Source organism: Delftia tsuruhatensis (genome assembly GCF_903815225.1).
Classification (GTDB): Bacteria; Pseudomonadota; Gammaproteobacteria; order Burkholderiales; family Burkholderiaceae_C; genus Comamonas; species Comamonas tsuruhatensis_A.
The window spans coordinates 1,967,046-2,869,848 of record NZ_LR813084.1 but is presented as its reverse complement, the minus strand read 5'-3'; the positions used below and the strand labels follow the sequence as shown (position 1 = coordinate 2,869,848).

General features: G+C 66.5%; 809 protein-coding genes, 18 tRNA genes, 2 other RNA genes, 17 pseudogenes and 3 riboswitches (1 of these 849 running past the window's edge). Of the genes and pseudogenes, 358 read left to right on the top strand and 488 right to left on the bottom strand.

The window, feature by feature from the left end; genetic code table 11:
- A protein-coding gene (locus tag L1Z78_RS13040; RefSeq protein WP_234641906.1) for an ABC transporter ATP-binding protein/permease crosses the window boundary here: on the bottom strand, positions 1 to 1,342 show its 5' portion. Its footprint begins 464 nt before the window's first position; the window shows 1,342 of its 1,806 coding nt (coding positions 1–1,342); its start codon is at positions 1,340 to 1,342; its stop codon lies off the left edge, out of view.
- Positions 1,343 to 1,629: 287 nt separating this feature from the next.
- On the opposite strand from L1Z78_RS13040, the gene L1Z78_RS13035 reads away from it, so the two are divergent.
- Positions 1,630 to 2,241 carry a chromate transporter gene (locus tag L1Z78_RS13035; RefSeq protein ID WP_234641905.1) on the top strand — a complete coding sequence of 204 codons (612 nt, stop codon included), beginning with the start codon at positions 1,630 to 1,632 and terminating at the stop codon, positions 2,239 to 2,241.
- A complete protein-coding gene (locus tag L1Z78_RS13030; protein WP_234641904.1) occupies positions 2,238 to 2,846 on the top strand; it encodes a chromate transporter in 609 nt (202 codons plus the stop codon). The genes L1Z78_RS13035 and L1Z78_RS13030 overlap by 4 nt, the downstream gene beginning before the upstream one ends.
- 61 nt (positions 2,847 to 2,907) lie before the next feature.
- On the opposite strand, the gene L1Z78_RS13025 is transcribed toward L1Z78_RS13030, so the two are convergent.
- Complete coding sequence (locus tag L1Z78_RS13025; protein ID WP_234641903.1) at positions 2,908 to 3,681, bottom strand: SIR2 family NAD-dependent protein deacylase; 774 nt, start codon at positions 3,679 to 3,681, stop codon at positions 2,908 to 2,910.
- 67 nt (positions 3,682 to 3,748) lie between these two features.
- The gene (locus tag L1Z78_RS13020; RefSeq protein ID WP_234641902.1) at positions 3,749 to 4,387 is read right to left on the bottom strand and encodes a TetR/AcrR family transcriptional regulator; all 639 of its coding nucleotides are present in this window, start codon (positions 4,385 to 4,387) and stop codon (positions 3,749 to 3,751) included.
- A gap of 143 nt (positions 4,388 to 4,530) precedes the next feature.
- Here L1Z78_RS13020 and L1Z78_RS13015 point away from each other — a divergent pair, with 143 nt between their 5' ends.
- Genes L1Z78_RS13015 through L1Z78_RS12995 form a run of 5 tightly spaced genes read left to right on the top strand, consistent with a single transcriptional unit; the run spans position 4,531 to position 6,821 of the window.
- Entirely contained in the window at positions 4,531 to 5,034 is a 504-nt protein-coding gene (locus L1Z78_RS13015) for a VOC family protein (protein WP_234641901.1), read from the top strand.
- Positions 5,035 to 5,075: 41 nt separating this feature from the next.
- The gene (locus L1Z78_RS13010; protein ID WP_234641900.1) at positions 5,076 to 5,498 is read left to right on the top strand and encodes a VOC family protein; all 423 of its coding nucleotides are present in this window, start codon (positions 5,076 to 5,078) and stop codon (positions 5,496 to 5,498) included.
- 37 nt (positions 5,499 to 5,535) lie between these two features.
- On the top strand, positions 5,536 to 5,919 hold the full coding sequence (locus L1Z78_RS13005; protein ID WP_234641899.1) for a VOC family protein: 384 nt from the start codon (positions 5,536 to 5,538) through the stop codon (positions 5,917 to 5,919).
- Between the two features lie 8 nt (positions 5,920 to 5,927).
- Positions 5,928 to 6,404, top strand: a complete 477-nt coding sequence (locus L1Z78_RS13000) for an SRPBCC family protein (RefSeq protein ID WP_234641898.1) — start codon at positions 5,928 to 5,930, stop codon at positions 6,402 to 6,404.
- Between the two features lie 27 nt (positions 6,405 to 6,431).
- Entirely contained in the window at positions 6,432 to 6,821 is a 390-nt protein-coding gene (locus L1Z78_RS12995) for a DUF1428 domain-containing protein (protein WP_234641897.1), read from the top strand.
- On the opposite strand, the gene rlmB is transcribed toward L1Z78_RS12995, so the two are convergent.
- Positions 6,818 to 7,609 carry a 23S rRNA (guanosine(2251)-2'-O)-methyltransferase RlmB gene (rlmB, locus tag L1Z78_RS12990; RefSeq protein WP_234641896.1) on the bottom strand — a complete coding sequence of 264 codons (792 nt, stop codon included), beginning with the start codon at positions 7,607 to 7,609 and terminating at the stop codon, positions 6,818 to 6,820. The two genes, L1Z78_RS12995 and rlmB, sit on opposite strands and share 4 nt — an antisense overlap.
- A gap of 202 nt (positions 7,610 to 7,811) precedes the next feature.
- On the opposite strand from rlmB, the gene sstT reads away from it, so the two are divergent.
- A complete protein-coding gene (gene sstT, locus L1Z78_RS12985; protein ID WP_234641895.1) occupies positions 7,812 to 9,041 on the top strand; it encodes a serine/threonine transporter SstT in 1,230 nt (409 codons plus the stop codon).
- 3 nt (positions 9,042 to 9,044) lie between these two features.
- Here sstT and L1Z78_RS12980 read toward each other — a convergent pair whose 3' ends face one another.
- On the bottom strand, positions 9,045 to 9,755 hold the full coding sequence (locus L1Z78_RS12980; RefSeq protein WP_234641894.1) for an ABC transporter ATP-binding protein: 711 nt from the start codon (positions 9,753 to 9,755) through the stop codon (positions 9,045 to 9,047).
- Positions 9,756 to 9,771: 16 nt separating this feature from the next.
- Here L1Z78_RS12980 and L1Z78_RS12975 point away from each other — a divergent pair, with 16 nt between their 5' ends.
- The gene (locus tag L1Z78_RS12975; RefSeq protein ID WP_234641893.1) at positions 9,772 to 10,437 is read left to right on the top strand and encodes an arylesterase; all 666 of its coding nucleotides are present in this window, start codon (positions 9,772 to 9,774) and stop codon (positions 10,435 to 10,437) included.
- A gap of 21 nt (positions 10,438 to 10,458) precedes the next feature.
- On the opposite strand, the gene L1Z78_RS12970 is transcribed toward L1Z78_RS12975, so the two are convergent.
- The 5 genes from L1Z78_RS12970 to L1Z78_RS12950 form a co-directional block, all read right to left on the bottom strand.
- Positions 10,459 to 10,662 (bottom strand): hypothetical protein, encoded by a 204-nt coding sequence (locus L1Z78_RS12970; protein WP_234641892.1) that lies wholly within the window; start codon positions 10,660 to 10,662, stop codon positions 10,459 to 10,461.
- A gap of 64 nt (positions 10,663 to 10,726) precedes the next feature.
- Positions 10,727 to 11,536 carry a DUF2189 domain-containing protein gene (locus L1Z78_RS12965; protein ID WP_234641891.1) on the bottom strand — a complete coding sequence of 270 codons (810 nt, stop codon included), beginning with the start codon at positions 11,534 to 11,536 and terminating at the stop codon, positions 10,727 to 10,729.
- Between the two features lie 88 nt (positions 11,537 to 11,624).
- Entirely contained in the window at positions 11,625 to 13,364 is a 1,740-nt protein-coding gene (locus tag L1Z78_RS12960) for an alkaline phosphatase D family protein (RefSeq protein WP_234641890.1), read from the bottom strand.
- 98 nt (positions 13,365 to 13,462) lie between these two features.
- The gene (locus L1Z78_RS12955) at positions 13,463 to 14,692 is read right to left on the bottom strand and encodes a PLP-dependent transferase (protein ID WP_234641889.1); all 1,230 of its coding nucleotides are present in this window, start codon (positions 14,690 to 14,692) and stop codon (positions 13,463 to 13,465) included.
- 92 nt (positions 14,693 to 14,784) lie between these two features.
- On the bottom strand, positions 14,785 to 15,255 hold the full coding sequence (locus L1Z78_RS12950; RefSeq protein ID WP_234641888.1) for a BON domain-containing protein: 471 nt from the start codon (positions 15,253 to 15,255) through the stop codon (positions 14,785 to 14,787).
- A 150-nt stretch (positions 15,256 to 15,405) separates the two neighbouring features.
- Between L1Z78_RS12950 and L1Z78_RS12945 the strand changes: the two genes are divergently transcribed.
- The 4 genes from L1Z78_RS12945 (at position 15,406) to L1Z78_RS12930 (ending at position 19,646) form a co-directional block, all read left to right on the top strand.
- Positions 15,406 to 17,145: a SulP family inorganic anion transporter gene (locus L1Z78_RS12945; protein ID WP_234642160.1), complete on the top strand. Its 1,740-nt coding sequence runs from the start codon at positions 15,406 to 15,408 to the stop codon at positions 17,143 to 17,145.
- Complete coding sequence (locus L1Z78_RS12940; RefSeq protein ID WP_234641887.1) at positions 17,096 to 17,959, top strand: GGDEF domain-containing protein; 864 nt, start codon at positions 17,096 to 17,098, stop codon at positions 17,957 to 17,959. The genes L1Z78_RS12945 and L1Z78_RS12940 overlap by 50 nt, the downstream gene beginning before the upstream one ends.
- A complete protein-coding gene (locus tag L1Z78_RS12935) occupies positions 17,946 to 18,815 on the top strand; it encodes a MinD/ParA family protein (protein ID WP_234641886.1) in 870 nt (289 codons plus the stop codon). The genes L1Z78_RS12940 and L1Z78_RS12935 overlap by 14 nt, the downstream gene beginning before the upstream one ends.
- Before the next feature lie 66 nt (positions 18,816 to 18,881).
- Positions 18,882 to 19,646, top strand: a complete 765-nt coding sequence (locus L1Z78_RS12930; RefSeq protein ID WP_234641885.1) for a sulfurtransferase — start codon at positions 18,882 to 18,884, stop codon at positions 19,644 to 19,646.
- Here the strand turns inward: L1Z78_RS12930 and L1Z78_RS12925 are convergent.
- The 3 genes from L1Z78_RS12925 to L1Z78_RS12915 form a co-directional block, all read right to left on the bottom strand.
- Positions 19,643 to 20,197 (bottom strand): flavodoxin family protein, encoded by a 555-nt coding sequence (locus L1Z78_RS12925; protein WP_234641884.1) that lies wholly within the window; start codon positions 20,195 to 20,197, stop codon positions 19,643 to 19,645. The genes L1Z78_RS12930 and L1Z78_RS12925 overlap by 4 nt on opposite strands.
- A 151-nt stretch (positions 20,198 to 20,348) precedes the next feature.
- Positions 20,349 to 20,756 carry a DoxX family protein gene (locus L1Z78_RS12920; RefSeq protein WP_234641883.1) on the bottom strand — a complete coding sequence of 136 codons (408 nt, stop codon included), beginning with the start codon at positions 20,754 to 20,756 and terminating at the stop codon, positions 20,349 to 20,351.
- A gap of 22 nt (positions 20,757 to 20,778) precedes the next feature.
- Positions 20,779 to 21,480: a pirin family protein gene (locus tag L1Z78_RS12915; RefSeq protein WP_234641882.1), complete on the bottom strand. Its 702-nt coding sequence runs from the start codon at positions 21,478 to 21,480 to the stop codon at positions 20,779 to 20,781.
- A gap of 114 nt (positions 21,481 to 21,594) precedes the next feature.
- Between L1Z78_RS12915 and L1Z78_RS12910 the strand changes: the two genes are divergently transcribed.
- The 5 genes from L1Z78_RS12910 to L1Z78_RS12890 all read left to right on the top strand — a co-directional run bounded on the left by L1Z78_RS12910 (position 21,595) and on the right by L1Z78_RS12890 (position 26,615).
- Positions 21,595 to 22,533 (top strand): LysR family transcriptional regulator, encoded by a 939-nt coding sequence (locus L1Z78_RS12910; RefSeq protein WP_234641881.1) that lies wholly within the window; start codon positions 21,595 to 21,597, stop codon positions 22,531 to 22,533.
- A gap of 136 nt (positions 22,534 to 22,669) precedes the next feature.
- Positions 22,670 to 23,788: an NAD(P)/FAD-dependent oxidoreductase gene (locus L1Z78_RS12905; protein ID WP_234641880.1), complete on the top strand. Its 1,119-nt coding sequence runs from the start codon at positions 22,670 to 22,672 to the stop codon at positions 23,786 to 23,788.
- Between the two features lie 53 nt (positions 23,789 to 23,841).
- The gene (gluQRS, locus tag L1Z78_RS12900; protein ID WP_234641879.1) at positions 23,842 to 24,774 is read left to right on the top strand and encodes a tRNA glutamyl-Q(34) synthetase GluQRS; all 933 of its coding nucleotides are present in this window, start codon (positions 23,842 to 23,844) and stop codon (positions 24,772 to 24,774) included.
- A 52-nt stretch (positions 24,775 to 24,826) separates the two neighbouring features.
- Complete coding sequence (gene trmB / locus L1Z78_RS12895) at positions 24,827 to 25,558, top strand: tRNA (guanosine(46)-N7)-methyltransferase TrmB (RefSeq protein ID WP_234642159.1); 732 nt, start codon at positions 24,827 to 24,829, stop codon at positions 25,556 to 25,558.
- A gap of 34 nt (positions 25,559 to 25,592) precedes the next feature.
- A complete protein-coding gene (locus tag L1Z78_RS12890) occupies positions 25,593 to 26,615 on the top strand; it encodes a GGDEF domain-containing protein (RefSeq protein WP_234641878.1) in 1,023 nt (340 codons plus the stop codon).
- A 19-nt stretch (positions 26,616 to 26,634) separates the two neighbouring features.
- Here the strand turns inward: L1Z78_RS12890 and L1Z78_RS12885 are convergent, their stop codons facing one another.
- The 7 genes from L1Z78_RS12885 to L1Z78_RS12855 form a co-directional block, all read right to left on the bottom strand.
- Positions 26,635 to 27,879 (bottom strand): GGDEF domain-containing protein, encoded by a 1,245-nt coding sequence (locus tag L1Z78_RS12885; RefSeq protein WP_234641877.1) that lies wholly within the window; start codon positions 27,877 to 27,879, stop codon positions 26,635 to 26,637.
- A gap of 8 nt (positions 27,880 to 27,887) precedes the next feature.
- The gene (locus L1Z78_RS12880; RefSeq protein ID WP_234641876.1) at positions 27,888 to 28,976 is read right to left on the bottom strand and encodes an ABC transporter substrate-binding protein; all 1,089 of its coding nucleotides are present in this window, start codon (positions 28,974 to 28,976) and stop codon (positions 27,888 to 27,890) included.
- A 93-nt stretch (positions 28,977 to 29,069) separates the two neighbouring features.
- Complete coding sequence (gene alaS / locus L1Z78_RS12875) at positions 29,070 to 31,694, bottom strand: alanine--tRNA ligase (RefSeq protein WP_234641875.1); 2,625 nt, start codon at positions 31,692 to 31,694, stop codon at positions 29,070 to 29,072.
- Between the two features lie 103 nt (positions 31,695 to 31,797).
- A complete protein-coding gene (oiaK, locus tag L1Z78_RS12870; protein ID WP_234641874.1) occupies positions 31,798 to 33,201 on the bottom strand; it encodes a 3-oxo-isoapionate kinase OiaK in 1,404 nt (467 codons plus the stop codon).
- On the bottom strand, positions 33,198 to 34,496 hold the full coding sequence (locus L1Z78_RS12865) for a ribulose-bisphosphate carboxylase large subunit family protein (protein WP_234641873.1): 1,299 nt from the start codon (positions 34,494 to 34,496) through the stop codon (positions 33,198 to 33,200). Before L1Z78_RS12865 ends, oiaK begins: the two co-directional genes overlap by 4 nt.
- Positions 34,496 to 35,326: a phosphogluconate dehydrogenase C-terminal domain-containing protein gene (locus L1Z78_RS12860; protein WP_234641872.1), complete on the bottom strand. Its 831-nt coding sequence runs from the start codon at positions 35,324 to 35,326 to the stop codon at positions 34,496 to 34,498. The genes L1Z78_RS12865 and L1Z78_RS12860 overlap by 1 nt, the downstream gene beginning before the upstream one ends.
- A gap of 28 nt (positions 35,327 to 35,354) precedes the next feature.
- Positions 35,355 to 36,704 carry an MFS transporter gene (locus L1Z78_RS12855; RefSeq protein WP_234641871.1) on the bottom strand — a complete coding sequence of 450 codons (1,350 nt, stop codon included), beginning with the start codon at positions 36,702 to 36,704 and terminating at the stop codon, positions 35,355 to 35,357.
- A gap of 237 nt (positions 36,705 to 36,941) precedes the next feature.
- Here L1Z78_RS12855 and L1Z78_RS12850 point away from each other — a divergent pair, with 237 nt between their 5' ends.
- Both L1Z78_RS12850 and L1Z78_RS12845 read left to right on the top strand, forming a co-directional pair.
- Entirely contained in the window at positions 36,942 to 37,859 is a 918-nt protein-coding gene (locus tag L1Z78_RS12850; RefSeq protein WP_234641870.1) for a LysR substrate-binding domain-containing protein, read from the top strand.
- 66 nt (positions 37,860 to 37,925) lie between these two features.
- Entirely contained in the window at positions 37,926 to 38,258 is a 333-nt protein-coding gene (locus tag L1Z78_RS12845; protein ID WP_234641869.1) for a hypothetical protein, read from the top strand.
- A 57-nt stretch (positions 38,259 to 38,315) separates the two neighbouring features.
- Here L1Z78_RS12845 and L1Z78_RS12840 read toward each other — a convergent pair whose 3' ends face one another.
- On the bottom strand, positions 38,316 to 39,653 hold the full coding sequence (locus L1Z78_RS12840) for an MFS transporter (protein WP_234641868.1): 1,338 nt from the start codon (positions 39,651 to 39,653) through the stop codon (positions 38,316 to 38,318).
- 307 nt (positions 39,654 to 39,960) lie between these two features.
- Between L1Z78_RS12840 and cyoA the strand changes: the two genes are divergently transcribed.
- The 7 genes from cyoA to L1Z78_RS12805 all read left to right on the top strand — a co-directional run bounded on the left by cyoA (position 39,961) and on the right by L1Z78_RS12805 (position 46,916).
- On the top strand, positions 39,961 to 41,007 hold the full coding sequence (gene cyoA / locus L1Z78_RS12835; RefSeq protein ID WP_234641867.1) for a ubiquinol oxidase subunit II: 1,047 nt from the start codon (positions 39,961 to 39,963) through the stop codon (positions 41,005 to 41,007).
- Between the two features lie 65 nt (positions 41,008 to 41,072).
- Complete coding sequence (gene cyoB, locus L1Z78_RS12830; RefSeq protein ID WP_234641866.1) at positions 41,073 to 43,079, top strand: cytochrome o ubiquinol oxidase subunit I; 2,007 nt, start codon at positions 41,073 to 41,075, stop codon at positions 43,077 to 43,079.
- Entirely contained in the window at positions 43,072 to 43,704 is a 633-nt protein-coding gene (gene cyoC, locus L1Z78_RS12825) for a cytochrome o ubiquinol oxidase subunit III (protein WP_234641865.1), read from the top strand. Before cyoB ends, cyoC begins: the two co-directional genes overlap by 8 nt.
- Positions 43,705 to 44,145 carry a cytochrome o ubiquinol oxidase subunit IV gene (gene cyoD, locus L1Z78_RS12820; RefSeq protein ID WP_234641864.1) on the top strand — a complete coding sequence of 147 codons (441 nt, stop codon included), beginning with the start codon at positions 43,705 to 43,707 and terminating at the stop codon, positions 44,143 to 44,145. It begins immediately after the preceding gene.
- A gap of 62 nt (positions 44,146 to 44,207) precedes the next feature.
- The gene (locus tag L1Z78_RS12815; RefSeq protein ID WP_234642158.1) at positions 44,208 to 44,936 is read left to right on the top strand and encodes an SURF1 family protein; all 729 of its coding nucleotides are present in this window, start codon (positions 44,208 to 44,210) and stop codon (positions 44,934 to 44,936) included.
- A 115-nt stretch (positions 44,937 to 45,051) separates the two neighbouring features.
- Positions 45,052 to 46,353, top strand: a complete 1,302-nt coding sequence (locus L1Z78_RS12810; RefSeq protein ID WP_234641863.1) for an ATP-binding protein — start codon at positions 45,052 to 45,054, stop codon at positions 46,351 to 46,353.
- Between the two features lie 26 nt (positions 46,354 to 46,379).
- Complete coding sequence (locus L1Z78_RS12805; protein WP_234641862.1) at positions 46,380 to 46,916, top strand: response regulator transcription factor; 537 nt, start codon at positions 46,380 to 46,382, stop codon at positions 46,914 to 46,916.
- Between the two features lie 63 nt (positions 46,917 to 46,979).
- Here the strand turns inward: L1Z78_RS12805 and cyoE are convergent, their stop codons facing one another.
- Together cyoE and L1Z78_RS12795 are read right to left on the bottom strand one after the other, a co-directional pair.
- The gene (cyoE, locus tag L1Z78_RS12800) at positions 46,980 to 47,885 is read right to left on the bottom strand and encodes a heme o synthase (protein ID WP_234641861.1); all 906 of its coding nucleotides are present in this window, start codon (positions 47,883 to 47,885) and stop codon (positions 46,980 to 46,982) included.
- Positions 47,882 to 49,048: a COX15/CtaA family protein gene (locus tag L1Z78_RS12795; protein ID WP_234641860.1), complete on the bottom strand. Its 1,167-nt coding sequence runs from the start codon at positions 49,046 to 49,048 to the stop codon at positions 47,882 to 47,884. The genes cyoE and L1Z78_RS12795 overlap by 4 nt, the downstream gene beginning before the upstream one ends.
- A 621-nt stretch (positions 49,049 to 49,669) precedes the next feature.
- On the opposite strand from L1Z78_RS12795, the gene L1Z78_RS12790 reads away from it, so the two are divergent.
- Positions 49,670 to 49,891, top strand: a complete 222-nt coding sequence (locus L1Z78_RS12790) for a hypothetical protein (protein WP_234641859.1) — start codon at positions 49,670 to 49,672, stop codon at positions 49,889 to 49,891.
- A 146-nt stretch (positions 49,892 to 50,037) separates the two neighbouring features.
- Here L1Z78_RS12790 and L1Z78_RS12785 read toward each other — a convergent pair whose 3' ends face one another.
- Positions 50,038 to 50,700 carry a glutathione S-transferase family protein gene (locus L1Z78_RS12785; RefSeq protein WP_234641858.1) on the bottom strand — a complete coding sequence of 221 codons (663 nt, stop codon included), beginning with the start codon at positions 50,698 to 50,700 and terminating at the stop codon, positions 50,038 to 50,040.
- Positions 50,697 to 51,143, bottom strand: a complete 447-nt coding sequence (locus L1Z78_RS12780; protein ID WP_234641857.1) for a DoxX family protein — start codon at positions 51,141 to 51,143, stop codon at positions 50,697 to 50,699. The genes L1Z78_RS12785 and L1Z78_RS12780 overlap by 4 nt, the downstream gene beginning before the upstream one ends.
- A gap of 105 nt (positions 51,144 to 51,248) precedes the next feature.
- On the opposite strand from L1Z78_RS12780, the gene L1Z78_RS12775 reads away from it, so the two are divergent.
- A complete protein-coding gene (locus L1Z78_RS12775) occupies positions 51,249 to 52,127 on the top strand; it encodes a LysR family transcriptional regulator (protein WP_234641856.1) in 879 nt (292 codons plus the stop codon).
- A gap of 347 nt (positions 52,128 to 52,474) precedes the next feature.
- On the top strand, positions 52,475 to 52,963 hold the full coding sequence (locus L1Z78_RS12770; RefSeq protein WP_234641855.1) for a thermonuclease family protein: 489 nt from the start codon (positions 52,475 to 52,477) through the stop codon (positions 52,961 to 52,963).
- On the opposite strand, the gene L1Z78_RS12765 is transcribed toward L1Z78_RS12770, so the two are convergent.
- A complete protein-coding gene (locus L1Z78_RS12765) occupies positions 52,941 to 53,678 on the bottom strand; it encodes an SOS response-associated peptidase (protein ID WP_234641854.1) in 738 nt (245 codons plus the stop codon). The two genes, L1Z78_RS12770 and L1Z78_RS12765, sit on opposite strands and share 23 nt — an antisense overlap.
- Positions 53,679 to 53,809: 131 nt before the next feature.
- Here L1Z78_RS12765 and L1Z78_RS12760 point away from each other — a divergent pair, with 131 nt between their 5' ends.
- From L1Z78_RS12760 to L1Z78_RS12725, 8 genes are all read left to right on the top strand, one after another.
- Positions 53,810 to 54,175, top strand: coding sequence for a hypothetical protein (locus L1Z78_RS12760; protein ID WP_234641853.1), 366 nt, complete (start codon positions 53,810 to 53,812; stop codon positions 54,173 to 54,175).
- Positions 54,144 to 54,410, top strand: a complete 267-nt coding sequence (locus tag L1Z78_RS12755; protein WP_234641852.1) for a hypothetical protein — start codon at positions 54,144 to 54,146, stop codon at positions 54,408 to 54,410. The genes L1Z78_RS12760 and L1Z78_RS12755 overlap by 32 nt, the downstream gene beginning before the upstream one ends.
- 534 nt (positions 54,411 to 54,944) lie before the next feature.
- Positions 54,945 to 55,601, top strand: coding sequence for a hypothetical protein (locus L1Z78_RS12750; RefSeq protein WP_234641851.1), 657 nt, complete (start codon positions 54,945 to 54,947; stop codon positions 55,599 to 55,601).
- The gene (locus L1Z78_RS12745) at positions 55,591 to 56,793 is read left to right on the top strand and encodes an MFS transporter (protein ID WP_234641850.1); all 1,203 of its coding nucleotides are present in this window, start codon (positions 55,591 to 55,593) and stop codon (positions 56,791 to 56,793) included. Before L1Z78_RS12750 ends, L1Z78_RS12745 begins: the two co-directional genes overlap by 11 nt.
- A gap of 43 nt (positions 56,794 to 56,836) precedes the next feature.
- Positions 56,837 to 57,598 carry an AraC family transcriptional regulator gene (locus L1Z78_RS12740; RefSeq protein ID WP_234641849.1) on the top strand — a complete coding sequence of 254 codons (762 nt, stop codon included), beginning with the start codon at positions 56,837 to 56,839 and terminating at the stop codon, positions 57,596 to 57,598.
- Between the two features lie 45 nt (positions 57,599 to 57,643).
- Complete coding sequence (locus tag L1Z78_RS12735; RefSeq protein WP_234641848.1) at positions 57,644 to 59,335, top strand: FAD-dependent oxidoreductase; 1,692 nt, start codon at positions 57,644 to 57,646, stop codon at positions 59,333 to 59,335.
- A 17-nt stretch (positions 59,336 to 59,352) separates the two neighbouring features.
- A complete protein-coding gene (locus tag L1Z78_RS12730; protein WP_234641847.1) occupies positions 59,353 to 60,339 on the top strand; it encodes a tripartite tricarboxylate transporter substrate-binding protein in 987 nt (328 codons plus the stop codon).
- Positions 60,340 to 60,391: 52 nt separating this feature from the next.
- On the top strand, positions 60,392 to 61,165 hold the full coding sequence (locus L1Z78_RS12725) for an SDR family NAD(P)-dependent oxidoreductase (RefSeq protein WP_234641846.1): 774 nt from the start codon (positions 60,392 to 60,394) through the stop codon (positions 61,163 to 61,165).
- On the opposite strand, the gene mobH is transcribed toward L1Z78_RS12725, so the two are convergent.
- Entirely contained in the window at positions 61,155 to 62,963 is a 1,809-nt protein-coding gene (gene mobH, locus L1Z78_RS12720) for a MobH family relaxase (protein ID WP_234641845.1), read from the bottom strand. The two genes, L1Z78_RS12725 and mobH, sit on opposite strands and share 11 nt — an antisense overlap.
- Positions 62,964 to 63,356: 393 nt before the next feature.
- Here mobH and L1Z78_RS12715 point away from each other — a divergent pair, with 393 nt between their 5' ends.
- From L1Z78_RS12715 to L1Z78_RS12700, 4 genes are all read left to right on the top strand, one after another.
- A complete protein-coding gene (locus L1Z78_RS12715; protein ID WP_234641844.1) occupies positions 63,357 to 63,587 on the top strand; it encodes a hypothetical protein in 231 nt (76 codons plus the stop codon).
- A gap of 299 nt (positions 63,588 to 63,886) precedes the next feature.
- On the top strand, positions 63,887 to 64,204 hold the full coding sequence (locus L1Z78_RS12710) for a type II toxin-antitoxin system PrlF family antitoxin (RefSeq protein WP_234641843.1): 318 nt from the start codon (positions 63,887 to 63,889) through the stop codon (positions 64,202 to 64,204).
- Complete coding sequence (locus L1Z78_RS12705; protein WP_234641842.1) at positions 64,204 to 64,662, top strand: type II toxin-antitoxin system YhaV family toxin; 459 nt, start codon at positions 64,204 to 64,206, stop codon at positions 64,660 to 64,662. Before L1Z78_RS12710 ends, L1Z78_RS12705 begins: the two co-directional genes overlap by 1 nt.
- A 28-nt stretch (positions 64,663 to 64,690) precedes the next feature.
- Positions 64,691 to 65,062, top strand: coding sequence for a DUF3742 family protein (locus tag L1Z78_RS12700; RefSeq protein ID WP_234641841.1), 372 nt, complete (start codon positions 64,691 to 64,693; stop codon positions 65,060 to 65,062).
- A gap of 23 nt (positions 65,063 to 65,085) precedes the next feature.
- Here L1Z78_RS12700 and L1Z78_RS12695 read toward each other — a convergent pair whose 3' ends face one another.
- The 5 genes from L1Z78_RS12695 to L1Z78_RS12675 form a co-directional block, all read right to left on the bottom strand.
- Positions 65,086 to 66,606, bottom strand: coding sequence for a conjugal transfer protein TraG N-terminal domain-containing protein (locus L1Z78_RS12695; RefSeq protein WP_234641840.1), 1,521 nt, complete (start codon positions 66,604 to 66,606; stop codon positions 65,086 to 65,088).
- Between the two features lie 15 nt (positions 66,607 to 66,621).
- Positions 66,622 to 66,879 (bottom strand): hypothetical protein, encoded by a 258-nt coding sequence (locus L1Z78_RS12690; protein WP_234641839.1) that lies wholly within the window; start codon positions 66,877 to 66,879, stop codon positions 66,622 to 66,624.
- Between the two features lie 83 nt (positions 66,880 to 66,962).
- Positions 66,963 to 68,324: an integrating conjugative element protein gene (locus L1Z78_RS12685; RefSeq protein WP_234641838.1), complete on the bottom strand. Its 1,362-nt coding sequence runs from the start codon at positions 68,322 to 68,324 to the stop codon at positions 66,963 to 66,965.
- Positions 68,325 to 68,334: 10 nt separating this feature from the next.
- Entirely contained in the window at positions 68,335 to 69,270 is a 936-nt protein-coding gene (locus L1Z78_RS12680; protein ID WP_234641837.1) for a TIGR03756 family integrating conjugative element protein, read from the bottom strand.
- A complete protein-coding gene (locus tag L1Z78_RS12675) occupies positions 69,267 to 69,770 on the bottom strand; it encodes a TIGR03757 family integrating conjugative element protein (protein WP_234641836.1) in 504 nt (167 codons plus the stop codon). The genes L1Z78_RS12680 and L1Z78_RS12675 overlap by 4 nt, the downstream gene beginning before the upstream one ends.
- 130 nt (positions 69,771 to 69,900) lie before the next feature.
- Between L1Z78_RS12675 and L1Z78_RS12670 the strand changes: the two genes are divergently transcribed.
- Entirely contained in the window at positions 69,901 to 71,805 is a 1,905-nt protein-coding gene (locus L1Z78_RS12670; protein WP_234641835.1) for a caspase family protein, read from the top strand.
- A gap of 2 nt (positions 71,806 to 71,807) precedes the next feature.
- Entirely contained in the window at positions 71,808 to 72,707 is a 900-nt protein-coding gene (locus L1Z78_RS12665) for a hypothetical protein (RefSeq protein WP_234641834.1), read from the top strand.
- Positions 72,708 to 72,790: 83 nt separating this feature from the next.
- On the opposite strand, the gene radC is transcribed toward L1Z78_RS12665, so the two are convergent.
- From radC to L1Z78_RS12610, 11 genes are all read right to left on the bottom strand, one after another.
- Positions 72,791 to 73,294, bottom strand: a complete 504-nt coding sequence (gene radC / locus L1Z78_RS12660; protein WP_234641833.1) for a RadC family protein — start codon at positions 73,292 to 73,294, stop codon at positions 72,791 to 72,793.
- 167 nt (positions 73,295 to 73,461) lie between these two features.
- A complete protein-coding gene (locus L1Z78_RS12655) occupies positions 73,462 to 74,214 on the bottom strand; it encodes a DsbA family protein (RefSeq protein ID WP_234641832.1) in 753 nt (250 codons plus the stop codon).
- 15 nt (positions 74,215 to 74,229) lie between these two features.
- Complete coding sequence (locus L1Z78_RS12650) at positions 74,230 to 77,106, bottom strand: conjugative transfer ATPase (RefSeq protein ID WP_326491977.1); 2,877 nt, start codon at positions 77,104 to 77,106, stop codon at positions 74,230 to 74,232.
- Entirely contained in the window at positions 77,106 to 77,549 is a 444-nt protein-coding gene (locus L1Z78_RS12645) for a TIGR03751 family conjugal transfer lipoprotein (RefSeq protein ID WP_234641831.1), read from the bottom strand. Before L1Z78_RS12645 ends, L1Z78_RS12650 begins: the two co-directional genes overlap by 1 nt.
- A complete protein-coding gene (locus tag L1Z78_RS12640; RefSeq protein ID WP_234641830.1) occupies positions 77,530 to 78,948 on the bottom strand; it encodes a TIGR03752 family integrating conjugative element protein in 1,419 nt (472 codons plus the stop codon). The genes L1Z78_RS12645 and L1Z78_RS12640 overlap by 20 nt, the downstream gene beginning before the upstream one ends.
- Positions 78,938 to 79,810, bottom strand: coding sequence for a TIGR03749 family integrating conjugative element protein (locus L1Z78_RS12635; protein ID WP_234641829.1), 873 nt, complete (start codon positions 79,808 to 79,810; stop codon positions 78,938 to 78,940). Before L1Z78_RS12635 ends, L1Z78_RS12640 begins: the two co-directional genes overlap by 11 nt.
- Entirely contained in the window at positions 79,807 to 80,484 is a 678-nt protein-coding gene (locus tag L1Z78_RS12630; protein WP_234641828.1) for a PFL_4703 family integrating conjugative element protein, read from the bottom strand. Before L1Z78_RS12630 ends, L1Z78_RS12635 begins: the two co-directional genes overlap by 4 nt.
- A complete protein-coding gene (locus tag L1Z78_RS12625; protein WP_234641827.1) occupies positions 80,481 to 80,879 on the bottom strand; it encodes a TIGR03750 family conjugal transfer protein in 399 nt (132 codons plus the stop codon). Before L1Z78_RS12625 ends, L1Z78_RS12630 begins: the two co-directional genes overlap by 4 nt.
- Positions 80,880 to 80,888: 9 nt before the next feature.
- Positions 80,889 to 81,242 (bottom strand): TIGR03745 family integrating conjugative element membrane protein, encoded by a 354-nt coding sequence (locus tag L1Z78_RS12620; protein WP_234641826.1) that lies wholly within the window; start codon positions 81,240 to 81,242, stop codon positions 80,889 to 80,891.
- Positions 81,243 to 81,258: 16 nt separating this feature from the next.
- A complete protein-coding gene (locus L1Z78_RS12615; protein WP_234641825.1) occupies positions 81,259 to 81,492 on the bottom strand; it encodes a TIGR03758 family integrating conjugative element protein in 234 nt (77 codons plus the stop codon).
- Positions 81,489 to 81,863, bottom strand: a complete 375-nt coding sequence (locus tag L1Z78_RS12610) for an RAQPRD family integrative conjugative element protein (RefSeq protein WP_234641824.1) — start codon at positions 81,861 to 81,863, stop codon at positions 81,489 to 81,491. The genes L1Z78_RS12615 and L1Z78_RS12610 overlap by 4 nt, the downstream gene beginning before the upstream one ends.
- A 189-nt stretch (positions 81,864 to 82,052) precedes the next feature.
- Between L1Z78_RS12610 and L1Z78_RS12605 the strand changes: the two are divergent.
- A pseudogene (locus L1Z78_RS12605) lies at positions 82,053 to 82,308 on the top strand (hypothetical protein); the annotation flags it as partial.
- A gap of 70 nt (positions 82,309 to 82,378) precedes the next feature.
- Here L1Z78_RS12605 and L1Z78_RS12600 read toward each other — a convergent pair.
- The 3 genes from L1Z78_RS12600 to L1Z78_RS12590 all read right to left on the bottom strand — a co-directional run bounded on the left by L1Z78_RS12600 (position 82,379) and on the right by L1Z78_RS12590 (position 85,104).
- A complete protein-coding gene (locus L1Z78_RS12600; RefSeq protein WP_234641823.1) occupies positions 82,379 to 82,846 on the bottom strand; it encodes a thioesterase family protein in 468 nt (155 codons plus the stop codon).
- 26 nt (positions 82,847 to 82,872) lie between these two features.
- A complete protein-coding gene (locus L1Z78_RS12595) occupies positions 82,873 to 84,030 on the bottom strand; it encodes an acyl-CoA dehydrogenase family protein (protein ID WP_234641822.1) in 1,158 nt (385 codons plus the stop codon).
- 168 nt (positions 84,031 to 84,198) lie between these two features.
- Positions 84,199 to 85,104, bottom strand: coding sequence for a DMT family transporter (locus L1Z78_RS12590; RefSeq protein WP_234641821.1), 906 nt, complete (start codon positions 85,102 to 85,104; stop codon positions 84,199 to 84,201).
- A 108-nt stretch (positions 85,105 to 85,212) separates the two neighbouring features.
- Here L1Z78_RS12590 and L1Z78_RS12585 point away from each other — a divergent pair, with 108 nt between their 5' ends.
- The gene (locus tag L1Z78_RS12585; RefSeq protein WP_234641820.1) at positions 85,213 to 86,109 is read left to right on the top strand and encodes a LysR family transcriptional regulator; all 897 of its coding nucleotides are present in this window, start codon (positions 85,213 to 85,215) and stop codon (positions 86,107 to 86,109) included.
- Positions 86,110 to 86,174: 65 nt separating this feature from the next.
- Here L1Z78_RS12585 and L1Z78_RS12580 read toward each other — a convergent pair.
- Positions 86,175 to 86,306 (bottom strand): annotated as a pseudogene (locus L1Z78_RS12580) (IS5/IS1182 family transposase); the annotation flags it as partial.
- Between the two features lie 88 nt (positions 86,307 to 86,394).
- Between L1Z78_RS12580 and L1Z78_RS12575 the strand changes: the two are divergent.
- Positions 86,395 to 86,685, top strand: a complete 291-nt coding sequence (locus L1Z78_RS12575; RefSeq protein WP_234641819.1) for an H-NS family nucleoid-associated regulatory protein — start codon at positions 86,395 to 86,397, stop codon at positions 86,683 to 86,685.
- A 21-nt stretch (positions 86,686 to 86,706) separates the two neighbouring features.
- Here L1Z78_RS12575 and L1Z78_RS12570 read toward each other — a convergent pair whose 3' ends face one another.
- The 25 genes from L1Z78_RS12570 to L1Z78_RS12450 all read right to left on the bottom strand — a co-directional run bounded on the left by L1Z78_RS12570 (position 86,707) and on the right by L1Z78_RS12450 (position 112,122).
- Positions 86,707 to 87,456 (bottom strand): TIGR03747 family integrating conjugative element membrane protein, encoded by a 750-nt coding sequence (locus L1Z78_RS12570; protein ID WP_234641818.1) that lies wholly within the window; start codon positions 87,454 to 87,456, stop codon positions 86,707 to 86,709.
- Positions 87,453 to 89,606 carry a type IV conjugative transfer system coupling protein TraD gene (gene traD / locus L1Z78_RS12565; RefSeq protein ID WP_234641817.1) on the bottom strand — a complete coding sequence of 718 codons (2,154 nt, stop codon included), beginning with the start codon at positions 89,604 to 89,606 and terminating at the stop codon, positions 87,453 to 87,455. The genes L1Z78_RS12570 and traD overlap by 4 nt, the downstream gene beginning before the upstream one ends.
- Positions 89,607 to 89,610: 4 nt before the next feature.
- Entirely contained in the window at positions 89,611 to 90,147 is a 537-nt protein-coding gene (locus tag L1Z78_RS12560) for an integrating conjugative element protein (RefSeq protein ID WP_418921699.1), read from the bottom strand.
- A 2-nt stretch (positions 90,148 to 90,149) separates the two neighbouring features.
- Entirely contained in the window at positions 90,150 to 90,728 is a 579-nt protein-coding gene (locus L1Z78_RS12555) for a lytic transglycosylase domain-containing protein (RefSeq protein ID WP_234641816.1), read from the bottom strand.
- Positions 90,710 to 91,420, bottom strand: coding sequence for a TIGR03759 family integrating conjugative element protein (locus tag L1Z78_RS12550; RefSeq protein WP_326491976.1), 711 nt, complete (start codon positions 91,418 to 91,420; stop codon positions 90,710 to 90,712). Before L1Z78_RS12550 ends, L1Z78_RS12555 begins: the two co-directional genes overlap by 19 nt.
- Entirely contained in the window at positions 91,417 to 92,082 is a 666-nt protein-coding gene (locus tag L1Z78_RS12545) for a hypothetical protein (RefSeq protein ID WP_234641815.1), read from the bottom strand. Before L1Z78_RS12545 ends, L1Z78_RS12550 begins: the two co-directional genes overlap by 4 nt.
- The gene (locus L1Z78_RS12540; RefSeq protein WP_234641814.1) at positions 92,079 to 92,657 is read right to left on the bottom strand and encodes a PilL N-terminal domain-containing protein; all 579 of its coding nucleotides are present in this window, start codon (positions 92,655 to 92,657) and stop codon (positions 92,079 to 92,081) included. The genes L1Z78_RS12545 and L1Z78_RS12540 overlap by 4 nt, the downstream gene beginning before the upstream one ends.
- A 192-nt stretch (positions 92,658 to 92,849) precedes the next feature.
- The gene (locus tag L1Z78_RS12535) at positions 92,850 to 93,938 is read right to left on the bottom strand and encodes a caspase family protein (RefSeq protein ID WP_234641813.1); all 1,089 of its coding nucleotides are present in this window, start codon (positions 93,936 to 93,938) and stop codon (positions 92,850 to 92,852) included.
- A 31-nt stretch (positions 93,939 to 93,969) separates the two neighbouring features.
- Positions 93,970 to 96,459, bottom strand: a complete 2,490-nt coding sequence (locus tag L1Z78_RS12530; protein ID WP_234641812.1) for an effector-associated domain EAD1-containing protein — start codon at positions 96,457 to 96,459, stop codon at positions 93,970 to 93,972.
- A gap of 4 nt (positions 96,460 to 96,463) precedes the next feature.
- Positions 96,464 to 97,300, bottom strand: coding sequence for a hypothetical protein (locus L1Z78_RS12525; protein ID WP_234641811.1), 837 nt, complete (start codon positions 97,298 to 97,300; stop codon positions 96,464 to 96,466).
- Positions 97,301 to 98,089, bottom strand: a complete 789-nt coding sequence (locus L1Z78_RS12520) for a TRAFAC clade GTPase domain-containing protein (protein ID WP_234641810.1) — start codon at positions 98,087 to 98,089, stop codon at positions 97,301 to 97,303.
- A gap of 172 nt (positions 98,090 to 98,261) precedes the next feature.
- On the bottom strand, positions 98,262 to 99,554 hold the full coding sequence (locus tag L1Z78_RS12515; RefSeq protein ID WP_234641809.1) for a GTPase-associated system all-helical protein GASH: 1,293 nt from the start codon (positions 99,552 to 99,554) through the stop codon (positions 98,262 to 98,264).
- 322 nt (positions 99,555 to 99,876) lie between these two features.
- A complete protein-coding gene (locus L1Z78_RS12510; RefSeq protein ID WP_234641808.1) occupies positions 99,877 to 100,974 on the bottom strand; it encodes a hypothetical protein in 1,098 nt (365 codons plus the stop codon).
- A 56-nt stretch (positions 100,975 to 101,030) separates the two neighbouring features.
- On the bottom strand, positions 101,031 to 101,285 hold the full coding sequence (locus L1Z78_RS12505) for a bacteriocin immunity protein (RefSeq protein WP_234641807.1): 255 nt from the start codon (positions 101,283 to 101,285) through the stop codon (positions 101,031 to 101,033).
- 5 nt (positions 101,286 to 101,290) lie between these two features.
- Positions 101,291 to 102,883 carry an S-type pyocin domain-containing protein gene (locus L1Z78_RS12500; protein WP_234641806.1) on the bottom strand — a complete coding sequence of 531 codons (1,593 nt, stop codon included), beginning with the start codon at positions 102,881 to 102,883 and terminating at the stop codon, positions 101,291 to 101,293.
- Between the two features lie 201 nt (positions 102,884 to 103,084).
- The gene (locus tag L1Z78_RS12495; protein ID WP_234641805.1) at positions 103,085 to 105,367 is read right to left on the bottom strand and encodes a helicase-related protein; all 2,283 of its coding nucleotides are present in this window, start codon (positions 105,365 to 105,367) and stop codon (positions 103,085 to 103,087) included.
- 103 nt (positions 105,368 to 105,470) lie between these two features.
- Positions 105,471 to 105,782 (bottom strand): hypothetical protein, encoded by a 312-nt coding sequence (locus L1Z78_RS12490; protein WP_234641804.1) that lies wholly within the window; start codon positions 105,780 to 105,782, stop codon positions 105,471 to 105,473.
- 103 nt (positions 105,783 to 105,885) lie between these two features.
- A complete protein-coding gene (locus tag L1Z78_RS12485) occupies positions 105,886 to 106,995 on the bottom strand; it encodes a DUF6094 domain-containing protein (protein WP_234641803.1) in 1,110 nt (369 codons plus the stop codon).
- Between the two features lie 64 nt (positions 106,996 to 107,059).
- A complete protein-coding gene (locus L1Z78_RS12480; protein WP_234641802.1) occupies positions 107,060 to 107,710 on the bottom strand; it encodes a hypothetical protein in 651 nt (216 codons plus the stop codon).
- Positions 107,711 to 107,841: 131 nt separating this feature from the next.
- Positions 107,842 to 108,240 (bottom strand): hypothetical protein, encoded by a 399-nt coding sequence (locus tag L1Z78_RS12475; RefSeq protein ID WP_234641801.1) that lies wholly within the window; start codon positions 108,238 to 108,240, stop codon positions 107,842 to 107,844.
- A gap of 102 nt (positions 108,241 to 108,342) precedes the next feature.
- A complete protein-coding gene (locus tag L1Z78_RS12470; protein WP_234641800.1) occupies positions 108,343 to 108,687 on the bottom strand; it encodes a hypothetical protein in 345 nt (114 codons plus the stop codon).
- Positions 108,688 to 108,777: 90 nt separating this feature from the next.
- Positions 108,778 to 109,452, bottom strand: coding sequence for a DUF3275 family protein (locus L1Z78_RS12465; RefSeq protein ID WP_234641799.1), 675 nt, complete (start codon positions 109,450 to 109,452; stop codon positions 108,778 to 108,780).
- A 63-nt stretch (positions 109,453 to 109,515) separates the two neighbouring features.
- Complete coding sequence (locus L1Z78_RS12460; protein WP_234641798.1) at positions 109,516 to 110,421, bottom strand: DUF3577 domain-containing protein; 906 nt, start codon at positions 110,419 to 110,421, stop codon at positions 109,516 to 109,518.
- A 356-nt stretch (positions 110,422 to 110,777) separates the two neighbouring features.
- Positions 110,778 to 111,620: a phosphoadenosine phosphosulfate reductase family protein gene (locus L1Z78_RS12455; protein ID WP_234641797.1), complete on the bottom strand. Its 843-nt coding sequence runs from the start codon at positions 111,618 to 111,620 to the stop codon at positions 110,778 to 110,780.
- A 148-nt stretch (positions 111,621 to 111,768) separates the two neighbouring features.
- Entirely contained in the window at positions 111,769 to 112,122 is a 354-nt protein-coding gene (locus tag L1Z78_RS12450) for a DUF3085 domain-containing protein (protein WP_234641796.1), read from the bottom strand.
- Positions 112,123 to 112,704: 582 nt separating this feature from the next.
- On the opposite strand from L1Z78_RS12450, the gene L1Z78_RS12445 reads away from it, so the two are divergent.
- Positions 112,705 to 114,402 (top strand): KAP family NTPase, encoded by a 1,698-nt coding sequence (locus L1Z78_RS12445; RefSeq protein ID WP_234641795.1) that lies wholly within the window; start codon positions 112,705 to 112,707, stop codon positions 114,400 to 114,402.
- A gap of 52 nt (positions 114,403 to 114,454) precedes the next feature.
- On the opposite strand, the gene L1Z78_RS12440 is transcribed toward L1Z78_RS12445, so the two are convergent.
- On the bottom strand, positions 114,455 to 118,555 hold the full coding sequence (locus L1Z78_RS12440; RefSeq protein ID WP_234641794.1) for an autotransporter outer membrane beta-barrel domain-containing protein: 4,101 nt from the start codon (positions 118,553 to 118,555) through the stop codon (positions 114,455 to 114,457).
- Positions 118,556 to 118,730: 175 nt separating this feature from the next.
- Here L1Z78_RS12440 and L1Z78_RS12435 point away from each other — a divergent pair, with 175 nt between their 5' ends.
- From L1Z78_RS12435 to L1Z78_RS12420, 4 genes are all read left to right on the top strand, one after another.
- The gene (locus L1Z78_RS12435; protein ID WP_234641793.1) at positions 118,731 to 119,798 is read left to right on the top strand and encodes a hypothetical protein; all 1,068 of its coding nucleotides are present in this window, start codon (positions 118,731 to 118,733) and stop codon (positions 119,796 to 119,798) included.
- A 558-nt stretch (positions 119,799 to 120,356) separates the two neighbouring features.
- On the top strand, positions 120,357 to 120,638 hold the full coding sequence (locus tag L1Z78_RS12430) for a DCL family protein (RefSeq protein ID WP_234641792.1): 282 nt from the start codon (positions 120,357 to 120,359) through the stop codon (positions 120,636 to 120,638).
- 20 nt (positions 120,639 to 120,658) lie between these two features.
- On the top strand, positions 120,659 to 121,576 hold the full coding sequence (locus L1Z78_RS12425; protein ID WP_234641791.1) for a DUF1837 domain-containing protein: 918 nt from the start codon (positions 120,659 to 120,661) through the stop codon (positions 121,574 to 121,576).
- A gap of 5 nt (positions 121,577 to 121,581) precedes the next feature.
- Positions 121,582 to 123,672, top strand: coding sequence for a DEAD/DEAH box helicase (locus tag L1Z78_RS12420; RefSeq protein ID WP_234641790.1), 2,091 nt, complete (start codon positions 121,582 to 121,584; stop codon positions 123,670 to 123,672).
- Positions 123,673 to 123,801: 129 nt separating this feature from the next.
- Here the strand turns inward: L1Z78_RS12420 and L1Z78_RS12415 are convergent, their stop codons facing one another.
- The 8 genes from L1Z78_RS12415 to L1Z78_RS12380 all read right to left on the bottom strand — a co-directional run bounded on the left by L1Z78_RS12415 (position 123,802) and on the right by L1Z78_RS12380 (position 130,746).
- Positions 123,802 to 124,209 carry a hypothetical protein gene (locus tag L1Z78_RS12415; RefSeq protein WP_234641789.1) on the bottom strand — a complete coding sequence of 136 codons (408 nt, stop codon included), beginning with the start codon at positions 124,207 to 124,209 and terminating at the stop codon, positions 123,802 to 123,804.
- Positions 124,210 to 124,278: 69 nt separating this feature from the next.
- Positions 124,279 to 124,992, bottom strand: coding sequence for an ABC transporter substrate-binding protein (locus tag L1Z78_RS12410; protein ID WP_234641788.1), 714 nt, complete (start codon positions 124,990 to 124,992; stop codon positions 124,279 to 124,281).
- A 171-nt stretch (positions 124,993 to 125,163) separates the two neighbouring features.
- Positions 125,164 to 125,556, bottom strand: a complete 393-nt coding sequence (locus tag L1Z78_RS12405; RefSeq protein ID WP_234641787.1) for a hypothetical protein — start codon at positions 125,554 to 125,556, stop codon at positions 125,164 to 125,166.
- A gap of 22 nt (positions 125,557 to 125,578) precedes the next feature.
- The gene (locus L1Z78_RS12400) at positions 125,579 to 125,785 is read right to left on the bottom strand and encodes a hypothetical protein (protein WP_234641786.1); all 207 of its coding nucleotides are present in this window, start codon (positions 125,783 to 125,785) and stop codon (positions 125,579 to 125,581) included.
- A gap of 327 nt (positions 125,786 to 126,112) precedes the next feature.
- A complete protein-coding gene (locus L1Z78_RS12395) occupies positions 126,113 to 126,397 on the bottom strand; it encodes a HigA family addiction module antitoxin (RefSeq protein WP_234641785.1) in 285 nt (94 codons plus the stop codon).
- A 9-nt stretch (positions 126,398 to 126,406) separates the two neighbouring features.
- Positions 126,407 to 126,838, bottom strand: a complete 432-nt coding sequence (locus L1Z78_RS28075) for a type II toxin-antitoxin system RelE/ParE family toxin (RefSeq protein WP_326491975.1) — start codon at positions 126,836 to 126,838, stop codon at positions 126,407 to 126,409.
- Between the two features lie 20 nt (positions 126,839 to 126,858).
- Positions 126,859 to 128,235, bottom strand: a complete 1,377-nt coding sequence (locus L1Z78_RS12385) for a DNA cytosine methyltransferase (protein ID WP_234641784.1) — start codon at positions 128,233 to 128,235, stop codon at positions 126,859 to 126,861.
- Positions 128,236 to 128,742: 507 nt separating this feature from the next.
- Positions 128,743 to 130,746 (bottom strand): DNA topoisomerase III, encoded by a 2,004-nt coding sequence (locus tag L1Z78_RS12380; RefSeq protein ID WP_234641783.1) that lies wholly within the window; start codon positions 130,744 to 130,746, stop codon positions 128,743 to 128,745.
- Positions 130,747 to 130,879: 133 nt separating this feature from the next.
- Here L1Z78_RS12380 and L1Z78_RS12375 point away from each other — a divergent pair, with 133 nt between their 5' ends.
- Positions 130,880 to 131,164 carry a TfoX/Sxy family protein gene (locus L1Z78_RS12375; protein WP_234641782.1) on the top strand — a complete coding sequence of 95 codons (285 nt, stop codon included), beginning with the start codon at positions 130,880 to 130,882 and terminating at the stop codon, positions 131,162 to 131,164.
- A gap of 53 nt (positions 131,165 to 131,217) precedes the next feature.
- Here L1Z78_RS12375 and L1Z78_RS12370 read toward each other — a convergent pair whose 3' ends face one another.
- The 10 genes from L1Z78_RS12370 to L1Z78_RS12325 form a co-directional block, all read right to left on the bottom strand.
- Complete coding sequence (locus tag L1Z78_RS12370; protein WP_234641781.1) at positions 131,218 to 131,622, bottom strand: single-stranded DNA-binding protein; 405 nt, start codon at positions 131,620 to 131,622, stop codon at positions 131,218 to 131,220.
- A gap of 51 nt (positions 131,623 to 131,673) precedes the next feature.
- On the bottom strand, positions 131,674 to 132,195 hold the full coding sequence (locus L1Z78_RS12365) for a DUF3158 family protein (RefSeq protein ID WP_234641780.1): 522 nt from the start codon (positions 132,193 to 132,195) through the stop codon (positions 131,674 to 131,676).
- Entirely contained in the window at positions 132,192 to 132,992 is an 801-nt protein-coding gene (locus tag L1Z78_RS12360) for a PFL_4669 family integrating conjugative element protein (RefSeq protein WP_326491974.1), read from the bottom strand. The genes L1Z78_RS12365 and L1Z78_RS12360 overlap by 4 nt, the downstream gene beginning before the upstream one ends.
- A gap of 130 nt (positions 132,993 to 133,122) precedes the next feature.
- Positions 133,123 to 134,316, bottom strand: a complete 1,194-nt coding sequence (locus L1Z78_RS12355) for an STY4528 family pathogenicity island replication protein (RefSeq protein ID WP_234641779.1) — start codon at positions 134,314 to 134,316, stop codon at positions 133,123 to 133,125.
- Between the two features lie 3 nt (positions 134,317 to 134,319).
- On the bottom strand, positions 134,320 to 134,880 hold the full coding sequence (locus L1Z78_RS12350; RefSeq protein WP_234641778.1) for a DUF2857 domain-containing protein: 561 nt from the start codon (positions 134,878 to 134,880) through the stop codon (positions 134,320 to 134,322).
- A gap of 16 nt (positions 134,881 to 134,896) precedes the next feature.
- Positions 134,897 to 136,546 carry a ParB family protein gene (locus L1Z78_RS12345; protein WP_234641777.1) on the bottom strand — a complete coding sequence of 550 codons (1,650 nt, stop codon included), beginning with the start codon at positions 136,544 to 136,546 and terminating at the stop codon, positions 134,897 to 134,899.
- Entirely contained in the window at positions 136,539 to 137,429 is an 891-nt protein-coding gene (locus tag L1Z78_RS12340) for a ParA family protein (protein ID WP_234641776.1), read from the bottom strand. Before L1Z78_RS12340 ends, L1Z78_RS12345 begins: the two co-directional genes overlap by 8 nt.
- Before the next feature lie 42 nt (positions 137,430 to 137,471).
- On the bottom strand, positions 137,472 to 137,684 hold the full coding sequence (locus tag L1Z78_RS12335; protein ID WP_234641775.1) for an AlpA family transcriptional regulator: 213 nt from the start codon (positions 137,682 to 137,684) through the stop codon (positions 137,472 to 137,474).
- 471 nt (positions 137,685 to 138,155) lie between these two features.
- The gene (locus L1Z78_RS12330; protein WP_234642155.1) at positions 138,156 to 140,000 is read right to left on the bottom strand and encodes a tyrosine-type recombinase/integrase; all 1,845 of its coding nucleotides are present in this window, start codon (positions 139,998 to 140,000) and stop codon (positions 138,156 to 138,158) included.
- A 234-nt stretch (positions 140,001 to 140,234) separates the two neighbouring features.
- Positions 140,235 to 140,308 (bottom strand) — tRNA-Gly (locus L1Z78_RS12325).
- A 356-nt stretch (positions 140,309 to 140,664) separates the two neighbouring features.
- Here L1Z78_RS12325 and L1Z78_RS12320 point away from each other — a divergent pair.
- The 3 genes from L1Z78_RS12320 to L1Z78_RS12310 all read left to right on the top strand — a co-directional run bounded on the left by L1Z78_RS12320 (position 140,665) and on the right by L1Z78_RS12310 (position 143,402).
- Complete coding sequence (locus tag L1Z78_RS12320) at positions 140,665 to 141,159, top strand: hypothetical protein (RefSeq protein WP_234641774.1); 495 nt, start codon at positions 140,665 to 140,667, stop codon at positions 141,157 to 141,159.
- 344 nt (positions 141,160 to 141,503) lie between these two features.
- Positions 141,504 to 142,475 carry a hypothetical protein gene (locus tag L1Z78_RS12315; RefSeq protein WP_234641773.1) on the top strand — a complete coding sequence of 324 codons (972 nt, stop codon included), beginning with the start codon at positions 141,504 to 141,506 and terminating at the stop codon, positions 142,473 to 142,475.
- Between the two features lie 99 nt (positions 142,476 to 142,574).
- Entirely contained in the window at positions 142,575 to 143,402 is an 828-nt protein-coding gene (locus tag L1Z78_RS12310; protein ID WP_234641772.1) for an isocitrate lyase/PEP mutase family protein, read from the top strand.
- Here L1Z78_RS12310 and L1Z78_RS12305 read toward each other — a convergent pair.
- The 38 genes from L1Z78_RS12305 to L1Z78_RS12120 form a co-directional block, all read right to left on the bottom strand.
- On the bottom strand, positions 143,387 to 143,686 hold the full coding sequence (locus L1Z78_RS12305) for a hypothetical protein (protein WP_234641771.1): 300 nt from the start codon (positions 143,684 to 143,686) through the stop codon (positions 143,387 to 143,389). The two genes, L1Z78_RS12310 and L1Z78_RS12305, sit on opposite strands and share 16 nt — an antisense overlap.
- Positions 143,683 to 145,347, bottom strand: coding sequence for a hypothetical protein (locus L1Z78_RS12300; protein ID WP_234641770.1), 1,665 nt, complete (start codon positions 145,345 to 145,347; stop codon positions 143,683 to 143,685). The genes L1Z78_RS12305 and L1Z78_RS12300 overlap by 4 nt, the downstream gene beginning before the upstream one ends.
- Complete coding sequence (locus tag L1Z78_RS12295) at positions 145,344 to 146,537, bottom strand: VWA domain-containing protein (protein WP_234641769.1); 1,194 nt, start codon at positions 146,535 to 146,537, stop codon at positions 145,344 to 145,346. The genes L1Z78_RS12300 and L1Z78_RS12295 overlap by 4 nt, the downstream gene beginning before the upstream one ends.
- A 17-nt stretch (positions 146,538 to 146,554) precedes the next feature.
- Positions 146,555 to 148,933: a DUF5682 family protein gene (locus L1Z78_RS12290; RefSeq protein ID WP_234641768.1), complete on the bottom strand. Its 2,379-nt coding sequence runs from the start codon at positions 148,931 to 148,933 to the stop codon at positions 146,555 to 146,557.
- Positions 148,923 to 150,059, bottom strand: a complete 1,137-nt coding sequence (locus tag L1Z78_RS12285; RefSeq protein ID WP_234641767.1) for an ATP-binding protein — start codon at positions 150,057 to 150,059, stop codon at positions 148,923 to 148,925. Before L1Z78_RS12285 ends, L1Z78_RS12290 begins: the two co-directional genes overlap by 11 nt.
- A complete protein-coding gene (locus tag L1Z78_RS12280; protein WP_234641766.1) occupies positions 150,059 to 152,977 on the bottom strand; it encodes a DUF4132 domain-containing protein in 2,919 nt (972 codons plus the stop codon). The genes L1Z78_RS12285 and L1Z78_RS12280 overlap by 1 nt, the downstream gene beginning before the upstream one ends.
- 11 nt (positions 152,978 to 152,988) lie before the next feature.
- Positions 152,989 to 155,976, bottom strand: coding sequence for a DUF4132 domain-containing protein (locus L1Z78_RS12275; protein WP_234641765.1), 2,988 nt, complete (start codon positions 155,974 to 155,976; stop codon positions 152,989 to 152,991).
- A gap of 29 nt (positions 155,977 to 156,005) precedes the next feature.
- Complete coding sequence (locus L1Z78_RS12270) at positions 156,006 to 158,939, bottom strand: DUF4132 domain-containing protein (protein WP_234641764.1); 2,934 nt, start codon at positions 158,937 to 158,939, stop codon at positions 156,006 to 156,008.
- A 291-nt stretch (positions 158,940 to 159,230) separates the two neighbouring features.
- Positions 159,231 to 161,696 carry a DUF4157 domain-containing protein gene (locus tag L1Z78_RS12265; protein ID WP_234641763.1) on the bottom strand — a complete coding sequence of 822 codons (2,466 nt, stop codon included), beginning with the start codon at positions 161,694 to 161,696 and terminating at the stop codon, positions 159,231 to 159,233.
- Complete coding sequence (locus L1Z78_RS12260; RefSeq protein ID WP_234641762.1) at positions 161,693 to 163,513, bottom strand: DUF4157 domain-containing protein; 1,821 nt, start codon at positions 163,511 to 163,513, stop codon at positions 161,693 to 161,695. The genes L1Z78_RS12265 and L1Z78_RS12260 overlap by 4 nt, the downstream gene beginning before the upstream one ends.
- 72 nt (positions 163,514 to 163,585) lie before the next feature.
- Positions 163,586 to 165,898, bottom strand: a complete 2,313-nt coding sequence (locus tag L1Z78_RS12255) for an AAA family ATPase (RefSeq protein WP_234641761.1) — start codon at positions 165,896 to 165,898, stop codon at positions 163,586 to 163,588.
- Positions 165,895 to 166,401 carry an aspartyl/asparaginyl beta-hydroxylase domain-containing protein gene (locus L1Z78_RS12250; protein ID WP_234641760.1) on the bottom strand — a complete coding sequence of 169 codons (507 nt, stop codon included), beginning with the start codon at positions 166,399 to 166,401 and terminating at the stop codon, positions 165,895 to 165,897. The genes L1Z78_RS12255 and L1Z78_RS12250 overlap by 4 nt, the downstream gene beginning before the upstream one ends.
- A 10-nt stretch (positions 166,402 to 166,411) precedes the next feature.
- Positions 166,412 to 167,272: a hypothetical protein gene (locus tag L1Z78_RS12245; protein WP_234641759.1), complete on the bottom strand. Its 861-nt coding sequence runs from the start codon at positions 167,270 to 167,272 to the stop codon at positions 166,412 to 166,414.
- A gap of 4 nt (positions 167,273 to 167,276) precedes the next feature.
- On the bottom strand, positions 167,277 to 167,990 hold the full coding sequence (locus L1Z78_RS12240; protein ID WP_234641758.1) for a hypothetical protein: 714 nt from the start codon (positions 167,988 to 167,990) through the stop codon (positions 167,277 to 167,279).
- Entirely contained in the window at positions 167,987 to 171,817 is a 3,831-nt protein-coding gene (locus L1Z78_RS12235) for a hypothetical protein (protein WP_234641757.1), read from the bottom strand. The genes L1Z78_RS12240 and L1Z78_RS12235 overlap by 4 nt, the downstream gene beginning before the upstream one ends.
- Positions 171,818 to 171,830: 13 nt before the next feature.
- Positions 171,831 to 172,628 carry a hypothetical protein gene (locus tag L1Z78_RS12230; RefSeq protein ID WP_234641756.1) on the bottom strand — a complete coding sequence of 266 codons (798 nt, stop codon included), beginning with the start codon at positions 172,626 to 172,628 and terminating at the stop codon, positions 171,831 to 171,833.
- A gap of 49 nt (positions 172,629 to 172,677) precedes the next feature.
- Positions 172,678 to 173,673: a phage tail protein gene (locus tag L1Z78_RS12225; protein WP_234641755.1), complete on the bottom strand. Its 996-nt coding sequence runs from the start codon at positions 173,671 to 173,673 to the stop codon at positions 172,678 to 172,680.
- On the bottom strand, positions 173,670 to 174,962 hold the full coding sequence (locus L1Z78_RS12220) for a hypothetical protein (RefSeq protein ID WP_234641754.1): 1,293 nt from the start codon (positions 174,960 to 174,962) through the stop codon (positions 173,670 to 173,672). Before L1Z78_RS12220 ends, L1Z78_RS12225 begins: the two co-directional genes overlap by 4 nt.
- The gene (locus L1Z78_RS12215; RefSeq protein WP_234641753.1) at positions 174,952 to 178,287 is read right to left on the bottom strand and encodes a baseplate J/gp47 family protein; all 3,336 of its coding nucleotides are present in this window, start codon (positions 178,285 to 178,287) and stop codon (positions 174,952 to 174,954) included. The genes L1Z78_RS12220 and L1Z78_RS12215 overlap by 11 nt, the downstream gene beginning before the upstream one ends.
- Before the next feature lie 34 nt (positions 178,288 to 178,321).
- The gene (locus tag L1Z78_RS12210; RefSeq protein WP_234641752.1) at positions 178,322 to 178,561 is read right to left on the bottom strand and encodes a hypothetical protein; all 240 of its coding nucleotides are present in this window, start codon (positions 178,559 to 178,561) and stop codon (positions 178,322 to 178,324) included.
- 20 nt (positions 178,562 to 178,581) lie between these two features.
- Complete coding sequence (locus L1Z78_RS12205; RefSeq protein WP_234641751.1) at positions 178,582 to 178,971, bottom strand: GPW/gp25 family protein; 390 nt, start codon at positions 178,969 to 178,971, stop codon at positions 178,582 to 178,584.
- A gap of 24 nt (positions 178,972 to 178,995) precedes the next feature.
- Positions 178,996 to 179,409 (bottom strand): PAAR domain-containing protein, encoded by a 414-nt coding sequence (locus L1Z78_RS12200; RefSeq protein ID WP_234641750.1) that lies wholly within the window; start codon positions 179,407 to 179,409, stop codon positions 178,996 to 178,998.
- A gap of 63 nt (positions 179,410 to 179,472) precedes the next feature.
- The gene (locus tag L1Z78_RS12195; RefSeq protein WP_234641749.1) at positions 179,473 to 180,105 is read right to left on the bottom strand and encodes a phage baseplate assembly protein V; all 633 of its coding nucleotides are present in this window, start codon (positions 180,103 to 180,105) and stop codon (positions 179,473 to 179,475) included.
- On the bottom strand, positions 180,102 to 181,160 hold the full coding sequence (locus tag L1Z78_RS12190; RefSeq protein ID WP_234641748.1) for a phage late control D family protein: 1,059 nt from the start codon (positions 181,158 to 181,160) through the stop codon (positions 180,102 to 180,104). The genes L1Z78_RS12195 and L1Z78_RS12190 overlap by 4 nt, the downstream gene beginning before the upstream one ends.
- On the bottom strand, positions 181,147 to 181,791 hold the full coding sequence (locus tag L1Z78_RS12185; protein ID WP_234641747.1) for a peptidoglycan-binding protein LysM: 645 nt from the start codon (positions 181,789 to 181,791) through the stop codon (positions 181,147 to 181,149). The genes L1Z78_RS12190 and L1Z78_RS12185 overlap by 14 nt, the downstream gene beginning before the upstream one ends.
- Positions 181,792 to 181,803: 12 nt before the next feature.
- The gene (locus tag L1Z78_RS12180; protein ID WP_234641746.1) at positions 181,804 to 182,778 is read right to left on the bottom strand and encodes a hypothetical protein; all 975 of its coding nucleotides are present in this window, start codon (positions 182,776 to 182,778) and stop codon (positions 181,804 to 181,806) included.
- A gap of 596 nt (positions 182,779 to 183,374) precedes the next feature.
- Positions 183,375 to 183,872, bottom strand: a complete 498-nt coding sequence (locus L1Z78_RS12175; RefSeq protein WP_234641745.1) for a phage tail protein — start codon at positions 183,870 to 183,872, stop codon at positions 183,375 to 183,377.
- A gap of 12 nt (positions 183,873 to 183,884) precedes the next feature.
- Complete coding sequence (locus tag L1Z78_RS12170) at positions 183,885 to 184,076, bottom strand: DUF6760 family protein (protein WP_234641744.1); 192 nt, start codon at positions 184,074 to 184,076, stop codon at positions 183,885 to 183,887.
- The gene (locus L1Z78_RS12165; RefSeq protein WP_234641743.1) at positions 184,073 to 184,402 is read right to left on the bottom strand and encodes a hypothetical protein; all 330 of its coding nucleotides are present in this window, start codon (positions 184,400 to 184,402) and stop codon (positions 184,073 to 184,075) included. Before L1Z78_RS12165 ends, L1Z78_RS12170 begins: the two co-directional genes overlap by 4 nt.
- Positions 184,403 to 184,476: 74 nt before the next feature.
- Positions 184,477 to 184,923, bottom strand: coding sequence for a phage tail protein (locus L1Z78_RS12160; protein WP_234641742.1), 447 nt, complete (start codon positions 184,921 to 184,923; stop codon positions 184,477 to 184,479).
- A gap of 40 nt (positions 184,924 to 184,963) precedes the next feature.
- Positions 184,964 to 186,604 carry a phage tail sheath family protein gene (locus tag L1Z78_RS12155; protein WP_234641741.1) on the bottom strand — a complete coding sequence of 547 codons (1,641 nt, stop codon included), beginning with the start codon at positions 186,602 to 186,604 and terminating at the stop codon, positions 184,964 to 184,966.
- Positions 186,605 to 186,626: 22 nt separating this feature from the next.
- Positions 186,627 to 187,238: a carboxypeptidase regulatory-like domain-containing protein gene (locus tag L1Z78_RS12150; RefSeq protein WP_234641740.1), complete on the bottom strand. Its 612-nt coding sequence runs from the start codon at positions 187,236 to 187,238 to the stop codon at positions 186,627 to 186,629.
- Complete coding sequence (locus L1Z78_RS12145) at positions 187,235 to 187,825, bottom strand: DUF4255 domain-containing protein (protein ID WP_234641739.1); 591 nt, start codon at positions 187,823 to 187,825, stop codon at positions 187,235 to 187,237. Before L1Z78_RS12145 ends, L1Z78_RS12150 begins: the two co-directional genes overlap by 4 nt.
- Positions 187,826 to 187,835: 10 nt before the next feature.
- Positions 187,836 to 188,642: a hypothetical protein gene (locus L1Z78_RS12140; protein ID WP_234641738.1), complete on the bottom strand. Its 807-nt coding sequence runs from the start codon at positions 188,640 to 188,642 to the stop codon at positions 187,836 to 187,838.
- A gap of 19 nt (positions 188,643 to 188,661) precedes the next feature.
- Entirely contained in the window at positions 188,662 to 189,345 is a 684-nt protein-coding gene (locus tag L1Z78_RS12135; RefSeq protein WP_234641737.1) for a hypothetical protein, read from the bottom strand.
- Between the two features lie 169 nt (positions 189,346 to 189,514).
- Positions 189,515 to 189,928 (bottom strand): hypothetical protein, encoded by a 414-nt coding sequence (locus tag L1Z78_RS12130; RefSeq protein ID WP_234641736.1) that lies wholly within the window; start codon positions 189,926 to 189,928, stop codon positions 189,515 to 189,517.
- Positions 189,929 to 190,024: 96 nt separating this feature from the next.
- Positions 190,025 to 190,405, bottom strand: coding sequence for a hypothetical protein (locus tag L1Z78_RS12125; RefSeq protein ID WP_234641735.1), 381 nt, complete (start codon positions 190,403 to 190,405; stop codon positions 190,025 to 190,027).
- A 118-nt stretch (positions 190,406 to 190,523) separates the two neighbouring features.
- A complete protein-coding gene (locus L1Z78_RS12120; protein WP_234641734.1) occupies positions 190,524 to 190,940 on the bottom strand; it encodes a hypothetical protein in 417 nt (138 codons plus the stop codon).
- A 648-nt stretch (positions 190,941 to 191,588) separates the two neighbouring features.
- Here L1Z78_RS12120 and azu point away from each other — a divergent pair.
- Complete coding sequence (gene azu / locus L1Z78_RS12115) at positions 191,589 to 192,047, top strand: azurin (protein WP_234641733.1); 459 nt, start codon at positions 191,589 to 191,591, stop codon at positions 192,045 to 192,047.
- A gap of 60 nt (positions 192,048 to 192,107) precedes the next feature.
- Here azu and L1Z78_RS12110 read toward each other — a convergent pair whose 3' ends face one another.
- The 3 genes from L1Z78_RS12110 to L1Z78_RS12100 form a co-directional block, all read right to left on the bottom strand.
- A complete protein-coding gene (locus L1Z78_RS12110) occupies positions 192,108 to 192,605 on the bottom strand; it encodes a hypothetical protein (protein WP_234641732.1) in 498 nt (165 codons plus the stop codon).
- The gene (locus L1Z78_RS12105) at positions 192,592 to 193,917 is read right to left on the bottom strand and encodes a hemolysin family protein (protein ID WP_234641731.1); all 1,326 of its coding nucleotides are present in this window, start codon (positions 193,915 to 193,917) and stop codon (positions 192,592 to 192,594) included. Before L1Z78_RS12105 ends, L1Z78_RS12110 begins: the two co-directional genes overlap by 14 nt.
- A 160-nt stretch (positions 193,918 to 194,077) precedes the next feature.
- On the bottom strand, positions 194,078 to 194,422 hold the full coding sequence (locus tag L1Z78_RS12100; protein WP_234641730.1) for a hypothetical protein: 345 nt from the start codon (positions 194,420 to 194,422) through the stop codon (positions 194,078 to 194,080).
- A gap of 112 nt (positions 194,423 to 194,534) precedes the next feature.
- On the opposite strand from L1Z78_RS12100, the gene L1Z78_RS12095 reads away from it, so the two are divergent.
- On the top strand, positions 194,535 to 195,035 hold the full coding sequence (locus L1Z78_RS12095) for a hypothetical protein (protein ID WP_234641729.1): 501 nt from the start codon (positions 194,535 to 194,537) through the stop codon (positions 195,033 to 195,035).
- A 228-nt stretch (positions 195,036 to 195,263) separates the two neighbouring features.
- The gene (locus L1Z78_RS12090) at positions 195,264 to 195,818 is read left to right on the top strand and encodes a cysteine hydrolase family protein (RefSeq protein ID WP_234641728.1); all 555 of its coding nucleotides are present in this window, start codon (positions 195,264 to 195,266) and stop codon (positions 195,816 to 195,818) included.
- Positions 195,819 to 195,837: 19 nt separating this feature from the next.
- Here the strand turns inward: L1Z78_RS12090 and L1Z78_RS12085 are convergent, their stop codons facing one another.
- The 7 genes from L1Z78_RS12085 to L1Z78_RS12055 all read right to left on the bottom strand — a co-directional run bounded on the left by L1Z78_RS12085 (position 195,838) and on the right by L1Z78_RS12055 (position 201,944).
- On the bottom strand, positions 195,838 to 196,452 hold the full coding sequence (locus tag L1Z78_RS12085; RefSeq protein ID WP_234641727.1) for a nitroreductase family protein: 615 nt from the start codon (positions 196,450 to 196,452) through the stop codon (positions 195,838 to 195,840).
- Positions 196,449 to 196,943, bottom strand: a complete 495-nt coding sequence (fur, locus tag L1Z78_RS12080; RefSeq protein ID WP_234641726.1) for a ferric iron uptake transcriptional regulator — start codon at positions 196,941 to 196,943, stop codon at positions 196,449 to 196,451. The genes L1Z78_RS12085 and fur overlap by 4 nt, the downstream gene beginning before the upstream one ends.
- The gene (locus tag L1Z78_RS12075; protein ID WP_234641725.1) at positions 196,940 to 197,548 is read right to left on the bottom strand and encodes a DUF2325 domain-containing protein; all 609 of its coding nucleotides are present in this window, start codon (positions 197,546 to 197,548) and stop codon (positions 196,940 to 196,942) included. The genes fur and L1Z78_RS12075 overlap by 4 nt, the downstream gene beginning before the upstream one ends.
- 260 nt (positions 197,549 to 197,808) lie before the next feature.
- Complete coding sequence (locus L1Z78_RS12070; RefSeq protein ID WP_234641724.1) at positions 197,809 to 198,807, bottom strand: c-type cytochrome; 999 nt, start codon at positions 198,805 to 198,807, stop codon at positions 197,809 to 197,811.
- A 17-nt stretch (positions 198,808 to 198,824) separates the two neighbouring features.
- Positions 198,825 to 199,580 (bottom strand): c-type cytochrome, encoded by a 756-nt coding sequence (locus tag L1Z78_RS12065; protein ID WP_234642154.1) that lies wholly within the window; start codon positions 199,578 to 199,580, stop codon positions 198,825 to 198,827.
- Positions 199,581 to 199,737: 157 nt separating this feature from the next.
- Positions 199,738 to 201,285 carry an ATP-binding protein gene (locus L1Z78_RS12060; protein WP_234641723.1) on the bottom strand — a complete coding sequence of 516 codons (1,548 nt, stop codon included), beginning with the start codon at positions 201,283 to 201,285 and terminating at the stop codon, positions 199,738 to 199,740.
- Positions 201,282 to 201,944, bottom strand: a complete 663-nt coding sequence (locus tag L1Z78_RS12055; RefSeq protein WP_234641722.1) for a response regulator transcription factor — start codon at positions 201,942 to 201,944, stop codon at positions 201,282 to 201,284. Before L1Z78_RS12055 ends, L1Z78_RS12060 begins: the two co-directional genes overlap by 4 nt.
- Before the next feature lie 207 nt (positions 201,945 to 202,151).
- Between L1Z78_RS12055 and L1Z78_RS12050 the strand changes: the two genes are divergently transcribed.
- The 6 genes from L1Z78_RS12050 to L1Z78_RS12025 all read left to right on the top strand — a co-directional run bounded on the left by L1Z78_RS12050 (position 202,152) and on the right by L1Z78_RS12025 (position 209,706).
- Positions 202,152 to 203,108 (top strand): TlpA family protein disulfide reductase, encoded by a 957-nt coding sequence (locus tag L1Z78_RS12050; protein WP_234641721.1) that lies wholly within the window; start codon positions 202,152 to 202,154, stop codon positions 203,106 to 203,108.
- Positions 203,105 to 203,902 carry a thiol:disulfide interchange protein DsbG gene (gene dsbG, locus L1Z78_RS12045; protein ID WP_234641720.1) on the top strand — a complete coding sequence of 266 codons (798 nt, stop codon included), beginning with the start codon at positions 203,105 to 203,107 and terminating at the stop codon, positions 203,900 to 203,902. The genes L1Z78_RS12050 and dsbG overlap by 4 nt, the downstream gene beginning before the upstream one ends.
- A gap of 17 nt (positions 203,903 to 203,919) precedes the next feature.
- The gene (locus tag L1Z78_RS12040; protein ID WP_234641719.1) at positions 203,920 to 204,273 is read left to right on the top strand and encodes a hypothetical protein; all 354 of its coding nucleotides are present in this window, start codon (positions 203,920 to 203,922) and stop codon (positions 204,271 to 204,273) included.
- A 261-nt stretch (positions 204,274 to 204,534) separates the two neighbouring features.
- Complete coding sequence (gene dsrO / locus L1Z78_RS12035; protein ID WP_343217786.1) at positions 204,535 to 205,368, top strand: sulfate reduction electron transfer complex DsrMKJOP subunit DsrO; 834 nt, start codon at positions 204,535 to 204,537, stop codon at positions 205,366 to 205,368.
- 16 nt (positions 205,369 to 205,384) lie between these two features.
- A complete protein-coding gene (nrfD, locus tag L1Z78_RS12030) occupies positions 205,385 to 206,428 on the top strand; it encodes an NrfD/PsrC family molybdoenzyme membrane anchor subunit (RefSeq protein ID WP_234641717.1) in 1,044 nt (347 codons plus the stop codon).
- A 77-nt stretch (positions 206,429 to 206,505) separates the two neighbouring features.
- A complete protein-coding gene (locus tag L1Z78_RS12025; RefSeq protein ID WP_234641716.1) occupies positions 206,506 to 209,706 on the top strand; it encodes a tetrathionate reductase subunit A in 3,201 nt (1,066 codons plus the stop codon).
- Between the two features lie 9 nt (positions 209,707 to 209,715).
- Here the strand turns inward: L1Z78_RS12025 and L1Z78_RS12020 are convergent, their stop codons facing one another.
- From L1Z78_RS12020 to L1Z78_RS11985, 8 genes are all read right to left on the bottom strand, one after another.
- Positions 209,716 to 211,128 (bottom strand): efflux transporter outer membrane subunit, encoded by a 1,413-nt coding sequence (locus L1Z78_RS12020; RefSeq protein WP_234641715.1) that lies wholly within the window; start codon positions 211,126 to 211,128, stop codon positions 209,716 to 209,718.
- Entirely contained in the window at positions 211,125 to 212,276 is a 1,152-nt protein-coding gene (locus L1Z78_RS12015) for an HlyD family secretion protein (RefSeq protein ID WP_234641714.1), read from the bottom strand. The genes L1Z78_RS12020 and L1Z78_RS12015 overlap by 4 nt, the downstream gene beginning before the upstream one ends.
- A gap of 29 nt (positions 212,277 to 212,305) precedes the next feature.
- Positions 212,306 to 214,081: an MFS transporter gene (locus tag L1Z78_RS12010; protein WP_234641713.1), complete on the bottom strand. Its 1,776-nt coding sequence runs from the start codon at positions 214,079 to 214,081 to the stop codon at positions 212,306 to 212,308.
- Between the two features lies 1 nt (position 214,082).
- Complete coding sequence (locus L1Z78_RS12005) at positions 214,083 to 214,631, bottom strand: TetR/AcrR family transcriptional regulator (RefSeq protein WP_234641712.1); 549 nt, start codon at positions 214,629 to 214,631, stop codon at positions 214,083 to 214,085.
- Positions 214,632 to 214,720: 89 nt separating this feature from the next.
- Positions 214,721 to 215,638: an RluA family pseudouridine synthase gene (locus L1Z78_RS12000; RefSeq protein ID WP_234641711.1), complete on the bottom strand. Its 918-nt coding sequence runs from the start codon at positions 215,636 to 215,638 to the stop codon at positions 214,721 to 214,723.
- A 12-nt stretch (positions 215,639 to 215,650) separates the two neighbouring features.
- Positions 215,651 to 216,067, bottom strand: a complete 417-nt coding sequence (locus L1Z78_RS11995) for a putative toxin-antitoxin system toxin component, PIN family (RefSeq protein WP_234641710.1) — start codon at positions 216,065 to 216,067, stop codon at positions 215,651 to 215,653.
- Positions 216,064 to 216,291, bottom strand: a complete 228-nt coding sequence (locus L1Z78_RS11990) for an AbrB/MazE/SpoVT family DNA-binding domain-containing protein (protein WP_234641709.1) — start codon at positions 216,289 to 216,291, stop codon at positions 216,064 to 216,066. The genes L1Z78_RS11995 and L1Z78_RS11990 overlap by 4 nt, the downstream gene beginning before the upstream one ends.
- Before the next feature lie 64 nt (positions 216,292 to 216,355).
- The gene (locus L1Z78_RS11985; RefSeq protein ID WP_234641708.1) at positions 216,356 to 217,120 is read right to left on the bottom strand and encodes a GntR family transcriptional regulator; all 765 of its coding nucleotides are present in this window, start codon (positions 217,118 to 217,120) and stop codon (positions 216,356 to 216,358) included.
- Positions 217,121 to 217,234: 114 nt separating this feature from the next.
- Here L1Z78_RS11985 and L1Z78_RS11980 point away from each other — a divergent pair, with 114 nt between their 5' ends.
- The 6 genes from L1Z78_RS11980 (at position 217,235) to tsaA (ending at position 223,778) form a co-directional block, all read left to right on the top strand.
- Entirely contained in the window at positions 217,235 to 218,029 is a 795-nt protein-coding gene (locus L1Z78_RS11980) for an SDR family oxidoreductase (protein ID WP_234641707.1), read from the top strand.
- Positions 218,030 to 218,078: 49 nt separating this feature from the next.
- A complete protein-coding gene (locus L1Z78_RS11975; RefSeq protein ID WP_234641706.1) occupies positions 218,079 to 219,011 on the top strand; it encodes a 3-keto-5-aminohexanoate cleavage protein in 933 nt (310 codons plus the stop codon).
- 56 nt (positions 219,012 to 219,067) lie between these two features.
- Positions 219,068 to 220,405 (top strand): MFS transporter, encoded by a 1,338-nt coding sequence (locus L1Z78_RS11970; protein ID WP_234641705.1) that lies wholly within the window; start codon positions 219,068 to 219,070, stop codon positions 220,403 to 220,405.
- 144 nt (positions 220,406 to 220,549) lie between these two features.
- The gene (locus tag L1Z78_RS11965; protein WP_234641704.1) at positions 220,550 to 222,769 is read left to right on the top strand and encodes an AsmA family protein; all 2,220 of its coding nucleotides are present in this window, start codon (positions 220,550 to 220,552) and stop codon (positions 222,767 to 222,769) included.
- Between the two features lie 149 nt (positions 222,770 to 222,918).
- Entirely contained in the window at positions 222,919 to 223,281 is a 363-nt protein-coding gene (locus tag L1Z78_RS11960) for a winged helix-turn-helix domain-containing protein (RefSeq protein WP_234641703.1), read from the top strand.
- Positions 223,278 to 223,778 carry a tRNA (N6-threonylcarbamoyladenosine(37)-N6)-methyltransferase TrmO gene (gene tsaA / locus L1Z78_RS11955; protein ID WP_234641702.1) on the top strand — a complete coding sequence of 167 codons (501 nt, stop codon included), beginning with the start codon at positions 223,278 to 223,280 and terminating at the stop codon, positions 223,776 to 223,778. The genes L1Z78_RS11960 and tsaA overlap by 4 nt, the downstream gene beginning before the upstream one ends.
- 19 nt (positions 223,779 to 223,797) lie before the next feature.
- Here the strand turns inward: tsaA and L1Z78_RS11950 are convergent, their stop codons facing one another.
- The 6 genes from L1Z78_RS11950 to L1Z78_RS11925 all read right to left on the bottom strand — a co-directional run bounded on the left by L1Z78_RS11950 (position 223,798) and on the right by L1Z78_RS11925 (position 232,426).
- Positions 223,798 to 227,160 carry an error-prone DNA polymerase gene (locus tag L1Z78_RS11950; RefSeq protein WP_234641701.1) on the bottom strand — a complete coding sequence of 1,121 codons (3,363 nt, stop codon included), beginning with the start codon at positions 227,158 to 227,160 and terminating at the stop codon, positions 223,798 to 223,800.
- On the bottom strand, positions 227,153 to 228,646 hold the full coding sequence (locus L1Z78_RS11945; protein WP_234641700.1) for a Y-family DNA polymerase: 1,494 nt from the start codon (positions 228,644 to 228,646) through the stop codon (positions 227,153 to 227,155). Before L1Z78_RS11945 ends, L1Z78_RS11950 begins: the two co-directional genes overlap by 8 nt.
- A 6-nt stretch (positions 228,647 to 228,652) precedes the next feature.
- The gene (imuA, locus tag L1Z78_RS11940; protein ID WP_234641699.1) at positions 228,653 to 229,516 is read right to left on the bottom strand and encodes a translesion DNA synthesis-associated protein ImuA; all 864 of its coding nucleotides are present in this window, start codon (positions 229,514 to 229,516) and stop codon (positions 228,653 to 228,655) included.
- Between the two features lie 91 nt (positions 229,517 to 229,607).
- Complete coding sequence (locus L1Z78_RS11935) at positions 229,608 to 230,969, bottom strand: HD-GYP domain-containing protein (RefSeq protein ID WP_234641698.1); 1,362 nt, start codon at positions 230,967 to 230,969, stop codon at positions 229,608 to 229,610.
- A 108-nt stretch (positions 230,970 to 231,077) separates the two neighbouring features.
- A complete protein-coding gene (locus L1Z78_RS11930) occupies positions 231,078 to 231,716 on the bottom strand; it encodes a 3-oxoacid CoA-transferase subunit B (protein WP_234641697.1) in 639 nt (212 codons plus the stop codon).
- Between the two features lie 2 nt (positions 231,717 to 231,718).
- Positions 231,719 to 232,426: a CoA transferase subunit A gene (locus L1Z78_RS11925; protein ID WP_234641696.1), complete on the bottom strand. Its 708-nt coding sequence runs from the start codon at positions 232,424 to 232,426 to the stop codon at positions 231,719 to 231,721.
- Positions 232,427 to 232,500: 74 nt separating this feature from the next.
- Here L1Z78_RS11925 and L1Z78_RS11920 point away from each other — a divergent pair, with 74 nt between their 5' ends.
- Both L1Z78_RS11920 and L1Z78_RS11915 read left to right on the top strand, forming a co-directional pair.
- Positions 232,501 to 233,043: a PAS and helix-turn-helix domain-containing protein gene (locus L1Z78_RS11920; protein WP_234641695.1), complete on the top strand. Its 543-nt coding sequence runs from the start codon at positions 232,501 to 232,503 to the stop codon at positions 233,041 to 233,043.
- 258 nt (positions 233,044 to 233,301) lie between these two features.
- Positions 233,302 to 234,753: a catalase gene (locus L1Z78_RS11915; RefSeq protein WP_234641694.1), complete on the top strand. Its 1,452-nt coding sequence runs from the start codon at positions 233,302 to 233,304 to the stop codon at positions 234,751 to 234,753.
- Positions 234,754 to 234,847: 94 nt separating this feature from the next.
- Here L1Z78_RS11915 and L1Z78_RS11910 read toward each other — a convergent pair whose 3' ends face one another.
- The 3 genes from L1Z78_RS11910 to L1Z78_RS11900 are packed head-to-tail and all read right to left on the bottom strand — an operon-like array spanning position 234,848 to position 237,135.
- Positions 234,848 to 235,375 carry a 1,2-dihydroxy-3-keto-5-methylthiopentene dioxygenase gene (locus L1Z78_RS11910; RefSeq protein ID WP_234641693.1) on the bottom strand — a complete coding sequence of 176 codons (528 nt, stop codon included), beginning with the start codon at positions 235,373 to 235,375 and terminating at the stop codon, positions 234,848 to 234,850.
- A gap of 44 nt (positions 235,376 to 235,419) precedes the next feature.
- A complete protein-coding gene (locus L1Z78_RS11905) occupies positions 235,420 to 236,085 on the bottom strand; it encodes a methionine ABC transporter permease (RefSeq protein WP_234641692.1) in 666 nt (221 codons plus the stop codon).
- A gap of 3 nt (positions 236,086 to 236,088) precedes the next feature.
- Positions 236,089 to 237,135: a methionine ABC transporter ATP-binding protein gene (locus tag L1Z78_RS11900; RefSeq protein WP_234641691.1), complete on the bottom strand. Its 1,047-nt coding sequence runs from the start codon at positions 237,133 to 237,135 to the stop codon at positions 236,089 to 236,091.
- 335 nt (positions 237,136 to 237,470) lie between these two features.
- On the opposite strand from L1Z78_RS11900, the gene L1Z78_RS11895 reads away from it, so the two are divergent.
- The 7 genes from L1Z78_RS11895 to L1Z78_RS11865 all read left to right on the top strand — a co-directional run bounded on the left by L1Z78_RS11895 (position 237,471) and on the right by L1Z78_RS11865 (position 245,910).
- Complete coding sequence (locus L1Z78_RS11895) at positions 237,471 to 240,401, top strand: xanthine dehydrogenase family protein molybdopterin-binding subunit (RefSeq protein WP_234641690.1); 2,931 nt, start codon at positions 237,471 to 237,473, stop codon at positions 240,399 to 240,401.
- A complete protein-coding gene (locus tag L1Z78_RS11890; RefSeq protein ID WP_234641689.1) occupies positions 240,398 to 240,976 on the top strand; it encodes a (2Fe-2S)-binding protein in 579 nt (192 codons plus the stop codon). Before L1Z78_RS11895 ends, L1Z78_RS11890 begins: the two co-directional genes overlap by 4 nt.
- Before the next feature lie 158 nt (positions 240,977 to 241,134).
- A complete protein-coding gene (locus L1Z78_RS11885) occupies positions 241,135 to 241,374 on the top strand; it encodes a hypothetical protein (protein ID WP_234641688.1) in 240 nt (79 codons plus the stop codon).
- Positions 241,375 to 241,451: 77 nt separating this feature from the next.
- Complete coding sequence (locus tag L1Z78_RS11880) at positions 241,452 to 242,387, top strand: c-type cytochrome (RefSeq protein WP_234641687.1); 936 nt, start codon at positions 241,452 to 241,454, stop codon at positions 242,385 to 242,387.
- A 117-nt stretch (positions 242,388 to 242,504) separates the two neighbouring features.
- Positions 242,505 to 243,410 (top strand): SDR family oxidoreductase, encoded by a 906-nt coding sequence (locus L1Z78_RS11875; RefSeq protein WP_234641686.1) that lies wholly within the window; start codon positions 242,505 to 242,507, stop codon positions 243,408 to 243,410.
- Positions 243,407 to 244,909 carry an acyl-CoA synthetase gene (locus L1Z78_RS11870; protein WP_234641685.1) on the top strand — a complete coding sequence of 501 codons (1,503 nt, stop codon included), beginning with the start codon at positions 243,407 to 243,409 and terminating at the stop codon, positions 244,907 to 244,909. The genes L1Z78_RS11875 and L1Z78_RS11870 overlap by 4 nt, the downstream gene beginning before the upstream one ends.
- A gap of 26 nt (positions 244,910 to 244,935) precedes the next feature.
- Positions 244,936 to 245,910 carry a Bug family tripartite tricarboxylate transporter substrate binding protein gene (locus L1Z78_RS11865; RefSeq protein WP_234641684.1) on the top strand — a complete coding sequence of 325 codons (975 nt, stop codon included), beginning with the start codon at positions 244,936 to 244,938 and terminating at the stop codon, positions 245,908 to 245,910.
- On the opposite strand, the gene L1Z78_RS11860 is transcribed toward L1Z78_RS11865, so the two are convergent.
- Positions 245,907 to 246,815 (bottom strand): LysR family transcriptional regulator, encoded by a 909-nt coding sequence (locus L1Z78_RS11860; RefSeq protein ID WP_234641683.1) that lies wholly within the window; start codon positions 246,813 to 246,815, stop codon positions 245,907 to 245,909. The genes L1Z78_RS11865 and L1Z78_RS11860 overlap by 4 nt on opposite strands.
- Positions 246,816 to 246,875: 60 nt before the next feature.
- Entirely contained in the window at positions 246,876 to 247,844 is a 969-nt protein-coding gene (locus L1Z78_RS11855) for a LysR family transcriptional regulator (protein ID WP_234641682.1), read from the bottom strand.
- Between the two features lie 125 nt (positions 247,845 to 247,969).
- Here L1Z78_RS11855 and L1Z78_RS11850 point away from each other — a divergent pair, with 125 nt between their 5' ends.
- Genes L1Z78_RS11850 through L1Z78_RS11825 form a run of 6 tightly spaced genes read left to right on the top strand, consistent with a single transcriptional unit; the run spans position 247,970 to position 256,108 of the window.
- On the top strand, positions 247,970 to 249,295 hold the full coding sequence (locus L1Z78_RS11850) for a D-serine ammonia-lyase (RefSeq protein ID WP_234641681.1): 1,326 nt from the start codon (positions 247,970 to 247,972) through the stop codon (positions 249,293 to 249,295).
- Between the two features lie 59 nt (positions 249,296 to 249,354).
- Positions 249,355 to 250,938 carry an ABC transporter substrate-binding protein gene (locus tag L1Z78_RS11845; protein ID WP_234641680.1) on the top strand — a complete coding sequence of 528 codons (1,584 nt, stop codon included), beginning with the start codon at positions 249,355 to 249,357 and terminating at the stop codon, positions 250,936 to 250,938.
- Positions 250,939 to 250,960: 22 nt separating this feature from the next.
- A complete protein-coding gene (locus L1Z78_RS11840) occupies positions 250,961 to 251,902 on the top strand; it encodes an ABC transporter permease (protein WP_234641679.1) in 942 nt (313 codons plus the stop codon).
- An 8-nt stretch (positions 251,903 to 251,910) separates the two neighbouring features.
- Positions 251,911 to 252,834 (top strand): ABC transporter permease, encoded by a 924-nt coding sequence (locus L1Z78_RS11835; protein ID WP_418921698.1) that lies wholly within the window; start codon positions 251,911 to 251,913, stop codon positions 252,832 to 252,834.
- 35 nt (positions 252,835 to 252,869) lie between these two features.
- Positions 252,870 to 254,555, top strand: a complete 1,686-nt coding sequence (locus L1Z78_RS11830) for an ABC transporter ATP-binding protein (protein WP_234641678.1) — start codon at positions 252,870 to 252,872, stop codon at positions 254,553 to 254,555.
- 20 nt (positions 254,556 to 254,575) lie between these two features.
- Positions 254,576 to 256,108: a M81 family metallopeptidase gene (locus L1Z78_RS11825; protein ID WP_234641677.1), complete on the top strand. Its 1,533-nt coding sequence runs from the start codon at positions 254,576 to 254,578 to the stop codon at positions 256,106 to 256,108.
- Positions 256,109 to 256,156: 48 nt separating this feature from the next.
- Here L1Z78_RS11825 and L1Z78_RS11820 read toward each other — a convergent pair whose 3' ends face one another.
- Positions 256,157 to 257,161: a tripartite tricarboxylate transporter substrate binding protein BugE gene (locus L1Z78_RS11820; protein WP_234641676.1), complete on the bottom strand. Its 1,005-nt coding sequence runs from the start codon at positions 257,159 to 257,161 to the stop codon at positions 256,157 to 256,159.
- 23 nt (positions 257,162 to 257,184) lie between these two features.
- Positions 257,185 to 258,126: an esterase gene (locus L1Z78_RS11815; protein ID WP_234641675.1), complete on the bottom strand. Its 942-nt coding sequence runs from the start codon at positions 258,124 to 258,126 to the stop codon at positions 257,185 to 257,187.
- A 151-nt stretch (positions 258,127 to 258,277) separates the two neighbouring features.
- Between L1Z78_RS11815 and L1Z78_RS11810 the strand changes: the two genes are divergently transcribed.
- Both L1Z78_RS11810 and L1Z78_RS11805 read left to right on the top strand, forming a co-directional pair.
- Positions 258,278 to 259,213: a LysR family transcriptional regulator gene (locus tag L1Z78_RS11810; RefSeq protein WP_234641674.1), complete on the top strand. Its 936-nt coding sequence runs from the start codon at positions 258,278 to 258,280 to the stop codon at positions 259,211 to 259,213.
- A 94-nt stretch (positions 259,214 to 259,307) separates the two neighbouring features.
- A complete protein-coding gene (locus L1Z78_RS11805; RefSeq protein ID WP_234641673.1) occupies positions 259,308 to 259,709 on the top strand; it encodes a hypothetical protein in 402 nt (133 codons plus the stop codon).
- A gap of 90 nt (positions 259,710 to 259,799) precedes the next feature.
- On the opposite strand, the gene L1Z78_RS11800 is transcribed toward L1Z78_RS11805, so the two are convergent.
- Positions 259,800 to 260,033 (bottom strand): hypothetical protein, encoded by a 234-nt coding sequence (locus L1Z78_RS11800; protein ID WP_234641672.1) that lies wholly within the window; start codon positions 260,031 to 260,033, stop codon positions 259,800 to 259,802.
- Between the two features lie 178 nt (positions 260,034 to 260,211).
- On the opposite strand from L1Z78_RS11800, the gene L1Z78_RS11795 reads away from it, so the two are divergent.
- The gene (locus L1Z78_RS11795; RefSeq protein ID WP_234641671.1) at positions 260,212 to 261,594 is read left to right on the top strand and encodes a PLP-dependent aminotransferase family protein; all 1,383 of its coding nucleotides are present in this window, start codon (positions 260,212 to 260,214) and stop codon (positions 261,592 to 261,594) included.
- A 117-nt stretch (positions 261,595 to 261,711) separates the two neighbouring features.
- The gene (locus tag L1Z78_RS11790; protein ID WP_234641670.1) at positions 261,712 to 262,038 is read left to right on the top strand and encodes a hypothetical protein; all 327 of its coding nucleotides are present in this window, start codon (positions 261,712 to 261,714) and stop codon (positions 262,036 to 262,038) included.
- A gap of 374 nt (positions 262,039 to 262,412) precedes the next feature.
- On the opposite strand, the gene L1Z78_RS11785 is transcribed toward L1Z78_RS11790, so the two are convergent.
- Positions 262,413 to 263,354, bottom strand: coding sequence for a WYL domain-containing protein (locus L1Z78_RS11785; RefSeq protein ID WP_234641669.1), 942 nt, complete (start codon positions 263,352 to 263,354; stop codon positions 262,413 to 262,415).
- 134 nt (positions 263,355 to 263,488) lie between these two features.
- Between L1Z78_RS11785 and L1Z78_RS11780 the strand changes: the two genes are divergently transcribed.
- The 4 genes from L1Z78_RS11780 to L1Z78_RS11765 are packed head-to-tail and all read left to right on the top strand — an operon-like array spanning position 263,489 to position 267,951.
- Positions 263,489 to 264,577 carry a cyclic GMP-AMP synthase DncV-like nucleotidyltransferase gene (locus L1Z78_RS11780; RefSeq protein WP_234641668.1) on the top strand — a complete coding sequence of 363 codons (1,089 nt, stop codon included), beginning with the start codon at positions 263,489 to 263,491 and terminating at the stop codon, positions 264,575 to 264,577.
- A complete protein-coding gene (locus L1Z78_RS11775) occupies positions 264,574 to 266,304 on the top strand; it encodes a ThiF family adenylyltransferase (RefSeq protein WP_234641667.1) in 1,731 nt (576 codons plus the stop codon). Before L1Z78_RS11780 ends, L1Z78_RS11775 begins: the two co-directional genes overlap by 4 nt.
- On the top strand, positions 266,301 to 266,783 hold the full coding sequence (locus tag L1Z78_RS11770; RefSeq protein ID WP_234641666.1) for a Mov34/MPN/PAD-1 family protein: 483 nt from the start codon (positions 266,301 to 266,303) through the stop codon (positions 266,781 to 266,783). The genes L1Z78_RS11775 and L1Z78_RS11770 overlap by 4 nt, the downstream gene beginning before the upstream one ends.
- Positions 266,776 to 267,951, top strand: coding sequence for an SAVED domain-containing protein (locus L1Z78_RS11765; protein WP_234641665.1), 1,176 nt, complete (start codon positions 266,776 to 266,778; stop codon positions 267,949 to 267,951). The genes L1Z78_RS11770 and L1Z78_RS11765 overlap by 8 nt, the downstream gene beginning before the upstream one ends.
- A gap of 286 nt (positions 267,952 to 268,237) precedes the next feature.
- Here L1Z78_RS11765 and L1Z78_RS11760 read toward each other — a convergent pair whose 3' ends face one another.
- Positions 268,238 to 268,546 (bottom strand): helix-turn-helix domain-containing protein, encoded by a 309-nt coding sequence (locus tag L1Z78_RS11760; protein ID WP_234641664.1) that lies wholly within the window; start codon positions 268,544 to 268,546, stop codon positions 268,238 to 268,240.
- Between the two features lie 148 nt (positions 268,547 to 268,694).
- Between L1Z78_RS11760 and L1Z78_RS11755 the strand changes: the two genes are divergently transcribed.
- Positions 268,695 to 269,054, top strand: coding sequence for a hypothetical protein (locus tag L1Z78_RS11755; RefSeq protein WP_234641663.1), 360 nt, complete (start codon positions 268,695 to 268,697; stop codon positions 269,052 to 269,054).
- A 306-nt stretch (positions 269,055 to 269,360) separates the two neighbouring features.
- Here L1Z78_RS11755 and L1Z78_RS11750 read toward each other — a convergent pair whose 3' ends face one another.
- Positions 269,361 to 271,685 (bottom strand): S8 family peptidase, encoded by a 2,325-nt coding sequence (locus tag L1Z78_RS11750; RefSeq protein ID WP_234641662.1) that lies wholly within the window; start codon positions 271,683 to 271,685, stop codon positions 269,361 to 269,363.
- A gap of 390 nt (positions 271,686 to 272,075) precedes the next feature.
- On the opposite strand from L1Z78_RS11750, the gene L1Z78_RS11745 reads away from it, so the two are divergent.
- The 3 genes from L1Z78_RS11745 (at position 272,076) to L1Z78_RS11735 (ending at position 273,908) form a co-directional block, all read left to right on the top strand.
- On the top strand, positions 272,076 to 272,729 hold the full coding sequence (locus L1Z78_RS11745; protein WP_418921697.1) for a cytochrome b/b6 domain-containing protein: 654 nt from the start codon (positions 272,076 to 272,078) through the stop codon (positions 272,727 to 272,729).
- On the top strand, positions 272,726 to 273,517 hold the full coding sequence (locus L1Z78_RS11740; RefSeq protein WP_234641660.1) for a molybdopterin-dependent oxidoreductase: 792 nt from the start codon (positions 272,726 to 272,728) through the stop codon (positions 273,515 to 273,517). The genes L1Z78_RS11745 and L1Z78_RS11740 overlap by 4 nt, the downstream gene beginning before the upstream one ends.
- 97 nt (positions 273,518 to 273,614) lie before the next feature.
- Positions 273,615 to 273,908, top strand: coding sequence for a pentapeptide MXKDX repeat protein (locus L1Z78_RS11735; protein ID WP_234641659.1), 294 nt, complete (start codon positions 273,615 to 273,617; stop codon positions 273,906 to 273,908).
- A 112-nt stretch (positions 273,909 to 274,020) separates the two neighbouring features.
- On the opposite strand, the gene infA (L1Z78_RS11730) is transcribed toward L1Z78_RS11735, so the two are convergent.
- From infA (L1Z78_RS11730) to L1Z78_RS11715, 4 genes are all read right to left on the bottom strand, one after another.
- Positions 274,021 to 274,284, bottom strand: a complete 264-nt coding sequence (infA, locus tag L1Z78_RS11730; protein WP_267967007.1) for a translation initiation factor IF-1 — start codon at positions 274,282 to 274,284, stop codon at positions 274,021 to 274,023.
- A 41-nt stretch (positions 274,285 to 274,325) separates the two neighbouring features.
- Positions 274,326 to 274,544, bottom strand: a complete 219-nt coding sequence (locus tag L1Z78_RS11725; RefSeq protein ID WP_234641658.1) for a hypothetical protein — start codon at positions 274,542 to 274,544, stop codon at positions 274,326 to 274,328.
- A gap of 326 nt (positions 274,545 to 274,870) precedes the next feature.
- Complete coding sequence (locus L1Z78_RS11720; RefSeq protein ID WP_234641657.1) at positions 274,871 to 275,275, bottom strand: DUF3224 domain-containing protein; 405 nt, start codon at positions 275,273 to 275,275, stop codon at positions 274,871 to 274,873.
- A gap of 75 nt (positions 275,276 to 275,350) precedes the next feature.
- Entirely contained in the window at positions 275,351 to 276,739 is a 1,389-nt protein-coding gene (locus L1Z78_RS11715; RefSeq protein WP_234641656.1) for a GntP family permease, read from the bottom strand.
- A gap of 313 nt (positions 276,740 to 277,052) precedes the next feature.
- Between L1Z78_RS11715 and L1Z78_RS11710 the strand changes: the two genes are divergently transcribed.
- The gene (locus tag L1Z78_RS11710) at positions 277,053 to 277,385 is read left to right on the top strand and encodes a DMT family transporter (protein ID WP_234641655.1); all 333 of its coding nucleotides are present in this window, start codon (positions 277,053 to 277,055) and stop codon (positions 277,383 to 277,385) included.
- Here the strand turns inward: L1Z78_RS11710 and hpaH are convergent.
- The 3 genes from hpaH to L1Z78_RS11695 are packed head-to-tail and all read right to left on the bottom strand — an operon-like array spanning position 277,377 to position 280,146.
- Positions 277,377 to 278,180: a 2-oxo-hept-4-ene-1,7-dioate hydratase gene (gene hpaH / locus L1Z78_RS11705; protein ID WP_234641654.1), complete on the bottom strand. Its 804-nt coding sequence runs from the start codon at positions 278,178 to 278,180 to the stop codon at positions 277,377 to 277,379. The two genes, L1Z78_RS11710 and hpaH, sit on opposite strands and share 9 nt — an antisense overlap.
- A 13-nt stretch (positions 278,181 to 278,193) precedes the next feature.
- The gene (locus L1Z78_RS11700; RefSeq protein WP_234641653.1) at positions 278,194 to 279,147 is read right to left on the bottom strand and encodes a dioxygenase; all 954 of its coding nucleotides are present in this window, start codon (positions 279,145 to 279,147) and stop codon (positions 278,194 to 278,196) included.
- An 18-nt stretch (positions 279,148 to 279,165) separates the two neighbouring features.
- The gene (locus L1Z78_RS11695) at positions 279,166 to 280,146 is read right to left on the bottom strand and encodes a Bug family tripartite tricarboxylate transporter substrate binding protein (RefSeq protein ID WP_234641652.1); all 981 of its coding nucleotides are present in this window, start codon (positions 280,144 to 280,146) and stop codon (positions 279,166 to 279,168) included.
- A gap of 136 nt (positions 280,147 to 280,282) precedes the next feature.
- Between L1Z78_RS11695 and L1Z78_RS11690 the strand changes: the two genes are divergently transcribed.
- The 8 genes from L1Z78_RS11690 to L1Z78_RS11655 all read left to right on the top strand — a co-directional run bounded on the left by L1Z78_RS11690 (position 280,283) and on the right by L1Z78_RS11655 (position 287,527).
- Complete coding sequence (locus tag L1Z78_RS11690; protein ID WP_234641651.1) at positions 280,283 to 281,173, top strand: LysR substrate-binding domain-containing protein; 891 nt, start codon at positions 280,283 to 280,285, stop codon at positions 281,171 to 281,173.
- Between the two features lie 87 nt (positions 281,174 to 281,260).
- Positions 281,261 to 282,256 (top strand): LacI family DNA-binding transcriptional regulator, encoded by a 996-nt coding sequence (locus L1Z78_RS11685; protein WP_234641650.1) that lies wholly within the window; start codon positions 281,261 to 281,263, stop codon positions 282,254 to 282,256.
- A gap of 70 nt (positions 282,257 to 282,326) precedes the next feature.
- On the top strand, positions 282,327 to 283,352 hold the full coding sequence (locus L1Z78_RS11680; protein WP_234641649.1) for an ABC transporter substrate-binding protein: 1,026 nt from the start codon (positions 282,327 to 282,329) through the stop codon (positions 283,350 to 283,352).
- 14 nt (positions 283,353 to 283,366) lie between these two features.
- The gene (locus L1Z78_RS11675; RefSeq protein WP_418921696.1) at positions 283,367 to 284,203 is read left to right on the top strand and encodes an ABC transporter permease; all 837 of its coding nucleotides are present in this window, start codon (positions 283,367 to 283,369) and stop codon (positions 284,201 to 284,203) included.
- A 2-nt stretch (positions 284,204 to 284,205) separates the two neighbouring features.
- Positions 284,206 to 285,006: an ABC transporter permease gene (locus L1Z78_RS11670; protein WP_234641648.1), complete on the top strand. Its 801-nt coding sequence runs from the start codon at positions 284,206 to 284,208 to the stop codon at positions 285,004 to 285,006.
- A complete protein-coding gene (locus tag L1Z78_RS11665; protein WP_234641647.1) occupies positions 284,996 to 286,057 on the top strand; it encodes an ABC transporter ATP-binding protein in 1,062 nt (353 codons plus the stop codon). The genes L1Z78_RS11670 and L1Z78_RS11665 overlap by 11 nt, the downstream gene beginning before the upstream one ends.
- A gap of 21 nt (positions 286,058 to 286,078) precedes the next feature.
- Positions 286,079 to 286,909 carry a phosphodiesterase gene (locus tag L1Z78_RS11660; RefSeq protein ID WP_234641646.1) on the top strand — a complete coding sequence of 277 codons (831 nt, stop codon included), beginning with the start codon at positions 286,079 to 286,081 and terminating at the stop codon, positions 286,907 to 286,909.
- A 48-nt stretch (positions 286,910 to 286,957) separates the two neighbouring features.
- On the top strand, positions 286,958 to 287,527 hold the full coding sequence (locus L1Z78_RS11655) for an HD domain-containing protein (protein ID WP_234641645.1): 570 nt from the start codon (positions 286,958 to 286,960) through the stop codon (positions 287,525 to 287,527).
- Between the two features lie 15 nt (positions 287,528 to 287,542).
- Here the strand turns inward: L1Z78_RS11655 and L1Z78_RS11650 are convergent, their stop codons facing one another.
- Complete coding sequence (locus L1Z78_RS11650) at positions 287,543 to 288,028, bottom strand: winged helix-turn-helix transcriptional regulator (RefSeq protein WP_234641644.1); 486 nt, start codon at positions 288,026 to 288,028, stop codon at positions 287,543 to 287,545.
- 114 nt (positions 288,029 to 288,142) lie between these two features.
- Here L1Z78_RS11650 and L1Z78_RS11645 point away from each other — a divergent pair, with 114 nt between their 5' ends.
- Together L1Z78_RS11645 and alr are read left to right on the top strand one after the other, a co-directional pair.
- Positions 288,143 to 289,441 (top strand): D-amino acid dehydrogenase, encoded by a 1,299-nt coding sequence (locus L1Z78_RS11645; protein ID WP_234641643.1) that lies wholly within the window; start codon positions 288,143 to 288,145, stop codon positions 289,439 to 289,441.
- Between the two features lie 3 nt (positions 289,442 to 289,444).
- The gene (alr, locus tag L1Z78_RS11640; RefSeq protein ID WP_234641642.1) at positions 289,445 to 290,563 is read left to right on the top strand and encodes an alanine racemase; all 1,119 of its coding nucleotides are present in this window, start codon (positions 289,445 to 289,447) and stop codon (positions 290,561 to 290,563) included.
- A 17-nt stretch (positions 290,564 to 290,580) separates the two neighbouring features.
- Here the strand turns inward: alr and L1Z78_RS11635 are convergent, their stop codons facing one another.
- The gene (locus L1Z78_RS11635; RefSeq protein WP_234641641.1) at positions 290,581 to 291,477 is read right to left on the bottom strand and encodes a LysR family transcriptional regulator; all 897 of its coding nucleotides are present in this window, start codon (positions 291,475 to 291,477) and stop codon (positions 290,581 to 290,583) included.
- A 149-nt stretch (positions 291,478 to 291,626) separates the two neighbouring features.
- Here L1Z78_RS11635 and L1Z78_RS11630 point away from each other — a divergent pair, with 149 nt between their 5' ends.
- Positions 291,627 to 292,964, top strand: coding sequence for an arylsulfatase (locus tag L1Z78_RS11630; RefSeq protein WP_234641640.1), 1,338 nt, complete (start codon positions 291,627 to 291,629; stop codon positions 292,962 to 292,964).
- Entirely contained in the window at positions 292,961 to 293,965 is a 1,005-nt protein-coding gene (locus tag L1Z78_RS11625; protein WP_234641639.1) for a tripartite tricarboxylate transporter substrate binding protein, read from the top strand. The genes L1Z78_RS11630 and L1Z78_RS11625 overlap by 4 nt, the downstream gene beginning before the upstream one ends.
- 12 nt (positions 293,966 to 293,977) lie before the next feature.
- Here L1Z78_RS11625 and L1Z78_RS11620 read toward each other — a convergent pair whose 3' ends face one another.
- The 3 genes from L1Z78_RS11620 to nikR all read right to left on the bottom strand — a co-directional run bounded on the left by L1Z78_RS11620 (position 293,978) and on the right by nikR (position 297,314).
- A complete protein-coding gene (locus tag L1Z78_RS11620) occupies positions 293,978 to 294,691 on the bottom strand; it encodes a DUF4198 domain-containing protein (protein WP_234641638.1) in 714 nt (237 codons plus the stop codon).
- A gap of 15 nt (positions 294,692 to 294,706) precedes the next feature.
- On the bottom strand, positions 294,707 to 296,776 hold the full coding sequence (locus L1Z78_RS11615; RefSeq protein ID WP_234641637.1) for a TonB-dependent receptor: 2,070 nt from the start codon (positions 296,774 to 296,776) through the stop codon (positions 294,707 to 294,709).
- A gap of 115 nt (positions 296,777 to 296,891) precedes the next feature.
- Complete coding sequence (gene nikR / locus L1Z78_RS11610; RefSeq protein ID WP_234641636.1) at positions 296,892 to 297,314, bottom strand: nickel-responsive transcriptional regulator NikR; 423 nt, start codon at positions 297,312 to 297,314, stop codon at positions 296,892 to 296,894.
- A gap of 204 nt (positions 297,315 to 297,518) precedes the next feature.
- Between nikR and L1Z78_RS11605 the strand changes: the two genes are divergently transcribed.
- Positions 297,519 to 297,878 carry a hypothetical protein gene (locus L1Z78_RS11605; RefSeq protein ID WP_234641635.1) on the top strand — a complete coding sequence of 120 codons (360 nt, stop codon included), beginning with the start codon at positions 297,519 to 297,521 and terminating at the stop codon, positions 297,876 to 297,878.
- Here the strand turns inward: L1Z78_RS11605 and L1Z78_RS11600 are convergent.
- Positions 297,871 to 299,415, bottom strand: coding sequence for an MFS transporter (locus L1Z78_RS11600; protein ID WP_234641634.1), 1,545 nt, complete (start codon positions 299,413 to 299,415; stop codon positions 297,871 to 297,873). The genes L1Z78_RS11605 and L1Z78_RS11600 overlap by 8 nt on opposite strands.
- Positions 299,416 to 299,538: 123 nt before the next feature.
- Here L1Z78_RS11600 and L1Z78_RS11595 point away from each other — a divergent pair, with 123 nt between their 5' ends.
- Entirely contained in the window at positions 299,539 to 300,435 is an 897-nt protein-coding gene (locus L1Z78_RS11595) for a LysR family transcriptional regulator (protein ID WP_234642150.1), read from the top strand.
- Between the two features lie 122 nt (positions 300,436 to 300,557).
- Here the strand turns inward: L1Z78_RS11595 and L1Z78_RS11590 are convergent, their stop codons facing one another.
- From L1Z78_RS11590 to L1Z78_RS11580, 3 genes are all read right to left on the bottom strand, one after another.
- Positions 300,558 to 301,136: a TetR/AcrR family transcriptional regulator gene (locus L1Z78_RS11590; protein ID WP_234641633.1), complete on the bottom strand. Its 579-nt coding sequence runs from the start codon at positions 301,134 to 301,136 to the stop codon at positions 300,558 to 300,560.
- Positions 301,129 to 301,722 carry a dihydrofolate reductase family protein gene (locus tag L1Z78_RS11585; RefSeq protein ID WP_234641632.1) on the bottom strand — a complete coding sequence of 198 codons (594 nt, stop codon included), beginning with the start codon at positions 301,720 to 301,722 and terminating at the stop codon, positions 301,129 to 301,131. Before L1Z78_RS11585 ends, L1Z78_RS11590 begins: the two co-directional genes overlap by 8 nt.
- A gap of 208 nt (positions 301,723 to 301,930) precedes the next feature.
- A complete protein-coding gene (locus tag L1Z78_RS11580; protein ID WP_234642149.1) occupies positions 301,931 to 302,782 on the bottom strand; it encodes an EamA family transporter in 852 nt (283 codons plus the stop codon).
- A 62-nt stretch (positions 302,783 to 302,844) separates the two neighbouring features.
- On the opposite strand from L1Z78_RS11580, the gene L1Z78_RS11575 reads away from it, so the two are divergent.
- A complete protein-coding gene (locus tag L1Z78_RS11575; RefSeq protein ID WP_234641631.1) occupies positions 302,845 to 303,420 on the top strand; it encodes a MarR family winged helix-turn-helix transcriptional regulator in 576 nt (191 codons plus the stop codon).
- A gap of 17 nt (positions 303,421 to 303,437) precedes the next feature.
- Here L1Z78_RS11575 and gstA read toward each other — a convergent pair whose 3' ends face one another.
- Complete coding sequence (gene gstA, locus L1Z78_RS11570; RefSeq protein WP_234641630.1) at positions 303,438 to 304,070, bottom strand: glutathione transferase GstA; 633 nt, start codon at positions 304,068 to 304,070, stop codon at positions 303,438 to 303,440.
- Positions 304,071 to 304,220: 150 nt separating this feature from the next.
- Between gstA and L1Z78_RS11565 the strand changes: the two genes are divergently transcribed.
- Entirely contained in the window at positions 304,221 to 304,544 is a 324-nt protein-coding gene (locus tag L1Z78_RS11565) for a winged helix-turn-helix transcriptional regulator (RefSeq protein ID WP_234641629.1), read from the top strand.
- Between the two features lie 54 nt (positions 304,545 to 304,598).
- Here L1Z78_RS11565 and L1Z78_RS11560 read toward each other — a convergent pair whose 3' ends face one another.
- Positions 304,599 to 304,988, bottom strand: coding sequence for a MerR family transcriptional regulator (locus L1Z78_RS11560; protein WP_234641628.1), 390 nt, complete (start codon positions 304,986 to 304,988; stop codon positions 304,599 to 304,601).
- A 73-nt stretch (positions 304,989 to 305,061) separates the two neighbouring features.
- Here L1Z78_RS11560 and L1Z78_RS11555 point away from each other — a divergent pair, with 73 nt between their 5' ends.
- A complete protein-coding gene (locus tag L1Z78_RS11555) occupies positions 305,062 to 306,141 on the top strand; it encodes an SDR family oxidoreductase (protein ID WP_234641627.1) in 1,080 nt (359 codons plus the stop codon).
- Between the two features lie 157 nt (positions 306,142 to 306,298).
- Positions 306,299 to 307,195: an oxidoreductase gene (locus L1Z78_RS11550; protein ID WP_234641626.1), complete on the top strand. Its 897-nt coding sequence runs from the start codon at positions 306,299 to 306,301 to the stop codon at positions 307,193 to 307,195.
- Positions 307,196 to 307,525: 330 nt separating this feature from the next.
- Here L1Z78_RS11550 and L1Z78_RS11545 read toward each other — a convergent pair whose 3' ends face one another.
- Positions 307,526 to 309,502 (bottom strand): HEAT repeat domain-containing protein, encoded by a 1,977-nt coding sequence (locus L1Z78_RS11545; protein WP_234641625.1) that lies wholly within the window; start codon positions 309,500 to 309,502, stop codon positions 307,526 to 307,528.
- Between the two features lie 409 nt (positions 309,503 to 309,911).
- Between L1Z78_RS11545 and L1Z78_RS11540 the strand changes: the two genes are divergently transcribed.
- Positions 309,912 to 311,588 carry a hypothetical protein gene (locus L1Z78_RS11540; RefSeq protein ID WP_234641624.1) on the top strand — a complete coding sequence of 559 codons (1,677 nt, stop codon included), beginning with the start codon at positions 309,912 to 309,914 and terminating at the stop codon, positions 311,586 to 311,588.
- A gap of 126 nt (positions 311,589 to 311,714) precedes the next feature.
- Here the strand turns inward: L1Z78_RS11540 and L1Z78_RS11535 are convergent, their stop codons facing one another.
- Complete coding sequence (locus tag L1Z78_RS11535; protein ID WP_234641623.1) at positions 311,715 to 313,865, bottom strand: methyl-accepting chemotaxis protein; 2,151 nt, start codon at positions 313,863 to 313,865, stop codon at positions 311,715 to 311,717.
- A gap of 207 nt (positions 313,866 to 314,072) precedes the next feature.
- Here L1Z78_RS11535 and L1Z78_RS11530 point away from each other — a divergent pair.
- Positions 314,073 to 314,276: pseudogene (locus L1Z78_RS11530) on the top strand (agmatine deiminase family protein); the annotation flags it as partial.
- Positions 314,277 to 314,345: 69 nt separating this feature from the next.
- On the opposite strand, the gene L1Z78_RS11525 reads toward L1Z78_RS11530, so the two are convergent.
- From L1Z78_RS11525 to L1Z78_RS11500, 6 genes are all read right to left on the bottom strand, one after another.
- Positions 314,346 to 314,663 (bottom strand): DUF3325 domain-containing protein, encoded by a 318-nt coding sequence (locus L1Z78_RS11525; protein WP_234641622.1) that lies wholly within the window; start codon positions 314,661 to 314,663, stop codon positions 314,346 to 314,348.
- A complete protein-coding gene (locus tag L1Z78_RS11520) occupies positions 314,656 to 316,329 on the bottom strand; it encodes a PepSY-associated TM helix domain-containing protein (protein WP_234641621.1) in 1,674 nt (557 codons plus the stop codon). Before L1Z78_RS11520 ends, L1Z78_RS11525 begins: the two co-directional genes overlap by 8 nt.
- A 16-nt stretch (positions 316,330 to 316,345) precedes the next feature.
- Positions 316,346 to 316,624 (bottom strand): iron uptake protein, encoded by a 279-nt coding sequence (locus L1Z78_RS11515; protein WP_234641620.1) that lies wholly within the window; start codon positions 316,622 to 316,624, stop codon positions 316,346 to 316,348.
- Positions 316,625 to 316,735: 111 nt separating this feature from the next.
- Positions 316,736 to 318,448: an FMN-binding glutamate synthase family protein gene (locus tag L1Z78_RS11510; protein WP_234641619.1), complete on the bottom strand. Its 1,713-nt coding sequence runs from the start codon at positions 318,446 to 318,448 to the stop codon at positions 316,736 to 316,738.
- Positions 318,449 to 318,533: 85 nt separating this feature from the next.
- The gene (locus tag L1Z78_RS11505; protein WP_234641618.1) at positions 318,534 to 320,051 is read right to left on the bottom strand and encodes a sensor histidine kinase; all 1,518 of its coding nucleotides are present in this window, start codon (positions 320,049 to 320,051) and stop codon (positions 318,534 to 318,536) included.
- Positions 320,048 to 320,764, bottom strand: coding sequence for a response regulator transcription factor (locus tag L1Z78_RS11500; protein ID WP_234641617.1), 717 nt, complete (start codon positions 320,762 to 320,764; stop codon positions 320,048 to 320,050). The genes L1Z78_RS11505 and L1Z78_RS11500 overlap by 4 nt, the downstream gene beginning before the upstream one ends.
- A 173-nt stretch (positions 320,765 to 320,937) precedes the next feature.
- Between L1Z78_RS11500 and msrB the strand changes: the two genes are divergently transcribed.
- From msrB to L1Z78_RS11470, 6 genes are all read left to right on the top strand, one after another.
- Complete coding sequence (gene msrB / locus L1Z78_RS11495; protein ID WP_234641616.1) at positions 320,938 to 321,438, top strand: peptide-methionine (R)-S-oxide reductase MsrB; 501 nt, start codon at positions 320,938 to 320,940, stop codon at positions 321,436 to 321,438.
- A 16-nt stretch (positions 321,439 to 321,454) separates the two neighbouring features.
- Positions 321,455 to 323,293, top strand: coding sequence for a cytochrome c biogenesis protein DipZ (locus tag L1Z78_RS11490; RefSeq protein ID WP_234641615.1), 1,839 nt, complete (start codon positions 321,455 to 321,457; stop codon positions 323,291 to 323,293).
- Between the two features lie 27 nt (positions 323,294 to 323,320).
- On the top strand, positions 323,321 to 324,058 hold the full coding sequence (gene msrA, locus L1Z78_RS11485; protein WP_234641614.1) for a peptide-methionine (S)-S-oxide reductase MsrA: 738 nt from the start codon (positions 323,321 to 323,323) through the stop codon (positions 324,056 to 324,058).
- Between the two features lie 66 nt (positions 324,059 to 324,124).
- On the top strand, positions 324,125 to 325,009 hold the full coding sequence (locus L1Z78_RS11480) for an AraC family transcriptional regulator (protein ID WP_234641613.1): 885 nt from the start codon (positions 324,125 to 324,127) through the stop codon (positions 325,007 to 325,009).
- Positions 325,010 to 325,056: 47 nt separating this feature from the next.
- The gene (locus tag L1Z78_RS11475) at positions 325,057 to 325,737 is read left to right on the top strand and encodes a B3/4 domain-containing protein (RefSeq protein ID WP_234641612.1); all 681 of its coding nucleotides are present in this window, start codon (positions 325,057 to 325,059) and stop codon (positions 325,735 to 325,737) included.
- A 358-nt stretch (positions 325,738 to 326,095) separates the two neighbouring features.
- Positions 326,096 to 328,267, top strand: a complete 2,172-nt coding sequence (locus L1Z78_RS11470; protein ID WP_234641611.1) for a TonB-dependent siderophore receptor — start codon at positions 326,096 to 326,098, stop codon at positions 328,265 to 328,267.
- A 28-nt stretch (positions 328,268 to 328,295) separates the two neighbouring features.
- Here L1Z78_RS11470 and L1Z78_RS11465 read toward each other — a convergent pair whose 3' ends face one another.
- Positions 328,296 to 329,246 (bottom strand): transglutaminase-like domain-containing protein, encoded by a 951-nt coding sequence (locus L1Z78_RS11465; RefSeq protein WP_234641610.1) that lies wholly within the window; start codon positions 329,244 to 329,246, stop codon positions 328,296 to 328,298.
- A 240-nt stretch (positions 329,247 to 329,486) separates the two neighbouring features.
- Here L1Z78_RS11465 and L1Z78_RS11460 point away from each other — a divergent pair.
- Positions 329,487 to 329,746: pseudogene (locus tag L1Z78_RS11460) on the top strand (GntR family transcriptional regulator); the annotation flags it as partial.
- Between the two features lie 11 nt (positions 329,747 to 329,757).
- On the opposite strand, the gene L1Z78_RS11455 reads toward L1Z78_RS11460, so the two are convergent.
- Together L1Z78_RS11455 and L1Z78_RS11450 are read right to left on the bottom strand one after the other, a co-directional pair.
- Positions 329,758 to 330,195 carry a YbaY family lipoprotein gene (locus L1Z78_RS11455; protein WP_234641609.1) on the bottom strand — a complete coding sequence of 146 codons (438 nt, stop codon included), beginning with the start codon at positions 330,193 to 330,195 and terminating at the stop codon, positions 329,758 to 329,760.
- Between the two features lie 177 nt (positions 330,196 to 330,372).
- Positions 330,373 to 331,803 (bottom strand): PLP-dependent aminotransferase family protein, encoded by a 1,431-nt coding sequence (locus L1Z78_RS11450; protein WP_234641608.1) that lies wholly within the window; start codon positions 331,801 to 331,803, stop codon positions 330,373 to 330,375.
- Positions 331,804 to 331,896: 93 nt separating this feature from the next.
- Between L1Z78_RS11450 and L1Z78_RS11445 the strand changes: the two genes are divergently transcribed.
- On the top strand, positions 331,897 to 332,685 hold the full coding sequence (locus L1Z78_RS11445) for an arylamine N-acetyltransferase family protein (RefSeq protein WP_234641607.1): 789 nt from the start codon (positions 331,897 to 331,899) through the stop codon (positions 332,683 to 332,685).
- Between the two features lie 100 nt (positions 332,686 to 332,785).
- Here L1Z78_RS11445 and L1Z78_RS11440 read toward each other — a convergent pair whose 3' ends face one another.
- The 4 genes from L1Z78_RS11440 to L1Z78_RS11425 all read right to left on the bottom strand — a co-directional run bounded on the left by L1Z78_RS11440 (position 332,786) and on the right by L1Z78_RS11425 (position 338,085).
- A complete protein-coding gene (locus L1Z78_RS11440; protein WP_234641606.1) occupies positions 332,786 to 334,126 on the bottom strand; it encodes a sigma-54-dependent transcriptional regulator in 1,341 nt (446 codons plus the stop codon).
- The gene (locus L1Z78_RS11435) at positions 334,123 to 336,000 is read right to left on the bottom strand and encodes a sensor histidine kinase (RefSeq protein WP_234641605.1); all 1,878 of its coding nucleotides are present in this window, start codon (positions 335,998 to 336,000) and stop codon (positions 334,123 to 334,125) included. The genes L1Z78_RS11440 and L1Z78_RS11435 overlap by 4 nt, the downstream gene beginning before the upstream one ends.
- Positions 336,001 to 336,040: 40 nt before the next feature.
- On the bottom strand, positions 336,041 to 337,351 hold the full coding sequence (locus L1Z78_RS11430; RefSeq protein WP_234641604.1) for a dicarboxylate/amino acid:cation symporter: 1,311 nt from the start codon (positions 337,349 to 337,351) through the stop codon (positions 336,041 to 336,043).
- 314 nt (positions 337,352 to 337,665) lie between these two features.
- Complete coding sequence (locus L1Z78_RS11425) at positions 337,666 to 338,085, bottom strand: acyl-CoA thioesterase (protein WP_234641603.1); 420 nt, start codon at positions 338,083 to 338,085, stop codon at positions 337,666 to 337,668.
- 217 nt (positions 338,086 to 338,302) lie between these two features.
- On the opposite strand from L1Z78_RS11425, the gene L1Z78_RS11420 reads away from it, so the two are divergent.
- The 4 genes from L1Z78_RS11420 (at position 338,303) to L1Z78_RS11405 (ending at position 343,214) form a co-directional block, all read left to right on the top strand.
- Positions 338,303 to 340,003: an electron transfer flavoprotein-ubiquinone oxidoreductase gene (locus L1Z78_RS11420; RefSeq protein WP_234641602.1), complete on the top strand. Its 1,701-nt coding sequence runs from the start codon at positions 338,303 to 338,305 to the stop codon at positions 340,001 to 340,003.
- A 416-nt stretch (positions 340,004 to 340,419) separates the two neighbouring features.
- Complete coding sequence (locus L1Z78_RS11415) at positions 340,420 to 341,391, top strand: ABC transporter substrate-binding protein (RefSeq protein ID WP_234641601.1); 972 nt, start codon at positions 340,420 to 340,422, stop codon at positions 341,389 to 341,391.
- Between the two features lie 124 nt (positions 341,392 to 341,515).
- Positions 341,516 to 342,403, top strand: a complete 888-nt coding sequence (locus L1Z78_RS11410; RefSeq protein WP_234641600.1) for an ABC transporter permease — start codon at positions 341,516 to 341,518, stop codon at positions 342,401 to 342,403.
- 16 nt (positions 342,404 to 342,419) lie between these two features.
- Complete coding sequence (locus L1Z78_RS11405) at positions 342,420 to 343,214, top strand: ABC transporter ATP-binding protein (RefSeq protein WP_012206116.1); 795 nt, start codon at positions 342,420 to 342,422, stop codon at positions 343,212 to 343,214.
- A gap of 67 nt (positions 343,215 to 343,281) precedes the next feature.
- Here the strand turns inward: L1Z78_RS11405 and L1Z78_RS11400 are convergent, their stop codons facing one another.
- The 3 genes from L1Z78_RS11400 to L1Z78_RS11390 form a co-directional block, all read right to left on the bottom strand.
- Positions 343,282 to 343,668, bottom strand: a complete 387-nt coding sequence (locus tag L1Z78_RS11400) for a cupin domain-containing protein (protein ID WP_234641599.1) — start codon at positions 343,666 to 343,668, stop codon at positions 343,282 to 343,284.
- 76 nt (positions 343,669 to 343,744) lie between these two features.
- Positions 343,745 to 344,557: an AraC family transcriptional regulator gene (locus L1Z78_RS11395; protein WP_234641598.1), complete on the bottom strand. Its 813-nt coding sequence runs from the start codon at positions 344,555 to 344,557 to the stop codon at positions 343,745 to 343,747.
- A gap of 77 nt (positions 344,558 to 344,634) precedes the next feature.
- Positions 344,635 to 346,113: an MFS transporter gene (locus L1Z78_RS11390; protein ID WP_234641597.1), complete on the bottom strand. Its 1,479-nt coding sequence runs from the start codon at positions 346,111 to 346,113 to the stop codon at positions 344,635 to 344,637.
- 91 nt (positions 346,114 to 346,204) lie between these two features.
- Between L1Z78_RS11390 and L1Z78_RS11385 the strand changes: the two genes are divergently transcribed.
- Positions 346,205 to 347,095: a LysR family transcriptional regulator gene (locus L1Z78_RS11385; RefSeq protein WP_234641596.1), complete on the top strand. Its 891-nt coding sequence runs from the start codon at positions 346,205 to 346,207 to the stop codon at positions 347,093 to 347,095.
- Between the two features lie 256 nt (positions 347,096 to 347,351).
- Positions 347,352 to 348,833 carry an amino acid permease gene (locus tag L1Z78_RS11380; RefSeq protein ID WP_234641595.1) on the top strand — a complete coding sequence of 494 codons (1,482 nt, stop codon included), beginning with the start codon at positions 347,352 to 347,354 and terminating at the stop codon, positions 348,831 to 348,833.
- Positions 348,834 to 348,897: 64 nt separating this feature from the next.
- Here L1Z78_RS11380 and L1Z78_RS11375 read toward each other — a convergent pair whose 3' ends face one another.
- The 3 genes from L1Z78_RS11375 to L1Z78_RS11365 form a co-directional block, all read right to left on the bottom strand.
- Complete coding sequence (locus tag L1Z78_RS11375) at positions 348,898 to 349,254, bottom strand: VOC family protein (protein ID WP_234641594.1); 357 nt, start codon at positions 349,252 to 349,254, stop codon at positions 348,898 to 348,900.
- A gap of 82 nt (positions 349,255 to 349,336) precedes the next feature.
- Positions 349,337 to 350,104: an AraC family transcriptional regulator gene (locus L1Z78_RS11370; protein WP_234641593.1), complete on the bottom strand. Its 768-nt coding sequence runs from the start codon at positions 350,102 to 350,104 to the stop codon at positions 349,337 to 349,339.
- A 1-nt stretch (position 350,105) separates the two neighbouring features.
- On the bottom strand, positions 350,106 to 350,561 hold the full coding sequence (locus L1Z78_RS11365) for an Lrp/AsnC family transcriptional regulator (RefSeq protein ID WP_234641592.1): 456 nt from the start codon (positions 350,559 to 350,561) through the stop codon (positions 350,106 to 350,108).
- Positions 350,562 to 350,894: 333 nt separating this feature from the next.
- On the opposite strand from L1Z78_RS11365, the gene L1Z78_RS11360 reads away from it, so the two are divergent.
- Positions 350,895 to 351,194: a hydrolase gene (locus L1Z78_RS11360; protein WP_234641591.1), complete on the top strand. Its 300-nt coding sequence runs from the start codon at positions 350,895 to 350,897 to the stop codon at positions 351,192 to 351,194.
- A 252-nt stretch (positions 351,195 to 351,446) separates the two neighbouring features.
- Here the strand turns inward: L1Z78_RS11360 and L1Z78_RS11355 are convergent, their stop codons facing one another.
- The 3 genes from L1Z78_RS11355 to L1Z78_RS11345 form a co-directional block, all read right to left on the bottom strand.
- Positions 351,447 to 352,040 carry a hypothetical protein gene (locus L1Z78_RS11355; protein WP_234641590.1) on the bottom strand — a complete coding sequence of 198 codons (594 nt, stop codon included), beginning with the start codon at positions 352,038 to 352,040 and terminating at the stop codon, positions 351,447 to 351,449.
- Between the two features lie 32 nt (positions 352,041 to 352,072).
- Positions 352,073 to 352,642 carry a hypothetical protein gene (locus tag L1Z78_RS11350; protein WP_234641589.1) on the bottom strand — a complete coding sequence of 190 codons (570 nt, stop codon included), beginning with the start codon at positions 352,640 to 352,642 and terminating at the stop codon, positions 352,073 to 352,075.
- 159 nt (positions 352,643 to 352,801) lie between these two features.
- Positions 352,802 to 354,391 (bottom strand): fatty acid--CoA ligase, encoded by a 1,590-nt coding sequence (locus L1Z78_RS11345; RefSeq protein ID WP_234641588.1) that lies wholly within the window; start codon positions 354,389 to 354,391, stop codon positions 352,802 to 352,804.
- 158 nt (positions 354,392 to 354,549) lie between these two features.
- Positions 354,550 to 354,661: riboswitch (glycine riboswitch) on the top strand.
- A gap of 15 nt (positions 354,662 to 354,676) precedes the next feature.
- A riboswitch (glycine riboswitch) is annotated at positions 354,677 to 354,794 on the top strand.
- A 58-nt stretch (positions 354,795 to 354,852) separates the two neighbouring features.
- Between L1Z78_RS11345 and gcvT the strand changes: the two genes are divergently transcribed.
- From gcvT to L1Z78_RS11295, 10 genes are all read left to right on the top strand, one after another.
- Positions 354,853 to 355,989, top strand: coding sequence for a glycine cleavage system aminomethyltransferase GcvT (gene gcvT, locus L1Z78_RS11340; RefSeq protein ID WP_234641587.1), 1,137 nt, complete (start codon positions 354,853 to 354,855; stop codon positions 355,987 to 355,989).
- A 137-nt stretch (positions 355,990 to 356,126) separates the two neighbouring features.
- Positions 356,127 to 356,501: a glycine cleavage system protein GcvH gene (gene gcvH, locus L1Z78_RS11335; protein WP_234641586.1), complete on the top strand. Its 375-nt coding sequence runs from the start codon at positions 356,127 to 356,129 to the stop codon at positions 356,499 to 356,501.
- Positions 356,502 to 356,600: 99 nt separating this feature from the next.
- Entirely contained in the window at positions 356,601 to 359,492 is a 2,892-nt protein-coding gene (gene gcvP / locus L1Z78_RS11330) for an aminomethyl-transferring glycine dehydrogenase (RefSeq protein ID WP_234641585.1), read from the top strand.
- A 157-nt stretch (positions 359,493 to 359,649) separates the two neighbouring features.
- The gene (locus tag L1Z78_RS11325; RefSeq protein ID WP_234641584.1) at positions 359,650 to 361,866 is read left to right on the top strand and encodes a PAS domain-containing hybrid sensor histidine kinase/response regulator; all 2,217 of its coding nucleotides are present in this window, start codon (positions 359,650 to 359,652) and stop codon (positions 361,864 to 361,866) included.
- 5 nt (positions 361,867 to 361,871) lie between these two features.
- On the top strand, positions 361,872 to 362,555 hold the full coding sequence (locus tag L1Z78_RS11320) for an RluA family pseudouridine synthase (protein ID WP_234641583.1): 684 nt from the start codon (positions 361,872 to 361,874) through the stop codon (positions 362,553 to 362,555).
- Between the two features lie 340 nt (positions 362,556 to 362,895).
- Entirely contained in the window at positions 362,896 to 364,017 is a 1,122-nt protein-coding gene (locus L1Z78_RS11315; protein ID WP_234641582.1) for a branched-chain amino acid ABC transporter substrate-binding protein, read from the top strand.
- 100 nt (positions 364,018 to 364,117) lie between these two features.
- On the top strand, positions 364,118 to 365,044 hold the full coding sequence (gene livH / locus L1Z78_RS11310) for a high-affinity branched-chain amino acid ABC transporter permease LivH (RefSeq protein WP_234641581.1): 927 nt from the start codon (positions 364,118 to 364,120) through the stop codon (positions 365,042 to 365,044).
- The gene (locus L1Z78_RS11305) at positions 365,044 to 366,282 is read left to right on the top strand and encodes a high-affinity branched-chain amino acid ABC transporter permease LivM (protein WP_234641580.1); all 1,239 of its coding nucleotides are present in this window, start codon (positions 365,044 to 365,046) and stop codon (positions 366,280 to 366,282) included. Before livH ends, L1Z78_RS11305 begins: the two co-directional genes overlap by 1 nt.
- 52 nt (positions 366,283 to 366,334) lie before the next feature.
- Positions 366,335 to 367,102, top strand: coding sequence for a high-affinity branched-chain amino acid ABC transporter ATP-binding protein LivG (livG, locus tag L1Z78_RS11300; protein ID WP_234641579.1), 768 nt, complete (start codon positions 366,335 to 366,337; stop codon positions 367,100 to 367,102).
- A gap of 8 nt (positions 367,103 to 367,110) precedes the next feature.
- Positions 367,111 to 367,812 carry an ABC transporter ATP-binding protein gene (locus L1Z78_RS11295; RefSeq protein ID WP_234642148.1) on the top strand — a complete coding sequence of 234 codons (702 nt, stop codon included), beginning with the start codon at positions 367,111 to 367,113 and terminating at the stop codon, positions 367,810 to 367,812.
- Positions 367,813 to 367,922: 110 nt separating this feature from the next.
- Here L1Z78_RS11295 and L1Z78_RS11290 read toward each other — a convergent pair whose 3' ends face one another.
- Positions 367,923 to 368,450: a hypothetical protein gene (locus L1Z78_RS11290; protein ID WP_234641578.1), complete on the bottom strand. Its 528-nt coding sequence runs from the start codon at positions 368,448 to 368,450 to the stop codon at positions 367,923 to 367,925.
- A gap of 128 nt (positions 368,451 to 368,578) precedes the next feature.
- Positions 368,579 to 369,133 carry a hypothetical protein gene (locus tag L1Z78_RS11285; protein WP_234641577.1) on the bottom strand — a complete coding sequence of 185 codons (555 nt, stop codon included), beginning with the start codon at positions 369,131 to 369,133 and terminating at the stop codon, positions 368,579 to 368,581.
- 224 nt (positions 369,134 to 369,357) lie between these two features.
- On the opposite strand from L1Z78_RS11285, the gene pdxK reads away from it, so the two are divergent.
- Positions 369,358 to 370,260: a pyridoxine/pyridoxal/pyridoxamine kinase gene (gene pdxK / locus L1Z78_RS11280; protein WP_234641576.1), complete on the top strand. Its 903-nt coding sequence runs from the start codon at positions 369,358 to 369,360 to the stop codon at positions 370,258 to 370,260.
- On the top strand, positions 370,257 to 371,030 hold the full coding sequence (locus L1Z78_RS11275) for an SDR family NAD(P)-dependent oxidoreductase (protein WP_234642147.1): 774 nt from the start codon (positions 370,257 to 370,259) through the stop codon (positions 371,028 to 371,030). The genes pdxK and L1Z78_RS11275 overlap by 4 nt, the downstream gene beginning before the upstream one ends.
- Before the next feature lie 186 nt (positions 371,031 to 371,216).
- Here L1Z78_RS11275 and L1Z78_RS11270 read toward each other — a convergent pair whose 3' ends face one another.
- Positions 371,217 to 371,510, bottom strand: a complete 294-nt coding sequence (locus tag L1Z78_RS11270; protein WP_234641575.1) for a hypothetical protein — start codon at positions 371,508 to 371,510, stop codon at positions 371,217 to 371,219.
- A gap of 312 nt (positions 371,511 to 371,822) precedes the next feature.
- Here L1Z78_RS11270 and L1Z78_RS11265 point away from each other — a divergent pair, with 312 nt between their 5' ends.
- The 4 genes from L1Z78_RS11265 (at position 371,823) to L1Z78_RS11250 (ending at position 376,182) form a co-directional block, all read left to right on the top strand.
- Positions 371,823 to 372,761, top strand: coding sequence for a hypothetical protein (locus L1Z78_RS11265; protein WP_418921695.1), 939 nt, complete (start codon positions 371,823 to 371,825; stop codon positions 372,759 to 372,761).
- A 357-nt stretch (positions 372,762 to 373,118) separates the two neighbouring features.
- Positions 373,119 to 374,156, top strand: a complete 1,038-nt coding sequence (locus L1Z78_RS11260; protein WP_234641573.1) for a DNA topoisomerase IB — start codon at positions 373,119 to 373,121, stop codon at positions 374,154 to 374,156.
- Between the two features lie 103 nt (positions 374,157 to 374,259).
- Complete coding sequence (locus tag L1Z78_RS11255; RefSeq protein ID WP_234641572.1) at positions 374,260 to 375,702, top strand: sigma-54-dependent transcriptional regulator; 1,443 nt, start codon at positions 374,260 to 374,262, stop codon at positions 375,700 to 375,702.
- A gap of 30 nt (positions 375,703 to 375,732) precedes the next feature.
- Positions 375,733 to 376,182, top strand: coding sequence for a GlsB/YeaQ/YmgE family stress response membrane protein (locus L1Z78_RS11250; RefSeq protein WP_234641571.1), 450 nt, complete (start codon positions 375,733 to 375,735; stop codon positions 376,180 to 376,182).
- 22 nt (positions 376,183 to 376,204) lie between these two features.
- On the opposite strand, the gene L1Z78_RS11245 is transcribed toward L1Z78_RS11250, so the two are convergent.
- Positions 376,205 to 377,170 (bottom strand): hypothetical protein, encoded by a 966-nt coding sequence (locus L1Z78_RS11245; RefSeq protein WP_234641570.1) that lies wholly within the window; start codon positions 377,168 to 377,170, stop codon positions 376,205 to 376,207.
- Between the two features lie 449 nt (positions 377,171 to 377,619).
- Here L1Z78_RS11245 and rpoN point away from each other — a divergent pair, with 449 nt between their 5' ends.
- From rpoN to L1Z78_RS11220, 5 genes are all read left to right on the top strand, one after another.
- Positions 377,620 to 378,993, top strand: a complete 1,374-nt coding sequence (rpoN, locus tag L1Z78_RS11240) for an RNA polymerase factor sigma-54 (RefSeq protein WP_234641569.1) — start codon at positions 377,620 to 377,622, stop codon at positions 378,991 to 378,993.
- 475 nt (positions 378,994 to 379,468) lie between these two features.
- Positions 379,469 to 381,010 (top strand): response regulator, encoded by a 1,542-nt coding sequence (locus L1Z78_RS11235; protein ID WP_234641568.1) that lies wholly within the window; start codon positions 379,469 to 379,471, stop codon positions 381,008 to 381,010.
- Between the two features lie 13 nt (positions 381,011 to 381,023).
- Positions 381,024 to 382,322, top strand: a complete 1,299-nt coding sequence (locus tag L1Z78_RS11230) for a Zn-dependent hydrolase (RefSeq protein ID WP_234641567.1) — start codon at positions 381,024 to 381,026, stop codon at positions 382,320 to 382,322.
- Positions 382,323 to 382,593: 271 nt separating this feature from the next.
- Positions 382,594 to 383,577: a Bug family tripartite tricarboxylate transporter substrate binding protein gene (locus L1Z78_RS11225; RefSeq protein ID WP_234641566.1), complete on the top strand. Its 984-nt coding sequence runs from the start codon at positions 382,594 to 382,596 to the stop codon at positions 383,575 to 383,577.
- Positions 383,578 to 383,720: 143 nt separating this feature from the next.
- A complete protein-coding gene (locus tag L1Z78_RS11220; protein WP_234641565.1) occupies positions 383,721 to 384,233 on the top strand; it encodes a bacteriohemerythrin in 513 nt (170 codons plus the stop codon).
- 63 nt (positions 384,234 to 384,296) lie between these two features.
- Here L1Z78_RS11220 and L1Z78_RS11215 read toward each other — a convergent pair whose 3' ends face one another.
- The 3 genes from L1Z78_RS11215 to pobA form a co-directional block, all read right to left on the bottom strand.
- Positions 384,297 to 384,734 carry a universal stress protein gene (locus tag L1Z78_RS11215; RefSeq protein ID WP_234641564.1) on the bottom strand — a complete coding sequence of 146 codons (438 nt, stop codon included), beginning with the start codon at positions 384,732 to 384,734 and terminating at the stop codon, positions 384,297 to 384,299.
- Positions 384,735 to 384,894: 160 nt separating this feature from the next.
- Positions 384,895 to 385,668, bottom strand: a complete 774-nt coding sequence (locus L1Z78_RS11210; RefSeq protein WP_234641563.1) for a 2OG-Fe dioxygenase family protein — start codon at positions 385,666 to 385,668, stop codon at positions 384,895 to 384,897.
- A gap of 110 nt (positions 385,669 to 385,778) precedes the next feature.
- Entirely contained in the window at positions 385,779 to 386,954 is a 1,176-nt protein-coding gene (gene pobA / locus L1Z78_RS11205) for a 4-hydroxybenzoate 3-monooxygenase (RefSeq protein ID WP_234641562.1), read from the bottom strand.
- A 168-nt stretch (positions 386,955 to 387,122) separates the two neighbouring features.
- On the opposite strand from pobA, the gene L1Z78_RS11200 reads away from it, so the two are divergent.
- On the top strand, positions 387,123 to 387,905 hold the full coding sequence (locus tag L1Z78_RS11200) for an IclR family transcriptional regulator domain-containing protein (RefSeq protein ID WP_234641561.1): 783 nt from the start codon (positions 387,123 to 387,125) through the stop codon (positions 387,903 to 387,905).
- A 13-nt stretch (positions 387,906 to 387,918) separates the two neighbouring features.
- On the opposite strand, the gene L1Z78_RS11195 is transcribed toward L1Z78_RS11200, so the two are convergent.
- Entirely contained in the window at positions 387,919 to 388,830 is a 912-nt protein-coding gene (locus L1Z78_RS11195) for a LysR family transcriptional regulator (protein ID WP_234641560.1), read from the bottom strand.
- A 218-nt stretch (positions 388,831 to 389,048) separates the two neighbouring features.
- Between L1Z78_RS11195 and L1Z78_RS11190 the strand changes: the two genes are divergently transcribed.
- Positions 389,049 to 390,044 (top strand): Bug family tripartite tricarboxylate transporter substrate binding protein, encoded by a 996-nt coding sequence (locus tag L1Z78_RS11190; RefSeq protein ID WP_234641559.1) that lies wholly within the window; start codon positions 389,049 to 389,051, stop codon positions 390,042 to 390,044.
- 75 nt (positions 390,045 to 390,119) lie between these two features.
- Here the strand turns inward: L1Z78_RS11190 and L1Z78_RS11185 are convergent, their stop codons facing one another.
- Positions 390,120 to 391,259: a DSD1 family PLP-dependent enzyme gene (locus L1Z78_RS11185; RefSeq protein WP_234641558.1), complete on the bottom strand. Its 1,140-nt coding sequence runs from the start codon at positions 391,257 to 391,259 to the stop codon at positions 390,120 to 390,122.
- 17 nt (positions 391,260 to 391,276) lie between these two features.
- Complete coding sequence (locus L1Z78_RS11180; RefSeq protein WP_267967006.1) at positions 391,277 to 391,681, bottom strand: GFA family protein; 405 nt, start codon at positions 391,679 to 391,681, stop codon at positions 391,277 to 391,279.
- A 95-nt stretch (positions 391,682 to 391,776) separates the two neighbouring features.
- Here L1Z78_RS11180 and L1Z78_RS11175 point away from each other — a divergent pair, with 95 nt between their 5' ends.
- From L1Z78_RS11175 to L1Z78_RS11140, 8 genes are all read left to right on the top strand, one after another.
- Complete coding sequence (locus L1Z78_RS11175) at positions 391,777 to 392,316, top strand: DUF6886 family protein (protein ID WP_234641556.1); 540 nt, start codon at positions 391,777 to 391,779, stop codon at positions 392,314 to 392,316.
- 306 nt (positions 392,317 to 392,622) lie between these two features.
- Positions 392,623 to 396,699 carry a TOMM system kinase/cyclase fusion protein gene (locus L1Z78_RS11170; protein WP_234641555.1) on the top strand — a complete coding sequence of 1,359 codons (4,077 nt, stop codon included), beginning with the start codon at positions 392,623 to 392,625 and terminating at the stop codon, positions 396,697 to 396,699.
- Between the two features lie 17 nt (positions 396,700 to 396,716).
- Positions 396,717 to 397,502, top strand: a complete 786-nt coding sequence (locus tag L1Z78_RS11165) for a BMA_0021/BMA_0022 family TOMM bacteriocin (RefSeq protein ID WP_234641554.1) — start codon at positions 396,717 to 396,719, stop codon at positions 397,500 to 397,502.
- A 7-nt stretch (positions 397,503 to 397,509) separates the two neighbouring features.
- Positions 397,510 to 398,346, top strand: coding sequence for a class I SAM-dependent methyltransferase (locus L1Z78_RS11160; RefSeq protein WP_234641553.1), 837 nt, complete (start codon positions 397,510 to 397,512; stop codon positions 398,344 to 398,346).
- Positions 398,339 to 400,540 carry a TOMM precursor leader peptide-binding protein gene (locus L1Z78_RS11155; RefSeq protein WP_234641552.1) on the top strand — a complete coding sequence of 734 codons (2,202 nt, stop codon included), beginning with the start codon at positions 398,339 to 398,341 and terminating at the stop codon, positions 400,538 to 400,540. Before L1Z78_RS11160 ends, L1Z78_RS11155 begins: the two co-directional genes overlap by 8 nt.
- Before the next feature lie 65 nt (positions 400,541 to 400,605).
- Positions 400,606 to 401,568 carry an FHA domain-containing protein gene (locus L1Z78_RS11150; protein ID WP_234641551.1) on the top strand — a complete coding sequence of 321 codons (963 nt, stop codon included), beginning with the start codon at positions 400,606 to 400,608 and terminating at the stop codon, positions 401,566 to 401,568.
- 258 nt (positions 401,569 to 401,826) lie between these two features.
- Positions 401,827 to 402,162 (top strand): hypothetical protein, encoded by a 336-nt coding sequence (locus L1Z78_RS11145; RefSeq protein WP_234641550.1) that lies wholly within the window; start codon positions 401,827 to 401,829, stop codon positions 402,160 to 402,162.
- A gap of 165 nt (positions 402,163 to 402,327) precedes the next feature.
- A complete protein-coding gene (locus L1Z78_RS11140; protein WP_234641549.1) occupies positions 402,328 to 403,131 on the top strand; it encodes a PhzF family phenazine biosynthesis protein in 804 nt (267 codons plus the stop codon).
- Between the two features lie 194 nt (positions 403,132 to 403,325).
- On the opposite strand, the gene L1Z78_RS11135 is transcribed toward L1Z78_RS11140, so the two are convergent.
- Positions 403,326 to 405,746, bottom strand: coding sequence for an InlB B-repeat-containing protein (locus L1Z78_RS11135; protein WP_234642146.1), 2,421 nt, complete (start codon positions 405,744 to 405,746; stop codon positions 403,326 to 403,328).
- Positions 405,747 to 406,655: 909 nt separating this feature from the next.
- Here L1Z78_RS11135 and L1Z78_RS11130 point away from each other — a divergent pair.
- Together L1Z78_RS11130 and L1Z78_RS11125 are read left to right on the top strand one after the other, a co-directional pair.
- Positions 406,656 to 406,835 carry a CsbD family protein gene (locus tag L1Z78_RS11130; protein ID WP_234641548.1) on the top strand — a complete coding sequence of 60 codons (180 nt, stop codon included), beginning with the start codon at positions 406,656 to 406,658 and terminating at the stop codon, positions 406,833 to 406,835.
- A gap of 75 nt (positions 406,836 to 406,910) precedes the next feature.
- The gene (locus tag L1Z78_RS11125) at positions 406,911 to 407,318 is read left to right on the top strand and encodes a PRC-barrel domain-containing protein (RefSeq protein ID WP_234641547.1); all 408 of its coding nucleotides are present in this window, start codon (positions 406,911 to 406,913) and stop codon (positions 407,316 to 407,318) included.
- A 265-nt stretch (positions 407,319 to 407,583) separates the two neighbouring features.
- On the opposite strand, the gene L1Z78_RS11120 is transcribed toward L1Z78_RS11125, so the two are convergent.
- The 5 genes from L1Z78_RS11120 to L1Z78_RS11100 all read right to left on the bottom strand — a co-directional run bounded on the left by L1Z78_RS11120 (position 407,584) and on the right by L1Z78_RS11100 (position 412,832).
- A complete protein-coding gene (locus L1Z78_RS11120) occupies positions 407,584 to 408,384 on the bottom strand; it encodes an amino acid ABC transporter permease (RefSeq protein ID WP_234641546.1) in 801 nt (266 codons plus the stop codon).
- Positions 408,381 to 409,043, bottom strand: a complete 663-nt coding sequence (locus L1Z78_RS11115) for an amino acid ABC transporter permease (RefSeq protein ID WP_234641545.1) — start codon at positions 409,041 to 409,043, stop codon at positions 408,381 to 408,383. The genes L1Z78_RS11120 and L1Z78_RS11115 overlap by 4 nt, the downstream gene beginning before the upstream one ends.
- A gap of 3 nt (positions 409,044 to 409,046) precedes the next feature.
- Positions 409,047 to 409,949, bottom strand: coding sequence for a glutamate ABC transporter substrate-binding protein (locus L1Z78_RS11110; protein ID WP_234641544.1), 903 nt, complete (start codon positions 409,947 to 409,949; stop codon positions 409,047 to 409,049).
- 304 nt (positions 409,950 to 410,253) lie between these two features.
- Positions 410,254 to 411,615 carry a chromate efflux transporter gene (gene chrA / locus L1Z78_RS11105; RefSeq protein WP_234641543.1) on the bottom strand — a complete coding sequence of 454 codons (1,362 nt, stop codon included), beginning with the start codon at positions 411,613 to 411,615 and terminating at the stop codon, positions 410,254 to 410,256.
- A 227-nt stretch (positions 411,616 to 411,842) separates the two neighbouring features.
- On the bottom strand, positions 411,843 to 412,832 hold the full coding sequence (locus L1Z78_RS11100) for an NAD(P)H-quinone oxidoreductase (RefSeq protein WP_234641542.1): 990 nt from the start codon (positions 412,830 to 412,832) through the stop codon (positions 411,843 to 411,845).
- A 132-nt stretch (positions 412,833 to 412,964) separates the two neighbouring features.
- Here L1Z78_RS11100 and L1Z78_RS11095 point away from each other — a divergent pair, with 132 nt between their 5' ends.
- The 7 genes from L1Z78_RS11095 (at position 412,965) to L1Z78_RS11065 (ending at position 420,037) form a co-directional block, all read left to right on the top strand.
- Positions 412,965 to 413,831, top strand: a complete 867-nt coding sequence (locus L1Z78_RS11095; protein WP_234641541.1) for a LysR family transcriptional regulator — start codon at positions 412,965 to 412,967, stop codon at positions 413,829 to 413,831.
- Positions 413,832 to 414,022: 191 nt separating this feature from the next.
- Positions 414,023 to 415,579: a methyl-accepting chemotaxis protein gene (locus L1Z78_RS11090; protein ID WP_234641540.1), complete on the top strand. Its 1,557-nt coding sequence runs from the start codon at positions 414,023 to 414,025 to the stop codon at positions 415,577 to 415,579.
- A 57-nt stretch (positions 415,580 to 415,636) separates the two neighbouring features.
- Complete coding sequence (locus tag L1Z78_RS11085) at positions 415,637 to 415,942, top strand: NIPSNAP family protein (protein WP_234641539.1); 306 nt, start codon at positions 415,637 to 415,639, stop codon at positions 415,940 to 415,942.
- A 113-nt stretch (positions 415,943 to 416,055) separates the two neighbouring features.
- Positions 416,056 to 417,051, top strand: a complete 996-nt coding sequence (locus L1Z78_RS11080) for an ABC transporter substrate-binding protein (protein ID WP_234641538.1) — start codon at positions 416,056 to 416,058, stop codon at positions 417,049 to 417,051.
- Positions 417,052 to 417,061: 10 nt separating this feature from the next.
- Positions 417,062 to 417,913, top strand: a complete 852-nt coding sequence (locus L1Z78_RS11075; protein ID WP_234641537.1) for an ABC transporter permease — start codon at positions 417,062 to 417,064, stop codon at positions 417,911 to 417,913.
- Complete coding sequence (locus tag L1Z78_RS11070) at positions 417,910 to 418,635, top strand: ABC transporter ATP-binding protein (RefSeq protein WP_234641536.1); 726 nt, start codon at positions 417,910 to 417,912, stop codon at positions 418,633 to 418,635. The genes L1Z78_RS11075 and L1Z78_RS11070 overlap by 4 nt, the downstream gene beginning before the upstream one ends.
- Positions 418,636 to 418,675: 40 nt before the next feature.
- Complete coding sequence (locus L1Z78_RS11065) at positions 418,676 to 420,037, top strand: LLM class flavin-dependent oxidoreductase (RefSeq protein ID WP_234641535.1); 1,362 nt, start codon at positions 418,676 to 418,678, stop codon at positions 420,035 to 420,037.
- Positions 420,038 to 420,047: 10 nt separating this feature from the next.
- Here the strand turns inward: L1Z78_RS11065 and L1Z78_RS11060 are convergent, their stop codons facing one another.
- Complete coding sequence (locus L1Z78_RS11060; RefSeq protein WP_234641534.1) at positions 420,048 to 420,794, bottom strand: alpha/beta fold hydrolase; 747 nt, start codon at positions 420,792 to 420,794, stop codon at positions 420,048 to 420,050.
- 150 nt (positions 420,795 to 420,944) lie between these two features.
- On the opposite strand from L1Z78_RS11060, the gene corA reads away from it, so the two are divergent.
- Positions 420,945 to 421,919 carry a magnesium/cobalt transporter CorA gene (gene corA, locus L1Z78_RS11055; RefSeq protein ID WP_234641533.1) on the top strand — a complete coding sequence of 325 codons (975 nt, stop codon included), beginning with the start codon at positions 420,945 to 420,947 and terminating at the stop codon, positions 421,917 to 421,919.
- Between the two features lie 305 nt (positions 421,920 to 422,224).
- The gene (gene ppk2 / locus L1Z78_RS11050) at positions 422,225 to 423,139 is read left to right on the top strand and encodes a polyphosphate kinase 2 (protein WP_234641532.1); all 915 of its coding nucleotides are present in this window, start codon (positions 422,225 to 422,227) and stop codon (positions 423,137 to 423,139) included.
- 150 nt (positions 423,140 to 423,289) lie between these two features.
- On the opposite strand, the gene L1Z78_RS11045 is transcribed toward ppk2, so the two are convergent.
- The gene (locus L1Z78_RS11045) at positions 423,290 to 429,289 is read right to left on the bottom strand and encodes a DUF4011 domain-containing protein (RefSeq protein WP_234641531.1); all 6,000 of its coding nucleotides are present in this window, start codon (positions 429,287 to 429,289) and stop codon (positions 423,290 to 423,292) included.
- Between the two features lie 189 nt (positions 429,290 to 429,478).
- On the opposite strand from L1Z78_RS11045, the gene L1Z78_RS11040 reads away from it, so the two are divergent.
- Complete coding sequence (locus L1Z78_RS11040; RefSeq protein WP_234641530.1) at positions 429,479 to 430,357, top strand: LysR substrate-binding domain-containing protein; 879 nt, start codon at positions 429,479 to 429,481, stop codon at positions 430,355 to 430,357.
- Between the two features lie 33 nt (positions 430,358 to 430,390).
- Here L1Z78_RS11040 and L1Z78_RS11035 read toward each other — a convergent pair whose 3' ends face one another.
- Positions 430,391 to 431,290 carry a DMT family transporter gene (locus L1Z78_RS11035; protein WP_234641529.1) on the bottom strand — a complete coding sequence of 300 codons (900 nt, stop codon included), beginning with the start codon at positions 431,288 to 431,290 and terminating at the stop codon, positions 430,391 to 430,393.
- Positions 431,291 to 431,419: 129 nt separating this feature from the next.
- Between L1Z78_RS11035 and L1Z78_RS11030 the strand changes: the two genes are divergently transcribed.
- Positions 431,420 to 431,659 carry a hypothetical protein gene (locus L1Z78_RS11030; RefSeq protein WP_234641528.1) on the top strand — a complete coding sequence of 80 codons (240 nt, stop codon included), beginning with the start codon at positions 431,420 to 431,422 and terminating at the stop codon, positions 431,657 to 431,659.
- A 17-nt stretch (positions 431,660 to 431,676) separates the two neighbouring features.
- Here the strand turns inward: L1Z78_RS11030 and L1Z78_RS11025 are convergent, their stop codons facing one another.
- The gene (locus L1Z78_RS11025; RefSeq protein ID WP_234641527.1) at positions 431,677 to 433,326 is read right to left on the bottom strand and encodes an ABC transporter substrate-binding protein; all 1,650 of its coding nucleotides are present in this window, start codon (positions 433,324 to 433,326) and stop codon (positions 431,677 to 431,679) included.
- A gap of 182 nt (positions 433,327 to 433,508) precedes the next feature.
- Entirely contained in the window at positions 433,509 to 434,963 is a 1,455-nt protein-coding gene (locus tag L1Z78_RS11020; protein ID WP_234641526.1) for a leucyl aminopeptidase family protein, read from the bottom strand.
- 197 nt (positions 434,964 to 435,160) lie between these two features.
- Here L1Z78_RS11020 and L1Z78_RS11015 point away from each other — a divergent pair, with 197 nt between their 5' ends.
- Positions 435,161 to 435,499 (top strand): DUF6616 family protein, encoded by a 339-nt coding sequence (locus L1Z78_RS11015; protein WP_234641525.1) that lies wholly within the window; start codon positions 435,161 to 435,163, stop codon positions 435,497 to 435,499.
- Positions 435,500 to 435,535: 36 nt separating this feature from the next.
- Here the strand turns inward: L1Z78_RS11015 and L1Z78_RS11010 are convergent, their stop codons facing one another.
- From L1Z78_RS11010 to L1Z78_RS11000, 3 genes are read right to left on the bottom strand one after another with little or no spacing between them, the layout of a single operon-like run.
- The gene (locus L1Z78_RS11010) at positions 435,536 to 436,210 is read right to left on the bottom strand and encodes an RraA family protein (protein ID WP_234641524.1); all 675 of its coding nucleotides are present in this window, start codon (positions 436,208 to 436,210) and stop codon (positions 435,536 to 435,538) included.
- Positions 436,211 to 436,249: 39 nt separating this feature from the next.
- Complete coding sequence (locus L1Z78_RS11005; RefSeq protein ID WP_234641523.1) at positions 436,250 to 437,251, bottom strand: Bug family tripartite tricarboxylate transporter substrate binding protein; 1,002 nt, start codon at positions 437,249 to 437,251, stop codon at positions 436,250 to 436,252.
- Positions 437,252 to 437,297: 46 nt separating this feature from the next.
- Complete coding sequence (locus L1Z78_RS11000) at positions 437,298 to 438,176, bottom strand: NAD(P)-dependent oxidoreductase (protein WP_267967005.1); 879 nt, start codon at positions 438,174 to 438,176, stop codon at positions 437,298 to 437,300.
- A 188-nt stretch (positions 438,177 to 438,364) separates the two neighbouring features.
- Between L1Z78_RS11000 and L1Z78_RS10995 the strand changes: the two genes are divergently transcribed.
- The gene (locus L1Z78_RS10995; RefSeq protein WP_234641522.1) at positions 438,365 to 439,021 is read left to right on the top strand and encodes a GntR family transcriptional regulator; all 657 of its coding nucleotides are present in this window, start codon (positions 438,365 to 438,367) and stop codon (positions 439,019 to 439,021) included.
- Positions 439,022 to 439,027: 6 nt separating this feature from the next.
- On the opposite strand, the gene L1Z78_RS10990 is transcribed toward L1Z78_RS10995, so the two are convergent.
- The 6 genes from L1Z78_RS10990 to L1Z78_RS10965 all read right to left on the bottom strand — a co-directional run bounded on the left by L1Z78_RS10990 (position 439,028) and on the right by L1Z78_RS10965 (position 445,379).
- A complete protein-coding gene (locus L1Z78_RS10990) occupies positions 439,028 to 440,266 on the bottom strand; it encodes an MFS transporter (protein WP_234641521.1) in 1,239 nt (412 codons plus the stop codon).
- Positions 440,267 to 440,349: 83 nt separating this feature from the next.
- Positions 440,350 to 440,787, bottom strand: a complete 438-nt coding sequence (gene aroQ, locus L1Z78_RS10985) for a type II 3-dehydroquinate dehydratase (protein WP_234641520.1) — start codon at positions 440,785 to 440,787, stop codon at positions 440,350 to 440,352.
- Positions 440,788 to 440,812: 25 nt separating this feature from the next.
- Positions 440,813 to 441,865, bottom strand: coding sequence for a Gfo/Idh/MocA family protein (locus tag L1Z78_RS10980; RefSeq protein WP_418921694.1), 1,053 nt, complete (start codon positions 441,863 to 441,865; stop codon positions 440,813 to 440,815).
- A gap of 9 nt (positions 441,866 to 441,874) precedes the next feature.
- Positions 441,875 to 443,005: a porin gene (locus tag L1Z78_RS10975; protein WP_234641518.1), complete on the bottom strand. Its 1,131-nt coding sequence runs from the start codon at positions 443,003 to 443,005 to the stop codon at positions 441,875 to 441,877.
- 110 nt (positions 443,006 to 443,115) lie between these two features.
- Positions 443,116 to 443,949, bottom strand: coding sequence for a shikimate dehydrogenase family protein (locus L1Z78_RS10970; RefSeq protein WP_234641517.1), 834 nt, complete (start codon positions 443,947 to 443,949; stop codon positions 443,116 to 443,118).
- Positions 443,946 to 445,379 carry an MFS transporter gene (locus L1Z78_RS10965; RefSeq protein ID WP_234641516.1) on the bottom strand — a complete coding sequence of 478 codons (1,434 nt, stop codon included), beginning with the start codon at positions 445,377 to 445,379 and terminating at the stop codon, positions 443,946 to 443,948. The genes L1Z78_RS10970 and L1Z78_RS10965 overlap by 4 nt, the downstream gene beginning before the upstream one ends.
- A 241-nt stretch (positions 445,380 to 445,620) precedes the next feature.
- Between L1Z78_RS10965 and L1Z78_RS10960 the strand changes: the two genes are divergently transcribed.
- The gene (locus tag L1Z78_RS10960) at positions 445,621 to 446,391 is read left to right on the top strand and encodes an IclR family transcriptional regulator domain-containing protein (RefSeq protein WP_234641515.1); all 771 of its coding nucleotides are present in this window, start codon (positions 445,621 to 445,623) and stop codon (positions 446,389 to 446,391) included.
- A gap of 14 nt (positions 446,392 to 446,405) precedes the next feature.
- Positions 446,406 to 446,816: a DUF4440 domain-containing protein gene (locus L1Z78_RS10955; RefSeq protein WP_234641514.1), complete on the top strand. Its 411-nt coding sequence runs from the start codon at positions 446,406 to 446,408 to the stop codon at positions 446,814 to 446,816.
- 16 nt (positions 446,817 to 446,832) lie between these two features.
- Here L1Z78_RS10955 and L1Z78_RS10950 read toward each other — a convergent pair whose 3' ends face one another.
- The 14 genes and pseudogenes from L1Z78_RS10950 to L1Z78_RS10885 all read right to left on the bottom strand — a co-directional run bounded on the left by L1Z78_RS10950 (position 446,833) and on the right by L1Z78_RS10885 (position 459,359).
- The gene (locus L1Z78_RS10950) at positions 446,833 to 447,858 is read right to left on the bottom strand and encodes an aldo/keto reductase (RefSeq protein WP_234641513.1); all 1,026 of its coding nucleotides are present in this window, start codon (positions 447,856 to 447,858) and stop codon (positions 446,833 to 446,835) included.
- Between the two features lie 72 nt (positions 447,859 to 447,930).
- Entirely contained in the window at positions 447,931 to 448,830 is a 900-nt protein-coding gene (locus tag L1Z78_RS10945) for a sugar phosphate isomerase/epimerase family protein (protein ID WP_234641512.1), read from the bottom strand.
- Between the two features lie 32 nt (positions 448,831 to 448,862).
- Complete coding sequence (locus L1Z78_RS10940; RefSeq protein WP_234641511.1) at positions 448,863 to 449,747, bottom strand: 4-hydroxyphenylpyruvate dioxygenase; 885 nt, start codon at positions 449,745 to 449,747, stop codon at positions 448,863 to 448,865.
- 197 nt (positions 449,748 to 449,944) lie between these two features.
- Positions 449,945 to 450,904 carry a Gfo/Idh/MocA family oxidoreductase gene (locus L1Z78_RS10935; RefSeq protein WP_234641510.1) on the bottom strand — a complete coding sequence of 320 codons (960 nt, stop codon included), beginning with the start codon at positions 450,902 to 450,904 and terminating at the stop codon, positions 449,945 to 449,947.
- Positions 450,901 to 451,773, bottom strand: coding sequence for a class III extradiol dioxygenase subunit beta (locus tag L1Z78_RS10930; RefSeq protein ID WP_234641509.1), 873 nt, complete (start codon positions 451,771 to 451,773; stop codon positions 450,901 to 450,903). Before L1Z78_RS10930 ends, L1Z78_RS10935 begins: the two co-directional genes overlap by 4 nt.
- 1 nt (position 451,774) lies before the next feature.
- Complete coding sequence (ligA, locus tag L1Z78_RS10925) at positions 451,775 to 452,233, bottom strand: protocatechuate 4,5-dioxygenase subunit alpha (RefSeq protein WP_234641508.1); 459 nt, start codon at positions 452,231 to 452,233, stop codon at positions 451,775 to 451,777.
- A 48-nt stretch (positions 452,234 to 452,281) separates the two neighbouring features.
- Positions 452,282 to 453,199, bottom strand: coding sequence for an amidohydrolase family protein (locus tag L1Z78_RS10920; protein ID WP_234641507.1), 918 nt, complete (start codon positions 453,197 to 453,199; stop codon positions 452,282 to 452,284).
- A gap of 13 nt (positions 453,200 to 453,212) precedes the next feature.
- Positions 453,213 to 453,896: a 4-carboxy-4-hydroxy-2-oxoadipate aldolase/oxaloacetate decarboxylase gene (ligK, locus tag L1Z78_RS10915; RefSeq protein ID WP_234641506.1), complete on the bottom strand. Its 684-nt coding sequence runs from the start codon at positions 453,894 to 453,896 to the stop codon at positions 453,213 to 453,215.
- 32 nt (positions 453,897 to 453,928) lie between these two features.
- A complete protein-coding gene (locus tag L1Z78_RS10910) occupies positions 453,929 to 454,957 on the bottom strand; it encodes an amidohydrolase family protein (protein ID WP_234641505.1) in 1,029 nt (342 codons plus the stop codon).
- Between the two features lie 37 nt (positions 454,958 to 454,994).
- Positions 454,995 to 456,374: an MFS transporter gene (locus tag L1Z78_RS10905; protein ID WP_234641504.1), complete on the bottom strand. Its 1,380-nt coding sequence runs from the start codon at positions 456,372 to 456,374 to the stop codon at positions 454,995 to 454,997.
- 102 nt (positions 456,375 to 456,476) lie between these two features.
- Entirely contained in the window at positions 456,477 to 457,595 is a 1,119-nt protein-coding gene (locus L1Z78_RS10900; protein ID WP_234641503.1) for a 4-oxalomesaconate tautomerase, read from the bottom strand.
- 218 nt (positions 457,596 to 457,813) lie between these two features.
- Complete coding sequence (locus L1Z78_RS10895; protein ID WP_234641502.1) at positions 457,814 to 458,314, bottom strand: hypothetical protein; 501 nt, start codon at positions 458,312 to 458,314, stop codon at positions 457,814 to 457,816.
- Positions 458,315 to 458,476: 162 nt separating this feature from the next.
- Positions 458,477 to 459,159: pseudogene (locus tag L1Z78_RS10890) on the bottom strand (tripartite tricarboxylate transporter substrate-binding protein).
- Positions 459,156 to 459,359 carry an amidohydrolase family protein gene (locus L1Z78_RS10885; protein ID WP_326491973.1) on the bottom strand — a complete coding sequence of 68 codons (204 nt, stop codon included), beginning with the start codon at positions 459,357 to 459,359 and terminating at the stop codon, positions 459,156 to 459,158. The pseudogene L1Z78_RS10890 and the gene L1Z78_RS10885 overlap by 4 nt, the downstream one beginning before the upstream one ends.
- A gap of 112 nt (positions 459,360 to 459,471) precedes the next feature.
- On the opposite strand from L1Z78_RS10885, the gene L1Z78_RS10880 reads away from it, so the two are divergent.
- On the top strand, positions 459,472 to 460,248 hold the full coding sequence (locus tag L1Z78_RS10880; RefSeq protein WP_016454678.1) for an SDR family oxidoreductase: 777 nt from the start codon (positions 459,472 to 459,474) through the stop codon (positions 460,246 to 460,248).
- Positions 460,249 to 460,846: 598 nt separating this feature from the next.
- Entirely contained in the window at positions 460,847 to 461,272 is a 426-nt protein-coding gene (locus L1Z78_RS10875) for a Fur family transcriptional regulator (protein ID WP_047469392.1), read from the top strand.
- Between the two features lie 100 nt (positions 461,273 to 461,372).
- On the opposite strand, the gene L1Z78_RS10870 is transcribed toward L1Z78_RS10875, so the two are convergent.
- From L1Z78_RS10870 to L1Z78_RS10845, 6 genes are all read right to left on the bottom strand, one after another.
- A complete protein-coding gene (locus L1Z78_RS10870; RefSeq protein WP_234641501.1) occupies positions 461,373 to 462,737 on the bottom strand; it encodes a DUF3526 domain-containing protein in 1,365 nt (454 codons plus the stop codon).
- Positions 462,734 to 464,161: an ABC transporter permease gene (locus L1Z78_RS10865; RefSeq protein WP_234641500.1), complete on the bottom strand. Its 1,428-nt coding sequence runs from the start codon at positions 464,159 to 464,161 to the stop codon at positions 462,734 to 462,736. The genes L1Z78_RS10870 and L1Z78_RS10865 overlap by 4 nt, the downstream gene beginning before the upstream one ends.
- Positions 464,158 to 464,985, bottom strand: coding sequence for an ABC transporter ATP-binding protein (locus L1Z78_RS10860; protein WP_234641499.1), 828 nt, complete (start codon positions 464,983 to 464,985; stop codon positions 464,158 to 464,160). The genes L1Z78_RS10865 and L1Z78_RS10860 overlap by 4 nt, the downstream gene beginning before the upstream one ends.
- Positions 464,986 to 464,993: 8 nt before the next feature.
- On the bottom strand, positions 464,994 to 467,189 hold the full coding sequence (locus L1Z78_RS10855) for a TonB-dependent siderophore receptor (RefSeq protein WP_234641498.1): 2,196 nt from the start codon (positions 467,187 to 467,189) through the stop codon (positions 464,994 to 464,996).
- 116 nt (positions 467,190 to 467,305) lie between these two features.
- A complete protein-coding gene (locus L1Z78_RS10850; RefSeq protein WP_234641497.1) occupies positions 467,306 to 467,659 on the bottom strand; it encodes a hypothetical protein in 354 nt (117 codons plus the stop codon).
- Between the two features lie 136 nt (positions 467,660 to 467,795).
- On the bottom strand, positions 467,796 to 468,410 hold the full coding sequence (locus L1Z78_RS10845; protein WP_234641496.1) for a TetR/AcrR family transcriptional regulator: 615 nt from the start codon (positions 468,408 to 468,410) through the stop codon (positions 467,796 to 467,798).
- Between the two features lie 760 nt (positions 468,411 to 469,170).
- Between L1Z78_RS10845 and L1Z78_RS10840 the strand changes: the two genes are divergently transcribed.
- The gene (locus L1Z78_RS10840; protein ID WP_234641495.1) at positions 469,171 to 469,449 is read left to right on the top strand and encodes an H-NS family nucleoid-associated regulatory protein; all 279 of its coding nucleotides are present in this window, start codon (positions 469,171 to 469,173) and stop codon (positions 469,447 to 469,449) included.
- Positions 469,450 to 469,524: 75 nt separating this feature from the next.
- On the opposite strand, the gene L1Z78_RS10835 is transcribed toward L1Z78_RS10840, so the two are convergent.
- From L1Z78_RS10835 to L1Z78_RS10805, 7 genes are read right to left on the bottom strand one after another with little or no spacing between them, the layout of a single operon-like run.
- Complete coding sequence (locus tag L1Z78_RS10835) at positions 469,525 to 469,929, bottom strand: RidA family protein (protein WP_234641494.1); 405 nt, start codon at positions 469,927 to 469,929, stop codon at positions 469,525 to 469,527.
- A 5-nt stretch (positions 469,930 to 469,934) separates the two neighbouring features.
- Positions 469,935 to 470,387, bottom strand: coding sequence for an acyl-CoA thioesterase (locus L1Z78_RS10830; RefSeq protein WP_234641493.1), 453 nt, complete (start codon positions 470,385 to 470,387; stop codon positions 469,935 to 469,937).
- Between the two features lie 9 nt (positions 470,388 to 470,396).
- Positions 470,397 to 472,037: an AMP-binding protein gene (locus tag L1Z78_RS10825; protein ID WP_234641492.1), complete on the bottom strand. Its 1,641-nt coding sequence runs from the start codon at positions 472,035 to 472,037 to the stop codon at positions 470,397 to 470,399.
- 38 nt (positions 472,038 to 472,075) lie between these two features.
- Positions 472,076 to 473,245, bottom strand: a complete 1,170-nt coding sequence (locus tag L1Z78_RS10820) for an acyl-CoA dehydrogenase family protein (RefSeq protein WP_234641491.1) — start codon at positions 473,243 to 473,245, stop codon at positions 472,076 to 472,078.
- Position 473,246: 1 nt separating this feature from the next.
- Complete coding sequence (locus L1Z78_RS10815) at positions 473,247 to 474,104, bottom strand: enoyl-CoA hydratase family protein (protein WP_234641490.1); 858 nt, start codon at positions 474,102 to 474,104, stop codon at positions 473,247 to 473,249.
- A gap of 30 nt (positions 474,105 to 474,134) precedes the next feature.
- Positions 474,135 to 474,920, bottom strand: coding sequence for an SDR family NAD(P)-dependent oxidoreductase (locus tag L1Z78_RS10810; RefSeq protein WP_234641489.1), 786 nt, complete (start codon positions 474,918 to 474,920; stop codon positions 474,135 to 474,137).
- A complete protein-coding gene (locus L1Z78_RS10805) occupies positions 474,917 to 477,265 on the bottom strand; it encodes a bifunctional salicylyl-CoA 5-hydroxylase/oxidoreductase (protein WP_234641488.1) in 2,349 nt (782 codons plus the stop codon). The genes L1Z78_RS10810 and L1Z78_RS10805 overlap by 4 nt, the downstream gene beginning before the upstream one ends.
- Positions 477,266 to 477,444: 179 nt before the next feature.
- Here L1Z78_RS10805 and L1Z78_RS10800 point away from each other — a divergent pair, with 179 nt between their 5' ends.
- A complete protein-coding gene (locus tag L1Z78_RS10800; RefSeq protein WP_234641487.1) occupies positions 477,445 to 477,663 on the top strand; it encodes a DUF7661 family protein in 219 nt (72 codons plus the stop codon).
- A gap of 12 nt (positions 477,664 to 477,675) precedes the next feature.
- Here L1Z78_RS10800 and L1Z78_RS10795 read toward each other — a convergent pair whose 3' ends face one another.
- The 5 genes from L1Z78_RS10795 to L1Z78_RS10775 all read right to left on the bottom strand — a co-directional run bounded on the left by L1Z78_RS10795 (position 477,676) and on the right by L1Z78_RS10775 (position 482,288).
- Positions 477,676 to 478,380 carry an ABC transporter ATP-binding protein gene (locus L1Z78_RS10795; protein WP_234641486.1) on the bottom strand — a complete coding sequence of 235 codons (705 nt, stop codon included), beginning with the start codon at positions 478,378 to 478,380 and terminating at the stop codon, positions 477,676 to 477,678.
- Positions 478,380 to 479,156, bottom strand: coding sequence for an ABC transporter ATP-binding protein (locus L1Z78_RS10790; protein ID WP_234641485.1), 777 nt, complete (start codon positions 479,154 to 479,156; stop codon positions 478,380 to 478,382). Before L1Z78_RS10790 ends, L1Z78_RS10795 begins: the two co-directional genes overlap by 1 nt.
- Positions 479,153 to 480,091 carry a branched-chain amino acid ABC transporter permease gene (locus L1Z78_RS10785; RefSeq protein WP_234641484.1) on the bottom strand — a complete coding sequence of 313 codons (939 nt, stop codon included), beginning with the start codon at positions 480,089 to 480,091 and terminating at the stop codon, positions 479,153 to 479,155. The genes L1Z78_RS10790 and L1Z78_RS10785 overlap by 4 nt, the downstream gene beginning before the upstream one ends.
- A gap of 1 nt (position 480,092) precedes the next feature.
- Positions 480,093 to 481,013 carry a branched-chain amino acid ABC transporter permease gene (locus tag L1Z78_RS10780; RefSeq protein WP_234641483.1) on the bottom strand — a complete coding sequence of 307 codons (921 nt, stop codon included), beginning with the start codon at positions 481,011 to 481,013 and terminating at the stop codon, positions 480,093 to 480,095.
- A 111-nt stretch (positions 481,014 to 481,124) separates the two neighbouring features.
- Entirely contained in the window at positions 481,125 to 482,288 is a 1,164-nt protein-coding gene (locus L1Z78_RS10775; protein WP_234641482.1) for an ABC transporter substrate-binding protein, read from the bottom strand.
- A 169-nt stretch (positions 482,289 to 482,457) separates the two neighbouring features.
- On the opposite strand from L1Z78_RS10775, the gene L1Z78_RS10770 reads away from it, so the two are divergent.
- The 3 genes from L1Z78_RS10770 to L1Z78_RS10760 all read left to right on the top strand — a co-directional run bounded on the left by L1Z78_RS10770 (position 482,458) and on the right by L1Z78_RS10760 (position 484,368).
- The gene (locus L1Z78_RS10770; RefSeq protein WP_234641481.1) at positions 482,458 to 483,375 is read left to right on the top strand and encodes an alpha/beta hydrolase; all 918 of its coding nucleotides are present in this window, start codon (positions 482,458 to 482,460) and stop codon (positions 483,373 to 483,375) included.
- Entirely contained in the window at positions 483,372 to 483,860 is a 489-nt protein-coding gene (locus L1Z78_RS10765) for a MarR family winged helix-turn-helix transcriptional regulator (protein WP_234641480.1), read from the top strand. Before L1Z78_RS10770 ends, L1Z78_RS10765 begins: the two co-directional genes overlap by 4 nt.
- A 109-nt stretch (positions 483,861 to 483,969) precedes the next feature.
- A complete protein-coding gene (locus L1Z78_RS10760; RefSeq protein WP_234641479.1) occupies positions 483,970 to 484,368 on the top strand; it encodes a hypothetical protein in 399 nt (132 codons plus the stop codon).
- A gap of 59 nt (positions 484,369 to 484,427) precedes the next feature.
- Here the strand turns inward: L1Z78_RS10760 and L1Z78_RS10755 are convergent, their stop codons facing one another.
- Complete coding sequence (locus L1Z78_RS10755; RefSeq protein WP_234642144.1) at positions 484,428 to 486,026, bottom strand: sensor domain-containing diguanylate cyclase; 1,599 nt, start codon at positions 486,024 to 486,026, stop codon at positions 484,428 to 484,430.
- 191 nt (positions 486,027 to 486,217) lie between these two features.
- On the bottom strand, positions 486,218 to 486,670 hold the full coding sequence (locus tag L1Z78_RS10750) for a methyltransferase family protein (RefSeq protein ID WP_234641478.1): 453 nt from the start codon (positions 486,668 to 486,670) through the stop codon (positions 486,218 to 486,220).
- 323 nt (positions 486,671 to 486,993) lie between these two features.
- Between L1Z78_RS10750 and L1Z78_RS10745 the strand changes: the two genes are divergently transcribed.
- The 4 genes from L1Z78_RS10745 (at position 486,994) to L1Z78_RS10730 (ending at position 490,384) form a co-directional block, all read left to right on the top strand.
- Positions 486,994 to 488,115, top strand: a complete 1,122-nt coding sequence (locus tag L1Z78_RS10745; protein ID WP_234641477.1) for an acyl-CoA dehydrogenase family protein — start codon at positions 486,994 to 486,996, stop codon at positions 488,113 to 488,115.
- Positions 488,116 to 488,162: 47 nt separating this feature from the next.
- Complete coding sequence (locus tag L1Z78_RS10740; RefSeq protein WP_234641476.1) at positions 488,163 to 489,029, top strand: phosphate/phosphite/phosphonate ABC transporter substrate-binding protein; 867 nt, start codon at positions 488,163 to 488,165, stop codon at positions 489,027 to 489,029.
- Positions 489,030 to 489,248: 219 nt separating this feature from the next.
- Positions 489,249 to 489,626: a hypothetical protein gene (locus L1Z78_RS10735; RefSeq protein WP_234641475.1), complete on the top strand. Its 378-nt coding sequence runs from the start codon at positions 489,249 to 489,251 to the stop codon at positions 489,624 to 489,626.
- Entirely contained in the window at positions 489,584 to 490,384 is an 801-nt protein-coding gene (locus L1Z78_RS10730; protein ID WP_234641474.1) for a ferritin-like domain-containing protein, read from the top strand. The genes L1Z78_RS10735 and L1Z78_RS10730 overlap by 43 nt, the downstream gene beginning before the upstream one ends.
- Here L1Z78_RS10730 and L1Z78_RS10725 read toward each other — a convergent pair.
- The 5 genes and pseudogenes from L1Z78_RS10725 to L1Z78_RS10705 all read right to left on the bottom strand — a co-directional run bounded on the left by L1Z78_RS10725 (position 490,344) and on the right by L1Z78_RS10705 (position 493,920).
- Entirely contained in the window at positions 490,344 to 490,604 is a 261-nt protein-coding gene (locus tag L1Z78_RS10725; protein ID WP_234641473.1) for a type I secretion C-terminal target domain-containing protein, read from the bottom strand. The genes L1Z78_RS10730 and L1Z78_RS10725 overlap by 41 nt on opposite strands.
- 205 nt (positions 490,605 to 490,809) lie before the next feature.
- A pseudogene (locus L1Z78_RS10720) lies at positions 490,810 to 490,866 on the bottom strand (hypothetical protein); the annotation flags it as partial.
- 28 nt (positions 490,867 to 490,894) lie between these two features.
- Entirely contained in the window at positions 490,895 to 491,029 is a 135-nt protein-coding gene (locus L1Z78_RS10715; RefSeq protein WP_234641472.1) for a hypothetical protein, read from the bottom strand.
- Positions 490,977 to 493,160 carry a midcut-by-XrtH protein gene (locus L1Z78_RS10710; RefSeq protein ID WP_234641471.1) on the bottom strand — a complete coding sequence of 728 codons (2,184 nt, stop codon included), beginning with the start codon at positions 493,158 to 493,160 and terminating at the stop codon, positions 490,977 to 490,979. Before L1Z78_RS10710 ends, L1Z78_RS10715 begins: the two co-directional genes overlap by 53 nt.
- A 475-nt stretch (positions 493,161 to 493,635) precedes the next feature.
- Positions 493,636 to 493,920 carry a hypothetical protein gene (locus L1Z78_RS10705; protein ID WP_234641470.1) on the bottom strand — a complete coding sequence of 95 codons (285 nt, stop codon included), beginning with the start codon at positions 493,918 to 493,920 and terminating at the stop codon, positions 493,636 to 493,638.
- 215 nt (positions 493,921 to 494,135) lie between these two features.
- Here L1Z78_RS10705 and L1Z78_RS10700 point away from each other — a divergent pair, with 215 nt between their 5' ends.
- Positions 494,136 to 494,357: an endonuclease V gene (locus L1Z78_RS10700; protein ID WP_234641469.1), complete on the top strand. Its 222-nt coding sequence runs from the start codon at positions 494,136 to 494,138 to the stop codon at positions 494,355 to 494,357.
- 7 nt (positions 494,358 to 494,364) lie between these two features.
- Positions 494,365 to 494,810, top strand: a pseudogene (locus L1Z78_RS28170) (endonuclease V).
- A 259-nt stretch (positions 494,811 to 495,069) separates the two neighbouring features.
- Here the strand turns inward: L1Z78_RS28170 and L1Z78_RS10695 are convergent.
- The 9 genes and pseudogenes from L1Z78_RS10695 to L1Z78_RS10660 form a co-directional block, all read right to left on the bottom strand.
- A complete protein-coding gene (locus L1Z78_RS10695) occupies positions 495,070 to 495,303 on the bottom strand; it encodes a hypothetical protein (RefSeq protein WP_234641468.1) in 234 nt (77 codons plus the stop codon).
- Between the two features lie 42 nt (positions 495,304 to 495,345).
- Positions 495,346 to 496,212: a YwqJ-related putative deaminase gene (locus tag L1Z78_RS10690; protein ID WP_234641467.1), complete on the bottom strand. Its 867-nt coding sequence runs from the start codon at positions 496,210 to 496,212 to the stop codon at positions 495,346 to 495,348.
- Positions 496,209 to 497,359 (bottom strand): IS3 family transposase gene (locus tag L1Z78_RS10685; RefSeq protein ID WP_418921693.1). Its coding sequence is split into 2 segments (ribosomal slippage): positions 496,209 to 497,113 and positions 497,113 to 497,359, totalling 1,152 coding nucleotides; the frame shifts between segments, so codons are not numbered across the junction. Before L1Z78_RS10685 ends, L1Z78_RS10690 begins: the two co-directional genes overlap by 4 nt.
- A gap of 194 nt (positions 497,360 to 497,553) precedes the next feature.
- Positions 497,554 to 497,664 (bottom strand): annotated as a pseudogene (locus L1Z78_RS28165) (hypothetical protein); the annotation flags it as partial.
- 265 nt (positions 497,665 to 497,929) lie between these two features.
- Positions 497,930 to 498,346 (bottom strand): deaminase domain-containing protein, encoded by a 417-nt coding sequence (locus L1Z78_RS10680; RefSeq protein ID WP_234641465.1) that lies wholly within the window; start codon positions 498,344 to 498,346, stop codon positions 497,930 to 497,932.
- The gene (locus L1Z78_RS10675; protein WP_234641464.1) at positions 498,280 to 499,416 is read right to left on the bottom strand and encodes a polymorphic toxin-type HINT domain-containing protein; all 1,137 of its coding nucleotides are present in this window, start codon (positions 499,414 to 499,416) and stop codon (positions 498,280 to 498,282) included. The genes L1Z78_RS10680 and L1Z78_RS10675 overlap by 67 nt, the downstream gene beginning before the upstream one ends.
- A 27-nt stretch (positions 499,417 to 499,443) precedes the next feature.
- Positions 499,444 to 509,073: a transglutaminase domain-containing protein gene (locus L1Z78_RS10670; RefSeq protein WP_234641463.1), complete on the bottom strand. Its 9,630-nt coding sequence runs from the start codon at positions 509,071 to 509,073 to the stop codon at positions 499,444 to 499,446.
- Positions 509,073 to 526,181 (bottom strand): CARDB domain-containing protein, encoded by a 17,109-nt coding sequence (locus tag L1Z78_RS10665; RefSeq protein ID WP_234641462.1) that lies wholly within the window; start codon positions 526,179 to 526,181, stop codon positions 509,073 to 509,075. Before L1Z78_RS10665 ends, L1Z78_RS10670 begins: the two co-directional genes overlap by 1 nt.
- A gap of 215 nt (positions 526,182 to 526,396) precedes the next feature.
- Positions 526,397 to 526,774, bottom strand: a complete 378-nt coding sequence (locus L1Z78_RS10660; RefSeq protein WP_234641461.1) for a hypothetical protein — start codon at positions 526,772 to 526,774, stop codon at positions 526,397 to 526,399.
- 1,359 nt (positions 526,775 to 528,133) lie between these two features.
- Here L1Z78_RS10660 and L1Z78_RS10655 point away from each other — a divergent pair.
- The gene (locus tag L1Z78_RS10655) at positions 528,134 to 529,327 is read left to right on the top strand and encodes a helix-turn-helix domain-containing protein (RefSeq protein WP_234641460.1); all 1,194 of its coding nucleotides are present in this window, start codon (positions 528,134 to 528,136) and stop codon (positions 529,325 to 529,327) included.
- Between the two features lie 69 nt (positions 529,328 to 529,396).
- A complete protein-coding gene (locus tag L1Z78_RS10650) occupies positions 529,397 to 531,226 on the top strand; it encodes a methyl-accepting chemotaxis protein (protein ID WP_234641459.1) in 1,830 nt (609 codons plus the stop codon).
- Between the two features lie 34 nt (positions 531,227 to 531,260).
- Here the strand turns inward: L1Z78_RS10650 and L1Z78_RS10645 are convergent, their stop codons facing one another.
- From L1Z78_RS10645 to L1Z78_RS10600, 10 genes are all read right to left on the bottom strand, one after another.
- Complete coding sequence (locus L1Z78_RS10645) at positions 531,261 to 532,058, bottom strand: SDR family oxidoreductase (RefSeq protein ID WP_234641458.1); 798 nt, start codon at positions 532,056 to 532,058, stop codon at positions 531,261 to 531,263.
- 1 nt (position 532,059) lies between these two features.
- The gene (locus L1Z78_RS10640) at positions 532,060 to 533,073 is read right to left on the bottom strand and encodes an ABC transporter substrate-binding protein (protein ID WP_234641457.1); all 1,014 of its coding nucleotides are present in this window, start codon (positions 533,071 to 533,073) and stop codon (positions 532,060 to 532,062) included.
- A 59-nt stretch (positions 533,074 to 533,132) separates the two neighbouring features.
- Entirely contained in the window at positions 533,133 to 533,891 is a 759-nt protein-coding gene (locus L1Z78_RS10635; RefSeq protein ID WP_418921708.1) for an ABC transporter permease, read from the bottom strand.
- A 23-nt stretch (positions 533,892 to 533,914) separates the two neighbouring features.
- A complete protein-coding gene (locus L1Z78_RS10630) occupies positions 533,915 to 534,661 on the bottom strand; it encodes an ABC transporter ATP-binding protein (RefSeq protein WP_234641455.1) in 747 nt (248 codons plus the stop codon).
- Between the two features lie 4 nt (positions 534,662 to 534,665).
- Positions 534,666 to 536,144, bottom strand: a complete 1,479-nt coding sequence (locus tag L1Z78_RS10625; RefSeq protein ID WP_234641454.1) for an acyl-CoA reductase — start codon at positions 536,142 to 536,144, stop codon at positions 534,666 to 534,668.
- Positions 536,141 to 537,259 (bottom strand): long-chain fatty acid--CoA ligase, encoded by a 1,119-nt coding sequence (locus L1Z78_RS10620; protein ID WP_234641453.1) that lies wholly within the window; start codon positions 537,257 to 537,259, stop codon positions 536,141 to 536,143. The genes L1Z78_RS10625 and L1Z78_RS10620 overlap by 4 nt, the downstream gene beginning before the upstream one ends.
- A gap of 74 nt (positions 537,260 to 537,333) precedes the next feature.
- Positions 537,334 to 537,425: riboswitch (TPP riboswitch) on the bottom strand.
- A gap of 57 nt (positions 537,426 to 537,482) precedes the next feature.
- Positions 537,483 to 538,550, bottom strand: coding sequence for a DUF418 domain-containing protein (locus L1Z78_RS10615; protein WP_234641452.1), 1,068 nt, complete (start codon positions 538,548 to 538,550; stop codon positions 537,483 to 537,485).
- The gene (locus L1Z78_RS10610; protein WP_234641451.1) at positions 538,547 to 539,158 is read right to left on the bottom strand and encodes a TetR/AcrR family transcriptional regulator; all 612 of its coding nucleotides are present in this window, start codon (positions 539,156 to 539,158) and stop codon (positions 538,547 to 538,549) included. Before L1Z78_RS10610 ends, L1Z78_RS10615 begins: the two co-directional genes overlap by 4 nt.
- A gap of 56 nt (positions 539,159 to 539,214) precedes the next feature.
- Positions 539,215 to 541,068: a CocE/NonD family hydrolase gene (locus tag L1Z78_RS10605; protein WP_234641450.1), complete on the bottom strand. Its 1,854-nt coding sequence runs from the start codon at positions 541,066 to 541,068 to the stop codon at positions 539,215 to 539,217.
- A 173-nt stretch (positions 541,069 to 541,241) separates the two neighbouring features.
- Positions 541,242 to 542,162 (bottom strand): LysR family transcriptional regulator, encoded by a 921-nt coding sequence (locus L1Z78_RS10600; RefSeq protein WP_234641449.1) that lies wholly within the window; start codon positions 542,160 to 542,162, stop codon positions 541,242 to 541,244.
- A 93-nt stretch (positions 542,163 to 542,255) separates the two neighbouring features.
- Here L1Z78_RS10600 and L1Z78_RS10595 point away from each other — a divergent pair, with 93 nt between their 5' ends.
- From L1Z78_RS10595 to L1Z78_RS10585, 3 genes are all read left to right on the top strand, one after another.
- Complete coding sequence (locus tag L1Z78_RS10595) at positions 542,256 to 542,747, top strand: GNAT family N-acetyltransferase (RefSeq protein WP_234641448.1); 492 nt, start codon at positions 542,256 to 542,258, stop codon at positions 542,745 to 542,747.
- A 127-nt stretch (positions 542,748 to 542,874) separates the two neighbouring features.
- Complete coding sequence (locus L1Z78_RS10590) at positions 542,875 to 543,168, top strand: zf-TFIIB domain-containing protein (RefSeq protein ID WP_234641447.1); 294 nt, start codon at positions 542,875 to 542,877, stop codon at positions 543,166 to 543,168.
- 85 nt (positions 543,169 to 543,253) lie between these two features.
- Positions 543,254 to 543,745, top strand: a complete 492-nt coding sequence (locus L1Z78_RS10585) for a MarR family winged helix-turn-helix transcriptional regulator (RefSeq protein ID WP_234641446.1) — start codon at positions 543,254 to 543,256, stop codon at positions 543,743 to 543,745.
- Between the two features lie 7 nt (positions 543,746 to 543,752).
- Here the strand turns inward: L1Z78_RS10585 and L1Z78_RS10580 are convergent, their stop codons facing one another.
- The gene (locus L1Z78_RS10580; RefSeq protein ID WP_234641445.1) at positions 543,753 to 544,628 is read right to left on the bottom strand and encodes an amidohydrolase family protein; all 876 of its coding nucleotides are present in this window, start codon (positions 544,626 to 544,628) and stop codon (positions 543,753 to 543,755) included.
- Between the two features lie 184 nt (positions 544,629 to 544,812).
- Between L1Z78_RS10580 and L1Z78_RS10575 the strand changes: the two genes are divergently transcribed.
- From L1Z78_RS10575 to L1Z78_RS10565, 3 genes are all read left to right on the top strand, one after another.
- Positions 544,813 to 546,534 (top strand): tannase/feruloyl esterase family alpha/beta hydrolase, encoded by a 1,722-nt coding sequence (locus L1Z78_RS10575; RefSeq protein WP_234641444.1) that lies wholly within the window; start codon positions 544,813 to 544,815, stop codon positions 546,532 to 546,534.
- Positions 546,535 to 546,717: 183 nt separating this feature from the next.
- Complete coding sequence (locus L1Z78_RS10570; RefSeq protein ID WP_234641443.1) at positions 546,718 to 547,854, top strand: porin; 1,137 nt, start codon at positions 546,718 to 546,720, stop codon at positions 547,852 to 547,854.
- A gap of 31 nt (positions 547,855 to 547,885) precedes the next feature.
- Positions 547,886 to 548,878, top strand: a complete 993-nt coding sequence (locus L1Z78_RS10565; RefSeq protein ID WP_234641442.1) for a tripartite tricarboxylate transporter substrate-binding protein — start codon at positions 547,886 to 547,888, stop codon at positions 548,876 to 548,878.
- Positions 548,879 to 548,956: 78 nt separating this feature from the next.
- Here L1Z78_RS10565 and L1Z78_RS10560 read toward each other — a convergent pair whose 3' ends face one another.
- The 3 genes from L1Z78_RS10560 to L1Z78_RS10550 all read right to left on the bottom strand — a co-directional run bounded on the left by L1Z78_RS10560 (position 548,957) and on the right by L1Z78_RS10550 (position 551,841).
- The gene (locus L1Z78_RS10560; RefSeq protein ID WP_234641441.1) at positions 548,957 to 549,175 is read right to left on the bottom strand and encodes a hypothetical protein; all 219 of its coding nucleotides are present in this window, start codon (positions 549,173 to 549,175) and stop codon (positions 548,957 to 548,959) included.
- Positions 549,176 to 549,232: 57 nt separating this feature from the next.
- The gene (gene blaOXA / locus L1Z78_RS10555) at positions 549,233 to 550,036 is read right to left on the bottom strand and encodes a class D beta-lactamase (protein ID WP_234641440.1); all 804 of its coding nucleotides are present in this window, start codon (positions 550,034 to 550,036) and stop codon (positions 549,233 to 549,235) included.
- Positions 550,037 to 550,143: 107 nt separating this feature from the next.
- Positions 550,144 to 551,841, bottom strand: a complete 1,698-nt coding sequence (locus L1Z78_RS10550; protein ID WP_234641439.1) for a long-chain fatty acid--CoA ligase — start codon at positions 551,839 to 551,841, stop codon at positions 550,144 to 550,146.
- A gap of 180 nt (positions 551,842 to 552,021) precedes the next feature.
- Between L1Z78_RS10550 and L1Z78_RS10545 the strand changes: the two genes are divergently transcribed.
- A complete protein-coding gene (locus tag L1Z78_RS10545; protein ID WP_234641438.1) occupies positions 552,022 to 552,534 on the top strand; it encodes a pyridoxamine 5'-phosphate oxidase family protein in 513 nt (170 codons plus the stop codon).
- Between the two features lies 1 nt (position 552,535).
- Here the strand turns inward: L1Z78_RS10545 and L1Z78_RS10540 are convergent, their stop codons facing one another.
- The 3 genes from L1Z78_RS10540 to hrpA all read right to left on the bottom strand — a co-directional run bounded on the left by L1Z78_RS10540 (position 552,536) and on the right by hrpA (position 558,265).
- Positions 552,536 to 553,087, bottom strand: a complete 552-nt coding sequence (locus L1Z78_RS10540; protein ID WP_418921692.1) for a hypothetical protein — start codon at positions 553,085 to 553,087, stop codon at positions 552,536 to 552,538.
- Positions 553,088 to 553,147: 60 nt separating this feature from the next.
- Complete coding sequence (locus L1Z78_RS10535; protein WP_234641437.1) at positions 553,148 to 553,945, bottom strand: hypothetical protein; 798 nt, start codon at positions 553,943 to 553,945, stop codon at positions 553,148 to 553,150.
- Between the two features lie 258 nt (positions 553,946 to 554,203).
- Positions 554,204 to 558,265 (bottom strand): ATP-dependent RNA helicase HrpA, encoded by a 4,062-nt coding sequence (gene hrpA, locus L1Z78_RS10530; protein WP_234641436.1) that lies wholly within the window; start codon positions 558,263 to 558,265, stop codon positions 554,204 to 554,206.
- A gap of 207 nt (positions 558,266 to 558,472) precedes the next feature.
- On the opposite strand from hrpA, the gene L1Z78_RS10525 reads away from it, so the two are divergent.
- Positions 558,473 to 559,639, top strand: coding sequence for a metallophosphoesterase (locus L1Z78_RS10525; RefSeq protein WP_234641435.1), 1,167 nt, complete (start codon positions 558,473 to 558,475; stop codon positions 559,637 to 559,639).
- A gap of 3 nt (positions 559,640 to 559,642) precedes the next feature.
- Here L1Z78_RS10525 and L1Z78_RS10520 read toward each other — a convergent pair whose 3' ends face one another.
- Both L1Z78_RS10520 and L1Z78_RS10515 read right to left on the bottom strand, forming a co-directional pair.
- Positions 559,643 to 560,374 (bottom strand): ABC transporter substrate-binding protein, encoded by a 732-nt coding sequence (locus L1Z78_RS10520; RefSeq protein ID WP_234641434.1) that lies wholly within the window; start codon positions 560,372 to 560,374, stop codon positions 559,643 to 559,645.
- A 177-nt stretch (positions 560,375 to 560,551) separates the two neighbouring features.
- Entirely contained in the window at positions 560,552 to 561,673 is a 1,122-nt protein-coding gene (locus L1Z78_RS10515; RefSeq protein WP_234641433.1) for a DJ-1/PfpI family protein, read from the bottom strand.
- A gap of 119 nt (positions 561,674 to 561,792) precedes the next feature.
- Between L1Z78_RS10515 and L1Z78_RS10510 the strand changes: the two genes are divergently transcribed.
- Positions 561,793 to 562,743, top strand: coding sequence for a GlxA family transcriptional regulator (locus L1Z78_RS10510; protein WP_234641432.1), 951 nt, complete (start codon positions 561,793 to 561,795; stop codon positions 562,741 to 562,743).
- 23 nt (positions 562,744 to 562,766) lie between these two features.
- On the opposite strand, the gene L1Z78_RS10505 is transcribed toward L1Z78_RS10510, so the two are convergent.
- The 3 genes from L1Z78_RS10505 to L1Z78_RS10495 form a co-directional block, all read right to left on the bottom strand.
- Complete coding sequence (locus L1Z78_RS10505) at positions 562,767 to 563,912, bottom strand: AAA family ATPase (protein WP_234641431.1); 1,146 nt, start codon at positions 563,910 to 563,912, stop codon at positions 562,767 to 562,769.
- Positions 563,913 to 563,947: 35 nt separating this feature from the next.
- Positions 563,948 to 564,802, bottom strand: a complete 855-nt coding sequence (locus L1Z78_RS10500; protein ID WP_234641430.1) for an RNA ligase family protein — start codon at positions 564,800 to 564,802, stop codon at positions 563,948 to 563,950.
- A 411-nt stretch (positions 564,803 to 565,213) separates the two neighbouring features.
- Entirely contained in the window at positions 565,214 to 566,071 is an 858-nt protein-coding gene (locus L1Z78_RS10495) for a LysR family transcriptional regulator (RefSeq protein WP_234641429.1), read from the bottom strand.
- A 93-nt stretch (positions 566,072 to 566,164) separates the two neighbouring features.
- Here L1Z78_RS10495 and L1Z78_RS10490 point away from each other — a divergent pair, with 93 nt between their 5' ends.
- The 4 genes from L1Z78_RS10490 to L1Z78_RS10475 all read left to right on the top strand — a co-directional run bounded on the left by L1Z78_RS10490 (position 566,165) and on the right by L1Z78_RS10475 (position 568,715).
- A complete protein-coding gene (locus L1Z78_RS10490) occupies positions 566,165 to 566,545 on the top strand; it encodes a tautomerase family protein (protein WP_234641428.1) in 381 nt (126 codons plus the stop codon).
- 388 nt (positions 566,546 to 566,933) lie between these two features.
- Positions 566,934 to 567,692: a hypothetical protein gene (locus L1Z78_RS10485; protein WP_234641427.1), complete on the top strand. Its 759-nt coding sequence runs from the start codon at positions 566,934 to 566,936 to the stop codon at positions 567,690 to 567,692.
- Positions 567,661 to 568,170 (top strand): hypothetical protein, encoded by a 510-nt coding sequence (locus L1Z78_RS10480; protein ID WP_234641426.1) that lies wholly within the window; start codon positions 567,661 to 567,663, stop codon positions 568,168 to 568,170. The genes L1Z78_RS10485 and L1Z78_RS10480 overlap by 32 nt, the downstream gene beginning before the upstream one ends.
- Before the next feature lie 50 nt (positions 568,171 to 568,220).
- Positions 568,221 to 568,715 (top strand): hypothetical protein, encoded by a 495-nt coding sequence (locus tag L1Z78_RS10475; RefSeq protein WP_234641425.1) that lies wholly within the window; start codon positions 568,221 to 568,223, stop codon positions 568,713 to 568,715.
- 96 nt (positions 568,716 to 568,811) lie between these two features.
- On the opposite strand, the gene L1Z78_RS10470 is transcribed toward L1Z78_RS10475, so the two are convergent.
- Together L1Z78_RS10470 and L1Z78_RS10465 are read right to left on the bottom strand one after the other, a co-directional pair.
- Positions 568,812 to 569,798 (bottom strand): tripartite tricarboxylate transporter substrate binding protein, encoded by a 987-nt coding sequence (locus L1Z78_RS10470; protein ID WP_234641424.1) that lies wholly within the window; start codon positions 569,796 to 569,798, stop codon positions 568,812 to 568,814.
- 34 nt (positions 569,799 to 569,832) lie between these two features.
- Entirely contained in the window at positions 569,833 to 570,717 is an 885-nt protein-coding gene (locus L1Z78_RS10465) for an amidohydrolase family protein (protein ID WP_234641423.1), read from the bottom strand.
- Between the two features lie 75 nt (positions 570,718 to 570,792).
- Here L1Z78_RS10465 and L1Z78_RS10460 point away from each other — a divergent pair, with 75 nt between their 5' ends.
- The gene (locus L1Z78_RS10460) at positions 570,793 to 571,773 is read left to right on the top strand and encodes a LysR family transcriptional regulator (RefSeq protein ID WP_234641422.1); all 981 of its coding nucleotides are present in this window, start codon (positions 570,793 to 570,795) and stop codon (positions 571,771 to 571,773) included.
- A gap of 51 nt (positions 571,774 to 571,824) precedes the next feature.
- Complete coding sequence (locus L1Z78_RS10455; RefSeq protein ID WP_234641421.1) at positions 571,825 to 573,024, top strand: MFS transporter; 1,200 nt, start codon at positions 571,825 to 571,827, stop codon at positions 573,022 to 573,024.
- On the opposite strand, the gene L1Z78_RS10450 is transcribed toward L1Z78_RS10455, so the two are convergent.
- From L1Z78_RS10450 to L1Z78_RS10435, 4 genes are read right to left on the bottom strand one after another with little or no spacing between them, the layout of a single operon-like run.
- Entirely contained in the window at positions 573,025 to 574,158 is a 1,134-nt protein-coding gene (locus tag L1Z78_RS10450) for an ABC transporter permease (RefSeq protein WP_234641420.1), read from the bottom strand. It lies immediately after the preceding gene.
- Between the two features lies 1 nt (position 574,159).
- Positions 574,160 to 575,377 (bottom strand): ABC transporter permease, encoded by a 1,218-nt coding sequence (locus tag L1Z78_RS10445; RefSeq protein ID WP_234641419.1) that lies wholly within the window; start codon positions 575,375 to 575,377, stop codon positions 574,160 to 574,162.
- A gap of 13 nt (positions 575,378 to 575,390) precedes the next feature.
- Complete coding sequence (locus L1Z78_RS10440; RefSeq protein ID WP_234641418.1) at positions 575,391 to 576,434, bottom strand: HlyD family secretion protein; 1,044 nt, start codon at positions 576,432 to 576,434, stop codon at positions 575,391 to 575,393.
- The gene (locus tag L1Z78_RS10435; RefSeq protein ID WP_234641417.1) at positions 576,431 to 577,894 is read right to left on the bottom strand and encodes a TolC family protein; all 1,464 of its coding nucleotides are present in this window, start codon (positions 577,892 to 577,894) and stop codon (positions 576,431 to 576,433) included. Before L1Z78_RS10435 ends, L1Z78_RS10440 begins: the two co-directional genes overlap by 4 nt.
- A gap of 264 nt (positions 577,895 to 578,158) precedes the next feature.
- On the opposite strand from L1Z78_RS10435, the gene argA reads away from it, so the two are divergent.
- On the top strand, positions 578,159 to 579,505 hold the full coding sequence (gene argA / locus L1Z78_RS10430) for an amino-acid N-acetyltransferase (RefSeq protein WP_234642142.1): 1,347 nt from the start codon (positions 578,159 to 578,161) through the stop codon (positions 579,503 to 579,505).
- Here the strand turns inward: argA and bla are convergent, their stop codons facing one another.
- Complete coding sequence (gene bla, locus L1Z78_RS10425) at positions 579,506 to 580,417, bottom strand: class A beta-lactamase (RefSeq protein ID WP_234641416.1); 912 nt, start codon at positions 580,415 to 580,417, stop codon at positions 579,506 to 579,508. It lies immediately after the preceding gene.
- A 109-nt stretch (positions 580,418 to 580,526) separates the two neighbouring features.
- Here bla and L1Z78_RS10420 point away from each other — a divergent pair, with 109 nt between their 5' ends.
- The 3 genes from L1Z78_RS10420 to L1Z78_RS10410 all read left to right on the top strand — a co-directional run bounded on the left by L1Z78_RS10420 (position 580,527) and on the right by L1Z78_RS10410 (position 582,867).
- Positions 580,527 to 581,387, top strand: coding sequence for a LysR family transcriptional regulator (locus tag L1Z78_RS10420; protein WP_234641415.1), 861 nt, complete (start codon positions 580,527 to 580,529; stop codon positions 581,385 to 581,387).
- 83 nt (positions 581,388 to 581,470) lie between these two features.
- Positions 581,471 to 582,142, top strand: coding sequence for a glutathione S-transferase (locus L1Z78_RS10415; protein WP_234641414.1), 672 nt, complete (start codon positions 581,471 to 581,473; stop codon positions 582,140 to 582,142).
- An 89-nt stretch (positions 582,143 to 582,231) separates the two neighbouring features.
- Positions 582,232 to 582,867 (top strand): LysE family translocator, encoded by a 636-nt coding sequence (locus L1Z78_RS10410; RefSeq protein WP_234641413.1) that lies wholly within the window; start codon positions 582,232 to 582,234, stop codon positions 582,865 to 582,867.
- 6 nt (positions 582,868 to 582,873) lie between these two features.
- On the opposite strand, the gene L1Z78_RS10405 is transcribed toward L1Z78_RS10410, so the two are convergent.
- Genes L1Z78_RS10405 through rpiB form a run of 7 tightly spaced genes read right to left on the bottom strand, consistent with a single transcriptional unit; the run spans position 582,874 to position 589,857 of the window.
- A complete protein-coding gene (locus L1Z78_RS10405; RefSeq protein WP_234641412.1) occupies positions 582,874 to 583,830 on the bottom strand; it encodes a sugar-binding transcriptional regulator in 957 nt (318 codons plus the stop codon).
- 49 nt (positions 583,831 to 583,879) lie between these two features.
- On the bottom strand, positions 583,880 to 585,001 hold the full coding sequence (locus L1Z78_RS10400) for an alcohol dehydrogenase catalytic domain-containing protein (protein ID WP_234641411.1): 1,122 nt from the start codon (positions 584,999 to 585,001) through the stop codon (positions 583,880 to 583,882).
- 46 nt (positions 585,002 to 585,047) lie between these two features.
- The gene (locus L1Z78_RS10395; protein ID WP_234641410.1) at positions 585,048 to 586,028 is read right to left on the bottom strand and encodes an ABC transporter permease; all 981 of its coding nucleotides are present in this window, start codon (positions 586,026 to 586,028) and stop codon (positions 585,048 to 585,050) included.
- A 42-nt stretch (positions 586,029 to 586,070) separates the two neighbouring features.
- The gene (locus L1Z78_RS10390; protein WP_234641409.1) at positions 586,071 to 586,844 is read right to left on the bottom strand and encodes a GolD/DthD family dehydrogenase; all 774 of its coding nucleotides are present in this window, start codon (positions 586,842 to 586,844) and stop codon (positions 586,071 to 586,073) included.
- Entirely contained in the window at positions 586,841 to 587,857 is a 1,017-nt protein-coding gene (locus L1Z78_RS10385; RefSeq protein WP_234641408.1) for a substrate-binding domain-containing protein, read from the bottom strand. Before L1Z78_RS10385 ends, L1Z78_RS10390 begins: the two co-directional genes overlap by 4 nt.
- A gap of 42 nt (positions 587,858 to 587,899) precedes the next feature.
- Complete coding sequence (locus tag L1Z78_RS10380) at positions 587,900 to 589,384, bottom strand: sugar ABC transporter ATP-binding protein (RefSeq protein ID WP_234641407.1); 1,485 nt, start codon at positions 589,382 to 589,384, stop codon at positions 587,900 to 587,902.
- Entirely contained in the window at positions 589,381 to 589,857 is a 477-nt protein-coding gene (gene rpiB / locus L1Z78_RS10375; protein ID WP_234641406.1) for a ribose 5-phosphate isomerase B, read from the bottom strand. Before rpiB ends, L1Z78_RS10380 begins: the two co-directional genes overlap by 4 nt.
- 234 nt (positions 589,858 to 590,091) lie before the next feature.
- Here rpiB and dhaL point away from each other — a divergent pair, with 234 nt between their 5' ends.
- Positions 590,092 to 591,867: a dihydroxyacetone kinase subunit DhaL gene (gene dhaL, locus L1Z78_RS10370; RefSeq protein ID WP_234641405.1), complete on the top strand. Its 1,776-nt coding sequence runs from the start codon at positions 590,092 to 590,094 to the stop codon at positions 591,865 to 591,867.
- 7 nt (positions 591,868 to 591,874) lie between these two features.
- On the opposite strand, the gene L1Z78_RS10365 is transcribed toward dhaL, so the two are convergent.
- From L1Z78_RS10365 to L1Z78_RS10335, 7 genes are all read right to left on the bottom strand, one after another.
- Entirely contained in the window at positions 591,875 to 592,387 is a 513-nt protein-coding gene (locus tag L1Z78_RS10365) for a disulfide bond formation protein B (protein WP_234641404.1), read from the bottom strand.
- Positions 592,388 to 592,482: 95 nt separating this feature from the next.
- Entirely contained in the window at positions 592,483 to 593,610 is a 1,128-nt protein-coding gene (locus L1Z78_RS10360; protein WP_234641403.1) for a sulfate/molybdate ABC transporter ATP-binding protein, read from the bottom strand.
- Between the two features lie 32 nt (positions 593,611 to 593,642).
- Entirely contained in the window at positions 593,643 to 594,623 is a 981-nt protein-coding gene (gene cysW / locus L1Z78_RS10355; RefSeq protein WP_234641402.1) for a sulfate ABC transporter permease subunit CysW, read from the bottom strand.
- The gene (gene cysT / locus L1Z78_RS10350) at positions 594,623 to 595,528 is read right to left on the bottom strand and encodes a sulfate ABC transporter permease subunit CysT (RefSeq protein WP_234641401.1); all 906 of its coding nucleotides are present in this window, start codon (positions 595,526 to 595,528) and stop codon (positions 594,623 to 594,625) included. Before cysT ends, cysW begins: the two co-directional genes overlap by 1 nt.
- Before the next feature lie 74 nt (positions 595,529 to 595,602).
- Complete coding sequence (locus tag L1Z78_RS10345; protein ID WP_234641400.1) at positions 595,603 to 596,604, bottom strand: sulfate ABC transporter substrate-binding protein; 1,002 nt, start codon at positions 596,602 to 596,604, stop codon at positions 595,603 to 595,605.
- Between the two features lie 145 nt (positions 596,605 to 596,749).
- A complete protein-coding gene (locus L1Z78_RS10340; RefSeq protein ID WP_234641399.1) occupies positions 596,750 to 597,379 on the bottom strand; it encodes an RBBP9/YdeN family alpha/beta hydrolase in 630 nt (209 codons plus the stop codon).
- An 86-nt stretch (positions 597,380 to 597,465) separates the two neighbouring features.
- Positions 597,466 to 598,425 carry a LysR family transcriptional regulator gene (locus L1Z78_RS10335; protein ID WP_234641398.1) on the bottom strand — a complete coding sequence of 320 codons (960 nt, stop codon included), beginning with the start codon at positions 598,423 to 598,425 and terminating at the stop codon, positions 597,466 to 597,468.
- A 166-nt stretch (positions 598,426 to 598,591) separates the two neighbouring features.
- Between L1Z78_RS10335 and L1Z78_RS10330 the strand changes: the two genes are divergently transcribed.
- Entirely contained in the window at positions 598,592 to 599,233 is a 642-nt protein-coding gene (locus tag L1Z78_RS10330; protein ID WP_234641397.1) for an FMN-dependent NADH-azoreductase, read from the top strand.
- A 334-nt stretch (positions 599,234 to 599,567) separates the two neighbouring features.
- The gene (locus L1Z78_RS10325) at positions 599,568 to 600,044 is read left to right on the top strand and encodes a hypothetical protein (protein ID WP_234641396.1); all 477 of its coding nucleotides are present in this window, start codon (positions 599,568 to 599,570) and stop codon (positions 600,042 to 600,044) included.
- 76 nt (positions 600,045 to 600,120) lie between these two features.
- Here L1Z78_RS10325 and L1Z78_RS10320 read toward each other — a convergent pair whose 3' ends face one another.
- From L1Z78_RS10320 to L1Z78_RS10305, 4 genes are all read right to left on the bottom strand, one after another.
- Positions 600,121 to 600,669 (bottom strand): NADPH-dependent FMN reductase, encoded by a 549-nt coding sequence (locus L1Z78_RS10320; RefSeq protein WP_234641395.1) that lies wholly within the window; start codon positions 600,667 to 600,669, stop codon positions 600,121 to 600,123.
- A gap of 84 nt (positions 600,670 to 600,753) precedes the next feature.
- Positions 600,754 to 601,584, bottom strand: a complete 831-nt coding sequence (locus tag L1Z78_RS10315; protein WP_234641394.1) for a MetQ/NlpA family ABC transporter substrate-binding protein — start codon at positions 601,582 to 601,584, stop codon at positions 600,754 to 600,756.
- Between the two features lie 60 nt (positions 601,585 to 601,644).
- Positions 601,645 to 602,307, bottom strand: a complete 663-nt coding sequence (locus L1Z78_RS10310; protein ID WP_234641393.1) for a methionine ABC transporter permease — start codon at positions 602,305 to 602,307, stop codon at positions 601,645 to 601,647.
- Between the two features lie 44 nt (positions 602,308 to 602,351).
- Positions 602,352 to 603,233, bottom strand: a complete 882-nt coding sequence (locus L1Z78_RS10305) for a methionine ABC transporter ATP-binding protein (RefSeq protein WP_234641392.1) — start codon at positions 603,231 to 603,233, stop codon at positions 602,352 to 602,354.
- Positions 603,234 to 603,620: 387 nt separating this feature from the next.
- Between L1Z78_RS10305 and L1Z78_RS10300 the strand changes: the two genes are divergently transcribed.
- From L1Z78_RS10300 to L1Z78_RS10275, 6 genes are read left to right on the top strand one after another with little or no spacing between them, the layout of a single operon-like run.
- Positions 603,621 to 604,361 (top strand): energy-coupling factor ABC transporter ATP-binding protein, encoded by a 741-nt coding sequence (locus L1Z78_RS10300; protein ID WP_234641391.1) that lies wholly within the window; start codon positions 603,621 to 603,623, stop codon positions 604,359 to 604,361.
- Between the two features lie 14 nt (positions 604,362 to 604,375).
- Positions 604,376 to 604,969 carry an energy-coupling factor transporter transmembrane component T family protein gene (locus L1Z78_RS10295; protein ID WP_234641390.1) on the top strand — a complete coding sequence of 198 codons (594 nt, stop codon included), beginning with the start codon at positions 604,376 to 604,378 and terminating at the stop codon, positions 604,967 to 604,969.
- 40 nt (positions 604,970 to 605,009) lie between these two features.
- Positions 605,010 to 605,603 carry a biotin transporter BioY gene (locus L1Z78_RS10290; protein WP_234641389.1) on the top strand — a complete coding sequence of 198 codons (594 nt, stop codon included), beginning with the start codon at positions 605,010 to 605,012 and terminating at the stop codon, positions 605,601 to 605,603.
- Positions 605,596 to 607,101 carry an AMP-binding protein gene (locus L1Z78_RS10285; protein WP_234641388.1) on the top strand — a complete coding sequence of 502 codons (1,506 nt, stop codon included), beginning with the start codon at positions 605,596 to 605,598 and terminating at the stop codon, positions 607,099 to 607,101. The genes L1Z78_RS10290 and L1Z78_RS10285 overlap by 8 nt, the downstream gene beginning before the upstream one ends.
- Positions 607,098 to 608,288 (top strand): thiolase family protein, encoded by a 1,191-nt coding sequence (locus L1Z78_RS10280; protein ID WP_234641387.1) that lies wholly within the window; start codon positions 607,098 to 607,100, stop codon positions 608,286 to 608,288. The genes L1Z78_RS10285 and L1Z78_RS10280 overlap by 4 nt, the downstream gene beginning before the upstream one ends.
- A 30-nt stretch (positions 608,289 to 608,318) precedes the next feature.
- Positions 608,319 to 609,026 carry a nitroreductase gene (locus tag L1Z78_RS10275; protein WP_234641386.1) on the top strand — a complete coding sequence of 236 codons (708 nt, stop codon included), beginning with the start codon at positions 608,319 to 608,321 and terminating at the stop codon, positions 609,024 to 609,026.
- A gap of 207 nt (positions 609,027 to 609,233) precedes the next feature.
- Here L1Z78_RS10275 and L1Z78_RS10270 read toward each other — a convergent pair whose 3' ends face one another.
- The 4 genes from L1Z78_RS10270 to L1Z78_RS10255 form a co-directional block, all read right to left on the bottom strand.
- A complete protein-coding gene (locus tag L1Z78_RS10270; protein ID WP_234641385.1) occupies positions 609,234 to 610,046 on the bottom strand; it encodes a MetQ/NlpA family ABC transporter substrate-binding protein in 813 nt (270 codons plus the stop codon).
- 158 nt (positions 610,047 to 610,204) lie between these two features.
- Positions 610,205 to 610,555, bottom strand: a complete 351-nt coding sequence (locus tag L1Z78_RS10265; RefSeq protein ID WP_234641384.1) for a single-stranded DNA-binding protein — start codon at positions 610,553 to 610,555, stop codon at positions 610,205 to 610,207.
- A gap of 213 nt (positions 610,556 to 610,768) precedes the next feature.
- Positions 610,769 to 610,845, bottom strand: a tRNA-Pro gene (locus L1Z78_RS10260).
- Positions 610,846 to 610,950: 105 nt separating this feature from the next.
- The gene (locus L1Z78_RS10255; protein WP_234641383.1) at positions 610,951 to 614,034 is read right to left on the bottom strand and encodes an FAD-binding and (Fe-S)-binding domain-containing protein; all 3,084 of its coding nucleotides are present in this window, start codon (positions 614,032 to 614,034) and stop codon (positions 610,951 to 610,953) included.
- A 151-nt stretch (positions 614,035 to 614,185) separates the two neighbouring features.
- Between L1Z78_RS10255 and L1Z78_RS10250 the strand changes: the two genes are divergently transcribed.
- Positions 614,186 to 615,079 (top strand): LysR substrate-binding domain-containing protein, encoded by an 894-nt coding sequence (locus L1Z78_RS10250; protein WP_234641382.1) that lies wholly within the window; start codon positions 614,186 to 614,188, stop codon positions 615,077 to 615,079.
- Between the two features lie 55 nt (positions 615,080 to 615,134).
- On the opposite strand, the gene L1Z78_RS10245 is transcribed toward L1Z78_RS10250, so the two are convergent.
- Positions 615,135 to 616,160 (bottom strand): AraC family transcriptional regulator, encoded by a 1,026-nt coding sequence (locus L1Z78_RS10245; protein ID WP_234641381.1) that lies wholly within the window; start codon positions 616,158 to 616,160, stop codon positions 615,135 to 615,137.
- 112 nt (positions 616,161 to 616,272) lie between these two features.
- Here L1Z78_RS10245 and L1Z78_RS10240 point away from each other — a divergent pair, with 112 nt between their 5' ends.
- Together L1Z78_RS10240 and L1Z78_RS10235 are read left to right on the top strand one after the other, a co-directional pair.
- Positions 616,273 to 617,736 carry a flavin-containing monooxygenase gene (locus L1Z78_RS10240; RefSeq protein ID WP_234641380.1) on the top strand — a complete coding sequence of 488 codons (1,464 nt, stop codon included), beginning with the start codon at positions 616,273 to 616,275 and terminating at the stop codon, positions 617,734 to 617,736.
- A 31-nt stretch (positions 617,737 to 617,767) separates the two neighbouring features.
- On the top strand, positions 617,768 to 618,712 hold the full coding sequence (locus L1Z78_RS10235; RefSeq protein WP_234641379.1) for an alpha/beta hydrolase: 945 nt from the start codon (positions 617,768 to 617,770) through the stop codon (positions 618,710 to 618,712).
- 64 nt (positions 618,713 to 618,776) lie between these two features.
- Here L1Z78_RS10235 and L1Z78_RS10230 read toward each other — a convergent pair.
- From L1Z78_RS10230 to L1Z78_RS10165, 14 genes are all read right to left on the bottom strand, one after another.
- A tRNA-Pro gene (locus L1Z78_RS10230) sits at positions 618,777 to 618,853 on the bottom strand.
- A 30-nt stretch (positions 618,854 to 618,883) separates the two neighbouring features.
- Entirely contained in the window at positions 618,884 to 619,294 is a 411-nt protein-coding gene (locus L1Z78_RS10225) for a MerR family transcriptional regulator (protein ID WP_234642141.1), read from the bottom strand.
- Between the two features lie 168 nt (positions 619,295 to 619,462).
- Positions 619,463 to 619,795 carry an integration host factor subunit alpha gene (locus tag L1Z78_RS10220; protein ID WP_234641378.1) on the bottom strand — a complete coding sequence of 111 codons (333 nt, stop codon included), beginning with the start codon at positions 619,793 to 619,795 and terminating at the stop codon, positions 619,463 to 619,465.
- 33 nt (positions 619,796 to 619,828) lie between these two features.
- A complete protein-coding gene (pheT, locus tag L1Z78_RS10215; RefSeq protein WP_234641377.1) occupies positions 619,829 to 622,276 on the bottom strand; it encodes a phenylalanine--tRNA ligase subunit beta in 2,448 nt (815 codons plus the stop codon).
- 75 nt (positions 622,277 to 622,351) lie between these two features.
- Positions 622,352 to 623,404, bottom strand: coding sequence for a phenylalanine--tRNA ligase subunit alpha (gene pheS, locus L1Z78_RS10210; RefSeq protein WP_234641376.1), 1,053 nt, complete (start codon positions 623,402 to 623,404; stop codon positions 622,352 to 622,354).
- Positions 623,405 to 623,514: 110 nt separating this feature from the next.
- Positions 623,515 to 623,874 (bottom strand): 50S ribosomal protein L20, encoded by a 360-nt coding sequence (rplT, locus tag L1Z78_RS10205; protein WP_012206412.1) that lies wholly within the window; start codon positions 623,872 to 623,874, stop codon positions 623,515 to 623,517.
- 26 nt (positions 623,875 to 623,900) lie between these two features.
- On the bottom strand, positions 623,901 to 624,104 hold the full coding sequence (gene rpmI, locus L1Z78_RS10200) for a 50S ribosomal protein L35 (RefSeq protein WP_019428895.1): 204 nt from the start codon (positions 624,102 to 624,104) through the stop codon (positions 623,901 to 623,903).
- A 204-nt stretch (positions 624,105 to 624,308) separates the two neighbouring features.
- On the bottom strand, positions 624,309 to 624,926 hold the full coding sequence (gene infC, locus L1Z78_RS10195) for a translation initiation factor IF-3 (protein ID WP_234641375.1): 618 nt from the start codon (positions 624,924 to 624,926) through the stop codon (positions 624,309 to 624,311).
- Between the two features lie 79 nt (positions 624,927 to 625,005).
- Complete coding sequence (thrS, locus tag L1Z78_RS10190; protein WP_234641374.1) at positions 625,006 to 626,937, bottom strand: threonine--tRNA ligase; 1,932 nt, start codon at positions 626,935 to 626,937, stop codon at positions 625,006 to 625,008.
- Positions 626,938 to 627,329: 392 nt separating this feature from the next.
- Positions 627,330 to 628,432, bottom strand: a protein-coding gene (locus L1Z78_RS10185) for an IS3 family transposase (RefSeq protein WP_234637323.1) whose coding sequence is annotated in 2 segments (ribosomal slippage) — positions 627,330 to 628,174 and positions 628,174 to 628,432 — 1,104 coding nt in all. Because the reading frame shifts where the segments join, the coding sequence is not laid out codon by codon here.
- Positions 628,433 to 628,468: 36 nt separating this feature from the next.
- Entirely contained in the window at positions 628,469 to 628,858 is a 390-nt protein-coding gene (locus L1Z78_RS10180) for a hypothetical protein (protein WP_234641373.1), read from the bottom strand.
- A gap of 135 nt (positions 628,859 to 628,993) precedes the next feature.
- Positions 628,994 to 629,623: a hypothetical protein gene (locus L1Z78_RS10175; RefSeq protein ID WP_234641372.1), complete on the bottom strand. Its 630-nt coding sequence runs from the start codon at positions 629,621 to 629,623 to the stop codon at positions 628,994 to 628,996.
- Complete coding sequence (locus tag L1Z78_RS10170) at positions 629,620 to 630,108, bottom strand: hypothetical protein (protein ID WP_234641371.1); 489 nt, start codon at positions 630,106 to 630,108, stop codon at positions 629,620 to 629,622. Before L1Z78_RS10170 ends, L1Z78_RS10175 begins: the two co-directional genes overlap by 4 nt.
- Position 630,109: 1 nt before the next feature.
- A complete protein-coding gene (locus L1Z78_RS10165; protein WP_234641370.1) occupies positions 630,110 to 630,478 on the bottom strand; it encodes a DUF4177 domain-containing protein in 369 nt (122 codons plus the stop codon).
- Positions 630,479 to 630,666: 188 nt separating this feature from the next.
- Here L1Z78_RS10165 and L1Z78_RS28160 point away from each other — a divergent pair, with 188 nt between their 5' ends.
- Positions 630,667 to 631,008 carry a helix-turn-helix domain-containing protein gene (locus L1Z78_RS28160; RefSeq protein ID WP_418921691.1) on the top strand — a complete coding sequence of 114 codons (342 nt, stop codon included), beginning with the start codon at positions 630,667 to 630,669 and terminating at the stop codon, positions 631,006 to 631,008.
- A gap of 82 nt (positions 631,009 to 631,090) precedes the next feature.
- Here the strand turns inward: L1Z78_RS28160 and L1Z78_RS10160 are convergent, their stop codons facing one another.
- Positions 631,091 to 632,251, bottom strand: coding sequence for an IS30 family transposase (locus tag L1Z78_RS10160; protein WP_234641369.1), 1,161 nt, complete (start codon positions 632,249 to 632,251; stop codon positions 631,091 to 631,093).
- A 268-nt stretch (positions 632,252 to 632,519) separates the two neighbouring features.
- Here L1Z78_RS10160 and L1Z78_RS10150 point away from each other — a divergent pair, with 268 nt between their 5' ends.
- The 3 genes from L1Z78_RS10150 (at position 632,520) to L1Z78_RS10140 (ending at position 634,504) form a co-directional block, all read left to right on the top strand.
- Entirely contained in the window at positions 632,520 to 633,005 is a 486-nt protein-coding gene (locus tag L1Z78_RS10150) for a hypothetical protein (protein WP_234642312.1), read from the top strand.
- 79 nt (positions 633,006 to 633,084) lie between these two features.
- Entirely contained in the window at positions 633,085 to 633,534 is a 450-nt protein-coding gene (locus tag L1Z78_RS10145) for a hypothetical protein (protein WP_234641368.1), read from the top strand.
- A 292-nt stretch (positions 633,535 to 633,826) separates the two neighbouring features.
- Positions 633,827 to 634,504: a hypothetical protein gene (locus L1Z78_RS10140; RefSeq protein WP_234641367.1), complete on the top strand. Its 678-nt coding sequence runs from the start codon at positions 633,827 to 633,829 to the stop codon at positions 634,502 to 634,504.
- A 332-nt stretch (positions 634,505 to 634,836) separates the two neighbouring features.
- On the opposite strand, the pseudogene L1Z78_RS10135 reads toward L1Z78_RS10140, so the two are convergent.
- A pseudogene (locus L1Z78_RS10135) lies at positions 634,837 to 636,095 on the bottom strand (IS3 family transposase).
- A 175-nt stretch (positions 636,096 to 636,270) separates the two neighbouring features.
- Complete coding sequence (locus L1Z78_RS28155; RefSeq protein ID WP_418921690.1) at positions 636,271 to 636,882, bottom strand: hypothetical protein; 612 nt, start codon at positions 636,880 to 636,882, stop codon at positions 636,271 to 636,273.
- Between the two features lie 66 nt (positions 636,883 to 636,948).
- Here L1Z78_RS28155 and L1Z78_RS28150 point away from each other — a divergent pair, with 66 nt between their 5' ends.
- On the top strand, positions 636,949 to 637,125 hold the full coding sequence (locus L1Z78_RS28150; RefSeq protein WP_418921689.1) for a hypothetical protein: 177 nt from the start codon (positions 636,949 to 636,951) through the stop codon (positions 637,123 to 637,125).
- Positions 637,126 to 637,441: 316 nt separating this feature from the next.
- On the opposite strand, the gene L1Z78_RS10125 is transcribed toward L1Z78_RS28150, so the two are convergent.
- Together L1Z78_RS10125 and L1Z78_RS10120 are read right to left on the bottom strand one after the other, a co-directional pair.
- The gene (locus tag L1Z78_RS10125) at positions 637,442 to 640,774 is read right to left on the bottom strand and encodes a UvrD-helicase domain-containing protein (RefSeq protein ID WP_234641365.1); all 3,333 of its coding nucleotides are present in this window, start codon (positions 640,772 to 640,774) and stop codon (positions 637,442 to 637,444) included.
- Between the two features lie 5 nt (positions 640,775 to 640,779).
- Positions 640,780 to 641,802: a hypothetical protein gene (locus L1Z78_RS10120; protein ID WP_234641364.1), complete on the bottom strand. Its 1,023-nt coding sequence runs from the start codon at positions 641,800 to 641,802 to the stop codon at positions 640,780 to 640,782.
- 90 nt (positions 641,803 to 641,892) lie between these two features.
- On the opposite strand from L1Z78_RS10120, the gene L1Z78_RS10115 reads away from it, so the two are divergent.
- Entirely contained in the window at positions 641,893 to 642,927 is a 1,035-nt protein-coding gene (locus tag L1Z78_RS10115) for a TauD/TfdA family dioxygenase (RefSeq protein WP_234641363.1), read from the top strand.
- A 380-nt stretch (positions 642,928 to 643,307) separates the two neighbouring features.
- Here the strand turns inward: L1Z78_RS10115 and aceA are convergent, their stop codons facing one another.
- A complete protein-coding gene (gene aceA / locus L1Z78_RS10110) occupies positions 643,308 to 644,639 on the bottom strand; it encodes an isocitrate lyase (RefSeq protein WP_234641362.1) in 1,332 nt (443 codons plus the stop codon).
- Positions 644,640 to 645,023: 384 nt separating this feature from the next.
- Here aceA and L1Z78_RS10105 point away from each other — a divergent pair, with 384 nt between their 5' ends.
- The 8 genes and pseudogenes from L1Z78_RS10105 (at position 645,024) to hemP (ending at position 650,499) form a co-directional block, all read left to right on the top strand.
- Positions 645,024 to 645,974 (top strand): DMT family transporter, encoded by a 951-nt coding sequence (locus tag L1Z78_RS10105; protein ID WP_267967004.1) that lies wholly within the window; start codon positions 645,024 to 645,026, stop codon positions 645,972 to 645,974.
- 214 nt (positions 645,975 to 646,188) lie between these two features.
- Positions 646,189 to 646,488 (top strand): SWIB/MDM2 domain-containing protein, encoded by a 300-nt coding sequence (locus L1Z78_RS10100; RefSeq protein WP_234641361.1) that lies wholly within the window; start codon positions 646,189 to 646,191, stop codon positions 646,486 to 646,488.
- Between the two features lie 112 nt (positions 646,489 to 646,600).
- Entirely contained in the window at positions 646,601 to 647,734 is a 1,134-nt protein-coding gene (locus L1Z78_RS10095; RefSeq protein ID WP_234641360.1) for an alpha-hydroxy acid oxidase, read from the top strand.
- A 100-nt stretch (positions 647,735 to 647,834) separates the two neighbouring features.
- The gene (locus L1Z78_RS10090; protein ID WP_234641359.1) at positions 647,835 to 648,107 is read left to right on the top strand and encodes a (2Fe-2S)-binding protein; all 273 of its coding nucleotides are present in this window, start codon (positions 647,835 to 647,837) and stop codon (positions 648,105 to 648,107) included.
- Between the two features lie 101 nt (positions 648,108 to 648,208).
- Positions 648,209 to 648,912: pseudogene (locus L1Z78_RS10085) on the top strand (energy transducer TonB).
- 15 nt (positions 648,913 to 648,927) lie between these two features.
- On the top strand, positions 648,928 to 649,650 hold the full coding sequence (locus L1Z78_RS10080) for a MotA/TolQ/ExbB proton channel family protein (protein ID WP_234641358.1): 723 nt from the start codon (positions 648,928 to 648,930) through the stop codon (positions 649,648 to 649,650).
- A gap of 2 nt (positions 649,651 to 649,652) precedes the next feature.
- Positions 649,653 to 650,066 carry an ExbD/TolR family protein gene (locus L1Z78_RS10075; protein WP_234641357.1) on the top strand — a complete coding sequence of 138 codons (414 nt, stop codon included), beginning with the start codon at positions 649,653 to 649,655 and terminating at the stop codon, positions 650,064 to 650,066.
- A 211-nt stretch (positions 650,067 to 650,277) separates the two neighbouring features.
- Positions 650,278 to 650,499 (top strand): hemin uptake protein HemP, encoded by a 222-nt coding sequence (gene hemP / locus L1Z78_RS10070; RefSeq protein WP_234641356.1) that lies wholly within the window; start codon positions 650,278 to 650,280, stop codon positions 650,497 to 650,499.
- 250 nt (positions 650,500 to 650,749) lie between these two features.
- Here the strand turns inward: hemP and L1Z78_RS10065 are convergent, their stop codons facing one another.
- On the bottom strand, positions 650,750 to 651,157 hold the full coding sequence (locus tag L1Z78_RS10065) for a GlcG/HbpS family heme-binding protein (protein ID WP_017405970.1): 408 nt from the start codon (positions 651,155 to 651,157) through the stop codon (positions 650,750 to 650,752).
- A gap of 190 nt (positions 651,158 to 651,347) precedes the next feature.
- Between L1Z78_RS10065 and L1Z78_RS10060 the strand changes: the two genes are divergently transcribed.
- Both L1Z78_RS10060 and L1Z78_RS10055 read left to right on the top strand, forming a co-directional pair.
- Positions 651,348 to 652,040 (top strand): Bax inhibitor-1/YccA family protein, encoded by a 693-nt coding sequence (locus L1Z78_RS10060; protein ID WP_234641355.1) that lies wholly within the window; start codon positions 651,348 to 651,350, stop codon positions 652,038 to 652,040.
- Positions 652,041 to 652,181: 141 nt separating this feature from the next.
- Complete coding sequence (locus tag L1Z78_RS10055; RefSeq protein WP_418921688.1) at positions 652,182 to 652,535, top strand: hypothetical protein; 354 nt, start codon at positions 652,182 to 652,184, stop codon at positions 652,533 to 652,535.
- 79 nt (positions 652,536 to 652,614) lie between these two features.
- Here the strand turns inward: L1Z78_RS10055 and rlmD are convergent, their stop codons facing one another.
- Together rlmD and L1Z78_RS10045 are read right to left on the bottom strand one after the other, a co-directional pair.
- Complete coding sequence (rlmD, locus tag L1Z78_RS10050; protein ID WP_234641353.1) at positions 652,615 to 654,087, bottom strand: 23S rRNA (uracil(1939)-C(5))-methyltransferase RlmD; 1,473 nt, start codon at positions 654,085 to 654,087, stop codon at positions 652,615 to 652,617.
- A 65-nt stretch (positions 654,088 to 654,152) separates the two neighbouring features.
- Complete coding sequence (locus L1Z78_RS10045; RefSeq protein ID WP_234641352.1) at positions 654,153 to 654,464, bottom strand: hypothetical protein; 312 nt, start codon at positions 654,462 to 654,464, stop codon at positions 654,153 to 654,155.
- A 188-nt stretch (positions 654,465 to 654,652) separates the two neighbouring features.
- On the opposite strand from L1Z78_RS10045, the gene L1Z78_RS10040 reads away from it, so the two are divergent.
- The 4 genes from L1Z78_RS10040 to L1Z78_RS10025 are packed head-to-tail and all read left to right on the top strand — an operon-like array spanning position 654,653 to position 656,982.
- Positions 654,653 to 655,210 carry a GbsR/MarR family transcriptional regulator gene (locus L1Z78_RS10040; RefSeq protein WP_234641351.1) on the top strand — a complete coding sequence of 186 codons (558 nt, stop codon included), beginning with the start codon at positions 654,653 to 654,655 and terminating at the stop codon, positions 655,208 to 655,210.
- 32 nt (positions 655,211 to 655,242) lie between these two features.
- Positions 655,243 to 656,112: an NAD-dependent epimerase/dehydratase family protein gene (locus tag L1Z78_RS10035; protein ID WP_234641350.1), complete on the top strand. Its 870-nt coding sequence runs from the start codon at positions 655,243 to 655,245 to the stop codon at positions 656,110 to 656,112.
- Positions 656,105 to 656,509: a DoxX-like family protein gene (locus tag L1Z78_RS10030; protein WP_234641349.1), complete on the top strand. Its 405-nt coding sequence runs from the start codon at positions 656,105 to 656,107 to the stop codon at positions 656,507 to 656,509. Before L1Z78_RS10035 ends, L1Z78_RS10030 begins: the two co-directional genes overlap by 8 nt.
- The gene (locus L1Z78_RS10025; RefSeq protein ID WP_234641348.1) at positions 656,506 to 656,982 is read left to right on the top strand and encodes a DUF2269 family protein; all 477 of its coding nucleotides are present in this window, start codon (positions 656,506 to 656,508) and stop codon (positions 656,980 to 656,982) included. The genes L1Z78_RS10030 and L1Z78_RS10025 overlap by 4 nt, the downstream gene beginning before the upstream one ends.
- A 28-nt stretch (positions 656,983 to 657,010) precedes the next feature.
- Here the strand turns inward: L1Z78_RS10025 and L1Z78_RS10020 are convergent, their stop codons facing one another.
- From L1Z78_RS10020 to L1Z78_RS09985, 8 genes are all read right to left on the bottom strand, one after another.
- Positions 657,011 to 657,226, bottom strand: a complete 216-nt coding sequence (locus L1Z78_RS10020) for a TOBE domain-containing protein (protein WP_012206434.1) — start codon at positions 657,224 to 657,226, stop codon at positions 657,011 to 657,013.
- Positions 657,227 to 657,288: 62 nt separating this feature from the next.
- Entirely contained in the window at positions 657,289 to 658,269 is a 981-nt protein-coding gene (locus tag L1Z78_RS10015; protein WP_234641347.1) for an ATP-binding cassette domain-containing protein, read from the bottom strand.
- A gap of 23 nt (positions 658,270 to 658,292) precedes the next feature.
- Entirely contained in the window at positions 658,293 to 659,144 is an 852-nt protein-coding gene (gene ssuC / locus L1Z78_RS10010) for an aliphatic sulfonate ABC transporter permease SsuC (RefSeq protein WP_234641346.1), read from the bottom strand.
- Between the two features lie 10 nt (positions 659,145 to 659,154).
- The gene (gene ssuD, locus L1Z78_RS10005) at positions 659,155 to 660,315 is read right to left on the bottom strand and encodes an FMNH2-dependent alkanesulfonate monooxygenase (RefSeq protein WP_234641345.1); all 1,161 of its coding nucleotides are present in this window, start codon (positions 660,313 to 660,315) and stop codon (positions 659,155 to 659,157) included.
- Positions 660,316 to 660,353: 38 nt separating this feature from the next.
- Positions 660,354 to 661,409: an aliphatic sulfonate ABC transporter substrate-binding protein gene (locus tag L1Z78_RS10000; RefSeq protein WP_234641344.1), complete on the bottom strand. Its 1,056-nt coding sequence runs from the start codon at positions 661,407 to 661,409 to the stop codon at positions 660,354 to 660,356.
- Positions 661,410 to 661,432: 23 nt separating this feature from the next.
- Positions 661,433 to 662,434, bottom strand: a complete 1,002-nt coding sequence (locus L1Z78_RS09995; RefSeq protein WP_234641343.1) for a sulfonate ABC transporter substrate-binding protein — start codon at positions 662,432 to 662,434, stop codon at positions 661,433 to 661,435.
- A 149-nt stretch (positions 662,435 to 662,583) separates the two neighbouring features.
- A complete protein-coding gene (locus tag L1Z78_RS09990; protein WP_234641342.1) occupies positions 662,584 to 662,736 on the bottom strand; it encodes a hypothetical protein in 153 nt (50 codons plus the stop codon).
- 62 nt (positions 662,737 to 662,798) lie between these two features.
- On the bottom strand, positions 662,799 to 663,821 hold the full coding sequence (locus L1Z78_RS09985; protein ID WP_234641341.1) for a sulfate ABC transporter substrate-binding protein: 1,023 nt from the start codon (positions 663,819 to 663,821) through the stop codon (positions 662,799 to 662,801).
- A 151-nt stretch (positions 663,822 to 663,972) separates the two neighbouring features.
- Between L1Z78_RS09985 and L1Z78_RS09980 the strand changes: the two genes are divergently transcribed.
- The 7 genes from L1Z78_RS09980 to L1Z78_RS09950 all read left to right on the top strand — a co-directional run bounded on the left by L1Z78_RS09980 (position 663,973) and on the right by L1Z78_RS09950 (position 672,231).
- Positions 663,973 to 664,245: an oxidative damage protection protein gene (locus L1Z78_RS09980; protein WP_234641340.1), complete on the top strand. Its 273-nt coding sequence runs from the start codon at positions 663,973 to 663,975 to the stop codon at positions 664,243 to 664,245.
- A gap of 140 nt (positions 664,246 to 664,385) precedes the next feature.
- Positions 664,386 to 665,054: a trimeric intracellular cation channel family protein gene (locus L1Z78_RS09975; protein WP_234641339.1), complete on the top strand. Its 669-nt coding sequence runs from the start codon at positions 664,386 to 664,388 to the stop codon at positions 665,052 to 665,054.
- A 15-nt stretch (positions 665,055 to 665,069) separates the two neighbouring features.
- Entirely contained in the window at positions 665,070 to 667,001 is a 1,932-nt protein-coding gene (gene mnmC / locus L1Z78_RS09970) for an FAD-dependent 5-carboxymethylaminomethyl-2-thiouridine(34) oxidoreductase MnmC (protein ID WP_234641338.1), read from the top strand.
- Between the two features lie 175 nt (positions 667,002 to 667,176).
- The gene (locus tag L1Z78_RS09965) at positions 667,177 to 669,219 is read left to right on the top strand and encodes a TonB-dependent receptor plug domain-containing protein (protein ID WP_234641337.1); all 2,043 of its coding nucleotides are present in this window, start codon (positions 667,177 to 667,179) and stop codon (positions 669,217 to 669,219) included.
- A 75-nt stretch (positions 669,220 to 669,294) separates the two neighbouring features.
- Positions 669,295 to 670,380: an iron ABC transporter substrate-binding protein gene (locus tag L1Z78_RS09960; RefSeq protein ID WP_234641336.1), complete on the top strand. Its 1,086-nt coding sequence runs from the start codon at positions 669,295 to 669,297 to the stop codon at positions 670,378 to 670,380.
- A 35-nt stretch (positions 670,381 to 670,415) separates the two neighbouring features.
- Complete coding sequence (locus L1Z78_RS09955; RefSeq protein WP_234642139.1) at positions 670,416 to 671,384, top strand: FecCD family ABC transporter permease; 969 nt, start codon at positions 670,416 to 670,418, stop codon at positions 671,382 to 671,384.
- A complete protein-coding gene (locus L1Z78_RS09950) occupies positions 671,377 to 672,231 on the top strand; it encodes an ABC transporter ATP-binding protein (RefSeq protein WP_234641335.1) in 855 nt (284 codons plus the stop codon). Before L1Z78_RS09955 ends, L1Z78_RS09950 begins: the two co-directional genes overlap by 8 nt.
- On the opposite strand, the gene L1Z78_RS09945 is transcribed toward L1Z78_RS09950, so the two are convergent.
- Entirely contained in the window at positions 672,158 to 673,192 is a 1,035-nt protein-coding gene (locus tag L1Z78_RS09945) for a hypothetical protein (RefSeq protein WP_234641334.1), read from the bottom strand. The two genes, L1Z78_RS09950 and L1Z78_RS09945, sit on opposite strands and share 74 nt — an antisense overlap.
- 277 nt (positions 673,193 to 673,469) lie before the next feature.
- Here L1Z78_RS09945 and L1Z78_RS09940 point away from each other — a divergent pair, with 277 nt between their 5' ends.
- The 8 genes from L1Z78_RS09940 (at position 673,470) to L1Z78_RS09905 (ending at position 680,747) form a co-directional block, all read left to right on the top strand.
- A complete protein-coding gene (locus L1Z78_RS09940; RefSeq protein ID WP_234641333.1) occupies positions 673,470 to 675,302 on the top strand; it encodes a nitrite/sulfite reductase in 1,833 nt (610 codons plus the stop codon).
- A gap of 27 nt (positions 675,303 to 675,329) precedes the next feature.
- Positions 675,330 to 675,713 (top strand): DUF934 domain-containing protein, encoded by a 384-nt coding sequence (locus L1Z78_RS09935; protein ID WP_234641332.1) that lies wholly within the window; start codon positions 675,330 to 675,332, stop codon positions 675,711 to 675,713.
- Between the two features lies 1 nt (position 675,714).
- On the top strand, positions 675,715 to 676,473 hold the full coding sequence (locus L1Z78_RS09930; RefSeq protein WP_234641331.1) for a phosphoadenylyl-sulfate reductase: 759 nt from the start codon (positions 675,715 to 675,717) through the stop codon (positions 676,471 to 676,473).
- A gap of 41 nt (positions 676,474 to 676,514) precedes the next feature.
- A complete protein-coding gene (cysD, locus tag L1Z78_RS09925) occupies positions 676,515 to 677,447 on the top strand; it encodes a sulfate adenylyltransferase subunit CysD (RefSeq protein WP_234641330.1) in 933 nt (310 codons plus the stop codon).
- The gene (locus L1Z78_RS09920; protein WP_234641329.1) at positions 677,447 to 678,805 is read left to right on the top strand and encodes a sulfate adenylyltransferase subunit 1; all 1,359 of its coding nucleotides are present in this window, start codon (positions 677,447 to 677,449) and stop codon (positions 678,803 to 678,805) included. Before cysD ends, L1Z78_RS09920 begins: the two co-directional genes overlap by 1 nt.
- Positions 678,806 to 678,970: 165 nt before the next feature.
- Complete coding sequence (gene fdxA / locus L1Z78_RS09915) at positions 678,971 to 679,300, top strand: ferredoxin FdxA (protein ID WP_234641328.1); 330 nt, start codon at positions 678,971 to 678,973, stop codon at positions 679,298 to 679,300.
- 25 nt (positions 679,301 to 679,325) lie between these two features.
- Positions 679,326 to 680,378: an NAD(P)/FAD-dependent oxidoreductase gene (locus L1Z78_RS09910; protein WP_234641327.1), complete on the top strand. Its 1,053-nt coding sequence runs from the start codon at positions 679,326 to 679,328 to the stop codon at positions 680,376 to 680,378.
- Positions 680,379 to 680,474: 96 nt separating this feature from the next.
- Positions 680,475 to 680,747: a hypothetical protein gene (locus L1Z78_RS09905; RefSeq protein ID WP_418921687.1), complete on the top strand. Its 273-nt coding sequence runs from the start codon at positions 680,475 to 680,477 to the stop codon at positions 680,745 to 680,747.
- Positions 680,748 to 680,781: 34 nt separating this feature from the next.
- Here the strand turns inward: L1Z78_RS09905 and asd are convergent, their stop codons facing one another.
- On the bottom strand, positions 680,782 to 681,636 hold the full coding sequence (gene asd, locus L1Z78_RS09900) for an archaetidylserine decarboxylase (RefSeq protein WP_234641326.1): 855 nt from the start codon (positions 681,634 to 681,636) through the stop codon (positions 680,782 to 680,784).
- A 386-nt stretch (positions 681,637 to 682,022) separates the two neighbouring features.
- On the opposite strand from asd, the gene infA (L1Z78_RS09895) reads away from it, so the two are divergent.
- From infA (L1Z78_RS09895) to L1Z78_RS09875, 5 genes are all read left to right on the top strand, one after another.
- Positions 682,023 to 682,271: a translation initiation factor IF-1 gene (gene infA / locus L1Z78_RS09895; protein WP_234641325.1), complete on the top strand. Its 249-nt coding sequence runs from the start codon at positions 682,023 to 682,025 to the stop codon at positions 682,269 to 682,271.
- Between the two features lie 59 nt (positions 682,272 to 682,330).
- A tRNA-Pro gene (locus L1Z78_RS09890) sits at positions 682,331 to 682,407 on the top strand.
- A 153-nt stretch (positions 682,408 to 682,560) separates the two neighbouring features.
- Positions 682,561 to 683,037, top strand: coding sequence for a thermonuclease family protein (locus L1Z78_RS09885; RefSeq protein ID WP_234641324.1), 477 nt, complete (start codon positions 682,561 to 682,563; stop codon positions 683,035 to 683,037).
- Between the two features lie 102 nt (positions 683,038 to 683,139).
- A complete protein-coding gene (locus L1Z78_RS09880; RefSeq protein ID WP_234641323.1) occupies positions 683,140 to 684,174 on the top strand; it encodes a GNAT family N-acetyltransferase in 1,035 nt (344 codons plus the stop codon).
- Positions 684,175 to 684,362: 188 nt separating this feature from the next.
- Positions 684,363 to 685,892: a PQQ-like beta-propeller repeat protein gene (locus L1Z78_RS09875; protein WP_234641322.1), complete on the top strand. Its 1,530-nt coding sequence runs from the start codon at positions 684,363 to 684,365 to the stop codon at positions 685,890 to 685,892.
- 258 nt (positions 685,893 to 686,150) lie between these two features.
- On the opposite strand, the gene catB is transcribed toward L1Z78_RS09875, so the two are convergent.
- Entirely contained in the window at positions 686,151 to 686,783 is a 633-nt protein-coding gene (catB, locus tag L1Z78_RS09870; RefSeq protein WP_234641321.1) for a type B chloramphenicol O-acetyltransferase, read from the bottom strand.
- 107 nt (positions 686,784 to 686,890) lie between these two features.
- Positions 686,891 to 687,445, bottom strand: a complete 555-nt coding sequence (locus tag L1Z78_RS09865; RefSeq protein ID WP_234641320.1) for a hypothetical protein — start codon at positions 687,443 to 687,445, stop codon at positions 686,891 to 686,893.
- A gap of 15 nt (positions 687,446 to 687,460) precedes the next feature.
- Between L1Z78_RS09865 and L1Z78_RS09860 the strand changes: the two are divergent.
- A pseudogene (locus L1Z78_RS09860) lies at positions 687,461 to 688,130 on the top strand (IS5 family transposase); the annotation flags it as partial.
- A 48-nt stretch (positions 688,131 to 688,178) separates the two neighbouring features.
- On the opposite strand, the gene L1Z78_RS09855 reads toward L1Z78_RS09860, so the two are convergent.
- A complete protein-coding gene (locus L1Z78_RS09855) occupies positions 688,179 to 688,814 on the bottom strand; it encodes a glutathione S-transferase family protein (protein ID WP_234641319.1) in 636 nt (211 codons plus the stop codon).
- A gap of 87 nt (positions 688,815 to 688,901) precedes the next feature.
- On the opposite strand from L1Z78_RS09855, the gene L1Z78_RS09850 reads away from it, so the two are divergent.
- Positions 688,902 to 689,369: a ribonuclease HI family protein gene (locus L1Z78_RS09850; RefSeq protein WP_234641318.1), complete on the top strand. Its 468-nt coding sequence runs from the start codon at positions 688,902 to 688,904 to the stop codon at positions 689,367 to 689,369.
- Here the strand turns inward: L1Z78_RS09850 and L1Z78_RS09845 are convergent.
- Complete coding sequence (locus L1Z78_RS09845) at positions 689,358 to 689,681, bottom strand: tetratricopeptide repeat protein (RefSeq protein WP_234641317.1); 324 nt, start codon at positions 689,679 to 689,681, stop codon at positions 689,358 to 689,360. The genes L1Z78_RS09850 and L1Z78_RS09845 overlap by 12 nt on opposite strands.
- 948 nt (positions 689,682 to 690,629) lie before the next feature.
- Entirely contained in the window at positions 690,630 to 694,445 is a 3,816-nt protein-coding gene (locus L1Z78_RS09840) for an ExeM/NucH family extracellular endonuclease (RefSeq protein ID WP_234641316.1), read from the bottom strand.
- A gap of 502 nt (positions 694,446 to 694,947) precedes the next feature.
- Here L1Z78_RS09840 and L1Z78_RS09835 point away from each other — a divergent pair.
- The 3 genes and pseudogenes from L1Z78_RS09835 to L1Z78_RS09825 form a co-directional block, all read left to right on the top strand.
- Positions 694,948 to 695,226 carry an H-NS histone family protein gene (locus L1Z78_RS09835; protein WP_234641315.1) on the top strand — a complete coding sequence of 93 codons (279 nt, stop codon included), beginning with the start codon at positions 694,948 to 694,950 and terminating at the stop codon, positions 695,224 to 695,226.
- Positions 695,227 to 695,291: 65 nt separating this feature from the next.
- Entirely contained in the window at positions 695,292 to 695,510 is a 219-nt protein-coding gene (locus L1Z78_RS09830; RefSeq protein ID WP_234641314.1) for a hypothetical protein, read from the top strand.
- A 153-nt stretch (positions 695,511 to 695,663) separates the two neighbouring features.
- A pseudogene (locus L1Z78_RS09825) lies at positions 695,664 to 695,840 on the top strand (H-NS family nucleoid-associated regulatory protein); the annotation flags it as partial.
- Positions 695,841 to 695,927: 87 nt separating this feature from the next.
- Here L1Z78_RS09825 and L1Z78_RS09820 read toward each other — a convergent pair.
- Positions 695,928 to 696,785 carry a hypothetical protein gene (locus L1Z78_RS09820; protein WP_234641313.1) on the bottom strand — a complete coding sequence of 286 codons (858 nt, stop codon included), beginning with the start codon at positions 696,783 to 696,785 and terminating at the stop codon, positions 695,928 to 695,930.
- Positions 696,786 to 697,082: 297 nt separating this feature from the next.
- On the opposite strand from L1Z78_RS09820, the gene L1Z78_RS09815 reads away from it, so the two are divergent.
- Both L1Z78_RS09815 and L1Z78_RS09810 read left to right on the top strand, forming a co-directional pair.
- Positions 697,083 to 697,547, top strand: coding sequence for a hypothetical protein (locus L1Z78_RS09815; RefSeq protein ID WP_234641312.1), 465 nt, complete (start codon positions 697,083 to 697,085; stop codon positions 697,545 to 697,547).
- Between the two features lie 12 nt (positions 697,548 to 697,559).
- On the top strand, positions 697,560 to 697,982 hold the full coding sequence (locus L1Z78_RS09810; protein WP_234641311.1) for a hypothetical protein: 423 nt from the start codon (positions 697,560 to 697,562) through the stop codon (positions 697,980 to 697,982).
- 136 nt (positions 697,983 to 698,118) lie between these two features.
- Here L1Z78_RS09810 and L1Z78_RS09805 read toward each other — a convergent pair.
- A pseudogene (locus tag L1Z78_RS09805) lies at positions 698,119 to 698,277 on the bottom strand (DDE-type integrase/transposase/recombinase); the annotation flags it as partial.
- Between the two features lie 27 nt (positions 698,278 to 698,304).
- Here L1Z78_RS09805 and L1Z78_RS09800 point away from each other — a divergent pair.
- Positions 698,305 to 698,583, top strand: a pseudogene (locus tag L1Z78_RS09800) (integrase); the annotation flags it as partial.
- Positions 698,584 to 698,696: 113 nt separating this feature from the next.
- On the opposite strand, the gene ssrA reads toward L1Z78_RS09800, so the two are convergent.
- The 4 genes from ssrA to ompA all read right to left on the bottom strand — a co-directional run bounded on the left by ssrA (position 698,697) and on the right by ompA (position 701,224).
- Positions 698,697 to 699,074, bottom strand: a transfer-messenger RNA (tmRNA) gene (ssrA, locus tag L1Z78_RS09795).
- Positions 699,075 to 699,086: 12 nt separating this feature from the next.
- A complete protein-coding gene (locus tag L1Z78_RS09790) occupies positions 699,087 to 699,752 on the bottom strand; it encodes an HAD family hydrolase (protein WP_234641310.1) in 666 nt (221 codons plus the stop codon).
- Between the two features lie 5 nt (positions 699,753 to 699,757).
- Positions 699,758 to 700,480, bottom strand: a complete 723-nt coding sequence (gene ubiG, locus L1Z78_RS09785; RefSeq protein ID WP_234641309.1) for a bifunctional 2-polyprenyl-6-hydroxyphenol methylase/3-demethylubiquinol 3-O-methyltransferase UbiG — start codon at positions 700,478 to 700,480, stop codon at positions 699,758 to 699,760.
- An 84-nt stretch (positions 700,481 to 700,564) separates the two neighbouring features.
- A complete protein-coding gene (gene ompA, locus L1Z78_RS09780; RefSeq protein ID WP_275444450.1) occupies positions 700,565 to 701,224 on the bottom strand; it encodes an outer membrane protein OmpA in 660 nt (219 codons plus the stop codon).
- A gap of 229 nt (positions 701,225 to 701,453) precedes the next feature.
- Here ompA and gyrA point away from each other — a divergent pair, with 229 nt between their 5' ends.
- The 17 genes from gyrA to L1Z78_RS09695 all read left to right on the top strand — a co-directional run bounded on the left by gyrA (position 701,454) and on the right by L1Z78_RS09695 (position 721,460).
- The gene (gene gyrA / locus L1Z78_RS09775) at positions 701,454 to 704,117 is read left to right on the top strand and encodes a DNA gyrase subunit A (RefSeq protein ID WP_234641308.1); all 2,664 of its coding nucleotides are present in this window, start codon (positions 701,454 to 701,456) and stop codon (positions 704,115 to 704,117) included.
- 120 nt (positions 704,118 to 704,237) lie between these two features.
- Positions 704,238 to 705,347 (top strand): 3-phosphoserine/phosphohydroxythreonine transaminase, encoded by a 1,110-nt coding sequence (serC, locus tag L1Z78_RS09770; protein WP_234641307.1) that lies wholly within the window; start codon positions 704,238 to 704,240, stop codon positions 705,345 to 705,347.
- A gap of 17 nt (positions 705,348 to 705,364) precedes the next feature.
- Positions 705,365 to 706,465, top strand: coding sequence for a prephenate dehydratase (gene pheA / locus L1Z78_RS09765; RefSeq protein ID WP_234641306.1), 1,101 nt, complete (start codon positions 705,365 to 705,367; stop codon positions 706,463 to 706,465).
- On the top strand, positions 706,465 to 707,343 hold the full coding sequence (locus L1Z78_RS09760) for a prephenate dehydrogenase (protein ID WP_234641305.1): 879 nt from the start codon (positions 706,465 to 706,467) through the stop codon (positions 707,341 to 707,343). Before pheA ends, L1Z78_RS09760 begins: the two co-directional genes overlap by 1 nt.
- 68 nt (positions 707,344 to 707,411) lie before the next feature.
- Positions 707,412 to 709,436 carry a bifunctional 3-phosphoshikimate 1-carboxyvinyltransferase/cytidylate kinase gene (locus tag L1Z78_RS09755; RefSeq protein WP_234641304.1) on the top strand — a complete coding sequence of 675 codons (2,025 nt, stop codon included), beginning with the start codon at positions 707,412 to 707,414 and terminating at the stop codon, positions 709,434 to 709,436.
- A gap of 147 nt (positions 709,437 to 709,583) precedes the next feature.
- A complete protein-coding gene (rpsA, locus tag L1Z78_RS09750) occupies positions 709,584 to 711,308 on the top strand; it encodes a 30S ribosomal protein S1 (protein ID WP_267967003.1) in 1,725 nt (574 codons plus the stop codon).
- Positions 711,309 to 711,398: 90 nt separating this feature from the next.
- Complete coding sequence (locus L1Z78_RS09745) at positions 711,399 to 711,710, top strand: integration host factor subunit beta (RefSeq protein ID WP_234641302.1); 312 nt, start codon at positions 711,399 to 711,401, stop codon at positions 711,708 to 711,710.
- Positions 711,711 to 711,795: 85 nt separating this feature from the next.
- Positions 711,796 to 712,119, top strand: a complete 324-nt coding sequence (locus tag L1Z78_RS09740; RefSeq protein ID WP_234641301.1) for a LapA family protein — start codon at positions 711,796 to 711,798, stop codon at positions 712,117 to 712,119.
- Positions 712,109 to 713,278: a lipopolysaccharide assembly protein LapB gene (gene lapB, locus L1Z78_RS09735; protein ID WP_234641300.1), complete on the top strand. Its 1,170-nt coding sequence runs from the start codon at positions 712,109 to 712,111 to the stop codon at positions 713,276 to 713,278. Before L1Z78_RS09740 ends, lapB begins: the two co-directional genes overlap by 11 nt.
- A 283-nt stretch (positions 713,279 to 713,561) precedes the next feature.
- Positions 713,562 to 713,927: a ComEA family DNA-binding protein gene (locus L1Z78_RS09730; protein ID WP_418921686.1), complete on the top strand. Its 366-nt coding sequence runs from the start codon at positions 713,562 to 713,564 to the stop codon at positions 713,925 to 713,927.
- A gap of 139 nt (positions 713,928 to 714,066) precedes the next feature.
- Positions 714,067 to 717,045: a monovalent cation/H+ antiporter subunit A gene (locus tag L1Z78_RS09725; RefSeq protein ID WP_234641298.1), complete on the top strand. Its 2,979-nt coding sequence runs from the start codon at positions 714,067 to 714,069 to the stop codon at positions 717,043 to 717,045.
- Entirely contained in the window at positions 717,045 to 717,410 is a 366-nt protein-coding gene (locus L1Z78_RS09720) for a Na+/H+ antiporter subunit C (RefSeq protein WP_234641297.1), read from the top strand. Before L1Z78_RS09725 ends, L1Z78_RS09720 begins: the two co-directional genes overlap by 1 nt.
- Complete coding sequence (locus tag L1Z78_RS09715) at positions 717,407 to 719,203, top strand: monovalent cation/H+ antiporter subunit D (protein WP_234641296.1); 1,797 nt, start codon at positions 717,407 to 717,409, stop codon at positions 719,201 to 719,203. The genes L1Z78_RS09720 and L1Z78_RS09715 overlap by 4 nt, the downstream gene beginning before the upstream one ends.
- The gene (locus tag L1Z78_RS09710; RefSeq protein ID WP_234641295.1) at positions 719,200 to 719,691 is read left to right on the top strand and encodes a Na+/H+ antiporter subunit E; all 492 of its coding nucleotides are present in this window, start codon (positions 719,200 to 719,202) and stop codon (positions 719,689 to 719,691) included. Before L1Z78_RS09715 ends, L1Z78_RS09710 begins: the two co-directional genes overlap by 4 nt.
- Positions 719,688 to 719,966, top strand: coding sequence for a K+/H+ antiporter subunit F (locus L1Z78_RS09705; RefSeq protein ID WP_234641294.1), 279 nt, complete (start codon positions 719,688 to 719,690; stop codon positions 719,964 to 719,966). The genes L1Z78_RS09710 and L1Z78_RS09705 overlap by 4 nt, the downstream gene beginning before the upstream one ends.
- Positions 719,963 to 720,346 carry a monovalent cation/H(+) antiporter subunit G gene (locus tag L1Z78_RS09700; protein WP_234641293.1) on the top strand — a complete coding sequence of 128 codons (384 nt, stop codon included), beginning with the start codon at positions 719,963 to 719,965 and terminating at the stop codon, positions 720,344 to 720,346. The genes L1Z78_RS09705 and L1Z78_RS09700 overlap by 4 nt, the downstream gene beginning before the upstream one ends.
- Before the next feature lie 244 nt (positions 720,347 to 720,590).
- Positions 720,591 to 721,460, top strand: coding sequence for a TIGR00730 family Rossman fold protein (locus tag L1Z78_RS09695; protein WP_234641292.1), 870 nt, complete (start codon positions 720,591 to 720,593; stop codon positions 721,458 to 721,460).
- Positions 721,461 to 721,530: 70 nt separating this feature from the next.
- On the opposite strand, the gene L1Z78_RS09690 is transcribed toward L1Z78_RS09695, so the two are convergent.
- The 6 genes from L1Z78_RS09690 to L1Z78_RS09665 all read right to left on the bottom strand — a co-directional run bounded on the left by L1Z78_RS09690 (position 721,531) and on the right by L1Z78_RS09665 (position 728,606).
- Positions 721,531 to 722,712 carry an MFS transporter gene (locus tag L1Z78_RS09690; RefSeq protein ID WP_234641291.1) on the bottom strand — a complete coding sequence of 394 codons (1,182 nt, stop codon included), beginning with the start codon at positions 722,710 to 722,712 and terminating at the stop codon, positions 721,531 to 721,533.
- Between the two features lies 1 nt (position 722,713).
- A complete protein-coding gene (rmuC, locus tag L1Z78_RS09685) occupies positions 722,714 to 724,234 on the bottom strand; it encodes a DNA recombination protein RmuC (protein WP_234641290.1) in 1,521 nt (506 codons plus the stop codon).
- A gap of 46 nt (positions 724,235 to 724,280) precedes the next feature.
- A complete protein-coding gene (locus L1Z78_RS09680; RefSeq protein ID WP_234641289.1) occupies positions 724,281 to 725,282 on the bottom strand; it encodes a 2-hydroxyacid dehydrogenase in 1,002 nt (333 codons plus the stop codon).
- Between the two features lie 35 nt (positions 725,283 to 725,317).
- A complete protein-coding gene (locus L1Z78_RS09675) occupies positions 725,318 to 726,745 on the bottom strand; it encodes a sodium:proton antiporter (protein ID WP_234641288.1) in 1,428 nt (475 codons plus the stop codon).
- A 65-nt stretch (positions 726,746 to 726,810) separates the two neighbouring features.
- Positions 726,811 to 728,019, bottom strand: coding sequence for a nicotinate phosphoribosyltransferase (gene pncB, locus L1Z78_RS09670; RefSeq protein ID WP_234641287.1), 1,209 nt, complete (start codon positions 728,017 to 728,019; stop codon positions 726,811 to 726,813).
- 125 nt (positions 728,020 to 728,144) lie between these two features.
- Positions 728,145 to 728,606: an acyl-CoA thioesterase gene (locus L1Z78_RS09665; RefSeq protein ID WP_234641286.1), complete on the bottom strand. Its 462-nt coding sequence runs from the start codon at positions 728,604 to 728,606 to the stop codon at positions 728,145 to 728,147.
- Here L1Z78_RS09665 and L1Z78_RS09660 point away from each other — a divergent pair.
- The 4 genes from L1Z78_RS09660 to L1Z78_RS09645 all read left to right on the top strand — a co-directional run bounded on the left by L1Z78_RS09660 (position 728,596) and on the right by L1Z78_RS09645 (position 731,711).
- Complete coding sequence (locus tag L1Z78_RS09660) at positions 728,596 to 728,889, top strand: hypothetical protein (protein WP_234642311.1); 294 nt, start codon at positions 728,596 to 728,598, stop codon at positions 728,887 to 728,889. The genes L1Z78_RS09665 and L1Z78_RS09660 overlap by 11 nt on opposite strands.
- Positions 728,890 to 728,926: 37 nt before the next feature.
- The gene (locus tag L1Z78_RS09655; protein WP_234641285.1) at positions 728,927 to 729,475 is read left to right on the top strand and encodes a phasin family protein; all 549 of its coding nucleotides are present in this window, start codon (positions 728,927 to 728,929) and stop codon (positions 729,473 to 729,475) included.
- Positions 729,476 to 729,746: 271 nt separating this feature from the next.
- Positions 729,747 to 730,793: an extracellular solute-binding protein gene (locus L1Z78_RS09650; protein ID WP_234641284.1), complete on the top strand. Its 1,047-nt coding sequence runs from the start codon at positions 729,747 to 729,749 to the stop codon at positions 730,791 to 730,793.
- 159 nt (positions 730,794 to 730,952) lie between these two features.
- On the top strand, positions 730,953 to 731,711 hold the full coding sequence (locus tag L1Z78_RS09645; RefSeq protein WP_234641283.1) for a 3-hydroxyacyl-CoA dehydrogenase: 759 nt from the start codon (positions 730,953 to 730,955) through the stop codon (positions 731,709 to 731,711).
- A 140-nt stretch (positions 731,712 to 731,851) separates the two neighbouring features.
- On the opposite strand, the gene L1Z78_RS09640 is transcribed toward L1Z78_RS09645, so the two are convergent.
- The 22 genes from L1Z78_RS09640 to folC all read right to left on the bottom strand — a co-directional run bounded on the left by L1Z78_RS09640 (position 731,852) and on the right by folC (position 747,435).
- A tRNA-Asp gene (locus L1Z78_RS09640) sits at positions 731,852 to 731,928 on the bottom strand.
- A gap of 44 nt (positions 731,929 to 731,972) precedes the next feature.
- Positions 731,973 to 732,048, bottom strand: a tRNA-Glu gene (locus L1Z78_RS09635).
- A 36-nt stretch (positions 732,049 to 732,084) separates the two neighbouring features.
- Positions 732,085 to 732,160: transfer RNA gene (locus L1Z78_RS09630), tRNA-Ala, on the bottom strand.
- A 121-nt stretch (positions 732,161 to 732,281) separates the two neighbouring features.
- Positions 732,282 to 732,617, bottom strand: coding sequence for a P-II family nitrogen regulator (locus tag L1Z78_RS09625; protein ID WP_234641282.1), 336 nt, complete (start codon positions 732,615 to 732,617; stop codon positions 732,282 to 732,284).
- Between the two features lie 17 nt (positions 732,618 to 732,634).
- Positions 732,635 to 735,724 (bottom strand): efflux RND transporter permease subunit, encoded by a 3,090-nt coding sequence (locus L1Z78_RS09620; RefSeq protein ID WP_234641281.1) that lies wholly within the window; start codon positions 735,722 to 735,724, stop codon positions 732,635 to 732,637.
- Positions 735,725 to 735,728: 4 nt separating this feature from the next.
- Positions 735,729 to 736,946, bottom strand: a complete 1,218-nt coding sequence (locus L1Z78_RS09615) for an efflux RND transporter periplasmic adaptor subunit (protein WP_234641280.1) — start codon at positions 736,944 to 736,946, stop codon at positions 735,729 to 735,731.
- A gap of 41 nt (positions 736,947 to 736,987) precedes the next feature.
- Positions 736,988 to 738,340, bottom strand: coding sequence for a TolC family protein (locus L1Z78_RS09610; protein ID WP_234641279.1), 1,353 nt, complete (start codon positions 738,338 to 738,340; stop codon positions 736,988 to 736,990).
- 215 nt (positions 738,341 to 738,555) lie between these two features.
- Entirely contained in the window at positions 738,556 to 738,951 is a 396-nt protein-coding gene (locus tag L1Z78_RS09605) for a hypothetical protein (RefSeq protein WP_234641278.1), read from the bottom strand.
- A gap of 244 nt (positions 738,952 to 739,195) precedes the next feature.
- A tRNA-Asp gene (locus L1Z78_RS09600) sits at positions 739,196 to 739,272 on the bottom strand.
- A 44-nt stretch (positions 739,273 to 739,316) separates the two neighbouring features.
- Positions 739,317 to 739,392: transfer RNA gene (locus tag L1Z78_RS09595), tRNA-Glu, on the bottom strand.
- A 25-nt stretch (positions 739,393 to 739,417) separates the two neighbouring features.
- Positions 739,418 to 739,493 (bottom strand) — tRNA-Ala (locus L1Z78_RS09590).
- A 13-nt stretch (positions 739,494 to 739,506) separates the two neighbouring features.
- Positions 739,507 to 739,583: transfer RNA gene (locus L1Z78_RS09585), tRNA-Asp, on the bottom strand.
- 44 nt (positions 739,584 to 739,627) lie between these two features.
- Positions 739,628 to 739,703 (bottom strand) — tRNA-Glu (locus tag L1Z78_RS09580).
- 72 nt (positions 739,704 to 739,775) lie between these two features.
- Positions 739,776 to 739,852, bottom strand: a tRNA-Asp gene (locus L1Z78_RS09575).
- Positions 739,853 to 739,896: 44 nt separating this feature from the next.
- Positions 739,897 to 739,972, bottom strand: a tRNA-Glu gene (locus tag L1Z78_RS09570).
- Positions 739,973 to 740,008: 36 nt separating this feature from the next.
- A tRNA-Ala gene (locus L1Z78_RS09565) sits at positions 740,009 to 740,084 on the bottom strand.
- Between the two features lie 70 nt (positions 740,085 to 740,154).
- Entirely contained in the window at positions 740,155 to 741,561 is a 1,407-nt protein-coding gene (gene gltX / locus L1Z78_RS09560; RefSeq protein WP_234641277.1) for a glutamate--tRNA ligase, read from the bottom strand.
- Positions 741,558 to 742,772, bottom strand: coding sequence for an O-succinylhomoserine sulfhydrylase (locus L1Z78_RS09555; protein ID WP_234641276.1), 1,215 nt, complete (start codon positions 742,770 to 742,772; stop codon positions 741,558 to 741,560). Before L1Z78_RS09555 ends, gltX begins: the two co-directional genes overlap by 4 nt.
- Before the next feature lie 173 nt (positions 742,773 to 742,945).
- Entirely contained in the window at positions 742,946 to 744,454 is a 1,509-nt protein-coding gene (gene purF, locus L1Z78_RS09550; RefSeq protein WP_234641275.1) for an amidophosphoribosyltransferase, read from the bottom strand.
- A gap of 132 nt (positions 744,455 to 744,586) precedes the next feature.
- Entirely contained in the window at positions 744,587 to 745,078 is a 492-nt protein-coding gene (locus L1Z78_RS09545) for a CvpA family protein (protein WP_234641274.1), read from the bottom strand.
- A 48-nt stretch (positions 745,079 to 745,126) separates the two neighbouring features.
- Positions 745,127 to 746,041 (bottom strand): SPOR domain-containing protein, encoded by a 915-nt coding sequence (locus L1Z78_RS09540; RefSeq protein ID WP_234641273.1) that lies wholly within the window; start codon positions 746,039 to 746,041, stop codon positions 745,127 to 745,129.
- Positions 746,042 to 746,112: 71 nt separating this feature from the next.
- Complete coding sequence (folC, locus tag L1Z78_RS09535) at positions 746,113 to 747,435, bottom strand: bifunctional tetrahydrofolate synthase/dihydrofolate synthase (protein WP_234641272.1); 1,323 nt, start codon at positions 747,433 to 747,435, stop codon at positions 746,113 to 746,115.
- Positions 747,436 to 747,513: 78 nt separating this feature from the next.
- On the opposite strand from folC, the gene L1Z78_RS09530 reads away from it, so the two are divergent.
- From L1Z78_RS09530 to argG, 4 genes are all read left to right on the top strand, one after another.
- Positions 747,514 to 747,891 (top strand): ArsC family reductase, encoded by a 378-nt coding sequence (locus tag L1Z78_RS09530; RefSeq protein WP_234641271.1) that lies wholly within the window; start codon positions 747,514 to 747,516, stop codon positions 747,889 to 747,891.
- Positions 747,892 to 748,018: 127 nt separating this feature from the next.
- On the top strand, positions 748,019 to 748,759 hold the full coding sequence (locus tag L1Z78_RS09525) for a glycine zipper 2TM domain-containing protein (RefSeq protein WP_234641270.1): 741 nt from the start codon (positions 748,019 to 748,021) through the stop codon (positions 748,757 to 748,759).
- Positions 748,760 to 748,886: 127 nt separating this feature from the next.
- Complete coding sequence (locus L1Z78_RS09520; protein WP_234641269.1) at positions 748,887 to 749,204, top strand: pyrimidine/purine nucleoside phosphorylase; 318 nt, start codon at positions 748,887 to 748,889, stop codon at positions 749,202 to 749,204.
- 110 nt (positions 749,205 to 749,314) lie between these two features.
- Entirely contained in the window at positions 749,315 to 750,649 is a 1,335-nt protein-coding gene (gene argG, locus L1Z78_RS09515) for an argininosuccinate synthase (RefSeq protein ID WP_234641268.1), read from the top strand.
- A gap of 75 nt (positions 750,650 to 750,724) precedes the next feature.
- Here argG and L1Z78_RS09510 read toward each other — a convergent pair whose 3' ends face one another.
- Positions 750,725 to 751,624, bottom strand: a complete 900-nt coding sequence (locus tag L1Z78_RS09510; protein WP_234641267.1) for a LysR family transcriptional regulator — start codon at positions 751,622 to 751,624, stop codon at positions 750,725 to 750,727.
- A 124-nt stretch (positions 751,625 to 751,748) separates the two neighbouring features.
- On the opposite strand from L1Z78_RS09510, the gene L1Z78_RS09505 reads away from it, so the two are divergent.
- Both L1Z78_RS09505 and L1Z78_RS09500 read left to right on the top strand, forming a co-directional pair.
- Positions 751,749 to 752,618, top strand: a complete 870-nt coding sequence (locus L1Z78_RS09505) for an MBL fold metallo-hydrolase (protein WP_234641266.1) — start codon at positions 751,749 to 751,751, stop codon at positions 752,616 to 752,618.
- A 128-nt stretch (positions 752,619 to 752,746) separates the two neighbouring features.
- The gene (locus tag L1Z78_RS09500) at positions 752,747 to 753,109 is read left to right on the top strand and encodes an SPW repeat protein (protein ID WP_234641265.1); all 363 of its coding nucleotides are present in this window, start codon (positions 752,747 to 752,749) and stop codon (positions 753,107 to 753,109) included.
- A gap of 69 nt (positions 753,110 to 753,178) precedes the next feature.
- On the opposite strand, the gene murB is transcribed toward L1Z78_RS09500, so the two are convergent.
- Complete coding sequence (murB, locus tag L1Z78_RS09495) at positions 753,179 to 754,279, bottom strand: UDP-N-acetylmuramate dehydrogenase (RefSeq protein WP_234641264.1); 1,101 nt, start codon at positions 754,277 to 754,279, stop codon at positions 753,179 to 753,181.
- A gap of 104 nt (positions 754,280 to 754,383) precedes the next feature.
- Between murB and L1Z78_RS09490 the strand changes: the two genes are divergently transcribed.
- From L1Z78_RS09490 to L1Z78_RS09480, 3 genes are read left to right on the top strand one after another with little or no spacing between them, the layout of a single operon-like run.
- Positions 754,384 to 754,869 (top strand): YajQ family cyclic di-GMP-binding protein, encoded by a 486-nt coding sequence (locus tag L1Z78_RS09490; protein WP_234641263.1) that lies wholly within the window; start codon positions 754,384 to 754,386, stop codon positions 754,867 to 754,869.
- A gap of 33 nt (positions 754,870 to 754,902) precedes the next feature.
- Positions 754,903 to 755,568 carry a retropepsin-like aspartic protease family protein gene (locus tag L1Z78_RS09485; protein ID WP_234641262.1) on the top strand — a complete coding sequence of 222 codons (666 nt, stop codon included), beginning with the start codon at positions 754,903 to 754,905 and terminating at the stop codon, positions 755,566 to 755,568.
- Positions 755,569 to 755,608: 40 nt separating this feature from the next.
- Positions 755,609 to 756,598, top strand: coding sequence for an HD-GYP domain-containing protein (locus L1Z78_RS09480; protein ID WP_234641261.1), 990 nt, complete (start codon positions 755,609 to 755,611; stop codon positions 756,596 to 756,598).
- Between the two features lie 49 nt (positions 756,599 to 756,647).
- Here L1Z78_RS09480 and L1Z78_RS09475 read toward each other — a convergent pair whose 3' ends face one another.
- The 9 genes from L1Z78_RS09475 to ybaK form a co-directional block, all read right to left on the bottom strand.
- Positions 756,648 to 757,616, bottom strand: a complete 969-nt coding sequence (locus tag L1Z78_RS09475) for a Bug family tripartite tricarboxylate transporter substrate binding protein (RefSeq protein WP_234641260.1) — start codon at positions 757,614 to 757,616, stop codon at positions 756,648 to 756,650.
- A gap of 83 nt (positions 757,617 to 757,699) precedes the next feature.
- Complete coding sequence (locus L1Z78_RS09470) at positions 757,700 to 758,746, bottom strand: amidohydrolase family protein (RefSeq protein ID WP_234641259.1); 1,047 nt, start codon at positions 758,744 to 758,746, stop codon at positions 757,700 to 757,702.
- Between the two features lie 180 nt (positions 758,747 to 758,926).
- On the bottom strand, positions 758,927 to 760,687 hold the full coding sequence (locus L1Z78_RS09465) for an FAD-dependent oxidoreductase (protein WP_418921685.1): 1,761 nt from the start codon (positions 760,685 to 760,687) through the stop codon (positions 758,927 to 758,929).
- The gene (locus L1Z78_RS09460) at positions 760,666 to 762,210 is read right to left on the bottom strand and encodes a polyamine aminopropyltransferase (protein WP_234641257.1); all 1,545 of its coding nucleotides are present in this window, start codon (positions 762,208 to 762,210) and stop codon (positions 760,666 to 760,668) included. Before L1Z78_RS09460 ends, L1Z78_RS09465 begins: the two co-directional genes overlap by 22 nt.
- A gap of 90 nt (positions 762,211 to 762,300) precedes the next feature.
- Positions 762,301 to 764,424, bottom strand: coding sequence for a TonB-dependent receptor (locus L1Z78_RS09455; RefSeq protein WP_234641256.1), 2,124 nt, complete (start codon positions 764,422 to 764,424; stop codon positions 762,301 to 762,303).
- 187 nt (positions 764,425 to 764,611) lie between these two features.
- A complete protein-coding gene (locus tag L1Z78_RS09450; protein WP_234641255.1) occupies positions 764,612 to 764,830 on the bottom strand; it encodes a DUF350 domain-containing protein in 219 nt (72 codons plus the stop codon).
- 18 nt (positions 764,831 to 764,848) lie between these two features.
- Complete coding sequence (locus L1Z78_RS09445; protein WP_234641254.1) at positions 764,849 to 766,381, bottom strand: DUF4178 domain-containing protein; 1,533 nt, start codon at positions 766,379 to 766,381, stop codon at positions 764,849 to 764,851.
- A gap of 104 nt (positions 766,382 to 766,485) precedes the next feature.
- Positions 766,486 to 767,163, bottom strand: coding sequence for a glycerol-3-phosphate 1-O-acyltransferase PlsY (gene plsY, locus L1Z78_RS09440; protein ID WP_234641253.1), 678 nt, complete (start codon positions 767,161 to 767,163; stop codon positions 766,486 to 766,488).
- A 98-nt stretch (positions 767,164 to 767,261) separates the two neighbouring features.
- Positions 767,262 to 767,756 carry a Cys-tRNA(Pro) deacylase gene (ybaK, locus tag L1Z78_RS09435; protein ID WP_234641252.1) on the bottom strand — a complete coding sequence of 165 codons (495 nt, stop codon included), beginning with the start codon at positions 767,754 to 767,756 and terminating at the stop codon, positions 767,262 to 767,264.
- 57 nt (positions 767,757 to 767,813) lie between these two features.
- On the opposite strand from ybaK, the gene L1Z78_RS09430 reads away from it, so the two are divergent.
- From L1Z78_RS09430 to L1Z78_RS09415, 4 genes are read left to right on the top strand one after another with little or no spacing between them, the layout of a single operon-like run.
- Entirely contained in the window at positions 767,814 to 768,362 is a 549-nt protein-coding gene (locus L1Z78_RS09430) for a DUF2975 domain-containing protein (RefSeq protein WP_234641251.1), read from the top strand.
- Positions 768,359 to 768,517 carry a hypothetical protein gene (locus tag L1Z78_RS09425; RefSeq protein ID WP_234641250.1) on the top strand — a complete coding sequence of 53 codons (159 nt, stop codon included), beginning with the start codon at positions 768,359 to 768,361 and terminating at the stop codon, positions 768,515 to 768,517. The genes L1Z78_RS09430 and L1Z78_RS09425 overlap by 4 nt, the downstream gene beginning before the upstream one ends.
- Positions 768,518 to 768,520: 3 nt before the next feature.
- Entirely contained in the window at positions 768,521 to 768,736 is a 216-nt protein-coding gene (locus L1Z78_RS09420; protein WP_234641249.1) for a helix-turn-helix domain-containing protein, read from the top strand.
- A complete protein-coding gene (locus L1Z78_RS09415; RefSeq protein ID WP_234641248.1) occupies positions 768,733 to 769,356 on the top strand; it encodes a hypothetical protein in 624 nt (207 codons plus the stop codon). The genes L1Z78_RS09420 and L1Z78_RS09415 overlap by 4 nt, the downstream gene beginning before the upstream one ends.
- A 22-nt stretch (positions 769,357 to 769,378) precedes the next feature.
- Here the strand turns inward: L1Z78_RS09415 and L1Z78_RS09410 are convergent, their stop codons facing one another.
- The 3 genes from L1Z78_RS09410 to L1Z78_RS09400 all read right to left on the bottom strand — a co-directional run bounded on the left by L1Z78_RS09410 (position 769,379) and on the right by L1Z78_RS09400 (position 773,093).
- The gene (locus L1Z78_RS09410) at positions 769,379 to 770,440 is read right to left on the bottom strand and encodes an aldo/keto reductase (RefSeq protein ID WP_234642136.1); all 1,062 of its coding nucleotides are present in this window, start codon (positions 770,438 to 770,440) and stop codon (positions 769,379 to 769,381) included.
- A gap of 100 nt (positions 770,441 to 770,540) precedes the next feature.
- On the bottom strand, positions 770,541 to 771,635 hold the full coding sequence (hppD, locus tag L1Z78_RS09405) for a 4-hydroxyphenylpyruvate dioxygenase (RefSeq protein ID WP_234641247.1): 1,095 nt from the start codon (positions 771,633 to 771,635) through the stop codon (positions 770,541 to 770,543).
- A 21-nt stretch (positions 771,636 to 771,656) separates the two neighbouring features.
- Complete coding sequence (locus L1Z78_RS09400) at positions 771,657 to 773,093, bottom strand: amino acid permease (RefSeq protein ID WP_234641246.1); 1,437 nt, start codon at positions 773,091 to 773,093, stop codon at positions 771,657 to 771,659.
- Positions 773,094 to 773,426: 333 nt separating this feature from the next.
- Between L1Z78_RS09400 and L1Z78_RS09395 the strand changes: the two genes are divergently transcribed.
- Positions 773,427 to 774,080 (top strand): TetR/AcrR family transcriptional regulator, encoded by a 654-nt coding sequence (locus L1Z78_RS09395; protein ID WP_234641245.1) that lies wholly within the window; start codon positions 773,427 to 773,429, stop codon positions 774,078 to 774,080.
- A gap of 26 nt (positions 774,081 to 774,106) precedes the next feature.
- Here L1Z78_RS09395 and L1Z78_RS09390 read toward each other — a convergent pair whose 3' ends face one another.
- From L1Z78_RS09390 to L1Z78_RS09375, 4 genes are all read right to left on the bottom strand, one after another.
- Entirely contained in the window at positions 774,107 to 775,021 is a 915-nt protein-coding gene (locus L1Z78_RS09390) for a LysR family transcriptional regulator (RefSeq protein ID WP_234641244.1), read from the bottom strand.
- 48 nt (positions 775,022 to 775,069) lie between these two features.
- Complete coding sequence (locus L1Z78_RS09385) at positions 775,070 to 776,155, bottom strand: ABC transporter ATP-binding protein (RefSeq protein WP_234642135.1); 1,086 nt, start codon at positions 776,153 to 776,155, stop codon at positions 775,070 to 775,072.
- A 12-nt stretch (positions 776,156 to 776,167) separates the two neighbouring features.
- Positions 776,168 to 777,916, bottom strand: coding sequence for an ABC transporter permease (locus L1Z78_RS09380; RefSeq protein WP_234641243.1), 1,749 nt, complete (start codon positions 777,914 to 777,916; stop codon positions 776,168 to 776,170).
- 72 nt (positions 777,917 to 777,988) lie between these two features.
- Complete coding sequence (locus L1Z78_RS09375; RefSeq protein ID WP_234641242.1) at positions 777,989 to 779,317, bottom strand: ABC transporter substrate-binding protein; 1,329 nt, start codon at positions 779,315 to 779,317, stop codon at positions 777,989 to 777,991.
- Between the two features lie 202 nt (positions 779,318 to 779,519).
- Between L1Z78_RS09375 and L1Z78_RS09370 the strand changes: the two genes are divergently transcribed.
- On the top strand, positions 779,520 to 780,515 hold the full coding sequence (locus L1Z78_RS09370; protein WP_234641241.1) for an alpha/beta fold hydrolase: 996 nt from the start codon (positions 779,520 to 779,522) through the stop codon (positions 780,513 to 780,515).
- 40 nt (positions 780,516 to 780,555) lie between these two features.
- Here the strand turns inward: L1Z78_RS09370 and L1Z78_RS09365 are convergent, their stop codons facing one another.
- A complete protein-coding gene (locus tag L1Z78_RS09365) occupies positions 780,556 to 783,105 on the bottom strand; it encodes a penicillin acylase family protein (RefSeq protein WP_234641240.1) in 2,550 nt (849 codons plus the stop codon).
- Between the two features lie 156 nt (positions 783,106 to 783,261).
- Between L1Z78_RS09365 and L1Z78_RS09360 the strand changes: the two genes are divergently transcribed.
- Positions 783,262 to 783,642 carry a hypothetical protein gene (locus L1Z78_RS09360; RefSeq protein ID WP_234641239.1) on the top strand — a complete coding sequence of 127 codons (381 nt, stop codon included), beginning with the start codon at positions 783,262 to 783,264 and terminating at the stop codon, positions 783,640 to 783,642.
- Between the two features lie 156 nt (positions 783,643 to 783,798).
- Here the strand turns inward: L1Z78_RS09360 and L1Z78_RS09355 are convergent, their stop codons facing one another.
- The 4 genes from L1Z78_RS09355 to L1Z78_RS09340 all read right to left on the bottom strand — a co-directional run bounded on the left by L1Z78_RS09355 (position 783,799) and on the right by L1Z78_RS09340 (position 788,441).
- Positions 783,799 to 784,539 (bottom strand): sterol desaturase family protein, encoded by a 741-nt coding sequence (locus tag L1Z78_RS09355; RefSeq protein ID WP_234641238.1) that lies wholly within the window; start codon positions 784,537 to 784,539, stop codon positions 783,799 to 783,801.
- A 19-nt stretch (positions 784,540 to 784,558) separates the two neighbouring features.
- Positions 784,559 to 785,551, bottom strand: a complete 993-nt coding sequence (locus L1Z78_RS09350; protein WP_234641237.1) for an LD-carboxypeptidase — start codon at positions 785,549 to 785,551, stop codon at positions 784,559 to 784,561.
- A gap of 269 nt (positions 785,552 to 785,820) precedes the next feature.
- Entirely contained in the window at positions 785,821 to 787,188 is a 1,368-nt protein-coding gene (gene tadA, locus L1Z78_RS09345) for a tRNA adenosine(34) deaminase TadA (protein WP_418921684.1), read from the bottom strand.
- Positions 787,185 to 788,441 (bottom strand): branched-chain amino acid ABC transporter substrate-binding protein, encoded by a 1,257-nt coding sequence (locus L1Z78_RS09340; protein WP_234641236.1) that lies wholly within the window; start codon positions 788,439 to 788,441, stop codon positions 787,185 to 787,187. The genes tadA and L1Z78_RS09340 overlap by 4 nt, the downstream gene beginning before the upstream one ends.
- 382 nt (positions 788,442 to 788,823) lie before the next feature.
- Between L1Z78_RS09340 and L1Z78_RS09335 the strand changes: the two genes are divergently transcribed.
- Complete coding sequence (locus tag L1Z78_RS09335) at positions 788,824 to 790,830, top strand: peptidase U32 family protein (RefSeq protein WP_234641235.1); 2,007 nt, start codon at positions 788,824 to 788,826, stop codon at positions 790,828 to 790,830.
- Here L1Z78_RS09335 and L1Z78_RS09330 read toward each other — a convergent pair.
- From L1Z78_RS09330 to L1Z78_RS09320, 3 genes are all read right to left on the bottom strand, one after another.
- Positions 790,794 to 791,102, bottom strand: coding sequence for a hypothetical protein (locus tag L1Z78_RS09330; RefSeq protein WP_234641234.1), 309 nt, complete (start codon positions 791,100 to 791,102; stop codon positions 790,794 to 790,796). The genes L1Z78_RS09335 and L1Z78_RS09330 overlap by 37 nt on opposite strands.
- A gap of 1 nt (position 791,103) precedes the next feature.
- Positions 791,104 to 793,437: an FdhF/YdeP family oxidoreductase gene (locus L1Z78_RS09325; RefSeq protein WP_234641233.1), complete on the bottom strand. Its 2,334-nt coding sequence runs from the start codon at positions 793,435 to 793,437 to the stop codon at positions 791,104 to 791,106.
- A 73-nt stretch (positions 793,438 to 793,510) separates the two neighbouring features.
- Complete coding sequence (locus tag L1Z78_RS09320) at positions 793,511 to 796,246, bottom strand: LuxR C-terminal-related transcriptional regulator (protein WP_234641232.1); 2,736 nt, start codon at positions 796,244 to 796,246, stop codon at positions 793,511 to 793,513.
- Positions 796,247 to 796,425: 179 nt separating this feature from the next.
- On the opposite strand from L1Z78_RS09320, the gene L1Z78_RS09315 reads away from it, so the two are divergent.
- The 9 genes from L1Z78_RS09315 (at position 796,426) to L1Z78_RS09275 (ending at position 806,135) form a co-directional block, all read left to right on the top strand.
- Positions 796,426 to 797,208, top strand: coding sequence for an SDR family NAD(P)-dependent oxidoreductase (locus tag L1Z78_RS09315; RefSeq protein WP_234641231.1), 783 nt, complete (start codon positions 796,426 to 796,428; stop codon positions 797,206 to 797,208).
- Between the two features lie 102 nt (positions 797,209 to 797,310).
- On the top strand, positions 797,311 to 798,495 hold the full coding sequence (locus L1Z78_RS09310) for an acetyl-CoA C-acetyltransferase (protein ID WP_234641230.1): 1,185 nt from the start codon (positions 797,311 to 797,313) through the stop codon (positions 798,493 to 798,495).
- A gap of 14 nt (positions 798,496 to 798,509) precedes the next feature.
- The gene (locus L1Z78_RS09305) at positions 798,510 to 799,325 is read left to right on the top strand and encodes an enoyl-CoA hydratase-related protein (RefSeq protein WP_234641229.1); all 816 of its coding nucleotides are present in this window, start codon (positions 798,510 to 798,512) and stop codon (positions 799,323 to 799,325) included.
- 51 nt (positions 799,326 to 799,376) lie between these two features.
- Positions 799,377 to 801,020 (top strand): long-chain-fatty-acid--CoA ligase, encoded by a 1,644-nt coding sequence (locus tag L1Z78_RS09300; protein ID WP_275444449.1) that lies wholly within the window; start codon positions 799,377 to 799,379, stop codon positions 801,018 to 801,020.
- 149 nt (positions 801,021 to 801,169) lie between these two features.
- A complete protein-coding gene (locus L1Z78_RS09295; RefSeq protein WP_234641228.1) occupies positions 801,170 to 802,267 on the top strand; it encodes a CaiB/BaiF CoA transferase family protein in 1,098 nt (365 codons plus the stop codon).
- Positions 802,268 to 802,280: 13 nt separating this feature from the next.
- Complete coding sequence (locus L1Z78_RS09290) at positions 802,281 to 803,429, top strand: acyl-CoA dehydrogenase family protein (RefSeq protein WP_234641227.1); 1,149 nt, start codon at positions 802,281 to 802,283, stop codon at positions 803,427 to 803,429.
- A 67-nt stretch (positions 803,430 to 803,496) separates the two neighbouring features.
- Positions 803,497 to 804,387, top strand: a complete 891-nt coding sequence (locus L1Z78_RS09285; protein WP_234641226.1) for an SDR family oxidoreductase — start codon at positions 803,497 to 803,499, stop codon at positions 804,385 to 804,387.
- A 19-nt stretch (positions 804,388 to 804,406) separates the two neighbouring features.
- Entirely contained in the window at positions 804,407 to 805,219 is an 813-nt protein-coding gene (locus tag L1Z78_RS09280; RefSeq protein WP_234641225.1) for a crotonase/enoyl-CoA hydratase family protein, read from the top strand.
- Positions 805,220 to 805,481: 262 nt separating this feature from the next.
- Complete coding sequence (locus L1Z78_RS09275) at positions 805,482 to 806,135, top strand: 3'-5' exonuclease (RefSeq protein WP_234641224.1); 654 nt, start codon at positions 805,482 to 805,484, stop codon at positions 806,133 to 806,135.
- Here L1Z78_RS09275 and L1Z78_RS09270 read toward each other — a convergent pair.
- On the bottom strand, positions 806,132 to 807,196 hold the full coding sequence (locus tag L1Z78_RS09270) for a sensor domain-containing diguanylate cyclase (RefSeq protein WP_234641223.1): 1,065 nt from the start codon (positions 807,194 to 807,196) through the stop codon (positions 806,132 to 806,134). The genes L1Z78_RS09275 and L1Z78_RS09270 overlap by 4 nt on opposite strands.
- A 338-nt stretch (positions 807,197 to 807,534) precedes the next feature.
- On the opposite strand from L1Z78_RS09270, the gene L1Z78_RS09265 reads away from it, so the two are divergent.
- Positions 807,535 to 808,818 carry an O-acetylhomoserine aminocarboxypropyltransferase/cysteine synthase family protein gene (locus tag L1Z78_RS09265; protein ID WP_234641222.1) on the top strand — a complete coding sequence of 428 codons (1,284 nt, stop codon included), beginning with the start codon at positions 807,535 to 807,537 and terminating at the stop codon, positions 808,816 to 808,818.
- A 25-nt stretch (positions 808,819 to 808,843) separates the two neighbouring features.
- Here L1Z78_RS09265 and L1Z78_RS09260 read toward each other — a convergent pair whose 3' ends face one another.
- The 4 genes from L1Z78_RS09260 to L1Z78_RS09245 form a co-directional block, all read right to left on the bottom strand.
- Entirely contained in the window at positions 808,844 to 809,884 is a 1,041-nt protein-coding gene (locus tag L1Z78_RS09260; RefSeq protein WP_234641221.1) for a hypothetical protein, read from the bottom strand.
- Between the two features lie 79 nt (positions 809,885 to 809,963).
- Entirely contained in the window at positions 809,964 to 811,253 is a 1,290-nt protein-coding gene (gene egtB, locus L1Z78_RS09255) for an ergothioneine biosynthesis protein EgtB (protein WP_234641220.1), read from the bottom strand.
- Positions 811,240 to 812,301 (bottom strand): L-histidine N(alpha)-methyltransferase, encoded by a 1,062-nt coding sequence (egtD, locus tag L1Z78_RS09250; RefSeq protein ID WP_234641219.1) that lies wholly within the window; start codon positions 812,299 to 812,301, stop codon positions 811,240 to 811,242. Before egtD ends, egtB begins: the two co-directional genes overlap by 14 nt.
- 355 nt (positions 812,302 to 812,656) lie before the next feature.
- Positions 812,657 to 813,271, bottom strand: coding sequence for an OmpW/AlkL family protein (locus L1Z78_RS09245; RefSeq protein WP_234641218.1), 615 nt, complete (start codon positions 813,269 to 813,271; stop codon positions 812,657 to 812,659).
- Between the two features lie 329 nt (positions 813,272 to 813,600).
- Between L1Z78_RS09245 and L1Z78_RS09240 the strand changes: the two genes are divergently transcribed.
- Positions 813,601 to 814,221 carry a glutathione S-transferase family protein gene (locus tag L1Z78_RS09240; protein ID WP_234642132.1) on the top strand — a complete coding sequence of 207 codons (621 nt, stop codon included), beginning with the start codon at positions 813,601 to 813,603 and terminating at the stop codon, positions 814,219 to 814,221.
- 93 nt (positions 814,222 to 814,314) lie between these two features.
- Here L1Z78_RS09240 and L1Z78_RS09235 read toward each other — a convergent pair whose 3' ends face one another.
- Entirely contained in the window at positions 814,315 to 815,142 is an 828-nt protein-coding gene (locus L1Z78_RS09235; RefSeq protein WP_234641217.1) for a helix-turn-helix domain-containing protein, read from the bottom strand.
- 74 nt (positions 815,143 to 815,216) lie between these two features.
- On the opposite strand from L1Z78_RS09235, the gene L1Z78_RS09230 reads away from it, so the two are divergent.
- The gene (locus tag L1Z78_RS09230; protein ID WP_234641216.1) at positions 815,217 to 815,933 is read left to right on the top strand and encodes an aspartate/glutamate racemase family protein; all 717 of its coding nucleotides are present in this window, start codon (positions 815,217 to 815,219) and stop codon (positions 815,931 to 815,933) included.
- A 353-nt stretch (positions 815,934 to 816,286) separates the two neighbouring features.
- Here the strand turns inward: L1Z78_RS09230 and L1Z78_RS28145 are convergent, their stop codons facing one another.
- From L1Z78_RS28145 to L1Z78_RS09155, 17 genes and pseudogenes are all read right to left on the bottom strand, one after another.
- Entirely contained in the window at positions 816,287 to 816,529 is a 243-nt protein-coding gene (locus L1Z78_RS28145; protein ID WP_418921683.1) for a S41 family peptidase, read from the bottom strand.
- Between the two features lie 92 nt (positions 816,530 to 816,621).
- Positions 816,622 to 817,305, bottom strand: a complete 684-nt coding sequence (locus L1Z78_RS09225; RefSeq protein WP_234641215.1) for an energy-coupling factor ABC transporter permease — start codon at positions 817,303 to 817,305, stop codon at positions 816,622 to 816,624.
- A 127-nt stretch (positions 817,306 to 817,432) separates the two neighbouring features.
- Positions 817,433 to 817,480, bottom strand: a pseudogene (locus L1Z78_RS28140) (hypothetical protein); the annotation flags it as partial.
- 23 nt (positions 817,481 to 817,503) lie between these two features.
- Positions 817,504 to 817,719 carry an RHS domain-containing protein gene (locus L1Z78_RS09220; protein ID WP_234641214.1) on the bottom strand — a complete coding sequence of 72 codons (216 nt, stop codon included), beginning with the start codon at positions 817,717 to 817,719 and terminating at the stop codon, positions 817,504 to 817,506.
- 343 nt (positions 817,720 to 818,062) lie between these two features.
- Positions 818,063 to 818,434, bottom strand: a complete 372-nt coding sequence (locus L1Z78_RS09215; RefSeq protein WP_234641213.1) for a hypothetical protein — start codon at positions 818,432 to 818,434, stop codon at positions 818,063 to 818,065.
- A gap of 262 nt (positions 818,435 to 818,696) precedes the next feature.
- Positions 818,697 to 819,853 (bottom strand): IS3 family transposase gene (locus L1Z78_RS09210; protein WP_418921682.1). Its coding sequence is split into 2 segments (ribosomal slippage): positions 818,697 to 819,607 and positions 819,607 to 819,853, totalling 1,158 coding nucleotides; the frame shifts between segments, so codons are not numbered across the junction.
- A gap of 27 nt (positions 819,854 to 819,880) precedes the next feature.
- A complete protein-coding gene (locus L1Z78_RS09205) occupies positions 819,881 to 820,021 on the bottom strand; it encodes a hypothetical protein (RefSeq protein WP_234641211.1) in 141 nt (46 codons plus the stop codon).
- Between the two features lie 277 nt (positions 820,022 to 820,298).
- Positions 820,299 to 821,354 (bottom strand): AP2/ERF family transcription factor, encoded by a 1,056-nt coding sequence (locus L1Z78_RS09200; protein ID WP_234641210.1) that lies wholly within the window; start codon positions 821,352 to 821,354, stop codon positions 820,299 to 820,301.
- Between the two features lie 399 nt (positions 821,355 to 821,753).
- Positions 821,754 to 822,299 (bottom strand): hypothetical protein, encoded by a 546-nt coding sequence (locus L1Z78_RS09195; RefSeq protein WP_234641209.1) that lies wholly within the window; start codon positions 822,297 to 822,299, stop codon positions 821,754 to 821,756.
- 182 nt (positions 822,300 to 822,481) lie between these two features.
- Complete coding sequence (locus tag L1Z78_RS09190) at positions 822,482 to 823,459, bottom strand: DUF808 domain-containing protein (protein WP_234641208.1); 978 nt, start codon at positions 823,457 to 823,459, stop codon at positions 822,482 to 822,484.
- Between the two features lie 80 nt (positions 823,460 to 823,539).
- Positions 823,540 to 824,763: a VWA domain-containing protein gene (locus L1Z78_RS09185; protein ID WP_234641207.1), complete on the bottom strand. Its 1,224-nt coding sequence runs from the start codon at positions 824,761 to 824,763 to the stop codon at positions 823,540 to 823,542.
- Positions 824,760 to 827,282: a DUF5682 family protein gene (locus L1Z78_RS09180; RefSeq protein WP_234641206.1), complete on the bottom strand. Its 2,523-nt coding sequence runs from the start codon at positions 827,280 to 827,282 to the stop codon at positions 824,760 to 824,762. Before L1Z78_RS09180 ends, L1Z78_RS09185 begins: the two co-directional genes overlap by 4 nt.
- Positions 827,283 to 827,287: 5 nt before the next feature.
- A complete protein-coding gene (locus L1Z78_RS09175) occupies positions 827,288 to 829,612 on the bottom strand; it encodes a hypothetical protein (protein WP_234641205.1) in 2,325 nt (774 codons plus the stop codon).
- A gap of 36 nt (positions 829,613 to 829,648) precedes the next feature.
- Complete coding sequence (locus tag L1Z78_RS09170) at positions 829,649 to 831,529, bottom strand: ATP-binding protein (protein ID WP_234641204.1); 1,881 nt, start codon at positions 831,527 to 831,529, stop codon at positions 829,649 to 829,651.
- Between the two features lie 28 nt (positions 831,530 to 831,557).
- Positions 831,558 to 832,640, bottom strand: a complete 1,083-nt coding sequence (locus L1Z78_RS09165; protein ID WP_234641203.1) for an ATP-binding protein — start codon at positions 832,638 to 832,640, stop codon at positions 831,558 to 831,560.
- A 65-nt stretch (positions 832,641 to 832,705) separates the two neighbouring features.
- Positions 832,706 to 834,427 (bottom strand): annotated as a pseudogene (locus tag L1Z78_RS09160) (DUF5691 domain-containing protein).
- Complete coding sequence (locus L1Z78_RS09155) at positions 834,424 to 835,866, bottom strand: SWIM zinc finger family protein (RefSeq protein WP_239384364.1); 1,443 nt, start codon at positions 835,864 to 835,866, stop codon at positions 834,424 to 834,426. Before L1Z78_RS09155 ends, L1Z78_RS09160 begins: the two are co-directional and overlap by 4 nt.
- Before the next feature lie 298 nt (positions 835,867 to 836,164).
- Here L1Z78_RS09155 and L1Z78_RS09150 point away from each other — a divergent pair, with 298 nt between their 5' ends.
- A complete protein-coding gene (locus L1Z78_RS09150) occupies positions 836,165 to 837,484 on the top strand; it encodes a putative DNA modification/repair radical SAM protein (protein ID WP_234641200.1) in 1,320 nt (439 codons plus the stop codon).
- 8 nt (positions 837,485 to 837,492) lie between these two features.
- Positions 837,493 to 838,335, top strand: a complete 843-nt coding sequence (locus tag L1Z78_RS09145; RefSeq protein ID WP_234641199.1) for a TIGR03915 family putative DNA repair protein — start codon at positions 837,493 to 837,495, stop codon at positions 838,333 to 838,335.
- Between the two features lie 58 nt (positions 838,336 to 838,393).
- Here L1Z78_RS09145 and purL read toward each other — a convergent pair whose 3' ends face one another.
- Positions 838,394 to 842,404 carry a phosphoribosylformylglycinamidine synthase gene (purL, locus tag L1Z78_RS09140; protein WP_234641198.1) on the bottom strand — a complete coding sequence of 1,337 codons (4,011 nt, stop codon included), beginning with the start codon at positions 842,402 to 842,404 and terminating at the stop codon, positions 838,394 to 838,396.
- Positions 842,405 to 842,581: 177 nt separating this feature from the next.
- Between purL and map the strand changes: the two genes are divergently transcribed.
- Positions 842,582 to 843,397: a type I methionyl aminopeptidase gene (gene map / locus L1Z78_RS09135; RefSeq protein ID WP_234641197.1), complete on the top strand. Its 816-nt coding sequence runs from the start codon at positions 842,582 to 842,584 to the stop codon at positions 843,395 to 843,397.
- 89 nt (positions 843,398 to 843,486) lie between these two features.
- Positions 843,487 to 846,120 (top strand): [protein-PII] uridylyltransferase, encoded by a 2,634-nt coding sequence (locus L1Z78_RS09130; protein WP_234641196.1) that lies wholly within the window; start codon positions 843,487 to 843,489, stop codon positions 846,118 to 846,120.
- Positions 846,121 to 846,188: 68 nt separating this feature from the next.
- Here the strand turns inward: L1Z78_RS09130 and L1Z78_RS09125 are convergent, their stop codons facing one another.
- Together L1Z78_RS09125 and def are read right to left on the bottom strand one after the other, a co-directional pair.
- Positions 846,189 to 847,682 carry a nucleobase:cation symporter-2 family protein gene (locus L1Z78_RS09125; protein WP_234641195.1) on the bottom strand — a complete coding sequence of 498 codons (1,494 nt, stop codon included), beginning with the start codon at positions 847,680 to 847,682 and terminating at the stop codon, positions 846,189 to 846,191.
- A gap of 287 nt (positions 847,683 to 847,969) precedes the next feature.
- Positions 847,970 to 848,509 carry a peptide deformylase gene (gene def, locus L1Z78_RS09120; protein WP_234641194.1) on the bottom strand — a complete coding sequence of 180 codons (540 nt, stop codon included), beginning with the start codon at positions 848,507 to 848,509 and terminating at the stop codon, positions 847,970 to 847,972.
- A gap of 248 nt (positions 848,510 to 848,757) precedes the next feature.
- On the opposite strand from def, the gene L1Z78_RS09115 reads away from it, so the two are divergent.
- The 4 genes from L1Z78_RS09115 (at position 848,758) to L1Z78_RS09100 (ending at position 849,551) form a co-directional block, all read left to right on the top strand.
- Complete coding sequence (locus L1Z78_RS09115; RefSeq protein WP_234642131.1) at positions 848,758 to 849,126, top strand: YbaN family protein; 369 nt, start codon at positions 848,758 to 848,760, stop codon at positions 849,124 to 849,126.
- Between the two features lie 102 nt (positions 849,127 to 849,228).
- A tRNA-Asn gene (locus L1Z78_RS09110) sits at positions 849,229 to 849,304 on the top strand.
- Positions 849,305 to 849,354: 50 nt separating this feature from the next.
- Positions 849,355 to 849,430, top strand: a tRNA-Asn gene (locus tag L1Z78_RS09105).
- Between the two features lie 45 nt (positions 849,431 to 849,475).
- A tRNA-Asn gene (locus tag L1Z78_RS09100) sits at positions 849,476 to 849,551 on the top strand.
- 44 nt (positions 849,552 to 849,595) lie between these two features.
- Here L1Z78_RS09100 and L1Z78_RS09095 read toward each other — a convergent pair.
- A complete protein-coding gene (locus L1Z78_RS09095; RefSeq protein ID WP_234641193.1) occupies positions 849,596 to 849,922 on the bottom strand; it encodes a hypothetical protein in 327 nt (108 codons plus the stop codon).
- A gap of 236 nt (positions 849,923 to 850,158) precedes the next feature.
- On the opposite strand from L1Z78_RS09095, the gene aat reads away from it, so the two are divergent.
- The 3 genes from aat to L1Z78_RS09080 all read left to right on the top strand — a co-directional run bounded on the left by aat (position 850,159) and on the right by L1Z78_RS09080 (position 852,636).
- The gene (gene aat, locus L1Z78_RS09090; RefSeq protein ID WP_234641192.1) at positions 850,159 to 850,944 is read left to right on the top strand and encodes a leucyl/phenylalanyl-tRNA--protein transferase; all 786 of its coding nucleotides are present in this window, start codon (positions 850,159 to 850,161) and stop codon (positions 850,942 to 850,944) included.
- The gene (locus L1Z78_RS09085) at positions 850,941 to 851,690 is read left to right on the top strand and encodes an arginyltransferase (protein WP_234641191.1); all 750 of its coding nucleotides are present in this window, start codon (positions 850,941 to 850,943) and stop codon (positions 851,688 to 851,690) included. The genes aat and L1Z78_RS09085 overlap by 4 nt, the downstream gene beginning before the upstream one ends.
- Before the next feature lie 118 nt (positions 851,691 to 851,808).
- Positions 851,809 to 852,636: an IclR family transcriptional regulator gene (locus L1Z78_RS09080; protein ID WP_234641190.1), complete on the top strand. Its 828-nt coding sequence runs from the start codon at positions 851,809 to 851,811 to the stop codon at positions 852,634 to 852,636.
- A 79-nt stretch (positions 852,637 to 852,715) separates the two neighbouring features.
- Here the strand turns inward: L1Z78_RS09080 and L1Z78_RS09075 are convergent, their stop codons facing one another.
- The 7 genes from L1Z78_RS09075 to L1Z78_RS09045 all read right to left on the bottom strand — a co-directional run bounded on the left by L1Z78_RS09075 (position 852,716) and on the right by L1Z78_RS09045 (position 862,035).
- Positions 852,716 to 853,813: a serine hydrolase gene (locus tag L1Z78_RS09075; protein ID WP_234641189.1), complete on the bottom strand. Its 1,098-nt coding sequence runs from the start codon at positions 853,811 to 853,813 to the stop codon at positions 852,716 to 852,718.
- Positions 853,814 to 853,931: 118 nt separating this feature from the next.
- Positions 853,932 to 855,470: a 2-isopropylmalate synthase gene (locus L1Z78_RS09070; protein ID WP_234641188.1), complete on the bottom strand. Its 1,539-nt coding sequence runs from the start codon at positions 855,468 to 855,470 to the stop codon at positions 853,932 to 853,934.
- Positions 855,471 to 855,566: 96 nt separating this feature from the next.
- Complete coding sequence (leuA, locus tag L1Z78_RS09065) at positions 855,567 to 857,252, bottom strand: 2-isopropylmalate synthase (protein WP_234641187.1); 1,686 nt, start codon at positions 857,250 to 857,252, stop codon at positions 855,567 to 855,569.
- A gap of 226 nt (positions 857,253 to 857,478) precedes the next feature.
- Positions 857,479 to 858,312, bottom strand: coding sequence for a CDP-diacylglycerol--serine O-phosphatidyltransferase (pssA, locus tag L1Z78_RS09060; protein ID WP_234641186.1), 834 nt, complete (start codon positions 858,310 to 858,312; stop codon positions 857,479 to 857,481).
- A 210-nt stretch (positions 858,313 to 858,522) separates the two neighbouring features.
- On the bottom strand, positions 858,523 to 859,539 hold the full coding sequence (gene ilvC, locus L1Z78_RS09055) for a ketol-acid reductoisomerase (protein ID WP_234641185.1): 1,017 nt from the start codon (positions 859,537 to 859,539) through the stop codon (positions 858,523 to 858,525).
- 64 nt (positions 859,540 to 859,603) lie between these two features.
- The gene (gene ilvN, locus L1Z78_RS09050) at positions 859,604 to 860,095 is read right to left on the bottom strand and encodes an acetolactate synthase small subunit (RefSeq protein WP_012206665.1); all 492 of its coding nucleotides are present in this window, start codon (positions 860,093 to 860,095) and stop codon (positions 859,604 to 859,606) included.
- A gap of 158 nt (positions 860,096 to 860,253) precedes the next feature.
- Positions 860,254 to 862,035, bottom strand: a complete 1,782-nt coding sequence (locus L1Z78_RS09045; RefSeq protein WP_234641184.1) for an acetolactate synthase 3 catalytic subunit — start codon at positions 862,033 to 862,035, stop codon at positions 860,254 to 860,256.
- A gap of 278 nt (positions 862,036 to 862,313) precedes the next feature.
- On the opposite strand from L1Z78_RS09045, the gene L1Z78_RS09040 reads away from it, so the two are divergent.
- The 6 genes and pseudogenes from L1Z78_RS09040 (at position 862,314) to L1Z78_RS09015 (ending at position 865,817) form a co-directional block, all read left to right on the top strand.
- Entirely contained in the window at positions 862,314 to 862,886 is a 573-nt protein-coding gene (locus L1Z78_RS09040) for an RNA polymerase sigma factor (RefSeq protein WP_234641183.1), read from the top strand.
- On the top strand, positions 862,883 to 863,338 hold the full coding sequence (locus L1Z78_RS09035; RefSeq protein ID WP_234641182.1) for a DUF3619 family protein: 456 nt from the start codon (positions 862,883 to 862,885) through the stop codon (positions 863,336 to 863,338). The genes L1Z78_RS09040 and L1Z78_RS09035 overlap by 4 nt, the downstream gene beginning before the upstream one ends.
- Positions 863,339 to 863,358: 20 nt before the next feature.
- Positions 863,359 to 864,194 (top strand): annotated as a pseudogene (locus L1Z78_RS28135) (DUF3106 domain-containing protein); the annotation flags it as partial.
- Positions 864,195 to 864,297: 103 nt separating this feature from the next.
- Complete coding sequence (locus tag L1Z78_RS09025) at positions 864,298 to 864,759, top strand: RDD family protein (protein ID WP_418921707.1); 462 nt, start codon at positions 864,298 to 864,300, stop codon at positions 864,757 to 864,759.
- A 54-nt stretch (positions 864,760 to 864,813) separates the two neighbouring features.
- Positions 864,814 to 865,227, top strand: coding sequence for a diacylglycerol kinase (locus L1Z78_RS09020; RefSeq protein ID WP_234641181.1), 414 nt, complete (start codon positions 864,814 to 864,816; stop codon positions 865,225 to 865,227).
- The gene (locus tag L1Z78_RS09015) at positions 865,224 to 865,817 is read left to right on the top strand and encodes a TIGR00730 family Rossman fold protein (RefSeq protein WP_234641180.1); all 594 of its coding nucleotides are present in this window, start codon (positions 865,224 to 865,226) and stop codon (positions 865,815 to 865,817) included. Before L1Z78_RS09020 ends, L1Z78_RS09015 begins: the two co-directional genes overlap by 4 nt.
- Before the next feature lie 64 nt (positions 865,818 to 865,881).
- Here the strand turns inward: L1Z78_RS09015 and L1Z78_RS09010 are convergent, their stop codons facing one another.
- Positions 865,882 to 866,220 carry a P-II family nitrogen regulator gene (locus L1Z78_RS09010; RefSeq protein ID WP_099733128.1) on the bottom strand — a complete coding sequence of 113 codons (339 nt, stop codon included), beginning with the start codon at positions 866,218 to 866,220 and terminating at the stop codon, positions 865,882 to 865,884.
- 62 nt (positions 866,221 to 866,282) lie between these two features.
- Positions 866,283 to 867,932, bottom strand: coding sequence for an NAD+ synthase (locus L1Z78_RS09005; RefSeq protein WP_234641179.1), 1,650 nt, complete (start codon positions 867,930 to 867,932; stop codon positions 866,283 to 866,285).
- Positions 867,933 to 868,018: 86 nt separating this feature from the next.
- Between L1Z78_RS09005 and L1Z78_RS09000 the strand changes: the two genes are divergently transcribed.
- On the top strand, positions 868,019 to 869,233 hold the full coding sequence (locus tag L1Z78_RS09000) for a GNAT family N-acetyltransferase (RefSeq protein WP_234641178.1): 1,215 nt from the start codon (positions 868,019 to 868,021) through the stop codon (positions 869,231 to 869,233).
- Positions 869,234 to 869,236: 3 nt separating this feature from the next.
- On the opposite strand, the gene L1Z78_RS08995 is transcribed toward L1Z78_RS09000, so the two are convergent.
- The 4 genes from L1Z78_RS08995 to L1Z78_RS08980 all read right to left on the bottom strand — a co-directional run bounded on the left by L1Z78_RS08995 (position 869,237) and on the right by L1Z78_RS08980 (position 874,733).
- The gene (locus L1Z78_RS08995; protein WP_234641177.1) at positions 869,237 to 871,009 is read right to left on the bottom strand and encodes a methyl-accepting chemotaxis protein; all 1,773 of its coding nucleotides are present in this window, start codon (positions 871,007 to 871,009) and stop codon (positions 869,237 to 869,239) included.
- 568 nt (positions 871,010 to 871,577) lie between these two features.
- On the bottom strand, positions 871,578 to 873,320 hold the full coding sequence (locus L1Z78_RS08990) for a methyl-accepting chemotaxis protein (RefSeq protein WP_234641176.1): 1,743 nt from the start codon (positions 873,318 to 873,320) through the stop codon (positions 871,578 to 871,580).
- Between the two features lie 191 nt (positions 873,321 to 873,511).
- Entirely contained in the window at positions 873,512 to 874,039 is a 528-nt protein-coding gene (gene ppa, locus L1Z78_RS08985) for an inorganic diphosphatase (protein ID WP_234641175.1), read from the bottom strand.
- A gap of 151 nt (positions 874,040 to 874,190) precedes the next feature.
- The gene (locus tag L1Z78_RS08980) at positions 874,191 to 874,733 is read right to left on the bottom strand and encodes a DUF962 domain-containing protein (protein WP_234641174.1); all 543 of its coding nucleotides are present in this window, start codon (positions 874,731 to 874,733) and stop codon (positions 874,191 to 874,193) included.
- A gap of 62 nt (positions 874,734 to 874,795) precedes the next feature.
- Here L1Z78_RS08980 and L1Z78_RS08975 point away from each other — a divergent pair, with 62 nt between their 5' ends.
- From L1Z78_RS08975 to L1Z78_RS08935, 9 genes are all read left to right on the top strand, one after another.
- Positions 874,796 to 875,626, top strand: a complete 831-nt coding sequence (locus tag L1Z78_RS08975; protein ID WP_234641173.1) for a Crp/Fnr family transcriptional regulator — start codon at positions 874,796 to 874,798, stop codon at positions 875,624 to 875,626.
- Between the two features lie 77 nt (positions 875,627 to 875,703).
- Positions 875,704 to 877,137, top strand: a complete 1,434-nt coding sequence (locus L1Z78_RS08970; RefSeq protein WP_234641172.1) for an aldehyde dehydrogenase family protein — start codon at positions 875,704 to 875,706, stop codon at positions 877,135 to 877,137.
- Between the two features lie 73 nt (positions 877,138 to 877,210).
- Positions 877,211 to 877,792 carry a DUF2889 domain-containing protein gene (locus L1Z78_RS08965; RefSeq protein WP_234641171.1) on the top strand — a complete coding sequence of 194 codons (582 nt, stop codon included), beginning with the start codon at positions 877,211 to 877,213 and terminating at the stop codon, positions 877,790 to 877,792.
- A gap of 51 nt (positions 877,793 to 877,843) precedes the next feature.
- Positions 877,844 to 878,629, top strand: coding sequence for an SDR family oxidoreductase (locus L1Z78_RS08960; RefSeq protein ID WP_234641170.1), 786 nt, complete (start codon positions 877,844 to 877,846; stop codon positions 878,627 to 878,629).
- A 65-nt stretch (positions 878,630 to 878,694) separates the two neighbouring features.
- Positions 878,695 to 879,831 carry a GTP 3',8-cyclase MoaA gene (moaA, locus tag L1Z78_RS08955; RefSeq protein WP_234641169.1) on the top strand — a complete coding sequence of 379 codons (1,137 nt, stop codon included), beginning with the start codon at positions 878,695 to 878,697 and terminating at the stop codon, positions 879,829 to 879,831.
- Positions 879,832 to 879,893: 62 nt separating this feature from the next.
- Entirely contained in the window at positions 879,894 to 880,589 is a 696-nt protein-coding gene (gene mobA, locus L1Z78_RS08950; RefSeq protein WP_234641168.1) for a molybdenum cofactor guanylyltransferase MobA, read from the top strand.
- Positions 880,590 to 880,618: 29 nt separating this feature from the next.
- Positions 880,619 to 881,956 carry a gephyrin-like molybdotransferase Glp gene (glp, locus tag L1Z78_RS08945; RefSeq protein ID WP_234641167.1) on the top strand — a complete coding sequence of 446 codons (1,338 nt, stop codon included), beginning with the start codon at positions 880,619 to 880,621 and terminating at the stop codon, positions 881,954 to 881,956.
- Positions 881,957 to 881,969: 13 nt separating this feature from the next.
- A complete protein-coding gene (locus L1Z78_RS08940) occupies positions 881,970 to 882,302 on the top strand; it encodes a thioredoxin family protein (RefSeq protein ID WP_034365530.1) in 333 nt (110 codons plus the stop codon).
- A 46-nt stretch (positions 882,303 to 882,348) separates the two neighbouring features.
- Entirely contained in the window at positions 882,349 to 883,080 is a 732-nt protein-coding gene (locus L1Z78_RS08935) for a TetR/AcrR family transcriptional regulator (protein WP_234641166.1), read from the top strand.
- 47 nt (positions 883,081 to 883,127) lie between these two features.
- On the opposite strand, the gene L1Z78_RS08930 is transcribed toward L1Z78_RS08935, so the two are convergent.
- The 7 genes from L1Z78_RS08930 to L1Z78_RS08900 all read right to left on the bottom strand — a co-directional run bounded on the left by L1Z78_RS08930 (position 883,128) and on the right by L1Z78_RS08900 (position 890,308).
- Positions 883,128 to 884,105, bottom strand: a complete 978-nt coding sequence (locus L1Z78_RS08930; RefSeq protein ID WP_234641165.1) for a Bug family tripartite tricarboxylate transporter substrate binding protein — start codon at positions 884,103 to 884,105, stop codon at positions 883,128 to 883,130.
- Between the two features lie 54 nt (positions 884,106 to 884,159).
- Entirely contained in the window at positions 884,160 to 884,981 is an 822-nt protein-coding gene (locus L1Z78_RS08925; protein WP_234641164.1) for a TauD/TfdA dioxygenase family protein, read from the bottom strand.
- A gap of 40 nt (positions 884,982 to 885,021) precedes the next feature.
- Positions 885,022 to 887,271: a xanthine dehydrogenase family protein molybdopterin-binding subunit gene (locus L1Z78_RS08920; protein ID WP_234641163.1), complete on the bottom strand. Its 2,250-nt coding sequence runs from the start codon at positions 887,269 to 887,271 to the stop codon at positions 885,022 to 885,024.
- Positions 887,249 to 887,695: a (2Fe-2S)-binding protein gene (locus L1Z78_RS08915; RefSeq protein WP_234641162.1), complete on the bottom strand. Its 447-nt coding sequence runs from the start codon at positions 887,693 to 887,695 to the stop codon at positions 887,249 to 887,251. Before L1Z78_RS08915 ends, L1Z78_RS08920 begins: the two co-directional genes overlap by 23 nt.
- Before the next feature lie 51 nt (positions 887,696 to 887,746).
- A complete protein-coding gene (locus L1Z78_RS08910; RefSeq protein WP_234641161.1) occupies positions 887,747 to 888,832 on the bottom strand; it encodes a porin in 1,086 nt (361 codons plus the stop codon).
- 223 nt (positions 888,833 to 889,055) lie between these two features.
- Positions 889,056 to 889,502 (bottom strand): ribonuclease HI, encoded by a 447-nt coding sequence (rnhA, locus tag L1Z78_RS08905; protein WP_016447441.1) that lies wholly within the window; start codon positions 889,500 to 889,502, stop codon positions 889,056 to 889,058.
- Positions 889,499 to 890,308, bottom strand: coding sequence for a class I SAM-dependent methyltransferase (locus L1Z78_RS08900; RefSeq protein WP_234642129.1), 810 nt, complete (start codon positions 890,306 to 890,308; stop codon positions 889,499 to 889,501). The genes rnhA and L1Z78_RS08900 overlap by 4 nt, the downstream gene beginning before the upstream one ends.
- Before the next feature lie 19 nt (positions 890,309 to 890,327).
- On the opposite strand from L1Z78_RS08900, the gene gloB reads away from it, so the two are divergent.
- Together gloB and L1Z78_RS08890 are read left to right on the top strand one after the other, a co-directional pair.
- Positions 890,328 to 891,101: a hydroxyacylglutathione hydrolase gene (gene gloB, locus L1Z78_RS08895; protein ID WP_234641160.1), complete on the top strand. Its 774-nt coding sequence runs from the start codon at positions 890,328 to 890,330 to the stop codon at positions 891,099 to 891,101.
- Positions 891,101 to 892,648: a transglycosylase SLT domain-containing protein gene (locus L1Z78_RS08890; protein WP_234641159.1), complete on the top strand. Its 1,548-nt coding sequence runs from the start codon at positions 891,101 to 891,103 to the stop codon at positions 892,646 to 892,648. Before gloB ends, L1Z78_RS08890 begins: the two co-directional genes overlap by 1 nt.
- Before the next feature lie 58 nt (positions 892,649 to 892,706).
- Here L1Z78_RS08890 and L1Z78_RS08885 read toward each other — a convergent pair whose 3' ends face one another.
- The 5 genes from L1Z78_RS08885 to dnaX all read right to left on the bottom strand — a co-directional run bounded on the left by L1Z78_RS08885 (position 892,707) and on the right by dnaX (position 897,516).
- Positions 892,707 to 893,792 (bottom strand): ABC transporter substrate-binding protein, encoded by a 1,086-nt coding sequence (locus L1Z78_RS08885; protein WP_326491972.1) that lies wholly within the window; start codon positions 893,790 to 893,792, stop codon positions 892,707 to 892,709.
- 64 nt (positions 893,793 to 893,856) lie between these two features.
- Positions 893,857 to 894,288 carry an MAPEG family protein gene (locus L1Z78_RS08880; protein WP_234641157.1) on the bottom strand — a complete coding sequence of 144 codons (432 nt, stop codon included), beginning with the start codon at positions 894,286 to 894,288 and terminating at the stop codon, positions 893,857 to 893,859.
- 33 nt (positions 894,289 to 894,321) lie between these two features.
- A complete protein-coding gene (gene recR, locus L1Z78_RS08875; RefSeq protein WP_234641156.1) occupies positions 894,322 to 894,912 on the bottom strand; it encodes a recombination mediator RecR in 591 nt (196 codons plus the stop codon).
- Between the two features lie 131 nt (positions 894,913 to 895,043).
- The gene (locus L1Z78_RS08870) at positions 895,044 to 895,376 is read right to left on the bottom strand and encodes a YbaB/EbfC family nucleoid-associated protein (RefSeq protein WP_234641155.1); all 333 of its coding nucleotides are present in this window, start codon (positions 895,374 to 895,376) and stop codon (positions 895,044 to 895,046) included.
- Positions 895,377 to 895,413: 37 nt separating this feature from the next.
- Positions 895,414 to 897,516, bottom strand: coding sequence for a DNA polymerase III subunit gamma/tau (gene dnaX, locus L1Z78_RS08865; RefSeq protein WP_234641154.1), 2,103 nt, complete (start codon positions 897,514 to 897,516; stop codon positions 895,414 to 895,416).
- 101 nt (positions 897,517 to 897,617) lie between these two features.
- On the opposite strand from dnaX, the gene ffs reads away from it, so the two are divergent.
- Positions 897,618 to 897,714, top strand: an RNA gene (gene ffs / locus L1Z78_RS08860) — signal recognition particle sRNA small type.
- Between the two features lie 63 nt (positions 897,715 to 897,777).
- Here ffs and L1Z78_RS08855 read toward each other — a convergent pair.
- Positions 897,778 to 899,154, bottom strand: coding sequence for a TIGR03862 family flavoprotein (locus L1Z78_RS08855; RefSeq protein WP_234641153.1), 1,377 nt, complete (start codon positions 899,152 to 899,154; stop codon positions 897,778 to 897,780).
- Between the two features lie 267 nt (positions 899,155 to 899,421).
- Here L1Z78_RS08855 and trxA point away from each other — a divergent pair, with 267 nt between their 5' ends.
- Together trxA and rho are read left to right on the top strand one after the other, a co-directional pair.
- Entirely contained in the window at positions 899,422 to 899,754 is a 333-nt protein-coding gene (gene trxA / locus L1Z78_RS08850; protein WP_234641152.1) for a thioredoxin TrxA, read from the top strand.
- 254 nt (positions 899,755 to 900,008) lie between these two features.
- Positions 900,009 to 901,271, top strand: a complete 1,263-nt coding sequence (gene rho / locus L1Z78_RS08845; protein ID WP_234641151.1) for a transcription termination factor Rho — start codon at positions 900,009 to 900,011, stop codon at positions 901,269 to 901,271.
- Positions 901,272 to 901,362: 91 nt separating this feature from the next.
- Here the strand turns inward: rho and L1Z78_RS08840 are convergent, their stop codons facing one another.
- Positions 901,363 to 902,772 carry a CoA transferase gene (locus L1Z78_RS08840; RefSeq protein ID WP_234641150.1) on the bottom strand — a complete coding sequence of 470 codons (1,410 nt, stop codon included), beginning with the start codon at positions 902,770 to 902,772 and terminating at the stop codon, positions 901,363 to 901,365.
- Positions 902,773 to 902,803: the final 31 nt, after the last annotated feature.

Genomic DNA, 902,803 nt, shown 5'->3' with positions numbered 1-902,803 from the left:
CTTCGGCGTGCGGCCAGAGCCCGGCGATGGATCGGAGCAAGGTGGTCTTGCCGCTGCCTGAAGGGCCCCTGATCAGCAGCGCCTGGCCCGGCACGAGCCGGAGTTGCAGGCCGCTGAGCAGGTGGTGGCCGTCGGGGCGGCTGACCTGCAGGTCTTCGATGTCCAGCGCGCCAGGCAGCTCGCGGTGAGCCACCCGGGGCAGCTCGCGGGTTTGCGCATTGGCATCCAGAAAGCCGCACAGGCGGTCGAGGGCGGCGCGGTACTGGGCAAAGCTGTCATACGAGGTACGGAAAAAGGACAGCGCATCCTGTACCTGGCCAAAGGCCTGCGAGGTCTGCATCACATCGCCGAGCTTGATGGCGCCGCTGAAAAAGCGCGGCGCCTGCAGCAAAAACGGGAAGACCACGGCCACCTGGTTGACGGTCAGGTTGAAGCCATCGAACTTCAGGCTGCGGTAGACCAGGGCCCAGACGTTGGCGATCAGGGCCGAGAAGCGCGCCAGCAGCGTGTTGCGCTCGATGGCGGCGCCCTGGTAGAAGGCGATGTTCTCCGCATACTCGCGCACGCGCACCAGGGCGTAGCGGAAGTTGGCGGTCAGCCTCTCGTTCAGGAAGTTCAGCCGGATCAGCGGCCGGCCCAGGCGAAAGGCAATCAGCGTGGCGATGATCACATAGATGTAGACCGCGAAGACCATGGCCCGAGGGACTTCCACGCCAGCCACGGCGATGGGGGCCGACAGCCCCCAGAGGATGCCCGTGAATGCCACCAGGGAGACCACGGCGCTGACGGCGCCCAGCGCCAGGGTGAGCGAGCTGGAGACGAAGGTGTTCACATCCAGCTCGATGCGCTGGTCGGGGTTGTCCACCGGGTCGTCCAGAAAGTGGCTGCGGTAGTAGGCGTCGCCATCCATCCAGTCGGTGGTCACGCGCTCGTTGAGCCAGACGCGCCAGCGGATGCGGAACGACTGGTTCACGTAGTAGTTGAACAGCTCGCGCAGCACGTGGATGGTGGCGAGCACCGCGAAAATGCCCAGGAAGCGCCAGAAACCCTTCTGGTCCAATTCCTGGAGCGCGCTGTAGAACCCGTTGTACCAATAGGAAAACAGCACGTTCATGCGCACCGAGACCAGGGCCAGCACCAGCAGCAAGGTGAACACGAGCAACGGCCACCAACTGCGCCTCGGGTGCAGGAAGGGGCCGGCCAGCTGCCAGAACTGCCGCCCCCAGCGCGTGAACCGCACCACCAGCAACGCCACGGCCGCGAAAGCCACGACGGTGATCACTGAGGCAACGGCCAGCCAGGCCAGGCTTTCCTGCAGTGCCTTGCTCCAATCCATGTCCATGTCGGAGATCCTCGGGTTGTGTGGGTGAAAGGAATCTACTCCTGTTCCGGCAGGCCGGCGGGAAGACCGGGGCGCATGCAGGCGACAGGCCATCTGCGCTTGCCATGCCCCCATCGCCGTTGCCGATGGGGCGGCTGCCGGCAAGGCCGCCGCACGGGATTAACATGCGATGCGTGCCGCCCCAGCGGCGGGCACGCAGACAGGACCAGCCCCACGGTCCCATGACCATGACAACAAGCGATGCCCTCCCCGGGCCCTGCCCGGACGGCCCTGACACACGCCCGACCATGCCCGCATCGCCGCACCCGGCCGCCCAGCCCCACGATCCTGTCGATGCGCCTGCGCCGCGCCCGGCCCCGGCCAGCCTGCGCGACCTGTTCTGGTCCTTCACCTGGCTGGCCCTGCAGGGCTTCGGCGGCGTGCTCGCCGTGGTGCAGCGCGAACTGGTGGAAAAAAAGCGCTGGCTGACCAATGAGGAGTTCGTCGAGGACTGGGCCGTCGCCCAGATCATGCCCGGCCCCAACGTGGTCAATCTCTCCATCACCATCGGCGAGCGCTATTTCGGCTGGCGCGGCGCCGTCGTGGCCGTCTGCGGCATGCTGTGCTTTCCCATGCTGCTGGTGCTGACGCTGACCATGATCTATTCCCAGCTGGCCGACCACCCTGCCGTGGCCGGGGCACTGCGGGGCATGGGCGCCGTGGCGGCTGGCCTGGTGGCCGGCATGGGGCTGAAGCTGACGTCCACGCTGGCACGCCACCCGCTGGGACGCTGGTGCAGCGCGGCCTTGGCACTGGCCTCATTCATCGCCATGGCCGTGCTGCGTGTTCCGCTGGCCTGGACACTGCTGGTGGTGGGCGGCGCCGGCTGCGTGCTGACCTGGAGAAAGCTCTCGCCATGAACGCGGCGCACCAGATTGTCCTGAACCTGCAACCGGCCGACTGGCTGCAACTGCTGCTGTACTTCCTCTCACTGTCGCTCATGGCCGTGGGCGGAGCCATCGCCACGGCGCCCGACATGCACCGCTTTCTGGTGGATGGCCATGGCTGGCTCAGCGAGGCGCAGTTCAGCTCCTCCATCGCCATTGCCCAGGCCGCGCCCGGACCCAATGTGCTGTTCATTGCCCTGCTGGGCTGGAACCTCGGGCTGAACGCGGGCGGCGGAGCCGGCCCCCTGGCCTGGGCCTCTGGTGCGCTGGGCGTGGCCGTGTGCATGTTCGGCATCCTGCTGCCCAGTTCCCTGCTGGCCTGGCAGGCCTCGCGCTGGGGCCAGCGCAATCGGGACCGACGCGGCGTGCGTGCCTTCAAGCAGGGCATGACGCCGCTGGTGATCGGCCTGCTGCTGGCCACGGGCTGGCTGCTAGGGAGCGCCAGCGGACGTCCCGCCCAGGACTGGCGGCTGTGGCTGCTGACACTGGCCTGCGCCCTGCTGGTCTGGCGCACGCGCATCCATCTGCTGTGGCTGCTGGGCGCAGGTGCGCTGCTGGGGGCCATGGGCTGGGTCTGAGCCCTCCGGCCTTGCCCGATGGCGAAGGCGGGCGCCGACCGGGATGGCGCCGCCAGCCGGCTCAGTCCGGCGCCAGCAGCAAAGGCAGCCATGTGGCGGCCGGGCCGCGCAGGCACTGGTGCGCCACAGGGTCCAGCTCCGATGGCGCGGTGTTGACCACCAGCACCTGGGCGCCGCTGCGGCGCGCCAGCCGGGCCAGGCCGGCCGCCGGATAGACGGCACCCGAGGTGCCGACCACCAGCATCAGATCGCACTGCCCGGCGGCCCTCTCGGCCTCCTTCCAGACGGCAGTTGGCAGCATCTCACCGAACCAGACCACGGCTGGGCGCACCTGGTTGCCGCACACGGGGCAGGACGGCGGCTCGCCGGGCGCCACCTGCCCCAGGTCGCAGCAGGGGCGCGGACGCTCCAGCCAACGGTCGCGCATCAGCTCGCCATGCAGGCAAAGCACCTCGGGACTGCCGGCACGCTGGTGCAGGCCATCCACGTTCTGCGTGACCAGGGTCATGCGCCCCGGGTTCGCCATCGCCCACCGGGACAGCGCCATGTGGCCTGCATTGGGCTGCACACGCGCCACGGCCTCGCGCCGGTGCCGGTACCACTGCCAGACGCGCTGCGGCTGGGCACGGAAACCTGCCTCGCTAGCCATCTCCTGTGGATTGAACTGCGCCCAGTAGCTTCCCTGGTCGTCACGGAAGGTCGGCACACCGGACTCGGCGCTGATGCCAGCGCCCGTGAGCACGGCCACATGGCGGGCCTGCGCGATGCGCAGGCGCACGGCCTGCACCTGTGCATCATCGGGGCCGGGCAAGGGAGGGGAGATGGGGTCTGGCATCGGGGCATTCGAGACAATGCGCCATTGTGCGGCAGCCCCGGCCTTCCCGCGCCGCAGCGCCACAGGCTCAGATGCCTTTTTCCACCATGTCGAGCAGGCGCAGCGCCAACGCCTGGCGCTGCTGGGGTGGCGCATGGCGCAGCGGACCATCGATGGCCAGCAAGGCCATGCCGTGCACGGCCGACCAGGCCAGGAATTCGGCGCCCGGGCGCCGCTGCACCGGCAACACGCCCGACTCGACCATGCTGTCCAGCGCATGACTGAGCAACTCGAAGGGATTGAACCCCATGGACGCCGCGCGCGTCGCATCGGGGGGTAGATCCACGTCGAACTCCGTGGACGCGAAGGCCGTACGGAACCAGCCGGTCTCGCGCTGCGCAAAACCCAGGTAGCCACGGCCCACGGCGGCCAGCAGGGCCCGTGAACGCCGCACAGGATCGGGCAGCGCCCTGGCCTCGGCCATCTCCGCCTCCATCGCCGATGCCAGCGCTCCCAGCGCGGCAGCGCGCACGGCATCGAACAGCGCCTGCCGGTTGGCGAAGTGGCGGTAGGCCGCGTTGGGCGCCACCCCTGCCCTGCGCGTGGCCTCGCGCAGCACGATGGCCTGTGGCCCTCCTTCACGCGCCAGCGCAAGGCCGGCCTCGACCAGGGCCTGGTGCAGGTCGCCGTGATGGTATGTCTCACGCCTGACATGTCGCCGCGTCACTGTTTTCTTCCTTCGGTCCGACCGATTTCCGGCCAACGCATTTACAGCTTGACACCGCCTGATGTGGACAGCGTCCATTTACATGCCTAGTATATGTGGACGGCGTACACACAGTTGGAAAAACTGGAACAAAGGAGACAGCCATGGCCTTGCACACCGGCCGCATCCAGCCCTGCCTCTGGTTCGACAACCAGGGCGAGGCGGCGGCGCGCTTCTATACGGAAATCTTTCCCCGCTCCCGCATCGGGGCCATCGCCCGCTATGGCGAAGCCGGCCACGACATCCATGGCAGGCCGGCCGGCAGCGTGATGACCGTGCAGTTCGAACTCGACGGCCAGCCCTTTCTCGCACTCAACGGCGGGCCGATGTTCCGCTTCAACGAAGCCATCTCGCTGATGGTCAGCTGCGCCACCCAGGATGAGATCGACCACTACTGGCAGCACCTGGGCGACGGCGGCGACCCCGCCGCCCGGCAGTGCGGCTGGCTCAAGGACCGCCATGGCCTGTCCTGGCAAATCGTTCCCGCGCAGATGGCCAGCTGGATGGGAGGCCCCGACATGGCGGCCTCCCAGCGCGTGATGCAGGCGCTGCTGGGCATGCAAAAGCTCGATATCGCGGCCCTCGAACGCGCCCATGCGGGCCGCTGACCGCCCCCTCCCCTCCCACCCCCCGTTCCCAGGAGTGATCCATGCAGTTCATCCCCTACCTGAATTTCAATGGCAATTGCGCCGAGGCCTTCGCCTTCTACGCGCGCCTGTTCGGCGGCACCATCGTGCACCAGAGCACCTTCGCAGAGACCCCTGGCTTCGAGCAGATGCCCGAGGCCGGCAGGAACCTGATCATGCATGCCCACCTGCAGATCAAGGACCAGGCGCTGATGGCCTCGGACGCCACCGACAACTGCGGTGGCGGCGGGTACCAGCAGGCCCAGGGCATGTGGATTTCGATCGGCGTGGACGACGCCGCCGAAGGCGGCCGCATCTTCAACGCGCTGGCAGAGGGTGGCAAGGTGACCATGCCCTTCCAGCCCACGTTCTGGTCCCCGGGTTTCGGCATGGTGACCGACCGTTTCAACACGCCCTGGATGGTGAACGTCAGGGGCGAGGCCTGAACGGGCCCTGCAACCGCATATCCAACGAGGAGTCCCCATGAAGTCCAATCCCGTCGTCTGGTTCGAGATCCATGTGCAGGACATGGCGCGTGCGCGCCGGTTCTATGAAACGGTGTTCGATGGCACGCTTGAGCATCTGCCCTCGCCCGACGGGTCGGACAGCTACGAGATGCTGTCCTTCCCCATGGAGATGACAGGGCCCGGCGCGGGCGGAATGCTGGTACGGATGGACGGTGTGCCTCACGGCGGCGGTGGCACCCTGGTCTATTTCGGCTGCGAGGACTGCGCCGTCGAGCAAGGCCGCGTCGAGGCGGCGGGCGGGCGCATCGAACAGCCCAAGTTCTCCATCGGTCCCCACGGCTACTGCGCGGTCGTGGTGGATACCGAGGGCAACCGCGTCGGCCTTCACTCCATGCAATGAGCACCACCATGACCACACGAGACATCCCCGAACACGCCAACGATCTGGTGCTCACGCGCCTGTTCGACATCTCCGCCGACCGGCTGTACCGCTGCTGGACCGAGCCGGCGCTCATCCAGCAATGGTTTGCGCCAAGGCCGTGGACCGTGTCGCGCGTGGACAACGATGTGCGCCCCGGCGGCCACAGCCTCATCGTCATGCGCAGCCCCGAGGGCCAGGAGATGCCCGGCAGCGGCGTCTATCTGGAAGTGGTACCAGGCCGCCGCCTGGTCTTCACCGATGCCTTCACCGAAGGCTGGGTGCCGGCCGACAAGCCCTTCATGACGGGAATCGTCAGCTTCGACCCCGAAGAGGGCCGCACGCGCTACACCGCGCGCGTGCGCCACTGGTCCGCGGCCGATCGTGCCCGGCACGAAGCCATGGGCTTTCACAGCGGCTGGGGCCAATGCGCGGACCAGTTGGCGGAACTCGCGGCCCGGCTCTGAGGCCGGCCTTTCACCAGGAGACAGACCATGCACTACATCGACGGATTCGTGCTGCCCGTGCCGCGGGCCAACCTGCAGGCCTACCGCGACATTGCCCAGGCAGCGGGCAAGGTCTGGATGGAGTACGGAGCGCTTCAGTACTGGGAGTGCGCGGGCGACGACGTGCCCATGGGCAAGCTGACCTCATTTCCCCAGGCCGTGCAGCTCAAGGAGGACGAGGTCGTGTTCTTCTCATGGATCGTCTACGCCTCGCGCGCCGAGCGCGACCGCATCAATGCCCTGGTGATGAAGGACCAGCGCATCGCGTCCATGGACCCGGCCACCATGCCCTTCGACGCCAAACGCATGTTCTGGGGTGGCTTCGAAAGCGTGGTGGAGCTGGGTGCCCCTGCGGGCGCCAGCGGCGCGCCTGCCTAAATCTGGTCAGCCGGGGCTGCGGCCACGGCAGGGGTGGTGCCCAGGCCGCGCTGGCGCAGTGCTTCGTACAGGCACACGCCACTGGCCACGGAAACGTTGAGGCTGGAGACGGCCCCCATCATGGGAATGCCGATCAGCTCGTCGCAGGTCTTGCGCGTGAGCTGGCGCATGCCGTCGCCCTCGGCGCCCAGCACCAGGGCCGTGGGGCCCCTGAGGTCCACCTCGTACAGGGTCTTGGGCGCATCGTCGCTGGTGCCGATGATCCAGATGTCGCGCTCCTTGAGTTCATTGAGCGTGCGCGCCAGGTTGGTGACCATGAAATAGGGCACGGTCTCGGCCGCGCCGCTGGCGACCTTGGCCACGGTGGCGTTCACGCCCACCGCATGGTCCTTGGGTGCAATCACCGCATGGGCCCCGGCGCCATCGGCCACACGCAGGCAGGCGCCCAGGTTGTGCGGGTCGGTCACGCCGTCCAGCACCAGCAGCAGCGGCTTGCTGATGCCATCGGCTTCCAGCTGCTCCAGCAGTTCATCCAGCGAGTGCACCTGGGCCACCGCCTCCACCCGCGCGGCCACACCCTGGTGGCCATGGCTGCCGGCCAGCTTGGCAAGGCGTTCGCCGTCCGCCTCGATCAGCCGGACGCCGGCCGACTTGGCGCGGTCCAGGAACTGGCGCATGCGCGCATCGCGGCGCGTGGCCTCGTAGTAGACCTCGATGATGGATTGGGGCGCGGTCTTCATGCGCACGCCGACGGCGTGGAAGCCGAAGAGAACTTTGGGGGACGACATGGGGGGCGATTATCCCGCCAATTGCGCCATGCCCGCCGCGCAAGCCCTGCATGCCATGGCGGCACAGTCCCTGCCATGTGGTTATTGCGTAGACGCTACACTGCGCGCCTCGGCCGCCCGACCTGCGCGGCCCTCCATCGCGGCATGCCTCGTCACCACGGGCATGCCGTTTTGCTTTGACTCTCTCCTGCACCCATCCGACATGCCAAAAGCCCTGATCGATTGGATTTTCCGCACCAGCCTGGTGGCGCAGATCACCGCCGGCCTGGTCGCCGGCGGCCTGCTGGCCTGGCTCTGGCCCGAGGCCGCCAGCGCCGTTTCCCTGTTGGGCACGCTGTTCATCTCGGCGCTCAAGGCCGTGGCGCCCGTGCTGGTGCTGCTGCTCGTGATCGCCGCCACCTGCAACCACCAGCCCGGCCGGGCCACGCTGATCCGGCCCGTGCTGTGGCTGTACCTGCTGGGCACGCTGAGCGCGGCCGTGGTCGGCGTGCTGGGTAGCATGCTGTGGCCCTCCACCCTGCAACTCAAGGAGGCCGTGCAATCGCACTCCGCGCCCGGCGAGATCGGCGAGGTGCTGCTGGCCCTGCTGCGCAGCGCCTTCGACAATCCCGTGCATGCGCTGCTGGAGGCCAACTACATCGGCATCCTGGCATGGGCCATCGCCATGGGCCTGGCGCTGCGCCATGCGTCACCGGCCACGCGTGGCGTGATGCAGGACCTGGGCCAGGGCATCACCCGGGTGATCCAGGGCGTGATCCGGCTCGCGCCGCTGGGCATCTTCGGCCTGGTGGCCGGCACCTTTGCACAATCGGGGCTGGACAAGCTGCTGGATTACGCGCATCTGCTGGCCGTCCTGCTGGGCTGCATGCTGGCCGTGGCGCTGCTCGTCAATCCGCTGATCGTCTGGTCGCAGACGCGCCGCAATCCCTATCCGCTGGTGCTGACCTGCCTGCGCGAAAGCGCCGTGACCGCATTCTTCACGCGCAGCTCGGCCGCCAACATTCCCGTCAACCTGGCGCTGGCCAGGCGCCTGGGCCTGGACGAGGACACCTACAGCGTCTCCATCCCGCTGGGCGCCACCATCAACATGGAAGGCGCGGCCATCACCATCAGCGTGCTGTCGCTGGCCGCCGCCCATACCCTGGGCATCGCGGTGGACCTGCCAACGGCCTTCCTGCTGTGCGTGGTGGCGGCCATCTGTGCCTGCGGCGCTTCGGGCGTGGCCGGCGGCTCGCTGCTGCTGATCCCGTTGGCCTGCAGCCTGTTCGGCATCCCCAACGATGTGGCCATGCAGGTGGTGGGCGTGGGCTTCGTGATCGGCGTGATCCAGGACTCGGCCGAGACGGCGTTGAACTCCTCGACCGATGTGCTGTTCACCGCCGCCGCCTGCGAGGCGGCCCGGCGCCGTGACGACGCCGCGGCGCAGGCCTGAGCGTCAGGCCGCCTGGGGCAGGCCGTGTTCGACCGAGGCCACGCAGCCGGCCTCGATGGTCACGCGGCGCTCGCAGCGCGCCGCGATGGCACGGTCATGCGTGACCATGACCAGGGTCGTGCCACGCTCGCGGTTGAGCGAGAACATCAGTTCCATGATGGTCTCGCCCGTGGCGAAGTCCAGGCTGCCCGTGGGCTCGTCGGCCAGCAGCACGGCCGGCTCGACCACGAAGGCGCGCGCCAGGGCCACGCGCTGCTGCTCACCGCCCGAAAGCAGCTTGGGATAGTGCCCCAGGCGCTGGCCCAGGCCCACGCGCTCCAGCATGGCGGTGGCCCGGCGGCGGGCATCGCGGCTGCCGGCCAGCTCCAGCGGCAGCATCACATTCTCCAGCGCCGTCAGATTGCCCAGCAGCTGGAAGCTCTGGAACACGAAGCCCAGCTTTTGCGCACGCACGGCCGCGCGCGCGTCCTCGTCGAGCGCGAACAGGTCCTGACCCTGCAGGCGCACCGTTCCACGCGTAGGGGTATCGAGCCCCGCCAGGATGGACAGCAGCGTGCTCTTGCCCGACCCCGAGGCGCCCACGATGGCGACGGTCTCCCTTGCCGCGAAGCGCAGATCGATATCCCGCAGAATATCCAATGTTCCGGTCGAATCACTGACCGACTTGAAGACATGCTCGACTTCGATCAGGGGCTGGGCAATGCTTTGTGACATGGAGGATGGGTTGACGATGCAAGACAAGCTGCGCGCGATGCGCCGACGCCGCCACTTTATCTCGGCCGGTTTGGCCTTCGGCCTGCTGGGTGCTTGGACTGCCATGCCGGCGCATGCGCAGCAGCCGGGGCCGCTGCTGGTGCTGGGAGATTCGCTGAGCGCCGAATACGGGCTGGCCCGGGGGACGGGCTGGGTGGCGCTGCTGCAAAAGCGCCTGCAGGACAACGGCAAGAGCGTGACGCTGGTCAATGCCAGCGTGAGCGGCGAGACCACCTCGGGTGGCCGCTCGAGGCTGCCGGCCCTGCTCAGGCAGCACACTCCTTCGATCGTGGTGATCGAGTTGGGCGGCAACGATGCGCTGCGCGGCCTGCCGCTGCAAAGCACGCAGGCCAACCTGGACGCCATGGTGCGCGCCGCCCGCGATGCGGGCGCCAAGGTCTTGCTCGTGGGCATGCAGGTGCCCCCCAACTATGGCAGCGGCTATGCGCGCCAGTTCGAACAGATGTTCTCCAAGGTGGCGCAGGACCAGAAGGTTCCGCTGGTACCCTTTCTGCTGGCCGGCTTCGGCGACGCAGCCGACGCAGCCCAGTGGTTCCAGGCCGACCGCATCCACCCCACGGCAAGAGCCCAGCCACGCATGCTGGACAACGTCTGGCCCCAGCTCAGCAAGCTGCTGCCCTGAGCACGGGGCGCATGGCCCGGGTCAGTCGCTGCCGCCCCCATCACCGCCATCGCCGCTGCCGGAGCCAGCGCCCTGCGATGCGTCCAGCCCATTGTCCGCGCTGCCATCGCCGCCGTGGTCCTGATCCGTCTTGCGTTCGGACTTGGCCCTTTCCTTGTCGAGCTTCTTTTGTTTCTTGGCCAGCTCCCGCTGGCGTTTCTCATAAGCGTAATTCGGTGTCGCCACAGACGGCCTCCTCTGTTGTTGCAAGCCTCACTGTAGCCGCAAGCGCGAATGCGGCCGCAAAACCTCAGGACAGGCTGGCCGGGATTTCAGGCCGCCCCCGCACGCTGCTGCGGTATGCATGCCAACTGGCACACCCCAGCAAAGGCCCCGCCAGCAGCAGGCCGACACCATGCCACCACAGGGCGGCGGCCACCAGCATCGTGATGACCACGGCCCACTGGAGCATGACGGCGAAATTGAGTCCCACGACACGCATGCTGGTGATGCAGGCCGTCAGCGCATCGCACCCCCTGTCCAGCATGGCCGGCAGCGCCACGACCATGCTGGCGAAGACCAGCGCCGCGAACACGCCACCCACCAGCAGGTAGACCGCCAGGAACTCCCAGTTCTCGAAGCGCAGCAACGCGGCCAGCATGCCGCTGGTGGTCGGCATGCCGGTATCGAAGAACACCGCGAAGACCACCATGGAGGCGCGCGCCCACAGCATCTCCAGCACCAGCAGCACCATGACCAGCATGCCCATGCTGCCCGTCTGCGTATCCCAGCAGGTCAGCGAGCTGCCCAGGTCGGGCGCCAGGCCCTGCTCCAGCCTGCGGCTGGTGTCGTACAGGCCCATCGCCAGGAAGGGGCCGACGAGCAGGCAGCCGCTGGCCATGGCCATGCTGTATTCGGGACTGGCCCGGAACACCCAGCCGATCAGCAAGGCCATGGCCCAGAAGCAGGCACCGTAGAACAGCGCGACGCCCGGGGCGCGCCGCAGGTCGCGCCAGCCCAGCGCCAGCCAGCGCCAGGGATCACCCGGGCGCAGCGTCTGTACCAGCAGAGCGCCGGCCGGATTGTCGGATGCGTTCTCGGAAGCGGGGGATGCCTGCATGCCTGGACCTCCTGGATCAGCGGGTTCCAAGTTATCGCAGCCGTGGCCGGGCTGCCATGGCGGAAACTACCGAGCCCCCGGGGCCGCCTCAGGACGCGGACAGCTTGCCCGGCTGGCCGGGCAGCACCTTCCAGACCGCATCGCGCACCGCCTGGTATTGGCGGCTGAACACGGTGTCCACGTAGATCCATTCGGCCTGGCAGGCCTGCGGCGTGGCCGTGACGATCATGTAGCCGCGGCGCGAAGTGTCGCAGTACTTGAGCGTGGGGATGAATTGCAGCAAGGCCGATCGCAACTGTGCCGGGCTCTGCCCCGACAGGTATTCCTCGAACCCCGGCGAACTGACGGAGGACGTGGCGAACTCCACGCCCACCGCCTGGCCGCTGCGGTCGCGCAGTTCATTGGCCCAGGCGTTGTGGGTGTCACCCGCGAGCACGACCAGGTTCTTGCCCAGGCTGCGTGCCGTGGCCAGCACGGTCTCGCGCGCCACCGCATAGCCGTCCCATGCGTCCAGGTTGTAGGGAATGCTGGGCTGCGCCAGGATGGCCTTTTCGGCCGCCGTGAGGCTGGCCGGATTGGCTTGGGCCTTGGCCAGCAACGCGGCGTAGGCCGGCAGCGAAACCCCGCTGCCCGGCGACAGGATGTCCATGAGCAAGGGGGCTGGCAGCTCCATGCGGCCCATCAGCACCTGCTGACCCAGCACCTGCCAGGTGGCCTGCGAGGCAGCCAGCTGCTGACCCAGCCACTGGACCTGGGTCGCGCCCATGAGCTGGCGCGCGGGATTGGACATGTCGGCCGCGAAGCGCGCAGCGTCCAGCCCCTGGGCCGTGAAGTAGTCGGCGTAGTCCAGTTGCTCGTCGCGACCGATGACGCGCGTGTCCAGCATGTGCAGCGCCAGAAGGTCGCCGAAGGCGAAGCTGCGGTAGATGATCTCGGGCTGGGCGTTGCGCGTGGGCATCCACTCGTGATAAGCCTTGAGTGCAGCCATCTTGCGCAGCTCGAAGTCGCCTTCCGTCGCCGGCTGGTGGTTCTCGGCACCATGCATCCAGGTATCGTTGGAGATCTCGTGGTCATCCCAGACGGCGATCATGGGCGCGGCCGCGTGCAGGGCCTGGAGGTCCGCATCGCTCTTGTACTGGGCATGGCGCTGGCGGTAGTCGGCCAGGCTCACGATCTCGTTGGCGGGCAGGCTCTGGCGCTGCATGGCCTCGGCCTTGCCATTGGCATACCCGCCGCGCGCATATTCATAGATGTAGTCGCCCAGGTGCACGGTGGCATCCAGGTCGCCCTGGACGGCCGCATGCGCGTAGACATTGAAGTAGCCTGCGGGATAGTTGGCGCACGAGAACACGGCCAGCTTCACCTGCTGCACCGCGCCCACGGGCAGAGTGCGCGTACGCCCGGTGGCACTGGTCACGCCCTGGCATTGGAAGCGGTAGTGGTAGCGCGTGGCGGGCTTGAGCCCCGCGGCATCGGCCTTGAAGGTGAAATCCTGGGTGGCACGCGCCATGGCCCTGCCCGACGCCACCAGGATCCTGAAGTCGGCATCCAGGGCCAGCTCCCATTGCACCTCGATGTCTGCCGCATGGCCCTGGGGCGGCGTCACACGCGTCCAGAGAATGATGCGGTCGCTCAGAGGGTCTCCGCTGGCCACGCCATGGCGGAATTCGACGGGAATGCGGCCGTCGCCATCGGAGCCGCCGCAGCCGGCCAGCGGCAGGGCCAGCGCCGAGGCCCCCATGCCGCGCATGAAATGGCGGCGGCTGGCCGCTGCCGGTGTCCCTCCCGCCTGCTGCAGGATATTCGTGATGCTCTCTTTGTGCTTCATGCTGGGCCGGAGCTCCTGGGCTCCCGTGGGGTGGTATGAAGCGTGAGAGCATCCACGGCCGCGGTGACAGGCGCATGTCACCCCAGCCCGGTGCTCGACTATGCGAAGGCCTGGGCCAGCGCCTGCTCCAGGTCGGCGCGCAGATCCTGCACCGCTTCCAGGCCGATGGCAAATCGCACCACGGTGCCGCTGCGCAACTGCGGCGTGGGGCAGCTGCGCATGGAGGGCAGGTCGTAGGGCACGACCAGGCTGATCGGACCGCCCCAGCTGTAGCCGATCCTGAACAGGCGCAGGCTGTCGCAGAAGCGGTCGACGGCCTGCTGCCCATGGCGCGGATCGATGACCACGCTGAACAGGCCCGCGGCCACGCCCTCGCCGCCTGCGGCGGCGCCACACAGCGCCTTCCAGTTCTCATGGCCCGGCGCGCCCTCCAGCGCCGGATGCAGCACCTGGACCACGGCCGGCTGCTGCTGGAGCCAGCGTGCCAGATCACGCGCGGCCCGGTCCTGGGCGTGGTAGCGCAGCGCGATGCTGGGCAGCGAGCGCAGCACGGCCTCGGTGTCGTTGCCGCTCACGCCCAGGCCCAGGCGCATATGGGCCAGCTTGATGCGCATGTGCAGCGCCTGATCGCGCGTGACGATGCTGCCCATGAGCACGTCGCCGCCGCCGCTGGGGTACTTGGTCAGGGCATGGACGGTGGCGTCCACTCCCAGGCTGTGCGAGCCGTCGCCCAGCAGATCGAAGGGGTTGAAGGCCAGGCCCGCACCCCAGGTGTTGTCCAGCACGGTGGTGATGCCACGCTCGCGGCACAGACGCACCAGGGCGATGAGGTCGGGAAACTCCATGGTGACCGAGCCCGGGGCCTCGAGCCAGACCAGGCGGGTCCTGGGCGTGAGCCTGGCCTCCAGGTCGGCGACATTCATGGCGTCGTAGCACTGGTGGCGCACGCCGAAATGGGCCAGTTCGCCCTCGGACAGCGTCTTGTTGGGCCCGTAGGCGTTGTCGGGCAGCAGCATTTCGTCGCCGGTGCGCAGCAGCGCCAGGGACGTGGTGGCGATGGCGGCCAGGCCGCTGGGCACGAGCAGGCATTGCAGGCCGCCTTCGAGCGTGGCCAGCCGCTCTTCCAGCAGGAAGGTCGTCGGTGTCCCGTGCAGGCCGTAGGTATAGCTGCTCTTGTCCAGCCACTGCCGGCGGCGCATGGCCGCCACGTTCTCGAAGATCACCGTCGAGGCCTTGTGCACGGGCGGCTGTGGCGCGACGAAGCCCTCGGGCGGCTGGTAGGGATGGTGGATGAGATGGGTGCTGATCTGCAGGTCGGAGGTGCTCATGCGTTGCATCTTAGAGCGTGCAGGCAGGAAAAAGCCGGGGCGCCTGCAGGCGCCCCGGCTTTTTCAATCATTCGGCCAAGGGCCGGCGGGCATCAGCCGGCCTTGACTTCCAGCATGTTGCTGACGTTGGTCACGCCCTTGACGGACTTGGCGATGTCGCCGGCACGGGTCTTGAGGGCTTCGCTGGGCACGGAGCCGGTCAGCGTGACGGCGCCCGCCTTGGTGTCCACGTCGATCTTGAGCGCGCTGATGTCAGGCTCCTTGATCAGGTCGGCCTTGATCTGGGCCGTGATGCCGGCATCATCGAGCGCGGCCCCGGCCTGGCTCATGGCGCTGTTGGTGGCCGCTTCCGCCTTTGCTGCGCCTTCCTCGATCTTGGCGCCCGCGCTGCTCATGGCGTTGTCGATCTTCTGGCCCGCGCTTTCGGCGGCCTGCTGGGATTGCTGCACCGCAGAGTCGAGTTTCTGGCCTGCGGTCTCGTCGGTCTTGCCGCAGGCGGCAAGGCCGAAGGCCAGGGCGGAGACGGCGAGGATCTGGCAGCAGCGTTGGGTGATGAAGGACATGCGGTTACTCCTTGAATAGTTGTGGGAGGATCGATTCAGGCCTCGACTTTAGGGAGGCCATCGGGACAAACCCATACGACGCCGACGCAAGCGACTGTAGGACAAGCCCGAACGTCACGGCTCCATGCAGTTAGCATGACAATAGCGTCCATGCATTCCCTGGCACGCTGGTTCCCCTTCCTGGCATGGCCCAAACCCTCGGCAGCCGTGCTGCGCGGGGAGTTCTGGGCAGGCCTCACCGTCGGCCTCATGCTGCTGCCCCAGGGTGTGGCCTACGCAGCACTGGCCGGCATGCCGCTGATCACGGGCATCTACGCCTCCATCGTCCCCGCCCTGGTGGCCGTGCTGTTCAGCGGCTCGCCCCGCCTGGGCGTGGGACCCACGGCGCTCAGTGCGCTGCTGATCGGAGCCTCCCTGACAGGCCTGGCCGATCCGGGGTCCGCGCACTGGGTGGCGCTGGCGGCCTGGATGGCCATCCTCTCCGGCCTGGTGCAATGGTCGCTGGGGCTGATGCGTGCAGGCTGGCTGCTCAATCTGGTGACCTCTCCCGTGCTGACGGGCTTCACGCAGGCAGCTGCCCTGCTGATCCTGGCATCGCAGCTGCCGACGCTGCTGGGTCTGCGCTCGAGCTGGAGCGCCGTCTGGAACACGCCGTCGCTGCAGCACTTCGACTGGCAGTCCATCGCCTACGGCATCGCCAGCATCGGCATGCTGGTGGCGGCCAAGCGCTGGCGGGCCGCGTTTCCCTCGGCCATCTTCATCATCGCGCTCACGGGGCTGGTCAGCTGGACCACGGGCTTCGCAGACGGGGGTGGCGCCGTGGTCGGGCATCTGCCGGCAGGCCTGCCCAGCTTTCAGTGGCCAGGCATGCTCAGCTGGGACGAATTCGGAGCCCTGGTCATGCCGGTGCTGGTGATCTCCCTGGTGAGCTTCCTGGAGACGGCCTCCAGTGCCCAGGTGGAGCACCAGCAGGCCGGCACGCGCTGGAACGAGAACCAGGACCTGATCGCCCAGGGCCTGTCCAAGATCAGCGCGGGGCTGTTCGGCAGCTTCGCCACCAGCGCCTCCTTCTCGCGTTCGGCCGTGAATCTGCTGGCGGGAGCGAAGACCGGCTGGTCCAACGTGTTCTCCATCCTGCTCGTGGTGATCGTCGTGATGTGGTTCATTCCGGCCCTCTATCACGTGCCCCAGGCAGCGCTGGCCGCCATCGTGATCACGGCCGTGGTCAACCTGGTCAAGCCGCGCGTGCTGCTGCAGCTGTTCAAGGTCTCTCGCGTGGAAGGCAGCATTGCCCTGGCCACGCTGGCGCTCACCATCCTCACGGCGCCGCGCATGTACTGGGGCGTGTTCGCGGGCATCTTGCTGAGCCTGGGCCACTTCCTCTACCAGCGTCTGCACCCGCGCATCATCGAGGTCGGTCAGCACCCGGACGGCAGCCTGCGCGACCGCAAGCTGTGGCAATTGCCACCGCTGGCGCCGGGCCTGCTGGCGCTGCGCATGGATGCGGAGCTGGACTTCGGCTCGGCCTCGGCGCTGGAGCGGCGCATCGCCGACGACTGGGCCCGCCAGTCCGAGGCCACCCACCTGTGCCTGCTGGCCCAGCCCATCAACCGCATCGATGTGACGGGCGTGGAAACCTTCGTGCGCCTGCAACTGCAGGCCGCCAGGCGCGGCGGCGTGCTGCATGTGGTCGGGCTGAAGCTACCCGCCGAACAGGTGCTGTTGCGCGCCGGTGCCCTGCAGCGCGGACCGCACCTGCGCCTGTACCGCACGGACGCCGAGTTCCTCGCGGCCCTGGCCCTGCCGCCTTTTGCGACTTCCACTACATCTGTTACCGCCGATGAAGCAAAAGTCGGCGCCACCACGGCGACAATGGCGCCTACACACTGATACACTTCACCGGCTTTTCATTCAGCCCTCCGTGACTGCCCCCGCATCCCACCAATCCGTCTACCTGCGCGACCTGCGCCTGGCCACAGCCCATGCGCTGGTTACCCACGCTGGTGGGGCGGTCCGTCTGCCAACGGATTCGCCGACGCGCTACCTGCAGTCGCTGATCGATGAGCTGTGCTCGCTGTCGCTGCGCGATCCGCTGACAGGCCTTGCCAACCGGCGCCATTTCCGCACCATTGCCGAGCGCGAGATCGATCGCGTGGCCCGCTCGGGCGAGGCGGCGCTGATGCTGATGCTGGACATCGACCATTTCAAGCAGATCAACGATCAGCATGGCCATATCGTCGGCGACCGCGTGCTGCAGTCGGTGGCACGCACGCTGACCAGTTGCGTGCGCCCGATGGACACGCTGGCTCGCTATGGCGGCGAGGAGTTCGCCATCGTGCTGCCGGCCTGCCCGGCCGCCTTCGGCCTGTCCGTGGCCGAACGCATCCGCAGTGCCATCGAGCGCATGCCGGTGGTCATCTCACCCACGCTGACCCTGCAGATCACCATCAGCATAGGCGGTGCCTATGCACTGCAGTGGATACGAAGCACCACGACACTGTGGACCGAACGCGCCGACAGACAGCTGTACCTTGCCAAGTCTGCCGGCCGCAATCGTGTGCACATCGAAGAACAACCAGACAGTACGGTAAGCGCGGAGGAAAAAAGCCTGCTTTTCGGACCTTTGTATGCCCCGTCCCCGTTTGACAATGGGCTGAATCCAGATACTGCAACCGATGTGGACCCCGAAGATGGACTCCGCTGATAGCCAGGTGGTGAACGACAACGCCATTCCCCATCCCGCCCTTCCCGCTGCCGTTCCCATGAGCGATGCCGTGCGCTCCAAGCCGCGCGGGCACATCATCGCGGTGACCAGCGGCAAGGGTGGCGTGGGCAAGACCTTCGTCTCGGCCAACCTGGCCGCGGCGCTGACGCGCCATGGCTTCAAGGTGCTGGTGCTCGATGCCGACCTGGGCCTGGCCAACCTCGACGTGGTGCTCAACCTCTACCCCAAGGTCACGCTGCACGACGTCTTCACGGGACGCTCGACGCTGGAGGAGGCCATCCTGCCCACGCCTGGAGGCTACTCCGTGCTGCTGGCCGGCTCGGGCATGATCGAATACTCGCGGCTCACGCCCGAGATACGCCAGCAGTTCACGCACACCATAGAGACACTGGCGCCGCGCTACGACATCGTGCTGCTGGACACCGGCGCCGGCATCTCCGATGTGGTGCTGTTCTCGGTGTCCATGGCCACCGAGGTGCTGGTCATCGCCACACCCGAGCCCACCTCGCTGACCGATGCCTACGCGGCGATCAAGGTGCTGGCGATACAGCAAAAGCGCCAGCAGATCCGCCTTGCCATCAACCAGGCGGCGCGCCCCGGGGATGGCCGCGCCATCACGGGCCAGCTCCAGCAGGTGCTCAACCGCTTCGTCAGCACGGCCTCCGGCGAGCCGCTGCGCCTCACCCACCTGGGCGACATTCCGTCCGACCCGGCCGTGCGCGAGGCCGTGATGCGCCGCCAGTTGCTGCTGCACTCCATGCCGGGCGCACCCGCGTCGCTGGCAGTGGCGCAGCTGGCCAATAAAATCAAGGCCCTGCTGGTGTCGGGCGGCTGATCGGGTCGCCTCTCGCCGGCACCCCGATCCAACCCGCGGCCCGTGCCGCGTCCGCCCTGCCCGCCCGTGCCCGACATACTCAACATCTCCTGCTACAAGTTCACGCCGCTGCACGATGCGGCAGCCCTGCGCGACACCCTGGCCGAGCGTGCCCAGGCCCTGGCGCTCAAGGGCACCATCCTCCTGGCCGAGGAAGGCATCAACTTCTTCCTGGCCGGCCCGGCCGAAGCCGTGCGTGGTTTCGTGGACCAGTTGCGCACCGATGCGCGCTTTGCCGATCTGGCCCCCAAGGAGAGCTGGTCGGACGCCGTCCCCTTTCGCAAGATGCTGGTCAAGGTCAAGCGCGAGATCATCCGCATGGACCATCCCACCATCCGCCCGGCCGCCGGCCGCGCGCCCTCGGTCACGCCGGCAACGTTGCGCCGCTGGCTGGAACAGGGCCACGATGACGAGGGGCGGGAAGTGGTGACTCTGGACACGCGCAACGACTTCGAGGTGGACGCCGGTGCCTTCCGCGGCACCGTCGACTGGCGCATCACCAAGTTCACAGAATTCCCGCCCGCGCTGCGCGCCCGCAAGGCCGAGCTGGCCGGCAAGACCGTGGTCAGCTACTGCACGGGCGGCATACGCTGCGAAAAGGCCGCCATCCTGATGCAGGACGAGGGCCTGGACCATGTCTACCAGCTCGAAGGCGGCATCCTCAAGTACTTCGAGGAGACCGACGGCGCCTTCTATGACGGCGGCTGCTTCGTCTTCGACGAGCGCAGGGCCGTGGATGCGGACCTGGCGGCTGCGCCCCAGCTGGAGCAGCCTGGTACGCCCCAGGCCTAGCGCCGCAGCCGCAGCGCCTGCTGCGCCACGCGCTCGCCAAAGAGACGAGCGGTTTCCAGGTCACCGGGCAGCATCTCGGCGGCCGAGGCGTCGGACGCCGACTGCGCCATGGCGCCGCTGAAGGCGCCTATCCAATTGAGGTCATTGCGCTGCGCGGCGCGTGCGTTGGAGGGCAGCATGCCGCTGCCCACCCACAGGCCGCCATGCTGCATGGCCAGCTGGAACAGGTAGTCCAGCGTGGTCTGCTTGTTGCCGTTGACGCTGGCGCTGTTGGTGAAGCCCGCGAACAGCTTGTCCTTCCAGGCCTGCACGAACCAGGGTTTGGAGGAGGCATCGGCGAAGCGCTTGAACTGCCAGCTCGGCCCGCCCATGTAGGTGGGTGAGCCGAAGACGATGGCGTCCGCCGCCGCCAGCATGTCCCAGCCGCCCTCAGGCAGTTGGCCGTCGCCATCGATGGCCAGCATGCGCGCACCCGCGCCATCGGCCACGGCCTGGGCCATGCGCCGGGTATGTCCGTAGCCCGAGTGGTAGACCACCACGATATCTGCCATACAAGAAATCCTCGGGCGCCCGCTGCGGCCGCAGGCCGGCAGGCGCCGCTTCATGAGTCACATGCCAAAAGGCCCCGCAGCACTGCTGCGGGGCCCGCTCAGGTTCGTAGCCTAACAAAAAAACAGGCGTGGACCGGCCTCGCGCAGGCGCTCAGGAGCGCCTGGCATCGACGCTCCAGCCCCCTGCCCCATGGGCCGCGAAGCCCAGCAGGCCGCCGGTGACGGCGATGTTCTTCCAGAACAGAAGCTGCTGCATCATGGCCGCATCGGCCGGCACGCTCCAGTAGGCGTGAAAGAAGAAGCTGGCCACCAGCGTGAAGAAGGCCAGCGCCAGCGCCGCCCAGCGCGTGCACCAGCCCAGCAGCAGGGCCAGGCCGCCGACAATCTCCACCACCAGGGCCACGGCCACGCCGATCTGGGGCATGGGCATGCCCACCGAAGCGGCATAGCCCACGGTGCCGGCGAAACCGCCGATCTTCTGCAAGCCCGCGGGCACGAACATCAGCGCGATCAGGATACGGCCCGCCAGGGCCAGCGGATTGCTCAGACGGTTCAACATGATGGGTACTCCTCGTGAATCTTCAGGCTTGCAGATCGAACACCAGGACCTCGGCCTGCTCTCCGTCACCGAGGAGCAGCCGTGGCTCATTCTCCACAAGCGCCGCATCGCCGGCTGTCAGCCGTTGCCCATTGACGCTCAGCGCGCCATCCACCAGGTGCACATAGGTCTTTCGCCCGGCAGGCAGCGGCATGTCGGCACGTTCGGCACCATCGAACAGGCCCGCGTGGAGCCGCGCGTCCGCGTGGATGCGGACCGAGCCGTCCGCCCCGTCGGGCGAGGCCACCAGGCGCAGCCGGCCACGCTTTTCCTCATCCGGGAAGGCCTTTTGCTCATAGCCGGGCGCGATGCCGGCCTCGCTGGGCAACAGCCAGATCTGCAGGAAATGCGTGGTCTGGCCCGGCGCATGGTTGTGCTCGCTGTGCACCACGCCCGAACCGGCGCTCATGCGCTGCACCTCGCCCGGAACGATGGTCTGCTCGTTGCCCATGCTGTCCTTGTGCGAGAGCCGGCCTTGGAGCACATAGCTGATGATCTCCATGTCGCGGTGGCCATGGGCGCCGAAGCCCGTGCCCGGCGCGATGCGGTCCTCGTTGATGACACGCAGGTTGCCGAAGCCCATGTGGCGCGGGTCGTGGTAGCTGGCGAAGGAGAAACTGTGGTGCGACTGCAGCCAGCCGTGGTCGGCATAGCCACGCTCGCGGGATTTGCGCAGGGCGATCATGCGGCATCCTTTTCAAAAGTCCTGTTCGATGGCTTCACTGTAGAAGCCGTTGCCCAGGACAGGGCGCAGCCCGATTGATGGCATCATTCAAAGCTTTTGAAGCCCTGACAACCGATGCCCAGTCCCCGCGACGTGCTCACCCCCGACAGCCTGGCCATGCTCCAGGCCATTGCCGAGGCCGGCAGCTTTGCCGCCGCCGCGCGCCAACTGGGGCTGGTGCCCAGCGCACTGACCTACCGCGTGCGCCAGATCGAGGATGCCCTGGACGTGCTGCTGTTCGACCGCCGCTCACGCCATGCCCAGCCCACCGAGGCCGGCCAGGAACTGCTGCGCGAAGGGGCCCGCCTGCTGCAGGAGATCGACACCGTGGCGCACCGCGTGCGCCGGGTGGCCACCGGGTGGGAGCCGCACCTGACCATCGTCGTCGACGGCGCCGTGGCGCGCACGCCCATGCTGGAGCTGGTCGAGGCCTTCTACGCCATGCAGCCGCCGACGCGGCTGAAACTGCGCGACGGCATTCTCACCGGCACGCTGGAGACCCTGACATCGGGCCGCGCCGACCTGGCCATCGGCGTGGCGGTGAACTCCAGCAATGTCGCGGGCCTGCAGGCGGGCGAGCTGGGCGAACTGGATTTCGTGTTCGCCGTCGCTCCCCACCACCCGCTGGCCACGGCCGCCGAACCCATCACCGACGCCACGCTGCTGCAGCACCGCATCATCGCCGTGGCCGATTCGGGGCTGCGCGACAGCGCCAGCATGGGCCTGCTCAGTGGCCAGGACATCTTCACGGTGGACTCCATGCAGGCCAAGATCGAGGCCCAGGTGCGCGGCCTGGGCTGTGGCTTTCTTCCCCATTTCATGGCCGACGTCTATGTGCAGGCCGGGTTGCTGGTGACGCGCCAGGTCGCGCGGCCCTCACGCAATGTGCGCCTGCACTACGCCTGGTCCGGTGCGCCGCAGCAGACGCCCGCCCGCGCGCTCCAGTGGTGGCTGCAGCAGTTGGAAAGCCCCGCCACGCGGCGTGCCCTCATGGAAAATCATCACCGACATTGAGTCGGCACAAGCCGCCGGACGCCCCGCGCGGGTGTAGAGTGGTTACAGGTTCCGGCCTCATCCGCCACCGTGGCGGAGCAGGCCGCGACGGATGTGCTTTTCCGGAATCTGCCACTGTCAGCAAAGGTCATGCTCCATGAATGCTTCCCGCGCCGCCTCCAAGTCCACCGCCAGGAAAAAGCCCTCCAAGCCATCCGGGTCCGCGCCGGCCGGCACCCGCCGCATCGCGGTCATAGGAGCCGGCATGGCGGGCCTGGCCTGCGCACGCACGCTGATGCAGGCCGGCCACGACGTGCATGTCTATGAGCGGCTGCCCCAGGCTGGCGGACGCATGCGTTCGGTCAACGGCGCGCAGGGCGCTTTCGACATCGGAGCCCAATACTTCACCGTGCGCGATGCACGCTTCGAGCAGGCCTTGCAGACCGTGCCCGGCCTGTGCCGCCCCTGGAGCGTGAGCACGCTGCGTGTGCTCGACGCGCAGGGCCGCCAGTCCAGCGCGGCCCCCGCGCCCACCGAGGCCCACTGGGTGGCCACGCCCGACATGCAGGCCCTGCCGATGGCCTGGGCCGCACCGCTGTGGGACGCGGGCCGCCTGCACCTGGGCCAGCGTGTGACCCGGCTCGAACGCCATGGCGGCGCTGCCTCCTGGCGCCTGCACCTGGAGACCATCGAATCCACCGCGCAGGTCGTGGAATCTGGCTTCGATGCGGTGGTGCTCGCCCTTCCCGCCCCCCTGGCCCGCCAGTTGCTGCAGACCACGCCTCTGGCCCTGCCCCTCGTGCGGGGCATGGCCGGCGTGGAGATGGCGCCCTGCTGGACCCTGACGCTGTCCTACCCCATGGCGACGGAGGCTGGCCTGTCCACGCTGGGCCCGCAGTGGAATGCTGCGCGCACCACCCATGAGCGCGCGGTCTGGGTGGCCCGCGAGTCGTCCAAGCCCGGGCGCTCGCAGAGCGAGCGCTGGACCGTGCACGCCAGCCCCCAATGGTCACAGGAGCACAGGGCTGACGATGCCCCCCGCGTGCTGGCCAAGATGCAGAAGGCCTTTGGCGAAATCACGCGCATCCGCGTGCCTCCCCGCCATGCCAGCGTCTACCTCTGGCCCCAGGCCCAGACCCTGTCGCCCCTGGGCCGCAGCCATGTCTGGAACGCGGGTGCCGGCCTGGGCCTGTGCGGCGACTGGTGCCTGGGCCGGCGCGTCGAGGATGCCTTCGTCTCGGGACTGGAGATGGCCCTTGCCCTGGTGCCCGCCTGAGCCCCCCCTGCATCACGGCCCGGGGCCTCGCGAGGCCTTAATATCCGGCCCCGATGACAGACGCCGCCCCCGACAGCTCCAAGCACCCGCATGCCACGACCCGCTATGTGGGCCGCTTCGCCCCCTCGCCCACAGGCCTGCTGCATGCCGGCTCGCTGGTGGCGGCCCTGGCCAGCTGGCTGGACGCGCGCGCCCATGGCGGGCGCTGGCTGGTACGCATCGAAGACATAGACCCTCCACGCTGCCAACCCGGCGCGGACACGGCCATCCTGCACCAGTTGGCCGCCTGCGGCCTGCTGCCCGACGAGGCGCCGGTCCGGCAATCCCTGCGCGGCTCCTTCTACGAGCATGCCCTGGCACGGCTCAAGGAGGCCGGCCTGGCCTACCCCTGTGCCTGCACCCGTCGGGACATCGAGCAGGCCTGGGCTCGCCAGGGTCTGACGCACGAACGCCATGTCGAACGCCCCTATCCTGGAACCTGTCGCAGCGGATTGCAGGGAAGGAATCCCAGGGCCTGGCGCTTCGACCTGGACCACTACACCGGGCATGCACCCATCGTGCACTGGCAGGACCGCCGCCTGGGTGCGCAACAGCAGGACGTGGTGCGCAGCGTAGGCGACTTCGTGCTGCGCCGGGCCGACGGCCTGTGGGCCTACCAGCTGGCCGTGGTCGTGGACGACGGTCTGCAAGGCATCACCCATGTGGTGCGCGGGGCAGACCTCGCGGACAATACGCCACGCCAGTTGCTGCTGCAGCGCGCCCTGGACCTGCCGGCGCCGAGCTACCTGCATACGCCGCTGGTGCTGATGCCCGACGGAGAAAAGCTCTCCAAGCAGCATGGGGCGCCGGCCCTGGACCTCGCCGAGCCGCTGTCCGCGCTGCGCGCAGCCGCCGCCCACCTGCAACTGTCCGAGCCTCCGGCCATGGCCACTGCCGGAGAAGCACTGGCATTCTGGGTACGGTGCTGGCGCCATACATACAATTGAGCCCGTGAACCCAATTTCTTCCTCCAACGCCGACTCCAGTACGGACGGCACCATTCCGAACGCCACGCCGCGTGGACCCGCCGCCCCCCGCAGCGGCCAGCCACCCGAGGGCGTGGCCCATCCCAAGACCATCAAGAGCTATGTGCGCCGCGCCGGCCGCACCACGACCGGCCAGGCCAAGGCCTTCGAGGAACTGGGCCCGCGCTTCGTGCTGGACTACCGGGCCGCGCCCCTGGACCCTACAGCCACCTATGGCCGCCAGGCGCCGCTGATCCTGGAGATCGGCTTCGGCATGGGCGAGGCCACGGCGCACATCGCGCGCGTGCGCCCCGATGACAATTTCCTGTGCTGCGAGGTACACGAGCCGGGCGTGGGCGCCCTGCTCAAGCGCATCGGGGAGCAGGACATCGGCAACATCCGCATCCTCCAGCACGACGCCGTGGAAGTCATTGACCACATGCTGCCCGAGGACAGCATCGATGGCGTGCACATCTTCTTCCCCGACCCCTGGCACAAGAAAAAGCACAACAAGCGCCGCCTGATCCAGGCCGGGCTGGTGACCAAGCTGGCGCGCCGCCTGCGCCCCGGTGGCTACATTCACTGCGCCACCGACTGGGAACCGTATGCGGTGCAGATGCTGGAGGTGCTGGGTGCCGAGCCCCTGCTGTTCAATACCGCCGAGGGCTACGCGGCCAAGCCCGACTACCGGCCGCTGACCAAGTTCGAGAACCGCGGCATCCGCCTGGGCCACGGTGTATGGGATCTGGTGTTTGAGCGCCGCTGAACCGGCTGCGACCTCCTCCAAGACAAGGCCCCGCATGCAGCCATTGCTACAGAACCTGGTAGAGATGACGGCCCACAGAGACCACCTGCGGCTGGAAATCTCCGTACTGTCCACATTGTTCAAGCTCAACGGCGTGGTGCAGGTTCGGGCCCTGGAGTTGTTCGCCATGCCGGACGGCAGGCATTGCCTGCGCGCGCGCACCTGGAGCCAGGGCGACCAGGTGATGTCCACCGATGCCGAGGCCTTGTATGACCCGCAAAGCGTGGAACTGGCCTCCATGCCCGCGCTGCAGCAGGCCCTGCAGCAACGCGCCATGGTCGCCTCGGCCGTGCAGCCCGATGGCAGGCATGTGCTGTGGCTGCCGCTGTGGCGGCAGGAGACGGCCTACCACTGCCTGGAGATCACGCAGTCCACGGCTTTCTCTCCCAGCCGCCTGGATGTGATCCAGGGTATCTTCGGCGTCTACCACAACTACCAGAGCCTGCTGGACTATAGCGAGCGCGACGCACTGACCGGCCTGCTCAACCGCAAGACCTTCGACGAGCAGTTCCTGCGGCTGTCACTGCAGGAGTCCCATGCCCCGCCCCCCGGGGCCGGCATGGAGGACGTTCCGGGCCAATGGCTGGCGGCCATCGACATCGACCACTTCAAGCGGATCAATGACCGCTTCGGCCACCTGTACGGTGACGAGGTACTGATCCTGGTCGCCAACATCCTGCGCAGCTGCTTCGACGCCAAGGACCGCGTCTTTCGCTTCGGCGGCGAGGAGTTCGTGGTGCTGCTGCGCTCGGTCAGCCTGGCCAATGCACGCAAGGCCCTGGAGCGGCTGCGCCATGACGTGGAGAGCTACGACTTCCCGCAAGTGGGGCGCATCACCGTGAGCGCGGGCTTTGCCGCCATGGGCTCGGGCGCGCCCGTGGAAGTGCTGGGCCAGGCCGACCAGGCGCTCTACCATGCCAAGGAGAATGGCCGCAACCAGACCTGGTTCTACGGCGACCTGATCGACCGGGGCCTGCTGATGCCCCAGGTGACCAGCAACGACATCGAACTGTTCTGACCCCCGGCCCCGCGTCGCTCTAGACGCGATCATCCACGCACACACGGTCGCGGCCGCGGTGCTTGGCCTCATAGAGCATGGCATCGGCACGCTGCAGCAGTTCCTGCACCTGCTCGCCCGCCTTCAACTGCGCAACGCCGAAGCTGGCGGTCACCTCCAGCTCCAGCGCATTGACCTGCATGGGAGCTGCGCGGATGGACTCGCGCAGTTGCCGGGCCAGGTGCCCGGCTGCACCAGCCTCGAGCCGGGGCAGCACGAGGAGGAACTCCTCCCCGCCATAGCGCGCCATCCACTGGACCGGCGCCGCCAGCCCGCTGCGGCAGCGCAGCGCCACCTCGCGCAGCACGGCGTCGCCCGCCGCGTGCCCGTGCGTGTCGTTGACCTGCTTGAAATGGTCCACGTCCACGAACATGACACTCAGCGCCTCGCCGTACGCGTGGCTTTGCGCCACCTCGGCCGACAGGCGTTCGTCCATTGCACGGCGGTTGTGGCAACCGGTCAGCGCATCGGTCAATGACATGCGCCTGACCTCCTCGACCAGCGACTGCAGCTGGCCGGTGCGCTGGGCCACCAGCAGGTCCAGGTGCTCGATGTGGCCGCGCAGGTCGTGCTGGAGCTGGGTGAAGCCCAGAACGACCAGATCGATCTCATCGCGCTGTGCACGCACCGGCCTGTCCAGCACCAGCGGGCGCGAAAGCTCGTTGGGCTTGAGGCGGGACGCAAACCGCGCGATCTGCTGCAAGGGCTGGCGCAGCTCCCGGCGCATCACCCAGGCCACCATCAGGCAGACCAGGGCGGTGAACAAGGCATAGCCCAGCAGCACCCGCAGCGTGGAGTCGCGTAGCACTTCCAGGTAATATCCGCGGTTTTCCCAGACCTGCAGCTCACCGAGCGGCAATCGGGAATGGCTGTGCCTTGGCGGAGGAACCGGCATCGACAAGGCGGGGGCCCGTCCCTCCACCGGGTCGCCGGCCTCGTACAACTGGCCCGTGGAGGTGACACGCAACTGCACATGCCCCACCAGGGGCAGCCCGCCCAGCCATTGCACCTGCTCACGGACCATGGCCGGGTCGATATCCCAGAGCGCGGCGGACAGCGCGATCATGCTGTTGGACACCCATGTCTGCATCGAGTGGCGAAATTCCTGCTGGCCCTTGCGGTACTCCCACCAGGCATGTGCACCACCGAACACCAGCATGCAGGCGACAGCCAGCAGGATGATGCGCAGGATCAGCAAGGAGGCAATCGAGCGGAAGCGGGGCATGCGCAGGCTCAACGCAGCAGATGCTTGAGCTCGAAGCCGTAGCGGCCCAGCCCGGGATTGAGGTGCTTGCTGTAGCGGCGAAAGTCCAGCGGCGCCAGCGGTGCGCTGATGCGCCGCTCGTAGCGGTCGATCTGTGACTTGTCCAGCAGGGTGAACATGGGCCGTATCTGCTCCAGTCCCTCGGAGGCGAAGTCGGTCCCGTGGGCGTGGTCGTACAGCATCACCAGCGCCCAGGCTCCCGTCAGGAAATGGCCACCCGCCAGTGCCGACAGTTCACCCGCACGCAAGGCCGTCATGGCTGCGGCCGAGGAGTTGATGGCGCTGAAGAGCGCATCGCGCCCCGGCGTGCCGCCGCGTTCGCGCCAGGCCTGCATGGCGCCAAAGGCCATCTCGTCATTGCCCGCCCAGACCAGGCGCACCTCGGGATAGCGCTGAAACAGCACGCCCGCCTGCTGCTGTGCGCGCTCGCGGCGCCATTCGCCAAAGACTTCCTGGCGCAGCACCACGTCGCCGGCCTCCGCCGCGGCACGCCGCATGCCGGCATTGCGCTCCACGGAAGACGGCGTGGAGCGATCTCCTGCAATGGCCACCATGTGAAGCCGGCCATCCCCTCCCCGCGCCACCCCCGAGGCGCGCGCGCTGGCGATCAGCGACCTGGCCGTCAGATAGCCGGCCTCCTCGGCTCCGGGCTCCAGGCTGCCCAGCCAATGGCGAAAGCGCTCGCGTGCCACGCCGGTCTGACCGCGCAGGGCCTCGGGCACGCCGCTGAAGGCCATGAAGCTGTCTATGCCCGCCATCTCCAGCGTGCGCAGGATCTCCGGCGCCACGCTGTAGTCGTTGGTGAACACCACGTAGCGCGGCCTCTGGACCTTGGGCAAGGCCGCGATCTGGCGGGCGATCTCGATGGGAGCCAGGTGGTCGCGCTGTGCGTAGCGCACCTGCAATTGCATGCCCAGGCTGCGGGCCGCATCCTGCATGGCCTCGCTGACCGTGGTCCAATAGCGCTCATCGGAGCGGCCGGGGTTGATGAAGACCACGCTCTGCGCAAAGGCTGCGGGCGGCTGCGCCAGCAGGCCAAAGCCCAGCAGGCAGGCCATGCGCAGCGCCCACGGCAAGACGCCCCGGTGGGGCTCACCGGGGCGTCTTGCAGTCCTGGCAGCAGGAACCATCTGCCGCTTGCAGTTGCAGGATCAGGCGCGCTCGGCCACCCAGGCCTGCACGCCGGCCAGCGCGGCCGGCAGGCCTGCCGCGTCCGTGCCGCCGGCCATCGCCATGTCGGGCTTGCCACCGCCCTTGCCTCCGACCTGGGTGGCCACGAAGTTCACCAGGTCACCTGCCTTGATGCGCGCCGTCTCGGCCTTGGTCACGCCAGCGGCCAGCTGCACCTTGTCGCCATCGACGGCGGCCAGCACGATGGCGGCGGCGCCCAGCTTGTCCTTGAGCTTGTCCATGGTGTCGCGCAGGGTCTTGGCATCTGCGCCTTCCAGCCTGGCGGCCAGGACCTTGATGCCCTTGACGTCCACGGCCTGGCCGGCCAGTTCGTCGCCCTGGCTGGAAGCCAGCTTGCCCTTGAGGGCTGCCACTTCCTTCTCCAGCGCGCGGATCTGCTCCAGCGCACCGCCGATGCGGGTGTTCAGCTCGGCCGTCGGCGCCTTGAGCGCGGCGGCGGCCTGGTCCACCGTGGATTCCAGCGATTGCAGGTAGGCCAGCGCGTTCTCGCCGGTCACCGCCTCGATGCGGCGCACGCCAGCGGCCACGCCGCCTTCGCCCACCACCTTGAACAGGCCGATGTCGCCGGTGCGCTGCACATGGGTGCCACCGCACAGCTCGCGGCTGCTGCCGATGTCCAGCACGCGCACGGAGTCCCCGTACTTTTCGCCGAACAGCATCATGGCGCCCGTGGCCTTGGCCGATTCGATGTCCATCACGCGCGCATCGGTGGGCGTGTTGTCCAGGATCTCGGCGTTCACGCGGCGTTCGATCTCGCGGATCTCTTCAGCGGTCACGGGCTGGTTGTGGGCGAAGTCGAAGCGCGTGCGCTCGGCATTGACCAGCGAGCCCTTTTGCTGCACGTGGTCGCCCAGCACTTCGCGCAGGGCCTTGTGCATGATGTGCGTGACCGAGTGGTTGCGCATGGTGGCGGCACGCAGCTGCGTGTCCACCTCGGCCTGCACGGCATCGCCTACCTTGAGGCTGCCGGACTCCAGCACGCCGTGGTGGCCGAACACATCGGCCTTGATCTTGAGCGTGTCCTCGACCGCGAAGCGCGCGCCAGCGGTGCCGATCACACCCTGGTCACCCACCTGGCCACCGGACTCGGCATAGAAAGGCGTGGTGTCGAGCACGACCACGCCGTTCTGGCCAGCCTTGAGCTCCTGCACGGCGCTGCCGTCTGCATACAGAGCCACCACCTTGGCGGCCTCGGCCAGCTTCTGGTAGCCCGTGAAGGCATTGGCCTCGCCCGTGTATTCGAGGGCGCGGTCCATCTTGAACTTGCCGGCGGCACGGGCCTTGTTCTTCTGCTCCTCCATGGCGGCCTGGAAGCCCGCCTCGTCCACGCCCAGGCCGCGCTCGCGGCAGACGTCGTTGGTCAGGTCCAGCGGGAAGCCATAGGTGTCATGCAGCTTGAAGGCCACGTCGCCGGGCAGCACCTTGGCGCCACCGGCCAGCGCCGCGTCCAGGATTTCCATGCCGTTGGCCAGGGTCTCGAAGAAGCGCTCTTCCTCGACCTTGAGCACTTCGGTGATGCGTGCCTCCTGCTCGCGGATCTTGGGATAGGCATCGCCCATCACGGCCACCAGGTCCTTGACCAGCTTGTGGAAGAACGGTGTCTTCTGGCCGAGCTTGTAGCCGTGGCGGATAGCGCGGCGCACGATGCGGCGCTGCACGTAGCCCCGGCCTTCGTTGGAAGGAATCACGCCGTCGGCCACCAGGAAGGAGGTCGCACGGATGTGGTCGGCGATGACCTTCAGCGAGGGGTTGTCCAGGTCGGTCGTGTGCGTCTCGCGCGCGGCCGCCTTGATCAGCGCCTGGAACAGGTCGATCTCGTAGTTGCTGTGCACGTGCTGCAGGATGGCAGCCAGGCGCTCCAGGCCCATGCCGGTGTCCACGCAGGGCGCGGGCAGCGGCTTGACGTTGCCTTGCTCGTCCATGTCGAACTGCATGAACACGTTGTTCCAGATCTCGATGAAGCGGTCGCCGTCCTCATCGGGGCTGCCCGGAGGGCCGCCGGCCACGTGGTCGCCGTGGTCGTAGAAGATTTCCGAGCAGGGGCCGCAGGGGCCTGTGTCGGCCATCATCCAGAAATTGTCGCTCTTGTAGCGCCCGCCCTTGTTGTCGCCGATGCGGATCACGCGCTCGGGCGGCAGGCCGATCTCCTGGGTCCAGATGTCGTAGGCCTCGTCGTCCTCGGCATACACCGTGGCCAGCAGGCGCTCCTTGGGCAGCTTGTAGACCTCGGTCAGCAGTTCCCAGGCCCACTTGAGCGACTCGCGCTTGAAGTAGTCGCCGAAGGACCAGTTGCCCAGCATCTCGAAGAAGGTGTGGTGGCGGGCCGTGTAGCCCACGTTCTCCAGGTCGTTGTGCTTGCCGCCGGCGCGCAGGCAGGTCTGCACCGAGGTCGCGCGCTTGTAGGGGCGCTTGTCGGTGCCCAGGAACACGTCCTTGAACTGGACCATGCCCGAGTTGGTGAACATCAGCGTGGGATCGTTGCCCGGCACCAGGGGGCTGGACTCGACGATGGTGTGGCCCTTGGATGCGAAAAAGTCCAGGAAGCTCTTGCGGATGTCGGCAACGGTGAAAGTGGGTGTGCTCATGGTGTCTAGGAGTTCGGAGCGCCCGCGCAAGGCGCTGTCCCCGAGGGGCAATCCGGCATTATAGGATTGCCCCATCCTCCCTCGCGCAAGCCGGGCCACCCCCTCAGTCCGCCAGCGCGCGGCCGGCGCGCACCGCGCCGAAGAACGAAGCCGCGCCCATCTGCCCGCCCTTGAGCACGATCTCCAGGCCATCGACGGCAGGGTCGCTGGAATATGCGCGGCACAGCGGCGCGCCCGGCACCAGGGCGGCTTGCACCTGCAGCGCATCGATGCCCAGCGCCCCGGCCACCTCGCCGGAGCTGTCGCCACCGGCCACCACCACCCGCCGCACCCGGCTGGCGGCCAGCATGCCGCGCATGGCGGCCGCCAGCGCCCGGCCCACCTGGCGCGCGGCGGCCGCCCGGGACAGCCCGGCGGCCGAGGCCATGGCCTCGAAACCCCGCACGGCCGGATCATCGGGCCCTTCGGCACTGTGGACGATGGCGCTGCGCCCCTGCGCCAGCGCCTGCACGGCGGCGCCCACGGCGCGCTGCACCTCGGCATCGCAGGCCGCAGGGTCCGTGGGGTCCAGCACCCGGGACAGGTCCAGCCGCTGGACATGAAAGCCCTGGTCCCGCGCCCAGGCGATCTGCGCCGCCGTCACCGGCGAGCAACTGCCGCTGACGGCGGCGACCACCGGCACGGCCGGTGCCGGCGGCAGCGCATGGGCCGCCGGCAGCCAGCCGCATGCGCGCCAGTAGGCGATCAGCGCGTACTGCAGGCCCGACGAAGCGGCACAGAACAGGCCCGCGCCGCGCTGCTCCCAGACCAGGCGGCCGGCCTCCTGCAAGGTCTGCTCGTCCAGCACATCGATGGCCACCACGGGCGGCGCGCCGTCCGCCAGCAGCGCCTGCAGGCGCTCCACCGCCCTGCCCTCGCCCAGTTGCAGCATGTCGATGAGCGCCAGCCGGCGCCCAGTCTGCCGCGCCAGGTGCAGGCGCACGTCGGCCTCGTCCATGGGCGTGACCGGGTGGCGCGCCATGGTGGGGTGCCGGTCCAGCCGGTGTCCCGTGCCACCGGCCACGGCAAACAGGTTGCCGAACACCTGGTAGCGCCCCAGCGAGGGCACGCCCACGATGAGCGGCACCCAGTGCCCCGGCATCAGCGGCGCGCCCAGGTCGATGGCTCGCCCTATGGAGCCGATGGACGGCGAGGAGTCGAAGGTGGAGCAGACCTTGTAGTGCAGCAGCGGCGCGCCCAGCGCGGCCAAATTGGCAAAGGCGGCTGGCAGTTCACGCTCCATCCAGTCCGTGCCGCGCCCGCGCGCATCGCCAGCCAGCCCCACGCAGCGCACGTCCGGAAAGCGGTCCAGCAGTTGCGGTGTGGGTGGGCGCAGGCACAGCACGGTAGGCAGGCCCGCCGCCGCCAGCGCCTGCATGGCATCGGTGGACCCCGTGAAGTCGTCGCCGTAGTAGGACAGCAGCAGGCCCGGCGGCAAGCCCTGGGGAGGTGACGGCGCCGCCCTCATCGCCAGAACTCCAGGGCCCGGCGCAGGGCCGGGCTGTGCACCGCGCGCTCGGTCAGGGGCTGGCCCTGCAGGGCCGCGCTCCAGGACTCGCGCAGCGCCTGCACGCCAGCGGCCACGCCATCCGGGTGACCGAAGATGCCTCCGCCCACAGTGTGGATGAGATCAGCGCAGCCCAGCGCGGCGAAGGTGTCATGTGCCTGCAGCCCGGTCTGGCCCGAGCTGAACACGGGCATGGCCTGCAGGGGTGCGTCCGCCCACAGGCCGGCCAGCACGGCCCGGGCGGCGGCGATCACGCTGTCGTCGGGCTCGCTGAATTTGTTGCGCAGGCCATTGACATGCAGATGGTCAACGCCGGCCAGGCGCCACAGCATCTGCCAGGGCGCATAGTCCCAGCCCAGTTGCGGGCAGCGCGTCAGATAGCCCCAGCCCGCGCGGTGGCCGTGGATGGGCAGTTGGGCATGCAGCCGCAGCGCATGCACGCCCACCAGGCCCACGGACTGCAGGCAGACCATGATGCAGGTGCCGCCCTCGGCCAGCACCAGGTCGTGGCGGCGCCGCATCTGGTCCAGGTCGCCCGTCAGGTTGAAGGCCACCATGGCCTTGCGGCCGGTGCGCTCGGCCGCCGCGCGCACTTCGCGCATGACGGCGCGCACGCGCTGCTCGAACGGGCAATGCGGGCCGTCGGCCTGCAGTTCGTCGTCCTTGATGAAGTCGATGCCGGCGTCCAGCAACTGGCGCACCTGCAAGGCGGTCTCTTCGGGCGACAGGCCCACGCTGGGCTTGATGATGGTGCCCACCAGCGGCCCCTGCGCCACGCCGGCCAGCCGCCGTGTGCCCGCGATGCCGAAGGCCGGGCCCGGATAAGCCTGGGCAAAGGACGCCGGCAGCCCCAGCCCCGTGAGCCGCAGCCCCGAGACCTGGCGCAGCTCGAACAGATTGCCCGCCACGGTGGACAACAGGTTGGGGAGCGAGGGGCCGAGGTTGCCCATGGGCCAGGACAGTTGCAGCCTGCAGCGCCGGTAACGCCCGCCCTGCGCGGGCGCCATGGCGCCGGGCAGGCTGGGCGCCTCGGCCTCGTCCAGCAGCTCGATGCGCTCGACGCGGGCACCGGCGCGCTCGCGCAGCTCGGGCGTCTCGCCGGGCAGGGCCACGAAGGTGCCGCTGGACTGTTCGCCGGCAATGGCCAGGGCCGCACGCTCGGGGTCGTCGCCGGTTTCCAGCCAGTAGCTGGCATGCAGGCGTTCCTGTGCGGCAGTGGCGCGGTCGGCAGTTGGTGCGGGATGGAGCCTGCTCATCAGGTGATCCGCTGGATGCTTTGCGCGATCTCGTCGCGGTCGAAAACCTGCAGCCAGTCGTCGCGCATCAGGCGGGGCTTGCCGTGGGTGATGGCCTTGTTGCAGGCGTCCGAGAAGGCGCCCGGGATCTCGTTGAAGATCACGGCGCCCAGGATGTTCATGTGGCCCAGCAGGAAGTCGCGTGCGCAGTCAGGGGGCACGCCCCGGCGCACGGTCTCGTCCATGGCCTCGCGCATCACCGACAGCAGCGTGGCGCAGACGGTCTCCGACAGGCCGGGCTCCAGCAGCGCCATCTGCTCCACCGTGAGCCGGTAGGAGCGCAGGATGGGCGCATAGATGGCCTTGGCGATGTCCTCGCCCAGGTCGAAGGCCTCTTCCGGCCCCTGCATGAGCGCGCTGGTGATGGACTGTTTGGCCGCACCGCCGCCAAAGTAGTCGCGCCGCGCCTCGGGCGTGGTCTCGTCGTTGTAGATGGTGGGGTGGCAGGGATGGGCCACGAAGTACACCAGGTCCGGCCTGTCGGGCAGGTGGCCGGCAAAGGGCGCGGCCGCGTCCAGCGTCATCACCATGGTGCCGGGGCGCAGCCGGGGCGCGATTTCGGCGGCGATGCGGCCGATCAGCGTGTCGGGCACGGCCAGGATGACCACGTCCACTCCCTCCAGCGCGGCGTCCGCGTCCACGCACTCCAGGCCCAGCTCCTCGCGCAAGCGCTGGCGCCCGGCCTCTCCCACCTCCACGTGGGCCACGCGGTAATCCGTCTTGAGCAGGTTGCGCGCCAGGCGCACGCCCATCTTTCCACCCGCCCCGAACAGGGCAATCCTTGCGGTCATCGTTGATGTCTCCCTTGAAAAAACGCGTTCAGGCACGGGCCTGCGCTGCGTCTGGCGCAGACCCCGCATCCCCCTGCCGCCTTGAAGGCATGGCGAACATGAGCACGCCCGACAGGGCCATGCACCCGCCCACCAGCAGCATGGGCAGTTGGTAGGAGCCCGTGGCGTCCTTGAGCGCCCCCGTGATGAAGGGTGCGGCAAAGCCGGCGAGATTGCCGATGGTGTTGATCAGCGCAATGCCGGCGGCCGCCCCCGCCCCGGTCAGGAAGCGCACGGGAAGGGCCCAGAAATTGGGCAGTGCCGAGAAGATGGAGCAGGCCGTGACCGTGATGCAGGCCACCGTGGCCACCGGCGATTGCAGGGTCAGGGCCAGGGGAATGCTGGCCGCGCCCACGAAGGCCGGTACGCCGACATGCCAGGCCCGCACGCCGCGCCGCGCGGCATCGGCGCTCCACAGGTACAGCGCCGCGGCGGCAGGCAGGTAGGGGATGGCGGTGATCAGGCCCTTGTCGAACACATCGAAGCGCGTGCCGAACCGGCTCTCGAAGCCGGCGACGATGGTCGGCAGGAAGAAGGCCAGCGCATACAGCCCGTAGATGAAGCCGAAGTAGATCAGCGACAGCAGCCACACCCGCCCGCTGCGCAGGGCCTGCCGGGCTTGCTCGCCATGGCCCTGGCCTTGGCGCTTGCCCTGGTCCTCACGGGCCAGCTCGTCCGTGAGCCAGCGGCTCTCTGCAGGCGTCAGCCAGCGCGCCTGGGAGGGGCTGTCGGCCAGATAGAACCAGGCGGCCACGCCGACCGCGATGGCGGGAATGGCCACGCCGAAGAACATGATGCGCCAGCCCTGCAGCCCCCACAGCCCGTCGGCCCCTATGAGCAGGGCCGCCAGCGGCGCGCCGACGACGATGGTCAGCGGCTGGGCCAGGTAGAACAGCGCCAGGATGCGGCTGCGGTGGCGCGCCGGCACCCACAGGCTCAGGTAGAGGATGGCACCGGGGAAGAACCCGGCCTCGGCCACGCCCAGCAGAAAGCGCAGCACATACAGCTCCTGCGCGCTGCCCACCCAGGTGAACAGCAGGGCCACGATGCCCCAGGTCACCATGATGCGCGCCAGCCAGCGCCGCGCGCCCAGCCGGTGCAGGGCGAGGTTGCTGGGAATCTCCAGCAGGATATAGCCCACGAAGAAGATGCCGGCCGCAAAGCCGAACTGGGCCGCGCTCAGGGCCAGGTCCCGGACCATGCCGTTGGGACCGGCGAACGAGATCGCCGTGCGGTCCAGGAAATTGATGAAGAACATCAGGGCGATGAACGGCACGAGCCGTATCGAGACCTTGCGGATCGCGGATCGCTCCACGCACTGCAGTGCAGCGTTGTCCATGGTGTTTTGTCTCCTGTTGGAAGGAAGGGGCTGGCTGCACCGTTTTCACCGTCTGCATTGGCTGCAGTGGCCGGTTGCGCCGCCTTGTGTTTTTCACACCTGGAATCTATCGATGGCATCCTGTGGCAACAAACGATTTGTGGTCCGCGCGATGTGAGCAAAAATCACATCCGGCCCGCAACGCCACACCTGCCGGCGTCCGGCAGGAATCGCCTCCCACACCACCCGGCCAGCACCATGCCCACACCACGCCCCTCGCTCAATGCCCTGCACACCTTCGAGGCCGTGGCGCGCCTGCGCAGCATGACGCTGGCGGCCGAGGAACTGTGCGTGACGCACGGCGCCGTGAGCCGCCAGATCAAGACGCTGGAAGACACGCTGGGCATGGCTCTTTTGCGGCGCACCGCCCACGCCAGCGAGCCCACGGCCGAGGGCCTGCGCCTGGCCGAAGGGCTGGGCGCGGCCTTCGGCATCATCGATGCCAGCCTGGAGCAGCTGCAGCCCGGGCCGCTGACGCTATCGTGCTCGGCCTCGGTGCTGATGCATTGGCTGCTGCCGCGCATGGCGCGCTTCCATGCCCGGCATCCGCAGACCGTGCTGCAGTTCCACATGAACTACGACCAGATCGACTTCATCCGCGACAAGGTCAGCGTGGCCATCCGCAGCAGCGTGATCGCCGCGCCGCGCGATGCCCTGGTGCGCGAGCTGGTGACCGAGTGCGTGGGACCCGTCTGCTCGCCCGACTACCTGGCCACCACGCCGATCCACAGGTCCGGCGACCTCGCCAATGCCCGCCTGCTGGCCACCAGAACCCGGCCCGAAGCCTGGTCCGACTGGCAGGCCGCCGCAGGCTTGCCAGCGGCCGGCACGCCGCCGGTGCCGCTGTCGCCGCAGGAAAGCTATGAACATTTCTATCTGCTGATCCAGGCCGCCGCCTGCGGCCTGGGTGTGGCCATGGTGCCGCAGATGCTGGTGCAGGAAGAGTTGCGAGCAGGCCGGCTGGTGGCACCACTGGGCTTTGTGCCCGGTCCACGGCACCTGCAGCTGTGGGTGGCGCCCCATCTGGGCCGCAGGGCCGACATTCTTGCGCTGGAGAAATGGCTGGCGCAGGAGATGGGGGAGATGGCTGGCACAGGCGATCTCGCCGTTCCCTGATCCCGCTCAGGCTGCGCGCGACGGGCGCCCCGGATAATCGCCAGCCGGAACCACAGCAAGCACACCATGGCGCAACCACAGACACCCGAGCCTCATTCCAGCGAACCGCCCCCCGCCGCCAGCGCCAACGGGTCCCATCCGGCCAAGCCACCGAAAAGCAGCATCGTGCCCTGGCTCATCGGCCTGCCCGTGGCCTTTTTCGCTGTACTCATGCTGGCTGGCCAGCTGCTGTCCACGCCAGAGGGCGAGGCGCGCTGGGTGGAGCGCGAAACCATCAAGATCTGCCGCAAGGAAACCGCGCGGCCCGAGGCCGAGCGCAAGACGCAGCAGTTTGAGTCGGTGCAGGACTGCGACAGGCTCGAATTCGACTTCAAGCAGCGCTACGGTGAAAACCCCTGAGGCGAAGGCACAACGAAAAAGGCCGGCAGAGCCGGCCTTTGGCTTGCGAGGGCCAGTTCAGTCGCGCGTCTCGATGGCCCGGTTGATGCCCAGCGCCGCCAGGGTGCACAGCGCACCCGACAGCAGATAGATACCGAGCGCCACCAGCCCGAAGCGCGAGGACACACCCAGCGCCACCAGCGGAGCGAACGCGGCGCCTACCAGCCAGGCCATGTCCGAGGACAAGGCCGCGCCGGTGTAGCGATAGCGTGAGGGGAAGTTGGACGTCACCGTGCCTGCGGCCTGGCCGTAGGACAGGCCCAGCAGGATGAAGCCCACGATGATGAACACGTTGTTGCCGGCCGCGCCGCTGCCCAGCAGCCAGGGCGCCAGGAAGCTGAAGATGCCGATCAGGCAGGCCATGGTGCCCAGGGTGTTGCGCCGACCGACACGGTCGGCCAGCCAGCCCGAGACCATGATGGCCACGGCCGCGCACAGGGCGCCGACGATCTGCACGCCCAGCACATGGTTCACCGACTGGTCCGAGTACAGCGAGATCCAGGACAGCGGGAAGATGGTCACCAGGTGGAACAGCGCGAAGCTGGCCAGGGCCGCGAAGGCGCCGATCACCACGTTGCGGCCTTCGTCGCGCATCAGCGGCAGCACGCCCATGGGTTCCAGCTCACGCTGGGCCAGCAGTTCGGTATAGGACTGACCCACGACCAGCCGCAGGCGCGCGAACAGCGCCACCACGTTGATGGCGAAGGCCACGCAGAACGGATAGCGCCAGCCCCAACCGAGGAACTCGTCGGCATCGACATGGGCATAGATGAAGGCGAACAGGCCTGCCGCGAGCACGAAGCCCAGGGGAGCGCCCAGCTGGCCGATCATCGAATACCAGCCCCGTCGGTTCTTGGGAGCCGACATGGCCAGCAGCGACGGCAGGCCGTCCCAGGATCCGCCCAGGGCAATGCCCTGCCCCACGCGCAGCACCGCCAGCGCGATGATGGCGTTCACGCCCGCCTGCTGATAGCTGGGCAGGAAGGCCATGCCCACCGTGCACACGCCCAGCAGGAACAGTGCCAGCGTCAGCTTGGTCGCGCGCCCCCATCGCCGCTGAACGGCCATGGACAGCGCCGTGCCCAGCGGGCGCGCGACGAAGGCCAGCGCGAAGATGGCGAACGACATCAGCGTGCCGTCGAGCTTGGAGAGGAAGGGAAACAGCAGTGCCGGGAAGACCAGCACGCAGGCGATGCCGAACACGAAGAAGTCGAAGTACTCCGAGGACCGCCCGATGATCACGCCGACCGCGATCTCGTTGGGCGTGACATCCTCGTGGGTGTCGGCGCGGGACAGAGATTCCTTGCTCTCATAGCCTCCGGCGGGGAAGCTTGCAGTTGTGTCGAGGCCGCTCATAGATGGATGCTCCTTGTCTCGTCTCACTGACGGCTCCGTTCTACGCCCTCGCTTGATCTGGCGCAAGGGCGGTTTCACCTTGGCCGATGTCGGTGTTTATCCTGCTGCGCACCGCCCCGAAATGCGGTCTCCGGGCCGGGGGGCAGGCCCATCCCGCCCGGTCCACCCCGCCAGGTAGCAGAAAGTTCCCGCCTTCTCCTTGACGTTGGACAAAATGTCCAATGGACAAATTTATACTTCGTAATACATTTGCCCGGATCTTGTAATCCGCGTTTCTATGTAAACGCGCTCTTGTCGCGCCCCTAGCATGCTAAAAATCAAGGAACTCCGTGGGCCTGCATGGCTCACCGCGGCCGCTTTGGCAGCCAGTCTCACTGGCTGCAGCAAAGCCGTCGTGCTCAACCCGGCCGGCGATATCGCCGCGCAGCAAGGCAACCTGGTGGTCACGGCCACCTTGCTGATGCTGATCATCATCATCCCGGTGATCATCCTCACGCTGCTGTTCGCCTGGAAGTACCGCCAGTCGAACACGGAGGCCCGCTACGACCCCGAATGGCACCACTCCACCACGCTGGAGCTGGTGATCTGGTCCGTGCCGCTGATGATCATCATTGCGCTGGGCGCCATCACCTGGATCAGCACCCACAAGCTGGACCCCTACCGTCCGCTGGACCGCGTCTCGGCCACCAAGCCCTTGAGCACCGACGTCAAGCCCATGGAGGTGCAGGTCGTGGCCATGGACTGGAAGTGGCTCTTCTTCATCCCTGAAAAAGGCATCGCCACCGTCAACGAGCTGGCCGCTCCCGTGGACAGGCCCATCCACTTCAAGCTGACCGCCACCTCGACGATGAACGCCTTCTACGTTCCCGACCTGGCCGGCATGATCTACGCCATGCCCGGCATGCAGACCGAGCTGAACGCCGTGATCAACAAGCCTGGCGTGTTCCACGGCCTGGCTTCGCACTACAGCGGCGCCGGCTTCTCGGGCATGACCTTCAAGTTCCACGGTCTGAGCGACGAGGAGTTCGAGCAGTGGGTGGCCAAGGCCAAGTCCGAGGGCAAGGCCCTGACGCGCGACACCTACCTGAATCTGGTCAAGCCCAGCGAGCGCAATCCGGTCGAGCGCTTCGCATCCGTGGATGAGGGCCTGTACGACAAGGTGCTCAACCGCTGCGTCGAAGAAGGCAAGATGTGCATGCACCACATGATGGCCATCGACGCCGCAGGCGGTGAAGCCTACCTCAAGGCCGTGGGCATGAACCTGCCCCAGGATGTGTGCACGGTGCAAAACGCCGACCGCGTCGTGGCCTTCCTGGACCAGCGCGACGGCTCGGCCGCTGGCGCACAGCAATAAGCAGATAGCGGAGGCGGACGGCGGCCACGCCATCGCCCGCTCCCAAACGACCTAAGAGACTCGATATGTCTGAACATACCTCCCCGGCGCAGGCTCATTGGCTGCTGGGACGAATCACCTGGGACTCCATCCCGATGGCGCATGAGCCCATCGTGCTGGTGACCTTCATCGCCGTGGTGCTCGGCGGCCTCGGCGTGCTGGGCCTGCTCACCAAGTTCCGCCTCTGGGGCCCGCTGTGGCGCGACTGGCTGTGCAGCATCGACCACAAGAAGATCGGCATCATGTACATGATCCTCGGTCTGGTCATGCTGCTGCGCGGCTTCGCCGACGCACTGATGATGCGCCTGCAGCAGGCCATGGCCTTCGGCGACAACCTCGGCTACCTGCCCCCGCACCACTACGACCAGATCTTCACGGCCCACGGCGTGATCATGATCTTCTTCGTGGCCATGCCTTTCGTGACCGGCCTGATGAACTATCTGGTGCCGCTGCAGATCGGCGCCCGCGACGTGTCCTTCCCGTTCCTGAACAACTTCAGCTTCTGGATGACCACGGGCGGCGCCGTGCTGGTGATGATCTCGCTGTTCCTGGGCGAGTTCTCCACCTCCGGCTGGCTGGCGCTGTCCAACCTGGGCGCGCAGAACCCCGGGGTCGGGCTTGACTACTACATCTGGGGCCTGCAGGTGGCGGGCGTCGGCACGACGCTCTCGGGCATCAACCTGATCGTGACCATCATCAAGATGCGCGCACCCGGCATGAACCTGATGAAGATGCCCGTCTTCACCTGGACCGCCCTGTGCACGAACGCGCTGATCGTGGCCTCGTTCCCCATTCTGACCGCAGCCCTGGTGCTGATGTCGCTGGACCGCTACGTCGGCACGAACTTCTTCACGAATGAGCTGGGCGGCAACCCCATGCTGTACGTGAACCTGATCTGGATCTGGGGCCACCCCGAGGTCTACATCCTGATCCTGCCCTGCTTCGGCATCTTCTCCGAGATCGTCTCGACCTTCAGCCGCAAGCGCCTGTTCGGCTACACCTCCATGGTGTACGCGACGGTGTGTATCACCATCCTGTCCTATCTGGTCTGGCTGCACCACTTCTTCACCATGGGCTCCGGCGCCAGCGTGAACACCTTCTTCGGCATCACGACGATGATCATCTCGATCCCGACGGGCGCCAAGATCTTCAACTGGCTGTTCACCATGTACCGCGGCCGCATCCGCTTCACCGTGCCGATGCTGTGGACCGTGGGCTTCATGTGCACCTTCGCCATCGGCGGCATGACTGGCGTGCTGCTGGCCGTTCCCCCGGCCGACTTCGTGCTGCACAACAGCCTGTTCCTGATCGCCCACTTCCACAACGTGATCATCGGCGGCGTGGTGTTCGGCGTGTTCGCCGGCATCAACTTCTGGTTCCCCAAGGCCTTCGGCTACAAGCTGGACGAGTTCTGGGGCAAGTGCTCCTTCTGGTTCTGGCTGGTCGGCTTCTGGGTGGCCTTCACGCCGCTGTACGTGCTGGGCCTGATGGGCGTGACCCGCCGTGCCAACCACTTCGAGGATCCCTCCCTGCAGATCTGGTTCGTGATCGCAGCCTGCGGTGCCGGCCTGGTCGCCCTGGGCATCGGCAGCTTCCTGATCCAGCTCGTGGTCAGCTTCTTCAAGCGCGACCAGCTGCGCGACGAGACCGGCGACCCCTGGGAAGGCCGTACGCTGGAATGGGCCACCTCCTCGCCCCCTCCCCAGTACAACTTCGCCTTCACGCCCGTGGTACATGAGATCGATGCCTGGTGGGACATGAAGAAGCACGGCTACAAGCGTCCGCTGTCCGGCTTCAAGCCCATCCACATGCCCGCCAACACCGGCGCCGGCGTGGTGATCGCTGCACTGTCCACGGTCTTCGGCTTCGCGATGATCTGGCACATGTGGCCCCTGGCGATCGCCTCCTTCGCCGCCACCGTGCTGGCATCGATCATCCACACGTTCAACTACAAGCGCGACTACTACATCCCCGCCGCCGAAGTCTCGGCCACGGAGGAGCTGCGCACACAACAGCTGGCACGTCATGTCTGATATCCGTTACACCGCAGGCGGCGCTGCCGCCCTGGCTCCGCGCGAGTTCCACCTCGCCGAGGAACCCCATCCCGAAAACGGCACCGCCCTGGGCTTCTGGCTCTACCTGATGAGCGACTGCCTGATCTTCGCGGCGCTGTTCGCCACCTACGGCGTGCTGGGCCGCAGCTACGCGGCCGGCCCCACGGGCGCGCAGTTGTTCGACCTGCCGCTGGTGGCCATGAACACGGCCTTCCTGCTGCTGTCGTCCATCACCTTCGGCTTCGCCATGCTGCAAAAGCAGCAGGGCAAGATCGGCGGCACCCAGCTGTGGCTGGCCATCACCGGCCTGTTCGGTCTGTGCTTCCTGGGCCTGGAACTCTATGAGTTCTCCCACCTGCTGCACGAAGGCGCCGGCCCGCAGCGCAGCGCCTTCCTGTCCTCGTTCTTCACGCTGGTGGGCACCCACGGCCTGCACGTGACCTTCGGCCTGATCTGGCTGGTCACCCTGATGATCCAGATCAACAAGCACGGCCTGACGCCCGAGAACAACCGCCGCCTGATGTGCCTGTCGATGTTCTGGCACTTCCTGGACGTGATCTGGATCGGCGTCTTCACTTTTGTTTACCTGATGGGGGTGCTGTAAATGGCTGCACACGACATCCACGCCGGCCATGGCCACGGTCACCACGACCATCATGGCCATGACGACCACCACCACGATGCCGGCCCGCACAGCACCTTCTCGGGCTACATGTGGGGCTTCGTGCTGTCCATCATCCTGACGGCCATCCCGTTCTGGCTGGTGATGGCCAACGTCATCTCCGACCGTGCGACGGCGGTGCTCGTGCTCGGTGGCTTCGCCGTGGTGCAGATCGTGGTCCACATGATCTTCTTCCTGCACATGAACGGAAAGATCGAAGGCGGCTGGACCATGCTGTCCACCATCTTCACCGTGGTCTTCGTGGCCATCGGCATCGCCGGCACGCTGTGGGTCATGTTCCACATGAACACCAACATGATGCCCCAGCACACCATGCCGGCCGCACCTGCGGCGCAGACGGCCCCGGCCGTGGTCACGCCTTGACCGCCTCCGGCCCCTCCAGCCACGCCGGCGCCACGCGCCGGCGTGGCGCACTTGCACAGGCGATGCTCATCTCGGTGGGCATCGCCTTGTTTTTGGGCTTCATCCTCCTGGGCAGCTGGCAGGTGCAGCGGCGCGCCTGGAAACTGGATCTGATCGAACGCGTCGACCAGCGCGTGCACGCCGCCCCCTCCGCCCTGCCGCCGGTGGCCGAATGGCCGGACATCACGGCGGCCGGCCACGAATACCGCGCCGTACGGGCCAGCGGACACTGGCTTGCCGACAAGACCGTGCTGACCCAGGCCGTGACCGAGCTGGGCGCAGGCTTCTGGGTTCTCACGCCTTTGCAACTGGACGATGGCAGCCAGGTGCTGATCAACCGGGGCTTCGTTCCCGCCGAGCAACGCGCCCGTTGGCAGACGCAGTCTCCCGAGGCCGCGCCCGCACGGGACAGCGTCGCGGTGGCCGGCCTGCTGCGCCTGAGCGAGCCACGCGGCGGCTTCCTGCGCGAGAACGACCCCGCGCAGCAGCGCTGGTTCTCGCGCGATGTGGCAGCCATTGCTCAGGCCCAGGGCCTGGACCATGCAGCCCCCTACTTCATCGACGCAGGCCTGCCGGGTCAGCCCGTGGCAGACGGCACCTGGCCGCGCCCGGGGATGACCGTGATCCGCTTCCCCAACAGCCACCTGGTCTATGCGCTGACCTGGTACGGGCTGGCGCTGATGGTGGTCGGTGCCGCTTGGCTGGTCAGGCGCAATGACCGACAGGCAAGCAGCAAGCCCGTAAAGCCGTAAAGCCGTCGCTGCAAGCAACAGGGCCGCCGATGACATCGGTGGCCTTCTTTTTACGCCAGTCCTCTACAAGACCCTGCCGCGCCACGGCTGCCTGCGGTAGCGCACAATCGCCGGCGTGAATTCGCCTTCAGAGTCCCTGTTCCGCGTCGAACGCACCACGGAACGCCAGAACATGCAGCTGCTGATACAGCTGCGCTGGTTCGCCGTGGTCGGGCAGGTGATCACCATCTCCCTGGTGCACTACGGCTTCGGCATCCACCTGCCGCTGCCGGCCATGGCCCTGGTGCTGCTGGCCACCGTCTTCACGAACCTGGGCTACATCTACTGGTATCGCAGCCACCGCCGCCACATCTCCGCGCGCAACCTGTTCCTGGCCCTGCTGGCCGATGTGCTCGCCCTGGCCATACAGCTGTATCTCAGCGGCGGTGCCAGCAACCCGTTCATCTACCTGTTCCTGCTGCAGGGCATCCTGGGCGCGGTGCTGCTCCGGCCAGTGCATGCCTGGATCATCGTCGCCACCACCTCGCTGTGCACCCTGGTGCTGGCCATCGTGCACTGGCCCCTGCCCATAGGCACGGCCGGTCCCGATGGGCTGCCCGGCCTGTATGTGAGTGGCGTGCTGATCAGCTTCGGACTGACCACGGTGCTGCTGGTCGTCTTCCTTCGCCGCATCGTCACCAACCTGCGCCGGCGCGACGCGCGGCTGGCCGACATGCGCCAGCGCGCGAGCGAGAAAGAGCACATCGTGCGCATGGGCCTGCTGGCCACAGGTGCCGCCCACGAGCTGGGCACGCCCCTGTCCACCATGTCCGTCATCCTCGGCGACTGGCAGCGCATGCCGGCCGTCACGCACGAGCCCGATCTGCTGGCCGACCTCCAGGAGATGCAGCAGCAACTGCTGCGCTGCAAGTCCATCGTCTCCAGCGTGCTGATGTCGGCCGGCGAGACCCGCGCCGATGCACCGCAGGCCACCACGCTGCGCACCTTCATGGATGGCGTGGTCGCGCACTGGCAGTCGCGCCATACCGTCGAGCACTTCGACTACATCCAGGCCGGGGAGGACTTTCCCATCCTGTCCGATACCGCGCTTCAGCAAATGGTTTGCAATGTGCTCGACAATGCGGCCGAGGCCTCCCCCGGCCATGTCGCGCTGCACCTGTCCGTGCGCACCGGCATGCTGTGCATCGCAGTGCGTGACAAGGGTCCCGGCTTTGCCCCCATGGTGCTGGAGCAACTGGGCCAGCGCCATGTGTCCACCAAGACGGGACGACCAGGCCGAGGCCTGGGCCTGTTCCTGGTGCTCAACGTGGCCCGCTCGCTGGGCGGGCGTGTCCAGGTGCGCAACCTCACACCACGCGGCAGCGAGGTGGAAATCCGCCTGCCCCTGTCATCGATTGCCATAGAAACCGGCGCCTGAAGCGGCGCCTACAGACCCACCCCTCCATGGAAAGCTCCCGCCTCCTGCTGCTGGTTGAAGACGATGTGACCTTCGCACGCACGCTGACCCGCTCCTTCGAGCGACGCGGCTACCGCGTCCTGCAGGCCGCCAGCGCCGAGGAGGTGCGCGAGCTGCTGCAATCGCACAACCCGCAATACGCGGTCATGGACCTCAAGCTGGCCGGCAATGCCTCAGGCCTGAGCTGTGTGCAGATGCTGCACCGGCACAACCCCCAGGCACTGATCGTGGTGCTTACGGGCTACGCCAGCATCGCCACGGCCGTGGAGGCCGTCAAGCTCGGCGCCTGCCACTACCTGGCCAAGCCATCGAACACCGACGACATCGAGGCCGCCTTCGGCCGCCTCGAAGGCCGCACCGATGTGGAGCTGTCACGCAACCCCACCTCCATCAAGACACTGGAGTGGGAGCACATCCACGAGACCCTGGCCGAGAGCGACTTCAACATCTCCGAAGCCGCGCGCCGCCTGGGCATGCACCGTCGCACGCTGGCACGCAAGCTGGAAAAGCGCCAGATCAAGTAGGCAGCACCGCCAAAAGGAAACCGGGCTCCAGGCCCGGTTTTCTACATCATGTGGCGCCCGGCCTCAGCCCAGCCACAGGTAATGGTCCACCAGCAGCGCCAGGAACAGCAGGCTCAGGTGGACCAGCGAGAAGCGAAAGGTCTTGCGCGACAGCTGGTCCGAATAATTGCGCCACAGCGCGAACGCATAGCCGCAAAAGCCCACGCTCAGCGCAACGGCCACCACCAGGTACAGCCAGGAACTCATGCCGTACATGAAGGGCAGCATGCAGGCGGCAAACAGGATAAGGGTGTACAGCAGGATCTGCAGCCTCGTGTACTTGCTTCCATGGGTCACGGGCAGCATGGGCAGGCCAGACTGGCGGTAGTCCTCCACACGGTACAGCGCCAGCGCCCAGAAATGCGGGGGCGTCCACAGGAAGATGATCAGGAACAGGATCAGCGCCTCGGGCCCGACCTGGCCCGTCATCGCGGCCCAGCCCAGCACGGGCGGCATGGCGCCAGAGGCCCCGCCGATCACGATGTTCTGCGGCGTTGCCGGCTTCAGGATCACGGTGTAGATCACGGCATAGCCGACGAAGGTCGCCAGCGTCAGCCACATGGTCAGCGGATTCGTGCACAGCAGCAGCACCAGCGCCCCCAGCGTGCACAGGATGGCGGAGAAGGCCAGGGCCTGCTGGCTGGTCAATTCGCCACGCGCCGTGGGCCGCCAGGCAGTACGCTTCATGCGCGCATCGATGTGGCGCTCCACCAGGCAGTTGAAGGCAGCCGCAGCACCCGCCACCAGCCAGATGCCCAGACAGGCCAGCGCCATGTGCAGCCACTGGTCGGCATTGGGCCATCCGGGCACGGCCAGCACCATCCCGATCAGGGCACAGAACACGATCAGCTGCACCACGCGCGGCTTGGTCAGGGCATAGAACTGTGTCCAGCGCGAAGGCTCGACACTCAGGGTCGCTTGTTTACTCATGCAATCTCTCCACGGACGACCGGCATGCCGGCCCGCAGCGCGGCCGGGCGGCTCGCCGCCAGGCCCCAAACAATCACGGTCACCAGCGCCGCAGCGCCGCCCGTATGCAGTACCGCGGCCACCAGCGGCCAATCGAGCACCACGTTCGACAGGCCTGTCAGCACCTGCAACACCAGGAAAATTCCCAGCAGACGGCGCTGTGCCGCCAGGCCCGGCACATCACCGAGCCGCCACCACAGCCCTGCCAGGGCCACCACCACCACATAGGCTGCCAGGCGGTGCAGGTAGTGGATCGCCGTCAACCCCGCAAAACTGATGTGGCTGCCATCCTGCAACAGGCCCAGAGGACGCCAGATCTGCAGCGCCTGCGAAAAATCCATCTCCGGCCACCAGCTGCCCTGGCAGGTCGGGAAACTGCTGCAGGCCAGCACCGCATAGTTGGTGCTGACCCAGCCGCCCAGCGCCACCTGCAGCACCAGCAGGCCCAGCGCCAGCCACAGCAAGGCACGCAGCCCGCTGGGAATGGCGACCGTCTGCTGCCGGCGCGCGGCCAGGCCCAGCCCCACGGCGGGTACGCACAGCAGGGCCAGCAGGCCGGTCCCCCCCAGCAGGTGCAGCGTCACGATGGCCGGGAACAGCTTCATCGTCACCGTCCATGCGCCGAAGGCACCCTGCAGGCAGACCCAGAACAGCGCGATTGTTGGCCACCAGGGGCTGAGGGCACCGCGCGGTCGGTTCGCCCCCAGGCCGCGCGCACGGCGCCAGGTCATGATGGTCATCGCGATGATCAGCACGCCCACCGTGGTGGCCAGATAACGGTGGATCATCTCGATCCAGGCCTTGCCATGCGTCACCGGCCCCGTGGGCATGGCCGCCTGGGCTTCGGCAATCTGCGCACGGGCGCCCACCGGGCTGGCGCTGCCATAGCAACCCGGCCAGTCGGGACAACCCAGCCCGGAATCGGTCAGACGCGTGAAAGCACCGAACAGGACCAGATCGAAGGTCAGAAACAGCGTCAGAACCGACAGGGCCTGAAGGCGCTTGAGCGATCCCGCATCACGGTTGCGCAGCCAGACCCAGGCCAATGGACCCAGCGCCAGCAAAAGCCCCAGCAGCATCAGCTCCAGCATGGGTGCCAGGTCATACAACGCCTGCCCGCTCACGCCGGCTGCCCCCCGCGCTCCGCACTGCGCCGCACAGGCCCGCGCCTGGGCATGCCGCAGGGCAATGCCGCGGGCGCATCCGGTTGGCGACAGCAGATCTTCATAGTGAGAACAGTTTGAATCGAAGGCCCAGCCCCTTGCGCGAGATTGGATCGCAGGCCGGGCCACCAGAAAATCAGGACATGCACCCAGAGCCGCCACAAGGCCGTGGCCCGCATGCGCAGGGCCCGCTTGCGGGCCCGGTCACTGCAACTTTCAGAGCAGCATGTCTTTGATATGAAACAATTCTACTTGGCCCCGAACCGGTTACGCGCGCCCGCAAGCAGTTCCCCTAGGGTGCCGCCAGCTTCTTCTGGCTGGATCGTGGCGGCTCCCAGCGCAGTTGTCCGCAACGGCAACAGGCAGACGGGTCAGACCGGAAAAAAGCGACCCACCGCATGCGCCGGCTGCCACGGCTCCTTTCAGGCAGGCGCTCAGATTTGCTCAGATTCGCTCCCCTGAAATTGCATAGATTGGCCTCTGCAGCCGCGGTGAAGGCAGCCAGCGCCCAACTGCCCCGCATGGCTGCACAGCAACCCTGCCCGGCAACGGCCCAAGGCAGGACAGGAGACGGGAGAAGCCATGATTGCAGGAGGCACCTGGACAGTGCTCGATGGCCAAGGCCGGGAAATCGGCCGTGTCGAAGGCGACTCATTCGTACGCTGCGGCCCCCAACTGCTCTATCGACTGCAAGGGCCGGAGCTGTACTCGATGCAGGCCCCCGACAAGCTCCTGGCCTTCATCGAAGGCGGCCAGGCACGCACGAGAAACGGCCGGATCTTCCTGCAGTTCCGAGCCGGCTGACGCTGCGCCGCCCTGCCGGCGGGTTCGGAACGCCATATTGAGCTGGAACCAGGGACAGCACGGACAGCTGCCGCAAAGTTATCGAACGCAGGACAGCTCAGGCCACCGCGGCGTTCGCAACGGCAGAGAACGAGCCCGGGACCTGCCTAGATACAGGCCGACAGCGCCGACCCTCGCTTGATCAGGAACTGCTTCAGGCGCAGCCCATACTCGGGCGCGACAGCCATCTGGACCGAGGGGCGTGCCTTCAGCAGCGCACGCCACGCCATGGTTCGGTTGAGGTTGGCGAAGAATCCGAAGTCCTGGATGTCCTCAAACACATCGAAATACCGGAAGACCGGGCCGAAGGTCGCATCGACGATGCTGAAATCCGATCCCCCGAAGTACCCCGCTTGATCGTGCCGATGCTGCTCCAACTGCTCCAGACGGTTGCGCAGATCTCGCGTCCTGGCCTGCAATGCCGGCGCATCCGGTGCGTTGTAGAACGCGGCGATGGCGTTGAGCATGGCCGAACCGAACTCGATCCAGGCACGGTGCTGCGCCCGCAGCAAAGGCTCCTGCGGATGCAACCTGGGCGCGATCGTGTCGTCCAGGTACTCGCAGATCACGGCGGACTCGAAGAGCGCCGTCCCGTCCACCAGCAGCACGGGCGTCTTGCCCAGGGGAGAAACCTTGAGAAACCAGTCCGGCTTGTTGCCAAGATCGATGTCCCTGCGCTCAAACCTCACCCCTTTCTCCGCCAAAACAATCGCGGCGCGTTGTACATAGGGGCAAAGCTCATGGCTGATCAGGGCCAGTGGCGTGCTCATGACATTCCTTTCGGCGCGGCATGCTGCAAGGTCAGCCAACTGGCACGGCGCAAAGACCAGGCCCCATCGCCCAGCAGCCACAGCGACAGGGATGTGACGATGAGGAAAACGGGATATTCCCAGCCGCCGCCCGTATTCGTGTGCAGCCAGCCGTTGGGCACATGCACCCAGGCAGCGACTGCTATGACCGGCACCAGCAGCAGGGCCGCCTGGCGCGCATAGATGCCCAGCACCAGCGCCAGCCCGCCGATCAACTCCACCGCGAACACCGGGTAGGCAGTAAAACCAGGCAACCCTACGCTGCGGAAAAATTCAGCCGTGCCAGGCAGCGAGAAGACCACCCACTTGAGCAAAGCGTGTGCGATCCACATGATGCCCAGCGCAATGCGCAGCAGCAATATTCCGTAATCCGCGCCGTCATGCCGTCTTCTGCTGTGTTCCATGGTCATCTGCTTGCGAGTGTTGGAGCGCCTACGTTATCGTTGCAAAAACCATCCTGGAATAGGCACTGTCGCATGGCGGCATTGCAGTCTTGCAACGGTACGCTCATGACGAGTCTCTACAAACTCAGCGCCGACGATCTGGAAGTCGTTCTGACCCTGACCCGCTTCAACACCTTGTCGTCGGCGGCCGAGCGCCTGGGTTGTGATGGCTCCACGGTCTTCCGCAGCCTGCAACGGATCGAGCGCGGCATGCAGCAGCGCCTCTTCGCGCGTTCGCGTACCGGCTACCTGCCGACCGAACTGGCGTTGTCCTTGATCGAGCATGCCGAGCAGATCGAGGCCCAGATGGAGGCAGCGCGCTCGGTGGCGCAGACCACCTCGACAGGCGTGGCGGGTACGGTGCGAATCTCGACCACCGATACCCTGCTGCGAGGGCTGGTCGTGCCGGCATTGCAGCCGCTGGAAGCCCTGCATCCTCAACTGGTGTTCGAGCTGCATGCCAGCAATGAACTCACCAGTCTTGCACGCCGCGACGCCGATATCGCCGTTCGCGCCACCCGACGACCGCCTGCCGATCTGGTTGGAAAAAAGGTCGGCCCCATACAAGTGGCGCTGTTCGCGGCCAAGCGACGCACCCAGCAAATTCGCTACGAGGATGTGGAGCGGGGCAGCGTGCGCTGGATTTGCCCCGATGACGCCCTGCCTGATCACCCCTCCGTCCTCTGGCGCAAAAAACACTTCCCCAAGGCGGCGATTCACTACAAGGTCAACAGCTTTCTGTCCGTGCTCGACCTGGTGGCGCTCGGCCTGGGTGTGGGCATGCTGCCGGTATTTCTGGCCCGTGGACGCGCCGACGTGGTGCAAATTTCCGAGCCCATCGAGGCTTGCGAGACGGAGCTGTGGTTGCTCACCCATCGCGAGTCGCGCCACCTGCGGCGCGTCGCCACCGTCTTCAGACACCTGAGCACAGCGTTGGAACTGTGACGTGTTCATTGCGAGCGCTGGTGGCTTTCAGCAACTTTCCGTGCACGGCGGCTTCAGCGAGATATCAATCACGACAACCACTTGCACTGTTCCTTGGACGCTCCTGGCCGCCCGTGGATTGCATGCTTGGAGCGGGAAACGAGACTACCATTAACCATCCAACCCGTTGATTGAAAAGAAAAAATTTTGGTTCGCCCAACAGGTTTGGACACCATTTTGGACCACTTCGGCACCCTAGGCAAGGTCGGCATTGTTAACACTCCCTGGCTGCGCGCAGAGGCTCAAATTAGGCGGAAACTGCGCCTCGGAATCTTGATTGCGCAACCCAGCATGCCCATCATCTTCGGATGATTGCAGCAACTCTCTTGTGTCTCATCGTCGGTGTCTCTGACGGCGACACCCTCACTGCGCGTTGTGGCGAGCCTGGCCAATATCAACAGGTCAAGGTGCGCCTGGGTGGCATCGACGCCCCCGAGGAACGGCAGCCGTTCGGTGCGCGCTCGCGGCAAGCGCTGAGCGATCTGACCTTTGGGCAAATGGCGGAGCTACGGTGCAACAAGATTGATCGGTACAAGCGCCATGTCTGTGCCGTGTGGGTCGCTCCGTCTTCCGCGCCAGAAGGGCCGCGCACCCTGGATGCCGGCCATGCGTTGCTGACACTCGGCCTTGCATGGTGGTACAGAGCGTATGCGCGTGAGCAGTCGGCACAGGAGCGCGGGCAGTACGCGTTTTCCGAGCAGGAGGCGAAGGCCAAAGGTGTTGGCCTGTGGGCCGATCCCGCGCCAGTACCGCCCTGGGAGTGGCGCAAGGCGCTCAGGACGCGGGACCAGCGCTGAAGACGGCCGCTGGCGCCACACGTAGCAGTTGGGTGGCTTCGGATAGGGTGCCTGCCAGCCATTGATCGACATCATCCTGGGCAATGGGGATGACGCTGCGTTTGTCTTGCTGCTCCAGGGGCAGAGGCTTCTTGGTGCTGGGGTCTAGGACGTTCTTGTGCATCTTGCCCATCAGTTCGTGGCCATCGGCGTTGATGGTCAGCATCGAATATGACTCGTAGAGCTGGCCGCTGGCGCGGTCTTCCCACTGCGCCCAGATTCCCGCAAGGCCCCAGGGCTGGCCGTCCGCGCTTGTGAAGCGCCACCATTGGCAGCGGCTGAACGGCTGGTCGTACGGCCCCCAGTAGGGTTCATCGAAGCTGGAGGCGGGGATGATGCAGCGCTGCCCGCGCTTCCAGACGTCACGGAAGCTGACCTTGTTTGCCAGCTCCTCGGATCGTGCGTTGTTCATTGCGTAGCGCTGGCGGGGTTCTTTGGCGTAGAACGGGATCAGCCCCCATTGCCCGGCCACGAGTTCGCGCGAGTAGCCTGGGTCATCCCTGTGGCGGCGGATGAACACCCCTGTTCCACCGGGAAACACTGCTTCATCCCACCAGCGGTTGGGCGCTTGCCGGCCTACGTGCCAAGCGCGCTCGATCTCAATCGCGCGCGGGGTGGTGTACCTGTTGCAGATGACAGTCTCCTGAAGATGACCCGCCAACACAGTCGGAAGCACATCTTAGTTCCTAGGACTAGTCTTATTTGCTGTATATTTATCCAGTGTTCTGCGAAATCATCCAACTGCGTCGTGCTGGCCTCAGGCTGGCGCCCAAGGACTGGCCCAGCCCCGTCGCCGGAGACCTACGCATGCTGTACTGGGATGGGCGCCGGAACTCTTTGCGGCGCACCCTGCGCGAGTACTCGTTGTGGGTCAAGGAAAGCACACAGCTCATCCCTCGGCTGCGGCTGATCGACCCCATGCCGATCGACATCCTCGGGGATGCGATGCTTTGGCGTGGCATGTGCTCTGTTTATGCGCAGGAGGGCCTGTGCGAGTTCGAGCAACTCTGGCTCCTGCGCCCTCGCGCCGATCTGGAAGGCCCGCCGCTGCCACCCTTTGACGTTGAAAAATTTGCTCCGCAGTTGCCTGAGCTTGTGCCGCCGCGAGGTCAAGCGACGCCGATCAGCCAGTCGGCGTTGGATGAGCAAAGCGGTCGCGCGATTCGCCGCTGAAGGTCTGAAGGACAACGATATGAGTACAGGGTTGAACGTTGAGCCGACCTCAACGCTGCTGAACCTACCGCAGTGGTTTGGACTGCCGGAAGTGAAAATCTTGCCGGGGCTACCCGAGCATTACCAGATTGAGCAGGTGCTACCGGATTGGTTCGTCGTGAAAGACTCGGCTGGCGATTGCGTCTATAGCGGTATCGGCCCAGTCTCTATCGAGCGCGCCCCAGTGCCGTTCTGATCATCCGTCGTGCGACGCACTGCGCCTTTGCCTGGCGATGAAGATCACCGACCGTAGGCCGCGGCTGGCCCCCGGTAAATTTGCTGTATCTCAACCTCTTTGCCACTGATTAGGTCGCAAGTCATAGGGTGCGCTCCCTCACCCTGTGCATTGTGTTTTGATTTTCCGACTTGACGCATTTATACATATCCGTACTTGAATGTCGGTATTGTTATTTTTCCTTGAAATAATTCCATGTCAATTAGCGATGAAAAGTGTCGGTGCGTCGATAGATTTTCTGCAATTGATTGATGTTATTTAGGTTTTTTATTTATATAAGCAATCTCGGGTTACGTTCCTTGAAGGGTAAGGTTGCTGGTATAAATATATGTATTTTTATAGCATAAATTTAATACATAAGATTGTTCCTCATATTAAGGCGATCAGTCTGGTTGCAGATCAATAAATGGTTTTTGGCTTTTATTTACTGCTAAGTTTTCTGCGCTGCTGGTGTACCGCTGTCAGCGTTCATTAATATGATGCAGGTAGATCGCCATGGAAAACAAAGGTGCTAAAGGCTTATTTGGATTTTCTGAAAAACAATCTATAGATTATGAGCAATCCACTGATTTTAAAGACTATTTTATTAAGAGACTAGCCACTCTCTGCGACGATTCACCCGGTTTAACCTGTAGTGCGGATGTCGCGAAACGAGCAGGCATTGCCAAGGAAGTGGTGCATTGCATTTCTTTTGAAGCAGCGTGTGAGGCGGTTAAGCGCGGTGAAGCGGATGCACTGCTAGTTCCTGGGGCCTATCCACGACTTAATGCTTTTATTATGGATGCGGATTTGGATGCCTTTTATGTATTTATCATGCGAATTCCTGGGCTGGTGCTGGCCGTGCCACCCGGTCAAGAAGATACGGATTTTCAAATCCTATATCATCATCCCGCGGTCACGCCCTTATTATCGGAAATCAAAGTTTCATGGCGGGATGCGCAACATGTTGTGTCGAACGTACAAGCCTGTCGTTTAGTGATCGACTCGAAGCGTCCAGCAGTTTGTATTACCAATACACTGTGTGCTGATTATTACCATTTGCATACTTTGGCCGAGCTACGCACTGGCATATTGATGCCGTGGATTTGTTTTGAGAAACATTCAGTGATCGCTAAAGACGCGCCCTCTCTGGATACTGCGCATGCGGTCTGATGATTCCCCAAAAAAGGTGAAACCCAATACGGCAAATCAGCAACCCTCTCAATTAGGGTTGATTATTGGCGTCGTGGCCATCGGTGTCGAAGGGCTGTTGTTGTCGCCGATTCTTGACGATGTGGCCACGGCATTCGCTATGGGCTCGACACAAGTCGGCTGGGCGGTAGCGGTGTATGGGCTGAGCCTGGCCGTAACCGCGCCGGCTGTTGGTTTCCTTGGCAATCGTGTGCCGCGCAAAAACACGATGCTCTGTGGACTTTGGCTGTTTGTGTGTGCCGGGCTGCTGTGTGCGTTCTCCCTGGGTTTTTGGCAACTGCTCCTCGGACGGGCGTTGTGCGGCGCGGCGGCCGGGGCATTTCTGCCCGCCTGCTACGCGTTCGTGGGAGACAGCACGGCCTACGCGGACCGTGGGCGCGCAATGGGGCGGGTCATGGCGGGTTGGTCCATCGCCCTGATTGCCGGCATTCCCCTGAGCAGTGTGATCGCGCAGGTTTGGGGCTGGCGTTCGAGCTTTGTGGTGGTCGCGGCCTTGGGTGCGCTGGCCGCCTGCTTGGTCGCACGTCTGGGTCAGGAGTCCGTGTCGTCATCAGACGCCACCTTGCCCGCGGGCGCCGCTTTGCTGGCACAGATGTGCGCCAGCACCGCCCCCAAATTGCTGGCGGTGAATTTTTTCAACATGTTGAGTTTCTACGGCGTCTACACCTACCTCGGTCTCACGGTGCGCGAGCGGCTGGGCGTGGGTAGCGGGTGGGCAGGTTTTTTTGTGCTGTGCTACGGCCTGGGTCTGTTGCTCGCCACACTGAACGCTCGGCTGATTGACCGTGTTGGTAAAGGCAAGGTGTCGTTGTGGGCGTTGGTGCTGTTGGCGGGCGTGCTGCTGGCGCTCGACTCCGCGACGCATCACCCCGCGCTGTTGGCCTTGTGCATGCTGGCCTGGGGCACATTGCAGGGCTTGGTGCAGACCAGCACGGCGACCTTGGTTTCGCAAACGGCGCAACGCGCCAGGGGTTTCACTATGGCTTGTCTGAGCTGCACGACCTATCTTGCAGTGGCGGTGGGCTCAGCGGTGGGCGCCTGGACATTGGCTGGCTACGGGTTTGGGGCGCTCACGTTGTCGGCAACCTTGTGCGGGGCGCTGGCGTGCTTGCTGTTGTGGAGCACGCTGAGAACGCCTGGAATGGAGTCTTAGGCTGGCCAACGGCCGAGCCAGGTGGCGCGGTGAAAGGGACGTAATGGGCAACGTGTTCTGGTGTGATGTCGCGCAGCAAGACTTTCGCTTGAAGCCGCACTTTCACGATACCTACGCCTTTGGCTTCATCGACCACGGCACGAGCCGCTACGACTGCGGCGCGCACCGCTTGGAGACCAATCCATCCACGGCCTTTCTGATCAACCCCGGCGAGGTCCATTCAGCGTTTCCGGCCAGTGACGTACCGATCTCATACACCACGTTCCACGTGCCCGTGGACTATGTTCGCCAATTGACCGGGGCCGCTTTTGATCGGGCATTCACCAGCTACGTGAACGCCAACCCGCTGCTGCTCTCGGCCATGCGCGAAGCCGCCGCCTGTTTCGGTACGCACGAGCAAGAGCTGGCGGTGGAAAGCATGCTGGCGCAGGTGCTGCCCGAGTTCATCGGCGATAGGCCGCTGGTTGCCACGGCCGGCTTGCACATACCGGGGCTCAAACGTGCGCGGGAGTTGCTGGACAGCGACGACAACGTGACGTTGCTGGAATTGGCCGAGGCTGCACACATGGAACGTGCGCATTTCATCCGCCAGTTTCGGCGCTACTTTGGCCTGCCGCCCCATCAGATGCGCCTGCAAATGCGCGTGATCGCGGCGCGCAAGCGCCTGTTCGCCGGTGAGCCAGGAGGGCATGTCGCGACAGCAACTGGCTTCAGTGATCAGAGTCACCTGATTCGCAGCTGGCGCGCCATCTATGCGGCGGCTCCGTCGCAGATGAAGAAAGTCACTATTGTTCAATACGACTGAGTAGGCGCTGCCTACAGTGAACCCAGTGTTCACCGTAGGAGCCCCATGTTCAATCCGGCTGAAAAATTCGATGTGATCGTTGTCGGGTCGGGCGCCAGTGGCCTGACCGCGGCGCTGACCGCCGCGCGCCTGGGCGCCAAGGTTTGCCTGTTGGAGCGCGACGCTGTGCTCGGCGGGACCACGGCGCTGTCGGGCGGCTGGATGTGGATACCCAACAACCACTTGGCCCGCGAACTGGGGCGTGCCGACTCCCTGGAGGACGCGCGGGCCTACCTACAGGCCGAGTGCGGCGCCTATTTCGACGAGGCGCGGGTTGAGGCGTTTCTGCGCCATGGACCACGGATGCTGGAGTACTTGGCCCGCGAAGTCGGCATCGAGTTGCTCCTGGGCGAATTCCCGGACTATCACCCGCTGGTTGCGGGCAGCAGCGCGGGGGCGCGCAGCCTTTGCGCGGCGCCCTTCGACGCCAAACAACTGGGTACGGACCGCAAGCTATTGCGCCCTCCTCTACGGACCATGACCCTGTTTGGCTTGCCCGTGATGGCCGGCAAAGACCTGCACCACTTCTACAACGCCACCCGCTCCTGGCGTTCGGCGAGCTACGTGGTGCAGCGGCTGTTGCGCTACGGCCATGATCTGCTGCGCTACGGCGCCAACACCCGGCTGGTCAACGGCACCGCGCTGGTCGCCCATCTGTACCGCGCCGCACGGGCCGCTGGAGTGGACATTCGCGTGAGCACCCCGGTGACCGGGCTTGTGCAGGAGGCCAGCCGGGTCAGCGGGGTGCGGGTCGCGGGGCAAGCTGGGACCCTGCTGGCAGAACGCGGGGTCATTCTGGCCTGCGGTGGTTTCTCCCACGACGCCAACCGCCGCCAATTGCTTTATCCGCACGAGCGCATGACCCCTGGCCACTATTCGCCGGTGCCCGCCAGCATAGACGGCGCGGGGATGCGCCTGGCCGTCGAGGCAAGCGGCGTATTGGAGGACAACTACCCCCACGCCGCCGCTTGGGCGCCGGTTTCGTTGGTGCCCCAGGGCGATGGAGGCACAGAGCTGTTCGTGCATTTTGTCGACCGCCCCAAACCGGGCTTTATCGCCGTCACCCGCGCTGGCCACCGCTTCGTCAATGAAGCGAACTCCTACCACGACTTCATCGCTGCGCTGCTCTCACTCTCACCCGAGCCAGGGACCGAAGCGTTCTTGCTGTGTGATCACCCGACGTTACGCAAGTACGGCATGGGCGCGGTGAAGCCCGCACCGTTCCCTATTCGCAAATGGCTGCGCAATGGCTACCTGCAACAAGCCAATACCCTCGGCGAGCTGGCCCGCCGCTTGGGTATCGACGGCGCCGCCTTGGACGACACGGTGCAGCACTACAACTTGGGCGCGATAGAGGGCCGCGACCGGCAATTCGGCAAGGGCGAAAACGTCTACAACCGCTATCTCGGAGATCCACAACATCAGCCAAACCCGAACGTCGGGCCGCTGCGCACACCACCGTACTACGCGGTGCGCCTGGTTCCCGGCGACCTCGGCACCTACGCCACGCTGCGTACCGATGCGCGAGCGCGCGTGCTGCGCGCCGAAGGCACGGCAGTGGATGGCCTCTATGCAGTGGGCAACGACATGGCTTCGATCATGGGCGGGGCTTACCCCGGTCCGGGCATCACCCTGGGGCCGGGTATGACCTTCGGCTTTATCGCCGCGCACGACGCCATCACCCCAGACCCACACTGAAAAAAGGAGACCTTGCTATGTCGCTCACCCGCCGTCTATTGCTGCAAAGCATTGCCAGCTCGCTGGCCCTGAGCCTGGCCAGTGCCCAAGCACGCGCGCTATCACCCAATGATGCCGTGCGCGTGCTGGCCGGTTTTCCCGCGGGGGGCTCGGTCGATCTTGTCAGTCGGCGTGTGGCCGATGGCATGCTGGGGCGCTTCGGCAAAGTGCAAACGGTGGAGAACCGCGCCGGCGCTGGCGGTCGTCTGGCGATCGAAGCGCTGCGGCAAGCCGCGCCGGATGGTCGCACCTACCTGGTGTGCCCATCGGGGATGTTCACCGTGTACCCGCATATCTACCCGAGCCTGAACTACAGCCTCAACGACGTGACGCCGGTGGGCACGCTGTGCAACTTCGGCTATGCCTGGGCGATTGGCCCCGGCGTACCGGCCTCGGTGCAGTCTTTGGCCGACTACGTGCGCTGGCTGAAGGGCGCGCGCGAGCGGCAGGTCTACGCCTCGCCAGCTCTCGGGTCGCAGGCGCACTTCATCGGCAGCTTGTTCGCCAACGCTGTGGGCCTGCCGATGACCCATGTCGGCTATCGTGGTTCGGCCCCGGCGATCCAGGACTTGCTCGGCGGGCAGGTTCCCGCGCTCAGCACCACCTTGCCCGATTTGCTTGGCTATCTGCGTGACCCCCGCATGCGGGTGCTGGCGGTGGTCGCCAAGCAACGTTCGCCGTTTATGCCGGGCGTGCCAACCTTTGGCGAACAGGGGTTTGCCGCGCTTGAGATTGAGCCCGACTACCTGGCCGTATTCCTGCCCCGTGCGGCCTCCGGCGAACTGGTGCAGCAGCTCGCCCAGGCGCTGCGCGAAGCGTTGCAGGTCGAGCAACTCCAGCAGGGGTTGCGCGCCTTGGGGCAAGAACCCGGCTGGAAGGATGCCACGGCCTGCACCGCCGATTTGCAGCGCGACCTCGCGCGCTGGGCGCCGATCGTCAAGGCCACCGGCTTCGTGGCCGAGTAGCTCAACCCCTCTCCCTTACTGCGTTCTCAACCCTGACCTGAAAGGTCCAACCATGAACTCCTCAAGCGAAAAAAATGCCCTGGTCATCGGCGGCGCGTCCGGCATTGGCCTGGCGGTCACCGAGCGCCTGCAAGCGGCCGGCCACCGGGTCCGCGTGGCCGACCTCAACGCCGCGCAGCTGAGCCAGCTTGGCCAGCGCTTGGGCTGCGAGACGGTGCCGCTCGACGTGCGCCAACCCGAACAAGTGGCCCAGACCATCGCGTGGGCCGCGCGCGACGGCGCCCTGGATATCGCCATCAACTGTGCGGGGATCGAGGGCGAGATCGATTTTCTGGTGCATCAAGACGACGAAATGCTCAAGCGGGTCATGGATACCAACAGCCTGGGACTGCTCTATGCGCTGAAGTACGAAATGCGCCAAATGATGCGCCAGGGCCATGGGCTGATCTGCTCGGTCGCGTCGATCTACGGCCTGTCGGGGCAAACCCGCTGGGCGGCTTACTGCGCATCCAAACATGCGGTGGTGGGGGCGACCAAGGCGGCGGCCCTGGAAGTGGCGCACCTGGGCATCCGGGTCAATGCGGTGGCGCCGGGGCCGATCCTCACGCCCCTCCTGGAGCGCGCCACGGGCGGCGATATCCAGCGCCCGGCGAACTATGTGCCAATGCGCAGTCTGGGGGCCGCGAACGACATTGCCCAAGCGATTACCTGGCTATGTTCTGAAGAGGCGCGCTACGTGACTGGCGCAGTGCTGTCGGTGGATGGCGGGGTCTGCGCACAAACCTCGACCACCCCGGATTTTTCCCAAAGCCAGTTCAGGCTTTGAGGCTCAAGTACGGATTGTTGTGGGCCGGCAGCTCGATGCCCAATGCTTTGGACTCATCGAGCAGATAGCCATGCACGCGCCGCGATTTCCTTGGACCCGTGACTTCACAGGTCCAGATATTCAGGCCATTAGGCTGCTTGCGGTGCAAGCGCAGTTTCTCAAAGCGCTTTTGCACCCATTGCCAGTCCGCCAACTGCTCCTGCTTAGCCTGCATGGCGAGGTGCGGGTGCTCTTGGGCATAGCGCTGGAACAGCCCAGGGCTGACCAAAAACAGCGTGTCCGCCACCGTATGCAGCAACGCCTTGGCATCGTTGAGGATCAACCGGCGCGTTTGCAGGGCCAGGGCCAACCACTGCACAAAGTGCTCATCCACAAACGGCTCGGCATGGGGCTCACCCCCCTCGGCGGCCTGGGCTTCGGCAACCGGAGGGCGCGGCGCTGGCGTCAAGCAAGGCTCCGACGGCGCTTGCGCTAACCGATCAGGTGCCCGCTCAAACATCGCCAGTAGATCGTCCACCAGGGCATCAGGCGCTCGGTCGGGCTTGGGCGGCGATCCAGGCTCCCCCGTGACCAACGGCCATGCGGCGCGCTCTTCTACAGGCGCGCCGAGCGGGCTGGGCTGGGCCATCGGCGCTTCAGCGACTGGATCGCTAGCGGTGTCCACAGTGACCACCCCGTTGAAGGCTTCGGGCCGCTCGTCGGCCGCCCAAATCAATGCTGGCGACAGCTTCAGCAGGGTAAAGCCATGGGACCAGCCGGCGTCGCTGACGATGGTGCAGCGCCAGATGGCTTTGCCATCCGGCGTGGGCTGCACCATCCCGTGGTCTTGCAACACATTGAACAGCGTCGTGTTGCTCGACGGGATACCGTCGCTCCCCTGGCCCAGCAGATGAGCGCGCAGCTTGTCGGCCACGGTCTTGCTCACCAGCCACAGGGCGTCTTGAGTCAGCCAGCCGTCCGAGGGGCCGGCCTGGTTCAACTTGAGTTCCGTCTTCAGCAAATGGCGCAGGCCATCGATCAGTTTGCGCTGCAACGCCTGCTTGGGCGCCGCCAGCGCGCGCGTGGGGTCACCGCCCAACGCCTGGGCCACGGAGGCGCGGTCGGCCTGCACCACCAGTTCCCCCAGCAGCCCAGCATGCTCGTACTGCCCGGCCAACACGTAGAGCAAAGATGCCCACAGGGCCGGATAGCGGCATAGCCAGTCGAGGATTTGGCGATCCAGCAGTTGGGTGTACAGGAGCCCCGTTGCCGCACCGTGTAGCCGGTATTCGCGATCTTCACGGTAGCGGAATCGATAGGGCTGACGCAGTGGACCGTGCCACGGGTGCCAGAGGTGGCCATCGGCACCTTCAACATGCAGATCGACCGCCAGCTTGCCAATGTCGTGCAGCAGCGCGGCATAGGCGGCGGCGGCCGTCCAGGCTTCGGCTTGCTCGGCTTGATCTTCTGCGGTCGCGCCGACCGGGAACAAGTGTGACTGACGCAACTTGAGCGCGTACGCGACGATTTCTAGGCCATGGTCGAGCATGCCGCCGTGGTAGGCGTGGTGGTGGCTTTCCGAGGCGGGAAACTGCTGCACCAGCTCAGCGTAGCGCTCCAGAGGGGCGCCGTATAGCCCGGCGAATTGCTGGCGGGACAGCGAAGTACGCTGCCAGATGTGTTCCAGCAAGCGCTTGCGCTGCGGCGTAGCTAGCAAGGTTGCGGCCGTCTCGGCAGGGATCAGGCCGTGGTCAAGGTCGGCCGGCTCAGGTGGCAAGGCGGGAATAGCGGACTTTTTAGCAAAAAACAGTTTGAACATGTGAACCCCAGCACACCTTGCGGTGGCCAGTCGCTTTATTCTTGGGGTGTTCCCCTCCTTCGTCCTTTATGGACGCCAAGCGTCACGCTGGCTTGGATCAATGCGTCAGGAGTGGTGGCCCGATTCGATGGCCGCTACCCACCCGCATGACCATATGCGGCTGCTGAATTTTTGATTGCCCCAGCATGTGCCTTATGCAATCCTGCGCACGCGCCGCTTAATCGGCGCCGGGTGTGAGAACCCGATCAGAAGACTGTGGAGCGCTCTATGGCGGTCCGCAGGGCAAGCGTTCGCGCTTGGCCGGGTGTCTTCTGCCGGTTTCTCACCCCTGCGGGTCGCCACCCCCAATTTCCCCAGCGATGAGGTGGCGATTATCTAACCAGGGAGTATGGTATGCATAATCAAAACAGCACCAGCCCACACGCCAAACGTGCCTTTGAACTGATTCTTTCCGGTGTTTTGAACTGTGGAACGGCACTGGAGCAAAGGTTGTTGATTGAATCACTTATTTGTCAATCAGCACTGTTCATTCGACTCTGGCAGGGCGATAAGGAGTTTCATCTACTTTTGGAGCGCATAAAGGAAGTCGATTTTGATGCGCTGTATCCCTATTCGCTGCACTGAATAAACGGCATATTCCTTAGCCCCCCTTTTTCAAGATCGCCAGTCGATCAATCGTGCGTGCTAGCCCTGGCGCAGGTTTGCGGCGAGCGAGTCTGCTGGACGGCAAGGTAGGGAGTACGCGCCGGGCTTTTCCTTTTCTCGGTAAGACCTTTGCCCTTCGCCCCCTTCCCATGCCCTTTAGGCGCCAGAGCCTTTGCTCGATTGAGCAGGTCTGCCGATGTGCAGGCGCCATGCAGCGCACCCTTGACGATGTAAGGAAATTTTCTTACTCTGCAAGCCTTGCAATCAGGAGTGCCGCCATGTCCGCCATCCACGAAATCGCCACGCTGACCTCCAAAGGCCAGGTCACCCTGCCCAAGGCCATCCGCCAAGCCCTGGGCGTGGATACCGGCAGCAAACTGGCATTCGATCTGCGCGACGGCGAAGTGGTTGTCACTCGCGCCGATGCCGAGCACGAAGACCCGGCGATTGCCGCATTTTTGACCGTGTTGGCCCGCGATATCGAAGCAGGTCGCAACATTCGCGGTTTGCCAGATGAACTGGCGCGTAGCATGCTTGAACACGCTGGGCACAAGGTCAGCCTGGACGGCGACTTCGACGAGGACGTGGAGCTCTGATGCAACGGCATGGCTGGACACTGCTGTTTCATGACAACCTGATCGAGCAGATGCTGAAACTGCGCGCTGCCGTGTTGCGGGCGCAAGAGCGCGACCCGCAGGGGTTCGCCAACAACGCCAACGTCAAGTTCTTCCGGGCCTTGGTGCAGTTGATCCAAGAGGGGGTGCCAAGCGACCCAGGGCGTGACGAATTCCGCCAAGGCAACACCTTGGGGCCGGCGTACCGCCATTGGCGACGGGCCAAGCTGGGCAGGCGCTATCGTCTGTTTTTCCGCTATGACTCCAAGTCCAAGACCATCATCTATGCGTGGATCAACGACGAGCACAGCCTACGCTCGGCGGGCAGTCAATCCGACCCCTATGCGCTGTTCGAGAAGATGTTGGGCCGTGGCAACCCGCCCGATGATTGGGACAGCTTGATCGCCGCCAGCCAGCAAGGCTGGCAGCAACGCGAGTAGCAACGCTCGCCCAGCACAGGAGATGACCATGAGCAGAGTACATCCCTCCCATCGCGCATGGCGCCTGGGGCACTGGCTGGGCCGAGGCTGGCGAGCTTACCAACGCAGGGAACGTGGATGGAAGCTGGCGTGGCGTGCCAAGGGCCTACCCGCAGGCGCCGCCAGCGTATTGCTATGGGCCGTGAAGCTGCTGGTGCTGGGCGTGCTGTTGTACGTGGCGTTCTGGGTAACGCTGCTGCTGATGGCCGGCTTGGCTTTGGCTGCGTGGGGCGCAATGCAGGGCGGCGCACAGGACGCCGATGTCTGGCCCTTCACCCACCTCGACCAAGCGCGCAAGACCGCTGGCTATGACCCTAACCTGTACCACGACGTGAGCGATGTGAACTACACCGACGACTGACCCCGCCATTGGCCTCAAGCAGGCTATTTGAGCTTGCCGCCGGACAGCCCGCTCGCGCCCTTGCCGCCAGCCTGAGCGCTGCCCTTGCTGCCTTCCGCCATGCCTTGAACCACTTGCCCAGCGCGGGTGCCCGCCCACCCCAGCGCCGTCACCCACAGGCCAGGCAACACGATGAACATCGCCCCCAGCACATAGTTGAGCAACAGGTCGCCAAACGCATTGTTCAACCCAAGCGTCAGGTCGAAATTGGTCACCGGCCGATTCCAGCCCCAGCCCCAGCCGTACAACGCATCGAGGACCGTGCTGTCGATCCAGCGCGCGAGTTGCAGCCAAAAATCGACGAAGAACAGCGCGAACTGCACCACACTGATGGTCACCAAGGTTTTCAGCTCATAGGCGCCGACCACCAGCACCAACGGGATGCAGATGACCAGCGCCATTTTCAGCAAGCTCAACACCATCGGCAGCGCTTGGCGCATGGCGTCCATTGCGGGAAACGCCGCCACCGCGCCCACGGCCAAGCCCACGTCGCTCGCGCCGCGCGTGACGATGTTGGGCAGGGTCTTGTCGATCTGCCCGCCGTAGTCGGTGTAGACCGTGGCTTGGCTGAGCTTCTGCTGGCGTGGCGCGGCAATGGCGCGGATCACCCCATCGTCCACCTCGGCGCGGCTCATAAAGCCGGCCCAACTGGCGACCCGGTTGAGCAGGCTGGGCTCGACTTGGTTGAGTAGCCGTGCGCGCAGGCCCTTGCCGCCCTCCGTCCACCACTGCTTGCAGTTCGGGTAGCCACCGCCGCTGGGCACTTGTGCCAGCCCGGCATCGCGGCTGCTTTGGTAGGGCCAGTCGTCGCGTGGGGTGCTGGAGCGGTAGCTGTCATAAAAGCCGGCCGATTCGACGAACCAGCGCGAGCCGATCCAGGTCACGTCATGCATCTGCGCTTCGTCGAGTGGTGGGCGGTGCATAAACAACTTGGCGCGCGCCGGTCCGTAGCAGTCGCGACTGAAATCCGCCACCTCCTGGGCGAGCACCGGGTCATTGATGCGGGTGGCATTGATCTCCATGCGCATTTGCCGCAAATCGCTGCCGCAGGGAATCGCCGCCACCGAGGCCGCGGTGAGCGAGCGCGACAGGGCATGCATGAACGCCCACCACAGCGGCACCTTGGCGCTTTGATTGTTGAGCACGCTGAACGACTGACTCCAGCCGGTCTCTTTCGGTTGCGCCACCTGCACTTGGCACTGTTGCGAACGGCTTGCGTCGAAGCGTAGGACATCGAGGTCAACGTCGATCAACGGAATGCCGGCGAACACCACCACCACCAACGCCACATACACGCGGATTTCGATCCGCGCGGCGGACAACACCCCCTTGTTGCCTTCGTCCGCGCCTTCGCCCTTGGCCTTCAGCCACTCCTGAAGGGCAATGGCGACGAAGGGAATGGCGAATGCGCCGCTGCCGACCAGCACCGCCCAGATGCCGTTATGCACGATCCAGCCCACCAGCGTCAGGTAGTACTCCAGATAGTCCGTAGTGAACAGCGTCATGTGCCAACTCCCCCGCTACATGGCCTGTCGCAGCAGGCTGATCTCCAACGCAGCGATCGCCACCAGGGCGCCGATCTCGGCCCGCAGCAGCCGGCGCCCAGCGTCGGCACCGGGCTCGCGCGCCAGCAACTGGCGGCGCATGCGCCACCAGCCATAGCCGGCCATGGCGTACAAACACAGGCGCCAGACCAGCAAGTAGTGGCTGGCCGCTTGTAGCCAGCGGCGCCAAGCGTCGAGGCTGCCCAGCAGGTACAGGCCGGCGACGTTCGCCAAACCCGCTAGGACGAGCAACGCCAGCGTCCAGAGCAGCGCGAGGCCGAGAGGCCGGCGCCAGCGAGAAGACGACGCGGGTCGACTCATGGTTTGCCCCGCTGAAGTTGATGCAGGCGATCGGGCACCGGGTCGCCCTCGAACACCCCGCGCGAGCCCGCGGCGCGCGCGCCGTGGCGCTGAATGATGGCCATCGGTGAGTTGCTGGCCAGCACGCGGCGTAGCTCCAGCTCGGTTTTCAAGTTGAGAATCTCCCGGTCCAGGGCGTCGCTCTCCTGGTTCACCGCCTGCACGGCAAGCTGATTGGCCGCCACGTTCGGCTCCTTCTTGCCGGTCAACAGCGTGCGTTGGAGCAGCAAGGCTTTTTCCAGCACCGAAGCCAAGGCGGCCTCGGAGGCCAAGCGCCGGGCCAGGATGTTCTGGTCCGGCTCATCGCGCAACGCCTCGATCACCCCACGGGTAATCGGCAAGGATGCGCTGCCGGCCTCGTTCAAGTTGTCGAAGGTGGTGGTGCGAGTGCCTTTGATCAACGCCAACAGCACTTTGAGTTTGCCGTCGTACTCTTCTTGGATCAGCGGCGTCAGGCCAACCCCCGGCACGGTCTGGGTTTTGGCGCAGGCGTCACAGGTGCGTTGCTCTTGCTCGCCCAGTACCCGCGTTGCCCAATCGGCGGCCGCTTGCGGCGAGGCCCAGGTCTGGCAGGCCAGGCTTGCGCAGTTGGCACGCGAGATGGTGGAGCTGTCGGCAACGCCGCGACCGTTCACCAGGTTGTAGCCGGCCCGCGTCACGTCGCCCACCACCTTGATTGAGCGTTGTCCGCTGCCACCGGCATTGCCGCCACCGACCCACGGCACGCCGTCATTGCCTCGGCGATTTTCGGCCTGGGTCACCGCCGACACCGCGTCGGTGCTGGACACGGCTTTTTGCAAAGCCATGCCCTCGGCCAGTTGCGCCCAGCCCATCTGTCCCCCGGCCATATCGGCCATGCGCGTGGCCATGGCACGGCAGGTGAGCTTGGAGCGGTCGAAGTCCAGCCGTGCTTGCAACACCCCATTGGTCAGCAAGTTGTACAGCCCAGGATCGGCGCGCTGAATGATCAGCGCTGGCAACGAGGCGACCGCGCTGGTCGCGCTTTGGATCACGTTGCCCATGATGTTCTGAAAACCGTTGGTCAAGCCGTTCAGCTGGTTCTTGACCGTCGTGCTGATGCTCATATCGCCGCAGATCAGATTGCTGTTCCAACCGACGCCCACCCCGATCGATTGCATGCCCGCCGCGCCACCCAGCGACACGGCCTGGCCACCGCCAATCGAGTACAGCACCTCATCGCCGATCACGCTGCCGCTCTGTTGGAAACCACTGGCGGCGTGCGCCAGGCCGGCGCCGCACAGCAGCGCGCAGCTGAGCCACGCACGGGCGCGTTGGCGCCTGACAATGGGAGGATTCATCACATGGCCCTCAGTTGTTGAAGTCGGTACTGCCCAGAAAGGTTTGCCCGCGCCGCTGGCAGCAGCTATAGGGTCGCCACAGCGCCCAGGCGTAATCCCCTTGCTGGGCCTGGAGCCTGGCCCCGCTGTTGGGGAACACCGCGCACGACGTGGACAAGCGCGGCGTCAACTCCTGCCACTTGCCCGTGGCGGCGGCGCTTTCCTTCAGCTCGCCCGCGGGCCAGTAGCCCGGCCGTGGGCTGGCCAGCAAGGGCTGGTAGACATGCACCTGCCCCCGACGCGTGACGATGTCGCCGGCACGCTGGGCCACCACCGCCGCCGCCTTGTGGTCATCCACCTGGTGCAGAAAGCCGCCACGCGGGTAGACCGCGCCCCACAGGTTGAGGCTGCCGCGCGCGCCAATTTCGCGCATACCCGGCACCAGCGCTTCCGGGTACAGCAACTCGGGCACGTTGTAGCGCCAAGCCAGGGTGTCCAGCGTGCTCAACAAGTACGGCATAAAAGCCGTGCCCGCGCCTTGGCAGGCGAAGCCAGAAGCGCTGGCGAACTGGCTGAAGGCCGCGCCACCCGGATGGCCGATCACATCGGCGTTCTTGAATTTGGCGAGTGTGTTCTCGCTCGGTTGATTGGTGGTGCCGTCATTACCGCCCAGGGCACTGGGGTTGGGCAGGCTCATGGCCCGCACCTCGACCCAGGGGTTGGCGCCCGTGGTGGCATAGCTGGAAACCACCGCGTCCGGCACGTAGTGGCGAACCTTGACCGAGGTGCGCACCTTGCAGCCAAAGGGCGTGCATTGCAGCCAGTAGCACAGGCCCGTCACCCGGTATTCCAAGCAGTCGGTGGAGGCGGTCGAGGCCACCAGGGTTGCGGTGCTGAGGGCGAAACTCGCGGTGGCCTGACACCCCAGCACGACAGCCGTGGCCAAGCGTAGGGCTCGTGGGATCATGGCTGTTCCCTACGCTGGCGCGCGATACGCGCCAGCGCCTGGTCGAGATTGCTTTGCCCATAGACCACATAGCGCTGATCCACCACCACCGCCGGCAGCGTGGTGATGCCAAGACGCCAAGCATCGGTCACGTCTTGGTAGGCCCGAGCCAAGCGTTGTTGCAGCCCATCGCCGCCTTGCTGGAGGCGCTGTTGCACCTGCTTGGCGGCGGCTTGCGGATCATTCGGCAGTTGCGCGGAGAGTTGTGCCTCAATGGCCTGGGCCGCATCCAACTCGATATGGCGCTGTGGCGTGCGGGTGCCGCTGACCGGGTGCTGGGAATCGGTGACAACCCAGACCTCAGTGGCGGTTGCACCGCTGGCAAATAGCGCGATGGCCAGTGCCCAGGGAAAACACCAAGTCTGGCCCTGAAAGGTGCAATGGACTGTGTGCACGTCGACGCTCCGCAAGTTGATGATTGCGCAAGTGCAGCGCATCGCGCCCACGGGCGCGAGAAACAATCGGATATCATCGACTGCGGTTTCTGAATGTTACGACCACAGGCTGATGCGCTTGACCGCGGGAGCTCGCCTAGTGGGAAAGGCTTGCGTTGCTCGTCATTGGAAACGTTTTAATTGAGAGGGATTTCGGATGCGTAAGCCATTATTTATTGCGATTGGAGTGCATAAGCCCAAAGGTATGGAGACTCTTCCGGGCGTACTGGAGGCAGTAGATAAAATAGCTGAATGGGCGGCACAGTCGTATGAGGTAAAAGTATTTAGCGACCGGGAAAATCCGGTCACAATTGATCTGATTCGATCCGTTCTCACGCCGGACGAGGACGATGGCACAACAGACCCCTCCTTTCTGCTCGATAGAAAACGGATTGTTGTGTACTTCTGTGGACATGGTTTCGCGGTTTGGCCAGATCAGTACTTAATTTTATCACCTGGCCCTCACCAAACGAGGGAGCGGATAAGCGTCAACTCATTCCGCGAAGCATTATCCTCCTATGGACCAAAGCAGATTGCATTTATTAGCGATGCATGCCGAGGGCCTCTAACAATCACTGGCGCAGCTGACCCTGTTTTGGATACGCTTGCTGGACATTCAAAAAACCATCAGAAAGATAATTTTTTCTCATGCCAAAATGGGACAAGCTCATTCATCGCGCCAGCCAAAGACGGAAAACCAGCATATCCGATTTTTTCCTCAATTTTGCTTGAGGCACTTTCTGAACCACGAGGTATAAACCTAGATCAGATTTTACTTGCATCAAACCGGCAAGTAGTGACCAGTCAAAGTCTGGCGGATTACTTAGAGGAACATGTCCCTAGAGTAGCACTTACTGTTGATCGTATACAAAACACGCAATGCGATCCCGGTTTCCGCCCTGTGGAGCATATCTATGCAACATTTGACAATCTCACACCAGAGCCGGATTATGGAGAGCTAGCAGGGAACGTGCAACTCCCTGATATGGGTGTCTCTGAATTAATCGTAGACTATTTTGATAATGGTATTAATCTTCCTGAAAAAGAAAACGAAAAATCGAAAAGTCATTCGTACGAATCTGCAATATTTTTAGCACAATTCAGAGAGCGAGAAAAATTTGAAGCACGTCAAAATGAGAGGTTCAAATCCTCTCAATCCAATTGGCGGCGCGCATTAGTTGATGAGATTTACGGTGAATTAAAGTACAAAATACCCGATCCAGCTCTGGTGTTGATTGGTGGAAAAGAATTCAGTGTCTATTCGCAGCAAAGAGAGTGGCAAAGAGTTCCAAGAGAAACAATGAAGCCAATGTCTGACAGAACAGCGAAGGCGTTTGTTGAAGCAAAGGACAATGCTTCGCCAAATGGTACAACTGTTTGCCTGGACTTCAATGGCAGCGCGATAAGCCTCATCCCCATGATGCCCTTGACGTTCTGCGTTTGTTTTCCGAGAACCTATACGCAAGGCATAGAAGGATTGGAATTTCTTAGTTGGAAATCTGTTTTTGACAATCCTAGAGAGACTCTAGGCTTGAGTTCCGTTGAAGCATTAAAGGGATTGTCTAGAGGCTATTTAAAATCAGCCGATGCAGCAAAAATTCTTGAATCCATGCGCAACAGGAAACACTTGGACCCCATGCTCGGCATAATAGCCGCATACCTATACAAGGCAGCAGGGGATATTAATAACATCCGGCGCATGGCATTTTATTACGTTTGGCATGGACAACCCATTCCGTTTGATATTGCCATGCTGAGCGGGATGCCATTAAACAAGAAAGACACCGGCTTTTTCGTGGATATACCACCTGTTGAAGCACAGCAGCCTCCCTACATCGATGCCCCTAGATTTACATTCGAGGCCACCCGCGAAGTCGCTTCCTCACCCGTTGCAGGGTTGACCCCAATGCTCAGAGCAGGCTGGTCTTACATGCAAAATAGTCCACATCAGTTTCATAAGACCTGTTGGGAATTTATTGATAATTTGGCACCCTCGCCGATTACTACGTTCACTGGAAAAGAAGCCGTCGCAGCCATTACCGCAGCTTTTAAAGGAGCCTAATCATGAGACTGGTATTCGTGCATGGAATCAACAATGAAACCTACACCGTCAAGGAAATTGAAACACGCTGGATGACGGCACTCCAAGCGGGATGGCAAGACCTGGGGCTTACCCCGAAAAAATCTTTCACTGTACACACGGCGTATTACGCGGATACTCTCGCGCAAGCCAGCACCCAAGGCAATGCCGTGGTGGAAATGGGCGATGGGCAAGTTTCCTCGGGTTTGGCTATTGAATTTTTGCGTACCTATGCTGAAGAAGCCGGCATCACTGAAGAGGAACTACAAGCTGCCGCTGCGGAAGAAGGCTTACCCTTGCAGGCCGTAGCGCAAGGCGTGCCGCATGAAGGCTGGGTCATCGCATTCGCCAATGTGTTGGAACGCTTGCTGCCCACCAAGGGCAAGTACATTGCCAAACTGTTTCTTAAACAAGCCTCGGTTTATATCGGCGATCCAGCATTGGCAGCGAAAATCGATGCCAAGGTAAAAGAGCAAGTGCTGGAGGATAAATTCGATTCCGCGATCGTCATCGGCCATTCCCTAGGCTCGGTGGTGAGCTATCGGCTCTTGGCCAGCGAATCTTTGGCAAACTACAAATTTCCCCTGTTCGTGACCCTGGGCTCGCCCTTGAGCGTGGCGATTTTCCGCCCAATTCTGCCTAAGCGCGGCACGCTCCCCACGCCCCCGATACAGCGCTGGATCAATGGGCGCAACAAAGAGGACTTCATCACCTTGGGTAAAGCGATTGTCAAGAAATCCATCGGCTTCGACGGTGTCGAAGATATAACGGAGGTGATCGACAATAAAGACAATCGGCATGACATCGTGGCCTATCTACGCAGCCCGAAAATTGCCCAAGCCATCTACGATGCCATTCACGCGCAGCCGGCGAAAAACCCTTAAATCGCAATGAAAATTCGAAGCCGTCGAGTGCGGGGCACTCGACGGCTTCGGGCGGATTACTGGCTTGAATGGAGCCCGCTCGCTCAGATCAAGCCGGACTCGGCGAAGGAATAAGGCTGGCCCTTGCCGATGATGAGGTGATCCAGCAAGCGCACCTCGATGAGCTGGAGTACGGTCTGCACGTGCTCGGTGAGGCGCCGGTCGGCGGCGCTGGGCTGGGTGTCCCCCGAGGGATGGTTGTGACACAGCACCACGGCGCTGGCGCCATGCTCCAGCGCACGCTTGAGGATGACCCGTGGATAGACCGTGGTGATGTCGATGGAGCCCTGGAACAGGCGCTCATAGGCCAACACCTGATGCTGGCTATCCAAAAACACGGCGGCAAACACCTCGTGCTCCTGTGCGACCAGTTGCAGGCGCAAAAAGGCACACACATCCTTGGGACCGCTCAACCGAGGGCCACGTTGAAACAGTCGGTGTTCGAGGATCGCAATGGCCTGCTGGATGATTAAGTCGTCGTCGGTCGGGATGACCGTGCTCCGCGCAACGGGGGTGTGGCAGCCACGGACTACGGATGAGCCAAGCATGGGAAACCTCCAAAGAAAAGGACGCCACCACCCCGCAGGGTGGACCGGCGGGTTGAGACAAGGGGTGCATCCACCACCCCGGACGGGGTGGTCGTTCGCGCCAGGGATGCTTGGCGAACCCACGGTCAACGCGGCCAAAACCGCGTCGTAGCCTTGATGACCGCTGGCTACCTGGGCATGTCGCCGATGACCTCGGCGGACAATTCATCGGCCCCATCGCTGGCGGGCGTGACCAGCCAATCCAACGCCGACGCCAGTGCGTCCCCATGCACTGGGCCAGTCAGGCTCAGCGCCCGGCCTGTCTGGGTATCGACCAGACGCACCGTGGGCGTGCCCAGCACGCCCGCGGCACGCGCCTGTTCGGCCTGCTCGCGTACGGTTGCGGCAGGCCGCTGGCTTGCCAAACAGGCACCGGTCGCCGCACCGTCGAATTCCGGGTGGCTGAGGCCCGTCGGCAGGCCCTGGCCGCTGCCGCGGCTGTGTTGATAAACCCAGAGCACCGCCGCCCAGAACCCCTGCGGGCCGAAGCGTTCGCCCACGCATTCGGCCCAGCGCGCGGCGTCGCCCGCAGCGGGCTCGTGGGCGCTCAGCGGCGCGTGCTGCCATTGCAGCGCTACGTCAGGTTGGGCCAGCGCCCAGGCGTGTAGCTGCGGCACATAGGTTTGGCAAAAGGGGCACTCCAAGTCGGCATACACCAGCAGGGTGAAGCGTGCGTGCGCCGCGCCCAGGCGCCACGGCGGGCCTGAGACGCCGTCGGTGCTGGTGGGTTGGCTGGCGGTTGCGGTTGGCGGGCGACCGGGCCTTGGCCCAAGGGCCAAGGCCGTCGCCAGCAGTACGCACAGCAGCAGGCCGGCGCCCAGGAGGCTCCAGCCTCGGCAGCGGGCGGCGGATCGATGCGGCGGTACAGCGGCTAGCGTCATGCCCAGGGCCTGCGGTTAAGGGAGAGTGAGGTGGTCGGCCAGGGGCTGGATGCCACGGGCGCGGTCGATCTTTTGCGCAACTTTGAAGGCCGCCGCCAGTTCGCTGATGCCGTGCTGTTGCATCAGCTGGAAGCGCTCAGCCTTCTCTTCCGGCTCGGTCTGCGCCAGGGCCAAGTACAAGCTAGGCGGGACCGCGCGAAACAACAGTTCCATGTTCCTGGACAGCACCACGCCTTCGGTGAATTTGCCGGCCTCCTTGCGCGCGGACAGCATCAATGCCTTCTGCGCCGGGGACAGTTCGCGAAAACGCGCGATCTTTTCCACCTCATCCGGCGGCATGCTCAGGCAAATCCACCATTCGATCATGTTGAGCATGGGCTCAGCGGCCTTGGGCAGGTCATCGACGTTCTGCGTGGCCAACCAGAACCAGGCGCCCAACTTGCGCCACATTTTGGTGATCTTCACGATATAGGGCGAGAGCAGCGGGTTCTTGGTGACGATGTGCCCCTCGTCGGTGACGTTGATGATCGGGCGGCCCAAGAATTGATCGCGCTCGGCGATGTTGTTGACCGTGTTGATCAGCGAGATATAGGCAATCGACAGTTGTGCGTTGTAGCCCTCGCGGGCGTAGGTGGCGAGGTCGACGACCGTGATGTCGGACTCGGGCCATGGCGAGCCGGGCCGATCGAACATCTCGCCGTCCGCGCCCTGGCAAAACATGTCCATTGCGTCGGCCATTTCCAGCAGGCGCACGCGCCGACTTTCCGGCAGGTTGGCATCGCCGCCGCGGGCGCGCAGCGCATCGCGCACGTCGCGGGTCAGCACGATGCGCTCCTGGCCCACGGCGGCGTGCGCGGCGTCGAGAAGGCATTGGCGGATCAGCGAGCGATCGGCACGGGTCATGCGTGCTTCTTCGCGGTCCTCGCCGCCGGTGATCATCAACCGTGCGGTGATCTCCAGTTCGCCGAGCACGTCGCGCTGCTCATCGTGGGTGTCTTCCGGCGCGGTCGCACCCTCGTCGAGTGCATCGGCGTCCAAGGTCTGTACGCTGGCTGGTGCCTCGACCAAGCGGCGCGCATCCGCGAACGGCGCCAGACTGACGCCCGCGCCTGGCGCGAGCTTGACGCGGTTGACGGTCAACCCGAGACTCGCAGCGAACTCGCCAAACAGACCAAAGGAGTTACCCGCCTCGACAATGAACAAACGCGGGCGATAGATCGCCGTGATCTGGTTGAGCAGGTTGTTCAGCGTCGCGGACTTGCCCGAGCCTGTCGGGCCGAACAGAAACAAGTGCGCATTCATTTGCCGATCGCGGCGGTTCAACGGATCGAAGGTGATCGGCGCGCCGCCACGGTTGAAAAAGGTGATGCCTGGATGGCCGGTGCCCTGGCTGCGGCCCCAGACCGGCGCCAAGTTCGCCGCATGTTGCGCAAACAGCAGTTGGGTGTACCACTGGCGGCGGTCCTGGGCTGGGTCGTACACGCACGGCAGCCACCTCAGGTAGCTGTTGAGGGGCGCCACCTCGGCCTCTTCGCGCACCGGCTGCACACCGGCATTGAGCAGCACATTGGCCAGTTGCAAGCCCCGGCGCTCCAGTTCGCGCTCATCCTCGGCGCGCAGATAGAACACCAGGCTGCCTCTGTAGAGCTTGTGCGCACTGCCGATCAGCGAGCGCGCCTCCTGCACGTCATGCAGCGTTTGCTGCGAAGCCAGGGTTTCGCCCACGGCCTTTTTCGCCAGCTGATTGAGATGGGCCTCCAGCACGTCCTGGGGGGTGGCGACCAACGTTAGGCACATCAGGGTGTCTTGTGGCATCTGATCGAACAGGCTATTGATCGCGTCGCCTTTGCGCACCTCGCCCGTGAGATGGCCGGTGTTCGGCGGTGCGCGCAGCCGGTCGGCGACCAGCACGCGATGGGGCATGCCATCGAAGTACCAGAGGCCCTGGGCCACGTCGCTGCGCGGTTGCCCAAAGAACAGGCGCTGGCTGAAATCCTGGCCGCTGGCCAACTCGATCTCGTCGGGTTCGGGCGTTTGCGGGTAGGCGCACAGCTGGTAAAACCGCTCCCTATCTTCTGCGGTAGGCCCCAGCTGCGTTGGGCGCGGATTGAACCAGCGCAGCAACCACTCATGAATCTGCGCGGCGCCCAGACGCTGGGCCTGAATCCCGGCATTGGCCAGCCCGCCCAACAGGCGCTCGCAGACCACCGCCAGGGCTTGCTCCGGGGTTTGCCCACGGCGCCCAGCGCTGGCCGCGACGCGCCGGTAGACCACCATGCGCACGCGGCGGTTCTGTCCGCGCCAGGGCAAACGCGTGACCACCGTATCCTCGAACAGCCCGCCAGGCTTGGCGATGGCGCCTAGGTGGTGGGCGAAATAGCGCAAGTAGAAATCCGTGAAGGCACTGCCCTGGGCCCGCGGCTGCACATAGTCGCGCAGGCTCGCCAAGTAAGGCGCGAAACTGCTTTCATCCTGGGCGTAGAGCTGCAATACCCAGGGGTTGTCGTCCAGTTCATCGAAGCTGTCTTGCAAGGCGTTTTCCAACGCATCGCGGGCCTGGGCCAGCCAATGCGCCTCGCGCCCCTCGGTGCCCAAGGGGGTCAGCTCGAAAAATGCGGCGACCGAGCGCCCGTCTTCGAGCAGCATGCACTGGTTGGCGGGCAAAAACTCCACCCAGGGCAGCAGTTCGACCAGCGAGGGCGGCACTGGGTAGAGGGCTTGTTCGTCGGCGCGGGTCGCCGGTTGCCGCGTCTTGTCCGCGTGGCCAGGCGGCGCAATACCTTCGGCGCGCAAGCGGTCCAGGTGGGCTTGCCAGCCATCAACCGGGGCGCTTTCGCCGCGCGTGTTGCCCAACGGCGTGCGCGTTGGGTGCCAAGGCAACCGCCAAGCCATCAGTAGTCCTCCAGGCGCTCGCCAGGCATCGCGTACTGCACGCGCTGGTACAGCGGGAACACCGTCGAGTAGCCAGGCACCGGCAGCGGATCGCTGCCGGCGAGATGGGGGAACACGTACATCAGCAAATCCGGGTTGGGCAAGCGTCGGAACTGCTGTTGGATTTCGTTGGCCGCCGTGCGGGTATAGCGCGCTTGCTCAGCCGCTGCGCCCGGTAGCTCAGCCTCCAGCAACGGTCGGCGCAACTGCTGGCGTGCATCGAGCAGTTGGCGGCGCGCCACCTGAGCCAGGCCACCGTCCCCCGCCTCGGCCTGCCAAATGTCGTGCATGGTTCGGCCGTCGTGGCCCAGGAGTTGGTCTTTGTCGGTGGAGCAACCGATCAGGCTGGCGCTGGCCAGCGCCAGCAGCAGCGCCTTCGGCGCGCTACTCAAGTTCCAACGCATGCTGTTCTCCTCGGCGGTGGTCGACCTTGCGCCCGCTGGGGGCGTAGTCAATGGCCAGTGGTTTTTCCAGATGAATGGCGACCTTGGCCCCAGGCTGGACGTACACGGCGGCAAAGGCTTGGCCGTAGAGCTTGTTCATCCAATCGGACATTTGTTGTACGCCGCCGGCGAGAATCCGGCTCATGGCTTCGTTGCCAGAAATCCCCACGGTGCCGATGCCACTGCCGCCGCCGTTGCCGCTGACCACCGCGACGTTTTGCCCCGGTTGGATAAAGGACGCCACGCCCGCGCCCGCCGCGGTCAGCAGCGCTTGGGAGCCAAGGTATTGCTGGGCATTGCTGCGCCGCTCGCCAGTAACGCAGGGCACGCCCTGGGGGTCGCTGATCCACCCCAGCCCACCCTGCGGGTCGTTGGCCTGGTTGCCTTGGCGATCTTCCGGCAGGGTGCGGATCGTCCCGTCATGGAACACAAAGCTGATGCTGCGCACCTGACCACGCACACAGGAGAGGGTCCAGTCGCCGGAGGCAGTGCCGCTGAACACCGCGCCCGCCACCTCCGGCAGATCGATACCGTTGGCGGTCAGGTTGTCAGGGCCCACCAGCACTTTGAAGGGATACGGATCATTGACCGTGCCGTCGATGGGCACCCGACCGATCAGCGCGGTCATCGCCACCGAGCCCATCAGCGTCGAGTTGCTCGGCAAGGTGTAAACCGCCTGGGTAACCTGGGCTTCGTCCAGGGCCCGGCGCTCGACTTTCGGCCCTGGGTTGCTTAGGGCCTCGGCGCTCGCGTCCAGGGGCCGCTGTGCCGGGCCAAAGCTGCTGGGCATGCCCAGCCTGCCACGCTGGCGCGGCTCGGCGGGCGGCGCATCATTGGGCTCGAACCAGCGAATGGCGCCATCGGCTGGCAGCCCCTGCTCATCACCCTCGCGCAGGCCCAGGCCCAGCGGCAGCTCGACGTTGGAGCCGCCCAGGCCGTCCAAGCGCTGTTGCAGCTCCTGCAACAGGCCGCTGCTTTGCTGGCGTTCATTGGCCAACTGTTCCTGCTCGCGACGCAGCCCGCCGCGCTCGGCTTCCAGCGCCGCGTTGATGCGCTCATCAATGGCGCTTTCGCGCTGGCGTAGGCGTTGATTTTCGCTGCGCTGGCTCTGGTTGTCGGCCACCGCGTTGTGCAGTTCGCCACGCAGTTGCTTGACTTGGGCCACCAGGGTCGCCACGGTGTCGCGCGGCGTGTCGCCCTCGATGCCCAGCGCCTGCATTTCGTCGCGAGTCAATTGGCTGTCGGTCCCGGCCGTGGGCCGCGCGGACGAGCTCGGCGCGGAGAACAGGCGAATGCCGACAAACAGCACCAGCAGCAGCACCGGAACCATCAACCACTTGAGCAAGCCGTTAGCGCGCATGCTCGGCCTCCGTTGTGCTGGCGGACGGCTGCGGCGGCGCGGGGGCAAAGCGTTGTATGGCCGGCAGCAACGCCTGGGCCAAGCCGTGGCCACGCGTGACCAGGTACAGCGTGGTGGTGTCCTCGGGGCGGCCTTGGGGCCCCAGGGTGGCATGCTGGAAGGTGGCGGTGAGGAAGTCGCCTTGCAGCGCACGCGGGTCCAGCTCCTGCCACGTGCGGCTGTGGTTGCTCAGGCGCACCGCCGTGACCCACAGGTCGTCCAAGCGCCAAGCCGCGACCGCGACCGCCTGCACGGGCAAGCCGGGCAGCAGGCTATCGAGGCGCAAATCGCGGCGCAGGTTGGCGCGGCTCACGCCGGGCAGCGCCTCCACGGTGCGCAGTGGTGCGTAGAGGCTCTGCGCGGCGTAGCGCGTCAGCACCAGCGCCGTGGGCCCGTCTCGGCGCTGCGCGGCGGACGTATCCAGCGCCAGACTGGGCCCTGGGTCGACACGGGCGGGCGTGCGCGGCGTATCGACGATGCGTAGCGGCTCCAGTGCCGTATCCCCCGCCTTGGCTGGCGTGGCCGCGACGTCCAGCAGCAGCACGGTGCCGTTGTCGATATATTGCAGCTGCACACGGGTCGGCTCGATCGGCGCGCTGGCGCGTAGATACACGGCGCCGCCAGCGCTCTGCACACGCAGGCGGTCGCTGATGCTGGTTGGTACGCCGACGCGGACGTTGCGCTCGACGAACACGACCCGCTCTTGGCCGACGAGCAGCGGGATCGCCAGCGGCAGCCGTTCCCAGCGCAGAATTTCCACGGCGCCTGCGGCTGGCCCGAAGGTCAGCAGCAGGCCCAGGTAGAGCAACAGACGCGCGGTCATGGGCCATCTCCTTGGCGGCGAGTGCCTCGGGCCGGTGCCTCGGGGCTGGGCAGGCTGATGCGTTGCGGGGCGCTGGCATAGCAATCGAGCATCAACCCGAATGGGTTGCGCGCGGGGTCCACATCCGCGCGCACCACCTTCAGCGCATAGCGCACCAGTGCGCGTTTGACCTGCTCGGCCCCGTGGTACTCATCGGCACTCAGGTCCAGAGTCACCAGCCAGTCGCTGTTCGACACGATGCGAGTACGCAAGCTGGGGTTGTCGGCGTAGCCGCGCCCGGGAATTTCATACACCCCACGCACCCGCTGGCGCAACTCGCCGGCATTGCGCCGGTGTTCAAAATCGGCTTGCAGAAAAGCGCGACAACCGGGGGTCAGGTACGGCGCGAGCGCATACAGGTTGCGCGGATAGTCGTCCTCGCCATTGGCCGGCCAGCGGTTGAGTTGCTGGAACACGTAGAAGGCGAAGACGTACACCGACTCCGGCGGCACGTCCCACCACTGGCGGCTGCTGCCGGTACGCAGGTCCGGTGGGACATGGATGGTCAGGTCGCGCGGCGCATGCCACCAACCGCCGCCCAACATGAGGGCGAGCAACAGCAATGCGCCCAGGCCCAGGCGCAGGCTGCGGATATGCCCTTGCAGATGGGTGACTTCATTCCTGAACCGGCTCATTGCACGCTCCTGTGGTTGCTCCAGTGGCCGCTCCAGGTAATCAGTGACTTTGCGCCAAGCGGTCCGGCCAGCAACGGCGCGTTGCACGCCAGGCGCCATTGCAAATGGCGGTACAACCAGGTTTCTGGCCGGCCGCGCTTTTGCCGACGCAGAAAACCGCCACCGACCCACACCCCCAGCGCGATCCCGCCAACGATGCTGGTCGGCACCAGCGCGATGCTCGCAAACAGCACCGCCAACAGCCCGCCGAGCAGCAAGCCGAGCAGCGCCGACAGGCCACAGCACATCCACAGTTCATCGGCGGTCAAGCCGCGCACCACGACGGGATGGCGATTCAGCCGGTGCGGCAGAAAAGCCACCGTCCCATCGGTGCGCATAGGCGGCTGTTGGGCCATGGCCATCTCCTACAGAACGCCGGTGGCTTCGGTGAGCAGCCAAATGCCAATCACCAGCAACACGGCGCCGATGGCCACGGTCAAGCCAAATTGCCCCCAGGTTTTCTTGCCGGTGTGAATCTCTGCATAGGTGCCATAGGCGTGATAGCAGACCCCGATAAACATCGAGGCCACCACCAGCAGGGCTACGAGCATCACCATGTCGTAACCGTAGTTGCGGATGGTTTGCAGGATGCCGCTGCCGGTGCCGCGCGACGGGCTCTCAACGGTCGGCAAGGCGGCGAACGTTAGGCTGGGCCAGGCCCAGGCACTCCAGAGCAACGTAGCGGGTAAAGACAAGCGAATGGGACGCGAAGCTGGCATGGTCGTACCCTGGTGGTTAAGCAAGTAGGAAAAAGGTCAACACGAGATACAGCGCCAGAACACGCATCAGCACCCCGAGTAGCTGCCGCTGATTGATCCGCTGTTCCGCCCAGCCGACATAGGCGGTGCGAATGGCCCACGCCCCCCACAGCAGCAATACCGCGAACACCACGCCAAGCAGCAGGTTGGCCAGCGCCGACGCACTGATCCCGCCATTGGCCTGGAACGCCGACAGTTGCGCGGCGTTCATGGCTGCGCCGCCGGTGGCCGTGGTTGCGCGACGAGGTCGCCCTCGACCTGATACGCGCCCATAAGGGCTTCGGCATCGCGCGGTTGCGCACGGACCGGCGTCAGGTAGTGGTGAATGCCGGCGCGCACCCGGCCAAGGTCAGCGAGCAGGCGCGGATAGTCGAAGTGGTAGCGCGCCCCAGGGGCAATGGGCGAGGCCGCCGCACTCTCGGTCAGCGCGCGTTCCAGGGCCTGCAACTGGCGTGCGGCGTTAGCAAGGTCTTGGCGTTGCTCGGCGCGCGCCGCTGGTGGCACGGCTGTGCTCAGGGCGGTCAACAGCACACACAAGGCGGTGGGCCAAGTCGCTGAGCGTTGAAAAGTCAGGTGCTGCATCTCGCCAAATCTCGGTCAAAGTGATGAGCCGATGGTGGCGATAACTGCCGGTAACTACCGCAAACAATGCGCAGTGCGCGATGGCGAATTTACGGGTTGATCTGCCTCGTTGGGCACGGCCTTGGCCTAGCTGACACCACTTGGTCATAGCCCTTCGCTCGGCAGCTATGCTGGTGGCCCTCATGACCAATCGATTGGAGTCGTGCCTGCATTGATGGCTCCTGGGGTAGCAAGCCCACGAGGGCAGTAAACGGACTCCAACCCCACGCACAGGGGCCAACTCAGCTCCAAGCGGCACATCGTTGTAGATGCCAGAGCCATCCGGTTGGTGGTGGAAAGGCCGCACAGCTGGTTTGCAGCTTTTGGCAAGCCGCGAAGCCGCTTTGAGCGGCGGCTGGCTATCCACGAGGTGCAGCGTGCGCGCTTGGTGGATCGGCGTTGTTAGCCCGCCTTAAGCGCAATGGAAGGTGCGCTTCTGCTCGGGCTATGAGTCGCTACATCAGAAAATAAATCAACTACTCTCTAGATTCGAAATTATTAACTGTCGCTGAATTATTCATAGGTTGAACAAGGCGTTTCTTTTGTTCCAACTTGCTATTGAAGTAATCCCATTTCACAATTGTCCTGCCTATTTCTCCTTCCCCTATGATATCAACACTGTCGTGTGCCACAACGCGCCAGACGACTTGGCGTCCAAAAATGGAGATCACTGTGGATTCAATATTGACTAGGCAGCCCGGCGGGGTTGCCGCTAAATGTTTCACATTGATCATAGTGCCAAGGCTGCCCTCTCCCGGCTGCAAAAAAGGCGCTAGACTACGAATGCAACACCACTCCATCAGCCCGACCATATAGCCCGTCGCGAGGACTTCTGGGAACCTAAGAAATTCGGGTGATTCCGGCAATAGAAATGGAACGGTTTTTTCCTTGGGTACAAGGTACGAGAGTCGCTCAACGGCCCCCACTGCCAAGCTTTCCAACATAGTAATTTTCTCCCCTAATGTGAACACTACGCGGCGGTTGATTCTCGGTATTCTTTCAATGCGATTTCTGCCAGCCTTTTTAATTGCACATCCGATGTGCCCGCCGGTGGGAAAAGCATCAGCAAGTCCCGCATATATCTTTCAATCGGTATGGATCGGCTACCGCCTCGCGCTGCAAAAATATCCAGTGCGGCTTTAGCGGATTCAAAGGCGAGCTCGGTGCCAACTAATTTGGCCAGTATGATGGATTCATCAGCGCTTGCATTTGCGTCCAACAGCTTCATAGCGCAATAAGCAGACTGCCTAGCTAAATGTAGGTTCTTATAAATGGATGCAATTTTCAGTCGGACGCTTTCTACATTGGCGAGCGATTTACCATAGATTTTCCTGTTTTTGGCATAGGCAATGGTGTCTTCCATTATTGCCGAATGTATACCCAATGCAACAGCGGTGAGATTAGGTTTTCCATAATGTGTAATTGAGCTATGTGCGATCTTAAGTCCATCGCCTTCGTCGCCAACGCGATTGATGGCTGGGATGCGGCAATTTTCGAAGATGACTTCACCAAGATTGAGGCCACGTAAGCCCGTATTATCGTTGGCCTGTCCAGTGCGAAATCCAGGGCGATCTGCCTCGACAAGAAAAGCTGAAAGTTTGCCGGAACTGTTGTTTGTCTTGGCGATCACCCCGTGCACGCTTGCAACGTGGGAGTTTGCAATCCAGCACTTAACGCCATCTAAAACATATTCATCCTTTTCCCGTCTAGCCGTTGTATTCATCCCTAGAATGTGTGAGCCTGAATTTGGCTCGGTGATGCAAATGGATATGATGTCTTTGCCTTGCGCGAATCTTGGAAGCCAATAGTCCTTCTGCTCGGCGCTGCCGTGATTCTGGACCATGGCCGTTCCGAGGATTGCGGATTGCAGGCACCCTCCAACCGCGCCAGAAATGCGCGATATTTCTTCAATGGCGATAAAACGCGCAAGATGCCCCGCTTCCATTCCTTTATATTTTTCTGGTATGGTAATTCCATACCATCCAGAATTCGCTAGATATTGATAAATTTCTTGAGGAATGCTTTCGTTGTCTTCGATTTGATTTCGTATCTTCAATATATTTTCTTTTGCATATTCTGCAATTTTTTGTCGCAAATTGAAGTGATTTTCTTCAAAAATTCCGTGCATAAACCACCCTCCCTTTAAAATTGAATAAGCACCTGTTAAGAAGAGGTTAAAAATCCATTTGTGGAGCTGGTTTTATTTTTGAGATACCTCTTGAATTGATTTTGATTTGGTATAGGCCATCTTGCCCTACCATCTGGCGGTATCTAGCTGAAAAGCGCGGGCGGCGTGTTAGCGAGCAGTTGTCGGCGATGTGCTCGGAGTATTTTTTTGGTTTTTCGGCCAACTAACGAGCGCCAAACCCGCGATGATGATTAATGTGCCCAGTACATCATTCACTGAAATTGCGGCACCAAACACTAACGCGGCCAAAATAATGCCAAAAACAGGATTGAGCAAATGGAAGCTGGATGCGTAGGCGGCTTCAATGCGGCGTAACAGTGCCAGCCACAGCAAGAAATCGAATATTGACACCACAATGACAAGATAAAGTAATGCAGTTAAGAATTCGACTTGCTTCAACGCCAGGAATGTTTCTGACAGTTGCGAGGAGAACGGTAGGAGCGAAAGCGCTCCGGCTAGATTCTGTACCCCATTCAGGGCCAGAGGACTATGCTTGGTTGCGCGATATCGATACCATACCGTACCGATGGCGAATGACATTGTGCCCATTAGCACCAATAGCATCCCCCAGGGATCGTCGTTGCCGCGCATGCGAGCAACTACCACGATGTAGACACCGGAAATTCCCATTGTCATTCCCGCCAATTGCCGCAGCGAGCACCGTGTGCCGCTCAAGATCGAGAAGAAAAAAGTAAAAAAAGGCGCTGTGGAGACGATCAAGATGGTGGCCTCGGGCGACACCGTGCGCAGTCCTTGGAACGATAAGCCAAGGTATAGCGCGTTGTTTAGCAGTCCGAGCACAATGCCATCAAGCAACAATGCGCGGTTCCATACCCCGCGTGTGCGGTTGCAAAGAATGCACCAAGCCAGCATCAGAGTCCCCGCAATGGCGAATCTAAGGCACAGCAACGACAGCGGCTCACTGTATTGCAATGCAATTTTTCCCGCGATGAATGCCGATGCCCATAACAGGCTGAACAGGCTCCCTGCGAGAAGAATCCAGAAGCGCTCCAAGACTATGACTCCATGATCGCTGATCGATAAGGTCTATGATCAAGGCAATGGTCGTAATCAGTAAAATGAAATCCTTAGCCTTTGGAATGAATCAGATTCATTACTCACATGATGGACTCAGACCGCCGCATCACGCTCGAACATTTCCGCACTATCGTCGCCGTCGTGGAGTGCGGGAGCTTTGTCGCTGCCGCTCAACAGCTAGGGCGCACGCAAAGCGCATTGACCCACCAGGTGCGTACCCTTGAGGGCATCCTGGGTGAACGCCTGCTCGACCGCAGCCGAGGGCACTATTGCGGTTTGACCGCTCAAGGCAAACTGTGGCTACCACATGCCTACCGCGTCTTGGACTCGCTTGCGTCAGCCTGTCGCGCCGCGACCCTGCCTTTGCTCTCGGGGCGCGTGAGAATCGGTGTGATGGATGACTTTCGCATTGAGGGCTTGATCGGACTGATCGCACAGTTCAAGGCGATCCACGCTGATGCCGAGGTGAGCATCATTTCTGACCTGTCCGCTAGCCTTGAGGCCCGGTTGCTTCGGGGCAAGATTGACATCGCGCTGCTTAAACAGGTTGTCAGCCCAGGGCAGGCTCCATCTGCGCAGGCGCTACGAATCGAACCGTTGCAGTGGGTGGCTGCGCAAGGCTTCGGGCGCCACGGTTTGCCGCAGCCGTGCCCTCTGGTCGTGTTCCATCAGGGCTGCGTCTACCGCAAGCTTATGCTGGAGCACTTGGCAAGTTTGAACATTGACACGCATATCGCCTACACAGGGTATGGCTACCACAACGTGCGTGCAGCGATCGAGGCAGGGCTAGGCTTGGGAATCCTCCCGCAGGGACAGCTCTCTTCTGGTTGCACCATTGTCGGCAAACTCGGTGGCCCTATACCTCTGCCCGACCTGGGTTTCAGTGAGCTGGTGTTGCGTGTGGGAAGCCATCGAATCGGGCCGATCGTCAGCGCTTTTCGAGACGAATTGATTCGAGATTTGACCATTCCCCACGTCTAGTCTGCTGGTCAGCCTGTCCGTTCATGCGCGATGACCTCCAACCTAAAGCACCTACAAGATGCCGTTGACGACGGCTCGCTCGCTGCGAGCGTGCGCGCACCGCCCTGGGCAGAAGGCACGAAGGCTGAGATCAGGGGCTGTAGCTGTCGCCACGGTTCTTGGCTTACGGGTCATCTGGCCATGAGTGCAGTGCGCATAACGGCTTTCTGGGGCCTCTGGCAAAGCGGTGTGAGCCACTCTTAGTCCGTAGAATGCAAGGCTTAACCCACTCTTTGCAAAAACTCCATGACAGCAGATTACAAAGCCCTGGTGGCGCAGCGCGCCGAATTGGATGCCAAGATCGCACAAGCGCTGAAAGCCGAGCAAAGCGGCGCGATTGCTCAGGCGCGCGAGCTGGTGCAGCACTATGGGTTGACGCAAGCGCACATCTTCGGTGCACCGAAAAAATCCAAGGGTGCCCAGGGTTCCGTGGGTCAGGCGAAGTACCGCAATCCGGCGACCGGCGCGACCTGGACCGGGCGCGGCAAGCCACCGCGGTGGATTGAAAATCAAGATCGCGCGGCCTTTGCCATCTGAGTCGGCAAGCGCGGGCCGCGCTCATAGGTACTTTTTGAAGCTGCCCGCCGTCAAGTTGACCGCCAGCCCCAGAATGGCCGCGCTGGGCAGCAACACCCACAGCGGATGCAGAGAAATCGGCAGGGCCAGATAGATCACCCAAGGCAGCACGGCCAGCGGCGCCAACGCGGCCTTGGCGCGATGGTAGATAAACCCGGATTCGCGGCCCGCGCCAAACCGGCGCACGTCGCGCCGCACCAAACCATCCACCAGACCCACGAATGCGGCCAGCAACAGCAACGGCAGGGTCAGTATTAGGATCAACAGGCGCACCCCAAACGTCAGCGTGGTGAAGGCCGCCGCCAGCAAATAGTTTTCCGACCAAACGTACGCCAGGCCGAGCCACTGGCGAAAGCTGCGCGGCGAGCCCTGGCTTGCCGAACGGGCCTGTTGCGCGGTGCGATCCAGCTGGTTCAGCAGGCCGCTTTTGATAAACAACCAGTCATAGCCGCGGGCGCTCAATTGCCGAGCGGTGCGTCCCGGCTCGGGCACCAGGATGCTGCGCTTGAAGTGCCCGGACAGATGGCTGAGCTCGTAATCGAGCATGGCTTGGGCATGCCGCCACTGCTGCTCCCGCCAAAACAGGTGCAGGCCGATGCACTCGACCAAGATCGAGATCAGCAGTGCCGCCAGCAGCATGCCGAGCAGTTTCAACGGCACCGCCAGCAGGCTGGCGAGCAGGCCCTGGCGTGGGTTGGCCTGGCGCTGGGCCGGGACGCTGGGCTCGCTCATTGGCCGGCCTCATCTGGAGCGGCGGCTGGCGGGTCGGTCAAATCAACGGGCAGCGCCTGCTCTTGTGGGTGCGGCGCACCGAGGTTCTGCCACCACTGCGCGTGCTGCGCGTAGCTGTGACGCATCTGCTCGGCCAACTGGCGCAGATCACTCGGCATCATCTCGTCGGGGTCCGGCGCCGGCAGCGGCATGCGAATCTTCCACAGATTGCCGCCATTGATCAAGGCGAAGCACTGGCCCTTGGGCAACTGCACCACATGCGCGGGCTCAACCATTGGCACGCTGGACATGCTGATGCGGTCCTGGGTGTTGCTGGTGAAATCAGTCGTGCCGTGGATATCCGAGCTGTCCGTGGCGCCGCTGACGATGGTGGTGGTGTACACCTCGACTTTTGGCAGTTGCTTGGTCAGCAGCTCAGCGGTGGCGGTCTCGCGCACCCGCAACACAAACAGGTTGTTGAAGTTGCCCACCACTTGCCCAGCTTTGGCCCGGTTGCCCAGACGCGCTTCAATATCGCTCAAGGTTTGGGTATAGGCGGTGACCTGCACCCCGGCGCCGCCGCCCTTGTTGATCAAGGGAATGAATTCGTCGCCCATCAGTTCGTTGAACTCATCCGCGTGCAGGTTGATCGGTACCCTGATGGGCGTGGCCGCGCCGGGCAAGCCCGCGTCGATGCCGTGTTTGTAGATATGCCCGGCGACCGACACCAGGTCGCTGAACATCGAATTGCCCACTGCGGCGGCAACCTCGGCATCCGACAAGGCATCCAGGCCGACGTAAACCACCGCGCGTTTGCGCACCACCTGCATCCAGTCAAAGATTGGCCTGGGGTCTTGCAGGTCCGTGTAGGTCGGCGCGAGCAACTGGGCGATCTTGCCGCTGGTGAGCTTTTCCAGCAGGGGCAAGAGGCTGGCGACGATTTTGTCGAAGTAGGTGCGGTCGTATCTGACCGCACTGCGCAAGCCATCAAGCACTGGGTCGTAGTTGCGGGCCTGGCTCAGGTACTGCTCCAGGGCCACTACGCGCTTCTCGCGACCGAGCATGTTGCGCGGCATGGTCTTCTCGTTGAGCTTGGATTCGAGCTGCACGATGACGTCCCACGCCTTGGGTTCGACTTTGCCGAAGTGGTGTTGGGCGTACTCAATGAACAACGCATCAATGTTCACCACGTGGCGTTGGATCAGCAGGTAGTCGGGCCGCTGCCCCAATTCGACCAATGCGCGGGCGATGATGTTGACAAAACGCCAAGCAAACTCCCTGAACGCTGCCGAGTTGCCTTCCCCGGACAACTGCCCGGCAATGCGCGTCGCGACTTCGGAAATGCGCCCGAAACGCCCCACGGCGTTGTAGCGGGCCGAGAGTTCGGGCCAACCCAAATGGAACACGTAAAACTCGCCTTCGCGGCCCGCGCGCTTGGCTTCCACATACATGCGCTTGAGCAGGTCGGCGTCGCCCTTGGGGTCGAAAACGATTACCACCTCGAACTCGCCAGCGGGGCTTTTGCGGCGAATGTCCTGGGTGATGAACAATTCGGCCAAGCGGGTCTTGCCGACCCGCGTGGTGCCCAGCACCAGCGAATGGCCCACGCGCTCGCCCAGTGGCAGGCTGACGTCCACCTCCTCGGGTTCGATGCCATGCAGGCGGGGCAGACCGCCAACGGGTGGCAGAGGGCGCAGAGGGTTGAAGGGGCTATCCCAGGCGGTGAGGCGGGCCAGGGACGACAGGGGAAACGCCGCGAACTCCAGGCGCTGCTCCACCCGCCGGGCCAGTAGGTAGGCAGAAGTGGGCTCGACGTAGCGGCGAAATTCCGGGCGATAGGTCTGCATCAGCCGATGGGTGTGCCGCTGTTCCCAGCGAAAACCACGACCAATGAACAAGCGTTGCGCGCTGACCGGCACTTGGCGGCTGGTCATCACGTAGCGCGGCAGACGGCGAATACCACGGCGGTAGCGCAGAATCAGCCACGCATCGCGCCAGCGCAGTGCGCCATACACCGCGAACGCCAGCGCACTGCCAAGGCCCATTTGCGGGCTCAGGGCGACTGCCCAAGGCGCTGCCACACACAGGAAGGCGGCGGCGGCGCACACCGCCACGCTGTACAGCTCCACCGCGGGTCGCAACAGCACCTCGACTGGCTGGGTACGCGCCATGGCTTCACTGCTCGATGCCGGTGGCGCTGAGCAGCGCTGGGTAGTGCTGGAGCCCGAGGCGTTCGGCCAGATCGTCCGCTGCCACCGGCCATAAGCGCACGCCGGGGACCAGCGCGCGCAGGCTGGCCAGCGCTGGCAGGTTCTCCACGTTGACCACCAAGCCCGTGGCGCCACGGTCGCGCAGCGTGCTGGCATGCTGACGCAGCCACGCGCGCGAGCGCGCATCGTCGCCGACCAGAAACAGCGGTTGCAGGCCCGGCGCCTCGATGGCCCGGCGCGCCACCGGGCCAGGCGACAGCCGCGGGCTGCGCACTGGCAGCATGGCGGCTTCGCCAGCAGGGTGCATCTCGATAGCGGGCAACGCGCTGCCCGGCGATGGCGTGTGGCCCTGGCGTGGCAACAGATTCAGGGCTTCGTAGTACGGCAATGCGGAGCGGCCACCGTGATCTTCGACCACCTGCAACGGCTCGCGCGCCTGGAGCGGCGCCACTGTGCCGAGCAGCACCCACAGCATGCTCAGGCGAAGTCGGGTTTTACACATGGTCAGTGCTCCTGAGTAGGCACGGCCGTGGCGGCGGGCCGTAGGCGTTGTAGATGTTGGGCCACGCTTTGCCGATAGCGGGCCGCTGGCGCGCCACCTGCCGGACGGTGGTAGCGGCCAATCGCCGCCAGCCAGTCCTCGCCCGGCTGGCGTTGCTGGCGAAGAATGGCGGCGGCGATGGCCAAGTTGCGATAGGGATCAAGCAGCTCACAAGGGTGGCGGTAGCGCTGCGCGTGGAAGCCCAGGTTGACTTGGCCCAAGCCCGCATCGACGCGGGTTGCTGGCGCTTCGCGCAAGGCTTGGCGCAGGCCGGCGCAAGCAGCGGCATGGGAGCGAAAGCGTCGCGGCTGGCCGGCCACGTTCAATGACCAAGGCCAGGGCACCAGGCGGTTGCCACGGCGCATGCCCGTCTCTTGCAGGGCCACTGCGTATAGCACGGTCGAGGGAATGCCCGCTTGGCTCGCGGCGCGTTGGTAGGCCGGTGGCGGAATCTCCTGCGCGTGGCTCGCGGTGGGCAGCAACGGCCCCGCCAACAGCCAAGCCAGCGACCCGAGGGCGAGGTTCAGGGTTGGCGTTGCCATTGGCCGTCGACCTGCCGCACCACCGCGGGCAACTCGCCAGACAGCCCCAGCGATAGCCAGCGTCCGGCGTCATGGTTCAGGGTGATCGCGCCGCTGCGCACCCGCGCCGGATCAATGCCGACGCGTTGCGCCCACTCACGAATACGCCGATCGTCCTGGCGGCTGCCCACCAGGTACAGGTCCAATGGCTTACGCGTCGCCAACCAACCTTGCACCCATTGCGTACACGCGGTGCAATCGGCTTTAACGAACAGCGCCTGGCGCGCGCCATTGGCCGCTGCCGGATCAGGCGGCGCCGTGGCCGGTAGGTTGACGCGCGCCAGATCGGGTTTGAGCCGGCGCCAGGCGTCATCGTAGGCACGCTGATAGGCCAAAAGCTTTTCCACCCGCCGCGCCTCGGCGTGCACTTGCAGTTCGGCGTAGCGCTGGCGCTCGGCATCCGAACGGGCCTCGATACCCAGCACCGACAGCGGGTCGAGGTTCGGCGAATAGACCCCGAGCGGCCCCTTCATCAAGGCGCGATAGCGGCTCCATTCCTCGTCGCGCAGACCCCAGTCACGCGCCAAGCGTTGGTGCTCGGTCGGCGCGAGCTGGCTGTGGGCCTCGCGCGAGCCTGTGGTGGGCGTGACTTGGGCCAAGGCGGGGAGCGCAACCAGCAACAGCCCCAAAGTTCTCCAGGCATGGCGCGTCATGGCGCGCCCTCCGGGCCGGGTATTGGCAGGCGATGAAGGTGCCCATCCACGCGAAAAATCGCCGATTGCGCCTCCAGGGCCTCCAGGCGCCACGCGCCGATGTTTTCACCGACTTGCATGACTTGAATCCGCTCCGCTCGCGGCGGCCCAGAACCAGGCGCGATCGCCAAAGTGCGGTGGGCCGCGCGCCACTCGCTGCCGATCACCCGAAAGGGCGCGAGCCGTACCGGCGGCACCGGCTCTGTGACCACGGGTCGAGCCCTGGCGCGGGGCGCTGGCGCGGACGGCTGGGCCAGCGCCGGACGGGCCTTGAGCGCCTCGACTTCGCTGCGCAACTGCTGTAACGCGTTCTCCAAAGCAACGCTTGGCTGTGGCTGTGGCTGTGCCAGCAGCTCAAGGCGGGATTCCAGGGCAGCCAGGCCGGCGCGCAACTCGGCGAGGCTCGGTTGGGCGCTCAGCGTGGCTTGGCCTTCCTGCTCCAACGCCGTCAGGCGACCACCGATAGCCCGCCATTGCTCGGCGCTCACCTCGGCCGACTCGCCGATGGGCAGTTGGGCCATGGCACGCCAGAGCCCGGCCAGGGCCAAGCTCAGGGCGAACAACCCTAGCCAGTGGGCCATGCCCTGCCAGCGGCCCATGGACGCAGCGCTCAGGAGGCTCATGGCAGCGCTCCTGAAGGCGTAGCAAAGGCGGGTGTCGGGGGAACTGTGTCAGTTGCCCCCGCTTCGCTGGCCGCCACCTGCGGCACCTGGTCGGCGGGGGCAAAACAGATCACGCGCTGGCGTTCGTCGGCCTGCATCAGCCACGCCGGGCCGGCCAAGGTCAACAAAGCCTCGCGCAAGGTCATGGGCCCCAGGCGTTGGTGCGCCAGGGGCAACGGCAGGGAGTACAGGGCGCTGTCCGCCACCGACGGCTCAGCGCACAGCCGATAGCCGCTGCGCTTGAGCACATGACGCAGGCCATCGCCGACACTGGCCTGGGCATCGGTCGGGAGAGCGACCTCCACCACCTGCCGCAACAAGTCACGCTGCGCCGCGCTTGGCGCCAGTTCGACCAAGGTATAGCGACCCTGGCGCAGCACCGCAATGGACGCGGGGTCAGCAGTGGCCTGAGCGCTGGCCACGTCCGGCATCGCGCGCACCGGCTCGTACAAGGTGTTGCAGCCCGCCAGCAAGAGCGCCGTGGCCAGCACCAGGCGGCAGGCTGGGGGATGGGATGGACGCAGGATGGCGGGCATGGAGCGGTTCTCGATTCGATGAACCGCTACCTTCGCTTGGCCTCGCCGCTTGGTCAGTAAAGAATGCGCATTGGCGGATGCGGGATTTGCCGATGCCGCCGTGTGGGCCTTATGGGCAGTCTGCTAGAAGCTGTTCTTTTGCACAGTTGTTGATCGGCATGCTAGTGGCATGAACTGAAACAACGATGTCATTCAAGGTGCTTGCAGTACCAATAACTGCGGGTGATTTGGGAAATCTTCCTTTGCTACCCTGAGTAAACCTGCAAAATTGATATCTCTACCTCCACCACCCTGTTTCAGCGTGCGAAGTGCTGCATGCCAAGCAGCTTGTCCAGTGGGATGAAACTGGAGTCGGGATAAGTCCCCTCCGGCACGACTCCATATTTCTTGATCGCGCGGTCCGAATGGATAGAGTTCGACCAGCGCCTTCTCCAAAACTGGCCAAGGGCTCTCTTCTCTGGCACTGGGTGCAACATCAAGGTTCAACACGTTCTTCGTTCCTCCTTGATTGAGTGCGATAGCGAAGTTTTCATCAATATTGTCGGCTTTGAAAATTGGATGCTGACCATTTGGAATCAGCTTGGGCACCTCTTCCGAAATGTAGTGAAAGAGATCAAAGAGCCTGATAAATCCGCTGGCGCCCTTGTCAGCCGCGCCGCGCAAACCTTTCAGCAATGCTGTCGTAAAAACACTGTTGCGCGCGCCAGGAAATACAGCAGACACTTCGTCAACACGACAGGAGGCCATTAGCGCCCGTCCGCTTCCGCTTGCTAGCTTGGCAAAGGAACTTTGCGTGTACCCAGATTTAATCTGGTTGCCCAAGCCATCGGCCAAACTTTTCGAAATTGCAGACCCTCCTGCATGGCAGGCGTCGATGAACACCAACAAGCGCTTCGCTTTAATCTTTAAAAAGGCTGCTGCTAGCTCATCCGAACTTATGGAGGAATTTTCCATGTCCAAAAGATCACACTCCACGGTCGCCAACACACTCTCTTCGCCCACGATCCCACCATGGCCGGAGAAAAAGATGCAGGCGGTATCATCCGAACCGGCGCGAATAGACAGTTCTTCGAGCCCTTTCAAGACAGCGACACGTGTAGCGTCCGCATCCAAGAGCGTGGCTACATTTTCTGGTGCATAGGCACAAAAGCTTGGCGACGCCAGCGTTGCAGCGACGTCATTAACGTCGTTCAAGATGGCGGGCGGCAGGCTTGAGACGTGCTGGTAATTCGCTACGCCAATCAGCAGTGCATGGCCTTGCGGGTAGCCGGTAGAGTTCATATTTCAACTAGATGGAGGTATGAGGGGGAATTCAACGCCAGCCAATGATGTCCCTGTCTGTGGCATATAGTCGTAGTTTTTCGTTCATTGGAAAATCCTGACGCATGATTGTCAGAAGTTCGCGCACTGTAGGCCGGGCGCCGAAACGTATTAAATCCAATACTTTGTGCCAACGCGTTGTACCATTCTCAAATCGTCCTGGCAGATTGGAATTCTTCCCCCCGGCGCGGGACCAGAGTTCATTGCTATCTGGACCATTTGGATAAAGCAAGCAAACCTCTTTCTCGAATTCACGCCACTTTTCGAACGCCGTTGGCTTCGTGATTTCAAGCTTCCAAAGTGTATAAAATCCGAGCAAGCCGGAACACCGGCGCAAGCCCGGCATCAGATCTTGACGGCGATGCTCTGCAAGTAAATCCGCAAGATATTTGGCTGTACGCTCCCACCTTCGGGATGCGACAAGCATTCCGAGTTGCTCAGCCTCTATAGCAGATAGATGACGAGCATTCATTAAGATTTTGTTTAGCCAAGCAATAAATACTTCTTCGTGGAGCAACGGCAAAGCGCTGACGACTGAAAGACGCCTCTCCATAGACGTCGATGCACTGTCAAGTACAGCCCGCAAATTTGGGCTCGACAAGATCGCGTGTTCCAGTTCGATTTCAGGAGGTATTATCGTAGCGCCCATCGCAACCGCATCTAACCAGCCGGACGCGGTCGCCTGTAGATACTGATTCTTGCGCGCGCCAGGTAACAGTGACCACAAACGTGCTCGCTCTGGCGCCTCAATAAGGTTAGCCAAGGGCGTGTGTGCCAATACTTCAAGAAGATGCAGGTCGACAGGCCCCTGTTTGAGAAGTTGACTCAGAATGGTGTTACGTACATCAAGAGCGTTGCTAGGAGCGTTCCATAGAGAACCATCCTTTTCAATCGCCGCGCACCATAGCTGTTGCTCGATGATATCGTCGCCACAGATGTTCAATAAAATATGGGGCTGCTCAACAGCAGTATCGGCACACAATTCAACTAGGCGAATGTCCTTATGAACCTTTGTGCATTCCAATACCTGAAGAGGACTAGCGTACCGAAGGGCTGAGCGCAAACCCTGGCTGTGCTTGGGATCTCTGTCAACCTTTAGTTGCTGTTCTAAAGCATCTACTGGGCTGCGTGTTGAAGCCAACACTGCGCCGTGTGCGATTAGCCAGCGTTTCTTCAATAGCGATGAGAGCAAGACAGCAGGTGTTGCAACATCAAGTCGTTTGGGCACCTGTTTCGCCAGGCGCAGTTCTACTGCTCTCTCATCTGGCAGGACCTGCATGGCTGCGGCGAACGCGGCTTGGCTATTTCCTGTCCATCTCCAAATGGCTTGGAAAATAGATGAATTATCTCTACGAGCGGCCACTGATAGGCCATTCGTTACGGCAACGCGCCAAGGCAATACGGCAATATCCTGATCAATTGACGCCGCAATCATCTCCATTAATTCGCGGTCTTCTGCCGAAGAAAATTCAAGATTGCCCACTAAGCATTCAACAGCGGACCATAGCGACTGAGTATCGGAAAAGCCAGAGAGCGCTAAATTCCTCATCAGCAGTAACTGTTTGCAGCCTGCGCCAGGGATCAAATCCGCAAACCGATCAACGAGGTCGGTCTTTAGGCTTGTACCCAGTACTGGCTGATTTGATAGGCCATCGGCCAAGCGTATCGCCGCCAGTAAGTCGTCGAAGCTCTTCCCTCGTGAGAGAGTGTGCAGCCGTTCGAGCTTCGCCAATCCCTTTATCGTATCAACCTCAAGGCCCAGTTCTTTCGCAAGATCTAGCACGGGCCTGACGTCGCGCTGCCCACAGAGAATCCCTGCGGATTCTGATTGTGAATCTCTATCCTCTGGATTGACGATGCGGTGCGTCGTCCAGCGGGCTTGCAGTTGCTCGGGTGTGCATACAAGCGCGGGCGCCGGTTGCTCGACCACATCTTTGGGCCCAAAGCTCAGCCGGAACGCAAAGGTCCTCCTCAATGCCGGCCAGAGGTGCCTCCATAGTGAATCGACTAGGCGCTCAAACCTGTCAACGCCCAGCCGAACAACTGGGGCGGATGATAGTTCTGCCAAAGCATTTGCCGTGCCGACCAAATCCGAGGGAGGCTGATGGGTGCTACCAGCGATTGCGACTTCAAGAGTTTCCAGCAAATCGGGGAAATCACTGACTGAAGGCGCCAGCCTCTCAAAAAGTTCCGCTAGACTTGCTGCTTGGCATATATCGTCAAGACTGACAATTAGCGCATGAGTCAGCACCATCCCGCCGCGTGAAGCGCCTGCGTCGAGAAACGTACGGGCGATTACATAGTAGTCGGCAAAGGGAAAGCCACGAACGAACGGCGACCAATTGTGGATGCCGTGCGGTACTGCATCTGGTAAATCAAGCTTTGATGCGATGGCATCGGCAACGGATGCCCTGGGACTCGATGCCCTGAGTCCGTGGCCACGACCTGAAATTTCGCCGTAAACGGCCTGCTCGACTCGCATGCACTTAGGTCCTATCAGCCATCAAGCGCTGGATGGGCAGCGTGATGTCAGTATTCTTCTTTCCGTCAGGCAGCACCACATACCCAAACTCTTCGGGGCCGCGGATCGCATATTCCTCATCTGCATCCGTTTTGCTCAGGGCACGCTCAAGAGCGGACAGGCCAATCACGGCAGGCGATAGCCAATTACTGCGAACGAACGACCACAGCATGGGCAGTCTAGAGGCTAAAAGATCCGCAGGCCGTTCGGTCGTATCAAGCTCATCCCAGCAACTGAGCAGGATGGTCAACCGGGGCGTGCGCAGGGGGCGGTCTAGGTGAAACTGGGCCAAATAGAGCAGCATCTGAAGCAGTTCCACCGTCCTTGCTTGGTCGGATAGCTCGTGTGCAACGGGCGCTCCTTGAGACTCAGCCGCCGCAAATGACTGTAGCGGGCGTGAAAATAGGTCATCCTCGGATCGAAGCGAATGCAAACGGATAAGCAGAACCCAGTCTTTGGCACCCAGTACGCGATCGCGCCAAGCAGCGGGGATTCGGCGTTGCGTGACAAGGTTGCGAACTTGTTCGCCGCCGTAGTCTGGCCAAACCAATTCAGCATAGCGACCGGATTCGTCGGTGATGGGCCAAACGCTCTCAACATAGGTGCTGGCCGGTGTATGGTCAGTTGACTTTCCCTCGGTTAGACAACTGAGTGCTGTTGTGAACGCCTCCAAATTCGTTGGCGCGCCAGACATTTTTAGGGCGCACGCCCTCACCATGAGTCGCTTCAAAAACTGAGCGCCATAGTGAGTCTTGCCTACGTTAGATTCACCGACCAATAAAATGGTGTGTTGAGCAGCCAACTACTGTCTCCTTCCGAATCGGAAAAGCGGATCGTGGCCAAATGCTTCTGTCATGGGCAATTCCACCCCTGCGCGCTTCGTAGATAGAATCCAATCAAAGAGTTTGCGGAATTCGTCAGCCGCGTCGATTTCCCCACGCGAGTACACACTAACTGTGAACTCAGGGATCTTTGATCCGTCGGGCGAAACCGCTTTTCTGATTTGGGCCTCCATGGCGGGTGCCACGTCTACGTCGCCTTTTGTCCAAACGAGTGCTAAATGTCTTCCTTTGGCTTCGGCCACCGCGCGCTGCGCGAGCAACTGGAAATCGTTTCGTGCGGCCCCCATTTTCGGTCCGGCAAGTGCTTGACGGTCAGCAATTAGAAGTGTGACGTCTGCGTGCCGGGCAATCCATCGGGCTCCTTGCGCATCAGCCGCCTGCTCGTTGATGGCCCATTTTTGAAACCACTCTCCGGGCGCATCGGCAAAAAGAAAATCGCGTACCGATCCATCCTCTCGACGAAATCCAAGGTGAAGCATTCCTGGTGCTCGCGCGGAGCCACTAGGCGTGTGTGGCGGAAAGCTTGGAGGCAGTCCCGGCTTCCAACGTAGGTAGGTGGCCACGGCTTCCCAACCGGCAAGCGTATATGAACTGCTGAAAGACATAGCCTCAGCAGTTAATGCACCTCGCCCCAGCAGCAAATAGAAAGCTCCCAGGATTGTCGTCTTACCAGCGCTTTCAGGGCCGACTATACCGATAGTAATGGGATTGACTTTGCCACAAACAAAGTTGAGGTCAGATTCACCCATCGCCAAACCGCTCCATGGGAGCAACATTTGGTCATCACCTGTCGGAGCGGCTACAACGCCCTTGCTTACACGCTTCCATTCCGGGCACATATCCAGCTTGATATGGCCTAGCGCGCAGGTCGTATTGTCGTCGGCGCTACAGTTATGTTGTGGGCATCGGTCCATGGACGCTCTACTTCTTCTTGGCTCTTTTAGTTGAACTGTCGCTGGTAGCACGTGCGGTTTGTAGCTCGCGGAACAGCAATGTTCCCCATTCAGCTGGGGTCATCGTAGAAGACGCGTCCAGCCCGCAGAGTGCGCGCAGCGTAGTCGGGTCAATTGTGCCTAGGTCCTGCGGATGCCCGATCAACGCAAGAATTGGACCTCTGCCAGTTGGTGCAGGCGCATACTGGGCTGCCAACGTACGAAAAGGCTGCATGAAAGCGGTGGTCCTTGCACTGTGCACGAGGCTAGCCACGTCACGCTGCCCACTGGAGGCATCACTTGCAGCGGGAAGACAGCGGATGGCTTCCCGAAGGAAGGCCGAAACGCTTGCAGGCGAATAAGTTGGCACCTGCTCATGTAGGTCGAGTGCCATCAATGCTGATGCCTCGAATGGCGACAGATCAAGGTAACTTGTATGAGCGCTCGGAGAATACAGCGCTTCTTTCCACCATAGAAGGTTAGTGCGGCGCTGCAAGCCTGCTGTGGCGCCACTGAAGCTCGCCAAGGCTTTGTCAACATGACTGGCGACCTCTTTTGCCAAAATAGCTAGAGGGCTTGAGATATCTACTGGAGTTGGCGCAAGCTTCGTGGCGAGATCGGTAAGAACTTGAGAAAGGCCGTCGCTAAACTCGTTTAAAACAGTGGGCACCCATTGTTGGGAATATTGCCCATGGCCAACATGTTTTAATGCCTCAGCGGTGCTCTGCTGTAAAGCTTCTAGATCAGGGCCCGGCGCTTTAGAAACCTTACCCAACAAAGGTGGCGGAGTATATTGCAGAGACCCGACCTCAATCATCTCTGGCGTTGCCCACTCGGCCACCGCGCGCGCATCTACCTTGGTTTCAATTTCGCTGACAGCTTCATGCCATATCTCAGCTTCTTTGGAGGCTTCCGCGTACGCCAAGGCGTTGCGCGCCGTATTGACAAAGGCAACGGCAATTGCATCGTCTGCACGAGCAGCTTGCACGATCGCATCCAAAAGAACAGGTCTCAAGAGACCCACTGGGACTCCTGAAAAAGCGTTTGCGACAGTCTCCCATTGTCTACGCAGGGAAGCCATGGCCTCCACGATGGTTGGATCGGTCGCCGCGATGTTGGGGTCGGCGGCTGCCATCGTGAAGCAGGCAGTCTTCGAAGGGGCCTTTCGCAAAATGGTTGCCAGGTCCTTCGCCGTGGATCGAAGCTTACCGAGCCTGGTGTCTTCTCCCTTGAGGTCTATTGCTCCAATCTCTAGAAATCTCAACAAAAATTCCTGCGCCATTCATGAACCTCCGCCATTTGTTGTGATGCTGCGAAACAAATCGAACCCCTCGGCTCGGCACTCAGTCTCCGCGTGAATTTGCCATGCCCGTCCTACATGGCAACGCTGAACGGATGATACCTCTTGCTACTGCCTGATCGTAGGAAAGGAAGGGAGGGTATCCGCGTTAGCTGGAATCGTGTCCAGACACTTCTCGAACGTCTTGGAGTCGTGCCTGTTCGCGCAACCGACTAGGACCATAAGCGGATGCCTTTAGCTCTTCCACATGTGGCCGGACTTGCTTCTGTCTCCTGGAGTTGACCCGAACCGCTGGACAGCACCTTCAGTCATCGTCATTGCAGAACGCTTTTGGCTCAAAAAACCGCATGACCTTCAGTGACAGGATCAGCCCGCAGCCGAGGCCCATCGAGAGCAAACCCGCGCTGTGTCCCCAGGGCTGGTCCAGCAGACTCAGCAGCATTCCAAGCGTTAGGGATGCGGCGATCAAGAGTCCGAGTCGCAACCAGTCGCAGCGATACAAAGGTAAGTCCAGGACCGACCATGCGCGCTTTTCGGTGGGTACGCCAGTTTGCGAGTGGACGCTCGCCAAATCCAGGATGAGTTCAGCCGCTGCTGTGCTGCGCGGAGGCCGGTGCAGCTTGCGTCGATAAATCTCTTGGCGCACCCGATGCTCTTGCGGCAGGTGGGGCACATCTCGCCAGCCCAGGGTTGGCACGCCATAGGCTTGCAGCAATAGGCAAGAGGTTCTCGGTCGGCGCAGCACTTGCAGGTAGCGGCCATCCAGCGCGGCCAACCACTCGTCGCGCTCGTCAGTGGGCCGCACGATGGCCAGGCGCTCGGCGGCCGGATAGGACGCCTCGCGCACCCACGCGGCGATGGCGGGTTGCTCGTGGGCGCGCATGAACGCCACGCGATGCTTGCCCTCATGCGCGTAAAACAGGCCCAACGGCTTGATCCACACGTAGTAGGCGTTGTCGGGCGTGCCGAACGTTTGGGCGTAGCGCGCGATGGTGGCCGGCACTTGGTTCGGCGCGACGTGCTCTGGCAAGCCCTTGATGCTCGCGCCTATGACGTGGCGTGGATTGACCCAAGCGCGCAAGCACTGGCGCGGGCTCGGCTGCCAATCGACAAACGGCAGAACCAGTTGTACCAAGGAGTTGGGGTGGTAGGCACAGGTGTTCTGATCATCCATCCAATCGTCGAGGAACGGCTGGCCGACCTGGCTCCGCGCCTGGCGATCCATGTGCAACTTGAGCGCGCACAGGCCCCGCGCGACTTCGGCCAAGCGGGGTGGTAGCGCCAAGTCGGTGAGGTCCAGCGGCGGCGTTTCTGGCTCGCTGACGCCGGCTGCTGGCAGCGACTCAGCATTGCTTGTGTGGGCGGTGTTGGCCGACCCGCTAGGGTGATCGAATTGCGCCATATGAATGATTGTGCCCTTGGCCAACCGCGGGCGGCTGCTTTGCCAGCCCCGCTGAATCAGGCGGATTTAAAGCCGGGTAACCGGTTCGTAGCACACCAAGCTTTAATGATCGCCGTTATACCCTCCGGTGAGTCATCCGCGCCCACCTGGGGGTAATAAATGAGATCAGAGCCGTCTGGATGCGGCACCACAGAGTTGAAATGTGCAATTAACTCGGAACGTTCATCCTCCGTTCGCCAATTAAGAATCGCATGGATGAAAATGATAAATTCTTGCTCGGTGTAGTCAGAAAGGTTTCGCTTTAGTTCCATGGCACCTATCTTCCTCGGTGAATATCAATGTGGCGCCGCGGCGTAACGGCCCTAATGTTTTCGATGTCGTAAACGGCTCCGCCATCCTTGATCAATTCGATATGGTGTAACTCAAAGGAGGTTCGTTTTCCAGCGTGCTCAGTTCTAACCGCAATAGGCGCTACACCTCTTCTCATATCGGCCAAATTGCTCTTATTGAACTGACTCGCAAGCGAGGCATCGTTGGCAACCGCTTTCCAAAAAGCCTCTCGAAAATCGTCGAACCGAGAGAACTCTAGCCCACGAAGCTTATCAGCGATCCGTACAGGAATGGGCACCCCAAGCCCCTCGCCAGCCCCAGCCAGCCAGATGCCTTTCACGTCCTTGCCTCGCCCCGTCACCGTCCCTGCATCATGCCGGGCATTGACCACGATATAGAGCGGCGCAACCCCGGAATCGGCCGGGAACACCAGGATGAAATCGCGGTACTCGGGCGGATAGAGCGGGTTGACGATCAGGCTGTCCGCCTGCTCCACAGGTGGGTAGATCGCGATCTGCGGGGCTTGCGGCGCCGCCTCCAGCGCGGGGATGCCGAGGGTGTCGGCCGGGTTGACCGCCGGCGTCCAAATCAGCTCAAGGCCGTCGCCCAAATCGGCCACCATCTGGCTGCCAATGCGGCTGAACTGGACGACGGGGATGGTTTCCCAGTCGCTGCGTAGCTGGGTGTTGAAGCCGTAGCCTTTGAGGCTGCCGTCGGCGCGCTGCTCGACCCTGATGCGCAGCCGGGTGCGGGCTTGGTGCATGGCGCGCAGTTGTTCCTCGGTGTAGAGCGCGCTGTCGCCCAAGCTCGACGGCCAGAGCATGGCCACCACCCCCAGCAGCGTAGCGCCGGCCATGCCCGCCGAGAGCGCGGCGCCGCCCGCCAGCCGGCCAACGCCCGCGCTGAGCGCCTGGGCCGCGCGGGCAGCGCCAGCCTCGCAGAGGCCACCACAGGACGCCCCTGCGTCGGCGGCGATGCCGGCGATGGCCAACGAGCCAAATCCCGGGGGCACGGCGCCACTGATCTGCTTCAGCGGCAACTGGCCGCGCTCATCGAGTTCGCGAGCGCCGAGCAACACCAGGCTGCCGTAGTCATCGACGCTATCGATCGGGAAAGTCCCCCGCGCCGTGCTGTAGTCGATCAGTGCATCGGGTAACTTGCGGCATTTGGCGAACACGCAGGCAGCGCCCATCGGCTGCTCCGCCACGGCCGCCGACGGGCGCCAATGGTTGGCGGCCACCGGAGCAGATGGCGCGGCAGGCGTGGCTCTGGAGCGGCTGCTGGCGGCGGGCGCGGCATTGGCGTGGGATTCGTAGGTCGCGGTAAAAAACGACGGAATCAACCGCGCTTGGCAGGGGCAGCCGCTGAGGCTGTCCAGGTGGCCGGCCAGCAATCTGTCGTGGCTGTCGAACGACGGGATGCCGCCAAGAATCTGGTAAACCTTGCCATCCTTGCCACAGGAAACCGGGTCGCCTTCGCGGGCATGGGCAATGCCAAAAAACATGAGCCGCGAATCGGCTTGCAGCACCTCGCCGCCACAGCTGGTTTTATCGCCCAGCCGAATAAAATAGCCTTCCATGTCTTGTCCTTGTTGAATCGGCTGAAGGACAACGGTATGCAGTGCGGCTAGCCACTGCCTATAAGATCTATCGCAAATGGCCGAGAATTGCGCAATCAGCGGTATGCGTTGCGTGCGGTGGACGGGCTGGCGCGCGGCAGTAATTACGCGGAACTTGGTAATAAAAAAGCGGCGCCCAATTGGGCGCCGCAAGTGGTCGTTCTAGCCCGCGACTAATTGCCGGGCCAGTGCGACTTCGACTGAATCACCGTCCTGGTTCAAAACATCGAGCCCCGATTCCGGCACGTCGCCCGACGTGGACTGCGCGACCATGATCTTCTTGGCCATCAACTCCAGGCAGGTCATCTGCGAGGTCGCCGCGTAGCCGAGGTAGATCACACGCACCGGCTGTTGTTGCCCGATGCGCCAGGAGCGGCGTGCCGCTTGCTGAAGTGAATAGACGTTGTACCCCGACTGCATGAACACAATCGTTGGAAAGTCCAGCAAGTCCAACCCGGTCTTGACCAGCTCGGGGTTGGTGATGAGCACGTCTATGCCACGATCCAGTTGCTCGGCGATCCAGTCCTCGCGGCGGCTGGCATCGACGCTAGCGCGCAGCACCGCCACCTTGAAGCCTTCCTGCTCCAGTAGCACCTTCAAACGCGACGTGGTGTCGCGCGTGCCGGTATAGACCGTATAAGCCAGGACCTTGCGGCCCAGGGCCTTCTGCGCTTTGCAGAGGTCGATCAGCTCGCGCTCTTTGGGCATCACCTCCAACTCGTGGAACTGCGCCGCGACGAACGCCAAGGTGTTGCGCGTGCGCGGATGGACCACGGTCTCCGCGCGGAAACAGCAATCCGGCCAAGCCAGCAGCACGTTGAGCACCACGCCGAGCAGGGTCGTATCGCGTCGCGCCAGAGCTTGTTTCAACTCCGCGCTCAGCCGACCCGCCAAGTCGCGGTAGGCCGCGGCTTGCGCCACGTCCATTTGGACTTCACGGAACTCCTCGTCATACGGCGGCAGGACGTTGCCGCCGATGTCCTTGAGCTTGAGAAAGAGGGTGAACGGCAGGATGCAGCGCAGCACGCCCTTGGGGCCGAAGCCCGGAGCCTTGACCGTGCGCACCGATACTTTGCTGCCCTTGGCGGTCTTGTGCGCGATGCCGCTGCTCTCGGAATAGATGTCCTTCAACACCCCGTGATCGCGCATAAACGCCATCGCGGCCGAGGTCATGCTGCCGCTCGTGCTCGGACGGTAGCCGTCTTCGATCATCCGCCCCGGTAGGGCTCGGAACAGCAGGTAGAACAGATCGTCGCCGTAGCCGCCCATCAAGGTGCCGGTCAGCAGCAAGGTCTTGCGCGCCTTTGCCGTCAGCACGCCCATGGCCTGGCCCTGGGCACTGCCGCCGTTCTTGTACTCATGCGCTTCATCAGCGATCAGCAGGCCGAACGTGCCTTGCGGCAGGTAGCGTTTGATGAACTCGGACGGCTGGTAGCCGCCTTCGCCAAAGCCGAACTCCATGTTCGCCATGGCGCGCTCCATGCGCGTCGCCTGACGGTCGGAAAACACCAGCTCGCCGTTGCCGTCCATGAGGTTGATGAACTCATGGATGTTGTCGCCGAGCATCGACGCCAGGAAGCCATCACCGAACTTGTGCATCAGCTTCTGCGCGGTGACTGCGCCGATGGTCGGTATGCGCTTCAGGGCTTTCAATACAGCCGAGGACTGGTCGCTGCCAGACAGGCTGCGCGGACGGATCAGCGTCCACAACGGCGCGACACACTGGCGGCACTTCCTACGGTATTCCTCGGCTTCGAGCTCGACCGGGTTGACCGGCGCGCCGTGGAGGTCGGTGATGAGCGTGCCGCAGTCCGGGCAGGCCGCCACGTTGCCGTGGCGAGTGCGCCGCAGGGTGAAGACCGGCTTCCAGTGAAAACCCATGCGCATCCTGACGCGCCCCAGGACAAAGAACTCCTGGGCCGTGGGCTGCACACCCAACTGCTCGCGCAGCTTGATGAGCTTGACCAAGGTGTCCGGGCCATTGAGCACCCAGACCTTGGCATTGGCCACCGTCTCCTGGATCTCCCGCCGCCACTTGTAAACCAAGTGCGGCGGCGAGAGGATCAAGGTGCGGCGGTAGCCTTCGGCATTGAGTACGGCAGCCGTGGCGATACCGACCGTGGTCTTGCCGCAACCCATCTCGCCGTTGACGATCGCCGCGCGTTCGCCACGCTCGATCAGCAGCTCGGCGGCGGCGTGCACCACCTCGGCCTGGGCTTGGAACAGCCTGCGCTTGAGGCTGGCGACTATGAGTTGCCGGTGCGCCCGAGGCTGGCCGGTGTAGACCGGCGGGTTGGCGCTGTTGAGGGTGTCGAGCAGTTCGTCGCCGAACTCGCCGACGAACTGCTGAAGGCTCAGGGTCAGAGGGGAAGAAGACGAAGCGTCGAGCAGCTCGCCCTGTACGGGCTCAAGCTCGGCGCCGGTGATTGCAAGATCGGTAGACATGGTGATGCTCCAAAGCAAATGGGGCATGCACCACCCCCAGCGGGGCGATGGCATGCCCCGTGGTGGGAGAAAAGAACGGCGCGTGGCCGTGGTTTGCAGAGCGTCAGTACTCGTGGGGCAGCAGCAGCGTGGTCACGGTGCGGTCCCATTCAGTAATGATCCACAGCTGGCTGCTGGGGCCGAGCTGGTAGGAGGAAAACAGGCGCTCCTCGCCGGACTTCAGCGCAGCATCGTTTTGCTGCTTGTCGTAGTCGTCGAGATCGCCCCAGTCTGCGTTGAGATGGCGGCACAGGTAGGGAATCGGGTCGAGCTGGCCGCGTTGGACCAGGTCATCGACGCCGGCGGTCATGACCGTGTGGCCGGGCGAGAAGCGTCGGCTCGATGTCGGGCCGTTGAAAGGTGCTTGGGTTGCCATGGAAGGCTCCTTGAGAATGAAGGGGCCACGGCACCCCAGCGGGGCGACTGGACCCCGGTGGGTGGAGGAAATCGACGGCGAACCGTCGACGCTGGAGAAGCGATCAGCGAATGGTCAACACCTCGCCCCGTGTCGCGGAGCCAGGCGTCATGTCCCAGGCGCGGACCACCGGCACGAACTTGTCGGTGAGGATGCGGGTCTCGGCAATGGAGCCGTCTTCGCGCTCGGTAAATTCCCGCTGGAGCGTTTTGTCCTTATGGGTGTCACCTTTGACGACGAGCACCCGCCCGGTCTTGGAGCGCACCACCCCGGAGATCGCGCCCGCGGCGAGCGCCAGGGCGAGATGCCAGTGCGACAAGGCCCGCGCCGGTGGCCGCAGCGATTGCTGCGCGGCTCCCAGGTAGGTGTCCAGGGATGGCCAGAGACCTTGCAGCCGGCCCACTTCGTCGGCGAACTGCGCGGGCTCCATGGTCACGCGGAAGAAATGCTCCGGCTCAGTGGGGCTGGCGGGGACTATGTATGGCAGGAACGGCCAAGCGCTGGGCAGCTCCTCGGCTGCGACCGCGCCTTGCCCGACCTGCAATAGCAGGTCACGCACGGCTTTGACCGCATCGAGAGCCAGCTCGCGCTGGCGTACCCGGCGCCCGAAGATCACCACTTGCTTGAACTGCGTTTCCACCGCTCGGTAGATGCGCAGATCGGTGTAGTGCCGGGTCAGCCAGCCGACCAGCTCCGCGTCGAGCACGTAACTGGGGACGATGAAGACCAGCACGCCGCCGTATTGCAACAGCGACAGACTGCGCTGGTAGAACAACTTTTCCAGGCGGGCACGGCCTTGGCCTTGGTAGCCGATGTTGCCGTTGACGTCCTTGGCCAGATCGCCGTATGGCGGATTGAGCCAGAGCAGCCCGAACGACTGCTTGGAGAGCATCGTGTCCATCAGGTCTGCATGCAGGCAGTGATCGACCAGGCCGCGCGCATGGCGTGCGCGCTCGGCGTCGAACTCGACGGCGAACGCCTTGGCCTGCTCGCGCCCGAGGGCATGGGCGGCTTCGGCAATCGCCACGCCTTCGCCGGCGCAGGGATCGAGGATGCACATCGGCCCGTCGCTGGGCATCAGTGCATTGAGGGCGCGTTCGAGCGTGGCTTCGTCGGTCGGGTAGTAGCCGTTCTTGGCGAAATTGCGGGCGAGCCGCGGGAACATCAGGGCCATGGCAGTCTCCTGGTTGGCGAGGATCAATGGCGCAGGCACGCCTTGGCGTGCTTGCGTGGGTGGGTCAGACGGCCACCGCTGGCGCGGTGAAAATCTTCCCCGGATAGGGATAGGCGGTGAGCACGTCACTGCGGATCAACGAGCCCAGCGCCAAGGTCAGCGCTGGCAGGTCGATGGCGAGCCGATGGCCTTCCAGCGGCCCGAAGGCGAATGGCAGGCGGGCCAGCATCTCGCGGCTGTGCAGCAGCTCCAGCACGGGTTCGCGCCAGTGGTCGAGCAGCGGCAACGGGCAGGTGTCGCGCACCAACGTCCACAGGCGCTCAAGCCGCTGAGCGCTGCCCTGCGGCAGCAGTGCCAGTGCGCTGGCGTTGGCCTTATCCGGCTTGACGCAGCGCCAGTCGAACAGCCACAGGTTGCATAACGACCCGAACAGCGTGCGCCGGTAGGCGCGGGTCATGCGCTTATCCAAGCGATCAACGTTGCCGATGAATACCGGGACGCTGCCGCCCTGGTCGGTGATCACATGGAACTGGTCCAGCCCCTGCTCGTCGCGCCCGAGGGTCAGGCGCGCGAGGAACTGCTGGACGGCCGTATCGCGCGCCCAAATGGACAGGAAGATCAGGTTGCCCTGGTCATCGCCGACGCAAGCGTCGGCCATCACGTCAGGGCATTCGTCGATGCGGTACAGCCGGGTGGAAGAAGTGTTGGCGGGCATGCTGCGGTCCTTAAGATGAACCGGAACAGCACCGCCCGCTGGGGCAGGTGCTGCCCCAGCGGGTGGAAGAAGAGCGCTCAGTCCGGCTCGAACTGCCGGGTGCGCGGGTTGATGTGAAGCGCCTGCTTGGCTCAGTCCAGCGGCGCTGCGGCGGATGCTTTGGCTGCGTGCCGGTGTGCGTGGTAGGCGCGAACGCCGGCACGCCAGTCGGCGGCCTGCTCCGGTGCGAGGTCCAAATAGGACAGCGGGCACGAGTAGTAGTACGGGTGCATGGACTCTTCCAGCGCCTTGTAGCCCCACTGGTTGCCGCTGCGCTTCAGCAGAGCGCAGCGGATGTAGCGCAGCGATTGCCCCGGTGCGAGACCAGGATGCACGCCTGTGGCCTTGGCGGTGAGCTCGACCACCGACCACAGCACGTTGCCGCGTAGGGTGTGAGCGAGGGCCTTGGCGCTGGCGCGCTCGGTTTCCTGCGGTTGGATCAGTTGCGCGATCAACGCGGATCGCGCTTGCCGTGAAAAGGACCAGCCCATGAGCAAGTTTCCTGAAAAGGGGCCGGGGCTTTCCCCCCTGGGGAAGCGCCCCAGCGGGTGTTGAAAAGTCGCCAGTTTGGCGCCGCCACCTAGGCGTTGCCCTCAATCCCAGTCGTCGTCATCGGGTAGATCACAACCGGCCGGGCAGTAACCGAAGGCGATGCCGTGGGAACAGCAGCCGTCGTCAGCGAGCGAGTCCTGGGTTGCCTGCCGTTCGGCGGGGGTTTCGTAGCCCCATTGCTGGGTCGCGATTGCCAGGGCCTGAGCCCGCTGGCTGGCCGGCAATCGACGTACTTGCTCGTCGATCTGCGTACTGAAGAGCGTCACATAGTGGTCGTAGGACAGGCCGCAACCGCGCTGGGCGTATGCGGCGGCGGTGGTGCAGAACTCCCGCCAGGTGGTTGCATCCAGAGCGCAATGCGGTGTATCGCCAGCGGTGGTGGACATAATCAAGGCCCTCGAAAAAATGCCGGGGCCTTACCCCGCAGGGAAGGAACCTCGGCGGGTGGATGAACAAACCGCGAATGCGGTTGCTGATCACGCAGGTTGCAGTTCGGCCTGGTGGCTCCACTCTTGCATCTTGAAGTTGAGCGCGTAGCCCAGCTCGCCCAATCGGGCGATCTGCGCGCGCAAGGCGCGGCGATCGATGGTCGAATCCAGTTTCACGGACTCGCCAAGCGGCCACAGGACGCCAAACAGCGCGGCGTCGCCCTCCTCGGGGTTGCCGGGGGCGGCAACCGCAGCAGGCGGCGGCGCGTCCACGCCGAAGGGCGTGGTGTCGACCAGCGGGTCCGCCGATGCCTGCACGGGTGCGGGCTTGGCGGGCTTGGTGGCTTTGGCCGGCTTGGCCGGCTTGGCGGGTGTTGCCGCAGGCGGGGTCGCCAGCTCTTCATCGAGCGGATCGACCTCTTGCGTGGTAAAGCTGCCGGCTTCGTCGCGGCTCAGTTTGTCGATACCGTAGAGCGTCATCCCGTCGAGGCTGGCGCGGATTTCGAAGCGCATGCCGCCGCCGACGGGGTAAGACTTCGGGAAGATGTACCTGACGATGAATTCCCCCTCGTACTTGCCCTCGGGGTACTGCTCCAGTTCCGGGTCTTTGACCTCGAACACACCGAGGTGTGTGGTGAGGCGACCGACCGTGAACGGGCCGTTCTTGCCACGGATGGTGCGCAGCGTAAGTTGGCCAGGGACGACGATGGGCGTGGCTGCCATGATGGCACTCCTTGAGCTTGAGAAATAGGCGGAAGGCAAGGCCCCACGCGGGGCCATGCGGGTTCAGAACGAAGCGGCCAATGCGGGCTGCTGCTCCTCGACTTCACTGGCGGGCTCGCGCTCGGCGGGCTCGACAGGCTGGTCGGTGGCAACCTCGGCTACGGGCGCGGGTGCGTCCTCGGTTGGTGGCGCCTCGGCCGGCGTCTGGAGCGGCGGATGGACCTGGATGCCGTCGATCTTGATCAGACCGATATGGACCAACTTCGATTCCAAGCTCGCGGCCGGTTCCCCGGCGCGCTCGCCCTTGGTGCGGATGTACGGATCGATCTGCATGTCGTTCAAACGGAAGCCGATCAGCACTTTGCGCTCCCCTTCGATCGCTTGTATGCACCGGCGAACCAGGTGCTCGGCCTCGGGGGTGGTGACGATAGTGTCGAAGTACCGATAATCCGGCTCATTGATTGGCCCGGCCAGCGCCGCGACGCAGCACGACAGGAACGGATCGCCAGCCTTGGGGCTGACGTCCTTGGGGCGGCTCAGGTAGCCGATGCCACGGGTGATCAGTTCGTGCTGCTTGAGCGAAGCCAATTCGCCGCGGTCGAGCAGTTCGGCCTTGAGCAGTCGCGCTTTGAGGGTCGCGGCGGCTTGGCCTTTCTGTTCGCCCTTGTCGCGGATATAGGCATCGCCCCACAGGTCACCGAGGCGAAAGCGCACCAGCGGGCGCTGCCGGCGATCGTCAACACCGAGGTAGCGCTCGACCAGTTGCTTGGCCTCGGCACCCGAGACCTTGACGTCGAAGTAGCGGTAGCTGGGGTCCCTGGCCGGGCCTACCAGCGCGGCGATGGTGCAGGCGAGGAATGGCTGCGCGCGGCGGCCACTGCGCACCGGCACTTCACGGACTCGCTGGAGGTAGCCGATGCCCGAGGTGTGGAGGTTGAAATACGATTGCTCGTTGGACGTGGTGTGCATGGTGAATCTCCATTGGGATAGCGGAGACACACCGACCCCACGCATGCGGGGAGAGGTGCGTAACCCCGCGCTGGGTTGATAAGGCGAAAGCATCCACCACCAGACGGTGGGCGCTCGCGAACGGATGCGGTGCGAGCTGGTACGGTCACGCAGTGGCAACTGCGCCGCAACCTCGAAGACCGATGGTTGCCTGGCATGTCGCTGACCACGTCAGCAAGCATGGGGTCAGCATGGTCAGGTCCCGCGCGCACGGCAACAGGCAATCGGCATCCCGGTACGACCCTTTGTCCGCGTCGCCAAGCGCGCGCCACCGACACCTTGCCGTGAGGGCGAGGTGGGCGGCCTGCCCCTGCCCATCAGTCGCCGCAGAAGCAAGCGAGCGGCTCCTCGGCCGCGTCGAACAGGTCACCCTGGGCTGCGGCAAAGCGCGCCAGCTCGGCGTAGCTTGGACCCTCGGCGCGGAACCGCGCGCCGCTGGGCTTGCTTGCCAAGTGCAGCGCTTCCATGCGAATCCACCACTCGGCGGCTGCGGGCTGGGCCTTGATCAGGGCCAAGCGCTGCCGGTACGGCTTGAGGAAACACAGGTCGCAGTTGCCTTCGAGGGTGCGCCCGTTGACCGTGAGCAGGTCGAGGTCGAACGGCTGGGCCTGCCAGAATGCGCCGACCTCGCCCACGGTGACGCCAGCGTCCGCCAGCGGCATGCACATGATCTCGTGGGCCGATTCGGTGGAATGGCCGCGCGCCCGAATCTTGGCGACTCGGCGCTGCTCGTCGGCGCGGATGCCGATCATCTGGTGCCAGTCCGTCCACCCCAGATGCCGCAGATAGCGGTGCATCGGGCGAATCTTCAGGCTGGTGGTGCAGCCTCGCGCAACCGGATTGGGCAGGTACTGGCGCTTGCGGATCAGCGCCTCGAAGGGTTCGCCCTGGCGGCTGGCTTGGGCGAAATCGACCAGCCTGAAGCCCGGTTCCGTGGGCTGGTACTCCAACCAGCGGATCGGCACCCGCCAGTATGAGGCGCAGTCGCGTACGAAGCGCAAGCTGGCTGCCACTTCCTTGCCGGTGTTGGCGAAGCACACCAGGGTGTCGGCAGGCAGGCCGCCATTGGCCTGCAACACCCGCCAGAGCATGTAGGCGCTGGTGCGCCCCCCGGAGAAGCTGATGCAAGTGGGTTGGCTGATCTTGAATGGGTCGCGCATGCAGTCGTCTCCGTGGGCATGTCGGTGGGTCGGCTGGCGAGGCGGGCCACAGGTGGCCGCAGACGAACGGGCAGGCGCGGCGATGGCCGCGCTACGCAGAAAACACGGCCCCCATGAAGGGGGCCTTGAGAGGGCCGGGGTCGCCGCGCTACACCGACGGCGCCACCGCTAGCTTTAGTTGCGTGGCAGAGGCAGACAGCAGCAGGTCGTCCGTGCTGTGCAGGATCCGTTCGAACACGCCATCGGTGGGGTTGAAGAACTCGCCGAAGTCGTCGCCGCCCAGCTCGTTGCGCGCCAAGTCCCACCAGTCATCGAACGGGTCGGTGTCCGGGTTGCAACCCTCCGCATAGGCCAGCAGCTTGACGCGGCCATCGGGGTGGCGCTCTGCGTGCTCGGCGAGGAAGTACACGCCCTGGTCCTTGGCCAGGACGACGCGGCAATGGTTGGCGATGGCTTCGGCCAGCACGGGGCGCAGTTCGCAGCCTTTAAATCGCAGTGCCATGGTTGAAATCTCCTGTATGGGCAAAGAAAAAAGTCCTCCACTCAAATGAATGGCAGGGTTGATCAGGTGAAAGCATCCGCCACCAAAGACGGCTGGCCGCTCGCGATTGGATGCGGTGCGAGCTGGCACGGTCACGCAGTGGCAACTGCGGTGCAACCTCGAAGACCGCGGGTTGCCTGGCATGTCGCTGACGTCGTCAGCAGGCATGGGAGCAAGGGTCGGCTGTCGCAGTCGGCCGGGCCAGGGGCAATGTGATGTGCCCAACGGCGCATTGGTCAGGGCGTAAAAAAGCACCAGGTCACTGAAGGGTGCGGACTCCAGATACTGACCACCCGCAATGGCGGCACGAATAGGTTGCGCCACCGTCCTCCAGGCCCCGTTCATTGGTCGATCCGCCCACTCAACGCGCCCACAGCGTCGTACACGCGGAGCGTGCTTTGGACTGTGGTCAAATAGGCGTTGGCGCTGCAATGGGTTTGCCCGGCAAACATTTGTTCAACCTACTTAGGTGGTAAATATTTCGGCCCATACAGGCACGCCATGCCCGTTATTTTTGTCACTTAAAGGAAATGGATTACCCCTATGAGTAGAGAAAAAACCAAAGAAAGCTTGCTGCACTACCTGCACGATGATCAGGTGCGCGTCATTGCGTTGAAGGGTCTTTGGGGCACCGGGAAAACCCATCTTTGGGAGGAGGTGAAATCGGGGTTCCCCGCGATGAATGAGAATAGTCATTTGTATGCCTCCTGCTTTGGCGTGGAATCGGTGGAGCACATAAAGTCCACACTGTTTCAGAGTTCTCTGGGGAAAAAAAGTGAGGCATTGTCCGGTCTAAAGCGCTATGCCGGAGCCGCCATCGATGTAACGGAAAAATTGGCGGCAAAGTGGCTGCCGGGCGGCGAAGGTCTGGCGACGCTTATGGGCAGTGTCAGTGGCCTGGTGCAGGCGACGCTGATCGACAACGTCTTGCATGACCGCTTGATTGTCCTGGACGATATTGAGCGGCGTAGTGACGGCTTGCCTGTCGAGGCACTGCTCGGGTTTATTGATCTGTTGAAACGCAATAATTGCAAGATATTGATCATCCTGAATGAGGAGCCCATTGAGAAAAGCCACCTCGATGATTGGCGCACGCTGAAAGAGAAATGCGTGGATCGCGAGATTGCCCTGCTCACGACGGCTGGTGAGGCGGCAGACATGGGCCTGAGTCCAGATGTGCCGTTGCGCCTAGCAATTCGTGGCGCCCTGATCAAACATGCGGTGACTAACATTCGCGTGGTTCAGCGGATTGACCGAGTGGTCAGCACCCTATTGGAGGGTAAAACAGAACTTCAGGGGGTGGTTGAAGAAGAATTGTTGCCCGCTATCGTATTGCTGACAGCGCTGAATTTTAATGCCGTGCCTGGCGGCCCCAACCTGGATTTGCTGGTTGCCGAATGGACTGCGTGGTGCATGCAAGGCAACTACGTTGGGGAAAAATCCAAAAGCCCAACCGCTGCCGCCGCGTTCGCACTGCATGCAAAGTTGTCCCGTGACATCGATTTTCTGAACTTGGTGGTCAAGCATCTATTAACCGGTCATCGCTTGCAGGATGAATTTGATTTGCTATTCAAAGCGCGTCAAAAGCAAGCGGCCTCTACCGCCGCAGAGGCAGCCGCCATCAAATACATCGAAAGTGTTTATTTTGATCCAGACATGAATGATCAAGATTTCATTGCGCTCGCCGAGCGCTACCAATCAGCATGGCAGCAACTGTCCGCCGACAAAATCAGTGCAATAGCCATTGATTTGGAAAAACGTGGCGCAGATCAATTGGCCTCTGAGATCGTGGAGCAATGGGCACAGCGTAGACGCGGGAGACCTCAGCTTTGGCTGAGTAGCCTGCATCCGGTAGATAACATGCATCCGATTGTTAAAGACACACTCATTGACGGCAATCGGCAGCTTTCATCTCCGCCTACCTTGCTTCAGGCCGTAAAGAACGTATGCAGTGGTGGCTGGAATCCCGCTGATGAACAGGTGATCAATGGGGTGAGTGAGAACGACATGGTTAGGGCAATCTGTCAGGTCGACCGAGAAGGGTTTTCCTCCTTCGTCTATTTTTATCATAGGGAGATCACCAATCCGCTACCGAGGGCCGAAACCAAGGGCATATTCGCCGCTGGAGTGGCCACCTTTCTTAAGGCCGCGCGGCGGATTGTCGATGAAAACACCTCACCTCGGCGGGTTGAATTGCTGCAATTGCATTTTGGCGAGCATCTTAGAAAGCCCGGCATTTGAGGGTAATTCGTGGCGCCACAGGGCGAATCATTGGCCGCAACGCGTCGTCGCGCTAAAACCGCCAGGTCACCCCCACTTGCCCTGAAAGGCCCCGCCAACTTGGCCCCCCGAGGCTCTGCTCGGCCGCAAGGCGGCCATTGAGCAGCAGGTTCGGGTGGACGTGGCCCTCCACCCCGACTTCCGCGCGCCATGTGCCGCGTGGGCGCTCGCCGAAGAAGCGCACGGCGCCCTGGGTCGGCGTGGCGAAGTCGGTGGCGCCGGGGCTGCCCAGCTGGCGTTGCACATGCAGGCCCAGCCAAGCCGTGGCGGGCGCCGCGCTGCGCGCGCGCAGGCTGTGGTTAAGGCGCCCACCCAGGCGCAGCTGGGTGGATTGGCTGGGGGCGAACCGCACGCGGCCAGCGTCATCCGCGCCCTGGCCGAGGGCCAGGCGCTGGTGGATCAGCTGCGCCTGCGGTTGCCAATCCCAGTGCTCTGCGAGCGCGAAACGTTGCCCGGTCTCTAAGGAAGCGGCCAGGCCATAGCCACGGGTGTTCAAACGCATACCGGCGCGGGAGCGGCTGGCCAACTGGTAGTGGCTGCCTTGCAGCACCGCGTCGAGGTAACCACCCTGGCCATTACTCAAGGTGCCGGTCAGCCCGAGGCTGTAGGCCGTGAGGCGATTGCCGCCGGCAGGTGCGCGGCGCTGTTGCGGGTCGGTGTGTGCGGCCACGCCATGGCTCGTACCGTATGCCGCGTAGCCAGCCAGGCGTGCCGTGTGCGACCCCTGGGTGATGGCCAGCAGGTCCAGGCCGAATTGCGCCGCGCTGAGCGTCGAGCGCTGGCCGTTGGCCGCGAACCAGTCACGCTGGCTGATGGTGCGCAGCCAATGGTTGGGCTGGGGGTCAAGCGCCAGGTCGGCTCGCGCCCCACGGCGCTGATGCAGGCTGCCCAGCAGGGTCTGTTGATCGCGCAGCGCTTGCCCTGGCGCGGCGCTGTACAGGGTGGTTTCCGCGCGGTAGTTGGCTGGCCCGGTGTCGGTGCTGGAGCGCAAGAACCAGTCGTCGGGGGCATCCGCGCCGCCGCGCTGCAAGCGGTATTGGTAAGGGCCGGCCAGCACCGGCTGAGCCAGGCTGAAGGCGTTGGCCGTGGTGCTCGCGCCATTCACCGCGAGCACCACCGGCAGGCCATTGCCCAGGGTCTGATCACCCAGGCCACCGGCATTGCTTATAAGCAGTGAGGTACTGCCAGTGGCGCTGCCGCCATCGATCAGCAGCCGATCGCTGACCGCGCCACTGCCGCCCAACACGCTGTACAACGCCACCACGCCGCCCTGGCCGGTAAGCTCGCGCACGCGCAGGGTCCGGCCGCTCAACATCGGTAGGCCGGGCTCGGCAAAGCCAATCTGCCCCGCATGCTGGAGCCGGTCGAGCCGCGAATCGGCGGTCAAGGTCCAACTGCTCAGGGCGTCCACCGCCAGGTTTGGCCCGTTGATCTGACCGCGCAGGCTGGCACCGTTACGCAGAGATAGCTGTGCCGTGGCCTCACCCGTCACCTGGCTTTGCAACTGGGCACCGCCGTTGCCGCCATCCAGCAGCAGTTGCCCGCCTTGCAGGTGGGTGCCCCCGCGATAGCGCGTGGCGCCGTCCAAGGTCAGCGTGCCGTCGCCGCTTTTGCGCAAACCGCCAGAACCTTGCAATACCCCGGAGAACCGCGAGTCGTCGCGGCTGCTAGCGTTGTGCACGGTCAGCTCCGCGTCGCCCAGCAGTAGCATGCCGGCACCCGCCAGGCGTTGCGCGGTTTGCCGGTAGCCACCGAGGTCCAGGGTGGCGCCGGCCTGTACTTGAATCGCGCTACTGTGGGCAAACACCTGGTCGGCGCCCGCGCGCAGGGTGCCGCCGGACACGGTGGTGGCGCCGCTGTATGGGTTGTCGCCGGCCAGCACCAGGGTGCCGAGGTCGCTTTTGTCCAGGCCACCGAGACCGCTCAAGGGCGCGGTAATCGTGGCGCTGAAGGTCGCGCCCCGCGCCGTGCCGTCGCCGACCCGCAGGCTGTGCTGGCCCGCCAGCAGGGTCAGGGCTTCGCCTTGGAGGCGATAGCCATCGCTGGCGAACTGCATGCCCGCCGACAGCACGGGGCCCTGGGCGTGGCTCAGGGTCACCTGACCGGGCTGGCCCGCGAAGATGGCGAAACTGCCAGGGTCGTAGCGGCCATTGAGGGCGCCGCTCGCCTCGCTCCAATTGAGGTCGGTGCCTGCTTGCCAAATGCCGGTGCCACCAGAAATGCGCCCGTCGAACGGCTGCCCGCCGCCATCCCACCAGCTCAGCGCTTGTTCCGCGCGATGCAGCAGGTTGACCTGGCCGGCGATGCCGGTGCTGATCTGATCTTGGCTGCCGCCGGGCACAGCGCCGAGGGTCAGGCCGTTGTCGAGCAACCGCCCGCCATACTCAAACAAGCGGTACACGCCAGGGCCAAATGCTCCGCCTGGGCTGCTGCGCACTTTGAGGGTGCCATCGAGCACCAGGTCGCCACGGACCAGGGTCAAGTCATTGAGTGGCCCACCCGCGCGGTTGGCTTGCCCCAGGCGATAGTCGAGCAGCGCCGATTCGCTCAAGCTGAGGTTGCCATCGATGGTCAGCGTGCCGCTGGGCGCCAGGGTGCCATCGATCAGCGCATTGCCGTGCAGGGTGCCGCCGCCCGCCAGGGTGCCTGGCGTGTCCACCCGCACATCGCTGGTCAACTGCCCGTCGAGGCGCAACACGCCGCGTTCGACCCGGCTGGCGGCGAAGCCCCCGGTGCCTCCGAGTGTCCAGTCGTCACCGCGCAACGTTAGCTGGTCCATGGCCACAAAGCGGCTCAAGTCCTCGGCGCCGCTGCCCAACAGCAGCAGCGCATCGAAGCCCGCACCACCACGGACTTGGCCCTCTAGCCGTGAGCCGCTATCGAGGGTCAATCGGTTGCGGCGCTCGGCAGCCGCGTCGAACACGATGGCATCGCCCGCCGTGCCGCGAATCGTCCCTCGGTTGCTGATGCTGCCGTCGCCGCCGTTGAGCGCGATACCCGTACGCCCCGTGATCAGCCCGGCGTTGTTGACGGTGATTGGGCCGGCATCCGTGGCGGCCACCGCCGCGCCACTGTAAAGGCCGTAGACGCTGCCTAAAATGCTGCCGCTGGCCAGGTTGTCCACCCGCCCGCCCGCCGTCGGCTCAACCCCGCCAAAGTACACCCCGGCGCCACTGCCCGCGAACCTACCGTTGCCCGCGACGAATTCATTGGCGCTGGCGCGCAGGGTACCGGCGTTGAGCAGGCTGTTATCGGTGCTGGCCACGCTGCGCACGTAGGCCAGCGCGCCGCTGCCGGTAATTTCCCCGCCGGCTTGATTGACGATGCGCCCGCCGCCATAGGACCAGACCCCGGCGCCGGTACCGCCGCGTATGCTGCCAGCGTTGTCCAGGTTCAAGAAGGTGTAGCGATCGCCACCGGCCAGCGCCGAGTGTTGCCCCTGCACCGTGGCGCCCGCCTCGTTATGGATCGTGGTCAAGCTGTGGAGCAGATCAACGCCATTACCGCCAAGACTCTCGATCAGTGCGCCCGTTCGATTGCGGATGATGTGGGTTGCCGGGTCGAACGCCGCCGTCCGCAGGACGATGCCGAAGCGCCCACCGCGCAACGTGCCGCCGTTGTCAACGGCCGCGCCCTGGGCGAGCTGCGTGGGCGAGATCACCAAGCCGTCATAGGTGCCCTCGATCAGGCCCTGATTGTCCAGCACCAATGGCCCGTGACTCATGACCGCCGACAGCCCGGAAATAGCCGCGCCCACGCCGTTGCTCAAGGTCAGCCCTTGATTGGCGAGAACGCCGATGTGTGTGCCACGGATTTGCCGGACGTTGCGCAGGCCGCTCTCCCCTTGCAGGTGAACCGCAAAGTCGCCGGCAACGTCCCCTTGGTTGGTGATCCACCAACGGTCACCCGGTGCGCCGATCAAGCCCGCCCCTGCGCTGGGCGCAATGGACACGCCATCGGCAATCAGCACTTGCTCGCCGGGCTTGCGCAAGCTGACGGTGCTGCTTTGATCGGTGTCCAGCACCTGGTCGAACGGCTGCGCCATGCCGGCCGCGCCGTATGCGGCCCATAGCGCCAGTGTCAGCGTGCCGCGAATGCCGAATGTGGTACACATGGCGTTTCTCCCCGAGAGCGTGGCAAGTGGGGAGAGACGGTGCCGCAAACGACTGTGCGGCCGCTGTAAACAAAGGGCTTGTGCTTATGGCGGTTTGTGCGAATGAAGTGCGAAACGAATATGAACGTTGGCGCAGTAGGTTATATAAAATACATGATGGAGTCAGTGATTCATTATGACGATCGAAGAAAAAAAAGCGTTTCTCAAGGCCCATGTTTTTAAAAATGGCGAAAACTTTATCAGCCCTGAGTCTTGCGATTGCCTGACGTATTTGAAGCTGATGAGAAATGGAGTTCAACTTTGTCAAAAATACAACAACGAGATTGACTTTCTTCTTGTCGACGGCAGCATGCGGCAAGCGGTGGCAATTCATAATCCTAAAGTTGTCGTCGTGTACAAGGGGTTGATCGAACATATACTTCGACTGGCGTCGATGATCTGCGCCACATTGGATGCACCGACACCCCGACCCGCAAATTGGATTGCGCCGTGGCGCACCTTGGGGTATGAGGATTGGTTGAGGTCCGGTGGATTTGATTTGAAAAATAAGGAATACTGGTGGCTTTTTTGTGCTGAGCACCGCCTGTGTTTTGACTACTATGTGGAGAACCTATTCGAATTTGTTGTTCTGCATGAAATTGGCCATATTTTCCACAAACACGGATGGAGAAGGACTGTTAGAAAAAATAGCAGCCTAGTTGTGCATGATTGCGCCACCAACGTGCACCAAAGCAATAAAATTAATGATGATATTTCTGCGGATGAGCGTATTGCCGCACATGCAAGAGAAATTGTGGCTGACACTTTTGCTTTTAATCAATTGGCCAAGAAGTGGCGCCAACTTCAAGAACAATATGGCGAAGCCCCTAGCCAGCATGGCGCAATGCTTGAAGCGCTTATAAATGCGTTGCTACTTGGCGCACCGTTCTTTTGGAGCTTAGGTGTTATACACAGGATGAATGAGCGCACACAAAAAAATCCCTACCCAACACATATGTTTCGCCTGCATGCCGTGGAAAGCGATGCATTACGCTTGGCTCACGAGTGGGGCACCCCACATGGATCGTTTATTCTAAATGGAACCATGAAGTCCAATACCAAATTAATAGCCGATATTACCGGCGATGACTCGCATCTCTTATCGCGGTTGGAGATGAACGAAGAAGTCCACGGCAGCCACTACAAGCTGATTATTGAAGAAAAGCATAATTGGGAAAATTTTCCTGAGTATTCGCATCGCTGACAGAGCGAGCGTAGGCTGGTTTGAGGTGTTTCAGCGACCAGCCGTGAGCAGCAGTTGTGACGCCAACCTGGAACTCGATAAGTGCACCCGCTCCGCTGCTCCAGAACTGGCGTGAGCGGACCCACGTACAGGCTATTGCGCAAGGCTCCCGCAGCCCTCCGTGCGACCTGAGCGGGAGAGGCTCAAAAGCGCAGTTGCACGCGCGAGACAATTGGTACGTCTTTTTTTGGCTGACACAGCCCACAACAACCCGCTCCGTCCTGGGGCCGACTGGATGCAACATCAGTATTGCCGATCAACTCCAATGCAGCTGTGCAACTGAGGGACACGCGTCCCATCTGAGCAACACAGGTGGCGATCCTTGAGCAGTGCACTGCGAAGTAAGCCCACAGCAGTCTATTTCGCGTACTATCCGTATTTATGAATTTTGCGATCTTGTTTGCAGTGACGGGTTTGCTCTCATGGACAAGCAAGGAGCGAGACGGTTGATCTAAATGGTGTTGGCTGATTTTATCATTTTCAAAGGAGGAAACTATGGCCAGAGGAAAACCCGTAATCTTGAGCACCATCACGTTTGACAACCAAACTTTAGCTCATTCTTTCTTTCAAGAAATGCTGCAACGATATGTACCGGGAGAGCGGGTTTCTTCAGCGGACACAGTGCACCTGGTGGAACTATTCAAACGGCATCCACAATATTCTAGTAAAGTTGGGCCGGGTGTTAATTATTTTGAAGTTATGCCAGAGAAATTTGGAAGCCAGTGTTTCTGCGCTGTTTTGAAGAGTGGTGCCAAGGAAGGATTTTCCTATAAGAAGTGCGTGACCCAGCGAAATGATTAAATACTCAAGCGGATAAGTCGATGGAATTTGAAATTTTAATCAATGACCGATATCTCAATTTATTCTCAGACACTACGCTATCCCCCGTCGAAAACAAATCAATAATTAGTTTATTAAACGATTTTGAAGATGAAAAATGGCGTGGTGAAAAGTTTGAGAATTTCGTTTGGGACAACATAGCCTTAACTGCGTTATCGGCAAAAGAGCGCGAAAAGCTTGCAGGCAAAAGTGGCTCAACTCTGCGACAAGCCGCAAAAAATCTGCGCCTGACAGACAAAGAAGGCGACAAGGGCAAAGGCAGTGAGTTAGCCGAAATTGTGCTTTATGGAATAATGCACCACTACTATAATGCGTTACCTGTTGTTCCCAAGATTTTTTATAAGCAAAATACGCAAGACAATGCAAAGGGTGCTGACAGTGTCCATATCGTTCTCGAAGGCGACAAGAATTTTTCACTTTGGTTTGGAGAGGCTAAATTTTTTAACAGCATTGAGGATACGCGGCTGATATCCATCGTTGAATCAGTCGGCAACTCTCTTAAAACCGAAAAATTAAAAAAGGAAAACAGCATTATCACCAATATGGCTGATATTGACCGATTGGTTGAGGATGCAGAACTGGCTAATGCAATAAAAAGCGCCTTGGCCGCTGATACGTCGATGGACGTTATCAAGCCAATATTGCATATTCCCATTCTTCTTCTGCATCAATGTTCGTTAACTGCAAAAGCCAAGGAAATGAACGATGCCTATCGGGAGCAAGTGCGAAATTATCACCTTGAGCGTGCGACCGCCTATTTCAAAAAACAAATAAATTCGCTATCCCAAAGCATTACTAAATATGCATTGGTAAAATTTCACGTTATTTTATTTCCTGTACCCGATAGGAAGCACTTGATTGATCGATTTTCGAATGCCGTTGCGCACCATAAGGGATAGTTGCCATGGATGTATTCGCCGAATGTGCTGCGATTAATGATCTGCTCCAAAACAATGACGATGCCGGGGCAAGAAATCGATTAATTCGATTGCTTGACAGTCTTGAAAAGCAAGAAAAAAACTATAACCCACTCATAAACCATCTTATCAGGGATTCGGGCTTATATCCCTATCTTGAGCCGGAAACCGCTTCCTGGCAAGATCGGTTTGTTTTTGAATCATTTAAGGTTGATATTGGCCGGAATACCCATGCAACGCTTCATAGTGAACAATCACTAGTATTGAAGCATTTGTTGAATGGTGAAAATATCGCGGTTAGTGCACCGACTAGTTTCGGTAAAAGCCTAATCATTGATGCCTACATTGCTATAAAAAAACCAGCGAACGTCTTGATTCTAGTCCCCACCATTGCATTGACGGATGAAGTTCGGCGACGACTGAGTAAAAAATTCTCTTCCGAGTATAAGATAATAACAACATCGGAAGTCGAGTTGGCGGAAAAGAACATTCTAATTTTTCCACAAGAGCGAGCAATTCATTACGCAGAGAAATTGAAGCAGCTAGATTTGCTCGTTGTAGATGAGTTTTATAAAGCAAGTCGGGAATTTGATAAAGAGAGGTCTCCAGCTTTATTGAAAGCGATGCTAAAGCTGGGTGAGCAAGCTGTACAGAAATATTATTTGGCGCCGAATATTTCTGATTTGAATGTGAATCCATTCACTAAGGATATGGTATTTCTGCGCATGGATTTCAATACCGTTTTCCTGGAGAAGCATGACCTCTATAAAGAAATAAAGAAAGATATCCAAAAGAAGAACGATGCACTACTGAATATACTTGGGAAGCAAGAGTTAAAATCGCTCGTCTACGCAGGAACCTATCCAAACGTTGCCAGTGTTGCAACGCTTCTTATTGAGAGTAATCAAAGAGAGTGCGGCAAGCTACTATCCGATTTTTCCACGTGGCTCGCAGAGAATTATCACCCTAACTGGAATTTAACCAATCTGGTGAAGCGCGGGGTCGGGATACACACGGGGCAGCTTCATCGCTCACTCAGTCAGATACAAGTCCGCTTGTTTGAAGAAAGAGGAGATGGGCTGCAAACATTGATATCAACCACCTCGATCATCGAAGGAGTTAATACATCCGCGGAAAACGTGATTGTCTGGAGCAATAAAAAAGGCAATCTAAAACTTGACGACTTCACCTATCGCAACATTATCGGGCGTGGTGGTCGGATGTTCAGGCACTTTATTGGCAAGATTTACATTCTTGAAGAGCCGCCCGTATTTTCCGAGACTCAGCTGGAGCTGACGTTTCCTGATGAATTACTGGCTGACGTCGATGATGAAAAGTACAAGAAAGAACTGACGAGGGAGCAGTTGGCCAAACTTCTTCAATATAAAGAAGAGATGACTTCGATAATGGGTCAACAGGTATTTGATGAATTAAGGAACGAGGGGGAGCTGATTTCCAGCGACACAGAGTTGATTGCCGCAATCGCTCAAGCAATTAAAACCGATCCTAAGCTTGTGCGAGGGCTTGCAACCTTGTATTCACCGACCAATGACTACTGGTCTTGGATACTTTGTAAAATTCTAAAGCTGGTTCCGGGCGGCTGGGACACTGCTTATGGCAAGTTTGCAGAGTTCATTAGAGTTTTGTCCAGTAATTGGCATCTTTCAATCCCAGAGCTTTTGGAGCAATTGTCCGAGCAGGATATTACGATTGAAGAATTTTTTAAGATGGAGCGCAATGCAACGTTCAAGCTCACGGCGCTGCTGAATGATATTAACGTTATTCAGAAAAAAATAACGCCAGAGCACGGTGTCGATATATCGCCATTTATCGCCAGGTTATCCAAAGCATTTCTACCATCATGCGTCATGGAATTGGAAGAGTATGGATTGCCTCGTATGTTATGCAAAAAAATTCATCGCTCGGGATTAATAGACTTCGAAGATGAGGCGTTTGATCTTCACTCAGCCATTGAGCTTCTTCGTACTTTAAAACAAGAGATAGTTGAGGAAATCGAAGAGTTTGATAGTTTTGATCACTATGTTTTAGACTATTTTTTCGATGGTATAGAGGCATAATCGTAGACAACAAAACAGACACCTAGCCAAATAAATTATTTACATAAACTCTGTCATGCAAAGAGCAAGTTATTTGGCTGAATAATATACAAAGTAAAGCACCCCTCCAAAGAGGGGCTTCGACCAAGCTCAAACCATCGGTTCAATAAACTGATGCGCGCGTGTCATCGGGTAAAATAGATGTAGCCAACGCTCGCCGTGGTCGATGCCACTGTCGAAAAGCAGCATTTCGTAGCGTTCAATTGGTAAGTGCAAAAGCCTTTGTGGATCGATCCGATCGAGGCGTAGCGCTCCGCTTTGATACTGGAATACCAAGGTTCTGCTTTCACCTGAATAAAGCGACACCGCCTCAATACAAGCGAGCAGTTGCTGCTGAAAATCTGCCTGCGGCGTTTGTTCGAGCAGCAAGCCGTGGGAGGCCACCGGCCAATTAAGGCTGTCTAGTATTTGAGGAAGGTTAATTTCAAATGGCTCAATATTCTCGGCAATGGCCGAGAGCGGCTTAAGCAAGCTGGGATAATTCTGACGGCTAGCCATTGGGTGCTCCTGGTTAAGAAGCGGGCGCAGAACCCGAACGGGTTCAGCAACCCGCTGGGTGTATTGAGGTCAGTTTTGTGGATAGATCGACAACCCTAAGAGCTGTGGCGCATCGGCGTCAAAGACGAGGATGCGCACCTCGGCTTGGGCCGCCAGGTGCAACACAGTGACCAGTTCTGATGGCATACCGCTGCTGTACTGCCGCTGCCGTAGCGCTTCGCGGGTCATGCCTTTGGCATGCCGCGTGGCATCGGTCCATGGGGTATCACTGAGGAGCACGGCCAGGGCCATGCTGTTGGCGAGCTGGAAGACTTCGTAGCCCGCTTGCGGCCGGCGTGCTTGCACGGCTTTGCACAAGAACGCGTACGCCTCTTCAGATAGATGGCTGCGGCTGATCTCCCAATAGCGACTGTGGAAGCCGGTCGCGAGCGTCAAGCGCCGTACCACCTCGGCGGCGTCTTCGGGCGAATAGACGTCGCCGACATGCGTGGGCTTGCCGTCCAGATCACGGCCTTCAATGGAGTAGACCACTGATTGCACAGTGCCCTCGAAGGCGCATTGCGCTGCAAGCCAGCTTGGCGGATTTTGTCCTTCGGTGATGAGGGCGAAGTCCGCAGCGACTAAACAAGGCAATTGCACGATTGCATGATCGGGCAGATGACTCTGAGCCGGATGCAGTGGCCGCCAAATGGGCGGACTGGGGTCGTTGGGCGTGATGAATAGAGTGCGGCTGATATGCAGTTGCCAATAGCCGCGAACGAACGGATTGTCAGTCTGGGACATGGTGCCTCCATTGCAGATCAAGGCGCGGCCCACTCTCGCGGATATTGCTCCACAAGAACGGCCAACCGCCAAATGAATTAAGGTGAGAATGGAGGGGCAGCGTCTGATACAGACGGCGGCCCCTCATGGGTTGTGGTGCTACGCAACCTTCGGGAGTGCGCCCGTGGCCCGTCACCAGCCGGTGTGATTGAGGATCAGCGCGGCAATGACGCGGCGCCGTTCCAAGTCCAGACCTGACAGGTCGGCCAGCCCTTCGAAGCCACTGCGCTTGAGCAGGACGGCGCCGTGGTGGGCGTTGTAGAAGCTGACCAAAGCCGCGAGAAACAAGCGTTCTCCGCTGCTCAACACGCCGAGCGCGTTGCCGATCATGCGCACGTTTGGGCACAGCGCCCATTTGTCTTGCGCTTGCGTCAAGCCATCGCGAGTGCCATCGCCAAACCACTGTGGCCCGGCGATGCGCACGGCTTGGCGCCACGCTTGGAAAAACGCTTCGGGCGCGCTGACGAAATGCCGCTCTTCCTGGAGCAGTTGCTGGACCAATTCGTCGGGAAGATTGCTGGGCATGCCGGCTCCTTTGAGCAGTGGATTAGGGAATGAGCAGCTGAGTCCAAGCCCGTCGCGCGAGTGCGCGTTGGGCAGCGGCTTGGCTGCGGAAATACTCAATCGACTCGCGCGAGACCGGGCCGTGTGCATCACAGGTGCCGATGTAGTGGCCTGCCGCGCTGGGCAGAACCTCCAACGGCAAGGATTTGCCGGCGTATTTCAAGGCCAGTTGGCCAATGCGACAGTTCATGGAAACGCTCCTGAAGTCGCGAGAATGCCAAGGCCCACAGCGGGATGGCGGCTCCCGCGGGTGGTTGAACAAGTGCATCGTGCTCAGGCGAACGGTTGAACGCGAGCGTGATGCGAGTGAGAACGTCTGAGTCCCATGGGGAAACCCCACGGCAGCCTGAAGACCCTGGGCTGCTGGCATGGTGCTGACGCCGTCAGCAACGCATGGAGCACAGCATCCAACTTGGGCAAAAGCCCGTCAGTCGCCAATACGCATTGGCGGCGTACCGATTGGCGGGAGACGAAAAAAAGCCTCGCTTGATTGGCGAGGCTGTAAGGCGAGAAGACGTTAGGCGAACTGAAGGCGGGTGATCGGGGGATGTTCGCGGTGTTCGGCTTGCCACAAATCGTAGGCCGCCTGCTCGGCCAGATATTGGCGCGCGCTGCCCAGCCCGGCGAGTTCCAGGCGATGGGCCAGATCGGCGCTGATGGCCGCGCGGCAGTTGAGGACGGTGGAGAGTTGGCCGCGCGAGTAGCCGATATGCCTGGCCAATGCGGCCACGGTCATATCGAGTGCTGGTAGCACATCCTCGCGCAACGCCTCGCCAGGGTGGGGAGGATTGTGCATGGCCATAGGAGCCTCCTAGTGATAGTCAAGGTAGTCAACAAGCTCCACATCGCAGCCGTCGAACCGAAAGATGATCCGCCAATTGCCAGAAACACTGACCGCCCAGTACCCGGCCAAATCACCCTTCAGTGGGTGCAGGTGGCTGCCAGGACGGCCCATGTCGCTGGGAACCTGAGCCACATCCAAGGACGCCAGCAAGCGCAGGAGCCGGCGAACGTGGTCGGGACGCACGCCAGATACGTCGCCATTCAGATACAGCGCTCGCAGCCCCTTGTGGCGAAAGGAGCGGATCACAGCGGCTTCAGTGTAAGGCTTAACCTTACACTTCGCAAGTGAAATAAAGTTGGGCGCAAGCTCATGAGTGGTGTACTCCTCAAGGATGAAGCCCCTGGTTGGGCGCGGGTCGTGGTCAGCATCGCCCGCCGCCCGCGCGAAGTCAGCAAACAATGTGTATGGGCATGTTTGCGCTATTGCATGCACTGCACCAAGCGCTGGCCCAGCCAAGCCATACACGGCACCGCCATGGAATTGCCGATGGCTTTGTAGCGAGGGTGATCCGTGGCTGGTTGACCGCGGTACGGCACCCAGGTGTAGTCATCAGGCATGCCCTGCAAACGTTCGCATTCCACCGGCATCAAGCGCCGCACCCGCCATTGCGCCCAATCGGTCCCGTTCGGCGCTTGCCACTCCAGTTGCAGGTGCTCGTGGTAGCTGGGGAGGAGCGCATCTGGGCCGCCGCCTCGACAGGCACGCAGGGTCGGCGCGATGGCCGTCTTGGGGTCGTGGTGCGGAGCTGGACCCGTCAGCGGCGCGGGATAGAACACCACGGGCAAGCCCTGTCCAGGTTTACCGCCGCCGGTAGCGAGCGTGCTGCTGATTTGCCCCTGGCCCGATACCAGGCGCACCTCGCCGCGCGCGTTTTCCGCAAAGGCTCTGGGCACTGGTGCATAGAGCCCACCGGCAAGCGTTTGCACGATGAAGGTTTCAGTATTGACGTCGAGCTTGGGGCCGCCCGCCAGCAGGGTCGTCGCGATCGGCGTCGGGCCGTGGCCATTGCCTACAGCGAAGCCCATGCTGGGCCGGCCATGGGTCACTGCCCCGGCCGGATACCCGCCTGTTGGCGCAGGGCATGGTGCAGCAGCGTGGGCAGTTTCTTGCCCTGGCGTTGGGCTCGCGCGAGGATGCCCAAGCAGGCCCTCGGGCTCAAAAAGTACCGTGGCGGGATCGAGGTCGTCTCGACCACTTGCCACAAGAAACACGCGCTTGCGTCGTTGGGCGAGGCCGAAATATTGAGCGTCGAGGACACGCCAGGCGATGCGCCGTTGGGGGCCAGACACGTAACCCACGTGCGTCCATCGCGACCCTGGCGGTTGCAGCGCCTGGCGTTCGCCGGCCAGTGCGCCCAGCAAGCAGCCAAAGGCGTTGGTGCGGTCGCTGAGCACGCCGGGCACGTTTTCCCAGACGATGGTTGCCGCTTTGCGGCGGCTTGCCGTACGGGTTTGGTCGATGGCATTGGCGAGCTCCACATAGTCGAGGGTCAAGGTGCCGCGTGGGTCAGCCAAGCCACGGCGCGCGCCGGCAAGGCTGAACGATTGGCAAGGGGTGCCACCGACCAAGATGTCAGGTGCGGTGACAGTGCCGGTGCGCACTTGCGGGGCGATCCGCGTCATGTCCCCGAGGTTGGCGACGCTCGGGTAGCGGTGCGCGAGTAGCGCGCAGGCAAACGGATCGATCTCGGCAAACCACGCGGGCAGTAGCCCCAGGGGCCGCCAAGCGAGGCTCACGGCCTCGATACCGCTACAGATGCTGGCGTACTCAAAGGTTGGATCGGGCAGCAAGGGCATGTTGCTTACTCCTATCGGTTGGGGTATGGGCTTGGCAGGGGGCGGTACGCGGGAAAAAGGGGCCGAAGGCATCAGCGCGTTCGGCTTAAGAGCAAGCAACCACCCATGGGCTGATACACCGCGCGGTTCTCGGTAGCACCTGGCGTTGGCTCAGCATTCGCACCCGACCCGTTTCGTGGCTGGGGTCGGTATCGTTTGGCACACATCCGCGCACAAAAGGAGCCCGTTATTCCGCCGGCGGGCGCCGGCACTGATTACCGTCGACCAGGTTGGGTCTCCTACTGCCTCGGGAGCCGAGGCACCAGGGAACCCAACTCGGTGGACGAGGGGAAAGCGATCAGACGGACGCGCGGGGCACGCATCAAGGAACAGTCTCCTTCTTACTCGTGGCCACAGGTTGGCAGCGAGACGCGCACTCTTGGCGAAGGATGCATGCGCGAGGGCGTACCGCATTGCCGAAGACGAGGGGTGTGTCATCGGGCTGCGGGCGCAGCGAAAGTTGCTGATTCAGGGCGCTTGGCGCCTGCCACCGCGCTTGCGCGCGGCCCTTTGGTCTGCCACGGCCACTGTGCCGTTGCACGCCGGGTAGCGGCTGCATGACCAGAACGCGCCGTTCTTACCCTGGCGCTGGCGCGTCGCGGCGCCGCATTGAGGGCATGCCGGACCTGGCGCGACCTCGATGGGCAACGCAGTGGCGCGGTAGCGCTGCACCAGTTGCACCAACCACGCGGCTTGTTTGGCGAGAAAGCTTTCGAGCGACAGTTGCCCACTTTCGATCAGGTCCAGCGCCTGCTCCCACACGGCCGTGGTGCCAGGGTCGGCAATCGCGGTGGGCACGCTGCCAATCAGGGTATGGGCCGCCGCCGAGGCATGCACGGCCCGGCCCTTCTGCACCAGGTAGCCGCGCATGAGTAAGCCGCCGATGATGTTGGCGCGCGTGGCCTCGGTGCCGATGCCGGCCGTGTCCTGGAGGATCTGTTGCAAGCGTGGGTCGCTCACGTGTTTGGCGATGCCCTTCATGGCTTTGATCAATTCACCCTGGGTGAAGGGCTTCGGCGGTTGGGTTTCGAGCGCCTTGAGTTCAACACTGAGCACCTGACACGTCAGCCCCGTGTGCAGCGCGGGGAGCACTTGGTGGCGAGGTCCAGCGGCTTCGCCGATATCGACCGTGGGGGTGGCGCTCAACACGTGGCGCCAGCCGGGGACCAGGATTTGTTTGCCCAGGGCCTGCAATTGCTCGCCACCACAGGTGAGTTGCGCGCGGCTGCGTTGGTACTCATGGTGTGGCAAGAACTGGGCGAGATAGTGGGCTCGGATCAGCAGGTAGACCGCCAGCTCCTTGTCACTCATGGCTGACAGGTTGCTCGGCTCCAGGGTCGGGATGATGCCGTGGTGCGCGCCGACCTTGCCATCGTTCCAGGCCCGCGAGCGCTGGGTGTGATCCAACTGAGTCATGAGCGGCGCCAAGGCGGGATCGGTTTTGAGCAGGCTTGCCAGTACGGTAGGCGCCTCAGCCAGCATGTTTTCCGGTAGATAGGCCGAGCCGGAGCGTGGATAGGTCGTGGCTTTGTGTTTTTCGTACAGGGACTGGGCAAGGTCCAGGGTTTCCTGAACCTCCAGGCCCAGCTGCTTGGAGCACACCTCTTGCAGTGTGCTCAGGTCAAACGGCAAGGGCGGCGCTTCGCGCACCCGCTCTGTTTCGATCGCGATGACCTGGGCCGTGCCCGCCGCGCGCATTCGCTCCAGCGCTTGGCGTGCCAACGGCTCTTGAAGACAACGCCCAGCTGCGTCACTGCCTGATTGCGGCGCGAGCCAGGCGCCAATGAATGGCTGTCCAGCACTGGACAAGTGGACCTCGTTGGCCCAGAACGGCACACAGACGAAGGCCGCAATCTGCCGATCACGTTCGACCACTAATTTCAGAGTCGGAGTCTGCACCCGCCCCACCGACAGCACACCGGAGTAGCCGGCCTGGCGCCCCAACAGGGTGAACAGGCGGGTGAGGTTCATGCCGATCAACCAGTCGGCGCGCGAGCGCGCCAGCGCCGAGAGGTACAGCGTCTCGGTTTGCGCGCCGGGTCGCAGGGCGCTCAAGGCGCTGCGAATCGAGGCATCATTGAGGGCTGATAACCATAGGCGTTGAATGGGTCCACGGTAGCCGCACAGTTCAATGATTTCGCGGGCAATCAGCTCGCCTTCGCGTTCCGCGTCCGTGGCGATCACCAACTCGCTGGCTTGGCCCAGCAGTTGGCGCACCACTGTGAATTGCGCGGCGGTCTTGGGTTTGACTTCGACCCGCCAACGCTCGGGAACAATCGGCAGGTGTTCGATGGACCAGCGTTGGTACTGCTCGTCGTAGGCTTCGGGCGGGGCGGCTTCCAGCAGGTGGCCAATGCACCAGGTGACGACTATGCCGCTGCCGCGGATGCAGCCGGTGCCTTTCTGGCTGGCGCCGAGGATACGTGCAATGTCTTTGCCTTGCGAGGGCTTTTCGCATAGATACAACCGCATAGTCCCCCCAACAAGCAATCGACAGGCTGTTGTGGGCACTATGTTCGGGTGGGTCATCACCCGCAGCAAAGAATGCGTAGCCGCGGTTGTCTGGAACAGCGGCGCGAAACCGATCTACGTGGAGGGTGTCAACATGTCGGAACAACCCGAGCAGCCGCAAGCGCTCGACCAACTTCGGGGTCTGGGGCCGCGTAGCGTTGGGTGGCTCGCTCAGGTTGGTATCACCAGCGTTGAGCAGCTACGCGGCACGGGGGCCGTCGACGCGTACGAGCGTCTGGTTCGGGCGGGCTTGGCCGTCAGCCTGAATATGCTGTGGGCGCTGGAAGGTGCCTGCTCTGATCGGGACTGGCGTGATGTGGCGCGCACTGATCGCACGCGACTGCTTTGGGAATTGGACCTGCGCGGCATTGCGCCGTGAATCCATGGTTTGACCAGTGCCACACCCCGCTCGACGAACCGCCGCCGTGGCTGTCAGGCCGTCGCTGGCGGTGGCTCGGCCGCGCTGGGTTTCTTGCCGGAGAGTTTCACGGACTCCAGCCGAAACGGCAGGATGCCAACCCGGCGCGCCTCGATCTTGAACGTGACGCGCTCGTTGTCCTCGGCGTCGGTCCATTCGTCGCGCACGGCGCGGCCCTCCACCAGCACGCGCATGCCTTTTTGGTACAGGCCAGCCCATTGGTCCGCGTCGCGATGCCACAGTTCCACCGGCGCCCAAAACCCACCGCGATCTTCGAACGAACCATCGCGCTTGGGCACTGGGTTGTCGAAGTACACGTTCAGCCGCAGGAGCCGGGTCGGTTCTTCGTTGTCATTGGTGAACTCTTTGAGTTCGGGCGCCGAGCCAATGTTGCCTTCAGCGAAAAAATGCGTGCTCATGGTGCAGTCTCCAACAAGGTCAGTTGCGTTACTTGGGCCTGGTGGCGGGTCTTACTTGGCGCGGGTGTTGGTTGACCGATGGATTTGCCGCAGATAGGTGTCTTCGGCGCGGCCCATCTTGTCCGCGCATTCCTGGGCTTGGCGGCCCAGGGTGTGCAACAGGCTGATCTGCATGTTCAGCAGGACGCGCTGCTGCTCCAGGGCCAACAGGTCGGCCAGCAGGTTGGCGGGTAGGCAGGGGCTGGCCATCAGTTCCTGCCACAGTGCGACACCCATGGCCGAGCGGTCGTGCTTACGCCAGCGCAGAAAGAGGGTGCCGGCCGCGGTTTTTTGCTGAGTCATTTCCAAGGGCAGCAAATGGAAGGGCGAGCTACGGGCACGTGCGAGCACCCGTAGCCGGGCCAAGGTGATCAGTTGGTCCCGCAGTAGGTGGCACTGTTTGGCCCACTCTTCGAGCGCCCCTTTACCTTTAAAAGGTTTTAAAAGGCCCTTTAGAGAGGCTGCGTGTTCCAAGCGCAGGAAGTCGGTGTGTTCCAGGGCGGGGACATAGCGAGGTGTGGGGGCGTCGTTCATTCGAGGAACTCCCCCGCGCTAGAGTCCGCGGGCTCGGTGGGGGCGGACGAAGCATCGGCTGGCGGCAACGCATCCGGCTCAGCGCACGCGCTTTCAGCCGTGCTCGCTTCAGGCTGCTGAGCCTGCATGCTGCGCCGCGTAGGCGGCGCGAAACGCGAACGGCGCGTACCTTCGAGGACATCCTGTGGCAGTTCACCATATTTTTCGATGGCCGCTCTGGCCACCGCGTTCTGGGCCGCGAAGTCGTCGCGTGTGCAACCGGTGTAGCGAAACTGTTGGGCCATGGCAAACAAGCTGCGCAGTGCATGCGCGCCGTCGTTGAGCCAGCGTTCCATGGTGGACCGGTCAATCAGCGCGGCATGATGGGCCAAGATCAACTTGCGGGCGATATCGTCATAGTCGGCCAGTAGATAGATCGCGACGAAGCCCAGTGGCGCGTTGACAAACAGCGGCAGTTTGACCGGCTGCACATTCAGGTTCTCTCCGAGAGACAGCTCTGGCGGCACGCTGGACAGCGCCTGCTCGACGCTCTCGCGCAGTTGGTGCAACGTGGCTTTGGTCTGGTCGAGCTTCTCCTCTATGCGCAGCATCCACCAGTCGCTGTAGGGGTCGTCTTGTTCCGCGCCGCGCTTGATCTTGTTCATGACCGACACATAACCGTTGAGCCCGACGATGGCGGCACGCCCCTCGGCAGCGGCGCGGCCGTGCCAGATGCGCGAGGCGTGGTGGGTGTGCAGGGTCAAGGTCATCGCACTGCGCAATGCGCCAAGATTGAGTTGCAAGGGTTCGCTGGCCATGCTGAGGACTCGCTTTCCAAAAGTGAGTGGCCAGCTTCGATCCCGCGCTGTGCGCCGTCAGCCAACAAAGGGAACTGGCGGCCTTCCGGGAACAACGAATTAAGCTATCCCCTGGGGATAGCTTTGGTGCTCAGCGTCGGTTGATCAGCTCGCGCAATCGGGCCAGGTGCAGCTTGACGATTTCGGGTGAAGCCACTGGCTTCGGGGTTGGCGCGACTGCTGGCGCGGATGCCGGCAGGGGTGTTCGGGACGGCTTGCCTTCAACGATCCACGGATTGAATTCCCCATGAATGGCGCGCTGGATCAGGCCGAACAAGTAGCTGGTGGGATTGCGCACGGCTTGACCGGCGCAACGCGCTGCCCATTCGTCGAGCACGGCTTGGCGCAGCGCTGCCTCCACCGGCTGCAAGGCGACCATGGCGGCGGCTTGCTGGGCCTGGGTCAGGCGAGTGAAGCGTTCCGGCAGGCGTAAGCCGGGCCCTGGACTGACGCGCGGTACGGTACGTATTTCTTGAATACTTTCACTACGTACAGTACGCCCCGTCTTCGGATGGCGAAGTGAGGCGTTGGCGTTGGCGCGGGTTCCGACTTCGCCATCCGAAGACGGCTGCCCAGGCGGGTGAGGCTGGCCGTTGGCACCGTCTTCGGAATCGTGATCGCGGCCGGACTGTGGATAAGTCGCCCCCAGGCGGCCCTGCAATTCGAGGCGGCGTGCCAGCACCTGAAGGCGCGTTGGCAGCGAACGCCCGGCGAGCAACGGATCGTCCGCGAGCTCGGTGAGGGTGTGCAGACCGACGACCTGCACGGCCTTCGCCGCATGACTCAGTGCGTGGTTGACCAAGCCCAAGTAGTCGGGGTCGAGCTGCATGGCTTCAAACGGCGTCAGCGGTTCGTCGTGCAGCACATAGAGGTTGCCCTGTATCCGACCGCTCTTCGGGTCGCGCCTGCGGCGTACTAGGCTTAGCCAACGGGTCAAGCGCAGCAGGGTGAGCGCGCGCGCCACCGTCTCATGGGAGGCTTGTGGGCCACAGGGCATGGCGGTCAACCAGGGGCGCAACTGCTCATAGGTGGGCAGCGCGGTGACCCCGTCGTCATTGAGCAGCAGGCGAAAAACTTGCCAGGCATTGCGCTCCAGGGGGGTGAGGCGGCGGTCGAGAAACAGCCCACGTGGGACACTTTCGTGACGATTGCCGCTGTAAAGAAAACCGTCCGCGGCGGGGCTGGAAGTCTGCCCGGTTGTTTGCTCCAGCTGGCCCAACACGGTGTCGAACAACTCAGAGAGCGCCACGGGATGGCCAGGCCGAGGGGCCCTGTCCTGCGCCATGCGCTACACCAAACCTTCCGCAACCCAGGATTTGACGGCGGCCCAGACGACCGAGAGTGGCAACGCCATGTCCTCGGCTAAATCCATGGCGATTTCCAGCGCGACCATGTCGTCGTCCAACGACACTGTCTGCTCCTCGCTGCGCGCCTTCAGCCGCTGCCATAGGAGGGTGTCCTGTTGTTCATCTAGGACGGGATGGCGTCCGCGACGTTTAGGCAAACCCAAGATATCGCGACGCAAGGCCACTTCCTGATGGGTGAGGCCGTAGAACTGCCCGACCATTTCCGTGCTCGCGCCGAGCTTGAGCATGCGATCAACGGCGGCGATTTCCCGCTCGCCCTCGCGTGCCTGATTCAGCAGACGTTTGAACACGTCGACGTTGATCGAAATTGAGCACCAGGAGACCATGGCATTGGCCAGAACACTGGTCAGGGCCGGGTGTTTCAGCGCTTCGAGCTCTGCATCCCCGAAACCCATGGCTTTGCAGCGGCGAATCTGGCCGTTGCGCAGATCATGCAGCGCCTGCGCGATGACCGCTTGGTTCAAGGGATGAGGTGAGGACATGAGGCTGCTCCCTGTCTCAAGAGCCGCGTGCTGTGCGGCTAGGCTCCAAATCCGCAAGGCGCCGTGCCAGGCGCAATAGGCGAAACAGCTTGACCAATGCGGTATCGCTCAAGCGTCTGGCCGCCCGCTGGCCGCTCAACAGTGCCGCCAATTCATTGGTGGCCAGGGCTGGGGAGCGCGTGTTTAAAGGGGGACGATCGCAGAGCGCTACCAGCAACGTATGCACGGCCAGGGCAAATGCGGGGTCGCTGTTGGCCGCGTCTACAGGGGCAGACAAGAGGAAGCCGATACCGTCGACGCATGCTTCGACCATTGGGGCAATCTGCGCTTCTTCGGCGATTTCCTGAGCGAATTGCGCGATATGTATCCGCAGTCGGTCCGATGCATCGAGGCCAGGGTCGATGTACCAAATGTCTGAGATTGGGTAGAGCCCGCCGGCCTGGACCGGAATCGACTTCAGCGCGTTGTCGGTGAAGTCGGGTAGCTCGTCGCCGAGCTGCTGTGCTACCAGCTTCTGAATGCTCTGCAAGCGCTCGGTCGTTGGCGCGGGCGACACTGTGAGTTCCTGGAGCTGTTCGGGCTGCTGGGGCCGGACCGGTGCTTGGTGCGGGGTGGTGTGCTGGATGGGTACTTCAGCGGATGCCCGGTCAGGTACGGCGGGCGTGGTGGGCTGATCTGCCCGGTAGCGGTACTGCGGTGGCGTAGCGGGTAAAGCTGGCGCTGCATTGTCCGACGCCGAAGGTTGTGGGGGCATCGGCGCTGGGGTGCTGGTCAGGGCGCGCTGTCGGCTCTCGTTTTCGTGCAAATCGAGCGCCAAGGTGTCGTAGTCCAGTTGCAGGTATTCCGCCATCTGGCCAATCAATTCATCTTGCACGCGCTGCGCGGAGAAAGGCTCGGGCTGGCTGTCGAAGGGCGCCAGCACTTCCATGAAAAACGTCTCGAAATCCATCGCCAGTTGCTTGCCTGCCGCACGCTGCTTCCACGTGCGCTCGCCGCTGCCGCGCAGCACCGCCAACCGCTCGACTTGGTGCCTGCCCAGGCCGCCGTACAGAAGATTGGGGATGGCGGGTAGCAAGTAGCGGACCGCTTCCTGCATCCGGCTGATATGCGATTGCTGCACGGGGTAGCCGTCCGCGCTGAGGCGCCGTGCCAATTCAGACTGCGACAGTGCCTTGCCGGTTTCCTGCTCGTAAAAACCGCGCGCTTTTTCCACGCCCAGCGCCCGCTCGATAAACGTCAAGCCGCCGCGCAGCTCGTTTTCCGCCAAGTGGCCGGTCAATGCAACGATTTCACCGCGTGCCGGCCAGGGGCGAAACAAGCAGTGAATGCGAAAGAACTGCTGATCCTTGGTTGCCGACCAGAGCTCGCGCAAGATCGCCAGGCGCGTGTTGCCACCGTTGCGAATGATGTAGTGCTCTTCGCCAGGTCGTCGGGTAATCGCCGGTGGCGCATCCAGCCCGCGTTCAAGAATCGAGGCTTTGATGTCCTCATACGCCGGATTGCGTTTGACCCGTGGATCGTGGTCATAGGCCGCCAGCATATCCAGGGTCACAACCATAGGAGTGTCGACGAGAGGGTCACTCAAGGCTGGCGCGGGCGGGCCACTGCGCTCAAAGCCGACGACCAGCAATTGTTCGGCGATCCCTTGCGGGGTGAGCTTAGCCATGGCTACCTCCAGGCAGGGCGGGCTCTGGCACAGGCTCGACCGGCCCGGTGCTGCCCAGTCCATTGACGGCCGCAATTTGTGGGCGCCAGTGCGGAAAGAGTTCACTGGCCAGCGCGCGCATAGTCTCCAGGGCAGAGGGTGCGACCCGGCCTGGCGGGCGTTGCCGCTCCAGGCGATGGACGGGCTGCCCACGCGTGGCGGCGCGTGGATAGGCTTCAATCGCCGGCACCTTGGTGTGCAGCACCTGGACGGTGGAATGGCCGGTAAATATTTCTTCTAGTGCCTGTTGGATCACTTTGGCGTTCGCCGAGACGGGATGCACACGGTTGATGAGCAACCGCAGTGAGGGCGGGACAATACCCAACTGGCGATACGGCGCCAAGTCCTCCAGCAACTGCAAGGTGCCGCGTCGCAACTCGCGTGCGGCCAATATCTCCGGCGTGACCGGCGATAGAGCGACTTGGCAGGCCAGTACCGCCATTTCCAAGAGCACGGTGCGTGCACCCTGGGTGTCGATCAGCACCAGGTCATAACGCGCTTCCAGGGCCGGGAGAAGGTGGCGCAAACGCAATCGCCCATCCGGTGCGTGCAACAGCAGGGTATTCAACTCCCCCCGATGGTCGTTGGACAGCACGAGGTCCAGGCCCTTAACAAGGGTCCGCGAGATCAATTGCTCAGGGCGTTGTTCGTTGTACGCCAACAGCTCGTAGATGCCGGCAGGCGCACGATGGGTCAGCGCGTAGTACGACGACAGCGTGGGTTGTACGTCCAGGTCGAGCAGCAACACCCGCAGACCCGCATCAGCGAGCAATCCCCCCAAATTGGCTGCGGTGGTGGTTTTGCCAACGCCACCTTTGGTCGAAACGATCGAGACTACCTGCATGGTTCTCTCCAGTCGGTGGCTGGCGGATGCCGCGCAGAGTGGCTAGGAGGTGCCATTCAGGCGTGCCGCAACCCACTGGTCAATCTCTAAAGAGTCCCAACCCACCGCGCGCACCCCCACGCGGCGCGCTTGGGGAAACTGGGTTTTCTTCATCAATGCGTAGAGATGGGCGCGTTTGAAACCGGTTCTGGCTTCAACTTCATCCAGGCGGAGAATGCGTCGTTCGACGGGCGTGGCAGCGGCTGATGAGTGCATCGGGAGTACTCCTCGCTTGGTAGCGTTTGTTGACCTTCCCCGCTTTTTAGTAGACCGCAGTAGCAAAAGATAATAAGAATTCGGTTTTCGCTGATCCCTATAGATGCTTGGCTACGCCCGCGACAGGCTACCTAGGGTTGACGCAGTGCGCTGAGCCCTGCCTCCCATGTCAGTCGGCATGGCCATTCCAAGAAAGCGCAGGCGATGAATATCCAGCGCAAGCCCACGTGAAGAATGCTTCGGTCAAAAACCCGATAGCCGAATCTTCCTCAGATGAGTTGACAAAGAGAAGATGTACCGACCAGTACGGGACCAAGCCTTAAGAATTTTCTGATTTTTCTGATTGTGTGACGACTTCAATTCTGAGTCGTAGTGCAATGCGTTGATCCTGCCCGAGCCAAAGACTCTACGGTCGTGGATCAACACCACATCCACGCGCTCGCGCTCGCAGAGCACGGCTGATGTACATTGCTACGCCGACACAGCAGTGCCCATTAGCTGTTCCTTAGCCGCTTGGCACACCACCTCAATCACATGCGACAGCTCATCCCAGGTCACCGCCTCTATCGGCGCACGCCCAGCGAAGCACTCATGACCTTGAGTCAAGGCATAGTAGAGATGCCAAGCATCAACACTACGCGGTAGTTGTTTGAGGGCGTTCTGCACCAAGGTGCGCTTGAGTGAATCAAGCTGCCAGGCCGGTACGCGCTGGCCCCTATTACCCAAATGAATCGCCAATAGGTTGCCGGCCTGTATCTCGTAATTGATCCAACGCCGTGACTTACCAACCAATTTGGCATAGTCAGCGACCGGCAAGTTGTCGGCATCTTCAAACACCTCAAGCACGCGCAAATGCTGCCGTTGTAGCTCGGAGACCTTGGGCTCGGCGTAGCTCGGCATGGCCACTGCTGGCAGGCGCTGGGTCGCTGGCGAAGCCATGGCGACCTCTTGCTCTGGCGGTGCCAATAAAATAATCGGTGTTTGCACTCCGAGGCTGGGCTGGGGCATGGTTTGCTGCCCCGCGATGATGGGTAAGCCTTGCAGATGAATGGTCAAGCTCATGCTGGCCAGGGCCACCTCATGCTGCTCAAACAAGTCCAGCCGATCCGCCCAATCCTGCATCATCACCCGCCGTTGCTCCACGTACTCGGCATGGTTATAGCTGGCACTGATCTTGTTGGGGTCGGCGTGTGAGAGCTGCGCATCCACCCAAATCCTCGGATAGCCGATTTCATTGAGCGCGGTGGACAGCGTCGCGCGGATACCATGCCCCGTTAAGCGGCCCGCGTAGCCCATACGCTTGAGTGAAAGGTTGACGGTGTTTTCACTCATACGATCCGCCCGGCAGCGAACCCCAGGAAATAGATACTTCTGCGCAGTTTTGAAATTTTCAAACTGGTGCTGGATGATCTCCATGGCCTGCACCGAGAGCGGCACAATATAAGGGGGAATATCCGTAACCCGCCGACGCGTCTTACGCGTCAGCATCTTGCGCTGCTTGAGCGATTCCACGGGAATTAGCCACAACCCACGCTCCAAGTCAAACTGCTCCGGCGTCGCCAAGCGCAGCTCCCCTGTACGTACCCCGGTTAGCAACAGCAAGCGGACGGCAAGCCGCGTCACCTGTTGGCCGCGGTACTTGCGCAAAGCACGCAGAAACTCCGGCAGTTCGGCCATGCGTAGAAATGGATTGTTCTCCACCGGAGGCAAGGGAAGCGCGAGGATGTGCAGGTCGGTGGCGGGATTTTTTTCCATGCCCTCGATCGCCACCATCGCGTAGTCAAACAGTTGCCCCAGCCAAGTACGCACCTTTTCCGCGACCGACAACGCGCCCCGCTTCTCAATACGGCCCACGACCTCAAGCAAGAGATGGCGCGTCACTTCATAGATTGTGAGCTTGCCCACTATCGGGAACACATCATTGTTGAAAGTGCGCGTGATCTGCTCAAGGGTGCTCTGGCGACCAAAATCCAGGGTCTGCTGCCGATGCTCAAACCACTTTTCGAACACAGCCCTGAATGTGTTGTCCCCAGCCAGGCGAACACTATGGTTTTTTTGCTTGCGATCAACCCGCGGGTTGACGCCCTTGGCCAACAACGAACGCGCCTGATCACGCATCTCGCGGGCCTCGCGCAGAGACAAGGCGGGGTAGCCACCCAGGGTCATCCGGTCACGCTTGCCCACCCAGGAGAAACGAAAATGCCAGACCTTGCTGCCGATAGCCGAGACACACAGGCAGAGGCCGTCGAAGTCGCCGAGGGTATAAGGTTTGCCGGTCGTCTTGGCTTGACGAACGATGAGATCGGTAAGTGCCATGGCCCAACTCCAGATGGGGTTGGATGGCATGCTGATGTCCTCGATCTGTTCCCACCTCGATCAATGCGCAACGAGGACTGTCCGCATTTTTTGACACCAATTTGTACCGGTTTTGACCGGCAGTTGGTGGATTTTGGTGGAAGTCAGTGGACGCAGATTGAGAGGAAATTCTCAATCGTGACAACAACTTACACCGTTCCTTGGACATGCTTGGAAGTCCTTGGAAAATCGAAATGGAGCGGGTGAAGGGAATCGAACCCTCGTATGCAGCTTGGGAAGCTGCCGTTCTACCATTGAACTACACCCGCGTTGAAACCGGTCCGGGGCTGTTTCGCAACATGCCGCTACACGCAAGCCGGTACCCTTTCGGGCCAGGGTGATCGTTGCACCCTTTGTCCGGACCATTGCAGCCCGGCTCCGCCTTTTCCGTGGTCTTCCACCCCGACGATTGCGCCCGATTCTACCGCCGAACTGGCCATCTCCGGGGATGTGGCTTGCATCCTGTTGCGTGCAGCATGGCGCTGGGCAGGAGGACTCCGTCTGTCTGCCGGTGACCGCCATGTCCGCAGGGCCGGGGACAAGCCGTCGCGGATGGTCTTCGTCCGACCGGGGCCATGCAGGCTACAGTGGCAAGCGCCGTTCCCTCGATCCTCGACAGACAGCCATGCCGGACACCCCCGCTTCCGAGAGCACCAACGCAGACTTGCGCCTGAGCACCTTGCGTGTCCTGGGCATGAGGGTCTGCGATGACTACACACGCATGCACATGGATCTCGACGCCCAGGGCTCGCCCGATGCACTGGACGTGATGCACCACTTCTTCAACTACTCCTGGCTCAACCGCCTGGACCTGCCCTATCTCGCCGATCTGCTGGATCTGCGCAATCCGCAGGTGCACGGCGTCAGCCTGCGGGAGGATGGCTGGGCCCGGATGGAACCGGGCCGGTGCGAGGTCCGCATCTGCAGCACCTACGGCGATTCACCCTGCGCGCTGATCGCCTGGGACGAGTTCAGCGCGGCCATGCAGCTCAAGCATCGCTTTCTTTGCCTGATGCGGCAGTACGAGGGCTGGGGCGTTCCTCGCTATCACGCCCCGGAAGGCTTCAGGGTCCGGCTGCATGCACCGAGCCCTGAGGGGGACCGTGCACCGGGCCGGTGATTCGACGGGATTCACGGCCATCGCACGCCGGGAGACGAACTGCCCATGTCGACCTTCAGGTCTGGAAAGGAACTGACCATCTGGACCTTGAAGTCAGGGAAAGAGGTGACGATCTGCCATTCTCCGCAACGGTCCGCGGAGGAGTCCACCAGCCAGGCCTTTCACACATGACAGCCCGCACCATGCCAACTCCTTGTCGCCTGCGCGCATTCTTTTTTCTGCTTCTCGCGATACCAGCCATGGCGCCGGCGCAAGGCGCGGCCCCCGGTGATCCATCCGGATGCCAGCACCGGGCCGGCGATGCCTGCCTGCGGTCTTTTGCGCTGCCGAACGGTGCCGGGCGCATGCGCTATTACGCATCGCAGGAGCCGGAGTCCTTGCACGGTGCACGGCCCCGCTCCGCCCTGGTGGTGATGCACGGCCATCCGCGCGATGCCAACCGCAGTTTCGAGGCCGGCCTGCGGGCTGCCGAAGGGGCGCGGCGCCTGCAAGATACCGTGGTCATTGCCCCGCTGTACCAGGTACCCGGGGATCAGGCGGTGCACTGCCGCAGCCACGGCGTGCCTGCCGCAGAGAGCGAAGATGCCGTATGGACCTGCGGAGGCTGGCTGGCCGGCGAGCCTTCGCTGGGCCCCCATCCGATAGGCGCCTTCGCCGCGCTGGATGCGCTGGTGGCCGAGCTTGTACACCGCTGGCCCGGCCTGCGCAGTGTGACCCTGGCGGGGTTTTCGGCGGGTGCCCAGATGCTGCAGCACAGCGTGGCCTTCGCCGCCGATCCGCCGGACTCCGTCAGCCTGCGCTACGTGATCGCAGACCCGGGCACCTGGCTGTACTTCGATCCCGTCCGACCACAGCCCCGGATTGCAGGACAGAACACCGACTGGGCCGCCTGCGGCACGGGCGCAGCGTTCCCGGGTGCATGCGGCTTCGTCTTTCAGGTACCGCCCGCTGCCAGCACCTGCCCGGGCCATGACCGATGGAAATACGGCCTGCAGGCCTTGCCAGGGCACCTGGGACGCGATGCGGCCACGGCGCGATCGCGCTATGCGGCTGCACAGATCGACTATCTGGAAGCGGCCCTGGACAGCAGCGCGGACAAGGGCGCCTTCTATCCCATCCTGGACAAATCCTGCGCCGCCATGCTGCAGGGGCCCTTTCGGCTGCAGCGGGGCCAGGCCTTCGCCGCCTACGAGCGCGAGATGCTGACGCCGCAGTGGCCGCGCCGCTTCGTGGTGGTCCCAGGTTGCGCCCATGACGTGGCCTGCGTGCTGCCCTCCGAAGCGGCCCGGCCCCTGCTCTTCCCGCCGGGTCCATGAAGCCTGCGTGAAGCGGCCACGGCGCGGCAGTGGCGCGCATGGGTGGCCGATACCGGCTATCGTGGCAGTCCCCGATCCTGATCACGCAACGGACACTCCATGAACACCAACGTAGAACACAAGCGCGCCCGGTTCCGGGAACTGCATCACCAGGGCTGTTTCGTGCTGCCCAATCCCTGGGATGCAGGCAGTGCCCGCATGCTGGAGGGCCTGGGCTTCAAGGCGCTGGCGACCACCAGCTCTGGCCATGCCTGGTCGCTGGGCCGGCCCGATGGTGCCGTTTCCCGCGACATGGTGCTGGAGCATCTTCGCGCCATGGTGGCGGCCACCGACCTGCCCGTGAATGCCGACTTCGAGAGCGGTTTCGGCGCCGATCCGCAGGCCGTGGCCGAAAGCGTTCGCATGGCACTGGACACTGGCGTGGCCGGTCTGTCCATCGAAGACTCCACGGGCGATGCGCAACGGCCCCTGCGCAGCATCGATGAAGCCGTGGAACGCCTGCGCGCGGCACGCGCCGCCATCGATGAAGCCGGCGGCAGCACCGTGCTGGTCGGGCGCGCGGAGAACTTCTTCGTGGGTCGCCCGGATCTGGAGGACACCATCGCCCGGCTCAGGGCCTATGCCGAGGCGGGCGCGGATTGCCTGTACGCGCCCGGCATACGCACTGCCGAGCAGATCCGCGCCGTCGTCGCGGCGGTCGCGCCCAAGCCGGTCAACCTGCTGATCGGTGCGGCCAGCGAGTTCAGCCTGGCCGATGCCGAGGCCATGGGAGTGCGCCGCATCAGCGTGGGAGGCGCCCTGGCGCGTTCCGCCTGGGCCGGCTTCCTGCAAGCGGCCCGCTCCATCGCGAAGACGGGCCGCTTCGACGCATTCGCGCAGGCCGCGCCGGGCAGCGAGCTCAATGCCTTTTTTCAATCCGGCGACTGAGCCTCGCAGGCCTGCAACCGCCCGGCGGTCGTGACCCAGACCAGCACGTCCAGCAGGGCCTCGGCACGCTCGCGGGAACACCCTGCGGGGTCCAGGACGCTGTCCATCCGCCGGGCCACGGCGGCCCAGCCCAGCAGCTCGGCACGGTCCGCCCACGCGCGGCCCCTGGCCAGCAGGGGCATGCCTGCCGCCGCCAGGCCCGCGGCCTGCATGTCCGCCAGCCAGGACAGTCCCTGCTCAAGCCATTGGCCTAGAGGGTCCATGGTGTGCCCGGGGCCTGTCATGGCAACTCCTTCGGAGCGTCCACAGGGCCGGGGGCCTCCCAGCCCGCACTGAGGTGGTGCCAGCCCGCGCCATGGCGCCAGCGCACTGAAGCCGGCGTGACCTGCAGCCGCCCGGCCACGCATTGCACGCGGCCGAAGACCTCCTCCAGCACCCTGCCCCGCGCCAGTTCACGATGCAGTGCCAGCCCTGTCCTGGCCTGCGGGCCTTGCAGCTCGCCCACCAGGTCCATGGCCGGTCCGGCCTGCGGCGCCTGCAGGGCCAGCGTCCAGCGCCGCAGCGATTCGTCGCGCTGGGGCAGGCCGCAAGCCGTGGCCCGCAGCCTGGCCCTCAAGGGAGGCTGCTGTCGCCAGGGGTCGGCATGCAGGTCCGCGAGATGGCGCGCCAGCAACGCCCGGGGATCGTCGGCTCCGGGCAGCGATGGGACGGCCTCGGCCGGCGCCAGCCGCGTGGCATCCCTGGCCGACAGCCGGCCGTCGTCGCTGGCCCAGCCCTGCACGAGCACATGGGGCCCGGCCAGCAATTGCCGCGCGGTGAAGCCGCCCAGGGATTCGTTGTCGAGCGCCTCGGCGGGATCCCAGTCGGTATCGAACCCCTCGGCGCGCGATGCCGACCAGCTCAGGAAGCGGCCACTGGCCGCATCCTGCAAATGCACCGAAAAGCCGCGCTGGCCACCGGGGGCGAGCCACAGCTCGGCTGCCACGGCATGCAGGCACAGGCCATCCACACGTCGGTAACTGCGCCGGTGCACGCCAGCCAGTTCGCGCAGCGGCCGCGGCATGGGCTGCTGCGACAGGCCGCGCAGCAGCATCCACAGCGAGGCCAGCAAGGGCGCCACGCGCTGTGCCGCCCCGCTGCGTCCGGCCCGCTCGTCGCGCAAGGCGCGCACCAGCAGGTCGAGCACGCCGGCGGGCCGGGGCAGATCCGCCTGGCGCAACTCTGTCGCCAGCGCCTGGCCCTGGTCGAGAAACACGGGATTCATGCCCGCGCGGCCTTGCAGCGTCCAGCCGATCAGCCACTGGCGGGTCTGCGCCAGCCTTTCGAGCGCGGCGGCCTCCAGGGCATGCGCGGGCAGCGGCGGCATGGCGGCGCCCGCCGCACGCCGCGCCTGCAGCGCCACCAGGGCGCGGTGGGCGCAGGCCGGCGCCTTGCAGCTGCAGCTGGCCGCGGCCAGCCCTCCCGCGCGCGGCACGCGCACGGTGACCTCGTCAGGGTTGGAGAGCTCGCCGATGAGCGCGGCGCTGCCGTCTTCCAGCACGGCTTCGAAGCCCTGTGCCATCCATCGCAGCGCCTTGCGCTGCGCGGCGGCACCGAAGGCCTGGGACACGGCCTGGGCATCGCCCTCCAGCCAGGGGGCTGCCGGCGCGGCGGCTTGCTCCTGCAAGGCGGGCGTATCCGCCAGCCGGCCACGCAGGCCCAGCAGGAAGGCGCACAGATGATGGCAGGGGCCATAGGCGGGACAACTGCACTGCAGCGTCGCAAAGCCCGCCGCACCCAGGGTCTGGACATGGCCCTCGATATCGGCTCGGGCATGGCTGGCCTCCAGTTGCCAGCGGCCGGTGTCGGCGATGGCCAGGGCCTTGGCGCCACGCTTGAGCAGCCCCCGGTTGGCCCAGTCCGCGATGGCGTCGTCTTCCAGGGCGCGCAACCATTGCCGCATCATGAGCCAGGCCCTCCTTGCATGGCGCGTGCCAGCCAGTCCACCAGGTGGTCGGGGGTCATGGCGGCGACCTGCGCGCCCCGCTCCACCAGTTGCGCGGCCAGGTCGCGGTCGTAGTCGGGATGCGCACGGCGGTCCAGCGCGGCCAGCACCAGCACGCGGGCGCCGCTGCCCACCAGGCGTTCGGCCTGCGTGAGGACCCGGGCCTCGTCATGGCCTTCGTAGAGATCGGTGATCAGCACGACCGCGCTGCGGCGCGGCGCCACCAGCCGGTCCGCCACATGGGCCAGTGCCTCGCCGATGTTGGTGCCGCCGCCCAATTGCGCGCCCAGCAGCAGTTCCTCGGGTGCATGCAATTGCCCGGTGACATCGGCCACCTGGTCGGAGAACAGCAGCACCTGCGTGCGCAAGGCGCGCACGCGCGCGAAGATGCTTCCCATGACGGCGCTGTGGATGACGGACTCGTACATGGAGCCGCTCTGGTCCACCACCAGCCACAGATTCCAGGCCAGACGCCGTGCCTCGTTCTCGCGAAAGAACAGCCGCTCCAGCACCAGGGACTGCTCCTCGCTCTGGTAGTGGCGCAGGTTGTGGCGCAGGGTGCGCGGCCAGTCCAGGTCGCTCATCTGCCCCGGACCCCGCCCACTGCGGCGCAGGCGCCTGCGACCGAAGGCGGATTGCACGCGGGAGGACAGCCGCGCCTCCAGCTGGGACACCACGCGGGCCACGAGGCGACGGGCCTCGGCCAGCACCTGTGGCGGCAGTCCGGCGCGCACGGCCATCAGTGCGGCCACCAGCTCGATGCTGGGTGTGGCCTGCGCCAGCACCTGGGGGTCTGCGAGCAGCTCTTGCAGGCCGTAGCGCGACAGCGCGTCGCGTTGCAGCGTCTCGGCGGCGCTGCGGGGAAAGAGCTTGCGGACTTCACCAAGCCATCGCACGGCCTGGGGCTCGGGCGCCCCTGCGGCGCCCCGGCGCTCGACCGCTGCGCCCATGCTTTCCCAGGCATCGGTATCCTGGGCGCCAGGCTGCTCGCGCAGGCGGTGCTCGCGCTGGTAGAGGTAGTCCAGGGCCGCATCGCGCCGTGCATCGGCCGCATCCAGCGGGTGGGCGCCCGCCAGCGTCCGGGCCGCATCGGGCCCGAGAATGAGGCGCCAGCGCCGCCGGGTGGCAGCGTCCAGGCCAGGTTCATGCATGGGTGGCTCCTTCTGGGTCATGACAGCCCCCAGGGCAGCAGCAGCCGGCCGACCTGCCCGGCCAGGGCCCGGCTTTGGGCGAGGTCCTCGGCCGATGGCAGGCGCAGGGTCGCCAGGGCCGCCTGCGGCCAGGAAGGGTCCGGACCTGCGAGCCGTCCGGCCAGTTGCTCCAGCTCGGCTCTGGTCAGTTGTGCGAAGGCCAGCCGCAAGGCCGGCAGGCCGTCGAGAAAGGCGTCCTCCGGCCACTGCGCGATGGCGTCGCTGAGCAGGCGCAGCAGCGGTGGATGGCTGACAAGCCAGCCTCTGGCGACCCGCATGAAGCCTTGCAGATACTCTCCCATGGCACAGGCATCGGTCTGTGCCAGGCCCAGCATGCCGCGCAAGGCTGCATCGGTGTCGCCGGCCTGCCAGCGGCCTGACAGGCTCAGGATGCCGGCGCAGGCGCCACGCACGCGCGCTGGCGCGCCGGCCCCATGCAAGGCCATGCAGGCTTCGTGGAACCCTGGCGCATCCGTCCAGGGAGCCTGCCGGCAGACCATGCCGTGCAGATCGGCCAGCGCGTCCAGGGCCTGGGCCTGCTGGCAAGAGTCGCCCTGCCCCAGCCACGGCAGGCGCAGGCAGGCCTGGACGAAGCAGCGCCGCAGCAAGGACAGCAGGCTCGCCTGGCCCACGCCCCCCAGCGCATGGCGCGTCTCGTAGGCCAGGGCCAGCTGGCCCGTGGCCTGTGCCAGCGCCAAGGCGTCGTGGCTGCGCGCCATCCAGGCCTGGACGGCATCCAGCACCTGCTGCGCGATGCGCTCCAGCCCCATGACCAGCACCTCCAGCACCCGCAGCGCCGGCCCCGTGTCGGCGCTGCGAGCCAGCCGCTCCAGCACCAGGTGCACGGCCGCCTCCTCCAGGCTGGAGCCGTGGCGCATGGCTTCGGTCAGGGCCACCGCGGTCTCCACCTGCCACCCCAGGGTCCAGACTTCGCGCACGCGCGCCAGGCCCTTGCCCGTGACGAAATCCGGTCCGGCCTCGCATTGGGCGTAGGGCACGCCGAGATAGCGCAGACGGTGCAGCCCCTGGGACAGGTTGCGGTGGCGCGCGCTGCGGTAGATGTCCAGCTCCTTGCGCACGGGCGCCGCTGGCCGCACCGGCAGGCGATGGCGCACGCAAAAGGCCTGGACATCGGCCAGCAGCGGCGCGGCCGGCGCATTGGGCGGCAGCCGCCCATGGTCGTCGGCGCCCGCCAGCCATGGAACCAGCCGCGCCAGGTCCAAGGCGCCGGAATGCTCCTTGAGCATGGCGCTGTGCAGGGCTTCCATCAGTTCCGCCCGGCCGCCATGGCAGCCACGCAGCGCGGCCAGGCCCTGCGCCACGCGCACGGCCTCGGCCGCATCGGGCAGGCTGGCCGGCAGGCCTCGGGCACGCAGGCCGTCTGCGACGCGCGCAGCCATGGCCGGCCAGGCCTCGGCGTCGGGGTGGCGCGCGCCCTGCTCCCAGGCCTGCCATACACCCTGGTAGTAGCCGGGCATGGGCATGCCCGCCGCATAGCCGCTGGCGCGCTCCAGCCGCTCCAGCGTGTAGGGGATGAGGTGCACGCCCACGGCGATGTCCGGCCGGTGCGCGGCGGGCCGGTCCGGCACACGCAGGTCGGTGGCGATTGCCGTGGTGGCTCCGGCGGTGATGGCGGCGGCGATCGCAGGCAGATGGAAGCCCCCACAGACCACGAGGCAGCGCCCACCCCCGGCCAGGACGGCCTTCACCCGGGATGCCATGTAGGCCTCGCGGGCCGCGTCCTCGGCATCGGCACCTTCCCCCTGCTCACGCAGCAGCTGGCTGAAGGCCAGCACACCGGCGAAGTAGTCCCGGGCCGAGTCCGCCCCGGCGCCGGACTCGTAGTGCCGGTCCCACCATTCGTCGAAGTCGCGGCATCCACCGGACGCGATCAGCCCCTCCAGCACGTCGGGAGCGCGGCGAGAGGGCTCGTCGGCCAGCAAGGGCTCGGGCGCACAGGCGAAGTAGTCGAGCCGCGCCGCCTGCTCCAGGCGTGCCGCATAGGGCAGATCGATGAACTGCACGGCACAACGCAGCCGCGCCGCCTCGCGCAGGGCCACCCATTCGGGCGAGAAGGCCGCGAAGGGGACGTAGCAGCGGCAGCGCCAGTCTTCGCCTGCGGGACCGTCCCCGGCCACGGTCGCATGCAGGTAGGCGGCCAGCGGTGCGCGTGCCTGGGGATGCTGGAGCGCGGGCAGCAGTGTGTCGAGCTCGCCCGGCCCCTCGATCAGCACATGGGTGGGGCGGAACTCGCGCATCAGCGTGCGCAGGTGGTGGGCACAGCGCGGGCTGTGGTGGCGCACCGGCACAAGGCGCAGCTGCGCCAGCGGCTCCAGCAAGGCCGCGTCAATGCTCACGGCCACCCGCGACGAAGTCCTGCCAGTGCGCCTGCCCGGCCCGCTGGCGCGCCACCACGCGCAGGTATTCGGCAAAACGGCGGCGGTCCTCGTCATCGTCCTTGATCACCGTGCCCAGCAGATGGCGGGCCAGATGCGCCGGCCCCACACGCTCCTGCCCGAAATACCAGCATTGGCAGGCGGCGTTGAAGGCCACATCGATGGCCTCGGCCGTGGACAGCACCGTACCGGGCCGCTCCACGGCCGTGCCTTCCACGCTGCCGCTGCGCAACTCCTGGAAAGCCGTGGCCAGCAGGGCCAGCACCTCGGGGGCGACCGTGGTGCCTATGCGCTGGCGCGCCAGTGCGCGGTCCACTTCCTGCCCGATCAGCGCGGCCTGCGCCTGCACATCCTCCAGCGGCCGCATGGTCTCGAAATTGAAGCGGCGCTTGAGCGCGGCGGACATCTCGTTGACGCCGCGATCGCGCAGATTGGCCGTGGCGATGACGTTGAAGCCCGGGCGCGCCAGCAGCCAGGGCTGCTCGTGCCTGAGCTCGGGGATCTGCAGCAGGCGCTCGGACAGCACGGGCACCAGGCAGTCCTGGACCTCGGTGGAGCAGCGCGTGATCTCCTCGAAGCGCAGCAGTTGCCCCTGGTCCATGGCACGGTGCAGCGGCCCCGGCACCAGGGCGGCGGGGCCCGGACCGTCACGCAGCAGCAGCGCATAGTTCCAGCCGTAGCGGATCTGCTCCTCCACCACGCCGGCCCCGCCCTGCACGGTGAGCTTGCTGTCGCCGCTGATGGCGGCCGCCAGCAGCTCGGACAGCAGCGACTTGGCGGTACCGGGCTCGCCCACCAGCATCAGGCCGCGCTGGCCGGCCAGGGTGACGATGGCCCGCTCGACCAGGGCATCGTTGCCGTGGATCTTGCGCGCGATGGCCGGCCCGCTGGCGCCAGCGTCCCCCAGGATGAAGCGACGCACGGCACGCGGACTCAAACGCCAGCCCTCGGGACGCGGGCCCTGGTCGACGGCCTGGAGCGCCGCCAGTTCCCGGGCATGGGCCAGCTCGGCCGGCAGGCGTTGCACCGAGGGCGTGGCGGACTCGGCGGCCACGCGGGCAGCCGTTGCAGTGCGCTTGGTGGCCATCAGTCACCATCCTTGCCGCCAGCGGCCTTGGCGGCGATGGCCGAGAACTGCGCCATCAGCGTGGCCTGCAGTGCGCGCGGCCATTGCTGGGGCAGCAGCCGGGGCCAGCGCCCGTCTTCGCCGCGGTGGCTGCTGTCATAGACCACGGCGTTGACGATGTCCACGCGGTTGTCCAGTTCCATGTAGGGCGTGTAGCGCCCGTGGTGGAGTTCGATGTACAGCTGCCGCCCGGCCAGGTCCAGCTTGTGCTCGTAGATGCCGGGACCGTCTTCCACCGGGCCGGGGCGGTAGTTCCACTTGGCCAGCAGGCCGGACAGCGCGCCCTGGCGTATCTGCAGCGGGCCGGCGGGATGCAGTGCCTGGTCCTTCCACTGGCTGGCGTCAGGCAGTTGCGTGCCCGCGCCCAGTTGATCGATCAGCGGTTGCAGCTCGTAGTCGGACAGGCAGGTACGCCAGGCCTCGGTCTCGCCGGGCGCCGCGTCCACCGGATGCCAGAGCAGCACCTGCGCGTCCTCGGGCAGCTCCACGGCATCGTCGGCGGCATCGAGCAGGGAGAAGTCCTCCGCAATGCGGAAGCTGGCGCCCTGCTCCATCCGCCAGATCAGGCTGCGGCCCACGATGCGCAGCAGGGGATGCTGCAGGAACAATCTGCGCCAGCGCGGGGCGGGCCAGCGCTGGCTCGTCATGAAGGCGGTACCCAGACGCGGCACCTGCTGCTTTGCAATGGCCTTGACGCCAGCGGCCACGGTCTTGAATTCGGCCTGGGCCGCATCCCACTGCAAGCGCAGCGACGCGTCCTTGAGCGCGGGCAGCGTCTTGGAAGCCTTGCCCTTGTCGCCCACCACGCGCAGGCTCAGGTCGCCCTGCAACTGCAGGCGGTAGCGCAGCGGGCCCACTTCCAGCACCCGGCCATCGCCACCCAGGCCGAAGTCGGGCGTCAGTTCGTCATACAGTTCGAGCAGGCTCAGGCCGCGCCGCTGGGCGGCCGCCTCGAGCGCGTCATGCGTGGCCGCGACGACCAGGTCCTTGAGCTTGCGCGAGGTGGACAGGGTCTGCACCTGGGACAGCGCATAGAGCGTGTCCAGCGCGCCCAGTTGCTCCACGGCGATGATGGCGCGCAGCTTCTTGCTCCAGCCCCAGGCCTTGACGGCGTTGACCAGGGTCTGGACCAGGCGGTCGTCCACATGGCCGGTGACCAGGCGCAGCGCCCAGCGCGCACGCGGCTCGCCGTCGAGTGCCACCCAGCACTTGACCAGTTCCAGCGACAGTTGGGCCCGGTTTTCGGCGGGCACATGGGCCAGCATCTGCGTCACCAGGGGCGGCAGTTCCTCGTCGGCCGTGGCCACCATGTGCAGCACGGTGCGCGCCGCATGCGCGGACAGCGGCGCGAACAGCGCCAGGATGGCCGGCTGGTCGTAGGCCTTGAGCAGGCTGGAAAAGCGCTTGAAGCGCGCGACGCGGGCCTCGACGTCAGCCAGTTCGACCCTGCCGCCGGCGTCGACGGCCAGGGCGCCCGGTGAGGGCTCGCCCAGGGCCAGCAGCCGGCCCTCGACCATGCTTTCCGATCCGAGGTCCAGGCCCGTGCCCAGCAGTTGGCGCAGCAGCGGCGCCACGCGGCGGTCGGCATGGGCCAGCAGGATGTCGCGGCAGGCCAGCTGCATCTGGCGCTCGCCGCGGCCCAGCCAGCCCGTACGCTCGAACAGCTGGAGCACGTCCTGGGCATCGAGGGCCTGCACGCAGCGCGCCACGGCCTCGCGCAAGGCCTTGGAGCTGCTGGCCGCCAGCAGCTCGCCCAGCAAAGGCAGCTGGCTGCGCACCAGCGCGGGGTCCATCTGGCCCAGCAGGGGCGCCAGGCGCGCCGTGGGCAGTTCGCGCAGGTAGTCAGGGCGTTCCGCCACCATGCGATTGAGCAGGCCCACGAAGCTGTCCAGGCTGGAGCGGCGCAGCATGGTGGGGAGCAGCAGCGGCATGAGCTCGGGGTAGCGGTGACGCCAGATCAGCTCGGCCATGGGGGCCGTGAAGCGGTACTGGGCGCGCCAGCTGCCGAGCCAGTCCACGAACAGCGCGGGCGCTTCGCGCACCAGACGGTCGAAGATGGGGGCGAAATGCTCCAGCGGCTCGTGGTCGGCGTCGCTGAGCAGCATGTCCACGAGTTCGACACGGCGCTCGTCCGTGGCGCCCAGGTCCCAGCGCAGGGCGACCAGGCCGGGGTCGGAAGGGATGGGTTTGTCGTCGAACCAGTCGGGATGGTTGCGCACGATGCCATACCAGGGCGCGCAGCGCTGCGGATGGGGCAGCTCCTTGTGCCGCTCGGGATGGATGCGGCGTATGGAGGCGTACAGCGGGCCGCCGCGCTCGGCCAGCCGCATCAGGTCATCATCGTCCAGGCTTTCCAGCAGATCGGACCACGAAATGCTGCCGCTGGTGCCACCGGCCATGGCATGGAGTTCCAGCGCCCATTCCACGCGTTCGAGCACGGCCTCGCGCGCCATGCCCGGATACCAGGTCCAGTGGAACATGTCCAGGATGCGCCTGGCTCGGTCGCCGAGTTCCCGCGCCTTGTCCTGCTCGCAGGGCCGGGCCAGGCTCTGGCGTGCCATGGACTCGAATTCAGCCGCCAGCTCAGGCCCGGGCAGGGGCACCGTGCGGTCGAAATTGCCGAACATGCTGCCTCCGAACGGGATGATCTGGCGCGCAAAGGCCAGCCATAGCCCGTGGTCCTGGGTCCAGGGCAGCTCTATGGAGCCCAGCCAGCGCATGGGGTGGCTGCCTTCGTCATAGATCCTGCGTACGAAGGCGCCGACTTCCTCGTCCTGGCCGGCGCGCATGCGTTCGGCCAGGACCTCGGCCAGGGCCTGGGCCGGCAGGGAGGCGCCCAGTTCTTCGAGCGTGGCGTGTTCCGTGATGGAGGTGTTCATGGTCGATGGTTTCAAGCGGGTTGCGGTTCGGCGCGCGTGCTCGCGCCTTCGGAGGCCGCCGCGCGCGCGGCCAGGGCGTTGAGCCTGGACTGCAGCGTGGCCTGCAGCGGCAGCGGCCACTGCGGCGGGGCCAGCGGCTGGCCGCTGCCGCGGTCGTACAGCGCGAAGCCTTCGATATCGACGCCATGGCCTGGCAGGTGAAACGGCATGGCCGCGCCATGCAGCAGTTGCAGGCGCCAGGGCGGCACGGAAAAATCCTGCAGGTGCATGTAGATGCCGGGGCCGTCCTCCACGGGGCCGGCACCCATGCGCCACTGGCCTGCCAGGGCCTCCAGTGCCGCCTGGTCCAGGCGCAGCGCGCGGGCGGGCCGCAGCAGGCCGTCGGCCCATTGCCCGGGATCGGGCAGGTCGGTGGGCGCGCCCATCTGGTCGATCAGCGGCTGCAGGCCAAAGTCTTGCAGGCATTGCTGCCATTGCAGGCGTTCGCCGGGGCTGGCCTGGACGGGGTGCCACAGGGCCACCCGGGCCGTGTCCGGCAAGGCCACGACATCGCTGTCGGCATCGGTCAGCGAAAAATCCTCGGAAATACGCAGGCTCAAGGGGGACCCGCCCTCGACCTCCACACACCAGACCAGGCCCTGGGCCAGCACCCGCAGCAACGGATGCTCCAGGAACAGCCGGCGCCATTGCGGGACGGGCCAGCTGCGGCCCAGCACCAGGCAGGCGTGCAGGCGCGGCGCCTGCTGCCGGACCACGGCCTTCACGCCCTGGGCCAGGGTCTTGAGCCGGGCCATGGCCGCATCCCGTTCGGCCTGCAGGGCCGGGTCCTTGACGGCGGGCAGGGATTTGCTGGCGCGGCCCTTGTCGTTGACCACGCGCAGGCCCAGGTCGCCCTGCAGCTCCACCCGGTAGGTCTGCTCACCCACGGCCAGGCTCAGGCCCGCGGCCAGGCCGAAGTCGGGTGTCAACGCATCGGCCAGGTCTTCCAGGGCCATGCCGCGGCGCGCCGCTGCCTCGACCAGCACAGCCTCAGTGGCGGCCCGCACGCTGGGCTTGAGCAGGCGGCCCGTTGCCAGGGCCTGTACGCGCGACAGGGCATGGACGCTGTCCAGCCGGCCCAACTGCTGCAGGGCCACCACGGCGCGCTCCTTGCGCGCCTTGTGCCAGGCCAGGGCCGCGGCGGCCAGGGGTTCCACGCAGCGGTCGTCGGCCGCACCCTCCAGCAGCTTGAGCACCCAGCGCGAGGCCGGGTCGCCGTCGCAGGCAATCCAGTGCTCCACCAGGGCCAGGGCCAGGCGCGCGCGGGCTTCGGCGCCGGCCTGGGCCAGCAACTGGCGCGCCAGATCGGGCAGTTGCTGCGGGCCGGTGGCCGCCAGGTGCAGCAGGCAACGCGCCGCATGGGGCGACAACGGGGCCAGCAGCGCCAGCAGTTCGGCGCGGTCCAGGGCTGCGATGGCCGGGGACAGCTCCTGCAGACGGGCGGCCTGGGCTTCCAGGCCGTCCAGGCCCGCTGCCGGGTCGGCGGCCTGCGCCGGCAGTGGCGCGGCTGTCGCCCTGCTGCCCTGGCCCATGGCAAGCAGGCGCGCCTGCGCGGGCCCATGCTCGGCCACATCCAGCAGGCCGCCAGCCAGCAGCGCGGCCAGGGCGCCGCCAGCGGCCGGGTCGGGATGGGCGATCAGCACATCGCGCCAGGCCAGCACCAGGTTCCTGGAGGGTTTTGCCAGCCAGCCCGCGTCCTGCAGGGCCTGCAACGGCAGCGCGGCCAGGGCCTGGGCCAGGGCCGTGCGCAGGCCCTTGCTGGCGCTGGACGAGGCCGCCTTGCCCAGCTGGGGTAGCAGGCGCTGCAGGGTTTCGGCCTGGAGCAAGGGCAGCAATTGGGCCAGATGGGTGGCCGACAGCCGGGCCAGATCGGCCGGGCGCTCGGCCAGGATGGTCTCGGCCAGTGCGGCATAGTCCTCGCGGTGGGACGCGTAGTCGCAGCCGCCCGCGCAGACCGGCAGCAGCAGCGGCACCAGCTCGGGCCATTGCGCGGACCACAGCCACCGGGCGGCCTGGGGCTTGAGGACCAGGTGGCCCATTTTCTTGAGCCAGGCCACCAGGGGGGCGGCATCGTCCCGCAGCAGGCCGGCCATGATGGCCTGGTGGTGGGGCCAGTCCCCGGGCGCGGCAAAGTGCAGGGCATCGAACAGGCGCTCGGCCAACACCAGGCGGCACGCAGCGTCGGCCTGGGGCCAGCGCTGGGCAATGAGTACGGGCTCTGGCAGCTTGAGCTGGTCGAACACCGCAGGCCAGCGCGCGAAGAAATCCAGCCACCGTTCCCAGCGTCGCTCCACGGGCCGCTGGCGCTGCAGCGGCAGCTGCTGTTGGACGATGTCGCGGCTGAGTTGCCCTCCCCCGTCCTCGCAGGCCAGCTCCAGCAACTCGTCCTCGGACAGCCGGGTCAGCAGCCAGTTCCATTGGCAGTAGTAGGTGGCCGTGGCGTCGATGCCAGCCTGGGCGCGCAGCTGCAGCGCCCAGCGCAGCAGGTCCTGGACATCGCGGCCCGACATGCCTTCGTGGCCCAGCAGGCCGAAAATGCGCCGGAGTACGAAGTCATAGCCATCGCGCAGCCTCCAGGGCTGGTGGCTGCGGCTGGCCCAGTCCTGCAGCCAGGTCCGGGCCAGGGCCAGGAGCTCGGCGCTCAGCGCCTCGCTGCGCGGCGGCTTGCGGCCATCGACGGCATACAACTGGCCCAGCGGAATGCTGATGCGCGCCAACTCCAGCCACAGCTGCGGATCGCGCTGCCAGGGCGCGTGCTCGGCGTCCAGCCGGCCCAGGCGCTCCTGGCACAGCGTGCTGCAATCGCGCAGAAAGGCGGCCACCTCTTCGGTGCGACCCTGCCGAAGGCGCTGCGCCAGTTCCTGGGCGAAGGCCCGCAGGCCGTGTTCGGCCGCCTGCGGCCCGGTGCACTGCTCGTACAGTGCCTGCAGGCCCATGGCGCCGCTGTCGTCGTGGTTCATGATCTGTAGGCTTTCCGGCAAGAGAATCTTCAGGCCGCCGCCTTGGCCGCCAGGGCCAGCCACTGGCCTTGCAGCGTGGCCAGCAGCGGCCTGGGCAGCCGCGCGGGGTTGGCGCTGGCCCAGTGGTCCTTGCTCAGGTCCCTTACGCGCAGCCCTTGCACCGCCACGGGCAGGCCCAGCTCCAGATAGGGAGGGAAGTAGCCATGGGACAGCTCCAGGCTCAACTGCAGCGCGGGCAGGTGCCACACATGCTCGTTGATGCTGGGGCCGTCGCCGACGGGACCCGGCCGGTAGCCGAACTTCTTGAGCAGACCGCCCAGCTGCTCCTGCGCCAGCGTCAGCGGCGCCGGCGGCAGCAGCATGCCGTCCTTGAACTGGCTGGGCGCGGGCTGCTCGGCGCAGGCGCCCAGTTGGTCAACCAGGGGTTCCAGCTCGTAGTCGGCGAAATAGGCCTGCCAGGCTTCGCGCTCGCCGGGCAGGGCCGTGGCCGGGTGCCACAGGCTGATGTGGCTGCCCTCGGGCAGGGCCAGGGCTTCGTCCTCGACATCGACCAGCGAGAAATCCTCGGCCAGCCGGAAGCTGGTGCGCGCCAGGCCCGGCGCATCCTCCGCACGCCAGATCAGGCTGCGGCCGACGATGCGCAGCAGCGGATGGGCGACAAACAGCCGCTTCCATCGCTCCAGCGGCCAGCGCTTGCCGCTGACCAGGGCGGCCAGCATGCGCGGGCCCTGCTGCTTGACCACGGTCTTCAGGCTCGCGGCCAGGGTCTTGAGCCGGGCCGTGGCCGCCTCCCATTCGGGCCGGAGTGCCTCGTCCTTGACGGCGGGGATGGACTTGGCGGCCTTGCCCTTGTCGTTGATGACGCGCAGGCCCAGGTCGCCCTGCAGCTCGATGCGGTAGGTCTGCGGCCCGACCGTCAGCGACAGGCCCTGTCCCAGGCCGAAGTCCGGCGTCAGTTCGTCGAACAGCTCGGACAGGCTCATCTGCCGGCGCGCCGCCGCCGCGCGCAAGGCTGTGCGCGCCGAGCGCTGCACCTGGTCCTTGAGCGAACGCGACTCCGAAATCTCCTGCACGCGCAGCAGGGCGTAGAGGCTGTCCACCTCGCCCAGGTGCTCGACGGCCGCGGCCGCCCGCTGCAGGCGCTGTCGGTTCCAGGCCTGCACGGCCGCCACCAGCACGTCGACGACGCGGTCATCCGCCTGGCCGGGCAGCAGCCTGAGCGCCCAGCGCTGTCTGGGCTCGCCCTCGGCCGCGATCCACTGCTGCACCAGGGCCAGCGCGAGGCGGGCACGGTTTTCCTGCGGGATGCAGGCCAGCAACTGCGCGGCCAGCGGGGGTAGGTCCCCCTCGGCGATGGCCGCCACGTGCAGCAGCACGCGGGCCGCATGCTCGGACAGCGGCGCGCACAGTGCCAGCAGCTCGGGCGTGTCGAAGGGCTTGATGGCCGCGCTCAGGCGCTTGACCGATGCGACCTGCGCCTGCATGTCCCCGTCAGCCTCGCCGGCCCGGGCCGCCGGCTCGCCTGCGTGCCCGGCTGCCGCCGCCGGTCCCGCCAGGCCCAGCTGCTGCAGCCGCTGCTGCACGCTGCTGGCGGAAGCCGCATCGAGCTTGCCGCCCGCCAGCAGTTGCGCCAGCAGCGGCCCGGCAGCCGGATCGGGATGGGCCAGCAGCACGTCGCGGCAGGCCAGCAGCAGGTTCCTGGCCGGCTTGTCCAGCCAGCCAGCCTCCACCAGCCAGGCCGGCTGCAGCCGCGCGGCCAGGGCCGCCACGGCCGTGCGAAGGCCCTTGGCGCTGCTGCCGGCAATGACGGCGGTCAGCGTGGGCAGCGCCGCCTGCAGGCTGGGGCCTTCGAGAGCCGGCAGCAGATACACCAGATCCCTGGTCGCCACGGCGGCCAGGTCGGCCGGCCTGGCCGCCACCAGTTCGCGGACCACGCCGCGGTATTTGCGCGCCTCATCCGCATATTCACAGCGCTGTGCGATGGCAGGCAGCAACAGGGGCAGCAGGGCTTCGTGGCCCTGCTGCATCACATGCTGGACCAATTCCCGGCTGACCAGGTAGCGGCCGCTCTCGGCCAGTTGCCTGGCAAAGGGCGCGGGGTCCTCGGCCACCAGGCGGTCCAGCAACTGCAGCGAGCGGGCACGCTCTGCCGGCCGGGAACCGGACCGGTTCCCCATCAGCAGCGAAGCAAGGATCTCGCGCCGGACCGCATCGGCCGTGCCCCAACGCTGGGCGATCAGGTCGGGGTCATCGATGCAGGACTTGTCGAAGAGGACCGGGTGCTGCGCGAAGAAGGGCATCCAGTCCTTCCAGCCCTGGCCCTTGGGCAACCTGGGCTGGCGCACATTGCGGTAGTGCTCCAGGATGTCGTCGAACAGCTTGCCGCCCACGGCGGCATAGCGTTGCAGGTCAGCGTCGCTCAGTTGGGTGATCAGGAATTTCCAGGGAGCGTGGTACTCGTGGTCCCGCCTGTACTCCCCCTCTTCCCGCAGAGCCAGTATCCAGTCCAGCGTGGCCGTCACCTCTTCATAGGGCATGTCGGCATAGCCGAGCCATGGCAGCAGGCGACCCAGCACCAGGCCTATGCCCCGGTTGACCGACAGTCCCTCGCTGCGGGCATAGGCCAGCCACTGCTCGGCCAGGACGCGCACCTCGGCGGCGATGGCGGCGCTGGACTGCTGGTCCCCCGCCCCGCCAAGAATGTGCCCGCGCGGCAGCGTCAGCCTGGCAAACGCCAGCCAGCGCTGGCCATCACGCGCCCAGGGTGCCTCATTGCCGCTCAGATGTCCCAGCAAGTTGAGGCAACGCTCCTCGCAATCTCGAAGGAAGGTGCTCACTTCGTCGGCGCGCCCTTCGTGGAGCCGCCTGTCCAGCTCGGCGGCAAAGGCCTCTTCCTTCAGGCCATCGTCAAGCAAGGCATAGAGATCCGTCAGGGAAGCCGAGTGAAGATCAGGTGTACTCATGGATGCATGCGGCGCACGCTGGTGCCGCAACGTGAAGAAAGTCGAAGACGCAAGCCTGCACCCGATTGAACAAGAGGTTCTTGATCTGTCTGGCGAGGCCACCAGGTATTCATGCCTTGCGTATGTCGTCAGCTTTGGGAAAAGCTGTAGCGCCCTGCGCGAAAGCCAGGCGATTGTCTGCCGGATGGCGCCTTGCGCGGGCGTCGGCGTTGTCAGGTCGCCCACCCGGCACTTGACACTGCGTCAAGCGGGCATGGGCCAGCCACCCCGGGTCGGGCACTGAACGCGGCCTCAGATGACGACGCCGGCGGCCTTGAGCTTGCCGATGGTGGCGGTGGATACCCCGGCCACGTTGGACAGATCGTCCAGCGTGGTGATGGTATTGCTCTGCAGGTAGGTGTGGATGTCCTTGGATCGCGTGCTGTGCCTGACGATGTCGTTGATGTCCTGCTGCGACATGCTGCCGATCTTCAGGGCCGGCGCCGTGATTCCGGTGACGAATGATTTCTGACGCGCGCTGAGCACGACCTTGTCGGCATCGGAGTACCTTGCCGTGCTCAGGAGCGGCGGTGGTGTCAGCAGGCTTCCGTCCACGGACAGGCTGAACTTGAACTGTTCCACGCCTGTCGGTGCATAGGTGCTGGCGCCGGTGACCTGCGTGGCCTCGAATATCCCTTTGGGATTATTACGGGCGCTGCCGTGGATGAGCCCCTGGCTGGAGGTATCTTCCATTTCCGCAACCCAGTAATTGGGCACGCGCGCGTGAAACACGAAGTCCTTGTCCTGTGACGGATTGGCCGTCAGATAATCGTCGACGGCATCGACATAGCTGTCACCCGAATCCATGTCTTCATCAGGATCCACCGCGTTCTTCACCACCGTGGATGCCTTGATCCTGTACGTGTCGGCAGGATAGGAAAGATTGACCGTGTACTTGAGCGTGGCCCCATCATCCAGGGCATCGACCGCGGCCTTCTCCATGGCCGTGATATAGAGCGGATTGTTGAAGGACTTCGCCTGGGGGGCGAGATTCCAGTTCGCGTACATGTCGAACACTTTCTTGCCGTCCATCAGGTTGTCCCCCACCAGATGGCCACCTTCGTAGGGGATGGTCCGGTCGCCGCTGAGGATTTGCTCCTCATCGCCGCCAAACCAGCCGACCTCGGTCTCACCCTTGCCGGTGCGGCCGATTCCCGGCTTGGATGCCGTGATGACGGCCTCCACGGAACCGGGGCGGTCATAGCTATACTCCGGCAGGCTTTTCAGCAATGTCTGGTTGTCTTTGTCGGTGCTCAATTCATCGATCGTATCGGTACCGCTGCCATAGGACTTGTTGCCGAACAGGGTATTGAACTGTTCGATGAACTCTCCCGCAGGCGAATCCAGATCGGGGTCGAACTTGACGGGCTTGAGCGTGTCCGCCCCTTTGGTAACGCCTTTGCCCTTGTGCAAGGAAGAACGGATGGCGGTGGGCACCAAGGGCACATAGATGGAAGGCGATGCGGCGAACTCCGCGGCAGCCCCTGCAGGACCGGGAACCACCTGTGCCGTGCTCAGATGGAACTGGGCCTTCAACGCATCGAGCTTGGTCTGCACCAGATCGCCCCGGAGATCGTTGCCATTGACCAGCATCCACTCCTTGAACAATTCCGCGGCCAGTGCCTTGCGCAGCTCGGGGGGAAGCTCGGGCAGCACCTGAGTCCACTGCGCGCCCTCGACCACGCTGGTGCGATGGATCAGATCGCTGCTGGCGTCCTCGATCAGCAGCGCGAGCTGCTGTTCATAGAGCCAGCCCCTGGCCTCGCCCATGCGGTCCGTCAGATAGCCACCGGTGTCGTCCTCGGGTCCGGACGTCTCTTCCTCGAACAGGTCCTCGACCTCGTCCATGCCGTCCTGCAGATCAATGCCCGCTTCATCCAGTGGCGGCGCGATCTCTTCCTCTAACATGCCAGGTGGTTCCTTCAGCCTGTCCAAACCCGGCGACAGCGCCCGCCTTTGCCGCTGCAGCAGTTGCTGGATCCACCGCTTGGTGGGCCGCAGCGTCATGGACTCCTGCGAGCCCGGTCTCCGGGACAGAGAGGATTTTTTGATGCCCAGGCGCGAGCCCCGGTCCCTGTGCGACATCGCCTGGGATTGGGTTTTCTTGATGCGCCGGGACTGCACCCGTGCAGCCTGGATCACGCCGGGTTGCGCGACCGGCTGGGCGACCGGCTGGGTGATGGGGACGGCGTCGTCGATGGGGCCGGCGGCGCGATTGATGATGGCGCCCTGACGGTCGGCTTCGCCCTCCAGCTGCGGGTCGTCATTGAGCGGCCGGCCGTTGACGCTGGCCGAAGCCTGCACACGCTGCGTGGCCTGCTGCGCCAGATGCCACAGCTCATGGCCGCGGTCCCGGGAGTCGCTGACGATGGCGGTACGCCCCTGGGCCAGTGAACGCGCGCCGACGGCCTGCAGGCGCGCGTCGGCCGCATGGGTCTGGTGCAATCGGGCGCCGCTGGCATGCAGATCGACCCGTCCGCCGCTCAGCGACTTGACGGCCGCATTCTCACCGGCGGTGATGCCATTGTGGGTGCCCCCGGCGATGGGCGCTGGCAAGGCCCGGCGCTGAATGGCGGAGCGCTGGTAGTGCAGCCCCCCCTGCCCCGCTCCGAACGGGGCCGCTTCGCCATGCTCCATGGCCATGGGAGTCACCGGCGCGGGATCCTCCGGGCGCGGCGTGGGCGGCTCTGGCCGGTTGGCGTAGGTGGAATCGCTCATCGCTGGCTGTATCCCGCAAGTCCGGTGCCGACGCCTCGGCGCTGGCGGTGAAAGATATGGTGGTAGACCTGCGCAAAGCGGCCGGGCGTGTTGACCACGATGTTGCGGACCATGGCGCGGGTGTCGCCATCCAGCCTGTTCCAGGCGGCCTGCATCGGCCCCGGTGCCATGTCTTGCAGCAGGCGCACCTGCGCCATGCCTGCGGCGATGCGCTCGCGCAGTCCGGCGACCTGATGCGGCGCATGGCTGTGCGGGCCCACGTTCAGGTCCGCTCCGGCATGGCCCAGGGCCGTCAGCACGGACAGGCCTTCGGGGCTGTAGACGGCAGGATAGAAGCCGTGCTCGGGCACGCTGTAGGCAAACCGCACCCCGGCCAGCGCCTGGTCCAGGGCCTGGCTGCCGACCAGGTCGTCCACGGGTTCCTGCCGCAGGGTCTGCGAGTGCCGCGACAGATACTGGTAGCGCTGCTTCTGGCCGGTCGGGTGCGTCGGGCCGGTCGGCGGCGAATCGAGATCCTTCTCGCCGAGCTTGTTGTCCAGCACATGGAGGCTGCCGGCCACTTCGATCAGGTGCAAGACCCGCTGCGCGTCGATGAAGGAGACGTCGACATCTTCCTCGACCCTGGCCACGGTGTCGGCAAGGCGCGCGCCGCTGAACACGGGCTCGCCCGGTGCCCTGCCGCGCAGACTGGCGTGGTAGAGCGCGTCCAGTTCTCCGTTGAGGCCCATCAGGGTGGTGACGAGGCCGCTCAGACGGCTTTTGGTGCCGTTGCCGCGGTAGTCCTCCCCATAGTGCGCCGGCGCTTGCGGCCACGAGGTCGTCAGCGTGGCCAGCGTGCGCCGGACGCCGGCCAGGCCGATGGCGCCGGCCTGCGCCTGCGCCAGCACCTGGCCCAGCATGTGCTCGAATCGGTCCACGTTTTTTCCCTGGCCGCAAAACCTGCGCAGCAGTCCCAGCTTGAAATACACCTCGCCGGCCTGGCGCGGGCTCCAGCCGGCGCGCGCCACGGCACCCCGGGCATCGTACGGTTTTTCGTCCTGGATCAGCGCGGTGCGCTGCTGGACGATTTCCGGATCCTTCCTGGCGGCGCTCTTGATCTGATTGACCAGGAATTCGCGCGATTCGACCGTGGTGTCGTCATAGCCGCGCAGAAAGTCCAGCAGAGCCGTCCTGTCTCCGTCGTTGGCCTTGATGAATGCCTGCGCCTCACGCGTGCCCTCCAGGTTTTCGAGCAGCTCCTCCGGTGTGTAGCCGGTGCGGCCCAGGCGGTCGGCCTTGGTGTAGGTGATGACGCGCTGGATCGGTGCGGCTGCGGCCAGGGCCTGGCCGGGAAGGCCGAGGCCCGCCGGCCGTGCGCCGCCGTGCCGTGCCCTGGCGGCTGCCCGCGCGCCCATGTGGTCCGCCTCGCGCTCCAGTCCGGGATCGTCGTTGAGCGGCTGGCCGGCGACCGTACCCGAAGGCCGCACCCTGCCCTGGCGTTGCTGGGCGACATGCCAGGCTTCGTGGGGCAGGTACCGTTCCTGGCCCGGCGCCAGGTGGATGTCACCGCCCTGGGTGAAGGCATGGGCCTGCACCGAGGCGGGCCGGGGCGAGTCGTAGTGCACGCCGACATCGCCCAGGCCGACGCCGGCCAGCGTTTCGACGCCGGCACGCAGTGGCGCGGGCAGCGGATGGCGCGGCACCAGGGCGCTGGCCGCGTAGTGCAAGTCCCCCATGGCCACGGACTCTGCAGGCTGCGGCTGTGCCGCACCGGGCGGCAGGGCCCGCCCAAGCGGGATGGCGCCGGGCACAGGCCGGGCACGGGTGATGGTGATCATGGGTGGCCGACTCCCTGTGGCACGGGGCCACTGGCTCCTGGCGGCCGGCCCTTCCGGCCGCGGATTCGATGTCTAGTCATCATCGTTCCAGGTGAAATCGGCGGCAGAGAACACCTTGCCCAGCTTGTCGTATTCGCGTTCGAGCGCCAGCAGGATGTGCCGCCACGCCAGGGGCTGGCCCTCTGCAGCGGCATGGAAGGCCGCCCGCACGGCGATGTTGTTGATGTTGCCGCCGCTGACGGCGGCGCGCTCGGCCAGCAGCGCCAGATCGATGTCACCGTCCAGGGGCAGCGCGGGCGGAAACGCCTTGTGCCACAGCCGGCGGCGCTCGTCGGGCCCGGGAAACGGAAACTCCAGCATGAACTTGAAGCGCCGGGTGAACGCCTTGTCCATGTTCTTCATCAGGTTGGTCGAGAGGATGACGATGCCAGGATAGGTCTCGATGCGCTGCAGCAGGTAGCCGGTCTGCAGATTGGCATAGCGGTCATGCGCATCCCGGGTTTCCGTGCGCCTGGAAAACAGGCTCTCCGCCTCGTCGAAGAACAGCACCACGTTCATGGCCTCGGCCTGATCGAACAACTGGGCCAGGTGCTTTTCGGTCTCGCCGATGTACTTGCTCAGCACGCTGGCCAGATCGACCTTGTACAGGGCCAGCGCCAACTCGTTGGCGATGATGGACGCCGCCATCGTCTTGCCGGTGCCCGAGGGTCCGTGGAACAGCACGCACAGGTTCTTGCCGTGGGCCTGCAGGGTGTCGAAGCCCCATTCCTCGATCACCTGGTGGCGGTGCCGTGCATGGTGCAGGATCTCCTCCAGCCAGCGCCGCGTCGCCGGGGCCAGCACGATGTCGGCCAGGCGGTGGCGGGTCTGGACCTCCCGGGCGATGGACAGGTTCCCGGCATGGCTCTGCTCCCGGCAGGCATCGAACAGCAGTTCGGTCGGCAAGGCACCGGGCCGGGCATCGCTGGGCGCTTCCTCGGCCGCCAGCAGCGCGCGGCTGGCCGCGTCCTTGACCGCGAGCCGGATCTGCGTCTCGGTGAACAGGTAGCTGTTGACCAGCTGGGCGATCACGGCGTCGTCCAGGGCATGGCCTTGCTGTGCCGCCACCGCGCGCCAGATCCGCTGCCGCAGGCCCGCATCCGGCATGTCGGTCCTGACCAGCACCGGCACCACTTCGTGGGCCTCATGGCGATGGGCGAAGTCGGCCAGGCGGGCCGCCGGGCCATTCAGCACGGCGCAGTAGCGCTGGCTTTCGAGCAAGGTGTGGAACACGGCGTCGAACAGGTCATCGACCCGGTCCGAGGCCGGGTCGGCTTCGGCGGCATCGGGGACGGACAGCCATGGCGCATGGGTGACCACCAGCACCCTGTTGCACAGCAGGGCATCGCGGCACAGGGCGCGCAGTTGCTGCACCAGTCCTTCGCGGCTGCGTTGCCCCGCGACATAGGCCTGCCAGACCTGGCGACCGTCGAGCCGCATGCAGCGCAGCCCCCATGGCTCGAAGGTGGCGGCACACAGGCTCGCCAGCAGCGTGGTATCGGCGCCTTGCAAATGCAGCAGGTAAGCGGCGGCACCAGGCGCGCCGGGCCCGCAGCGGGTGACGAACCGCTGCAGCCGCTGCAGCACGGGGGCGGTGGTCAGGTGGTCAGCCAGGGGCGGGGCGGCGGGCAATGGCGCCAGTGCTTCACCCAGGCGCAGCCGGGGCATTGCCGTCGCCAGCAGGTAGGCGGCCACCATGGGCGCCGGACGCAGGGCACCGGCCATCGCCGCCAGCTCGGTGCCCGGCATGAGTTCCAGCAGCCGCCAATGGCGCAGCGGGCCATCGCCCGCCAGCGCCTGCTGGATGGCGGCCCGGCCCTGGATGCCGCCTCCGAACAGGCTTGCGGCCGAGGCCAGGGTCAGCCAGGACGCGGGAGCGTCTGCCGGTCCGGCCGCGCACTGGGCAGCATCATGGAGCGAACGCAGGGCGACACGGTAGTGCCCCTCGATCTCCCCCAGCAAGGCGGCGAGCAGCAGCTGCTGCTCTTGCCGGGTCAGCTGGAAAAGCTGGGCCAGATGGATCCATGGAATGAAGATGCCGGCCGCATGGGTCGCCGCCATGCGGCCCTCGATCGCGTCCCAGCGGTGGGACGCCAGCTCCGCCATCTGCGCCTGCATCTGCGCAGCCTGGTCGGCGAACAGCTGGTGCGGCGGGCGGGCCGGCGGGCGCATCGCAGCCGCTTCGACCTCGGCTGCCTCCCGCCGCTGGCGCAGCAGCGCCGCTTCGATCACCGCGTCGCCGAACGCGCACAGTTGCGCCAGCAGTTCCTGGTGGCCGGCATAAGCGCCGCTGGCCAGGCCCGGGCCGGCAAGGTCCGCACGGGACAGGGGACGGGCGTGCGTCATGCCTCGGGCGCCCTCTCGGCAGTCCGCAGGAAATCGACCAGCAGCACCACGCGCTCCCCGGGGCCATGGTGCCAGGCTTCGTGCTCGACGGTGTCGTCGAAGACCAGGCATTCCCCTTCGATCCAGCGCCGCAGCTGGCTGCCGACCCGCAGGCCGCCGTTGCCAGAGCTCTTCAGCGTCAGGTGCAGGCGCAGCACATCGCTGGTGTAGCCGGTGTGCGGCACGATGTGGGTGCCGGGGGCCAGCCGCGAGTAGCCGGCGTTGACCAGGCCCGGCACGTTGCGCTCCAGCAGTTGCGTCGTCGCGGGGCAGTAGATGGCGTTGCAGGTCAGCCTCCGTCCGGCAGCGTGCAGGCCATAGACGTCCCAGCCCTGGCGGTACAGCCGGGTTTCGGGCCATGCCTGGAATTCGCCGGGCAGCAGCGCCTCGTATTCGGCGCGCACCGCGGGGCACGCGGCGCACAGCGCGGCGACGAAGGGGAATCGGTCTGCGGGCAGGAACATCGGACGGTCGCTACCAGAACAGGTGCCAGACGCCATCGACCCGCAGGCCGTTGCCCTGCAGCGTCATCCGGAACTCGCCAGGAACCGTGGGCAGGCCCCGGGCCTGGTGATAGGCGCTGCCGCCATGCACGACCAAGCGGCCCGGCTGGTAGCGGATGAAGCGCCGGGGCAGCTGCCGCAGCCGGTGCTGCAACCTGGCCTCGCCGGCGGCGTCCAGGGCATGGGCATCGGACAGCTCCTGCGGCCACAGATACAGGCCCGCCCCCGAGGCCGGCACCGCGATCGGCAAGGTCAGCGACAAGGTCGGCAGGCCGTCGGGGTCCACCCCGGGCGGCCAGGGAAGGCAGCGGTGGGCGAGGTCCACGTGGATGGGGTTGCCCGGGTACTGGTCGCCGTGCCGCGTGCGCAGCCATTCGGATTGCATGACGTCATGGCCGGGAAGCTCCGCGAAGGCCGGGTCGGCGCCGAACAGGTGAAACCCCGGCCACGCGACATCGCTGCGCAGCACCACCGGTGCCGCCAGCGCCTCGGCAAGCGTGGCCGTCAAAGCCTCATAGATGGCGCCGAAGTTGGCCTGCAGGAACGGGTTGTACTGCCGAGCCAGCCGGAAATAGGCAGGCGGTGCCGTGCCCAGGTCATAGTAATGGGTCGCCCCCAGCGTGTAGAAAGGCAGGCGCCGGTGGCGGTGCAGCCAGAAGGCATCGAGAGCGCACAGCTGATCGGCCACGGCCAGGCATTCCTGCGCATCGAGCAGCGGCAGCTCCAGCACGGCAGTCCGCCCCGGCATCGCTGCCCGGGTCTCCGGACCTGCCTCGGCCAGGGTCTGCGTCATGGCGGCGGCAGTGGAGAAAGAACGTGCATGGCGGATCATGGCATCACCAGTAGAGCAGGAATTCACCGCCCATCCGCAGGCCATGGCCCTGAAGCGAGATGCGCGGATCGCCGTGCCCGCAGCACAGCACGGCCTGGTGCGGGGCGAGTCCGTCGTGCACGACGATTTCGCCAGGACGGTAGGGATGAAACCGGTGCGCCGCCTCGGCCCCCGCCCCAGGATCGCCCGCAGCGGGCCAGACCGAAAGCCCGCTGCCTGGCGGATTGCACAACGGCAAGGTGAAGCTCAGCACGTCGCCCGGGTCTGGCGTCGCTGCGGGAAAGGCCTGGCGGTACTGCAGGTCGCGATGCACGCTGGCGACAGGCCCGTCCAGCGCCGGGTGCGGCAGGTAGATGTGGAAGCCTGGCAAGGCCGCCTCCGAGTCGGCCAGCCGGGCCGGCATGCCCAGCATGGCCCGCAGCGTTGCCGCGACCCGCTCCAGCAAAGGCCTGAAATGCCGGGCCAGCAGTGCATTGCTGCTCTCGCGCAGCTCGGCGCGGTGGTAGCCCTGGCCGGCGGCGGCGACGGCGTCCAGATAGGCGGCCAGGCCCAGCGTATGGAATGGCACCTCGGGATGGCGACGACGCCAATGCCGCTCCTGCAGCAGCACGGCAAGCACCCAGTCCTCGCAGCCGGCCTCGTCCAGAACGCGCCGACGCAGCACCTGCCCATCGCCGGGCATGCGGCCTTGTTCCCAGGGTGCATGCGCGGGTTTCATCCCAGTGCGTCCAGCAGCTTGCCCACCGCGCGCGTGATCCGGCCCTGCGCAGCCTTCGCCATCGGCTCACCGGCGATGGCGGAAACACTGTCGACCAGAAGGGCGCTCGCCTGTTCACGCGCCGGCTGCCGGGCCAGGATGTCGGCGACCACCTGCTGCAAGCTGCCGCGGCCGGCCTCATCCAGCGGGGTGCCCAGCGCCTGCCCGACCTGCTGCAGGAAGTCATCGACCGCCGCGGCCCTGGCATCGCCGCCGCCCTCTCCCGCGCTCTCCCCTCCCCCCTCTGCCGGGCCGCCGCCTGCGTCGCCGGACACCTGGTCGGCGGGCGAAGTTCCTGGCGCATCCGCGCCACCCGCGGCCACGGCCTGCGAGCCGTCGCCGACCAGCCTCACCAGCGCCCGCGTCAACAGGCGGCGTTCGTTGGTGCCGAACGCCTTGCCGATGGCCTGGCCCACGGCGTCGAGGAAGTGGTCGATGTTGTTCTTGATCAGGTTCAGGTCGTGCCGGTTCTGGTCGTTGTCGTTGATCCGTACCAGTGCCTGCACGCCGCTGGTCAGCAGTTCGCGCTGCTGCCCGGTGAAAGAGTGGCCCGTGACACGGCCGAAGGTGTCGATCAGGTCCTGGATGTGCCGCGGATCGACCGCGTTGTCCGGCACCTGGCCGGGCGGCGCCGCCGAACAGACGATGTTCTGCAGATCCTTGATGAAGGCGGCCCGGTCATCGGGACTGGCACTCATGGCGGTGGCATCGCCGAAGACCTGGGCCAGGTCGCCCACGCGCTGGTCGATGTTGCGCTGGGCGGCCTGGATCGAATCGCGCTCGAAATCGCCGGATGTCAGGAAACGGCGAAACTCGGCCATCGCCGCCTGCATGGAGCTTTGCACGCCGGGCCCGCCGGCCGGGCCCGCCATCGGTGCCTGGCCGCCGGCATCGCCCAAGGCCACGGGCGCCCCGCGCTCCTGCGGACGTTCTTGCAGCAAGGCCTCGCCGGTCTGCACCGTGCCCAGGGGCACCCAGTAGAACTCGCAGCCCGGGGGCTTCATGCCCGCGCCGGACGGCAACCAGTTGAGCGTCAGCGTCCAGGTCTCGCCCGCCCGCACGGGCAGCGTGAAGCTGCCGGGGAGGGTCGGATAGTAGGTCGTCCCGCTGCTCTTCTTGCCACCGCCGGCGGTGTAGGGATAGCACAGGGTGCCCGCATAGGTGTAGCTGGTGGGGGCTCCACTGCTGTCGGTGGTGGCGCCTTCCAGAAAACCGAAGAACTGGTTGTGCTGCTGCACGCGGCCCACCGTGGCCAGCACGTGGCCATCGGTGGCCGCGCGCCGGCTGAAGCTGCTGCTGACGCCGTCAGGGGCGGACGTCATGTGCGTCTCGTCCCAGGGGCCCGAGCGCACGCCGAGGATCTGCACGCTGCCCTGTGCATCGATCCGGCAGCCGCTGACGTCCAGGTTGCTGCCTTGCAGCGTCCCGCCCTGCACCACCTTGTCGCCGACGATGTCCTGGCTGGAATGGATGGAGCCCGCAGCATCGAGCAGATACTTCGCATCGCCCGACGCCTGGCCGAGCACCACATTGCCCGGGGTCACCGCCAGCAGCGGCGTGGCACCATGCTCGCCGACCTGCAGCAACTGCGCGGCCGTGCCGTCGCCATCGACCAGGATGTTGCGCGTCGCGATCAGCGTCTGGACCCGGGTGGTGGTTCCGCCATTGCTGCTGAAGCTGACATCTCCATTGACCTGCAATGCATAGGCAGGATCCACGTCGCCGATCTCGACATTGATCGCCACGGTGTTCGGCGAGGGTGCCGTGCCGTTGGTCTGTACCAGCATGGCCGGGACCGGCGTCTGCACCAGGCCGCTGGTATCGGTGGATTTGAACTGTGCCAGCAGCGCCTGCGCCACGACAAAGGCCGAGTTGTTGGCGTCGAACTGGCTCGCACCGGCCGGCGCCGCCAGCGTCATCTGCTGCTGCTCGGCATCGACCGCCTGGACCATCCAGCTCACCGGGTCAGCACCGGCGAGCTTGAACTGCGGCACGATCAGTTGATCGCCCTGCTGCAGCACCGCCTTGAAATGGGTCCCGACCCCGACGATCGCCGTCCCGTTGCTGGAGATCGTGCCCTGCCCCTGCACGACCGCGCCATTGGCCGCCCGGGTCTGGTACTGGGCGTTGTAGAGCACGAACTGCGGCTGCGTGTCCACGGTCAGTCCGAGATCGGAGGCCACCTGGGTGACCGTCAACGGCATGGGCACCAGCTCGCCGATGGTGATGGAGTCACCGACGCTGACCTCCTTGTGCAGCTGGGTCTGGTAGCCCTGGACGGTGGCCGTGGTCCTGCCCTCGACGGTCTGGATCTGCTTGGTCTTGATCAGGCCCGAGCCTATCGTCGCCTGGCCACCGCCGACGCCCAGCGAGCCTGGTGAATTGCTCGCGCGGATGCCGACGTTGCCCTGCATGTAGTTCAGCTTGCTGTTCGGCTGGCCCGGGCTTTCCTGGGTCCAGAAACTCAGGATGGGCAGGCCCACGAGCTTGGAGCCATTGCCTTCGAAGCTGCCGGCGATCACCTTGCCGTCGATGTTGGCGGCCGCGGCATGGACCACGCCATTGACATCCAGCTCGGCCTGCGGCCCGGTGGTCGCCAGTCCGATGCCGACCTTGCGGTCCGGCGTGATGACCAGCGCGCTCAGGCCGTCGTCCGGCAGGCCCGAGCGCACGGCATACCTGCCGCCCAGTCCCACCGTGCCGTCGCAGCCCACCTGCAGCAGCGGCCCGGCGCTGGCGCTGGAAAAGCTCGCCAGCAGTGCGCGCACATAGGTGTAGGGCGCATTGGCCAGCGGCGGGTGGAAGGCCGTGTCCACGGTGACCTGCCGGTACTGCGGGTTGACGGCCGTGATCGTGCGCGTTTGCGCCGCCTGGGTCACCATCGGATCGGAGATCAGCACGTCGCCCACCTGGAAGAAGGGTTGCGGCGGCTCGGTCAGCGTGACTTGCTGGCCGTTCGAGGACAGCGTGCCAGGGCCTTTGAAAGTGATGGCGTCGAGTTGAAGATTGGCCAGCGGCTGGTCCACGCCTATGCCCAGGTTGTTGCGCGTGGTCGCCAGGCCGGAGAACTGGGTCCGTGGCGCATCGACCAGCAGATAGTCACGCTGCTGGCCCGTGCCAGAGGACTCGCGGCGGGCGCTGATGCTGGCGTATCCGCCCGCCGGCGCAGGGTTGCCGATCTCCAGCATGCCCTCGCTGGACAGCAGCGGCACCGCGCGCGCTTCGCCATCCAGGGCCACACCACTGCCTTCCGTGATGAAGGCCACGGTGCCCAGCACCGACCCGACGTAGCGCCGCTCGAAACTGCCGAACTTGTAGGTGAGTTGGTTGATCCGGCCCTCGGAGGAAAGCCCGATCACCGCCAGCAGCAGATGCAGCCCGGGATCCTGCAGGTTGAGCTCGCAGCTGATCCTGGGCTTCTGGATGATGCGCTTGTAGCCGGGAACGCCGCTCTGGTCGGTGTAGTCGCCGTAGACCTCGTCGTAGGTGATCGTCAGGTAATAGTTCCTGCCGGGTTCGGGATCGCGCAGGCGCAGCACCAGCCGCTCGAGCAGAATGATCTCCCGGCCCAGGCGATCGATGGCGGTTCCGGGCGCGATCTCGACCTGGGTGGCATCGACCGTGGTGTCATGCGCGACCTCCAGCCCGCGGGCGATGCCGTAGGTATGCAGGCTGCGGTTGTGGTTGCGCAGCATCGCCATGTTGTAGTTCTGCTCGGTGATGAAATCGTCGGTCAGCAGCGCTTCGCCGGCGAAGTAGTGGGTACGCTCTATCCGTTGCTGGGTCATGGCGAGGTTCCTTTCAGGGGGCGACGACGGCAAGCCAGTTGACCTGTATGGGGTCGTCCCCGGCCGCAGCCTGGACGGCGGTCAGGGTGAGGTTGAAGCTGGCGGTGCCCACGGCCGTCACTTCGGTCGCATAGGGCACGGCACCGGCGACGTTGACGAAGATGTTCGGCACCCTGGCGAAGGCCTGGACGCCGGCATCCACGTACCGGATCGTCTGTGTCGCCGTGGCACCGGCGGATGCCAGCGTGCCGGGGTCAAAGCGGGCGACGCCCTGCTTGGAGGCGGTCAGATCGACGCTGGCACCGTTGCCAACGCCCAGGTCGGCGGGCAGCTTGCTCGTGACCGGCACGCGGCGATCCGTCACCGAGGTGATGCTGCCGCTGCCGTCCAGGTGGACCTCGGCCAGGATCACGCCCCAGTTCGGGTTGCCCGTGGTATCGCCGGTCTGCAGTACCGCCGCCGTGTTGACCGTGTCCGTGCTGGCGCCGGCGTTCTGTGGCGGATACTGGAGATAGACACCGAAGGGGTTGAGCGACGCCGAACCGACGGTCAGCGTGTTGTTGCTGCTGCCCGGGAAGACCAGGAAGTTGCCATTGCCGTCGATGGCAAAGCCGGGCTGGGCCGTCAGCGTCTGGTTCTGTCCGCTCAGCTGCAGACCCGACAGCACGCCGGCCGTGTACAGGTTGCGGTTTTGCAGCGTGATCCAGTTGATGAAATAGTTCTGGCCTTGCGCCATCAGCGCCGAGGTCAGGAACATGCCGTCGTGGTAGTTCAGCCGGACGGCGACGTCCGAGGGGATGGGAGTGGTCATGCAGGTTCCTTCATGTGCGGGTGGCTGATGCAAGGCAATTCATGACCGGTCAGGACCCCAGCAGCGTGTTGATGCCCAGCTGCGTCGCCCGCCCCTGGGGCTGCAGCTGCATGGCGGGAACGATGGCGATGGCGGCGCGGGTCGCCGCGGGCCGCACATCCTCCAGCAACAGGCGGATCCGGTCGGCCAGCTGCAACACGGTCTGGACGGTCGAGGCCGTCAGGATGAAGTCGGGGTCGCCGGCATTCGGCAACGTGATCGTCACCTGGAAAAGCCAGGGTGCGTAGCCGCTGACCCGCGGATACGCGGGACTGCTGCGGTCCTGGACGATGAAGGCCGTGGCAGGCAGATCGGATACGGCCATGGGCCGGGGATCGGGGTTGGCGACGGTGACACGGACCTGGCCGTTGACCTGCTCGGGTGGCGCGACCCGGTTGCCGTCCGGCGGCGGATAGTGGAAGCCGACGACGGTCCGTGGCAGGTCGAACACCAGGTTGAGCAGCATCGACAAGCCCTGCGGCGTGCCTCGCAGCCGGTAGAGCGCGATGATTTCGGCGATGACCTGGCGCTTCTTGTCGATGCTCCAGCCCTGGTCCACCACCAGCGCCACCCAGCTGCCGAGCCAGCACAGGAAGCTGTTCAGCCAGTCCTCGAATTCGGCCTGCCAGCCCGTGTCCTGCTCGCCGGTGGCGACGTAGCCGGCCAGCGGATCCTGGCCCGCCTCCAGCCCGATGTAGCTGTTGAACTGTTTCAGCAGCGCCGTGGCGGTCGCCGCAGGCGCGCCGGAGATCGGCGGCATGAAGCGGGTGTCCGGCAGACCCTGGCCGGCGAACAGGAAGCTGAAGCGCGGGTAGAACAGGTTGCCAATCACTTCGGCCGCCAGCAGTTCCTGGATGCCCTTGCGGCCATCGAGCAGGCCGTCGTCGATGCCGGTCAGCAGCTTCTGGAAGATCCGCAGGTAGGCGCCGATGAAGTCGTTGCCCGGCTGGCTGTAGACGGCCGGCAGGTAGTGGAGGTAGCTGCGGGGAGCCGGTGCGCTGGTCATGATGGCAGGCCCGCCGCGGTGGTGATGGTGACGTCCAGGCAACGCAGCCGCGGCCAGCCCCGGTAGATCTGCGCCGGAGCGCCGGGCGGCAGCGACGCCAGCAAGGTGTTGGCGCCCAGCTGCGCCAGCCTGTCCAGCTCGATCGTCGGTGCATGGCGCAGCGAGCTGTCGACAATCGCCGTCACCCCGGGCACGGCACGGACCAACTGCTCGATCTGCGCCAGGTCCGGGGCGGCATCGTATTGCCAGGCATAGGCTGCCTCGGGCAACGGCAATGGGGCCCCTGCGGCGGCTGCGTTCAGGTTGCCGCCAGCGCCCGCACCGCCGACATCGCCTGCGCCGGGACCCAGGCCCGCGCCGGCAGTGCCCTGGACACGGGCCCGGACTGCGGCAGCGGCCGCGGGCGGCGCCAGCCGGTCCACGAGGAAATACTGGAACAAGGCCACGGTCAGCGCCGTCAAGGTCACATCGAGCCGCAGGCCGGGCGCCACCTGGACGAGCACCGACAGATCGATGGCCGTCCACTGCGCCATCTGCACGTCGACGGCGCTGCCGGCCAGGACCCGGGGCCCGAGGTAGTCGCGAACCTGGTGCACCAGCGTGCTCTCGGCCCCGCGCACATCCTGCGGATCGGCCAGCAACAGCTTGCGGCGCGTCGTCGCCGAACTGGCGTATTGCTGCTGGTTGGGATACGGCGGAAGCCGGTATTGCCACTGTGCGCTGCTGAGCAGGTGGACCGTGGTCGCCTGGTCGGCGACCCGGGCCGCCGCCCGGCGCACGTACAAGGCAGCGGGTGGCGGGCTGGACATCACGGTGGTGGCGGCCTGCTGCGCCTGCGCGGCGATGACCAGGTTGGTCTCGCGCGCCAGCGCCTCGACCGCGCGCGCCGACAAGGCCAGGTAGGGATGGTGCAGATAGCTGACGACCGCACGCTGCAGGTCGGCCGCCGACAGTGGCGCGCCCTGTTCGACCGCGGCCAGCACCGCCCTCAAGGCGAGGAAGGCCTGGTCATGCTGGTCCACGGCCGCCCGGCTGTAGTCCGTCTCGTTGGTGGCAAAGGCCAGCCCCAGCACCCAGCGCAGGAAGTTCTGCTGGGTCTGCAGCGGGATCGCATTGGCCTGGTAGAGCAGCGACTCATCGATCCAGCACAGCAGCTGCAGCAGCGTGATGCCCGGATCGGAGGCATTGAAATCGGTCCACAGCCGGGTGTGCTGGGGAATGCGCCGGATCAGGTCGGCGAGCATCTGCTCGTAGCCGACGCGGTCGAGTTTGGGCAGTTCAAACGACACCGCGCGCCTCCCCGGCAGAGCCGCCATGGGCGTAGGCCAGCACCGCCATCACTCCGGCCACCGGCAACTGGCCCGCCGCCAGCGCGAGCTGGCCCCCCTGCACCCCGTTGAGGCTGACCGCGAGCACGGCCAGCACGCCGGGCTGGCGTTGCAGGAACTGGCTGACGGCACTGGCGGTGACGGTCTCGCCGAAATCCCAGCCGGCACCCAGCAGGCCGCCGAACACCGGCTGCAGGAATCCGGCCAGCGCCGTGGCCAGCGCTTGCTGCGCCGCCAGTACCTGGTCCTGCGCGGCGTCGATCGCGACCTGGGCGCTGATGTCCAAGGCGACGAAGTCAGGCGGCAGGACCTCGATCCGCGATGCCAGGGGCGCCAGGCAGCGCCGTTTCACGCCATCGGCGACGCGCTGGCGCAGGGCCGGCGAGGTGCCGGGCCGTGGATCGGCCGCCAGGGCCAGCACGGCAATCACGATCCGTGGGCCGGTGCCCGCTGGAGCCGACACCTCGAACGCCCGCGCCTTGGCGACCCGCTGATCGGCCGCCGCCGCGAGCGTGCCCAGATCGGCCAGCTGGACGGCCCGGCCCGCCGCCTTGGCCAGGCGCGGACCGAAGCCATCCAGGTCGGCCACCGTGTCGCCACCGACCCCGCCCAGCGCCGCTGCCGGATTGGTGACCTGCTCCAGGTCGGCCATGCCGGTGCGCAGCAACGTCAATTGCCAGGCCGGGACGTTGCCGGCCAGCCCCTGCGTCGCGTCATAGCGCGCGGCCACGATGTTGTTGTGGCCTGCGGGTGGAATCAGCCCGTTGCGGCCGTTGCCGAAGGTGACCCGGCCGCTCTGGTAGTCCAGCGTATAGACCCGGTCGGAGGGGCCGCTGAAGGCAAAGCTCTCGACCTGCCGCCAGCGGCGGTAGACGGTGTCGTCGCCGGCAGGCCGCGTGCCGTCGAGATCACCATCGAGGTCGGCATCGCTGCCGCTGACCAGTCCATGGCTGGCCAGGCCATGGCCCGCCTGGGCCTCATCGGCGGTGGTGCCCGCCGCCATCGCCGCAGCGCCTGCCCGGGCCGCCAGCCGGGGCGGGCTGGAAGCCAGGGCAGCGACGCTGCGCTCCAGCATCGTCCTCGCGCCCGCCGCGCCACGCCCGGCGGTGGCGCTGGCGCCGGCCGCCGACATGGCCTCGAACTGCTGCGCCCGTTGCGACGGCGGCGGCTCCAGGCCCACGGGCTCGATCACCTGCAGGTCCAGGCCCGCGGCCACCGGTGTCGATTTCAGCAGGAAGGTCTGGTCGGGCTGCGCATTGCTGGCGCCCAGCACCTCGTCCACCACGGTGGTGAGGTTGCGGCCGGGCACGGTGTTCGGATAGATGCCGTGGACACGGACGGTCCCGGTGATGCGCGGCGCGCTGACGCGGAACCAGTACGCCGTCTGTGAAAACACCGTGCTGGCCGGCATCGCCGCCGGCACGGTGAAGCTGACGACGCCGCAGCGGCTCAGCCCATGGCTGCCATCGTCGACCGCGAGCGGTTGCCAAGCCTGGCCATCGTGCCACTGCCAGGACAGGACGGCGGCGGGGGCGACGGTTTCCTCGGCCAGGTGGAAATACAGCGTCAGCTTGCCACCGACGGTGAAGCGGCCGAAATCGCCAGGCGCGAACGCGAAGCAGAAGGTGGCAAAGACATCGTCCAGCGGCTTGAACGGGCTGAACAGGAAACGGCTGAGCGTGAAGGCGTTGTATGACCAGAAGCTGCCGGGTCTGGCCGAGTAGCTGTAGGTCAGGTGCAGTGACCGGATGAACGGTGGCGCGTGCTGGCTGGCGTCGAACCGGTAGCTGAAGTTGACGCCGGCCACATCGTTGAGGAAGCGGCTGACCCGCGCTCTTTGCGGCGGCAGCAGGATGTCGTCCGGAAGCTGGCCGATGGCGAGATCGACGCCCTCGGCCTTGAAGCCGCCAGGCCGGCCGTAGCTGCCGCTGGCAATCGTCGCCCGCAGCCAGTAGCCCTTGATGCCCGCCACCGTGGTCGCGCTCATCGGCGGGCACAGGAAGCTGATGATGGTCGCACCGTCCGGGCTGTTGTACTGCAGGCTGTGGGTCGTGTCTTCGAACTGGTAGCGGCCGAGCTGGTCCGGCGTCTGGTTCATGGACTGCCACTGCACACCGTCCCAGAACTGCCATGCCAGTGCCACCGGATAGTCGATCTCCACATCGACCAGCTGGAACGAGAGCACGAGCCTGGCCCCCGTCTTGGTGAACACCGGGTCGCTGCGGATATAGAAGGCATCGTCCTGCTGTGGCGTCTGCCCGAAGGGGTAGGCGCCGTTGGGCAGATCGAGCAGCAGGGTGTTGCTGGCGCCCTGCTGGGGCAGGATGCGCTTGCCACGGAAGGTGCACTGCAGGCCGGTGATCACCGGCAGCTGCTGCTCCAGCGCCGCCAGCACCTTGACCTGCGGGCTGGGCTTGACCAGCAGCCAGTAGTCCTGCGGGCCCTGCGGTGGCACACCGTCCACGGCCTGCGCCGGCAGCCCGTCGGCGGCGCACAGCTGGGCCTGCAGCTCGCCCACCGTGCGCGGCCCGGCCGCAGGCGCCTGGGCCAGCACGATGCGCAGCCCCAGCGCATCCTCCGTCGGAATCAGCTGGGCGGCCAGCGGCGCCAGCGCGCCATCGGCCCACTGGCCGAAGTATTGCGGATACAGTTGCCGGCCGACCAGATCGATGGTGATGTCCTGCAGCGAGTCATCCGGCTTGAACAGCGACGGATCACCGATCAGGAACCAGTGCCCCAGCGGCCTCTGCGCCACGCCGTCCCGGGCTACCGCCTCCCCCTGGGTGACGAACAGCGACACCGCTGCGCCGCTGCCGAACACCGGCAGCGCCTCGATGAAGGCATCCTGCGTGGGGATCAGCGCCATCGCCGCGCTCATCCGCGCCGGCACCACCAGCAGATCGTCGTCGGTCTGGAAGCGCAGGGCCTGCGCCTGCGGCACCACCACCGCCGTGCCCCGGGGCACCAGCCGCGGCGGCCGCGCGGCCTTGAGCACGAACTGCAGCGGTGCCACCGCGGGCAAGGGCGGCCGCAGCTGCAGGTTCAGGAACTGGTAGAAAGCCAGCCGGCGCTGCACCGGCATCTCGTTTTCGATGTCGGCGGTATAGCGCGCCAGCTGCGAGAACAGTTGCAGCAGCACCAGTCCGACGTCCTGCCCGATGTCGGCGGCGGTCGGGGGATGGTGCGGCCAGTACGACGCCCACCCCGGGCAATACGCGGCCGCCAGCGCCAGGGCCTGCTGGAAGAAGTCGTCGGCGCTGCGGCTGTCAAGCGTGGGGGACGGCATGGTGCGGGGTCTGTCGGGGATGGCCGCGCCCCGTTCAGGCGCGCGGGCTGTCGGCCGCCCCATCGGCGGCGGCGGCGATGGCCGCAGCCGCGTTGGGCCGGGCGTCCTCCAGCATTTCCTCCAGCGCCTGGATGGCGCCGCTGATGCGCAGCAGCGTGTTGCGCAGATCGCGCTGGCGGTTTTCCAGCGCCCTCAACTGTTCCTCGCCGGCCTGGTGCTCCTGGCGCAGCATGGCGATGCGGTCGGCCACGCGCCGGGAAAAATCGGGTTCCATGGGGGGTACTCCTGAGGGGTTCATTTGAGAAAGAAGGGATAGACGAGGTTGTCGGGCTGGTTGCGGTCGCGGATCAGGTAGTGCACCGTCACCTGCAGGCAGTTGCGCTGCTCGCCACTGACCACGACATCGACCGTGGTCACCTGGATGCGCGGCTCCCACCGCTCCAGCGCCAGCCGGACATACAGCTGGGCCAGGCTGGCCGTCGACGCGTTGCCGGCGGCGAAGACCAGCTCGTTGATGCGGCAGCCGAACCCGGGCAGCATCACCCGCTCGCCGGGAGCCGTCTGCAGAATCAGCAAGATCGCCTGCCGGATGTCGGCGGCGCCGGCCGCCAGCAGGATGCGCCCGCCCTGCGGCTGGATCGGAAACGACCAGCCCTGGCCCAGGAAGTCGGCGTTCGCGTCCATGGGTGGCCTAGAGCGTGCTATGCACTATCCGATCAACACGTTGGACAGGCCGGGAACGACCACCACCGGCGAAGGCGCCTGCGGACCGGCCGGTGGCACGTCGTGGCAGGTCTCGCAGAAGTCACCGGCCCGTGCCGCCGCCCTGGCGTTGATCCGCACGCGCATGCTGCCCATGACCACGCGGCCCAGGTTGGTCGGCGGAACCTGAAAGGTGCCGGAGGCCGGTATGTGCGGCGGCACGTTGCTGGCCATGGACCCCACGGTCGCTGCCGGGCGGCCGTTGATGCGGACGTTCAGGCTGGTGTTCATGGAAATCCGGCCGTTGAACGGGAACGGCTGCGGCGTCGGTACCGGGCCTCCCGGACTGGGAACCAGCACGACATGGATGTCGGCGGCGTTGACGATGGAGTCACCGAATCTGGCGGCGGGCTGGGGCATGGTGTGGGCTTTCCTGGGTTTGTGGCCGGGCTCTTGCCGGGGGATGCGGGCGCGGCTGCGCGCTCAGTTCAGATCGATCATGGACGCCTGCAGCTTCATGTTCATGCCACCTTGCAGCTGCATGGATTCGGCCGTGAGCTGCGCCTTCACGCTGCCTGCGGTGTTCTTGAGGGTCACCCCCGCCGCCTCCATCGTCAGCTGGCCCGTGGCGGTGATGGACAGATCCCCCTTGCTGGTGATGGCGATGCGGTTGCCAGCGCTGTCGATCAGCACTTCATTGCCTTTTTCGTCAACGATGCTGATCCCGCCCTGCGGCGAATCGTCGATGCGCACGGTCTTGCCCTGCCGGGTCCGGATCACCCGGATGTCCTGCTGCTGGTTCTGCGGCACCGGGGGCTTTTGTGCGCCGTTCCAGAGAAAGCCCACGACATAGGGCTGGCTGGGATCACCGTCCGCAAAGGCGACCAGGGCGGTATCGCCGGGCTGCGGCAGGAAAAAGCCGCCGCAGTCCGGACCGGCCATGAAGCTGGCGATCTGCGCCCAGTCGGTCTCGATCTCCCGGCCCTTGAGCTTGAGCCTGAGCCTGACTCGGCCCAGCCCCTTGGGGTCCTCGGTGTTGCTGACCGCGCCCAGCGTGACGCCTGGCGCGAGGCTGGCGGGGACATCTCCCGCGGGGTCCTGGGTCGGTGGGCTCATACGCCGGTCCTTTGCAATTTGATTTCGGTGCTGTAACCCGCCATGTCGTCGTAGCGGTGCGTCGCCTGCGTGATGTAGTAGGTGCCGTTGAAGCGGCTGGACACGCCGGTCAGCCGGATGTTGATCCCGGCCACCAGGTGCGGGTCGCCCTGGAGGCTGGCGCTGCCCTCGATGAAGCGGCTCAGGTTGCGCTGGTACTGGGCCTCGGCGACTTCCTGCAGCGCCTCGACGGTGGCGATGTCCGGCCGCTCGATGGCGATCGCCGAATCGGGAAAGTCGCCAGCCTCCTGGTAGCCGGTGCGGCTGCCGCCCATCCGGTCGGACGGGCTGCCCGAGGAGGCCGTCGCCGTGATGTACTGGTTGGTCTCGAGGTCGTAGCCGGTGACCTGGACCTCCTCGCCTTCGGTCGGCACCCGCAGGTTCAGCGAGACCTGGCTCAGGTCCCTGGGGTAGTTGAGCGTACGCACCGGACTCTCGCCCCGGGCCGAGGGCCGCAGCACCAGCGTCGTGCCCCGCATCACCAGCTCATGGTCGATCAGTTGGCTGCGCTGGCGCAGAAAGGCGTCATTGGTCTGGTTGTTCTGCAGCACCCAGTCGTTGATCTTCCCGGCCTGGCCCTGCACCTCCAGCGCCAGGCCGCACGAACGGGCGACCTGGCTGGCGATCTCGCCTTCGCTGAGGTTCTCGAAGGTGCGGGTATGGGTGCCGAAGCGCAGCCGGTACATGCGGTCGAAGCCGCGGATCGTCACCGTCGAGTACTCGGCGAAACTCGGCTCGACCGCCGTGATGTTGCCGGTGATCAGCTCCTGCGCGGTATCCAGGCCGAGGAACAGGCTGACCTCGTCGCCGGGCTTGAAGGTATCGAGGTTGACGTTCTGCCAGGCGCCCTGCTCGGATTGCGCGCTCAGCGTGAAGCTGAACATCGACGGCACATTGATCTCGCTGGTCACCTGGACGTCGCGTATCGCAGCGACCACCGGCACCGGCAGCGCCGAGCGATTGCACAGGATCTTGAAGACGCCGGTCTGCACCCGCAGGGTATTAGTGGTCGCCATGGCCGGAGAATCCGTCGTCGTGTGTGTCGATGATGACCAGCGTGCGGCCGATGTCGGTCGCGGCCGGGAAATTCAGCGGGTCGTGGATGCCGTTGTTGTCCGCGATCAACCGCCATTGGCCGGGATCGCCCAGCGCCTTCCAGGCGATCAGGTAGAGCCGGTCGCCCTCCTGCACCGTCCACAGCCGCCGGCAATTGAAGTAGCCACGCGCCTGCAGGTCCTGCTTCTGGGTGAGCACCGACTTGAAGGTCACGTTGAGTTCGGCCCGCACCGGGATGCCGGAACTCAGGAACATGGTGAACTTCTGCTCCAGCCTTACGACGATGCCGGTGTACAGCGCCCCCGCCCAGGTGAACACCACCACCGGTGGCTCCTTGCGGGCATTGGTGCCGGCCGTCGGCTGGGTCAGCGCGGCAATCCTGCTGGTCTGCTTGCGGATGTCGGTCTGCTGCTCATAGCTGTCGAAAAACAGCGCCACGGTCAGGTCATCGTCGCTGACACGCTGGAACTGAATGTTGGAGCCCTCGCCCTGCACCAGCACCGTCTTGTTCAGCGACAGCTCGGTCGGGTTGTACATCACCGGGATTTCCTCCCGGGTCTGCTGGACGACGATCTTGGCTTTTTCGAGCATGGTGTCCCCCGTTCAGCCACCGCGCCGGTAGCGCTCGACGGACGCACGCCTGTCCAGCGCCACGGCCACCCGCTCGGTGACGGCCTGCAGCAGCCGTGGCGTCAGTGCCACCTCGGTCACGGTCTGGCTCAGGCTGTCGCGCGGCCGGCCGGGCTGCGCCAGCGCGTGCAGCACCTGCTGGCGGATGCGGCGCTCGATCTCGCGGGTATCGGCAACCGTGGCCGTGGACGTGGCGGTGGCCGCAAGCGCCTGGGCCGCAGGGCGACGCAGCGCGAGCGTGGGCTCCGCGGACGACGGCAAGGCCGTCCTGCGCGTGGCCAGTGCCGGCAGCAGCACGGGCCATGCCATGGTGTGCTGCACCGCGGCGAATGGCTGCGCCACCGGCGTGGCCCCCTTGCCTTGCGGACCCGGGGATGCTGCTGCGCGCAGGGCCGTGGATCGGAGGTCCGGCCTCGCACCGGGCCAACGGGCGTCGCCGGATGGGGCTGCAGGCCTGCCCATCCGGATGCCCGCATCGCGCCCTGCCCTGACAATCGCGTCTGCGGCCGGCATGCCGGCCCCGGCCTGCCGACGGGCGACATGGCGCAGCAGGCGGGGCGAGGCCTCGGTCAAGATGCGGCGGCTGCCCTGCAGGGACGCCGGGCGGGGCAGCGCGCCTCGCGACAACGGTGCAGGAGTGCGACGGTCAACGGTGCGCGCCACATGCCTTGCCGAGCGCGGCGAGCGCCCGGAGCCTGCAGCCACGGCGTGGTCCCGCCACCCCGACCGACGCACCGGGACGGGCGCACCGGAGGCGGCGGCCAGCGCGCCGCGCCCGCCCGGGCCTGCCCCCCGCGTGTCGGCTGCGGCCGCCGCCAGCGACCGGCCCAGGGCGACAGCAGGCGCCGCGCGGCTGCGCCACACACTGTGATCACCGGCCGCAGGCCGCAGCATCAGGCCGGCCGCAGGCGGCAAGGGCACCACCGCCCCCTCGCCCGTACGGAGCATGCGAAGCGTGTGCAGTGCGTGCAATGCGTGCAGTGCAGGCGCAGGGGCCTCGCGAGGTTGCGGCAACGATTCGCGCGGCAAGCCCCCCACCGGGCGGCCCGCGCGCGGGCCGTCGCTGGCTCTTGCATGCGCGGCGAAGAAGGGTCGAGCGCCTCGGTGGGCAGCCGCCCAAGGCCGATTTCGCCCCGGCTGGGCGCTGCCGGACGTGGGGCCGGACATGGGGCCGGACATGGCGCCGGACGTGGGGCCGGAGGTGCGCGCGCGCGCCATGGCGACCATGGCGGGTGGGCGGCGCGTGTGCCTGTCGGAGTGGATCAGGCGCCGCAACCAAAGCGCAATGCGCAGCAGCATCCGGGTCCGTCCCCGGCCGGACGGCGGCGCAGCCGGGCGGGACGCCGTGGGCCATGCCGCAGGCGCCATCCGGCGCAGGAACTGCAGCGGCGCCGCCACCGCATCCCAAGGCGACAGGCCCCGCAGCGCGGCCAGGCGCATGACCGTCGCACGCCTGGCCCCTGCTGCCTGCCACCGCCGCACGGGCTGCCGCGAGAACGGGCGCACGGTGGCCCGCCAGCGGATGGGCATGCGCCTGGCGCCGCTCAAGACAGCCCCTTGCCGGCCACCGCCTGGCTCTTGCGGATGCCCTCGTGGGCCAGCGTGAAGCTCTGCAGTGCGACCAGCGCCTGCCCGGCATCGAAGCTCGGTCCCTGCCACGCCGTGGGCCAGGCGTTGTAGAAATCCCACCCCATGCCGCGCATGCCCTGATCGTCGAGCAGATAGATCGAACCGTTCCTGCGCCGGACCTGGCCGGAAAGGGTCGCCCGGTACCACAGCCACATCGGATCCTGGGCGGTCAGCCCGGAGCGCAGGACCAGATCGGAATAGCTGACCTGGCCCGGCAGCTTGTATTCGGTGTCGTTGACGCCGCCTTCGCGCACGGTGCGGACCTCGGTCCTCGAATCCAGGCCTTCGACCGAGGTGAAGCCGCCCACCAGGATGCCCTCGACTTCGACGCAGAAGCTGAACGCCTTGAACGGGTCGCTGCCGGCGCCGGGGTTGCGCGGGCTAGGGGCAGCGGCGTGGATTCCCAGTGTCATGCGGTACTCCGATCAGATCAGTTTTTCCAGGCTGGTGCCGGACGGGGTCTCGGGAGCATTCATCTGCTCGTTGATGCGGCTGATTTCCTCGCACCAGCGCCGCCGCTCGGCGTGCTCCAGCGCCAGGAGATCCTGGTAAGGCCAGTGGAAGTGGTAGGCGATGAAGGCGATCTCCCGATACAGCTGCGCCTGGGCGGGGTTCAAGGCTTTCCCGGCTCGGCCCAGCCTTCCGCGCCATCCACCTGGTTGATGCGGTTGTAGAGCTCCTGCAGGTAGTTGAAATCCACCGAGAACAACTCCTCGATCACCTGGGTGTTCACCATCTGCAAGCTGCCCAGCCGGACGATCACGCGCGACAGCACGATGACCGGCAGGTAGGACGGATTGCTCTGGACGCGGTGGTCCTTGAGCGGCAGGATCTCGTCTCCCGCGGTCGCCAGCCGCATCACGCCCTGGCGGTGCAGATTCCCGTCCCCGTCGCGATAGCCCAGCGGCAGCGTGAACTCATGCTCGGTCACGAAGATTCCCATGGTCATTTCTCCCTGTTGCCTGTGTCTGTTGGCCCGTGGTGGATGGCAAGCCTGTCATGGCGGGTCCGCCGCGCCTACTTCACCCGCTGCATGTAGTCGAGCACGACTTCGAAGGTCTCCACCATCACTTCGGTGCTGGCCGCGTTCAGGCCGCTGGCCTCGTACTTCGTGGGCCACGCGTTGATGACGTTCCAGCGGACCTTGTCGTTGCCTTCGGCATCCATCAGGATCAGCGAGATGTTCTTCTGCGCGCCCGAGGTGGTCGATCCCTTCTGCGCGACCAGCTGGTGCCAGTTGTACAGGTCCATCGAATCGGTCAGCCCCTTCTTCAACGTCAGCCGGCCGTAGGTGCTCAGTCCCGACAGCGGCCGCTTGTAGACTGGGTCCGTGCCTTCGCGGTAGTCCACGGTTTCGATCGTGATGTCGGGCACCGTCGCCTCGGAAAACGACGCGATCTGGATACCGGAAATTTCCACGCGGAAGCGAAAGCCCCGGTAGGGATTGGTCAGTTGGGTCGCCATGTCGGATCTCTGTGATCAGGGGGTGGGATACCTATCGGTCTCATGCGCCCGAATCCGGGCCGGCCGTCTTCTGGGTGATGCGGATGATCACGAACTCGGCCGGGTAGACCGGCGCCAGGCCGATGTCCACGTACAGCTGGCCCAGCATGCGTGTCTCTGGCGGGTTGTTGCTGGCATCGCAGGTGACGAAGAACGCCTCGGCCGCCGTGGCACCGAACAGGCCGCCCTGCTGCCACAGCGTGTTCAGGAACGCGCTGACGTCGCGCGTGACCGAGGACCACAGCTGCTGGTCATTGGGCTCGAACACCACCCATTGCAGGCTCTGCTTCAGGCTTTGTTCGACGTAGATGAACAGCCGGCGCACGGCGATGTAGGTCCACTCGGTGCCCAGCGCCAGGGTTCGGGCACCATAGATGACGTTGCCGTAGCCGATCAGGTTGCGGATCGCGTTGATGCCTTCCGGGTTGAGCAGATCCTGGTCGCTGTCGGTGACCAGCGTCGCCACCGACGTGGCGGTGCGCAGCGCGCCATCGTTGACACCGGCCGGCGATTTGAAAACGCCCACACTGGCGTCGGTATGGGCGTAGCGGCCCAGTGCCGCGCCCGACGGGGGCACGGGCACGTTCAGGCCCGCGATCGGGTTCAGCACCGCGATCCAGGGGTAGTAGATCGCGCCGTAGCTGGAGTTGAGCGCCGTGGCGTTGGCGTTGGCGCCGGTTCCTGTGCCGATCTTGAAATTCAGGATGTCCTGGACACCGAGGCCGCACGGCGGATCGACGGCATAGAACAGGCTTTGCATCGACTCGCAGAACGCCAGCGACTGGTTGATCAGTGTCGCCTGCTGCTTCTGGCTGGGCTTGCCGCTGGCGTCGGTCGCCGTGACGGTGTCGGGCACCGCCAGCAGGCTGACGCCCTGGATCTTTTGCAGGGTCTGCACGCCGGCCACCAGGTTGTAGGTGGTCTGCGTGCCCGCGGCCAATGGCGTGACGGCGTTCCCGGGCCGTGACGTCCCCGAGGAAACCACGCGGATGAACATCGAATTGGCGTTGACCCGGGCCATGAAATAGCTGCCGGCGGCACCTTGCGGGACGTCGAGGTTGGCGCCGGTGAAACCATTGAAGGCCTCGAGCACGTAGCAGTCGCTGCCGGAAATCGTCTTCCTGGGCAGGTTGTTCATCACGACGAAGCTTTGCAGCAGCAGCAGTGACTGGTCCGTCAGGTTGGCCGAGGTGTAGACCGTGTCGATCAAGGCGGCATCCACCACCACCAGGAAATTGAACACCGGCGACGGGTTCTTGCCGCTGGCCTGGCCGCTGCCGTCGGTGACCGCGATCTTCAGGTTGTTGCCCCAGGTGCCCGGGGTGACGGCGGTGGCCGCAATCGGGCTGCCCTTGGCGGCGGCCGGCACGCCGTAGGCCGTGTCGGCGGCGCGCACGACATAGCAGGCCGAGCCGCCTTCGTTGAAAAACTCGAACACCGCCCAGGACACATAGCCATACCAGACCAGGCCGCCGAACTGCCGGGTGTAGTCGTTCCAGCTGGTGACCAGCGTAGGCGTCGCCACCGGGCCCGACTGGGTGACGCCGACGAAGGCGGCCACGGAAGTCGAAGCGCCCTGGACGGAGCGGGCACTGGGGACTTCCTGGATGTAGAGACCGGGGTGGTAATAAGTGGTGGCCACGATGCTTGAACCTTGGTGATGATTACAGTTCGACGTCCTGCAACAGCGTCGTCCCCGGCCCGATGGTCACCCGCCGCTGCACCGGGGGCTGGCCGGCGCGGCTGAAGCACAGGGCCACGGTGGTCTCGTCGGCCAGGCGCCCCGGCAAGGGCAGCGCATAGCGCCCGAGATAGGGGCTGCGCTGCCTGCCGCCGCCATGGCCATGGGCGTTGGTGAACGTCTGCCGCGTCCGGGTGCGCCCCCGGGCGTCCTGGTAGGCCGCGCGGACCTCGATGCCGGGCAAGGCCTGGCGATCGAGCGCCGCCAGCACCTGGCCGCGCAGCAGCGTGGTGTGGCCCGGATACGGATACAGCGCATCCGGCAGCAGGATGCAGGCCACGACCGCGTCCGCCAGCGACGACTGCAGCAAGCCTGTCGGCTGTACCTGCAAGCGCATTTCCTGCGGGAAAAAGCCAGGACAGGACACTTGCAGGCCGTAGGAGCCGGACTCGAGACCGACGAAGGCATGGAACGCCTGCGGCTTGGCCAGCGGCAGGACCACGCGGCCATCGAGCCGGAAACTGGCGCCGGCGCTCTCCGCCGGCTGGCGGGAAAACCCGTCGATCAGCTGGATGACGGCATTGAGCTGGGTCATTCCTGCACCACCTGCACATCGGAATGCAGGACCATCGGCACCTGCTGCGCACGGCGCGCGGAGGGAATCCTTACCGGTGACAGCAGATAGACCTTGGTCACCTTGTAAGCCTTGTTCGGGAAGCCCGCCCAGATATGGCGCAGCGTATCGATGGATACCGCATCGGGCGTGATGGGAATCGGTTCGTTGCCGGTCTGGCGCAGCACCGGCTGCAGCCACTCGCCCTGCAGCGCCGGGTAGTCGTGCAACAGCTGCACCAGTTGATCGAGCAGCACCAGCTCCAGTTCGGCCGACTTCGCATACGGCACCATCAGGTACATCAGATCCACCACCAGCGGGGGCGGCGTCACCTGCAGCGAGGAAGCGCCGCGCTGCAGCACGGGCGGCAGGTTGCGCAGGTGGACATTGGTCTCGGCCTGGTACAGGTACAGCGAAAGCCGGGTCTCGCCATCGGCCTCGATTTCGGCAGGCGAGTCGAACACCACCGCCGATTCCGGCGCCAGGGCCGGAATGTGGGAACGGATCAGCGAACGCAGCGATTCGCTGACCGCCCGGATGACATGCGCGCTGTCGGCAAGTGACTCCATGGCGTTGCGGCTACAGCGTGAACAGCGTGAACGTCTGGCTGATCGACTGCGGCTGCCGGTTGCCCACCTGGCCGTAGACCGAAATCTCGCTGTCGCAGTCGGCCTTCAGATAGATGTAGTCCAGCGACGGCGGCTCCCAGATGATGTAGGCCTGCAGTGCGAAATCCATCGACGCACCAGTGGCCTGCGCGCCCGCCAGGGTCTCGACGATGATGCTGTTGGAGGTGTATGACAGCGAGGCCAGCGGCAATGCGCTGCCGGCCGGCGACAGGCCGATGCCCGCCGCTTCCGAGAAATCCGGTCCCAGGCACAGGTTGACCTCGCCCAGCCCCTTCTTGGTCGACACCTCCAGGGCGATCTTGGCGCCCGGGTGGGCCCCCTTGAAGCTGAACAGGATGCGCCGGTACTGCGGTTCCCCCTCGCGCAGCACCGCGCTGATCCGTCCATTGCGCCAGAGCACGGCGCGCTGGCTGCCGAAGCTGGCCTTGACCCAGGCTTCGTTGTTCAGCGTGCAATAGCCTTGCAGGAAGTCCACCCCCTGGGCGAGCTTGAGGAACAGGGTCAGGGTGAAGGTGTTGAGCGCCGGTGCCGCCTCCGAAGTGGTGATGGCCAGCACCGAGTTGTTGAATTCGATCTTGCGGATACAGGACACCGGCGCGTCCTCCGCGTTCAGCACGCCATAGGAGAAACCCAGGCTGTCGCCGGAATCGGCGCCCAGGCACCAGGTCGCACCGGTCGTCGTGAAGGTGAAGTTGATATTGGCATTGGCCGCCACGTTGTTGAACTTCAGGACCACCGGAATCAGTTCGTCGCTCATGTCGGTTCTCCGGTCCGTGTCATGCCAGGTCGATGGCGAAGGAGCTCAGGCCAATGATGGTCGTGCGGTCGTTGCGCGACTGCAGCGTCACCGCAGCGCCCGGCGGCAGGTCGATGCGCCCCTTGACATGGCTCTGGTCCGTGCGGACGTAGAGCAGCACCTTGATCTCGTCGCAGTCCTGGTAGGTCTGCAGGAACATCTCGCGCGCATTGACCAGGAAATTGCGCACCCCGATGACCGGGTCGGTGCTGGTCGACAGCGACAGACCGACCAGCCGGTTGCTCTCGTCGCCCTCGCTGAAGATGGCACGCTGGTCCGGCCGGATGTTCAGGAACGCCTTGCTGTCGGCCCGCAGGTTCTGGAAGGTGATCAGCAGCTCCCGGAACACCTCGCTCGACGCATAGGTTTCTTCGTTGAGTTCGGCAATCGCGTTGCCGATCTCGTGCGAATGCAGTTGCTGCTGCTCCTGCTGTGTCAGCGACTGGGCATCGAGCCTGATGCGGGCGATGACCTCGTCCTCGCTCGTGGCCTGCAGGCTGGCGCCCGCCGCGCCGGCGTCCGGCGGTCTGGTGACCCCGGGGATGCGGGCCGTGCGGACCTTGGGCACGGCCGCCCCACGGTCGGCGCCAGGCACGGGCATCCCCCCTGCCGCTTGCGCGGCGTCCTGCGTGCCGCCTTCGTCGCCCTTAGCATCTGTTGCCATCGTATCCACTCCCTGTCACCGTCATGCCTCTTGCCTTGCCCTGGCGCAGCCCTGCCGGGGCGTCAGGCCGCGTGACCACTCCGCGCTCGCACGCAGCCGGCCCTGCCGCCGCCCTCTGCGCGCCAGCACGTCGGACGATCGGCCGCCTGCCGGACGGCCGGCTCGCGACTCAGATGGGCTTCCAGCTGAACAGCGTCTGGGTCTGGTTGACCACTTGCGGCACGCTGTTGCCGATGGCCGCCGTGACCTGCACGCCCGGGTCGGACGACGAGCGCAGGTAGAACGTGCCGATATCGGTGCCCGCGACCAGGTAGGCCGTGACCTGGAAGGTCAAAGCACCGCCCCCGCCGCCTTGCGATGTCGTCAGGAAAGCCGTCTGGGAGGAATTCATGCTGAATTGCGACAGAGGCAGTGAGCCGGACTGGGCAGTCACCGCGACGCCAGCAATGTTCTGGAACGCCGGTCCGGTGCTGAAGGCGATCTGAACGCCATTGGCAGTCAGCTGCACCGCGATTTTCTGCCCCGCAGCTGCGTTGCTGACATACAGGGTGATGGGTTGATAAACAGTGTTCGTACCAGCCATGATGATTCCTTTGATTCCGTTGAGTGAATGAACTACCAATGCCTCTGCCTGGATCTGCGCCGATCTGCCGCATGCCGGACGGCTGCCGGCAATCTTTCAGGACGATGGAAAAGGGATGCTGAAGTTGCCGACCTGCAGACTGCCCTGATTCGCATAGCCGACAAACTGGTATGAGACGCCCACCTGGGGACCTCCCATGAAAGGAATATTTCCGTTCAACGCAGACCCATTGGCGCTCACTTGCAGGGTGACACGTATTCCCTGTTGCCCAGAGGATCCTCCATCCTGCGTCACGATGGAAATTCCCTTGGCTCCGACGGTTGCCGATTTCAACGGCGGTACCGGTATTGTCGGCCAGTACTGCTGCACCTGGATCCCTTTATCGAATTCAAATGAATTTGAATCGGTAAGGTTCAGCTGCGCCGTGATTCCATCCGCGGCTTCCGCGGTGAAATTGAAAGCGATCAGATATTCCATGAATGCAACTCCTGGATGCGCAAGCCACCTCTGCCTGCACCGTGCCCACCGAATGGCCGCTGCGAGACGAAGGGAGGAAGGTTCTGGGGGCAGGCCTTTTTACCGCCAGCTCCAGCGCTCAGATCGGGTTCCAGCTGAACAGCGTCTGGGACTGGTTGACCACCTGGGGCACCGAATTGCCGACGGCGACCGTCACCTCCACGCCGGGATCCGAACTGGAGCGCAGGTAGAAGGTCCCGATGTCGGGCGCGGCGACCAGATAGGCAGAGACCTGAAAGCTCAGTGCACCACCACCACTGCCACTGCTCGTGGTCAGGAAAATGACCTCGCCCGAATTCACATTGAACTGCAGCAAGGGCAAGGTGCCCGACTGCGAGGTCACCGAAATTCCCTGGATATTCTGGAACGATGGTCCGGTACTCCAGGCCACGGACGATCCATTGCTCGTCAATTGCACGGCGACCTTTTGGCCTGCCGCCGCATTTGCGACGTAAATCGTGATGGGTTGATAAAGGTTGCTATTGCAATCGCTCATGATGGAGTTCTCAAAGATTGGTTAATGAAAAACCGTTCCCGAATACAACCTGTCGTCTGGAGCAGGCCAGCGAAATTTATAGTGTTTTTTTTGTTACATCAAGTTGTATTTTGACTGAAGGAACAAGATTTCACTATTGCGCAATTGATCTCGATAGCAGCGTCTTGTGACGCATGCCAATTATTTCACCATCATTGCACGGCTATTGCAATAGACGGTGGAGTGAATAACTACGCAACTGCGATATCAATATCAATTTCGCGGAATCCAGCGATCCGGCAGTTGCCCGTCGCGAGATCCAGAAAGGACACCAATTCTTGCGCCAGGACAAATCAGATTCGGAAAATGATTCACACCAGGGAATCCACTGATGCACCCAATGCGGAGATTCGCATGGCAACGCAGGCGGGCGTTGCGCACCCGGCCACGCGGCGTGGCGCTGCCGCCGCTGGCACAGCTCGGGCAGGCCGGCAGGCATGCGCCAGGCACAAGTCTTGGAACCGCGATGAATTGATTCAAATCAACCCGAAGCCACCGATCCTGCCTATGCTTGGGGCAGCCATACACCCCCCTCTGGACGCGGCCGGCCAAGGCCTAGACCGCGCCACAAGGGCATAGCCACCTCACCCGCTTTTCAAGGAGAAAACAATGGCAAAGCAATGGAAGCCCGTCCTCTTGGCCCTCGCAATGACCGCGGTCGCCGCCCCTGTACTGGCCGCCGACTGCGCAGTCGAGATCGAAGGCAACGACGCCATGCAGTTCAACAAGCCCGCCATCAGCGTGCCCGCCAGCTGCAAGCAGTTCACCGTCAAGCTCAAGCATGTGGGCAAGCTGCCGAAGACGGCCATGGGCCACAACTGGGTGCTGAGCAAGACCGCCGATCTGCAGGCCGTGGCCAATGACGGGATCGCCGCCGGCGCCGCCAAGGACTTCGTGAAGGAAAAGGATGCGCGCGTGATCGCCCACACCAAGGTGATCGGCGGCGGCGAGACCGACTCCGTGACCTTCTCCACCGCCGCCCTGAAGGCCGGCGAGGCCTACAGCTATTTCTGCTCCTTCCCGGGCCACTCCGCGCTCATGAAGGGCACGCTGACCCTGGCCAAGTAAGCCTCGGCGGGGCCTGCTTCCCGTCACCTGAAAAGCGGCGCTGCGGCGCCGCTTCGCGCTTCAGGAATGCCTGGCGGCAAGTCCCTGCATCTCCATGCATCCCTTCTGAACCAGGCGCAGCAGCAGCCGGGCCCAGCTGGCATCGGCCCATTTGGCGCTTTCCAGCACCAGGGCCTGCGCGGTGTCCAGCCCGTCGCGGGGGTACAGCTCCACCCGGAAACTTCCCCGGTCACGCCGGGCGGAGATGGCCACCGTGCTGCCCAGCAAGGCAATGTCCAGGGATGGCCTGGGGCCCTGCGGGCCGTCCAGGTCCACGCGCAGCACGCAGCCGGGCCGAAGCTCGTAGGTCCAGCGGTGGTCCGCGTGGCCGGCAGCGCCCATGAGATTCATCTGGACCAGCCGCTGCTCCTGGGTCATGTCATAGGGACTGATGATGGGCGCCTGCTGCTGCGGGTATCCCTGCACACCGTCCAGGCAGGCCGCCATGGAGGCCACGGCGAAGGCCGCCGCAGCCAGCCGGCCGATACCCTGTGCCGCGCTGTGCTCAGAGCCGCGCATGGGATGCCCCGCCCTCGTCCCCGGCCGGCGCGGCCAGGCGCATCGCAAGCACCTTGTCGATGGCCTTGCCATCCATGTCCACGACCTCGAAACGCCAGCCCTGCCACTGCACGGTGTCCGTGACCTGCGGCAGGCGCCCCGTGAGCAGCATGACCATGCCGGCCAGCGTGTGGTAGCGCCCACGGTCCTCCTCGGGCACGCTGGACAGCTCCAGGCGGTCCTTGAGCTCGGGCACCGGGATATGGCCGTCCAGCAGCCAGCTGCCGTCCTCGCGCTGCAGGGCCCACGAGGTCCGGGGATCGCGTGGACGGAACTCCCCGGTGATGGCCTCGACCAGGTCCTGCAGGGTGACGATGCCCTGCACCTCGCCGTACTCGTCGATCACGAAGGCCATGTGCACGTCCGACAGGCGAAAGCTCTCGAGCAGTTCCATGCCGGTGATGGTCTCGGGCACGTAGAGCGCTGCCTGCATGGGCTGGTCCGTCAGGCCCTGCTCCTTGCCCTGCAGCGCACGTGACAGCCACTGGCGCGCATTGAGCACGCCCACGATGGAGTCCATGCCGCCGCGCACCACGGGAAAGCGCGCGTGGTCGGACTGCTCGATCACGCGCAGGTTGTCCTCGAACGGCGCATCGGCATCCAGACAGACCACGTCACTGCGCGGCACCATCAGCGATCCGATCTGGCGATCGTCCAGCCGGAACACATTGCGCACCATGGTGTGCTCGTGCGATTCGATGACCCCGGCCGTCGTGCCTTCGGCCAGCATGGCATGGATCTCTTCCTCCGTGACGGCGCTGCCGCCGTTTTCCCTGACGCCCAGCAGCCTCAGCAAGGCATGCGTGGACACGGACAGCAGCGCCACGAAGGGCCTGGTCAGGTGGGCCAACCAGTTGATGGGGCGTGCGATCAGGCGCGCAAAGGTCTCGGGATGGGTCTGCCCGATGCGCTTGGGAACCAGCTCCCCGACCACGATGGAGAAGTAGGTGATGAGCACCACGACCAGCGCCGTGGCCGCATAGCCGCCGTAGGGCGCGGGCACGCCCAGCGCCTGCAGCCATTGGGCCAGTGGTGCCGCCAGGGCTGCCTCGCCGACGATGCCGTTGAGCACGCCGATGGAGGTGATGCCGATCTGGATGGTGGACAGGAAGCGCGTGGGGTCGGACCCCAGCTGGGCAGCCGCGGCAGCGCCGGCATCGCCCTCGTCGATGAGTTTTTGCAGGCGCGCCTTGCGCGCGGTCACCAACGCGATTTCCGACATGGCGAAGACGCCGTTGAGCAGGATCAGCGCAAAAAGCAGGGCAATTTCCATGATGGTGTTCTGAAATCGGGACGGCCGCGAGCGCGGTCGATGGACCCGGGCAGGCGCAAAGGCCCAGGGAGCGGGATCGGGTCGCGGCGGCGATGTGCCGCGCACGCCATGCGCCGGTCTGGGCCGGACGGCAGCAGCCAGGCGCCGGCAGGCGCCTGAATCAGGCGATGCGCAGGCTTGGAGGCCTGTCTGGCGGCGCGAGCGCGCGCGACGGCCTGTCCGGCACGGGGCTGGGACCGTGCGCACACCCGGACGAGGTGCAGGGCGCCGGGCTCAGGCTTTCGTGCAGGATGTCGGAAAGGTCCTGCTGCTCGTCCATCAGCGCGTGGTCATAGTCGTCCAGCAGGGAGGCCGTGTCTGGCGCGCCGCGCTGCTGCGGCAAGGACATGGACGCAGATGCCTGTGCCACCGTCTCCAGGGCGCGCGGCTGCACCAGTCCCAGCGTGGACAACAGGACGCTGGCAAGGAAATGCAGGGCGAAGACGGCGATGAACCACCTGGACATAGATGGCGGCATTTTACGTCGGCGCCTGCGGCGCCCGGTTGGCTGCGCCCTCCTACATGCGCTGGCAGGGCGGCGTGGAACCATGCCACCACCGCAGCCCGCCGCCCACGCCATGAAAATCCTCCATCCGCTGTTCACCCTCATCCATGCGCTGATCGCGCTGCTGTTCACGCTGGCCGCACTCGCCCTGCTGTGGATCGCCGCGATGAAGGGCTGGGATGCCCTCAACGACGGCCTGGGTGCCGCCACCGCAGCCAGCATCGTCGAGGCGCTGGGCGTGCTGGCCTCGGGCGTGGTCGCGCTGCAGATCGCACAGACCATCACCGAGGAGGAGGTCATCCGCGAAGCCCACATCAGCGGCCCCACGCGGGTGCGCCGCTTCCTGTCGCGCTTTCTGGTGGTGCTGGTGGTGGCCCTGGCCGTGGAGGCCCTGGTCGCCGCCTTCAAGACCCAGGAGGAGCCGTCCCACCTGCTGTATCCCGCCGCCCTGGTCGGTGCCGTGGGCATGCTGCTCGTGGGCTGGGGCGTGTTCATCCATCTGAACCGCTCCGCCGAGGAGCTGGAGCCCGAGGCCATGGAGGAAGCCAAGGGCGAGGACCACAAGGTGCGCTAGGGTCTGTCCATCACGTGTCCATGTTTGACACGCCGCGCTGCCTGCGGCACGATGCGCGCATGGTATTTGCCACGAACGTCCTCACGACCACCACCACGACCGCCAGCGGCGGACCGTGGAGTGATCGCTGAGCGCCGCAAGGTAGTCACCATCCCCCCAAGGCCCCGCCCTCGATGGACGGGGCCTTCGTGTTTCTCCGTGCACCGATGGCATCACCGGAGAGACCCCATGCAGATCCCCCCTTCCCGCCCAGGCGCCACGCGGCGCGCCCTGCTCGTCATCGACATGCAGCACGGCCTGTTCAACGCAGGCGATGCGCCCTTCGACAAGGAGCGCGTGCTGGCCAACGCCTGCCGGCTCATCGCCCGCGCCCGCGAGGCCGGAGCACCGGTCTTCGCGGCGCGGCATACAGGCCCCGCCGGATCACCGATCGCACCGGGCAGCGCGCTCACGCAGCTGCTGCCACAACTGGGTATCGATGACGGCCTGGACCGCGTCTTCGACAAGACACGGCCCAGCTGCTTTCAAGGCACCGGCCTGGCCGGGTGGCTGGCCGATGCCGGCATCGCCGAGCTGGCCATCTGCGGCATGAAGACCGAGTTCTGCGTGGATACCACCTGCCGGGCAGCGGCCGGGCTGGGCCTGCGTCCGATCCTGGTGGCCGACGCCCACACCACCACCGACTCGCCCCTGCTGTCCGCCCAGGCCATCATCGAGCACCACAACCGCACGCTGGGCGGTGCCTTCGCCGAGCTGCTGCGCACGGCGGACTGCCGGTTCTGAGCGCCAGGTACCATCCAGCTCAGCGCGCGGGAGCGGTCCACGGCCCCGAAGGCTGCCACTCGCGCACGAAGCGATTGCGCGGTGGCCGCAGCGCTGCGCGGCTGGCGGCGCCGGGCGTGCCCACGTACAGCAGGCCCACCAGCCTGTCCTGGGGCTCGAAGCCCAGCGCCTCGCGCACCTGGGCGTCATGGCTGTTGGCGCCGCTGGCCCAGAAGCCACCGAAACCGAGGATATGCAGGGCGTTGAGCATGTTCATGGCGGCGGCACCGCCCGCCAGCAACTGTTCGCTCTGCGGCACCTTGTGACCTGGCTGCAGGTGCACGCCCAGCGCGATGATCAGCGGCGCGGACAGGGCCTTGGCGCGAAAGCGTTCGGCGTCGGCCTCGGGATCGCGCGCCATCGCTGCCTGGGCAAAGACCTCGCCCAGCGCATGGCGCGCATCGCCCTGCACGACCACGAAGCGCCAGGGGCGCAACTGGCCATGGTCCGGCGCACGCAGCGCGGCGTCGATGACGAGGTCGATCACGCCGGGGCCGGGGGCCGGCTCCTCCAGCGGCCAGCGCGATTGCCGGGACATGAGCAGCTCCAGTGCTGCATGCTGCTGCGGGGAAAGAGAGGTGTCGTCGGTGTTCATTCGGTTTCCTGCATGGGGGCCTCGGCGGCCTGCGGCGGCGCGCCTGCAGGCACCTGCCGGCATGGGCCGCAATGGCCGTAAAGCGCCAGCCGGTGGTCGGCCAGCCGGTAGCCCAGATCCCGGGCCACCTGGCGCTGCAAGGCCTCGATGTGCTCGTTGCTGAATTCGTCCACGCGTCCGCACTGCAGGCAGATCAGGTGATCATGGTGCGGCCCTTCGTTGAGCTCGAACACCGCCTTGCCGCTTTCGAAGGTCTGGCGCAGCAGCAGGCCCGCGGCCTCCAGCTGCGAGAGCACTCGGTAGACGGTGGCCAGGCCCACCTCGGCACGACGCTGTGCCAGCAGGCGGAACACGTCCTCGGCATGCAGGTGGCGGGAACTGCTCTGGCGAAAGATGTCCAGCACCTGCATGCGCGGCAGCGTGGCCTTCAGGCCCACGCTGCGCAGTTCGGGCTCGCCCCCGCGCGCGGGAACCGCCTTGCTGCCTGTCATGCGGTGGTGTCTCCATGGGTCATGGTCATGGCCGAGCCCTGCGCGCCACCGGCGCCGCGATGGATGCGCACGATGCGTAGCGCATCAGGCTGCTCCACCAGTACGCAGGCCTTGCCCGTGCGCTGGCAATGGTCCTGCACACGCCAGTAGTCGCCGTGGCTGAGGCAGCCGGTCTGGCAGATCACCAGATCGGCCTCGCGCAGACTGGCCTCGAACGCTTGATCATCCTCGCACTCCTGCGGCCCGGCCTGCGCTGCGGCCGGCAAGGGTAGCTGCGCGGACTGCCGCTGCCAGCGGGCACGCTCGCGCAGCAGGTCCTGCACGCGCAATAGCAGCGACTCCACGCGCCGCGCCAGCGTGACGCGTCGCGAAAGGCCGGGAATGGCCAGCTCCAGCGCGTCCCTGTCCTCGCGTGCCCACATCAGCTGGGTTTCCTTGCTGATCAGCGCCGCGCGCTGGCGCAGCAGCTGCCTTTGCAGCTTCTCGATTTCCTGGGCCTGCAGGCACAGCAGCTCGCTGCTGCGCGACTGCGCGTGGCCGTAGCCACGCAGCAGCACCTGGTGCTCGTGCGCGAGTTGCTGGATGTCTTCCAAGGTCTGGGTCATGGTTTCCTCGGCAAGGCCCGCGCACCGGATGGCGGCCGCGCAGGAACCGCCTGCGCGGCAGTCCTTCCTGGTCCGGGCCAGGCTTGCCGGCAAGGCGTTGTGCTGCGGCGCCAGCTGGATGCGCCGGCATTTCATTGAGAATGATTCTTATTAAATCATGAAATGCCGGTACCCGGATCGATGTCCGTACGCGCTCTGGTGCAAAGGCCGGGCCGGCATGGCGGCACGCCACACGCTGCGCCTGCGAGGCCCGGGACCGCTCAAAGACCCTTGAGCAGGCGCCCGTCGGCTTCGGTGCCGTACAGCGAATAGGGCGTGTCGTGGAATTGCTTGCGCGTATCGGCCACATTGCCCGTGAAACGCGGGTCCTGCGGGCGCTCCATGCTGTTGATGTAGGTGGCCACGTCCCAGGCCTGCTGATCGTCCAGCGTGGGGTTGCCGTAGGGCATGTTGTTCTTGATGAAATTGGCGGCCTTGTCCACCTCGTGCATGCCCGCACCCCAGTTGTAGGACTGCCTGCCCCACAGCGGCGGGAACACGGTCACGCCACCCGCCTCCTGGCCCTGGCCCTGCGTGCCGTGGCACAGCGCGCACTTGGCCTCGTAGACCTTGGCGCCGCGCTCGAAGCTGGGCTCCTGCGCAGCCTTGCCCACCTTGGTGAAGCCCGCGCCCGGCAGCTTCTCGCCCGTGGGCGCCTTCTGGGCCATCCAGTAGGCATAGGCCTCCAGCGCCACGAGGATGTCGTGGCCGTCGTCGGGCGCCTTGCCGTTCATGCTGTACATGAAGCAGCCGCGCACGCGCTCGGCGAAGGTGTCCACGTGGTTCGTCTTCTTGCGGTAGGCAGGGTACAGCGGGTAGGCACCCCACATGGGCGCCGCGCCCGCCAGGCGGCCCGCGTCCAGGTGGCAATTCACGCAGTTGAGCGTATTGCCCGAAAAGCCCACGGCATTGGCGGGCGTGCGCAGGAAGATGGCCTCGCCCCGGCGTATCCACTCGCCCATGGGGGTATCGGGGATGTCCCTGGCGCCCGGCGGCGCGAAGACCCCTCCCTCGGCTGCGGCCTTCACGGCCAGGGCCTCGGGCCTGGCGACCGCAGCCGGCGCGGCCGCCACCGGGGCGGGCACGGCGGGTGTGGCCGGGCGGCTGATGTGCATCCCATACCAGAGCGCGCCCGCCAGGCCCGTGAACAGGCAGGCGACGACGGCGTACTCGGCGATGTTGGATCCGCCGGATGGGCGGGAGGCTTGTGTGTCGGACATGTTCGGCTCCCGATCCATCAGGGTTTGGCAGGCGCCGCAGGGGCTGCGGCGGCGTTGTGCAGGCGGGCGTAGTAGGCCGCCACGGCCTGGATGTCCTGGGCCGTGAGCTTTTGCGCAACCTTGCCCATCAGGCCCAGCGGGCCGGCTTCGCGCTGCCCCTTGTTCCAGGCATCGATCTGGCTTTGCATGTAGTCGGCCGCCAGGTGGCCGATGGCGGGGAACTCCGCCCCCACGCCGACGCCGCCCGGGCCGTGGCATTGGGCGCAGGCGGGAATGCCGTCGGCCCAGCGGCCGCGTTCGACCAGCCAGGCCCCGTCGTCATCCTTGCCCTTGGGCAAGGCGCCGCGCACGGGCTTGATCGGCAATGGGAGGCTGGCGTAGTAGGCGGCCACGTCGGCACGCTCCTGGACCGACAGGGCCTTGGCCATGGGAGCCATCACCGGGGCCTGGCGGCTGCCCTCGGCCAGGTGCTGGAGCTGGCGTGCCAGGTAGCCGGCATGCTGGCCGGCCAGGGCCGGAAAGCCGGCCATGCCCTCGCCCTTGGCGCCGTGGCAGGTGGCACATGCCGCCGCACCCTGGGGCGTGCCCGACTGGGCGATTTTCTGGCCAGCGGCGGAGTTGCCCTGCACGGCCGACGCAGTTGCGGGCGCAGGCGCCGTGGCTGCAGCCGTCTTGGGCCTGGAAGCATCTTGCGCCCAGGCGCTGGCCGTCAGCATGCAGATGCCGATGGCGATGCACGACCGGGACAGGGTCTGTTTGTTCATGCGGATCATCGTGGGAAGAGGCATTTGCCCTGCCATGCGTCCGCGCCACGCACCCGGGAGCGCACGGCTGCGGCGGACAGGATCGAAGAGGGATACCGGCCGCTGCCCCGCGAGGCGCAATGCCCGCAGGGCTGGCCAGCCAGGCCCGCACGATACGGGACCGAGATTAAGCCGGCGTTAATGGGCCGGCGGCCGCTGCCTGCGGACACGGGCCGTCGGCCAGCGGCAGGTACAGGCGCGCGACCAGGCCGCTGGCCTGGCCCTGCTCCGGCCGCCACAGGCTGCGCGGCTGCAGCAGCAGGCCACCGCCTGCACATTCGGCGATGCGTTGCACGATGGGCAGTCCCAGGCCGCTGCCATGCTCCTGGGGACGCTTGCGCCAGAAGCGGCGCGTGGCCTCTTCGCATTCCTCGGCGCTCAGCCCCGGGCCATGGTCGGCCACGGTGAACTCCACATAGCCCGCGCCCCGCTGCTGCGTCTTGCCCGGCATGGCGCAAATGGGGCGCACGGCCAGTTCCACGGGATGCTGCGGCGCATGACGCAGGGCGTTTTCCAGCAGATTGCGCAGGGCCGAGACCAGCAGAGGCTCGGAGACGGCCAGCGGCCAGATGCCATTGCCGGGCTGCTGGTGCGTGTCCAACCATTGCCGCTGCGCTGACGCAGGTGCCCCGGCATTCACGGCATTCACAGCCAGTTGCCAGGCCTTGTCCAGCGCCTGCAGCGCATCGGCGGGCGCATCGCCGCAGGCCAGCGCGGAGGCGGCGCCAGGTTCATGCTGCTCCAGCCGTGCCAGCAGCAGCAACTGCTCCAGCGTGTGCTGCAGGTGCTCCACGCCCTCGCCCGCCTGGGCCAGCGAATCGCGGGCCATGGAGCCGGGCGGCGCCGCCAGGAGGCCGGCAGGCATGCCGGGCGCCGCCAGCGCCATCTGCGCCACCTGCACATGGGTCTTGATGGCGGTCAGCGGGGTGCGCAGCTCGTGGGCGGCGTCATCGCTCCAGCGGCGCTCGCGCTCGATGGCGGTGCGCACGCGGTGCAGCAACTGGTTGAGCGTGCCCACCAGCGGCGCCAGCTCGCGCATCTGCCTGCCCTGGGCCACGGGCGAATCGTCACCGGGCGGGCGGCGCGCCAGTTCGCGCCGCAGGGCCTCCAGCGGCCGCAGGCCCTGGGTCACGGCCCACCACATCAGCCCCATGCTGGCCAGCAGGGCCAGCACGAAGGGCAGGACGATGGTGTAGGCGAAGCCGTGGATCAGGCCCTCGCGCACATCGATGCGGTCGGCCGTGGCGATGCGCACGCCGTGGTCCTCCAGCACATAGGTGCGCCAGGGCTTGCCTCCCTTGACGATGGTGGAAAAGCCCAGCGGCATGCTCTGCGGAAACACCGGGCTGCCTTCGGTCTTGGCCAGCACCTGGGGAAGCGCCGATTCGGGGCGGGCGGGCTGGACCTCGCCACGGACCAGGCTGACCTCGCAGGCCACGCCGTCGCGAGCGATCACGTTGAGCATGGGGCTCCAATCCTGCGGTTGTTCGCGGCCGGGGCGGAACTGGTGGACGATGCCGGCCACCATGCGCGCCGAGGCGATCAGCCGGTCATCGAGCACGCTGCGCAGCTCGTTGCGCATGTCGGCGAACATCCACGCCGCCACCCCGCCCCACAGCGTGCACAGCGCCAGGCACAGGCAGGCCAGCAGGCGCACGCGCAGGCTGCGCATCATGGGTGCAGGCCCAGGCGATAGCCCTCGCCACGCACCGTCTCCACCAGGTCATGGCCCAGCTTGCGGCGCAGATGGTGCACATGCACGTTGACCGCGTTGCTCTCCACGTCCTGGCTGTAGCCGTAGAGGCTGTCGCGCAGTTGCTCGGTACTCAGGATGCGGCCCGGCGACTGCAGCAGCGCACGCAGCAGCGACCACTCGCGGCGCGACAGCTCCACCGTGCGGCCCTGGCGCTGGATGTGGCCCGCGGCGGGGTTGATGCGCACCTCGCCCAGCTCGATCCAGTCCACGCTGCGGCCGGCCGCGCGGCGCAGCAGCGCATGCAGGCGCGCCGCCAGCTCGTGCAGGTCGAAGGGCTTGACCAGGTAATCGTCGGCACCGGTCTGCAGGCCCTCGATGCGCTGGGCCACGGCGTCGCGCGCCGTCAATACCAGCACGGGGACCTGCACCCCCTGGGCACGCCAGCGCGCGAGCAGGAACAGGCCGTCCTCGTCGGGCAGGCCCAGGTCCAGCACGCAGGCATCGAAATGCGAGGAGCGGATGGCGGCGTCGGCCTGGCCCGCCGAGGCCACGGTATCCACGCCGAAGCCCTGCAGTTGCAGGCCGGCCCGCACGCCGCTGGCCACCAGGGCATTGTCTTCCACCAAGAGAACATGCATGTCGTCATCGGGGCAGCGGGCGACCCTCTCTCCACGAGGTCCGGCGCCCGCAACCCTCCACCTCATCTGCCGAAAAGCCCTGGAGCATCGCAGATTTGCCCAGGCCCTGCCTTGATCCTCGGTTATTAACCGGCTGTTAATTCCCATGCCGCAGCATCGGCACCCGAAACGGCGCTCGGCCTCCACTGGCGCCACGCCCCCACCACCATGCCTTTGCGTCACCTCTCCGGAACATTGCTGCAATCGTGCGCCCTGCTGGTGGCCTCGGCCGCCCAGGTGCACGCCGCCTCGCTGAACGCCTTGCGTCTGCCGCCCAGCCTGTCCCTGGGGCCGCTGACCCTGCCCATGGGCGTGGTGGTGGCGATGCTGGCGTGGCTGCTGGGGCAGCAGCTGGCCGCCCACAGCCAAAAGCGCAGCGGCCAGCCCGTGGCTGCGCTGCTGTGGCAATGCGCGCTGGCCGGCCTTGCGGCGGCGCGACTGGCCTATGTGACGCAATGGTGGAGCGAATATGCACCCGCCTCGCGGGACTGGCTCGAACTGCCGGCCGCCGTGGGCCGTGGCCTGGACATCCGCGACGGCGGCTGGAATCTCTGGGCCGGCCTGCTGGCCGCGCTGCTGTGGATGCTGTGGCAAAGCCGCAAGTCCTTGGCCCTGCGCCGCGCCGCCGCGCTGCCGCTGGGTGCGGGCGGCGCCGTGCTGGCCGTGGGCGCCCTGCTCCAGGCCTTGCCGGCGGACGATGCGCCATCGCTGCCCGCCTTCACCCTGGTCAATGCACAGGCCCGGCCCATCTCGCTGCGGCAACTGCAGCAGGCCGAGGGCCGACCCATGGTCATCAACCTCTGGGCCACCTGGTGCCCGCCCTGCCGGCGCGAGATGCCCGTGCTGGCCCAGGCGCAGCAGCAGCGGCCCGATGTACGCTTCATCTGGATCAACCAGGGCGAGAGCGCAGAGACCGTGACGGGCTATCTGCGGCGCACGCAGACGACGGCCCCCTTGCCGCCGGAGCAGGTGCTGCTCGATCCCCGGCAGCAGGCCGGCGGCCATTGGCGACAGCAGGGCCTTCCCTCCACCTATTTCTATGGCGCCGACGGCAGGCAATGCGGCATGCGCATGGGCGAACTGTCGCGCGCCAGTCTGGCCGAGCATCTGAAGGACTGTTCATGAGAATCCGCAAACTGCCCTCCCTCATTGGATTTCTGGGAATCCTGGCAACCCTGGCCCAGCCGACCTTTGCCAACGAGCTGCCATCGCAGGAATTCCTGGCCCAGCAGGGCCTGACCCTGGTGGGACCGCTGCCCGCCGTGGGCGGCCTCAAGGCCTGGGCCGCCTACCGTGACCGCCAGCCGGTTCCCATCTACCGCATGCCCGATGGCAAGCACTGGATCCTGGGCACGGTGATCGATGCCCAGGGGAGCGACGTGAATGCCCAGGCCCTGCAGGCAGCGGTGCAAAAACCCATGGGCGAGCAGCTGTGGAGCGATGTGCAGCGCACGCAGGCCGTTGCCGACGGGCGCGCCGACGCGCCGCGCACGGTCTATGTCTTCACCGATCCCAACTGCCCCTACTGCAACCAGTTGTGGAACGAAGCCCGCCCCTGGGTGGAGTCCGGCCAGGTGCAGTTGCGCCATGTGCTGGTGGGCATCCTCAAGCCCAGCAGCGAGGGAAAGGCCGCCGCCATCCTCGGCGCGCGCCAGCCCGAGCAGGCGCTGGCCGAGCATGCGCGCGCCTATGCCAGGGCCGGCCGCGCCGGCGGAGAAAGCGCCGGCGTCACGCCACTGGCCTCCATACCGCAGGCCCTGCGGCAGTCCCTGGCCAACCACGCATCGCTGATGTCCACCTGGGGGCTGCGCGCCACGCCCGCCCTCATCTGGAAGGACGACAAAGGGCTGGTGCAGGTGCGTACGGGACTGCCGCCAGGGCTGCTCGAAGAGGTCATGGGAACGCGGCCCAGGAAATGAACCACGGCGAGCTTTCCATGGACTTGTTTTCCCATCGAACCGAGACGAAGCCACTGCGCATCGCGCTGCATGCGCCCACCCCGGGCGCGCTGGCACGGGCGCGCAGCAACCTCGCCAACCTGCGCCAGGACCGTCCCGACGCCGAGGTGCTGCTCATCGTCAACGGCCCGGCCGTCGAGGCCCTGCTGGACGCCGTGCCCGGCACGCCGCAGCACCTGGACGAAGCGACCCTGGCGCAGACCCTGATCTGTCCCAACACGCTGAAGAAACTGGGCCGCCAGGCACAGGCCGGCATGCGGGTGCTGCCCCTGGGAGGCATCGAGTCGCTGGCCCTGCTGCAGCAGTCGGGCTGGTGCTACATACGCTGCTGACCCATGATCCCGAGCGTTGCGCTCATGCTGTTAACCCGGCCTTAATCCGCACATCGCACGCTGTGACCCTCGGTAACGCACCCGGTGCAGCGCCCGCCAGCAGGCGGATCGCGGGTCGGAAACCAGCCACCGACTTGACTCACATCAAGCCACAAAAGCCTGAAATTTCATATATTAAATTCAATATAAAAAGCATATTTCAAATGCTTAATTGAGTTTAAGCGACCGCCTTCGCGGCCGCAGAACGATGAAAGACAGGCCATGCCAAAACCCTCCCATGCCCCCGGCGATTGCAGCCGCACGCCTTGCAGCCCGGGAAGTACCCCCACCGTATTCGAACAACAACCCGCAGAAAGCAAGCGCGGTTTTTTGCAGGATCTGCTCGCTGCGGCCATGGCTGCCGTGGCCCTGCCCGTGGCGGCGGCCATGCCGGGGTCGCCGGGATTCCAGCCACCGCGTCGCCCGGGCGAGGCGGGCAGGCGCTACGGCATGCTGGTGGACCTGCGCCGGTGCATCGGCTGCCAGGCCTGCACGGTGAGCTGCTCCATGGAAAACCTGCCGCCGCTGGGCCAGTTCCGCACCACGGTGCTGCAGTACGAGGTGCAGCACGCGGGCAACGAGGACCTGCCCCCGGCCATGCTCAACCTGCCGCGCCTGTGCAACCACTGCGACAACCCGCCCTGCGTGCCGGTCTGCCCCGTGCAGGCCACCTTCCAGCGCAGCGACGGCATCGTGCTGGTGGACAACGAGCGCTGCGTGGGCTGCGGCTACTGCGTGCAGGCCTGTCCCTATGACGCGCGCTTCATCAACCATGAGACGCAGACCGCGGACAAGTGCACCTTCTGCGAGCACCGGCTGGAGGCCGGCCTGCTGCCGGCCTGCGTGGAAAGCTGCGTGGGCGGTGCGCGCGTGATCGGCGACCTCAACGACGAGGGCAGCGAGATCCGCCAGCGCATGCGCGAGCACGCCAAGGACCTCAAGGTGCTCAAGCCCGCCATGGGCACGGACCCGCATGTGTACTACCTGGGCTTGCCCGACGCCTTCGTCGAGGGCGTGGACGGACAGGCCAGCGTGCGTCTGGTCGCATCCCACTGATCGCAAGGACCATCGCATGCAGATCATCGAACTCCTGACCCCTGCCTACGAATCGGCCTGGCTGCCCTGGGCCGTGCAGTACTTCTTCCTGGCCGGCATTGCCACGGGCGCCGCCCTGCTGGCCGCCGCCTGCGCATGGGCACCACGCGCCAGCGCCATGGCGCGCCTGCTGCCTGCCGCCGTGCTGGTGCTGGCCGTGAGCGCCATCGCGGCGCCCGTGTCGCTGCTGGCCGACCTGCACCAGCCCGCACGCTTCTGGCATTTCTATGCGCACTTCACGCCCTGGTCGTGGATGTCGGTGGGCGCCCTGCTGCTGCCGGTCTTCGTGGGACTGGCGCTGGCCTTCGTGCTGGCCTGGTGGCTGGGCCGGCCGCAGTGGCTGCGCTGGCTGGCACCGCTGCTGGCCGTGTCGGCACTGACCATCACCGCCTATACCGGCGCCGAGCTGATGGCCGTGCGCTCGCGCCCGCTGTGGAACACGCTGTGGGTGCCGCTGAACCTGGCGCTCACGGGCTGGCTGGCCACCGTGGGCTGCATGCTGGTGACGGCACGCTTTCTGCCCGCCCGCCAACGCCCCGATGTCGGCGCCCTGCAGGCCCTGCGCGTGCTGGGCCTGGCGCTGGCGCTGTGCCTGCTGGCCATGGTGGCGATCTGGACCGTTGCCGGCTGGCTGGGCCAGGGCCGCTCCTTCCAGGCAGCGCTGCAGCTGTGGCAGCAGTTCCCGGTCTGGCGGCTGAGCATGCTGGGCTCGGCCGTGGCGGGCGCCGCCTTGCTGTGGGCGCTGGCCCAGGGCGCAACGCGCATGGCCTGCCCGCGCTACACGCTGGCCCTGGGGCTGGGCCTGGCCGCCGCCGCCTGGGCCTTTCGCTGGGCCCTGTTCATGGGTGTGCAGGGCGTGCCCAAGTACGGCGCGGGCCTGTACATCTACCACATGCCGCTGGGCGGCGACGGCCTGCTGGGCATGCTGGGCGTGGCCGGCCTGTGCGTTGCGCTGGTGACGCTGGCGACCTGGGCGCTGGAGCTGTTCCCCGCGCGCTCGGCATCGGCCCGCGCCGTCTGACACCGCCGCCCTGACGGCACTCCCCATTCACGGAGCGCGGCCCACCCCCCTGCCGGCCGCGCCACAGAAAGCAATCCATGACCGACAAGAAGAAACTCCCCCAAGCTCCCGAAGACCGGCTGGATGCCGAGGCCGCCCGCCGCCGCCTGCTGCTGCGCGGTGGCCTCACCGCCGGTGGGCTGGCCGCCTTTGCGGCCGGCTACGGCGAGACGCTGGCGCGCGGCGCCAAGGGCCTGGTGGCAGGCACCTCGGGCACGCCCACGGCCAGCGCCACGCGCGGCAATTCGCTGACGCCGGAGTTCCGCATCGACCCGGCCACAGGAGCGCTCTCCACCCAGCCCGGCCAGGTGGTCAGCCCCTCCAGCTGCCTGGGCTGCTGGACGCAGTGCGGCGTGCGCGTGCGTGTCGATACGGCCGGCAACCGCATCCTGCGCGTGGCAGGCAACCCCTACCACCCGTTGGCCACCACGCGGCCAGCCGCCATGGAAGAACCCGTGCGCGAGGTCTACGCCAGGCTGGGCAAGGAGCTGGGCCTGGAGGGCCGGGCTACGTCCTGCGCGCGCGGCTCGTCCATGCTGGAGCACCAGAGTGCGCCGCACCGCGTGCTCACCCCGCTCAAGCGCGTGGGCCCGCGCGGCAGCGGCCGCTGGCAGCGCATTTCCTTCGAGCAGCTGGTGCAGGAAGTCTGCGAGGGCGGTGACCTGTTCGGCGAAGGCCAGGTCGAGGGCCTGCGCGCCATCTGGGATACCAGGACACCGCTGGACGCGGACAACCCCGAGTTCGGCCCGCGCGCCAACCAGCTGCTGGTGACCGACGCCTCCAACGAAGGCCGCGCCCAGCTGCTGCGGCGTTTCGCGGGGCCGGCCTTCGGCACGGTGAACGTCAGCAACCACGGCGCCTACTGCGGCCAGAGTTTCCGCGTGGGCGCGGCAGCGGCGCTGGGCGACCTGCCCGGCATGCCGCACGGCAAGCCCGACTGGAGCCGTGCCAGCTTCGGCCTGTTCATCGGCGCGGCGCCTGCGCAGTCCGGCAACCCCTTCCAGCGCCAGGGCCGCGAGCTGGCCGAGGCCCGCTCGCGCGAGGACAACCGTTTCCGCTACGTGGTGGTCTCTCCCGTGCTGCCGACCTCGTCCAGCCTGGCTGCGGGCAGCGGCAACCGCTGGCTGGCCGTCAAGCCGGCCAGCGACCTGGCCCTGGCCATGGCGCTGATCCGCGTCATCCTGGACGAGACGCGTTATGACTCGGTCTTCCTGTCCCAGCCCGGCCCCGCCGCCATGCAGGCGGCGGGTGAGGCGTCCTGGAGCAATGCCACGCACCTGCTGGTCAACGAGCCCGGCCACCCGCGCCATGGCAGCTTTCTGCGCGGTGCGGACCTGGGCTGGGCCCTGCCTGCACCGGCCGAAGAGGGCAAGCCGGCCCAGGACGTGTTCGTGGTGCAGCGCGCCGACGGCAGCCTGGCGCCCCACACCCAGGCCGAGCCTGCACAGCTGATGGTGCGCACCCGCGTGGCCGTGCCCGGCCTGAAGGCCGAAGGCGCGGACCAGGCCCCCGAGCTGCCGGTCTGCTCCTCCCTGGCCAAGCTGCATGAGCAGGCCAGCCTGAAGACGCTGGATGAATACGCCGCGCTGTGCGGCGTGGCGCGCGGCGAGATCGAGACACTGGCGCGCGAGTTCACCAGCCATGGCAAGCGCGCCGTGGCCGATGCGCATGGCGGCACCATGAGCGGCTCGGGCTTTTACACCGCCTACGCCATCAGCATGCTCAACACGCTGGTGGGCAACCTCAACGTGCAGGGCGGCCTGGTGCTGGACGCCGGCCCCTTCGGGCCCTTCGGCCCCGGCCCGCGCTATGACTTCGCCAACTTCGACGGCAAGGCCAAGCCGCGCGGCCTGGCGCTGTCGCGCCACCGCCAGCCCTACGAGAAAAGCGCGGAGTTCCAGCGCAAGCGCGAGGGCCAGCCCGGGGACAGCAAGGCCTACCCCGCCGCCCAGGCCCCGTGGTACCCGGCCGTGGGCGGCCTGTCCAGCGAGATGCTGGCCAGCGCGCTGGCCGGCTACCCCTATCGCGCCAAGGTGTGGATCAACCACATGAGCAATCCCGTCTACGGCATAGCCGGCTTTCGCAATGCGCTGGTGGACGATCTCAAGGACCCGAAGAAGCTGCCGCTGATCGTCTCCATCGACCCCTTCATCAACGAGACCAGCGCGCTGGCCGACTTCATCGTGCCCGACACCGTGACCTATGAAAGCTGGGGCATCTCGGCGCCCTGGGCCGACGTGGTGGCCAAGACCTCCACCGTGCGCTGGCCGGTGGTGGAGCCCGCCGTGGCACGCACGGCCGAGGGCCGCCCCGTGAATGTGGAGAGCTTCCTGTTCGCCGTGGCCGCCAGGCTGGGCCTGCCGGGCTTTGGCGAAGGCGCCATCAAGGATGCCCAGGGCCGGCCGCTGGCCCTGCACTCGGCCGAGGACTTCTTCATCCATGCGCTGGCCAACGTCGCCTTCGCCGGCGACAAGGCCGTGCCCGCGGCCAGCGACGACGACATGGCCATCACCGGCGTGGACCGCCTGGTGCCCGCGCTGCGCCAGCGTCTGAAGGAGGACGAATGGCGCCAGGTGGCCATGCTGCTGACACGCGGCGGGCGCTTCGACAGACTCGACGATGCCTGGAAGGACGGCCAGGTGCGCAAGGCCCATCCGCATGCACTGCAGGTCTGGAGCGAGGAGCTGGCCCGCATGCGCCACGCCATGACGGGCGAGCGCTACAGCGGCTGCCCCACCTGGTATCCGGCGCGACTGGCCGACGGCAGCGCCATGCGCACGCATTTCGGCGAGGACCAATGGCCGATGCTGCTGACCTCGTACAAATCCAACCTCATGAGCTCCATGTCGATCGCGGTCTCGCGGCTGCGCCAGGTGCATCCGCACAACCCGGTCTCCCTGCACCGCGAGGACGCGCAACGGCTGGGCATCGCCAACGGCGACACGGTGCGCATCCGCACGCCGGGCGGCGCGGTGACGGCCGTGGCCATGGTGCGCGACGGCGTGATGCCGGGCACGGTGGCCATGGAGCACGGCTACGGACACCGGGAGCTGGGCGCGGGCCGGCACAGCATCGATGGCCAGCCCATGGCCGTCAACGCCGAACACGCCAACGGCGTGAACCTCAACGACCTGGGCTTTGCCGATCCGACACGGGCCGGCTGCAAGAACGTGTGGGTGGACTGGGTGTCCGGCGCCGCCGTGCGCCAGGGCCTGCCCGCGCGGATCGAGAAAATCTGACCAGGGCCTTCAGGGCGCAGAGGCAGCGGCCTGCCAGCCGCCGCCCAGCGCCTGGTAGAGCGCGATGGCATTTTCCAGCTGCCCCAGGCGCAGGCGTATCACCTCCTGCTGTGCCTGAAAGAGATTGCGCTGGGCATCCAGCTCTTCCAGGTAGCTGGCGTAGCCGGCCTCGTAGCGGTCCCTGGCAAAGCCCAGGGAACGCTGCAGCACGGCTTCGCGCTCGCTGGCGTGCTGCCACTGCGACTGCAGGCGCTGGGTGCCGACCAGGGCGTTTTCCACATCGGCCATGGCCTTGAGCACCACGTTGCGGTAGGCATGGGCCGCCTGGTCGCGCTGGGCCGTGGCGGCATCGAACTGGCCCTGCAGCCGCCCGCCCGTGAACAGCGGCGCCAGCACGCTGCCGCCCAGCGCCCAGACGGTGGCCGGATGGTATTGCAGCGCATTGACCAGCAGGCTGCCGGCGCTGGCCGTCAGCGAGACCTGGGGCAGGAAGGCCGCCCGCTGCAACGCCATGGCTTCATCGGCGGCGGCCAGCTGCAGCTGGGCCCGTGCGATATCGGGGCGGCGCTGCAGCAAGGCCGAGGGCAGGCCCGCGGCCGGCGCCTGCGGCAGCTGCAGCGCCTGCACGGACGCCTGGCTGTCGGCCATGAGCGCGGCCGCGTCGGCATCACCCTCGCCGCCGGCCAGCAGCAGCAGGGCCGTGCGCTGGCGCGCCAGCGACAGTTCGAGCTGCTCGACGGCCTGCTGCACGCTTTGCAGTTCCGCCTGGGCCTGGGTGCGCTGCAGCTGCGAGATGTAGCCCACGCTGACCTGGTCATCGGCCAGGCGCAGGGCATCCTGGCGCGACCGGGCCGTGGCCTGTGCCACCGCCAGTTGCTGCTGCAGCGCGCGCAGGCCCACATAGGCCTGGGCCGTGGTTGCGGCCACGGACAGGGCCACGGCGTCGCGGTCGGCCTCGCTGGCCTGCAGGCGCAGCGCGGCGGATTGTTCCTGGTGGGCGATGCGACCCCAGAGGTCGGGCTCCCAGCTGGCCTGCAGGCCGGGCTGCACCGAGCGTGTATGCGTGAGGCCGCGCGCGCCCAGGCTGCGCCCCGTGGAAGCACCCGCCGTGGCCGAGACCTGCGGCAGGCCGGCCGCGCCCGCCACATCGAGGTTGGCACGCGCCTCGTCCACGCGCGACAGGGCCAGCAGCACATCGCCGTTGCGTGCCTGGGCCAGTTCCACCCAGCGCGTGAGCAGGGGGTCGCCAAAGGCCTGCCACCATGCAGCCTGAATCTGGGCTGGCGCCCCCTGCCCCGCCACGCTCCATTGCGAGGGCAAGGCCGGCCGTGCGGCATCGGGCGCCTGGCTCAGTGGCGGCACGCTGCAACCGGCCAGCGCCAGCGTGCAGGCCAGGGCTGCAGCCAGCGAACGCGCGGTCATGGCCGGGCCTCCTGCGCCGTATCCAGGCGCACCACCACCGACATGCCGGCCCGCAGGCGGGCGGCCTGTTCCTGGCCCTCGTCGATGGCGATCTTGACCGGCAGCCGCTGCACGACCTTGGTGAAGTTGCCGGTGGCGTTGTCGGCCTTGAGCACGCTGAACTCCGAGCCCGTGGCCGGTGCGATCTCCTGCACGCGCCCCGTCAGGCGCGCGCCGCCCAGCGCATCCACGCTGAACTGCACGGACTGGCCGATGCGCACCCGGGCCGTCTGCGTTTCCTTGAAGTTGGCCACCACCCACAGCCGCCGGGGCACCACGTACAGCAGTTGCGAGCCGGCCGTCACGTACTGCCCCACGCGCACGCCGGCCTCACCGACCTGGCCGTCACCGGGCGCATGCACCACGGTGTTGTCCAGGTTGATGCGGGCCTGGCGCAACTGGGCCTGGGCCATCTGCACCTGGGCTTCGAGCGAGGCCCGGTTCACGGTCGTGGCCTTGATCTTCTCGGCATTGATTTCGATGTCGGCGCGTGCCTTGGCCACGTTGGCGGACGCCAGGCGTGCCGTGGCGCGCACCTTGTCGCGCTCGTTGAGCGAGACCGAGCCGCGCTCGGCCAGCGCCTGCACGCGCTGCAGCTCGGCGCCGGCGCGGTCGGCCTCGGCCTGCACGGCCTCCAGGCCCGCGCGGCTGGCGCCCAGCGTGGCGCGGTTCTGGGCCTGGGTCTGGTCGGCATTGGCCAGTTGGGCACGGGCATTGGCCAGCTGGGCCTCGGCCTGGGCCACGGCGGCCTCGTAGGTGCGCGCATCGATGCGCACCAGCGGCTGCCCGGCCTTGACGTTCTCGTAGTCCTGCACCAGCACCTCGGTCACATAGCCGCTGACCTGGGGCGCGAGCACGGTGACGGCGCCGCGCACATAGGCGTTGTCGGTGCTCACCACGGTGCCCGCGAAGGGGAACAGGTTCCAGGCGCGCAGCACCAGCAGCACGCCGGCCAGGGCGACCGCGACCATCACCAGCACGCTGCGCAGCGAGGGCTTGATGAGCTTGGGGGAAGGCGAGGACGGCGCCGTGGGTGGCGCAGCAGGAGCCGTTGCGGGCGAGGCAGCGGTGGCGGCCGTGCCGCCGTCGGAATTTGTGGAGTCACTCATGTTGTTGTCTTTTCTCTGGGCGAACGGTTTCAGGCGCGGGCGACCGGCTGGGTGGGCGGCTGGCCCGGTGCGTCCTGCGGGGCGGCGGCATCGGTACCGCGCATGGCCGATGCATCAGCCGCGGCGGCGCGCATGCGCTCCACGAAGGCGCGCTGGCGCGCGCGACCGGCCAGGGCCAGCGACCACAGCAGGTAGAGCACGGCAATGCCTGCCGTGAGCGCGAACACGTCGTTGTAGGCGCGCACATGGGCCTCGCGCCGCGCCGCCTGGGCCAGCTGGGCCATGCCCTGGGCGGCGCGTAGCGCCGGGTCGGTGATGACGCGGGCCAGGCTTTGCTGCTGCTGGCGCAGGCGGTCGGCCACGATGGGATCGGTGGGATCGACGCCGGCCACGATGGCGGCCGAGTACACATGCTCGCGGTGCATCTGGTAGGTGCTCAGCAGGGCCGAGCCCATGAGCGCGCCCATGGCCTGGGTCATGGAAATGGTGACGATGGCCGTGAGCATGTAGTGCGCGCCGAACTTCAGGCCCTGCACCACGCCGATCAGCATCAGCGGCCCCATGAACAGGCCCGCGCCCACGGCCATCAGGAACTGGCTGCCGAAGAAGTCCTGCGGCCGGTCGAAGCTGGTGCGGCTGTGGTCCAGCCATGCGGCCAGCGCGAACAGCACGATGGAGCCCACGATCTGCCGGCCCATGTTCTCCAGCCCGAAGGTCAGCGCCGACACCGCGATGCCCACGATGGTGCCCAGCAGGATGACCACGAACAGCGGCTGCATCTGGTCCACCGTCATGCCCAGCATGCGCTGCATGCCGATCACGCCATAGGTCTGCTCGCTCGTCAGAAAGCGCAGCAGCAGCGCGCCGATGACGAAGCGCACCGTGGGCGCCAGCACGAACCAGCGCGTCTGCAGCATGGGATTGCGACGGTGGTGCTCGATGTACAGCGCCAGGCTCAGCAGCACGATGGCGCCGATCAGCATCCAGGCCAGCCAGGGCGTGTCCAGCCACCAGCGGTTGTAGCCCTGCACCAGCACGGCGATCAGCAGGCCCATGCCCGGAACCATGAGGAAGAAGGTCAGGAAGTCCAGCCGCTCGAAGCTGCGGATGTGCACGCCGGGCGGCAGCTTGAGAACCACCACGCCGGCGAAGGAGATCAGCGCCAGGCCGGCCTCGAACAGGTAGAGGTTGTGCCACTCGCTGTTGAGCAGCAGGCCTGGCGAGAGGATCCAGGCCAGCGGCGTGGCGATCTGGCCCAGGCCCACGCCGATGACCAGCATCTTGAGCACGTATTTGCGCGGCGCGGCCTGCAGCATGTAGAGCGTGCCCAGCGTGCTGCAGGTCGCCCCGGCCAGGCCGCTGGCCGCGCGCAGCATCAGCAGGCTGGCGTAGCTGCCCAGCACCAGGTGCAGCAGCGTCAGCACGGCGTAGACGCCCAGGCCGATCTCGGCGAACAGCCGCATGCCGAACTGCTGTCGGAACTTGTAGACCAGCAGGTTGGCCGTCATGTTGAGCATGACATAGGCGCCGGTCAGCCAGGCGGCCTCGGTGGCGGTCAGGCCCATCTGGCCCTGGATGGTGGGCAGATTGGCGGTGAACAAGGCATTGCCCAGGCCGCCCGTGAGCGCCACCAGCACGGCGATCAGGCCATAGGCGGCACGCACTGCCGGCTGGTGCAGCGGCATCGACGGCGAGCCCGGCAGGCTGGGCTTTTCGTGCTCTTCCCAGTCCGGCGGGGGCTTCAGGTAGACAACGGGGGGCGACGGGGGCAGCACGGGCCCCGGTGGAGTGGGCGTGGTGGCCATGTCAGGCCTTCAGGCCTTGCCAGACGATCTGCAGGGCCTTGCGCGCCAGGCTGCGTCGCTGCTGCGGCGTCTCGCCGCGCAGCGAGGCGCCCAGCATGCCGAAGACCAGGGACAGCTCGGACTGGGTCAGCGGCTGGCGGCATTGGCCGCAGGCCACGGCCCGGTCCATGGCCGGGCGAAAGATCTGCCACATGGAAACGCGGGCCTGGGCGATGACCTCGTCGCCGCGCTCCACCGTGCGCCAGTAGTCGGTGATGGGGGCCGAAACCGCGATGCGCTCGGCCAGACGGGACAGCAGCTTGTAGAAGGCATCGTCGTCCTCGGCCATGGCCTCGGCCGCGATGCGCATGTTGTCCAGCGAGCGCTCCAGCAGCGCCAGCATCAGCGCGCGCCGGTCGGGAAACTGCCGGTACAGCGTGGCGCGGCCGACCTCGGCACGCTCGACCACCAGGTCCAGCGGCGCAGTCACGCCGTGCTCGGAAAACACGGCATCGGCCGCGTCCAGCAGCTGGGCGCGGCGGATATCGGCACTGGGTCTCTTGGAAGTCATGCGGGCAATTATCGGACAAAGTTGTCCGTTATATGTCCGCAGGAAGCTATCCCATGCACACACCATGGGATACACCGGAACCTGAAAAGCTACAGATCCGCCAGCGCCAGCAGCGTACGGCGGCTCTCGAAAGACCGGGGCTGGCCGGTCAGGGGATCGTCGAAGGCCAGGCTGCGCGCCAGCAGCTGCAGCGGGCGCGAGTAGTCGCCCTCGGGCATGTCGTGCACCTCGGGGTAGAAGCCGTCGCCCCACAGCGGCAGGCCCAGGGCCGCCATGTGCACGCGCAACTGGTGGCGCTTGCCGCTTTCCGGCTCCAGCCGGTAGCGTGCCCAGCCACCCTCCTGCTCCAGCACCTGCATGCGGGTGCGGGTGTTGGGCGTGCCCGGCACCTCGTGCATGCGAAAGAAATGGCCGCTTTCCTCCATGCGGCTTTCATGCACGCGCGGAAACTCCAGGTCCGCTCGCCAGGGTGCGACGGCCTCGTAGGTCTTGTGGATGGCACGGTCGCGGAACAGCGCCTGGTAGGTGCCGCGCGTGGCGCGCTGCACCGAGAACACCACCAGTCCCGCCGTGTCGCGGTCGATGCGGTGGATGGGGGACAGCTCCTGCAGCCCGAACGCGCGCTTGAGCCGCACCAGCAGCGTCTGCTGCAGGTACTTGCCGGCCGGCACCACGGGCAGGAAGTGCGGCTTGTCGGCCACCAGCAGATGATCGTCGCGATGGATGACTTCGGCCTCGAAGGGGATGGCCGGCTCGGCCGGCAGTTCGCGGTAGTAGTAATAGCGCAGCCCCGGCGCGAAGGCCGTGTCCGCCTGCGCGGCCCGCCCGTGCTCGTCGACGACTTCGCCCAGCGCCATGCGCCGCAGCCAGTCCTCGCGCGCCACGGCCGGCAGGCGCTCGGCCAGGAAATCGATCAGCAACCCGCCGCCCTGGCTGGGCAGCACCACGCAGCTGGGGCTGACGCCGTCGCGTATGGGAAGAACCTTGGGGTCGTGGGCGTTGTGCATGAATTGCCGCTCTCAGCGCTTGTGCCGCACCGCCCATTCATCGGGCATCACGATCATGCCGGGAAAGCTGTCACGCAGCGCCAGCAGGTCGCCGTCGCCCGTGATGAGCGCCTGGGCCCGGCCTGCATGCGCCAGAACCAGGAACACCTGGTCCTTGTCGTCCCGGCACAGCGGCAATGCAGGCCAGGGCTGCGGCAGTGTGACGACATCGGCCCAGGGAAGGAAATCCTCCAGCAAGGCCTGTTGCTCGGCCGCTGCCAGCTTGAACTTCGGGTAGGCGAGCACACGCAGCAATTCGCTGGCTGTTTCCCTGCAGACCAGGGGCTGCAATTGCTGGTGCTGCCAGGCATGGCGTATCCACGCAAGACGGCCGGACGTGAACAGCAGGGCAGAGAGCACGACGTTGGTGTCCAGGACGACGCGCATCATTCGCGCGCCCAGGAGGTCGCCTCCTGCACATCCTCTTCGGTGATGCCCAGTTGCTGCAGCTTGTCGCGGACAGCCTGTGCGCGCTGGACGGGCTGCACATGCACGGGCGTGAGCACGATGCGGCCGTTTTCCACGGCCACCTCGAAATACTCGGCGGCCTCCACCTCGGCCACCACGGCCTTGGGCAGGGTGATCTGGTTCTTCGATGTCAGTTTGGCTAGCATGGCCGGCTCCTGCAGATGAAAGAAAACAAGGAAATCTTACTTCCTTGCTTCATTCCTCTGCCGCTCATCGGCTTTTGTCACCTGCCGAGGCTGGGCCGGTCAGCCCATTCCCGCCATTCGCGCCGTTCAACCCGCTGTCCGCTGTCACCAGCACGCCCGCCGAAACGATGTAGTCGGCCGCGCTTTCGATGTCGCCGCGCAGTGCCTCCTTCGCGGCCGCCGCATCGCCGCGACGCAGGGCCTCGACCAGACGCGCATGGTGGCCGACTGCCACCTGTTCGCTCACCCTGCGCGAGCCCGAGCGCATGTCGTGGTTGAGGATGGGGCCTATGCGCAGCCACAGCGCCTCGATCATCTGCAGCAGCATGGGCATGCAGGCCGCGCCGTAGACCGCGAAGTGGAAATCCTTGTTGAAGGCAATGAGCCGCGCGCCGTCCGGCGAGGCGCTGGCCATCTCGGCCGCAAAGCGGTCCTGCAGCGCTGCGATGCGTTCCAGCCCGATGGCCGGCAGTTGCCGTGCCGCCTGCTCCGCGGCCAGGCCTTCGAGGTTGACGCGGATGCGCGTGATCTCGCGGAAGGCGCTTTCCGTCATCAACGGCACGCGCAGCGCGCGATTGGGCGTGAGTTCCAGTGCCTGCTCGGCCACCAGCCGGTGCACGGCCTCGCGCACCGGCATGACGCTGACGCCCAGGGCGCTGGCCGTGGTGCGCAGCGAGATCTGCTCGCCCGGAAACATCTGGCCCGTGATCAGCAGTTCGCGCAGCTGTGCATAGACATCGCTGCTGAGCGTCTGGCGCTTGAGCGGGGTGACGAGTTCATTGATTGCCATGCCGGCCATCGTAGCGCAGGCCGCAGGTGTTCAGGGTATTCACCATATTTGATCTGTGATCACAGATACAGAATCCAGCATCGAACCTTTCCTCTTTTCCCAAGGAGTATTCGCATGTGGAACAACGATCTTCTGGCGGGCCAGCGCGTCCTGGTGACGGCGGGCGCGGCGGGCATCGGCCTGGAAATCAGCCGGGCCTTCGCCAGCGCTGGCGCGCGCGTCATGGTCTGCGATGTGGCCGCGGCCAGCCTGGTCGCGCTGGCCACCACCCTGCCCGGCACCCATGGCTGCCTGGCAGATGTCTCGGATGCCGCCCAGGTGGCTGCGCTGTTCGAGGCCGTGGACCGCGCGCTCGGCGGGCTGGACGTGCTGGTCAACAACGCCGGCGTGGCCGGCCCCACGGGCGCGGTAGAGACCTTGGAGCCTGCCGACTGGCAACGCACGCTGGATGTGAACATCACCGGCACCTTCCTGTGCACACGGCTGGCCGTGCCCCGGCTGCGCGAGTCGGCACGCCAGGGGCGGCAGACGGCCATCGTCAACCTGTCCTCGGCGGCGGGACACCTGGGCATGCCGGGCCGCTCAGCCTATTCGGCATCCAAATGGGCCGTGATCGGCTTCACCAAGTCGCTGGCCCTGGAGCTGGGGGCCGACGGCATACGCGCCAATGCCATCCTTCCGGGCGCCGTGGACGGCCCGCGCATCCGCGACGTCATCGCAGCCAAGGCCCGCGCATCGGGGCGGCCGCTGGAAGATGTCACGCGCGACTACACCCACCAGGCCGCGCTGGGCCGCATGGCCACGGCACGCGACATCGCCCACATGGCCGTGTTTGCCGCAAGCCCCATGGCCTGCCATGTCACCGGCCAGGAGCTGGCCGTCGACGGGCTGACGCAGGCCCTCAGCTGAGCACCCGCCACTCCAACCCTCTTTCGCCCTTCCCTCTCAAGGACACTCCATGGCCACCCGCACCAAAGCCATCATCACCTGCGCGCCCACGGGCGCCATCCACACCCCCAGCATGTCGCCCCACCTGCCCGTGACGGCCGAGCAGATCGCCCGGGCCGCCATCGATGCGGCCGAAGCCGGCGCCGCCATCGTGCACCTGCACGCACGGGACCCACGCGACGGCCGCCCTTCGCAGGATCCCGCGCTGTTCCGTCCGTTTCTCGCCTCCATCAAGGCCGGCTGCGATGCCATCGTGAACATCACCACGGGCGGCAGTCCGCACATGACGGTGGAAGAACGCATGCGGCCTGTGACCGAGTTCCAGCCCGAGCTGGCCTCGCTGAACATGGGATCGATGAACTTCGGCCTGTTTCCCATGCTGGAGCGATTCCGGAACCTGGAGCACGCCTGGGAACGCGAGCATCTGGAAAACAGCCGCAACCTGGTCTTCAAGAACACCTTTGCCGATATCGAAGGCATCCTGCGGCTGGGACAGGCCCAGGGCACGCGCTTCGAGTTCGAGTGCTACGACATCAGCCACCTGCACAACCTGGCGCATTTCGTGGAACGGGGACTGGTGCAGGGGCCCGTGTTCGTGCAGTCGGTGTTCGGCATCCTGGGCGGCATCGGCGGGCACCCCGAAGACCTGATGCACATGCGCCGCACGGCCGACCGCCTGCTGGGCGACGGCTACCAATGGTCCATCCTGGGCGCCGGGCGCAACCAGCTGCCGCTGGCCACCATGGGCGCCGCCATGGGCGCCCATGTGCGCGTGGGGCTGGAAGACTCGCTGTGGATAGGCCCGGGCCAGCTCGCCACCTCCAGCGCCGAGCAGGTGCGCCGCATACGCACCGTCCTGCAGGCACTGAACATCGACGTTGCCACGCCCGCCGAGGCACGCCAGATGCTGGGCCTCAAGGGCGCCGCCAACGTGGCCTTCTGAGCCATTGCCCGCCCACCAGACCTGCCAACGGTCCCGCCTTCAAGGAGACAAGCACCATGTCCAGCCATTCCGTCCATGCGCCCCCGTCCACTCACGGCGGCGCGGCCAGCGGCGCCAGCACGGCGCTCAACGCCAGAATCTTCCGCAGGCTGATGCCGCTGCTGGTCCTGTCCTATGTGATCAGCTTCATAGACCGCACCAACATCGCGCTGGCCAAGACGCATATCGAGGTCGACCTGGGCATCTCGGCCGCCGCCTACGGGCTGGGCGCGGGGCTGTTCTTCCTGAGCTACGCCCTGCTGGAAGTGCCCAGCAACCTGGTCATGCACAGGGTGGGTGCGCGGTTCTGGATCACGCGGATCATGGTGACCTGGGGGCTGCTGTCGGCCGGCATGGCCTTCATCACCGGAGAGACCTCGTTCTATGTGATGCGCGTGCTGCTGGGCGCCGCCGAGGCGGGGCTGTTCCCCGGCGTCATGCTCTACCTGACCTACTGGTTCGGCCGCGAGGAGCGGGCCCGCGCCATCGGCTACTTCCTGCTGGGCGTGTGCATTGCCAACATCCTGAGCGGCCCCGTGGGCGGCGCCCTGCTGCAGATGGATGGCCTGCTGGGCTGGCACGGCTGGCAGTGGATGTTCGTGATCGAGGGACTGCCCGCCGTGGGCCTGGCCTGGGTGGTCTGGAAGAAGCTGCCCGACGGCCCGGCCAGCGCGCCCTGGCTGACGGCCGCCGAATCGCGCCAGGTGCTGGAACGCCTGCAGGCGGAACAGGCCCAGCAGGCCCACGCGGGCCAGGTGGGCCATTCGCTCAGGGACTGTCTGGCGGACCGCCAGATCTGGCTGGCCATCTTCGTGTACTTCTGCCACCAGATCAGCATCTACACCGTGATCTTCTTTCTGCCGGGCATCATCGGCACCTATGGCTCGCTGTCGCCGCTGCAGATCGGACTGCTCAACTCCGTGCCCTGGATCGCGGCCGCCATCGGGGCGGCCTGGCTGCCGCGCTTTGCCACCAGCCCGCAACGCTGCCGGCGACTGCTGCTGGCAGGCCTTCTCGTCATGGCCGCAGGCCTGCTGCTGGCGGCCGGCGCGGGCCGCACCGGCCCCGTGCTGGGGCTGCTGGGCTTTTGCCTGACGGCGCTGATGTTCTTCGTGGTGCAGTCCATCGTCTTCCTGTTCCCGGCCTCGCGGCTGGCGGGCGCGGGGCTGGCTGGCGGCATCGCCCTGGTCAACACCTGCGGCCTGGTCGGCGGCTTCATCGGCCCCACGGCCATGGGCCTGATCGAGCAGGCCACGGGCAGCACGAGGAATGGCTTGTTCATCATCGCCGCGCTGCTGGCGGTGGCCGCGCTGGCATCCACCTGCCTGCGCCAGGGCCAGGAGACAGCACGATGACAAGACAGGCCGCGCCGTCCGCCGACGTGTAGGCCAACCTCCTGAATGCGGGCCTGCCGGTGGCGCGCCCTCACGTCCCGGGCCTTGGCAGGCGATTTCACGGCGCTAGGATGGACCGAACTCCATTTCGCAGCCTCCTGCGCCATGACCGCCATCGAGACCCGTCCAGCCGCCGCACCCATGCCTGCGCCAGAGCCTTCCGCCCCGCCCCGCCGCCGCTGGGCGCGCGCCCTGCTCTGGACCGTGTCTGCCCTGGCCATGCTGGTTGCGCTGCTCGTGGTCCTGATCGCCACCTTCGACTGGAACCGCGCCAGGCCCTGGATCAACGAGCGCGTCAGCGAGGCCACGGGCCGGCACTTCGCCATCGAAGGCAATCTGCGCCTGCGCTGGACCTGGCCCCAGCCGCTGGACCAGGGCTGGCGCCACTGGGTTCCCGGTGTCACCGTCGAGGCCGGCCAGCTGGCGCTGGGCCAGCCCGAGGGCTGGCAAGTGGAGCAGGCACCGGACAAGGGCAGCGCCGATCTGCCCGCCCTGCCCGCGCCGCCCGACCACCTGAACAAGGGCCGCCTGCCACAGGACAAGGCCGCCCAGTCCAGCCGGGCCAACCGTGACATCGACCCCGACAGCATCGCCCTGGCCGACGAGAAGATGGCCCCGCCGGCCCGCGACGCGGCCACCATGGCCACGGTGGCGCGCGCCACGGCCAGCCTGCGGCTGTGGCCCCTGCTGGGCCGGCATGTGCTGCTGGACCATCTGCAGCTCGAAGGCCCGGACCTGGTCTTCGCGCGCCGCAAGGATGGCAGCAACAACTGGACTTTCGAGCGGCCCGAGACCTCGGGCCCGCGCTGGCGATTCCAGGTCGCGCAGCTGAGCCTGCGCAGCGGGCTGGTGGGCTGGAGCGACGGCATGCGGCAGATGGCGGTACGTGCGCGCCTGGACAGCCTCGTGCAGCCGCCCAGCGCCGAGTTTCCCTATGGCATGCGCGTCGGCCTGACCGGCCACATCGCCAAGGCCACCATCGAGGCCCGGGGCCTGGTGGGGCCGGTGCTGGACCTGCAGTCCGGCAGCGCGCAATTTCCCGTCAGGCTGTGGGCCAGCGCCGGCAGCCTGCATGCCCAGGCGCAGGGCACGCTCGACAACCCCAAGGCGCTGGAGGGCATGGATCTGCAGGTGCGGTTGCGCGGCGCCAGCATGGCCGACCTGTTCCCGCTGACCGGGCTGCTGCTGCCGCGCACGCCTGCCTTCGACACCAACGGCCGCCTGGTCGGCAGCCTGCAGCCGGGCCGCGCCGTCTGGGCCTACCAGGACTTCGAGGGCCGCGTCGGCCAAAGCGACCTGCGCGGCGCGCTGCACTACACCTCGGGCGAGCCCCGCCCCCGGCTCACGGGCGACCTGGCATCGCGCAAGCTGCGCCTGGCCGATCTGGGCCCGGTGATCGGCGCGCCTTCGACCCAGCAGGGCCAGAAAAACAAGGAAGCGGCCAGCGGCAAGGCCCTGCCCGCCCAGCGCTTCGAGACCCGCGCCTGGACGGCCATGGACATGGACCTGCGTTTCAGGAGCGACCGCATCGAGCGGCCCCAGGCCCTGCCCATCGAGGACTTCAGTGTCCACGCCATCATGGACAACGGTGTGCTGCGCCTGTCGCCGCTGCGTTTCGGCATGGCCAAGGGCAAGCTCGACATCGATGCGGTGGTCGACAGCGGCCCCCAGCCCGCCAAGGCCAACCTCAAGGGCCGCGTGGAAGGCATGCAGTTGTCGGCGCTGTTCCCTGAGATCGAACTGATGAAGAAAAGCCTGGGCCGCATGGACGGCGTCCTGGCGCTGGAGGGCCGCGGCCAGTCCATCGCCGAATGGCTGGGCAGCAGCTCGGGCGACATCCGGCTGTATGTGCGCGACGGACGCTTCAGCAAGCAGTTGCTGGACCTGGCCGCACTGAATCTGGGCAGCGTTGTCGTGGCCAAGCTGTTCGGCGAGGACAAGGAAGTGCAGCTCAACTGTGCCGTGGCGGATTTCAGCGTGCAAAAGGGCCTGGCGCGCACGCGCAACGTCAAGCTGGCCACGCCCGAGGCCATCGTCGAGGCCACGGGTCAGATCAGCCTGGCCCAGGAGACCATGGACCTGCACATCAAGCCGGAGTCGCTCAAGTGGAAGTTCTTCTCGCTGCGCACGCCGCTGTACGTGCGCGGCAGCTTCGCCCACCCCCAGGTCGGCGTGGAGCCCGGCCCGTTGCTGCTGCGCGCGGGTGCCGCCGTGGCTGCCGCCATCGCGGCACCGGCCGCGCTGGCCCTGGTGCCGCTGACGGTGCCTGCCGCCGAGGAGGATGCGCAGTGCCAGCGCATCCTGGCCGAGGTGACCAGGCGCTGAACCCTGCCGGCATGGGCCGACCGTAGCCCGCCATAGCAGGAATGCATTGCGTATTTTCACTAAGGCCCCGGCCGGGCGCAGGGCGCGGATTTCGCTTAGGCTTGATCGTTTGCTTTTCCTGAGCCTGCTTTTTCCGCTTCCGTTTTCCCATGACCTCCAAAGTCCAGTTCCGCCTGCGCGTATACAACGACGGCACCATCGCCATCGGCCCCGGCAAGGTCCAGTTGCTTGAAGCCATCGCCGAAGCGGGCTCCATCTCGGCCGCCGCGCGCGCGCTGGGCATGTCCTACCGCCGCGCCTGGGTGCTGGTCGATGAGATGAACCGTGCGCTGCAGACGCCGGCCGTCAACACGGCCGCGGGCGGGGCGCATGGCGGCGGCGCTTCCCTGACTTCCACGGGCGAGGCCATCGTGCGCCACTACCGCGCCATCGAGACAACGGCGCGCATGGCGGCAGCGGCCGACATCGCCGCCCTCACCCGCCTGCTCAACCCGCAGGGCACGGCCGCATGAGCACGGCAGCCGACAGCCCGCAGGCCATCGCCTGCCGCCCCATCGCCTGGGTGCGCAGCCGCTTCACCGATCCCGTGGGCATGCCGATACAGACCGCCGGCGCGCCCGACGAACCGGGACGCATCGAGGTGCTTGCCGAATTCGAGGCCGGCCTGCGCGACATCGAGGGCTTTGACTACCTGATCCTCGTCACACACCTGCACCAGGCCGTGGAAAAGCTGGAGGTCGTCCCCTTCATGGACGACAGCAGCCATGGCGTATTCGCCACGCGCGCCCCGGCGCGCCCCAACCGGCTGGGCCTGTCCATCGTGCGTCTGGTGCGGCGCGAGGAGCTGGTGCTGTACTTCCTGGGCAACGACATGCTGGACGGCACGCCCGTGCTCGACATCAAGCCCTATGTGCCCAGGCTGGATGTGCGCCAGACCGAGCGCATCGGCTGGTTCGGCAAGCGTATCGACCAGATGCCCGACATCCGAGCGGACAGCCGCATGGCCTGAGGCTGCTTAGGCAGCACCCTCAGTGGAAATTGCGGCTCGCCACGCCCGAGCCGCCCAGGCGGCCCAGCCAGCGGCTCATGTCGCGGGCGCGGTGCACGATCAGGTGGCGCACCGCCGGCGCGTCCACGGGCGCCGGCCCATCGTCCGGCCGCTTGCCCCAGTCGGCGCTGCTTTGCCATTCGCCCTCGACCGCCAGCAGGCGCGAGCCCAGCAAGGGCTCGCTCCAGCGCGTGACCGTATCGGGCCAGACCACGAGGTTGACCGTGCCTGTCTCATCCTCCAGCGTGATGAAGAGGGTGCCCTTGGCCGTGGGCGGGCGCTGGCGCACGGTGACGATGCCGCAGGCGCGCACGCGCAGGCCCGGCAGCGTGTCGCGCAGCTCCAGCGCCGTGCGCAGGCCGTGGCGGCGCAGGCGGTCACGCAGCAGGGCCAGCGGGTGGCGGCGCAGGCTCAGGCCCGTGGCCGCGTAGTCGAACAGGATTTCCTCGCCCTCGGGCGCGGCCGCCAGTTGCACGGGCGCCTCATGCACAGGCACACCCGCGAACAGCGGCGGCTGCACCTGCAGGGCCGCCGCATCCCACATCTGCTGGCGGCGGTGGCCTGAAAGGCCCTGCAGCGCATCGGCCGCCGCCAGGGCCTGCAGCTCGGCGCGCTGCAGCCGGGCGCGCAGGGCCAGGTCCTCGGTGCTCCTGAACGGCGCCTGGGCGCGGACCTGCGCCACGCGCTCGCCGGAAGTCTTTGGCAACTGCGCCACCATGCACAGTCCCAGGCGTACGGCCGGCTGTGGCAGCTCGACGCCGGCAATGCGCTCATGCGGTGCCTCCAGCGTACAGTCCCAGTCGCTGTGGCGCACATCGATGGGCAGCACGCGCACGCCGTGGCGGCGCGCATCCTGGATCAGCTGCGAGGGGGTGTAGAAGCCCATGGGCTGGGCATTGAGCAAGGCCATCAGGAAACAGGCCGGCTCATGGCGCTTGAGCCAGGCGCTGGCATAGGCCAGCATGGCGAAGCTGTAGGCATGGCTTTCTGGGAAGCCGTATTCGCCAAAGCCCAGCATCTGGCGGAAGATGGCCTGGGCAAATTTGGCGCTGTAGCCATTGGCCAGCATGCCGTCGATCAGTTGCCGCTCGAATCGGTGTACGCCGCCCTTGCGCCGCCAGGCGGCCATGGAGCGGCGCAGCTCGTCGGCCTCGCCCGCCGAGAAATCCGCCGCGATCATGGCGATCTGCATGACCTGCTCCTGGAAGATGGGCACGCCCAGCGTGCGCTCCAGCGCCTTCTTGAGGGCGGGCTTCTCCAGAACCAGCGCATCGCCCTGCCGCTGGCGCTCGCGCGCCTGCAGATAGGGATGGACCATGCCCCCCTGTATGGGCCCGGGCCGCACGATGGCGACCTCGACCACCAGGTCGTAGAACTCGCGCGGCCGCAGGCGCGGCAGCATGCTCATCTGGGCACGGCTTTCGATCTGGAAGGTGCCCACGGTATCGGCGCGGCAGATCATGTCGTAGGTGGCGGCATCTTCCCGGGGGATGTCGGCCAGTTCCCAGCGCACGCCGCGCAGCGCGGCGCGCGCATCCAGACTGCCGCGCAGCACGGTGAGCATGCCCAGGGCCAGCACATCGACCTTGAGCAGGCCCATGGTGTCCAGGTCATCCTTGTCCCACTGGATGACCGAGCGTTTCTCCATGGTCGCGGGTTCCACGGGCACGAGGCGCGTCAGCGGTCCCTCGGTCAGCACGAAGCCACCCACGTGCTGGCTCAGGTGGCGCGGGCTGTCGCGCAGTTGCAGGGCCAGCTCCAGCCACAGCCGTGCGCGCCGGGGTGACAGCTGCGGGCATGCATCGCCCAGCCGCTCACGCAGCCGTGCCAGGCGCAGCAGCTTGGAGCGCACCCAGCCCAGGGCGGGATCATCGGGTTCGGGCTCGGCCGCTTCGTCCTCGGCATCGCTGAACCAGTGGTGCTGCCGGGCCATGGCATCGATCAGCGCCGCATCCACGCCCAGGGCCTTGCCCGCATCGCGCAGTGCGCCGCGCGTGCGCCAGCAACTGACCACGGCCGTCAGCGCCGCACGGTCACGGCCATATTTTTCGTAGATGTACTGGATGACGGTCTCGCGCCGCGCGTGCTCGAAGTCCACGTCGATATCTGGGGGCTCGCTGCGCTCGCGGCTGATGAAGCGCGCCATCAGCAGCGTCTTTCCATCAGGGTCCACGGCCGTGATGCCCAGGCAGTAGCAGACGGCGGAGTTCGCGGCCGATCCCCGGCCCTGGCACAGGATGCCTTCAGTGCGCGCATAGCGCACGATGTCGTGCACGGTGAGGAAGTACATCTCGTAGCCGCATTCGGCGATCAGTTGCAGCTCATCCTTCAACTGCCTGGCCACCAGCTCGGGAATGCCTTCGGGATAGCGCCCCGCCGCTCCCTGCCAGGTATGCCAGGCCAGGGTCTGGCGCGCATCCATGCCGGGCAGCACGGTTTCCTGCGGATAGTGGTAGCTGATCTCACTGAGCTTGAAATCGCAGCGCGCGGCAATCTGCAGGCTTGCATCCAGCATGGCGCGCGGATAAATGCCGCCCAGCCGCAGCCGCGAGCGCAGATGCCGCTCGGCATTGGGATGCAGCGCGAAGCCGCACTCGGCCACCGTGCAGCCCAGGCGCAGCGCCGTCACCAAGTCCTGCAGCGGCTTGCGCGAGCGCGCATGCATGTGCACGTCGCCGCAGGCCACGCAGGACAGGCCCAATAACCCTGCCACGTCCTGCAGGCTTTGCAGCCACAGGCTGTCGTCGGGCGCCAGCAGCAGCTCCACGCCCAGCCAGCAGCCCGGCCCCAGCTGCGCCACGGCGGCCTGCACGGCCTCGGCCATGGCGGGCACATCACCGGGCAACAGCTGCGCACGCTGCGGCACAACGATGCATTCGCAGCCTTCACGCAGCAGATGCCAGGGGCTGTCCGCATCGACCAGGTACTGGCCCTTGTCGGCACGGGCGCGCGCTGCGCTGATGAATTCGCAGAGGTTGCCCCAGCCGTTCAGATCGCGCGCCAGCGCCACCACGCGCAGCGGCCCCCAGGCGAATTCGCTGCCATGGATCAGGGCCATATCGCAGTCGCGCGCAGCCTCGAAGGCGCGCACGGCGCCGGCCACCGAGCATTCGTCGGTCAGGGCCAGCGCCTGGTAGCCCAGGGCCTTGGCGCGCTGCACCAGCTGGGCGGGCGAAGAGGCGCCGCGCAGAAAACTGAAGTTCGACAGGCAGTGCAGCTCCGCATAGCCGGGCAGACCCGGACCCGATGCCATGCCGGACACCGGCCCGATGGCCTGCGGCGGGGGCTGCAGCCGCTGCAGCTGCGGGGGCGGCGGCTGCAGCAAGATGTCCTGTTCAGCCATAGATGCCTTGCGCAAACCAGGCGGCGGGCGACAGCAGGGCCGGCATGCCTGGCAGCCGCTCCGATGCAGGCGCACGCTCGCGGTAGATCCAGACATGGCCGACAGCCGCGTTGCTGGCCACGAAATAGTCGCGCACGGCCAGCGCCGCATCGGCCTGCGGCTCTCCCCACCAGCCGGCCTCCAGCCGATAGGGGCCGGCCAGCAATTGCAGCGGCCCCTGCCAGCAAGGGCGGCTGCCCTGCAGGAGCAGCGGCTGGGGCGGATCGAGCAGCCAGGGCGGCAGCAGGCCCTGCCAGGGGTTGGCAGCCTTGCGCGCGTGCGCGGGCCGCCTCGGTGCCTGCGGGGTCTGCAAGGACTCGCAGGCCGGTGTCCAGCGCTGCATGGCCTCGGGCCGGTGGTCCGATTGCAGTTGCGCCACCCGCACGCCCTGCGCACCACGGCGGGCCGAGACGCGCTCCACCCATTCATGCCAGGCCATGCCGCTGGCCCCACCCGCCGCGCCTGCCGCCTCGCCCAGCGGCGCCGGGCCGGGCGCGGCCGGTGGCAGGCAACTGCCGGCATCGGCCGCGAAAGGCGCGGTGTCCAACGCCACCAGCTCCAGCATGTCCGCAGGCGCGCGCCAGGGCGTGCGGGCCAGGCGTTCGCGCAGCAGGCGCTCCATGTGCTCCAGCGCCTGGGCAGGCCGGGCCGTGCGGATGTCCAGCGCTTCCCAGGCCGGCAGCTCCGTGCCGTCCACGCGCCGCAGATCGTGGTGCCAGCGCAGTTGCAGGCCCAGCACGCCCTGGTGGCGGGCCTGCAGCCAGGCCTGCAGCGCACGCAGCAGGGGCCGGGCGGCCTGCAGCAGGGCCTGGGCGTCGCTGGCCGGATAGCCCAGGTCGGCGCGCAATGCGAAGTGCTCGGGCAGTTCCAGCCAGTCAAGCGCATGGGGGCTGCTGCCATAGGCCTGGTCCAGCGTCAGCAGGGCCGGCAGCCCGATGCGCCGCGCCAGGCCCGCGCGCGGCAGGGCGCGCAGGTCGCCCCATCGGCGGCAGCCCATGCGCTCCAGGGCCGGCGCATGCGGCTCCAGTGCGGGCAGTGTCCAGATGGGCAGTGCGTCGGCAGACGGCCAGGGCTGGCGCGAATCCGTGTCCTGCATGCGCCAGCGCAGACGCGCCAGCGCCTGCCACGCCGTGGCGCCCCGGGCCCAGGACAACATCCGGGGGGCGTCCGCCTGCCCACCCTCGAGCTGCTGTTCACGCAGCGCGCGCAGCAGGCCCAGCAGCATGGTCTGGCGGCCACCCCACAGGCGCTCCACGCTGCCCACCTCCATCAACGCCACGGCCTGCCCTTCCCCGTACCAGAGCGCCACGCGCGGCGTCCAGCGCAGGGCCCACCAGGCCTGCCGGGCACAGGCGTTGCCCCCGCCATCACCGTCGCCATGATCATCGCCCTGCGCGCCATGCAGCGGCCACGCGATCCAGTGCAGTGCTTGATTCGACTGTGCCATGGCATCTCACCCCAGGGTGTGCGCTGCCGCCTGCAGGGCAGGCGCCCCGGCGGGCAGCAATTGCCCGTGTCCATGAAGCCAGCGCTGCGCCTCGTCCGCCTGCCGGGTGCGCCGCTGGGCCTGAGCCTGCAGCACGTCCTGCCAGGCCCAGTGGTGCAGCGGCAGCTTCAAGGGGTGCTCCAGCGCAGGTCCTCGGCGCTTGAGCAACTGCACGCGCAGGCAGGCCGGCGTGCCGCCTTCGCCCGGCTCTGTCTCCACGCGCAGCCGCAGCGGCGCGGGCGAGGCCACCGTCTGCAAGGCGGCCGAGGCCTCGCGCCACAGCCACAGAATGCGCCCCTGGGCAGCGGCCGCCCATTGCAGCCGGCGCAGCGTGGCCATGGGCAGGCCGGCCGGCAGCCAGGCCAGCACGGCCAGCACATCACGGCAGCGCAGTGCCTGCTCACAGACCCAGGCCAGCCCTGTGCCATCGCCGGCCGGGTGGGCACTGGGGTGGGTGTCGGCCTCCACGCAGCACAGCCGGTGCGCCTCCACGCCTGCCGCGTCCAGGCCCGGCGCAAAAGGCCTGCAAGGCGGCGCCACCAGCACCACCTGCCCCGCGCTGCGCTGCATCAGGGCCGCCAGGCCCGGCAGCAACAGCGACCATTCGGCATGGCCATGCGCAGGTTGCAGCAGCTCGACCATGGCGCCCAGCGGCCAGCCCCCGCCCGGCAATTGCGCATCCAGCAGCGCATGGCCCGAAGGCTGGACCCGCTGCTGCAGCGCCTGCTGCCAGCCATCGCCACGCCACACGCCCTGCAACTGGGTCAGCACACGCGCCGCGCCCGCCATGGGGGCGGACTGCGCAGGTTGGGAGGCGTGGGACGTGGTCATGGGGAAAATCTCAAATACTGTATAAATATACAGCATCATTGATTTCCCAAGAGATCCACGGATGTAAAAAAGCCGGGCAAGCCCGGCTGTCTCAGTGCGCTGGCGCTCGCGCTGCACCGCCTGGCGGCGATCCGGCGTCGATCTGCATGCAGGCATCGCACCACTGCGCGACGGCGCTGTCCACGGCATGCGCGCGGGCATGGATGCCGGGCCAGCGGCGCAGGCAGGCGTTGACGATGGCCTGCAGCTGCCACAGGGCCTCGCGGCTGAGCAGGGCCAGCTCGCTCATGCCCTGCACGTCGTCCTTGAGATAGGCCAGCAAGGTGGTGTGCTGGTTGGGGTGCAGGCCGGCCTCGGCCAGCTGCTTTTGCAGCCCACCGATGCTCGATTCGATGTAGACGGCCGCCTGGTGGTCGGGCATGGCCTGCCAGCGCTCGGGAAAGGACTGGCTCAGCGTCTCCCACATCTGGAAGGCGGCCGACAGGGCCGCCACGCTGTGCGTGACCTCGGCCTGCAGGGGCGGCAGCGGCGTGCCCGGTGATATCTCGTCATACAGCAGCGGCAGCAGGATGCCCACCAGGTCCGCAGGGTAGCGCCGGTGGTTCATGCGCAGCATCAGCGACAGGCGCTGGCCCGGCAGGTCCTGGAACTTGTCGAAGAAAGCCGAGACCACCTCGGCCAGCAGCAGGATCTGGCCCATCCTGGAGATGGCATCGCCATGGACGCCGCGTGGATAGCCCGTGCCATCCATGCGCTCGTGGTGCTCGAGCACGGCCATCTCCACATCCTGCGAATACGCCCCCGTGCTGCGCATGATGAGCATGGCGGTGACCGAATGGGCCACCAGGTGCTTGCGCTCGGCACCCGTGAGCCGGTAGCTGGGATCGGTCCAGGCCGGGTCCATGTAGAGCATGCCCACATCGTGCAACAGGGCCGCCGTGGCCAGGGGACCGCATTCGCGCTCGCTCCAGCCGCTTTGCAGTGCCAGGTAGATGGCCACCAGCATCATCTGCAGGCTGTGGGCGAACAGCTCGGGGCGCTGCTCGCGCATCACCGTCAGCTTGAAGGCGATCTGCGGCGGCAGCACCATCAGGCGCAGCGGTGCCAGCAGCCGGTCCGTGCCCTCCAGCGACTGCACCAGGCGGCCCATCAGGTCCACGGTCTCGCATTGCACCATGGCCTGGGCCTCGATGGCCAGCACGTCCACGCGGTTGTCCACGCCCAGGTGCTTGTCGATGGCGTCGCGCAGCTTGTGCTTGACCAGGCGCTCGTACATGCGGCTGTCGATGCGCGCGCCCTTGTCCACGAGCTTGACGCCCTTGTCGTTGAAGATGGGCTCGCCGGTCACCACGTTGCAATGCTCGGCCATGTCGGTGACGGCGCGCAGGAAATGCACGCCCTCGTCTTTCCATCCCTGTGCGGTCGGTGGACTGCGCGTGGCCGCATCCGTCATAAAGAAGACTCTCCTTGGCTCGATTCTTGAAAACATGAGCGCAAGAGCCCGCACATGGCGGGCTCCTGTTCCAAAGCCGACGCCATGCGCCGGCCCTGCGTGGACCAATCAGCGGATCAGCGTGACACCGGTCTTGGACTGGATTTCCTCGAAGCTCACTTCGGGGGCCAGTTCCACGAGCTTCAGGCCCTGCGGCGTCACGTCCATCACTCCCAGGTCGGTGATGATACGGTCCACCACGCCCACGCCGGTCAAAGGCAGGGTGCAGGCGGGCAGAATTTTGAGGTCGGTCGTGCCGTCCTTCTTCCTGGCCACATGTTCCATCAGCACGATGACGCGCTTGACACCGGCCACCAGGTCCATGGCGCCGCCCATGCCCTTGACCATCTTGCCCGGAATCATCCAGTTGGCCAGGTCACCCTTCTCGGACACCTGCATGGCGCCCAGGATGGACAGGTTGATCTTGCCGCCGCGGATCATGGCGAAGGACTGGTCGCTGCCGAAGATGGAAGAGCCCGCGATCGTGGTCACGGTCTGCTTGCCGGCATTGATCAGGTCGGCATCCACGGCGTCCTCGGTCGGGAAGGGGCCGATGCCCAGCATGCCGTTCTCGGACTGCAGCCACACTTCCTTGTCGCCCGTGTGGTTGGCCACCAGGGTGGGAATGCCGATGCCCAGGTTGACGTAGAAGCCGTCCTCGAGTTCTTGGGCCGCGCGGGCGGCCATCTGGTCTTGGGTCCAGGGCATGGTCAGGCTCCTTGTTTTTCTGTGATGGTGCGCTTTTCGATGCGCTTTTCGGGATTCGGGTTGTGCACGATGCGGTGCACGTAGATGCCGGGCAGGTGGATGTCGTCAGGCGCGATCTCGCCGACCTCGACCACCTCCTCCACCTCCACGATGCAGACCTTGCCGGCCGTGGCGGCGGCGGGATTGAAGTTGCGCGCGGTCAGGCGGAACTGCAGGTTGCCGCTCTTGTCGGCGCGATGGGCCTTGACCAGGGAGACATCGGGCACGAGCGAGCGCTCCATCACATAGGTCTCGCCGTCGAACTCGCGCAGCTCCTTGCCCTCGGCCACGATGGTGCCCACGCCGGTCTTGGTGAAGAAGGCGGGAATGCCCGCGCCGCCGGCGCGCAGCTTCTCGGCCAGCGTGCCCTGGGGCGTGAATTCCAGCTCCAGCTCGCCGGCCAGGTACTGGCGCTCGAACTCCTTGTTCTCGCCCACATAGGACGAGATCATCTTCTTGATCTGGCGCGTCTCCAGCAGCTTGCCCAGGCCGAAGCCATCCACGCCCGCATTGTTCGAGATCACCGTCAGGCCCTTGGCACCGCTGTCGCGCAGCGCGTCGATCAGCGCCTCGGGAATGCCGCACAGGCCGAAGCCGCCCACGGCCAGCAGTTGCCCGTCAGCCACGACGCCCTGGAGCGCCTGCTCCGCGGAGGGGTAGAGCTTTTTCACACATGTCTCCTTCAGAATGGATGCGCTACGATACTACGTACCTGACTAGGTAGTTTTTCGTAAAGACTTGCACCATGGATATAGATTACCGGCTGGCGTTCGACGCCGCCCCCGTCGGCCTCGTGATCTCGCGCAACCGCACCATGATCGACTGCAACCGCCAAGTCTGCGAGATGTTCGCCGCCTCGCGCGAGGTGCTGATCGGCCAGACCTTCCAGATTCTCTACCCCAGCGCCGACGAGTACGAGCGCCTGGGCGCGCGCATCGCCCCCATTCTCAACGCCCGGGGCTTCTACTCGGACAACCGCATCATGAAGCGCGCCAACGGCGAGACCTTCTGGTGCCATGTCACGGGCCGCACGCTGGACCGCAGCGACCCCCATGCCTCGGGCATCTGGAGCTTCGAGGACCTCAGCGCCCAGCGCCCCGTCAAGGCCGAACTCACGGGCCGCGAGCGCGAGGTGGCCGCGCGCCTGCTGGAGGGACTGACCTCCAAGGAGATCGGCCGCGCCCTGGCCATCAGCCACCGCACGGTGGAGATCTACCGCGCGCGCCTGATGCGCAAGTACGGTGCCTCCACGGCCGCCGACCTGGTGCACAAGCTGGTCTCGGGCTGACAAGGTCACGGCCTACACAGGCCATCTGCGGCCACGCAACACAATCCTTGGCAAAAAGCATGCCCGCCCAGGCATGTGACAACGTCGCGAATTTTGGCTATGGCGCAGTTGAGATTTCCCAATCGCCAAAGCCTTGTCGCCTCCATAGAACGAAACAACAATAAAAGCAATTCGATAGCACACAGCTATTGATTTTCCAAGCGCCGAGCCGCCCTGGGCGGACCGGCGCCGCTACCACCCCTCGATCAAGGAGAGACCATGACCCACAAGCTCACCACCGCCGCAGGCGCCCCGGTTCCCAACAACCAGGACTCGCTGACCGCCGGCCCGCGCGGCCCCATGCTGCTGCAGGATCTGTGGCATCTGGAGAAAATGGCCCACTTCAACCGTGAAGTGATCCCCGAGCGCCGCATGCACGCCAAGGGCTCGGGCGCCTTCGGCACCTTCACCGTCACCGGCGACATCACGCGCTACACCCGCGCCAGGGTCTTCTCGCAGATCGGCAAGCAGACCGAGGTGTTCGCACGCTTTTCCACCGTGGCCGGCGAGCGCGGCGCGGCCGATGCCGAGCGCGACATCCGCGGCTTCGCCGTCAAGCTCTATACCGAGGAAGGCAACTGGGACCTGGTGGGCAACAACACGCCGGTGTTCTTCTTCCGCGACCCGCTCAAGTTCCCCGACCTGAACAAGGCCGTCAAGCGCGACCCCTACACCAACCTGCGCTCGCCCGAGAACAACTGGGATTTCTGGACCGGCCTGCCCGAGGCACTGCACCAGATCACCATCGTCATGAGCGACCGCGGCATCCCGCGCGGCTACCGCCACATGCATGGCTTCGGCTCGCACACCTACAGCTTCATCAACGCCAGCAACGAACGCCACTGGGTCAAGTTCCACTGGGTCTGCCAGCAGGGCATAGAAAACTTCACCGATGCCGAGGCCGCCTCCGTGGTCGCCTCCGACCGTGAAAGCAGCCAGCGCGACCTGCTCGAGGCCATAGACCGCGGCGAGTTCCCGAAGTGGAAGCTGTGCGTGCAGATCATGCCCGAGCACGAGGCCGAGACCTACCGCTTCCACCCCTTCGACCTGACCAAGGTCTGGAGCAAGAAGGACTACCCGCTGATCGAGGTCGGCGTGATGGAGCTCAACCGCAACCCGCGCAACTACCACGCCGATGTGGAGCAGGCCTCGTTCACGCCGGCCAACCTGGTGCCGGGCATCGGCCCCTCGCCCGACCGCATGCTGCAGTCGCGCCTGTTCTCCTATGGCGACGCGGCGCGCTACCGCCTGGGCGTGAACCACCACCAGATCCCCGTGAACGCGCCGCGCTGCCCCTACCACGCCTACCACCGTGACGGCGCCATGCGCGTGGACGGCAACTACGGCGGCACCATCGCCTACGAGCCCAACACCAAGGGCGAATGGCAGGAGCAGCCCGCGTTCGCCGAGCCGCCGCTGGCCCTCAACGGCGCGGCCGATCGCTGGAACTACCGCGAGGACGACAGCGACTACTTCACCCAGCCCGGCGACCTGTTCCGCCTGCTCACGCCCGATGCGCAGCAGCGCCTGTTCGAGAACACGGCGCGCAACATCGCCGGCGTGTCCGAGCACATCGTGCAAAAGCACATAGCGCACTGCACCCAGGCCGACCCCGCCTACGGCAAGGGTGTGGCCGACGCCATCGCGCGCCAGAAGGCCGGCACACTGTGAACCGCTGAACCGCCCGCTCCATGAAAAACGCCCCCGTCATTGCCGGGGGCGTTTTTCATGGCCGGAACGCCACAGGATGGAAAGCGCCGGATTCTCAGGCGCACGCCACCATGGCGGGCGCAGGCCGCTGCGTGTACTGGGCCACCCAGCCGGCCGTGTCGGCAAACAGGCGCAGCGCCTTGATGCGCCGCGCGGCCGTCAGCGTGAAGCGGTGTTCCACGCCGGCCGGGATGCGCAGGTAGTCGCCGGGGCCCACGCGCAGCACGCGCTCCTGGCCGCTGGCGTCGAAGAAGCCGAACAGGCCTTCGCCGTCCAGGATGTAGCGCACCTCGTCGTCGGCATGGGTGTGGGGCTTGTCGAAGCGCTCCAGTGTCTCGTCCAGCCCTGGCGTGCCCGGGTGCAGCACGACCAGGTCCATGCTGTGGTAGCCGTGGGCCACGCACTCATCGATCACCAGGGCGCCCACGGCCTGGACCACGGTCGCCTTGCCACCTTCGTCCAGTTGGGGCCGGTCCAGCAGTGCGGCCAGGCCGGGCTCGGGCGCCAGCGGGCGGCGCTCCCAGTGCACGCCGACGGCGCCCACGAAATCCGCGTCGGACAGGATGGAGTTGGAAGTGCTCATGGTCTTGCCGCTGTGCCCTTGCTGGCGCCTTGGGGAGTGGTGGATCAGCGGTGGCTCAGCCGACGCACGGCCCAGTCACCGAGGCTCTGGATGGCCTGCACGAAGAAGATCAGGATGACGACCACGGCCAGCATCACGTCGGGCAGGAAGCGCTGGTAGCCATAGCGGATGCCCAGGTCGCCCAGGCCGCCGCCGCCGATGGCGCCGGCCATGGCCGAGTAGCCGGTCAGGCTCACGAAGCTGATGGTCAGGCCCGCGACGATGCCGGGCAGCGCCTCGGGCAGCAGGATCTTCCAGACGATCTGGCCGGTGGTGGCGCCCATGGACTGGGCTGCTTCCACCAGGCCGTTGTCCACCTCGCGCAGCGCGGTCTCCACCAGGCGCGCCACGAAGGGCGCCGCCGCGATGGTCAACGGCACCACGGCCGCCCAGGTGCCGATGGACGAGCCCGTGATCAGCCGCGTCAGCGGGATGATGGCCACCAGCAGGATGATGAAGGGCGTGGAGCGCAGCGCGTTGACGATCCAGCCCACGATCTTGTTGGCCGGGCCGTTCTGCAGCACGCCGCCATGGTCCGTCAGGCGCAGGAACACGCCCAGCGGAATGCCGATCAGGCCGCCGACCAGGCCGGACACGCCGACCATGATGATGGTCTCCCACAGCGAGCTGACGAACAGCTCCAGCATCATTTCCGAAAAATTCTCAAACATCGCTCAATCCCTGGTGGAAACGATCTGGACCTGCACGCCGCCAGCGCGCAGGTGCTCGACGGCCGCATCGATCCTGGCCGCATCGCCGCTGGCGAACACGGCCAGCGAGCCGAAGGTCTGCTCCTGGATCTCGTCGATCTGGCCATGCAGGATGGACAGGTCCAGCCCCAGCTCGCGGATCAGGTGCGACAGGATGGGCTGGTAGGCGCTCTCGCCCGCATAGGACAGGCGCAGCAGGCGGCCTTGCTGGCCCGGGGCCAGCTGGGCCGCCAGCGCGTTGACGCGCGTGGTCACCGACTCGGGCAGCTGCTGGGGCACGATCTCGTCGATCAGGCTGCGCGTGATGGCCTGCTGCGGGCGTGTGAACACATCGATCACGGGGCCCATCTCGGCGATCTGTCCGCCGTCGATCACGGCCACGCGGTCGGCGATCTGCTTGATCACCTGCATCTGGTGGGTGATCAGCACCACGGTCAGGCCCAGCTCACGGTTGACCTTGCGCAGCAGGTCCAGGATGGAGCGCGTGGTCTCCGGGTCCAGGGCCGAGGTGGCCTCATCCGACAGCAGCACCTTGGGGTGGCTGGCCAGCGCGCGCGCAATGCCCACGCGCTGCTTTTGTCCGCCCGAGATCTGGGCCGGGTAGCGGTCGCGCAGCGCGCTCAGGCCCACCAGGTCCAGCAGCGGATCGACGCGCTTCTTGATGTCTTCCCTGGACATGCCCGCCAGCTCCAGCGGCAGCGCGGCATTGTCGAACACCGTGCGCGAGGACAGCAGGTTGAAATGCTGGAACACCATGCCGATGTCGCGGCGCGCCGTGCGCAGCTCGGCATCGCTCAGTTGCATCAGGTCGCGCCCGCCCACCAGCACCTGGCCGGAGGTCGGGCGGTTGAGCAGGTTCAGGCAGCGCACCAGCGAGCTCTTGCCCGCGCCGCTGCGGCCGATGATGCCGAACACCTCGCCCGACTGGATCTGCAGGTGGATGCCACGCAAGGCATGGACAGGCCCCGTGGGGCCCTTGTAGGTCAGGGAAAGATCCCGAATCTCGATCATGAAAACACGCCACGGCGCAGGGCGACCGAAGGACGCCGCTGCGCATTGTTGGGAAGTTGCTGCAATATAGGTTGCAGATATGAAGCCGCAAACTATAGAGAAATAAAGTAATAAGAAGCCCCGGTTATGTACTCCAGGTACAGGCAGGGCGCTCCACTTTCTGGATAACCCTCAACTATGCCTGAATGTGGGCACGCCTTGCCCGTGCCGGGCTATGTCGGTGCCTGCTGCCCTTCGCCGTGCGCGATCCGCTGACGCCACTAGCGCCTTCGGCTGACAGGCGCCAGGCCACGCGCCCTCCTACATTGGCTCCACCCCCACAGGAGAAGAGCGCCATGCGCCCACAACAACAATCCACCCCTGGCCCTGCACCGGCCACAGCCACGCCTGCGGCCGTGTCCAGGCGCGGTTTCCTGCAGGCCGCCACCGTTGCAGGCGTCAGCGTCTGGGTGGCGCCGCTGGCAAGCCAGGCCTATGCGGCCTTGTTCGAGGAGCGCGTTCTGGGCGGCGTGCCGCGCGAGCCCGCCACCCAGCTGCCGCGCTTTCGGATGGACGGACGCTCCAAGGTCATGGGCGCCAAGGTCTTTGCCCGCGACATACGGGCACGCGACATGCCCCATTGGCCCCAGCAGCAGTCCCATGCCTTCATGGTGCGCACCACTCTGGCGGACCGCCTTTTCGACGGCATCGACCTGTCCGCCCTCGATGGAGAGCTGGCCCCCGACCGCGTGGTCACGGCCGAGGACCTGGCACGCGACGGCCTGGCCTTTCCCGCGTTCTACGGCGAGGACATGCTGCTGCCGGCCGGCAAGACGCCCGCCTACCTGGGCCAGGCCGTGGCCATCCTGATCTACCACGACTTCGCGCGCTTTCGTTTCGCCAAGGAGCGGCTGCAGGCCACGGCCGGCGTCATCCGCTATGGACGCGTCACGGGCGCGCCGGACCGTCCGCCCTGGGGCGTGTTCCGCTATGTGCGCCAGGGCGGCGCCACGGCCTTCGACGACGACGTGTTCTCCAGCCTGCGCGATGCCCCCCTGTTCCCTGCCGAGCGCAAGCCCCTGGTCTGGCCGCAGATCTCCAAGGCCGACGCGGTGACCGCGCGCGGGCTGCGCGCGGCCGAGCAGATCGCCCAGGAACTGGCCACGCCGCCGGCCGACTGGCTGGTGCTGCAGCGCCACTACGCCACCCAGTCCGTGGACACGGCCGCGCTGGAGCCCGACAACGCCAACTGCTGGTATGACGCGGCCACGCAAAGCCTGCACATGGTGCTGGCCACGCAATCCCCCCACGAGGTGGCCGAATGGGCCGCGCCCATGGTGCGGGCCAGCAGCTACCCGCTCAGGAATCTCTTCATCCACCCCTGCTACACGGTGGGATACGGCTCCAAGGACCATGCGCCCATGCCCTACTACGGCCTGGTCTGCGCGCTCTATGCGGACGGCAAGCCCGTGCGCCTGGCCAACGACCGCTTCGAGCAGTTCCAGTCCTCGCTCAAGCGCCACGCCTTCGAGATCGACTACACCATCGCCGTAGACAGGAAGACAGGCCTGTTCCAGAGCTTCGTGGCCAGCATGACGGCCAATGGCGGCGGCCGGGCCAACTTCTCGCCCTCGGTGGCCATGGTGGGCGGCACGGCGGCCCAGTCCATCTACTACTTCCCCAAGAACGACATCACGGCCGTGGCGCTGGCCAGCCGCGCGCTGGACGCCGGTTCGGCGCGCGGCTACGGAACGCTGCAAAGCATGGCCGCCACCGAGATGATGGTCGACGAGATCGCCGAGCTGCTGCGCATCGACCCCATCGAGCTGCGCCTGCGCAACGTGCTGACCTCGGGCGCCAGGAACACCCAGGGCGCCATCGCCGCGGGCGCGCTGCGCGCCGACGAGGTACTGGAGCGCGCCCGTCGCCACCCGCTATGGACCGAGCGTGCCAAGCGCAAGGCCGACCATGAGGCGCGCCATCCGGGCCAGCGCTACGGGGTGGGCTTCGCCTGCGTGCAAAAGGACTTCGGCACGGGCGGGGAGGCGGCCTTCGCGCGCATCGAGATCTCGCCCCAGGGCCGCGTGGTGCTGCACCACTCGGGCACCGAGATCGGCACGGGCATGGGCACCTCGCAGGCCCAGCTGTGCATGCCATGGTTCGGCAAGCCGGCCGACGAACTGCAGACCGCCTGCCTGGACTGGCCCGAACTGCCCCTGAAGGCCGAGGGAGACAACTACACCATGGCCCAGAGCGAGCAGGACCGGCTCATGGCCAGGCCGCTGTGGACGCCGGTCTACGCCTCGCCCGCCAGTGCCAGCAACTCGGCCTACTACTACAGCCACGCCACCAGCGAAACCGCGCGCGTGGTCTTCGAGCACGGCCTGTGGCCGGCCGCCGTGGCCCTCTGGAGCCAGGGCATCGGCGGTGGCCAGAAAGCGCCCTACGTGGTGCGCCGCGAGGATGCGCGCTGGGTCAACGGCATGCTCACGGCCAACGGAATGCAGCCGCTGTCGCTGCAGGCCCTGGCCCAGAAGGCCCATGCCCTGCAACTGGTCACGGGGGCGGTGGGACACAGTTTCAACCGCTGGCAATGGGCCGAGGCGGACTTCGACATCCTGGGCACCAGCCTGCGAAGGCCGCTGGACGCGCTGGCCGTGCGCCTGGGCAGTGCCCCCGACGCCCAGGCCGCCGCGCCCATGCCCGCCCCCGATGAAATGCCCCAGGCGGCCACGCCCATCGAGGCCTCCCTGACCGCCAGGCGCAGCGGCGCCGGCTACCGCATGGTCACGCGGCGCAACCTGTTCTACCCGCCCATGCAGCGCAACAACGCGGGCGTCACCTACTACAGCGCCAATGCCGCGCTGGTGGAACTGGCCGTGGACCTGGGCACGGGCGCCGTCGAGCTGCTGGGCCATCACTCCATCCTGGAATGCGGCAAGCCCATCGTGCCCGAGCTGGTCCATGGCCAGCTGGAGGGTGGCATCGCCATGGGCATAGGCCATGCGCTGCACGAGTTCCTGCCGCTGTACGAAGGCGGCCCCGGCGACGGCAACTGGAACTTCCACCGCTACCATCTGCCGCGCGGCAATGAGGTGGCCGTGTGGAAGCAGACGGCCGAGCTGCTGGCACCGCTGTCGGACACCGACCCGCCCAAGGGCATCGCCGAGGTGGTGATGATCCCCATCGTCGCCGCCATCGTCAACGGACTGCACCATGCCATCGGCAAGCGCTTCCACGACCTGCCCGTGACGCCGCAGAAGATCAGGGAGGCCCTCGCATCATGAGCCTGCACCCACGCCCCTTGTCCCTGACCGTCAACGGCCACGGCGTCGGCCCCCTGGACGTGCCCGAGGGCATGCCCATGATCGACTTCCTGCACGAGTACCTGAACCTCACGGGCTCGCGCCTGGGCTGCGGCATCGGCGAATGCCGGGCCTGCACCGTCATCGTGGATGGCCCCGAGGGCAGCCGCGAGATGCGCACCTGCATCACGGGCGCCCATTATTTCGAGGGCCGCAAGGTGCGCACCATCGAAGGCATTGCCGACCCGGCCGAGGCCGCGGCCCAGGCACCGCAGCCCGGTCAGCCTCCGCGCAAGGTCATCGCCATCAGCCCCGTGCAGCAGAAGTACCTGGAGCATTTCAGCTTCCAGTGCGGCTACTGCACGCCGGGCTTCGTCATCGCGGCCACGGTGCTGGTGGAGCGGCTGGCCAAGGCCCCCCTGCGGCCCGCCGAGGTGGAACAGGCCGTGGAGGACGCCCTGCGGCCCCATCTGTGCCGCTGCACCGGCTATGTGCGTTACTACGCCGCCGTGAAGGACCTGATCCTGTCCACGCCCGGCCTGACGCTGAAAGGATGAGCGCCATGACCGCCCCCAGTTCCGATGCCCCCCCCTCCTGAGGCCGACCCGCCCACCCGGCCCGGCGAAGCCGACTACAGCCGCGCCCGTCCGGCCCCGCCCCCCCCAGGCCGCGCAGGCGCTGGGGCGGCCTTCTGCTGCTCATCCTGCTGCTGCTCGTGCTCTTCACCATCGCCGCCATCTGGGGCAACCGCCCCCATGTGCCCCAGCGCGATCCGCAGACCGTGCACCGCAGCGCACAGCAGCTGGCCCAGGGCCTGTACCTGGCGCGCGCGGCCGACTGCATGGCCTGCCACGACAGCCCCGGCGGCCAGCCGTTCGCCGGCGGCAAGCCCCTGCCCACCCCTTCGGCACCCTGTACGGCACCAATATCAGCCCGGACCCCGACCACGGCATAGGCCGCTGGACGGCCGATGAATTCCACGCCGCCGTCACGCGCGGCACCGCCCCGGGCGGGCGCCAGCTCTATCCGGCCATGCCCTATGTCTCCTACCACCGGATGACGCGCGAGGACTCGGACCTGATCTACGGCTACCTCATGAACACCCGGCCCGTGGCCCGGCCCAACCACAAGCCCGAATTGCCCTTCCCCTTCAACCTGCGCGTGCTCATGTTCGGCTGGAAGACGCTGTTCCTGTCCGGCGATCCCCTGCCCGTGGGCAGCCAGGGCCACAGCCCCGCCTGGCTGCGCGGCCAGTACCTGGGCAACGTCATGGGCCACTGCGCCGAATGCCATACGCCGCGCGGCCTGTTCGGACAGATGCAAAAGGACCAGTGGCTCCAGGGCGGCACCCTGTCGCTGTTCACGGCCCCCGACATCACGGCGAAGGGCCTGGCCGCGCGCGGCTGGACATCCGGGGGCATGGCGCAGTTCCTGCAAGCCGGCTTCTCTGCCCATGGCAGCGCCTTCGACGAGATGCACGAGGTCATCGCCAACAGCACGCGGCATTTCACGGGCGAGGACATCGCCGCGCTGTCCACCTTCCTGCTCGGAGACACGCCCCCCACCGCGCAAGCGCTGCCGGCACCGGCCGCCGACACATCCCCGGCGCTGGATGGCGGCCGCCGCCACTACATGGCGCTGTGCGCCAGCTGCCACGGCAGCGAAGGCCTGGGTCGCAGCCTGACCATGCCCCCACTGGCGGGCAACAGCACGGTACGGCAGGCAGATGCACGCAACCTGGTGCTGGCCATCCTGGTCGGGCTGCCCAAGCACCCGGGCGGCAGCGAGCGCCCCACTCCACTGCCCGGCATGCCGGGTTTCATGGGGGACCTGGACGATGCCCAGGTGGCGGAGTTGGCCAGCTTCATGCGCGCCACGATGGGCGGGCTGCCCGCCGACGTCACGGCCAGCCAGGTCGCGCAACTGCGCGGCGCGGCCACCAAGGCAGGGCACGGGCCGGCGCCCTGATCCGGCAGACGCCGAAGAAACCCGCTCATTGTTTCCACCACGGAACCAACCGGGTTCCAGAGCCCGGCTTTTCGAAGTGCCTCCGTCTCCCTAGAGTGGAGACAAAAGGAGGCATACATGTTCGAGACACATCTTTTCCAGGGCCAGCGCGTCCTGGTCACGGGCGGGGGCACGGGGCTGGGCCTCGCCATGGCCACCAGGCTGGCGGAACTGGGGGCCGAGGTGCACCTGTGCGGCCGGCGCCTGGCCGTGGTGCAGCAGGCCTGCGACAGGCTGCAGGCCGACCTCGGTGCCCGGGCCTTCGCCCACGAACTCGACATCCGCCAGCCCGAGGCTGTGAATGCCGTGATCGACCGCATCTGGAGCGCCCATGGCCCGCTCACCGCCCTCATCAACAATGCGGCCGGCAACTTCGTCAGCCGCACCGAGGACCTGAGCATCAACGGCTTCCACGCCATCTCGGACATCGTCTTCCGGGGCACGTTCTACGTCACCCAGGCCGTGGGCCGGCGCTGGATCTCCGAAGGCCTGCCGGGCGCGGTGCTGTCCATCGTCGTCACCTGGGTGGACACGGGATCGCCCTTCGTCGTGCCCTCGGCCATGTCCAAGGCCGGGCTGGACGCCATGACCAAGTCGCTGGCCGTGGAATGGGGGCCCAGGCGCATACGCCTGAACGCCATCGCGCCGGGCGTGATTCCCACCCAGGGCGCCAGCCAGCGGCTGCGTCCCCGGATCGAGGGCAACGAGGATTCGGCCGACCGCCGCCGCCTGGACAACCCCATGCGCCGCCTGGGGACGGACGAGGACATCGGCAACATGGCCGCCTTCATCCTGGCCCCGGGCAACAGCTGGCTCAACGGCCAGACCATCACGCTCGATGGCGGCGATGCCCTGGCCAACGGCGCCTACTTCACCGAATACCAGGCCTGGGACGACGCCGACTGGGCCCACGCCCGGCAGATGGCCAGGGCCGCCAGCCGCCCCGCCACACAGGACGCGGCACAGGAAGGCGCCCCCGCATGAGCACCGCCACACCGCAATCCACCCTGGTCTTCGAAGGCCATGCGCTGACGCCCGCCGACCAGCAACTGCGCGGCAGCCGCCTGGCCCGGGGCCTGCGCGGCCTGGGCCTGGCCGAGGGCGACGTGCTCGCCGTCTTCCTGCGCAACGGCATCGAATACGCCGACGTGGTCCATGCCTGCCGCATCGCGGGCATCTACTACTGCCCCATCAACTGGCATTTCACCGCCACGGAGATCGACTACATCCTGGCCGACAGCGGCGCGCGCGCCCTCATCACCAGCCAGGACCTGCTCGACGGGCTCCAGGGAGAGCTCTATGCCGATCTGCCACGGCGCGTCGCAGGCGCCCGCGAGCCCGCCCAGGACTACGAGGCCTGGCTCTCGGCCCAGGGGCCCTACGACGGCCCGCCGGCCGCGCCGCGCGGCCACATGGCCTATACCTCGGGCACGACCGGAAAGCCCAAGGGCGTGTTGCGCCACGCCTTTCCCCTGGATGAATTGCCCCGGCGCCAGGCCGCGGGCCGCGCGCTGATCCAGGCCGGCTACGGCCTGCAACCCGGCGCACGCACCCTGCTGACCGCCCCCATCTACCACAGCGCGCCCAGCGTCTACTTCCAGAACGCGCTCATGTCCAGCGAACTGCTGGTGCTGGAGCAGCGCTTCGACCCCGAGCGCTTCCTGCGGCTGGTGCAGGAACACCGCATCGATACGGCCTACATGGTGCCCATCATGTATGTGCGCCTGCTGCGGCTGCCCCGCGAGGTGCGCGAGCGCTACGACACCTCCTCGCTGCGCTTCATCGCCTCCACGGGCTCGCCCTGCGCACCCGAGATCAAGAAGGCCATGATCGAATGGCTGGGCCCCATCGTCAACGAGACCTATGCGTCCAGCGAGGCGGGTCTGGTCACCTTCATCGGCTCCGGGGATGCGCTCACCCACCCCGGCAGCGCGGGCCGGCCGCTGCTGGACGCCCAGGTCCGCATCCTCGACAAGCAGGGCCGGGAGCTGCCCGCGGGCGAGGTCGGCCTGATCTATGTGCGCCAGCCCGCCTATGCCGACTTCAGCTACAAGGGCAGGGACGAGGCACGCCGCCAGATGGAGCGCGACGGCCTGATCACGCTGGGCGACATGGGCTACCTGGACGAAGAGGGCTTTCTCTACGTCTGCGACCGGGACTCGGACATGGTGATCTCGGGCGGCGTGAACATCTACCCGGCCGAGATCGAGAACGAGCTGCTCAGGCATCCGCTGGTGGCCGACTGCGCCGTCATCGGCGTGCCCGACGCCGAATACGGCGAGCGGCTGCTGGCCCTGATCGAGACCAGCCAGCCAGGCGCACTGGCCGAGGCCGAACTCAGGGACTGGCTCAAGGGTCGCCTGGCCGCCTACAAGCTGCCGCGCAGCTTCGCCTTCCAGGCACTGCCCCGCGACGACAACGGAAAGATCGCCAAGAGAAAGCTGCGCGACGCCCACTGGGCCGCGACGCAGCGCAAGGTCTGAATCCAACCACCACAGGAGACAAAGCCATGAAGAACAAAGCCATCGCCCTGCTGCTTGCCGCCGCGGCGGCCGCACCCGCCGCATTCGCCCAGTCGGACTACCCCGCCAAGCCCATCAAGCTCATCGCACCCTATGCGCCGGGCGGCTCGGTGGACGTGCTGGCCCGCACCCTGGCCACCCACCTGTCCACCGAACTCAAACAATCGGTGGTGGTGGAGAACCGCCCCGGCGCCAACACCATGATCGCGGCCTCGGCCGTGGCGCGTTCGCCGGCCGATGGCTACACCCTGCTGCTGGCCAGCAACGCCTCCATGGTGCTCAACCCCCTGCTCTACAAGAAGCTCAGCTACAACCCCGACAAGGAACTGCGCCTGACCAACATCCTGGCCGAGGCGCCCCTGGTCCTGGTCACCAACAGCCAGACCGGCATCAGGACCGTGGCCGACCTCAAGGCCTATGCCAGGACCCATGCGGGCCAGCTCAACTACAGCTCCGTGGGACTGGGCAACCCGCTGCAGCTGACCACCGAACTCATCAAGGCCCGCCTGGATGTGGCCGCCACCCACATTCCCTTCAACGGCAGCGCCCCCGCGCTCACGGCACTGATGGCCAACGACACCCAGCTCATGGTCGACGTGGCCGGCACCTCCCTGCCCCACATCAAGGCCGGCAAGCTGGTCGCCATCGCCACCACGGGCCCCGAGCGCTCGCAGTTCCTGCCGCAGACGCCCACCGTCGCAGAGTCGGGCGTACCGGGCTTCAAGGCTTCGACCTGGTTCGGCATCGCCCTGCCCGCCGGCACGCCCGCGCAGGCGCGCAGCACCCTGCAATCGGCCGTGAACAAAGTCCTGCTCGACCCCGGGTTCGCCAGGGCGCTGGGCCAGCAGACCCTGGCCGCCAGGCAACCGCAGACCCAGGCCCAGCTCGACGAGTTCCTGGCATCTGACAGCCAGATGTGGCGCAAGGTCATCACGGACAACAACATCTCGCTGGACAACTAGCGTGTTCCCCCCTGCTGCACGAACCGCTGCAGGCTGACCTTGAGGAACTCCGTCAGGGCCTTGACCGCATGCGAGGGCCGGCGGTCCTCGGCCGTGATGATGTAGAGCCTGTCACCCAGGCCGGACACCGTCCAGTCCGGGCACATGCGCTGCACGGCACCCGCGCGCAGCTCGTCGGCCACCATGTAGTGCGGCAGGGCCGCCACGCCGTGGCCCTTGGCCATGGCCTGCTTGAGGAAGGGAAAGTGCTCGCTGGTGATGAAGGGCTCGCACTTCAGACCCACCTCGCGCTGCCCGTCGCTCACCGTGATGGCATAGGTCCTGCCATCGCCCGGTGGCGTCAGCAGCACGCCGTTGGGAATGTCCATGGGACTGTGGAACGGCCGTCCCCGGGCAAACGCGCTGCTCGCATACAGGCCGAACTCCACCGGCCCCAGGTCCCGCGCCACCAGGTGTTCCTGCACCTCCTGCGCCAGGCGCACGGCCACATCGACCTGCGCGCTCATCAGGTCGCTGACCCGGTTGGAGAACAGCACGCGGATGCGCACCTCGGGATGGCGCTTGCGAAAGGCCAGCAGCAGGTCGGCCAGGTACATCTCCCCCAGCCCCGTGGGCACGCTCAGGCGCACCGTGCCGGTCACCACCTGGCGCAGCGCGTCGATGGCGCCCTGCGCGGCCTCCACCTCGCGGATGATGCTCTGGCCATGCTCGTAGAGCACCTCGCCCGCCGCCGTCAGCAGGATGGAGCGCGTGGTCCTGTGCAGCAGCGTCACGCCCATGGCCGCCTCCAGTGCCTTGAGCTCCTTGCTCACCTTCGAGCGCGTGATGTCCCGCTGGCGCGCCGCCGCGCTCAGGCTGCGCGCGTCCACGATTTCGACGAAGTTGCGGATGAGGTTGATGTCCATGCTGGCTCCCGGGCGAACGCCATTATCGGAGCGCTGCCCGCCGGCCCGTCCTGGTGGCGGTCACCCGCGCTGCGCGATCCCCAGCCGCTCCAGCAGTTGATCGCGCTCGCGTGCAAAGCGTGCTCCGGCGTCGTGCAGCCATTGGCGCAGATGCTCGGGGCCGCCGGCAGGCGCCTGCGTGAACAGGAAGTGGTAGCTGGCCCGCGAACGCACGGCGAACGGGAACAAGGCCACCAGCCGGCCGCTGAGCAGTTCGTCGTACACCAGGGCCAGCCGGCCCATGGCCACGCCCTGTCCTGCCAGCGCCGCCACCATGGCCAGTTGCGACAGGTTGAAGCACGCGCCGCCGTGCCGGGGCACGGCCGCGCCCATGGCGTTCAGCCAGGTATCCCACTCGATGTTCGAAGGCGCATCCTGCCAGGGACTTTCGTCGTGCAGCATCAGCTGCGGCGGCAGCTCGCCGATGTCGCGCAGATGCGGATGCGCACGCACGAACCCGAGCGTGGCCACGGGCACCAGCCACTCGTCCAGGAAGCGCTCGGCATGCAGGTCGGCATAGTGCCCGGGATCAAAGCGGATGCCTGCCTGTATTCCGTTCAAGGCCATGCTGGCGCGGTCCAGCACATGGAATTCGCCATAGATGCGCACCGACAGCTCGGCCTGTCCCTGCAGCAGATCGCTGACCCGGGGCGTCAACCACAGCAGTGCGAACGACGGTGAGCAGCTCAGGTTCAGCGGCGTGCTCCTGCCCGGGCTGCGGCGCAGCTTGCCGACGGCCTGGTTCAGCGACTCGAATGCCTGGCCCGAGGCCAGCGCCAGGCGCGCGCCTTCGCGCGTCAACGCCAGTTGCCGCCCCCGCCGCTCGAACAAGGTCACGCCCAGGTACTCCTCCAGCTTGCGGACCTGCTGGCTGATCGATCCCTGGGTCACATGCAGCTCATTGGCCGCCAGCGTGAAGCTGCTGTTGCGGGCCACGGCATCAAAGCAGCGCAGCCAGGCCAGCAGTGAGGAGGAAAGATGATTCTTCATTGGTATTACTAATGCATGAATTGACAGTATTGATTTGTCCTCGGTCCAACCTGTCCACAGAATGCACGACAGAGCAGCAAGCACGAATCTTCGGCAAATCCATGAATGAATTGGGGAAAATACCAATGATGTCCCTCGGAGCACAGGCTTCCGATACCAATCTTCCACTTTGGATCAATCCGGAGCATGGCACGGAAATCCGCCTGGAACACACGCAATCCATTGATGAAAGTGATATTGATGCCGCCGAGGCGCGGCTGGACCGCTTCGCACCACTGCTGCAACGGCTGTTCCCGGAACTGGCCGCCACGGGCGGCATCGTCGAATCACCGCTGCTGCCGCTGTCCCGTGCGCAGTCCGAGGCCCTGATCGGGCCGCAGGCGGCCGGCGCGGGACGCTTCTGGATCAAGGCCGACCACCAGCTGGCCGTGGCCGGATCGATCAAGGCACGCGGGGGCTTTCACGAGGTGCTGGAATTCGCCGAGCAGGTGGCGCAGCGCCACGGCCTGCTGCCACCGGGCGAAGACCATGGGAGGCTGGCCTCGGCCGCGGCGCGCGCCTGCTTCGCACGCCACGAAGTCGCCGTCGGCTCCACGGGCAACCTGGGCATGAGCATCGGCATCATGGCGGCGGCGCTGGGCTTTCGCGCCACCGTGCACATGTCCAGCGAGGCCAAGGCCTGGAAAAGGCAGCGGCTGCGCGACCATGGCGTGACCGTGCTCGAATACCCGGGCGACTACGGGCAGGCCGTGGCCAGCGGCCGCGAGCAGGCACGCCAGGACCCGCTGTGCCACTTCGTCGATGACGAGCACTCCGCATCGCTGTTCTGCGGCTACGCCGTGGCAGCGCGCCGGCTGCGTGCGCAACTGGCCGCGCAGTCCGTCGTGGTGGACGCGCAGCATCCGCTGTTCGTCTACATCCCCTGCGGCGTGGGCGGCGCGCCGGGCGGCGTGTGCTTCGGGCTCCGGCAGGCCTTTGGCGCGCATGTGCACTGCTTCTTCATCGAGCCGGCGGATTCCTCGTGCTTTCTGGTGCGCATGCAGCACCCCGACCGCCCCGGAATCAGCATCTACGACGCCGGCCAGCACAACCGCACCCTGGCCGACGGCCTGGCCGTGCCCTGCGCCTCCGAGCTGGTCTACCCGCTGATGCGCAGCCGCCTGTCCGGCATCGCGGTGGCCGACGACGACAGCCTGTGCGCCGATACGTGGCGGCTGAAAGCGCTGGCCGGGCTCAAGGTCGAGGCCTCGGCGGCGGCGGCCGTCAGCGGCCCGCGGGCGCTGCTGCACACCGAAGCGGGCCGCCGCTACCTGCAGGCGCTGGGCCCGGGCTTCGTGCCGCGGCAGGCCAGCCACATCGTCTGGACCACCGGCGGCGCCCTGATGCCCGACGACGAACACCAGGAACTGCTGCGCCGTGGCGAGGCCATTGCCCGCGCGGCCCGGCCCTGAGCCCCCGTTTTTTTCCCCAGAAACCGCCCCTCAGGAGGAGGATGAAGATGAGAAAGACCATGCCCCCCATCACCCAGACGGCCGTTGCCGCCTGCCTGGCCATCTGCGGCGCGATGGTGCCCGGCGCGGCGGCCTTCGCCCAGGGCAAGACCGTCAACGCGGTGATGCATTCGCCGCTGCGCGTGCTCGATCCCATCATCACCACGGCGCACATCACGCGCAACCATGGCTACATGATCTATGACACGCTGCTGGCCACGGACAAGGACAACCAGATCCGTCCGCAGATGGTGCGGGAGTGGAGCGTTTCGGACGGTGGCCGCAGCTACACGTTCAAGCTGCGCGAAGGACTCAAATGGCATGACGGCGGCCCGGTCACGGCCGAGGACTGCGTGGCCTCGATCAAGCGCTGGGCCACGCAAGACAAGATGGGGCAGTTGCTGAGCAGCGAGATGGCCGGCATCAAGGTGCTGGATGCCGGCAGTTTCCAGATCACGATGAAGGAGGCCAGCGACCTGCCGCTGCGCGCGCTGGCCAAGCCCAGCGGAGTGGCTCCCTTCATGATGCCCAGGCGCATCGCCGACACGCCGCCGACCCAGGCCATCACGCAGCACATCGGCTCGGGTCCCTTCAAGATGGTCATGGCCGAGTTCAAGCCCGGCGTGCAGGTGGTCTACGAGAGGAACGCCGACTACCTGCCACGCGCCGAGCCGGCCAGCGGCCTGGCCGGCGGCAAGAAGGTGCTCGTGGACCGGGTCAGGTGGATTGCCATGCCCGACGCCATGACGTCGGTGAATGCACTGACCAATGGCGAGATCGACTACCTGGAGCAGTTGCCCTTCGACCTGGAGCCCATGGTGCGCGCCAACAAGGACATCCAGATCCAGGTGCTGGACCCGCAAGGCTACCAGACGGTGATGCGCATGAACCACCTGCACGCGCCGTTCAACGACAGGAAGATCCGCCAGGCGGCGATGCTGGCGGTGGGGCAGCAGGCGGTGTTGCAGGCCATGATCGGCAATCCGCAGTACTTCAGGACCTGCGCGGCGCTGTTCGGCTGCGGCGCGCCCTACGAAAGCCAGGAGGGCGCCGATGTCTCGGTCAAGGCCCATCCCGCCAAGGCGCAGGAGCTGCTCAAGGAAGCCGGCTACGACGGCACGCCCGTGGTCATTCTGCAGCCCACCGACACCCCCTCGGTGAACACCCAGCCGGTGGTGATCGGCCAGGCCTTGCGCGCGGCCGGCTTCAAGGTCCAGATGCAGGCCATGGACTGGCAGACGGTGATCACCAGGCGTGCCGTGCAGTCACCACCCAGGGAAGGCGGCTGGAGCATCTTCGCCACCAACAACGTGATGGCCGAGGCCTCGGACCCGCTGCGCGCCTTCGGCGTCGCCGCCAACGGCCGCCAGGCCTGGTTCGGCTGGCCCGACGTCCCCGAGATCGAGCGACTGCGCATCCAGTTCTCGCGCGCCGCTGACGAGGGCCAGCGCAAGCAGCTGGCCGGCCAGATCCAGAAACTGGTCATCGACGAAGGCGTGCTGCTGCCCATGGGCCAGTATTACGTGCCGGCCGCCTACCGCAAGAGCATCAGCGGTGCGCTGCAAGCGCCGGTGCCGGTGTTCTGGAACATCCAGAAGCTGTGAACGCCACACGCAGGAGCAGCCCATGTTCACCTTCGTCCTCAGACGCCTGGCGGCGGCGCTGCCGGTGATGGCCGTCGTGGCCGGCGTGGTCTTCGCCATCCTGCGGCTGACGCCGGGCGATCCGGCCGCCATCCTGGCCGGCGACTCCGCCACGCCGCAGCAGTTGGAATCCATCCGGCAAAGCCTGGGCCTGGACCAGCCCCTGCACCAGCAGTTCCTCCAGTGGATGGGGCAGCTGCTGCGTGGCGACCTGGGCACCTCGCTGCTGTCCGGCACCCCGGTGGCGGAGATGGTCATCCAGCGCATGGGACCCTCCATCGCACTGTGCATCAGCACCATCGTCCTGGCCATCGTGGTGGCCGTTCCCCTGGGGGTGCTGGCGGCCTGGCGCCAGGGCCGGCTACTGGACCGCGCGGTGATGGCCGCTTCGGTGCTGGGCTTTTCCATTCCGGTGTTCGTCACCGGCTATGTGCTGATCCTGGTGCTGTCGCTGGGACTGGGCTGGTTTCCGGTACAGGGCTACAAGCCACCGGCCGAGGGACTGTGGCCCTTCCTGCGCTCCATCACGCTGCCCACGCTGGCACTGAGCAGTGTCTACATCGCGCTGATCGCCCGCATCACGCGCACCAGCGTCATCGAGGTGATGAACGAGGACTTCATCCGCACCGCCCGCGCCAAGGGCCTGGGAGAACGCGGCGTCCTGCTGGGCCATGCGCTGCGCAATGCCGCCGTGCCCATCGTCACCATCATCGGCGTGGGCATCGCCATGCTGATCGGCGGCGTGGTGGTGACGGAGTCCGTGTTCAACCTGCCCGGCCTGGGCCGGCTGGTGGTCGAGGCCGTGCTGGCGCGCGACTACCCGGTGATCCAGGCGCTGATCCTGCTGTTCGCCCTGGTCTACGTGCTGATCAACCTCGTGGTGGACCTGCTGTACACCGTGTTCGACCCCCGCATCCGCTATTGAGGCCCCGCATGACGCAGATCTCCACGTCCCCCGGCATGCCCCCGATCCCGGCCCCTGACATGGCCGATGCCGCAGGCCCGCAATCCACCGCCAACCCGTCGCGCCGCGCCCTGATGCGCACGCTCGGGAGCTGGCCGGTGCTGCTGTCGCTGCTGGTGCTCGCCGCCCTGGTGCTGGCCGCCGTCGGTGCCCCGCTGCTGACGGCCACCGACCCGACCGCCATCGATCCGGCACAGCGGCTGCGGCCCGTTTCGCCTCAGCACTGGCTGGGCACCGACGCCTATGGCCGGGACATCTACAGCCGCGTGCTGCATGGCGCCCGCGTCTCGCTGCTGGTCGGGCTGGGCGTGGCGGCGTTCAGCCTGGTGGCGGGCCTGCTCATCGGTGTGCTGGCGGGCTACTTCCGCTGGGTCGATGCCATCGTGATGCGCGTCATGGACGGCCTGATGGCCATCCCCGGCATCCTGCTGGCCATCGCCCTGGTGTCCATCTCGGGCTCCAGCCTGCTGACGGTGCTGGCGGCCATCACCATTCCCGAAGTGCCGCGCGTGGTGCGCCTGGTGCGCGGCGTGATCCTCGGCGTGCGCAACGAGCCCTATGTGGAGGCGGCGCTGACGCTGGGTACGCCCCTGCCCACGCTGATGCTGCGCCACCTGGTGCCCAACACCATGGCACCGCTGATCGTGCAGTGCACCTACATCTTCGCGTCGGCCATCCTGACCGAGGCCATCCTCAGCTTCCTGGGCGCGGGTGTCCCGCCCGAGGTCTCGTCCTGGGGAAACATCATGGCCGAAGGCCGCGCCTACTTCCAGTTGCTGCCCGGGCTGGTGCTCTATCCCGGCCTGCTGCTGTCTCTGACGGTGCTCGGCGTCAACCTGCTCGGCGACGCACTGCGCGATGTCCTGGATCCCCGCATGGCACGCCGTGCATGAGCCCCCTCCGAAACGCCCCAACCAGGGACCACGCCATGACTGCTGAACGGCAAGACAACCCGGTCGTGCTGACCATCGACAACCTGAGCGTGCAGCTCAAGCCCGAGGCCGGCACACCCGCCCGCCCGCTGGTGCGCGACCTGAGCCTGCGGGTCCATGCTGGCGAGACGCTGTGCATCGTGGGCGAGTCAGGCTCGGGCAAGTCGCTGACCTCGCTGGCCGTGATGGGGCTGCTGCCGGCCGACAGCCTGGAGGTGGCCGGCGGCCGCATCGCGCTGGACGGGCGCGAGCTGCTGCGGCTGAACGCCGGCCAGATGCGCGCGCTGCGCGCCTCGCAGATGGCCATGGTGTTCCAGGAGCCAATGACGGCGCTCAACCCGGTGCACCGCGTCGGCCGCCAGATCGAGGAAGTGCTCCAGTTGCACACGCGACTGCCGGCCGCCGCGCGCAAGGCCCGCGTGATGCAGATGCTGGAAGCGGTGCACCTGCCCGATATCCAGCGCATCTACGACGCCTACCCGCACCAGCTGTCAGGCGGACAGCGCCAGCGCATCGTCATCGCCATGGCCCTGATCCTGCAGCCACGCCTGCTGATCGCCGACGAGCCCACGACGGCACTGGACGTCACCACCCAGAAACAGATCCTCGCGCTGATCCGCGAGCTGCAGCAGCGCCACGGCACGGCCGTGGTCTTCATCACCCACGACTTCGGCGTGGTCGCCGAGATCGCCGACCGCATCCTCGTCATGCACCAGGGCCAGGTGGTCGAAACCGGTAGCCGCGAGCAGATCCTGGCGGCGCCCGCCCAGGCCTATACGCGCATGCTGGTCTCCTCGGTGCCCAGTCTGGTGCCGCAGGCGCGCGAGCACCCCCGGGGCGAGCCCGTGCTGCAAGTCGATGGCCTGGCCAAGCACTATGCCAAGCCGCGCGGCTGGCTGCGCCGCCCGCAAGCCGTCCCTGCGGCCAGCGATGTGGCGCTGACGCTGCACCGGGGCGAGATCATGGGCATCGTCGGCGAGTCCGGATCGGGCAAGTCCACGGTGGCACGCTGCATCGTGCGCCTGATCAATCCCAGCAGCGGACACATCCGGCTGCAGGGCGACGACATCACCACACTGGGCCGCGCGGCACTGATGCCGCTGCGCCGTCGCATGCAGATCGTCTTTCAGGACCCCTACCGCAGCCTGAACCCTCGCCGGCGCATCGGCGAGTCGGTCATCGAAGGGCTGCTGAACTACGGCATGCCACGCGAGCAGGCACTGGCCAAGGCACGCCAGGCCATGGAGCTGGTGGGCCTGCCACGCCAGGCGCTGGAGCGGTTTCCCCACCAGTTCTCGGGCGGACAGCGCCAGCGCATCTGCATCGCACGGGCGCTGGTCATGGAGCCGGACGTGCTGGTGGCGGACGAAGCCGTCTCCGCCCTGGACGTCTCGGTGCAGGCCCAGGTGCTGGCCCTGCTGCAGGAGGTGCGCGAGCGCGTCGGCGTCGGCGTGCTGTTCATCACCCACGACCTGCGCGTGGCCGCGCAGATCTGCGACTCCATCCTGGTGATGAAAGGCGGCAACGTCGTCGAGTCCGGCCCTGCCCAGCAGGTGCTGGCAGCACCGCAGCACCCCTATACCCGCGCACTGATCGACGCAGCGCCGGGGCGGCACTGGGACTTCCAGAACTTCCGCCCCGCCGCTGCCACCCGGTCACCCGCATCCCCTCTCCCCTTCTGACTGCACTGACAAAGGACATCATGGCCAAGATTGTGTATGGCGGCTTTCAGCACGAAACCAATACCTTTGCGCCCGACCTGGCGGACTGGGCGGCCTTCCAGGCCGGCGGCGGCTGGCCGGGACTGGTCAGCGGCGAACGGCTGTGGGAGGCAATCCGTGGCTCCAACATCCCTGCCGCGGGCTTCGTGCAGCAGGCGCTGGCCGCCGGCGACCAGGTCATCCCCACCACGTGGTGCGCCGCGAGCCCCTCCGCCCATGTGGAACGCGAGACCTACGAGCGCATCGCCGGCATGATCCTGCAAGGCATCAAGGATGCCCTGCCGGTGGATGCCGTCTACCTGGACCTGCACGGCGCCATGGTGGCCCAGCATTTCGACGACGGCGAAGGCGAGCTGCTGCGCCGCGTGCGATCGCTGGTCGGGCCGCAGGTGGCCATCGTCGCCAGCCTGGATCTGCATGCCAACGTCACCACGCGCATGCTGGCCGAGGCCGACCTGCTGGTCGGATACCGCACCTATCCGCACGTGGACATGCACGACACCGGCGTGCGCGCCCACGGACTGCTGCAACGAAGGCTGCGCACGGGCCGCCGGCCCGCCATGGCGCAGCGGCGGCTGCCCTACCTGGTGCCCATCTGCTGGCAGTGCACCGACATCGAACCGGCACGCAGTCTCTACCAGCTGCTGGCGCGGACGGAAACCGCCGACACCCATCTGTCGTTCGCCACCGGCTTTCCGGCCGCCGACTTTCCCGAATGCTCGCCCGTGCTGTGGGCCTATGCGGACACCGAGGCCCAGGCACAGGCCCTGCTGGATCCCGTGGCCGACGCCGCCCTGGCGGCCGAGCCGCACTTCGCCGGCCGGCTGTACGCACCCGAAGAAGCCGTGCGCCATGGTCAGGCGCACGCGGGCAGCGGCCGCCCGACCATCATCGCCGACGCCCAGGACAACCCGGGCGCGGGCAGCAACTCCGACTCCACCGGCATGCTGCGCGCCCTGGTCGCCTGCGGTGCGCAGCGCGCGGCCATCGGTCTGATCGTCGATGCATCTTCGGCCTCAATGGCCCACGCCGCGGGCGTGGGTGCGACATTGAGGCTGGCGCTGGGCGGCAAATCCGGCATTCCGGGCGATGCGCCGTTCGAGGAAGACTTCGTGGTCGAGCAACTGTCCGACGGACGGGTCGACGCCACGGGGCCGTACTACCGGGGCTTCAAGCTGGACCTGGGCCCCTCGGCCTGCCTGCGCATCGGTGGCGTGCGCATCGTCGTGGCCTCTCGCAAGGTGCAGATGGCGGACCAGGCCATGTTCCGCGCCGTCGGCATCGAGCCCACCCGGCAGGACATCCTCGTGGTCAAGAGCGCCGTGCACTTCCGTGCGGACTACACGCCCATCGCACGCGAGATCATCGTCGCCACGGCGCCAGGCTCCATGCCCATGGTGCTGGAGAACCTGCCCTGGACCCGGCTGGCACCCGGCATCCGCATCGACCCCTGCGGGCGGGCGTTCGTGCCAGCGCCACAGGGGGCGCGATTCGCCCGGACGGCATCCGCCTGATGCGGGCGCCCCCTGGATACCGGGCGGAGAAGGCCCGGGTCCACGGCATCAATCCAGGCTGATCTTCGAGGAAGACGCCACCTGCTTCCAGGTCGCCACATCCTTCTGGATGATGGCGCCGAACTGCTCCGGCGTGTTCGCCACCACGGTGCCGCCCAGCTCGGCCAGGCGCTGGCGCAGTTGCGGGTCGGACAGGGCCTGGACGCTGGCCTTGTGCAGCCTGTCGCGGAGGTCCCTGGGCAGCCCCTTGGGTGCCAGCAGGCCGTTCCAGGCCTGCACGGCATAGCCGGGCACGCCGGATTCGGCGAAGGTGGGCACGTCGGGCAGCTCGCTGCTGCGCTGGGGCGTGGCCACGGCCAGCGGGCGGATCTTGCCGGACCTGATGTGCGGCAGCGAGGCGGGCAGCGGCTCCCACAGCATGGACACCTGGCCGCCGATCAGGTCGGTGAAGGCCGGGCCCGCGCCGCGGTAGGGCACGTGCATGATCTGCACATCGGCCTTGACCTTGAACAGCTCCATGGCCAGATGGCCCAGGCCGCCCGCGCCCGAGGATGCATACGACAGGTGGCCGGGCTGGGCCTTGGCCAGCGCAATCAGTTCCTTGAGGCTGGCCGCCTTCACCGAGGGGTTCACGGTGAGCACGCCCGGCACGGTGATCACCTGGGTGATGGGCGTGAAGTCCTTGACCGCGTCATAGGACAGCTTGGTGTAGACGGCAGGATTCGTGCCGTGCGTGCTGGACGTGGCGCCCAGCAGCGTATAGCCGTCCGGCTTGGCATCGGCCACGTAGCGCGTGCCCAGCGAGCCACCGGCGCCGGCCTTGTTCTCCACGATGACCGAGGCACCCAAGGCCTTGCCCAGTTGCTGGGCGAACAGGCGGTTCACCACATCGGCCGTGCCGCCCGGCGGAAAGGGCACGATCAGGCGGATGGGCTCGACCGTGGGCCAGGCGGCATCGGCGGCCAGGGCCGACTGCACAGGTGCCAGCGCACCCAGGGCCAGGGCGGCCGTGGTCGCGGACAGGCTGCGGATCATGAAATTGCGGCGTTGCATAGGATTTTTCTCCTCGTTGATATTCATTGCGTCAGTCCCTCCAGCCAGTCGATCACGCGCCGCAGCACCTCGTCGCCATTGGTATCGAGCATGCAGAAATGCGAATTGCCCGCGATGCCTTCGGCCGGCAGGTCCAGCACCTCGGCGCGGCCCCCCGCGCGGGCCAGCACCTGCCAATAGGCATCGGTCTGTGCGCGGTATTTCTGCCACTGCGGGCTGTGCCGGAAGTGGTCGCCCCACACGGCCAGGTGCGGAATCGCCATTTCGGCAGGGAAGGCCTGGCCATCCTCCCGCAGGGCCGGCATGCCCGTGGGCTCCAGCCCCACCACGGCGCGCACCAGATGCGGCTTGCGGCGGGCCGCATGCACGGCAAAGCCCCCGCCCTGGCTGTGGCCGAACACCACGCAGGGGCCGAACTGCTCCAGCAGCGCGTCATAGGCCGCCATGGCCATGGCCTCATGGCCCAGCCAGCGCGGCACCATCTGCCGCACCAGGGCCGCGAAATCCGCATGCGGAAACCGCTGGTCCGCGAAGGGCTCGCCAAGCCCCAGGCCCCAAGGCGCGGCATGGCCGATGCGAAACAGCTCCCAGGCCTCCTCGGCACTGCGAAACACTGGCGCATCGGCATAGATCTCGGGGAACATGGCCCAGCCAGCACGGCCGCGCTCCACGGCATCACAGACCACCACGTCGTGGCCCGCCTCCAGCAGGCGCCACAGCCAGCCCTGGCGGCCATCGGGCGTGGACTCCCACTGCGCCCCCGTCATGCCGCCACCGTGCCACAGCAGCACGGGCAGGGGACTGCGCGGACGCGCCAGCCGGTACTCCATGGCGTAGAGCTGGCCCACGGCGTAGCTGCCATTCATGTCCAGCAGCCGCTCGCCGCCGTTGCGCACCACCTCCCTGTGCTGGATCGGCAGATCCCGCACCGTGTGCTGCGTGCCGCCAATGAAATGGCTTTGCATCTTCCTGAGGCAAACTTCAGGCATACCAGGGGTTCTCTCGCATGCCGCCATGCTAGGCAGCGTCGGCCCGCCTGTTGTGCCGATTGCGGCATGGATGTGCCTGATCGGCACATCCCTGCGCCGCCTGGAACATCTCACATCCGCCTTTCGCATGCACGAACTCAACCTCAAGCTGCTGCAGGACCTGCAGGCCCTGGCCGACACCGGCAGCCTCTACAAGGCCGCCGAGCGCCGCCACATCACCCACCCGGCCTTCGGCCGCCGCATCCGTGCGCTGGAGGAATGGGCCGGCACGCCGCTGGTGGAGCGCAGCCACCAGTCCACCACGCTCACGGCGGCCGGCAAGACGCTGCTGGCCTCGGCCCACGAAGTGCTGGGCATCCTGGAGCAGACCCACGGCCTGCTGCAGCGCCCGCGCCACGCGCGCGACGAGACCATCACCATCGCGGCCGGCCGCACGCTCTCGCACACCGTGCTGCCCGGCACCATCACGGCCCTCAACCAGGCCATGCCCCAGCTGTGCTGGAAGGTGGTCACCACCAGCCTGGACTACGGCGTGGAAATGCTGCTGCAAGGCAAGGTGGACCTGCTCATGTGCCACGCCCAGCCCGCCATCGAAGGCAGCCTGCAGGGCCACCACCTGGCCTGGCTGCCCGTGGGCCAGGACACGCTGATCCCCGTCAGCATCCCCCTGGTTCCCCAACTGCCCAAGTACGCCCTGCCCGCCCCGGGCGGCGGCCCGCTGGTGCCCTACCTGGACTATGCGCAAAGCATGTCCCTGGGCAAGATCCTGCGCAGCCACATCCAGGCGCTGTGCGACACCACGCGCCTGCGCACCGTCTACGAGGCCGACCTTGCCGACTCCCTGCACGCCATGGTCCACCAGGGCCTGGGCCTGGCCTGGCTGCCGCTCACCCTGGTCAAGGCCGACCTCGCCCAGGGCCGGCTGGCGCGCGCGGCCGGGCCCGACAAGGATGTGCCGATCAACGTGCGGCTGTACCGGCGACCCGCAGGACAGAGCAAGCCGCTCACGCGCAGGGTCTGGGCGGGGCTGGAGAATCTTTACGGGAGAAGCCGGAAGTCCTGAGGCCCGCGCCCGGGGCTTTCCCCTTGGCCGCGCCGCGTCGCTGAATTAGCATGGCCCTGCAACGCCCACCGGGGCGACTCTCTTGTGGGCATCGATGCGCTTTTCCGTTCAGATTCCGATCCGAGTCCCCTGCCCCCCGGGCGCCTGCCTCTGCGAGCACGACGCCCTGCTCGCCGACCCCCTGGCCGACCAGCGCATCCTGCGGCTCACACGGGAAGAGGAAAAAAAGCTGCTGCTGCGACTCGAGCAGATCACCAGCCTGCAAGACCTGCGCCATGTGGAGCAGCGCATGTACGAGCAACTGGGCATCCGCCTGCGCATCGCGCCCGGCGCGGGCGAGGTGCGCACCGTGCGCGGCATCCAGATCGAGGTGCAGCCCATGCGCGGGCTGTGCAGCAAGACGCGGCAGTCGATTCCCGCGGCGATCCGGCGGGGCATGGACAGGACGCCCGAGGTGGCGTTCGAGCTGCTGGATGAGGGAGGCTTGTTCGGGTGAGGCCGGTGGCTTTCGATCAGAGGCAGGTTCCAGCCAGGAACGCACATCTGCTTGGCCTGCGACTCGCTCACGGCCGAGCGACCCCTGTCCTCACGGCAGGCTCAGGTCCATGCCCAGCGTCCTGGCCAGGGTGAAGGTGAAGAACACCACGGCCGTGAGCCCCAGCGCGAAGAGAGCAACCGCCTTGCCGCTTGCGCGCAGCAACGCGCGCCTGTCCGTCCCCTTCTTGCCCTGGTCGTAATGCCACTTGATGGCGAAGAACATGGCCGTGCCGAAGATGAGCACCTTGAACGTAACGAAGACTACGGGGATCCAGTCGATCATTTTGAAAACTTCCAGCCCTTGCCTCTGGCACGGGCCATCGTGAAGAACACCGCCTCCCGAAGACGCGAGGCGAAAACGCCAGTGACTGCACTGCAAGAAGGCTGTCGCTGCACGTTCCAGGCCATACTACTTGAAAGCAATTTCCATACATCGGGGCAAACAGGCGCCGCAAAAATCCATGCAAGATGACCATTTGCCCGTCTGGTCGCCACGGCTGGCCGTGCAGGGCGGGCCCCGCTTTCTGCAGATCGCCGACGCCCTGCAGGCGGCAGTGGCGGACGGATCGCTGAAACCCGGTGACCGCCTGCCCCCGCAGCGCCAGCTGGCAGCCCGGCTGGGCGTAGACCTGACGACGATCACGCGCGCCTACGACGAAGCAAGGCGCCGCCACCTGCTGGAGGGGCGCGGCGCCCGGGGCACCTATGTCGCGGCGCCCAAGGTCGAGTGGACCTCGGTCCTCGACCTGAGCATGAATACCCCGCCACCACCGGCTGGCGTGGACTTCGACGACCTGTTGAAACAAGGCCTGTCCCAGGTATTGATGCGGGCCGATGCGCAACTGCTGATGACCTACCACCTGGGCGGGGGAAGCGACTCCGACCGCAAGGCGGGTGCCCGGTGGCTGGCGCCGATGTTCGGCCCCCTGGATGCCCGGCAGGTGCTGGTCTGCCCGGGCGCGCAGGCAGCCATCGCCGCCCTGATTCTTGCGCTGACGCAGCCCGGCGACGTGATCCTGGCCGAGCCCGCCAGCTATCCCGGCCTGCGCGCCGCAGCGGCCCAGTTCGGCCGGCATGTCCTGGTGGTGGAGGCGGACGGGCAAGGCATGGTGCCCGAGAAGCTGGAGCGGGCCTGCCGCCAGCACAGGCCGGGGCTGGTCTACCTCAATCCGACCTTGCAGAACCCGACCGCCATCACCATCGCGGAACGCCGTCGCAAGGAGCTTGCGCGCATCGCCAGGCGCTGCCGTGTCCGCATCATCGAGGACGATCCCTACTGGCTTCTCGCCGATGCCCCGCCGCCGCCCATTGCCACGTTTGCACCGGAGCAGGTGTACTACATCTCCACCCTCTCCAAATGCCTGACGCCCGGCCTGCGCGTCGCCTTCGTGCTCATCCGCGACCCGCAGGAGCGCGAACGGTTCCTGGTCGCGCTCAGGTCCTTCGCGCTGATGGCCGCCCCTTTGACGGCCGCACTGGCCACGCAATGGATCCTCGACGGCTCGGCCGACGGCCTGATGGAAGGCGTACGCAAGGAGGCGCGCCTGCGCCACCGGATGGCCAGGGACATTCTGGCGGGCCGGTACAGCGGCGCCGGAGACGGCCTGCATGTATGGCTGGAGCTGCCGGGGTATTGGAGCTCCCTCCAACTTGCGCGAACCGCCGAGAGCGAAGGCATCGCCGTCACACCCGCGCAAGCCTTCGCCACGGGCGGCGAATCCGCGAATGCCATCCGGATCTCCCTGGGCAGCATCCAGGACCGGGGACTCTTGCAGGCGGGTCTCAGACGCCTGTCCGATCTGCTGGCGCGGCGGCCCGAGCCGTTCAGTGGGGCGGTGGTGTAGCCGTGCGGGCAAACGTGGTGCGCCGGTCCGTCGGGCTGCCGGTATCGGCCAACTGCGGGCCTTCGGCTAGCATCCTGTTTGCAGAAACAACGACGCGCCAAAATCGCCTGACTCTCTATGCCCTACAAGGTTTTCGTTGATGACGGCTACGCCCTCATGGACGAGTCGAAACGGTATCCGGCTGGCGTTTTCGATTCATACAAAGCAGCCGTCGCCGCAGCAGAGGCGATCGTTGATGAATTCCTCCTCTCAAGCTATCGGCCAGGTATGCAGCCCGAGGAACTCTTGGCCGCGTATCGCGGCTATGGCGAAGACCCGTTCATAGTTTCCACCGACCCGGACGGGATGGATGACCCGATATTCTCGGCTCGGGCATACGCGGCACAGAGCTGCGCTGAAATCTGCGCGGGACAACGCCCTTGGTGGAAGTTCTGGGATCGTTAGAGCCCTTGGCGTGCTCTTGCCCGCAAGCCTTTCTCTGGGGCCTGAAGGGTGGAGTTCGGTCATGAGCGGTCGTCCTGCGCGAGGCCTCGAACGGCAGGTTCAGGCTGGTTGCCGACCTTTGCCAGCGGCTGCTTTCCAGCGGTTCAGGCTCGGGGCGGGAGCTCACGGCGCTTCTTACCGCGCCGCCAGCTACCTTGAGAGCTCGGGTGTAGTTCTAGGCTGTTGGCGCATCCGCATACCCTAGGATTTCTGCACAGCTCGAATGCCGCAGTAGTCGGGGAAGCCGGGGCAATGCAGCCTTTGGCTTGGCTGATCGACATGAAGAGCTTCATGTGGTTGTCGCGCTTAGAGCGCTTTCTGGTGACTGGCTATCGTTATAGCGCCTTAACTTCGCGGTCCGACCGTGGGTCTTTGTAGCCCGGCGCCAGGCGTGCGTTGCTTGCGCCGTACAGGACGAGAGGGTCACGCAGGCCCAGTGCGTACTCCATACCTCGCAGCTGATGGTCTAAAGAACAGTCCACGGACCAGCGACGCAGCATGTAGCCTGCGTTGGCCGCACGGACACGAACCCGAAGCACGCCATCTTCGGCGAAGGGGTAGTCCATGAGGACAACCTCAGGCCGCGTGTGCTGAGGGTGCGGCACAAGCTCCAGCTCAATGATGCGGCTCCACTGCAGGTCGAACTCAGCAGTCTCCTCGCGTTGCACGAGGCTGTCCTCTAGAACCATCGGTTCCTCCATCCGGGTCAGCACGAAGTCGCGGAACTGCAGATTCCTGCGGTCAAAGGCTCGCACGTGCCAGCGGAGACCGCTATCTACAAGGGCTACAGGGACAAGCTCACGCTCGGTGCGGCCACTGTCGATAGACGTGTAGCGAAGTCTGACAGCCTTGCCTCGATGGATCGCGCGGGTGATTGGCGCCAGCACCGACGTCTTCGGCAGGCTCAACGCAGACGGTACTTCACATCGCAGCATCGGGTGTACCTCGTCACCCAACAGCTCACCTAGACCTTCACCGTAGCCCTGGGTAAGGGCGGTCAACACGCGGTGTGCACTGTGCTCGAACAGGGGTTCAAAAGCCTGGGTGGGTCGGTAGACTTTGTCGGAGTTGTCCAACTCTAGGTTTTCCGGCGCCAGCTCTCGATACAGAGCGATATCGCGGGTGGCTCCAGCAGGACCCGTCCCGAAGCGGTCGACGACGTCAGCCCGTCGCAGCTCTCCAAGGAAGTACAGCTTGAAGTCAATGTGGGACAGCCGTTCGCGCTGTGTTTTCGTGAGGCTCGCCAGTGCTTGCGAGCGCTTCTCTGCACGTTTCATATAACGCATCATATCTGACGGTGCAACATGTGACTGTAAAAAATGGCATCTATGCTAATCAAAATGATTGGATATACTGATCATCATTCCGTCACCGCACTGCGGTCTACTCAACCGGCCACCTCGTCAAGTACATGCACCCCCTGATCGCCATCGGGTTGTTCGCAGGTATCGCGTCCTGGCTTCTCTCGAAAGAAAAGGAGGCCAAGATGCCTGCAGTCCAGCGTCAGTTCGAAAACTTCCACAGCGCCATCTGCTTCGATGAAGACGATGAGAAGGCCAAACTGCGCGAGAAGCGCGACACCATCATCAAGGCGCTGAAGGCCAACCTGGGTGATGACGTCCCCACGTTCACGAACTTCAACCAGGGCAGCTATTCCATGCACACGGGCGTGGTGCCGCTCGATGGCAACTTCGACATCGACGTTGGCATCATCTTCGACTGTGACCAGAACAAGTATCCCGACCCGGTGGTGCTCAAGAAGAAGGTTCGGGATGCCGTCAACACGAATTTCCGCACGGTGCTCATCCGCCGTCCGTGTGTCACCGTGAATTACTTGAGCGGTGGCAAGGTCGCATACCACGTCGACCTGGCCATCTACTCCCGTGACGCCAACGGGACGTTGTACCTGGCTAAAGGCAAGGAAAACTCGGCAGAGGAGCACCGTATCTGGGAGATCTCCGGCCCCAAGGAGTTGACCAAGCTCGTCTGCGGCGCCTTCAGCGACTCCGATGAACTGGCTCAGTACCGTCGCTGCATCCGCTACCTGAAACGCTGGCGCCAGTGGCAGTTCACCGGCTCGGGAGCTCCGCTGAGCATCGCACTGACGGTGGCGGCCCTGAAGTGGTTCAAGCCGAACTTCAACACCTCCGGCAAACCCGTCGACCTGCTGGCGATGTTGGACTGGGTCAAGGCGATGCTCAACCAGTTCACCTACGAGTACAACCAGGCCGACGGCACGCACCAACGGCTGAAGGTCATGCTGCCGGTCGCGCCGTACTCCGACCTGATGGCTAAGCGCACGGCTGTGCAGATGAAGACCTTCAAGGAGAAGCTCGAGTCGCTGCGCGACGCTCTCAGCGATGCCTACGACGAGGAACTGCCCGAGGACGCCTGCAAGCTGCTGAAGAAGCAGTTTGGCGACGACTTCAAAGTCCCCGAGAAGGCTCAGACAGCCAAGACAGTCTCGGCTGCAGTCATCAGCACTGGGAACTCAGCTTGACCGAGGCCGCAGTTCAGATCGACGCCGCGAAAATCGACGCGACCTTCGAGGCGGTTGAGGCAGCGTTTGCGCTGCGGGGCGTCCCTGTTGCGCCTCTGCCCAGCGAAGCTCCAAACGTACTGGCCATTGAGCTCACCGGCACGCGCCGGTGGACGGTCTACGTCGACTGCGCGGAGGAGCACTTGCGGTTGCCAAGGGTTACCACAGACCCGCCGACCGCTCTGCTTGCCCATGTCAGCTATAGCGGCTATGTCTGCATCGACGATGAGCAGGGCCTGTCGCTGGACCCAAAGCGTCCCGCAGACATCGTCGCGCACGCTGCGATGAAGGCGTACGACCTGCTGGAAAACTCCGCAGCGGATGCGGCTTCTGGCTACGAGGAGTTTTTCAACGAACTGGAGGGCTACTGGCAGGGCCTTCCAGGGGCGCTTCGCGGGCGGTCGTACTTCGAAGTTGACGGCGCGTCGCGCCTGCTCAAGGGGTTCTCCAACTTCGGCTTGAAGAAGCCAACCTGGTACTTCCTGGAGCGAGACGCCAGCATTCCTTGGGAGGTGGAAAACCAGAAGCTTGAGTCTCACCGCGCCCTTTACGTCCACCTGGACCAGGTGGGCTTGCCGCCCGTGCAGCCGGACAAGTTGACCCCGGCCTTCATCGACGATGTTCTGCAGCGCATGTCGCCGGACCAACTCGCGCTCTGGGACAAGCTGGTCGGACCGTCGAAAAACTCCCCGAAGCGGCTGGCGCTACTGGTGTCAGTGCCGCGCCAGGCTGGCGGGCGCTCCCTGGTGGCAGCCTCATTCACGGCAAGCCGCGGCGCAGTCGACAAGAAGGGGATAGCGACTCCTCTGACCATGCGGCGACACACGCCGACATACATGCGCGAGCGTGGCGGTGCGTCGCTTGACTTGCTCAACAAGCACATCGCTGTGCTCGGCGCGGGGGCCGTGGGGTCGGTGGTCGTGGACACGCTGGCTGCTGCAGGCGTTGGCAAGCTGACGGTCGTCGACCACGATGAATACTCTGAGGACAACGTTTTCCGTCACGTCCTTCAGCCCCTGTACATCGACATGGAGAAGCCGTTAGGCATGAAGTTGGCGCTGGAACGACGCTACCCAGGCTTGAAGATCACCCCGGTGGCCACGACAGGGCAGACGTGGCTCAAGACGGCTGATCTCAGCCAGTACGACGGCATCGTGCTGGCCTTCGGTTCTCCGTCCATCGAGCGGTCATTTTCGAAGGCTTTCAGGGCCGGTAGTCATGACCTCCCCGTGGTATTTACCTGGCTTGAGGCGCTCGATCTCGGCGGGCACTCGATGCTCATGTGGACTAGAGGCGAGGGATGCCTCAACTGCGCCTACCGCGACGACGAAGGACAGCCGTCCCTGGCTTCGCGTACCGCCTTCTTGGAACCCAACCAGCCGGTCACGCGCAATCTCACTGGATGCGCGGGTGCATTCGTGCCCTACGGCCCGGTTCAGTCCCGGCGCACCGGCTTGATGGCAGCGGAGCACATCCTGTCGGCAGTAAGTGCCGTTGCCGCGGGCGATGCCAAGCGCCGGCCTTCCTACAAGTTCTGGGTGGGCGAGGGCAAGGTCGCCGCCAAGCAGGGGCTGCGCACGACTCCCTGGTTCCAGCTCGCGCGGACCACTTCCGAGGAGGTGGCTACCAAACAGGTATTCGGGCGCCCGTGCCCGCATTGCCGGGCGCCAAAGGAGCCGGCGCCGTGAAGCTCGTCTTTCGCGTAACGCCGAAGCAGCGGCTCATCATCGTCGAGCACGCACTCAAGCAGATGCAGGCGTTCGCCCAGCATCGCTCGGACGACCGTGAAGCAGGTGGAGTCCTTCTTGGCCGGCACCTGTTGGACTCGCGCGACGTGGTCGTCGATGAGGTGTCGACGCCGCAGAGCAGTGACCGTCGCAGCAGGTACGGGTTCTTCCGTTCTTCCAAGCACCAGGCGCTGGCGCGACAGCGATGGCTGGAAGAGAACAGCACCTCCGCCTACCTTGGGCTCTGGCACACACATCCCGAGCGCGACCCCACACCGTCGAGAGTTGACCAGCGCGACTGGCAGCAGGCTGTCGCCGACGACACCTATGAGGGCGACCGCTTGTTTTTCCCCATCGTCGGCACTCACTGCATCCGGATTTGGACGCTGAGCCGCCGAGGCACGTATCGCGAATTGAAGTTGGAGAACAAGAATGCCTAAACCAAAAGCAACGCCTGATCCGAGCACCTCCACAACTGCTGCTCCCGTGACCAGGTCTGTCGCGCGAGCCTACATTTCCGCGCCGGTCCGGCGAGACCTCTGGATCGCTGCGGCTGGTCGTTGTGAATTCCGCGGCTGCTGCAAGCCTGTAGACCGCGACTTTCTTACCAAGAAGGCCAAGAGCGTAGTCGGCGAATTCGCTCATATCATTGCTGACAGCCCAGCAGGCGCTCGAGGCGTTCCGGGGCTGTCGGAAAAGCTGGCGGCAGACCCCAGCAACCTCATGCTGGCCTGCTTCGACTGCCATTCACGAATAGACCGCCACGGCCAGAGCAACGAATTCACTGCTGAGCAACTTCGAGCCATGAAGCGCGACCACGAGGCTCGCATCGAGTTCATGTACTCGGCCACTGGTGTTGAGGAAAGCATGCCCGTCGTGATGTCGTTCCCTGTCGGCGCCCACGTGCCTGTGATCGACGTGCGCCACATCCAGCACGCGATGCTGATGAACAGCGGCTTTAAACGCTTCCCCACGGCCGGCTCGGTACACATCGACCAGAGCAACTTCTTCTTGCAGGACAACGAACCTGATTTCTGGGGCAACGCTCAGCGCGCTCTTACCCAGCAGTATGAGCAGCGCATCCTGCCCGAGCTCGTTGCAAGGAAAGGAGCCGTGCACCTCACTATCGCCGGCTTCGCTCCTATCCCAATGCTTATGAAGCTGGGGGCACTGGTGGGCGACAAGACGCCTGCGGCCGTCATGGACTTGCCGAACGAGAAGTGGCTCTGGGACACGCGCGACGCTTGCCCCGAGCCCAGCTACACATTCACGGTACCGCCTGCGCTCCCTCGCGAAATATCGGTCGTCGTCAGCATCTCGGGCAGGGCCCAGCACCCCGTTGGCCGCGACGTCGTGGAGTTCCATGCCGTTGCGCCTGACCGCGGCATCATCCGCAAGGAGTCCCATGTACAGCAGTTCCGCACGAGCTTCAACGCCTTCCTGCAGCAGCTGTTTGCCGCCGGCGCTCGGGTCCTGCACCTGCATCCGGCGACGCCGCTGTCAGCAAGCATCGAGATCGGTAGGACCCTGCTGCCCAAGGCGTTCGAAGAGGTTCATATCTGGGAGTGGCAAGCACCTGAGTGGAAGCCGGCGCTGAGGCTTAAGTAGTAACGTATGCGGGTCGCACGGCCCAGCTCCGCGTCAAGGCCGGGTGAGCACTAGCAAGTGCGCTGAACGCCCAGTGTGTCAGGAGTCGCCAGAGATGCCTAGCCCCAGACATCGCCTTGGCGTGAGACATGCAGAGCGCGGCGCTCAGCGAAATCGTTGAACGGCAGCTATCGGGCGCTGAGCTTGGAAACTCAAAGGACCGCAATCGCTGCACAGCAGCCATTGACCAAGGCACTGCGAATAACTCCAATGTACCCCAAGCCAACTCCCAAGCACCCCGAACGCCCTACCCCTTCAACACCTCGCTCACCCGCTTGCGCACCGCCCCACTCGCCCGTCCATACATGAGCAGCAACTCAGCCACCTCGTCATCCGCATCCGAGTAGAAAAACGCCATCGGTACCTGGAGCACCTGCGCCAGCTTGCGTGCCGTCAGCAGGTCCGGCTTGTGGACCCCCAGCTCATAGCGGTTGATCCGCGCACTTGCGACGAACGAATCAATCCCGGCCTCAACGCCCAGCATCTTCTGCGAAAGGCCTGCGGCCAGCCGTGCCTGCTTGAGCCTCGCGCCCCATTGTTCATCTGCGTCTGACATCTCGTGCTTTCCAAAAGCTACGAGATTCGTAGGTATGGTGTATTCTCGATACTACGAGTTGCGTAGCTACCCCGGCCCACGGCCAGTAACCGCTACGAGGACGTTCTTGCCGCGCGCGCGCATCGCTTCGACACGGGAGGACAACCCCATGAAGCACATCCCCATCCCTCCCCAGACAACCCCCCAACCCCAGAAGTTCGCCACCGCCCTCAACGAGGTGGACCGCTTCGTGCAGCAAGGCTGTGCCGAGGTCTCCGCCCTCGCCCAGCTGGCCTTGGCCTGGCTGGAGAGCCCCGATGGCTGCCGGCGACTCGAAGTGGTGGCGCAGGCGCTGCAGACCATACGCAACAGCGCCGATTCGCTGGCGGAGTACGCGGGCAGCGAGGCCAGGGCACTGAACTGCGAGTACGAGGACCAGGCCGGGGTGCGCCGCAGCGAAGCGGCCAAGGTGGCGGCCGAGGAAGCCGCGCAGGCGTTCGCCATGGCGGGGCCGGCAGCAGCGCGCTGAGACATGTCGGCACGGTGCGGGCGGTGTCAGCCCGCCCGCGTGTCTATGCCTCCCTCGGGCTCGAAGGCGAAGCCCACGCCGTACACGTAGCGAATCCACTCGTGGCTGTCGTCCGCTGCCTTGACTCGCAGTGCAGGAAAAAGGATTTGCCGCATCCATCGCAAGAAAAGATTGCAATCGATGCGGCAAAGATGGCAACAGCAATCATCCATGCGGGCGTCGAGGGCCCACACTCCGGTCAAACGCCTTCCGATGACGGGATGGTTGCGCAGCTTTCAGACCATATTTCTTATGGACTGCCCCGCCTCACAAAGGCGAACGAATGCGGCGAAAGCCGTATGTACCGGAAGGAAGTGCTTGCGGGGCCGCAACACTCCCTTTCGTGGCAATGAAAGCCGTCACATCCGCCACGCTCGCATAGGCATCGCCGCCCTTGATGGCGGCGTAAAAGCCAGCCACATGCGGGGCAGCCATGGATGTTCCGGACATGCGCACCATGCTGGTCGGACCAGCTGCACTGGCAGACTCCACGGAATCGGAGAATCCATTTCCACCAGGCGCGAGAAAGATCGGTCCATCAAAATTTCCGGGATGAGCAATATTGGCGTAACCGGCCCTGGCCATGCCAAAGGCGTCATTATTCACCGCACTTGCCTTGATGACTTTTGATATGCATGCAGGAAAACTGATACCGGAAGTGCTACCGCTATTTCCTGTGGCAGCAACGACAGGGACACCGCGCGAAGTCAGATTCGCAACAGCCAAAGCAAATGACCCGTAATAATAATCACAAGTGCCGCCATATAATTGATTACTACCCAGGCTCATGTTGACTATATATGGATTCATGATCCCCGGCGTCGTAGCAGCATAAACCTCCGCCAATCCCGCAAGCAGATCATCATTGAATGCACTAGGACTCCCACTGCCACTCACTGGATAGGAGAAGATCTGAACTGCCACAATGGAAGCGTCAGGAGACACACCCTGATTCCCGAATCCAGTATAGTAACTTTGACGGCCTGCAGCAATTCCCGCCACATGGGTACCATGCGAACATGCGCTTGAACTGCTATTGCAATAAGGCATGCCGGAATTTGGCGTCCCCACCGCGCTATCTCCGCTCATATTTTGCGATGGGCAAATTGACTTGTAGCCTGAAGCATTGGTTCCAAAGCAGGCTTCATTCGAGATACGCGATGCTCCTGCAGCGTTCTTGAACATCATATGATTCTTCGCAACGCCCGTATCAAAGACAATCATCAACTGACCGGCTCCCCTGAATCCCGCCGACCAGGCGGGCCCCATGTTGATCTGATATGTACTGTTGTTGAGCGAAGGCGTCGCCACCGGCTTCACGAGCTCCACCGAGCGGATTCTTGCGTCCCTCTTCTCATAAAGTGCTTTCAACTGCTCGGCACCAAGCCGCACCGTGAACACGCCCAGGCCGGCATGGGCCTGCACATCGCCGTCGCCACCATGGCCAACGCCTTGCATGGCAGAGCGAAACGAATCCTGATTGGCCTGGCTTTGTACTTTCCATGCCTTTTCACTCATGTACCCTTGATAGGGTGAATAGGACTCCCCGCCTCGCATCGTGATGATGACCTGGGCTTCACCCTGGTCGAATGCCGTATCCATGACTTCTTCGGGCCAATGCGATTCATCTTCAACCCCCAGCACCTTCATTGACCTCACTTCCGGTGCCATCCTCAGCGCATAATAAGCAGGCCAGTCGATGCGGGCCTGCACCACAGCAGATGGCCCCGATCCAGCTTTCGAACTTTCAAGTATCTGCATTCCTGCACCGAACTTGGAATTTTTGAAAACATCCTGGGCCATCCCGCCTGCGCCGTGAGAAAAAGAGTTGGCCTGATAGACTGTATCGCCATGCTCTCCTATGTGATAGTCCATATCCGAATTGACAGACAGCACCACATCAACAGACCCTTTTTTGCCGAGTTCGCGCTCGATATTCCTCTGGGTTTCACTGCTCATCCACGCACGATCTCGCAAGCCTCTGGTATCGTCTGGCTGTATTGACTTGGCCATTCCGGATTGCTCGAGCAATTCCAGGCCGCGGCGTGTAATCAGCAGACCGACTTGCCCCATTCCATTGTTCCATGAGCCCACCTCTGAAACATCCTGACCCAGGATCGACCGTATTGCGTGCGTGTGCTGCGCTGTTTCCGATCGGATGGATGCCGAGCCCCTTGCCTGCACTACATCCGGCTCGAGGTCCTGAACCGTCACCATGACGCTCATCAATCCACCCGCATCACTTGCCTGGCGCATCAGGAAATCCCTGTCCACAGGATTCAACAATCCAGCCGAGACAGGAACATGCATGAGCGCGGCGCCCGATGCAAGAGCGAATGGTGCGAGATGGAGAATGATTTTTCCTGCCGCGCCTGCAAAAGCATTTTCTTTCATTCGGTCCTCCTGAAAAACCGCATCAATCGCCATCGATGTGCAAATGCACATCCACAAGTGATTCACGCGCATTGGATGATTGGAACACGTCGGCGTCAGAGCCGAATTGATCGTATTCTTCAAAAAAAACAGAAGCGTGCGGGAATTCATCAATTGAACGCAAGAAAATTTCAAGCAATAATTGATCAAATCACCCACCGGTTCATTTGCAGCGTGATTTCGCTTGCGAGATCACCGACATTCGAGACGCAATCAACCTCGGGGGCATCATGTGCACTTGACTTGCACCCAAGACTTGCGACCCAGCAACCGCCATGGATTCTTTTGCAATTACTTGCGGAAGGGACATTGGGGCCACCTGAATACGCCGGTGCGCTTTCAAGCCCATGGGCTGCAGCGGCAGACAAGTGAGAGGGTCAGGGGCTCCATGCGGAGAAGCCGCAGGTCCGGCCAGCTATCCGCTGGCATCGCGGCGCGCACGTTGGCGGACCATCTGGCCGGATGCGCGCAGGCCAGCGACCAAGCCTTGGGAGTTATCACGATTAATTGAAGTTTGCGTGATACATCCGCCACCGGGTCCCTCCAACAATGGGACCCATGGACACCACCCTCACGACCCCCCAACCGGCACAGCCCGAGGATGACCAGCGAATCCACCCGCTGTGGCTGCGCCTCACGCATTGGCTCAATGCGCTGGCCGTGGCCATCCTGGTGGCCAGCGGCTGGCGCATCTACAACGCGGCCCCGTTCTTTGATTTCAGCTTTCCGGGCCCCATCACGCTGGGCGGCTGGCTGGGCGGGGCACTGCAATGGCATTTCGCGGCCATGTGGCTGCTGGTGTTCAACGGCCTGGTGTACCTGCTGCTCAACATCGCCAGCGGGCGCTGGGCCCGCAAGTTCTTTCCCGTCAGCGTGCAGGGCGTGCGCCAGGACCTGCTGGCCGCCCTCAAGGGCCGGCTCTCGCACGCCGACCCGGCCCGCTACAACCATGTGCAAAAGCTGGCCTACCTGTTCGTGGTGCTGGACCTGGTGGTGATCGTGCTGTCGGGCCTGGTGCTCTGGAAGTCGGTGCAGTTCCCCCTGCTGCGCGAGCTGCTGGGCGGCTATGAATCCGCACGGCGCGTGCACTTCTTCGGCATGTCCGCGCTGGTGGCCTTCGTGGTCGTGCACCTGGCAATGGTCGCCCTGGTGCCCCGGACCTTCCTGACCATGATCCACGGCCGTGCGCCCAAGTCACCATGAAAATCTTCAAAGCCCCTTCCCTGACCGGCGTCGATGGCCAAGCCGTGGTGCGCGAGGCACGCTCGCTGATCGCCCGCAAGCTGGACCAGCCCGCACGCCGCGCCTTTTTGCAACGCTCGCTGACGCTGGGCGGCCTGTCCCTGCTCACGGGCTGCAGCATCAGCGATGACAGCCACGTCGAGGCCGTGCTCAGCCAGGTGTCGCGCTTCAACGACCGCATGCAGGGCCTGCTCTTCAGTCCCACGCGGCTGGCGCCCACCTATTCCGCAGCCGAGATCACGCGCCCCTTCCCCTTCAATGCCTATTACGGCGAGGACGAGGTGCGCGAGGTGGATGAGGCCCGCTGGCGCCTGGAAGTGACCGGCATGGTCGCCGACCGCCATGCCTGGACCCTGGCCGAGCTGCGCGCCATGCCGCAGGACGAACAGATCACGCGCCATATCTGCGTGGAAGGCTGGAGCGCCATAGGCCGCTGGGGCGGCGTGCGCTTTGCCGATTTCCTGCGCCACATAGGCGCCGACACCAGTGCCAAGTACGTCGGCTTCAAGTGCGTTGACGACTACTTCACCAGCATCGACATGGCCACGGCCCTGCATCCGCAGACGCTGATGGCATTGACTTACGACGGGCAGCCCCTGCCGCCCAGATATGGCTTTCCGATGAAGCTGCGCATGCCCACCAAGCTGGGCTACAAGAACCCGAAGCACATCCAGGCCATGTTCGTCACCAACACCTACTCCGGCGGCTACTGGGAAGACCAGGGCTACAACTGGTTCGGAGGCAGTTGACGGGCCTTGAAGGCCCGGCGTGCTGCCAACGAAGGTGCGATGGCCTGCTCCCGGAGCCGGCCGATTCTGCCAACCGCAAACCCAAAGGAAGACTCACATGACCAAGCTCACCACCCACATGCTCGCCGCCTGCATCGCCATGGCCGCCGCGTCGGCCACCCCGGCATTCGCTGCGGACGAGATGACCAGGGACGCCATGGCTCCGGCCGGCGCCATGTCCAAGGATTCCATGAAGAAGGACCACATGGCCAAGGACGGCATGAAGAAGGACCACATGGCAAAGGACGCAATGAAACAGGACGGAATGGCCAATGACGCCAGGAAAAAGGACGGAATGGCCAAGGAGGGCATGCACAAGGACGGCATGAAGAAGGAGGCCATGTCCAGGTAAGCACTCCGGGCCCCCGGGCACATGCGGGTGCCGGAGCGCCAGCGGCCGGCCCGGACCGCCTGGCGCCGCAGGACCTGCCACCTGCGGTGCAGGTCCGCCCTGGGGAATCTGCTCAGCGGCGGCGCTGGGGAGGGCGCGGCGCGCCACCTGCACGGGTCTCGATGTGCCGGAAGGTCAGGCGTCCCTTGTTCAGGTCATAGGGGGACATCTCCAGCGTCACCTTGTCGCCAGCCAGTACACGGATGCGGTGCTTGCGCATTTTGCCGCCGGTGTAGGCGATCAGCTGGTGTCCGTTTTCCAGTGTCACCCGGAAGCGGGAATCGGGCAGCACTTCGTCCACCCGGCCCTGCATTTCGATCAGTTCTTCTTTAGCCAAAGGTTCTCCTGTAGTACGTGTTGAAAATCGGGTGCCGCGATTCAACCCAGTTGCCGGTCCTGCACCAGGATGCGCCCCTGGGCCAGCGCGAATCGCGATGCGAGGGCTTCGTCGGCGAACTGCGGGATGAAGCGGAAGATGCGGTCGTAGGCTCCGCGGCGGATGGAAACGGCGGCGGCCACCTGGCCGCGGCCGTTGGCCTGTGTGAGCGGTGTGAGCACGTAGTGGCCCACCTGCTCCGTAATGTTGGAATGCAGCATGGATAGGGGTGGCCGCGCACCGTGCAGGAGCGGGCCATGAAAAGAGAGAGAAAACCCTGCGGCATGCAGGCTGGGGGCGGACCCGGATGAAGGTAGGGGTCCGCGTGGGATTCGCCGTTGAGGGTGACAACCGCGACTCCTGATCGGCAGGAGCGGCTGTTCAGCCCGTCGGCTTCTGGCTTTCAGCAGCAGAGGGGCTGGGGTGTCGCAGCAGCGCTGAAGAGGCGAACAACAAGAACAGCGCAGTCGGGCAGTATAGGCCAATTGCCGGCGACGCGCCCGGGCAGTGCTGCCCGCCTGCGGCAACACGCACGGCCGTGGGCCTTTCAGGCCTGCGGCAATTCGTAGGCGAAGCGATAGGAGTGCGCCCCACCTTCGGCAATGGCGATCACCATGCGCCCGGAGATGCCCGCCAGCCCATCGGTGCCCGAATCCGGCACCACCGTGATGGACTGCGTGGGCGTGCCGCGCTCCATGGTGGAGCTGTGCTGTAGCACGAAGCTGCCGCTGCGGCCATGCAGTGCGCCGCGCACCGTTTCCATGGCGACGTAGCCCGCCGAGCCCTGCACTCCGCTGCGAAACGACAGCATCTCGCCCTGGCTGACGGCCCGCAGGTCACCATCGAATCGCTTGTCCAGGGACAGCCGGCCCAGCCCGGTGTCTTCGGCGACGGCGCTCAGCGGCTGCGGGGCGAGCAGGATGTCGAAGAGGCCGTTGGCGGTGTGCTTCATTGCAGGCATCCTTGGAAAATTGCGTAAGAGCAGGCAGCTTACTGTATTTGCATACAGCATCCATCCACTTCCTTCTCACCCCAGCCGGGGCAGCAGATTGAACAGCAGCACCATCAGCAGCCCCACGAAGGAGACGATGGACTGCACCACCGTGATGGTCTTGGTGGCCTCGCCCATGCTCATGCCGAAGGACTCCTTGACCATCCAGAATCCCGCGTGGTTGGCGTAGTTGAAGAACAGCGAGCCGCAGCCGATGGCCAGCGCCAGCAGCGGGACGTTGAGCGAGGGATCGGAGGCGGCCAGCGGCGCCAGCAGTCCGGCCGCGCCGACGATGCCGACCGTGGCGGAGCCCGTGGAGACGGACAGCAGCATGGCGATCAGCCAGCCCAGCACCAGCGGCGGCAGGGCGAACTGCTGGGTCATGTGGACGATGGCGTCGCCCACCTTGGCGCTGGTCAGGATCTGCTGGAAAGCGCCGCCGCCCGCAATGATGAGCATGATGCCGGCAATGGGCTTGAGGCTCTTGCCCAGCGCATCGCGCAGCTTCTCGGCATCGCCGCCGCGCAGGTAGACCATGGTGATGGAGGCGAACACCACGCCCAGCAGCATGGCCACCAGCGGATTGCCCAGGAAGGCCGCCATGCGCAGCAGGCCCGATCCCTTGGGCAGCACGATCTCGGCCACGGCATGCAGCAGCATCAGCAACGCGGGCAGCAAGGCGCACAGCACCCCCAGGCCGATGCCGGGCCGGCCCTGCGCAGCCCCCTCCTGCTTGCCGACCGTGAACTGTTCCAGCAGCGCATCGTCGGGCCGCGTGGTCATGCGCGGGGCGATGAAGGCGCCATACAGCGGGCCGCCCAGCACCATCGCCGGAATCACGGCCAGAAAGCCGTAGAGCATGGTCGGGCCGACCGAGGTATGCAGCGTGGCGATGGCGGTCAGCGGCCCCGGGTGCGGCGGCACCATGCCGTGCATGGCGGCCAGCGCCGAGATCACGGGCACGCCCACGTAGACATAGGCCGAGCCCTTGAAGCGCTGCTGGCTCTCCAGCTTGCGCGCCACGCTGAAGATCAGCGGCAGCATCACCACCAGCCCCACCTCGAAGAACATGGGGATGCCGATCACGAAGGCCACCACGGTCATGGCCCAGGGGATCATGCGGTCCGAAGTGCGTCCCAGGATGGCACTGGCCAGGGTCTCGGTGGTGCCCGAGTCCGCCAGGATCTTGCCCAGCATGGCACCCAGGGCGATCACCACGCCCACGGCGCCCAGCGTCTTGCCGGCACCGTCGGTGAGGTTCCTGGCGATGTCTCCCGGCGCCATGCCCGTGGCAAAGCCCACGCCGATGGAAACCATCAGCAGGGCCAGCAAGGGATGCAGGCGGATGCGCGAAACGATCAGCGCGACGAGGACCAGCACACTGGCCAGCGCGATGAGCAGCAGTTGGGTATCGAAGGAGGACATGGGCAATGGTGTTGTGGTTTTGGCGCCGGATCCGCCTGCGCGAAGGCAAGGCGTTTCCAATCGCTACAAATCCTATGCCCGGGGTTGGGGGCGGGCTGTAGGTTTCAGGCTTGTTTGCAGGGACGCAGGGCTTAGGAGCGGCGGCGCCACGAAGCCACATCAATCTGTGCATTGACGCCTGTGGGCCGGCAAAGCAGCGGCGCTGCCGATCACGATGCACGCCGGGCCGATGGACTATCATTTCGGCTCTGTCGGGGTACCGCTTCCTCTTGTTGCACCGTGTCCGGTATAGACACGGTGGCTGGAGGACTGCGTGAACCCGCAAACGTTTTCATGGCTGTTGATCGCCGCAAGCATCGCCGCCGAAGTCGCTGGAACCGTCGCCATGCGTTATTCGGATGGACTTACACGGCCCCTGCCGTCCTTGGTCACTGGTATTTCATACCTGTTTGCCATCTGGTCGATGTCATTGGCGGTGCGGCATCTTGAAGTCGGACTGGCTTATGCAGTATGGGCAGGCACGGGGACGGCGCTGATCGCGCTGGCCGGCATGCTCTGGCTGGGCGAGTCCACCGCGCCCACACGCATCATCGCCCTCTTGCTCATTGTGCTGGGCGTACTGCTGCTAAAAGCCCATTCAGGCTGATCCCGCGAACGACACCCCGATGGAGCCCAGTGGACCAAAGTCCGCATGGATGGTGTCGCCAGCCGTGACCGCCGTGGGCCGGGTGAAGGAGCCCGCCAGCAGGATGTGGCCCGCCTGCAGCGTGATGCCATGGCCCGCCAGCTTGTTGGCCAGCCAGACGATGCCCATGGCAGGATGGCCCATGACGGCGGCGGAAACGCCTGACTCCTCGATCACGCCGTTCTTCGACAGGGTGGCGCCCACCCAGCGCAGATCGATGTCCATGGGTCGCACGATGCGTCCCCCGGTGACCATGGCAGCGGCGGCGGCATTGTCCGCGATGGTGTCGCAGATGCTGCGGGGCACCTGCGTCCGGTAGTCGATGATCTCGAGTGCCGGGGTGACATAGGCCGTGGCGTCGAGAACGTCGTAGACCGTCACCGGTCCTGCGCCCGGCGGCTTGTCCAGCGGACGGCCCAGCACGAACGCCAGCTCCACTTCCAGGCGCGGCATGTGGAACTGCGCAACCTCTATGCGGGCGCCGTCGGGGTAGAGCATGTGGTCCAGGAGCACGCCGTAGTCCGGCTCGTCCATCTTCGACGCCATCTGCATGGCGCGCGAAGTCAGGCCGATCTTGTGGCCGACGATGCGCGCGCCGGCCTGCACCTTGGCATCGGCCCACAGTTGCTGCACAGCGTAGGCGTCCTCGATCTCCATGCCGGGCCAGGTCCGGCTGACCTGGGGGATGGGCTGTCGGCTTTTTTCCGCCCGCAGCAGCGCCTGGGCGGCTTGCTGGCGTTCAGTGGCATTGATCATCTTCGGGCTTTCTTCAGTGAGGAACTGCGGATGGCTGCAGCACGGCAAGCGTCGGGCGCTCTCCCCCGGCCTTGCCGGTGATGGGCGGCCTGGGCAGGCTCGCCTCGCCGGCCTCGATCACGAAGTGGTGGTCCAGCGTGTACCAGGCGCCCTGCACATCGGCGGCGGGCGGTGCCTCTGCCGAATGCAGCACGTACTGGCCGATCAGGGCGCGGGTCACGCCGAACTGCACATCGGTCTCCAGGTGCGGATCGTCACTGGAATACACCTGGGCAAACTGCGTCTTGAAGCCGGGCTTGTAGACCATGAAGTGGATGTGGGCCGGGCGCATGTTGTGCCGGCCCTGCGCGCGCAGCAGGGCGCCCACCGGGCCGCTCAAGGGGATGGGATAGCCCACGGGCTTGATGGTGCGAAAGGCGATGCGCCCTGCCGCGTCGGTCCTGAACTTGCCGCGCAGATTCATGTCGGCCTGGCCCGGGTCCTGGTTCTCGTAGAAGCCCTCGGACGATGCCTGCCAGACATCGACTTCGGCGTCCGGCACGGGCCGGCCCTGCCGGTCGCGCACCCAGGCCGTCACGAACACCGGCATGCCCGGCGTCGGTGACCGCACGATGGAGCCGCCGTTGTCCGTCGGCGGCGAATCCATGCGCCAGAACGGCCCCATCAGGTTGGCCGTGGTCTCGGTCTGGCCGTTGTCCCCGTTGTTCAGCAGGCAGACCAGCGCGGACAGGCCCAGCGAGCCGGCGATCAGCACCACCTCGTTGTGGGACGCGGTGGTGAGCTGGCCCAGTTGCGCGATGACGGTGCAGGCCTGGTGGAACTCCGCCTCCGTCAGGCGGGCATCGCGGATGAAGCCATGCAGATGCGTGACCGCTGCGGTCATGATTTCCCGGAAACGAGGGTCGGGCGATCGCTGCAATTGCTCCAGCACGGCAGCCGTCACGTCGCCTTGCTTTTCGATGATCATGGGCATCTCCTCCTTGTCCTAATCCAGCCGGACGCCGGACGATTTCACGAGTCCGGCATAGGCGGCCCGGCCTTGCCGCAGCGAATCGGCCAGGGCCGCCGGGCTGCGTCCCAGCGGCTGCATGCCGTTGGGCTCCAGCACCGTGGAGGCAATGCCCTGCCTGACGATGCCGGCGACGTCCGCATTGATCTTGCGCACCACCTCGGGCGGCGTCCCCGCAGGCGCCATGAGGATGAAATTGACCTGGGGATCGAGCTGTGCAAACCCCGATTCGGCCAGCGTGGGCACGTCCGGCAGCAAGGGACTGCGCGATGGACCGGTGACGGCCAGCGGTTTCATGGCTGCGCTTTTCAGATGCTGCAGCGCCGGCCCCCCGATGCCTCCCAGCACCAGTTGCACCTGGTTGGCCAGCACATCGCGGATGGCGTCGGGATAGCCCTTGTAGGGCACGTGCACCAGCTCGATGCCGGCGAGCCGGGAAAAAGAGTCCATGGCCAGATGCACGATGTTCCCCGTTCCGAACGATGCATAGTTCAGCGTGCCCGGCCGGGCCCTGGCCAGCGCCACCAGTTGCGAAAGGTTGCGCGCCGGCAGGTCTTTTGCGGCAGACAGCACCATCTGCAATTGCGCGAGATCGACCACCGGCGTGAAGTCCGCCAGCGAGTAGCCCAGCTTGCGGAACAGGTGCGGGTTGAGCGTGAAGACGCCGTCGTCGCACAACAGCAAGGTATGGCCGTCGGCCGCCGCCTTGGCCACGAGATTGGCCGCGATGATCTGATTGCCTCCCGGCCGGTTGTCGACCACCACCGGCTGCCTCCATTGAAGGCTCAGCTGCTGTGCCACGCTGCGTGCCAGCACGTCGGAGATGCTGCCGGCCGAGTAGGACAGCACCAGCGTGACGGGGCGATCGGGAAAGCCCTGTGCCCCGCTGCACAGAGGCGCCAGCGCGCAGACCCAGGCACAGATGCAACGGGCGACCCGTGTGGCGAGTGAGCGCATGGACTTCCTCCCGAAGGTGTGGCGATTGAGATGACAGCGGTTGTGCAGGCCATTCTCAAACCCGTGCCCCATACTGTCCAATACCGATTGGGCGATCAGCCATACCATGGAGGTATCTCCAAGCAAAGGAACGGCCATGGATCTGCGGCACATGCGTTACTTCCTCGCACTGGCCCAGGAGCAAAGCGTCAGCCGCGCGGCCGAGCGCCTGCACATGGCCCAGCCACCTCTGTCACGCCAGATGCGCCAGATGGAGGAAGACCTGGGCGTGGAGCTGTTCGTGCGCACCTCCCGGGGCATACAGCTGACCGAGGCGGCGCAATCCCTTTTGCGCGACGTGCCGAACATCCTTGAGCTGGCCCGGCTGGCCCGTGAGCGCGCGCTGCGCGCGGGCAAGGGCTTGCTGGGAGACCTGGACATCGGCATCTTTGGCTCCGGGGTGCTCAACGTCATTCCGCGGCTGATCGGCAGCTTTCACAACCAGCGGCCCGAGATCCGCATCCGCCTGCACAACCTGACCAAGGGCGAGCAGATCCAGGCGCTGCGCGAGCACCGGATCCACGTGGGCTTTCACCGCCTGCCGCCGGCCGAACCCGACCTTGCCGTCTGCCTGGTCCTGCGCGAGCCCATGTACGTGGGCATGCACGAAAGCCATCCGCTCAGTGCCAAGACCGCGATCACCCTGCGCGATCTGGAGCGCCAGCCCATGATCCTGTATCCGAACACGCCGCTGGCCGGACTGGCGCAAGAGGTGATTGCCGCCTTTCGGCGAGAAAAAGTGCAGATCGAGGTCATGCAGGAAGTGGAAGACGTCACCACCTGCATCGCGCTCGTCTGCGCGGGGCTCGGACTGTGCATCACGCCGGAGTCGGGGACCATGCTGAGACTGCCGGGCGTGGTCTTTCGCCCGCTGCGGTCGCGCTTTCTCCGGGACATCGAGCTCAGCTGCGTCCACCGACGGGAGGACCCTTCGCCGGTCCTGGCGGCCTTCATGGCCGTGGTCAGGGACTATTGCGACAGCGCCTGAGCCGCCACAAAACCTTCACAGCCAAGTCACTGCCCTGTCACGCGCGCCGGCTGCAATGTAAACGTTTTCAAGAAATCGTTTACAGCCATGAGCATCACCGAGGTTGCACGCCGCGCGGGCCTGTCCGTGGCCACCGTCTCGCGCGTCTTCAATTCTCCCGAGGTCGTCAATGCAATGACGCGCAGCAAGGTGCTGCGCGTGGCGGGCGAGGTGGGCTATGTGGCCAATGCCAGCGCCCGCACGCTGCGCACGCGCAGCAGCAAGGTGCTGGGCGTGGTGCTGCCCACGCTGACCAATCCGGTATTCGCCGAATGCCTGCAGGGCATTGCCTCGCAGGCGGCGCTGCGCGGCTATGCGATCTCGCCCTGCACCACCGAGTACGACCATGGCGGCGAGGAAGACGCCGCCACGCGGCTGCTGGCCAGCGGCGTGGATGCGCTGGTGCTGGTGGTCTCCAATCCCCATGACTCGGCGGCGCTGGCGCGCGTGCGTCAGTCCGGCAAGCCCTATGTGCTGGCCTACCACCACACGCCCGAGCATGCCTGCGTGGGCGTGGACAACACGGGCGCCGTACGGGACCTGGTGCAGCGCCTGGCCGCCGCAGGGCACCGCCGCATCGGCATGGTCACGGGCCAGTTGCAGGCCTCGGACCGTGCACAGCAGCGCTGCCAGGGCTATGCGCTGGGCATGCAGGCCGCAGGGCTTGCGCCGCTGCCGGTCTGGGAGGTGCCCTTTGCCGCCACCGCCGTGCAGATGCTGCGGCAGCACCTGGCCGAGCCCGCGCCACCCACGGCCATCGTCTGCAGCAACGACCTGCTGGCCATACGCACCATCCGCGCGGCGGCGCTGGCAGGGCTGTCGGTGCCGGCGGACCTGAGCATCGCGGGCTTCGACGGCATCGCCATCGCCGGTGATCTCACTCCCTCGCTGGCCTCCATCTCCCAGCCCAACCACGACATCGGAACCGCTTGCGTGACGCTGCTGTGCGATGCGCTGGCAAGCAGGACACCCCTGGGCCCGCAGGACAGCCGGTGCCTGCCCCATGGCTGGCGCGGCGGCGAATCCTGCCAAGGCCTGGACTAGACAACAACGGCCCGGGCACCGCCACGGGCATCCCCCTCCCCCACGTTTCTCTTCCCTTCAAGGACACGACATGAACCTGCCGACCTTTGCCTTCAAGCCCTTCTTCAAACGCCTGGCCTTGCTGGCCGCCACCACGGCCGTCTGCGGCACGGCCCTGGCCCAGAGCGCCATCTGCTACAACTGCCCGCCCGAATGGGCCGACTGGGGCACGCAGATCAAGGCCATCAAGGCCGATACCGGCATCACCGTGCCCCCCGACAACAAGAACTCGGGCCAGTCGCTGGCCCAGCTCGTGGCCGAGAAGGCCAGCCCCGTGGCCGATGTGACCTACCTGGGCGTGACCTTCGCCATCCAGGCGCAGAAGGACGGCGTGGTCACGGCCTACAAGCCCGCCAACTGGGACCAGATCCCTGCGGGCCTGAAGGACCCCAAGGGCGAGTGGGTGACCATCCACTCGGGCACGCTGGGCTTCATGGTCAACAAGGCGGCCCTGGGCGGCAAGCCCGTGCCCCAGTCCTGGGCAGACCTGCTCAAACCCGAATACAAGGGCCTGGTGGGCTACCTGGATCCGGCCTCGGCCTTCGTCGGCTATGTGGGCGCCGTGGCCGTGAACCAGGCCATGGGCGGCAACCTGGACAACTTCCAGCCCGCCATCGACTTCTTCAGGAAGCTGCAAAAGAACGAGCCCATCGTGCCCAAGCAGACCTCGTACGCGCGCCTGCTGTCGGGCGAGATCGGCATCCTGCTGGACTACGACTTCAACGCCTACCGCGCCCGCTACAAGGACAAGGCCGACGTGGACTTCGTGATCCCCAAGGAAGGCACCGTGGTCATGCCCTACGTGATGAGCCTGGTGAACAAGGCACCGCACGCTGACAACGGCAGGAAGGTGCTGGACTATGTGCTGTCCGACAAGGGCCAGTCCATCTGGGCCCATGCCTACCTGCGCCCCGTGCGCGACGTGGCCCTGCCCAAGGAGGTGGCCGGCCACTTCCTTCCGGCCAGCGAGTACGCACGCGCCACCTCGGTCGACTACCAGAAGATGGCCGATGTGCAAAAGGGCTTTGCCACGCGCTACCTGCGTGAAGTGCGTTGAGAGGGGACTGCATCGTGGGCATTTCCTCCAAGGCGCCGGGTGACTGGCGCGCCCGCGCCCTGCTGCTGGCCTGCAGCGCGCCGGCCGTGGCCTTCTTCGCCGCCTTCTGGCTGCTGCCGGCCGGCCTGCTGCTGGCGCTGCCGGCGCATGCGGGCTGGCACACCTACTTCGCCACACTGACCGATGGGCTGTACCTGCAAAGCCTGCTGCAGACCCTGGGACTGTCGCTGGCGGTGACGCTGGCCACGCTGGCCATCGGCGCGGTGATGGGCATCGCGCTGGCGCGCCACCGCTTCGCGGGGCGCGGCCTGCTGCTGTCGCTGCTGACGCTGCCGCTGTCGTTCCCGGGCGTGATCATCGGCTTTTTCATCATCCTGCTGGGCGGGCGCCAGGGGGCGCTGGCCGACCTGTCCGTGGCCCTGGGCGGCGAGCGGCTGACGTTTGCATACGGCCTCACGGGCCTGTTCCTGGGCTATCTGTACTTCTCGCTGCCGCGCGCCATCGCCTCGTACACGGCAGCGGCCCAGGCGCTGGACCCGCACCTGGAGGAGGCCGCGCGCTCCATGGGCGCCAGCGCCTGGTCGGTGGCGCGCGATGTGTGGTGGCCGCAACTGCTGCCCACCACGCTGGCCTGCGGCGCCATCGTCTTCGCGACCGCCATGGGCGCCTTCGGCACGGCGTTCACGCTGTCCAGCAAGTTCGAAGTACTGCCCATCACCATCTACAACGAGTTCACCAACTACGCCAACTTCGCTCTGGCCGCCAGCCTGTCGATCACCCTGGGGCTGATCACCTGGTTCGTGCTGTGGGCGTCCCGGCGCCGGGCCGGCCCGGCCGCTGCAGGAGCCTGAGCATGCAACGCACCTCCCCCAGGATGCCCGCCGCCATGTGGCTGGTGACGGCCGCCATCACGCTGTTCATGCTGGCGCCCATGCTGCTGTCCGTGCTGGCCGGCCTGGTCGAGAACTACGGCCAGGGCCTGTCCGGCGGGCTGACCACGCGCTGGCTGTCCGAGGTCTGGGCCGGCTACGGCAACACGGTGCTGATGTCGCTGCTGCTGGCCTGCGCCTGCGTGGCCCTGACCCTGCTGCTGGGCGTGCCCTGCGCCTATGCGCTGGCGCGAAGCCGCTCGCGCTGGGCCCAGCACTTCGAGGAGCTGCTGACCCTGCCCGTGGCCATCCCGGGCCTGGCCAGCGCCCTGGCCCTGCTGCTGGCCTATGGCAGCGTGACCGCCTTCCGCCAGAGCTTCGCCTTCATCCTGGTCGGCCATGTGGTGTTCACCCTGCCCTTCATGGTGCGCATGGTGGGCGCGGCGCTGCGCCGCCCGGAGCTGGTCTCGCTGGAGGAGGCGGCCCGCTCGCTGGGTGCCTCCTTCGCGCAGCGCCTGCTGGGCGTGCTGGTGCCCGCCGTACTGCCCGCCATCGTGGCCGCCAGCCTGATGGTGTTCACCCTGTCCATGGGCGAGTTCAACCTCACCTGGATGCTGCACACGCCGCTGACGCGCACCCTGCCCGTGGGGCTGGCCGACAGCTATGCGTCCATGCGCATCGAGGTGGGCTCGGCCTACACCCTCATCTTCCTCATCGTCATCCTGCCCGTGATGTGGGCGCTGCAGGCGCTGGGGCATTTCATCGAGAAGCACTATGGAAAATAAGAGCGTCGCCATCGACATCCGGCAATGCGCCAAGACCTATGCCGACGGCACGCGCGGCCTGCAGGCCACCGACCTGCATGTGGCGCCCGGCGAGGTGCTGGCCCTGCTGGGCCCTTCGGGCTGCGGCAAGACCACGCTGCTGCGCATCATCGCGGGCCTGGAGACGCCGGACGCGGGCAGCCGCATCGCCTTCGGCGACACCGATGTGACCCGGGTTCCCATCGAGCAGCGCCAGGTGGGCATGGTGTTCCAGCACTACGCGCTGTTTCCGCAGATGAGCGTGCAGGCCAACATCGGCTACGGCCTGCGCATCAGGGGCGAGCCCCAGGACGCGCAGCGCCGCGCCGTGGGAGAGCTGGTGGACCTGGTGCGCCTGAACGGCCTGGAGCACAAGCGCCCCGCCGAGCTGTCGGGCGGCCAGCGCCAGCGCGTGGCCCTGGCCCGTGCCGTGGCCTCGCGCCCGCGCGTGCTGCTTCTGGACGAGCCGCTCACGGCCCTGGACGCCAAGCTCAAGGAAACCCTGCGCGACGAGCTGGCCCAGTTGCTGCGCCAGTTGCGCATCACGGCCGTGCACGTCACCCACGACCAGCAGGAGGCCATGGCGATTGCCGACCGCATGGCGGTGATGCAGGCCGGCCGCATCCTGCAGGTGGGCGACGGCGAGAGCCTGTATCGCCAGCCGGCCCACCCCTTCGTCGCCACCTTCCTGGGCCGCGTCAACCAGGTCGAGCGCAGCCAGGACGATGCGCGCGGCAACCGGCTGGTGCTGGCCGGCATGGCGCTGGACTGCCCGGCAGGCTGCGCGGGCGCCGCCCGGCTGCTGCTGCGCCCCGAGGACATTGAGGTCTGCACGGCCGACACGCCGGGCGCCGTGCCCGCATCGGTCGCGCGCCGCGTCTTCCTGGGCGACCGCCTGCAACTGACGCTGGAGCTGGCGGGCCACGCGCCGCTGGTCGCCGACGTCGCCCGCGACCATGTCGCGCAGGCCGGCGAACGCGTGGGCCTGCGCATCGCCCCCCACCAGTGGATGCCCGGCCACGCCGCTGCCTGAAGCCAACACCCCTCCTCTGCCATGACGACTTTCCTGGTGCAACTCACCGACCTGCATATCCGCGAACCCGGCCGCCTGACCTACCGCCGCATCGACACCGCCCAGTACCTGGAGCGCTGCGTGCACAGCGTGCTGGCGCTGGCGCAAAAGCCGCACGCCGTGGTGATCACGGGCGATCTGACCGACTTCGGCCGGCCCGCCGAGTACACCCATCTGCGCCAGTTGCTGGCCCCGCTGGGCGAGCTGCCCCTCCACCTGCTGCCGGGCAACCACGACGACCACGACGCGCTGCGCGCGGCCTTTCCCGAACATGCCTGGCTGGGCCGCGAGGGCTTCATCCAGTACGCGGTGGACATCGGCGGCCTGCGCCTGATCGCGCTGGACACCGTGGTGCCCGGCCACAGCGAGGGCGCGCTGTGCGAGGACCGCCTTCAGTGGCTGGAACTTCAGTTGATCGCCAGCGCCGGCCGCCCCGTGGTGATCGCCATGCACCACCCGCCCTTCGAGACCCTGATCGGTCACATGGACCGGATCGGCCTGCTGCAGGGCGCGCCCGAACTGGAGGCACTGATCGCACGCCATCCGAATGTGCAGCGCGTGATCTGCGGCCACCTGCACCGCAGCATCCAGGTGGCCTTCGGCGGCACGGTGGCGCAGACCTCGCCGGCCCCGGCCCACCAGGTCTGCCTGGACCTGGCGCCCGACGCGGCATCGGCCTGGACGCTGGAGCCGCCGGGCTTCATGGTCCATGCCCTGCCCCCGGGCGGGCGCCTGGTCAGCCATGCCGTGGCCAGCGGACGGTTCGACGGGCCCTATCCGTTCTGGGATGCGGATGGGCGGCTGATCGACTGACGGCCCGCTGCGCACGGCCCTGGTGAAACCGGACGAGAATATCCGGCCATGGACATAGCAAACATCAAGGGCCGCCTGGACTTCCTGCGCGAGGCGGAAAAGCTCAAGAGCGTGCTGCGCAGCGCCCACACCTCGACCGGCCGCTGCGAGAGCACGGCCGAACACAGTTGGCGCCTGTGCCTGATGGCCATCGCCTTCGAGGACCAGCTCGCCGGGCTGGACATGCTCAAGCTGCTCAAACTGTGCGTCATCCACGACCTGGGCGAGGCCATCCACGGAGACATCCCCGCCGTGGAAAAGAACCAGCACCCGGACAAGAGCGCACAGGAAAAGGCCGACCTGCTGCACCTGGCCCGCTCGCTGCAGCCCGCGCACCGCGACGCCATCATGGCGCTGTGGCAGGAGTACGAGGACGCCGCCACCCCCGAGGCCCGCGCCGTCAAGGCCCTGGACAAGCTGGAGACCATCCTGCAACACAACCAGGGCATCAATCCGCCCGATTTCGACTACGAGTTCAATCTGGGCTATGGCAGGAAGTACACGGAAGCCGACCCGCTGTTCTCGGTGGTACGCAGCATCCTCGACGAAGACACGCGGGCACGCGCCCGCCAGGGCTGAGCCCCGGGCGGCCCCTCACCGATCCACCGGCAGCGCCAGCGTCTCCTTGACCTCCTCCATCACCACATAGCTGTGGGACTCCGCCGGCACGGGCAGCTTCTTGAGGATGTCGCCCAGCAGGCGGCGGTATTCGCGCATGCCGCCCAGGCGGGCCTTGACCAGGTAGTCGAAGCTGCCCGAGACCAGGAAGCACTCCAGCACGTCGGGCACGTGCAGCAGTTCCTGGCGCACCTTGTCGAAGACCTCGCCCGACTTGGACGAGAGCTTGATCTCCACGAACACCAGCAGCGTCTTGCCCAATGCCTCGGGCGAGAGATGGGCGTGGTAGCCCGTGATCACGCCATCGCGCTCCAGGCGCCGCACGCGCTCCGAGCAGGGTGTGGCCGAGAGGCTGACCTGCTCGGCCAGCTCGGTCATGGAGATGCGGCCGTCGCGCTGGAGCACGTCCAGGATCTTGCGGTCGGTGCGGTCGAGCACGCGGTTTTCACTTCTGGTGGCCATGGCGCCAGTCTCCCATGCAAATCAATCACTGAAGAGTAGCAATATTTCAGTGATTTCCACTGCCTCATCGTCAATAGACTTTGATTTCATCTTGTTGACCTGGCGGTGAAACCCATGAAAGTCCTAGTTCTTGGCGGCGGTGTGATCGGTGTGACCAGCGCCTGGTATCTGGCCCGGGCCGGTGCCCAGGTGACCGTGCTCGACCGGCAGGACGCGCCCGCCGCCGAGACCAGCTTCGCCAACGCGGGCCAGGTCTCGCCCGGCTACTCCACGCCCTGGGCCGCGCCCGGCATTCCGCTCAAGGCACTGAAGTGGATGCTGCAGGAGCACGCGCCGCTGGCCGTGCGCCTGGACGGCAGCCTGTTCCAGCTGCGCTGGATGGCGCAGATGCTGCGCAACTGCACGGCCGCGCGCTATGCCGTCAACAAGGAACGCATGATGCGCGTGGCCGAGTACAGCCGCAGTTGCCTGCAGCAGCTGCGTGCCGACACCGGCATCGCCTACGAGCAGCGCACGGGCGGCACGCTGCAACTGTTCCGCACCCAGGCCCAGCTGGACGCCGTGGGCCGCGACGTGGCCGTGCTGCGCGAATGCGGCGTACCCCACGAGCTGCTGGACCGCGACCAGCTCGCCGGCGTGGAGCCCGCCCTGGCCCAGGCGCGCGAACGGCTCACGGGCGGCCTGCGCCTGCCCAGGGACGAGACCGGCGACTGCCACCGCTTCACCAACGAGCTGGCCCGCATCGCCGCCGGCCTGGGCGTGGATTTCCGTTTCAACCAGACCGTGGACGGCCTGGTGGTCGAGGGCGATCGTATCGCCGGCGTGCGCGTGAACGGAGAACTGCTGACGGCCGACCGCTACGTGATGGCCTTCGGCAGCTACTCGCGCCAGGCGCTGCAGCCGCTGGGACTGGATCTTCCGGTCTATCCCGTCAAGGGCTATTCGCTGACCGTGCCCATGGGCAATCCCGCGCTGGCGCCCCAGTCCACGGTGCTGGACGAGACCTACAAGATCGCCGTCACGCGCTTCGACGACCGCATCCGCGTGGGCGGCATGGCCGAGCTGGGCGGGTTCGACCTGCGCCTGGACCCGCGCCGCCGTGCCACGCTGGAGCTGGTGGTCAACGACCTGTTCCCCGGGGGCGACGTGGCGCGCGCCAGCTTCTGGACCGGCCTGCGCCCCATGACGCCTGACGGCACGCCCATCGTCGGCGCCACGCGCTACCCCAACCTGTTCCTGAACACCGGCCACGGCACGCTGGGCTGGACCATGGCCTGCGGCTCGGGCCGGCTGATCGCCGACCTGATCACGGGCCGCAGCCCGGAAATCAGCACCGACGGGCTGGCACTGGACCGCTATGACCGCCAGGCCCCGGTGCCAGCCCGTGCCCCCGGCGCCCCCTTGTCCGCCTGAGCCATGGCGCGCCCCGCCTTCGCCCGCATCGACCTCGGCGCACTGCGCCGCAACTACCTGACCGCCCGCCGCCTGCACGGCGGGCGCGCCCTGGCCGTGCTCAAGGCCAATGCCTACGGGCACGGCGCCGTGCGCTGCGCCCAGGCCCTGGACGGGCTGGCCGACGGCTATGCCGTCGCCTTCCTGGAGGAAGCCCTGCCGCTGCGCGCTGCAGGCATCCGTGCGCCCATCCTCGTGCTCGAAGGCCTGTTCGACCGCGAGGAACTGCAGGTCGCCAGCGCCCACGGCCTCTGGCTCGCCGTGCACCAGGACGCCCAGTTGCGCATGCTGGAACAGGCCGGGGCGCGGCATGGCCTGCATGCCTGGCTCAAGATCGATTCGGGCATGGGGCGCGCAGGCTTTGCGCCCGCACTGGCGGCCTCGGCCCATGCACGGTTGCAGGCCTGCGCCGCCGTGCAGCAGGTCACGCTGATGACGCATTTCGCACGCGCCGACGAGCCCGGCCAGGGCATGACGTCCGCGCAGATCCGCCGCTTCGACGAAGCCACGGCCAGCCTGCCCGGCGACCGCAGCCTGTGCAACTCGGCCGGCCTGCTGGCCTGGCCCGAGGCGCGGCGCGACTGGGGCCGCGTGGGCATCGCCTTGTACGGAGCCGACCCTTTGGCGGAGTCCACGGCCGGCCTGCAGCCCGTGATGGGCCTGCACAGCCAGGTCTTTGCCGTGCGCACGCTGCAGCCCGGCGATCCGCTGGGCTATGGCGCCCGCCATGTGGCCCGGCGCCCCACGCGCGTGGGCCTGGTGGCCATGGGCTATGCCGACGGCTATCCGCGCACGGCGCCGGACGGCACGCCCGTGGCCGTGGACGGTCAGGCCGCGCAGCTGATCGGCCGCGTCTCCATGGACATGCTCACGGTCGATCTCACCGACCTGCCGGAGGCCGGCATCGGCAGCGCCGTGGAACTGTGGGGGCCACGCATCGATGTGAACACCGTGGCGCGGGCCGCAGGCACCATCGCCTACGAGCTGCTGTGCAACGTCAAGCGCGTGCCGCTGCAGTACACGGATGGCGATGACAGCGCCCATCCTGCCCGCACAGTGGCCACGGCCGACATGGCCGCCTGAACCGGACCCGGCCCCCGCTATCCGACCGTCAAATCCCTGAGCGCCGCCATCAGCGGCGACCACTGGGCCTTGGGGTGGCTGATCAGCAGCCAGCTGCGGCGCGTGCGCAGCGCGGGGATGGGCAGGGCCTGCAGGCGCTCGGGGCTGCCGCGCAGCACATGGCTGGGCACGTAGCACAGCAGGTCGGTCTGGCCCACGATGTCGATGGTGGCCTCGGTGTTGTGCTGGATTTCCAGGGCCACCGTGGGTGCGCCGAAGCCCTGGGCCGCAAAGGCCTCGTCGACCACCCTGCGTGCGGCGGCCCCTGGCGCAGGCAAGGCCCAGGCGTAGTCCTGCAAATGTCTCAGTTGCAGGCCCTCTTGCAGCGCCACCTGCGTCAAAGGGTGGCGCGGCCGCGCGGCCACCCACAGTTCGTCCTCGCCGATGGCCACCTGGGCGCAGCGCGTGGTGTGGCCGGGATAGGACGGCACCACGGCCAGGTCCAGGCTGCCCTCCAGCAGCGCACGTTCCAGGTCGTCGGACTTGCCCACGGTCAGCCGCACGCGCAGGCCGGGACGGCGGCGCAGCAGCTCGGCCACGGCGCGCGTGGCACGGCTTTCGGAGGTGGCCTGCGTGAAGCCCAGGCGAATCAGCCCCACATGCTGCGCCTGGATGTCGCTGGCGGCGCGCAGCGTCTGCTCATGCTGCAGCACGAGCTGGCGCGCGGGCTCCATGAACAGCTGGCCGCTGCTGGTCAGCACCACGCCATGCGTGCCACGCTTGAACAAGGCCGCGCCCACGCCCTGCTCCACGCGGCGCACGATCTTGGAGACGGCCGGCTGGCTCACCTGCAGGGCGGCCGCAGCACGCCCGAAATGACCATGCTCGGCCACGGCCAGGAAGCAGACCAGTTCGTTGTAGGCAAATCCCGTCACACCACTCCTTTGTCAACCAAGAAAAACGCACAAGCTTGCTTCAAAACAGCGCAAAGCCATTCCAATCTTGCATCGATTCTCGCCCCTTTGGTTATCAGATTTCACACGCTTGTGGCTAGAGTTTTGGCATGGAAACTTTGCGCCACATCATGAACCCACCGAACATCGTGCTCATCGTCGCGGACAACCTGGGCTGGGGAGAACTGGGCTGCTACGGCGGCGGGGCGCTGCGCGGCGCGCCCACCCCACGCATCGACCAGTTGGCCTCGCAGGGCCTGCTGCTGCAGAACTTCAATGTGGAAAGCGACTGCGTGCCCACGCGCTCGGCCCTGATGACAGGGCGCCACCCCATCCGGACGGGCGCCCTGCAATCCGTGCCGGCAGGGCTGCCGCAGGGCCTGACTCGCAACGAGGTCACCCTGGCCCAGCTGCTGTCGGCCCAGGGCTATGCCACGGCGCATTTCGGCAAATGGCATCTGGGTGATATTCCAGGCCGTTATCCCAGCGACCGGGGTTTCGACGAGTGGTACGGCATTCCCCGCACCACGGACGAAAGCCAGTTCACCGCCACCACCGGCTACGACCCCAGCGTGGCCCCCCTGCCCCACATCATGCAGGGCCGGGCGGGCAGCCCTTCGCAGGACGTCAAGGTCTACGATCTGGCGGCCCGGCGCGACATCGACGCCGAGCTGGTGGAGCGCTCTCTGGACTTCATGCGCCGCCACCATGCCCAGGCCCGCCCCTTCTTCCTGTACCTGCCCCTGGTGCATCTGCACTTTCCCACGCTGCCGCACGCGGACTTCGCGGGCCGCACCGGCCAGGGCGACTTTGCCGACTCCATGGTGGAGATGGACCACCGCGTGGGCCAGATCGCCGACGAGATCGACCGCCTGGGCCTGCGCGAGGACACCTTGTTCATCTTCTGCAGCGACAACGGCCCCGAATTCCGCCAGCCCTACCGCGGGACGGCCGGCCCCTGGCGCGGCACCTACCACACGGCCATGGAAGGCAGCCTGCGCGTGCCGTTCATCGCACGCTGGCCGGGCCGCATCCAGGCCGGGCGCACCAGCAATGAAATCATGCATGTGACCGACATCTTCTCCACGCTGGCGGCCGTGGCCGGCGCGCCCGTGCCGCAGGACCGGCCCATCGACGGCGTGGACCAGACAGCCTTCCTGCAGGGCGAGGCGCGCTCGGCGCGCGAAGGCTTTCTCTTCTACATCAAGGACCAGCTGCGGGCCGTGAAGTGGCGCGACTGGAAGCTGCACTTCTACTGGGAGCCCGAGGTCAATGAAAGCAAGGGCAAGCTGGAGTCGCCCTACCTGTTCAACATCGTGCGCGACCCCAAGGAAGAGCATGACGTGCTCATCTTCAACACCTGGGTTCTCAATCCCGTGCTGACCATGGTCAAGCAGTTCAACGACAGCTGCAAGGCCCACCCCAACACCGCCGCAGGCGCACCCGACCACGGAGATCCGCTGCCATGACCGCTGCGCAAGCCCACACCGGCTTCCCGATGAAAAGCCGCCGGCATGCGCTGGCGCTCCTGGCAGCCATTGCGCTGCCTGCCGCGCACGCGGCGGAGCCTGCCGCGCCCCCTGCCACGGGCAAGCCCATCACCTGGATCGTGGGCTTTGCCCCCGGCGGCAGCCTGGATGTGCTGACCCGCCAGGTGGCCCGGCAGCTGGAGGCCCAGGCGGGCGTCAGCGTGGTGGTGGAAAACCGGCCCGGCGCCTCGGGCGCCATCAGCCTGCAGGCCGCTGCCAAGGCGCCCGCCGACGGCCTGACCCTGGTGTCCGTGCCGGGTCCCCAGTTGACCCCGCCATCGGCCGGCCGCCAGCCCGAAGTAGGCCGCGAACTGACTGCCGTGGCCGTGATGGCGCGCGGCGCCATGGTGCTGGTGGGTCCGGCCGCGGGCGCCGCCGACAACCTGGCCGAACTGGTGGCCGCCATGAAGGCCAGGCCCACCCAGTGGAGCTATGCCAGTTCGGGCACGGGCACGTCCCAGCACCTGGCCGGCGAGCTGCTCAACGCCATGGCGGACACGCGCATGGTGCATGTGCCCTACAAGGGCGGGGGCCAGGCCGTGACCGACGTGGTGGGCGGGCAGATTCCCCTGGCCATGCTGGGCGTGACGCCGGTGCTGCCGCACATCCAGTCGGGCCGGCTCAAGGCCTATGCCGTGACCAGCGCCACGCGCGTGGACAGTCTTGCCGCCGTGCCCACCCTGCGCGAGGCGGGCGTGCCCGGCTACGAGGCCGAACAGTGGTACGCCGTGGCCGTGCCGGCCGCTACACCGCCCGGGAAGCTGGCCCAGCTCAACCAGTGGATCAACCAGGCCATACAGTCGCCCGAGCTGCGCCCCACGCTGCAGGCCGCGGGGGCCGTGGCCACGCCCATGTCCCTGCCCGACATCCAGCGCTTCATGTCCCAGGACAACGCCAAGTGGAAGAAGCTGGCGGCGGACCGGAGACTGGCAGTGGACTGAACCGCACCCCAATCAATGTGCCGAGAACGCCAGCAGGTACTCGTAGCTCATGCTGGTGGTGCGCGCATCGCCGGCCACGGGCAGGCGCACGATGGCCAGCAACTTGTTCAGGCCCGCGCGCGGCAGCACGGTGACCAGGCCCTCGGCATCGGTCACCAGCGGCTCGCCCTGTTCTCCCAGTGACACGCGCACGCCGGCGCGTGGCTTGCCGTCGAGCAGCACCAGGAACTGCTGCGGCTCGCCCGCATGCGGGGCACGCCGGGTCCTGGCGATGATCTCGAAAGTCTGGCCCAGCCTCTCGCGGGCGATGGGACCCCATTCGATGAGGGTCTTGTGGAACTTCAGCGCATGCACGCCGCTGGTGGCGCCGGGGTTCTCGTTCATCGGCAGGTTGACCATGGGGCCGTCGCCCACCTTGCTGAAGAAGCCGTTGTCGAAATGCGCTGCCAGCAAGGCGGCGCGGCGCGCGGGCGTGACCCGGGCGCCACCGGGGCGGGGCTGGATGGCGACCTCGATGCGCCGGCCCCGCGCGTCATAGGCCTGCACGCTTTTGAGCTTGTCGGCGGGGAAGGTTTCCAGCCGGCCTTCATGACCGCCGAACTGCACGCTGTAGGCGCCGTCGGCATCGGGCTCCAGCCAGACGTTGTGGGCCAGCGCCACCGGCGCAGCAGCCAGCAGGGCCGAGATGGCCCAGCCCTGGCACGTCGATTTCCAGAGTTTGCGCATGGTGTCTTCCTTTTTTCAGAACTGTGCCTGCACGCCGATCTTCAGCGTGCGCGGTGCTCCGGGGGCGAACAGCTGGGCACCGCCGATGACGGAGGACGAGGTCGCATAGGCCTTGTCCGTGAGATTGCTGACCATGGCGTAGACGCGGCTGCGCGCGCCTGGCAGGCGGTAGCCCAGCCCCAGGTCCCAGGTGGCATAGCCGCCATAGGCCACGCTGTTGTCCGCATTGACGGCGTAGCGCCCCACGCGGCGCCAGGTCAGCGTGCCCTCCCACTGCGCCACGGGGCGCCAGGCCAGGGCCACGGTGGCGGTATGGCGCGGCACGCCGGCCACCTGCCTGCCGACCAGGGCCGGGTTGCCGTTTTCCGTCACGCGCGATCGCGCGCTGCCCCAGGCGATCTCCAGGTCCAGGTCCTTGCGCACGGCCCACAGCACGCTGGCCTCCACGCCCGTGCGGCGCGTGGCGCCGTAGTTCTCATAGACGCCAGGCGCCACGTTGCGGATCTCTTGCGTGGACTGCAGGCGGTAGGCCGCCATGTCCAGCACCAGGCCGTCCACCGGCTTGAACTGCGCCCCCACTTCGGTCTGGCGGAAGATGTTGGGATCCAGCCGAGCCGCGCCCAGCGCGTACTTGGCGAAGTTGCTGGCCAGCGCAAAACCCTCGGACCAGCTGGCGCGCAGCAGCACGCCCGGTGCCACCTGGGAGCGCAGGCCCAGCTTGGGGCTGGCATGCGAGGTGCGCGCCAGCGGGCCACAGGGGTCGGAGCCCGTTTCCGGGCCGTTGAGCGCGCACCCGCCCGTGAAGCGGTCCCAGCGCAGTCCCGCCGACAGCTGCAGCAGGCGGTGCACGGGCGCGTCGACCTCGGCATAGGCCGACAGGCTGTCGAGCCGGGAGTCGCGGTCATTGATGGCCGGCGCCGTGCGCTGGCGCTGCTGCAGGCCGTCGTAGTAGAGATAGTCGGTGGATTCGCGGAAAGTCTCCAGCCCCGCCACCCAGTTGAGCGGCGTCAGCGCCGTGACGTGGCGGCCATTGAGGCTGGTGCCCGCGCCGTAGACCGCGCGCTCGTAGCTTTCCTCGCGCTGGCGCCACTGGGCTGCATTGACGGGCCGGCTGAACCAGCGCGTGAAGCTTTGCCGCGTGGTGTAGGCAAAGGCCAGCCAGCCCAGCTGCGGCGACAGCGCGTACCGCGCGTCGGCGCGCAGCGTGGCGAAGTTCTTGCGCGCACCGTCGTTCATGGCGCGCGGGTCCCTGCCATAGGGGTCGATGGCGAACTGCGCGGCCGTGACGTAGCCGGGCGAATCGCCTTCGGCATGGTGCAGGCGGGCGGACAGCGCCAGTTCCAGTTGCGGGGTGAGCAGCTTGCTCCAGCGCAGGGCGGCCGTGCTGCGCTGCGATGACGATTGCGCCCGAAAACCGTCGCTGCGGTAGTGCTGGGCCGCGAGGTTCAGGAACTCGCCCTCGCCCAGCTTCAGTCCCAGGGCGGCCTGGGCATCCAGGGTGCCGTGCGAGGCCATGCTCAGGTCCGCCTGCCGGTACTCGCCCTGCTTGCGCGTGTCGATGGCGATCAGGCCGGCGCGGTTGAAGTTGCCGTACAGGGCCGAGACCGGGCCCTTGTAGACCGTCAGCCGCTCGATCTCCAGCGGCACGATGACGTTCAGGTCCACATAGCCGTCGGCATGCGACATGGCCTCGTTGAGCGGAATACCGTCCAGCACCACGCCCACGTCTCCCCCATGGCCGCCACCGCCGAAGCCGCGCAGGACGATGGCATCGCCCACGCCGGACAACTGGTAGTTGCTCACATTCATGCCGGGGACCTTGCGCAGCAGGTCCTGCACCTGGCTGACATGGGCGTGCGCCACCTCATCACTCTCCAGCTCGGTGGAGGAATAGGCGGCGGCGCCACCGCGCGCGGCCTGCCCCTTGACCTCGACGGTCTGCAGGCTGGCGAGGTTCTCCGGCAGGGTGGCACCCGGCTCGGGCGGGCGTGCACCAGCATGGGGAATGGCAGCCAGTGCCAGCAGGCTGGCCGCCACGATCTGGTGCAGGAAAGGCGGGGATGAAGGGCGAGGTTGCGGATGCATGGAGTTCGTTCGTGATGGGTATGAAGAAAAAAGCAAACTTCATACCGACCTGAACCCGCCCCGCGCGATCAGGCCGGGCGCCCCCGCCATCCCCTGTGCCTGCCCTGGCGCAGCCTCAGTGCGTGTGACCGGCCTGCGGTCGCACCATCACCACGTTGAGCTGGCCATGGTGCACGCCGCGCTCGGCCATGAGGGTGTCGGCAAAACGCCGCACGGCACGGGCCGGCCCGCGCAGCATCACGGTCTCTATGCATTGCTCATGGTCCAGGTGCACATGGGTGGTGGCCATGTGCAATTCGTGATGGTCATGCTGAAGGGCCGCCAGGCGTTCGGACAGGTCGCGCTCATGGTGGTTGTAGACATAGGACAGGTTGGCCACGCAGGGGCCGTCGGCATCCTGGCTCTCGCGCACGCGCGCCAGGTGGACGCGCAGCACGTCGCGTATGGCCTCGGAACGGTTGCCGTAGCCCCGCGCGGCGATCCATTGGTCGAAGTCGCGGGCCAGTTCGTCGTCGATGGAAATGGTGAAGCGTTCCATGGGCTGCTCAGGGTGGAGATGCCGGCCATTGTCCCGCCATCCGCAGCGCGGGAAATCCTTGCAGTGCGCACACATCACTGTCAGCATGCCCATGCAATAGCGACAAACCACCAGCTATACGCTTTGTTCACATTCGCGCCATATCCGGTTACGCTGGGCGAGGTTGCGCGGTGCGCACCCGTCGATCGCTGAAAGGGGCGCGGCATGCAGTATTCATTCGGTCAGCTTCTGGACATGCTGCTGTCCCTGCTGGAGGCTGCGCCTGCCTGTTCCTCGCGCGAGGAATCCTTCGAGCAGCTGCGTTCGCTGTGGCTGCAAACCCACACCTATTTCTCTGCCCCGGACACCGAGCTGCGCCGCATCGCCTCTCGCCGGCTGGCGGAATCGCACGGCTGGAAGGACCTGGAAGGCGATCCCTGCCATCTGGACCACGATCCCGGCAACGGCAACGCCCTTCGCATCTACCTGCACCGCGATGGCGGCATGGTGATCCAGCGGCTGCAGGGCGATGGCGGCCAGATCCTGTTTTCCCGCCTGGGCATGCAGCTGCAGCCCGCTAGCTGAGCCCGCGCACCGCCTCGGCCGGACTGGTCGGCCGGGCCATGCCTCCGCGCCCTCCCCGCTCCAGCAGCCACAGCACGGTCAGCGCCGTGGCCACGGCCAGCCCCGCCAGCAGCAGCAGCAGGTCATGGAACGCCGCGCCGTAGGCCAGCGAAAACAAGGCATCGTGTCCCGGCATGGCCTGGCTGGCCCGGGCCAGATCGGCCTGCGCGATCAGCCCCGCCAACTGCTGGCGCAGCGCGGGATCGCCGGGCTCCAGCGCACCGAGCCGCCCGCGCACCAGAATGGCCAGCACCGCGCCCGTCACCGCCAGGGCCACGCCATCGGCCGAAATGCGCACGGTATTGAAGATGCCGGTGGCCATGCCCACGCGCTCGGGCGCCACGGTGCTCACGGCCAGCCCATCCATCAGGCCCCAGGGCAGCCCTATGCCGACGCCGATCAGCAGCAGCGGCCAGGCCAGCGCCATCCCCGGGCCCTGCCCGAAGGCCACGGCCAGCCAGCCCAGGCCCGCCGCGGCCAGCAACAGCCCGGCGGCAGACAGACGGCCGGGGCCGACCCACCGCGACAGCGAAGCCGCCAGCACCGGCACCACCAAGAGGGGTGCGGCCAGCCAGCCCATCATGCGGCCGGCCTCCAGCGGCGTGAAGCCATCCACGCCGATGAAGCGCCCTGGCAGCATGACCACCAGCGAGATGAACAGAAAGGCCGGTGAGGCAGCCAGCACCTGCACGCCCAGAAAGCCCCGCTGGGTGAACAGCGCAAGGTCCAGCAAAGGCTGCGCCGTGCGCCGCTGCACCGCCACGAAGACCGCGAGCAGCGCCGCGGACGCCGCCAACGATGCCAGCACCTCGCCATGGGCCCAGCCGCGCTCGGGCACCAGCAACATGCCGTAGGTGAACCCGCCAAGGGCCAGCGTGAAACTGAGTGCGCCCAGCCAGTCCGGCCGCCCGCCCGGCGCCCGCGCCTCGCCCCGCATGCCGACCCACACCATGGGCAGGGCCAGCAAGGCGACCAGGCCGGTCGCATGGAAGACCCAGCGCCAGCCCAGGCCATCCACGATGGCGCCGGACACCCAGGGGCCGAAGGCCAGGCCCAGGCCGAAGGTCGTACCCAGCAGGCTGAAGGCCCTGGCCCGCGCCGCCCCCTCGAACAAGGGCGCCAGCGAGGACATGGCCGCCGCAAAGGCCACGGCGCCACCCAGCCCCTGCAGCAGCCGCAGCAGATCGGCCCACAGCAGCTGCGACGCCATGCCCACCGCAAGGCTCGACGCGGCAAACCATGCCAGGCCCAGCAGCCACAGCCGGCGCCGGCCATAGATGTCCGTGAGGCTGCCGGCCACCATCATGGCGCTGCCGTAGCTGAGGATGTAGGCATTCATGACCCATCCCAGCTGCGAGGGCGAGCCGCCCAGCGCGGCGCCGATGGAGGCCAGGGCCACGGCCGGCCCGGTAAAGCTCAAGGGGATGAGCAGGCCCGTCAGGCAGACGGCCAGCAGCTGCAGCCATTTCAGGAGGCTGTCGTGGGAGAGGGAAGACATGGATTCCTCGGTGGTTCATCGAATGGCTGCCAGCGTAGGCCGCCCATGATTTGAGAAAATCCATCTTCATTTCCAAACACTTGGGATGCTCAAGTCTTGAATCAGAACCCCAACCCCATGGAAATAGACAGCCTTGGCAACATCGGCGTCTTTGTCCGCGTGGCCGAGCGGCTGGGCTTTTCCGCAGTGGCGCGCGAGCTGGGTCTGTCGCCCTCGGCGGTGGGCAAGGCCATCGCCCGGCTGGAGGAGCGCCTGGGCGTGCGCCTGTTCAACCGCAGCACGCGCGCGCTGGCGCTGACGGCCGAAGGCGAGCGCTTTCTGGAGCGCTGCCGCCGCATCCTGTGCGAGGTCGAGGCGGCCCAGCTGGAGCTGCGCCACGCGGGCGAGCGGCCCCATGGCCGCCTGAGGATCAGCCTGCCCCGCCACTCGGGCCTGTTCGAGGAGGCGATCTCGGACTTCCTGCTGGAGTACCCCGAGGTCGAGCTGGACCTGAACTTCTCGGACCACCTGGTCGATGTGATCGGCGAAGGCTTCGACGTGGCCATCCGCGCCGCGCCGCTGGAGGATTCCGCACTCAGGCACCGGCGGCTGGGAGATTTCCGGCGCGTGCTCGTGGGCTCGCCCACCTACTTCCAGCGCCATGGCCGGCCGCAGCGCCCCGCCGACCTGGCCGGCCACCTGTGCCTGCACTACCGCTTCGCGGGAACCGGCCGGCTCGAGCGCTGGCCGCTGGCCGGCCAGGCGCAGGACGGCGCTCCGCCAGAGCTGCCCCGCAGCGTGGTCTGCAACAGCGTGGAAATGCGCATCTTCCTGGCGCTGCGCGGCCAGGGCATCGCCTGCCTGCCCGACTTCACCGTGGCCCGCCAACTGGAGCAAGGCCTGCTGGAGACCGTGCTCGACCACCACGTGGCCGGCACGCACAACCAGGGCACGGTCTGGCTGGTCTGGCCGCCGGGGCGCGATCTCTCACCCAAGGTGCGCGCCTTCCTCGACTTCATGGCGCGCAGGCTGTTTGCCTGACCCTCTTCCGCCATCAGGCTGCGCAGCCGCGCCACGGCGGGCTTGGGAGCCCAGGGCCGCGCGGCCCGGCGCTTCGAGGCCGGCTTCACGGGCCGGGAGCAGGCCGGCCTGCGCGTGGAAGCCTAAACCGCAGGCGCGCGCAGCAGGCGCGCCAGCCCCTGCTCGAAGCGGCCCCGCAGGGCGTGCGCGCCATCCCGGGACAGGGCCAGGGCCAGCGCGTGGCCATGCGTGTAGTCGATCAGCAGGTCCAGCAGCACATCCCCATCGTCTTCAGCCGGGCCACACAGGGCCCGGACCTCGGCGCGCAACCGCTGCGTGAACGCGGCCAGCGACGCGGTGAACAGGTCCGGATCGCCCAGAATGCACACCGTCAGCGCCGGATGCAGGCGCACGCGCTCCATGTAGCCGGCCAGCAGCACCTGGATGCGCCGCGCCGGCCCCAGGCCCCGGCCGGGCTCGGGCAACGGCCGTCCATGCACACGCTCGACCAGGCCGCGCATCAGCGCATGCTGGTCTCCCACATGGTGGGACACCGACATGGGCGTGATGCCCAGCCGCCGCGCCAGCGGCCGCAGGCCGAATCCCTGCGGGCCCAGTGCCTCCAGCAGCGCCAGCCCCGCGTCCAGCACCCGATCACGGTCGAGCGCCTGCCCTGCCGAGGGGCGGCCGCGCCGCACGGCGGCAACCACCTGCTCACTCATCGCCGCCGCCCCGCACCCTGCCACCGGCCCGCACGCGGTAGCGCGTGCTGACCATGCCGTTGGCATAGGCCTGCGAGCCCAGGCAGTCCAGGCGCAGATCACAGCCTATGTCGCCGAACAGCGGTCGCCCCGCGCCGATCAGCACCGGCACGCGGGTGAGGGTCATCTCGCCAATCTCGCCCACCGCGAGGAAGGCGCGGATCACGGCACCGCCATCGATGTACGCATGACGCCAGCCCTCGGCGCGCAGCCCGGCCACCAGTTGCGCGGGCTGGGCGTCCGTGATGCGCAGCCGGCCGCTCAGGTGGCGGGGCACATCGCCGGCGGCCAGCGTGCGGCTCATCACCACCACCGGCTTTTCAAAGGGCCAGGCATCGAAGCCCAGCACGCTTTCGTAGGTGGAACGGCCCATGACGATGCCGTCCACGGTGCTCATGAAGGCTGCGTAGCCATAGTCCTCCCCGCCGCCCGCCTCGCTGGCTGGGAGCCAGTCGAGCGAGCCATCTGGCCGCGCGATGAAACCGTCGACCGAGGTGGCGATGAAGACCTTGCCGAACGCCTTGTCGGATGCAGGGTTGCGGGGCATGGCGATCTCTCCGTCAAATCAAACATACACCGTATGATAATTCGTTCCACGCGCCGCCGTCATCAGGCGTAGGCAAGGATGTCGTCCAGCGGCCGGCCCGGCTCGAAACGGTCTGCGGAGATGCGCGAGGCAACGGCCTGCTCGATGGAAACGGAGAATGTCATGTGAAATGCCCGGTTGGAGAAAAGACAAGCCCGATGCAGAAAACTCAGGCGCCGCGCGCCGCCGACCACTGCACCACCAGCACGCTGGCCAGCACCACCAGCAGACCCAGGAAGGACATGCCCGTCATGGACTGCGACAGCAGCGCCCAGCCCAGCACCACGGCCGTGAGCGGGCTCAGCAGCCCCAGGGACGACACGGCCACCGAAGGCAACCGTCCTATGCCTCGAAACCACAGCACATAGGCCAGCAGCGCCCCGGCCAGGCACAGATAGGCATAGGCGCCCACCTGGGTGGCCGTCAGCGCGGGCAGGGGCGCATCCACCCACCAGGCCAGCGGCAGCAGCATCAGGCCGCCGAACAGCAGCTGCCAGCCCGTCAGCGCCAGCACCGGCAGATCCACGCGCCAGCGCCGTGTCAGCCAAGTGCCGGCCGCCATGCAGACCGCGCCGGTCAGCGCCGCGGCAATGCCCACGGGCTCGAACACTGTCTGCGGCGACAGCAGCAGCACCGCCATGCCCGCAATGCCGGCCACGGCGGCCCCCAGCGTCAGCCGCGCGGGGGAGCGCCCGTCCACGCCCCAGGCCAGGGCCATCACCAGCAGCGGCTGCACGGCGCCCAGCACGGCCGCCAGCCCGCCTGGCAACCGGTAGGCCGCCACGAACAGCAAGGCCTGGAACACGCCGATGTTCAGCGCCCCCAGCACCGCCAGCCGCCACCAGCCCGAGCCCGCCGGCAACCGCCGCGTGATCAGCACCAGCAGCAAGCCGGCCGGTAGCACGCGGATCAGCGCGGCCGTGAACGGCCGGTCCGGCGGCAACAGCTCGGACGTGACGATATAGGTCGATCCCCAGATGGCCGGCGCCAGCGCCGTCAGCAGGATGTCGCGCCAGGACATGGCCGGGCTTGCGGAAGAAGAGGACATGAATTTATCTTCAAATCAAGACAATCACATGGTACATGATTTATCTTAAAATCAAGACAAATGTCCCAGACCGCCCTCCCCGCCCTCCCGACCACGTCGACACCATCCTGGCCCAGTGGGCGCGCGAGCGCCCCGACCTGGACGCCAGCCCCATGGGTCCCATAGGCCGCATCAAGCGCTGCGCCGCCCTGCTGGAGCAGCGCCTGGAAGAATGCTTCGCGCGCTTCGGCATGACGATGTGGGAGTTCGACGTGCTGGCCAGCCTGCGCCGCTCGGGCGCCCCCTTCCGCCTCACGCCCACCGCCCTGTTTTCCACGCTGATGGTCACCTCGGGCACCATGACCCATCGCATGAAAAGCCTGGAGACGCGCGGCCTGGTGCAGCGCCTGCCCAATCCGCAGGACGCGCGCAGCATGCTGGTGCAGTTGACCGCGCAAGGGCTGGAGCTGATCGATCGCGCCGTGGAGGCGCATCTGGACAACGAGCGGGAGATGCTTGCCCCCATGCCCGCCGCCGAACTGGCCGCGCTGGATGCGCGGCTGTCGCAGTTGCTGCGGGCGCTGGAGGGCGGCCCTCAGGATGACGCCGGGCCTGCCAACCCCGCCCTCTGAAACAGCCTCACCGTCTGCTATCGCAACCCTTCCGCATCCAGCGACTTGCGCACGGCGGGCCGCTCACGCATCCGGGCGTACCAGCCTGCAAGATGCTCCAGCCCGTCGAAGCGAATGCTCGTCTTGTAGACCGACTCCAGCCAGGAGGCCTGCCCCCACTGGGTGAGCGCGTACAGATAGGCGTCGGCCACGGTGAAGCCATCGCCCATCAGGTAGCGCTTGCCGGCCAGTTGCGCGTCCACCCAGGCATAGCGCTGCTCCAGCTTGGGCCTGGCCGTCTCCACGCCATACTTTCCCGCCAGCACCGCATACAGAAGCGGGATGAAGCCCTTGTGGATCTCCGAATTCAGGAAGGCCAGCCACTCCAGCAGCCGGTAGCGTTCCATGCTGCCCTGGGCTGGCGCCAGAAGCGATGCAGGCCGCAGGTCCGCCAGGTACTGGAGGATGGCCGGCCCCTCCCGCAGCAGGCTGCCGTCGTCCAGTTCCAGCAGGGGGACATAGCCGAACGGGCTGAGCACGCGGAAGTCCCTGCCGTCTTCGGTCTGGTGGGTCTTGTGGTCCACCCTGACCCGCTTGAAATCAAGCCCCAGTTCGTTCAGGACAATGTGCGGCGCCAGCGAACAGGCGCCCGGCAGGTAATACAGCTTCATGGAATTTCTCTGGTGATGGAACAAGGGGCCTGCGCGTTCAGGCACAGCCCCTGGCAAATGCTATGCACCAGCGAACAATTGGGAAGAAGGCAATAAAACCGCACGTAGGTTAAAAAAATATACCTGCCATCTGTCTATGATGGATGTGCTATGAAAACCAACATCTCCGGCTGCTCCGTGGAAGAAGCCATGCGCCTGCTGGGTGGCCGCTGGAGGCTGCTCATCGCCTCCTACCTCATCGACGGCCCCAGGCGCTTCAACGACCTGCGCCGCGACATGCCCGGCATCTCCCAACGCTCCCTGACCCTGGACCTTCGCGCGCTGGAGGAAGCCGGCCTGGTCAGGCGCACGGTCTACCCGACCGCGCCCGTCAAGGTGGAGTACGAGTTGACCCAGGATGGGGAGCGGCTCAGGCCGGTGGTGGGGGTGATGAAGGAGTTCGGGTTGTGGGTGAAGGGGCGCGAGCTGGCGTGAAGGGCGGAGGTCCCAGGCCATGGGGGTGGCTGCGGCTTGCAGGATGCCGACCGCTCACGTGGCGGATCCGTTGAGCCGTTGGAGCTCAAGTTGCCTGGCAGCACTTGCCTCGAGGTTTGCACGCTCCTCGTCCAAATACCGATAAATGCCTTTCAGGTCGGTGATTTTCTTCTTGATTTCCGCCATCTTCTTTTCAATCAGCTTCGCTCCCCCTGCACAATCGATTGACCTGTTTCTCTGCGCATCCAGGATCTCGCCTATCTCCCCAAGAGAAAAACCCATACCTTGTGCGCGCTGGATAAATTCCAGGTCCTGCAGAGTTTGCGCTGTATATACACGATAATTATTGGTTCGCCGCAATGGCGAGATAAGACCTATCTTCTCGTAATAACGCAAAGTGTGGCGGCTTGCGCCGCTGCGGACCTCGAGTTCGCCAATATTCATGAAAAACCGCTTGACTGTAGAGTTAGGTCTACAGTCTACACTTGGCTCTTCATCGTGCCAAGGGACAAAAAAAATGAGCGTGGAGTGTTTTGTTACGGGAGGAACCGGCTTCATCGGCCAATATCTGGTGTCCTGCCTGAGTGCACAAGGTCACACCATTCGAGTGCTGATGCGTCGCCCGGAGCGACTGGCTGAACTGCGCAGGCAAGTCAGCGATCTGGGAGGCGTCGCCGCCCGTGTCTTTGCCGTGGCGGGCGATCTGGAGCAGGAGGACCTCGGCCTGGGTCTTGCTGGCCGGGAAGTCGTACGGCAAGCCGAGGCTGTGTTCCACCTGGGCGCCCACTTCGCCTGGGGGCTTTCGATGGAGCATTCTCGGGCAGTCAATGTAGAAGGGGCAAGGCGCGTGGCGCTGCTGGCCGCCGAGCAAGACAGCCGATTGGTGATGACCGGTGGCTACATGCTGAAAAACCATGAACACCTGCAACGCATCGGAATAGATCCAGGCCGCCCGGAACGGACGAATTGGCCAGCCGTCTACAGGAATGTCGGCGCCTACGAGGGCAGCAAGCTGGAGGCGCATTTTGCGACCCTGGAGGTCATGGCTGCCAGGGGCGGGAAATTGACCGTCGTACACCCCGCCACCGTTTGCGGCCATAGCCGCACGGGACGCATCCTGGACGGCCAGCCGCTGGTGGATCTGATACGCAATCTGGTGCAGGGAAAGCTGGCTGCAGTCCCCGGTTCCTCCAAGCACTGGTTGCCTCTGGTCACCGTGGATTATCTGGTCGAGTTGGTGGCGGCTTGCGCTTTTGATCCTTGCATGGTGGGGCAGGAACTCCTGGCGCTGGATGACCAGAGTCCCGATTTGCGAGAACTTCTGGCGCAGGTGGCACAACCTCTTGGCTTGAATCCTCCAAAGCACCATATTTCGCTCCGGTTGCTGAAATGGCTGCTCGGCATTCCTGCCGTCGCGCGTTTCTTGAATACGGATGCCGAAGCCCTGGATTTCATCCAGACGACTCGCTTCGACACATCGGCGGTCGAACAATTCGCCGCAAGGCACGGAATCTCGAAGCCGGATATACGTCAGTCGTTGATCAACACTGCAATCTACGTCAACGCACATTTCATTCCAAAGAGCAAGGCCCGTTGAGTTGTCCTGCGCCGCGGGGAGCACTGCGGCATCATCGGCAATCCCGCGCTCGGCCCGGTACGAAGGAAGCGCCTGCCCCGCCTCCACCCCTTCATAATCATCACTTTCGGTGGCACCCGGGCGGGCACCGCGCACCAAGGTCAAGGAATACGCTTCAGTGAATCAACCAACCCCTGCACGCATCGCAGTCCTGGGGCCCGGGGCGATAGGAACCACGGTGGCAGCGGCACTGCACGAAGTCGGTCGTACGCCGTGGCTGTGCGGACGTACGCCGCGCGACAGCCTTACGCTGCACGCAGGCGGTCTGCGCATCGTTGTTCCCGGCCCGGTCAGAACGGATCCCGCACGGATTCAAGGACCGGCGGACCTCGTTTTTCTCGCGGTCAAGGCGACTCAAACCGCAGCGGCCGCGCCATGGCTGGCGGCATTGAGCGGTCCGCAGACCGTGGTGTGCGTGCTGCAAAACGGGGTCGAGCAACTGGAGGATGTCACCCCCCTGTGCCCGCAGGGGCAAGTCGTTGCGGCCGTCGTATGGTTTCCTGCGCAGGCCCGATCCGATGGTTCGGTGCTCCTGCACAGCAACGCCCGGATCAGCCTGCCTGACGAGGCCGCAGCGCTCGTGGTCGCGCAGGCACTGCAAGGTAGCCGATGCGCGGTGGAGCTGGTTTCAGATTTCAAATCCCTGGCTTGGCAAAAGCTGCTGCAGAACGCGGCGGCCGGGCTCATGGCACTCACCCACCGCCGCTCAGGCATGTTCGGCCGGCCCGATATTTCCAGACTCACTCTGGACTATCTGCGGGAGTGCCTGGCCGTGGCACGGGCCGAAGGTGCTGTACTGGGCGATGAGGTTCCGCAGGCGATCCTCGACAAGTTCCGGTCTTCCCCGGCTGATCTGGGCACGTCCATTCTGGCGGATCGCGAAGCAGGACGGCCACTGGAATGGGATATCCGCAACGGTGTCATCGCGCGCCGCGGCCGTGAACGCGGAGTGCCGACCCCGATTGGTGATGTCCTGGTGCCGCTTCTCGCTGCCGCGAGCGACGGTCCGGGCTGAACACCTGTGCCTCTAGAGCGTGTATGCACTTTTACGTGCCCGCGAAAGCCGGGAAAGGGGCCCGAAACAAGGTTTGCGTTGATCCAGGACGCTCCATCGGCCGCGCAATGCCGCACCGTTGATTGAACGTCCCGCTCCTGGCTGCGCAGCAGCCCGCGCACGGAAGGGGAACTCACCGCTCCAAGCGACCGCTTCGGGTCGACACAAGCCAGCCGAGCTGCGTGAAATTGGTCCGTCGAACCGGTGCGCCGTGACCGCGAGCATGCAATCGCCCGTATCGGTCGCAACGGTCACTCCGGCACTGCACCGGCATCGCCAAGCATGTACGTGTCAGCATTCCTTGTGGAACTGTCTGGCACTGGCCAACAGGAATGCGCGCGTGCCCGGCACGCCCAGCCCATCGAGGGTGCCATCATCTTGCGCGCCAATGGCCAGCCAGGCTTGCATTGCGGCCTGCGCCACCTCCAGGTGAAACTCTTTCAGCAGCAGGCTGACAAGCGGTGCCCCTGCCGCAGGGTCTGCGATCTGCTCCAGCGCCATGGCCGCCCCCTTGCGCCGGTGCGCGTTGGGGCTGCTCAGTTGATCGACCAGCGCAGGCACGGCCGATCGATCACCCAGACGTCCCAAGGCCTCCAATATCTCTTCGATGGCGACGTCGGCCTCCAGCGCCTGTATCAAGTAGGGAATTGCCTCGCGCGTGGCTGCTCTCGCCATCGTTTCGGTGATCAGCCGGGCATCAGCCGGCGATTCGGCTTGCAGTAGTGCAGCAGCCAGCGCTGCGCTGGCCTCGGCGCTGGGCGTGGCTGACAGCGACAGTATGGCGCCGTCACGCAATGGGTTGCGGCGGACCATCAGGGACGCCAGCAGCCCGGCCCCTCGGGGGTCGCGGAACTCTGCGAGCGCCATCACGTAGCGGTATCGCAAGCTGTCGCCAGCGTCCTGCGCGGCACCGATCAGCGCGGGCAATACATCGGCTCCTTGCGCGGCCAGGGCTTTGCAGACGTGGTGGACGTACTCGGTGCGGATACCGGGCATCAGCCCCAAGAGCAGGGCCTGCACCTGCGGTCCTCGAAGATTTCTGCAGGCGTACGCCACGGCACAGGCATTCCAGTGGTGAGGGTCGTCCGCCAATGCCCGCGCGAAGCCTTCGAAACCCTCCGCGCAGCCCATCAAGGCCAGCGCTTCGGCCACGCTCACGGCCTCGCCGCTGGAGAGCTGGGGCAGCATGGCGCGCAGATGCCGTGCCGCCTCCTCAGGCGCCGTGCGCGACAGCTGCAGCGCGGCGGCGCGCAGCACCGGCTGCGAGGTTGAACGCAGCCCTGCACGAGGCCACTGCGACTCGCCAGGCCCTTCCAGCCGGGCCAGCACCTCGGCCAATTCGTCGGCATCGCGCGGTGTCCTTGCCTGCTCCAGCGCGACCATCAGCGCAGGCACGGCGTCCTGCGCCTTCAGCAGGCCCAGCGCTGGTGCCGCAACGGTCACTCCGGCCCGCAGCAGTGGCGCGATCGCACGCGCGTCGCCCAACTCGCCAAGCACCTTGACCAGTTCGGTCCTCAGCTCCAGCGGCATCCCGCGGCGCGGGTGTTCAAATGTCTCGATCAGCGGGACCACCGCCGCGGCGTCACCCAGGCGCCCCAGTGCGCTGATGCAGGTCCTGCGGACTCTCGCGTCCGCATCGCCGAGCCCTTCCATCAGCAGGTCCAGAGTGGAGTGTGCGGATCTATGGATCACCGCGCTGCACAGCGTGTTGATCACCTCGCCAAAGTCTTTCTTTTTGTCGGCCTCTTCACGCCGCAGCCTGCGGATGGCCTCCAGCAGGTCGGCGATCCAGTGTTCGTCGGCGAGGCTGAGGATGGATGTCGCCGCATACTCGCGCACCGTTGCGCTGCGGTGGCCCAAGGCCTTGAACAAAGGCGCCCGCGCCTGCGGCGAAGAGATACGACCCAGGTACATGAAACCCGAGCAGGCTTCGTCGACGCTCTTGGACTTGGCCATGCGCAGGTACAGGGGCAGCGCCTCATTGGAGGGGCGGATCAGCAAGGCCTGCCTGGCCGCATCAGCCACCTTGGCATCCTCGTCCAGCGTGGCGTCCACCAAGAGCGAGGGTGCACGATCCGCCAACACCAGCAGTGCATTGCGGGCCAGGGGCAGCTGATTTGCCGGCGCGGACCGTATGAATGTCGTGATGGCCGCGAAAGCCACTGCGGGGTCGCCGCAGGAAAGCGCTTGCAGCGCCAGAAACACATCGACTTTTTTTGAGGAACCCTGCAGCTGGTCTGCAAGAGCCTGGCTTGGATTTTCATTCATAAGTACTGGAAGGGCCCAGGTTCTGCTGGCCCAGGAAGACTCCCCTCAGGGCAACGGCAACCCCAAACACAGGCGGGTCTGGCGCGCCTTGCATCATAGATGCCGTACTCAGGGCCGCAACTGGACAAGTCGTCCACCGGTCGATCATCCGCTTCTCCGGCATGCAAGCCGGTGCGGCGTGCTTTTGAACATGGTCGGCACGAACCTCGCATGCCGGAGGTCGCAGTTCGCAGCCTCTGCGCTTTCCGTGGCATCTCCGGGAACAAAGACTTTGCCGCACCACATGGTTGAAACCATCCGAGCGGGGCCACCCAACACGAAAACAGTTTCGAGCCGATGGACAACCTGTCAAGCTCACGGGCAAAGAGCCTCTACAAAATGGCACTCCTGATCTTTCGGCAACAACCCAATGTCTTCCAACATCCTGACTTTCACCTGCGTCGGCGCCGACTCCCTCAAGCTTTCCGTGCTGCACGGTCACCTGGCGGCCGCCGTCGGCCGCTACGCCGACCAATGGCCCGCGCCGCTGCAAGATTGCTTCGACGGCTGGGAGGAGCCCTTTGTGGCCAGTGCGTCGCTGCGCGGCGAGACCTTGCGATTCGTGCTCGACAGCTCCTCTGGCGACGAACTCGAACGGACCCATATTCAGGCCTTGCACGATGCCGGCGCAACCAGCATCCGGGTGCGCATCTGGTACGGGCAGGTGGCCGAAACGCGGACACTGCACTACCAGGCGGGCAAGAAGATTGCAGCCAAGGCCTTCCCGGCGCCAACGCTGACCGAGGATGAGCGGCTGCTCGAACTGTTGCTGGAGGGCAAGGAAGCCGCCTTCGCCAAGGCCATCCATGGCGGCGCACCGCACAACGCCGTTGTCGATGGCCTGCCACTGCTGGTACATGCAGCCAAGGCCCGGCTGGGCAAGGCCGTATCGGCCCTGCTGGATGCGGGAGCGGACCTGGTCGCCTGCCTTGCCTGGATCGACGAAGTGGCCGAAGTGATCCAGAGCCACGGCGGCGGGAAGACGCCAGCACTGTTGCGTGCGCTCATTGCGTCGCCCCAGGCCGATCCCGCAGCGCTGTGGCGTTCAGAACCTCTGCTGCGCGTGCTCTGCGAGCACCCCGCGCTGCTGGCCATGCTGGCCTCGCGCGAGGGCGTGGACGTGAACGCGCAGATCCGCTGGGCCCTGCACCCGGACCAGGTACGAGGCAGCCTGCTGTTCAACAGCGTGGATTTCTTCGAGGACCGGCCGGATGTGCTGGCCGTGCTCGAGACCCTGGGGGCGCGCTCCGTTGCGCCCCCCACCATGAGTGATCAACGCCGACTGGAGCGCATGTACTGGCAGGGTCGCGACGCCGGCACCATTGCCGATTTGGTCGCCGCAGGAGTGAACCTGGACACCCCACTGTGGGACGACCGCCCCTACACCCTTCTGCGCAGCTTGCTGCGCCACCCGATGATGGGGTGCCGGCCACTGACCCTGGCCAACGAACTGCTCGCAAGCGGCGCAAGCGCCGAGTTCTGGATGGCACCCGATGCCTTCCAGCGCGAGGTGCTGACGGTTCTCTTCGACCCCGAGGAGCTGGCCCCCATGGTCGACTTCCCGCTGCGCAACGACCGGCCATTCATCCTGGCCCGTGATGGCGGGTTGGTCGTGGATTTCATGGCCGGGCTGCTCGCCCAGGGTCTGGACGCCAACATGACCGTGTGTCTTTGCGTGAACAAGCTGACGGGCAGTGGCAGGGATGCCGACTACCGCTACACGCGCCTCCGCTGGCGCGGCCCGCTACTCGGTGCCGTTGCGCTGCTGCTGTGCGGTCGCGGCACCGAGATGCGCTCGATCTGCCTGCCACTGGTCAAGCTGCTGCTGAGCCGGGGAGCGACCCCGCATGCCAAGGGCGAGCTGATGGACACCGCGAAGGGGGAGAACTACTGGGACATTCATTTGCGCGGCGATTGGACTCGTGAAGCCTGGGCAAACCACCCTGCCACCGGCACGGTCCTCGAACGCCTTCGCCATCGACAAGCCCAGGCGCCGGACGAGGTCGATGGGGCCCTGCTCGCGTTGATGGAGAAAAGCGGCCGGTAGAACCTCAGGCGCCAGCGGCATCGCCACGAGCGCCGCCCCCATGGCCTGATGGCGCGGCACGACTGACGCGGGCCGGGGGCGCCCTGCACTGCTCCGGGCCCTCGGCACCTTCAGCGTGCGCTGCACTCAGAAGTCGGCCCATTCGTCATCGGCCGTGGTCGCCGTGGCGACAGGCTGGGCGGCAGCCGTTTTTGCTGGAGCGGCACGGGCTGTCGGTTCGGCCGTCGTGGATGGAAGGCGTCCTGGCGCCAGGGATGGAGCGCGTGGCACTGCCGCGCTGGCAGCCATGGCGCTGGGGACGGGGCTCTGCTGCGGGGCATTGCCGCCACCCGGCAGCCGGAAGATGGAGACCGCGCGCACCAGGTGTTCGGACTGGTGACGCAGGCCTTCGGCGGCGCCGGCCATTTCCTCGACCAGGGCCGCATTCTTCTGCGTGGTCTGGTCGATGTGGGTGATGGCCTCGGCCACCTGGGCCACGCCGTTGTTCTGCTCGCCGCTGGCATGGCTGATGTCCGATATCAGCTGGGTGACCTTGCGGATTTCCGCCATGGCCTGCTCCATGGTTTCTCCGGCGTAGGCGGCCTCCTGGTTGCCGGTGTGGATTTCGGCGACGCTGTGGCCGATGAGCTGCTTGATCTCCTTGGCGGCCTCGGCGCTGCGGCCCGCCAGGGCGCGCACTTCCTCGGCGACCACGGCAAAGCCGCGGCCATGCTCGCCGGCACGCGCCGCTTCCACGGCGGCGTTCAGCGCCAGGATGTTGGTCTGGAAGGCAATGCCGTCGATGACACCGATGATGTCGGCGATCTTCTTGCTGCTGGCGTCTATTCCCTGCATGGTCTGCACGACCTTGCGCACGGCCTGCCCGCCTTCGGTGACGACGCGCTGGGCCTCGCGCGTGATGCGGTCGGCCGATTGCGCGTGGTCGGCGTTGTGGGCCACGGTGGAGCCCAGCTCCTCCATGGCGGCGGCAGTCTGCTCCAGCGCGCTGGCTTCGCTTTCGGTACGGGCGGCCAGGTCCTGGTTGCCCTGGGCGATCTCCGCGCTGGCCAGGGCCACGCTGTGGGCCTGCTCGTGCACGGTGCCGACCACGCGGGTCAGGCCGGTGCTGGTGGTGTTCATGGCCTCCAGCAGGTGGCCGATCTCGTCCTGACGGTTGCTGTGGATGCGCACGGTCAGGTCACCCTCGGCGATGGCGTAGGCCATGCCGCTGGCCTGCTTCAAGGGGCGCACGATCATGCGGCGGATGAGCCAGAACCACGCGGCCGACAGCAGCAGTACGGCGCCCAGGCCCATGAGGGCGAACTGCAGGATCAGGCTGCGGGTCTCGGAGACGAATTCATCCACGTAGGCGCTGGTGGCGATGACCCAGTTCCACGGCGCGTACTGGCTGAAGACGACCAGCTTGTCGCGGGCCCGGGCCTCGCCCGGATTGGTCCAGGGGTAGGCGATGGTGCCCTCCTTGCGATCGAGCATGTCGCGAATGAAGAAGCGGCCGTCGCCGTCCCGGGACTCGCTGATGTTCCTCCCTTCCAGGGCGGGGTGCACCACCAGTTGCCCGCGCTGGGCACCGTCTTCGGCATTGAGCACGAAGTAGTAGCCGGTCCGGCCCACCTTGAGCGCGCGGATGGAGTCCTTGAAATGCTCCAGCAGTTGCGAGAAGTCCTGACCGACGAAGGCGATGCCCACGGTGGCGCCCGAGGCGTCCTTGAGCGGGCGATAGTGGGTCATGTACTGGCGGCCGAACAGGTTGGCCAGGCCCATGTAGCTCTGCCCGGCCTGGATGGCGGCATAGGCCGGGTGGGCACGGTCCAGCCGGCTGCCCAGCACGGCCTCGCCCTTCTCGTTCTTCAGCGTGGTGGCGATGCGCACGAAGTCGCCCTGCCCCTGGGCCGCGAACACGGTGGCGGCGGCACCGGTGCGGCGCGTGAAGGCCTGGATGCGCGTGCTGCCGCCATCGAGCGGCTCGCCGTCCAGGCTCAGCCGGGGCTCGCCGCCGCTGCGCTCCAGGCTGAGCGCGCCCGCCAGCTCCCGGGCCAGGCTGTCGGCCAGGAACTGGGTGCGCTGGCGCAGCTCCTTGTCATTGGATTCGATGAAGTTGTGCAGCGTCAGGATGCCTTGCTGCATCTCGTTGTGCATCCTGGCCTGGAGGGACTTGCTCACATCCCAGGCAATGCCCCACACCAGCAGGGCCAGGATGGAGGCGACCCAGACGAAATTGGTGAGCGACAGCTTCGTACCCAATCCCTGGCGGCGCCAGAAACGTTGACCGATGTGCATGGATGCCTCTCCTGTACGGCTTTGTGCGCCGCTGTTGTGTGCGTAGGGCGGAATGGCGCCGGGCAGCGCCCCAGGACAGGCTTGCGGACAGGGCCGTCCTGACCGGTCTCAAGGCCCGGTGATTCGAGGGCTGAAGCCTAGCGATGCCTTCCCGCCCGGGACTTGAGATGGGTCAAGAAAGTAACCAGATGTTGCAAAACCTCTGACGAGTTCGCAGCCGGCTACATCAACTTCCACGTCTGCAACGGCGCCGTGATCGCGCCCCAGTTCGGCGACGCACGCGCCGACGGCAACGCCCGCTCCCTGCTGCGCGAGCTGTTTCCCCGACGCGAGATCGTGCAGTTGGACATCGACGCGATTGCCGCCGGGGGCGGCGGCATCCACTGCACCACGCAGCAGCCGCCGCGTTGAGGCAAGGACACCGTGGCGCAGCCAGGCTGGGGCACGGCGCCTGCAGATGGGGCCTGGTGTGGCGTCCGGTCAGGCCGGCAGCCAGCGCAGCCACTGCGGTCGCCAGGTCAGCGTGAAGGCAATCGCAAGCGCCGCGCCGGCCAGGGCCATCACCCAGACCAGGGAGGCCATGGACGCATGGTCCACCGCCAGGCACAGGCCCAGCGAGGTCGCCAGACCCAAGGCGCCCAGCCAGCGCAGCAGCGCCACCTTGCCGGGGGTCTGCGGCCTGTCGCCATGCACCTGCTCCCAGTGCACGTCCTTGGCCAGCGCGAACCAGCCCATGCCGGCGATGGCGGCGGCCAGGGCCGCCAGCAACAGCAATGCGTCGAGTTGTCCGTCAGACATGGACCACCTCCACGGTGCGTGCAGGCGCGGCGGCGCCGGTGCGGTGCCTGAGCCTGCGCGCAACCACCACGGCCAGCGCGGCGCTGGCCAGCATGAACAGATCCACGCCGGCCACGGGCCAGTAGCCCGCGCCCAGGGTCTTGAGAAGGTGGTCGCCCGTGGTCAGCCAGTTCAGCAACACGGCGGTCACGGCCATGGCGGCCACGGCCCAGCATTGCTCGCGCCATGCCGGGTTGGGCAGACCCCGGGCCACGGGCCCGCTGCGCAGGAAGGCATGGGCCATGGCCAGCACCCAGGTCGCCCAGAAGATGTAGCGCTCCATGTCGCCCCTGCCTGGCCAGCCCTGGGGCAGGGCCTCGGGCAGCAGGCGGTTGGCGATCAGCATGCCCAGGGCGGCCACCAGCATGCCGGTGACCGTGGTCACGGCCATGGCGTCGACCACGCGGGCCCCCTGCACGCCTTGCCTGGCGTGCTGCTTCTTGCGCTTTTCCACGAAGAAGATGAAGCCCGTGGCGATGCACACGCAACCGGCCAGGCCGCCCAGCACATACAGCCAGCGCAGCAGCCAGTGGCGGAAATGCTGCAGGTGCAGGCCCGTGAGGAAGGTGTTGAGGCTGTCCACGGCCGTGCGCGGCGGGTCTTCGCGCAACAGCTCGCCGGTGCCGGCCTTGAAGTGGATGCCCTCGCCCGTGAGCGCGATGCGGTCCGTGCCGGCGCGATAGACGCTGACGTAGCCATTGGCATCGCCCACATGGGTCACCGACAGAAAGCCCACGTCGCCGGCCATGCCCCTGGCGGCCCAGCGACGCTGCGCCTCGGCCACCATGGCGTCCACCGAGGCCACGGGCACGGCCACGCCCGCGCGCTCGTGCGGCAGGCCGGTTTCCTCGGCCTCCATCTTCTCGTGCAGCTCGTGCAGCGGCTCCAGCTGGGTGTGGGTGATGGGAAAGTAGATGCCCGCAAAGATCACCAGCCCCGTGAAGGCGAAGAAGAAGTGGAACGGCAGGGCCACCACGCCCGTGAGGTTGTGCAGGTCCAGCACGCTGCGCTGCGTGGCCTTTTTCGGGCGGAAGGTGAACAGCTCGCGGAAGATCTTGCGGTGCATGACCACGCCACTGACCAGCGCGGCCAGCATGATCAGCGCGGCAAAGCCCACGATCCAGTAGCCGATGCCGGCCCAGTAGAAGGTCAGGCTGTAGTGCAGCGGATAAAAGAACTGGCTTCCGATCTTCAGGTGGTCGTCGGGCAGGGATTCGCCGCTGCGCGGGTCGATGGTGCGCGTGGCCCAGATCAGGGTCTCGGGCTTCCTGGCGCCAGGCACCTCGTAGCCCGCGAACAGGCCCAGCACCGGATCGCGGTGGGTGGTATAGGCGCCCCAGCGCTGGGGCGTGTCGAAGCGCTCGGGCAGCGGGCCGTTGACCTCGCCGCGCATGGCCTCGCGCGCCTGGGCGCTGGGCTGCATGGACTCGAAGACCGGCTTGAGGATCTGGTCGTAAGAAGGCATGGGCGTGGGCTCGAAGCGCGAGGCGGGAATGGCCCAGCGGTCGATTTCGCGGTCGAACACCGACAGCGCGCCGAAGAAGAACACGACCATCAGCACGAAGCCGAGCACCAGGCCGAACCAGGTGTGCAGCCAGGCCATGGAGAGGCGGAAATTCTGGAACATGGAAGGTTCTCCGGGTTCAGGGCAGCAGCATCTGCTGGAGCAGCGACGCACAGCCGGTCATGGCGATACCGCCGCCAGCCAGCACGGCCCAGACGCGCGGCAGGCTCCGCGCCGCGAAGGCCCAGAGGAACACGGCCAGAAAGACCAGGAAGCCGAGGATGTAGCCCAGATGCTCGGCATCATGGAACTCCATTCCGGCGGCGAACATCAGCGCCACGCCCAGGGCGATGAAGCCCCAGGTGAAGGCATAGCCGCCGAAGACGGCAGTCGCAATGCGAACCAAAATAGTTTTCATTTACTGTCGGGCCGGGAACCCCGGGAGCTGGATCTGTCGGCCGGCATTATCCCCGAGTGCGGGCGGAACCTCCAATTCCCCGCGGGGGCCGCCGCCCCGCGTCGCTCCGCCCTATGCCGCCTGCGTTGCTGCCTGCGCCTTGGGCGCCGACGGCTTGAGCGTGGGCGGCACGAACTGGAAGCTGTGGGCGCTGGCGCCCGGCCAGTAGAGCTGGAACACCTTGTGCTGCGCGTCCAGCGGCCCCAGCAGCGCGCCGGGCTCCACGCGCATCACGAGGTTGGCGAGCTGGCGCACCTCGGTGTCGGAGATGCGCCGCACGATGTGGTGGGCCGTGATGTCGCAGGGGTGCGAAAGGCCCGCGGCCTGCACCAGCTCGAGCAGCGCATGCAGCGTCTTGTCGTGGAAGTTGGCCACGCGCGTGGCCTTGTCCGGCACGACCAGGGCCTTCTGGCGCGCTGCGTCCTGCGTGGCCACGCCCGTGGGGCAATGGCCGGTATGGCAGTTCTGCGCCTGGATGCAGCCCAGGGCCATCATGAAGCCGCGCCCGGCGTTGCACCAGTCGGCGCCCAGGGCCATCATGCGCGCGATGTCGAAGGCGGTGATCACCTTGCCCGCCGCGCCGATGCGGATGCGGTGGCGCAGGCCCGTGCCGATCAGCGTGTTGTGCACCAGCAGCAGGCCCTCCTGCAGCGGCACGCCCACATGGTCGGTGAACTCCACGGGCGCGGCCCCCGTGCCGCCTTCGGCGCCGTCGACCACGATGAAGTCCGGCGTGATGCCGGTCTCCTGCATGGCCTTGACGATGGCGAACCATTCCCAGGGGTGGCCCACGCAGAACTTGAATCCCGTGGGCTTGCCGCCGGACTTTTCCCGCAGCCGGGCGATGAAACGCATCATCTCCACGGGGGTCCTGAAGGCGCTGTGGCTGGAAGGACTGATGCAGTCCACGCCCACGGGCACGCCACGCGCGGCCGCGATCTCGGGCGTGACCTTGGCCCCCAGCAGCATGCCGCCATGGCCGGGCTTGGCGCCCTGGCTGAGCTTGAGCTCGATCATCTTGACCTGGGGATCGGTGGCATTGGCGATGAATTTTTCCTCGCTGAACGTGCCGTCGTCATTGCGGCAGCCGAAGTAGCCCGAGGCCACCTCCCAGATCAGGTCTCCGCCATGCACGCGGTGGTGCTGGCTGATGGAGCCCTCGCCCGTGTCGTGCGCGAAGCCGCCCATCTTCGCGCCCTTGTTCAGCGCCAGGATGGCATTGGCCGACAGCGCGCCGAAGCTCATGGCCGAGATGTTGAAGATGCTGGCGCTGTAGGGCTGGGTGCAGGGCGAGGCACCTTCGCCGGTGCAGCCGATGCTGATGCGGAAGTCATGCGAGGCCAGCTTCGTCGGCTGCATGGAGTGGTTGACCCACTCGTAGCCCTGGGCCGTGACATTGAGCTGGGTGCCCAGCGGCCGGCTGTCCGGGTCGCCCTTGGCGCGCTGGTAGACCAGGGAACGCTGGGCACGCGAGAAGGGCAGCGCCTCGTGGTCGGATTCGATGAAGTACTGGCGCATCTCGGGCCGGATGAACTCCAGCAGGAAACGCAGGTGGCCGATGATGGGGTAGTTGCGCAGCACCGAATGGCGCACCTGGAGCATGTCACGCACGCCCACCAGTGCCAGCGCGGCGCATACGCCAGAGCCCAGCCACCACCACAGGCCGCCCCAGGCCAGCGCCGCCCCGGCCAGGGCCATGGCGCCCAGCAGGCTCAGGCAGAAGGTGGTGTAACGCAGCGGCACCCAGGCGGGCAGACGGTGGACAGGCGAGGCAGACGTGGGCATGGCGTGGTCCTTGGAACAGGTTGACGTTCTTGTGCGTGCCGCGCCGTCGAGGGCGCGCTGCCGGCAAGGGTAACGCACCGTGCTGTCAAGGTTGGCGCGGCCGCACCGCCTGCGGCAGGGTGAACCGGAAACTCGCGCCCTGCCCCGCCAGATCCACCAGCGCGATGCGGCTGCCCTGCAACTCCAGCATGCGGTGCACGATGCGCAGGCCCAGTCCCCCGCCCCGGCGCGCGCCGCCCACGGTGAAGGGCCTCTGGAACAGGCCCTCGCGCAGCTCGGCGGCGATGCCGGGGCCGGTATCGGAGACAGTGACCTGCACGCCCAGCACGTCCGGTCCATGCGGCGCGGGTGCCGGCTCCAGCGTGATGCGCACGGTGCCGCCCTCGGGCGTGTGGCGCAGCGCGTTGTCCAGCAGGTTGCCGAGCACGCGCTCGATCATGCCCAGGTCGGCCATGACGGCGGGCAGGCGGGGCGGGAAGTCGGCCTGCAGCGCCACCTGGCGCGCCTGGGCGCGCAGCTCGAATTTCTGGAACAGGTCCTGCACCAGGTCGGGCATGGAAAACAGTTCGGGCTCGGGCTGCACGAAGCCGTATTCCAGGCGCGCCAGCTCGAACAGGCTTTGCGCCAGCTCTCCCACCTTGCGGCTCTGGTCGATGGCGATGCCCAGGTAGCGCCGACGCTCGGCAGCGTCGAGCTGCGCGTCCTTGAGCAGCAGCGTCTCCAGGTAGCCATGCAGCGAGGACAGCGGCGTGCGCAGGTCGTGCGAGACATTGGCGATCAGTTCGCGCCGCTCCTGGTCCTGGCGCGTCAGCGCCTTCCACTGCTCGCCCATGCGCGCCACCATCTGGCGGTAGGCACGGCGCAGCACGGCGATCTCGTCGCGGCTGTCGCCGCCCTCGTCCGGCGGCTGGGGCGGCAGCTCGGGCGGCGCGCCATGGATGTCGAAGCGCGCCACCTCGTCGGTGAGCCGACGCAGCGGCCGCGTGATCAGCCTGAAAGCCACCAGGCCCGCAGCCAGGCACAGCAGGGCCACCATGGCGATGGACCACAGCGCCGTGCGCAGCACGGTCCCGGCCGAGCCCTGGGCCACGAGCTGGTCGTGCGCCTCGCCCTGCAGCACCACGTAGATGAAGCCCACGTCCCTGCCATGCACGCGCAGCGGCGCCGCGCTGAAGACCTTGCGCCCTTCGGCGCTGCGCGGGTCGTCGCCCAGGATGGGCAGCGCAGCGCCTTCGAGCAGGCGATGCACGGGCGCCAGGTCCACGCGCTCGCGGCGCAGCCGCCCCTCGGGCGCCGCATGGCCGGCGATGCGGCCGTCGGCGTCCAGCAGGTAGACCTCCACGCTGGGATTGACCAGCATCAGCTGGTTGAAGAAGCCGCGCACGGCGCCGGGCATGAGGCCGTTGGCGTCGGTCAGCTGGGCGTCGCGCGCGATGCTTTCGGCCACGTCGCGCGACAGGCCCTGCACCACTTCCAGCTCGTGCATGCGGCTGGCGCGCAGTTGCATCCAGGCCGAGGTGCCGCTGCACACCAGCAGCAGCAAGGCGAAGACCAGGGACAGGCGCTGGGTCAGGGTCAGGCGCAAGGCTGGGCGCAGCGTCATGCCCCCTCCCCGGCCTCGGCGAACTTGTAGCCCCGGCCCCAGACGGTGAGGATGCGCGCGGGCTGGGCCGGGTCGGCCTCGATCTTGGCGCGCAGGCGGTTGATGTGGGTGTTGACCGTGTGCTCGTAGCCCTCGTGCTGGTAGCCCCAGACGGCGTTGAGCAGGTCCATGCGCGAGAACACCTTGCCGGGCTGGCGCGCGAAGAAGTACAGCAGGTCGAACTCGCGCGGCGTCAGGTCCAGCCGGGCGCCGCCGAGCCGCGCATCGCGGGCCACGGGGTCCATGGCCAGCCCGTCCACGGACAGGCTGCCTGCCTCCAGGCGCGCGTTCTGGGCCAGGGCATCGACGCGGCGCAGCAGCGCCTTGACGCGCGCCACCAGCTCCAGCACCGAGAACGGCTTGGCCAGGTAGTCATCCGCGCCGATCTCCAGGCCCAGGATGCGGTGCACCTCGCTGGAGCGCGCGCTGATGATGATGATGGGCGTGTAGCGCGCCATGGCGCGGGCACGGCGGCAGATCTCCAGCCCGTCCACGCCCGGGAGCATGATGTCCAGCACCAACGCATCCCAACCACCGCGCTCGAGCTGGCGCAGGCCGTCGTCGCCACGCGCGCAGTGCACGACCTCCAGCCCCTCGTCACGTAGGTGCAGGGTGAGCAGGTCGGCGATGTGGGCGTCGTCCTCGACGACAAGAACGCGGCGCGGGGCGGACATCGGTGGTCAATCCTCGGGGGGTATGGGTGACAGTGGGCTGGCGGCCTCCATTGTGCGCAATCGCAGGACCGCCAGTTATCACGAATTTTTGAAGTTTGCGTGAGGACTTGGACAGGTCGGCTGCCTAAGCTGACCCCATCCGAATCCCATTTCCCCCAAAAGAGGCACGCACCATGAACACCAGACGCCATCTCCTGTGGACCGCGGGCGCCGGCACCGCCGCCGTGCTGGCGGCCGGCCTGTTCCCGCGCCGCGCGCCGGCCGCCGCATCCAGCGAGATCTTCGAGGTCAACCACAGCGACGCCGAGTGGCGCGCCCGCCTCACGCCCGAGCAGTACAACGTGCTGCGCCGCGAAGCCACCGAGCGCGCCGGCAGCAGCCCGCTGAACAGGGAGCACCGCGCGGGCACCTTCTCCTGCGCGGGCTGCGGCCTGGCGCTGTTTTCCTCCAAGACCAAGTTCGACAGCGGCACGGGCTGGCCCAGCTTCTGGCAGCCGCTGGACCAGGCCGTGGCAACGCGCCAGGACCGCAGCTACGGCATGGTCCGCACCGAGGCGCACTGCCGCCGCTGCGGCGGCCACCTGGGCCATGTCTTCAACGACGGCCCGCCGCCCACGGGCCTGCGCTACTGCATGAACGGCCTGTCGCTGACGTTCACGCCCCAGCCGGCCTGACCCGGGGAACCTCGCCATGCTGTTGATCGCTCTTGCCTACCTGGGCGGTGTGCTGACCATCCTCAGCCCCTGCATCCTGCTGGTGCTGCCCTTCGTCTTCGCGCGCGCCGACCAGCCCTTCGCCAAAAGCGGCCTTCCGCTGCTGGCCGGCATGGCGCTGACCTTCGCCCTGGTGGCCTCGCTGGCCGCCGTGGGCGGCGGCTGGGTGGTGGCCGCCAATGAATACGGGCGCTGGCTGGCCCTGGCCCTGGTGGCCCTGTTCGCACTGACCCTGCTGTGGCCCGGCCTGTCCGAGCGGCTGACACGCCCCCTGGTGGCCGCCGGCTCGCGTCTTTCCGAGCGGGCCCAGGGCACGGGTGCGACGGACGGCGGCCCGCGCCCCGGCGCTTCGCTGCTGCTGGGCGTGGCCACGGGCCTGCTGTGGGCGCCCTGCGCAGGGCCCATCCTGGGCCTGATCCTCACGGGCGCGGCGCTGCAGGGGGCCAACGCGGGCTCCAGCCTGCTGCTGCTGGCCTATGCGGCGGGCGCGGCCACTTCCATGGCCGCGGCCCTGCTGCTGGGCGGCAAGGTGTTCACCACGCTCAAGCGCTCTCTGGGCGCGGGCGAATGGGTGCGGCGGGGGTTGGGTGCGGCCATGCTGGCCGGCGTGGGCGCGATCGCCCTGGGGCTGGACACGGGCGTGCTGGCCCGGCTGTCCACGGCCTCCACGGGAGGGCTGGAGCAGAAGCTGGTGGACCGCCTGGGCAGCAGGCCCGAGGGCGGCGCCATGGCCATGCAGGCCGGCCCCGCCATGATGGCCGCCGTGGACAACGGCCAGGGCCCGGGTCAGGCCATGATGGCCGCGGGCGGCGCCATGCGCATGGCCGCCGGCCCTGCCCAGGCCGCCTTGCCTGACGAAGGCCTGGCCCCTGCGCTGGACGGAGCCACCGACTGGCTCAACGGCGCCCCGCTGACGGCCGAACAACTGCGTGGCAAGGTGGTGCTGGTCGATTTCTGGACCTACTCCTGCATCAACTGCCTGCGCACCCTGCCCTACGTGAAGGCCTGGGCCGAGAAGTACCGGGACCAGGGCCTGGTGGTGGTAGGCGTGCATGCGCCCGAGTTCGCCTTCGAGCGCAAGCTGTCGAATGTGGAAAAGGCCGTCAAGGACCTGGGCATCCCCTATCCCGTGGCCGTGGACAACGGCTACAGGATCTGGCGCGCCTTCAACAACCAGTACTGGCCGGCGCACTACTTCATCGATGCCCGGGGGCGCATACGCCACCACCATTTCGGCGAAGGCGGCCATGCCGAGTCCGAGCGCGTCATCCAGCAGTTGCTGCGGGAAGCGGGCTCCAGGCAGGTGGACCAGGGTCTGATCGAGGTCCGCGCCCAGGGCGTGCAGCAGGCCGCCGACATGGCCTCGGTGCGCTCGCCCGAGACCTACCTGGGCTATGGGCGCGCCGAGCATTTCGCCTCCACGCCGGCCGCCGCACGCGACCAGACTGCCGCCTATGAGGTGCCCGATCGACTGGCGCTCAACGCCTGGGGCCTGGCGGGCCAATGGACGGTGGGCCCGGAAAGCGCCACGCTGGACCGCGCCACGGGCCGCATCAGCTACCGCTTCCAGGCCCGCGACCTGCACCTAGTGCTGGGCCCGGGGCCGCAGGGCAGGCCCGTGCGCTTCAGGGTGCTGATCGACGGCAAGGCGCCAGGCGCGTCCCGCGGCATGGATGTGGGAGCCGACGGCAGCGGCACCGTGACCGCGCAGCGCCTGTACCAGCTCATACGCCAGGACGGCGCCATCGCCGAGCGCACTTTCAGCATCGAGTTCCTGGACCCCGGCGTCTCGGCCTATGCCTTCACCTTCGGTTGACCCCACAAGCTGCACAGGAGAACCCTCATGAACACCCCATCCATCCCTCGCCGCCGCGGCCTTTTCCAGCTCCTAGCCGGCAGCGCCGTGCTGCTGGGCGGCGCTGCCCTGTGGCAGGGCAATAGGCTGCTGGCCGCCGAGCAGGCCGTGCGCATCCCCCCGCCCGCGCAGGACGCGCCGGCCAGCGGCCAGGGGCCGCGCAAGGCCATCTTCGCAGGCGGCTGCTTCTGGGGCGTGCAAGGCGTGTTCCAGCATGTCAAGGGTGTGCAGCGCGTGGTCTCGGGCTACAGCGGCGGCACGGCGGACCAGGCCTCGTATGCGGCCGTCAGCAGCGGGCGAACGGGCCATGCGGAGTCGGTGGAGATCACGTACGACCCTGCCCAGGTCAGCTACGGCCGGCTGCTGCAGATCTTCTTTTCCGTGGCGCACGACCCCACCCAGCTCAACCGACAGGGGCCGGACACGGGCACGCAGTACCGCTCGGCCATCTTCGCCAGCGATGCGGACCAGCTCAGGACCGCCCAGGCCTACGTGGCCCAGTTGGAAGCCGCCAAGGCCTTCGGCAAGCCCATCGTGACGCAACTGGAAGGCCGACCCAGCTTCTTCCCGGCCGAAACCTACCACCAGGACTTCATGACCGAGAACCCGCGCCATCCCTACATCGTCATCAACGACCTGCCCAAGGTGGAACAGCTCAGGCAATGGTTCCCCGACCAGTACCGTGCCGATCCTGTGCTGGTCAAGCAGGCAGCCATGCGCCGGTAGGGCTTGCGCCGCGCACCCTGGACCGTGTCCAATGGCGGTCCGAAACGACAATGGGGGTACGGGAACATGGTGGCAAGCAACCCGCAGCGCTTCACCTGGCTGCGCTGCCGTGCCGAGGGCGTCGAGGCCGTGGCGGCCGACACCGCGCGCAGCTTCGGCCGCCACACCCACGACCAGTACGGCATCGGCCTGATCGCGCGGGGCGCGCAGAGATCGGCCAGCGGGCGCGGCATCTGTGAGGCCGCGGCTGGCGATCTCATCATGGTCAACCCCGGCGAGGTGCATGACGGCATGCCGATAGGCGATGGCGGGCGGGCCTGGTGCATGCTCTACCTGGAGCCCTCGGTCATGGCAGGGCTGGCGACCGATCTGCACGACGGTCGGGACGCGCCCGCCTTCGAGTTCCACCATCCCATGCTGCGCGATCCGCTGCTGGCGACACGCTTCAGGACGCTTTTTCGGCGGATGACCAGCGCGGCCAGCACCGACGCGGCAGGGGACGGGCTGGGCATCGATGAAGCCCTGTTGCGGTTGCTGACCGGCATGCTGCGACGCCCTGCCCCCGCGCCCTGCGTGCCCCGGGCCATCGCCCTGGCGCGCGCCATGATCGACGACGACCCGGGCGCTCCCCTGACCCTGGCCGCCCTGGCCGGGGAAGCAGGACTGAGCCGCTACCAGTTCCTGCGCGCCTTCGCGCGCGCCACCGGCATGACGCCGCACGCCTACCTGGTCCAGCGGCGCCTGCACCATGTTCGCCGACTGATCGCCGCCGGCATGCCCCTGGCCGAGGCAGCGGCCGATGCAGGCTTCGCCGACCAGAGCCACATGACGCGCCTGTTTGTGCGCAGCTTCGGCATGGCGCCCGGGGCCTATGCGGCAGCCGCCGGCCCCCGCCTCGGTACGCCCTGCGCACGCGCTGCAATTTCCTTCAAGACCGCCGTGACCGCCTGAGCGAGCATGGGGAACAACTTCTTCCCTTGCGCTCATGAGGCCCGATCTTGCTGTTCTCCTACGCTTCCCCCATTTCCCGGGATTTCCCCGAACTCGCCACGCAGGTACTGCGCATCCAAGGCGTGACAACCCAGGCTTGCACGGCCGCCGCCGTGGATGACCTGGTGGAGCGGGCCAGGCAGCGCCTGGCATCGACCCCGGAAAGCGAGCTGCCCGAAATCCAGGCCTGGCGGCGTGCCTTCGCCAGGATGGGGCTCAGACCCACCCAGTACCGCTGTGCCTCCGAGGCCCTGCTGCGCCGGCTGCGCAAGGAAGGCGAGCTGCCCCGCCTGCATCCGCTGGTGGACCTGTGCAACGCCGCTTCGGTGGCCCATGCCATCCCCGTGGCCGTCATCGATCTGGGCCGCGTCCAGGGCTGCCTGCGGGTGGGCCCCGCGGCGGGCAACGAGCTGTATGAGACGTTCGCCGGCGAGACCGAGCACCCGCAGCCCGGCGAGATCATCTTCGTCGACGAGGCCGGCCGCGCGCATGCGCGGCGCTGGTGCAATCGCCAAAGCGGCCATTCGGCCGTGACGCAGCACACGGCCGATGCGCTCATCGTGGCCGAGGCCCTGCATGCCACGGCCGGCATGGACACCGGCTTGCTGATCGCAGGGATCGAGGCGGCGCTCTCGATCTCGTGGCCCCGGGCACAGGTGTCCAGGGTGGTCGTGCAGCGGTCATCCTGAGCGGACGATTCCCGGCCCGCCCCGGGTCCGGTTAGCACGGGGCCTGGCAGATCCGCAAACGCCGCTGCTGCCAGCGCGGTCTTGCATATTTCGCCCCCTCGCCTGTCCGATGCGAAGAGTCTTGCTATCAAAAACATACCAATCATGTTGCATGCCAACTACATAGGAATATAAAGATGAATCGTTCTCATTTGCAATCTAGAATCCGATCCCGCCGACCTGACCAACCCTTGCGCGCCCCGCTGACAACCCTGCGGCGCAGGAATGCGCCGGCATGGTCCAAGGCCATGCGCAGCCGCAGGCAGAACCGAAGAGCGCGCCCCACGCATCCCTTTCGCAGCTCCAGAGAACATTGCAGATGTCCATCCACAGACCCACCCGCACGGCACTGGCACAGGCCGCCCTGCTCACGCTGATCGGCGCCGCCCAGGCACAGGGCAGCCTCGCTGGCACAACCGACGCCACTGCCGAGGCCACGCTGGCCCCGGTCACCGTGAACGCCGCCACCGAGAACGAGAACCCCGCAGGGCCGGTGGTCGGCTTCACGGCCCGGCGCGCCATCTCCGCCACCAAGACCGACACCCCGCTGATCGAGACACCCCAGGCCATCAGCGTGGTCACGCGCGACCAGTTCGAGGCCCAGGGCGTGCAGACCCTGCGCCAGACCACGGCCTACAGCGCGGGCGTGGTCTCCAACTACTTCGACAGCCGGGTGGACAGCTTCTCGGCGCGCGGCGGCACCGTCAGCCAGTACCAGGACGGGCTGCTGCGCACCTATGGCACCTACAACACCAGCCGTCCCGACCCGTACACGCTGGAGCGCGTCGAATTCCTGCGCGGCCCCTCCTCCGTGCTCTACGGACAGGGCAGCGTGGGCGGCGTGCTCAACCTCACCAGCAAGCGCCCCCAGGCCGAGGCGCTGCGCGAAGTGCAGGTACAGGTGGGCAACTACGGACGCAAGCAGATCGCCACCGACCTGACCGGGCCGCTCACCGAAGACGGCCAGTGGCTGTACCGCCTGGTGGCCGTGGGCCGCGAAAGCGGCACCCAGGTGGACCATGTGAACGACGACCGCCTGGTGATCGCCCCCAGCCTGACCTGGAGGCCCAGCGCCGACACCTCGCTGACGCTGCAGGCGCTCTACCAGAAGGACAAGAGCGGCTCGCTGATCGGCTTTTTCCCCTGGCAGGGCACGCGCCTGCCCGGTCCCTACGGCCGGATTCCCACCAGCACCTTCATCGGCGAGCCCGGCTGGGACTCTTTCGACACCGAAAACAAGTCCTGGGGCTACCTCTTCAGCCACCGACTGAACGCCGACTGGACGCTGCGCCAGAACCTGCGCCGCACCATCAGCGACGTGGACTACCGCTCCATCTACAGCAGCTTCACGGCCATTCCGGGACAGGGCCGCCCCGCGCGCCCGGTCTTCAACCCGGACAATCGCACCATCTACCGCGATGCCTCCTGGCAGGTCAATGGCGGGCGCATGCTGCTGATCGACACCCAGCTCGAAGGCAGGCTGCGCTGGGGCAGTGCCGAGCACACCGTGCTGGCCGGCATGGACGCGCAGCGCAACAGCACCAGCCAGTCCACATGGCGCGCCCTGGCCTCGCCCATCGACGTCTACAACCCCGTCTACGGCAACTTCACGCCGCCCACGGCGTCGCAGCTGGTGCGCCAGCCCGACGTCTCGCAAAAGCAGCTGGGCTTCTACGCCCAGGACCAGATCAAGTGGGGCCGCTGGACCGCCACGCTGGGCCTGCGCCATGACAGCGCCCAGACCGACACGCAAGGCCGGCCCGCCGCCGCCGTGGACGAAAAAGCCTGGACCAAACGCGCCGGCGCCACCTACCAGATGGAGGGCGGCTGGGCGCCCTACCTGGGCTACTCCGAATCCTTCCAGCCGCTGGGCGGCGTGGACGTCTACGGCACGCCCTACAAGGCCCAGCGCGGTGAGCAGTGGGAAGCGGGCGTGAAATGGCAGCCGCCGGGCCAAGGCATCTCGGCCTTCGCGGCGGTCTACACGCTGCGCGAGAAGAACCGCAAGACCGCCGACCCCGCCAACCCGCTCAACAGCCTGCAGATCGGCGAAGTCAAGGTCAACGGCTTCGAGACCGAGCTGACCGCAAGCCTGGCCCGCCACTGGGACGCCACCCTGGCCTATGCCTACACCGATGCCGTCATCTCGCGAAGCAACGGCGGCGACCAGGGCCAGCGCGTGACCAGCGTGCCGCGCCACACGGCCTCGGCCTGGCTGACGCACCGCTTCGCCACCGAAGGCCGCGGCGGCTGGAGCGTGGGCGCAGGCGTGCGCTACACCGGCTCGCAGTGGACGGGCACCACCTTGGTGGACACCCCTTCTGCCACCCTGCTGGACGCCATGGTCTCCTATGACGCCGGCCCCTGGCGCCTGGCCTTCAACGTGGTCAACCTGACCGACAAGGTGCAGATCACCCAGTGCCTGGCGCGCGGCGACTGCTTCTACGGCCAGCGTCGCACCTTCGCACTGACGGGCACGCACCGGTTCTGAGCTGCCCGGACAGGGGCCACACCGGGGATCAGGCAGGCAGCTGCCTGAAGATTCTCCGGTCCGCGGTACTGTCGAAGGACGCACAACCGGCCATCACGGCGGGTGAAGGAGCGGTGGTGGACAACGCCTGGTCGCACAGCCGGGGCAACTGGCTGCCGCCATCCTCCACGGCCTGGGTGTGCAGGGTGGGCGCCATGGCCACCACGTCGCCGAAGATGGTGGCAAAGGCCACGTCCGCAGCGTCCCGGCCGGTACCGAAGCGTATGAACCCCATGGGAATCGCCGTGCCGGAAGCGTCGAACAGGTACCACCGGTCGCCCAGGTAGGCCTCCACATAGGCATGGAAATCCGGCGGCCCCAGCGCGCTGTCGGCTCCGTAGTCCGTGCCCGTGGCAATGCGGGCGGGAATGTTCAGCGCACGGCACAGGGCAATCATCAGGTGGGTGAAATCACGGCACACGCCCACCTGGTCCACCAAGGTGTCGATGGCCGAGGTCGACGAGTTGCTGGTGGCTGGCGCGAAGGTCACCAGCTCCTGCACCCAATGCTGAATCGCCAGCACGCGCGCATAGCCTGGAGCCAGGTGGCCGAAATTGCGCAGTGCCAATTGCATCAGCCGGTCGGACTGGCAGTAACGGCTGGGGTAGATGTAGGGCAGGATCTCCAGCGGCATGCAGCGCACGGGAACCTCCTTGAGCAAGGCGGGGTCCTCGCGGTGGTGCGCCATGCACACGGTGGCGGTGTAGGTCAGTTGCAAGAGGCCTGGGTTGGCATGCAGGCGCATGAAGCGGGTGGAGGTAGCAGCCTCGGTGGCGATGTCGGGGACCACGGGCTGGTTGAGCACCAGCCGCTCCTGCTCCACGACCTGGTGCGCGGTCTGCGCCGCGTGGATGTTGAACACGAAATCCGCCCCGGACGGATCGCGGATGTCGTACGCCAGATCCACCTGGACCTGCAGTTTGATGCGGGGTTGGGTCATTTGGCTTTCCGGTAGGTCGGTCGGGACAGGCTTACATATTGGGAGCACATGGCCTCATGCACCGTAGGCAGGTGCTGATACACCTGTAGTGCTGGGCGTGGAGACAGTGTGCGCCCCAGCGTTCACCCTCATGGCCGAAGCAGAACTCCACATCGGCTGACATCGGCGCGCTCCGCATGGCGCCCGTTGCGCGGTGGAGGCCCTACCTCATAGCCCAGGAACAGCCAAGGAGACCGCCAGATGGCGCAGACCATCGAGATATCGCGGTCGGCGTTGCACGAGCAGGTTGCCGACCGCCTGCGGTCCATGCGCATCGAGGGCCGCATCGCCCCTGCCGCCAAGCTCAACGAACGCGAGCTTTGCGAGCAACCGGGCGTCTCGCGCACGCCGCTGCGCGAGGCATCAAGCTGCTGGCCGTCGAAGACCTGATCGACCTGCTGCCCAACCGGGAAGCCATTGCCGTGCGACTGGGCGAGGCCGACGTCGTCCACAGCTTCGACGAGCGGGCAACTCAACGCGCCACACGCACCAGCACCAGGTCGGCTTGCGGGCCGGCTCCCTGCGTCAGCACCGGATAGGCGGTGTCATTGATGAACAGCAGTTCATTGCCGCGCGTGACACGGGCACTGACCGTGTACCGTGCCGTGGGGTTGAGGCGGCTGGGCTCAACGGGCAGGGTGAATTTGTAGGGGGGTTGCAGGCCTTCGAGCCGTATGGATTGCTGGGAAGCCACGATGGCGGGGGCATCGGCGCGCGAGGTGTCCTGGAGTTCCACGACCAGCACGGCATCCGGGGCAAGTGCCATGCGCTCCCTCATGTCGACCGTGCCCATGACGGCATTGACCGGGGCATCCGCTGCGGGCCGGGTCTGGGCACAGGCGGCCAGCATGACGGTGGCGGCCATGAGGCTGGCCAGGGCGGTTCGGCGTTGGACGGGCTTGGAAATCATTCGGACTCCTTTCCTTGTGCATCGATTGAAGGCGTCCAGTCTGTCATTGGCTCCCGGGGGCCTCTGTAGGAGCAGGGTCGGCGATCGCCGGCGCAATTTCCCAAAACTGCATGGGCCGATCCGCAAGGCCAGCGCCAGCCAAGGCCGCAGGCTGGGGCGATAGTCCAGGCCATGCCTTCACTGCCGGGCCAGCCCACGGCACAGCTCGCCTATCCGCCCCACCGCCCCCAGCAACCTGGGCGTGGGCTCGTTCGCGCAGTTCAGGCGCAGATGGTGGGCCAGGTCGGATCGCGGAGAAAACAACGGGCCGGGGCTGACGCCTATGCCCAGCTCCAGGGCAAGGCGGTGCACCGTGAGCGCATCCACGGGAGGCGGCAGTTCCACCCACAGCAGAAAGCCGGCCTGGGGCACCGACACTCGCGTGTGGGCGGGAAAGTCCGCTTCGACCCGGGCGGTGACGGCCTGCACGCCGGCCTGCACCCTGGCCTTGAGACGCCGCAGATGCCTGTCGTAGTCGCCGCTGGCCAGCACCTCGGCGACGGCGGCCTCCAGCAGAGGTGCTCCGGCCCAATCCCCGGCCAGGCGTGCCTGCAGCACCTGGGCCTGGAAGCGCCCCGCCGCGATCCAGCCGATGCGCCAGCCCGGCGCCAGCGTCTTGGAGACCGAGCTGCAATACAGCACATTGCCGCTGTGATCGAAGGCCTTGCAGGCGGGGGGGCGCTGTCCGTCGCCGGCCAGGTCGCCATAGACATCGTCCTCGATCAAGGGCACGCCGGCGCTGTCGAGCAGGGCGACCAGGGCGCGCTTGCGCTCCAGCGGCATGCTGGCACCCAGCGGGTTCTGCACGGTGGGCGAGGCCAGCACGGCGGCGGGACGGTGCCTTGCCAGGGCTTCGGCCAGCGGCTCGAGTTGCATGCCTTCGCGGGGATCCGTGGCGATCTCCAAAGCCTTCAGGCCCAGGTCCTCCAGCAGCAGCAAGGTGCCGAAGTAGGCCGGACGCTCCACGGCCACGACGTCGCCGGGCCTGCATGTGGCCCGCAGGGCCAGGCGCACGGCCTGTGTCGCCCCGGCCGTGATGACCAGATCATCGGGGCCGAAGCGGCCTCCCCACTGCGCCGCACGCATCGCGATCTGGCCACGCAGATCAGCCCGGCCCGGGGGCATGCTGTAGGTCTGGCCATGCGCCTGCAGGCGGCGTCCGGCCGTCTGCAGCGCGCGCTGCAGCGCGGAGGCCGGCAGCCACTCGGGATCGGGCAGCGCCGCGCCCAGCGGTACCAGGCGGGCGTCGGCGCTGCTGAACAGGGAGCGGGCCAGGGCCGACAGGGTCACGGGCACGGGACGCTTCATGGGACGCGCCGCCCGCAATCCCCCGCCACCGGCCTGGGGCCGCACGAAATAGCCCGAGCGTGGCCGCGCGACGATCAGGCCCTCGGCCTCCAGGCAGCGCAAGGCCTCCAGCGCCGTCGGCAGGCTCACCTGCTCGCGCTCGGCCAGCTTGCGCGCGGAAATCAGGCGGTCGCCAGGCCGCAGCGCGCCCGAGGCCAGGGTCTGGCGCAGGGTGTCGGCGATGCGGAGATAGTGGTGCGAGGCAGTGGCGGAAGCAGTCATCTGTACAGGTCTGTTTTCGATCATTCTGCCGATACAGAAGATCGGCTGCCGGCGTTATCGTCCATCCCTGCCATTCGAACCGGGATACTTTCCATGCACGCCAGCAATTTCGACCTTGACACCTATCTTCGCCGCATCGGCCACACGGGCCCCGTCGCGGCCGATACCGCCACCTTGCACGCACTGATGCGCGCACAGCTGTTCACCGTCCCTTTCGAAAACCTGGATGTACAGGCCGGCAAGATCGTCTCGCTGGTGCCCGAGGACATCGCGGGCAAGCTGCTGGGCGGCGGGCGGGGCGGCTATTGCTACGAGGTCAACGGCCTGTTCGCGATGGCGCTGCAGGCCCTGGGCATCGCCTACCGCTTCGTCGCCGCGCGGCCCATGTTCTACCCGGCGCGCCGGCCCCGCACCCACATGGCGCTGGTCGCCGAGGTCGAAGGCCGGCAATGGCTGTGCGACCTGGGCTTCGGAAGCTACGGCATCCGCGCACCCATGGCCCTGGATGTGCTGGACACCGATGTCGGCCAGGACTGCGACAGCTTCCGCCTCGGCCTGGACGCCCAGGGCGAATACCTGTTGCAAGCCCGGGTGGACGGTGCATGGGCCAACCAGTACGCCTTCAACCTGTCGCCGCAGGAATGGGTGGACTTTGCCCCCGCCAACTATCTGAACTCCACCCACCCGGACGCCATCTTCGTGCAAAAGCGGGTCGTGGTGCTGCACCAGCCCGCAGGCCGGCTGATCCTGGTGGGCGATCTGCTCAAGACCGTCACGACCCGGGGCACGCAGCAGCGCCAGCTGGCCGATGGCGAAGCCGAGGCCGTGCTGGGCGAGCTGTTCGGCCTGGTGGCGGTCCGGCAGGCCGCCTGCGCGGTCTGAGGAGCCTGAGGGGCGCGCCTGGGCGGCATCACCCCCTTCCTGCAGGTCGCGGCCCGGGCTTGAGCGAGCAGGCGCGCCGCTGGAAGACTTCGCACGCCCGCTAGCTATCCAGCCCGTACTTGCGGATCTTGTCGTGCAGCGTGGTTTTCGGCATGGCCAGGGCCTCGGCAGTGCGTGCCAGGCTGCCGCCGTGGCGCCGCAGGGCATCGGCGATGAGGGCGCGCTCGAAGGCCTCGACGGTGGCGGCCAGAGGGCGCGGCACCGGGTCCTGCGATGCGGTGGCGGAGGCAAAGGGCGGCGAGCCCGCCTCGATGCCCAGCACCGTGCGCTCGGCCACGTTGCGCAGCTCGCGCACATTGCCCGGCCAGTCATAGCCCAGCAGTTGCTGCACGCGCGCCGTGGTCAGCTCGGGCACGGGCCGCTGGTGGCGGGCCGCGCCCTGCAGCGCGAAATGCTCGAACAGCAGCGGCACGTCCTCGCGCCGCTCGCGCAGCGGTGGCAGCGAGACGGTGGCGACGTTGAGGCGGTAGTAGAGGTCGGCGCGGAACAGTCCTTGCCGGCTCAATTCGAGCAGATCGACCTTGGTCGCCGCGATCACGCGGCAGTCGATGGGAATCAGCGTGTTGGAGCCCAGGCGCTCCAGCACGCGCTCCTGCAGCACGCGCAACAGCTTGATCTGCATGGCCATGGGCATGCTCTCGATCTCGTCCAGGAACAGCGTGCCGCCGCTGGCGTGCTCCAGCTTGCCGATGCGCTTCTTGCCCGCGCCCGTATAGGCGCCGGCCTCGCTGCCGAACATCTCGCTGTCGAACAGCGTATCGGGCAGGCCGCCGCAGTTGACGGCCACGAAGTTGCCGCCGCTGCGCGCGCTGGCCTCGTGCAGGCAGCGCGCGACCAGCTCCTTGCCCGTGCCGGTCTCCCCCTGGATCAGCACGTCGGCCGCGCTCTGCGCCAGCCCCGCCAGCATCTGGCGCAGCTGCCGCATGTTGGGCGCACGGCCTATCAGCCTGTGCTCCAGGCTGTCGCGCTGCTCCAGTTGCCGGCGCAGCGCGCGCACCTCCAGCACCAGCCGGCGCCGCTCCATGGCACGGCGCACGGCACCCACCAGGGTTTCGGGCGCGAAGGGTTTCTGGATGAAGTCCTGGGCGCCATCCTTCATGGCCTGCACGGCCATGGAGATGTCGCCATGGCCCGTGATCAGCACCACGGGCAGCTCCGGGTCCATGGCCACCAGCTCGCGCAGAAAGGCCATGCCATCCATGCGCGGCAGGCGGATGTCGCTGACCACGATGCCCTCGAAGTCGCGTGACAGGCGCCGGCGTGCCTGCTCGGCGCTGCCCACGCTCTCGCAGGCGATGCCTTCGAGCTGCAGCGCCTGCTCGCAGCCGAGCACGATGTCGGGATCGTCTTCGATGATCAGCACTTTGAGGGCGTCGGTCATGGTGTGTCGGCAGTGGGTTCTGAGGGTGCCTGGGCCAGGCTCAGCGTGAAGACGGCGCCGCCGTCGGCGTGGTTGCTGCCGGTCAGCGTGCCGCCGCATTCGCGCACGATGCCGGCCGACAGCGCCAGCCCCAGGCCCAGGCCCACGCCCTCCTCCTTGGTGGTGAAGAACGGCTGGAACAGATGGGCCTGCGCCGCTTCGCTCAGGCCCGGCCCGTGGTCGCGCACGGTGACCTGGGCCCGGCCATCGGCCATGGCGCAGGCCAGTTCCAGGCAGGGCGCGTCCTGGCCGCGCATGGCATCCAGCGAGTTGTTGATGAGGTTGATCAGCACCTGTTCGATGCGGTTGCCATCGCACCAGGCCACGGCTTCGGCCGTGCCATCGTCGCGCAGGATGCGGGCGCCGGTCTCGGCCACGCGCGACTCCAGCACGGCCAGGGCGTTGTCCAGCGCACGCGCCAGCGATACGGCCTGGCTGGCGCCGCTGGACTTGCGTGCGAAGTTGCGCAACTGGCCCGTGATGCGGCCCATGCGGTCGGCCAACTGGGCCATGCGCTCCAGATTCACGCGCGTGGTGTCGGTATCGCCGCGCTCCAGGAAGCGCTGGCTGTTGCCGGCCAGCGTGCGCAATGCCGTCAACGGCTGGTTCAGCTCGTGGGCGATGCCCGTGGACAGCTGGCCGATCACGGCCAGCTTGCCGGCCTGGACCAGCTCGTCCTGGGCGGCGCGCAGCGTGGCCTCGGCATGGATACGCTCGGCCACCTCGGCCTGCAGCGCCTCGTTGGCCGCCGACAGATCGGCCGTGCGCCGCTCGACCTTGCGCTCCAGCTCGTCATGGGCGGCCTGCAGCGCCTCGCGCGCGGCCAGCCGGTCGCGCAGGTGGCGTCGGCGCTCGTTGACCATCATGGCCAGCAGCAGAACGAAGGCCGCGCCCACGGCCGCTGCCAGCGCGCGGCTCTGGGCCAGCTGGTCCACCTGCTCCAGGTGCGAGAGCACGGTCAGCGTCCAGGGCGTGCCGGGCAACTGGCGTGTCTGGGACAGGAAGCGGCCGCTGACCGGGTAGACCGAGGCCGACTCCTCGCTGTGCCGTGCGATGCGCACCAGGCGGGCCCCCTGGCCCAGCTCGCGCAATACCTGCAGGCCCAGCGGCTCCAGTGCGCGCCGGTTGTACTGGCGCGTGTGGTCGAAGGCCGTGCGCGTGCCCTCGTCCAGCGTGCGCAAGGTGGTGAACTTCCAGTCGGAGACGGTGCTCAGGATGACGACACCGTTCTCATCGCTGACCAGGACCGGGGCTTCCACCGTGGACCAGGATTGCTCCAGCTGGTCCAGGCTGACCTTGACCACGGCCACGCCCAGCGTGTGGGTGTCGTCGCCCAGCGTGGAGGCCAGGTAGTAGCCGGGCTCGCCACGCGTCGTGCCGATGCCGAAGAAGCGCGCGCTGCCCGTGGCCATGGCGCTGCGGTAGTAGGGGCGAAAGCTCAGGTCCTCGCCCATGTAGCTGTCGGTGCGCCGCCAGTTGCTGGAAGCCACCACCCGGCCGAGGGCATCGACCATGTAGGCAGTCAGCGTACCCGCGCGGTCGTTGAGCTGCTCCAGGTAGGCATTGACACGGTTGGTGAGCTGCTCGTCGCCGGGCTCGGCCAGCAGCCTCTGTACATTGCCCTCCAGCGCCAGCACATCGGGCAGGAAGGCGTACTTGCCGATCTCGCGCTGCAGGCTGGCGCCATACAGCTCCAGCCGGTGCATTCCCGTGGCGCGCAGATCGGCGATGCCCAGCTGCTGCGCCAGCAGGTACGCGCCCCAGCCGCTCAGCCCGCTCAGGGCAAGCCACAGCAAAAGCAGGATCAGCTGGCGCAGGGGGCGGCGGGCGGGCATGGTGAAGGCACCGATGTTATCAGCGCCCCCCCGCGCGGCCTCAGGCGGAGACAGCGGGTCGCCCTTGCGGGGAATGCTCCACGGGCAGCAGCGATTCCTCGTCATCGTCCGTGGCCGTGGTCGGATCGACCGCGCCCTCCCACTTGGCCACCACGGCCGTGGCGATCGCATTGCCCAGCACATTGGTCAGCGTGCGGCCCATGTCCAGGAAGTGGTCTATGCCCAGGATCAGCAGGATGCCGGCTTCCGGCAGGCCGAACATCGGCAGCACGGCCGCCACCACGACCAGCGAGGCACGCGGCACGCCGGCGATGCCCTTGCTGGAGACCATCAGCACCAGCAGCATGGTGATCTGGGCCGTCAGCGTCATGTCGATGCCGTAGGCCTGGGCGATGAAGATGGCCAGGAAGGTGGTGTAGACCATCGAGCCGTCCAGGTTGAACGAGTAGCCCAGCGGCAGCACGAAGCCGATGATGCGCGGCTTGACGCCGAACTTCTCCAGCTGCTCCATCAGCTTGGGATAGGTCGATTCGCTGCTGGCCGTCGAAAAGCCCACCAGCAGCGGGCCGCGGATCAGGTTCAGCAGGCGGAACACGTCGCGGCCCAGTACGAAGTAGCCGGCCACGATCAGCAGCACCCACAGCGTGGCCAGGGCCAGGTAGAAGCACAGCATGAACTTGCCGAACACCGACAGCATGCCCAGCCCATGGATGGCGATGGTGCCGGCCACGGCGCCGAACACGCCCACGGGCGCGAAGCGCATCACATAGTCGGTGACCTTGAGCATCACGTGGACCACTTCGTCCATCAGGCCCACCATGGAGCGCGCGGCCTGGTTGTGCAGGTTGCCCAGGGCGATGCCGAAGAACAGCGCGAACACCAGGATCTGCAGCACCTCGTTGGTGGCCATGGCCTCGAAGATGTTCTTGGGGAACACGTGGGCGATGAAGTCCTTGAGGTTCAGCGCCGAGGTCTTGAGGTTCAGGCCCTCGGCCGACGACGGCAGGGACACGCCCAGGCCATGGCCGGGCTGCAGCACGTTGGCATAGATCAGGCCGATGGCCAGCGAGCAGAACGACGCCACGATGAACCAGCCCAGCGCACGGCCGCCGATGCGGCCCACGGCCTTGGCGTCGCCCATGTTGGCAAGGCCCGACACCAGGGTGGCGAACACCAGGGGCGCGATGATCATCTTGATCATGCGCAGGAAGACGTCCGTGAGGATGCCGAAGTAGCTGGCGATCTCCTTGGCGGCCTCGGGCGTGGGCGCGTAGCTGTGGCAGGCATAGCCCACCAGCACGCCGAGGACCATGGCCACCAGCACCATGGTGGTCAAGCGATTGAATTTCATGCGGATTTTTCGTTGGACGCGTTTCGGTCTTGCAAGCGAGCCCGTACCGCCACGCGGACAGGCTTGTCTCCCTGCATACACAACCACGATGCACGTGGCCTGCGCCCTGTAGTGCACAGACCGTGCCAGCCGCCTTCACCGTGCGGGTCGCACGCTAACTGCTTGATTCGCCTATATGGACCTTACTTTTTTGCATAAGGCACAACGAAAACCCGAACAAGCATCCGGCCACTTCGTCCGGAAAACCGAACACCCCTCCCGACCACCGTCACGAGAGAGGAAAGCCACGGCGAAGGCCGGGGCCTGCACAGATCTCAGCCCACCATCTCCCGCACCCAGCCCGGCAGCTCCACGGCCTTTTGCCGGGGGAAGTCCACCCAGATCACCGTGCCGCCGCCGGCCGCGCAGATCACGCCGGGCTCGCCCACGCGCTCCATGGTGCCCCAGGTCTCGAAGGTGGTGCGGCCCGGGTCGCTGACATACATCTTGAGCAGCACCTCGTCCGGGTAGGCCAGTTGCTGGTGGAAATTGCAGAACGCATTGACGATGACGGGCCCCTGGCCCTGCGGAGCGGGCGCCATGCCCGCCGCGTGCATCCAGTCGATGCGCGCGGTCTCCAGGTAGCGGAAGTACATGGCGTTGTTGACGTGGCCCATGGCATCCATGTCGCCCCAGCGCACCTTGAATCGCATCTCGTGAACCCATTTTTTGCATTCCGGAATTTCAATGCGCATGCCTGCAGTCTCCTTGTTGTAGCGCCATCGCGAAGCCCCGCGCGCTTTGGCCGCCCTACACTGTGCCGCAGCATGGGTGGCGCGGCTGTCACCTATCAGCAACGCCGGCGCCCGCTCACCGCATAGAATCCACCGCATCGCGGCATTTGCGCTGCCACCGAACAAACGTTCGGTCTGTCGAATACCCTGTTTTTCAATATCCAAGCGAGACACCCCGATGACGAACGAAGAGATCCTGGCCCAGTACGGTCCGCGCGAAGCCATGGAATATGACGTGGTGGTGGTCGGAGGCGGCCCGGGCGGCCTGGCCACGGCCATCCGCCTCAAGCAGCTGGCGGCCGAAAAGGGCCAGGATGTCTCCGTCGTGGTGCTGGAAAAGGGTTCCGAACCCGGTGCCCACATCCTGTCGGGCGCCATCATGGACCCGCGCGCGCTGACCGAGCTGATCCCCGACTGGAAGGAAAAGGGTGCCCCCCTGAACCAGGCCGTCACCGACGACGCCATGGTCTTCCTGAGCGAGAAGTCCGGCCTGCGCACGCCCAACTTCCTGTTGCCCGCATGCTTTCAGAACCATGGCAACTACATCGTGCGCCTGGGCAACGTGGTCAAGTGGCTGGGCGAGCAGGCCGAGGCCCTGGGCGTGGAGATCTTCCCGGGCTTCGCCGCCGCCGAGGTGCTGTACAACGAGGACGGCTCGGTCAAGGGCGTGGCCACGGGCAACATGGGCATCGGCAAGGACGGCGAGCCCACGGGCGACTTCCAGCTGGGCATGGAGCTGCACGCCAAGTACACCATCTTCGCCGAGGGCGCGCGCGGCCACCTGGGCAAGCAGATCATCGCGAGGTACCAGCTCGATGCGGGCAAGGACCCGCAGACCTACGGCATCGGCATCAAGGAGCTGTGGGAGATCGACCCGGCCCGCCACAAGCCCGGCTTCGTGATGCACACCGCCGGCTGGCCCATGGACAGCAAGACCTATGGCGGCGCCTTCCTCTACCACCTGGACGACAACAAGGTGACGCTGGGCTTCATCACGGGCCTGGACTATGCCAACCCCTACCTGAGCCCCTTCGAGGAATTCCAGCGCTGGAAGACCCACCCCAACATCCGCTACTACCTGGAAGGCGACGAGTCCAAGGGCATCAAGCCGGCCAAGCGCCTGGGCTATGGCGCGCGTGCCATCACGGCCGGCGGCCTGCTGTCCCTGCCCAGGTTCGTATTCCCGGGCGGCGCGCTCGTGGGTTGCGACGCAGGCTTCCTGAACGTCAGCCGCATCAAGGGCAGCCATGCCGCCATCAAGACCGGCATGATGGCCGCCGATGCCGCCTATGATGCCATCGTGGCGGGCCGCCAGGGCGACGAGCTGAACGCCTATGTCGAAGCCTTCGAGGGCAGCTGGCTCCATGAGGAATTGAACAAGTCGCGCAACTTCAAGGCGTGGTTCAAGAAGGGACTGTTCACCGCCACGCTGATGAATGGCCTGGAGCAGTTCGTGCTCAAGGGCAACATTCCCTGGACGCTGCACCGCGACAAGCCCGACCACGCCTACCTCAGGCCCGCTGCCGAGTGCAAGCCCATCGACTATCCCAAGCCCGATGGCAAGCTGACCTTCGACCGCCTGTCCAGCGTGTTCATCAGCAACACCAACCATGCAGAGAACCAGCCGGCCCACCTGACGCTCAAGGACGCCTCGGTGCCCGTGAACATCAACCTCGAGAAATACGCCGGCCCCGAGCAACGCTACTGCCCGGCCGGTGTCTACGAATTCGTGGACGACGAGGCCAAGGGCGGCAAGCGCCTGCAGATCAACGCGCAAAACTGCGTGCACTGCAAGACCTGCGACATCAAGGACCCGACCCAGAACATCGTCTGGGTCACGCCCGAGGGCGGCGGCGGACCGAACTACGCAGGAATGTGACCTGCGCATGTGAGCCGCACGCCACACCGGCCCTCCCCGAAAGCCTGCCAAGCCTGCCTTGCGCAGGCTTTTTCTTTGCGCTGCATCAAACCACCATCGCCCAAGAAAGCATAGAAGCCTCCGCCAAAGGGCGGCAAACGCAATAAAAATGCACGACAAGGCCCAAAACAGGCCCTGGAAGACGCAAACCTGCGCCACCAAACCCCATTAACACGCATGAAAAAGTTGCACCTAGGGCATTCCCCGCAGATTTCATGCCAATTTTTAGATACAAACCTATAGGTGAAAACCGGGTCGCCCAAACGCCGAGGCGCGCAGGGTGGCTGCAGTAGACTTTGCCGCGATGCGCCGCGACCGTCCTGTGCGGCCTTCTGCTGAGCAAACAGGAACAAACACAGCACGTTGGAGATACACGTATGAAGCAATTGACCTGGGCGCCTCTGGGCGCGCTGGCCCTGGCAATTTCCGCCATTGCGGGCGGTGCCCACGCCGCTGACGAGAAGTCGGTCGCAGTGACCGCCATCGTCGAGCACCCCGCCCTCGATGCCGTGCGCGATGGCGTGCAGGCCGCGCTCAAGGAGGCTGGCTACGAGTCCGGCAAGAACCTGAAGTGGCAGTACCAGAGCGCCCAGGGCAACACCGGCACGGCTGCGCAGATCGCACGCAAGTTCGTCGGCGACAAGCCCGATGCCATCGTCGCCATCGCCACCCCCTCGGCCCAGGCCGTGGTGGCCGCCACCAAGACCGTGCCCGTGGTGTTCTCCGCAGTGACCGATCCCGTGGCCGCCAAGCTGGTGGCCAGTTGGGAGCCCTCCAAGACCAACGTGACCGGCGTGTCCGACCTGCTGGCCCTGGACAAGCAGATGGACCTGGTCAAGCAGGTCGTTCCCAACGCCAAGCGCGTGGGAATGGTCTACAACCCCGGCGAGGCCAACTCGGCCGTCGTGGTCAAGGAACTCAAGGAGCTGCTGCCCAAGCTGGGCCTGACCCTGGTGGAGGCCGCCGCTCCCCGCTCCGTGGACGTCAGCAGCGCCGCGCGCAGCCTGGTGGGCAAGGTCGATGTGATCTACACCAACACCGACAACAACGTGGTCTCGGCCTACGAGTCGCTGGTCAAGGTCGGCCAGGACGCCAAGATCCCTCTGGTGGCCTCGGACACCGACTCCGTCAAGCGCGGCGCCGTTGCCGCCCTGGGCATCAACTACCGCGACCTGGGCGAACAGACCGGCCGCATGGTGGTGCGCATCCTCAAGGGCGAAAAGCCCGGCGACCTCAAGACCGAAGTCAGCACCAAGATGGAGCTGTTCGTGAACCCCGGCGCGGCAGAGAAGCAGGGCGTCAAGCTGTCCGACGCACTGATCAAGTCGGCGGCCCAGGTCATCAAGTAATCACCCGGGGTCGCCTGCCCGGGACAAACCCGGGCAGCGCGCCTACGGAGGCAGGCGCCATGGCAACATGGCCCTGCCCTTTTTTTAAGTCTTTTCCCGTCCCCACGCGCCTGTCGCTCCTTCTATGTCTCTCTTCTCATTGCTCGGTGCCGTCGAGATCGGCCTGATCTTCAGCCTGGTGGCGCTGGGCGTCTTCATCTCATTTCGCCTGCTGCGCTTTCCCGACCTCACGGTGGATGGCAGCTTCCCGCTGGGCGGCGCCGTCTGCGCCATCCTCATCTCCACGGGCACCAATCCCTGGCTGGCCACGCTGGCCGGCACGGCCGCCGGCGCGGTCGCCGGCCTGATCACGGGCTGGCTCAATGTGCGCCTGAAGATCATGGACCTGCTGGCCTCCATCCTGATGATGATCGGCCTGTACTCGGTCAACCTGCGCATCATGGGCGGCCCCAACGTGCCGCTGATCAACGAGACCACGCTGTTCACGATGTTGCAGCCCGACAGCATCGCCGACTACGTGATGCGTCCGCTGATCCTCCTTGTCATCGTCGTGCTCGCCAAGCTGGGCCTGGACTGGTTCTTCGCCACCGAGCGGGGCCTGGCCATCCGCGCCACGGGCTCCAATGCCCGCATGGCCCGTTCGCAGGGCGTGAACACGGGCGCCATGATCCTGCTGGGCATGGCGATCTCCAACGGCCTGGTCGGCCTGGCCGGCGCGCTGTTCGTGCAGACCCAGGGCGGCTCGGACATCTCCATGGGCATCGGCACCATCGTCATCGGCCTGGCTGCCGTGATCGTGGGCGAATCCATCCTGCCCTCGCGCCGCATCGTCTGGGCCACGCTGGCCGTGGTCGTGGGCGCCATCGTCTACCGCTTCTTCATCGCGGCGGCCCTCAACAGCGATTTCATCGGCCTCAAGGCCCAGGATCTGAACCTCGTCACCGCACTGCTGGTGACCGTCGCCCTGGTGATCCCCCAACTCAAGCGCAAATTTGCACAGCGCAAGTCCTGATCGCCGGAGAACCCCCATGCTGAGCGCACAACAACTCGAAATCACCTTCAACCCCGGCACGCCCATCGAAACGCGGGCGCTGCGCGGCATGTCGCTGGACATTCCCGATGGCCAGTTCGTCACCGTCATCGGCTCCAACGGCGCCGGCAAGTCCACCTTCCTGAACGCCGTCTCGGGGGATCTGTCCGTGGACAAGGGCCGCATCGAGATCGCAGGCCAGGACATGACGCGCCTGCCCGTGTGGGCCCGCTCCGAGCGCGTGGCCCGCGTCTTCCAGGACCCCATGGCGGGCACCTGCGAGGACCTGACCATCGAGGAGAACATGGCCCTGGCCCAGCGCCGCGGCACCTTCCGCCGCCTGAGCCGCGCCGTCAAGGCCGAGATGCGCGACAACTTCCGCGAGCGCCTGTCCATCCTGGGCCTGGGCCTGGAAAACCGCCTGACCGACCGCATCGGCCTGCTGTCCGGTGGCCAGCGCCAGGCCGTGAGCCTGCTGATGGCGGCGCTGCAGCCTTCGCGCATCCTGCTGCTGGACGAGCACACGGCAGCGCTCGATCCGCGCACGGCCGACTTCGTGCTGCAGTTGACGGCACGCATCGTCTCCGAGGCCAAGCTCACCACCATGATGGTCACGCACAGCATGCGCCAGGCGCTGGACGTGGGCGAGCGCACGGTGATGCTGCACCAGGGCCAGGTCGTGCTCGACGTCAGCGGCGAGGAGCGCGCCCGCATGGACGTGCCCGACCTGCTGCACATGTTCGAGAAGGTGCGCGGCGAAAAGCTGGCCGACGACGCGTTGCTGCTGGGCTGAGTTCCCCGCACGTCAAGGAACAAGGGGCGCTGCGGCGCCCCTTGTTCATGGGATGCCTACGGGCTGGCTATACCCACACATCGTTCATCGCCGTCCTCTCGCCGCCTTCCTCCCCGGTGTTCAGCACACCGCGCGGCTCGATCAGCATGAGGCGGGCTTCCCGCTCGGCGCTGGGCTTGTGTTCCTTGCCTTTGGGGACCACGTACAGCTCGCCCTGGCGCAGCAGCACATGGCCATCACGGAAGTCGATGCGCAGCTCACCGTCCAGCACCAGGAAGGCCTCATCCGTTTCGGCATGCGAATGCCAGATGAACTCGCCCTGTACGCGCACGATCTTGAACTGGTAGTCGTTCATCTCGGCAACGACGCGGGGGCTCCACTGGCCGGTGAAGCGGCTGAATTTCTCGGGGAAGTTGACGACCTGGTAGAGGCGGTTTTCAACGGGGGGCGTCATGGGCGGGCCTTATGAAAGCGTGTGAAGCCTCCATGCTAGGAAGCGTCATCCCCGTGGTCTTGCACGATCGTGCAGCTCAGGCCGCGCCCAGGCGCCTGAGCCAGCGTGCGGGAGGCACGCCATAGGTCATGGCGAACTGGCGCGCCATGTGGCTCTGGTCGAAGAAGCCGGCCTGCAGTGCGGCATCGGCCACGCCCTGCCCCGCCAGCAGCAGGCGCCGCACGGTGTCCAGCCGGCGCATGGTCAGGTAGCGGTAGGGGCTGGTGCCGTAGAGCGCACGAAAATCTCGGCACAGCCGCCAGCGGTCCAGGCCGCTGGCCTGGGCCAGTGCCTCCAGGGCCACGCCCTGTTCCAGCGAGTCGTGGATGCAGGCGCGGGCGCGCTCCACGGCCACCAGGTCGGGCAGGCGCCGGACGCTGCGCCTGCCGGCCACGCTGTCCAGCGCCTGGGCCAGGTCGTACAGGGCATCGTCCCGGGCCAGAGGCTCCAAGTCCTCGTCTATGTCACGCAGCAAGGGCAGCAGGGCGGCCCTGAGTCGGGGATCCTGCGACAGCGCGCCCTCGACGAAGGGCAAGGGCCTGCCCCCCAGCACCTGCTGGATCAGGGCCGGGCCCACATAGACCATGCGGTAGCGAAAGCCTGCGTCGGTCCCGGCATGGCCGTCATGCCGCTCGTCAGGATGCAGCACCATGGCGTCCCCGGGCAGGCTGTGCCGCTGGGAATGGCGGTAGGCAAAACTCTGCACGCCGGACAATGTCAGGCCCAGCGCATAGGTGTCATGCCTGTGGGGTGCATAGCCATGCCCGCCGAAATAGGCCTCGATGCGCTCCAGGCCGTCTCCCATGGGCGCATGCCGGACCCAGTCCCTGCCGGTGATCGTCTCTGCCATATGGCCTGTCCCGCCGGATTCCAGAAAGCATCAATGGTAAATCCCGAACCGGTCGGCACCTCCCCGGGCCCGCGGCTTCAGGACTGGCAGGCCGACTGCGGGGCCTGCCGATCCGTCCCCGTGCCCACTTCGCGCCCCATGCCGACAGACACCACCCATCCCAGCAAAGCCATCAGGGCAGCACCCCACTCGGCGTTCTGCAGGCCTTTGGCCGTCAGATCGCGCACCGCATCCGCCGTGGTGGTCTCGGCCAGGGGCAGCCAGGCCAGCGGCGCCGTGGCCACCATGACCAGCAGGGCCAATCCCAGCGCGGCGCCCACCTGCTGGGCAGTGGCGGCAATGCCCGAGGCCACGCCCTGCTGCGAAGGCGCCACTCCCTGCCCCGCCACCACCCACATGGCGGTCCAGCTCGCGCCCTGTCCCAGGCTCAGCACCACGAAACCCGGCACCAGCCAGACATAGCTGTCACCCAGCGGCAACGCCCAGGCCATCCAGGCCAGGCCGAGGGTGCCTGCGGCCCAGCCGCCCATCAGCACGCGGCGCGGCGTGCTGCGGTGCAGCCAGCGCTCGGCCCAGCGGATGCCCAGCGTGCACACGGCCGTGGGCAGCAGAAACGCCATGCCGGCCTGCAGCGGGCTCCAGCCGAAGATCTGCTGGAAGTACAGCGCCAGGAAGTAGTACTGCACGCCGTAGCTGCTCATGAAGAGCATGGTCAGCAGCATGGCCGTGCGCAGGCTGGGCACGCGCAGCAGGGACAGCGGCATCAGCGGTGTGGCGGCGCGGGTCTCGATGCGCCAGAACAGTGCCAGCGCCACCAGGGCCACGGCCAGCGTGCCCAGCGTGGCCCCATCGGCAAAGCCCCATTCGGGTCCCTGCACCAGGGCCGTCACCAGCAGGCTGCTGCCCACGGTCACGCTCAGACAGCCGGCCAGATCAAACCCCTGGCCCGGCGCCGCGCGCCCTGTCTGCGCCGAAGGCGGCAAAAAGCGCAGCGCGCCGAGGGCGCAGGGCCAGGCCACGGGCACCAGCACCCACAGCACCCAGTTCCAGCCCAGCGTCTGCGTGAGTACGCCGCCCAGCAGCGCACCGGCCGCCAGTCCGCCAGCTGAAGCCATGCTCCAGACGGCCACGGCGCGGTTGCGCTCGGGGCCGGCCGCGTACAGGGTGTTGATCAGCGACAGCGTGGCGGGGAACAGCAGCGCTGCGGCCACGCCCTGCCCTGCGCGGCCCAGCACCAGTTGCCAGGGCTGCAAGGCAAGGCCGCCGACCAGGGAGGCCAGGCCGAACAGCGCCATGCCCGCCACGTACATGCGCCGCTTGCCCAGCAGGTCGGCGCAGCGCCCGCCCAGCAACAGGCAGCCACCAAAGGCCACGCTGTAGGCGCTGACCACCCATTGCAGGTGGCGAGCATCCATCTGCAGCTGACGGCCCATGGCGTCGAGCGCGACGAAGACGATGGTGGCATCCAGCGCGATCAGCAGCTGGGACAGGGACAGCAGCGCCAGGGCGGCGCGCGGGTGGCGCATGGCGCCAGCGGAAGAATCGGTCAACGGCATGGGGCCGATCCTAATTAATGCATTTCCGAAGATAAATATCAGATTTTCATTTTTCCTATGCAAAATCAGATCAATCGAACCCGGAGACTCCATGGACCTCAACGCCGTCCTCATGCTCATCAAGGTGGCGGAAAGCCGCAGCTTCACCCAGGCCGCCAACCAGCTGGGCACCAGCCAGTCACGCATCTCGCGCGCCGTGGCCCAGCTGGAAAAGGACCTGGGCGCGCAACTGCTCAACCGCAATACGCGCAGCGTCTCGCTCACGCCCGACGGCTGCGCGCTGGTGGACCGCTGCACCCCGCTGATCGCCGGGCTGGAGGAGGCGCGCAAGCTGGTCAGCGACCGCCGCTGCGCCCCCAGCGGCGTGCTGCGCATGACGGCGCCTTCCATGCTGGGGCGCATCGTGCTGGTGCCGCTGCTCGGGCAGTTGCTGCACGAGCATCCCCAGCTGCAGATCGATGCCAGTTTCACCGACCGCCTGGTGGACATGGTGGAGGAAGGCTTCGATGCCGCCGTGCGCATCGGCCCGCTGGCCGACAGCCGCATGATCGCGCGCGCCCTGCCTCCGCTGCGCTGGGTGACCGTGGCCTCGCCGGCCTATCTGGCGACGCGCGGTACGCCGCAGACCCTGGACGAACTGGCGCAGCACAGTTGCCTGGCGGTCTACAACCACTACCTGGGCCGGCGCGTGCCCTGGCAGTTCCTGGCGGGCGGCGGCGAGATGCTTGACTGGATGGCCCCCAAGACCGTCACCTTCGACAGCGGCGATCCGCTGGTGGAGGGCTCGGTGAACGGCCTGGGCGTCGCCCAGGTCATGGAATTCGCCGTGCGCGGACACCTGCAGGCCGGCCGCCTGGTGCGGCTGCTGCCCCAGCACGAAGGCCGCGCCCGCGAGCTGTCCCTGGTCTACCCGCGCACACGCCAGGCTTCGCCGCGCATCAAGGTGCTGGCCCGGTTGCTGCTGGCGCAGACGCAGTGGTAGGCGATGCCCTGGGTGTCTTCCCGGGCGTGGCGCATTGCACACAGTGGGCGCCGGTTCAGATCCGCTTATGCGGGTGAAGGGAGATTAAACTCCTGCCTTTCCGCGATGGCTGTGTTCTCGGACAATCACGCCGTCGCGGTGCATGCACCATGACGGGGCCGCGCCAGCGCGGCTCTTTTGTTTTTCCTGTTCCACCTTTTTTGCCCCCGCAGCAGCCACCGGCCACGCGGGATCTGATCCACCAACCGACACCTCCATGGCAGCAGACCACTCCAACAACGCCGCCCCTTCGGCGCTCAGGCGCGAACTCAAGGCGCGGCACCTGTCCATGATCGCCATCGGCGGCTCCATCGGCACCGGCCTGTTCGTCGCCTCGGGCGCCACCATCTCCCAGGCGGGCCCCGGCGGCGCCCTGCTGGCCTACATGATCGTGGGCCTGATGGTCTACTTCCTGATGACCAGCCTCGGAGAAATGGCCGCCAACCTGCCCGTCTCCGGCTCGTTCGCCACCTACGGCGCGCGCTACGTGGACGAAGGCTTCGGCTTCGCGCTGGGTTGGAACTACTGGTACAACTGGGCCGTGACCATCGCCGTGGACCTGGTGGCCGCGCAGCTGGTGATGGCCTACTGGTTCCCGGACAGCAATGGCGTGCTCTGGAGCGCGGGCTTCCTGGCCATCATGTTCGGCCTCAACGCCATCTCGGTCAAAGGCTTCGGCGAAGCCGAGTACTGGTTCGCCGCCATCAAGGTCACCACCGTCATCCTGTTCATCGGCGTGGGCTTGCTCATGATCCTGGGCATCATGCGCGGTGGTGCGCCCGAGGGCCTCTGGGGCAGCATCGCGCTGTGGACACAGGGCGATGCGCCCTTCGCGGGCGGGTTCTCGGCGCTGATCGGCGTGGCGATGATCGTGGGCTTTTCCTTCCAGGGCACGGAGCTGATAGGCATCGCGGCCGGCGAGTCCGAGGATCCTGCCCGGAACGTGCCGCGCGCCGTGCGCCAGGTGTTCTGGCGCATCCTGCTGTTCTATGTCTTTGCCATCCTGGTCATCAGCCTGCTGATTCCCTATACCGACCCGCACCTGCTCAAGAACGAGGTCGGCGACATCAGCGTCAGCCCCTTCACCCTGGTCTTCGAGCGCGCGGGCCTGCTGTCGGCCGCCGCCCTGATGAATGCCGTGGTGCTGACCTCGGTGCTGTCGGCCGGCAACTCGGGCATGTATGCCTCCACGCGCATGCTCTACACCCTGGCCTGCCAGCGCATGGCACCGCGCGTGTTCTCCCATGTCAACAAGCGCGGCGTCCCCACCATGGCGCTGCTGGCCACCACCGTGGTGGCGGCACTGTGCTTCCTGACCAACATCTTCAGCCCGCAGCTGGTCTACATCTGGCTGCTGAACCTGTCGGGAATGACCGGTTTCATCGCCTGGCTGGGCATCGCCATCAGCCACTACCGCTTCCGCAAAGGCTACGAGGCCCAGGGCCTGGACCTCAACCACCTGCCCTACCGCGCGTCCTGGTTCCCGTTCGGCCCCATCTTCGCCTTCGTGCTGTGCATGGTGATCACCCTGGGCCAGAACTACGAAGCCTTCATGGCCGACCGCATCGACTGGACCGGCGTGGTCGCCACCTACATCGGCCTGCCGCTGTTCCTGCTGATCTGGGGCGGCTACCGCCTGGTCAAGGGCTCGCGCATTGTGAAGTACAAGGACATGCAGCTGGGCTCCAACGTCGATTGACCATCGATCGAGGCCCAGTCCGGCCTTGAATGCAAAACAGCCCGCGAATGCGGGCTGTCTGCTTTCAGGTCTGGGCCGACCACACGGCCAGTTCGTAGCCGTCCGGGTCGGTGAAGTGGAACCTGCGGCCACCGGGAAACGCGAACACCGCGCGGCTGATCACGGCGCCGGCCGCCTCGACGCGGCGCTGCGCCTGCTCCAGGTCATCGGCATAGACGATGACCAGCGGCCCACCGGGCCGCACGGGCTCGCCGGTCGTGAAGCCGCCCGTGAGCCGGCCATCGCTGAACTCCGTATAGGACGGTCCATAGTCGGTGAAGGTCCAGCCGAAGGCCTCGCCATAAAAGGCCTTGCTGCGCGCGATGTCGGCTACGTTGAACTCGATGTTGTCGATCTGCCGGTCCCGGCCCCTGATGCCCATGTGCTGCTCCGTTTGGTATCGAAAGCGCCATCATCGTCCAGGCGCGGGCAGGCGTCTTGAACAAAACGGCCAGGCGGCGGCATCAATCGAGCAACCGGGCCAGGGCGGCACTGGCGCTGACGCCGCACAGGGCCCTCACCTCGCGGGACAGATGGGCCTGATCCGCGTAGCCTGCCTGAAGGGCCAGCGACGCCAGTCCCGATGACCGGTCGGCGCGCGCCAGCGACAGCAGGCGCTGCAAGCGCAGCACACGCTCCAGCGTCTTGGGCCCGTAGCCGAACTGCGCATGGCAGAAGCGGCGCAGGCTGCGCTCCGACATGCCCAGCCGTGTGCGCAGGGAGGCCAGCAGCCGGGATTCATCGTCTGCTGCGGCGGCCGCCAGCGCAAACAGTTGCCCCGCCTGGCGGTCAGGCGCACCGGCCTCTTTCCCCAGCTGCGCCAACGCGCCCTGGAACAACGCACCCCACTCGCCCGGCGCGCTGCCGTTCAGGCGCCGCGCCCACGGCGTCGCCCGCCGTCCCAGCAGGTCCGCCAGGTCCACGGCCTGCCCCACGATCTCGTCCATGGGCAGGCCCAGCCATGCGCTGGCCGCGCCAGGCGCGAAGCGCGCACCCAACACCTGCGATCCCGGCACCAGCTCAGGCCGCGCCGCCACACGGTCCGGCCCCACGACCAGCAGCCGCCCGTTCTTGCAGACGATGTCCACGCAGCCATCAGGCACGACGAGGAATCCGCCGGCGTAGTCCGTGGCCACCGTGCTGCTCCACAGGCATTGGAAATGCGGGCGCAGGTCGGGTGGCGGGAGATGCTCGCGGTAAGCGCCAGGGGACACCTGCGGCCCGTCGTCCATGTCACACCCCCAGTGGAAGGTCCGCCCTCTTCAGGGTGCGCAGCACGAAGCTGGACTGGCTGTGGCGTATGCCCTTGATCTTGTAGAGCTTTTCGCGCAGCAGGCGCTCGTAGTCGCGCGTGTCCTTGACGACGACGCGCAGCAGGTAGTCGTACTCGCCCGAGACCAGGTGCGCCTCCACCACCTCGGGGATGGTGGCCAGCATCTCGCCGAACTTCTCCAGCGTATTGTCCGAATGGCTGTCCAGCGTGACCTGCACCAGCACCGTATCGCCCAGCCCCAGCGCCAGCGGGTTGAGACGCACGGTATAGCCTTCGATCACGCCGGCTTCCTCCATCTTGCGGATGCGCGTCCAGCACGGTGACGCGCTCAGCCCCACGGCCGCGCCGATCTCTTGCAGGCTGGCGCGCGCATTGGCCTGCAGCGCGGCAAGAATCTTTCTGTCCAGGATGTCCATGGCCTGCACTGTACTGAAAAACAGCCCGCCTCAGAATAATTTTCTGTAGCAAAGCCTATTCAAAAGAAATAAAGCAGCATTTTCTGCCTGACAACGCGCACACTTGTCTGCATGGGAGCACGCTTACCGGCGCAGCACAACCATTCACCCAGCCCCGCCGACTACCGCCAGCGCCAGGATGCGTGATCCAGACCAGGAGTCCGTTACAGGCCGCCCCGCTTATCCGCAGCGGGGCGGCCTGTTGCATTGCAGGAAGGCCCGCGCAAATCATCACAATGTCGCCACGGCCCTGGACGAATGTGCATCCAGGCATTTCCTCGCACCGAGCACCCGATGAGCAGCAAAACCGTCTTTGTCGATGTGGACGACACCCTGGTCCGGTCCGTGGGGCCCAAGCGCATTCCCATGCCTGGCGTGATTGCGCAGGTACGGCGCCTGCACGCCGAGGGTGCGACCGTGTTCCTCTGGAGTTCCGGCGGCGCGGACTACTGCCGCCAGACCGCTGCCGAGCTGGGCATCGCCGGATGCATCGCGGGCTTTCTTCCCAAGCCGACGTCCTATGTGGACGATCAGCCCGTTCATGAATGGCGTGATTGCCGCCATATCTATCCCATGCAGGCGGGCGAGGCTTGAGAGTGCCTTACGGCACCGCCCCGGTTCGCCTGCCGGCAGGCCTGGCTGTGCGCAAGCAGGGCGATGCCATGCACCATTGGCTGCGGCAGGTTGTGGCTGGGAGTTGTCGTATCGAACGGTAATCGGCGATGTCTGGGGCGCCTCGTCCCGGCACCGAACCGGCCTCCATGAAAAATGCCAGCCTGGATGGGAACAGGCTGGCATTATGACGAACGCTTGACACAAGCCGCAGCCTCGAACGGCCCGATCGCCTTAACGCAGTTTTTCGTTCTTGCGAATTTCACTGCTCAACTGCTGAGCCACTTGCGTGGCTGCACGCTTGGCCGCCAGGCCGAAGTCATCCAGAAACTCGCTGAATTCCGCTTCGCCCCGCGCAGAAGCCTTCACTCTTCCAATTTCGTTGCCGTTGGCATCAGTGACCACGCATGCGATCTCTGTAACAAAGTAGGTCGGGGGCCACGTAAGCGCCGATGACGATCCCGAATCAGTTTTGATCTCGGGTACGAAAATCAAGGCCGCACGGGCCGCCTCTACGGCCTGCGTATCGCTTGGCGCTGCAATCAGCGTCACATCCTGGTAGACAGAGCGCAATGCATCCCGAATTGTTTTTTCGAGGTCGCGATAAGGGAAGTATCTGACACTGTCACCCCCGCCCGCAGGTGAAACAAAGGCGGTATTTCGCTGATTTTCGCTGATGGCGTAGGCAACCTTCTTCTGAATCAACTCCGACCCGATACGCTCAGGCCGTGTATCGCCGCCGATGTTGATGGGATGGGCACATCCCACCAACGTTGCCAAAGTGACGGATGCCAGAACCGCTCGAATGAGTACGGAAAAAAAGCGCATGATTTTATCCTCGGCGACTCACTGTGAAGCCGTCAGGGAGCCAACGCAGCAAGGAATTGAGGATCGGCGTACACCTTGCGCAACAATTCCCGCACAAGTTGAGGATAGGCAGCCTGTCCTGCAGGAATGGCTACAGCGCCCATGAAGCTGGACTCGAAGCTAGTCTCTGCCTTGTAGGTCTTCTTGAGCCGCTGCTCTCCGCTGCGCAAAACCCGAAGCTCAATCTCCATCACACCCGAACCCATGCTGAAACCGCGAATATCGATATCGTTAGCAAGAATCTTCGCGTCAATCTGAGTTTGCGACTGGGGATCGTAGGCGGAGATCTCCTTCAGGTCCTGAACCAGCGCCTCTTCCAGATACTTGGAAAATGTGCCGCTAGCCGAATTAAGAGGCGTTCCACGCAAGGAGAGGTTGTTGACCTGGGCAGCAGGATCCGTCGGCTCCACCTTCAGAACATTGGCGGAGCCCGGCTTGGCCGCCTTCAATTGCTCCAGGGCTGCGTAGTCCGCACCGTAAGGCGGGGCTTTCAGTTGGGCACACCCCGTAGCCAGAACCGCCACCGCGCAGATTGCAAAAACGCGAACGTAGGACACGAACATTTTTCTCTCACCCTTAGGATTATTTGAAGGACGAGAATGTAATGCAAAGTAACCACTTCGCTTCAGAATATTCCTAAGAAGTGGCTTCTTTCAGACGCGTCTTATGAACGTATACGACCGCGCACCATCATGCAGACCGCACGCTGGATAGAAGCCTTCTCAACCCACCCCCCTCAGCAACTGCTTCTGTATCTTCCCGCTGGCCGTCTTGGGCAGGGCTTCGCGGAAGTGGTAGCGGCGCGGGCGCTTGTAGGCGGCCAGCCGGTCGCCGTGGACCAGGAAGGCATCCAGCGCCTCGGCCGTGGGCGCTGCACCGGGCCTGGCGACCACATGGGCCGCGACGATCTGGCCCCAGCGCTCGTCGGCCTCGCCGATGACGGCGACCTCCAGCACATCGGCATGCTCGACCAGGGCGTCCTCCACCTCGCGCGGATAGACGTTCTCGGCGCCGGAATTGATCATGTAGTCGATGCGGTCGCGGATCCACAGATGGCCATCATCGTCGATGTGGCCCAGGTCGCCCGTGTGGTACCAGCCATGGGCCAGGGCACGCGCGTTGGCATCGGGTCGGTTGAGGTAGCCGGCCATCATGCAGGGGCCGCGCACCAGGATCTCGCCGACCTCGCCGGGCAGGCAGGCCTCGGCCGGATCGGTGGGTGCGTTGTCCTCGCGCACACGCGCCACGATGAGGTCATGGCCCATGGAGGGCAGCCCGGCCGAGCCCGCATGCGAGAGCTGCTCGCGCGGCGGCAGGATGGACATGCAGGGCCCCATCTCGGTGGTGCCGTAGACCTGGACCAGGTCGCTGCCGACCTTGCGCGTCCATTCGCGGATCAGGTGCGGCGCCATGGAGGCGCCGCCGTACTCCACCAGCCGCAGCGCGGGCGCCTGTTGCGGCGAGGCCAGAGGGTCGGCCAGCAGCATGGTGATCATGGTCGGAGCCGCGAAGAAGAACGTCACGCGCTCCTCGCGGATCAGGCGCCAGGCCTCGGCCACATCGAAGCGGCGCAGCAGCACTTGGGTGGCACCGGCCTGCAGGCGCGGCAGGAAGCTGGTGTGCAGCTCGGCCGTGTGGTTGAGCGGCGCCATGGCCAGGCCCACGTCGTCGCGCGTGAACTGCATGGTCTGGTGCATGAGGGCGTTGTGCGCCAGCTTGCTGCGGTGCGTGTGCAGCACGCCCTTGGGCCGGCCCGTGGTACCGCTGGTGTACATGAGGATGCAGGGGTCGTTCTCCCGCACCTGTGCCTGTGGTGGCGCGCTGCTGCGGCCGCGGGCCAGGGCCGACAGGCGCTGCGTGGCCCAGATGGGCAGGGCATCGGTCTGCGCATCGTCGGCGAAGATCCAGTGCGCGGGGCTGCCGCCGCCGTCGGCCTTGAGCAGGGCCTGGGCACGGGCGACGGTCTCGCTGCCCTCGGCCTCGAAGACCAGGGCGCGGGCGCCGCCGTCCTGGAGGATGAAGGCCAGCTCCTGCGGCGCCAGCCGATAGTTGACGGGGTTGAAGATGGCGCCCAGGCGGGCGGCCGCCAGCATGGTGAAGACGAAGGCAGGCGTGTTGTAGAGGAAGGCCGCGACCACGTCGCCATGGCCGATGCCCAGATCGGCCAGGCCATGGGCATGGCGATTGACCTCGGCATCCAGCTGCGCATAGGTCCAGGCCCGGCGCTCGCCCCCTTCCCAGGCCACCAGGGCCTCCTTGTTCGACAGATAACGGGCCGGCCAGGCCAGTGTGTCTCCCAGCGTCTGCTGCATGTGCGCTTCTTTCTTCCCGCTCACGAGATTCATATAACGATGCATCTCAATGTAGGAGATTTTTTAGACAGTTATGCAATTTGCAAATACCTCCATGCAAGGAAAACGCCGCAGCCCGCGGAAATCCCGCAGCAGCGCATGCGCCGTGCACGGCTAGAATGCGCCGGTCAGGAGAGAGTGCCCGCCCGGCCGCCACGGTCGCAGGCAGCGGCACCGCCGAAGGCGCAGGGTTCGCTCCGAACGCTCAGGCAAAAGGACTGGCACCGCCTGCCGCCACGGTCGCAGGCGTTCCTTGCTGGAGAGAGATGCAGTGCACGGCGGCGTGCCCATCCACCGAAGGAGCAAGCCCCACGCCCGGAAGGTGCGGGTGAATCTCTCAGGTAAAGCGGACAGCAGGGCAGGACATCCCGGCATGCCGGGATGGCGTATTGCCTTGCCACTTGCCCGAAGAGAGACCCTCCTTGACCGCTGCCGCCCCCACCCCCGACCTGCTCAAGACCCCGCTGTCCGCCCTGCACCAGGAGCTGGGCGCACGCATGGTGCCCTTCGCCGGCTACTCCATGCCCGTGCAGTACCCGCAAGGCCTGATGGCCGAGCACCTGCACACACGCCAGGCAGCCGGCCTGTTCGACGTCTCCCACATGGGCCAGATCAGCCTGCGCGGCCCGGATGCCGATGCGGCGCTGGAATCGCTGCTGCCCATGGACGTCCTGGGCCTGGGCGAGCACCGCCAGCGCTACGGCCTGCTGCTCGATGACGCGGGCGGCATCCTCGACGACCTGATGTTCGTGCGCCGCGAGGACGACCTGTTCCTCGTCGTCAACGGCGCCTGCAAGAACGAGGATCTGGCGCACATCCAGGCCCGTATCGGCCAGCGCTGCGAGATCGTGCCGCAGTTCGACCGGGGCCTGCTGGCCTTGCAGGGCCCGCAGGCCGCTGTCGCGCTGGAGCGCCTGCTGCCGGACACGGCTGGCCTGGTCTTCATGACGGGCGGCCATTTCGAATGGAGCGGGGCCGAGCTGTACATCACGCGCAGCGGCTATACCGGCGAGGACGGCTTCGAGATCTCGGTGCCGGCCGAGGCCGCCGAGGCACTGGCCCGCGCGCTGCTGACCCAGCCCGAGGTCCGGCCCGTGGGCCTGGGCGCGCGCAATTCGCTGCGCCTGGAAGCCGGCCTGTGCCTGTACGGCAACGACCTGGACACGACGACGACACCGGCCGAAGCCGCGCTGAACTGGGCGGTGCAGAAGGTGCGCCGCATCGGCGGCGAGCGCGAAGGCGGCTTTCCCGGCGCCGCCACCGTGCTGGCCCAACTGCAGTCGCCCGAGCTGCTCACGCGCAAGCGCGTGGGCCTGGTGGCACTGGAGCGCGTGCCCGTGCGCGAGGGCACCGAACTGCAGGACGCCAGTGGCCGCAAGGTCGGCACCGTCACCAGCGGCCTGCTGTCGCCCACGCTGAACCAGCCCATCGCCCTGGCCTATGTGGAGCCGGCCAGCGCTGCCACAGGCACCACGCTGCAGGCCATGGTGCGCGGCAAGGCCGTGCCCATGCAGGTGCAGGCTACGCCTTTCGTCGCCCCCCGTTACCACCGAGGTTGAGGACGGCCTGCGCACCGGAGGCGGTGTCCGGTTCCCGCGGATTCGGTTTTCCCGCCGCCGCATGCCGCTACAGTGCGCACTGACCTTTCTCAAACCGCCTTTCACAGGTTTTTTCCAGTTTCCATCCGGAGCAAATCATGAGCATCCAGTATTCCAAGGACCACGAGTGGATCAACGCCGCCAATCCTGACGCGGCCATCGTCGGCATCACCGTCCATGCGCAGGACGCGCTGGGCGACGTGGTCTTCGTCGACCTGCCCGCCGTGGGCGCCAGCTTCAACCAGGGCGACGTGGCCGGCGTGGTCGAATCCGTCAAGGCCGCCGCCGACGTCTACATGCCCGTCAGCGGCGAGATCGTCGAGGTCAACGAAGCCCTGCGCGACGACCCATCCCTGGCCAACAGCGATCCGCTGGGCGCAGGCTGGTTCTTCAAGGTCAGGCTCAGCGATGCCGGCCAGCTGGCCGGCCTGCTCGACGAAGCGGCCTATACCGCCTTCGCGCAGAACGCCTGATGGCGCCACGGGCACCCCTGGTGCCCGTCTTTCTTCAGGCGGGTGCGCCCGGCGCGGCCGACGCACCCGCCACCCTCAGCTTTTGAGACAGGTCCCTCCATGCTGATGTCCTCCACCCAGCCCCTTGCAGCCCTCGAAAACGCCACCGAATTCGTGGCCCGCCATATCGGCATCGCCCCCGAAGACGAGGCCCACATGCTCAGCGCCATCGGTGCCGCCTCGCGCGACGCGCTGATCGATGCCATCGTGCCGCCCACCATCCGGCGCCACCAGCCCATGGCGCTGCCGCCCGCCGCCACCGAAGCCCAGGCACTGGCGGAACTGAAGGCGCTCGCGGGCCGCAACCAGCTGCTCAGGAGCTTCATCGGCCAGGGCTACCACGGCACGCACACGCCGGGCGTCATCCTGCGCAACATTCTCGAGAACCCCGCCTGGTACACGGCCTACACGCCCTATCAGGCCGAGATCTCCCAAGGCCGCATGGAGGCCCTGGTCAACTTCCAGACCATGGTCTGCGACCTGACGGCCATGCCCATCGCCAACGCCTCCATGCTGGACGAGGCCACGGCCGCCGCCGAGGCCATGACGCTGGCCAAGCGCTCCGTCAAGAGCAAGAGCAACCGTTTCGTGGTGGCGGGCGATGCCCACCCCCAGACCATCGAGGTCATCCAGACGCGGGCCGCGCCGCTGGGCATCGAGGTGCTGCTGGCCAACTCGCTGGAGGAATGGAACCAGCTGATGGACGGCGAGTACTTCGCCGTGCTGGCCCAGTACCCGGCCACCAGCGGCCGCATCGACGATCTGCGCGCCGACGTGGACAAGGCCCATGCAAAGCAGGCCGCCTTCATCGTGGCCACCGACCTGCTGGCCCTGACCCTGATCACGCCGCCCGGCGAATGGGGGGCCGACATCGTGGTGGGCACCACCCAGCGCTTCGGCATGCCCATGGGTGCGGGCGGCCCGCACGCTGCCTTCATGGCCTGCCGCGACGAATTCAAGCGCTCCCTGCCCGGCCGCCTGGTCGGCGTGAGCGTCGATGTCCACGGCAAACCCGCCTACCGCCTGGCCCTGCAGACCCGCGAGCAGCACATCCGCCGCGAGAAGGCCACCTCCAACATCTGCACGGCCCAGGTGCTGCCCGCCGTCGTGGCCAGCATGTACGCCGTCTACCACGGCCCCGAGGGCCTGGAGCGCATCGCCCGCCGCGTGGCCTCGTACACGGCCATCCTGGCGCGCGGCCTGGCCGAGCTGGGCGCGCCGCTGCGCGAGGTGCCCAGCTTCGACACGCTGAGCCTGCACACCGGTGCGGCCACCCAGGCCATTGCCGCCCGCGCGCGCTCGCTGGGCGCCAACCTGCGCGTGTACTTCGGCGAATACCTGTGCATCTCGCTGGACGAGACCACCACGCGCGCCGATGTCGAGCTGCTGTGGAAGATCTTCGCCAAGGATGGCCAGGCCCTGCCCGGCTTCGCGGCCTTCGAGAAGGGCGTGGAGCCGCTGATTCCAGACGGCCTGCGCCGCACCAGCGCCTTCCTCACGCATCCGGTGTTCAATACCCACCGCTCCGAGACCGCCATGCTGCGCTACATCCGCCAGCTGTCGGACAAGGACCTGGCACTGGACCGCAGCATGATCCCGCTGGGCTCCTGCACCATGAAGCTCAATGCGACCAGCGAGATGATCCCCATCACCTGGCCCGAGTTCGCCCAGGTGCACCCGTTTGCCCCGGCCGACCAGCAGCAGGGCTATGCGGAACTGGACCGCCAGCTGCGCGACTGGCTGTGCCAGGCCACGGGCTATGCGGGCATCAGCCTGCAGCCCAACGCCGGCAGCCAGGGCGAGTACGCCGGCCTGCTGGCCATCAAGGGCTGGCATGCCAGCCGGGGCCAGTCCCACCGCAATGTCTGCCTGATTCCCAGCAGCGCCCACGGCACCAATCCGGCCAGCGCACAGATGGTGGGCATGCAGGTGGTGGTCACCGCCTGCGATGCCAACGGCAATGTGGACATGGCGGACCTGGCGGCCAAGTGCGAGCAGCACAGCGCCAACCTCGCCTGCATCATGATCACCTACCCGAGCACGCACGGTGTGTTCGAGACCCAGGTCAAGGAGCTGTGCAAGCTGGTGCATGACCATGGCGGGCGCGTCTACGTGGACGGCGCCAACATGAACGCCCTGGTCGGCCTGGCCGCGCCCGGCAGCTTCGGCGGCGACGTCAGCCACCTGAACCTGCACAAGACCTTCTGCATCCCGCACGGCGGCGGCGGCCCTGGCGTGGGCCCGGTCTGCGTGGTCGAGGACCTCGTGCCCTTCCTGCCCGGCCATGCCACGGCGGGCCTTGCGGGCGGCACGGGTGCGATCAGCGCCGCCCCCCTTGGCAACGCGGCCGTGCTGCCCATCAGCTGGATGTACATCCGCATGATGGGCGCCCAGGGCCTGACCCTGGCCACCGAGACGGCCATCCTCAACGCCAACTACATCAGCGCGCGGCTGCGCGACCACTACCCCACGCTGTACGCGGGCGAGCACGGCCATGTGGCCCACGAGTGCATCCTGGACCTGCGCCAGTTCAAGGAAAGCGCGGGCGTGATGGCCGAGGACGTGGCCAAGCGCCTGATCGACTACGGCTTTCACGCGCCCACGCTGTCCTTCCCGGTGCCCAACACGCTGATGGTCGAGCCCACGGAGAGCGAAAGCCTGTACGAGCTAGACCGCTTCGTGGACGCCATGATCGCCATCCGCGAGGAGATCCGTGCCATCGAGCAGGGTCGCCTGCCGCAGGACGACAACCCGCTCAAGAATGCACCACATACGGCCGAGGCGCTGCTCAAGGCGGACTGGCCCCATCCCTACAGCCGCGAGGCCGCCGCCTACCCGGTGGCCGCCCTGCGCCAATCCAAGTACTGGAGCCCCGTCGGCCGCGTGGACAACGTCTACGGCGACCGCAACCTGTACTGCAGCTGCATCCCCGTGGACGCTTACATGAGCTGAGAACCTGCCACCGCAAGGGGTGCTTGTGGCGCCCCGCCCGGCGCGCGTACACTTCGGCCCTGCCCGCGCCGGGCCCAGGCAAATCCGCCGGGCACCGGGCTGCGGCCAGCAAGGACCTTTGCGGCGCCCGCCGCTTCCCCAGCGCACCGCCCGCGCCATGAGCCGCCCAGACCATTCCGATCCGCCTCGCGACGACGAGCACCTGCCCCTGCACGCGCTGCTGGCCCCCGGCGCCGACCTGCCGCCCGTCGAGCGCTTTCCCGCCTTCCAGCCCGAGGACGATCCCCTGCAGGCCCTGGTGGCCGAGCTGCGCAACTACCAGCGCGAGCTGGAAATCCAGAACCGTGTGCTGGACTACAGCCAGGCCGTCGCGGAAAGCGCCTCCGAACGCTTCGAGGCCCTGTTCGCCAGCATTCCCCTGCCGCTGCTGGTGGTGGACGAGCACGACATGGTGGTGCAGGCCAACGCCATGGCCCACAGCGCCTTCCAGCCCTCCGAGCACGACCGGCTGCTGGTGAACTTCTCGCCCTTCGTGCATCCCCATGATGCCGAGCGCGTGCGCGAAGCCTTCGCCGCCGCGCGCGAGCTGGGCCGCAGCGAGGCGCACGAGGTCTGCTTCGACATCACCGAGCAGCACCAGTTGCGCGCCGACCTGCACGTGGCCTGCATTGCCATTCCCCAGCAAAGCGGCCCGCCCATCGCCCAGTACCTGTGCGCCGTGGTGGACCAGGGCCCGCTGCTGGCCGAACGCCTGGCACTGCAGCAGCGCAACCACCAGCTCTTCCTCAGCGAGCGCCGGCTGGAATCGGTCATCAACTCCGCACTGGACGCCATCATCTGCCTGGACCAGGACCAGCGCATCACCGTCTTCAATCCCACGGCCGCGGCCCTGTTCCTGTGCCCGCCGCACGACGCGCTGGGCAGCCCGCTGGAGCGCTTCCTGCCCGATGCGGCCCAGGCCCTGTCCTTCGCGCCGCTGACCACGCAAGCCGTGCTGGGCGAGATGACGGCGCGCACCGCCAGCGGCCGCGAGATCCCCGTGGAGGTCAGCGTCTCCTTCGAGCACCACAGCGGCGGCGAGACCACCACCGTGTTCGCGCGCGACCTCACCAGCCGCAAGAAGGCCGAGGCCCAGCGCAACGAGCTCGAAGACCAGTTGCGCGAATCGCACAAGATGCAGGCCCTGGGCACCATGGCCGGGGGCATCGCCCATGACTTCAACAACATCGTGGGCGCCATCCTCGGCAACGTGGAGCTGGCCAAGGCCGACTGCGGCGGCAATGCCGCCGCCATGGAAAGCCTGCAGGAGATCGAGAAGGCCGGCCGCCGCGCGCGCGATCTGGTGCGCCAGATCCTGACCTTCAGCCGCAATGAGCCACCCCAGCGCAAACCCGTGCAGGCGCGCGAAGTCATGGGTGACACGGCACGGTTGCTGCGCGTGACCCTGCCGCCCGCCGTGGAACTGCTGGTGCACGTGCCGCCGCAACTGCCGCCCATGCTGGCTGACGCCATGCAGGTGGAGCAGGCCCTTTTCAACCTGTGCACCAACGCCATGCATGCGCTGGGCGAGCGGCGCGGCCTGATCCAGATGGACGCCGACCTGGTGCGCCCCGACCAGCGCCTGTGCGAGCGCCTGGGCTTGCCACCGGTCAGCTACGTGGCGCTGTCCGTGCAGGACAACGGACCCGGCATGGACGCGCGCACGCTGCAGCGCATCTTCGAGCCCTTCTTCACCACCAAGCCCGTGGGCCAGGGCACGGGCCTGGGCCTTCCCGTGGTCCATGGCGTCATGCGCAATCACGGCGGCGCCGTGGACGTCTACAGCATTCCCGGCCAGGGCAGCCGCTTCACGCTGTATTTCCCGCCGGCCGATGTCCCGGCGCCAGCCGAACCCGCCCCGCTGCCATCTGCCGCCGAAGCCGCACCCGGCGCGCCCGAGCCCACGGCCGCCTTGGAAACCCAGGACACTGCGCCTTTCCGCCTGCAGCCTGACCCCCAGGCCGCACAGCAACACGTGATGTACGTTGACGACGACCAGGCCCTGGTCTTCCTGGTACAACGCCTGCTGCGCAGGCGCGGCTACCAAGTCAGCGGCTTCACCGATCCGCACGAGGCCACCGAGGCACTGCGTGCCGCCCCACAGGACTACGACCTGCTGGTCACCGACTACAACATGCCCGGCTACAGCGGCATCGACCTGGTGCACGAGGCCCTGTCCATACAGCCCCACCTGCCCATCGCGCTGGCCTCGGGCTACATCACCACCGAGATCGAGCAGGCCGCGCTGGCTGCCGGCGCCAGGGCCCTGGTCCACAAGCCCAACGACGTGGAAGAGCTATGCGCCACGGTGCACCGCCTGCTGAACGAGCGGTGACCGCCTTGAACGCCGAATTGCATGCGGATTGCGGCGCCGCCGAAGTCGTCTGCCTGCACGAGGATGCCGAGCTGCTGGTGCTGGACAAGCCTTCGGGCCTGCTGTGCGTGCCGGGGCGCGGACCCGACAAGCAGGACTGCCTGAGCGCGCGCGCCCTGCGGCGCTGGCCCGATGCGCTGGTCGTGCACCGGCTGGACCAGGCCACCTCGGGCCTGGTGGTCATGGCGCGCAGCCTGGCCAGCCAGCGCCTCCTGAGCGAAGCCTTTGCGCAGCGCCGCGTGCACAAGCGCTATGTGGCCGTGGTCGCCGGCCGCCTTGCCGCGCAGCAGGCCGGCGCCTGGCAAAGCATCGACCTGCCGATAGCCGCCGACTGGGAGCGGCGCCCCTTGCGCATCATCGACGCCCTGCAGGGCAAGCCCAGCCAGACCCTGTGGCGCGCCCTGCCTGACGCAAACCAAGGCCCTGCCCCGACCGTCACTCGGGTACAACTGCAGCCCGTGACGGGCCGCACCCACCAGCTGCGCGTGCACATGGCGGCCCTGGGCCATGCCATCCTGGGCGATGCGCTCTACGCCGATGCCGCGGTCCAGGCCATGGCACCCCGCCTGCTGCTGCATGCGCAGGTACTGGAGCTGGCACACCCGGTGTCCGGCGCCTGCCTGCGTTTCGAATCGGCGCTGCCGTTTTGATCCAGCACAGGAACGGGAAAGCCCGCCCCGCCCAAGGCGTTGCTGCAATGCAACAAACCATGTACGTGTTTCCCCTTCTTGCGGTTGGTCATACGGGGTTCATGGCGCACCGCCCGGGTGCATGGTAGGCATCAGGCGGTTTCTTCGCCGAAAACCCGCCCCGCAGGCCCGTGCCGACGGCGTTGCAGCCCTTAGCGAAAAGCCGGCACGCGCGCCAGCCCCGGGATACCCTGTTGCCATTGGTAACCATCCGATTAACCTGAGCTTCTTTGCGCGGACCGCCCCTACAGGAGCAGCCGCGTTTTTCAGAACGCTTTACCCAAAGTTGAAGGAAGTACTCATGAGCATTCCGTTCCGCATGCACGCCGTCGTCGCCGCCCTGGGTTTGGCTGGCGCCGCCCTGTTCTCCACAGCGCATGCGCAAATCAAGATCGCCATGGTGGTTCCCACCACCGGCCCGCTGACCCAGTATGGCGACATGGTCAAGGAAGGCGTGAACACCGCCGTGGAAATGGCCAATGCGGCCGGCGGCGTCAATGGCAAGAAGATCGAGCTGGTGTCCGTCGATGACGCCTGCGAACCCAAGCAAGGCCCCGTGGCGGCCAACCGCGTGGTCAACGCCAAGATCGGCTACGTGATCGGCCCCGTCTGCTCGGGCGCATCGATTGCCGCGGCCCCGATCTACAACAACGAAGGCGTGGTCGTCGTGACCCCCTCGGCCACCTCCCCGGCGCTGACCGACGGCAAGAACTACCACTTCATCTTCCGCACCATCGGCCGCGATGACCAGCAGGGCCCCGCCGCCGCCAAGTTCATCCTGGAAAAGGCCAAGCCCAAGAAGGTCGCCGTGCTGCACGACAAGCAGTCCTATGGCCAGGGCATCGCCTCCTCCGTGCGCGACGATCTGAAGAAGGCCGGCGTGGAAGTGGCCCTGTTCGAAGGCATCAACGCCGGCGACAGCGACTACTCGGCCGTGATCACCAAGCTCAAGAGCGCCGGCGTGGACTTCGTCTACTACGGTGGCTACCATCCCGAGATGGGCCTGCTGCTGCGCCAGGCTTCCGAACAGGGCCTGAAGGTTCGCATGATGGGCCCCGAAGGCGTGGGCAACCCTGAAGTCAATGCCATTGCCGGCAACGCCGTCGAAGGCATGCTGGTGACCCTGCCCGCCGACTTCTCCGCCAATCCCAAGAACGCCGCTGTGGTCAAGGCCTTCAAGGACAAGAAGCGCAACCCCTCGGGCGCCTTCCAGCTGACTGCCTTCGCCGCCACGCAAGTGCTGCTGGACAGCATCAAGGCCGTGGGTGACAGCCCTGCCAAGGTGGCCGACCACCTGCACAAGTCCAACTTCGAGACCGTGCTGGGCGCCGTGGCCTGGAACAAGCAGGGTGACCTGAAGTCCTTCGACTTCCAGGTGTTCGAATGGCACAAGGACGGCAACAAGTCGGTAGCCGCCAAGTAATCCCCCTCCGTTTGACTGTCCGGGGCACGCATCTTGCGTGTCCCGGTTGTCTGCATCCTGGCCTTTTAGGCCTTTTCCTGTTTAGGGGTGGCATTACATCATGTCAGAACTCTTACCTCAGCTGATACAGCAGCTGTTCAACGGACTGTCCCTGGGCGCCATCTACGCCCTGATCGCCATCGGCTACACAATGGTCTACGGCATCATCGGGATGATCAATTTCGCCCACGGTGACATCTACATGATCGGCGCCTACATCGGCCTGGTCACGCTGTCGGCCATAGGCACGCAAAGCGGCCTGCCCGTCTGGGCCATCATCGGCCTGATGCTGGTGGTATCGGTCTTCGTCACCGGCGTCTATGGCCTGGTGGTGGAGCAGGTGGCCTACAAGCCGCTGCGCCGCAGCCCGCGCCTGGTGGCGCTGATCTCGGCCATCGGCATGTCCATCTTCCTGCAGAACTGGGTGGCCCTGGGCCAGGGTGCACGCGACATGGCCGTGCCCTCGCTGCTGCCGGGCGCGCTGCGCTTCGGCACCGAAGGCGGCTTCGAGATCTACGTGCCCTATTCCCGCATCCTGATCATCGTGGTCGCCATCGTGCTGATGGTGCTGCTGACGCTGTACATCCGGCACTCGCGCATGGGCCGCGCCTCGCGCGCCTGCGCGCAGGACATGCACATGGCCAGCCTGCTGGGCATCGACACCAACCGCGTGATCTCGTTCACCTTCGTGCTCGGCGCCATGCTGGCAGCCGTGGGCGGCGTGCTGATCGCACTGGCGGTGGGCAAGCTCAATCCGTTCATCGGCTTCCTGGCCGGCATCAAGGCCTTCACGGCCGCCGTGCTCGGCGGCATCGGCTCCATCCCAGGCGCCATGCTGGGCGGCGTGCTGCTGGGCGTGGCCGAGACCTTTGCCGCAGCCTACATCTCCTCGGAATACAAGGACATCGTGGCCTTCGGCCTGCTGGTGCTGATCCTGCTGTTCCGCCCCACCGGCCTGCTGGGCAAACCTGAAGTGGAGAAGGTCTGATGAAAGCCAAATCCACGCTGAACCTGCGCGATGCGCTGATCGCCACGGTGATGACCGCCGTGGTCGTCACCCCCATCTTCGGCCTGCACCTGGAGCGCGCGGGCACACGCACCATCATCAATCCCGACTGGACCGTGGTGGCCTGGGCCTGCGCCCTGGTCTTCATCGTGCAGCTGCTCAAGCCGCTGATCGCGACCAGGATGCCCAGGGTGTCGCTGCCATCGCTGCCGCAGGCACGCCCCAGCCACCGCCACGGCCTGATGCTGGCGGCCCTGCTGATCGCCGTGTCCTGGCCCTTCTTCGCGGGCCGCAACGCGGTGGACATCGCCACGCTGGCCATGATCTACGTGATGCTGGGCCTGGGCCTGAACATCGTCGTGGGCTTCGCGGGCCTGCTGGACCTGGGCTTCGTGGGCTTCTACGCCGTGGGCGCCTACACCTATGCGCTGCTGTTCCACTGGGCCGGCTGGTCCTTCTGGGAGGCCCTGCCACTGGCCGGCGCCGCATCGGCCCTGTTCGGCTTCGTGCTGGGTTTTCCGGTGCTGCGGCTGCGCGGCGACTACCTGGCCATCGTGACGCTGGGCTTCGGCGAGATCATCCGCCTGCTGCTGGTCAACCTGACCAGCATCACGGGCGGGCCGGACGGCATCTCCAGCATCCCCAAGCCCACGGTGCTGGGCCTGGAGATGACGCGCAGCCCGAGCACCGAGGGCGGCACCACGTTCCACCAGTTCCTCGGGCTGGAGTTCAGCTCGCTGCACATGGTGATCTTCCTGTACCTGATGGCGCTGCTGCTGGCGGTGATCACGCTGTGGATCTCCAACCGCCTGGTGCGCATGCCCATCGGCCGCGCCTGGGAGGCGCTGCGCGAGGACGAGATCGCCTGCCGCTCCCTGGGCCTGAACCCCATGAAGATCAAGCTGTCCGCCTTCACGCTGGGTGCCATGTTCGCCGGCTTCGGCGGAGCCTTCTTCGCGGCGCGCCAGGGCATCGTCAACCCCGAGTCATTCACCTTCATCGAGTCGGCGCTGATCCTGTCCATCGTGGTGCTGGGCGGCATGGGCTCGCAGCTGGGCGTGATCATCGCGGCCATCCTGCTGACCGTGCTGCCCGAGCTGGCGCGCGAGTTCTCCGAATACCGCATGCTGATCTTCGGCCTGGTGATGGTGCTGATGATGGTCTGGCGTCCGCAGGGCCTGCTGCCCATGCGCCGCCGCCACGTGGAGGTGCGCTCATGAAGTACGCCCACACGATGATTTCCGAGACAACCGATAGCAGCAAGGGCCGGCAATGAGCGAGTATTTGCTAGAAGTCAAAGACCTGTGCATGCGCTTCGGCGGCCTGCTGGCCGTCGACCATGTGGGCTTCAACGTGCGCCCGCAGGAAGTGTTTGCCATCATCGGCCCCAACGGCGCCGGCAAGACCACGGTGTTCAACTGCATCAGCGGCTTCTACCAGCCCAGCAGCGGCTCCATCGTGCTGGATGGCGACGCCATCGCGGGGCGCAGCAGCCACCACGTGGCCAACCACGGCGTGGTGCGCACCTTCCAGAACGTACGGCTGTTCAAGTCCATGACCGTGCTGGAGAACCTGCTGGTGGCGCAGCACCGCCGCTCGGGTGTCAACCTGCTGTCCGGCCTGTTCAACACGGCCGGATATCGCCGCAGCGAAGAAGAGAAGATCGAGAACGCCCTGCACTGGCTGGACGTCATGGGCCTGCGCGAGTTCGTCAACCGCGAAGCCGGCAACCTCGCCTACGGCCACCAGCGCCGACTGGAGATCGCGCGCTGCATGATCACCAAGCCACGCGTGCTGATGCTGGACGAGCCCGCCGCCGGCCTGAACCCGCAGGAAAAAAAGGACCTGCAGGGCCTGATCGACCAGCTGCGCCGCCAGTACGGCATCTCCGTGCTGCTGATCGAACACGACATGGGACTGGTCATGGGTGTGTCCGAGCGCATCCTGGTCATGGAATACGGCAAGCCCATCGCCATGGGCCTGCCCGACGCCATTCGCAACGATGAACGGGTCATCAAGGCCTATCTGGGAGAAGCCTGATGCCTGCCATGCTGCAACTGGAGAACATCTCCACCCACTATGGCGCGATCTGCGCCGTCGACAACGCGAGCCTGCATGTCAACCAGGGGGAGATCGTCTCGCTGATCGGCTCCAACGGCGCCGGCAAGACCTCGCTGCTGATGACGGTGTGCGGCAACCCGCGCGCCAGCTCGGGCCGCATCGCCTTCGAGGGCGAGGACATCACCCAGCAGCCCTCGCACCACATCATGCGCAAGGGCATCGCGGTCTCGCCCGAGGGGCGCCGCATCTTCTCGGACCTCACGGTCACCGACAACCTGAAGATGGGCGGCTTCTTCCTGGACAAGGCACAGATAGAGGCCGGCATGGAGCATGTGTTCGGCCTGTTCCCGCGCCTGCGCGAGCGCGCCCACCAGCGTGCCGGCACCATGTCGGGTGGCGAGCAGCAGATGCTGGCCATCGGCCGCGCGCTGATGAGCAAGCCCCGCCTGCTGCTGCTGGACGAGCCCACCCTGGGCCTGGCGCCGCTGATCATCGCGCAGATCTTCGAGATCATCCAGACCATCCGCGCCGCCGGCGTCACGGTCTTCCTGGTCGAGCAGAATGCCAACCGCGCGCTGCAGATCGCCGACCGCGGCTATGTGCTGGAGACCGGCAAGGTAGTGCTGGAAGATACCGGCGCCAACCTGCTGACCAACGACGCCGTGCGGCGCGCCTACCTGGGCGCCTGAGCCAAGGCCCTTGCGTGCCCCAGGCCCGCCGCTCGGCGGGCCTTTTTCATCCCCCTCCAGGGACAGCGGACCTTGCACGGCGAGGGCAGCACGGCCCCCTCCTCGAACGCTCAGGCCTTCACTTCGCGCAGATGCCTGGCCAGGAATGCCGCGACGGCCTGGCCATCCCCTTCGAGCAAATGCATCTCGATCAGGAACGGGCTGCCGAACTTCTGCGCCAGCACCCGCGCCGTTTCCCGGGGCCGTCCGGCGGCCTGGCGGTCCGCGAAGGCCTTGGCATCCTTGAGGCGCGGCACATACACGCGGGAGTCCTTGCTGACATAGCCGTCGAACTCCTCCCAGCCCGCGCTGAAGCGTCCGGCAAAGCCATCGACCACCACCCCCTCGCCGGACAGGATGACACGCGGCCTGGGATGGCGCAGGCTGTTCACCACAAACCGCAGGAGATACAGCCACAAGGCCAATCCGACCGCCATGAAGGCATAGTAGGAGACAGGATCCCGGAAGATGGGAAACACCGAGGTCCGCATCGGACCATCGATGAGGAGCACGATCTGCACAATGCACATCACGACCAATGCCACCGCACCGAAAACCAGCTTGCTCTTCTTGGAATAAAGCCTCAATTCCTCTTTCATCACTACCCTCCGTTGTTGATCTAATGAATCCATCCTGACCTCATACTGCGCTGTCAGCCCTTGCCATCTTCCTCCAATGCCTTGGCAACGCGCGCAACAAGTTCCCCGGGAGTCATGAATGACGCAAACTACTCGTCCAGGGAGCCTCTCGGATCGATGCTTGCCAGGTAGTCCTCATGGTCGGTGCTGTAGACGGCAGGATTGTCTTCATCCGCATCTTCGGTGCAGACGAAGTAATAGTTCGGATACCCCTGTGAAAATCCGATGAACAGAAAATCCGGCGATGACAGGCCCGTGATATTTTTCACACGTTCCCTGTCGAAGTCTTCTCCATTCCCCCACTCCCTGAAGTCCGACGACCCTTCCCTGAAAAGTGTGAAGAGTTGGGTGCGGTAGTCTATCTGACTGCGCAACTCCTGTGTGGGACAGAAATAGTCCTTCACCAGATTCCCATAGAACAGATCCGGATCCTGCGCAATCAGTGCCCGGTGTTTTTCCACATAGTCCCGGAGTCCCGCGATCGGTTCCTGCTGATCTGCAGCGGCCCATGGAGTATCCGTCGGTGCACGATAAAGCGGTACGGGAATCTCAATGGATGCAAGGCGCCGCACCAGCGTATCCGCCCGGGGATCGCCCACCTTGCCTCCAAGAGCCTCGGCACGTCGGATGATTGAATGCTTCATGGAAAACTCCTTCGGTGCCCCAGCCTTCAGCGACTGCCGCAATGGTGCAGGCCGGGGCCACTGTACAGAAGACAGGCGCCGAAGTGGTCTGGCCGGAATCCGTGAATTGTCATGCTGCGCCCCGGAGTCCAGGCCTATAAAGGCGATCTCGTCGCCTGGTGGCCCACCGAGCCCGCCCGCCAGGCCTGTCGCCATGCCATTGCCCGCAAACCACGCCACCGCCCATGAACGCCCCTGCCCCCCATGACATGCTGCTGCCCCTGGCCATCGACGTGGTCTCGGTGCAATCCCAGGTCGTCTACGGACGCGTGGGCAACAACGTCGCCATGCCCACGCTGGAGGCCCTGGGCCTGAACGCTGCGGCCGTGCCCACCGTGCTCTTCAGCAATACGCCGCACTACCCCAGCATCCATGGCGGCGCCATCGCCACGCCCTGGTTCGCCGGCTATCTGCAGGATCTTCTGGCGCGCGGCGCGTTGCGGCATCTGCGGGCCGTGCTGGCCGGCTACCTGGGCGGGCCGGCCCAGGCAGCCCTGCTGGCGGACTGGATGGCGACCCTGCTGGAACAGCGGCCGGGGCTGCGCGTGGTCGTGGACCCCGTGATCGGCGACCACGACCACGGCATCTACGTGGACCCCGGCATGATCGAGGCCTATCGCCGCCACCTGCTGCCGCTGGCCGACGGGCTGACGCCCAACCATTTCGAGCTGGAGCGACTGACGGGACGTCACCTTCATGGCATGGACGAGGTCATCGCCGCGGCGCGCAGCCTGCTGGCCGGCCGCACCCAATGGGTGGCCGTGACCAGCGCGGCGCCACGGCTGGATGGCGATGGCGAGGATGGCGCACAGATGCGCGTGGCCCTGGTCACGCGGGAGCGGTCCCATGTGATCACCCATGCGCGCGTGGATGCCGTACCCAAGGGCACGGGCGACCTGTTCAGCGCGGCGCTCACCGGCCACTGGATCCAGGGTGCCAGTCTCCAGGAGGCCGCCGGACACGCCTGTGATCGCATCGTCCAGGCGCTGATCCGCACGCGGCAGGCACGCAGCGCCGAACTGCTGCTGCCTTCGCCCTCCTGGCAGGTCACGGGCCGGCAGCCATGCGCGATACCATCGCCGGCATGAACCATGCATCGATCCCTCTTCATCTCACCGTCCTGACCGGCGCATCGCGCGGCATGGGCCTGGCCATGGCCCGGCAACTGCTGGACGCGGGCCACGAACTGGTCACGCTGTCGCGCTCCACCAGCGAAGATCTTGCGCGGGCAGCCGTGGCTGCCGGCACGCCCCTGCAGCAATGGAACGTGGACCTGGGTGCGCCAGAAGCCGTGGCCCGCAGGCTGGGCGACTGGCTTGCCGGCCTGGACGCCGGACACTACGCCAGCCTCACCCTGATCAACAACGCGGGCGTGATCCCGCAGATCGCGCCGCTGTCGCGGCTGCAGCCCGCCGACATTGCCCGTGCCATGCGCGTGGGCCTGGAAGCCCCCATGCTGCTGACCGCCGCCTTCCTGGCCGCCACCGAAGGATGGGTGGTACCGCGCAAGGTACTCAACATCTCCTCCGGCCTGGGCCGGCGTGCCATCGCCTCGCAGGCCTCGTACTGCGCGGCCAAGGCCGGCATGGACCACTTCAGCCGCAGCGTGGCCCTGGATGAGGCGCTCAAGCCCCATGGCGCACGCATCTGCTCGCTGGCTCCCGGCGTCATCGACACCGGCATGCAACTGCAGCTGCGCAGCGCCGATGCCAGTGCCTTCCCCGATGCCGGCAACTTCGCCCAGCTCAAGGACGGCGGCCAGCTGACCTCCCCCGAGGAGGCGGCAGCCCGCGTGCTGGCCTGGCTGGAGCGCCCCGACTTCGGCGAACAGGTGGTCGCCGACGTGCGCCAACCCTGACCAAGTCACCCACCGCCCCGTGGAGCCGAAAAGAAAGCAGGGTTTCAATCGCGAGAATCCGGGGCGGTATTTGATGAAAAATCTTCATGACCTTGTTTCCCGAATATCTACCATGCCGAATGGCATCGATATTCAATTTCCCATAGACTGCACCAACCGTTAACCAAAAGTAAGCTTCCAGATTTCCTACACGAACGATTTTCTACCGGGTGCAAACTGAAGCCACAGTGATACGGTATCGCTGTCAACTTCAGGAGTATCAAGATGACGCAGCAATCCAATCAGTCCCATCAGAATTCGGCCGGCAACCAGCAGCAGGACAGGAACGGCCAGCAGCATCAGCAAGGCAGCCCCAATCAGCAGCAACAGCAGCAGAGCAACCCAAACAACCCCAACCAGCAGCAGAAGCACCAGAGCAATCCTGGCCAGCAGCAGCAAAGCACCCCCCAGCGCAACCAGCCTGGAGAGCAGCAAAAGCAAGGCGGCAAGCAGCAATGACCAAGGTTGACCGCTGAGTTGAAGCCATCAAGGGATGGCATTGAAGGGTCCTTCCAGGGACCCTTTTTCGTTCCTGGACACCGAACATCCCAATGCCTGCAACAGGGTATTCGGCAAATACAGGCCGATCATTTGCAAGAATTACCGATCATCGGAAACTATTCCATCCAAACATGTACTTCCGGGACGACATAATCCGTCCGAAATTCCGAACACGGTAATTCCATTCCACCTACAGGGCATTCGCGGGGCGCCACCCAACAATGGGGTTTTCCAACTTCGAGGAAGCGCGCCATGACCGACCCTTACCATGCCGGGAGTGATTCTTTGACCGCAGCCGCTGTGGCGGCAAGCGATGTCGCCAAAAGCGGTGTTTCCTGGGCGGCCGTTCTTGCCGGCGCCCTGGGTGCCGCAGCCCTGTCGCTGCTGCTGTTCATCCTGGGCACGGGCCTGGGTCTGTCGTCGGTGTCCGTCTGGACGGGCCAGGGTCTGGATGCGGGCGCCATCGGCTGGACGGCAGTCGCCTGGATCGCCTTCGCGCAACTGGCATCGGCTGGCGTGGGCGGCTACCTGGCCGGACGCCTGCGCTCGCGTTGGCAGGGAGTGCACACCGACGAGGTCTATTTCCGCGACACGGCGCACGGCTTTCTCGCCTGGGCGCTGGCCACCTTGCTCATGGTCGCCCTGATGGCCTCAGCAGCGGGCAGTGCCTTGTCGGGCGCGTTCAAGGTGGCGGACACCGTGGCCGCCACGGCCTCCAACGTGGCAGGCGGCGTTGCCGGCGCAGCCGCTCCGGTGGCCACGGTCGATGCAGGCAGCCCCTCCCCTAATCCCCTGGGCTATTGGACGCATAGCCTTTTCCGCGGCTCCACGGGGGACACGGATGCACGCGACGCCCGCGAGGCGGGGGTGATCTTTGCCCATGCGCTGCGCACGGGCCAGTTGCCCGATGCGGATGCCCTCTACCTGTCCCAGCTCGTGGCGCGCAACACGTCCATGTCACAGGAGGAGGCCCAGCAGAAGGTCAAGAGCAGCTTTGCATCTCTGCAGCAGCAGGTGCAACAGGCCGAGCAGAAGGTCCAGGAAGTCAAGGAAAAATCCAGGCAGGCTGCGGAACAGGCCCGCAAGGCCACGGCGCACTCCATGCTGTGGTTGTTCGTGGCCCTGATGCTGGGCGCCTTCGTGGGCAGTCTTTGCGCCACCTGGGGCGGTCGCAGCCGCGACCGCATGTGACCCTGCCGAGTCCGCTCGCCATCCACCCACCCTTGTTCTGAACGGAGGTTTCTCATGCGTTCCATCCTGCTTTTTCTGCTCGGCGTGCCCATTCCCATCATCATTCTCATCGCGCTGATGTTCTGATGACCGACCGCCCGGACTGACACGCCATGCCAGCGACTTGCAAGTCCCGCTCCACGCGCAGCGCGGCCGATATCCCGGATCTGACCGCCTTGCTGCACGGCAGCCCGGGAAATGCCGCCACCACGCCAAAAGCCTGGGCTGCGAAACTCGGCGGGCGCAGGCCTGCGGCAAGGAAGTCCGGTGCGGCGGCCAGCCGCCCTCGCTGCCCCTGACAGCCGCAGCGAGAACACCATGGCACGTGCAACCGTCCTCACCCATGTGACCGACCAGGCGCCGGGCTGGCGCCGAGTCCGCCGTGGCAAAGGCTTTTCCTACCTGACCGAGGACGGAAAACCGCTGCGCGATGCCGACGCCCTCGAACGCATACGCCGCCTGGCCATTCCACCGGCATACACCGATGTCTGGATCTGCCCGGACCCCCAGGGCCACCTGCAGGCCACGGGGCGCGATGCGCGTGGTCGCAAGCAGTATCGCTACCACCCGCTGTGGCAGGCACGGCGCAAGCAGGCCAACTTTGACCGCATGCACGATTTCGGGCGCCATCTGCCAACCATACGCCGCGCAGTGGCACGCGATCTTCGCCGGCGCGCACCGGGTTTCCAGGCCGTCGTTGCCACGGTCATTCGCCTGCTCGATCTCACGGCGCTGCGCGTGGGCAACGACGCATATGCGGCCAGCAATGGATCCTACGGATTGAGCACACTCAGGAACCGCCATGCAACGACGCAACCGGGACAACTGCTGCTGAAATTCCGTGGCAAGAGCGGCGTTGCCCAGCAGGTGCGCATCGCGGACCGCACGCTGGCGCGTATCGTGCGGCGCTGCCAGGAACTGCCGGGGCAGCGGCTGTTCCAGTTCATCGACGAAGGGGGCGAGGTCCGGCACCTGCGCTCCGACCAGGTCAACGACTATCTGCGCTCGCTCACCGGCGAGGACTTCACGGCCAAGGATTTTCGTACCTGGCACGCCAGCGTCTGTGCCATGGACCTGGCACTGTGCAGCGCCAGGGACATGGCGTGCGGCGAAGGCCTGGCGATGGATGCGGGCCAGATGGTCCGGCAGGTGGCCGCGCGCCTGGGTAACACCAGCGCCGTCTGCCGCAAGTTCTACATCCACCCGGAGGTGCTACGCTGCTGCGAGCAGCCCGGCCAGGGCCTGCCCGCCCCGCGCCAGCGTCCCAGGGCCGGCCTCAGCGCGCAGGAATCCGCGTTCATGGACCTGCTGGCACGCCGCAGCCGTCCCCGTCCCAGTTCCCGCAAACAGCCATGACCCCCAGAAAGATGCACATCTGCATACATCCAGCCGGCGCGATTGCCGCCATCATGGTCCCTCGTCGCTTGAGCACCGCCTCGGGCGACTGCGGAGGCCACGAATGAAACATGTGCTCATCGTCGATGACGATGCCGATTCCGCCGCCACCCTGCGCGAGCTGGTCGGCGTCGAGCGTTTTTCCGTGGCCGTGGCCCACAGCCTGCGCGATGCCCGTCGGCAGATGGCGCTGCAGACCCCGCACCTGGTGCTGCTGGACCTGCAGTTGCCCGATGGCAACGGCATGGAGCTGTTCTCTGATCCGCGTGCCATGAACGATTCCAGGTTCGTGCTCGTGACGGGACACGCAAGCCTGGACTCTTCGATAGAGGCGCTGCGCCGCGGCGCCATGGACTACCTGGTCAAGCCGGTGGGACTGGGCCGACTGGAGCAGATCCTGGCCGGCTTTCGCAGCCCCCGCAATGCGCTCGCGGCGCCAGCGGCGCAGCGCCAGGGCTGGGCTGCAGAAGGCCGCTTCGGCGGTCTGTGGGGACGTTCTCCCGCCATGAAGCGAGTGCATGAACAGATCGACCGGGTGGCACCCACGTCGGTCACCGTGTTCATTTCGGGAGAGAGCGGCACCGGCAAGGAGGTCGTGGCCCAGACCGTGCATGCGCTGAGCAAGCGCCGTGACGGCCCGTTCCTGGCCATCAACTGTGGCGCGATTTCCCCGCACCTGATCGAAAGCGAGATCTTCGGCCACGAAAAAGGCAGCTTCACGGGGGCCGAGCGTCAGCACCAGGGCTTTTTCGAACGCGCGGCCGGCGGCACCCTGTTCCTGGACGAGATCACGGAAATGCCGCCGCAGCTGCAGGTCAAGTTGCTGCGCGTGCTGGAGACGGGCCGCTTCATGCGCGTCGGCTCCACCCAGAGCCAGGAGGCCGATGTACGCATCGTCACGGCCACAAACCGCTCGCCCCACGAGGCCGTCGCCCAGGGCCGGTTGCGCGAGGACCTGCTGTACCGCCTCAACGTCTTTCCCATCGAGCTGCCACCGCTGCGCGCGCGGTTGTCCGACGTGCCGCTGCTGGCCGCCCACTTCCTGCGCGAAATCGTCCGCCGCGAAGGCCAGCACCGGCAGTTCAGCGCCGCAGCGCTGGAGCAGCTGTCGCGCCATGGCTGGCCCGGCAACGTGCGCGAACTGCGCAATGCCGTGCAGCGTGCCTACGTGATGGCCGACGGCGCAACCATAGGCACCGAGTGGCTGCCCGCGCCCGATGCGGCGGCAGCCGACAGGCGGGCGGAGCTGCATCTGCAGCAACTTCCCGCCACCGCGCCAGGCGCCGCCGTGCTGAACGAGGGCATGCAGCAGGCGTCGCTGAACCTGCCCATAGGCACGTCCATGGCGCAGGCCGAGCAGTTGCTGATCCAGGCCACGCTCAAGCAATGCATGTACCAGAGAGAGCGCACGGCAGCCATGCTGGGCATCAGCTTGAAGACGCTCTACAACCGCCTCAAGACCTACGCCGGCGCCCAACAGCCTTCCCACCTGCATGAGTCGCCCTGAACACTTGCGCCCCACCTCTGGAGAAACGACTTGAGCTCCCAACCGGGCGGCCTGTCCCAGGTCAAGATTCGCCCGACAGCGGCCTCGATGCTCAGACACCATCCGGCACCGAGGCCGAGCGTGCGCGCATTCGGCCTGCGGGCGGCCACTGAGAAACCGGGCACGCCGATTGCCCCGGGTTGTGCAAGAACAACTTCGGAAGGCTCGGCAATGAATATCCTCATCTGGCTGCTGGTCGGCGGAATCGTCGGCTGGATCGCCAACATGGCGCTGCACACCGAAGCGGAACAGGGCTTCCTGGTCAACATCGCCGTCGGCGTGGCAGGCGCGCTGCTCGGCGGCTGGCTGATCACCCCGCTGATCGGCACGGAGCCGGCGGATGGCAGCCTGCAGAGCCCGCTGTCCATTCTCCTTTCGCTGGTAGGCGCCATCGTGCTGCTGGCCTTCGCCCACCTGCTGCAGCGCAAGATGCCGCGCTGACCCCCTCGATACGTGGAAAGCGCTAGCGCGCCACCTGCAGGAGGTCCGCGGGCATCTGTGGCAGCACCAGCGAAGCGCAAAGGCTGTGGCCCTGCTCGGCAGCCGCCCACAGCCCGCCGCCCGCGGAGCGGCAAAGGCTTTGCGCCAGGCCCAGGCCCCAGTCGTGGCAGGCATCATCGGGCGCCCAGGCCGGCGGCTCGCGCGGCTGCAGCGGCGGCCCTGCCCAGCCGGCGAAAGCCTCGACGGACAGTTCGGCAAAGGCACCCGCCGTCAACCGGCGCTGCAGGCCGTCCATGGGGCGCGCCTCGATCACGACCATCGCGCCATCCGGCAGGGTCTCCCGCAGACACAGCAGCACGCTGATCACGGCCAGCTCCAGCTCGTCATGGGCCACATGCACGCGCAAGGACTGCGGCGGCTCCTTCAATTCCAGCACCATGCGTTTGCCCAGCAGGGCCGCGAGCGATGGCTCCAGTTGCCGCAGCCAAGGCCCCAGATCCAGGGGCTGGGCGCCCGAAGGGTTGCGGGTGCCCAGGCGCTGCAGCCGGTGGTTCAGCTCGCTGGCCGTCTCCACGGCGCGCAGCATGGCCTGCGCAGGCAAGGTGAGCCGGGGATCCTGTGCGCGCCGCCCGATCAGGTAGGCGCTGTTGCTGATGATGCCCAGCTGGTTGTTGAACTCATGGGCGAAGCGCCCTGCCAGCCTTCCCATCACCTCCATGCGCTGGTGTACGTTCACGGACGGTGGCGCATCGCCCGCGATCCGTCCCGCAGACAGCTTGCAGGCCGTGCGCCCTGCCTTGCACCACCAAAGGGCAAGGCCGGCCATGGCGCATGCCCAGGCTCCCAGCGCCAGGGCCCAGGCGCCAGGCAAACCGCGCCAGCAGGCGCTGTCGCCCATGAAACAGGGCAGCCGCCATGCGAGGGCGGCACCTGCCAGGACCAGCAGGGCCAGGCAGGCGCTGAGGCGGAATCTCGTGGTGGGTTTCATGGGCGCAGGTCCGTGCTGTGGACGGCAAAGGGCAACTGGACCGAGATTGATGCCGCAGCGGAGGCCGCCCCGTCGGATCGGCTGCCACAACCGCCGTCGGAGAAGGCGCCGATCGGCGCCCCAAGCCGGGTCTGAAGTCAATCGGCCTGCCCGCAGGCAGTTTGCCGCAAGCAGGAGGCGGACAAACCTTTCGGCAATATCTGCGCTTTTTCGGCAAAGAAGGACATCGACCCCTGGCTTGCGCCGGGCCCGCGAGCGCCCGCCATGGCAGATCTGCGGCAAAAAGCGCCTGCCCGCGCCCAGGAATCCGCTCCGGCATGTATCCGGATGCGTCCGGGGACCAGGCCGGGCACGCAGATTGCGTTGCCCTGCGCTCCGGCATACCGGCCGGCAGGCCGGCAGGCCGGCAGGCCGGCAGGCCGGCAGGCATATCTTCACCAAAGGACACCATGGTCTTTCTGCATCTGAGCGCCGCGCCCCGGCAAGCCCCGTCGCTGTCACCGCGACTGCAGCGCGCCGTCCAGCTGCTGCAGATGCCATCCACCGACTTTGCCGCCCTCGTGCGGGCCGCGATGGAGGAGAACCCTTTCCTGGAGAGTGAGGACGACCTGGCGGAACCCGTGGCAGGCATGCGGGGCCTGCCTGTGGCAGAACCCGACCGCGACCCATGGGTGGCCGCCCGCGCCGGTGCGGGCGGCACGGACTCGTCGGCCATGGACCTGGCGGCCAGCGAGATCTCGCTGGCCATGCACCTGCATGGCCAGCTCAATGTCATGGCTCTGTCCCCGCGTGATCTGCTGCTGGCGCGCGCCATCGTGGAGTCACTGGAAGACGATGGCTATCTGCGCACACCGCTGGCGGAAATCGCCGCCCTGCCCCCGCTGCGGCCCCGACCGGGCTCGGGTGAAATGAGGGTGGCCCTGCGCCTGGTCCAGTCGCTCGATCCCGCAGGCGTGGCGGCACGCAGCCTGGACGAATGCCTGTTGCTGCAATGCCAGGGCATTCCGGACCCTTGTCTGCGCACGCTGGCAGGCAGCATGCTCACCGAACACCTGGAGGCACTTGCCGCGCGCGACATCCCCCGCCTGGCCCAGGCCCTGGACGCGCCCGCGGACCGCATCGTGGCGGCCCTGGACGGCATGCGGCGGCTCGACCCCCATCCCGGCTGGCGCGTGGGCAGCACACAGGTGGACTACCTGGTGCCCGACGTCATCGTGCAGCGCCAGGCCTGCGGCGGCTGGAACACGCAGCTCAACCCCGCCGTCATGCCACGCGTACGGCTCCATACCATGTACGAGCACCTGTTCAAGCAAGACCACGCGTGCGCCGGCGCGAACCCGCAGCTGTCGGAGCAGCTGCAGGAGGCGCGCTGGACACTGCGCAACATGGAGCAACGCTTTTCCACCATCCTGGCCGTGGCGCGCGCCATCATCGGCCGGCAGGGCCTGTTCCTGGAGTACGGGGCGATGGCCATGAAACCCCTGGTACTGGGCGAGATCGCCGAGGAGGTGGGAGTGCATGAATCCACTGTCTCGCGCGCGACGCGCCACAAATACATGGCCACGCCGCTGGGCGTGTTCGAACTCAAGCACTTCTTCTCGCGCCCCTTGCTCAGCGCCAGCGGCGCACCCTTCTCGGCCACGGCCGCGCGGGAACTGATCGGCAGCATCATTGCCAGTGAAGTGCCGGGCCAGCCCCTGTCCGATGCCCAGATCGCAGGCCTGCTTGCAGCCCAGGGGCTGCGCATCGCGCGGCGCACGGTGACCAAGTACCGGCAGATGTTGCGCATCGCGCCCGTGGAGCAACGTGCGCAGGCGCGCTGAAGCCTGCGGCCCGGCGCGCCGCGTGCCCGGGAAATGGCCTCCGTGGACGGGCCGAAGGCCCTCTCGGGCAATGGTGCATACCCCACCGGACGGTGCCCGCTTGTCGGTCCGGCAAGATGCCATTTCTCCGACAGTGCATGTGGCCGCACGCACATAAGGTGAGGGCAGTATGTCGCCAACGCCGCAACGCAAGGAGCCCGCAAGCCATGATCCATCACCCGCCCCTGCCTCCCGGTACGCCTGAAGCCCCGCGACGGCCACCCGGGCCCCCGCCACCACCGGACCCGGCGGATCCCGACGACCCGATGCAGCCCCCTCCCCACCCCATCGACCCGCCTGCAACGGCGCCGCCCATCAGCTTGCCGCCCGATCCCGAGAGACCGGGCGACACGTCCCGCACAGATGCCGGGGTCAGCGCGTGACACCCGAACCGCGCCCCGGCTTCCTGCCCGCGCGCGCAGAGAGGACGGCCCGCATGCGCGACAGAGCCGGTGGCCGGCCCGAAACGCCGCAGCAGGCCCGTGCGCGCATCCTGTGCGCCGACGGGAACGCCGACATGCGAGATCACATCTGCCAGTTGCTGTCGCCGCACTACGAGATCGAAACCGTGGCCGATGGCGAGGCAGCGCTGGCCCGCCTGCGCGTGCATCGCCCCGACCTGGTGCTGGTGGACATGGTGATTCCCGTGCTCGACGGCTTCGGTCTGCTGCAGGCCCTGCGCGCCGACGAGGGCACACACGCCCTTCCGGTGATCATGCTGTCCTCTCGAGCGGACGAGCAGGCACGCATGCAAGGCCTGCAGGCCGGCGCGGACGACTACCTCGTCAAGCCCTTTGCCGCGTGTGACCTGCTGGCCCGCGTCGAGGTCCATCTGCGCCTGGCGCAGCAGCGTACGGAGGCCAACCGCCGCAAGGACGAGTTCCTTGCCACACTGGCCCATGAACTGCGCAACCCGCTGGCGCCGATCAGCAACGGCCTGCAGGTGCTCAGGCGCATGGGAGGGCACAGCGAGGAAGCGCAGCGCAGCCACGCCATGCTCGAGCGCCAGGTCGCACACATGGTGCGCCTGGTGGACGATCTCCTGGAGATATCTCGGGTCTCCACGGGCAAGATCGAGTTGCGGCGCAAGCCCGTCAACCTCGCAGCGGTGCTGCAGACGGCCGTGGAGGCCTGCCGCGCGGCCATGGAGGACGCAGGCCACTACCTGAGCATCGACCTGCCGCCCGATCCGCTGTGGCTGGATGCCGATCCGGTTCGCCTGACCCAGGTTGTCTCCAACCTGCTGCACAACGCAGCCAAGTACACCGAGCCAGGCGGCCATGTGCGGCTGGCGACCTGGCGCGAGGACGCCTGTGCCGTGGTCTCGGTCAGCGACAACGGCATCGGCATTCCCGCGGCCATGCTGGAGCAGGTATTCGGCCTGTTCACGCAGCTGGACTGGGCAGAGAGGCCGCCCCAGGGCGGGCTGGGTATCGGCCTGACCCTGGTGCGCAGCCTCGTGCAGATGCATGGCGGCAGCGTGCATGCCCTCAGCGAGGGCCCCGGACTGGGCAGCGAATTCGTGGTGCGCCTGCCCCTGCCCGGCCGCACGGCTGCGGCCCCTCCTCCGCCACCGCCGCCAGGTGGGGCGACGGACAAGGCTCTGGGCCGCATCCTCGTCGTGGACGACAACGCGGATGCGGCCGACACCCTTGCCACCGTGCTGCGCCTTCTGGGCGCCGAGGTACGCATCGCCCATGACGGCCCGGGCGCATTGCGCGCCCAGGCCCACTGGCAGCCGCATGTGCTGTTGCTGGACATCGGCCTGCCCGGCATGGACGGATTGGAGGTCGCGCGCCGCATCCGCGGCACAGGTGCCGGCGCCCAGCCCGTGCTGATCGCGCTCACGGGCTGGGGTCAGCGGGAGGATCTGCGCCGCTCGCACGAGGCCGGCATGGACCACCACCTGGTCAAGCCCGTGGACATCGACGCGCTCGAGCAACTGCTGCAGGATCTGGCACAAGCTCGCCAGCGGTGACAATCACTGGCCTATGACCGCATCGAACGCACCGGCAGCCGCCCCATGCCTGCCCCCCATCAACGCAGAGCGCCTGTGGCGCCGCGTCGAGACCCTGTCCACCTTCACCCGCCCCGATGTCCCCTGGACACGCCGCGCCTTCTCGCCTGAATTCGACCAGGCCCGCGCCTGGCTGCGCGCCGAGTTCGAGGCGGCCGGCATGCAGGTCCGTCTCGACGAGGGCGGCAACCTCGTGGGCCGCTTGCCCGCCGCCGCCGGCTCCACCCCACGTGCCCCGATCTCCACGGGATCGCACTGCGACACGGTGATGATGGGCGGCCGCTTCGACGGCATCATCGGCGTGCTGGCCGGCATCGAGGTGGCCCACGCACTGCACGAGAGGGGCATAGCGCTCCAGCATCCGTTCGAGGTCATCGACTTCCTGTCCGAGGAGCCCAGCGACTACGGCATCTCCTGCATCGGCAGCCGCGCCCTGTCGGGCAAGCTGGACGCCACCATGCTGGCCGCACGCAATCCGCAGGGAGAGACCCTGGCCGAAGGCATGCGCCGCATCGGCGCCCGGCCCGAAGCCCTGGACCGCCCGCTGCGCGGTCCGAAAGGCACGGCAGCCTTCGTGGAACTGCACATCGAGCAAGGCCCGGTGCTGGAGCAGCGCGGCCTGCCCATCGGCGTGGTGACGAACATCGTCGGCATACGCCGTGTGCGTTTCACCGTGCACGGACAGGCCGATCACGCGGGCACCACGCCCATGAACATGCGCCAGGACGCCCTGGTGGGCGCGGCCCGCATCATCGACGCGGCCAGCCGCCGGGCCTCGGCGCTGCACGGGCATCCGCACTACGTGGTGGCCACGGTCGGCCGGCTTTCGCTCACGCCCAACGCCTCCAACGCCGTGCCCGGCCTGGTCGAGATGATGATGGAAGTGCGCAGCGACCACGCCGGCCTGCTGGACACCTTCCCCGAGCAATTGCTGGCCGAAGTCCTGCCCGGCCTCCAGGCCCTGCGCGTGCGCCTGGTGATGGACGAGGTGAGCCGCTCGCAGCCCACGGACTGCGCCGAGCCGGTCATGCAAGGCGTGGAGCAGGCCTGTGCCGAACTCGGCTATGCGCAGATGCGCATGCCCAGCGGCGCCGGGCACGACGCTGCCTACATGGCGTCCACCGGCCCCATGGGGATGATCTTCATTCCCTGCCTGCATGGCCGCAGCCACGCGCCCGAGGAATGGATAGAGCCGGCCCAGTTGCTGGACGGCACGCGCGTGCTGTACCAGACGGTGCGCGTGCTGGACCGGGCGCTGGCAGGCAGCACCTGAGCACCGCGGGGGTGCACGGGGCCGTGTGGCGAACGCGACGTGGCCAAGGCAGCAGGCCTAGAATACGCATCCACCTCACGGCGGGGCACAACCCCGGCCCTGGGTGCAAGCCCTTGTGGCGCACATTGCGGAAGTCCATATAAATTGTGGATTCCCAAGCAAGATGGCGGAAACACCCCCCCGATCATCGACAGCCCACGTCGCCCATGCGCTGCTGCCCTTGCGGCCCGGGCGCGGCACTGCCCCATCCGTCCCAGGAGTTTCTTTTTTCATGTTCCGCCCACTGATCACCTGCACCGCCTTGGCTGCCGCCATGGGCCTGAGCTTTTCCGCCGCCGCGCAAGCCCCGGCCGCCGACTATCCGAACAAGCCCGTGCGCATGATCGTTCCCTTCCCGCCCGGCGGCGGCACCGACATCCTCGCGCGCGTGGTCTCCAACAAGCTGACCGAAGTCAGCAAGTGGACCGTCGTGCCCGACAACCGTGCGGGCGCGGGCGGCACCATCGGCATCACCGAGGCCGCCAAGGCAGCGCCCACCGGCTACGACATGGTCATGGGCCAGAAGGACAACGTGGTCCTGGGCCCCTACCTCTACAAGAACCTGCCCTGGAACCCGGTCAAGGACCTGGTGCCCGTGGCCCATGTGGCCTACACGCCCATCGTGATCGCCACCGGCGTGAACTCGCCCTACAAGACGCTGGCCGACATCGTGGCGGCCGCAAGGCAGCATCCGGGCAAGGTCACCTATGGCTCGCCCGGCAACGGCACCAGCATCCACCTGTCCGGCGTGCTGCTGGAAAAGGCCGCGGGCATCCAGCTGGTACACGTGCCCTACAAGGGCTCCAATCCCGCGCTGATGGATGCGCTGGCGGGCAACGTGGACCTGCTCGTGTCCTCCGTGCCTTCGGCCATCGCGCAGATCAAGGCGGGCAAGCTGCGCGCCATCGCCGTGACCTCGGCCAGGCGTTCCTCCTCGCTGCCCGACACGCCCACGCTGGCCGAATCCGGGCTCAAGGGCTTTGACGTGAGCACCTGGTACGGCCTGTTCATGCCCAAGGGCACGCCCACGGCCATCGTGACCAAGGTCAATGCCGAAGTGAACAAGCTGCTGGCCATGCCCGAAGTGCGCGAGGCCATCCAGACCCAGGGCGCCGAGCCCCAGTCCATGACCGTGGCCGACTTCGACAAGATGTTCCAGACGGACTTCCGGCAGTCCAAACAGATCGTCGAGTCCTCGGGCGCCAAGATCGAGTGACGCACCGCTGCGGTGCGCGCGGCCCGCGCCCCTGCACCGCAGCACGACATGCATTGATGCAGATCAGGATGATCTGCATCAAGAAGCCATGTGACAGTCCCGTGAATACTCCTGCGGAAATACCCGAATTTCAGGAGAACGTCATGGCATTGCTGGTCTGGGTCCCCGAGCTGGACACCGGGATTGCAGAGATCGACCGGCAGCACCGCCGCATCGTCGACTACATCAACAAACTCTACGAGCTGCGCGCCTCGCCCGACCGCGAGGCCCTGGGCGATGTCATCGGCGAGATGATCGACTACACCGTCTCGCACTTCGTCTTCGAGGAAAGCCTGATCGAGAGCGCCGGATACATGTTCGCCGGACCGCACAAAAAGGTGCACGAGCTGTTCACCCGCCGCGTGATCGAGATGCAGACCCGCTTCGAAGCCGGCGAGGATGTTGCCGCCGAGCTGCACGGCATGCTCTCGCGCTGGCTGTTCAACCACATCCGCAACGAGGACTACGGCTACGTGGACTCGGCCAAGGCCTACCTTCGCATGGCGCGAGAGGCCAGCCCCGCGGCGGAAAAGGAGCGGCTCAAGGCCGAGGTCCTGCATGAGCTGGAACTGCAACGCAAGAAAAAGGGCTGGCTGGCACGGCTGCTCAACCGCTGAGAGGCAAGCCAGCAAGGAAAACGGCTCCCGCAGGAGCCGTTTGCACCTTGAAGGGGGCTGCGCCTACTCGCGCACCACCAACACGGGCACGCGCACGGCGCCCAGCACGCGCTGGGTCACGCTGCCCAGCATCAGCTTCTCCAGGCCCCGGCGGCCTTGCGAGCCCATGATGATCAGGTCCGCACCCGTGCTCTCCAGCACGCGCACGATGCCCTCATGCACCGCATGGCCCTCGCCGACCACGGTGGAGATGGCGACACCGGCGTCATCGCCGATCTTCTTGACGGCGTCCAGCGTGGTATTGGCCTCGGCCGTGGCCGCGCTCAGGTACTGCGACTGGCCGTAGGCGAAGTCGGCGCCCACGCCCGTGAACGGATAGGGGTCCACCACGTAGACCGCCGTCAGCGTGCTGCCAAAGGCCTTGGCCAGCTCCACGCCCTTGTGCACCGCCAGCATCGAGCTGTTGGAGCCGTCCACCGGAACCAGGATGTGCTTGAACATGCTTTTTCTCTCCTTCGTTTGCATGGCGGCTGCCGCAGGGCGCCAGGAGCCGCCGGGTCGATGAATCACAGTCTGCACCCATCATGCACCAGCGTCTTGATATGCATCAACGCTCGCTGCATCAGCGGCAGGCTTTCGGGACCACGGCTTACACGCGGAGTCAGTCCTGGTGCCGCCGGTCGAGCTCGGCGCCCTGGAAGCCCTTGCGGCGGTAGGTCAGCACCAACGTGTCGCGCACGCCGCCCGGGCGCTCGGGCTGTATGGGCGTGGTCTCGTGGATCATGCGTGCATCGTCCAGCAGCAGCACGGACCAGGGCTCGGTCAGCGTGAAACGCTGGCCGCTGGGGCCCGCCGCCTCGAAGATGCGTGTCTCGCCGCCCTTGACGCCTTCGCGCCCGACCAGGATCACGGCCACCAGATCCACGCCGTCGCGGTGCGCGCCCTCGGGCGTGGGCCGGCCGATGCCGTCGGCCGTGTCGATGCGGAACTGGTGGGATTCGATGAACCAGCGCTCATGCCCGCCCGGCGCGCAGAACACCTGGTCCGACAGGCCGGCCAGGGCCAGCAGCAGCCGGCTCCAGGTGGTGCTCTGCGCGGTCGCCTCGCGCATGGGCTCGAACATGCGCAGCATGCCGCCGTGCAGCGCGTTGTATTCCACGGGCTGCCAGTGGGCACGATGGGCCACCTGCGTCAGTTGCTCCTGCCCGGCGATGAAGCACGAATGCCGACGGCGGCGGTAGCGCCCGCCGTCCTTGAGGAAGGCATCGTGCGGCAACTGCGTCCAATCGGCCTGCAGTGCCTGCAGATCGGCCAGGGTCACGCCCGCCCAGGCCGCGAACTCATCGGGGCGCAGCACCGCGTAGCCGGCGTCGCGCAGCGACTGCGCTGCATTCTGGGGAGCGATATAGGGAGGGGGGAACGTGATGTGCGCCATAAGCCGCCAAGCTTACTCCTGGCGCACGGCCATTGCCGCGATCCGCGCTCGCAAATTTGCGCAATGCAGTGGCAACCGGATCGCATCAATGGCCGCGTGCAGCTAAGCCGTCAAACCAGTGGCAATCCCACGTAGTTCTCCGCCAGCGAGGTGGCACCGGCACGGGAGTGGACGATGTAATCCAGCTCTGCTTCCTGCACCTTGGCATCGAAGCTGCCCGCGTCAGGGAAGCGGTGCATCAGCGAAGTCATCCACCACGAGAAACGCTCGGCCTTCCAGACCCGGCGCAGGCACTGCTCGGAATAGCCGTCGATGCCGTCCTGCGCCTTGTCGCCGTAGTACTGGGCGAAGGCGCGCGACAGGTAGCCCACGTCCGAGGCAGCGAGGTTCAGGCCCTTGGCGCCCGTGGGCGGCACGATGTGGGCGGCGTCGCCGGCCAGGAACAGGCGGCCGAAGCGCATGGGTTCGGTCACGAAACTGCGCAGCGGGGCGATGCTTTTTTCCAGCGAGGGGCCGGTGACCAGGCGCTCGCGTGCCTCGGGATCGAGGCGCAGGCGCAGCTCGTTCCAGAAGGCCTCGTCGCTCCAGTCCTCGACCTTCTCGGTCAGCGGCACCTGCAGGTAGTAGCGGCTGCGCGTGGCGCTGCGCTGGCTGCACAGCGCGAAGCCACGCCCGGTCTGGGCATAGATCAGCTCATGCGAGACCGGGGGCGTATCCGAGAGCAGGCCCAGCCAGCCGAAGGGGTAGACCTTCTCGAAGGTACGCACCTTGTCCTTGGGCACGCTGGCGCGGCAGATGCCGTGAAAGCCGTCGCAGCCCGCGATGAAGTCGCAGTGCAGTTCATGGACCTGGCCGTCCTTTTCGTAGCGCACGACCGGACTGTCGCCATCGAAGTCCAGGGGCTGCACATTGGCGGCCTCGTAGACGGTGGTCAGGCCTTCGGCCGAGCGCACTTGCATCAGATCGCGCGTGACTTCGGTCTGGCCGTAGACCATGACGCGCTTGCCGCCCGTCAGGCCATGCAGGTCGATGCGGTGGCGCTGGCCGCCGAAGAGCAGTTCGATGCCGTCGTGCGGCAGGCCCTCGGCACGCATGCGGGCATCGGCCCCGGCCTGCTCCAGCAGATCCACGGTGACCTGCTCCAGCACCCCGGCGCGGATACGGCCCAGCACGTAGTCAGCGCTGCGCTGCTCGATGATGACGTTGTCTATGCCGGCGCGGTACAGCAACTGGCCGAGAAGCAGGCCGGCAGGGCCTGCACCGATGATGGCGACTTGGGTACGCATGGTTTTGCCTCCTTGTGCGTTGTTCGATGTCATGGCCGGTTCATGCCATGGCCTGGGCCCAAGACTAGTTTTGAGGCAGCGCAAAGGCGATAGCCCATGGACGCCGCTGCGCGGTCATCGCGCAATCTGCGCGACAATCGCGCATAACCTGCACATCCACCCTGCCCCATGAACGACCCCGTCCCCATCGCTCCCGATGACTTCATCGCCGGCCTGGCCAAGGGCCTGGCCGTGCTGGAGAGCTTCGATACCGAACGCCAGCGCCTGAATGCCACCATGGCGGCCGAGCGCTCGGGCATCACGCGCACTGCCGCGCGCCGGCACCTGCTGACGCTGGCCCACCTGGGCTACCTGGAGAGCGACGGCAGCCACTTCTGGCTGTCGCCCAAGGTGCTGCGGCTGTCGGGCAGCTATCTGGCCTCGTCGCGCCTGCCGCGTATCGTCCAGCCCGTGCTGTACCGCCTGGCCGCGCAGACCCAGCTGTCGTTTTCCTGCGTGGTGCGCGACGGCAACGAGGTGGTCATCGTCGCGCGCAGTGCCTTGCACGAGCGCGGCCAGCGCCTCATGGCCCACGGCCTGCACCTGGGCAGCCGGCTGCCGGCCCATGCGACCTCCACCGGCCGCGTGCTGCTGGCGGCGCTGGCGCCCCCCGACCTGGAGCAATGGCTGGCCTCGCATGCGCTGCGCCGTCTCACGGCCCATACCGTCACCGATGTGCAGGCCCTGCGCGAGGTGCTCGATGAGGTGCGCCGCCAGGACTTCTGCATCGCATTGGAGGAGCACGAACTGGCCGTGCAGGCCCTGGCCGTGCCGCTGCGCAACATGCAGGGCCATACCGTGGCCGCGCTCAATATCGTGACCTCACCGCAGCGCATGGATGCCGAGGCCATGGCCGCCGAGCTGCTGGCGCTGCTGCAGGAGGCGGCGCGGGAGCTGCGGCCGCTGCTGTAGGCCCTGCGGCCTGCTATGCGCCGCCCTGCTGCGGCGCGCAGACCTGCATGGCCAGCGCGCGCAGCGTCTCGGAGGTGCGGCGAATCAGGGGCGTGGCCTTTTTCTTGGCCGACTGCACCAGGCACAGGGCGCTCATCACATGGGGCGACTCGATGGGCACCTCGACCAGCTCGGCGTCGGTGGCATGACTGCGCATGGCGCTGTCCGTCAGGGCCGCGTAGCCGTAGCCGCCGCGCACCAGGTCCAGGATGGCGGGCACGCTGGAGACTTCCCAGACCACATTGAGCTTGACCTGGGACAGCGTGGCCTGCGCTTCCATGAGCTTGCGGAAGATCTGCCCCCGCTGCGGCATGATCAGCGGGAACTGCGACAGCTCGTCGAAGTGCACGCTGGCACGCCCCTTGAGGCCGCGCGCCGGGCCGATCAGGCACAGGCGCTCCTGCAGCACCGGCGTGACCTCGATGTGCGGATGCGGCTCGGGCGTGTAGACCAGGCCCAGGTCCATGCGGCCCGAGGTCAGCCATTCGGCGATGTTCATCGAGAACCCCTCGACCACGGCCAGCCGAGCCTTGGGCATCTCCTTGCTGAACACATCGATCAGCGGCAGCGTCAGGCGCCGCGCCAGGCTGGGCGGCAGGCCGACCACGATGCGGCCCACAGGCTCGTCACGCTGGCTGCCCAGGTCCTCCCGGGCCAGGGCCACGCGCTGCATGATGGCGTGGCCGTGCTCCAGAAGGCGCCGGCCCGCGTCGGTCAGGGTCACGCCGCGGCCCGTGCGGATCAGCAGCGTCTCGCGCAGCTCGGTCTCCAGCGCGCGCACCTGGCGGCTGAGCGCGGGCTGCGCCGTGTCCAGCAGCACGGCCGCCTTGCTGAAGCTGCCGGTCTCGGCCACATGTACGAAGGTCTCTATCTGCTGCAGGTTCATGCGTTTCGTCTCGTCTCCACCCATGCCATTTTGCTATAGCTGATAGCCGCAGTGCCCCCTAGGTGCTTTGCCATGAACTGCCACAATGCAGCGACTGGATCCTCCAGCCCGGCCGCGCGCAAGACGCGGAGCGGACACAAAAACCAAAGCGGCCCTTGCCCTTGCGGCATGAGGCCGCGGCGCCGAGCAAGCAACGATTGGTATATCCGGAGACAACCATGACCCATAGCATCACCCGCCGCCAGGCAGGCCTGGCTCTTGGAGCCCTGGCCCTGGGCGCCATGGCGCCCGCGCGCGCGCAGTCGGGCGCAGCCAACTGGCCCGCCAAGCAGGTTCGCATCATCAACCCCTTCCCCGTGGGCGGCGGACCCGACGGTACCTCGCGCCTGGTGGCCGACAAGCTGGCACGCCTGTGGAATCAGCCCGTCATCGTGGAAAACCGCCCGGGCGGCAACGGCTTCATCGCCATCGAGGCCTTCAAGCGCGGCGCCGCCGACGGCACGGACATCATCCAGCTGGACAACGTCCACCTGGCGGCCTATCCCCACCTGTTCAAGAAACTTCCCTACAGCATCGACAAGGACTTCGAGGTGGTGCTGCCGCTGTTCCGCACCTTCTTCTTCGTGTGCGTGCCGGTCAACAGCCCGTACAAGAGCATGAGCGACCTGATCGCCGACGCCAAGGCGCGGCCCGGCAAGCTCAACTACGGCTCGTGGTCCGTGGGCAACCCCGTGCACCTGGGCTCGGCCCTGCTGGAGTCGCTGACCGGCACGAAGATGGAGCATGTCATCTACAAGGAGACCAGCCAGCTCTATACCAGCGTGGCCACGGGTGAGCTGGCCTTCGCGCTGGGCTCCTCCGGCACGGCGGGCCCGCTGATGCGCTCGGGCAAGCTGCGCTTCCTCGCCGTGCTGGCTCCCCATCGCCTCAAGGGGTACGAGGATGTGCCGACGGTGGCTGAATCGGGCGGCCCGGCGGACGCCGTGGTCACGGGATGGAATGCCTTTGCCGTGTCCCGCTCCACGCCGCCGGCCGTGGTCGAGAAGATCCGCCAGGACACCATGAAGGCTCTGCGCGAGCCCGACGTACAGCCCAAGTTCCAGACCTTCGGCTATGAGAACTACTTCCCCACGCCCGAGGAATTCAAGGTCTTCATGGTCGAGGAGAACAAGCGCTTCGGCGACGTGATCCGCCGCGCAAAGATCGAGCTGTAGGCACCATCCGGCCGCCAGATCCGCCAAGCCGCCGCGCTGCAAGGCCGGCGGCTTTGCCACATGGCGGCACGGCCTTCAGCGCGACAGCCCGCGTGCCGCGATCGGCCAGATCTCCTGCACCACGCCGCCGCGCACCACGACCAGCACGTCATGCAGGTTGAAGGTGGGGTCCACATGCGAGGGGCGCAGCCGCAGCACGCTGCCCGGCATGGCAGCGGCGGTGGCACCGGGCTGCACACGGACCACGCTGTGCTCATCGTTGATGGCCACGCAATGCAGGCCGGGAGCATCGAGCACGCTGGGCGGCCCGCATTCGGCGGAGGTGGACTTCAGGCCCGCATCGAGGATGGCGCGGTCGGGCGCGGGCCGGCTCATCACCGTGGACACGAGAAAGAGGCTGTCCTCGAAGGCCAGCGCACCACCCCACTCGTTGGCGCCATAGTCGCCATCCATGAAGGCATAGGAGCCTGGCTGCAGCTCGGTGTAGACGCCGCTGGCGGCGTCGAACTCCACGCTGCCCGTGCCACCGCCGGTGATGGTGGCGCAAGCGATGCCATGCCCGCGCAGCCATTGCGCGCAGGCCGCCGCCCTGTCTGCCGCTTCACGGCACACGCGCTGACGCTCCTCGCGGCTGCGCAAATGCTGCACCGTGCCGTGATAGGCCTGCAGGCCCGCGAACCGCAGGCCCGGCAGTTCCTGCGCCAGGCGCGCCAGCGCCAGCACCTGCCCGGGGTCGGAGATGCCGCAGCGCCCCTGCCCCACATCGATCTCGACCAGCACATCCAGCTGCACGCCGGCACGCGACATGGCCTCGGACAGCTGGGCCAGGTTACCCGCGTCGTCCACGCACACCGCCATGCGGGCATGGCCCGCCAGGCGGGCCAGCAGCGCGATCTTGGCTGGCCCCACGACCTCGTTGCTGATCAGGATGTCACGCACGCCGGCCGCCACGAAGGGCACGGCCTCGCTCACCTTCTGGCAGCAGATGCCGCGCGCACCCCGGGCCAGCTGGCGCAGGGCGATCTGCGGGCATTTGTGGGCCTTGGCATGGGGACGCAGCGCCACGCCATGGCGGTCGGCCCAGTCCTGCATGGCCCGCAGATTGGCCTCGAAGGGCGCAAGGTCCAGCACCAGGCTGGGGGTGTCGATGGCCTGGACGGTATCGCCGGGCCGGGCGGCGGGCACGGCGGCCAGGGTGCCGACTTCATCGGACATGTCCTGTCTCCTGTCGCTCATGCCTGCGGCGGCGCGTACTGGGCGATGACCTCGGCCTCGGTCATGGTGGGCGTCTGGTTGGCGAAGTCGTAGTAGGCGGGCTTCTTGTCGATGTAGATCTGGCTGGCCAGCTCGAAATCCTGGGTCTCGAAGGCCCCTGCCGGCATGAAGTACTCGCCCGTCGCATGCAGCCTGTAATAGAGATGCGTGCCGCACTGCTTGCAGAAGGCACGCTCGGCCCATTCGGAGGACGCATAGACACCGATCTGCTCCTGCCCGCCGAAACGCACATCCGGGCCGCAGTGCACGGTCAGCATGGGACCACCGCCCCAGCGCCTGCAGCTGCCGCAATGGCACGCCCCGATCTCACGGGTCTTGGGAGAGACAAAACTGACTGCGCCGCAAAGACAATGACCGTTCATGGTGCATGGACCTTTCTGTGTGGATGGAACCTGTAAATAACCACAGGTGCCGCGCATCATAGGCCATGGCGCCGCAGCTGCATACACTGCCCGCCATGCAACTGTTCCATTTCAGTGAGGACGGGGATATCCGCCAGTTCATCCCGCGCCCCGTGCTACAGCCCGCACGACGCCGTCCAGGCCAGGAGTGGCTCAACGGCCCCCTGGTCTGGGCCATCGACCAGGACCACCAGCGCCTGTATCTGTTCCCCCGGGAATGCCCGCGCATCGTCGTGTGGCCGCACGGCCGCAGCACGCCCGAGGACCGCAACCGCTGGCTGGCCGGCCTGCCGCCCGGCATGTCCGCCGTGGCCTGGGTGGAAACCGCCTGGGCACAGCGTCTGCAGGCAGCCCATATCCACCGCTACGAGCTGCCTGCGCAGGCTTTCGAGAGCATCGGGGATGCCGGCATGTTCGTGAGCCGGCAGGCCGTGCATCCGCTGCGCCGCAATACGCTGACCGACCTGCCGCAGGCCCTGGCCCGCTGCGGCACCCAACTGCGCATCGTCGATTCGCTGGCCGGTTTGCGCGGCATCTGGGACAGTTCACTGCACGCCAGCGGCATACGCCTGCGCAATGCGGCGGGCTGGAGCTGAGGCGCTCCCGGGCCGGCCGGCCCGTGCTTCAGGATGGTCCACCGTGCCGGCAGGCATCCTGCCAGAGATCCGGGCCGCTGCGGGCACTGTGCCCTGAAGGGCACCTGATGCGGACGCCGTCCCGGAGCGATGGCATGCCCTCTCGAAGCTCCCCGGCACAGCCTCCTGCCCGGGCGAAAATTCGATGGGCGGCCGGGCTCGTAAGTTATAGTGACGAAAGGTATCAAAAACGCAGTCCAACTGCCGATAAATCGACGAACGGATACCGTCAGGAGGAGTGACGACGTCCCCCCAACAGAGGCCGAAATGCAGGATGCCATCACCAACCCCACGCAATCAGCGTTGTCCCGACCGGCGCAGGCCCGGCTGGTGATCCCGGACTATGAGTTGCTGGAAACACTGGGCTCGGGAGGCTACGGCACCGTGTACCGCGCACGGCACCTGCGCACGGGCGCATCGGTGGCCATCAAGGTCGTCAAGATCCAGCCCGGCGGCCGGCAGGTCGAGCGCTTTCACCGCGAGACCCAATTGTGCGCCGCGCTGCACCACCCCCATATCGTCCAGCTGCTGGACAAGGGCGAGCAGGGCGACAGCGTCTACGGCGTCTTCGAATATGTGCCGGGCGAGACCCTCAAGAGCCTCCTGCGCCGCCAGGGGGCGCTGAGCGCCTCGGAAACCGGCCGTCTCATGGCCCAGGTGCTGGACGCGCTCGATTGCGCGCACGCCGCGGGCATCGTGCACCGCGATCTCAAGCCCGACAACGTGATGGTGACCTCCACCGGAGCGCTGCGGCACGCCATGGTGCTGGACTTCGGCATCGGTACCCTGCTGCCGCAGGTGCCGGATCCCCAGCAGTCCCAGCTGACGATGGGCGAAGAGTGCCTTGGAACCCCGGCCTACAGCGCACCCGAGCAATTGCGCGGCGAACCGCCAGGCACCCGCACCGATCTCTACGCCTGGGGCCTGATGTTCCTCGAATGCCTCACGGGCGTGCCCGCGGTGCAGGGGGCGTCGGCGGCCGAGATCGTGCACCTTCAGCTCAGCCCCCAGGAGGTGCCGCTGCCACCGGCCATTGCCACGCATGCGATCGCTCCCCTGCTGCGCAAGGCGCTCAAGAAGAAAGCCGCGGAGCGCAGCGCATCGGCAGCCTCCCTGCTGGGAGAGCTGCTGCGCGTGCGGCTCGACGACCTCGTGGGCACCCTGCCGGCGGCGGCGCAGCCGCACCACGACGACCTGGCGCGCACCGTGGCGACGACACGCGTCTTCTCCGAAATGCGCCAGCTCACCGTGCTGTGCTGCAGTGTCTCCATCTGGCCCGGCACCGACGCCGACGGCACCACCCAACGTCCTCCGCACCCCCTGGACATCGAGGGCATCGCGCTGCTGCAGCGCGAGGAGCTCGCGCTCTTCGCGGACACCGCGACACGACGCGGCGGCATGCTGGCGGGCACGCTGGGCGATCGCATGATCGTGCTGTTCGGCTATCCGCACAGCAGCGACACCGATGCCCGCCAGGCCGGCATGACGGCCCGGGAGCTGCTGGCCCTGAGCCGCAGCCGGTCCGGTGCCGTCGCCCAGATGCACGGCGTGCACCTGGGCATCCGCATGGGAATGCACACCGGCATGGCTGTCGTGGCCGGAGGCGAGACCCCGACGGGCCACGCCGTCAATGTGGCCATGCGGCTGGAGGCCGTGGCGGACACGGGGACCTTGCTGGCCAGCGACACCAGCTACCGGCTGCTGGCCCCGCATGCCAGTTTCGAAAAAGCCGGCAGCGTGCGCCTGCCGGGGCAGCCCGCCGGCATACAGACCTACCGCCTGGACGAGGATGCCGCGCCGCAAGCGCCCTCGCCCGCGCCGGTGTCAGCACCACCGTGCGTCGGCCGCGAACCCGAGTTGCAGCGCCTGCAGGCGGCCTGGGCGCAGGCCTGCGAAAGCCGCGGGCAGGCCTTGTGGATACGCGGAGAGCCCGGCATCGGCAAGTCCTGCCTGGCCGACATGCTGCGCGTGCATGCCAGCAGACAGGGAGCGAAGGCCGTGGTCGTGCAATGCCAGCCCGAGCACCGCAATACCGCGCTCACGCCCTTCCTGGGACTGATACGCCAGCGTCTGGAGGCCGCCCCTTCTCAGGACCACCGCAAGCTGCTGCACCAGGCCCTTCAGGCCGCCGGCTGCGATGCGGATGCGGCACTGCCCATCCTGTGCACCTGGCTGTCACTGCCCCTGGGCGACTGCGAGCCCAGCCGCGCCTCCGCCGTGATGCAAAGGGCACTGCTGCTGCAGTCGGCCGCGCAATGGCTGCTGCACATGGCCATGTCCGGGCCTTTGCTGCTGGTGGTCGAGGATGTGCACTGGGCCGACCCCACCAGCATCGAACTCATCGAGCAGCTGGTGGCACGCCTGTCCCGACGGCGCGTGCTTCTGGTGCTGACCGCCCGCCCCCAGTGGAAGCCACCGAAAGGGCTTCCCGCCGACTGCCTGGACCTGCGGCGGCTGGAGGATGCACAGGCCACCGAGCTGGTACGCCAGGTGCTGGCCCCGCACAAGGTCAGCGCCGCCGTGGTCCGCCACGTGGTCGACCGTACCGACGGCGTACCGCTGTTCATCCAGGAAATGGGCCGCATGCTGCTGGACGCCTACCTGGTGGACAAGGATGGTGTCTGGGACTTCCGCAACACGCAGCAGCCCGCGGCCATTCCGCTGACGCTGCGCGACTCGCTGGTCAGCCGCTTCGACCGGATAGGACCGCTCAAGCCCCTGCTGCAGCTGGCCGCCACGATCGGCCGGCAGTTCGAGGTCGGACTGCTGAGCGCCTGCGCGGGGCGCCCGCGCAGTTCGGTCGAGCAGGAGCTGGCGGCGCTGGGTGAAGCCGGGCTCATCGTTCCCGCGCCCCTGTCCAAGGCGGGAACCTTCATGTTCCGCCACGCGCTGATCCGCGACACCGCCTATGAATGCATGCTGGTGTCGCAACGGCGGCTCATGCACCGTGAAGTCGCCCAGGCCCTGCTGCGCAACTACCCCGACCAGCTGGTGGCGGAGCCCGCCAGCGTCGCCCAGCACTGGGCGGATGCGGGCGAGCATGCGCAGGCCGTACCCCATGCGGTGCAGCAGCTGCGCATCACCCAGCTGCGCTCCCTGAACGATGAAACCATCGCCTACGCGCGCCACATCGAGGACTGGCTGCACCAGTTGCCGGAGGCGGCACAGCGCGAGGCCCGGCTGGACGTGAATGGCTATGTGACCCAGGCGCTGATGAACACGCATGGCTGGGCACATGACCAGGTGGTGGAGCGCATCGCCCTGTCGCAGGACCTGCTCAACGACTACGACGCCCACCCCGCACCGCATGGAACGCCCGGCACCGCGCCGGGCCCGGACTCCGTGGCCATCCACAAGCAGGTGCAGCACCTGTGGATGCTCATCACCTACCACCATGTGGCCAGCAACCGCTCGGAAGTGCGGCGACTGAGCCAGCGCCTGCTCGGCCATGCGCAACAGCAGCACGACACCGGCGTGCTCGTGGCGGCGCAGACCTACCTGGGCCTGGCCCACTACTCCGACGGGCGCTTCGATCTGGCCGAGCACACGCTGACCGATGCCATCGGCCGGTACGACCCCGTGGCACATGCCCACCATGCGGCCGACTTCGGATTCGACACACGCGTCTGGGCCACTTGCGGACGCGCCCTGGTGCGCTGGTTCGCGGGCTTCGACCAGGCCGCCCAGGCCGATGCCGCCCAGGCCGTGCGCCTGGCGCACGAGGTCTCGCACATTCCTTCGCTGAGCATGGCACTGCTCTACCAGGCCCTGGGCCATCAGGCACGGAATGACCGTGGCAGCGCGCTGGCCACCACCGGGGAACTGCTGGACATCACGGCACGCTACGGACTGCCCGCCTTCACGGGCTACGCGCAGATCATCCGCTGCTGGGCCTCGGGCGACTGCGCGGACATCGCCAGCGCCGATGCCACGGCGCAACTGCTGTGGGACATGGGCTGCCGCTACTGCCAAAGCTACTACCGCTCCTTTGCGGCCGAGACGCTGGCGGCCCACCAGCGCTGGGACGAAGCCGTGGAACGACTGGACGAATGCCTGCGCCTGGCCGACAGGCTCGACGAACGGCTGCACAGCTGCGAGCTGCACCTGAAGAAGGCCCGCTGCCTGCAGGCCATGGGAGCCGATGCCGCGCGGGTGCAGGCCAGCCTGGTCCAGGCCGCCGACACCGCGCGGGCGGCCGGCAAATACCGAACCGAATACGAGGCGCTGTCCATGTCCCAGACCCTGGCAAGCGCCGGGCCGGACATGGACGCGCGCCTGCGTGAACTGGCCGCGCTGCGGCCGGAACTGTCCGTGCACCTGCCTGCGCAAGTGCATTTTTCTTGAATCGAGGATGCAGTCATATGACCACCCAGCTACAGAATGCCGAACCGTTGCTCGCCTTCCGCCTCGCCTATCTCCGGGCCATCGCCCGGTCCTGGCAGGATGACGCCTATCGCCGCGATCTGCTCGCACAGCGCGACATCCAGCCCATGCTGCACCGCGACTTCGGCCTTCCGACGCAGTGGCCGCAGGTCGATGTGTCGCTGTACCTGAGTGACGATCCGGCCATGCGCGCCGAGTGGAAGCCTGTGCTCACCTCCGGCTGGGTCGGTCCGGACGACGCCTTCGTCATCGTGCTGCCCCAGGCGCCCCAGACCCATGCCACCGAGGCACTGGCCGCCTACTACCAGCAGTTCCCCAACTTCATGGGCGTCAGCACCTCGTTCGAGCCTCAACAGGGCGGCATGCTCAGGGGTGCCCTGCCCACGGGACTGGGCATCCCCGGCGGTGGCCCGGACTCGCTGCTGGCCTTCGGCGGCGTGGTGCTGCGTGCCATCGCGCTGGCCTGGCAATCTCCCGAGTTCCATGAAGCCCTGACACGCAACGACGGTGCCGACAAGGCGCCCGTGCTCAGCCAATGGCTGGGCTACAACAACCCTTTCAACTTCCAGGTCCGCTTCGACATCGAGGAATCCTTCACCTGGGACGCGACACGTGGCCAGTGGAACCTCCAGCGCCCCGATGGCACGCCCATCAAGAACGGCATCGTGCTGAACTATCCGGTCGCCCCTGCGGAACAGGACATGCGGGCCATCGCGCTGACCTCGTACAACAACACGGGTGACGCCTATCCCTTCACCTGCTGACACGGTCATGCCGCAGCTGCAAGGCGCCACGGCGACCTTGCTGCTGACGCTTGCGGCGCGTGCGCGCGCCGCAACGCCCGGCGAGCAGGGCCTGGGCGAGCTGCCCGCCTTTGCCGACCCCGAGGCGCGCCGCATCCTGGCGGCGCTGCCTCCCGACACCCCGTCCTATGCGACCGATGCCGCCTTCGTGCGCGGCGTCGTGCTGCGTTCGCTGCTGTTCGACCGACTCGCAGTGGAGTTTCTCCATGCCCAGCCCGACAGCCTGTGCATCGCACTGGGCGCAGGCCTGTGCACGCGGCGCAGCCGCCTGGCCACCAGGGGGGTTGCCGCGCGCTGGCTGAACGTGGACCTGCCCGATGCCATCGCGCTGCGCGGGCAATGCATGGCCCCTTCGGATGAAGAGGCCCACCTGGCCTGCTCCATCCTCGATACCCGCTGGCTGGATGCCGCCGGCCTGCCGGGCAGGCAACCCGTGCTCGTGCTGCTGGAAGGCGTCTGCCCCTATCTTCCCCAGGAGCCGCTGCAGGCCATGCTTCACCAGTTGGCCGATCGCTTCGCGCGCCCCGGCAGCCCTGGTTGTACCGTGGTGCTGGACCATGTCCACCCCCTGCTCGCGCAACTGCCCATGCAGGTGGGCGGCATGCGGCTTCCCGTGGTCTCCGGCTTCAAGGACTCCACGCAGCTGGCAGGCCTGCATCCATCGATGCGGGTCGGCTTCGAAGAACATCCCTATGCCCGGTTCTCGCAGCAGCACCAGTTGTTCGAGACGGCCTTCCATGCCACGACCGGCCAGTATCCCTATGCCATCGTCCGCCTGGACATCGGGGGGCCGCCCCATGCCTGAGGCCACGGCCCCCGCCACCGCGCCATCTGCCACGCGCGCTCCCGCCACGGACCTGTTCTCCGACGCCTTGCGCTGGCACGAGAAATTCCTGCCGCCCGTGCTGCGCGACGGCCGGCTGCTGCTCGCGGGTGAGCGCGAGACGCTGGTGCTGGGCTCCGCCGGCGTGCTGGCACTGGATGCGCCCCTGCGCCAGGGCATGAGCCTGGCCGCGCATTGCGCCAGCACGCCCGGCGCCCCTGTGGCGCAGATGCTGCATGCGCTGGACGCACTGCTGCGCCAGGGCCTGGTCCAGCCTGTGGCGCAAGCGGGTGCAGGCGCCTATCTGCGCCCCGACTTCTCGGTGCCGCCGCTGCATGTCGAAGCATCTGGACAAGCCGATGCCATCGTGCTGACCCGTGCGCTGGACGGCGCGGCCGCGCGGGAATGGGCTGCGGCCCTGGCCCCGGGCCCCGCCACGGAAGCCGGTCTCACCGTCGTGTTCTGCGACGACTATCTGGACCCGCGCCTGGAAGCCATCGATGCCCGCCAGCGGGCCAGGGGCCGACCCTGGATGCTGGTCAGGCCCGCCGGCGAACAGGCCATGACCGGCCCCCTGTTCGCTGCGCCCGGACAGCAGGCGCCAGCCGCCTGCTGGCACTGCCTCGCCCATCGCTGGCGGCGCAACCACCCCGCCCGTGCCGCCAACTGCAGTCTGCATGGCAAGGACACCGTGGCGCCCCTGCACGCCCAGGCCGATCTCATCGCGGCCCGACTGAAGGAGCTGCTTGCCGTGGCCCGCCGCATGCTGGAAAGGCCCGGCGAGGCGCAGGCCGTCTGGAGCCTGGCGCCGATGCAGCGCCATCCTGTGATCACCCGACCTCAATGCCCGTGCTGCGGAACACCGGATCTGGTGGCCCGTCGCCAGCGCGATCCCATCAGGCCGTCGTCCCGGGCGCGGGCATCGCGGACCGATGGGGGCTGGCGCACCATGCAGGCATCGGCCACGATCGAGCGCCTGTCCGACCAGGTCAGCCCCCTGACTGGCGTGATCGCACGGGTGGTGCCGGTGAACACGCCGGCCGATGGCGGTCTCACGGTCTACCGCAGCGAGATCTCGCGCACCGCCGCGCCGCAGCCGGGTCTGTGGACACAGGCATGGACACAGCTGTGCCTGGGCAAGGGCCTGTCCGAGGCCCAGGCCCGCGCCAGCGCGATGTGCGAAGCCATCGAACGCTACACCGCCTTCCACCAGGGTGACGAAGCCGTGGTGATCGCACCCGCCGGCGAGCTGGACGCGCGCAGCATCGCCCCGGCCGCGCTGGCACGCTTCAGTGATCGCCAGAGATCGCGCCTTGGCACCGACAAACCCCCACATGCCGTGGCCGTACAGGAGAGCGGGCCTGCGCCCGAGCCCACCTGGTGGGCTCCCGCATGGTCCCTGAGCGCGGATGAGCGCTGCTATCTCCCGCTGGCCTTCTGCCTGGCCCATGCGCCGGCCGAAAGCCAGCACCACGTCAACTGGACCTCCAACGGCTGCGCGGCGGGCAACACCCTGGAGGAAGCCATCCTGCAAGGCTTCATGGAACTGGTCGAACGCGACGCCGCCGCCATCTGGTGGTATGGCCGGATCCGCAGGCCGGGCATCGCGCTGGAGGACGTTGCGGCCGAAAGCCGCCTGCGCCTGGAGCGCAGCTGCGGCCCGCAATGGACGTACTGGCTGCTCGACATCACGCATGACTTCGGCATCCCGGTGGTGGTGGCGGCAGGACGCCACGCCCCGGACGGCCAATGGGCCGTGGGCTTCGGCTGCAGCCTGGACCTCGGCCTGGCCTGCGAGCGCGCGCTGACCGAGATGAGCCAGCTGATCGCGGCGCAAAAGAGCTTCTCGGTGGACGGCGACCCGGCTTTCCTGCATCCGCTGGAGGACATCGATGCCCGTCCCCTCCAGACGGCACAGCCCGCAGCGCCACTGCCCATCGCCGAAGCCATCTCGCACTGCGTCGCCATCGCCGCCGGACTGGGGCTCGAAACCCTGGTGTACAACCATTCACGTCCCGATATTCCCCTGCACACGGTGAAGGTCGTCGTCCCCGGCCTGTGCCATATCTGGCCTGAACTGGGCAACCCGCGGCTGTACGATGTGCCCGTCGCGCTGGGCTGGCGCAGCGAACCGATGCAGGAATGCGATCTCAATCCCCAGGCGCTGTACGTCTGACCCTGGCAGGACGAGGGCCGCGCCGCCCCGCCGTGCACAGGACAGTCCAAGGAGAATGCGAGGCGATGGCCCTCTTACACAACCAACTCGATGGCCGCAGGGTCGTGCTGCGGCCCATGCACACCTTCGGACGCCATCCATCGCTGTGCCAGACCGTGATGAAGGCTCCGGACGTCTCCCAGGTCCACGCCCTGATCCGCTGGAACCGGCAGGCCTGGGAAATCGTGGACCAGAGCCGCAACGGCACCATGCTCAACGGCGTGCGGCTGGCCGCCGGCAACTGGACCGCGCTGTCCGTGGGCGCCAGGCTCAGCATGGGCGAGGGCGATGCATCGGCCTGGACCGTGCAGGACCTGAGCCCGCCGCTCACCTGCCTGTGCCCGAGCCAGGGACCCGGGCCGGTGCCCGATCCGCGCCAGATCCTGCCCCTGAACCCGCGTGGCAACCTGCTGCCCAACGCCCAGGAGCCCGAGGTGAACCTGCTCCTGCAGGACAGCCGCTGGGTGCTGGAATCCGTGGACGGCATGGAAACCCTGCGCGACGGTGCCATGGTCGTCACATCGGCGGGGAACTGGGAGTTCGTACTGTGCGACGACCTCGAGTCGACCCGCGAAATCGCCCTTGCACCGGCCGCAGCGCCGCTGCCGGATGTGTCGTTCTGTTTCGAAGTCAGCCAGAACGAGGAACACGCCCGCCTGAGCCTGCGGATCAATGGAACGCCCGTCCCGCTGGGTGAGCGCATACACCACTACACCCTGGTCACGCTGGCCCGTCTGCGCCAGCAGGACGCCCTCAAGGGCATTGCCGCGCAAAGCCAGGGCTGGGTCGAGCTGGAGGAACTCTCGCGCATGCTGGGCGTGGAGCCTTCCTACGTGAACATCCAGATCTTCCGCGCCAAGCACCAGATCCTGGGCGCCCTGCCCCATTGCCCTGCAGCCCCGGCCCTGGTGGAGCGCCGGCGCGGCAGCCTGCGCTTTGGCGACTATCCCTTTGAAATCCGGGGCGGGGCGCGGGCCAGTGCAATGTAATCGTATGTAATTCCCCCCAGCCAGCATGCCTGCCTAAAGTGCCAGCCAGTTCAAGCCGAACCCGGCACGGACTGTCTCATCAATCACTGACTGGCAGAGCTGACATGGCAAAGAAAAACTCCATCAACGCCAGAAACCGGGCGAACCACACCACCGCTTCATGCGGTCATCTTTTCATCAACTCGTCGACCGATGCCACGGTCGTCACAGAATTTGCGGAGTTCACAGGTGCCTCTGGAAACTGCAAATGAGTATGAAATGCGGCGTGTACTGCTGATTCCCGCTGGCGCCAGTCCTGTCGACCCGGGCCTGGCCTGCCTTCTCATGAATGAATATGTCTGGGAAAGCGGCTATCCGCTGATCGTCGGCAAGACCCGCCAGGGCCTGCTGCAGGAATTCTGGAGGCACTACTACGGAGCCAGCGCGGAAATGTTCGTGCCACCCGACCAGTTGCTGGAACTGCACAACGACATCATGGCCGCCATTCCCCTGTGCGCCGGCGCGTTGCCGGTGCTGCGCTTTCTCAGCGACCTCGGGCGGATGTGCCTGCAGGCCCATGGCGAAGGCGCGGGCCTGCAGGTGACCGCCGACTAGATCCGCTCCCGCAACAGGCATCGCGGCGCATGCGGCAGCGGCATGCGCCTTCTTCACTTGCAGCTGCCTAGAATCACAGGCCGGCCATCCGGTGCGCAAGCGCGGATGCCCGGTCTTTCCGTCATGGTTCACGCAAGAACCCCACCCACCCGGCCATTTTTTGCAATGCAACTTCCCATTCACGTCATCGACGCATTCACCTCGCAAAGATTCAAGGGCAACCAGGCCGCCGTCGTTCCGCTGGATGCATGGCTTGCCGACTCCACGTTGCAGGCCATCGCGGCAGAGAACAACCTCTCCGAAACCTCGTTCCTGGTCTGGAGCGCCGAACGCGAAGCCTATGAAATCCGCTGGTTCTCCCCGCTGACGGAAATTGCGTTCTGCGGCCATGCGACGCTGGCCAGTGCCCACGTCCTTTTCGAAGCCGACCCCACTGTGCGTGGCGTCGCCTTCTGGGCCGCAGCCGTGGGCAAGGTCAGCGCAAGGCTTGAAGACAGCGGGCGCATCGTCATGACCTTCCCACGCCGCGATGCCAGCCCCCTGGAGGAAGTCCCCACCGCGTTGCGCGAAGGACTCACCCCCGTCCCCTCCGCCTATCTGGTGAACCAGCAGGCCTACCTGGCCGTGTATGACACCGAAGCCAGCGTGCTCGCGGTCAAGCCCGATCTGGAAAAGCTCAAGACGCTGGGCCCGCTGGACGTGGTGGTGACGGCACCGGCCGATGCCGGCGCGGCGCATGACTTCTGCAGCCGCTACTTCTGGCCCGCCAACGGAGGCGAGGAAGACCCCGTCACCGGCTCCATCCATGCGGCGCTCGCTCCCTACTGGGCCGGCAGGCTGGGCAAGAATGTGCTGGTCGCCCACCAGGCCTCGCGGCGCACCGGCACGCTGTTCTGCGAAGTGACCGATGCCAGCGTCCAGGTCGCGGGCCACTGCGCCCGTTACCTGACCGGGACCATCACCATCTAGCAACCGCAGCGCGCCGCCGGTCCGGTCATCGCGCGCTTCGCCAACCCGCAGGGCAATGGTCCCAGCCACGTCGGCGTCGATACCGTTGCTTTCCCGGGCTTGCGCGCACTGGCGCAGACCGCGCACGGACTGCCAGCCGCCGACCTGAAGGCCGGCAACTGGCACCCGGCGGAGGACAAACCACTCGGCCACCATCAACTGCCCCTGCGAACCTTGAAAGACGCCTGGACAAGCACCAGTCCGGCACATCCCGCCAGCAGGGCGCAGAGCATGGCCCAGGCCCACCCGGCCAGACCGGGTACGGCAGTGGCCCCCAGATCGACCGGCATGGCCAGCACGGGGTCCGTGATGCGGCCATCGACCACCAGATCGTCATCACCCAGTTCGCCATCCGTCACGTCGTAGGTCGCGGTATTGCCCACGATGGACAGGTTCGCGGGCGGATAGAACACGCTGCGCCCGGACGACCCGGGAGTGGGCCCGTACTTCATCACGGTCAACCCCTTCAGGCTGGGGAATGTCACGGCCACGGTCACGGTTTCACCCGGGGGGCATTGCTCCATCGTCCATCGGTATCCCCCATGCGGAGAACGCTCCCGTGATACGCCACCCACCTGCACGGCGGCGGAACCGGCAGGCTCGAAAGAACAACGGGGACTGGCACGAACGATGCGAGCGTGCACCAGGCCGGAACCCGTCGTAGTCCCCACCGCAGCCGTCTGGCGCAAGGCGAACTCCGCGTGCACCGTGCAATCGGCCGTGATCGCGCCCGTGGCATAGGTCACCCCGCCCAGCGTCCCGGCGCATCCTGTGACACCCACCAGCTGCGCGCCCTCGGACGGCGTGACCGTGAAGCTGGTGCTGGCCCCGGAATTCACCGACTGCGCCGTGGCCGGGCTGATGCTGCCATGCGGCCCCGCCGACGGCGTGACCGTGTGGACGATGGGAGCGAAGCTGGCCGCCACCGCACAGTCCCCCCCGATGGCGCCCGTGGTGTAGGTGCTGCCGCTGAGCGTGCCACCGCAGCCCGTCACGCCGGCGATCTTGTACCCCGCCTCGGGCGTGACCGTGAAACTGGTGCTGGCCCCGGAGTTCACCGGCTGCGCCGTGGCCGGGCTGATGCTGCCATGCGGCCCCGCCGACGGCGTGACCGTGTGGACGATGGGAGCGAAGCTGGCCGCCACCGCACAGTCCCCGCCGATGGCGCCCGTGGTGTAGGTGCTGCCGTTGAGCGTGCCCCCGCAGCCCGTCACGCCGGCGATCTTGTACCCCGCCTCGGGCGTGACCGTGAAGCTGGTACTGGCCCCGGAGTTCACCGGCTGCGCCGTGGCCGGCGCGATGCTGCCATGCGGCCCCGCCGACGGCGTGACCATGTGGACGATGGGAGCGAAGCTGGCCGCCACCGCACAGTCCCCGCCGATGGCGCCCGTGGTGTAGGTGCTGCCGTTGAGCGTGCCACCGCAGCCCGTCACGCCGGCGATCTTGTACCCCGCCTCGGGCGTGACCGTGAAACTGGTACTGGCCCCGGAGTTCACCGGCTGCGCCGTGGCCGGCGCGATGCTGCCATGCGGCCCCGCCGACGGCGTGACCATGTGGACGATGGGAGCGAAGCTGGCCGCCACCGCACAGTCCCCGCCGATGGCGCCCGTGGTGTAGGTGCTGCCGTTGAGCGTGCCACCGCAGCCCGTCACGCCGGCGATCTTGTACCCCGCCTCGGGCGTGACCGTGAAACTGGTGCTGGCCCCGGAATTCACCGGCTGCGCCGTGGCCGGCGCGATGCTGCCATGCGGCCCCGCCGACGGCGTGACCGTGTGGACGATGGGAGCGAAGCTGGCCGCCACCGCACAGTCCCCGCCGATGGCGCCCGTGGTGTAGGTGCTGCCGTTGAGCGTGCCACCGCAGCCCGTCACGCCGGCGATCTTGTACCCCGCCTCGGGCGTGACCGTGAAACTGGTGCTGGCCCCGGAATTCACCGGCTGCGCCGTGGCCGGCGCGATGCTGCCATGCGGCCCCGCCGACGGCGTGACCGTGTGGACGATGGGAGCGAAGCTGGCCGCCACCGCACAGTCCCCGCCGATGGCGCCCGTGGTATAGGTGCTGCCGCTGAGCGTGCCACCGCAGCCCGTCACGCCGGCGATCTGATGCCCCGCAGCAGGCATCACCACAAAGCTCGTGGCGGAGCCCGCCGCCACGGACTGTGGAGTATCAGGAGCCATGCTGCCGCCCGCCCCGGCAACCGGGGTCACGATGTAGCTCAAGGCCTGTACATTCACCGGCTTGTACGCCACGGCGGTGCTCTCGACGACATTACCGACATCATTCTGTCCGGCCAGCCAGATTCGCAGCATGCGCGTGCCCGTACTGGCGGTGTTCGCAGGCACCTGCAGCGTGACCGAACGCAGGGCATTCACCCACTGCGTGATGCTTACGCCCGACAAAGAATTCGGGTCCGGTTCCAGCGTCAAGACGCCACTGGCCGGGTCATAACTGGACACGATGTCCCGGGTCCATGGCAGGGACAGCACATCGCCGGGCTGGCGATTGCCGGAAATGGCAATGCTCGCGGAGGCGCCCCAGTTGACGGCGGCGTCGTTGAGTACCAGCTCCGGGAGCACATTGACGGCAGCTCCACCGGCAACAACGGTTGCCCCATCCGCGTTCACACCCCAATGGGGATACCGCACCGTGATGGCACCACCGCCGCCATCGGCCCCGGGCGATCCACCATTGCTGCCAACACCGTATGCCAGGGGCCCATAGGCGGAAAGGGATCCTCCGCCCCCACCACCAGCACCGACAAACCCCTTGTCCTGGAAAGTATCCCTCTGCGAAGCAGCACCGCCCGAACCACCGCCCCCAGCGCCGCCGCCGCCGCCGCCGCCTCCATTGCAGCCCTGCCCACCTTGGCCGTATCCCACCACACTGCCCCCTGCCGGACCTCGCGAATAAGGCGGCATGCTGCCGCCATCGCCGCCCCGTCCGCCGCCGAAGCCCTGGTTGAAATAGACGACCTCTCCGTTGCCATTCGGACAGCCGCCACGGAAGTCAACCCTTCCGGCACGCGGCACCTACTGGATTCAAGGTAAGTCTTGCCGCTGACACAGTCTGGCACCTGGGCCTGGCAAGCCCCTGCCAGAAGCAGGAATGACAAGGGGAGGACGTAGCGTTTCATGGTGTGAAGAACGATGGCCGCAGGAATGCGCCGCGCACCGACAGCCTCAGGCCCTGGAGCAGACAGCCCGCAGCAGGAAGGCGTGGACTGCCGGGCGCGGACAGCACGGTCCCGAAAAAAGGAATTGCCCAGGATCCTAGGCGGCTGCCACAGCACGCCCTTGACTCAGCGTCGGGGATTCCTTGCCCCGGCGTTGCGGGGGCAGAGCCAGGCACTCCTCCGACACAAGGCTTCCTGCGGGAGTACACCGCGACACTGCAAAGGCTGGCAGCCGCTGGAACACATGCCTCCTAAGCTGGCCACAGGTCTTGCGAGACCGTCCATTCCAGTTCAATTCCCAAAGGATGCATGTATGAACAAGGATCAAGTGAAAGGCGCCCTCAAGGATGCCGCCGGAAAGGTTCAGCAAACGGCCGGCGAACTGCTCAACAGCCCCGAGCAACAGGCCAAGGGCATTGCCAAGCAGGTCGAAGGCACGGCCCAGAAGAAAGTGGGCGATGTGAAGGAAGCCATCAAGGAAGCCAGGAAGTAGCGCCACGCCGACCTGCGCCGCACTTCCCGCCGCGCCCGACGGGTGCTCACGAGAACATTTCTTCCAGGAGTTGATATGACAGGTTTCCAAACGCTGAAGATGGGTCTGATCGGTGCCGCCCTGCTGGCTGGTACTTCATCCGCAAGCTGGGCCCAGCCCGTGGCCGGCACCACCACCTTGGGCGTGGCAGCCACGGAAGTCCAGGCCGTGGCCACGGGCTGGAGCCTGAAGAAGTCGGTGCTCGGCAAGAGCGTGTACAACGAGGAAGGCAAGGCCGTGGGCAAGATCGACGACGTGATCGTCGCTCCCGACAAGGCCGTCTCGTACGCCATCGTCGGCGCGGGCGGTTTTCTGGGCGTCGGCAAGCACGACGTTGCCATTCCGGTGAACCAGTTCCGGGTGGAAAACAACAAGATCACCTTGCCCGGCGCCACCAAGGACGCCCTGAAGGCGCTGCCGAAGTTCGAGTACGCGAAGAAGTAGGCACGCCAGTTTCCGGCCCCGCAGGCCCTGCCTCGCCGGGCGTTTGCGCACCTGGCGAGCGCGCGCGGAGCGCCTGATGCGTTCTCCGAACGGTCACCCCCGTCCGGATGAAGGCAGACCGATGGCCCTGCCGGACCGCATCGCGACCGCCGGGCAGAGACCGTGGGTGGGCCGCCTGAAGCAGGCGCGCAGAAGGTTGCGAGGGCCAGGCGGTATCGGACCCGCGCAGGCATGCAACCACGCCTTCGCTGGTGCCCCCTGTCGTTCAACGACGCGGCCTGCCCAGCCGCTTGCTCGCCCTCGATATGCCGTAGTTCACCAGGCAATACAGCGCGGCGACCACCAGGTACACGGGCACCAGGGCCTGGTAGTTGGCGATGAGCACCTTGGCGTTCTGCATGAGTTCACCGTAGGTGACCACATAGCCGAAAGTGGTGTCCTTGACCACGATGACCAGTTGCGCCACCAGGGCTGGCACGATGAAACGCAGGGCCTGGGGGAAGACCACGAGCAGGAACACCTGGGCTTCGGTCAGCCCCAGGCTGCGCGCGGCATCGGTCTGACCCCGGGGCACGGCCAGCACGCCTGCGCGGTAGACCTCGGCCACCACGGCGGCCGTGCTCAGGCCGACCGGCAGGGTCAGCATCCAATAGGTGCCGAGCTTGATGCCGGCCGCTGGCAGCACCAGGAAGCACACATAGATCAGCAACAGCGTCGGCGTGCCGCGCAGGAACTCGATGAGCGCGATGCTGGGCCAGCGCACCAGCCGCAGACGCGACAGGCGTCCCACCATCAGCGCCAGCCCCAGGGCCAGCGCAATGGCGGCGGCCATGGCCGACGATGCCAGCGTGCCCAGCAGGCCCCGGCCCAGGAAGGCCCAGGTCGTGGGCCAGGTGAAGAACTCCCAGAACCTGGCATCGAGCTGCCCCTGGGAATGAAAGCGCGACGCCACCGCCGCCGCCAGCACCAGCAGCAGGGCCGCCGCAACCACGCTCACCGTCCGGGTGACGGTGCGGGCGCGGGGGCTGGGGGCGCCGAACAGAATGTCTTCCAGGTGGCGGCTCATCGCAGTATCCGCAGCTTCTTTTCCAGGGCGGCGCCGGCCCAGGCGATCAGCAGGCCGGTGGCCACATACAGCGTGGCCGCCACCCCGAAGGCGGCCATGCCGGCAGCGGAATCGTTGGCCATCTTGGACACCAGCGCCGTCAGCTCCCGGCCCGCCATGGGCACCTGTGAGGCCAGCGAGGTGGACAGCATCAGCGCGATCAGCAGCGAGGTCACGGGCTGCACCACGGTGCGCAGCGCCTGCGGCAGAACCACCGAGCAAATGACCTGCATGGGCCGCATGCCCAGGCTCAGCGCTGCCTCGACCTGCCCGCCGGCCACGGTGTTGATGCCCGCGCGCAGATAGTCCGCCGTGAAGGCGGAGCACACCAGCGTCAGCGTGAGGATCACGCTGGGCTCGTAGTCGATAACCACCTCCAGCTCGGGCAGGGCGAACACGATGAAGATCAGCAGCGCCACGCTGGGGATGTTGCGGAAGATCTCCACATAGCCCGTCAGCACGAAGCGCAGCGGCGGCACGGGCAGCAGCCGCAGCACCGTCACCACGATGCCCAGCACAAAGCCGGGCACGAAGGACAGGGCCGTCAGCTTCCACGTCAGCAACAAGGCCTGCCAGAAGGCAGGCCCATGCTCGGCCAGGAGCCTGGAAACCTCACCCATCGATCAGGGACGGGCGGGCGGCGTGGGAACTGCGGTGCTACCCGTGCGCTGGCCGATGGACACCGTCCACAGCCTGGCCCAGGTGCCATCGGCCTCCACCTTCTTCAGGAAGGCATTGACGAAGGCCACGCCATCCGAGCCTTTGGGCAGGCCGATGCCGTAGGGGTCCTGCTCGCCAAAGGGCGCGCCCGCCAGCCGCGCATTGCTGGCGCCCAGGCTCAGGGCGTTGAGCAGCAGCGTGTAATCGGTCACATAGGCGTCCACGCGGCCCTGGCGCAGGGCGTCCAGCGCCTCCTGGTGCGTCTGGAACTCCTGCACCACGGCCTTGGGCGCGTGCTGCGCCAGGATGGCGGGCCCCGTGGAGCCGGCCTGCGTGGCCACTTTCTTGCCAGCCAGATCGGTGTACGACTGGATCGCCTTGTTGTTCGCCTTCACCAGCACCCCGGCCTGCGAGGTGTAGTACGGCCCGGCGAACGAGATCTTCTCGGCCCGCGCGGGAGTGATGGAGTAGGTGGCGAACACCAGGTCCACCTGGCCGTTGATCAGCACCTGCTCGCGCGTGGACGAGTTCACCTGCGTGAACTGGTACTTGGCCGCATCGCCCAGGATGTAGCGCGTGAGCAGTTGGGCCAGGCCCGCGTCGAAGCCGCGCAGCTTGCCATCCTTCTCGTTGAGCAGCGAAAAGAGATTCGAGGTCTGCGTGCCGCCCAGGCGCAGCGTGCCGGCCTGCTTGATCTTGCTGGCCCAGGTGCTCGACGCGATGGTCGCCGCGTCGGCCACGGGGCCCTGGGCCACCAGCGCGTCGAACGCGGCGGCATCGATGGGCGTGCCCTGGGCATGCAGCGCACCGCCGGTCACGATCGCCAGTGCCGCCACGGTGGATTTCAGAATGGATGGGATCGACATGGGGTCTTCTTCAATGGTCTGTGACGAAAGCCAATATACAGCGCGGCGCCGCGCGCCGAGCCCTGCGCCCGCCGGACCGCGGAAAGCGGCGGCACGCCTCGGAAAGAGGCGCAAAGCGCCAGGAAGCCATGGCGCTGATTATGGCGACTGGCAGGCTTTCTGATGCGATGGCAAGGCAATTGCGCCAACGTCCCGCAAAGACGCCGGGATTCAGGACACCGGCTGAAACACTGGATGAATGCCCTGCTCGACCGGCTGAAATCACCTCCCCAACGGACATCTGGCCAAGGCGGCGCGAGCGCAATCAGGTCCAGAGCCTGAGGGCCAGCCCTGTCAGCCCCGCTGTCAGGATGACATGGATCACGTTGACCTTGAAGCGCATCAATGCGATCGCAGCTGCGATGCCGATGGCGACCGAAGGCCAGTCGATGCCCGCTGCCAACCCTTTCGGCCAGATGACGTGATAGGCGAAGAAGACAGCCAGGTTCACGATGACACCCACCACGGCGCAGGTGATCCCGGCCAGCGGTGCGGTGAATTTCAGGTTGTCGTGGGTGGACTCGATGAAAGGTCCCCCGATCAGGATGAACAGGAAAGACGGCAGGAAAGTGAAGAAGGTCACTACCGTCGCTGCCACGGTCCCGGCGAGGAGCAACGAGTCCGTTCCGAAGAGGGCCTGGGTCCAGCCCCCGACGAAGGCGACAAAGGACACGACCATGATCATCGGTCCAGGCGTGGTCTCCCCCAAGGCCAGGCCATCCATCATCTGCGCTGCCGTCAGCCACTGGAAGTGGTCCACAGCTCCCTGGTAGACATAGGGCAGCACGGCATAGGCCCCGCCAAACGTCATCAGGGCCGCCTTGGTGAAGAACCAACCCATCCGGGTCAGCGTGGAGTGCGGCCCGAACACGGCGGCCAAGCTGCCGATGGCAACGATCCACAAGGCCATGCAGACCGCAAGAACCCGCCAGAAACGGCGCCAGGAGAACCGGGCATGGAGCGGTGTCGGTGTGTTGTCATCGATGAGTGCCGGCCTCGCGTCCCGATGCGGTGTCCCCTTGCCGTGGCTGGCGCCACCGCCAAACGCAGCAGGACGCATCTTTCCGCCCACGAAGCCAACGGCTGCCGCGGCCAAGACGATGAGCGGAAAGGGGGCCTGCAGCGCGAAGATGGCGACGAAGGCCGCAACAGCGATGCTCCAATGCCAGCCGTTTTTCAGGGACCGGGAGCCCACCCGGAAAGCAGCCTGCACCACCAGTGCGGTGACGGCCGGCTTGATGCCATGGAAGAAGCCTGCCACCACAGGAGCATCGCCATGGGCCATGTAAAGCCATGACAAGGCGATGATGATGGCAAGCGAGGGCAGGACAAACAGCGCGCCTGCCACGACGCCGCCCCATGTCCGGTGAAGCAGCCAGCCCAGGTAGGTGGCAAGCTGCTGGGCTTCAGGCCCAGGCAGCAGCATGCAGTAGTTCAGGGCATGCAGGAAACGCTTTTCGGAAATCCATCGGCGGCGCTCCACGAGCTCCTCGTGCATGAGCGCGATCTGCCCGGCTGGACCGCCAAAACTGATGAAGCCAAGCTTCAGCCAGAAAGGAAGCGCTTCGGAGAGCGAAAGGGAGGTGGGAGGGCCCGAATCGGCCGATTTGGGCAAAGCGGTGTCCATAGAAACTCCATAGAGGATTGCCAGCGCTTGGACGAGACACCGTCTACCCTTGCGGAACGGGAGGCTGCTTTCCCGATGCGGGCATTCTAGCTCGCCACCGATGGCCGGCGTGATTCAAGGCCGGACGATGTCCGCTTCGGGTCGAATACGTGTCGTGGGCCGCAAACGCCCCAGGGCTGCCGGCGATCCGAGGGGACGGCCCTGTCCCCGGCGGGCCCCGGGCGCTCTCATGCCTGCCCGGGCAGCAACAGCAGCTTGCCCACGCTCTTGCCGGACTCCATGCGCCGATGGGCCTGGGCGGCCTGGGCCAGCGGGTAGGTGCTGTCGATCACGGGGCGGATCATGCCGCTGGCCAGTGCGGGCAGCCAGCGCTGGGCGAAGCGCCGGACCATGGCTTGCTTGACCTCGGGCGAGCGCGACTTCATGACGGTGCCGAAGATGCGCAGGTGCTTGTACAGCAGCTGGTCCATGGGAACGGACTGCGCCTGCGCGCCGCCCAGCAGCCCCACGCAGACCATGCGCCCGCCCATGCCCAGCGCGCGCAGGTTGCGCTCCAGGTAGGGAGCGCCGATGAAGTCGATGACCACGTCCACGCCCTTGCCCGCGGTCCTGTCGGCCACCACGGCCTGGAAGTCTTCGCTGCGGTAGTCGATGAACTCGTCCGCGCCAAGGCCCCGCACGGCCTGGCGCTTGTCGCCGCTGGCCGTGGCGAACACGCGCGCGCCCGCCGCATGCGCCAATTGCACCGCCGCCGAGCCCACGCCGCTGCCGGCCGCATGCACCAGCACCGATTCGCCCGGCTGCAGGCCGGCCAGGTGGAACAGGGCCTCGTGCGCGGTCACGAAGACCTCGGCCACGGCGCCGGCATCGACCAGGGACAGGCCTTCGGGCACGTGCATGGCCATGCGGTGGTCCATGCGCGAGAACTCGGCATAGGCGCCGCCGCCCACGATGCCCATGACGCGGTCGCCCACGGCGAAGCCCTGCACCTGCGCGCCCACCTCCACCACGGTGCCGGCGACCTCCAGTCCCATCAGGTCCGATTCGCCGAAGTGCGCGCGGCCATAGGCTCCCTTGCGGTGCGAGACATCGGCCCGGTTGACGCCGATGGAGACGTTGCGCACCAGCAGGTCATGGGGTCGGACGTCGGGCCGGGCCACCTCGCGGGCCACCAGGACTTCGGGCCCTCCAAAGTCGTCGAAAACGATGGCTTGCATGGTCGGTGTGTTTGTCATGGCTGGAAGGAAAGGGAAATCAGATCAGAGCGCAAAGCTTACGCCGGCAAATGCCTGCTCGAACGCAGCAATCCTGCTCTATAGTGCTGCATTTATGCATCACACAAGACGGCCATGGACTGGGACGACACCCGCATCTTTCTCGCGCTGACGCGCGCCCCCTCGCTGCGCGCGGCCGCACGCAGCCTGGGCGTGGACCAGGCCACGGTGGGGCGGCGCCTGAACGCCCTGGAGGCCGAGCTGGGCAGCAAGCTCTTCCTGCGCGCCAGGGACGGCTACCTGCTCACTGCCGCCGGCGAGGCGGCGCTGGGCGCCGCGCGGCGCATGGAGAGCGCGGCCCTGGACCTGCGCACCCGCATCGAAGGCCTGGACGACAGCCCGGCCGGCCTGGTGCGCGTGACCAGCACCGACTCCATCGCCACCGAATTCCTGCTGCCCGCCATCGCGCGCCTGCAGCAGCGCTGGCCGCAGATCCGCGTGGACCTGGAGATCTCCACGCAGATGCTCAACCTGGGCCGCCGGCAGGCGGACATCGCCTTCCGCAACATCCGCCCCGAAGCACCCGAGCTGGTGGTGCGCCGCGTGGTCGCCTGGCCTGTGGGCCTGTTCGCCAGCGCGGCCTATCTGGCGCGCTTCGGCGAGCCCGTGGCCGAGGACGAGCTGCGCGGCCACCAGCTCGTGGTCTACGGCCCCCATCTGCAACAGCGGCCATTCCCCACCCTGGTCGACGTGCCCGCGCGCCAGGGCACGATCGCCATGGCGGCCAACTCCAGCATGCTGGTGCGCAAGGCGGTGGCCGCCGGCATCGGCCTGGGGGAAATGCCCGTGGGCCTGGGCGAGCGTGAAGGCCTGGTGCGCATCTGGCCCCGGCGCACGCGCGCGGCCGACTACGAGGTCTGGCAGGTCATGCACCCCGATTTGCAGCGCACGGCCCGCGTGCAGGCCACGGCCGAGTTTCTGGCAGGGGCGCTGCAGGGTTGAGGCCCATGGCGCTTCGGGTGCCGTGCAGATTTCGCGTTCCGCGGCCTTTCAGATACCGGCCGAACTGCCGATAGACCGGGTACCAAGCCCTCCAACCGGCGCCTGTTCGACCTGCGCCGCAAGGGCACCGCAACCGGGAGACCGGCTTCCGTGGTCCGTCCGTCGTTTCCGCCTTTTCACGCACCCTGCCCATGCCTGCCCTGTCCCTTCGCCAGAAACTGCTGGCCCCGCTGGTTTTCTGCCTGCTCGCGCTGCTTGCGCTCACCCTTTTCAACGCCTACCAGGCCCGCGACAAGGCCTATGAGGCCCGGCAGCAGGCGCTGCGCGATTTCGTGGACTCGGCCGACAGCCTGATCGCGGCCATCGCCGCGGAAGCCAAGGCCGGCAAGCGGTCAGAAGAAGACGCCAAGGCCACCGCGATCGCACGCGTGGGGCAGTTGCGCTACGGCGGCGGCGCGGGCTACATCACCAGCATCACCACGGATTCCGTGGTGCTCAACAACCCCGCGAGCCCGGGCATCAACGGCAAGAACATGGGCGGCTTCCAGGACGCCAAGGGCGCCTATCTGTACCGCGACATCGCCGCCACGGGCCGGTCGTCCCAGGGCAGCGGCTACCTCACCTACTGGTGGCCCCGGCCCGGCGCCAAGGAGCCCAGCGAGAAACTGGCCTATGTCAAGCGCTCCACCTCCTGGAGCTGGGACCTGATCGCGGGCGACTATGTGGATGACATCCAGCAGGCCTTCGTCGCCACCATCATCAAGTCGGTCGCTGCGCTGACCGTGCTCGGCGCGCTGCTGTCGGTGATCGCCTGGCTGGCCACGCGCAGCGTGCTGCGGGCCATCGGCGGCGAGCCCTCCGTGGCGGCCGAGATCGCCAACCGCATCGCGGCCGGGGACCTGTCGCATTCCGGGCTCGATGGCACGGCGCACGCGCCCGAAGGCAGCGTGATCGCCGCCGTGCAGCGCATGAGCGCCCAGTTGCGCCAGCTGGTGATGCGCATCCATGACACGGCGGGCATCATCCACCGCTCGGCCGGTGAGATCGCCACGGGCAGCATGGACCTGTCGCAGCGCACGGAGCAGCAGGCCAGCTCGCTGGAGGAAACTGCGGCCTCCATGGAGCAGCTGACGGCCACCGTGCACCAGAACGCCGAAAACGCCAGCCAGGCCAGCCAGATCGCCTCGGGTGCCAGCGCGGTGGCCGAGCGCGGCGGCGCCGTGGTGGACCAGGTGGTGACCACGATGGGCGAGATCAACACCTCCTCGCGCCGGGTGGTGGACATCATCGGCGTGATCGACGGCATCGCCTTCCAGACCAACATCCTCGCGCTCAACGCGGCGGTGGAGGCCGCGCGTGCGGGCGATCACGGGCGCGGCTTCGCGGTCGTGGCCGGCGAGGTGCGCACGCTGGCGCAGCGCAGCGCCTCGGCGGCGCGCGAGATCAAGACGCTGATCCAGGCCTCCGTGGAACGCGTGGACGCGGGCGCCACGCTGGTGGACCAGGCAGGGCAGACCATGCGCGAGGTGGTCACCACGGTGCGCAACATCACGGGCATCGTCACCGAGATCGCCGCCGCCAGCCGCGAGCAAAGCAGCGGCATCGAGCAGGTGGGCCTTGCCGTGACCGACATGGACCGCGTGACCCAGCAGAACGCCGCCCTGGTCGAGCAGTCCTCGGCCGCCACGCAGGTGCTGCAGCAGGAGTCGGAGAAACTGTCGCGCCTGACGGCCTCGTTCAAGCTGTAGGATCGCTGGGCCGCGGCACCCGCTGCCGCGGCTTCCCCCACGCCTTTGCATCCAGACATGATCACCTGCTACCTGCGCTACATCATCGACCCGTTCAAGACCAAGGAATTCGAGCACTACGGCCGGACCTGGATTCCGCTGGTCGAGAAATTCGGCGGCAAGCACCACGGCTACTTCCTGCCCTCCGAAGGCGCCAACAACGTGGCGCTGGCCATGTTCAGCTTTCCCAGCATGGCGCTGTACGAGGAGTACCGCATCAAGTCCATGCAGGACCCCGAATGCCAGGCTGCCTTCCGCTACGCGGAGGACACGCGCTGCATCCTCAGCTACGAGCGCAGCTTCATGCGCCCGGTCTTCGCCTGAAGCCGCCCGGCGCCGCGCCCCCATGTGCGCGGCGCGCGTTTGCAAATACGCAATCGGCATTTCCGCATCTGAAGTACGCTGACTAGCATCCATCCCATTGCAATTCCTTGAGGATGGAGCGCGTGAACAAGCGTCGTTTCCTGCTGGCCGCATCGTCCCTGCTGGCCACTGCCGCCCTGGCTTCCACGACCGCCGCACGCGCCGCGGCGCCCTCCCGAAACACCCGGCTGGTCGTGGCCGACCAGAGCGAGCTGCTGCGCCACCTGCTGGAGGCCAGCGGCGAGCGCAAGCGGCTGGACTTCGCGCTGGAGCTGCCCAACTTCGCGGGCGGCCCCGCCATCTTCGAGGCCATCCGCGCCGGCGCGCTGGACATCGCCTATGTGGGCGACACGCCGCCCATACAGGCGCGTGCGGCCGGTGTGCAGCTGCCCATCATCGCCACCTTCACGCGCGAGCGCGCCCAGTATCGGCTGGTGCAGCGCGCAGATGCCGGCATCGAGCGCCTGGCCGAGCTGCGTGGCAAGCGCGTGAGCTACGTGGAGGGCTCGGGCCGCCAGGTCTTCCTGATCGAGGCGCTGGCACGCGCGGGCCTGACGCTGGCCGACGTGAAGCTGGTGAACCTGCGCGTGGCCGAGCTCAATGACGCGCTGCGCGCCAAGGCCGTGGACGTGGCCGTGCTGATGGAGCCCCATGTCACCCGCCTGGGCAGGCAGATCGGTGCCCGTCCCGTGCCCGATCCGCAGGAGCGCACGCTGCTGCCCGCCACCTCCTACCTCTATGCCCGACCCGAGGTGCTGGCCGACGCGGGCAAGTCCCGGGCCATCGTCGAATTCCTGGGCGCCTTCGTGCGCGCCGGCAAGTGGAGCAATGCCCATGCCCAGGAATGGGGCCGCCACTACTACACGCAGTTCCAGCGCATCGATGCCGAGAGCACGGCCGCCATCCTGGCCTCGCAGTCGGACCTGCTGTTCCAGACCGCCGCCGAGGCCCGGCCCCACCACCAGAAGCTGATCGACATCCTGCACGCGGCCGGCACCCTGCCCCAGCGCCTGGATGCCACGGGCTCTTTCGTGCCCACCTATGACAGCGTCATCGTGGCCAACCGCTGAGGGACCGTCCATGCCACCTGCACGACTGGAGCTTGCCGCCCCCGGCCCGGCCCTCCGCCAGCCACCACCCGGCAGCACAAAGCCCGCCCCGCCACTGGTGCCCGAGCGCCTGTCGCAAGGCATGCTGCTGATCGGTCCGGCCCTGCTGCTGGTGCTGTGGGAGACGGCCTCGCGCATCGGCTGGCTGTCGCCCGAGACGCTGACCGCCCCCTCGCAGGCCATGGCCGCCGGCTACGCCATGCTGGTCGACGGCAGCCTGCTGCCGCACCTGCTGGCATCGGCCGGACGCGCCTACAGCGGCCTGTTCCTGGGCGTGCTGGCCGGCGTGCTGCTGGCGCTGGCCTCGGGCCTGACGCGCACGGGCGAGGCCCTGCTGGACGGCCTGGTACAGGTCAAGCGCGCCGTACCCACCCTGGCGCTGATTCCGCTGGCCATCATCTGGCTGGGCATCGGCGAGCCCATGAAGATCTTCCTGATCTTCACGGCCGTGCTGGTGCCCGTCTACATCAACACCCATGCGGCGCTGCGCGGCATCGACATCGGCCATGTGGAACTGGCCCAGACCCTGGGCCTGTCGCGCGCCGAGTTCATCCGCAAGGTGGCCCTGCCGGGCGCCCTGCCCGGCTTCTTCACGGGCCTGCGCATCGCCGTCTCGCTGTGCTGGACGGCCCTGGTGGTGCTGGAGCTGATCAACACGCAGACCGGCATCGGCTACCTGATGAACCGCGCCCGCGACTGGGGCCAGACCGACGTGATCGTGGTCGGCATCCTGATCTACGCGCTGCTGGGCCTGCTGTCCGACGCCGTGGTGCGCCGCATCGAGGCGCGCGTGCTCTCCTACCGCAGGTCGCTGGGATCATGAGCCACCACCTCAGCACCGCCAGCGTGCGGCTGCAGCGCTTCACGCGCAGCTTCGGTGGCAGGGCCGTGCTCGACGGCCTGGACCTGGACATCCCCCCAGGCCAGTTCGTGGCCCTGCTGGGCGAATCCGGCTCGGGCAAGACCACCTTGCTGCGCGCGCTCGCCGGGCTGGACGGCCATGCGCAATCCAGCGGCGCGGCCAGCGCCCAGGGCAATGTTTCCGTGCTGTTCCAGGACGCGCGACTGCTGCCCTGGCTGTCGGTGCTGGACAACCTCACCCTGGGCCTGGACGCCCGCGCCAGCCGGCCCGCCGCCGAGCAGATCCTGCGTGAGGTGGGCCTGCACGACAAGGCCGACGCCTGGCCGGCCACGCTGTCGGGCGGCCAGAAGCAACGCGCCGCGCTGGCGCGCTCGCTGCTGCGCGCCCCGCATGTGCTGCTGGCCGACGAACCCTTCGGCGCCCTGGACGCACTCACCCGCATGCGCATGCATGGCCTGCTGCTGCGCCTGGTCGAGCGCATCCGCCCCACGGTCATCCTCGTCACCCATGACGTGGACGAATCCCTGCTGCTGGCCGACCGCATCCTGGTGCTCAGGCACGGGAAGATCGCCGAAGACCATGCCGTGGACCTGCCCCATCCCCGGCGCCCCGACCACCCCGTCTTCATGCGCCTGCGCACCACCTTGCTGCACAGCCTGGGCGTGGAAACCGAACCCGCATGACTCCCATGGCGACGACGCCGCACCACAAAGGATTGCCTCCATGCCCCGGCAACTGCACCTGAACCTGTTCCTCATGACGCGCGGCCACCACGAAGGCGCCTGGCGCCATCCGGGCGCCAACCGCAAGGCGCTCACCGACCTGGAGCTGTACGTCGATGCCGCGCGCATCGCCGAGGCCGCCAGGTTCGACGCCGTCTTCCTGGCCGACAGCCTGGTCGGCCCCGAGAACGGCCAGCAGATCACCTCGGGCCTGCTGGACCCGCTGGTGCTGCTCACCGCACTGGCGCTGCGCACCGAGCGCATCGGCCTGATAGGCACGGCCTCCACCACCTACAGCCATGCCTACACGCTGGCGCGCCAGTTCGCCTCGCTGGACCACCTGTCCAAGGGCCGCGCGGGCTGGAACATCGTGACCTCCTGGGCGCCCAACGCCGGCCTGAACTATGGTCTGGCCGACAACGTGGACCACGGCGACCGCTACCGCATCGCGGAGGAATTCGTGTCGGCCGTCGATGCGCTGTGGCGCAGCTTCCCGGCCAGCGCCCTGCTGGACGACACGGCGGCGGGCCGGTTCCTCGACGCCGCCCAGATCAAGCCCATCCACTTCGAAGGCCGGTACATCCGCACGCGCGGACCGCTCAACGTGCCCGGCAGCCCGCAGGGCCGGCCTGTCTTCGTCCAGGCCGGCCAGTCCGAATCGGGCCGCGCCTTTGCCGCCAAATGGGCCGAAGCCATCTTCACGGCCCATGGCTCGCGCGAGTCGGCCCAGGCCTTCTACGCCGACATCAAGGCCCAGGCCCGGCACCTGGGCCGCCAGCCGCAGGACATCGTCATCCTGCCCGGCATCAGCGCCGCCATCGGCTCCACCGAATACGAGGCGCGCCAGGTCTGGGAGGAGCTGGACAGCCTGACCAGCATCGAGGTCGGCCTGGCCCGCCTGTCCGCCCGCTTCGGCGGCCACGACTTCTCGGCCGTGCCGCTGGACCGCAAGCTCACGCGCGACGACTTCCCCGATCCCGACAAGGTCCAGGCCTCGCGCAGCCGCGCCGTGGGCTATGTGGAGACCAGCCTGCGCGACGGCCTCACACTGCGCGGCCTGCTCCAGCGCCTGGCCGGCGCGCGCGGCCACCTGGCCGTGGCCGGCACGCCCGAGCAGGTGGCCGACATCATCGAAGACTGGTTCAGGAGTGGCGCGGCCGACGGCTTCAATGTCATGCCGCCCCTACTCAACCAGCAGTTCGAGCTGTTCACCAGCGAAGTCGTGCCCCTGCTGCGCAAGCGCGGCCTGTTCCGCAGCGAATACGACAGCCATACGCTGCGCGGGCATTTCGGGCTGGGGGAATTGGCCGGGGTGCCGGATGGGCAAGCAGATCAGCGGCGGGAGCAGGTGCTGGCTGTCTGAGTGCGATCGCCTACGGTGGCGCATCCGTTGTGCCACAGCATTCATGAAACGCCACGATGGCCTTCATGCAAGCCTGTGGCCGCACCTGAAAAATGAAATGCGGTGCGGCAATGCTTTCAACACGCGCATTGCCAGAAATGGACGCCACCAGGCCAGCCGCATTGGCAGGCATCAGCCGGTCATGGCAGGCCTGCAGATAAAGCAGTGGCTGTCGCACGCGCACGCCCTGCGCCAGCAGATCAACCTCCAGAGCCTGCCTGACGCGGCCTGCCAGAACCTCTGGTGCGACCATCTGCAGGGCCTGCTTCAACAAGACACGCCCGGACGCTGTTGCATGCCCATTGCTCAGCACTCCATCGAGCAGCCACATGGGCGCGCGTGCCGCCGGGACCCAGGCGAGCAGCCCTGACAGGCTTGAGAGAAGCGCCTTCAAGGGCAGATCCAGGCGGGCAAACGAGGCTCCGAGGATGACGCCCCGGACCCGCGTCGGGTGCTCCGCTGCCAGGCGCAACGCCAGCGGCCCCGAGAACGATTCACCGATCAGAAAAAGCGGCCCAGCGGGCAGACGGGCCAGCGCATGATCCAGCAGTTCGTCATAGGAAAGCACCTCATCCGGCGGATAGGTGATGACCTGCACCCGAAAGAACCCGGACAGCACCTGCACAAACTCCGCCAGCAACAAGCCCGTGCCATCCAGGCCGGGCAGGACTGCCAGCCAGGGCAGGTTCTGACCCCCTCCACAACTCGCTTCCGTCATCGGACGCTACTCCCTCAAAGGCCCCACCATAGCTGAAGCAAGCCTTTGGCTGGCATCGGGATGCGTGGCCAAGCCCAGCCTTGCACCAGACTTTCAGCTCTCCCCCGTTGTGGCAGGATCACCAGCACCAGAATTACCGAGGGACCTCCCATGCTGATCAACTGCGTAGCCTACGAAAACGGGGCCAAGCTGGCCGATATCGCCATAGCGGACATCAGCAACTACATCGAGCGGCCCGGCTGCTTCGTCTGGGTGGCGCTGGCCGATGCCACGCCTGCCGAACTGGAGGAGATGCGCGAGGAATTCGGCCTGCACGCGCTGGCCGTGGAAGATGCGCTGCACGGCCACCAGCGGCCCAAGATCGAGGAATACGGCACCACGCTGTTCGCCGTGATGCACCTGCTGGAGCCCGAGCCCGAGCGACCCGGCCACTTCAACCACGGCGAGGTCGATGTGTTCGTGGGTCCCAACTTCGTGCTGTCGGTGCGCAACCGCAGCAAGCGCGGCTTCCTGGGCGTGCGCGAGCGCTGCGAGAACGAGCCCGAACTGCTGCGCCACGGCTCGGGCTTCGTGCTGTATGCGCTGATGGATGCCGTGGTGGACCGCTACTTCCCCATCATCGATGCGCTGGAGGTGGAGCTGGAGCAGATCGAGCAGCAGATCTTCACCAAGGGCGCGGCGCGCGACAACATCAAGCAGCTGTATGAACTCAAGGGCCGGGCCATGGACCTCAAGCACGCCGTGGCGCCCCTGCTGGAAGCCGTGGGCAAGCTCAACGGCGGGCGCGTGCCCCAGATTTGCGTGGGCTCCAGGGACTACTTCCGCGACGTGATGGACCACCTGGGCCGCATCAACGCCCAGATCGACACCATGCGCGACACCGTGGGCACGGCCATCCAGGTGAACCTGTCCATGGTCTCCATCGAGGAAAACGAAGTCACCAAGCGCCTGGCGGCCTGGGCCAGTATCTTCGCCATCTGCACGGCCTTCTTCGGCGTGTGGGGGATGAACTTCGAAGTCATGCCCGAACTGAAGTGGCAATACGGCTACCCGGCCGCGCTGCTGCTCGTGCTGGGCGTGTGCGGGGTGCTTTACTACAAGTTTCGCAAGGCGGGGTGGTTGTAGGCCAAGTCGGCATGGCTTTGCTGCTTCACCTGATTTGAGCCATTCATGGCGCTTCGATGCGCACGGTTTTGCAGTGTCAAGGCAGTGGAACACTTGGCATGGGAGATTGCACGCCATGCCAACGGCGTGCTGTCTGCCTCCACGTCGGGACGAAACGCTGGTTGACGGTAGTGGCTGCTGGCCTGGTGCGCAGATACCAGGCGGCACCAGGGTTTCACCGGGGCCGACTGTCACAACCCGGTCACATGACCCCGCCACCATCCCAGGCGCCAACCCCTGGACGCCCGGACCCTATCCCACGCCCCATGTACGACGAACTCCTGCCCGACCACCACGACGCGCTGATGCAGCGCATCGAGCGCGACCTGCTCGACAGCTATGACGAAGAACTGGAGATGGAGATAGACGACGCGCGGCTCGACGGTGGCGCCGTGGATGGCGCCGATTCCATGGGCCGGCAGGTCTACTTCCGCGAGCTGCTGCGCCTGCAAGGCGAGCTGGTCAAGCTCCAGGACTGGGTGCAGCACCACAGGAAGAAGGTGGTCATCCTGTTCGAGGGCCGTGATGCGGCCGGCAAGGGAGGCGTGATCAAGCGCATCACGCAGCGCCTGAACCCGCGCGTGTGCCGCGTGGCCGCCCTGCCCGCGCCCAACGACCGCGAGCGCACGCAGTGGTATTTCCAGCGCTATGTGTCCCACCTGCCTGCGGGCGGCGAGATCGTGCTGTTCGACCGCAGTTGGTACAACCGCGCGGGCGTGGAGCGCGTGATGGGCTTTTGCTCGGACGAGGAGTACGAGGAGTTCTTCCGCTCCGTGCCCGAGTTCGAGAAGATGCTGGTGCGTTCGGGCATCACGCTGGTGAAGTACTGGTTTTCCATCACCGACGACGAGCAGCACCTGCGTTTCCTGGGCCGCGTGCACGACCCGCTCAAGCAGTGGAAGCTCAGCCCCATGGACTTCGAGAGCCGCCGCCGCTGGGAGGCCTACACCAAGGCCAAGGAGGCCATGCTGGAGCGCACCCACATCGCCGAGGCGCCCTGGTGGCTGGTGCAGGCCGTGGACAAGAAGAAGGCCCGGCTCAACTGCATCTCCCACCTGCTGACCCAGCTGCCCTATGAAGAGATAGAGCACCCGGCCGTCGTGCTGCCCGAGCGCACGCGCAACCCGGAGTACACGCGCAACCCGGTCCCCCAGCACATGTACGTGCCGGACAGGTATTGACCCCCCCTGAGGCGCTTCGCGCCTTCCCCATCTCTCTACTCGCTTCGCGAGGGAGGGGGACGACAGCCTCGCTGCGGGGCGGCGCGGCCGGCGTAGGCCCTTGCTTGCTGTCCCTGACATGGGTCGCGCCCGTTTCGCAGGCATGGCTGGTCAGGCCTTTTGGGCCTCGTCCTCCGGCTCAGAAACTTCGGACGACTCTTTTGCCTGGTGATCGGCCGCACGCTTGCGCCGGTCCTGCTCCAGCAGCGCGGTCAGCGCCATGTGGATGCGCTCCAGCGTGCCGCCCGGGTTGATCCACCAGTCGGTGGACCAGATGCGCAGGATCTGCCAGCCCAGGCCGCGCAGCACCTGCTCGCGCAGCTTGTCGCGGTCGCGCGCCGTGGCCGAGCGGTGGTAGGTGGCGCCGTCGCATTCCACGCCGGCCAGGTAGCGGCCCGCGAAGTCCGGGTGCACCACGCCCAGGTCCACGCGGAAGGACGAGGCACCGATCTGGGTGTGCACGCGCCAGCCCTTGCGCTCCAGCGCCCGGGCCACGCCGGCCTCGAAGGGGCTTTCGAAATCGCCCTGGCTGCCACGATGCGACTCGGCCAGCGCGCGCGGGCCGCGCTCGGCGAATTCCAGGAAGTGCTTGAGGTCGCGCACGCCGGCGGCCTGGGTGCGCGACAGGTCCATCTGCTCGCCGCGCAGGCTGGAGAAGATGCGCAGCTCCTGGCGCGCGCGCGTGACGGCCACGTTCAGGCGCCGCTCGCCGCCATCGCGGTTGAGCGGGCCGAAGTTCATGGACACCGCGCCCGAGATGTCGGGCCCGTAGGTGATGGAGAAATACATGATGTCGCGCTCGTCGCCCTGCACGCTTTCCAGGTTCTTGACGAAGACGGGTTCCAGCTGCGCATCGGAGAAGAAGGCCTCCAGCGCGGGGTCCCTGCGGCGTTCCTCGTCCAGCAGGTCCTCGATCAGGCTTTGCTGCTCGGAGTTGAAGGTCACCACGCCCACGGTGGTGCCGGCCTCGCGAAAGCCCGGCGAGCGCAGCCGCTGCACCAGGTCGGCCACCAGGGCCCTGGCCTCGGGCTGGTTGATGCGGGCGCCGCCCTTTTCGTAGCGGCCGTCCACGGCATGGAAGCTCACGGCGCGGTCATCGGTCACGGGCGAGGGGAAGGTGACCAGCCCGCCGCCGTAGTAGCGGTGGTTGCTGAAGGCGATCAGGCTTTCATGCCGTGAGCGATAGTGCCAGGACAGGTGGCGCGTGGGCAGGCTGGCGCCCAGGCACTCGTCCAGGATGCTCTCCATGTCGCTTTCCGTGAAGTCCGCGTCCTCGTCCGCGCTTCCGGCACGGTCGAAGAAGTTGGTGGGCGGCAGTTGCCTGGGGTCGCCCACCATGACCACCTGCCTGGCGCGCGCCATGGCGCCGATGGCGTCCCAGACGGGAATCTGCGAGGCCTCGTCGAAGATGACGATGTCGAAGTTGCTGGTCTCGGCGCTCAGGTACTGGGCGATGGACAGCGGGCTCATCAGCAGGCAGGGTGTCAGGCGCAGCACAGCCGATGGGATCTGCTCCAGCAGCTGGCGCAGCGGCAGGTGCTGGCGCTTCTTGGTGATCTCGCGCCGCAGAATGCCCCACTCGCTGTTGCGCTCGATGCTGTCGGCCGACGGCAGGCCCGCGCACAGCCGTGCGCGTATCCACTGGCGCGTGACCGCGGTGAATTCGTCGTCCAGCGCGCGGAAGTCGGCAATGCGCCGTTCGTGCTCGGCGGGGACGAAGCGCTTGAGCACCTCGTCCTCGTCCACGGCCAGCGCCAGCCACCAGCGCGCGTAGTTGGCCTCGAAGGCCTGGGGTGCCCGGGCCGGGTCCAGGTGGCCTGACTCGATGGCATCGGCCAGCGCACCCAGGCCCTGCTCGTGCGCCGCAGCCCGGGCATTGCGCCAGGCGCACCAGGCATGCAGGCCGCCTTGTTCGGCCAGCACGCCGGTGGCCGTGGCCGCCAGTTGCTCGGCCGTGTGCCCGGCCAGGGCGCGCTGCCGGGACTCGTCATGGGCGGCGGCCGCGCTGAAGGGCTCGACGGCCGCATGCAGCGCAGCCAGGCTGTCCACCAAACGCTGGCAGGCCAGTCCCAGCGCAGCGCCCTCGCCCAGTTCGGCGTCGTGCAGGCTCAGCACCTGGTGCAAGGCCTGGCGTGCCTGGGCCAGGCCAGCCTCCGGCCAGCCCAGTCCGGCCAGCCCTGTCTGCAGCGATGCCTGCAGGCGCAGCGCGTGCTCCACGGTCTGCGTGCGGGTGTCAAGCCCGTCCCAGACGCCGGGGCAGCGCGCGCGCAGATCGTCCAGTGCCAGCAGTTGCTGCTCGATGGCGCTGCGGGCTGTCAGCTGTGCATGGGCCTGCTGCAGCGCTGCGCCGCAGCGGCCCTGGCCCACGCTGGCGTGCGATCCCGTGAGGCCGCCGCGCCGCGTCAGCTGCAGGCGCTCGCGCTCGAAGGCCAGCGCATCCTGCAAGGCCTGGGCATCGGTTTCCAGCCCGCGCCACAGGCCGTGGCTGGCTTCGGTCAGGGACAGATAGCCGTCCAGCTGACGGTCCATCTCGTGCAGGGCCTGCAGGCGCCGCAGCTCGGCCATCCAGCGCTCGCCGCCATGGCCCTCGGCCACGGCCTGCAGGCCGTCCAGCGAAAAGGGCCTGCGCGCACGCGCCGCCAGCAGGGCCGCGTTGGCCTTCAGGACGCCGCGCGCATGGTCGGTGCGTGTGCGGTGGCCGGCCCACAGGCCGTCGGCCGCGGCGCCGGGCTGGATCTGCTCCAGTTCTTCGCGCAGGCCCCGGATGCGCACCAGGGCGGCCAGGTCCTCGGCCACGCGCGGCTCCCCCGCGCCTTCGATGGCGGCCTCCAGCGCCGCGCGCACCTTGCGCCGCCCCAGCCAGGACAGTGGCCAGAGGGACCTGCCGGCCTTGGCCCATTCCCGCTGCAGCAGGGCCACGTTGAGCTGGCCCACGCCCGCGCCGTATTTCACGGACAGGCCCTGGCGCAGCGCCGCGATCTCGTCGATGCACTGCAGGCCGCGTTCCAGTTCATCGCCCAGGGCCGCGGGCCAGGGCGTGCCCAGCTCGGCCTCCAGGCCGCGACGCCGGCCCAGCAGATCCAGCGCCTGGGCCAGGCGCTCCTGCAGTTCGGCCGGCCAGGGCGCCGGCACCTGCGCGCACAGCGCGCCGTGCTGCGCCAGCAACTGCAACCCCGCCTGCAGGGATTCAACCGTGCGCGCGCCTTCGGGCAGCATGCAGAAAGCCAGGTTGCGACCGGCGGCTGCAGGCAACGCCCGGGCCACCACGCCCAGGGCCGAGCGTTCCTGGCGCCCCAGCGCAGGCCATTCGATGCGCAGCAACCGCCCCAGCTCCCGCGCGGCGCCGGCAAAGTCCTGGCCTGCGTCGGCCAATGCCTGGGCGGCGTCCACCATCTGCTGCTGCCAGCGCACGGACCAGTCGGCGGCCTGCACGGTGGACAGCGGGCCATCGCGCAGTTGCGTCGCACCCACGGCCTGGGCGTTGGATTGCAGGCGCCCGGCGGTCTCGCGCAGCAGGGCCAGCCCCGCTTCGTCATGGGCCTGTGCCGCGGGCCAGTGAAAGCCCAGGCGCGGCAGCGCCTCGCCACCCGCCACGGCGCCGATGGCACGGTAGATGGTCCAGCCGTTGGCGTGGCGCATGTGCAGGCGCTGCACATAGGCCGACAGCTGCTCTCGCAGCCTGCCCAGCCGGGCGGCCTTGGCGGCCCAGGCGTCGGCATCGACTTCGCCATGGGAGTCCCAGGACTTCTGCAACTGGCCCAGCACATCGAGCTTGCGGCTCTTGTTGGAATGCAGCTCCAGGCAGAACTCGCCCAGGCCGACTTCGCGCAGGCGGCGATAGACCACGTCCAGCGCGGCGATTTTCTCGGCCACGAAGAGCACGCGCTTGTCCTCGGCCAGGCATTGCGCGATCAGGTTGGCGATGGTCTGGCTCTTGCCCGTGCCAGGCGGGCCGATCAGCACGAAGTCCTTGCCCCTGGCGGCCGCCATGATGGCCGACAGCTGGGAGGAGTCGGCCGGCAGCGGGCTGAAGACCTGCTGCGGCGGGAACTCCTGGTCCAGCCTGCACGCATCGGGAAACGGGGTCTCCGAGCGATAGGGTTCGCGCGGCGTGTCGATCAGGTGGGCCACCACGGGCGAGGCGCGCAACTGGTCGGCGCGCTCGGCCAGGTCCTTCCACATCAGGTACTTGGCGAAGGAGAACATGGACAGCACCACGTCCTCGCTGACCTCCCAGCCTCGGATGTCCTTGACGGCCTCGCGCACACGGGCCCAGATGCCGGTGATGTCCAGGCCCGCCTCGTCGCGCGGCAGGTCGCCCGCGGGCACGCCCAGGTCGAGCTGAAAGTCCTGGCGCAGCATCTCGATCAGGGTGGGATTGAAGCGCGCCTCGTCCTCATGCGCCGCCAGCGTGAAGCCCGAGCGCGCGCTCTTGCGCTCCAGCGTGACGGGCAGCAGGATCAGCGGCGCGCGCAGACGCGCATCAGGCTTGTCAGGCCGCGTCCAGAGCAGAAAGCCCAGGGCCACGAACAAGGTGTTGGCGCCGCCTTCCTGCAGCGCATTGCGCGCGCCGCGGAACAGCTCCACGAAGCGGCCGTCCAGTTCCGACGTCTCCAGGTCGATGCAGACCTCGCGGCGTCGCAGCGCCTCCTCGGCATGGGCGCGGCGCAGGTCTTCGAGGCTGCGCGCCTCATGCAATGGCTGGCTGCGCGGGTCCGTGCCCTGCATGAGTTCGGGGCTGGGCAGCAGCTTCAGCACCTGGCCGGCAGCCAGCGCATCTTCCAGGGCAGGCGCCTGCACCTGCAGCAGCAGCGACTTCTTGCCCGGCCTGAAGTGCAGCAGGGCATTGCGCAGCGACAGGTCCAGCAACCGGCGCTGCCAGCGCGCCAGCCTGTCCCTGGGATCGAGTTCGGCCGTGGGCACCTCCCGGGCCAGGCCCCGCGGCGGCAGTTGCGGAGGCGGTTCCACCGTGAGCGCGGGCTCGCCTGCGCCATCGCTCTCGCCCTCGGCCGACGCGGCCCCGTCCTCCTGCGGCTGCGCCAGAGCCAGCGGCCGGATGCGCTGCATGCGCGCGCGCCGCACGTCCACCAGCAGCTCGAACCGGTCCTCCTGCTCCTCGGACAGCTGGCGGGCTCCCTGGGCAATGGCCTGGCTGAAGGCCACGGCCTGGCCCTGGGCGGCCAGCGTGGCCTCGAAGACCACCAGCTCCCGCAGCCTGAGGCGCTTGCGCACGGCGGTGACGTCATCAACCACGGCCGTGGAAAACTCCTGCGGGCCCAGCCACAGGCCTACGAAGGCATGGCCGCGCGTGAAGAGCAGCAGGGGATGGAGATGCGCCTGCTCCAGGCAGGAGGCGAACAGCAGCGCCAGGTCCAGGCAGGTCGCCAGGCCCGCATCCAGCACCTGGCCCGTGCTCCGGATCTTCTGGCCCGCATGCTCGAAGCTGGCCGGTGGCAGCGCGTAATGCAGTTTCTGCTGGAGCACGGCGGTCCAGAGGCCGGAGGCCAGCTCCCACGCCCGCTCGGGCCCTTGCTCGTAGCCATCGATGGCACCGGGCCGGCCGCTGGCCTGCAGCGCCTGCGCGGCGGCCTTGAGGAGGCGATCCACGGCCGGGTCGTTGGGCTGCACGAAGGCCGCCACCATCTCGGGCAGATGGCCCAGGCCGCCCCACTGGTTGCGCGCCAGCAGTTCCACCGGGTGTTCATGCCGGGCCAGCACCGGACCGGCCTGGCCCGTGCCGCTGCGGCAGCTTGCGCGCAGCTCCAGCCGCAGCACGGCGGACTCCGCCTCGGTCAGGCGCGAGAGCAAGGCGCCATTGAGCACCACGTCCAGATCGGTGAGCGCATAGCTGCCGTGCGCCGCCACCGACTCCAGGTGCCAGGTGCGCGGCTGGATGAAAGCCGGCTCGCAGTCCAGCTGCAGGCTCAGGCCCTGCAGCGGCTCGGCGCCGTCGTTGACGACCACCAGCTCCAGCAGCGCGGGCACGGCATTCTGGAAGTCGGCGAGATTGAGCCTGGCCACGGTGCCGATGCGCAGCGAAATCGAAGGTCCGGGCACCGGGCTGGCATGGGCTTCGGCGGCGGGGGAGTCTCGGCGGTTGTCTTCTGTCATGCGCAATGGTCCTTGGCTGGCCGGCGCATGCCGCAGGACGATCGAAATCCTGCGGCATTCGCGGCCCGGTGATTGTCCGCTGCGAAACGGCCGTCCGGCCCGAGATGGACGGTTTTCATGGGTCACCGTTTGCAAATTCCGAAGCAGGCCCGCACCGGGCGCCCGCCTCCAGTACGATGCCGGCGATCCATGCGCAACATTCCACCCGTCCACCTGCTTGCCGCCTTCGACGCCGTGGCCCGCCACCAGAGCTTCAACCAGGCGGCCGAAGACCTGCACCTGTCGCACAGCGCGGTCAGCCACCGCATCCGCGAGCTGGAAAGGCTCGTGGGCGCCACCTTGTTCCACCGCAGCACGCGCGCGGTGGCGCTGAGCCCGCAAGGCACCTGGCTGCACCAGCAGATCCGCGCCCCGCTGGAGGCCCTGGAGGCGGCCTTCGGCCGATTCACGCATGAGCGCGACGTGGTGCGCATCAGCGCCCTGCCCTCGTTCGCGCGCCTGCGCCTGGTGCCGGCGCTCACGGCCTTTCACCACAGCCACCCGGCCGTGTCCGTCGCCATCGATCCGACCACGCGCAACGTCCAGCTCGAACAGGGCGAGGCCGACATCGCCATCCGCTTCGCGCACCAAGCGCCCCAGGCCTTCCATTGCGAGCACCTGCTGGACGATGAGTGGTTCGCCGTGGCCGCACCACGCTATCTGGAGCCGTTCGACGGCCTGGGGCTGGCCGCCCTGTTCGGACGCGCCAGCCTGCTGTCGCACAGCCGCCAGCCCTGGGATCCCTGGCTGCAGGCGGCAGGCCTGCGCATCCCGGCGACGCGGCGCCAGCTGAGCTACACGGACACCGGCCTCATGCTGGACGCGGCCCTGAACCTGCAGGGCATCGCGCTGGGGCGCCGCTCCCTGGTCCAGCGCCTGCTGGCCGAGGGCAGTCTGGTGCGCGTCTCGGACATCGCCATCCCCTGCGAGCAGCGCTATTTCCTGCTGGCCTCCGAGCGCGCCATGCTCTCGCGCCATGGCCCCATGGTCATGGACTGGATACGCGCGTTGGCGGCGCAGCCACCGTGAGCGGTGTCGCAACAGGCGCAGGCAAGGCCGCGCCTACCGCGCCATGGTCAGCGCGATGCCCAGCAGCACGCCGCCGATGGCGACCATCTTCGCGCGGATGTGCTGCTCCGCGAAGAACAGCGCCGACAGCGCGAACACCATGATCAGGTTGGCGCGCCTGAGCACCGAGATCACGGCGATCTGGGCGCCATCCATCTGCACGGCGGCCAGATAGAGGTATTCGGCCAGCACATAGGCGAAGGCGATGGCGGGCACCGGCCAGTTGCGGCCCAGCAGGCTGCGCAGCTCCAGCGTGCGCCAGACCCAGGGCAGGAGCAGCAGGGCCAGTGCCGCGCGCTGCAGCGCCGACCAGGCCTGGACGGCTGCCAGGTCCATGCGCAGCGTGGCCAGGATGTGCTTGTCATACAGGGCATTGGCCGACGACAGCAACGTGGCCGCCAGCATGCACAGCACCCAGAGGTTGCTGCCGAAGCGTATGCCCTCCCTGCGCCCGATCAGCGAAAACAGGTAGTACGCCGCCATGGAGACGGCCAGCCCCAGCCACTGCCACCAGCCCAGTTGCTCGGACAGCAGCAGCACCGCGCCCAGCGCCGTCCATAGCGGTCCGCTGGCACGCACTCCGGCCGAGATGGACAGCGGCAAGGCCTTCACCGCGTAGTACGAAAGCACCCAGGTGGCCACCATCATCAGCGACTTGGGCAGCAGCAGCATCTGCTGGCGGCCGTCCAGCACGCCGGGCGCCAGTCCCAGATCGCGCAGCGCGGGGGCCATGCGGGCCGGCAGGCACAGCAGCGGCAGCCACAGCAGTGCCCCGATGGCACAGCACCAGAACACCACCTCGACCACGGATTTCTCCGCCAGCGCCAGCTTGGTCAGAAAGTCATAAGTCCCCAGCACCAGGCCGGCCAGCAGCCCCCATACCATCCAGTCCATATCCGTTCGCACTCCTGCATTGACAAGGGTGCGAGCGTAGGAGCGATGGGCGTGTGGATTGCTGAGGCTTGCGCGGCGATTGTGCGATGTCATGCATCAATGCGCGCGGGACCGGGCGCAGGTCACCTCATGTACGAACGCATCATGGACAGCACCAGGTCCGCATCGTCCTGCCTGTCGGCGCCGGAGGCCTCGCCATCGGCCAGGTGCTGGCGCGTGGGCAAGGCGCACTGCGCCTGCATCGTGGCCCGGGATGCAGCCGCCGACGTGCAGCCCGACACCGTGCGCCGCCTGCCGGGCATGCACGGGGAACTGGTGCATGTGACGGTGGAGGTCGACCGGCCGCTTCCCGCGCGGGCCACGGCCTGAAGGGCGCGATCCCGACCTCACTGCGCGCCGGCCACCGTCGCCTGGCGCGTGCCCGGCTGCTTGAACAGCTTGAAGTACGGCGTGTTCGACGGATTCACCGGGATGTCGAACTTGCGCACCATGGCATAGGTCTGGATCTGGTCGTGCAGGGGCAGGTAGATCAACTCCTTTTGCACCGTGGACCAGATGGAGTGGATGGTGGCATCGCGCCTGCGCGTGTCGCCCTCGGAGGCCAGGGAGACGATCTTGCTGTCCAGCTCGGCATTGCTGTAGCGCGTGGCATTGGTGTTGCCCCGGCCGTTCTTGCCGCGCGTGTGCACCAGATAGTCGAAGACATAGGCCGAGTCATAGGTGGGAACGCCCCAGCCATAGAGATAGAAATCGGTCTCCTGGTTGTTGATCGCCGCCGTCTGGATGGCCAGCGGCCGCGAGGAGACGGTGGTCTTCACGCCGATGCGGCCCAGGAACCCCGCCACGGCCTGGCAGATGGCCTCGTCGTTCAGGTAGCGGTCGTTGGTGCAGTGCAGGGTCAGGGCGAAGCCGTTGGGGTAGCCGGCCTCGGCCAGCAGCTTCCTGGCCTGGGCCGGGTCCGTGCGGCCCACGGCGCCGAAGGATTTCTCGTAGCCGTGCACGAAGGGCGGCGCAATGATGTTGGTGGGCACGGACAGGCCCCGCATCACGGCGCGCTGGATGGCGTTGCGGTCGATGGCCAGCTGGAAGGCCTGGCGCACGCGCAGGTCCGCCAGCGGGTTCCTGTCCTTTACATCGGAGTTGGCCAGCGGCGCTGCCCCCACGTTCAGGCCCAGGAAGATGGTGCGGTTCTCGGCCGCCTGGTTGATGCGAAAGCGCGGATCGGCACTCAGCCGCGCGATGTCCTGGATGGGCAGATCCTGCACGAAGTCCACCTCGCCCGACAGCAGGGCCGCCACGCGCGTGGACTGGGACTTGATGGGCAGGTAGACCAGCTCGTCGATCTCCAGCGGAAACTGGCCCCGGCCCCAGTAGCCGGGGAACTGCCGCAGCACGGTGCGCGTGTCCTGTTCGCGCGAGGCGATGACGTAGGGACCCGTGCCGTTGGCGTTGCGCGTGGCGAAGTTCTCTTCCTTGGCCAGCGCATTCTGTGGCTGCTCGGCACCATGGGCCTTGGCCCAGGCGGCGCTCAGGATCTGGATGTTGATGAGGCTGGCGGGCAGCAGCGGGTTGGGCCCGTTGGTCTTGATGTGCACGGTGAAGGCATCGACTTTGGTCACGTCGGTGATCGAGGTCAGAAGCGAGCGCATGTCCGATGTGGGCGAGCGCGCACGGCGCAGCGAGAACAGCACGTCGTCGGCCGTGAACAGGCTCCCGTCATGGAATTTCACGCCCTTGCGCAGCTTGAACTCCCAGACCGAGGGGTCGGCAGTCAGCGCCCAGGAGGTGGCCAGGGTGGGCTGCAGCTTGCCATCGGCCGTGCGGATGATCAACGGCTCGTAGATCTGGTGCAGCAGGTTGTGGTTGGGGCCGTTGTTCAGCGCGTGCGGGTCCAGCGTGGAAGCATCGGTGGAACGCGCCCAGCGCAGGGTCTCGGCCTGGGCGGGCGGTGCGCACAGCAGGGCTGCAGCCAGGGCGGGCACCAGCGCCAGGGTTCGAAGAGAGAAAGTGCGAGGCAGGATGGATCGTTGGTTCATGGAGTGTCCCGGCAGCCGGACAAAGAAGCGGAAAAAGGCCGCGGCGGACGCCGCGCCGACTGCACCAGACGGGCGATTGTGTGGAGGCACCGGCCGGCCGCAAAGCCCGATTGCGCCTATGCAAATGCGCCCGGTGCAGATGCACCGGCGACGCAGGCGCCAGCGCTCCGCCGCCCACCGCTTCAGCGCGCGGGAAAGCGCTGCGCCAGCAGCGTGAACAACGCGCGCAGGCCCTGCGCCTCGCCTCCCTCGGGCCGCCCGGGCCGCTCCTCCTGGTTCCAGGCGAACAGGTCCAGATGCAGCCAGGGCACCTCGGGCGGCACGAAGCTTTCCAGGAACAGCGCGGCCGTGATGGCACCGCCGTGCGGTGTGCTGGCGGCGTTGAGCAGATCGGCCTGGTCGGACCTGAGCATGCGGCGGTACGGCGCCCACAGGGGCAGGCGCCACAACGGATCGGCCTGCGCTCGGCCCTGGGCCAGCAGGGCTTCGGCCCAGCCGTCATGGTTGCTGAACAGTGCGGGCAGGTCCGGCCCCAGCGCCGTGCGCGCGGCGCCCGTGAGCGTGGCCAGGTCGACCACCAAGGCAGCAGGCGTGGGCGCGGTCCGGATGGCGTGGTGCAGGGCATCGGCCAGGAGAAGACGGCCTTCGGCATCGGTGTTCTCCATCTCCACGCGCCGGCCGTCACCCGCCTCGATGATGTCGCCGGGCCGAAGCGCACCCGCGCCCACGGCGTTCTCGACCGCAGGCACCAGCAGCTTCAGGTGCACGCGCAGGCCCGCCTGCATCACCAGGTCCGCCAGTGCGATGGCATGGGCCGCCCCGCCCATGTCCTTCTTCATCCAGCGCATTCCGGCCGCCGGCTTGAGGTCCAGCCCGCCACTGTCAAAGCACACGCCCTTGCCGATGAGTACCACATGGGGCAGCGCGGCATCGCCCCAGGTCAGTTCGGCAACGCGCGGTGCCTGCGCCGCCGCGCGGCCCACGGCATGGACCAGCGCAAAGCCCTCGGCGGGCAAGGCATCGCCCACCCATTGCCGGTAGCGCGCGCCATGGCGCTCGGCCAGCCGTTGCACGGCCAGGGCCAGCTCCTGCGGCCCCAGCAGGTTGGCCGGCAGGTTGACCAGGCGGCGCACTTCGCCGATGGCTGCGGCCATGGGCGCGATGGCGGCCTGCTCATCGGCGCTGGCCAGCAACTGCGGGGGGCATGGGCGGGGGGCCGCGCCCGGCTGCCTGGCCTGGCTGGTCGATGGCAACGCACCCAGTGCCCAGCCCAGCAGCAGGTGCGACCTCTGGGCCAGCTCGCCCTCTCCATCCCTGTCGGCAAGCGCATAGATGCCGGACGGCAGCGCGCCGGGCAGGCCCGCCAATTGCCACAGCGGCTGGTCCGGGTCCACCCCCACCAGCACGCCGGCGAGGGCCGTGCCCTCGCGCTGCAGATCAGGCAACAAGAGAACACGGCCCGGCCGTGCATCAAAGCCTGCGGCGCGGGCCCAGCGGGCCTGGGCCGCAGGCAGTTGCTCCAGCACGGCCGCCAGCGTGCCCGGTGTGACGCGGTACAAGGCCGTGGTGGATTGGGGTGAGATGGCAAATGCGCCGGAGCGGGAATCGGAATGGAATGTTGTGGCGGGGGTGGACATGGCGTGGTCAAAGCGCGCCAGCCTAAAGGTCAGCCCGACTATCGCAAACAAGCCTGCCGCATATGGATATGCGCAAACCCCTGATGGAAGGCAGCGCCGGGGTGCAGGCTGCATGCCATGGCGACAAATATAATTAGCCACCATATAATATGCAAACATCAAATCCAGCGCACGGCGCATCAACCCCAGGAAACACCATGTCCCACTATCTGGTCGAGCTCTATTCCCCCAACCCCGCCTGGCTGGCGCTGCCCGCCGCGCAGCGCCAGCATTTTCTGGAAGGGGTTGCCAGTGCCATGGGCGGGCTGGCTGCCATGGGCGTACAGGTGCTGGCCCTGGCCGAGACCGACGGCCGCCTGGACCACGCCAGCCCCCACCGCTTCCTGGGCATCTGGCGCTTTCCCGATACCGCTGCCCGCGATGCCTTGCTGGCAGGCATCAAGGCCAGCGGCTGGTACGGCTACTTCGACCATGTGAACGCGGCCAGCGGCGCGGGCGGCTTCGAGAGCCATCTGAAGGCGCTGACCGAAGCCTGAAGCAGACGCGCGATGGGAGCTGCCGCGCCGCCAGCGCTACGGCTCAATCGGACACCCCAGACGCTTGAGCGTCTCGTCGATCCATGGCGCGCTGTAGGTACCGGCAGCGATGTCGGCCACCATCCTGGCCTCGACGGCCTGCTTTTCGTGTGCGGCATCCAGCAAGGCCTGCGCCTGCGCATACGGTACGCACAGCAAGCCATCGTCATCGCCGATCATGAGGTCACCGGGCTCGATCACCATGCCATCGATGGCGATGGGCACATTGATTTCGCCAGGGCCGTCCTTGTAGGGCCCGCGGTGCGTGACGCCCGCTGCGAATACGGGGAAGCTGCCTGCACGAATCCATGCGGCGTCCCGGATCGCGCCATGGATCACGATGCCGCCCAGCTGGCGACGCATGGCGTCTCCGACCATGATTTCTCCGATGAGTGCATTGGTGAGGTCGCCACCCGCATCCACCACGATCACGTCGCCTGGGCTGGCCAGTTGAAGTGCCTTGTGGAGCATGAGGTTGTCGCCCGGGCGCGTCTTGATGGTCAACGCGGGGCCGGCCATGCGCCCGCCGCCGTGCATGGGGCGCAACCGCGCGCCGCCAGCCGTCATGCGAGCCATGCAGTCGCTGACGTTGGCAACAGGCACGTCGAGATAGTGCCTGGCAATATCCAGGCTGACAGCGCGTTGCCGCTTCAGAATTTGAAGACCGATCATGGTGTTTGCTCAGAGTGGATGGGATGAAAGCTGTGCCGCTCAATCCAGCGTGGTGCCCGAGCTCTTGACGATGGGTGCCAGGCGTGCGCGGTCGCTGGCGTAGAGCCTGGCCATGTCCTGCGGGGTGCCGGTGATGAGTTCGGCGCCGGAGTCGGCGATCTTCCTGGCCGTGTCGGGTGCGTTCACCACCTTGTTGATGGCTTCGTTGAGCTGCCTGACGATGGCGTCGGAGGTGCCTGCCGGGGCCATCACGCCCCACACGCTGGCCAGCTCCACGCCCTTGATGCCGGATTCGGTGTAGGTCGGCACGTCGGGCAGCAGCTTGGAGCGGCTCGCGGTGGTCACGCCAACGGCGCGCACCTTGCCCGACTGGATGTGCGACAGCAGCGTGGGGATGGAGCCCATGTACATGTCGATGCGCCCGCCCAGCAGGTCGGGCATGGCCTGTGCCATGCCGCGAAACGGCACATGGGTGAACTTCACATTCGAGCTTTTCTGCCAGGCCTCGCTGACGAGGTGCGAAATGGTGCCGGTCCCCGGCGTGGCAAAGCTCAGGCGCCCGGGCTCTTTCTTCGCCGCCTGGACGATGTCGTCCAGGGACTTGTACGGCGAATCGGCATTCACCACGAGCACGGCCGGGCCGGCTGCGACCAGGGCCACGGCGCGCAGGTCCTTGTCGGGGTTGTAGGTGAGCTTGGAGTACAGCAGCGGGTTGAGCACCACGTTGTCGGTCTGCGCCATCACCAGGGTCAGGCCGTCGGCGGGGGCCTTGGCCACCTGGTCCAGAGCCAGGTTGCCACCGGCACCGGGCTTGTTCTCCACCACGATGGGCCACCCATGGGCCTCGGTGAGCTTGGTACCGACCAAGCGCGTGAGGTTGTCGGTGCCGCCACCCGCCGGAAAGGGCACGATGAACCTGATGGGCCGCTGCGGATAGGAGCCCTGGGCATGGGCCGGGGCCATGGCGGCGATGGCGGCGATGGCGGAGGTCAGTGCCAGCAGGCCGCCGAGGGCCAGGTTGCGTCGGGTCAGGGTCGTCATTGCGAATGTCTCCTTTTATGGTGTCGGTTGGCGCAGGGGGCGTTCATCAGGCGTGGCTGGCGAGCACGTGGCTGCCCAGCCAATCGATGGCCTCGTCGATGGAGGTGCCGGTGAACGGCCGGGCCGCTTGCGCCCGGGCCGTGGCGGCGAACAGCGCCTCGACAGCGGGCAAGGCGATGGGCGCCAGGCCGTTGAGGGCCATCTGCTGCCGGGCCTCGGCCACCTCGTTGCGGCGGCGCGCGGAGTGCGGGATGTGCGTGCGCACCATGGACTCCATCAGCGTGCGCAGCGGTGTCTCGTCGATGTCCTGCAGCACGGCATGCAGTTGCTCGCGCAGGCCCATCTGCTGGGCCGTCACCAGGCACTCCACGGCCAGTGCCTCGGTCCCCTTGGTGTAGATGCTGCGCAGGAGCTTGAGCGCGGCGGCATCGCCCGGCTGTCCGCCTACTACGCGAACGGAGCCACCCAAAGGCAAGAACAATTCCTGTACAAAACCGGCCTTGCCACCGGCCACGAGCAGCGGCGTCTTCCTGCCGCCCAGGTTGACCGCGCCGGTGATGGCCACGTCCACGAAGTGCACCGCCCGGCCCTGGGCGACGCGCCGGGCCAGCTCGCCACATTCGCGCATCTCCTGCGGGTCGGCCGTGGTCATGTCCACATACACCACGCCATCGCGCAGATGGGGCAGACAGGCCTCGAACAGGCTGCGCGCCACGGTGCCGAACACGGCGCTCACCACCACGTCGGCCCCGGCCAGCCACTCGCCGGGCGCAGCATGCACCTGCGCACCAGCGGCCTGCACTGCGTCGGCCACCGCAGCGTTGGGCTGCAGGTCGCACAGGCCCACCAGGCTGTGCCCCTGCTCCACAAAGGCCTGCATGTAGCAGGCACCGACCATTCCTCCACCCAGTATTGCGATCTTCATAGAAGTACAAATTTAAAACATTAAGCGCAGTCTATGGGGCGCACCTCCAACTTCCTTCTAGAGATTTCCCGTAGAACTGCGAATATTTGTACTTGTTTTGTATTTTTCCGAATGCAGCGAAGCGCAACACCCCTTTCCGTCGTCACCTAGAATCGGCGCACCATCCCCACCCATTCGGTGCAAACACAGTGCAAAACGTGAAAGACAAGGCGTACGAGGTTCTGCGGCAGCGGCTCATCGGCGGCCACTACCGACCCGGCGAACAGCTCAAGGAGGAGCCCATTGCCCGCGACCTGGGACTGAGCCGAACACCGGTGCGCAATGCGCTGCACCGCTTGGTGGAAGATGGCCTGGCCACCGATGGCGCGGGCCAGGGTATCCGCGTGTCGGAGTGGAGCGACTGGGATGTGGAGGAAACCTTCCAGCTGCGCCTGCTGCTGGAGCCGTACGCCTCGTTCCTCGCGGCCACGCGCGGCGGCGAGGGGCTGGCCGATGCGCTGGAGGCCTGCAACCAGCGCATGGAGGCCGGCATTGCCGCTGGCCAAGACGGCATTGGCGAGGTGCAGTCCGCCAACCGGGATTTCCACCACGCGCTGATCGAGGCATCAGGCTCTCCGCGCCTCAAGACCATGCTGGCGACGATGATCGACATGCCGATCATCAAGCGGTCGTTCTACATCTACACGCCCGAGGAGCTGGTGCAAAGCCTGCACCACCACTGCGACCTGGTGATCGCCATCCGTGCCAGGGATGGGGAGCTGGCACGCCAGGTGATGCAGCTGCACCTGCGCATGTCCTACCACCGGTTCATGAAGCATCGAGGGGAATATCGCGCGGATGCTTGAACAGTGTCATGACCGGGGCTGAACCCTTGGCGCCGCCCGCACCCGGTACAGCCACGGCAGCCAGACGAAGGCGATCAAGACCAGCACAACGCCCGCCAGCGCCATGGGCAACACCATCGGCCAGGCGCCGTGGCGCATCGTCGGATCGACAAAGTGCGCCGCCAACTGGCCGGCGCAGAAGGCCACGCACATGATCACGAAGCCCGAACACGACACGGCCCGCCCGGCCAGCTGCGGCGGCAGGCCACCCACCGCGCCCGCCTGGCCGCAAGGCTGGTGCAGGCCATGGCCCAGCGCATACACCGCGTGCCCTATCAGCAATGGAACGGGCGAGGCCGGCGCCAGCATGCAGCCGGTGACCTGGATGCACGCCCCCAGCAGACTGAAGGCAGCACCCAACTGCACCGTGCCCACCGGCCCGCGCCGCGACAGCAAACGCCGGCACCATGTGATGCTGAGGATGTAGACCAGCGAGCCGCCCGCTGGAATCCAGCCGTAGAGCACGGGCGACAGGCCAAACAGGTCGACGTACACCATCGGCGACAGCAGCAAAAAGCAGAAGATGCCGCCGTAGGTCGTCGCGGCCAGCGCCGTCCAGGCGCGAAAGCCGGGGTTGGCGAACACCTGGCGCACACCGCCAGTGGATACGGGTGCCAGGACCGAGGCAGCCCCCAGGACTTGCCGCGTCTCGCTGAAAGTGCGCCAGCACAGCGCCAGCAACGCGAGCGAGTAGACGCCCATCGCCACCAGCACCCAGCGCCAGCCGGTGGCCTGGACTCCCCATGCACCGGCAATCGGCGCCACCAGGGCCACCAGCCCCAGGCCCATCAGGCCTCGGGCCATGATGTGCGGCCCTTCATGGACCGGATACAGGTCGCGAACCGCCGCCCGTGCGCACACCAGGATGGCCGCCATGGCCGCGCCCTGCACGGCGCGCCAGGCCACCAGTGCGTCCGCGCTGCCCGCCAGCGCGCAGCCGGCGGCCGCCACCGTATAGCAGGCCAGACCGGCCAGCAGCACGGGCCGGCGCCCGAAGCGGTCGGCCAGCGGCCCGCACACCAGTTGGGCGACGCCGAAGGCCAGCATGAACACGGCCAGGCTGCTGCTGGCCGAGCCCAGGTCGCGGGCGATCTCGGGCAAGGCCGGCAGATAGCCGTCGGTGGCGACCGACTGCGCGGCCAGCAGCAACGGCAGCAGCAGGGCGAAGGAGGCGGCGCGGTGCCGACCGTACTCGGTGCAGCTCATTTCAATGGAGCCTGGTCACCGCACACAGCGCGTCGAGCGTGGGAGTGCAAAAGCAGATGCATGGCCTGTTGCGTGCCATGCGTTTATGCGGCGGACGACAGCACCGCCCGCAATCCCAGCAGATAGCTGTCCACGCCAAAGCCGCAGATCTGGCCCCTGGCGATATCGGCGAACACCGAGTGATGGCGGAATCTCTCGCGCGCATGGATGTTGCTCATGTGGATTTCCACCACGGGCACGGTGAGCATGGCCAGCGCGTCGCGGATGCCGTAGCTGTAGTGCGTCCAGGCGCCGGCGTTGATGAGCACGCCATCGACGCCGTCCCTGAAGCCCTGGTGGATGCGCTCGCACATGGCGCCTTCGCAATTGGTCTGGAAGCTGTCCACCTCGCAGGCCAGCTGGCTGCCAAGGCTGCGCAGCGAGGCGTCGATCTCGGCCAGCGTGACCGTGCCGTATTGAGCGGGGTCGCGCTGGCCGAACATGTTGTGGTTGATGCCGTGCAGCATCAGGATGGTTTTCATGGTTGTCCTCGATTCAGGGATTCGTTCATTCCAACGGGGTATCCACGACGGCGCCCGTGCGCGCCGCCTCGGCGATGGCTTCGGTGATCTGCAGGTTACGCAAGCCGTCGTGCACGCTGACAAGGGGCGCGGCCTGTCCGCGCGCCACCTGGACGAAGTGGGCCATCTGGCGCGCCAGCGGGTCCTCGCGCACGACGGCGGCGGTGTCCGTCGTGAAAGGCTTCCACCAGGAACGGTCCGCGGCCGATGCATAGGTCTTCAGGCGCATGCTGGGCACGGCCAGCGATCCGAAGGTGCCGGCTACCACGTAGCAGTCTTCGTCGCCATAGCTGGCATAGGCAGGGTTTTCCTGCGCGGTCTGCTCCCAGCTGCGCGCGCTGGCCGCCGTGTCCGAGAGCACGAAGCTGCCCAGCGCCCCGCTGGCAAAGCGCAGGTTGATGGCCGCCGTATCCTCGACCGGAAAGCCGCGCGTGGCATGGGAGGCGAAGGCCTGCACGGCCACGACCTCGCCGCACAGCATGCGCAGGTTGTGCACCTCGTGGATCATGTTGAGCAGGATGGGGCCGGCGCCCGCTTCGCGGCGCCAGGGGCTGTCATCGAAGTAGGCGTCGGGCTTGAAGAACAGGGCCGCGCCGGTGACCGCCACGATGGCGCCCAGCTGTCCCTCGGCGATGAGCTGGCGGGCACGCTCCATGATGGGGCTGTGCGCGCGGTGGTGTCCGATCAGCACCCGGGACTGCAGGCGCGCGGCGGCCTGGACCAGGGCCCGGGCCTCCTGCACGGTCGGTGCGATGGGCTTTTCCAGCAGCACGGGCAGGCCGGCCTCCAGGCACTGCAGCGCCTGCGGTACGTGCAGCGCATTGGGCGTTGCCAGCACGACGGCATCCGGACGGTCGCGCGCCAGCAGTTGCGACAGATCGGTGTACAGGGGAAGGCCGGCCCGACGCGCCGATTCGGCCGCGGCGGGCGACGGGTCCACGAGCGCCGAAAGGCGGCAGCCTTCGGTCGCCTCGATGACCGCCATATGGGCCTGGCCTATGTAGCCGGCCCCGGCCACGGCAATGCGCAGATCATCCATGGCCATTCCTCAGAAGCGGTGCAGCACGCCCAGCTGCAGGCCCGTGATCCTGCGGCCGTTCACATCGTCCGCCGCCGTGAAGCCGGGCTTCATCCCGCCCGAGGCCGCCAGCCGGAAGCCCGCGTTGCGGTCGTTCCTGAGCTGCTCGGCCACCGCGTACAGCATGGTCCGCCTGGACAGGTCGTAGTAGGCAGCCACCGCCCCGCCCGAGGCCCCGCGCCCGCTGTCCGATCCATCCTGTATGCGGCCCCACAGCGCCCCCACGCGCAGCTGGGGCGTGACGCGGTAGTCGGCCGACAGCTGCCAGACGCGGTAAAAGCGTTTCACATCGGAGTTGGTGCCCGCCACCAGCCCACCCACATTGCCCAGCACCGTGCCCGTGTTGTTGCCGGCCGCGCCCGCCGTGCTGTTGTTGGAGCGCACGAAGGCCAGTTGCAGCTTGCCCTTGCCGTAGTCGTAGTTGGCGTAGAGGTTGTCGTAGCGCACGGCATCGGTGTAGGCCGCGCTCTGCGGCGCGCGTGCATACAGGCCTGCATAGCCCACGCGGTAGGGGCCGTTCAGGTAGTCCAGGCCCAACTGGTAGATGGCCTGGCGCGCTGGAGCACCGGTCTCGGCCATGGCGTAGTGGGCCTCGAACAGGAAGCCGCCCATGCGTGGCGAGGTGTAGGAGATGTCGTTGTCGAAGCGCGAGGGCACGCCGAAGTTGTTGACCATCGATCCCAACGTGCGCGAGGTGAAGTCGATGTAGTCGCCGCGCGCGAAGATCACGGTGTTCTGGCGGCCCAGCCGGATCTCGCCCCAGCCTCCGCCCAGGCTCACCCAGCTTTGGCGGTCGAAGCCGCGCGTGCTGTCGGCGGCGCTGCCGTTGTCGGCGTTGATGCCCATCTCCAGCTGGAACTTGGCGTACAGGCCACCGCCCAGGTCCTCGTGGCCGCGAAAGCCCAGGCGGCTGCGCAGCAGGGCACCATCCTCCAGCGTGGTCATGGAGGCGCCCGAGCTGCTGCGCAGGTGGTTGACGTACTGGTCCAGGGTGCCGTAGACGGTGACCGAGGACTGGGCCAGGGCCGTGGCGCCCAGCGTGCCCAGCACCAGGGCGATGAGGCTTTTGCGGCCCGGGCATGGTTGTGATTGCTGATGCATGGTGTCGTCTCCTTCTCTGTGGATGCCTGTTCTTCCGGGCGTGGCTGTGCCCTGTCCGGCACGCGGGTCCTGTCCCGTGCTGGATGTGTGCAAAGGCCTCGCGGCCCGGCTCAGTAGGCGATGGCGGCAGTGGCGCGCAACTCCTCGGGCGTGGCCAGGCCGAAGCCGAAGAATTCGAGGTAGGCGGGAATCATCTCGAACAGCATGTCCGTGCCCACCTGGACATCGCAGCCCTTGTCGCGCGCGGCGCGCAGCAGGGGCGTGAACTCGGACTTCATGACCACTTCGCCCACGAAGGTGGTGGGGGCGATGCGCCGCACATCGAAAGGCAGGGGATCGCCTTCCTGCATGCCCAGCGGCGTGGCGTTGACGATCAGGTCAAAGCCCTGCGGATCGTTGGAGCCCATGCGCAGCTTCAGCCGCGGGTAGTAGGCGCGCAGCCGGTCCGCCAGCGCCTGGGCGCCGTCCGGACGTGCGTCGAACAGCATCAGTTCGGCCACGCCGGCCGCCGCCAGCGAGGCCGCGATCGCCGAGCCCACGCCGCCCGCCCCCGACACCAGCACGCTGGCGCCCTGCAGCTGACGGCCCTTGCGCAACACGCCGCGCACGAAGCCCGCGCCGTCGAACTGGTCGCCCAGCAGCGTGCCGTCTGCACGCCTGAGCACCGCATTGCAGGCACCGGCGATGTGCACGGCCGGCGTGAGCTCATCGAGCAGCGCGACGGTGGTCACCTTGTGCGGCATGGTGACCAGTGCGCCGCGCAGGTTGGACAATCGCAGGATGGCGGCCATGCCCTGGGCGAAGTGCTCGGGCCGCAGGCCCATGGGCACCACGCAGGCGTCGATGCCCTTGCGCTCGAACCAGGGGTTGTAGATCATCGGCGCCTTGAAGCTCTCCGTGGGGTAGCCGATGTGGGCGATCAGGGTGGTCTTGCCGGAAATCATGTGCGCGCGCTCTCCATGCGGACCGATGCATCGGCACTGCCGCTGCCCATGGCCAGCGCCCGGGCGCGCAGTTGATCGTATTCGTCCTTGTCCACGGGCTGCGCGCCGGACTCGCCCAGCTCCTCCATGCGGATGCGGTAGGTCTCGCGGGCACTGAGCGCGGCCAGCGATGCCACGATGGTGATGCCGAAGGCAATCGCACCCACGGTCAGCCAGATGTTGCTGGAGCCCGGCGGCGCCACGGCCGTGAACAGCGCGGGCAGCATGGCGGTGATGGCCGTGCCGACGTTCTGCGAGATGGCCATGGCCGAGCATCGGGTGCGCGTGGGGAACAGTTCGGGATAGAAGCTGGGGAAGACCGCGTTGTAGCCCTGGTAGACCACGCCCCACATGAGGATGGACATCGCGAAGGCCAGCGGCATGTTGCGGATGCTGATGGCGTACAGATAGCCGAAGGCCAGCAGGCCCGACAGCAGCGCACCCACGATGAGGGGCGGGCGGCGGCCGATCTTGTCCGACAGGTTGCCCACGAAGGGAATCACCAGCACGGCGACGATGTTGCCGACCACCGGAATCCACAGGTAGACATCCTTGGCGAAGCCTATGCCGTAGGCCGGCTGCACCGCATAGGCCGCGCCGAAGATGGTGGCCACCACGGGGATCACGTTCATCAGCGCCATGCACACCACGCGCAGCATGTCGGGCGAATGGTCGCGGAAGGCATCGACCACGGGCGAGCGTGTGCGTTCCTTCCGGACGCCTGGGTCGGTGAAGGCCGGCGTCTCGCTGACCTCGCGGCGGATGATCCAGCCCGCGATGATGACGATGAAGCTCAGCAGGAACGGAATGCGCCAGCCCCAGCTGTTGAACTGCTCGGCGGGCATGTAGTGGGCCAGCGGCAGGAAGACGGCCGCCGCCAGGATCTGGCCGGCCTGCACGCCCTGCAGCGTGAAGCTGGCGTAGAAGCCGCGCCGCCCGAACGGGGCATGCTCCAGGATCATGGAGCTGGCGCCCGAGATCTCGCCGGCCACGGCAAAGCCCTGCACCAGCCGGCACAGCACCAGCAGCGCGGGTGCCCACAGGCCGATCTGGTCATAGGTGGGCAGCAGGCCCACGGCGATGGTGGAAAAGCCCATCAGGAACATGCACCACACCAGCACCTGCTTGCGCCCGTGCGTGTCGCCCAGGTGGCCGAGCACGAAGGCGCCTATGGGCCGTGCCACGTAGCCCACGCCATAGGTGGCCAGCGAGGCGATGATGGCGATGGCCGGGTCACCCTGGGGAAAGAAGATCTGCGGAAAGATCAGCGCCGCTGCGGTGGCGTAGATGAAGAAGTCGTAGTACTCCAGGGCCGAGCCTATCCAGCCACTGGCAGCGGCCTTGCCGGGCTGGTGCAGGCCTTGCTGCATGTCGATCGGTGTTGTGCTCATGTCTTTGTCTCCTCCATGAAAAATGACCCCCACGCTGCCCCGTGGGACTGCTTTCTTGTCTCCAGGCGTTCCCGTGGAAAAAACCTGCGGGGGATGCTTGCTGGCGGGCCGGCGGGTCGTGAAAAATGTAGTTCCCGCCTATGGCCGCGCCCAAGCCCATTTCCCACGGCTTGTGCGCTGATCGCTCAGCATGGTTCGATGATCGAACGCACCCAGGGTTAATACCGAAGCCGCGCCTTGCATGACCAATGCCCCCTCACTCGATCCCCGCGACTGGATTGCCGGCCTGGAGCGCGGCGTCTCCATCATCGAAGCCTTCGACGACGCGCATCCGCGCATGACGGCGGCCGAGGCCGGCCAGCGCACGGGCATGACGCGCACGGCCGCGCGGCGCTATCTGCTGACGTTGCAGCACATGGGCTATGTGGCGGGGGACGGCAAGCTGTTCTGGCTCACGCCGCGCGTGCTGCGGCTGGGGCAGTCCTACCTGGAGTCGGCACGGCTGCCGCGCATCGTCCAGCCCTTCCTGCAGCGCGTGGCGGCCGGCACCTATGAGACGGCCTACCTGGCGGTGCTGGACGACGACGAGGTGGTCTACATCGCGCGCAACGGCCCCAACCGCAACATGAACACCGGCTACGTGCTGGGCGCGCGCGTGCCGGCCCAGGTCACGGCGGCAGGCATGCTGATGCTGTCCCTGCGCACGGACGACGAGCTGGAGCACTGGCTGGGAAACAGTCCGCTGACCGTCTTCACCCCCCACACCATCACCAGCGCCAGCCAGATGCGCCGTGAGCTGGCCCTGATCCGCGCGCAGGACTGGGCGCTGTGCGAGCAGCAGCTGAACCTGGACTCGCGCGGCATCGCCGTGCCGCTGCGCGACCGCCACGGCGCGCTGGCGGGCGCCCTCAACATCACCATGCCCATGGGCCGCGAGACCGGCCAGGACGCCGTGGCCCGCGTGCTGCCCGTGCTGCGCGAGACGGCACAGGCGATGCGGGATCTGATCTGATGCAGGAGCGGGCCATGCAGGAATGCGAGCAGGATCTGGCGCTTGCGCGGCATCTTCAGGCGCTGGAGCAGCAGTTGCACGCCCCCCAGGTGCGCCCGGACGCCCACCGGCTGCGGACGCTGCTGCACGAGGATTTCCTGGAGTTCGGCCGCTCGGGCGGTGTGCATGCCCGGGCCGACACCGTGGACAGCCTGGGGACCGGGGGCCCGTCCCCGCGTCTGGTGTCGGAGGCATTCGCGCTGGTGCGCCTGGGGCCGGACAGTGCGCTGCTGACCTACCGGTCCGCCAGCGTGGCCGAGGACGGCACGGCCGGCCGTCACACGTTGCGCTCCTCGGTCTGGCTGCGCACGGCCCGGGGCTGGCAGATGCGCTTTCACCAGGGCACGCCCACGCAGCCTTTCGACCTGGGCGACTCCGGGGCGTGAACCGGCCAGGCCGGGGTCAGACGGTTTCGAACGCGTATTTCTCGGTGTCCACCTCGCGCTGCGAGGCCACGGCATAACGGTCGCCCTGGATGCGTTCGGGTTTGAAGAGATCGTCCAGCTCGGCCAGCAGGGCCGCGTCCAGGCGCACGGTGCCGCCGCGCAGGTCTTCGTGCAGGTGGTCCACGCTGGTGGTGCCCGGCAGGGCAATCACATGCTCGCCCTGGTGCAGCACCCAGGCGATGGCCAGCTCGGCCAGCGTGCAGCCGGCGCGCTCGGCAATCGACTGCATGGGCGCAAGCAGCCGCAGGTTCTTCGCATAGGCCTCGGGCGCGAAGCGCGGCATGGCAGCGCGGATGTCGCCCTTGACCAGGCCTTCCACGTCCTTGAGCGTGCCCGTGAGAAAGGCGCGGCCCAGCGGGCTGAAGGCCACGTAGGCGATGCCCAGCTCCTTGCAGGCCGCGAGCGTGCCCAGCTCGGCGTTGCGCGACCACAGCGAATACTCGCTTTGCAGCGCGGTGATGGGGAAGGTGGCGTGGGCACGGCGCAGCGCATCGGTGCCGATCTCGGACAGGCCCAGCGCACGCACCTTGCCCTCCTCCACCAGGCGCGACATCTCGCCCACCGATTCCTCGATGGGCACTCGGCGGTCCCAGCGGTGCAGGTAGTACAGGTCGATGACCTCGGTGCCCAGGCGCTGCAGGCTGTCCTCGCAGTTGCGGCGCAGGGTTTTGGGGTGGCCGTCGATCACGCGGCGCATGACGCCGTCGTCGCCACGCACGCCGGCCATGCCGCACTTGCTGGCCAGGGTGATGTGGTCGCGGTGGGACTTGAGCACGGGGCCGACCAGGGCTTCGTTGGCGCCGAAGCCGTACAGCGCCGCCGTGTCGAACAGGGTGACGCCGGCATCCAGGGCAGCATGCAGCACGGCCTTGCCCTGCTCGGGCGAGGGCGGATGGCCGTAGGCGTGGCTGAGGTTCATGCAGCCCAGGCCGACGGCGCCGACGCGAAAGGGTCCCAGGTTTCTTGTGGACAGGTTGGTCATGGTTTCTCTAGACAGGAAAGGCAAGGCAGCGGCAGGCGCACCCAGGCACGGTGTGCGCGGACGATTTTGCCGTCAAACCGGCCCGGCACCGCGCACACCGGTGCGCGCCCAGGCCGGTAGCGGCACGGGCCGCCGCAGCACATCGTCGTTGAGCCACTGGGCGCTGCGGCGCGCGCGCTGGGCCACGGTGTCCAGCGGCAGTTGCTGGTAGTCGTCGTTGAAGACCTCGAAGCTGTAGTCGCCCCGGTAGCCCAGCCGGTCCAGGCGCAGCACCAGATCGGCCAGGCGCTCGCTGTGCACGCCCTCGCCCGGAAATACCCGGAAGGTGCGCGCCGTGGCCATGCGCTCCTCGAAGGTGGGAGCGTCGTGCCACATGAAGTCGGACAGTTGCACCAGGAAGATCTTGTCGCGGTCGATCAGCTCCAGCGCATCCAGCGGCGTCTGCGCGGCCAGGATATGGAAGGAATCCAGGCCTATGCCCAGGTTGGGCGTGTCGGCGCGACTGACCACCTCCCAGCTGGTGGTGAATTCATTGACGCTGCGGCCCCAGGACAGCCCCTCGTAGGCGATCTTCACGCCCAGCGGAATACCCAGCATGGCCAGCTTGCGCAGGTCGCGCGCGATCACGTCGAGATCGCCGGTGGCATGGCGCGAGGTGGATGAGCAGGCCAGCAGCACGGGGCTGCCGATCTCGGCGCACATCTGCAGCATGGACTTGGCGATGTCCACCTTGTAGTGGTGCAGGTGATCGGACAGGCCTTCAAAGTCGCGCAGCACCTGGAAGCCCGTGGGCCGCAGGCCGCTGGCGCGCACGGCGGCGGCCGCCGCCTTGACGCCGCCCGGATGCCCGGCCAGGTCACGCGCACTGAGCATGACCTGGCTGAAGCCCGCGCACCGGATGGCTTGCAGCTTCGCCTCCAGCGAGCCGTTGAGCGTGATGGTGTCCATCCCATAGCTGTCCAGCAAACCCATGGTGCCCTCCTCCCGGATCGTCGTATGAAAAGCTAGAGCGTGTTATGCACCAGCTCGAATACCACGGTGCCCATGGCGTTGCGCGTGAGTGCGCCGCGGTCGTCGGGATGCAGGCGGCTCGACTCCACGAACTCCACCCCGCGCTGGCGCAGCGCCTGCACGGCGGCGGGCACGTCACCCGTGCCCAGGCCGATGCGCTGCAGCCGCTCGGGCATGTCGTCCCACTCCAGGCCCGGATCGGGCTCGATGAGCTGCCACAGGAAGCTGCGGCAGGGGCTGCGCATGAGCTTGCCCTTGGGCAGGATGCCGAAGCGCTGCGCATCGGGCAGCAGGTGGAAGTCGAACATGCGCTCGAAGTAGGTGATCCAGTCGGCGCTGCGCCCGCGCCCTATGTACTGCACCACGCCGAAATAGCCCAGGCCCGCCAGCGCAGGCGGATGCGGCTCGGCGCTGGCGATGGGCGTGAAGTCGATGTCGTAGATGGAAAATTCCTTCCAGCGATCGACGAAATAGAAGCGGCTGCCACCCGGGCCGTGGATGGCGGGGATATGCAGCTCCATGGCCTGGGCCTGGCTGGGCGCGGCCCAGGCGCCCAGTTCGATGCAGCACGTGTGCGCCTGCAGGGCATCGTGCACGCGCAGTGCCACGGCCGAGATCACGGGCTGCCCGTCCGATGCGGCATGGGCCAGCGCATCGGCCGCGCCTGCGTTCACCACCAGGTTCATGTCCCCCTGCCGGTACAGCGTGACCTCGCGCGAGCGGTGCCGCGCCACGGGGCGGAAGCCCAGTCCCTCCAGCACCTGCCCCAAGGCCTGCGGCTGGCTGGTCGTGTACTCGATGAACTCTATGCCGTCGATCCCGAGGCGATTGGACGCCTCGGGCACGTCTTCCCGGTGGCTGGAGGAGGAATCGGTCATGGCGGTACTCCTGTTGGAAGAAACATGATCGTCGGGTCGCGCCCAAGTGGCATGGCCTTCCTGCTGTCAAACACGCATGAAAAAACTGGCATGCCCCGACCCGGAGACACCGGGAAAGGGCCAGTGCCGGCCGTGCCCCACCCAGGGTGTCGCCGGCTGACCGTACGCCCCCTTTCAGGGGAAGGACGCAAAGCGGCTCAGGGGGTGAGCTGTTTTTCCAGGTCGTGCAGGACCTGGTAGCAGGGCAGCACCTGCGCCACGCTGGCATTGGGCTCGCGGCCTTCGCGGATGGCGGCGAAGAATTCGCGGTCCTGCAGCTCGATGCCGTTCATGGACACATCGACCTGGGAGACATCGATCTTTTCTTCCTTGCCATTGACGAGGTCGTCATAGCGGGCGATGTAGGTGCCCGTGTCGCCGATGTAGCGGAAGAAGGTGCCCAGCGGGCCGTCGTTGTTGAAGGACAGGCTCAGCGTGCAGATGGCGCCGTTGGCGGCCTTGAGCTGGATGCTCATGTCCATGGCGATGCCCAGCTCGGGATGGATGGGACCCTGGATGGCATTGGCCTTGACGATGGGGCTGCCGGCCTGGTAGGCGAACAGGTCCACGGTGTGGGCGGCGTGGTGCCACAGCAGATGGTCGGTCCAGCTGCGCGCCTGGCCCAGCGCATTCATGTTGGTGCGGCGGAAGAAGTAGGTCTGCACATCCATCTGCTGGATGTTGAATTCGCCGGCCGCGACCTTCTTGTGCACCCACTGGTGGCTGGGGTTGAAGCGGCGCGTGTGGCCGCACATGGCGACCAGGCCGGTGGACTTTTGCAGATCGACCACGGCCTGCGCGTCCTCGAGGCTGTCGGCCAGCGGGATCTCCACCTGCACGTGCTTGCCGGCCTTCAGACATTCAATGGCCTGGGCGGCATGCATCTGCGTGGGCGTGCAAAGGATGACGGCGTCCACCTCGGGCAGGGCCAGGCTGTCGGCCAGCTCGGTGGTCACATGCTGGATGCCGTACTTGTCAGCCACTTCCTGGGTCTTGGCCAGCTCGCGGCCCACCAGGGAGACGACTTCCACGCCGTCGATGTTCTTGATGCCGTCCAGGTGCTTGATGCCGAAGGCACCGGCGCCCGCCAGGGCGACTTTGATGGTCTTTTGGGTCATTGGGGATTCTCCAGGATGAGGTGGCCGACAGCCGTGTTCGATGCCGGCACATGGTAGAAGCGGTGGTTGACCTTGGGCAGGAGCGCGGGGCCGTCCACATCGGCCATGGCGCCGCGCGCGATCAGCCACATCACCAGCTCGATGCCTTCGGAGCCGGCCTCGCGCACGTAGTCGATATGCGGCATCTTGGCCAAACCGGCAGGGTTCTCGATCAGCAGGTCCAGGAAGCGGTTGTCCCATTCCCTGTTGATCAGGCCCGCCCGCGCGCCCTGCAGCTGGTGGCTCATGCCGCCCGTGCCCCAGATCTGCACGTTCAGGTCTTCGTCGAAGCTTTCCACGGCGCGGCGGATGGCGCGGCCCAGGTTGAAGCAGCGCTGGCCCGAGGGCACGGGGTACTGCACCACGTTCACGGCGAACGGGATCACCGGGCAGGGCCAGGCGCCTGTCCTGGCGTCCTGCTCGCCGCACATCAGCGACAGCGGTACGGTCAGGCCATGGTCCACGTCCATCTTGTTGACGATGGTGAGGTCGAAGTCCTGCTGGATCACCGACTGGGCGATGTGGCTGGCCAGCTCCGGATGGCCGACGACCTTGGGCACGGGGCGCGGACCCCAGCCTTCGTCGGCGGGCTGGTATTCGGCGGCCGTGCCGATGGCGAAGGTGGGGATGAAGTCCAGGCTGAACGCGGTGGCGTGGTCGTTGTAGACCAGGAAGATCACGTCGGGCTTGTTGTCCCTGAGCCATTGGCGCGAGTGCTCGAAGCCCTTGAACAGCGGCTGCCAATAGGGCTCGTCTGCCTTGCCCAGGTCCATGGCCGCGCCGATGGCGGGCACATGCGAGGTGTAGACGGATGCGGTGATGCGCGCCATGTCAGTTGCCTTCCTTGTTGTTCTTGTCCACGCTGCCGGCCTTGCCCTGGGGCTGCCGGTGCGCCTGGGCATCGCCCTCCTCGCCCACGTAGCGGTTGCCTTCGGCCGAGCGGCCGCCGCCCACCATCATGTTGCGGTATTCCTCTTCGGTCATGCCCGTCATGGAGCCGGCCATCTGCTGGAAACTCTTGCCGTCGGTGGCGCCGATCTTGGCCAGGAAGTAGATGTTGCCGCCCGTGCGCATGCACCAGTTGAGGTCGCGGGCCAGCACGGCCTGCTTCTGTTCCTCGGTCATGGCCCATTCGTCCAGGTAGGCACGCTCGTCGGCCTTGAAGCGCTCTCGGTTCTCGGCCTTCATCAACGACATGCAGAACTGGTTGAGCCAGTAGCCTTTGCGGGACTGCTCGGCATCAAAAATGATGGTGCCGGGCACGTCCAGATAGGGTTTGTCCAATGCCATGGAGTTCTCCTTGAATATGTCCGGCGCCAGGGCCGGACATGGTCGCCGTCAGGCTTCTTCAGGCCAGTACAGGCGCATGGGATTGTCGACCAGCAGCTTTTTCTGCAACTCGGCGGTCGGGGCAATGTGGGGAATGAAATCGACCAGCAGGCCATCGTCGGGCATGTGGTCCTTGAGATTGGGATGCGGCCAGTCGGTTCCCCACAGCACGCGGTCGGGGAACTCCTCGACCACGCGGCGCGCGAAGGGCACGACATCGCGGTAGGCATTGCGTTCGCCATCCAGTGCCTTGGGGCCGGTCACCGACAGGCGCTCGGGACAGCTGACCTTGCTCCAGACGTTCCGGTGCTCGCGCATGAACTTCAGGAACAGCTCGAACTCGGGGCCGTCCACGGGCTTGCTCACGTCGGGCCGGCCCATGTGGTCCACGACCACGGTGGTGGGCAGGCTGGTGAAGAAGTCCCACAGCTCGGGCAGGTCCACGGCCTCGAAGTAGATGACCACGTGCCAGCCCAGCCTGGCGATGCGGCCCGCGATCTCCAGCAACTCGTCCTTGGGCGTGAAGTCCACCAGGCGCTTGACGAAGTTGAAGCGCACGCCGCGCACGCCGGCGGCGTGCAGTTCCTGCAGTTCCTCGTCGGTCACGCTGCGGCGCACCGTGGCCACGCCGCGCGCCTTGCCGTTGGCGGCCTTGCAGGCATCGACCATGGCGCGGTTGTCTGCGCCATGGCAGGTGGCCTGCACGATGACGTTGCGCGCAAAACCCAGCTGGTCGCGCAGCGCGAACAGCTGCTGCTTGCTGGCGTCGCAGGGCGTGTACTTGCGCTCGGGCGCGAACGGGAACTCATCACCGGGGCCGAAGACGTGGCAATGCGCATCGACGGCGCCCGCGGGCACCTGGAACTTCGGCTTGGAGGGGCCGGCGTACCAGTCCAGCCAGCCGGGGGTCTTCTCGAAATTGCTCATGCGCTTCTCCTCCTCAATCGATATAGCGCAAGCCGGCCTTTTCCAGGGGCTCGCGCATCTTGTACATGTCCAGGCCCAGCACGCCGGAAGCCAGCTTGGCGCGCTTTTCGCCCTCGAAGCTCTCACGCTTTTGCGCGGCAGCCAGGGTTTCGGCGGCCCTGGCGGCGGGCACGCAGACCACGCCGTCATCGTCGGCCACGATCACATCGCCGGGCGTGACCCACATGCCGGCGCAGACCACCGGGATGTTGACCGAGCCCAGCGTGGCCTTGATCGTGCCCTTGGACGAGATGGCTTTGCTCCAGACCGGGAAGTTCATTTCCTGCAGCGTCTTCACGTCGCGCACGCCGGCATCGATGACCAGGGCGCGGGCGCCGCGCGCCTGGAAGCTGGTGGCCAGCAGGTCGCCGAAGTAGCCGTCCGTGCATTCCGAGGTCACGGCCGCGACCACGATGTCGCCGGGCTGGATCTGCTCTGCCGCCACGTGCATCATCCAGTTGTCACCGGGCTGCAGCAGCACGGTCACGGCCGTGCCCGAGACCTGCTGGCCCGCATAGATGGGACGCATGTAGGGCTTGAGCAGGCCCACGCGGCCCATGGCCTCGTGGACGGTGGCCGAGCCCAGGGCGGCCAGGCCATCGGCGGCCGCGCGGTCGGCGCGCTGGATGTTGCGGTAAACCACACCGAGTTCGTACATGGTGTTCTCCTTGATCTGTGGTGGCGGCCTGCTTACAGGCCCTTTTGCTTGAGGGCGGCGTCCAAGCGCGGGAACACGCGGCGCGCGTTGCCTTCGTAGACCTGGTAGCGCTCCTCTTCGGTCAGGTTGGCCGTGGCCTCGATGTAGCGCCTGGTGTCGTCGTAGTAGTGGCCCGTGGTCGGATCGATGCCGCGCACGGCGCCGATCATCTCGCTGGCGAACAGGATGTTCTTGACGGGGATCACCTTGGTCAGCAGGTCGATGCCGGGCTGGTGGTAGACGCAGGTGTCGAAGAAGATGTTGTTCAGCAGGTGCTCGTCCAGCAGGGGCTTCTTGAGCTCCTGCGCCAGGCCGCGGAAACGGCCCCAGTGGTAGGGCACGGCGCCGCCGCCATGGGGGATCAGGAACTTGAGCGTGGGAAAGTCCTTGAACAGATCACTGGTCAGGCATTGCATGAAGGCCGTGGTGTCGGCGTTCAGGTAGTGGGCGCCCGTGGTGTGGAAGCACGCATTGCAACTGGTGGAGACATGGATCATCGCGGGGATGTCGTACTCCACCATCTTTTCGTAGATGGGGTACCAGGAGCGGTCCGACAGCGGCGGCGCGGTCCAGTGCCCGCCTGAGGGGTCGGGGTTGAGGTTGATGCCCACGTTGCCGTACTGCTCCACGCACTTGACCAGCTCGGGAATGCTGGTGGCGGGATCCACGCCCGGCGACTGCGGCAGCATGGCGGCCGGAATGAAGTGCTCGGGAAACAGCTGGCTGACGCGGTAGCACAGCTCGTTGCAGATGGCCGCCCAGGTGCTCGATGTCTGGAAGTCGCCGATGTGGTGGGCCATGAAGCTGGCGCGCGGGCTGAAGATGGTGAGATCGGAGCCGCGCTGCTTCATCAGCTTGAGCTGGTTGGTCTCGATGGTCTCGCGGATCTCGTCGTCGCTGATCTTCAGCGAACTGGCGCTGGGCGCCCTGGAGGGGTCCTTGAGGCCCGCGATCTGCAGGTCGCGCCATGCGCCCAGGGCGGCGGGCGCGGTGGTGTAGTGGCCGTGTACGTCGATGATCATCGCTGGTTCTCCTGCGTCTTGATGGCGTGTGAATCGTTCAATGGATGGGGGTGGCGGGCCGGGCGCCACCGGCCTGCGGCTCGGGGCTGCAGTACTGCTTGATGATGAGGGCCGCCGTGGCGATCAGCCCGGGAATGGCGACCACGGCGAAGATCTCGCTGAAGCCCAGCTGGCGCGCCGACAGCTCGGCCACCAGGAAGGAGCCGGCGATGCCGCCGAAGCGGCCTATGCCCAGCATCCAGGCCACGCCCGTGGCGCGCCCGCGCGTCGGGTAGTAGGCCGCGGCCAGCGCCGGCATGGAGGACTGGGCGGTGTTCATGATGGTGCCCGCCAGGAACACGGCCACCACCAGCCAGCCCAGGTGGCCGGCGGTCTGGCCTATCCACCAGATCGAGGCTGCCGTCAGTGCGTAGCCGATGGCGATGATGCGGTTGGGGTTGAAGCGATCCATCAGCCAGCCGAACAGCACGGCGCCCACCCCGCCCAGCGGAAACAGCGCGGCCACCAGGGTGCCGGTCTTGGGGTCCAGGCCGCCTTCCTTGAACAGCACGGGCATCCAGTTGACCAGCGCATAGAAGATCACCAGGCCCATGAAGTAGGCGATCCACAGCATCACCGAACCCACGCGGTACTCGCGCGACAGCACCACGCCCATGCCGCTCCTGGCCCGGGATTCAGGCTTGGCTTCGGTCATCACGAAGCGCTGCACGCCCTGCACCGCATCGCCAGCGATGCGTGCCAGCACCTTGCGGATGCGCTCGGCCGGGTAGTTGTTGGCCACCATGTAGCGCACCGATTCTGGCAGCAGCACGACCAGGGCCAGCAGCAGCAGCAGGGGTGCCGCGCCGCCCAGGATGAGCACGCTGCGCCAGCCGAAATGCGGAATCATCCAGGCTGCCAGGAAGCCGCCGAACGCCGCGCCCAGCGGAAAGCCGCAGAACATGGCGTTGGTCAGCGTGGCGCGACGGCCATCGGGGCAGTACTCGCTCATCAGCGTCACGGCATTGGGCATGGCGGCGCCCAGGCCCACGCCCGTGATGAAGCGCAGCACGGCCAGCGTCCAGATGTCGGGCGAGAAACCCGAAGCCAGGCAGGCCACGGCAAAGACCGCGACCGATCCCGCGAGCACGGCCTTGCGGCCGAGCCTATCGGCCAGAGGCCCCGAGAACATGGCGCCTGCGGCCAGGCCAAACAGCGCCGCGCTGAGCACGGGCGCCAGCGCGGGTTTGCTCACGCCCCACTCTGTGATCAGCGAGGGCGCGATGTAGCCGATGGCCGCGGTATCGAAGCCATCGAGCAGGACGATCAGAAAACACAGCGCAAAAATCACCCACTGGAACCCCGAGAACGGGTGCTCGTTGAGCAGGGTCTGCACGTTGACGTCGGCTTGGTCCGCGTCGTTCTGGAGGGGTTTCATGACTTGTCTCTTCCACTGTCTCTCAATCGGGCGGGCCGCATCCCTGGGCGCAGCCCCGCCCTGCCGCAGCGCGGGGCCACCGCTGGCCCCGCGCGCGGTCGTCTACCGCTGCCCGGCCCAGACAGAGCGCGGCACCATGACCTCGCCGCGCATCAGCAGGCGCGCCGTGCGCAGCAAGGCGGCCTTGGTCACCACCTCGGGGCGGGCCGGATCGCTGTCCAGGGTCACGCTGAACTCGCCCGTGGGGTGTTCGACCGACACGGTGAGCGGTCCCTCGCCCTGCTTCACCTGCGCCACGCCCTCGCAGACCGTGCCGGGCATCTTCACGGCCGTGCCCACGGTCACTGCCGCCAGCACGCCGATGGCATCGTGGCAGACATGGGGGATGAAGCTGCGCGTGGTCAGCGCGCCACCATGCTGTGGCGGCGCGATCAGCGTCATCTTCGGGTAGTTCTTTGCAGAGACATCACCCAGGCCCATGGCCCGCGAGACCTGCAGGCGCAGCGCCTCGATGCGGCGCTTCAGGTCCGTGTCTGCATTCAGCTCTGCCACGGTCTCCTGGCCGGTGGCGCCCACATCGGACGCCTTGAAGATCACCAGCGGCATGCCGTTGTCTATGCAGGTCACGTCCAGCGTGAAGGGCTCGAAGCCCTCGCCGGTCACCGTCACCGTGTCCCTGGGCTTGCCCGTTGGCAGCAGGCCCGGGCAGACCGAGCCGGCCGTGTCCAGGAAGCTGATCTCGATGGGGGCCGAGGTGCCGGGCGCGCCGTCGATGCGGGCCGTGCCCTCGTACTCGACCTGGCCGCCTGGCGTCTGTACCGTGATGTCCGCCGCCATGCCGGTGTTGAGCGTCAGCACGCGGAAGGTGCTGGCCTCGCCGCGTGGCTGCACCATGCCGGTCTCCAGCGCGAATGGCACGACGCCGGCCAGCATGTTGCCGCAGTTGGGCGTGGTGTCCACCGTATCCTTGTCCGGCTGCAGCTGGGCAAACAGGAATTCGAGATCGATGCCCTCCTTGTCGGAGAGGCTGACGATGCCCACCTTGCTGGTCAGCGGGTGCGCGCCGCCCACGCCATCGATCTGGCGCCTGTCGGGCGAACCCATGGCCGCCAGCAGCACGCGGTCACGCGTGGGCAGGTCATCGGGAAGATCGCTGGCTCGGAAGAACGGGCCCTTGGAAGTACCGCCCCGCATCAGCAGGCAGGGAATGGCCGTTTGCATGGCTGTCTCTTTGGAATATGGGTATGACAGCTATTGTGGGCATGGCGCGGCCCCGGCACCACACAGCCAGAACGCTAGCAGCTATACCCAAACGGCATAGCTTGCAACCGGGCTCCACGGCGCTGGCGCGGCCCCGCAGGGATGCAACCAATTGATACAAATGAACATTCCGCGCGCCCTGGCAGGCGCGTCAGGAGCGGCAGCAATGCCGCGCGCCGTCAATCATCGTGATGGCCGCGGCCCCGGCCATGCCCATGGCCGCGCCGGTCGTCATCGCGGTCATGGCGATCATGGCGGTCCCAGCGCCGATCATCGCGGCGGTGCTCCCACTCGCGGTGGCGGCGCTCCTCGCGCCAGCGGGGATCGGGACGCGGCGGGCCGGCATGCCAGTGCGGCGGCGGATTGCGCAGGAAATACACGGGCCTGCCGCAGGCGCCATAGCGGGCGCAATGCTTGCCCCAGTGCTTGGCATGGCCCGGCGGCACCCACATGTACATGGGCGGGCCGGCCATGGGAGCCGGTGCGATGACGATGGGCCGCTGGTACAGCAGCGGCGGCGGCGGAGCGTTGCCTATGTCCACCGTGCCGTAGACACCGGGTGCGAGCTGGCCCGAGATGGAGCCGCTGATATAGGTCTGGGCCTGGGCCGCCAGGCCCGAGCAGGCCAGCGCGAGGACCGCGGCGGCTTGCAGGAAGGAACGCAGGGAAAGCATGGCCATGTTGTTTTGTCGGTTGAAACGGGAAAGGCCCCGTTTCTACCAAGCGCGCGGGGCCGCGTGGGCCCCGGGCAGGCGAAAAGGTGTAAGCAGCCGTTCGCGCCCCTGGCCGTTCCTATTCAACGCGCGAGCAAGGCATCCGGTGCACAGAAAGGCCCGGGCCCTTCAGTCCAGCTGGAGGCCGGTGTCCTTGACCACCTTCTGCCACTTCTTGATCTCGGCGTGGCGAAAGCGCTCCAGCTCGTCCGGCGTGGAGCCGATGGCTTCGGCGCCAAAGCCTGCGAGCTGCTCGACGATGGCCGGCTCGCGCAGCACCTTGGCCAGGGCCTTGGAAACGCGATCGATGATGGCCGGCGGCGTGCCGGCCGGCGCGAAGACGGCGTTCCACTCGTAGGACCCGTAGCCGGGCACGGCCGACTCGGCGATGGTCGGCAGCTCGGGCGCCGCCCTGGCACGTTGGGCACGCGCAGCAGCAGGGACACGGGCGCGAAGGCCCTGAGCGTGTCGAACTGCATGCGAGCGTGGATGGCGGGGTTCTGCGCATGGTTGGAGGCGTCCAGCATCAGCGTGTAGCCATCGGGCTGGGCCTTGGCCACCTGGGCGCCGCCGATCATGCCCCCTGCCCCACCCCGGTTCTCGATGGCCACGGGCTGGCCCAGCTCGGCCGACAGGCGCGGGCCGATCAGCCGTGCCACCACATCCACCGTGCCGCCCGGAGGATAGGTCACGGGCAGGGTGACGGGGCGCTCGGGCCAGGCGGCGGCCGCCGGCGCGGCGAAGCCGGCCAGGCCGGCCATCAGGCCGGCCGCCACGAGCGCGCCGGCAAGGCGTCGGGACAGGTTGTTCATGGCGCATCTCCTTGGGTTTGGAATTGGAATAGCTGGTGCGGGGTCTCGGCCAGCACGGCGCGCAGCGGGCCGGCATCGTCCAGCCAGTCATGCAGCCACTGCAGGGTCTGGGGATAGCTGGCATGCTCGCCATGCTGGGTATGGGGCCAGTCGCTGCCCCACAGCAGGCGCCGGGCCGTCGCACACCTGGACCTGGGCAAAGACTGAATGCGGCCCGCATTGGCGCCGCACCGGTGCAAGAAACGGGATGCGCCCGCGCCTGCGCCGCACTACAAACCGCTTTCCCTCATTCACGGAAAGAAAAGGTGCCAGATGCAGCCATCGTCACAGCAACTCCACGGAAAAGTCGCCCTCATCACGGGCGCCAGCTCAGGCATAGGCCGCGAAGCCGCCAGGCTGTTCGCACGCCACGGCGCCAGGCTGGTGCTCACGGCCCGCCGCCAGCCGGAACTGCAGGCCCTGGTGGCGGAGATAGAGCAGGACGGCGGCCAGGCCATCGCGCTGGCCGGCGACGTGCGGGACGAGCCGCTGGCCCGGGCCCTGGTCGAAACCGCCACGGCGCGCTTTGGCGGCCTGGACATCGCCTTCAACAATGCCGGCATGACCGGCGATCCCTGCGCCCTGCCCGACCTGTCGCTGCAGGCCTGGCAGGAGGCCATCGCCACCAATCTCACCAGCGCCTTTCTGGGCGCCAAGCACCAGATACCGGCCCTGCTGGCACGCGGCGGCGGCTCGCTGATCTTCACCTCCACCTTCGTGGGCTACACGGCGGGCCTGCCCGGCATGGGCGCCTATGCCGCCAGCAAGGCCGGCCTCGTCGGCCTCACCCAGGTCATCGCGGCTGAATACGGCCCCCGCGGCCTGCGGGCCAACGCCCTGCTGCCCGGCGGCACCGACACGCCCATGGGCCGCGCCAGCACCCCCACGCCCGAGGCACGCGCCTTTGTCGAAAACCTGCACGCCCTCAAGCGCCTGGCCACACCGGCAGAGATTGCAGCGGCAGCGCTGTTCCTGGCGTCGGATGCATCCAGCTTCGTCACGGGAACGGCCATGGTGGTCGATGGCGGTGTGTCCATCCAACGGACTTGAAGCAAGGCCCCGCCAAAGCCGTCGCGGCAATGGCGGCCCGCTCGGATCTTCCGGTCGCCTGCGGCGGCTTTATCAGGGGAGTTTTGAAAGTGGCATTCCTGCCCCAATAATTGGTGACGTGAACCGTTCCGGAATGGCCTCAACTTTCTTCCAGGGAATGGATGATGGACAAACGAGGTGCAGTAAGGCAATCTGCTTTAATCGGCAATACACTGCCCATGCAATTCACTGCATCGCTTCTCCGGCAGTTACCCTCGGATGCAGGACCTGCGCAAAGTGCCGCGCAGCCCTTGCTTCAAGCATTTTTCAGACAATAGATCAATTACATCCCATTACAGCATTGTGGACGGCTATGGTATTTAACCTTCGCACAAGGTCCATCGAATGCTCACGACATATACTCGCGCAAAACCGCAAGAATGGAATACCTGTTGTCCGTCCAATGTGATTTTTTCTCTTTGAAGAAAAGAACCGTTGCGGGGATTGCATCCCCATGCTTGCATGGAGCTACAGGCAGGCACAGTTCCATTGCGACTGTGAGCGTTCGTGAACACTGATTAATCGCTTCGAGATTGTTATAGTAAATAACGGAACTACCATGACTAGACACACTCAGCCCATCGTGGAGCGCTTGTTCAGGCCAATGGAACGCTCGACCCGCCAGCGCAGTTCGATACGCACGGTCATGGAAGAGGCCGGGCGCCCCCTGCTCCCCGCTGAAATCCTGGGCGCAGCGCAGCGCGAGGTGCCGGCCATCGGTCTGGCCACGGTGTACCGCAACATCAAGCAATTGATGGAAGCCGGCGAGGTGCAGGCCGTGGACCTGCCCGGCGAGGCCACGCGCTACGAACTCAGCGGCCGCGCCCATCACCACCATTTCCGCTGCATGAGCTGCAACCGCGTGTTCAACGTGCCCGGTTGCCTTGGCGACATGCAGCGCATCGTGCCCGAAGGCTTTGTGGTGGAGCGCCATGAGATGACGATGTACGGCGTTTGCAGCGACTGCCACCAGAACGTGCAGTAGCGGCGAGCCCCGGGTCTCAGGCCCAGGCATCCGCAAGCCGACAGCCATGGCGCAGGCCTTCCCTGCGCCATGGCTGTTTCTTTTCCCCCGGTCCGCTGCCTCAGCGCCTTCCCGGCCGCACGCGGCCTGCGGCAACGCCCCCGGCCAGCAAGGCCAGCGCAGCCACCGCCCAGAGCATCGCCACCTGACCCCAGGTCTGGGGCGCATGGCGCGGACTGGCCGTGAAGACCGGCTGCGCTGCAAAGTCCTTTGCGCCGAATGGACGGTCCTCGAACAGATAGGGATAGAAGAAGGTCCGCAGCCGCGCATGGAAGGCGGCAATGTCGTCCTGGTAGGCCAGCTGCGCCAGCAGGTCGGTGCCGCCCTGGCGGTGCAATGCGGCCTGCACGCCCACGCCGGGCAGCAGCCAGCCCAGGCGCCCGGTCCAGGCCTGGCGCGCCTGCAGGCCTTCCCGATAGGCGGCGAACTGGGGGGCGACGCTTTCATCACCAAGCTGCTGGAAGGCGTAGTACCACTTCCAGTGAAAACCCGCAGGCAGCGGTGCGGTGTTGCGCCATTCGGGGTGGTTGCGGAAGAAGCGCTCCATGGTCTGCTCGCGCGGCAAGTCCCAGGCACCATGCACGGTCTGGCGCTGGGCCAGCATCAGCTCCACGCCCTGGCTCACGGGCACGGCGCGCGACAGCGCGGCATTGGCCAGCGTGGGCAGCACCAGGGTCAGCACGGCCCAGCAGCCCATGAGGGCCATGGCGTTGGCCACCGAACTGCCGCCCAGCGTGGCGACCACCAGGCACAGCCCGCTCCAGAAGGCCACATAGGCCGTGGCGCTCAGCAGCACGGAGGCGATGGCGCCCGCCTGCGCACCGCTGGCCAATGCCCCTGCCAGGGCCGGCAGCGCCAGGCATGCCAGCAACAGCACCGAACGCAGGCCCGCACGGCGCAGCCACAGCCGGCGCCCGCTGCCGGGCATGGCCTGAAGCGTGCCCAGGCGCCCCGATTCGCGCTCGCCCGAGACCAGGTCGTAGAGCAGTGCAATCAGGAACAGCGGCGCCAGGTAGACCAGCACAAAGGCGAAGTCGAAGCGGCCCGCCAGCGCCAGTTCGGGGTTGAATCTCTCGCCTTCATGGAGCTGCGCCTGCAGCGCCAGGGCACGCACGCGCAGCACATAGGGCGCGGCATCGCGCAGGCCCAGGGCGAGAAAGGCCGTGGACGACGGTGCATCCCAGGTGCTGTGAAAGCCGTAGTAGGCCACCGAGCCCGCATCGCCGGACTGTGCATGCCGGCCTGCCTGGGCCGCCATTTCCTGCTGCTGCATTTGGGCCAGACGGTCCAGGGTCTGGCGCTGCGACGAGATCTCGCGCAGGCCCGACAGCACGGCCAGCGTGGACAGCGACAACAGCAGGGCCAGGGCGCACAGCGCCAGGCGCGAGCGCGTCAGAAGACGCCATTCATGCCGTAGCCAGCTCATCGCACCACCCTCCCCAGACGTTGCGTGGCCACCAGCAAGGCGGCCGCCAGCACCGCCAACCATCCCAGCAGCACGCAGGCTGCGGGTGCCGCGCGGCCCAAGGCAGCCAGCGGCGGATCGGGCTCGTGATGGAAGTCGGAGACGCCGCGCCAGTGCTCGTGGCTGATGCGGTTGTCTCGGCTGGAACGGTCACCCGCGTAGCTGAGCTTGTCCACCTGCAGCTGGTTGAGCGCCTGCACCATGCGGTAGCGATGCTGCTCGGCCTGCTCCAGAAAGCGCCGATAGCCTTGCAGGTCGGTGCCGGCCACGGCCATGGACAGGCGGCGCAGCGCAATCAAGGGGCTGACCAGGGCAAGGCCGTCGGCGCTGCGCAGTTGCAGGGCCTGCAGATCGAAGCTGGCCTCGGCATGGCGCCTGAAGAGCTCGCTGGTCAGCCGCTCGCCCTCCATGCCGACCAGACCCTTGTAGTTGACGGGCAGATCCTCCACACGCGACACGCCGTACTGCGCAAGCACTTTGGCGCGAAAGGCGGCGAAGTACGGATCGTCGGGATTGTGGCTGTCGCCCAGCGCCGCCAGCTCGCGCGCCGTGGCGATGTCGGTCTCGAAGCGCGTGGGCAATGCCAGGGCCGCGCCCACCAGCTCCGGCGCCAGCCGGGGCACCAGCACCACGCCAATGGCCCAGGCGGCCAGCAGGGCCAGCAAGGCATCGCGCCCGCGCCGCATGAAGGCCGAGACCGCGGTGATGCCCACGGCCCACAGCAGCAGCCACAGCACATGGCCAGCCGCCAGCGCGGCCACCAGGCTGATGGGCACGGGCGTGGCCACCGCCATCCAGGCCAGGGCCAGCAAGGCGGGCAGCAGCACCAGGGCCGCCACGCCCGTGAGCGCCAGCAGCTTGCCGGCCACGAACTGCCGCATGCCCACGCCCTGGGCCAGCAGCACGCGCAAGGTGCCGGCCTCGCGCTCTCGCGCGATGCAGGCATGGCCCACGAAGATCAGCAGCAGCGGAGCAAGCACCTGCAGCACAAAGGCCGGCGTGAGCTGGCCGAAGCGCAGCAGCAGCGACGACTGGCGCACATCGCCGAAGTTGGCGCTGTTCTGGCGGTGGCCTTCGAGAAACAGCGTGTGGCCGGTGTAGGCGTCTATGCCCGCATCGAAGGCCGCCAGCGGATTGAGCGGGCGGAACACGAAATGGCCGTAATGCACCATGCGGTGCGGATGTCGGTCGGGCTGGGCCTCGAACTCGTGGTCTACCTGCGACTGGTGGCGTTCGCGCTGGGCCTGGGCCGCGCTGCGCTGGTCCCAGGCCGTGAAGGCGGCAGTAGCACCGAGCAGCAGCCACAGCACCATGCCCGGCACGGCCACGCGGTCGCGCAGGAGCAGGCGCCATTCCTCGCGTGCAATGGTCAAGGCCGTGCTCATGCCGCTGCCCCCTGCACGCCTGCGTCTGCGTCTGCGTCCGCGTTTGCGTCTGCACTCGCACTCGCACCCGTACCTGTCCCCGCGTAGTGGCGGTGCAGTGCCCGCACGTCAAAGCGCTCTTCCCCACGGGCCGCCACCTCCTCGACCAGCCTGCCGCCCGCGATGAAGCCCATGCGGTCGGCCACATCGGCCGCCCCCAGCAGGTCGTGCGTGACCATGAGAATGGCCACGCCCTGGCCGCGCAGCTGCGTGATCAGCCGGCTGAATTCGGCCGTGGCCTGCGGGTCCAGGCCCGAAGTGGGCTCGTCCAGCAGCAGTGCCGGCACCTTGCGTGCAAGCGCCAGCGCAATCGCCACCTTCTGCCGCATGCCCTTGGAAAAGCCCGAGACACGCCGGTCATGCGCGGCCGCATCCAGCCCTGCAGCGGACAAGGCCTGGCCGATGGCATCCCTGCTGGCCGGCTGGCCCGCCAGGTCCAGCAGATAGGCCATGTTCTCGCGCGCGCTCAGGTGCTCGTACAGCGCCACGTTCTCTGGGATATAGGCGATCAGGCCGCGCGCCTGCGCGGCAGCCGTCACCGGGTCCACGCCCTGCACGCGCACCTGGCCGCTGCGCGGCCGCACAAAGCCCAGGAACAGGCTCAGCGTGGTGGTCTTGCCCGCGCCGTTGGCGCCCAGCAGCGCATAGATCTCGCCGGCATGCACGGCCAGGTCCAGACCCTGGAGGATGGTGCGCTCGCCATAGTCCACCACGGCGCCCAGCGCTTGGAGCACGGGCGTGGAGGCGGAAGTGGGGTTGGAAGAAACAGGAAGGAATGGATGCATGGCGGGGCTCAGAACTTTGCTTGAAGGCCTACGGTGACGGTGCGAGCGGTGCCCGGCGTTACCCACAGCCGGCTGTACGAGCTGGTGTAGTAGGTCTTGTCAAAGAGGTTGTCCACGTCCAGCGTCAGGCGCAGCGTGGGGCTGATGCGCCAGTGGGCCACCAGCTTGGCGGTGGTGTAGCCGGGCAGATCGAAGGCCGCCTTGCCCGCATCGGCCTCGGCCTGCGTGCGGGCCTGGCCCAGGCGCTTGCCCACACGGGTGATGCCGCCGCCAATGCCGTAGCGCTGGCCGTTGGAGAAGGCGTTCTCGTAGACAGCCAGCACGCTGCCGTTGACCTTGGGCACGTTGAGCAGGCGCCCGCCCACTTCCAGCGTGTTGTCGCGGGAGATCTCCACGCCGTTGAGCACCAGGCTCGCATTCAGGCGCCAGCGCTGCGTGACCTGGCCGGCAAAGTCGAACTCCAGGCCCCGGCTGCGGATCTCGCCGGCCGAGACCGAGTAGCCGGCGTTGCCCGGGTCGGCCGTCAGCACGTTGCGCTTGCGGATGTCGAACATCGCGGCCGTGGCGCCCATGCGCCGGTCGGCGCTTTCCCACTTGGCGCCCAGCTCCAAGGAGCGGCCGGATTCGGGACTGAAGCCCGCGCCGGCCACATCGACGCCCACGTTGGGCCGGAACGAGCGGCCCACGTTGGCATAGAAGGTCCATTGCGGCAGCGGCAGCCAGCTCAGGCCCAGGCGTGGCGAGGTCGAGGTCGGGTCCTGCTGCGTGGTCGCGCCCGTGCGGCGGTTGTGCAGCGACTGGTCATAGCGGTCCATGCGCAGGCCGGCCACCACGCGCCACTGGGGCGAGAGCTTGATGGCGTCCTGCAGGTAGAAGGCCGTGTTGCGCTGGCGCTCGAAGGTATCGGTATTGGCCGTGGGCACGGGCTGCGTGCCGCCGTAGACGGGGTTGTAGATATTGATGGCATAGGGATTGGCCGCCGTGGGGTTGGCGCGCAGCATCACCGTATCCATGTCGAAGCGAAAGCTCTCCAGACCCAGCAGCAGCTCGTGTTCGACGGTGCCCGTTTTCACCGTGCCCTGCAGCTCGGCCTGCACGGCGATGTCGTCGGACTGGTAGTCGCGGAAACGCCGCTGGCGCGTCAGGTCACCATTGGCCAGCAGCGCATGGGGTTCGGTGGAAAAGCCGTTGATCGAGGTCTCGCGGTAGGACAGGCCCAGGCGGCTGCGCCACTGCGCGCTCCACTCATGCGAGAGGATGAACTGGTGCGTGCGGTTTTCCACCGTCACATCGCCATCGCGCGGGTCGCCCAGGAAGCGGCTGCGCGAGATGGCGCCCAGGCGGTCGCCCACGGCCGCCACGCCACGGTCCAGCGGCGTCTTGTGGCGCAGCAGCTCGCCCGAGTACTCCAGCACCGTATCGCGCCCCAGCTTCCAGGTGAAGGCCGGCGCAATCACCTGGCGGCCGGCGCCCACGAAGTCGCGGAAGCTGTCGCGGTCCTCCACAGCGATGTTGAGCCGGTAGGCAAAGTTCTCGCCAATCGGTCCCGTGCTGTCGAGCGCGCCGCGCCGCAGCCCGTAGCTGCCCGCATAGGCTTCCACGGAATGCGAAGGCGTCCACAGCGGACGCTTGGAGACGACGTTCAGCGTGCCGCCCGGCTCGCTGCTGCCGTAGAGCGCAGCGGCCGTGCCCTTGAGGAACTCGATGCGCTCCACGCCGGCCAGATCACGCGGCGCGTTGAAGCCGCGCCCCGAGGAAAAGCCGTTGAACAAGGTGGCCATGCCCACGTTCTGATCGCCGGGCAGGCCGCGAATGACGATGTTGTCCCACAGGCCGCCAAAGTTGTTCTGGCGCGAGACGCCGCCCACATAGTCCAGCACATCGTCAAGCTTGGTGGCTCCCAGGTCGTCCATGGCCTGGCGCGTGATCACGCGCACCGACTGCGGCAGCTCGCGCAGCGGCAGGTCGGTCTTGGCGCCTGCCGCCTCATCGGTGTGATAGGCGCCCGAGGCCGTGCGGCCCACGACTTCCACGGCAGGCAGCAGGGTCTGCTCCTGGGACGACGGCGCCGACGGCACGGATGCCGCAGGTTGTGCCTGGCCCTGGGCCAGCGCGGGCGTGGAGAAGAAAGCGGCAGCGCTCAGGGCAAGCGGCAGCGGGCGAAGGCCGGGAAGCGGCTTCGCGAGGATGGAGAAGGCAGTCATGATGAAAACGGGCACGGGCGCATGCCGCCGGCATCAGAAGCCGGCGCGCGCAAACACGGAGAGGCCGCCAGCCCTAAAGGGCACTGGCGGCAGGGAAGTAATAGGTGCTTGCGGATTCAGCGCGGCGGGTCGCGCGATGCAAAGGCCCAGCGGTTCTGCGCAGGGATGGCGCCGGCCATGGTGCGCGGCGGCACCCTGTGCGGCGCTGCGGCCACGGCCAGTGGCAGGCCCGGGTGCGGCAGCACTGCCACCGCATGCGGTGCATGGCCCATGCACCAGACGCAGACGGCTTCCGCGGCTTCCGCTGTTTCACCGGCCGGCGCCTTGTCCTCGCAGCCGTTCAGGCCGGCAAGCGCCTGGCCGGGCACTGCCGCCGCCTGCCGGATATGCGTTGCACCGTGCAGGGGCATGCCAATGGCCGTGTTGAAGAACACGGCCAGCAATAGCAGGCGCAAAACAAGCAGACGCATAAGAAGAAGGCGATCTTACTATTGACAGTTAAATCTCATTAACAACCCGCCGCCATTTTCTGCGCAGTCCGGGACAGCAGCGCGGGAATATGCCACCTGCATGTGACAGGCCGATTGGCGACTCTCAGCCTTGCGCCTATTTATCTGCGGGTCCCACGCCCCGGAAGAACATGTCGCAGATCTGGTCCGCCACCTTCTCCAGCGAGCCCTTGCGCGGGTTGAACCATGACTGCACGGAATTGATGCTGCCCAGGATCATGATCCGCGCCAGACGGATGTCCGCATCGGCACGCAGCCGCCCCTGCTCGCGCAAACCCTCCAGCAGGCCGCTCCAGAACTTCTGGTGGCGCTCCCGGCGTTTGAGATGGCGCTCGCGCACCTTGTCGGGCAGTTGCCCCAGCAGCCTGCCATGGGCCAGGGCGAAGTCCCCGTGCCTGACCAGCCCCTCCATCTGGCCGAGTACCGCGGCACGAAAGCGCTGCTCGGCCGTGGCGTCCTCGCCCAGGGCGTCCAGCCGCTCATTCTGCTGGCTGATGATGCGTGCCCCGCCCTGCTCCATCACCTCGTCCACCAGTTCCTCCTTGGAGGCGAAGTGGTAGTAGATGCTGGCGGCCTCGATCCCCGCCTGCTCCGCGATGTTGCGCATCGTGGTGGCGGAGTAGCCCTGCTCCCCGAAGGTGCGGGCCGCAAGCTTGAGCAGGGTTTCGCGGGTGTCGTTGACGCCGTGGGCGCCGGTCTGCCTTCTTGCCATGTCTGCCAGGGGTGGATCGTTGTAGTGCGGTGATCCTAACAGGCTGTGATTGGCGGGCCCATCCAGCGCCCGCCGGGCGGCACGCCATCCCCGTGACAGGCGATTGCCCGGATTCGCCGATTCCGCTTCAATATCGCGAAGTTCCGATGAACCCATGGCATGCGTGGACATCGCGGCAGTTCATCCTATCGATAGGAAAAATTGAGAAGATACATTCTTCACATAGGCCCGATTGAATGCCACCCTACGAGTTCGGCAATCACCCACTCAACCCGGCATCGGCACGATATGGCGAGGATTCGATGCAATCGCGGCATCAATATCTATTCATTTAATGAATTAATAAAAAATCTCGATTGATGAAATAAAAAAAAGAACTTCGACGGAAAAACGGGGCCTCAGCGGGGTCGGCCAGCGGCTGACCTCGCTCAAAACAGGGATGACAACACGTCATCTCCAGGGAAGGGAGCGCCTACAACGAAGCGCTTCAAATGTAACAATGCCGCAACAGCTTTTGTAAAGTCCCTGTAATCAAGATGGCGCTGGATATAATGCGGCTCGCCTCGGAAAAATGCCCTGGCTCTGGAAAAGATCTCTACACCCGCAGGAGATCCCATATCCTAAGTACTTGTACTTATGATTGCTTCCTTACCTCTTACTGCGCATGCACCAACTTCGACCATTCTGAAAAGAGTCCTGAGTCCCTGTTCCTGCGCCGCAGTTTTTTCAGATAGCCGCACTTAAAAATTCTTCTATCAAGATGACTACATACCAAGAGCTGATTGCCCAGAAAAAGTTGCTCGACCAGCAGATCGACGAGGCCCGCAAGCTGGAGTCCAAGGCGGCCCTGGCCTCGGTGCAGCAACTGGTCAAGGAGTTCGGCTTCACGGCGCAGCAGGTCTTCCCCTGGAAGCCGGATGGCAAGAAGAGCGCACCCGCGAAGTACCAGGATCCCGAGACCGGCAAGACCTGGACCGGCCGTGGCAAGCCGCCGAACTGGATCCTGGGCAAGGACCGCTCGCTGTTCGAGATCCAGTGAGAATCCCGGCGCACGCATGTGCGCGCTCGCAAGGCGTGCGCACATGCGTGGTTTCACACGTCCGCGCCGCAACCGTCACCCTGGCACCACGGCCGTGACCTCGATCTCCACCTTGGCCCGGTCTTCCACCAGATCCGCCACCTCCACGGCCGTCATGGCCGGGAAATGCCGCCCGATCAGCTCGCGGTAATGCCGCCCTATGGCGGGATAGGCGGCCACGTATTCCCTCTTGTCGGTCACATACCAGGTCATGCGCACGATGTGTTCGGGCCGCGCGCCGCCTTCGGCCAGGACCGCGACGATGTTGGCCAGCGCCTGTCGCACCTGGTCGGCCAGGTCGTCGGATTCGAATTGCTGCTGGCCATTCCATCCGATCTGCCCGCCGACGAACACCAGGCGCGAGCCGACCGTCATCTCGGTCAGGATGCCATTGGCGTAGCCGCGCGGCGCCAGCCAATCCGGGGGTTGCAGAATCTTCATTGTGTTCATCCTGTTCTCTGGGAATCCGTGAATTCTTCCTGGGGCACGAGATAGGCGGCAAGCCGTTCGCGCAGATCCGCCGGCAATGGCACGGCCTTCATGCGGTCCAGGTCCATGGTGACGATGGTCAGGCACGCCGACAGCCGCAGTTGGCCGCCAGGTCCTTCAAAGCGCACGTTGAACCGGAACGATGCGCCGCCGATGCGCTGCACCGCAAGGACCTGGCGCAGCGTTTCATTCCAGCGACTGGGCGCCGTGAAGTCGCACTGCACCGAGACCGTGGGCGTGCCGATGCGGCGCTGCACATGCAGCGTATGGAATGACAGGCCCATTGCCTGGTCGAACCACTGCTCGACCAGGTCGTTGACCATCTCGAAATAGCGTGGATAAAAGACGATGCCCGCCGGATCGCAGTGGCGGAACAGCACCTGCACCTGGCTCTCGAATGCGGCTGCCATGCCCCGGCCTCACTCCATCTTGCGCAGCACGAAGCGCTGCAGCTTGCCGGTCTCGGTGCGCGGCAAGGCCGGCACGAAGACGATGGCGCGCGGGTATTTGTAGGGCGCGATGACGGACTTGACGAAGGCCTGCAGCGTGGCCGCCAGCGCGTCGCCTGCGGCAAAGCCGGGCTTGAGCACCACGAAGGCCTTGACCACCTGGCCGCGCTCCTCGTCGGGCACGCCGATCACGCCGCATTCGGCCACGGCCTCGTGGCGCAGCAAGGCATCCTCCACTTCGGGGCCGGCGATGTTGTAGCCGGCCGAGATGATCATGTCGTCGTTGCGCGCCTGGTAGAAGAAGTAGCCGTCGGCATCGCGCACGAAGGTGTCGCCGGGCAGGTTCCAGCCCTGCTGCACGAAGCGCTTCTGGCGCTCATCGGCCAGGTAGCGGCAGCCCGTGGGGCCCTTGATGGCCAGTCGCCCGGGCGTGCCGTCGGGCACGGGGCGCATCTCGTCATCGACCACCTCGGCCACGTAGCCGGGCACGACCTTGCCGATGGCGCCGGCACGCACCTGCTCGGGCGGGCTGGACACGAAGACATGGATCAGCTCCGTGCCGCCGATGCCGTCGATCATCTCGATGCCCGTGGCCTGCTTCCACAGCTGGCGCGTGGCATCGGGCAGGGCTTCGCCGGCCGACACGCTTTTCTGGAGCGACGACAGATCAAAGCGCCCGGTCAGTGCCGCCATCTGGCGGTAGAAGGTGGGCGCCGTGAACACGATGGTGGCGTGGAAATCCTGGACCAGTTGCAGCAGGCCTTCTGGCGTGAGCTTTTCGGCCAGCACGGTGCTGGCGCCCACGCGCAGCGGAAAGCACAGCAGCCCGCCCAGGCCGAAGGTGAAGGCCAGCGGCGGCGTGCCGCAGAAGATGTCGTCCGGCCCCGGCCGGATCACATGGCGCGGGAACAGGTCGCACATGGCCAGCACGTCGCGGTGGAAATGCATGCAGCCCTTGGGTGCACCCGTGGTGCCGCTGGTGAAGGCGATCAGGCAGACGTCGTCGGCCGCGGTGTCGCAGCAGTCGAAGCGGTCAGGCTTGGCGGCGGCCAGGGCATCCAGCGCATCGGGCGCCGTGTCGTTGAAGTACAGCACGCGCGAAAGCTCCGGGCAGTGGTGCTCGTGGCCCGGCTGCAGGCACAGCTGCACTTCGTCGCCGAGGCGCGCATCGCACAGCACGGCCTGGACCCGGGCCTTGTCGATGATCTGGCGCAGTTCCTTGGCGCGCAGCAGCGGCATGGTGGGCACCGTCACCAGCCCTGCCTTGATGGCCGCCAGCCAGGACGCCGCCATCATGGGGTTGTTGGGGCCGCGCAGCAGCACGCGGTTGCCGGGCACCAGGCCCAGGTCCTCGGCCAGGACATGGGCAATGCGGTTGGTCAGCGCCTGCAGTTCGCCATAGGTCATGGCGGCCTGCCGCTGGCCATCGCGCCAGCGCAGGGCCACGCGCCGGCCGTGGCCGCGCGCCACCATGGCATCGACCAGCTCGGCCGCGCAGTTCAGGCGTTCGGGGTAGGCCACGTCCGGCCCGTCCAGCAGGAACTCGGGCCATTGCTCGGGCGGCGGCAGGTTGTCCCGCGCGAAGGTATCGATGTGGGCGGAGGCGTGCATGCGAAGGTCCCGGTTCTGGCGTTGAGGGGTGCGCTGCTTCAGGCCTTGAGCAGCTCGCGCGCGATGATGAGTTTCTGCACCTCGGTGGCGCCTTCGTAGATGCGCAGCGCGCGGATCTCGCGGTACAGCGTCTCCACGGGCATGCCCGAAACCACGCCCGCGCCGCCGAACATCTGCAGCGCGCGGTCGATCACGGCCTGGGCCGATTCGGTGGCCGTCATCTTGGCCATGGCCGCCTCGCGCGTGGTGCGCGTCTTCTTTACGTCGCGCATCCAGGCGGCGCGGTAGGTCAGCAGGGCCGAGGCGTCGATGGCCGTGTCCATGTCGCCCAGCGCGGCCTGGGTCAGCTGCAGGTCGCCCAGGGTCTGGCCGAACATGCGGCGCGACTTCGCCCGCGCCAGGCCCTCGTCCAGCGCGCGGCGCGCGAAGCCCAGCGCGGCGGCGGCCACCGAGGCGCGGAAGATGTCCAGCGTCATCATGGCCAGCTTGAAGCCCTGGCCCGGCTCGCCCAGGCGCTGCGACACGGGAATCCGGCACTGCTCGAAGCGGAGGGTGGCCAGCGGATGCGGCGCGATGAGGGCGATGCGCTCGCCGATGGAAAAGCCCGGCGTGTCGGCATCGACCACGAAGGCGCTGATGCCGCGCGCGCCCGGCGCCTCGCCCGTGCGGGCGAACACGCAGTAGAAGTCGGCGATGCCGCCGTTGGAGATCCAGGTCTTGCTGCCGTCGAGCACGTAATGGTCGCCCTCCAGCCGCGCCTCGCAGGCCATGGCGGCCACGTCGGAGCCGGCATCGGGTTCGGACAGCGCGAAGGCCGCGATGGCCTCGCCGCGCGCCACGCGCGGCAGGTAGCGCTGGCGCAGCGCGTCCGACCCCATCAGCGAGATGGCGCCGCTGCCCAGGCCCTGCATGGCGAAGGCGAAGTCGGCCAGGCCCTCGTGGCGGGCCAGGGTCTCGCGCAGGATGCAGAGGGCGCGCGAATCCACCTCGGGCAGCGCCCCGCCCCAGGAGCCATCCGGGCCCGCAGGCACGGCATAGCGCAGCCAGCCTGCCTGGCCCAGGGCCTTGACCAGTTGGCGGCAGGCCGCATCGGCATCGTGGTGGTCCACGTCGCCCAGGGATTGCGCGCACCAGGCATCGGCCTCATGGGCCAGCGTGCGGTGGGCGTCGTCGAAGAAGGGCCAGTCCAGCCAGGTGGAATCACGCATGTCAATTCCCCTCGAACACGGGTTTCTGCTTCGCCACGAAGGCCTCGTAGGCGCGGTGGAAGTCGCGCGTCTGCATGCAGATGGCCTGGGCCTCGGCCTCGGCCTCGATGGCCTCGTCCACGCCCATGTTCCATTCCTGGTGCAGCAGCTTCTTGGTCACGCCATGGGCGAAGGTGGGGCCGGCGGCCAGCTGCGCGGCCAGCGTGTGGGCGGCATCGACGACCTGCTCCGGGCTGTGCAGGGCGTTGAAGAAGCCCCAGGCGGCGCCCTCCTCGCCCGTCATGGCGCGGCCCGTGTACAGCAGCTCGGAGGCGCGGCCCTGGCCGATCATGCGCGGCAGCAGCGTGCAGGCGCCCATGTCGGCGCCGGCCAGGCCCACGCGGGTGAACAGGAAGGCCGTGCGCGCGGCGGCCGTGCCCAGGCGCATGTCGGCGGCCAGCGCCACCATGGCGCCCGCGCCCGCGCAGATGCCGTCCACGGCGGCCACGATGGGCTGGGGGCAGGCGCGCATGGCCTTGACGAGGTCGCCCGTCATGCGCGTGAAGTCCAGCAGCTCGGGCATGCTCATCTTCGTGAGCGGCCCGATGATCTCGTGCACATCGCCGCCCGAGCAGAAATTGCCGCCCGCACCCGTGACCACCACGGCCTTGATGTCGGTGGCATAGACCAGGGCGCGGAACAGGTCGCGCAGCTCGGCATAGGAGCCGAAGGTCAGCGGGTTCTTGCGCTCGGGCCGGTTCAGCGTGATGGTGGCGACCTTGCCATCGGCCGAGACCTGCCACAGGAAGGTCCGGGCCTGGTAGCCGGCCAGGGGCCGCTTGTGGTGCTGCATGCTGTGCTCTTCGGGCGGGGTGCTCATGGTGTCGTCTCCATTCAAAAGGGTTGGGGCTCAGCCCGTCATGACTTCGCCGCCGTCGACGGCAATGGCCTGGCCGTTGACCGAGGCCGAGGCCGGCAGCGCCAGCCAGGCCACGGTCTCGGCGACCTCCCCGGGCTGGACCAGGCGGCCCTGGGGATTGCGTTCGGCCAGCTTGGCGCGGGCCTCTTCGGCCGTCATGCCGGTCTTGTCCACGATGTTGGCCACGGCGCCGCGCACGATGTCGGTCTCGGTATAGCCGGGGCAGACCGCGTTGACGGTGATGCCCTTGCCCGCCATCTCCAGCGCCAGCGCGCGCGTCAGGCCGATCACGCCATGCTTGGCCGCGCAGTAGGCGCTGACATAGGCATAGCCGATCAGCCCCGCCGTGCTGGCCACGTTGATGATGCGGCCCCAGCCGGCGGCCTGCATGCCCGGCAGCGCGGCCTGCATGCAGTGGAATGTGCCCGTGAGGTTGACGGCCAGCATGGACTGCCACAGCGCGGCGTCGGTGCGCTCGAACTTCTGGCTGCTGGCCTGGCCCGCGTTGTTGACCAGCACCTGCACCGGGCCGAAGCCCGCCTCGGCCTGCGCGAAGGCCTGGCGCACCGAGGCTTCGTCGGCGATGTCGGCCTGCACGGACTGCACCGTGCCGCCCAGCTCCGCCACGGCAGCTTCCAGCGCCGCGCCATCGCGGCCCAGCAGCGTGACCCGCGCGCCGCGCGCCAGCAGCGCCCGCGCGCAGGCCAGGCCGATGCCGCGCGCGCCGCCCGTCACCAGGGCGTGGCGACCGTCCAGAGGTTGGGTGGGCAGGTTCATTTGGCGTCCAGTTGTGCCATGGCTGCGGCACGTTCGAAATTGGTCTCCAGCTGGCGCTTGCCGGCCAGGTACTGGCGCGGCCAGCCCACGTCGCGGGCCCCGACGCGGGCGGCCTCGCGCAGCGTCCAGGCCGCGTCGGCCAGGTGGGGACGGGCCAGCGCGCACAGGTCGGCGCGGCCCGAGGCGATGATGGCGTTGGCGTGGTCGGCCTCGAAGATGGCACCCACGGCAATCGTCGGTATGCCGGCCTCGTTGCGCACGCGGTCGGCGAACGGGGTCTGGAACATGCGGCCGTAGACCGGCTTTTCCTGCTTGCTGACCTGGCCCGAGGAGCAGTCGATCATGTCCGCGCCGGCCGCCTTGAAGCGGCGCGCGATCTCCACCGCGTCGTCGGGCGTGATGCCGCCTTCCACCCAGTCATGGGCCGAGATGCGCACCGACATGGGCTGGTCCTCGGGCCATGCCGCGCGCACGGCATGGAACACCTCCAGCGGAAAGCGCAGGCGATTGTCCAGGCTGCCGCCGTATTCGTCTTCGCGCTGGTTGGTCAGCGGCGAGATGAAGCTGGACAGCAGGTAGCCGTGGGCGCAGTGCAGCTCCAGCCAGTCGAAGCCCGCCGCCACGGCACGGCGCGTGGCCGCCACGAACTGCTCGCGCACCGTGTCCATGTCGGCGCGGGTCATGGCATGGGGCACCTGGGACAGACCGTCGATGTAGGGCAGTGCCGAGGCCGACAGCAGCGGCCAGTTGCCCTGCTCCAGCGGATGGTCGATCTTCTGCCAGCCCAGCTGGGTCGAGCCCTTGCGCCCCGCATGGCCCAGCTGCACGCCGATGCGCGCATCGCTGTGGCCGTGCACGAAATCCACGATGCGCTGGAATGCCCGGCCCTGGGCATCGTCCCACAGCCCGGGGCAGCCGGGCGTGATGCGGCCCTCGGGCGACACGCAGGTCATCTCCACCATCACCAGCCCCGCACCGCCCATGGCGCGCGCGCCCAGGTGCACCAGGTGGAAGTCGCCCGGCACGCCGTCGGTGCAGGAATACATGGCCATGGGCGAGACCATGATGCGGTTCTTGAGCCGCACGCCGCGCGCCTGGTAGGGCGTGAGCATGGGCAGCGGCGGCCGCTCGCCCGCGGGCACGCTGCGGCCCGCGTGCTCCGCGATCCAGCGCTCGAAGCCTTCGAGCCAGTGCGCATCGCGCAGACGCAGGTTCTCGTGCGAGATGCGCTGCGAACGCGTCAGCAGCGAATAGGCGAACTGCTCGGGCTCCAGCCCCGCGTAGCGCCGCACGTTCTCGAACCACTCCGTGGAATTGCGCGCGGCGTTCTGGATCTTGAGCACCTCGACGCTGCGCACCTGCTCATAGTGCTGCAGGCCGGCTTCGATGCCCTGCGTGGCTTTCAGGCTGCGCGCCAGCTCGATGGCATCCTCCAGCGCCAGCTTGGTGCCCGAGCCGATGGAGAAATGCGCCGTGTGCGCCGCATCGCCCATCAGCACCACAGGCACGCTGCGTGCGCCCTGGGCCGATTCGATCCGGTTCCAGTGCACCCAGGTATTGCAGATCACGCGCGGAAACCGGATCCAGATGGCCGAGCCGCGCAAGTGCGAGGCATTGCTGACCAGGGCATGGCCGTCCAGCCAGGGCGCGAACAGCCTCTCGCAGTAGGCGATGCCCTCTTCCTGGCTCATCTGCTCTATGCCGGCCGCCTGCCAGGTCTCCTCGGGCGTCTCCACGATGAAGGTGGACATGCCGTCCTCGTAGCGGTAGGCATGGGCCTGGAACCAGCCGTGCTCGGTCTGCACGAAGGCGAAGGTGAAGGCATCGAAGACCTTGGTCGTGCCCAGCCACACGAAGCGGCAGCGGCGCTGGTCGATGTCGGGGCGGAAGGTATCGGCATAGCGGGTGCGCACCTGGCTGTTGATGCCGTCCGAGGCGATCACCAGGTCGGCGCCGTACTCGCGCGCAATCGCCTGGTCGTCCTGCACGAAGTTCTCGAACACCAGCTTCACGCCCACGTCCTCGCAGCGCGCCTGCAGGATGTTGAGCAGCTTCTTGCGGCCGATGCCGATGAAGCCGTGGCCGCTGCTGCGCAGGCTGCGGCCCTTGAAATGGATGGCTATGTCGTCCCAGTGGTTGAAGGCATCGCCGATGGTGCGGGCCGAGACCGGATCGGCCTCGCGCAGGTTGTCCATGGTGGCGTCGGAGAACACCACGCCCCAGCCGAAGGTGTCGTAGGGGCGGTTGCGTTCCACCACCGTGACCTCGTTGGCAGGATCCTGCAGCTTCATCAGCAGGCCGAAATACAGGCCGGCGGGGCCGCCGCCTATGCAAACGATCTTCATACCGCAAACCCTTGTCTCGGGGGGGCGGATGGCGCCCCAGGTCCAGGATCCAGGCCAATCTCTTTAAGCCTGAATAGTTTAGACTTCAAATATATAGGGGAAGCGCCTCCCATGACCTAGGGAGAACACGCATATGCCCCCGACAAACGGTAGGATGCCGGATCGCCAGGAGAGTCGCCTTGGAAAAATACCGCTTCAATGTCTTCGGCCGCATCATCGCCATCGAGCGTGCGGACAGCCAGTGGCGCTGCTTCAACGTGGGCGCCGACGGCAAGCGCGCCCCGGCCCTGCTGGCCATCCCCGCCGATATCGGCCACGCCGAGCTGGCGCAGTACCTGTACGACATCTACCACGAGAGCGCCGCCGCGTCGGACCGGGAGATCTTCGAGATCCCCTGAAGCCCGCCGGGCTCAGACGCCCAGGTACCGCTCCCACAGCCCTCGGTCCGCATCCAGCGCGGCCGAGTCGCCGCTCCACACGGCCTTGCCGCGCTCCAGGATGATGTGGCGGTCGGCCAGGCCCAGCAGGCGTTCCACGTACTTGTCGATGACCAGGATGGTCTGCCCCGCCGCGCGCAGCCGGGCCAGGCAGGACCAGATCTCCTCGCGGATGCGCGGGGCCAGGCCCTCGGTGGCCTCATCCAGGATCAGCAGGCGCGGGTTGGTGACCAGCGCGCGGCCGATGGCCAGCATCTGCTGCTCTCCGCCCGACAGCTGGTTGCCCATGTTGCCGGCACGCTCGCCCAGGCGCGGGAACAGCGCGAACACGCGCTCCGGCGTCCAGGGCTCGCCCATGCCCGGGTTGCGCCGGGCCACGAAGGCCGTCAGGTGCTCGCGCACCGTGAGGTTGGGAAAGCACTGGCGCCCTTCGGGCACGATGGCCATGCCCGCGCGGGCGATGCGGTCTGTCTCCCAGCCTGCAATGTCCTGCCCTGCAAACACCATGCTGCCGCCGCGCAGCGGCAACTGGCCCAGCAGCGTGCGCAGCAGCGTGGTCTTGCCCATGCCATTGCGCCCCAGCAGGGTGACGACCTGGCCGGCCGCTATCTCCAGGTCCACGCCGAACAGCACCTGGCTGGGTCCGTAGCCGCTTTGCACCGCCTTCAATTGCAGCATCACGCGCCCTCCTCTTCATCACCCAGGTAGGCCTGGCGCACCTCGGCATTGGCGCGTATCTCGTCGGGCGTGCCCGTGGCGATGATGCGGCCGTAGACCAGCACCGAGATACGGTCGGCCAGGCGGAACACGGCCTGCATGTCGTGTTCCACCAGCAGCATGGCCGCGCGCCCGCGCAGCGACTCGATCAGCTCGGTCAGGCGCAGCGTCTCGTCCGGCCCCATGCCGGCCATGGGCTCGTCCAGCAGCAGCACGCCGGGCCGCGCGGCCAGGGCCAGCGCGAACTCCAGCTTGCGCTGCTCGCCGTGCGGCAGCGTGCCGGCCGGGCGCTCCAGCAGGCCGGCATCGATGGCGCATTCGCACGCCAGCGCGCGGGCCTGCTCGTACAGCGCGGTCTCGGCCGCGCGCGGCCGCCAGAAGTGGAAACTGCTGCCCGCATGCGCCTGCACGGCCAGCACCAGGTTGTCCAGCACGCTGGACTGCTTGAAGATGTTGGTGATCTGGAAGGACCGCGACAGGCCGGCTGCCACGCGCTGGTGGGCGCTGAGCGCCGTCACGTCGCGACCCGACAGCGCCAGCGTGCCCGCATCGGCCGCCAGCGTGCCCGACAGCAGGTGGATCAGCGTGGACTTGCCCGCGCCATTGGGGCCGATCAGCGCATGGATCTCGCCGGGCGCCAGCGACAGCGAGACATGGTCCGTGGCCAGCAGCGCCCCGAAGCGCCTCACCAGCCCCCTGGCCTCCAGGGCCGGCGTGAAGGGTGCTGCCCCGCTCATGCCTGCCTCCCGCGCGCGGGCCACAGCCCCACCAGGCCGCGCGGCGCGCCGAACACCACGCACAGCAGCAGCAGGCCCAGCGGCAGGTGCCAGTACTCGGTCCACATGCGCAGCACCTCCTCCAGCACCAGCATCACCACCGCGCCGGCCACGCCGCCCCAGCGCAGGCCGATGCCGCCCACCAGCACCATGATCAGCAGGTTGGCCGACTGGGTCCAGTGCATGAGGCTGGGCGAGATGAACAGGTTGTGGTTGGCCAGCAGCGCACCGGCCAGCCCCGCCACGGCGCCGCCGAGCATGAGGGCCACGAGCTTGAGCCGGTAGACCGGGTAGCCCATGGACTCCATGCGCGATTCATTCTCGCGCACGCCCTGCAGCGCCTTGCCGAAGCGCGACTGGACCAGCCGCCCGAACAGGGCCATCAGCACGGCGAACAGCGCCAGCACCACGTAGTAGAACGTGGCGTCATGGCCCAGGTCCAGCCCCGGCAGCACGGAATGGCCGGGCAGGTTCAGCCCGTCCTCGCCGCCGTACTGGCGCAGGGAGATGAAGATGTAGAACAGCATCTGCGCGAAGGCCAGCGTGATCATGATGAAGTACACGCCGCGCGTGCGCAGCGAAATGGCGCCCGTGACGGCCGCCAGCAGCCCGGCCAGCAGCGCGGCGGCCGGCCAGGCCACCAGGGCCGAGGTCACGCCGTGCATGGCCAGGATGCCCACGGCATAGGCGCCCGCGCCGAAGAAGGCCGCATGCCCCAGCGCCACCATGCCGCCATAGCCCAGGATCAGGTTCAGGCTGGTGGCGGCCAGCGCATAGATCAGCACGCGGCGCACGAAGGAGATGTAGAAATCCAGCCCCAGCGCCGGTGCGACCAGGGGGAACAGGGCCAGGGCCAGCAGCGCGAGCGCGCTCCAGAGAAGATTGCGTCGCACCATCTCAGCCTCGCGCGGGGAAAAGGCCCGAAGGACGGTACACCAGCACCGCCGCCATCAGCACGTAGATGGAGATCGCCGCCAGCGTAGGCCCCACGCTGGAGGCCACGGCCGGCGAGAACACCTGGCGCAGCAGCATGGGCAGGAAGGCCCGCCCCGCCGTGTCCACCATGCCCACCAGCAGGGCGCCGACCAGGGCGCCACGGATGGAGCCGATGCCGCCGATCACGATGCACACCAGCACGAGGATGAGGATGTCCTCGCCCATGCCCACCTGCACCGAGGTGATGGGCCCCAGCAGCGCTCCCGCCACCGCCGCCAGCATGGCCCCCAGCGTGAACACGCCCAGGAACAGCAGCGGCACGCGCACGCCCATCAGCGTGGCCATCTGGCGGTTGGAGGCGCCGGCCCGCACCAGCACGCCAGCCCGGGTGCGCGTGACGAACAGGTACAGGCCCAGCGCGGCGGCCAGGCCGAAGACGATGATCATCAGCCGGTAGGCCGGGTACATGAGATCGGGCAGCAGCTGCACGGGCCCGGACAGCGCGGCCGGCATGTTCAGCATCACGGGCGCCGGCCCCCAGACCATCTTGACCAGGTCATTGGCGATCAGGATCACGGCATAGCTGCCCAGCACCTGGGCCAGGTGGTCGCGCACGGCCAGCCGCCGGATCAGCACCCACTCCAGCACCACGCCCGCCACGCCCGTGGCCACGGCCGCCACCAGCACGGCCGCCGTGAACGAGCCCGTGCGCTGCAGGGTCTCGGCCGCCACATAGGCGCCCGCCATGTACAGCGAGCCATGGGCCAGGTTCATGATGTCCATGATGCCGAACACCAGGGTCAGCCCGGCGGCGATCAGAAACAGCATCAGCCCGAACTGCAGGCCGTTGAGCAATTGCTCCAAGAGCAGCGTCCACGTCATCCACACGCCTCCCTGCCGCAGGCGCAGTGGCCCGCGCGCGGTCAACCAATCATCCGGCTTGGAAAATCACGCACCAGGCCCGCCGCGCCCGCCCGGGCGCAGCGGCCTGCGTCACATCTTGCAGTCGTTGACGTAGACGTCCTGGTACTTGTCGAAGACCTTGCCCACCAGCTTGTTGGTGATGCGGCCGCTGGCGTCCTTCTCGATCACGCGCTGGTAGTAGGCCTGGATGGGATAGTGGTTCTTGCCGTAGGTGAAGGGGCCGCGCACCGAGGCGTAGTCGGCTTTTTCCAGCGCACGGACGATGGCCTGGCGGTCCGAGGCCTTGCCGCCGGCCTGCTTGACGGCCGCGTCCATGGCCATGATCACGTCATAGGCCTGGGCCGCGTAGACCGAGGGGTTGCGGCCCTTGTACTCCTTGCGGAAGGCCTCGACGAAGGCCTTGTTCTGCGGCACGTCCAGGTCATGCGCCCACTGCGCCGTGTTGACCATGCCCAGCATGGGCTCGCCCACGGCCTGGATCACGTCCTCGTCGGCCGAAAAGCCCGGGCCGATCAGCTTGACGCTTTGCGACAGGCCCGTGGACACGAACTGCTTGACGAAGTTGATGCCCATGCCGCCCGGCAGGAAGATGTAGACCGCATCGGGCCTGGCCGCGCGGATCTGGGCCAGCTCGGCCGCGTAGTCGATCTGGCCCAGCTTGGTGTAGACCTCCTCGCCGGGCGCGGTCTTGTAGCCGCGCTTGAAGCCGGTCAGCGCATCCTTGCCGGCCGGATAGTCGGGCGCCATGATGAACATCTTCTTGAAGCCGCGATCGGCCGCCAGCTTGCCGGCCGCCTCGTGGAAGGCATCGTTCTGGTAGGAGGTGCCGAACCAGAACGCATTGCACTGCGCGCCCGCGAACTGGCTGGGGCCGGGGTTGTTCGACAGGTACGGCACCTTGGCGCCGAACAGTGCCGGCCCCACGGCCAGGGCCACGTTGGAGCCGATGGGCCCCGTGAAGAAATCGACCTTGTCGCGCTGGATGTAGCGCGTGACCAGCTGGCGCGCCTGGTCGGGATTGCCGCCCATGTCGGTCTGCAGGAACTCGGCCGGCTGGCCGCCCAGCTTGCCGCCGAGCTGCTTGATGGCGAGGTTGAAGCCGTCGCGGGCCTCGGCCCCCAGCGCCGAGAACGGGCCCGAGATGTCGTTGGCGATGCCGACCTTGATGGTGTCGGCCGTGGCAAATGCCGGCGACAGGACGGCGGCGGCCACGAGGGTGGTGACGAAACGCATGCTGCAGTGCTCCTTGCGCGGGCCGCGCGGATGGCAATCGATGAAGGTGTGCCGGGAAGGCATCCCGCGCCGGAGGCGGGAGGGGATGGCGTGCGGCATAGTTTAGGTTTAAAGTATTTTGCGGAACAAGTCTAGGACTTGTACCAATGCCTGCCGCACCAGAGAATCCATGCCCGCACTCTACCGCCAATATGACCGCGCCGGACTCGATGTCCAGTACAACGCCCGTGCGACGGTGCCCGACATCACGCCCATCATCCAGGCCTATGCCGACGAGAGCCGCGCCGCGCGCCACAGCCTGCCCTGCGCGCTGGACGTGCCCTACGGCCCGCATGCCGACGAATTGCTGGACATCTTCCCCGCCGCCGAAGGCACGGCGCCGGCCACGGGCGCGCCGGTCTTCGTCTTCATCCACGGCGGCTACTGGCGGCTGCTGTCCAAGGACGACTCCAGCAGCATGGCGCCCGCCTTCACGCGCGCCGGCGCCGTGGTCGTGGCCTTCAATTACTCGCTGGCCCCTGCCGTGACGCTGGACCGCATCGTGGACCAGACCCGCCGCGCCCTGGCCTGGGCGCATGCCCACATCGCACGTTACGGCGGCGATCCGCGCCGCATCCACATCTGCGGCAGTTCGGCGGGCGGCCACCTGGCCGGCATGCTGCTGGCCGGCGGATGGCATGCGGCCTATGGCGTGCCCGAGGATGTGGTACGCGGCGCCGCGCCATTGTCGGGCCTGTTCGATCTGCGCCCCCTGGTGCACACCCACATCAACGAATGGATGCGCATGGATGCGCAGGACGCGCTGCGCAACAGCCCCGCCCTGCTGCCGCCGGGCGCGGGCTGCCCGCTGATCGTGAGCTACGGGGCCAGCGAGACCGACGAATTCAAGCGCCAAAGCGATGACTACCTGGCCGCCTGGCGCGCACACGGCTACCCGGGACAGTATGTGGCCATGCCGGGAACCAACCATTTCGACATCGTGCTCACGCTCAACGATCCTTCCAGCCCGCTGACGCGCGCCATCCTCGCGCAAATGGACCTGCAGTCCATGGCGCAGCCCGCTTGCCCACCGCAGAGCCCGCAATGACCGACGCCCCCGACCTCGAATCCCGCGCCGCGCCCGACGACCACCAGGCCCTGCGCCTGTGGCTGCGGCTGCTGACATGCACCACCCTCATAGAGGGCGAGATCCGCAACCGTCTGCGCACCGAATTCGACACCACCCTGCCCCGCTTCGACCTCATGGCCCAGTTGCAGCGCGCGCCCGAGGGCATGAAGATGGGGGAGTTGTCGCGCCACATGATGGTCACCAACGGCAACATCACCGGCATTGCCGACCAGCTCGAGAAGGAAGGCCTGGTGGTGCGCGCCAAGGTCGAGTCCGACCGGCGCAGTTCGGTGCTGCAGCTCACGCCGCTGGGCCGCAAGACGTTCGCGCGCATGGCCAAGGCGCATGAGGCCTGGATCATGGGCATGTTCGGCGACATGCCCGAGGCCAGCCGCAATGCCTTGTACCGCGCCCTGGGCGAGCTCAAGCAGCAGGTGGTGGCCAGCCGCGCGCCCTTGGATTGAGCAAGGCGGCCGCGCCCGCCCCTGAAACTGCCTCGCGGCAGCCCTGCCCGGGGTGACAATGCAGCACCACCGATATGCGCAACGGGCTCACGCCCCGCACAGCCTCGCCATGACAGATTCCACGCCCCTGACCGCCGCGCAATTGCGCACCCTCGCCGAACAGGCCGCCGCCCAACCGCGCTGCGCCGATTGCACCGCGCTGTCGCGGCCCGCATGGGAATCGGTCTCGGGTGCCACCGCCATCGCCCAGCTCGACCCCGTCGGTCCCCTGGGCACACCCGACATGGCCCACCGCCTGGCCGAGTTCCATCCGCAGGCCACCCACCTGTGGTCGCCAGACGCCCCCATCGCCGTGGGCTGGCATCCCTACAACCAGAGCACGCTGTGGCGCTGCCGGAACTGCGCAGGCCTGTTCCTGCGGTACACGGAATACGGCGGCTACTACCAGGACGAACGCATCCGGCCGCTGCGTGCGGAGCTGATCGTGGAGCCGCAGTACCACGAGTGATGCGACGCCCCTCCATGGGACACGCCGAGCCGGGCGGCGGCGCCTGACACCGCGGTCACTCAACGCTGCACGCAGTTGCGGCCCGCGGCCTTGGCGCGGTAGAGTGCGCGGTCCGCCGCTTCCACCAGGGCCAGGGCCGTGCCCGACGCGCCGGCGCCCGGCGCTGCGGCGCCTGGGCATCGCTCATCCACGGCCATGGTGGCCACGCCGATGCTGGCCGTCACATGGCCGAAACGGCTCCCACGGTGCGGCAGGCCCAGGCCCTCGATGCGCGCGCGCAGCCGCTCGGCCACCTGCAACGCGCCGGCCCCGTCGGTATTGGGCAGGACCACGGCCAGCTCCTCCCCGCCATAGCGCGCCGCCATGTCGCCGGGCCGCTGCATGGCCTGGGCCAGCGCACCGCCCACGGCCTGCAGGCAGGCGTCGCCCGCCACATGGCCATAGGCGTCGTTGTAGCCCTTGAAATGGTCCAGGTCGATCAGCAGCAGCGACAGCGGCGTGCCCTCGCGCGCCGCGCGGCGGGCCTCGCGCTCCAGCACCTCGTCGAAGCGGCGGCGGTTGGCCAGGCCCGTGAGCTGGTCCTGCGTGGCCAGCACCTCCAGGCGGCGATTGGCGTCCAGCAGCTCCTCGCGCGCACTGACCAGGGAGCATTCAGCCCGCGAGCGCAGCCGCATCGCCGCCGCCAGCCGCCAGCCGATCAGCGCGATCGCCAGGAACAGCCCCAGCACCACCGCCAGCGTCAGCAGCGCCTGGCGCCGCCATGTGGCCAATGCCTCGTCGCGCCCCAGGGCCACCGTGGTCATCAACGGATAGCGCTCGCTGCGCAGAAAGGCATAGATTCTTTCCGTGCCGTCCAGTCCGGAGCGAAACGAAGCCGTGCCCGACATCGCCCCCGCATAGTGGCGCAGGAAATTGGGCGACTGCGAGAAATCCCACCCCAGATCCTGCTCCCGGAACGGATGGCGCACCAGCAGCCTGCCGCCGGGCGTGCTCAGCGCGATGGCGCCCCGCTCGCCGATGTCGATCTTGCCGAACAGCCGCAGGAAGTTCTCTATGCCCAGTGCCACCACCACGACCCCCGCGAACCGGCCCTGTCCGTCGTTATAGCGCCGGCTGATGGTGATCACCCATTTTCCCGAGGGGCGGCTGCGAATGGGCGGCCCGATGAAGATGCCCGAAGAAGCGTCGTCCCGGTGGTGGGTGAAGTAGTCCCGGTCCGCGCTGTCGGAGCCCTCCGGGAAGGCGCCCCTGGACGACATCAGCCAACGGCCCTGCGCATCCACGATCAGCAGCTCGTCGAGCTGGTTGAGCAGATGCTCCTGACGGTTGACCAGATGCTGCAGGCGCTCGAGGTGCACGGTGCTGGCCCCCTCCATTTCCAACCGTTCGGCGATGCCCAGCAACAGCATGGCGCTCTGGGTGATCACGCCTTCGGCATAGGTGTTCAGGGTCTGCGCCAGGTTGCGGTTGACGGTATCCACCTCGGCCAGCGTGCGCTGGCGCGCCACCCCCAGCTGCCAGGCCGTGGCGGCCGATACCGACACGAAGACCACGGCCAGCAGCCAGGCCACGAGGCGGGCGTCGCGCTTGATGGGTCGGCCGCTGCCGGGCCAGCCCGTTTTCCATCGATCCCTCTCCATCACATCCACCTGCGCCATCTCGGCGGTCACGCCGCCGTTCGATCCGTGAGCCCTGCCGCGCCAGCCCGAACACTTGTACAGACCCGAGCGCCATCACCATGACATTGATTTATGTCAAGCCATAAGAACCCGCAATCCGGTATTGTCTCCGGCTTCGGAAAAATGGGCGACTCGCCCTGGCATTCCTGTCCGCCCATGGTACGCGCCGTCTACAGCCAGCGGCGGACCGCGCGGGTATACGCCGTGAACCGCGCTCCGAACAGCCGGGCCAGCGCGCGCTCCTCGGGCTGGATCTGGAACCGGTTCATGTAGCCGACGAACACCGGCAGCAGCAGCAGGCAGGCCCAGTTGCCCAGGCCGACGCCCCAGCCCAGCAGCGCCAGCACGAAGCCGAGGTACATGGGGTTGCGGGTGAAACGGTAGATGCCGGTGTCCACCAGCGAGGAGGCCTGCTGCGGCGCGAGTGGATTGACGGTGGTCCTTTGGCGCCGAAAGGCCATCACGCCCGCCCAGGCGACCGCAACGCCAGCGCAGACGAAAGCGCCGGCAACGGCCCACCTGCCCGCAAAGGCGAGGGGCGCCGGTACGGCCCGGGCGATTGCGGCCATGGCCGCCGAGAAGAGGGCGACCAGGACCAGGGGCGGGATGCGGAGTTCAAGCATGCGCATGTCAAGAGGTGCATGGTGCAGGTCGCGGCATCGCGGGAGCGACGCCCGGTGAGCGTACATTCTGGCGCGGAAAACCGCCAGAGGGCGGCCGGCGACCGACGCTGGCGTGGGCGAACGCCATGATGCGACGCAGGGTGCTTGTGTCCGCCGCCCCCGGCCCGGCGCATAATCCCCCATCCTTTCCCAGCCCATCCGCCATTGCAGGTCTGCATGCGGCAAGCGCGTCCAGCGGACATCGCTGCGCTCCAGCATCACCCCGGACTTCCAGCAAAACGCCTTTCGGCAGGCGGCCACGGGCATGCCTATGGTGATCCCTGATGGAAGTTTTGCAACAACTCGAACCCCTCATGCGCGAGATCATCGCGCCCCACGCCGCGCAGATCGACGAGCAGGCGCTCTACCCGCGTGCCGCGCTGGATGCGCTGGCCGGTGCCGGCCTGCTGGGCCTGATCAGCGCCAGCGACGTGGGCGGCCGGGGCAAGGGCCTGGCCGAGGCGGTGCAGGTCGTGGAGCGCATCGCCCAGGACTGCCCCTGCACGGCCATGGTGCTGACCATGCACTACTGCGGCGTGGCGCTGATCGAGCCCTTTGCCGATGACGAAGTGCGCCGCGCGATCGCGGCCGGGCGCCACGTCACCACGCTGGCCGTGTCCGAGGCCGGCTCGCGCAGCCACATCTGGGCACCCACGGGCACGGCCACGGCCGCCGACGCCGCGGCCGACGACGTCGTCCACCTGAACGCGCTCAAGAGCATGATCACCTCGGCGGGCGAGGCCGACTCCTATGTCTGGATCTCGCGCGCCACGCAGGGCGAGGGCAATACGCTGTGGCTGGTGGACAGCCGGCTGCCGGGCCTGTCCATCCCCGGGCGCTTCAATGGCATGGGGCTGCGCGGCAATGCATCGTCGCCCATCGAGGCGCGCGATGTGAGCGTGCCCCGCGCCCGCATGCTGGGGGCCGATGGCGAGGGCGAGGCCGTCAAGGGCCGCCATCTGATGCCCTTCTTCCCCACGCTGATCGCCACCACCTCCATCGGCCTCATGCAGGGCGCGCTGCGCCGCGCCGTGGCCCATGTGGCGGGCACGCGCTTCGCGGAAAGCGGCAGCTCGCTGGCCGACCTGCCCACCATCCGTGCCTACCTGGCCCGCGCCCAGCTGCGCCTGGAGCAGGCCCGCCTGCTGCGCGACGACACCGTGGCCGCCGTGCAGGCCGCCCGCCCCGATGCGCGCACGCGCCTGCTGCAGACCAAGGCCGCCGCCGCCGAGGCCGCGCTGGAAGTCACCGATATCGCCATGCGCGTGTGCGGCGGCGCTGCCTTCCGCAAGGAGCTGGGCATCGAGCGCCTGTTCCGTGATGCGCGCGCCGCCTCCGTGATGGCACCCACCACCGACGTGATCTACGACATGCTGGGCAAAGGCATGTGCGACGCCGCGGCCTGAGCCGCCCTGCCCCATCCCCCGACACCCCACCTCCAAAGGACTTCCACATGACGACAACCGCCCCCGTGATCAAGCTCGGCGCTGTAGCCTACGCCCCCAAGGTCATCACCATCTGGGAAGGCTTCAAGGCCTACTTCATCGAGCGCGGCTACTACTTCGACTACGTGCTCTATTCCAACTACGAGTCGCTGACCGAGGCACTGATCGCAGGCGACGTGCACCTGGCCTGGAACTCGCCCCTGGCCTTCGTTCGCGCCGATCGCATGGCCCGCGCGCGCGGCCAGCGCGTGGAGTCCATCGCCATGCGCGACACCGACCTGGACTTGCATTCGCTGCTGGTCGTGCCCGCCGGCAGCCCCATCCAGAGCGTGCAGGACCTGCGCGGCAAGACCGTGGGATTCGGTGCGGTGGACTCGCCCCAGGCCACGCTGATCCCGCTGGACCACCTGCGCCAGGAGGGCCTGGTGGCCGGGCGCGACTACACGGCGCGCCGCTTCGACGTACTGGGCGGCAAGCATGGCGACCACATCGGCGGCGAGCGCCTGGCGGCCGCGGCCATGGTGGCCGGCGAGATCCAGGCCTCATGGATGGTGGGCAAGAACTACCAGGCCTTTGCGCGCGAAGGCACGCTGCCCGCGGGCGGCACGCGCGTGCTGGCCACCTCGGGCGCTTTCGACCACTGCAACATGACCGCCGGCCCGCACATCGACGCCGAGCGCGCCGCCGCCTTCCGCGACATCCTGCTGGCCATGTCCTGGGACGACGCGGCCGTGCGCCCGCTGCTGGAACTCGAAGGCCTGAAGGTCTGGCACCCGGGCCGGGGCACGGGCTACGGCCTGCTGGAGCGCGCGGTGACGGACGAAGCCTTCTACGACACCGAAGGCCGCATCACCGTGCAGGACTACCGCTACTGAGCCGCCGGACCCGATGCGCACCATGCCCACCCCTGACCTCCCCCCTGCCTCCCAAGCCCCGGCCGCGCATGCACAGCCCGCCGTGGTCGACCTCCAGGGCCTGGGCTTCGATGCCGGTGCCCACCTGCTGGTCAAGCACGCGCTGTCCGGCCTGCCCGTGGGCGGTCAGCTGCGCGTGACGGGCAGCTCCCCGGGCTGGCAGGCCCAGCTGTCCGGCTGGTGCCGCGACCAGGGCCATGGGGTGCACCCGGGGCAGGGGCCGATGCCGGCCACTGCATCGTGGTGCGCGGCGGCGCCCAGGCCGGGCGCTGGCGCGGCGCGGCCGATACCGGCCGCAGCGACCCGCGCGACGGCGCCGATGCCGTGGCCGCACAGGCCCGGCCCTTCTGGGGCCTGGCCGCGCGCGGCGCACGCGTGGAGGCCGGCGCGCCGGCCTTCCAATTCCGGCTCAGCGACAAGCTGCATGTCTGGACCGACAGCGCCGCCGACCTCTACGCCCAGGCCGTGGCCGCGCAGTGGAACGCCGATACCGACATCGACTGGAACGATGCCCCGTGCTGCCCGCACCCGTGGAAGATGCCATCGTCCAGCTCATGACCTACATGGTCGAGAACGAGAACGCCGCCCTGCTGGTGCCCGCGCGCTTCCTGGGGCAGTTGCACCCGCACTACCGCGAACTGCAGGCCGCGCTGGCCATCCAGGTGGCCGACGAGGCGCGCCACATCGACGTCTTCACGCGCCGCATCCGCCGCCATGGCCGCGAGCCCGCACTGTCCACGGCGGGCGGCCAGGCCTCGCTCAAGAGCCTGCTGGACGAGACGGATTTTTTTCCGTGGCGGGCTTTTGCTGTCCGTGCTCGGCGAAGGCACCTTCGTGCACCTGCTGCAATTCCTGCAGACCGAGGCACCCGACCCCTGACCCGCCAGATCTGCCGCCTGGCCGCGCGCGACGAGGCCCGCCACGTGGCCCTGGGCATGTCCCACCTGCTGTACCGCCTCCAGCAGGAACCGGGCTTCCAGCACCAGCTGGCCCAGGCCGTGGAGCAGCGCTTCGACGCCCTGGCCGGCACCTCGGGCCTGAACGAGGAAGTCTTCGACGCCCTCATCCTCATCGCGGCCGGCACCCTCACCCCCCCGAAGCCCTGGGCCGCGGCGCCGCCCGCGTGCAGCAGCTCATGCGCGACATGGCCGACGGGCGCTTTTCCAAGCTCCTGCGCCTGGGCTTCGAGCGCGGGCATGCCGAACGGCTGGCATCACTGCATACGCGCAATTTCATGTAGGCGAAGCAGGTGGCCGGAACAGCCGCCGGCCGCGCTCAATCCACGATCAGCTTGTTGTTGTTCAGCAGCTGGGTGATGAGCTGCTGGTCCGTCGTGGCGCCGGAGTACAGCGATTGCAGGTTGACGCCCTCCAGGATGATCTGCTGCGTCTCCTGCGCTGCGGTGTAGCCGGCACCCACCGCATGCGCATCCGCGGCGAACCCTCCCGTGTGGCTGACGTGCACCACGGTGTCGCTGCCGGATACCTCGAAGTGCAGGTAGTCGGCCAGGTTGCCTGCGCCATTGGAGGGCCCCACCGACTCCCCAGGAGCAGATCGCGCAGATCCAGCACATCGCCTCCGGTGGCATTGGTGCCCGCCGCGGCCGTCGCGAAGTTCTGGATGTGGTCCACCGCCGGCGTGCCAGCCGCCCCTGATCGCCAAGGCGCCAGACGAACACATCCACGAAATTCTCACCGGCATCGCCGCCGATGAGCCTGTCGTTGCCGGAGCCGCCCCAAAGCCAGTCGGTGCCGGAGCCCGCGTTGAGGACGTCGTTGCCGCTGCCACCCGAGAGCATGTCGGAGCCGGAGCCCGACGACAGCGTGTCATCGCCATCGCCCCCCCAGGACGATGTTGTTGCCGTTCGCGGCATTGATGGTGTTGTTGCCGTCTCCTCCCTGGATGTATTCATTGGCCGAGCTGCCCGTGTAGCTGCCGCTCTGCGTGGTGGTGATGTCCACGGTCGTGTAAGACGCCTTGAGCGTGACCACGCCGGACGTGGAGGCGGTGGCGCCGCCGTGCATCTCGGTGGCCGTCACCTGCACCGTCAGCTGGGTGGCATTCGTGGTGTAGCTGCCGGGCAGGTTCAGCGTGAGCAGGGGCAGATCGGCTGTCGTGAACTGCCACACACCGCCGCCCAGGTTGGTGCCCGCATTGAAGGACGACCCCGTGGGGCACGTTGCCGATCTTGATCGACAGTGATTCCGATCCGTCCGTGTCCACCGGCCGGGAGTTGACCGGGAACCCCACGCTGGTTCCGCCCGTGCCGTGGGCGATGGCCAGCAGGGATTTGAGCAGCACGATGGAGGGACTGGTCGCGGAGCCGACCGAGACACTGACGGTGGCCGTGCTGGATCCGCCATGCCCGTCGCCGACGGTATAGGTAAAGCCCGCCGGCCCTTCATACCCGGCAGCGGGAGTGAACACCACCTTGCCGCCGACCAGGGACACGCTGCCCTGGACGGCCGACTGCACCGATGAGATTGCCAGGCTGTCGCCTTCCGCATCGACGTCGTTGGCCAGCAGCTGCGCGGGCGTGATCTCCAAGGAGCCATTGATGGCCATGGTGAAACTGTCGGGCCCGGCCACCGGCGCGTCATTGACCGGCACCACCGTGATGGCGACGGTGGCGATGTTGCCACTGGCCTGGCCGTCGTGGCTGCGGTAGGTGAAGCTGTCCGCCTCCGTCTCGCTGCCGTCGTGGCTATAGTAGAAAGTGCCATTGGAATTCAAGGTCAGCGTCCCATGGGAAGGACCGGTCACGAGCACGGCGACCAGCGGGTCGTTCTCGGGGTCCGTGTCGTTGGCCAGCAAGCTGGTGGCCCCGCCCAGGAGCGTGGTGGCCACGGCACCCTCGTTCAGGGAGATTGCGTCCGCGACAGACACCGGCGGCCGGTTGCCGGGGCCGACGGCGTTCACCGTCACGGTGACGTTGGCCGTGGCAATGCCGCCTCTGCCATCGCCGACGGTGTAGGTGAAGCCGTCATTCCCGGTAAAACCCGCATTCGGCGTGTAGATCGGATTGCCCGTGACGGCATCCACGACCACGGAACCGTTGGTGCCCTGGGTGACGCCGGTGACGGCCAGGCGGTCCCCATCGGCATCGCTGTCATTGCCGCGCACGGCGATGGTGACGGCAGTGCTCTCGCTGGTGGTGGCTGCGTCATTGCCGGCCACGGGCGCCCGGTTCACGGAGACATTCAGCGTGCTGGAAGTGCCGGTCTGCACGGTATAGCCGATGGCCAGCGGATAACTGCCACCGTAGTTCGCATCCGCCTGGAAGCTGAAGCCGCCATCGGACTGCAGCGCGAACGTCCCGCGCCCCGCCACGGTGCGGGAGGTACCGGCCGCCAGGCGCTGACCCTCATACGTGAAACTGGCGACGACCAGCGCCCCATCGGCATCGGAATCGTTGGCCAGCACATTGCCCGTGGCCTGGCCGGCCGTGTCCACCTTCACGCCGTCAGGCACGAGCACGCTGGCGTGGCTGCCGCGCACGGCGGCTGCGGCATCGGCGCACAGCTGGGCCACATCCAGCCAGCACGAGCCCCCGGCTTCCAGCACCGCGTTCACCGCGCAGGCACTGCCCGGGCGCGGCGCCGTCGTGGGAAGGCTGTCAGGCACGCCCAGCGGAAAACAGGTGTTCCAGGCAGGCTGCGTGATGCCGGTGATCCGCAACCTGACCGGCGCCTGGTTGCGGTAGACCACCGGCAGAAATCCCAGCGGCGTGCCATCGGCGGCCAGGGCCGTGGTCTGCACCGGCACGGTGCGTGTCTCTCCCGCCGCCTGGCTGAAGGCTTCCTGCAACTCTTGCAACTGGGCCTGGACCTTGTCACCCCAGACCACCAGGGAGCCGGCCATGAGCACGCCACCGCCCATGGCCCAGGCGCGCAGGGAGCCCAGGCGGATGCGGCCCGTTCTCACTCCCCAGGCAAGGCAGGCGGCAAATGCCAGCGCGAGCAGCACCAGTGCCAGAGGATGGTTCACGGGAATGGCGGCCGGCGCCAGCGCCGCCAACGGCGCCACGGTGATGCTCTGGGCCTGGGCCGCGGGCATGGGCGCCACCGCAGCCAGCGCGGCAACCGACCTCATGCAGGCGCCGCGACGCGAGGTGGTATGGAATCGGTGCAGCATGGGTCCTGCCGGAAAGAGATATGCGGAACAGGCGAAGAACATCCTCCCCGCCGACCCTGGGTGTGTTACAGAACACAGCTTCTTTGACAAGCGCAGACTCTAGAGGATTGCCTGGCCGGCGTACATCCCTGAAATCCGGTATCCGAAGCACTTCAAGAACGCCTCATCCAACAGCCGCCTGGCAAATGAATTCCCAGGACCTGCTGCGCCAAGACCAGCCACCTCTCGACGCGGCGCTTGCGCCGGAGTGATCTCACAAGCCTGTGAAGCCCTCCCCGGCCAGGCCGTTGGCGTATTGCGTGCGGTTGAACAGCCAGGGGCTGTGTTTCCGCTTTGGACGGCTGCGTCCGTGTCGCTGCGCAGGGTCTGGCGCTTGTCCGTGCCCGTGATCTCGAAGCTGCGCCTGGCGTGCAGGCCGTCCCACTGGATGCGTTCATAGGCCAGCGGGCTGTATGCCCCCGCGCTGCCTTGCGTGGCCGCGCTCAGGCCTGCGTTGCCGAGGAGTTTTTTCTGCGCGCAGGTTGGCTGCGTTGTAGCGGTAGCGCGCCAGGATCTCGGGGCCGCTGCCGCTGTCCTGCGCCACGCTGACGAGCTGGTCCTGGGCGTTCCAGTGGTAGCGCGTCGTGGTGGTGCCTGCGCCCCGGGTCTGTGTCTGCGTGAGGCGGTTGCCGTTGGCGTCGTAGGTGTAGCTGGTGCTGGTGGCGCCGCTGAGCTGCACGAGCCATTGGATATCGTGGCAACCACGATATGCCAAGCGTCGGCACACCCTGGCCCCTTACATAAATGATTTTCCGCCAAATTAAAATCAAATATTTGATGTCAAAACTCTAGATCTTGCGTATTCTAAGAACCCCGACCCCGGCAAGAACCATACAAAAATTTAAAAGCAGATAAAATCGCAAACCATTCTTTAAAGAAGTTCAAATTTCAAATATGAAACCAATAATCACCCACCCTTGGAATATCAATGAAGAAGAAGCAATAGATTTGCAGAGAAGATTAGCGAATTTTGTGGAACGTGATGATCGTATAGGAGATATCAAAACTGTGGCGGGTGTTGATGCTGCCTATGCTAAACATAGCAACAAATTGATTGCCGCTGCCGTAGTTATCGATTTTAATTCACTAAACGTCATACAAAAAAGTTGTCGTTGAAGATACCGTGCAGTTCCCGTACATCCCTGGGCTTTTCTCATTTAGAGAATTACCGGTAATTACAAAATCCTTGGAGTCACTACAGATAAAGCCAGATCTAATAATTTGCGATGGCCAAGGAATAGCTCACCCAAGACGTTTCGGCCTTGCTTGCCATGTTGGCGTAACTTTTGATATTCCCACCATTGGCTGCGGAAAGAATCTTCTCCTGGGAACTCATGATGAAGTCGGAAAAATAAAAGGAGACTATTCGCCAGTTTTGACAATGGAGAAATTATTGCCAATGCCTTAAGAACACGAGACAATGTCAAGCCTCTATATATTTCCATAGGGCATAGAGTATCCTTATGCATGGCCAGCAAAACAATATTGAGCTTGTGTAAGAAATATCGACTCCCAGAAACAACCAGAATTTCTAATAGTATTGTTCAAAGTCTAATAAATAGCAAATAAATATCAATACAAATTCCCCAAATCAACTTCACTCAGTCAACTTAAAATTGCTCAAAATCAAGTAATCCAGTCATGATCCCAACCCAGCAATCGTCTTTTCTGAAGAATCGTAAAATTTATCGAATCTTGAGAGATAGAGAACCTCTCCACCACCTCACCATTTTCATTCCATAAAATGGAATTTACTTTACTCCATACTCATATACTGCAAACAATTTGCTCTGCCCGGAAGGATACCAATGATTTTCCTCTCCATGCTTTAGACCATTAAAATAAGAAATAGAGTAAGCCAATTCACCATTCTTATACCACTTTTTTTTTTTTCATTCCATGCGGAAATCCATTTTTTGTACTCGGTTTCATATTCTATTACCGAGCCATCCGCAAAATTATCGAATCCAACTCCATTAAACGGAACTCCATTATATATAACCACATCATCATCCGCTTCAAGAGCATCTTCATTAACACGATTTTTATTGAAATCTTTCATTTCTCATATCTCATTACAGAAGGAAGTAGCCAACACCGTTCGTCAGAATCTCACAATGCGGACATCTTGGCACAGGCATGCCCCATTTTTTTTTACACCACCCTTCTTTTGTCCGGAATTTATTGTGTACAAGTGAAAATCAGACATGACAGCAGATGGTCGCGCATGAAAAGCATCATTTAGTGCATGAATTTCCGCATGACTCCCCGCCCCATGCGTTTTGAAATAAGGATTCGCCATTGCTTCTGGCATACGCTCAGCAATTTCTGGGACAAAGTTACTTGGAAGTTCACCACCACGTTTATTAGTTCCAAAATATACATTTCCAGTCCGCGCGTCCATCACGCCTGCCAAAACAGGCCCAATTTCATTTCTTATTTCTCCATTACTCAATCCCTGTTTTAGTCGCGAATATTCATTCAAAACTGCACCCTTTAGGTTAATTCTCTGATGTAATATTTTTGAGGCATCGCTAGTATTATTAGATGCAATGGATCTAAGAGCAGCAGTTTCATTCGAAATTTTATCGAATAATCCACCACTACTCTCTCCCGTCGCCCCATCAACAGGTGGTGCAGTCTTACTATCCGGCTGCCTCTTTCCCGCTGTTTCAAGCTTATCCCCATCGTCCAACAGCCAGCGCGTCATGCCCTTTGGCACATCGACGGTGTGAACTTGCGGTGCCTCGGGCGCCTTCGCCGCCAACACCGGCTCTGCCGCCTGCAACTCCTGCGCCAGCGCCCTGGCCACCACCCTCTGCTTGGCCGTCTCGCTGCCAACCATGGCCAAGCTCTTTTCCGCCGTACTCACCGCACTCCGCGCCGCTTGCGGCAAGGCGGCAATGGCCAGCCCTATTTCACTCGCATAGTTGCCGCGCAGCTGACCTGCCCCTGCCGCCTTACCAATCATTCGTAGAAAGGTCCAAGGGTTGGCAGGTTAACTGTTCCTGCGTCGGTGGTTTGATAGGTTTGGGCTCGGTGTTTGGCTGCAAACGCGGCTGGTGGGATCCGTCCAATGCTCCCATGTGGTCGAACCTCGTTGTAATCCTGACGCAAGATGGCGATGGCCTCTCGCGCTTGAGCCAATGACTCGAACCACTTCTCGTTGAGGCATTCATCCCGGAATTTGCCGTTGAAGCTTTCGATGTAGACGTTCTGAGTTGGCTTGCCCGGTTGAATCAGGATGTGCTGAACGCCTCGTGCCTGCATCCACGCCATGAAGGTCCAGCAGGTGAATTCTGGCCCGTTGTCCGTCCTGATGGCCTCTGGGTAGCCCCTGAAGCGGGCAGCTCGCTCAAGGATTCTGGTGACGTATGTGCCGGGCATCGACAAATCTACCGCGATGTCCACGCACTCGTGGCTGAAGTCATCGGCAATGGTCACGCACTTGATGCGCCTGCCGTTGCTCAATGAATCACTGACAAAGTCCAGGCTCCATGTTTGATTGATCCGTGTCGCAGCCACCAGCGGTGTGCGCTCGCCACGGTACTTCTTGCCCTTGTTGCGCTTGCGCAGGGCCAAGCCTTGCTCGCGGTAAAGGCGAAGCACCTTCTTGTGGTTGATGCCAGGAAACTCGCCCTGCAGCATGTCGTGCACGCGGCGATACCCAAAGCGCCACCGCTCCATGGCGACAGCCTGGATGCGTTCAGCCAGGCGCACTGTGTCTACATCGGGTTGCGGTGGATGCCGCCAGGCATCTCGGGACAGCCCCACAAGACGACAAGCCTGCCGCTCAGAGATCTGGGTGTGTTCCAGCATCTTCGCGATGGCTTTGCGTTTGTCTTGCGGGGCTAGCGCTTTACCCCGAACCCGACCTTGAGCGCCTCCAGGTCCAGGTGCGCTTCGGCCAGCAGTTTCTTGAGCCGGGCGTTCTCGACTTCAAGGTCCTTCAGGCGCCGGGCCTCGTCGGCTTCCATGCCGCCGTACTTGGCACGCCACTTGTAGAACGTGGGTTCGCTGAATCCGCCTTGGCGGCAGACCTCCTTGACCGCCAGGCCAGACTCGGCCTGCTTCAAGAACCCAATGATCTGCTGTTCGGTAAATCGACTCGTCCTCATGTCCGTCATTCTCCAGGTTGGCGGACCTCACTTCCATTCAACTGGTACGGCTATGAGGGCGCAGGTCACCTCCATCAATTAGAAGAAATCAATTCATACAACAACACATCTTTTCTATACAAATCGAATTGGCAATTCAGCAAATACACTTAATCCAAAATCTTAAAAAACACCAGCACCATAGTATATATAGATCAAAATAAACCAAGAATCTTAAGATCAGTCACCAGCTCATCCTTTTCATCGGCCGGCAATTCTTGAAGGACAGATGCAAGATCCATACTCTTCAGAATATTAGCTATAGAGTTTAAATGAAAATTTTAATTTCTTCCGAAGATCTACCAGCCAGCATAATAAGAGCCAACACCTCCAGCATCAATTTCTCAATTGGAATTTCAAAAGAATTCTCAAACTCGCCATAAGCATAACCCGCCTCGGACTCTCCAGCAACCCATTCATTGCAATCACGAAGCTTCAGCCTACAATACTCGTAATAGCAACTTAAAAAATAATTTCGCATTTCTCCGTAACTTAATCTTTCTTTCGCACCATAATTCAAACACTCTGTCATTATTTACTCCCGCTTGGTGGACGAAGCATAACGCCTCCATTGTCATAAATATTAACCATGACATTGGGGTATTTTTCTTTAAATTGTTCAGCCACACCTAAGCAGCTGGCACATGCCGGTTTTTCCGTGAAAATATTTACAACACCTTTTGCAGAAAAATTACTACCCAATTGATCAGCGATATTATCCATAATTTTATATTCTGTATCTATCCCACGATAGACCATATTTCCGGCTTTATTTGGAACAAGCTGCGCCATAAAATTACCACTACCGGATCCAACAAGCCCTTTACCCGTCACAGAGACCTGACTATGGGCGGCCATTTCACCAGAAACTCCTGGAATATCTATCTCTGCGACAGCCACATTGCCGCTACGACGCAATCCTGACGGCAATCCAGATCGAATATCCATAACCTTTTGGCCAATGCCGAAGTATCGGCTACCTTGTCAGAAAATTCAGCAGCAGAGCTGACACAGACCCCATCTGCACAAGTATTGCATGGCCCCACGTTGTGCACCCAGGTCCCCAGCCCTCCCACGAAGAACGTGTGCCCCGTCTCAACCGTCAGGTTGTATGTCGTCCCCTGAGGCGACTCCAGACGCAGCGCACGCATGCGCAAGCGGGTTTGCGTGTCGAGGGATACCAGTTCATCCCCAACCTGCAGTTCTTCCACGCTCACGAAGCCGCGTCCTGGAACATGGAAGGGATGGCCCGGAGTGACCAGAAGATCTTCCGTGCGAGGCTGTGCGGCCTCCTCGCCCGGCAGAGCAAGCTCTACTGTCAGACGCAGGATCGGACGGTCATCACGGATATGCGTGGCCGTTACGGGCGCCAGAAAGGCTTCGCCCGAACCGTCCTCCATGCGCGTCCAGACACGGTCGCCTACCTGGATGGATTCGATAGGGCGATCTCCCTCCTCTGTGGAGACCAAGGTGCCCGGTGCAAAGCAGCAGGGTCCTTCCCTTGCCGCAGCCTTCGCTGTTCCGGTGGCCGACTGCCCTTTTCCTGCGGCTCGGAGCCCCGACCCTTCGGCTACCAAAATGGGCGTTACGTCGCTCACTTGAGGCACTACCGGCACGAAAACCGCGCTTGGTGTTTTCGCCTCTACCACTCTCGAAACCGTATTCCCTACAGCCGCCGCGATTCTTCGTCTGTTGACCAGTCCTATGGCAGATTTACCCACTCCATAGCCCGCTACGCCCCACTGTGCAATATCAGCGGCATTCTCTGCCGTCAATTGATTAGCGGCATGGTCCTCTCCATTTTTTCTCAGCTGTTCTATTTGTGCCGATACAACCTTTTGCTGCTGCAAGGCTTGCGAAGGCAGGTTCGGTATATTACGAACGACCTGATTCAGTACTTCAGCACTTCTATCCAGCCTCTTTTGAGCGTCGCTATCCCCGTACACTGCCAATTCAGCGTCGGCTGAGCTTTGGGCCAAGGCCCATGCCAGCCCTGCTGCATCTTTGACCCCTTCCACAAAGAGCGTCCTATCCCGATGGCGACGTCACCAATGCCGGCACACTCCTCCGGAGTACTGCACATGCTGCCCGGTGTACTGAATTTTCCATTCGGATCCACATACCGATACGGGTTGTACCTCCCGTACTGATACGCCCCCCCAGGTGATCGGCAGCCTCGCATCCCCTCCACCGGGTCCCGGCTGATGAACTGCCCGCTGGCCGGGTCGTAGTAGCGCGCCCTGGCGTACAGCAGGCCCGTCTCCGGGTCTGCGTAGTAGCTGCCGAAGCCGTTGCCGTTGCTTTGGATGGCAGTGCCCGCGTTGCCGCTGGCTTCGCTGTCTATGGCTCCGTAGGCGCTGTACAGCAGCAGGCTGTCCGCCTTGGCTGCACCGCCCTCGCTGGTGACGGTGGCCACCAGGTTGCCGTTGCTGTCGGCATGCAGCTGCGTGGTGCTGCTGGCGCTGCCCAGGCCGTTGGCGTATTGCGTGCGGTTGAACAGCCAGGGGCTGTGTTTCCGCTTTGGACGGCTGCGTCCGTGTCGCTGCGCAGGGTCTGGCGCTTGTCCGTGCCCGTGATCTCGAAGCTGCGCCTGGCGTGCAGGCCATCCCACTGGATGCGTTCATAGGCCAGCGGGCTGTATGCCCCGCGCTGCCTTGCGTGGCCGCGCTCAGGCCTGCGTTGCCGAGGAGTTTTTCTGCGCGCAGGTTGGCTGCGTTGTAGCGGTAGCGCGCCAGGATCTCGGGGCCGCTGCCGCTGTCCTGCGCCACGCTGACGAGCTGGTCCTGGGCGTTCCAGTGGTAGCGCGTCGTGGTGGTGCCTGCGCCCCGGGAATGTGTCTGCGTGAGGCGGTTGCCGTTGGCGTCGTAGGTGTAGCTGGTGCTGGTGGCACCGCTGATCCGGGTGAGCTGGTCGCGGCTGTCGTAGGTGTAGGTCAGCGTGCCGACGGGCTCGGCCGCACTGGTTTCCAGGGCGTTGGCGCCTGCGGGCGGGCCCGTGGCGCCCACCGTGGCCACCACGTTCTGCTGGATGCGCCGGCCCCCGGCGTCCAGTTGCCAGGTGGTGCGCCGTTCGGGCGTGGTGTGACCGGTCAGGCGGTCCTGGGCGTCGTAGGTCCAGCTTTCCACACGGGTGCGGCTGTGGCTGGCGCTGTTCTTGCCTCCAGGCAGGGTGGCGCTGAGGCTGGCGCTGCGGTGGGCGGCAGAGAGGGATTCCGTTCTGCTGCTGCCGATGCGGTTGCCGTTGACGTCGTAGGTGTAGACCGTGTCCAGGAGGGTGTTGCCGGCGCCCGCCGTGGGCTGGGTGCTGCTGGTCTCTGCGGCGACACGCCCGGCCTTGTCGTAGCGGGTGCGGGTGCTGCTGCCGTCAGGGTGCAGCAACTGGATGACGCGGCCGGATTTGTCGTAGCTGATGCGGGTGGTGCCGCCCGCGCCGCCCTGGCTGGTGCGCCGGTTCAGGGCGTCGTACTCGATGGTGGTGGCGCTGCCGCCCGGGACGGAGGCGACGGCGGCGGTGGTGCTGACACGGTTGCCCTGGGCATCGTAGCCATGGGTGAGGCTGTTGCCCCAGGCATCCGTGACCCTGACGGGGCGGTTGAAGGCGTCGTAGGTGGTGGTTTCGGTGCGCGTGGCCTGGCTGTCGTCGGTCTGGGCCGTGCTGGTGAGGTTGCCGCCCGCGTCGTAGCCGAAGGTGGTTTGCAGCACGCTGCCCGGGCCGTTGTCCTGGCTGGCCGTGGTCACGGTCTGGATGCGCCGCCCTCTGGCATCCAGGGTGTGGACGAAGCGGTTGCCGTTGGCGTCGGTGTGTTCGGTCAGGCCGTCGGCGTTGTCGTAGCCATTGGTTTCCTGGGCTTCCCCGGCCGGGGTGCCGGGCAGGGTCTTGCGGACCAGGCGGTTGCGCGCGTCATAGGCATAGGCGGTGCGGTGGCCGTTGAGATCGCTTTGCTCGATCAGGTTGCCGCTGGTGTCGTAGGTCCTGCTGGCCTGGGCCTGACCGCTGTCCAGTACCTGGGTGATGGAGGCCAGGCGGTTGGCCTGCTCGTAGCCATAGCGGACGGTGGCGCCGTTGGGGGCCTTGGTTTCGGTGAGGTTGCCCGCCAGGTCGTAGCTGCTGCTGGTGGTGTGGCCCAGGCCATCGGCCACGCTGATGGCGCGCCGACGCGCGTCGTAGCCGGTGGTCGTGGTGCGGCCTTCGGGGTCGGTGGCCAGGGTGACGTCGCCCATGGCGTCGCGCTGGAGCAGGTCTATGGCGCCCAGGCTGCGGTTGGTCTTGACCAGCAGGCCGCGCTTGTCGTACTCGTAGCCGACCTTGTTGCCGCGCGCGTCGGTCTCGAACTGGATGCGGCCGGCTTCGTCGTATTCGGTCTTTTGCAGCTGTATGCCGGCTCGGGTGGTGCCGACGACGCGGTTGAGCACGTCGTACTGGTAGCTGGTGGCGTGGCCGTTGGCGTCGGTTTCGCGGGTCTTGTTGCCGTGCAGGTCGTACTCGACCGTGCTGACCTGGCCCAGGCCGTCGCTGCTGGCCGTGCGCAGGTTGAAGTCGTTGTACTGGTGGGTGAGCACCCTGCCCCGGCCGTCGGTCTGGGTCAGGGGGTTGCCGACGGCGTCATACGTGGTGGCGCTGACGCGGCCCAGGCTGTCGCTGACCTCGATGGGGCGGTCGCGGCTGTCGTACTTGGTGGTGATGACGTTGCCGCCCGGCGTGGTCACGCTGACGATGTTGCCGGCGGCGTCATGGCCGGTGGTGGTGACGGCATTGCCCGCGGCCGTGGGCTGGCTGCGGCTCAGTTGCCGCCCCACTGCATCCCAGGTGAAGGTGGTGGCGTTGCCGCGTGCATCGCTCTGGCTGGTGATGTGGCCGTCGGCGTCATAGGTGGTGGCGCTGAGCAGGCCCAGGGTGTCTTCGCTGCGCGTGAGCCGGTTGAGGGCGTCGTACTCGAAGCGGATGATGTTGCCGTTGGGCCAGGTTTCGGTCCTCCGGTTGCCGACCTTGTCATGGCTGTAGCGGATCTGGTGGCCTTCGCCATCTTGCTGCGCCACCACCCAGTTGCGCGCGTTGTACTGCCATTTCTGCGCCTGGCGCAGGGGGTTGGTGACCTGGAGCTTGTTGCCGACCTTGTCGTAGTCGGTCTGGGTGACGCGGCCCAGGGCATCGGTTTCCGCGACGATGCGGTTGAGGGCGTCGTAGGCGAAGGTGGTGGTGTTGCCGTTGGCATCCGTGCGGCCGACGAGGTTGCCACCCGCGTCATAGGCCATGCTGCGCTTGCTTTGCCCGGCGATGGTCTGGCTGAGCAGACGGTTCAGCGCGTCATGGACATAGGTGGTGACGCGGCCCAGCGCATCGGTTTCGCTGGTCTTGTTGCCGTTGCCGTCATAGGTGGTGGTGCTGGTGGAGCCGTCCGGCAGCCTGGAGGCGGTGCGCTGGTTCAGCGCGTTGTAGGTATGGGTGGTCTGGCGGCCCAGCGCATCGGTCTGCGTGGTGATGTTGCCCACGCCGTCATAGGCGTAGCCGGTGGTCTTGGGCGGGGTGGCGGGTTCGGTGCGCAGGACCAGGCGGTTGGCGTCGTCGTACGCATAGGTGGTCTTGTCGCCGCGCAGATTGGTTTCGCTGGTCTTGTTGCCCAGCAGGTCATAGGTGGTGGCGATGGCGCCTGCAGGCAGGCTCTTGCGCACCACGCGGTTCATGGCGTCGTACTGGTAGCTGGTGGTGCGGCCTTCCTCGTCGGTTTCGCTGAGCCTGTTGCCCAGCGCATCCCAGGTCTGCGTGCGCTGCCCCGCGTCCGTCGTGCCTGCGGCCAGCGTGATCTGCGTCAGCTGGTCCAGGGTGTTGTACTGCATTTCACTGGTGCGGCCTTCGGCATCGACCACGGCGACCTGCCGGCCCCGGTTGTCGTGGCGCAAGGTGGTGGTGCCGCCCAGTGCGTCGATGACGGCGCTGCGCATGCCGCGCGCGTCATAGCGCATGTGGGTGGTATTGCCGCGCGCATCGGTGCTGCTTTGGCGATCACCATTGGCGGCCACGCTGTGGCTGATGCGGCTGCCGTCGGGCATTTGCTCGCCGGTCAGGTTGCCGCGCGCGTCATAGCTGGCGGTAGTGGTCAGCCCGCGGCGGTCCGTAAAGCTCAGGCGCCGGTTCTTGATGAAGGGCGGCACCGTCTGCGCCAGCCAGGTCTGCGAGGTGGTGGCGCTGGCCGCGCCCCCCGCTGCGCCCACCTGTTCACTGGTCTGGTTGCCGTTGGCATCATAGGTGTAGCGGGTGACGACGCCATTGGCATCGGTCTTGTCGAGCATGAGCACGTCGTCCGTGGCCCAGGTCATGGACGTGGTGCCCGAGGGGCCGGCGATGGTGAGCGGGTTGCCGTACTTGTTGAAGGCATAGCGGGTCACCTTGCCACGGGCATCGGTGACCTCCGTGGCCGGCGCCTCGGGCCTGGCGTTGTAGGCGAAGCCGGTGATGGCTCCGTCGGCAGCCGTGACGCCGATCACCGTGGATTCGAACGAGGGAATCCGGCCATTGCCGAACTGACGCAGGACGGGGCCGGAGTGGTACTTGAATTGCGTGGTCTGGCCCAGCGCGTTGGTGTGGCTGAGCAGCAGGTTGGACATGCCCAGCGGGCCGGTGTGGTCGCTGTAGCTGTAGCTTTCGGTGGCCTCGGGCGCATCGGTGCGCGTGATCTTGACGAGGTTGCCGGCGGCGTCGTACTCGAACGCCAGGCCCATGCCTTCCGGCCCTTGCACGCCTTGCAGCACGTTGACCGCGGCGCCCGATCCCACGAAGGCACGGGTCTGGTAGGCAAACTGCAGGGACTGACCATGGGCGTTGCTCACCAGGAGCAGGGGTGCGTCCACGCCGATGTCGTAGGTCATCGTCAGCGCATTGCTGTTGGTGTCGGTGATGGACTGCAGGGCCCACTGGCGCTTGCCGCCGATGAAGCCGAAGTGGTAGCGCGTGCCGTCCTTGGAATAGAAGTCGTAGCTGCGGTCGCCCTTGTTGGCGATCAGCGTGCCGTGGTAGCCCCTGGCGGGCACGAGCGTGCCGTCGCCCTGGGGCAGGAAGCGCACGAAGCCGCCATCCCCGGCGTTGACCAGGATGTCGCCGCAGGCCGTGGTGGACAGGGAGGCATCGAAGTTGTGCCCCCAGTTCACGCCCAGCACGCCGACGCTGCCCGAACCTCCGGAGGAGTAGGACGGGCGCAGTGCCAGTTGCGGCCCGCGCGCGGCCACGCCCAGGCCCATGCCGGACAGGGTGATGCGGCCGGACTTGACGTTGACGCCCTGGATGAGGATGTTCCCGACGGGCAGCGCGTCGTTGAGCATCAGCTTGGAGATGACCAGGCCCTGGTTGGGCTCGACCGAGCCGTCCTTGTCGCTGACGGCCGTGAGGGTGAAGGCGTAGCCGTTCCTGGTCGGCAGCAGCGCGTCGGGCGCCAGGGTGATGCTGTTGGCGCCCATTGCGAAGGCCTGGCCATCGACCAGGCGCACGGGGCTTCCCGTGGGCACCGGGTTGTCATCGTCGCTGAGGCGGGTCGCGTCCAGCGTGATCCTCGCGTTCTGGCTCAGGATGAAGTTCAGCGCGCTGCCCTGCGCGCAGAAGCGGTCGTTGGCGATGTCCACGTCGCGCATCAGGCGCAGCACGCGGTCATAGCTGGTGACGATGCGCTGCCTGAAGGGCAGCTCCACCTTCTCGGAGATGATGTCGTCGTCGATGTAGGCGTCGGCTTCGTAGGTCCTGACGATGTCGAAGCGGTTGCCGCGCTCTATCTGGGCGGTGCCCTGCTTTTGCCGGCTGTCCGAAGGCCGCACGGCGACGAGCTGCCCGTCCTCGAAAACGCGCACCTGGACGGCCGGGGCCACGTAGTCCTCAGGCTCCAATCGGAAGGGAACCTGGATGGGATAGGCGTTCAGGCCTGCATCCGACAGGTACAGGCGGCCGGGATCCACGCCGTCGGTGGTGTCCACGGACGTGATGGCGCCGACGCTGGCGCGCACGCCGAAGACGGCGCCTCCCGAGGAGGCCTTTTCCAGCCGATCATCCACGGGAAGGGCCTTGCAGCCGGGCCCCATGGCATCGAGGGTGTAGCTTCCCCCCAGATTCCAGACCAGCTCGTTGATGGCGGGACCGGGGCCCGTGACCACATGGCTCTCCCACTCGCCCGCGCCCACCTGCGTCAGGTTCACCGCCCTGCCGCCAGCGGAGACCTGCAGGGATGCCGTGACCATGGCCGCTGGCTCGAAGGTGCGCGTGGCGCCGAAGACGCAGCGGCGGCTGGAATCGGTGCTGACGCTGGCGCGCTCCTGCAAGACTTTCACGCCGAAGGGCTTGCCGAAACGCTTGCCGATCCCTGTGGCGGCACTGGGGCGGCCGTCCTTGTCCAGGTAGGTCCATGTCAGGACGATCAATCTGGGCCACGCGGAGCAGCTGGCGTCCACGCGGACCTCGACCTTGGTGGACAGGCCGCCTGCCGTCACCTGCACAGGCGATACGGTGGCATTGGTGGGCCCAGGCGTGATCGACAGGGTTGCCACGCCATAGGTGTTGGTGTCGTGAGGCCCGTCCACCGATGCGGGCGTGGGCCTGACCGCGGGATCGCAATTCGCCGTGGCGGCCAGCCCGGTGCCCGTGACACGGACGTTGGCGACGGGATTGGCGAACTTGTCCAGCACTTCGATGGAGTAGCTGCTCTCCCAGGTGGAATGTCCCGGCAACGCATCGCCTTTGCCGATCTGCTTGGCCTTGAGGGTGGCCGGCACGTCGGGCAATGCCAGCGCGCGCAGCGGCTGCGCAGGCTTGAGCGTTCCTGCCGCCGAGGCCACCGAGGCATCAAAGATGTTCAGTCCTGCCTGCGTGACATGCTTGTCGGTGGCCTTGGCCTGCACATACACCGGCGACGCGGAGGTGGACTGGCCCAGGGTGACGGTGGCGCTGGCGACACCCAGGGCATTCGTCGTGGCCGTGGCCGGACTGACCCGCCCGCCCCCGCGCACGGCCACGAAGCTGACGCTGGCGCCCTTGACGGGCCGCCCGTCGCGGTCACGCACGCGCACGCTCAGCGCCTGGCCGGGCAATGCCTGCCCCGCTATGCCGTCCGGATCCGTCCCTGCGTTCAGCAGTTCGACGCTGGTGCCCGAGGACGGGTCATTGTTGGCCGCGTCCGTGTGGGCGCCCGCGAGGGCATCGGCCAGGAACTGCAGGGTCCAGGGATTCTGTGCCGTCGCCCCGCCTGCAATGCCGCCCGCGAGGTAGTAGCCGCTGGCGCCCGTGGAGGGGTCGCTGACGATCCATGCCATGCCGCTCCATGCGCCATGGGCAATGCCCTGCACCGGTATCTCGACGCTGTGGCCCGCCTGAAGCCAGGAGCGCAATTCGGCCCTCGTGGCCTGAGCGACCGGCAGCGTGGCCAGTTCGGGGGCGTTGGGCGAGGTGAGCGTGAGCACGGTGATGTTGGCGGCCCGCGCCAGCGCCATGAGCTTGTCGGCGGACACGGACTCGACCCCGAATTGCGACTGGAAGACGGCGTGCTCCAGCGAGGAGCCGGCCAGGCCTGTGGCCGCCAGCAGCCCGCGCGCACCGGCCGCGTCGGTGGCGATCACTTCGGTGGCGCGCGCTGCCGCGTCGATGGTGACGCCCTTCCACTCCAGGGTGTACGGCACGCCATTGACGCTGTAGGCATTCAGGGCATTGCTGACGATGGTCACCGAAGGCGCGGGGTGCACGATGGCGGCGCCGCTCAGCGCGGCGGCACCTGCTTCGAAGGCACTCCATTGCGCTTCGTAGCGCTGGACGATGCCGTCCAGCAGGCGGGCGGCGTCGTACTCGCCATCACGGGCCGAAGGCGTGGGGCTGCGCGCCAGGCCCGACTGCCCCACGCCGATGGCATGGTAAGCGCCCACGAGAAAACTCTGCTCGACGGTCTGCGTGTCCGCCGGTGTCTGGATGTCCAGCCGGAACCTGACCCGGCTGCCTCCAGTCAGGGGAGCAAGGCCCACGCTGCGCTGAAAGCCGTCAAGGCGCAGTTCCGGACGCAGCTGGAAGAGATACAGCGGTGCCAGGTCCAGGCCGCCCGCGAGCAGGATGGCCCGGTGATCTTCCAGCCCCGCCGGGATGTAGTTGATGGTGGCCCGCTGGTTGAACAGCTCGTGCACGGGCAGGCTGATGTCCAGGCCCGCCTGCCCGGTGCCCGCGGCGTCATTGAACAGGCGCAGGCGGGCGGTGGAGCGCACGGCGTCCGGCAGCGCCGGCGACTCCGCCGTGGCCGCCACGACGGCAAAGGCCAGGGTGTTGGGCAGCAGCCCCAGCGCCTGGGGCTTGATCGGGGCGGGTTCCACGGCGGCGTCGTAGCTGGACGAGCGCGATTGCAAGGCCGCGTCCACGCGCTCGCGCAGGTAGCTGCCGAAGTCCGTCGCCTGCACGCCGGCGCGGTATCGGGTGGCGAGGTCTTGCAGGACCAGCCCCAGGCTGGCCAGGCTCGCGCCTGCGGGCCGGGGTTGCAAGGTCTTGTAGAACACATCCAGGGGCAGCCAGGTCTTGCCGGTGGCATCGAGCACGATGCCGCGATAGTTGGTGTAGGGAACCTGCACCGCCACCCAGGTGTGCTCGATGCGGACCATGGTGACGCGCCCGCCCTGCACGACCGGGGTGTACGCGATCCCCGCCTTGGCCAGCATCCCCGGCACCAGGCCGGGATCACCCAGGCCGGCCGCGCTGGCGATGCTGTCCACGCCGATCTCCGCCACGCCCTGCACATAGCGTGCCGGCGCGCCCGCGGCGCGCAGCAGGGCGATGAGCAGCGAGGCCTGGTCCACCGCATTGCCCGCGCCCGTGCGCAAGGTGCCCAGGGCGCCCTTGGTGCTTGCGGGGTACCACTCGCTGCGGATGCCGTTGCGCACGTACTCGTAGATGCGCACGTAGTCGTAGTCCAGCTCCTTGGCCTTGGCGAGGATTTCCTGGCCCAGCGCGGCCTCCGGCGCGTCGGCCACATCCTCGGGCGTGGCGGCGCTCTCCCGCCCCGCCTCGTAGCTGGGCAGGATGGCCGGGGCGCTCGCCGGAGCGCGCATCGCCAGTCCCAGAGGGCGCACGGGCAGCAGCGCGGCGCGCAGCACCGGGACATCGTTCCGTGCCTGGCGGGTGGTTGCCAGCGCCTCGCCCAGGGCCGCCATGGCCTGCGCCTTTTGCCGGGCATCGCCATCCAGGCCCTGCATGGCAGCGGACAGTTTCAGCAGCAGCTGATCGATCTGCGCCTGTACGGTGGCCCGGCGCGCTTCAAAGGTGGCGGGCAGCGAAGCACCGGCAAGCCGGTCCTTGAGCTCCACGCTGTCGTCCCGTGCCAGCATGGCGCTGGCAAGCACGCGCTCATGGGCCTGCCGTACGCGGGCGGCATCCCCCGTGACGACGGCGTCGGACAAGGCCTCCAGGGCCAGGGCCAGTTGCTTGCCCGTGGTGTTGCGCGTGGCGATGCCACCACCTGCGGAACGGTCCACGCTGCGCAACAGGGCCGAGGCATCGCGGCCTGCAGCGATGGCGCTGATCACATCGGCCTGCGTCACCGGCGCCGGTGCCGCCGGCTGCGCCGCCAGGGCCGGAGCCTTCTGGACGAGCAAGACGGCCAGCACCACGGCAGCCAGCAAATGGCCCAACCGGGCCGGGATCCTGACATGGGTGCGGATGGAAGCTGAAGACATCATTTTTTTCGTGTTGTTCCGAGAGCACGGCGGGCAGCGAATGCCATGGCCAGATACATCAGGGCGAGCAGGACCCCATCCGGGGGACCCACGGGCACCGGCACGGGCTTGCGCACCGCCGCTCCGATGGTCGTGAAGGCGACGGTTCGCTGCGTCTGATTGCCGGCCCGGTCGCGGGCGGTGATCAGCAGCACATGCCGCCCCGGGCTGTCCACGCGCTGGCCCTGGCTGAACGGCTGGCCGTCGAGCGAGCTGGCCACGCTTTCCAGGTGGAGGTCGCTGACCGTGAATGAGATCGCGTGGCCTCCGGGATAGCTGCCGCCATCGGCCACGCTCAGGTGTGCGATGGCCGGTGGCGTGTTGTCCACGGTCACCGTGTGGAGCACGTCGGGATGGCGGGTGCCCTGGCTGTCCACCGCGCGCACGCGCAAGGTGGCGGGCCCGTCGGCCAGTTGGGCAATGGACGCCTCATATGCACCGGCACCACCCGGCACCATCGCGGCGTAGGAGGCGCCCGCATCGCCGGACATCTCCAGGCGGCTGACGTTGGCGGCGGGCTGCACCGTCGCCGTCAGGAGCACGCCGGACTTGACCACGGCATGGGCCGCCGGTGCGGTGATGGTGACGACGGGAGCCCCCGTGTTGCCCGCGGTCACCTCGAACTTGATCGACACGACGGTTTCATTGCCCGCGATATCGCGCGCAGCGGCGACCAATGCATAGGCACCCGGCTGGTCTATGGACCGGCCGGAGGCATAGGGCTGCCCATTGAGCATGACGGAGCTGCCTGCCAGATGCGTGTCGCTGATCACGATGGTGGCGCTTGCGGTACCGGGATACCGGCCATCTTCGGCAACCCCGGTGACCATGACCCGGGGTGCCGTGTTGTCCACGGTGAAGCGGCGCAATTGCGCAGCCGAGACATTGCCGGCGTTGTCGCTGGCACGCACCGATACGGCGTATGCGCCATCGGCCAGGCCGCCCAGGTCCAGCGTGTACTTGCCGGTGGTGGGCGACAGGCGCAGACCGCTCCATTGCGGCTGCGCATCGAACCGGTGTTCCACCGAGGACACGCCGGACCCGCTGTCCGTGGCCGCGACGCTCAGCTCGGCTGCGCTGCGCACATGCGCGCCCTCGGCCGGCTGCTCGATGAAGACGGCGGGCGCAGTGGTGTCGGTCACGGGCAGGCGGATGGAGAACTGCAGGGTGGCCGTGGCGCTGTTGCCCGCCCTGTCCACGGCCTCCACGCTCAAGGTGTAGTCGCCATTGGCGGCAACCGGGGTGCCGCTGGCATGGGTGGCGCCGTTGAGTGTGATGGAGCTGGTGTGCAAGGCCAGGTCGGTCACGCTGATCACGGGCGTCACGGCCGCCGCATACTGCCCCGCCGCCACGCCGGAGATGGTGATCACGGGGGGCGTGTTGTCCACGGTGAAGCTGCGTGCCTCGGTGCTGGCTTCGTTGCCCTGCGTGTCACGCGCGCGGACCACGAGGCTGTGCACGCCGTCGGCCAGCCCATCCAGGGAGGCCGCGTACAGGCTGGCGTCGTTCTGCCCGGCATCGACGGCCAGGGGCACGAAGGCACCACCGTCGATGCTGAACCACGCCTCGGCCACGGTGGATTGCGCATCCACGATGGCGGCGGTCAGGCCCGTGGCGGCGCGGCGCAGGTAGGCGCCAGCCAGCGGGGTCCTGATATCGATCACGGGGGGCGTGGTGTCGCCAGCGTTGGACTGGATGCTGAAGCGCACGGTCTGGCTGGCGGTGTTGCCGGCCAGGTCGATGGCATCCACCTGCAGTACATGCGATCCCGCACCGGAGATCCGGGTGCCCGAGACATGGGGCGCGCCATCGAGCCGGATCTGCGTGTCGGACAGGTTCGGGTCGGTCACCTCGATGGTGGGCGCCACCGGTGCGGCATAGGCGGTTTGCGTGACGCCGGAGATGGTGATGACCGGCGGCAGGCTGTCCACGACGAAGCTGCGTTGCACGGGCTGCGAGACGTTGCCCGAGTGGTCGGTGGCACGCGCCATGATCTGGTGCATGCCGTCGGCCAGGGGCGGCAGGACCCCCACGAAGCTGGAGCTGACCGGATCGGACAGGGTCGTCCCCTGCCAGGCACCGCCGTTGAGCTGGAACTCGACCGTGCGCACACCGGACAAGAGGTCCGTCGCCGCCACCTGCACGGATTGCGCGGCCCGCAGATGGGCGCCTTGCAGCGGCTGCCTGATCACCACCGTCGGCGGCTCCAGCTCGAACAGCGCGACCTCGCGCTGCCTGAGCAGATGGGGCTGGAGGGCACCGGTGGCCGCTGTCCGCCGGCCTGCCTGCGAGGTGCGCAACTGGACCCACAGAGGACCGATGGGCATGCCCTGGGCCGCGAAGCTGAAGGTGGAACGCGTTTCGGCGCCAGGCGGCAGCGAGACGGTGCCCTGTGCCGAGCGCGCCAGCACCGTGCTGGAGCGGGGCTCCAGGACAACCACCTCGTACTGCAGGCCGTCCAGGGCCAGTGACCCGCTGTTCGCCAGGATGGCCGTTCCGGCAATGCGGCCCGTGTAGGGCAGGCTTGCACGGTCCAGCACGATATCGCCGGTGAGGGCGGCGACCGGATCCGTGGCGGCCGCCACATCGAACGCGCCGCTGGCACGGGCCACTTCCCGCCCCTCGAACACGACCTGCAACTGCACCGCGTAGGTCCCCAGGGCCAGACCGGAGGTATCCAGCGTCTTGACCCGTTGCGCGGCCGACACCAGGCCGACCTCGTCGGACGTCTCCAGCACGGCCTTGCCGGCGGGGTCGAGCACGCGGATGAAGGCCCGCGCCATGCCAAGGCTGGGCGAGGACCCGGCCGGATCGATCTGTGCCACGATGCGCGCCACCGAGCCAGGCACATAGGAGGCGCTGTCGCTGCGCACCCGGGCTTCGATCTGCACATGGGGCAGCACCTGGAAAGCCGCCGTGGACTGTGCCAGAAGACCCTTGCCGTCCACCCAGGACGCGCGCACCCGGTACGCGCCGTCGAAGATGGCCGCAACCCTCCATTCGAACGCCACGCTCCGGCTTTGTCCGTAGGCCAGCAGGGGCTGGTCCTGCACGGGCAGCGCGGCAACGGCGTTGCCCTGCGCATCTTCGATGCCCAGGCGAAGCTGCCCGGCGATGCCGGCCTGTCCATTGAAGAGTTCCACGCTGCCGCTGAGGGTGGAGCCCACGGCATAGGCGGGCTGGGACACGCGGACCACCGCGGAGCGCGCGGCGGCCGCGCCGACCACGCGCAGGGGCAGGACCAGCACATTGTTGTCCTCGGAGACCTCCTGCACTTCGTTGTCGGCATCGACCGCAATGCTCAGTTGCCAATCGCCCGCCGTGTCGAAGACGGCATCGGCCCACAGGACCTGGCTGTCGCCTGCCGCCAGGGCCGGGGTCCGGGTGTTCAGCAACTGCACATGCCCCCCGGATGGAGAGATGGCCAGCATGCGCAGGGCCGCGCCCGGCGCGGCGCCCGTGCCGGCATTGCGCACGACCAGAGTGACGCGGCTGGCAACGCCTGCCTGGGGCACCTGGGGAAGGACGGACACATCCGCAGCGGCCACAGAGAAATCAGGCATGCGGGCCGGCTCCACCGCATAGGTCACGCGGATGGCGGCGGAAGGCACGCCGGCATTTCCGGCCGCATCGGTGGCTTGCGCCGCCAGCAGGTTTTCTCCTGGCTTGAGCGTGACGGGAGGGAACAGCGCGGTGCCGGGCAACACGAGCGACTTGACGCCCGTGGGGTCCGCGATCAGCAGCAACCCCGATCTGGCCCACTCCATGCTTTGTGCCTGCACCCCGATCTCCAGTGCGGAGGCGAGCATCCCGCCCATGGCATGCAACTGGCCACCGCTGATGAAAGTGAGTGCGTCGGTGGGCGACAGCGAGAAGTGGTCCACCCCCTGGGCCTGGGCCGTGACCGCGACGGGCGAGCCCTGCCCCATCCGCTGGCGGTGGACCTGGTCGGCGGATCCACTGCCGTCCCGAGCCAGGAAATAGAGGGACTGCGCATCGGACGACCATGCCAGCGGCGCGTAGTCCAGCACTCCGTCGGGCGCCACGACAGTGGCTTGCCCGTCGGATAGCGATAGCAGCACCAGCTGGCCGCCATCCACGGCACCAAGGCTTCTGCCATCCGGTGAAATGGCAAGGCTGGTGAATCGATGGGATGCCGCCGCAATGGCGCGGCTGGCACCCGTGCCGACCTGTACCTCCACCAGTTCCCGCCCCCCGTTCGTGGCGGCAATCCAGCGTGTCCCGTCGGGATGCCAGATCACCATGCGGGCCGACGCGCCAAGGTCATGCTCGGAGATGCTGCCATCGGCCACCTGGATGACCTGTACAGGACCATTGTTGCCTGCCAGCACGAGCTGCGAGGCATCGGGCGACCAGGCGGGCAGCGTCCGGTAGCCGACGCCATCGACCGTCCGCACGACCTCCGAAGAGGTGCTGCCGTCCAGCGCGTGCGAGACACGGCGGATGGTCAGCGTGTCGTTGGCCACCATGGCCACCAGATCCGCCCGCGGCGCGATCGCCAGGACCTGTCCGGGGCCCGCCACGGTGGTGGTGCGCAGCGCGGCCGTCGCGGTGACCGAGGCCAGCGCCACGCCATTGCGGCTCAGCGCGACCCTGGCGGCGGGCTCGCTGAAGGCGCGCACGGCCGTGCTGCCCTGCCGGGTTGCAATGGGGTGCGCGCTGTCCGTCGGATGGAAGATCACGGGCGCCGCGGGGCCTTGGCGGTCCATCGCCACGCCGTCGACCTCGTTGGAGGGATCTCCCTCGTTGCCGGCCGTGTCGCGGGCACGGACCCGGTAGAAATAGCGGGATCCGTTGACAACCGTGGCATCGGTGTACGCCAGGGTGTGCGGTGGCGTCGTGGCCAGGAGGCGATAAGGGCCACCCGCGGCATCTGCCCGGTACACCGCGTAGGCAGCGACACCTCCCCCGGAAGCCGGGGCCTGCCAGGCAAGGCCCAGTTCACCGCCGCCCTCGGGCGCGTTCAAGCGCAGTTGCAGGGGCGTCCCCGGGCATGCGCAGGTGATCTCCGCCACGGCCTCGTTGGAGAGATCGCCCACGTTGCCCGCCTGGTCGACCGGACGCACGGCATAGGCATAGCGGCCCTTGGCCAACGGGCCGTCCAGGTGCAGCAACGGATCACCCGCGGCCACGCTGGCGATCAGGCGACCGTCTCGCAGAACCTCGTACCTGGCCAGGTCCGATGCGGCGCTTTCGCTCCAGCGGACAGTCACCATGGCGGCGTCCACGCTGATGCGGGTCTGCACTGGCGGTGGCGGCGTGAAGTCGCCAATCCCGCCGGGATCGGCGCTGGCGGCAGCCCCCAGCAGGCCCAGTGTGCTCAGTGTCTGCACGGACACGGTGTGCCTGCCGTCGGATGCAGGCACATCGGCCATGGTCTGGCTCACCACGGCCAGTGCGGTGGCCTGCACATCGCTGACCTGGCCCGCTCTGCCTGCGTCCGTTCCCGCGCCCAGGGAGATGCGCAGGCGATCCGTGAAATAGGGCGGCTCCAGCCTGAGCCGCACATCCGGCTCGGCGTTCGCGGCCTGCTCCTTGAGGGGCACCCAGACGTAGCCGTCCCAGGCCTCGATGGCGTAGCTGGCCGGAGGCGCCATGTAGGTGCTCCACACGATGGACAGCTCGCTGACGAGCTCCCTGCGCGAGGCCACCACCTCGATGCTCGGGTGAGGATCCTTGTCGTCGGGCTCCCACGCCGTGTAGTCGTACGCATCGATGGCGCGCTCCGCATTGGCATAGCTGCCGGCCGCCGAGCTGGCCGTCGCGCTGACAAATCCGACGGGTCGGGTACCGGGTTTGCCATCCATGCTGACCACATAGCCGGCCACATCGGCGCTGGTACTGGCGGCCCACTGCGCCTTGTATACGTTGCCGGACGCCACGGCCTGGACGCTGGCGGGCGCCGCCGGAAACTCGCCCCGGGCCACGCGCACCCGGCCGGCCCTGCTGCGGTTGCCCGCATCGTCGGTCTGGCGTGCGGAAATGAGGTTGACGCCCATGACCAGCGGCACGGCATCGGCGCGGAACTTTCCGTCGGCATCGGGTTGCAGCAGCAGGCTGCCGGACGCACCGCTGTCCGCTGCGTTCGCCACCGTCACGGCGTCCACGGCATTCGGGCTCCGGCCTTGCAGCGGCGATGCGGCCGACACCACGGGCGTGTAGGGCTGCCTGAGTCCCGTGGTGTAGACCACCGCCGTCACCACGGGCGTGGGATCCGACGCGTTGCCATCGCCGTTCACGGCCAGCACCTGGTACCTGTGGCTTGCATCGGGCCGGTCCCTGTCGACGAAGGAGGTCTGCGCCACGGCGTCCGTGGTCAGCCTGGTGATGCCACCTTCACCATCGATGCGCTGGACGTGGTAGCCACGCACGTCGCTGCCGGCACTGGCGGTCCAGCGCAGCGCCACATCGGCGCCGTCCACCAGCGCCACCAGTCCGGCAGGGGCCTGGGGCCTTTGCATGTTCTTGCGCCTGACCGTGATTGCGGCGGGTGCCGGATCGGTGCGCCCGCCCACGTCGGTGGCCACGGCGCGCAACTGGTAGCTGCCATGGGGCAGCTTCCCGGTGTCCCAGTTCACGCTGTATGGCAGCTTCGCCGCGGCACTCCCGATGGCGGTCCAGGTGCTCTCGGCGCCGGACTTGAACTCGAACCGGACCGAAGCGATGTCGGTGTCGGGGCTGTCCGCCTGAACATAGACCACGCCATCGATATCCGCGTTGTTGGCAGGCTGCACGATGAGGGCCTGGGGCGGGCGGTTGTCCACCACCACGCTGGCCGGATTGGAGTGGCCGCTCAGGTTGTCGGCCTTGTCCACCGCCACCACGGTGTAGACGAAGCTGCCGTCCGGCAGCGCCTTGTCCAGGTACGCGCTGCCACCGATCAGATAGGGCCTGATGGCGTTGTCGCCCGGGTCGGTCTGGTTTGCCAGCCGTCCATTGCGATACAGCAGGTAGCCGGCAAGATCCGCCTCCGTGTTGGCGGTCCAGCTCAGGCTCACATCGTTGAGGCCGGAAAGCTGCGCGCTCAGGCCCAGGGGCTTTGCCGGGGCACGATTATCAATGCTCACCCGCGCCTGCGCGAGCGAGACGCCGCCTTCCGTATCCTGCGCCAGCAGGCGGATCGTATGGATGGCATCCTCCGGCAGGCCCGTGGTGTCCCAGGTCGCCAGCACATCGCCTTGCACCGGCAGCGAGGAGGTGCGCAACTCCTTCCAGGTGGAAGGCGATGCGCCCTCTCCGACCGACACCTGGTATGAGTGGAAGTTGGTCAATGCGTACGCACTGCCCTCGATGGACACCAGGCCGCCGACGGCCACATCATTGGCGGGCTTGCCGATGTTCGCGACGGGCCCTGACGCCTTGATCACGATCCGGACCGCATTGGAGCCGGCGCTCTCCACACCGCTGTGTGAAAGAGCGGTCACCGTGTAGGTGTAGCTGCCATCGCTCAGTCCGTCATCCAGGTACTCCAGGGCCGCTACCGGCGATGCGTTGAGCTTCTTGCCGTTGCGGTAGATGTTGTAGCCCGCAAGCCGCGATGCGTCGCTGGTGAACCTCCAGCCCAGGCGCACGGCGCTGCGCTGTTCACGCCGCCCTTGCAGCACGGGCGCCCCCGGAGGGGTTGCATCGATCTGCAAAGGCACATCGGACATGGAGGCATTGCCCCCCTTGTCCACCACCGTGAGGCGCAACGTGGCGGGCCCGTCCGGGGGCAGTCCCACCAGCTTGGCCAGTTCGGCGCCGACCACCGTGCCTGTGCCCCTGCCGATGACGGTCAGGTTACCCAGGTCCGGCCCCACGCCACTGCCCAGCTCCAGCGTCCAGAACTCCATATTGGCATCGCTGGCGGTACCCACCACCGGCACCCTGGTGCCGATGGCGGCGTTGGCGGCAGGGGAGTCGATCACCGCGACAGGCGGGGTGTTGTCGACATGGATGCTGCCATGGGCCCGGCCCACGTTGCCGGCCTTGTCCGTGCCCAGCAGCTCGGTGGCATAGCGCCCATCCGGCACGCCCGCCCCATCGAAGGTGAAGGACAGGGCCGTCGACGAGGAAACGACGGCCGGCGCGAAAACCCCCTGCCCGTTGATCCTCAGCTCGGCGCTGAGCAGATTGTGGTCATCCAGCACGCCGGCGATGTCGGCAGGACGCACCCGGCTGACAAAGGTCTCCGGTGCCGGGTTGGAAAATGATGCCGCCGGCGCCGTGGTGTCCAGTTCGAACTCCGGCGACTGGAAGCTGGAGGCGTTTCCAGCATCGTCGCTGGCGAGCACCCGGATGCGATAGCGGGCATCATCGAGTTCCAGACGGCCCAGGGTTCCCAGCGGGAATCTGGCGAAGACTTCCGAGCCCTCGGCCAGCAGCACGCGGCGGGCCAGCGGCAACGGCCCTTCGACATGGACCTGGTAGCTGTTCAAGGTCCTGTCCGCCAGGGTGCCGACGAACGCCGCCTTGCCGGACATGAACGGGTTCAGCGCCGAATCCAGCGTGAACAATGGTGGCGTGGCGTCCAGCACGACCGTGCTTTCCTCCATCTGCGCATTGGTCTTGTCGGCGCTGGATGCGGCCCGGATTTCCACGGTGTATTCGCCGTCGGCAACCGGGTCCGATGCATCGCTGCGGCCATCCCAGGCAACGATGCGCTCACCCGGTGCCACCAAGGCCTTGGACAGGAGCTGGCGCACCACGGCGTTGCCACGCTTGACCGCCAGGTCCACCTCGGCCGGCTGCAGCACATCGAAGGCGATCTGCAAGGCATCCAGGCGGCCGTCTCCATTGGGAGAGAACGGACTGGGAGAGGCGGAGAACTTGCGGATCACCATCGTGGGAGCCTTCAGCCGCAGTTCCCGCTGGATCTCCGAGACCAGCTCCACCTGGTCGGTCGCCCGCAAGCGCAAGGTGACCATGCCTTGCAGCTGGCTTGCGTCCAGGACAGCCAGCCTGCGCGAATCGATGCTCTTGGTGCCCGATGCCAGCACGATCCAGCCGGCGGCGCCGCCATCCGGGCTGTACTCCAGAACCCATTGCCGCAGGTGAACATCCTTGATGCCGCCGACAATGTCCAGGAACGAGCTGGTGACCGGCCCGCCCTGCGGCGCGTCCATGGCCAGCAGGGGCGCGGTCCTGTCCACCGTGACTTCCAGTTCCGTGCGGAGCTGGCTCCCTCCATCATCGAGGGGGGGAGCCCTGAGATTGCCGCAACCATCTTCATAGGTGATATCGAAGGTGTACTTGCCGTCGGCCACGTACTGGCCCGCGTCGTTGCGCCCATCCCAGACCAGATCCTGCGGCCCGGCCAGCACCGCCAACCGGGTTGCGAGATGACGCACCGCACCACCCTCCGCCACAGGCACCAGGGTGCCCCCCTCTACACGACGAACGACCACCGTCAGTGTCAGGGGCTCCAGCGGATGGATGGACAGTCTTGCGCTGTCCAGACTGCTGGTGGTTCCGGGTGAAAACAGTCGCCGGTCCACGGATTCCCGCCCTGCTTGCACCGAACCATCCAGGAAGAAACTGACCTGCCGGCATACCCGTGATCCAGACCAGTCGAAGGCCGTCACACGCGCGGTGACATGGCCCGACGTATCGACAATGGGGCCCAATTCGCCGGCAATTCTTCTGCCTGTCATATATGGACGACGGCGTGATGGATAGAACTCACCCAGAGTGTAGTCGCGATCAGTCAAGTAAATTTTAGGGTCCGGATCAGTTCTGGGATCTGGAGTATTCAAACTCGGCAGATCACCGAGTACTGGCTGCCATGATGCATTGTCGTCATCACCGATGCGGAATTCCTGAAGATAATCAAATCCCGCTGCATCGTCCAATTCAGCAACAAGACGCAGAGCATTGGATATAGAGCCACCTCGGCCATATCCTTTGCCATGCAGTTCGCGAACGGCACAGACACGCTGGTTTTCCTGGGGATAGGAAATCCGCAGCGCCACCGGCGTATGGTCAATCGGAGCGTCAATACGGCTGCTGCGCTTCACGCCATCTCTATCCACGGTCACGCCATGGAAAGCAACCATGCCTTCCGGCCAGGTGGCGTGATCAAAGGTGAACGCATAGTCCCGATACTCTGGATTGACCACGTTGAATATCAGCTGCCGCGCTCCTGCGGCGGACTCTGCATAGACCTCCAGAGAAAGCAGGGGCACCTTGTCGCCAGTGCCTTGGTCCGGCCGCGCCACACCGTGCAACTGGTACGGCGCGCCCGCATCACATGCTCCAAATTCAGGGCGAATCCGGAAATTGACACCTCCGCAGTAGCCGACTGGCACGGAGGTTTCCATAGAACGCCCATTGTCGAAGCTCACGACTGCGCGCACCTCATAATCCGCACAGGAAACAAACCTGCCATCAAGCGAAAATTGGAAACGGCTTCCCGCAGGAACCAGCGAGTTCAGTTCCTGATGAAGGACACGACGGCCAATTGCAAAATATGGATCCGCCTTGCTTGAGACGAAGACCTCCAGCTTCCTCGCAACCCGAGCTGTCTCCAAATAAACCTCTGCGGCCAGCCTGGAGTCATCGACATAGGAATTCTGCAATTCCAGCCTGTTCGAATCCTGGACGACCACATCATTGGTAATGTATTGGGCTCCGCTTTTTCCGATGAGCTTGAGCTTCAGACGTATCCCGTTGTCTGCGGCCATCCCCCCGCTGAAGAATCCCACCACCCCGTAATGCTGCGGTATGGCGGAGCCATCATCCAGAGATGAGCGATCTCTTGTCGTCCAAGCATCGTCACGCTCGAATCGATCCACCTTCCTTCGGGCCCAGATCAACTCTCCCTCCTGAATCGGAGACACCTGTACATTGGGCTGTTCGATCCACTCCCCCTTGGCCGCAAGCCGGTCTTCGTTGAACAGCAGGGAGACCGAGACGACAGGTTCATCCAGCGTCTCGGCAAGCAGCATGGCCACCCCCGCGGAGGGCCTCAGCTCCACCCTCTGCTGGTTGCTCATGCCCATGTGGACGGCAGGTGATGGAGGGATTTCGCCAGGTCGCAGGTCATTGGGGAGGATCTGGCCGACCGACAGCAGCTTCACGGCCTGCTGGTGCGCATCGAACTGCATGACCGTCCGGTTGCCGGCCAGGTCCTTGGCCGTCAATCGATACCGCTTTCCAGAATATTCCGACAATGGCAGATACAGAATACCCTCCGCCTTGATGGCTTCAGATTTCTCCAGAGAATATGGCCTCCAACGGGCAGGAGCGACCCCATCGCCGACTTCCAGCTGCACCGAGTCAAAACCCGCATCGAAAACATCCCATTCCAATTCCGTCGTTCTGCACGAACCGGATAGGCAACCGGCGAATGGATGACCATTTGTCAATTTACGGATGACAGGCACAGTGTTGTCGAGATTGACAAAGAAATCGAAGCCGACCACATTGATTCTGTACTCCCCATCCACCACCACTTCGCCGTTGTTGTCACGGCCATCCCATACGATTTCCGAATCCAGCCCAGCCACGGGATGGTTGCGAGAGATGGAACGGATCAAGGCGCCTGCCCTGTTGAGAATCCGGAACTCCAGGTTGACAGGCTCCAGCACCCGGTAGCTGAGAGTCACGATGTCCTTGCTGCCATCCCCATTTGGCGAGAAATGGGCCGGCTCACGCACCACGTTGGTAATCGCAGGCCCTGCCTGCGCAATATTCATCCGGCGCAGTTTCTGCCTCTTGTTTCCAGCCAGATCCTCGGCGGTCAGGCGAACGGTATAGCGCCCGACACCAGGCGGCACCCAGATCGCAAGGTCTTTGCGCCAGACCTGTTCGGCACTGGCCGGAATGACGGGATGCCACGTATCGGGGGATTCATCATGGGAATATTCAAGCCAATACCGATGAAAATTCCTGTCCGCCGCACCCCCATGTATCTTGACGGAGACGCCATCGGGCAGACGCGACAGGACCAGATCCGTCTGCAAATTCGCCAGCGTACGGAATACATAGGACGTGGCAGCCATGCCATCCCCCCCTGGCGGGCAGGACGGCGTGCCTGCCCAGTCCTCCCTGGAGATGTACTGCAGTGCACGGCCATACTCGATGAAATGGCTTCTGGCGTTGTAGCCAGATGTCTCTCCACTGGTCTGCACAGGTGGCGGTGTCTCGCCAAACCTGACGATCGAGACAGCATGGGGGGGGCGAAGATCGATCAGCCGATAGTCTTGCTCTTCTTGCCCGGACAGCCCGACCCTTGCATTCATCCCAGCCTGCGAGCGCAACGATCTGCTGACGCCACCACCGCTATACAGGTGGACAAGCAGCTCGTGGCGCCCCGGCACCGTCGCCAATTGGGCAGACAGCTTTCCGCCAAATACTCCGTCCACCACCACCTGCTCCGTGAATGAGCCGATATCGGACCATTGTCCGGAAACCATATCGAATCGACGGATGGCAACAGTACAACTCTTGGATTTACCGTCCTCGGCGGCAATGCATTCAGAGCCGAAGGGAACATACACTTCGGATGAATCCTCCGCCCAGACCTCCACGCCACTTATCCCATTGACCTCCATTTCATTGAATACGTTGCCATTTTCATCAAATATGCGCAGAATATTCGACGCCCTGCCTACCAGAAACACCCCATTGGGCGACCAATAATATTCACTCGCGGGAGGCAGCGATGCGGAGCTGCCCTGCATCAGGTCGAACCAGATGGTTCCGCCCTCCTCCGCCTCGAAGATCATCCGGTTCTTCCTGGGAGACAATCTCACATTGAATGCTCTCCCCGTGCCCAGCTCCCTCAGGGCACCCGTGCCGAGGTCCACGGCATTCAGAACCATGCTCGGCAACCGGATGATCACCTCACGCTCATCACCGGACAGGCCGACAATGTCGCTGATCTCTCCCGAGTAAATGGACTTCTTTCCCTCGCCCTCCCCGCCTGCGGAAATCAGTTTCTTCAAAGACGGGTTGTAAGCAACCACCCTTGTCCCCTGTTCATTGGCGACAAAGATTTCCCATTGCATGGGAATTGGATTCTGGGAGCCATCCGGCACCAGACCTTCGAGAACACTTCGCAATCCCCGGCCCCACTCGTCCTGCCTGTAGATGCCGGCTGGCAGGTCCGCTCCCGGATCCTGCGCGGTCGGGATGTTCAGATAAAAGCCCGCCCCATCGCGGATCGACTTGACCTGCGTCCCTCTGGGCAGGTTGCAAGTCAGGCCGGCAGACGCTCCCGATGGCGATCCAATGGCCGCCAGCAAGGGACTGCGATTGGTATCCACCTCCACGGTCGCACCACCCAGAACCACGCCATCGGCATTGCGCACCGCCAATTCATATCTGCCGTCGCGCACCAGGCGCCCATCCTCATCCAGTCCATTCCAACGCCAGGATCCCAGGGCTTCGGAGCCGGCGGGCCTTCCTGTACGCAGCACGCGGCCCTGTTCATCCGACACCTGCACCGTCACGGGCATGGCGCCCGGCAGGCGGTAGGTCAGCACCGTGCTGTCCTTGACACCATCGCCGTCGGGAGAGATGAAGGCCTCCGACAGCGCATAGTTGCCGACCTGGGTGCCCAGGGAAATGGTCGCCGTGTTGTTGTCCCGCAGGCGCTCCTTGATGGCCGCGCCAGGATTCACCACCACCGTGATGGATGCAAGGCCTTGAGCGGCGGGTGCATCGAACGCGAAGCGCACGGTGGCCCCCGCCTTTCCCTCCAATGCGGGCACGACGGCGTCGGGTGCCAGACGGATACCATTGGCTGGATCGCCATTGAACGCGCTTACCACCAGGTCGCGGGCTCCCTGATCACCCAGATTGGAGACCGTGACGGCAAGCACGGTGGCCTCACCCGGTTTGGGCAATGCAGGCTCAAGGATGAGCGCTCCCTGTGAAACCGCGAAGTCCGGCAGCGTCAAGGCCTTCAGGGATGCGAACGCCACGTTGTCTTCGCGCGTGATTTCCCCGGCCTGCGAATGCCCGGGATCGACCACGACAAACATCAGTCGTTCGCCGGCCGTGGGCACTTCCCACTCGACTGCCACCGTGGCGCTGGCGCCAGCCGCCAGCGAAGCCACGCGCGTGGCACCGATCGATGAACCTCCGGCCGAGGGGTCTCCCGCGAAGAACTCCACATCGAATCCCGTGGCGTCCACGTCCCCCACATTGCGAACCACCGCGCTGAAGGCCATGACCGAGCCCTCCAGCGCCGGGCTGGGAGAGAACACCAGATCCCTGTAGCTGACCGCCAGATTCAGGCCCGCCTTCGCGGCCACCTGGAAGTCCCGCGATGCGGCATTGTCCGAGGTGTCGCTGTCACCGCTTTTCCTCTCGGGGTCCATCTCGACGATGAAGCTGTAGTCGCCCCCCGGCCCGGCGCGCCAGGGGATTTGCTGCTCCACGCTGGCGCCGGCCGCGATCTGAACCGCGTTGTTCATCAGCACCGTGGTCCCGGCACCGGATCTGATGCTGTAGCGCACATTGAAGGACGACGAGTCCAGCGTGCCGGTATTGCGCAGGCGCACGGTGAACATGACGTCGGCGCCGGGCCGTGGCGCGGCCGGGTTCAACGAGACATCGGCCTTGCTCACAGCCAGGGAGACGCCGCCGGCCGTCCTGACCGTGACGGAGCTGCTGTTGTTGGTGCGCGTGGCTTCCCGGACCTGGCCTTCGGGGTCCAGTTCCACGGTGTAGACCGTCGTGCCCGGCTCGGACAGCGTGGGCTTGAACTGCAAGGCCGTCGTGGCGCGTGCAGCCAGGTCGAAGGAAGTCTCGGCAACCCGCACGCGCGTGGCTGCGGCACCGCTCCAAAGCACCGCCTTGGCCTGGCGTACGGCCGCCATGCCGGCATTGCTGACGAGCGCATCGATCTGGATGGAAGCGGGCAACGTGGTCACCGTCGAAGGCGTGGCCAGCACGTCGCCATCGCCCAGCAGCAGATCCGCCAGCGGATTGGCGCCTTGCACCACCAGGGACAGGGAGGTCGTGTTGTCCTGGCGGCTCAGGTCGGCCGTCGCCTGCTCGAAATCCACGACAGCGAACACGGTGCGCTGGCCGGCACGCGATGTCGTGTTCCAGGTGGTCTGTACCGTGATGGAGTCGCCCCCCACCAGCGCCGCAATGGGAATGGGGCCGCCAATGGCCACCCCGCCCGCGGCGGGATCCCCATCGAAGAAGCGGACCGTAGTGGCCTGGGATTGGAGGGAGCCCGCATTGACGACCCGGGCGGACAGGGTCGCCCTCTGTCCGTCGAACACAGGAAGCGGAGAAACCTGCAGGCCCGCGATGGCCAGATTGGAGGAGGCCGCCGTGCGCAACATCTGCAGCGCCAGCGCCGTGCTGTAGACACTGCCCTGCCAGCTTCCATCCATTCGCTGGCTCTCTGCGACGAATCGCTGGGCGGCTGCCTGGTTGATCTCGGCGCCGAATCCGCCAGCGACCATCGCCATGGTCGCGTGGGCGGTGTCGTGGATGGAGCTGGCGCCATCGCCGAAGCCGCCATCGCTGTTTTGCCGGCTTCCGAGAAACGGCCGGACCTTCGCGAGCGATGCCTGTGCATCGGCCCGACCGGTCAGCGCCCTGAGCGCCTGCGCCGAAACATGGACGCGGCTGGGGCTGGCGGCAGCATTGCCCCAGCCACCGTCAGGGTTCTGCCATGCCAGCAAAAGCCCCACTGCCGGCCCGAGCACCGCCTCGTCCGCGTTGACCAGCCGCAAGGCCTGCAAGGCCAGCGCGGTGTCCAGCGGATTGCTGCGCAGGCCTTCGCCCAGGCCCCATCCGCCATCGCGGTTGCGCGACGCGAGCAGGGCTGAGGCATCCTCGGCCCTGCGCTCGCCTGCCGTGCTCTCGATCAGCCTGCGGGCCAGAAAATCGGTATTGCCTGGTTGCCGGGCCGTTGCCCAGGCCCATGCCGCTCCCAGGCCGCCATGGGTGGGATCTGCGGCGCGCAGGTACGAGCGGGCCAGCAGCGTATCGCGCGGGGCCAGTCCGGCGGCATCCATGAAGGACCCGTCGGCGCGTTGCCGGGCTTTCAGCCAGGCAAGGCCGGCCGCGTTGTTGCCGGCAGGAGTCGCCCCGGGACGGTCGGGGGGCAATGTGGTGCCGGGCAGCCCCGGAGCCGTGGTCTGCGGCGGTTCGGCGAAGACATTGGCCGTGCCCAGGCCATGGGTCAGCGCGTTGTACCGCAGGCCGACCTGCCTGCGCGCCTGCGCCACCACGTCCAGGTCCGCCGGATCGATGGTTTCACCAGGCCTCACCAGGTAGATGAAGCCGAACCGGAACGTCTTTTGCGAGACATCTGCGGACGGAACACGCGGCCCTTCGGCCGCGATGATGTCGTCTATCGTGACGGTGCGCCTGGTGCCCCGGATGGTGGTTCCCACCGGGGGAGGCAATGCGCTGGCATCCAGGTCGGGGGCCTCGATGAGGAAGAAGGGTGGAACCTTCGTCTTGTCGATCAACCCGGCAAGGTACAGGTCCAGCGGGCTGTAGGTGCTCTGGGTTTGCGTAGCGGTGAAGGAGCCGTCACCGTTGTCACGCCAGCTCGCGCCATAGAGGACCGAGCCCTGGCTATCGAGCAGATAGCTCCAATGGGAGCCGTCCTTGCCGAGTAGCGCCGAGCTGACCTGCCCATTCCAGTCGCGAAACCGCACATGGCTTGCCCAGCGATGCTGCAACTCGTGGGCGAAGGTGGACAGCAGGGATTCGTAGTCTGCGCTCGATGTCGCGCTGCTCCAGCGGGAGGCGGCCGCCATGTCGATGTAGCTTTGCAGCACGCCCTTGCTGCCATAGGCCTGCGAGTTGTCGAATTGCTGGAGACCTATGCCTGCCGTGTCGTTGCGAACGCCTCGATGAAACGCCAGCGCGTTCTCCCCCTGTGCAGAGGCGGTCGGAAATTCGAAGCTCGAAAACACCACCAGAAAGTCGTAGACATCGGCATGGGTGCGAAAGAATTCCTTGCCCACCGTCTGCGCCGGAGCCACCAGATCGATGCCGTAGTCACCGGAGAATTCAATGATGCTGAGGCCCTTTTCGTCACGGATGAAGCGGGCGACGCCAGGGGCATCGGCGGAGGATCCCTGCACGGAAGCCGGAACATGACGGTGCTGCGACGATGCGCTCGCCTGGTGCCCGAGGCCCGGCAAGAGCGCGAGAAGGAAGACGGCAATGGCCATCCACAGCCGTTGCACCGTCCACGGGCCATGCCACGTCCTTGCCACGATGCCTGGGCTTTCCGAAAGAGTCGTCCGGCCTGCGCCTTCGCAAAGGCCGCAGAGCATACCCTTCACCCTCGCACACATCATGGCGCTGCGACCGTCCACCCGCTGGCTGTCGATTGGGCAGGGGCCATCGATTGGACTTTTCTGGTCACCTGCCGGCCATGGGACGCCGTGATCTCTATGCGCTCGACGGCCTCCCTCCCGGGCAGATTCAAGGGCTGGAACACGGCCATCCTGCCGGAGACGGCCTCCAGTGACACGGATAGATGGGGAATCCGGCCACCGCGCCGCAGTGGCGTCAGTTCGCCCTGCCCCAGCTTGACGACCACCTGCTGTCGTCTCTCATCCAGCGCGACCACACGCAATTCATCCTGGTCCACCGTTGCCCAGCGCCAGCGATCGGAGTCTGTGCCGACGGCCTCATTGCGATGCGTCTGTGCTGGCGACGCCAATGGCATGGCACACGCCAGAACAGCCAATGCCACAGGCAGGCGTCTGCCCAATCCACTCCACAGCATTGCACACACGAATTTGGCCGCAAAGCGCCTGCCGGTCCCTTTCATCCTCTCCTCCCTCGATGCCATGGTTATTCGTTAGCTCGCCAATCAATGGCCAGGCCATCTTTCAATAGGATTTCCGACGACTGCCGAAAAGAGCGCCCATGGCCACACATCCCGTGAGCCACGGCATCAGGAAAACACCGAAGGAAGCCACTCACAGCCTCTTTGTCTGGCTGCCGCTGCGTGGCGACACCGTGCTGCCCTCCCTCCCGGCATGCACGGTTTCTTGCGATTCATGATTGGCGCACAAAGGCCTTCCAAAGCACTGCATCCAGGTACCACGAGGCCCCGGAATTCATACAAACAGTTTCATCGGTAATTTTTTGTGCCGCAGCATAACATCGAATTTCACCCTGCGTCCATAGGACTGGTCTGAAAGAGACATCCAAAAGAGACAGGCATGCCGGATTCCGGATCCATTCCTCCTGCAATGCATTTCCATTTCTGACCGGCCTTGCCAAAGGCGAGCATCCAACATTGTCTGACGGGGCCCGCAAGGCGTGGAATGACCTGGATCCATTGCAATCCGGCCAATCCATCACCGGCTTGTCGAGCGGGCTCCACCCGGGACCCGCCCGTCCGGTGGCACAGGGGATTGCGACATTCCGGCTGCCATCCGGCCAGGTGACCATGGGCAGAACCGGCGTTGGCGTTGGCGTTGGCGTTGGCAGACCATGGCATCCAAGGCGCGCGAGGCTGGCAGAGCTTGCCCAACCCCGCTCAGCAGGTGCCACTTCACCACGCGCCAGAGCACCACATGCATTCGGATGGAACATCCCGCATCAGACGAAGGGATTTCCAATCAGAAAAATCAGGCAATGCTCACGCGAAAGCTTCGCAAAACGCCAACCACCTGCGTGATCTGCCAAGAAAAATAGAATTCAAATGTAAACAATTGTTTAGGCAGCCTGTAAGATTCTTGCAGTCAATCAGTGTTTCCCCAGGAGATTGGCCTGCACCTTCTCGTCGGCCAATTCATCGCAAAAATGCATCAATCACACCTGGTCATTGATTTTTTCATCCCTATCTTACCCAATCGATCTTTTGACGCAAAACATCCACGGCCACCTAGATGAGAGCGCATCCAGATTATGGAGAATAATATCCGAGCATCATCTTGATCATGATTCCGGATGCAGCAAGATCAGCAGGGCCGAGCAATTGCTGCTGGCCTGCAAATGGCCTGAACCTCCCATTTACCCATCGCTGGTTCTTCGGTGCCTGCACGAAGCGCAGGCCATTTTCGAGCGGCACCGCATGTCGGACCGCGTGGTGTCCTGCCACATTGCAGCGGCCTTCATCCACTGCCAGCTAGGCGAGGAACGCAATGCGATCTCCCTGGCCACGGTCGCGATGGCCAACCCTGCGCTGCTGCCACCCGAGGCCCTGGCCCGTGCCCTCTATGTGCGGGCACTGGCGCACAGCCGGCTCGGTGAACTCGATACCGCGCTCCAGCTCATCGAGGGCAAGGAGCAGGAGTTGGCGCAAATGGCACCGGGCGACGGCTCCTGGCTGCCCGCCCTCGTGGCCTGGGTCAGGGCCCAGGTCCTGTGGAAGGTCTTTCTCTACCGGAACCACCAGGACCTGTGGTGCGGTCCGCCGCCCGATTCAGGCCTGGTCCGGCCTGGTGGCGCCGCCCCCGACAGCGCCAGCCTGTACGCCTTGCTGGACAGGGTGGGTCGCCAGTTGCCGCCAGGCATCGCCTGGCCTTACAGCGAGCTGCTGCGGCTGTCGCTGGAGGGGCTGGAGTCCGGCCGGCGCGAGGCCGCCGCCGTGGTACGCGCGATCGAACGGATAGGCATCCGCCACCAGGCCAGGAATCCGCCCGTGGCCGGCTGGGCCTGGCTCAGCTGCGCGCTGGTGCACTGCAGCAAGCGCCAGCATGCGCTGGCGCTGCAGGCCGCCATGCTGGCCAAGTCCACCGCCCGGACCTACCAGCTCGAGGGGCTGCACCGCAACGCGCTGGTCTATGAGTACCACCTGCAGGAAACCCAGGGCGACTTCGCCGGCGCGCTGTCCACGCTGAAGGCCCTGAACATCATGCGGCTCAAGAGCATGGCCATCAGCCCGTATCTGGAGAAATCGAGATGCACGGCCTTGGATGACCCCCGGCTGCATGATCTGGAGCCCGCCTATGTCAGGCGTGCCCTTCAATACATTGAAGACAACCTGGACAAGAAACTGCGGGTCCAGGCCATTGCGGACCATTGCCGTGTCAGCCGCCGCACTCTGGAAGTCTCTTTCCGCAACAGCCGCTCGTGCAGCATTGGTGAATATATAAGGCAAAGCCGCATCCATCTGGCCGCCGAATCGCTACTGACGACAGACCAGAGCATAGGACAGATTTCCTCGCGGCTTGGCTATTCATCACTGTCGGCATTTTCCAGGGATTTTTCCGGCCATTACGGAGTACCGCCATCTCTCTGGATTAGACACCACCGGTCAGCGTAAGCCTTCAATTTCCGTGATCCATGGCTGCGGCCTGGGTCAGGGCCATCTTGAATATACAAAGGAAGATGCATGAAATACCTCAAGAACATGAAGACGGGCTCCATGCTGGGGATGGGATTCTCGATCCTCATCGTCATCGCACTGTCGATTGCGCTGTATGGCCGGGCCCGGCTGATCGAGGCTTCGGATGATGTCTCCTACCTGGCGGACACACGGTTCACGAGCCTGCTGCGACTGGTGGAGATCAAGGGCTCGGTGGAGTTCATCTTCCGTGGCGTGCGCAGCATGGCGCTGATGGAAGATCCGGCGGAAAAGGATCTGGCCAGGGCCTCGCTGGATGCGCAGCGCCAGAAGATCGGCCAGTTGATGGAGCAGTTCCGCGAAGGCCTGAGCACCCCCCAGGGCATTGCGCTGTATGAGCGCATGAAAGAGGCACGCCAGGCCTATCTGCCGCTGCTGGACCAGTTCATGGCGGCGGCTGCGCGCCATGACCTGCCCAGCGTCTCCGCCATGCTGGGCAGCAATGGGCAATTCCGCCAGAGCCAGGATGCCTTCTTCACCGCCATCAGCGAGATGCTGGTCCACCAGCAGCAGCGGGCCACGGAAACGGCCCAGGCCACCGAGGAGAAATCGCTGGCCGCCGGGCGGCTGATGCTATCCCTGGCGCTGGCCTCGCTGGTGCTGGGTGCGCTGGTGGGCTGGGCCATCACGCGCTGCATCAAGGGCCTGCTGGGGGGCGAGCCCGCCTATGCCGCCCAGGTGACGCAGGAAGTCGCCAAGGGCAATCTGGCCGTGGCCGTGCGACTGCGCCGCGGCGATACCACCAGCCTGCTGGCCAGCCTGGACGCCATGCGCGCCAGCCTGGCCGGCATCGTCAGCCAGGTGCGCCACAGCAGCGAATCCATCGCCACGGGCGCCAGCCAGATCGCGGCGGGCAACACCGACCTGAGCGCACGCACGGAAGAGCAGGCCGCCAACCTGGAGGAAACGGCCGCCTCCATGGAGCAGATGAGTGCCACCATCAGCCAGAACGTGGAGACGGTGCGCAGCGCCTCGGACCTGGCCCAGTCGGCCAGCACCACGGCCGTGCACGGCGGCGAGGTGGTGCATGGCGTGGTCAGCACCATGCAGGACATCACGCACAGCTCGCGCAAGATCGAGGAAATCATCGGCGTGATCGATGCCATCGCCTTCCAGACCAACATCCTCGCGCTCAATGCCGCCGTGGAGGCCGCGCGCGCGGGCGAACAGGGCAAAGGCTTCGCCGTGGTGGCGGCCGAGGTGCGCTCGCTGGCCCGGCGCTGCGCCAACGCGGCCAAGGAGATCAAGGGTCTGATCAACGAAAGTGTGGGCAAGGTGGCGGCGGGCTCCCGGCAGGTGGCCGAGGCGGGCTCGACCATGAGCGACATCGTCTCGCAGACGCGCCGCGTGGCCGGACTGATCTCTGACATCGGCGCCGCCACGCAGGAACAGTCCCAGGGCGTGACCCAGGTCAGCGACGCGGTGCAGCAGCTCGACCAGGTGACGCAGCAGAACGCCTCGCTGGTGGAGGAGTCCGCTGCCGCGGCCGACAGCCTCAACCGGCAGGCCGCGCAGCTGGTGCAACTGGTCAGCGTGTTCCGCCTGGAGGCAGCCCAGTCCCGGCCGCCGGCACCGGCCCTGGCACCCGTCGCGCCGCAGGCCGTTCCGGCGCCCGCCCTGGCGCCTGCCGCCGCGAAGCCCGCCAGGCCGGCAAGCCCTGCGGCCGGCGCGGCCAAAACCATGGTCATGGCCACGCCTTGCGCACCCTCCAGCGCTGCATCCTCCAGCAAGAAAGCGCCTGTCGCGCTGGCCGACAGGAGCAAGGCATCGCGCCGGACCACCACCGTCGAGGTGACCGACGAATGGGAGCAGTTCTAGGCGACGCCCGCCCTCCTACGGGGGCGACGGGGGCTCAGCGCATCACCAGCCCGCCATCGACGAACAGCACCTGTCCCGTCATGAAGCCGCTCAGCTCCGAGGCCAGGAACAGCACCGGCCCGGCCACGTCCTCGGGCCGTGCCAGGCGCCGCAGCGGCGTGGCCGCCATCAGCGATTCGCGGAACGATTCCCGCGTGTCCTGCGTACCCTGGGTGGGATGGACCAGGCCCGGGGCCACGCAGTTGACGCGGATGCCCACGGGGCCCAGCTCGCCGGCCAGGTTGCGGCTGAAGGCCACCAGCGAGGCCTTGGCCGTGGTGTAGTCGTGATAGGGCACGACGGGGTGCTCCACCAGGTTGCTTGCAATGTTGACGATGCTGCCGCGCGCACGCTGGCGCATCTGCGGCAGAACCGCAGCACAGACATTGAAGGCCGTGCCCACGGCACCGTCGAACTGGGCCTGGTAGTCGCTCCAGTCCAGATCGTCGAAACGGCTGCGCCGCTCGGGATCGAAGGCATAGGGTCTGAAGGCGTTGTTGACCACGATGTCGATGCCCCCGGCCTCACGGGCGATGGCATGCGCCATCTCCTGCACGGCAGGCCGCGAGCCCACGTCGGCCTTGGCGGCCCAGGCGTCTCCGCCCATCGCCTTGCCGGCCGCCTGGCAGGCAGCGACGGTCCGGGCGGCCGCCGCGTCGTTGGACAGGTGGTTGATCGCCACCGCGGCGCCTTCGCGCGCAAAGGCCACGGCGATGGCCGCGCCTATGCCACGGCTGGCCCCCGTGACCAGGACGACCTTGCCCCGCAGGCCCAGTGAAGACGGCTGCGCCATGTCAGGCCCCCGGCAGCAGCGTGGTATCGACCACGTCCGACACCTTGATCTGCCTTTGCACCATGCCCAGCGCGCGGTAGGCGTCGGCGCCCTTTTGCAGGGCCGCGAGATCGAAGCTGCCCAGGGGCTTGCCTGCCTGCACCGGCTGCGAGGACGCATTGCGCAGGCGGATCACGTCCAGGTTGATGTCACGCTGCGTGCCATCGATGGCGTGCCTGCCGGCCAGCGTGGCCGCTTCCTCGGGGTGGGCGATCATCCAGGCCGCGCTGTCGCGGTAACCGCGCAGGAAGGCCTTGAGCAGGTCCTTCTTCTCGCGCAGCGTGTCCTCGCGCACCACGAACATGTCGCTGGAGATGTTCAGGTGGTCGCGCACCTGCATCACGTCCACCTCGCCCATGCCCTTGCGCAGGCCCACGGCCAGGCCGGTGTCGGTGGCGGCCGTGGCATCGACCTGGCCCTGCATCAGCGGTGCGAAGTTGAGCAGGCCGGTGACGACGATGCTCACGTCCGACTCCTTCAGCCCCACCTGGTGCAGCATCACCAGCAGGTTCTGGCGCGTGCCGCTGGCCAGGCTGTACACGCCGATCTTCTTGCCCTTGAGGTCGGCCGGCTTGCGAATGCCAGAGGACTTGAGCGAGACCACGTTGAACACGTTCTGCGGGTAGATGTCGTAGATGGCGACCAGCTTCTCGCCCTTGTCCAGCGCCATGAAGAAGGAGCCGGGGTCGGTGAAGGCCACGTCGGCCTGGCCGCTGAGCATGTTGCGGATGGCGTCGCCGCCGCCCGCGCCCGGCAGGTAGGCCAGCTCCACGCCCTGGGCCTTGAAGAAACCCTTGTCGGGCTCGGCCAGGATGTTGGTGATCTCGCTGATGGGCTTGCTCCAGCCGGCCAGGCGGATCTTGCCCTGGGCGGGTGCGGCCGTGGAAGTGCCGGCCAGCGCCAGGCCGGCAAGGCCCGCCGTGGCGCCCAGCAGGCCGCGGCGAGAGAGGAAGGAGGCTGTGTGCGATGTGTTCATGGCGGTGAGGAGCAAGGGTTCGGCCAGCGCGCCCGCAGGCATGGCATGGACCGTGGAGATCAGAAGGTATGGGAGCCGTTGTGGGGACGCAAAAGCCTGCGCTCCAGCAGCAGGCAGGCCTGGTACAACAGCAGTCCCATGGCGGCGATGAGCACCAGGGCCGCGAACATGAGGGTGGTGTCCATCATGCCCTGGGCGGCGATGACCACGGCGCCCAGGCCCCGGCTGGCGCCCATGAACTCGGCCACCACGGCGCCGACCAGGGCCAGGACCACGGCCACGCGCAGGCCCGCGAGAATGGCCGGCAGCCCCGTGGGCAGCTTCAGGTGCAGCAGCGTCTGCAGCCGCGTGGCACCCAGCATGCGAAACAGCTGCAGCCGCTGGGCATCGACCTGGCGCAGGCCGGTCAGCGTGTTCTCCATCAGCGGGAAAAAGCAGATCAGCGCGGTGATCAGCACCGTGGGCAGCATGCCGAAGCCGAACCACAGCACGAACAGCGGCGCCAGCGCCAGCTTGGGCACCACCTGGCTGACCACCACATAGGGCCTGAGCACGCGCTCCAGGAATTCGGATTCGGCCAGCGCCATGCCCGCCAGCAGGCCGACCAGGCTGCCGGCCGCCAGACCCAGCAGCAGCGCCTGCAAGGTGGCGGCGATGTGGGGCCAGAAATAGCCGGAGGCCAGGCCCGTCCACAGCGACACCGCCACGGCGGAGGGCGCGGGCAGCACCAGGGCGGACAGGCCCCAGCGCCGCACCAGCAGCTCCCAAAGGCCCACCAGGAGCAGCGCCAGCACGGCGGCCAGCAGGCGCTCGCGCATGCGGGGCGTCCACAGCGATGCGCTCATGTGGCCGCCCTGTCCATGCAGGCGCGCACGCGGGCGCAGTATTCGTTGAAGGCCGGGCCGTGGCGCATGGCCTGGCTGCGCGGCGCGGGCAGCTGCACGGCCACGCCGTCCACGATGCGCCCGCCGTGCATGAGGGCGATCTGATCGCCCAGGTAGACGGCCTCGTTGATGTCGTGGGTGACGAAGAGCACCGTGGTGCCCCGCTCGCGGCAGGTGCGCAGCAGGTCGTCCTGCAGCTCGGCGCGCGTGATGGCATCGAGCGCGGCGAAGGGCTCGTCCAGCAGCAGCAGCGGCGGCTCCAGGATCAGCGCGCGCGCCAGCGCCACACGGCTTTGCTGGCCGCCCGAGAGCTGGCGCGGATGGTGGTGCGCGTGCGAGGCCAGGCCCAACTGCTCCAGCAGCGCCAGCGCGCGCTGCTCGTCCTGCGACGTGGGCCGACGCTGCAGCGACACGGGCAGCAGCACATTGGCCAGCGCCGTGTGCCACTCCAGCAGCGTGGGGGCCTGGAACATGAAGCCCAGTTGCGGGCCGGGTTCCGCCAGCTCGCGGCCGCGCAGCAGGATGCGGCCCGACCGCGGCCTGAGCAGCCCCGCCGCCAGCTTGAGCAAGGTGGTCTTGCCGCAGCCGCTGCGGCCCAGCAGGCAGTGGACTTCGCCGGCCTGCACATGCCAGTCCACACCGTCCACGACGGGCGGCCGCCCCGGATAGGTGAACACCACCTGTTCGATCTCGAGGAACGCCATCGCCTCAATCCGAATAGGGGGCAAAGGGCTGGGCCGAGGCCTCGGCCGATGGCTCGATCTCGGTCATGCGCACCAGATCCAGGAGGTTGAAGCGCCCGTCATGGTGCCAGCCCGCCTCGGGCATGCTCATCGCGCCGATGGCACTGATGCGCGTGACGCCGGCCGCCCCCAGCAGGCCGGCCAGCCGGTACAGCTCCTCGGGTGTGGCGGCAAGGCCGGCCGTCTGAAGGTATTCGCGCTGCGCGGCGACCACGGGGACAGCATCGTCCAGCCGGTCCACCCCCACCACGGCGATGGTCCGGTACAGGGCCGTGGGCGCCAGCGGCTGCAGGCTGTCGCTGTAGGCCACGCTCCAGGGAGCCTCCACCGGCCCCAGCAACTGCTGCCCGTCGCCCGCCCATTCCACGGACTGCTGCCAGCGGGCCACGGCCGTGCCTTCCTCCAGCAACAGGGGCCGGCGTGCAAAGCGCCGCTGCAGGTTGGCCAGCTCGGCGGCCAGATGGTCGGCAAAGGCGCGCGGCGGCACAGGTCCGCCACGCTCCACATAGAAGACATGGGGTGAGTAGCAGCCCTGCTGGTCATAGCGCATCACATCCCAGGCCGCCAGCCGCGCAACGGCCGGTGCCTTGAGAGTGTCCAGCGCCGCCGCCCCGACCATGCCGAAGCCCAGCTTGTGGCCATGGGGCAAGAAGCGCGTGGTCACGGGCAGGCGCCGCCGCAGCGCATCCAGCGTCTGGTTGCCTCCATAGGCCAGCACCGTATCGGCACGGGCGTAGAGCGCGGCCGCGCCCTCGGCGCCCTGCCCCGTCTCGCCGCCCGCGCCGCTCCACCACACCACGGCCAGGCAATCGGCCAGCGGCGGATGGACCTCGGCCAGCAGCCGCGCGAACCAGCCCGCGAACAAGGGCTCGGCGCTGGCCAGCTTGCCAATGGCCGGCGCCTTGACCAGCAGGCCGCAGACCAGGCTCCACAGCGACAGCGCGGGCACATTGCCGGCCCAGCTGTGCACCAGCAGGTCAGGTCCGAAGGCGCGCACCGCGCCGCCCTTGGGCGCGGGCTCAAAGCCGTCGAGCACGGCCGGGTTGGCGAAGTCCTCGGCCACGAAACGCCGCAGCTGCGGCGCGCGGAACGTCTTGAAAAAGCCCGTCAACCCCAGCCGCACCATGTCCGCGTCATAGCCGGTAACCACGGGCAGCCAGGCGTCGGCCTGGCGGCGCCAGGGGTCATGCCTGTCCAGCAGGCGGGCGATGGCACGGTCGATGGCCCCGATGATCTCGGCCACCGGCATGCACCTCAAGTGGCGGTCGGCCGCCTGGCGAACCCGGTCGGCGAGCGCCTGCATCTGCGGGCCCGTCAGCACGGGCACGGCCACTTCCAGCCGCACGCCATCGCGCTCGAAGGGCAGCACCTGCCACTGCAGCTCGGCCTCGCGTAGACCAGGCAGTTCGGGCAGGTAGCCGGCCGTGATCCGTTCCACCCTCATGCGGCGGCGGCTTTCACGAATTCCTCGACCGCCAGCGAGCAGCCCTTGGCGGCCGCGCCCTCGGCACGGCCCAACAACAGGAAGCCACCCGCTTGGCCATGGCCTGCCCACAGGCCCACGTCTTCCGTGAGGATGGTGGTGACCGCGTTGTAGTTGGCCAGATCGCAGTGCACGAGGATGCCGCGCTCGCCGGGCGCCACGCTACGGCCCGTGACGGGCTCGACCAGGCGCGAGCGTATCCAGTGCGGCCCCGACTTGACCGAGGGCAGCGTGGCATTGCCGTCGTCATAGAACTGCGTGCTCAGCTCGGTCATGCCGTACATGTTGATGCAGTGGCTGCGCGGCACGCCCAGCAACTGCGTCAGGCCGGCATAGAAATCCTCCAGCGGCAGTTCGCGCGACTGTCCCTTGTAGCCACCCGTGTCCAGGATGCGGCTGCCTGCCGGCAGCCGGAAACTGCGTCCCTGCGCGCGCAAGGCGTCCATCACATGTACCAGGCTGAAGCTGGCACCCAGCAGCGCATGGGGCCGGCCGCTGCGCTCGGACGCCTCCAGCACGGCGCACAGGCCCGCCATGTCCAGGCCCTCGGGGGTCAGGAAGTAGCGGCTGTCCTCGGTGCCGAATTCCGACCTGGCCAGCGCCAGGTAGTGGGCCAGCGAGGAGTGGGGCATGGCCTGCTCGTCCGGAAAGAGGATGCCCATGGGCATGCGCTCCTGTCCTGCCATGAAGCGCTGCGCGAAGTGGCGCTTCATGGACAGGTCATAGACATCGAGCGCGGGATGGAAATGCCGTCCGCGCGCAGACATGCCCTTGGCCTGGCCCGTGGTACCGCTGGTCATGAACACGCGCTCCGTGGGCGAGGCCGGCTCGCTGCGCAGCTCCATGGCCTTGAAGGCGTCGATGGGGACGGCCGGGATGTCGCTCCAGGTCTTCACATTGCGCAGCGTGGCGCCCCGCCGCTGGCAGAAGCTGCGAAACGGTGCATTGAATTCGTACTGGTGGGCGAACAGCCGCAGCGCAAGTGCATCGAACTGCTCGTCGGTGCAGCCATCCATGGCGATGAATGCGAGCAGGTCTGCGACCAGAGAAGCCGCCTGGGGCCGGGCCTTGTCCATGGAATTCCTTCGAGAGCTGGGACGTGATGCTCCGAAGGCTCCCCCGCCCATGGCTCCTGGCCCATGGCAGGCCATGCGGGGGTGCAAGCTCTTCTTCCGCCGGAATGACCCGGTTCAAGTTCTCGGGTGTGGATCTCAGCACTGGCGTGCACCCCGGAGCGGAGGGCTATCTTACCGCAGGGCCGCCAAAGGCGCAGGCCGAAGGCATGCCCCCTGCCAGGGGCTAACCCACTGCCGTCAGCCGCCGCATCACCCACTCCACCGGGCCCTGGGCCACCTTGCGGCCCCAGGCCCATGCGGCCACGGTGGCCATGAGCAGGTACAGCGTGGCGGCCCATGCCACATCGCCAAGGCCGCGCGTGCCGTCCAGCGCGCCCATGGCCTCCAGGATGCCCATGCCGATGAGGATATGGGCCAGGTAGAGGGTGAGCGTCATGCGCCCCGCAGGCAGCAGGCCGCGCCACGGGCCCTCGGGCCAGCGCTCGGCCAGCCGCAGGCAGGCACCGATGGCGATGCTGGCGCAGCCCAGGCCCATCAGCAGGTAGGCAGGCCCCGGTGGCATGGGGCTGGTGGCCAGCCAGGGCGCCCATGGACCATCGCCCCCCAGCCACGCCAGGGCGCAGGCCAGTCCCGACATGGCTGCGCCTGCGGCCACCAGTGCCCCTTGCACCGACGCCTTTGCCAGCGGCAGGCGTGCCAGCAGCATGCCGTACAGGAAGAAGGCGAACCACGGCAGCACGGGGTGGAATCCGTTGAACAGCAGGTTGCGCGCAAAGCCTGCGGGCTCCCACAGCCCCTCGTAGGACAGGGAGGCCCAGTCCCAGCCCTGGCTGTAGTCCAGGTGCAGCAAAGCCCATGTGGAGGCCAGGGCCACGCCCAGGATGCCGGCCAGCAGCGCACGGGGTCCGGTCTGCAGCCAGGCGATGGCCAGCACGAAGTAGACCGCGTAGTAATGGATGATGTCGGCCGGGAAGATCAGCAGGTTCAGCCCCCCCGCCACCAGCAGGAACAGCGCGCGGCGCAGCGTCCAGATGCGCGCCGTGGCTCGCTCCTGCGAGCGCGTGGCCAGCACCAGGCCCAGGCCCGCCAGCACCACGAAGGTGGCCGAGGCCTTGCCTTCCAGGAAATGGAACAGCGCCAGCAGCCAGCCCGGCGCCTCCGATGCCGGATGCATGGCCTGCCTGAAATTGACGAACACCATCCCGGCCAGCGCGAAGTAGCGCGCCAGGTCCAGCCCCGCCAGGCGGGAACGGCTTTTGTGACCGGCGATGCCTTTGGCGCCGTGGATCATGCCGCCACTCCCAGCAGGCAGCGCAGCAAGGCGGGGTCCAGCACATCCACGGCCGGCTGGGATGCGGCGTCCGCTGGCGGGGTCACGGCCAGCGCGACGCGCAAGGCATCGCTCTCGACCGCATCGAGCAGCAGTTGTGCGACCAGGCGCGCCGCAACGGGGGGCTTGAAGCAGCCCCGCCCCACACCACGCTCGATGAAGCCGGCCAGCGCGTCGAGCATGCGCCTGCGGTTGGCCTCGAAGGCCGGCGCCAGCGCGGGCGTGCGGGCGATCTCGGCCAGGCATTCGGCGCTGAGCACGGCCCACTCCCGTTGCCGGCACAGTGCCTGGCAGGCGGACAGGAACCGCGCCACGCCTTCCAGGGACGGCGCATCGGCCTGCTCCAGCGCCTCCAGCAGGGGCCGCAGTTCGGACTGCTCCTGCGTGGCGACCTCGGCGATCAGCGCCTCCTTGTTGAGGAAATGGTTGTACAGGTTGCCCAGGCTCACCGACGCCGCCTGCGCGATGTCGCGCATGCTGGTGCAGTGAAAGCCCCTGTCCACGAAGCACTGGAGCGCCGCCTGCACGATGGCGGCACGCCGTTCGATGATGTCTTCCTTCTTCTTCATGCCCCGAATAATGAACGGACGTTCATTCATAGTCAATACCGGGGCATGGCCGGGCATCACAACGGCGGCATGGGCCCCACGCCGTCAGGTACCGGCTCCTCATTGGCCCTGCAGGGCTGGCGCAGCATGCGCCGGCAGTCCGGCCAAGCCGGCGCATGCGCATAGGCGATATGGCCCAGCACGATCTTCGACGGCCGGCTGCGGTCCATCCAGACGGTGTTGATCGACGGCACGGCCAGGTTCCCGAAGGCCCAGTAGCCGGTCTGCGAAGGCGTGTCCAGGGTCACGCGCAGGCTGGAGCCGGCACGGAACACATGGGCGAACTTCTGGATCTCCACGCGCATCAGCACGGGCTCGCCAGGCGTCAGCGGCCGCACGGCCGCCTCGGTGAAATCACCCCAGGGCCGCAACGCGGTGGAGCGCTTTCCGTCCAGAGCCCGCATGGAGGCGCGCAGCCAGCCGCGCTGCACGAACATCTCCTGGCCGTCGGGCCGCACCTCGGACAGAGTGACCTGCACATCGGTATCGTTGGCCGTGGCGCTGAGCCACAGGTCCAGCGAGGCCTCGCCATAAAAGCCCAGCGTGCGCGGCAGCGGGGCCGTGGTGAAGCGCAGCAGGCCGTCCCGGGCGGGGCTGGCCGTCCATTCGCCCATGGTCCCATCCTCCTTGGGCTCGTTGACCTCGGAGGCCGGCAGGGGGTAGGAATAGCTGGCGGACTGACGCTGCGCCTGGGGCGGCGCATCGCCCAGCCTGCCGCCCGGCTGCAGCCACAGCGACATGGGCGTGACGCGCACGGGCAGCCGGTCGAAACTGGCCACAGCCGAGGGCCTGAGCTGCCCATAGTCGAGCGCCTGCGGCTGCGGCGCCTGCGTCCACTGCATCTCCTGCGCCAGCAGCACGCGCGGCGTCTTCTCGAAGCCGTTGTTCTCGCCCTTGAGGAAGCGGGCATAGAAGCGCTTCATGGTCTCGCGGATGACGGGAGCGTTGTCGGTGTGGTGGTCGCCGTTGGAGCTGATCAGCCACATCCTGTCGGGCGCGATGGTGTCTTCGTAATAGCCCATGCGCGGCCCCACCTGCTCGTCCTGCCAGGACTGGGTACCCAGCGTGGGGATGTCGATGCGGTGGGTGGAGTACATGGCGCTCTTGGCGGCGTAGCGGGCACCGAAGAATCGGTCCTCTTCCAGCCAGCGTGCCATGTCCAGCTCGGGGCGCTGGATCTTGCGGATGTTCTCCTCGACCACCCTGGCGCAGGCGGTATCGCCGTCGAGCTCGCGCGCCTGCTCGGCTGCCGCTCGCCAGATCTCTGGGAACTGGCGCCACCAGTTCGCAGGAAAACCGATGTTCTGGATGCCACCGGGATAGGCCACGTCGCGGTAGGGATCGGCCACGTTCTTGCCGGGCGCTATCGCCTTGAGGCTGGGCGGGCGCTGGGCCGCCACCCACAGCTGGTCGTAGCCCGAGTACGAGTAGCCCACCATGCCCACCTTGCCCGTGGACCAGGGCTGGCGCGCGGCCCACTCCACCGCATGCGCCCCGGCCGCGCCCACCGACTCGTCGGCCCACTGGTCCTCTCCGGTGGAGCAGCCCGTGCCCGGCACGTTCAGGCCCATCACCGCATAGCCTTCCCGGGTCCAGCTCTGCGTATCCTTCGGGATGAGCGAGCCCGAGGCATAGCCGTCGTATTCCATCAGCACGGGAAACGGCCCCGGTCCTTCGGGAAAGACGACCGAGTAGCGCATCTTGTTGCCGTCGGGCAGCTGGATATAGCCCCAGATGCGCGCGCCGGGACGGGTGCTGCCCGAAGAGCCCCCGCCGCAGGCCGCCAGGCCGAAGGCCACGGCGGTGATGGCGGTGACGGCGGCCATGCCGGCCGCGACAGGCCATGCGCGAGGGTGGAAAAATGGCTTCATGGATGGTCCTCCTTGTTGCTGATGCAGACATGCCCGCAAATGGGCACGCCGGCAATGTAGGACCGTCCCTGCGCCATCCGTGCATGCAGGCTGAAGGGCCGCTGAAGGGCCGCTGAATGGGGGCTGAAGTCAGTCCGTGGCCGGCCCTGGCGACAGCCGGCCCACGGCCCCGGCTATGTCAGCACGGACAGCAGCAGCTCCCGCATCCAGCGATGTCCCGGCATCTGCGCATGGCGCGCGTGAAAGAGCACCTGCAAGGTATAGGCAGGCGCTTCGAAAGGCGCCGGATGCAGGGACACGGGCAGCATGCGCGCCAGTTCCAGCGCCACCCGGCGCGGCAGCGTCAGCAGCATGTCCGAATGCGCCACGATGAAGGGCGCGGCCAGCACGCTGGGCAACTGCACGGCCACGTCACGCCTGTGCCCCAGCCTGAGCAGCGATGCATCGATGACGCTGCCCACGCCGTTCCAGGGCAGCACGGCCACATGGCGCTCGGCCAGGTAGGCCTCCAGGCCAAGGCGGTCGCCGATGCGCGCATGGCCCTGGCGCACGGCGACCACATAGCCGTCGGTGAAGCACTGCAGCGCCTGCAGGTCCGGCACGGGCTGTACCGCCTGGTGCTCGTCTGAAAAGCCCAGCGCGAAGTGGATGCGCCCCGACGCCAGCTCCTGCAGCGAGTCGCCGTGGCTGGAGTACACGACCTTGATCCGCAGTTGCGGCGCCTGCCGCTCCAAAGCCGCCACCAGCCCCGGCAACACCGCGAAGGCCGTGAAATCCGTGGCGGCGAACACAAAGGTCTGCCGGCTGCGCGAGGGCACGAACGGAGCCGAGCCTTCAAGGCTGGCCGACAGCGCCTGCAACGCCGCGCGCACGCCATCGGCCATCTGTGCGGCCCGGGCCGTGGGCTGCATGCCGCTGCCCTGGCGCGTGAACAGCTCGTCCGACAGCGCGGCGCGCAGCCGTGACAGCGCATGACTGGCGGCCGAAGGGCTCAGGCACAGCTCCTCGGCGGCCAACACCACGCTGCGGTGGCGGTACAGGGCGTCGAAGACCAGCAGCAGGTTCAGGTCGATGCGCAACAGAAGATCATGCATGGCATGCAGTATGCATTGACAAGAATGCAGCATGCACATGCCATGACCGATCTACCATGCGGCCCTGTCTTACCTGCACCCGCATTTCCAGCCATGAGCACTCCCCTCCTGCGCCAGGCCACGCCGGCCGACATCGACCGCTGCCACCAGATCGAACACACCGCCTACGAGGGTGACGAAGCCGCCACACGCGAGAAGATCGCCACCCGGATTGCCCGTTACCCGCAAGGCTTTCTCGTGCTGGAGCAGGACGGCACAGTGATCGGCTTCATCAACAGCGGCTGCGCCCACCAGGTCGTCATGTCCGACAAGTCCTTCAAGGAGCTGGCGGGCCATGACGCCGCCGCCCCCAACGTGGTGATCATGTCCGTGGTGGTGGCCCCGGCCCACCAGGGCCGGGGCCATTCCACGCGGATGATGCGGGCCTTTGTCAGCCAGATGAGGCAGCGCGGCAAGCAAAGCATCCACCTGATGTGCAAGAGCCGGCACGTACCGCTGTACGAGCGCATGGGCTACCGCTATGTCAGGCCCTCGGATTCGGACCACGGCGGCATGGCCTGGCACGAAATGGTGATGCCGCTGTAGGCGACGGAACTATCCATCAGGCGGTGCATCCAACCGCCCTCGCTGGAAACCTCAACGCATAACAGCCCGGCCCATCCTCCATCGGCCCGATGGAGCCACTGCCTGCACAGGCAAAGGTGAACCCGTTATGCAATGTCCCGCCTGCAAGGATTCCACGCTCATCATCTCCGAGCGCCAGAACATAGAGATCGACTACTGCCCGCAATGCCGGGGCGTGTGGCTGGATCGTGGAGAGCTCGACAAGATCATCGAGCGCTCGGCCGCCCTTGCGCCGGCGGCGCCCGCGCGCGATCCACGGGACCAGGACCGCCGCGCAGCGCCCGCACCGCAGCCCTACCAGGCCCAGCGCGAGCATTCCGGCCACGACGGATACCGCCGCAAGAAGCGCGAAGGCTTTCTTTCCGACCTCTTCGATTTCTAGGCGGGAACACGGCCGCAGGCGGCCTGCGGTGCATCTGTCGGGCAGGCCGCCACTATGATGTGGTTTTTCGAAGTCCCTCCCACCCATGCCCCGCGCCCGCACCGCCAAGACCTCTGCCGTTGAGTCGCCACCGCCTTCAGGCACGGGGCCGGACGCCATCGACATCTCCTTCCTGCATACCCTGGTGGGCTACAACGCGCGGCGCGCATCGATGTCCATCATCGAGGTCTTCGTGGAGCGCATGGCCGCGCACGATCTCAAGATGGTGGAATTCTCCGTGCTGTCTCTGGTGTCCCACAACCCCGGCATCACCTCGCGCCAGCTGTGCGCGGCGCTGGACGTGATGCCGCCCAACCTCGTGGGCCTGATCGCGGCGCTGGAGCGCCGCCAGCTGATCGAGCGGCGGCCCCATCCCACCGACCGGCGCGCCGTGGGCGTGCACCTGACGCCGGCCGGCGCCGAACTCACCACGGCAGCGGAGCAGACCGCCACCCAGCTGGAGCTGGATGCCACCTACCGCCTCACCGACGCGGAACGCAGGACGCTGATCCGGCTGCTGCAGAAGATCCACACCTGAGCGCCGCTCAGGCGGCCTTGCCGTCCAGCCCCAGCAGCCGCACCGCATTGCCCTTGAGGATGCCGGGCATGACCTCGGGCCTGAAGCCGGCTTCCTGGAAATCCTTCATCCAGCGCTCGGGCGTGATCAGCGGATAGTCGCTGCCGAACAGCACGCGGTCCTTGAGCAGCGTGTTGGCGTACTGCACGAGCTGGCGGGGAAAGTACCTGGGACTCCAGCCCGACAGGTCGATCCAGACATTGGGCTTGTGCAGGGCCACGGACAGGGCCTCGTCCTGCCAGGGGAAGCTGGGGTGGGCCATGACGATCTGCATGTCCGGGAAGTCGATGGCCACATCGTCCAGGTGCATGGGGTTGCTGTATGCGAGCCGCAGCCCCCCACCGCAGCGCATGCCGCTGCCTATGCCACTGTGGCCCGTGTGGAAGATGGCCGGCAGGCCGTGCCCGGCGATCACCTCGTACAGCGGCCAGGCCATGCGGTCATAGGGGTGGTAGCCCTGCACCGTGGGGTGGAACTTGAAGCCCCTGACGCCCTCCTCCTCGATCAGCCGGCGCGCCTCGCGCGCACCCATGCGCCCCTTGTGCGGATCGATGCTGGCGAAGGCCACCATCATGTCGCTGTTGGCCCGCGCGGCCTCGGCGATCTCCTCGTTGGGAATGCGGCGCCGGCCCAGCTGCGACTCGCTGTCCACCGTGAACATCACCAAACCCATGTTCTGCGCGCGGTAGTAGGCCACGGTCTCGGCGATGGTGGGACGGCGGCCGTTGCCGAAGTAGCGGTCGGCGGCGCGGTCGTATTCCTCGCCGTAGTTGTCGAACGGGTTCCAGCAACTCACCTCGGCATGCGTGTGGATGTCGATGGCAATCAGTCTCTCGTGGTCCATGGCGGTCTCCTGCGCGGCCTGCCGACTGCCCCGCAATCAAGGGGAAGTCCCAATAAGAATTTTGGAAAGCGCGCTTGAATTGGTTATTAAATATAACCAAAATCGCGACCATCGGAAAGCGACGCATCACCGCCCCCGGAATGCCTCGTGCCGAGGACCTACAAAACTTCGCGAGGAGACAACCATGGACACCAAGATCCGTCAGACCCCTGGCCGCGCCCTGCGCGCCACGCCACCGGCGGCACCGGCAGCCGCCCTTGCCGCCCTGCTGCTGGCCGCCTGCGGCGGCTCGGACGATGGCCTTGCAAGGCTTGGCGAAGCCAGGCCTGCCAGCCTGCTGTCCTGTACCGACCTTGCGGCCAGGATCTCGTTTCCCGACACCCGCATCACGGCCGCCGAGGACGTGGCCGCAGGCGCGATCACCGTGGCAGGCAAGCCCGTCGCAGGGCACTGCCGCGTGACGGGCCGCATGCTGGAGCGCGTCAGCCCCGTGGACGGCCAGAGCTACGCCATCGGCTTCGAGATGCGGCTGCCGCGCGACTGGAACGGACGCTTCTTCTACCAGGCCAACGGTGGACTGGACGGCGTGGTCGGCACGGCCGTGGGCGCCCTGGGAGGCGGGCCTTTGGGCCATGCACTGCAACAGGGCTTTGCCGTGCTCAGCTCCGATGCCGGCCATGCGGGCAGCCTGGGTCCCTTGTTCGGCCTGGACCCGCAGGCCCGGCTGGACTATGGCTACCAGGCCGTGGGCAAGCTCACGCCCATGGCGCGCAGCGCCATCCGGACGGCCTATGGCAAGGCACCGGACCGCTCGTACCTGGGCGGCTGCTCCAACGGCGGGCGCCATGCCATGGTGGCGGCTTCGCGCCATGCCGACCAGTACGACGGCATCATCGCCGGCAACCCGGGCACGCGCCTGCCGCTGGCGGCCATCGCCAACATCGCTGGTGCCCAGGGCTACGCCAGGCTGGCCACCACGGCCGGCGACCTGGGCACGGGCTTCACCCAGGCCGAGCGCCGCCTCGTGTCCCAGGCCGTGCTGGACAAGTGCGATGTGCTGGACGGCGCCACGGACGGCATGGTCCAGGCCAACGCGGCCTGCCAGGCCCGCTTCGATCTGGCGCGCGACGTCCCCACCTGTGCCGGCGCACGCGACGGCAGTTGCCTGAGCGCCGAGCAAAAGACCACCATCACAGGCCTGTTCAAGGGCGCGACCACCAGCGACGGCAGGCGCATCTACAGCAGCTTTCCCTATGACGCGGGTCTGGACACGGCCGGCTGGGCCGGCTGGAAGTTCTCCAACCCCATGAGCCGCGACGCGGGCGCCGTGGCCTTCATCTGGCAGACCCCGCCCGAAAGCGCTGCCGGCTTCGACGATGCGCAGTTCGCCCTCAATGGCAGTGTGGACAGCATGCTGGCCAAGGTCCAGGCAACCAGCAGCCGCTTCACGGAAAGCGGCCTGTCCCTGATGATGCCGCCCGACTACGGCAAGCTGCCCGTGCTGCGCAACCGGGGCGCCAAGCTCATGGTCTACCACGGCACGGCCGACCCCATCTTCTCCAGCGACGACTCCGTGCAGTGGTACGAGCAGTTGCGCCGCACCCATGGCGACGCCGCCGACTTCGCGCGCCTGTATCTGGTGCCCGGCATGAACCATTGCAGCGGCGGCCCCGCCACCGACCAGTTCGACATGCTCACCCCGCTGGTCGCCTGGGTGGAGAAGGGCCAGGCGCCCGACCGTGTCGTCGCCAGCGCACGCGGCGCCGGCAATGCAGGCGGCGCCAACGCCGATCTGCCTGCCACCTGGTCGCCCACGCGCACACGGCCACTGTGCCCCCATCCGCTGGCTGCCCACTACAACGGCAGTGGCGACATGGAAAGCGCTGCCAGCTTCACCTGCCGCTGACCCTGTCCTGACGGCGGGCGGCTGCTGGAGACCCCCCAGAGCGGCCGCCACCGTCCCGCCCCACCCATTCCCCTGTCCGCAGCCCCTGCCCCGGCGGGGCTGGGCCCCGCTGCGCCTGAACAAAGGCATGCAAACACCCACGCCAAGACGGCAACGATTTTTCAAACCAGAGGAGACATCATCATGAAGAACACCCCTTCCCCGCTGACCGTGGCGGCCGCCGCCGTGCTGGCCCTGGCCGGCTCCAGCGCCTTCGCGCAAGGCACTTCGAGCGTCACGCTCTACGGCATCGTCGATGTCGGCGTGGAGCACCTGAACAACGTGGCGGCCGGCGGCAGCCTCAGCCGCATGCCATCCACCACCAGCCTGATTCCCTCGCGCTGGGGCCTGCGCGGCAGCGAGGACCTGGGCGGCGGCCTCAAGGCCATCTACACGCTGGAGTCGGGCTTCGCGCCCGACCAGGGCACCTTCAACCAGGGCGGACGCGGATTCGGGCGCCAAAGCTGGGTGGGGCTGGGAGGCAGCTGGGGCAGCCTGACGCTGGGCCGCCAGAACTCCATGCTCTTCTGGTCACTGCTGGACTCCGACATCATCGGCCCGTCCGTGTTCGCCATGGGCTCGCTCGACGCCTACCTTCCCAACTCCCGCGCCGACAACATGCTGGCCTGGCGCGGCAATTTCGGAGGCCTGGCCCTGGGCGCGGGCTACAGCTTCGGGCGCGATGCCGTCAACGCCGGTCCCAGCCCGGCCGGTACCAACTGCCCGGGCGAGAGCGGCTCGGACACACAGGCCTGCCGCCAGTGGTCGCTGTACGCCAAGTACGACGCGCCTGCCTGGGGCGTGGCCCTGGGCTACGAGCAGCAGAACGGCCGCACGCCGGCCTCGGCCACCGATCCGGTGTTCGGCGGCATGACCTCCAGCGCCAGGCATGACGAGCGCCTGCACCTGGGCGGCTACTTCAGGATGTCCGGCGTGAAGATCGCCGGCGGCCTGCTGCGCCGCGACAACGACGGTGACACCGTCAAGCCGCGCAGCAACCTCTGGTACCTGGGCGCCTCGTACCCGGTCACCGAGGCCCTGGTGCTCGAAGGCCAGTGGCTGACGCTGCGCTACCGCGGCGTGTCGGACCACGACTCAGCCCTGCTGGTGGCGCGCGCCATCTACCACCTGTCCAAGCGCACCGCCGTCTACACGCAGCTCGGCCACATCCGCAACGACCGCCTGGCCACCGTCTCGGTCAGCGGCGGCGCCCCGGGCAGCAACACCGCGCCGGGCCGTTCGCAGACGGGCATCAACGTCGGCATCCGCCACAGCTTCTGAACCAGGGTTGCCGCTTCACCAGGAGAAAACCATGTCCATCCAACGCCGTCACTTCATCCATGCCCTGGGCAGCGCCGCCGCCCTGGGGTCACTGTCCCCGCTGCAGGCCCTGGCCCAGGCACTGGAACAGGTCAAGATCATGTATGGCTTTCCCGCCGGCAGTTCCGGCGACAGCGTGGCGCGCCGCGTGGCCGAGCGGCTGGCCGGCACGGCATACAGCAAGGGGCAGGGCATCGTGGAGAACAAGCCCGGCGCGGGCGGGCGCATCGCCGTGGAGGCGCTGAAGAACTCGCCTCCCAATGGTTCGGTTCTTGCGCTGGCGCCCGTATCGGCCTTCTCGGTCTACCCCCATATCTATCCCAGACTGGCCTACAGGCCGGAAGACGTCACGCCCGTGTCCATCGGCGCCGTCATCTACCACGGCCTGGCCGTAGGGCCGGCCGTGCCGGCCGAAGTGAAGACGCTGCAGGACTTCCTGGCCTGGGCCAAGGCCCACCCCGACCGGGCCAGCTTCGGCTCGCCGGGCGCGGGCTCCATGCCGCACCTGCTGGGTGCGTTGCTGGGCCTGCGCTCGGGGGTGGAGCTCAAGCACGCCCCCTACCGCGGCACGGTGCCCAGCATCACCGACCTGGTGGGCGGCCAGATCGCGGCCACCGTCAATCCCAGCGGCGACTACCTGCAGTACCTGAAGGCCGGCCGCCTGCGCGTGCTGGCCACCTCGGGCAGGAAGCGCTCCCCCTTCCTTCCCGATGTACCCACCTTCACCGAACTGGGCTTTCCCGACGTCACGGTGGAGGAATGGTTCGGCTTCTACGCCCCCGCCAGGACACCGGCCGCCACCCTCGCCCATGCCAATGCGGCCATCACCGCCGCGCTCAAGGACAAGGCCGTCATCGACGGACTGGCGGCCCTGGGCCTGCTGGCGCGCGGCAGCACGCAGCAGGAAATGGCAGCCGACCAGCAGGCGGAGTTCGAGCGCTGGAGTTCGCTGGTCAGGCAGATCGGATTCACCAGCGAGTCCTGAGCCGGCAGGCCCAGGCACCGGTGAGTGCGCAGGTGGGCCGGTGCCTGGTGGGGCCGGCCCATCCCCTGCTGCGCAGGTCTATCCGAAAAAGGCGTTGCCCGCATCCAGTGCCGGCGGCCGCAGGAGGTCGGCATTGACGCCCATGGCCTCGCTGGCGCGCTCCACGGCCTGCCACAGGGGCGCCGGCATCTTCAGTATTTCCTCGGGCGATTTCGAGCGGGCTATCCAGTCGCTGATCTCAAGGTGCTGTTCGGGGGTCAGCAGGTCCAGGTTCAGCATTTCGTCAATGGTCTTCATCAGGGGTCGGTCTGTCGCTCGTGTGCGGGAGGTGCAAGGAAAAAGGCCCATGCATTGTCAGCGTGCCAGGGCAGGCAGCCTCTGCAGCAGGGCATCGCGTGCGCGCAGGCCGGCGTTGGGCTTTTGCGCCTGTTCATCCTGGATCAGCGTCGCCCATACCAGCCTGCGCTCGCCTTTGGTGGCCCAGCCCACATACCAGCCATAGGCCCTGCTGGCATCGTAGCGGTTGTCGCTGCCCGGCGAACCAGTGCCGGTCTTGCCATGCACGGTCCAGCCGTCCACATCCGCAGGATGCAGGGTGATGCGTGCGGTCATGTCCAGCGCCTGCGGGCTCACCGGCAATTCGCGGCGCACGATCTTGCGCATGAAGGCCACCTGCTCGATGGCGGAAATGCGCAGGGAGGACACCACCCATGCGCCGTTGTGGCCGGGGTTGGCCACCTCCACGGCAGAGATGTCCTCGTTGCCATACTGCAAGGCCTTCACGTAGGCGCCAAAGCGCGCCTGGCCCAGCTGCCTGACCACCTGCTGCGAGTACCAGAACACCGAGTCCCTCATCCAGGCCCGGGGCGTGACCTCGCGCTGCCAGGCATCGCCACCCCAATCCGGGTATTGCGGCTGGTAGGGCCATGCGGGCCGGTCCGCGTCCTGCAGGATGCCTGCGTCATACCCCATCAGGCTGATGGCAATCTTGAAAGTGGAAGCCGGCGTGACGCGTTCGCCGCAAGCCGGGCCGCTGCGCACCAGGGACTCGCCCGTGTCGGCATCGGCGACGATGGTGCACAGCTCGCGTGCGCTGGCTGGAATGCAGAAGAAAGCCGCAACTGCCACTGCGGCAGCCAGGGGCAGGAATCGGGGCATGGATCGATGTTTCATGGATGCTGGCGCGCGATGATATACGCCCGGCGGCTGCGCAAAACCGCCATGCCCAGCAGCCCCCTTGGGCAGCGCATCCCGCCCCCTCGCCCCTATGCCTGTGCCTGGGCCTCCTGCAACTGCCGCCACATCACCTTGCCGCTGCCGCTCTTGGGCAGGGCCTTGACGAATTCCACCACCTTGGGCGCCTTGTAGACGGCCATGTTCTCTCGGCACCACTGGATGATGTCCTCGGCCGTGGTGTCCTCCTTGCCGGTGCGCAGCACCACCACGGCCTTGACCGACTCGCCGCGATAGGCATCGCGCGTGGAGATCACGCAGGCCTCCTGGATGGCGGGGTGACGGAACATCAGCGATTCGACCTCGGCCGGCCAGACCTTGAAGCCGCTGGCATTGATCATGCGCTTGAGGCGGTCGGTGATGAAGTAGTAGCCGTCCTCGTCCACACGGCCCAGGTCGCCGGTGCGGAAAAAACGCTTGCCGTCGATCTCCATGAAGACCTGGGCCGTGGCGTCGGGCCGCTTCCAGTAGCCGTCGAAGATCTCGGGGCCATGGACCACGATCTCCCCTTGCTCACCCTGGGGGACTTCGGCGCCGGTGTCGGGGTCGATGACACGAGCCTCGGTGCTCATGAAGGGAATGCCCAGGCACTGCTGCTTGGGATGCTCGGACGGGTTGCTGTGCGTGGGAGCGGCGGTCTCGGTCAGGCCGTAGCCCTCGCAGAACCGCAGGCCGTACTGCTCCAGCAGGCGCTGGGCCACGGCCTGGGGCATGGCCGCACCGCCACCGCCGATGTACTTGAGGCTGCTGAGGTCGAACTGTGCGAAGTTGGGGCTGCCCAGCAGGTCGATGACCATGGTGGGGATGTTGGTCCAGCTGGTGACCTGGTAGCGCGAGATCAGCCGCCCGGCCAGCTCGCGGTCCCAGCGCGGCATGACGACCACGGTGGCCCCCATGAAGATGGCCGTGTGCAGCACGGAGACCATGCCCGTGATGTGGAACATGGGCACGACGGCCAGGATCACCGCCTCGCTGGTGCCGCTGCCCCAGTAGCTGCCGGCCACGGCGTTGTGGTTGATGGAGCGGTGCGGATGCATGCAGCCCTTGGGCTGGCCCGTGGTGCCACTGGTGTAGGGCAGCACGGCCATGTCGTCACGCCCCACCACATGCGCGGGCGCAGCCGCCGTGCAGGCCAGCGCATCCTTCCAGGCATGCACGCTGCCGCCATCCAGCTGCGCGGCCGGGCGCGGTGACAGCAGCCAGTCGTGCCACTGCGGCGGTGGCGCATCGTCGCCCTGCACGCCGGGATCGAAGGCATCGGTGAACTGCGTCACGACCATGTGCTCCAGGCGCTGGCCGGGCTCCAGCGCATTGCTGGCCTTGGCCAGCTCGGGGGCCAGGTCGGCCGTGGTGATGGCCACCTTGGCATCGGCGTCGGTGATGTAGTGCTTGAGCTCCTCGGCCATGTTCATCGGATTGACCGGCACCACCACCGCATTGGCGCGGAAGATGGCGTAGTGCGCAAGGATCAGCTGGGGCGTGTTCTGCATCAGCAAAATGACGCGATCGCCGCGCTGCACGCCCAGCCGGTGCAGGTAGGCGGCCATGCGTTCAGTGCCTTCGCACAGTTCGCGGTAGGTCAGCGTGCTGCCGAAGTAACGGATGGCCGGCTTGTCCGGATAGCGGCGCGCATTGACGGCCAGGTTCTCCCAGACGCTGGTGGCGGGCACGGTGATGGAGTGGGGCAGGCGGCTGGGCCAGAAGGCGTGGTGCGCAGGCGTGGACGGCATGGACTGATGGGCCTTGAAGTGTCGGTGAGAGAAGTGGATGGCGGCAATCCGCCCCGCCAGCGAGGCTAGGCGCTGACCCCGTTCCCGGCATTGGGGAAGGCCCCAGTGAATCGTCGCCAAAGTGACGCTGGAGGCCGGCATCCGCCCGCTGGCCACGCACAGGTTTACGATGGCGCCACCATGCCCCATCTGTCCCGCCTGCAACTGTCGCTGCGCGAGCTGCTGTCCCGCCGCCGCTGCGCCGCCCTGGCCACCCAGCCCACCGACCTGGGCATGGACGACGCCCTGCCCGCGCCCCAGCTGTCCATGGTGCCCTGGGCCTGGGATGCGCAGTTCGCCTGCTTCGTCCTCCATGTCAGCGGCCTGGCCGCCCATACGCGGGCCATGGAACGCCACCCCGCCGTCAGCCTGCTGGTCTGCGCCCCCGAAAACGAAGGTGAAGCCGTGCACGCGCTGGAGCGCATCGCCATCCAGGGCGTGGCCTCGACGCCGCCGCCCGACAGCGTGCTGGGCCAGGGCGCGCGCCAGGCCTACCTGCAACGCTTTCCCGAGGCCGAGCCCATGACCGAGCTGGGCGACTTCCGCTTCGTCTGCATCACGCCCACGGTGGCCCGCCATGTGGCGGGCTTCGGGGCGGCGCGCGATGTGTCGGCGTATGACTTGGTCGAGGCGCTGGGCACCGGGCAGGACTGATTCAGGCCGGCGGCTTGCCGCCACCGCGCACATGGGCGGCGATCAACGCCCCCGCCGCCCCGCCCTGGCCCGCCACGCAGTCGCGCACATGGTCTTCCCAGATCTGGCCCTGCTGCTCCACCTGGGCGTGGACGAAGCACTGCAGCATGCGTTCGGGATCGCTGCTGCGCTCGCAGGCATAGGGGTCGCCGCGCGTGCACCAGGCCTTGAGATGCAGCCAGGCGGCCTGGCGCGTGACCGGCATGCCTTGCAGGCGCTGCCACTGGTGCAGCAGCTCATGGGCAAAGACGCCGGCGATCTGCGGCTGGTCCAGGCGCAGCGGCTGGCGCGGGTCCCCCTGCTGGAAGAAACCACGCGGCAGGAAGATGCGCCCACCGTTCATGGACAGCGCCCGGCGCGTATCGCCCAGGCGACGCAGATGCAGGCGCATGCGCGGCAGCAGCGCATCCAGCGAGGCGCCGAAATGGCAGTGCACAAAGGCCTGCTCCTGCGCTGTCAGCGCCCTGCTCCAGAATCCCACGGCTTGACGCCCCTCGACTTGATGACTGGCCATGAGGGTACACGCTGCTGCGCAGCGTCACCGGCCCGCTCGGCACCGATGGCAGGACTTGCCTCAGAACCGCAGCTTGACGAAGGCCGAAGGCCCCTGCAGGCGCGTCTTCAGGCGCGCCGTCGCGCCGCCATCGCGCGTGAGGTCGATGTTGGTCACGCCATAGGACAGCACCACGCCCAGGTTCTTGACCGGGAACCACTCCACGCCCAGGGCGGCGTTGTAGATGTTGCCGTGCAGCTTGCCGCCGTTCTTCCAGACGCCCGAGGCGTCGGCGAACAGCCGCAGGTCGGGGTTGATGGCATGGCGCAGGCCGATTTCCAGCATGGGGGCGAAGGCGTCCTCGGTGCCGCTGCCACGGTAGGAGGCACTTTGCCCGCCGCCGCTGACGGCCGCCCGGCCTTCGAGGTCGATGCGGTAGTAGGCCACGCCCGCGCCCAGGCCCATCACGGTGTTGCCCGAACCCAGCCACCACTTGTAGCCCAGCTTGGCGAAGTCCAGGCCCAGGTCCATGCGCGCATCTCCGCTCAGGTTGCCGTTGCCGGCCTGTGCGTCATAGCCCCGGCGAAAGCGGTAGTAGTCGAAGGAGATGCCGTGGCTGTCGCCCAGCAGCACATCGGCGCTCACGCGCGGCATGGTCACCTTGCCGGTCTTGATGTCGCCCGTCTCCACCCTGCCGGCATCGCCTTCCAGCGAAGCATTGAAGCGCGGATCGGCACGAAAGGCCCCGGCCGAGATGCTGATGCGGTCCAGCGCCGGCGATGGCTCGGCCTGGGCAGCGGGTGCCATGGACAGCAGGCCGGCAGTCACCGATGCGGCAAGGCCGGTAGCGGTGCGGATGGCGTGCGAACGGGTGGGCATGGGGCAGTTTCCTTCAGAAAATGGCGGATGAGGCCACTCGCGCCACGGCATGGCGGGCATGCGCAGGAAACAGGTTCGGGCATTCGATGCCCCGCGAATGGCAAGAGAAGGCCGACGCACAGCGGCGGCAGGGTCCAGCATAAGCAGCCTGGAGCCCTGCGCCATTGCAGCGTGCTGCCCACTACATGACGACAAGCCCCTGGCCGACAGGCGGCAGGCGCCCTTCAGGCGCCGCCGCCACCCTTGCCCCTTGCCCGTTCATTGGCTCAGTTGCTGCCAGACCTTGTCCAGCCGCTTGATGCTGACCGGGTACGGTGTGCGCAGCTCCTGGGCGAAGAAGCTCACGCGCAGCTCTTCCAGCATCCAGCGGTACTCCTGCATGCGCGCATCGACCTGGCCCTTGCGCTCGGCCACCAGGCGCCAGTAGCGCTGCTCCAGCGGGCGCAGTTCGGCCAGGCGCGTGGCATCGCGTGCGGGGTCGGCGCGGTACTTGTCCAGCCGGCTGGTGATGGCCTTGAGGTAGCGGCCATAGTGCTGCAGCTGCGTCCACGGCGCGGCGGCGATGAAGTTCCGGGGCATCAGGCGCTGCAACTGCTGGGCCGTGTCGGCCGTGGCGTCTGCCGCGTTCTTGGTGTCCTTGATCTTGCGCTGGGCCGCCGCGTATTCGGCAAGGATGCCGGCCGCCATGCGCGCGACCTCATTGGCGATCAGCGTCAGCCGCCCGCGCCCGTCCTGCACGCGCTGCTTGAACTGCGCGTCGTTGGTGGGCAGCGGCTCCTGCAGGAAGGCGCGGTCGATGGCCACGTCGATGATCTGCTCGCGCAGCTCTTCCTGCGTGCCCAGGGGCATGTAGGCCACCGCCATCTTCTGCAGGTCCGGGATGTTCTTTTCCAGGTACTTCAGCGCATCGCGGATCTGCAGCGCGAACAGGCGGCGCAGGCCCACGCGGTGGCGCGCGGCCGCGGCCTCGGGCTCGTCGAAGACCTCGATGCCCACGGATTCGCCATGGTCGATCAGGGCCGGAAAGCCGATCAGGGTCTGGCCACCCTTGCCGATCTCCATCAGCTCGGGCAGTTCGCCGAAGCTCCATTCCTTGTAGCGCGCCTCCGCCGGCTGGGCCGGCCTGGCCTGGGCCTGCTCGGCCTTCCTGGCCGCAGGCTGGCCCTGGGCGGGCGGCGCGGCCTTTTTCTCCGGTTGCGCCTGCGGCGGCTCGCCGGTGGGTGCCACCTTCAGCGCGGCCAGCGCCTGGAAGGCGCCGCGCGCCTTGGCGCCCAGCTCGGCCTTGAGCGCGCCCAGGTTGCGGCCCTGGCCCAGCTGGCGTCCATGCTCGTCCGTGATGCGCAAGTTCATGAACAGGTGCTGGCTGAGCATGTCCAGCTTGAAGTCGGCCCGCTTGACATCCAGCGAGGTCTCGTCGCGCACCTGCTTGAGCAGGGCGTCGATCAATCCACCCTGGGCCCAGCGCTCGGGCGTGGTGAACAGCTCGGCCAGGCGCTGGGCGCTTTCGGGCAGGGGCACGAAGCGGCTGCGCGGGCGCTGGGGCAGGCTTTTGAGCAGGGCCTGGATCTTGTCCTTGAGCATGCCGGGCACCAGCCATTCGGCGCGCTCCTCGCTGACCTGGTTGAGCACGAACAGCGGCACGGTGACGGTGATGCCGTCGCGCGCATCGCCAGGGCTGTGCAGGTAGGCGGCCGTGCAGTCCACGCCGCCGAGCTTGACCACCTTGGGGAAGGCCTGGGTGGTGATGCCGGCCGCCTCGTGGCGCATCAGCTCGTCGCGCGACAGGCGCAGCAGGTCGGCGTTTTCCTTGGCGGCCTCGCGGAACCAGTGGTCGAAGGTGGCGCCGCTGAAGACGTCCCGGGGGATCTGCTGGTCGTAGAAGGCGTAGATCAGCTCGTCATCGACCAGCACGTCCTGGCGGCGGCTCTTGTGCTCCAGTTCCTCGACCTTGCGCACCAGCTTGAGGTTGGCGGGCAGGAAGTGCCAGCGCGTGTCCCACTGTCCCTCCACCAGCGCCTGGCGGATGAAGATCTCGCGCGCGGACTGGGGGTCGATGCGGCCATAGCTCATGCGCCGGCCGTTGTAGACCACCAGGCCGTAGAGCGTGGCGCGCTCCAGCGCCACCACGTCGGCCTGGGTCTTGGACCAGTGCGGATCGAGCAGCTGCTTCTTGAGCAGGTGGGCGCCGACCTCCTCCAGCCACTGCGGGTCGATGGCGGCGATGCCCCGCCCGTACAGGCGCGAGGTCTCCACCAGCTCGGCCGCCACGATCCAGCGGCCGGGCTTCTTGGAAAGATGCGCACCCGGGTGGGGATGGAAACGGATGCCGCGCGCGCCCAGGTAGGCGTCGCTTTCGTCGCCCTTGTAGCCGATGTTGCCCAGCAGGCCCGAAAGCATGGACAGGTGCACGGCGTCGTAGCCGGCCGGCTCGGTGTTGATCTTCCACTTGTGCTCGTTGACCACGGTCAGCAGCTGGGAGTGGATGTCGCGCCATTCGCGCACGCGGCGGATGTTGATGAAGTTCTGGCGCAGCAGCTGTTCCCACTGGCGGTTGCTGAGCTTGTGCGTGGGCTCGTCGTCCGTGCCGGGGCCGGTGTCCTGCGGGTGGAAGGCGGGCAGCGCCTGCTCGGCGGGCGCGGCGGCGCTCTGCCCGCCACTGCGCTGGGCCACGGGCAGGAAGGCCGCGTTGCGGGCGGGTGCCTTGGGCGCGGGCGCCTGTGCCGCCATCTCCCTTCGGCTCTTGGCCACGACCCGGCCGCCGCGCGCATCCTGCAGCCATTTCCACAGGCGCAGGTAGCCGCTGAACTCGCTTTTCTCGTCGTCGAACTTGGCGTGCTGCTGGTCGGCCTGCTGCTGGGCCTCCAGCGGCCGGTCGCGCACATCCTGCACCGACAGGGCCGAGGCGATGACCAGCACCTCGGCCACGGCGCCGCGCGTGCGTGCCTCGAGGATCATGCGGCCCACGCGCGGGTCCAGCGGCAGGCGCGACAGCTCGCGGCCCATGGGCAGCAGTTCGCCGCGCTCGTCCACCGCGCCCAGTTCGCCCAGCAGCTGGTAGCCGTCGGCGATGGCGCGGCCCGAGGGCGCCTCGAGGAAGGGGAAGTTCACCACGTCGCCCAGCCCCAGCGACTTCATGCGCAGGATGACACCGGCCAGCGAGGAGCGCAGGATCTCGGGATCGGTGAAGCGCGCGCGCGTGCCGAAGTCGGCCTCGTCGTACAGGCGGATGCAGATGCCGTTGGCCACGCGGCCGCAGCGGCCCGCGCGCTGGTTGGCCGCCGCCTGGCTGATGGGCTCGACCAGCAGCTGCTCGACCTTGCTGCGGAAGGAATAGCGCTTGACGCGCGCCGTGCCCGCGTCGATCACATAGCGGATGCCGGGCACGGTCAGCGAGGTCTCGGCCACGTTGGTGGCCAGCACGATGCGCCGTCCCGTGTGGCTGTCGAAGATGCGGTCCTGCTCGGCCTGGGACAGGCGCGAGAACAGCGGCAGCACCTCGGCATGGCGCAGCACGGGCTGCTGGGCCAGGTGCTTGCGCAGGTGGTCGGCAGCCTCGCGGATCTCGCGCTCGCCGGGCAGGAAGACCAGGATGTCGCCTGCGGCACCGCCCGCCCACAGCTCGTCCACGCCCTCGGCGATGGCGTCGTTGAGGTCATGGTCGCGCTTTTCCTCGAAGGGGCGCCAGCGCATCTCCACGGGATAGGTGCGGCCCGAGACCATGATCACGGGAGCCGGTCCCTGGGGCCCCTCGAAGTGCCTGGCGAAGCGCTCGGCATCGATGGTGGCCGAGGTCACGACCACCTTGAGGTCGGGACGGCGCGGCAGGATCTGCTTGATGTAGCCCAGCAGGAAGTCGATATTCAGGCTGCGTTCGTGGGCCTCGTCGATGATCAGGGTGTCATAGGCCTTGAGCAAGGGATCGGTCTGCGTCTCGGCCAGCAGGATGCCGTCCGTCATCAGCTTGACCGAGGCATCCTTGGACAGCCGGTCCTGGAAGCGCACCTTGTAGCCCACCACGTCGCCCAGCGGCGTGTTCAGTTCCTCGGCAATGCGCTTGGCCACGGAGCTGGCCGCGATGCGGCGCGGCTGCGTGTGGCCGATGAGGTGGCCGCGCACCTGCCCCTTGGCGTCCTTGGCATCGGGCGCGGCGTTGACCTTGCCACGCCCCAGCGCCAGCGCGATCTTGGGCAGCTGCGTGGTCTTGCCCGAGCCCGTCTCGCCGCAGACGATGATGACCTGGTGGCGGTCCATGGCCTCCATGATCTCTTCACGGCGGGCGGATACGGGCAGGGATTCGGGAAAGCTGATCTTCAAGGGCATAAGGGGCTGGATTATCCCCGGGCCATGCCCTGCGCGCCACGCGGGCGTGGATTTCCATGCCCGAGGCCTGTGCCACCGCCATGAAAACCTCCGCGCCCCAGGGCCTTCGCCGGGCCAGCCCAGCCACGCACGGGGCATTGCGCACAATCGGCGCTCGCCGTTCCTGCCGTTCTGGCGCTGGCCGCCTTCTCCGCTTTCCTCCCCTCCATGGTTTCTCTCGCCGCCCTGATCATTCCGCTGCTGGCCCTGTGGCTGTGGTGGCCCGTGCATTCGCTGTCGCGGCGCACACGCCTGCTGGCCACCCTCGTCACGGCAGTCCTGGGTTGCACGCCCGCCCTGCTGCTGGTGCTGCTGCGCGAGGGCGCGGTCGCGTACCGCACGCTGGCCTACCTGCAGGTGCCGGGCGGCTGGGTGCTGGCCGTGCTGCTGATGCTGGCGCTGTTCATCGTGCTGCGCGACGGCCTGTGGGCACTGGCCGCCCTGGTTCGGCGCGAGGATTGGAAACGGCGCCTGCACACGCCGCTGCTGACGGCCGGTGCCCTGGCACTGGCGGGTGCGGTGTCGGCCTGGGGCGTGGCCAACGCGCTGCGCCCGCCCGAGGTGCAGGAGCGCACGCTGCGCCTGGCGGGGCTGCCTGCCGGCCTGGACGGCCTGCGTGTGGCCGTGCTGGCCGACATCCACGCCAGCCCCATCAACGACGCACGCTACGTGCAGACCATCGTGGAGCGCACGCTGGCCGCGCGGCCCGACCTCATCGTGCTGCCCGGCGACCTGGTGGACGGCGACGTGGACAGCGGCCGCGCCAACGTCGCGCCGCTGGCCCGGCTCAAGGCACGCTACGGCGTCTGGGCGGCGCCCGGCAACCATGAGTACTACAGCGGCTACGACGCCTGGATGGCCGAATTCCGCCGCCTGGGCCTGAACCTGCTGGAAAACCGCATGCAGCTGATCGATGTGCAGGGCGCGCGCCTGGCGCTGTCGGGCATCGGCGATCCGGCCTATGGCCGCCTGTCGCGCCAGAACACCGACCCGTCCGTGCCCGAAGGCGTGCCGCCCGACATCGACACCGTGGCCCGCCAGGCCAAAGAGGCCGGCGCGCAATACCACCTGCTGCTGGCCCACCAGCCCAAGACCGCCCGCGACAATGCGCCGCGCGGCGTGGGCCTGCAGCTGTCGGGCCATACGCACGGAGGCCTGATCCGGGGCATGGACCAATGGCTGGTGGCGCCCGCCAACGACGGCTTTGTGCGCGGCGAGTACGAGGTCGGCGCCATGAGGCTCTTCGTCAGCGCCGGCGCAGGCCTGTGGGCCGGCTTCGCCGTGCGCCTGGGCGTGCCGGCCAGCATCGATCTGCTGTTGCTGCGCGGGGCCTGAGTTTCAGGCCGCAGGCGCAACCGCTGCGCCCTGGATGCCATGGCGCTGCAGCGCCTCGGCCACAAAGCCCGAGGCCTTGGCCTCTTCCACGAAGTCGGCCAGCACGCGCAGGGCCTGCTCGCCGCGCCCCTTGGGCAGGCCCATGGCCTGCTGGATGACCATGAATCGGCCCGGCAGCAGGCGCAGGCCGGGCAGGCGGGCGGCATCGGCTTCGAGCTGCTGCCTGACGCCGGCCGCCACGTCGGCGGTCGATTCCACGAAGGTCTGCACCACGGCAGGCGAGGACACGGCGCGCTCGATCTGCGCGTGCTTGAGCTCGCGGCTCAGGTACAGGTCATAGGCGCTGCCCTTGCCGACCACGACCGTGTGGCCGGCCCGATCCACCTGTGCGTTGTCGGTCAGCGGCGAATCCTGGCGCACCAGGTAGCTGCCCTCGATCAGCACATAGGGCGCGGTAAAGCCTATGCCCGCGCCGCGCACGGGGTCCACCGCGAAGAAGCCGAAGTCGGCCTGCTCCCGGGTGACGGCGTCCACCGATCCGGCGGCCGTGTCGAAGACCACCAGTTCCAGTTCCAGGCCCAGTTGCTGCGCCAGGCGCCGGGCCAGGTCGATGGACACGCCCACGGGCCGTCCCTCGGCATCCAGCCGCGCGAGGATGGGGTTGCCGGTGTTGATGCAGGCGCGAATGCGCCCGAGCGGCGCGAGGGTGGACAGCAGTTGGGAGGACAGGGTCATGGATGGCTCGCTTCAAGGGTCGGTCGTAGGCCTGCGGGAACATGGCTGTCGGCGCTCATCGGCGCGTCCGCCATTGCCTCGAGGAAGCAAACGATAGCATCGCCGCGCAGCAATGCCGAGGCGGGACGGCGCGGCCGCCGCCCCTGGCCGGCAATGACCGGCAAGAAGCCCCTCCGGTCACCCCGCGTACTCCAGTTGCAGAGCCACCAGCCGGGCCGTGTCCTCTCCGTAGCGGCGGGCAATGTCCGCGAGCGCCTTGTCCAGGTGCGGCGCCGGGCCCATGGCTCGGTCCAGGTGCATCAGCACGTCGGGCACCTCGTGGCCCCGGCATCCCAGAATTTCCACGCCATCCGAGGTTGCGACACGTGCAGCGTCGGACACCGCGACGGCCTTGGAACGGTAGGTTCTTGCCCAGGCGTCGGCGGTGAATGCCAAGGCAATGCCATCGACGCCGTCGGATACCGCGATTCCCACGGTTTCATGGCGCCACAGCGCAAGGCTGTTGGCAGCGACCCGCCATACGCTGGAAACGTCCAGGCGATAGCGCGCACTGTCATGCGCGCTGCCGTAGCCTGCGGCACCCAGCTCTCGCGCCAGATTCCCGGCCACCGCAGCACCGGCGATCGCCTCGACCAGGGCCAGGGAAACCGGCAGCGACGCCGTGACGCCGGTGGTGGTGACGACCCCTCGGTCAGCCACATAGCGCCGGTCCGGCACCCATTGCATGGACGGGTGGCGGGAGCGCAGGGCAGGCAGCGCATACCAGTGCGACGTGGCACGCCGCCCATCGAGAAGCCCCGCGCGCCCCAGAACCCTTGCGCCCTCGCAGACGCCGAAAATGGTGGCACCCAAGGCAGCCTGGCGCCTGAGCCACTCCACGATGGGGCCTGAATGCTCATCATGGTGCATCGCCGGCACGATGACATGGTCGGCGCCCTCGGGATGGCATCCATCGAAACTCGCAAGCGTCTGCTGGGCCTTGACCGAAAGGGCCGGCATCAGCGCTATCCCACCCTCCGCGGGAGCCACAAGCACGACATCGGCCACATGGGAGCGGGACAGTACCGCCTGCGGAACAAGGCAGTCAGTGAGTTCGGTTCCGCGGTTGTCCGCCACGATGGCCACCAGCGGCCTGGCTCTTTTCGCGGGCCTCAGTTCAGCGGCAAAATCCGTGGGCACCATCGCCGGGGACTGCCAACCAGGTGCCGGCGCATGGGCGCTGGCATGGGGCGTTACCGTGATCAGTGAAGCCGTGGCGAAACCTGCCACCGCCTCCTTCAGAAAAACCCTTCTATGCATACCACTCCAACATCATTTTCAAGATGCGGTCAGCGTAGGTCCGGCATGCCGCGAGCACAATGACAGAGGACTCGGATTTTCTGCCACACCAGGCGGCCCGCTCATCCGCCCGCAGGCTGGTGTTCGTTGCGTTCGAAGGGGCGGACCCCCTGGACCTGACCGGCCCTCTGGGGGTGTTCACACGGGCAGAGCGCCAACGCCCGGGCAGCTATGACATCCTCGTGGCATCGACCCAGGGCCTGCCCCTGCGCACCAGCTCGCCGCTCTGGCTGTGCGGCGTGCAGCCGCTGTCCGAAGTCACGGGGGACATAGACACGCTGGTGGTGGTCGGCGGGGAGGAGCAGGCCATACGCCGTGCCGCATACGACGAGGGCCTCGTGCGCTGGCTCAGGGAATGTGCCCCCCGGGCGCGCCGCGTATGCAGCATCTGCACCGGCGCCTTCATCCTGGGCGCGGCGGGCCTGCTCGACGGCCGCCAGGTGACCACCCATTGGGCCGCCACCGAGGCACTGCAAAGCTACTTTCCCAAGGCTGCGGTGGATACGGATGCGCTCTATCGCACCGATGGCCGCCTGTGGACCTCGGCGGGCGTGACCACGGGCATCGACCTCGCCCTGGCCCTTGTCCAGGCCGACCTGGGACGCACCGTCGCCAACGACATTGCACGCGACCTGGTTGTCTTTGTGCACCGTTGCGGGGAGCAGAGACAGGTCAGTTCCACACTGAGGGCCCAGGCAGCCGGCACCGGCCTGTTCGATCAGCTGCTGGTCTGGATGCTGGACCATCCGCAGGAAGACCTGCGGGTGCCCGCCCTGGCGGAACGGGCCGCCATGAGTCCCCGCAACTTCGCAAGACGCTTTCTGCGCGAAACCGGCAAGACACCCGCGCGCTATGTCCTGGAGATGCGCCTGGACCATGCATGCCGCCATCTGGAGCAGACCTCGTGGCCGATGGAGCGCGTCGCGCAACACAGCGGACTGGGCACATCCGAGGCGCTGCACCGCGTCTTTCGCCAGCAGTTGGGGATGACGCCCGGCATGTACCGCCATCGCCTTCGCACGATCGCGTAGCGCGCATGCCAGGCCGTCGGCCGTCACCCCTCGTTCACCTGCAACGACAGCGCATGCGCCTCGGTCGGCACCGGCACTTCCCAGCGGCGCAGCATCTTGATCAGGGCCGCGTTGCCCAGCGTGGTGTCGCGTGCACGGTTGCGGGCCAGCAGGGTCTGGCGGCTGGCTTCCAGGTGCACCAGTTCCACGCGGGCACCATAGTCCAGGCACAGGTCCACGGTCTTGCCGCGCATCTGGCGCGACAGGTGGGTGGCGTTCCAGACGAAGGGCGCGCCCGCGCGCAGCAGGGCCTTGGCCTTGTCCACGGCATGGTGGGCGGCCGCACCCTCGTTGCGGCCGTGGCGCAGGCCCAGTTCGGAGCGCGCATCGTCGAAGGAGACCACGGGCAGATCGCCATGGTGGGCGGCTACCCAGGTGTTCTTGCCGCTGGCAGGCAGGCCGCACATGACGATGACACGCGAGCCCGGCTGCGCGTGCAGCGCGTAGTCGGGGTGCAGTTGCGCGCCCCGGAAGTAGCGCACCGCCGTCTCGGCCGAGGCAAAGCGGCGTGGCGTGCGCAGGCAGCCTTCTTCCAGCGCGAACTCGCGCACCAGCTCGATGTGGACCAGCACGGACGCGATGTCGGGGCAGATGCGCCCACGCATGTCGGCCCGCGCCAGCAGGGTCAGCAGGTGCAGGTCGGCCTGCCAGGAAAGTTCGCGCACGATGAACTCGGGCGAGAGGCCCCGGCGCGAGTCGGCGAACGCGAAGAACGGCACCTGGTGCACGGCGATCAGGCGGCAGATGGCCTCGCGCTGCTCCACGGGAGCGCCCGCCTCCCAGAGCATGAGCCGCGCATCGAGCGCTCCCCGGCGCGAATGGCCGGGCTGGCCGATGCGGCCGTCCTCGCCGATCACCGTGGTCGAGCACTTGGCCACGTCGTGCAGCAGCGCGGCCAGGAACACGGTCTCGCGCTCGGCGGGCGCCAGCGGGGCATAGTCCGCGTCGGCCAGCAGTGCGCGCACCACCATCTGGGTGTGCGTCCAGACATCGCCTTCGGCATGGTAGACGGGGTCCTGGGGCGTGGTCTTGGCCTGCTCCAGCTGGGGGAAGGCAGCCAGGCAGGCGGCGAAGTCAGGGTCGGCGCCGGGCTGCGGCACCAGGGACTGGATCTGTTTCCAGTTCGTCATGGAAATCTCCTCGTGGTGGGCCTGCGCTGCAGGCCTCACCAGCTTTTTGAAACATGGGCCGCGAAGATGTCCACGCCTTCGCGCAGGCCGTTGGGGATGATGGGACGTTCGCTGTGGTGCGAGCCCGAATCGAGGATCACCTGCACGAAGTCGCTGCGCACGAACTTGTAGCGCGCCAGCGTCTCCCCGCCTTCCTCGACCTTGAGGTACAGGCCCTCTGCCAGGTCGGATCCGTCGGTCTGGCGCCAGCACAGCGGCAGGTCCAGCTTCTGGCGGGCCACCGCCTGCTCGAAAGCCTGGCGCCAGCGTGCCCCGCGCCCCAGCGAAGGCGCCAGCAGCGCCAGCAGGTCCTGCATGCGCCGGGGCGCCGTGCCGCTGTAGAGCACGGGCACCGAGACCACGGGCACGCCGGCCAGCAGCGCATGGCGGCGTGGCGTATCGAGGAAGCAGGCGGCGGATCGGTCCCAGATGTCGAACTCGCAGAACCAGTGCGGCAGCGCGTCGTAGAACAGGGAATGCTTGGCGTACATCCACTCGCCGAACACCTGGTAGCGGTCGTCCAGCAGGGACAGCAGCGCGCCCTCATGGGCCTGGGCCCATTGCTTGAACAGGTTGAACTGGCGTTCGCGCCCTCCGGGGCGCGTGCAGTCCAGGTAGTGGCCGCGCGACTGCAGCAGCAGTCGGCCATCGTCGGCGAAGCGCAAGGCGGCGTTGGCGCCGTCGAGCTTTTCCTCGACCACGATGTGCCGGCCGGCCAGCCGCTCATAGGGCACGGCGTCGTTCTGGTCGCCGCACTGCAGGCGCGAGCCGCGCAGATGGAGCGTGCGCGGGTACTTGAGGATCTCGATGCTCGACAGAGCATGAGCGGTTGAAGGGTTGGATGGGGTCATGTCGTGCTTTCCGAAAACGTGGCGGCACTCCATGGCGTCATGCCATGGAGCGGGAAAAGCCGACGACGACGCCAGGCGCCGCAATGCAATGGGATGCAGCGACAGCGCGGCCTGGCCCGTGCTGGCCGGGCCGGCAGGCTGTCGAAGGGGAAGATGGCGGGGCTGCGCAGCCGTCCGAACCCTGGACGGTCAGCCGCAAACCCTCAAAAGGCCACGCACCGCAGCGCACACGCGAAAGACATCCGTGGCAAGGCCAGGATCAGCGTGTGACGAAGTCGATCAGCAGGAAGCTGTGCGGCGGGGCATGGTGCACCTCGAAAGGGTGAGGGTGGATGGAAGGGGTGCGAGTCTATCGCCCGATTCCGTGGGGACACAAGGGCCAGTGCGCGGCAGACCGCCCAGTGTTGGCTGCTAGCCACGCACCGCGCTCCTGAACGCGGCCCCCAGGGCGTCGAGCGCCTGGCGCTGGCGGCCTTCCCGAAGGCGGGTGTGCAACACCACGGGCAGAGGCGGCAGCGCGGGCAGGCCCAGCCGTTCGCCCACTTCCACCGCCCCCAGCGGCAGCATGCGCGGCGCCAGCGCGGCCACCCCCAGTCCAGCCATGACGGCCGCCACCACGGCGGCCACGCCACCGCCCACGAAGACCTCGGACCAGGGCATGCCTGCCGCCTGCAGCCGTTGCGCGGCCAGGGCGCGCACGCCGCAAGGCTCGGCCAGCGTGGCCAGCGGCAGGGGCTCATCCGCGCGGTGCTGCCAGCCGGGCGCGGCGAACCAGCCGAACGTCTCCTCGGCCAGCAGTTCGCCATCGCCCGGCTCCGCATGCGTGCGAACGATCACCGTGTCGTACTCGCGCCGCTCGAAACCCTGCAGCAGCGGTCCGGAAGAGGCGATGCGGATGTCGATCAGCAGCTGCGGGTCCTGGGCATTCATGCGTGCGATCAGTGCCGGCAGTTCGGGCCCCGCCACATGGTCGCTGATGCCGATGGTCAACCGCTGGCGGGTGCTGGCGGTCAGCGCCAGCGCGCGCTCGTGGGCCTGCAGCAGCTCGCGGGCATGCGGCAGGAAATCGGCGCCCCGGGCCGACAGCTGCACATGGCGCGGCGTGCGCTCGACCAGCCGGCAGCCCAGCCGCTGCTCCAGCCGCTTGAGCTTGAGGCTGACGGCGGCCTGCGTGGTCTGCATGGCTTCAGCCGCGCGCGTGAAGCTGCCCAGCTCCGCGATGCGCACGAAGCCCAGGACGGCATCCAGGTCGAGAGGTCGTTGAACCATTTCAACCCATTATTACTGATATCAGCAGCCATAGCTTTTCAAAATGACTGGCAACGCCTACCTTCGAGGCTCCCCAACGCAAAGGAGCACACCATGCCCATGACCCGCATCCACATGCGCGCAGGCAAGTCACCGGCCTACCGCCAGGCCCTCTTCGACGGCATCTACCAGGCCATGCGCGAAACCTTCAATGTGCCGGAGGACGACCAGTTCATGGCCCTGACCGAACATGACGGCGACAACTTCCGCTACGGCGCCAGCTACCTGGGCGTGGCACGCAGCGACGATCTGGTGCTGATCCAGCTCACGGTCAGCAACACCCGCAGCCTGGAGCAGAAGAAGGCGCTGTACCGGCGCATCACCGAACGGCTGGTCCAAAGCCCGGGCCTGCGGCCCGAGGACGTGTTCATCAACCTGGTCGAGGTCGAGAAGGAAAACTGGTCCATGGGCCACGGGCTGGCGCAGTACGCCTGAGTCGCGGCCCAGGTCGGCCCGCCCGGCGGCGTGCAGCTACGCCAGGGCGGTCAGACGATTGGACTTGCCCGGGACCACGTGCAGCGCGCCACCCACTGGGTGGCGACAGGCACCAGCGCGCGCCCCTGCTCGGTGAGCCTGACCCATTGGGCAACGCCCTGCTGGTGAACGCCGCCCTGCCCTGCAAGAACGTGCAGGGGATGATCGAGCCTGGCCGCAGCCGGGCGGCCATGGCAGTCCATGACCCGGTGAAGGCATTGCTCCGGGGCCTTGATGGTCCGCTGCGGACTGGTCTCCGAAAAAGGTGGCCGGTTGTTGCTGCGCGAGCGGACACGAGCCACAGCGCATTCACGCAACGCCTTGGTCAGGTCACCTGGAGGATTGAATTTTGCGACGCCATACTGGCAAAGTAATTTTCAATCGATATTGGATTTCAATGATTTTATTCTATCGACCAGGACCCGTATGCGGCTCCAACGGTGGCAGGCCCGTGGATGCGGGGACCAACGGTTCTTCATGCAGCCAGCCACCGTCCCAGGGCGGCCGTGGCATCGAGGACTCCGAACCCATGTATGTGGGTGACCAGTGGAACCCCAGGTACGACCCCGCCGCCATCCATAAAACCACGCCCAGGAATGGCAGCCGGCCTCTGACCTTTGGAGAGCGGCACATCGTCCGGCAGATCTTCGGCGACTCGGTGGACTGCTCCATGGTCAGAATCTACAGGGGCCGGTTCATTCCATTTCAGCCAAGCCATACGGCCATGGCACCTGCGGGGGATATATTTTTTCCTACACCATTGTTTTCTGAAGATTATTCGGTCGAGGAAAAATCTTGGAAAAGATCAATTTTTATTCATGAAATGACGCATATCTGGCAATACCAGCAAGGCTATCCTGTGATGGCAAGAGGAGCTATCAGGTTAGGGCTGGATTATGACTATGAATTATCTGTAGATAAAAAATTGTCAGATTATAATATGGAGGCTCAAGGGAATATTATTGCTGATTATTATTCGTTAAAATTTTTGAAAGATATTAATGCAATGAGAAATGAAAGGTATTTCAATGAAAAATGGATGCCTCTATATGAAAAGATACTTGCAGATTTTTTCGATGACCCCAAAAATAGCAAAAATCTTCCTTAGTATAATTTCTGCTGCACTGTTGAGTGGGTGTTTTTGGTATGAAGAACCTTGGTTTGGTGATGCATCTGTCGTTGAACTGGGAGGATTCCCTTGCTTCGGAATTCCGAAGGGTGAAATCTCCGATGCTGAGAAAACAAGAATATCATCAGTATCGGTAAGCCAGGGTGGGCGTAGTCTATGGAGGTATAGCGAGGATAACTACGAAAAAATGGAACTTGCTTTTAATTCCTGCATATCATATGGGGCAGTTTTTTTGGATGCGAAGCCCGACTCCATCAATTCAAAGGCGGAATATGGGCTGAAGCCGGGGGTAATCTATGACGTTCTTGTTAGAACAAGGCAGTCGCAGAATAAGTTCAATAGAATGTTCTACGTATCCGAGTTTTGCTTGCGGTACGACGCTGAAGGCCGGGTTGTTGTCTTCGAGGTCAAGGATTCACAGAAAAGAATTTGCCCCGATGTAGACGAAATACACTGATCCAATTTTTAGGAAAAATTCATCAGTTAAGCCGGTGGCGGACCACCATCATGACTTTTTTTGAAATACAAGGGGCAGCCAGGATATTATTTGCCATCTCACTGAATTTGGCGATGACAGGATGCTTCTGGTATGAAGATCCCTGGTTTGGTGATGCCTTGATAGATTCCACCGGGAAGGAGCCTTGCTTCGGTATTCAGCGCAGCGACATTTCCGATCCAGATAAAACAAAGATTTCCTCGATAACGGTGAGCCATGGCAAGCAAGATATTGGACGTTATAGAGAGAGGGACTATGAGAGGATGAGTCTGGCAGTTGATTTCTGCATGCCATATGGGACACTTGCTTCTGAAACGGCTGGTACTCCGTATGAATTGAGGCCCGGGGAGGTTTATGAAGTGCTTGTCAGGACAACACAGTCTCAGTACAAATTCAACAGGACATTCTATACAACAAAGTTCTGCATTCGGAATGACGATGAAAAGGGCGTGGTGGCTATTGCGCTGAAGAGCCTAAACGACCGTGTGTGTCCTGATGGCATGTGATGGCGAGACGCATTCGGTGAATGAAACGCTGCCTTGGTCTCCATCGCTTGCAGCAACCATCCTCCCGGCATAGCCGGGGGGCCTGCCTTTTCAGAGCTATTCGGCCTTCAGCCGCCCCTGCCGTGTCAGGCGTGCCGCCAGCACGGCCTCGTCGCTGACCAGGCGTTGCAGGGCGGAGGCGCTGTCCAGGAACGGCTCGCTGCCCAGCTCGCGGATCACGCGGGTGAATTCCGGCTCGCCCACCGACTGCGAAATCCAGCCGTGGAGACTGGCGATGGGCGCTGCGGGCGTTGCCTTGGGAGCGAACACGCCCACGAACGTGGTGGCGTCGAAGACCGGCAGGCCGAGCTGGGCCAGATTGGGCACACCGGCCAGGGCGCCGGCGGCGCGCGGCCCCAGCACGAGCAGCGGGCGCAAGGCGCCGCTCTTGATATGCGGCGTGGAGCTGGTGATCTGGTCGACGACCGCATCGATCTGCCCGCCGATCAGATCGACCAGGGCCGGGCCCGAGCCCTTGTAGGGCACGGCGTTGGCGCCGGACTTCACCACGTCCTCCAATTGCAGCAGGGCCAGGTGGTTGGGAGAGCCAGGACCGGCATGGCCCACGGCCACATTGCCGGCCTTGGCTTTCATGGCCTTGATGAAATCCTCGGCGGTCCTGAAGCGCGCATCGTTGGCACGCACCACCACGACCACGGGCGTGCGGCTGACCACGGCGATGGGCGCAAAGCTGTCGGCGCGGTAGGGCAGCTTGATCATTTCCGGCAAGGTGCCCAGTTGCCCGGGCGTGGCCACCAGCAGCGTGTGTCCGTCGGCCTCGGCCCGGGCGACCCAGCCCGAGCCCACGGAGCCGCCGCCCCCGGCCCGGTTGTCGACCACGACCGACTGCGATGCATGCCGGGCCAGCGGGATGCCCAGGGTACGGGCCACGATATCCACATTGCCCCCGGGTGCGAAGGGCACGACCAGGGTGAGGGGCTTGGCGGGATAGGCGCGTGCCCGCGCACTGCCGGCAGCGGCGAGTGCGGCCATCGAAACCGCCGCCTGGATGAAGCCCCGGCGGCTTCTTGGGTTCTCGTACATGCATGTCTCCTTTGTGAATATCCAATGGCCTGATTCAACGGCCCCAGTAAAGATGGGCGGGGTTGTCCACCAATATCCTGTGCAGCATTTCCATGGGTACCCATTGAAGCAGTGCACGGGCCAGTTCCAGGCTGGAATGCTCTCGCGCCTGGATTCCCGGATGGGGCCAATCGGAGCCCCAGACAACCCTGTCCGGATTGGCTTGCAGCAATGCCTGCGCAATCGGGTAGATGGCCGTATCGGCCGCTGATGCCGTTTCCGAAATCCGGTAGGCGCCGGAGAACTTGACCCAGGCCCGCCCCTCTTTCATCAGGGCACGCAGATTGGCCAGCCCCGGGCCGCCAGCGCCCGAGCGGGCATGGGGGTGGCCGAAATGGTCAACGACCACATCCACCCCCATCCCGGCCACGCGCTGCACCAGGCCCGGGTCATCATCGACGTTGACCAGCAGCTGGATATGCCAGCCCAGACCCTTGATGCGATCGGCCACGGCCTTCAGGCGAGACGCCGATACCCCGCCCTGGAACAGCGCGTTGCAGCGCGCGCCCCTGACGCCCAGCACATGCAGCGCCTCGATGTCACTGTCCGCCGTATCCTCATAAATGACCGCCACGCCGCGCAGGGTGCCCTGCGACGCATTGCGCAAAGTGTTCTTGAGCAGGCTGTGATCGCGGCCATATACGCTGGGCTGGACCAGAATGCATTTGTCCACACCCACGGGACGGAATGCCTTTCGATAATCGCCGATCGACGCCGCAGCCGGGGTATAGGAGCGCTCCTGAATCAATGGATATTCCGAAGGATCTCCGAAAACATGGAAATGCGTATCGCAGGAGCCGGCGGGAAAGATTCGCGCCATGCCGGCCAGTGACTCCTGGCCGGAAAAATCAGCGGGTGGGTGAAGGAAGGTGGGTTTCATCAGCGATCTCGACAAGTTTTTTCATTGTCATGAAGCGCCTAAAATTCGGTCAAGCTCATCTTTGTCATCTTCAAAATGAACCAGATTCAACATGCGGACGGCACGCAGCGCACGCCCGTCAACCTGCGCAGCATCGACCTGAACCTGCTGGTGATCTTCGAGGCCCTGGTCGAGGAACGCAGCGTGGGCAAGGCCGCCGCGCGGCTGGGACTGACCGCCTCGGCCGTCAGCCATGCGCTCAAGCGCCTGCGCACGCAGTTCAACGACCCGCTGATGCTGCGCACGGCCGAGGGCATGTCGCCCACGCCCGAGGCCGTGCGCCTGGCGCGCTGCTTTCGCAAGGCCTTCAGCGAGATCGAGAGTGCCATCGAGGTCGGCGGCGGCTTCGACCCCGCCACGGCGCGGCGCAACTTCTTCCTGAGGCTTTCCGACTATGTGGGCGTGCAGCTGCTGCCCCAGCTGTGCATCCACCTGCGCTCGGTGGCGCCCGGCATCAGCCTGACCGTGCAGTCCTTCGACGGGCGCCAGCCCTCGGACCGCGTGGAATACGAAGGCGTGGAGATTCGGCTGTCCGTCTCACGCGGTCACTCGGTGCGCTCGGCTTCCCGCCGCCTGCTGGACGACCAGTGGATGGTGCTGATGCGCAGGGACCATCCGGCCGCGGCCGCCCCGTTCACGCTGGAGAAGTACCTGGATCAGGGCCACCTGAAGGTCACCGGTGTGGGCAGCAGCATCGTGGACGAGATCCTGGCCGAGCGCGGGCTGGCGCGCCGCGTGATGTTCCAGGTGCCGACCTGGCTGGGCATGGTGCCCGTCATCGAATCCACCGATCTGGTCGCGGCCATGCCCGCGCACTGGATGCACAGCGTGCTGTCCGGCTCCGACTGCGTGGCCCATCCCATGCCGCTGCCCGAGATGGCGCTGTCCATTGACGCCGTCTGGCATCCGCGCAACGAGCACGACGCGGGGCACCGCTGGTTCCGCGAGCTGATCCACCAGATCTTCCAGGATGCGTACACCAAATCGCGGCTGCAGCAGCGCACTGGCAGCACTTAACGCGGCCCTCATGCTTTTCTGTGAAGATGCGGTCTTTCCGATGCCCAAGCCATGACCGCACAAGAACACACACCAGCGCAGCAGCGCCGCAACCTCGGCCTGCTCGTGGCCGCCCAGTCGCTGGGAGGCGCCTCGCCGCCCATCATCATCTCGCTGGGAGGACTGGTCGGGCAGCAGTTGTCCACCAACCCCACGGCCACCACGCTGCCGGTCAGCATCTACCAGCTGGGGCTGGCGCTGTCCACGCTGCCGGCCGCCTGGCTGATGCAGCGCCTGGGGCGGCGCGCGGCCTATGTGCTGGGCGCGGTGCTGGGGGTGGTCTCGGGCGTGATCGCGGCCCAGGGTATCGCGCATTCGGACTTCGTGACCTTTTGCATCGGCACGGCGCTGGCGGGCTTTTACGCTGCCTGCGTGCAAAGCTACCGCTTCGCGGCCACCGACGCCATGACCGACCCCGCCCAGCAGGCGCGTGCCATCTCGCGCGTGATGATCGGCGGGCTGGTCGCGGCCATCATCGGCCCGCAGGTGGTGATCTGGACGCGCGACGCCCTGCCCATGACGCCGTTCGCGGGCAGCTTCTACAGCCAGGCCGTGCTGGCCCTGCTGGCCCTGCCCCTGCTGCTGGGCCTGAAGCTGCCGCCGCCCCAGGCGCGCGCCGTGGCCGGCGAGGCGCGGCCGCTGTCCGAGATCGCGCGCACGCCGCAGTTCATCGTGGCCGCCTCGGCCGGCGTGGTCAGCTACGGGCTGATGGCCTTTCTGATGACGGCCGCGCCCATGGCCATGGTGGGCTGCGGCCACAGCGTGGGCCAGGCGGCGCTGGGCATCCAGTGGCATGTGCTGGCCATGTTCGCGCCCAGCTTCTTCACGGGCCGGCTGATCGCGCGCTTCGGCAAGCGCCGCATCACGGCGCTGGGGCTGGCCATGATCGCCGCCTCAGCCGTGATGGCGCTGATGGGCCTGGAGCTGCTGCACTTCTGGGGTTCGCTGGTGCTGCTGGGCGTGGGCTGGAACTTCGGCTTCATCGGCGCCACGGCCATGGTCACCGACTGCTACCGCCCCGCCGAGCGCGCCAAGGTGCAGGCGCTCAACGACTTCCTGGTCTTCGGCGTGGTGGCCGTGGCCTCGTTCGGTTCGGGCCAGATGCTGCACACGGCGGGATGGGACGGCATCAACACCTGGATGCTGCCCATCGTGGGCGTGGTGCTGCTGATGCTGGCCGTGCAGGGACGCGGCGCCGGTGCGCCGGCGTGATCAGCGCGTGGCAGGAAGCCGGCGGCTGCCCAACCAGAGCACGGCCACCCAGGCCACCAGCGCCAGGGCCAGCAGCAAGGACAGGTGCCACAGCACCGCCTGCAGCGGCGCGCCTGCCTGGTTCAGCCGCAGCGAGGCCTGGATGGCCGCCGTGCTGGGCGACAGCCAGCGCAGCGCCTGCAGCAGCTGCGGCAGTGCCTCGGCCGGCCAGCTGAAGCCGCCCACGAAGGCCAGCGGGATGGAGGTGAACAGCACCACCTGCATGGCGCGCTCGCGGTTGGCCAGCCACCAGCCCAGCAGGGCCGCCAGCCCCGCCACGGCGGGCACGAAGACCGCCAGCAGCGCCAGCGCGCCCCAGGGGTTGCCGCCGCGCGGATAGTCGTGCCAGACGAAGATCCAGCCGAAGTAGTACAGGCCCGACAGCCAACCCAGCGTGCACAGCGCCAGCAGGCGCGCAAGCCAGGTGCGCGCAGGTGCCCGGTCCTGCCCCCGTTCGCGCCAGGTGCCGACCAGCAGGGCGCCGCCCATGAGCAGCGTCTGCTGCAGGATGATCAGGGCCACGGCCGCCACCACGAAGCTGCCATAGCCCTCCGTCGGGTTGAACAGCGCCTGCATCTGCAGGTTGACGGGCGAGCGGCTGGCCTGGGCCTGCAAGCTGCTTTGCCCGCCGGCCGTCAGGCGCCGCAGCTCCACGCCGGCGGACACCGTGCCGAAGGCCTCGGCAAAGCCGTACTGCACCTGCTTGGCGGCCAGCGGATAGGCACCGTTGGCGTAGACGGGGACCACGGCCTCTTCGCTGCGCACCACGCGGCGCTTGAGATCGCGCGGCAGCAGCGCATAGCCCATGACGCGGCCGTCCAGCAGGGCCTGCTGCGCCTGGCCCTCGTCGCCCGTGACCAGGGCCACCTCGATGCGGGGGCTGGCCTGGGCAAAGCGCAGCATCTGGCGCGCCAGAGCGCTGCCGTCGTGCTGCACCACGGCCACGGGCACGCGCTGCACCACCTCCTGGCCGTAGAACCAGGGGTAGAAGAAGCCGTAGAGCACAGGTGCGCCCACCAGCAGCATGAGCACGCCCACGTCGCCGAACACGGCACGCAGCGCGGCCAGGAAATCCTGCGCGAAGCCCCTGGTCATTTCAGCGCCCTCCCCATTTGTCGGGGCGGGACAGGCCGCGCTTCAATCCGGCCGTCGCCAGCAGCACCAGCGCCAGCGTGGCCAGCAGCAATCCCGCCACGATCGGCAGGCTCTGCACGATGGGCGCGCCCATCTGGAGCTGCTCGATCTGCAGCCGCGCATAGTGGGTGTAGGGCATGGACAGCGCCCAGGCGCGCGCCGAATCGGGCATGGCCAGCAGCGGAAAGCCCACGCCGCTGAACGCAAAGGCCGGCGCCGACAGCAGCCCGGCGCCCGACAGCGCCGTGCGCAGCGACAGCGTCAGCGCGGCCAGCAGCGCGCCCGCCGCCAGGCTCACGGCGATCAGCAGCAGCAGGGCCAGCCCCACCCAGGCCAGGCTGGCCGCGCCCTGGCCCGGGTGCCAGCCGCGCCCGGCCGTCATCCACAGCAGGGCCAGCGCCCCGCCCAGGCCCAGGCTGGCCCAGGCGCAGGCCAGCTTGCCCGCCAACGCGCCCGCGATGGCGCTCCAGCCGGCGCGCTCCTGGCCCGTGGCCTCGGCCAGCCACTGTCCCAGCGTGCGGTCGCGCAGCTCGCGCCCCACGGACCAGGCGCCGGCCGTCATGCCCAGGATATGCAGCAGCGCCGGAATCAGCGCAGCCGCGAGGAATTGCTCGTAGTTGGTGGAGATGTTGAACAGCGAGACGAGATTGGTGCGTATCGGCTCCATGCGCACACGCAGCGCCTGGGCCGGGTCGCCGCGCCTGGCGCGGGCCTGCATCTCCACACCGGCCGACAGCGTGCCCACGACCTGGCGCAGGTCGCGCTGGATCAGGCTGGAATGCGTGGCCAGCTGGGCGTTGTGCAGCAGCACCACGTCCGCGCCGCGCCCCTGCTTGACGTCGCGCGCGAAGTCCGGCGGGATCTGGACCACGGCGTAGGCGCCCATGGACTGCAGCGCCCACTGCGCCTCGGAGGCGTTGAGGGCCTGGGACTGCACGGCCAGTCCCGGCGTGGCGTCCAGCATGCGCACCAGCTGGCGCGACAGGCTGCTGTGGTCCTGGTCCCAGACAGCGATCGGCAGGCGCTGCACCAGCCCTGCCGAGAAGATCCAGACCATGAGCAGCAGCGCCAGCAGCGGCACCCAGCTGACCATGGCCAGGTCCCAGGGCCGTGCGCGCAGCAGCCGCACTTCGCGCCGCAGGCTGGCCGAAAACGGCGTGGAGGGGCGCTGCACGCTCACGGTGGCCGTTGCCTCAGCGGCCGCCTTCGACGACCACGCTCATGCCGGGCCGCGCGCCCGCGATGGGCTCGGCCGGCCGCGCCCGCACTTCGAAGGTGCGCGCATCGAAGCCCTGGCCCGCACGCGTGGCGCGCCAGGTGGCGAAGTCGGGCAGAACGCCCAGGTAATAGACCTCGAAGGCGGCCGTCCGGTTGTCCAGCGCGGGCAGACGGCCCGTGAAGCGGCTGCCCTGGGCGAAGCTGGCAAGCTGGTCTTCACGCACATTGAGCACCACCCACTGGTCGGCCAGATCGACCACGGTGACCACGGCCACGCCCTGGGGCGACAGCTCCCCTTGACGGGCCAGCACCTGGACGACCTCGCCGGCCACGGGGCTGCGCAGCGCGGTCTCGGCGCGCGCGGCCTCGACCTCGGCGACCACGCCCTGCACCTGGCGCGCCTGGGCCTGGGCCGCGCTGCGGTCCTCCTGGCGCGCGCCCGAGGCAGCCATCTCGTACTGGGCGCGCGCCGCCAGTGCCTGGTCGCGCGAGGCGCGCCAGTTGGCATCGGCCTCGTCGCGCTTCTGGGCGGCGACCAGGCCCTGGTCATACAGGCTTTGCACGCGACGCAGCGAGGTCTGCGCCAGGTCGGCCGCCGTCTGGGCACGCTGCCAGTTCAGTTGCGCCATGCGCACTTCCTCGGGTCGGGCGCCGGCCTGTGCCTTGTCGGCCTGGGCCTGGGCGGCATCGCGCGCGGCCTCGGCCTGGGCCAGCTTGGCGCGCACTTCGGGGCTGTCCATCTCGATGAGCAGATCGCCGACCTGGATCTTCTGGCCCTCGGTGACCAGCACCTTGGCGATACGCGCCGTGACCTTGGGCGCGACATCGGTCTCGCGCGCTTCCATCTGGCCCTGGAAATACAGTGGGGCGGGCTGGGCCGCGCGCCAGAAGCCCCAGGCCACGAGCAGCAGCACGGCCAGCACGATGGCGATGGCCAGCCAGGGGCGCCTGCGCGCCGGCCCGGCGGCGGGCGGCCCGTCGGGGGCATGGCGGGAAGTGTCGGGTGTGGCGGTGCTCATGGTGCGTCGGAGGGGATCTGTATGTCGGCCTGGGCCATGAATCGGTCGAACTCTTCGCTCTGGCCGGTGCTCTCCAGCAAGGCGGCCAGGGCCTGCACGTACTGGTTGGCCACCTCGGCGCGCTGGGTCTGGACCTTGGCGAGATTCAGGCGCGCATCGATCAGGTCCAGCGTGGTGCTCGTGCCTTCCCTGAGCCCGGCCTCGCGCAGCCGCAGCAGCTCGCGCGCCAGGTCCTCCTGGGCCTGCCGGGACTGGTACTGGCGTCGCGCCTGCTCCACGCCCAGCCAGTTCTTTTCCACCAGCAGCGCGATGTCGCTGAGCGCCTGGGTCTGGGTCAGCTCGGCCTGCTCGATCTTGCGCTGCGAGGACGCGGCCAGCGCGTCGCGGTCCAGGCTGTCCCACAGCGTCCAGCGCACGGCCACGCCGGCCACCCAGTTGGGCTTGCCGCCGGTGTTGACCTCGCGCGAGCCGAAGGCCAGCACCTGGGGACGGCGCAGCGCCTCCTGGGCATCGTGCAGCGACTCGGCCTGGCGCTTCTTGGCCTGAACCTTGTCCAGGCCCGGATGGCGCGCCTGCGCGGTGGCGATGAAGCCGTCCAGCGGCGGCAGCGGCTGGCTGCTGACGAACAGCGGCGTGCTGGGCAGCACCTGCCGCCGGGCCTTGATGGTCCGCGCCAGCGCGGCCGCGGCCAGCTCGGCATCGTCGCGCGACTTGCGCGCCTGCTGCTCGGCATCGGCCAGTGCCGCCCTGGCCTGCAACCGTTCGAGCTGGGAGATCACGCCGGCCTTGAGCATGCTTTGCGCCGCCGCGTCATGCGATCGCACGCCTTCGAGCGCGCGTTCGCGCAGTCGGGCGGCGCGCTCGGCCAGCTGGGCACCGAAGTAGCGCTGCACCAGCAGCGAATGCAGGGCCTGGCTGCTGCTGGCGGCATCGGCCAGGGCCTCGTCGGTGGCCGCATCCAGGCCGCTGCGCACGGCATCGGACAGGCCGCCCAGGTACAAGGGCCAGACCAGGGACAGGCTGGCCGAGGCATTGCTGGCCTTGCGCTGCAGCGCATAGGAGGTGGGCAGCTGCGGCAGCGACGGAATGGCCGGCCCCACGGACGGCGGCAACTGGCCGAGCACGCCATCGAGCGTGCGCCGCGCGGGATCGAGGTCGATGTCGGCATTGGCCGAATAGCGATAGCCCAGGCCCGTGATGGCGACGGAAGGGCCGCCCAGGCCCTCGGTGCCCAGGCGCCGCAGCCGGGCGCTTTCCACGGCCTTCGCGGACGCGGCCAGCTGGTCGGATCGCTCCAGCAGGGACTGGCGGGCCTGCACGAAGCTCATCGTGGCCGGCTGCGGCTGCGATGGGGGCTGCGCCTGGGCCAGACCACAGGCCAGACCCAGCGCCGCCAGCCATGGCGACAGGTGCGCGGGCGATGCGCGCAATGGGAAGAACGGGGAAGCGCTCGATGTCATGAAGGGTTGGACGCCTTGCGGTGTTCACCAATGGTGGCGAAGCTTACATGGGCTTGCTGCCCCTGCCTCGTCGGACAAGCACCTGTGCAGGGCCGCCGGGGTAGCGCGATGTGCCATTCATGCCGCAGTCGCTGCTGTTTCTTGGCGCAGGCACCGTCCCGTGCCGCTACACTGGCGCCTGCCTGCGCGAGCGCGCCCGTGATGGGGACCGACCGCAGGCCTTTTTTTCTGCCCGGCATCGGCCCGATGCTCCCACTGATCACCATGTCCACCGTCTTCAACTTCACCTTCGTCCCCTGGTTCCGGTCCGTGGCTCCCTATATCCACAAGTTCCGACACCAGACCTTTGTGGTGGGGCTGACGGGCGAGGCCATCGCATCGGGCAAGCTCGGCTCCATCGTCCAGGACCTGGCCATGATCCAGGCCATGGGCGTGAAGATCGTGCTCGTGCATGGCTTTCGCCCCCAGGTCAACGAACAGCTGGCCGCCAAGGGCCATGAAGCCCGGTACTCTCGTGGCGTGCGCATCACCGATTCGGTAGCGCTGGACTGTGCCCAGGAGGCCGCGGGCCAGCTGCGCTACGAGATCGAGGCCGCCTTCAGCCAGGGCCTGCCCAACACACCCATGGCCGGCGCGCGCGTGCGCGTCATCTCGGGCAACTTCCTGACCGCGCGGCCCGTGGGCATCGTGGACGGGGTGGACTTCAAGCATTCGGGCCTGGTGCGCAAGGTCGACGTGGCCGGCATCCGCAGCGCGCTGGACATGGACGCCATGGTGCTGATGTCGCCCTTCGGCTTCTCGCCCACGGGCGAGGCCTTCAATCTGAGCATGGAAGAGGTGGCCACGCGCGTGGCCATCGAGCTCAAGGCCGACAAGCTGATCTTCCTGACCGAGGTGCCCGGCATCCGCCTGGACCCCGCAGGCCCGGCCGACGAGACCAACCCCATCGACACCGAGCTGCCCCTGGCCACGGCCCGCCGCATGCTGGCCGAGCTGCCCACGCCAGAGCAACCCACGGACACGGGCTTTTACCTGCAGCACTGCGTGCATGCCTGCGAGCATGGCGTGGAGCGCAGCCACATCCTGCCCTTCGCCATCGACGGCGCCCTGCTGCTGGAGATCTATGTGCACGATGGCATCGGCACCATGGTCATTGACGAGAAGCTCGAGGAGCTGCGCGAGGCCACGCCCGACGACGTGGCCGGCATCATCCAGCTGATCGAGCCCTTCGAGAGGGACGGCACACTGGTCAAGCGCAGCCGCACCGAGATCGAGCGCGACATCAATCACTACACCATCATCGAGCACGACGGCGTGATCTTCGGCTGCGCCGCGCTCTATCCCTACCCCAGTGCCAAGACCGCCGAGATGGCGGCCGTCACGGTCTCGCCCAAGAGCCAGGGCACGGGCGATGGCGAGAAGCTGCTCAAGCGCATCGAGCAGCGCGCCAAGGCCCAGGGCCTGGACAGCCTGTTCGTGCTGACCACGCGCACCATGCACTGGTTCATCAAGCGCGGCTTCCAGCCCGTGGACCCGGACTGGCTGCCCGAGGCGCGCAAGGCCAAGTACAACTGGGACCGTAAAAGTCAGGTCCTGGTCAAGAAGCTCTGATCAGCCTTTCACCGCTGCCTGCCAGCGCGCAGCCGCCTTGCCGGCCGCTGCCAGCGCCGCATCGCGCTGCGGCGCGTCGGCCGGGCATTCGGTGAGGTAGCCGGTCACCAGCAGCGGTGCGCTTTGGGGCGTGGGCCAGGCGATGACGGCATCGTTGGCGGTGCCGCGCTCGCCCGTCCCCGTCTTGCCGCCGACTCGCCATGTGGCGGGCATGCCCGCGCGCAGGCGCTTGTCGCCCGTGCGGCTGGCCTCCAGCCATTGCTGCAGCAGCGCGCGGCCATGGCCCTCCAGCACCGAGCCCAGCAACAGCCGCTGCATGCCCCGGGCCATGGCCAAGGGCGTGGTGGTGTCGCGCTCGTCGCCGGGCAGGCCTTCATTGAGCTCAGGCTCCATGCGGTCCAGGCGGGTGGTCGGATCGCCGCTGGCCCGCAGCCACTGCGTCAGCGCCTGCGGTCCGCCACTGGCATCCAGCAGCAGGTTGGCCGCCGTGTTGTCGCTGAGCACCACCGCCGCCTCGCACATCTCGGCGATGGTCATGCCGCCGCCGTCGCCGGAACGCGGTCCGCTGGCCGGCGAGTAGGGAACCAGCCGGGAGCGGGCATAGTGCACCCGGCGTGACAGGCGTTCGTCGCCCTGCTGCACGCGGTGCAGCACCTGGGCGGCCAGCAGCAGCTTGAAGGTGCTGCACATGGCAAAGCGCTCGTCGCCACGGTGATCGACGCTGGCACCGGTGCCAGCGTCCAGTACCGCCACCCCCAGGCGCCCGCCGACGCCCTGTTCGATACGTGCCAGCTCCTGCGCGAAAGCCCGGTCGGCAGCCCCCTGTTTTCCTGATGGCGCAGCGCAGCCCGCGAGCCCGCCCAGAGCGCCGGCCGTCACGGTGCCAGCCCTCAGAAAATCACGTCTTTGCATTGTTCTTCCTTTTCCCTTGCAGATGACGAACGCAACGATAGCGCCGCGCCGCCAGGCCCACCAGCGTGAATAATTGGCGGCATCCCCTAGAAAAACTATAGGCTCCGCCATGCAACTGCCCCTCAACGCCCTGCGCATGTTCGATGCCGCCGCGCGCCACCTCAATTTCACGCGGGCAGCCGACGAGCTGTGCGTGACCCAGGCCGCCGTCAGCCAGCACATCCGCAAGCTCGAGGAGCGCCTGGGCAAGCCGCTGTTCCGGCGCCTGCCTCGGGGGCTGGCGCTGACCGACGAAGGCCACGCCCTGTGGCCGTCCGTGGCCGAGAGCTTCGCGCGCCTGGAGCAGTCGCTGCAGCAGGTGGCCGAGCCGCGCCCGCGCGAGATCCTCACCGTAGGCGTGGTCGGAACCTTCGCCATCGGCTGGCTGATTCCCCGGCTGGAGCAGTTCCAGCAGCAGCACCCCTACATCGACCTGCGCCTGCTCACGCACAACAACCGCGTGGACCTGGCCGGCGAAGGGCTGGATGCGGCCGTGCGCTTCGGTGATGGCGCATGGCAGGGCACGCGGGCCGAGATGCTGCTGCGCGCACCACTGACGCCCATGTGCACCCCGGCGCTGGCCCGGCGCCTGCGCCAGCCCGCCGACCTGGCCGGACAGACGCTGCTGCGCTCCTACCGGTTGCAGGAATGGGAAAGCTGGTTCGCCACGCTGGACCAGGACGCCCCGCCGGCACGCGGTGCCATGTTCGACTCCTCCCTGACGCTGGCCGAGGCGGCCGCCCAGGGCGCGGGCGTGGCCCTGCTGCCGGCGCGCATGTTCCAGCACCTGCTCCAGCAGGGCCGGCTGGTGCGGCCCTTCGCGCAGGAGGTGGACACGGGCGCCTACTGGCTGACCCACCTGCGCTCGCGCGCGCCCAGCGCGGCGCTCGGGACTTTCCGGCAATGGCTGCTGGCGCAGCTGGGTTCCTAGAGGCCGGGACCACGGCTTTTCGTGGCCAGCGCTATTATCTGGCGCTTTCGCCCTGGCACGCCACCTCCGCTTCCCACTCGCCCATGACCCAGACCCTGCCGGTTCTCTACTCGTTCCGCCGCTGCCCCTATGCCATCCGCGCACGCCTGGCGCTGGCCCATGCAGGCCTCGCCTGCGAACTGCGCGAAGTCAATCTGCGCAACAAGCCGCAGGCGCTGCTCGACGCCTCGCCCAAGGCCACGGTGCCCGTGCTGGTGCTGGAGGACGGGCGCGTGATCGAGCAGAGCCTGGAGATCATGCTGCACGCACTGCGCGCCAATGATCCCGATGGCTGGCTGGCCCCCACCAGCGGCGCGCTGGACGACATGCTGGCCCTGGTCGAGCGCAACGACGGCTTCTTCAAGCAGGCCCTGGACCGCTGCAAATACCCCGAGCGCTACACGGCCGAAGAGGTCAACCAGGCCCAGGCCGACGCCCTGACCTGGCTGGCCGGACTCGATGACCGACTCGAGGCCTCGGGCTACCTGTTCGGGCAGAACCCCGGCCTGGCCGACATGGCGCTGCGCCCCTTCGTGCGCCAGTACGCGCGCATCGACGAAGCCCAATGGAACGAGCAGCCCTGGCCGCATCTGCAGGCCTGGCTGCAGCGCTGGATCGACTCGGCCCTGTTCGCCGAAGTGATGGAAACCTATCCGGGCTGGGTGCCCGGCACGCGCGGCCCGGTGTTCGGCGCCGATGGCGTGGGCAGCGACTGAATCCCCCGCAGCGACCGGCAGGGGGCTGCATCGCGTGGGGAAAGCTGGCACAGTGGCAGGCTGTTGCCATCGCACCCCACTTTGCTGACATGACCCTCGCCACCCTGCTCGTCTTCTCCCTGGTCGCACTGATCGCGATCATCACCCCCGGCCCCACCGTGCTGCTGGCCCTGGCCAATGGCTCGCGCCACGGCGTGCGCCGCGCCCTGCCAGGCATGCTGGGCGCCGTGCTGTCGGACTTCGTGCTGGTGGGGGCGGTCGCGCTGGGCCTGGGAGCCCTGCTCGCGGCCTCGGACTTCTGGTTCTCGGTGGTCAAGTGGGCGGGCGCGGCCTACCTGGCCTGGCTGGGCCTGCGCATGCTGCGCAGCCAGGGCGGCTCGCTGTCGGCGCCCGAGGGTGACGGCGGTGTGGACGGCTACAGCGCCCGCACCGTCCTCTTCAAGTCCTTCCTGGTGGCGGTGACCAATCCCAAGGGCTACCTGTTCTGCTCGGCCCTGCTGCCCCAGTTCATCGACCCGGCCGCCGCCCAGGCGCCGCAGTACATCGCCATTGCCCTGGTGTTCGCGCTGATCGATTTCCTGGTCATGCTGGCCTACGCCTTCGCGGGCTCGCGTGCCGCGCGGCTGCTGCGCGGACGCGCCGTGCTGTGGCTGGACCGCCTGTGCGGCGGCATGCTGCTGGCGCTGGCCGGCTCGCTGGCCTTTTATCGCCGGGCGTCGAACTAGAGCCCGTTAGCGCGGCGCCGCCATGGCCTCGTCCAGCTGCAGCACGGCCGCCGCGTTGCCGGTGGTGGTGGCCAGGGTGTCGATGACGCCCGTGCGCAGCGCGCCCAGAATGGCCGTGACCTTGCTGGCCTCGGCCGCCACGGCGATGACATTGGGAATGCGCTGCAGATCCTCGCGGCTCAGGCCGATGACGCGGTCCTGCATGGGCGTTGCCGCCGGCTGGCCGTGGATGTCGATGAAGTCGTAGCCCATCATGTCGCCCACCGTGCCGGCACGCCGGGCATCCGAGATTTCCTGTGCCGAGAACCACCCCATGCGGGCCATGTTGCTGTCCACGCTGACATCGCCCACGCCGATGAGGGCGATGTCGGCGCGCCGCGCCTTGTCCAGCGTATGCCGGACCGTGTCGTTGTCCAGCAGCGCCTGGCGCAGCTGCGGATCGCCGACCAGGGCGGGTGCATACAGCGATTCGGACTTGCCCCCGAAGCGCGCGGCCAGCCGGCGCGCGATGTGGTCGGCATTCATGGCCTCGCCACCCCGGTAGGAGCCGCCGATGGCGCTCACGAACTGGCATTCGCGCCGCGTGGCGGACAGCGCGTGCTCGGAGACCGCGGACACATTGCGGCCCATGCCCACGGCGACAATGGCGCCATCGACCAGGATGCGCTCCAGCTCGCTGGCCACCAGGCCGGCCAGCAGCGCACGCTGCTTGTCGGCATCCTGATGGTCTACCGCGATCAGCGCGCGCTTGATGTGGAATCGCTCGGTCAACTGCCGCTCCAGGTCCGTGGACACCACCGCATGCTGGCGCACGCGGATCTCGACGACACCCTCTTCCTGGGCCCGGCGCAGCATCCGCCCGACCGTGGCACGCGAGATGCCGAACTCCCTGGACAGTTGTTCCTGCGTCCATCCGTCCACGTAGTACAGCGTCGCAAGTCGCGTCAGGTCGGCTTCGGTCAAGACGGTTCTCCATGGTTGGGGGCGGGCAAGCCGCGCAGTGTAGCGCCGCTCACCGGGGCTGGCTACCGTGGGGCAGCAGCAGCACTTTCACCGAGTCCATGGAATCGGCCACCCGGATCGCCGTCTCCCATTCGGACAGCGCAAGGCGGTGGGTGACGATGCCCTCGGAGGTGACCAGGCCGCGCGCCAGCAGGTCGATGGCGATGGGGTAGCAATGCGCGCTCAGATGGGCGCCACGCAGATCCAGCTCCTTTTCCTCGCCAATGATGGACCAGTCCACCGTGGTGTCGCGGCCGAACACGCTGAACTCCACGAAGCGCCCGAGCTTGCGCACGAGATCGAGGCCCTGGGTCACGCCCGAGGGCGCGCCCGTGGTCTCGATGTACACATCGCAGCCATAGCCGTCGGTCAGCGCGTGCACGATGGCCCTGGCGTCCTCGCGCCCGGGGTTGATGGTCGCATCGGCGCCGCAGCGGCGTGCCAGCGCCAGGCGCTCGTCCGACAGGTCCATCACCACCAGCCTGCGCGGCGTCTTCAGGCGCGCCACCTGGGCCATGAGCAGGCCCAGCGTGCCGGCACCGGCAATCACCACCACGTCATCCAGCTGGATATCGCCCCGGTTGACCGCATGGATGGCGCAGGACAGGGGCTCGGTGATGGCCGCGTCCTCGAAGGCCACGCTCTCGGGAATGCGGTGCACCACGGCGCGCGCCGACAGGCGCATGTACTCGGCCATGCCGCCATCGGCCACTGCGCGCTGGAAGCCGTAGACATCGTGCACCTCGCACATCCAGCGAAAGCCGGTGCGGCAGTAGCGGCAGGCATGGCAGGGCACGATCTGCTCGGCGATGACGCGGTCGCCGACCTGCACGCCGTGGTGCGCCTCGGCGCCCTCGCCCGCCTCCACCACATGACCCCAGAACTCGTGGCCCGCGATGACCGGCGGGCGCACGTAGGCCGGCCGCCCCTTGTCAGGGTCGCCCCAGAAACGCGGCGCGCCGGCCCAGCACTTGCAGTCGCCCGCGCAGATGCCGCAGGAGGCCACGCGGATGACCAGCTCGCGCGGCCCGGCGCGCGGGCGCGCAACGCGCTCCAGCCGGTAGTCCCGGGGGCCGTGGCAGACCACGGCGAGCATGTGCGTATCGGTGGCATCGGTCAGGTCGCTGTGCATGGTGTTCTCCTGGGTGGTCGGCAATGGGATGGGACCTGGCGGCGCGTCATTCCCTGCGGCGGGAGCTGTCCAGCAGCACGGCGCCGACGATGATCACGCCCTTGATCACCTGCTGGTAGTACGAGGACACGCCCAGCAGGTTCAGGCCGTTGTTGATCACGCCGATGAGCAGCGCGCCAACGACGGTTCCACCCAGGCGGCCCGTGCCGCCCGACAGGCTGGTGCCACCGATGACCACGGCGGCGATGGCGTCCAGCTCATACGACACGCCCGCCTGCGGCAGCGCCGCCGTGGTGCGTGCCGCCAGCAGGATCCCGGCCAGGCCCGCCAGCAGGCCACTGGCCACATAGACCAGCAGCAGGATGGCGCGGGTGTTGACGCCGCTGGTCTTGGCGCTGCGCAGGTTGCCGCCCACGGCGTAGATATAGCGGCCGTACACGGTATAGCGCAGCACGAAGGCGAACACCGCGACGACGGCGGCGAAGATCACGATGGGCATGGGCACGGGCCCCAACTGGCCGGAGCCAACCGCCAGCAGGCCATCGGGAAGCTCCGAGACCGGCATGCCGTCGTTGTAGATATAGGTCAGCCCGCGCGCCGCGCTGAGCATGCCCAGCGTGGCCACGAAGGGAGGCACGGCCAGCCAGGCGACCAGCAGCCCATTGACGCCGCCCAGCAGCATGCCCACGCCCAGCCCCGCACCCACGCTCAGCGCCAGCCCGTGGCCATCGGCGGCCAGCCAGGCAGTCACCATGCCGGCGAACGCCAGGATGGCGCTCACCGACAGATCGATCCCCGCCGTCAGCACCACGCAGGTCATGCCCACGGCCAGGATGCCGTTGATCGAGGTCTGGCGCAGGATGTCGACCCAGTTGCCCCAGGTCAAGAAATGGGGGTTGGCCAGCGCCAGCGCGAAACACAGCGCCAGCAGCGCGATGGCCACGCCATAGCGCTCGCGCAGGTTGCGCAGGTCCAGATTCGGCCGGGCCATGGACGGCGGCGCGGCGGAGGCTTGAAGCTTGGTCATGGGGGGTCCTCTGATGGCTGTTGGCAAAGGCGCGCCGGGCGCTCACTGGATGGAGTAGCCCCCGTCGATGACGATGTTCTCGCCGGTCAGCATGCCGGCGTGCTCTCCGGCCAGGAAGACGGCCAGCCGCGCGATCTCATCGGGCTGTGCAAAGCGGCCCGTGGGGATGAGCGCGCGCATCGCCTCCCCCACCGCACCCGCCCAGGCCTGGCGGCCCAGCGGCGTGTCCACCACGGTGGGCGAGATGGCGTTGACGGTGATGCCGTCCGGCGCCCATTCCAGCGCCAGCACGCGCGTCAGCCCGACCAGGCCGGCCTTGCTGGCGCAGTAGGCGGCATGGCGCCTGAGCGCGATCACGCTGGCCTGCGAGGCCAGGTTGACGATGCGGCCGTGGCGCTGGCGGCGCATGGCAGGCGCCACGGCCTGGGCCAGCAGCAGCGGCGCCGTGAGGTTCACGGCCAGCGTGCGCTGCCATGCGGCCTCGCTGACCTCGCCAGCAGGCTCCAGCAGCGCCACGCCTGCGCTGTTGACCAGGATGTCGATGCGGCCCGTGGCCTCCAGCACGCCTGCCACGGCCTGCGCAACGGCCGCCTGCCCGGTCACGTCCACCGCCAGCGCCATGTGACGCGCCGGGTGCGCCGGCCCCGCCAGCGTGGCCACGGCCGAGGCCACCGCCTCGGCATCCAGGTCCAGCAAGGCGACCCGCGCACCCTGCCCGGCAAGCTGCCGCGCAATCGCCAGGCCGATGCCGCCCGCCCCGCCAGTGACCAGGGCGGTGCGCCCCTCGAAATCCACGGCCGTGCCCGCGCCCTTCATTTGCGGACCTTCTGGAGAAAGGCATCGGCGTTGGCGGGCACGATGGCGGTCCAGGGCACCTCATACGACCTGGCCGTGCCGTCGCCCCAGGGCATGGCCTGGGCGTACTCCTTCCACACCGTCGAGCGTGGCTGGTAGGACGGGCCGGCGAGATGGCGCAGCAGCACATCCAGCGCGCCCTGCGCCTGGGCCTGCGCATCCTGGAAATTCGTGGTCATCTCGCCGCGCTTGACGGCGTTGATGGCGGCGGCCACGCCATCCACGCCCACCACCGGGATGGTCCTGATGTCGATGCCCTTGGTCTTGATGGCCTGCACGGCGCCCAGGGCCTCGTCGTCGTTCTGGGCGATCACGCCCTGGATCTGGCCGGGAAACGCGGTCAGCCAGTTCTCCATCAGCGCCATGGACTCGGCGCGCGACCAGTTGGCCGTCTTGCGCGCCAGTACCTTCACCTCCTTGTGGCGCGCCAGCACCTCGTCGTTGCCACGCGCGCGCTCGATCTGCGCCGACTGGCCTATGGGCCCCTCGATCACGACGATGCGGCCCTTGCCGCCGATGGCCTTCATCAGCGCCTCGGCCTGCATGCGGCCCGCCACCACATCGTCGTTGCCCACGTAGGAGGTCAGCACATCGCCCTGCACGCGCGTGTTCGAACCCACCACGGGAATGCCCGCCTTGATGGCCTTTTGCACGGGCGCGGCGCCTGCCTTGAGGTCGATGGGCACGAAGAGAATGCCGTCGTACTTCTGCGTGATCATGGTGTCGAACTGGTTGCTCTGCGTCAGCGCGTCGTAGTTGCCATCGAACACGGTGACCTGCACCGTGCCGTCCAGCACGGCCGGGTGCGACTTCAGCTCCCTGGTCCACATCTGCATGAACTCGCCCTTGAGCCCGTAGACGGCCGCGCCGATCCGGTAGGGCCTGGAAGAAGTCTGGGCCTGCGCCTGCGCCGGCAGCGCAGCGGCAAGGGCGAGCACGCTGGCGAGCGTGGCGATGAATCGGCTCCATGGCATGGTCTGTCTCCTGTGAGTGTGAAAAGAAGCGGGGAAAAACCGTCAGGACGCGAGGTGCAGCAGCTCCTCCTGCGTCGCGCCGTGGCCCGGAATCACTTCGGCGATGCGTCCCTTGCGGAAGATGGCGATGCGGTCGCTCACCTCCAGGAGCTCGGGCGCCTCGGACGACACCACGACCACGGCATGGCCCTGCGCGGCGAACTCGGCCAGAAAGGCATGGACCTCGCGCTTGGCTCCTTCGTCGATGCCGCGCGTGGGCTCATCGCACAGCAGGCAGACGGGCTCGGTCGCCACGCAGCGCGCCAGCACCACCTTCTGCTGGTTGCCGCCGCTCAGGCCCGAGACCGGCATGGCGGGGCTGGCCAGCTTGACACGCAGGCGCCGCAGCAGATGGCCGACCAGCGAGCGTTCGGCCGGGAGGTCGATCACCCGGGCATGCTGCAGGCGCGGCAGCGCGGACAGGCTGGCGTTGAAGCCGACCGAGGCGCTCAGGACCAGCCCCGTGGCCTTGCGGTCCTCGGTCACCAGGGCCAGTCCCGCCCGGATCGATGCCCGGGGGTCTCCCTCGGGCAAGGCCTTGCCGCGAAGCCGGGCCTGGCCGCGGTCCGCCCGCGTGAGTCCATACAGGCAATTGAGAAACTCGCTGCGCCCCGACCCCATGAGGCCGTAGATGCCCAGCACCTCGCCAGGCGCGACCTGCAGGTCGATGTCCTCGAATTCGCCCTGGCGCGCAAGCCCCTGCACCGACAGCAGCGGCTCGCCCCGGACCGACGGCTTGCGAGCCCTGTCCGCCAGCCCCACCTCCCGTCCCACGATGAGCTTCACCAGCCCGCGCCGGTCGATGTCCGCCATCCGGCCGGACTGCACGAATCCGCCATCGCGCAGCACGGTATAGCGGTCTGCGATGGTGAAGATCTCGGTCAGGCGGTGCGATACATAGAGAATGCCGGCCCCTCGCGCGGTCACGCGCCGGATCGCATCGAAGAGGATGGCCGTCTCGCTCTCGCCCAGGGCCGAGGTGGGCTCGTCCATGATGATGAGCTCGCTTTGCCTGCTGAAGGCCTTGGCGATCTCCACCAGCTGGGTCTGCGCCAGGCTGAGCCGGCCCATCGGCGTGCGCGCATCGATGGCAAAGCCCAGCTGCGCCAGCAGCGCCTGCGCCGCCTCGAACAGCCTGCGGTAGTCGACCACCAGGCCGGCCCGGGTCGGCTCGCGGCCCAGGAAGATGTTCTCGGCCACGCTCATGCCCGGGATGGGCGACAGCTCCTGCGTGATGATGGAGATGCGGTGCGACAGCGCCTCGTGCGGCGTAGCGAAGTCCACCGGACGGCCCTTGAGCAGGATCTCGCCCGCATCGCGCCGCAGTATGCCCATCACGATGTTCAGCAAGGTCGACTTGCCCGCGCCGTTGCCGCCGCACAGGGCATGCACGCTGCCGCGGTGCAGCTCCAGGCAGCCGTCGCGCAGCGCGGGCACGCCGCCGAAGCTCTTGGCCACCCCGCGGGCCTGGAGCAGCGCGGCATTCATGGCCCACCCTCCTCGCCACGCGCCGATGCGGCCTGCGCGCGCTCGAAGCCGGTGATGGCATCGACCTTCTGCGCGGAGCCGCCCCCGTCGAAGGTCGAGGCCAGGAAGCGGTCCACGATGGCCTTGGCCAGTTCCGCGCCGATCACGCGCGAGCCCAGCGTGATGATCTGCGCATCGTTGCTGCGGCTGGCGCGCTCGGCCGAATAGGTGTCGTGGGCCTGCGCAGCGCGGATGCCCGCCACCTTGTTGGCGGCGATCGCCATGCCGATGCCCGTGCCGCACAGCAGGATGCCGCGCTCATGGCGCCCCTGCACGATGGCCTGCGCCACGGCGATCGCCACGTCGGGATACAGCACCGGCGCGCCATCGTGCGTGCCGAAGTCGGTCACCGCATGGCCCTGTGCAAGCAGGTGCTGCCTGACAGTGTCCCTGAGATCGCAGGCGGCTTCGTCGCAGCCGATGGCAAGGTTCACGGCGACTCCTCTTTCAAAAGATCATCAAATGATCAAAAGATCATCCTTTTTCCTACGATCCCACAATCGATATTTGCCTGTCAAATCAAAAAACCTATCGATTTCCCTTATGAATCCCGCATGAAATCCGGTTGACATCGGCTTTCATCAAAACAAAGAATGACCATCAAATGAGCATCTGACCAACTCAATCGCCACCTCAGGGAGACAACGCACATGGAGGAAAACGTCCGCATGAGTTCGACGAATCGCGTGATCAACCACCCAGACCGGGTGGTGGAAGACATGCTCCAGGGATGGCTGTCCGCCCATGCCGACACGCTGTGCGCCAGCGAAGGCAATGCACGGGTGGTGCGGCGCAGGGCCGAGCCACGCCAGGGCAAGGTGGGCATCGTGACGGGCGGCGGCTCGGGCCACGAGCCGGCCTTTCTGGGCTACATCGGCGAAGGCCTGTGCGATGCCGTGGCCATCGGCGAGGTCTTTTCATCGCCCACGGCCCGCAGCTTCCACGACGCCATGCGCGCCGCCGACGGCGGTGCCGGCGTGGCCTGCCTGTACGGCAACTACGCGGGCGACAACATGAACGTGGGCATGGCCATGCAGATGGCGGCGCGCGACGGCATCGTGGTCCAGGCCGTGGTGGCCAATGACGACGTACCCTCCGCACCCCGTGGCGAGGAGGAGCGCCGCCGCGGCGTGGCCGGCGAGATCCTGATGTGGAAGGCGGCCGGCGCCAAGGCCGCCATGGGGGCCAGCCTGGACGAGGTCGTCGCCGTGGCGCGGCGTGCCATGGCCTGCACGCGCAGCATGGGGCTGGGCCTGTCGGCCTGCGTGATCCCTGCCGTGGGCAAGGCCAACTTCCACATAGCACCCGGCACCATGGAAGTGGGCATTGGCCACCACGGCGAGCCGGGCGTGTCCGTGCGGCCCACGGCCACCGCGGCACAGATGGCCGAACTCATGCTGGACACCCTCCTCGCCGACCTGCCCTTCGCCCGCGGGGACCGCGTGGCCGTGCTGCTGTCCGGCCTGGGCGCCACGCCGCTGATGGAGCAGTACATCCTCTACGCGGAAGTGGCCCGGCGCCTGAAGGAAAACGGCATCACGGTGGCCTTTCAGCGGATAGGCAACCTGTTCACCTCGCTGGAGATGATGGGCGTCACGCTCACGCTGATGAAGCTCGATGACGAGCTGGAGGCCTGCCTGAAGGCCCCCTGCCACGGCGTCGCCCTGTCGATCGCCGGCCCGGCGCCCGCCACGGATCCCGCTCCGACACAGGAGCAGCGGGCAGACATGCCGGTCGCGGCACCGCCGCCCTCCAGGGAGCCATCCACCACTGTGCGGCGCGACCCTGAAGGCCCCTGCGTCGCGCTGAATGAAGCAGGCAGCCTGGTCAGGGAGTTGATCGCCACCATCGTCAGCCACCGGCAGTTCCTCAGCGAGATCGACGGCCTCATCGGCGACGGCGACCACGGCGTCAACATGGCCAAGGGCTTTTCGCAATGCGCGGCGCGGCTGGATGTCATGGGCGAGCACCGGGCGGCCCATCTGCCGACGGCGCTGGAGCAACTGTTCCAGGCGCTGATGGACGATATCGGGGGCTCGATGGGGCCGCTGTACGGAGGGTTCTTCCGAGGGTTCGCCGAAGTGCTTGCACCTCAGGAGCAACTCGATGCCGCCTTGTTCGGCCAGGCCCTGGCCCGGGCCCTAGCGAACGTGCAGGCGCTGGGCGGCGCCCGCGTGGGAGACAAGACCCTGGTCGACACGCTGGCCCCCGCCTGCCGTGCCTATGACCTGGCCTTGCAGGCCGACGCCGGCTTTTCCGAGGCGCTGCAGGCCATGGCCTCCGCCGCCGAGGCCGGCAAGGAATCCACCAGGAACATGCAGGCCCGCATCGGCCGCTCGGCCCGCCTGGGGCCGCGCTCGGTGGGTGTGCTCGATGCGGGGGCCACCTCCTGCTGGCTGATCCTGAGCACCATGGCCTGCTCGCTCAGGCGCCAGCTGGGATGAGGGCCGCTCAGGCGCGGCGGGCGCCGCCGGCCCGCCTGGCCAGCAGGATCAGCACAACCACGCTGAAGACCACGAAGCAGATGAAGGACCAGTTGGCGATGGAGCCGCCCAGAAAGCTCCAGTCCACGGCGGCACAGTCTCCGGAGCCACGGAAGATCATGGGCAGGGAGCGGCTGATGGGGTAGTTCTCGATCATGCCGTAGAAGTCGCGGCCGCAGGTCGCGAACTCGGGCGGATACCACTGCAGCCAGCTCTGGCGTGCGGCGACGAAGGCACCGAAGCCCGAGGACAGCAGCGCCAGGATGCCCCAGCCCATGAGCCAGCCACGCGAGCCGCGCGCCGCCCCCAGGCCCGTGAAGATGGCCACGCCGATCAGCGCGTAGCGCTGCACGATGCACATCGGGCAGGGCTCCAGCCCCACCACGTGCTGCAGGTACATGCCGAAGGCCAGCATGGCCACGCAGGCCAGGCTGATGAGCGCCAGGATGCGGCGCGGAGCGTTGTCAAACCATTGAAGCATTCTTGTCTTTCGTCACCCGGTTGAATGAAATCAGGGCTGTGGCGCCAGCCCGGCGCCACAGCCCTGATGCGGGTGCGAAAGCCGTTGCCGCGCCGTCAGATGCCAGCCGCCGCGTCCAGGAACACCTTGGCGCGGCGCGGTGTCACCACCAGGGTCTCCCCTTCGCGCAAGCCCATGTCCTTGAACTGCTGCGCAGGAATCTGCGCCTCGATCAGGCTGCCCTCTTCGGCATTGTCCGTGCTTTCGGTGCTCTCCGAGGGAATAAGTTCCAGCCGCGCGATGGGCCCCACGACGATGGCGCGGGCCAGTTGCACGACGATGCCCGTGGGCCGTCCCTGCACGTCCAGGTTCTGGCCAGGGGAGTAGCGCTCCACCTCCAGATCGTGCGGGCGCACATAGGCGAAGGCCTTGCTGTCGCTGGCGCCATGGGCGTCGTGGCTGTCCAGTTGCATGCCCTCGTCCAGGTAGACCCGGCCATCGCTGGCCCGGCCCTTGAACAGGTTGACATCGCCCAGGAAGCCATAGACGAAGGGCGTGGCCGGGTTGTCCCAGACCTGCTGGGGCGTGCCCTCCTGCTCGATGCGTCCCTGGTTGATGACGACCACGCGGTCGGCCACTTCCAGCGCCTCTTCCTGGTCGTGGGTCACGAAGATCGAGGTCACATGCAGCTCGTCATGCAGGTGGCGCAGCCAGCGGCGCAGTTCCTTGCGCACCTTGGCGTCCAGCGCGCCGAAGGGCTCGTCCAGCAGCAGCACCTTGGGCTCGACCGCCAGCGCCCGGGCCAGCGCGATGCGCTGGCGCTGGCCGCCCGACAGTTGCGAGGGAAAGCGCTCGGCGATCCAGTCCAGCTGCACCAGCTTGAGCAGGCTCATCACCTTCTCGCGGATCTGGGCTTCGCTGGGACGCTGGCCGCGCGGCTTCACGCGCAGGCCGAAGGCCACGTTCTCGAACACCGTCATGTGGCGGAACAGCGCATAGTGCTGGAACACGAAGCCCACGTTGCGCTCGCGCACATGAACGTCGGTCGTGTCTTCGCCGCTGAAGTGGATGCTGCCCACGTCGGGCGTCTCCAGGCCCGCGATGATGCGCAGCAGCGTGGTCTTGCCGCAGCCCGAGGGGCCGAGCAAGGCGATGAGTTCGCCGGACTTGATGTCCAGGCTCACATCGCGCAGGGCCTGGAAATCGCCGAACTGCTTGCTGACGTTGCGTATTTCAATACTCATGGTGTTGCTCTTTTTTGGTCGGGGCCTCGGGCTCAGGAAGCCTGCGATACCTGCGGGGGACGCTCGGGAGGCAGGTCGGCGGCGGCCTTGGCCTGCTGCTCGGCGCGCCATTCGGCCACGGACTTGATGACCAGGGTCACCAGGGCCAGCAGGGCCAGCAGCGAGGCGGCGGCGAAGGCGGCGACCGACTGGTACTCGTTGTAGAGGATCTCGACGTGCAGCGGAATCGTGTTGGTCTGGCCCCGGATATGGCCCGAGACCACGGACACGGCACCGAACTCGCCCATGGCACGCGCATTGCACAGGATCACGCCGTACAGCAGGCCCCACTTGATATTGGGCACGGTCACCTTCCAGAAGGTCTGCCAGCCCGTGGCGCCCAGCACGATGGCGGCCTGCTCCTCGTCACTGCCCTGGGCCTGCATCAGCGGGATCAGCTCGCGCGCGATGAAGGGGAAGGTCACGAACACGGTGGCCAGCACGATGCCGGGCACGGCGAAGATGATCTTGATGTCATGCTCGGACAGCCAGGGGCCGAGCCAGCCCTGGGCACCGAACACCAGCACGTACATCAGGCCCGCCACCACGGGCGAGATCGAGAACGGCAGGTCGATCAGCGTGATCAGGAAGGCCTTGCCACGGAACTCGAACTTGGCGATGCACCAGGCCGCCGCCACGCCGAACACCAGGTTCAGCGGCACGGCGATCAGCGCCGTGATCAGCGTCAGCTGGATGGCCGACCAGGCATCGGGTTCCTGCAGGCCGGCGACATAGGCATCCCAGCCCTTGCGCAGCGCCTCGGTGAAGACGGCGGCCAGCGGCAGCACGAGGAACAGCCCGATGAAGGTCAGGGCGATGCCCGTGAGGATCCAGCGCACGGCGCGCGGCTCGGTGGTGGACAGCTTCTCGCGCCGGCCCGCCTTGGGCGCCGTGAGCCTGTAGAGCACCACCACCGCCACCAGCACCGCGCCGATGATCTTCAGCAGCAGGGCTTCCTGTTGCGACAACTCCATCATGCGCCTCCCGAATGCTTGCGCTGCCATGCCTGCAGCGCGTTGATGACCAGCAGCATCACGAAGGAGAACAGCAGCATCACCACGGCCACGGCCGTGGCGCCCGCGTAGTCGTACTGCTCCAGCTTGCCGATGATGATCAGCGGCGTGATCTCCGAGATCATGGGCATGTTGCCCGCGATGAAGATCACCGACCCGTACTCGCCGATGGCGCGCGCGAAGGCCATGGCAAAACCCGTCAGCAGGGCCGGCGTGATGGCCGGCAGGATGACCTTGTAGAAGATCTGCCAGCGCGATGCGCCCAGGCTGGTCGCGGCCTCCTCCAGTTCCTTTTCGGAGTCTTCGAGCACGGGCTGCACCGTGCGCACCACGAAGGGAAGGCCGATGAAGATCAGCGCGATGACCACGCCGTTGGGATTGAAGGCCAGCTGGATGCCGTGCGGCTCCAGGTACTGCCCGACCCAGCCGTTGCCCGCCAGCAGCGCCGTCAGCGAGATGCCGGCCACAGCCGTGGGCAGCGCGAAGGGCAGATCGACCAGGGCGTCGACGATCTTCTTGCCTGGAAACTGGTAGCGCACCAGCACCCAGGCGATCAGCAGGCCGAACACCAGGTTCACGCAGGCCGCGGCAAACGAGGCACCGAAGGTCAGCCGGTAGGAGGCCAGCACGCGCGGCGCGGCCACGGCGTCCCAGAACTGGGCCCAGGTCAGGGAGAAGGTCTTGAGCAGCAGCGCCGACAGCGGGATCAGCACGATGAGGCTCAGGTAAAACAGCGTATAGCCCAAGGTCAGCCCGAAGCCGGGCAGAACGCGCTTGGCGCCGCGCCCCCGGCGCGCCGCACCGGAGGGTGCGGGCGCGGGAGCGTCGGCGCCAGGCCTTGGGCTGGTCGGAACGGCAGACACCATGTTGGATTCCAAATCAGCCAGTGTGGGGACGGGGCCTCAGGCGGGCGCTGCCGCCGTGAGGCATGCTTGCGTGCTTACTTGCCAGGGACGTAGATCTTGTCGAACTGGCCGCCGTCGTTGAAGTGCACCTTCTGGGCTTCGGACAGGGAGCCGAAGTACTTGGAGACCGTGAACAGCTTGATCGGCTTGAACAGGTCGGCGTGCTTCTTGAGAACAGCCTCGGAGCGCGGGCGCAGCGCGTGCTGGGCCGCGATCTCCTGCGCCTCGTCCGAGTACAACCACGCCAGGTAGTCCTGCGCCAGCTGGCCCGTGCCCTTCTTGGCCACGGTGCGCTCGACCACGGCCACCGGGTTCTCGGCCACGATGGACACCGAGGGATGGATGGCGTCGACCTTGCCCTTGCCGAACTCGCGGTCCACGGAGATCACTTCCGATTCGAAGGTGATCAGCACATCGCCGATGTTGCGCTGCAGGAAGATGCTGGTCGCATCGCGCCCGCCCTTGCCCAGCACGGGCACGTTCTTGTAGAGCTGCTGCACGAACTCGGCGGCCTGCGCGTCGGTGCCGCCCTTCTCGCGCACCGAGCCCCAGGCGGCCAGATAGGCATAGCGGCCATTGCCGCCGGTCTTGGGGTTGACCACCACGACCTTCACGTCGGGACGGATAAGGTCGCTCCAGTCCTTGATGTTCTTGGGATTGCCGTTGCGCACCAGGAACAGCATGGTCGAGGTGGTGGGCGATGCGTCATTGGGGAATTTCCTGGCCCAGTCCTTGGCGACCACGCCGCTGTCGGCCAGGAACTGCACGTCGGTGGTGGTGTTGAAGGTCACCACATCGGCGGCCAGGCCGTCATTGACGGCGCGCGCCTGGGCGCTGGAGCCTCCGTGCGACTGGTCCACCTTGATATCCAGGCCCTTGGTCTTCTTGTAGTGGGCGACGAAGGCTGCGTTGTAGTCCTTGTAGAACTCGCGTGCCACGTCGTAGGAGACGTTGAGCAGCTGGTTCTGTGCCGATACGGTTCCGGCGGCGGCCAGCGCCAGGGTGGCCAACAAAGTCTTGAGCTTCAAAGAATGCATGTTCGCTGCCTTTTATTAGTGGAGTTGTGCTGCGGTGGTTCACAGACAGTCACATTGTGCGAAAACGTTCTTAAAACTCAAAAGACTGTATTTTTGTTTGTTATGCCCTATTCAAATATAAGGACGACGCGCGGCGGCATGCACGCTAGGCCACGAGTGCCGTGGCGGCGCGTGGTGACAGGGGTGCAGCCACCCGGCGGCTGGAGGAGCGCCGCTCCCGGGCAACAGGGAGGGCCGGCTGCCACAGATCTTCGGCCAGCAGCGACTGCAGCAGGGCCAGGCCCAGGGGCCAGTCGCCGAAACCCGCTTCCACATTGATGTGGCCGGCGTTCTGCAGCCGCACGAACTCGCTGCCCCAGGCCCGTGCATAGGCGCCGGCACGGCGGATCGGACAGTAGGGATCGTTGCTGCTGGCCACCAGTACGCTGCGGTAGGGCAGCGGCGCATAGGGCACGGGCGCGAAATCGGCCAGCTGGGCACGGCGTTCGGGATCGGCAGGGGCCACCAGCAGCGCGCCCTTGACGCGGGCACTGGCCTCGGGCCCCATATGGACGGTCGTGATGCAACCCAGGCTGTGGGCGACGATCACCACGGGATCCGGCCGCGACAGCACCTGGGCCTCCAGCGCCGCCACCCAGGGATCGCGGTGGGGCACCAGCCAGTCGTCCTGCTCCACACGTTCGGCATGGGGCAGTTGGCCGGCCCAAAGGCTCTGCCAGTGGTCGGGGCCCGAGTTGCGCCAGCCTGGCACGATGACGATGCGGTGGGGATTCATGGCTGCTCCTGGTTGTCCAATACTGGACATTGACCGGGATTGTGATCAGGGCAGCCCCCAAACCCAACGAACGATTTGTTGTTTTCTTATGGCCCCTCGCGCCCGCCGCGGCGGGCCGACATGAACATCGCCGTGCGCTCCGCCAGGCTGTTGCGCCCCGGCATGCTATCTCCCAGGAAATCCAGGAAATGCCGCACGGCCGGCGCCAGCCCGCGCCGCGAGGGAAACACGGCATGCACGATGCCCTGCGGCGGCTCCCAGCCCGGCATCAGGTGCACGAGCCGGCCATCAGCCAGTTCCTCATGGCACATGTAGTCGGGCAGCCAGCACATGCCGCTGCCGGCCAGCGCGGCGAACTTCAGCGTCAGCAGATCGTCCACCACATAGCGTGGCTGCAACTGCAGGCGGTGCTCGCGACCTTCGGGGCCGACCAGCAGCAGGCTGGACTGGCCGTCCACGGCGGACATCGCCATGCTGTCCAGATGCTGCAGATCGGCCAGGACGCGCGGCGTGCCCTGACGTTCCAGCAGGCCGGGGCTGGCGACCAGGATCTGGCGCGAGGCATCGAGCCGCTTGACCACCATGGAGCCGCTGTCCTCCAGGCTGGGCCGCACGCGCAGGGCCACGTCGATGCCCTCCTCCACCAGGTTCACGGGCCGGTTCGTGACCTGCATCTCCACATGCACCAGAGGGCAGCGCTCAAGGAACTGCGGCATCAGCTCGCCCAGCACCGTCTGGGCCAGCGTCACAGGGCAACTCACCCGGAGGGTGCCACGCGGCTCGGTCTGCACCTCGGCCACGGTATCGGCCGCGGCCAGCGCCGCATCGCGCATGGCCTGGCAGTGGCGCAGATAGGCCTCCCCCACCTGGGTCAGCGACAGCTTGCGTGTGGTGCGTTGCAGCAGGCGCACGCCCAGCCGGGCCTCCAGCTCGGCCACGCGCCGCGACAGCCGCGACTTGGGAATGCCCAGCGCGCGCCCCGCCGACGCGAAGCCACCGCGCTCCACCACTTCCGCGAAGTACAGCATGTCGTTGAGATCCATCATGTTGCTGCCTCCCCTCAGGCTCATTGCATTCAAATTCAGGACAATCTATCGCAATTTCGATGGCTTATCAAAGACTCCATCCAAATTCACAATTTATCCCATGGTCAGCCCTTCCAGCTTTGCGGAGAGCGGCCCCGATCACCCGAACAACCCTGGAGCAAATTCCATGCAAGTGCTGCACATCGACTCTTCCATCACCGGCGCCGCTTCGGTGTCCCGCCAACTGACCGCCCAGACCGTGGCGGCCCTGGTGGCAGCCAACCCTGGCGCCAAGGTCGAGTATCTGGACCTGGCCGTGAACGCACCCGAGCACCTGAACGCCGTGTCCATGGGCTTTCGCACCGGACAGGCCGCCACCACGGAAGCCGAACGCGCACAGAATGCGATCTCCGAAGCGCTGGTGACCCAGTTCCTGGCCGCCGACGTGGTCGTGGTGGGCGCCCCCTTCTACAACTTCACCATCCCCAGCCAGCTCAAGGCCTGGATCGACCGCATCGCCCAAGGCGGCCGCACCTTCCGCTATACCGCAGCCGGCCCCGAAGGCCTGGCCAAGGGCAAGAAGGTGATCATTGCCTCCTCGCGCGGCGGCGTGTACTCGACCAGCGAGATGGGCCAGGCACTGGAGCACCAGGAAAGCTACCTGAAGACCGTCTTCGGCTTCCTGGGCATCACCGATGTCAGCATCGTGCGCGCAGAAGGCGTGGCCATGGGCGACGAAGCCAAGGCCAAGGCCCTGGAATCGGCCCGCAGCGACATCGCGGGCCTGAAGGCCCCGGCCGCCAACCAGGAAGCCGCGCTGGCCGCCTGAGGTCCTCGTACCCCTGCCTGGCCGCCCCACGGCGGCCGGCAGTACCCATGCCCGGGTTTGCCGGGCATTGGCATTCGTGGACAACGAAGATGGACCGGGGCACGGCAGACCATGGAAGGACCTGATGGACCGATACGAACAAAAGAGGTATCCGCAGTCCCGGCTTCTTTGAAAATTCCAATGCCGTCCAGTCCTTGGACGACACGCGAAGCTGATAGGCTGGGCTGTCGCTGCCTTTCCTGCGGCATTGTCCGACATGTTTTTTCTGCATTTCAGAAACAGCACGGGCCTGCCGATACGCATGCAGCTTTTCTGCATTCCCCGCATTTCGCCCATGCCAGCCACCAGTCCCCGCCCCCATATCCGCCCGCGCGCAGCGGTCCACAGCCGCCCGCCTTCCGATGAAAACCTGGTGATCACCGTGATCGCCGTCTCCCTGCTGGCCATCACGGTGCTGGGCATAGGCATCTACCAGTTCATGCAGTACCAGCGCGAGCAGGACCAGGAGCAGGCCAACTCCCGCGTGTACCGCAGCTATGTGCGCCACACCGATGAAACTCCTGCGCCGCAAGAGCCCCCACCGCAGGCGACGCCCACGCCCGGACCCAGCCAGCTCCAGTTGAACCAGGAGATGACGCGCAAGCTGCTGGCCCACCCGGGCGTGACACCGGGTGCCGGCTTTTCCATGCCCGGCGTCAAGTCCACGGGCGTGGTGATCATCGATGCCATCGACCAGGCCCAGGCGCGCGAAAAGGCATCCGCCGCGCCGCGCCCCGCCGCGGCAATCGCGCCATCGGCTCCGGCATCGTAGGCACCCGCTGCCCGCGCACCATGCAAAAAGCCCGGCATTGCCGGGCTTTTTGCTGTCGGGCGAAATGCCTTGCCGGTCACTGGTGCTTGCGCACCCAGGCAGCGAACTTCTGCACGAAGCCGTTGACGAAGTCGCGGCTGCCGGCCCCAATGGAGCCGTCCTCGGCGAACAGGCCGTCCTTGGCCTGGATGAAGATCTCGGGCTGGGCCAGCGTGGGCATGTCCAGGTAGGCCAGCACATTGCGCAGGTGCTGCTGCGCCAGCGCCGTGCCGATGGCACCCACCGAGACGCCGGCCACGGCGGCCGGCTTGCCCGCCCAGACGCTCTTGCCATAGGGACGCGAGCCCTGGTCCAGCGCGTTCTTGAGCACGCCGGGAATCGAGCGGTTGTACTCGGGCGTCAGGAACAGCACGGCCTGGGCCGACTGGATCTGCGCGCGAAACTGCCTGACCACGTCGACCTCGTTGCCGTCATGGTCCTGGTTGTACAGCGGCAGGGCGTCGATGGCGACCTGCTCGAAGACCAGGCCCTCGGGCGCCAGGCGCGCGATGGCGTCGGCGAACTTGCGGTTGAAGGAATCCTTGCGCAGGCTGCCCACGATGACAGCGACCTTGATCTGGCTCATGCATTGCTCCTAGCGAGGTGACGGGAAAAAAGGCCCGCAACGCGGCACGGCCACGTTGCGGAACCGGACCATTATGAACGCAGCTTATTGCAGGAAGGCAGGCTTGGCGTAGCCCTGGAACTTGCTGTCCACCACGGCCTTGAACTCCGCCGAGCGATAAACCTCGGCCAGGTCCTTGGCCCAGGCCGTGCCCTGGTCCTTCTTCTTGATGGCGACCACGTTCAGGTAGTGGTCGGGGGTCTTCTCCAGCGAGACGGCCTCGGTCAGCTTCAGGCCCGAGGAGATGGCGAAATTGCCGTTGATGATGGCGTACTCGGTGTCACCCAGCGAACGCGGCAGCTGCGCCGCCTCCAGCGGGATGAACTTGAGCTTGCGCGGGTTCTCGGCCAGGTCCTTCTCGGACACGCGCAGCGGATCGATGCCGGGCTTGGCCTTGACCAGGCCGGCCTGCTCCAGCAGCACCAGGGCGCGCGCGAGGTTGCTGGGATCGTTGGGGAGGGTCACGCGGTCGCCTTCCCTGGCCTCGGCCAGGGTCTTGCGGGTCTTGGAGTACACGCCCAGCGGAGCGATCGGGCCCTGCACCAGCTCCACAAGATCCAGCTTCTGGTCGGCCGCGAACTTCTGCAGATAGACGCGGTGCTGGAAGAAGTTGGCGTCCAGTGATCCCTGGGCCAGCGCCAGGTTGGGCTGCACGTAGTCGTTGAATTCGACCAGCTTGACCTGGTAGCCCTTCTTTTGCAGCAGCGGCACGATGCCCTGCTTGAGCTGGTCGATGTTGGAGCCGGCCGTGCCGCCGATCACGAGCTGCTTCTTGTCGGCCTGCGCATGGGCGGGCAGCGCCAGCACGCCGGCGGCGACGAAGGCAGCGGCGGCGGCCAGCAGCTGGCGGCGCGCGGTGGTGAAGATTGCGGTCATTTGGGTGTCCTTTGGGGTTCTGGGAGAAGAGGAAAGGGGATGCACGGCAAGGGGTTCGGTTCAGCGCTTGTCCAGGCGCCGCGCGGCCGTATTGCCCGCGAACTGGATGATCTGGACCATGACCACGAGGATGGTCACTGTGAGCACCATCACATCGGTCTGGAAGCGGTAGTAGCCGTAGCGGATGGCCAGGTCGCCGATGCCGCCGCCGCCCACCACGCCGGCGATCGCCGAGTACGACAGAAAGCTCACGGCCAGCACGGTCAGCGCCAGCACCAGGCCGGAGCGAGCCTCCAGCACCAGCACGCGCCAGACGATCTGCAGCTCGGACGCTCCCATGGCGTGCGCGGCCTCGATCACGCCGCGCGGCACATCGCGCAGGCACTGGTCCACCAGGCGCGCCAGGTAGGGGATGGCGGCCACGGACAGCGGCACGGCCGCCGCCAGCGGGCCGATGGAGGTGCCGGCCAGCCAGCGCGTGAACGGCACCAGGGCCACCAGCAGGATGATGAAGGGGAAGGAGCGCACGGTGTTGACGATCCAGTTCAGCACCAGGAAGGCCGGGCGGTTGTCCAGCGACTGGCCCGGCCCGAGCAGGAACAGCAGCACGCCCAGCGGGCCGCCCACCAGCACGGCGGCCGACAGGCCTATGCCCAGCATGAGCAGGGTCTGGCCCATGGCCACCCAGAGTTCGGGCAGGATCTCGACGATGTTTTCAGACATGGGGATACGCAATCGGAAGAAAGGGGAAACGGGAAGCGACGGGATCAATGTTCGGTGCCACCGACGGCGCGCAGCACCACGGGGCGTGATCCGCCGCGCTCGCGCAGGGCCTTGTCGGCGCGCTCCACGCGCAGGGCTTCCAGTTCGCTGCCCAGGGCCGTGGCACGCGGCACGGCCTCATAGGGGCGGCCCGCCGCCAACGGCGCCAGCGCGAACTGCTCGGCCACCTGGCCCTGCTCGATGATGGCCACTTCGCTGCACAACGTGTCCACCACGCCCAGCTCATGCGTGACGATGACGATGGTCACGCCCAGGCGGCGGTTGATGTCGGCCAGCGTGGCCAGGATGGAGCGCGTGGTCTCGCTGTCCAGTGCCGAGGTCGGCTCATCGCACAGCAGCACCTGCGGACGGGGCGCCAGGGCGCGCGCAATGGCCACGCGCTGCTTCTGGCCGCCCGACAGCTGTGCCGGATAGCTGCCGGCCTTGTCCGCCAGTCCCACGATGTCCAGGCATTCGCGCACGCGCTGCTCGATCTGGGCACGCGAATGCCCGCCGTGGATGCGCAGCGGAAACGCCACGTTCTCGAAGACGCTGGCGTTTTGCAGCAGGTTGAACTGCTGGAAGATCATGCCGATGTTCTGGCGCGCCTGCCGCAGTGCGCGCCGGCCCAGGTCGGTCAGGCGCTGGCCGGAGACCACCACCTCGCCACTGTCCGGACGCTCCAGCAGGTTGATCAGGCGCAGCAGCGTGGACTTGCCCGCGCCGCTCTTGCCGATCAGGCCGAATACCGTGCCCTGGGAGATGTCCAGCGACACCGAGCGCACGGCGTCGAAGTGCTTGCCATCGGCTGTTACAAATTTCTTTTGCAGGTCGCGCAGGCGGATCAGCGCGTTTTCCGGGGCCAGGGGGGCGTTCTGAGCGGTCATGGAGTCTGGTTTCGGCGATGGAATCAAGCCCGAGGTCGGCAACGGCGGCTTTCCTGCCGCCTTTTTCAGTGAATGACGTGCAATTTCCGCGGCAAAGGCCAAGCCGTTGGCGGCAGTTGCGTACCGATCCGCGCAGGTTGCCGGCAGTCGCCAACAAGCCCCGGGCAAACCGCAGGATCTGACGTCATTAGTGTTCTAACGAGTGTGTTGCAAAACGTTGTTCACACCAAAGAATAAAAAATACGGTGCTTATATCGATTGCCATCTTTGAAGCCTTGATGTACGACCTTCGCCGCGTTGCTAGAATCCGCCCCCGACACTCCCCGTCCAGTCGCAAGACCCCTTGCGCCTCGCAGCCTGACAGGTGAGTGCCCGCTTTCTTTTTCCATGTCCGAACCGTCCCGTCTCACTGATTGCCCCACCAGCCCAGCCAGCCTGCGCGTGGAGGGCGTGCGCCTGCGGCGCGGCATCACCACGGTGTTCGACGGGCTGGAGCTGCGGCTGGATGCGCCGCGCATCGGCCTGATCGGTGACAACGGCGCCGGCAAGACCAGCCTGTTCCGGCTGCTGTGCGGACTGGACACGCCCGAGGCCGGCCGTGTGCTGCTGGATGGCGTCGAATTGCATGAGGCCCGCGCACAGCGCCCCGGCCAGGTCGGGCTGATGTTCCAGAACCCCGACGACCAGATCATCTTTCCCACGGTCGAGGAGGAGCTGGCCCTGGGCCTGCGTCCCTCTGGCCTGACCAGGCGCGAAGCCATGGAGCGCGCGCGCGAGTTGCTGGCCGCGCGCGGCCTGGCCGACTGGGCCCCTCGCGCCGTGGCCGGGCTGAGCCAGGGCCAGCGCCAGCAGGTGTGCTGGCTGGCCCTGCTGATCGCGGCCCCGCGCGTGCTGCTGCTGGACGAGCCCTTCGCCAGCCTGGACCTGCCCGGCCAGGCACGGCTGGCCCGGGACATTGCCGCCGCCGGCCAGCAGGTGCTGGTCTCCACCCATGTGCTCGACCATGTGCGCGATTTCGGCCGCGTGCTCTGGCTGGAGCGTGGCCAGGTGCGTGAAGACGGGCCGGGCCGTGAAGTCTGCGCGGCCTATGAAGCCGACGTGGCCCGGCGCCTGCGCGCACCGGACTGACCAGGGAGCCAGCCATGGGAAGCCTGTACAGCGAATACGGCAGCTGGCTCCATGCCTGGAGCGCGGGGCGCAAGCTGCTGCTCATGGCGCTGCTGGGCACGGGGCTGTTCCTCGTCGATTCACCCTGGCTGCTGGGGCTGGCCGGCGCGGGTTGTGCCCTGCTGTGGCTGTCGCTGGGCCGCGCCACCGAAGGTGCGCGCCGGCTGATGCTGTCAGTCATCGTGGCGGCGTTGCTGGTGGCGGGTTTCCATGCCTGGATGCAGCACTACGCGCTGGCAGCGGCCAGCGCGCTGCGCCTGGCCTGCGCCTCCACGCTGGGTGTGGCACTGACCGTGAGCACGCGCCCCAGCGACCTGGTCGAGGTGCTGGAGCGGCTGCTGGCCCCGCTGTCGCACATCGGCATCTCCCCTGAGCACGTGGCCCTGCAACTGGCATTGATGCTGCGTTTCACGGAACATTTCTTCGTGCAGTGGAAGCGCCTGGACGATGCCCACCGCCTGCGCACGGGCCGCGCGGGCGGCCTGCGCCTGATCGCACCGCTGACCATCCACATGCTGCAGGCCACACGCCGCGTCGCCGACGCGCTGTGGGCGCGCCTGGGCCGCTGAGGATTTGCCCTTTTCACCCGTTGCCCAGCGAAAGCTTTCCATGACCGCACCCACCACCGTCTCACGCGCCTCGGCGCGCTCCATGGCCCAGGTCTCGCTGTTCGCGGCGCTGATGGCCGTCATGGGACTGATTCCCAAGATCGACCTGCCGCTGGGCGTGCCCATCACCATACAGTCGCTGGGCGTGATGCTGGCCGGCGTGATGCTCGGCCCATGGCGTGGCATGCAGGCCATGCTGCTGTTCCTTGCCGCCGTGGCCGTGGGCCTGCCCTTGCTGTCGGGCGGACGCGGCGGCATCGCCGTCTTCATGGCGCCTTCCGCCGGCTATCTCATCGGCTATCCTCTGGCCGCCTGCATCGCGGGCCTGGTCATGCGCGCGCTGCCGCAGGGCACGCCACGGCGCACGGCCTTGAGCGCCTTCGCGGCCTCGGTGCTGGGGGGGCTGGCCGCCCTGCACGCCTTCGGCGTGCTGGGCCTGATGCTGATGGCCAAGCTCAGCCTGTCCCAGGCCTTCATGGCCACCCTGGTCTTCGTGCCCGGCGATCTGATCAAGTGCGTGCTGTGCGCCCTCATCGTCCACGCCGTGGCGCGCGGCATGCCCGACTGGCCGTTCGGAGGCCGCCGGCATGGTTGAGTCGCCCTCCTCGCACCCCCTGCCCCACCCGCTGGCCGCGCCGCTGCAGCATCCCTGGACACTGGTCCACGGCCCGCTGGAGCATTGGGCCCGCGAACGCCCCGAGGCGATCGCCCTGCAAAGCGAGGCCGGCCAATGGAGTTTCGCGGCGCTGCATGAGGCCGTGCGCCAGCGCAGCGCCGCGCTGGTCTCGGCGCAGGCGCCCGCCATGCGAATGCTGGACACGGGCCAGGGCAGGAGCACGCTCGATGCCATCGTCGAATTCCTGGCCATCATCCACAGCGGCCGCTGCGCGGCCGTGGCCGACCCCGACTGGCCCGAGGCCGTGCGCCAGCGCATCGAGGGCTGGCTGCCCGACGAGCCCGGCACGCTGGCCCAGGCCTGGCCCACCGCCGCTTTCTACACCGGCTTCACCTCGGGCAGCACGGGCCTGCCCAAGGGCTTCATGCGCCACCACCAATCCTGGACCGAGAGCTTCCGCGTCTGCCTGCAGGACTTCGGCTGCGTGGCCGCGCAGCGCACCATGGCACCCGGTCGCCTCTCGCACTCGCTGTTCCTCTTCGGGGTGATGCAAGGCCTGTGGTGCGGCGCGGGCGCCGTGGTCCAGGAGAAGTTTTCCGCGGCGCGCTGCCTGGCCTCGCTGGCCCGTGGCGAAGCGCCCTGCCTGGTGGCCGTGCCCAGCCAGCTGCTGCTGATGCTGCAGTGGGCCGCGCACCGCGCGCTGGAGCCCATCACCGGGGTGGAACTGATCATGATCAGCGGCGCGCGCTGGATGCGCGCCCAGACGCCGGCCCTGCGCGCGCTGTTCCCGCGCGCGCGCATCATCGAGTTCTACGGCGCCTCGGAAGCCAGCTTCATCGCCTGGATGGACGCCGACGAACAGGCACCCGCCCAGGCCGTGGGACGCCCCTTCAGCAACGTGCAGCTGGAGATCCGTCCGGCCAGCGGCCAGCCTGGGGACCCGGCCCTTGCGGGCGGCGACGGGCTGATCTACATGCGCAGCCCCATGCTGTTCATGGACTACGTGGGCGAGGCGCGCGACGGCACGGCCGCGCTGCGCGATGGGGACTGGCTTTCTGTGCGCGACATGGGCCATATCGATGCCGGCGGCCGCCTGTGCCTGGCCGGACGCCAGAGCCGCATGCTCGTCACCCAGGGCAAGAACCTGTTCCCCGAGGAGGTCGAGGCCCTGCTGGCCGAGCACCCCGGCGTGACCCAGGTGTCTCTCCAGGGCCTGCCCGATACACTGCGCGGCATGCAGGTGCATGTCGTCGTGCAATGGAAAGAGAGCGCTCCGGGCGGTTGCGCACAGGCCTTGTCGGCATGGCTGCGCGAGCGGATCGAGGCGTACAAGTTGCCGCGCCAATGGTGGACCTGCGCCGACTGGCCCCAGACCGCCAGCGGCAAGACCGACCATGCACGGCTGGCGCGCGCCCTGGCGGCCACGGCCGCCGGCCAGCCCCTGGTCGATGGCCCTGCACTGTGGCCCCTGCCATGAACGCGCAGACCGGCCCCGTCATCCTGTCCTGGGCACGCAGCCCCGTGGCCCCCGTGGGCGGTGCCTTGCACGACCTTGCCGTCCACGAGCTGGCGGCACCCGTGCTCCAGGCCCTGCTGGCACGCGCCGACCTGCCCGGCCAGGCCGTGGATGCCGTGGTCCTGGGCAATGCCCTGGGTGCGGGCGGCAACCCGGCCCGCATGCTGGCACTGGCGGCCGGGCTGCCCGAACGCTGCGCCACGCACAGCCTGGACACCCAGTGCTGCTCGGGCCTGGACAGCGTGGCCCTCGCGGTGGGCCTGCTGATGTCCGGGCAGGCCGAGATCGTGGTGGCTGGCGGCGCCGAGGCCTGGAGCCGCGCCCCCATCCGCCAGACCCGGCCACGCCATGCGGGTGAGCTGCCCATGCCCTACGAGCGCCCCGCCTTTGCCCCCGATCCCGCGCGCGACCCGGACCTGCTGCAGTCGGCCGCCGACCACGCGCTGGCCCACGGCTTCACACGCGCGCAGCAGGAAGCCCACGCCATCCACAGCCACGCCTGCGCGCTGGCCCGGCGCGATCGGGCGGCCACCGAAATCGTCCCCATGGCGGGCCTGGACCACGACGCCCATCCGCGCACCCTGACTGCAGCCCGGGCCGCCCGCATGCCCGTGGTCGCCGAGGCCGGTGCCCCCTGTAGTGCCGAGGCGCGCCGCCTGCATGCGCTCAGCACGCCGACCGTCTCGCCCAAGGCCGACGGAGCGGCCCTGGTGCTGCTGGCCACGCCCCAGGCCTGCGCACGCCACGGCCTGCAGGCGCGCGCCCGCTGGATCGCCAGCGCCTCGCTGGGCCATGCGCCCGAGACGCCCCTGGTCGCCGCCGCACTGGCCGCGCGACAGGCGCTGGAGCGCGCAGCCACCGCACTGTCGCTGCCGTCACTCGCTGCGGTGGACCTGCAGGCCGTGGAATTGCATGACGCCTTCGCCGTGCAGGCGCTGGACTTTGCCTCAGCGCTGGGCCTGCCGCTGCAACGCCTGAATACCGGTGGCGGCGGGCTTGCGCGAGGCCACCCCATCGGTGCGTCGGGCGCGGTCGCGCTCGTGCGCCTGCTCGGCCAACTGGGGCACGCGCCGCCGCAGGCCCTGGGCATGGCCGCGATCGCCGGCGCAGGCGGCATCGGCGCGGCCTGCCTCGTCCAGTCCTTGTGACCCCCTGCCCGCCCATCTCCTCACTGCCGCATGTCCACCCATCCTCCAGCCGAAGCCAGTCCCGGCGCCATCCCCCATGAGGCGCTCGTGCACGCGCGCCGCTCGGTACGCGCCTACCGGCCCGATCCCGTCCCCGACCTCCTGCTGCGGCAACTGCTGGCGTCCGCGCGCCAGGCACCCAGCGGCGGCAATCTTCAGCCCGGACAGTTCACCCTGGTGCGTGGCAAGCTGCGCGACACACTGACACAGGCGCTGCTGGCAGACTGGCAGGCGGGCACCCCCGAGCGCGAGGACTACGGCTACTTTCCGCGCCCCATGCCCATGGCGCTGCGCAAGCGCCAGGCGGCCTCGGCCCAGGCCCTGTATGGCGCCCTGGGTGTTGCGCGCGAAGACCGTGCCGGGCGCGATGCGCAATTCGGACGCAACTACCGCTTCTTCGATGCGCCCATGGCCCTGGTCGTGACCATCGATGCACGCTTTGGCGCGGGCGGCTACATGGACCTGGGCATGGCCCTGTACGGCCTGCAGCTGGCCGCCGCCGCGCAGGGCCTGGGCAGTTGCGCCATCGGCGCGCTGGCCTCCTACCCCGACACCGTGCGCCGCGTACTCGACCTGCCGCCCGCCGAGCACATCGTCTGCGGACTGGCCCTGGGCTGGCCCGACGAGGCCGCCCCCGTCAACCGCACCCAGACCACGCGCGCGCCCCTGGACGAATATTTCAGGGTGCTGGGCGAATGAAAAAAGCTGCCATTGGCAGCTTTTGCAAATTCAGCCTCCATTCGCATCGTGCACGGTGGCTGGAACCGCCAAGGCCCAGCTCAGGGACGCCGAGCAAGGGCCGCCCCGGCAAGGGCCGCCCCGGCAAGGGCCGCCCCGCAGTGAGGGCGTCGTCTTCCTCCCGAAGAGAGAGGGGGAAGGCGCGAAGCGACTCAGGGGGTGCGTTCTTCAGAACGCCGGGATCACGGAGCCCTTGAACTGGACGTCGATGAACTGGCGCACCTCATCGGAGTGATAGGCCTTGACCAGCTGTGCCACCCAGGGCTTGTTCTTGTCGGCATCGCGCGCGACCAGAATGTTGACATAGGGATTCTTGGCGCTTTCCTGTGCGATGGCATCGGTCTTGGGGTTCAGGCCCGCCGAGATCGCGAAGTTGGTGTTGATGGCCGAAGCGTCGAGGTCGTCCAGCGAACGCGGCAGCTGGGCCGCGTCCAGTTCCACGAAGCGCAGCTTCTTGGGGTTGGAGACAATGTCCAGCGGCGTGGCCTTCAGGCCCGCGCTTTCCTTGATCTTGATGAGGCCTTGCGCCTGCAGCAGCAGCAGCACGCGGCCGCCGTTGGTCGGGTCGTTGGGAATGCCGAACCTGGCGCCCTGGGGAAGGTCGGCCAGCTGCTTGATCTTCCTGGAGTAGATGCCGATGGGGAAATTCACCGTGTCGGCCACCCAGCCGATCTTGTAGCCGCGGTCACGCACCTGGGCGTCCAGATAGGGACGGTGCTGATAGCTGTTGGCGTCGAGATCGCCAGCCGACAGCGCCGCATTGGGCTGCACGTAATCGCCGAACTCCACGATCTGGATCTTCAGGCCGTTCTTTTCGGCGACCTTCTTGACCTGCTCCATGATCTGGGCGTGCGGGCCGGCAGTGACGCCGACCTTGATGGGCTTGTCCTGCGCCTGCGCGGGCATGGCCAGCAATGTCATGGCGGCGCTGGCAACGGCGGCCGTGAACGTGTGGCGGAGGAAATGGCGCTTGGTGGGCATGGATGCGGTTCCTTGTAACCTGTCAAAACACAGGCGCACACTGTAGCGCCATCGTGCACCGCCTCAGGCCTGCATGCGTGGAGTTTGCTAGACAGTTTTCTCAGTAGCTCAGAACCCGGGCTCGGAGCCGGGCACCGTTGCTCCCCGGCGCGGCCGCCTCAGCGGTCCTGGAATTCGGGCGCCGCCAGCACCTGGTGCGCCACCACATCGAGCACCGGATGCGGCTGCTCCTGGCGGTCTATCCAGACCTTGGGCGTGAAGCTGCCGCGCAACGCCACGGCATCGCCCTCGACCAGGCTGCGCAGCACCTCGCAGGCCTGGGCATCGAACGCCACCACATTGACCGGGATGGATGTGCCATCGGATGCCTCGGAGCGCACGCGGGCCACCATGAAGGGGCGACGGTTGCGGTCGCTGCGGTGTTCGGGCGTACCGGTGAGTCTGCCGGTAATCAGTCCATCCATCATGTGCGAGACCAGGAAGAAATCGTCAGTTACAAAAGACGCCATTGTAGGTGCAGGTATTACACCTGCATGCCCTGATGCGCATCCTTGCTCGCCCTGGCCTTTTTCACGCAGGCTACCCTCTGCATCCGCGAGGACCCTGCCGGGCCGGGCGCTGGCCGGGCGTGCACGCCCTGCCGATCGTGCGGCAAAATGGGGGCTTACGACGGCCTGGAAAAGCAAAAAGCTCCTGACGTTTCCGTCAGGAGCTTTGCGTTATGGTCGGCGTGGCGGGATTCGAACTCGCGACCCCTTGCACCCCATGCAAGTGCGCTACCAGGCTGCGCTACACGCCGAAGACTTGAATTATAGGCACTAAAAACGGGCCTCCAGGTAAAACGCGCGGAATTTTCAAAATTTCCTGCATATTCCTGGCACGGCCTCTTCGCGGCCGGCCGCTTTCACCCCTCGCGAGCAGCCCGCACATGGTCCAGCAGCACCTGCAACGGATGCCGCAACTGGCGCTGCGACAGGCGACTGGCCTGGCTGCGGCAGGAGTAGCCGGTAGCCAGCGCCTCGCCCTGCTGCGCCTTGGCCTCGACCCGTGCCGCCCAGGACTGCGCATAGATGATCCTGGAGGTTTCCAGGTTGCGCGCCTCATGCCCATAGGTGCCCGACATGCCGCAGCAGCCGGTGGCCTCCACCTTCAGGCGCAGTCCGCGGCGCTCGAACAGCTGCACCCACTGCCTGGCGCTGTCGGGCGCATTGGTCTTTTCCGTGCAGTGCGGCAGCAGCCGGTAGGCCGGCCCATCGACCTCGCCGTCCTCGCCCCCGCCTGCTCCCCCGCCGGCATCGGCCTGCGGCAGCACCTGCAGCAGCCATTCCTGGGGCAAGGCCACGCGCGGCACTTCGCCCATGCCCGGCACCTTGAGGTATTCCTGCCGGTAGGCCAGCGTCATGGCGGGGTCCAGCCCCACCAGCGGCACACCCGATTGCGCCAGCCGTGCCAGTTGGCCAGCGTTGCGGATCGCCACCTTGGCGAAGGCCCCCAGGAAGCCTTGGACATGCAGGGGCTTGCCATTGGGCAGCAACGGCGCCAGCCAGACATGCAGGCCCAGGCGCGCCGCCAGCTCGATCAGCACCTGCAGTTGCCGGGTCTCGAAATAGCGCGTGAAGCTGTCCTGCACGATGACGACGCTGCGCGCGCGCTCCTCGGGCGTCAGCGCGGCCAGAGCACCTGCATCGGCCGCGCGGACCTTCCATTGGCGCAGGGTCGATGCCAGGTCCTGCGTGCTCAGCAACGGCGCGTCGACCATGCCGATGCGCCGGCTCAGCACATGGCGCACCCAGCTCGAGCCCATCACGGCGTTGTACAGCGCAGGCGTGCGGGCCAGCCAGGGCATGGTGAATTCCAGCGAACCGATCAGATAGTCGCGCACGGGCCGCAGGTAGCGGCGGTGGTACAGCTCCAGGAAGCGCGAACGGAATTCGGGCACGTTGACCTTGACCGGGCACTGGCCCGCGCAGGATTTGCAGGCCAGGCAGCCGGCCATGGCGTCATAGACCTCGTGCGAGAAGTCGGCCTCGCCCCTGCGCGCCGCCCGGCTGTTGCGCCAGCGCGCCGCCAGACCGGACAGGAAGGGCTGGGGCTGTTGCGCCAGCTGCAGCACGTCCACCCCCGCCCGGCCCTGAAGGCGCAGCCATTCCCGCATCAGGGAGGCCCGGCCCTTGGGCGAGTGCACACGCTCGCGCGTGGCCTTCCAGGAGGGGCACATGGCGTCATCGGGGTCGAAGTTGTAGCAGGCGCCGTTGCCGTTGCAGTGCATGGCGGCGCCATGGCTTTGCCATACACGCTCGTCGATCTGCCGGTCCAGTTCCCCGCGCGTGGGAACCCCGTCCACCTTGAGCAACAGGGTCTTGCTCGCCGGCGGCGTGGCGATCTTGCCCGGGTTGAGCTGGTTGTGCGGGTCGAAGGCCGCCTTGAGGCGCTGCAGCGAGGGGTACAGCTCGCCGAAGAAGGCCGGCGCGTACTCGGAGCGCACGCCCTTGCCGTGCTCGCCCCACAGCAGGCCTCCATGGCGCTGCGTCAGCGCGGCCACCGCATCGGAGATGGGGCGTACCAGGGCGGCATCGGCCGGGTTCTTCATGTCCAGGATGGGACGCACATGCAGCACCCCCGCATCGACATGGCCGAACATGCCGTATTGCAGCCCATGACCGTCCAGCAGTGCACGGAACTCGGCAATGAACTCGGGCAGGTTCTCGGGCGGCACGGCCGTGTCCTCCACGAAGGGCTGGGGCCGTGCCTCGCCCGCCACGTTGCCCAGCAGCCCCACCGCACGCTTGCGCATGGCATAGACGCGCTGGACGGCGGCGTTGCCGGCCGCCAGCGTATGCCCCAGCCGCGGCACGCAAGCATCCACTCCCAGGTGATCGACGAAGGCCCGCACGCGGCCATCGACCTCCTGGGGGTCGTCGCCGCTGAACTCCACCAGGTTGATGCCCAGCGCAGGGCCGGCCTCGTCCTGCGGGAAGTACTCGCCCACGCTGTTCCAGACGATGTCCTGCATGGCCAGCATCAGCACCTTGGAGTCCACCGTCTCTATGGACAGGGGCCGGTGCGCCATCAGCGCGCGCGCGTCGCGCAGCGCATCCATGAAGCCCGCATAGCGCACGTTGACCAGCACCGAATAGCGGGGAATCGGCAGCACGTTGAGCCGGGCCTCGACGACGAAGCCCAGCGAGCCTTCGGCACCGCACAGCACGCTGTTGAGGTTGAAGCGCCCGTCCGCCTCGCGCAGATGGGCCAGGTCGTAGCCGGTCAGGCAGCGGTTGAGCCTGGGAAACCGGGCCTCGATCAGCTCGGCCTGGTCCTCGCAGATCTGCCGCGCCGTCCGATACACCTTGCCGGCACGCCCTGGCTGGGCACACATGCGCTCCAGCGCCTCGGCATCCACGGGCGCACTGTGCAGCCGCTCTCCTCCGAGCAGCACGAAGTCCAGCGCCAGCACATGGTCGCGGGTCTTGCCATAGGTGCAACTGCCCTGGCCGCTGGCATCGGTGTTGATCATGCCGCCGATGGTGGCGCGGTTGGAGGTGGACAGCTCGGGCGCGAAGAACAGGCCGTGCGGGCGCAGCGCGGCATTGAGCTGGTCCTTGACCACGCCCGCCTCCACGCGCACCCAGCGCTCCTCGGCATTGATTTCCAGGATGCGGTTCATGTGCCGCGACAGGTCCAGGACCACGCCATCCGTGAGCGATTGTCCATTCGTGCCCGTGCCGCCTCCGCGCGCAGCCAGGGCCACGCCACGGAATGCGGGCTGCTCCAGCACGGTGGCCACGCGTTCCACGTCCCTGGAATGCAGGGGATAGAGAACCGCCTGCGGCAGGCGCTGGTAGATGGAGTTGTCCGTGGACAGCACGGTGCGACTGGCGTAGGCCGTGCCGATCTCCCCCTCGAACCCGGCGTCCCGCAGGGCGGCAAGAAAATCAAGGGTGGGTTCGGCCAGCGTGGCACTGGCCGGAGACAGGACGGCAATCGACATGGGGTGGGATCCGGAGGATTTCTGGAAAAGGGATGGCTGGCGCTAACTCATGAATACAACACATGTTTTCGCATCCATTGACAAGGAAGTATCCTCGCTCTCTCCTCTGAAAACAAACGAAAAAACCGGCCGCAGATACTGCAAAAAACTCATGAATTACCGCCGCCTGACCCCTTCCATGTCCTTGCTGCTGGTCTTCGAGGCTGCAGCCCGCCATGAGAGCTATGCGCGCGCCGCCGAGGAACTGTCGCTCAGCCAGAGTGCCATCAGCCGCCAGGTCCAGACGCTGGAGGCGCAGCTGGGCATTGCGCTGTTCCGCCGCGAAGGCCGCACCGTGCGGCTGACCGACGCGGGCCGCCGCTACTCCGTCGACCTGGGTGCCGCACTGGGGCGCATACGCAGCGCCACCTTGCAGGTCATGTCCCACCAGACCAGCGCAGGCACGCTCAACCTGGCCACACTGCCCACCTTCGGCTCCAAGTGGCTGCTACCCCATCTGCATGGCTTCTACCAAGCCCATCCCGGCGTCACCATGCACATCCATTCCAGGATCGGCGAGATCAACTTCGATACGGCAGAGATCGATGCCGCGATCACCGTCGGCGCGGGAGACTGGCCCGAACTGGTCGTCCACCGCCTCTACCACGAGTTCCTGGTCGCCGTCGCCAGCCCGCAGGCACACGAGCCGCAGCAGCCCGCCTCGCCGCAGTGGGCCACCCGGCAAGTCCTGCTGACCGTGGCCAGCAACCGCCAGGCCTGGAGCGAATGGTTCACCCACTACCGCCTCGACCACCGGCAGATGCGGGTGGGGCCGAGCTTCGAGCTCACCTCCCACCTCATACAGGCCGTGCTCGCCGGCATGGGCGTCGGCCTGGTGCCCCGCGTGCTGGTGGAGGACGAGATCGCACGCGGCGAGTTGAGCGTGGTGGGCGATGCCATCGCCAGCCAGCGCAGCTACTACCTGGTCTATCCGCAGAGAAACAGCACCCTGCCCGCCCTGGCCGCCTTCAGGCAGTGGCTTTTGGAGATTTGTGCGACCCATTGACCGGCGGCCGCATGCGCCCATGCCTATCGCCAACGGGGCGGACGCACCGCCTCTCTCATGGCGTGCCGCCGCTGCGTAACTGCCGTGGTGCGCGACCGAACCAGCGCTGGCAGGCGCGTGTCAGCACGGACTGGTCCGCATACCCCAGCAACTGGGCGATCTGCCCCAGGCTCAGGCCGGGCTGCGCCAGCAACTGGCCGGCCCAGGCCCTGCGTGCGCCGTCCCGCAGTGCTTCGAAAACGATGCCTTGCGCCTGCAAGCGCCGCTGCAAGGTCCGTGTGTGCAGGCCCAGCATCCGGGCCACCGTGCCCAGATCGGCCATGCCTGCGCGGACCAGGTTGTCCAGAAGGCTCTGCACCTGCTCGCCGGTATCGGCACCAGGCCCGCCGGACGTCCCCAGCAGGAAACGCTCCAAGAACTGCTGCAGCAGCCGGTTGTGGCCCGGCATGGGTTGACGCCAGGCCAGAGGCTCGATGGAGATGCCGTCGAACGGGGCATGGAACACCGGCAGCATCCCCAGGTGCCGCCTGTACTGCGCGCCGCTGCCGACGGGCGCATGGCGCAGATGGATGCCCGCAGGGCGAATGCTGCCCCCGGAAAGCACATCGACCAGGCGGCACATGTAGGCCACGCACAACTCGGTCACCTGAGGCAGGCTGGGCATGGATGCCGATCGCTGGAACACCTCCACGCATTCCCTCCGCCCGTCCGGTGTCATGAAGGTGCGGTAGCCCAGCGTGGGGTTGTGGAAGTGGACGTACTTACCCCCCTGGATCATCCCGTCGCGCACGGTGGAGGCAGACTGGATGACGAGGCCCAGCAGACCCAGCGTCTCGACGCCCTGCCGCGCGCACAGGCGCAGGCCGAAGTCGCGCATGTCCAGGGCCCGGGCGGCCTCCTCGATCGCCTGGGCCACGGCATGGCCAGGCAGGTAGCGCTCGGGGTCGCCGAGATCATCCATGCCCAGACCGCAACTGCCCAGGATGGCGACGGCATCCCCCCCCTGCGCCTGAACCAGCTCCACGAAGCCGGCCAGAGAGGCGGCGCGGACAAGGTTCACGGCGGGAGGATCCACGGTCATCGGGGTATTTCCTGTGTGTCGCACAAGATCAAAATACTGTCGCGCAAACACAAGTATCGCCAGAGGGTTAGGCCTAGCATGGGACGCACATCCACAGCCAGGAGACAAGCCCATGGCAGAGCATTTCGACTTCCTCATCGTCGGTGCCGGTATTTCCGGCATCGGCGCCGCCAGCCACCTGCGTCAGCGCTTCGCGGACGCCAGCCTCGCTGTCCTGGAGGCCATGGAGGGCGTCGGCGGCACGTGGTGGACGCACCGCTACCCGGGCGCACGTTCGGACAGCGACCTGTTCACCTACGGCTATGGTTTCAAGCCCTGGCGCGGCCGCGCCATCGCCACCGCCGGCGAGATTCGCGACTACCTGGAGCAAGTGGTCGAGGAAAACGGGCTGGCACCGCTGATCCGCCATGGCCACAAGGTGCAGGCCGCGCACTGGTCGAACGAAGACAGGTGCTGGACGCTGCAAGTCAGCCGTGCCGGCTCGCAGGAGGTGCAGACCTTCACCACCAGCTTCCTCTGGCTGTGCGCAGGCTACTACGACCACGGCCAGGGCTATACGCCCGCCTGGCCCACCCTCAAGGACTTCCGCGGGCAGGTGGTACATCCGCAGCACTGGCCACAGGACCTGGACTGCGCGGGCAAGCGTGTCGTGGTCATCGGTTCCGGGGCCACGGCCGCCACGCTGATCCCCAGCCTGGCGGATGGCGTGGCGCACGTGACCATGCTGCAGCGCTCGCCCACCTTTTTCGCGACCGAGCCCTGGGAGCACCCGCTGGAGGCCCAGTTGCGGCCACTGGACCTGCCCGAGGAGTGGTTCCACGAAATCCTGCGCCGTGCCTTCATCGCCAAGACCGACGCGGTGGTGCGCATGTCCTTCTCGTATCCCGAGGAACTGCGGGCCTTGCTCATCGGTGAAGCCCGGGCGCGGCTGCCCGAAGGGTTCGACGTGGACAGGCACTTCAACCCGCGCTACCGCCCCTGGCAGCAGCGCATCGCCAACGTGCCCGATGGCGACCTGTTCCAGGCCATCCGCAGCGGCAAGGCCTCGGTGGTGACGGACACCATCGAGCGCTTCGACGAACACGGCATCCAGCTGACCGGCGGTGAGCGGCTGGATGCCGACATCATCGTCACGGCCACGGGCTTTCACATGAAGCTGTTCGGCGGCATTCCGTTCAGTGTGGATGGCGCACCGGTGGATTGGCGCGAGCGCGTCACCTACCGCGGCATGATGATCGAGGGCATCCCCAACATGGCCTACACGCAGGGCTACTTCCGCTCCAGCTGGACCCTGCGCAGCGACCTCGTGTGCGACTGGGTGTGTCGCCTGATCGCACATATGCGCGAGCAAGGCCACAGGGTGGTGCAACCCACCGTGCCCGGCGCCGACGCCGGCATGCAGCGCCTGCCGTGGGTCGACGGAGACAACTTCAACGCAGGCTATGTGATGCGCGCGCAAGCGGCCATGTATGGCCAGGGCGACCGCCACCCCTGGAGGCACGACCTGGAACATGCCGAAGAACGCGTCGCCCTGCCTGCCGCGTCCCCGCAGGACGAGGCACTGGCCTACCGCTGACCCCCTTCATCCCCCTCAGGAGACTTCACCCATGCCTCTGGACCCGCATCTCGCCGGCGTGCTGCAAATGCTGGCCGCCGCCAACCATAAGCCCACCGCAGATGGCACTCCCGAAGAAGGGCGTGCAGGCTATCTGGCGCTGACCGCAGGCTCGCTGGCGCCCGGGCAGCGCATCGCCGTTGCCAGCGTGCAGGACACCACCGTGCCCGGCGCGCAGGGTCCTGTCCCGGCGCGCATCTACCGGCCCGAAGGCGCGGGCCCCTTGCCCACCGTGGCCTACTTCCACGGGGGCGGCTACGTCCTCGGCAGCCTGGACACGCACGACAACATGTGCCGCGAGATCTGCCGCGGCGCGCAGGTCGTGGTGGTGTCCGTGGACTACCGCCTCGCACCCGAACACCCCTTTCCGGCAGGCATCGAAGACGCCGTGGCCGCCACGCGGTGGATCGCAGCCCATTCCCATGAGCTGGGAGGCACCGCCACCGTGGCCGTGGCGGGCGACAGCGCGGGAGGCAACTTCTGCGCCGTGGTGGCGCAACAGCTGCGCGACACGGACACACCGCTGGCCGCGCAGTTCCTGATCTATCCTGCGGTGGACCACGCGGCCGCCACATATCCCAGCGCCGAGCAGAACGCCACGGGCTACTTCCTCGAAGCCGAGACCATGGCCTGGTTCTACAACCATTACGCGGGCACCTGGGCGGACCCGATGGATCCGCGCCTGGCGCCGCTGCAATCCCCAAGCCTGGCGAACCTGCCCCCGGCCGTGGTCGTGACCGCCGAGTTCGATCCGCTGCGCGACCAGGGAGCGGCCTACGCCGAGGCACTGCGCGCAGCGGGCAGCCATGCCGAACTGATCGAGGGGCCCGGGATGATCCATGGCTTCTTCGACATGGGCCGCTGGTCGCCCGGTGCGCAGGCCATCATCACGCGCAGCATCGATCGCTTCGGCGCACTGTTGAGGCACAAGGACTGACGCGGCTGCTGCCAGGACAAAGAAAAACGGACCACAGCCAGAAGCTGTGGTCCGTCGTCTATCGTGGTCGGCGTGGCGGGATTCGAACTCGCGACCCCTTGCACCCCATGCAAGTGCGCTACCAGGCTGCGCTACACGCCGAAGACTTAGATTATATACAGTTTTCTGCTCTCAAATAGAAAGCAGCGAACGAATCTGCAAAAGCTCTTCACGAACGGCTTCAGGACCCAGCGTGGCACAGGCTGCGCCATCGCCCGCCAGCAGCGACGGCATGGCAGGCTCCACCGCCACGGCACCCGCCTGCAGCGCAGGCACTGCCACCGCCGCCGACGTCTCGCGCAGCCGGTTGCGCGCACCGTTGATGGTGAAGCCCTGTTCATAGAGCAGCTCCCGTATGCGCCGGATCATCAGCACTTCGTGGTGCTGGTAATAGCGGCGGTTGCCCCGGCGCTTCATGGGCCGCAGCTGCGTGAATTCCTGCTCCCAGTAGCGCAGCACGTGCGGCTTGACGTCGCACAGATCCGCCACCTCACCGATGGTGAAGTAGCGCTTGGCGGGAATCTGGGGCAAAGGTGAAGCCATGGCAAATGCGGATGAGGTCAGGACAGGCGGCGCCTGCGGCACGTGGCCGCCGATCCAGGGAGAAGGCCGAGCCTACTGCACAGCCCGCCGTCAGGCCAGTGCCCTGTCGTAAAAACAGCCCATCCGCGGCAAGGCAGACAGGCTGGTGACAGCTGCGCCGGACCCGGCTCAGGCCTGCGGACCCGCCGTCCCTTCCTGGATCTGCTCCTTGAGCTTGCTGCTGGCATGGAAGGTGACAACACGGCGTGCCTCGATGGGAATCGCCTCCCCCGTGCGCGGATTGCGCCCCGGGCGGGGCGCCTTGGTGCGGATCTGGAAATTGCCGAAACCCGACAGCTTCACATCCTCGCCCTCGACCAGGCTTTGCGAGATCAGTTCGAAGAAGGCATCCACCATCTCCTTGGACTCGCGCTTGTTCAGGCCGATCTCGTCGAACAGCAGATCGGCCAGTTGCGCCTTGGTGAGCGCGGGCGAATCAAGACTTTCCACCGTCAGTTCCATCACAGGATCTCCTTTCACGGCACGGTCCTTCCATCATGCGCGCAGGCGTGCGCCCAGGCGCTGCGTCAACTGCTCGATCACGGCCTGCACGGCCTGCTCGATCTGCACATCGGTCAGCGAGCTGTCGTCGCTGCCCAGCGTCAGGCGCACGGCCAGGCTCTTTTCGTCCTGGGCCAGCGCACCGGGCGCTGCGGTTTCTCCAGCCTTGAGCGCCTTGGGGCGGAAGACATCGAACAGCACGGCGGAGCGCAGCAGACCGCCGATCCGGGCCGCCTCGATGGCCTGCATCAGTTGGGCATGCGTGGTTTTCTCGTTCACGACCACGGCGATGTCACGCTCCACGGCCTGGTGCTTGGCCACAGGCTTGAACACCGGCACTTCGCGTGCCAGCACGGCGTCCAGTTCCAGCTCGAACAGCACGGGCGCCTGGGCCAGGTCCCATTGCTGGCGCCACTGGGGATGCAGCTCGCCGATGAAGCCGATGGACTGGCCATCGAGCAGCACGCGCGCGCAGCGGCCCGGGTGCATGGCCGGATGCTCGGCCGGTTCGAACACGGGCTTGCGCGGCGCCAGCAGCGCCTCGACATCGCCCTTGACGTCGTAGAAGTCGACGCGGGCCTCGCCGCGGCCCCATTGCAGTTGCTCGGCAGCACCCCAGGCCAGGCCCGCCACGCGCATGGGCTGGCGAAAGCCCTTGACCGTGGTGTCACTGTCCACGACGCTTTCGTCCTTCAGGAAGACACGGCCCAGCTCGAACACGCGCACGCGCTCGGCCTTGCGGTCGGCATTGAACTTGAGCACCTGCATCAGCGAGCCGATGAGGCTGGAGCGCATGACGCTGAGCTGGCTGGCAATCGGATTGAGCAGCTGAATCGGATCCGCGTTGCCGGCCAGGTCCTTCTCCCATGCGGCTTCCACGAAGCTGAAGTTGATGGTTTCCTGGTAACCCAGATCGGCCAGCGCACGGCGCACGGCGAACTGGCTGCGGCGATTCTCCGCGCGCAGCTTGGGCGCGATGGGCGCCAGCGGCTTGGTGGTGGGCAGCTTTTCATAGCCCACCATGCGCGCCACTTCCTCGATCAGGTCTTCCTCGATGTTCAGGTCGAAGCGGAAGCTCGGCGGCGTGACGGTCAGCACGCCGTCGCCCGGCTCCACCGGCAGGCCCAGGCCGGCCAGCGCGTCATGGCATTGCTGCTGCGTCAGCGGCATGCCGATGACCTTGGCTGCGCGCGCGACGCGCAGCGTGACGGGCCTGGCCACGGGCATGTCGGCCTTCTGGTCGTCGACGGGACCGCAGACGGTCTCGGAGGTGCCGCAGATCTGCAGCACCAGCTCGGTGATGCGTTCGATGTGCTCGACCGTGAGCTCGGGATCCACGCCGCGCTCGAAGCGGTGGCCCGCATCGGTGGAGAAATTGAAGCGGCGCGAACGGCCGGCGATGGACTTGGGCCACCAGAACGCGGCCTCGATGTAGATGTGGCGCGTGTCGTCGGACACGGCAGTGGCATCGCCGCCCATGATGCCGGCCAGCGACTCGACTTCGCGGTCATCGGCGATCACGCCCACCTGTCCATCCACGGTGACGGTGTTGCCGTTGAGCAGCTTGAGCTGCTCGCCTTCCTTACCCCAGCGCACCTGCAGGCCGCCGTGGATCTTGTCCAGATCGAAGATGTGGGAGGGACGGCCCAGCTCGAACATCACATAGTTGGAGATGTCCACCAGCGGCGCCACGCTGCGCTGGCCGCAGCGCGCCAGGCGATCGACCATCCACTGCGGCGTTTTCGCCTGGGTGTTGACGTTGCGCACCACGCGGCCCGAAAAGCGGCCGCACAGGTCGGGCGCCTCGATCCTCACGGCCAGCCTGTCCTGCACGCCCACGGCGACAGGCGTGAACGACTGGGGCTTGAGCGGCGCGCCGGTCAGCGCAGCCAATTCGCGTGCCACGCCATAGACGCTCAGGCAATGCGCCAGGTTGGGCGTGAGCTTGAGCGTGAACAGCGTGTCGTCCAGGTTCAGGTACTCGCGGATGTTCCGACCCAGGGGCGCGTCCGGCGGCAGCTCCATCAGGCCGCCGTGGTCCTCGGACAGCTTGAGCTCGCGTGCCGAGCACAGCATGCCGAAGCTCTCCACCCCGCGCAGCTTGCCGACCTTGATCAGGAAAGGCTTGCCGTCCTCACCGGGAGGCAGCTCGGCCCCCACCATGGCGCAGGGCACGCGGATGCCCACGCGCGCGTTGGGCGCGCCGCAGACGATGGTCAGCAGCTCGGGGCCACCGACGTCGACCTGGCAGACACGCAGGCGGTCGGCATCGGGATGCTGCTGGGCGGCCTTGATCTCGCCGACGACGATCTTGGTGAACGGCGGTGCCACGGGCTCCAGTTCCTCCACCTCCAGACCGGCCATGGTCAGGGTGTCGGCCAGCTCTTGGGTGGTCAGCGGCGGATTGCAGAACTCGCGCAGCCAGGATTCGGGAAATTGCATATCAGACTCTTTGGCGTTGGTTCGGTCCGCGCGCCGTGGCGCCGGCGGACCCTTTGGCGAAGGCTTGCAGCCGGATCAACGGAATTGCGACAGAAAGCGGATGTCGCCGTCGAAGAACAGGCGCAGGTCATTGACGCCGTAGCGCAGCATGGTCAGGCGGTCGGGGCCCATGCCAAAGGCGAAGCCGATGTACTTTTCAGGATCCAGACCCATGTTGCGCACCACGTTGGGGTGCACCTGGCCCGAACCGGCCACTTCCAGCCAGCGGCCGGCCAGCGGGCCGCTCTGGAACTGGATGTCGATCTCGGCGCTGGGCTCGGTGAAGGGGAAGAAGCTGGGGCGAAAGCGCAGCACCAGGTCGTCGCTCTCGAAGAAGGTCTTGCAGAAATCCGTGAAGACGACCTTCAGGTCCTTGAAGCTGACGTTCTCGCCGATCCACAGGCCTTCGCACTGGTGGAACATCGGGGAGTGGGTGGCATCGCTGTCCACGCGGTAGGTACGGCCCGGCGCGATCACGCGGATCTCGGGCATGTCCTGGCCGGCATCGAGGCGCTCACGGTATTTCTTGACATGCTGCACGGCATGGCGCACCTGCATCGGGCTGGTGTGCGTGCGCAGCAGATTGGGGGCCTGCTGCGTGCCGCCTTCCACATAGAAGGTGTCGTGCATGGAGCGGGCGGGGTGGTCCTCCGGCGTGTTCAGCGCCGTGAAATTGAACCAGTCGGACTCGATCTCGGGGCCTTCGGCCACATCGAAGCCCATGGAGCCGAAGATGCCTTCGATGCGCTCCAGCGTCAGCGATACGGGATGCAGACCGCCCTGCCCGCGGCGACGGCCCGGCAGCGTCACATCCAGCACCTCGGCCTTGAGGTGGGCCTGCAGCTCTGCGTCGGCCAGGGCCTTGCGGCGTGCCGTCAGTGCGGCCTCGATCCCCTGCTTTGCCACGTTGATGGCAGCACCGCGCGATTTCTTCTCTTCGACGGAAAGCTGCGCCATGCCCTTCATGAGCTCGGTCACCTTGCCCGACTTGCCCAGAAACTGCGCCTTGGCGTTTTCCAGATCGGCGGGGGTTTGTGCCTGCGCGAACAGCTGCTGCGCGCTCTCGACCAGAGAATCCAACTCGTTCATATCGACTCTTTATCGACTGTGAAAAGAAACAAGGGCTAGCAGCCTTTTCAAGCCCTAGCCCTTGCTGTTTGCGCTGCAAGCCATCACGAGGATGACCGCAGACCGTTATCTCAAGCAGCCAGCTTGGCCTTGACTTGATCAACGATGCTGCTGAAAGCAGCCTTGTCGTGCACCGCGATATCGGCCAGCATCTTGCGGTCGATCTCGATGGCTGCCTTCTTCAGGCCGTTGGCGAACTGGCTGTAGGTCAGGCCCAGTTCACGTGCAGCGGCGTTGATACGGGCGATCCACAGACGGCGGAACACGCGCTTCTTGGCACGGCGGTCACGGTAGGCATATTGCCCGGCCTTCATCACCGCCTGCTTGGCGATGCGGAAGACATTGCCGCGGCGACCGCGGAAACCCTTGGACAGGGCCAGAACTTTCTTGTGACGGGCGCGGGCCGTTACACCACGTTTGACGCGAGGCATGTGTTTTCTCCTTGTTCGTCAGTGAATTACAGGCCAGCCATCGGCAGCATCTGAGCAATGTGACCCATGTTGGTCTCATGCACAGCCACTGCACCACGCAGGTGACGCTTGTTCTTGGTGGTCTTCTTGGTCAGGATGTGACGCTTGAAGGCTTGACCGCGCTTGACGGTGCCACCGGGACGAACGCGAAAACGCTTCTTCGCGCTGCTCTTGGTCTTCATTTTGGGCATGTGAATGCTCCTGTTGTTTGTGCTCGTGAGGCGGCTCGCAACACTGCGCGCACTTGCTGGCCCCGAGACACTTCTGAGCCGGCACCAGGGCCGGCAAGAACAAGGGACATGGCAACCATGTCCCTTGCATTGCTCCACCAGGAAGATCGACTCGTCCTGGCAGCGCAGATTTCATCACCCCCCCGCAAAGGGGCGAAACCGAGATTATGCCTTATCGGCCGCCGCAGGTGCAGCAGAAACCTCTGCCGGCTTGCCGCCCGCTGCGGGCTTCTTGCGGGCCGGGGCGATCATCATCACCATCTGGCGGCCTTCCAGCTTGGGGAACTGCTCCACCTGGATGGAGTCCGCCAGATCGTCACGCAGACGATTGAGCAGGTCCAGACCCAGCTGCTGGTGCGTGATTTCACGGCCGCGGAAACGCAGCGTGATCTTGCACTTGTCGCCATCGGCCAGGAAACGGCGGATGTTGCGCAGCTTGATGTTGTAGTCCCCGTCGTCGGTACCGGGGCGGAATTTCACTTCCTTGATTTCGATGACGGTCTGCTTGGCCTTGGCTTCGGCAGCCTTCTTCTGCTCAAGGTACTTGAACTTGCCGTAGTCCATCAGGCGGCAGACAGGCGGGGTTGCCGTGGCGGCGATTTCCACCAGGTCCACGTCCAGTTCGCCCGCCATGCGCAGGGCTTCCTGCAGGGGGACGATACCCAGCGGCTCGTTGTCAGGGCCAGACAGACGCACTTCAGGCGCCATGATTTCACGGTTGAGGCGATGCTTGCGCTCTTCACGGTGGCGCCGATCACGAAATTCAGTAGCTATGGTTCTCACCCTTGGAAATTAGTTGCTACAACAGCGTAGCCGCTTGCGTGCCGCGCACGCAAGCGATCCACGCCTGCGATCAGGGCCCTCAGGCCTTGGCCGCGATGTCGGCGCTGACGAGCTGTACGAACTCGTCCACGGACATCACGCCCAGGTCCTTGTTGCCCCGTGCGCGCACTGCCACTGCTCCGGCCGCCTTCTCCTTGTCGCCGGCGACGAGGATGTAAGGCAGCTTTTGCAACGAATGCTCCCGTATTTTATACGTAATCTTTTCGTTGCGCAGATCAGTCACCACCCTAAGGCCTTGATTCGGCAATGCTTTTTGCAGCTTTTGCGCCACTTCGCGCACATAGTCCGCCTGGGCGTCGGTGATATTGAGCACCGCGACCTGCACGGGAGCCAGCCACAGGGGCATGGCACCGGCGTGCTGCTCGATCAGGATGCCGATGAAGCGCTCCAGGCTGCCGACGATGGCACGGTGCAGCATCACGGGACGATGGCGCTCGCCATCCTCGCCCACGTATTCCGCATCGAGACGCTCGGGCATGGAGAAATCCACCTGGATCGTGCCGCACTGCCACTGACGACCGATGGCGTCTTTGAGCGTGTACTCGATCTTGGGGCCATAGAACGCACCGTCACCGGGGGAGATCACGTATTCGCAGCCCGAAGCCTCCAGGCTGTTGATCAGCGCGGCCTCGGCCTTGTCCCAGATCTCGTCGGAGCCGATGCGTGCCTCGGGCCGGGTCGCGACCTTGTAGATGATGTCGGTAAAGCCGAAGTCCTTGTAGACCTTTTGCAGCAGCGTGGTGAAGGCCAGCACTTCGGGCTGGATCTGGTCTTCCGTGCAGAAGACGTGACCATCATCCTGCGTGAAGCCGCGCACGCGCATGATGCCGTGCAGCCCCCCCGTGGGCTCGTTGCGGTGGCACTGGCCGAATTCGCCATAGCGCAGCGGCAGGTCGCGATAGCTCTTGATGCCCTGCTTGAAGATGAGGATGTGGCCGGGACAGTTCATCGGCTTGAGCGCGTAGTCGCGCTTTTCCGATTCCGTGACGAACATGTTCTCACGGTACTTGTCCCAGTGGCCGGTCTTCTCCCACAGCGTCTTGTCCAGGATCTGCGGGCCCTTGACCTCCTGGTAGCCGTTGTCGCGGTACACACGGCGCATGTACTGCTCGACCTCCTGCCACAGCGACCAGCCCTTGGGATGCCAGAACACGGTGCCGGGCGAGTGCTCGTCGATGTGGAACAGGTCCAGTTCGCGTCCCAGCTTGCGGTGGTCGCGCTTTTCCGCCTCCTCCAGCATGTGCAGGTACTGCTGGAGGTCGTCCTTGGTCGCCCAGGCCGTGCCGTAAACACGCTGCAGCATCTCGTTGCGATGGTCACCGCGCCAGTAGGCGCCCGCCACCTTCATGAGCTTGAAGAACCTGAGCTTGCCCGTGCTGGGCACGTGGGGGCCGCGGCACAGGTCCTCGAAGCTGCCCTCGCGGTACAGGCTCACGTCTTCGTTCGAGGGGATGCTGGCGATGATCTCGGCCTTGTAATTCTCGCCGATGCCCTTGAAGTAGGCCACGGCCTCATCGCGCGGCAGCACGCGGCGCACCACGGGCTCGTCCTTGGCGGCCAGTTCGGCCATGCGCTTTTCGATGGCGACCAGATCCTCGGGCGTGAAGGGACGCTTGTACGAGAAGTCGTAGTAGAAGCCGTTCTCGATCACCGGGCCGATCGTGACCTGGGCGTCGGGAAACAGCTCCTTGACCGCATAGGCCAGCAGGTGGGCCGTCGAATGGCGGATGACTTCCAGGCCGTCGGCATCCTTGGCCGTCACGATGGACAGGGGCTGGTCCTTGTCGAGAACGTAGCTGGTGTCCACCACCTTGGCCTCGTCGCCCGTGCCGACCTTGCCGGCCAGCGCAGCCTTGGCCAGGCCGGAGCCGATCGATGCGGCCACCTCGGCCACGGTGACCGGGCCGGGGTACTCGCGTTGCGAACCATCGGGAAGCGTAATGTGGATCATGGGATTCCTAAGATATTTCGAGGGGGCGCGCCATCCCCCAAAAAGCAAAAAAGCGCGGAGCCGGGTCCGCGCTTTTTGAAGGTCGAGTCAGTCTCGTGCAGGCGCGAACCGCCAGCCGCTAGCGGCCGGTGTACATCTCCGATGTAGTTCGCGGTGTCATAACCAGCATTGCCTTTCTCGCCCTTGTCAGTTGAAAACTCGCGCCATTTTAACCCCAGCAAAGAAAAAGCGCCCGAAGCACAAGGCTCCGGACGCTTTCTCACCCCTATCTACCTGAAGTTCGACTCACTGCAGCCGCGCTTCAGTGGAACTGCTCCTCTTCCGTCGAGCCGGTCAGTGCCTTGACGCTGGACGAGCCGCTGACCTGCTCGGTTTAGTCGAGACAGTTTTTCCTAGAAGACGGCGGGTTGCGGTTCTTTGCGGAGTTCGAGTTTGAACTCTGCCGGGGTCAAGTATTGCAGGCTGCTGTGGGGACGTACCTCGTTGTAGTGATTGCGCCAGGCTTCGATCAGGGCAGCGGCTTCGCGGCGCGAACGGAACCACTCGATGGACAGACACTCGTCGCGGAACTTGCCGTTGAAGCTTTCGTCGGTGCCGTTCTGCCAGGGCTTGCCGGGATCGTTGAGCACGGTGGCAATGCCCGAGGCTGAGATCCACTCCAGGATCGCCTGGCTGACGAACTCGGGGCCATTGTCCGAGCGCATGAACAGCGGCGCCCCGTGCAGGCTGACCAGCCGCGAAAGCACCTCGATCACGCGCTTGGAACGGATGGCCCCAGCCACGTCGATGGCCAGGCACTCCCGGGTGTATTCGTCCACCACGGTCAGGCACTTGATCTGCTGACCGCTGGCCGTGGTGTCGAAGACGAAGTCATAGGCCCAGACCATGTTGGCCTTGAACGGCGTGTGGATGCGCGGGCGCAGCGATGCGATGCGCTTGCGCGGCCGTTTCCGGGGCACCAGCAGGCCCGCCTGACGCCACAGCCTGTGCGTGCGAGACCAACTCAGCTCGAAGCCCTTGCGACGCAGGAATACGCGAATGCGGCGATAGCCGTAGCGCGGATACATGGCCGACAGTTCCTTCATCGCCGCAAGCACCGGCGCATCCTTGGCGGGCAAGCGCAACTCGTAACTGGGCGTGGCGCGTGACATGCCGATGAGCCCGCAGGCGCGGCGCAGACTCAAGCCACGTGCGCGCACGAAGGCCAGTTGCTCGCGCCGAGCCAACGGGCTCACCATTTTTTTGCGTTGATCTCCTTGAGAATCTCGAGGTCCAGATCTCGCTCGGCAAGAAGCTTCTTCAGCCGGCTGTTCTCAAGCTCCAGGGCCTTCAGACGCTTGACGTCGGCCGCTTCCATCTGGCCGAAGTGTTTGCGCCAGGCATAGATGGTGGCTTCGCTGACCTTGTGCTTCTTGGCGGCCTCGGCCACCGTCGTTCGATCTGCTTCGCGCAGGATCGTGACCATTTGCTCTTCTGAAAATCGACTCTTCTTCATCGGCTCCTCTCCGGGCGGGAGCCATCTTCCTAGAAATCAATGTCTCGGAGAAACCGGGCAGGTCAATCTGGCCCTCACTTGGCTGGCGCAATAGGCCGTGAGCAGGGGATCAAGATCCGCATGTTTGGGCACGTAGATCACGACACCGAAGCCGTCATCACTGAGCACCAGAGTCAGCTCGAACCATTCCCGATGGCTTTCGGCGACATCGCAATGGCGACCAAGAAGTGAAAAACCCAGTTCCGCATCAACAGTAGTCAATGCGTCGCTGGGCGCCAGAACCAGGATTTTGATGAGACTGGACAGGTCATCCACCTCATATTCGGCCAACTCTTTAATACGCAGGCTGATCAAGTTATCCAGCTCGGTGCACCGGGCTTGGCCGCAGGCTTCATGAATAGATAGGGAATCCGCATAAACGCGCATAAAACTCCTTTCTGTTAGAAAAATAAAGCCCGCCGAGGATTTCTCCAGGGTGGGCCAACAAGGAAACAACTAAACAGCTACTCTTATTCAGTCAGCAAATCCCCTTCGAATGGTTAGCACAAGAAACATGGCCAATCAATTTCTCTTTGACTTGATTGCAGACAAAGTGACACCTCCGATTGACACCAGCAAAGGCACTCCGAGCATTACGGCAAATAAAGGCAGCAACCGTCCCGTTCCTATCAGAGAGACCCCCTCCGATATCAACCCCAGCGTTAACGCGTTGACACCTGTGCTGAACAAGGCGATCAAGTGCCAGGCCGCCATTCCCACCGCCAGCAACAATGTGCCCATCCAGACCCGCTTGAGCACCTTATAGGTCGCCGGCGGAAGGAACGAACACCAAGCCATAGCAGCGAACAGCGCAGCCGCCACGCTCGTCGTGGGCCAGAGATACATGAGCAACAGCACCCACACACAGGCAGAGGACAGGATGGCCGTGGCCCAACGGGCGAAGTACTCACTCGCTGGCAACTGGTCAATGGCCTGCAGATAGGGCCCTGACAGCTTCTCCCCGAACAGCTTCAGCAGCAGACCGCCCAGGATCAAGGTCACGCCCAGAATGATGTTGACCAAGCGGTCATGCATCAAGCCGTTGTTTGTGATCCTTCTGCCGCCCATACCATCAACAGCAACATCGCTGCCTAAGGCGAGGATGAGCATGACGATGCCCACAAGCATGATCGCGGTTGAAACCCTCTTCATTCGTTGCTCCCTTCTTTAACTTGTGCCAACTCGGCCCTGATCTCGGCTTCGTGACGATTGCTGACCTTGGTGACGTAGTAGCAAGTCCAAATCAGCATTCCCAGGCCAAACCACCACGCAATAAAGAACCCAAGGACGGTACCCAGCATTAGGAGACCAAATGCCCAGTTTTCTCCTTTGGTGAATCTTTTGTTGGCAAGTGTGCTGATATGTGCATCTACCTTCTTCTTGGCCTCCTGGCTTACTCGCTCATCCAGCACGGGAGCTGCATCAGTTGATACTTGCTCCTTGGTGCCATGCAGTTGGGCCTCGATCTCCTGAATCTTCTGCGCCGCCTCCTTCTCGGCAGACTCCTTGATCGCCCTCTCTTGGGCTTGCTCCCTTTGCCACTGTTCAAGCACCTCCTGCCGCTTGCGTGCCTCCTGGGCTGCTTCTTCCTTTTGCAATTGCGCCCTTCTCTCGGCAATTTTTTGGTTCAGATCCAATTTATTCCTCACTCAGTAGATTGCTCAATACCGCTCCTGCGGCAACCATGCCCGCTGCCCCGGCGGCAGCTCCACGCCCCTTGCGCTTGGCTGCATCTTCTGCACGAATCACATCGTCAATACACCTCGCGGCTCTTGCGACGCGCTCGGATTCCGGAACTCTCCTTTCAAAAGTGACCATCAAGGTTTCTCTATCTGCAGCGACGAGATGCCTTTGCATGACCTTTTCCATGAACACCAAGCGCCATCCTTCAGACGCCATGGCATTGATATAGGCCTCCAAAACTTCTGTTTCGATTCGACCCTCTCCGAGCAAAAGCGAACTGATCGCTCCATCGGCCACGTCAATTACCTTGTATTCGTACTCCATCTAATCCTCCATGTTAAAATAAAAATAGCCACAAGCAAATTCTTAAATACCAAAATTTATTTTCATAAAATATCATTAAGAAAATAAAAATATATCCAACCAATTTCAAAAATATTAAATAATAAATCACTTATATATGTAACGTTTTTCGTGACGACAGACTACCACAGTGTAACGAAACTCGCTACATGAAGTCTGTACCCTTGGAGCTATCTAACGTCGTAGGACGCCGCATGCGTGCTCGGCGTGAAGCCCTGCAGTGGCCTCAAGAAAAAATAGGAGTGCTAATCGGCATTGATGAGTCATCAAGCCGTGCCCGCATCAGCAGGTATGAGTTAGGGACACATGAGCCGCCTGTGAAGACAGCGCGGCTGATTGCAGAAGTACTAGGTGTTCCACTCGCCTATCTATATTGTGAAGATGACGAGGTAGCTGAGCTTCTCTTGGCACTGAGAATGCTTAGTCCTTCAGCTCGCCATCGAACAATCGCCTCTTGGTTTAGCCAGCTGAAAGAAACCTCGAATGCCTAACTGTCGTATCACTGACATGATGGGCACTCGTACGAACAGCTGCTACCGAGCGGCGCACGACTGACGCTTTCCGACGGTGGATTCAACCGGTCAACGCAACATACTCATTAAACATTTCAGCAGGTGTTCTGAACCCCAGCGTCTTCCTGGGACGCTGGTTCAATTGCCTTGCAATCGCATCCAGACCCGCTTGTGAGTAGCCCGACAGGTCAAGTCCTTTGGGAAGGTACTGCCTGAGCAACCCGTTCGTGTTCTCGTTGGTGCCCCGCTGCCATGGATGGTGCGGGTCACAGAAGTGGACCTGGATGTCGGTTGCCAAGGTGAAGCGCTTGTGTCCTGCCATTTCCGAGCCGCGGTCCCAGGTCAGGAAGCGATAGAGCTCTTGCGGCAGGCTTCTTGCATGCCTGGCCAATGCTGCAGCCACGGTGTACGAGTCTTTGTCCACCAGTTTGACCAGCATCACGTAGCGCGTGTGTCGCTCCACCAGGATCGCAATCTGGCTGTGAGCATCGCCAAACAGAAGGCCTCCTTCCCAGTGCCCCGGCACGGCTCGGTCCTCAATACAGGCTGGGCGTTCAGCAATGGGAACGGCATCGACGATTCGGCCATGAATGCTGGTCTTCTGCGTGTAGTGCCGTGAACGACGCATGCCTCTGGTGCGCCGCAGATGCTCGAGAAGCTCCTTCTTCAAGGCGCCCCGCGTCTGGACAAAGAGCGTGCGATAGATGGCTTCGTGCGACACCTGCAAGTCCCTTTCCCCCGGGTAAGTCCGTTTAAGCCATCCTGCGATCTGTTCCAGCGACCATTGATGCTGCAGTTTGCCCGCCACGATCTGCGCCAGGGCTGGATTGCTCGCCAGCTTGCAAGGCTTGGGACGGTGTGCACGCTCCCAGGCAGCTTCGTCGGCCCGAGCCGCCCTGTAGCAACTCTTGCCACCGTTGCCGTGAAGCTCACGGCTGACGGTGGATGCGGCTCGTCCCAGGCGTGCAGCCACGCAGTGGATGGATTCGCCCGCTGCCAGAGCTCGCGAGATCTCCTCGCGCTCAGCGAGGGTCAGGGCCAATCGGGACCGATGACGCGCCGGCGGGCGGATGCCGCCGGTTGCAGCCAGGATGTTCTGAATGGAGGTATGTGGCCGATCGAACAGCTTGCCGATCTGGGTCAAGGTATCGCCCTTGCTCCAGCGATCCCACATCATCGCCTTCTGTGCTTCGGTGTAGTAGATCCGTGGTCGTTGCTTCATGGCCAGCACTCCTTGCGCCAAGTGCAGTCATTGTGTTGCATCGACCGGTTGATTCACAACCCTGAGCCGCCATCCAGCTAAAAGTCCGAAAGCCGTCACTCATTAGCCTGCATGGCCTGAAACACCTCGGCCTACTGCAACCCCACGTCGCGCGATGCCGAAAACCATGCCATTTCACAAACACGCGCACCCACTGCACATAGGCCCGTTCGGTGCACAGGCTATAGTGTTGTAACGAATTCGCTCACGGACCTGATCCAGCAACCGTGTGGCGCGCAACACAGGAGGGGCGGCGGGTTTCATGGCTAAATTTAGTGCTGTATTTTCAAACAGCACAAATACCGAAGAGCTTGGCTACAAGCTCCTTCCCGCGTTCTTTTCGCGCCAATTTAGACCGCAAGCGCCAGATATGGTCTGCGGCATGTTCCATGCCTACATTAAGTTAGGCCATCAAAAAGGAGGATTAATGAAGATCTACAACAATTGCATCATGACAACACTTTATCACTCTAACGATCCATCGGAGAATTATCCGTGTGTAGTCAAGCTGGGAGATGATCGAATCCTCGTTGAATACGAGTATAAGAGATGGTTGCAGTACGAAGGAGCAACGAACGGAGAAGGCCATTTTGAGTTGCACGGCGTCGGATTTCAGGGGAAGGCTTCCCTCCACATGTTTCCTGGTTCACTTATTTTGGAGGGGAGTTGGCTGGAAGAAGGCTATCGTGGAATGTGGCGTATCAAACTGGCCTAACATTTCGTTGCAGCCGCCCCCCTGCGACGGCGGCTGAACTCAACAGTTAGGCACCTACTGATGCTACGGAAAAAGCAACATGACTGAAGTCGCTGCACTATCTACAGAGCAGATCAAGAAAGAGGTCTTCGCGAAGCTTGACCAATACAAGGATCGGAGCGCGTTGGAGCAGTACGCAATATTCATGGGCAAGGCTCAAATCCTGGAGTTTGGGCTCAAAGGATTGCTCGCCCGCAAGTTCAACGTCCCACTTGAAGAAATGGAGCTCTGGACACTTGGAAAAACCAAGAACGAGCTTCGGCAGAGAGGACTTCGGCCTGATTTCATTGGGTTCCTGGAACGCATCGTCGATCACCGGAACAATATGGCACACGAGTTTCTCGTCAACACCGAGATCGCCCACTCAATAGCCAACTTCAGCGAACGAAAAATCCATGGTGATTTGTTTCGCGCACTCTACGATATTGAGCAAATAATCATCTTCCACGATTGGTGTGAAGAAAATGACGGTTGGCTGCCTAGCGCCTAACCATTCCTTTAAGCGGTAGCGCCTACGGCACGCCGCTTACGTCAAACATTAGCCTGCAAGAACAATGCCGCGTAGTACGTATCAATTTGACCGTTGGAAGCCAAGAGAGAAATCGACTTGGGTTTTTCGTGTTTTTAAAAAACACAACGTTGAGCTTCTGCGGATGTACACAGCATTCGAGACATCCCGAAGATTCACATATGCGAACCTCGGGAAGGTCGCGAACTGGAGTGATCAGCCAACCAAGCATTTCCCGTTCGTCCGACCACTTTGGTACGAGCAGTTCAATGACATGCGGGACTGGTCGGAAGGCTATAACGATTTGGAAAATTGGATAAATTTGAACACCTTGGTCGCCATAAGCTCGAATTTGGAAACCTATTTGGCGACAGTGGTTCCGCTTGCATTGTCGTCAGACGTCGGGGTTCTTTACGGAACGCCTCGTAGAATTGATGGCGTTCAAATTCTCAAGCACGGGCACTCAAAAGCGTTCAACTTTGAAGAGCAAGTAATCGCCTGCACAAAAGGTAACTGGTCGAGCCGACTCGCTGCTTATGAGAGTTATTTTGGCAGGTCACCAAAATACTTCTCATCGAACATCTCCGCACTAGAAAAAATTCGGGTTTTACGAAACAACGTCGCACACTCGTTTGGTCGCGACATCGAGGCGTCGCGTGATCGCCAGCAAGTCAAAACACTTCCAATTGATAAGCTCTCGCGAAATACACTTCTAGCCTTACAAATGGTCGTGTGGAAGTTAGTCAAGTCGATTGATGTTCATCTCCATCAGTTCCATATCGGCGAATATCAATCATTGGTTTTCTACCATCGACTATTTCCTAGCCTACGTCACGACCTGCATCCGAGCGAACGAGCCATCGTTTTCAAGAAGCAACTTGGTGCCTTCGGAGCGACTCCTGCTGGAAAAGAGTTCTGCAAAGGATTGGTTGGCTACTATGAGGCGCTGTAGGCTAACACCTCAGTCAAGCGACCGCTGCAAGCTGCGCTTGCAGTGACCTACGCTGCTGCGCAACTCCTGCGGCCCCTTACTTCAAACGTTGAGCGTCCGATTTTTCTCGCAGCCACCGTCTGCTCCTGGCCGGTCCGCGACCGCCGCTGGTAGCGCCCCATGGTAGCTGTCCGAAAGGTCGCCGGCCGGCGCCCGCTTTGCAGCGATTGCCGCCACCGTCGCTACCCAAACGAAAAGCGAGTAATAAGTGCCGGCTTGCGGTCGCTGAAGCCGCTGTATCGCACGAAGCTGTTGCTCAGGAGTGATGTTGCGCCCCTATTCCCGACCCCGCCCTATTCGCAATAAAGCGCTTGGTCAGCCCCTGCAGCCTGTTGCCGCCTGAACTCCCGAGGCGACCGCATTTTCAGCGAGGAATGCGGATGCACCTCGTTGAAGTGCTCGAAGGCCGCTGGCAGTTGCGCCAGTACCGTCTGTGCGTCACGCAGGTCCATGCGCGCCACATAGTCGCGCTTGAAGGTGTTGACGAAGCTCTCGGCCATGCCGTTGCTCTGTGGGCTGCAGACGGGCGTATTGATGGGCTTCAAGCCCAGCGCGCGTGCCAATGCCCTCGTTTCAGCGGCGATATAGGCACCGCCGTTGTCACTGAGGAACTCCAACTCCTGGCCCTGCGGGACCGCTTCGACCGAGCCGAAGCGGCGTTCGACGGCCTCGATGAGCATCTCGCGCACCGGCTCATCTGGCAGCCCTTTGCCCTCCCACGCGCGCCAAGCCATCACCTCACGGTCGCAGCAGTCCTTGGCAAAGGTTGCCGTCACGGTCTGGCCCGAATCGCACTTGATTTCCAGACCATCGGAGCACCATCGAAGGTCGCTGCGCGAGACCGCAACACGGCCCTCATGCGTGCGTGCAGACTGGCGCCGGCGAGGCGCCTTGGGCAGCAGCCAAGCGGCTTGAGCCATGACGCGATAGACGCGTTTGGCGTTGACCCTCGGGGCGCCCCGTGCCGCACGCTGGCGGTTCACCAAGGCACAGGCACGTCGGTAGCCATAGCTGGGCAAGTCGGCAATTTCCTGGCGCAGTTCGGCGAGCAGCCCGGCATCATCGCTGGAGGTGCGATGGCTGCGGCCATCGGCCCAGCCTTCACCGCGCCCAAGCAGGTCGCGCACATGCGAGCGCGCCAGCCCCTTCGTCCGGCAGACCGTCTTCACTGGTCGTCCCCGGGCAACAAGGGCGAGCGCGCAATCCACTTTTTTTCTCCGGTGTACTCCACGGCTTCCTTGAGGATTTCGTTCTCCAAGGTCTTCTTGCCAAGCACGCGCTCCAGCTTGTCGATTTCCGCGAGGGCAGCCGCCAGCTCGGATGCGGGCACGACGGCCTCGACAGCGGAGACGGCGGTCAAAGCACCCTGGCGTTCGAACTTGCGCCACTGGAACAGCAGTCCAGCCGAAACGCCTTCCTACCGAGCAACCAATGACCCGCTCATGCCTGATTCGTATGTTCGGCGCACCAATGCCGCCTTCTCTGCGAGGGACCAGCGCCTGCGGCGCTGATCCTTCACGACTATCTCTATTGACTCCGTATGCCTAGTCATATGCACAGTCCTGCTCCTATATCCAAAGATAAGCGATAGGACGGGTCGGGGAATCAGGGGCTATCTCACGCCATCGCCAGACCCAGTAGCTTTCAAGAGGTCAACCACGGGGCCGCAAAATCGGTCAAATACCGGATGATTCTCTCCATATGTTTTTAGAAAATCAATCCTCATATCAACCTATAATATTTGGATCTAATTCTTGATTTGGAAAAACTTGAAAAAATGATGCTCGATTTTGAGTACTAACCAAATCAAACTGAGATATATGATGTTGAGAGGGATTTCTTGTCTTAGAAGCGAGCATGTGATGAGAATCTTCTGTATTTATTTCAACACATAAAGCAGTAAAATCAAGATCCATACAACTTTTTAGCGTCTTATGTTTCGTGCTTGGAAATTTTATTTTAAATATCTCGTTGTATTCTGGTTGAAAATATCTAATTAATCCAGCCTCAATAATGGTTACCGCTTGCTTTTCCGATATAGGCTTTTGAGTTATTTTTGTAAATCGATCGAGATCCTCCTCTCCACCAATTGCATTTTTGAAGTGCGGCGACATTGAAATTTGTGCAATCGGGTTTCCAATATTGTATTTGAATAAAGCAATTATTATTTCAGAGTCGGGATATTTTTCTGGTAATTGAGCAAGTATTTTTTGAAGTGTTGAGTGGCTCTCAAGCCGCTGGAGAGCCGATCTATTCCCGTTAGCGTATGCTTGACCAATGTAAAGAACATTTAATTTTTTAAATATTTTCACATCTTGATGAGTATAATTTGATGCCAATAGAAATGATGGAAATATTCTAATTGTTTCCTCGGGATTCTGAGTATTAAAAGTCTCAATTTCACGATGAGGATATTTTCCAAGTCTTACAGAGTTGGCGCCATCGTGCAAAGGGAAATCTATTTCAAAATCAAATATGCACTCTTTACCTTCAATTTTGTAGCTGGCTTTCCCAGTCAGCTTGCCATTTGCATAAAAAATACTGTCTTCAACAAAACTTATTCTCGGCCTTTCTGTAATTAAATAAATGTGACACTCGTTTATGTCTTTTTCCAATTCTTTGTCGCCATTGAATTTTTTACCTATATGGGAAACTGGAAATAGGTAATGACTGCTGCTACAATAGTTGAGAGCAAATTCCGTTAAATATTTTCTATTCATCGTTCTGTTTTCTCCTCTAGTGCAATAGTATATTGTATCTGCACTCACTCGCGTATGCATAACACTTCAACAAGCATCCCGCTAATGCAGTGCCTTTAATCAAATATTGCGGCTTCCTTGGCGAGCAGCCGCAACCAACCTGATGCAGGATGAGCTTCCAACCTTGCAAAACGGAGCACTATAGCGGCGCTGAAGGGCAGATCGTCGAGAAGTCACAGCGGCCGCAATGATGGCCGACGGCAGGCGTGTTGTCGCCCGTGGAGAAACGCTCAGCAGCTTTGTAAGCCTTCGTCATTTCTATAGCCTTCGAGCCTTCGACCTTGTCGATCTTCTCGGACAGCACGTGGTGCAGTGACATCGTGGTAGGACCGGGAAAACATAATCCGCGCAGCACCGGATTCATGATGGTCTTGTAGTCACTTACACCACGGCGAGAAAAGCGCAGAATTGCATACTCGGTACCGCCGTAGGCTCCCTCGATTCGAAAACCCCATGGCATATGCAGCGTTAATCCAGCTATAGTTGCCGTGGTTTCTTCGAACCTCCCTCCTCGTCCCTTCAAGGCCTGCACCTGCCTCGTACCCCTGTCGAGCGCATAGAGCGCGTCAGCCCAAAGCGAGGGGTCTTCTTTAGCGCTGGGCAATTTTCGGACGGCCCAGGCATCATCAAGCGCGAGTTGTGCCGAGCTCGACGCGCCGCTTGAGAATGCCTTAAGCGCGTCCATCAACGCCCATCGGGCACGTAGCGAAACGTCAATGTCGGATTCGCTCTGCATCTCCAGAACGCATCTGTACCAGTAGCGCAACGAGCACATTGCGTAGCTGTAGAAGTCTTCGAAAGGAATCGCCTTAGGTGAAGAAAACGCTGCTGTCGAAGAGGACTTCACCGCGGTCAGCGAGGGTCCGCTGTATTGCCTTTCTAGGTACTTCCCGGGGTGGCGCTCCAATTGCGGAGCGATCGATTTCCTGAACTTGACATCCTGATAAAGGTACAAGTGCCGCTTCGCTCTTGAGACAGCCACATAAAGCAGGTTGTTTCGCTCTACCGATTCCTCAAACTTGTATTCTTCCATCGTGCTGCCCAGTGCTTCAGGCGGCACGATGTCGAGAATTCCATCAGGCTGCCAACTGGGCTCTCGGCTTCCGTAGCTGTCGGCGCTCACGTAGCCGACGTGAACAGCCTCGAACTCCAGTCCTTTGCTGCCATGAACAGTCATCACGCGCACGCCGTCGAGCACAGCAGCCTCCGGCGGAAGCTCGCGCTGCCCTTGGCTATCGCCGATCCGCTGCCGCAGCCGTTGTCGCAGCAAATACCGCGACAGCCTCGCCTCTTTCATTTCACCGTCGCCGTTACGCACGCTATAGGCGAACTGCCAGAGCGCAACACGGCTCACCCAAGCTCGTACGCTGTTGTCAGCGGCAGGCGGTAGGCCGAAGCGCTTATCCAGCAATAGATGGCAGATGAAGGACCATGGATTCGAGCCGTGATGGAAACGCCCGATGAGCTCTCGGATGGAGGCCGTTACCGCCAGTCCGTGAGCGCTAAGCCCTGGCGGTGGTGCATGAATCCAACGACCTCTCTGGAAGGCCACATCGCTCTCTGAGGCCTTCAGCAGCACGCCTACGTCTCCCAACGACATGTTGAGGGACGAAATCCCTGCTAGGCCGACTAACGCCTTTGGCCGACGCTCAACCAAGAGCTGGATGAGACAGAGGATGCGCTTGACCTCGGCTCGTGCGGTCAGGTCACCGATGTAAATGATGGGAAGCCCTGCCTGCTCCAATAGCTCGGCGGACCGCTCTACGTCGCTCGACTTGCGGCAAAGCACTGCCTGGCGTCCGAAAGGTACCCCGCCGGCCTGCAGTTCGCGAATGACTTCAGCAATCGCGCCGAGGAGAGCATCGCCATCTCGGCAAGTGACAACAACCGGCTTTGAGCCCGATAAACCCTTGGTGGCGATGACCTCATCGAGTTTCAGCGAGCTCTCAAGAACGTGGTTACGTCCAACATGCTGCGTGAGGTCGACGATCTCCTGCGAGCTCCGACGATTGAACGTCAAGGGATACCGTTGGATTGAAGTTCCAGCGGCGTGCACCTTGAACTCGACATCGAACTTCTGGAGGCTTTTCAGCGAAGCGCCGCGCCAATGGTGAATTGCTTGCCGAACATCGCCGACCACCCAGATATGCTTCTTGTACGCCAGCTGGCGAAGCATCTCGACCATGGCCTGTGTGACGTCCTGGTACTCATCGACCAGAACGTACTGGAAGCGGTCGACCAACTCAACGAAGGGTGCCCTGTCATCTTTTAGGGCAATCGCTGGCTTCGAGATGAGGTCAACGAAGTCGACGGTGCGATGCTCCTTGAGCAGCGTCTCATGCAGCTCGAAAAGCGTGGCCACGTCGAACCTCTTTTGCAGAAGCTCGGCGTCTTCGACTTCATCGCTCTCGACAAAGCCCCTATAGGCGGCGGGGGAGACCAGTTCCTCCTTAAGCCTTGTGATGCCGTCAACAACGGTGCCAAGCCATTCGTACGGGTCTTCGACACGTAGGAAGTACTGAAGTTCGACGCGAGGGAGTGCCTTGACCAGATTGCTCATCGAGCCCATCAGATCAGAGACATGCAGGTTCGAGTCGAGTTGGAAATGTTGGTGATACTTCCGAAGAAACTCCAGTCCGAAGGAGTGGAAAGTGCCGGCCCATATGTCGGAAGCGTTAGGAATTCCGGCACTGCGCAATCGCTCGACCAGTTCCAACGCTGCCTTGTTCGTGAATGTTAGAACCAGAATCTTGCTCGGATGTACATGCTTCTCATCCACTAGGTACTTGACTCGATGGATGAGCGTCGTCGTCTTACCGGTACCCGGCCCTGCAACCACATTCGCGGCACGTTCCTGGGCGCTGGCTGCGGCGAACTGGTCAGGACTCGGCGCACTCAGGACGCTCGTTGTCTCGGGAGCTTCGGGAAGGAGCAGCCCGTCCAGCATCTGCTGTCGAACGAACTCCAACGGGATGCCCAGTTCTGTTGCGATCTCCGCAGGCCCCTTTCCAGCCGATGCAAGTTGACGAGCGACAGCTCGCGGCAACAAAAGCTCGCGGGCGAACACATTTGCCTGAAGCTCCTGTCTCTCTCTCGCTCCATAAGCCTCAACTTTGAGAACTGCGGGACTCCCCGCGCTGCCAAGCAGCGTCTCTAGATGTGCAACTGTGATCGCCGGCTTCGTCGCATCCAGGAAGTAGTGGCCCAACTCGTGCGCAACCAGGCCGCAAAAGTCGGCGCCCCATTCCTCAACTTCCGAGCTCACATAGATGAACATCTGCTCTCGCTGTAGTACGGCGGTCCCACCGCCGAGGTCGGTATAGGACGGCGGGACTGGCTCAATCGCAATGTTCAGGACGGATTCGATCTTGTGAAGAAGGTCCTTTGCTGCAATTGGCCTATGCGCGAGCACTGGCTCCAGCAGGAGCCGGGTCGCATGCGCTTCACTTCGAGCACGCTGGAATGGGTTCATAGGTTTCAAACTCCCAGATCAAGAAGCGCCTTGGTGTCGTCGGCCGAGAGACTTAATGACTTCACTGCGGAAGTCCATGTTGTGGGTGCCGTCGAAAGCCGAGGCTTCACCCCTTCCGCCTTGAACGCAGGCACTAGCCGCCGGTCGAAACTACCCCTGAACAAGGTCACCAGCAGCGATTCGGGAGCCTCGAAGGCCGACGCAAGTCGTGCGAGCAACTTTCTCGGAGCCTTCACGTTTCCTGCAAGGATGCTGGAAACGAGCGGAGTTGCTGCGGGCTGAAGTCCAAGCTTCACCACTAGCTTTCGAATCGAAGCTCCCTTGCAACTAGAAACTTTAGTCTCGAGTGACGCCAATGTCCTCTGCAATGAAATGCCATGAGCGGTGCACAGAACTGTCAGTTCGGAGACCGACTTCTGGTACTCCTTCGCAATGGACCGAAGGCGAACGGCGTGCCCTGGATCCAAACGAACCATGACCTGCTCGGATGTCGAGCTTTCCCATTCCTGGAACTCGTTTCCAATCAACTCGAAGAGCGACGTTGGGCTCGCATAAAGCGACTGTGCGACGAGGTCTTCAAACCCGAAGATCACAAATCGGCGGCAGACCTCCGCAAAACTCGTCGCCTCTTCAGCAGCGACCGAATCTAGATGCTCCTTCAAACGCAAAGGCAACGAGGCCCCAAGCGTCTGTTGCCTCGCTTTCGACAACGCTCGTTCGGGTGAGGAGTACTCTTTCCTCAATGTTGACTCAGTCTCGCTTGAGCTCATTTGAACGGTCTCGAATGATGCTGCGGAAGCTGTGAGCAAAGATGCGATCTCCTCAAGGACTAGCCGGATGGCCTCTTTGGAGGATGTCGCGGCAACTATGCGCCTTCCAGCACCGGCCACTTCATAGGAAACGGAAACGCGACCTTCGGGCTCCGGATGCAATTTGGCTGTCCGAAGAATGTTGGAAAATGTGTCCGGGAGTCGAGACAAGAGCATTTGCCCTTGAGCCAAGTCTGCTTGGTCCAGCACGGTTCGCATAAACGCCCTCCATGGCAGCAGGGGCGTGAGCGTGCCCCCTTGAAGCCTGTGTAGAAGTATATCAATAATGTATCAACCAATGGAGAATTTATGACTGCGTCAAAGCTGGCTGTGGCCGTCAGGTCTGCTGTCGACGACTGGAAGCAGGCGACTACCTTAGACCAACGAACGACTGCTCTGGCTTCTCCTGACGAACTCGGAATGACCCTTGGCAGTGCGGTGGCGAAGAAGCTTGAGAGCGCAGGCGAGGACCTAGCCGCCATGCGGCAGCACGCCGTTGCAGCCCCATTCGTTCTTCTTGCCGGAGTTTTTGAACCTGGCGAACTGCCCGACACTCCGGATTGGTTTACACCTGTTCCGGACGTTAGTGGAACGCAGATGGGCCGCGCTGCGGCTATCGCTGCTCATGCATTTCTTGGCTTAGAGACCATCTCTTACGGCTCCGAGAACAGCGGTGAGCTGTTTGTCAGTCTGACGGCGATTCCCGGCGAGGGTAAGTTTGCGCGCAAATCGCAGGGTGGGCTTCGAGGGCACACCGATGCGGTGAGCTTCCCGTTCAATGGGGACAGCGATGCCTCGAACGCCCGAATCGCGCCGTCCCCCGACTTGGTGACTTTGGTTGGCCTGCGGAATCCGAATGCGGTACCAACTACAGTGATGGTGTTAGGCGAAGCCCTGGCGAAGCTGTCGCCGGAGGATGTGCACGAGTTGAAGCTAGGACAGTTTTCCATCGGAGCCCAGACGACCTTCCTAGACGGGATGCAGGACATCCTCGGGGAAGTTCACGTCGCGATCGATGAACCAGTGCTCAAGGACGCGGCCATCGGCACAATGGTTCGTTTCAGTCACTCCAATGTGTCCCCAACCGAACCCGGTGGGGCAGCAGAAGTAGCCGCCGAGAATTTCACAAAGGCTTGCGGCGAGATTGCAAAGCCTGTGGCCATCGAGCCGGGAGACGTGCTGCTCGTGAACAATCGGCTGTGCCTGCATGGTCGAGCAGAAGTGGGTGTTGACATCGGCGGGCACTCACGATGGTTGTTGCGAACCTATGCACTGAACACTACGCAGCTCGATGACAGTAGGCGGCATCTTGGTGACCGGCCAGCTCATGTGCTCTACCCGTAACAGGCCTTGACGGAAAACCAGCAACCTTCCTGCAACCTTGACATTGGATCGCAGGACGAGTTTTGAAGATTTTGACTACGCAGTTCACCGGCGGGCTTCGAGGTTTTGACGCGCGAGCTGCGATGGGGCTGTGACCTTTAATGGCAGCTTTCGGGATTCAATGCAGCGGGCAGGATTTCCGCCGAGTGACCGCAGGCAGCATGAAGCCGCCGCCTGTGGGAACGCCTCCGAAGGCAGCTCCTGGCCGAATGCAGCCGGTCTTGACCAACCCGACCAGCAGCCATCTGCACAACCCAGCAAAGAAAAAGCGCCCGAAGCACAAGGCCCCGGACGCTTTCTCACCCCTATCTACCTGAAGTTGCACTCACCAAAGCCGCGCTTCAGTGGAATTGCTCCTCTTCCGTGGAGCCGGTCAGTGCCTTGACGCTGGACGAGCCGCCCTGGATCACCGTGGTCACATCGTCGAAGTAGCCTGCACCCACTTCCTGCTGGTGCGACACGAAGGTGTAGCCTTGTTCGCGGGCTGCGAATTCGGGCTCCTGCACCATGTTCACGTAGTGCTTCATGCCTTCGCCGTTGGCGTAGGCGTGGGCAAACTTGAAGGTGTTGAACCAGTTGACGTGAATGCCGGCCAGCGTGATGAACTGGAACTTGTAGCCGAGAGCCGACAGGTCTTCCTGGAAGGAAGCGATCTGGCTGTCGTTGAGGTTCTTCTTCCAGTTGAACGAGGGCGAGCAGTTGTAGCTCAGCAGCTTGCCCGGGCAGGCGGCATGCACGGCCTGGGCAAACTCGCGGGCAAAGCCGATGTCGGGCACGCCGGTCTCGCACCACACCAGATCGGCGTAGGGCGCATAGGCCACGCCACGGCTGATGGCCTGCTCCAGGCCGTTCCTGACACGGTAGAAGCCCTCCTGCGTGCGCTCGCCGGTCAGGAACGGCTTGTCGTTCGCATCATGGTCGGAGGTGATCAGGTTGGCGGCTTCAGCGTCGGTGCGGGCCAGCACGATGGTGGGCACGCCCAGCACGTCGGCGGCAAAGCGTGCGGCGATCAGCTTCTCGACGGCTTCCTGCGTGGGCACCAGCACCTTGCCACCCATGTGACCACACTTCTTCACGGCGGCCAGCTGGTCTTCGAAGTGCACGCCGGCCGCGCCTGCGGCAATCATGTTCTTCATCAGCTCGAAGGCATTGAGCACGCCGCCGAAACCGGCTTCCGCATCGGCCACGATGGGCAGGAAGTAGTCGATGAACTCCTTGTCGCCGGGGTTGATGCCGCGGCCCCACTGGATCTCGTCGGCACGCTTGAAGGTGTTGTTGATGCGGCGCACCATGGTGGGCACCGAGTCATAGGCGTACAGCGACTGGTCGGGATACATGGTTTCGCTGGTGTTGCCGTCGGCGGCCACCTGCCAGCCCGACAGATACACCGCTTCCAGGCCGGCCTTGGCCTGCTGCATGGCCTGGCCGGCGGAGATGGCGCCGAAGGCGTTCACATAGCCCTTCCTGGCGCTGCCGTTGATCTTGTCCCAGAGCACTTCCGCACCGCGCTGTGCCAGCGTGTACTCGGGCTGCAGGCTGCCGCGCAGGCGCACCACGTCGGCGGCGCTGTAGCCGCGCTTGACGCTCTTCCAGCGGGGGTTCTGGGCCCAGTCCTTCTCGAGGGCGGAAATCTGCTGTTCACGGCTCAGTTGCTGGGTCAGGGATTGGGGCATGTTGCTCTCCTGGGAGGTTGTTGAAACAAGCGGCTTTCTTGCGTCGGCCTTGGGATCAAATTTAAGTCTTATAGAAGACAAGGAAAGCATCTTGTATCTTATACAAGACTAAATTTTTTTCTTTTAAAAACAAAGAGTTATTTTTCATTTCCTCAATATGAAATGCAATTTCTCGTATTGAGAAAAATTGGCGCAATGCAACATTTCAATTTTTCATCATGCGAAAACAAGAATCCACGCAATGAAAACCCTGCCAGCATGGCACCTGTGTGCGGCAGGCGCGTGACGGGCGCTCCAGCCTGTCAATGCACACCGCACAGGTAACATCGCGCGATCGGGCGGCTGCCTTGCTGCGGCACGCCCCCCCTGCACCACATCCTTGCCGTGAACGCCTCTCATCGCACCTCAGCCTACGCATGCCTGGCGCTGAGCATGTCCCTGGTGGGCAGCTATGTCGCCCTGTCCAAGCCCCTGGCAGCGATATTTCCCGTGCTCCTGCTGGCTTGGCTGCGCTTTGGCATCGGTGCCATCGCCATGCTGCGCTGGCTGCGCAAGCCTGCGGACGAGGCACCGTTGTCACGGCGCACACAGGGACTGCTGTTTCTGGAGTCGCTGTTCGGCAACTTTCTTTTCACGCTCTGCATGGTCACCGGCGTGAGCCTGACCAGCGCCGTCACCGCCGGCGTGACCATGGCGGCGATACCGGCGGCCGTGGCCTTGATGAGCTGGCTGTTCTTGCGCGAGCGCGTGGCAGCGCGCACCTGGCTGGCCATCGCGCTGGCCGTGACCGGCATCGGCCTCCATGCATTGTCGCGACCCGAAGCCGACGGTTCCTTGCCCACCACGACATCGCCGCAGGCATGGCTGGGACAGGTCCTGCTCATCGGCGCCGTGCTCTGCGAGGCTTTCTATGCCGTCATCGGCAAGCGCCTCACCACAGCGCTGGGCCCCAAGCGCATCACTTCCATCGTCAACCTCTGGGGATTCGTACTGTCAACCCCGTTCGGGCTGTATCTCGCATGGCGGTTCGACTTCGGGGCCGTCACCGCCGGCACCTGGGGCCTGCTGCTGTTCTATGCACTGGCCGCCTGCGTCTGGACCGTCTGGCTGTGGATGACGGGATTGCGCAGCGTGCCGGCCTCTCAGGCCGGCACGTTCACCGTCTTGCTGCCGATCAGTGCCGCCGTTGTCGGCATGTGCGCCCTGGGCGAGCAGGTCTCCTCCATGCAGGCGCTGGCCTTTGCGATTGCCCTGCTGGGCATTCTTGTGGCCACCTGGCCCACCAGGAAGCAGCCGGCTCCTCCCCTCGCAACCAGCAAGGCCAGCCCGCCATAGGCCTGCAAAGCCAGCAGCCACCAGCAGCACAGCCCCAGGAAAGCGCCCTGGAATGCAAAAACTCCTCAAAAAACAGCGCTACAGCAACAAATCGAGGCAAAAATTTGACGACCGAGCTTGGAAGAGCGTTTTTTTCCCATTAGCATCAGCCTGCCAGTGGATAGCGACGGTTCTTCGCTGGTACAGAATCCACTCCCTATTAGGAACAAGCAACATGGCAACTGCAAAGAAGGCAACAGCTGCTCCGGCAGCTCCCGCAAAGAAGCGCACACCCAACGCCGCCTTCATGAAACCCCTCACCCCCAGCCCCGCCCTGGCTGCCGTGGTGGGTTCCACTCCCCTGCCCCGCACCGAGATCATCAGCAAGCTGTGGGTCTACATCAAGGCCAACAAGCTGCAGGACGCCACCAACAAGCGCATGATCAACGCCGACGCGAAGCTCAAGGAAGTGTTCGGCAAGCCCCAGGTCTCGATGTTCGAGATGGCTGGCCTGATCGGCAAGCACGTCAAGTAATTCCAGGGCTTCGCCCGCGGATGAAAGCCGGCCCCTCGGGCCGGCTTTTCTTTTTTTGCGCGTCTCCCGTACCATCCCGGACGACGCCGCACACCGACCACCTTCGCATGCCATGAGCAACGTGCCTGCCCTTCACGCCGTTCCCGACGGCATCGTCAACCTGGCCGACCACGAACTGCACGCGCGGCAGCGGCTCGATGACAACGCCTGGGCCTATTTCTCGGGCGGCGCGGCCGACGAGCACAGCCTGGCCGCCAATCGCCTTGCCTGGGATGCGCTGGCACTGTGGCCGCGCGTGCTCAGACCTCTGGCAGGCGGACACACACGGGTGCGATTGCTGGGCCAAGAGCTGGCATGCCCGCTGCTTGTCGCCCCCATGGCACTGCAGCGCATGGCGCATGCCGACGGGGAGCTGGCCACCACCTACGCTGCGGCGGCGCTGGGCTCGGGCATGGTGCTCAGCACACAGGCCAGCTTGCCGCTGGAGACGGTGGCACGGGCCGCGCAATCCACGCCCGGTCGCGGACCTCTGTGGTTTCAGCTCTACCTGCAGCATGACCGGGGATTCACCCGGCATTTGCTGGATCGCGCCGAAGCCGCCGGCTACGAGGCACTGGTGCTGACCGTGGACGCTCCGACCAGCGGCGTCCGGGACCGGGAACGGCGAGCGAACTTTCGCCTTCCTGCCGGCATTTCCGCTGTGAACCTGCGGGGGCTGGAGCCTCCCGCCGCCATGCAACTGGCGCCAGGACAGAGCGCACTTTTCGACGGGCTGCTGCAACAGGCCCCCACCTGGGAGGACATCGCATGGCTGCAGCAGCAGACGCGGCTGCCGATTGTGCTCAAGGGTGTGCTGCACCCCGCGGATGCCATCCAGGCCGCCCAGTTGGGGGTGGCCGGTCTCATCGTCTCCAACCATGGCGGGCGCACGCTGGACACAGCGCCAGCAACGGCCATCGCGCTGGGCCACGTGAGCCGCGCGTTGCGGGCGGCGGGACTGGACTTGCCCCTGCTGGCCGATGGCGGCATACGGCGCGGCACCGATGTGCTCAAGGCCATTGCCCTGGGAGCGACGGCCGTGCTCGTGGGCCGGCCCGTACTCTGGGGCCTGGCCAACGCAGGGGCTGCGGGAGTCGCCCATGTGCTGCGGCTGCTGAGGGACGAACTGGAGATCGCCATGGCGCTCACGGGCTGCGCCACACTGGATCAGGCCACGCCCGCACTGCTGGATCCCGGGCAGGCCTGAGGTCGCTACAGCCCTACAGCCAACCAAGCATTGCAAATGCGATGAATTCTCATTTATAATTTTTCATCCCATCAATAGCCAGCCACTACTGCCTGCAGCCATGATCGTCTGTGTTTGCCGCCGGGTTTCCGACCGTGAGATCGCACGCCACGCTCATGCGGGCATGAGCTTTGACGAGATCCAATTCGAATTGGGTATCGCCATGCAGTGCGGTCGGTGCGAGAGCTGTGCCCGGGACGTGGTAGCGCAATGCTGCGCAACCCAGCCTGTGGCCGCCATACACAATGAGACCGCGGCCCAGACCGTCCAGCTTGCCAACAACATCCTGGAGAGCAAAGCATGGTCCTCCTCTCAGCACTTGTCGGCAGCCTGATCCTCGTCGTTACATGCACCTGGTGGATCCTGCGCAGCTGATACTCCGTCCTTCGAGCGACGGCACATGGCATCCATCCGCCCGCCGCTCCTTCTGTCTCTATGTCCCAGTCTGAACGTTTTGGCCCCTCGGGGGGTCTTGGCCGCAACATGGCCATTGCAGGTTCGGTCGTGGCCTTGCATGCGGCAACCCTCTGGGCGATGCAGCATGGCCTGCTGCAGCGAGCCCCTGAAGAGGTCATCGTGCCAGTCCAGGTGATCGCGGAATTCATTTCGCCACCCGCACCCGAGCCGGAAGTCCCCAAGCCTCCGCCGCCTCCACCACCGCCCAAGCCCCAGCCGGTCGTGAAGAAGGCACCGCCCTTGCCCAAGGCCATCGCCGACCCCAAACCGGCGCCGGCGGCGCCACGAGGAACACTGGAAGAAGAGCCCAAACCCGTCGTGGAAGCCCCACCGGCTCCGCCTGCCCCCCCCCGGCACCACCCGCGCCTCCCGCGCCCCCCGCACCACCGGCTCCACCCAAGATCGAATTGCCGTCGAGCAACGCGGCCTATCTGAACAATCCTGCGCCCAGCTACCCGGCCATCAGCAGACGCATGGGAGAGCAGGGCACCGTGATGCTGCGCATCTTCGTGGATGAGCATGGCCTGCCCCAGAAGATCGAGGTCAGCAAATCCAGCGGCTACGAGCGCCTGGACCAGCAGGCCGTCGACGGCGTCAAGAACTGGAAATTCGTTCCCGGCAAGAGCAACGGTGTCCCCGTCCCGATGTCTGTCACCGTTCCGGTCAAATTCACTCTCAATTGATTCTCAGGAGTATCCATGGATTCCCAATTCGGCATTGCCCACGTCTGGACGCAGGGGGACTTCGTCACCCGGGCCGTCGCCATCATCTTGCTGGCCATGTCCGTGGCTTCCTGGCTGGTGATCATCGTCAAGGCCCTGGACATCGTGAAGTTCAAGAAGTTCGCGCGCAACGCCCAGGACTTCTGGCACAGCCCCGACCTGGCCAGCGGCCTGGAGAAGCTGGGCGACGACAAGGCCAACCCCTTCCGCTACCTGGTGCTGGAGGGCCGTGAAGCCACCGCCCACCATCGCAAGACCAGCGCCCACCTGCACGACACACTGGACATCAGCGACTGGGTGACCCGCTGCATGCGCAACGGCATCAGCGAGTTCACGGCACGCCTGCAGTCTGGCCTGGCCATCCTGGCTTCCGTGGGCTCCACCGCCCCCTTCATCGGCCTGTTCGGCACCGTCTGGGGCATCTATCACGCCCTGGTGGCCATCGGCCTGTCCGGACAGTCCTCCATCGACAAGGTGGCCGGTCCCATCGGCGAGGCGCTGATCATGACGGCGCTGGGCCTGGCAGTGGCGATTCCAGCCGTGCTCGGCTACAACGCCCTGGTGCGCGGCAACAAGTCCATCCTCAACAGCCTCAACAGCTTCGCCCATGACATGCACGCCTACTTCGTGACCGGCGCCCGCGTGTCCATCGACGGCAAGGAATCCGGCAATGTGCTGCCGCTGAAGAAAGGCGCCTGAGCATGGCTTTCGGAACGATGGACGATGACGCCGAGGATGTCATGAACGAGATCAACATGACGCCGCTGGTCGACGTCATGCTCGTGCTGCTCATCATCTTCATCATCACCGTGCCGGTGATGAAGCATTCGGTGAACGTGGACCTGCCGCGTGCCACCAACCAGCCCGAGGACGTCAAGCCCGCCACCGTGCGCCTGGCCGTGTCCTCCGACGGCCAGTACCACTGGAACGGCGTGGCCGTGAGCGATGCGCAGTTCGAGGAAAACCTCAAGACCGAGGCCGCCAAGGAACCTCAGCCCGACCTGCACATCCAGGGTGACAAGGAAGTGCGCTATGAGCGCGTGGCCCAGGCCATGGCTGCGGCCCAGCGTGCAGGCGTGCGCAAGATCGGCTTCGTGACCGACCCGGCCAAGTAGGCCCGGGGCCCTGCGGCCAGCCAGCGAACCGGCCCTGCGGGGCCGTTTCGCGCTCATGGACCCGGGGTTCCACGCTTTCCGACGAGGCCAGGACCGCATGCAGCCAGGCTTGCAGACCCTCAGAAACCACAATGAGAGTAAGTCTCACTTGCTTTTCAATTGAGAATTGTTATCATTCACAAAACTTTCCAATTTTTGAGGAATTCCCTGCATGTCTGCCACCTCCGCCGCCACCTCGCATCTGTCCGGCAACTCCAGCGCCCAGGCCTTTGCAGCGCTGCAGGCCGCAGCATCCGCCGCCTTGAGTGGTGCCGCCAGCGGACTGGACAGCACCTTGCTGCTCAACGGACAGAAGGCCGTGACCATCGTGCACAACGGCACACCCTACCGCCTGCAGGCCACCAAACTGGGCAAGCTCATCCTGACCAAATGACTCTTTCAAGCCACCGGCAGCCCGCGTCGGACGCCGGGGCCCTGTGTTTCATCGTGGGGCGACCTTGAGGCCATGGGGCCCGAGAGTCGATTAGCCAGCCAACAGAACCTCCCGGGTTTTGCGTAGCCAAGCACTTTTTCCCCCCGGACAACAGCGTGAAATGACCTGAAGAAAAAAAGCCCCTGCATCTGCATGCAGGGGCTTTTTCGCAGGCCTTGGCCCGAAGGACGGGCCAGGTATCAGCAATCCATCACAGGCCCAGGGCGGCAATGCCGGCGCTGGCCACCTGCGCATCTTCATTGGCCTTGACGCCACTGACACCCACGGCGCCCAGGCACTGGCCGTCCTTCATGATGGCAACGCCGCCTTCAAGCAGGCCATCCACGGTGGGGGCGCTCAGGAAGGCCGTGCGGCCGTTGTTGATCATGTCTTCGTAGCCCTTGGTATCGCGGCGGCCCAGGGCGGCCGAACGGGCCTTGGACGGAGCGATGTGGGCCGAGACCGCTGCGGCGCCATCCAGGCGCTGCAGCCACAGCAGATGGCCGCCATCATCGACGATGGCGATGGTCACGGCCCATTTGTTCTTCAACGCCTCGGCTTCGGCGGCCGCGGCAATGGCCTTCACATCGGCAAGTTCGAGTTCATGCTTGGTCTTCATAAGATTGCAGTTATCCATTCCATCACAAATGTCCTATAAGCATAGCAATCGTATGAGGACTGACAATGCATGCCCAGCACAAAACATTCGAAACCAAACCATGGCATGGGGTCCGGGTATTGCAGGCTGCGGGTTGGGCCCCACCTAGAATGGACCTGTCGCAACAACACTCCTTCGGAGGACTGGCCACATGAATGATCAAGTCACCACACTGGGCTCTGCGGGCTACGGTGTCTCGCAGCAAGAGCGCAATCGCGTATTGCGCAACACCTACTGGCTGCTGGCCCTGAGTCTTCTCCCCACCGTGCTGGGCGCTTGGCTGGGCGTGGCCACAAGCATCACGCGCTCGCTGACCGGCGGGTTGGGGCTGATCGTCTTCCTGGGCGGCGCCTTCGGCTTCATGTTCGCCATCGAGAAGACCAAGAACTCCGCGGCCGGCGTGCCAGTCCTGCTGGGCTTCACGTTCTTCATGGGCCTGATGCTGTCGCGCATGATCGGCATGATCCTGGGCTTCAAGAACGGCTCCGAGCTGATCATGACCGCCTTTGCAGGCACGGCCGGCGTCTTCCTGGTCATGGCCTCCCTGGCGACGGTGATCAAGCGCGACCTGTCGGGCATGGGCAAGTTCCTGTTCGTCGGTGTGCTGGTGCTGTTCGTGGGCTCCATCATCAACGTCTTCATCGGCTCCACGGCCGGCATGATGGCGATCTCGGTGGCAGCCATCGGCATCTTCAGCGCCTACATGCTGTATGACCTCAAGCAGATCATCGACGGCGGCGAGACCAACTACATCAGCGCCACGCTGGCCCTGTACCTGGACCTGTTCAACGTGTTCCAGAGCCTGCTGGCCCTGCTGGGCATCATGGGTGGCGAGCGCGACTGACACGCAGCCGCCTGGGGAAATCTCCCATGCCGAACAGCCAAGGCCTCCTGCGGGAGGCCTTTTTCATGTCCGCGATCATGAATTCGTGCAAGGCAGGCTCAACTTTTTCCGGACCCTGCCGATAATCCCCTCAAGATGACCATGCCTAATCTTCCCCGTACCTTCGCCATCCTGTTGCTGCCCGTGCTGCTCGCCGGCTGCAAGCTGGACGATATTCCGGGTCTGGGGCCGGATCCCCGCACCGTCGCCAAGGAGGCCGAGGCCAAGGCCATTGGTGGCGCCTGCCGCCATGCCCTGCGTGGCCTGGAAGACTGCTACACGCTCAATCCCAAGTCGCCCAAGGCCCTGGTGTTCGCGGGCTGGAAGGACATGGACGAGTACATGCGCGCCAACAAGATCGAAGGCACTCCCTCGGTGCTGGGCCAAAGCGATCGCCGCCGTGGCGACAGGGATGAGCCCCAGGCCGAGCCCTTGTCGGGTCGCAACCGCAGTTGATCCATTCCCACCGACTCACAGAAAAGCCGTGGCGCCCCGATAAGGCGGCCACGGCTTTTTCATGGGTGCCGTGCCGGGATCAGTCCCCGCAGCGCTCGAAGACCGCCATGCTTTCCACGTGGGCCGTGTGCGGGAACATGTTGATCACACCGGCCGAAACGCAGCGGTAGCCGGCCTGGTGGACCAGCAGGCCGGCGTCGCGCGCCAGCGTGGCCGGATTGCAGCTCACATACACGATGCGCTGCGGGAAGGACCAGGACTCGTGCCCCGCCGGCAAGGCAGGCGCATCCTCGGCACCGGTGCGCCCCTGGTGGATATCGGCCAGCGCCTTGGACAAGGCGAATGCGCCCTCGCGTGGAGGATCGACCAGCCACTTGTCGGCCACGCCGTCGGCAATCAGCATCTCGGGCGTCATCTCGAAAAGATTGCGCGCGACAAAGGAGGTCGGCGCCAGCTTGTCACTGGCCGGCCGCTGCGCATTGTTGGCCGCATAGTTTTCGTGGGAGCGCTGCACCAGGGCATCGCTGCCTTCGATACCCAGCACCTCGCGCGCCTGCGTGGCGATGGGCAGCGTGAAGTTGCCCAGGCCGCAGAACCAGTCGATCACCCGATCGCTCCTTTGCGCATCCAGCAGGCGAAGCGCCCGCGAGACCATGACGCGGTTGATGTGGGGGTTGACCTGGGTGAAATCCGTGGGCTTGAACGGCATGGTGATGCCGAAATCGGGAAGACCATAGTCGAGCTGCGCGCCGCCCTGCTCCATCCGGTGCACCGTGTCCGGCCCCTTGGGCTGCAGCCACCACTGCACATTGTGCTCGGCCGCGAAGGCCGTGAGCCTGGCCTTGTCCTCCGGTGACAGCGGTTCCAGGTGGCGCAGCACCAGGGCGGTGACGGCATCACCGCAGGCCACCTCGATCTGAGGGCAGGTTTCGCGCGCGTCCAGGGAGGCGATCAGCGCACGCATGGGCAGCAGCATGGCATCCACATGGGGTGGCAGGATCCTGCAAGTCTCCATGTCGGCGATGTAGCGGCTCTTGCGCTCGTGAAAGCCCACCAGCACCTTGCCCTTCTTGGCCACGTAGCGCACCGACAGGCGCGAGCGGAAGCGATAGCCCCAGGAAGGCCCCTCGATGGGGCGCAGCAGCATCCCGGGCCTGACCTTGGCCAGGTGCCAGAGATTGTCCTCCAGCACACGCTGCTTGATCGCGACCTGGGCGCCCACATGCAGATGCTGCATCTTGCAGCCGCCGCAGGCACCGGCATGCAGCCCGAAGTTAGGGCAGCCAGGGCGCACGCGCTGGGAGGATTCGCGGTGAATGGCCGTCAGGCTGGCCGCTTCCCAGTTGTTTTTCTTGCGGTGGGTGTTGGCGCTGACCAGCTCGGTGGGCAGGGCGCCGTCGATGAACACCACCTTGCCATCGCTCTTGCGGGCCACGCCCTGGGCATCCATGTCCATGGACAGCACGCGCAGCCAGCCATCGGGCAGCGCGGGCGCATCGGTGTCGGCTTCAGGAAGGTTGTCGGGGATCTTGTCGTCGCGGGATTCACTCATGGTGGCCCGATTGTCTCAGGCTCGCCGGGTGTCGCGCCGGCCGATGCCCCGAAAAGCCCCAGGCCTCAGGAACGCTGCTCCCGCACCAGCACCTGCTGGCGCTCCTGGCGGGCGCGGGCCAGTTGCTCGCGCTCGGCCAGCAGATTGACTTCGGTGATGCAGTTGAATTCGTCCAGCGTGAACACCATGGTCGCGCCACGCTCGATCTTGTCCACGGTCTGGTGCAGCGGCAAGGTCAGGTCCACCGGAGGGCGGTTGGAGCGGTAGATCAGCTCCTGCTCCGGCGTGTAGATGGAAAAGCAGGCAGCGGACGCGGCCTGCGCCAACGCGCAGGCGGCCAGCACGGCGGCGGCACGCAGGTTTTGTACAGCAGTCATGGTGTTCCCCTCAAAACGGCGGCCCGCCTGTGTGTGTACTGGATTGCGGGCCGGGCTGCCAGCATTATGAAGCAGGCCGCACGCCGGCCTTGCCGACCCCATGCGCCACGGTCCCAAGGCAACAGGATTTCGGTTCTTCTTGAAATTTCTCTCTTGACAGAAATTTTAGACCTGCGGACACTGGCTCCATGCAACTGAGTCCCATCGCATACCGCTTCATCCACCACTGGGGCGACATGGGCAGCAGCTGGGGGGTGAACCGCACGGTCGCCCAGATCCATGCCCTGCTGTTCTTCCATGGCCGCCCGCTCAACGCCGAGGAGATCGCCGACACCCTGGGCGCCGCGCGCTCCAACGTCAGCAACAGCCTCAAGGAGCTGCTCGGCTGGGAGCTGATCCGCGCCAGCCGCAGGCCCGGCGACCGCCGTGACTACTTCGAGACCTCCTCCGACGTCTGGGAACTGCTGCGCACCATCGTGCGCGAGCGCAAGCAGCGCGAGTTCGACCCGACCTCCGAGATGCTGCGCGCCCTGATCGCCGAACCCGGCTTCGAGGACGAATCCCCCGACACCCAGGACCGCGTGCACGAGACGCTGCGCCTCATGGAGTCCCTGGGCATCTGGACCGACGAGATGCTGCGCCTGTCGCCCTCCACGCTGGACAAGCTGCTGCGGCTGGGCGCGAGCGTGCAACGTTTCGTCCGGGCAGAGTCCGGTGCCGGTGGCCAACGCAGGCGCCGGACCTGAAATTTCCGTCCAAAGAGAAACTGGAGATCAACATGCGCATCCTGGTCTGCGGCGGTTCCGGCTTCATCGGCCGCCATGTCGTCAATCTCCTGGCCCTGTCAGGCCATGACCCCGTGGCGCGCAGCCGCCATTCCATGCCGGTGCTGGACTATGCCAAGGCCACCACCCCCGAGGCCTGGCTGCCCCACCTGGCCGGCATCGACGCGGTGGTCAATGCCGTGGGCGTGCTGCGCGACAGTGCTTCCCGGCCCATCGACGCCATGCACACCCTTGCGCCCGTGGCCCTGTTCGATGCGTGCGCCGCGGCCGGCGTACGGCGCGTGGTGCAGATCTCGGCCCTGGGCGTCGAGGGCAGCGCGACACGCTATGCGAGTACCAAGCGTGCCGCCGACGAGCACCTGCTGGCGCTGACTGCGGCCGGCCGGCTGCAAGGCAGCGTGGTGCGCCCCAGCGTGGTGTTCGGCGCGGGCGGCGCCAGCAGCGAGATGTTCCTGGCCATGGCGCGGCTGCCGGCGCTGCTGCTGCCGCGCCCCGTGCAGCAGGCGCGCGTGCAGCCCGTGGCCGTGCGCGACCTGGCCGAGGCCGTGGCCCGTCTGGCCACCCAGGCCGGGCCCATGGGACTGACCGAGATCGGCGGCCCCCTGCCATTGCCGCTGGCCGCGCTGATCGCCAGCCTGCGCGCGCAGATGGGCCGCTCCCCGGCCCGGGTGGCCACCCTGCCCGGCTGGCTCAGCCGTGCCAGCGCACGCGCCGGCGACTGGATCAGCGTCTCGCCCTGGTGCAGCGAGACCCTGGCACTGCTGGCCAGCGACAACGTCACCGACCCCGCCGGCCTCGAAGCCCTGCTGGGCCGTCCCGGCATTGCGCCGTCCCGGTTGCTGGCCACGCTGCACCATGGCTGAACCTGCCATCCATACCGTCCCCGCGCCGCTGCGCGCCATGCACGCCAGCCTGATCGCCGTCTGGCTGGGCACGGCCCTGGTCAGTGCGCTGGAGCACCGGGGCCTGAGCGTGCAGGTGCTGGCCGACGCCGGCATCCACGATGCGCGCTGGCAGGCCCTGCTGATCTGGAGCGGCCTGCTGGCCGACCTGGCCGTGGGCCTGGCGCTGTGGCTGCGGCCCGGCCGTGCCAGCTACCGGGCTGCCCTGCTTCTGATGGCGGCCATGACCGTGGTCGCCACGGTCATGCAGCCCTCGCTATGGCTGCATCCGCTGGGCCCCCTGCTCAAGAACCTGCCGATCGCAGCCATGCTGCTGCACCTCATGTCGGCCAACACCCTGCCGAAGGAGACCGCATGAACCTCTATCTGCTGCTCAAGACCCTGCACATCGCCTCCAGCGTGCTGCTGGTGGGGACGGGCCTGGGCTCGGCCTTCTACATGTTCTTCGCCAACCGCAGCGGCAGCGTCGCGGCCCAGGCCGTGGTCAGCCGCCTCGTGGTGCGCGCCGACTGGTGGTTCACCACGCCCTGCGTGGTGATACAGCCCCTGAGCGGGATCGCCATGGCCCATATGGCCGGCTGGCCGCTGACCACGCCCTGGCTGGCCCTGTCGCTGGGCCTGTACCTGCTGGCCGGTGCCTGCTGGCTGCCCGTGGTCTGGCTGCAGATGCGCATGGCACGCATGGCCCAGGATGCCGATGCGCGGCAGTCGGCCCTGCCTGCGCTTTATGCCGCCTATGCGCGCCGCTGGGAGGCGCTGGGCTACCCGGCCTTCATCGCCATGGCCGTGACCTACTACCTGATGGTCAACAAGCCCGCGCTCTGGGGCTGAGGCCCGGACGCAGGCCGGCCTGGCAGCCTCACAGCTTGGCGATGGACACCTCGGTGGACTTGACCAGCGCCACGACATCGGAGCCCACCACCAGGCCCAGCTCATCCACCGAGCGCGTGGTGATGACCGACGTGACCACGCCCCAGGGCGTCTGCACATCGACTTCGGAGACGACGTCGCCGCGGATGATTTCGCGCACCTGGCCCTTGAACTGGTTGCGCACGTTGATGGCTTGGATGGACATGGTTTTCTCCTGGGATCAAAAAAGGGAAGGCGGAAACAAAGGAACAGGGCAAGGCCCGGGGGCTAGACGGCCCAGCGCAGGCCATGGGCCGGCACGCCGGGCCATGCCGTGGTGTCGGTCAAGGGGTTGGATTCGGGCTCGGTCGCGGGCTTTTGCAGCACGCGGTCGAGGATGCGCTGCTCGATGGCGGCCAGCGCCGCGCTGCCGTGCGCGCGGGGCCGGGGCAGCGCGATGCGTTCATCCAGCGCGATGCGGCCGTCCTCGATCAGCACCACGCGGTCGGCCAGGGCCACGGCCTCCTGCACGTCGTGCGTGACCAGCAGCGCGGTGAAGCCATGGCGCTGCCACAGGCCTTCGATCAGGCGGTGCATCTCTATGCGGGTGAGCGCATCCAGCGCGCCCAGCGGTTCGTCCAGCAGCAGCAGTTGGGGCCGATGCACCAGGGCACGCGCCAGGGCCACGCGCTGGCGCTGGCCGCCGGACAGGCGTGCCGGCCATTCGCCCTCGCGGTCGGCCAGACCCACCTGGGCCAGCACCTCGCGGCCGCGCTCCTGCGCCGAGGCCGGCAGGCCCAGCGTGACATTGGCCAGCACGCGCCGCCAGGGCAGCAGGCGCGCGTCCTGGAACATGATGCGCGTGCCGCCCTGTGCGCCCTGCACGGCGCGGGCCGGTTCGCCGTCCAGCAGCAGGGTACCGGCCGTGGCCTGCTCCAGGCCTGCGACCAGGCGCAGCAAGGTGCTCTTGCCGCAGCCGCTGCGGCCCACGATGGCGACGAATTCGCCGGGCTCCACCTGCAACTGCACCTCGTGCAGTACCTCGCGCTGGCCGTAGCGCTTGCTCAGCGCACGCGCCTGCAGGCGGGTGCCGCTGCGCTGCACGGGCACGGCGGATGCACGCTCCAGCGCATCGTCGTTCTGTGCCAGGCGGTCGCTGACGTCCAGCCCCTGGGCATCGAACGAGGCCTCCCAGGCCATGGCCGGTGCCGTGGTGTTCAGCTCCACGGCCTGCGCCAGCGTCGTCTTCATGCGGGTCCATCTGCTCATGGTCTGCTCCTTTGCCGAATTCATCACTTGGATTGGTAGCCCGGATGCCAGCGCAGCCACCATTGCTCCAGCCCGCGTGCAAACCAGTCGGCCAGCTTGCCCAGCAGGGCGTACAGCAGGATGCCGACCAGCACCACGTCGGTCTGCAGGAACTCGCGGGCGTTCATGGTCAGATAGCCGATGCCCGACTGCGCCGAGATGGTCTCGGCCACGATGAGGATCACCCACATCAGGCCCAGCGAAAAACGCAGGCCCACCAGGATGGAGGACAGCGCGCCCGGCAGGATGACCTCGCGGTACAGCTGCCAGCACGTGAGGCCATAGCTGCGCCCCATCTCGATCAGCGCCGGGTCCACGTTGCGGATGCCGTGGAAAGTGTTGAGGTAGATGGGAAAGAACACCGAGACGCTGATCAGGAACAGCTTGGCGCTCTCGTCGATGCCGAACCACAGGATGACCAGCGGAATCAGCGCCAGCGCGGGGATGTTGCGCACCATCTGGATGGTGGAGTCCAGCAGCGTTTCGGCCCAGCGCAGCGAGCCCGTGAGCAGGCCCAGCGCCAGCCCCAGACCGCCGCCGATGGCCAGGCCGCTGAGCGCGCGGCCCGCGCTGACCTGCACATGCTTGAACAGTTCCCCGGACGCGGCCAGCGCCTGTGCGGCACGCAGCACGTCCAGCGGCGCAGGCAGCACCCGCGTGGACAGCCAGCCCCAGGCCGAGGCGGCCTGCCAGACGGCGATCAGCGCCAGCGGCACCAGCCAGGGCACCAGGCGGCGGCCCACGCCGGCCGCAAAGCGCAGCAGCGGCGACCAGGAATCGCCAGCCGGAGGGGCCGAGGCGGCCGGCAGCGCAGTAACGGTACGTGCATCGGACATGAGCACTCCTTCAGCTTTGCGACGCGCGCGGCGAGTACAGGTTGGCAACGGTCTCGCCCAGGGGCCCGCCCACGCTGCCAGCCAGCCTGTCGCGCACGGACAGCGGCAGCAGCGGGAAGACCAGTTCGGCAAAGCGGTAGGCCTCTTCCAGGTGCGGATAGCCGGACAGCACAAAGGTGTCTATGCCCAGGTCCGCGTACTCCTTGATGCGGTCGGCCACGGTCTGCGCATCCCCCACCAGGGCCGTTCCCGCGCCCCCGCGCACCAGGCCCACGCCGGCCCAGAGGTTGGGGCTGATCTCCAACTCGGCGCGCGTGCGGCGGCTGCCACCGGCATGCAGGGCTGCCATGCGGCGCTGGCCTTCCGAGTCCATGCGCGCGAAGGCGGCCTGGGCCTGGACCACGGTCTCGTCCTTGAGGCGACTGATCAGGCGATCGGCATCGGCCCAGGCCTCTTTCTCGGTCTCGCGCACGATGACGTGCAGGCGGATGCCGAACTTCACGCTGCGGCCATGGCGCGCCGCCTTCTCGCGCACATCGGCAATCTTCTTGGCCACCTCGGCCGGGGGCTCGCCCCAGGTCAGGTAGGCATCGACCTGCTCGGCGGCCAGGTCGTGCGCGGCCTCGGACGAACCGCCGAAGTACACGGGCGGATACGGCTTTTGCAGCGGCGGGAACAACAGCTTGGCGCCCTTGACCGAGAGGTGTTCACCTTCGTAGTCGAGCGTGCCGCCCTCATGGCTGCGCTCAAGGATCTCGCGCCAGATGCGGATGAACTCGGCCGATTGCTCGTAGCGCTGCGCATGGTCCAGGAAGACGCCGTCGCCCTCCAGCTCGGCGCGGTCGCCGCCCGTGACCAGGTTGATCAGCAGCCGCCCGCCCGACAGGCGGTCGAACGAGGCCGCCATGCGCGCCGCCAGGCTGGGCTGGTGCAGTCCGGGACGCACGGCGACCAGGAACTTCAGGCGCTTGGTGACCGGAATCAGGCTGGAGGCGACGACCCAGGGGTCCTCGCAGGAGCGGCCCGTGGGAATCAGCACGCCCTCGTAGCCCAGGCTGTCGGCCGCGATGGCGACCTGCTTGACATAGTCGTGGCTGAGCGGGCGGGCGCCCTCGGCCGTGCCGAGGTAGCGGCTGTCGCCGTGGGTGGGAATGAACCAGAAAACCTGCATGCGCTGCTCCAGTCAGGGGACGAAATCGAGGAAGGAAATCAAAGGGCGGAAGAAGGGCGTGCCGCCGCAGGCTCGGCCAGCCGCGCGTACTCGGCCGCCGAGGGCCGCCAGACGATGTCGGCCACCTGTACCTGGCGCGGAATCAGGCCCAGCCGAAAAAATGCATCGGCCACGCGCTGCTGGTCCACCACGGTCTGCGCAGCCAGCAGGCCCACCGGGGAGCTGGGCCGGCGCGCAATGAAGCGGCTGACCACCGCCGCATCCAGGCCGCTGAAGCCGGCCACCAGGGCCACGGCCTCCTGGCGTGCGCTCTGGGCCAGGCGATCGGCGCGCGTGAGCTCGTCGAACAGCGCGCGCAGCACCTGCGGATGGCGCTCCACCAGTCCGCGCGCGGCCAGGTAGAACGAGGCGTTGCCCGACAGGCCTTCGCCATTGGCGAGCACGCGCGGGCGAATCGCCAGCTCGGTGGCCGCGTAGAACGGGTCCCAGATGGCCCAGGCGTCCACGCTCTTGCGCTCGAAGGCGGCGCGCGCATCGGCCGGGGCCAGGTACACGGGCTGGATCTCGTTCCAGGCAAGGCCCGCCTTGTCCAGCGCACGCACCAGCAGGTAATGGGCACTGGAGCCTTTTTGCAGCGCCACGCGCCGGCCCTTGAGGTCGGCCAGGGTGCGCAGCGGCGAGTCCGTCGGCACGAGGATGGCCGAGCTTTCGGGCTTGGGCGGCTCGGCGCCCACGTACAGCAAGTCCCGGCCCGCGGCCTGGGCAAAGACCGGGGGTGAATCGCCGGTCAAGCCGAAATCCAGGCTGCCTGCGGCCAGGGCCTCCAGCAGTTGGGGACCGGCCGGAAACTCCAGCCAGCTGACCTTGGTGCCTGCAAAGCGCTTTTCCAGCACGCCCTGCTGCTTGAGGATGACCAGGTTGACGGCCGACTTCTGGTAGCCGATGCGCAGTTGCTCCGGCCCGGCCACGGCGGCCGCTGTCTCGGCGCGTGCGTACTGGCCGGCCAGACTCCAGCTGAAGGCGGTGGTGCCCAGCAGTTGCAGGGCCTGGCGGCGCACGCGGTCCAGGCGGGGCTTCTTGGAAATGGCGTTCATGGTGCGGACTCCTTGCAGTGGGCTCAGGGACGCGATGCGATCAGGTCCACGGGCGCGGCATGCAGCAGGTTGAGCTTGCGGGGGATGAGCTTGAGCTCGAAGAAGGTGTCGGCGATCTGCTGCTGCTCGGCCAGGATCTCGCGCGTCACGGACGAGGTGCCGAAGCGTGCGCGGCTCAGGTACAGCTCGGTGATGGACTTGTCCAGGCCCAGGATGGTGGACAGCTCGGCGGCGGCCGCCGCCTGGTTCTTAGAGGCCCAGCGGTCAATGCCATCGACCTCTTCGATGGCGATGCGCAGCACATCGGCATTGCGCGTGGCGTAGTCGCGCGAGGTGAAGTAGTAGGCGCGGTTGTTGACCACGCCGGTGGCGTCGGCCAGCAGGCGGGCGTCCAGCGTCTTTTGCGCGGCAGCCAGGAAGGGGTCCCAGATCAGCCAGGCATCGACGGAGCCGCGCTCGAAGGCGGCGCGCGCATCGGCCGGCGCCAGGAAGACAGACTGCACATCGCCGTACTTCAGGCCGTGCTTTTCCAGCAGCTTGACCAGGAAGTACTGCACGTTCGAGCCCTTGTTGTAGGCCACGCGCTTGCCCTTGAGGTCCTGCACGCTGCGGATGGGCGAGTCCTTGGGCACGATCAACGCCTCCAGCCCGGGGCGCGGCACGGTGGCGCCCGCATAGACCAGGGGTGCGCCTGCGGCCTGCGCAAAGATGGGTGGGGCCTCGCCCACATCGCCAAAGTCGATGGAGCCCACGTTCAGCGCCTCCAGCTGCACGGGGCCGGCGTTGAACTCGATCCAGCGCACCGACACGCCCAGTGGCGCCAGCCGCTTTTCCAGCGTGCCCCGGTTCTTCAGGATGGACAGCCAGCCCTTCTGGTGGCCCACGCGCAGGACGCGGTCACCCGCCTTGTCCTGGGCCAGGGCCGGGCCGCCCACCGCGGCGACTGCTGCGGCAAGGCCCGCGCCCAGCAGCTGGCGTCGGCGCCAGTTGGCTGTGTGTTGGGGGAAAGAATCGAACGAGACCATGACGGACATCCTTGGAAGAGTGGCGCGTGGCGCAGGCAAAGCGCTGCCCATGCATGCGCGCGGCATGCAGCCAGAAAACAAAAAAGGGAAGGCGGAGCAAGGGGCGGTCGCCTGCAGGGCCGGGCCTGCAGACACACCGCACAGAGTCGTCAGGCGCTACATCGCCGGCTGGTGAAGGCCACGGTCTCGAGGCGAAGAAAAGAGGTGGATGCCACCACGCCTGTCTTGCGCATCCGCGCGCCTGCCTGCGCCGTGCGGCGCGAAGCCTGCAAAGAGTGGCTGGAGATCAGGAAGATGGACATGGCGGATCGTGGTGGTTGAGGGAGGTCAGGCGGTGGGCGCCGGCCGGGCCGGCGCGCCGCACTCACTTCTTGGTGTAGATCTGGTCGAAGCTGCCGCCATCGGCAAAGTGGTCCTTGTCGGCCTTGGCCCAGCCGCCGAAGGCCTGGTCGATGGTGAACAGCTCCAGCTTGGGGAACTTGTCGGCGAACTCGGCCTTCACCTTGGCATCGGTGGGACGGTAGTAGTTGCGGCCGGCGATGCGCTGGCCTTCCTCGGAGTACAGGTACTTCAGGTACTCCTCGGCCACGGCGCGCGTCCCCTTCTTGTCCACGACCTTGTCGACCACGGCCACCGAAGGTTCGGCCAGGATGGAGATCGAGGGCACGACGATCTGGAATTTCTCGGGCCCGAACTCCTTGAGCGCCAGGAAGGCCTCGTTCTCCCAGGCCAGCAGCACATCACCCACACCGCGCTGCACGAAGGTGATGGTGGCACCGCGTGCGCCGGTGTCCAGCACGGGCACGTTCTTGAACAGCTTGCCGATGAAATCCTTGGCCTGCGCATCACCGCCGTACTTGCGCTTGGCAAACTCCCAGGCGGCCAGGTAGTTCCAGCGCGCGCCGCCGCTGGTCTTGGGATTGGGCGTGATCACCTGCACGCCGGGCTTGACCAGGTCGTCCCAGTCCTTGAGATTCTTCGGGTTGCCCTTCTTCACGAGGAAGACGATGGTCGAGCTGTAGGGCGCCGAGTTGTGCGGCAGGCGCTTTTGCCAGTCGGCCTTGAGCAGGTTGCCGTTCTTGACCAGGGCGTCGATGTCGCCCGCCAGCGCCAGCGTGGCCACGTCGGCATCGATGCCGTCGATGATGGAGCGCGCCTGCTTGCCCGATCCGCCGTGCGACTGCTTGATGCTCACGTCCTGGCCGCTCTTGGCCTTCCAGTGCCTGGCGAAAGCCTGGTTGTATTCCACATACAGCTCGCGCGTCGGGTCGTAGGAGACGTTGAGCAGCTGCACCGTCTGGGCCAACGCCGGCAGCGCCGACAGGGTCAAGCCCGCGATCAGGCCGGCGGCGACAGGAAACTTGATAAAGTGGCGGCGAATTTTCATTGGAGTGTCGGTTGAGGGTGGAAGCAACGGTCTTCGTGCCGTTGAAATGCATTCTCAAAGCGGACGCTTAAAACACAAACCAATAAGATTTCAGTTTGTTATTCCCAAAACATCTGAATCTGCACAGAACAGACAAAGGATCCAACTCCCCATGGCACGTACCGTTCACTGCATCAAGCTCGGCGTCGACGCTGAAGGCCTGGACTTTCCGCCCTATCCCGGCGAACTGGGCAAGCGCATTTTCGAGAGCGTGAGCAAGCAGGCCTGGGCCGACTGGCTCAAGCACCAGACCATGCTGGTCAACGAGAACCGCCTGAACCTGGCAGACGCGCGCGCCCGCCAATACCTGGCCCGCCAGATGGAGAACCACTTCTTCGGCGGCGGCGCCGACGCGGCCGCAGGCTACGTGCCCCCTTCGGCGTAAGCAGCCCTCGCCCCCTTTTGCCGCCCCCGCCGCACTGCGCCGGGGGCGGTTGCATTTGCGGCACCGCAAACGGCTGCCGCCGCGATACCGCCTACAATGCGCGCCTCGCTCTGCGGGCCGGTTTTCACCAGAGGTTTCCCGTGCTTCCATCCGTTTCCCTGCTGGAATCCTTCCAGGCATCGCAGTTCACCGTCATGCTGGTGATCTACCTCGTGGCCATCACGGCCGAGGCCATGTCGGGCGCGCTGGCCGCGGGCCGGCGCAACATGGACATCTTCGGCGTGGCGGTGATCGCCTTCGTCACCGCCCTGGGCGGCGGCACCATCCGCGACATGGTGCTGGGCCACTACCCCATCGGCTGGACCCAGCATCCCGAATATGTCTACCTGGTGATCTCGGCGGGCCTGCTGACCATCTTCGTGGCGCGCCACATGCACCATCTCAAGCAGGTCTTCCTGCTGCTGGACGCCATGGGCCTGATCGCCTTTTCGCTGATCGGCTGCAACGTGGCGCTGGAGCTGGGCTATCCGCCCGTGGTGGTGGTGATGTCGGGCATGCTGACCGGAATCAGCGGCGGCATCCTGCGCGACGTGCTGTGCAACCAGGTGCCCGTGGTGTTCCGGCGCGAGCTGTATGCCAGCGTCTCGCTGGCCGTCTGCCTGCTGTTCCTGGGGCTTCGCTCGCTGGATGTGGGCAGCAACACCAGCACGGCCGTTTGCTTCGCGGCGGGCCTGACGCTGCGCCTGGCCGCCATCCGCTTCAAGTGGCGCCTGCCCGTTTTCTCCTACCAGCAGCGCTGGGAGGAGTAGTTCCGCCTTTTCCCCATGTCCGAACCCATCGACTGGCTGCCCGACGGCACGCCCTACAGCCCGCGCTTCGGCGACCGCTACCACAGCGAACTGGGAGGGCTGGACCAGGCCCGCCATGTCTTCCTCGGCGGCTGCGGGCTGCCTCAGGCCTGGGCCGGCGCGCCGCAGTGGCGCATCCTGGAGACGGGCTTCGGCTTCGGCCTGAATTTCCTCGTGGCATGGCACGCCTGGAAGGCCGATCCCCAGCGTCCACGGCTGCTGCACTTCGTCTCCGCCGAGGCCTTTCCCGTCAGCGCCGACGCCATGCGCCAGGCCATGCCCCGGGACCCCGGCCTGCGTGCGCTGGCCGAAGAATTGGCGGCGCAGTTCCAGGGCCTGCTGCCCGGCGTGCACCGGCTGTGCTTCGAGCAAGGCCGCGTGCTGCTGACGCTGTACATAGGCGATGCCCAGGCCATGCTGCGACGCCAGCAGATCACGGCCGACAGCATCTACCTGGACGGTTTCACCCCTGCGCTCAACCCCGATCTCTGGAGCGCCGACACCGTGCGCGCGCTGGCGCGCCATTGCCGGCGTGGCACGCAGCTGTCCACCTGGTGCGTGGCGCGCACGGTGCGCGATGCGCTGGCCCAGCACGGCTTCCAGGTGCGCAAGGTGGCTGGCGTGCCTCCCAAGCGGCACAACCTGCATGCCGTGTACGACCCGGCCTGGCAGCCTCGCGGGCCGCGTGCGCAGGCCCAGGAGGCCATCGCGCCACAGCGCTGCCTGGTGCTGGGCGCGGGCATCGCCGGTGCGGCGGCCGCCGCCAGCCTGTCACGCCGGGGCTGGCAGGTCACCGTGCTCGATGCCGCCGAGGCCCCGGCCGCCGGCGCCTCGGCCCTGCCCGCAGGCCTGTTCTGCCCCCATGTCTCGCCCGACGACAGCCTGCTGTCGCGCCTGAGCCGCGATGGTGCGCGCATGGCGCTGGGCCAGCTGCGCATGCTCTCGCAGCAGGGCCTGCTGCGGCCCGGCACGGATTGGGAAGCCAGCGGTGTACTGGAGCATGGCGTCGAGGCTCCGCCCCGCCTGCCGCGCGAATGGCAGTCCCCCGGACCGGGTGATCATTGGAGCCTGCCTGCCAGCCCCGGGCAGTTGGCGGCGGCCGGCCTGCCCGGCGACGCACCGGCCTGCTGGCATGTGCAGGCCGGATGGGTGCGCCCCGCGCGGCTGGTGCAGGCACAGCTGGCACTGCCCGGCGTGCACTGGCAGGCCAGCGCCTGCGTGGCACGTCTTGCACGCCCGGACACCGCCCAGGCCTCGCAGGTCTGGCAGGCCTACGACGACGCCGGCGCACTGCTGGCCGAAGCGGAGCTCGTCGTCCTGGCCCTGGGCCCCGCCACGAACGCCCTGCTGGAGCACAGCCTGGGAGCCCAGGCATGCTGGCCCCTGCAGCCCATACGCGGCCAGGTGAGCTGGGATGTCCACACACCCGCCAGCCGGCAGGCCATGCCGCCATTTCCCGTCAACGGCCACGGCAACCTGGTGCCCGCCATGCCGCTGCCTGGCGATGCGTTGCGGCCGGGATGGGTCATGGGCTCGACCTTCGAACGCGACCGGACGGATCTGCCGCCCAGCCCCTTGGACCAGGCCGCAGCCCACGCGGCCAATGGCGCCAAGCTGGCGCGGCTGCTGCCTCGCACCTACCAAGGCCTGCATGGCTTCTTCGACGCACCGCCGCGCCCGACCTGGGGCGCGGTGCGCGTAGCCGCGCCCGACCGCCTGCCCGTGGTCGGCCCGGTGTCCGATCAGGCCCCGGGCCTGTGGGCGCTGACAGCCATGGGATCGCGCGGGCTCACGCTGTCGCTGCTGTGCGGCGAACTGCTGGCGGCACGCCTGCACGGCGAACCGCTGCCGGTGGATGCCCGGCTGGCGGCGGCCCTGGCCAGCGAACGCATGGACCGCAGGCGCTGAGCGCCTGGACGGCGGGCCATCCACACAATGGCCTGAAAGAAAACCCGAGTCTTCCCCCAGCCGGTTTTTTTGCCAATCGCTATATCCATTTATACACATCGATAGAATCCGGAACCTGTTTTCAGAAGGAAACAACCGCAGGCCCCGCATCCACACCCGCACACACAGAAGAACCGTGACCGCTCCGCACTCCGCCCGCGCATCCCACGCAACCGCCTTCCGCCTGCGCTCCTCGCTGCTGCATGCCCTGCTGCTGGCAGGCCTGGCCACCAGCACCCATGCCGCCGCCCAGTCCGGCACGCCAGCCGACGAGGCTTCGCAGACTTTCCAGCTGGGCACGGTCGATGTGCGCGATGCCCGCGACGCCGTACCCGGCGATGAACAGCGGATGGGTGCCACCGAGATGCGCCAGCGCAATGCCGATACCGTCTCCGACGCCGTGCGCCTGCTGCCCGGCGCCACGCTGTCGCGCAACAACCGCAACGAGGAAATGATCTACCTGCGCGGCTTCGATCCGCGCCAGGTCCCGGTGTTCGTGGATGGCGTTCCGCTGTATGTGCCCTATGACGGCTATGTGGACTTCGGCCGTTTCACCACCTTCGACCTGTCCGAGATCCGCGTGGCCAAGGCCGGTGCCTCGCTGATGTACGGCCCCAACACGCTGGGCGGAGCGATCAACCTGGTCACGCGCAAGCCCGTCAAGCCTTTCGAAGGCGATGCACGCATCGGTGCGGGTGTGGGCGGCGAGCGCAAGGCCGCCGTCAACCTGGGTGGCAACCAGGGCAGCTGGTACTACCAGATCGGCGCCTCCTACCTGGATGCGGACAGCTTTCCCCTGCCCAAGGGCTTCAGGGATTTCAAGAAGCAGCCCACCGACACCGGCAACTACCGCGAGAACGCCTACCGCACGGACAAGCGCCTGTCGTTCAAGCTGGGCCTGACCCCCAATGCCACCGACGAGTACGCGCTGGGCTATGTGCGCCAGGAGGGCGCAAAGGGCAATCCGGTGTACACGGGCAGTGCCACCGGCAAGAATGTGATCCGCTACTGGCGCTGGCCCTACTGGGACAAGGACAGCGTCTACTTCCTGAGCACCACGCGCATCAACGCCGACAACCTGCTCAAGACACGCATCTACCACGACACCTACCAAAACGGCCTGGACATGTACGCGGACGCGAGCTACACGCGCCATGACCCGACCAGCAGCTACAAGGACGTGAGCCAGGGCGCCAGCCTGGAATGGGCCAACTACAGCCTCAAGGGCCATGCGCTGCGCCTGGGCGCGCACTACAAGATCGACGAGCACACCGATGCCGCCTCGGCCAGGGATCCCAGCAAGCACTACCGCGACGTGACGCGCTCGCTGGTGATCGAGGACACGATGGCGCTGGCCGAACGCTGGAGCCTGAACCTGGCGCTGAGCCACGACCAGCGCGATGCGCGCGAGGTCTACCAGTGGCCCACAGGCTCGACCAGCGCCACCAACGGGGTGGCCAGGCTCGCCTATGCGCTGGGAGCCGGCGGCGAGGCCTATTTCATCGCCTCGCACAAGACCCGCTTTCCCACCATCAAGGACCGCTACTCGGCGCGCATGGGCACGGCCCTGGCCAACCCCGACCTGCAGCCCGAGACCGCCAACCACCTGGAGCTGGGCATCAGCGGCGTGCCCTGGCAGGGCGGCCAGGGCCAGGCGGCGCTGTTCTACAGCCGCGTGCGCAACCAGATCCAGACCGTGGTCGTCACCTCGAACGCCTGCGGTGGCACCACCTGCAACCAGGCGCAGAACGTGGGCCGCACGCGCAACATCGGCATGGAGCTGTCGATGGCGCAGCAGCTGGCGGCGCAATGGGGCGTGAACGCCAGCTACACCTATCTGAACCGGCGCAACACCAGCGACTCCAGCATCATGCTGACCCACACGCCGCGCCACCGCCTGCTGGCCGGCGTGCAGTGGCGCCCGCACGCGCAATGGGAGCTCAATGCCGAGGTCGAGACCGAGAAGGGCCGCTACGTGCCGCTGTCGGGCAGCGGCCAGTTGCAGGCGCTCAAGCTCTCGGGTTACGGCATCGCCAACCTGCGTGCACGCTACAAGCCGCGCAACGACATCACCGTGGACTTCGGCGTAGCCAACCTCGGCGACAAGTGGTACCAGTTCGATGACGGCCTGCCCATGCCGGGCCGCAGCTGGTACGTCAATCTCGGCTATCGCTTCTGAGCCCATGCAGCGCTTCAATGCCCGCCCGGCAGCAGGGGCACAACCCCGCCCCGCCACCGCGCAGATACCCAACGCATGGCAAGCTCCCATGACCGCACCCGCCACCCCGCCCTTGCCACCCGCCGTCGCTGGCTGGGCCAGGCGCTGGCGGGACTGGCCTCGTCCGCCCTGCTTCCCGTGCACGCCCAATCCTCGGCACTGGCCGCACGCATGGGCCTGATGCCCGATCCCGCGCGGCTGCGCCGCGTGTTCGCAGCCGGCCCGCCCGCCGGCGTGCTGGTGGCGGCGCTGGCACCGCACAAGCTGCTGGGCTGGCCCCAGCAGCTCGACGATACCTCGCGCGCCTACCTGGGCGGCCCGTTGCAGTCCCTGCCCCATCTGGGCCGGCTGTCGGGACGTGGCAGCACCATGCCGCTGGAGGCACTGCTCAAGCTGGAGCCCGACCTGGTGCTGGACGCGGGCACGGCCGATGCCACCTACGTCTCGGCCACCGAACGGCTCTCCCGCCAGACCGGCCTGCCCTGCGTGCTGGTCCAGGGCTCGCTGGCCGACCATGCACGCCAGCTGCGCGAGGTCGGCACTCTGCTGGGCGAGGCCGCGCGCGGCGAGATGCTGGCACGCCATGCCGATGCCGTCGCCACGCTGGCCCGGCGTGTGACCCAGGACCTGGCTCCCACCCAGCGCCCGCGCGTGTACTTCGGACGCAGCGCCAACGGCCTGGAGACCGGCCTGGCAGGCTCCATCAATGTGGAAGCCGCGGAATATGCGGGGGGCCGCAATGCAGCCGCCGATGCCGGGCGCGGCGGCCTCACGCGCGTGTCCATGGAGCAGATCCTGGCCTGGGATCCGCAGGTCGTCATCACCCAGGAGCCCGGCTTTGCCGAGCGCGCGCGCCAGGATCCGCTGTGGCGTGGCGTGTCGGCCATCCGCACGGGCCGCGTGCACTGCGCCCCGGTCTGGCCCTTCGGCTGGCTGGACGGACCGCCTGGCGTGAACCGCCTGATCGGCGTGCGCTGGCTGCTGGAAAAGCTCCACCCCCAGGCTCCGGCGATGCAAGGCCTGCCGCCCCTGGAGCGCGAGGTGCGCGACTTCTACCGGCTGTTCTACGGCGCAGATCTGTCGCCTGCCTTGCTGCAAAGGCTGATGGAGACTGCGCGTTGATTCCTCGACACCTGGGCTGGCTGACATCCCTGAGCATGCTGGCCACCGTGCTGCTATGGGCGCTGGCGGCAGGCCAGTTCGCGATCACACCGGAGCAGCTGTGGCAATCCATGCTGGCGCGCGCCACGGGCAGCGCCTCGCCCCTGCCCACCAGTGCCGAGACCGTGCTCTGGAGCATCCGCCTGCCGCGCATCGCGGCCGCCCTGGCCGTGGGCGCCACGCTGGCGGCCGCCGGTGCGGCCTACCAGGGCATGTTCCGCAACCCCCTGGTCTCGCCCGACATCCTCGGCGTCTCGGCCGGCGCCGGGCTGGGCGCGGTGCTTGGCATCTTCCTGGGCTGGTCCATGGCGGCCGTACAGGCCCTGGCCTTCGGCGGCGGGCTGGCCGCCGTGGCCGTGGTGGTGGCCCTCAGCGCCAGCGTGCGCCGGCATGACCCGGTGCTGGTCCTGGTGCTGGCCGGCATCGCGCTGGGCGCGCTGCTGGGCGCGGGCATCGCGCTGGTCAAGACGCTGGCTGACCCCCACACGCAACTGCCGTCCATCACCTTCTGGCTGATGGGCGGCCTGAGCGCCGTGACCCTGCCCGAGCTGGCCGCCACGGCGCCCGTGATGCTGGCCGCGCTGTCGCCACTGCTGCTGCTGCGCTGGCGCATCAACCTGCTGGGCCTGCCCGATGAGGAGGCCCTGGCCCTGGGCGTGCCCGTGGCGCGCCTGCGCCTGCTGCTGGTGGCCTGCGCCACGCTGGGCACGGCGGCGGCCGTGTCGCTGGCCGGCATCATCGGCTGGGTGGGCCTGGTCGTGCCCCATGTGGCACGGCTGCTGGTCGGCCCCAACTTCGTGCGCCTGCTGCCGGCCTCGGCCGTGCTGGGCGCGGGCTTCGTGGTGGCGGCCGACACGCTGGCGCGCAGCGCCGCACGCATCGAACTGCCGCTGGGCATTCTCACGGCCCTGGTGGGCGCGCCCTTCTTCCTCTACCTGCTCTCCCGCACGGGCCGCAATGACTGAGTTGCGACATCCACCCGTGCTGCAGACACTGGCCCTGTCCACGGGCCATGGCCGGCGCCGTGTCAGCGAGGGGCTGGACCTGGCCATCGCCCAGGGCGAGGTGCTGTGCCTGCTGGGCCCCAATGGCTGCGGCAAGACCACCTTGTTCCGCACCGTGCTGGGGCTGCTGCCGGCACTGGCCGGTGAAGTGCGCGTGCAGGGCCAGCCCGTGCAGAGCTGGCCGCGCACCGAATTTGCGCGCCGCGTGGGCTACGTGCCCCAGGCCCAGGCAGGGGTCTTCGGCTTCGAGGCGCTGGACATGGTGCTCATGGGCCGCGCCGCGCGGCTGCCGGCACTGGCGCGCCCCTCGGTCGCCGATCACGCGCTGGCGCTGGCCTGCATGGAGCAACTGGGCATCACCCACCTGGCATCGCGCCCCTACACCGAATTGAGCGGCGGTGAACGCCAGCTGGTGCTGGTCGCCCGCGCCCTGGCCCAGGAGCCCGCCCTGCTGGTGATGGACGAGCCCACGGCCAGCCTGGACTTCGGCAACCAGATCCGCGTGCTGGAGCAGATCGCCGCACTGCGCGCACAGGGCATGGCCGTGCTGCTGTCCACCCACCAGCCCGAGCATGCGCTGCAGGTGGCCGACCGCATCGCCCTGCTGGGCCGGGGCCGGTTGCAGGCCTGCGGGGCGGCTGCCGAGGTGGCGACGCCGGCTGCCCTGGCGGCTCTGTACGGAGTCAGCGAAGCCGCTGTGGCGGCACGGCTGCCGGGCAGCGCGCCCCCCCACATCAACGTGCATAGGCCCTGGGCATGCGCCACTTCCAGCCCGCCGGTGGCGCCAGGGGCCGGCCTGCCTCCTTGAGCAAGCGCTCCAGCAATTGCTGCTCGCTGTGGATGGACGGGTCGGCCAGCAGCCGTACAAACGGGGCGCCACCGTCCTGCATGGCGAGCGGAGCGGACTCGCGCATCAGCCAGTCCAGCTGCCGGCGCCGGGCCAGGGCTTCGGCCCGCCCGGCCGGGGTTCTGGCGAGCCGACGCTGCACGGCCAGTCCGACCCCCTGGTCCAGCACGGTCGACGAGCGCTCCACCAGCAGATGCGCCACATGCCGGCAGTCGGCTTCGCGCGTCGGAGCATCGCCCAGCGTCTCGGGCCTGCAGGCATCGAGCAACGTCTTGTAGCCCGGCAGCGCAAAGGCCGCCCAGATGCCTGTCGCCGTGGTGGCCGCGCCTTCCTCGGCGCGGTGTGGCGGGCCGCCGAGGGCCTGTCGCTCCTGGGCCGTGGGCAGATGGCGCAAGATCGCGGACTGCATCCAGCGCACGCCCTCATACATGTGCATGTCCGCATAGCGGCTTTCGCGTGCGGCCACCAGCAGCGCCTCAGGCCCCAGCGCCTGCTGCATCAACGCGGAGAAATTGTGGGGCTCCAGCGCCAGCCAGCCGCGCGCAGCCTCGGCCCGCTGCGCGCCTTCGTCCTCAGGCGTCTTGAAGGCCAGCAGCTGATAGGCCAGCGCATCCGGCCCGGCCCGCTCCAGCGCGGCCCGGCGCCAGCCCTGGGCCTGGCCGGCGGCGCTTTTGCCGCGGGGCGACAAATCGATGAGGATGGCGGCAAAGGCCAGGTCGCGCCCGGTGCCGGAACGGGCCAACTGCGCAGCCACGCGATACAGATACGCATCCCAGGCCGATTCCTGTGCGGATTCGTCGGATTCAGGCGCGCCGGATGTGTGCGTCTCGGACAACGGAGATGGGGCCGGGCTCTGGACCTCTGCCTGGACAGCGGTGGTCAACGCCCAGGCCAGCCCGATGGCGGCGCAACGGTTTCGCATTCTGGAATCCTCCCTGTGGCCGGCCAGCATATCGGCCCGTCCTGCGTCTGGCCCGTTCATCCCCACAACGCCTGCTGCCTTTGACTTATATCCATATCCACATACTTGCAGGACAAAACAATCGTTTGCTTCTATAAGGCCATTGCTTACATTCCCGTGCATGCAGAGTTCTGCGCGTGCCTGCCGGGGTTCCGGGGCCAACGCCGGTCCGGTGCCGCACAAGGACTCATGCACTGCCGCCACCAGCGGCCGTCGAAGACCCCACCTGCGAAGCGCCATGTACCAATACACCGAATTCGACAAACAGTTCATCCGCCTGCGTGCCGAGCAGTTCCGCGACCAGCTCGAGCGCTGGCAGGCCGGCAAGCTCTCGGAAGATGAGTTCAAGCCCCTGCGCCTGCAAAACGGCTGGTACGTGCAGCGCTACGCACCCATGCTGCGCGTGGCCGTGCCCTACGGTGAGCTGTCCAGCGCCCAGTTGCGCGTGCTGGCCCGCATCGCCCGCGAATACGACCAGCCCGATGCCGCCCTGCTGGCCGAGGCCCGCGCCACCCAGGACAAGCTGGGCGACATCCCGCTGCACGACGGCCGCCGCATCGGCTCCGACCTCAAGTACGGCTACGGCCACTTCACCACGCGCACCAACGTCCAGTACAACTGGATTCCGCTGTCCAAGGCCGCCGACGTGATGGACCTGCTGGCCACCGTGAACCTGCACGGCATCCAGACCAGCGGCAACTGCATCCGCAACATCAACAGCGATGCGCTGGCCGGCATCGCCGTCGACGAGATCGCCGATCCGCGCCCCTTCACCGAAATCCTGCGCCAGTGGAGCACGCTGCACCCCGAGTTCAGCTTCCTGCCGCGCAAGTTCAAGGTCTCGATCAGCGGCGCCGAGGAAGACCGCGCCGCCCTGGGCTGGTATGACGTGGGCCTGCAACTGCTCAAGAACGAGGCCGGCGAGCTGGGCTTCAAGGTGCGCGTGGGTGGCGGCATGGGCCGCACGCCCACCATCAGCCCCGTGCTGCGCGAGTTCCTGCCCTGGAACCAGCTGATGAACTACCTGGAAGCCGTGATCCGCGTCTACAACCGCTACGGCCGCCGCGACAACGCCTGGAAGGCGCGCATCAAGATCCTCGTGAAGTCCGAGGGCCAGAACTACGTCGACCAGGTCGATGAGGAATTCCGCCAGATCGTCGAGGTCGAGGGCGGCCCCCACACCATCACCCAGGCCGAGTACGACCGCGTGGCCGCCAACTTCCGCGAGCCCGAACTGGACCTGTCGCCCGCCAACGCCGAAGCCGAGACCCTGGCCCTGCTGCGTGCCGCCGCCGAGGAGGACAAGGACTTCGGCCGCTGGCTGACCAGCAACGTGCGTCCGCACCGCCACCCGCAGCTGCGCGCCGTGCTGCTGTCGTTCAAGCGCCCGGGCTATGCGCCCGGCGACGCCACGGGCGACCAGATGGATGCCGCCGCCGACCTGGCCGACCAGTTCTCGGCTGGCGAGATGCGCGTCACGCACGAGCAGAACCTGCTGCTGCCCTGGGTGCGCCGCGACCAGTTGCCCCAGCTGTACAAGGCGGCCAAGGCCCTGGGCCTGGCCAAGCCCAACATCGGCCTGCTGACCGACATGATCGCCTGCCCGGGTGGCGACTTCTGCTCGCTGGCCAACGCCCGCTCGCTGCCCATCGCCGAAGCCATCACCGAGCGCTACCAGGACCTGGACGAGCTGTGGGACCTGGGCGAGATCGACCTGCACATCAGCGGCTGCATCAACAGCTGCGGCCACCACCACAGCGGCCATATCGGCATCCTGGGCGTGGACAAGGACGGCAAGGAGTGGTACCAGATCACGCTGGGCGGCGCCGACGGCTCCCACCTGTCCGGCCCGGCCACGCCCGGCAAGATCATCGGCCCCTCGTTCAGCGCGGCTGAAGTGCCCGGCGTGATCGAGGCCCTGCTGGACACCTACCGCGCGCAGCGCCAGAGCGAAGGCGGCCGTTTCGAGACCTTCATCGCCACCGTGCGCCGCGTGGGCATCGAGCCCTTCAAGGCCGCCGGCAATGCCGCCCGCCACCCCGCCAAGCACACCGAGGAAGCGGCCGCCTGAGCCAGGTCAGAGCCGCAGGAGCACCCCATGAAAATCATTGCCGCCCAAGAACACCAAGGCCCCGCAGAAGGCGATACCCGCATCCTCGCGCTGGCCAATGACGCCGACCCCTTCGCCGCAGAGCTGGCAGGCATCGAGCGCATCGACCTGCACTTTCCCAAGTTCACCGACGGCCGCGCCTTCAGCCAGGCCCGCCTGCTGCGCACGCGACTGGGCTTCCAGGGCGAACTGCGCGCCACGGGCGACGTGCTGATCGACCAGCTGGTGCAGATGCAGCGCTGCGGCTTCGACGTGGCCGTGCTGCGCGAAGGCGTGGACATCGCCGACGCCCAGCGCCAGCTCGACCGGTTCCACGGCTTCTACCAGGGCGATGCCGTGCACCGCGAACCCCACTTCGTGAAGGCAGCCTGACATGGGCGCGCAGAGCTTTTTGTCGCGGCAGGCCTCGGCCAAGGCCACCGAAGTCAACGGCCGCGCCAGCAGCGGGTATGCCGACAAGCTGGCCGCCACCGAGGCCCTGCTGCGCGAAGCCGCCGCCCTGGGCGCCGACGCCGTGACCCAGGCATCGAGCCTGGGCGCGGAGGATGTGGTCATCACCGACATCATCCATCGCCTGGGCCTGGACATCCCCGTCTTCGTGCTCGATACGGGCGCGCTGCACACCGAGACCCTGGCCCTGCTGGAACGCACCCAGTCGCTGCCGGGCCTGAGCGTCAAGGTCTACCGCCCGCGGCTCGAATCGGTGATCCACTTCATCCGCGACAACGGCCAGGACGCCATGTACCGCAGCATCGAGCTGCGCAAGGCCTGCTGCGGCGTGCGCAAGATGGAGCCGCTGGCGCGCGCCCTGGCCGGCAAGAGCGCCTGGATCACGGGCCTGCGCCGCGAGCAGTCCAATGCCCGCGCCGACGTGCCTGCCGTGGACCGCAGCGAGGTCGAGACCAAGGGCCTGACCAAGTACAACCCGCTGACCGACTGGACCCAGGGCGACGTCTGGCACTACATCGCCACCCAGGGTGTGGACTACAACCCGCTGCACGACCAGTTCTACCCCAGCATCGGCTGCGCACCCTGCACGCGCGCCGTCAGCCTCGGCGAGGATTTCCGCGCCGGCCGCTGGTGGTGGGAAAGCGAGGATGCCAAGGAATGCGGCTTGCATGTCAAGAAGTGAAGCCGACAGGGTTTGACAAGAATCTGATTGGAAACCAAGAAATGAACGCCCGTGTGGACACCTCCGTGCTGAGCCATCTCAGCAACCGCCACCTCGACGCCCTCGAAGAGGAAACCATCTTCGTGCTGCGCGAAGTGGCCGCCGCCTTCGAGCGCCCGGCCCTGCTGTTTTCGGGCGGCAAGGATTCGCTGGTCATGCTGCGCTGCGCCGAAAAGGCCTTCGGCAAGGGCCGCATCCCCTATCCGCTGCTGATGATCGACACCGGCCACAACTTCCCGGAGGTCACCGACTTCCGCGACCTGCGCGCCAAGGAACTCGGTGCCGAACTCATCGTGCGCAGCGTCGAGGATTCCATGGCGCGCGGCACCGTGCGCCTGGCCCATCCGGGCGAGAGCCGCAATGTCCACCAGTCGGTGACGCTGCTCGAAGCCATCGATGAATTCCGCTTCGACGCCCTGATCGGCGGCGCACGCCGCGACGAGGAAAAGGCCCGCGCCAAGGAGCGCATCTTCAGCCACCGCGACAGCTTCGGCCAATGGCAGCCCAAGGCCCAGCGCCCCGAGCTGTGGACCCTGTTCAACACCCGCCTGGCCCCCGGCGAGCACTTCCGCGTGTTCCCCATCAGCAACTGGACCGAGCTGGACGTCTGGCAATACATCGAGCGCGAGCAGATCGCCCTGCCCAGCATCTACTACACCCACAAGCGCGAGGTGGTGGAGCGCCGCGGCCTGCTGGTGCCCGTGACCGAACTGACCCCGCCGCGCGATGGCGAACAGGTCGTGGTGCGCGACGTGCGCTTTCGCACCGTGGGCGACATCACCTGCACCTGCCCCGTGGAAAGCGATGCGGCCACGGCGGCCGACATCGTGCTCGAAACCCTGGCCGCCGACGTGAGCGAGCGCGGCGCCACGCGCATGGACGACAAGACCAGCGAAGCCTCCATGGAAAAGCGCAAGAAGGACGGATATTTCTGATGACCACCGCAACCACCGCCACCGCCGCACCCCAGACCGCCGCCGACGCGGCCCATGCCTCGGCCCTGCGCTTCATCACCTGCGGCTCCGTCGATGACGGCAAGAGCACACTGATCGGCCGCCTGCTCGTGGACACGCGTGCCGTGCTCCAGGACCAGCTGGCAGGCGTCACCAAGAGCGGCGAGACCGACCTGGCGCTGCTGACCGACGGCCTGTCCGCCGAGCGCGAGCAAGGCATCACCATCGACGTGGCCTACCGCTACTTTGCCACCGAAAGCCGCAAGTTCATCATCGGCGACGCGCCCGGCCATGAGCAGTACACGCGCAACATGGTCACGGCCGCCAGCAGCGCCGACGCCGCCGTGGTGCTGGTCGACGCCACCAAGCTCGACTGGAAGAACCCGCAGCTCGCCCTGCTGCCCCAGACGCGCCGCCACAGCCTGCTGGCCCACCTGCTGCGCGTGCACTCGCTGGTGTTCGCCGTAAACAAGCTCGATGCCGTCGAGGACCCGCAGCGGGCCTTCGCCCACATCCGGGGCGCGCTGGAGCGTTTCACGGCCGAGGCCGGCATCGCCTCGGCCGCCACCGTGCCCGTCTCGGCGCTCAAGGGCTTCAACGTGGTCAATGCCGAGCCCGGCTGGGCCGGCTATGACGGCCCCAGCCTGCTGCAGCTGCTGGAAAAGCTGCCCAACACGCCGGCCGACAAGGACCTGCCGCTGGCCTTTCCCGTGCAATGGGTCGAGAAATTCTCCTCCTCGGCCGATACCAGCCAGGGACGTCGCGTGTTCTGGGGCCGCGTGGCCGCCGGCGGCGCGCGCGTCGGCGATGCCGTGCAGATCCTGCCCAGCGGACAGCAGGCCGTGATTGCACAGGTGCTGGACCACGCCCGCGTGGCCGGCCCCATCGCCGCGGGCCTGTCGGCCGGCATCACGCTGGACCGCGAGGTCGACGTCTCGCGCGGCGACTGGATCGTGGCGGCGCCTGTCACGGCCGCTGCAGCCGCGGAGGATGACTTCGACACGCCCGAGGTACAGCCCGCCTGGCCCAGCCGGCGCGAACTGACGGCCACCGTGGCCTGGATGGACGAGCAGCCGCTGGTGCCGGGACGCACCTATCTGGCCCTGCACGGCCACCGCTGGATCAAGGCCAAGGCCCGCCGCGTCGTGCACCGCCTCAACATCCACACGCTGGCCCGGGAAGAGTCCGCGCAGCTGGAGCCCAATGCCATCGGCAGTGTGGAATTGCTGCTGCAGGAAAGCATCCCCGCAGCGCCCTTCGCACGGGCACGCCAGCTCGGTGCGCTGATCCTCGTGGACACCGCCAGCCACGCCACGGCGGGAGCCGCCCTGCTGGATTGAGCAACTGAGGTATCCCGCTTCGCGAGCCGGCACATGCCGGCTCGTGGGCTTTGGGGAAAACCGCAGCAGACCGCGTCAGAATCCTTGCCATGTGCAGGACTGACTCCTGAAAAATTCTAGAATCCCGGGTTGATACCGACATTCACACCGCAATAAAAGACTCCCATGACTCACGTCGTCACCGAAAACTGCATCAAGTGCAAATACACCGATTGTGTGGATGTCTGCCCCGTGGACTGCTTCCGCGAAGGCCCCAACTTCCTCGTGATCGATCCTGACGAGTGCATCGACTGCGCCGTGTGCATTCCCGAATGCCCGGCCAACGCCATCTTTGCCGAGGAAGACGTTCCCGCCGACCAGCTGGCCTTCATCAAGCTCAATGCCGAGCTGTCGCTGGAAAAAGGCTGGAAGAGCATCACCAAGCGCAAGGCCTCGCTGCCCGACGCCGACGAGTGGAACGGCAAGCCGGACAAGATCGGCCTGCTCGAACGCTGAAGCCGCATCACCCATGCCGAGTCCCATGCACGACGCCACCGACAAGCACCCGATCGAAACCGACGCGCTCGTCATCGGCGCAGGCCCGGCCGGCCTGTTCCAGGTGTTCCAGCTGGGGCTGCAGGGCATACGCTGCCATGTCGTCGATGCCCTGCCCCATGTGGGTGGGCAATGCGCGCAGCTGTACGGCGACAAGCCCATCTACGACATTCCCGGCATTCCCGTCTGCACCGGCCATGAACTGGTCGGGATGCTGCAGCGGCAGATCGCACCGATGGAGGCACGGCTGCACCTGTCACAGCAGGTCGCCCGGTTGCTGCGGCTCGATGACGGTCGCTGGCAGGCCGAGACCACCGAAGGCCTGCGGCTGCATGCGCGCAGCGTCTTCATCGCGGCGGGTGTGGGCGCATTCGTGCCCAAGGCACTGAAGGTGCCGGGCGTGGAGTCGCTGCTCCCTGGCCAGCTCCACTATCACCCGGCCAGCCTCGAAATGGCACGCGGCAAGACCGTCATCGTGCACGGCGGCGACGAAGAGGCCGTGGCTGCGGCCCTGGCGGCGGCGGACTTGGCCCAGACCACCTGCCTGCTGCACCGCCGGGATGCCTTCCAGGCCTCGCCCCTGCTGCTGGAGCGCCTCAGAGCACTGCGCGACAGCGGGGCCATCCACGTGGTGATCGGCCAGATCACGCAACTGCAATCCGATGCGGGCCGGCTGCGTGCCGTGCAATGGATGGATGGCGAGGGCCTGGAACACGAACTGGCCGCGCAGCAACTGGTGGTCTGCCTGGGCATCTCGCCACGCCTGGGCCCGGTCGCCGAATGGGGCCTGGCCATGGAGCGCAAGCAGCTTCAGGTGGATCCGGCCACCCTGGCCACCGATGCGCCCGGCATCTATGCCGTGGGCGACATCGTGACCTACCCGGGCAAACGCAAGCTGATCCTGTGCGGCTTCCACGAAGCCACCATGGCTGCCTTTGCCGCCGCCGAATACCTGCAAGGCGAAAAGCCGCTGCTGCAATACACGACGACCAGCGCCAGACTGCATGCGATCCTGGGCGTTTCGCATCCAGATACCTGAGTTGCGCCAGCGGGGCCGCACGACGCCAAAGATTCCTACAGTTTGGCAGGGCCCTGCCGATAGAGCGGGTAGCGTCCACTCCTGCACATCAAGCCTATGGTTGCCACCTTAGAAGCCCCTCCGAGCACCGCCGTCGCGCCGCAGGCCGATCCGCGCAGCTTCACCTTCCAGATGCCGCTGTTCCGGCCTGGCACACAGGTCACGCAGAACGGCAAGGCCGAAAAGGTCAGCCACGTCATCCTGCGCCGCCGTGAACTCATGGTCTACCTGGTCGGCCACGAAGATCCCGTCAAGCCAGAGCGCCTCAGCCTGGCGCCCACCCTGTTCACGACGCAGCGACGCGCCGAAGCACTGAACTGGATCCTCTGACCGGAGCCGGGCCAAGGCCCGGTGCCCTCGGAATTCAGGCCATGCCGCTCCGGGCCATCATCTGGCCCAGGCGCACGGGCGCCGCATGCGCCCATTGCTCGTTGAAACGCAGCCCGGCCGATGCGGGAAACAGCATGACGACGGTGGAGCCCAGCTGGAAGCGCCCCATTTCCTCGCCCTGCCCGATCACGATGGATTGATCGTCATAGCGCCAGTCCTGGATGCGGCCGGGCCGGGGAGGATTGACAATCCCGTGCCACACGGTCCCCATGCTGCCGACAATCGTCGCTCCGACGAGCACCAGCACCATCGGCCCATGGTCCGTATCGAAGACGCAGACCACGCGCTCGTTGCGCGCAAACAGGCCCGGAACGCCACGCGCGGTCGCAGGATTGACCGAGAACAGTTCACCCGGCACATGGATCATGCGCCGCAGCCGGCCCGCGCACGGCATATGGATACGGTGGTAGTCGCGCGGGCTGAGATAGATGGTGGCGAAATGCCCGTTGTCGAATTGCCGCGCCAACTGCGCATCGCCTCCGACCAGTGCCGTGGCGCTGTAGCTGTGCCCCTTGGCCTGGAAGATCTGCTCGCCCTGGATGGCACCGATCTGGCTGATGGCCCCATCCACGGGACAGACCCATTCGGCCGAGGCCAGCGGCCGCGCATCGGGCTTGAGTGCCCGCGTGAAGAACTCGTTGAAGCTGGCATAGGCGGCGGGATCGGGCTGCGCTGCCTCGGACATGTCCACACCATAGCGCGCGATGAAGCGCCGGATCACCGCCGTGGTCAGGCCGCCCGCCCGCGCCTGGGCCAGGCGCCCCATGACGGCAGTCAGCGCCTGCTTGGGCAGGAGGTACTGGGAGAGAACGGCAAATCGATCAGACACGGGGTTTGCTATAAAAGTAATAGAAGCTGTGGGCGGATTCTAGCCAACACGACGGCACGGCATCCCCGGCCACGCTCCGGGTAGCCGAAAATGCGCATCAAGGACGCAATCATCGGGTCGGCGGCGCTGTTGACTGCGGTGTTCAGGCCTTGAACTTCACGCAATTGGAGCCGACGCGGTACAATCCTCAGGTTAAGGTGTTGCCGGACTTTGTCCTTGCCGCACCGTTGTGATCCGGCCTTCTGTTCGGTCTGCGCCTCTTGCGCAGTGCACCCACCCCGCCCTTTCACGCCTCGGCCCACGCACCATGTCCAGTGGCCAGGCAAGGCTTTCGTGGTTCCGACGAATGAGCGCCGCAACTGACCTAGACCTGAGAGATTGAACACATGGCCAAAGAAGAACTGATTGAAATGCAAGGCTCCGTCACGGAAGTCCTGCCTGACTCGCGCTTCCGTGTGACGCTGGACAACGGACACCAGCTGATCGCCTACACCGGCGGCAAGATGCGCAAGCACCACATCCGTATCCTGGCCGGCGACAAGGTGTCGCTGGAGATGTCGCCCTACGACCTGACCAAGGGCCGCATCACCTTCCGCCACTTGGCCAACCGCGGCCCGGCGCCCGGCTCGCGCTGATCAAATATCGACCGATTGAGGAAATACCCATATTTTTGACGCTACAATAGCGTTCTAGTCGGAGCGTAGCGCAGCCTGGTAGCGCATCTGCTTTGGGAGCAGAGGGTCGCGAGTTCGAATCCCGCCGCTCCGACCATAGAATCAAGGGGTTAGCTCGAAAGGGCTAGCCCCTTTCTTCTAACCAAATTCATGGTCTTCTAACCAGAAGCCGCAAAAAGACAAAGCCCCCTCGGTGCCGTGATGGCTGCCGAAGGGGCTTTTTTGCGTTCTTGGCTCGCTAAACTGAGGCATGCTCGCAGCTACCCTCCTTTGCCTCGTTGTCGGCGTCTCCGATGGCGACACCATCACCGCCCGCTGCGGCCAGCCGGGCGAGTACCAGCAGGTCAAAGTCCGCCTGGGCGGTATCGACGCGCCGGAGAGCCGGCAGCCTTTCGGCGCTCGGGCAAAGCAGGCCCTGAGCGATATCACTTTCGGCAAGACCGCTGAGCTGCGCTGCAACAAGATCGACAGGCACAAGCGCCATGTGTGCTCGGTCTGGGTCGCGCCAGCTTCAACGCCAGACGGGCCGCGGACGATCGATGCCGGTATGGCGATGCTCACGCAGGGCATGGCCTGGTGGTACAGGGCATACGCCCGCGAGCAATCTCCCCAGGAGCGTGGGCAGTACGAATTCGCCGAGCAGGAAGCCAAGGCCAAGCGCGTGGGGTTGTGGGCAGACGCCGAGGCGGCGCCGGAAATGGCCATGGAGCAATGCCCCGAGGACTGAGCACGGCACAATGCCGAACATGATCAGTCGCAGTCTCTCCTGGATGCTCCAGCCCCCTTGCAGCAACCATTCTTCTGCTGAACTCAGTCCGGGAAGCAGAGCATGATTGACCTTCGTGTCGAGTTTCCAGAGTTCTTTCTGCCTCGCTGCACGCTGCGCCGGATCCGCCTTCGTGATGTTGATGCGATTTTCGCGGGGCTTTCCCACCCCCGGGTGGTAGCCCACTACGGCGTGCGTTACGACAGCATCGAGGCAACGCGCGAGCAGATGTGCTGGTACGACGCATTGCTGGAAAATCGCCAAGGCATATGGTGGGGCATCGCATTGCCAGGAAGGGATGAACTGATCGGGGCCTGTGGCTTCAATGACTGGTCCCACACTGATCGCCGGGTGGATATGGGCTACTGGCTGATGCCAGAACACTGGGGGAAGGGGCTGATGCAGGCCTGCCTTCCCGTCATCCTCCGATTCGCCCTGAGGGTCCTCGGCGTTCATCGGATCCATGCGGATGTTGAGCCCGAGAACCACGCCAGCGTTCGCTTGCTGGATCGGTCTGGTTTCGTGCTGGAGGGAACCCTGCGCGATGTGGAGTACAAGGATGGGCGCTTCCTTAGCCTGCACCAGTACAGCCTGCTTTCAACTGACCCGAGGGCTTTGGCACTGTTGGCGGATGACACTCCCACCCTGCGTCCTTGCCGTAATGCGGATGCCGTGGCGCTGAGTGCTTTGGCTAGGAATAGCAAAGCACACTGGGGTTACCAAGAGGCTTGGTTAGTGGCTTGGGAATCCGCACTTACGATCACCCCGACGCAACTGAACGGACATTACGCCGTGCTGGTCTCGCCAGATGGGGCACCACTGGGCTTCTATGGGCTGGAGCACGACGAGAGCGGCTGGCAAATTGAACATTGCTGGGTAGATCCCTTGGCCATGGGGCGCGGTCACGGACGGCGCCTTGTGGAGCATGCCCTGGCTGTAGCACGCGGGCTTGGAGCGAGCACTCTGCTGGTGGAATCGGATCCTTCAGCTCGCCCCTTCTATGAGCGACTAGGAGCAAAGTATGTGCGCGCTGTATCGCGCCCCGTATGTGGTGAGCCTCGGCAATTGCCGATACTAGAGTGGCAATTCGACGACTGATCACAAACGTGGATTCAGGTCTGTTGACTGTTGGTCGTACTTTAGGCTGCCAGCACCTGTGCGCACGCCATCAGCGCGGCCAGCACCCTCCGAGAGCCGGGCCTATGGCGGCGCATAGCGTCAACCGGCCCCGATAGAGCTTTGCTGCCATACAGCGCCCATTCACCTCTAGAGCCTGAGAGGCTTTCATGCAGTACGGTAAGCCGAAGATCATCGGCGGCAAGAATATCTTCATCGTCGACACGGCAATGAGCGTCGCGGATGGTCGTCTCTACTACGAGTACTGTCGCAAGGGGGAGAGCAGCATGTCTTTCCTTCGCGCCGTCGACCTCATCTCCGGTGAAGTGCTCTGGGAGCATCGCATGCGCGATACCGAAGGATGGGGCTGGACCGTGGACGGCGGCCATCTGATGCTATGCGACCAGATTCTCAATGCCCGCACAGGGGAGTGCCTGTTCGATTTTTGCACCGTTCCGGGCATGGAATCCAAGCATTGGCCCGTTCCAGTGGCGCTGGACCCGCACCGCTGGCTCATTGAGGCGAATGAAGGCAATGGTGAAGGCCGCTACCTGCTGCTGGACCGACGCACTTGGAAGGGTCGCACGCTGACACTGGGCCTGGGGCACGCCTTTGTGCTGGAGGATGCTGTCTATGGCTGGATCGAACATCCAGTGCCTGCGTTGAAAGGAGAGCGCCCGGCCGTGCGCCTGGAACTGCGGCGTTGGTATGAGGAGGACGGCCGCACCGAACATGTGCTGTGGGTGGACAGCCCGCGCGATCTGTACTCGCCCAGCGCGGCGGACGGCTGGGCTGTGGTTGGCCCTGGCAGCCGCGACAGCGTCAGCATCGATGCGCCCTGGCTGCGTATCCACCCTGCCAGCGGGCAGGTGCAGGTGATCACGCCACCGGTTCTCCCTGAGGATGGCAGGCAGCAAGTTCTGACCCAGCGGGTGGGCCTTCACGACGGTACCGTCTATTTCTGTATTCCGAACCATGGCATGTACGGCTATGACATTCGCAACAACCGCTTCGGGCCACGCCTGTCGCCCGGGTATGTCCGCGCCCCTCAGCACCACGACGGAGCACTCTACGGAATCCAGGACCGCCAGGAAGAGGGGCGGGAACGCACATACCTTGCAGCCGTGGACCCCGCCAGCGGTGAACTGCGCTGGGAAATGGCGTGCAGCAGCCTCAATTTCAAACATCTGAGCGTGGGCGAGCACGGCATCTTCGTTGGCATTGCGGGCGGCAAGATTGAGCATCTGGCGCCGGCGGGGCCCAAGCGCGGAACCAAGCAGCCAGTGCCGACAAGGAGCAAGGTCACCACTGCCAGCACCATTGCCCCAGACTCACCTTATGCGCACCTGCTGGATGACCTGCCCGCGCTGCTCGATGCCGCAGAAAAGCGCCTGTATCAAGATCATGGCAACGACCGCTCGGTCGTAGCGGCGGCCTGGTGCCACCCCTGGGGCATGGTGGCCTGTCTCGAATATGGCGAAGACCCCGACTTCCCCACCCTGCGCCTGCTGGACCTGAAGGCCGACGACTGGATTACATTGGACTGCAACGACCTGACTGATGCTCCCATGGTCCACGGTATCGCCTTCGTGGACGGACAGGATGGACAGCTGGACCTGCTGCTGCACGATGGCAGCCGACATGCCGTAGAGATCGACTTGGCCGCTCGCGTCGTCCGCTGGAACGCTGTGCCGGCATAGGCAAGCAAGAACGTAGGCAACGCCGGAGCGGCCAAATTGAAGCGCCACGGCCTGCCTCAAGGAAACCTCGGTCAAGCGGCAGTCAGGGTCTGGACCTCAGCTGCGTGCCCTGCAGCTTTTGCTGCGATGTCGCCATACGCTGCGCGGCAGTCGTCGTATACGGCGTTGACAACAAACGCCTTACGCATACCCAGGAGCGCATTAAAAAGCGCTAATTATTGCAGGACCAGCTTCATAAATATTTCTCCCACAACATAGTTACTCACGCAGTGAAGTCCAATAGCGATAAAGCTTTTGAATGTCTCCTGAGCACAGCAAGGGCATAGCAGCTTCAATCGCTGGCATAGGCCAGTCCCACCAGCGCATCTCGAGCAACATCTGCACTTGCTCCACTGGAAATCGCATTCGAATTACCTTTGCAGGGTTTCCCCCAACAATAGCATAGGGCTCGACATCCCTGGTGATCACTGCTCTGCTGCCAATGACAGCCCCATCCCCGACTGAGATACCGGGCATGATCATCGCTTCGGATCCAATCCAGACATCATTTCCGATGACCGTATTTCCAGCCGGCATGAATGCATCGCTAGCAGCGGCAAAAGCTGACTCTTGCTGCATGTAGAAAAACGGGTAGGAAGACACCCAGTCTGATCTGTGCCCTTGATTTCCGGCCATGATGAAGGATGCGCCAGACCCTATTGAACAAAAGCTGCCAATGATTAGCCGGTCAACATCGGAACGGTCTGCCAGGAGATAGCGCGCACAGTCATCAAAGCTGTGTCCATGGTAATAGCCTGAGTAGTAACTGAATCTCCCGACTTCGATGTTGGGGTTAGTAATCTGCTCGCTCAACAGTTTTCCCTTAAATGGACTTTCAAAGAAGTTTTTCATGAACGCCATTCTGCATCACTGCTGCGCACGATCAAGTGGCTGCTTCCAGCCTGCTACCTGAAACGTAACAGAAACACGCCCCGAATCATGGCGCTACCGGATCGGGATCACGGGCCAGGCTGCGCCGAGGGTCTGGACATCAGCTGCGTGCCCTTCAGCCTTTGCTGCCATGTCCCCATACGCTGCGCAGCAGTCGTCGTATACGGCGTTGACGGCGTTGACGGCGTTGACGGCGTTGACGGCGTTGACGGCGTTGACGGCGTTGACGGCGTTGACGGCAGTGGCGTACTCAAGGACGGCGGCGGGGGAAGCGCTGGCAAGTCGGAGGGCAGCATCTGCGGATTGCTCGCGCGGCCGTCAGAGACAGCGAGTAGATGGTCACGATCACGGCGCAGCAGCGCCTCGCGGTCACGGGCGGCATTGAGGGCTCCTTGGTACTTGGTGTTGATGGCCTGCTCGGCCAAGCGCACGCGGGCGTCGGCCGCGCGCTGGGCGGTGCTGGCGGCCAGCCGTTCCGTGGCGGCCTCCAGCCGGACATCGGCCAGTTCGGCGCCCAGCCGCGCGCCCTGGTAGCTCCAGGCCAGGAACGCCGCAAGGGCGGCGGCGGCCGCATGGGTGTAGAGCGCGGGGATCACCGCCCACCCCTCCACCAGTACCACCATATGGCAATCTCACTCGCACCACAGCGCGAGCACGATTTGCGCGAGGTCTTCAATGCTCTGCGCTGGCTGGTTCGAGCAGGTGCGCTTTGGCGGCTGCTGCCCAATGACTTGCCGCCGTGGGAGGCGGTCTACCAACAAAGCCGGCACTGGCTGGATGCGGGTTGCTTCGAGGCCATGGCATCTGACCTGCGCTCCATCATCCGTGTTGCGCAGGGGCGCCAAGGCCAGCCCAGTGCCATAGTGACGGATGGGCGCACACATTGCAGTCCAGTTGCGAGAGTGGAAGCAAGGTCCAGATGGCCGTGGATACCTTGGGCCATCTGCTTGCCGTGCATGTCACGCCAGCCGACGAACAAGAGCGGGCCCAAGTACGAACGCTGTGCGAGCAAGTGCAGCAAGCCACAGGCCACTCGGTGGATCTGGCCTGGGCAGATGCGCGCCAGGCAGCCCAGGACAACGGGATTGATCTACAGATAGTGAAGCTGCCCGAAGCGAAGGAGGGCTTCGTGCTGCTGCCCAAGAGGTGGGTGGTGGAGCGCAGCTTGGCTGGTTGGCGAGATTCCGCCGTCTGTCGCGAGACTATGAGCGGCTGCCTCAGGTGTTGAGTGGCTTGCACTTTCTGGTCTTTGCCGTTCCCATGCTGCCAGCTGCGGCTCAGATATTGGCCTCGACGAGAAGTTCATAACACGCTCTAAGGGCTTTTGTCTGCCCAAGGCCCGTTGCCCACGCCCGATCAGGGCATGCCATTGGCCCCGTGCCGCAGAAAACCTGCGCGCTGGCACAGCCGTGCGTGGTAGGCCCGCACGGCAGGCAATTCGGGCCGGCCACCGAAGCGCTCCAGCGGCGCGGCCATCCATCGCTGCACGGATAGCCCCAGCACGATGTCCGCCAGCGTGAATTGCGCACCTGCGGCGTAGGCCTGCGTTGCAAGCAACTGCCGCTCCAGGATGGCCATGTGGCGATTCCAGCCCTCGATACCGCGAACCAGCAGCACCGCATCCTGGTGTTCCGCGCTGTTGCGCACCAGACCCATGAAGGCATAGCGCCATGCGTTGTTGAGCTCGGTCGCCTGCCAGTCCATCCACTGCTCCACCAGCGCCCTGGCACGGGGCTCGGCAGGCAACAGGTCCACACGCCGCTGCCGGGTAGCGAGATAGCGGCAGATGCTGTTGGACTCCCACAGGACGAAGCCGTCATCGAGCAACACGGGCACCATCGCGTTGGGATTGAGCGCCAGGAATTGCGCCTCCTGGGTACTTCGGTGCCCTGAGCCCCATTGCTCATGCGCATGGGCAAGGTCGAGCTCCGCGCACAGCCACAAGACCTTGCGCACATTGATGGAAGATGACTTTCCCAGAATCGTGATCATTGCTTCATTGCCGTTGCTAGCTGCCCCTGGCAAAGTACTGGCGCATGCCTGCGGCCACTCCTGCCGACAGCATCGACCATAACGCATATGCCGCCAGTCCCGAACGACACACTGCCCTCCTTCGCCGATACCGGACTGTGGACGGCCTCCATCGACGGCAGCTCCCTGCCCAATCCCGGTGCCATGGCCATCGGCGCAGTCATCCTGGCACCCGACGGCAGTCGCCATGTGCTGTCGCAGGCCTTGCACGCCCAGGGATGCAACAACGAGGCCGAACTCAGGGCCCTGATCGCAGTGCTGCGCAGATTGCGCGGACTGCATGCGGCAAGGGTGTCGATCTCCACGGACAGCAGCATCCTGGTCGAACAACTGGCCTCCGTACGCCGCACGCCCCGCCCCATCCTCAGGCTGGCCGCACTGTTCGAAGAGGCCAGAACCATGCTGCAAGGGTTCGAGCAGGTCCAGTTGCGATGGGTGCCCAGGCACCGCAACACCGAAGCGGATCTGCTGGCCAGAGCCGCCTTCGGACGCGCGCAGGACGGCTCAGCCGTCTGAGCGCTCCAGGCGCCGCAGGAACACACCCAGCTCCTTGACGACCTGGGCATCGCCCTTGCCCTGGGCGCAATCCAGTCCGGCCGTCCAGGCCTCGCGCGCCGCCGCCTGGTCACCCATTTGCAGGCAGGCCTTGCCGAGCAGCTTCCAGGCCACGGAATAACCAGGATCCAGCGCAGTGGCCTTCGCCAGATGAGCCCGCGCCACTTCGGGTGAATCCGCCTCCAGATACGTCTTGCCGAGCGTACAGCGCAGCATGGCCGAATCCTTGCCTGATGCCAGCAAGGCCTCCAGCCTTTGGGTCATTTCATTCATCTCTCGCCATCCATCCACATCGGGTCGGACCTCCTTGTACCAGCAATTCACGCCGGCAGCCCACACGAACAGCCCCTGGATCCGAACGTTGCTGCAACGCAGCATCCGAGGTATAATCTCGCCCGTTGTCTGCGCAGGCAATGCTGTATCTCACGCCGGCGCGTCGTGCACTACGACGAAAAAAACAACGGTGACAGCTGCAGAGACGTTCTGCCGTAAAACGATGGCCGCGTAAGAGCCATCGTCCAATTGCAAAGCCCGCTTTCCAGCGGGCTTTTCCTTTCCCGGACACCGTTCCAGAAAGTGGCGCCTGACACATGGCACGGTCACGTGCATCCAGCCCCTGCCCCACCCGGAAAAGCAGATCGGGAACGCCTTGCAGGCGCGCGAACACGCAACTTCACATTCCTTGAGGCCCTTGAGCACCTTGTTTCAATTTACACTTGACAACCAGGAAGGACCAGGGGAGCTGACGCCGGCGCCCCCATTTCAAATCCCTAGCATGTGTCCCTTCCTGGATTGATCGCAGGAACGCTCCATTCAATGCCCCGGTCGCTTGCGCGGCCGGGGCGTTTTTTCCTGGAGAGAGGTTCGCCGGACACCGGCTTGGCCTGAAAAAACACCCGGTGCAAGCTTTTTCTCAATTCCGGAGAAAGTGTAGGCATATTTGAGAATGATTCTTATTTTCGAATATCATTCGACCTGTGCTGCAGCATTGCAGATGCTTGCAACAGTTCAGTTTCATCGTGGGGCGACTCGCCAGGCCGATTCAGCCTGCAGTCGTTTTTGCCAGCCAGCGGTATGCCGGTTAGCCAGGCGCTTTTTCAAGCATGATCGATTCCTGAGCTCCTCGGGCGCCATCGCCCTGATCAACCGCAGGGCAAGCAACCGCCCATGGAAAAGACCCGGTCTGCATCCTATGCAGGGCCGGGCCTATGCTTTTTTGCTTCAGTAGCCGCGGCGGCGCTGGCAGGCAGTACAGAATGCCACCAGCAGGGACAGCAGCGCCGTGGCCCATGCGCCGAGCGAAGGAATCGGCGCGGCCGTCGCTGCGACCGCAGCCGCAGGAACGACCAGGGCAGAGGGATCTTCCACGCGGCCATTGGCCGTCAGGTCGTCATCACCCAGGCCTCCATCCCGCAGCACGAAGGAGACGACGCGGCCTTGCAGGCTGGCAGGAATGCGATACCAGTGCGGCGTGACGTTGTCGCTGGTGCGCCCCCATTTCCAGTATTCCGCGCCGCCGGGCAGATCCACGGGATAGGTCAATCTGACGGTCACGAGGGCTCCCGCATCACAGCCATCGGTGCTCAGCTTCAGCAGCCCGTGCGGCACCGCGACTCCAGGGCGCGGGGCTGTCGGTGCCGCTACAACCTGTGGAGGCTGGGCCAATCGGCAACTGGCGCCACCGCCCACGATTTCACCCGCCACGGCTGCCTGGCCAGCCCCGGTGACGCTGAAACGATTGGCAGGATCAACGGCCGCCGCCGCGACCGCGGTCAACGGATAACTGGCGGAGACAGGTGCATGGACGCCATCGCTGACGCTCAGTGTCAGGCTGACCGGACCGGCCTCGGTCGCCAGGTAGAGGGCGCCACGGAACTGCGCCGAGACCTGGGAAGGGCTGCCGCGCAGCTGTATCCCGGGCAAGGAAGCATCGGCATCCTCCAGGCCAAGCACCCGGCCGCCGCTGGCGGCAACGGACAGAGTCACCACAGGGCTGTCGGCGTCGGCAACCAGCACATCAGCCAGATCGGCTGCCTGACCGACGGTCACGGTCTGCGCGCTGACAGGCAGCCCGCCCAGGGACGGCGCCTGGCCGCCAAAGTTCAATCCCAGCAAAATGGGATTGTGATCACTGGATCGGTAGGCCGTGGGCGCATAGAAGCCCGCCTGCTGCTCGGGAGACTTGTACTCGGTGTTGTAGTCCAGAACTTCCGGCTCCTGGGCATTGATCGCCCACTTCACCGCCGGGCCGGCGCTCGGCTCCAGGCTGCGGCTCACGAACACATGGTCCAGCGAACCCCACATGCCATCGAAGGCGTAGGAATGGCCTTGGGACACCTTGACGTAACCGCCGCCTTCCAGAGTCGTGATCGGATCTTCCTTGGCATAGGCGTTGAAGTCCCCCACCAGTACCACATGCGGGCTGCTCGTCCCTGTCGGCCGGGTCGCCAGCCACGCGCTCAGTTGCTGAGCAGTCTTCACACGCGCCGCGTTGTTGGCCCCCTGGCCATCGGCCGCATCGGCGTTGCCCGTGCCACCCAGCACACTGCCCTTGGACTTGAAATGGTTCACCACCAGGGTGAACTGCTCGGGGCGGCCGGCGATCGCGAAGGTCTGCGCGATCGGCACGCGCGCTCCACCGATGCTGCCATTGAAGGCGTCATAGGTGGCGACATTGGGCACAGCCGCAGTTCCCACCGGGGCGACACGGTCGCTGCGATAGAGAATGGCGACGGTGATGGCATCGGTGCCCGCGCCAGCCACAGTCGCGGAGGCTTCACTGAAAGGCGCCTTGACCACCGCATACACGGCACCTGCCGGCTTGTCCGCACTGGCATTCAATGCATCAGCCAGGTCCTGGATGGCGCTGCCTGGACCGAAGCCATTGTTCTGCACCTCCATCAGGCCATATACGTCTGCCCCCAGACCGGCCAGATTCGAGACAACCTTGGCACGCTGGCGCTCCAGCTCTAGCGCGCTGTTGGCCCCGCGAATACCTTGCTGATTGCCCAGCGGTGTGGTGAACATCACCTGGGATGAGCCGCTGGTGGCTCCCGTCAGGTTGAAAAAGTTCAGGACATTGGACGAGGCGATCTTGACCGTGGAGGCGCCAACGGCCTGATGCAGCTCGGCCGCCGTAGGGCGCTGCGGCCCCGTGAAACGGACGGCCTGCGTGGGCTGGACACGGTAATTGGTCAGGTAGGGCTGATCGGAGGCTGCGTCGTAGAGCTGGTCGAGCACACCGATGATGCGGTCCACTCCATCACCCGCACGCAGCGTATTGGCGGCCGACAGCGCAAGCCCGCCCCTCCCCGGCACCGTGGCGGGATTCTGGGCACTGGAGCGGTCGTCGAGGATGATCTGGCTGCGTTGCAGCTTTTGCACATAGGCCGCATATCCGGAGCGGCTGGGCGGATTCACCTCGGTGTACTGCGCCAGCGGCGCATCGGCGGACAGGGTGACATTGCCGTAGCGCCCCAGCGTGCGGTTATCGGTCACCACCAGATTACCGCCCGTGGAGGACACCACCTCCACACGCATGCCTTCCAGGCGCTCCCATTGCGCCATGTCGCCAACCGGCAACGAGATACGCACAGGGACCGGCATCTCGGATGGACCACGGAGTACGAAGTCCGTGAGATAGCCAAGCTGGGTCTGGTCGCGAAACTCGCTCACCGTGCCGGAAACCTGCACCCGCTGCCCCACGGTACCGTCATCCACCCCGGGGTTGGCATTGCCATAGTAGACGAAGAGACCTTCCGATGTGGCATCGTCGCCATCGGAGTCGGCAGACTCCTCCTGCAGAAAAAAACCACTCAGCCCGGGCATATAGGCCGTCACCACGGCGTCCACCGTCACCTTTGCGCCCTCCATGGGCGATCTGGCGCCAGAGCCCTGGACAGCCGAGATTCTTGTGGCCACAGGCTCTCCACCCGTGGTGAAGTTCAGCGCCGCCCCGGCCCAGGGGTTGCCCGATGCATCAACCACAGGCACACCCACAGGCACCAGGCTATAGGCCTTATCGGCAGCCAGCCGCACGCCCGCCTTGAGCGTGATGCGCGATCCACTGAACTGAACCTGCCCGGCATTGGCAGCCAGCAGGGTCGCCACCACATCTGCCCCCTGGCGCAATTCGAAGCTGCCGCTGCCGGCCCTCACCGGCTCGTCGAAACTCAACTGGATGTCCGGATTGAGCGGCACGCCTGTCGCCGCCTCGGCCGGCGCCGAAGCCAGCAGCACCGGGTCCGTGGTATCCGGCAATGCCAGGGCCAGCGAGAGATCGTCAATGGCCAGGCCGTGATCGTTCCCCACATCGTTGACCTCCGCCCAGCGCAGCCACAGGATGCCTTCCGGCGCCCAGGCCAGGCCGCGCAGATCACCACCCACGCCGCTCACCCGCCCGGCCACATTGCCATCCACGGAGCCTGCCGCCGCCGTGGCAACGGGAGATTTCCAGTCGAAAGTCCCCTTCGGTTGAATCCACTCGGGCACCTCGGCAAACGTGGGCCCGAAGCCGTACTCCAGCGCCATGGTCTGCTGGCTGGTGTTGCCGCCATTGCGCCATTGCTCGCCATTGAACCGCAAGCTGATGCCATCCACCAGGCCGCCCGTGTCATTGCGCACCGCCAGTGCAATCCAGCCCGCGACCGCCCCCTGTGCCGGGCCTCCAAAATAGGCTCCACCCGATGCCACGCCACCCAGAGCACGATCGGCATTCAAGCCCAGGCTGTAGAAGCTGCCCGTATTGGATGCACCACTGCCCACGACATAGGTTGTGATGGCAGCCTGGCTTGCGTTGTAGAGAAACCAACCCGGCAATGTCGCATTGTTCGCCCAGACTGCGGATGTTCCGGTGGCCGCCAGGCCATCGAAATCCTGCGCATAGTTCCCCGTGAAGGAAACCTGCCCCCAGGCTCCGGTGCAGGCAGACAGCAACAAGCCTGCACCATGCAGCTTCCAGCGGTGGCGACCCACGGACGGGTCCGGCGGATTGGTGGATTGGAATGTGAAAGAGAACAGGTTGGCAACGATGGACATAGGTGCGCGGTTCAAAACAATGCGCCCCCTCCCATGGTTGCGCAACCTCCGATTTATGGCGTACCGGCATGACCAGCCTGTGACCAGCCCCCCCACAATTCATCGCGCATGTGCCTCGGCAAACCAGCGTGTCTTCCACGGAATTCTCTCGACACGCTCCCTCGTCCTACATGCGGACTCGCCACCCGCCCATGCACCAGCAGGACAGGAGCAGGCACGATGACCCTCAATTTCCGTCACGGTTCATTGCCGGGCCCGGGGCGTCTCCTCCTCCCTCCCTCTCATTCCCCCAGGCAGCTGCACAAGCACCGGCTCTTTCTCCCAAGGCCAGCCCCGCGCTGGCCTTTTTTCTCCGCCCTCGAATCACCAACCGAACTGCCGCTGGCTTGCGGCCAAGTCAGGCATTTGGTGCTCTTCGACTTACTTTTTCTTACCATTTTCTTACAACGAACCACCGACTGTGCTATACATGCCCATCTTTTACTGAATTCCTTTTCTCAACATGACTTCTGAATACAAAGCCCTTCTGCAGCAAAAAGCGGCACTCGAAGAGAAGATCAATGCACTGCTCAAGGAGGCAAAGGGCGATGCCATAGCCCAGGCGCAAACCCTGATCCGGCACTATGGGCTGACACAGAGCGACGTTTTCCCATCCATCAAGGGCAAGCACAGCGTGGGAGAGCCCCGATTCCGCAATCCGGAAACCGGCGCCACCTGGACCGGGCGCGGCAAACCGCCAAAGTGGATCGAAGGCAAGGATCGCGCGGCCTTTGCCCTCTGAGCACGCAGGCACGGACCGCATCAGATGTCCTAACATGTACTCTTCACCACCGTGGGGAGACACGCATGAGCAGACAGGTCGCTGGGACCGAACTGGCCGCCGAACTGGCCGACCACTTCATCGAAGTCATTCTGTCCACCAGGCCCGAGCTATTGGTCTCCGGCATAGGTGGCGTGGCGGATCTGCACCACATACAACAGGGTGCCAAGGCATTGGCGCATTTCCGCCTCACCTTGATCCAGGAACTGTCGCAGCAACCTCTGTCCCCCATGCCGGAGGATTGAGGGCCGCCAGAGCACTGGCATTCAAGCCCCAGATCAAGGCAAATAGTCCCCCGAAAATCCGTCAATCCAATTTCAACCCCGCACGAAACGTTGGCATGGTACAGCCAATGAATCTGTTCCCCTTGCCGTGATCTGCCCCAGGGCAAGGCCAAGAGCAAGGTGGGCGCCCCGAAGTACCGCGCCCCTGCCACCGGCGCGACATGGACCGGCCGGGGCACGTCGCCGAACTGGATCAAGGGCAAGGACCGGGAACAGTTCCTGATCGAAGCAGCCAAAAGTTTGGCGACGGGTTGCCGATACACCAAGCAAGGAAGTGCGCGCCAAGTCTAGGCGGCACCTCAAGCCCCCTGGGTGTGCGCTCGCCAGGGGCCTTTCCTTGCAGCACAGCGCTCGAGGGCCTGGAATCAAGGAATCGCGTTAATTCGGCTTCGCGTAGAAGCTGTGACCATTTTCAAGACAGGGGTTTGCGCCAAGCAGCTCCCAATCGGAGCGGCAGATGCCGACCACGGTGCTCGTATTGCTCAGAGTATTTCCCGCAGTGTCCCATCCGGACCAGTTGAACCGCCCGGTCAGGACCCCATACTCGTCCACTTTCAGGTTCTCAACCTTGTAGGAGTGAACATTCGGTCGAGAAGACGGGTCCTTGCAGGTCACGGACCCAGCGGAGTTGACAGACTGCCCCGAGACTTCGAGCCCACCTTCGTAGAAGCATGAGCCGCCATTGGCCAGCTCTTCTTCCATCCGAAAGATGCCATCCTTTGCGTAGATGCGGATCGTCCCAGGGGTCACCTTTCTGACCATTTGCCCAGCGGTGGAGTACATGAAAGATTTTGTGTGAAGGCGGCTCAAGTGGTCTTCAAAACGAAATCTCTTCATCAGTCGAGTAGCTTCACCAGGCAGCGTGATGGAAGCAGATGTCTCAGTGTCGAAGACGATGCGGACAGGGCCCACGACTTGCATGACCTCGCCGCTTTGCGCCGGACCGCCAAGCACGCGACCACCTCGGTATTCAGCAAGCTCGCCTTCGAAGATCTTCTCGTCCTTCAGCTGGCCCACCGCTTGCAGGAAGAGCGCCGATCCATCGGTCCTGTAGCCGTAGTAGGTGACGATGACGTTCAGCCCGCTTTGTCTGTCGATCTGAATTCCGCGCCCTGGCTTGCCGTTCAGCTCTCCATCAATCGCCCACATGCCCGAATCCGGCAGGGCCGACATTGCTGGGGCAGCCAGGCAAGAGGCGAATGCAGAGAACACAACACTACGGACAAAGCGACTCATAACGACTCCACTGATATTTGAGCTACATAAAGCCATCTGACTATAGCCGGCAATCATGGATCACGATACCCAACGCCATTACATGTCCTGGATTCAATTCAGTGTGGCTGGGGCAGACGCACTTCAAGAATCCCAGGGCGGGCCAGAAGCCATTCAGCCAGGCAGCCGAGTGAATCGACGGGAGCCTTCCCCGGGCAGGGCATCTTCAGGCGCAAGAAGAATCTGGGGCCCGCCACCATGCGGTGAATCGCGCACGGCCTGAAGAAGCTCGTTCTGAACGCTCCCCGGCCGTTCATCGTGAACATGGCCCATGGTGGGAAGATCGAACCGCTGGACCGGCCGATCAGCACCATCGCAACGGAGGCAGGCGGCTGCCGCGCCCTGGTGTCCCCCACCCTGATCCAGATGAGCTTCGGCGAGGGCAAGGACAGCGGCAAGCGCAGGAGCTATGGGGCCTCTCCTGCCGTTGCAGAGGAGCCGGCCAACGCTCTGCGCACACTGGCCGACCTGTTGGACAAGCGTGCCGCAAAGGCCGCGGCATCCCAGGCAACTGCAGGCCGAGTCCTTGCGCTGCACAAAGGTCATCACGGAGCGCAACCTCAGCATGGGCGGAGCCCGCAAAGCGGCTCGACCGCTTCCGGCCTCCCGACAAGTTTTGATACGCTCGCCGGATCATGCAATCAGGGCCAGGGGGACGGGATGGGAAAGTTCAGGAAATCACCATGCTGCGGCGCGCAGCCTTCTGAAGCGCACAGACGCTGAAGGAAGACTGCCATGTTATTGCGCATCCGTAAGGCCCTTGCGGCGCGGTTCGAAGTCGTGGCCGAGATCGTGGGCTTGAGCCTGACCCTGGGCGGCGCGGCGGCTGCCAGCTTGCTTGGCAAGCTGGTCCTGGCCCTGATTCTGGGCACCATCGCCCTGGGCATTTTCTTCAGACTGGCAGGACGCCGAAAACGGTCCCAGGCCTGCCCATCGCAGCGCGAACCCGGCTGGCTTGCCCCCATGGCAGGCCTGCTTGCGTTCATCGAAATCGGCGTGCTGGTGGAAGCCGTCGATCTGCCGGTGCGCTTTCACCAGCCAGGGTTTGCCTTGCATCACTGGCTCCTCGTTCTGGCAGCCCTGCTCGCCGCATCCTGGCTGCAGCTGCAGCTACTGCGCGCCGCGCGCAACGCAATCCGCGCCAAGCGTAGCGCCTGACACGTCAACTGCGGACTACCGCCTGCGTACCCTGCATGCGCGGGGCGGACACCGGACTGCGCCCCCAATTCATCAGCACCGTGCAGGGCCCCGGCCATGCCACCGCCCTGCACGATGCCGACACCGATGCTCTTGAGCTGTCGACCACGGCGTTGTCGTGGCAGTTACCGCGTCGGCTCATGCTGCTGTTCAGATTGTGGTCGCGCAGGAAGAGCTGCCACTCGTGACCAGTGAATTGCCAGCCCTGGTCGGAATGAACCACTACGGGTGCCCGCGGCTGGCGCCACCATGGCGCCAGCCGCGCGCGGTCAGCCAAGCCTGAGGCGTCAGAGCCTGGCTGAATCCGCGCACCTTGAAGCCGTGGGCCACGGACACCCAAATCCGGAAACGCTCTGGCTGCCGGTAGTGGAGCGAGCCGGGATCGGGTACCGGAACCCGTACCAGATCCGGCACCCCATATGTCCACGCTGCTGACCGCAGGCGCCAACCCCTGGTACGTGGCCCAACAGCTTGGGCACGAGGATGCGGAGATGGTTTTCCGGACCTAGGCAAGTTCATCGGGGAAAACTATCAGAAGCCGAAGGCTGAGCTGCGGCTCGTCAGTGGGTCGCAGTCCGTGCGAATCGCGTGCGATTCTGACGACACCGCAGGACACTTCAAGGCAAGAAAAAACCGCCACACGCTGAGGTTTTCAGCGTGTGGCGGTGTCCTGGATGGTGGAGCTGGCGGGAATTGAACCCGCGTCCGCAAGCCTTCGCCGGGCAGATCTACATGTTTAGCGTTCTGTTTTGAATCTCGCCTCCCGAGTCGCGCAGGCGCACGCTACCCGGGATGCCAGCTTCCTTGGATCTCGCCACGTACTAAGAAGCCCAGCATGTAGCCAGCTGATGTGAATTCCCTTGCAGCCGGGAGGTATTGCTACCCCCTTGCCCAGCCCATCAGCGTGCTGTTGCAAGGCTCACCGGATTTAAGCGGCGAGTGCGAAACGTTCGTCGTTTGCAGTTAGTTTTTTGAATGGAGATTTACGAGCGTCACTCAAGCTCGACATGCACCGCGCCGGTCCCGAACCCACGTCGAAACCAGGACAGCCCCATGGACGGTATTTTAGCTCCTTTCGAGCAGTTTCAAGAGCTCCAGGGGAGAATTGATTTGCGCATCGGCCTGCCAGAGGTGCGTGTCGCTGGCGGAGCCAAGGTAGCCATAGCAGGCTGCCACGGTCCTCATGCCGGCGGCCTTGCCTGCGATGATGTCGCGCTCATCATCCCCCACATAGATGCAGCACTGTGGTGGCAATCCGATGCGGGTGGCTGCCTCCAGCAGCGGTGCGGGATGGGGTTTGGGATGTGGCGTGGTGTCTCCGCTGATGATGGCTGCGGCACTGGCGAACAGCGGCATCTGCTGCGTCAGCGGATCGGTGAAGCGCATGGACTTGTTCGTGACCACTCCCCACGGCATGGCCACGGCACACAGGCGGTCGATGAGTTCCGCCACGCCATCGAAGGCGTAGGTGCGCTTGGTCATGCACTGCTCGTAGTTGCGAAAGAACTCCTCGCGCATGGCGGGAAACTCGGGGACTCCGGGGTGAGCCCGAACCCCACCCCAGCATTCCCCGCGCCCCCCCGCGCCCGCCATGGGACGATACCGCTCGTAAGGCAGCGATTGCAGACCTCGGTCGATGCGCATCTTGTCGGCAGCCGCTCCCAGGTCCGGCGCGCTGTCGATCAGCGTGCCATCCAGGTCGAACAGCACGGCTTGAACGTTCTGCCACATCGCGCTCACTCCCCGGCCCGCCGCGTGGCCAGCATGTAGTTCACGGCGGTGTCGGCACTGAGCCAGTAGCGCCCGGTGATGGGGTTGTGCTGCAGGCCCTTGCTGGCCTGCAGATCGAGGCCGGCCTGGCGGGCAAACATGGCCAGTTCGCTGGGCTGGATGAGCTTGGCGTACTCGTGCGTACCCTTGGGAATCATTCCCAGCAGGTACTCGGCCGCGACAATCGCAAGCCCGAAGGCCTTGACGCTGCGGTTGATGGTGGAAAAGAAAACCCAGCCACCGGGTTTGACCAGCTCGGCGCAGGCCGCCACCACGGAGCCGGGGTCGGGAACATGCTCCAGCATTTCCATGCAGGTCACCACATCGAAGGAAGCCGGCTGCTCCTGTGCCAGGCGCTCCACGCTGACTTCGTGGTAATGGATGTTGGGCGTTCCGGTCTCCAGCGCATGCAGTTGGGCCACCCGCAACGCCTTGGTAGCCAGATCGATGCCGACCACCTCCCCCGCCCCCTTGCGGGCCATGGAATCGGCCAGGATGCCGCCACCGCAGCCCACATCCAGTACCCTTCGCCCCTTCAGCGCCGCCAGGCCATCGATCCACTCCAGGCGCAGCGGATTGATCTGATGCAGGGGTTTGAACTCACTTTCCGGATCCCACCAGCGATGGGCCAGGCTGGAGAATTTTTCCAACTCCGCCGGGTCGGCGTTGAGGTTGATTGCGTTGCTCATGGCTCGATTGTCGGCGATTGCAGAGGCCATCCGGCCATAAAAAAAGCCCCGTCACCGGGGCTCTTTCGGGATGCAATCGAAAGATTACTGGGCGGCGCGGGTGCCGACCACTTCGATTTCCACGCGGCGGTTCTTCGCGCGGCCTTCCTTGGTCTTGTTGTCGGCGATAGGCTGCTTTTCGCCCTTGCCTTCGGTGTAGACGCGGTTCTTTTCGATGCCCTTGGACACCAGGTAAGCCTTCACGGCCTCAGCGCGGCGAACCGACAGCTTCTGGTTGTAGGCGTCGGAGCCGACGGAGTCGGTGTGACCCACGGCGATCACCACTTCCAGGTTGATGCCCTTGACCTTGGAGGCCAGGTCGTCCAGCTTGGCCTTGCCTTCGGGCTTCAGAACCGACTTGTCGAAGTCGAAGAAAGCGTCGGCGGAGTAGGTCACCTTGGAAGCCACAGCCGGTGCGGGTGCGGGTGCGGGTGCCGGAGCAGCCGGAGCGGGCGTTGCGGCAGGTGCCACAGCGGCGGCTGCAGGCTTCAGGGCGCCGTCGCAGTCAGCGGCTGCAGTGGCGGGCGTCCAGTTGGCATCGCGCCAGCACAGTTCGTTCGTGCCGTTCTTCCACACCAGTTCGCTGGTGCCGTTCTGCCAGTTGTCGATGGTCTTGCCACCGTCAGCAGCCTTCACTTGTGCACCAGCGGCCGTTGCGAGGGCAGCAGAGGCAAACAACATCGCCACTTTGTTCAGTTTCTTCATGGTTCTCCTCTTGGGGAAAAAGCCGCAGCTGGGCTGCGAATCTGTGGACGTCATCAGTGACCATCACCAAAAACGTTGAATTGATTGTGCCATACGTCACATGCGGAAGGACCTCCAAGGGGGTGCCAACAAGTAGGACAGCGGCGGAATTCCAGGGTTATGTTGCTCGGCTGCTACACGTCATTCGACCTAAAATGGGCCTTTTCCCGCCGTCTGAGTATCGCCACACATGACCCAGTTTGCTAAAGAAACCCTGCCCATCAGCCTCGAAGAGGAGATGCGTCGCAGCTATCTCGATTACGCGATGAGCGTGATCGTGGGCCGGGCCCTGCCCGATGCGCGAGATGGCCTCAAGCCCGTGCATCGGCGCGTGCTGTACGCCATGCACGAGCTGAACAACGACTGGAACCGCCCCTACAAGAAGTCGGCGCGTATCGTCGGCGATGTGATCGGCAAGTACCACCCGCACGGCGACAGCGCGGTGTACGACACCATCGTGCGCATGGCGCAGGACTTCTCGCTGCGCCACATGCTGGTCGATGGGCAGGGCAACTTCGGCTCGGTGGACGGTGACAGCGCCGCGGCGATGCGCTACACCGAAATCCGCCTGTCCAAGATCGCCCACGAGATGCTGGGCGACATCGACAAGGAAACGGTGGATTTCGGCCCTAACTACGACGGCAGCGAGCGCGAACCGCTGGTGCTGCCTTCGCGGCTGCCCAACCTGCTGGTCAATGGCTCCTCGGGCATCGCGGTGGGCATGGCCACCAACATTCCGCCGCACAACCTCAACGAGGTGGTCGATGCCTGCCTGCACCTGCTGCAGACACCCCAGGCCAGCATCGATGAGCTGATGGAAATCATTCCTGCCCCGGACTTCCCGACGGCCGGCATCATCTACGGCATCAACGGCGTCAAGGAAGGCTATCGCACAGGGCGCGGGCGCGTGGTCATGCGAGCCAAGTGCCATTTCGAGGACATCGACCGCGGCCAGCGCCAGGCCATCATCGTCGATGAGCTGCCCTACCAGGTCAACAAGAAGACGCTGCAGGAGCGCATGGCCGAGCTGGTACACGAAAAGAAGATCGAGGGCATCAGCCACATCCAGGACGAGTCGGACAAGTCCGGCATGCGCCTGGTGATCGAGCTCAAGCGCGGCGAGGTGCCCGAGGTCGTTCTCAACAACCTCTACAAGCTGACCCAGCTGCAAGACACCTTCGGCATGAACATGGTGGCGCTGGTCGATGGCCAGCCCAAGCTGTGCAATCTCAAGGACCTGGTCGAGGTCTTCCTGCAGCACCGCCGCGAAGTGGTGACACGCCGCACGGTGTTCGAGCTGCGCAAGGCGCGCGAGCGCGGCCATGTGCTGGAAGGCCTGGCAGTCGCCCTGGCCAACATCGACGACTTCATCGCCATCATCCGCAATGCACCGACACCGCCGGTCGCCAAGGCCGAGCTGATGGCCCGCAACTGGGACAGCAAGCTGGTGCGCGAGATGCTGACCCGCACCCGCACCGACGGCGGCGTGGTCAATGCCGACGACTACCGTCCCGAAGGGCTGGAGCGCGAGTTCGGCATGCAGGCCGATGGCCTGTACCGCCTGTCCGAGACGCAGGCCCAGGAAATCCTGCAGATGCGCCTGCAGCGCCTGACGGGTCTGGAGCAGGACAAGATAGTCGCCGAATACAAGGACGTCATGTCCGTCATCGAGGACCTGCTGGACATCCTGGCCAAGCCCGAGCGCGTGTCGGTCATCATTGGCGACGAGCTCAAGCAGATCAAGGCCGAGTTCGGCCAGAACAAGATGGGCGCACGCCGCAGCACGGTCGAGTACAGCGCCCAGGACCTGTCCACCGAGGACCTGATCACGCCCACCGACATGGTGGTCACGCTCAGCCACACGGGCTACATCAAGAGCCAGCCGCTGTCCGAGTACCGTTCGCAAAAGCGCGGCGGGCGCGGCAAGCAGGCCACGGCGACCAAGGAAGACGACTGGATCGACCAGCTGTTCATCGCCAACACGCATGACTACCTGCTGTGCTTCTCCAACCGGGGCCGCCTCTACTGGCTCAAGGTATGGGAGGTGCCGGCGGGATCGCGCGGATCGCGCGGCCGACCCATCGTCAACATGTTCCCGCTGCAGGACGGCGAGAAGATCAACGTGGTGCTGCCCCTGACCGGCGAATACCGCAGCTTCCCGGAAGACCACTATGTGTTCATGTCCACCAGCATGGGCACCGTGAAGAAGACGGCGCTGGACGAGTTCTCCAACCCGCGCAAGGCCGGCATCATCGCCGTGGGCCTGGATGAGGGCGACTTCCTGATCGGCGCGGCGCTGACCGATGGCAAGCATGACGTGATGCTGTTCAGCGATGGCGGCAAGGCTGTGCGCTTCGACGAGAACGATGTACGCCCCATGGGTCGCAACGCCCGCGGGGTCAAGGGCATGACCCTGGAGGACGGACAGAGCGTGATCGCCATGCTGGTCGCCGAGGACGAATCGCAAAGCGTGCTCACAGCCACCGAAAACGGCTACGGCAAGCGCACCTCCATCGTCGAGTACACCCGCCACGGCCGTGGCACCAAGGGCATGATCGCCATCCAGCAATCGGAGCGCAACGGCAAGGTCGTTGCCGCCACCCTGGTCCATGCCGATGACGAAATCATGCTGATCACCGACACTGGCGTGCTGGTGCGCACCCGGGTCTCGGAAATTCGTGAACTGGGCCGTGCCACGCAGGGCGTGACGCTGATCTCGCTGGACGAAGGCGCCAAGCTCGGGGGCCTGCAGCGCATCGTCGAAAACGATGCCAACGAAGCCGAGGGCGAATCCACGGGCGAGGAAGCACCGGACGGCGGCGCAGCCGCCGAAGGCACGGGCGAGCCTGCCTGATGCCGCCGCCACCGTTTCGGCAGTCTCCCGCAGGGGAACCGCCGAGGCGGTGGTCCAGATTTTTGACAGTCGCAGGCACCGTTCGACACGGCATCTGCGCGTGACTTGACAGTGAACTCCATGAACCGCCCATACAACTTCTCCGCCGGCCCCGCCGCCATTCCCGCCGAAGTGCTGCAGCAGGCTGCCGCCGAAATGCTCGACTGGCACGGATCCGGCATGAGCGTGATGGAGATGAGCCATCGCGGCAAGGAGTTCATCTCCATCTACGAACAGGCGGAAGCCGACCTGCGCGAGCTGCTGGCCGTGCCGCCCGAGTTCAAGATCCTGTTCATGCAGGGCGGCGGCCTGGCCGAAAACGCCATCGTGCCGCTGAACCTGTCGCGCGCCGGCACCGTGGACTTCGTGCTGACCGGCAGCTGGAGCCAGAAATCGGCCAAGGAAGCGCGCAAGTACGTGGCCGAAGCGCATATTGCCGCCAGCGGCGAAGACAGCAGGTTCACCACCCTGCCCGCGCCCGAGACCTGGCAGCTGAGCCGAGGCGCCAGCTACGTCCACATCTGCAGCAACGAAACCATCCACGGCATCGAGTTCCAGGAACTGCCCGACCTCAAGGCACTGGGCTGCGACGCGCCCCTGGTCATCGATTTTTCCTCGCATGTGGCCTCGCGCCCGGTGGACTGGAGCCGCGTGGGTCTGGCCTTCGGTGGCGCGCAGAAGAACCTGGGCCCGGCCGGCCTGACCCTCGTGATCGTGCGCGAAGATCTCCTGGGCCACGCCCTGCCCGCATGTCCCTCGGCCTTCGACTACAAGACCGTGGCCGACAACCAGTCCATGTTCAACACGCCTCCCACCTGGGGCATCTATATCGCGGGCCTGACCTTCCAGTGGATCAAGCGCCAGACGGAAGGCGCCCTGAGCGGCGTGGCGGCACTGCAGGCGCGCAACATCGCCAAGGCCGACCTTTTCTACCGGTACGTGGACCAGTCCTCGTTCTACGTGAACAAAGTGGCCGCCAACTGCCGCTCGCGCATGAACATTCCCTTCTTCCTGCGCGATGAATCGCGCAATGACGCCTTCCTGGCCGGAGCCCGGGAACGCGGCCTGCTGCAGCTCAAGGGCCACAAGTCCGTAGGCGGCATGCGTGCCAGCATCTACAACGCCATGCCCATCGCTGGCGTGCAGGCGCTGGTGGACTACATGCGCGACTTTGAACAGCGCAACGCCTGACCGACCCCACCCTGCCCATGAGCACCACACCCCAAGCCTCCCCCGATCTCGCACACCTGCGCGTGCAGATCGACGACATCGACCAGCAATTGCTGGACCTGCTGAACCGGCGCGCCCGCGTGGCCGAACAGGTAGGCGAAGTCAAGAAGCGCGAAGGCACACCCTTCTTCCGCCCGGACCGCGTGGCCCAGGTGATCCAGAAGATCGAGTCCGCCAATCCCGGCCCGCTCAAGAATGCCCATGTCTCGGCCATCTGGCGCGAGATCATGTCGGCCTGCCTGGCGCTGGAGTCGCCCCAGCGCGTGGCCGTGCTCGGCCCGGCGGGCACCTTCTGCGAGGAAGCCGCCATTCAGTACTTCGGCGGCGCCGCCGACCTGATGTACTGCAACAGCTTCGACGAAGTCTTCCATGCCACGGCCGCTGGCAGCGCCCAGTATGGCGTGGTGGGCGTGGAAAACTCCAACGAAGGCGTGGTCACGCGTTCGCTGGACATGTTCCTGCACACGCCCTGCCACGTGGTGGGCGAGGTCAGCCTGCTGGTGCGCCACAACCTGCTGCGCAGCAGCAACACCACGGACGGGATCAAGGTCGTCGCCGCCCATCCGCAAGCCCTGGCGCAGTGCCAGGGCTGGCTGTCCAAGCACCTGCCCCATGCCGAGCGCCGCCCGGTCTCCAGCAATGCCGAAGGCGCCCGCCTTGCCGCCCTGGACCCGGAGGTCGCCGGCCTGGCCAGCGAACGCGCGGCCCAGCAGTTCGGCCTGCACGTGGTGGCCCACGCCATCCAGGACGATGCCTACAACCGCACGCGCTTTGCCGTCATCTGCCTGCCGCACACGTTGGCAACGCCCTCGCCCAGCGGCCAGGACTGCACCAGCATCATCATCTCCGTGCCCAACCGTCCCGGCGCCGTGCATGATCTGCTGGTCCCCCTGAAGAAGCATGGCGTCTCGATGACGCGGTTCGAGTCGCGCCCCGCGCGAACCGGACAGTGGGAGTACTACTTCTACATCGACCTCGAAGGTCACCCCGCCCAGCCCAACGTGGCCAGCGCGCTCGAAGAGTTGCGCGGCCTGTGCGCGTTCTACAAGGTGCTGGGCACCTACCCGGTGTCCAAGTGATGCAGCCTTTCGAACAACTGGGCCTGATCGGCTGCGGCCTCATGGGCGGCTCGTTCGCCCTGGCACTCAAGCAGGCAGGCCTCGTCAAGCGCGTCGTCGGCTACAGCAAATCGCCCTCCACCACCGAACGTGCCCGCCAGTTGGGCGTCATCGACGTGGAAGCCCCGTCCGCGCTGCTGGCGGCGGCAGGCGCCGACCTGGTGCTGCTGGCCGTGCCCGTGGCGGCCACCGAGGCCACGCTCAAGTCCATCAAGCACCTGGTCACGCCCGAGATGATGATCATGGATGTGGGCTCGACCAAGGTCGATGTGGTGCATGCGGCCCGTTCGGCACTGCGCGATCAGCTCGGATCCTTCGTCCCGGCCCATCCGATCGCGGGCAAGGAGGTCTCGGGTGTCGAGCACTCCGACGCCCAGCTGTACAAGGGCGCCCAGGTGATCCTGACACCCACGGAGCGCACGCTGACCGGGCACCTGCACAAAGCACGCACGCTGTGGGAGCTGCTCGGCTGCCGGGTACGCTCCATGTCGCCCGAGGCGCATGACGGCGCCTTCGCCACGGTCAGCCATCTTCCGCACCTGCTGGCCTTCGCCATGATGCAAAGCGTGATCTCCCAGCCCGGCGCCGACGAAGTCCTCTCCCTGGCCGGCCCGGGATTTCGCGACTTCACGCGCATTGCCGCGGGCGACGCGAAAATGTGGCGCGACGTGCTGCTGGCCAACAGCGAGCAGGTTCTGGCCCAGTCGCGCCAGTTCCAGCAGGCGCTGCAACAGCTCGAATCCCTGATCCAGGCCGGCGATGGCCAGGGCCTGGAAGACCGACTGACGCTGGCCAGTGCCGCCCGCGCCCACTGGCGCCTCGGCTCCGAACGCCGCTGAGCGCACCTTTGCGCATTGCGGCACGCACCCGCAATGCCCTCCAGAACGCCTGTCCTCCCCCAATCGCCATGTTCAGCACCGCCTTCCTCGATCTTCCCGCACTCGCCCACGCACAAGGCACGGTGAACCTGCCCGGCTCCAAGAGCATCTCGAACCGCGTGCTGCTGCTGGCCGCACTGAGCCAGGGCACGACCGTGGTCCACGACCTGCTCGACTCGGATGACACGCGCGTGATGCTCAAGGCCCTGGGCCAGTTGGGGTGCCGGGTGGAGCCCGCCGCCATCGTCGCGGGCCAGCCCGTGCGCGTCACCGGGCTGGGTGGGGCGTTGCCGGCGGGCGCCAGCGCCGAATTGTTCATGGGCAATGCCGGTACGGCGATGCGGCCGCTGACTGCCGCCCTGTCGGTGCTGGGCGGCGACTTCCGACTCAGTGGCGTGCCCCGCATGCATGAGCGCCCCATCGGCGACTTGGTCGATGCACTGCGCCAGCTGGGCTGCCGCATCGACTACCTGGGCAACCCGGGCTTTCCCCCGCTGCACATCGGCCAGCCCGATTTCTCTCAACTGCCGCAAGCGTCCATCCAGGTGCGCGGCGATGTCTCCAGCCAGTTCCTGACCTCGCTGCTGATGGCGCTGCCGCTGCTGGCCACCACGCGCGACATCACCATCGACGTGGTGGGCGAGCTGATCTCCAAGCCGTACATCCACATCACGCTGCAATTGCTGGAGCGCTTCGGCATCGCCGTGCGCAACGACGACTGGCAGCGCTTCACCATCCCCGCCGGCAGCCGCTACCGCTCACCGGGCGAGATCCATGTCGAGGCCGATGCCTCCTCGGCCAGCTATTTCATCGCACTGGGCGCCATTGCCTCGGCGCATGCCGATGGCGTGCGTATCCTGGGCGTGGGACAGGACTCCATCCAGGGAGACATCCGCTTCGTCGAAGCCGCCCGCGCCATGGGCGCCGATGTCGAAGGCGGCTCCAACTGGCTGCGCATCCGCCGTGGTGCCTGGCCGCTCAAGGCGATCGACCTGGACTGCAACCACATCCCCGACGCCGCGATGACGCTGGCCGTCATGGCACTCTACGCCGACGGCACGACCACCTTGCGCAACATCGCCAGCTGGCGCGTCAAGGAGACCGACCGCATCGCGGCCATGGCCCAGGAACTGCGCAAGCTGGGTGCCGGCGTCGAGGAAGGCGCGGACTACATCCGTGTCACGCCACCGGCTGCAACCGATTGGCGCGCGGCCAGCATCCACACCTACGACGACCACCGCGTGGCCATGTGCTTTTCGCTGGCCGCCTTCAACCCGGCCGCCGTGGCGGTGCGCATCGAAGACCCCAAGTGCGTGGCCAAGACCTTCCCCGATTATTTCGAGGCCCTGTTCTCCGTGTGCAGCACGCCGCGCGAGCGCATTCCCGTGATCTGCATCGACGGCCCCACGGCCTCGGGCAAGGGCACCATCGCCGCCGAAGTGGCCCAGGCCCTGGGCTACCACCTGCTGGACTCGGGCGCGCTCTACCGACTGACGGGACTGGCGGCCTCGCGCGCCGGCATGGCGCTGGATGAGCCCCATGCCGCGCAGATCGCCGCACTGGCGCGCGAGCTGCCCGTACGCTTCGACGCTGAGCAGCGCATCTGGCTGGGCGACGAGGATGTCACGCTGGCCCTGCGCAGCGAAGAGGCAGGCATGAACGCCTCGCGCGTCTCGGCCCTGCCGGCCGTGCGCGACGCCCTCATGGACCTGCAACTGTCGTTCCAGCAATTGCCTGGACTGGTGGCCGACGGGCGCGACATGGGCACGGTCGTCTTTCCCCACGCGCCCCTGAAGGTCTATTTGTCGGCCTCCGCCGCCTGCCGCGCCGAGCGCCGGCATAAGCAGTTGATTTCCAAAGGAATTGCCGCTAATATAAGCGCCCTTCGGGCAGACCTTGAGGCACGCGATGCGCGGGACATGAACCGCAGCGTGGCGCCGCTGAAGCCCGCCCCGGATTCCATGCTGCTTGACAGTTCCGAGCTTTCCATCGAAGAGGTGGCGGCCCAGGTGCTGTCGTGGTGGCAGGAACGCCAGCCCTTCGGCCGCAACTGATTCTTTCGATTGCGCCGCCGGGCCGGCAAATCGCCCTCCGGGCCCAGGCATGGCGGTACAGCCCCGTGCACGGCCCGAGGTTCATTGGCTCAAAACCCGTGGTTGAACCCACAAAACCTCCGCACACAGTCCTAGAAACGCTTGGCAATGGTGCCAGCGGAAACCTGTCTGCGGGCAAGGAAATACATGTCTGAATCTTTTGCCTCCCTGTTTGAAGAATCGCTGCAACGCACCGAAATGCGTCCTGGCGAGGTCATCACTGCCGAAGTCGTGCGCGTCGAGCACAACTTCGTCGTCGTGAACGCTGGCCTGAAGTCGGAAGCCTACGTGCCGATCGACGAATTCAAGAACGACCAGGGTGAAATCGAAGTCCAGGTGGGCGACTTTGTGTCGGTCGCCATCGGCTCGATCGAAAACGGCTACGGCGACACCATCCTGTCGCGCGATACCGCCAAGCGCCTGGCTTCGTGGCTGGCTCTCGAAAAGGCCCTGGAATCGGGCGAATTCGTGACCGGCACGACCTCCGGCAAGGTCAAGGGCGGCCTGACGGTGCTGGTCAACGGCATCCGCGCCTTCCTGCCCGGCTCGCTGATCGACACCCGTCCGATCAAGGACCTGACTCCGTACGAAAACAAGACGATGGAGTTCAAGGTCATCAAGCTGGACCGCAAGCGCAACAACGTGGTGCTGAGCCGCCGCGCCGTGGTCGAAGCCTCGATGGGCGAAGAGCGCGCCAAGCTGATGGAAACGCTGAAGGAAGGCGCCATCGTTCAAGGCGTGGTCAAGAACATCACGGAGTACGGTGCGTTCGTGGACCTTGGCGGCATCGACGGCCTGCTGCACATCACCGACATGGCATGGCGCCGCGTGCGTCACCCTTCGGAAGTCGTGCAGGCTGGCCAGGAAATCACGGCCAAGATCCTCAAGTTCGACACCGAGAAGAACCGTGTCTCGCTGGGTCTGAAGCAGATGGGCGACGACCCCTGGATGGGCGTTTCGCGCCGCTACCCCTCGGGCACCCGTCTGTTCGGCAAGGTCACGAACATCGCCGACTACGGCGCGTTCGTCGAGCTGGAGCCCGGCATCGAAGGCCTGGTGCACGTCTCCGAAATGGACTGGACCAACAAGAACATTGCTCCGACCAAGCTGGTTGCACTGGGCGACGAAGTGGAAGTCATGGTGCTGGAGATCGACGAAGACAAGCGTCGCATCTCGCTGGGCATGAAGCAGTGCAAGGCCAACCCCTGGCAGGAATTCGCGCAAAACACCAAGCGCGGCGACCGCGTCAAGGGCCCGATCAAGTCCATCACCGACTTCGGCGTGTTCGTGGGTCTGGCTGCCGGCATCGACGGTCTGGTGCACCTGTCCGACCTGTCCTGGAATGAGCCCGGCGAAGCCGCCGTGCGCAACTACAAGAAGGGCCAGGAAGTCGAAGCCATCGTGCTGGCCGTGGACGTCGAGCGCGAGCGCATCTCCCTGGGCATCAAGCAGCTGGACAGCGATCCCTTCACCACGTTCGTGACCGTGAACGACAAGGGCCAGATCGTGTCGGGCAAGGTCAAGTCGGTGGACGCACGCGGTGCCGAGATCGACCTGGGCGAAGACATCGTGGGCTACCTGCGTGCTTCGGAAATCGCTGCGGACCGCGTCGAAGATGCCCGTTCGGTGCTGAAGGAAGGTGACGAGATCACCGCCGTGGTGGTCAACGTGGATCGCAAGACCCGCAACATCCAGCTGTCGATCAAGGCCAAGGACCAGGCGGACCAGCAAGAGGCCATGGCCTCCCTGTCCGCCCAGTCGGCCAAGGAGAACGCCGGCACGACCAGCCTGGGCGCTCTGCTGCGCGCCAAGCTGGACAACTCCGACAAGTAATCAGCAGCCAGTCTGCTGACCTCTGAAGGTCGGATGCGACGGGCGCCTCCGGGCGCCCGTCGCCATTTCAACCCCTGACTCCTACCCTTGATGACCCGATCCGATCTCGTCGAAGAACTCGCCGCCCGATTCGGCCAATTGAGCCAGCGCGACGCCGAGCAGGCCGTCAAGACGATTCTTGACGCCGTCAGCGATGCCCTGGTGCGAGGCCATCGCATCGAAATCCGCGGCTTTGGCAGCTTCTCGGTCAACCATCGTCCGCCCCGCATGGGCCGCAACCCCCGCAGCGGCGAGGCCGTGCACATCCCCTCCAAGCGCGTGCCGCACTTTAAGCCCGGCAAGGCCTTGCGTGAAGCAGTGGACCTGCGCCCGGGATCGCCGACCGACGGCGCCACCTCCTGAACACCTGCCTGCCGCTCCGTCCGCACGCCGTGCGACCGCCGTCACCGGCAGGCTCTAGAATCGTTCCCGTCACACAAGGGAACCCATGAAGTACTTCCTGTGGCTGCTCAAGGCGGCCATTTTTTTTACGCTGTTCGCCTTCGCGCTGAACAACCAGCAGGATGCGACGGTGCACTTCTTCTTCGGCACCTCCTGGACCGCGCCACTGGTACTGGTGGTCCTGACCGCTTTCGCCCTGGGCCTGATCGTGGGCGTGCTGGGCATGGTGCCGCGATGGCTCAAGCACCGCAACGCCGCCCGCTCGGCCCAGGCCGCCGCGCCAGCCGGCGCGGCGGCGTCCACGTCGGTGACCGCGGCCAAGCCGGCCGCGACCTCCCCCATCCTGCCAGGCGACGTGCATGGAATTTGATCTGAACTGGATATTGCTCGGCCTGCCCGTCGCCTTCGTGCTGGGCTGGCTGGCCTCGCGCTGGGACCTGCGCCAGATACGCGCCGAAAACCGCCAGGCCCCCAAGGCCTACTTCAAGGGGCTCAATTTCCTGCTCAATGAACAGCAGGACAAAGCCATCGACGCCTTCATCGAGGCGGTGCAGAACGACCCCGACACCTCCGAGCTGCACTTTGCCCTGGGCAACCTCTTTCGCCGCCGGGGCGAGTACAACCGCGCCGTGCGCGTGCACGAGCATCTGCTGTCGCGCGGTGACCTCAACCGCACAGACCGGGACCGCGCCCAGCACGCGCTGGCGCAGGACTTTCTCAAGGCCGGCCTGCTGGACCGCGCCGAGGATGCGCTGCGCCGCCTGGAAGGAACCGCCTTCGAGGCCGAGTCCCGTCTGGCACTGCTGGCCATCTATGAACGCTCGCGCGACTGGACGCAGGCCGCGGCCATCGCCCGCCGCATGCAGGAGGCCAACCAGGGTGATTTCAGCGGGCGACTGGCCCACTATCTGTGCGAAGACGCCCAGGCTCTTCTGACCCAGGGCCAGCAAGCCGAAGCCCTGCAGCGGCTGCGGCAAGCCATCACGACCGCCCCCCAGGCCGCGCGCCCCCTGCTGGAGCACGCGCAGTTGCAGCATCGGATGGGACAGTCGACCCAGGCGCTGCACACCCTGGAGAGCCTGGCGGAACAGTCACCGGCCACCCTGCCGCTGGCGGCCAACCTGCTCGTGGAGATCGCGACCGCCACGGGCCAGCACCCCCGCATCCACCAGTTGCTGAGCCAGCAGTATGCCCAGGCCCCCTCGCTGGACCTGCTGCAGGCGCTGGTTGCGCTGGACTCCCAGCAAGGCACGCAAGGCGATGGAACGCCTGCGCCCGGGCGCGCCCGCCTGGTCCAGCACCTGGACAGGGAGCCCTCGCTGGTCGCCGCCGCGCAGTGGCTGGCAGGGGAAAAGCTGACCGAAGAGCAATACCACCCAGCCGTGCAACGTGCGCTGGACCACGCCGCAAAGCCCCTGACCCGCTACCGCTGTGCTGCCTGCGGCTTCGAGGCACGCCAGCATTTCTGGCACTGCCCCGGCTGCCAGAGCTGGGACAGCTACCCTGCCAGGCGCGTCGAGGAGCTGTGACGCAAAGGCGTGGGGAAGGCCGCAAGCCGTCCCCGGCGCCCCTGGCATCGTCCCCGATTGGCAGCCGCAGGGGGTGCAGTGTATTTTCAGATCTTTCCTAGGAATGGGCCTGGAGACCGCATGCCCATTGGGTTTGGGCATTTTCCGGAGCCCTGCGGACGGGCTTCGCGCTCTCCTGGCACCTAGCCGCGCCAGGAGGGCCTGCATAAGATGCGCCAGGGCTGCAATCCCTGCGGCCCGCAACCACCTTTGGAATCAGGAGTGTTCTATGTTCAGGAATCTGGTGACTGGTCTGTTTGCGCTGCTGCTGTCCGCACTGGCGTTCGCCGCCGTGGATGTCAACAAGGCCACCGAGGCCGAACTCACGACCATCAAAGGCATCGGCCCGGCGATGTCTGCCCGCATACTGGCGGAACGCAAGTCCAGCAGCTTCAAGGACTGGCCCGACTTCATAGAACGCGTCAAGGGCGTGGGTGAATCGACTGCCACCAAGTTTTCGGCCGAGGGCCTGACGGTCAATGGCAGCGGCTACAAGAACAAGGCCGGCAAGCCGGCGGCCAAGGATGCGAAGGACGCCAGGAGTGTCCCGCCGGCCAAGGAGCAGGCCGCCAAGCCCGCCGCGCCGGCCAAGTCCGGCAACGCCTCCTGAATGCCGCCTGCACTTCGCACCCACCCGCCTCGGCGGGTTTTTTGTGGCCGCTTTCCCCGGGGTACGCGCAGCCATAGCCTGAAACATGCTCAGGTTTTCATAGCGCAGAAAAAAACCTTGCCCGTAAAATGAACCGCCCATGCCCCTGATCACCCTCATCCTCCTACCCTTCGTCGGCAGCCTGATCGCCGCCATGCTGCCTGCCAATGCGCGCAATACGGAATCGACGCTGGCTGGCGTGATTGCCCTGGGCTGCGCCATTCAGACCGCATTGCTGTTCCCCCAGATCGCTGACGGAGAGGTATTGCGCCAGGAGATAGAGTGGCTGCCCGCATTGGGACTGAACCTGGTGATCCGCATGGACGGCTTTGCCTGGATGTTCTGCATGCTGGTGCTGGGCATAGGTTCGCTGGTGGTGCTCTATGCGCGCTACTACATGTCGCCGGCCGATCCCGTGCCGCGCTTTTTCTCGTTCTTCCTGGCCTTCATGGGTGCGATGGCCGGCGTGGTGCTCTCGGGCAACATCATCCAGATCGCCTTCTTCTGGGAGCTGACCAGTCTCTTTTCCTTTCTTCTGATCGGTTACTGGCACCATCGCAAGGATGCGCGGCGCGGCGCCCGCATGGCGCTGACGGTGACGGGCACGGGCGGCCTGGCCATGCTGGCCGGCATGCTGGTGCTGGGGCACATCGTGGGCAGCTACGACCTGGACAACGTGCTCGTGGCCGGCCAGCAGGTACGCGATCACCAGCTGTACCTGCTGGCCCTGGTGCTCATCTTGCTGGGGGCGCTGACCAAGAGCGCCCAGTTTCCCTTCCACTTCTGGCTGCCGCACGCCATGGCGGCCCCCACGCCAGTGTCTGCCTACCTGCACTCGGCCACCATGGTCAAGGCCGGAGTCTTCCTGCTGGCGCGCATGTGGCCGGTGCTGGGCGACACCGATGCCTGGTTCTGGCTGGTGGGTGGTGCCGGCACCGCCACGCTGCTCATCGGCGGCTATCTGGCCATGTTCCAGCACGATCTCAAGGGATTGCTGGCCTATTCGACCATTTCGCACCTGGGCCTGATCACGCTGCTGCTGGGTCTCAACAGCAAGCTCGCGGCCGTCGCGGCCGTGTTCCACATCATGAACCACGCGACCTTCAAGGCCTCGCTGTTCATGGCTGCCGGCATCGTCGACCATGAAAGCGGAACGCGCGACATACGCCGCCTGTCCGGCCTGCGCCACATGATGCCGATCACCGCCACGCTGGCCTGTGTGGCCAGCGCAGCCATGGCCGGCGTGCCGCTGCTCAACGGTTTTCTCTCCAAGGAGATGTTCTTCGCGGAGACTGTCTTCCTGGATGCCGCGCCCTGGGTGCGCACGGCCCTGCCCGTGGCGGCCACGGTGGCCGGCATGTTCAGCGTGGCCTATTCGCTGCGCTTCACCATCGACGTCTTCTTCGGCCCCAAGGCCACCGATCTGCCGCACGAGCCGCATGAGCCTCCGCACTGGATGCGCGTGCCTGTGGAGTTGCTGGTGCTGGCCTGCCTGGTCGTGGGCATGCTGCCCGCCTGGGCGGTGGGCAGCTTCCTCGCCGCGGCTGCGGCGCCCGTGGTCGGCGGCGAACTGCCCGAGTACAGCCTGGCCATCTGGCATGGCTGGAACATGCCCTTGATCATGAGCCTGGTGGCCCTGATCGGCGGCATCCTGCTGTACATGCTGTTGCGCTGGCAGCGCCAGGCGGGCCACATCGATGCCGCCCCCCTGGTCGGTGCACTCAGCGGCCAGCGTGCGTTCGAGAACCTGCTGGCCCGCATCACCCTGATGGGCCGCTGGTCGCGCAGGCGCCTGTCCACCATGCGCCTGCAGTGGCAGATGCTGTGGCTCATCTGCACGGCCGTGCTGGCCGGCGTACTGCCCCTGTGGCTGCAGGGCATGAAGCTCGGCGACCGGGGGACATTGCCACTGTCGCCCGCCTTCGTGCTGTTGTGGGCCGTGGGCATCCTCTGCGCACTGGGCACGGCCTGGAAGGCCAAGTACCACCGGCTCACGGCCCTGATCATGCTCGGCGGTGCAGGGCTGTGCACCTGCCTGACCTTCCTGTGGTTCTCGGCGCCGGACCTGGCGCTGACCCAGCTGGTCGTGGAGGTCGTCACCACCGTGCTGATGCTGCTGGGCCTGCGCTGGATGCCCAAGCGCGACAAAAGCCTGCACATTCCCGTGCTCTCCGCCGACCTGCGGGCCCGCTCGCGCCGCATGCGCGACCTGCTGCTGTCGCTGATCGCCGGCGGCGGCATGGCGTGGCTGGCCTTCGCCATGATGAGCCGCCCCTTCTACGACGGTGCCTCCACCTTCTTCCTCGAGCACGCGCTCAGCGGTGGCGGCGGCACCAATGTCGTCAACGTCATGCTGGTGGACTTCCGGGGCTTCGACACCTTCGGCGAAATCGTGGTGCTGGGCATCGTGGCCCTGGTGGTGTATGCACTGCTGAGGCGATTCCGCCCGGCGCGCGAGACGCTGGACCTGCCCGAGCAGCAGCGCTACATGCCCGGTGACCTGCAGACCGATCTGTTCAACCCGCGCAACGCGGCCGACACGGCTGTCGGCTACCTGATGGTGCCCGCCGTGCTGGTGCGCCTGCTGCTGCCCTTCGCCGCCCTGGTCTCGATGTACATCTTCATGCGCGGCCACAACGAGCCCGGCGGCGGCTTCGTGGCCGGCCTGGTGTTCTCGGTGGCCTTGCTGATGCAGTACATCATCTCCGGCACGCAGTGGGTCGAGGCCCATCTGCCCATCTTCCCGCGCCGATGGATCGGTGTCGGCCTGCTGTTCGCGCTGGCCACCGGCATGGGCTCCATCGTGGCCGGCTACCCGTTTCTTACCAGCCACACCTTCCATATGACCCTGCCTGTCGTCGGCGACGTGCATCTCGCCAGCGCCCTGTTCTTCGACATCGGCGTGTTTTCGCTGGTGGTGGGCTCGACCATGCTCATCCTGACGGCCATTGCCCACCAGTCGGTGCGCAGCCACCGATACCACGCCCGCCTCCTGGAGGAGCAGCAGCAAAAGGCCGAAGAGGCCGAAGCCGCCGTGCAGCAAGCCACCGCTGCCGCCCTGGCGCGAGGAGGCCTGTAATGGAAATCGTGCTTGCCGTCGCCATCGGCGTGCTGACCGGCTCCGGCGTCTGGCTGCTGCTGCGCCCACGCACCTACCAGGTCATCATGGGGCTGGCCCTGCTGTCCTATGCGGTCAACCTGTTCATCTTCAGCATGGGCCGCCAGGGGCTGGCCATCGACAAGGAGCCCGTGCTGCGCGCAGGCGTCCCCCAGGATCTGGCCCACTACGCCGATCCCATGCCCCAGGCACTGGTGCTCACGGCCATCGTGATCGGCTTTGCCATGACGGCGCTGTTCCTGGTCGTGCTGCTGGCCTCTCGCGGCACTACCGCCACCGACCACGTGGACGGAGCCCATTCGCGCACCGAGCAGGAGATGCCATGAACGAGCTGACCGCCCTGCTCATGCCGCATTTGATGCTGGCCCCCATCGTGCTGCCCATGCTGTCGGCGGCACTGATGCTGCTTCTGCGCGAGGAACGCCAGCGCATGAAGTTCGCGCTCGGACTGGTGTCCACGCTGCTGGGACTGTGCGTGGCCGTGATGCTGATGCTGTGGACCGACCAGGCCGGCGCGCCCGTCAACCTGGGCGTCTACATGCCCGGCAACTGGCCCATGCCCTTCGGCATCTCCCTGGCGCTGGACCGGTTGACCGGCATGATGCTGGTGCTCACCTACACCGTGGCCCTGGCCTCCCTCATCTTCTCCAGTGCACGCTGGCACAGGGCGGGGATGCACTTTCACTCGCTGTTCCAGTTCCAGCTGATGGGGCTGAGCGGCGCCTTCCTCACGGCGGACCTGTTCAACCTGTTCGTCTTCTTCGAGATCATGCTGGCCGCCTCCTATGGCCTGGTGCTGCACGGCTCCGGACGCACCCGCATCCAGGCGGGCCTGCACTACATCGCCATCAACCTGGCGGCTTCCTCGCTGTTCCTGATCGGCGTGTCCATGCTCTATGGCCTGACCGGCACCTTGAACATGGCCGACCTGGCGCGTGCGATCCCCCAGGTCGGCAGCGCCGACCGCGGGCTGCTGCATTCGGCCGCGGCCATCCTGGGCACGGCCTTTCTGATCAAGGCCGCCATGTGGCCGCTGAACTTCTGGCTGGTGCCGGCCTACAGCGCGGCCACGGCGCCCGTGGGCGCGGTATTCGCGCTCATGACCAAGGTGGGCGTATACGTGGTGCTGCGGCTGTGGACGCTGCTGTTCAGCTCGGAAGCCGGCGCATCGGCCCTGTTCGGCAGCACCTGGCTGATCGTCGGCGGCATGCTGACCATGGCGTTCGGGGGCCTGGGCATGCTGGGATCGCAACGCCTGACCCATATCGCCGGTTTCGCTGCCATCCTGTCGTCGGGTACGCTGCTGGCGGCCTCGGGCTTCGGACAGAACGCATTGACCGCCGGCCTGCTGTACTACCTGCCCAGTTCCACCATGGCGGTGAGCGCGCTGTTCCTCATCGCCGATGTGGTGGACCGCTGGCGCGTGGACGACGATGCGGGCGAGCCCTACGAGGACGACGAAGCCCCCTTCCTGAATGCGGAGCTGCTGCCCACCGAAGGTTTCAACCTTGACGAATCCGAGGAAGTGCTGATCGGCCGCGCCATTCCCGCCGCAGCCGCCTTCATCGGCCTGAGCTTCATGCTGGCCACGCTGGTGGTCACCGGCCTGCCGCCGCTGTCGGGCTTCGTGGGCAAGTTCGCCATGCTCTCGGCATTGCTCAACCCGCTGGGACTGGGCAACTCCAGCGGCTTCCAGGCCGGCTGGGCCGGCTGGGCACTGGTGGCGCTGATGATAGGCACCGGCCTGCTGGCCCTGCTGGCACTGGTGCGCGCCGGCATACGGCATTTCTGGGCCAGCGAGGAACAGAACTCGCCTTCGCTGCGCGTGGCCGAAGGGCTGCCCATCGCCGTGCTGCTGGCCTGTTGCGTGGCGCTCACGGTGCGCGGTGGCGAGCTGATGGGCTACACGCAGCGCGCGGCCGACGCACTGTTGGCGCCCGATGTCTATGTGCGCTCGGTCATGGGCACCCAGCCCGAGCCAAACCCCGCGGAAAAGAAGGCCCGCCAGGAAGCCGGCCCCGAAGGCGCCGCGCGCGCCGCGGCACAGGCCAGCGGAGCGCCGATGCCCGCGGGCATCGGCGATGCGGCCACCCCGGCCGGCAAGGAGGATGTCCGATGATGAAAAGCCTGCTGCCCGCGCCGCTGCTGTCGGTGGCGCTGTTCCTGCTGTGGCTGCTGCTCAACCGCTCGTTCAGCAGCGGGCAGGTGCTGCTGGGCGCATTGCTGGGCCTGCTGCTGCCGCTGCTGCTGCGCGGGCTGCGCCCGTTGCCCGTCCGTGTGCGCCATCCGCTGACCATCCTGCGCCTGGCGCTGCACGTGGTCTGGGACACCTCGGTGTCCAACTTCAACGTCGTGCGCTTCCTGATGCTTCCGGCCCACCGCAAGCATCCTGCGGGCTTCGTGCGCATTCCGCTGGAGCTGCGCGACCCCAACGGCCTGGCCGTGCTGGCCATGATCGTCTGCATCACCCCGGGCACATCCTGGGCCGAGATATCGCGCGACCGCTCGATGCTGATGCTGCACGTGCTCGAAGTCGGTGATCCCGAGGAAGTGATCGAGCATGTCAAGCGGCGCTACGAGCGCCCCCTGATGGAGATTTTCGAATGATGCCCTGGTTCCACTGGATCTTGATGCTCGCGCTGTGCCTGCTGGTCGCCGCCATGGGCTGCGCCGTGCTGCGCCTGCTCAAGGGGCCGCACGCCCAGGACCGCGTACTGGCGCTGGACTGCATGTACCTCAACGGCATGCTGGCCATGCTGTTGATGGGCATCATCTACGACAGCACCAGCTACTTCGAGGCAGCCCTGCTGATTGCGCTGTTCGGCTGCGTGGGCTCCACGGCCATGGCCAAGTTCCTGCTGCGTGGCGAGGTGATCGAATGACGCCGGAGACCACTCTGCCGCTGTGGTGCCAGATCCTGGTCGCCGCACTCGCACTGGGCGGCGCCATCATCGCCTTCCTGGGCTCCATGGGGCTGTGGCGGCTGGGCAGCTATTTCGAGCGCGTTCATGCCCCCTCCATCATTGCCACCATGGGCTGCTGGCTGATCATGCATGCCACCTGGATCTACTTTTCCGTGAGCGGACACAGCCTGGCCGTGCATGCGCTGCTCATCGCCGTGTTCATTGCCGTGACCGTCCCTATCACCACCATCTTCCTGATGCGGGCGGCCCTGTTCCGTGCCCGCCGTGCAGGCCAGGATGTGCCTCCGCCGCTGAGCGGCGTCGTGCGCAACGAACCTGTGGACCATACGGAAGCCTGACGGCGCGGGGCCCCGCGTACAGATCGATCCGAAGCCGGGGCCGTCCGCTTGCGGGCAACATCTGCCCCCAACTATCCAGCATAAGAAGCCATTGGCTTTGCCGTCAATGCGCAAAGCACCCGACGGGCGAGGCCTGCGGCTATGAGTTTGTGAGCGTATAGTGCAGTCATCATCTGCGCTGCCAGCGCATTTGATGGAACGGCCGCCTGGCGTGGCCGCCCTGGTTTTCTTCGTACGAGGGTTCATGCAAATCTCTTCCCCCCTGACCGATACCGATCTGGCCAATGGCTGGTCAGCCCTTCACAATCAGGCGCACAACGGCATGGCCTTGCAGCAGAACTCCAATCGCCTCGCCTTCGCGGACCCGGAATTCATGTTCCGCCGCGAAACCCGGGGCATCCGCATGCAGCTGGAGTTGCTCAAGCCCGATCTGGCCCAGATCGAGCGCGGCATAGAGAACACGGTGGTGGTCTATGGCAGCGCACGCTTCGTGGACATGGAACAGGCCGAGCAGCAACTGGCCGACGCCCAGGGCAGTGGCGATGCACAGCGCATCGCGCTGGCCGAGCGCGCCGTGCGCAACGCCCACCGCTACGAGCAGGCGCGCACCTTCACGCGCCTGGTGGCCGCCGACAGCCTGAACCAGCCGCCCGAAGAGCGCCTGTACATCTGCACCGGCGGTGGCCCCGGCATCATGGAAGCAGCCAACCGTGGCGCCCATGACGTGGGTGCGCCCAGCATCGGCCTGAACATCGAGTTGCCGCACGAGCAAAACGGCAACCGATTCATCTCGCCGGACCTGAGCTTCAAGTTCCACTACTTCGCCCTGCGCAAGATGCATTTCATGATGCGGGCCAAGGCGCTGGTGGCCTTCCCTGGCGGCTTCGGCACGCTGGACGAGCTGTTCGAGGTGCTGACCCTGGTGCAGACGGGCAAGACCCATTCCGTGCCCGTGATCCTGTTCGGCACGGATTTCTGGAAACGCCTGCTCAATGTCGATCTGTTGATCGAGGAAGGCACGATCTCGCCCAAGGATCTGCAACTGTTCCGCTACACGGATGACCCGGCCGAGGCCTGGGCACTCATCAAGCAATTCCACAACGGCGGCTGGTAAGCTGCGGCGCCGCAAGGCGCATGGACCCCCAGGCGATCCGCGCACCAGTGCGCGGATCGCCTTTGTCTTTCTACTTTGGGGCGCGCGGTGCCAGCCCCATGAACCAGGCGGTGCGGATGCCCGATGCGACGCCCGCCCCCACGATCCAGAACAGCGCCGAGACCCCGATCAACGCCCCGGCCGAGCCGAACAGCACGGGCATGGCCACGCTGGAGGCGTTGATCGCCATGAGGCGCAGGCCCAGGGCCTCGCCATGGCGGTGCTCGGGCGTGATCTGGTGCAGCATGCTCATGACCATGGGCTGCACCGAGCCCAGCGAAAAGCCCAGCATGACCGAGCACATGCCCATGGTCAGGGCGGAATCCATGAAGGGATACAGCCCGAAGACGACCGCCGTCACCGCCATGGCGCCCGCAATCACGGCCCCCTCCCGCAGGCGCTCGGCCACCAGCGGCATGGCCAGCCGGATGGCGGCCGCCGCCACGGCGAAGATGCCCAGCAGCGTACCGATGACCGAGGCGCTCAGCCCCTTCTCATGGCCCAGCAGCGGCAGCACGAAGGTATGCACATCCCAGCACGCCGACTGCAGCCAGTTGACCAGCAGCAGATTGCGGAAGTTGCGCTCGCGCAGCAGATCCCAGGCATGCTGCCTGGGCCCGCCGACGGGCGCGCGTACCGGTGGCAGCTCCTGCGTGTGGCGCACCCAGCTCCAGGCCAGCACCGGCACCAGCGCCAGCAGCGCGAAGGCAACGCGGTAGCCCATGGTGCTGCCCTCGCCCGCGAAGTTCGCATGATCGATCAGCAACCCCGTCGTGAAAGGGCCGATGAAGTTGGAGATCGCTGGGCCGATGGCCAGCCAGCTGAACACCTTCTTGAGCGCCACGGCGTCGTGGGTGACGCGACCCGCATGGCGCTGCACGGCGATCACCACCGCACCGCTGGCACCGCCCGTCAGCAGCGCCGCCAGGCACAGAACGGGATACAGCGGAAAGGCCAGGGCCAGCGCACAGCCGCCGCTGGCGGCCAGCATGGACAGGAAAAACGGCTTGCGAAAACCGTGCTTGTCGGCAAAGCGACCCGCCGGCAGCGCCAGGAACACCTGGGTCAGCGCGAACAGCGCAAGCAAGAGGCCCACGGCCGCCGCGCTGTAGCCCTGCTGCAGCGCCAGCAGGGGTGCGGCCAGGCGCATGCCGGCCATGGTGGCATGCACGCTGACCTGGGCCATGATGACCTTGAACAGCGCCAGATTCATCTCAGTCCTGCTCCGATCCTGCTGGCGCACCTGCCCCCGTACCGTCCGACAGTCCCGGTGGCGATGCCTCCGGACCCGGGGACGGCAGCTCCTGCACGTCGCGCAGCCGGCGCTGGATGGCCCGCGTGCGCACACCCACCTGCTCGAAGCGCTTGGCTGCGGCGTCTATGGATTTGCGCGTGGCATCGACCACCTCGCCGAACTTGGCGAACTCGGTCTTGACCTGACCCAGCACCGCCCAGACTTCGGACGAGCGCTTTTCGATGGCCAGCGTCTTGAAGCCCATCTGCAGGCTGCTGAGCATGGCCGCGAGATTGGCCGGTCCCGTGACCATCACACGGCAGCCGTTCTGCACGGCCTCGACCAGGCCGGGGCGACGCATGACCTCGGCGAACAGGCCTTCGGTGGGCAGGTACAGCACGGCAAAGTCCGTGGTGTGCGGCGGGCTCACATACTTGCCGTGGATCTTGCGCGCCTCCAGCTTGATCGAGGCCTCGAAGGCATTGCCGGCCGACAGGATGGCCGCCTTGTCAGCCGCATCCTGGGCGTCGAGCAGGCGCTGGTACGGCTCGACCGGGTACTTGGCATCGATGGGCAGCCAGACCGGCGCTTCGTCGCTGCGCCCCGGCAGGCGGATGGCGAACTCCACCATCTCCTCGCTGCCCGGCACGGTCTTGACATTGCGCGCGTACTGCTCAGGCGTGAGCACGTTCTCGATGATCGCGCCCAGTTGCAGCTCGCCCCAGGTGCCGCGCGTCTTCACATTGGTCATCACGCGCTTGAGGTCGCCCACGCTGCCTGCCAGCGTCTGCATCTCGCCCAGGCCCTTGTGCACCTGCTCCAGCCGGTCGCTGACCAGCTTGAACGACTCACCCAGACGCTGCTCCAGCGTGGCGTGCAGCTTCTCGTCCACCGTGCGGCGCATCTCCTCCAGCCGGGCCGCATTGTCCGTCTGGATGGTGGCCAGGCGTTCATTGAGCGTGCCGCGCAGTTGCTCGGCGTGGATCTGGCTGGATTGCGCCAGCGCGCCCAGCTGCTGCTGTATGTCGGTCTTGAGCGAATCCAGTGTGCCGCGCGTGGACTGGGCCAGGGCCTCGAAGCGCTCCTGCACATGGGCATTGAAGCGCTGCGTGCTCTCGCCCTGGGCCTCGCGCGCCTGGGCACTGTCGGCGGCCAGGCGCGCCGTGAGCCGCCCCAGCTCCATGCGAAAGGCCGCCAGCGCCTCGCCCTGCTCGCGCCGCGCCGCCTGTGCATCCAGCTGTGCCTGGGCCAGATGGGCCTGCAATTGCTGCGACACGCGGTCCAGCCCGCCGTCGCTCTTGGCCACCGCCATCTGCGTGGCCTGGGTGCCGCGTTCGAGCTGCTGCAATCGCAGATCAAGCATCTGCAAGACCTGCTGCAGGTGCTGGGCCTGCGCTTCGTCGCCATGCTGCGCCGAGCGCCTGAACAGCAGCCACAGCACGGTCGCCTGCCCCAGCAGCAGCACGGCCCATGCCGCCCACCACAGTCCGGATATCTGCATCAAGATCCTGCTCTACAGCGTGTCATGCATCTTCAGGTACCCGCGCTCAGGCCCGGGCTGCGGCCGCCATCGCCTCGGGCTGGTTGACGGGTGTGCGCGGCCCCTTGCCGGACAGGAAATCGATCAGGTTGTCGGCCGCCAGCCGGGCCATGGCACTGCGCGTGCCCATGGTGGCGCTGGCGATGTGCGGCGTGAGCACCACATTCGGCACGGTCAGCAGGTCCGGATGGACCGAGGGCTCGCCCTCGAACACATCCAGGCCGGCGGCGGCGATGGTCCTGTCGCGCAGCGCCCTGGCCAGCGCCGCATCATCGACGATGCCCCCGCGAGCGATGTTGATCAGCGTGGCCGTGGGCTTCATCTTCGCGATCTCGGCCGCGCCGATGGTGTGGTGGTTTTCCTGGGTGTAGGGAAGCACCAGCACCACGTGGTCGGCCATGGCCAGCAGCTCGTCCTTGCCCACGTAGCTGGCCTTGCATTCGGCCTCCAGCCCGGGCGACAGGCGCGAGCGGTTGTGATAGACGACCTTCATGCCGAAGCCATGCGCGCCGCGCCTGGCGATGCCCTGCCCGATGCGGCCCATGCCGATGATGCCCAGCGTGCTGCCATGCACCTCCGCGCCGGCGAACAGGTCGTAGCGCCAGGAGTTCCACCGGCCGGCACGCAGGTAGTGCTCGCTCTCGGTCACGCGGCGCGCCGTGGCCATCAGCAGCGCGAAGCCGAAGTCGGCCGTGGTCTCGGTCAGCACGTCGGGCGCGTTCGTGCCCTGCACGCCCGCTGCCGTCATCGCGGGCACGTCGAAGTTGTTGTAGCCCACGGCCATGTTGGCCACGATCCTCAGGCGCGGGCAGGCGGCCAGCAGCGCGGCATCGATGGACTGCGAGCCGGTGGTGAGCACGCCGTCCTTGTCCTGCAGGTGCATGGCCAGCTCCTGCGGGCTCCAGACCACATCGTCCTGGTTGGACTCGACCTCGAAATGCTGCTCCAGCGTGCGCACCACTTCGGGCGGAATGGCGCGGGCGATCAGGATGCGGGGCTTGCTTGCCATGTCTGTCTCTTTCCTTGTCTTGCGGGAGGCGGTCCTCAGCGGAACCAGATGAAACCCATCAATGCGAACAACGGCACCAGGATGGCCATGGACCAGGCCATGTAGCCGAAGAAGCTGGGCATCCTCACACCGCGCTCCTCGGCGATGGCCTTGACCATCAGATTGGGCGCGTTGCCTATGTAGGTGTTGGCGCCCATGAACACCGCGCCGGCCGAGATGGCAGCCAGAGTCGGTGCCATCGCGGTCATCAGCTGCGCGGCATCGCCGCCTGCCGTATTGAAGAACACCAGATAGGTCGGCGCGTTGTCCAGGAACGAGGACAGCAGTCCCGTGGCCCAGAAGTACATCAGGGGGTCGGGCGTGCCGTCGCCGCGCGTCACGGCAGCGACGATGGCGCCGAAGGGGCCGGCCGTGCCGGCCTTGAGCATGGCGATCACGGGAATGATGGTCAGGAAGATGCCCGCGAACAGCTTGGCCACCTCCTGCATCGGTCCCCAGCCGAACTCGTTGGCCTGGTGCACGGCACGCGGCGTGAGCCGCAGCGACAGCAGGGTCACCACGATCAGGCCCGCATCACGCGCCAGGCCCGGCAGGCCGACATGGGTACCGGCCAGTACCAGTCCTGCCTCGGTACGCCACAGCCCGCTCATCAGCACCAGGCCCACCACGGCCAGCAACAGCACGAAGTTCACGCCGCCATCGAAACCCAGGCGACTGGCGCGGCCCGAGGCATCGATGCTGGGGGTCGGATCGGGCAGATCCGCCTCGCCCGCCTGGCGCAGCAGCCAGACGTCGATCGCGTAGAACAGCGCCAGCAGCACCCCGATCAGGAACAGGGTCTCGGTGAGGATGTGGCGAACCGTCCAGAAAAAATCAACGCCCTTGAGAAAGCCCAGAAACAGCGGTGGATCACCCAGGGGGGTCAGCGAGCCGCCGGCATTGGAGACGATGAAGATGAAGAACACCACCACATGCGCCTGGTGTCTGCGATTGTCATTGGCGCGCAGCAGGGGCCGGATCAGCAGCATGGAGGCACCGGTCGTCCCCATGAAGCTGGCCAGCACGGCGCCCAGCCCGAGGATGGCGGTGTTCAACCCGGGCGATCCCTTCAGGTTGCCGCGCACATAGATGCCGCCGGAGACGGTGTACAAGGCGGTCAGCAGGATCACGAACGGCAGGTACTCGGACAGCAGTGCGTGCACCAGGTTGGCCCAGGCCGCCGCCGGGCCGAACACCGCCGCGAACGGCAGCAGAAAGGCCAGGGCCCAGACTGCCGTCACCTTGCCGAAATGCCGGTGCCAGAAGTGGGGGGCCGCCAGCGGCACCAGTGCGATGGACAACAGCATTCCCGCGAAGGGAATGCCCCACAGCACCGGCAGCCGGCTACCGTCGATCTCCGCAGCCAGGGCCCAGGAGGGCATGCCCGCAACCAGCAATGCCAGCCATCTCCGCAACACTTTCATCGTCCCGTCTCCCTGTTCTTTTCTTCCATCAGCATCCACATCCGTGCCCGCCCCAACGCCCGGTATCAGGCCGGCGCAGCGATATCGAACACCTGGCGCAGATAGGCCAGGTACTTTTCGTCATCGCACATGCTCTTGCCCGGCGTGTCCGAGAGCTTGGCCACGGGCTGGCCATTGCAGCGCGTCATCTTGATGACGATCTGCAATGGCACATGGGCAGGCGGATCGCCCAGGTCGTTGGTCAGGTTCGTGCCTATGCCGAAGGCCAGCTGGCAGCGGCCATGAAAGCGCTGGAACAGCTCGATGGTGCGCGGCACCGTCAAGCCGTCGCTGAAGATCAGCGTCTTGGTCCGCGGATCGATGCGGTTGGCACGGTAGTGGGCCAGCAGCCGCTCGCCCCACTCGAAGGGGTCGCCGCTGTCGTGGCGCGCACCATCGAACAGCTTGCAGAAATACAGGTCGAAGTCGCGCAGAAAGGCCGACATGCCGTAGACATCCGACAGCGCGATGCCCAGGTCGCCACGGTACTCGCGCGCCCAGGACTCGAAGCCGAAGATCTGGCTGTCACGCAGGCGCGGGCCCAGCGACTGGCAGGCCTGCAGATACTCATGGGCCAGCGTGCCCAGCGGCCGCACCCCGAGCTTCATCGCATACAGCACGTTGCTGGTGCCGGCGAACTGCCCTTCGGACTGCGCAGAACCGGGACGGCCCAGGCGCGCGCACAGCACGCGCAGCACCTCCTCATGCCAGGCGCGCGAAAAGCGCCGGCGCGTGCCGTAGTCGGCAATCCTGAGCTGCTCCAGGCCCGGCTGCTGGAGCAAGGCGATCTTGGCATCCAGGCGGCGCCGGCCTTCGGGAAAATCGGGTACGGGCTGGGTGTTGCGGAAGTACACCTCGTTGACGATGGCCAGCACCGGAATCTCGAACAGGATGGTGTGCAGCCAGGGTCCGCGGATGGTGATATCGATCTCGCCGCTGGGCAGCGCCTGTACCGTGATGTACTTCTCGTTGAGCTGGAACAGCCCCAGGAAATCGACAAAGTCGCTCTTGATGAAGCGCAGCGAACTCAGGTAGGCCAGCTCCGCGTCCTGAAAGCGCAGGCTGCACAGGGAGCGGATCTCCGCCCTGATCTCATTGACATAGGGCGCAAGCTGCACACCAGGGTTGCGGCACTTGAAGCGGTACTCGACCTGCGCCCCTGGAAACTGGTGCAGCACTACCTGCATCATCGTGAATTTGTACAGGTCGGTGTCGAGCAGGCTGGTGATGATCATGAACGGAGCCGGGGCAAGCACCCAAGCGGTCAGATGGCAGACAGCTTTCGAGTGTAGGCGATCCACACGGCGCCATGCAGCGCCTGGCTCCCTGCGTTGAGGCCCGTTACCGCAGGCAACGGGCCTCAGCCGCGCAGCAACGGTTTCAGCACCTGGCGAAGCCCCTGTGGAATCTGCGCCGGCCGGCGCGTATGCCGGTCCACGTAGACATGGACGAAATGCCCGGCCGCGGCCGTCAGCGGATCGCCCTGCGCGAACAGGCCCACCTCGTAGCGCACGCTGGAGCCGCCGATGCGGGCCACGCGGATGCCGGCCTCCACGGTCTGGGGAAAGGCCAGCGGCGCAAAGTAGTTGCATTGCGTCTCGATGACCAGTCCTATCGTCTCGCCCGCGTGGATGTCCAGCGCGCCCTGCTCGATCAGGTGGGCATTCACGGCCGTGTCGAACCAGCTGTAGTAGACGACATTGTTCACATGGCCATAGACATCGTTGTCCGACCAGCGCGTGCTGATGCTGCGAAATGCCGCATAGGCCGAACGAGGCTGTGGTGCGGGACGGCTGGGTGGCGATTCATTCATGGTGGCCATTGTGCAATCCCTGCCATGCACCCCGCATTCCCTGGCTGTCGCCATCAGGACGCCCGGCATTTTCCAGGCCGGCACGCCGATAAGCATGCTCACCAAAAATGTCGCAAAACCGACACAAAATCACTTCAAAATCAAACACTTACAAAAAAGCCACAGCTTCCCGGATTTTTTTGCTGCACCGCAGCATCAACCCCTTGATTCCTTTTTTGCAATCCCTACAATAAGACCCATGCTGCACTGCAACATGACATTCAGGTCAAGTCAGCGCAGGCATTCCCCGTAACCCGAGACCCTGGTGGTCCGTTTTTCTGGAGACTGACATGAGCTTGACCCCTGACCAAATCCTGAGCGCACAAAAGGCCAACCTGGAAACCCTGTTCGGCCTGACCTCCAAGGCCTTCGAAGGCGTGGAAAAGCTGGTGGAACTGAACGTGACCGCCTCGCGCGCCGCACTGACCGAGGCCGCCCAGCACACCCAGGCCGTCCTGAGCGCCAAGGATGCGCAGGAGCTGCTGTCGCTGCAAGCCAACCTCTTCCAGCCCCTGGCCGAAAAGACCGCCGCCTACAGCCGCCATCTGTACGACATCGCCAGTGGCACGGGCGCCGAGTTCGCCAAGACCTTCGAAAGCCAGGCTTCCGAACTGCAAAAGAACTTTGGCGCCCTGGTGGAGAACACCGCCAAGAATGCACCCGCAGGCTCCGAAACCGCCGTCGCCGTGATGAAGAGCGCCGTGTCGGCCGCCAACAATGCCTTCGAGTCGGTGCAAAAGGCCGTCAAGCAGGCATCGGATCTGGCGGAAGCCAATTTCACGGCCGTGACCAACACCGCCAGCGAAGCCGTCCAGTCGGCCCAGACGCGCAAGCGTTGAGCCCTCCGTCTTACAACGGCGCCGTGTGCAAGAATCAGTGATTACCCGCATAATTGCATGCATCCCGGGTCGCAAGACCTGACCAGTTGTCTCCTTGGATCCTCTCGAAACCCCCGTTTCTGGATCCTTTCAAACCCAGTCCGAGGACTGGGTTTTTTTTCGCCCGAATTCACCGGCGATGCATAGGCCCTTTGGCGCCCTCTCCTTTATTAAGAACGATTCGCGTCTGGCCTATCATCGCGCTTTGCCATCAAAAGAGAGGCCCGTCTTCATGTCGAAATCCCTGAAAGCCCTGTTCACCGCATGCGCCCTGGTGGCCGCCGGCACAGCCCTTGCCGACACCCAGGTCGTCAACCTCTACTCCGCGCGCCACTACTCCACGGACGAGGAGCTGTACAACGGCTTCACCAAGGCCACCGGCATCAAGATCAACCGCGTGGATGGCGACGACGCCGGCATCATCGCGCGCCTGAAGGCCGAGGGCCAGGCATCTCCGGCCGACGTCATCCTGCTCGTCGATGCCGCCCGCCTGTACCGCGGCGAAGTCGATGGCCTGTTCCAGCCCATCCACTCCAAGGTGCTGGAAGATGCCATCCCCTCCAATCTGCGCGCCCAGCCCACGGCCGACGGCATCAGCTGGTTCGGCCTGTCCACGCGCGCCCGCGTCATCGTCTACAACAAGGCCAAGGTCCAGCCGACCGACGTGCAGAACTACGAATCGCTGGCCGACCCCAGGTTCAAGGGCCAGTTGTGCATCCGCTCGGGCTCGCACCCCTACAACCTCAGCCTGTTCGGCACCGTGGTCGAGCACATGGGTGATCAGAAGGCCGAGGCGTGGATCCAGGGCATGAAGGCCAACCTGGCCCGTCCGCCCAAGGGTGGCGACACCGACCAGATCAAGGCCGTGGCCTCGGGTGAATGCACCATCGGCGTGACCAACAGCTACTACCTGGCACGCATGATGCGCTCCGGCAAGCCCGAGGACCAGGCCGTGGTCGGCAAGATCGGCGTGGTCTTCCCCAACCAGTCGAGCTGGGGTACCCATCTGAACATCGCCGGTGGCGCCATCGCCCGCCATGCCAAGAACAAGGACAACGCCGTCAAGTTCCTCGAATACCTGGCCAGCCCGGCGGCCCAGAACTATTTCGCCAACGGCAACAACGAATGGCCGGCCGCCAAGGGCGTGGAGCTGGACAACCCCGCGCTCAAGGAGATGACGGGCGGCAAGCCCTTCAAGAGCGAGACCATCCCGATCACGGCCGTGGGCAAGAACATGACCAAGGTCCAGCAGATGCTGGATCGCGCAGGGTTCCAATAGGCAGGCACGCCCGAGGGGCCACCCGCTTCTGCGCCGCCCCTGCAAGCCCGGCCCGTTTCGGCCGGGCTTTTTCTTGGGCGCGACATGGTGGCGGCCAGGCTGCATGCATAATTTGGAATTTACGTTTACGTCAACGTCAGACAACCAAGGAGACATTCCATGCAGATCAAGGACAGGGTATTCATCGTCACCGGCGGCGCTTCGGGCCTGGGCGAAGGCACGGCACGCATGCTGGCGGCCGAAGGCGGCAAGGTCGTGATCGCCGACATGCAGGCGGACAAGGGCGAGGCCGTGGCCCGCGAGATCGGTGGCGTCTTCGTGAAATGCGATGTAAGCCAGGAAGCCGACGGCCAGGCCGTGGTGGACAAGTCCGTGGGCCTGGGCAAGCTGGCCGGCCTGGTCAACTGCGCGGGCATCGCTCCGGCCGAAAAGACCGTGGGCAAGAGTGGAGCGCACAATCTGGCGTTGTTCTCCAAGACCATCACGGTCAACCTCATCGGCAGCTTCAACATGATCCGCCTAGCCGCCGCCGCCATGTCGGCCAACGAGCCCGAAAACACGGGCGAGCGCGGCGTGCTGATCTCCACGGCCAGCGTGGCAGCCTACGATGGGCAGATCGGCCAGGCCGCCTACGCCGCCTCCAAGGGTGGCGTGGTCGGCATGACGCTGCCCATCGCGCGCGACCTGGCACGCAACGGCATCCGCAACATGACCATCGCGCCCGGCATCTTCGGCACGCCCATGCTGTTCGGCATGCCCCAGGAAGTGCAGGATGCGCTGGCCGCCGGCGTGCCCTTCCCCAGCCGCCTGGGCACGCCCCAGGACTATGCCAAGCTGGTGCGCCACATCCTGGACAACGACATGCTCAATGGCGAGGTGATCCGCCTGGACGGTGCCATCCGCCTGGCGCCGCGCTGAGCCAGCCCTGCGCCGGCCTGCCCCAGGCGGGCGCACTGGATGCGACCTTGCCTGCCACGGCCTGCGGCACCCGGCCAACGCAAAAAGCCACCTTGCGGTGGCTTTTTTTGCTGCATGTGAACATGGCCATGCAGGAAATCTGGCGGAGTGGACGGGACTCGAACCCGCGACCCCCGGCGTGACAGGCCGGTATTCTAACCAACTGAACTACCACTCCTGGCAGACAGCTTTTGCGCTCTTGCGAGCCAAGTGCTGCAAACTTGGCGACCCTACGGGGATTCGAACCCCGGTACTCACCGTGAAAGGGTGATGTCCTAGGCCTCTAGACGATAGGGTCAATCCTAGAACTTGCGTAAAACCCAAGTCTCAATTTTGGTGGAGGTAAACGGGATCGAACCGATGACCTCTTGCATGCCATGCAAGCGCTCTCCCAGCTGAGCTATACCCCCTTTGCTGCAACGTTGCACTGCTTCGTTGCTGCGATTCAAAAATTGTAGCACAGCGTTTTGGGCTCAAAACCGGAATGCATGACTTTTTTATGTCGCCCTGCATTCCGGTGCCAGCAGCCCTTCAGGGCAGGCTCTGCCCGTCGCGGATGCGGTGGATCTCGGCGATATCCACCACCCAGACCAGGCCGTCACCGACCTGTCCCGAGTGACAGGCCGAGGTGATGGCAGCGCGGATGGGCTCGACCATGGCTGCTTCGGCCAGCACGCAGACCATGATCTTGTCGGAGAAGTCGGTCAACTCCTCCTTGACACTGCGCTTGTCGATGGCGGCAGGGGCCGTGAAGCCCTCGGCGCGGAACAGCGTCACGCCCGGGAAGTTGGGAATGGCGCGCAGCGCATCGCGCAGGCGCTCCAGGCGGCTGGGACGCACGATGGCGCGGATTTCCTTCATCGTCATGGATTCACCTCCTTGGATCAGGCTTCCAGCGGTTTTTCATCAAACCAGCGGTACAGGGTGGGCAACACCACCAGCGTCAGCAGGGTGGACGAGATCAGGCCGCCGATCACCACGATGGCCAGCGGGCGCTGCACCTCCGAGCCGGGCCCGGTGGCGAACAGGAAGGGCACCAGGCCCAGCAGGGCCACGGTGGCCGTCATCATCACGGGGCGGAATCGCTGCACGCAGCCCTCGCGCACGGCCTGGGCTACGTCCATGCCGTCCTCGCGCAGCTTGCGGATGCAGGTGACCAGCACCACGCCGTTGAGCACGGCGATGCCCCACAGCGCGATGAAGCCCACCGAGGCCGGCACGCTCACGTACTCGCCCGTGACGAACAGGCCGATCAACCCGCCGATGGATGCGAACGGCAGCACCAGGATGATCAGCCCGGCCAGCTTGACCGAGTTGAACAGCAGGAACAGCAGGAAGAAGATGGCAACGATGGTCAACGGCACGATAACCTGCAGCGTGCCCATGGCGCGCTCCATGTTCTCGAACTGGCCGCCATAGATGAAGTAGTAGCCATCGGGCAATTGCACCTCGCGGTCGATGCGCTGCTGCACCTCGGCGACGAAGCCGCCCAGGTCGCGCCCTTCCACGTTGGCGCCCACCACCACGCGGCGTTTGCCGCTTTCGCGGCTGATCTGGGCCGGGCCGTCCACGAGTTCGATGCGGGCCACGCTGCTCAGAGGCACCTGGGCGCCGGTGCTGGTGGTCAGCAAGGTGGCGCCGATGGCCGCCGGCGAGCCGCGGAAAGGCTCTGGGAAGCGCACGACCACGTTGTAGCGGCGCTCGCCCTCGTAGACCGTGGTGACTTCCTTGCCGCCGATGGCCGACTCGATCACGCCCTGCACATCGGTGACGTTCAGGCCATGGCGGGCGATGGCCTTGCGGTCGATGTCCACCGTGAGCGCCTGCTGGCCCGAGAGGCGCTCGACGCGGATGTCGGCGCTGCCCGGCACGCTTTTCAGGATGCGGGCGACCTGCTCGGAGACGTCGCGCAGCTCGGTGAGTTCGTCGCCGAAGACCTTGATCGCCACCTGCGAGCGCACGCCCGTGACCATCTCGTCCACACGTTCGGAGATCGGCTGGGACAGCACGATCTGCACGCCGGGAATGGTGGACAGGCGCTGGCGGATGTCCTCGTCGATCTCGTCCTGGGTGCGGTCAGACTCGGGGTCCAGCAGCACGATGGGATCGGACTCGTTGGGGCCTGCGGGGTCGGCCGGCGATTCGCCACGCCCCAGCTTGGAGACCACGCTGAGCACGCCAGGCACTTCGGCCACGGCCTTCATCGCCGCCATTTCCATGCGGATGGACTCGTCCAGCGAGATGCTGGGCACGCGGTTGATCTGCGGCGTCAGGGCGCCCTCCTTCATGGTCGGCATGAAGGACTTGCCCAGCAGCGGGAACAGGCCCAGCGAGCCCAACAGCAGGGCCACGGCCACGGCCAGCGTGGCCCGGTTGCGCGCGGTGGCCAGGTCCAGCAGGCGCAGGTAGTGGCGCTTGAGGAAGGCGATCAGCCGTGTGTCGTGGTCGGCGCCGCCCTTGAGGAAGTACGAGCACAGCACCGGCGACAGGAACAGCGACACCGCCAGCGACACGGCCAGCGAGATGGCGATCGTCAGCGCCAGCGGGCCGAACATCTTGCCCTCGATGCCCTGCAGCGTCATCAGCGGCAGGAACACCAGGATGATGATGGCGATGCCGAAGATGGTAGGCGTGGCCACCTCGGTGGTGGCCGACAGCACGGTGCGCACGCGGGCGCCCATGCTGTCGCCGGCCTGGCCGAGCTTGTGGAACACGTTCTCCACCACCACCACCGTGGCATCCACCATGAGGCCGATGGCGATGGCGAGCCCTCCCAGCGACATCAGGTTGGCCGAGATGCCCCAGCGGTTCATCATGATGAAGGTGGTCAGCGGCGTGATGATCAGCGTGGCCACCACGATCAGGCTGGAGCGCACGTCGCCCAGGAAGATGAACAGCACCACGACCACCAGCAGGATGCCTTCGATCAGCACCTTGCCCACGGTCCACAGCGCCGAATCGACCAGGTCGGTACGGTCATAGTAGGGAACGATCTGCAGGCCGCCGGGCAGCATGCCCTTGGCGTTGATCTCGCTCACGCGCTCCTTCACGCGCGTGACCACTTCCTTGGCGTTGCCGCCGCGCATCATCAGCACGATGCCTGAGACACCTTCGGTGTAGCCGCCCTTGATGATGGCGCCCTGCCGCACTTCGGCACCCAGCCGGACCTCGGCCACGTCGCGCACGAAGACCGGCACACCGCCTTGCTCCTTGAGCACGATGTTGGCGATGTCGTCCAGCGTCTGTATCAGGCCCACGGCGCGGATCAGGTACTGCTCGGTGACCTGGGGCAGGATGCCGCCGCTGGCGTTGGCATTGTTGTCGGCGATGGCCTGGACCACCTGGCGCACCGACAGGCCGTAGTGGCGCAGCCGGCCCGGATCGACCTCCACCTGGTACTGTTTGACGTAGCCGCCCTGGGAGTTGATCTCGGCCACGCCGGGGATGGAGCGCAGCAGCGGTCGCGCCACCCAGTCCTGGATGGTGCGGCGCTCGGTCAGCTCCTCGGGGGTGAGGGCGCGCTTGCCGTCGTCGGGGTGTTCCAGCGTGTACTGGTAGACCTCACCCAGGCCCGTGGACACCGGCCCCAGCACGGGGATGATGCCCTCGGGCATGCGCGGGGTGACCTCCATCAGCCGCTCGGTGACGAGCTGGCGCGCGAAGTACACGTCGGTGGCATCGGTGAAGACCAGGGTGATGATGGACAGGCCGCTCTTGTTGAGCGAGCGCATCTCCACCAGGCCCGGCATGCCGGTCATGGCGATTTCCAGCGGCACGGTCACGAAACGCTCGATCTCCTCGGGCGAGCGGCCCGGCGCCTCGGTAGCCACCTGGACCTGGACATTGGTGACGTCGGGGAAGGCGTCGACCGACAGATGCATCGCCGCGCGCAGGCCGAATCCGCACAGCACGAGCGAGAGAACGATCACGATGAGTCGCTGGCTCAGGGCGGCCCGGATCATGGAAGAGATCATGGGCTTACTCCAGCTCGGCGCGCTTGCGCTCGTTGTTCAGGTGGAAGGCACCGGTGGTGACGATGACCGCGCCCTCGGCCAGGCCCTTGTTCACGGGACGCATGCCGCCGCTGGCGGCGCCCAGTTCCACGGGCGTGAGGCGGTAGTGGTTCTCGCCCTTGCGGACGAAGACATGGTCGCGGTCGTTTTCGCGCACCACGGCATCGGCGGGCACGGCCAGCAGTTCGCGCGACTCGCCCTGGATGCGCATGGTGGCCAGCATCTGGGGCTTGAGGTCACGCTCGGGGTTGTCCACCTGGGTGCGGATGGTCACCGTGCGCGTCTCGGGCGTCACGGTGTCGCCGACATGGATGATCTGGCCGGACAGGGTGCGCTCGCCCAGCGCAGGTACCGCGATCTCCACCGACTGGCCGGCGCGCACGCCGCTGGCCATCTGCTCGGGGATGGCGCCCACCACCCAGACGGTGGCCAGGTCGGCCACGGTGAACAGCGGATCACCGGGCTGCGCCACCTGCCCTGCGCTGACCTTGCGCTCGATCACCACGCCGGCCCCCGTGGACAGCACGGCCGCATGCGATTGCAACGTGCCTTTGTCGCGCAGCTGGGCAATGGCGCTGTCGGGAATACCGATCAGGCGCAACTGGTCGCCGGCCGCACGCTGCTCGGCACGCGCGATGGCCAGCTCGGATTCACGGCGCAGCAGCTCGGCCGAGCCGATGACGTCGGCGGCGATCAGCTGGCGCGCCCGTTCCACGCCGCGCTCGGCCAGCATGGCTGCAGAGTGCGCGCGCAGGTAGGCGAGCTGGGCCGTGGTCAGCTCGGGGCTGGCCACGCGGGCCAGCACCTGGCCGGGACGCACGCGATCGCCCACCTCGACCAGCACCTCAGCCACGCGGCCCGTGACCGCCGCGCCGATGCGGGCCACCTGGCGCTCATTGGCCTCGATGCGGCCGGACACCTCCTGCAGTGGCGCTATCTGCGCCTTGGCCACGGGACTGGCCGCGAAGTTGGGCGCCATCTCGGCGGTGACTCGCACCTCCAGCGGATCCTGCTCCTGGGCCGTGGCTGAAGCAGGCGCAGCCGTCGCGGCAGCTTCCTCGTTCTTGCCGCAGGCGCTCAGCGCCAGGGTCGCGGCCAGCAGGCCGGCCAGGGCCATCGAGTGCAGCAGCGTGCTGCTGCGGGCGCCTGTGGCAATGTTCTTCGATTGCATAGTCAAGGACATGTTTGTTTCTGAGTTCGGAGGTGAGGCAGGGTGGGCGCGCTTCACAGCGCGGCCGGGTCGTCGTAGCGGCCCGCGAGGTATTCGAGCTGGATGCGCGCGGCCTGCAGCTGGTAGCGCGCATCGAGCAGGTCGGCGCGGATGGAGCGCAGCACGCGCTGCGCATCGAGCACGTCCAGGATGCCGCGCTCGCCGAAGCGGTAGGCGGCCTCGGCCACACGCAGCGCCGATTCGGCCTCGCGCACCGAGCCCTGGCTCAGCGCCTGGGTGCGCAGGCGCGCCATCTCCAGCTCCTTCCAGGCCTGCAGCGTCTGCTGGCGCAGCTCGATCTGGCGCCCCTCCAGCTGCAGTCTTGCGCGCTCCAGCTCGGAGGCCGCCTCGTCGATGGGGCCTCGCTGCTGGTCCAGCAAGGGAATCTGGATGCTCACCCCCACGGTGTTGAGCCGCACGTCGGGCTCGCGCGTCTGCCCGTAGCGCAGTTCCACGCCCGGCCAGCGCGCCGCCTTGGCGCCATCCAGGCGGGCCTGGGCACGCTCGACCTCGGCCTTGAGCTGGCGCAATTCGGGATGCGCCATGGGGTCGATCTCACCCATGTCCTCGATGCGCAGCGGGTCCTCCAGCGAGACATCGAGGCTAAAGCGCACGGGCAACTGGCCGGCGGCCAGGCGACCCAGCGTCAGCTGCGCCTGCTCGGCGCGCAGGCGCGCGGTCTGCTCCAGCTGGCGTGCCTGGATGATCTCGGCATCGGCCTTGATGATTTCGTAGCGCGCCGCCTCGCCACTGTCCACACGCACGCGAACCCGCTCATGCGCCTGCTCCAGCAGGCGCACGGCGTCCCTCGCGGCCTCGACCTCGGCCTCGCGCAGCACCATCTCGTAGGCACGCAGGCGTACCTGGGCCACCAGCGCGTTGCGCGTGGTGGCCACGAAATGGACCGAGCCTTCCTCCCCCGCCTTGGCCGCCTCGACACGCGCGCCACGCACCGCCGGGTTTTCGATGGGCAGGGCCACGGCCCACCCCTGCACCGTGCCGGCGGCAGCACCCGGTACCCGGGCACTGTTGCGGCCCTGGTTCCACTCGAGCCTGGGATTGGGCAGGGCCGATGCACTCAGCACACCTGCACGCGCCGTGGTCCGCGACTGCTCCACGGCGCGCAGGTCGGGGTTGTGCTCCAGCACGGCGCGGACAACCTCGTTCAGGCTCAGCCGGGGCAGGCTCTGCGCATTCACCAAAGCGGACACGGCCGCGCCGGCCGGCGCCTCGGCAGGCGCGGCCTGCGCCGACGCGCCGGCGCTCCAGCCCAGCGCAAGGCCGCAGATCGCGCCTTGCAGGGCCTTGCGCGAAAAAGAGGGAAAACGGGCGGGGGCCATTCCCGCCAATACCGTTGGATTCACCATGGCATGCATCTGCCGCACAGCGGCAGTCGAGGGGTTGAGTAAGAAATGGGCCTTCCCAGGCGGAACACGCAGGAACAGGCAGGGCCGCGCCGGGCGCGGTCAGCACGCGGGCGAAGGCATGGCAGGCACGCCGCAGGGGCGGGCGCGAGCAGCCGTCAGGCAGGTACGGGATTCAGCCGAAAGGGGCGCAGGGCATGCCTGCGCCGCACAGGCGGTCAGCCGATCAAGGAAGGTTTGGGCGGACGCAGCAACTGGCCTGGTACGGGCGACAGGTGCGACTGGGGATATGACGCGGGCGGCGCCCACAGCGACACCACCTGGACGGCGATGGGCTCGGGGGGCCAGTACATTTCCGAGGAGCGATCCTCGCCGCAGGCCGGCAAGGCCAGCAGTTGCCGGGTATTGCCACCGTGGGCCGTCAGCTCGGCAAATTCCGTCTCGTCCTCTTCCTCGAGTTCGTCAAGGAATGCCTCATCGATGGCAACGATGGGATGGTGCGCCAGCAGGCCATCGTTCTCCAGCCCGTCGGGCGATGCCGAAGCCGCCACCTGTCCCCAGACGATGGACAGCAGCATCAGCAGGGAAAACAGGAACGAAGGCGCAAGGCGCATGGGGCGAAGAAGGCGGGGACAGTCAAAATGGATGCCCCGGGAACAGGACACCATCTATTGTTACGAATGTTGAGCCAAAGTTCCGGGTTTATCCCTAAAAAACCTGTGCCCAAAGTCGCATTTCGAGCACAAGGGCTTGCCGAGCCGCGAGGAGGCGTACGGCAGGCGGGCTGCAGGCAGCAACAAAAAAGCCACCTTGCGGTGGCTTTTCTTACTGCATGGACCCGGGCCCACGCAAGGAATCTGGCGGAGTGGACGGGACTCGAACCCGCGACCCCCGGCGTGACAGGCCGGTATTCTAACCAACTGAACTACCACTCCTGGCAGACAGCTTTTGCGCTCTTGCGAGCCAAGTGCTGCAAACTTGGCGACCCTACGGGGATTCGAACCCCGGTACTCACCGTGAAAGGGTGATGTCCTAGGCCTCTAGACGATAGGGTCAATCCTAGAACTTTCGTTCTTGTTTTGGTGGAGGTAAACGGGATCGAACCGATGACCTCTTGCATGCCATGCAAGCGCTCTCCCAGCTGAGCTATACCCCCAAAAATCCGATACTGGCGGAGTGGACGGGACTCGAACCCGCGACCCCCGGCGTGACAGGCCGGTATTCTAACCAACTGAACTACCACTCCTGGCAGACAGCTTTTACGCTCTTGCGAGCCAAGTGCTGCAAACTTGGCGACCCTACGGGGATTCGAACCCCGGTACTCACCGTGAAAGGGTGATGTCCTAGGCCTCTAGACGATAGGGTCAAAACCTGGATTTTGCCGATAAAAAAGCGCCTTCATGCTGGGAAAGGCGCTTACATACCAAGCGACAGATTGTGGCGGAGTGGACGGGACTCGAACCCGCGACCCCCGGCGTGACAGGCCGGTATTCTAACCAACTGAACTACCACTCCTGGCAGACAGCTTTTGCGCTCTTGCGAGCCAAGTGCTGCAAACTTGGCGACCCTACGGGGATTCGAACCCCGGTACTCACCGTGAAAGGGTGATGTCCTAGGCCTCTAGACGATAGGGTCAATCCTAGAACTTGCGTAAAACCCAAGTCTCAATTTTGGTGGAGGTAAACGGGATCGAACCGATGACCTCTTGCATGCCATGCAAGCGCTCTCCCAGCTGAGCTATACCCCCTTCATGCTGCAATCGCTGCTTCTTTTCAGTTGCTGCGTTTGCATCAGAGACTCGAATTATAGACAGGTTTTTAGCGGTTTTTCAAACGGGCCAGAATTTTTTCACGACCCAGCAACTCCAGCACCGCGTCCACGGAAGGCGTGTGCGCCGTGCCCAGCGTCAGCACGCGCACGGGCATGGCCAGCTGTGGCATCTTCAGGCCCTGGGCCTTGAGCACTTCCTTGATCAGGGCTGCAATGGCTTCCTTGCTCCACTCCACCGAGGCGATGCCTTCGGCGAAGGCGTCCAGGGCGGGCGCCACGGCCTCGGTCACATGCTTGGCCAGGTCCTCGGCGTTGCGCTCGAATCCGTCCACATAGAACAGACGCGCCCAGCCGGCCAGGTCGACCAGGGTTTCGCAGCGGTCCTTGAACAGCGCGCAGATGCGCGGCAGGCGGTCGTCGGCATCGAGCAGGGCCGCGTCCACGCCGGCCTGGAGCACGAAGGGGCGCACCAGGGCCGCCAGGGCCGCGTCGTCCAGCGCCTTCAGGTGCTGGGCGTTGACCCAGCGCAGCTTGGCCTCGTCGAACTGGCCAGCACTGCGACCCAGGTGGTCGAGGTTGAACCACTCCAGGAACTGGGCGCGGCTGAAGATTTCATCGTCACCGTGGCTCCAGCCCAGGCGCGCCAGATAGTTGACCATGGCGTCGGGCAGGTAGCCCTCGTCACGGTACTGGGTGACAGCCTTGGCGCCATTGCGCTTGCTCATCTTCTCGCCCTGCTCGTTGAGCACGGTGGGCAGGTGAGCGAACACCGGCACGCTGGCGCCCAGGGCCTCGAAGATGTGGATCTGGCGCGGCGTATTGTTGACGTGGTCATCGCCACGGATCACATGGGTGATGCCCATGTCCATGTCGTCCACGCAGACGCAGAAGTTGTAGGTGGGCGTGCCATCGGGGCGCGCGATCACCAGGTCATCCAGCTCGCTGTTCTGGAACTCGATGCGGCCCTTGCACTTGTCCTCCCAGGCCACGACGCCGTCCTTGGGCGTCTTGAAGCGCAGCACGGGTTGCACGCCTTCGGGCACGGGCGGCAGCACCTTGCCTTCTTCAGGGCGCCAGGTACCGTCGTAGCGCGGCTTTTCCTTGTTGGCCATCTGGCGCTCGCGCAGGGCGTCGAGCTCCTCCACGCTCATGTAGCAGGGATAGACATGGCCCGAGGCCTGAAGGCCGGCCAGCACCTGCTTGTAGCGGTCCATGCGCTGCATCTGGTAGAACGGGCCCTCGTCATGGTCCAGCTGCAGCCAGGCCATGCCTTCGAGGATCACATCCACCGAGGCCTGGGTGGAGCGCTCCACGTCGGTGTCCTCGATGCGCAGGATGAAGTCGCCGCCCGTGGCGCGCGCGAAGGCCCAGGGATACAGGGCCGAGCGGATGTTGCCCAGGTGGATGAAGCCCGTCGGGGACGGGGCGAAACGGGTACGTACTTTTTGGGTCATTGCAGGGTGTCCAGTCCGCGGGAGAGATCGTTCTTGATGTCGCCCAGGTGTTCGAGTCCGACGGAGACGCGCAGCAGGCCCTGGCCGATGCCGGCGGCCTGGCGCTGCTCCTCGCTCAGGCGGCCATGCGAGGTGCTGGCCGGGTGGGTGATGGTGGTCTTGACGTCGCCCAGGTTGGCCGTGATCGAGCACACCAGGGTGCTGTCAGCCACATGGAAGGCATTGGCGCGCAGTTGCCCGGCGCCCTCGCCCACCACATCGAAGGACAGCACGCCGCCGCCCATGCCGTTTTGCTGACGCATGGCCAGTTCGTGCTGCGGGTGGCTGGCAAGGCCCGGGTAGTAGACGCGCGCGACCTTGGGATGCGCCTGCAGCCAGGTGGCCAGCTCCAGCGCGGCGGCGCTTTGAGCCTTGACGCGCAGCGACAGCGTCTCAAGCCCCTTGAGCACCACCCAGGCGTTGAACGGCGCCAGGTTCAGGCCACCGCTGCGCAGGAAGGTGCCCATGACCTTGTCCACCAGCGCCGTCGTTCCGCAGACGGCGCCCGCCATGACGCGACCCTGGCCGTCCAGCAGCTTGGTGCCCGAATGCACGACCAGGTCGGCACCGAATCTGGCGGGCTGCTGCAGCACGGGCGACGCGAAGCTGTTGTCCACCGCCAGCAGCGCGCCATGGGCGTGGGCCAGCTCGGCCAGCGCGGCGATGTCGCACAGGTCGGTCAGCGGATTGGTCGGCGTCTCGGCGAACAACAGCCGGGTGTTGGGGCGGATGGCGGCCTTCCAGGCCCGCACATCGGTCTGCGAGACGAAGCTGGTCTCGATGCCGAAGCGCGACATCTCGCCGCCCAGCAGTTTGATGGTCGAGCCGAACATGGACTGCGAGCAGATCACATGGTCACCCGCCTTGAGCGTGGTCAGCGCCACCAGCAGGATGGCCGACATGCCGGTGGACGTGGCCACGGCGCATTCCGTGCCTTCCATGGCCGCCAGGCGCTGCTCGAAGCTGGTCACCGTGGGATTGGAGGTCCGGCTGTAGGTGTAGCCGAACTCTTCGTTGGCAAAGCGGCGCGCTGCCGTGGCACAGTCGGGCTGCACGAAGCTGCTGGTCATGTACAGGGCTTCGCTGTGCTCGCCCCACTGGCTTCTTTCCACGGCCACGCGCAGGGCCAGCGTATCGGGATGCAGGCCTTCGGGAAGTGTCTTGTTCGTCACGTTGATGGTCCTAGGGATCGGGCACGGGCCACCGTGCTGGCGGCACCCGGAAAAAAGGAGCTAGAAGCGCTTGCACCTGGCGGCATGGCCCCCCAGCACCAGCGCTTTTAGCTCATCTGTCAAAAAAGGCGGGCCACAGGCCCGCCCGGTATTGTCACTGAATGCCCGCCCGCTCAGGCTTCCTGGGCATTGGGCAGGGACAGGCGGGAGGCGTCGCCGGCCTCTTCCTCGCCGCCACGGTTGCGGCCCTCGTTGAGCGCGGTCACCTCGTCCTCGGAGATGTCGCCCGTGATGTAGACGCCGTCGAAGCACGAGGCCTCGAAGCCCTGCACCTGCGGATTGATCTTGCCCACGGCCTGCTTCATGGCGGCCACGTCCTGGTAGATCAGCGCATCGGCGCCGATGACCTGGCGGATTTCCTCGACAGAGCGGCCATGGGCCACCAGTTCGGCACGCGTGGGCATGTCGATGCCATAAACGTTGGGATGGCGCACCGGCGGCGCGGCCGAAGCCAGGTAGACCTTGACGGCACCGGCGTCGCGCGCCATCTGCACGATTTCCTTGGAGGTGGTTCCGCGCACGATGGAGTCATCGACCAGCAGCACCTTGCGTCCCTTGAACTCGCTGCCGATGGCATTGAGCTTCTGGCGCACGGACTTCTTGCGCGAGGCCTGGCCCGGCATGATGAAGGTACGGCCCACGTAGCGGTTCTTGACGAAGCCTTCGCGGTAGGGAATGCCCAGCAGCTGGGCCAGCTGCATGGCGCTGGGACGGCTGGATTCCGGGATGGGGATGATGGCATCGATCTCGCTCGGCGGCACGGTGGAGACCACGCGCTTGGCCAGTGTCTCGCCCATGTTCAGGCGGGCCTGGTAGACCGAGATGCCGTCCATCACCGAATCGGGGCGCGCCAGGTACACGTACTCGAACACGCAGGGGTGCAGCTCGCTCCTGTCGGCGCACTGGCGGGTCTCGACCTGGCCGTCGTTGTGGATGAACACGGCCTCGCCCGGAGCGATGTCGCGCTCGAGCTGGTGCAGCGTGCCTTCCAGCGCCACGGACTCGCTGGCCAGCATCACGGTGCCATCGGCACCCCGGCCCATGCACAGGGGACGGATGCCGAAGGGATCACGGAAGGCCAGCAGGCCGTAGCCCGCGATGAGGGCGATCACGGCGTAGGAGCCCTTGATACGCCTGTGCACGGCGCTGACGGCCTTGAACACGTCCTCGCTCTTGAGCGGGGCGCCGCTGCTGGCGCGCGCCAGCTCGTGGGCCAGCACGTTGAGCAGCACTTCGGAGTCGCTCTCTGTGTTGGTATGGCGGTGGTCCGTGTCGGACAGCTCCTGGCGCAGCTGCTTGGCGTTGGTCAGGTTGCCGTTGTGCACCATGACGATGCCGAAGGGCGCGTTCACGTAGAAGGGCTGGGCCTCTTCCTCGCTGGTCGCGTTGCCGGCCGTCGGGTAGCGCACCTGGCCCAGGCCCACCGTGCCCGGCAGCGCGCGCATGTTGCGGGTGCGGAACACGTCGCGGACCATGCCCTTGGCCTTGTGCATGAAGAACTTGCGCTCCTGCTGGGTCACGATGCCGGCGGCATCCTGGCCACGGTGCTGCAGCAGCAACAGGGCGTCATAGATCAGTTGATTCACGGGTGCGGTGCTGACCACACCAACGATTCCACACATAGTTGCGTTCCATCCGTTTGCGAAGGTCGCCCTTCGCTGACTGGGCCGTAGCAGCCACCCATTGGCCACGCCTGCGCCCGATTCTCTTTCCAAACTGTTTCAGCCAGCCGACTCCTGCGCTGCAGCGCCTTGTCATGCGGCCGGCAGATAGCGTCCCCACTCCTGCGGCAACTGGGGCAGCACCCTGGCCAGCACCTGCGTCAGCCACGGCGCCAAGGCCGAATCCTGCCACCACTGCCCCTGGTGCAGCGGGGTGTAGCTGATCACCATCGTCGCCAGCAGGGCCAGCAGCGCACCGCGCAGCACCCCGAACAGCGCGCCCAGCGACCGGTCCACGGGCCTCAGGCCCACCGCCTCGATCAGCCGGCGCGACAGCCAGGACACCAGGCCCCAGGCGAACAACGCCGCGATGAACAGCAGCACGAAGCCCGCGGCATAGCGCAACTGCATGTCCCAGTCCTGCATGGGCAGCCACAGCGCCACGTCGGCCGCCCAGATGCGAGCCACGGCGAAGGCCACCAGCCAACCCACCAGCGACAGGACCTCATACACCAGTCCGCGCCAGGCGCCCAGCAGCATCGAGGCCAGCACGCCGGCCAGCAAGATCCAGTCCACCGTGGACATACGCTATGTCTGTGTGCCCATGCCGCTTTGCAAGATCTGCGCCACCGCTCAGAGCTTGAGCACCGATGCCGGCAGGCCCTGGCCCTTCACACGCGCCGCCGCCTTGTCGGCATCGGCCCGGTTGTTGAAGGGACCGACGCGCACCCGCGTGCGCTTGCCGTCCTTGGTATCCACCACCTGCGTGAATGTCTTGAGGCCCGCCAGTTCCAGCTTGGCGCGGATCTCCTGGGCCTTGCTGGCCTCGGCGAAGGCGCCGACCTGCACGATGAAGCGCTCGTCCGCCGCCGCTGCCGATGCCGCAGGCGCGCTGCGCCCCTCCAGCAGGGCCCGGGCACGGGCCGCCTCGTCGCTCCTGGACGGTTCGGGCTTGGGTTCGGGCTTTGGCTTGGGCTCGGGTTTCGGCTCGGGCTTGGGTTCCGGCTTGTGCTCGGGCTTGGCCGGCTCAGGCTTGGGCCGGGGTTCCGGCTTGGGCTCGGGTTTGGGCTCGGGCTTGACGGCAGGCTTGGGATCCGGTTTCGGCTCGGGCCGGGCTTCAGGCCTGGCCTGGGTGGCCGAGGACACGGGCGGGACCACGGGCACGGAAGGCCGGGCCACGGGCACCTCTTCCTCATCGGCACCCAGCGAAGCCTGGGCCGGCACACGGCCTCCCGGCCCCGTCCCGCCCTGATGGGAGTGGGCATCCACGGCATTGGCGCCGGGCACGACCAGGGGAGCGACCTTGTCGCGGTCGGGGATCTCGATAGGAATGTCCACGGGGATGGGACGCGGCTGGGTGTCGAACAGCAGGGGAAAGCCCACCACACCCGCCAGGACCAGCACGGCCGCGCCGATCAGGCGATGGCGCGCGCGGCGGCGCATGACATCGACGCTTTCCGCCTGTCCCAGTCGCGTGGGCCGCCTTGATCCGGACGACGAATCGCCGTCGTCTTTTTTGCCGGGCCAACGAAAATTGAAAAGTGCCATGGAATGCGGACTCGTTCTGATCGGTCACCCCAGGCAGCCACGATGGCCGCCCGCGGTGCGGATCACTGGATTCAGGTGCCCAGATGCTTGGCGTTCAGCCGGGGCGGGCCGTCCTGCAGCACACCGCCCACCGTGAAGAACGAGCCAAAGACCACGATTCTATCAGTGGGACCTGCCGCCTTGACGGCCGCATCCAGCGCCAGCTGAGGGCTTGCGAAGCTGTCGATGGCGATCTGGCGGGGCACGCCCGGTGCGGGTGGCAGGGCTTCGATCTTCCCGCGCAGCACCTCGGCAGTCTCGGCGCGCGGTGTCGGCAGCTCGGTCAGGTACCAGCGGTCGATCAAGGGGGCGATGCGGGCAAGCATGGGCTCCAGGTCCTTGTCGTGCATGGCGCCGAAGACCGCGTGCGTACACGGGAAATAGCCCATGGCGTCGAGGTTGGCCGTCAGCGCGGCCACCGAATGCGGGTTGTGCGCAACGTCCAGCACCAGCGTGGGCTGGCCCGGGATGATCTGGAAGCGCCCCGGCAGCTCGACCATGGCCAGCCCCGTGCGCACGGCCTGGGCCGTGACCGGCAGGCGGTCGCGGATGGCCTCCAGCGCCGCCAGCGCGCCCGAGGCATTGACCAGCTGGTTGGCACCGCGCAGCGCGGGATAGGCCAGCCCGGCGTAGCGGCGCCCGCGCCCGGCCCAGCCCCACTGCTGCTTGTCGCCCGAGAAGTTGAAATCCTGCCCGAAGCGCCAGAGGTCGGCGCCGATGGCTCGGGCATGGTCCAGCACGCTTTGCGGCGGCATGGGATCGCTGACCACCACGGGCCGGCCGGCGCGCATGATGCCGGCTTTCTCGCGGCCGATGCTCTCGCGGTCCGGGCCCAGGAATTCCACATGGTCGATGTCGATGCTGGTGATGACCGCGCAGTCGGTGTCGATCACATTGGTCGCATCGAGCCGGCCGCCCAGGCCGACCTCCAGAATGGCCACATCCAGCCTGGACTGGCTCATCAGCCGCAGGATGGCCAGCGTGGTGAACTCGAAATAGGTGAGCGCCACCTCCGAACCCTGTACGCGCGCCTGCTCCACGGCCTCGAAATGCGGTAGCAGCTCGGCCGCCTTCACGATCTCGCCGCCCACGCGGCAGCGCTCCTCGAAATGCACCAGGTGGGGCGAGGTGTAGACACCGGGTCGGAAACCCGACTGCAGGGCCACGGCCTCCAGCATGGCGCAGGTCGATCCCTTGCCATTGGTGCCCGCCACCGTGATCACAGGGCATTCGAAACGCAGATCCAGGCGCTGGGCGACTTCACGCACGCGATCCAGGCCCAGGGCAATGTTCTTGGGGTGCAGGCGCTCGCAATACGCGAGCCATGCATCCAATGTGGGAAATGAGGTGTGCATACTGCGCGCTATTGTTACCCAGGGCCAGTGCCCTTGCGGTCCCGCCGCCATCCCCCACCCCCTCAACTGCAAGCATTTATGACAATTGCCGCCATCCCCATCGTCTACGGCATTCCCAACTGCGACACGGTCAAGAAAGCCCGTGCCTGGCTCACCGGCCGGGGCATCGCACACGAATTCCATGATTTCAAGAAGCAGGGCGTGCCGGCCGAGAGGCTGCCCGCCTGGATGCAGGCCGTCGGCTGGGAAAAGCTGCTCAACCGCCAGGGCACGACCTGGCGCAAGCTCGACGCCGACACCCAGGCCGGCGCCCAGGACGCGACAGGCGCCGCCACGTTGATGCAGCAGCAGTCCAGCGTGATCAAGCGCCCCGTCGTGGAATGGCCCCACGGCCGCATCACCGTGGGCTTTTCCGCCGACGCCTGGGCCGAGTACGCGCAGGCGTGCAAGCACTGACACCCCGGGCTGCCATGGAACAGCTTCTTACGCGGATTTACGCCGCCGCAAAGTGCTTTTCCCGGCCGAGGAATACACTGGCACCAGGCTCGGCAGGAAGTACTGCGCGAGCAACAGGAGTGCAATCATGAAATCCCTGGTTCTTTTGACGCTGGCGGCCACCACTGCCACCGTGGCCCTGGCCCAGGAGCAAGGCCGGGTGCTGTCCGTGACCCCGGTGACCCAGCAGGTGGCCGTGCCCCAGCAGGTCTGCCGCGATGAGAACGTCTACACCGGCCAGCGCACCTCGGGCGCGGGCGCCGTGCTGGGCGCACTGGCGGGTGGCGTGGTTGGCAACGCCATCGGCCATGGCGGTGGCCGCGCGGCAGCCACGGCGGCCGGCGTGATCGGCGGCGCCATGCTGGGCAACTCGGCCGAAGCCTCCGGTCAACCCCAGTACCAGACCGTGCGCAACTGCACGACGCAGACCTTCTACCAGAACCGCGCCGTGGCCTACGACGTGGTCTATGAGTATGCGGGCCGCAACTACACCACGCGAACCGCCACGCCTCCCGGCGACTGGATCGCGCTGAGCGTGCAGCCTGCGGCCAACAGCGGCGCCTACGGCAGCAACGGCTACTACAGCAGTACCCAGCCGCCGCAGGCCGCCTACGCGACCACGCCCGTGGCGCCGCCCGTGGTCTACCAGAACAACTATTACGATGGCGGCGGCTACTACGCTCCCCCGCCCCAGCCGGTGTACTCGGGGGCCGACTATGTGGCTCCCGTGGTCATTGGGGCGGCTCTGGCCGCTGGCGTCTACTACGCCTCGCGCCCCAGCTATCACGGCTGGCGCGGCGGCCACTACCGTCACGGCTGGCGCCGTTGAGCCAGCCATGTGCCTGCCCGAAAAGCCCCGCCAAGGGGCTTTTTGCATGGCGGCGGCCAGCACGTACGGGCATCGGCCGGGTGCTGCCCTAAAATGGATGGTTTAGTCCAACCTCAGCCCAGCCTCCATGACCACCGAAACCATCTCCGGCGTCACCCTGACCACCAAGGCCAATGTCTATTTCGACGGCAAATGCATCAGCCACGGCTTCACGCTGGCCGATGGCACGAAGAAGTCGGCAGGCGTGGTGCTGCCCAGCCAGCTGACGTTCGGCACGGCCGCCGCCGAGATCATGGAATGCGTGGCCGGCTCGTGCGAATACAAGCTCGACGGCACGGACCAGTGGCTGACCTCCAAGGCCGGCGAGTCCTTCCAGGTGCCTGCGAACTCCAAGTTCGACATCCGCGTGACCGAGTCCTACCACTACATCTGCCACTACGCCTGAGCGGCCGGGCAGCCCCTCGCATCCGACCTGACGGCGCTGCGGCGCCCTCCCAGTTTTCCGGCAGCCGCGCCCAGCGCGCCCGCAGCCATCGTTCTTAAGAGATACATCGTATGGAAACCATCCTGCAAAACGTTCCCGTCGGCCAGAAGGTCGGCATCGCCTTCTCGGGCGGCCTGGACACCAGCGCCGCCCTGCGCTGGATGAAGAACAAGGGCGCCCTGCCCTACGCCTACACCGCCAACCTGGGCCAGCCCGACGAGGCCGACTACGATGAGATCCCCCGCAAGGCCATGGAGTACGGCGCAGAGAAGGCCCGCCTGATCGACTGCCGCACGCAGCTGGCCGGCGAAGGCATCGCCGCCATCCAGGCCGGCGCCTTCCACGTCTCCACGGGCGGCATCACCTACTTCAACACCACGCCGCTGGGCCGCGCCGTGACCGGCACCATGCTGGTGGCCGCCATGAAGGAAGACGATGTCCACATCTGGGGCGACGGCTCGACCTTCAAGGGCAACGACATCGAGCGCTTCTACCGCTATGGCCTGCTGACCAACCCCGCGCTGAAGATCTACAAGCCCTGGCTGGACCAGACCTTCATCGACGAACTCGGTGGCCGCGCCGAGATGTCGGCCTTCATGACCAAGGAAGGCTTCGGCTACAAGATGAGCGCCGAGAAGGCCTACTCGACCGACAGCAACATGCTGGGCGCCACGCACGAGGCCAAGGATCTGGAGTTCCTCAACAGCGGCATCCGCATCGTCAACCCCATCATGGGCGTGGCGTTCTGGAAGCCCGAAGTCGAGGTCAAGGCCGAGGAAGTCTCGGTGACCTTCGAGGAAGGCCGTCCCGTGGCCCTCAATGGCAAGGAGATCGCCGACCCCGTGGAGCTGTTCCTGGAAGCCAACCGCATCGGTGGCCGCCACGGCCTGGGCATGAGCGACCAGATCGAGAACCGCATCATCGAGGCCAAGAGCCGCGGCATCTACGAAGCCCCCGGCATGGCCCTGCTGCACATCGCCTACGAGCGCCTGGTGACCGGCATCCACAACGAGGACACCATCGAGCAGTACCGCATGAACGGCATGAAGCTGGGCCGCCTGCTGTACCAGGGCCGCTGGTTCGACCCCCAGGCCATCATGCTGCGCGAAGCCGCCCAGCGCTGGGTCGCCCGCGCCGTGACCGGCACCGTGACGCTGGAGCTGCGCCGCGGCAACGACTACTCCATCCTCAACACCGAATCGCCCAACCTGACCTACGCGCCCGAGCGCCTGTCGATGGAAAAGGTCGAGGACGCGCCTTTCAGCCCCGCCGACCGCATCGGCCAGCTGACCATGCGCAACCTGGACCTGATGGACACGCGCGACAAGCTGGCCATCTATTCCAAGGCCGGCCTGCTGTTGCTGGGCACCAGCGGCGCCCTGCCCCAGCTGGGCAAGAAGGACTGACACCCTCGAGCGGCTGCGCCGCTCAGGCCGCAAGCCGCCGCAAGGCGGCTTTTTTATGCCTGTACCACGCTTTGCCTACCAGCGCGCGCCCTCGAAGCGCTGCGCAAGGAAGTCCAGCAGCGCGCGAACGGCCTCGGGCAGGTGGCGGCGCGAACTGTACAGCGCATACACATCCAGCGGCTGCGGACGCCAGGCCGGCAGCACCTGCTCCAGGGCCCCCGACGCCAGCAGCGGCTGCACCAGGTAGGTGGGCTGCATGGCGATGCCCGCGCCCTCCACGGCCGCGGCGGCCAGCACCGTGGCCTCGTTGGCGTTGAACCAGGTCGTGACGGCGATCCGCTGCTCATCGCTTTCATCCTCGAGCCTTGTCAGGTGCCAGACATTGCGGCCCACGCGCATGTGGCCCAGGCAGCGGTGCGCCTGCAACTGGGCCGGCGCCGTGGGGCGCCCCGCGCCGTCCAGGTAGGCAGGCGAGGCCACCAGCACGGATTCGCACACGGCCAGCGCTCGGCCGATCAGCGCGGCGCCAGGGTCGGCACTGATGCGGATGGCCAGGTCGATGCGCTGCTCCACCAGGTCCAGCGCCCCGTCATCCACCAGCAGGTCGATCTTCAGGTGGGGGTGCAGCCGCATGAACTGCGCGATGGCCGGTGCCATCTGCGCATGGCCGAAGGACATGCTGCAGGTCACGCGCAGCAGGCCGCGCAGCTGGTTGCCGCCGGGGCGCATCTCGCCTTGCACCTCGTCGGCCAGGGCCAGCATCTGCTGGCTGTAGCGCAGGCATTGCGCACCGGCGTCCGTCAGGGAAACACGGCGCGTGGTGCGGTGCAACAGGCGTGCACCCAGCCACTGCTCCAGCGATTCGACATGGCGCGTGGCCATGGCCCGCGACAGATCCAGGCGCTCGGCCGCCGCCGTGAAGCTGCCGCACTCGGCCACCGTGGCAAACACCTGCATCGCAAAGAGTCGGTCCATTGATCTGCTCGATTCATGCAACAAACAAGCGCATATTCTGCGGTTTATCTGCTCGATTTCAAAAACTAAAGTACGGGACATGGCGGCACGGCGCCGCCACCTTCTTCATTCCAAGGAAACCGACATGCTTCGTACCACCCTGCTTTCGCTCACCCTGGCCCTGTCGGCCGGACTGTCCCAGGCGCAAACGGCCGCGCCGCTGCAGATGAAGGTCTACCAGGCCGACGAGCACAGCTTCGCCGTGACCTCCACGCTGATCACCGGCCCCAGGGAGGCGGTGGTCGTGGACACCGGCTTCACGCGCGCCGACGGCCTGCGCATCGCCGCCAACGTACTCGACAGCGGCAAGCAGTTGACCACCATCCTCGTGAGCAATGCCGATCCCGACTACTACTTCGGCGCCGAAGTGCTCAAGAACCTTTTCCCGCAGGCCAAGGTCGTGGCCACGCCTGCCGTGCGCGAAAAGATCGAGGCCAAGCTGCAAGGCAAGCTGGCCTTCTGGGGCCCCAAGATGGGCGCCAACGCGCCCAGCCACCCCGTGCTGCCCGAGCCGCTGACCGCCAGCACCCTGACCGTGGACGGCCAGACGCTGGAACTGCGCGGCACCACTGGAGCGCTGGCGCACCGCCCATACGTCTGGGTGCCTTCGCTGCGGGCCATCGTGGGCAACGTGGGCGTGTTCGGCAACCTCCACGTCTGGACGGCTGATACCCAAAAGCCGGCCGAGCGCCAGGCCTGGCTGGCCCAGCTCGACGAGATGCAGGCCCTCAAGCCCTCCGTCGTCGTTCCGGGCCACATGCAGGCCGGCACGGCCATGGATGCCAGCGCCATCGCCTATACCCGGAGCTACCTGCAGCGCTTTGATGCGGCCGCCGCCTCGGCCCGCAACAGCGGCGAGCTGATCGAAGCCATGAAGCAGGCCTACCCGCAGGCCGGCATGGCGCTGTCGCTGGACATCGGTGCCAAGGTCAACAAGGGCGAAATGCCCTGGTGACCCCCTGGTGATCAGGCCCATCAATTGCGAGCGCACACTTTCCATAAATCATTGATGGAACTGTGAAACGGCGTTCGCAATCCAACCTGCTGCCGCCCCCCTTGTCCGTGGCGGCAGGAGGTGCAGCCATGAAATACATGAAGCATTGGCAGGACCCGCTCAACGTCCTGCTGGGAGTCTGGTTGGCCGTCTCGCCCTGGATACTGGGATTCCAGGACCAGATGACGCCCACGACCAACGGCGTGGTCATCGGCCTGGCGCTGATCGCGGCGGCGCTGGGGGCCATCTTCATGCCACGGGCATGGGAGGAATGGACCGAAGGCCTGCTGGGACTGTGGATGGTCATCTCCCCCTGGGTACTGGGTTTTTCCGGCCAGATGGACGCCATGCGCAATGCCGTGGTGTCGGGCATCGTGGTGCTGGGACTCGCACTGTGGGTGCTGATCACCGACAAGGACTACATGAGCTGGCGCAGCCGCTCCGCCCACTGATGCGGTAAACCGCGAAGGCCCGCGCGCAGGCATTGCACGCGGGCCTTCGCTTTTCCAGGCGGCAATGGCTCAGACCACCACGGGCTCGGGCTCCAGGCGGATGCCGAAGCGCTCGTAGACGCTGGTCTGTATGGCGCCGGCCAGCGTCATGACCTCGCCACCCGTGACGCTGCCATCGACGCTGTGGCGATCACCCCGGTTGACCAGCACCAGGGCCTGCTTGTCGTACACGCCGGCGCGGCCCATGGACTTGCCCTTCCAGCCACAGGCGTCGATCAGCCAGCCGGCAGCCAGCTTGATGGAGCCGTCGTCCATGGGGTAATGCACGATCTTGGGCTCGCGCGCGATGATGTCGGCGCACTGCTCCGGCGTCACGGTGGGGTTCTTGAAGAAACTGCCGGCATTGCCGATCTGCTGCGGATCGGGCAGCTTGGCCCGGCGGATCTCGCAGACCCAGTCGAAGATCTGGCGCGCCGTGGGCTCGGCGACGCCGGCCTCGGCCTGGCGGCGCTGCAAGTCCAGGTAGCCGAGATCGGGCCGCCACTCCTTGGGCAGGGCCAGGCGCACGCGCGTGATCACCGCACGGCCCTTCAGTCCCATGCCACGCGGCGGCAGGCCCTGCATGCGTGCCCGCGCCACGGGGGTGGGCTCTGCGGGCGCATGCTTGAACACCGAGTCGCGGTAGCCGAAGGCGCATTGCGCGGAATCCAGCGTGAAGGACTCGCCCGTGGCCAGGTCCATGGCGTCCAGCGATTCGAAGCGGTCCTGCAACTCCAGTCCGTAGGCGCCGATGTTCTGCACGGGCGCCGCACCCACGGTGCCGGGGATCAACGCCATGTTCTCCAGGCCCGCATAGCCCTGGGCCAGCGTCCAGGCCACCAGGTCGTGCCAGCGCTCTCCGGCACCGGCCTCGACGATCCAGTGGCGATCGGTTTCGCGCAGCAGGCGCATGCCCGCTATCTCCATCTTGAGGACCACGGGATCGACATCGCCCGTGATCACCACGTTGCTGCCGCCGCCCAGCACGAACACGGGCTGGCGGCCCCACAGCGGATCGGCCAGGAAATGGCGCACATCCTCGTCGCTGCGCACACGCACCAGGGTGTGGGCGCGGGCGGCGATGCCGAAGCTGTTGCAATGCTGCAGCGGAACATTTTTCTCGACTAACATCAGCCGGATTGTCGCACCGCGTCACCACGCCTCCGGCACCGTGCCCGCATCGCCCGGTCCAGCGCTGCGATACTTTTTCAGAACATTTACAGGAAATATTTGCCATGCCTTCTTTTGACACCGTGTGCGAAGCCGACTTCGTCGAAGTGAAGAACGCCGTGGAGAACACCGCCAAGGAAATCGGCACCCGCTTCGACTTCAAGGGCACCTCGGCCGCCATCGAACTCAAGGACAAGGAAATCACGCTGTTCGGCGATGCCGACTTCCAGCTGCAGCAGGTCGAGGACATCCTGCGCAACAAGCTGACCAAGCGCAGCGTGGACGTGCGCTTCCTGGACATCCAGAAGGCCCAGAAGATCGGCGGCGACAAGCTCAAGCAGACCATCAAGGTCAAGAACGGCATCGAGGCGGAACTGGCCAAGAAGCTGCAAAAGCTGATCAAGGACAGCAAGCTCAAGGTGCAGGCCGCCATCCAGGGCGACAGTGTGCGCGTCACGGGTGCCAAGCGCGACGACCTGCAGGCGGCGATGGCCCTGATCCGCAAGGACCTGGCCGACCACCCGCTGTCGTTCAACAACTTTCGCGACTGATCGCCCGACATCCGTCCTTCCACCACAAGCCCCATGCGCCACCTGCGTGCCCTAATTCTGAGCCTGGCAGGCGTGGCCGCTCTGCTTCCGCCGCTGGCGACAGCGCAGTCCGTGGCGCTCAGCGGCGTGCTGGGCAGCAAGGCCTTGCTGGTCATCGACGGTGGAGCGCCGCGCGCGCTGGCGGCTGGCGACAGCCTGCAGGACGTGCGCGTGCTGCGGGTGGCAGGCGACACGGCCGAGGTGGAAATCAAGGGCCGCCGCCAGACATTGCGCCTGGGCGAAGCGCCCATCAACCTGGGCGGCCGGGGCGCGGCAGCGGGCGATCCCGCGCTCGGGCGGCGCGTGGTGCTCAAGGCCGACAGCCGGGGCCACTTCATCGAACGCGGCCAGATCAATGGCAAGACCATGGTCTACATGGTGGACACGGGCGCCAGTTCGGTCGCCATAGGCCGCTCCGACGCCGAACGCATGGGCCTGCCCTTTCTCCAGGGCCAACCCGTGGTGATGCGCACCGCCAACGGCGACGCCCAGGGCTGGCGCCTGCGGCTGGACTCGGTGCGCGTGGGCGATGTCGAGGTCTTTGGCGTGGATGCCGTGGTCGCTCCTCTTGCCATGCCCTATGTGCTGCTGGGCAACAGCTTTCTCGCGCACTTCCAGATGACCCGCCAGGGCAGCGAGATGGTGCTGGAGCGGCGCTGATGCGGCCTGTGCGCGCCCCTGCGGCCCTGTTCCCCCACCGATGAGCCAACGCCCCGACGACTCCTACGAAGACCTGCTGGGCCTGTGGTCCGACCTGGAGGCCGCGCTGTCCGTGCTGCTTTCGGCGCCGCTCCAGGTGCAGGGCTTTCTCGTCAAGCTCCAGCAGATCGACCACTGGCTGCAGGAGCTGATCGCCCATGACAGCGATGCGGCGCTGTACCTGATGTTCCAGCGGGCCTGCTCCTCCACCGTGGGCTACAGCGCCTCCCATGCCCTGGTCTGCGCCTGCCTGTGCCACGTACTGGCGCGCGAGCTGCGGCTGGATGCCACGGAGCACCAGACCCTGGTGCGGGGGGCGCTGACCATGAACATCGGCATGAATGCGCTGCAAGACGAGCTGGCGCTGCAGCGCGAGCCGCTGACGACGGCGCAGCAGCAGGCCGTCCAGCGCCACCCGCTGCAAAGCCAGGCCCTGCTGGCCCGGCTGTTCGTCAACGATGCGCTGTGGCTGGAGCTGGTGGCGCGCCACCACGAGGCCGTCCCCCAGCAGCCGCTGGCGACGCTGCCATCCGTGCTGCGCCTGGTGCGCGTGCTGGGAACCGTGGACCGCTATGCCGCCCTGATCAGCCCGCGCAAGTCGCGCGAGGGCCGCAGCACGGCAGAGTCGCTGCGCATGCTGACCCAGCAACCGCGCTACTCCGATGAAGTCGGTTTCGCCCTGGTGCGCGCCGTCGGCCTGTGCCCGCCGGGCACCTACGTGCGACTGGACAACGGGGACATCGCCGTGGTGCTGCGCAGGGGCGAGCCGCCGCACCCGCCCCTGGTGGCCAGCGTGATCGGCGCCGATGGCGCCAGCCTCTACCCACCCGTCATCCATGAAGGCGAGGACGGACCCCGCATCCGCTCGGCACTGGCGCGCGCCGCCATCACGCTGGAACTGGACCCGCGCACGCTGGCGCGGCTGGGTGTGCTGGCCGCACGCGGCAGCCAGTCGCTGTACCGCATGGTGCAGGTGCCGGGTCCGCTGTAGCGCGTCCTGCCGGCCATCAATAGGCCATCAATAGGCCGTTCATCGGTCATCAATCGGCCTTGATGCCCGCCTGCCGGATCACGGCACTCCAGCGCTGTATCTCGCCCTGCACCCATTGCGTGGCCTGCTCGGGCGTGTTCGCCACCACGGACAGCCCCATTTCCGCCATCTTCCGGCTGGCCTGCGGCTGGGCCAGTGCCGCGTTGAATTCCTTGTTCAACCGGGCGACGGCGGCCGCAGGCGTGCCGGCCGGGGCGCCTATGCCAATCCAGTAGTCGATGTCCATGGCGGGGATGCCGGCCTCTTTGGCACAAGGCACATCAGGCAGCGTTGCATTGCGCTCCGGGCCCGTCACCATCAGGGCCCTGAGCTTGCCGCTTCGGATGTAGGGCAGCGCCGTGGGGACCGAGGTGATCAAGGCCTGCACCTGGTTGCCCATCAGGTCGGCCAGCACGGCGCCCGCGCCCTTGTACGGCACATGGACCAGGTCGGCGCCCGTTGCGCTCTTGAACAGCTCGCCGGCCAGGTGGGTGTTGGTGCCATTGCCGCCCGAGCCGTAGTTGAGCTTGCCGGGCTGGGCCTTGGCCAGCGCGATGAACTCACCCACGCTGCGCGCCTGCACCTGGGGGTTGACCACCAGCACATGGGGCACCTTCACCGCCGTGGTGACCTGGGTGAAAGCCTTGCGCGGATCGAAGGGCAGGTTGGGCATCAGTCCGGCGGCAATGGCATAGGACAGCTCCACGGTCAGCAGCGTCTGGCCGTCCGGCGCGGCACGAGCGGCCGCGCTCCAGCCCACCACGCCACCACCGCCGGTGCGGTTGTCCACCACCAAGGCAGAGCCCAGGCCCGGCGCGGCGAACTGCGCGATCACGCGCGTCACCAGATCGGCGCTGCCGCCCGGCGCATACGGCACGATGATGGTCACGGGCTTGCCCTGGGCAGCCGCCCAGGTGGGGGCGAGGCAGGCTGTGCCGGCCAGGGCCAGCACGGCACGGCGAGAGATGAGGGATGGCATGGCGGTCTCCTTGGAATGATGAGCGGGGCAAATGGAAAGAGGTCGATGGGGCAAGCGAGGCAGAGGACCCCGGTGATGCAGCGTCATTCGGGCTGCGCCTGGCCCAGCCGGTACACGCGGCTTGCCGTTCCTTCGAAAAGGGCCTGGCGCTCGGCGACGCTTGCGCCCGCCGCCAGCCGCTTGAAGGCGTTCCAGCAGGTGGCGTAGCTGAAGGAGCCCTTGTCCACCGGAAAATTGCTCTCGAACATGCAGCGGTCGGCGCCGAATGCCTCGATGCAGGTCTCCATCCATGGCCTCCAGGCCGCAGCCAGTTGCTCCGAGGCCGCAGGCCTGTCCGCCTTCTCGAAGCCGAATCCGTTGATGCGCATGCCCAGCCCGCCGAGCTTCACGTACACATTGGGCAGCCGGGCCAGGGCCTGCATGGAGGTCTTCCAGCGCTCGAACACCTCGGCATGCCGGCCTTCATAGGCGCCGATGCGGGCCACGCCCCCGCAGTGGTTGATGATCACGGCCGTCTGCGGAAAGGCCAGTGCCAGGTCCAGCAGCTCCGGCAGTTGCGGAAAGAGCAGCCAGGCGTCGAAGGAAAGCCCCAGTGGCGCCAACTGCGCCACGCCCCGCCGGTAGGCCGGGTCCAGCAGCAGGCCCTGGGGCGCGGCGGTCAGGGGATTGACCAGGGAACTGTCCGCGTCCCAGGTCGCCAGGTGCCGGATGCCGCGAAAGCGCCCCTTGCCGGCCTCCAGATGGGCCAGCAGCACTTCGCGCACCGCCGCACCGGCGCGCAGGTCCGCATATCCGACGATGCCCTGCGCCAGGGCGCAGGCCGCATGGCCTTGCCTGTGCTCTTGCACATCCTGCACGCCCTGCGCCGCCTGCACCACGAACTCGGTCTCGCCCACCGGCTGCATCGCCTGCGGGCTGGCAGTGCGGTAGTGCGTCAGCGCCTGCATGTAGACCGAGGCCCGGACCCTGTGGCCCGAGCCCGCGTCGGCCAGGTATTCATCCGCCATGTAGCGCCAGCCCGGTCGATCGTAGAAATGGTGGTGGGCATCGACGATGGCCAGCGATGGCTCAAGGATCTCCTCCTCATGCAGGCCCAGCCAATCCGGCCTCACCGGTAGATAGTTGCCCATGTGCGTTGCGTGCCTTCTTTCATAGTTCTATCTGACAGAATAAATATCCATAAAATAGAACTATAGCCAGGCATCTGCGGCACACGGACAGGGGCAAACCCGCTGGCGGACGCGGCCAGCGACGAACCGGCGGCAGCCTGGCCGGCGATCAGGAATCCACGGAAGGGGTCGGTGAAGGGATCAGGCGCCGGCCCACAGGCCCGCATGGTGGCCGCGCGTGAAGGCCTCTTCCAGCACCGAGTAGCCAGCCCAGTCGGAATGCGCGAACCACAGGCGGCGCGTGCCCGGCGTGGGCAGCAGGGCCACGCGCTCGCCAGCGCACTGCGCGCTGCGGCCCCGGTGGCGCGACTGCAGCGCCACCTGGCTGAGCAGTTGCTGGTCGCCAGGCCGGGGAATGGCCATGGCATGGCCGTAGCGCGTGATTTCCATGCGCGTGGCCTTGTAAAGCAGGTCGGGATGGGGCACGAGCAGGCTGCCGACGATGCGGTCCCGCCAGATGCCGAAGGGCTGGCCCAGCAGTTGCGCGCGCCCGTCGGGCCAGTCGCCCAGCGCCTGGTAGTAGCTCAGCACCTTGGGCCGGGGCGTGAGCCGGTCCAGGCCCTGGTGGCCCGCGTCCACGTAGCCCAGGCCGCCTGCATTCGGATCGGCAAAGAGCACGTTGTCCCAGGCCGGATCGGCACCGGGCCGGTCGGCCAGCGGCTGCTGCAGATGGATATTGGCCACCAGCCAGGGCGCCCAGTCCAGACGACCCGCCACCGCGCGCAGGAAATCCGGCGCATCGCGCACCACGCGTGCCGCGATGAAGCTGGGCAGGGCCACGACGCAGCGCGCGGCCAGCCAGCGCTCATGCTGCTGGCGGCCGTGGTGGTAGACGTCGATCTCCACACCGTCGGCACCTTCGGCGATGGATAGCACGCTGCAATCCGTCTGCACGTTGGTGGAGCCCAGTCCTGCCACCAGCTGCTGTGACAGCCAGCCATTGCCCTGGGGCCAGGTCAGCACGGCGTCGCCTGCCTCTTCGGCCGTGCGCTCGTCTTGGCGGCGCGGGGCCGAGAAGCCATGGCGGCTGGCGAAATAGTGAATGCCTGCCCAGGCCGATACGCGCGCCAGGCCCGCGCCAAAGTCGTCGCGGCAGCAGTACTCCAGATACCAGAGCAACTGCGCATCGTCGATGCCCTGGCTGGTCAGCCAGGCCTGCATGGTCTGGCCATCCAGCGCGGCATGGGCGGCGGGCAGCCGGCCTTCGCGCTGCCAGACACGGATGGACGGCATGGCAAAGGCCGCCCTCTCCATCTCCTGGGCCACGCTGCGCGCAAAGCGCTCGTACTGCTCCAGCGTGCGCGGCGCCACGCCATCGACGGGCAGCAGGCCTTCATGCCAGGCGCCCTGCCAGAACAGGCGCTCCTGCGGGCTGTGGCACAGATGGCGCTCGTCGTACTGCCAGCGGCCCGCGCGGCGCTGGCGCAGGCCCAGGGTCTCCAGCCAGTCCTGCACCTCGGCCGCATCGTCGCCGGGCAGGGGCAGATAGTGGGCACCCAGCGGACAGGGCAGGCCCGCGATGCTGCCGCCCTGGCTGTTGCCACCCATGGCCTGCTGCGTGTCCAGCAGGGCCACGCCCTGCACACCCGCCAGCTCCAGCGCCCGCGCGGCGGCCAGGCCTGCCATGCCGCCGCCGGCAATCACCACCTTGGCGCGGTGCACCACGGCCGGTGCCGGCAGCGCCAGGCCCTGGGCCAGGCGCTGCCAGAACGCGCGCAAGGCATGGCCGCGCTCCAGCGCCACGCCGCTGAATCCGCCGGGCAGGTCTTCAAGCCGCGGCGGCGGTGGCATGCAGCCGGGCAGGCCCAGGCCCAGGGCCGCGCCGCCCGCCAGGCCTTTCAGCCATTGGCGCCTGCCCCACAAAGGCGGGAGACCGGTGCTCAACGCTCCACCCTGCCCCATTCGCGCTCGTAGGTGTTGACCAGCACCTGGTTGGACAGGCGGTTGACCTCGGCCGGCACGCGCGCCATGTCCAGCGGGAAGTCGAACATCAGCGCCATGGTCTGCGCGCTCAGAAAGCGCAGGCCCGCAGGCAGCGCCTCGGGCTCGCGCCAGGGTCGGTGGCTGGCGATGACGAAGCCCCATTCGCCGAAGCTGGGCACATGGGCGTGGTAGGGCGTGGCTTGCAGGCCGATGGACTCGATGGTCTGCACCACGGTCCAGTAGCTCTTGCGCGCGATCAGCGGCGAGGTGGTCTGCACCACGGCATAGCCGCTGGCCGCCAGCCGCTTGTCCAGCAAGGCATAGAAGCTGTTGGTGAACAGCTTGCCGATGGCGAAATTGGTGGGATCGGGAAAATCGACGATGACCACGTCGAAAGTCTCACCCTCCTGCTGCAGCCAGTGGAAGGCATCGGTGTTGACGATGCGCACGCGCGCATCGCCCAAGGCCTCGCCATTGAGCCGACGCAGCATGGCGTTGTCCTTGAACAGGTCGGTCATGGCCGGGTCCAGCTCCACCAGCGTGACCGACTCCACCGTCGGGTACCTGAGCACCTCGCGCACCGCCATGCCGTCGCCCCCGCCCAGCACGGCCACCCGCCTGGGCGCGCCATGCGCGGCCATCACCGGGTGGACCAGGGCCTCGTGGTAGCGGTACTCGTCGCTTTGTGCGAACTGCAGATTGCCGTTGAGGTACAGACGCGCACCCTGGCGCCCCTGCGTGACCACGATGCGCTGGTAGGGCGAGCTGCTGGAGAGCACGATGCGGTCCTGGTAGAAATGGTCGTCGGCCAGGCGCGTCAGGTGGTCGGCACCCCAGATGCCCGTGCCCAGCAGTGCCAGCACGGCCGCACAGGCCAGGGCATGGGCACGCGGGCGGCGCAGTTCATGGCGAAACAGCAGCAGCGCCCACACCGCCACGGCCGCGTTCATGAAACCGAACAGCAGGCCCGTGCGCACCAGTCCCAGCTTGGGCACCAGCAGCAGCGGAAACGCCAGTGACACGGCCAGGGCGCCCAGATAGTCGAAGGTCAGCACCTGGGAGACCAGATCCTTGAGCGTCACATTGCGCTTGAGGATGCGCATCACCAGCGGGATCTCCAGCCCCACCAGCGTGCCCACCACCAGCACCATGCCGTACAGCAGGACACGGAATGCCCCGGGCGCATAGGCATTGGCGATGAACAGCGTGGCCGGCAAGGCGCCGCCGACCAGCGCCACCATCAGCTCGATGCGCAGGAAATGCGCGGGCAGATGGTCCTCGAAGAAGCGCGACAGCCATGAACCTATGCCCATGGCGAACAGGTAGCTGCCGATGATGGTGGAGAACTGCAGGACCGAGTCGCCCAGCAGATAGGAGGCCAGCGCCCCCGCGGCCAGCTCATAGAGCAGTCCGCAGGCCGCGATCACGAAGACGCTGACCAGCAGGGCGATGTCGATGGAGCGCGGCGGCTGCGCGCCGTGGGAAGAGGCGGAAGAGGGCACGGCCGGTATTGTGCGCGATGCGCCCGTGCCCGCGACCGACACGCCCAGGCGCACCGTGCGACCCGGTGCACCGCGCCTGGGCGGCTGCCGTCAGAACTGGTAATTGGCGCTCACCAGTACGCTGCGCGGCGTGCCCGGCATCGCCGCGGCGCGCCAGTACTGCTTGTCGAACAGGTTGGACAGCGCCACGGTCACGGTCCAGGCGTCCTGGCGCCAGCCCACCAGGGCGTCCCAGCGGGTATAGCCGGGCAGGATGGCCGTGTTGGCGGCGTTGGTGAAACGGCTGCCCGTATAGGTCACGCCGACTTCGCCATACCAGGGGCCCTTGGGCGCATAGCGCAGGAACAGGTTGCCGTTGCGCCTGGCCGTGTCACGCAGGTACAGGCCTACGTTGGCGGGGTTCTGCACATCCTCGACCACCTTGGCGCTCATGAAGGCCACGCCGCCACGCACATACCAGGACTGGGCCACGCGGCCGGCCGCGCTGAACTCGATGCCGCGCGAACGCTCCTTGCCCCGGATGGCCCAGGTGAAGGGGTCGTTGTCGGGATCGGGACGGTAGCGGATGTTGTATTTTTCCAGCTGGTAGACAGCGACCTGGGTGGACAGCGCACCGCCCAGCCAGTCGCTCTTGACGCCGACTTCCGACTGGCGCGAGTACTGCGGCTCCTCGTCCAGCACCGCGCCCACGCCGGTATCCACGGACAGGATGCCGCGCCCGCCATAGGGAGAGTAGCTCCTGTTCCACGAGGCATAGAAGCTGTGCTCGCGCACCGGCTGCCAGACCACGCCCACGCGCGGGCTGAAGCCGTTGCCGTCGGTCTTGCGCGTCAGCCTGGTGAGATTGTTGGTGCTCTGGAAGTCGTAGCTGTCGTAGCGCAGACCCAGCAGCAGCTTCCACTGCTCGGTCAGGCTGACCAGGTCCTGCATGTACAGTGCCTGGCCCTTGCCACGGTGGAAGTTGTCCTGGGTGGGATTGCCCGGCGCCGGCCGCGAGGGCCAGACGATGGGCTGGAACGGGTCGTAGGAGAAAGTGCTGCCAGGCTGGCCGATGCGCGGCGCGCGCTCTTCCTCGCTGGCCTCCAGGCCCACCAGCAGATCGTGCTTGATGCGGCCCGTGCTGAACTTGCCCGTCAGGTCCAGCGTGTTGGACAGCGTCGTGTTGCGGGTCTGTTGCCAGGCATAGTTGGGCGTGATCTTGCCGGTCGCGGGCCGGTAGGTACCCATGAAGTAGTGGTCGAAATCCTGGCTGGACTCGCGCTTGCTGGCCACCCAGCGCAGGCTCCAGCGGTTGTTGAAGTCATAGGACAGATCGGAGCGCAGCACACGCAGGCGGTCTTCCACGTAATCGCCCGGGGCCGCGAAGCCCTTGCGGATGGACACGCCGGCCGGCAACTGGTCGTAGGCGGGGCCGCGGTCGGGCACGCGCCACACGTTGTCATAGGTGTACTGGCCGGTCCAGCGCAAGCCCGTGCGCGTGTCCACCAGGATGCTGGGCGAGACCATCTCGTTGCGGTTGCGTATGCCTTCGCGGAAGCTGTGGGCCTGCTCGCGGTCGGCCGTCAGGCGCACTGCCACATGCTCGTTGAGCACGCGGTTGATGTCGATGGTGCCGCCCACGTTGTCCCAGGAGCCGCCGCGCAGCGTGATGCTGCTCCTCGCATCGAAACGCGCCTGCTTGCTCACCATGTTCACCACGCCGCCGCCCGCGCTGCGCCCGTAGAGCACCGAGGCCGGTCCCTTGAGGATCTCGATGCGCTCCACATTGGCCGTGCTGCGGCGCACCTGCCCGCTTTCGCGCACGCCATCGCGGTAGATGTCGCTCTCGTCGGCCTTGAAGCCACGGATGTACACGCCCTCGCCGCGCATGTCATAGGAAGTGTTCACGCCCGGCACGCCGTCCAGCATCGTCGCCAGATCATTGATGCCATAGCTCTTGTACTTGTTGACCTCCAGCGTATCGATGGTCTGGGGAATGTCCTTGGGCGCCAGATAGGTCTTGGTCGCCGTGGTCACCCCCTCGGGCCGCACGTCATCGGGGTCGTACTGGGTGCCCGTGACCTGCAGCGTGGGCAGGGTGTGGGTTGCGTGGGCCTGGGCTTCGACTTGCTGGGCGTCCTGGGCCTGGGCCGTGCCCGCCAGGGCCGTGGCAAGGACGCCAGCGGTCACACCTGCTGACATCCGCGCCCGGCGCGCGAACTGATGATCTGTCATGAAAGCTCCCTCTTCGGAATAAGGGCGCGATTCTATTGAGAATGCAAACGAATATCATTTGCAAACTCATCATCAGCAAGGAAATTGTTGCCATGCAGCAACGCCCGGCGCGCGCACTACCCCGCCTGCGCAGGACAGGTCGTCTCTGCGGGAGCCATGCGAAGTACGCAGGGTCGACTGGCCCGGCTCAGTGGATGGCGGCCGCGACGATGATGCTGATGCCCAGGCACATGGCCGCCACGACCATGGCCAGTGCCTTGTTGTGCTTCTCCACGATTTCGGCCCACATGTCCACGGGCGTGATCTTGTCGATGATGATGAAGCACAGCCAGAACACCACCACGCCCACCAGCGCATAGAGGATCGAGCCGAAGAAGGACGCGGGGTTGAACCAGTCGAAGTTCATGTTCAGTTTCTCCGTTGTTTACTTGTGGCTGCCGCCGGAGGTGTATCCCCCCCAGGAGCCGCCGCTGCTGCGGGTGTAGCTGTTGCAGTTGGGATCGGTGTTCGGGTCGCAACCGGGCCGGGAGGCGCAGCCACGCAGGGTGACGAACACCAGCCACAGGATGACCAGCCCGATGATGATGGCCCACAGCCCGAAGCGGCTGCCCGACATCACCCCGACCTGGGAGCGGTCGCGCAACTGCTTGAGGCCGAAGGCCATGGCCAGCGTGGTGGCCGCGATGGAGCTGCCGTGGGTCCAGGTCGTCTCGCCGTTTTCGGTCTCGCTGGCCAGGAAGGCCTTGTTCTGCGCGCCCGCGCTCACGTAGTCCGCATTGCTGGTGGTCTGGCCGCGCAGCACGGGCCAGTAGAACTCGCCCAGCGCATAGGTGGTCTCCGCCCTGTAGCGCGATTCGAGCTGGTACTGGCGGCGCATGTACTTGGCCGTGCTGCGGCTGTTGGACAGCTTGGGCACGCCCGTGGTCACGCGGGCCATGCTCCAGCCGTCGGAGGAGTCGACCAGGAAGGCGAAGCCGGCCTTCTGATTGAACAGCAGGTACTCCTCCCAGCCAAAGCTCTCGTCATCGCCGGCCTCCTGGCCCATGCGGTGCTGAAAGCCCACCACCTGCCATTGCAGGCCTTCGAGCATGCCCTTGCTGCCCAGCGGAATGGCAGGGCGTACGGGTTCGTGCTGTTCGGCGTAGGCCAGGTCCTTGCCGATGCCCTGGCTCAGATCCACCAGCGAACCACAGCTGGGACAGCTCAGGCTCTTGGTGGTGGAAAAGCGCACGGGCACCACGGCGCCGCACTTGGGACAGTTGAAATGCCGGCCCTGCTCGCCCTTGAGCGAAGCGCCATCGCGCAGGCCCTGCATCTTGAGGTCGTCCAGCACCACGCGCTCGCCCAGGCTGAGCGCCGGTGGCTGGGCCGAGAAATCCACGGACAGCACCTGGCCTTCTTCGCTGCGCAGCTCCACCAGCCAGTAAGGCTTGCCGGGCTCGGGCAACTGCGCCAGCTCGCCCTGGGCCGAGACCAGGCCGGCCTTTTGCACGCTGCTGACCGTAAAGGTCTTGCCGCCAAGCACGCGCTGCGAGCCCAGCAGCCATTCGGCGGCCTTGAAGGGCCCGTTGCGCACGGCCTCGGCCTGCCAGGGCCAGGACCAGACGAACTGCCCGTTGTCCTCGCTCAGAAAGCCCAATGCGCCGTCGCTGAAGGCGGCCACCCACTCGCTCCAGGCGCCGGCTTCGCTCTTGAGCTGCAGCCGGCCGACCAGGGTGAAATGCTCCGGCTTGCCGTTGCGCAGCATCTGCCCCGTGACGCCGATGCGCATGGGGCTGTAGTCCTGGAAGACCTCGGCCATGGAGCCACGGCGCTGCAGCACATCGCCCTGGCGCACCACGGTGCTGCGGCAGAACTCGCAAACGGCGTAGCTGGCCTGGGCGCTGGCGAACTCGACGGGCGCGCCACAGCCGGGGCAAGGTGCGCGGTAGACGCGCTGCGATGGACTCGATGCCATGGATGAAGTTCGTCAGAAGAAAGAAGGCCTGGAGCGCGGTCGGCAGGCGGCGGCCGCGTGCTGTGCGCCTTCCGGGCCAGGCAGGCGCGGAAGGCGCGCCGTGCTCAATGAGACTTGCCCTTGCCCGTGCCGGACTTGGCCGAAGCCGCGGCATCGGCCTTCCTGCTGCCCAGCCGGGACTCCTTGCCGGCCATGAGGCGCTGGATATTCTCGCGGTGGCGCCAGATCAGCAGCGCCGCCATGGCGACGATGGCTGCGGCGATGGGCGTCTCCGCATACCAGACCACGCCGCTGCACAGCAGGTAGTACACGGGTGCGAAGACCGAGGCCACCAGGGCGGCCAGCGAGGAATAGCGGAAGAACACGGCGATGATCAGCCAGGTCAGGGCCACCGCCAGGCCCAGCCAGCCGCTGATGCCCAGCAGCACGCCCAGGGCCGTGGCCACGCCCTTGCCGCCCTTGAAGCGGAAGAACACCGGGTACAGGTGGCCCAGGAAGGCGGCCAGCGCCACCAGGGCCAGCGTGCCGTCGCCCAGGCCGAAGCGCCCACCGAACCACTGCACCAGGGCCACGGGCAGCCAGCCCTTGGCCGCATCGAGCAGCAGCGTCACGGCCGCGGCCGCCTTGCTGCCCGAGCGCAGCACATTGGTGGCACCCGGGTTGCCGCTGCCATAGGTGCGCGGATCATTCAGGCCCATGGCCCGGCTGACGATGACGGCGAACGACAGCGAGCCGATCAGATAGGCCGCCACGGTGGCAAGAAGAGGATAGAGCGCGTTCAATTCGGGTCCTTGGCCGGTTGCGGCGACGCGCAGCCCGGCCGGCCGATGCGGCCCGCCCTCCCTGCTCGTCGACGCATGTCTTTCATGTTGTCAGGCGCCTATTCTGCCAGCGCGCAATGCACGGGCCGGGCATCGAGCAGCCGCACGCAGACCTGGGGGTCCAGCTGCACGAGAAAGCCGCGCCGCCCGCCATTGATGGCGATGCGCGGCAGCGCGAGGATGCTTTCCTCGATGTAGACCGGCATGGCTCGGCGCGTGCCGAAGGGCGAGGTGCCGCCGACCAGGTAGCCGCTGTGGCGGTTGGCCACCTCGGGCTTGCAGGGCTCCACGCTCTTGGCGCCGATCTGGCGCGCGAGGTTCTTGGTCGAGACCTTGCAGTCGCCGTGCATGAGCACGATCAGCGGCCTGGCGTCCTGGTCCTGCATCACCAGGGTCTTGACCACCGTGTGCTCGTCCAGGCCCAGGCTGGCCGCGCTGTGTTCGGTGCCGCCGTGCTCGACGTATTCGTAGGGATGCTCGGTGAACTCCACCTTGTGGGCGCGCAACAGCTGGGTCGCGGGTGTCTCGCTGACATGAGAGTTTTTCTTGGACATGAAGTTTTTATCGTTTTACAATAAATTTTTATCGACTGACAAAGATCAAACAACGCCATGAACTATACGCTCGACCTTGCGGGACCGGCATTGAGGCGACACGCACGCGTGGCCCGGGTCCTGGTCGCCATCGCGGCCATCGCGCTGCTGGCACTTCCGTTGGGCGCCCTGCTCGCACCGGCCAATCTCGATGGCCAGGCCGAAAGCCTGCTGGGCATGCCGCCGGGCCAGCCGCTGGACATGGCGGCGCGCTGGCGCACGGCCGTAGTCAGCCTGCTGCCCGTCGGCTGCGGACTGTATGCGCTGCGCCAGCTGTGGACGCTGTTCGGCGAGTACCTGCACGGAGATGTCTTCGGCCTGGGAGCCCAGCGGGCCCTGATGCGCTTTGCCTGGACCGTGCTGGCCGGCTCGCTGGCCCTGCCCTTCGCACGCGCCCTGATGTCCGTGGCCGCGAGCATGGGCAACCCGCCGGGCCAGCGATTCGTTTCGCTGGGCCTGTACTGGCATGACGGTCTGCTGGTGTTGCTGGGCCTGGTGCTGGTGTCCATTGCCCACGTGATGCTGCAGGCCCGCCGCCTGGCCGAAGAGAACGCGGGGTTCGTGTGAGCTGGCTGCCCTGCGTCCTGCACCTCGTCGTGCTGCCGGGTCAGCGCCCGATCACTCTGCATCTGCATGAGCTCGCCGCAGTGGTGCTCGGCATGGGCCTGCTGGCCCTGGCCTCGGCCCTGCGCGAAGGCCGCCGCGTCCGGACGGGAGCCTGATCCATGCCCATCATCGTCCACCTCGATGTGATGCTGGCGCGGCGCAAGATGCGTTCGCGCGAACTGGCCGAGCTCGTCGGCATCACCGAGCAGAACATTTCGCTGCTCAAGAGCGGCAAGGTGCGCGGCGTGCGCTTCGATACGCTGGAGCGCATCTGCGAGGCACTGCAGTGCCAGCCCGGCGACCTGCTGGAATGGTCCCCCGGACCCCAGGCATGAGCGGACCGCGCCGGCGGCTGGCCACCGGCCTGCTGCTGTCGCTGCTGCTGCACGGCCTGCTGCTGTGGCGGGCACTGGCGCCCGACGCCGGCTCGCCCGCCAAGGACATGGAACTGCCGCGCCTTCAGGTGGTCTGGGTGGAGGCTCCGCAACCACGGCTTGCCGCGAAAGCGCCGGCAACCGCCCCATCCGCCACATCCACCGCTGCGCACGCGCCTCGGCCCACTGCCGGGCGGCCGCGCGAGCGCAACGCCCTTGCACCACCCACGGGTCCCGCCGATTCGGCGGTGTCCGTGCCGGTGCCGGCCGCAACAGCTCCCGAGCCCGCATTGCCGGCCACTGCTGCTGCGCAGGCAGATGCGGCGGATGCCCATCGCGGTGCGCGGGCCATGGGCAGGCTGCTGGACTCCACCGCAGGCCGCGAGGCCGTCCGGTCTGCTGCCCGGCAGGACGCTGCGCGGCCCCGGATCCAGGCGCCACACGAGGACCCTCTGGCCAGCGGCCTGCAGCAGGCAGCGCATGGCGACTGCATGAAGGGCGAGTTCAAGGGCGGGGGCATGGGCCTGCTGAGCCTGCCCATGCTGGCGGCCGCCGCGATCAAGGGCGAATGCAGCCGCTGAGGCGGCACGACGGCCCCGGCGCCTATTGCGCCGGGTCGCGCACTTCCCAGCGGATGGCATCGATGGCCGCCAGCAGCTCGGGCGACAGCTGCGTGCCCCAGGCGTCCAGGTCCTCATCGAGCTGGGCCACCGAGGTCACGCCGATGATGGTGCTGGCCACCTGCCATTTGGTATAGCAAAAGGCCAGTGCCAGCTGCGTGGGCGTGAGGCCGTGCGCGCGTGCCAGCGCGTTGTAGCGGCGCGCGGCGGCCAGGGCTTCGGGCCGGCCCCAGCGCTGCTTGCGCACCGACTCGTAGCGCGCGATGCGTGCGGCCTGCGGCGCCGCCGGATCGGCGGGCGCATGCTGGTCGAACTTGCCCGTGAGCAGGCCGAAGGCCAGCGGCGAGTAGGCGAGCAGCGACACGCCCAGGCGGTGGCAGCTCTCGTCCATGGCGTTTTCCCAGCTGCGGTTGAGCAGGCAGTAGGCATTCTGCACCGAGGCCACGCGCGGCAGCCCGTGCTGCTCGGCCAGGCGCACGAACTCGTGCACGCCCCAGGGCGTCTCGTTGGACAGGCCGATGTGGCGCACCTTGCCGTCACGCACCAGGCGGCCCAGCGCCTCCAGCTGCTCGTGGATGCCGGTCTGCGAGCTTTCCCTGGAGGGATCGTAGTAGAGCTGGCCGAAGGCCGGCACATTGCGCTCGGGCCAGTGGATCTGGTAGAGGTCGATCACGTCCGTGCCCAGGCGGCGCAGGCTGCCCTCGCAGGACGCGGCGATGTCGGCCGCCGTCATGCCCTTGCCTTCGCGCACCCAGGGCATGCCGCGCGACGGGCCGGCCACCTTGGTGGCCAGCACCACCTTGGCGCGCGCGCCGGGACGCCGGGCAAACCAGCGGCCGATGATGGTCTCCGTCGCGCCGCAGGTCTCGGCGCGCGCGGGCACGGCATACATCTCGGCCGTGTCGAAGAAGTCCACGCCGCGCTCCAGGGCGCGGTCCATGATGGCGAAGGCCTGGGCCTCATCCACCTGCTCGCCGAACGTCATGGTGCCCAGGCAGATGGGGCTGACCTGCAATGCGCTTTGACCGAGCGCCACCGGTTGCATCGAAGGGGAAGTCATGGGCTCCGAGTGTAGGGCCGCCCGTGTTTACCCTGAGAAAGACACGCCCACCCGCACCAGGCCGGGCGGGCGCGACAACCGGGGCTCAGGCGCCCTGGGGCGTCTCGACCTGCAGCACGCCGCGGTTGATCTGGTCGCGCTCCATGGATTCGAACAGCGCCTTGAAGTTGCCTTCGCCAAAGCCTTCGCGGTAGTTGCCCTTGCGCTCGATGAACTCGAAGAACACGGGGCCCAGCATGGGTTCGGAGAAGATCTGCAGCAGCAGGCGCGGCTGGCCTCCTTCGGTCGTGCCGTCCAGCAGGATGCCGCGTGCCTGCAGCTCGCCCACGGGCTGGCCGTGGCCGGGCAGGCGGCCTTCCAGGTTCTGGTAGTAGATGTCGTTGGGCGCCGTCAGCAGCGGAATGCCGGCCATCTGCAGCTGGTCGATGGAGTCCAGCAGGTTGTCCGTCAGCAGCGCGATGTGCTGGATGCCCTCGCCGTTGAACTGCATGAGGAATTCCTCGATCTGGCCACCGCCCTGGCGCGATTCCTCGTTCAGCGGAATGCGGATCAGGCCGTCGGGCGCCGTCATGGCCTTGGAGGCCAGGCCCGTGTACTCGCCCGAGATGTCGAAGTAGCGGATCTCGCGGAAGTTGAACAGCTTGCCGTAGAAGTCCGCCCAGTAGGTCATGCGGCCACGGTAGACGTTGTGCGTCAGGTGGTCCACCACCTGGAAGCCGTGGCCCTTGGGATTGCGGTCCACACCCGGCAGGAACTCGAAGTCGATGTCGTAGATGGACTTGCCTTCCTCGAAGCGGTCGATCAGGTACAGCGGCGCGCCGCCGATGCCCTTGATGGCCGGCAGGCGCAGCTCCATCGGACCCGTGGGAATCTCCACGGGCTGGGCGCCCAGCTCCAGCGCGCGCTTGTAGGCCAGGTGCGCGTCCTTGACGCGGAAGGCCAGGCCGCAGGCCGAGGGACCATGCTCGGCCGCGAAATAGCCGGCCTGGCCCGGTTCGTTGTTGATGATGAAGTTGATGCCGCCCTGGCGGTACAGCAGCACGTTCTTGGAACGGTGTTTGGCCACCAGGGTGAAGCCCAGCTTCTCGAACAGGGGTTCGAGCACGCCGGCCGTGGGCGATGCGAATTCCACGAATTCAAAGCCCATCAGGCCCATGGGATTGTCGAAAAGGTCTGCCATGTTCATTCTCCTGACTTGGTTTCAGAGGGGGTGGTGTGCGGCAGCCAGCGCTGGCTCCGTCACGGTTTCAGAGGCGTTGCGGGGGCGCTGCCCGACGATGATGCGATAGGCGCCGTAGACCAGCAACACCCACACGGGAATGGCCAGTGCCGAGCCTCGGATGGAGGGCGTCAGCAGCATCACGCCCACCACCAGCGCCATGGCCGCCAGGCAGACCAGGTTGGACAGCGGCGCCAGCGGCGCGGCAAAGCCCAGCGCGGTGCCGCGTGCCACATGGGCCCGGCGAAAGCGCCAGTGCGCCACGATGATGATGGTCCAGGTGATCACCAGGGCCGCGACGATCAGCGACATCAGCAGCTCGAGCACGCCGGCCGGCGCCACGTAGTTCAGCACGATGGCCAGCGCCGTGAAGATGGCCGGGTAGACGATGGCGCGCACCGGCACGCCGCGGCGGTTGACCTGCATCAGCGAGCGTGGCGCGTTGCCCTCGCTGGCCATGCCGTACAGCAGGCGGCTGTTGCTGTAGACCATGCTGTTGTAGACCGACAGCGTGGCCGTGAGGATCACGAAGTTCAGCAGGTGGGCCGCCACGTTCTCGCCCAGGCCCGAGAACACCAGCACGAAGGGGCTGCTGCTGTAGGTGTCGCCGCCGGCCTTGAGCTGGCCCAGCAGATCGGTCCAGGGCATCAGCGACATCAGCACCGCCATGGAGCCGATGTAGAACACCAGCACGCGGTAGATCAGCTGGTTCACGGCCTTGGGGATGACGGTGCGCGGCTGGTCGGTCTCGGCTGCGGCAAAGCCCAGCATCTCCACGCCGCCGAAGGCGAACATGATGAAGGCGAAGGCCATCACCAGGCCCGACAGTCCATTGGGAAAGAAGCCACCGTGCGTCCACAGGTTGCGCACGGTCTGCTCGGGCCGGTCGGCGCCAACCAGCAGGTACAGGCCCGCGCCTATCATGCCGATGACGGCCACGATCTTGATCAGCGCGAACCAGAACTCGAACTCGCCATAGGCCTTGACGTTGATGAAATTCACGCCGTTGATCAGCACGAAGAACACCGCCGCCGTCACCCAGGTCGGGATGCCGGGCCACCAGAACTGGATGAACTTGCCCGCGGCCGTCAGCTCCAGCATCCCCACGAGCACATACAGGGCTACGCAGTTCCAGCCCGCCAGAAAGCCCGCGAAGCGCCCCATGTAGCGGTTGGCGAAATAGCTGAAGGAGCCCGCGTTGGGCTCCTCCACCAGCATCTCGCCCAGGAAGCGCATGATGCAGAAGATGATCAGGCCGCCGATGGCATAGCCCAGCAGCAGCGAGGGACCGGCCAGCTCGATGATGCCTGCCGAGCCCAGGAACAGGCCCGTGCCGATGGTGCCGCCCAGCGCGATGAGCTGGATGTGGCGGTTCTTGAGCCTGCGCTCCAGGTGCCCCTGGGAAGAAGTGCTGTGCATCTTGGGTGTTCCGGGGCTCTCAGCGCACGGCAGGGCAGCGCAGGGGGTGGAAGGGCTTGGCGGTCTTCACGGCAGTGTCTCCTCGTGGGGTGCCTGTTGGAATGCAGGGCCTTGTGCGCCCCTTGTTGATGGGCATCAACTATAAAAAACAATAAATTATTATTTCTTGTAATTTATCCCTATGGACAAGCACCATCGGAAGGAGTAATGCGTGCCAGCGATGCATGCCATCGCCGGATTGCCGTGCGCCATGCCGCACTCCGGCAACGGTTGAACGCCCGCAACAAACAAAAACAATCTACTATTATTTTTTTGCCCTCCGGAGCCCAGAACATGACGACGTCCGCCACGCAGCGGCGCGCGCGCACGCCGCAGACCGAGCGTGTGGAGACAACGCAACGCAAGATCATCGACTCCGCCCTGGCGCTGCTGCGCGAGGGCGGCTTCAAGAGCGCCACGCTGCAGGCCATCGCACGCGGTGCCGATGTGTCCCTGGGCGCCCTGCAGCACCATTTCGAGAGCCGCGACGCGCTGATGGAACGCCTGGTCATCGAGGTCATGGAGCCTCTGAGCGACCAGGGCACGGTCTGGCCCGACAAGGCCCTGCCCCTGCGCGAGCGCGCCCAGGCCTTCGTCGTGCTGGCCTGGGACAACATCTTCGGCGCGGCCAACTACCAGGCCGCCTGGAGCATGTTCTTCGGCTGCAAGGCCTCGCCCACGCTGTTCGGCCGTGTGGACGCGCGCCGGGTCCATGTGGACAGCATGTTCTACGCACGCTTTCTCGATGTCTTCCCCGAGGTCCGCGCACACCACCCCCACCCCCAGGGCGTGGCCGCCATGGCCTTCGCCACGCTGCGCGGCGCGGGCGTGCTGGAGCTGTTCTCGGTGGAGCAGGACGAGCGCCAGTGCGCGTTCTCGGCCCTGGTCGAGGCCATCGTCGATGCGGGCACGCCGCGGGCGCGCCCTGCCGGGCACGCCGCAGACTAGAACCACGCTCCAGAGCGTGTGATGCACTAAGACTCGCCCAGCCCCCAGACCTGGCGCAACTGCGACAGCGTGGCCACCAGGGCCGGGTCGTGCGCGGCCGCTGGTGCATGGATGAAGCCCAGTTGCGCCGGCACGCGCGCATGGGGCCAGATCACCAGGCCGCCATGCTCGGCAGCGGCTACCGCCACATCCTCTCTCAGCAGCGCCAGGCCCAGGCCCGCGCGCACCAGGCTTTCGGGCGCGGCCATGGCATCGCTTTCCACCACCTGGTTGGGCGCCAGTCCCTGGCGCGCGAACAGCGCCTGCAGCAGCGTCTGTTCATGGTGGCGCGCGGGTGCGCCTATCCAAGGCAGTTGCGCCAGTCCCTGCCAGCCCGACTGCAGGATGCGCTCGCCCAGCACGGTGGGGGCCACGATGCGGTAGTGCAGCGTCTGCAGCACCAGCGCTGCGAGATCGCGCGGCATGTGGGCTCCGATGTAGAAGGCACCCTGCAGGGCACCAGCCGCCACCTGCTCGCGCAGTTCCTCGGCGCAGCCATGGCGGGTGCGGATGTCCAGCAGCGGCAGCGCCTGGACCAGGGCGCGCAGCAGCGAGCCCAGGCGCAGTGCATCGGGCTCGGCCACCGTGCCCAGCAGCAGCTGGCCCGTGATCTCGCCTTGCAGTTCACGGGCCTTGCCCTGCAGCCGGCCCGCCGCAGACAGCACCTGCTGCGCGGACTCCAGCAGCGCCTCACCCGCGCGCGTGAGGCTGATGCGCCCCGGGCGACGGTCGAACAGGGCCACGCCCAACTCTTCCTCCAGCGCCTTGATCTGGGCCGTGATGGCGGGCTGGGTCACATGCAGGGCCTCGGCCGTGCGCGTGACGCTGCCCAGCGTGGCCGCCGTGACGTAGGCGCGCAACTGGTACATCTCCATGGCGGGCCAGACTAGCGCAGCGGCCACCTGCCCAGGACCGGGCAGGCCCGCATCCCAGGGAACACCCCTAGCATTTCAAGCATCGAGATAACGCAGTTGCGAAGGCTCGATGCCCAGGCGCACGGGCGTGCCCGTGGGGAACATGGCGATGCCCGCATAGTGCGCCTGGTCGGCCACCACGGCCACCTCGCCCACGCGCACGCGGTAGCGCGAGAACTCGCCCAGGAATTCGGCGCTCTCGATCTGTCCCTGCACCCACACGCGCGAGGCATCGCCGGCATCGTCGCTGACCGCGATCTGCACCTGGTGCGGCCGAAAGGCCAGGGCCGCCCGGCCCGGCGCGGGCGGCTGGGCCGGGCGCGGCAGGCTCAAGGTGCCCAGGCCGGGCACCTGGAAGGACAGCGTCTCGCCACCGGCCGCCAGCACCTCGCCCTCCAGCACATTGGCGGTGCCGACGAAGCCGGCGACGAAGCGGTTGACCGGATAGTCGTACAGGCCCGCGGCCGAGCCCACCTGCTGCAGCACGCCCTTGTCCAGCACGGCCATGCGGTCGGCCGTGGTCATGGCCTCCTCCTGGTCATGGGTCACGAAGATGGTGGTCAGGCCCAGCTTGCGCTGGAGGTTCTTCAGCTCTTCGCGCATCTGCACGCGCAACTGCTTGTCCAGGTTGGACAGCGGCTCGTCCAGCAGCAGTAGCTTGGGCGCGATGACCACGGTGCGCGCCAGCGCCACGCGCTGCTGCTGGCCGCCCGACAGCTGGCCGGGCCGGCGCTGCGCGTATTGCGACAGGCCCACCAGCTCCAGCACCTCGCCCACCTTGCGGCGGATGGTGTCGTGGCTTTCGCGGCGCTCGACCAGGCCGAAGGCCACGTTGTCGAACACCGTCATGTGCGGCCACAGCGCATAGTTCTGGAACACCATGCCGATGTTGCGCGCATGCGGCGGCACGCCAGTGATGTCCTGCCCGCCCACCAGCAGCTCGCCGCGCTGGTGCCGGTTGAAGCCAGCGATCAGCCGCAGCAGCGTGGACTTGCCCGAGCCCGAGGGCCCCAGCAGCGCGAAAAACTCGCCGGGCTCGATCTTGAGGTTGACGTCGCGCAGCACTTCGTTGCTGCCGTAGCTCAGGCTGATGTGCCGGCATTCGAGGGAAACAGGATCCAGGTGCATGGCGGTTCACTCCGAAGTCGATTGCACCGTGGCGCGCGAGCGCTCCACGAAGCGGTGCGAGAAATACGTGCCCAGGCCGACCACGACCACGGCCAGCACGCCCAGCGCCGCGCCCGGACCGCGCCCGGAGATGCTCTGCATGTACAGGTAGATGCCGTAGCTCATGGGCGCCTGGCTCTGGGCCGAGGCCAGCATGATGGTGGCCGACAGCTCCACGGCCGCCGTGATGAAGCTGGTCACGAAGCCGGCCAGGATGCCGCCGGCCATCAGCGGCACCATCACGCGGCGGATCACGCCGATGCGGCTGGCGCCCAGGCTTTGCGCGGCCTCCTCCAGCGAGATGTGGACCTGCTGCAGGGCCGCCATGCACGAGCGCAGCGCATACGGCAGGCGCCGCACCGCGTAGGCCAGCATGATCAGCACCCAGGTGGTGACGATGGGCGTATCGGTGAACGGCAGGTCCGCGCCCTTGAACATGCGCAGATAGCCGATGGCCAGCACCAGACCCGGGATCGCCAGCGCCACCGAGGCCAGGTAGTCCAGCCACTGGCGCGCGGGCAGCCGGGTGCGCAGGATCAGGTAGGCGATGGCCGTGCCGATCACCACGTCCAGCCCCGCCGCCAGCACGCAGTACAGCAGCGTGTTGCCAATCATGTAGCCCGAGTCGGTGAACACCGTGGCGTAGTGCTCCAGCGTGTAGCTGTCGGGCAGCACCGAGAAGCTCCAGACCTTGGAGAACGACATCAGCAGGATGCCGATGTGCGGCGCCAGCACCACCAGCAGCACCAGGGCGATCCAGCCATGGGCCAGCAGCGCCTCCCAGGCCGACAGCCGGCGCTTTTGCAGCGCGCTGCCGCCCTTTTGCAGCGTGGCGTAGTCCTTGCCCTTCATCACGCGCGCAGCCAGCCACAGCGCGACGATGGAGAACGCGATCATGATCACGCTGATCACGTAGCCCAGCGGGTCATCGAGCCCCACCGAGGTGATGCGCAGATAGGCCTGGGGCGCCAGCATGTTGGTCACCCCCATCACCAGCGGCGTGCCCAGGTCGTCGAACACCTTCACGAACACCAGGGCGGCGCCCGCCAGGTAGCCCGGCATGGCCAGCGGGAAGATCACGCGGCGGAACAGCCGGAAACCGCGCGAGCCCAGGTTCAGCGCCGACTCCTCCATGGCGCCGTCGATGTTGCGCATGGCCGCCACCAGGTTCAGCAGGATGAACGGGAAGTAGTGGATGCTCTCCACGAAGATCACGCCAGTCAGCCCTTCCATGATGGGGACGGTGACACCGAACCAGTCATCCAGCAGCAGGTTGACCGAGCCGCTGCGCCCGAAGATCAGCTGCAGCGCCACCGCGCCCACGAAGGGCGGCATGATCAGCGGCAGCACGCCCAGCGTCTGGATCAGCAGCGCGCCCCGGAACTCGAAGCGCACGGTCAGGTAGGCCAGCGGCACGGCAATCAGGCTGGCGAAGAACACGCTGGCCACAGACACGCCCAGGCTGTTGAAGAAGGACTCGCGAAACACGCTCTGGCCGAAGAAGTTGCCGAAGTGGCCCAGCGTGAGCCCGCCGGCCTCGTTGACGAAGGCCGTGTAGATCACCATGCCCACGGGCACGATGAGAAAGGCCAGCAGGAAGGCCAGGATCAGCAGGAAGGCCGTCCAGGGCCCCCAGCCCGCCAGGGCCAGGCGGCCGCGCGCGGGCGGCAGGGGCCGGGCAGCGGCCTGCCCCGCCTCCAGGGATGTGGTGGTCATGCAAAAGCTCCGCGATGAAGGAAAGGGTGCAGCGAAGCCGGGAACACGCCCCGCTCCGCCGACCGGCTGCGCCTACTTGGCCAGTGCGCGCGCCTCGGCGGCCAGCTTGCCCGCGCGCTCATAGTTGGCGCGCGCCTTGTCGGCCCACATCTGCTCCAGGCCCGTCAGTTCCTTGGACACGGCCACGTCGCGGCGGCTCTTGCGGAACAGCTCCAGGAACTGTTCGTCCCGGACATTGGCCTCGCCCACCAGCGGCGAATAGGCGATGTCGCGCGCCTGGGCCAGCAGTTCCTGCCCCCTGGCATGGGGTTTGGCCTGCAAGGCTTTCTGGGCCTCCTGGATGGCGCGCGTGGCCGCCTGCAGCTCCTTGAGGCGGAAGGTCACCATCTGGTCGAACAGGCTGATCACCACCGCATAGCGCGACTCCGACAGATTGGCGTCGAACTGCACCTTGGCGCGCTGCGCCACCTCCTGCGGCACCGGGTAGCCGGCCGGCGCCTTGAGCTGGCTGTAGGGCAGGATGGGCAGGCGGCTGATCTTGGGATCGAACAGCAGCTGCTGGCCCGGCACCGACATGGTGAAGGCCATGAACTTCTTCGCTTCGTCGGCGTTCCTGGCGCCCGCGATCAGCGCGATGTTGGCCGGCACCACGGCCGTCATCGCCGGGTAGGCGAAGTCCACGGGAAAGCCCGAGTACTTGCCCGCCAGCCCGAAGAAGTCGATCACGATGCCGATGCCGTACTGGCCGTTGTTCACGCCGTCGGGAACGGCGAAGCTGCGGTCCGTCACGGCGGCGGCATTGCCCATCATGGACAGCAGCTGGCGCCAGCCCTTGTCCCAGCCCTCGCCCTGCAGGATGGTCTCCACCGTCAGCTGCGTGGTGCCCGATCGCGACGGCGAGGAAATGGCGATGTGGCCGAAGTACTCGGGCCGCGTCAGGTCGCTCCACTCCCTGGGCGCGGCCAGCTTGTGCGCCTTCAGGTAGCGCGTGTTCCACATGATGCCGTAGCCGGCCAGCGCCTGGCCGTAGTACAGGCCTTGCGGGTCGTTGAGCGGGTAGTTGCCGATCCTGGCGGGTGCGGCCGGATTGCGCGTCTCCGGCGCCGCCGCCAGCAGCTTGTTGCGCGCCAGCACCTCGAAGGCATCGGGCGCGCTGGCCCACATGATGTCGGGCCGCTGGCCCTCGGGCAGCTCGCGCACATAGGCCACGGCAGCCGTGGTGTTCTTGTTCAGGATCTCGACCTTCACGCCCGGGTTGGCCGCCTCGAAGGCCTTCTGGTAGGCCGTGGTCAGCTCCTTGGGAAACGAGGTCAGCACCGTCACCGTGCCGGCCTGGGCCGCCAGCGCGGCGCCCCACAATCCCGCCGCCATCGCGGCGCCCAGCCATCTGCCTTGCTGCATTGCTGTCTCCTTGGGTCGTTGTCGTGCGAGTCCACTGTAGGCAGCCGGTGGCAGGCGCGCCAATCATTGTTTCTGATGCCGCGCATCAGCGGTGGCGGTGGGCGGGTTAACCCGTCCGGGTCCGCATCCACAGGGAAATCCCGCGCCCGCCGCTGTCCCGCCCCTGACTGCTGCACAGCAGCAAAACGGAATAATCGACGGCATGCTGCAAGCCCCCTCTTCCTCCCCATCTCGCACTGCCTCTTCTGCCGCGGCCGCCGACGAAGCGCCCATCTATGTCCCCATCCGCCCCTGGCGTTCACGCATGGTGCCCGTGCGGACCCTGGAGTACCACGTGCGCGAATGGGGTCCCGTCGATGGCGACCCGACGCTGGCGCCGCTGGTGCTGGCCCATGGCTGGATGGATGTCGCGGCCTCCTATCAGTTCGTGGTCGATGCCTTTGGCGACGCCTTCATGGCGGGCCGGCGGATCATCGCGGCCGACTGGCGCGGCTTCGGGCTGAGCCGTCCTGCGGGGCCCTGCGACCGCCACGACTTCGCCGACTACCTGGGTGACCTGGACCATCTGCTGGACACCCTGGTCGGGGACACGCCCGTGGACCTGGTGGGTCACAGCATGGGCGGCAATGTGGCCATGATGTATGCGGGAGCACGACCGCAGCGCATACGCCGACTGGTCAACCTCGAAGGCTTCGGCATGCCTGCCACCCGGCCCGCGCAGGCGCCCAGGCGCTATGCGCAGTGGATGGATGAGCTGCGCCAGCTGCGCAGCGGCGAACTGACGCTCAAGAGCTATGCCGGCGTGCAGGAAGTGGCCCAGCGGCTCATGAAGACCAACCGCCGCCTGCCTCGGGACAAGGCCCTGTGGCTGGCCCACCACTGGGCGGCGCCCAACGCCGAAGGCCGCTGGGAGATCCTGGGCGACACGGCGCACAAGCTGGTCAGCGCCCAGCTGTTCCGCGTGGACGAGATGCTGGCCCTGTACGCCGCCATCACGGCGCCCGTGCTGGCCGTGGAGGCCAGCGACGACAGCCTGGGCATGTGGTGGAAGGAGCGCTATACGCTGGCCGAATACCATGAGCGCATCCGCCAGATCCCCGACTGCCGCACCGCCGTGGTCCAGGATGCGGGCCACATGCTGCACCACGATCAGCCGGCCGCCGTGGCCGGGCTGATCGAAGGTTTTCTCACGGTCTGACCGGTATCGACAGGCAGTCTGGAGCCGCCGGCGCGGGCCCTCACTGCGGGCGCAGCATCATCGAATGGCGCCAGCGCGCCGGCGCCATCTGCAGCGGCCGGTAGCGGCCGCCTGCCCATTCGGCCGACATGTCCGCATAGCGGCTGGACAGCGCCAGGCCGCTCTGGCCGGTCTGGTAGATGAACAGCGAGCGCTCGGGATCGGCCAGGTCGTAGATGGCGCGCAGCGAGGCCGCATGGCGGTTGGCGAAAGGCGCGGCGGCATCGCCCGGCAGGTACTGGCCGACGTTGACCGTGTAGCTGTCCCCTCCCGAGGGCACGCTGACATTGAACACGCCCGACAGCAGTGCCACCGCGCCCAGCGGCCGGTGGCTGCTGAGCGCCGGATGCGCCCGGCCCCAGGCCCAGCGCCCCATGTCACCGCCCTGCCCGGCCTGCAGGCGCGCCAGCGCCCGGTCCATCGCCTGGCCGACCTGCGCCGCACAGCCCTGGGGCGCACACCACCATGCGTCGCGGCGCTCCAGGATGCCTTCGATGCCCGCGCGGTAGTCCCGCTTGCCATAGGTGGCGGCAAAGACTTGCGTGCCGATGCGGGGGATCACCAGGCCGCGCGTGAGTTCATCCACCCAGGCCGCGAAGATCAGCGGCGCGGCCTGCCCGGCGTGCATGTGGCCGTCGAACCGGGCCAGCACCTGGCGCGCCTGGGCGGCCAGGGGATGCGAGGCCGGGGCCTCATCCAGGGCCTTGAGCAAGGGCACCAGCAGGGCGCGGGCGGCCAGTGACGTCTGGTCATTCTGTATCGCGGCCATGCTGGCCACGTCATGGCGCGGCCTGGCCTCGATCAGGTCCGTGATGCGCTGGTGGCGGTAGGGCAGGCTCCAGTCCTGGGTGAGAAAGTGGGCATAGTCCGGCGCGGTGACACGCTGGTTGGCCGTGGCCACGAATCCCCGCGCCGCACCGTCGTCCTGGGGTGTCTGGTCGTAGGGCAACCAACCCTGCCAGTCGTAGCGCGCATCCCAGCCAGGGGCCGGCGCCACGCCGCGCAGGTCGTTGTCCGCCGCACGCAGCGGCACCCGGCCCGCGGCCTTGAAACCCATGGCGCCGTGCACGTCGGCGGCGACGATGCTCTGCATGGGCGAGTGGTAGTCGGCAAAGGCCTCGAACAGCTGGGCCACGGTACGCGCCTCGTTGGCGCGCAGGCCGGCCTGCACGGTGAGGTTGTCGGTGTCCAGGGCCGCCCAGCGCAACGCCACCGCGTAGCGGCGCTTGTCCAGCACGGACTCGTATTGCGGCTGCACGTCGCTGATCACCGGACCGTGGCGCGTGCTGCGCAGCGTGAGCTGCACATCGGGCCGGCCCTTGACCTTGATGCGCTCGCTGCGCACGGCGAAGGCCTGCCAGCCCTCGGGCGTGCGATAGCGTCCCGCGTCGGCAGGGTCGATCTGCTCCAGGTACAGGTCCTGCACATCGGGATTGGTGTTGGTGAAGCCCCAGGCCACTTCGCGCGTGCGCCCCAGCACCACGAAGGGCAGGCCCGGCAGGGTGGCGCCCACCACATCGATGGGCGACAGCGGTGTTCCATCCTGCGCCTGGCCCGCGGGCGATTGCAGGCGTGCGTAGTACCAGATGGCGGGCGCGCTCAGGCCCAGGTGGGGATCGTTGGCCAGCAAGGGCTTGCCGCTGGCCGTGCGGCTGCCCGACAGCACCCAGTTGTTGCTGCCCTTGCCATCATTGGTGCCCGCATCGCGCACCATGTCGCGGGACCAGCGGGACCAGGCATCGTCCAGATCATCCGCGGCGGCCATGGCCTGCACGGGCATGCCGGAAGCGGCCTGTGCCTGCGCGTCCTTGCGGTACACGCCCAGGCCCCGGTAGAGCGCCGCCAGGTCGGTGGCCGTGGCCGGCGCCTCCCCGGGATAGGCTGGCATGAGTTGCCACAGCTGCTGCGTGTCCAGCCGCGACAGCATGGCCAGCCGCGCGAACTCGTTGCCCCAGTTTCCACCCAGGTCCAGGGCCATCATCAGCGCCCAGCCCACGCTGTCCTCGGGCGCCCAGGCCGAGTTGTCACCCCCACCCGGCACGGTATCGAGCAGCATGAACTCGGGGCCCAGCGGATGGTGGCGCATGGGCAGCGCGGCATAGAAGGCGGCAATGCCTTCGCTGTAGGCCTGCAGTGCCTCGCGCGCGCTGGCCGACAGCGAGGCGTACTGGCGCCGGGCCGCGCCACGGATGTCCAGCGCACGCATGAGCTTGTCGGTATCCAGCGTGGCGGGCCCGAGGATCTCGGACAGCGTGCCGTGCATCAGGCGGCGGTTGAATTCCAGTTGCCAGCCGCGCTCCTGCGCATGCACATGGCCCAGGGCACGCCACAGGTCCTGCGGCGAATAGGCGCTGATATGGGTGATGTCGGCGTCGTCGCGCCGCACGCGCACGGGTTGCTCCAGGCCCGCCAGCGTCAGTTGCCCATCCAGCGCCGGCTGCACGCGCACGGCATAGATGGCCAGCGCACTGCCAGCCAGCAAGGCCGTGCCGACGGCGCCGACGGCTGCCACGGTCCACCACCGCGAGTTCAGGATTCGCATGATTCCCATTCTTTTCCCCGCCCTCTGCATTGCTTGTTCGTTGTGTTGCAGTTTGTAGCATATGCGCGGGGCCACCGCTCACATTCCTCACGCTGCGGCTTGCGGCGACAATCAGCCCCCGCCCCGCGCAAATGGATGCAGGGCACCAGACCGGAAGAACGAGGAATGTGGCCTTTCAGCCTCTTGAAAAAGCTCAGCCAGGACCCGCCCGTGGGCCAGCCCCGCGGTGACTACATCGGCTGCTACCTGCTGGGAACCGAGGCACCGGGCCAGGCCGGTGTCAGCTATGTCTCCCTTGCCACCACGCGCGAGCAACTGGAAGCCGACGCGCGCGCCTATCTGGAAGGCTTCGTGCACGACCACCCTGAAGCGGCCGACGCCGACCTGGCCGCCATCCAGTCCCTGCTGGAGCACCTGCCTCGGCGCCTGGACACCCACCTGTCCGGCGACATGCGCGCGCCCCTGGCCGAACAAGGCGGCACCGTGCTCTTCCTGCGCACCGGCATGCGCGCCCGCCGCAAGGAAAACGGCCGCTATCTCGAATAGCGCCAGCAAGCCGGACAACGCCCCGCAGGCACAGGGCACAGCACCCAAAACCGGCGCACCCTAAAATCAGGGACGCCGAGCAAGAGCCGCCTCGCGGCGAGGGCGTCGTCCCCCTCCCTTGCGAAGCAAGTAGAGAGGGGGAAGGCGCGCAGCGCCTCAGGGGGAGTTCTGTTTATGCACATCCTGCCAGCGCAGCATGTCGGTCACGCGCTCGGCCTTGTCGTCGTCAAAGCCCAGCCGCTGCACGCGCTCGGCAGGATTGGCCCAGGTGCCGAACAGCAGGTCCCAGATGGGCAATCCATAGTTCTGCGCATGGTGGCCGTACTGATGGTGCACGGTGTGCATCTCGGGCCGCTGGATGATCCAGCCCACCCAGCGCGGCGTACGGATGTCGGCATGCAGGAACAGGTCGAAGGCGCCCGTCAGGCCGATGGCGAAGGCCGCCGCCAGCGGGCTGGCGCCCAGGACCCAGTAGCTGGACAGCGCGCTCAGCAGCACGGCCGCCGCCGTGTCCATGGGATGGGCGAAGAAGGCCGTGAGCGCCTCCACGCGCGGCGCGCTGTGGTGCAACTGGTGGAACATGCGCCACAGCGTGTCGGAGCGGTGCGTGGCGCGGTGCCACCAGTAGAAGACGAAGCTGGTCAGCAGGAAGCTCAGTCCGCCCACGGCCCAGGCGGGCCAGCGCCCGCCCACGTCGAACAGGGCATGGCGGCGTATGGTGTCGGAGAACAGGTGGCCGACAGCCAAGGTGGTGGCCAGGGTGCCCAGGCCCAGCAGCGTGGACAGGAGCAGCCAGCGCCGGTCGCAGTGGTTGCGCGAGGCCGGTGCGATCACCTCGCGCGTGAAGATGCCCACGAACATCAGCGCCAGCAGCGGATAGGCCGCGAACTCCCACATGTCCTGCGTTCCCCCGGCCTCAGTGCACGTGGCCCCAGTAGATCAGCGCGTCGCGGCCCTCGACCGACAGCGACACGGGCGCGCCCACGGGCAGCACCACCTTGGTCGGCACATGGCCATAGGGCAGGCCCTGCAGCACGGGCGCCTTGACCTGGCCGCGCAGCCAGTCGATGACGGTCTGCAGCTTGAAGCCCTTGTCGTGGGAGCTGAGCTTGAACTCGCTGAACTGGCCGAAGATGATGGCCTTTTGCCGGGCCAGCACGCCGGCGTGCAGCAGCTGGGTCAGCATGCGCTCGATGCGGTAGGGATGCTCGCCCACGTCCTCCAGGAACAGGATGCCGCCCTCGATCTGCGGAAAATAGGGGGTGCCCAGCAGCGAGACCAGCACGGCCAGGTTGCCCCCCCACAGCGTGGCGCCGCCGCTGATGTAGAAGTCCTTGACCGCGGGCTTGCCGTCCGGCAGCAGGCCGATCCTGGGCATCTGCCAGCCCGCGCCCTCGCCCTGGCCGCTGAGCAGGTCGTTGAAGCAGTCCAGCATGATGTCGTCCACGCCGCCCTCGGCGTCGGCGCGGCCGAAGTCGTGGACCAGCAGCGGGCCGGCCCAGGTGGTGGCGCCGGTCTTGGCCAGCAGGGCCAGCGAGAAGGCCGTGAAGTCGCTCAGGCCCACGAAGCGCGTGCCACCCCCGACGGCCTTGGCCACGGCCTCGTACCTGATCTGCGGCAGGATGCGCGTGAGCCCGTAGCCGCCGCGCGTGGGCAGTGCCAGATCGGCACCGCTGGCCGCCGCGCGGTGGATGGCCGCCAGGCGCGTGGCGTCGTCGCCCGCGAAGCGCTGGTGGCTGCTCAAGGCGTCGGCGTCGATCTCGACCTGGTGGCCCATGGCCTCCAGGCGGCGCACGGCGCGCCTGAAGCCGGCCTTGTCACGCACGGCCCCTGCGGGCGAGTAGATGTAGATGTGGCGCGGACCCTGGTCATGCGAATGGCCGCAGCAGCTGCCATCGGCAGCGTGCACATGGTCGGATCCATGACCGTGACCATGGTCGTGATCGTGGGCCTGGCCTTCATGGCCATGCGCGCAGCAGTTGCCGTCAGCGGCATGCACATGTCCATGCGCCTGGTCTGTCGATGCGGGGGCGGCAGCCACTGCTGCCGGTTTGCGGGATGTACGCGATGGGGCCAAGAGGGTTCCATGCCGGCGACCGCCAGCATGCTCCGTATTGCAAAGGGAGTGAAGACAGGGCCTGGCTGGCGCACCCCCTGCAAGGGTCATGCGGTGCAGGCCTACGGTCGGAAGTATTCCACAGCGCCGGCCACCATGCCCGCCGCCTGCGGTGGAACCCAATGGCCGCACGGGGATAGCCGCAGCTGCCCTTCCTTCAATGACGGCAGTGCCTGTTGCCAGGCCTGGCGCCATGCATCGGCGGGCAGCAGCGGGTCATGTCCGCCCCCCTGCACCCACAGGCGATGGTGGTCGCTCCAGTGCGCCAGCAGCGCGGTGGGCAGCGGCGGCAGCCCGGCCTGCACGCGGGGCCAGGCCTGGAGCGCCGCGCGGTGGCCGGGCCGCGAAAACGGCAGGTCCCAGGCCCGTGCCTGCGGCGCTGCCTCGGCGCCAGCCTCGCACATGGCCCGCGCCACGGGCCAGGACGGCTTGCGCGCAGCCTGCGCAAACCATTGGGCATATGGCCACGGCACAGGACCGCCAGGCCAGGCATTCATGAGCCAGGCACCGACGAAGCGCTCGGGCAGGGCCTGCGCCACCGCCAGGCCCAGGTGCGCGCCATCGTCATGGCCCACCAGCACGATGCGCTGCACATCCAGCGCCTGCACCAGTTCACACAGCAGCTGCACATGCCAGGGCGCGCTGTGCGCCCTCTCCTTCTTGGGCTGGTCGCTGCGACCGAAGCCCGGCAGGTCGGGTGCGACCACGCGGTGCCCCGCCGCCAGCCAGCCCGCCAGCATGGGCTGGAACAGCCGGCTCCACGAGGGGCTGCCGTGCAGGCACAGCCAGGCCAGCGGCGCGTCGCGCGGGCCTTCATCGACCACGGCCATGCGCAGGCCCGCCAGCGCCGGCAGGTCACTGCGCCAGTGCGGCGCGGCAAAGTCCTGGAAGGACGCATCAGGGTGGCGCAGCGCCGTGTCCTTGAGTGGATGGGGCTGGGCGGCGCGCTGCTCGCCACGCCGGGCGCGGAAGAAGCCCGACATCAGGGCCGCGCATTCGTCACCCAGCACACCATGCGTCACGCGGGTGTGGTGGTTGATCTGCGGCAGGCCGAATACATCCAGCACCGAGCCGGCAGCCCCCGTGCGCGGCTCGGCCGCGCCGTAGACCACGCGGCCCAGGCGCGCGTGCAGCATGGCGCCACTGCACATGGTGCAGGGCTCCAGGGTCACATAGAGCGTGCAATCGTCCAGCCGGTAGTTGCCCAGCCGCGCGGCCGCGTCACGCAGCGCCAGTACCTCGGCATGGGCCGTGGGGTCGCCCTGGGCCACGGGGGCATTGCGGCCCCGGCCGACGATGGCCCCATCCTTGACGACGATGGCGCCCACGGGCACCTCGCCCGCCTCGGCGGCCGCCTGCGCCAGCTCCAGGGCCACGCGCATCCAGGCCTCGTCCTCGGCCTGCGGGCGGGGGGCGGATGCGCGGATCACGGCAGCGGCTTGCGCACGCCTTGCTCATAGTGGAAGAGCGTGACGGCAGGTGCCTGCAACTCCCCCTGGGGCGTGAAGGAGATGGCCGCCGTCACGCCCTCGTGCTGGATCTGGCGCAGATAGGGGATGTAGGCGTCGGGCCGGATGGACTCGGCGCGCACCATGGCCTGGGCCAGCACCATGGTGGCGTCATAGGCATAGGGGCTGAAGACCTGGTACTGGCCCGGAAAGCGCTGGTCATAGCGCTGCTTCCACGCCACGCCGCCCGGCATGCGCTCCAGCGGGCTGCCGCCCACGGCACAGGTCACGTTGCGCAGGGTGGGCGCGTTGCCGGCCTGTTCGGGCAGGCGCGGCGTGCACTGGCCGTCGCCGCCCAGGAAACGCACTTTGTCCATGGCCAGTTGCGCCATCTGGCGCAGCATGGGCCCGGCCTGGGCATCCAGGCCCCCGAAGAAGACGGCATCGGGCTTCTTGCCCTTGATGGCCGTGAGGATGGGAACGAAATCGGTGGCCTTGTCGCTGGTGTATTGCTTGTCCACGATCTCGATGCCCTGCTCGCGGGCTGCCGCCTCGAACAGCGCCACGACACCCTGGCCATAGGCAGTGCGGTCGTCGATGATGGCCGCGCGCTTGACGCCCAGCTTTCCCACCGCATGCGCGACCAGCGCATCGACCATGGCGCGGTCGTCGGCGATCACGCGGTAGGTGGTGTCATAGCCCGACTGGGTGATGGCGGGATTGCTGGCGGCGGGCGTGACCACGACGGTGCCGCATTCATGGTAGATGGGGATCGCAGGCAGGGTGGTGCCCGATTGAAGGTGGCCGACCACGGCCGCGACCTTCTTGTCGCACAGGCGCCGGGCCAGCGCCACCGCCTGGCCGGGATCGCCACCGTCGTCGCCGGCTTCCAGCTTCCAGCGCAGCTTGCGCCCGCCGATCTCCAGCCCCCGGGCATTGAGCTCATCCAGGGCCATGCGCACGCCGTTCTCCTCATCCTTGCCCAGGATGGCGATGGGGCCGGAGACCGGGCCCGCGTGGGCGATGCGCACCACGAGCGGCGCATCGGCCGGGCCATTCGGGCCACTTTGGCCGTTCGGGACGTGCGCTGGCGCGTTCGCCGCAGCAGCCGCCGGTGCGCTGGCGGGGCCGCTCGCCTGGCCGCTTCCCGGCTGCGCCCCGGCGGGGCCGCTGCCCAGCATGGCGCACAGCAGGGCCGGACCGGCCCACGGGAAATGGCGAATCAAGGCGTGCATGGCAACTCCCAGAAAAATGATCATTCAATGAAACAGGCGCTGCGGCTTGCGTGGCCCGCGTGGCGCGGCCTTGCCGCGACCGGAGCGCCGGCCCGGCGCCAAGCGCGTGCCGGGCAGAAGGCGGACACAGGCACGGGCCGGGGGGCCGGCGTGGCGGCATGGCCCATGCAGTGCGCATCCTAATGGATAGGCAAATGCCGGCGCGGCAAGCCGGGGCATCGGGGCCATACCCCCTGACACACCTGTTCGCGGGGCAGCGGCGATAATGCTGCCCCACGACGCAAGCGGGCTGCGAGGCATTGCCAGGCCAGTTCCCCCGCATTGCACCCGACTCCGGCGCCCCCGTCCGGCGCGGGTACGACCACAGAACACCACCAGCCCCATGTCCCTCCTGCCCCACCAGCTCGAACTCCTGTCTCCCGCGCGCGATGCGGACATCGGCATCGAGGCCGTCAACCACGGTGCCGACGCCGTCTACATCGGCGGCCCGGCCTTCGGCGCCCGCGCCACGGCAGGCAACGACCTGCGCGATCTGGAGCGCCTGATCCGCCACGCCCACCGCTTCAACAGCCGCATCTTCATCACGCTCAACACCATCCTGCGCGACGATGAACTCGAAGCCGCACGCAAGATGGCCTGGCAGATCTACGAGGCCGGCGCCGATGCACTGATCATCCAGGACATGGGCCTGCTGGAGCTGGACCTGCCCCCCATCCAGCTGCACGCCAGCACGCAGACCGATATCCGCACGCCCGAGAAGGCGCGCTTCCTGCAGGATGCCGGCCTGTCGCAGATCGTGGTCGCCCGCGAACTGGACCTGGGGCAGATCGCCGCCGTGCGCGCCGCCACCGACCCCGCCCGCACCACCATCGAATTCTTCGTGCACGGCGCGCTGTGCGTGGCCTACTCGGGCCAGTGCTACATCACCCACGCCCATACGGGCCGCAGCGCCAACCGCGGCGACTGCAACCAGGCCTGCCGCCTGCCCTACGAGGTGCTGGACGCGAACGGCCGCATCATCGCCCACGAAAAGCATGTGCTGTCCATGAAGGACAACAACCAGAGCGACAACCTGCGTGCCCTGATCGACGCCGGCGTGCGCAGCTTCAAGATCGAGGGCCGCTACAAGGACATGGGCTACGTGAAGAACATCACGGCCCACTACCGCAAGCTGCTCGACGAGATCATCGAGGAGCGCGAATTCTCCGATGCCCCGCTGGCGCGCTCGTCCTCGGGCAGCACCACGTTCAGCTTCACGCCCGACCCGGACCAGAACTTCAACCGCGAGTTCACCGACTACTTCGTCAATGGCCGCCAGGACGACATCGGCGCCTTCGACACGCCCAAGACGCCGGGCCGCGCCATCGGCTGGGTGACCAAGGTCGGCGAGAACTTCGTCGAGCTCGAACTGTCCAGCCGCGATACCGTGCTGCACAACGGCGACGGCCTGTGCTACTACGACCTGCAAAAGGAACTGGTGGGCATGCAGATCAACCGCGCCGAGTCCGTGGATGCGAAGAAATCGCTGTGGCGCGTCTTCCCCAAGGACCCGGTCGCCGGCTTCAAGGACCTGCGCAAGGGCCTGGAGATCAACCGCAACCGCGACATGGACTGGGTGCGCACGCTGGACAAGAAATCCAGCGACCGCCGCATGGCCCTGTGGGCCGAGTTCAAGGAAACCCCGCAAGGCTTCTCTCTGACGTTGACCGACGAGGACGGCTTCACCGCCAGCGCCGCCATTGCGCAGGAACACCAGGCCGCCACCGACGCGGCACGCGCCGAGGCCACGCTGCGCGAGCAACTGGGCCGCTTCGGCGCCACCGTCTTCGCCGTGCACGACATCAGCCTGCAGCTGAGCCAGCCCTGGTTCGTGCCCGCCTCGGCCCTGAACCAGCTGCGCCGCGATGCCGTGGCGGCCCTGGAGGCCGCGCGCGAGGCCGGCTTCGTGCGCCTGCCGCGCGCCCTGCCCGTGCAGCCGCCCGTGCCCTTCCCCGAGGACACGCTGACCTACCTGGCCAACGTCTTCAACCAGAAGGCGCATGACTTCTACGTCAAGCACGGCGTCAAGGTCATCGATGCGGCCTACGAGAGCAAGGAAGAGGAAGGCGAAGTCAGCCTGATGATCACCAAGCACTGCGTGCGCTTTTCCATGAGCCTGTGCCCCAAGCAGGCCAAGGGCGTGATCGGCGTCAAGGGCACGATCAAGGCCGAGCCGCTGCAGCTGATCAACGGCAAGGAAAAGCTCACGCTGCGCTTCGACTGCAAGCCCTGCGAGATGCACGTGGTGGGCAAGATGAAGCGCTCGGTGATCAACCAGCACGCCAAGGAAATGCAGGAATTCCCGATGCAGTTCTACCGCACGCGGCCCGTGCCCTCGGCATCGGCCTGAGGATCGCCAGGCGTGGGCCGGCACAGGCTGCGCGCCTGCTCCCGCCCCGCCTCGGTCAGCTCCACGACCCAGAGCCCGTCCTGCGCCAGCCTCACCCACCCCGGCCCCGGCACGCCCGCGATGGATGCGTCACCCATCAGCGCCAGGCAGCGCATCAGCACGCTGGCGCCCTGCCCCAGGCGCTTGCCGAGGCGAGGCAAGGACATGGGGCGGGACTCGGCCGCCAGTTCGCACAGGATGGCGGCGGCCAGTTCTTCGAGGTCTGCGGCCATCTCAGGCGGCCACCGCTTCCTGCGCAACGGATGATTCGCCCCCCTCCACCCGGTGCGCCAGCACTTGCACGGGGATGGACTTGGAGCTGGGCGTGCCCGCCACGATGGCCGTGGCCGACAGCGGCACCAGCGGGTTGGTCTCGGGGTAGTAGGCCGCGATGCAGCCGCGCGGGATGTCGTAGGCCACGAGCCTGAAGCGCGACGCACGCCGCGCCTGCCCGTCGTCCCACAGGGTCTGCAGGTCCACCCAGTCGCCATCCTTCATGCCCAGGGCACGGATGTCCTCGGCATGGATGAAGACCACGCGGCGCTGGCCGAAGACGCCACGGTAGCGGTCGTCCATGCCATAGATGGTGGTGTTGTACTGGTCGTGCGAACGCGTGGTGAACAGCGTGAACACCGGCGATGCGCCGGGGCTGCGCGCGGCGCGCGCGCGGTGCACGGGCGTGTCGCGCGGCACGGCGTGCACGAAGAAGCCGGCCTTGCCCCGGGGCGTCTCCCAGATGCGCTCGCTCGCCGGATTGCGCAGCTTGAAGCCGCCCGGCACGGCCACGCGCGCGTTGAAGTCGTGGAAATCGTCGAAGACCTGCGCGATCAGGTCACGGATACGCGCGTAGTCACCGCCCAGCTCCAGCCAGGGCACGGGCCGCTGCGCGCCCAGCGTGGCGGCGGCCAGGCGCGCGACGATGGCGATCTCGCTGAGCAGGTGTTCGGACGCGGGCGGGTTGATGCCGCTGGAGATATGCACCATGCCCATGGAGTCCTCCACCGTCACGCCCTGCGGGCCGCCGGCCTGCATGTCGATCTCGGTGCGGCCCAGGCAGGGCAGGATCAGCGCCTCGCGCCCGTGCACCAGGTGGCTGCGGTTGAGCTTGGTGGTCACGTGCACGGTCAGATCGCAGTTGCGCAGCGCCTGCCAGGTGGTATGCGTGTCGGGCGTGGCCGCGGCGAAGTTGCCGCCCAGCGCGAAGAACACCTTGCCCCTGCCTTCGAGCATGAGGCGAATGGACTCGACCACGTCCACGCCGTGGGCGCGCGGCGGCTCGAAGCCGAAGACCTGCCGCAGCCGGTCCAGCAGCGCGGCCGGCGGCTTTTCCCAGATGCCCATGCTGCGGTCGCCCTGCACGTTGCTGTGGCCGCGCACCGGGCAGGCACCGGCGCCGGGCCGCCCGATGTTGCCGCGCAGCAGCAGCAGGTTGACCAGCATCTGCACGGCCGCCACCGAATGCATGTGCTGGGTGATACCCATGCCCCAGCAGACGATGGTGCTCCTGGCCGCGATGTAGACCTCGGCCGCCGTCTGCATCTGCGCGCGGCTCAGGCCCGACTCGGCCTCCAGCAGGTTCCAGTCCTCGGCGCGCAGGTCGTCGGCCAGGGCCTCGAAACCCGTGGTGTGCTCGGCGATGAAGGCGTGGTCCAGCACGCCACCGCGCGCATCCTCCTGCGCGATCACATGCTTCATGATGCCCTTGACGGCCGCGATATCGCCGCCCACGCGCAGCTGGAAGTAGTGCGTGCTGATGGGCGTGGCGCCCAGCGTGGCCATCTCGATCTTGCTTTGCGGGTCCTGGAAGCGCTCCAGCCCGCGCTCGCGCAGCGGATTGAAGCTCAGGATCCTCGCGCCGCGCTTGTGGGCCGCGCGCAGCTCGCCCAGCATGCGCGGGTGGTTGGTGCCGGGGTTCTGGCCGAAGATGAAGATGGCCTCGGCCTGCTCGAAGTCGGCCAGTTGCACCGTGCCCTTGCCCACGCCGATCTGCGGCTTCATGCCGCTGCCGCTGGGCTCGTGGCACATGTTGGAGCAGTCGGGGAAATTGTTGGTGCCGTAGGCGCGCACGAACAGCTGGTAGAGGAAGGCCGCCTCGTTGCTGGCACGGCCCGAGGTGTAGAAGATGGCCTGGTTCGGATCGGGCAGCGCGTTCAGGTGGCTGGCCATCAGTGCGAAGGCATCGTCCCAGGCGATGGGCCGGTAGCGGTCGCTGGCCGCGTCATAGACCATGGGCTCGGTCAGCCGGCCCTGGTCCTCCAGCCAGAAGTCGCTTTGCGCCATGAGCTCGGCCACCGTGTGCCGCGCGAAGAACCCGGGCGTGACGCGCCGCGCCGTGGCCTCGGCCGCCACGGCCTTGGCGCCGTTCTCGCAGAACTCGAAGGTGGAATGGTGGTTGCGGTCGGGCCAGGCACAGCCCGGGCAGTCGAAGCCATCGGGCTGGTTGGCCGACAGCAGGGTCTTGGCCCCCTTGACGGCGATATCCTGGCGCATCAGGGCCTGGCTCACGCTGCGCAATGCGCCCCAGCCGCCAGCGGCCCCCTTGTAGAACTCGATCTTTTGTTCGGACATGGGACGGGAGTGTTCCGCCTGTCCATGATCCAGGTCAAATCACATCTCCAAATGGAGAGATTCAGAAAAGGCATCAGCGCAAAACCCGCAGCTCCCGCGCCAGCGCCACGGCCTGGGTGCGACTGCGCGCGCCCAGCTTGAGGTTGATGCTGCGCAGATGGGTGCGCACCGTGCTGTCGGAGACGAACAGCTTCTCGGCCATGGCCGCGTTGGAATAGCCCGAGGCCAGCAGCTCCAGCACGCGCAGTTCCTTGCGGGTCAAGGGCTCGACCAGGCCCGGTGGCGTGCCTGGACCGGTGATGGGGTGGTCCGCATCGCCCATATCGGGCTCGGCCGGCTCGCCCAGCGCGGCCAGCAGGCGCTGCGCGTGAACCAGGGCTTCCCCGCCGACCGCCTGCATGCGCGAGGGCAGGGCCAGCACCTGCCTGAGCACCGGGACCAGGGCCGGCCCCTCGTCAAGCAACAGCCGCACGAAACCCTCGCTGGCGCCGTGGCGCAGCGGCTCGGCCAGCGTGACGGCGGCCTGTTCCATGTCGCCGCAGCCGGCCTCGGCCAGCGCGCGCAGCACCAGCAGGCGCAGGCTGCGGTGGCGGCGCCCGTGCTGTCGGGCGTCGGCCAGCAGGGGCGCGCTCGCCTCGCGCACGGCGCCACAGTCGCCGAAGCGCAGGCTCCAGCGCAGCCGCGCGATGGCCATGTCCTCGACCTCGTGGGGCGGCAGGCGCAGGCGTTCCACACGCGGCCAGACCGAGGGATCGTCGGCCCGCGCCAGCGCCTCCGACGCCGCGCCGCGGTTGCCCTGCAGCACGAAGATGCGCGCGTGTTCGAGCCGTGCGCTGGCCGTCACGCGCGCCAGCTGGCGCTCGTGGCCCAGGTACTCTAGTTCAGTGAGCAGGCCGAAGGCCGCATCCACGTCGCCGCGCAGGAAGGCGATGCGCGCACGCATGCGGTAGCTGGCGATCACATGGTCGGGCAGGCCCACGTCGCGCGCCAGCGGCAGGTAGACGTTGAGCAAGTGGTCGGCGCCGTCCAGGTCATTGGTCTCGTAGAGCACGCCCGCGTGCAGCACGCCGGCCCAGGCATTGCCGTTCGTGGGGCTGTAGGAGGCAGTGCGCGGCGTGGCCGCCAGGGCCACGCGAAAGCGGGCCGCCGCCTGGCGAAGACGGCCACCCGAGAGATCCAGCACCCCCTCCATGGCCTCGGTGTACATGCGGCTGAACAGGCTGCCGGCCTGGGTGCTGCGTGCCGCATCCAGCAGACGGCGGGCCTCGTCGGCATCGCCCAGCACCGACACCACATAGGCCATGGCATTGGTCAGCGAACTGTCCGCGAAAGGCCGGCAGCTGGGCAGGCAGGCCAGCGCCTGGCGGCCCAGCGGAGCCGCCTCTTCCACGCGGTCCATCATGGCCAGCAGCAGAGGCCGCAGGGCCGTGACCAATGCCTGGGCGGCGCTGTCCGCGCCCGGCTCCATCGCGTCGAGCCATTGCCGGGCCAGCACCGGCCCCCGCGTGAAGCAGTCGGCATAGGCGGCCACGGCCAGCAGCAACGGCTCATGCGCCAGCAGCGGCGCGGGCATGGCGGAGAACCAGCGCGACAGCAGGCGCATGCGGCCCTGCTCCATCAGCGTCTCGGCATGGCGCCTGAGCAGGGCCAGGGCATGGGGCAGGTCGCCGCCCTCCAGCGCATGCTCGATGGCGGGCACGGGCCGCCCCCGGGACTCGTACCAGCCGCTGGCCGCCAGGTGCAGGCGAGCCACCTCGCCGGGATGCTCGCGCAGCAGCCGGGCGCGCAGGAAGTCGGCGAACATGCTGTGGTAGCGCCAGCTGTGGCCGCTGTCGTACCTCCCATCGTCCAGCGGCACGAGAAAGAGATGGGCCTGCTCCAGCGCCTCCAGCATGGCCGTGCCATCGGCACGCGGCACCAGGGCCTGGCAGACCCGGGCATCCAGCGTGCGCAGGATGCTGGTGCGCAACAGGAAGTCACGCACGGGCGCGCTCTGCTGGGCCAGCACGTCCTCGGCCAGGTAGTCGGCCACGGCGCGCTCCGAGCCCGAGAAACGTTCGATGAAATCGCTGCGCGGGCCATGGCGCTCCAGCGCCAGCGAGGCCAGCCACAGCGCGCCTATCCAGCCCTCGGTCTTGTCCAGCAGCCGCGCCACGGCCTCGCGCGCCAGCGGGCAGCCGCGCAGGCGGAAGAACTCCTCGGCCTCCGACTGGGAAAAGCGCAGCAGGGCCGCATCGATCTCCAGCAACTGGCCGCTGGTGCGCAGCCGCCCCAGGCCCAGGGCCGGCAATGCGCGCGAGCCGATGACCAGCCGGCCGCGCTCGGGCAGCTGCTCCATGAGCTGGCGCACCAGGCCCAGCACGGCATCGTTGTGCAGCACCTCGAAGTCATCGATGAACAGCGCGAACGGCCGCCCCTCGCCGGCCAGCGCCTGAAGCGCCCGGGACAGCGCATCCAGCGCCTGGTCCGCCGCGCCGCCCAGGCCGCGCACGGCCTCGCCCAGGCACTGCAAGAAGCGCGAGACATCGTTGTCCGCCGCATCCAGCGTCAGCCAGGCCGTGGCCTGGCCCTCGGCCTGCAGGCGCTCGCGCATCTGGCGCATGGCCGTGGTCTTGCCGAAGCCGGCCGGCGCGCGCACCAGCACCACGCGCGCACGCAAGGCCTCGGGCCAGTGCGCCGCCACCGCCGAACGCAACACCTGCGCGGCAGCCGCGCGCGGCGGGCTCAACTTGGCTTGCGGAACGTGGCCGGAACCGGCGCCAGATCCGGCGCCAGATCCGGCGGCAACAAAGGGCACAGGGGGCTGCATGCAGGAAAGGACTCGGTGAAGGGGTGAGGCACCGGACACTTTCGTCGGTTTCGACGATGGCGGCAAGACGGGGCGATTCCTAGACTCGAAGGCAGATCATAGGTGGCGCATCCGCAGCTGTCGCCCTCCAAGGCGACAACCCCGATGCGCAGTGGATGCGACTTCAAGGAGACCTTTCCATGCAGCTGGATGCAAGCATCAGCGCCGTCGTCACGGGCGGCGCTTCGGGCCTGGGTGCCGCCACCGCGCGCCGCCTGGCCGCCAGGGGAGTGCGCGTGGCACTCTTCGACCTCAACGAGGCCGCGGGCCAGGCGCTGGCGCGCGAGATCGGCGGCCTGTTCTGCCGCGTGGACGTGACCGACGAGGCCGGCGTGGACGCCGGCTTCGCCCAGGCCCGCGCGGCCCATGGGCAGGAGCGCATCCTGGTCAACTGCGCGGGCACGGGCAATGCCGTCAAGACGGCCAGCCGCGACAAGGCCACGGGCGAGATCCGGCACCTGCCCGTGGCCAATTTCGACCGCATCATCCAGATCAACCTGGTGGGCACCTTCCGCTGCATCGCCAAGTCGGCCGCGGGCATGCTCACGCTGGAGCCGCTGGCCGACGGCGAGCGCGGCGCCATCGTGAACACGGCCTCGGTGGCGGCGCAGGACGGCCAGATGGGCCAGGCCAGCTACTCGGCCAGCAAGGCCGGCATCACAGGCATGACCCTGCCCATTGCGCGCGACCTCATGGGCGAGGGCATCCGCGTGAATACCATCCTGCCCGGCATCTTCGACACCCCGCTGCTGCAGGGCGCGCCCGACAACGTGAAGGCCGCGCTGGCCGCCTCCGTGCCCTTCCCCAGGCGCCTGGGCCAGCCCGACGAATACGCCCACCTGGCCGAGACCATGCTCACCAACGGCTACTTCAACGGCGAGTGCGTGCGCCTGGACGGCGCGATACGCATGGCGCCGCGCTGAGGGACAGCCCGGCGGCGCTTCTTCCCTCAACTCATCGCTTCCGACGATGGCGGCCCTGCTCCCGATGAGCCACCATCGACCCGGACATCCAAGGAGACATCGATGGCACAGGCATACATCGTCGCCGCCACGCGCACGGCGGGCGGCAAGCGCGGGGGCAGGCTCTCGGGCTGGCATCCGGCCGATCTCGCGGCCCAGGTGCTGGACGAGCTGGTGCGGCGCACCCAGGCCGACCCGGCCCAGGTCGAGGACGTGATCATGGGCTGCGTCAGCCAGGTCGGCCAGCAGGCCACCAACGTGGCGCGCAACGCGGTGCTGGCCTCCTCCCTGCCCGAGTCCGTGCCGGGCACCACGGTGGACCGGCAATGCGGCTCCTCCCAGCAGGCGCTGCACTTCGCGGCCCAGGCCGTGATGTCGGGCAGCATGGACATGGTGATCGCCGCCGGCGTGGAGAGCATGTCGCGCGTGCCCATGGGCACGCCCAACGCCCTGCCCGCCAAGGCCGGCCTGGGCGTGTACATGAGCCCGGCCATGCAGCAACGCTACCCGGGCGTGGAATTCAGCCAGTTCATGGGCGCCGAGATGATGGCGGAAAAGTACGGGCTGACCAAGGACCATCTCGATGCCTACGCGCTGCAAAGCCATGAGCGCGCCGTGCAGGCCGCACGCGAGGGCCGCTTCGACCGCGAGATCCTGGCCGTGCCGGTGCGCAGCGCCGAAGGCGGTGGCGAAGGCGAGGGTCAGCCCCACACGGTGGACGAAGGCATACGCTTCAACGCCACGCTGGAGGGCATCGCCGGTGTCAAGACCATTCGCGAGGGCGGGCGCGTGACGGCCGCCACGGCCAGCCAGATCTGCGACGGCGCCAGCGGCGTCATGGTGGTCAGCGAGCGCGGCCTCAAGGCCCTGGGCGTGCAGCCGCTGGCGCGCATCCATCACATGAGCCTGCTGGGCCATGACCCGGTGATCATGCTGGAGGCCCCCATCCCCGCCACGCAGGCCGCGCTGAAGAAGGCCGGCATGCGCATCTCCGACATCGACCTGTTCGAGGTCAATGAAGCCTTCGCCCCGGTGCCGCTGGCCTGGCTGCAGGCCACGGGCGCCGATCCGGCGCGGCTGAACGTGCACGGCGGCGCCATCGCGCTGGGCCATCCGCTGGGCGCCTCGGGCACCAAGCTCATGGCCACGCTGATCCATGCCCTGCACGCGCGCGGCGGCCGTTTCGGCCTGCAGACCATGTGCGAGGGCGGGGGCATGGCCAACGTCACCATCGTCGAGCGGCTCTGAAGCGGGAGGCACGCATGCAAGACACAACCGTTGTCCGTCTGGAACGCGACGGCGACATCGCCGTCATCGTCCACCACGACAGTGCCCGGATGAATCCGCTGGGCCTGCCATTCCAGCACCAGCTGCGCGACCTGCTGGCCCAGGTGCGCGCCGACACGGGCATCCGCGCCCTGGTGCTCACGGCCGAGGGCCGGGGCTTTTGTGCGGGCGCCGACCTGACGGCCATGGGCGGCGCACCCGCCGATGGCCGCACGCTGGGCGAGTACACGGCCGAACGCATGGAACAGCTGTCCAACCGGCTGATCCTGGATCTGCAGCAACTGCCCGTGCCTGTGGTCTGCGCCGTCAACGGCGCGGCGGCTGGCGCGGGCGTGGGGCTGGCCCTGGCGGCCGACCTGACGCTGGTCGCGCGCTCGGCCTACTTCTATCTTCCGTTCCTGCCGCGCCTGGGCATCGTTCCCGACCTGGGCACGACCTGGTTCATCGAACGCCGCCTGGGCCGTGCCCGTGCCATGGGCCTGGCGCTGATGGGGGAAAGGCTCGGTGCCCGGCAGGCCGCCGACTGGGGCCTGGTCTGGGACTGCGTGGACGATGCCGCACTGCGCGACGCGGCCCTGTCCGCCGCGCGTCGCCTGGCCCGCCTGCCGGCCGGTGCCGCGCTGGAAGCGCGCCGCGCCCTGGACGCGGCCGCCACCCACACGCTGGAGCAGCAGTTGTGCTACGAAGCCGGTCGCCAGCGCGAGCTGGTGGGCGGCCCCGACTTCGTGGAAGGCGTGCAGGCCTTCCTGCAAAAGCGCGAGCCCGCGTTCGCGCCACGCCGGCCCGGCTGAAGCGCGCCCCGGGCCCGGCAACGACAACAACAACGCAAGGAGACACGACCCATGCCCGCCATGCAAGGATTGATGCAGGACCGCCCGCTCATGATCTCGTCGCTGATAGAGCACGCGGCGCGCTTTCACCCCCGTACCGAGATCGTCTCGCGCATGCCCGAAGGGGGCCTGCACCGCACCGACTGGGCCGGCATCCGCCGCGCGTCCTGCCAGGTGGCCCGCGCGCTCGCCGCGCTGGGGGTGCAGCCCGGCGAGCGCGTGGGCACGCTGGCCTGGAACAGCTGGCGCCACCTGGCGCTGTACTTCGGTGTCTCGGGCAGCGGCGCGGTGCTGCACACCATCAACCCGCGCCTGTTTCCCGAGCAGATCGCCTACATCGCCAACCATGCCGAGGACCGGGTGCTGTTCTTCGACGTCACCTTCGCCCCGCTGGTCGAGAAGCTCGCCCCCCATCTGAAGACCGTCACCACCTATGTCTGCATGAGCGCACGCGAGCACATGCCGGCCCTGGACCTGCCCGACCTGCGCTGCTGGGACGAGCTGGTCGGCGACCAGAGCGAGGACTTCGAATGGCCCGAGTTCGACGAGCGCACGGCCTCCTCGCTGTGCTACACCTCGGGCACCACGGGCAACCCCAAGGGCGTGCTGTACTCGCACCGTTCCACCGTGCTGCATTCGCTGATGGAACTGGCGCCCGACACCTTCGGACTGAACTCGCGCGAGACCGTCATGCTCATCGTGCCCATGTTCCACGCCAACGCCTGGGGCACGCCCTATGCGGCGGCCATGGCAGGGGCCCGGCTGGTGCTGCCCGGCCCGCACCTGGACGGGCAAAGCGTCTACGAACTCATGCGCGATGAGAAAGTCACCTTCTCGCAAGGCGTGCCCACCGTGTGGCTGATGCTGTTCCAGTACCTGGATGCCCATCCCGAGATCGACCCGCGCACCCTGGGCGTCAAGAGCATCGGCATCGGCGGCGCGGCCGTGCCGCGCGCCATGCTGGAGCGCTTCGAGAACCAGTTCGGCGCCCAGGTCGTGCAGGGCTGGGGCATGACCGAGACCAGCCCCATCGGCGTGGTCAGCAAGCTGCTGGTCAAGCACGAGACCCTGCCGGCCGAGGAACTCATCCAGGTCAAGCTCAAGCAGGGGCGCGGCGTCTGGGGCGTGGACCTGAAGATCGTGGATGACGACGGCCGGCCCCAGCCCTGGGACGGCAAGGCCTATGGCCACCTGCGCGTGCGCGGCCCCTGGATCGCCAACGGCTACTTCAAGGGCGAGGGCGGCTCGCCCATGGACGAGCAAGGCTTCTTCGCCACGGGCGACGTGGCCACCATCGATCCCGACGGCTTCCTGCAGCTCGTGGACCGCGCCAAGGACGTGATCAAGTCGGGCGGCGAATGGATCTCCTCCATCGACGTGGAGAACGCCGCCATGGGCCACCCCGCCGTGGCCGAGGCCGCCATCATCGGCGTCCCCCACCCCAAGTGGCAGGAGCGCCCGCTGCTGCTGGTCGTGGCGCGCCCCGGGCAGACCGTGACACGCGACTCCATGCGCAACTTCCTGTCCACGCGCATTGCCAAATGGTGGCTGCCCGACGACGTGGTGCAGGTGGCCGAGCTGCCGCATACGGCCACCGGCAAGCTGCTCAAGACAAAGCTGCGCGAGGAGTACAGGAATTACCCCCTGAGCCGCTGAGCGGCTTTCCCCCAACGGGGACGACACCTTCGGTGCGGGGCGGCGCGGCCGGCTTAGGCCCTTCCTCGGTGTCTCTCGCTTGGACAACGCCAGCTCCATAGCGCTCTGCTCTATGGTTCATTGAAGAAAAGAGAACAAAGGAGACCTCCATGGCAGGACCGCTTGAAGGCGTTCGCGTGGTCGAGTTCGCGGGCCTGGGCCCGGGGCCGTTCTGCGCCATGCTGCTGGCCGACCTGGGTGCCGAAGTGCTGCGCATCGCGCGGCCCGGCACGCCGGTCGATGCACAGGACATCACCACGCGCAGCCGCTGCCAGGTCGGGATCGACCTGCGCGGCGAGGAAGGCCAGGCCGCCGCCATGGCCCTGATCGCGCGTGCCGACCTGCTGGTCGAGGGCTTTCGGCCCGGCGTCATGGAGCGCCTGGGCCTGGGGCCCGGGCCCTGCCTGGAACGCAACCCGCGCCTGGTCTACGGCCGCATGACGGGCTGGGGCCAGCATGGCCCGCTGGCGCATGCGGCGGGGCACGACATCAACTACATCGCCCTCTCCGGCGCGCTGCACGCCATCGGCCGCGCGGGCGAGGCGCCCGTGCCGCCGCTCAACTACGTGGGCGACTTCGGCGGCGGCGGCATGCTGCTGGCCGTGGGCCTGCTGGCCGCCCTGCACGAGGCCGGGCGCAGCGGCCGGGGCCAGGTCATCGACGCAGCCATGACCGACGGCACGGCCCTGCTGTCGGCCTTCATGTACGGCTTCAAGGCCAAGGGCCAGTGGAGCAACCAGCGCGGCGAGAACCTGCTCGATGGCGGCGCCCCTTTCTACGACACCTATGCCTGTGCCGACGGCAAGTACATCGCCATCGGCGCCATCGAGCCCCAGTTCTATGCCGAGCTGCGCCAGCGCTGCGGCATCCAGGACCCGCTGTTCGATGGCCAGATGGATGCCGCGCGCTGGCCCTTGCTCAAGCTGCGCCTGGCCGACGTGTTCCGCACCCGCACGCGCGACCAGTGGTGCGAGCTGCTCGAAGGCAGCGACGCCTGCTTCGCGCCCGTGCTCGACTGGGACGAGGCGCCGCGCCATGCCCACAACCGCGCACGCGCCACCTTCACCGAGGCCGGCGGCGTGCTCCAGCCCGCGCCCGCGCCGCGCTTTTCGCGCAGCGCGCCCGAGCACCCCCGTCCGCCGCGCGCCGCCAGCCTCGAAGAAGCGCTGGCCGCCTGGAATGCCCGGACTGCCACAGCCTCGCGCTAGAAAAGGCCTCGCCATGCCCCTGACCTTCACGCGCTCCTGGAGCGACCCCGACCTGGACAGCCTGCGCGCCACCGCCGTGCGCTTCATCGAATCCGAAATGCAGCCGCAGGACGAGGCCGCCCGCAAGCAGGGCCACGTCGGCCACGCGATCTGGCGCCGGGCGGGCGAGCTGGGCCTGCTGTGCACCGACATTCCCGAGGAATACGGCGGAGGCGGCGGCGACTTCCGCCACGAGGCCGTGATCCACGAGGAGATGGCGCGCCGGGGCCTGACCGGCATGGGCAACTCCGTGCATTCCATCGTGGCCCATTACCTGCTCAACCACGGCACCGAGGCGCAAAAGCGCCGCTACCTGCCAGCCATGGCGCGCGGCGAGCTGGTCGGCGCCATCGCCATGACCGAGCCCGGCGCGGGCTCGGACCTGCAGGGCGTGCGCACGCGCGCCGAACGCCGGGGCGACCACTACCGCATCAACGGCAGCAAGACCTTCATCACGAACGGATTCCTGGCCGGCCTGGTCCTCGTGGTCTGCAAGACCGACCCCGGCCAGGGCGCGCGCGGCACCTCCATCCTCCTCGTCGAGACCCGGGACTGCGCGGGCTTTCGCGTGGGGCGCGTGCTCGACAAGATGGGCATGAAGGCCCAGGACACCTCCGAACTGTTCTTCGACGATGTGGCCGTGCCGCAGGACGCCTTGCTGGGCGGGCGCGAGGGCCAGGGCTTCTACCAGCTCATGAGCGACCTGCCCTACGAGCGCCTCATCATCGGCCTGACGGCACTGGCCTGCATGGAGGGCGCATACGAGGCCACCCTGGCCTACGTGCGCGAGCGCCGCGCCTTCGGCCAGGCCATCGCCGACATGCAGAACACCCGCTTCAAGCTGGCCGAGGTGGCCACCACCATCACCGTGGGCCGCGCCTTCATCGACCGCTGCGTGGAGCAGCTCGTGGCCGGCACGCTGGACACGGCCACGGCCTCCATGGCCAAGCTCTGGTGCTCGGAAGCCCAGGGCCGCGTGCTCGACGAGCTGGTGCAACTGCACGGCGGCTACGGCTTCATGAACGAATACATGGTCACGCGCATGTATGCCGACGCCCGCGTGCAGCGCATCTACGGCGGCACCAGCGAGATCATGAAGGAAGTGATCGCCCGCGCGCTGTGACGGCGGCGCAGCGGCGCCCGTTCCTCTCCCCACCCACTTCCCGAATACCCCAAGGAAAGCCACGGCCATGACCCTCGACGATCTCATGTACAGACCCGGCCTGCTGCAAGGCCAGCGCATCCTCGTCACCGGCGGCGGCACCGGCCTGGGCCGCGTCATGGCCGAGGCCTTTCTGATGCTGGGCGCCGAAGTCCACCTCTGCGGCCGGCGCGGCTGCGTGGTCGAGCAGACCGCGCAGGAGTTGATGCAGCAGCACGGCGGCCTGGCCGTGGGCCATGCCTGCGACGTGCGCCAGCCCGACGCCATCGAGCACATGCTGGACGGCATCTGGAGCCGGCACGGCGCGCTGACCGGACTGGTCAACAACGCGGCCGGCAACTTCGTCAGCCGCACCGAGGACCTGTCCATGCGCGGCTTCGACGCCATCGCCAACATCGTCATGCGCGGCAGCTTCAACATGGTGCTCGATTGCGGCCGGCGCTGGCTGGCCGAGGGGCGCCGAGCCAGCGTGCTGTCCATCCTGACCACCTGGGTCTGGAACGGCTCGGCCTTCACCGTGCCCTCGGCCATGGCCAAGTCCGGCGTGCATGCCATGACGCAGTCGCTGGCCGTGGAGTGGGGCAACCGCGGCATCCGCTTCAACGCCATCGCGCCCGGCCTGTTTCCCACCGAAGGCATGAGCGCGCGCCTGAATCCCCAGGGTGGCGAGCATGTGCGCAAGGACAACCCCATGGGCCGCAACGGCCGCATGCCCGAGCTGGCCAACCTGGCCGTCTTCCTCATGAGCGCCCAGGCCGAGTACCTCACGGGACAGACGATCGCCATCGACGGCGGACAATACCAGGCCACGGGCGGCAACTTCGCCGCCCTGTCCAGCTGGACGGACCAGGACTGGGCCCATGCGCGCGACGCCATCGAATCGCGCAACGCGGCCGACCGCCAGCTCAGAACCACCTGACAACGCAAGGAGACAAGCCATGAGCCAAGAACGCGTGCGCATCACCCTGGACCACGGCGTGGCCGACGTGGCCCTGACACGGGCCGACAAGATGAACGCGCTGGACCCCGCCATGTTCGATGCGCTGCTCGATGCGCTGGACCGGCTCCAGGCCACGCCTGGCCTGCGCGCCGTGGTGCTGCATGGCGAGGGCAAGGCCTTTTGCGCGGGGCTGGACATGGGCAGCATGGCCAGCATCGCAGCAGGGCAGCAGACGCCCGACATGGCCGATCTGGCGCAGCGCACGCATGGCCTGGCCAACCGCTTCCAGCAGATCTGCTGGGGTTGGCGCGAACTGCCCGTACCCGTCGTCGCCGCCGTGCAGGGCGTGGCCTATGGCGGAGGCCTCCAGCTGGCGCTGGGCGCGGACATCCGCCTGGTCGCCGAAGATGCGCGCCTGTCCATCATGGAGATCAAGTGGGGCCTGGTGCCCGACATGGCCGGCTGCGCGCTGGCCGCCTCCCTGGTGCGTGGCGACGTGCTGCGCGAGCTGGTCTACACCGGCCGCGTCGTGCCCGGTCCCGAGGCCGTGTCACTGGGCCTGGCCACGCGCGTCAGCGCAGCCCCCCTGGAAGAGGCCCGCCACCTGGCGCGCCAGATCGCGGGCAGCAGCCCCGACGCCATCCGCGCGGCCAAGCGCCTGATGCAGCTCAGCGAGACCGCCTCGCCCGCCGACATCCTGCTGGCCGAGGCGCGCGAGCAACAGGCACTGCTGGGCAGCCCCAACCAGGCCGAAGCCGTGCGCGCGGGGCTGGAAAAGCGGGCCGCAGCATTCAGCGACCAAGGCCTTTAGAAACCTCTTGAAACAACCTCCGGACCCCGACTCGGAGACCGGAACAGCCATCCGTGATTACCCTTGGTCGACGTCCTTTCACCACTGCGCTGATTTTTTAGGCATTCCGTGGAAAGCCTTGCAGGGCGCGGATCCAGCAAGTTACACCCGGACTTTTCCACAACTCCGTCCACATGCATCGGGGATAAAAACCCGGGCTCCGAGGGGCTTGGCAATGCAGGCACACTTGACGGCCCGCTCCCCCCGCCCCCTCTCTTTCCCCATGCCACGCCTGCACGCTCCCAGCAAGGAGGACAGCCGCCTGCTGCCCGCCTTCCCCGCCCTGCCCGAGCGCTGCATCCACGTGCCGGCCACCGATGCCGAGTTCGCGGCCGCGCGTGCCGCGCTGATGGCGGCACCCGTGCTGGGCTTCGATACCGAGAGCAAGCCCCTGTTCCATGCCCAGCAGACCGACACCGGCCCCCATCTGGTGCAACTGGCCACCTGCGGCGAGGCCTGGCTGCTGCAACTGCACCATGCACAGGCCCGCCAGCTGGCCGCCGACGTGCTGGCCAGCGAGGCGATCCGCAAGGCCGGCTTCGGACTGGACCATGACCGCCGCGCCCTGCCGGCGCGACTGGGCGTGGCGCTGCACAACGTCATTGACCTGGACCGCGTCTTCAAGGGCCATGGCTATGCCAGCTCGGTGGGCGTGCGCGCGGCCGTGGCCCTGGTGCTGGGCCGGAATTTCCACAAGTCCAAGAAGATCTCCACCTCCAACTGGGCCGCGCAGCAGTTGAGCACGGCCCAGCGCCACTACGCGGCCAACGATGCCCACGGCGCCGCCATGGTGCATGCCGCCCTGCCGGCCTGGGAGCGGCGCCAGCCGGCGCAGCCGCAACGGCCTGCGCGGCGCCCTCGTGCGGCACAGGCCTAGCCCTGCGGCACCTCGCGCGCCAGCCGCACCCGGTCCCGGCCGGCGCGCTTGGCCTCGTAGAGCATCGCATCGGCACGGGCCAGTGCCTGCTCCAGCGGCTGCCCGGGCTCCAGCCAGGCGACGCCGAAGCTGGCCGTGATGCGCTGATCGTCGGGCAGGGCGCTGAAGCCCGTCAGGCGCAGCTGGTTGCGCATGCGCCGGGTCACCGATTGCGCCGCGCGGGGATCGGCCCCCGGCAACAGGGCCACGAACTCCTCGCCGCCAAAGCGCGCCACCAGATCCTGCTGGCGCGTGCTGCGCAGCAGCAGGCGAGCAAAGCGCTGCAGCACCTCGTCGCCCGCCGCATGGCCCCATCCGTCGTTGACGCGCTTGAAATGGTCGACATCGCAGACCAGCAGGGCGGCCGACAGCCCCGGCTGCTCGGCGCGCAGCCGCTGCACGGCCTCTCTGAAGGCGCGGCGGTTGAGCAGTCCCGTGAGCGGATCGCGATCGCGCTCCTCGTGCAGCGCCTGCACGGTGTCGCGCACCGCCAGCGCCAGGAACAGCGTGGCGAACAGCAGCCCGAACACCAGCAGGCTCAGCTGCAGTGCCATCCAGGAGGAAGAAGCACCCAGCCATTCGCCGCCCGCCGGCCCCGCCTCGGCCGCTGGCACGGCGCGCGGCACAACCATCAGTGTGCGCACGAGAAAGCTCAGGGCGAAGACCACGAACACCCACAGCAGCAGCCGGTCACAGCCCCCGACCGGGCGCTCGCGCGGCAAGCGCCACAGCGGCAGCGCCAGCTGCAGGCCCAGGCCGAAATCCAGCACATGCTGACGGGCATGGACATCGGGCTGCATCCAGGCGTAGTAGCCCAGCACCGCCAGCACCGCGCCGCCCAGTCCTGCCGCCAGTCGCCCGTCGGGCTGCACGCTGTGGCGCATGGCGATGGCCTGGGTGATGAACCATGCCGCGCCCAGTTGCAGCGCGGCCGTGACCAGCACATTGAGCGGCATGGCCGCCGGCAGGCCCAGTATCTGTGCCAGCTGCGCCAGGCTGAAGCCCGCGAAGGCGAAGGACATGCAACGCAGCTCGCGGCGGGCACGCAGATGCAGCCAGCAGACATGAAAACAGCCTGCCAGCAACAAGGTGCACAAAGGCACCGCCAGCGCCAGAAGATGTCTTGCCGTCAACGTCACCACGAACTCCCGAAGGGAGTCTAGCGATCAGGTCACGTTACAACACACATCTAACAAAAATACACAATCACGGAATTCCTTCCCGACTTGGGAAAGGCGGACCCGCTCGCACCCACCGGCCGCCCGCATATGTTCGTAACCAACGCATCGTTGGGCACGGGCGGCATGCACGCCACAATGCATGCCGTCCTCCGCTTGTCAAAACAGAAAGGCAGTCCTCCATGCGCTTAGAAACCCTGGCCGTCCATGCCGGCTACTCGCCCGACCCCACGACCAAGGCCGTGGCCGTCCCCATCTACCAGACCGTGGCCTATGCCTTCGACAGCGCCCAGCACGGCGCCGATCTGTTCGACCTCAAGGTGGCAGGCAACATCTACACGCGCATCATGAACCCCACCACCGACGTGCTCGAAAAGCGCGTCGCGGCACTGGAAGGCGGCATCGCCGCCGTGGCCGTGGCCTCCGGCATGGCGGCCATCACCTACGCCATCCAGGCCATCGCCGAGGCCGGCGACAACATCGTCTCGGCCAGCACGCTGTATGGCGGCACCTACAACCTGTTCGCCCATACCTTCCCGCAGCAAGGCATCACCGTGCGCTTCGCCGACCCGCGCGACCCGGCCAGCTTCGCACAGCACATCGACGAAAAGACCAAGGCCATCTTCATCGAGTCCATCGGCAACCCGCTGGGCAACGTCACCGACATCCGTGCCCTGGCCGACGTGGCCCATGCCCACGGCGTGCCGCTGATCGTGGACAACACCGTGCCCAGCCCCTACCTGCTGCGCCCCATCGAGCATGGCGCCGACATCGTCGTGCACTCGCTGACCAAGTACCTGGGCGGCCACGGCAACAGCGTGGGCGGCGCCATCGTGGACAGCGGCAAGTTCCCCTGGGCGGAGCACAAGGCCCGCTTCAGGCGCCTGAACGAGCCCGACGTCAGCTACCACGGCGTGGTCTACACCGAGGCCCTGGGCGAGGCCGCCTACATCGGCCGCGTGCGCGTGGTGCCGCTGCGCAATACCGGCGCAGCCATCTCGCCGCACAACGCCTTCCTGATCCTGCAGGGCATCGAGACGCTGGCCCTGCGCATGGACCGCATCTGCGAGAACACCCAGAAGATCGCCGAGACGCTGCAAAGGCACCCCAAGGTCGAATGGGTGCGCTACGCAGGGCTGGAGGGCCACCCCGACCATGCCATCGTGCAAAAGCAGCTGGGCGGACGTGCCTCGGGCATCCTGTCCTTCAGCCTGAAGGCCGATGACACCGATCCGCGAGCGGCCGGCGCGCGCTTTCTCGATGCGCTGCAGCTGTTCACGCGCCTGGTCAACATCGGCGATGCCAAGTCCCTGGCCACGCACCCGGCCTCGACCACGCACCGCCAGCTCGACGCCGAGGAGCTGGCCAAGGCCGGCGTGACCGAGGGCATGGTGCGCCTGTCCGTGGGCATCGAGCACATCAGCGACCTGCTCGCCGACCTGGAACAGGCTCTGGGCAAGGTCTGATCCACGCCAGCGCCTGGCCCGGAGCTCAGCGACGAGGCGCGCGCTGGCGCAGCTCCTGCGAGGAGTAGAAGATCAGCGGATCGGGCGTGCGCCGCGCATCGGCGCAAGGCTCGATGGCGTGGCCGCGCGGCGGCGCGCAGGCGGCCAGATCGCGCAGCTGCGCCTGCGTGCGCTCGGCGTGGCGCGCGGCCGTCTCGCCTTCGGAGGGTCGGCTGCCGGGCACGATCAGGCGCAGTTCCATCTTGCGGATGGCCGGCTCCACGGCATAGGTGCCCTGGAACTGCAGCACCACGCGGCGCTCGGCCAGGTCCACCGTGGCCAGCACGGCGCGCATGGGCACGGGGATCATGGCGCCCGACTGGTAGCGCACCAGCACGAAGGGCGCGAAAGGCTTGGGCACCTGCAGGTTCAGGATGCGGCCGTTGTCCGCCCGCACGCGCAACTGTCCGCCGTCGGGCAGGTAGCGGTCCAGCCGCCAGCCCCTGGACACCCGCTGCGCGCCCACGCAGGGTGCGTAGTAGTACTCGGTCGCGTCCGCATCCTTGCCGGCATAGAGCATCTGCGCGCCCTCATGCTCCGTGAGCACCTTGGTCCCCAGGGCCTGATTGCCGGCCCTGACGCCCGCCAGCGCGCCGCCGTGCACGAACACGCCCGTGTACGGGAACCAGGTCGTGCGCTGGTTGGCCACCGCACCATAGGGCTTGCATTGCGTGGACATGTTCTCGTCCTGCATGTCGGCCTCGGGCGCCATGGGCTCGCCACCCTGTCCGGCGCCCTGGTCGGCCAGGCGCAGCCGGCCATCGGCCTCGATGGTGAAAGTGGCCTTGGCCACCATGGAGTAGTAGCGCCCGGCCTGGTCCTCGCCGATCAGCAGCAGGCTGGGCAGGGGCGTGAGATTGGCGACTTCGGGGTCGGCGCGGGGCGCCTCCGATACCGCCCTGGCAGGGGCCTCGGGTCTCGGCTGGTCCCGGGGCTGGCTGGGGACCTGCGCCTGGGGCGGCGTGGAGCCACAGCCCGCAAGGACCAGGGACAGCGGCATGGCGAGAGCAAGCGAACGCAAGAACATGGAACTCCCTCGGATCGTTGAGGCCGACGATGCTACTGCATGCGCCCGGCGTTCGGCGCGATGCCGACTCGTGCGGGGTTCAGCCGCAATCCCTGGCCAGCCGCAGGCCTGTCATCTGCCAGCGCGCCTGCGTGGGAAAGAAATTTCGGTAGCTGGCGCGCGCATGGCCCGGCGGCGTCAGGCAGGAACCACCGCGCAGCACGTACTGGTTGACCATGAACTTGCCGTTGTATTCGCCCACCGCGCCCTCGGCCACGCGAAAGCCGGGATACGGTGCATAGGAGGACTGCGTCCACTCCCAGACCTCGCCCAGCGACGCACAGCCCGCCTGCATGGCACGCGGATGCACGGGTCCCGGCGGCCCCTCGCCCGCAGGCCGCTGCGCCATCGGCTGCGCGAAGGCGGTCTCCCACTCCGCCTCGGTGGGCAGCCGCGCGCCGGCCCAGCGCGCGTAGGCATCGGCCTCGAAGTAGGACACATGGGCCACGGGCCGACGGCCATCGAGCGCCAGCGCGCCATGCAGGCTGAATTCCTGCCAGCCCCCCACCCCGTCCCGGCGCCAGTACCAGGGATGTTCCAATTGCTGCGCACAGCGCCAGTCCCAGCCCTCGGCCAGCCACCACTGCGGCTGGGCGTAGCCGCCCTCCTCCACGAAGCGCAGGAACTCGGCATTGGCCACGGGCCGGCTGGCGATCTCGCAGCCTGGCAGGAACACCTCATGGCGCGGCAGCTCGTTGTCGAAGGCAAAGCCCCGGCCCGCGTGGCCCACGGCATGCATGCCGCGCGGCACCATGCGCCACTCGATCGCGGGCGGCATGTCCTGCTGCGGCGCCGGCCCGGACTCGTCGTCCCCGTCGGAAGCGCGGTAGGCGGGCCACAGCGGATGGCAGGACAGCAGGTGCTTGATGTCGGTCAGCAAAAGCTCCTGGTGCTGCTGCTCATGCTGCAGGCCCAGCTCCAGCAGTGCGGTCAGGCGGGCCGGCGGCTGCGCGCCCCAGGACTCGAGCATGCACAGCATGCGCCGGTCCACGGCGTCCCGGTAGGCCAGCACGCGCGCCAGCAAGGGCCGCGTCAGCAGCCCGCGTTGCGCGCGCGGATGGCGGGCGCCCACCTGCTGGTAGTAGGAGTTGAACAGGACGCGGAAGTCGGGATCGAAGTCGGGATCGTGCGGGGCATGCCGGGCCAGCACGAAAGTCTCGAAAAACCAGGTCGTATGGGCCAGGTGCCATTTGGCGGGGCTCGCATCGGGCATGGATTGCACGCAGGCATCCTCGGCCGACAGCGGTGCCGCCAGCAGCACGGAGGACTGGCGCACGGACTCGTAGCGCTGCACCCAGCGCAGGGCGGCGGACATCTCACGCATGGGCATGGATCACCGCGAACCACTGCCGCTCGTCGCTCCAGACCTGGCAGGGCCCGAAGCCCGCGCCAGCCAGCATGCCCAGGAATTCGGGCAGCGGGTATTTGTAGCTGTTCTCCGTGTGGATGGTTTCGCCGGCCGAAAAATGCCGCAGCCCCTGGGGCCAGCCCACGATCAGCGAGCGGCGCGCGCGCAGGTGCATCTCGATGCGTGAATGCTGCGCATTGAAGAAAGCCACATGCTCCCAGTCGGCCTCGTCGAAATCGCTGCCCAGCAGGCTGTTGACGTGGCTGAGCACATTGAGGTTGAAGCGCGCCGTCACGCCCTGAGCGTCGTCGTAGGCCGGCTCCAGCCACTGCGTGGGCTTGGGCAGGTCTATGCCGATGAGCAGCCCGCCGTCGTCCTGCAGCAGGGCGCGCATCTGGCCCAGCATGCGCCGTGCCTGCGGCGGGTCGAAGTTGCCGATGGACGAGCCCGGATAGAACAGCAGCCGGCCGGTCTGCGGAATGTGAGGCGGCAGGGCCAACGGCTCGGTGATGTCGGCGGTGACGGCATGGGCCCGGAGCCCGGGGAAATCCTCGGCCAGCCGGCGCACGGACTGCCGCAGGAAGGCGCCGGCAATGTCCACCCCCACGAAGTGCCGTGGCCGCAGGCTGCGGCACAGGCCGCGGACCTTCTCGCAATTTCCGGCGCCCAGCTCGATCAGCACCTCGGTGCCATGCAGCGCCTCGGTCATGGCAGGCCCCGAGCCTTCGAGAATCGCGGCCTCGGTGCGCGTAGGGTAGTACTCGGGCAGGCGCGTGATCTGCTCGAACAGCTCGCAGCCGCGGGCATCATAGAGGTACTTGGGCGAGACTTCGGCCTGGGGCTGCATCAGCCCGCGTTGCAGCTCGGCGCGGGCCGTGCGCAGAGCCAGGGCCGGCATCCCCGCGCCGGCCTTGCGGCTGCGGCCCTCGGCCGCCTCGGGACAGGGCGCTGCCGGCAGGGGCAGGGGCACGCGGCGGGAATGCAGGGAAGACGCAGGAGAAAGCGCGGACGCTTCGTGGGCAGATAGCATGGTGGGGCCTCGCTGGGGTGCGCCGCCCGCCGCGTGTCCTCGCAAGCCGCGCCCCCTGGCGGGCCACGGCCCGCCAAGGGGCGGACAGCCATGATGGAGCCCATGGATACGCCGCAGCGCACTCACGGGCAAGGCCCCAGCCTAGGCGCCCACCCCCGCCATGCGGGTAGGACAGATTCCCCCAGGCATGATTTTTTCGTGACCCACAGGGTGCTGCGGCGCAGCATCCTTACCGGGACCGGCTGGACGAAAAAAATCCGATATGCCGCGAACGGCATATCGGACCAAGTACCCATCCTTGCCTCACTACGCGCTGTCGGATGAAACAGCGCGTGCCTCGCTCATGATCCGGAGATCAGAAGCGATAGCCCAGTCCAACGCCGACCAGCACCGGGTTCACCTTGAAGGTGCCCACCTTGGTGCCGCCAGCGCGCACGTCCGTTTCGATGAAGACTTTCTTGACGTCGAAATTCAGCGACCAGTTCTTGTCCAGCGCATAGTCGAAGCCGATCTGCAGCGCGCCACCGAAGCTGTTCTTCTTGATCGAGGGGTTCAGCGCGGCCTGCACGGCGGGATCGAAGTTCACGCTGGAAAAGCGCGTGAAGTTGATACCGGCGCCCACATAGGGCTTGAATGCGCCGAAATTGGTGAAGTGGTATTGCGCCAGCAGCGTGGGCGGCAGGTGCTTGAGGCTGCCGATCTGGCCCAGGCCGTTGGCACGCAGGTCATGCTTTTGCGGGTAGGTCAGCACCAGCTCGGCAGCGATGTTGGGCGTGAAGAAGTAGGACACGTCCAGTTCGGGCATCCACTTGTCGTTGATCGACAGGCCCAGCCCCGTGCTGTCCTTGTTGGCGCTGTCCAGATGCACGGCGCGCACACGCACCATCCACGGACCTTCGGCCTGCTGCGCGAAGGCAGCGCCGGAAGACAGGGCACAAACGGCGGCAACCGCCAGCAGAGTTCTTTTCATGATGGAGAGTCTTGGAGTACCCGGGGCAAATCCCGTAGCTGTATTGCAGCAGGGGCGGGCGCAGGCGGTCTTGTCCTAGCTCAAACCGGAAGGTGCGCGCGACCGCATGGCCGGCTCGCGTTGGTTGGATGCAACGCCGATGGCCTCGGCCCCTTCTGCCTCGGGTTGGAGACACCCGGCCCCGCCGGGAGGGACCCGCCATGCCCTGCCCCGAAATGAAAGAAAACGCAAAAGCACTGCTTGCGCGCGGGCCGTATCCGCACTAAGTTGGGGCCGGTCCGGCGAACGGCGCCGACCACAGAAACCGCATGCATTCCCTCCTGCCTTCCATGACCCTCCTCAAGCTCTACTACGCTCCCGGCACCTGCGCCCTGGCCACCCGCATTGCACTGATCGAAGCGAATGCCCCCCATGAAGTCGTCAAGCTCGACTTCGGCAAGGGCGAGCAGCGCAGCCCCGAGTACCTGGCCATCAACCCCAAGGGCCGTGTTCCCGCGCTGGTCACCGAACGCGGCGTGATCAGCGAGACCCCGGCCCTGCTGGCCTACATCGCGCGCCGCTTCCCCGAAGCCCGGCTCGCGCCGCTGGACGATGCGTACGCCTTCGCGCACATGCAGGAATTCCACGGCTACCTGTCCTCCACCGTCCATGTCGCACACGCCCACGGCCGCCGTGCCGGGCGCTGGGCCGACGATGAACAGGCCATCGCCGCGATGCAGCGCAAGGTGGCAGCCAACATGGCCGAATGCTTCGGTGTGATCGAGCGCCACTACCTGGGCGACGGCCCCTGGGTGCTGGGCGCCGACTACTCCGTGGCCGATGCCTACCTGTTCACCATCGCCGGCTGGCTGGAAGGCGACGGCGTGGACATCGCCGGCTTCCCCAAGGTGCATGCGCACTCCAAGAGGATGGCAGAGCGCGCGGCCGTCAGGGGTGCCCTGCAGGGCTGAGGCCTTGCACGCCGCCGGGAGCACCTGGAACGCAGGTGCTTTCGCCGGCCGCACGGCGCCAAGGGCCCCCCAACTGCGCCGCGCGGCGCCTGGTCACGATGGCAGCGGCCGGGCGAAATGCAGGCTGACGGCCTTGCCCGCGCGGCGGATGCGGGCCTGGTACTGGCCGGGCGTCAACCCCAGATGCTTGCGAAACGCAGCCCCCATATGGGATTGGTGGCTGAAGCCGCAGTCGTGCGCGATGCAGGCCAGCGAACGGTCATCCGCGCGCATCATGGCGCGGGCGGCCTGTACCCGTGCCTGCACGAGATAGGCATGTGGCGTCATGCCAAGCAGCTGGGAGAATTCACGCAGGAAACGCAGCGGCGCCCGGTGGATCATCCGGGCCAGCGGTGCGATGCCCAGGGGCTGGTCCAGCTCGGCGGCCATGCGCTCCAGAACGGGGAGGTACATCGGGCGCAATGCCTCGATGCGAGGGATGGGCATGGGGCCTTGCTGGCCCATGAAATCCAGTGCGGCCTGCTCGATGGCCAGGGCATCCGTCTCGGTGCAAAGCAGCAGCCGCCGCAACTGGTGGGCAAGCAGCAGGGCGCGGCGCTGGCCAGGGGCGGCGACACGCCGGCCTTCGAAGGCGCTGGCTGCGTCGTCGAACCATTCTTCCCAGTGCGCCTGGGTACAGCGAACCACCAGATATTCGCCGCCCGTGGCCGATTCGGAAAACACATCGACGCCGGGGGGTGTGCGCGCCACCGTCCCGGGCCAGGTATCGAAGTCGACGCGGCGGTCGCTGGCGATGGCATGCACGCCCTGCTGGCGCTCCAGCGCGATGCCCAGCGAATGAAGACGGGTCGGGTCATGGCTGCTGTAGGCCGTGCGGCCCAGCAGATGCACCTCGAACCCCGGCAGCTTGTGGTCTTTCATCACGGTGGTGCGTTGCGTGTCCCAAGTGAAATTTCATGATAGACGAGAAGCCGGGCCCTGCTCACACTGCAAGCATGAACTCGAACCACACGGAAATTCAACGCGTCATCGGCCTCATCGCAGGCATGAGCTGGGAGTCCAGCGCCGAGTACTACCGGCTCATCAATCAGGGCGTGCGCGACAGGCTGGGCCCGCTGCGCTCCGCAAGACTGCTGATGTACAGCGTGGACTTCGGCCCGATCGAGCTGGCCCAGCAGGAAGGCCGCTGGGATGACGCGGCCGCCTTGCTGGAGGATGCCGCGCGCCGGCTGCAGGATGGCGGTGCGGATGTGGTGCTGCTGTGTACCAACACCATGCACAAGCTTGCCGACCGCATCGCGGCGGCAGTACGGATACCTTTCATGCACATTGCCGATCCGGTGGCCGCGGCGGCCAGGACCGGCGGCCATCGCAAGCTGGGGCTGCTGGGCACCCGCTTCACCATGGAAGAACCCTTCATGCGCGAACGGCTGCACCAACAAGGGCTGGAGGTTCTGGTGCCGGATGAGGCAGACCGCGCCGAAGTGCACCGCATCATCTACGACGAGCTGTGCACAGGCCGGATACATGATGCGTCGCGGCGTATCTATCAGCGCGTCATGGCACAGCTGGCCGAGCGGGGTGCGCAGGCCATGGTACTGGGCTGCACGGAAATCAGCCTGCTGGTGCAGCAGCAGCATTGCCCCGTGCCTGTGCTGGACACCACCGCTTTGCATGCGCAGGCGGCGGTGGACTTCGCACTGAAGCCTTGACCGCGAGGAAATCGCGGAACGGCCACGGCCGCGCAGGCGGATACCACCTATGCGGCCGGGACCTGGCAGAAGGCCGCTGCATTCAATCACCATCGCTTTTCTGTCTTGGGCATCGGGGTCCTTCACCCGTCACGCGTATGCATGCCAGAGATCCTCGAATTCCCCGGTGGCGATGGCCCGACCCTTGAACTGCGTGGCTTGCCCGAGCATCCGTTTCTGGCGGGACTGCGCCATCACCTGGAGCCAGCTGCCCGGTGCCGGGCGCTGGAATCATTGCCGCTGCGTTCACCGATAGCCATCAACACCGCAGCCAATTCCTTGTCATCTGGCAACTCAACGAACGGTCCAGTAGGTCAAGTCGTTCCCGGGTAGAAGCACGTCCGGCCGACCCCCTTGGATGCCCATGAAAAGCCATTCGGGGATTCGAGTCGACCGGCCGCCATGCGAATCACAGCGCCAGACCGCAGGGGCAAGATCGTGTCCGCCTCTGCCATCCCGAAGGTGGCCCGGCCAAACACCCGGGCATCGCGGCTCTCGCGCAGTGCCTGCGCCAGCGCTCCGGCGCCGGACGCTGTATGAGTTTTCTTGTCAAGCACCTGAAACTCCCAGACGGACGGCGCCGAACTTTCACATCAAGCAGGTTCATTCTTCCTGGCAGGCCGCGAACGGCCCTCGGTGAAGCGGAATGTCAGAGCGCGGCTGCGTGCAGTCGGGTATTGAAAAGCGGACCACGGGTGAAGGCCGCCAGGCGCTTGGCCAGCCACAGCACCGCCAGGTCCACCAGGGGCTCGACCAGCACGACGCACATGTAGGCGGCACCGAAGCTTGCCACCTCGGCCAGGGTCGCCGAGCTGGCGCCGTGGCCGTAGATGGCCCAGAAGGCGACCCACAGGACGATGCCCCCCTGGTAGGTGGTGGACAGGGCCAGGGCCTGCCTGTAGCTGATGTCCACATAGGCCGTGCCAGCGGGAATCAGTCGGCGCGCCAGCTGGTTCACCGCATACAGCGGAACCAGCAAGGTTGTGACGTTCATGCCGTACTGCGGCAGGTCGAAGGGGGCGAAGAACAGACCCTGGACCAGCAGGCCGCACGCCAGGCCAATGGCCGCGGCGCCCGCGCCGAACATCAGCAGCAGGGTCGATCCCAGGATCAGGTGGACTTCGGACACGCCGACCGGCTCGTGCGGAAACACCTCGAAGAAACTGAACACCAGCGCGGTGGTGATGACGCTGCGGGCCAGCAGCGCGGGCCAGCCGCCGTTGTCGCGCAGGCTTTGCCGTGCCAGGGCGGCAGTCAGGCCGAAAGCCGCTGCGGCGGTGGCGTAACTGAGGGCGATTTTTTCGGGGCTGACGACGCCGGGTTCGATGTGCATGGGAGATCCTGGACAGGCAAGAGCCGTTGGAGGGCCGGAGGGCACCGGCTGCGCAATGGGAAAGGTGGTGAGCATAGCCGTGGACGGTGTGATGCGCCATGCCTTGCGACGGCAGATGCGATTTCCATCATGCCGTTAAACCTATCGGATCCGTGCTTATATACCTCCCCAGCCCCGGGTCGTAATACCGATACCGGTTTAGAACAGCCCCGTCCCCTCATCCAGATGCTGCCCCTGCATGCGCATCGGCTGGTGCAGGTTCAGCCGGTTGTATTCCTTGCGTGTATTGCCCCAGGGGTCCAGCTCTATCTGCCAGTCCACCTGCCCCAGCGGGTCGACCAGCGCCTGCGGCGTGCCCAGGTGGTCGCAGTGGTACAGGTGGATGTGCGTGATGGCTGCGGCCGGTGGCAGCAATTTTCCCCGCAGCGCATCAGCGTCCAGGCCGATTCAGCCAGTGATTGCCGCACTGGGGCGCTGGGGCCAGCCAATATCTGCTTTTGCACTTGGCTCAGCATGTTCCGCTGCTGCATATCGATGCTCTGACCGCTGTCCCTTCTCCAAAGGTCGGACAGACTTGTTTTTCGGCCAAGGGGAATAATTAGAATCAATCGCCCATATCAATTGATAAATTTATTTTCACTTGCAAAAAATATCTTGTAAGATGCATCCAGACTTTCAATGCAAATGGTTTTTTCACGAATTAAATCTTCATCTTTTATTTTTTCCATCTCAAATCTCACTGTCTTATAGTATTTTCTTACAAATTCAATCTCCGGCTCAATGAATTTAAGCCGCAAACATAGATTAATGTCAATTCATTACCTTTCAACCTTTTCATCACATGCCTAGCCTCTTTTTCCAAAGCAAATCCTAGTGATATTTTAACACCCGATGTATATCCGGCATCGGTATGTCGCAACAACTCCACACCACTATCAATTGCACCCAAGTCACCATTTATTATCTTCTCCGCAAGTCCGTCCAAGCACTTCCATGCAACAATGCTCGATTTATCATCAGATGGAAAATTCTTGGAATCCAATACCTCCTTAAGACACGCAACATCACTCACTGCAATAGACGGCAAATTAAATAAGATCAATATGGAAATAATCTTTAATATTTTCATCGAATGACCTCCAAAGAATCTCCATCATTAAGACTATCCCTTATAATACGAGGCATAACGATGCATCCCTCCGAGGCTGTACCGGTTGCGTTGTCTCCATGAATAAGAAATCCTGCACGTCCGTGCATATTATTTTCTGGAGCTGGCGTAAGACGTCTAGTTGCGACACCTGCTGTTCTATGTCTGAATGCCCCTCCGATCGTGTAGCTCCCTCGCGGTAGGGGTAACCTGCCCCCTGCCCCCCTGCCCTGCCCCCCCCGCCTTACCAATCATTCGTAGAGAGGTCCAAGGGTTGGCAGGTTAACTGATCCTGCGTCGGTGGTTGATAGGTTTGGGCTCGGTGTTTGGCTGCAAACGCGGCTGGTGGGATCCGTCCAATGCTCCCATGTGGTCGAACCTCGTTGTAATCCTGACGCAAGATGGCGATGGCCTCTCGCGCTTGAGCCAATGACTCGAACCAGTCCTCATTGAGGCATTCATCCCGGAATTTGCCGTTGAAGCTTTCGATGTAGGCGTTCTGAGTTGGCTTGCCCGGTTGAATCAGGATGTGCTGAACGCCTCGTGCCTGCATCCACGCCATGAAGGCCCTGCAGGTGAACTCTGGCCCGTTGTCCGTCCTGATGGCCTCTGGGTAGCCCCTGAAGCGGGCAGCTCGCTCAAGGATTCTGGTGACGTATGTGCCGGGCATCGACAAATCTACCGCGATGTCCACGCACTCGTGGCTGAAGTCATCGGCAATGGTCAAGCACTTGATGCGCCTGCCGTTGCTCAATGAATCACTGACAAAGTCCAGGCTCCATGTTTGATTGACCCGTGTCGCAGCCACCAGCGGTGTGCGCTCGCCACGGTACTTCTTGCCCTTGTTGCGCTTGCGCAGGGCCAAGCCTTGCTCGCGGTAAAGGCGAAGCACCTTCTTGTGGTTGATGCCAGGAAACTTGCCCTGCAGCATGTCGTGCACGCGGCGATACCCAAAGCGCCACCGCTCCATGGCGACAGCCTGGATGCGTTCAGCCAGGCGCACTGTGTCTACATCGGGTTGCGGTGGATGCCGCCAGGCATCTCGGGACAGCCCCACAAGACGACAAGCCTGCCGCTCAGAGATCTGGGTGTGTTCCAGCATCTTGGCGATGGCTTTGCGTTTGTCTTGCGGGGCTAGCGCTTTACCCCGAACCCGACCTTGAGTGCCTCCAGGTCCAGGTGCGCTTCGGCCAGCAGTTTCTTGAGCCGGGCGTTCTCGACTTCAAGGTCCTTCAGGCGCCGGGCCTCGTCGGCTTCCATGCCGCCGTACTTGGCACGCCACTTGTAGAACGTGGGTTCGCTGAATCCGCCTTGGCGGCAGACCTCCTTGACCGCCAGGCCAGACTCGGCCTGCTTCAGGAACCCAATGATCTGCTGTTCGGTAAATCGACTCGTCCTCATGTCCGTCATTCTCCAGGTTGGCGGACCTCACTTCCATTCAACTGGTACGGCTATGAGGGGCAGGTCACTGAAATTTCCATCTTTCCCGGCGTAGGTGAACTGCGTCACCTGCCCCGACAGAAATCGCTTGCCGCCGCCATGGCGTTCGGTGGTCAGGTCGATCTCCACGCTCATGTCCTTGCCCAGCAGTTCCTTGGCGGAGATGGAGGGGTTTCACTGATCAGGCGTATGCGGAATTCGAAGAGGCGGGAGATGCCTTCCTCTCCGGACAGGGACCGGAATTGCAATTGCACGCCCAATGGGCTGTGGACTGTGAAAGTACGATCGGACACGAATCTCCCCTCCCTCTGCATGAATGGGGTATGCGCCATGGCATGGTTGAATGAAATGAAGAACCGGTCGTTTCTTCTTGCGTGACCTGTGCCTTGAAAGCCGATGCCCGGGATCAGGCCGGCGACAGCAAGGGGATATGAAGCCCCTGGAGCATGGGCAGCAGTTCAGCGGGCGGAGTGTTGCGCAGCGGATTGCCGCCGGGCGGCTCATACAGGTATTGGATGAAAAGATGCCGTGCCTGCGCGCTTTCAAAGAAGGCACTGCGGTGGCGCTGCTGGAAATCCTGCCAGCAGGCCATGCCCAGTTGCTGTGTCAGCACCACCTCCACCTGGGACCAGGCCAGGGGCAGGCATTCGGCATAGCTGCGGTATTTCATCGACAAGTTGCGGCGCTGCAGCCGCTTCCCGTGGCCCACGACGATGAACAATGCATCGTGGTTTCTTTTCTTGATGTGATAGACGCAAAGCCGTACGTGGACCACGGAGGGTTGCAAGGCATCAAACCAGGCATTGAGCAGCTTCTTGCGCCGGTCCAGCTGCGCATCGCTCAATGTGACTGGCGTGTCGACCCCATGGATCTGCCGGCCCAGCAGGGGGCGGAATCTGCGCATGGCGTCCGCCGTGGCCTCGGGGCTTACCGTGGTGAAGCGGTCGCTGTAGCTGGCGAGGAACTCCTGACGTGCGGCAATGGCCAGTGCCTTGGCCCGTTCATCACCGTACTGCCTGATGGGAAAGCGCTTGAAATACTTCTGCCCGCCGCTTTCGATCGCTGCGAGCCAGGCGACCAGTTTGCCGTTCCGACAAATCCCGCGGACACCCGGTACACCCGATGTATTAGTGGTGCGCGGCTTGGTGTTGAGGGTCAGCAGTGTGTGGGGAGGAAACAGCCGCATGACCGCATCACGGTAGGCCTGCGCCATCCGGTTGGCCGATTCTCTGCCGCCGTAGGCATTGTCGAAGAAGTGGCGCGAGACCAGCCTGCCCCGCCGCCGCACGTTCACCGTCCACAGATCGAGCTGCCTGCCGTTCAGCGTGGTCATTCTCGTCCGCACGATGCTGTAGTCCTCGGGAATGGCGGACAAGGCCGTTCCATCGCCGGCCAGCGCCTCTTGCAGCGGCGGGCCCGAGGCGTTGGCGTGCAGGAAAAAGTCTTTTGCATTGAATTTCATTGCCAGGCTCAAATCCAGATGGGTTGTCAGAAATGGGCACCAGTCTAGATATTCAACAGAAAACGAATAGCCTTTTCCCCGATGACTTCATGGACGTCCTAGGAATAATGGTCGAATCACTCCCATTTTTCTAAGAATTGTCTGATTCAGAAGATACTTTTTTCCTTGCGATGCGCGCGAATTACAGGCAGGAACAGTGCTTTTGACGCAACTAACACCCTTGAATGGATGTATTTGTATTTTTTTGTTTTTAGGACCAGTCCTATATCTGCCGTGCGAAACAGGCAACTACCCACAGGGCAGAAATCCCCGGTGCACCGATGGAAGCCGCCAGCGCGTGGCGTGGTGCTGTGCGCTGCGGCGCATGCAGCAGGCGCCATGCAGGAGTGGGGTTGCACCTCAGCCTCCGGGGCCGGCCCTGCGCTTGCGCAGGAGCTCGTGCATCCGCCATTCCAGCGCTTCGGTGTCGAAGCCATAGGCGTCGAGCAGGGCGAGTGCCTTCTTCGCCTCCCGGAAATCGAGCACCGTCTGCGGCGGACACGGCCGCAGGGACAGCTCGTGCTTGAGCAGCCACTCCTGGATATCGGCGATGGCCGTGACCGACAGGCCCGCATTGATGAGCCGCGATGCCGTGACATGGGCCAGAGACAGGGGCGTCAGCTGCCAGCAGGAGTGCAGTGCCAGCAATTTTTCGAGCTTCTCCACCAGGGGCATGCGCAATTCGAACTGTGGCGATTGCTCGAACAGCTCCAGCGCATCCAGGTAGATGCCCGGCTGTGCGTGGATGAGGGCGATGTCGCTGCACAGCTGGAGCTGCTCGCACATGCGGGCCACGGCCATGCGCGCACGCGCCGCAGAGATGTTCTGCGCCGCGGCGGCCTGAGCGAGCGTCATGCCCGCGATGATGGACCGCAGGATGCGGGCCTTGGTAAGGTTGGAAATCACGCAATCCCCCCTGATGGAAGTCCAGGACGCCGTCCATGCCCCTGCCTGGGCCTGGGGCGCCCACCCTGGGCAGGATGGCATCCGGCGGGATGGAGTTCCTCGGGAGGGGCGCATGCTTGCGCCCACAGTCAAGTGCGGCCCTGGCAGTGGCCGGAGTGCGGCCTGGCCGGGGCGCTACGGGTTCAGCGCGCGCGCAGGCGCTTGATGCCTTCGACCGCCACCAGCACGACGGCACCGGCCACGATGCCGGCCAGCGCATTGAGCAGGTTGACGGCCAGCACGCGCCACAGGCCGCCCAGCGCGCCCTGGGCCACGGCCTCGCCCAGGCCTTCCACGGCATGGTGCAGTGCAGGCACGCCGTGCACGAGGATGCCGCCACCCACGAGGAACATGGCCGCAGTGCCCGCCACGGACAGGCCTTTCATGAGCCAGGGCGCGGCGGCGACGATGCCGCGTCCCAGTGCGCGGGCCGCCGCGCTGGCGCGCTGGCCCAGCCACAGGCCCAGGTCGTCAAGCTTGACGATGCCGGCCACCAGGCCATAGACGCCCACGGTCATGATCACGGCGATTCCCGCGAGCACGGCGACCTGCTGCCCGAAGGGGGCCGAGGCCACGGTACCCAGCGTGATGGCGATGATCTCGGCCGAGAGGATGAAGTCGGTGCGCACGGCGCCCTTGATCTTGTCCTTTTCCATGGCCACGAGATCCACCTTCTCGTCCGCGTTGGCGCGCGTGAGCCGCTCGCGCTCGGTGGCATCTTCCTCGGGGGAGTGCAGGAGTTTGTGGGCCAGCTTCTCGCAGCCTTCAAAGCACAGGAAGGCACCGCCCACCATGAGCAGCGGCGTGACGGCCCAGGGCGCGAAGGCGCTGATGAGCAGCGCGGCCGGCACCAGGATGGCCTTGTTGATGAGCGAGCCCTTGGCCACGGCCCAGACCACGGGGATCTCGCGCTCGGCGCGCACGCCCGTGACCTGCTGGGCGTTGAGCGCCAGGTCGTCACCCAGCACGCCGGCCGTCTTCTGCGCGGCCACCTTGGTCATGACGGAGACGTCGTCGGCCATGGCCACGCTCTTGCGGGCCGCGACCTTGGTCATGAGCGCCACGTCGTCGAGAATTGCCGCGATATCGTCCAGCAGCATCAGCAAACCAGCACCAGCCATCGCATTTTCTCCAGTGAGTTGTTCAGTGTCTTTCGGCCAGGGATCCATCATGGGGCCGGAGCATGTCCGGCCCCTGCCCGCTATTTGCTGGTCTTGAAGCCCTGCCCCGCCGCCCAGGCGGCCACGTCGTCGCGGCGGATGGCGGCGGCCATGAGCTGCGGAAAGGCGTCCGGCGTGCAGGCGAACGAGGGCACGCCCAGCGCGGCGAGCTTGGCGGCCAGCTGCGCATCATAGGCGGGCGCCCCTTCGTCGCTGAGTGCCAGCAGCGTGATGAATTGCACGCCCGACTCCACCAGTTCCGATGCGCGCCGCAGCAGGCCGCTTTCCACGCCGCCCTCGTAGAGGTCGGAGATGAGCACGACGATGGCGTTGCGCGGCTCGGTGATCAGGCTCTGGCAGTAGCCGACGGCGCGGTTGATGTCGGTGCCACCACCCAGTTGCACGCCGAACAGCACGTCCACGGGATCGGAGAGCTTGTCGGTCAGGTCCACGACCGCGGTGTCGAAGACCACCAGGCGTGTCGCGACGGCCGGCAGGCTGGCCATGACCGCGCCGAAGATGCTGGAGTAGACGACGGAGTTGGCCATGGAGCCGCTCTGGTCTATGCACAGGATGACTTCGCGCTGCGGGCGGCGGGCCTTGCGGCCGTAGCCGACCAGGGTCTCGGGGACGATGGTGCGGTACTCGGGCTGCCAGTGCCGCAGGTTGGCGCGGATGGTGCGATTCCAGTCGATCTCGGCATGGCGCGGGCGGCGGTTGCGCTGGCTGCGGTCCAGCGCGCCGGACACCGCGCTGCGCATGGGCTCCTCCAGGCGGCGCATGAGGTCGTCCACGACCTTGCGCACGACCATGCGGGCGGTCTCCTTGGTGCTTTGCGGGATGACGGAGCCCAGGGAGATGAGGTCGGCGACCATGTGCACGTCGGGTTGCACGTGCTCGAGCATCTCGGGCTGGAGCATGAGTTCGCGCAGGTTCAGGCGCTCCATGGCGTCATGCTGCATGACCTGCACGACCTGGCTGGGAAAGTACTTGCGGATGTCGCCCAGCCAGCGGGCCACGCCCGGCGAGGAGTTGCCGCGCCCGCCCCGGCGCGACAGCGGGCTGTCCTCCTCGTAGAGCGCGGTCAGGGCCTTGTCCATCTCCTCCAGGGCGCCACCCGCCCCTCCCACACCGCCGCAGCTGGCCTCGGCCGGTTGGCCCAGCACCAGGCGCCAGCGCTGCAACCGGGTGGTGGGAGGCCGCTCGGGAGCCGGGGCTGCAGTGTCGTCGGTGGATGCGTCGTTCACGGTGGCGGCGGTGTTCATGGCTGGGCCTCTTGCAGGCTGGACGGCAGTTGCGCGGGCAGGTTCAGGCCCAGCAACTGATCGAGTACGGGAATGGCGAGCACGGCGCGGGCCTCGTCCCAGGCACCGTCGCCCGCGCCACCGCCCGCGGATCCCGGCGCGACCGCCACGGCGGCGCTGCCCTGGCCGCGCCGGGCCTTTTCGCCCAGGCTCTGGCGGTCATGGTTGGAGAAGGCAGAGAAGCTGCGGCGCACCAGCGGCAGGATCTGGGTGAACTGGGTCTCGCCCAGCTGGGCCAGCCAGGCATCGACGGCGCCCCAGATGGCGTCGTCGTGCAGCAGGACCAGGGCCTGGCGGTTGAGAAAGCCATCGAGCCAGGCGGCGGCATCCAGCGGTGGCACGCCCAGCGAGAGATTGCGACCCAGTTGCGTGGCCACGGCCTCGCTGTCCAGCCGGTGGGCATCGAGCAGCAGGCGACAGGCGGCGCCGCGCAGCAAGGCCGCGCCCGCATCGCCCAGCGCGATGCTGCGCAGCGCGCCAAACCAGGCCTCGCGCGGCGCTTCGGCATCGCGCAGGCGCAGGGCCTCGTGCGCCTGCAGCACGGTGGCCTGCATGCGCCGGGCGGCGTCCTCGTCCAGCGCCATGCAGGCCAGGGGCAGGCCGATGGCGGCGCGCAGCGCCATGCTGTCGATGACCGTGGCCAGCGCCTGGGTGTCGGTCTGGCGCACGCTGCCGTAGCGCAGCACGTTGGCCAGCGGCGGCAGTGCCTGCATGAGCTGGGAGACGTCGCCGGTGCTGGCCGAGCGGTCGACCAGGTCCTGCATGAGGGCGTCGACCAGGTGCGGCAGGTCGGCCAGCAGCGCGTCGTCGATGGTCCTGGCCAGCTCGGGCAGCGGGGTCTCGGGTGTCAGTGCCTGGCGCACCTTGGCGGCCGCGGCCTGCACCAGGGTGCCGCCGTAGCGGCTGGCCTCGATGATGCGCACGGCCAGTTCGGGCTCCCACTGCAGCTGCCAGCTTTCGCGGAAGGTGCCGCGGTTGCGTTGCTGGTCGGTGGTGACGCTGCCCCATTCGATGCCCAGCAGGCGCAGGCGGTGCAGGAAGTGGCTGCGGTCGCGGTCCGTGTCCTTGCGCAGGTCCAGGGCCAGGACCTTGGCGGCCGCCTCGGGCTTGAGGCGCAGGCTTTTCTGCTGCTGCTCGATGTCGCGCTGCAGCGGCACCTGGGGCACGTCGGCGGGCACGCCGCCGATGCGATCGCCCACGCTGAGTTCGCGCTCGATCAGGCGCAGCGGTGCGCGCTCGCCCATGCTGATGACGGTGACGATGGCCTCGTCCAGCTCGGGCAGTCCCGGGTTGGCATGGCCGCGCAGGGCCGCCAGGCTTTCGGCCAGGCGCGCGGCCTCGATGATGTGGGCGCTGGAGCAGTCCAGGTCCTTGGAGCGCAGCAGATGGGCCACGCGCGCCAGCCAGCCGACCGTCCGCGCCGTGGCGCCCTGTGCATGCGCATGCCCGCCGCCTTGGGCGGGCTCGGAGCAGCGCCACAGGTGCTCGTACCAGCCCGGGGAGTCCACGCCCGCGCCGTAGCCGCTGGAGGAGCACAGGTTGCGGTAGGTCCAGGGCGCCCAGGTGGCCTGGACCTTGGCCTTGGGCAGTCCCTTGAGCGTGGCGGCATCGGCCTTGGCCGTGACCTGGGCCTGCAGCGCGGGCACGTGCCAGGCGCCGCAGACGACGGCGATGCGCTGGTGGCCGGCCTTGACGGCCTCGCGCATGCACTGGCGCATCCAGGCCTCGCGCAGCGCCTCGCGTCGGGCATGGCGCTCGCCACGCACTTCGTTGGGCAGTTCGGCACGCACCACGGCCATGGCTTCGGCGATGCCCTCGAACAGGGTGGCGCCGTCGCCGCGCTCCTCGACCAGCCGGTTCCACCAGCTTTCCCCGTCGGGGTAGCCGGCCGCCTCGGCCAGCAGGTCCAACGGGTCGCGCCAGTCCTGCCCCGGCCGCGCGGCAGGGGACTCATCCTGAGGCGTACCAGGCTCGGCGCCCGGCACGGCCTGCGGCGTGGTGTCGTCACGGTCCAGGGCGGCGGCGCCGCCTTGGCGAGCCGTGCCTTGCGGGGCGTCTGTCTCTTCGGCCTCCTCGGCTTCTTCGCCGCCATCACCCTGCTCGCGTGCCTGGGAGGCCGCCGCTTCGGCCTTGCGCCGCTCCTGTTCGGCCATGTCCAGCGCCATGCGGTGCGTCTGCGGCAGGTCGATGAAGCGCGTGGCCACGCCCTGGCGCGCCGCCCATTGCAGGGCCTGCCATTCGGGCGAGAACTCGGCATAGGGATAGAAGGCCGCATGGGCAGGACTGTCCTGCACATAGACCAGCATGGCCACGGGCGGACGCAGGTCGGCGTGGCCCAGCATGGGCAGCAGGGCTTCGCCCTCGGGCGGGCCTTCGACCAGCAGGCAGTCGGGCTGCAGCTGTTCCAGGGCCTGCAGCAGGCTGCGCGCACAGCCCGGGCCGTGGTGGCGGATACCAAAAAAATGCAGGGCAGAGTCCATGGTGTTCACAGGCCGTATCGTTCTTGCATGGCTTCATGCCATTCGGTGGGCTGGCCGGCGGCACGGGCCAGCTCCAGCCAGCACAGCGGGTGGCCATGGCACAGGGCGGCAATGCGCCGCTCGATCTGCTGCGCCGGCACATGCGCCGGCGCGCTGACGGCGAGGTACAGGCCGGGCAGTCCGCCTTCGCCATCCCCGTCGTCCTCATCCTCATCCCCGCCATCCCCGGCCTGGGGGTCGGTGATGCGGTAGCTGTCATTGCTGTACTGCCAGGTCTTCCAGCCGTCTTCCTCGAGCTGGTCGCGCCAGGCGGTGAGCAGTTCCTCGCCCGGGTGCTGCCCGTCGATCATGTAGCTGGGGCCATGGCCGCCGCCTTCGAGCACATGCAGCGGCTCCACGAAGACGCGCAGATAGTGCTCCAGTTCCTGCTCGTCCTCGGGCGGCTGCTCGGCCAGTTGCGGCGGGAAGACCACCCAGTCGCCGACACGCTGCGCAAATCCCCGGGGCGACGGCTGCACGATGCGTGCCGTGGCCGGGCCCGTGCGGCGTGCGAGGACGTCGCGCGTGCGGCCCTCCTCGCCGATGCGCAGGTAGATCAGGCCCCAGTCCTCCTCCACCACGCTGTCTTCGTCTGCGCACTCCTCCAGCTCCATGCCCAGGGCCCTGGCCTGGCTGCGGACCTCGGCCCACTGCCCGGCGGCCGTGGCGGCGATCAGCAGCTCCCAGCGCCGCCCCGGCTCCGGCTCCGGCTCGGACTGCAGGACCAGGCGGCGCTGCTGCACGGCGGTGTCGAAGTCCTTGAGCTGCATGGCCGCATCGGCCCACAGCCGGCGCGTGGGCGCGGCTTCGGGGTCGTGCCGCAGCACCTGCTCGATCAGGGGGCCGACCTGCGCATGGCGCCCTTCGCGGTAGGCCACCTTGGCCCGGTACCAGGCGGCCATCGCGGGCAGGTGGGGCTCGATGCGGCGTGCCTGCTCCTCGATGGCCGCCAGATCGTCGGCATCGAAGCACAGGCTGAACCAATGGTTTTGCAGCTCCACCGAATCCGGCGCCGCCTGCACCATGGCCTGCACCCGGCTGCGGGCCAGCGCCCCCAGGCCGAAGCCGGCCAGCGCGCCAGCCAGCCGCATGGCGATGGCCTGGTCCTGCGGCCACTGGCCGTGCACCTGCTCCAGCCACTGGATGACGGTTTCGCTGGCCAGGCCATCGGCGGCATCCGAGCCCAGCCACTGCGCCAGTTCCTGCGCCGCGCAAGGCAGCGCCGGCGCGCTGGCCGAGGCAAGCACCTGGCGCGCCTGCTGCACGCTGGCGCCCGCGCCCAGGTCCTCGCGCAGCTGCGGTACATGCTCCAGCGCGCGCGCCAGGGCCTGTTCGGCCAGCCACGGCACTTGCCGTGCCAGCGCCAGCCCGCTCTGGGCCAGGGCCAGCTCGATCAGCAGGCGGTGGCTGCCAGCGGCGTGCAAGTGCTCGGTGACCACCCACAGCGCATGGCCCAGCGCCGGGGTGTTGAGTTCGGGCAGCGCGCCAGCCGCGGCGACGGCGGCGCGTGCCCAGTGCACGTAGGCAGCGACTTCGATGTCGGCGAAGTCCGGCAGTTGCTCCCAGGCGGCCTGCGCCTGCCCGGTCATGGCCAGGGCCCGGCAGCGCTGCAACAGGCGAGTGGACTGCTCCTCGGGGTCGTCCTGGTCGCTGTCTTCCTGTGTTTCGTCCAGCAAGGCCAGGGCCTTGTGCGCGTCGCCCAGCGACAGCCATTGCTCGACTTCGGTGGTCACGTACAGCGTGCCCGGCTCCTCGCCATCCCTGGCCTGCGCGTCGCGCTGGCTGCGCAGATAGGCCAGTGCCTCGCGGCGCTGGCCCAGGTCGCCCATGGCGTTGGCGCGCTCGATGGTCAGGCAGCCGAAGCAGTTCCAGCTGGTATCGATGCGCGAGAGGGTCTCGTCGCAGGCGGCCAGGCGCTCGCGGGCCCAGCCCGGCCCGTCGACATTGGCATAGGTGCCCACCAGATCCTGGGTGACGCACACGCTTTGCGGGCAGCCCTGGGTCTTGTCCTGGTGCGCGCCTTCGTAGGCCTCGACCACTTCGCCCAGCAGTTGCTCGCCCTGGTGGCGGGCAATGCGCGAAGCGCACAGCCAATGCTTGAAGTACACCTCCAGCCAGGGAATCTCCAGGCTGCGCGCCGCGGCCAGGGCCTCGGGGGTCAGCGCTTCCACGAGTGCATGGTTGCCCAGGTATTTCTGGTAGGGCACATCATGGATCAGATGGGCCAGGCGTTGCTGGCCCTGCTCTTCGAGGCGGTCCGCGAGTTCGTTGACCCAGGCAAAGTTATCCATTTGCGACAATCTCCTTCCGATGGCATTCGGTGCGGCTCAGCGGCCTTCACCGGGCAGGCACAGCGCGGCCACCGCCTCGCTGAAATCATGGAACAGCTGCACCAGCGGCGGCTGGCCCGGCAGCTCCTCGCCCGCGGGCGCCATGATGGCCTTGAAGCTGCGCAGCAGCGCCACGGCGTGCGAGGGCGGCTGACGCCCCTCGCGATGGCCTTGCAACAGGGCCTGGATGGCGCGGTTGTCCAGGTTCACGTACAGGCGCGCGGGCACAGAGGCGTCGACGCGCCGGGTGAAGGCCCGCGCCAGGCCCAGCGCGGCGCCGGCCATGCGCTTGCTGGCGTCGTCGGCCTCCAGCCGGGCCTTGAGCTGGGCCTCGCGGTCGGGCACGACGATCAGCGGCAGCTCCCCCGAGCCGAAGCGCACGGGCACCACCAGTTCGCCCCAGGCCAGTTGCTCGCGCAGCCACGCCAGCTCGGTCGGGGGCAGGTCGTCCTCGCGGAACATGCGGGCGTTGCCGGCGGCCGTTCCGACCTCGATCAGCAGCACGCCACGGTCCCGCACCCATTGGCGCAGGAAGCCGGCCACCGCATAGCGGTCACCGCGCGCCACGGGAATCTGCAGCACGCGGAACAGCACGTCCTCGAAGCCGCCGCTCTGCCCCAGGCTCAGGTGAATGCGCCCCTCGCGCACCAGGCTGCGCACGGGCAGATCCCCCTGGCTGGTGGGCAGGCGCACCGCATCGGCCAGCACGGTGAACAGGTCTTCCTCGCACAGCGCCGCGCCCAGCAGGGCCTCGTTGTGACGCGTCAGCAGCCGCGCCCAGGCCGGCGCCTGCGTCTGGGCCAGATGGGCCAGCCCCTGGATCAGCGTCTGGCGCAGATGCTGGCGTGTCGCCTGGTAGGCATCGTCGCGCTGCAGGTCTTCGCGGCTGGCCGTGGGAGTGAGGGCGTTGGACTCGATGACCCCGCCGATGAAGCCCGCCCACACGGGCAGCAGGTCGCGCGCCTCGTCATCCAGCAGCATGCCGCGCACGTAGACGCTGAGGTGGCGGTTGTCGCTGGTGCCATAGGTGGCGCCATCCTGCACCCACAGCAGGCCGCGCGCATCGCTGAGGCCTTCGGGCTCCACCGGGATGACGCAGATGGGCTCGAAATGCTGCTCCATGCGCGCCGCGAAAGCCATGCGCTGGCGTTGCAGCACGGCCGGGTGCACGGCCACGCCGGCCTCGGTGGCACGCCAGGGCGGTGGCTCGGCATTGACGCACTCCTCGTCGAACCACAGCGGCTCGCGCAGCAAGGCGCAGTAGCGCCCCAGCACGCGCTTGAGCACGCCGCTGGAGCACAGGTGGCTGAAATCGCTGCGCATGGCCAGATGGATTTCCGTCCCCACGGGCCGCGCCTGCACGGCCTGCACCGCGTAGCGGCGCCCGTCCGAGGAACGGTAGCGCCAGCCTTCGCCGGGCGTCTGGTAGGAGGTGGTGTTGACCAGCACCTGCTCGGCCACCACGAAGGCCGAGAGAAAGCCCAGGCCGAACAGGCCGATCAGCGCGTCCGTGCCCTCGCGGTCGCTGGAGCGAAGCTGGCGCGTATAGCCATTGCCCAGCGTGGCCAGATAGCGGTGCAGTTCCTGCTCGGTCAGCCCGGAGCCGTTGTCGCGGATGATGATGGTCTGCGCGGCCGGGTCGGCCAGCACATCGATGCGGCCCGGGCCGGTGAAGTCGGGGTCTTCCAGCCGCCGGCGCGAGATGGAGTCGTGCGCGTTCTGGATCAGCTCGCGTATGGCCACCACGGGGGTGGAGTACAGGTGCTTGGCCAGGACGTCGAACAGCCCGTCCAGATGCACCTGCGTGGTCTGCAATGCCGCAGGGATGCTGTCGGGGCTGAAGGCCTGCGAAGCCGGGAGTTCCGCGTTGTCGGACATGTGCCTTGGCGCCTTGCGTCGGAATGTGTCAGAGCTGCTCGCGGCAGGCGCGGTACAGGTCCTTCCAGTCGCTTCGCTCCTTGACGACGGTCTCCAGGTACTCCTTCCAGACCACGGTGTCCTGCACCGGGTCCTTGACCACGGCGCCCAGCAGGCCCGAGGCCACATCGCCCGCGCGCAGCACGCCGTCGCCGAAATGGCCGGCCAGCGCCATGCCGCTGTTGATCACCGAGATGGCCTCGGCCGTGGACAGCGTGCTGCTGGGCGACTTGACGCGCACGGTCTTGCCGTCCTCGGTCTGGCCGTTGCGCAGCTCGCGAAAGATCTGCACCACGCGGCGCACTTCCTGCAGCGCGGGCGGCTCGGCGGGCAGGGCCAGCGCGCGGCCCTGCTCGGCCACGCGCTTGGTGACGATCTGCACTTCCTCGTCCTGCGAGGCGGGCACGGGCAGGACCACGGTGTTGAAGCGGCGCTTGAGCGCGCTGGACAGCTCGTTCACGCCCTTGTCGCGGTTGTTGGCGGTGGCGATGACCGAGAAGCCCTGCACGGCCTGCACCTCGGTGCCCAGCTCGGGCACGGGCAGCGTCTTTTCGGAGAGCACGGTGATCAGCGTGTCCTGCACGTCGGCGGGAATGCGGGTCAGTTCCTCGATGCGGGCGATCTTGCCCAGCTTCATGGCGTTGACCAGCGGGCTGGGGATCAGCGCCTTCTCGGAGGGGCCATGGGCCAGCAGCTGGGCATAGTTCCAGCCGTAGCGCAGTTGCTCCTCGCTGGTGCCGGCCGTGCCCTGCACCAGCATGGTGGAGTCGCCGCTGACGGCCGCCGACAGGTGCTCGGACACCCAGGACTTGGCCGTGCCCGGCACGCCGTACAGCAGCAGGGCGCGGTCGGTGGCCAGGGTGGAGACGGCGATCTCCATGAGGCGCGCATTGCCGATGTACTTGGCGCTGAGCTCGAAGCCGTTGTCCAGCTTGCCGCCCATCAGGTACTGGAGCACGGCCCAGGGCGACAGCTTCCAGTTGGGCGGGCGCGGACGGTCATCCACCTTGCGCAGGGCTTCGAGTTCTTCGGCGAATTGCTGTTCGGCATGCTGTCGCAGGACTTGGCTCATGGTGTGCTTCCGGGAAGGGATGGGGGTTGGTTTCGGTACGGTGCCAGGCACAGGACGGGCCCGGCTCAGGCCTGGCCCTTGAGGGCGAGAAAGGCCTGGTGCAGGCCCAGGCGCAGATCGACGATGCGCTCCAGCTGGTCGCGCATGCGCTCTTCGTCCCAGGGACGCTGGCGGCTGCGGTCGAGCCGGGCCTGCTGCTCGGCCGTGAGAGGTGCGGCAGTTGTGGCGGCCTGGCCGGCATCGGCTGGCGTCTAGGGCTGTGCATCGGACAGCGGCGCCTGCGCCGGCTGGCGCCACAGGTCGGCAAAGCGCGCCAAGGCGGACACGTCCAGCATGCGCGCGCAGGCCAGCAGGGCCTGGTCGGCGCGGTAGCTGTTCCAGTTGCCGGTCACCTGCCGGTTGCCCAGCGTCTGGTGCAATGACTCGGCCAGGCGCGCCGACATGTCGGCTGACAGCTGCTCGGCGCCCGCCAGGGACTGGGACATGCTTTCGATGGCATCGAGGAGCTTGTGGCGATCGCGCTCGAACTGCGCGAGCCAGCGGGCCTCGCGTTCCTGCGGGGACAGGCGTGCCAGCAGCGCCGGCATCAGCGTGTCGTGGCGCATGTCGCGGCCCATCATCTGCACGGCGTCCAGCCAGGCCACATCCTGCTGGTATTGCAGGGCCTGCAGCCAGCCCTGGCGCAGCGAGGATTTCCAGTCGCTGCGCCGGCTCCACTCCATCAGTTCCGCGGGCGCCATGCCCGGGGTACGGCTCCAGAAGGACAAGGGGGTGAGCCGGACCATCTGCTCCAGCAGCCAGGACTTCTTGCCGCCGCGGTGGTATGCATCGGGCTTGAGCGCGATGCCGTCGCGCTCCCATTCCTTGGGACCTTCCTCGGGCGGCTCCACGGACCACTGGCCCTTGGCGTCCTGCACAAGCATGGACTGCATCCAGCCCATGATGCGCCGGCTGTGCGCGCTGTCCGGCAGGCACGACAGCAGTTGCGCCGCGTTGTCGCGGATTTCCTTGCTGCGGTCGGACAGCAGCTTCTCCAGCAACGGTTCGTCTTCCAGGCCCAGCCCCACGGCCAGGGCCTGGACCATGGGCAGGCGCTCCTTGGCGCCCAGCTCCTTGAGGCTGCCTTCCAGGCGCAGGCGCGCCCTGGCGGCATCGGTGCCTCGTTCGGCGCGCAGCAGGGCCACGCGCTGCTCCACCGAGCCTTCCTGCCAGACCAGCTCCGGATCGGCGGTTTCCTCGACGCCGCTGGCATAGCCCCACTGCGGGTTGAGCGAGCCCAGCCAGCGTCCGCGCTCACCCAGCACGGGCGCCAGCCATGGGCGCAGGCCCGCGGACTGGCGGCCCTGCTCCAGCGCAGGCACCAGCAGTTCGTGGGGCAGGCGCTGCCCGGCCTGGTCCAGGGTGCGCAGCATGGAGGCCTGCACATCGAAAGGCCCGTCCCTGAGCACATCCCCCATGAGGGCCTGCAGGCGCGCATCGCCTGGCGCGGGACGTGATTCCGCCGGCGCCGCCGCGGGGGGAGCCAGCGGCGCTGCCAGACGGACCTGCGCGCCGGGCTGCCAGCCGGCGCGCTCGAACACGGCGGCGACGGCACTGGCACGCAGCAGCTGCTGCGCGGCCGAGTCGCCGGGCAGGTCCGCGCGGGGCAGCAGCGCCGCCTGCACGGCCTGCTGCGACAGCGGCGCCGACGGATCCACGCCCGAGGCCAGCACGGGCGGCACGGCCAGCCGGTCCGAACCCACCATGGCCGATTGCTGCAGCGCAGCCCACAGTTGTGCGTTGCTCATATGGGATCACCCTGGGTGTGCCAGACACATTGAGATTGCGGGACGGCCTTTCCGCCATCACCCCCGCCCGCGCGCGCCTGCCAGGCGCTCAACAGGCGCCAGCGGCCCACGGCCGGGCCGCTCTCCCATTCGCCAAACAGCTGCATGGGTTCGCCACCGGTCAGTGCCAGCAGGCGCCAGGCCTCGCCATCATCGATGGCCACGGGCACGGGCTGTACGGCGGCCCCGCCCGGAGTCTCGGGCCAGGCCGCGAACCATTGGCCCTGCACCGGCACCAGCCGCAGGCCGTCCTGGCACAGCGGCTGCGTGGCCTGCAACGGATTGGCCGCGACACGCCGGCCCAGTTGCGGCAGGACCGCCTCCACGGCCGACGAGGACATCGGGCTGGCGCCGTCCGCCGCCAGAGCCGGGCCGTTGCCCTGGGCGGCGATGGCGCGCAGCGGCGCATGACCCGGGTAGAAGGTCAGCGCACAACCATAACGATGGCCGGGCACCCAGGCCGACTCGAAGCCACGCCCGCCCTGGGCATAGTCCAGCACCAATGCCATGCTGCCGGTGCGCCGGCCCTGGAGCCAGACGCGGCGCTCCATGAGCCGGCCTTCCAGCTCGATCATGCGCAGGCCGACGACCAGCCATTCGTCCTCGACCTGCCGGCCCCTGGTCTGTACCTCGGCCTTGTCCATGGGCCAGCCCAGCGCGGCCATGACATCGGCCTTGACCTCGGGGCTCAGCGATTCGCGGCGGCGCACCGCATCGATGATGAGCTGCCAGTGGCCCAGTTGCACCAGCATGTCGCGCGGCCAGTCGCGATGGCTGTCCACCAGGTCCCGGCAATCCTTGATGCGTGCCGCCATGCCCGTGGCCTGGGCATCGACCATGCGCGCGGCCATGGTGTTCCAGCGCTGGCGCATCTGGGTGTCGCCGGCCTGGTTGGCCAGCCCGGCGCGCACCATGTCCTGCATCCACAGCGACAGCTCCTGCAGGCCGGCTTCCACCTTGTCCCAGCGCTTGTCCTCGCGCCGGGCCTGCTGCCTGGCGGCGACTTCGGGGTCGGGGGGTGGCGCCGCCGCCGCGGCGGCAGCCTTGGCCTCTTTCTTCTCGGCCTTCTCCTGCCGGCTGTCCAGCCACGACTGTACCCAGGCAGGCGGGTCCACGCCTTCGGGCACCTGGCCACCGGCCCGCATCAGCATCAGCGCCAGGCCATGCTTGCAGGGGAACTTGCGGCTGGGGCAGGAGCATTTGAAGGACGGCCCCGACAGGTCGACCTGGGTCTGATAGGGCTTGCTGCCACTGCCCTGGCATTCTCCCCAGACCGCACTTTCATTGCACCCCATCGACGGCCATTTGGCGGGCGATTGCAGCCCTTTGGCGGCCTTGCTCGATGAGGCGTCCGGCGACAGCGCCAGCACTTCGCTCTCAGTTCCTAATACGCGCGACACCGAAGCTCCCTCTCCAAGTGTTTGTGGTCGCCAGGCGGATTGCGGATGGCCGCACACGGCAAGGCCGAAAGCCTATCAGCAATAGGTCTCGCCGATTTGAAACAAATCACAACAGCGCCGTTTCTGCCGGAATGGCATTCGCAATCCGCATATGCAGGCGCATTGCCCCATTGAATGGCAAGGCCGCTGCGAACCCGCGAAAGCAAGCGCTCATTCATTGGAATGATCCCGGCACCGCCCGGTCTCGCAGGTCAGGCTGCAAGCAGGCTCTTCCATGATACTGTATATTCATACAGCCATGGATCTGCAACGCAAACTCTTCATCCTCGCCGACGCGGCCAAGTACGACGCCAGCTGCGCCTCCAGCGGGTCCCGGGGCCGTGACTCGCTGGACGGCACAGGCATGGGTTCGACCACGGGCATGGGCATCTGCCATAGCTATGCACCAGACGGACGCTGCATTTCCCTGCTCAAGATCCTGCTGACGAACTTCTGCCTCTTCGATTGCCGCTATTGCATCAACCGCAAGAGCTCCAACGTGCAGCGCGCGCGCTTTTCCGTCGACGAGGTGGTGCGCCTGACGCTGGACTTCTACCGGCGCAATTGCATCGAGGGGCTTTTCCTGTCCAGCGGCATCATCCGCTCCAGCGACTACACCATGGAGCAACTGGTCGAAGTCGCCCGCCGGCTGCGCGAGGAGCATGACTTCCGCGGCTATATCCACCTCAAGACCATTCCCGACGCGGAGCCGCGATTGCTCGCGCTGGCGGGCCGCTACGCCGACCGGCTGAGCATCAATGTGGAGCTGCCCACGGATGACGGACTGGCCCGGTTCGCGCCTGAAAAGGACGGCCGGCGCATCCGCCAGGCCATGCACGGCGTGGACGAGCAGGTGCGGGCATGGCGCGCGGCCACGCGCGAGCAGCGCCAGGTGCAGGCCCTGCCCGGCGCACCGGCACGGCGCGCCGCCGTTCCCCGCTTCGCCCCCGGCGGGCAGAGCACACAGATGATCGTGGGTGCGGACCAGGCCACGGACGCCGACATCCTGGACGCCAGCCACAGGCTGTACGCAGGCTATGGCCTCAGGCGCGTGTACTACTCGGCCTTCAGCCCCATTCCCTATGCCTCGCGGGACCTGCCGCCCCAGGCACCGCCGCTGATGCGCGAGCACCGCCTGTACCAGGCCGACTGGCTGATGCGCTTTTACGGCTACGAGGCCGGCGAGATCGCGGCGGCCAGCCTGCACGGCATGCTGGACCTGGAGATCGACCCCAAGCTGGCCTGGGCGCTGGCCCACCGCCAGCAGTTCCCCGTGGACCTCAACCGCGCGCCGCGCAGCCTGCTGCTGCGCGTGCCGGGCCTGGGCTCGCAGACCGTGGAGCGGCTGCTGGCCGCGCGGCGCGTGCGGCGGCTGCGGCTGGATGACCTGCTGCGGCTGCGCGGGCCCATCCGCAAGGCCCTGCCTTTTGTACTGGTCGATGGGCACAGGCCCTTGCTCGGCGAGATGGATTCGGCCACGCTGCGCAGCCGGTTGATCCAGCAGTCAAAGGAAGGCCCGGCACAGGTGCGGCACAGCGGCATGCGCCGGGCCGATCCGGTGCAGGCCAGCCTGTTCTAGAGCGTGTCATGCACGGCCACGGCCTGGTCATCGAACTCGACGCGCCCGACGATTGGGCCGGCTTTCGCGCGGCCTGTCGCGCCCTGCTGGCCCATGGTGCCGATCCCTGCGCCGTGCGCTGGCGCTGGCCCGATGCACGACAGGCCGCATCCGCACAGGACTCGGGCGCAGACCTGTTTTCCGGTAGCCCCGGCCCCGCCATGCCCGCGGCGGTGCTGGCCGCCGTGGCGCGCCCCGGCGATGCAGGCCTGGCGCTTTCCGAGGCCCAACTGTCCACGCTGCGCCATGCCTGCATGCACCGCGCCCCCGGCCGCTTCGAGCTGTGCCACCGCTGGCTGGCACGCGTGCAGGCCAGGCCCGCGCTGCGGCTGGACGCACTGGATACGGACTGGCGCAGCCTGGAGTCGCTGGCCAGGCCCGTCTCCCGCGAGATCCACAAGATCCATGCCTTCGTGCGCTTTCGGACCACGCAGCGCCCGGACGCGCCGGACCTGCACATCGCCTGGTTCGAGCCCGAGCACCACACGCTGCGCGCGGCAGCGCCCTTTTTCCGGGACCGCTTCGCCAACATGCACTGGGCCATCCTGACACCCGGCTGCAGCGCGCACTGGGACGGACACGGCCTGCGCTTCGGCCTCGGCGCCCGGCGCAGCGACGCCCCGCCCCCCGACGCGGGCGAGGCCCTGTGGCTGACCTACTACGCCAGCACCTTCAACCCCGCCCGCCTCAAGGAACAGGCCATGCTGCGCGAGATGCCACGCCGCTATTGGAAGAACCTCCCCGAGACGGTGCTGATCTCCACCCTGGTGCAACAGGCACGGGCGCGCACGGGGCAGATGCTGGAGCCGTAGCGCAAGCAGCAAAAGCAAAAGGCCCCGAAGGGCCTTTTGCTTTAACGGAGCCAGGGCATCAGCCCAGCCACTTGCGCGCGTTGCGCCACACACGCATCCAGGGGCTGAACTCGGACTTGTCGCCATTGGTCCAGCTCATCTGCACGTTGCGGAACACGCGCTCGGGGTGGGGCATCATGGCCGTGAAACGGCCGTCGGCCGTGGTCACCGCCGTCAGGCCGCCGGCCGAGCCGTTCGGGTTGAACGGGTACTGCTCGGTGGCCTGGCCACGGTTGTCCACGTAGCGCATGGCTGCGATGGCCTTGGCCGCGTTGCCGCGGAAGCGGAAGTTGGCATAGCCCTCGCCATGGGCGACCGCGATGGGCAGGCGGCTGCCGGCCATGCCCTGCAGGAAGAGGCTGGGCGACTCCAGCACTTCCACCATGGACAGGCGCGCCTCGAAGCGGTTGCTCTGATTCTGCGTGAAACGCGGCCAGTCCTGGGCACCGGGAATGATGTCGGCCAGCTCGGCAAACATCTGGCAGCCGTTGCACACGCCCAGGCCGAAGGTGTCGGTGCGGCCGAAGAACTGCTGGAACTGCTCGGACAGGCGGTCATTGAAGGTGATCGAGCGAGCCCAGCCGATGCCGGCGCCCAGCGTATCGCCATAGCTGAATCCCCCGCAGGCGACCACGCCCGCGAAGTCCTGCAGCTGTGCGCGGCCGGTCTGCAGGTCGGTCATGTGCACGTCCACCGCCTCGAAGCCGGCCTCGGTGAAGGCATAGGCCATCTCCACATGGGAGTTCACGCCCTGCTCGCGCAGCACGGCCACGCGGGGTTGGGCGCCCAGGGACAGGAAGGGCGCGGCGGGGTTCTCGGCCGGGTCGAACGTCAGGTGCAGGTGCATGCCGGGGTCGGCAGGCTCGCCGGCGGCGGCGTGTTCGCTGTCGGCGCAGGCCGGGTTGTCGCGCTGCTGGGCGATCTTCCAGCTCACGGCATCCCAGACCTGGTGCAGGTCGCTGAGCGAGGCGCCGAAGACGGACTTGGCGTCGCGCCAGACCTGCAGTTCGCCCTTGCCCGCATCGACCTTGGAGGAGGCAGGGCGCGTCTTGCCCACGATATGGCTACAGGTGGCCAGGCCGTGTTCGCGCAGGGTCTGCATGACGGCGGCGCGGTCGGCCGTGCGGATCTGCAGCACGGCGCCCAGTTCCTCGTTGAACAGCGCGCGCAGCGTCATGTCGTCGCGGCGGCCGCTGACCTGGGCGGCCCAGTTCTTGCCCTCGCCCGAGTCCATGCGGCTGTCGCTGATGCCGTCGCCTTCGGTGACCAGCATGTCCACGTTCAGCGCCACGCCCACGTGGCCTGCGAAGGCCATCTCGGCCACGGTGGCCAGCAGGCCGCCGTCGCCCTTGTCGTGGTAGGCCAGGATCTGGCCCTTGGCACGCAGGTCGTTGACGGCGTTGACCAGGGCGACCAGGTCCTTGGCGTCGTCGAGATCCGGCGTCTCGTTGCCGGACTGGCCCAGGACCTGGCCCAGGATGGAGCCGCCCATGCGCATCTTGCCGCGCCCCAGGTCCACGAGCACCAGGGTGCTGTCGTCTTCCGTGGCGTCCAGTTGGGGCGTGAGCGTGCCGCGCACGTCGTCGATGGAGGCAAAGCCCGTGATGATCAGGCTGACGGGCGAAGTCACCTTCCTGACCTGGCCGCCCTCGTTCCACTGCGTGCGCATGGACAGGCTGTCCTTGCCCACGGGAATGGAGATGTCAAGCTGCGGGCACAGTTCCATGCCCACGGCCTTGACGGTGGCGTACAGGGCCGCATCCTCGCCAGGCTCGCCGCAGGCGGCCATCCAGTTGGCCGACATCTTGACCCTGGACAGTTCGATAGGCGCTGCCAGCATGTTGGTGATGGCCTCGGCCACGGCCATGCGGCCCGAAGCCGGGGCGTTGATGGCGGCCAGCGGCGTGCGCTCGCCCATGGCCATGGCCTCGCCCTTGAAGCCCTTGAAGTCCGCCAGGGTCACGGCCACGTCGGCCACGGGCACCTGCCAGGGGCCGACCATCTGGTCGCGGTGGGTCAGGCCGCCCACGGCGCGGTCGCCGATGGTGATCAGGAAGCGCTTGGAGGCCACGGTGGGGTGGGCCAGCACGTCGATCACCGCCTTTTCCAGCGGCACGCCGGTCAGGTCGATGGGGGGCAGCTCGCGCTGCACGGTGGCCACGTCGCGGTGCATCTTGGGCGGCTTGCCCAGCAGCACGTCCATGGGCATGTCCACGGGGAACTTCTGGTCGCCAGCGGCCACGGCCGTATCTTCCAGCACCAGTTGGCGCTCTTCGGTGGCCGTGCCGATCACGGCGAAGGGGCAGCGCTCGCGCTCGCAGAAGGCCGTGAACTCGGCCAGCGACTCGGGAGCAATCGCCAGCACGTAGCGTTCCTGGCTTTCGTTGGACCAGATTTCCTTGGGCGCCAGGCCCGATTCCTCGAGGTTGACGGCACGCAGGTCGAAGCGCGCGCCACGGCCCGCGTCATTGGTCAGTTCGGGGAAGGCGTTGGACAGGCCGCCGGCACCCACGTCATGGATGGCCAGGATGGGGTTCCTGTCGCCCTGGGCCCAGCAATGGTTGATGACTTCCTGGGCGCGGCGCTCGATCTCGGGGTTGCCGCGCTGCACGGAGTCGAAGTCCAGCTCGGCCGCGTTCGTGCCGCTGGCCATGGAGCTGGCCGCGCCGCCGCCCATGCCGATGCGCATGCCGGGGCCACCCAGCTGGATCAGCAGGGTGCCGGCGGGAAATTCGATTTTCTTCGTGAGCTCGGAGTCGATCACGCCCAGGCCGCCCGCGATCATGATGGGCTTGTGGTAGCCGCGCGTGATGTCGCCGACCTGCTGCTCGTACTCGCGGAAGTAGCCGGTCAGGTTGGGACGGCCGAACTCGTTGTTGAAGGCCGCGCCTCCCAGCGGGCCCTCGATCATGATCTGCAGCGGGCTGGCGATGTGCTCGGGCTTGCCCACTTCGCTGCCCCACAGCTTGGAGACCGTGAAGCCCGTCAGGCCGGCCTTGGGCTTGGAGCCGCGGCCCGTGGCGCCCTCGTCGCGGATCTCGCCGCCCGCGCCCGTGGAGGCGCCGGGGAAGGGAGAGATGGCCGTGGGATGGTTGTGCGTCTCCACCTTCATCAGGACGTGGTTGACGGCCTGCTTCTTCTGGTAGCTGGGGGCCTTGATCTTGTCCTTGGCAGCCTCGAAGGCGGCGACGAAGCGCTCGACCTCGTGGCCTTCCATGATGGAGGCGTTGTCCGAGTAGGCCACCACGGTGTGCTGGGGCGAGACCTGGTGCGTGTGACGGATCATGCCGAACAGGCTCTTGTCCTGGGCCACGCCGTCGATGGTGAACTGGGCGTTGAAGATCTTGTGGCGGCAGTGCTCGCTGTTGGCCTGCGCGAACATCATCAGTTCCACGTCCGTGGGGTTGCGCCCGAGGCCCTTGAAGGCATCGACCAGATAGTCGATCTCGTCGTCTGCCAGGGCCAGGCCCCATTGGCGGTTGGCGGCTTCCAGCGCCGCGCGGCCGCCGCCCAGCACATCGACGAACTCCATGGGCGCGGCGCTGAGGGCGGAGAACAGCTGCTCGGCCTCGGCGCGCGTGGCGAAGACCGATTCGGTCATGCGGTCGTGGAGCAGAGCGGCGATGCGCGCGGTCTGCTCGGTCGTCAGTTCGGGAGTACCGCCGAGCAGGCCCGTCTTCAGGGCGATGCGGTACTCGGTGATGCGCTCCACGCGGAAGACCGCCAGGCCGCAGTTGCGTGCGATGTCGGTGGCCTTGGAAGCCCAGGGCGAGATCGTGCCCAGGCGCGGCGTGACCACCAGGACCGTGCCGTCGGCCGGGCCTTCATAGGGGTCTCCATAGGTCAAGAGCGCCTGAAGGCGCTCTTGCAGTGCGGGCGTGGGTGCGGCGTCCGTGGCCACCAGGTGCACGAAGCGCGCGGAGATGCCGGTGATTTTGGGATGGATGGAGACCAGGTCGGTCAGAAGCTGCTGGGCGCGGAACGAGCTCAGGGCGTTTCCACCCTCAAACTGTGTCAGATGCAAGGTCACGTGGCGGCCTGTTGGGTGAGGAGGCTTGTGAAAAGCGCCCTGCGGCCCCGCCCGGCACGGGCAGGCCGCAAGGCGCTGAATCGGTGAGACCGCCATTTTACCGGGCCGGGGCGTCCCGGTGGCGACAGCCGCCCCTTACCCCTGCACGTCGGGAGGCGCAATGGGATAATCGAGGCCATGAGCATCACCATCAAGAGCGCCGAAGACATCGCGGCCATGCGCGTGGCCTGCCGCCTGGCTTCGGAAGTGCTGGACTACATCACCCCCCACATCAAGCCCGGCATCACCACGGCGGAGATCGACCGCCTGGGCGCCGAATGCATGGCGCAACAGGGCACGGTATCGGCCACCATCGGTTACCAGCCGCCCGGCTATCCGCCTTACCCCGGCCACCTGTGCACCTCGGTCAATCACGTGGTCTGCCACGGCATCCCCAACGACAAGCCGCTCAAGAAGGGCGACATCGTCAACGTGGATGTGACCGTGATCACCAAGGACGGCTGGTACGGCGACAACAGCCGCATGTTCCTGATCGGCGAGTGCTCCATCGCGGCCAGGCGCCTGTCGGCGCTGACCTTCGATGCCATGTGGCTGGGCATCCAGCAGGTCAGGCCCGGCGCCACGCTGGGCGATATCGGCCACGCCATCCAGACCTTCGCCGAAGGCCACGGCCTGTCGGTGGTGCGCGAGTTCTGCGGCCACGGCATCGGCCAGAAGTTCCATGAAGAGCCCCAGATCCTGCACTACGGCCGCCCCGGCACGGGGACGGTGCTGGAGGAAGGCATGGTCTTCACCATCGAGCCCATGCTCAACCTGGGCAAGCGCGAGATCAAGGAACTGGGCAAGGATGGCTGGACCATCGTCACCAAGGACCACAGCCTTTCGGCGCAGTGGGAACATACCCTGGTCGTGACCCGCACCGGCTACGAGGTCATGACGCTGTCGGCAGGCTCTCCTGCGCTGCCGCCCTTCGTCACCGCCACCAGTTGCTGAGGCAAGGCATGTTTCTTGCGTGAAGCCCCGGCACAATCGCATGGCACCCGGGATCTGCCCGCCGGGAGCCCTCACAGCCCTAGCCGCGCATGAAACAGACCACTGACCACCGCCCCTCCCACGCCGCGCCCGCGACCCCGGACTCCCTGGAACAGCTGCGCGCGCAGTACACCCGGGACCGTGGGCGCTGGATCAGCTCGCTGCTGGCCCCCACCATGGGGCGGCGCGGCGTGCGCCTGGTACTCCAGCACCTGAGCGACCTGGCCGACACGCAGCTGTACGCGCTGTGGCAGCGGGCGGACATGCCGGCTGACGCATGCCTGGCAGCCGTGGGCGGCTTCGGCCGTGCCCAGCTTTTCCCCTGCTCGGACATCGACGTGCTGGTGCTGCTGCCCGAAGACGCCATCGGCAACCCTGAACTGACCGCCCGCATCGAGAAGTTCATCGGCAGTTGCTGGGACGCGGGCCTGGAGATCGGCTCCAGCGTGCGCACCCTGGCCGAATGCCTGGAGGAGTCCGCGCGCGACCTGACCGTGCAGACAGCCTTGCTGGAGGCGCGCCGCATCTGCGGCAGCGAGCCGCTGTTCGATGCATTCCAGCAGCGCTACCAGGCACAGATGAATGCACGCGCCTTCCTGTCCGGCAAGTTGCTGGAGATGCGCCAGCGTCACGGCAAGTACGAGAACACGCCCTACGCACTGGAGCCCAACTGCAAGGAATCGCCCGGCGGCCTGCGCGACCTGCACACCATGCTCTGGCTGTCGCGCGCCGCGGGCCTGGGCAGCAGCTGGCAGGCGCTGGCCGACAAAGGACTGATCACCGACTTCGAGCGCCAGCAGCTGGAAGACAACGAGTCCCTGCTCAGCCTGATCCGCGCGCGCCTGCATGCCGTGGCGGGCCGGCACGAGGACCGGCTCGTATTCGACCAGCAGACGGCCGTGGCCGAGGCCTTCGGCTACCGCTCCACCTCGGCCGAGGGCCGCAAGCTGGCCATGCGCGCCAGCGAGACGCTGATGCGCCACTACTACTGGGCCGCCAAGGCTGTGACCCAACTGTGCCAGATCCTGCGACTGAACATCGAGGAGCGCCTGAACCCGCGCCCCACGCCACGCATCCGTCTCAATTCGCGCTTCTACGAGAAGGCCGGCACCATCGAGGTCGCCAGCGACGACCTCTACGAACGCGAGCCGCATGCCATCCTCGAAACCTTCCTGATGTACGAGACCCATGTGGGCCTGACCGATCTGTCGGCGCGCACGCTGCGCGCGCTGTACAGCGCGCGCGACCTGATGGACGCGGCCTTCCGGCGCGACCCGGTCAACCGCGCCACCTTCATGAAGATCCTGCAGCAGCCCAGCGGCATCACGCACGCCATGCGGCTGATGAACCAGACCTCGGTGCTGGGACGCTACCTGTGGCCGTTCCGGCGCATCGTGGGCCAGATGCAGCACGACCTGTTCCATGTCTACACCGTGGACCAGCACATCCTCATGGTGCTGCGCAACGTGCGGCGCTTCTTCATGGCAGAGCATGCGCACGAATATCCGTTCTGCTCCCAACTGGCCAGCGGCTGGGACAAGCCCTGGCTGCTGTACCTGGCCGCGCTGTTCCACGACATCGGCAAGGGCCGGGGCGGCGACCACTCCATCATCGGCGCCGTGGAGGCCAAGCGGTTCTGCCGCGCCCACGGCATCGCGCGCACGGATGCCGAGCTGATCGAATTCCTGGTGCGCGAGCACCTGACCATGAGCCAGGTGGCACAGAAGCAGGACCTCTCCGATCCGGATGTCATCCAGGCCTTCGCCGAGCGCGTGGGCAACGAGCGCAACCTCACCGCGTTGTACCTGCTCACCGTGGCCGATATCCGCGGCACCAGCCCCAAGGTCTGGAGCGCCTGGAAGGGCAAGCTGCTGGAGGACACCTACCGCCTGACGCTGCGCGTCCTGGGCGGGCGCGCACCCGACGCGGCCGCCGAGATCGAGGCGCGCAAGCGCGAAGCCCTGGTGCAGCTGGCGCTCACGGCCCAGCCCTTCGAGTCGCACAAGAAGCTCTGGGACACGCTGGGCGTGGACTACTTCATGCGCCACGAGGCAGCCGACATCGCCTGGCACACACGCCACCTTTCGCGCCACGTGGGCACCACCCATCCCGTGGTGCGCGCGCGCCGCTCCCTGGCCGGCGAAGGCCTGCAGGTACTGGTCTACGCACCCGACCAGCCCGACCTGTTCGCGCGCATCTGCGGCTACTTCGACCGCGCGGCCTTCTCCATCCTCGATGCCCGCGTGCACACGGCCCACAACAGCTATGCGCTGGATACCTTCCAGGTCGTGGCGCCGGCCATGCAGGAGCAGTACCGCGAGCTCATGCACATGGTCGAGAACGACCTCGTCGTGGCCCTGATGCAGCAAGGCGCGCTGCCCGAGCCATCGCACCGGCGCCTGTCGCGCCGTGTCAAGAGCTTTCCCTTCGCCCCGCGCGTCACGCTGCAGCCCGACGAAAAGGCCCAGCACTGGCTGCTGTCCATCTCGGCCACCGACCGCGCCGGCCTGCTCTACACCGTGGCCCGCATCCTGGCCCAGCACCGCCTGAGCGTGCAGCTGGCCAAGGTCAGCACCCTGGGCGAGCGCGTGGAAGACAGCTTTCTGATCGAGGGCGCCGAGCTGCAGGACAATCAGCGCCAGCTGCGCATAGAAACCGAGCTGCTCCAGGCCCTGGCGGTCTGAACGCCCGGCGCCAGCAAAAAAGGCCGGCCCCGCAATGGGGACCGGCCTTCGACTTTCGGACGCAGGCCTCAGTGCATGGCCGCCGCGGCCTGCGGCACCGTGGCCACTTCCTTGCCGTCGCGGTCATAGAGCTTGCCGTCCACCACACGGTCGCCCTCGGCCAGCGCGGACAGCACGGCCTCGCTGAGCACACGCTCGGAGCCGGCGCCGAAGACGGAAGGCTCCTCGGGGTTGCCTTGCTTGAAGTGGTTGAAGACCAGGTTCAGCAGCAACACGGTCACGGCCGTGGAGCTGATGCCCGAATGGAACATGGTGGCGAACCAGTCCGGGAAGTGGTGATAGAAGTCGGGCTTGACCATGGGAAGCACCCCCATGCCGATGGAGGCCGCCACGATGATCAGGTTCATGTTGTTGTGGTAGTCCACCTTGGCCAGCGTGCGTATGCCGCTGGCCGCCACGGTGCCGAACAGCACCAGGCCCGCGCCGCCCAGCACCGAGGGCGGCACGCAGGCCACGATGCGCCCCATGATCGGTAGCAGCCCGAAGGCGATCAGGATCAGGCCGCTGAAGGCCACCACGTAGCGGCTCTTGATGCCCGTGACCGCGACCAGACCCACGTTCTGGGCAAACGCGCTTTGCGTGAACGAGCCGAAGAAGGGCGCGACCACGCTGGACAGCATGTCGGCGCGCAGGCCGTCGGCCAGGCGCCGCGAGTCCACGCGCGTGCCCACGATGTCGCCCACGGCCAGGATGTCGGCCGAGGTCTCCACCAGCGTGACAAGGATCACGATGGACATGGACACCGTCGCCGCCAGGCTGAAGGTCGGCCAGCCGAAGTGCAGCGGCATGGGTACGGCGAACCAGGCGCCGCTGCCCACTTCGGAGAAGTCGGACTTGCCGATCATCGCGGCCACGGCCGTGCCGATGACGATGGCCAGCAAAATGGACAGGCGCGAGATCATGGCATTGCCCAGCTTGCTCAGCGCAAGTACCACCACCAGGGACAGCCCCGCCAGACCGATGTTGCCAACGCTGCCATAGTCGGACGCCTGGGCGTTGCCGCCCATGGCCCAGTGGGCCGCCACCGGCATCAGCGACAGGCCGATGATGGTGATCACGCAACCATTGACCAACGGCGGGAAGAAGCGCGTGAGCTTGGAGAACACGGGCGCGATGACCAGCCCGAACAGCGAGGCGAAGAGCACGGCACCCAGCACGCCCTGCATGCCGCCCCCCGTGTGCAGGATGCTGACCATGGTGGCCACGCCCGAGAAGGACACGCCCTGCACCAGCGGCAGGCGCGAGCCGAAGAACGGGATGCCCAGCGTCTGCAACAGCGTCGCCAGGCCGCCCATGAACAGGCAGGCCGTGATCAGCAGGCCCGTATCCGAGGCCGACATGCCGGCCGCATTGGCCATGACCAGGGGCACGGCCACGATACCGCCATACATGGTCAGCACATGCTGGAGGCCATACAGGGTATTGGCCGCCAGGCCCAATTGCTCGTCCTCGGGGCGCGCCTGGGCACCCATGGCCGGCGCATTGCCGGAAGTCTTTTCCATCGCAGTCTCCTTGTCCTCTTGTTCGCAGGACGCTGGAAAGCGACGGGCCATGCGGCGCGGACGAGCACGCCCCCGCGTACCACTGCCGACCGCCTGGCAAACCGAGCACTCCAGCACCCCGCATCGCGGCACCCCATGGCTGCTGGGCAGCTCTTGGCGGGCGCACGCACACAATCCCCGCCTGGGCGGGAAGCGCCACTGTACGGCGCCGGTGCGGAAAAATTGTCTACCGATTTGTATACAAAGAACTGACCGGAGACCGCCAAATATGGAGGTTGCGCGTTGGCTCAATCGTCTTCGGCCGCGCTGATCCCCGGGAACAGCACGTCGGTGAAGCCGAACTGGCTGAAGTCGCGCATGCGCATGGGATAGAGCTTTCCCCAGAGGTGGTCGCACTCATGCTGGACCACGCGCGCATGAAAGCCCTCCACCGTGCGGTCGATGGCATCGCCGAAGACATCGAAGCCCGTGTAGCGGATACGACTCCAGCGCGGCACCTTGCCGCGCATGCCGGGAACGGACAGACAGCCTTCCCAGTCCGTCTCCTCATCATTCCCGAGAGGCGTGAGGGATGGATTGATGAGCACGGTGCGAGGCACCACCGGCGCTTCGGGATAGCGTGGATTGGGCATGCCGGATCCGAAGACCACCATCTGCAGGTCCACCCCGATCTGGGGCGCGGCCAGTCCCGCGCCGTTGGCCGCATGCATGGTGTCCAGCAGATCGCTGAGCAGCAGATGCAGCGCATCGGTATCGAACTCGGTCACGGGCCGGGCGACGCGCAGCAGGCGCGGATCGCCCATCTTCAAGATGGTGCGGACGGTCATGGCAATGCAAACAACGGCAGGAATGTGATTGCAAGCATAGAGCCTGCCATGCACCAGCGGTTGCATGCATCCTCTCAGGCGCAATGGCAACACCGCGCTGGCACAATCGCAGCATGCCCAGCACCGCCAAAGAGTCCTCCACCACGCCCCCCGAGGACCGTGAATCCGGTGCGCAGCAATCGCCAGCCACCCCGCAGCCGCCCCAGCCCACCCCGCCTCAGGATGACGATCCACCGCCCCTGCATCGAATGCCGGCCGCACCGCTGCGCTGGGCACTACACCTGTTCGCGTGCCTGAGCCTGGCCACGGGCATTGCCGGCATCTTCATCCCGGGCCTGCCCACCACGGTCTTCGTCCTCATGGCGGGCTGGGCAGCCGCGCGCAGCTCCCAGCGCATGCACACCTGGCTGTGGCGCCACCGCCTGTTCGGCCCCATGCTGCGCAACTGGGCCCGTGGCGGCTGCGTGAGCCGGCGCGCCAAATGGAGCGCCACCGCCATGATGGGCCTGTGCGCCGTGGTGCTGTTGTGGACGCGCCCGCCCGCCTGGGTACAAGGGGTGGCCCTGACCTGCATGGGCTGCGTGCTGGTTTGGCTGTGGTTCAGGCCCGAACCCTGACGCGCGCGACGCGGTACGCTAGGCGGTGTGCAAGGCATTTCTGAAAAAATTGACCCGACTTTTCTGCGACAGGTTTTTTACGTCATATAATCTAGGTCTTGTTCCTCAATAGCTCAGTTGGTAGAGCGCCGGACTGTTAATCCGTAGGTCCCTGGTTCGAGCCCAGGTTGAGGAGCCAAAGAATTTTTCAGATCCTGCAATCGCACAGGATCCTGTCAGCCGACACATTCCTCAATAGCTCAGTCGGTAGAGCGCCGGACTGTTAATCCGTAGGTCCCTGGTTCGAGCCCAGGTTGAGGAGCCAAAATTCAGCAGCCCTGCAATCGTACAGGGCTCGACACCGACATATTCCTCAATAGCTCAGTCGGTAGAGCGCCGGACTGTTAATCCGTAGGTCCCTGGTTCGAGCCCAGGTTGAGGAGCCAGATGAAAAGCCTGCATGCCACCGCATGCAGGCTTTTTTCTTTGCTCAGGCCGCCCTCACCATCCCTACCGTGGGTGCGCTGGGCGCTGCAGGAGCCGTGGCGGGCTCCACCGTCGCCGGCTTGGGATGCCTGGCATGGCCGCGGCGTGCGCCGTGGGCAGCCCTGGACTGCTGCACACCCTCTTCCCAGGCCCGCAGCTCCTCCTCCAGCCTGGCAGCACGCTCGGCATACATGTCCGCCGAGGACTGGTAGTACTCTGCGGCAATGGTGTGCTCCAGCATCGCCATGCGGGCCTCTTGCAGGTAGGCACGCGTGCGACGGATATAGCGTGGCTCGGCAAGGCTTGCACCAAAGAGTTTGCTGAAAAACATCGCTCATCCTCCTTCGATGTCTTCGCAGCGAAAGCAGGCATCCGCGAGAAGACACGGCCAGCATAGCCAAGGCAACAGCCTGGCGCTGTCCCCTTGCGCGACGAGGCGGCGTAGGAGTTTCACTTACCCCGGCAAGCCAGCCCTCTCGCATCCACGCAACCCTCGCCAGCGCGGTTTGTGCAAGACTGCTGCTCAGCAAGCGCCAGCCCGACCCCACTTTGCAGCAGTCTTCCATCATGTCCCACCCTCTTCCCTGGCTCATCCCTCACCAGGCCTTTCCTCCCGTGGAAACCGCCTGGGGACCCAACGACCCCATTCCCGGGCTGCTGGCAGCTGGAGGCACTCTGGATGCAGCCCATCTGCGCATCGCCTACAGCCAGGGCATTTTCCCGTGGTTCAGCGAAGGGCAGCCCACACTATGGTGGTCACCCGATCCCCGCATGGTGCTGCAGACGGCGCAGTTTCGCCTGCACCGCAGCCTGCGCAAGACACTGCAGCGCTTTCGCGCCACACCGGGCTGCGAGATTCGCATCGATAGCGCCTTCGGCACCGTGATGCGCCATTGCGCCCAGACGGTGCGACCGGACCAGGATGGCACCTGGATCGTGCAGGAGATCATCGACGCCTACACGGAGCTGCACCACCAGGGTGCAGCACACAGCGTGGAGACCTGGATCCAGGGGCGGCTGGTGGGTGGCCTGTACTGCGTGGCCCTGGGCCGCGCAGTGTTCGGCGAATCCATGTTCGCGCATGCCACCGATGCCTCCAAGATCGCTCTATCCGCCCTGGTCGCCCTGTGCCGCAGCCAGGGAGCCGTCCAGATCGACTGCCAGCAGGCCACCCAGCACCTGGCGTCATTGGGCGCGCGCGAGATGCCGCGCGCGCGGTTCCTGCAGACCGTCGCCGAGCAAAGCCAGCTGCCCCCCATGCAATGGCGGTTCGAAAACGTATACTGGGACGCGCTGCTGGCACCCTCCCCGGACGCCGGCAGCACACCACCGGCTGCCGCCAGCACACCATGACGCACCCGAACGACCTTCCGCTGCAGGCCCTGCAGTTCTACGCCACAGCCGCCTATCCATGCAGTTACCTGGAAGGCAGGCTGGCGCGCTCGCAGGTGGCCACGCCCAGCCACCTGATACAGAACAGCGCCTACTCGGAGCTTGTCTCACTGGGCTTTCGCCGCAGCGGCATGTTCACCTACCGGCCCTATTGCGATGGCTGCCGCGCCTGTGTGCCGATGCGCATCCTGGTACATGACTTCCGCCCCGACCGCAGCCAGCGCCGCGCCGCAGCGCGCCACTGCGACCTCACGGCCTCGATCCAGCGGCTGCACTACTCGAACGAGCACTACCAGCTGTACCTGCGCTACCAGCAAAGCCGGCACAGTGGAGGCGGCATGGACCACGACAGCGTGGACCAGTACACGCAATTCCTGCTGCAAAGCCGTGTCAACTCGCGCCTGGTGGAGTTTCGCGCTCCCGCCGCCGACGGCGGCGCAGGCACGCTGAAGATGGTGTCCATCCTCGATGTGCTGGAGGATGGCCTGTCCGCCGTATACACCTTCTACGAACCTGGTGACCACGCCAGCTACGGCACCTTCAACGTCCTGTGGCAGATCGACCAGGCCCGCGCCATGAGCCTGCCCTATGTCTACCTGGGCTACTGGATCGCCGACAGCCAGAAGATGAACTACAAGGCGCGCTTCCTGCCCCACGAGGTGCGCATGGATGAACGCTGGCAGCGTGTGGATTCGCTGTCGCGCTGACACTGCAAGGCCCTGCGCGCCACGGCGACATTTCTTATATGCACGGCATTCTTTTGCCGACCGCATTCATACCGCCACGGCACTAGAATGGCCCAATCCCGAAATCCCTCTCCGCCCCATGAAAAAAGACGATAACGCGGCCTCCTTAAAGCCCAGCGTCCAGGTCCTGGAACGCATGTTCACGTTGATCGACGTGTTGGCCTCGCGCGAGGAAGCGGTATCGCTCAAGGAGATCAGCGAACGCACCGGCCTGCACCCCTCGACCACGCACCGCATCCTCAATGATCTGGCCACCGGCCGCTTCGTGGACCGGCCGGAATCGGGCAGCTACCGCCTGGGCATGCGCTTTCTGGAGCTGGGCAACCTGGTGAAGGCCCGCCTGAACGTGCGCGAGGCCGCCCTCATTCCCATGCGCCAGTTGCACAAGCAGATCCAGCAGCCGGTCAGCCTCAGCGTGCGCCAGGGTGACGAGATCGTCTATGTGGAACGCGCATACAGCGAGCGCTCGGGCATGCAGGTGGTGCGAGCCATCGGCGGCCATGCACCATTGCACCTGACCTCCAACGGCAAGCTCTTCCTTGCCGCAGACGATGCGCAGCAGGTACGCGCCTATGCCACACGCACCGGCCTGCCCGGCAAGACGCATTTCAGCATCACCCGGCTCGCCGACCTGGAAAATGAACTGGACAAGGCCCGCCATCACGGCGTGGCCCGCGACAACGAGGAGCTGGAGCTGGGCGTGCGCTGCATGGCCGCCGGCATCTACGACGATCAGGGCAAGCTGGTGGCCGGACTGTCGATCTCCGCCCCCGCCGACCGGCTGGACGAGAGCTGGATGTCCAAGCTCCAGGCCACGGCCCAGGAAATCTCCGGGGCACTGGGCTTCCATGCGGCAAGGCCAGCACCCCCTCCCCCCACGCCCGGCCCCTACACCCGCAGCCACTGAGCCGTGGCAACCCCTCCTGCAATAACAAAGGCGCCCGAAGGCGCCTTTGTTATTGCAGGAGGACCGCCGCCGGACAGGCTCAGCCCTTGACCTTGTGGATCATGGAATCACCAGCCACCTGCCCCATGGATTCCACCCAGTGGCGCACGCGTTCGGCGTCGCCCAGGCGGCTGAATTTGCCCGCGGAGTCCAGAAAGACCATGATGAGCTTGCGACCGGCCACCTGGGCCTGCATGACAAGACAGCGACCCGCCTCGGAGATATAGCCCGTCTTTTGCAGACCGATGTCCCAGGTCGGGCTGAGCACCAGGCGATTGGTGTTGTTGTACTGCAGCGTGCGGCGACCCACGGCCACCTCATAGCCCGGCGAGGTCGTGTACTCGCGCACCAGCGGATCGCTGTGCGCCACGTTGACCAGCACCGCCAGATCGCGGGCGCTGGACTGGTTGCGACTGGACAGGCCCGTGGGCTCCACGTAACGGGTGTCGGTCATGCCCAGCAGGCGCGCCTTGGCATTCATCTGCTGGACGAAGGCATCCAGCCCGCCAGGGAACGTGCGGCCCAGCGCATGGGCGGCGCGGTTCTCGCTGGACATCAGGGCCAGGTGCAGCATCTCGGCGCGCGTGAGCGTGGTGCCCACGGCCAGACGCGAACTGCTGCCCTTCTCGGTATCCACATCGTCCTGCGTGATGGTGATGGCCTCATCCATCGGCAGGCGTGCCTGCGAGATCAGCAGACCGGTCATCAGCTTGGTCAGCGAGGCAATGGGCAGCACGGCATGGTCGTTCTTGCTCAGCAGCACCTCATGCGTATCCTGGTCCAGCACCAGGGCCACGCTGCTCTTGAGGTCCAGCGGATCGGCCACGGCGTGCAGGCCGGCCATCTGGCCGAAGGACAGTCGCGGCTCGTAGGCCACGGCACGGATCGGACTGGCGGCACTGCGCGCCGCCACACGGCTGGGCTGACGCGCGCTCTTGGCCACGCGCTTGCCCTGAGGTGCCGCCGTGGCGCGCTCCTTCACAGCCTTTTTCTTGGCGGGGGCGACAGCCACCTGCTTCTTGACAACTTTCTTGGCCGGTGCGGCATGCGCGCCGGGGGCGGTGAGAGCACAACTCAGTGCCAGAAGGGACAGCACCTGAGCAAATCGACCGAGACGGGCACGGCGTAGGGTGGGCATGGGGATGCTCCAAGCAGCAAGAAATTGTGACTAGGCCTTACATTAATCGAAAAAGTCGCACCGTGACAATAACTTGTGCGACTTTTCGATAATTTAAGTGAAATTATAAGGCGAGTGCTCACCCCTGCGCAGCCACGACCTCCGCATTGCTGTGTAATTTGTTGAGCGCGCTCAGATAGGCCTTGGCAGAGGCCACGACGATGTCAGGGTCTGCCCCAACCCCGTTGACCACACGGCCGCTGCGCTGGAGGCGAACGGTCACTTCCCCCTGGCTCTCCGTGGAGCCGCTGATGGCATTCACCGAATACAGCAGCATCTCGGCACCGCTTCGCACCTCGGACTCGATGGCCTTGAAGGAGGCATCGACCGGGCCGTTGCCGTCGGACTGCGCCTTGATCTCCCGGCCCTCGCGACTGAAGACCACCGAAGCGTGCGGTCGCTCACCCGTCTCGCTTTGCTGGGCCAGCGAGATGAACTGAAAGGGATCGGCCTGCTGATGGGCACCCTGCTCGGTGACCAGGGCCAGGATGTCCTCATCGAAGATCTCGCTCTTGCGGTCGGCCAGTTCCTTGAAGGCCGCGAAAGCCGTATTGATCGCAGCCTCGCTGTCGAGTTCCACACCCAGCTCCTGCAGGCGCTGCTTGAAGGCATTGCGGCCGCTGAGCTTGCCCAGCACGATCTTGTTGGCGCTCCAGCCCACATCCTCGGCGCGCATGATCTCGTAGGTGTCGCGCGCCTTGAGCACACCATCCTGATGGATGCCCGATGCATGGGCGAATGCGTTGGCCCCCACCACGGCCTTGTTGGGCTGCACAACGAAGCCCGTGGTCTGGCTGACCATGCGGCTGGCGGCCACGATGTGCTGGGCATCGATGTTGACGTCCAGGCCGAAGTAGTCCCTGCGCGTCTTGACGGCCATCACCACCTCCTCGAGCGAGCAGTTGCCCGCGCGCTCACCCAGGCCGTTGATGGTGCACTCGATCTGGCGCGCGCCACCGAGCTTGACGCCGGCCAGCGAATTGGCCACCGCCATGCCCAGGTCGTTGTGGCAATGCACGCTCCAGACGGCCTTGTCGCTGTTGGGCACGCGCTCGCGCAGATTTTTGATGAAGGCGCCGTAGAGCTCGGGGATGGCGTAGCCCACGGTATCGGGCACATTGATCGTGGTCGCGCCTTCGGCGATCACGGTCTCGATGACGCGACAGAGGAAATCCGGGTCACTGCGGTAGCCATCCTCGGGGCTGAACTCGATGTCGGCAATCAGGTTGCGCGCGAAACGCACGGACTGGCGCGCCTGCTCCAGCACCTGCTCGGGCGTCATGCGCAGCTTCTTTTCCATGTGCAGCGCACTGGTCGCGATGAAGGTGTGGATGCGTGCGCGGTTGGCGTCCTTGAGCGCCTCGGCGGCGCGCGCGATGTCGCGGTCGTTGGCTCGCGCCAGCGAGCAGATGGTCGAGTCCTTGATGGCGCGCGCGATCGCCTGCACCGACTCGAAGTCGCCGTTGGAGCTCGCCGCGAAACCGGCCTCGATCACATCGACCCTCAGCCGCTCGAGCTGGCGCGCGATGCGCAGCTTTTCGTCGCGGGTCATGGAGGCGCCAGGCGACTGTTCGCCGTCGCGCAAGGTGGTATCGAAAATGATCAGTTGATCGGTCATGGGGAGTCTCGTCTTTCTTGTGGATGCGAACGCCTGCGGGGCAGGCGATGAAAAAAGCCGGTGCGCTCGTGGCTGCACCGGCTCGTGAAGGTGGCGTCAGGCGGCGACCGCCTCCTGCGCCACGGCATTTTCGGCGGCAGGCACGCGCTGCAAGCCCGAGATGATGGCCCGGAAGGACGCGGAAACGATATTCGCATCAACCCCGACGCCAAAGCACACATGCGACTCGTCCACACGCAGCTCCACGTAGGCGATGGCCTTGGCATTGGCGCCCTCGCCGATGGCATGCTCGATGTAGTCGAGCACGCGCACGGCACGTCCGCTGTGCTCGCCCAGGGCCTGCACGAACGCATCGATGGGCCCCGTCCCCTGGGCCTGCACCGTGCGCCTGCCGCCTTCGACGGCCAGGTCGGCAGACAGGCTGACCACGCCATCGGACTCGCTGAGGCGGTACTGCGGTGCCTGCACGGATTGCAGGCCGTACTCGCGCTGGAACAGGCTCCACAGGTCAGCGGCCGCCAGCTCCTTGCCGCTGGCATCCATCTCGCGCTGCACGACCTGGCTGAACTCGATCTGCAGGCGGCGCGGCAGCTGAAGGCCATACTCGCTTTCGAGCAGGTAGGCGATGCCGCCCTTGCCCGACTGGCTGTTGACACGGATCACGGCCTCGTAGCTGCGGCCCAGGTCCTTGGGATCGATGGGCAGATAGGGCATGTCCCAGATGTCGCCTTCCTTGCGGTCCGAGAATGCCTTCTTGATCGCATCCTGGTGCGAGCCCGAGAACGAGGTATAGACCAGGTCTCCCACATAGGGGTGGCGCGGATGCACGGGCAGCTGGTTGCAGTGCTCGACCGTGCTGCGGATGCCGTCGATGTCGGAGAAGTCCAACCCCGGGGACACGCCCTGGATGTACATGTTCAATGCCACGTTGACCACATCGAGGTTGCCGGTGCGCTCCCCATTGCCGAACAGGCAGCCTTCGAGGCGGTCGGCACCCGCCATCAAGGCCAGCTCGGCCGTGGCCGTGCCGGTGCCACGGTCGTTGTGCGGGTGCACGCACAGCACGATGGAGTCGCGGCGCTTGATGTTGCGATGCGTCCACTCGACCATGTCGGCGAAGATGTTGGGCGTGGAATGCTCGACCGTGGTGGGCAGGTTGATGATGCACTTGTTCTCGGGCGTAGGCTGCCAGACATCGGTCACGGCATCGATGACGCGCTTGGAAAACTCCAGTTCGGTGTCCGAGTACATCTCGGGCGAATACTGGAACGTCCATTGCGTCTGCGGGTAGTTGGCGGCGATCTCGGTGAACATCCGCGCGTTGCTGGCGGCCAGCTCGACGATCTCGTCCTCGCTCATGTTCAGCACCACGCGGCGCATCACCGGCGCCGTGGCGTTGTAGAGGTGGACGATGGCACGTGGCACGCCCTCGAGGGCCTCGAAGGTGCGGCGGATCAGGTGCTCGCGCGCCTGGGTCAACACCTGGATGGTGACGTCATCAGGAATGCGGTTTTCCTCGATGAGCTTGCGCATGAAGTCGAATTCGACCTGGGATGCGGAGGGAAAGCCGACCTCGATCTCCTTGAAGCCGATCTTCACCAGTTGCTCGAACATGCGCATCTTGCGATCGATGTCCATGGGCTCGATCAGCGCCTGATTGCCGTCGCGCAGGTCCACGCTGCACCAGACCGGGGGCTTGGTGATCACCGCATCGGGCCAGGTGCGGTCTTTGAGGCGCACGGGAGCGAAGGGACGGTACTTGGTCGAAGGGTTTTGCAGCATGGCTGAAGAGCTTTCTATCGTCTAGGTAAAAACAAGACCCGCCGGCTCCAGCGACCCCACAAACGCAAAACGGCCCGTCGCTGGTGCAAACGGGCCGTGATAGTAGGAATGTACGCGCGCGCTACCGTCTCTGCCCGTTGGACATCAGTAGTAGGGCTAGCGACAGGTAATTCATGCAGGGCACTTTAGCACAGGTTCATGGATACTGTGAAGATGCTGCACGGCATCACTTGTGCAGACCGCGCTCTTCGGGTTCATCGGTCGATGTGCTGATGACGCTCGTGCGCTGGCCCTTGGCCTTGCGCCATGCATAGACACCATAGCCCGAGAAGCCATAGAGCAGGAACACGCCGAACAGCACGATGGGCGGATGGATGTTGATGATGGCGATACCCAGCGCGATCAGCACGATGGCCGCGAACGGCACGCTCTTCTTGAAATGCACGTCCTTGAAGCTGTAGAAGGGCACGTTGGTGACCATGGTCAGGCCCGCATACAGGGTCAGGAAGAACATGATCCAGGTGATCTGGGGCCAGCTCAGCCAGGCGTCCTGGCCACGCAGCAGGCCCGCCTCGTCCAGCAGCCAGATGAAGCCCGTGACCAGGGCTGCAGCGGCGGGAGACGGCAACCCCTGGAACCAGCGCTTGTCCACGACCCCCGTATTCACGTTGAAACGGGCCAGACGCAGCGCAGCGCAGGCGCAGTACACGAAGGCTGCAATCCAGCCCCAGCGGCCGATGCCCTTGAGTGCCCATTCATAGGCGATCAGCGCCGGTGCCGCACCGAAGGACACCATGTCGGACAGCGAATCCATCTGCTCGCCGAAGGCGCTCTGCGTATTGGTCATGCGCGCCACACGCCCATCAAGGCTGTCGAGCACCATGGCACAGAACACGCCGGCGGCCGCCAGTTCGAAGCGCCCGTTCATGGCCATGACGATGGCATAGAAGCCACCGAACAGCGCGGCAAGGGTGAACAGGTTGGGCAGGATGTAGATGCCCTTGCGGCGCTTGCGAACCACCACGCCCTCGACGTCTGTGGACTCATTGTGGTTTTGCATCAATCCAACCTCCAGAGCAGCGCCTGCGATCGCAGGCAGCTATTAAAACAATAGTATTCCAAGGGTACGACACCTTCGCACGCATAAAAGGTCAGTGTACCCGCGTGTCACACCGCGCTCCTGCACGAAAAAGGCCACCCGTGGGGGTGGCCTTGTCCTGCAGCCTCCATGGGCTGCAGGCGCAACCCGGGGAAGGCGATGAATGCAAGATCAGTTGCGGGTCTGGTCGACCAGCTTGTTCTTGGAGATCCAGGGCATCATGGCGCGCAACTGGCCACCGACCTTCTCGATGGCGTGGTCGGCGTTCATGCGGCGGCGGGCCGTCATGCTCGGGTAGTTGGTACGGCCTTCCTGGATGAACATCTTGGCGTATTCACCGGTCTGGATGCGCTTCAGGGCAGCACGCATGGCTTCGCGCGACTTGTCGTTGATGACCTCTGTACCGGTCACGTACTCGCCGTATTCGGCGTTGTTCGAGATCGAGTAGTTCATGTTAGCGATGCCGCCTTCGTACATGAGGTCCACGATCAGCTTGAGTTCGTGCAGGCACTCGAAGTAGGCCATCTCGGGAGCATAGCCGGCTTCCGTCAGGGTCTCGAAGCCCATCTTCACCAGTTCCACCGCGCCGCCGCACAGCACGGCCTGCTCGCCGAACAGGTCGGTCTCGGTTTCTTCCTTGAAGTTGGTCTCGATGATGCCACCCTTGCCACCACCGTTGGCCATGGCATAGGACAGGGCCAGGTCGCGTGCCTTGCCGGACTTGTCCTGGTAGACGGCGATCAGGGAAGGCACGCCGCCGCCCTTGAGGTATTCGGAGCGCACGGTGTGGCCAGGGCCCTTGGGGGCGACCATGATCACATCCAGGTCGGCGCGGGGCACGACCTGGTTGTAGTGCACGTTGAAGCCGTGGGCGAAGGCCAGCGTCGCGCCCTGCTTGATGTTCGGGGCCACGTTGTTGGTGTAGACCTCGGGGATGTTCTCGTCAGGCAGCAGGATCATGACCAGATCGGCGGCCTTCACGGCATCGTCGACTTCCATCACGGTCAGGCCGGCCTTGGCCACCTTGTCCCAGGAAGCGCCGCCCTTGCGCAGGCCGACCACGACCTTCACGCCGCTCTCGTTCAGGTTCTGGGCATGTGCGTGGCCCTGGCTGCCGTAGCCGATGATGGCAACGGTCTTGCCCTTGATCAGGCTCAGGTCACAGTCCTTGTCGTAGAAAACTTTCATGTTGGCTCCAGGTCTCGTGTGTCTAGGGGTTGGAAAGGTAGGGGGGTTCAGCGTATCAGCGTTGTTACACGCGCAGGATGCGTTCGCCACGGCCGATGCCGCAGGAGCCGGTTCGCACGGTCTCCAGGATGGCCGTGCGGTCCAGGGCCTGCAGGAAGGCATCGTTCTTGGACTGGTCACCGGTCAGCTCGACCGTGTAGCTCTTTTCGGTCACGTCGATGATGCGGCCACGGAAGATGTCGGCCATGCGCTTCATCTCCTCGCGCTCCTTGCCCACGGCGCGGACCTTGACCATCATGAGTTCGCGCTCGGTGTACGAGCCTTCCGTCAGGTCCACGACCTTGACGACCTCGATCAGGCGGTTCAGATGCTTGGTGATCTGCTCGATCACGTCTTCGGAGCCATTCGTCTGAATGGTCATGCGAGACAGCGATGCGTCTTCCGTCGGCGCCACGGTCAGCGACTCGATGTTGTAGCCTCGGGCCGAGAACAGGCCCACGACGCGCGACAAGGCTCCCGGCTCGTTTTCGAGCAGCACGGCAATGATGTGTTTCATGACAGAAAGATTCCTCTTTTCGCTGCCCTCCCCCGGCGCCGGTAAGCGTCGGGCTTGGCAGGCAATAGATTCGTCAGGGGAGTGGCCGCCGCAAGGGCGGCCATTGAAGTGGATGATGCGGCAGGATCAGGCCCCGGCCGCTGCGCAGGCGCAGCGGCTCAGAGGTCGTCAGCCCCCAGCAGCATCTCGGTGATCCCACGGCCGGCCTGCACCATGGGGAACACATTCTCGGAGGGATCGGTGCGGAAGTCCATGAACACCGTGCGGTCCTTGAGCTTGCGCGCCTCGCGCAGGGCCGGCTCCACGTCCTCGGGGCGCTCGATGAGCATGCCCACGTGGCCATAGGCCTCGGCCAGCTTGACGAAGTTGGGCAGCGAATCCATGTAGCTGCTGCTGTAGCGACCCGAGTATTCGATTTCCTGCCACTGGCGCACCATGCCCAGGTAGCGGTTGTTCAGCGACACCACCTTGACAGGCGTGTTGTACTGCAGGCAGGTGGCCAGCTCCTGGATGTTCATCTGGATCGAGCCTTCGCCCGTGATGCAGAACACCTCGGACTGGGGCTTGGCCAGCTTGATGCCCATGGCATAGGGCAGGCCCACGCCCATGGTGCCCAGGCCACCGGAGTTGATCCAGCGGCGCGGCTCGTCGAAGCGGTAGTACTGCGCGGCCCACATCTGGTGCTGGCCCACATCGGACGTGATGTAGGCATCGGCGTCCCGGGTCATGTTCCACAGGGTCTCGACCACGTACTGCGGCTTGATGACCGAACCATCGCCACGGTCGTACTTGAGGCAGTCGCGGCTGCGCCAGCCTTCGATGGTCTCCCACCACTGACCCAGGGCCGCGGCGTCGGGACGGGCGCTCGCCTCGCGGATCATGGAGATCAACTCGCCCAGCACCTCCTTGACATCACCCACGATGGGCACATCCACCTTCACGCGCTTGGAGATGGAAGAGGGATCGATGTCGATGTGGATGATCTTGCGCTCCACCGACATGAAATGCTTGGGATTGCCGATCACGCGGTCATCGAAGCGTGCACCCACGGCCAGCAGCACATCGCAGTTCTGCATGGCGTTGTTGGCCTCGATGGTGCCGTGCATGCCCAGCATGCCCAGGAACTTGCGGTCGCTGGCCGGATAGGCGCCCAGGCCCAGCAGCGTGTGCGTGACCGGGTAGCCCAGCATGTCCACCAGGGTGCGCAGCTCGTTGCAGGCGTTGCCCAGCAGCACGCCGCCACCGGTGTAGATGTAGGGACGCTTGGCGGCCAGCAGCAGCTGCAGCGCCTTGCGGATCTGGCCGGCGTGGCCCTTGCGCACCGGGTTGTAGGAGCGCATCTCCACCTTGTCGGGGTAGCCGGTGTACAGCGCCTTCTTGAAGGACACATCCTTGGGGATGTCCACCACCACGGGACCGGGACGACCGGTGCGGGCGATGTGGAACGCCTTCTTCATGGTGTCCGCCAGCTCGCGCACGTCCTTGACCAGGAAGTTGTGCTTGACGATGGGGCGCGTGATGCCGACGGTGTCGCACTCCTGGAAGGCGTCGGTGCCGATGTAGGCCGTCGACGTCTGGCCGCTGATCACGACCAGGGGGATGGAATCGGTATAGGCGGTGGCGATGCCGGTCACGGCATTGGTCAGGCCCGGGCCGGAGGTCACGAGGGCGACCCCCACCTCGCCGGTGGCGCGTGCAAAGCCGTCGGCGGCATGCACGGCGGCCTGTTCGTGGCGCACCAGCACATGCTGTATGGAGTCTTGCTTGTAGAGGGCGTCGTAGATGTAGAGAACGGCACCGCCCGGATAGCCCCAAAGCTGCTTGACACCTTCGGCCTGCAGGGACTTGACGAGGATCTCGGAGCCCATCAGCTCCTGCGATGCGTGGGACTGCGACGCCGCTGCGGCCGCGCTGGAGTACTCGGCTTTGGAAATTTCCATGATCAACCTTTGTGAATTTCTCTAACGAAAAACCTTGGGTGCCCCTTGCCTGAAGCCCTTGTGAGGCCGGTGCGGGACTTAGGACCAACAGCCATGGGCGAGGGAGTAAACGCCGGACCGTGACCCGTTTGCCTTTTTGAATTGCAGCGCACATTATCGCACTGCAACAAGCTCCTGCGCCATCCTGCCGAAAAAATTGACACTCCGGTGCGATAATCGGGCCCCGCATCCATCCGGCCCAACCCTCAACGAGCCCCTGACCCGGGCCTGCCTTCCTTTTGGCAACCGAGCAAGAACTATCCGACTTCCTCAAAAGCGTAGAAAAGCGTGCCTTCAAGCGCAGCCTTTTCCACGTCCGGGATGAGGAGGCGGCGCTGGACATCGTGCAGGACAGCATGCTCAAGCTGGCGCAGCACTACGGGGACAAGCCCATTGCCGAACTGCCCATGCTGTTCCAGCGCATCCTGTCCAACAGCACGCTCGACTGGTTTCGCCGGCAAAAGACCCAGAACGCCCTGTTCACGCGCATGAGCGACCTGGAGGCCTCCGCAGGCGACGATGTGGACTTCGACTGGCTCGAAACCTATGCGGATTCCGGCCAGAACGGTGAAACGGCCCGCAGCGCCGAGGATCTGACCGAGCGGGCCCAGATTTTGCAAAGCATTGAAAAAGAGATCCAGGAGCTTCCTGCGCGTCAACGGGAAGCATTCCTGATGCGTTACTGGGAAGAGATGGACGTTGCGGAGACCGCTGCCGCGATGGGGTGTTCCGAAGGAAGTGTAAAAACACATTGTTTCCGAGCCATCCAGACATTGAGCAAGGCACTGAAGGCCAAAGGAATCGAGCTATGAAGACCGCGCCCACTCTCTACAGCGAAATGGCGGCAGACCGCATCGCACGCCGGATCACGGCGCGCCTGGGCGAAGGCGAGGCGTTGCTGCCATACGACATCACCGAGCGCCTGCGCGCCGCGCGCGAACGCGCACTGTCCGAGCGCCGCCGCGAACTGCGCGTCTCCCCGGTGCAGGCCGCCAGCGCCACCCAGGCGCAGGGCGGCACGCTGACCCTGGGCTCGGGCGACGAGGGCGGCACCTGGTGGCGTGCCCTGATCTCGGCCGTGCCGGTACTGGCTCTGATCGTCGGCCTGGTCGTCGTCAACGTCCAGACCGATCAGATCGGACTGACCGAAGTCGCCGAGGTGGACACCGCCCTGCTGACCGATGACCTGCCACCGGCGGCCTACGCCGATCCGGGCTTCATCCAGTACCTCAAGACTTCTGCCACCACCAACACGGAACGCTGATCCCTGCCTTGCCCGCCTGCATGCCCACTGATTCACGCCAAGCCGCGTTCCACTGCTCTGCCGCCGCCATCCTGGCGGCGGTGCTGTTGATGGCGCTGGCCTGGACGGGCTGGCGCGTCGTGCAACAGGTGCGACTGGCTCCCAGTACCGTCTCGCCCGCCACCATCGCCGCATCCAGGACGCTGCACGGGGATGCCGCCACGCGCCAGCGCGCCACGGCCCTGGCATCGGGGCCTCGCTGGGCCGAGCTGACACCGGCCCAGAGCCAGGTGCTGGAGCCGCTTGCCGAGCGCTGGTCCATGATGGACGCGCTGCAAAAACGCCGCTGGATCGCCCTGGCCGAAGGCTGGGACAAGCTCAGCGAGAAGGAGCAGGAGAAACTGCGCGACCGCATGCAGGCCTGGTCCAGCCTCAGCGCGCAGCAGCGCAGCCAGGCCCGGTTGAACTTTGCCCTGTCCAATCGCCTGGCAACGGACAAACGCGCGCAGTGGGAGGCCTACCAGGCACTCAGCGACGAGGAAAAGCGCCTGCTGGCCGCACGTGCCACTCCCAAGGCCAAGGGCGCGGCAACCGCCATCCAGCCCGTCGCGCCCAAGCGGCTAGCGCGCATTCCGGCGGCCTCGGTAGCCCCGCGACCATTCCCAATCCGCCCAAGATTCCGCCGGCGACCATCTACAACCCGCCGCCCCCCGTCCCGCCCGCACCCCAGTCCGCCACCGTGGAGACCCATCCCGTGCGTGCGCCGGCACTGGTGGAGACGGCTCCGGTGGACGTGCCATCCGCGACCCCCATGGCCTTGCCTCCCATGGAGTTGCATGAGGGAGCAGACGCCTCATCCGCGTCGCACGGCGAGGCCGCCCCGCCCATGCTGCGCCCTGACCCGCCCCATGACCACTGCCACACCCTCCGCCTCCTCGCCCGCCGCCAGCCTCCAGTCCGCTCCCCGGCTGGCAAGACGCATGGCATGCTGGCTTTACGAGGGCATGCTGCTGTTCGGCGTGGTCTTCATCGCCGGCTACCTGTTCGGCACGTTGTCGCAGACGCGCAACGCCATGGACAACCGGCATGCGCTGCAGGCCTTCATGTTCGTCGTGCTGGGGATCTACTTCGTGTGGTTCTGGTCCAAGGGCCAGACCCTGGCGATGAAGACCTGGCACATCCGCCTGGTGGACCTGGCGGGCCGCCCCGTGAGCCAGCCACGCGCGCTGTTGCGCTATGTGCTGAGCTGGATCTGGCTGCTGCCCCCGCTGGCGGCCTACGCAACCGGCGTGCCGGCGCTGACCACCTTGCTGCTGCTGACCATGTGGGTTGCGCTCTGGGCCCTGCTCAGCCACTTTCATCCCCGGCATCAGTTCTGGCACGATGCCTGGGCCGGTACCCAGCTTGTCCATCAGACACCCCCAACCCGGAAAAGGCGCTGAACACCCGGAGCCGCCTGCCGCGGCGACAGCATCGCATCTTCTACACTCGCCAGCATGCCCGCCTCTTCCCCCGACCCGAGCGACAGCACCTGCGTCAACCCCCAGAAAAGCCGCACCGGCCTGACACGCATCTGGCATGCGGCCGGCTATTCACTCGCCGGCCTTCGGGCCGGCTGGAACGAAAAGGCCTTCCGCCAGGAAGCACTGGCCGCCGTGGTGCTCGTACCTGCCGCCTTCTGGCTGGGACACGGCTGGATGGAAGTGGCGTTGCTGGCCGGCACGGTTTGGCTGGTGCTGATCGTGGAACTGCTCAACAGCGGTATCGAGGCCGTGGTCGATCGCATCGGTCCCGAGTGGCATGCGCTGTCCAAGCAGGCCAAGGACATGGGCAGCGCCGCCGTGTTGCTGGCGTTGCTGTTGTGCGCCGGCGTCTGGCTTGCGGCCCTTCATCAACGGTTCATTGCATGACTACACCCACGTTTTCACTTTGCGTGTACTGCGGCTCTCGCCCCGGCGACCAGCCCGGATTCATCGAGGCCGCCCGCGCCACCGGCCGCTGGATAGGCGAGCATGGCGGCCAGTTGGTCTATGGCGGCGGCCGCAGCGGGCTGATGGGCGAGGTGGCCGAAGCCACGCGCCAGGCCGGCGGCCGCGTCGTCGGCGTGATCCCCCAGGCCCTGGTGGACAAGGAGCTGGCCAATCACGCCTGCGACGAACTGCACATCGTCCAGACCATGCACGAGCGCAAGGCCATGATGGCCGAGCGCAGCGATGCCTTCATCGCCCTGCCGGGCGGCATCGGCACCTTCGAGGAATTGTTCGAAGTCTGGACCTGGCGCCAGCTGCGCTACCACGACAAGCCCATCGGACTGCTCAACGTGGATGGCTACTACGACAGCATGCTGCAGTTCCTGCAGTCCTGCGTGGGCCACGGCTTCATGGGCGAGTGGCAGATGGGATTGATGGAGAGCGGCAGCGACATCCCGGCCCTGCTGCAATCGCTGGTGCAGAACGCCGGCACGGGCCTGGAGACAGCCCCGCTGCGCGCGGTGATCTGAAGCACGGTCGGCCAGCCCTCCCGGGGTGGCCGCCTGTCCGGCGCGCCAGGCGCGCCCGCAGGATTCAGATCGCGCCGTCGTCGAGCTCGCCCGTGCGGATGCGGACCACGCGCTCCACGGCCGTGACGAAGATCTTGCCGTCGCCGATCTTGCCGGTGCGCGCCACGTTGACGATGGCATCCACGCAGCGGTCCACGTCCTCGCTGCGCACCACGACCTCGATCTTCACCTTGGGCAGGAAATCAACCACGTATTCCGCGCCCCGGTACAGCTCGGTATGGCCCTTCTGGCGGCCAAAGCCCTTGACCTCGGTGACAGTCAGGCCGTTCACGCCGCAGTCGGCCAGGGCCTCGCGCACTTCCTCGAGCTTGAAAGGCTTGATGATGGCGGTGATCATTTTCATGGGGAACTCCTCAGTACATGCAATGCGTTGCAGGGCAGCCGGCCGCTGCGCCCTGCGGTTGTTCAGGCGCGGAAGCGGTTGGTGATCGGGTAGCGCCAATCCTTGCCGAAGCTGCGGCGCGTCATGCGCGGCCCCACCGGCGCCTGGCGGCGCTTGTACTCGTTGATCTGGATCAGGCGCGTCACGCGCTCCACATCGGCCTGGGCATGGCCATCGGCCACGATGGAGGCGATGCTTTCGTCATTTTCCATGTAACGGCGCACGATGGCATCGAGCACTTCATAGGCAGGCAGGCTGTCCTGGTCTTTCTGGTCCGGGCGCAGCTCAGCGCTGGGGGGGCGCGTGATGATGCGCTCGGGAATGGGATCGAGCCCCGTGCCGAACGGATCATTGGCATTGCGCCAGCGAGCCAGCGCAAAGACCTCGGTCTTGAGCACGTCCTTGATCACCGCAAAACCTCCTGCCATGTCGCCATAGAGCGTGCAGTAGCCGGTGGACATCTCGCTCTTGTTGCCCGTGGTCAGGACCACGGAGCCGAACTTGTTGGACAGCGCCATCAGCAAGGTGCCGCGGATGCGCGCCTGCAGGTTCTCCTCGGTCGTGTCCTCGGCACGGCCGGTGAACGCCGGTGCCAGCGCGGACCTGAATGCTTCGAACTGGGGAGCGATCGACATCTCGTCATGGCGCACGCCCAGGCGTTCGGCCATGTCACGCGCATCGATCCAGCTGATGTCGGCCGTGTAGGGCGAGGGCATCATCACCGTGTGCACCTTGTCGGCGCCCAGCGCATCGACGGCGATCGCCAGCACCAGGGCCGAGTCAATGCCGCCCGACAGGCCCAGCAGCGCGCCGGGAAAGCGGTTCTTTCCCACGTAGTCGCGCACGGCCAGCACCAGGGCGGACCACAGCGCGGGCAGGTGCTGGACCTGCGGGATGACCTCCCCCTCCAGCAGCAGCCCCTGTGCACCCGTGCGGACCTGCACCAGCGGCAGGGCCTCGACGAAGGCCTGCGCGCGTGCAGCGATGCCGCCATCGGCCTGGATGGCAAATGAGGCGCCATCAAAGACGATTTCGTCCTGGCCGCCGACCAGATGGGCATAGACCAGGGGCAGGCCCGTCTCCCGCGCGCGCGTGGCCAGCATGGCCTCGCGCTCGGCCTGCTTGCCCGCATGGAAGGGAGAGGCATTGAGCACCACCAGCAACTGGGCGCCAGCGTCGGCTGCGGCGCGTGCCGGTGCGGCATGCCAGGCGTCCTCGCAGATCAGCAGACCCACGCGCACACCCTGCACCTCGAACACGCAGCAGGACCGGCCAGCCTCGAAGTAGCGCTGCTCGTCGAATACACCGTAGTTGGGCAGACATTGCTTGGCATGGCGGCACTGCACCTGCCCGTCGCCCAGCACGCTCGCACCATTGCGCAGCACGCCGCCTGCGGCGCCATCGCGCCAGGGATGGCCCAGCACCAGTGCCAGCCCGGGCCACTGCGCTGTCTCCCGCGCCAGTTGCTGCACGGCCTGATCGCAGGCATCCAGGAAGGCCGGGCGCAGATAGAGGTCTTCGGCCGCGTAGCCGCACAGTGCCAGTTCGGGCGTCAGCAGCAGCCGTGCTCCGTTGGCATAAGCTTCACGGGCCGCGGCGATGATTTTCTGGACATTGCCGGGCAGATCACCCACGACAAAGTTGAGCTGGGCAGTGCAGATGGAGAACGTCATGGAATGCAATGGATCCGACAGGGCCGGCAGGGCCACCCCCCAGCGACAGGCGGCAGCGCGTGTCACACCGGCCAGCAAGGAGTGGCATGGCTGAAACCACGATTATCACCCGCGTGCTGGACAGCGTGCAGGAGCTGGATTCCACGGCCTGGAACGCACTGCTGGCATCGCAGGCCGCGCCCACGCCCTTCATGCGACACGAGTACCTGAGCGCGCTCGAATCCAGTGGCAGCGCCGCGCCACAAACCGGCTGGACCGCTAGAGTGGTCACCCTCTGGCAGGATGGCGAACTGGTCGCGGCCTGCCCCGTCTATGCGAAAGCCCACTCCTATGGGGAGTATGTCTTCGACTGGGCCTGGGCGCGGGCCTATGCCCAGCACGGCCTGGACTACTACCCCAAGGGCGTGCTGGCCGTGCCCTTCACGCCCGTGCCCGGCAGCCGGCTACTGGCGCGCACGCCCGCACTGCGGGCCGCGCTGGTGCGCGCCGTGCGCGGCTGGGCACAGGAACGGCAGTTGTCATCGCTGCACCTGCTGTTCAGCGATGCCCAGGATCTGGCCGCCTGCGATGCCGATGGCTGGATGCGGCGCAGCACCGTGCAGTTTCACTGGAGCAACCAGGGCAGCGAAGGTGCGGGACACCGGGATTTCGAGGCTTTCCTGGCGACCCTGAACCAGGAAAAGCGCAAGAAGATCCGCCAGGAGCGGCGCAAGGTACGGGAAGCCGGCGTGCACTTTCAAGCCCTGCACGGGCCGCAGATGAGGGCCGAGGACTGGGCGTTTTTCTACCGCTGCCATGAGCGCACCTATCTGGAGCATGGCAATGCGCCCTATCTCGCGCCCGCCTTCTTCGAGGCCATGGCGCGGCAGATGCCCGAGGCGTGGCTGATGTTCGTCGCGCAGCGGAATGGCCAGCCCATCGCGTGCAGCCTGATCGCACTGGACGCCGTCGCGGCCCGGCGCGCGGCGGGCTTTCCCGGCGAATCGGGTCTCCCCCCCGGCGGCACGGCCTATGGCCGCTACTGGGGAGCGCTGGAGCGAGTGGACTGCCTGCACTTCGAGGCCTGCTACTACCAGCCCATCGCCTGGTGCATAGAGCGGGGCATCGCCCACTTCGAAGGTGGCGCCCAGGGCGAACACAAGATGGCGCGCGCCCTGCTTCCCGTGGTGACGCCCAGCGCCCATTGGATCGCCCACCCCGCCTTTGCCGACGCCATTGCACGCTTTCTTGACCGCGAAGGGCAAGGAATGGCAGGGTATGTGCAGGAGCTTCAGGCGCACAGCCCGCTACGCCGGGGCTGAAGCTCAGAACGTTTCCCAGTCATCGTCGCCCTGGCCGGGCTGGCGGGGTGCCGGCTTGCCGGCGGCAGTCCCTGGACGTGGCTGGATGGGCGGAACCGCATTGCGTTCCAGTTGCCTTGCCAGGGCCTGGCCACCCGTACGCGTGCCCGCACCCAGGGACGACGGTTGCGCAGGCCGTGACGGGGACGCAGGCTGCACCGTCGGGCGAGGCGCCGCCACGGCGGCCGGCCTGTTGGCAGCGCCCTCCGCCTCCTGCGCCACACCGCGCGGCAGCTGGAACACGGCCACGGCCTCGACCAGGTCCTGTGCCTGCTTGCGCAAGGACGCGGCGGCCGCCGCGCTTTCCTCGACCAGCGCGGCATTTTGCTGGGTGGTCTGGTCCATCTGCGTGACGGCCTCGCTGACCTGCGCCACGCCGGAACTCTGCTCGGTGCTGGCCGAGCTGATCTCGCCCATGATGTCGGTCACCCGGCCGATGGCGGCCACCACCTCGGTCATGGTCGTGCCTGCGCGGTCCACCAGTTCCGAGCCCTGCTCCACACGCTCCACGCTGGCGGTGATCAGCGCCTTGATCTCCTTGGCGGCTTCGGCGCTGCGCTGGGCCAGCGAACGCACCTCGCCGGCCACCACGGCAAAACCCCGGCCCTGCTCGCCGGCACGCGCCGCTTCGACAGCCGCATTGAGCGCGAGGATGTTGGTCTGGAAGGCGATACCGTCGATGACGCCGATGATGTCTCCGATGCGCCGGCTGCTGTCATTGATGCCCTTCATGGTCTCCACGGCCTGGGCCACCACCTCGCCGCCGCGGCGCGCAACGCTGGAGGCGTTGAGCGCCAGTTGGTTGGCCTGGCGGGCGTTGTCGGCGTTCTGGCGTACGGTCGAGCCCAGTTGCTCCATGGAAGCCGCGGTCTGCTCCAGCGCGCTGGCCTGCTCTTCGGTACGGCTGGACAGGTCGGCGTTGCCCGAGGCGATCTGCGCGCTGGCCGAGGCCACGCCTTCGGCATTCTGGCGCACGACACGCACGGTCTGCGCAAGGCTGGCCTGCATGCGCTGCAGTGCGCCGAGCAGCAGCCCTGTCTCGTCCTGGCGGTCCACGCGGATGGTCGCGCCCAGATCGCCGCCGGCCACCCGGTCCGCGGCATCGACCGCCTGGGCCAGCGGAACGCGGATGGAGCGCGTCAGCCACAGGCCGGCCAGCACCGCCAGCAGCACGGCGGCCAGCGCGGCCACGGTCAGCACGACCACGGAGCGGGTGTAGACCATCTGCGCATTGAGCCCTTCCTGCCGGGCAGCATCGCTGTTGAGCTTGATCAGTTGCTCCAGCGTCCTGGACGAATCGTTGTAGAGCTTCAGTGACTCCCCACCCAGCAGTTCCTGAGCCCGGGCCTTGTCCCCCTGACGCGACAAGGCCAGCACCTGCCGGCTCAGTTCCTGGTAGCGATCGCGCTCCTGGATCAGCTGGGTGTAAAGGCGGCGCTCCTCATCCGAGGCCAGCAACGGCTCGTAGATCTTCTTGCGCTCGGCCAGGTGGCGCTGCAACTGCTCCAGCTGTTTTTCCGAATCCGCCTTGTAGGCTGCATCCTCGTTGTTGACATGGCGCACCTCGAGCAGGCGGGTACGCACGACGTCGGTGCCGATCTGGTTGATCACCTCCACGCTGGGCATGGCATTGCCGGTGATGACCTCCATGCTGTCCCGCATGGAGCGCAGTTGCACGAGTGCTGCGGCGACCACGGCCAGCAGCAGCACCACCAGCAAGCCGAAAGTGCCCAGCATGCGCGTCGATATCTTGAGATTTTTCACAGTGGTTTCTCTTGTTGTCTGGGTTCTGGCATTCGTGTCAGTTGTCGCCCTGCCGCCAGGGGCTGCCCCACGGGGGCAGAAAGGACCGGCTCGGAGCTGGTGCAGGCGGGGCGGGGACGTGGTATGTCAGGGGCGGAGGCGGCCTCCCCTGCGAGGCACCGAACAGCCGGCGTGCGGGCCGATGGGGTTCCGGTGGCAGACGGACTGCCATGAGCCAGCTGGCCAGCGGCAGGAACAAGGTCATCATGTGGACACCTCTTGCTGGCGGGGGAACGACACCGGAAACGCCCCGCGCTCTGTCAGAAATTGACTACATCCAGTTGCATTCTGCCAGCATTCCTCCATTGTTCAGGAAAAGTTCAGGCAGATGCAGTAGGCCCGAACCTGCCGGCAGAATTCCGACCACCGTCTTTCCGCGAATGCCAAGGTCTGGAGCCTGCCGCGCCCGCTTCGGCCCCGGGGACGGCCCGGCGATGAAAAAACGGCCCCATGCCTGGCATGGGGCCGTTTTCGGTTGCAGGCCGGTTCCTAGGCAAGCGCCTCAGAACGAAGCCCACTCCTCGTCATCCACGCGGGAGGCCGCCCTGGCCTGGACCGGCGCCAGCGCGGGCCTTGCGGACCGGACGACAGCAGCAGCGGCCACGGTCACACGCGGCGCTGCCATGGCAGCGCCCGTGCGCACGGCCGTCTCCTGCGCAACCGGGTCGCCTGCCGAGGTGCGGAACACCGCGACCGACGCCACCATGGCCTGGGCCTGCTGCTGCAACGACTGGGCCGCCGCCGCGCTCTGCTCGACCAGGGCGGCATTTTGCTGCGTGGCCTGGTCCATCTGCGTGATGGCATCGCCTACCTGGGCCACACCCGCGCTCTGTTCGCTGCTGGCCGCGCTGATCTCGCCCATGATGTCCGTCACGCGGCGGATGGCAGCGACGATCTCGGACATGGTGACACCAGCCTTGTCCACCAGTTGCGTGCCCTGCTCCACGCGCTGCTCGCTGGCCAGGATCAGGGATTTGATCTCCTTGGCGGCTTCGGCGCTGCGTTGCGCCAGCGTGCGCACCTCGCCGGCCACCACGGCGAAACCCCGGCCCTGCTCGCCGGCACGTGCCGCCTCCACGGCCGCGTTGAGCGCCAGGATATTGGTCTGGAAGGCAATGGAGTCGATCACGCCAATGATGTCCGAGATCTGGCGGCTGCTGTCGTTGATGTCCTTCATGGTGTCCACGACCTGGGCCACAACCTCGCCCCCTCGCGCGGCAATCCCCGAGGCAGAGGCGGCCAGCTGGTTGGCCTGGCGCGCGTTGTCGGCGTTCTGGCGCACGGTGGCGCCCAGTTGCTCCATGGAGGCTGCGGTTTCCTCGAGGGCGCTGGCCTGGCTTTCCGTGCGGGCCGACAGATCGGCATTGCCCTGGGCGATCTCGCCAGCGGCCAGGGCCACGCCGTGCGCGTTGCCGCGCACCTCTCCCACCAGTTCAGCCAGCTTGCGGCGCATGTCCTCCTGCGCGTTGAGCAACTGGCCCATCTCATCGCGGCGGCGGCTGGTGACCGGCTTTTCCAGGTGGCCGGCCGCCACGCTGCGCGCCACTTCCACGGCCTGCGCCACCGGCCTCGTGACGGCACGGGTGATGGTCCAGCCCACCAGGGCGGCGATAAGCACCACCGCCGCCAGCGTGCCCAGCACCCAGATGCGCGCAAGATCGAAACCGGACTGCGCCTGCTGGCGCGCCAGCTCGCCAGCCTCGCGCTGCAAGGCCAGCAACCGGCCGGCGCTTTCGGCAAGCTTGCCGAACTGCGCCTCCGACTCTCCGGCGAACATCAGCCCCATCTCGTCGGCCATGAAGGCCTGCTCCTCGGTGGTCGAATAATTGCCAGCGCGCGCACGCTCCAGCAACCGCGCGTGCATGGCCAGGAACTGCTGCTTGAATCCGAGATAGTCGTCGAAGGCCTTGCGCAGGTCGGCCTGGTCGATCAGCGCCTGCAGGGCCGCCTCATGCTCGCCGATGGTCTTGAGCCTGTCCTGCACCTGCCTGGCAAATCCGTCGACCTCGGCCAGGCTGCGCGCCGAGGCGATGCCGGCCTCATGCCGACGCAGACGGTTGTATTCCGAACGCATGGCACCCGCATGGAACATGCTGGGCAGGGCCACATCCGACAGGTGCAGCGCATTGCGATGCATCTGCGCCAGCTGCAGCCAGGCCACAGCCCCCAGGATGGCCGAGAACAGCACCATGACCAGGAACCCCATGCCCAGCTTCGTGCCCATGCGCCAATCTGCCAACTTCATTTGCTCCGCTCCTGGCCTGATGGCTCCATCAGCGCCCGTTGATCTGCACAAAACCTGATCCACCACAAAACAAAAAACGCACCCGGGGGTAGCCACCGGGTGCGTTTCAAATTGTATCAACAGCGAAGCGGGCATTTACCTCAGCGCGGTTGAGACTCCCGCGACGGGAGCCCTTGGGATCCGTTGCTGGATCAGCCCTTGTAGTTGGCGATGCCGTCGACCACTTCCTTCTTGGCCTCCTCCACGCCCTTCCAGCCCAGGACCTTGACCCACTTGCCCTTTTCCAGGTCCTTGTAATGCTCGAAGAAATGCTGGATCTGCTTGAGCGTGATCTCGTGGATGTCTTCCAGCGAGTTGATCTTGTCGTAGGCGGGCAGCAGTTTCTGCGTGGGCACGGCCAGCACCTTGCCGTCCACGCCGGACTCGTCTTCCATCTGCAGGATGCCGATGGCGCGGCAGGCCACGACCACGCCCGGGGGCAGGGGGAAGGGTGTCATCACCAGCACGTCCACCGGGTCGCCGTCGCCTGACAGGGTCTGGGGCACATAGCCGTAGTTGGTGGGGTAGTGCATGGCCGTGCCCATGAAGCGATCCACGAAGACGGCACCGCTTTCCTTGTCCACTTCATACTTGATCGGATCGGAATTGGCCGAGATCTCGATGACGACGTTGAAGGCTTCAGGAGCGTTCTTGCCCGGGGTGACTTTGTCGAAAGACATGATGAATGAGGAAAGTTGAAACAGAAAAGCCCCCGCAGGGGTTGCAGCGTGATTCTAGGCGCAGGCACGCGAGCCCGCGGACGGCCCGCGGGAACAGTTGCCATGCTAAGGCCCCAAGCCTGCGCCAAGCTTGCAGTGCGCGGGCCCCGCTTCAAGCGTGCGCGCCACCCGTGTGCCGCCGCACGGGTCCGCTGCGCTGCTCCACGGCCTGCTGCACCTCGCGGCGCAGGCCCAGGGCGAAGCCAAGCTCCGCCAGCACGAACAGCGGCCCGATCACCAGGCCCACGATGTCGTCGAGGAACGCCGGCTTGCGGCCTTCGTAGTAGTGGCCCACGAACTGGATCACCCAGCCCACGGCAAATATGCCCAGGCCCCAGCCCAGCCATGCCCCCATGGGCAGCAGGGCGATGGGCTGGGCCAGCGCCAGCATCAGGGCCAGCACCAGGGCCATGGCCATGCCATAACGCAGGTCCAGCAGGCAGTAATACAGGCCCGCGGCCAGCGCCGCCAGCAGGGCAAGGCTCAGGGGCAGGGCCGGCAGGCCTTCCGCCAGCGGCACCGCCCATTGCAGGCGTGCCAGCAGGATCACCACGGCCCACATGATCAGCGGTACGCCGACGAAGTGCGTGAGGATGTTGCGCGGATCACGGTGATAGTCCGCGTACTGGGACAGTTGGTCGATGAGGGTTTTCATAGGCTGCACCGGCAGTGGATGTTGCGCAACCATGGTGGTGTCACCAAGGATTGGCGTCTGTCATGAATCCGACACAAGCCTCATCACATACCCCGGGCATACCCGAACCCGCGCCAGCCTCCGTACCTGCCCTGCCGCGCAGCACACGGCGCCGCACGAACGCCAGCCCTCCAGGCATGGCCGACCTGTGGGCAACCATCGAGGCGGGCCGCTGGTTCCATGCCCTCCCTGCGGAGCTGGCCGGACAGCTCAAGGCACTGGCCCAGCCGCGCGCGCTGGGTGCGGGCGACTGGCTCTTTCGGCGCGGCGATCCCGCATGCGGCCTGTATGCGGTGGCGCGCGGCGCCCTGAGCATCTCGGGGACGGCGGCCTGCGGCGAGCAGGCACGCACGGCATTGCTGGCCCTGGTGGAGCCGCCGATGTGGCTGGGCGAGATCGCCCTGCTCGATGGCGCGCAGCGCACGCACGACGCCCAGGCGGCCACGGCCAGCATCGTGCTGCACGTGCCCCAGGCGCCGCTGCGCGACTGGCTGGCGGCTCACCCCGCGCACTGGCAGCCGCTGGCCCTGCTGCTGACCGACAAGCTGCGCATCTGCCTGGAGGCACTGGAGGAGCAGACCCTGCTGCCCGCGCCCCAGCGCCTGGCACGGCGCCTGGTGCGCATGGCCGAGGGCTTCGACCAGTGGCAGCCCGACGGCCAGGGCCGCCAGCGCTGGCGACGCGAGCTTGATGTCTCGCAGGAGCAGCTTGCCCGCATGCTGGGCCTGTCGCGCCAGACCACCAACCAGATCCTCCAGGAGTTGCAGCAGGCCGGCTGCCTGCAACTGCGCCGCGGCAAGCTGGAAGTGCTGGACCGGCAGGGGCTGCGTGACGCAGGCTGGATCACCGACTGACCCCGGAGCGCCGGCCGGGGGGCGGCTGCGCCGCGCGGGACTGGACAAGTGGCGCAGCCCCCCCACAATGGGGCCCCATGCAACACCACTACATCGGCAATGCGTCCGTGCCCACGGAATCGGGGCGCACGATCCCCGTGCTGGACCCATCGGACGGCCAGGCCTTCGACGAACTGCAACGCGGCTCGGCCCAGGACATCGACCTGGCCGTGCGCTCGGCGCGCGAATGCCAGGACAGCGTCTGGAGCAAGCTCTCGGCCGCCGAGCGCGGGCGGCTTCTGATGCGCCTGTCCGACCAGGTGCTGCAGCATGCCGACGAGCTGACCGCCATCGAGCAGCGCGACTGCGGCAAGCCCACGCGCCAGGCCCGCGCCGACGCGCTGGCGCTGGCGCGCTATTTCGAGTTCTACGCGGGCGCCTGCGACAAGCTGCATGGCGAAACCCTTCCCTACCAGCAGGGCTACAGCGCACTGACCTGGCGGGAGCCCCACGGCGTGACCGGCCACATCGTCCCCTGGAACTATCCCATGCAGATCCTGGGCCGCAGCGTGGGCGCGGCGCTGGCCGCCGGCAACACCTGCGTGGTCAAGCCCTCGGAAGACGCCTGCCTGTCCGTGCTGCGCGTGGCGCGCCTGGCCACCGAGGCCGGCTTCCCGGCCGGGGCCTTCAACGTGATCACCGGCCTGGGCCATGAAGTGGGCGACGCGCTGGCCCGCCACCCCGGCGTGGACCACCTGAGCTTCACGGGCAGCCCCGGCGTGGGCACGCTGATCCAGCAGGCTGCGGCCGAGCGCCATTGCCCCGTGACGCTGGAGCTGGGAGGCAAGAGCCCCCAGATCGTGTTCGCCGATGCCGACCTGGACGCGGCCGTTCCCGCCATCGTCAATGCCATCGTGCAGAACGCGGGCCAGACCTGCTCGGCAGGCTCGCGCGTGCTCATCGACTCGCTGATCTACGAGCCGCTGCTCGAACGCCTGGGCCAGGCCTTCGAGGCGCTGCGCGTGGGGCCCGCAGCGATGGACCTGGACATGGGCCCCCTGATCCGCGCCAGCCAGCAGCAGCGCGTCTGGGATTTCCTGTCCGACGCCCAGGTGGCCGGTGTTCCCGTGGTGGCGCAGGGCCAGATCGTCGAGGAGGCTCCTGACAGCGGCTTCTATCAGGCACCCACGCTGCTGCGCGATGTGCCGCCCACGCACCGCCTGGCACAGCAGGAAATCTTCGGCCCCGTGCTCTGCGCCATGCCGTTCCACGACGAGGACCATGCCGTGCAACTGGCCAACGGCACGGCCTACGGCCTGGTGGCCGGCCTGTGGACGCGCGACGGTGCACGCCAGCTGCGCCTGGCCCGGCGCCTGCGTTGCGGCCAGGTGTTCGTCAACAACTACGGCGCGGGCGGTGGCGTGGAGCTGCCCTTCGGCGGCGTGAAGTTCAGCGGACACGGCCGCGAAAAGGGCTTCGAGGCGCTCTACGGCTTCACCACGCTGAAGACCGTCGCCATACGGCATGGCTGATTTCCGCGCATGGCGGAAAATCGCACGGTGCCCGGCCACTGCCGGGGCACCGTGACTGAAAGAACAGCATCCCATGCCCCTGCCTCCCATTCCCGACCGCACGCCCCAGCATGAACGCGACGTGCGTTACCGCAGCTATGCCCGCGCCGATGGCCTCTGGGACATCGAAGGCGAGTTGCGCGACAGCAAGACCCATGATCTCGAACTCAGCGGCGGCCGCCAGGTGCCGGCCGGCACGGCCATACACCATATGTGGATACGCACCACCGTCGATGCGCGCCTGGTGGTGCAGGCCATCGACGTCGTGATGGACTCACACCCCCTGGGCCACTGCCCCGAGGCCACCCGCGCCATGCAGAAGATGGTGGGCTGCGGCATGGCACGCGGCTGGCGCAAGGCCATCAACGAAAACCTGGGCGGCGTGGCCAGTTGCACGCATCTGCGCGAGCTGCTGTTCAACATGGCCACGGCCGCCTTCCAGTCCGTGCCCGGTGTCTTTGCCGATGCCGACACCAGCCAGCCGCCACGCCATCTGGGCCAGTGCCTGGGCTGGGACTTCAACGGGCCCGGCGTGGCACGCTATTTCCCGCAGTTCGCGGGCTGGCAACTCCGGCAGGCGGAACCTGCCAATGCGCCAGAGCACCACGCGACGTGAGGCCCCGGCCACCGGCCGCCGCACAACGCCAACCACGACAAGGAGACATCGATGCGCGTTCAGGGCAAATCCATCATCGTCACGGGTGCCGGCAGCGGGATAGGCGCGGGCATCGCCACGCGGCTGGCCGCCGAGGGGGCGCGCATCATCGTCAATGACATCGATTGCGCCGCAGGCACGCGGATGGCACGCTCCATCACCGAGCAAGGCGGGCAGGCGCGGTTCGAGGAGGCCGACATGACCCGCAGCGACCAGGTCCGGGCCCTGGTCGCTGCCACGCTGAGGGCGCACGGCCGGCTGGACGTCTTCGTCAACAACGCAGGCTGGACCCACCGCAACCGGCCCATGCTCGAAGTGAGCGAGGAGGAGTTCGACAGGGTCTACGCCGTCAATGTCAAAAGCATCTACCTCTCGGCCTTGCACGGCGTGCCGGCCATGCGCGCCAATCCGCCGCTGGCCGGCGGCCTGCCGGCAGGCGGCAGCTTCATCAACATCGCCTCCACGGCCGGCCTGCGGCCACGCCCGGGCCTGACCTGGTACAACGGCTCCAAGGGGGCCGTCATCACCACCAGCAAATCCATGGCGGCCGAGCTGGGTCCGGAGAACATCCGCGTCAACTGCATCAACCCCGTGTTCAACCCCGACACCGGCCTGGCCGCCGAGTTCGCGGGAGGCCCGGTGGACGGTGCACGCCGCGCACGCTTTCTCGCAACGATACCGCTGGGCCGCTTCTCCACGGCGATGGATGTGGCGAACGCGGCGCTGTACCTGGCCAGCGACGAGGCCGCCTTCGTCAGTGGAACCTGCATCGAGGTGGACGGGGCACGCTGCGTCTAGGCGCAGATCAGGGAGCCTGGACCTTCGCGGTGCCTGGATTTGGGCATTCGGGCAAAATCGGGGACATGGCAGAACGAGTGATCCCCCTGGTCGACGAGCGCGCCCCCACACGCCCGGCCACCGTGCCAAGCCTGCTGCAGGCGCCCACCGGCGATCTGCGCGACCGGCTTGGCCGGCCTTTGCGCGACCTGCGCATCAGCGTCACCGACCGCTGCAACTTCCGCTGCAGCTACTGCATGCCCAAGGAAGTCTTCGACAAGCACTACCGCTACCTGCCGCACGGCTCGCTGCTGAGCTTCGAGGAGATCACACGCACGGCACGCCTGTTCGTGCAGCATGGCGTGCGCAAGATCCGGCTGACGGGCGGTGAGCCCCTGCTGCGCAAGAACATGGAGACACTGGTGGAACAGCTGGCCACCCTGCGCACGCCCGACGGCCAGCCGCTGGACCTGACGCTGACCACCAATGGCTCGCTGCTGGCGCGCAAGGCCCGTGCGCTCAAGGCGGCAGGTCTGAACCGCGTCACCGTCAGCCTGGACGGGCTGGACGACGCGGTGTTCCGCAGCATGAACGACGTGGACTTTCCGGTCTCCGACGTGCTGGCCGGCATCGAGGCGGCCCAGGCGGCAGGCCTGGGCAACATCAAGGTCAACATGGTGGTCAAGCGCGGCACCAACGAGGACCAGATCCTGCCCATGGCGCGCCACTTCCAGGGCACGGGCGTGACCTTGCGCTTCATCGAGTACATGGACGTGGGCGCGACCAACGGCTGGCGCATGAACGAGGTCCTGCCCTCCGACGAAGTCATCGCCCGGCTGCGTGCCGAACTGCCCCTGGTGCCGCTGCAGGCCAGCAGCCTGGGCGAGACCGCCGTGCGCTGGGGATATGCCGATGCGCAGGGCCTGCACGATCCCTCGCTGGGCGAGGTCGGTGTGATCAGCAGCGTCACCCACGCCTTTTGCGGCGACTGCAACCGTGCGCGCCTGTCCACCGAGGGCCGGCTGTACCTGTGCCTGTTCGCCTCCGAAGGCTGGGATCTGCGCAGCCTGCTGCGCAGCGGCGCCAGCGACGAGGAAGTGGCAGCCGCGCTGGCCCCCATCTGGCAGCAGCGCACCGACCGCTATTCCGAACTGCGCGCCAGCCTGCCGTCCAGCACGGACACGCAGCGCAGGCGCATAGAGATGAGCTACATCGGCGGCTGAGCCCGCGCGGCGCGCGGGTCTCCCTTTCCCTTTCCCCTCGGTTCCTCCATCACAGGCCACACATGCCCATTTCCTCCCTGCCCGACACCCTGCCCATGAGCGACATCACGGGCTGCGTGCTGGCAGGCGGGCGCGGCATGCGCATGGGCGGCATCGACAAGGGCCTGCAGCCCTTTCTGGGCCAGCCGCTGGTGGCCCACGCGCTCAGCCGCCTTGCGCCCCAGGTCGGGCATCTGATGCTCAACGCCAATCGCCATGCCGAGGCCTATGCGCAACTGGGCGCACCCTATGGCGCCCCGGTCTGGCCCGATGCCGAACCCGACTACCCCGGCCCGCTGGCCGGCTTCCTGAGCGGCCTCACCCATTGCCCGACACCCTGGCTGGTCTGCGTTCCCTGCGACACGCCGCTGTTCCCCCAGGACCTTGTGCAGCGGCTCGCGCAGGCTGCGCTGGCGCAGCAGCCTGGGGCCGACCTCGTCGTCGCCCATGGCTGGGAACGCTCGCCTGATACAGATCAATCCAGGCTGCGGGCCCAGCCCGTGTTCTGCCTGATGCGGTCATCGCTGCGTGATAGCCTGCAGTCCTTCATACGTTCGGGCGGCCGCAAGATCGATGCCTGGACGGGCCGGCACCGCTGCGCCACCGCCCTGTTCGATCGCGCGGACGACAGCCCGCTGGCCTTTGCCAACGCCAACACGCAGCAGGAGCTGCAGGCCCTGGCGCAGGCCGCGGCCTGTGTGCCCGTGACGCCGCCGTGACCGGCCTTGCCCCACCGGATTCCGTTCTGATGACCGCCACCTTCCAGCCCGCCTCCGCCCCCACCGCCTCCGCCCAGGACCTGAGCGTTGATCAGGCACTGTCCCAGCTGGCCAGCCTGCTGCAGCCCCTGGGCCCGGTGGTGGACGTGGAAACGCTGGCGCTGGCCGACGCGCTGGACCGGATGCTGGCTGAAGACATCGTCTCCCCCATCGACGTGCCCGCGCATGACAATGCCGCCATGGATGGCTATGCCTTCGACGGCAGCCAGCTGCAGGCCGGCGCCCCGCTGGTGCTGCGCGTGGTCGGCCAGGCCCTGGCCGGCAAGCCCTGGCATGGCACGGTGCGGGCGGGCGAGTGCATCAAGATCATGACGGGCGCCGTGCTGCCGGCCGGTCTGGACACGGTGATCGCGCACGAACGCACCGAACCCGCCGATGCGACCTCGCCCGACCATGTACGCATTCCCGCCGGCAGCGTGCGCACCGGAGACAACCGCCGCAGGCGCGGCGAGGATCTGAGCCAGGGCTGCGTGGCGCTGGCGGCGGGCCAGCGCCTGCATCCGGCGGCCCTGGGCCTGATCGCCAGCCTGGGCCAGTCTCAGGTGCATGTTCGCAGGCGGCTGCGCGTGGCCTATTTCTCCACGGGCGATGAAATCCTGCACCCCGGCACGGCGCTGCGCGAAGGGGCGGTCTACGACAGCAACCGCTTCAGCCTCATCGGCCTGCTGCAGCGCATGGGCGTCAAGGTGCTGGACCTGGGCGTGGTGGCCGACCAGCCCGAAGCCTTGCAGGAGCGCCTGCGCGAAGCCGCCTCCCTGGCCGACGTGGTGCTGACCAGCGGCGGCATCAGCGCGGGCGAGGCCGACCATACGCGCGCCATGCTGCAACGCATGGGCAGCGTGCATTTCTGGCGCCTGGCCATGCGGCCGGGCCGGCCGCTGGCCGTGGGCCTGTTGCAGCCCGATGCGGGCACGCCATTTGCCGCCAGCCGGCCACCGGCACGCACCACGGTACTGATCGGCCTGCCCGGCAATCCCGTGGCTGCCATGGTGAGCTTTCTGGTCTTTGTACGGCCGGCGCTGCTGCAGCTCATGGGCGCCGCCGCCGTGGACGGTGAACCGGCCGCCCTGCCCCAGGCTGTGGCTGCGCAGGCCCTGTCCAAGCGGCCCGGCCGCACCGAGTACCAGCGCGGCATTCTGTCCAAGGGCGCCGATGGCCGCTGCATGGTGCGCACCACGGGGCCGCAGGGCTCGGGCGTACTCAGTTCCATGGCCGAGGCCGACTGCCTCATCGTGCTCGAACATGAGCGCGCTGCCGTGCAAGCCGGCGAAACCGTGTCCATCCTGCCGCTGCAGGCCTTTCCCTGACAGGAGATTGCCCATGCCCTTCCAGTCCAAGCACCTGACCGACGCCCCCGATCGCAGCACCGTCGATACGCTGCCCGGCGCTACCTTGCTGGAGTTCGGCACCGCCTGGTGCGGCCACTGCCAGCGCGCGCAACCGCTGATTGCCCAGGCGCTGGATGCCGCCCCGCAGGTGGCCCACATCAAGGTGGAAGACGGCCCCGGCAGGGCCCTGGGACGCAGCTACCGCGTCAAGCTCTGGCCCACCCTGGTTTTTCTGCGTGACGGGCAGGAGGTGCAAAGGCTGGTGCGGCCCCAGCAGGCCCGCGAGATCGAGGACGCGCTGGCCCGCATCACCGCCCAGCCCTGACACTTGCGAAGCAGCCGCTGCCTGTGTATCGCCGACAATGGCCCGCATGCCGCCCCAAAAGAAGCCTGCCGATTCCGCGCCCAAGAAGCCCCGCCGCAACAGCGGCCGCCCGCTGGCCGACGATGCCGTCGGCCGGGACATCATCCTGCAGACCACGGTCAACCTGCTCAAGACCCGCACGCCGGAGCAACTGAGCATTCTGGAAATCGCGGCAGCGGCCGGCGTCACGCGGGCGCTGGTGCGCTACTACTTCAGCAGCCTCAAGGGACTGCTGCAGGAAGTGACGGAGTCCCTGATGCAGGAGCTGCAAAACCGCATGGAAGTGGCGCTCAGGACGCAGGGCACGGTGGAAGAGCGCGTCTACCAGCGCCTGCTGCTGCGGCTGGATTTCATGCGCGAGCACCCGCAGTTCGAGCGGCTGGCGCTGTCCGAGATCTACCACTATGAAAGCGAAGAAGAGCCTCCGCCCTCGGGCACGCCGCTGCAGCGCATCACGCGGCGCGGGCTGGAGCTGACCTCGACCATGCTGATGGACGGAGCGCAGGCCAGCCACCCGGCACAGGTGGACCCGCGCTTCATCCACCTGGCCATCCTCAGCATTTCGGCCTTCCTGCCCACGGCACGGCCGCTGCTGGCCGAACTGTTCGGGGAAGGGCCGCAGGCAGACCAGCAGGTCGAGCACTATCTGCGCTTCATGTCCCACCTGCTGGCCGAGCGCATCAGGCAGGATGCGCCGGCGCAAGACCACCCACCACACCCGGGCCACCACCCGGATTGACTTGCGCCGGCGCCCGCTGCTCCCTCCTTTCGTCCGGTGCGCCGCCCTCAGTCGGACTGTATGCCCAGCTCCTTGACCAGCCGCCCGAAGCGCTCGAAGTCGCTGGCATTGGTCTTGCCCAGGCGCTGCGGCGGGCCGCCCACAGGGACAGTTCCCAGCGTGGCCATGCGTGCCACCACGTCGGGCATCTTGAGGACCTCGTTGAGGTGCGTATTCAGCAGCCTGACCACGTCGGCAGGCATGTTCCGGGGGCCGAACAGGCCATACCAGGCGGTCAGCTCCACGTCCTTGTAGCCCAGCTCGGCCAGCGTGGGCACGTCGGGCGCAAGCGGCGAGCGTTGGGCGTCGGCCACGGCCAGCGCCACCAGCTTGCCGCCGGGCAGGTAGGGCGCGATGGAGCCCAGCGTGCTGTAGGTGAAGGGCACATGGCCGCCCACCACGTCCGTGACCGCAGGCGCCACGCCCTTGTAGGGGATGGACTCGAAGCGGGCGCCCGTGGCGCGCCGGACCATCTCGCCCAGAAAGTGCATGGGCGAGCCATTGCCCGGGGTGGCGTAGCCCAGCGAACGGCCCTGGCTCGCGGAAACGGCCTCCTTGAGCGTGCGCACGCCCGCGCCGGGCCCGGCGACAAGGAACAGCGATGTGGAGCCGACCTCGATCACGGGCGTGAATCCGTTGAGCACGTCATATCCGTGGCCTGCGCCCAGCTTGAGCACCAGCTGGGCCATGGCAAAGGTATTGGGCGCCAGCAGCAGCGTATAGCCATCGGCCGGCGCCTTGGCCACATAGCTGCTGCCGATGGTGCCGCTGGCGCCTGCGCGGTTGTCCACAAGCACCGACTGTCCGATGCGGGCCGACAGCTTCTCGCCCAGCAGGCGCGCCAGCGCATCGGTGTCACCGCCTGCGGGATAGGCCACGACGATGGTGACGGGCTTGTGGGGATAGGCCTGCGCCTGGGCAGAACCGGCCAGCAGGGCCATGGCCAGGGCCATGCCTAGGGCAAGCGTTTTGCGTTTCGCTTTCATGGGGTGGGCTTTCATCGTGGGTTTTGTCATTTTCAGCAAAGGCCGGGGCCGGGTTCACGCCTGGCGTATCGCCACGCGGTGCATGCGCCGCGCTGCGGGGTGGTAGTCGTTGACCGCGTAATGCTGGGTGGCCAGGTTGTCCCAGATGGCCACCGAGCCCTTGCGCCAGCGAAAGCGCACCTGCCATTCAGGCACCTTGGCCAGGCCGCTGAGCATGGCGATCAGCGCCGCGCTCTCGTCGCTGGTGACGCCCTCGATGTGCGTGGTGTAGAGCGAGTTCACAAAGGCCACGGGCAGGCCGGTGACCGGGTGCACCAGGACCACGGGCTGCTCCAGCGGCGGATGCTTGAGGCGCGTGGCCCGATAGGCCTCGCCCGAGGGATCGCGGCGCATCAGGCTTTGCCTCAGGGCCGGCGCCTCCCAGTTGTGGGTGGCGCGCAGCTTGCGCAGATAGGCCTGCAGCTCGGGCGCCAGCGAAGCAAAGGCCGTGGTCATGCTGGCCCACATGGTGTCGCCGCCCGTGGGCGGCACGTCCACCGCATAGAGGCAGGCGCCTGCGGGCGGCTGGGCCTGCCAGGTCAGGTCGGCATGCCAGATGTCGGTGCCGGTGCGCGTGCCCTGGCTGATCAGCAGCTCGACATGGGGATCGTCCGGGTGCGAGGGAAAGGTGGAGGACACGGGCTCGACCTTGCCGAACACCTGGGCCACGCGCACCTGCTGCGCAGGGTCCAGCGTCTGGTCGCGGAAGAAGATGACCTGGCGCTCGGCCAGCAGCTTGCGCAGCGCGTCCGCATGGTCATGCACCTGCGCCGGGTCCGAGAGATCGATGCCGTATATCTCCGATCCTATGCACGGGGTGATGTGTTCGACTTGCATGAAATTCCTTTTCTCGAAAAAAACGGGGTTGGGGTGGTGATCAGGTGGACGCGATGTCCTGCGGCAGCGGCATGGAGCGAAACCGGCGGCCCGTGGCATGGAACAGGGCCGTGGCCACGGCAGGCGCCGTGGGGCCCAGGGCCACTTCGCCGCAGCCCTGGGGCGGCCTGTCGCTTTCGACCAGGACCACCTCCACGCGGGGCATCTCGGACAGTTGCAGCAGCGGGTAGTCGTGGAAATTGCTTTGCTGCACCACGCCCTTGTCAAAGACCAGCCGGCTCTTGAAGGTGTTGGTCAGCGCAAAGCCGATGCCGCCCTCGACATTGGCCTTGACCAGGCCCGGGTTGACCACGCGGCCCGCGTCGATGGCGCAGATGGCGCGCTCCAGCCGCACGCGGCCTTCTACAGCACGCAATTCCATGACCAGCGCGACGAAGGTCTGGAAGCTCTCGCCCCGCCCCGTGTAGACGTTGAAGGTCATGGCGCGGTGCAGGCCTGCCGGCGCGGGCTGCTCCCAGCGCGCGGCCTGCGCCGCCGCATCCAGCACGCCCAGCGCCAGCGGCTGGCCGGCCAGCAGGCGGCGCCGGTACTGGTAGTCGTCCACGCCTGCGGTGTGGGCGAGTTCGCTGATGAAGCTCTCCAGGAAGAACACGCTGGACGTGGTGCCCACGCTGCGCAGGTAGCTCAGCGGTATGGGCTGCTGCACGTCCACGGCATCCACCAGCAGGTTGGGCACGCCGTAGATCAGGTCGTAGATGGACTCGACCATGGTCTCGTCCCAGCCGCCTGCATCGGCCATCTTCTTGGGGTTGATGGCCCCGTACAGCGACTGTCCCGAGATGCGCGCATGCAGCGCGGCCGGCATGCCGTCGGCGCCGAGCACGGCGCTCAAGCGCCCCGATGCGCCGGGCCGGTAGTAGGAATGCCGTATGTCGTCCTCGCGCGAGCGGATGACCTTGACGGGCCGGCCCACGGCCTTGGACGCCGCCGCCGCATGCAGGGCGAAGTCGGGCATGTACTTGCGCCCGAAGCTGCCGCCCAGGAACGTGGTGTGCACGATCACCTTGTCTGCAGGCACGCCGCAGGCCTTGCCGAGTTCGCCGCGCAGGAAGTCCTGGCCCTGGTAGGGCCCCCAGGTCTCGACCTCGCCGTCGCGCACATGCACGGTGGCGGCCAGCGGCTCCATGGTGGCGTGCGTGATGTAGGGCGAGTGGTAGTCGGCCGTGATGGTCTTGCCCGCCGCCAGCACTTCACGCGGCTTGCCCAGGCTGCGGGCCACGACGGCCTTGTCGTTCGACAAGCCTGCGACGAACTGCGCATGGATGCGCTCGCTGTCCACGGCTGCCGCCGCGCCGGCGTCGAATTCGATGTCCAGCGCATCGACAGCCTGCTTGGCAATCCAGTACGAATCGGCCACCACGACCACGGTGCTGGGCTCGGGGTCGGGCCACTGCGTGGTGCGCACGACGGCATGCACGCCGGGGCGCGCGCGCACCTCTGCCTCGTTGCGGATGCGCACGATGCGCCCCGTCACGCTGGGCGCCATGCGCACGGCGCCGATCAGCATGCCGGGCACCTCGACATCGATGCCGAACACCGCGCTGCCGTCGACCTTGGAAGGCGTATCCACACGGCGCAGGTTGCGGCCGATCAGGCCCTGCTCGGAAGCCGACTTCATGCGCGGCCGCGCGGCCAGGGGCAGACTGGAGGCATCGGCCACGATCTCGCCATAGCCCACGCTGCGGCCCGTCGCGGGGTGCAGCACGCGGCCGGCACGCGTCATGCACTGGGACGCACGCACACCCAGGCGGCTTGCGCCGGCGCGCAGCAGCACATCGCGCGCCTGGGCGCCGGCCAGGCGCATGCGCTCGTAGAAATAGTTCATCGACATCGACGCACCCACGAACTGCTGGAACGGCATCTCGCCCGCATCGTTGCGATAGGCGTCGCGACCCGTGACGAAGCGCACGGTCACGCTGGCCCAGTCGGCATCAAGCTCGTCGGCCAGCACCTGGGGCAGGCCCGTGTAGATGCCCTGGCCCACCTCGCACTGCGACACGCCGATCACCACCTGGCCCGAAGGCTCGATCCAGACCCAGTCGCCGATGGAGGAGGCCGTTGCTGCCGCTGCACCCGCCTCCGCTGGCGCGGCCTGCGCCAGCGGAATCAGCAGGCTGCCGGCAGCAGGCGCCACCAGCAGCGCGGCAGCGCTCTGGAGCAGATGCCTGCGCCGCAGCGAGATGGCAGAGCCGGCCGTGCGGCCCCGTTCATTGCTTGGACGCTGCGGCATGGATGGCCTCCCGGATGCGATGGTAGGTGGCGCAGCGGCACAGATTGGTCATGGCCTCGTCGATCTGCGCATCGGTGGGCTGTGGATGGGTCTTGAGCAGCGCGGCAGCGGCCATGACCATGCCGGACTGGCAGTAGCCGCACTGCGGCACGTCCTTGTCCATCCAGGCCTTCTGGATGGGGTGGGAACGATTGCTGGACAGTCCTTCGATGGTCGTGACCGCCTTGCCGCCCACCGTCGAGACGGGCAGCACGCAGGAGCGCACCGGCTCGCCATCGACATGCACCGTGCAGGCCCCGCACATGCTGATGCCGCAGCCGAACTTGGTGCCCGGCAGCTTGAAGTGGTCGCGCAGCACCCACAGCAACGGGGTCTGCCCGTCGCCGTCAAAGGCCACTCTTCGGGAATTGAGGGTGAATTTCATCGTGGGGTCTCCAATGCGCCCGCATCGACCGGGCTGCATGTCTCATGCCTCTCAGAACGAGTGGTGTATGCCTGCCGCAATCACGGTCTGCGTGCGCCCGCTGGCAACGCCCACGGAATTCATCGCCGCCACGCCCTCGGAGGCGCGCTGGTGCGTGACCGAGGCATGCAGCTGCGTGCGCTTGGAGAAGGCGTAGCGCGCGCCCAGGTGGACCTGGTTCCACTTCGTCTGCTCGAAACGGCTGAAGGAGTAGCCGGTGTTGATAGTCACCGCCTGGCTGGTCTGCCAGGCAAGGCCCAGGTCGAGCGCGCTCATGTGGCTGGAGGCTGCGCCGTACTTGAGCGTGGAGCGCGTGAGCAGCGCGTTGAGGCGGACCGGAAGCGCATCGAGCTGGTAGCCGCCGCCGATGCCCAGCACCTGGAAGGTATCGAGCACCAGCGGCCGGCCCGCCACCAGGTCCTGGCCCAGCGCGTTCGCCAGGCCCGTGCGCCCGGCGATATCGAAGGCACGGCCACGCGCATCGGTGTAGGCCACGGCCAGATTGAGCTTGGCACTGGAATAGCTGCCCATGACGCTGTAGGTACGGTTGGCCTGCGAGCGGCCCGGCACCTCGCCAAATCCATACTGCGCGCCGAACTGCATCCCGCCCATGCGCGGCGTCAGGTAGACCACGGAGTTGTCCACGGGGAACTGGCTGGACAGGCCGTCCAGGTTGCCCGGGTGGTACAGATAGAAGTTGTAGAGCTGGTAGCCGTTGCCCCACTGGCTCAGCGTGCCGGCCGTGAAATCGACCTGGCGCCCCAGCCGCAGCGTGCCCAGCGAAGCACTGTCCAGGCCCACCCAGGAAGCCCGGTTGAAGTAGCTGGTAGGCGAGATCGGCGAGCCGATGTCCGTGAGGAATCCATTTTCCAGTTGGAACGAGGCCTTCAGGCCGCCCCCCAGGTCCTCGGAGCCGCGCAGGCCCCAAAGGTCAGGCTGGGAGATGGCCGAATCCATGCGCGTGAGCCGGCTCCCTCGCACATCGCTGATCCAGGGCATGGTCAGGTCCATGCTGCCATACAGCGTCACCGAACTCTGGGCCAGCACCGCTCCCGTGCTGCCCAGCATCGCCAATGCAGCAATTGCTTTGTATTTCATCGCAAGGCTCTTTCATCGTGAGATGGTTTAAAAATTCCACAAGTGGCAATTTCAAACACCACGCCACGGAAGATGCCTGGCAGGGAGCACATTAATTTCCACTTATGGAAATATTAGCTGCACCCATCGAATCCTGTGTCTGGGGTTTTCATCTACCGCGTTTGAGTTAGTCCTCGGGAAGAGGAGCAAGGGACAGGCATTGCACCTGTCCCGCACAAGGCGTTCAGCGTCCCAGCGCCTGATCCACGCCCATGTTGGCCAGCGCGTCGGCGCGCTCGTTGCCGGGATCGCCCGCATGGCCCTTGACCCAGCGCCAGTCGATGCGGTGTCCGCCCCCCTGCACCAGGGCGTCCAGCCGCTGCCACAGCTCCACGTTCTTGACGGGCTCCTTGGAGGCCGTCTTCCAGCCCTTGGCCTTCCAGCCGTGGATCCACTCGGTGATGCCCTTGAGCACGTACTGGCTGTCGATGTAGAGCACCACGTCGCAGGGCCGCCTGAGCGCAGACAGCGCCTCGATCACGGCCATCATCTCCATGCGATTGTTGGTGGTGTTCAGCTCGCCGCCGAACAGCTCCTTCCTGGCGCTGCCGGCCTCCAGCACCACGCCCCAGCCGCCAGGACCCGGATTGCCCTTGCAGGCACCGTCCGTATAGATAACAACTTGATTCAAAAAAAATCCTTGATATGAATGGCCCGGCCGTCAGGCCGGTTGGAATGCAGATCACCGTCCGGCCCGGCCTGTGCCGGCATGCGACGGGCAACCGGCACCGTGGCGCCCGACACGACCGCGCGACCGCGCCAGGCAGGCTCCAGCATGCGTGCGCCCGGCACACGCTTGACGGCCACCACGCAGTACACACCGCCCAGCATGGGCCAGCCCAGCCGTCCCACGCGGTCCATGAACTGCCAACGGCGCAGCCAGCGATCCGTCTGCACGGCGGGACGATAACAGCCGAATTGCACGGCCTCGATCTCGAAGGCCAGCAATCGCAGCCAGTCGCGCAGCCGCCAATACCCCACACCCCAGCCCACATCGGGCAGGTACACGCCACGCTCGGCACGCCGCTGCACACCCAGCAAACTGGCAGGATTGAGTCCGCACACCACGATGCGGCCTTCAGGCATCAGCACCCGGGCCGCCTCGCGCAGCACCGCATGCGGATCCGGCGAAGTCTCCAGCGTATGGGGCATCACGACGAGATCTAGACTGGCCTCGGAGAACGGCAGTGCCGCCGGATCGGCCAGCAGCGCCACCGGCACGTCCAGCGCAGGCGCGCCCTCGACAGGCGCCGGATCCTCATCGCCGTCCAGCGCCAGCCAGCGGTGCGGCATGCGGTTGGCACGCAACCCCTGGAGCATGGGCATCCCCAGTTGCAGGCTGTGGTAGCCGAAGATATCGGCCACCGCCTCATCACAGCGCTGCTGTTCCCATTCCAGCAGGTAGTGGCCGAGGGCAGATTGTGTCCAGTGATGCATCTCTATAATTTTGCTGCTCATGAACCTGTTGCCCATTCCTGCCTTTTCCGACAACTACATCTGGATGCTGCACGACTCGGCCCATGCCCTGGTCGTCGATCCCGGTGATGCAGTGCCCGTGCTGGCAGCCTTGCGCCAGCTGGACTTGCAGTTGCAGGGCATTTTAGTCACCCACCACCATGCCGATCATGTCGGCGGCGTGGCGCAGTTGCGCCAGGCCACGGGTGCCCAGGTCTGGGGACCCGCCTACGAACAGCTGCCCGAGCCCGTTCAGCGTGTGCACGGCGGCGACGCCGTGCACACGCTGGGCGGGCCCTGGCAGGTCATCGACGTCCCCGGGCACACCAGCGGACATATCGCTTTCTACAGCACGCAGGCCCAGACCCAACCCGTGCTGTTTTGCGGCGATACGCTGTTCTCGGGCGGCTGCGGTCGGCTGTTTGAAGGCACGCCGCAGCAGATGCAGCACTCCCTGGATGCCCTGGCGGCGCTGCCGGACAGCACCCTGGTGTGCTGCGCTCATGAGTACACACTGTCCAACCTGCGCTTCGCGCAGGCGGTGGAGCCCGACAATCAGGCCCTGTCGCACTATCAGCGACATTGCCAGACGCTGCGCGAGGCCGGAAAGCCCACACTGCCTTCGGTGCTGGAGACCGAGCGCGCCATCAACCCCTTTCTTCGCACGCGGCAAGCCGCCGTGGCCGCAGCGGCCGCAGGCTTCGACGCCCAGGTGAGACAGCAGGATCCGGCCAGTGTGCTGGCGGGCCTGCGCCAATGGAAAAACAATTTCTGATGAAACTGCTACATACCCTGCTGCTGGGCAGCCTGCTGGTCCTCACGGGCTGCGCCACCACCAGCAGCCCGGACCTGGCCGGCACGGCTGCGGCCCCCGGTTCGGCTCCCCATTCCCCGATGTATCCCAAGGGACCGCTGAGTCCCCTGGGGACCGGCAAGGCGGGCAACGGCGATGTGGCCTCGCTAGAGACCACCGGCGATCTGTGGGTACGCATACGACAGGGCTTCGCCATGCCGGACCTGGAGCAGGATCTGGTCAAGGACCGCGAGCAGTGGTATGCGAGCCGGCCCGACTACATCCAGCGCATGACCGAGCGCTCGAGCAAGTACCTCTTTCACATCGTGGAGGAGCTGGAGCGGCGCAACATGCCCACCGAGCTGGCGCTGCTGCCGTATATCGAAAGCGCCTTCAACCCGCAGGCCGTCTCTACCGCCAAGGCGGCAGGCATGTGGCAGTTCATGCCCGCCACCGGCACCTATTTCGACCTCAAGCAGAACGCATTCCGCGACGACCGCCGCGACGTGCTGGCCTCCACGCGCGCGGCGCTGGACTATCTGCAAAAGCTCTACGACATGTTCGGCGACTGGCACCTGGCGCTGGCCGCCTACAACTGGGGCGAGGGCAGCGTGGGCCGCGCCATCAAGCGCAACGAGAAGCTGGGCCTGCCCACCGGCTACACCGACCTGCAGATGCCGGCCGAAACGCGCATGTACGTCCCCAAGCTGCAGGCCGTCAAGAACATCGTGGCCAATCCCGAAGCGTTCAACACCGAGTTGCCGCTAATCGAGAACCACCCCTACTTCCAGAGCGTCACCATCACGCGCGATATCGACGTGGAGTTGGTGGCCAAGCTGGCGGACGTCTCGACCGAGGACTTCAAGGCCCTGAACCCGAGTTTTCGCAAGCCCGTGATCTTCGCCGCAGGCACGCCGGAGATCCTGCTGCCCTGGGACAATGCCAAGGTGTTCCGACGCAACATGCAGGCCTTCGACGAAGGCCAGTACGCGAGCTGGACAGTGTGGACCGTGCCCTCCACCATCAGCGTCGCCGAGGCCGCCCAGCGCGTGGGCCTGGGCGAGTCCGACCTGCGTGCCCTCAACAACATCCCGCCCCGGATGCTGATCAAGGCGGGCTCGGCGCTGATGGTGCCGCGCGGAGCCAACGTGCATGCCGATGTGGCGGGCCACATCGCCGACAACGGCCAGATCAGCTTTGCGCCCGAGGTGATCACGCGCCGCACCACCATCAAGGCACGCAAGCGCGACACGCTGATCAGCGTGGCCAACCGCTATGGCGTCAGCGTCTCCAACCTCGCGGACTGGAACGACCTCAAGTCCACCGCCACGCTGCGCGCCGGCCAGTCGCTGGTGGCCTATCTGCCGGTACGCACCAGCGCAGGGGGCACGGCCCGGCCCTCCAGCCGCACCCCGGCAGCGGCAGGCACGGCACGCAAGGTGGCCGTACAGCCGCAAAACCGCAATGCCAAGGTGGCCGTCACGGCAGCGCCGCGCGGCGGCAAGCCCTCCAAGGTGAAAAAGCGCTGAAGGCGCAAGCCATCACCCGCCCCGGCCCGCAGCAGCGGGCTTTTTTCATCCCTGCAGTTCAGGTGTGGAAACGCTGCCTGGACTGGCGCACGAATTCATTGGTGTAGGAGCGCTCCAGATCGATGCCGCCATGCGCCAGCCCGGGGTCGAGCCGGGCCAGGGCGCGCAGCGCAGTCGCCGGCCCATCGACGGGCATCATCCCGTCGGGCGAGATCGTGGTGCGCATGTGTTCGAAAGCCGACAGATAGGCGCGCCGCGACCCCAGCAGATAGGCCGCGGGCACGGCGCGCAGCACATCCATGGGAGCCGCCGTCTGCAACCACTTGAGGGAACGCACCATGGCATTGCTCAGGGCCTGTGCCTTGGCGGGGTGCCGGCGCAGAAAGTCCTGGGGCGCATACAGTGTGCCCGAAGGCATGGAGCCCCCGTACAGCTGGGCACTGCTGCGCAGATCGCGCAGGTCGCGCACGATGCGCACGGCCCCCTTGTCCTCCAGCACGCTCATCAGCGGATCCGCATGGCACAGTGCATGCACGCGCCCCGTGCGCAAGGCCTCCATGGCTTCCGGCCCCGACCCCACGCCCACCAGCTCTACCAGATCCGGCCCCAGCCCCTCGCCCAGCAGCATCAGTTGCACGGCCCGCGCGGTGGAGGCCCCCAGCGATGAAACGCCCACGCGCCGACCACGCAGATCGGCCAGCGTCTGGTAGCGAGGCATCCAGCGCGAGGCCACCCCCAGGGCGATCTGCGGCGCTCGCCCCTGCACGACGAAGGCGCGCAGCAGGCTGCCGCGCCGTTGCGCCAGCAGCGTGTTCTCGTAAGCGCCCGCGCAGACATCGGCCGCCCCCGATTCCAGCGCCTGCAAGGACTGCGATCCGCCCGGGTAGTCGTCTATCCGCACCATCAGGCCCTCGGCCTCGAAATAGCCCAGTTGCTGCGCGATCACCAGCGGCAGGTAGTACAGCAGGCCCTGGCCGCCCACGGCGATCGTCAACGGCTCTGCGGCACTGCGGGCCGGCAGCGACCAGAGAGGACCCAGTCCCAGGAGGCTCAGCAGGGTTCGACGATCAAGCGCAGGGGAAGACATGGCATGTATTTTGTTGCAGTGCAACAAGATCATGCCCAGAGGCCCCATGCCCAGCATCGGTGCTTGCCCGTATGTGAAACACCGTAGGCCTTCGCACAGGGCCTGCGCATCCGGGTGCGTCTCAGCGCCAGCCCGCGAGGAACAGCAGCAGATTCACCAGCCAGGCCAGGGCCCAGGAGGCGCTTCGCAGGCTGGCAAGGTCCATGAGGTAGAAGCCGATGTAGGCCACACGCAACACAATGAAGGCCATGGCCAGGGCATCGACCCGGGCTACCGGCACGCCCAGCTGCCAGGCCACCACCAAGGCACCGATGAAGAATGGAAGGCATTCGAAGCTGTTGGCCTGCGCCGCATTGGCCCGCGCCTGGTAGCCGGTCTGCCGCGCCAGCCAGGCCCGCGGATCATGGTTGTCGAACCCCTCCTGTCCCGACCGGCGCCTCATGCCGGGGGCCTTGGCGACATAGGCGCAGACCAGCGGCAGCAGGGCCGCCACCAGCAGGCACCAATGGGCGATGGAAAAGCCGCCAGGCGGCAGGATCACGGAGGTGGGCATACAGGCTCCCTTGAGGATTGGAAGGACCCGGACCTACCGGCGATCCACCAGAGCATGGGCAATCGTACCCAGGTCCACGTACTCGAGTTCGCTGCCGATGGGCACGCCACGCGCCAGCCGCGTCACATGGATGCCGCGGGCCTTCAACGCCTCGCTGATCGCATGGGCCGTGGCCTCGCCTTCCGCCGTGAAGCTGGTGGCCAGGATCACCTCCTGCACCCTGCCGTCGCCGGCCCGTTCCAGCAAGCTGGACAGCCCCAGGTCCCGCGGACCGATGCCATCGAGTGGCGACAGCCGCCCCATCAGCACGTAGTAATAGCCTTGATAGGCCCCGGTCCGTTCCATCGCCGCCATGTCGGCCGGCGCCTCCACCACGCACAGCCGAGCGGCATCGCGCCCCTCGTCCTGGCAGATGGAGCAGACGCGGCCTTCGGTGAAGGTATGGCAACGTTCGCAATGGCCCACGGACTCAATGGCCGTATCCAGGGCCCGGGCCAGTTGCCGCGCGCCATCCTGATCGCGCTGCAGCAGATGGAAGGCCATGCGCTGGGCCGACTTGATGCCCACGCCCGGCAGCCTGCGCAGGGCCTCGACCAGCGCATCGAGCGATTGCACGTCCGACATGGCGGCATCCTTTCAATGAAGGTTCTCAGAAAAAAAGCGACCTGCATGGGCAGATCGCTCGCGCGCGGACGGCGGTGCAGTACCTGCCACCGCCACCATCCATCCAGGATGGACTTGCGGCAGGCGGGGCCTCAGAACGGGAACTTCATGCCGCCGGGCAGGCCGGGCATGCCTGCCGTGAGCTTGCCCATCTTCTCGTTGGAGGTTTCCTCCGCCTTGCGCACGGCCGCATTGAAGGCAGCGGCCACGAGGTCCTCGAGCATATCCTTGTCCTCGGCCAGCAGGCTGGGATCGATGGTGATGCGCTTGACGTCGTGCTTGCAGGTCATGACCACCTTCACCAGGCCCGCGCCGGACTCGCCTTCCACTTCGATGGTGCCGAGCTCTTCCTGGGCCTTCTTGAGGTTGTCCTGCATGGCCTGTGCCTGCTTCATCAGGCCGGCCAGTTGTCCTTTGTTGAACATGTGAGTTCCTTCTTCTGTAGGGTAAAAACGAAACGCCTTACGGCTCAATGGATACGGGCCTGATGCTGCCGGGCACGATTTTCGCGCCGTGGCTGCGCATCAGGGTCTGCACCAGCGAATGGTTCATCACGATATCCTCCGCGATGCGCTGACGCTCGTGGCTGGCGACCGCATTGCGCCGCGCGGGACTGTCGGTCACGGGGCCTTGTTCAACCTGCAACTGCCGGGCCACGCCTGCCGCCTCCAGCGCCGCGCGCAGGCGTTCGCGCGTGGCAGGCTGGTTCAGCGAGCTGCTTTCGACACGCAATGTCCAGGCATCCCCATCGCGCGCCACCAACTGCGACTGCAGGGCCAGCTGGCGCGCCAGCGCCGTGACGGCCTCGGCCTGTACCAGCTGCTGGACCGTGGCGTGCCAGACATCGCCATCGGGCGTGCGCTCCACGGTAGGAGCCGGCGGCGCATCCATGGGCTGGCGTCCGCGCCCGGCGGCGAATTCGAACTCCTCCGCCTGGGCCGCAAGGGCCATCGTGGCGAGGGGAGGCTCCACGACCAGGTTCGCGTCATCGGCCCATCGGCCCTCGTCGGCCCAGCCTTCATCGGGCATGCCAGCCCAGGCACCCTCGTCGGGAGCATCCGCGTCCTGCACGGGCGGGGCATCGTCGTCGGCGTCGTCAGACTCCCGCATGTCCTCCTCGGGGGAGTCGGACAGCTCCTCGCGAGCCATGGCCGCGGGCTGGCGCGGCTCGGCCCCGAGGATGGACCGGTCTTCCCCCGCCGGGGCGAGAACAGGCTCTTCGCGCCGCACCGTCACAGGCGAGGACGGCGGCGGTGCAGGTGCAGGTGCAGGAACGGATGCTGCCATGGGAGTCGCCACGGCAGGAGGTGCGGCAGGGACCGCCGCGGGTACAGCGACAGCCTGTTCCGTACGCGCCGCCTCCGGCTGCGCCACGGGCGCCAGCGGCTCAGTCCTGGCCCTGGCCGTCGTCGAGGTCAGCGCTGGAGTTTTTTTTTCAGCCTCGCCCGCAGCGGGCTCTGCAGGCTGCGGCTTGAAAGCCAGCAGTCTCAGCAGCGCCATGGTCAGCGCCGCATATTCGTCGGGAGCCAGGCCCAGCTCGGCCCGGCCATGCAGGCAGATGCTGTAGAGCAGCTGAGTCTCATCGCGGGGCATCAGCTGTGCCAGGCGCGCGATTTCCGCGGCCTCGGGATCGCTGGGATCGGCCGTCATCTGCGGCACCGCCTGCGCCACGGCCATGCGCTGCAGCACGGCACACATCTCCTCCAGCGTGGAAGCGGCCGACAGGCCGTTGCGGCGCAGGGCCTCGGAGGTTTCCACCACCACCTGGCCATCGGCCCGGGCCAGCGCCTCGATCAGCCTGAAGACATGGCTGCGGTCCACGCTGCCCAGCATCTGGCGCACCATGGCCTCCTGCAATTGCCCGCTGCCGAACGCAATGGCCTGGTCGGTCAGCGACAAGGCATCGCGCATGGAGCCACGCGCAGCACGCGACAGCAGGCGCAGGGCCTGGGGCTCGGACGCCACGCCCTCCTGGCCCAGCACCCGGCCCAGATGCTCCAGCACCGTCTCGGGCGCCATGGGCCGCAGGTTGAACTGCAGGCAACGGCTGAGCACGGTCACAGGCACCTTCTGCGGATCGGTGGTGGCCAGCACGAACTTCAGGTATTCGGGCGGCTCCTCCAGCGTCTTGAGCATGGCGTTGAAGGCCGTGTTCGTGAGCATGTGCACTTCGTCGATCATGAAGACCTTGAAGCGCCCCTGCACCGGCTTGTAGACCGCCTGCTCCAGCAGGCTCTGCACCTCGTCCACGCCGCGGTTGGAGGCAGCATCCAGCTCGGTGTAGTCAGGAAAGCGGCCGCTGTCGATTTCGGTACAGGCCGCGCAGACACCGCAGGGCGTCGCCGTGATACCTCCCTGGCCATCAATCCCCTGGCAGTTCAGCGACTTGGCCAGGATGCGCGAGACCGTGGTCTTGCCCACGCCGCGCGTGCCGGTGAACAGATAGGCATGGTGCAGGCGCTGCTGCGTCAGGGCATTGGTGAGCGCCTGGACGACATGCTCCTGCCCCACCATTTCCGAGAAATTGCGGGGACGGTATTTGCGGGCCAGCACAAGATAAGACATGCCGCGATTCTACGGGGCTGAACGCCCCGCCCCACCCGTCCCCGGGTTTGCAAGGCCCCGCCCGCCCGGCCAGCCCCGCGTTTGCCCCTATAATCGAGGATGACGGGCCTCCTCGCATGGGGAAGCGGCCAACCGGGTCAGGTGGGGAACCAAGCAGCCCTAACCGTGAAACCAGTGCCGAGGGCAAGGCTCGTCACCTCCATTCAAGGCAGGGCCTGCGGGCGCCGCCACCTCCGGCCCACAGCGGCATCCCCCTTTTTTTCAGTCGACCTGGCCATCTACCTCCAGGTAGCGTTCCACGCCCTGTGCGGCCTGCACGCCGCTGGCCATGCAGGCCGTCAGCAGGTAGCCGCCGGTCGGCGCCTCCCAGTCCAGCATCTCCCCCGCACAGAAAACGCCGGGCGCGGCCACGCACATGCCGCGGGCATCGAGCGCCTGCAGGCGCACGCCGCCGGCAGTGCTGATGGCCTCATCGATGGGACGGGGAGCCACCAGGGTGAGCGGCAAGGCCTTGATGGCATGCGCCAGCCGCGCGGCATCGGCCATTCCCTCCTTGCCCAGCACTTCATGCAGCACGGCAGCCTTGATGCCCTCCAGTCCCAGCCGCCCCTTCAGATGGCTGGCCAGACTGCGCGAGCCGCGCGGATGCCGCACCTGCGCCAGCACATCCTCGGGTGTCCGCTGAGGCAGCAGATCGATATGTATGGTGGCCTGCCCGTCCCGCGCGATGGCCTCGCGCAACGCGGCCGAGACGGCATAGACCAGGCTGCCCTCCACCCCCGTGGCGGTCGCAACGAACTCGCCCTTGCGCGAGAAAGCACCGCCCTGCCCATCATCGAAGGACAGCGCCACCGACTTGAAGGGCTGCCCCGCGAAACGCTCGCAGAAGTAGGGACTCCAGCCCCGTACCGGCTGGCGACTCGCTCCCAGCAGTTCAGCCATGAATTCGCGGCGGTCGATTCCTGCCCCGGCCTGCACCGTTCCCAGCCCTACATCGAAGCCGCAGTTGGCAGGCTTGAGGGGCGCAACTTCGATGCCGCGCTGCTCCAGCCAGGGCACCCACTGTCCATCCGAGCCCAGGCGCGCCCAGCTGCCCCCCCCCAGCGCCAGCACCACGGCACGTGCGCGCACCTGCAACCGCCCTTCGGGCGCCTGAAACTCCAGCACCTCGCCGCCCTGCCAGCCCAGCCATCGGTGGCGCATGTGCAAGACCACCCCCTGGGCCCGCAGCCGCACCAGCCAGGCCCGCAACAGCGGCGCCGCCTTCATGTCCTGCGGGAACACACGGCCCGAGCTCCCCACGAAGGTTTCCACGCCCAGGTCGCGGGCCCAGGCCCGCAAACGGTCCGGCGACAGCAGGTCCAGCCAGCGCGACACCTCGGCGCTGTGCTCGCCATAGCGCGACACGAAGGCCGGCAAAGCCTCGGAATGGGTCAGGTTGAGTCCACCCTTGCCCGCCATGAGGAACTTGCGCCCGGCGGAGGACTTGGCCTCGAACACATGGACCGCCAGCCCCTTGCCGGCCAGCCCTTCGGCCGCCATCAGGCCAGCCGGCCCCGCGCCGATCACCGCCACATCGCAGTCCATCGTGCGCGCCGTCGCGCCATGCTCCGCAGAGTCCATCACTTCAGTTTCCATTCCATGCTCACATACAACATTGCGCCTCAGGCAGGCCGAGCCGGCAGCGCGGGCGCGCAGGATACCCCGCCCAGGACCGGTCCGTGCCGTGGCGAGGCAAATCCCCGAGGGCCGGCACCCCTGTCGCACCCACGAAAACAGCTATGACAGTCATAGCATCCGGCTACCACCCACACCGTGCAGCAGGTGATAGGTTTCTGTCACAATCAATTCGTGGTGCGGATTTTCCTGCGCCTTCCTCATTGCGAAAAATCAAGGACTCCACCCATGGCCAGCGAACTGATCAAACATATCTCCGACGCGAGCTTTGAAGCCGAAGTCTTGCAGCCCGGCACCGCGGTGCTGGTCGACTACTGGGCCGAATGGTGCGGTCCTTGCAAGCAGATCGCCCCCATCCTCGACGAAGCAGCCCAGACCTACAAGGAAAAGCTGTCCATCGCCAAGATGAACGTGGACGAGAACCGCGAGATTCCCGCCAAGTTCGGCATCCGCGGCATTCCCACACTGATGCTGTTCAAGGACGGCCAGCTGGCAGCCACCAAGGTGGGCGCCCTGAACAAAGCCCAACTGTCGGCCTTCCTGGACCAGCATCTGGCCTGAGTTCCCGCGCGCTGCCCCACACGCGGGGCGGCGCAAGACACGGCCTGCGGCGCAGGGCCTGGCGCGCAATCCATGCGCCAGCGCAAATTTCCCTGTGACCTGTGGATTTTTTCCTGTCATAATGCCCTTCATCACCGGCCTCATGCATCGAAGGCCGCGCTGAGACCCTCAGGCAAGCCAGCCCACTTCTGCAGTGTTTCGCTTGGCTCAACGCCTCCCCCTGGTTTCTTTCCACTCCGCTCTGGAGTCACTCCATGCACCTTAATGAACTCAAGGCACTGCACGTGTCTGAAGTCCTGAAGCAGGCCGAAGCGCTTGAGATCGAAAACGTCGGTCGCATGCGCAAGCAAGAGTTGATGTTCGCCATCATCAAAAAGCGCGCCAAGGCCGGCGAACAAGTGTTCGCCGACGGCGTGCTGGAGATCCTGCCGGACGGGTTCGGCTTTCTGCGCAGCCCCGACACCAGCTACACGGCCAGCACTGACGACATCTACATCTCGCCCAGCCAGGTCCGTCGCTTCAACCTGCACACCGGCGACATGATCGAAGGCGAAGTGCGCACGCCCAAGGACGGCGAGCGCTACTTCGCGCTGACCAAGCTCGACTCCGTCAACGGCGGCCCGCCCGAGCAGAACAAGCACAAGGTGCTGTTCGAGAACCTGACGCCCCTGTTCCCCACCCAGCAACTGCGCCTGGAGCGCGAGATCAAGGGCGAGGAGAACATCACCGGCCGCATCATCGACATCATCGCCCCCATCGGCCGCGGCCAGCGCGCGCTGATCGTGGCGCCGCCCAAGAGCGGCAAGACCATGATGATGCAAAGCATCGCCCACGCCATCACGGCCAACCATCCCGACGTGCACCTGATGGTGCTGCTGGTCGATGAGCGCCCCGAGGAAGTGACCGAAATGCAGCGCTCGGTGAAGGGCGAGATCATCGCCTCCACCTTCGACGAGCCCGCCACGCGCCACGTGCACGTGGCCGAGATGGTGATCGAGCGCGCCAAGCGCCTGGTCGAGCTGAAGAAAGATGTGGTCATCCTGCTGGACTCCATCACCCGCCTGGCCCGCGCCTACAACAACGTCGTGCCCTCGTCGGGCAAGGTGCTGTCCGGCGGCGTGGACTCCAACGCCCTGCAGCGCCCCAAGCGCTTCTTCGGCGCGGCGCGCAATGTGGAGGAAGGCGGCTCGCTGACCATCATCGCCACGGCCCTGGTCGACACCGGCAGCCGCATGGACGAAGTGATCTTCGAAGAATTCAAGGGCACGGGCAACAGCGAGCTGGCCCTGAACCGCCGCCTCTACGAAAAGCGCGTGTTCCCGGCCATCGAGCTCAACAAGAGCGGCACGCGCCGCGAGGAACTGCTGCTGGCGCCCGAGATCCTGCAAAAGACCCGCATCCTGCGCCAGTTCATGTACAACATGGACGAGATCGAAGCCATGGAGCTGATGATCAAGAACATGCGCGCCACCAAGAGCAATGTGGACTTCTTCGACATGATGCGCCGCGGCGGCTGATCCACCGCCTGCGCCATCCTCGACGAACAGACGCCCCGCCAATGCGGGGCGTCGTGCTTTCAGGACCGCATGCAGCCCACGGAACCGCGCCTCACCACGCAGCGGCTGCCGTACCCAGGGCACAGGCCGCACGATCCCAGCGCATGGCAGCTCCGGCGATGTCCACGGCAGGCCTCATGCGCAGTGCAGGCCCCCAGGAGGTGGCCTCCTCCTGCGCGGCGAAATCCGCAACAGCATCCACCGGCTCCAACTCACAGCCATCGGGATCGCCAACGCCACCGCCAGCCAGCAGGTGGGCCGTGCGCGCCAGGGAAGCACGCACCGTGCTGCCTCCTTGCCCCCTCAGGCGATGCACCAGCCCCATCGTCACGGCCGCCGCCATCAGGTAGCCGGTCGCATGGTCCAGGGCCTGCAGTGGCAAGGGCGTGGGCCGATCGCGGCCCAGCGCACGCATGCCGGCATCGGCGATGCCGGCACTCATCTGCACCAGGCTGTCAAAGCCGCGCCGCTGCCGCCAGGGACCACTCCAGCCATAGGCGTTGAGCGATACATCGACCAGCAAGGGGTTCAGCCCACGGCGCCATGCCGCACCGAATCCCAACGCGTCCAGCGCGCCGTCGCGATAACCGTGTACCAGTACATCGGCCTGCGCCAGCAGAGCCTCGAACACGGCGCGGTCCGCGTTCGCATGCAGGTCCAGGCGCGCGCATCGTTTGCCCAGCGTGACCTCGGGGACGGTGCCGGGCTCCTCCCAGCCGGGAGGATCGATACGCAGCACCTCGGCACCGTGCCCAGCCAGCCACCGCGTGGCCGCGGGGCCGGCCAGGATGCGGGTCAGGTCCAGCACACGCAGCCCCTGAAGCGGCCGTTGCACCGAAGGCTGCCATGCCGCGCCCCGTCCGTCCGATGCGACTGCCGACAGCGGATGCGTCTGCCATGCCAGCAAAGGCTCCTGATGCACCGCCCGGCCCTGGGGATGCACGGCCCAGGCATCGAGCCCACGCATGGCAGCGGCACACCCACCCTGCGCCACCACGGCCGACTCCAGCGCCTGCGCGCTCCAGCGCTCCACGGCCGAGGCCACTGCCGCGCGCTCGGCCGGCACATCCAGCACGGCCAGCGCCGCCGCGCGGTGGTGGGGTGCATTGGTATGCAGCCGGATCCAGCCGTCGGCCGCGCGGTAGTCGCCCGCCACGGCATCCCACAGCCCAGGCAGCTCCCAGCCCTGCGGGCGCAGCGTGGTGCCAAACCACAGGGACGCCAGGCGGCGATCCACTGCGACCGAAGGCGCGGCCACGCCCAGCAGGCCGATCAATTCGGACATGGCCAGGCCGGCCGCCCCCATGCTGGCGCCCGCCAGATCGGACACGGCAAACACCGAGTGCAGAGAACCCCGTCCCTGCATCCGCAAGCGCTGGCACGCATCCGGAGCCCCCTGGAGCGACTCCCATATCTGTGCGGCGAAGCGATCGAAGGCATGAAGGGTTGGACGAGCAGACATACGGCACTCCTGAAGACGAAAAACAGCGAAC

Excerpts from the sequence above, each read along its gene's own strand:
- L1Z78_RS13035 (WP_234641905.1), top strand. The coding sequence starts at position 1,630 with ATGCCCGCATCGCCGCACCCGGCCGCCCAGCCCCACGATCCTGTCGAT.
- L1Z78_RS13030 (WP_234641904.1), top strand. The coding sequence starts at position 2,238 with ATGAACGCGGCGCACCAGATTGTCCTGAACCTGCAACCGGCCGACTGG.
- L1Z78_RS13025 (WP_234641903.1), bottom strand. The coding sequence starts at position 3,681 with ATGCCAGACCCCATCTCCCCTCCCTTGCCCGGCCCCGATGATGCACAG.
- L1Z78_RS13015 (WP_234641901.1), top strand. The coding sequence starts at position 4,531 with ATGGCCTTGCACACCGGCCGCATCCAGCCCTGCCTCTGGTTCGACAAC.
- L1Z78_RS13010 (WP_234641900.1), top strand. The coding sequence starts at position 5,076 with ATGCAGTTCATCCCCTACCTGAATTTCAATGGCAATTGCGCCGAGGCC.
- L1Z78_RS13005 (WP_234641899.1), top strand. The coding sequence starts at position 5,536 with ATGAAGTCCAATCCCGTCGTCTGGTTCGAGATCCATGTGCAGGACATG.
- L1Z78_RS13000 (WP_234641898.1), top strand. The coding sequence starts at position 5,928 with ATGACCACACGAGACATCCCCGAACACGCCAACGATCTGGTGCTCACG.
- L1Z78_RS12995 (WP_234641897.1), top strand. The coding sequence starts at position 6,432 with ATGCACTACATCGACGGATTCGTGCTGCCCGTGCCGCGGGCCAACCTG.
- rlmB (WP_234641896.1), bottom strand. The coding sequence starts at position 7,609 with ATGTCGTCCCCCAAAGTTCTCTTCGGCTTCCACGCCGTCGGCGTGCGC.
- sstT (WP_234641895.1), top strand. The coding sequence starts at position 7,812 with ATGCCAAAAGCCCTGATCGATTGGATTTTCCGCACCAGCCTGGTGGCG.
- L1Z78_RS12980 (WP_234641894.1), bottom strand. The coding sequence starts at position 9,755 with ATGTCACAAAGCATTGCCCAGCCCCTGATCGAAGTCGAGCATGTCTTC.
- L1Z78_RS12975 (WP_234641893.1), top strand. The coding sequence starts at position 9,772 with ATGCAAGACAAGCTGCGCGCGATGCGCCGACGCCGCCACTTTATCTCG.
- L1Z78_RS12965 (WP_234641891.1), bottom strand. The coding sequence starts at position 11,536 with ATGCAGGCATCCCCCGCTTCCGAGAACGCATCCGACAATCCGGCCGGC.
- L1Z78_RS12960 (WP_234641890.1), bottom strand. The coding sequence starts at position 13,364 with ATGAAGCACAAAGAGAGCATCACGAATATCCTGCAGCAGGCGGGAGGG.
- L1Z78_RS12955 (WP_234641889.1), bottom strand. The coding sequence starts at position 14,692 with ATGAGCACCTCCGACCTGCAGATCAGCACCCATCTCATCCACCATCCC.
- L1Z78_RS12950 (WP_234641888.1), bottom strand. The coding sequence starts at position 15,255 with ATGTCCTTCATCACCCAACGCTGCTGCCAGATCCTCGCCGTCTCCGCC.
- L1Z78_RS12945 (WP_234642160.1), top strand. The coding sequence starts at position 15,406 with ATGCATTCCCTGGCACGCTGGTTCCCCTTCCTGGCATGGCCCAAACCC.
- L1Z78_RS12940 (WP_234641887.1), top strand. The coding sequence starts at position 17,096 with ATGAAGCAAAAGTCGGCGCCACCACGGCGACAATGGCGCCTACACACT.
- L1Z78_RS12935 (WP_234641886.1), top strand. The coding sequence starts at position 17,946 with ATGGACTCCGCTGATAGCCAGGTGGTGAACGACAACGCCATTCCCCAT.
- L1Z78_RS12925 (WP_234641884.1), bottom strand. The coding sequence starts at position 20,197 with ATGGCAGATATCGTGGTGGTCTACCACTCGGGCTACGGACATACCCGG.
- L1Z78_RS12920 (WP_234641883.1), bottom strand. The coding sequence starts at position 20,756 with ATGTTGAACCGTCTGAGCAATCCGCTGGCCCTGGCGGGCCGTATCCTG.
- L1Z78_RS12915 (WP_234641882.1), bottom strand. The coding sequence starts at position 21,480 with ATGATCGCCCTGCGCAAATCCCGCGAGCGTGGCTATGCCGACCACGGC.
- L1Z78_RS12910 (WP_234641881.1), top strand. The coding sequence starts at position 21,595 with ATGCCCAGTCCCCGCGACGTGCTCACCCCCGACAGCCTGGCCATGCTC.
- L1Z78_RS12905 (WP_234641880.1), top strand. The coding sequence starts at position 22,670 with ATGAATGCTTCCCGCGCCGCCTCCAAGTCCACCGCCAGGAAAAAGCCC.
- gluQRS (WP_234641879.1), top strand. The coding sequence starts at position 23,842 with ATGACAGACGCCGCCCCCGACAGCTCCAAGCACCCGCATGCCACGACC.
- L1Z78_RS12890 (WP_234641878.1), top strand. The coding sequence starts at position 25,593 with ATGCAGCCATTGCTACAGAACCTGGTAGAGATGACGGCCCACAGAGAC.
- L1Z78_RS12885 (WP_234641877.1), bottom strand. The coding sequence starts at position 27,879 with ATGCCCCGCTTCCGCTCGATTGCCTCCTTGCTGATCCTGCGCATCATC.
- L1Z78_RS12880 (WP_234641876.1), bottom strand. The coding sequence starts at position 28,976 with ATGGCCTGCCTGCTGGGCTTTGGCCTGCTGGCGCAGCCGCCCGCAGCC.
- alaS (WP_234641875.1), bottom strand. The coding sequence starts at position 31,694 with ATGAGCACACCCACTTTCACCGTTGCCGACATCCGCAAGAGCTTCCTG.
- oiaK (WP_234641874.1), bottom strand. The coding sequence starts at position 33,201 with ATGAGGGCGGCGCCGTCACCTCCCCAGGGCTTGCCGCCGGGCCTGCTG.
- L1Z78_RS12865 (WP_234641873.1), bottom strand. The coding sequence starts at position 34,496 with ATGAGCAGGCTCCATCCCGCACCAACTGCCGACCGCGCCACTGCCGCA.
- L1Z78_RS12860 (WP_234641872.1), bottom strand. The coding sequence starts at position 35,326 with ATGACCGCAAGGATTGCCCTGTTCGGGGCGGGTGGAAAGATGGGCGTG.
- L1Z78_RS12855 (WP_234641871.1), bottom strand. The coding sequence starts at position 36,704 with ATGGACAACGCTGCACTGCAGTGCGTGGAGCGATCCGCGATCCGCAAG.
- L1Z78_RS12850 (WP_234641870.1), top strand. The coding sequence starts at position 36,942 with ATGCCCACACCACGCCCCTCGCTCAATGCCCTGCACACCTTCGAGGCC.
- L1Z78_RS12845 (WP_234641869.1), top strand. The coding sequence starts at position 37,926 with ATGGCGCAACCACAGACACCCGAGCCTCATTCCAGCGAACCGCCCCCC.
- L1Z78_RS12840 (WP_234641868.1), bottom strand. The coding sequence starts at position 39,653 with ATGAGCGGCCTCGACACAACTGCAAGCTTCCCCGCCGGAGGCTATGAG.
- cyoA (WP_234641867.1), top strand. The coding sequence starts at position 39,961 with ATGCTAAAAATCAAGGAACTCCGTGGGCCTGCATGGCTCACCGCGGCC.
- cyoB (WP_234641866.1), top strand. The coding sequence starts at position 41,073 with ATGTCTGAACATACCTCCCCGGCGCAGGCTCATTGGCTGCTGGGACGA.
- cyoC (WP_234641865.1), top strand. The coding sequence starts at position 43,072 with ATGTCTGATATCCGTTACACCGCAGGCGGCGCTGCCGCCCTGGCTCCG.
- cyoD (WP_234641864.1), top strand. The coding sequence starts at position 43,705 with ATGGCTGCACACGACATCCACGCCGGCCATGGCCACGGTCACCACGAC.
- L1Z78_RS12815 (WP_234642158.1), top strand. The coding sequence starts at position 44,208 with ATGCTCATCTCGGTGGGCATCGCCTTGTTTTTGGGCTTCATCCTCCTG.
- L1Z78_RS12805 (WP_234641862.1), top strand. The coding sequence starts at position 46,380 with ATGGAAAGCTCCCGCCTCCTGCTGCTGGTTGAAGACGATGTGACCTTC.
- cyoE (WP_234641861.1), bottom strand. The coding sequence starts at position 47,885 with ATGAGTAAACAAGCGACCCTGAGTGTCGAGCCTTCGCGCTGGACACAG.
- L1Z78_RS12790 (WP_234641859.1), top strand. The coding sequence starts at position 49,670 with ATGATTGCAGGAGGCACCTGGACAGTGCTCGATGGCCAAGGCCGGGAA.
- L1Z78_RS12785 (WP_234641858.1), bottom strand. The coding sequence starts at position 50,700 with ATGAGCACGCCACTGGCCCTGATCAGCCATGAGCTTTGCCCCTATGTA.
- L1Z78_RS12780 (WP_234641857.1), bottom strand. The coding sequence starts at position 51,143 with ATGGAACACAGCAGAAGACGGCATGACGGCGCGGATTACGGAATATTG.
- L1Z78_RS12775 (WP_234641856.1), top strand. The coding sequence starts at position 51,249 with ATGACGAGTCTCTACAAACTCAGCGCCGACGATCTGGAAGTCGTTCTG.
- L1Z78_RS12770 (WP_234641855.1), top strand. The coding sequence starts at position 52,475 with ATGATTGCAGCAACTCTCTTGTGTCTCATCGTCGGTGTCTCTGACGGC.
- L1Z78_RS12760 (WP_234641853.1), top strand. The coding sequence starts at position 53,810 with ATGCTGTACTGGGATGGGCGCCGGAACTCTTTGCGGCGCACCCTGCGC.
- L1Z78_RS12755 (WP_234641852.1), top strand. The coding sequence starts at position 54,144 with ATGAGCAAAGCGGTCGCGCGATTCGCCGCTGAAGGTCTGAAGGACAAC.
- L1Z78_RS12750 (WP_234641851.1), top strand. The coding sequence starts at position 54,945 with ATGGAAAACAAAGGTGCTAAAGGCTTATTTGGATTTTCTGAAAAACAA.
- L1Z78_RS12745 (WP_234641850.1), top strand. The coding sequence starts at position 55,591 with ATGCGGTCTGATGATTCCCCAAAAAAGGTGAAACCCAATACGGCAAAT.
- L1Z78_RS12740 (WP_234641849.1), top strand. The coding sequence starts at position 56,837 with ATGGGCAACGTGTTCTGGTGTGATGTCGCGCAGCAAGACTTTCGCTTG.
- L1Z78_RS12735 (WP_234641848.1), top strand. The coding sequence starts at position 57,644 with ATGTTCAATCCGGCTGAAAAATTCGATGTGATCGTTGTCGGGTCGGGC.
- L1Z78_RS12730 (WP_234641847.1), top strand. The coding sequence starts at position 59,353 with ATGTCGCTCACCCGCCGTCTATTGCTGCAAAGCATTGCCAGCTCGCTG.
- L1Z78_RS12725 (WP_234641846.1), top strand. The coding sequence starts at position 60,392 with ATGAACTCCTCAAGCGAAAAAAATGCCCTGGTCATCGGCGGCGCGTCC.
- mobH (WP_234641845.1), bottom strand. The coding sequence starts at position 62,963 with ATGTTCAAACTGTTTTTTGCTAAAAAGTCCGCTATTCCCGCCTTGCCA.
- L1Z78_RS12715 (WP_234641844.1), top strand. The coding sequence starts at position 63,357 with ATGCATAATCAAAACAGCACCAGCCCACACGCCAAACGTGCCTTTGAA.
- L1Z78_RS12710 (WP_234641843.1), top strand. The coding sequence starts at position 63,887 with ATGTCCGCCATCCACGAAATCGCCACGCTGACCTCCAAAGGCCAGGTC.
- L1Z78_RS12705 (WP_234641842.1), top strand. The coding sequence starts at position 64,204 with ATGCAACGGCATGGCTGGACACTGCTGTTTCATGACAACCTGATCGAG.
- L1Z78_RS12700 (WP_234641841.1), top strand. The coding sequence starts at position 64,691 with ATGAGCAGAGTACATCCCTCCCATCGCGCATGGCGCCTGGGGCACTGG.
- L1Z78_RS12695 (WP_234641840.1), bottom strand. The coding sequence starts at position 66,606 with ATGACGCTGTTCACTACGGACTATCTGGAGTACTACCTGACGCTGGTG.
- L1Z78_RS12685 (WP_234641838.1), bottom strand. The coding sequence starts at position 68,324 with ATGAATCCTCCCATTGTCAGGCGCCAACGCGCCCGTGCGTGGCTCAGC.
- L1Z78_RS12680 (WP_234641837.1), bottom strand. The coding sequence starts at position 69,270 with ATGATCCCACGAGCCCTACGCTTGGCCACGGCTGTCGTGCTGGGGTGT.
- L1Z78_RS12670 (WP_234641835.1), top strand. The coding sequence starts at position 69,901 with ATGCGTAAGCCATTATTTATTGCGATTGGAGTGCATAAGCCCAAAGGT.
- L1Z78_RS12665 (WP_234641834.1), top strand. The coding sequence starts at position 71,808 with ATGAGACTGGTATTCGTGCATGGAATCAACAATGAAACCTACACCGTC.
- radC (WP_234641833.1), bottom strand. The coding sequence starts at position 73,294 with ATGCTTGGCTCATCCGTAGTCCGTGGCTGCCACACCCCCGTTGCGCGG.
- L1Z78_RS12655 (WP_234641832.1), bottom strand. The coding sequence starts at position 74,214 with ATGACGCTAGCCGCTGTACCGCCGCATCGATCCGCCGCCCGCTGCCGA.
- L1Z78_RS12650 (WP_326491977.1), bottom strand. The coding sequence starts at position 77,106 with ATGGCTTGGCGGTTGCCTTGGCACCCAACGCGCACGCCGTTGGGCAAC.
- L1Z78_RS12645 (WP_234641831.1), bottom strand. The coding sequence starts at position 77,549 with ATGCGTTGGAACTTGAGTAGCGCGCCGAAGGCGCTGCTGCTGGCGCTG.
- L1Z78_RS12640 (WP_234641830.1), bottom strand. The coding sequence starts at position 78,948 with ATGCGCGCTAACGGCTTGCTCAAGTGGTTGATGGTTCCGGTGCTGCTG.
- L1Z78_RS12635 (WP_234641829.1), bottom strand. The coding sequence starts at position 79,810 with ATGACCGCGCGTCTGTTGCTCTACCTGGGCCTGCTGCTGACCTTCGGG.
- L1Z78_RS12630 (WP_234641828.1), bottom strand. The coding sequence starts at position 80,484 with ATGAGCCGGTTCAGGAATGAAGTCACCCATCTGCAAGGGCATATCCGC.
- L1Z78_RS12625 (WP_234641827.1), bottom strand. The coding sequence starts at position 80,879 with ATGGCCCAACAGCCGCCTATGCGCACCGATGGGACGGTGGCTTTTCTG.
- L1Z78_RS12620 (WP_234641826.1), bottom strand. The coding sequence starts at position 81,242 with ATGCCAGCTTCGCGTCCCATTCGCTTGTCTTTACCCGCTACGTTGCTC.
- L1Z78_RS12615 (WP_234641825.1), bottom strand. The coding sequence starts at position 81,492 with ATGAACGCCGCGCAACTGTCGGCGTTCCAGGCCAATGGCGGGATCAGT.
- L1Z78_RS12610 (WP_234641824.1), bottom strand. The coding sequence starts at position 81,863 with ATGCAGCACCTGACTTTTCAACGCTCAGCGACTTGGCCCACCGCCTTG.
- L1Z78_RS12600 (WP_234641823.1), bottom strand. The coding sequence starts at position 82,846 with ATGTTGGAAAGCTTGGCAGTGGGGGCCGTTGAGCGACTCTCGTACCTT.
- L1Z78_RS12595 (WP_234641822.1), bottom strand. The coding sequence starts at position 84,030 with ATGCACGGAATTTTTGAAGAAAATCACTTCAATTTGCGACAAAAAATT.
- L1Z78_RS12585 (WP_234641820.1), top strand. The coding sequence starts at position 85,213 with ATGATGGACTCAGACCGCCGCATCACGCTCGAACATTTCCGCACTATC.
- L1Z78_RS12575 (WP_234641819.1), top strand. The coding sequence starts at position 86,395 with ATGACAGCAGATTACAAAGCCCTGGTGGCGCAGCGCGCCGAATTGGAT.
- L1Z78_RS12570 (WP_234641818.1), bottom strand. The coding sequence starts at position 87,456 with ATGAGCGAGCCCAGCGTCCCGGCCCAGCGCCAGGCCAACCCACGCCAG.
- traD (WP_234641817.1), bottom strand. The coding sequence starts at position 89,606 with ATGGCGCGTACCCAGCCAGTCGAGGTGCTGTTGCGACCCGCGGTGGAG.
- L1Z78_RS12560 (WP_418921699.1), bottom strand. The coding sequence starts at position 90,147 with ATGTGTAAAACCCGACTTCGCCTGAGCATGCTGTGGGTGCTGCTCGGC.
- L1Z78_RS12555 (WP_234641816.1), bottom strand. The coding sequence starts at position 90,728 with ATGGCAACGCCAACCCTGAACCTCGCCCTCGGGTCGCTGGCTTGGCTG.
- L1Z78_RS12550 (WP_326491976.1), bottom strand. The coding sequence starts at position 91,420 with ATGACGCGCCATGCCTGGAGAACTTTGGGGCTGTTGCTGGTTGCGCTC.
- L1Z78_RS12545 (WP_234641815.1), bottom strand. The coding sequence starts at position 92,082 with ATGAGCCTCCTGAGCGCTGCGTCCATGGGCCGCTGGCAGGGCATGGCC.
- L1Z78_RS12540 (WP_234641814.1), bottom strand. The coding sequence starts at position 92,657 with ATGCCCGCCATCCTGCGTCCATCCCATCCCCCAGCCTGCCGCCTGGTG.
- L1Z78_RS12535 (WP_234641813.1), bottom strand. The coding sequence starts at position 93,938 with ATGAACTCTACCGGCTACCCGCAAGGCCATGCACTGCTGATTGGCGTA.
- L1Z78_RS12530 (WP_234641812.1), bottom strand. The coding sequence starts at position 96,459 with ATGCGAGTCGAGCAGGCCGTTTACGGCGAAATTTCAGGTCGTGGCCAC.
- L1Z78_RS12520 (WP_234641810.1), bottom strand. The coding sequence starts at position 98,089 with ATGGGTGAATCTGACCTCAACTTTGTTTGTGGCAAAGTCAATCCCATT.
- L1Z78_RS12515 (WP_234641809.1), bottom strand. The coding sequence starts at position 99,554 with ATGGCGCAGGAATTTTTGTTGAGATTTCTAGAGATTGGAGCAATAGAC.
- L1Z78_RS12510 (WP_234641808.1), bottom strand. The coding sequence starts at position 100,974 with ATGGCGCAATTCGATCACCCTAGCGGGTCGGCCAACACCGCCCACACA.
- L1Z78_RS12505 (WP_234641807.1), bottom strand. The coding sequence starts at position 101,285 with ATGGAACTAAAGCGAAACCTTTCTGACTACACCGAGCAAGAATTTATC.
- L1Z78_RS12500 (WP_234641806.1), bottom strand. The coding sequence starts at position 102,883 with ATGGAAGGCTATTTTATTCGGCTGGGCGATAAAACCAGCTGTGGCGGC.
- L1Z78_RS12495 (WP_234641805.1), bottom strand. The coding sequence starts at position 105,367 with ATGTCTACCGATCTTGCAATCACCGGCGCCGAGCTTGAGCCCGTACAG.
- L1Z78_RS12490 (WP_234641804.1), bottom strand. The coding sequence starts at position 105,782 with ATGGCAACCCAAGCACCTTTCAACGGCCCGACATCGAGCCGACGCTTC.
- L1Z78_RS12485 (WP_234641803.1), bottom strand. The coding sequence starts at position 106,995 with ATGGCCCTGATGTTCCCGCGGCTCGCCCGCAATTTCGCCAAGAACGGC.
- L1Z78_RS12480 (WP_234641802.1), bottom strand. The coding sequence starts at position 107,710 with ATGCCCGCCAACACTTCTTCCACCCGGCTGTACCGCATCGACGAATGC.
- L1Z78_RS12475 (WP_234641801.1), bottom strand. The coding sequence starts at position 108,240 with ATGGGCTGGTCCTTTTCACGGCAAGCGCGATCCGCGTTGATCGCGCAA.
- L1Z78_RS12470 (WP_234641800.1), bottom strand. The coding sequence starts at position 108,687 with ATGTCCACCACCGCTGGCGATACACCGCATTGCGCTCTGGATGCAACC.
- L1Z78_RS12465 (WP_234641799.1), bottom strand. The coding sequence starts at position 109,452 with ATGGCAGCCACGCCCATCGTCGTCCCTGGCCAACTTACGCTGCGCACC.
- L1Z78_RS12460 (WP_234641798.1), bottom strand. The coding sequence starts at position 110,421 with ATGCACACCACGTCCAACGAGCAATCGTATTTCAACCTCCACACCTCG.
- L1Z78_RS12455 (WP_234641797.1), bottom strand. The coding sequence starts at position 111,620 with ATGCGCGACCCATTCAAGATCAGCCAACCCACTTGCATCAGCTTCTCC.
- L1Z78_RS12450 (WP_234641796.1), bottom strand. The coding sequence starts at position 112,122 with ATGGCACTGCGATTTAAAGGCTGCGAACTGCGCCCCGTGCTGGCCGAA.
- L1Z78_RS12445 (WP_234641795.1), top strand. The coding sequence starts at position 112,705 with ATGAGTAGAGAAAAAACCAAAGAAAGCTTGCTGCACTACCTGCACGAT.
- L1Z78_RS12440 (WP_234641794.1), bottom strand. The coding sequence starts at position 118,555 with ATGTGTACCACATTCGGCATTCGCGGCACGCTGACACTGGCGCTATGG.
- L1Z78_RS12435 (WP_234641793.1), top strand. The coding sequence starts at position 118,731 with ATGACGATCGAAGAAAAAAAAGCGTTTCTCAAGGCCCATGTTTTTAAA.
- L1Z78_RS12425 (WP_234641791.1), top strand. The coding sequence starts at position 120,659 with ATGGAATTTGAAATTTTAATCAATGACCGATATCTCAATTTATTCTCA.
- L1Z78_RS12420 (WP_234641790.1), top strand. The coding sequence starts at position 121,582 with ATGGATGTATTCGCCGAATGTGCTGCGATTAATGATCTGCTCCAAAAC.
- L1Z78_RS12415 (WP_234641789.1), bottom strand. The coding sequence starts at position 124,209 with ATGGCTAGCCGTCAGAATTATCCCAGCTTGCTTAAGCCGCTCTCGGCC.
- L1Z78_RS12410 (WP_234641788.1), bottom strand. The coding sequence starts at position 124,992 with ATGTCCCAGACTGACAATCCGTTCGTTCGCGGCTATTGGCAACTGCAT.
- L1Z78_RS12405 (WP_234641787.1), bottom strand. The coding sequence starts at position 125,556 with ATGCCCAGCAATCTTCCCGACGAATTGGTCCAGCAACTGCTCCAGGAA.
- L1Z78_RS12400 (WP_234641786.1), bottom strand. The coding sequence starts at position 125,785 with ATGAACTGTCGCATTGGCCAACTGGCCTTGAAATACGCCGGCAAATCC.
- L1Z78_RS12395 (WP_234641785.1), bottom strand. The coding sequence starts at position 126,397 with ATGGCCATGCACAATCCTCCCCACCCTGGCGAGGCGTTGCGCGAGGAT.
- L1Z78_RS12385 (WP_234641784.1), bottom strand. The coding sequence starts at position 128,235 with ATGCCCTTGCTGCCCGATCCAACCTTTGAGTACGCCAGCATCTGTAGC.
- L1Z78_RS12380 (WP_234641783.1), bottom strand. The coding sequence starts at position 130,746 with ATGCGGTTGTATCTATGCGAAAAGCCCTCGCAAGGCAAAGACATTGCA.
- L1Z78_RS12375 (WP_234641782.1), top strand. The coding sequence starts at position 130,880 with ATGTCGGAACAACCCGAGCAGCCGCAAGCGCTCGACCAACTTCGGGGT.
- L1Z78_RS12370 (WP_234641781.1), bottom strand. The coding sequence starts at position 131,622 with ATGAGCACGCATTTTTTCGCTGAAGGCAACATTGGCTCGGCGCCCGAA.
- L1Z78_RS12365 (WP_234641780.1), bottom strand. The coding sequence starts at position 132,195 with ATGAACGACGCCCCCACACCTCGCTATGTCCCCGCCCTGGAACACACC.
- L1Z78_RS12360 (WP_326491974.1), bottom strand. The coding sequence starts at position 132,992 with ATGGCCAGCGAACCCTTGCAACTCAATCTTGGCGCATTGCGCAGTGCG.
- L1Z78_RS12355 (WP_234641779.1), bottom strand. The coding sequence starts at position 134,316 with ATGGCGCAGGACAGGGCCCCTCGGCCTGGCCATCCCGTGGCGCTCTCT.
- L1Z78_RS12350 (WP_234641778.1), bottom strand. The coding sequence starts at position 134,880 with ATGTCCTCACCTCATCCCTTGAACCAAGCGGTCATCGCGCAGGCGCTG.
- L1Z78_RS12345 (WP_234641777.1), bottom strand. The coding sequence starts at position 136,546 with ATGGCTAAGCTCACCCCGCAAGGGATCGCCGAACAATTGCTGGTCGTC.
- L1Z78_RS12340 (WP_234641776.1), bottom strand. The coding sequence starts at position 137,429 with ATGCAGGTAGTCTCGATCGTTTCGACCAAAGGTGGCGTTGGCAAAACC.
- L1Z78_RS12335 (WP_234641775.1), bottom strand. The coding sequence starts at position 137,684 with ATGCACTCATCAGCCGCTGCCACGCCCGTCGAACGACGCATTCTCCGC.
- L1Z78_RS12330 (WP_234642155.1), bottom strand. The coding sequence starts at position 140,000 with ATGGCACTTACCGATCTCATCGTTCGTCAAGCCAAGACGACCGGCAAA.
- L1Z78_RS12320 (WP_234641774.1), top strand. The coding sequence starts at position 140,665 with ATGCCGGACACCCCCGCTTCCGAGAGCACCAACGCAGACTTGCGCCTG.
- L1Z78_RS12315 (WP_234641773.1), top strand. The coding sequence starts at position 141,504 with ATGCGCTATTACGCATCGCAGGAGCCGGAGTCCTTGCACGGTGCACGG.
- L1Z78_RS12310 (WP_234641772.1), top strand. The coding sequence starts at position 142,575 with ATGAACACCAACGTAGAACACAAGCGCGCCCGGTTCCGGGAACTGCAT.
- L1Z78_RS12305 (WP_234641771.1), bottom strand. The coding sequence starts at position 143,686 with ATGACAGGCCCCGGGCACACCATGGACCCTCTAGGCCAATGGCTTGAG.
- L1Z78_RS12300 (WP_234641770.1), bottom strand. The coding sequence starts at position 145,347 with ATGATGCGGCAATGGTTGCGCGCCCTGGAAGACGACGCCATCGCGGAC.
- L1Z78_RS12295 (WP_234641769.1), bottom strand. The coding sequence starts at position 146,537 with ATGCATGAACCTGGCCTGGACGCTGCCACCCGGCGGCGCTGGCGCCTC.
- L1Z78_RS12285 (WP_234641767.1), bottom strand. The coding sequence starts at position 150,059 with ATGGCCACCAAGCGCACTGCAACGGCTGCCCGCGTGGCCGCCGAGTCC.
- L1Z78_RS12280 (WP_234641766.1), bottom strand. The coding sequence starts at position 152,977 with ATGAACACCTCCATCACGGAACACGCCACGCTCGAAGAACTGGGCGCC.
- L1Z78_RS12275 (WP_234641765.1), bottom strand. The coding sequence starts at position 155,976 with ATGAACCACGACGACAGCGGCGCCATGGGCCTGCAGGCACTGTACGAG.
- L1Z78_RS12270 (WP_234641764.1), bottom strand. The coding sequence starts at position 158,939 with ATGAGTACACCTGATCTTCACTCGGCTTCCCTGACGGATCTCTATGCC.
- L1Z78_RS12265 (WP_234641763.1), bottom strand. The coding sequence starts at position 161,696 with ATGAGCGATTCCACCTACGCCAACCGGCCAGAGCCGCCCACGCCGCGC.
- L1Z78_RS12260 (WP_234641762.1), bottom strand. The coding sequence starts at position 163,513 with ATGATCACCATCACCCGTGCCCGGCCTGTGCCCGGCGCCATCCCGCTT.
- L1Z78_RS12255 (WP_234641761.1), bottom strand. The coding sequence starts at position 165,898 with ATGACGCACGCCCGTCCCCTGTCCCGTGCGGACCTTGCCGGCCCGGGC.
- L1Z78_RS12250 (WP_234641760.1), bottom strand. The coding sequence starts at position 166,401 with ATGTTCCTGCCCGCAGACCGATTCCCCTTCGTCGCCGCGCTGTGCGCC.
- L1Z78_RS12245 (WP_234641759.1), bottom strand. The coding sequence starts at position 167,272 with ATGATCCGCCATGCACGTTCTTTCTCCACTGCCGCCGCCATGACGCAG.
- L1Z78_RS12240 (WP_234641758.1), bottom strand. The coding sequence starts at position 167,990 with ATGAAACCCGCGCATGCACCCTGGGAACAAGGCCGCATGCCCGGCGAT.
- L1Z78_RS12235 (WP_234641757.1), bottom strand. The coding sequence starts at position 171,817 with ATGACCCAGCAACGGATAGAGCGTACCCACTACTTCGCCGGCGAAGCG.
- L1Z78_RS12230 (WP_234641756.1), bottom strand. The coding sequence starts at position 172,628 with ATGACCACTCCCATCCCCTCGGACGTCGCCGTCCGGCTGAACTACCAC.
- L1Z78_RS12225 (WP_234641755.1), bottom strand. The coding sequence starts at position 173,673 with ATGACCAGCGCACCGGCTCCCCGCAGCTACCTCCACTACCTGCCGGCC.
- L1Z78_RS12215 (WP_234641753.1), bottom strand. The coding sequence starts at position 178,287 with ATGCCGTCCCCCACGCTTGACAGCCGCAGCGCCGACGACTTCTTCCAG.
- L1Z78_RS12210 (WP_234641752.1), bottom strand. The coding sequence starts at position 178,561 with ATGGAACCCGATTTTTCCCGGCGCGTGGCCGACCGCATCGCCATGCTG.
- L1Z78_RS12205 (WP_234641751.1), bottom strand. The coding sequence starts at position 178,971 with ATGGACGCGAACGCCGACTTCCTGGGCCAGGGCTGGTCGTTTCCGATC.
- L1Z78_RS12200 (WP_234641750.1), bottom strand. The coding sequence starts at position 179,409 with ATGCCCCAGCCCGCCGCCAGATTCGGTGACTCCATCGTCAACGCCGCC.
- L1Z78_RS12195 (WP_234641749.1), bottom strand. The coding sequence starts at position 180,105 with ATGAGCCCACCGACCCAGGACCCCGCGGGAGATGTCCCCGCCAGCCTC.
- L1Z78_RS12190 (WP_234641748.1), bottom strand. The coding sequence starts at position 181,160 with ATGGCGACCACTAATACCCTGCGGGTGCAGACCGGCGTCTTCAAGATC.
- L1Z78_RS12185 (WP_234641747.1), bottom strand. The coding sequence starts at position 181,791 with ATGCTCGAAAAAGCCAAGATCGTCGTCCAGCAGACCCGGGAGGAAATC.
- L1Z78_RS12180 (WP_234641746.1), bottom strand. The coding sequence starts at position 182,778 with ATGCTCCGTACGGGCGAGGGGGCGGTGGTGCCCTTGCCGCCTGCGGCC.
- L1Z78_RS12175 (WP_234641745.1), bottom strand. The coding sequence starts at position 183,872 with ATGACACTGGGAATCCACGCCGCTGCCCCTAGCCCGCGCAACCCCGGC.
- L1Z78_RS12165 (WP_234641743.1), bottom strand. The coding sequence starts at position 184,402 with ATGGGAATCTTCGTGACCGAGCATGAGTTCACGCTGCCGCTGGGCTAT.
- L1Z78_RS12160 (WP_234641742.1), bottom strand. The coding sequence starts at position 184,923 with ATGGCGACCCAACTGACCAATCCCTACCGGGGCTTTCGCTTCCGCGTG.
- L1Z78_RS12150 (WP_234641740.1), bottom strand. The coding sequence starts at position 187,238 with ATGACCCAGCTCAATGCCGTCATCCAGCTGATCGACGGGTTTTCCCGC.
- L1Z78_RS12145 (WP_234641739.1), bottom strand. The coding sequence starts at position 187,825 with ATGGAGTCACTTGCCGACAGCGCGCATGTCATCCGGGCGGTCAGCGAA.
- L1Z78_RS12140 (WP_234641738.1), bottom strand. The coding sequence starts at position 188,642 with ATGAGCGACGAACTGATTCCGGTGGTCCTGAAGTTCAACAACGTGGCG.
- L1Z78_RS12135 (WP_234641737.1), bottom strand. The coding sequence starts at position 189,345 with ATGGCAACAGATGCTAAGGGCGACGAAGGCGGCACGCAGGACGCCGCG.
- L1Z78_RS12130 (WP_234641736.1), bottom strand. The coding sequence starts at position 189,928 with ATGGCTGGTACGAACACTGTTTATCAACCCATCACCCTGTATGTCAGC.
- L1Z78_RS12125 (WP_234641735.1), bottom strand. The coding sequence starts at position 190,405 with ATGGAATATCTGATCGCTTTCAATTTCACCGCGGAAGCCGCGGATGGA.
- L1Z78_RS12120 (WP_234641734.1), bottom strand. The coding sequence starts at position 190,940 with ATGAGCGATTGCAATAGCAACCTTTATCAACCCATCACGATTTACGTC.
- azu (WP_234641733.1), top strand. The coding sequence starts at position 191,589 with ATGGCAAAGCAATGGAAGCCCGTCCTCTTGGCCCTCGCAATGACCGCG.
- L1Z78_RS12110 (WP_234641732.1), bottom strand. The coding sequence starts at position 192,605 with ATGCGCGGCTCTGAGCACAGCGCGGCACAGGGTATCGGCCGGCTGGCT.
- L1Z78_RS12105 (WP_234641731.1), bottom strand. The coding sequence starts at position 193,917 with ATGGAAATTGCCCTGCTTTTTGCGCTGATCCTGCTCAACGGCGTCTTC.
- L1Z78_RS12100 (WP_234641730.1), bottom strand. The coding sequence starts at position 194,422 with ATGTCCAGGTGGTTCATCGCCGTCTTCGCCCTGCATTTCCTTGCCAGC.
- L1Z78_RS12095 (WP_234641729.1), top strand. The coding sequence starts at position 194,535 with ATGAAAATCCTCCATCCGCTGTTCACCCTCATCCATGCGCTGATCGCG.
- L1Z78_RS12090 (WP_234641728.1), top strand. The coding sequence starts at position 195,264 with ATGCAGATCCCCCCTTCCCGCCCAGGCGCCACGCGGCGCGCCCTGCTC.
- L1Z78_RS12085 (WP_234641727.1), bottom strand. The coding sequence starts at position 196,452 with ATGAACACCGACGACACCTCTCTTTCCCCGCAGCAGCATGCAGCACTG.
- fur (WP_234641726.1), bottom strand. The coding sequence starts at position 196,943 with ATGACAGGCAGCAAGGCGGTTCCCGCGCGCGGGGGCGAGCCCGAACTG.
- L1Z78_RS12075 (WP_234641725.1), bottom strand. The coding sequence starts at position 197,548 with ATGACCCAGACCTTGGAAGACATCCAGCAACTCGCGCACGAGCACCAG.
- L1Z78_RS12070 (WP_234641724.1), bottom strand. The coding sequence starts at position 198,807 with ATGTCCGACACACAAGCCTCCCGCCCATCCGGCGGATCCAACATCGCC.
- L1Z78_RS12065 (WP_234642154.1), bottom strand. The coding sequence starts at position 199,580 with ATGATCCGCATGAACAAACAGACCCTGTCCCGGTCGTGCATCGCCATC.
- L1Z78_RS12060 (WP_234641723.1), bottom strand. The coding sequence starts at position 201,285 with ATGATGCGCAGCCTGCGCGTGCGCCTGCTGGCCTGCCTGTGCCTGGCG.
- L1Z78_RS12055 (WP_234641722.1), bottom strand. The coding sequence starts at position 201,944 with ATGCATGTTCTCTTGGTGGAAGACAATGCCCTGGTGGCCAGCGGCGTG.
- L1Z78_RS12050 (WP_234641721.1), top strand. The coding sequence starts at position 202,152 with ATGCCTTTGCGTCACCTCTCCGGAACATTGCTGCAATCGTGCGCCCTG.
- dsbG (WP_234641720.1), top strand. The coding sequence starts at position 203,105 with ATGAGAATCCGCAAACTGCCCTCCCTCATTGGATTTCTGGGAATCCTG.
- L1Z78_RS12040 (WP_234641719.1), top strand. The coding sequence starts at position 203,920 with ATGGACTTGTTTTCCCATCGAACCGAGACGAAGCCACTGCGCATCGCG.
- dsrO (WP_343217786.1), top strand. The coding sequence starts at position 204,535 with ATGCCAAAACCCTCCCATGCCCCCGGCGATTGCAGCCGCACGCCTTGC.
- nrfD (WP_234641717.1), top strand. The coding sequence starts at position 205,385 with ATGCAGATCATCGAACTCCTGACCCCTGCCTACGAATCGGCCTGGCTG.
- L1Z78_RS12025 (WP_234641716.1), top strand. The coding sequence starts at position 206,506 with ATGACCGACAAGAAGAAACTCCCCCAAGCTCCCGAAGACCGGCTGGAT.
- L1Z78_RS12020 (WP_234641715.1), bottom strand. The coding sequence starts at position 211,128 with ATGACCGCGCGTTCGCTGGCTGCAGCCCTGGCCTGCACGCTGGCGCTG.
- L1Z78_RS12015 (WP_234641714.1), bottom strand. The coding sequence starts at position 212,276 with ATGAGTGACTCCACAAATTCCGACGGCGGCACGGCCGCCACCGCTGCC.
- L1Z78_RS12010 (WP_234641713.1), bottom strand. The coding sequence starts at position 214,081 with ATGGCCACCACGCCCACTCCACCGGGGCCCGTGCTGCCCCCGTCGCCC.
- L1Z78_RS12005 (WP_234641712.1), bottom strand. The coding sequence starts at position 214,631 with ATGACTTCCAAGAGACCCAGTGCCGATATCCGCCGCGCCCAGCTGCTG.
- L1Z78_RS12000 (WP_234641711.1), bottom strand. The coding sequence starts at position 215,638 with ATGCACAACGCCCACGACCCCAAGGTTCTTCCCATACGCGACGGCGTC.
- L1Z78_RS11995 (WP_234641710.1), bottom strand. The coding sequence starts at position 216,067 with ATGATGCGCGTCGTCCTGGACACCAACGTCGTGCTCTCTGCCCTGCTG.
- L1Z78_RS11990 (WP_234641709.1), bottom strand. The coding sequence starts at position 216,291 with ATGCTAGCCAAACTGACATCGAAGAACCAGATCACCCTGCCCAAGGCC.
- L1Z78_RS11985 (WP_234641708.1), bottom strand. The coding sequence starts at position 217,120 with ATGGCAATCAATGAACTCGTCACCCCGCTCAAGCGCCAGACGCTCAGC.
- L1Z78_RS11980 (WP_234641707.1), top strand. The coding sequence starts at position 217,235 with ATGTGGAACAACGATCTTCTGGCGGGCCAGCGCGTCCTGGTGACGGCG.
- L1Z78_RS11975 (WP_234641706.1), top strand. The coding sequence starts at position 218,079 with ATGGCCACCCGCACCAAAGCCATCATCACCTGCGCGCCCACGGGCGCC.
- L1Z78_RS11970 (WP_234641705.1), top strand. The coding sequence starts at position 219,068 with ATGTCCAGCCATTCCGTCCATGCGCCCCCGTCCACTCACGGCGGCGCG.
- L1Z78_RS11965 (WP_234641704.1), top strand. The coding sequence starts at position 220,550 with ATGACCGCCATCGAGACCCGTCCAGCCGCCGCACCCATGCCTGCGCCA.
- L1Z78_RS11960 (WP_234641703.1), top strand. The coding sequence starts at position 222,919 with ATGACCTCCAAAGTCCAGTTCCGCCTGCGCGTATACAACGACGGCACC.
- tsaA (WP_234641702.1), top strand. The coding sequence starts at position 223,278 with ATGAGCACGGCAGCCGACAGCCCGCAGGCCATCGCCTGCCGCCCCATC.
- L1Z78_RS11950 (WP_234641701.1), bottom strand. The coding sequence starts at position 227,160 with ATGGCTGAACAGGACATCTTGCTGCAGCCGCCGCCCCCGCAGCTGCAG.
- L1Z78_RS11945 (WP_234641700.1), bottom strand. The coding sequence starts at position 228,646 with ATGGCACAGTCGAATCAAGCACTGCACTGGATCGCGTGGCCGCTGCAT.
- imuA (WP_234641699.1), bottom strand. The coding sequence starts at position 229,516 with ATGACCACGTCCCACGCCTCCCAACCTGCGCAGTCCGCCCCCATGGCG.
- L1Z78_RS11935 (WP_234641698.1), bottom strand. The coding sequence starts at position 230,969 with ATGACGGATGCGGCCACGCGCAGTCCACCGACCGCACAGGGATGGAAA.
- L1Z78_RS11930 (WP_234641697.1), bottom strand. The coding sequence starts at position 231,716 with ATGCCCTGGACCCAAGACCAGATGGCCGCCCGCGCGGCCCAAGAACTC.
- L1Z78_RS11920 (WP_234641695.1), top strand. The coding sequence starts at position 232,501 with ATGGATATAGATTACCGGCTGGCGTTCGACGCCGCCCCCGTCGGCCTC.
- L1Z78_RS11915 (WP_234641694.1), top strand. The coding sequence starts at position 233,302 with ATGACCCACAAGCTCACCACCGCCGCAGGCGCCCCGGTTCCCAACAAC.
- L1Z78_RS11910 (WP_234641693.1), bottom strand. The coding sequence starts at position 235,375 with ATGAGCACTTCCAACTCCATCCTGTCCGACGCGGATTTCGTGGGCGCC.
- L1Z78_RS11905 (WP_234641692.1), bottom strand. The coding sequence starts at position 236,085 with ATGTTTGAGAATTTTTCGGAAATGATGCTGGAGCTGTTCGTCAGCTCG.
- L1Z78_RS11900 (WP_234641691.1), bottom strand. The coding sequence starts at position 237,135 with ATGATCGAGATTCGGGATCTTTCCCTGACCTACAAGGGCCCCACGGGG.
- L1Z78_RS11895 (WP_234641690.1), top strand. The coding sequence starts at position 237,471 with ATGCGCCCACAACAACAATCCACCCCTGGCCCTGCACCGGCCACAGCC.
- L1Z78_RS11890 (WP_234641689.1), top strand. The coding sequence starts at position 240,398 with ATGAGCCTGCACCCACGCCCCTTGTCCCTGACCGTCAACGGCCACGGC.
- L1Z78_RS11880 (WP_234641687.1), top strand. The coding sequence starts at position 241,452 with ATGCCCTATGTCTCCTACCACCGGATGACGCGCGAGGACTCGGACCTG.
- L1Z78_RS11875 (WP_234641686.1), top strand. The coding sequence starts at position 242,505 with ATGTTCGAGACACATCTTTTCCAGGGCCAGCGCGTCCTGGTCACGGGC.
- L1Z78_RS11870 (WP_234641685.1), top strand. The coding sequence starts at position 243,407 with ATGAGCACCGCCACACCGCAATCCACCCTGGTCTTCGAAGGCCATGCG.
- L1Z78_RS11865 (WP_234641684.1), top strand. The coding sequence starts at position 244,936 with ATGAAGAACAAAGCCATCGCCCTGCTGCTTGCCGCCGCGGCGGCCGCA.
- L1Z78_RS11860 (WP_234641683.1), bottom strand. The coding sequence starts at position 246,815 with ATGGACATCAACCTCATCCGCAACTTCGTCGAAATCGTGGACGCGCGC.
- L1Z78_RS11855 (WP_234641682.1), bottom strand. The coding sequence starts at position 247,844 with ATGAAGAATCATCTTTCCTCCTCACTGCTGGCCTGGCTGCGCTGCTTT.
- L1Z78_RS11850 (WP_234641681.1), top strand. The coding sequence starts at position 247,970 with ATGATGTCCCTCGGAGCACAGGCTTCCGATACCAATCTTCCACTTTGG.
- L1Z78_RS11845 (WP_234641680.1), top strand. The coding sequence starts at position 249,355 with ATGCCCCCCATCACCCAGACGGCCGTTGCCGCCTGCCTGGCCATCTGC.
- L1Z78_RS11840 (WP_234641679.1), top strand. The coding sequence starts at position 250,961 with ATGTTCACCTTCGTCCTCAGACGCCTGGCGGCGGCGCTGCCGGTGATG.
- L1Z78_RS11835 (WP_418921698.1), top strand. The coding sequence starts at position 251,911 with ATGACGCAGATCTCCACGTCCCCCGGCATGCCCCCGATCCCGGCCCCT.
- L1Z78_RS11830 (WP_234641678.1), top strand. The coding sequence starts at position 252,870 with ATGACTGCTGAACGGCAAGACAACCCGGTCGTGCTGACCATCGACAAC.
- L1Z78_RS11825 (WP_234641677.1), top strand. The coding sequence starts at position 254,576 with ATGGCCAAGATTGTGTATGGCGGCTTTCAGCACGAAACCAATACCTTT.
- L1Z78_RS11820 (WP_234641676.1), bottom strand. The coding sequence starts at position 257,161 with ATGCAACGCCGCAATTTCATGATCCGCAGCCTGTCCGCGACCACGGCC.
- L1Z78_RS11815 (WP_234641675.1), bottom strand. The coding sequence starts at position 258,126 with ATGCAAAGCCATTTCATTGGCGGCACGCAGCACACGGTGCGGGATCTG.
- L1Z78_RS11810 (WP_234641674.1), top strand. The coding sequence starts at position 258,278 with ATGCACGAACTCAACCTCAAGCTGCTGCAGGACCTGCAGGCCCTGGCC.
- L1Z78_RS11805 (WP_234641673.1), top strand. The coding sequence starts at position 259,308 with ATGCGCTTTTCCGTTCAGATTCCGATCCGAGTCCCCTGCCCCCCGGGC.
- L1Z78_RS11800 (WP_234641672.1), bottom strand. The coding sequence starts at position 260,033 with ATGATCGACTGGATCCCCGTAGTCTTCGTTACGTTCAAGGTGCTCATC.
- L1Z78_RS11795 (WP_234641671.1), top strand. The coding sequence starts at position 260,212 with ATGCAAGATGACCATTTGCCCGTCTGGTCGCCACGGCTGGCCGTGCAG.
- L1Z78_RS11790 (WP_234641670.1), top strand. The coding sequence starts at position 261,712 with ATGCCCTACAAGGTTTTCGTTGATGACGGCTACGCCCTCATGGACGAG.
- L1Z78_RS11785 (WP_234641669.1), bottom strand. The coding sequence starts at position 263,354 with ATGAAACGTGCAGAGAAGCGCTCGCAAGCACTGGCGAGCCTCACGAAA.
- L1Z78_RS11780 (WP_234641668.1), top strand. The coding sequence starts at position 263,489 with ATGCACCCCCTGATCGCCATCGGGTTGTTCGCAGGTATCGCGTCCTGG.
- L1Z78_RS11765 (WP_234641665.1), top strand. The coding sequence starts at position 266,776 with ATGCCTAAACCAAAAGCAACGCCTGATCCGAGCACCTCCACAACTGCT.
- L1Z78_RS11760 (WP_234641664.1), bottom strand. The coding sequence starts at position 268,546 with ATGTCAGACGCAGATGAACAATGGGGCGCGAGGCTCAAGCAGGCACGG.
- L1Z78_RS11755 (WP_234641663.1), top strand. The coding sequence starts at position 268,695 with ATGAAGCACATCCCCATCCCTCCCCAGACAACCCCCCAACCCCAGAAG.
- L1Z78_RS11745 (WP_418921697.1), top strand. The coding sequence starts at position 272,076 with ATGGGACCCATGGACACCACCCTCACGACCCCCCAACCGGCACAGCCC.
- L1Z78_RS11740 (WP_234641660.1), top strand. The coding sequence starts at position 272,726 with ATGAAAATCTTCAAAGCCCCTTCCCTGACCGGCGTCGATGGCCAAGCC.
- L1Z78_RS11735 (WP_234641659.1), top strand. The coding sequence starts at position 273,615 with ATGACCAAGCTCACCACCCACATGCTCGCCGCCTGCATCGCCATGGCC.
- L1Z78_RS11725 (WP_234641658.1), bottom strand. The coding sequence starts at position 274,544 with ATGCTGCATTCCAACATTACGGAGCAGGTGGGCCACTACGTGCTCACA.
- L1Z78_RS11720 (WP_234641657.1), bottom strand. The coding sequence starts at position 275,275 with ATGAAGCACACCGCCAACGGCCTCTTCGACATCCTGCTCGCCCCGCAG.
- L1Z78_RS11715 (WP_234641656.1), bottom strand. The coding sequence starts at position 276,739 with ATGTCCTCCTTCGATACCCAACTGCTGCTCATCGCGCTGGCCAGTGTG.
- hpaH (WP_234641654.1), bottom strand. The coding sequence starts at position 278,180 with ATGATCAATGCCACTGAACGCCAGCAAGCCGCCCAGGCGCTGCTGCGG.
- L1Z78_RS11700 (WP_234641653.1), bottom strand. The coding sequence starts at position 279,147 with ATGATCATCGAAAAGCAAGGCGACGTGACGGCTGCCGTGCTGGAGCAA.
- L1Z78_RS11695 (WP_234641652.1), bottom strand. The coding sequence starts at position 280,146 with ATGCGCTCACTCGCCACACGGGTCGCCCGTTGCATCTGTGCCTGGGTC.
- L1Z78_RS11690 (WP_234641651.1), top strand. The coding sequence starts at position 280,283 with ATGGATCTGCGGCACATGCGTTACTTCCTCGCACTGGCCCAGGAGCAA.
- L1Z78_RS11685 (WP_234641650.1), top strand. The coding sequence starts at position 281,261 with ATGAGCATCACCGAGGTTGCACGCCGCGCGGGCCTGTCCGTGGCCACC.
- L1Z78_RS11680 (WP_234641649.1), top strand. The coding sequence starts at position 282,327 with ATGAACCTGCCGACCTTTGCCTTCAAGCCCTTCTTCAAACGCCTGGCC.
- L1Z78_RS11670 (WP_234641648.1), top strand. The coding sequence starts at position 284,206 with ATGCAACGCACCTCCCCCAGGATGCCCGCCGCCATGTGGCTGGTGACG.
- L1Z78_RS11665 (WP_234641647.1), top strand. The coding sequence starts at position 284,996 with ATGGAAAATAAGAGCGTCGCCATCGACATCCGGCAATGCGCCAAGACC.
- L1Z78_RS11660 (WP_234641646.1), top strand. The coding sequence starts at position 286,079 with ATGACGACTTTCCTGGTGCAACTCACCGACCTGCATATCCGCGAACCC.
- L1Z78_RS11655 (WP_234641645.1), top strand. The coding sequence starts at position 286,958 with ATGGACATAGCAAACATCAAGGGCCGCCTGGACTTCCTGCGCGAGGCG.
- L1Z78_RS11650 (WP_234641644.1), bottom strand. The coding sequence starts at position 288,028 with ATGGCCACCAGAAGTGAAAACCGCGTGCTCGACCGCACCGACCGCAAG.
- L1Z78_RS11645 (WP_234641643.1), top strand. The coding sequence starts at position 288,143 with ATGAAAGTCCTAGTTCTTGGCGGCGGTGTGATCGGTGTGACCAGCGCC.
- alr (WP_234641642.1), top strand. The coding sequence starts at position 289,445 with ATGGCGCGCCCCGCCTTCGCCCGCATCGACCTCGGCGCACTGCGCCGC.
- L1Z78_RS11630 (WP_234641640.1), top strand. The coding sequence starts at position 291,627 with ATGAACCCACCGAACATCGTGCTCATCGTCGCGGACAACCTGGGCTGG.
- L1Z78_RS11625 (WP_234641639.1), top strand. The coding sequence starts at position 292,961 with ATGACCGCTGCGCAAGCCCACACCGGCTTCCCGATGAAAAGCCGCCGG.
- L1Z78_RS11620 (WP_234641638.1), bottom strand. The coding sequence starts at position 294,691 with ATGCGCAAACTCTGGAAATCGACGTGCCAGGGCTGGGCCATCTCGGCC.
- L1Z78_RS11615 (WP_234641637.1), bottom strand. The coding sequence starts at position 296,776 with ATGCATCCGCAACCTCGCCCTTCATCCCCGCCTTTCCTGCACCAGATC.
- nikR (WP_234641636.1), bottom strand. The coding sequence starts at position 297,314 with ATGGAACGCTTCACCATTTCCATCGACGACGAACTGGCCCGCGACTTC.
- L1Z78_RS11605 (WP_234641635.1), top strand. The coding sequence starts at position 297,519 with ATGCAGTATTCATTCGGTCAGCTTCTGGACATGCTGCTGTCCCTGCTG.
- L1Z78_RS11600 (WP_234641634.1), bottom strand. The coding sequence starts at position 299,415 with ATGTCTTCCCTCTCCCACGACAGCCTCCTGAAATGGCTGCAGCTGCTG.
- L1Z78_RS11590 (WP_234641633.1), bottom strand. The coding sequence starts at position 301,136 with ATGAGTGAGCAGGTGGTTGCCGCCGTGCGGCGCGGCCGCCCCTCGGCA.
- L1Z78_RS11585 (WP_234641632.1), bottom strand. The coding sequence starts at position 301,722 with ATGCCCCGCAACCCTGCATCCGACAAGGCGTTCGGCAAGGTCTTCATC.
- L1Z78_RS11580 (WP_234642149.1), bottom strand. The coding sequence starts at position 302,782 with ATGTCCTGGCGCGACATCCTGCTGACGGCGCTGGCGCCGGCCATCTGG.
- L1Z78_RS11575 (WP_234641631.1), top strand. The coding sequence starts at position 302,845 with ATGATTTATCTTAAAATCAAGACAAATGTCCCAGACCGCCCTCCCCGC.
- gstA (WP_234641630.1), bottom strand. The coding sequence starts at position 304,070 with ATGAAGCTGTATTACCTGCCGGGCGCCTGTTCGCTGGCGCCGCACATT.
- L1Z78_RS11565 (WP_234641629.1), top strand. The coding sequence starts at position 304,221 with ATGAAAACCAACATCTCCGGCTGCTCCGTGGAAGAAGCCATGCGCCTG.
- L1Z78_RS11560 (WP_234641628.1), bottom strand. The coding sequence starts at position 304,988 with ATGAATATTGGCGAACTCGAGGTCCGCAGCGGCGCAAGCCGCCACACT.
- L1Z78_RS11555 (WP_234641627.1), top strand. The coding sequence starts at position 305,062 with ATGAGCGTGGAGTGTTTTGTTACGGGAGGAACCGGCTTCATCGGCCAA.
- L1Z78_RS11545 (WP_234641625.1), bottom strand. The coding sequence starts at position 309,502 with ATGAATGAAAATCCAAGCCAGGCTCTTGCAGACCAGCTGCAGGGTTCC.
- L1Z78_RS11540 (WP_234641624.1), top strand. The coding sequence starts at position 309,912 with ATGTCTTCCAACATCCTGACTTTCACCTGCGTCGGCGCCGACTCCCTC.
- L1Z78_RS11535 (WP_234641623.1), bottom strand. The coding sequence starts at position 313,865 with ATGCACATCGGTCAACGTTTCTGGCGCCGCCAGGGATTGGGTACGAAG.
- L1Z78_RS11525 (WP_234641622.1), bottom strand. The coding sequence starts at position 314,663 with ATGTCTGACGGACAACTCGACGCATTGCTGTTGCTGGCGGCCCTGGCC.
- L1Z78_RS11520 (WP_234641621.1), bottom strand. The coding sequence starts at position 316,329 with ATGTTCCAGAATTTCCGCCTCTCCATGGCCTGGCTGCACACCTGGTTC.
- L1Z78_RS11515 (WP_234641620.1), bottom strand. The coding sequence starts at position 316,624 with ATGAAAACTATTTTGGTTCGCATTGCGACTGCCGTCTTCGGCGGCTAT.
- L1Z78_RS11510 (WP_234641619.1), bottom strand. The coding sequence starts at position 318,448 with ATGCCCACGTCTGCCTCGCCTGTCCACCGTCTGCCCGCCTGGGTGCCG.
- L1Z78_RS11505 (WP_234641618.1), bottom strand. The coding sequence starts at position 320,051 with ATGACGCTGCGCCCAGCCTTGCGCCTGACCCTGACCCAGCGCCTGTCC.
- L1Z78_RS11500 (WP_234641617.1), bottom strand. The coding sequence starts at position 320,764 with ATGTCCGCCCCGCGCCGCGTTCTTGTCGTCGAGGACGACGCCCACATC.
- msrB (WP_234641616.1), top strand. The coding sequence starts at position 320,938 with ATGAACACCAGACGCCATCTCCTGTGGACCGCGGGCGCCGGCACCGCC.
- L1Z78_RS11490 (WP_234641615.1), top strand. The coding sequence starts at position 321,455 with ATGCTGTTGATCGCTCTTGCCTACCTGGGCGGTGTGCTGACCATCCTC.
- msrA (WP_234641614.1), top strand. The coding sequence starts at position 323,321 with ATGAACACCCCATCCATCCCTCGCCGCCGCGGCCTTTTCCAGCTCCTA.
- L1Z78_RS11480 (WP_234641613.1), top strand. The coding sequence starts at position 324,125 with ATGGTGGCAAGCAACCCGCAGCGCTTCACCTGGCTGCGCTGCCGTGCC.
- L1Z78_RS11470 (WP_234641611.1), top strand. The coding sequence starts at position 326,096 with ATGTCCATCCACAGACCCACCCGCACGGCACTGGCACAGGCCGCCCTG.
- L1Z78_RS11465 (WP_234641610.1), bottom strand. The coding sequence starts at position 329,246 with ATGACCCAACCCCGCATCAAACTGCAGGTCCAGGTGGATCTGGCGTAC.
- L1Z78_RS11455 (WP_234641609.1), bottom strand. The coding sequence starts at position 330,195 with ATGATTTCCAAGCCCGTCCAACGCCGAACCGCCCTGGCCAGCCTCATG.
- L1Z78_RS11450 (WP_234641608.1), bottom strand. The coding sequence starts at position 331,803 with ATGACTGCTTCCGCCACTGCCTCGCACCACTATCTCCGCATCGCCGAC.
- L1Z78_RS11445 (WP_234641607.1), top strand. The coding sequence starts at position 331,897 with ATGCACGCCAGCAATTTCGACCTTGACACCTATCTTCGCCGCATCGGC.
- L1Z78_RS11440 (WP_234641606.1), bottom strand. The coding sequence starts at position 334,126 with ATGACCGACGCCCTCAAAGTGCTGATCATCGAAGACGATCCCGACATC.
- L1Z78_RS11435 (WP_234641605.1), bottom strand. The coding sequence starts at position 336,000 with ATGCCCGCCCGCCGCCCCCTGCGCCAGCTGATCCTGCTTTTGCTGTGG.
- L1Z78_RS11430 (WP_234641604.1), bottom strand. The coding sequence starts at position 337,351 with ATGAAATTCAATCGCTTGACCACCATGGTGCTGGTGGCCATGGTCCTC.
- L1Z78_RS11425 (WP_234641603.1), bottom strand. The coding sequence starts at position 338,085 with ATGCGCATTGAAATTCCGGAATGCAAAAAATGGGTTCACGAGATGCGA.
- L1Z78_RS11420 (WP_234641602.1), top strand. The coding sequence starts at position 338,303 with ATGACGAACGAAGAGATCCTGGCCCAGTACGGTCCGCGCGAAGCCATG.
- L1Z78_RS11415 (WP_234641601.1), top strand. The coding sequence starts at position 340,420 with ATGAAGCAATTGACCTGGGCGCCTCTGGGCGCGCTGGCCCTGGCAATT.
- L1Z78_RS11410 (WP_234641600.1), top strand. The coding sequence starts at position 341,516 with ATGTCTCTCTTCTCATTGCTCGGTGCCGTCGAGATCGGCCTGATCTTC.
- L1Z78_RS11405 (WP_012206116.1), top strand. The coding sequence starts at position 342,420 with ATGCTGAGCGCACAACAACTCGAAATCACCTTCAACCCCGGCACGCCC.
- L1Z78_RS11400 (WP_234641599.1), bottom strand. The coding sequence starts at position 343,668 with ATGACGCCCCCCGTTGAAAACCGCCTCTACCAGGTCGTCAACTTCCCC.
- L1Z78_RS11395 (WP_234641598.1), bottom strand. The coding sequence starts at position 344,557 with ATGGCAGAGACGATCACCGGCAGGGACTGGGTCCGGCATGCGCCCATG.
- L1Z78_RS11390 (WP_234641597.1), bottom strand. The coding sequence starts at position 346,113 with ATGCCGTTGACCGATTCTTCCGCTGGCGCCATGCGCCACCCGCGCGCC.
- L1Z78_RS11385 (WP_234641596.1), top strand. The coding sequence starts at position 346,205 with ATGGACCTCAACGCCGTCCTCATGCTCATCAAGGTGGCGGAAAGCCGC.
- L1Z78_RS11380 (WP_234641595.1), top strand. The coding sequence starts at position 347,352 with ATGGCAGCAGACCACTCCAACAACGCCGCCCCTTCGGCGCTCAGGCGC.
- L1Z78_RS11375 (WP_234641594.1), bottom strand. The coding sequence starts at position 349,254 with ATGGGCATCAGGGGCCGGGACCGGCAGATCGACAACATCGAGTTCAAC.
- L1Z78_RS11370 (WP_234641593.1), bottom strand. The coding sequence starts at position 350,104 with ATGGACGACGGGCCGCAGGTGTCCCCTGGCGCTTACCGCGAGCATCTC.
- L1Z78_RS11365 (WP_234641592.1), bottom strand. The coding sequence starts at position 350,561 with ATGGACATCCTGGACAGAAAGATTCTTGCCGCGCTGCAGGCCAATGCG.
- L1Z78_RS11360 (WP_234641591.1), top strand. The coding sequence starts at position 350,895 with ATGAGCAGCAAAACCGTCTTTGTCGATGTGGACGACACCCTGGTCCGG.
- L1Z78_RS11355 (WP_234641590.1), bottom strand. The coding sequence starts at position 352,040 with ATGCGCTTTTTTTCCGTACTCATTCGAGCGGTTCTGGCATCCGTCACT.
- L1Z78_RS11350 (WP_234641589.1), bottom strand. The coding sequence starts at position 352,642 with ATGTTCGTGTCCTACGTTCGCGTTTTTGCAATCTGCGCGGTGGCGGTT.
- L1Z78_RS11345 (WP_234641588.1), bottom strand. The coding sequence starts at position 354,391 with ATGCAGCAGACGCTGGGAGACACACTGGCCTGGCCGGCCCGTTATCTG.
- gcvH (WP_234641586.1), top strand. The coding sequence starts at position 356,127 with ATGAGCATCCAGTATTCCAAGGACCACGAGTGGATCAACGCCGCCAAT.
- gcvP (WP_234641585.1), top strand. The coding sequence starts at position 356,601 with ATGCTGATGTCCTCCACCCAGCCCCTTGCAGCCCTCGAAAACGCCACC.
- L1Z78_RS11325 (WP_234641584.1), top strand. The coding sequence starts at position 359,650 with ATGAGCCGCCCAGACCATTCCGATCCGCCTCGCGACGACGAGCACCTG.
- L1Z78_RS11315 (WP_234641582.1), top strand. The coding sequence starts at position 362,896 with ATGAGCATTCCGTTCCGCATGCACGCCGTCGTCGCCGCCCTGGGTTTG.
- livH (WP_234641581.1), top strand. The coding sequence starts at position 364,118 with ATGTCAGAACTCTTACCTCAGCTGATACAGCAGCTGTTCAACGGACTG.
- L1Z78_RS11305 (WP_234641580.1), top strand. The coding sequence starts at position 365,044 with ATGAAAGCCAAATCCACGCTGAACCTGCGCGATGCGCTGATCGCCACG.
- livG (WP_234641579.1), top strand. The coding sequence starts at position 366,335 with ATGAGCGAGTATTTGCTAGAAGTCAAAGACCTGTGCATGCGCTTCGGC.
- L1Z78_RS11295 (WP_234642148.1), top strand. The coding sequence starts at position 367,111 with ATGCTGCAACTGGAGAACATCTCCACCCACTATGGCGCGATCTGCGCC.
- L1Z78_RS11290 (WP_234641578.1), bottom strand. The coding sequence starts at position 368,450 with ATGAAAGAGGAATTGAGGCTTTATTCCAAGAAGAGCAAGCTGGTTTTC.
- L1Z78_RS11285 (WP_234641577.1), bottom strand. The coding sequence starts at position 369,133 with ATGAAGCATTCAATCATCCGACGTGCCGAGGCTCTTGGAGGCAAGGTG.
- pdxK (WP_234641576.1), top strand. The coding sequence starts at position 369,358 with ATGAACGCCCCTGCCCCCCATGACATGCTGCTGCCCCTGGCCATCGAC.
- L1Z78_RS11275 (WP_234642147.1), top strand. The coding sequence starts at position 370,257 with ATGAACCATGCATCGATCCCTCTTCATCTCACCGTCCTGACCGGCGCA.
- L1Z78_RS11265 (WP_418921695.1), top strand. The coding sequence starts at position 371,823 with ATGACCGACCCTTACCATGCCGGGAGTGATTCTTTGACCGCAGCCGCT.
- L1Z78_RS11260 (WP_234641573.1), top strand. The coding sequence starts at position 373,119 with ATGGCACGTGCAACCGTCCTCACCCATGTGACCGACCAGGCGCCGGGC.
- L1Z78_RS11255 (WP_234641572.1), top strand. The coding sequence starts at position 374,260 with ATGAAACATGTGCTCATCGTCGATGACGATGCCGATTCCGCCGCCACC.
- L1Z78_RS11245 (WP_234641570.1), bottom strand. The coding sequence starts at position 377,170 with ATGAAACCCACCACGAGATTCCGCCTCAGCGCCTGCCTGGCCCTGCTG.
- rpoN (WP_234641569.1), top strand. The coding sequence starts at position 377,620 with ATGGTCTTTCTGCATCTGAGCGCCGCGCCCCGGCAAGCCCCGTCGCTG.
- L1Z78_RS11235 (WP_234641568.1), top strand. The coding sequence starts at position 379,469 with ATGCGCGACAGAGCCGGTGGCCGGCCCGAAACGCCGCAGCAGGCCCGT.
- L1Z78_RS11230 (WP_234641567.1), top strand. The coding sequence starts at position 381,024 with ATGACCGCATCGAACGCACCGGCAGCCGCCCCATGCCTGCCCCCCATC.
- L1Z78_RS11225 (WP_234641566.1), top strand. The coding sequence starts at position 382,594 with ATGTTCCGCCCACTGATCACCTGCACCGCCTTGGCTGCCGCCATGGGC.
- L1Z78_RS11220 (WP_234641565.1), top strand. The coding sequence starts at position 383,721 with ATGGCATTGCTGGTCTGGGTCCCCGAGCTGGACACCGGGATTGCAGAG.
- L1Z78_RS11215 (WP_234641564.1), bottom strand. The coding sequence starts at position 384,734 with ATGTTCAAGCACATCCTGGTTCCGGTGGACGGCTCCAACAGCTCGATG.
- L1Z78_RS11210 (WP_234641563.1), bottom strand. The coding sequence starts at position 385,668 with ATGGCGCACATCACGTTCCCCCCTCCCTATATCGCTCCCCAGAATGCA.
- pobA (WP_234641562.1), bottom strand. The coding sequence starts at position 386,954 with ATGCGTACCCAAGTCGCCATCATCGGTGCAGGCCCTGCCGGCCTGCTT.
- L1Z78_RS11200 (WP_234641561.1), top strand. The coding sequence starts at position 387,123 with ATGAACGACCCCGTCCCCATCGCTCCCGATGACTTCATCGCCGGCCTG.
- L1Z78_RS11195 (WP_234641560.1), bottom strand. The coding sequence starts at position 388,830 with ATGAACCTGCAGCAGATAGAGACCTTCGTACATGTGGCCGAGACCGGC.
- L1Z78_RS11190 (WP_234641559.1), top strand. The coding sequence starts at position 389,049 with ATGACCCATAGCATCACCCGCCGCCAGGCAGGCCTGGCTCTTGGAGCC.
- L1Z78_RS11185 (WP_234641558.1), bottom strand. The coding sequence starts at position 391,259 with ATGTCCGATGAAGTCGGCACCCTGGCCGCCGTGCCCGCCGCCCGGCCC.
- L1Z78_RS11180 (WP_267967006.1), bottom strand. The coding sequence starts at position 391,681 with ATGAACGGTCATTGTCTTTGCGGCGCAGTCAGTTTTGTCTCTCCCAAG.
- L1Z78_RS11175 (WP_234641556.1), top strand. The coding sequence starts at position 391,777 with ATGCAACTGTTCCATTTCAGTGAGGACGGGGATATCCGCCAGTTCATC.
- L1Z78_RS11170 (WP_234641555.1), top strand. The coding sequence starts at position 392,623 with ATGCAGGATGCCATCACCAACCCCACGCAATCAGCGTTGTCCCGACCG.
- L1Z78_RS11165 (WP_234641554.1), top strand. The coding sequence starts at position 396,717 with ATGACCACCCAGCTACAGAATGCCGAACCGTTGCTCGCCTTCCGCCTC.
- L1Z78_RS11160 (WP_234641553.1), top strand. The coding sequence starts at position 397,510 with ATGCCGCAGCTGCAAGGCGCCACGGCGACCTTGCTGCTGACGCTTGCG.
- L1Z78_RS11155 (WP_234641552.1), top strand. The coding sequence starts at position 398,339 with ATGCCTGAGGCCACGGCCCCCGCCACCGCGCCATCTGCCACGCGCGCT.
- L1Z78_RS11150 (WP_234641551.1), top strand. The coding sequence starts at position 400,606 with ATGGCCCTCTTACACAACCAACTCGATGGCCGCAGGGTCGTGCTGCGG.
- L1Z78_RS11145 (WP_234641550.1), top strand. The coding sequence starts at position 401,827 with ATGCGGCGTGTACTGCTGATTCCCGCTGGCGCCAGTCCTGTCGACCCG.
- L1Z78_RS11140 (WP_234641549.1), top strand. The coding sequence starts at position 402,328 with ATGCAACTTCCCATTCACGTCATCGACGCATTCACCTCGCAAAGATTC.
- L1Z78_RS11130 (WP_234641548.1), top strand. The coding sequence starts at position 406,656 with ATGAACAAGGATCAAGTGAAAGGCGCCCTCAAGGATGCCGCCGGAAAG.
- L1Z78_RS11125 (WP_234641547.1), top strand. The coding sequence starts at position 406,911 with ATGACAGGTTTCCAAACGCTGAAGATGGGTCTGATCGGTGCCGCCCTG.
- L1Z78_RS11120 (WP_234641546.1), bottom strand. The coding sequence starts at position 408,384 with ATGAGCCGCCACCTGGAAGACATTCTGTTCGGCGCCCCCAGCCCCCGC.
- L1Z78_RS11115 (WP_234641545.1), bottom strand. The coding sequence starts at position 409,043 with ATGGGTGAGGTTTCCAGGCTCCTGGCCGAGCATGGGCCTGCCTTCTGG.
- L1Z78_RS11110 (WP_234641544.1), bottom strand. The coding sequence starts at position 409,949 with ATGTCGATCCCATCCATTCTGAAATCCACCGTGGCGGCACTGGCGATC.
- chrA (WP_234641543.1), bottom strand. The coding sequence starts at position 411,615 with ATGGACACCGCTTTGCCCAAATCGGCCGATTCGGGCCCTCCCACCTCC.
- L1Z78_RS11100 (WP_234641542.1), bottom strand. The coding sequence starts at position 412,832 with ATGCAAGCCATCGTTTTCGACGACTTTGGAGGGCCCGAAGTCCTGGTG.
- L1Z78_RS11095 (WP_234641541.1), top strand. The coding sequence starts at position 412,965 with ATGGACTGGGACGACACCCGCATCTTTCTCGCGCTGACGCGCGCCCCC.
- L1Z78_RS11090 (WP_234641540.1), top strand. The coding sequence starts at position 414,023 with ATGCCTGCCCTGTCCCTTCGCCAGAAACTGCTGGCCCCGCTGGTTTTC.
- L1Z78_RS11085 (WP_234641539.1), top strand. The coding sequence starts at position 415,637 with ATGATCACCTGCTACCTGCGCTACATCATCGACCCGTTCAAGACCAAG.
- L1Z78_RS11080 (WP_234641538.1), top strand. The coding sequence starts at position 416,056 with ATGGAGCGCGTGAACAAGCGTCGTTTCCTGCTGGCCGCATCGTCCCTG.
- L1Z78_RS11075 (WP_234641537.1), top strand. The coding sequence starts at position 417,062 with ATGCCACCTGCACGACTGGAGCTTGCCGCCCCCGGCCCGGCCCTCCGC.
- L1Z78_RS11070 (WP_234641536.1), top strand. The coding sequence starts at position 417,910 with ATGAGCCACCACCTCAGCACCGCCAGCGTGCGGCTGCAGCGCTTCACG.
- L1Z78_RS11065 (WP_234641535.1), top strand. The coding sequence starts at position 418,676 with ATGCCCCGGCAACTGCACCTGAACCTGTTCCTCATGACGCGCGGCCAC.
- L1Z78_RS11060 (WP_234641534.1), bottom strand. The coding sequence starts at position 420,794 with ATGACGGAAGCGAGTTGTGGAGGGGGTCAGAACCTGCCCTGGCTGGCA.
- corA (WP_234641533.1), top strand. The coding sequence starts at position 420,945 with ATGCTGATCAACTGCGTAGCCTACGAAAACGGGGCCAAGCTGGCCGAT.
- ppk2 (WP_234641532.1), top strand. The coding sequence starts at position 422,225 with ATGTACGACGAACTCCTGCCCGACCACCACGACGCGCTGATGCAGCGC.
- L1Z78_RS11045 (WP_234641531.1), bottom strand. The coding sequence starts at position 429,289 with ATGACAGAAGACAACCGCCGAGACTCCCCCGCCGCCGAAGCCCATGCC.
- L1Z78_RS11040 (WP_234641530.1), top strand. The coding sequence starts at position 429,479 with ATGCGCAACATTCCACCCGTCCACCTGCTTGCCGCCTTCGACGCCGTG.
- L1Z78_RS11035 (WP_234641529.1), bottom strand. The coding sequence starts at position 431,290 with ATGGACTGGATGGTATGGGGGCTGCTGGCCGGCCTGGTGCTGGGGACT.
- L1Z78_RS11030 (WP_234641528.1), top strand. The coding sequence starts at position 431,420 with ATGTACGAACGCATCATGGACAGCACCAGGTCCGCATCGTCCTGCCTG.
- L1Z78_RS11025 (WP_234641527.1), bottom strand. The coding sequence starts at position 433,326 with ATGAACCAACGATCCATCCTGCCTCGCACTTTCTCTCTTCGAACCCTG.
- L1Z78_RS11020 (WP_234641526.1), bottom strand. The coding sequence starts at position 434,963 with ATGTCCACCCCCGCCACAACATTCCATTCCGATTCCCGCTCCGGCGCA.
- L1Z78_RS11015 (WP_234641525.1), top strand. The coding sequence starts at position 435,161 with ATGTCCCACTATCTGGTCGAGCTCTATTCCCCCAACCCCGCCTGGCTG.
- L1Z78_RS11010 (WP_234641524.1), bottom strand. The coding sequence starts at position 436,210 with ATGATCGGTCTTCAAATTCTGAAGCGGCAACGCGCTGTCAGCCTGGAT.
- L1Z78_RS11005 (WP_234641523.1), bottom strand. The coding sequence starts at position 437,251 with ATGACGACCCTGACCCGACGCAACCTGGCCCTCGGCGGCCTGCTGGCA.
- L1Z78_RS11000 (WP_267967005.1), bottom strand. The coding sequence starts at position 438,176 with ATGAAGATCGCAATACTGGGTGGAGGAATGGTCGGTGCCTGCTACATG.
- L1Z78_RS10990 (WP_234641521.1), bottom strand. The coding sequence starts at position 440,266 with ATGAGCTGCACCGAGTACGGTCGGCACCGCGCCGCCTCCTTCGCCCTG.
- aroQ (WP_234641520.1), bottom strand. The coding sequence starts at position 440,787 with ATGAAAACCATCCTGATGCTGCACGGCATCAACCACAACATGTTCGGC.
- L1Z78_RS10980 (WP_418921694.1), bottom strand. The coding sequence starts at position 441,865 with ATGGATGATCTGCGCATTGCCGTGGCCGGGGCCGGCTACATAGGCCAG.
- L1Z78_RS10975 (WP_234641518.1), bottom strand. The coding sequence starts at position 443,005 with ATGCATCAGCAATCACAACCATGCCCGGGCCGCAAAAGCCTCATCGCC.
- L1Z78_RS10970 (WP_234641517.1), bottom strand. The coding sequence starts at position 443,949 with ATGATTTCCGGCAAGACCACCCTGATCGCCCACATCGGCTACCCCACG.
- L1Z78_RS10965 (WP_234641516.1), bottom strand. The coding sequence starts at position 445,379 with ATGAGCACAACACCGATCGACATGCAGCAAGGCCTGCACCAGCCCGGC.
- L1Z78_RS10960 (WP_234641515.1), top strand. The coding sequence starts at position 445,621 with ATGACCAATGCCCCCTCACTCGATCCCCGCGACTGGATTGCCGGCCTG.
- L1Z78_RS10955 (WP_234641514.1), top strand. The coding sequence starts at position 446,406 with ATGCAGGAATGCGAGCAGGATCTGGCGCTTGCGCGGCATCTTCAGGCG.
- L1Z78_RS10950 (WP_234641513.1), bottom strand. The coding sequence starts at position 447,858 with ATGACCAACCTGTCCACAAGAAACCTGGGACCCTTTCGCGTCGGCGCC.
- L1Z78_RS10945 (WP_234641512.1), bottom strand. The coding sequence starts at position 448,830 with ATGGGTTTGCTGGACAGCTATGGGATGGACACCATCACGCTCAACGGC.
- L1Z78_RS10940 (WP_234641511.1), bottom strand. The coding sequence starts at position 449,747 with ATGACCGATTCCTCCTCCAGCCACCGGGAAGACGTGCCCGAGGCGTCC.
- L1Z78_RS10935 (WP_234641510.1), bottom strand. The coding sequence starts at position 450,904 with ATGACCCAAAAGACCATCAAAGTCGCCCTGGCGGGCGCCGGTGCCTTC.
- L1Z78_RS10930 (WP_234641509.1), bottom strand. The coding sequence starts at position 451,773 with ATGGCGCGCATCACCGCATCCGTCTACACCTCGCATGTGCCCGCCATC.
- ligA (WP_234641508.1), bottom strand. The coding sequence starts at position 452,233 with ATGGCATTGGACAAACCCTATCTGGACGTGCCCGGCACCATCATTTTT.
- L1Z78_RS10920 (WP_234641507.1), bottom strand. The coding sequence starts at position 453,199 with ATGAGCAATTTCGAGAAGACCCCCGGCTGGCTGGACTGGTACGCCGGC.
- ligK (WP_234641506.1), bottom strand. The coding sequence starts at position 453,896 with ATGTACGAACTCGGTGTGGTTTACCGCAACATCCAGCGCGCCGACCGC.
- L1Z78_RS10910 (WP_234641505.1), bottom strand. The coding sequence starts at position 454,957 with ATGATCATCGACGTACACGGCCACTACACCACCGCGCCCGCCGCCCTG.
- L1Z78_RS10905 (WP_234641504.1), bottom strand. The coding sequence starts at position 456,374 with ATGAAACCCCTCCAGAACGACGCGGACCAAGCCGACGTCAACGTGCAG.
- L1Z78_RS10900 (WP_234641503.1), bottom strand. The coding sequence starts at position 457,595 with ATGCAAACGGCCATTCCCTGCCTGCTGATGCGGGGCGGTACTTCCAAG.
- L1Z78_RS10895 (WP_234641502.1), bottom strand. The coding sequence starts at position 458,314 with ATGGCCATGCTTTCCCTGCGTTCCTTCCTGCAAGCCGCCGCGGTCCTC.
- L1Z78_RS10880 (WP_016454678.1), top strand. The coding sequence starts at position 459,472 with ATGCAGCCATCGTCACAGCAACTCCACGGAAAAGTCGCCCTCATCACG.
- L1Z78_RS10875 (WP_047469392.1), top strand. The coding sequence starts at position 460,847 with ATGACTAGACACACTCAGCCCATCGTGGAGCGCTTGTTCAGGCCAATG.
- L1Z78_RS10870 (WP_234641501.1), bottom strand. The coding sequence starts at position 462,737 with ATGAGCTGGCTACGGCATGAATGGCGTCTTCTGACGCGCTCGCGCCTG.
- L1Z78_RS10865 (WP_234641500.1), bottom strand. The coding sequence starts at position 464,161 with ATGAGCACGGCCTTGACCATTGCACGCGAGGAATGGCGCCTGCTCCTG.
- L1Z78_RS10860 (WP_234641499.1), bottom strand. The coding sequence starts at position 464,985 with ATGCATCCATTCCTTCCTGTTTCTTCCAACCCCACTTCCGCCTCCACG.
- L1Z78_RS10855 (WP_234641498.1), bottom strand. The coding sequence starts at position 467,189 with ATGACTGCCTTCTCCATCCTCGCGAAGCCGCTTCCCGGCCTTCGCCCG.
- L1Z78_RS10850 (WP_234641497.1), bottom strand. The coding sequence starts at position 467,659 with ATGCGTCTGCTTGTTTTGCGCCTGCTATTGCTGGCCGTGTTCTTCAAC.
- L1Z78_RS10845 (WP_234641496.1), bottom strand. The coding sequence starts at position 468,410 with ATGGCAAGAAGGCAGACCGGCGCCCACGGCGTCAACGACACCCGCGAA.
- L1Z78_RS10840 (WP_234641495.1), top strand. The coding sequence starts at position 469,171 with ATGACTACATACCAAGAGCTGATTGCCCAGAAAAAGTTGCTCGACCAG.
- L1Z78_RS10835 (WP_234641494.1), bottom strand. The coding sequence starts at position 469,929 with ATGAAGATTCTGCAACCCCCGGATTGGCTGGCGCCGCGCGGCTACGCC.
- L1Z78_RS10830 (WP_234641493.1), bottom strand. The coding sequence starts at position 470,387 with ATGGCAGCCGCATTCGAGAGCCAGGTGCAGGTGCTGTTCCGCCACTGC.
- L1Z78_RS10825 (WP_234641492.1), bottom strand. The coding sequence starts at position 472,037 with ATGCACGCCTCCGCCCACATCGATACCTTCGCGCGGGACAACCTGCCG.
- L1Z78_RS10820 (WP_234641491.1), bottom strand. The coding sequence starts at position 473,245 with ATGCGTGATTCCACCTGGCTGGACTGGCCCTTCTTCGACGACGCCCAC.
- L1Z78_RS10815 (WP_234641490.1), bottom strand. The coding sequence starts at position 474,104 with ATGAGCACCCCGCCCGAAGAGCACAGCATGCAGCACCACAAGCGGCCC.
- L1Z78_RS10810 (WP_234641489.1), bottom strand. The coding sequence starts at position 474,920 with ATGAACCTGCCCACCCAACCTCTGGACGGTCGCCACGCCCTGGTGACG.
- L1Z78_RS10805 (WP_234641488.1), bottom strand. The coding sequence starts at position 477,265 with ATGAAGATCGTTTGCATAGGCGGCGGCCCCGCCGGCCTGTATTTCGGC.
- L1Z78_RS10795 (WP_234641486.1), bottom strand. The coding sequence starts at position 478,380 with ATGCTGCAATTGAAGGCGGTGCAAAGCGGCTACGGACCCAGCCAGGTG.
- L1Z78_RS10790 (WP_234641485.1), bottom strand. The coding sequence starts at position 479,156 with ATGAGCGGGGCAGCACCCTTCACGCCGGCCCTGGAGGCCAGGGGGCTG.
- L1Z78_RS10785 (WP_234641484.1), bottom strand. The coding sequence starts at position 480,091 with ATGGTGCGACGCAATCTTCTCTGGAGCGCGCTCGCGCTGCTGGCCCTG.
- L1Z78_RS10780 (WP_234641483.1), bottom strand. The coding sequence starts at position 481,013 with ATGACGTGGACGCTGCTCTTGGAGCAATTGCTCAACGGCCTGCAGTTC.
- L1Z78_RS10775 (WP_234641482.1), bottom strand. The coding sequence starts at position 482,288 with ATGCGTTTCGTCACCACCCTCGTGGCCGCCGCCGTCCTGTCGCCGGCA.
- L1Z78_RS10770 (WP_234641481.1), top strand. The coding sequence starts at position 482,458 with ATGCCCGCACTCTACCGCCAATATGACCGCGCCGGACTCGATGTCCAG.
- L1Z78_RS10765 (WP_234641480.1), top strand. The coding sequence starts at position 483,372 with ATGACCGACGCCCCCGACCTCGAATCCCGCGCCGCGCCCGACGACCAC.
- L1Z78_RS10760 (WP_234641479.1), top strand. The coding sequence starts at position 483,970 with ATGACAGATTCCACGCCCCTGACCGCCGCGCAATTGCGCACCCTCGCC.
- L1Z78_RS10755 (WP_234642144.1), bottom strand. The coding sequence starts at position 486,026 with ATGGCGCAGGTGGATGTGATGGAGAGGGATCGATGGAAAACGGGCTGG.
- L1Z78_RS10750 (WP_234641478.1), bottom strand. The coding sequence starts at position 486,670 with ATGCTTGAACTCCGCATCCCGCCCCTGGTCCTGGTCGCCCTCTTCTCG.
- L1Z78_RS10745 (WP_234641477.1), top strand. The coding sequence starts at position 486,994 with ATGGAAGTTTTGCAACAACTCGAACCCCTCATGCGCGAGATCATCGCG.
- L1Z78_RS10740 (WP_234641476.1), top strand. The coding sequence starts at position 488,163 with ATGACGACAACCGCCCCCGTGATCAAGCTCGGCGCTGTAGCCTACGCC.
- L1Z78_RS10710 (WP_234641471.1), bottom strand. The coding sequence starts at position 493,160 with ATGAGGTCGGTTGCCGCGCTGGCTGCGGTGGCGCCCATGCCCGCGGCC.
- L1Z78_RS10700 (WP_234641469.1), top strand. The coding sequence starts at position 494,136 with ATGAAACCAATAATCACCCACCCTTGGAATATCAATGAAGAAGAAGCA.
- L1Z78_RS10695 (WP_234641468.1), bottom strand. The coding sequence starts at position 495,303 with ATGAAAGATTTCAATAAAAATCGTGTTAATGAAGATGCTCTTGAAGCG.
- L1Z78_RS10690 (WP_234641467.1), bottom strand. The coding sequence starts at position 496,212 with ATGATTGGTAAGGCGGCAGGGGCAGGTCAGCTGCGCGGCAACTATGCG.
- L1Z78_RS10680 (WP_234641465.1), bottom strand. The coding sequence starts at position 498,346 with ATGGATATTCGATCTGGATTGCCGTCAGGATTGCGTCGTAGCGGCAAT.
- L1Z78_RS10670 (WP_234641463.1), bottom strand. The coding sequence starts at position 509,073 with ATGTCTTCAGCTTCCATCCGCACCCATGTCAGGATCCCGGCCCGGTTG.
- L1Z78_RS10660 (WP_234641461.1), bottom strand. The coding sequence starts at position 526,774 with ATGCCATTGGCGTCGCCAGCACAGACGCATCGCAATGAGGCCGTCGGC.
- L1Z78_RS10655 (WP_234641460.1), top strand. The coding sequence starts at position 528,134 with ATGTCGGACCGCGTGGTGTCCTGCCACATTGCAGCGGCCTTCATCCAC.
- L1Z78_RS10650 (WP_234641459.1), top strand. The coding sequence starts at position 529,397 with ATGAAATACCTCAAGAACATGAAGACGGGCTCCATGCTGGGGATGGGA.
- L1Z78_RS10645 (WP_234641458.1), bottom strand. The coding sequence starts at position 532,058 with ATGGCGCAGCCGTCTTCACTGGGCCTGCGGGGCAAGGTCGTCCTGGTC.
- L1Z78_RS10640 (WP_234641457.1), bottom strand. The coding sequence starts at position 533,073 with ATGAACACATCGCACACAGCCTCCTTCCTCTCTCGCCGCGGCCTGCTG.
- L1Z78_RS10635 (WP_418921708.1), bottom strand. The coding sequence starts at position 533,891 with ATGCGCGAGCGCCTGCTGGCCGCCGTGCTGGCGCTGCTCCTGGTGGGC.
- L1Z78_RS10630 (WP_234641455.1), bottom strand. The coding sequence starts at position 534,661 with ATGGCGTTCCTCGAGATCGAACAGGTGGTGTTCACCTATCCGGGGCGG.
- L1Z78_RS10625 (WP_234641454.1), bottom strand. The coding sequence starts at position 536,144 with ATGAGGGTGGAACGGATCACGGCCGGCTACCTGCCCGAACTGCCTGGT.
- L1Z78_RS10620 (WP_234641453.1), bottom strand. The coding sequence starts at position 537,259 with ATGGACAAGGCCCGGCCCCAGGCGGCTTCTCTGGTCGCAGACCTGCTC.
- L1Z78_RS10615 (WP_234641452.1), bottom strand. The coding sequence starts at position 538,550 with ATGATCCACGGCGCCAAAGGCATCGCCGGTCACAAAAGCCGTTCCCGC.
- L1Z78_RS10610 (WP_234641451.1), bottom strand. The coding sequence starts at position 539,158 with ATGAAGAAGAAGGAAGACATCATCGAACGGCGTGCCGCCATCGTGCAG.
- L1Z78_RS10605 (WP_234641450.1), bottom strand. The coding sequence starts at position 541,068 with ATGAAGCCATTTTTCCACCCTCGCGCATGGCCTGTCGCGGCCGGCATG.
- L1Z78_RS10600 (WP_234641449.1), bottom strand. The coding sequence starts at position 542,162 with ATGCATGATCTTCTGTTGCGCATCGACCTGAACCTGCTGCTGGTCTTC.
- L1Z78_RS10595 (WP_234641448.1), top strand. The coding sequence starts at position 542,256 with ATGAGCACTCCCCTCCTGCGCCAGGCCACGCCGGCCGACATCGACCGC.
- L1Z78_RS10590 (WP_234641447.1), top strand. The coding sequence starts at position 542,875 with ATGCAATGTCCCGCCTGCAAGGATTCCACGCTCATCATCTCCGAGCGC.
- L1Z78_RS10585 (WP_234641446.1), top strand. The coding sequence starts at position 543,254 with ATGCCCCGCGCCCGCACCGCCAAGACCTCTGCCGTTGAGTCGCCACCG.
- L1Z78_RS10580 (WP_234641445.1), bottom strand. The coding sequence starts at position 544,628 with ATGGACCACGAGAGACTGATTGCCATCGACATCCACACGCATGCCGAG.
- L1Z78_RS10575 (WP_234641444.1), top strand. The coding sequence starts at position 544,813 with ATGGACACCAAGATCCGTCAGACCCCTGGCCGCGCCCTGCGCGCCACG.
- L1Z78_RS10570 (WP_234641443.1), top strand. The coding sequence starts at position 546,718 with ATGAAGAACACCCCTTCCCCGCTGACCGTGGCGGCCGCCGCCGTGCTG.
- L1Z78_RS10565 (WP_234641442.1), top strand. The coding sequence starts at position 547,886 with ATGTCCATCCAACGCCGTCACTTCATCCATGCCCTGGGCAGCGCCGCC.
- L1Z78_RS10560 (WP_234641441.1), bottom strand. The coding sequence starts at position 549,175 with ATGAAGACCATTGACGAAATGCTGAACCTGGACCTGCTGACCCCCGAA.
- blaOXA (WP_234641440.1), bottom strand. The coding sequence starts at position 550,036 with ATGCCCCGATTCCTGCCCCTGGCTGCCGCAGTGGCAGTTGCGGCTTTC.
- L1Z78_RS10550 (WP_234641439.1), bottom strand. The coding sequence starts at position 551,841 with ATGCCGTCCACGCCTGCGCACCACGCCTTCTGGCCCAGCCGCCTGCCC.
- L1Z78_RS10545 (WP_234641438.1), top strand. The coding sequence starts at position 552,022 with ATGCCCCATCTGTCCCGCCTGCAACTGTCGCTGCGCGAGCTGCTGTCC.
- L1Z78_RS10540 (WP_418921692.1), bottom strand. The coding sequence starts at position 553,087 with ATGGCCAGTCATCAAGTCGAGGGGCGTCAAGCCGTGGGATTCTGGAGC.
- L1Z78_RS10535 (WP_234641437.1), bottom strand. The coding sequence starts at position 553,945 with ATGCCCACCCGTTCGCACGCCATCCGCACCGCTACCGGCCTTGCCGCA.
- hrpA (WP_234641436.1), bottom strand. The coding sequence starts at position 558,265 with ATGCCCTTGAAGATCAGCTTTCCCGAATCCCTGCCCGTATCCGCCCGC.
- L1Z78_RS10525 (WP_234641435.1), top strand. The coding sequence starts at position 558,473 with ATGGTTTCTCTCGCCGCCCTGATCATTCCGCTGCTGGCCCTGTGGCTG.
- L1Z78_RS10520 (WP_234641434.1), bottom strand. The coding sequence starts at position 560,374 with ATGACCCTGTCCTCCCAACTGCTGTCCACCCTCGCGCCGCTCGGGCGC.
- L1Z78_RS10515 (WP_234641433.1), bottom strand. The coding sequence starts at position 561,673 with ATGCATAGAAGGGTTTTTCTGAAGGAGGCGGTGGCAGGTTTCGCCACG.
- L1Z78_RS10505 (WP_234641431.1), bottom strand. The coding sequence starts at position 563,912 with ATGACGAACTGGAAACAGATCCAGTCCCTGGTGCCGCAGCCCGGCGCC.
- L1Z78_RS10500 (WP_234641430.1), bottom strand. The coding sequence starts at position 564,802 with ATGACCCCATCCAACCCTTCAACCGCTCATGCTCTGTCGAGCATCGAG.
- L1Z78_RS10495 (WP_234641429.1), bottom strand. The coding sequence starts at position 566,071 with ATGGTTCAACGACCTCTCGACCTGGATGCCGTCCTGGGCTTCGTGCGC.
- L1Z78_RS10490 (WP_234641428.1), top strand. The coding sequence starts at position 566,165 with ATGCCCATGACCCGCATCCACATGCGCGCAGGCAAGTCACCGGCCTAC.
- L1Z78_RS10480 (WP_234641426.1), top strand. The coding sequence starts at position 567,661 with ATGACCCCAAAAATAGCAAAAATCTTCCTTAGTATAATTTCTGCTGCA.
- L1Z78_RS10475 (WP_234641425.1), top strand. The coding sequence starts at position 568,221 with ATGACTTTTTTTGAAATACAAGGGGCAGCCAGGATATTATTTGCCATC.
- L1Z78_RS10470 (WP_234641424.1), bottom strand. The coding sequence starts at position 569,798 with ATGTACGAGAACCCAAGAAGCCGCCGGGGCTTCATCCAGGCGGCGGTT.
- L1Z78_RS10465 (WP_234641423.1), bottom strand. The coding sequence starts at position 570,717 with ATGAAACCCACCTTCCTTCACCCACCCGCTGATTTTTCCGGCCAGGAG.
- L1Z78_RS10460 (WP_234641422.1), top strand. The coding sequence starts at position 570,793 with ATGAACCAGATTCAACATGCGGACGGCACGCAGCGCACGCCCGTCAAC.
- L1Z78_RS10455 (WP_234641421.1), top strand. The coding sequence starts at position 571,825 with ATGACCGCACAAGAACACACACCAGCGCAGCAGCGCCGCAACCTCGGC.
- L1Z78_RS10450 (WP_234641420.1), bottom strand. The coding sequence starts at position 574,158 with ATGACCAGGGGCTTCGCGCAGGATTTCCTGGCCGCGCTGCGTGCCGTG.
- L1Z78_RS10440 (WP_234641418.1), bottom strand. The coding sequence starts at position 576,434 with ATGAGCACCGCCACACCCGACACTTCCCGCCATGCCCCCGACGGGCCG.
- L1Z78_RS10435 (WP_234641417.1), bottom strand. The coding sequence starts at position 577,894 with ATGACATCGAGCGCTTCCCCGTTCTTCCCATTGCGCGCATCGCCCGCG.
- argA (WP_234642142.1), top strand. The coding sequence starts at position 578,159 with ATGTCCACCGTCTTCAACTTCACCTTCGTCCCCTGGTTCCGGTCCGTG.
- bla (WP_234641416.1), bottom strand. The coding sequence starts at position 580,417 with ATGCAAAGACGTGATTTTCTGAGGGCTGGCACCGTGACGGCCGGCGCT.
- L1Z78_RS10420 (WP_234641415.1), top strand. The coding sequence starts at position 580,527 with ATGCAACTGCCCCTCAACGCCCTGCGCATGTTCGATGCCGCCGCGCGC.
- L1Z78_RS10415 (WP_234641414.1), top strand. The coding sequence starts at position 581,471 with ATGACCCAGACCCTGCCGGTTCTCTACTCGTTCCGCCGCTGCCCCTAT.
- L1Z78_RS10410 (WP_234641413.1), top strand. The coding sequence starts at position 582,232 with ATGACCCTCGCCACCCTGCTCGTCTTCTCCCTGGTCGCACTGATCGCG.
- L1Z78_RS10400 (WP_234641411.1), bottom strand. The coding sequence starts at position 585,001 with ATGCACAGCGACCTGACCGATGCCACCGATACGCACATGCTCGCCGTG.
- L1Z78_RS10395 (WP_234641410.1), bottom strand. The coding sequence starts at position 586,028 with ATGACCAAGCTTCAAGCCTCCGCCGCGCCGCCGTCCATGGCCCGGCCG.
- L1Z78_RS10390 (WP_234641409.1), bottom strand. The coding sequence starts at position 586,844 with ATGAAGGGCGCGGGCACGGCCGTGGATTTCGAGGGGCGCACCGCCCTG.
- L1Z78_RS10385 (WP_234641408.1), bottom strand. The coding sequence starts at position 587,857 with ATGCCATGGAGCCGATTCATCGCCACGCTCGCCAGCGTGCTCGCCCTT.
- L1Z78_RS10380 (WP_234641407.1), bottom strand. The coding sequence starts at position 589,384 with ATGAATGCCGCGCTGCTCCAGGCCCGCGGGGTGGCCAAGAGCTTCGGC.
- dhaL (WP_234641405.1), top strand. The coding sequence starts at position 590,092 with ATGAGTTCGACGAATCGCGTGATCAACCACCCAGACCGGGTGGTGGAA.
- L1Z78_RS10365 (WP_234641404.1), bottom strand. The coding sequence starts at position 592,387 with ATGCTTCAATGGTTTGACAACGCTCCGCGCCGCATCCTGGCGCTCATC.
- L1Z78_RS10360 (WP_234641403.1), bottom strand. The coding sequence starts at position 593,610 with ATGAGTATTGAAATACGCAACGTCAGCAAGCAGTTCGGCGATTTCCAG.
- cysW (WP_234641402.1), bottom strand. The coding sequence starts at position 594,623 with ATGGAGTTGTCGCAACAGGAAGCCCTGCTGCTGAAGATCATCGGCGCG.
- cysT (WP_234641401.1), bottom strand. The coding sequence starts at position 595,528 with ATGGTGTCTGCCGTTCCGACCAGCCCAAGGCCTGGCGCCGACGCTCCC.
- L1Z78_RS10345 (WP_234641400.1), bottom strand. The coding sequence starts at position 596,604 with ATGCATTCTTTGAAGCTCAAGACTTTGTTGGCCACCCTGGCGCTGGCC.
- L1Z78_RS10340 (WP_234641399.1), bottom strand. The coding sequence starts at position 597,379 with ATGAATCCCCACCGCATCGTCATCGTGCCAGGCTGGCGCAACTCGGGC.
- L1Z78_RS10335 (WP_234641398.1), bottom strand. The coding sequence starts at position 598,425 with ATGATGGATCTCAACGACATGCTGTACTTCGCGGAAGTGGTGGAGCGC.
- L1Z78_RS10330 (WP_234641397.1), top strand. The coding sequence starts at position 598,592 with ATGCAAGTGCTGCACATCGACTCTTCCATCACCGGCGCCGCTTCGGTG.
- L1Z78_RS10325 (WP_234641396.1), top strand. The coding sequence starts at position 599,568 with ATGCCAGCCACCAGTCCCCGCCCCCATATCCGCCCGCGCGCAGCGGTC.
- L1Z78_RS10320 (WP_234641395.1), bottom strand. The coding sequence starts at position 600,669 with ATGAGCCAGATCAAGGTCGCTGTCATCGTGGGCAGCCTGCGCAAGGAT.
- L1Z78_RS10315 (WP_234641394.1), bottom strand. The coding sequence starts at position 601,584 with ATGACCGCAATCTTCACCACCGCGCGCCGCCAGCTGCTGGCCGCCGCC.
- L1Z78_RS10310 (WP_234641393.1), bottom strand. The coding sequence starts at position 602,307 with ATGTCTGAAAACATCGTCGAGATCCTGCCCGAACTCTGGGTGGCCATG.
- L1Z78_RS10305 (WP_234641392.1), bottom strand. The coding sequence starts at position 603,233 with ATGACCGCTCAGAACGCCCCCCTGGCCCCGGAAAACGCGCTGATCCGC.
- L1Z78_RS10300 (WP_234641391.1), top strand. The coding sequence starts at position 603,621 with ATGTCCGAACCGTCCCGTCTCACTGATTGCCCCACCAGCCCAGCCAGC.
- L1Z78_RS10295 (WP_234641390.1), top strand. The coding sequence starts at position 604,376 with ATGGGAAGCCTGTACAGCGAATACGGCAGCTGGCTCCATGCCTGGAGC.
- L1Z78_RS10290 (WP_234641389.1), top strand. The coding sequence starts at position 605,010 with ATGACCGCACCCACCACCGTCTCACGCGCCTCGGCGCGCTCCATGGCC.
- L1Z78_RS10285 (WP_234641388.1), top strand. The coding sequence starts at position 605,596 with ATGGTTGAGTCGCCCTCCTCGCACCCCCTGCCCCACCCGCTGGCCGCG.
- L1Z78_RS10280 (WP_234641387.1), top strand. The coding sequence starts at position 607,098 with ATGAACGCGCAGACCGGCCCCGTCATCCTGTCCTGGGCACGCAGCCCC.
- L1Z78_RS10275 (WP_234641386.1), top strand. The coding sequence starts at position 608,319 with ATGTCCACCCATCCTCCAGCCGAAGCCAGTCCCGGCGCCATCCCCCAT.
- L1Z78_RS10270 (WP_234641385.1), bottom strand. The coding sequence starts at position 610,046 with ATGCCCACCAAGCGCCATTTCCTCCGCCACACGTTCACGGCCGCCGTT.
- L1Z78_RS10265 (WP_234641384.1), bottom strand. The coding sequence starts at position 610,555 with ATGGCGTCTTTTGTAACTGACGATTTCTTCCTGGTCTCGCACATGATG.
- L1Z78_RS10255 (WP_234641383.1), bottom strand. The coding sequence starts at position 614,034 with ATGTCGATTGCCGTCCTGTCTCCGGCCAGTGCCACGCTGGCCGAACCC.
- L1Z78_RS10250 (WP_234641382.1), top strand. The coding sequence starts at position 614,186 with ATGAATTACCGCCGCCTGACCCCTTCCATGTCCTTGCTGCTGGTCTTC.
- L1Z78_RS10245 (WP_234641381.1), bottom strand. The coding sequence starts at position 616,160 with ATGACCGTGGATCCTCCCGCCGTGAACCTTGTCCGCGCCGCCTCTCTG.
- L1Z78_RS10240 (WP_234641380.1), top strand. The coding sequence starts at position 616,273 with ATGGCAGAGCATTTCGACTTCCTCATCGTCGGTGCCGGTATTTCCGGC.
- L1Z78_RS10235 (WP_234641379.1), top strand. The coding sequence starts at position 617,768 with ATGCCTCTGGACCCGCATCTCGCCGGCGTGCTGCAAATGCTGGCCGCC.
- L1Z78_RS10225 (WP_234642141.1), bottom strand. The coding sequence starts at position 619,294 with ATGGCTTCACCTTTGCCCCAGATTCCCGCCAAGCGCTACTTCACCATC.
- L1Z78_RS10220 (WP_234641378.1), bottom strand. The coding sequence starts at position 619,795 with ATGGAACTGACGGTGGAAAGTCTTGATTCGCCCGCGCTCACCAAGGCG.
- pheT (WP_234641377.1), bottom strand. The coding sequence starts at position 622,276 with ATGCAATTTCCCGAATCCTGGCTGCGCGAGTTCTGCAATCCGCCGCTG.
- pheS (WP_234641376.1), bottom strand. The coding sequence starts at position 623,404 with ATGAACGAGTTGGATTCTCTGGTCGAGAGCGCGCAGCAGCTGTTCGCG.
- rplT (WP_012206412.1), bottom strand. The coding sequence starts at position 623,874 with ATGCCTCGCGTCAAACGTGGTGTAACGGCCCGCGCCCGTCACAAGAAA.
- rpmI (WP_019428895.1), bottom strand. The coding sequence starts at position 624,104 with ATGCCCAAAATGAAGACCAAGAGCAGCGCGAAGAAGCGTTTTCGCGTT.
- thrS (WP_234641374.1), bottom strand. The coding sequence starts at position 626,937 with ATGATCCACATTACGCTTCCCGATGGTTCGCAACGCGAGTACCCCGGC.
- L1Z78_RS10180 (WP_234641373.1), bottom strand. The coding sequence starts at position 628,858 with ATGCGCGTTTATGCGGATTCCCTATCTATTCATGAAGCCTGCGGCCAA.
- L1Z78_RS10175 (WP_234641372.1), bottom strand. The coding sequence starts at position 629,623 with ATGAAGAGGGTTTCAACCGCGATCATGCTTGTGGGCATCGTCATGCTC.
- L1Z78_RS10165 (WP_234641370.1), bottom strand. The coding sequence starts at position 630,478 with ATGGAGTACGAATACAAGGTAATTGACGTGGCCGATGGAGCGATCAGT.
- L1Z78_RS28160 (WP_418921691.1), top strand. The coding sequence starts at position 630,667 with ATGAAGTCTGTACCCTTGGAGCTATCTAACGTCGTAGGACGCCGCATG.
- L1Z78_RS10160 (WP_234641369.1), bottom strand. The coding sequence starts at position 632,251 with ATGAAGCAACGACCACGGATCTACTACACCGAAGCACAGAAGGCGATG.
- L1Z78_RS10145 (WP_234641368.1), top strand. The coding sequence starts at position 633,085 with ATGACTGAAGTCGCTGCACTATCTACAGAGCAGATCAAGAAAGAGGTC.
- L1Z78_RS10140 (WP_234641367.1), top strand. The coding sequence starts at position 633,827 with ATGCGGGACTGGTCGGAAGGCTATAACGATTTGGAAAATTGGATAAAT.
- L1Z78_RS28150 (WP_418921689.1), top strand. The coding sequence starts at position 636,949 with ATGAGGATATTTTCCAAGTCTTACAGAGTTGGCGCCATCGTGCAAAGG.
- L1Z78_RS10125 (WP_234641365.1), bottom strand. The coding sequence starts at position 640,774 with ATGAACCCATTCCAGCGTGCTCGAAGTGAAGCGCATGCGACCCGGCTC.
- L1Z78_RS10120 (WP_234641364.1), bottom strand. The coding sequence starts at position 641,802 with ATGCGAACCGTGCTGGACCAAGCAGACTTGGCTCAAGGGCAAATGCTC.
- L1Z78_RS10115 (WP_234641363.1), top strand. The coding sequence starts at position 641,893 with ATGACTGCGTCAAAGCTGGCTGTGGCCGTCAGGTCTGCTGTCGACGAC.
- aceA (WP_234641362.1), bottom strand. The coding sequence starts at position 644,639 with ATGCCCCAATCCCTGACCCAGCAACTGAGCCGTGAACAGCAGATTTCC.
- L1Z78_RS10100 (WP_234641361.1), top strand. The coding sequence starts at position 646,189 with ATGGCAACTGCAAAGAAGGCAACAGCTGCTCCGGCAGCTCCCGCAAAG.
- L1Z78_RS10095 (WP_234641360.1), top strand. The coding sequence starts at position 646,601 with ATGAGCAACGTGCCTGCCCTTCACGCCGTTCCCGACGGCATCGTCAAC.
- L1Z78_RS10090 (WP_234641359.1), top strand. The coding sequence starts at position 647,835 with ATGATCGTCTGTGTTTGCCGCCGGGTTTCCGACCGTGAGATCGCACGC.
- L1Z78_RS10080 (WP_234641358.1), top strand. The coding sequence starts at position 648,928 with ATGGATTCCCAATTCGGCATTGCCCACGTCTGGACGCAGGGGGACTTC.
- L1Z78_RS10075 (WP_234641357.1), top strand. The coding sequence starts at position 649,653 with ATGGCTTTCGGAACGATGGACGATGACGCCGAGGATGTCATGAACGAG.
- hemP (WP_234641356.1), top strand. The coding sequence starts at position 650,278 with ATGTCTGCCACCTCCGCCGCCACCTCGCATCTGTCCGGCAACTCCAGC.
- L1Z78_RS10065 (WP_017405970.1), bottom strand. The coding sequence starts at position 651,157 with ATGAAGACCAAGCATGAACTCGAACTTGCCGATGTGAAGGCCATTGCC.
- L1Z78_RS10060 (WP_234641355.1), top strand. The coding sequence starts at position 651,348 with ATGAATGATCAAGTCACCACACTGGGCTCTGCGGGCTACGGTGTCTCG.
- L1Z78_RS10055 (WP_418921688.1), top strand. The coding sequence starts at position 652,182 with ATGCCTAATCTTCCCCGTACCTTCGCCATCCTGTTGCTGCCCGTGCTG.
- rlmD (WP_234641353.1), bottom strand. The coding sequence starts at position 654,087 with ATGAGTGAATCCCGCGACGACAAGATCCCCGACAACCTTCCTGAAGCC.
- L1Z78_RS10045 (WP_234641352.1), bottom strand. The coding sequence starts at position 654,464 with ATGACTGCTGTACAAAACCTGCGTGCCGCCGCCGTGCTGGCCGCCTGC.
- L1Z78_RS10040 (WP_234641351.1), top strand. The coding sequence starts at position 654,653 with ATGCAACTGAGTCCCATCGCATACCGCTTCATCCACCACTGGGGCGAC.
- L1Z78_RS10035 (WP_234641350.1), top strand. The coding sequence starts at position 655,243 with ATGCGCATCCTGGTCTGCGGCGGTTCCGGCTTCATCGGCCGCCATGTC.
- L1Z78_RS10030 (WP_234641349.1), top strand. The coding sequence starts at position 656,105 with ATGGCTGAACCTGCCATCCATACCGTCCCCGCGCCGCTGCGCGCCATG.
- L1Z78_RS10025 (WP_234641348.1), top strand. The coding sequence starts at position 656,506 with ATGAACCTCTATCTGCTGCTCAAGACCCTGCACATCGCCTCCAGCGTG.
- L1Z78_RS10020 (WP_012206434.1), bottom strand. The coding sequence starts at position 657,226 with ATGTCCATCCAAGCCATCAACGTGCGCAACCAGTTCAAGGGCCAGGTG.
- L1Z78_RS10015 (WP_234641347.1), bottom strand. The coding sequence starts at position 658,269 with ATGAGCAGATGGACCCGCATGAAGACGACGCTGGCGCAGGCCGTGGAG.
- ssuC (WP_234641346.1), bottom strand. The coding sequence starts at position 659,144 with ATGTCCGATGCACGTACCGTTACTGCGCTGCCGGCCGCCTCGGCCCCT.
- ssuD (WP_234641345.1), bottom strand. The coding sequence starts at position 660,315 with ATGCAGGTTTTCTGGTTCATTCCCACCCACGGCGACAGCCGCTACCTC.
- L1Z78_RS10000 (WP_234641344.1), bottom strand. The coding sequence starts at position 661,409 with ATGAACGCCATTTCCAAGAAGCCCCGCCTGGACCGCGTGCGCCGCCAG.
- L1Z78_RS09995 (WP_234641343.1), bottom strand. The coding sequence starts at position 662,434 with ATGGTCTCGTTCGATTCTTTCCCCCAACACACAGCCAACTGGCGCCGA.
- L1Z78_RS09990 (WP_234641342.1), bottom strand. The coding sequence starts at position 662,736 with ATGTCCATCTTCCTGATCTCCAGCCACTCTTTGCAGGCTTCGCGCCGC.
- L1Z78_RS09985 (WP_234641341.1), bottom strand. The coding sequence starts at position 663,821 with ATGAAAATTCGCCGCCACTTTATCAAGTTTCCTGTCGCCGCCGGCCTG.
- L1Z78_RS09980 (WP_234641340.1), top strand. The coding sequence starts at position 663,973 with ATGGCACGTACCGTTCACTGCATCAAGCTCGGCGTCGACGCTGAAGGC.
- mnmC (WP_234641338.1), top strand. The coding sequence starts at position 665,070 with ATGTCCGAACCCATCGACTGGCTGCCCGACGGCACGCCCTACAGCCCG.
- L1Z78_RS09960 (WP_234641336.1), top strand. The coding sequence starts at position 669,295 with ATGGCAAGCTCCCATGACCGCACCCGCCACCCCGCCCTTGCCACCCGC.
- L1Z78_RS09955 (WP_234642139.1), top strand. The coding sequence starts at position 670,416 with ATGCTGGCCACCGTGCTGCTATGGGCGCTGGCGGCAGGCCAGTTCGCG.
- L1Z78_RS09950 (WP_234641335.1), top strand. The coding sequence starts at position 671,377 with ATGACTGAGTTGCGACATCCACCCGTGCTGCAGACACTGGCCCTGTCC.
- L1Z78_RS09945 (WP_234641334.1), bottom strand. The coding sequence starts at position 673,192 with ATGCGAAACCGTTGCGCCGCCATCGGGCTGGCCTGGGCGTTGACCACC.
- L1Z78_RS09940 (WP_234641333.1), top strand. The coding sequence starts at position 673,470 with ATGTACCAATACACCGAATTCGACAAACAGTTCATCCGCCTGCGTGCC.
- L1Z78_RS09935 (WP_234641332.1), top strand. The coding sequence starts at position 675,330 with ATGAAAATCATTGCCGCCCAAGAACACCAAGGCCCCGCAGAAGGCGAT.
- L1Z78_RS09930 (WP_234641331.1), top strand. The coding sequence starts at position 675,715 with ATGGGCGCGCAGAGCTTTTTGTCGCGGCAGGCCTCGGCCAAGGCCACC.
- cysD (WP_234641330.1), top strand. The coding sequence starts at position 676,515 with ATGAACGCCCGTGTGGACACCTCCGTGCTGAGCCATCTCAGCAACCGC.
- L1Z78_RS09920 (WP_234641329.1), top strand. The coding sequence starts at position 677,447 with ATGACCACCGCAACCACCGCCACCGCCGCACCCCAGACCGCCGCCGAC.
- fdxA (WP_234641328.1), top strand. The coding sequence starts at position 678,971 with ATGACTCACGTCGTCACCGAAAACTGCATCAAGTGCAAATACACCGAT.
- L1Z78_RS09910 (WP_234641327.1), top strand. The coding sequence starts at position 679,326 with ATGCACGACGCCACCGACAAGCACCCGATCGAAACCGACGCGCTCGTC.
- L1Z78_RS09905 (WP_418921687.1), top strand. The coding sequence starts at position 680,475 with ATGGTTGCCACCTTAGAAGCCCCTCCGAGCACCGCCGTCGCGCCGCAG.
- infA (WP_234641325.1), top strand. The coding sequence starts at position 682,023 with ATGGCCAAAGAAGAACTGATTGAAATGCAAGGCTCCGTCACGGAAGTC.
- L1Z78_RS09885 (WP_234641324.1), top strand. The coding sequence starts at position 682,561 with ATGCTCGCAGCTACCCTCCTTTGCCTCGTTGTCGGCGTCTCCGATGGC.
- L1Z78_RS09880 (WP_234641323.1), top strand. The coding sequence starts at position 683,140 with ATGATTGACCTTCGTGTCGAGTTTCCAGAGTTCTTTCTGCCTCGCTGC.
- L1Z78_RS09875 (WP_234641322.1), top strand. The coding sequence starts at position 684,363 with ATGCAGTACGGTAAGCCGAAGATCATCGGCGGCAAGAATATCTTCATC.
- catB (WP_234641321.1), bottom strand. The coding sequence starts at position 686,783 with ATGAAAAACTTCTTTGAAAGTCCATTTAAGGGAAAACTGTTGAGCGAG.
- L1Z78_RS09865 (WP_234641320.1), bottom strand. The coding sequence starts at position 687,445 with ATGGTGGTACTGGTGGAGGGGTGGGCGGTGATCCCCGCGCTCTACACC.
- L1Z78_RS09855 (WP_234641319.1), bottom strand. The coding sequence starts at position 688,814 with ATGATCACGATTCTGGGAAAGTCATCTTCCATCAATGTGCGCAAGGTC.
- L1Z78_RS09850 (WP_234641318.1), top strand. The coding sequence starts at position 688,902 with ATGCCGCCAGTCCCGAACGACACACTGCCCTCCTTCGCCGATACCGGA.
- L1Z78_RS09845 (WP_234641317.1), bottom strand. The coding sequence starts at position 689,681 with ATGAATGAAATGACCCAAAGGCTGGAGGCCTTGCTGGCATCAGGCAAG.
- L1Z78_RS09840 (WP_234641316.1), bottom strand. The coding sequence starts at position 694,445 with ATGTCCATCGTTGCCAACCTGTTCTCTTTCACATTCCAATCCACCAAT.
- L1Z78_RS09835 (WP_234641315.1), top strand. The coding sequence starts at position 694,948 with ATGACTTCTGAATACAAAGCCCTTCTGCAGCAAAAAGCGGCACTCGAA.
- L1Z78_RS09830 (WP_234641314.1), top strand. The coding sequence starts at position 695,292 with ATGAGCAGACAGGTCGCTGGGACCGAACTGGCCGCCGAACTGGCCGAC.
- L1Z78_RS09820 (WP_234641313.1), bottom strand. The coding sequence starts at position 696,785 with ATGAGTCGCTTTGTCCGTAGTGTTGTGTTCTCTGCATTCGCCTCTTGC.
- L1Z78_RS09810 (WP_234641311.1), top strand. The coding sequence starts at position 697,560 with ATGTTATTGCGCATCCGTAAGGCCCTTGCGGCGCGGTTCGAAGTCGTG.
- L1Z78_RS09790 (WP_234641310.1), bottom strand. The coding sequence starts at position 699,752 with ATGTGGCAGAACGTTCAAGCCGTGCTGTTCGACCTGGATGGCACGCTG.
- ubiG (WP_234641309.1), bottom strand. The coding sequence starts at position 700,480 with ATGAGCAACGCAATCAACCTCAACGCCGACCCGGCGGAGTTGGAAAAA.
- ompA (WP_275444450.1), bottom strand. The coding sequence starts at position 701,224 with ATGAAGAAACTGAACAAAGTGGCGATGTTGTTTGCCTCTGCTGCCCTC.
- gyrA (WP_234641308.1), top strand. The coding sequence starts at position 701,454 with ATGACCCAGTTTGCTAAAGAAACCCTGCCCATCAGCCTCGAAGAGGAG.
- serC (WP_234641307.1), top strand. The coding sequence starts at position 704,238 with ATGAACCGCCCATACAACTTCTCCGCCGGCCCCGCCGCCATTCCCGCC.
- pheA (WP_234641306.1), top strand. The coding sequence starts at position 705,365 with ATGAGCACCACACCCCAAGCCTCCCCCGATCTCGCACACCTGCGCGTG.
- L1Z78_RS09760 (WP_234641305.1), top strand. The coding sequence starts at position 706,465 with ATGCAGCCTTTCGAACAACTGGGCCTGATCGGCTGCGGCCTCATGGGC.
- L1Z78_RS09755 (WP_234641304.1), top strand. The coding sequence starts at position 707,412 with ATGTTCAGCACCGCCTTCCTCGATCTTCCCGCACTCGCCCACGCACAA.
- rpsA (WP_267967003.1), top strand. The coding sequence starts at position 709,584 with ATGGTGCCAGCGGAAACCTGTCTGCGGGCAAGGAAATACATGTCTGAA.
- L1Z78_RS09745 (WP_234641302.1), top strand. The coding sequence starts at position 711,399 with ATGACCCGATCCGATCTCGTCGAAGAACTCGCCGCCCGATTCGGCCAA.
- L1Z78_RS09740 (WP_234641301.1), top strand. The coding sequence starts at position 711,796 with ATGAAGTACTTCCTGTGGCTGCTCAAGGCGGCCATTTTTTTTACGCTG.
- lapB (WP_234641300.1), top strand. The coding sequence starts at position 712,109 with ATGGAATTTGATCTGAACTGGATATTGCTCGGCCTGCCCGTCGCCTTC.
- L1Z78_RS09725 (WP_234641298.1), top strand. The coding sequence starts at position 714,067 with ATGCCCCTGATCACCCTCATCCTCCTACCCTTCGTCGGCAGCCTGATC.
- L1Z78_RS09720 (WP_234641297.1), top strand. The coding sequence starts at position 717,045 with ATGGAAATCGTGCTTGCCGTCGCCATCGGCGTGCTGACCGGCTCCGGC.
- L1Z78_RS09715 (WP_234641296.1), top strand. The coding sequence starts at position 717,407 with ATGAACGAGCTGACCGCCCTGCTCATGCCGCATTTGATGCTGGCCCCC.
- L1Z78_RS09710 (WP_234641295.1), top strand. The coding sequence starts at position 719,200 with ATGATGAAAAGCCTGCTGCCCGCGCCGCTGCTGTCGGTGGCGCTGTTC.
- L1Z78_RS09705 (WP_234641294.1), top strand. The coding sequence starts at position 719,688 with ATGATGCCCTGGTTCCACTGGATCTTGATGCTCGCGCTGTGCCTGCTG.
- L1Z78_RS09700 (WP_234641293.1), top strand. The coding sequence starts at position 719,963 with ATGACGCCGGAGACCACTCTGCCGCTGTGGTGCCAGATCCTGGTCGCC.
- L1Z78_RS09695 (WP_234641292.1), top strand. The coding sequence starts at position 720,591 with ATGCAAATCTCTTCCCCCCTGACCGATACCGATCTGGCCAATGGCTGG.
- L1Z78_RS09690 (WP_234641291.1), bottom strand. The coding sequence starts at position 722,712 with ATGAATCTGGCGCTGTTCAAGGTCATCATGGCCCAGGTCAGCGTGCAT.
- rmuC (WP_234641290.1), bottom strand. The coding sequence starts at position 724,234 with ATGCAGATATCCGGACTGTGGTGGGCGGCATGGGCCGTGCTGCTGCTG.
- L1Z78_RS09680 (WP_234641289.1), bottom strand. The coding sequence starts at position 725,282 with ATGGCAAGCAAGCCCCGCATCCTGATCGCCCGCGCCATTCCGCCCGAA.
- L1Z78_RS09675 (WP_234641288.1), bottom strand. The coding sequence starts at position 726,745 with ATGAAAGTGTTGCGGAGATGGCTGGCATTGCTGGTTGCGGGCATGCCC.
- pncB (WP_234641287.1), bottom strand. The coding sequence starts at position 728,019 with ATGATCATCACCAGCCTGCTCGACACCGACCTGTACAAATTCACGATG.
- L1Z78_RS09660 (WP_234642311.1), top strand. The coding sequence starts at position 728,596 with ATGGTGGCCATTGTGCAATCCCTGCCATGCACCCCGCATTCCCTGGCT.
- L1Z78_RS09665 (WP_234641286.1), bottom strand. The coding sequence starts at position 728,606 with ATGGCCACCATGAATGAATCGCCACCCAGCCGTCCCGCACCACAGCCT.
- L1Z78_RS09655 (WP_234641285.1), top strand. The coding sequence starts at position 728,927 with ATGAGCTTGACCCCTGACCAAATCCTGAGCGCACAAAAGGCCAACCTG.
- L1Z78_RS09650 (WP_234641284.1), top strand. The coding sequence starts at position 729,747 with ATGTCGAAATCCCTGAAAGCCCTGTTCACCGCATGCGCCCTGGTGGCC.
- L1Z78_RS09645 (WP_234641283.1), top strand. The coding sequence starts at position 730,953 with ATGCAGATCAAGGACAGGGTATTCATCGTCACCGGCGGCGCTTCGGGC.
- L1Z78_RS09625 (WP_234641282.1), bottom strand. The coding sequence starts at position 732,617 with ATGACGATGAAGGAAATCCGCGCCATCGTGCGTCCCAGCCGCCTGGAG.
- L1Z78_RS09620 (WP_234641281.1), bottom strand. The coding sequence starts at position 735,724 with ATGATCTCTTCCATGATCCGGGCCGCCCTGAGCCAGCGACTCATCGTG.
- L1Z78_RS09615 (WP_234641280.1), bottom strand. The coding sequence starts at position 736,946 with ATGTCCTTGACTATGCAATCGAAGAACATTGCCACAGGCGCCCGCAGC.
- L1Z78_RS09610 (WP_234641279.1), bottom strand. The coding sequence starts at position 738,340 with ATGGTGAATCCAACGGTATTGGCGGGAATGGCCCCCGCCCGTTTTCCC.
- L1Z78_RS09605 (WP_234641278.1), bottom strand. The coding sequence starts at position 738,951 with ATGCGCCTTGCGCCTTCGTTCCTGTTTTCCCTGCTGATGCTGCTGTCC.
- gltX (WP_234641277.1), bottom strand. The coding sequence starts at position 741,561 with ATGACCCAAAAAGTACGTACCCGTTTCGCCCCGTCCCCGACGGGCTTC.
- purF (WP_234641275.1), bottom strand. The coding sequence starts at position 744,454 with ATGTGTGGAATCGTTGGTGTGGTCAGCACCGCACCCGTGAATCAACTG.
- L1Z78_RS09545 (WP_234641274.1), bottom strand. The coding sequence starts at position 745,078 with ATGTCCACGGTGGACTGGATCTTGCTGGCCGGCGTGCTGGCCTCGATG.
- L1Z78_RS09540 (WP_234641273.1), bottom strand. The coding sequence starts at position 746,041 with ATGGCACTTTTCAATTTTCGTTGGCCCGGCAAAAAAGACGACGGCGAT.
- folC (WP_234641272.1), bottom strand. The coding sequence starts at position 747,435 with ATGCACACCTCATTTCCCACATTGGATGCATGGCTCGCGTATTGCGAG.
- L1Z78_RS09530 (WP_234641271.1), top strand. The coding sequence starts at position 747,514 with ATGACAATTGCCGCCATCCCCATCGTCTACGGCATTCCCAACTGCGAC.
- L1Z78_RS09525 (WP_234641270.1), top strand. The coding sequence starts at position 748,019 with ATGAAATCCCTGGTTCTTTTGACGCTGGCGGCCACCACTGCCACCGTG.
- L1Z78_RS09520 (WP_234641269.1), top strand. The coding sequence starts at position 748,887 with ATGACCACCGAAACCATCTCCGGCGTCACCCTGACCACCAAGGCCAAT.
- argG (WP_234641268.1), top strand. The coding sequence starts at position 749,315 with ATGGAAACCATCCTGCAAAACGTTCCCGTCGGCCAGAAGGTCGGCATC.
- L1Z78_RS09510 (WP_234641267.1), bottom strand. The coding sequence starts at position 751,624 with ATGGACCGACTCTTTGCGATGCAGGTGTTTGCCACGGTGGCCGAGTGC.
- L1Z78_RS09505 (WP_234641266.1), top strand. The coding sequence starts at position 751,749 with ATGCTTCGTACCACCCTGCTTTCGCTCACCCTGGCCCTGTCGGCCGGA.
- L1Z78_RS09500 (WP_234641265.1), top strand. The coding sequence starts at position 752,747 with ATGAAATACATGAAGCATTGGCAGGACCCGCTCAACGTCCTGCTGGGA.
- murB (WP_234641264.1), bottom strand. The coding sequence starts at position 754,279 with ATGTTAGTCGAGAAAAATGTTCCGCTGCAGCATTGCAACAGCTTCGGC.
- L1Z78_RS09490 (WP_234641263.1), top strand. The coding sequence starts at position 754,384 with ATGCCTTCTTTTGACACCGTGTGCGAAGCCGACTTCGTCGAAGTGAAG.
- L1Z78_RS09485 (WP_234641262.1), top strand. The coding sequence starts at position 754,903 with ATGCGCCACCTGCGTGCCCTAATTCTGAGCCTGGCAGGCGTGGCCGCT.
- L1Z78_RS09480 (WP_234641261.1), top strand. The coding sequence starts at position 755,609 with ATGAGCCAACGCCCCGACGACTCCTACGAAGACCTGCTGGGCCTGTGG.
- L1Z78_RS09475 (WP_234641260.1), bottom strand. The coding sequence starts at position 757,616 with ATGCCATCCCTCATCTCTCGCCGTGCCGTGCTGGCCCTGGCCGGCACA.
- L1Z78_RS09470 (WP_234641259.1), bottom strand. The coding sequence starts at position 758,746 with ATGGGCAACTATCTACCGGTGAGGCCGGATTGGCTGGGCCTGCATGAG.
- L1Z78_RS09465 (WP_418921685.1), bottom strand. The coding sequence starts at position 760,687 with ATGGGGCAGGGTGGAGCGTTGAGCACCGGTCTCCCGCCTTTGTGGGGC.
- L1Z78_RS09455 (WP_234641256.1), bottom strand. The coding sequence starts at position 764,424 with ATGACAGATCATCAGTTCGCGCGCCGGGCGCGGATGTCAGCAGGTGTG.
- L1Z78_RS09450 (WP_234641255.1), bottom strand. The coding sequence starts at position 764,830 with ATGAACTTCGACTGGTTCAACCCCGCGTCCTTCTTCGGCTCGATCCTC.
- L1Z78_RS09445 (WP_234641254.1), bottom strand. The coding sequence starts at position 766,381 with ATGGCATCGAGTCCATCGCAGCGCGTCTACCGCGCACCTTGCCCCGGC.
- ybaK (WP_234641252.1), bottom strand. The coding sequence starts at position 767,756 with ATGTCCAAGAAAAACTCTCATGTCAGCGAGACACCCGCGACCCAGCTG.
- L1Z78_RS09430 (WP_234641251.1), top strand. The coding sequence starts at position 767,814 with ATGAACTATACGCTCGACCTTGCGGGACCGGCATTGAGGCGACACGCA.
- L1Z78_RS09420 (WP_234641249.1), top strand. The coding sequence starts at position 768,521 with ATGCCCATCATCGTCCACCTCGATGTGATGCTGGCGCGGCGCAAGATG.
- L1Z78_RS09415 (WP_234641248.1), top strand. The coding sequence starts at position 768,733 with ATGAGCGGACCGCGCCGGCGGCTGGCCACCGGCCTGCTGCTGTCGCTG.
- L1Z78_RS09410 (WP_234642136.1), bottom strand. The coding sequence starts at position 770,440 with ATGCAACCGGTGGCGCTCGGTCAAAGCGCATTGCAGGTCAGCCCCATC.
- hppD (WP_234641247.1), bottom strand. The coding sequence starts at position 771,635 with ATGGCAGACCTTTTCGACAATCCCATGGGCCTGATGGGCTTTGAATTC.
- L1Z78_RS09400 (WP_234641246.1), bottom strand. The coding sequence starts at position 773,093 with ATGCACAGCACTTCTTCCCAGGGGCACCTGGAGCGCAGGCTCAAGAAC.
- L1Z78_RS09395 (WP_234641245.1), top strand. The coding sequence starts at position 773,427 with ATGACGACGTCCGCCACGCAGCGGCGCGCGCGCACGCCGCAGACCGAG.
- L1Z78_RS09380 (WP_234641243.1), bottom strand. The coding sequence starts at position 777,916 with ATGACCACCACATCCCTGGAGGCGGGGCAGGCCGCTGCCCGGCCCCTG.
- L1Z78_RS09375 (WP_234641242.1), bottom strand. The coding sequence starts at position 779,317 with ATGCAGCAAGGCAGATGGCTGGGCGCCGCGATGGCGGCGGGATTGTGG.
- L1Z78_RS09370 (WP_234641241.1), top strand. The coding sequence starts at position 779,520 with ATGCTGCAAGCCCCCTCTTCCTCCCCATCTCGCACTGCCTCTTCTGCC.
- L1Z78_RS09365 (WP_234641240.1), bottom strand. The coding sequence starts at position 783,105 with ATGGGAATCATGCGAATCCTGAACTCGCGGTGGTGGACCGTGGCAGCC.
- L1Z78_RS09360 (WP_234641239.1), top strand. The coding sequence starts at position 783,262 with ATGTGGCCTTTCAGCCTCTTGAAAAAGCTCAGCCAGGACCCGCCCGTG.
- L1Z78_RS09355 (WP_234641238.1), bottom strand. The coding sequence starts at position 784,539 with ATGTGGGAGTTCGCGGCCTATCCGCTGCTGGCGCTGATGTTCGTGGGC.
- L1Z78_RS09340 (WP_234641236.1), bottom strand. The coding sequence starts at position 788,441 with ATGCACGCCTTGATTCGCCATTTCCCGTGGGCCGGTCCGGCCCTGCTG.
- L1Z78_RS09335 (WP_234641235.1), top strand. The coding sequence starts at position 788,824 with ATGTCCCTCCTGCCCCACCAGCTCGAACTCCTGTCTCCCGCGCGCGAT.
- L1Z78_RS09330 (WP_234641234.1), bottom strand. The coding sequence starts at position 791,102 with ATGGCCGCAGACCTCGAAGAACTGGCCGCCGCCATCCTGTGCGAACTG.
- L1Z78_RS09325 (WP_234641233.1), bottom strand. The coding sequence starts at position 793,437 with ATGTCCGAACAAAAGATCGAGTTCTACAAGGGGGCCGCTGGCGGCTGG.
- L1Z78_RS09320 (WP_234641232.1), bottom strand. The coding sequence starts at position 796,246 with ATGCAGCCCCCTGTGCCCTTTGTTGCCGCCGGATCTGGCGCCGGATCT.
- L1Z78_RS09315 (WP_234641231.1), top strand. The coding sequence starts at position 796,426 with ATGCAGCTGGATGCAAGCATCAGCGCCGTCGTCACGGGCGGCGCTTCG.
- L1Z78_RS09310 (WP_234641230.1), top strand. The coding sequence starts at position 797,311 with ATGGCACAGGCATACATCGTCGCCGCCACGCGCACGGCGGGCGGCAAG.
- L1Z78_RS09305 (WP_234641229.1), top strand. The coding sequence starts at position 798,510 with ATGCAAGACACAACCGTTGTCCGTCTGGAACGCGACGGCGACATCGCC.
- L1Z78_RS09300 (WP_275444449.1), top strand. The coding sequence starts at position 799,377 with ATGCCCGCCATGCAAGGATTGATGCAGGACCGCCCGCTCATGATCTCG.
- L1Z78_RS09295 (WP_234641228.1), top strand. The coding sequence starts at position 801,170 with ATGGCAGGACCGCTTGAAGGCGTTCGCGTGGTCGAGTTCGCGGGCCTG.
- L1Z78_RS09290 (WP_234641227.1), top strand. The coding sequence starts at position 802,281 with ATGCCCCTGACCTTCACGCGCTCCTGGAGCGACCCCGACCTGGACAGC.
- L1Z78_RS09285 (WP_234641226.1), top strand. The coding sequence starts at position 803,497 with ATGACCCTCGACGATCTCATGTACAGACCCGGCCTGCTGCAAGGCCAG.
- L1Z78_RS09280 (WP_234641225.1), top strand. The coding sequence starts at position 804,407 with ATGAGCCAAGAACGCGTGCGCATCACCCTGGACCACGGCGTGGCCGAC.
- L1Z78_RS09275 (WP_234641224.1), top strand. The coding sequence starts at position 805,482 with ATGCCACGCCTGCACGCTCCCAGCAAGGAGGACAGCCGCCTGCTGCCC.
- L1Z78_RS09270 (WP_234641223.1), bottom strand. The coding sequence starts at position 807,196 with ATGTCCTTCGCCTTCGCGGGCTTCAGCCTGGCGCAGCTGGCACAGATA.
- L1Z78_RS09265 (WP_234641222.1), top strand. The coding sequence starts at position 807,535 with ATGCGCTTAGAAACCCTGGCCGTCCATGCCGGCTACTCGCCCGACCCC.
- L1Z78_RS09260 (WP_234641221.1), bottom strand. The coding sequence starts at position 809,884 with ATGTTCTTGCGTTCGCTTGCTCTCGCCATGCCGCTGTCCCTGGTCCTT.
- egtB (WP_234641220.1), bottom strand. The coding sequence starts at position 811,253 with ATGCCCATGCGTGAGATGTCCGCCGCCCTGCGCTGGGTGCAGCGCTAC.
- egtD (WP_234641219.1), bottom strand. The coding sequence starts at position 812,301 with ATGCTATCTGCCCACGAAGCGTCCGCGCTTTCTCCTGCGTCTTCCCTG.
- L1Z78_RS09245 (WP_234641218.1), bottom strand. The coding sequence starts at position 813,271 with ATGAAAAGAACTCTGCTGGCGGTTGCCGCCGTTTGTGCCCTGTCTTCC.
- L1Z78_RS09240 (WP_234642132.1), top strand. The coding sequence starts at position 813,601 with ATGACCCTCCTCAAGCTCTACTACGCTCCCGGCACCTGCGCCCTGGCC.
- L1Z78_RS09235 (WP_234641217.1), bottom strand. The coding sequence starts at position 815,142 with ATGAAAGACCACAAGCTGCCGGGGTTCGAGGTGCATCTGCTGGGCCGC.
- L1Z78_RS09230 (WP_234641216.1), top strand. The coding sequence starts at position 815,217 with ATGAACTCGAACCACACGGAAATTCAACGCGTCATCGGCCTCATCGCA.
- L1Z78_RS09225 (WP_234641215.1), bottom strand. The coding sequence starts at position 817,305 with ATGCACATCGAACCCGGCGTCGTCAGCCCCGAAAAAATCGCCCTCAGT.
- L1Z78_RS09215 (WP_234641213.1), bottom strand. The coding sequence starts at position 818,434 with ATGAAAATATTAAAGATTATTTCCATATTGATCTTATTTAATTTGCCG.
- L1Z78_RS09200 (WP_234641210.1), bottom strand. The coding sequence starts at position 821,354 with ATGAAATTCAATGCAAAAGACTTTTTCCTGCACGCCAACGCCTCGGGC.
- L1Z78_RS09190 (WP_234641208.1), bottom strand. The coding sequence starts at position 823,459 with ATGGCTGGTGCTGGTTTGCTGATGCTGCTGGACGATATCGCGGCAATT.
- L1Z78_RS09185 (WP_234641207.1), bottom strand. The coding sequence starts at position 824,763 with ATGAACACCGCCGCCACCGTGAACGACGCATCCACCGACGACACTGCA.
- L1Z78_RS09180 (WP_234641206.1), bottom strand. The coding sequence starts at position 827,282 with ATGGACTCTGCCCTGCATTTTTTTGGTATCCGCCACCACGGCCCGGGC.
- L1Z78_RS09175 (WP_234641205.1), bottom strand. The coding sequence starts at position 829,612 with ATGGATAACTTTGCCTGGGTCAACGAACTCGCGGACCGCCTCGAAGAG.
- L1Z78_RS09170 (WP_234641204.1), bottom strand. The coding sequence starts at position 831,529 with ATGTCCGACAACGCGGAACTCCCGGCTTCGCAGGCCTTCAGCCCCGAC.
- L1Z78_RS09165 (WP_234641203.1), bottom strand. The coding sequence starts at position 832,640 with ATGAGCCAAGTCCTGCGACAGCATGCCGAACAGCAATTCGCCGAAGAA.
- L1Z78_RS09150 (WP_234641200.1), top strand. The coding sequence starts at position 836,165 with ATGGATCTGCAACGCAAACTCTTCATCCTCGCCGACGCGGCCAAGTAC.
- L1Z78_RS09145 (WP_234641199.1), top strand. The coding sequence starts at position 837,493 with ATGCACGGCCACGGCCTGGTCATCGAACTCGACGCGCCCGACGATTGG.
- map (WP_234641197.1), top strand. The coding sequence starts at position 842,582 with ATGAGCATCACCATCAAGAGCGCCGAAGACATCGCGGCCATGCGCGTG.
- L1Z78_RS09130 (WP_234641196.1), top strand. The coding sequence starts at position 843,487 with ATGAAACAGACCACTGACCACCGCCCCTCCCACGCCGCGCCCGCGACC.
- L1Z78_RS09125 (WP_234641195.1), bottom strand. The coding sequence starts at position 847,682 with ATGGAAAAGACTTCCGGCAATGCGCCGGCCATGGGTGCCCAGGCGCGC.
- def (WP_234641194.1), bottom strand. The coding sequence starts at position 848,509 with ATGACCGTCCGCACCATCTTGAAGATGGGCGATCCGCGCCTGCTGCGC.
- L1Z78_RS09115 (WP_234642131.1), top strand. The coding sequence starts at position 848,758 with ATGCCGGCCGCACCGCTGCGCTGGGCACTACACCTGTTCGCGTGCCTG.
- L1Z78_RS09095 (WP_234641193.1), bottom strand. The coding sequence starts at position 849,922 with ATGTTTTTCAGCAAACTCTTTGGTGCAAGCCTTGCCGAGCCACGCTAT.
- aat (WP_234641192.1), top strand. The coding sequence starts at position 850,159 with ATGTCCCACCCTCTTCCCTGGCTCATCCCTCACCAGGCCTTTCCTCCC.
- L1Z78_RS09085 (WP_234641191.1), top strand. The coding sequence starts at position 850,941 with ATGACGCACCCGAACGACCTTCCGCTGCAGGCCCTGCAGTTCTACGCC.
- L1Z78_RS09080 (WP_234641190.1), top strand. The coding sequence starts at position 851,809 with ATGAAAAAAGACGATAACGCGGCCTCCTTAAAGCCCAGCGTCCAGGTC.
- L1Z78_RS09075 (WP_234641189.1), bottom strand. The coding sequence starts at position 853,813 with ATGCCCACCCTACGCCGTGCCCGTCTCGGTCGATTTGCTCAGGTGCTG.
- L1Z78_RS09070 (WP_234641188.1), bottom strand. The coding sequence starts at position 855,470 with ATGACCGATCAACTGATCATTTTCGATACCACCTTGCGCGACGGCGAA.
- leuA (WP_234641187.1), bottom strand. The coding sequence starts at position 857,252 with ATGCTGCAAAACCCTTCGACCAAGTACCGTCCCTTCGCTCCCGTGCGC.
- pssA (WP_234641186.1), bottom strand. The coding sequence starts at position 858,312 with ATGCAAAACCACAATGAGTCCACAGACGTCGAGGGCGTGGTGGTTCGC.
- ilvC (WP_234641185.1), bottom strand. The coding sequence starts at position 859,539 with ATGAAAGTTTTCTACGACAAGGACTGTGACCTGAGCCTGATCAAGGGC.
- ilvN (WP_012206665.1), bottom strand. The coding sequence starts at position 860,095 with ATGAAACACATCATTGCCGTGCTGCTCGAAAACGAGCCGGGAGCCTTG.
- L1Z78_RS09045 (WP_234641184.1), bottom strand. The coding sequence starts at position 862,035 with ATGGAAATTTCCAAAGCCGAGTACTCCAGCGCGGCCGCAGCGGCGTCG.
- L1Z78_RS09035 (WP_234641182.1), top strand. The coding sequence starts at position 862,883 with ATGAAGACCGCGCCCACTCTCTACAGCGAAATGGCGGCAGACCGCATC.
- L1Z78_RS09025 (WP_418921707.1), top strand. The coding sequence starts at position 864,298 with ATGGCATGCTGGCTTTACGAGGGCATGCTGCTGTTCGGCGTGGTCTTC.
- L1Z78_RS09020 (WP_234641181.1), top strand. The coding sequence starts at position 864,814 with ATGCCCGCCTCTTCCCCCGACCCGAGCGACAGCACCTGCGTCAACCCC.
- L1Z78_RS09015 (WP_234641180.1), top strand. The coding sequence starts at position 865,224 with ATGACTACACCCACGTTTTCACTTTGCGTGTACTGCGGCTCTCGCCCC.
- L1Z78_RS09010 (WP_099733128.1), bottom strand. The coding sequence starts at position 866,220 with ATGAAAATGATCACCGCCATCATCAAGCCTTTCAAGCTCGAGGAAGTG.
- L1Z78_RS09005 (WP_234641179.1), bottom strand. The coding sequence starts at position 867,932 with ATGACGTTCTCCATCTGCACTGCCCAGCTCAACTTTGTCGTGGGTGAT.
- L1Z78_RS09000 (WP_234641178.1), top strand. The coding sequence starts at position 868,019 with ATGGCTGAAACCACGATTATCACCCGCGTGCTGGACAGCGTGCAGGAG.
- L1Z78_RS08995 (WP_234641177.1), bottom strand. The coding sequence starts at position 871,009 with ATGCTGGGCACTTTCGGCTTGCTGGTGGTGCTGCTGCTGGCCGTGGTC.
- L1Z78_RS08990 (WP_234641176.1), bottom strand. The coding sequence starts at position 873,320 with ATGAAGTTGGCAGATTGGCGCATGGGCACGAAGCTGGGCATGGGGTTC.
- ppa (WP_234641175.1), bottom strand. The coding sequence starts at position 874,039 with ATGTCTTTCGACAAAGTCACCCCGGGCAAGAACGCTCCTGAAGCCTTC.
- L1Z78_RS08980 (WP_234641174.1), bottom strand. The coding sequence starts at position 874,733 with ATGAAAACCCTCATCGACCAACTGTCCCAGTACGCGGACTATCACCGT.
- L1Z78_RS08975 (WP_234641173.1), top strand. The coding sequence starts at position 874,796 with ATGAATCCGACACAAGCCTCATCACATACCCCGGGCATACCCGAACCC.
- L1Z78_RS08970 (WP_234641172.1), top strand. The coding sequence starts at position 875,704 with ATGCAACACCACTACATCGGCAATGCGTCCGTGCCCACGGAATCGGGG.
- L1Z78_RS08965 (WP_234641171.1), top strand. The coding sequence starts at position 877,211 with ATGCCCCTGCCTCCCATTCCCGACCGCACGCCCCAGCATGAACGCGAC.
- L1Z78_RS08960 (WP_234641170.1), top strand. The coding sequence starts at position 877,844 with ATGCGCGTTCAGGGCAAATCCATCATCGTCACGGGTGCCGGCAGCGGG.
- moaA (WP_234641169.1), top strand. The coding sequence starts at position 878,695 with ATGGCAGAACGAGTGATCCCCCTGGTCGACGAGCGCGCCCCCACACGC.
- mobA (WP_234641168.1), top strand. The coding sequence starts at position 879,894 with ATGCCCATTTCCTCCCTGCCCGACACCCTGCCCATGAGCGACATCACG.
- glp (WP_234641167.1), top strand. The coding sequence starts at position 880,619 with ATGACCGCCACCTTCCAGCCCGCCTCCGCCCCCACCGCCTCCGCCCAG.
- L1Z78_RS08940 (WP_034365530.1), top strand. The coding sequence starts at position 881,970 with ATGCCCTTCCAGTCCAAGCACCTGACCGACGCCCCCGATCGCAGCACC.
- L1Z78_RS08935 (WP_234641166.1), top strand. The coding sequence starts at position 882,349 with ATGCCGCCCCAAAAGAAGCCTGCCGATTCCGCGCCCAAGAAGCCCCGC.
- L1Z78_RS08930 (WP_234641165.1), bottom strand. The coding sequence starts at position 884,105 with ATGAAAGCGAAACGCAAAACGCTTGCCCTAGGCATGGCCCTGGCCATG.
- L1Z78_RS08925 (WP_234641164.1), bottom strand. The coding sequence starts at position 884,981 with ATGCAAGTCGAACACATCACCCCGTGCATAGGATCGGAGATATACGGC.
- L1Z78_RS08920 (WP_234641163.1), bottom strand. The coding sequence starts at position 887,271 with ATGCCGCAGCGTCCAAGCAATGAACGGGGCCGCACGGCCGGCTCTGCC.
- L1Z78_RS08915 (WP_234641162.1), bottom strand. The coding sequence starts at position 887,695 with ATGAAATTCACCCTCAATTCCCGAAGAGTGGCCTTTGACGGCGACGGG.
- L1Z78_RS08910 (WP_234641161.1), bottom strand. The coding sequence starts at position 888,832 with ATGAAATACAAAGCAATTGCTGCATTGGCGATGCTGGGCAGCACGGGA.
- L1Z78_RS08900 (WP_234642129.1), bottom strand. The coding sequence starts at position 890,308 with ATGCATCACTGGACACAATCTGCCCTCGGCCACTACCTGCTGGAATGG.
- gloB (WP_234641160.1), top strand. The coding sequence starts at position 890,328 with ATGAACCTGTTGCCCATTCCTGCCTTTTCCGACAACTACATCTGGATG.
- L1Z78_RS08890 (WP_234641159.1), top strand. The coding sequence starts at position 891,101 with ATGAAACTGCTACATACCCTGCTGCTGGGCAGCCTGCTGGTCCTCACG.
- L1Z78_RS08885 (WP_326491972.1), bottom strand. The coding sequence starts at position 893,792 with ATGCTGGGCATGGGGCCTCTGGGCATGATCTTGTTGCACTGCAACAAA.
- L1Z78_RS08880 (WP_234641157.1), bottom strand. The coding sequence starts at position 894,288 with ATGCCCACCTCCGTGATCCTGCCGCCTGGCGGCTTTTCCATCGCCCAT.
- recR (WP_234641156.1), bottom strand. The coding sequence starts at position 894,912 with ATGTCGGACGTGCAATCGCTCGATGCGCTGGTCGAGGCCCTGCGCAGG.
- L1Z78_RS08870 (WP_234641155.1), bottom strand. The coding sequence starts at position 895,376 with ATGTTCAACAAAGGACAACTGGCCGGCCTGATGAAGCAGGCACAGGCC.
- dnaX (WP_234641154.1), bottom strand. The coding sequence starts at position 897,516 with ATGTCTTATCTTGTGCTGGCCCGCAAATACCGTCCCCGCAATTTCTCG.
- L1Z78_RS08855 (WP_234641153.1), bottom strand. The coding sequence starts at position 899,154 with ATGGAAACTGAAGTGATGGACTCTGCGGAGCATGGCGCGACGGCGCGC.
- trxA (WP_234641152.1), top strand. The coding sequence starts at position 899,422 with ATGGCCAGCGAACTGATCAAACATATCTCCGACGCGAGCTTTGAAGCC.
- rho (WP_234641151.1), top strand. The coding sequence starts at position 900,009 with ATGCACCTTAATGAACTCAAGGCACTGCACGTGTCTGAAGTCCTGAAG.
- L1Z78_RS08840 (WP_234641150.1), bottom strand. The coding sequence starts at position 902,772 with ATGTCTGCTCGTCCAACCCTTCATGCCTTCGATCGCTTCGCCGCACAG.